We start from the raw sequence: 907,508 nt of genomic DNA, 5'->3' as shown, positions 1-907,508 counted from the left end.
GGGCGGCGGCGGCGTGGACGGCGCCATCCACCGGCGCGGCGGCCCCGACATCCTGCGGGCCTGCCGGGAGCTGCGCGCCGGCCGGTACGGGCGCGGCCTGCCGACCGGCCAGGCCGTGGCCACGACCGCGGGCCTGCTGCCCGCCCGCTGGGTGATCCACACCGTCGGGCCCGTCCACTCGGCCGCGGAGGACCGCTCGCACCTGCTGGCCTCCTGCTACCGCGAGTCGCTGCGGGTGGCCGACGAGCTGGAGGCCGCCACGGTGGCCTTCCCCGCCATCTCCACCGGCATCTACGGCTGGCCGATGGACGACGCCGCCCGCATCGCCGTGGCGGCCGTGCGGGCGGCGGAGACGTCGGTGACGGAGGTGAGGTTCGTGCTGTTCGACTCCGCGGCGTACGCGGTCTTCGAGGCGCGGCTCGGCTAGGGCGCGGAGCGAGGATCGACCGCGGCCCACGGCAGCGTCAGCTCGCCCAGCCGCCACCGCCGCCACCCGCCGAGCGGCGGCCGGTCGCACACCGGCCAGGAGTCCATGAGGAGGTGTACGGCGGCCAGCCAGCGCTGCCGCGCCCCATGTGCACCGTAGGGGGCGCTCACCGCCCAGGCGTGGTCGAAATCGCGCAGGAACGCATGGATCCGCTCACCTGGCACGTTCCGGTGGATGAGCGTCTTCGGCAGCCGGTCGGCGAGGTCGGAGGGCCGCTCGAAGGCGTCGAACCTGGCCGAGAACGTCAGCGTGCCCGGCCCTTCAGGCGACAGGCCCACCCACACCGCCCGCCGCCCGTTCTCCGAGCAGGTGCCCTCGACCAGCGCGCCGTCCGGGGCCAGCTTGCCGCACAGCACCTCCCAGTAGTGCCAGGCGTCCGCCTCGGGGTACTGGCGCAGCACGTTGAACGCCCGGACCAGCGTCGGCGGCCGGTCCACGGGCAGCTCGAAGCCGCCGAGCCGGAAGCTCAGGCCCTCCCGCTCGTACGGCTTCGCCAGCGCCACCCGCGCCGGGTCGATCTCGATGCCCACCACCTCGACCCGCGGCGCGACCCGGCGCAGCCGCGTGAACAGCTCCAGCGTCGTGGTGTGCGAGGCCCCGTAGCCCAGGTCGACCACCAGGGGCCGCTCGGCCGCCCGCAGCCGCCGCCCGTGCACCGCGACCATCCAGCGGTCGCTGCGGCGCAGCCGGTTGTGGCCGGTCGTGCCCCTGGTGACGGCCCCGACGGGCCTGCTCACGAGACCCTGCTCATCGGACCCTGCTCATCGGATGCGGTGCACCTTGTGCTGGGCCGCCTGGGCGCGCGGCCTGATGACCAGGCGGTCGATGTTGACGTGGGCCGGCCTGGTGACGCACCAGGCGATGGCGTCGGCGACGTCGTCGCTGCTCAGCGGGTCGGGGACGCCTTCGTAGACGCGGTCGGCGGCCTCCTGGTCGCCGCGGAACCTGGTGACCGCGAAGCCCTCGCTGCGCACCATGCCCGGCGCGATCTCCACCACGCGCACCGGCTGCCCGACCAGCTCCAGGCGCAGGGTCTCGGCCATCGAGGTCTGGGCGTGCTTGGCCGCGCAGTAGCCGCCGCCGCCCTCGTACGACACCAGGCCGGCGGTCGAGGTCAGCATCACCAGCACGCCGTCGCCGGAGTCGATCAGCTTGGGGGTCAGCGCCTGGGTCATGCGCAGGGAGCCGAGCACGTTGACGTCGTACATGCGCTGCCAGTCGGCGAGCCGCCCCTCGGTCACCGGCTCCAGGCCGAGCGCGCCGCCCGCGTTGTTGACCAGCACGTCGCAGCGCTCCAGCGAGGCCGCGAGCGCGGCCACCGACTCGTCGGAGGTCACGTCGAGCGTCACCGCCCGGATGCCGGGCACCTCGGCGGCCAGCTTGTCGAGCCGGTCGCGCCGGCGCGCGCCGGCCACCACGTCGTACCCCTCGGCGGCGAGCCGGCGCGCCGTCGCCTCGCCGATCCCGCTGCTCGCCCCGGTCACCACAGCCGTCTTCCGCATGCCCCACATCCTGCCAGCGCGGGGCCGCCGCGTCCGACGTGCCCCCGGTGTGGTCACATGTCGGGAATGTCGTAAAAATCTGGATGGTTAGCAGCAGGGAGGTGATGCCGAGTGAGGCGACGACGGGTCAGCCGGGTCGCGACCATCAGCATGCACACGTCGCCCCTGCACCAGCCCGGTACGGGCGACGCCGGCGGCATGAACGTGTACATCGTCGAGTCCGCCAAGCGGCTCGCCGAGCTCGGCGTGGAGGTGGAGATCTTCACCCGCGCCACCGCCCGCGACCTGCCCCCCGTGGCCGAGCTCGCCCCCGGCGTCCTCGTCCGGCACGTCACCGCCGGCCCGTACGAGGAGATGGACCGCGCCGACCTGCCCGCCCAGCTCTGCGCGTTCCTGTCCGAGGTGCTGCGCATCGAGGCCATGTACGACCCCGGCCGCTACGACGTCATCCACTCCCACTACTGGCTCTCCGGCCAGGTCGGCTGGCTGGCCAAGGAGCGCTGGGGCGTCCCCCTCGTCCACACCATGCACACCATGGCCAAGGTCAAGAACCTCCTGCTCGCCGCCGGCGACAAGCCCGAGCCGCAGGCCCGCGTGGTCGGCGAGGAGCAGGTCGTGCAGATCGCCGACCGCCTGGTCGCCAACACCGGCGACGAGGCCCGCGAGCTCATCGACCTGTACGGCGCCCCCGAGCAGCGCGTCGCCGTCGTCAACCCCGGCGTCAACCTCAACGTCTTCAGGCCCGCCTCGCAGGCCGCCGCCCGGCACCGCCTGGGCCTGCCGCTGGGCGCGCACGTGCTGCTGTTCGTCGGCCGCATCCAGCCGCTCAAGGCGCCGGACGTGCTGCTGCGGGCCGCGTCCCGGCTGCTCATCGAGGACCCGTCGCTGCGCGGGCGGCTCGTCGTGGCCTGCGTCGGCGGCCCGTCGGGCAACGGGCTCGCCCGCCCGTCGATCCTCGCCGAGCTGGCCGTCGAGCGGGGCATCCTCGACGTCGTCAGGCTCGTGCCCGCGGTGCCCCAGCAGGAGCTCGCCGACTGGTACCGGGCGGCCACGGTCACGGTCGTGCCGTCGTACAGCGAGTCGTTCGGCCTCGTCGCACTGGAGTCGCAGGCGTGCGGCACGCCGGTCGCCGCCGCGGCCGTCGGCGGCCTGCGCACCGCCGTCAGGGACGGCGTCTCCGGCCTGCTCCTCGACACCCACGACCCGGCCGAATGGGCGCGGGCGCTGAGCCGCTTCGTCACCGAGCCCGCCTGGCGCGACCGGCTCGCCGACGGCGCCCGCGCGCACGCCGCCGCCTTCGGCTGGCAGGCCACGGCGTCCCGGCTCGTCGAGGTCTACGCGGCCGCCATCGCCCACCTGCACAAGACGCCCGTGGCGATCAATCTGTAGCCTGCGTAACCATGCGAGAAGCCGTGCGAGAAGTCGTCGAAGCCGCGCTCAAAGCCTCGGAGGTCACCTACGACGAGCCGAGGCCGGGGGCGTTCCTCGTCAAGCTCCCCGGACAGCACAAGCTCGCCACCATGACCTGGCTCATCGTCGGCGAACGGGTGCTGCACGTCGAGGCGTTCTTCTGCCGCAGGCCGGACGAGAACCACGAGGAGTTCCAGCGCTGGCTCCTGGAGAAGAACGGCTCCATGTACGGCGTGCACTTCTCCCTCGACCCCGTCGGCGACGTCTACCTCGTGGGCCGCGTCCCGCTGGCCGCCGTGAACGCCGACGAGATCGACCGGCTGCTCGGCTGCGTGCTCACCTACGCGGACGACTGGTTCGACCGGGCACTTGAGCTGGGCTTCGCCTCCTCGATCCGGCGCGAGTGGGCCTGGCGGGCCAAGCGCGGCGAGTCGCTGGCGAACCTCCAGGCGTTCGCCCGCTTCGCCGACCCCGACCGCTGAAAGCCCGCGCGGACCGCCCACCCCTAGGATTGGGCCATGGCGACTTTGGTGCTGCTACGGCATGGCGAGAGTGACTGGAACGCGAAGGGCCTGTTCACCGGCTGGGTGGACGTGAGCCTGTCCGCCAAGGGCGAGGAAGAGGCCCGCCGGGGCGGCAAGCTCCTGGTGGAGGCCGGGCTGCGCCCGGACATCGTCCACACCAGCCTGCTCAGCCGGGCCATCCAGACGGCCCAGCTCGCGCTGGCCGAGGCCGACCTGGCCTGGCTGCCGGTCAAGCGGAGCTGGCGGCTCAACGAGCGCCACTACGGCGCTCTCCAGGGCAAGAACAAGGCGCAGACGCGCGAGGAGTTCGGCGACGAGCAGTTCATGCTCTGGCGCCGCTCCTACGACGTGCCGCCGCCCCCGATCGCCGACGACGACGAGTTCTCCCAGGCCGGCGACCGCCGCTACGCGCTGCTCCCGCCGGAGCTCATGCCCCGCACGGAGTGCCTGAAGGACGTCGTGGAGCGCATGCTGCCCTACTGGTACGACGAGATCGTCCCCGACCTCTCGGCCGGCCGCACGGTGCTGGTGGCCGCCCACGGCAACTCGCTGCGGGCCCTGGTCAAGCACCTCGACGGCGTCAGCGACGAGGCCATCGCGGGCCTCAACATCCCGACCGGCATCCCGCTGCGCTACGAGCTGGACGCCGACTTCCGCCCGCTCGTCAAGGGCGGCGAATACCTCGACCCCGAGGCCGCCAAGGCCGCCATCGAGGCCGTGGCCAACCAGGGCCGCTGAGGCTCACCCGCCCGTGGTCGGGCCGAACGGGAGACCCCGTTCGGCCTTGTCCACGCAGTCCGGGCAGACCGGCAGGTCCGCCGAGCGGGCCAGCGCCTCCGGCGTCGCCGGCCGCAGCGCGCCCGCGACGGTGATGCCGGGCGGCAGCCCGGTCGCCCGGTCCACCAGGAACGTCGTCACCTCCGCGGGGTCGAAGTCGAACTCCCGCTTGCACGCGTAGCAGCGCCCGCGCTCCATGAGGCCCGCCCCTTCCGACGCCTGACGGGTCCAAGCCTACGAGCCCCCTCGCTGCTCAGCTCGGGCGGCTGCCGGTGACGAGGTAGACGACGTCCTGCGCGACCCGTACGGCGTGGTCGGCGTAACGCTCGTAGTAGCGGCCGATGAGCGTGACGTCGATGGCCGCCTCCACCCCGTGCGGCCAGTCCTTGGTGAGCAGCATCCGGAACAGCCGGCGGTGCAGCCGGTCCATCGCGTCGTCGTCCTGCGGCAGCTCCATCGCCGACTCCACGTCGCGCGAGGCGACGCAGCTGCCGGCCTTGGTGACGAGGGCCTCGGCGATCTGGCCCATCTCCACGATCGTGGAGCGCATCTGCGCCGGGATCGCCGAGTCGGGGTGGCGCAGCCGGGCGACCTTGGCGACGTGGACCGCGAGGTCACCCATCCGCTCCAGGTCGGTGCCCATGCGCAGCGCGGTGATGACCAGCCGCAGGTCCACCGCCACCGGCTGCTGCCTGGCCATCAGGTCGAAGATGGTGGTCTCGATCTCGGCGAAGATCGCGTTGACCTCCTCGTCGCGCGAGATGACGCTCTCGGCGATCGCCAGGTCCGAGTCGAGGAGGGCGGTGGTGGCACGGGAGATGGCGGACCGGACCAGCCTGGTCATCTCGACCAGTTTGTCGGTCAGTCCTTCAAGTTCTTCATGGTAGGCGTCGCGCATGTCGTCACCGTACGAGGCGCATGATGAACGAACCTCGACCGCGAGATGAACTTTCCACGAAAGGGGCGTTCATCCCCTGATGAGAGGGCATATAGCCCGAAGCGGGCCACCTACCATCGAAGACATGAGTGAGATGGCCATGAGCTTCGCGGCCCTGGCCGGGTTCGTCGTGGGAGCCCTGGCGGTCCTGTTCTACCGCAACCAGATCGAGGCGCCGAGCCGCGCCGCCGCGGACGAGGGAGTGACGCCGGGGACGGCGCTGCCGCAGGGCGTCGCCTCGGTGCTCGCGGTGCTGCCCTCCTCCGCCGTGGTGCTCGACGCGCACGACCGGGTGCTGCGGGCCAGCTCGGCGGCGCGGGCGTTCGGGCTGGTCAGGGGGGATCGGCTGATGGCCGCCGAACTGCTCGCCCTGGCCCGCCAGGTACGCCGCGACGGCGAGATCCGCGAGAGCGAGATCGACGTCGCCGGGCACAAGTTCGGCCAGGAGACCACGAACTTCGCCGTCCGCGTCGCGCCGCTCGGCTCCTACGGCCAGGTGCTGGTGCTGGCGGAGGACCAGACCGAGCGGCGCCGCGTCGAGGCCGTGCGCCGCGACTTCGTCGCCAACGTCAGCCACGAGCTGAAGACCCCCGTCGGCGCGCTCAGCCTGCTGGCCGAGACCATCCAGGACGCCGCCGACGACCCCGAGGCCGTCACCCGCTTCGCCAACCGCATGCAGCACGAGGCGGCCCGGCTCAACTACCTCGTCCAGGACCTCATCACGCTGAGCAGGATCCAGGGCGCCGAGCCCATCCCCATCCCGGAGCAGGTCCCGATCGACGAGGCCGTCCAGGACGCCATCGACCACTGCAACACCAAGGCCGGGGCGAAGGACATCGCGATCGTCACCGGCGGCACCGAGGGCCTGCGCGTCTGGGGCGACGACGAGCTGCTCGTCACCGCCCTGCGCAACCTCATCGACAACGCCGTCGCCTACAGCCCCGAGCACACCCGGGTCGTCGTCAGCGTCAGACCGGCCGGTGACTCGGTCGAGATCAGCGTCAGCGACCAGGGCATCGGCATCCCGGAGGAGGCGCTGGAGCGCATCTTCGAGCGCTTCTTCCGGGTCGACGCGGCGAGGTCCCGAGCCACCGGCGGCACCGGTCTCGGCCTCGCCATCGTCAAGCACGTCGCCGTCGCGCACGCCGGCGAGGTGTCCGTCTGGAGCAAGGAAGGGTCCGGCTCCACCTTCACCCTCCGCCTGCCGGCCTTCGGCGGCACGGCGGTGGCAGTACCACCCGCAACCCCTCTGGAGGCAGCCCGTGACTGAGCGGAGCCCACGAACCATCGAACACAGCACCCTTGTGGAGGAGTCGTGACCCGGGTGCTCGTCGTCGAGGACGAGGAGTCCTTCTCCGACGCCCTGTCCTACATGCTGCGCAAGGAGGGGTTCGAGGTGTCGGTCGCGGCCACCGGGCCGGAGGCGCTCGACACGTTCGACCGCAACGGCGCCGACCTGGTGCTGCTCGACCTCATGCTGCCCGGCCTGCCCGGCACGGAGGTGTGCCGGTCGCTGCGGCAGCGCTCCAAGGTGCCGGTGATCATGCTGACCGCCAAGGACAGCGAGATCGACAAGGTCGTCGGCCTGGAACTCGGCGCCGACGACTACGTGACCAAGCCGTTCTCCTCGCGCGAGCTGGTCGCCCGCATCCGGGCGGTGCTGCGCCGCCAGGGCGACGTCGTGGAGGAGCTGGAGAGCGCCGTGCTGGCCGTCGGCCCGGTGCGCATGGACGTCGACCGGCACGTGGTGGCGGTGCGCGGCGAGCAGGTGCAGCTGCCGCTGAAGGAGTTCGAGCTGCTGGAGGTGCTGCTGCGCAACGCCGGGCGGGTGCTCACCCGCGGCCAGCTCATCGACCGCGTCTGGGGCGCCGACTACGTGGGCGACACCAAGACGCTCGACGTACACGTCAAGCGCCTGCGCGCGAAGATCGAGGCCGATCCGTCCAACCCGCGGTGCATCCTGACCGTGCGCGGCCTCGGCTACAAGTTCGACGTGGTGGACGACTGAAAAACCCCTTGTTCCGGTACGTGGTGCGTACCGGAACAAGGGGTTTTCGGCTGTCTTGGGGCTGCTGCTAGTGCGCCTCCTCCTCGGCGGGGGCCGAGGCGGAGGGAGTGGGCGTGGGGGCGGGGGTCGCGCCGGGGGCCGGGGGGTATTCGGCGAATTCGCGGCTGCGCGTCACCACAGGCACGTTGAGGGACACGGTGCCGGCGTTGGCGAACTGGAGGTCCAGCTTGATGGTCTCGCCGCCCCTGAGGCTCTTGGAGATGCTTTCGAGCATGAGCTGGGGGCTGGGCTTGCCGGTGTTGACGAGCTGGTTGCTCGGGATCTGGATCGGGCTCGCGATCTTGACCGAGCCCATGTTCCCGGCCGAGACCGCCTGAAGGGTGTCGGGGGTGGCCGTGGTGTTGAGGATGTTGAGATAGATCGGGGCGGAGCCGCGCCACGGGAGCTGGGCTCCGGAGTCGGGGCCGAGGATGAACGCCTGCGGGATGTTGATGCCACGCGAGCCGTAAGCGCCGTTCTCGATGAGAACCTGAGCCTCGTTAGGTGCGTATGGCTTGGCGGTGGTGGCGTCGAATCCCGCGCCGCAGCCGGCGAGCACGGGGGCAGCCAAGAACGCTGCGGCGGCGACAATCCAGCGACGGCTGGTCACGAGCGGGTACTCCTTGGGTCTTGCGCATGCGTGTCGGGGGCTCTCGCGCATGTATCAACGGCGCGTGAGTGCAGCGCCAACCATATCGATCCGAATCCATGGTCATATCCGCGCCCCCGCAGGTCATTCGCTATGTCCGGAAATGTCAGGCATAGAGTTGAGCGCATGTCAAGCCCCAATATGCGGCTTTGACCTGCAGTTATGAGGATTTCACTGTTCCGGGAGGCTGTGGATGCGTGGTACCCTGGAGTACAGCGGAAGGGGTACTTGTCACATGACTTTCCAGGTCGGCGACACTGTCGTCTACCCCCACCATGGGGCTGCTCGGATCGAAGCAATCACGACGCGATCCATCAAGGGTGAGGAAAAGACCTACCTGGTGCTCAAGGTCGACAAGGGCGACCTTACCGTCCAGGTGCCAGCCGAAAACGCAGAACTTGTCGGTGTGCGCGATGTCGTCGGCCAGGAAGGCCTTGAGCGGGTTTTCGATGTCCTTCGCATGCCGCACACGGAAGAGCCGACCAACTGGTCTCGTCGTTACAAGGCCAATCTGGAGAAGCTCGCATCCGGAGATGTGAACAAGGTCGCCGAAGTCGTTCGGGACCTGTGGCGGAGGGACCGCGAGCGCGGTCTGTCCGCGGGCGAGAAGCGCATGCTCGCCAAGGCGCGCCAGATCCTGGTCAGTGAGTTGGCGCTCGCCGAGAAGACCAATGAGGACAAGGCCGAGGCCCTTCTCGACGAGGTTCTCAACAGCTGAACACGAATCTTCCACGGGTGGGCGTCGGTGTCGACGTCCACCCGTTCGCTTCGAAGGACTCAGGGCGCGAGCTGAGCCTCGCCGGGCTGCGGTGGCCCGGGGAGCTCGGCCTTGAGGGCCACTCCGACGGCGACGCCGCCGCCCACGCCGCCTGCGACGCGCTGCTGTCCGCAGCCGGCCTCGGCGACCTGGGCCGGCTGTTCGGCACGTCCGACCCGCGCTGGGCGGGCGCCACGGGCATCGCCCTGCTGGAGGAGACCGCCCGCCAGGTGCGCGCCGCGGGCTACGAGATCGGCAACATCGCCGTCCAGGTGATCGGCAACCGGCCGAAGCTCGCGCCACGCCGCGTCGAGGCCGAGCTCGCGCTGACCAACGCCGCGGGCGCGCCCGTGAGCGTCTCCGCCACCACCACCGACGGGCTCGGGCTGACCGGCCGTGGTGAGGGCATCGCCGCCGTCGCGACCGCGCTGGTGGTGAACCTCTCCGGCTAGCCGGGCGTCTCTCATGTGGGATGCGTGAGGGTGTCCCGGCGGGTCGTCAGCCAGCCCGCCAGAAGCGGAGGCGGCGGTTCGTCACTGGCGCGGTACGGACCGCCGCCTTCCTCGTACATTGGGTTGTTTGTCCTGTTCAGGGGTACGTCTTCCCGAGACATGTGAACGTCTTCGGGGGGAGCTACACATGATCGGCGCGATTGTCTCCGCCGTGATCATCGGCGCCATCGTCGGTGCGCTCGGCCGCCTGCTGGTGCCGGGCAGGCAGAACATGTCCATCGGGCTGACCCTCGTCGTCGGCATCGTGGCGGCCTTGATCGGCACAGCGATCGCGGCAGCGATCGGCGTGGCCAACACGAGGGGCATCAACTGGATCGAGCACATCATCCAGGTCGTCCTGGCCGTCATCGGCGTGCTGCTCGTCACCCGGATGGGCATAGGGCGCGGTCGCGGAGGACGTTCCCGCGGCAGCACCACCACATGACCTGCGCAAATCAAAATCGGCGCATAATCGCCGGAGATCGGGTAGCGACATTCCCGTGAGCGTGAATGGGTCACCTCACGGGGAGGTTTCGAACCATGACAATCCAGTCCATCCTTGGCGCCATCGTGATTGGCGCCGTGATTGGCGCAATCGGTCGCCTGCTGCTTCCCGGTAGGCAGGCCATCGGGTGGATCCTCACCGTCGTCGTCGGCATCGTGGCCGCCCTCGTGGGCACGCTGCTCGCGCAGGTGCTGGGCGTGGAGACGACCCCCGGCATCGACTGGATCGAGCTGGTGATGCAGGTCGTGCTCGCCGTCGTGGGCGTCGGCCTGGTCGCCGGCCTCAAGCGCGGCCACCGCGTCTAGCGAACAGACAGCAGGCCGGCGGCACGGCACTGGCACGCTTACGCCGGAGATGCGCCGGACATACATCGGCCCGCCTCGCTTCGCGAGGCGGGCCTTCCTGCTGGCGTCCGTCTGTGGCTTGTGGGGTCATTCCTCCGGCTCTGGAGGGCGCGGAGTGCTCCGTAGACGGCCGGACGGGGCCGGGGTGTCCTCCCGGATCACCGGGTGAGGTGCGGTGTCCTCTAACTCGCCCTCAGGGGCGTCCGATGAGGACTGGGGCCGGGGCGGCTCGTCCCTGATGACGGGCTGGGGCTGGGTGTCGGCGTTCCTGGGGTCGGGGCGGGGGTGGACCAGGACGTCGGTCGGCTTGTAACGGTCACCCCAGCGGACCGGACGGGTGGGGGGCTCCTGCGGCCGGGGGGCGGGCTCTGCAGCAGTGTCCCCGGGAGCGTTCTGGGTGGGCTGTGCGTCGACGCCATGGCCGTGGTGGTCGTGATGATGGTCGTCGGCGGCAGTGTGGAGCTGCTGTGGCGGCTTCTGAGCGTGCTCAGACGGCCCCGTATCCGCCACCTCAGCCCGGACCTCCGGCTCCCGGACCTCCGGCTCCGGAGCTTCCGGCTCCCGGACCTCCGGCTGCTGCGGCTCCGGGTCCTGGAGCTCCGGTGACTGCTCCGAAGCCCGCTCCCGCCGCTCCTGGGCCTCCTGAGGCTCTTGGGACCGGTGGGGCTGCTCGGGCTGTGCCTGCTGCGGCTCTTGGGCGGCCTGCCATTCGGCGACCTGCGCCGATACCGGGACCTGCGCCGAGGCCGGGACCTGCGCCGAGGCCGGGACCTGCGTCGACACTGCACCGCTCGGTGACCCGGGCTCGTCCTCCCCCGTGACCGCCCCCTCCGCCGTGACCGCCCCCGCTTCGTAGGGCGAGACCGGGGGAGTCTCGGGGGCGGGGGTGGGGCCCACGACCGGCGTGGGCTCAAGCACCGCCGCGGCCGCCGCAGCCGGGGAGCCCGTCGCGCCCGTGGTCACCAGCGGCGGCGGACCCGCCTCGACCGCGCCCCGCCCCCGGTGGAACGGCACGATGTCCGTCTCCGCGGCACCGTCGTCCCCGGCACCCGAGACACGCCCACCGGTCACCCGCCCGCCCGACTGGACGTGCTTGATGAGCAGCAGCCACAGCCACAGGGCCACGGCGAGCATGACCCAAGGAGCCAGCGCCACCCCCACGGCCACCTGCCGGGCGTCGAAGGCGAAGCGTGTCGCGGTGGCCACGTTGACCGCCGCCGCGGCGACGATGAGCAGGACCAGCACGGTCGCCGCCTGCACGCGTACCAGCACGCGGGCCGAACGCAGCAGCAGCACGCACACCAGCGCGACCACGAGCAGCGCGTCGAAGGCGGCCGGGTAGAGGTAGGCGAGGTCGGTCCTGGCCTCGCCGACGACGGCGAGCGCGCGCAGGTCGTCGAACGAGAGCGCGCACGCGGCACCGGCGAGAGCGGCGACCGCGAGCCCCGCGAGGGCGATGCCCAGGCGGCGGAGCAAAGAGGGGGGAGTCACGTCCATGGCGGTTTCGAGCCTACAGAAGAATGTGATCCGAGACCGATCAAGGAGAGACATGGCCGAGTTGCCCGAGGAAGCGCGCAAACTCCTGGACGCGCCCAATTACGCCACCGTCACCAGCCTCAACGCCGACGGCGGCCCCCAGTCGACGGTGGTGTGGGTACGCGCCGACGGCGACGATGTGCTGTTCTCCACCGTGAAGGGCCGCGTGAAGCCGCGCAACTTCGAGCGCGATCCGCGGGCGAGCCTGCTGATCATCGATCCTGACGATCCGTACCGGTATCTGGAGGTCCGGGGCACGGTGACCATGACGCCCGACCCCGAGGGCGCCCTGATTCAGGAGCTCTCGCAGAAGTACCGGGGACAGCCGTGGCAGGACAAGCCGGGCACCGAGCGCCTTGTTGTCCGGATTCGGCCGGACAGGGTCGTGTTGCGGGGCTGATTTATCGGCCTGATGACGGCCGTGAGGCGTTAGCCTTGCCTTTGTGAGCCTGCACATCTACGACACCAGCACGCGCGCCATCCGTGAATTCGTTCCGGTCGAAGCCGGCCGGGCGTCGATTTACCTGTGTGGGGCCACCGTGCAGGCTCCGCCGCATATCGGGCACATCCGCTCGGGCGTGAACTTCGACGTGCTCCGGCGCTGGCTGACCCGTTCCGGCTATGACGTGACGTTCTGCCGCAATGTCACCGACATCGACGACAAGATCATCAGGGTGTCGGCCGAGGAGGGCGTGCCCTGGTTCGTGGTGGCCGAGCGCAACCAGCGGGCCTTCACGTGGGCGTACGACACGCTGGGATGCCTGCCGCCGACGGTCGAGCCGCGGGCGACGGGGCATGTGCCCGAGATGATCACCCTCATGCGGCGGCTGATCGACCGCGGGCACGCCTACGCCTCCGGCGGCGACGTCTACTTCGACGTCCGCTCCTGGGCCGACCACTACGGCTCCCTCTCCAACCAGAAGCTGGAGAACATGCGGGGCGCGGGCGACACCGACGACGAGAGCTGCAAGCGCGACCCGCGCGACTTCGCCCTGTGGAAGGGCGAGAAGCCGGGCGAGCCCACCTGGCCCACGCCGTGGGGCCCGGGGCGTCCCGGCTGGCACCTCGAATGCTCGGCGATGGCCACGAAATACCTCGGGCCGACGTTCGACATCCACGGGGGCGGCATCGACCTGATCTTCCCGCACCACGAGAACGAGATCGCCCAGTCCCAGGCGGCCGGCGACGCGTTCGCTCGCAACTGGATGCACAACGGGCTGGTCAAGATCGGCGCGGAGAAGATGAGCAAGTCGCTCGGCAACTCCCTGCTGATTCCCGAGATGGTGCAGAAGGTGCGCCCGGTCGAGCTCCGCTACTACCTGGCGGCGCCGCACTACCGCTCCTCCATCGAGTACTCGGAGGAGGCGCTGCGGGAGGCGGCGGCCGCTTACCAGCGCATCGAGGGCTTCGTCACCCGCGCCGCCGAGGTCATCCACGACGTGGACGCCGACGCGCCGCTGCCGCAGGCGTTCGTGGACGCACTCAACGACGACCTGGGCACGCCCCAGGCACTGGCGGTCGTCCACGAGGTGGTGCGGGAGGGCAACGTGGCGCTGTCGCGCGGCGACAAGGAGGCCGTGGCGCGGCTGCTCGCCGAGACCCAGAACATGCTCGACGTCCTCGGCCTCGACCCGCGTTCTCCGCAGTGGCGCGGCACCGGCTCTGACCTGTCGCCCGTCGTGGACGCGCTGGTGGCGGTGGCCCTGGAGCAGCGCAAGGCGGCCCGCGCCCGCAAGGACTACGCGGCGGCCGACGCGATCCGCGACCAGCTCACGGCCGCGGGCATCACGGTCGAGGACACGCCGCACGGCGCCCGCTGGGAGCTGTCCCGCTGACGGAGCCTCACTCCGCCCGAGTGGAGTGAGGCGCCCGGCGGCCCGAGTACCCTTGTTCCCATGGCAGCAGGCGGTAGGGCTTCGGGCAGGCCCGCGAAGAAGAAGGGCCCGAGCAAGGGCACCGGAGGCCAGGTACGCCGCGGTCTCCAGGGCAAGGGCGCGACCCCGCCTGCCGAGATGCGTCACTGGTACAAAGACAAGGCCCGCTCCGAGCGCGTCGCCCGCGAGGAGCGCGGCGGGGGCACGGGCGCCCGCCGCCCGTCCGCCGGAGCGGCCCGCCAGCGCCGCTCCGAAGACTCCCCGGAATACATCGGCGGCCGCAACCCCGTCCTTGAGGCCCTGCACGCCGGCGTGCCCTGCACCGCCCTGTACATCGCGCAGCGCATGGACAACGACGACCGCGTCCGCGACTCGATCAAGATCGCCGCGGAGCAGGGCATCGCGCTGCTCGAGGTTTCCCGCGACAAGCTCGACCGCCTGACCGAGGGCGCGGTCCACCAGGGCATCGCACTCCAGATCCCGGCGTACGACTACGCGCACCCGTCCGACCTCGTCGAACTCGCGCAGGACGCCGCCGAGACCCCGCTGATCGTCGCCCTCGACTCGGTCACGGACCCGCGCAACCTCGGGGCCATCGCCCGCTCCGCCACCGCGTTCGGCGCCCACGGCCTGCTCATCCCGTCCCGCCGCTCGGCCGGCGTCACGGCGGGAGCCTGGAAGACCTCGGCCGGCACCCTCGCCAGCCTGCGCGTCGCCCGCGCCTCCAACCTCACCGCCGCCCTCCGCGAATACCGCGACGCCGGCCTGTTCGTCATCGGCCTGGACGGCACCGGCGACACCGACATCGCCGACGTCGACCTCCTGACCGAACCGGCCGTCATCGTCGTCGGCTCCGAGGGCAAGGGCCTGTCCCGCCTGGTCCGCGAACAATGCGACGTCCTGGCCCGCATCCCGATGCAGGCCGCCGCCGAGTCCCTGAACGCGGGGGTGGCGGCCGGAGTGGCGCTGTACGAGGTCGCTCGTCAGCGACGCCTCTAGCGTCTACACTGGTAGGCCGCGCCGACGTAGCTCAATCGGCAGAGCATCTGTCTTGTAAACAGAAGGTCAGGGGTTCGATTCCCCTCGTCGGCTCTGCAACTCAAAGGCCCCTTCCGGGATTCGGGAGGGGCCTTTCTGATCGCTGTACAGCAGCGCTGTACAGCAACGGCCTCGCACCGATCCGACGCCTACTGCACGCGAAGCTTCTTACGCGCTGCACGGAGGTAGTTGCGAAGACCTGGACCGTCAGCAGCGTGTTGAACAGGGCTTCCTGCTCTGGATCGAGGTCGGATGGGGGCGGCTCCTCGTGGTACTTCGTCACTCCACGGTGCCAGGACAACCGGTGGCCTCAGTAGTGAACAAAGAAAATGCCGCGCTGAGAGCAGCGGGGCGGGTGGCAGATCGATCTAGGTCCCAGGTCGGCGGAGTGTATGCGCGAGACGATCCAGGGCCTTGCGGGTCTCGGGGCTCGGGATTTGGATGTAGAAATTCATGGTCACGCTGATCTGTGAGTGCCTGAGGACGCGCATCGCCACGCGCGGGTGGACGTCGAGTGCGGCCAGGAGCGAGGTGCAGGTGTGCCGGGTGTCGTGGACGCGGATACGCGGGGCATCGGCGTTCTTGCAGTGCGCTTCGAAGGCCCGGTTGAGGTTCCGCGGTTCGATGGCGTGCCGCATCTCGTGGTAAATGCCAGGTCTGACTCCTTCCACTTGTCGCCGGCCTTTTCGCGTGCCTCGTCTTGCGACTCGCGGCGCTGCCTCAGAGCCGAGATGCACAAGCCCAGGAGCGGGAGCGAGGCCGACGAGTCATCGGTCTTGGCTTCTCACGGGAGCTATCTCTGGTACTGAACGTGCTCGTGTCATGGCATGTCACATTCCCGTGGCAGGGCCCCTGTGCGGGGGGTTGACACGGTGGGGGGCGTCACAGGAACGCGGCGAATGCGGCGGGGTCGAAGTCGTCACCAGCCGGTACGTGGATGGTCATGGTGTGCCCGCCACCGCTCGGCCTCCAGCACCATCGCCTCGCCCCCGCCAAGGTGATCGACATCACTTGGCAGGCAGCGGACACCGGACACAGCCGCTCACCTCTGCACGTTTACCTGTACCTGACTCTGCACATGGCCCCGTACGCCGACATCAGGCTGGGACGAGGGGATCGGCGAACTCCAGCAGCTCTTCCCGGATCAGTCGTTTGATCAGCACCAGTTTTCCGCTGTCATCTATCTCGGCGGGAAGCTGCGCAGCGCAGACGGCAGCGCCACTGCACAGGATGCGCAGCGCCGCTTCGGTGAACGCGGGAAGGGTGAGCACTGTGTGCCCGAAGGACAGCATGATGCGATCCCCGGATCGGCTCAGGTCGACCTGGACCGACTGCTTCAGCCGGACCAGGCTCGCTGGCGTGACCTCCTCGTGGCACGTGAGCTGCGTCAGGAGCCCGCGTAGCGGCATGCCGCCCGGGCGGTCGATCCCGGCGACCTGGTGGTCGAGGGCGCGCAGGACGCGTTCGGTGTCGACTAGCCGCGCCGCCAGCATCGTCAGGGTCTCGGTGAGCCGGCTCTCGTCGAGAGCGGCGCGTCCCAGCTGCGGGGCCACTGATCGCCGGAAATCGGCGTCATTGCGCTCCAGGTCGTCCAGCAAGCGGTGCAGCAGCCAGGACCAGGGGTAGGGAGTGATTCCGAGGGTCAGGTGTACCGATGGGGCATCAGTTGCAATCCCCTGGTGGACGAAGCCGCGGGGAATGTACAGCAGCTCTGCCGAGCGCAGCAGGACCTCGCTGACGGGACCGGTCGGGGCAGCGCCGTGGTCGTGCATCGTGGGGGTCGGCAGTTGCACCGGCGGCGGCTGGATGTGCCAGTTTTTGGCGCCGACGAGCTGTAGGAGGATCACGTCGTGAGTGTCGAAGTGGGTGGGGAAGCCCTGGGCGTCGGCGGGAGTGAAGTAGGCGTTGGCGTGCACCCGCACCCCGAAGAACGCCGACAGCTCATCACACAGCCCGCCCACCGTAGGTAGGGCCTCGTTTACCCGGTTTAGGGTGATCGACGCGCCGTGGCGGTACAGCGTCAGCGCGCGTTCCACGTCGATCTGCACGAGCGGCTGCCCCGCGGCAGCCGGGCGCAGGTACTCGCCGGGTGCCAAGACGTGCCCTTCCCGGGTCAGGCACAGAGCATCAGAGCGGTGAGAGCCGGTGGCGTAGGTGACAGTGAGCAGCTCATCCAGATCCTCAAGCGACACCAGCGCGGGTAGCAGCTCGTGCAGGGCGGGATTGTCGGCGCGGCGGATGTGTAAGTAGTCCTGCTCCCAGATGCGGGAGAAGAACGTCTCCAGGTCGTGCGGATACAGAAGCTTCTTCAGGAGGCTCATGACCTGATGCTCGCTCACCTGCTCAGCCGAAAGGACTGAGGTCGCCGACATCGACGCCGTGCGTGCTGAGCGGGTTCCAGTCGGCGCCCGCCCCCCGGTCGCCGTGGTTGCCGAACGGGGGCAGCATCTCCTGATCACCCATGACCTTGTACATGGTCATCATCGCTTGATGCATTGTCCTGAGCGTGTCCACCGGGACGGGGACCTGTGCGGATTCTTCGGCCTCGCGGCTGCTGTCGACCAGTTCCTGAGCCTGGCGCAAGGCGCCGAAGAAGAAGTCGGTGTTGTCCCGGAAGTAGTTCTGGATTTCTTCTTTGGTGAGAGACCGCTGTTCCTCATCAGACATGTTTGCCCCTTGGCCGGACCTGGCTGGTTACCGTGGGTGTCCTAAGGAGCACGGTAACCGAGGCGGGGCATCGCGTCGATGCTTAATCGCGGTCGTTCGTCTGCTTATGTTCCGTGTCCCAGCCCGCATGGCGTGCACGCGATCGGTGCGCTCGCCCCACCAACGGGTGCACACGCCGGTCGGCCCGAGGGTGGAGCACACGGGCAGTCTCGAACGGCTCTGCGGGCAGCGGCTGCAGCAGCGGCTGCTCCAATGCGAAGTACTCAGCGACCGTCCATGCGCGGGCGCCGATCTTGCGCTGGTCATCCTCGACATCCCACTGCTCGATCAGGTGATTGAGCTCGCGGATGGTGGCGACATTCGGCACGGGGACGAGATGGTTGCGGCGGAACCGGCCGACCTCGCCTTCAACCCCGACCTTCTCATGCGCGCCTTCCTGACCTGGCCTGCAATAGAAGGTGTCCAGCCCGAAGTGGGATCGAAAGGCCAGCCAGCGTTCGTTTCGACCCGGGCCTGGTTCAACCCGAGGACCTTCTTCACCGCCGAGGTCAGGTTGTCGTAGCGGACCTTGCCGTGGGCGAGCATGCCTCCGGGTGCTCATCGGGGTCGAGGCGCCAGGCCGCACAGGTAAGTGGATTCCTCCAGCAACTGTGGCGTCAGCTTGACTCCCGTGAGGTGCTCGGCCAGGGCGAATACCGCCTTGTCGTGGATACCGCCATCGATGTCGTCGCCGAGGTCGAAGCCCACTCGTTGCATCATTCCTGAGAGTTCGTCCGGGGTGCTGCCGTGGCGGAGGGAGGGGAAAAGTGGGTCGAAGGAGAGGCGGATCTCCCCGTCCTCCACCCAGTGGAAGTAACCCACTGCGTTGACGTTACGGGAATGCGAAACGAGTCGCGTACCAGCCGACAACGGCACGATGGCCTTCTTGTTCACGCCGAGGTGCCCGTTCGCCTCGACGATGAGAAGCCAATCCCCAAGGCAGACGGCTCCGAAGAAATTGCCATCCCAGGTGCCGAGTGGGCCAGGACCGGAGTAGGAAGCAGCGATCAGCTCATCGAGCGTCTTACGAGGGGAAGCTTCGGCTTGGGCACCGAGTCGACTCATCAGTAATTCGGGGGTTATTTGGCGGACAAGGGTGAAGCAGTACGAGTCCGCCAGGTCGGGGAACCGATCGTCGTTGAACCAGAGGTAGTCGACAGCATTCGGGGCCATCTTGGCATCCTCTCAGCGATGGCCGACACAGAAGGCGCAGCTCATGAGCCCCGCCGTACGGACCGAACGCTCCGACCGGGGTTGCCCCGCCGCCGCTCAGATGCAGCCCTCACGTTCGCCACAGCGTAGCTGGCCGCTGTACGTGGCTGATCACCTTGTAGACGGTGGACGGCGATGAGTTCAGCGCTCAACTCCTGTATCCCGAGGCTCCGCCGGTTACCTTGCGAGCGTCTCCATTGCGGGCCCTAGGATAAGTCGTACTCGTCGATCCATAGATCGGCTCCAGCTCTGTGAAGAGAACTGAGGGCTTCTGCGTCAAGAAAGAGCCCTCGCGGGCTGGCGTGCTCTCCCGGTTCGAACGACCGAAGCATGACCAACGTGGCCGCTGCGCCATCGGCGGTCAGCTCTCCGATTCGATCCCAGGCGCCGGCCAACTGATTTATGACAGCTTCCACCTGCTCATTGAGTGAGGTGGTCTCCGCAAGGCCGGAGTCGAGCATCCATTCGTGTCGTGGCGGTAGCAGGCGCCCGCTCTTCCTGCCGCGTCGTGACTCCTTCGCCTCAGACCGAGTCGGCTCGACGCCCACGTATTGGGTGATCTGCCCGGGATCCAGTTCATCGGACTGGATCATGAAGTAGACCTGCTGCTCGACGATCACGTGGACAAGGTAGCGGTTCAAGGGTGGGCGAGCGTCTGCGCGACTGGCGACGACGGTGCCCATCGCCGGGCAGTCACTCGCGCACCCCATTGCCCAGCCGCTGCCGGACGGGGGCGTGCTCTTGGTGGGTGCGCGGTGCTGCTGGCGTGACGGGGCTGCCGAGTGCAACGCCGCCATCTACGATGCCGACGGGAAGCGCCAGCGAGAGGGTGTGCTGGGAGACGGAATTGAAGACGTGCAGACGACGCCTTCCGGCGAGATATGGGTGAGCTACTTCGACGAAGGGGTGTGCGGCAACCGCGGATGGGGAGAGGCGGACAGCCCTCTACCTATCGGTTCCCGCGGACTGATTCGCTTTCGGTCTGATCTGGACATCGCGTGGCGTTATCCGTATGACGGCGAGTTCGGCGGGATCGCCGACTGCTATGCGTTTGAATGTGGCGGGGGAGGATGCCTGGGCCCACTACTACATGGGCTTCCCCATCGTGCGAATCCGAGCTGCGGCGGTCGCCGGCTGGTCCACGGCGGTGCGCGGCGCTCATGCGCTTGTAGTCGCCGATGACCGAGTCGTTCTCGTCGGTGGCTATAAGGGTCGGCGTCGGTTGGTCGCTGGGAGCATTCGAGGAGGAGCCTTTTCGGTGGAGCGTCCCGCACAGCTGGTGATGCCCAACGGGCGAGCGGTGCCCAGGACGGCGACTGTGCTGGGTCGGGGCAGTGAGCTCCATGTCGTCGTGGGGCAGAGCTGACTGAAGCTGGGTTTCGAAGATCTCGCTACACGGTGAGCGACTGATCGCCGAGCGGGTGCCGTCCGGGTTGGCGAACCAGTAGTTCGACTCGTCGAAGTAGCCAGCCCAGATGTTGCCCTGGGGGTCCGTCATGAGTTGCTCGATGCCTTCACCAGCGTAGAAGGCCGATTCGGTCCGTCCGCCTCCGTCGATCACTCGGACGTTGTTGGTGAGGTGTAGTTCGTCCTCCGGAACCAACCATCGATAGCGCTCGACGTCGACGCCCACGGGCTCGCAGCGTGCGGCGGCAGGCGTACAAGGGGTGGCAGGCGCCGCCGAACGGGGGCGGTCGTGGCTGGAACGCCGGCTGCGCCTTGTTGCCCAGGCGAAAAGCAGTTGTCATAGCTCGTACTGTCTTGTCCTGTGACAGAGATCGACGACTTGCTTGCGGCATATGACCAGCAGATGCGCGGAGCGCCTCCTCACCCGCCCGCCGGTGTCATCATCGAGCAGGACGGTCCGCTGTTGCGGATCGTCGGCCAGTTCCGCGGCTTCGTCAGCGCCCCGCGCGACGTCGGGGTCCGCGGTGGCGAACTCGACCGGCTGATCATCCGCCAGCGCGACTACTTCGCCGCGCGCGGCGAGGCGGTCGAATGGAAGACCCGCGGGCACGATCAGCCGGCCGACCTCACCGAGCGTCTGCTCGCGGCGGGATTCGTACCGGAGGAGCAGGAGACGGTCCTCATCGGTTTTGCCAAGGACATGAACGCCGCACCGGCTCTGCCGAGTGGGGTCACCCTGCGGCAGGTGACGGACGACGTCGACATGCGTCGTATCGCCGCAATGGAGTCCATCGTCTGGGGACAGGACTGGTCCTGGCTCGGTGATGACCTGATCGCCCGCGTGTCGGCAGCTCCGGACGAGATCGTTGTCATGGTCGCCGAAGCCGACGGAGAGGTGGTCTCCGCAGCCTGGCTGGTCTTCCGCGAGGGCACCGAGTTCGCCGGTTTGTGGGGTGGTTCCACGTTGCCGGCATGGCGGGGCCGGGGCATCTACCGCGCGCTGGTCGCCGCCCGTGCGGAGCTCGCCGTTGCCCGCGATGTCAGGTTCCTGCACGTGGACGCGTCCGACGACAGCGCGCCGATCTTGCGGCGGCTCGGCTTCCGCGCGGTGACCACGACCACGCCGTACGTATGGTCGCCGCCGCGGCCCTGACGGGTACGGGAGTCGTGCCTGCTGCGTTGCCTGTTCGAAGACGTCTGGTAAATGCCGCGGGTCTGGAGACTTGACAGATTCGCGCGTGTACGCGCAGGTAGGCTGCCAGGATTTCGGTGCAGACACAGCCAGGACGTGTGATCAGCGGGCGGTACCGCCTCGAGTCCGTTCTGGGCGGCGGGGGCTTCGGACGGGTCTGGAAGGCTCACGACGAATCTCTCGATGTGGATGTGGCGGTGAAGGAGGTCTGGCTCCCGTCGGCAGCCTCCGACGAAGAGCGTGCGCAGCGGCTGCGCCGCGCCGAGCGTGAGGCGCGCAACGCGGCCCGGCTGCGGTCACACCCGCACATCGTCACCCTCCACGACGTGGTGATCGAGGATCAAGCGCCGTGGATCGTCATGGAACTCGTCGACGGCGGCACCCTCGCTGAGCGGATTCTCCAGAACGGCCCGTTGGAGGCCCTCGGTACGGCGCACGCGTCCGGCATCGTGCCCCGGGACGTGAAGCCGGCGAACGTGATGTTCGCGCGGGACGGCCGCGTGCTCCTCACCGACTTCGGGATCGCGCGCAGCTTGCTCCAGCGTGCGAGCACTCAGACCTGTTCGAAGTGGAATGCCTTGATGAAGCAGTCACGGGGCTGGGTGACCGCGAAGAGGATGCACTGCGCGAGTGACTGCGCGGTGAGGGCGTCCTTGGCCTCCCGTGGCGTGGATTCCCACTCCTTGGAGAGGGGGTCGGGGTTGTCGAAGTCGGGCGGGTAGAGCGATATCACCCGGACTCCCTGGGGTCGCAGGCGCTTGGAGAGGATCTCGGTGAATCCGGCTTGGGCGCTCTTGGCTGCGTAGAAGGCGTCGTGCGCGTCCGAGCGGTGATGTCCGGCCGTCCCGCAGGCGGAGACCATCGTCACCACATCCGGCTTGTCCGAGTTGAGCAGGAGAGGGAGGAAGTTCTTCACGGTAAGGACCGTGCCCGTCGCGCCGGATGCGATGGTGTCGACGACATCGGCGTCGGAGGCTGACTGGAGGTCCGGCCCGTGGAGGTAGCGCGCGCCGTTGTTGATCAGGATGTCGACGCGGTCGGTGCGCTGGTTGACGCCGGACGCGAAGTCGCGGATCGAGGCGGGATCGGTCAGGTCGCAGGCATAGGCGTGGACCTGCTGATGGCCGCGGTCGCGGATCTCGTCGCGGACCCGCTCGGCGGCGGCGAGGCTGCGTGCGGACAGGAAGACCTCCGCGCCGAGGTCGGCGAATCGGATGGCCAGAGTTCGCCCGAAGTCGCGGCCGGCAGCGGTGATGACCACGCGATGGTCGTCGAATCTCATGGTTCGCTCCTTCTACGGTGACCGGCCGGTTGTCCGGTTTTGGGCATGGACCACTATGCCCGAGCCGGCCCCAAGCTCATGATCTCCCGGCCCGGCTGAGGGGCGGGCGGCGTGCCCAGGTGGCCCAGCGCCAGAGCCACTCGATGGGGCCCTGGCGGTGGCGGCGCAGCCAGAGCGTGCAGAACAGCCACTGGGCGGCGAGGATGGCTCCGGCGGTCCAGTACGCCGTCGTCAAGGACTGGCCGATCGGCAGGCCGAGGACGTACGCGGCCAGAAGAACGAGGAGCGTGGCGGTCAGATAGCCGGTCAGCGCCATCCGGCCCAGCGGCGCGAAGACGAACCGCAGCGCCGGTCGCAGCGGCGTTCTGAGCAGGATCAGCATGCCGCACACGTACACGCCGACGAGCAGCAGATCGGCCAGGGTGGTCACGGCGGGCAGGTACGTCGTGGCACCCACGGCCCGCATGCTCGCCTGTGCCCACAGTGCGGCGGCCAGTCCCGCCGCGAACGCCAGCCCCAGCAGGAGCGGCCCGCGGGTGAATCGCTCGATCTGACCGATCACCCCGTAGCGGACCAGCGCCGCGCCCAGCAGGAACAGCCCGGCGATCAGCAAGGGCCCGCCCCCGCCGAAGATCAGCGCCGCCGGGATGAGTACGGCGGCGAGGCCGGCCATGGCCCAGCGCGGCAGCCAGGTCGAGGGCAGCAGCACCAGCATGCCGACGACGGCGTAGTCGGTCAGGATCTCGCCCGGCCACAGCAGCATGTGCACGAGGCCGATCGCGAGCAGCGCCCCGAGCCGGCGCAGCAGGACCAGGCGTGGGCGGGGGACGCGGCTCGCGGCGGAGTCCAGCAGCAGCGCGAACCCGATGCCGAACAGCAGGGAGAAGATCGGCAGCCCGAGCCAGGGGTCCCAGTCGCCCATGGGCTGCACCGCGACGGCGGAGCCGCCGGTGGCCATGAGCTGGATGTTGGCGAGCAGGATCTCGCACAGCGCGAACCCGCGCAGCACGTCGAGTGCGATGATCCGGGGCCGGCCCGAGGAGGGTGCGGCGCTCTCGGGCTGCCGGCCGGCGGGGGCCTGGAGGTGTGTCTCTTGGGGGAGATCTTCGCGTGGCATGGGGCTTCATCCTGTAGAGCCACGCGAGGTGACGGCACCGGTCGGAAGCAGGGGCCGTGGTGGGCGAGATCATACTTTCGGCCGGTTCAGCGGCAGGTGCGGTGGCGTTCCTGTCCGGCCACCTTCTCCGCCGGCTGACAGGGCCGATGGCACCCGGCGGGCCGAGTGTCTCGGCGAGGCTGTTCAACGACGCGCCGCAGCGTATGGGGCCGATCTCGCCTGTCGCGCCGAACAGAGCCATGATGGCGAGCGCTGTCACGGTGCCGGAGCACAGCGACCTGTCGCCGGCCGCCAGGATGGAGGAATGCGTACAGCCCCGTGGGTGGTTCTCATCGGTCCGGCCGCAGCAGGGAAGAGCACGCTGGGGGAGGGACTGGCCTCAGCCACAGGAAGAGAGTTCGTCGATGTGGACGCCATCGGCGAGACCTATTACGCCGAGGTCGGATGGAGCATGGACCGGCTGCGTGACCGGATCCAGGCCGTAGGCAGGGTCGCGGCCGAGCGGGAGTGGGAACCCGCGCGTGCCCATGCCGTGGAACGCATGATGGCCGACCATCCGGGCGCGATCGTCTCCCTCGGAGCCGGTCACAGCCACTACACGCGGTCCGAGTTGTTCCAGCGGGTTCGGCTCGCGCTTCGCCCTGTCGATCATGTGGTGCTCGTACTGCCTTCCTCCGACCATGAACGATCCATCCAGATCCTGCGGCGGCGCAGCCTCGCCACGAAGGGAACCGACTGGATCAGCCGGGACGGGCACGACTTCCTCCGTCAATGGGTGCACGACCCGGGGAACGAGGCTCTCGCGACGACGGTCCTCCACACCGAGGGAGAGGAACCCAGGCAGAGCATCAACCGCCTTTCCACCATGATTCACGCGAACAGGTCCAGGTAGCCGAGCTTCGCGGTCATCACGGCGCCGCACCCCGCGCCGGCGAAATGCCGCCGGCGGGCGGCGGCGGGCCGGTCGTTGATCGCTACGCTGGCGGCCATGCGTGGACGTGTGAGCCAGATCGTGGTGGACTGCCGGGATCCTGCGAGTTTGGTGGGGTTCTGGGCGGCACTGCTCGGGGGTGAGCCGGTGCACCGGGCGCGGGGGTGGTCGCACGTGGAGCCGCCCGGCGGCGTACGGCTCGCGTTCCAGCCGGTGGCCGAGGGCAAGGTGGTGAAGAACCGGCTGCACCTGGACATCGAGGTCGAGGCGATCGGGCCGGCCGTCGCCGCCGCGGTACGGCTCGGCGCCGCGCGGGTCGGCGAGGAGGTCGTGGACGATCAGGGGGCGTTCCAGGTCATGGCCGATCCCGAGGGCAACGAGTTCTGCTTCGTCGCGCCCGCCTGACGCGGGCGGGATGAGGCGAAGTTGTGCAGGCGCCCTGGAGGTGAGGTGAGGGTGCCGGGCGGATAGCGTGCAGACCGCCGTCCCGGCGCGGGAGCGCGCCTACCTTGCGAGGTATGCGAAGAGTGGACGTACTGGTGGTGGGGGCGGGGCTGGCCGGTCTGCACACCGCCAGGCTGCTCGCCCGGCGCGATCTGGACGTGCTGGTGATCGACCGGCGCAGGTCGCCGGACTCGGGGATCCGGACGACGGGGATCTTCGTCCGCCGTACCCTCGACGACTTCGACCTGCCCGAGCACCTGCTCGGGCCCGGCATCCGGGACGTGCTGCTGTACCCGCCGTCGCGGCGCTCGCCGGTCCGGCTCACCAGCGATCGGGACGAGTACCGCGTGGCCGACATGCCGGGCGTCTACCGGTACGCGCGCCGCGCGGCGGAGACCGCCGGGGCGGAGGTCCTCCCCGGCGTCCGGTACGTCAGGGCGCGGTCGGGCGTCGTGACCCTGGAGGGGGCGGAGCCTGTGGCGGCGAGGTACGTCGTCGGCGCGGACGGCGCCCGCTCGCACGTGGCCCGTGACCTGGGCCTAGACGTCAACCGGCGGTTCCTGGTCGGAGCCGAGCTGGTGCACCCGATCGTGCCGGGCACGGGCGACCCGGTGTTCCACTGCGTGCTGGATCCGCGGGTCGCGCCCGGATACCTGGGGTGGGTGGTGGCCGACGGGCGGCAGGCGCACGTCGGCGTCGCGGGGGACCCGGGCGCGATGCGCGCCGGGGTACGGCACCTGCTGGACGCCTTCCTGGCGGACGGGGCGCCCGGGCACACCCCGCCCGCCGGTCCGGTCGAGCGCCGGGGCGGGCCGATCCCGGTGGGCGGGGTGCTGCGCCGGCTGGCCTGCCCGGCCGGGCTGCTCGTCGGCGACGCGGCGGGCGCGGTGTCGCCGTTGACGGCCGGCGGGCTGGACCCGTGTCTGCGCCTGTCGGAGCTGGCGGCGGCGGTCGTGGCCGAGTACCTGCGGACCGGTGACCAGGAGGTGCTGCGACGGTACGACGGGGGCGCGCTGCGGGCCCGGTTCCGGGGGCGGCTGCTGCTGCGGCGGGCGCTCGCCGGCGTACGGACGGCCGCGGCGGCGGAGGCGGCGGTGGGGCTGCTGCGCGGCCGGGCCGGGCGGGCGCTGGCGGCGCGGGTCCTGTTCGGCGACGGCTCGTTCCCCGACGTACGGGCCGGGCTCGCCGACCTGACGGCTGCCCGATGACGCGCCCTACGTGGGGCTGATCGTCGCGGCGAGAGTGGCGCCGAGCTCCCAGCAGGCCGCCAGGTCGTCCTTGCCCGGCGGGCCCGTCACCGTGACCGGCCGGACGACCCGCTCCCAGCCGAGCCCGGCGGCGATCGACTCGACGGCGCGGACGGCCCCGGTCGTGTCGTTGTTGCCGTGGACGTACAGCCCGTACGGCATCCGCCGCGTCTCCTCCAGGCACGGGTAGTAGACGGTGTCGAAGAAGTGCTTGAGCGCGCCGCTCATGTAGCCGATGTTGGCGGGCGTGCCCAGAACGACCCCGTCGGCCTCGAACACGTCGACGGGGGTGGCCCGCAGCGCCGCCCGGGTGACCACCTCCACGCCTTCGACCTCGTCGGTCGTGGCGCCGTCGCGCACGGCGGTGAAGAGTTCCTGGAGCGTGGGCGAGGCGGTGTGGTGCACGATCAGCAGGCGTGACACGGCGACGATCCTCTCACGCCTCCGGCGGGCCGCCCGCGTCGGCGCGCGCGGAGTGGATCTCGTCGAGGTGCTGCTCCACCCAGGAGCGCAGCAGGCCGAGGGGGCCGGCCACGCCGCGGCCGAGGTCGGTGAGCGCGTACTCGACGTGCAGCGGGACCGCCGGGTAGATCGTACGGTCGACGAACCCGTTCTCCTCCAGGCGGCGCAGGGTCTGCGTGAGCACCTTGGGGCTCACGCCCTCCAGGCGGCGCTGCAGCGCGCCGAAACGCTGCGGCCCCTCCTCCAGCGCGCCGACGGCGAGGGCGGACCACTTGTTGGCCAGCAGGTCGAGGACGTCCCGGCAGGGGCACTGCGCCGCGTAGACGTCGTGCCGGTCGTGCAGGCCGGTGCGGCAGGTCAGCGCCATGGCCTGGTCCTTTCCTTCATGGGTGATTACTTCCCAAAGGATAGTAGTGTCCCTTGCTAGTTACTACCGTCCTATGGGTAGCTTCGGCTGCATGTCATCCACCATGCACGCGATCGTTCAGGACTCCTTCGGCGGACCGGAGGTGCTGCGCCTCGCCGAGGTGCCGCGACCGGCCCCGCTGCCCACCGAAATCCTCGTACGGGTGCACGCCGCCGGCGTGAACCCCGTCGACTGGAAGACCCGCCAGGGCGGCGGCATGGCCGGGGTGCTGGGGGAGCCGCCGTTCATCCTGGGCTGGGACGTCTCCGGCGTGGTCGAGGAGACCGGGTTCGGCGTGACCATCTTCGAGCCGGGGGACGAGGTGTTCGGCATGCCGTGGTTCCCGCGCCAGGCGGGGGCCTACGCCGAGTACGTCACCGCGCCCGCCCGCCACTTCGCCCGCAAGCCGCGCGCCTTCGGCCATGAGGCCGCCGCCGGGATCCCGCTGGCCGCGCTCACCGCCTGGCAGTCCCTGGTCGACACCGCCGCGCTCGGCAGCGGGCAGCGGGTGCTGATCCACGCGGCGGCGGGCGGCGTCGGCCATCTGGCGGTGCAGCTCGCCCGGCACGCGGGCGCGTACGTGATCGGCACCGCGAGCGCCGCCAGGCACGACTGGCTGCGCTCGCTGGGCGTGGACGAGGTGATCGACTACACCACGACCAGGTTCGAGGAGGCCGTACGCGACGTGGACGTGGTCCTCGACCTCGTCGGCGACTCCCACGACCGGACGAGCACCCGTTCGCTGGAGGTGCTGCGGCCGGGCGGGCTGCTGATCGCGGTGCCGTCGGGCGTGGAGCCTGAGCTGGTCGAGCGCGCCCGCGAACGCGGCGTGCGCGCCACCGGGATCCTGGTCGAGCCGGACGGCGCGGCGCTGGCCAGGATCGCCGAGCTGATCGACAAGGGCGAGCTGAGCGTCGAGATCGAGGAGGTCTTCCCGCTCGCGGAGGCCGCCGAGGCGCACGCGCGCGGCGAGCGGGGACGCAACCGGGGCAAGATCGTGCTCCGCGTCCCCTGATCTGCTGTGTCTTTTGTTAGGTATTGCGCCTTATGCGAGCTTTGTGGCAAAACTGGCGCATGATGGAGCGAGATCTTCGCAGCGGCGATCCGGAGCTCGACCGCCTCATGGCGGATTTCCAGGCGAGTTCTCAGGAGTTCTCCGAGGTCATCGGGAAGGTCGGTGACGTCGTGGGACAGGCCGAGAGCTCGGACGGCAAGATCAAGGTGCGCGTCTCGTCCTCGGGGCAGCTCGTCGGCCTGCATCTCGACCCCAGGGCGATGCGCCTGGGGTCGCAGGAGCTGGCGGGCGCGATCATGGAGCTGTCGCGCCGCGCGACCGACGACGCGGCGCGACGCCTCATGGAGCTGTCGCGCCCCTACCTCGAAGGCGACCGGCCTCCCGCCCAGGGCGACCGGCGCCGCCGATAGCCGCGGCCTCATCACGGACGCGCGATGAGGCTGCGCGTGCCGTGGATGAGGAACTTCTGGTACATCTCCTCCTTGGTCAGGCCGTGCTCCGTGCCGGGCAGCGGGTTGTCCCCGTGCTGCGCGTCCATGGTCATCGAGTACGTGACGGAGGACGCCATCCGGGGCAGGAAGCTGCCGGTGTTCAGCTCGGTGCCGTTCGGCAGCTTGACGTGGGTGCCGAGGGTGCGCAGGCCGGGCACCTTCGCCATCAGCGCCGTGCTGCCCTCGGCCACCGTGTCGAAGGCCATGTTCGCGACGAAGTGCTCGCGGAAGGCGTCGAGGTTGTAGCCGGCCGACCTGACGTCGTTGCCCGACAGGTCCTTCTTGATGCCGCCCAGGTAGTTGATCCCCAGGGGCAGGACGACCTCGCCCGTCGCGTACGCGGCGCTGTCGGCCAGCATGTACGCGAACAGCGGCAGGAGCATGACGACGAACCGGTTGGCGCTGACCTTGAGCGCCAGCGCCTTCCGCTTCATGATCGCCTGGAGGATCTTCCAGGTGACCACCTGGTATCCGATGGTGAACATCATGTCCACCGTCAGGATCCAGCACAGCACGTGCAGGGCGTGATTGATCTTCTCGATCGTGTCGGCGTAGGCGCGGCAGGCGTTGGCCACGTTCCGGTGCTTGAGCGAGACCGCGAGCACGGCCGGGCCGTACTGGGTGGTCCAGAACTTCTTGAACTCGTCGACCGCCGGGTCCTCGCTGGTCTTCCAGACCTTCTCGGCGGCCTCGTTGGCCTCGCGGAAGTGCTTGTCGATGTCGTCGGCGATCTCGTCCAGCGTGTCGGCCAGCTCGCGGATCTTCTTCGGGTCGCCGTCCAGGTACGAGATGCCGAAGAGCACCTCGGGCGCCAGCACGCCCGCGACTCCGGCCCCGGCCATGCCGGTCAAGGCGACTTTGGCTCCGAGCCCCAGGGCCATGCCCGTCCCCTCCCTCTCCGGTCGTCAGGCCCGCTCGACCGGTGTGGTGGGCAGGGGGATGGCCTTCGGCTGCTGCTTGCCGAACTCCACCAGGTCGTGCACGAAGGCGTTCTTGTCGACCATGCTCGCCCAGTCGGCGGTCTTGACGTTCTTGCTCATGGCGGTGACGGCCACGCCGATGGCCTCGTACGACTTGGTGAGGTTGTCCAGGGCCGTGAACAGGTCCTTCTGTGCGGCGTCGTAGCCGGGGTGGCCGTCCTTGCCCCGGCGGAAGATCAGCGCCGCCTCGTCCTCGCCGAGGTAGACCCTGAGGTTCTCCACCATCGAGCGGTCCAGGCTGACGGCCCGGGTGAAGTCGCCGCCCTCGTCGTGGATCGCCTTGCCCGCGGCCTCCATGCTCTTGTGATCGATGTCCACAACAGCCCCTCCTGCCACTTGTGTGCGGATTCGCCAGTCTCTGAACCATTGATTTCGGCGAGATGTCCTAACGGTTGCTACTTCGAAGCGAAGCCGTTTCCGCGGGGGGCGAGAAAATGAGAGAGCGCTCTCTTGACAGGGCCGGTGATGTTGTCGGAAGGTTTCCGTAAAATCACGACTCGTGGATTCGTGAGGTAACCCGAATGATCCGCACCCCCCGAACACCCCGAACGCTCCTCGCCGTCGGCGCCGCGCTCGTCTCGGTGCTCGCCCTGCTCGTGCCCCTGGCCGGCACCGCGAGCGCCGCCCCCGCCCCCGGCCCGCTGGTGTGGTCCGACGAGTTCGACGGAGCCGCCGGCAGCGCCGTGAACGCCGCGAAATGGCGCTTCGACATCGGCGGCGGCGGCTGGGGCAACAACGAGCAGCAGTACTACACCGACAGCACCCGCAACGCCGCCCTCGACGGCTCGGGCAACCTGGTGATCACGGCCCGCCGCGAGAACCCGGCCGGCTACCAGTGCCACTACGGCACCTGCCAGTACACCTCGGCCCGGCTGCTCACCGCCGCCACCTTCACCCGCGCCTACGGCCGCTTCGAGGCCCGCATGAAGATCCCCAGGGGCCAGGGCATCTGGCCGGCCTTCTGGATGCTGGGCAACGACATCGGCTCGGTCGGCTGGCCCAACAGCGGCGAGATCGACATCATGGAGAACATCGGCCGCGAGCCGAACACCGTCCACGGCACCATCCACGGCCCCGGCTACTCCGGCGGGGGCGGCATCGGCGCGGGGTACACGATCGGCGGCGCGTTCGCCGACGCCTTCCACACCTTCGCCGTCGACTGGTCGCCCAACCTGATCGTCTGGTACGTGGACGGCGTGGAGTACCAGCGGCGCACCCCCGCCGACCTCGGCGGCAACCGCTGGGTCTTCGACCACCCGTTCTTCATGATCCTGAACGTCGCGGTCGGCGGCAACTGGCCCGGCTACCCCGACGGGACCACCACGTTCCCGCAGACGATGACCGTCGACTACGTCCGCGTCTACGCCCCGCCCACCGACACCGGCACCGGCGGCCGGATCACCGGCATCGGCGGCAAGTGTGTCGACGTGGCCGGGGCCGCCACCGCCAACGGCACCGCCGTACAGCTCTGGGACTGCAACGGCACAGGCGCCCAGAACTGGTCGTGGAACGCCGACGGCTCGGTGCGGGCGCTCGGCAAGTGCATGGACGTCACCAGCGGCTCCACGGCCAACGGCGCGAAGGTGCAGCTCTACGACTGCAACGGCACCGGCGCCCAGAAGTGGACGTACAACTCCGGCAACGGCCAGATCGTCAACCCCCAGTCAGGGAGGTGCCTCGACGCGACCGACGTGAGCTCGGCCAACGGCACCCGCCTGCAGATCTGGGACTGCGGCGGCGGCGCCAACCAGAAATGGTCGCGTTCCTGAGAGAGCGCGTTCTCGCGATCAGCGCCCGCCCAAGGCCGGCAGCCGCAGCACGAAGCGGGCGCCCGTGTCGGAGTCCTCGATCGTCAGCGTGCCGCCGTGCGCGCGGGCGATCTCGCGGGCGATCGGCAGACCGAGCCCGGTGCCTCCCGCGTCCCTGCTGCGGGAGGCGTCCAGGCGGGTGAAGCGCTGGAAGACCAGCTCGCGGTGCTCGGGCGCGATGCCGGCGCCGTCGTCCAGCACCTCCAGCACGGCCTCCCCGTCCTGCTGCCGCACGGTGACGAGGATCTGCCGCTCGGCGTGCCGTTCGGCGTTGTCCAGCAGATTGGTGAGCAGGCGGCCGAGCTGGAGCGGGTCGCCGCTGACGACGACGCCCGGCTGCAGGCTGGTGATCACCTGCTTGGCGCGGGGCCGGGCGGTCTCGGCGGCGACCAGCTCGCCGAGGTTCACCGGCTCCCGGCTGGAGGGCGCGCCGGCGTCCAGCTTGGTGAGGGTGAGCAGGTCGCCGACGATGGCCTGGAGCCGGTCCAGGCTGGTCAGCACCTCCCGCCCGGTCTCCGGCCAGTCGGTGTCCTCGGGGTGGAGCAGCGCGTCCTCGACCTGCGTGCGCATGGCCGTGATCGGGCTGCGCAGGTCGTGTGAGGCGTCGGTGGCGAACCTGCGCTGCCGCTCCATCGCGAGCTCCTGCTGGTGCCTCGCCTTCTCCAGCCGCTCCAGCATGTGGTTGCCGGTCACGGCGAGGTCCCTGATCTCGTCGTCGTGCTGCGGGACGGGCAGGCGCATCGGGCCGTCGCCGCTCGCGGTGATGTCGGCCAGCCTCCTCGTGATGGCGCTGACCGGGGCGAGCGTCTTGGCCACGATGTGGAAGACCCCGAAATAGGACAGCGCGACCAGCAGCGCCGTGACGCACAGCTGGAAGATGATCAGGCGCGGGCTGACGTACCAGGGAACGGCGGGGGAGAAGGCGAGGATGTGGTAGTCGCCGTCCGGCTGGAAGGCGGTCAGCCCGGCCACCGTCTTGCAGGAGCCGGGGAAGGCGGGCAGGTCGCAGACCTCGTCGGCGACGTCGCTGGCCATGGTTCCGCGTGGGACGATGTCCGTCTGCCGGGGCTGCCCGGCCAGGTTGGGGGTCGAGGAGATCGGCCGGCCGGCCGGATCGAGCACCTGGATGCCGTCGAGGCCGTTGGACGGCAGGGTCGCGCCGAGGCGGCCACGTTTGATCAGGAGGAGCACGAACAGGGCCCTGTTCGACGTCTCGTGCGCGTGGGCGACCGCGGCCTGGTTCCGGACGCCCTCCACCACGAACGCGCTGACCACCACGTTCAGCAGCAGCATCACGATGGCCGCGTACAGTGCCAGCCGGCTGCGGAGCGAATGCCCCAAACGTGTCTTCACGCCCCTCCCCCGCTGGTCAGGACATCACAGCCCGCGTCTTCGGCGAAGGATCAGTCACCCCAAGGTTGGATAAAAAGGTCGCGGCGGCGGCACGACTGTCGGCGGCCGGGCAGGGAAGTGACCTGGCTGATGTCCTCCCCTGATCTTGTCCTGGCCCTCGCCGGCGCCGCCGCGCTGCTCGCCGCCGTCCTGCCCGGCCTGCTCGCCCGCCGGGCGCTCTCGCTTCCCCTGGTGTACCTGCTCGCCGGCATGGCGCTGTACCTGCTGCCGATCGGGCTCCCCGAGCCCGACCCCGTCGTCCACCGGACGGCCGTCGAGCACGTCACCGAGATCTGCGTGCTGGTCTCGCTCATGGGCGCCGGGCTGGCGCTGAACCGGGCCGTCGGGTTACGGAGCTGGTCGACCACGTGGCGGCTGCTCGGCTGGGCCATGCCGCTGACCGTCGCCGGGGTGGCCGCCGCCGCGACGGGCATACTCGGCTGGCCGCTCGCCGCCGCGCTGCTGCTCGGGGCGGTGCTCGCACCGACCGACCCGGTGCTCGCCTCCGACGTCAGCGTCGGCGAGCCGGTCGACGCCGAGAACGCCGACGACGAGGTCCGCTTCGCCCTCACCTCCGAGGCCGGGCTGAACGACGGCCTCGCCTTCCCCATCGTGTACGCCGCCATCGCCCTCGCCACCGCCGGCGGCACGGGCTGGCTGGGCGCATGGGCGCTGACCGACGTGCTCTACCGGGTCGTCGCCGGCGTGGTCTGCGGCCTGCTCATCGGCCGCCTGATCGGCCGGCTGACCTTCCACTCGCCGGCGGAGGAGCTGCGCCTGGCCGAGCGCCGCGACGGGTTCGTGGCACTGGCCGCCACCCTCCTCGCGTACGGCGTGACCGAGCTGGCCGGCGGCTACGGCTTCATCGCCGTGTTCGTCACCGCCTGCGCCATCCGCCGGGTCGAGCACGGCCACGGCTACAACAGCGTCCTGCACGGCTTCGTCGAGCAGCTCGAACGGCTCTTCACCGCCTGGCTGCTGCTCCTGCTCGGCGGCTTTGTTGCGGCCGGCGGCCTGGCCCCGCTCACCTGGGGCGGCGCCGCCGTCGGCCTGCTGCTGCTCCTGGTCATCCGCCCGCTGGCCGGCTGGCTCTCCCAGCTCCGCGGCCCGGCCGGGCCACGGGAGCGGGGGGTCATCTCGTTCTTCGGCATCCGGGGGATCGGGTCGCTGTTCTACCTGGCGTACGCGCTGGGCCACGCCGACTTCGGCGTGCCGGCGGAGGAGCTGTGGGCGGTGACCGCCTTCACCGTGGTGGTCTCGGTCGTCCTGCACGGCATCACCGCCACCCCGGCCATGAACCGCCTCGACGCACTCCGCGAGCGCGTCGAGGCGGGCGGCCGGAGCTAGGGGCAGGTCACCGGCGGGCGTACGTCCAGCCGGGCAGGCCGGGCCGCGGACCCGGGTACGGGCGCTGCGCGCTCCTGGCGCTCATCTCGGCGGGCGGTACCGCCGGGCAGCGGGCGCCCTTGGCCGGCAGCTCGCCGGAGACCAGGTAGCGGTCGAAGGCGGCCGTCGGGCAGTCACCGCGGCCGTAGATGCCGTGCCCCCACCCTTCGTACGTCAGCAGCCGGGCCTCCCGCCCGATCTGCGCCGCCGCGTTGACCGCCCACGGGTAGGGCGTGGCGGGGTCGTGCAGGGCGTTGCCGACCAGCAGCGTCGGCGAACCGTCCACCTTGAGCCGGTGCTGCGGGTTCGGCGTGCGCGTGCCCAGGCAGTTCAGCGTCAGCGGATGCGCCGCGCTGCTGATCAGCATGTCCGGGGCGATGGCCGCCGACCTGCGCAGCAGCCGGTCCCATTCGCGGAAGTCGCGTACGGGCAGCGCGTAGTCCTGGCAGAAGACGAAGCCCGCGTCGTTGAAGGTCTCCTCGGCGGCGGCCTTCTTGGCGGTCATCGGGGCGAGGAGGGGGCTCACCGTCCCCGTGCCGCTCTCCATGGCCGCCAGCAACTCGGCGAACGGCTGCCAGACCGGCCCGTAGAAGGAGCTGAAGGCCATCCCGATGAGGTCGAGCTTGCGCAGCACGATCTCGGGCTGCCCGGGGAAGGTCAGCTCGCCGCGCTCGGCCCTCGCCAGCAGCTCGTGCCAGAGCGCGCGGACGTCCCTGCCGTGCAGCGCGCACGTGTCGGTCCGGCCGCACCAGGCCACGAACTCGTCGAAGGAGTCCTGCGCGGTCCACGACTCGGTGTCCAGGAACGCCTGGGTGCCGAGGCTGTGGTCCATGTTGCTGTCGAGCGCGAGGGCGCGGACCCGGCGGGGGTAGCGCTCGGCGTAGAGCTGGCCGATCAGCGTGCCGTAGGAGACGCCGTAGTAGGTCAGCTTGTCGTCGCCGAGCGCGGCGCGCAGGGCGTCGAGGTCGCGGATCACGTTACCGGTGTGGACGTGGTCGAACAGCGGCCCGGTACGCCGGCGGCAGTCGTCGGCGTAGCGCCGGTTGAAGGCCAGCATCGCGTTCCAGTCAGCCTGGCCGCGCATCGCGGTCGGGTCGGGGGTCTGGGCGGCGAGCTCCAGGGAGCAGGTGATGGGGTGGCTGCGGGCCACGCCGCGCGGGTCGAAGCCGACCACGTCGAACCGGCTGGTGATCTCGGGGGTGAAGCCGAGCCAGTCCTGCAGCACGGCGTCCACGCCGGAGCCGCCGGGGCCGCCGGGGTTGATCACCAGGGAGCCGACGCGGGCGGCCGGGTCGCTCGCCCTGCGCCGGGCGAGGGCCAGCTCGAAGGTCCCGCCGCGCGGGTTGTTCCAATCGATCGGGACGGTCAGCGTTCCGCACTCGACGGCGGCGTTCTCCGCGCAGGGGGCCCATTGCACGGCCGGCGCCGCGCCCGTCGCGCCGGCCGCGGTCGCCGGCGCGAGCGGCGCGGCGAGACCCAGGAGGAGGGCGAGGATCAGGACTGGTCTTCGCATCACGATTCCCATCGTCGGGGGACTCGATCATCGGCCAGCCAGTCCGACAAGAACATCCGACTGAAGTAGGAAGTCTTGTCATACCTGAGTGTCGCCCGGCGGGGTCACCCGCGTACGGCGCAGAGCAGCCGGTTGTTGCCGCGCTGCCAGAGCGTGCCCACCTCGGCGAACCCGGCCGCCCGCAGCGCCTCGACGTGCTCCGACAGCAGGTGGGACTCCGAGCCGTGGTGGTCCGCCCCGGCCGTGGTCCGTTCGCGGTCGAGCTCGGCGAGTGCCGGGTCCGCGCTGACGGCGTCCCACCAGGCGCGCCAGTCCTCCGGCCGCTCGGCGCCGAACACCCGCTCGGCCTCGCGCTCGTGCAGCGCGCGCTCCAGCCGGGCCAGCTCGGGCGTGACGTCGTCGCTGTCCAGGTGGTCGCCGTTGAGCAGCAGCCCGCCGGGGCGGAGCACCCCGGCCAGCTCGGTGTAGACCCTGAGCAGGTCGGGGCCGGAGATCCAGTGCAGCGCCGTCGTGCTGACGGCGGCGTCCGCGGGCCGGTCGAGGCCGAGCAGGTCGCTCCAGCCGGGCGTGCGCAGGTCGGCGGGGACGAACGTGAGCCCCGGGTAGGCCGCCCGGCCGAGCCCGAGCAGCAGCGGGTCGGCGTCCACGGACACGACCCTGGCCCCGGGCAGCCGCTCGACGATCCGCGCCGACAGCGACCCCGGCCCGCACCCCAGGTCGATGACCAGCGGATCGGGCCGGCCCAGGGCTTCGAGGGCGTCGATCAGGGCGGTGAAGCGCTCCTCGCGGTCGGGCAGGTAGCCCTCCTGCTGGCGGTCCCAGCGCGCGATCCACTCCCGTGCGGCATCGTGAGTGAGCACAGACATCTCCTTGTGACTGTCGTTTATGCTTTCGTCAGTCACAACATAGAGCGCGAAGGTGTAACCGGTCAATTGGACTTCAACAGTCACACCGATGGAGTGGTCCGGGTGACGGTGGCGTTGGTGAACGCCCTGACCCCCGGCGAGCAGCGCGGACGCCCCTACCCGGGGCCCGCCGAGGTCGGCGTCGCGGCCACCGATGCCCTGCGGACCGTCTACCGGACGCACCGGGCGGTGAGCGCCGCCGAGGGTGGCGAGCTGGCCGCGGTCGCCGCCCGCCTGCGCGCGGTCTTCGCCGCCGTCGCGGCCGATGACGTCGACACCGCCGCGATCACGGTCAACGGGCTGCTGGAGGAGTTTCACGCCCGCCCGATGCTCGAACGGCACGACGGCGAGCCCTGGCACCTGCACTTCCACGGCCCCGGCGGCACCACGGCCGGCGAGTGGGGGGCGAGCTGCGCGATGGGCCTCGCCATCGTGCTCGGCAGCGAGTTCGCCGACCGGCTCGGGGTGTGCACGGCGCCGCACTGCGACCGCGTCTACGTGGACGTCTCGCGCAACGGCGCCCGCAGGTTCTGCTCCACCGCCTGCCAGAACCGCGTCAAGACGGCCGCCTTCCGCGCCCGGGGCCGCGCGGGGGAGTGACAGGGGCAAGGGCCCCCTGCTCCAGCTCCCCGTGCGCGGACGGGGAGCTGGAGCCCGTTTCTAACCGGCTTCCTGCGCCGGGGCGCCGAGCCGTTCCGCCTCTTCGTGCAGCGCGAGGACCAGCACCAGCTCCAGGCGGAGCTCGTCGAGGTCCGGCGCGGCGAGGCCGCCGAGGACGCGCATCATCAGCCTCCCTGCCGATGAGACGCCCCAAGGGTCACACGGGATTACCGACCGGGCCCTCGGATCTGAACCGTTCCCACGCCGACTGCCGCGTCATGCCGAGCGCGGCGCCGATGCGTTCCCAGCTCACGTTCCGGTCGCGGAGTTGCGCGACCCAGTCGTGCAGATTGTCGTCCACCTGAGCCTGTACGGCGGCGATTTTCGGCAGATGGTCGAGGATTTCCTGATCGGACATGGATTCCCAGGCGGGAAGCCGGGGCTCCGGGGAAGCGGTGGTGCGTTCGCTTTCCAGGATTGCGTTGCACAGGTCTACGCATTCGTTGCAAATGTGTACACCGGGGCCTGCGATGAGTTTGCTCACTTCCGCGCTTCTCTTGTGGCAGAAGGAGCAGCGGAGTTTGTCTTTCCAGTCAGGCATGGCCTGACGATACGCCCGTCAGGCGACTCCTGACAAGCCCTGGTGCCGCGAATCTCGCGCGAACTGCGCCTCCACGATGGCCCGGCGCTCCTCGGTGATGCGCCCGCAGATCACCACATAGGCGTTCAGCACCTTGCAGTACGACTGCCGCGCCCGCTCCACGTCCGCGCGCAGGGCGAGGACGCGTTCGGCGTCGCCGCTCAGCTCGGCCTCGGCCAGCAGCGCGCGGGCCTCGCCGACGATCTCCTCGGCGCGCTTCCTCGTCCGGCGGAGCAGCGCCGAGCATTCGTGCAACTCGGTCAACCGAGCCGAGGAGACGATGAACTCAGCGACATGCACGGCCGATCCCATTTCCTGCCACCTCCCGGTCACGGTTGCCTAACTGTAGACGCGCGTACCCCCTGAGTGGATCACACCGTCCGTATGGGAGTACCTCAGTGCACCCGCCGGAGAGGTTTCTACCACCGGGAGGGAAAACCTCTTTCCTGAGCCGCGTTCGGTAGCGAGGTAATGCGGCAATTGGCGGCCCTGCCGGTGCTTATCGGCGAAATGCGGCCATTATCCGTTGTCTGCAAAAAGCCGGAGACGAAGACAGCCGATCGGCCCCCCGGAGGTCGCGTCTTGGTCACATACTGAGACCACAACGCGACTGACAGTGATCACGGGAGTGGTGGAGCGATGCCGGCGACTGGCAACGACGACGCGGTGGACGTCAGTGTCGTCATCCCCGCACACAACTGCCGCGACTACCTGGACCGATGCCTCACATCCGTGCTGGTGCAGCGGGTGAAGAAGGAGATCGTCGTGGTGGACGACGGCTCCACCGACGGCAGCGCCGGCCTGCTCGACCTCTACGCCGCCTACCACAGGGACAGCGTGCGCGTCGTGCACATCAGGGGCGGCGGCGGCGCCGGCCGCCCGCGCAACGTCGGCATCGAGCACGCCACCGGCCGCTACGTGTTCTTCTGCGACGCCGACGACTACCTCGGCCCCGAGGCGCTGGAACGCATGGTGGCCATGGGCGACCGCAACGGCTCCGACATCGTCCTCGGCAAGATCGTCGGGCACGGCCGCCGCGCGCCGCAGTCGATGTTCCAGCACAACGCCGACCGCGCCGACCTCGGCGACAGCACCGTCTACAACAGCCTGAGCTGCTTCAAGCTGTTCCGCAGGGACCTGCTGGAGCGCCACCGCATCCGCTTCGGCGAGGGCATGCTCGTCGGCGAGGACATCATCTTCACCGTCCATGCCTACTGCCACGCCCGGGCCATCTCCGTGGTCGCCGACTACGACTGCTACCACCTGGTGTCCAGGCCCGACGGCAGCAGCATCATGCAGCAGCCCGGCAGCCGCGACCCGCTCGCGTGGCTCGCCATGATCCGCGAGCCGATCCGGCTCATGGCCCGGCACATCCCGCCCGGCGCGCTCCGCGACCACCTGCTGCGCCGGCACTTCAGGCTCGACGCCTTCGCCCAGCTCGGCTCGGTCTTCCTGGAGAGCGACGACATCCGGCGCAAGGACATCGCCCGCGAGGTCGCCGCCCTGTGCGAGGAGTGGTACACCCCGGGCGTGCACGAGCGGCTCAACAGCATCGACCGGCAGCGGGCGGGCGCGCTCGACGACATCGACCGGCTGGTGCGCCTGGCCCGCATCGAGAGCGCCACCGTACGCCGCCGGCTGACCGGGCTGCGCTGGGACGGCGACCGCCTGGTGGTGACGGGAGCCGCCCGCCTCGACGGCATCAGCAGGGACGACGGGGTCACCCTGGTCCTGCGCTCGCGCTACGACCCGCACGCCGAGCTGGTCGTGCCCGCCCGGCGCAAGGGCGGCGAGTTCGTCGCCCCGATCGACGTGGCGGCGCTCGACTCCGGCATCTGGGATCTCCGGGTCGCCGTCGAGCTGGAGGGCGTGGTACGTCACGGCCGCCTCGGCGCCGAGCGCGACAAGGGCGTCGCCCGCCCCGAGCCCAGGCTGGTGGGCGAGATGGCGGTGCTCCCTTATTTCACCCGCGACAACGGCAACCTGAGCATCGACGTCGGCGGGCACGTGGTCGACGTGCCCGGCGAGGTGCGGCTGCTGCGCACCCGCTGGTCGCTCGGGCACCGGCTGCAGGTGCACGGCGAGGTGAGCGTCGCCGGGTCCACCCCGTCCGCCGCGGCGGTCCGGCAGCTCGTCTGGCGCGAGCGGCGCAGCGGGCGCGAGCGGGCCGAGCCGGTGACGGCGCTGCCCGGCGGCGCTTTCACGGCCCGGCCCGCGATCGGACGGCTCGCGCCCGGCACCTGGGACGCCTACCTGGAGCTCGATCTCGGTGGTCCGCCCGCGCGGTTCAGGATCGAGGCCGACGCGGACGCGGTCGCCGCGCCGCGCCGGTGGCCGGGGGCCGCCCTGCTGCGCAGCGTGCGGCCGTACGCGACGTCGGGCAAGGGACGGCTGAGCGCGGTGGTCAGGCGGATGTCGGCCAGGAACCTCGCCAGGCGCATTCTCAAGTAATTGCCACCTATGTGCAGGTGCAACACCATGTCCTAAAGTAGGGGGTTGTTCGTCCCCATTTGGCGGGTCGTCCCCTTTTTGGGAGGCAAGGTCGTGCACGTACCTGATGGGTTCTTCAATGTGGCGACGTCGGTTTCCGCCGGAGCCGTGGCGGCGGCCGGGGTCGCCGTGTGCCTGCGCGGAGCGCGGCGGGAGCTCGACGACCGCACCGCACCCATGGCCGGGCTGGTCGCGGCCTTCATCTTCGCCGTCCAGATGCTCAACTTCCCCGTCGCGGCCGGCACCAGCGGGCACCTGCTGGGAGGGGCGCTCGCCGCGATACTCGTCGGGCCCTACACCGGCGTGTTGTGCATGGCCGTGGTCCTCCTCGTCCAGGCCGTGTTCTTCGCCGACGGCGGGCTGACCGCGCTGGGCGTCAACGTCACGATCATGGGCCTGGTCACCGTGCTCGCCGGATGGGCGGTCTTCCGCGTGGTCACCGGCTTCGCGCGGGGCAAGGGCGGGGTGACGGCGGCGGCCTTCCTGGCGGCGCTGGTCTCCGTACCGGCCTCGGCGCTGGTGTTCACGCTGCTGTTCTGGCTCGGCGGCACCGCGCCGATCTCGGTCGGCGCGGTCGCGGCCGCGATGGGCGGCGTGCACCTGCTCATCGGCATCGGCGAGGGCGTCATCACGGCGGTCACCGTGGGCGCGGTCCTGGCCGTCCGGCCCGACCTCGTGTACGGCGCCCGCGGCCTGGCCAAGCCGCTGGTGCTGCGCGGCGCGGACGGCGAGAGCACGACCGTCGCGGGCTCCGGCGCGCCCGAGCCCGCGGCGGCCCCGGCGGGAGGGCGGCTCAAGCCGTTCCTGCTCGGCGGCGTCGGCGTGACGCTGCTGCTGGCCGGGCTCGTGTCGTTCGTCGCTTCGCCCGACCCCGACGGGCTGGAGGCCGTGGCCGAGAACCAGGGCTTCGGCGAGCAGGCCGGCGAGCACGCCTTCGGCGGGTGGGCGCTGGCCGACTACGGCGAGGTCGGCGGGATCCCGGTCGGCATCGCCGGGATCATCGGCGTCGGGCTGGTGCTGCTCATCGCCGGAGCGGTGGCCTTCGCCGCCAGGAACCGCGACGGCGTCAGGGCGTGACGACGTGAGCTCGGGCCACCACCACCGGCTCCACCTGCCGGGCGACTCCGTCGTGCACCGGCTGCCGCCGCAGTGCAAGCTGCTGGCGGTCCTCGCGTTCGCGATCGTGGTGGTGGCCACCCCGCGGGAGCGGTTCTGGGCGTTCGCCGTCTACGCCGTGCTGCTCGGCGCGGTCGCGGCGGCCGCCCGGGTGCCGGCCGGGCACATCGCCAGGCGGATGGTGATCGAGGTGCCGTTCGTGCTGTTCGCGGTGCTCATCCCGGTCATCGGACTGGGGGAGCGGGTGAGCGTGCTCGGCCTCTCGCTGAGCGTGGAAGGGCTCTGGGCGGCCTGGAACATCCTCGCCAAGGCCACACTCGGCGTGGTGGCCTCCATCCTGCTGGCCGCCACCACGGAGCCGCGGGTGATCCTGCTCGGCGCGCAGCGGCTGCGGCTGCCGGACCTGCTCGTGCAGATCGCCATGTTCATGCTGCGCTACATGGACGTGATCCTCGACGAGATGCGCAGGATGCGGGTGGCGCGGGAGTCGCGGGGGTTCGAGGCCAGGAACGCCCGGCACATCCCGGTGATCGCCCGTTCGGCGGGGGCGCTGTTCATCCGCTCGTACGAGCGGGGCGAGCGGGTGCACCTGGCCATGCTGAGCCGCGGCTACACCGGCCGGATGCCGATAATGGCAGATATGACGGCATCAACCACCCAATGGGCCACCGCGCTCGCCCTGCCCGCCGGAGCCCTCGCCGTGCTGGGACTCTCCCTGGCAGGGCTCGGGTGAACTCTCTGGAGGTCAGGCGGCTCGCCTACGCCTATCCGGACGGCACGCAGGCCCTGTTCGGCGTGGACCTGTCGATCGCCCGCGGCGAGCGGGTGGCGCTCCTCGGCCCCAACGGCGCCGGCAAGACCACCCTCGTCATGCATCTCAACGGCATACTCGCCGCCGGCCACGGCACCGTCACCGTGGCCGGCACCCCGGTGCGCAAGGACACGCTCAAGGAGGTCAGGCAGCGCGTCGGCCTGGTCTTCCAGGACCCCGACGACCAGCTCTTCATGCCCACGGTCCGCGACGACGTGGCCTTCGGCCCGGCCAACGCCGGACTGCGCGGCGCGGAGCTGGACCGGGTCGTGACGGAGGCCCTGGAGCGGGTGGGCATGCTGGACGCGATCGACCGGCCTCCGCACCACCTGTCATTCGGCCAGCGGCGCCGGGTGGCCGTCGCCACCGTGCTCGCCATGCAGCCCGAGATCCTGGTGCTCGACGAGCCCTCCTCCAACCTCGACCCGGCCGCGCGCCGGGAGCTGGCCGAGATCCTGCGCTCGCTCGACGTGACCGTGCTCATGGTCACCCACGACCTGCCGTACGCGCTGGAGCTGTGCGAGCGCTCGCTCATCCTCTCCGGAGGGGTGATCGCCGCCGACGGGCCCACCCGCGAGCTCCTGGCCGACAGGGAGCTGCTGGCCGAGCACCGCCTGGAGCTCCCGTACGGGTTCACGATCCCGGCCGCGTGACCAGGGCTGTCCCAACTCGCCCGTTTTATCCGGCTGTTCTGGGTCTGTGCATGCCCGGTAAAGGGGCATGTCGAAGTACAGTGGCTCATCGAGGAGGGGCCCAAATGAAGCTGCGGCTTGCGCGACATGCCCTGGGAGACGCCGTGGTGGTGGCCGTTGAGGGAGAGCTCGACCTGTTCACCGCACCGTTCCTCCGGGACGAAGTACGCGACGCCATCAAGCAGGACAGCGCGAAGCTCGTGCTCGACCTGCAGCAGCTGTCGTTCATGGACTCCAGCGGGCTGTCGGTGCTGATCGAGGCCTGGCGCCTGGCCACCGGAGAGGGCGGCGGGGTGTCGCTCGCGGCCCCGCAGGCCCCCGTCGCGCGCATCCTGCGCACCACGGGCCTGGACCGCCGGATCAAGGTTTACTCCGACGTGGACAGTGCCGTGGGCGAGATTTAACCACCCCCAAGTAGAACTTCATTCGGTTCTCGGGTTAGGGTCCGGGTTATGGACGTGAACGGATCCTCAGCAATCATCTCCGGCGGCGCCAGCGGCCTCGGCGAGGCGACCGCCCGCGAGCTGGCCCGCGCCGGCGCCACCGTGGTCGTGGCCGACCTCAACGAAGAGCGCGGCAAGTCGGTGGCCGACGAGATCGGCGGCGTCTTCGCCAAGACCGATGTGTCGGACGAGGAGCAGGTGCAGGCGGCCGTGGACGCCGCCGTCGCCACCGGCAAGCCCCTCCGCGTGGTGGTCAACAGCGCCGGCATCGGCTGGGCCGAGCGCACGGTCAACCGCGATGGCAACCCGCACAACCCGGCCACCTACCGCAAGGTCATCGAGGTCAACCTGATCGGCACGTTCAACCTCATGCGCCTGGCGGCGGCCGCCATCGCCAAGACCGAGCCGGCCGACGCCGACGGCCAGCGCGGCGTCGTCGTCAACACCGCCTCCGTCGCCGCTCTGGAGGGCCAGACCGGCCAGCTCGCGTACTCGGCCTCCAAGGGCGGCATCGTGGGCATGACCCTGCCCGCGGCGCGCGACCTGGCCGCCATCGGCGTCCGGGTGAACACGATCTGCCCCGGCATCATCGACACCCCCATCTACGGCTTCTCGCCCAACTCCGAGGAGTTCAAGGCCAAGCTCGTCGCGCCGGTCGTCTTCCCCAAGCGCATGGGGCGGGCCGACGAGTTCGCGCACCTGGTGCGCTCGCTGGTCGAGAACGACTACATGAACGGTGAGGTCATCCGCTTCGACGGCGGCATCCGCTTCCAGCCCAAGTAGCCCCGGGAGTCTTTCTCGTGTCTGACGAAGTGCTCGTCGAGGAGTCCGGCAACGTCGCGATCCTCACGATCAACCGCCCCAAGGCCCGCAACGCGGTCAACGGCGCGGTGGCGCGCGGGATCGCGGAGGCCCTGGACGGCCTCGACGCCCGCCCCGAGATCTCCGCGTACGTCCTGACCGGCGCGGGCGGCACGTTCTGCGCCGGCATGGACCTGAAGGGGTTCCTGACCGGCGACCTCCCCGTGGTGGAGGGACGCGGCTTCGGCGGCCTCACCGAGTCCCCGCCGAAGAAGCCGCTGGTGGCGGCCGTCGAGGGCTACGCGCTCGCCGGCGGCTTCGAGCTGGCCCTGGCCTGCGACCTCATCGTCGCCTCCGCGGAGTCCACCTTCGGCCTGCCGGAGCCCAAGCGCGGCCTCGTGGCGGGCGCGGGCGGCATCATGCGGCTGCCGCGGCGGATCCCGTACCACGTGGCCATGGAGATGGCGCTGACCGGCGACCACTACCCGGCCTCGCGCCTGTACGAGCTGGGCCTGGTCAACCGGATCGCCGAGCCGGGCAAGGCCCTTGAGGGCGCGCTGGAGCTGGCCCGCAGGGTCGCCGCCAACGCGCCGCTGGCCCTCGCCGCGACCAAGAAGGTCGTCATCGAGTCGCAGGACTGGTCGCTGGAGGAGATGTTCAAGAAGCAGGGGGCGATCATCAACCCGGTGTTCGGCTCGAAGGACGCCATGGAGGGCGCCGCCGCGTTCGCGGAGAAGCGCGCCCCCCAGTGGAAGGGCGAGTAACGCCCTGGTTCCGGCCCTCCCGTCCCCGCTCAGGGACGGGAGGGGCTTAACGCGCGCATAGCTCGTTCCGCTTACGGTAAAGAAAGAGGGAACAAGCTACCGGGAGAGCGCATGAGCGACTATTCGGGTTCGAGGTTCGACTCCGTCAAGCGGGGCGCGGGGTCGCTGCTCTCGGGCGCGTTGAGCGCGTTCCTCATCGTGGCAGCCATGCTCGCGATCATGTGGATCGTCGAGGTCGTCGACGTCTTCCTCAACGGCGCGCTGGATCGCAACTTCGGCATCGTCGGCTGGGAGAGCGACGGACTGGTCGGCATCCTCTTCGCGCCGTTCCTGCACGGCGGCTTCGGCCACCTCATGGCCAACTCGCTGCCGCTGCTCGTGCTGGGTTTCCTGGCCGGGCTGCGTGACCTGCGCAAGTTCTTCCTGGCCACCCTGATCATCATCGTGTTGGGCGGGCTCGGCACCTGGCTGATGAGCCCCATGGTGATCACGGTGGGCGCGAGCGGGCTGGTCTTCGGCTACTTCGGCTACATCATGGCCCGGGGGCTGTTCGACCGGCGCCTGCTCGACCTCGTCATCGCCGTGGGCGTCGGCATCGCCTACTGGGGGATCCTGGCCGGCCTGCTGCCCAACCAGCCGGGCATCTCCTGGCAGGGACACCTGTGCGGGCTGATCGCCGGCGTGCTGGCCGGCTGGCTGCTGCGCCGCAGGAAGGAGATCCCCGCCTACCGGTAGGGGCACCTCGCGCCTCCGAGCCCAGGGGCAGCCGCTACGGCCTCGCGCTCCCCGGGCCGCTGAACGGGACGGGCCTCACCCGCCCTGCGGCAGGTGAGGCCCGATCACGCCGTTCGAAGGCTAGAGGCGCTCGACCACGTAGTCGACGCAGGTCGTGAGCGCCTCGACGTCCGCCGGGTCGATGGCCGGGAACATCGCGATGCGGAGCTGGTTGCGGCCCAGCTTGCGGTAGGGCTCGGTGTCGACGATGCCGTTGGCGCGCAGCACCTTGGCCACGGCGGCGGCGTCCACGTCGTCGCTGAAGTCGATCGTGCCGACCACCTGCGAGCGGAACTCGGGCGCGGCGAACGGCGTGGCGTAGGACGACTTCTCGGCCCAGGTGTAGAGGCGCGAGCTGGAGTCGGCGGTGCGGGCGGTGGTCCAGGCCAGGCCGCCGTTGCCGTTCATCCAGTCGAGCTGGTCGGCCAGCAGGAAGAGCGTGGCCACGGCCGGGGTGTTGTAGGTCTGGTCCTTGCCGGAGTTGTCGATCGCGATCGGCAGGCTGAAGAACTCGGGCACGTAGCGGTCGGTCGCGGCGATCTCCTCGACGCGGGCGAGGGCGCGCGGCGACATGAGCGCGATCCACAGGCCGCCGTCGGAGGCGAAGCTCTTCTGCGGCGCGAAGTAGTAGACGTCGGTCTCGGCGACGTCGACCGGCAGGCCGCCCGCGCCGGAGGTGGCGTCCACGAGCACCAGGGCGTCGTCGCCGCCGACCCGCTCGATCGGCATGGCGACGCCGGTCGAGGTCTCGTTGTGGGTGAGCGCGTAGACGTCGACGCCGTCCTCGGCGACCGCCCTGGGGTGGGTGCCGACGTCGGACTTGATGACGCTCGGCTCGGCCAGCCACGGCGCCTTCTTGGTGACGGCGGCGAACTTCGAGGAGAACTCGCCGAAGGACAGGTGCTGCGACTTCTCGCGCACCAGCCCGAAGGCGGCGATGTCCCAGAACGCGGTGGTGCCGCCGTTGCCCAGGACCACCTGGTAGCCCTCGGGCAGCGAGAACAGGTCGGCGAGGCCGGAGCGTACGCGGCCGACCAGGTTCTTGACCGGCTTCTGGCGGTGCGAGGTGCCCATGAGCTCCGCCCCGGAGGCGGCGAGCGCGGCCAGTTGCTCGGGGCGAACCTTCGAGGGCCCGCAGCCGAAGCGGCCGTCGGCGGGCTTGATGTCAGCGGGAATCACGATGTCAGCCACATGATGGAGCCTACCGACCGGAGCCGGGTGGCTCGCACGGGGTCCGACATCTGAGATTGACGCGTTTTGCTGCTATGTGCCCAGGTCAGTGGCCCTGCCGGAGGGCGGGGGCAGGCGGGCATGGGAAGGCCGCCGCGCGGGTGCGAGCCACGCGGCGGCCGTCCGTTCCGTCACCGGACTCTGGTCCGGAAAGGGGGTGTCAGATCTTGCCGACGACCTCGTCGGCGCCCGGCACGTCGCTCAGCGGGCGCGAGGACGGGCCGACGTAGTTCGCGCTGGGGCGGACCAGCCTGCCCGTGCGCTTCTGCTCAAGGATGTGCGCCGCCCAGCCGGCCGTGCGGGCGCAGGTGAACATCGAGGTGAACATGTTGGAGGGAACCTCGGCGAAGTCGAGCACCACGGCCGCCCAGTACTCCACGTTCGTCGCGAGCACCCGGTCGGGCTTGCGGGCGTGCAGCTCCTCCAGCGCGGCCTGCTCCAGCGCCGCGGCGACCTCGTACCGAGGGGCGTCGAGCTCCTTGGCGGTGCGGCGCAGCACGCGGGCCCGGGGGTCCTCCGCGCGGTAGACGCGGTGGCCGAAGCCCATGAGCCTGTTGCCCTTGTCGAGCTCGCTCTGCACGTACTTCTTGGCGTCGCCGAGCTGCTCGACGCCCTCGATCATGTGCAGCACGCGGGCCGGGGCGCCGCCGTGCAGCGGGCCCGACATGGCGCCCACGGCGCCGGAGAGCGCGGCGGCCACGTCGGCGCCGGTGGAGGCGATGACGCGGGCGGTGAACGTGGAGGCGTTCATGCCGTGCTCGGCCGCGGAGGTCCAGTAGGCGTCGATGGCCCTGACATGCTTGGGGTCGGGTTCGCCGCGCCAGCGGATCATGAAACGCTCGACGATGCTGGTGGCCTGGTCGACCTTGCTCTCGGGAACCATCGGCAGGCCGAGACCACGGGCGGATTGCGCCACGAACGACAGGGCCATGACCGACGCGCGGGCGAGCTGGTCGCGGGCCTCGTCGTCGCTGATGTCGAGCAGCGGCTTGAAGCCATAGGCCGGAGCCAGCATGGCCAGCGCGCTCTGCACGTCTACGCGGATGTCACCGGAGTGGACAGGGATGGGGAACGGCTCCGCCGGGGGCAGACCCGGCTGGAACGTGTTGTCGACCAGCAGGCCCCAAACGTGCCCGAAGGGGACACGGCCGACCAGCTCTTCGATGTCGACGCCCCGGTATCGAAGGGCGCCCCCTTCTTTGTCCGGTTCCGCGATCTCGGTCTCGAAAGCTACGACGCCTTCGAGCCCGGGTTTGAAGTCGGACATACTCGGCCGCCTCCCTTTCTGCCATGTTCCGGCAATGCAAAGCCTTGATGTCGAGATACCGGCGGGTCAATTTAACCCCCTCACAGCTCGTGCTCCGTCTCCGGACCCGCCGAAGCGCCAAAGCCGCTGGTGGGGAGCGGTGTAGTGGGATCTACCACATGAGCGCGCAACAATACCGTCTCGTGGATGCCACCCCGCGCCCGCCCTCTCTGGCGGGGCTCCGACGCACGTACGAGGGCGAGCCGCTGCTCGAAGCCGATCTCGCGGCCGACCCGATCGCCCAGTTCACTCTCTGGTTCCAGGAGGCCACAGACGCCGGGATCCCGGAGCCCAACGCCATGGTGCTCGCCACCGCCTCGGCGGGCGGCCGGCCGAGCGCCCGCATCGTCCTGCTCAAGGGCTACGACGAGCGCGGCTTCGTCTTCTACACGAACTACGAGTCCCGCAAGGGCCGCGACCTGGCCGAGAACGCCCGCGCGTCCCTGCTGTTCCCCTGGCACGCGATCCGCCGCCAGGTCCGCGTGGACGGCACCGTGAGCCGCATCTCCCACGAGGAGTCCGCCGAATACTTCAACTCCCGCCCGTACGGCTCCCGCATCGGCGCGTGGGCGTCGCGGCAGTCGGCCGTCGTGCGCTCCAGGGAGGAACTGGACGCCCGCTACGAGAAGCTGGCGGCGCGCTGGCCGGAGGAGCCGCCGGTGCCCGAGTTCTGGGGCGGGTTCCGTGTCCATCCCGTGGAGATGGAGTTCTGGCAGGGGCAGCTCGACCGGATGCACGACCGGCTCCGCTACCGGCGGACACCACCCGGATGGGTTCTGGAGAGACTTGCACCTTAATGTTCGTTAAGTGGCATTCGGGGACTTGATCAAGCGTCATCTCGTGGACACCCGGCCGCTCGGCGTGCCCGCCTACCGGCGGATCTGGCTCGGCCAGGCGGTCTCGCACGTAGGGGTTGGGGTCACCGTCGTCGCGGTCGGCAAGCAGGTCTACGACATCACCGGGTCCTCGTTCTGGGTCGGGCTGCTCGGCCTGGCCAACCTGGTCCCGCTCGTGGTCTTCGGGCTGTGGGGCGGGGCCGTGGCCGACGCCGTCGACCGGCGCAAGCTGCTGCTCGCCGGATCGGCCGTGGCCTGGACGGCGACGCTGTTCATCCTCATCCAGGCGCTGATCGGGCTCGACAACGTCTACGTGATCTTCGCCGCGGTCGCGGTGAACGCCACCGGGTTCGCCATCACCGGGCCGACCCGGGGCGCGATCATCCCCCGCATCCTGCGGCCGGAGCTGGTCCCCGCGGCCAACGCGCTCAACTCGCTGGTCTACAGCATCGGCGCGGTGATCGGGCCGATGGTCGGCGGCCTGCTGCTCGTGGGCGGCGGGTACGCGGCCGCCTACGCCGTGGACGCCCTGCTGTTCACCGCCGGCCTCTACGCGGCGTTCAAGCTGCCCGCGCTGCCCCCGCTGGGCGAGGTGACCCGGCCGGGCGCGCGGGCCGTGCTGGAGGGGCTCGCCTTCATCATGCGCAGCCCCGTGCTGCTCATGTCGTTCGTCGTGGACATCATCGCCATGGTCTTCGCCCTGCCCAGGGCGCTCTTCCCCGAGGCGGCCGACCTGTGGTTCGGCGGCTCGGCGCTCGCGCTCGGCTGGCTCAACGCCGCCATGGCCATCGGCTCCGTCGTCGGCGCGCTGTTCTCCGGCTGGGTCGGCCGGGTACGGCGGCAGGGCGTCGCGCTGGTCGTCGTCATCGCCGTGTGGGGGCTCGCCGTCGCCGCCGCCGGGATGACGGGGAACCTGTGGCTGGTGGTGACGTTCATGGCCGTCGGCGGCGTGGCCGACGTGATCTCGTCGGTGTGGCGGCAGTCGATCCTCCAGCTCTACGCGCCGGACGAGATGCGCGGGCGGATGCAGGGCGCGTTCATGGTGGTCGTGGCCGGCGGGCCGCGCCTCGGCGACCTGCGGGCCGGCGCGACCGCCACGATGCTCGGGCTGAGCGGCGCCTGGGTGGGCGGCGGCCTCGCCTGCGCGGCCGTGGTGCTCGTCGTCGGGCTGTCGGTCGCGGGCTTCCGCAACTACCGCGCCGACCTGGTGGCCGAGCGGGCGGGCTAGGCGACGCCCGCCGCCGCGCGGAGGTCGGAAAGGAAGCCCGCGTACGCGGCCTCCCGGTCGGGGGCGCGCAGCACGGCGGACGGGTGGATCGTCGCCACCGCCAGGCGGTCGCCGAGCGGCACCACCTCCCCCCGGTGCCGCGTCACCCTGAACGCGGCACCGAGCAGCGAGCGCGCCGCCGTCGCGCCGAGCACCACGACCACGCGCGGCTCCACGGCGGCCAGCTCGGCCTCCAGCCACGGCCGGCAGGCGGTGATCTCGCCGGCCGTCGGCTTCTGGTGGATGCGCCGCTTGCCGCGCGGCACCCAGGAGAAGTGCTTGACGGCGTTGGTCACGTACACGTCGTCGCGCGCGATCCCCGCCTCCTCCAGCCCTCTGTCCAGTACGCGGCCCGCCGGGCCCACGAACGGATGCCCCTGCCGGTCCTCCTGGTCTCCCGGCTGCTCGCCCACGAGCATGAAGGTGGCCTTTTCCGGGCCCTCGCCGAACACCGTCTGCGTGGCGTCGCGATAGAGATCGCAGCCCTCGCAGCGGGCCGCCGCCGCGCGCAGAGAGGCGAGGTCGAGCCGGTCGGGAAGGAAGTCCGTCGCGTCGTTGTTGCCGTCCTTGACCATCGTCGGTCGTTCTCCCAATAGGGTTCCCTGCGTGACCTACGTGCCCGAGGCGGACGGGCTCAGTCCCCGCCACGACCGACGTAACATTCAGTTGGGAGGACTGCCTTGACCGCACACGGCCTGATCGACACGACGGAGATGTACCTCCGCACGATTTACGAGCTCGAGGAGGAGGGCATCGTCCCGCTGCGTGCCCGCATCGCCGAGCGCCTGCAGCAGAGCGGCCCCACCGTGAGCCAGACCGTCGCCCGCATGGAGCGCGACGGCCTCGTCCGGGTCGAGGGCGACCGCCACCTCGCGATGACCGACCTGGGCCGCCAGCTCGCCACCCGCGTGATGCGCAAGCACCGCCTCGCCGAATGCCTGCTCACCCAGGTCATCGGCCTGCCGTGGGAAGAGGTCCACGTCGAGGCGTGCCGCTGGGAGCACGTGATGTCGGAGTCGGTGGAGGCCCGGCTGGTGACCCTGCTCGACAACCCCACCGTGTGCCCGCACGGCAATCCCATCCCCGGTCTGGCGGAGCTCGGAGCCAAGGAGCCGGCCGAGGCCGCTCCCGACGGGCTCACGTCGATGTGCGACATCGCGGTGGGCCCCATGAGCGTGCCCGTGGTGGTGCGGCGAATTAGCGAACAAGTGCAAAGTGATCCCGCTGTGATGCTTAAACTCAAGCAAGTTGGGATACAACCCGGACGCGAGGTGACGCTCGCGGCGAGCGACGACGGTGTGCGGGTGACAGGTGACGGTGACGCGAACGACAATCCCGCGGAGCTTCCGCGTGATGTTGCCGCGCACGTTTTTGTCTCCAAGCGCTGACGTGCGCGCAGCGGCTTGGTTGAATCCCTTCTGGGAGGCCCTCCACTCTCCCCAGACCAAGACTGTTGCAGGAGCGCTCGTGGTTCGCTGTGCATGCTCGCCACCCCGAGGAGTGGTCTTCGGATGAAGCGTTGGGGGGATCTGTCACAGGACGGGGTTGATCATCTCGCCGCCGGGTCCGTTCTCGACCATGCCGAGATGGCGGTGATCGTCACCGACCGTTTCAGCAATCTCCTCTACTGGAACCCCTTCGCCGAGAAGCTCTTCGGCCGGCCGGGTCCCGCGGCGCCGCGGGACACCTCCGTCCTGTCCCTCGGGATCATGGAGAAGGACCACCCGCAGGCGATCGAGCTGGCCAAGCACGTGCTCAAGGGCGGGGTGTGGGAGGGCACCTTCGACGTCAAGCGCGGCGACGGCACCATCGTCTACGTCCGCGCCCAGGCCGTGCCGCTGCGCCACACCTCCGGAGCCGTCACCGGCATCGTGATCACCGCCCGCGAGGCCCTGCGCAGCAACGAGCGCGAGAAGGACCGCTTCGGCCTGCTGGAGCGCATCGGCGAGCGGCTGGCCGGCTCCCTCTACGTCGAGGAGACGCTCAAGCGGGTCGCCGAGATGCTCGTCCCGCAGTTCGCCGACCACTGCTTCATCGAGCTGATGGAGGGCGACCGCCTCGTCCGGCGGGTCGCGCAGCACGTGCAGGGGTGGACCCCGCCGTCGGGCACGTGGAAGCCGGTGGGCGCGGAGATTCGCTACCCCATCGGCCACTACGCCGACACCGCGCTGCGCCGCCAGGAGACCATCCTCGTCGAGGACTTCGCCACCAGCAGCTTCCCCTCGCCCAGCGAGGGCAGCGCCCGCCTGTGCGGCGAGATCGGCATGACCTCGGCCATCGTCGCCCCGCTGCTGGTGCGCGGCGAGACCCTGGGCCTGATGTACCTCGGCCTGTCCAACCTCACCGACCGCCGCAGCCCTCACTACGACGCCTTCGACCGTGACTTCGTCGGAGCCATCGCCACCCGGGTCGCGGTCGCGATCGACAACGCGCTGCTGTTCGAGGAGGAGCGACACACCGCCGAGTCGTTCCAGAAATACCTGCTGCCGCGCGGCGCGCTGCCCCGTCTCGACGGCCTGCAGATCGCGGTGCGCTACTACCCGGCGGCTCCGCTGGCCTCCCACGGGCAGGGCATCCAGACCCAGGTCGGCGGCGACTGGTACGACGTGATCCCGTTGTCGGCCGGCCGGGTCGGCATCGTCATCGGCGACGTCGAGGGCCGGGGCGCCAAGGCGGCGGCCGTCATGGGCCAGCTCAGGGCCGCCCTGCGGGCCTTCGCGCAGGACGACAAGTCGCCCGCCGACATCCTCGCCAGGCTCGACGAGTGGACCCGCATCATCGCCACGCCCGAGCAGGACGACAACGGCGCCGACATCAGCATCCCGCCCATCGTGACCTGCCAGTACCTCGTCTACGACGCCTGGTCGCGGCAGCTGTCCTTCGCCAACGCCGGGCACGCCCCGCCGCTGCTGCTGGTCGACGGCCAGTGCGTGGAGCTCGACATCGAGGAGGTCGGCCAGCCGCTCGGCGTCCGCGCCAAGGGCCTGCACGCCGACCTGGTCTACAAGGAGGAGACGCGCGCCCTCCCGCCGGGTGCGGCGCTGCTGCTCTACACCGACGGCCTGGTCGACCGGCGGCCCGGCCGCGACGGCCACCCGCCGAGCGACTCCGAGACGCTGGGCGTGCTCTGCGAGAAGCTGTCCAAGCTGTCCGACGCCGACGTCGAGCGCATCGCCGAGACCGCCACGGTCGCGGTGCCCGGCGAGATCGACGACGACATGGCGATCCTGGTGGTCCGCTCCAGCGACGTCGATCTCGACGTCGAGGAGCGCACGTTCCCGGCGCAGCCGATCATGGTCGGCGAGGCGCGGCGGATGGCCGCCGAGGCCTTCTCCGGCTGGAACGTGCCCGAGGAGCGGGCCGAGCTGGCCTGTCTGCTGGTCTCCGAAGTCGTCACCAACGTCGTCCTGCACGCCTCCACCGCCACCGTGCCGCGCAGGGAGCTGTCCGTGGACGGGCCGCCGCTGCCGTTCGAGGAGTCCTGGGACATGCCCGGCTTCGAGGACGAGGCGATCGGCGACAAGGAGTTCACGCTCCGGCTGCGCCGGGGCGAGGAGGCGGTCTGGGTCGAGGTGTTCGACCAGGACCTGCGTCTGCCGCGGATCCGCAGCGCGGGCGAGAACGACGAGGGCGGGCGCGGCCTTTACCTCGTGGACCAGCTTGCCCGGCGTTGGGGCTCGCGTCCTACCAAGGAAGGCAAAGCCGTCTGGTTCGAGATTCCCACCCGCGGCAGGTGAGTGGTCTACTGGCCGGATGGACCTGGCCTTCGAACGGCGGGGCACCGGCGCGCCGCTGATCCTCATCCACGGCATCGGGCACCACTGGCAGGCCTGGCTGCCGGTGCTGGACCGGCTCGCCGCCGCGCGTACGGTCTTCGCCGTGGACCTGCCCGGTTTCGGCGACTCGCCGGGGCTGCCGGCGGGCACCCCGTACACACCGGAGTCGCTTGCGGACGCGGTCGAGTCGTTCTGCGCGATGCTCGGCATCCGCGAGCCCGCCGTCGCGGGCAACTCGCTCGGCGGCTACCTCGCGCTCGAACTGGCCGCCCGCGGCGTCGTCAGCTCGGCCGTGGCGCTGTCGCCGGCCGGTTTCTGGACCCGTTCCGAGTTCCTGTACGCCCGCACGGTGCTGCGCGCGCTCCGCGCCACCGCCCGCGCTCTGCCGCCCGAGCAGGCTGTCCGCATGGCGGAGGAGCCCGCCTCGCGGGCCGTGTCCGCCGGGGTGCTGGTCGCGCATCCCGCGAGGATGGAGCCCACGGCGCTGATCGCGGCCACGCAGGCGCTGGCCGCCGCGCCCGGCTTCGACGAGACGCTCGCCTCCTTCGAGGGGCTCATGCCGCCCGCGCCGCCCAAGTCGCCGATCACGATCGCCTGGGGCGAGCACGACCGGCTGCTGCTGCGCAGGCAGGCGGTCCGCGCCGCGCGGTGGTCGGGGCAGCGGGTCAAGCTGCTGAACGGGTGCGGTCACGTCCCGATGAGCGACGATCCCGCGCTGGTCGCGCGGGTGATCCTGGACGCGATCCAGCCGGTTCTGCCGGGGTAGCATCGCCACCATATGCACGAGGACCAGGACATCGCCGCCATCGAACGCGCGATGGTCGCCATCAGGCGCAGGCAGCGGCGGCGCGCTCTCGCCGCGGCCGACGGGGCGGGCCCCGAGCACGACGTCCTCGACGTCATCGAGGGCGCCCGCGAGCCGGTCACGGTGACCGGGGTGGCCGAGGCGCTGGGCGTGGACCAGCCGCGGGCGAGCCGGCTGGTGGCCGCCGCCGTGACGGGCGGCCTGGTGCGGCGCGAGGCCGACCAGGCCGACGGCCGGCGCTCGCACCTGGTGCTGACCGACGCCGGGCGGGACGCGCTGGCCCGCGCGCACGAGAGCAGGCAGGAGAGCTTCGCTGCGGTCACGCGGACGTGGACGGCGGCCGAGCGGGCGGAGTTCGCCCGGCTGCTCAGCCGGTTCGTGGAAGGGATGCGCTAGACCTTCGTCTGGCCCCAGACGAGCAGCATGGCGATGATGAACACGATCATCACGCCCGCGTAACCCACGGCTCCCAGGCGGAAGGCCCGGCGCACCCGGTTGAGCAGCCAGGCGAACAGCAACGCCAGGAAGACCAGGAGGATCAGGCCGCCGGATTCCATGCTGTCCAGTATGCGGCGCGGGGCCGGGCCGCGCGCGGCCCCGCGGGTTTCCGGTCAGAAATCGAAGGACCGGCCGATGATCTCCTTCATGATCTCGGTGGTGCCGCCGTAGATCGTCTGCACCCGGCTGTCCAGCCAGGCCCTCGCCACCGGGTACTCCGTCATGTAGCCGTAGCCGCCGTGGAGCTGGAGGCAGCGGTCGATGACCTTGTTCTGCAGCTCGGTGGTCCACCACTTGGCCTTGGCCGCGTCCACCGCCGTCAGCTTGCCGGCGTTGAGCGCGAGGATGCACCTGTCGACGTAGGTGCGGGCGATGTCGGTCTCGGTCGCCAGCTCGGCCAGGACGAACCTGGTGTTCTGGAACGAGCCGATGTTGCGGCCGAAGGCCTGGCGGGACCTGCAGTACTCGATGGTCTGCTCCAGCACCGACTCCGCCGAGGCCACGGCCGCCACGGCGATCGACAGGCGCTCCTGGGGCAGGTTGTGCATGAGCTGGAAGAAGCCCTCGCCGTCGTTCGGGCCGAGGCGGTTGGCGACGGGGACCCGGACGTTCTCGAAGAACAGCTCGGCGGTGTCCTGGGCCTTCATGCCGACCTTGTCCAGGTTGCGCCCGCGCTGGAAGCCCTCCGTGCCCCGCTCGACGACGATCAGCGTCGTGCCCCTGGCCCTGGCCGCCGGATCGGTCTTGGTGACCACGACCACCAGGTCGGCGTTGATGCCGTTGGTGATGAAGGTCTTCTGGCCGTTGATGACGTAGTGGTCGCCCTCGCGGACCGCGGTCGTCCTGATGCCCTGCAGGTCGCTGCCCGCGCCGGGCTCGCTCATCGCGATCGCGGTGATCAGCTCGCCGCTCACGAAGCCGGGCAGCCAGCGCTGCTTCTGCTCGTCGTTCGTGAGGTCCACGACGTACGGGGCCATGACGTCGTTGTGCAGCGAGAACCCGAGGCCGGACGCGCCGTGCCGGATGATCTCCTCGACGATCACCGCGTTGTAGCGGAAGTCCTTGACGCCCGCGCCGCCGTACTCCTCGGGCACCGAGAACCCGAACATCCCCAGCTCGCCGGCCTGTTTCCAGACCTCGCGCGGGACGATGCCCTCCTTCTCCCACTGCGCGTGATGCGGCACCACCTCGCGGGTCATGAACTCGCGCACCGTCTCACGGAAGAGCAGGTGCTCCTCGTCGAAAAGATCTCTCTCCATACGCCACCTCCAGAACGGGATTCTGTTACTGGACACGGCTTCATCACAAGTGACGGAAGATGGGGCATTCCGTATGTGTTGTCGGTCTTCGCGACTCTAGGATCTACCCTCGGTCTATTTGTGGGTGATCGGAGTCTCCCGTGAGTCGGTGGCGCAAGGCGTTGATCGCCGCAGGGGTGGGCATGGCCGCGTCGGCGGCGTTAGTCATGACGCCCGCCGAGGCGGAGTCGTTCAATCTCGTCGTCAACTACAGCTGCACCGGCGGCATCGCCGGGAACAACCCGGTGACGATCAAGGCGCGGGTGAACATCCCCACCGTGGTCGAGGTCGGCAGCGCGATGAACCTCTCCTGGACCCTCGAATACACCAACACCCGCAGATTCCTCTCCCCGGACTACTTCGAGGCCGGCGCCCTCACCAGCATCGTCGCCAACATGAAGCTGGACGGTGCCTGGAACGGCGTCCTGGAGGCGCACGGCACCCAGGAGCAGTCCGCGCTGCAGCCCAACGTCCGGCTGGAGACGCCGGCCGGCCTCAGCTCCTCCGCCCACCTCACCGAGGAGGGCGTGATCCAGCTCCGGCCGCAGGGCATGACCGTGGACTTCATCCCGCCGGCCGGCGTGGTCACGATCAACAACGACGAGCTCAACCGCATCAAGTACCAGGGCCCCTGGGTCCACGACCCGGCCACCCCGGTCGAGTACGGCGACCACCTGCGCGACGTGCACACCAGCCCCCAGGTGGACTCCACGGCCAGGATCGACTTCCTCGGCACCGGCTTCGAGTACATCGGCCGCCGGATGCCGGGCGTCAGCAAGGTGCGGGTGCGCGTGGACGACGACACCACCGGCGTCGTCGACCCCACCAAGACCGAGAGCGGCCAGCCGACGAACGCCATCAACGGCAACGTCTCCCTGTGGAAGCGGGTGGACCTGCCGTACGGCAAGCACACCGTCATCATCCGCAACCTGGACAACCAGCCCATCCACCTGGACGCGTTCAAGGTGCACACCGGCGCCATGATCGAGCCGCCGACGCTGCACCGGGCCAACTGCGTGGTGACCAGCGCGCCGGACGTGGTCGAGATCACCGTCAAGGGCCACGACGCCCCGACCAGCCCGCCGCCCACGACCAGCGACCCGACGAACTCCCCCACGATCACTCCGCCGACCAGCCCGCCGGCGACCAACACCAGCACCGGCACCCCGACGAACACGGCGACGGGCACGAACTCTCCGTCGCCGAGTTCGCAGTACACCCACCCGGGGATCGTGATCGTCGGACCCGGCGGCACCAGCACCACCACCCCCACCACCTCGACCTCGGCCACCCCGACCGTGACCAAGTACGTCAGGCCGCAGGTGGTCAAGACGCCCAAGGGCGGGGTGAACACCGGTGAGGCGCCGGATCCGCCGATGGACTCCGGGGCGTACACGTTGATCGCGGGCGGTTCCGCGATGATCATGGGCAGCGCCGCGGGCGGCCTGGTGCTGTGGCGTCGCCGCGCCGCGCACGCCGGAGGTGTGAAGTGATGAGCGAGCAGAAGCAGAAGTCGACTCTCGACAAGGCGATGCCGGGCCTGCTGATCGCGGGCTCGCTGGCCGGGGTGGGCGCCGTCATGGTGGGCCTGCTCTCGCTGGCGCCCACGGTGGACGACGGCTCCGGCCCCGGCGGCCCCCTGGCGGCGGGCCAGCCGTCCACGGTGCAGATCGAGAACGCGGGCGCGTTCGTCCTGCCGCCGACCGTCGGCCCCGGCGGCAAGAGCGGCCTGACCCCGGCCCGTATCGACGCGCCGCCGCCGCTGGCCGCCGTGCCGACCGTGGCTCCGATCCCGGCGGCCAAGACCACGAAGGCCAAGACCAAGGCGAAGCCGTCGCGGATCAAGATCCCGAAGATCAAGGTGAACGCGCCGGTCGGCCAGGTCACGGTGGACATCAAGGGCAACCTGGGCACCCCGTCGCTGAGCAAGCCGAACCAGACCGGCTGGTACCGCTTCTCCCCGCTCCCGGGCGAGAACGGCCCGACGATCATCAACGGGCACGTCAGCACCCGCAAGGGTCCCGCCGTCTTCGCCCGGCTCTCGGAGCTGGTGAAGGGCGACAACATCTACGTGTACCGGTCGGACGGCAAGATCGCCCGCTACACGGTGAGCGGGATCGAGCAGGTCAGCAAGACGACGTTCCCGACGAAGCGCGTCTACGGCAACACCGAGGGCGCGCAGCTCCGGCTGATCACCTGCGGCGGCGTCTACAACAAGGGAGCGCACAGCTACAAGGACAACATCGTCGTGTACGCCACGCTCTCGAAGAAGAAGGTCTGACCCGGGAGCAACCGGTTTGACGGTTTACGGGAAGTTGACAGGTAGAGTTCGTAAGATCTTCACCTAGCCGAGACCAAGAATTGGAAAACTGGCACACTCCCGCCAACCTGCGCTGAATTGGAGATGGAAGTGCTGACGTCCAAGGCGCGGCGCCGCCTCGCCCTCAAGACATCCGCCATGGCCGTCCTCGGTGCAGGGATCTTCGGTGGACTGCCGGTGGTGGCCGCGCTGGCCGCCCCGGTCGATGTGGTCTACAGCTGTACGGCGACGGGGAACCAGACGGCCACGAACGTGCCCTTCCGCATGGAGCTGCGCACCCCGGCCGCCGCCACGCCCAGTGGGGCGGTCACCGTGACGTGGGACATCGCGCAGCCGACCGCCACCGAGAGCCGGCTCCCGGCGCCCTCGGAGATCACGCCGAGCAGCACCGTGGTGGCCGTGGGCACGATCAGCCCGAGCGGCACCCCGGTGCCCGCGACGCCGGTGACGGTGGGGCAGACGTCCACGCCGTTCGCGACGATCTCAGAGGGCAGCCCGATGCCGCTGGCCACCATGACCATGGTGATCACGCCGACCGCGACCGGCACGGTGGCGCTCAAGGGTGGCGGCTTCGCGCTCCAGGTCAACGGCCACCCCGTCTACACCTGCGCGCCGGGCGCGTCCGGGGGGCCGTCGGCGCAGTTCGTCGTGAAGACCGGGGGCACGGGCACGCCCACGGGCACCGGCACTCCCACCAATACCGGGACCGGCACGCCGACGCCCACGCCCACCACCTCCACCCCGAAGCCGACCAAGACGACCACCGAGATCGTCACCGTCACCCCGTCCAGCAAGCAGTCCACGAGGAAGTCCCAGACCCCCAAGGCGGGCGCCGACACCGGTCTGGGCGGCACGATGGGGCCGGACGGGCGGACGTTCATCCTGACCGGAACCGCGCTGATCGGTGCCGCCGCGCTGGGCGGGCTGCTCATGCGCCGGCGCAACGCGACCAGGGGCTGAGCGCGGTGTCGGGATACCACCCGTACGGCGGCGAATATCCGGCCCCGCAGCCGCCGCAGCCGGACAAGGGGAGCACGGCGCTCAGGGCGGTGCTGATCGTGGCGGCCATCGCCGGGGTCGTGACGGTCGTGGCCGGGCTGCTGATCGTGCTGGGCTCGCCCGACGAGTACGGCCTCGCCGCGAACAACCGCGACAGCCTGGCGCTGCCGTCCCAGCCGCACGCCGCGGGCAACAACCCGGAGCAGGCGCTCTTCCAGGCCGACCCCGACGCGCCGCCGCCGCTGCCGCAGATCACCCCGGCCCCGCCGATGCTGCCGTCCACCCCGATCCGGGTCGTGATCAAGCGGCTGGGCATCAACGCCCCGGTCAAGACCGTGGGCCTGGCCAAGGACGGCACGATCGAGGTGCCTCCGGCGGACGACCCGAACCTCGTGGGCTGGTACCGCAGCATGTCCACGCCGGGCGAGGCGGGCCCGGCCGTGCTGCTCGGGCACAAGGACACCAGGACGCGCAGCGCGGTGTTCAGCAGGCTGCCCGAGATCAAGAACGGCGACACCATCGAGGTCAAGCGGCAGGACAAGACCACGGCGGTGTTCACCGTGGGCGGCGTGGAGCAGGCGAACAAGAAGACGTTCCCGACCCAGCGCGTCTACGGGCCGCAGGACAACGCCCAACTGCACCTGATCACCTGCGGCGGGACCTACGATCGGCGTACCGGGCACTACACCGACAACGTCATCGTCTACGCGACGATGACGAGCTCCTATCGAAGCTGACCGCATAGAGCGGCTCACTGGCAAGCGCGGAGGCGGGCATGGGCTGGATGGCCAAGCGGAGACTGCGTACGGGCCCGACGGCGGTGCTGCCGGCCAAGGTCCAGCCGGCCGAGCTGTTGCGCGTCGTACGGCTGGCCGACCCGGCCGCCCGCCTGGACGGCGACGACGTCGTGGCCACGGACGTACGGGTGTGCGCGCCCGTGGAGGCGGAGCCCGGGCTGACGGGCGGCGTGCTGGAGAAATCGTGGGCGGTGCGGGTGGCCGGTGAGGGGCCGCTGCCGCTGGACTTCTTCGACCGGTTCCTGGCCGAGGGCATCGCGTTCCGGCTGAAGGGGCTCGCGGTCTGCCGCGGCGAGGTGAGCGACCCGGCCGACGAGGAGGACACAGGGCCCGCGGTCATCGTCCCGGTGCGGCCGTCCGCCGAGGAGCTGGCGCCGCTGCTGGAGCCGCAGGAGGACGACGCGTTCACGTTCACGGCGGGGGAGATCCGGGCCGTGCTGGTGCCGCAGAAGGGGCAGCCGCCCGCGGTGGGGGAGCTGCTGCCGTTCGCGACCGAGCTGACCGCGATCGAGCTGCGCGGCGACGAGCCGGCCAAGCTGGGGGCGTTGGCGCTGGAGCTCGCCGACCAGCTCAACGGGCTGGTCGTGGACCGGTGGCGGTTCCGCGTGGACGCCGCGGAGGACCTTCTCCCCCCGGAGTGAGCAGCGCCAGAACGTCGTTCTGTTGTAGGCTGCCCTTAGTAACCGAATAATGCTCGGTTTCCAGGAGGCACTGTGGCAGAGGCGTACATCGTCGGGGCGGTCCGTACCCCGGTCGGCAAGAAGAAGGGCGGTCTTTCCACCGTCCACCCCACTGACCTGGCCGCTCACACGCTGAAGGCGCTCGTCGAGCGCACCGGCGTGGACCCCGCCGCGGTCGAGGACGTCATTCTGGGATGCGTCATGCAGTTCGGCCCCCAGAGCATGGACATCGCCCGTAACGCCTGGCTGTCGGCCGGTCTGCCGGAGACCGTCCCCGGCGTCACCATCGACCGCCAGTGCGGCTCCTCGCAGCAGTCGATCCACTTCGCCGCCCAGGGCGTCATGTCCGGCACGCAGGACCTCGTCGTGGCCGGTGGCGTCGAGTCGATGAGCATCGTCCCCATGGGCTCGTCCATCAAGGCCGCCCTGGACATGGGGATGCCCTTCCCGTTCGGCGAGAAGTGGGTCGAGCGGTACGGCAAGCAGGAGATCTCGCAGTTCCGCGGCGCGGAGCTGATGTGCGAGAAGTGGGGCTACACCCGCGAGGTCCTGGAGCAGTTCGCGCTGGAGTCGCACCAGCGGGCCGCCAAGGCCATCGCGAACGGCTACTTCAAGGAGCAGATCGCCCCGATCAACGGCGTCGAGGACGACGAGGGCCCCCGGGCGGACACCACCCTGGAGAAGATGGGCACCCTCAAGACCCTGAAGGAGGGCGGCCAGATCACCGCGGCCACCTCCTCGCAGATCTCCGACGGCTCGGGCGCCGTGCTCATCGCCTCCGAGCAGGCGGTCAAGGACCACGGGCTGACCCCGCGCGCCCGCATCCACCAGCTCGCGCTCATGGGCGACGACCCGGTCTACATGCTGACCGCGCCGATCCCCGCCACGCAGCGGGCGCTGAAGAAGGCCGGCATGTCGATCGACCAGATCGACGTCGTGGAGATCAACGAGGCGTTCGCCCCGGTGCCGCTGGCCTGGATGCACGAGCTCGGGGCCGACCCGGCCAAGGTCAACCCCAACGGCGGCGCCATCGCGCTCGGCCACCCCCTGGGCGGCACCGGCGCGATCCTGATGACCAAGCTCCTGCACGAGCTGGAGCGTACGGGCGGCCGCTACGGCCTGCAGACGATGTGCGAGGGCGGCGGCCAGGCCAACGTCACGATCATCGAGCGGCTCTAGAGCGGGAAGGGGGCGCCGCCTCCGCACGTCAAGGGGAGGCGGCGCTCACACGCGGGCCGCCGCGATGACCCGGTCGAGGGCGTCGCGGGACTCGCTCAGGTCCGCCAGCGCCCGGTCGATGCGCTCGCGCTCGCCGCGCAGCCGCCCCACGACGTCCGGGCACGTGGGGGCCAGCACCTCGCCCTCGGCCTCCAGGCAGGGCAGCACGGTCGCGATCGTCGAGGTGGACAGGCCCGCCGCCAGCAGGCAGCGGATGCGGCGCACGGTCTCCACGTGGGCCTCGGTGTAGTCGCGGTAGCCGCTGGGACGGCGCTCCGGGGCCAGCAGGCCCTGCTCCTCGTAGTAGCGCAGCAGCCGCTCGCTCACGCCGGTGCGCCGGACGAGCTCGCCGATCCGCATGTGATCTCCCTCACCGCCGATTGACTCTCACATGCATGTGAGACTTTAGCGTACCCGCATGAGACAGGGTCTTCTCGTGCCGGCCATGCTCATGGCGAGCGTCTTCGTGGTCGGCACCTCCGAGTATCTGATCGCCGGGTTGCTGCCGCAGGTGGCCGCCGACCTGGGCGTCACGTTGTCCACGGCCGGGCACGCGGTGACGGCGTACGCGCTGGGCGTCGTGGCCGGCGGGCCGCTGGTGACGATCGCGACGGTCCGGCTGCCGCGCAAGGGACTGGCGCTGGGGCTGCTGGTGCTGTTCGCGGCGGGCAACGGGATCTGCGCCTTCGCCGGGTCGTACGGGCTGCTGATCGCGGGCAGGGTGGTCGCCTCGCTCAGCCACGCCGCGTTCCTGACGCTGGCGCTCATGCTGACCGTGCGGGCGGTCGCGCCCGAGCGGGTGGGGACCGCCATCGCGGTCGTCGGCTCCGGGTTCTCGGCGGCGACCCTGCTGGGCGTGCCGATCGGCGTGCTGGTGGGGGACGGGGCCGGGTGGCGGGCGCCGTTCGCGGGGCTCGCGGTGCTGGCGCTGGCCGCCGTCGCGCTGCTGGCCGTGGTGCTGCCCCGGGAGGCCGCGCCGGAGACGAGCGTCGCGGCCGAGCTGCGGACGATGCTGCGCCGGCCGGTGCCGGTCGTGATCGCGACCACCGCCGTGGGGCTGGCGGCCACCGCGACCGTGTTCACCTACCTCGCGCCCGCGCTGTCGCGGATCACCGGGTTCGCGCCGGCGGCGGTGTCGGCGCTGCTGCTGGTGTACGGCGTGGGCGGCCTGGCGGGCGGCCTGGTCGCGGGACGGCTGGCCGACCGGTCGCTGCCGGCCACGGTGCGCGGGACGTTCGCCGGGCTGGCGGTGGTGCTGGCGCTGTTCCCGTTCGCGCTGGGGTGGCCGGTGGCGGCGGTGGCCGTGGTGCTCGCGTTCGGCCTGCTGACCTCCGCCACGACGCCCGTGCTGCAGAGCCTGCTGCTGCGGCACGCGGGCGGCGCGCCGACGCTGGCGGTGTCGGTGAACGTGTGCGCGTTCAACATCGGCATCGCGGCCGGCTCCGCGCTCGGCGGCGGCCTGGTCGCGGCCGGCGGCCTGCGGTGGCTCGGTCTCGCCGCCGCCGCGCTCGCCCTGGCCGCGCTGGCCGTGAGCTACGCCGCCGTCCCCGCGGTCAACGCGTTCGGCCGTTACGCCCCCTCAGCGCGAGCACGCGGGCGAGCGTGACGGCGGCCCCCGCGAGGGCGGTCACCAGCAACGTGATCGACAGCGGGGCCGCGAAGTACGTGAGCTGCGCCCACGTGACGGTCCTGCCGTTCATGAGGAACGACACCCAGTCGGGGTAGGTCGCCAGCACCACGGCCGGCAGCAGGGCGGGCAGCAGCCGGAGCACGTACCACCGGCGGGGTTTCGCAGCCCAGCGGCGGGCGCGGAGCACGCCCAGCACTCCCAGCCCGGCCGCCACGAGCGCGAACGCGGCCAGGATCCCGTCGTAGAGCCGCCGGTCGGCGCCCGGCGGCTCGGGCACGCGGCCCTCGCTCAGCGCCGTCAGCCCTTGCATGATCGTGTACGTGTCGTCCTGCAGGGCCGCGCTGTTGCTCATCACCGCGAAGCCGTAACCGGTGCGCGGGGAGATGGCGGCCACCGCCGTGTACGTGAACAGGTTGCCGGAATGCACGAGCTGCCCGGTCTCCTCCTCCACACCCCACCCCATCCCGTACGGGCGGATCGCGGCAGGCGTCTGCATGGTCTTCAGGCTCTGCTTCCCGACCACCGGACGGCCGTCGCCGGTCTGGGCGATGAGCCATTTGCCCATGTCGTTCGCCGTGGTGACGACGCCGCCCGAGCCGCTGCCGTTGAGGAAGGCGGGCAGTTCGGGGCGCGGCAGCCAGGCCCCGTAGACGGAGTTGTAGCCGTCGGCGGGCCGGACCACCTGGTCGCTGACGGCGCTGGAGCTCATGCCGAGCGGCCCGAAGACCCGCTCACGCAGGTACGAGCCGAAGTCCCGGCCTCCGGCCACCTCCACCAGCCTGGCGGCGAGGTCGTAGTTGACGTTGCAGTACTCCCAGCGGGTGCCCGGCTCGGCCCGCAGCCGCCCGCCGGACAGCCGGGCGGTGTAGCCGGCGAGCGTGGTCGTCTCCTCCAGGGCGTTGATGTCGACCGTGGTGTCCGACAGGCCGGAGGTCTGGTTGAGCAGTTGCCGCACGGTGACGCGGGAGGCGCGCGGGTCGGCCATCCGGAAGCCGGGGAGCTGCGCGGCGACCGGGTCGTCCAGCCGGATCTTGCCGCGCTCGACGAGCGTCATGACCGCCGTCGCGGTGAACGCCTTGCTCACCGAGGCCACCCGCATCGGCGTGTCGGCGGTGACCGCGTGGCCCTCGGAGTCGTGGCCGTAACCGGCGGCGTGCACGACCCGGCCGCCGTGGGTCACGACCACCGACAGGCCGGGCAGGCCGGTGGTGGTGACGGCGTCGCGCACGTACGCGTCCACGGAGGCGGGGGTCAGGGCGGGAGCGGGGGCGGCGGCCAGGGCGGTCGCGGGGGCCGGGAAGAGGGCGCCCGCCGCGAACAGGCTGATCAGGAGGGATTTCACGTCAGGAAACCTAGGGAAGGCGAGGCCCCCTCCGGATCTGCCGTCCGGGAAGCGGCACCCCTGACGAAAGTCGGGTCTGTGCTCGCCCGCCCAAGAAAGGGGCATATAACCGGCACCGGGACGGCGTGACGTCTGGAGGCGCGATGACGCAGCACACCAGGTACGAGGAGTCCAGAGCGGTCGGTGAGCAGGCGCGCGAGCAGGAGTGGACCCGGCCCAGCTTCGGCAAGCAGCTCTTCCTCGGCGACTTCCGGCTGGAGCTGGTCCACCCGGCGCCCGCCCTGCCCGACGAGGCCGCCAAGCGGGGGGAGGAGTTCGTCCGGGCGGTCCGCCGCTTCCTGCACGGGCACGTCGATCCCGCGCTCATCGAGCGGACCGGGCAGATCCCGGACGACGTGGTCAAGGGCCTGGCCGGGCTGGGCGCGTTCGGCATCACGATCGGCGAGGAGTACGGCGGGCTCGGCCTGCCCTACCTGTACTACTGCCGGGCCCTCATGCTCGTCGGCTCGTACTGCCCGGCGCTGTCCACGCTGCTGTCGGCGCACCAGTCGATCGGCGTGCCGCAGCCGCTGAAGCTGTTCGGCACGGAGGAGCAGAAGCGCGCGTTCCTGCCGCGCTGCGCGCGAGGCGAGATCTCGGCGTTCCTGCTGACCGAGCCCGACGTGGGCTCCGACCCGGCCCGCCTGGCGACCACCGCCGTCCGCGACGGCGACGACTACGTGCTCGACGGCGTCAAGCTGTGGACGACGAACGGCGTCATCGCCGACCTGCTCGTGGTCATGGCGCGGACCGGGAAGAGGATCAGCGCGTTCGTGGTCGAGGCCGACTCGCCGGGCATCACGGTCAGGCGGCGCAACACGTTCATGGGCCTGCGCGGCATCGAGAACGGCGTCACCGAGTTCTCCCAGGTCAGAGTGCCCGCCGGGAACCTGATCGGGCGCGAGGGCGACGGGCTGCGGATCGCGCTCACGACGCTGAACACCGGCCGCCTCTCCCTGCCCGCCACCTGCGCGGGCAACGCCAAGTGGGCGGTGCGGATCGCCCGCGAGTGGAGCAACGCCCGCGTGCAGTGGGGCCACGCCATCGGCCGGCACGAGGCCGTGGCCACGAAGATCGCCTTCATCGCGGCCACCGCGTACGCGCTGGAGGCCGTCATGGAGCTCAACTGCCGCCTGGCCGACGACAAGCGCAACGACATCAGGATCGAGGCCGCGCTCGGCAAGCTGTACGCCTCGGAGATGGGCTACCAGGTGCTGGACGAGCTGGTCCAGATCAGGGGCGGGCGCGGCTACGAGAGCGCGGAGTCGCTGGCCGCGCGCGGCGAGCGCGGCGTGCCCGCCGAGCAGATGCTCCGCGACGCCAGGATCAACCGCATCTTCGAGGGCTCCACCGAGATCATGCACCTGGCGATCACCCGCGAGGCCGTGGACGCCCACCTGTCGGCCGCCGGCGAGCTGATCAACCCGGACGCCTCCCGCCAGGAACGCGCCCGGGCGGTCAAGCGGGCCGGCCGCTTCTACGCCGGCTGGCTGCCCACGCTGGTCGCCGGCACGGGCACCCTGCCCGGCGGGTACGCCGCCTTCGGCCCCCTCGCCGGCCACCTCCGCTTCGTGGAGCGGACCAGCAGGAAGCTGGCCCGGTCCACCTTCTACGCGATGTCCCGCTGGCAGGGCCGGCTGGAGCACCGGCAGGCGTTCCTCGGGCGGGTCGTGGACATCGGGGCGGAGCTGTTCGCCATGACCGCCGTCTGCGTCAAGGCCGAGGCCGACTCCGCCGATCTCGGGCGGCGGCCGTACGAGCTGGCCGACACCTTCTGCCACCAGGCGCGACGCCGGGTGGACACGCTGCTCGACCGGCTCTGGGACAACACCGACGCGCGGGACGTCCGGCTGGCCGGGTACGTGCTGGACGGCCGCTACGACTTCGTCGAGGAGGGCGTGCTCGACCCGTCCATCGACGGGCCGTGGATCGGCGCGCCCGAGGGCGGCGAGAACGTTCGGCGGAAGATCACCTGACATCTGGTCTAGACCGGTTGTGCGCCACCGTCGCGGTGACTGTTGCCGAACCGCAACAGCCCGGTATAGACCGGGTGGGGAACGCTCGCTTACGCTTGCGCAAACGCGGAGGGCTTCTGGGTTATCGCAGTGCCCCCGTGCGCTCATCCCCCTGGGCGGGGTCCGACCACTGGTACGGACCAGCGTCACCCGTCCGACGAGAAGGCGGTATCTCCAGTGAACATGAAGCTTGTGGGCGGCGCCGCTCTCAGCCTTGCCACCCTGCTGGTCCTGACCAGCTGCGGCTCGGGCGACGGCGGCAGCGGCAACGGCGGCGGCGACCAGGCGTCCTCCGGCGGCGAGGTCACGCTCAAGATGGTGGCCGCCGACTACGGCGACGGGCCGGGCAAGCCGAACTCGGGCGAGACGTTCTGGAAGGGCGTCGTGGACGAGTTCCAGGCCGCGAACCCCGGCATCAAGGTCGACGTCCAGGTCATCAACTGGAACGACATCGACAAGCAGGTCGCCACCATGGTCCAGAACGGCCAGGTGCCCGACATCCTGCAGACCGGCGACTACTCCGGCTTCGTCAAGGACGGGCTGCTCTACAAGACCGACGAGGTCCTCTCCCCGAACGTCTCCGGCGACCTGCTGCAGAAGTTCGCCGACTTCGGCAAGGTGGACGGCACCGCGTACGGCATCCCGTTCGTCTCCTCCGCCCGCGCCATGTTCTACAACAAGGACCTGTTCAGCAAGGCCGGCATCAGCGAGCCCCCCAAGACCTGGGACGAGCTCAAGGCCGCCGCCGAGAAGCTGAAGGCGGCCGGCGTGACCCAGCCGTTCGGCCTGCCCCTCGGCCAGGAGGAGGCCCAGGGCGAGTCGTTCCTGTGGATGCTCGGCAACGGCGGCGGCTACAAGGACGCCTCCGGCAAGTGGGCCATCAACTCCCCGCAGAACGTCGAGACCTTCACCTACCTGAAGGGCCTGGTCGACGCCGGCCTGACCACCCCCAACCCCGGCACCAAGGACCGCAAGACGGTCTGGGAGGACTTCGGCGCCGGCAAGGTCGGCATGGTCAACGGCGGCCCCATGTCGATCCCGATCTTCGACGCGGCCGGCCTGAAGAACTACGGCGTCGCGCCCATCCCCGGCAAGAGCGGGCCGCTCGACACCACGCTCGGCGTCATGGACTGGATCATGGCGTTCAACAAGAACGGCCACGCCGCCGAGATCAAGAAGTTCTTCGACTTCTTCTACACCGGCAACGCCGCGCAGAAGATCTCCGACACCTACAAGCTGCTGCCGGTCACCAACGGCGGCATCGAGAAGCTGTCGGGCGACGAGAAGCTGAAGCCGTTCCTGGACGCGCTGCCCAACGCCAGCTTCTACCCCTTCCAGGACCCGAAGTGGGCCGAGGTGAACCCGGCGATCAAGCAGACCATCGGCGGCGCCGTCAAGGAGGACCCGGCCAAGGTCCTCGGCGAGCTGCAGAAGGTCGCCGAGGCGGGCTGATCACGGTGGCCGGCCCGGCGCCCGTGACGGGCGCCGGGCCGCCTCCCGTGACGACACTGTCCCACGTGGAAGGTCTTGCATGAGAAGGTTGCGCGCCCTCGAACCCCTCGCCTGGGTCGGGCCGGCCGTGGTGCTCATCGCGGTGGTCGTGCTCTGGCCGGTGATCGAGATGATCCGGTCGTCGTTCCTCAAGATCAGCCGGTTCGGCGTGGTCCAGGGCGGCAACGGGCTGGCGAACTACGAGAAGCTCTTCAACGAGAAGGACTTCGCGGACATCATGGTCCGCAGCGTGATCTGGGTGGTCGCGGTCGTCGTGCTCACCGTGCTGGTCTCGCTGGCCCTCGCCCAGCTGTTCAACCAGCGCTTCCCGCTGCGCAAGGTGGCCCGCTGGGCGCTCATCGCGCCCTGGGCGGCGTCCGTGCTGATGACGGCGATCATCTTCAAGTGGATGCTCGACCCCGAAGTGGGCGTCATCAACCAGATCCGCCTCAAACTCGGGCTCATCGACGCCATGGGCGGCGCGGCGGCCGACCAGCTCGGCGACGCCTCCACGGCCATGCCGTGGCTGGTGTTCGTGGCGGTGTTCGTGTCGGTGCCGTTCACCACGTACGCGCTGCTCGCCGGCCTCGCCACCATCCCCGGCGACGTCTACGAGGCGGCCAGGATGGACGGGGCCGGACGGTTCCGTACGTACTGGTCGATCACGCTGCCGCTGCTGCGCCCCGCGCTCACCGTGGCCGCGCTGATCAACGTGATGAACGTCTTCAACAGCTTCCCGATCATCTGGGCCATGACCCACGGGCAGCCCGGCTACTCCACGGCCACCTCGACGATCCTCATGTTCATCCTCAAGAGCTCCGACATCGGCGAGTCGGCCGCCATGTCCGTGGTCAATTTCGGCATGGTCGTCGTGCTGACCGTGATCTTCCTGCGGGTGTCGCGGTGGAACAAGGAGGTGGCGTGATGGCGAGCCGCGGTGCCGTCGTGCGCACAATGCCCCGGCTCAAGACCGTGCTCGTCGCGGCCGCCGCCTACGTCGTCGCGCTGATCTTCCTGTTCCCGTACGTGGTGATGCTGCTCACCTCGCTGCGGAGCCAGGACTCGCTGCGGGACGTGACGTTCTGGCCCGAGGAGTGGGTGTGGTCGAACCTCGCCGGCTTCTGGAGCAGCGGCCTCGCCGAGAACCTCTGGGTCACGATCAAGGTGGCCGCTGGCTCCACCGTGCTGGTGCTGCTGGTGGCGCTGCCCGCGGCGTACTACTCGGCCCGGCACCGCTTCAGGGGACGGACCGCGTTCCTGATCCTGGTGCTGATCACCCAGATGTTCCAGCCCACAGCCATGCTGGTCGGCATCTACCGCGAGTTCTACCAGTTCGGGCTGGTGGACTCGATCTGGTCGCTGATCCTGGTCAACGGCGGGTTCAACCTGGCGTTCGCGGTGTGGATCCTGAACGCGTACTTCGCCTCGATCCCGCGCGAGCTGGAGGAGGCGGCCTTCATCGACGGCAACGGGCGCTTCGGCGCGCTGTTCCGCATCACGATGCCGCTCGCCATGCCCGGGGTCATCACGGCACTGATCTTCACGTTCATCGCGGCGTGGAACGAGTTCGTGGTCGCGCTCACGCTGACCGCGACGCCCGAGAAGCAGCCGCTCACCGTGGCGCTGAACTCCTTCATCGGGCAGTACCAGGTGGACTGGCAGAACCTGTTCGCCGGGTCGGTGATCGCCACGATCCCGGTGATCATCCTGTTCGCGCTGATCGAGCGCAAGGTCGTCGGCGGCCTGACCGCCGGATCGATCAAGTGAGGCGCGCGGGGGCGGCCCACCGGCTTCCCCCGCCCGCCCTCAGCTCTGGGGGACGCGCGCCACGCAGAAGACCGTCTGGCCGAACGGCGGACGGAAGAACCGCTCGATGAGCCGGGTGAGCGGCACCACCGTGCGGTCGTAGATCTTGACCAGGCGCGGGTCGGGATAGCCGACGCCGCCCCGGCGCACCGCCGCCCACCAGGCGATGCCGCCCAGGAAGTTGATCGGCTTGAGCACCTCGACGTCCAGGCCCGCCCGCGCGACCGTGGCGCCCAGCGTCTTCGGCGTGTAGCGCTGGACGTGGCCGACCTTGCGGTCGAAGTCGCCGTAGAGCTGGGGGTAGCCCGGCACCCAGATGATGATCCGGCCGCCCGGCAGCGTCACCCGCGCCAGCGAGCGCAGCGCCTCGGCGTCCTCCTCGATGTGCTCCAGGACGTTCATCAGCACGACGGTGTCGACCTTGTCCTTCAGCGGGATGTCGGTCGGCAGGCCGAACTGCAGCACGTCGATCTCGTCGCGCCCCGCGAAGCGCTTCTCCAGCTGCTCGACGCAGTAGGGGTCGAAGTCGCTGACCACGAGCCGGTCGAGGCGCGGCAGGAACTGCTCGGCGAAGTGCCCGAGACCCGAACCGATCTCCAGCATCGAGCGGCCCACATGCGGGGCGACCATGTCGAACTCGTACTGCCGGTAGTTCTTGGCCTCGTCCCCACCCAGGTGGTTCTCCAGGGCCTCGTCACCGGCCGCCGGTTGCACTACACGGTCATACCCAGAAGACATAGTCCCGTTCCTTCAAGGGAGCACACGGATTGCCCGAGTCTAATGCCCCGATCAGCGGCAGGGGTCACGCGATCCAGTGGACGCTCTTCCCTGCTGGCCCTGGTTTGCGATGGAATCTGACTCGCCATGGACGACGACGAGGCGATCGCGCGCTCGCTCGACGGTGACCTGAACGCCTACGAGGCTCTGGTCGCCCGCTACAGCGCGCTCGCCCACCGTACCGCGTACCTGCTCGGCGCGGGGGACGAAGCCGAGGACGTGGTGCAGGAGGCGTTCGTCAAGGCGTTCCGGCACCTGCCGGGCTTCCGGCGGGAGTCGCCCTTCCGGCCGTGGCTGCTGCGGATCGTGGCCAACGAGACGCACAACCTGACCCGGTCACGGGGGCGGCGCGCGGAGCTGACGCTCCGGCTGGGCGCGGCGGCCGACGAGCGGGCGCCGGACGACCCCGAGGGGGCCGCCGTCGCCACCGACCGGCGCGCCCGGCTGCTGGCCGCCGTCCGTGCGCTGCCCGAGCGGGAACGCCAGGCCGTGGTGTGCCGGTACTTCTTACAGCTGACGGAGGCGGAGACGGCCCAGGTGCTGGACTGTCCGGTGGGCACCGTCAAGTCCAGCACCCATCGCGGGCTGGCGCGGCTGAGGGAGGAGGTGGGCAATGAGCTCGCATGACCCGTACGACCCTGACACCCCGGACACGCACGCGGACGCTCCGGACGCGCTGGAGGCCGAACTCCTCGCCCTCGGCAGCCTGCTCGACGTACCTGCCCCCGCCCCCGCCACCGACATGGCCGCCACCGTCCGCGCCCGCCTCACCCACCCCGATGGCGTGTCCGCCTCACCGGACCCCGGCGGGCCCGCCGCCCCGGCCGATCCGGCGCGTGGGGGGCGCCGTGGGCCGGTGCGGCCGGGTGGGCGTTCGCGGCGGAGGCGGCGGTGGGCCGTCGTGGTGGCCGTGGTGGCGGTGGTCGTGGCCGTCACCGCCGCGACCCCGCAGGGCCGGGCCGCCGTGGTGAAGATCCTCCGCTTCGCGGGCGTCGAGCTGCGGGTCTCCGACACCCCGCCCCCGCCGCTCACCACCACCGCGCCGCTCCCCGGCGAGCGCGCCGTGGCTCCGGAGGAGCTGCCGGCCCTGGCCCGTTTCCGGGTGCGCACCCCCAGCCGCCTCGGCCCCCCGCAGGCGGCGACGGTCTCCGACGGCGGCCGGGTGGTGTCGATGTTCTGGCCGGACGGCATCCGCCTCGACCAGTTCGACGGCGAGATGAGCCCGTACTTCTTCAAGCAGCTCGGCCCGCCGTTCCCCACGTACGTCGAGAAGGTCGGCGACGGCGCGGAGGGCTGGTGGGTCGGCGGCGAGCACCCGCTCGGCTACCTCCGCCGCGCGGACGGCACGGCCGTGCCGCTCCGCCAGGCGGCGCCCACCCTCATCTGGACGAGCGGCGGCGTCAACCACCGCCTGGAGGGCGTACGCACCGCGCGCGAGGCCGCCGAGATCGCCGCCTCACTCCGGTGACGCGGTGAGCCAGTCGTCGACGCCCTTCAGCAGCTCCTTGCGCACCGTCTCGGGCGCCGCCGACGAGCGCACCGACTGCCGCGCCAGCTCGGCGATCTCGGCGTCGGAGAACCCGTACGCCTCCCTGGCCAGCTCGTACTGCCGCAGCAGCCGGTCACCGAACAGCAGCGGGTCGTCGGCGCCCAGCGCGATCGGCACCCCCGCGTCGAACAGCCGCCGCAGCGGCACGTCGGCGGCCCGCTCGGCCACCCCCAGCCCGACGTTCGAGGTCGGGCAGACCTCGCAGCAGATCTGCCGGTCGGCCAGGCGGCTCATGAGCCAGTCGTCCTCGGCCGACCGTACGCCGTGCCCGACCCGGTCGGCCCCCAGGTCGTCCACGCACTGCTGGACGCTGCGCGGGCCCATCAGCTCGCCGCCGTGCGGCACGGCCAGCAGCCCGCCCCGCTTGGCGATCCTGAAGGCGCGCTCGAAGTCGCGGGCCTCGCCCCGGCGCTCGTCGTTGGACAGCCCGAAGCCGATGACCCCGTGGTCGCGGTATTGCAGGGCGAGCCGGGCCAGCGTGTTGGCGTCCAGGGGATGCCTGGTCCGGTTCGCGGCCACGATCACCGCGATGCCGACGCCTGAGTGCTCGGCGGCCTGACGCGCGGCGTCCAGCATCAGCTCCAGCGTGGCCGTCAGCCCGCCGAACCGCTGCGCGTAGCCGGACGGGTCCACCTGGATCTCCAGCCAGCGCGACCCGGCCGCCGCCTCGTCCTCGGCGGTCTCGCGCAGCAGCCGGTAGACGTGTTCCGGGCGGGTCAGGACGGATCGGGCGATGTCGTACAGCCGCTGGAACCTGAACCAGCCGCGCTCGTCGGTGGCCCGCAGTTTGGGCGGCCAGTCCTGCTCCAGCGCGTCGGGCAGGTGCAGCCCCTGGTCCCTGGCCAGCTCGATCAGCGTGGCGTGCCGCATGGAACCGGTGAAGTGCAGGTGGAGATGTGCTTTCGGGAGCGTGACCAGGGGCTTCGGCATCTCCTCATCTTGCCATCGGCGTCGCCATCGGTTGGCTCAAAAGAGGGGTAAGAGGCGGCCCGAGCAGGGGATCATCGGGGAATGATCCCCGAGGGGCGCGTGTACGGGCAGGAACCCGCGGACGGAACCGCGGACGCGGGCGGGCAGAGCGGGCGGGCGGCGCTCGCGGCACTGGCGTTCGCGGCGACGGCGGTGGCCATCTATGGGCTGTTCGCGTCGGGGTTCGGGCGGGTACAGCCGCCCGACCCGGCGGGGGAGCCGGCCGCCGCCGGGCAGGGCCCACCCGCCCCCGCCCCGCCGGCGCGGACCCCGTCGCCCAAGCCGGCCGAGCCGCCCGCGCCCACGCTGGCTGTGATCGCCGACGGCTTCTACCTCACCTACCTGCCCCCGGGCCTGAAGCGCACCGGCGGAGGGACGTTCGGCGCCGGGGAGGGCGGCTGGGCCAGGTACGCCCCGGCGGGCTCCGGCCAGTCCGGCAGGTACATCGTGGCGCGCGTCGACCGCGGCCCCGTCGCCGCCGACTGGCCGCGCTACCGCTCCCACGCCGGCGTGCTCGACGCCCGCGCCACCGTCGTGCGCGGCAGGCCCGCCGTGGTCGGCCGCGACCCGCGCGGCGGCCGGACGATCGCCTGGCTGGAGCGGCGCGGCACAGGTGTGCGGGTCAGGGCCGGTGAATCCTTGCGTAAGGAACTCCTCGCAGTTGCCGCCTCGGTCAAGGCTCGTGTAGGAGACTAGAGCCCCTTTCCGTCCCCTTCCCGGGGTGTCCACACACGTCATGGGGGGTCCATGCGGCGTCCGGCGGCGGTGCTCCTCACGCTCGCGCTCTCCGGCTGCGCGCTCTGCGGCTGCGCGGGCGGTGGCGGCTCGAGCGGCGGCGAGGCCCCTGTGCCCCGTACGCCCGCCGAGTCCCTGTACGAAGAACCTCTGTACGAAGAACCCCTGCCCGAAGAGACTCCGTCCGCCGAGCAGGCCGGCAGCCAGGCGCTGGCGCTGTCGTGCGACGCCGCGTCCGAGGTCCACCTGCCCGCCGTGCCCGCCCCGCTCGAACGCGCGGGCGCCTTCTCCCGCCTGCCCGCGCTCACCCGCCCGCTCGCCGTGCACGGCCTGATCTGGAGCCAGAACGACGAGCGGCTGTACGTCGGCGTGGTGTGCGGCCCGCGTACCGCCGAGCAGTTCGTCACGCTGGTGGCGCGGGCGCGGCTCGCGGCGTGGGAGGGCCGGCCCGCGCTGCACTGGACCACACGCACGGGCGTGCGCAACCTCATGTGGCTGGAGCGCCCCGGCGTCGCCGTCTACGTCGGCGCGACCCCGGGGCTCAGCGACCGGATCCATCCGATCGCCACCGGTATCGGCTAGTCAGCGGGCCTCGGCCAGCAGCTTGCCCAGACGGCTGACGCCCTCGACCAGGTCGTCGTCGCCCAGCGCGTACGACAGCCGGAAGTATCCCGGCGTCCCGAACGCCTCCCCGGGCACCACCGCGACCTCGGCCTCCTCCAGGATCAGCTCCGCCAGCTCGGCGGACGTGCCCGGACGCCGCCCCCGCAGCTCCTTGCCGACCAGCGCCTTGACCGACGGGTAGGCGTAGAACGCCCCCTTGGGCTCCGGGCACAACACGCCCGGGATGTCGTTGAGCATCCGCACCATCGTCTGCCGCCGCCGGTCGAAGGCCGTGCGCATCTCGGCCACCGCCGACAGGTCGCCGGAGACCGCGGCCAGCGCCGCCATCTGCGAGACGTTGGAGACGTTGGAGGTGGCGTGCGACTGCAGGTTGGTGGCCGCCTTGACGACGTCGGCGGGGCCGATCAGCCAGCCCACCCGCCAGCCGGTCATCGCGTACGTCTTGGCCACGCCGTTGAGTATCACGACCCGGTCGCCCAGCTCGGGGACGGCCGTGGCGATGCTGGTGAACTCGGCGCCGCCGTACACCAGGTGCTCGTAGATCTCGTCGGTGATCACCCACAGGCCGTGCTCGGCGGCCCACCGGCCGATCTCCACCGTCTGCTCGCGGCTGTGGACCGCGCCCGTCGGGTTGGACGGCGAGACGAACAGCAGCGCCTTCGTCCGCTCCGTGCGCGCCGCCTCCAGCTGCTCGACGCTCGCGAGGTAGCCGGTGGACTCGTCGGTGACCACGTCGACCTGCGTGCCCCCGGCCAGCTTGATCGCCTCGGGGTAGGTCGTCCAGTAGGGCGCCACGACGAGCACCTCGTCGCCCGGGTCGAGCAGGGTGGCGAACGCCTCGTAGACGGCCTGCTTGCCGCCGTTGGTGACGAGCACCTGCGAGGGCTCGGCCGAGTAGCCGGAGTCGCGCCGCGTCTTGGCCGCGATGGCCTGCTTGAGCTCGGGCAGCCCGCCGGCCGGGGTGTACTTGTGGAAGCGCGGGTCGCGCGCCGCCTCGACCGCCGCCTCGACGATGTAGCCGGGCGTCGGGAAGTCGGGCTCGCCCGCGCCGAACCCGATGACCGGGCGCCCGGCGGCCTTCATGGCCTTCGCCTTGGCGTCCACGGCCAGGGTGGCGGACTCGGAAATCGCGGAGATTCTTGCGGAGATGCGGCGTCGGCTCGGCATGGTTCCATCGTCGCACGACACGCTGACCTGCGGGATCAGGTTTTGGTTCGACGTGCCGGGCAATCCCCCGTATGCTTCAGCTCGGTCCTTCCGCCGCATGTCGGCGAGCGGTTCGGTCCAGGCAGTGATTCAATCAGGGTAACCTGGTTGATGACATAGGGCACTGGCGCAATTGGTAGCGCACCGGTCTCCAAAACCGGCGGTTGGGGGTTCGAGTCCCTCGTGCCCTGCGAGTGCGGTCCGCGCAAGATAGGCGTGTAAGCGCGCCGCAGAACTGCGTTGGATACGACGAATTCAGGTGAGGACTGTGGCGATCGACACGCGCGGCGAGACCGCAGACAAGCCCAGTGGCGAGAAGAAGACGCGCACTTCACCTGCCCTCTTCTATCGGCAGGTCGTCAACGAGCTTCGTAAGGTCATCTGGCCGACACGCAAGGATCTCATCACTTACACCACGGTCGTTCTGATATTCGTTCTGATCATGGTTGCCATCGTCTACGGGCTTGACAGCGCCCTGGGATGGGCAGTGTTGAAGGTCTTCGGCGGGGCCTGATCCTGACGCCGCCGGTCGACTGACGGAGTCGCCCTTCGATTCGACGAAAGAGGAAGAGTCACCGTGTCCGAGTCTTCATTTCCGGCGGACGAGTCTCGCGACGAGTGGGACGACGAGCTGGAAGAGGCCACTGAGGAGACCGCCGGGGCGGAGTCCGAGGAGGCCGAGGTAGCGGAGAGCACCGAGCCGACCGAGGCCGATGCTTCCGCCGCCGAGGACGCTTCGGCCCTTCCCGACGTCGATCCCGTCGAGGAGTTCAAGCAGTCGCTGCGCGGCCTGCCCGGCGAGTGGTATGTCATCCACTCCTACGCCGGCTACGAGAACCGCGTGAAGTCCAACATCGAGAGCCGCAACGTCTCGCTCAACATGGAGGACTACATCTACCAGGTCGAGGTGCCGACGCACACCGTCCAGGAGTTCAAGAGCGGCAAGAAGGTGCCGGTCAAGGAGCGCGTGCTGCCCGGCTACGTCCTGGTGCGCATGGAGCTGACCGACGAGTCCTGGGCCGCGGTGCGCAACACCCCGGGTGTCACCGGCTTCGTGGGCCTGTCCAACAAGCCGAGCCCGCTCAGTCTCGACGAGGTCGCCAAGCTGCTCGCGCCCGAGCCGACCGAGGAGACCAAGAAGGCGGCCGCCAAGACCGCCACCGGCCCCACGGTCGAGTTCGAGATCGGCGAGTCCGTCACGGTCATGGACGGCCCGTTCGCCACCCTGCCGGCCTCGGTGAGCGAGATCAGCCCCGAGTCGCAGAAGCTCAAGGTGCTCGTCTCGATCTTCGGCCGGGAGACCCCGGTGGAGCTGTCGTTCAACCAGGTCTCGAAGATCTAGGTCGATCACCTACACTTAGACGTTCGGACTGGCCGCCTGCGCTGTCGGGCGGCCTCCGACATGTCAGGGCCGCATCCGCCGCCCCGGCATCGCATCACAATCCAGGACCCGGAGAAGGACACATGCCTCCGAAGAAGAAAATCGCCGCGTTGGTGAAGGTCCAGCTCCCCGCTGGCCAGGCCACCCCGGCACCGCCGGTGGGTACCGCCCTCGGTCCCCACGGCGTCAACATCATGGACTTCGTCAAGCAGTACAACGCTGCGACGGAGGCCCAGCGGGGCAACATCATCCCCGTTGAGATCACCATTTTCGAGGACCGCAGCTTCACCTTCGTCACGAAGACGCCGCCGGCCCCCGAGCTGATCAAGAAGGCCCTCGGCCTCGACAAGGGCAGCGCGGTCCCGCACCGCGACAAGGTCGGCAAGCTGAGCCGCGAGCAGCTGCGCAGCATCGCCGAGACCAAGATGCCCGACCTCAACGCCAACGACATCGAGGCGGCCGAGAAGATCATCGCCGGCACCGCCCGGTCGATGGGCATCACGATCGCCGAGTAACACCCCTTCCCAGACGTCGTGGGAGGGCCGCCGCGACGGCGACGGCCCGAGTACCACTAGGAGTACGCAATGAAGCGCAGCAAAGCGCACAAGGACGCGGCGGCCAAGGTCGACCGCGACAAGCTCTACACCCCGGTCGAGGCCGCCAAGCTCGCCAAGGAGACGTCGACCACCAAGTTCGACGCCACCGTCGAGGTCGCGCTGCGGCTGGGCGTCGACCCTCGCAAGGCAGACCAGATCGTGCGCGGCACGGTCAACCTTCCGCACGGCACCGGCAAGACCGCCCGGGTCCTGGTCTTCGCGACCGGTGACCGTGCCGAGTCCGCCCGCGAGGCGGGCGCCGACATCGTCGGCGCCGACGAGCTGATCGACGAGATCTCCAAGGGCAACCGGCTCAACGAGTTCGACGCCGTGGTGGCCACGCCCGACATGATGGGCAAGGTCGGCCGCCTGGGCCGCGTTCTCGGCCCGCGTGGCCTCATGCCCAACCCGAAGACCGGCACTGTGACGCCCGACGTCGCCAAGGCCGTCACGGACATCAAGGGCGGCAAGATCGAGTTCCGCACCGACCGGCAGGCCAACCTGCACTTCATCATCGGCAAGACGTCCTTCGGCGAGCGCCAGCTCCTGGAGAACTACGCTGCCGCGCTGGACGAGGTGCTGCGTCTCAAGCCGTCGGCCGCCAAGGGCCGCTACCTGAAGAAGGTCACCTTCTCCACGACGATGGGCCCGGGCGTTCCCGTCGACCCCAACGTCACCCGCGGCATCACCGCCGAGCTGGGCGAGTAATCGACCGGCCGCACGTGTGCTCAAAAGAGCCCCGCCCGTCTCGTACGGGCGGGGCTCTTCTGTTCGGGGTCAGGCGTTCTTTGCGTCGGCGGGGTTGGGGGGTTGTGGAGGAGCTGTGCAGAGTGTGTGGGGGAGAACCCTGGGTTTTCCCTTAATTGTGCGGGGAAGCCGCTACAGTCCCGGATCGCAAACGTAGGGTCAAGACATGCTGAAGCGCACGATAAGTCTCGCCGCGGCCGGAGCCGCGCTCGTCGTGGCCGCGGTTGCCGGTTGTGGCTCGAACGCCCAACCCATCCAGGTCAACTTGGCGGCCTCTGAGGTGCTGGCGCAGGCCGCGCAGAAGACCTCCGAGGTCACCAGCTACACCGTCGACGCCGTGGTCAACGCCTCCGGCGCCCAGGAGGGCAACGGCCGGGTGCAGGGCCGCATGCTCTACCAGAGCAAGCCCGAGCTCGCCGTGGACCTCACGCTGGACACCGTGGACATGGGCGGTCAGAGCCTGCCTGGCGGCGTTCGCGCCGTGCTGCAGGGCGACACCGTCTACGTCAAGGTCGAGGCGCTGAACAAGATGCTGGGCGCCACCAAGCCGTGGATCAAGGTCTCGCTGAACGAGGTCGGCGACCGTACGCAGGTCGACCAGTACCTCGCTCAGATCCAGCAGTTCGACCTGGCCAACGTCACCAAGCTCGTCACGGCCTCCAAGGACGTGAAGCAGGCCGGCACCGAGACCGTCAACGGTGAGGACACCACTCACTACAGCGGCACCTTCCCGGTGGAGGCGGCCGTGCTGCTGCTGCCGGCCGACCGGCAGGAGCAGGCCCGCTCGAACCTGGCCGAGCTCAAGGACGTCGCCTTCGACGTTTGGGTGGCCGCCGACGGCCTGCCCCGCAAGCTCGCGCTGAACGGCCAGAAGGACGGCGGCAAGCTGGACGCCACGCTGTTCTTCAAGGACTACAACAAGCCCGTGACCATCCAGGCTCCGGCCGCCGACCAGGTCGGCGAGATGCCGAAGGGCACGACCAACTAGGAACCACCGAGAACGATTTGGAAACTCGGCGACCAGCGCGTACTCTGGTCGTTGCCGAAGACCGCCGGTCGTCGTCAGGTGCTCACATCCTGGCGGCCGAAGGTTCCACGTCTTGTGGACGACCCGCGCAGGTGTGATGCGAGTTTCCCGCATGGTCATCCATGTGCGTGAGCCCCGTGTGCGCCCTGCGCCCGGGGCTGTTCTCATTTCAGCAGACCTTCGCCGGCGGCACATCTGGAAGGAGGCCCATGGCGAGGGCGGATAAGGCGACGGCTGTTGCCGAGCTCAAGAACGAGTTCGAAGGTAGCGCCGCCGCCGTTCTGACCGAGTACCGCGGTCTCACCGTCGCGCAGCTCAAGGATCTGCGCAAGTCTCTCGGTGAGAATGCGAAGTTCGCCGTGGCGAAGAACACCCTGACCAAGATCGCGGCCAACGAGGCCGGCGTGACGGGTCTGGACGACCTGCTGGTCGGCCCCACCGCTGTCGCCTTCGTCAAGGGCGACGTCGTGGAGGCGGCCAAGGGTCTGCGTGACTTCGCCAAGGCCAATCCCCTTCTGGTGATCAAGGGCGGCGTGCTCGAGGGCAAGACGCTCGACGCCACCGAGATCACCAAGCTCGCCGACCTCGAGTCCCGCGAGGTCCTCCTCGCGAAGCTTGCCGGTGCGCTCAAGGCGAAGCAGAGCGCCGCTGCCGCGATGTTCGCCGCGCTGCCCACGCAAATGGCTCAGCTGGCCGAAGCCCTTCGCGCGAAGCGCGAAGAAGCAGGCGAGTAACACGGGGGTTGCCGCACCCACCGCGGTCCCGTTCCTAGTTTTCAGCAAGTCCTAAACGTAAGGAAACGCATCATGGCGAAGCTCAGCAACGACGAGCTCATCGACGCTTTCAAGGAGATGACCCTCCTTGAGCTCTCCGAGTTCGTGAAGCAGTTCGAGGACATCTTCGACGTCAAGGCTGCCGCCCCCGTCGCGGTCGCCGCCGCCCCCGCCGCCGGTGGCGGCGCCGAGGCCCCGGCCGCCGAGGAGCAGGACGAGTTCGACGTCATCCTCGAGGCCGCCGGCGACAAGAAGATCCAGGTCATCAAGGAGATCCGCGCCCTGACGTCCCTGGGCCTCAAGGAGGCCAAGGACCTGGTTGACGGTGCTCCGAAGCCGGTCTTCGACGGCAAGGTCAACAAGGAGCAGGCGGAGAAGGCCAAGGCTGCCCTCGAGGGCGCCGGCGCGACCGTCACCGTCAAGTAAGACGGCTGCAGCTCCTGGCTCGACGCTGAAGGGGCGGAGGACATCCTGGTGCCGGATGTCCGCCGCCCCTTTTCGTATGCCCGGGGGCTTTCGCGACCACGGCGGTGTCAGAGCCGGCTCTGGATGCCGTCGAGGATGAGCGTGAGCCCGAGCTCGAACTGGGCGTCGAAGTCGTCGATGCGCACCTGGGCCAGCTCGGCGAGCTGGGGGCGGTGCCGCTCCAGATGCCGCGCGGTCCGCTCGCGCAGCTCGGTCTCGGCCGGAGGGGTGCGGACGACGGTCCGCCAGGTGTTCTCGGCGGCGACGAACCCGTTGACGTAGGACGACAGGGTCCCGACCGCGGCGACCAGCTCGGGCCCGGACAGGCCGGCGTCGGCGAGGGCGGCGTAGCAGCGTTCGGAGCGGGCCAGGGCGTTGGGGCCGAGCAGCGGGCGGGTGGCGGTGAGCGCGGGAGCCCACGGGTGCCGCCGCATGACCTGCCTGCTCTGGGTGAGCTGGGCGGTCAGCAGGTCGCGCCAGGATCGGTGCTCGCGCACCTCGACCTCGCCGATCACCTCGTCGAGTGCCAGGTCGAGCACGTCCTCCTTGCTCGTGACGTACTCGTACAGGGACATCGTGCCCGCGTGCAGGCGCGCGGCCAGGGCGCGCATCGAGAACCCGGAGACGCCCTCGGCGTCGAGCAGCGCGACGGCCGCCTCGACGATGCGCGCGCGGGACAGGCGCGGCTTGCGCGGGCGTTCGTCGTCACCGCGCAGCCAGATCGACTCGGGCATGCGTCCTCCGGCCGTGCGCTGTACGGAAAACCGTACGGCTAGCTTACGCGCCATGACCGAACCGCGCTGGACGCACGAGTACGCCCTGCTCGCCCTGCGGCTGAACCGCCTGATGGGCGGCGGCGCACTCATCTACCGAGGCCCGCGAGAGTGGCGTGACCAGGCCGAGTCCGAGCCCCCCGCCGTCCCCGGCCGCCTGGCGGACGACGCCAACGAGCTGCTGGAACGCCCGCCGTCCCCCTACCTGGCCGCCCACGTGTCCGCGATGCGGGCGGTCGCCCGCTACCTGGCCGGCGAGCGGCTGCCCCTGACCGAGTACGCCCGGCAGGTCCTGGGCCTGGAGCCGCGGTGGCTGCCCGAGTCGCTGTTCGAGCAGGCGCACGACCGGCTCGACCGGGCACTGCCGAAGCGGCCGGGGTCGCTGTCCGACCGGCTGCACGACTGGCAGGCCGCGCACACCCTGCACGCCGTCGAACGCCTGCCCGGCCTGGTCGCCGAGGCGGTGGCGGAGTGCCGCCGGCGGACGAACGAGATCATCCCGCTCCCTCCGGGCGAGGTCGTCGACTGCGTGCTCGTCCGGGACGCGCACTTCCACGCGGCCGGCGACTACCAGGGCGAGCTGAGGTCGGCGATCCACATCAACGTCTCGATCCCCTTCAACCTGGCCGACCTGCTGTACGTCGTCGCGCACGAGAGCCATCCCGGGCACATCGCGGAGTCGATGCTCAAGGAAACGCGCGCGGACCAGCGCGTACGGTTCATGGTGTCCCCGTCGTTCCTGCTCAGCGAGGGGCTGGGACTGCTGGCCGAGGAGATCGTCTTCCCCGGTGACGAGGCTCAGGAGTGGCTGACCGCCCACATCCTCCCCGCCTGCGGCATCCGCCAGGACGGGAGCGACTTCGCGGCCATCCATCAGGCCAGGAACGTGTTGTGGGGCGTCTGGGGCAACGCCGCGCTCATGGCCGCCGAGGGGCGCGGGGAGGCGGAGGTGGGCGCGTACCTGGCCCGATGGGCGCTGTACGACGACCAGGAGGTGGGGGCGGCGCTGGCGGGACTCAAGCCGTCGGCCGCCAGCCCGTACATCTTCGGATATTTCCATGGATGGGAGCTGCTGCGACCTTGGGCCACCGGCGCCGACCGGGTCCGCCGCCTCCTCACCGAGCAACTCCTCCCCGGCGACGTCGGACTCGGGAACTTCTCATCCTCGTCTCAGGGCCTCTCCACCCCGCCTGCCTAGCGCGCGGGACGTGAAAGACAAGTCCCGCCGTCCTGCTCGCGGGCACGGGCGTGCTCAACGCGTACTACGCGGCCGCCGTGCAGGCGGGCAGCCAGAGCTGGAAGGCGTTCTTCTCCGGGGCCTCCGACGCCGCGAACGCGATCACCAGGTTCGCCGCCTGGGTTCAGGAGAACTTCACCGCCACCACCGTCTCCGAAACTCTCACCCGGAGGTGAGAGTTTCGGAACGCACCCGGGCGATGGCACTGGTGTCCATGTAGTCCCTGGCGTGGATGATCGCGCCGTCCCGTACCCGGAGGATCACCAGGCTGGGGACCTCCACGGTGCGCTCCCCGGCCCTGACGCGCGTCACCTGCTCCACGACCACCACCTCGGGGTCCTGCGTGCGGTGCAGCGCCACCAGTCGCACCTCCTCCGCCTCGAACGGCGAGCCGCCCCACATGGCCCGGTACGCGTCCCTGACGGCCTCCCGACCGGCGAGCGGCGCGAGCCCTCCGAACGGGAACTCGTGCAGCCCGTCGGGGGCGTAGAGCCCGGCCAGCTCGTCGGGCGACTTGTGCAGCATCGCGGCCTGGAAGCCGGCGACGATCTCCTCGATGGACATGGCCGTCCCCATTCGCTCAACGTACGTTGACTCAACGAGCGTAGAGCGAAAGGCGCGGCCGGTCAACGCGGGTAGAGTCGGCGAGGTGAGCGAACGACTGCCGCCCCGGGCCGAGCGGCGGCGCAGGACCGAGCGGCACATCCTCGACGCGGCCCGGACGCTGTTCGCCGAGGTGGGGTTCGAGCGCACCACGATCCGGGCGGTCGCCCGCGCGGCCGGGGTCGACCCCGCCCTGGTCATGCAGTACTTCGGCAGCAAGCAGGAGCTGTTCAGGCACGCCGCCGAGGCTGCCCCGCCCCCGGAGGAGGGCCTGGACGCCGACGAGCTGGTCGACCACCTCCTCGGCACCCTCGACACCAAGATCGGCGAGCTGTCCCCGGGATCGCTGGCCATGTTGCGCTCGATGCTCACCCATCCCGAGGCCGGCGCCGCCGCCCGCGAGGCGCTGGCCCGGCAGATTGACCGGCTGGCCACCGGGATCCCCGGCGACGACGCCCGGCTGCGGGCCGCGCTGATGACCGTGGTCATGCTGGGCGTCACCATCGGCCACCAGCTCCTGGAGCTGGAGGAGCTGCGCGCGGTCCCGCCCGAGGAGATCGCCCGATTGCTGCGGCCGAGCCTGCTGGCCCTTACTGGACCTGAGGTCTCATAGCCGCTTCCCAAGCGGCCCGCGTCCCCGTTACGGTGAGGCCATCGTTCGCGACTGGGAGGTGGCCGGTGGGCGTCGAGGTCGTCGTGGAAGGGCTCACCAAGTCGTTCGGGCGCCAGGTCATCTGGGAGGACGTCTCCTTCACCCTCCCGGCCGGGCAGATCTCCGTGCTGCTCGGCCCGTCCGGCACCGGCAAGTCAGTCTTTCTCAAGACGCTGGTCGGCCTGCTCCGTCCCGACCGCGGCCACATCTGGATCGACGGCCACGACCTGGCCAACTGCCGCGAGAGCAAGCTCTACGAGCTGCGCAGGCTGTTCGGCGTGCTCTTCCAGGACGGCGCGCTGTTCGGCTCGCTCAACCTCTACGACAACATCGCCTTCCCGCTGCGCGAGCACACGAAGAAGAGCGAGTCCCAGATCCGCGACGTCGTCATGGAGAAGATCGAGCTGGTCGGCCTGCGGGGCGCGGAGGACAAGCTGCCGGGCGAGATCTCGGGCGGCATGCGCAAGCGGGCCGGGCTGGCCAGGGCGCTCGTGCTGGAACCCGAGATCATCCTGTTCGACGAGCCGGACTCCGGGCTCGACCCGGTACGCACCGCGCTGCTCAACCAGCTCATCGTGGACCTCAACGCCGAGGTCGAGGCCACGTTCCTGATCGTGACGCACGACATCAACACCGCCCGTACCGTCCCGGACAGCATCGGGATGCTCTTCCGGCGCGAGCTGGTGATGTTCGGCCCGCGCGAGATGCTGCTGTCCAGCGACGAGCCGGTGGTGCGGCAGTTCCTCAACGCCCGCAGGCACGGCCCGATCGGCATGTCGGAGGAGAAGGACCTGTCCGAGCTGGAGGCCGAGGCCCAGCTCGGGCACGACCCCGGCGTGCTGCCGCCGATCCCGCCGCAGCTCATGCCGACGGGCAACCGCGTCCGCCGCACCCAGCAGCCGCCCGGCACCTGGCTGGCGGCCAACGGCGTGATCCCGCCGCAGGGCTCGTTCGTGGACGAGCGCGGGCGCAACTGGCTGGAGGAGTACCCCCGCCTGGTCAACGCCCACCTGCACGGCGTCCAGTAGCCAGGCCGGCCCGGGGGTAGTGGCCCGGCCGGACGCTGTTCCGCCCGGAGAGGCCGTCTCAGGGCCGTCTGGGGGCATTTTACGGACACATCCACCTTCGCCCCCGTTACCACACCGCCTCGGTCGTTTCCGGGACTCCCGGAACGGACGCCGCGTTATGATCCGGCGATCTGGGAGGGGTGAGCGGTCATGACATGGCTGGGCGTCCGTTCCGCGCGCATCGTGATCGCGGTGCTCGGCGGGATGCTGGCGGTGCTCGTGGGCATGGGCGCCTGGATCGCCGCCGAGGCCCGCGAGGTGCAGGGCAGGGCGGGGGACCGAGAGGCCGTGCTGCTGGCCGCCGGCGCCCACGCCAGGAACCTCGTCTCGCTCGACTACCGCACCGTGGACGCCGACCTGCAGCGCATCCTCGACACCTCCACGGGCCCGGCGAGAGCCGAGTACGTCGCCACCGCCGCCAAGCTGAAGACCACCACCGTGGAGAGCAAGGTCGTCCAGACCGGCGTGCTGCGCGCCACGGGCCTGGTCTCGCTGACCGGCGGCAAGGCCAGGGCACTGGCGGTCGCCGACGTGGAGATCCACTGGGACGGCTCCGACAGCCCGGCCCAGGAGCGCTACTACCGCTGGTCGATGGAGCTGGAGAAGGTCGGCGGCGTCTGGCTGGTGTCGAAGGCGGTGCAGGTGCTGTGAGGATGTTCGCGATCGTGCTGCTGGGCGTCCTGGTGGCGGTGGGCGCCGTGCTGGTGCCGACCATGTGGTTCAACCTGCGCGACCTGCGGGAGGCCGACGCGGCCGGCGACTCCGCGATGGCCGCCGCCCGGCAGGTCGCCCCCCAGTTGCTCTCCTACGACTACCGCACGATCGAGCAGGACCTCGCGCGGGCCGGCGGGCACACCACCGGCGAGCTCACCCGGCACTACAAGGAGCTGGCCACCAGCCTGGTCACGCGGGCCAAGGCGGAGAAGATCGTACGGACCGCCGCCGTCGCGGGGGCGGCGGTCGAGAGCGCAAGTCCCGACCGCGTCGAGGTTCTGCTCTTCGTGAACATGGGTACGGTCAGACAGGTGCCCGGTCAGTCCGGGCCGCAGCAGCAGGTGGCCCAGAACCGTGCCAGGCTCGTCATGGTCCGCCAGGGGGAGCGCTGGCTGGCCGCCGATCTCTCCACGCTCCTGGGGAGCGCGTGAGGCCCGCCGCAGGGCCGATGACCTGCGCCCGGAGTCCCCGGGCGCGCCTCCGGGTTCAATTGTTACCAAAAATCTGGTTTAGCGCCGTCCAAGTGGCGGGTAATCCAGTCACAGCTACACCGGTGATCGGCATGGGTTCGACCCTCGGTGTGACAGAGCGTTAACCGCCCCCGTTCGCGGGTATCGTCTTGGGCCATGGCGGTAGGCGATCTGTCGCGCAGGGAAGAAAACCCAGCGTCCGGGCCCGAACCGGCTATTAGTCGGGCTCGTGGGCTTGACGTATCCGCCCGAACGGGCGATGCTGCGACCAACGTGGAGCATGCAGCGAGAGCGAAGTGGACAGGCGTGTGCCGATCGGCTACACTGCCCCTTTGCGCTGCCCTTTGACGACCCGTGATGCTTGCTCACGTTGCGAGGTTGTCTGGCGTGCGTGTAGTCAGTCCGCCGCGAGCCCTCGGAAGGACATCTGTTGGCAGCCTCGCGCAACGCCTCCGCCGTACCCGCTGGTCCCCGTCGCGTGTCTTTCGCGCGTATCCAGGAGCCGCTCGAAGTTCCTGACCTTCTGGCCCTGCAGACCGAGTCTTTCGACTGGCTGCTCGGCAACGACAAGTGGAAGGCCCGGGTAGAGGCGGCTCGCCAGGCCGGGCGCAGGGACGTCCCGACCCAGTCGGGCCTCGAAGAGATCTTCGAAGAGATCAGTCCGATCGAGGACTTCTCGGGGACCATGTCCTTGTCGTTCCGCGATCACCGGTTCGAGCCGCCGAAGTACTCCGTAGACGAGTGCAAAGACAAGGACATGACCTACTCCGCCCCGATGTTCGTCACGGCGGAGTTCATCAATAACACCACTGGTGAGATCAAGAGCCAGACGGTGTTCATGGGTGATTTCCCGCTCATGACGCCGAAGGGCACGTTCATCATCAACGGCACCGAGCGTGTCGTGGTCTCGCAGCTGGTCCGTTCGCCCGGTGTGTATTTCGAGCGCACTGTGGACAAGACCTCCGACAAGGACCTGTACGGGTGCAAGGTGATCCCGTCGCGGGGGGCCTGGCTGGAGTTCGAGATCGACAAGCGCGACAGCGTCGGTGTGCGTATCGACCGGAAGCGCAAGCAGGCCGTGACGGTGCTGCTGAAGGCCCTGGGCTGGACGACCGACCAGATTCTGGAGCGGTTCGGCCAGTACGAGTCGATGCGGGCGACGCTGGAGAAGGATCACACGGCGGGTCAGGACGACGCGCTGCTGGACATCTACCGCAAGCTGCGGCCGGGTGAGCCGCCGACCAAGGAGTCGGCGCAGACGCTGCTGGAGAATCTGTACTTCAACGCCAAGCGGTACGACCTGGCGAAGGTGGGCCGCTACAAGATCAACAAGAAGCTCGGGGTCGACTCGGAGATCACGCAGGGCACCCTGACCGAAGAGGACATCGTCGCCACGATCGAGTACATCGTCCGGCTGCACGCCGGCGAGGAGTCGATGCCGGGCGCCAACGGTGAGGTGATCGTCGAGGTCGACGACATCGACCACTTCGGCAACCGCCGCCTGCGCAGCGTCGGCGAGCTGATCCAGAACCAGGTCCGGCTCGGCCTCGCCCGCATGGAGCGGGTGGTTCGCGAGCGGATGACGACCCAGGACGTCGAGGCGATCACGCCGCAGACCCTGATCAACATCCGGCCGGTCGTGGCGTCGATCAAGGAGTTCTTCGGCACCTCCCAGCTGTCGCAGTTCATGGACCAGACCAACCCGCTCGCCGGCCTGACGCACAAGCGGCGTCTGTCCGCGCTGGGCCCCGGTGGTCTGTCCCGTGAGCGGGCCGGCTTCGAGGTCCGTGACGTGCACCCGTCCCACTACGGCCGGATGTGCCCGATCGAGACCCCTGAAGGTCCCAACATCGGCCTGATCGGCTCGCTGGCCTCCTACGGCCGCATCAACGCCTTCGGGTTCGTCGAGACGCCCTACCGCAAGGTCGTCGACGGCAAGGTGACCGAGCAGATCGACTACCTCACCGCCGACGAGGAGGACCGCTACGTCAAGGCGCAGGCCAACACGGCGCTCAACGCCGACGGCTCGTTCGCCGAGGCCCGCGTCCTGGTCCGCACCAAGGGCGGTGAGACCGAGCTCGCCCGTGCCGAGGAGGTCGACTACATCGACGTGTCGCCGCGCCAGATGGTGTCGGTGGCGACGGCGATGATCCCGTTCCTCGAGCACGACGACGCCAACCGCGCGCTCATGGGCTCCAACATGCAGCGCCAGTCGGTGCCGCTGCTCAAGAGCGAGGCGCCGCTGGTCGGCACCGGCATGGAATACCGTGCCGCGACCGACGCCGGCGACGTCATCAGCGCCGAGAAGGCCGGTGTGGTCGAGGAGGTCTCCGCCGACTACGTCACGGTCATGAACGACGACGGGACGCGCACCACCTACCGCGTGGCCAAGTTCAAGCGTTCCAACCAGGGCACCAGCTTCAACCAGAAGCCCATCGTCGCCGAGGGCGACCGGGTGGAGGTCAACCAGGTCATCGCCGACGGCCCCTGCACCGACAAGGGCGAGATGGCGCTGGGCAAGAACCTCCTGGTGGCGTTCATGCCGTGGGAGGGCCACAACTACGAGGACGCGATCATCCTGTCCCAGCGCCTGGTGCAGGACGACGTGCTGTCGTCGATCCACATCGAGGAGCACGAGGTCGACGCCCGCGACACCAAGCTGGGCCCCGAGGAGATCACCCGCGACATCCCCAACGTCTCCGAGGAGGTGCTGGCCGACCTCGACGAGCGCGGCATCATCCGCATCGGCGCCGAGGTCGTCCCCGGCGACATCCTGGTCGGCAAGGTCACCCCGAAGGGCGAGACCGAGCTGACCCCGGAGGAGCGGCTGCTGCGCGCGATCTTCGGCGAGAAGGCCCGCGAGGTGCGTGACACCTCGCTGAAGGTGCCGCACGGCGAGTCCGGCAAGGTCATCGGCGTCCGGGTGTTCTCCCGCGAGGAGGGCGACGAGCTTCCTCCGGGCGTCAACGAGCTGGTCCGCGTCTACGTCGCGCAGAAGCGCAAGATCACCGACGGCGACAAGCTGGCCGGCCGCCACGGCAACAAGGGCGTCATCTCCAAGATCCTGCCGGTCGAGGACATGCCGTTCCTGGAGGACGGCACCCCGGTCGACATCATCCTCAACCCGCTGGGCGTCCCCGGCCGGATGAACGTCGGCCAGGTGCTGGAGACCCACCTCGGGTGGATCGCCGCCCGTGGCTGGGACATCTCGGGCATCGAGGAGGCGTGGGCCGAGCGGCTGCGCGACAAGGGCTTCGGCCAGGTCGAGCCGCGCACCAACGTCGCCACCCCGGTCTTCGACGGCGCGCACGAGGAGGAGATCGTCGGTCTGCTCCAGAACACCGTGCCCAACCGCGACGGCCAGCGGATGGTCCAGCCCTCCGGCAAGGCCCAGCTGTTCGACGGCCGCTCCGGTGAGCCGTTCCCGTACCCGATCTCGGTCGGCTACATCTACATCCTCAAGCTGCTCCACCTGGTCGACGACAAGATTCACGCTCGGTCGACCGGCCCGTACTCCATGATCACCCAGCAGCCGCTCGGCGGTAAGGCCCAGTTCGGTGGCCAGCGCTTCGGTGAGATGGAGGTGTGGGCGCTGGAGGCGTACGGCGCCGCCTACGCCCTGCAGGAGCTCCTGACCATCAAGTCCGACGACGTCCTCGGCCGCGTGAAGGTCTACGAGGCCATCGTCAAGGGCGAGAACATCCCCGAGCCCGGCATCCCGGAGTCCTTCAAGGTCCTCATCAAGGAAATGCAGTCGCTGTGCCTCAACGTCGAGGTGCTCTCCAGCGACGGCATGTCCATCGAGATGCGTGACACCGACGAGGACGTCTTCCGCGCCGCGGAGGAGCTCGGCATCGATCTGTCCCGGCGTGAGCCGAGCAGCGTGGAAGAAGTCTGAGGGGGAGATCGCACATAATGCTGGACGTCAACTTCTTCGACGAGCTTCGGATCGGGCTGGCGACGGCCGACGACATCCGTCAGTGGTCGCACGGCGAGGTCAAGAAGCCGGAGACCATCAACTACCGCACACTCAAGCCGGAAAAGGACGGGCTCTTCTGCGAGAAGATCTTCGGTCCGACCCGCGACTGGGAGTGCTACTGCGGCAAGTACAAGCGCGTCCGCTTCAAGGGCATCATCTGTGAGCGCTGCGGCGTCGAGGTGACCCGCGCCAAGGTGCGTCGTGAGCGGATGGGCCACATCGAGCTGGCCGCGCCGGTCACGCACATCTGGTACTTCAAGGGCGTCCCGTCGCGTCTCGGCTACCTGCTCGACCTGGCCCCGAAGGACCTGGAGAAGGTCATCTACTTCGCGGCCTACATGATCACGCATGTCGACACCGAGATGCGTGAGCGTGACCTGCCCTCGCTGGAGGCGAAGATCTCCGTCGAGCGGCAGCACATCGAGCAGCGCCGCGACGCCGACGTCGAGTCCCGGCAGAAGAAGCTCGAGACCGACCTGGCCGAGCTTGAGGCCGCCGGCGCCAAGGGCGACCAGCGCCGCAAGGTCCGTGAGGGCGCCGAGCGCGAGATGCGCCAGCTCCGTGACCGGGCCCAGCGCGAGCTGGACCGCCTGGAGGAGGTCTGGAGCCGCTTCAAGAACCTCAAGGTCCAGGACCTCGAGGGCGACGAGCTGCTCTACCGCGAGATGCGCGACCGCTTCGGCCGCTACTTCAAGGGCGGCATGGGCGCGCAGGCCATCCAGGACCGCCTGATCGGCTTCGACCTTGACGCCGAGGCCGAGAACCTCCGCGAGACGATCCGCAGCGGCAAGGGCCAGAAGAAGGCCCGCGCGCTCAAGCGGCTCAAGGTGGTGTCGGCGTTCCTCAACACCACCAACTCGCCGCGCGGCATGGTGCTCGACTGCATCCCGGTGATCCCGCCGGACCTGCGGCCGATGGTGCAGCTCGACGGTGGCCGCTTCGCGACCTCCGACCTCAACGACCTCTACCGCCGGGTCATCAACCGGAACAACCGCCTCAAGCGTCTGCTCGACCTCGGCGCGCCCGAGATCATCGTGAACAACGAGAAGCGGATGCTCCAGGAGGCCGTGGACGCGCTGTTCGACAACGGCCGGCGCGGCCGTCCGGTCACCGGCCCCGGCAACCGTCCGCTGAAGTCCCTCAGCGACATGCTCAAGGGCAAGCAGGGTCGTTTCCGCCAGAACCTGCTGGGCAAGCGAGTCGACTACTCCGGCCGTTCGGTCATCGTCGTCGGCCCGCAGCTCAAGCTGCACCAGTGCGGCCTGCCCAAGCAGATGGCGCTGGAGCTGTTCAAGCCGTTCGTGATGAAGCGGCTGGTCGATCTCAACCACGCCCAGAACATCAAGTCGGCCAAGCGCATGGTCGAGCGCGCCCGCCCGGTGGTGTGGGACGTGCTCGAAGAGGTCATCACCGAGCACCCCGTGCTGCTCAACCGCGCTCCGACGCTCCACCGTCTGGGCATCCAGGCGTTCGAGCCGCAGCTCGTCGAGGGCAAGGCCATCCAGATCCACCCGCTCGTCTGCACCGCGTTCAACGCGGACTTCGACGGCGACCAGATGGCCGTGCACCTGCCGCTGTCGGCCGAGGCCCAGGCCGAGGCGCGCATCCTGATGCTCTCGACCAACAACATCCTCAAGCCGGCCGACGGCAAGCCCGTCACCATGCCGACCCAGGACATGGTCATCGGCCTCTACTGGCTGACGACCATGAAGGAAGGCGCGAAGGGCGAGGGCCGCGTGTTCGGCTCGGTGGCCGAGGCGCAGATGGCCTTCGACCGCCGCGAGCTGGACATCCAGGCCAAGATCCAGATTCGGCTCAAGGACGTCCTGCCGCCGCGCGCCTGGGTTGCTCCCGAGGGTTGGGAGCAGGGCGACGCGGTCCGGCTGGAGACCACGTTCGGGCGGTGCCTGTTCAACCAGACGCTGCCGGTCAGCTACCCGTTCGTCGACTTCCAGGTCGGCAAGAAGCAGCTGTCCCAGATCGTGAACGAGCTGGCGGAGACCTACCCGAAGATCGAGGTCGCCGCTTCGCTCGACGCGCTCAAGGACGCCGGCTTCCGGTGGGCGACGCGCTCCGGCGTCACGATCTCGATCGAGGACGTCGTCGCGCCGCCGAACAAGACCGACATCATGGAGAACTACGAGCGCCGGGCCGACAAGGTCCAGCGCGAGTACGAGCGCGGTCTGATCACCGACGAGGAGCGCCGCCAGGAGCTCATCGAGATCTGGACGCACGCGACGGCCGACGTCGAGACCGACATGGTCAACGCCTTCCCGGCGACCAACCCGGTCTGGATGATGGTCAACTCCGGCGCCCGAGGCAACAAGATGCAGGTCCGGCAGATCGCCGGCATCCGCGGCCTGGTGTCCAACACCAAGGGTGAGACGATCCCGCGGCCGATCAAGGCCTCGTTCCGCGAGGGCCTGTCGGTGCTGGAGTACTTCATCTCCACCCACGGTCAGCGGAAGGGTCTGGCCGACACCGCGCTGCGCACCGCCGACTCGGGCTACCTGACCCGTCGTCTGGTGGACGTCGCGCAGGACGTCATCGTGCGTGAGATCGACTGCGGCACCGACCGCGCGGTCCCGCTGCACGTCGGCGACAGGGACTCCTCGGGCAACCTGGTCAAGGCGGAGAACGCCGAGTCCAACGTGCACGGGCGCATCCTGGCCGAGGACGTCGAGGTCGACGGCAAGGTCATCGTCCCGGCGGGTGTCGACATCAACGACATCCACGTCACGAAGCTGGTCGAGGCCGGCGTCGAGACCGTGCGCACCCGCAGCGCGCTGGTGTGCGAGGCGAAGATCGGTGTCTGCGCCACCTGCTACGGCCGCTCGCTGGCGACCGGCAAGCTCGTGGACGTCGGCGAGGCGGTCGGCATCATCGCCGCCCAGTCGATCGGTGAGCCCGGCACGCAGCTGACGATGCGGACCTTCCACACCGGTGGTGTGGCGGGCGCCGACATCACCCACGGTCTGCCCCGTGTCACGGAGCTGTTCGAGGCGCGCATCCCCAAGGGTGTCGCCCCGATCTCCGAGGCCGAGGGCCGGGCCAGGATCGACGAGACCGACAAGACCCGGAAGATCGTCATCACTCCGGACGACGGCTCGGAGGAGATCGCCTACCCGGTCTCGATGCGTTCGCGCCTGCTCGTGCAGGACGGTGACCGCGTCTCGGTCGGCACCCAGCTCGTGGCCGGTGCGGTCAACCCCAACGAGGTGCTGCGCATCCTCGGCCCGCGGGCCGTGCAGCTGCACCTGGTGGCGGAGGTCCAGCAGGTCTACCGGTCGCAGGGTGTGTCGATCCACGACAAGCACATCGAGATCATCGTCAGGCAGATGCTCAAGCGGGTCAACGTCCTGGAGTCCGGCGACACCGACCTGCTGCCCGGCGAGCTCGTCGAGCGGCCGAGGTTCGAGCAGATGAACCGCGAGACGGTGGCCGAGGGCGGCAGCCCGGCCGCGGGCCGTCCGGTGCTCATGGGCATCACCAAGGCCTCGCTGGCCACCGAGTCGTGGCTGTCGGCGGCCTCCTTCCAGGAGACCACCAGGGTCCTGACGGACGCGGCGATCCACGCCAAGTCCGACTCGCTCCTGGGCCTGAAGGAGAACGTCATCATCGGTAAGCTCATCCCGGCCGGCACGGGCATGCCCCAATACCGCAACATCCGGGTGGAGCCGACCGAGGAGGCCAAGGCGGCCATGTACACCGTCGGCGGTTACGACGGCTCGGCGGCCGACTACACCTTCGGCACCGGCAGCGGCGAGGCCGTGCCGCTGGAGGAGTACGACTTCGGCCAGTACAACCGGTAAATCCGCGACGTACGGTGCGCCCGGGTCCCTCTTGCCGAGGGGCCCGGGCGCGTCGCTTCTCCGGGGCGCTCAGGGCTGCGGGGGCGTCGTTTCCGGTCGCGGTCCGGTGACGGTTCGGCGTACCGCGAACGAAAGCTCGCCAGGGCCTATATCATTGGCCGGGAGCTGTGGGACGGGCCGCAATGCGAGACGCCTGATGAAGCAGGGCCCCGACGACCCGGAGCGGCATGGCTTGCTGGGCATGCTGCGCCGTTTTGACGTGTCGCTCGGGCCTGGGTAGTCTTGAGCATCGTGCCCGTTCTCATGCGGGCTCTCGACCGTGCGCTCATGACAAGCGCAGGACGGTCTTCCGGCTCGTAAACCTCGCGGGAAGTCTGCGTGAACAGCGCGACACGCCCGAGCGCGGGGGCACCGGGACGGAGAAAATCAGCAGGTCATGACACCGGCAGTGCCTGCGAAAAGCACCACCAATGACGTGACACCGGCCAAGGCACGAAACGGAGTGGCAGTGCCCACTATTCAGCAGTTGGTCCGCAAGGGCCGGCAGGACAAGGTCTCCAAGACCAAGACTCCTGCCCTCAAGGGGAGTCCGCAGCGGCGCGGCGTCTGCCAGCGCGTTTACACCACGACCCCGAAGAAGCCCAACTCGGCACTGCGCAAGGTGGCCCGCGTTCGGCTCACGAACGGCATCGAGGTCACGGCTTACATCCCCGGTGTGGGTCACAACCTCCAGGAGCACTCCATCGTGCTCGTGCGTGGCGGTCGTGTGAAGGACCTGCCTGGTGTTCGCTACAAGATCATCCGCGGTTCGCTCGACACCCAGGGTGTCCGCAACCGCAAGCAGGCCCGCAGCCGCTACGGCGCGAAGAAGGAGAAGAGCTAACAATGCCTCGTAAGGGTTCTCCTGGCCGTCGGCAGCTCATGGCCGACCCGGTCTACAGCTCGCCCCTGGTTACCGCCCTGATCAACAAGGTCCTCCTCGACGGCAAGCGTTCCATCGCCCAGTCGATCGTGTACGGCGCCCTTGAGGGCTGCAGGGAGAAGACCGGCAACGACCCGGTCGTCACCCTGAAGCGCGCGCTTGACAACGTCAAGCCGACCCTCGAGGTCCGCAGCCGTCGCGTCGGTGGCGCGACCTACCAGGTGCCGGTCGAGGTGCGCGCCGCGCGCAGCACCACCCTGGCCCTGCGCTGGCTGGTGCAGTACTCCCGCGCCCGCCGCGAGAAGACCATGACCGAGCGCCTCATGAACGAGCTCCTCGACGCCAGCAACGGCCTCGGGGCGAGCGTCAAGAAGCGCGAGGACACCCACAAGATGGCCGAGTCCAACAAGGCCTTCGCCCACTACCGCTGGTAACCCGGCGGGTCCGACGAGACGACGAGGACGCGAGTTACAGTGGCCGCTACGACCGCTCTTGACCTGGCCAAGGTCCGCAACATCGGGATCATGGCCCATATCGACGCGGGCAAGACCACCACGACCGAGCGCATCCTGTTCTACACCGGCATCAACTACAAGATCGGTGAAGTCCACGAGGGCGCAGCCACCATGGACTGGATGGAGCAGGAGCAGGAGCGCGGCATCACCATCACGTCTGCCGCGACGACCTGCGAGTGGATCGGTCACACGATCAACATCATCGACACCCCGGGTCACGTCGACTTCACCATCGAGGTGGAGCGTTCGCTCCGCGTCCTCGACGGCGCGGTCGCCGTGTTCGACGGTGTCGCCGGTGTTGAGCCCCAGTCAGAGACGGTGTGGCGTCAGGCGGACCGCTACAACGTCCCGCGCATCTGTTTCGTGAACAAGATGGACCGGGTCGGCGCGGAGTTCCACCGCTGCGTCGACATGATGGTCAGCCGTCTGGGCGCCACGCCGGCCGTCATCCAGCTCCCGTTGGGCGTCGAGGCCGACTTCAAGGGCGTCATCGACCTCATCAAGATGAAGGCTCTGCTCTGGAGCGCCGAGGCGGCCAAGGGCGAGATGTACGACACCGTCGACATCCCGGCCGACCACGCCGACGCCGCTCGTGAGTGGCGTGACCGCCTCATCGAGACGGTCGCCGAGAACGACGACGAGCTGATGGAGCTCTTCCTCGAGGGCACCGAGCCCTCCGAGGAGCAGCTGGTCGCGGCCCTGCGCCGCGCGACGCTGGCCAGCGCCATCAACCCGGTGCTGTGCGGCACCGCGTTCAAGAACAAGGGCGTGCAGCCCCTGCTCGACGCCATCGTGGCCTACCTCCCCGCGCCGACCGACATCCCGGCCTTCAAGGGCCACGCGGTCGGCAACGAGGAGAAGGTCATCGAGCGGCACGCGGACCCGACCGAGCCGTTCTCCGCCCTGGCCTTCAAGATCGCCAGCGACCCGCACCTGGGCAAGCTCACCTACATCCGCATCTACTCGGGCACGCTCGAGACCGGTTCACAGGTCATCAACTCTGTGAAGGGGAAGAAGGAGCGGATCGGCAAGATCTACCAGATGCACGCCAACAAGCGCGAGGAGCGCCCGACGGCGATCGCCGGCCAGATCGTCGCGGTCATGGGTCTGAAGGACACCACGACCGGCGACACCCTGTCCGACCCGTCCAACCAGGTCGTGCTCGAGTCGATGACGTTCCCGGCCCCGGTCATCAACGTCGCGATCGAGCCCAAGACCAAGGGCGACCAGGAGAAGCTGTCGACCGCCATCCAGCGGCTGGCCGAGGAGGACCCGTCCTTCCAGGTCCGCCGTGACGAGGAGACCGGTCAGACGGTCATCTGGGGCATGGGCGAGCTTCACCTGGAGATCCTCGTCGACCGGATGCGTCGCGAGTTCAAGGTCGAGGCCAACGTCGGCCGCCCGCAGGTGGCCTACCGCGAGACCATCCGCCGCAAGGTGGAGAAGCTCGACTACACCCACAAGAAGCAGACCGGTGGTTCCGGTCAGTTCGCGCGGGTGATCATCAACCTCGAGCCGCTGGGTGAGGGCAACGACGGCTACGAGTTCGAGAACAAGGTCACGGGTGGCCGCGTTCCGAGGGAGTACATCCCGTCGGTCGACGCGGGCGCCCAGGAGGCCGCCGAGTTCGGCGTGCTGGCCGGCTACCCGATGGTGGGCGTGAAGGTGACGCTCATCGACGGTGCCGCGCACGACGTCGACTCCTCGGAAATGGCCTTCAAGATCGCCGGCTCGATGGCCTTCAAGGAGGCCGCGCGCAAGGCCGACGCAGTGCTTCTCGAGCCGATGATGGCCGTCGAGGTCACCACGCCCGAGGACTACATGGGTGATGTCATCGGTGACCTCAACGGTCGCCGCGGGCAGATCCAGGCGATGGACGAGCGGGCCGGCGCCCGCGTCGTCCAGGCGCTCGTGCCGCTGTCTGAGATGTTCGGCTACGTGGGCGACCTGCGTAGCAAGACGCAGGGGCGCGCGAGCTACAGCATGCAGTTCGACTCCTACGCGGAGGTGCCCCCGGGCATCGCCAAGGAGATCGTCGCGAAGGCCCGGGGCGAATAGGTTCCGGTCCCTGGTGGGGTGGTGCGAGCCACCCCACCGCCTAGGGGTCTGGGTTCTCCCGGGCCCGAGTGTGTAGACGATAGTCAGTCAGATTCTCAAGGAGAGAACCAGTGGGCAAGGCCAAGTTCGAGCGGACCAAGCCGCACATGAACATCGGCACCATTGGACACATCGACCACGGCAAGACCACTCTGACCGCGGCGATCACCAAGGTGCTTCACGACCGTTACCCCGAGCTCAACAAGGCGACCCCGTTCGACAAGATCGACAAGGCGCCCGAGGAGAAGGCTCGCGGCATCACGATCTCCATCGCGCACGTCGAGTACCAGACCGAGAAGCGCCACTACGCCCACGTGGACTGCCCCGGTCACGCCGACTACGTGAAGAACATGATCACCGGTGCCGCTCAGATGGACGGCGCCATCCTCGTGGTCGCCGCCACCGACGGCCCGATGCCGCAGACGAAGGAGCACGTCCTCCTGGCCCGCCAGGTCGGCGTCCCCTACATCGTCGTGGCCCTCAACAAGTCCGACATGGTGGACGACGAGGAGATCCTGGAGCTCGTCGAGCTCGAGGTTCGCGAGCTCCTGTCGGCGCAGGAGTTCCCCGGCGACGACCTGCCCGTGGTGCGTGTGTCCGCGCTCAAGGCCCTCGAGGGCGACGAGAAGTGGGCCGACAGCATCATCGAGCTCATGAACGCCGTGGACGAGAACGTCCCCGAGCCGCCGCGTGAGACGGAGAAGCCGTTCCTCATGCCGGTCGAGGACGTCTTCTCGATCACCGGTCGCGGCACGGTCGTCACCGGCCGTATCGAGCGCGGCATCGTCAAGGTCAACGAGCAGGTCGACATCATCGGCATCAAGCCGGAGAAGACGACGACCACCGTCACCAGCATCGAGATGTTCAACAAGATGCTCGACGAGGGTCACGCCGGCGACAACGCCGCCCTGCTGCTCCGCGGCATCAAGCGCGACGACGTCGAGCGCGGCCAGTGCATCATCAAGCCGGGCACGACCACCCCGCACACCGAGTTCGAGGGCCAGGTCTACATCCTGTCCAAGGACGAGGGCGGCCGGCACACGCCGTTCTTCAACAACTACCGCCCGCAGTTCTACTTCCGTACGACGGACGTGACCGGCGTGGTGAACCTCCCCGAGGGCACCGAGATGGTCATGCCGGGCGACAACACCGAGATGCGCGTTGAGCTGATCCAGCCCATCGCCATGGAGGAAGGCCTGAAGTTCGCGATCCGTGAGGGTGGCCGCACCGTCGGCGCCGGTCGGGTCACGAAGATCATCAAGTAGCCAGACCGTCGGGGCGGCGGTCGGGCCCCCCATCCAGGGCCCGACCGCCGTTCCGCGTGGACCTCGCGCAAGGCGCCGTGATCCAGCAGTGAATTCGGCCGCAAGTGACCGAAGTCACTGCCGGATCACGGAAGAAAAGGCAGATCGACTACGTCTGCCTCGTGGGGTCAAAGCAGGCATCGACCTGCACAGACATAGCGGCAACAGGCCGCACGATACTTTTTCAGACGACAGCGAAGGACACCGAGGCCACTATGGCGGGACAGAAGATCCGCATCCGGCTTAAGGCCTATGACCACGAGGTCATCGACAGCTCGGCCAAGAAGATCGTCGAGACGGTGACGCGGACTGGCGCGAAGGTCGCGGGCCCGGTGCCGCTGCCGACCGAGAAGAACGTGTACTGCGTCATCCGCTCGCCGCACAAGTACAAGGACAGCCGCGAGCACTTCGAGATGCGCACGCACAAGCGGCTGATTGACATCATCGACCCGACCCCCAAGACGGTCGACTCGCTCATGCGGCTCGACCTCCCCGCGGGTGTCGACATTTCGATCAAGCTCTGAGGGAACGCACTGACATGGCTAAGACGATCAAGGGCGTCCTGGGCAAGAAGCTCGGCATGACCCAGGTCTTCGACGCGGACAACCGGATCGTACCGGTGACCGTGGTCGAGGCCGGTCCGTGCGTGGTGACCCGGGTCCGCACCGCAGAGAAGGACGGCTACACCGCCGTTCAGCTCGGCTACGGGCAGGTCGACCCCCGGAAGGTCAACAAGCCGCTCGGCGACTACCTGCGCAAGCACGACATCACCCCGCGCCGTTACTTCGCGGAGATCCGCACCGACGACGCGAGCGACTACACCATCGGCCAGGAGCTGCTGGCCGACACCTTCGAGGCCGGCCAGTTCGTCGACGTGACGGGCAAGAGCAAGGGCAAGGGCTTCGCCGGTGTCATGAAGCGGCACGGCTTCGGTGGTCTGGGTGCGTCGCACGGTACGCAGCGCAAGCACCGCTCGCCGGGTTCCATCGGTGGCTGCGCCACCCCGGGCCGCGTTTTCAAGGGTCTGCGCATGGCTGGCCGGATGGGTAACGTCCGCACCACCGTGCAGAGCCTCAAGGTTCACGCCGTGGACGCCGAGAAGGGTCTCATCCTCATCAAGGGTGCGATTCCCGGCGCCAACGGCAGCCTGGTCCTCGTCCGTACCGCTGCCAAGAAGGGGGCTGCCAAGTGAGCACCACTATTGACGTCCTCGACGCCAGCGGCGCGAAGACCGGCACCGTCGACCTCCCCGAGGACATCTTCGGGGCCAAGGTCAACGTCCCGCTGATCCACCAGGTGGTCGTGGCCCAGCTCGCCGCTCGCCGGCAGGGCACCCACAAGGCCAAGACCCGTGGTGAGGTCTCCGGCGGCGGCAAGAAGCCGTACCGCCAGAAGGGCACCGGCCGCGCCCGTCAGGGCTCGACCCGCGCGCCGCAGTTCGCCGGCGGTGGCGTCGTCCACGGCCCCGTGCCGCGCGACTACTCCCAGCGCACGCCCAAGAAGATGAAGTCCGCCGCGCTCCGCGGCGCGCTGTCCGACCGCGCGAGCGGCAGCCGCGTGCACGTGGTCAGCTCGCTGGTCACGGGGGAGACCCCGAAGACCAAGGCGGCGCTGGAGGCCCTGCGCAAGATCACCCAGGCCCCGCGCGTCCTCGTCGTCGTCGACGAGGCCGACGAGCTGACCTGGCTGAGCCTGCGCAACGCTCCGGAGGTCCACCTGCTGGACGCCGGGCAGCTCAACACCTACGACGTGCTCGTGCACGACGACGTGGTCTTCACCCAGGAGGCCTACGACCAGGTCGTCGCTCGCCTGAGCAACAGCGGGAAGGAAGAGGCCTGATGGACAAGATCGCCGACCCGCGCGACGTCATCATCAAGCCGGTCGTCTCCGAGAAGAGCTACGGCCTGATCGACGAGAACAACAAGTACACGTTCCTGGTGAAGAAGACCGCGAACAAGACCCAGGTCAAGATCGCCGTCGAGCAGATCTTCGGGGTCAAGGTCACCAGCGTGAACACGATCAACCGGCAGGGCAAGCGCAAGCGCACCCGCACCGGCTACGGCAAGCGTCCCGACACCAAGCGCGCGATCGTGAGCCTGGTCGAGGGCGATCGGATCGACATCTTCGGTCAGATCGGCTAGCAGCCAGAAGAAAGAGCGGGCCCCCGAGGTCCGCGGGGTGAGACCGCCGCACGCTCGTGCGGCGGGCTCATCCATGTAACCGACGAAGGATGAACGAAAAAGATGGGCATCCGTAAATACAAGCCGACGACTCCCGGTCGCCGCGGATCGAGTGTCTCGGACTTCTCCGAGATCACCCGCAGCGAGCCCGAGAAGTCGCTGCTTGCGCCCCTTCACAACAAGGGCGGCCGTAACGTTCACGGCCGGGTGACCGCACGCCACCAGGGCGGCGGGCACAAGCGCGCCTACCGGATCATCGACTTCCGTAGGCATGACAAGGACGGCATCCCGGCGAAGGTCGCTCACATCGAGTACGACCCCAACCGCACCGCCAACATCGCTCTGCTGCACTACGCCGACGGTGAGAAGCGCTACATCATCGCGCCGACGGGCCTCAAGCAGGGCGACCGCATCGAGAACGGCCCCGCGGCCGACATCAAGACGGGCAACTGCCTGCCGCTGCGCAACATCCCGACCGGTACCTTCATCCACGCGGTGGAGCTCCGTCCGGGCGGCGGCGCCAAGCTCGGTCGTTCCGCCGGCGCCCAGATCCAGCTGCTCGCCAAGGAAGGCCAGTACGCCACCCTGCGTATGCCGTCCGGTGAGATGCGCATGGTCGACGTGCGCTGCCGGGCGACGGTCGGCCAGGTCGGCAACGCCGAGCAGGCCAACATCAACTGGGGCAAGGCCGGCCGTATGCGGTGGAAGGGCAAGCGCCCCACCGTCCGCGGTGTCGCGATGAACCCCGTCGACCACCCGCACGGTGGTGGTGAGGGCAAGACCTCCGGTGGTCGCCACCCGGTGAACCCGAAGGGCAAGCCCGAGGGCCGCACCCGCCAGGCGAACAAGGCCAGCGACCGGCTGATCATCCGGCGTCGCAGCAAGAGGAAGAAGCGGTAGGAGCAGCCGAAATGCCACGTAGCCTTAAGAAGGGTCCCTTCGTGGACGACCACCTGCAGAAGAAGGTGGACGCCCAGAACGAGAAGGGCACCAAGAACGTCATCAAGACGTGGTCGCGGCGCTCCATGATCGTTCCCGACATGCTCGGGCACACGATCGCCGTGCACGACGGCCGCAAGCACGTCCCGGTGTTCGTCACCGAGTCGATGATCGGTCACAAGCTCGGAGAGTTCGCCCCGACGCGGACGTTCCGCAGCCACGTCAAGGAAGACCGGCGCAGCCGGCGATAGACGCCTTCAGAAGCATTCAGAGGAGTAAGCGATGGAAGCCAGGGCTCAGGCGCGGTTCGTCCGCGTCACGCCCCAGAAGGCCCGCCGTGTGGTGGACCTCATTCGCGGGCTGCCCGCTTCGGAGGCGCAGGCCGTGCTGCAGTTCGCTCCCCAGTCGGCGAGCGAGCCGATCTACAAGGTGCTCAGCAGCGCCATGGCGAACGCCGAGCACAACTTCGACCTCGACCCGCAGACGCTCGTCGTCAGCCGGGCCTGGGTCGACGAGGGCCCGACGCTGAAGCGGTTCCGCCCGCGTGCACAGGGTCGTGCCTATCGGATCAACAAGCGGACGAGCCACATCACCGTGATCGTGGAGTCCCGCGAGCCGAAGGGAAGGACCCGATAGTGGGCCAGAAGGTTAACCCGCACGGGTTCCGCCTCGGCATCACGACCGACTTCAAGAGCCGGTGGTACGCCGACAAGCTGTACAAGTCGTACGTCGCCGAGGACGTCGCGATCCGCCGCATGCTCCAGAAGGGCATGGAGCGGGCCGGCATCTCCAAGGTCGAGATCGAGCGCACCACGGACCGCGTGCAGGTGGACATCCACACCGCGCGTCCCGGCATCGTGATCGGCCGCCGCGGCGCCGAGGCCGACCGCATCCGCGGTGACCTGGAGAAGCTGACCAAGAAGCAGGTCCAGCTCAACATCCTCGAGGTCAAGAACCCGGAGATCGACGCGCAGCTCGTCGCGCAGGGCGTCGCCGAGCAGCTGTCCAGCCGTGTCTCGTTCCGTCGCGCCATGCGCAAGGCGATGCAGTCGGCCATGAAGTCCGGCGCCAAGGGCATCCGTGTCCAGTGCTCCGGTCGTCTGGGCGGCGCCGAGATGTCCCGGTCGGAGTTCTACCGCGAGGGCCGCGTGCCGCTGCACACCCTCCGCGCGGACATCGACTACGGCTTCTACGAGGCCCGTACGACCTTCGGCCGCATCGGCGTGAAGGTCTGGATCTACAAGGGCGAGGCTCCGACCAGCCGCGCCGAGCGCGAGGCGGCTGCCGCCGGCGCCCGGGCCGGCCAGCGTCGCGAGCGTGACGACCGTCGCGGTGGCGGCGACCGTCCGCGCCGTGGCGGCGACCGCGCACGTCGCGGTGGCCGCGCCCCCCGCACCGAGGCGGCCGCGCAGGCCGCCCCCGAGACCGGCCCGGCCGCGCAGCCGGGTGCTGAAGGGAGCTGACCATGCTGATCCCGCGCAGGGTCAAGCACCGCAAGCAGCACCGGCCCGACCGCAGCGGAGCCGCCAAGGGCGGCACCAGGGTCGTGTTCGGCGAGTTCGGCATTCAGGCCGTTGAGCACTCCTACGTGACCAACCGCCAGATCGAGTCGGCTCGTATCGCCATGACCCGTCACATCCGCCGTGGCGGCAAGGTGTGGATCAACATCTACCCCGACCGTCCGCTCACGAAGAAGCCTGCCGAGACCCGCATGGGTTCCGGTAAGGGTTCGCCGGAGTGGTGGATCGCCAACGTCAAGCCCGGACGCGTGATGTTCGAGCTGTCCGGCGTGGCGGAGCCGATCGCTCGCGAGGCGCTTCAGCGTGCGATCCACAAGCTCCCGATGAAGTGCAAGATCGTTAAGCGTGAAGTGGGTGAGGCGTGATGGCACAGGGCCTGACCGCCGGCGAGCTGCGGCTCGAGGACCAGGACACCCTGGTCCAGAAGCTGAAGGAGGCGAAGGAGGAGCTGTTCAACCTCCGCTTCCAGGCGGCGACCGGTCAGTTGGAGAGCCACGGGCGGCTGCGGGCCGTCCGCCGCGAGATCGCCCGTATCTACACCGTGATGCGTGAGCGGGAGCTCGGCATCGTCACGGTCGAGAAGGAGACGAGCGATGGCTGACGAGACCACCACCAGCACCGAGGCCGGCGCGGCCGAGGCCGAGGGCACCCAGCGGCACTTCCGCAAGGTGCGTGAGGGCCTCGTCGTCAGCGACAAGATGGACAAAACCGTCGTCGTCGCCGTCGAGGACCGCGTCAAGCACCGCCTGTACGGCAAGGTCATCCGCCGGACGACCAAGTACAAGGCGCACGACGAGGCCAACGCCTGCGGCGTCGGCGACCGCGTGCTGCTGATGGAGACCCGCCCCCTCTCCGCCACCAAGCGGTGGAGGGTCGTGGAGATCCTCGAGAAGGCCAAGTAAGGCCCTCTCGCATATACCGCGCCCCGTGGGGGCTCTCCAGAGCCCCCATGACGGCGTCCAAGGACGCGGGGTCCTCCGGGGCCTCGCGTCGCCTGCGGTGCGGCCCCAGCGGGGCTGTGGCCGTGGGAACAAGACAACATCAGGTTCCGCCAGGCTCAGCGATGAGAACCGGCGCGACTAACAGGAGTTAACGTGATCCAGCAGGAGTCGCGGCTCAAGGTCGCCGACAACACGGGCGCGAAGGAGATCCTTTGCATCCGTGTGCTCGGTGGCTCAGGCCGACGCTACGCCGGTATCGGCGACGTCATCGTCGCCACTGTCAAGGACGCGCTGCCGGGCAGCACGGGCGTCAAGAAGGGCGACGTGGTCAAGGCCGTCATCGTCCGCACTGTCAAGGAGCGGCGCCGGCCCGACGGCTCCTACATCCGCTTCGACGAGAACGCCGCCGTCATCATCAAGGACAGCGGTGACCCTCGTGGCACTCGTATCTTCGGCCCGGTCGGCCGCGAGCTGCGTGACAAGAAGTTCATGCGCATCATCTCGCTCGCCCCGGAGGTGCTGTAATGCCGAAGCTGCATGTGAAGAAGGGTGACCTGGTCGAGGTCATCGCCGGCAAGGACAAGGGCGCCAAGGGCCGGGTCATCGCCGCGCTCCCCACCGAGGACCGCGTGGTCGTCGAGGGCGTCAACATGATCAAGAAGCACGCGAAGGAGACCCACCAGGGTCCGCGCGGCGCCAAGACCGGCGGCGTGCAGACCATGGAGGGCCCCATCCACGTCTCGAACGTGAAGAAGCTCAAGGACGACAAGCCCGCCGACAAGAAGGCCGACGAGAAGAAGGCCGACGAGAAGACGGGTGAGGACAGCTGATGACCGCCACCACCACTGAGACCGAGCGCCCGACGCCCCGGCTCAAGACGAAGTACCGCGAGGAGATCGCCTCGCAGCTTCGCGAGCAGTTCGACATCAAGAACGTCATGCAGATCCCCGGTCTGACCAAGATCAAGGTCAACATGGGTGTCGGCGAGGCGGCTCGCGACTCCAAGCTGATCGAGGGCGCGGTTCGCGACCTCACCGCGATCACCGGCCAGAAGCCGGCCGTCGTCCGGGCCCGCAAGTCCATCGCGCAGTTCAAGCTGCGTGAGGGCATGCCGATCGGCGCGCACGTCACGCTGCGCGGCGACCGCATGTGGGAGTTCCTGGACCGGCTGCTCGCGCTCGCGCTGCCCCGTATCCGTGACTTCCGCGGCCTTTCGCCCAAGCAGTTCGACGGCAACGGGAACTACACCTTCGGTCTGACCGAGCAGGTCATGTTCCACGAGGTCGACCAGGACAAGGTCGACCGGCCGCGTGGCATGGACATCACGATCGTGACCACCGCGACCAACGACGACCAGGGCCGGGCGCTGCTGAAGCTCCTCGGCTTCCCGTTCAAGGAGGCCTGATCCAATGGCGAAGAAGTCGCTGATCGCCAAGGCGGGGCGCAAGCAGAAGTTCGAGGTCCGGGCCTACACCCGGTGCTCGCGGTGCGGCCGTCCCCGCGCCGTCTACAGGAAGTTCGGCCTCTGCCGCGTGTGCTTCCGCGAGATGGCGCACCGTGGCGAGCTGCCCGGCATCACCAAGTCGAGCTGGTAGGTAACCTGGTGAGCGGCTGTGCCGCTCACCAGGCACTCATATTTTCGTAGTACAAGGATCAGGACGCCCGGTGCGGGCGTCCGTGACCGCGCCGAAGGTCCACCGGCAGAGCGCTGCTTGGCCGACTGGAAACCGCGGCGAGGAAGGCCACTGGCCATGACGATGACCGACCCGATCGCAGACATGCTCACGCGTCTGCGCAACGCGAATTCGGCGTACCACGACAGCGTGTCGATGCCGTACTCGAAGATCAAGGCGCACATCGCCGAGATCCTCCAGCAGGAGGGCTACATCCAGGCCTGGACCGTCGAGGACGCCAAGGTTGGCAAGAACCTTGTCGTGGAGCTCAAGTTCGGGCCGACCCGTGAGCGGTCGCTCGCGGGTCTGCGCCGGGTCTCCAAGCCCGGCCTGCGGGTCTATGCGAAGAAGGACAATCTGCCTCGAGTCCTGGGCGGGCTGGGCGTCGCGATCATCTCGACGTCCCACGGCCTCATGACCGACAAGCAGGCCGGCAAGCGTGGCGTGGGCGGGGAAGTCCTCGCCTACGTCTGGTAGAGGGGAGGAACCCAGCATGTCGCGTATCGGACGGCTGCCCATCCCTGTGCCCAGTGGCGTGGACATCACGATCGACGGCCAGAGCGTTCAGGTGAAGGGCCCTAAGGGCACGCTTACTCACAATGTCGCGGACCCCATTCAGGTGGGTCGCGACGACGACGGCTCCATCGCCGTCACCCGTCCCAACGACGAGAACAAGGTCCGTGCCCTGCACGGCCTCTCGCGCACGCTCATCGCCAACATGGTGCAGGGCGTGACCCAGGGCTACTCGAAGTCCCTGGAGATCGTCGGCGTCGGTTACCGCGTCCAGGCCAAGGGCCCGACGCAGCTGGAGTTCTCCCTGGGCTTCAGCCACCCGGTCATCGTGGACGCCCCCGAGGGCGTCACCTTCCGCGTCGAGAAGCCGACGCTGTTCCACGTGGACGGCATCGACAAGCAGAAGGTCGGCGAGGTCGCCGCGAACATCCGCAAGCTGCGCAAGCCTGACCCGTACAAGGGCAAGGGCGTGCGCTACCAGGGCGAACAGATCCGCCGCAAGGTCGGAAAGGCTGGTAAGTAGGCATGGCTCCGAAGACTGCGTTCAGCAAGCACACGGCTGCCCGCACCGTCTCGCGGGCCCGCCGTCACCGCCGCGTCCGCAAGTTCGTCGTCGGTACGGCCGAGCGTCCGCGCCTGGTCGTCAACCGCTCGACCCGTCACATGTTCGTCCAGATCGTGGACGACTCCGTCGGCCACACGCTGGTGAGCGCGTCCACCATGGACCCCTCGCTGCGCACGCTGGAGGCGGACAAGACCGAGAAGGCGAAGAAGGTCGGCGAGCTCCTCGCTCAGCGGGCCAAGGAAGCCGGGATCACCAAGGTCGTCTTCGACCGCGGTGGCAACCGCTACGCGGGGCGCATCGCCGCGCTGGCGGACAGCGCCCGCGAAGGTGGGCTCGAATTCTGATGACCGCAAATGCTGAGATGAGGAACCACTGATGGCTGCAGCTCCGCGTCGCGGTGGCGGCACCGGTGGCGAGCGGCGGGACCGTCGTGACGATCGCCGCGGTGGCGCCGCCGACAAGGGCGTCTCGTACATCGAGCGCGTAGTGAAGATCAACCGAGTGGCCAAGGTCGTGAAGGGTGGTCGTCGCTTCAGCTTCACCGCCCTCGTCGTCGTCGGTGACGGCAACGGCCTGGTCGGCGTCGGTTACGGCAAGGCCAAGGAAGTGCCCGCGGCCATCGCCAAGGGCGTCGAAGAGGCCAAGAAGCACTTCTTCAAGGTGCCCCGCATCCAGGGCACCATCCCGCACACCGTGCAGGGCGAGGAGGCGGCCGGTGTCGTCTTCCTGCGCCCGGCCTCGGCCGGTACCGGCGTCATCGCCGGTGGCCCGGTGCGCGCGGTGCTGGAGTGCGCCGGCATCCACGACGTCCTGTCGAAGTCGCTCGGCTCCGACAACCCGATCAACATCGTGCACGCCACCGTGGCGGCTCTGAAGGGCCTCTCGCGCCCCGAGGAGATCGCCGCCCGCCGTGGCCTGCCGATCGAGGACGTCGCTCCGGCCCGGATGCTGAAGGCTCAGCGCGAGGGTCTCGCCGAGGCGGCGGCCGCGAAGGCGGTGAGCTAGTCATGGCACGCCTGAAGATCACTCAGGTTCGCTCGAAGATCGGTGGCAAGCAGAACCAGCGTGACTCGCTGCGTTCGCTTGGCCTGAAGCGAATCGGCGACGTCGTCGTCAAGGAGGACCGTCCCGAGATTCGCGGGATGGTCGCCGTGGTGACGCACCTCGTCGAGGTGGAAGAGGTCGACTAGTCATGACTGACAAGGCTCCGCTCAAGATTCACGACCTCCGTCCGGCCCCGGGCGCCAACAAGTCCAAGATCCGCAAGGGTCGCGGCGAGGCGTCCAAGGGCAAGACGGCCGGTCGGGGCACCAAGGGCACGCACGCCCGCACCACGATGCTCCCGGGCTTCGAGGGTGGCCAGGTGCCGCTGCAGAGGCGTCTGCCGAAGCTCAAGGGCTTCTCCAACGCCCTGTTCAAGACGACCTACCAGGTCGTCAACCTGGACCGGATCGGTGAGCTGTTCCCCGAGGGTGGCGAGGTCACCGTCGAGGCGCTGGTCGCCAAGGGTGCTGTTCGCAAGAACCAGCTCGTGAAGGTCCTCGGCACCGGTGAGATCTCCGTCGCGGTCAACGTGCAGGCTCACGCCTTCTCGTCCGCCGCGAAGGAGAAGATTGCCGCCGCCGGTGGCTCCGTTACCGAGCTGTAGTAACGCTATGACGAGGCGTGGGGGCCCTGACAATGGGCTCCCACGCCCGTAGTGCGTTAGAGTTCGCGAGACGGCAGGCTTCTGTCCGGCTCGTTCTGACAATGAGACTCAGATGGCAGATCCCCGCACCATCGCATACTCAATTCGCCTCATAGGCGCGCAGGAGGGACCGTGCTGACCGCGTTTACCCGGGCGTTCCGGACGCCGGACCTGCGCAAGAAGTTGCTCTTCACGCTGGGCATCATCGCGCTTTTCCGTCTCGGCTCGGTTCTTCCGACTCCGGGAGTTCACGTACAGAATCTGGCCGCCTGTTTCAACCAGGCGCGCGCTGATCAGGAAACCGGCAACATCTACGGGATGGTGCAGCTGTTCAGCGGTGGCGCCCTCCTGAAACTTTCAGTGTTCGCGCTCGGCATCATGCCGTACATCACCGCGAGCATCATTCTCCAGCTGCTCGTCGTGGTCATTCCACGACTCGAGGCGCTGAAGAAGGAAGGCCAGGCCGGTCAGACCAAGATCACGCAGTACACGCGTTACCTGACCATCGGCCTCGCGGTCCTGCAGTCGACGGCCTTCATCGCCCTCGCCCGCACGGGTCAGCTCTTCCCGAACTGCCAGCAGAGCGTGCTGCTCGACCCTGACGACATCTTCAGCATCGTCACGATGGTCATCATCATGACGGCGGGCACCTCGGTCATCATGTGGCTGGGTGAGCTGATCACCGACCGCGGCGTCGGCAACGGCATGTCGATCCTGATCTTCACCCAGGTCGTGGCGGTCTTCCCGTCCGAGCTGGTCAACATCTTCAAGGCCAACCCCTTCACCTTCACGGTGGTCATGGTGGTCGGCGTCTTCATGATCGCCGCGGTCGTCTTCGTCGAGCAGGCGCAGCGCCGCATCCCGGTCCAGTACGCCAAGCGCATGGTCGGCCGGCGGATGTACGGCGGCACCTCCACCTACATCCCGCTGAAGGTCAACCAGGCCGGCATCATCCCGGTGATCTTCGCGTCCTCGCTGCTCTACCTGCCGCAGCTGGTGACCTCGCTCTTCCAGACGAGCGACAACGCGGTCATCAGGTGGATCTCGACGAACCTCGCCACCGGCGACACGCCGATCTACATGGCCACGTTCTTCCTGCTGATCATCTTCTTCACGTACTTCTACGTGTCGATTACGTTCAACCCCGCTGAAGTCGCCGACAACATGAAGAAGTACGGTGGGTTCATTCCGGGCATCCGCCCCGGTCGCCCGACGGCTGAGTACCTCAACTTCGTGCTCACCCGCCTGACGGCTCCGGGGTCGCTCTATCTGGGTCTCATCTCCATGGTCCCGATCGTCGCTCTCGCGGTGTCCGGTGCGAGCCAGAACTTCCCGTTCGGAGGGACGAGTATCCTGATCATGGTAGGCGTGGGCCTGGACACGGTTAAGCAGATCGAGAGCCAGCTGCAGCAGCGTAACTACGAAGGCTTCCTGCGGTAGTGCGTCTCGTCCTGGTGGGGCCTCCCGGAGCGGGTAAGGGGACTCAGGCCCAGTACATCGCATCGAACCTGTCCATCCCGAAGATCTCGACAGGTGACATCTTCCGTGCCAACGTCTCCGGCGGCACGGACCTCGGCAAGCTGGCCAAGACCTACATGGACCGTGGCGACCTGGTGCCCGACGAGGTCACCATCGCCATGGTCCGCGACCGCCTGTCCGAGCCCGACGCGCAGGACGGCTTCCTGCTCGACGGGTTCCCGAGGAACGTCGCGCAGGCGGAGATCCTGCGCGACATGCTCAAGGACTGGGGCCAGGCGCTCGACCTGGTCCTGGAGCTGGTCGTGGACGACGACGAGGTGGTCCGGCGGCTGGCCGGCCGGCGCACCTGCAGCCAGTGCGGCCGCATCTGGCATGTCGACTTCGACGACAAGAAGGACGACAGGTGCGACGCGTGCGGGGGCGTGCTGTTCCAGCGGGACGACGACAAAGAGGAGACCGTCCGGCACCGGCTGGAGGTCTACCAGGAGCAGACCGCGCCGCTGGTCTCCTACTACGCGGAGGAGGGCATCCTCGTGGGGGTCGACGCGACCGGCCCCGTGGAGGAGGTCACCGGGCGGGCCATGGAGGCGATCAGCCCTTACACGGGCTAGCTGCGGCGGCATCGACAAGGCGGAGGTGGCACGGGTTTCCGTGCCACCTCGCGGCTATTGTGGGGGAATTGGGCCCCCAGCGTGGCCCGTTGAGACCCATGGGGGGCAGAACATGTTCAAGAGGAACCGGCACGGCATCCAGATCAAGTCGCCGGAGCAGCTGGAGAAGATGCGCGCGGCCGGACTGGTCGTCGGGCGCACGCTGGACCTGCTGAGGCGCTCGGTCGAGCCGGGGATGACGCCGCTCGACCTCGACTCCATCGCCGAGAAGGCGATCAGGGACGAGGGCGCGATCCCGTCGTTCAAGGGCTACCAGGGCTTCCCCGCGACGATCTGCGCCTCGGTCAACGACGAGGTGGTCCACGGCATCCCCACCGACGCCCGCAAGCTGCGCGAGGGCGACGTCATCTCCATCGACTGCGGCGCCATCCTGGACGGCTGGCACGGCGACTCGGCCGTGACGGTCCCGGTCGGCGAGGTGGATCCGAAGCTGACCGAGCTGATGCGGGTGACCGAGGAGGCCATGTGGCGCGGCATCGCGGCGCTGCGGCCCGGCCGGCACCTGTCCGACATCGGCTTCGAGATCGAGAAGTACGTCAAGTCGCAGGGCCGCTTCGGCATCCCGCCCGAGTACGGCGGCCACGGCATCGGCACCGAGATGCACATGGACCCGTGGATCGCCAACCACGGCCGGCCCGGACGCGGCCCGGTGCTGGAGGAGGGCATGTGCCTGGCCATCGAGCCCATGGTCAACCTGGGCACCGAGCGCACCCGGGTGCTGTCCGACGAGTGGACCGTGGTGACCGTGGACGGCAAGTCGTCCGCGCACTTCGAGCACAGCGTCGCCGTGACACATAATGGTCCTTGGGTGCTTACTGCCCTGGACGGGGGCGAATCGCGCCTCGGAGGACACTCGCAGAACTGAACCGGGAGTGTGGGATGGCGAACAGCCCTGAGATGCGAGCCTCGGACGGCGACCGCGACCGGGTCGCCGCCGTCCTCCGTGAGCACACGGCCCAGGGCCGCATCACCATGGACGAGTTCAACGAGCGGCTCGAACAGCTCTACAAGTCCAAGACCTACGGTGAGCTGGCCAGGCTGACCGCCGACCTCCCGGACGTCGACCTCCGCCACCGCCCCAAGGTCTCCAAGGAGATCGAGAAGAAGCGCGACACGCACGCGGGCATGAAGGCGGCGTGGGGCGCGTGGGCCATGGCCAGCAGCGTCAACTGGGTGATCTGGTTATTGGTGAGCATGAACTCGGACGGTGACGTCCATCCCTGGCCGTTGTGGGTCATGGGCCCGTGGGGCGTGATCCTGCTGATCAGCACCATCTTCGGGAACAACCAGCCCAAGCAGCAGCAGTAGGGGTCTGTGCACTAGTGCACTGTGTGCATTCATCCGCAGTACGGATAAGTCCGGATTCCTAACGTGAGCGGTGTCGGCACCACCACTCACCGGAGGAACCCAGATGCGCAAGATGTTCGCGGCCGCCGCCCTCGCCGGCTCGCTCGCCGTCACCGGCCTCACCCTCGCCGCCCCCGCCGCCCAGGCCGCCACCCGGACGACCGCTTCCACGGCGAGCTCGGTGAAGAGCTGGGGCAAGTACTACTCCAGCAACCACAAGGCCTACACCTACGGCAAGACCTGGAAGTCCGGCAGCCGGGTGTACACCCACTGGTACGGCAAGGAGTCGACGCCGAAGAAGGGCTACGTCTGGTTCAAGTACTACTCGGGCGGCAACTGGCACTCCTTCTACCGCGGCTGGAACGGCTCGTACCAGGAGACCTGGTCGCAGCCGGGCATCAAGAAGCTGTACACCTACACCTGCTGGGGCGGCCCCACGAAGTACTGCGGGCCTGCGCACCGCATCTACTGATCGTCCCTTTCGGAAAGGTCCGCCGGGCTCTCTCCCCTGGCGGGCCTTTCGGGCTGTGCGGGTGGGGTACACTCTTACATGGTTGTGTCAGGACACCTGGCACGCGTTTCGCGTTTTGGCTCAGGTGTCGTACACTCCTTAGTCGGCTCACTATGACTTGTCACGCGTCGGCGGTCCTCGCTGATCGCCGCTCTCTCCGAAGCGTGAAGGTCGCGGCTGCGTAGTGAACCGGAGCCTCAGACGACCGATCAGTGAAACGCGAGGAATTCTTTGGCCAAGAAAGACGGCGCCATCGAGATCGAGGGCACTGTGGTCGAGTCGCTCCCGAACGCCATGTTCCGGGTGCAGCTCGACAACGGCCATAAGGTCCTGGCCCACATCAGCGGACGGATGCGGATGCACTACATCCGGATCCTGCCGGACGACCGGGTAGTCGTTGAACTGAGCCCCTACGACCTCAGTCGTGGGCGGATCGTCTACCGATACAAGTAAGACGTCTGAGGAACGAAGGACAATGAAGGTAAAGCCGAGCGTCAAGAAGATCTGCGACAAGTGCAAGGTGATCCGCCGGCACGGTCGCGTCATGGTGATCTGCGACAACCTGCGCCACAAGCAGCGCCAGGGCTAAGTCGCCGCAAGGCTTCTCCGAGTCCGCCCCGATCGCGGGAGCGGGCTCGACGCATGAGAAGCCGCAAGTCAGTTAGCGCGTTTCACGCCTGAGCAGGCGGCCTTTCGGTCGAACCACTCAGGAGACCCCCGGTCGGAGGCCGGGGCCCTCACCCCGGGCATGGGGAGGGGTAGTGCGGCGCAAGACCTCCGCCACAGAAAAGGAGAATGCCCGACCATGGCTCGCCTGGTTGGCGTCGACCTCCCCCGCGACAAGCGGCTGGAGATCGCTCTCACCTACATCTACGGGATCGGCCGCACCCGCGCCCAGGAGATCCTCGAGGCTACCGGTGTCAGCGGGGACCTTCGTGTCCACCAGCTCAGCGACACCGAGCTCGTCCCGATGCGTGACTACATCGAGGCGAACTTCAAGATCGAGGGTGACCTGCGCCGCGAGGTCCAGGCCGACATCCGTCGCAAGATCGAGATCGGTTGCTACCAGGGCATCCGGCACCGCAAGGGCCTGCCCGTGCACGGTCAGCGCACGCAGACCAACGCGCGCACCCGCAAGGGCAAGAAGAAGACCGTCGCCGGCAAGAAGAAGCCCGGTAAGAAGTAGTCCTCGCAGCCGCTGGACCGAAGACCTCAGGAGTAACGGCAAACAATGCCTCCTAAGAGCCGTCAGGGCGCGCCGAAGAAGGTGCGCCGCAAGGAGAAGAAGAACGTCGCTCACGGGCACGCCCACATCAAGAGCACGTTCAACAACACGATCGTCTCGATCACCGACCCCAACGGGAACGTGATCTCCTGGGCCAGCGCCGGCCACGTGGGTTTCAAGGGCTCCCGTAAGTCCACCCCGTTCGCCGCCCAGATGGCCGCCGAGAACGCCGCCCGCCGCGCCATGGAGCACGGCATGCGCAAGGTCGACGTCTTCGTCAAGGGTCCCGGCTCCGGCCGTGAGACCGCGATCCGCTCGCTGCAGGCCACCGGCCTCGAAGTGGGCTCGATCCAGGACGTCACCCCGGTTCCGCACAACGGTTGCCGGCCGCCCAAGCGCCGCCGCGTCTGAGATAGCGCAGGAGATAGAGACACATGGCTCGTTACACGGGCGCGGACTGCAAGCTCTGCCGCCGCGAGAAGACCAAGCTCTTCCTCAAGGGCAGCAAGTGCGAATCCGCCAAGTGCCCCATCGAGATCCGTCCTTACCCGCCGGGTGAGCACGGCCGCGGACGTCCCAAGGAGTCCGAGTACCAGCTTCAGCTTCGCGAGAAGCAGAAGACCCGCCGCATCTACGGCGTCCTCGAGAAGCAGTTCCACAACTACTACGAGGAAGCCTCCCGCAAGACCGGCAAGACCGGTGAGGTGCTGCTCCAGATCCTGGAGAGCCGCCTCGACAACGTGGTCTACCGCGCCGGTTTCGCCCAGTCGCGCGACGCCGCCCGCCAGCAGGTCCGTCACGGGCACATCCTGGTGAACGGCAAGAAGGTGGACATCCCGTCCTACCTGGTCCGCGAGCACGACATCATCGAGGTCCGCGAGAACAAGCGCAACCTCCTGCCGTACGAGGTCGCGCGGGCCACGGCCGGCGACCGCACGATCCCGGCCTGGCTGGGCGTCGTGCCGGACAAGCTCCGCGTCCTGGTGCACCAGCTGCCCGTCCGGCAGCAGATCGACACCCAGGTCCAGGAGCAGCTCATCGTCGAGTACTACTCGAAGTGAGCCTCGGCCGAGGTGCGGTTCGCCGTACCTCGGCTACGCTTTTCATCGGAGTGGTGTCATATAGCGGGCGCCACACGAAAAAGGGGAGAACCCGCACATGCTGATCGCTCAGCGCCCGACTCTCCTGGAAGAGTCGCTCGACGACACCCGGTCCCGGTTCGTGATCGAGCCGCTGGAGCCGGGCTTCGGTTACACCATCGGCAACTCGCTGCGCCGCACGCTGCTGTCGTCCATTCCGGGCGCGGCCGTGACGAGCATCCGCATCGAGGGCGTGCTGCACGAGTTCTCGACCGTTCCCGGGGTCAAGGAAGACGTCACCGACATCATCCTCAACCTCAAGGAACTGGTCGTCTCCTCCGAGCACGACGAGCCGGTCGTGATGTACCTGCGCAAGCAGGGCCCGGGTGAGGTCACCGCCGCCGACATCGCGCCTCCGGCCGGTGTCGAGGTGCACAACCCCGAGCTGCGCATCGCCACGCTCAACGGCAAGGCCAAGCTGGAGATGGAGCTGACCGTCGAGCGCGGCCGCGGCTACGTCTCCGCCGCCCAGAACAAGCAGCCGGGCCAGGAGATCGGTCGCATCCCGATCGACTCGATCTACTCCCCGGTGCTCAAGGTCACCTACAAGGTCGAGGCCACCCGAGTCGAGCAGCGGACCGACTTCGACCGGCTCATCCTCGACGTCGAGACCAAGCCCGCCATGAAGCCCCGCGACGCGGTGGCCTCCGCCGGCAAGACCCTCGTCGAGCTCTTCGGCCTGGCCCGTGAGCTCAACGTCGAGGCCGAGGGCATCGACATCGGCCCGTCGCCCACCGACGCCGCCCTGGCGGCCGACCTGGCGCTGCCGATCGAGGAGCTCAACCTCACCGTCCGCTCGTACAACTGCCTCAAGCGCGAGGGCATCCACACCGTGGGCGAGCTCGTCGCGCGGAGCGAGCAGGACCTGCTCGACATAAGGAACTTCGGCGCCAAGTCGATCGAAGAGGTCAAGCAGAAGCTGCACGAGATGTCGCTGTCGCTCAAGGACTCCCCGCCCGGGTTCGACCCGAGCGCGGTGGCCGGCGGCGGCTACGACGACGACGACAGCGCGTACGTCGAGACCGAGCAGTACTGATCACACACTGATAGCGCGGGCCCCCTGGCGAACAGGGGGCCTGGCGGCCCGACTCCGGTACCTGGCACGGCCGGGGCGGGTTGACTCCGAGGAGAGAATCCCATGCCCAAGCCCACCAAGGGTGCCCGTCTTGGCGGCAGCCCGGCGCACGAGCGGCTGATCCTGGCCAACCTGGCGACGGACCTGTTCCGGCACGGCAAGATCCGTACGACGGTCGCGAAGGCCAAGCGCCTGCGTCCGGTCGCGGAGCGCCTGATCACCAAGGCGAAGAAGGGCGACATCCACAACCGTCGCCAGGTCCTGACCGTCGTCAGGGACAAGGGCGTCGTTCACCACCTTTTCACCGAGATCGCGACGACGTTCGCCGAGCGTCCCGGTGGCTACACCCGGATCACCAAGATCGGTCCCCGTAAGGGCGACAACGCCCCCATGGCGATCATCGAGCTGGTGACCGAGCCGCTGAACGGCGTCACGACGCGCCGCACCGAGGCTCCCGCCGCCCCGGCCGCCGCTCCGGCGACCGAGGAGGCCCCGAAGGCCGAGGCCGCTGAGGCCGACGCCGCCGAGGAGCCCAAGGCCGAGGCCGCCGAGGCTCCGGAGGCTCAGGCGGGCGACGCGGAGAAGAAGGACGCGGAGAAGAAGGACGAAGCCTGATCTTTCAGGCAGGACGTATCGGGCCCGGACCCCTCCAAGGGGGGCCGGGCCCTTTGCTCTTTCAGGGGAGGGTTCATCGTGGTACGGCTCCGCCTCGACCTCGCGTACGACGGGAGCGAGTTCTCCGGCTGGGCCCGGCAGCCCGGCCGGCGTACGGTCCAGGGCGAGCTCGAACAGGCGCTCGGCCGGATCCTGCGCCTCGGCGAGCCCGCGACGCTGACCGTGGCCGGGCGGACGGACGCCGGGGTGCACGCCCGCGGCCAGGTCGCCCATCTGGACGTGCCGGACGACGCCCTCGCCGAGCTGGACGGCAACCGAGGGCCGCTCGGCGTCGCGGAGCGGCTCGCTGCGCTCGTCCGGCGGCTGGGTGGGGTTCTGCCCCTCGATGTACGGGTTCATCGCGTCAGCGTGGCTCCTGAGGGCTTTGACGCCCGGTTCTCGGCGACGTTCCGGCGGTACGCGTACCGGGTGTGCGACACGGCGGGCGGCGTGGACCCGCTGCGGCGGCACGAGATCGTCTGGCACAACCGCCCCCTCGACCTCGACGCGCTCAACGAGGCCGCGGCCCGGCTGCTCGGCGAGCACGACTTCGCGGCCTTCTGCAAGAAGCGCGAAGGGGCCACGACCATCCGGGAGCTGCGGCGGCTCGACTGGGCACGCGAGCCCGGCGGCGTGCTGGTGGCCACCGTCGTGGCCGACGCCTTCTGCCACTCGATGGTGCGGGCGCTGGTCGGGTCGCTGCTGGCGGCCGGCGACGGGCGGCGGCCGGTGGAGTGGCCCGGACAGGTGCTGGTCCGGGCCGTACGCGACTCGGGCGTGCACGTCGCGCCCGCCCACGGGCTGTGCCTGGAGGAGGTGGGCTACCCGCCGGACGCCGAGCTCGCCGCGCGGGCGGCGGCCACGCGGCGGGTGCGGACCCTGCCGGTCCCCGGTGACGCGGCCTCAGCCGCCGGTGAGGCGGCGCTCCAGGACGAGTGAGGTCTCGTCGCGGAAGGCGCCGCTGACCTCCGGCAGTGTCTTCTCCTTGTCGGTCGGGGTGCGGCCGTCGGCGTACGTGGCGTAGCTGAAGACGATGTAGCGGCCCCAGACGAGGCCGGCCGCGTACCCGCCGGCGATCTGCACCCGATCGCCGCCCGAGCCCTTGGGGCCGGGCAGCGGGCGGAACCAGACGTTCTTCCCCAGGTCCTTCGTCTGGTCGACGGCGGTGGCGGCCTCCTTGGTCGGCAGGACCGCGATGCCCGTGGTGACCGCGTAACGCTTCTTGCTGTCCACGTAGGTGGCGCGGAGGACACGGGTGCAGCTCTGCGCCTTCAGTGCCTCGGCGAAGGCGCCTGTGGCGGCCTTGTCGCAGGTCGTCTCCATGCCGGCCTTGACTCGTTTGAACGTGGTGCCCGCCGCGCCCACCTTCTTCTTCGGGAACGCCTCCGACAGCGACAACTTCTGCGGGTCGCTCTGCTCCGAGTCGAGCACGGACGCGCCGGGGCCCTCGCTGGTGACGGCCGTCTGCTGGGGCTGCCCCTGGCCCTGTCCGACCGGGCCGGACGGGGGGCCGGTGCGGGCGGCGGCCGTGGTGGGGGCGGGGTCGCTCACCGCCTGATAGGCGAAGAAGCCGCCGGTGGCGACGCCGACCAGGGCGAGGGCGCCCAGGGTGACCAGCAGCGCCCGCTTTCCGCCGCCTGACGGGGGCGGGGGTGGGGGCGGGATCTGGAATGGGGCCTGCTTGAACGCCCCGGGCGGGAACGCCGGGCCGCCGCCCGCTGTGCCCTTGCCCGCCGTGGTGACCGCCAGGCCGTGGGGCGGGGTCGGCAGGTCCAGGCTGGTGGACTGGCGCTGGCCCCAGGTGTCGCGGGAGAAGGGGAGGTCGGGGATCCTCTGCGGGGCCGTCGCGCCCGGGGGGAGCGGCGGCCAGACCGGGACGTCACCGGGCTCCGCGGGGCGGACCGGGGTGGGGGCGTTCGGGTCGAAGGGGGTGGCGGGGGGCTGGTCGCCGTGAGGGTTGCCGGCGTCCTCCTGTGACTCGCCGGTGTCCTCGGGCGGTGTGGTGCCGTGGGCAGGCGTGGGGGGCTGGGGCGGCGGGGTCGTGTCTGCGGCTTGCTGCTGCTCGGGGGTGGCGGCGGGGCGGGTGTCCTCCACGGCCTCGGCCACGGGGGCGGAGAGGGGGATCGTGTGGCCGCCGCTGTGCCGCCGAGGGGCGTCCGGCATTGCGCCCTGCTGGGCGTCGTCGGAGGGGTGCCGGTGAGGACTCTCCGGAGGAACGGGGACAGCGCCGGGACGGGTGGCGTCCGGGTCGGTTGGCGCGCCCTCCTGCCAGGGGGTGTCACCGGGTGAGGCGGGGTGTCCGGGTGTGGAGGCGTTCTGGCTCGCGGGCGGGGTGCCTGGGCCGGGGGTGGAGATGCCCGGGCCGGTGGTGGGGAAGGCGGTGAGCCCGGTGGCGGGCTGCGAGAGGCCGGCGGGCCGCTGGACGGGGTGCGGGCCGCTCGGCCCTTGCGGGTCGCTGAGCCCTTGTGGGTGACTCGGACCCTGTGGGCCGCTCTGTCCGTGTGCGTGGCCTGAGCTCTGTCCGTGGCTCGGCCCCTGCGGGTGGCCGGGCTGGGGCTGGTCCGGGGTGGGGGCGGCGGGATGGCGGGGCGGGCGAACGGTGCCCTCCGGGTCGGTGGCATTTGCGTCGAAGGCGGTGGGCTGAGGCTCGTCCGGCTCGGCCACCAGCTCGCCGGTGGCGGCGGGCCACGGGGGCATGGCGTGCGGGTCCGAGGGCGGGGCCGGCCATACGGGCATGCCCGCCGCTGCGGCGGTGAAGGCGGGAGGCGGCTCCCACGGGGGCGCACCCGGTACGACGGGGTTCACGGGCCAGGACGGCGGGTCCTGCGCGGCCGGCTGCTGCGGGGCGGGACGGCCGTCGGACGCCGGGGTGGCGGACGGCCAGGATGCGCTCTCAGCGGGGTGGCGGCCGATCACGCCCTGGAGGTCCGCCTGGAGCGGCCCGACCCACGGGGTGTCGGCGGACGGCTGCCCGGGGTGCGGCACGGGAGGCTGGGGAGAAGCGGCATCCGGAGAGCCGCCGTACTGGGAAGGGGCGTGCGGCTCCGCGCCACCCGGAAAAGTGGTGTGCGGGGAAGCAGCGTGGGTGGAAGCGGCGTGCGGTCCAGCGCCACCCGGAGAAGTGGCGTGGGGAGGAATGGGCTGTGGGCCGCTGACGTGCGGGTATGCGGTCTGCGCACCGAGGGCCTGCTCCGTCGCGGGCTGGTGGGTGGTGTGCGGCCCGCTTGTGGGTTGCGGATGGACGGCTCCAGGGTCGCCGACCTGCTGTCCCGCGTAAGGCCCGGTTTGCGGCCCGTGGCTGGGGTGCTGGGCCGGGTACGGCACCGTCGGCGGGTGCTGGGGAGCGTCGGCGGCCTGGGAGGGGGCGGGGTACGGGTTGGCGCCGGAGTGGGCCGAGCGACCGTAGCCGGAGGGCGGCTGGGCGGCGGGGCCGGAGGGCGCGGCACCAGGGTGGGGCTGGTTCAGGCCGGGATGAGGCTGGTCGGAGCCGAGGTGAGCGGCGCCATGGCCGGGCTGGGCGATGCCGTAGCCGGGCTGGGCGGCGTCAGGGCTGGGGTGAGCGGTGCCGTAACCGGGCTGCACAGGGCCGGGGCCGGCCTGGGTGGGGCCGGGGGTGGGAGGTGCCGGGTGGCGGGGGGTGTGGGATGGGAGGTCGGCGTCGGCGTGGTCGGCGTACCAGTCGTAGGGTGCGCCGGCGTCCGCCGGCACCTCCCACGGCTGTACGGCGCCTCCTGCCCCCGACGGCGGCTCGGTGGGTACGGACCCGAGGATCGGGGGGACGACGGACACGGTCTCGTCGCCGGGCTCCTCCGCTGGGGAGGCGGGCGCCGGCGGTTGGGCTCGCCCGTTGGTCTGGCCGAAGCTAGGCGGCGGCGTCGCAGGTCGGGCAGTGTTGCCGGTGCCCTTGCGATCGTGTTCAGACCCGGGTTCCTGACCACGCATAGGGGGAGCCTAGCGAGAGAGGCGAGATCGTTACGTCGGTATGGGCGTTCCCAGAGGCAGTGGGCATCCCGTTTGGGGGGTTAAGACGGCAGAAGACGGGTTACGTCAACGGGCTGCCGGTCAGCGTTCGGTTGTCCAGAGCCTTGAAGACTGTCGCCTTCGTGATGTCATCAATTGCCTGTGAAATGCGCTTTTGTCCCTTGGAGTCGGGCTTGCTGCCGTCCTTGTTCTGGAACCAGACGAGGACCGCGTAGTGGCCGTGCGTCCAGATGCGCGCGCCGCCGCTGCCCGACCCTAGAAACTTGGTGACACTGTCCTTACCGGTCAGCGGCTTCACGTAGTTGCTCCCGTCGCCGACCTTGGCCACCTTGCCGGCGTTCTTGCCGGTCGAGAGGTTGGCCAGGCCGACCGTGCCGATCACCGTGCCCGCCTTGTCGCGGAAGCTCGCGCGGACGAATTGCGTGCACTTGGCGGCTTTGAGTGCCTTCTGCAGCTTGTCGCCGAGCGCGCCGTCGGTGCACTTCTTGTCCTTGCTGGTGATCGTCATCTCGTAGCCGCGGCCGGAGGTGGTGAACTTCCGCTTCTTGCCGAAGACCTCCTTGACCGAGATGGGGTCGGGGTCGGTCGAGCGGTTCTCGGCGTAGCCGTACTTGCCGGGCGGCACGGACGGCAACGGGGCCGAGGTGCGCTGCGGCTCGGCGGTCTCGGCGCTGGTGGGGCCGCCCGCGTTCCACATCATGGCGATGCCGCCGCCGAGCGCGCCGAGCACCAGCACGCCGCCGATCGCGAACCACAGCGGCGCGCGTGAGCGCGGCCCCTCGTCGTAGGGGCTCCATCCGATCCTGCTGTTGACCTGCGTGGCCGCGCCAGGAGCGGGCTCGCCGGTGGCCTCCGCGCCGGGGCCGCCGGGAGCACCGGGGCCGCCGGGGCCACCGGGAGCGCCAGGGCCACCAGGACCGCCAGGGCCACCGGGAGCCCCGGGGCCGCCGAAAGCACCGGGGGCACCGGGGGCGCCGGAGGTCGGCTGCGGCGCGGGGGCGGCGTCGTCGAAGGGGCGGGCGCGGCGGGACCGGCGAGGGGCACGCTCCTGGGCGTTCTCAGGCTGCTCGGGAAAACCCATGCGGCGACATTACCGCGACGTGGCTCACTGAGTTCCGAAGTCCTGGGTCCACCAAGGGCCGTCGGGGCCGGAGGCGACGCCGACGCCGATGGCCCTCAGGCCGCAGTCGAGGATGTTCCTGCGGTGGTCGGGGCTGTCGAGCCAGCCGCGCACCGCCTCCTCGGCCGTGCTGTAGCCGGCGCCGATGTTCTCGGCGGCGCCGTAGCGGTATCCGGCGCGTTCCATGCGGTCCCAGGGGGAGTCGCCGCCGGGGGAGTTGTGGGTCAGTTGGCCGGTACGGGCCATCTCCAGCGCGTGCGTACGAGCCGAGCGGGTCAGCCCGGCGTCCACCCGCAGCGGCCCGCAGCCCCGCCGGGCCCTGGCCGCGTTCGTGAGCGTGACGACGCGGCCCGCGAGGCCGGGGATCAGCGCCACCTCGGCGCCCTCGTCGCCGCCGAGCACCTGGGTGGGGTCGCCCTGGCTGTCGAAGGAGCCGGGGATCTGGCTGTCGGTGCGCGAGGCGGTGGGCTTGGGGGTCGCGCCGCCCGGGAGCCGGTTGGTCGTGACCTCGCGCGGGATGCTTTCGAGCTGCTGGTACGCCTTCTTCTCGACGGTCGGCGCGGGGTTGGCCGTGGCCGCGGCGGGCGGGGCGGTGCCGTTGAGGTAGATGCGGGGGTCGGACTCCTGATCGTCCGTCAATCGACCGATCAGCACCCCCGTGAACAGCACGGCGAACATGAGGCAGGTCAACACTCCCAGATGACTCCGGCGCCGAGCGCCCCGCTGGGATGGCCGGGTGTGAGAGGTCTGCCACATACCGCAAACAACGATAGGGATGAAAGGTCATGGGAAAGAAGGGGTTCCAGGGAAACGAAATCGAACCGTTCTGAGTCGGGTAGACTCTTCCGCGGGTACCGGTCTTTTGACCTGCAGACAGGTGGGCGGGTAACCTAATCGTTCGTTGTGTGCATAGGTCCTGCGTGACCAATGCGCGGCGCGTCCGGCGTCATCTCCCGTAGCGAGGAGACGGAAGGTCCGGGCTGCCGTGTGCCCGCACCGACCGACCAATGCGGCTGTCGCATCCGACAGCGCCGAAGACGCGAGCATAAAGAAGGCTACGACCGTGCGCACGTACTCACCGAAGCCCGCCGACGTCCAGCGTCAGTGGTACGTCATCGACGCGACCGATGTCGTGCTGGGCCGGCTGGCCAGCCACGTCGCGACCCTGCTCCGCGGCAAGCACAAGCCGATCTTCGCCAACCACGTCGACACCGGTGACTTCGTCATCGTCATCAACGCGGACAAGATCGCGCTGAGCGGCAACAAGCTTGAGCAGAAGAGGGCGTACCGCCACTCGGGCTACCCGGGCGGTCTGCGTTCCGTCTCGTACGGCGAGCTCATGGAGAAGCGGCCCGACAAGGCCGTCGAGAAGGCCGTCAAGGGCATGCTGCCGAAGAACTCCCTCGGCCGGAAGATGGCCAAGAAGCTGAAGGTCTACGCGGGTGCCGAGCACCCGCACCAGGCGCAGAAGCCCGTGCCGTTCCAGATCACCCAGATCGCCCAGTAGTAGCGAAAGATTTAGAGGAGAACCGTGGCTGAGCCCACCGGTGTCGAGACGGTCGAGGCCGAGCTGGAGGAATACTCCGGCGAGGACTTCCCTTCCGAGTACACCACTGAGTCCACCGCCAGCGCCGACGCGCCTGTGCGTAAGCCCGTCACCACGGGCAACTCGTACGGCACCGGTCGCCGCAAGGAGGCGATCGCCCGCGTGCGCATCGTCCCCGGCACCGGCAAGTGGACGATCAACGGCCGTTCGCTGGACGTCTACTTCCCGAACAAGGTCCACCAGCAGATCGTCAACGAGCCCTTCGTCGTGCTCGGCGCCGAGGAGGCGTTCGACGTCATCGCCCGCATCGACGGCGGCGGCGTGACCGGCCAGGCCGGCGCGCTGCGCATGGGCCTGTCCCGCGCGCTGGCGATCCTGGACGTCGAGGTCAACCGCCCGCCGCTGAAGAAGGCCGGCTTCCTCACCCGTGACGCCCGCGCCACGGAGCGGAAGAAGTACGGCCTCAAGAAGGCCCGCAAGGCTCCGCAGTACAGCAAGCGCTAAATTGGCGCGCCTTTTCGGCACCGACGGGGTACGAGGGGTCGCGGGCCGCGACCTCACGGCTCAGCTCGCCATGGATCTGTCCGTGGCGGCGGCCCACGTCCTCGGCGATGCAGGCGCGTTCGCCGCCACCGGACGTCATCCGGTGGCGGTGGTAGGCCGGGACCCGCGCGCCTCGGGGGAGTTCCTCGAGGCTGCCGTGGTCGCCGGCCTCGCGGCGTCCGGGGTGGACGTGCTGCGGCTCGGGGTGCTGCCCACGCCCGCCGTCGCCCACCTCACGGCCGCGCTCGGCGCCGACCTCGGCGTCATGTTGTCGGCCTCGCACAACCCGGCGCCGGACAACGGCATCAAGTTCCTGGCCCGCGGCGGCTTCAAGCTGTCCGACGCGGTCGAGGACGAGATCGAGCGGCGGCTCGGCGAGGAGTGGGGCTTCCCCGTCGGCTCCGGCGTGGGCCGGGTGCGTGACGCCTACGGTGAGGCCGACCGTTACATCTCGCACGTGCTGACCACGATGAACCACCCGCTCGACGGGCTCAGCGTGGTCGTCGACTGCGCCCACGGCGCCGCCCACATGGTGGCTCCGGAGGCGCTGGTGCGGGCCGGCGCCCGCGTCGAGGCCATCGGGGCCCGCCCCGACGGTCTCAACATCAACGACGGCTACGGCTCCACCCATCTCGACCGGATCCGCCAGGTGGTCGTCTCGCGCGGCGCGGACCTGGGCGTGGCCTACGACGGCGACGCCGACCGCTGCCTCGCCGTCGATCACACGGGCGAGATCGTGGACGGCGACCGGATCATGGCGATCCTGGCCGGCGCCATGCACGACGAGGGCCTGCTGGCCAAGGACACCGTGGTCGCGACCGTGATGTCCAACCTGGGTTTCAAGCTGGCGATGCGCGAGGCGGGCATCTCCGTGGTGGAGACCGCGGTGGGCGACCGCTACGTGCTCGAACGCATGAAGTCCGACGGCTACAACCTCGGTGGCGAGCAGTCGGGCCACGTCATCATGCTGGACCACGCCACCACCGGCGACGGCCTGCTCACCTCGCTCCACCTGCTGGGCGTGATGGCGAAGACGGGCGTGCCGCTGAAGGAGCTGGCCGCGGTGATGACGCCGCTGCCGCAGATCCTCATCAACGTCAAGGACGTCGACAAGGCCAAGGCCGGCGCCGACGAGCTGACGGCCGCCGTGCGGGGGGCCGAGACGGAGCTGGGGGAGACCGGCCGGGTGCTGATCCGGCCGAGCGGCACCGAGCCGATGATCAGGGTCATGGTCGAGGCCGCGTCGGAGGAGCACGCCACCCAGGTGGCCAACCGCCTCGCCGACGTGGTCCGCAGGGCCTGCGGCAACTGAGGGACGAAAGAAGAAGGGCCCACGGGAACGTTCCCGTGGGCCCTTCTCATACCCCTGGACTGATCGCTCTGCCCAGGAGTCCCGTAGTTATTCGTCTCCGGTCAAGGAATAGACGCGCAGACGGCGGCCTGCCCAGAAGACGCCGGCGAGGGTGACGACGATCAGGGCGGGGACGGCGAAGCCCAGGGTGACGTCCGTACGGAAGAACGGGGAGTCGGTGATCTGGCCGGCGACGGACTGGCCCCACGCCTGGATGGAGAACCGGCGGGCGCCCGGGACGAGGTTGCCCACGAGGCTCTCCCAGACCAGGGCGTAGATGACGCCGATCGTGACCGCGTGCCGGGTGACGACGCCGAGCAGCAGGAAGAGCGCCGCGTAGGCGATGCCCGCCACCAGGGCGCCGACGGCGAACCCGGCCGCGATGCCGGCCTCGTTCCCGACGAGCAGCCAGCCGGCGACGTACGTCGGCACCGTCGCGAACAGCGCGAGCAGCGAGACGGCCACCACGAACTTCGTCCGGATGATGACCGGGCGGGAGATCGGCTTGGACATCAGGTGGATGATCGTGCCGTCGTCGATCTCGGGGGCGATGACGCCGGTGCCGGTGATGAGGCCGAGCAGCGGCAGCATGGTGCTGAGCGCGAAGCTCTGCAGCAGCAGGACGGTGGTGCGCTGGTCGCCCTGGCCGACCAGCTTGAACAGCACCGCGAGCGCGATCAGGGCGAGGGGCAGCAGCAGGAGCAGCACGATCCGCCGCCGCCCGAGCAGGGCGCGGTAGGTGATGGCCGCGACAACGGTGTTCATCCGGTGCTCCTGTTGATCAGGTAGGAGAAGACGCTCTCCAGGTCCTCGTCGGCGGGGGAGACCTGGTGCAGGCGGACGCCCTCGGCCTGGGCGAGCTTGGGCAGCAGGCGGGCGAAGCGCCGGAACTCGGTCGCCTGGACCTCCAGTCCGTCGGGGCGCAGCGTGATGCCGCCGGCCGAGGGGTCGCGGATGAGGGCGGCGGCGAGCTTCCTGTCGTCGCTGGAGCGGATCATGAACAGGTGGGGGCGGTCGGTCATGAGCCGGCGGATGTCGCGGAAGTCGCCGGAGGCGGCGTGGCGGCCGGAGACCAGCACCTCGATGTGCTGGGCGACGCGCTCGACCTCCTCCAGGATGTGCGAGCTGAACAGGATGGTCTTGCCGGCGGTGCCCATGGCCCGGATCAGGTCCATGAGGTGCAGGCGCTGGCGCGGGTCCATGCCGTTGAACGGCTCGTCCAGCAGCAGTACGGGCGGGTCGTGGACGAGCGCGGCGGCGACCTTGACGCGCTGGCGCATGCCCTTCGAGTACGTCTCCACCCGCCGGTCCTTCGGCTCCTCCATCTCGACCGTGGCGAGGGCCTTGCGGGCGGCCTGCTCGGGGTCGGACAGGCCGTGCAGCCGGGCGGCGGACAGGACGAACTGCCAGCCGGTGAGGAAGCCGTAGACGCCCTCACGTTCAGGGACCAGACCGATATTTCGGTAAATCTGGTGGTTCTTCCAGACGCGGTCGCCGTTCAGCGTGACCGTGCCGCCCGACGGGGCCAGGAAGCCCGCCATCATGTGCAGGAGCGTCGACTTGCCGGCGCCGTTGGGGCCGAGCAGGCCGGTGACGCCGGGGCCGATCGTCATCGTCACGTCGTTGACGGCGACGACGTTGCCGTACCAGCGGGACACCTGGGAGAGCTCGATCTTCATCGGGCGGCCGCCTTCCGGTAGCGCAGCGCGAGCGCGCCGAGGCCGGCGGCGATCAGCAGGACGAGGACCGCCAGCGAGGCGGGGCCGTTGGGGTAGGCGGCGCCCTCGATGGAGTGCGGCGGGGTGCCGAACAACCAGGACTGTACGGCGTCGACCAGCCAGAACGGGTTGAGCAGCCACGCCCAGGAGGCCGCGGCCTCGTTGCCGTTCGAGTAGAGGGTGCCGTAGACGATGGGCACGGACGCGGACGACAGCAGGTAGACGACCATCACCGAGGCCACGCCGAGCCCCCGCCGGGGCGTGAACGAGGCCAGCGCCAGCCCGAACACCGCCAGCAGCAGGGCGAGCACCAGCGCCATGAGGATCGAGCCGGCGTACTCGCCGGTGGCCGGGTCGCCCGGCAGGTCCACGACCACCTCGCCCACGTAGATGAGGGTGAGGGGCACCGCGACGAGCAGGAACACCGCCACGGTCATGGCCGCGACCTTGGCGGCCACGTAGTCGGCGACCGAGACCGGCCGCGACAGGTAGAGCGGGAGCACGCGGTGACGCAGGTCGGGCGCGACCACGGTGGGCGACTGCGAGGCCAGGAAGATCGCCACCACGGCCTGCATGATCACCGCGTACGCGCTGTAGGCGATGCCGCGCTCCTTGAGCAGCGCCATGAGGGCGATGCTCACGACGGCGGGCATCAGCATGATGGCGAACAGCGCGAACGGCACGATCTTGCTGCGCGCCGGGCGGCCGAGGCCGAAGATCCCGCGCAGGCTGTGCACGGCCAGCGCGCGGAACGAGTGGGCGCGGCCGAGCCGGGGCCCGTCGTAGTGGCGGTAGCCGATGTCGTAGATCTCAGACATGCGCCACCTCCTCCCTGAAGACGTCCTCGATGCGGTGGCGGCCCTGCTCCAGCCGGATCAGGCACAGGTCGAGGTCGGCGGCGGCGTCGCGGACGACGTCGTACGTCTCCGGCCCCAGCACCTCCACCACCAGCAGCCGCCCCTGCGGCGAGACGGTGTGCCCGGCCTCGGACAGGCGGGCGGCCAGCGCGTCCATGCCCTCGTCGACCTCGACCGTGACGGTCCGCGTGGTCTGGGTGAACTCGCCGATGGCCGACGAGCGCAGCAGCCGTCCGGCGTCGATGACCACGACGTGGTCGCAGATGCGTTCGAGCTCGCCCAGCAGGTGGGAGGTGACCACCACGCTGATGCCGAACTCGGTGCCGATGCGCCGGACGAGCGTCAGCATCTCGTCGCGGCCGCGCGGGTCGAGGCCGTTGGTGGGCTCGTCCAGGAAGACCACCTTGGGGTCGTGGACGAGCGCCTGGGCCAGCTTGACCCGCTGCTTCATGCCGGTGGAGTAGCCGCCGATCGGACGGTAGCGCTCTTCGGCGAGGCCGACGTGGCGCAGCACGTCGGCGGCGCGCTCGCGGGCGGCCGTACGCGGCAGCCCGGACATCTGGGCGAGGTGGACCACCAGCTCGGTGGCGGAGACGTCGGGGGGCAGGCATTCGTGCTCGGGCATGTAGCCGACGAGTCTGCGGATCCCGGCGCCCTGGGAGGTGACGTCCAGGTCGAGTACGCGGGCCGTGCCGCTGCTGGGCGGCAGCAGGCCGAGCAGGATCTTGATCAGCGTCGACTTGCCCGCGCCGTTGGCCCCCACCAGCCCGGTGACGCCGGGGCCGACGGTGACCGTGAGCTGGTCGACCGCGGTGACGGTGGGGAAACGTTTGGTCAGCCCCTCGGTGGCGAGGATGTGCATGAGCCGGACCCTACCTGGGCGGCCCGCGCCGTGGCCTCGGTCAAACGGATGAACGTCGTCCTACTTGAGGCCAGAATCTGCGCTGGATCTGCAGGGTCACGGTGCCCGCGATGACCATGCCGAGGATGTTGACCGCGAGCTGGGACACCGAGCCCGCGACCTCCTCCCAGTCGGCCAGCGCCAGGGCCACCGCGGCGTAGCCGGCCGCCGGGACCGTGGTGACCGAGATGAACACGCCGACCAGGGCCGAGGACTTGCCGGCGGTGACCGACAGCACCCCGGCCGCGCCCGCCAGCAGCGCCACGATCAGCGACCACCGGTCGGGCTTGACGATGAACTGCAGCTCGGCGTTGCTCTGCAGATTGCCGATGTCGATCCAGCCGAGCAGGTGGATGGCCAGCGCGCAGGCGAAGGTGACGACGATGGCCACGAGGAAGCCGACGACCAGCGTGCGCAGGGACGTGACGATGAGGTGCCAGTGCCGGTTGAGCAGGCCGAAGCAGATGGCGGCGACCGCGCCGAACTCGGGCCCGAGCACCATCGCGCCGACCATGAGGATCGGCGAGTTCTGCAGCACGGCGATGCCCGACAGCATGGTGGCGATGACGAAGAAGGTGAGGTACGCCCACGTCACGCGGGAGTCGGCCGACACCCGCTGCGCCAGCTCCTCCCAGATGACCGCGTCGTCGGGATGGCCGGGCGCCTCCTCGACCGCCTCGTCGGCGACCTCGGACAGCGACAGGTCGACCCGCTCGGCCGCGATCGAGCCCTCGCTCCTGAGCCAGTCGAGACGGCCGATCACCTCGTTGGCCGACTCGCGGGCCGCGTCGCAGAGGATGACGTCACCCTTGGGGACGCGGCCCGCGCCGGCCAGGACGACGATGTTGGTGACCCCGGGGCAGTCCTCCAGCACCGCGGTCACCTCGTCGGTGCGGGCGGCCGGGCTGATCAGTCGCAGATGCAGCACGAGCCCATTGTGGTCGATCGCGGCGTCGATCGGACGTTGACGGGGTTTTGATACAGATGCCGGAAGCTCCCTGCCATGATCCGGTACAGATGCCACGAACACGGCGAAGAGTGCTGGTTCGCCGATCTCGACGACCAGGAGTGCGGGGGCAGGTTCGCCCTCTACCTGTTCGAGGAGGTGGCGTTCAGGTCCGGCGAAGCCGTACCCGCCTGACCGCGTGGTCGACGCCCTTCTTGAGGACGAGGTCGGCCCGGCCCCGGGTGGGAGCGATGTTCTCGACCAGGTTGCGCTCGTTGATGTCGCGCCAGACGTTCACGGCGAAGGCGGTGGCCTCGTCGTGGGAGAGCTCGGCGATGTGCCGGAAGTACGACTTCGGGTCCTCGAAGGCGGTGCGGCGCAGCTTGTGGAAACGTTCGACGTACCAGGTGCGGATGTCCTCCACCTTGGCGTCGACGTAGATGGAGAAGTCGAAGTAGTCGTTGACGGCGAGGGAGGTGGGCGGGGCGGGCTGCAGGACGTTGAGTCCTTCGATGATCAGGATGTCGGGATTTTTCACGGTCTGGACCGCGCCGGGGACGATGTCGTACTCAAGGTGGCTGTAAACGGGCGCCCGCACCTCGGCCGCCCCCGCCTTGACCTCCGCCACGAACCTGACCAGCGCCCGCCGGTCATAGCTCTCGGGGAACCCCTTGCGGTGCATGATCCCCTTGGCCTCCAGCACCGCGTTGGGGTGGAGGAAGCTGTCGGTGGTGACCAGCTCCACGCGCGGATGCTCGGGCCAGCGGGCCAGCAGCGTGTGCAGCAGCCGCGCCGTGGTGGACTTGCCCACCGCGACGCTCCCGGCGATGCCCAGGATGTACGGGACACGCTTCTCGGGATGGCCGAGGAACGCGCTCAGCACGCTGCTGCGTTGCTTGGATCCGGTGAAGTGCAGGTTGAGCAGCCGGGTCAGCGGAAGATAGATGTCCGTGACCTCGGTCAGGTCGATGGGGTCGTCCAGACCGCGCAGCTCTTCCAGCTCTTCGGCGGTGAGAGTCAAGGGCGTGTTCTTGCGGAGCTCGCTCCACTGCTCCCTGCTCAGTTCCACGTAGCCGTTGTTCACCTAGGCAGCGTAGCGATGCGCTACAAGGGAGATCATGGGCGGCCCCTGGTTCTGCGTCCACAGCCTGTGGATAAAAGATGGGGATTATCGAGAGCCAGTTCGGGGAACGATGATCGATCCGCCGAAATCGTTATGCAAGGGTTGACAGGCGACTAGCCTCTCGTGGCGTGGACCGTCGCCGCTTCCTCACCGCCATGACCGCCGCCGGCGTCGCCGGGCCGTTCGCCGGGGTCGCCTGCGCGGGACGGCAGGGCGGCGCCCAGGCCGCCCCCAGCGGCTACGGCCCGCTGCGCCCCGCCCGCGACCTGCGTGACGGCAAGGTGCGCCTGCACCTGCCCGACGGCTTCCGCTACCGCTCGTTCAGCGCCGCGGGCGAGAAGTTCAGCGACGGCGGCGAGGTGCCCGGCCGGCACGACGGCATGGCCGCCTTCTCCGGGCCCGGCGACAGCGTGATCCTCGTACGCAACCACGAGGTCGGCGGGGCGGTCGGCGCGTTCGGCGACCGCGAGCGCGCCTACGACCCGATGGCCGGGGGCGGCACCTCCACCCTCCGCGTCACCCGCCAGGGCGAGGTCATCAGGGCCACCCCGTCGCTCACCGGCACCATGCTCAACTGCTCGGGCGGGCCGATGGCCTGGCGGGCCTGGGTGAGCTGCGAGGAGACCGTCAACGGCCCCGACGTGGCCGACGCGCCCGGCGGTGAGGGCAACGCCAGGCTCACCCAGAAGCACGGCTACATCTTCGAGGTGCCGCTCAACCGCGCCGCGACGGCGAGGCCCATCCGGGCGGCGGGCCGGTTCGCGCACGAGTCGGCCGCCTTCGACCCCTCCTCCGGCGCCCTCTACCTCACCGAGGACAACTTCGCCCATCCGTCCGGGTTCTACCGCTACCTGCCGCCCAAGCACCCGGTGCTGGCCGGCAAGCTGCTCGACGGCGGGCGGCTGCAGATGCTGGCGGTCGCGGACGCCGAGCGCGCCGACCTGTCCCTGGGGCAGGAACCCGGGGCCGCGTACGCCACCACGTGGGTGGACATCGACGACCCCGACCCCGGCTTCCGCGGGCGGCCCGCCTACGACGAGGCGGTCCAGGCCGTCGGCCGCCAGGGCCGGGCCAAGGGCGCGGCGATCTTCGCCAGGCTGGAGGGCGCGGTCTATCACCAGGGCGTGGTCTACTTCGTCTCCACGCAGGGCGGCGACACCTCGCCCGCCGACCCCCGGCCCGACGGGTTCGGCAAGGGCCGCGGCCAGGTGTGGGCGTACGAGACCTGGAGCGGCACGCTCAGGCTGGTCTACGAGTCGCCGCGCGCGTCGGTGCTCGACCTGCCCGACAACATCACGGTCAGCAGGCGCGGCACGCTCGTGCTGTGCGAGGACGGCGACGGCGACAACTACCTGCGCGGGCTGACCAAGGCCGGGAAGCTGTTCGACTTCTGCCGGCTCGCGCCGATCGCCGGCGATCCCGGGGCCGAGTTCGCGGGCAGCACCTTCGGGCCCGGCGGGCACACCCTCTACGTCAACGTGCAGGCCAAGCAGGGCAGGTCGTTCGCCATCTGGGGTCCCTGGGAGCGCGGGCTGTTCTAATGGACGCCATGATCCTGGGCATCGGCGTGGACGTGGTGGACATCTCACGCTTCGAGCAGGCGCTCGAACGCACCCCGAGCCTGCGCGAGCGGCTGTTCACCGAGGACGAGCAGGCGCTGCCCGCGCATTCGCTGGCCGCCAGGTTCGCCGCCAAGGAGGCCGTGGCCAAGGCGCTGGGCGCGCCCCGGGGGCTGGGGCACCGCGAGGCCGAGGTGTGCCGCGGCGAGCTGGGCAGGCCCGAGCTGCGGGTGACCGGGCGGGTCGCCGAGGTGGCGTACGAGCTGGGCGTCAAACGCTGGCACGTCTCGCTCAGCCACGACGCGGGCGTGGCCGTGGCCTACGTGATCGCCGAGGGCTAGCGCGGGGGATAGCTTCGGATCATGCGCACCGCCTACACCGCCGACCAGATCCGCGCCGCCGAGCACGTCCTCATGGCCGGGCTGCCGCCGGGCACGCTCATGCAGCGGGCCGCGGCCGGGCTCGCCGCCGCCTGCGCGGGACTGCTCGGCCGCGTCTACGGCAGCCGGGTCGTGCTGCTCGTCGGCAGCGGCGACAACGGCGGCGACGCGCTCTACGCGGGCGAGCGGCTGGCGCGGCGCGGGGCGCGGGTGGAGGCGATCCTCGCCGGGTCGAAGACGCACGAGGCGGGGCTGGCCGCGCTGCTGCGGGCCGGCGGGCGGGCAGCCGGGCCGGACGTGCTCGCGCGGGCCGACCTCATCATGGACGGGCTGGTCGGGATCGGGGCGTCGGGGGCGCTGCGGGAGCCGTACGCGGCGCTGGCCGAGGAGGCGAACGCGGCCCGCGCCCCCGTCGTCGCCGTGGACGTGCCGAGCGGCGTGGACGCGAGCACCGGCCGCGTCGAGGGCGCGGCCGTACGGGCACTGGTGACCGTGACCATGGGCGCGATCAAGACAGGGCTGCTGGTCGATCCGGGGGCCGCGCACGCCGGCCGGGTCGAGCTGGTGGACATCGGGCTCGGCCCCTGCCTGCCCGACCCCGACGTGGCCGCGCTCACCCGCGGCGACGTGGACGACCTGCTGCCGCGCCCCGGCAAGGAGTCCGACAAGTACCGCAGGGGCGTGCTCGGCGTGCTGGCCGGCAGCGATCTCTACACCGGCGCGGCCGTGCTGGCCGTCGGCGGGGCGCTGCGCGCCGGTGCCGGGATGGTCCGCTACGCCGGCCCGGCCGAGCCGGTGGCGCAGGTGCGCGCCGCCTGGCCGGAGGCCGTGATCACCACGCTCGACCGGCCGACCATCGAGGACGTCGGCAGGGTGCAGGCGTGGGTGCTCGGGCCGGGGCTCGGCACCGGCGACTGGGCGCACGAGCTGGCCGTCCAGGTGCTCGGCACCGGCCTGCCGGTGCTCGTGGACGCCGACGGGCTGACCGTGGTCGCGCGGGACCGCTCGCTGCTGCGCCGCGCCGCGCCCACGCTGATCACCCCGCACGCCGGCGAGCTGGCCAGGCTGATCAGGGCCGAGCGCGCGGACATCGAGGCGGCACGGCTGGAGCACGCCCGCACGGCGGCGGCCGAGCTGAGCGTGACCGTGCTGCTCAAGGGCTCGACCACGGTCGTGGCCGAGGAGTCCAGGCCGGTCCGGGTCAACCCGACCGGCACCTCCTGGCTGGCCACCGGCGGCACGGGCGACGTGCTGTCCGGCGTGGCGGGCGCGCTGCTGGCCCAGGGGCTCGGGGCGTACGACGCGGGGTCGTGCGCGGCCTATCTGCACGGGCTGGCCGGGCGGCTGGCCGCCGACGGCGCTCCGCTGGCCGCCGCGGACGTCACCGCCGCCGTTCCCGCCGCCATCCGCGCGGTAACGGCAGGGGGCGCCTGAGGTAAAAAACGCGCTCGACCACGCCCGTGAGCTGCCACACTGGGAGGATGTACTCCTCGATGGCCACGCCCGCGGAGGCACGCGTCGACCTGGCCGCCATCAGGCACAACGTCGCCCTGCTCAAGGAGCGCACGGGCGCCGAGCTGATGGGCGCCGTCAAGGCCGACGCCTACGGGCACGGGCTGGTCCCCTGCTCGCGCGCGGTGCTGGAGGGCGGCGCGAGCCGGCTCGGCGTCGCGTTCGTTCGGGAGGCGCTGGAGCTGCGCGCGGGCGGCGTGACGGCGCCGGTCCTCGCCTGGCTCATCACCCCGGGCGAGCCGCTCGACGAGGCGCTGACGCACGACGTCGAGCTGTCGGCCGCCGACGTACGACTGCTCGACGAGATCGCCGCCGCCGCGCGCCGCACCGGCCGCACCGCCCGGCTGCACCTGGAGGCCGACACCGGCATGAGCAGGGGCGGCGCTCCGCTGGCCGCCTGGCCGGAGCTGCTGGCCAGGGCGCTGGAGCTGCAGGCCGAGGGGGCCGTCGAGATCGTCGGCCTGTGGTCGCACTTCGCCTGCGCCGACATCCCCGGCCATCCGTCGGTGCATCAGCAGCTGGAGGCCTACCAGACGGCGCTGAAGCTCGCCGAGCAGGCGGGCGCGGCCGGCTCGCACGTGATCAGGCACCTCGCCAACTCCGCCGGCGCGCTCACGCTGCCCGAGGCCCGCTACGACCTGGTCCGGCCGGGCATCGCGATGTACGGCCTCAGCCCGATCCCCGAGCAGGGCGGCTTCGGCCTGCGCCCGGCGATGACCCTGGTGGCGCAGGCCGCGCTGGTCAAGCGGGTCCCGCAGGACTCCGGGGTCTCCTACGGCCACCTCTACACCACCGAACGCGAGACCCACCTGGCGCTCGTCCCTCTCGGCTACGCCGACGGCATACTCCGGCACGCCACGGGAAGAGCCGAGGTGCTCGCGGGCGGGCGGCGCAGGCGGGTCGCGGGCCGCGTGTGCATGGACCAGTTCATGATCGACCTAGGTGACGACCTGCTCGCCGCCGGCGACGAGGTGGTGCTGTTCGGCCCGGGCGACGGGGGCGAGCCGACCGCTCAGGAGTGGGCCGATACCCTCGGCACGATCACGCATGAGATCGTGACCAGGATCGGCTCGCGGGTGCCGCGGGTCCACATGAGCACGGGCGCTTGAGCGGAGAAGGATCGGGGAGATGACGACGACAACACGCCGCAGGTTCGGGATCGCCGGCGCGCTCGTCGGCGCGGCGTCGGCGGGGGTCGCGGCGGCTGCCATGGCCAAGCGCTACGCGGTCGGCCGGATCAGGCTGCGCCCCGACACCGAGGCCAGCGAGCCGTTCGGCGAGCTGCGGGGCAGGGAGCGCACGCACATCACCTCCGACGGCGTGGCGCTGCACGTCGAGCTCGACGGTCCCGACGACGCGCCGCTGACCATCGTGTTCTGCCACGGCTACTGCCTCAACCTGGAGTCCTGGCACTACCAGCGCAAGGACCTGCGGGACAACTACCGGCTGGTGCTGTGGGACCAGCGCTCCCACGGCCGCTCGCAGCGCGCCCAGGCCGACGAGAGCATGATCGACCGGCTGGGCGACGACCTGGCCGAGGTGATCGAGGAGTTCGTGCCCGGCCCGTGCGTGCTGGTCGGTCACTCCATGGGCGGCATGACGATCATGGCGCTGGCCGACCGCCACCCCGGCCTGTTCGGCGACAAGATCCGCGCCGTGGCGCTGCTCTCGACCTCGGCGGGCAAGCTGGCCGAGCTGACGCTGGGCCTGCCGGCCATGTTGTCCAAGGTCGTCCACAAGGTCGCGCCCGGCACGGTGTCCATGCTGGGCAAGCGCGGTGCGTTCATCGACCGCACCCGCAGCGTCGGCAGCGACATCGCCTTCCTCATCACCCGCTACATGGGCTTCGGCGACTCGAAGAACGTCAGCCCCACCGTCGTCGACTTCGCCGAGTCGATGATCAGGGCCACCCCCACCGAGGTCTTCGCCGACTTCTACCCGGCCCTGATGAACCACGACAAACTGGCCGCGCTGGACGTGCTCGGCTCCGTGCCCACCGCGATCATGGTGGGCGACGGCGACTGGCTCACCCCGCCCGACCACAGCAAGGCCATCGCGGCCGCGCTGCCCAAGGCCCAGCTGACCGAGGTGCCCGACACCTCGCACCTGATCCAGCTCGAACGTCCCGGCGTGGTCAACGACGCGCTGCGCGACCTGGCCAAGAGGGTGGAGCTGTAGCGATGAGAGCAGCGACCGCCGAGGCCATGCGGGCGTTCGGCGCCCGCCTCGCGGCCCACCTGCGGGCCGGCGACCTGATCGTGCTGTCCGGGCCGCTCGGCGCCGGCAAGACCACGCTGGTGCAGGGCATCGCCGAAGGGCTCAAAGTACGCGGCCCGATCACCTCGCCCACGTTCGTCATCGCCCGGGTGCACCCCTCGCTGCGCCAGGGGCCGCCGCTCGTGCACGCCGACGCCTACCGGCTGGGCGGCGACCTGGAGGTCGACGACCTCGACCTCGACGCCTCGCTGGAGGAGTCCGTCACCGTCGTCGAGTGGGGCGAAGGGCTGGTCGAGGGCCTGGCCGACGACCGGCTGGAGATCCACATCGACCGCGAGGCGGGCGACGAGGCCCGCGTGCTCACCGTGCGCGGCGTGGGGCCCCGATGGGCCGACACGCCGGTTGATCGGCTCGAAGGGTAAAACGCCGGTCACGTCCTCGCAAAACTGGCACCCTTGACGTACCCGGCCAAAGACATGATCGTTGGCAGGGATTCGCCCAGAATTTCTGGGTATCAGGGTGGGCGACATCCACGATTCGGGTGGATGCTGGTGGCAGGACGGCAAAGTGGGGTGCGGCCGGTGCTCAGGGTCAGGCGTGTCGCGTACGCGGGAGCTCTCGTCATCGTAGGTCTGACCGGCTGCACAGCCTCGGCCGAGACCGAACCCACGGCAACCCCGACGGCCACAGCGCCGGGCACGCCCTTAACCAGCGCCACCGGCACCCCACAGCCCACGGGCACCAGGCCCAAGATCCAGGTCCAGCTCAACCCCGACCGGGTCACCGCGGGCCAGACCAACACCGTGTGGATCCTCGCCAACTGCCCCGTCCCCACCGGCGGCCCGGCGCACACCGGCACCGTCACGTCCCGGGCGTTCGTCAGCGGCGCCACGCTCAACCCCGTGCCCTCCGGCGCCAGCTCCCCGACCCCCACCGGCTCGGCGGCCGGCTCGCCCTGGGTGCGCGGCTCCGCGCAGGTCTCAGGAACGGTCCCGCGCGGCACCTACACCGTCAGCGTCAAGTGCGACGGCACCAACGACGCCGGCAGCGCGCGGCTGCGCGTCGTCGCCGGCGAGGCGCTGCCCACCCACGTGCCGACCCGGGCGCCGCGCGCGGGCGGCGGCGGCACGTACGCCAAGGACGTGGACGAGGGCTCCTCCATCCCCTTCGGCCCGGCGGGCGTGCTGCTCGGCCTCGCCATCGCGGGAGGCCTCGGCTGGGCGGTCAAGCGGCGCAAGGCATAGAAGATGGCACGACCTGGACGGGTCGTCGTCGCGGGGGTCGTCACGGGGCTGGTGCTGTTCGCCTTCGGCAAAGGGGCGCAGCAGGAGGCGTCCACGCCCGCCGCGAACGTCGTGCCCGAGAGCCTCGACATCCCCTCGATCGACCTGGAGGCCCCGCTCATGAAGCTGGGCCTCGCCAAGAACGGCGACGTCGAGCTGCCGCCGTACGAGAAGCCCAAGACCGCCGGCTGGTACGAGGGCAGCGCCGTGCCCGGCGAGAAGGGCGCCTCGGTCATCATCGGCCATGTGGACACCAAGACCGCCCCCGCCGTGTTCTACAAGCTCAGGGACCTGCGCAAGGGCCAGACCGTCAAGGTGCGGCGCAGCGACGGCAAGACGGTGACGTTCAAGGTCGACTCGATCGAGCAGGTCCACAAGGACAGCTTCCCCACCCGGCGCGTCTACCTGGAGGACGGGCTGAGGCTGGTCACCTGCGGCGGCGAGTTCGACCGCGCTCGTGGCGAGTACCTCGACAACGTCATCGTCTACGCTTCTCGTGCATGAGCCATCCTCCTGCCGTCGGCGGCAGCCGGGTGCCCTGGTCGCGGGTGCCCCAGGAGGTCCGCGCGGCGGTCGAGGAGTTCCTCGGCGGGCGCGTGGCCGAGGCGCGCACCCAGGAGGGCGGGTTCTCGCCCGCGGCCGCCGTACGGCTGCGCACCGAGCACGGCCGGCGGGCCTTCGTCAAGACCGTCGGGCCCGAGCCCAACCCCGACACCCCGCACATCTACCGCGCCGAGCTCAGGATCGCCGCGGCCCTGCCGGAGTCGGCGCCCGTGCCCCGGCTGCTGACCGGGTTCGAGCTGGCCGGCTGGGTGACGCTGGTCTTCGAGGACGTCGAGGGCGAGCATCCCGAGCTGCCCTGGAGACGCGACCAGCTCGACCGGGTGCTTGAGGCGCTCGCGCGGATGTCGCGGGCGCTGACCCCCTCGCCCGTCGCCGACGCGCCGACGGTCGCCGAGGTCTTCGGCGACTCCTTCCACGGCTGGCGCAGGCTGACCGGGGAGGACACCGCCGGGCTCGACCCGTGGGCGCTGCGCCACCTCGGCGAGCTGGCCGAGCTGGAGACCGGCTGGGAGGCGGCCGCGGCCGGCGACAGCCTCGTGCACGGCGACCTGCGCGCCGACAACATCCTGCTGGCCGGCGAGCGCGTCTTCGTCGTGGACTGGCCCTGGGCCTGCCGGGCGGCGCCCTGGTTCGACCTGCTGTGCATGCTGCCGTCCGTCGGGATGCAGGGCGGGCCGCCGCCGTGGGAGCTGTTCGCCGACGCCGAGCCCGCCGTGGTCGCGGCCGTGGCCGGATATCTGGCCAGGCAGTCGCGGCAGCCGGCCCCGCCGGGGCTGGCGACGGTCCGGGAGTTCCAGCGGGCGCAGGGCGTGGTCGCGCTGGAGTGGCTGCGGCGGCGTACGGGCTGGGCCTGACGGCCATGACGGGCCGGGGCTGACGGCATTACGGGCAGGTGCGCGGTCCGCTACGGGTAGGCTAATCAGTCGTGCTGGTCCTGGCCTTTGATACCGCGACACCCGCCGTCACCGCCGCGCTCCACGACGGCGAGCGGGTGCTCGCCGAGCACACGACGATCGACGCGCGGCGCCACGGCGAACTGCTCGCCCCCACCGTCGAGCTCGTGCTGGCCGAGGCCCGCGCGACGCTCCGCGACGTGACCGCCGTCGTCGCCGGCAGCGGCCCCGGCCCCTACACCGGGCTGCGCGTCGGTCTCATGACCGCGCAGGGGCTCGCGACCACGCTCGGCGTGCCCGCCTACGGCGTCTGCACGCTCGACGCGCTCGCCTACGGCAGCGGCCTGACCGAGCCGTTCCTCGCCGCCACCGACGCGCGGCGCAAGGAGGTCTTCTGGGCCCGCTACGGCGACCTGCGCACCCGGCTCGACGGGCCGGCCGTCGATCGCCCCGCCGACGTTCCCGCCGACGGGCTGCCGGTCATCGGCGCCGGCGCCGACCTCTACCGCGACGTGCTGGAGGCCAAGGGCCACGAGGCGCCGCCCTACCCGTACGCCGGATCGCTGGCCGCCCTCGCCGTCGAACGGCTGGCGGCCGGCGCCCCGCTCGACCCGGCGCGCCCGATCTACCTGCGCCGCCCCGACGCCGTCGTGCCCGGCGCCCCGAAGAAGGTGCTCGCGCCCGGCGAGAGCGGACGGGCGACGGCGTGAGGCGGCCCACATGGTGACGCTGCGGCCCATGACCGGTGCCGACCTGCCGGCGGTCATGACGATCGAGCGGGCCACGTTCCCGCTCGACGCGTGGAGCGAGGGCATGATGCGCGGCGAGCTGGACGACATGCCGCGCACCCGCCACTACGTGGTGGCCCTGGACGAGGACGAGATCGTCGGCTACGCCGGGCTCGCCGCCGCCTCCGACCAGGCCGACGTGCAGACCATCGCGGTGCTCGACAAGCACCAGGGGCGCGGCATCGGCAGCGCCCTGCTGACCGAGCTGCTGGCCGAGGCCCGGCGCAGGGGAGCGCGCGAGATGTTCCTGGAGGTCCGCGCCGACAACCCGCGCGCCCAGGCGGTCTACCGGCGCTTCGAGTTCGAGGAGATCGGCACCCGCCGCCGCTACTACGACGACGGCACCGACGCGATCATGATGAGAAGGAAGCTGGATGGCTGACGAACCCCTGGTGCTCGGCATCGAGACGTCCTGCGACGAGACCGGCATCGGCATCGTCCGCGGCCACACGCTGCTGGCCAACACCATCGCCTCCAGCATGGACGAGCACGCCAGGTTCGGCGGCGTGGTGCCCGAGGTCGCCTCGCGCGCCCATCTGGAGGCCATGACGCCCACCGTGGAGGCGGCGCTGGCCGCGGCCGGGCTGCGCTTCACCGACATCGACGCCATCGCCGTCACCGCCGGGCCCGGCCTCGCGGGTGCGCTGCTGGTCGGCGTGGCGGCGGCGAAGTCGTACGCGCTCGGGCTCGGCGTCCCCCTCTACGGCGTCAACCACCTGGCCGCGCACGTGGCCGTGGACGAGCTGGAGCACGGGCCGCTGCCCAAGCCGTGCATCGCCCTGCTGGTCTCCGGCGGGCACTCCTCGCTGCTGCTCGTGCCCGACGTGACCGGCGACGTCATCTCGCTCGGCTCGACCGTCGACGACGCGGCGGGGGAGGCGTTCGACAAGGTGGCGCGGGTGCTGGGGCTGCCGTTCCCCGGCGGGCCGCACATCGACCGGGCCGCCCGCGACGGCTCCGGCACCGCCGTCACGTTCCCGCGCGGCAAGATCGACGACGGCACGCTCGACTTCTCCTTCTCCGGGCTCAAGACCGCCGTGGCGCGGTGGGTGGAGGCGCGCGAGGCGGCGGGGCAGAGCGTGCACGTGCCCGACGTGGCCGCCTCCTTCCAGGAGGCCGTGGTCGACGTGCTCACCCGCAAGGCGCTGCAGGCGTGCCGCAAATACGGGGTGTCCGACCTGCTCATCGGTGGCGGCGTTGCGGCCAACTCGCGGCTGCGTGCGCTCGCCCAGGAGCGGTGCGACGCCGCCGGGGTGCGGCTGCGGGTGCCGCGGCCGGGGCTCTGCACCGACAACGGGGCGATGGTGGCCGCGCTGGGCTCCGACCTGATCGCGGCCGGGGTCTCGCCGTCCAGCCTGCAGATCCCGGCCGACTCGTCCCTGCCGATCACCACCGTGCACGTATGACCCCCGGCCCTTCTGGGCCGCTTGTCACGGCCGAGCGGCGCAAGGGCGTGGGTTCCCTCCTGCTGAGCGCCGCGGTCGAGGCAGCCCGCCAGGAGCGGCGGCGCTGCGTCATCGCGCAGGCGGAGCCCGGCTCACCGGCGGAGGCGTTTCTGGCCGCGCGCGGCTTCCGTACGGTTCTGACCCTGAAGACGGCAAGGGCGGCGCCCAGCACTACGGCACCGGCGCGCTGCCCGAACATCGCGGGCACGGCCTCACCCGCTGGATGAAGGCCGAGGTCGTCCGGCAGGCACGCGAGCCCGACACCGCCGACAGCAACCGCCACATGCGCGGCGTCAATGACGCGCTCGGCCACCTGCCGACCCACAAGACGCTGACGCTGCAGCTCGACCTTTAAAAGACCCCCGTGAACACGTCCGTGGTCAGTCCTTGGTACGGGTGGGGCGGAGCAGGGCCTCGGCCAGGGCCAGCATGGTGTCCTCCAGCGCGCCCAGGCGCTTGGTGAGGTCGGCCGCGGCCGGCTCGACGATGCCGGTGACCGTACGGGCCAGCTCGTCCCGGTCGGGACGTGAGCCCACCAGCTCGGTCAGTGCTTCGGCGGCGGCCGTCAGGCGTTCGGCCTGCTCACCGGCCTGCGAGCCGAGCAGCTCCGGCAGCCCCAGGGACGCGGGCAGCCCGTCGACCCGGCGGCCGACCGCGTCGATGCGGCCGTCGATGGCGTCGAGGTGCTCGCCGGTCTGCCCGGCGCGGGCGGTCAGCCCGGTGAGGTGGGTGTCGAGGCCGTCGAAGCGGCCGCCCAGGTGCTCCTCGGCCTCTCCCAGCCGCTCGTCGAGCGCGTCGAGCTGGGTGTCGAGCTTGTTGAAGCGGCCCTCGCTGCGGTTGGCGGTCTCGCCGATGCGCTGGTCGGCGGCGGCCACCCGGTCGCCGAGCGCCGTGAAGCGGGCGTCGAGGCGGGTGCCGAGCGCGTCGAAGCGGTCGTCGTGCCGGCTCAGGTGGCCGTCCACGGTGCCGAGGCGCTGGTCGAGCGCGCCGAGCTGGCCGTCCATGTGGGTGAGCCGCGTGTCGACGCCGCCCATGCGGCCGTCGAGGCCGTCGAGGCGGGTGTCGATGTCGGCCAGGCACTCGTCGGTCGACTCCAGCCGCCCGTCGAACCCGGTGAGCCGGGTGTCCAGCCCGGCCAGCCGGCCCTCGACCCGGCCGAGCCTGGCGTCCACGCCGGCGAGACGGTCGGTCAGGCGCTGCTCGCTCTCGCCGAGCTGCACGGCCAGGTGCTGGTCGGTCTCGTCGAGGCGGGTCGTGAGGCGCTGCTCGATCGCGGCGAGGTGGCCGTCGAGGCGTTCGTCGGTCTCCCGCAGGCGGATGGTCACCCGCGCGTCGGTCTCCTCCAGGCGGGCGCTGAGCCGCCTGCCGGTCTCCTCGACGCCGGCGGCGGTCTCGTCGAGCTTGGCGGTGAGCCGCTGGTCGGTCTCGTCGAGCCGGGCGGACAGGCTGCGATCGGCCTCGTCGAGTCGGGCGGACATGGTGCGGTCGGTCTCGTCCAGTCTGGCGGTGAGGGCGCGGTCGGTCTCGTCCAGTCTGGCGGTGAGGGCGCGGTCGGTCTCGCCGAGTCGGGCGGAGAGGTTGCGGTCGGTCTCCTCCATGCGGGCCGTCAGCCGCTGGTCGGTCTCCTTGAGCCGGGTGGTGAGGCGCTGGTCGGTGGCGTCGAGGCGGGCGGTGAGCTGCTTGCCGGTCTCCTCCAGGCGGGCCGCGCCGTCGTCGAGGCGCGCGGTGAGGCGCTGCTCGGCGGCCTCGACCTGGACGGAGAGCCGTTCGGCCGTGCCGCTCAGCCGGTCGTTGACGCCCTCGGACAGCTCGCCGACGACCGCCTCGACCCGGTCGGTACGGGAGCTCAGCTCGGCCACCGACCTGTCGAGCCTGGTGAAGCGGCCTGCCGCGGCCTCCATGCTGGAGTGGAGACCGGCCAGCATGTCGGCGAAGTCGGACATCCCCCTGGTGATGCCGTCGGTGGTCTCCAGCACGGACTGCAGGCGCTTGAGCGCCTCGTCGACGTTCTCGCCCACGGTGCCGAGATCGGCCCAGAGGCTCGGCAGCTCGGCCACCGGGGCGACGCGGGCGTCCACGTGGCCCACCCGGTCGCCGACGGCGTCCACGTGGTCGCGTACGGCCTCGACGTGCTGTGCCAGCCCCTCCGCCCACATCGGCGGCTTGGCGGAGATGTCCTCCAGCCGCCCGTTGACCGACTCCAGAGCGCCGCTGAGGCCGCCCAGCTCGCGCTCGCGCACCTCCCGCAGCAGCCACTCCATGCCTTCGAGCCGCTGGCGGATCTCGTCGAGGACGGCCCCCTGCGTGCGCTGCTCGTAGACGTGGTCCTGTGACGCGCGGTTGAGCAGGTCTCGCATCCTCTCGGAGACGTTCGTGTAGCCCCCTGCCGTGAGAAGGGTCGTGTGGTTGGAATTATCCACCGAAAGGCTCCTTCGCTCGCCGGCGGTCTGCCGCGCAGCGGTGGGATAGGTCCGGTTTGCACGTGAATTGGCGAGAACGCGACAACCGCATCAGGGGGAGAACTCCCGCCCGCCAACCTTAGCCCCTCGATCAAGGTCCGTAAGCGCCGAATGGAAAGATCGTGGTTGACGAGGGATCGACCGTTATCCGTGGTCAGGCAGCCGGGGAGGTGTCGCAGATAAACGCATATGGGCGCTCCATAATGCGAGTCAGGATGATTACCGCTGACTTTTCCCCATTGAGTCGCAAGTCGGCCCGGAGTCGTTCGATGTCGAGAGCCGAGCCGCGTTTCTTGATGGTGACATTTCCGATTTGTCGCTCACGCAGCGCCGCCCGGAGTTTCTTCAGCGAGAACGTCATCACCTCGTCCACGGCGTAACGCGCGGCCCACGGAGTGTCGACCGGCTCGTCGGCGGCGATGTAGGCGATCTGCTGGTCGAGCAGCCGCCCGCCCACCAGATCGGCCACCTCGCGCACCAGGTGCGCCCGGATCGCGGCGCCGTCGGGCTCGTAGACGTAGCGGCCCAGCGCGCCGACCGGCGCGAGGCTCTCGGGGCCGGTGGCGGCCAGGGTCTGCCCGCCCGGCAGCAGGGTGGCGCGGCGCATCGAACGGGCCCCGGAGCCGGTCCAGATGGCCGCCTCCTTGACCTCCCCCTTGTACGAGACCCACTCGGCCTCGGCGGACTCAGGGATGTAGGAGTAGGGGATGCCCGGGGCGACCTTGACGCAGGCGCGACGCGCCCGCGCCACCAGGTCGAGCACCGTCGGCCACGGCGGAGAGTACGCCAGAGGGTCGAACGTGCGGCCCCGCCCCGTCCGCCTGGCCGGGTCGGCGAAGAGCGCGTCGTAGTCCTCCGGCCGCACCGCCCCCGCGTTGCCCACGACCACGCTCACCCGGTCGGCGAGACCGAGCGCCTCGGCGTTCGCCCTGGCCACGGCGACGGTCAGCGGGTCGATGTCCACGGCGGTCACCGTGCATCCGGCACGCGCCAGGGCCAGGAGATCGCCGCCGACGCCGCAGCAGACGTCGATCACGCGCGCTCCGGCGAGGCGGCGGGCGCGGTGCTCGGCCACCTCCTTGCGGGTGGACTGCTCCAGGCCGTGCGGGGTGAAGAACATCACCCCGGCGTCCTCGCCGAACTTCGCCCGCGCCCGTTCGCGGAGCGCCGCCTGGGTGAGCGCGGCCGAGGTGAGCGCGGCGTCGTACGTGCGGCGCAGCCTGGTGGCGGCGGCGACGGGATCGGCCCCCGTGGCGGTCAGCTCCACGGCCTCGGCGAGCGCCTGCCGGCCGCGGGAGGTCAGGAGCTGTCGGAAGGCGTCGAGGTCCACGTTGCCCGACGTTATCGCGTCGCGGAACCCCTCGTGACGCCGCTCGCGCCGCCGCCCGTGACGGCCTCCCTGGCACCCGCCGCGACGTTCCCGGTGGTGTCCCCGGTGGCGTTCCCGGCAGCGTTTCCGGCGGTGTCCCCGGTGGCGCACGAGACGGCGGGGGTGTCGCCCAGGGACAGCAGGAGCTTGCGGAGCAGGGCGGCCAGGGCGTCCTGGTCGCCGGCGGAGAGCCCGGACAGCAGGCGGGCCTCGTTGGCCGCGTGCCGTTCGAGCACGTCGTCCGCCACTCGCCGGCCTTCTTCGGTCAGCCCGACGAACGTCATCCGCCGGTTGCCCGGGGCCGGCCACCGATCGACGAGCCCGCGATCGAGCAGGTGGTCGATGCGGTTGGTGAGCGCGCCGGGGCTCACCATGGCGGCGGCCGAGAGGTCCTTCATGCACATGCGGACGTCCTCGGCGCGCCGGAGCGTGGCGAGCACGTCGAACTCCCACGCCTCCAGCTCGTGCTCGGCCAGGAACTCCCTGGCGGCGCGGTCCAGCAGCCGCGAGGCGCGCGTGACCCTGCCGATCACGCCCGTGGGGGACACGTCGACGCCGGGCCGCGCCCGCGCCCACTGGCCGATGATCTCGTCGACCGCGTCGATCGCCTCGTCCATGCGCTCGATCCTACGACATTGAAATGTTCGACGCTTGGCGCTACCTTCGGCGTGGAAGACTTCGATGTCGAACTTTTCGAGGTGAGAGTGATGCGGGTTCTGGTGATCGGCGCGACCGGTTACATCGGGGCGGCCGTGGTGGAGCGGCTGATCGCGGGGGGCCACGAGGTGATCGCGTACGTACGCCCGCCGGCCGACGGCGCGAGGCGGGTGCCGGCGGCGGCCGGCGAGCGGTACGGCGACCTGTCGGACCCGGAGGCGCTGCGAGCGGCACTGGATGGCGGTGCCGATGTCGTCGTGCACGCCGGGCAGCTCACCGGTGACCGTGAGACCGACCTCGCCGTCGCCGGCGTACCGGCCGCCGCGGGGGCGCGCCTGGTGTACCTCAGCGGCGTGTGGGTGCTCGGCGCGATCGACGGCGGCGACGAGGACAGCCCGGCCCGGCCGATTCCGCTCGTGGCGTACCGGGACGAGGTGGAGCGGGTGGTGCTCGGCGGCGGCGGCTCCGTCGTACGGCCGGGCGTGGTGCACGGCCGGGGCTCCGGCATCCCGGCGCTCCTTCGCGGCCTGGCCGCCGAGCGCGGCACCGGCGTGTACGTCTCGGCCGACGGCACGGTGCCCACCTGGACGTTCGTGCACGTGGACGACCTCGCCGAGCTCGTGGCGGCGGTCGTGGAGCGCGGCGGGGCGGCGATCTACCACGGCGTGAGCGAGGAGGCCGTGCCGCTCACGGACGTGGCCGAGGCGGCGGCCCGCGCGGCCGGCGTCAAGGAGGTCGCCGAGCCCTGGCCGCTGGAGGAGGCCGCGAAGGCGCTCGGGGCCGAGTTCGCCGAGGCCCTGGCCCTCGGCCAGCGGGTCGGCGCGGCGCGCACCCGCCGGGAGCTCGGCTGGACCCCGAGCCGGCCGGGCGTCCTCGCCGAGCTCACCGAGGGCTCGTACGCCTGATCGACACCCGTTGTTCCGATCGCTGTCAGCGGACGCGGACGCGTTCGTGTTGACTGTCAAGGCCCTCTTGCATATGTTTCCTGTTGGCACTCTCCCCTTGAGAGTGCCAACGTGCGACGAGGCAGGTCTGACACCCGCGACGGCAGGCCCAGCTGGTCGCCTCTTCTGATCATTCACATCTGAAGGGGAGGTCCGATCGTGACGACCGCCACCAAGGTTCCCGTTAAGCCGCTCGGCGACCGCATTGTGGTTCAGCCGCTTGAGGCCGAGCAGACCACGGCTTCCGGCCTGGTCATCCCAGACACCGCCAAGGAGAAGCCGCAGGAGGGTCGAGTCCTCGCGGTGGGCCCGGGCAACTGGGACGAGGACGGCGAGAAGCGCATTCCGCTCGACGTCTCCGAGGGCGACATCGTCCTCTACAGCAAGTACGGCGGCACCGAGGTCAAGTACAACGGCGAGGAGTACCTCGTGCTCTCCGCCCGCGACGTTCTCGCGATCATCGAGAAGTAGGCCGGATGCGTCGAGCCCCGGGCGCTTTAGGGCGGCCGGGGCTTTCGACGCCAGGAGAGGACTTTCAGCATGGCGAAGATCCTGGAGTTCGACGAGAACGCGCGGCGCGCGCTGGAGCGCGGCGTCAACGCCCTCGCGGACGCCGTGAAGGTTACCCTCGGCCCGCGGGGCCGCAACGTCGTCATCGACAAGAAGTTCGGTGCGCCGACGATCACGAACGACGGTGTGACCATCGCTCGTGAGATCGAGCTGGAGGAGCGCTACGAGAACCTCGGCGCCCAGCTCGCCAAGGAAGTGGCCACCAAGACCAACGACATCGCGGGTGACGGCACCACCACCGCGACCGTCCTGGCCCAGGCCATGGTCCGTGAGGGCCTGCGCAACGTCGCCGCCGGCGCCTCGCCGCTGTCGCTCAAGCGCGGCATCGACAAGGCCGCCAAGGCGGTCAGCGACAAGCTGCTCGCGGTGGCCCGCGAGGTCGGCGACAAGAACGAGATCGCCAACGTCGCCACCATCTCCGCCCAGGACGCCAAGATCGGCGAGCTGATCGCCGAGGCGTTCGACAAGGTGGGCAAGGACGGTGTCCTCACCGTCGAAGAGTCCAACGCCATGGGCATGGAGCTCGAGTTCACCGAGGGCATGCAGTTCGACAAGGGCTACCTGTCGGCCTACATGGTGACCGACCCCGAGCGCATGGAGGCCGTCCTCGAGGACGCCTACATCCTGCTCACCCAGGGCAAGGTCTCCTCCATCGCGGACTTCCTGCCGCTGCTGGAGAAGATCGCCCAGACCAAGAAGCCGCTGCTCGTGGTCGCCGAGGACGTCGAGGGCGAGGCCCTGGCCGTCCTGGTCACCAACAAGATCCGCGGCACGTTCACCTCCGTCGCCGTCAAGGCTCCCGGCTTCGGCGACCGCCGCAAGGCGATGCTGCAGGACATGGCCATCCTCACCGGCGGCCAGGTCGTCAGCGAGGAGGTCGGTCTCAAGCTGGAGCACGTCGGCCTGGAGGTGCTCGGCACCGCCCGCCGCGTCGTGGTGACCAAGGACACCACGACCATCGTCGACGGCGCCGGTGACGCGCAGGCCATCGAGGACCGCGTCAAGGAGATCAAGCTCGCCATCGAGCAGTCCGACTCCGACTGGGACCGCGAGAAGCTGCAGGAGCGCCTGGCCAAGCTCGCCGGCGGCGTGTGCGTGCTGCGCGTCGGCGCGGCCACCGAGGTCGAGCTCAAGGAGAAGAAGCACCGCCTTGAGGACGCGATCTCCGCCACTCGCGCGGCGATCGAGGAGGGCATCGTCTCCGGCGGTGGCTCCGCGCTCATCCACGTCGGCAAGGACCTCGACGACCTCGGCCTGAGCGGCGACGAGGCCACGGGCGTCGGCATCGTCCGCCGTTCGCTGGTCGAGCCGGCCCGCTGGATCGCCGAGAACGCCGGCCTTGAGGGCTACGTCGTCACGCACAAGATCGCCGAGCTGTCCGCGGGTCACGGCCTCAACGCCGCCACCGGCGAGTACGGCGACCTCGTCGGCCAGGGCGTCATCGACCCGGTCAAGGTCACCCGTTCGGCCGTCCAGAACGCCGCCTCGATCGCGGGCATGCTGCTCACCACCGAGGCGCTCGTCGTGGACAAGCCCGAGGAGGAGGCCCCGGCCGCCGGTCAGGGTCACGGTCACGGCCACGGCCACTGATCGGCCCTTCCTTCCGCTTCACCTGTCACGGCCCGCGTCCCGCTGCCGCCTTCGGGCGGAGGGGGAGGCGGGCCGTGGCGGTTTCCGGGCCCCTGGCGTCTCCGGGGGCCCTGGTGTCTCCGGGCCCTGGTGTCTCCGGGGCCTGGCGTTTCTGGGGCCCTGGTGTCTCCGGGGCCTGGTGTCTCTGGGGCCCTGGTGTCTCCCGGGGCCTTCGGCGGGGGTGCGGGCGCGGCGGGTGCGTACGCTGGGCGTCGGGAGGTGGCGGGATGCAGTACCGGCGGGCGGTGCAGAGGCTGCGGCGGCTCGCCGAGACGTGCGACCAGACGCGCCGGGTGGCGGCGGCGGAGCCGTTCCTGCGGGCGGCGTACGTCTTCGGCGGGCTGCTGGAGGGAGCCGACCCGGTGGACGCCCTTGAGGTGGTCCTCGTGCTGAACCTGCCGCCCGAGGAGGTGACCTGGGGCTCCCAGCCGCCCGGGACGGCCTGGCTCGTGGACTTCCTGGAGCTGGACAAGGGCGGGATCGTCTACTGGTGGCGCTCCCGCCGGGACCCGGTGTGGAACCACCACATCAGGGAGCCGGTGCGGTTCTGGTCCGTGGAGGAGGGGACGGACCAGGACGTGCTCGACGCCCTCCGCGACCGCCGCGCCGGCCTGCTGCGGCGCGAGACTCCGGACAGCGACCAGGACGTACGGGCGCGCACAGCCGAGGAGCGGGAGGCGGCGCTCGAACACCTGCGTGAGGTGCACCGCTCCTACTGGGACCGCAAGTGGCGCCGGGAGCACCGCGGCATCGGCCGCTACCCCGAGCACCATCTGTGGGAGGCGGTGGAGGGCTACCTGGAGCTCCTGGACGTCGGCGGCGAGGACGCCGACGGCGGCGACGCGCCTCGCTAGGGGCTAGGGGCTAGGGGCTAGGGGTGGAGTTTTGTTCGGTTGGGGAAGTGTGGGAAAAGGTGGATTAGCGACGTAAACCGGCAGTGCACGATAAGCGTCTGTCCATGACAATTGTCGTGCATATCGGCTTATCGCGTGAAACATTATGTCAGCCCAAAGGCTTAGTGTGATCCGTCGATTACTCCCCGTTATCGTCGCGTCAATGTGACCAATCCGTAGCCGTTCGCCATGACGACAGGCCGGATCAGTGAGGGCATCATGCCTATCGTGAGCGAGGGAAGCGTCGCCGACGCCAAAATTGGGGTAAGGCTCGCGTCGAGACTTCCGGCACGGACGGATGACTCCGACCTAAGGGAACTGACGAGCCTCGCCGTACAGGGGGATCGCAGCGCGATCGAATCCCTGCTCGGCGAGTTGCGTCCGATGGTGGTGCGCTATTGCCGCGCCAGGCTGGGCAGGGTTTCGGGGCAATATCACATTGCCGATGACGTGGCCCAGGAGGTTTGCATCGCGGTGTTGTCCGCGTTGCCGCGATACCGCGACATGGGGCGGCCGTTCGCCTCGTTCGTCTTCGGGATCGCCTCGCACAAGGTGGCCGACGCGCTGCGGAGCTCGGTGCGTTCCGCCGTGCCGACCCAGGACCTGCCGGACGGGCCGGACGAGGGCCCGGGGCCGGAGGAGACGGTGGTCCGCTACATCGAGGTCGAGCACGCCCGCAGGCTGCTCGCCCGGCTGCCCGAGAACCAGCGCGAGCTGCTGCTGCTACGGGTGGTCTCCGGTCTGTCCGCCGAGGAGACCGGTAATGTACTCGGTATGTCACCAGGTGCCGTCCGCGTCGCCCAGCATCGGGCGCTGACCAGGCTGCGGCAGATGGCGGAGCTGGAGTCCGCTTGACGCCGGAGCACGAGACCGACGCGCTGTTCGATGTGCTCGGTCGTGGAGAGCTGCCCGGCCCCGGCTCGGGTCACGCCGGCGACCCCGCGGTGCGCCTGCTGGCCGCGCTGGTCGGTGACGTTCTGGACAGGGACGTCCTGGATCGGGACGCTGTGGATCGGGACGCGCTGGGAGGGCTCTGTGCCCTGGGAGGACGGCCTCGGCTTTCCGAGGTCGGTGACGCGGGCCGGGGCCGCTCCTCAGAGTCTTCCGATGGTTCGCCTGATGATCTCGGTCAGCGACGCTCCTCCGTGTCGATGACGCCGTCGACGTAGCCTCTGGCGTATTCCCAGGTCACGTAGTCGGCGGGGTCGGGGTGGAAGGCCGGCTCGTGCACCTGTGGCTGGCCTTTCTCGATCATCTGCCGTAGGTTGCCGCGCAGCAGCTCCCAGTCGAAGTAGTGCTGCTCACCGCATTCCGGGCAGTCGAGTACGAGACCCAGCACCCCCTGCGGTTCGAGCAGGGAGCGGAAGACCTCGACGTCGGCGAGGTCGGTGATGGCCTCGTCACGCTCGGCCGCGGTCAGTGGCTCCGCGTCGTCGAGCGCGCCCATCGCCGAGGAAGGGTCGTTCGGGTCGTCCGCGAACGGGTCGCGGGGGACGTCTTCCAGCACCTTCCCACCATATGACCGATGCGGCCCGCGCGGTGAGTATCTGACACCGGCGGTGAGTGTCCCAGACCGGTGACGGTCTTGACCCGGCCGTCCCACGGCCGGCGCGGAAGAAGTCTCGCGCCTGGTCAGCTCAGCCAGCCGCGCCTGGTCGCCTCGACGCCCGCGTGGAAGCGCGTCTGGGTGCCCAGTTCGGACATGGCGTCGGCGAAGCGGGCGCGTACGGTCCGGACCGAGACGCCGAGCTGGCGGGCGATGGAGTCGTCGCACATGCCCTGGGCGGCCAGGCGCAGCACCTGCACCATCCCCTCGCCCTTGCGGCCCCAGGGGAGCGGCACCGCCCGTCCCCACAGCTCGTCGAACAGCGCGCGCAGCACGCCGACGACCACGGGGGTGCGGACCAGGTAGAAGTTGTAGGCGTGGTCGGGCAGGTTGCCGCCCCAGAACGGCGGCAGGCCCGCGACCTCCGCCCCGGCCGTCATGAACCAGCTCGGCACCCTGCGCAGGGTGCGCACCTGGCCGCCGGTCTCGATGAGCTCGGTGAGCTGGGCGCGGACGCCGGGCAGTGCGAGCGTGTCCACGGGAATGACCGCGGATACCGAGAGCAGTTTTCGTTTTTGCGCATCAATCCAGGGATCCGCAAATTTGCGAACAAAGTCAGTCATAGTGCGCTCATCGGGGATCGCCGTCACCAATTCCATCCCCGGCGACTGCACCGCGATGCCGACGACGCTTTCGTAGAGCACGTCCGCGCCGTTCGCGAGTTCGACCGTGAAGGATCCGCTCTGGTAGTCGCGGCCGGCGTCATAATCGCGGATGAGGCTGCGGATCGAGCCGAAGGCGGAGTCGATCATCCGGCTCTCCTCGGCGAGCCGGTCGAGGCGCTGGGCGATCACCCGGCCGAGCGCGGCGGCGGGGTGCCGGGCGAAGTACTCCCCGGAGTGCTCGTCCACCACCCCGAGCTTGACCAGATCGTCGAGCTGGCGGCCGACCTTCTCCACGGGGCCGTCCATGGCCTGCGCGATGTCGGTGCGGGTGGCCCTGTGCAGGCGCAGGATCGCCGTGTAGAGCGCGCGCTGGGCCGGGTCCAGACCCAGCGTCTCCAGCGGATCTGACCGGGTGCGGGACTCGTTGCGCATTGTGTGCGGCTCCGTAGGGGGAACACGGGCGTGCCGCGAGAATAACGCCGCTTGACGCCCTTGTCCGCTTCTTGCGACGACTGGCGTTTCCTCCGCGTCCACCGGTACGCCCGTCGTGCAGCTTCGTGCAACTGCACGTTTGGACATTGCGGCGCTGCCGGTGAGTGACGCAGGATTCACGTAGCGTCGGCATCTCGTCAGAGTGCGGCAGCGCAGCCCATCAGGACGCGGAGGGGGGTTCGGTGGTGCGTGGCGCCGCGGCATTGGGTTGCCGGTGGCCGGGGTATGGGGCGGATCACCGACCGTCCCATCCCCCGGCACTTTTTGTTGCGGTGAATGCCGGGAGTACGACGGGCCGTGGGGGTCATCGTCCTCCCGGCATTCGCCTGCCGGGCGGGCGATGTGCGAGGTCGGCGGTCCGCGTTTGGCGGCAGGCCATAGACTGAGGCGCATCAACGGGAACGGCAGAGGGGGCCGCAGCATGTCCAAGTTCACCGAAACAGGACTGACCTTCGACGACGTGCTGCTGGTGCCAGCCTATTCAGACCTGCAGCCGGGCGAGGCCGACACGGCCTCCCGGCTGTCGCGCGGCATCACGTTGTCCATCCCGCTCGTCTCGGCGGCCATGGACACCGTCACCGAGGCCCGCATGGCGGTCGCCATGGCCCGGCAGGGCGGGATCGGCATCCTGCACCGCAACCTCGCGGTCGAGGAGCAGGCGCAGCAGGTCGACCTGGTCAAACGGTCCGAGGCCGGCATGGTGACCAACCCCGTCACCTGCAGCCCCGACGACACGCTGGCCGACGTGGAGCGCCTCTGCGCGACCTACCGCATCTCGGGCGTGCCCGTGACGGACATGTCGGGCTCGCTCGTCGGCATCGTCACCAACCGCGACATGCGCTTCGAGACCGACCAGTCGCGCCCGGTGCGCGAGGTCATGACGAAGATGCCGCTGGTCACCGCCCCGGTCGGGGTGTCGAGGGACGACGCGTTCGCCCTGCTGCGGCAGAACAAGATCGAGAAGCTGCCGCTGGTCGACGAGGACGGCCGGCTGCGCGGCCTGATCACGGTGAAGGACTTCACCAAGAGCGAGCAGTACCCACTGTCCACCAAGGACGCCGACGGCCGGCTGCTCGTGGGCGCGGCCGTGGGCGTCGGTGGCGACGCCGAGCTGCGCGCCAAGGCGCTCATCGAGGCCGGGGTCGACGTCATCGTCGTGGACGTTGCCCACGGCCACTCCAAGGGCCTGGCCGACATGATCGCCAAGGTCAAGGCCAACAGCAAGGTCCAGGTCATCGGCGGCAACATCGCCACCAGGGCGGGCGCCCAGATGCTGGTCGACGCGGGCGCCGACGCGGTCAAGGTCGGGGTCGGCCCCGGCTCGATCTGCACCACCCGGGTGGTGGCCGGCGTGGGCGCGCCGCAGGTCACGGCCATCTACGAGGCGTCCAAGGCCGCCGCACCGGCGGGCGTGCCGGTCATCGGCGACGGCGGTCTCCAATACTCCGGCGACATCGTCAAGGCCATCGCGGCCGGCGCCAACACGGTCATGCTGGGCTCGCTGCTGGCCGGCTGCGAGGAGTCGCCCGGCGAGCTGATCTTCATCAACGGCAAGCAGTTCAAGTCGTACCGGGGCATGGGGTCGCTGGGCGCGGTGCGCAACCGCGAGCGCGGCGGCACCTCCTTCAGCAAGGACCGCTACGCCCAGGGCGACATGAGCGGCGAGGACAAGTTCATCCCCGAGGGCATCGAGGGCCAGGTGCCCTACCGCGGCCCGGTGGCGGCCGTCGCGCACCAGCTCGTCGGCGGGCTGCGCCAGGGCATGTGGTACGCGGGATGCCGCACGATCGAGCAGATGCACACCGACTGTGAGCTCATGCCGATCACCGCGGCGGGCCTCAAGGAGAGCCACCCCCACGACATCCAGATGACCGTGGAAGCTCCGAACTATCACAGAAGGTAAGTTCATGACTCAGCAGGTGGAGATCGGCCGGGGGAAGACCGGGCGGCGGGCGTACGCGCTGGACGAGATCGGTCTGGTGCCCTCGCGGCGGACCCGCGACCCGGAGGAGGTCTCGATCGCCTGGCAGATCGACGCCTACCGGTTCGAGCTGCCCGTTGTCGTCGCGCCCATGGACAGCGTGGTGTCGCCGGCCACCGCCATCGAGATCGGGCGGCTGGGCGGCCTGGCCCCCCTCGACCTCGAAGGGCTCTGGACGCGCTACGAGGACCCGCAGCCGCTGCTGGAGGAGTGCGCGGCGCTCGACGCCGAGGCGGCCACCAGGCGGCTGCAGGAGATCTACGCGGCGCCGATCAAGGAGGAGCTGATCGGCCGGCGCATCGAGGAGATCCGCGCCTCCGGGGTCACCACGGCGGTCCGGCTGTCGCCGCAGCGCACGGTCCAATACCACAAGGCCGTGATCGACGCGGGTGTCGACATCTTCGTCATCCGCGGCACCACCGTCTCGGCCGAGCACGTCTCGGGGCGGGCCGAGCCGCTCAACCTCAAGCAGTTCATCTACGAGCTGGACGTCCCGGTCATCGTGGGCGGCTGCGCCACCTACACCGCGGCCCTGCACCTCATGCGCACGGGCGCGGCCGGGGTGCTGGTCGGCTTCGGCGGCGGCGCCTCGCACACCACCCGCAACGTGCTGGGCGTGGCGGTGCCGATGGCCACGGCGATCTCCGACGTGGCGGCGGCACGGCGCGACTACATGGACGAGTCGGGCGGCCGCTACGTCCACGTCATCGCCGACGGCGGCATGGGCACCTCCGGCGACATCGCCAAGGCCATCGCCTGCGGAGCCGACGCCGTCATGGTGGGCTCGCCGCTGGCCCGCGCGGCCGAGGCGCCCGGCCGGGGCTTCCACTGGGGCTCCGAGGCGCACCACCCCGACCTGCCCAGGGGGCGGCGGGTCGAGTTCGGCACCGTGGGGACGTTGGAGCAGATCCTGCACGGGCCCTCCAGCGTGGCCGACGGCTCGATGAACCTGATGGGCGCGCTCAAGCGCACGATGGCCTCCACGGGCTACTCCGACATCAAGGAGTTCCAGCGGGTCGAGGTCGTCGTCTCGCCGATCCAGCGCTGACGGTCCCGCGACCGCGACGGCCCGCCTTCCGATCACCGGGAGGCGGGCCGTTTTTTGTGCGTGTGCTAGCCTAGTGCTCCTAGGAAGAAAGCTAGAGCTATTAGGAGGACGAGTGGCGGCGGCGCGAGCGGGGCTGACGGCCGAGCGCATCACGCGGGCGGCGGCCGACCTGGCCGACGAGGTCGGCTTCGACAACGTCACGGTGTCGGCGCTGGCCCGGCACTTCGGCGTCAAGGACGCGAGCCTCTACTCGCACGTCAAGAACCTGCGCGACCTGCGCACGAGGGTGGCGGTGCTCGCCGCGGGCGAGATGGTCGACCTCATCGCGGCGGCCGTGGCCGGGCGGTCGGGCAAGGACGCCCTGGCCGCCTTCGCGGGCGCCTACCGCTCGTACGCCCTGCGCCACCCCGGCCGCTACGCCGCCACGCAGAGCAAGGTGGACCTCGCGCAGGTCGCCGACCTGGCGCCGTTCCTGCGCACCGGCGAGCTGACGTACGGGATGCTGCGCGCCTACGACCTGGCCGAGCCCGACCTCACCGACGCGGTGCGGCTGCTGCGCAGCACCTTCCACGGCTACACCAGCCTGGAGGCCGTGGGCGGCTTCCAGCACTCCCGGGACGTGGACGCGTCCTGGGACCAGGCGATCGAGGCCCTGCACGTGACGCTGACGCACTGGCCCAGGGCGAACGAGGAGGACCGATGAAGACCGGCACGCTGCGCGTCCCCGGCGCCGAGCTGTTCCACGAGGTACGCGGCGCGGGCCCGATGCTGCTGCTGGTGCCGGGCGGGGGCGGCGACGCGGGCACCTTCGACGGCATCGCCGACGTGCTCGCCCGCGACTTCACCGTGGTCGCCGCCGACCCGCGCGGCTACTCCCGTAGCCGGCTCGACAGCCCCGAGCCCGTGGACCAGCGGGTGCAGACGCAGAGCGACGACTGCGCCCGGCTCATCGACCACCTGGGCGGCGGCAGCGCGTACGTCTTCGGCGGCAGCGACGGCGCGATCGTCGTGCTCGACCTGCTCGCCCGCCATCCCGGACGGGTCCGGCGGGCCGTGGTCCACGAGCCGCCGTGCGTGGCGGTGCTGCCGGACGCCGCCGAGCGACTGGGGTTCTTTCGCAAGGTGTACGAGATCTACCGGGCCGAGGGGCTGGTCGCGGCGGGGGCGTACATGAGCGAGGGCATCGGTGGCACGCTCAGGCCGCTGCCGGACCCGGCGACGCTGTCACCCCGGGCCGCCGAGCGGGTGGTGCGGACGGTGGCGAACATGCCGCTGTTCATGGAGCACGAGCTGCGGCAGTTCACCGCGTACGAGCCCGACCTGGAGGCGCTGGCGGCCGTCGCCGACCGGCTCGTCCTGGCGGCAGGGCGGGAGACGCGGGGGCATCTGCCGTACCGGCCGGCGGCGGAGCTGGCCCGGCGGCTCGGGCGCGAGCTGACCGAGTTCCCCGGCGGGCACGGCGGCTACACCGAGGCGCCCGAGGAGTTCGCCGAGCTGCTGGCGCGTACGCTGCGGGGCTGAGCCGCCCGCCGTAGCATGCGCGGATGGCCGATCTTCGCCACACCCACGAGGTGTCCTACGACGGCGACGTCGTCACCAAGCGCTACCGCGCCACCGAGCCGGGCGCGGCCGAGCGGGAGTGGCGGGCGCTCACCCTGCTGGCCGAGCACGCGCCGGGGCTCGCGCCGGAGCCGATCGCGTTCGAGGCGGGCGTGGTGCGGATGAGCCGCCTCGACGGGGAGCCGCTGCGTGGGCTGCCCGTGACGGACGACCACCTCGCGGCCCTGGCCGGGGCGCTGGCCGAGCTGCACGCCGCCGTTCCCCGGCCGGTGCTGCGGGACGTGCCGGTGCGGCCGTGGCAGCGGGAGGCGGCCGGCGACTGGATCCGGGGGCAGGTGGCGCGCTGGCGGGCCCGCGACCCGCTCACCGACCGGGCCGTGCGCGAAGGGCTGCGCTGGCTGGAGGGGTGGCGGCCGGACGGGGGCGGGGTGCGGCCAGTGTTCGGGGGCGGTGACGGCAACCTGGCCAACTTCCTGTGGGACGGCGGCCGGGTGCGGGTCGTGGACTTCGAGGACTCGGGGCGGAGCGATCTGGCGTACGAGCTGGCGGAGCTGGCCGAGCACGTGTCCATGTGGGTGGACGTCGGGGTGGACGTCGGGGTGGACGTCGGGGTGGACCTCGTCGCCCGGTTCGAGCTGAGCGCGGGGGAGCAGCGGCGGCTGCGCGAGTGCCGCCGGGCGCAGGCGCTGGTCTGGCTCTTCCTGCTCGCGCAGGACGACCCGGACAATCCGCGCAACCCGCCTGGCACCTTCCGGCGCCAGGCGGAGCGGGTGCCGGCGCGGCTGGACGCCTGAGCCGCGTCGAAGGCTCCGCGTGAGCCGCGCCTGAGGCTCAGCCCGCCAGGACGCCCAGCAGGTGGCTGACCTCGCGGCTCACCGCGTCGCGGCCCGCCTTGACGTATTTGCGTGGATCGACCACCCGCTCGTCGTGGCCGAGGTAGTCGCGGATCGCGCCGGTGAACGCCTTGTTCAGGTGGGTGGCGATGTTGATCTTCTTCATGCCGTGCCGTACGGCGGCCCGCAGGGTGTCGTCCGGCACGCCCGACGAGCCGTGCAGCACCAGCGGCACCGGCACCGCCGCGCGCAGCTCCGCGATGAGGCCGAGGTCCAGCTCGGCGGACTTCGTGGTCATGGCGTGGGAGGTGCCGACGGCCACGGCGAGCGCGTCCACGCCGGTCTTCGCGACGTAGTCGACGGCCTCGTGCGGCTTGGTGCGCGCGCCGGGCGCGTGCACGCCGTCCTTGCCGCCGACCTCGCCCAGCTCGGCCTCCACCCACACGCCGCGTTCGTGGCACCAGGCCGCCACCTCGGCCGTGGTGCGGACGTTGTCCTCGTCGGGCAGGGCGGAGGCGTCGTACATGACCGAGCCCAGGCCCAGCTCCACCGCCTCCTCCACGAGCGCGCGGTCGGTGGCGTGGTCGAGGTGGACGGCGACCGGCACCGCGGCGCGCCGGGCCACCGCGAGCGCGCCCAGCGCGATCGGCTCCAGCGCCCCGTGGTAACGGACGCAGTTCTCGCTGATCTGCAGCACGACCGGCAGGTCCAGCGCCTCGGCCCCCGCCACGATGGCGGTGGCGTGCTCAAGCTGGATCACGTTGAAGGCACCCACCCCCGCGGGGGACTGACGGACGATGTCGCCGATGGCGGAGAGGGGCATGGTCGCTCCTTACGTGATGACGATCTGGGGAAGGACGGCGGCGTAGACGTCGCGGTCGAAGTCGCCGGCCACCGGGGCGGCCACGGCGGCCGCGCCGAGCGCCGCCGCCCGCCGCAGCCGGTCCGGCCACGGGGTCGCCTCGGCCAGGCCCAGGGCCAGCCCGGCGACCAGCGAGTCGCCCGCGCCGGTGGGGTTGCCGCGCACGGCGTAGGGCATCCTGGCCCGGAACGTTCCCTCGCCGGTGACGGCGAGCAGCCCGTCGGCGCCCAGGGACACCACGACCGACTCCGCGCCCTGGCCGCGCAGCGCCCGCGCGCCCTCCTCGGGGGCGCCAGGCACGGCCCTCGCCAGCTCCTCCGCGTTGGGTTTGACGATCGCGGGCCGGCCCTCGGGCGCGTGGCGCAGCGGGTCGCCGTCGGCGTCCACGATCACCGGCGCGGCGGTGAGGCCGCTGAGCGTGGCGTAGAAGTCCGCGGGGACGCCGCGCGGCAGGCTGCCCGAGAGCACCACCACCTCGGCGTCGGCGGCCAGCGCAGTGTAGTGCCGGGTGAACGCCGCCAGCTCCTCGCCCGTGACCTCGGGGCCCGGCTCGTTGAACAGCGTCGTCGCCGGCCGCTCGCCGGTCTCGGAGACCGCGAGCGTGGTGCGGGAGTCGCCCGCGACGGCGAAGACCGCGCTCGGCAGCTCAGCCGCCCGCAGGTCGTCCTCGATCGCCTGCCCGGTCGGCCCGCCGGCCAGGCCGGTGACCAGCACCTCCCGGCCGAGCGCGGCCAGCACGCGGGCCACGTTGACGCCCTTGCCGCCCGCACGCCTGTGCACCTCACCGACCCGGTTGACGCCGTCCCATTCGACGGCGGGCACCTGGTAGGTCACGTCGAGCGCCATGTTGAGCGTCACCGTGAGGATCATCAGGGCTCCGTCGTCCAGACGCCGTCCTTCATGACCGCGTCCACCTCCAGGTCGGGGGAGAGCACGACCAGGTCGGCGGCCTTGCCTGCGGCGATCGAGCCGATGCTGCCCGCCAGGCCGAGCACCCGCGCGGGCGTCAGCGAGGTCACCTGGACGGCGTCGGGCAGCGACAGGCCGAGCTCGCGCACGGCCCGGCGGAAGGCGACGTCCATGGTGAGGGTGGAGCCCGCGATGGAGCCGCCCTCGGCGAGCCTCGCCACGCCGTCGTCGACGCGTACGCGCATGGAGCCGAGCTGGTAGTCGCCGTCGCCGAGCCCGGCGGCCGACATGGCGTCGGTGACGAGCACCGTGCGGCCCGGCCCGGCCACCTCGTACGCCAGCCGCAGCATGGCCGGATGCACGTGCACGCCGTCGTTGATCAGCTCGACCGTCACCCGCTCGTCGTCCAGCAGGGCCGCGATGGGGCCGGGCGCGCGGTGCCCGAGCTGCGGCATCGCGTTGTAGAGATGCGTGGCGAGGCTCGCGCCCGCCTCGATGCCGGCGATGGTCAGGTCGTAGTCGGCCTCGGTGTGGCCGATGGCGGCGATCACGCCCTCGGCCACGGCCAGCCGGATCGTGTCGAGCGCCCCGGGCAGCTCGGGCGCGATGGTGAGCATGCGTACGTGCCCGCGCCCGGCCTTGACCAGCTCGGCGAACTCCTGCGGCGACGGCTCGCGCAGCAGCGCCGGGTCGTGCGCGCCGCAGCGGCCGCGCGCGATGTAGGGGCCCTCGAAGTGGATGCCGGCCAGCAGCCCTTCCTCGCACAGCTCGGCCAGCGCCGCCGCGGCCCTCGCCAGGCCCTCGGGCGCGTCGCTGACCAGGCTCGCCATCGTGGTGGTGGTGCCGTGGCGCCGGTGCAGCGCCACGGCGGTGCGCGCCTGGTCGAGGTCGCCGGTGGGGAAGGAACCGCCCGCGCCCCCGTGGTTGTGCACGTCGACGAAGCCGGGCACGACGTGCCGGCCGCCCAGGGCGAGGCCGGGGCCGGGAGCGCTGCCCTGGCCGACGTGCGTGATCCGGCCGTCTTCGATGGTCAGCCACCCCTCGTGCACACCTTCAGTGGTCACGATCCGGGCGTCGGCGAGAGTAAGGCTCATGGAGAAAGGATCACAGATCGCGTGAGGTGCATGGGCTCGTCGGGGTTGAGCCCGCCCGCGAAGGCGCGGGCGACCGCCACGCGCTGGGCGCGGATCAGCTCGGCCATCGGGTCGAGGCCGCTCTCGACGAACGTCGCGCCGGTCCGCTCGACCTGCGCGCGCAGGCCCTCGGGGGCCTTGCCGAGCATCCAGGTGACGCGGCCGGGGGCGCCGATGCTGATCGGGCCGTGCCGGTATTCCATCGCCGGGTACGCCTCCGTCCACGACCGGGACGCCTCGCGCATCTTGAGCGCCGCCTCCTGCGCCAGCCCGACGGTCCAGCCCGCGCCGAGGAAGCTGAACTGCTCGGCCTCCAGCAGCTCGGCGGGCAGGGGAGCGGCCACGGCCTCCTCGGCGTCGGCGACGGCGCGGGTCAGGTCCTCGCCGAGGCTCGCGCGCAGCAGCGCGAGCTGCGTGGTGGCGAACCTGGTCTGCACGACCGACCGCTCGTCGGCGTAGTCGAGCACGACGACGTCGCCGGCGGCCTCCATGATCGGCGTCTTGGGGTCGGCGGTGATGGCCGTGGTCCTCGTGTCGATGCGGCCCAGCAGGTCGAGCACCTCGGTCGTGGTGCCGGAGCGGGTCAGCGCGAGCACCCGGTCGTAGGCGCGGCCGACAGGGAACTCGGAGGCCGCGAAGGCGTCGGTCTCGCCCTGCCCGGCCTGCTCGCGGAGCGTGGCGTAGGCCATCGCGATGAACCACGAGGTGCCGCAGCCGACCACGGCGACCCGCTCGCCCTCACGCGGCAGCGCGTCCGCGGGGACGTTCGCGACGGCGCGCCGCCAGCACTCCGGCTGGGACGCGATCTCGGCTTCGGTGTGGGTGGTCACCCGGCCTCCCCAGGATTGATTGTTTCTGCATCTTTTATAGCAGGAAAGTGCAGAATTGGGCAGTGGTGGCTCCGCCCCTCCCGGTGTGCCACGCTTGCTGCGGACCACATCCGCTAGGAGGCCCCGTGTCCCGCTACGACCGCTGGAACGCCATCCTCGAACTGCTCGCCCAGGAGGGGCGGCTGACGGTGGAGGAGGCGGCCCAGGCGCTCGAGGTGTCCACCGCGACCATCAGGCGGGACTTCGACCAGCTCGCGCAGCAGCAGATGCTCATGCGCACACGCGGCGGCGCGGTCGCCCAGAGCGTCAGCTACGACCTCCCGCTGCGCTACAAGACCGCCCGGCACGCCGACGAGAAGAACCGCATCGCCACCGCCGCCGCCGAGCTGGTCCCGCCCGGCGCGGTGGTCGGGCTCAACGGCGGCACCACGACCTCCGAGCTGGCCCGCACCCTGGCGATCCGGCCCGCGCTGGAGAGCGGTTTCACCGTCGTCACCAACGCGCTCAACATCGCCGCCGAGCTGACCGTCCGCCAGCACGTCAAGATCGTGGTGACCGGCGGGGTGGCCAGGCAGCAGTCGTACGAGCTGATCGGCCCGCTCGCCTCCGGCGTCCTGGAGCAGGTGACGCTGGACATCGCCTTCCTCGGCGTGGACGGCCTGGACGTCGAGCTGGGCGCCTCCGCGCACCACGAGGGCGAGGCCAGCGTCAACAACCTGCTGATCAGCCGGGCTGCGCAGGTCGTCGTGGTGGCCGACTCCTCCAAGATCGGCAAGCGGGCGTTCTCCCGCATCTGTCCCATCACCAGGATCGACACGCTGGTCACCGACGACCGGCTCTCCGACGAGCTGGCGGGCGCGCTCAGCGACGCCGGGGTGAAGGTTGTACGCGCCTGAGGCTTATCTGTGGGTATGAAGGGGCTCAGGACGCTATCAGGGAGTGTTATGACCTCGGGGATGGGTGCGGCAAGGCTCGGTCCAGCCGAGCGTGCCGCGGCGTTGGAGCGGATGGCCGCGCGGGAGCTCGACGTGGTCGTGGTCGGCGGCGGAGTGGTGGGGGCGGGGGTCGCGCTCGACGCGGTGACCCGCGGCTTGGACACGGGCCTGGTGGAGGCGCGGGACTTCGCCTCCGGCACCTCGTCCCGCTCCTCCAAGCTCATCCACGGCGGACTGCGCTACCTCGAACAGCTCAACTTCGAGCTGGTGCGCGAGGCGTTGCAGGAGCGCTCGCTGCTGCTCCAGCGCATCGCGCCGCACCTGGTCAGGCCGGTGCCGTTCCTGTTCCCCCTGACGCACCACCTGTGGGAGCGGCCGTACGTGGGGGCGGGGGTGGCCCTGTACGACACGCTCGGCTTCGCCTCGGGCCTGACCCGGGGCGTCCCCGGCCACCGGCACCTCTCGCGCTCGCGCGCGCTCCGGCTGGCCCCCGCGCTGAAGAAGTCCGCCTTCACCGGCGCGGTCCAGTATTGGGACGCCCAGGTGGACGACGCCCGCTTCGTGATGATGACGCTGCGCACGGCGGCCGCGTACGGCGCCCACGTCGCCCCGCGCACCCAGGTCGTCGGCTTCCTGCGCGAGGGCGAGCGGGTCACCGGCGTCCGCGTCCGCGACCTGGAGTCCGGCGCCGAGCAGGAGATCCGGGCCCAGCAAGTGGTCAACGCGACCGGCGTGTGGACCGACGACATCCAGGAGCTGGTCGGCGGGCGCGGCCAGATCCACGTCCGCGCGTCCAAGGGCATCCACCTGGTCGTGCCGCGCGACCGCATCCACTCGCTGACCGGGATCATCCTGCGGACCGAGAAGTCGGTGCTGTTCGTCATCCCGTGGGGTCGCCACTGGATCGTCGGCACCACCGACACCAGCTGGACGCTCGACAAGTCGCACCCCGCCGCCTCCCGCGCCGACATCGACTACCTGCTCGACCACGTCAACGCGGTGCTGTCGACGCCGCTCACCCGCGACGACGTGGAGGGCGTCTACGCCGGGCTGCGCCCGCTGCTGTGGGGCGAGTCCGACGAGACGTCCAAGCTGTCGCGCGAGCATGTCGTCGCGCATCCGGTGCCGGGGCTGGTGATGATCGCCGGTGGCAAGTACACCACCTACCGGGTGATGGCCCAGGACGCCGTGGACGCCGTCGCGCACGGCCTGGACCAGCGGGTGCCGCCGTCGTGCACCGACCGTGTCCCGCTGGTCGGCGCCGAGGGCTACCAGGCGCTGTGGAACTCCCGGCACCGCCTCGCCCACTCCTCCGGCCTGCACGTGGCGCGGATCGAGCACCTGCTCCAGCGCTACGGCTCGCTCATCGACGAGGTGCTGGAGCTGATCGAGCGCGACCCGTCGCTGGGCAGGCCGCTGACCAAGGCCGACGACTACCTGCGGGCCGAGATCGTGTACGCCGCCACCCACGAGGGCGCCCGGCATCTCAACGACGTGCTGACCCGGCGCACCCGCATCTCGATCGAGACCTTCCACCGGGGTGCGGCGGTCGCGCAGGAGGCCGCCGAGTTGCTGGCCGGCCCGCTCGGCTGGAACGACGAGCAGGTCAAGCGGGAGGTCGAGTACTTCACCAAGCGCGTCGAGGCCGAACGCCGCTCCCAGGAGCAGGACTCCGACCAGGAGGCGGACGCGATCCGGCTGGGCGCGCCGGAGATCGTCCCGGTCGTCGTCCCGGAGCGGGCATGAGCCGCGGCGAGCCGTCAGGGCAGCTCTCCGACCCCCGTGAGCTGCTGGAGGGCTACCTCGACCACTACCGCGCCGAGGTCCTGCGGTTGCTGGAGGGCTTCCCCGACCCCGAGGTGAGCCGGGTGCCGTCCGGCTGGACGCCGGTGGCGATGCTCAAGCACCTGGCGTCCATGGAGCGGCGCTGGTTCGTGTGGGACCACGCGGGGGAGCCGGTGGACGATCCCGACGACGACCGCGACGAGGCCGGCGACCTCGTGACCGACGAGTCGTTCGCCGAGGTCAGGGCGTTCTACCTGGCGCAGTGCGAGCGTTCACGCCAGGTGGTCGCCGCGGGGCGGCTGCCGGACCGGGCCGCGCGGATCGGCCGCTTCCGTGAGGAGGAGCCGCCGACGCTGGGGTGGATCATGTTCCACGTGCTGGAGGAGTACATGCGGCACGCCGGGCACCTCGACATCGCCCGGGAGCTGGCCGAGGCGGAGGAGCGGGCGGCCCCGGGGGCCGCCCGCTGAGCGAGGATCAGTACCGCGCGGATCAGTACTTCGTGGCGTCGTGCACGTCGAGCAGCGGTTCCTTGACGCCGTCAGGCGATTCGTCTGTCCAGTTGAAGTTGCCGGTCGAGATCAGCGTGCTGCGCACGGCCAGCGCGCCGGCCCGGGTGGTGGGCTTGCGGGTGCCCGCGGTGAGGATGCCGGCCGCGCCGGCCACGTGCGGGCTGGCCATCGAGGTGCCGCTGCTCGTGCCGTAGCCGCCGTTGCGCCAGGTCGAGTAGATGCAGGTGCCGGGCGCGGTGATCTCGACGGTGGTGCCGTAGTTGGAGTAGAACGCCGAGGTGTCGTCCCGGTCGGTCTCGCTGCGGCACGAGAGCGTGCTGCCGCCGGCGTAGCCGGCCAGGCCGTCGTTGTCGGTCAGCGCCGAGACGGTGACCACGTCGGCGTGGTTGGCCGGGAAGAAGCCGGAGGTGTTGGCGTTGCTGTTGCCGGCCGCCACGACGACCACGACGCCGGCGTTGGTGGCGTTGGTGATCGCGCTGCTGATCGCGCTGCTGGAGCAGCCGCTGCAGCCGAGGCTCAGGTTGATGACCTCGATGGTGGCGGCGCGGGCCACCACCCAGTCGATGCCGGCGGCGATGGCGGACAGGGTGCCGGAGCCGGCGGAGTTGAGCACCTTCACGGCGTGGATGCGGGCGCCGGGGGCGACGCCGACCACGCCGATGTTGTTGTCGATGGCGCCGATGGTGCCGGCCACGTGGGAGCCGTGGCCGTTGTCGTCGGTGCCGGAGTTGTTGACGCAGACGCCGGTCTGGCAGTTGGTGCGGGCCACCACGTTGAGGTCGGGGTGGGTGTAGTCCACGCCGGTGTCGACGACCGCGACGTCGGTGTTGATGCGTACGTCGTCAACGCCGTCGATGTCGAGGTTGGGGTTGCTCGGGCCGAAGATCCGCCGGATGCCTGTGGGGACGGTCTGGGCGAAGGTGTGGACCTCGGCGTCGGGCTCGACGCTCAGCACGTTGGGGTTCTTCTTGAGCCGTTCGGCCGCCTCGGCGGTGAGCTGGGCGGTGTAGCCCTTGAAGGCGTGCTCGTACACGCCGACGAGCCGGCCGCCGTACTGGGCGGTCTGCGCGGCGGCGAGGCTCTGCGGGGCCTCCCGGGTGATCGGCCTGAGCTGGACGATGTACGTGCCCTCGTCGGCGGCCGCGCCGGTCGTGGCGGCCGCGGCGCCGATCGGCGTCAGGGGTAACGCCAGCGCGCCGACGAGCAATGCGAGCAGGGGGGTGAGTGATCGCATGGCAGCGTGAGCCCTTTCTCGATGAAGATCGGACAGGTTGCTGTCAGCAAAAGTTTCACGACTTGTCGGGTAAGTCCATACAAAAGACGCCGGTTAGCTACTAAACGGCATCATTTGCTTGCCTAACGGAGTGGGATCCACGCTTGTGAGTCGAGCGTCGCCGCGTCGTTGACCTGGAGCCCTTCCTGCGACAGGGTCCAGACCGAGGATCCGATGACGATCGAGCGTTGGATACCGGGCTGGTATGGCTGGTCGCTGCCCTCTTGCCGCTGCGCCGGATGCCTGATCATGCCGAGCTTCGACACCCCGGAGTCGTCGATCCGCAGCACCAGCGCGCCCGACCCGTCCTGCTGGAAGAGGGGGATCACCGACAGGCCCGTCTTCGGCCAGTACAGGAACGCGTGCGGGTCCCACTCGGCCTCCGAGCCGGACTCCTTCTGGAAGAACCGCGACAGCCGGCGCGGCGCGGCCGGGTCGCTGACGTCGAACAGCGAGATCTGCGTGCCCAGCGTGCGGCCCTTGTCGCTGGCCTCCTGGCCGATCCCGATCAGCCGCCCCTCGGCGCCCGGATGCAGGTACGCCGAATAGCCGGTGATCTTCAGCTCCCCGGTCACCCTCGGCCGCGCCGGATCGCGCAGGTCCAGCGTGTAGAGCGGGTCCACCTGGCGGAAGGTGACGCAGTAGCCGACCGGGCCGATGAAGCGCACCGAGTAGATGCGCTCGCCCTTGCCGAGGCCGCCGACCTCCCCGGTCTTCGCCAGCGTGCGGGCGTCGAGCACGTGGACGGTGCTGGAGCTCTCGCGGCCGTCGGCGGAGACGATCGTGGTGGCGGCGCGCAGGTGGCCGTCGTACTCCGACAGCGAGTACTGGTTCAGCAGGCGGCCGGCGACCTTGCCCGAGGCCACGTACGCGGGCCGGCCGGGCGAGGCGACGTCGAAGCGGTGGATCTCGGTCTCCTCCGGCGGCGCCGTCGGCGTGGGCGCCGGCTCAGTGGGGGTCGGCTCAGTGGGCGTCGGCTCCACGGCCGGGGCCTCGCCGGTGGCCGGGGTCTCCTCGACCGGCAACTGGGGCATCGGCCACCACCAGCGCGGGTTGCTGGCGACGTACAGGCTGGTGCCGGTGCCGTAGACGATGTCGCCGTCGGCGGCCAGCGCGATAGGGTCGGTGCCGGCGGCGGTGAGGCCCTGCGCCAGGTCGAGGGTGTGGATCGTCAGCAGCGACGTCCCGGTGTAGTCGGCCGGGTGGCTGATCCGCTCGCACGGGACCGTGCCGTCGGTGACCTTGCCCGCGGCGTCGGTGATCTGGAGCTTCGGCAGCCAGGCGTCGAGCGGCGCGCGGCGGACCGTCTCCTGGTTGCGCTTGAGCTGCTCGGCCTCCGTCGCGTTCTCGGCCTGCGGGAACTCGATCTGCGGCTGGCTGCGGGTGACGATGCGGACGGTCGAGCCGACCATGCGGGCGTCGACGTACGTGCCCGACGGCTTGACCGTGCCGATGACCTTCGGCCGGCCGCCGGCCAGGTCCACGAGGACGTACCGGGTGTCGCCCATCGGGGCGATGCGGGTGCTCTTGACCATGATGTCGCCGTAGCCGCGGAACAGCACCAGCGCCCGGTCCCCGGCCATCAGCAGGTCGGCGGGGGCGTAGTACTGCTGGTCGCCCTCGGTCAGCTTGAGCGAGCCCGTCACCTTGCGGGTGGCGGTGTCGATGATCCGCAGGGTGCCGTTCGTGACGGTCACGACCCGGTCGCCGTCGGTCTTGACCAGGTCGGGCTCGTCCACGCCGGCCTCGTGCACGTTCGTGGTGGAGTGCTCGGGCGTGCTCTGCTTCGCCGTGGCCGCCGTGTCCGAGCGCTCCATCATCATGGGCATCACGCCGCCCAGCCCCCAGGGAGACACGTTCGCGGCCGTGTGCTCGCGCAGGCCCGCCAGCAGGTCGTCGCAGCCGCTGTAGGACACCAGGCGGATCGCGCCCAGCGACGACGGCTTCTGGCGGCCGGGCGGCTCCTCCGCGGACTTCCCCGCGGAAGAGGTGCAGGACGCCACCGCCGCCAGCGCGGCGACGGTCGCGACCGTACGGATCAACGTTCTCATGCCCCTATCACGGCTCGCGGGGGCGGGCGGTTCAGGAGCGGTGCTGCGGATTGACGGTGAACGCCGGGCTGAAGTCGAGGTCGTCGGGCACGTCGAGCAGCTTGCGCACCAGCTTCCCGGTGAAGTCGATCACCTGGATCTCGTCGACGTCGTTGTTGTCCTGCTCCCAGCAGTAGAGGTGGCTCTCGTCGTAGAAGCCGAGGACCTTGTCGCAGTCGGAGCCGAACTTGCGCACGCGCTCGCCGGACGCGGTGTCCCAGATGCAGTGGTCGCCGTCGCCGCCGTTGGGGCAGTTGGTGACGAACGTCTTGCCGGAGGGCGAGAAGATGTCCTGGGTGCCGGCCGACAGCGTGCCGATGCCGGGCAGCGAGCGGGTCGCCTTGCCCTGGGCGTCGAAGAAGCGCAGGCCGCGGTTCTTCTCGTCGCCGTAGACGTTGATCGCGCCCTCGTCCTCGGCGTCGAAGCCGAAGGCGGTGTCGCGGACCGCGGTGTCGCTGACGTTGACCACGTCGGCCTTCTTGGCGGCCACGTCCACGAGGACGAAGCCGAGATAGACCCACTTGTCCTCGCCGGTCTTGCGCTCGATGTTGAGCAGGATCCTGGTGCCGTCCTTCGACCAGGCCCGGATGCTGCTGATCAGCGGGGACTTGACGGTCTTGATCGTCGAGCGGTCGCCGGTCGTGCGGTCGGTGATGACGATGAAGTCGTGGTTGTCGGAGCTGTAGTCGCGGCCCCGGGTGGCGAGGTAGCGGCCGTCGGGGGAGACCCTGGACTCCCAGTTGCCGGCGTACTTGGTGAACGACGTGCTCTGCAGTGAGTTGCGCGCGTAGTCGACCCAGTCCTCCTTCTTCTTGTCGTAGACCTCGTAGGAGGTCAGGAAGACGGCGTCGGAGGGGGTCTCGTAGAGGTGGACGGCGCCGCCGGCGAGCGTCTTGCGCGGGCCCTCGCGCGGGACGCCGGTCTCCTGGGGCGTGGACGGCGACGTGCTCTCCCGGGGGCTGGTGCTCGCGGCGGGGGAGCCGGACGAGACGACCCTGGCGCCGCCGTTCGTCTTGTCCAGGGTGACGATCACGATGACGCCCGCGAGCAGGAGTAACGCCACGCCGGCGGTGATGCCGGCGATCAGCGGGCCGCGGCTCTTGCGGCGGGGGGGCTGCTGGCCGTACATGCCGGGGTAGGTCGGCTGGCCGTACGGCGGGGCCTGCTGGTGCGGCGGCTGCCACGGCTGGGACACGGGCGGCGGGACGTGGCCCCCGTGGGCGACCGGCTGCGGCCCCGACTGCGGGTACGGCACCGGCCCCGACGCCGGACCACCCGGGTGCGGGCCGGAGTGAGGGCCCGAGTGAGGGCCCGAGTGCGGCCCTGACATCGGACCGCTGGGCTGGGGGCCGGAGGGCTGGCCGGGCGGCGGGTAGGCGGCCGAAGGGCCGTGCGGGGCCGGCGGCCCGGCCGGACTCTGGGGCGCGGCCTCGGCGGCGGCCTGGGCGAGGATGCCCGAGCCGCCCGCCGGATGCTGGAGCAGGCGCATGATCACCTGCTCGGCGGTGGGCCGCTGGGCGGGATCCTTGTTGAGGCAGGCGGTGACCACGTCGAGCAGCTGGCCTTCCAGCACGCCGAGGTCGGGCTGCTGGTTGAGCACGCGGTTGATCACCGCGGGCATGGTGTCGCTGCCGAACGGCGCCCGCCCCGACGCCGCGTACACCATGGCGCTGCCCCAGGCGAACATGTCGGCCGCCGGCCCCACGGTGTGGCCCATGATCTGCTCGGGTGGCATGTACGACGGCGTGCCCACGACCATGCTGCTGATCGTCGAGGTGGCGTCGAGCGCGCGGGCGATGCCGAAGTCGATGACCCGCGGCCCGTCGGCGCCGATGATCACGTTGGCCGGCTTGAAGTCGCGGTGCACGATGCCGGCCTGGTGGATGGCGGCCAGCGCGGTGGCCGTGCCGATGGCCAGCCGGTGCAGCACCGACCCGGTGCGCGGCCCCTCCTCCTGCACGACGCGGTGCAGGGAGGGGCCCTCGATGTACTCGCTGACGATGTAGGGGCGGTCCTGTTCCACGCCGGTGCTGAGGACGGCGGCCGTGCAGAACGGCGCCACCTGCTGGGCCACCTGCACCTCGCGCAGGAACCGTTCGACGCTGACGGCGTCGCCGGCCTGGTCGGGGCGCAGCCATTTGACGGCCACGTGCGTGCCCGACGGGTCCTTGGCGAGGTAGACGACGCCTTGACCGCCCTCGCCCAGCCGGCCGAGGAGATCCAGGCCCGCCAGCCGCTGCGGATCTCCTGGGCGTAGCGGAGCGAAGGATGCCATGAAGGGATTCTTGCGCTACCACGCGGATCCGCAAAAACTACCGGTGAGTAGGCAAGCGGAATATCCTTCTGGCATGCGTGCCACCGCCCCCGGCAGGACCCAGGACATCATCTCGCCCTTCACCGGCGAGACCATCGCCGAGCTCGCCCTCAGCGACGTCGAGGACGTCGGGGCGGCCTACCGGCGGGCGCGCTCCGCCCAGGCCGCGTGGGCCGCGCGGCCCGCCGCCGCGCGGGCGGAGCCGTTCCTGCGCCTGCACGACGCGATACTCGACCGCCGCGACGAGATCCTCGACCTCGTCCAGGACGAGACCGGCAAGGCCCGCAAGCACGCCATGGAGGAGGTGCTCGACGTCGCGGGCTGCAGCCTCTACTACGCCCGCCGCGCGCCCCGTCTGCTCGCCCCGGCCCGCCGCCAGGGCATCTTCCCGCTCGCCACCCGGGTCACCGAGCTGCGCCAGCCCAAGGGCGTGGTCGCGGTGATCTCCCCGTGGAACTACCCGCTGTCGCTCGGCGTCACCGACACCGTCCCCGCGCTGCTGGCCGGGAACGCCGTCGTCCACAAACCGGACACGCAGACCGCCCGGTCCACGCTGTGGACCATCGACCTGCTCGTCGAGCTCGGCATGCCGCGCGAGATCTGGCAGGTCGTGCTGGGCGAGCCGGCCGACATCGGCGACGCGCTGCTGGACCACGCCGACTACGTGGCGTTCACCGGCTCCACGCGCGGCGGCAGGAAGATCGCCGAGGAGGCGGCCAAGCGGCTCATCGGCTGCTCGCTGGAGCTCGGCGGCAAGAACCCGATGCTGGTGCTCGACGACGCCGACCTGGACGTGGCCGTGCAGGGCGCGCTGCGCGCCTGCTTCACCAGCGCGGGCCAGCTCTGCCTGTCGACCGAGCGCCTCTACGTGCACGAGTCCGTCTTCGAGGAGTTCGCCCGCCGCTTCGTCAAGCAGGTCGGCAACCTCAAGCTGGGCGCGGGCCACGACTGGTCGGTCCAGATGGGCTCCCTGTCCTCGCGGCGGCAGCTCGACGCGGTCTCCGCGCACGTGGACGACGCCCTCGCCAAGGGCGCGCGGCTGCTGACCGGCGGCCGGGCCCGCCCCGACCTCGGCCCGCTGTTCTACGAGCCCACCGTGCTCACCGGCGTCACCGAGGACATGGAGCTGTGCAGGAACGAGACGTTCGGCCCGGTCGTGGCGCTCTACCCGTTCGGGACCGACGACGAGGCGGTGGAGCTCGCCAACGACACGATTTACGGGCTCAACGCCTCCGTCTGGACCTCCGACGTGGCGCGCGGACGCGGGCTCGCCGCCCGGATCAAGGCCGGCACGGTCAACATCAACGAGGGGTACGGCTCCGCGTACGCCTCCTACGACGCCCCCATGGGCGGCATGAAGTCCTCCGGCCTCGGCCGCCGCCACGGCGCCGAGGGCCTGCTGCGCTACACCGAGTCCAAGACGGTGGCCGCGCAGGCGGGCTGGCTGGGCTTCGAGCCGCCGTTCGACCTGACGGCCGAGGCGTGGGCCGGGGTCCTGGCCGGCACGCTCAAGGCGATGCGGAAACTCGGCGTCCGATGAGCTTCGACGTCCTCGTCATCGGCTCGGGGTTCGGCGGCAGCGTCGCGGCGCTGCGCCTGGCCGAGAAGGGCTACCGGGTCGGCGTGCTGGAGGCGGGCCGCCGCTTCGACGCGACCACCCTGCCCGTCACCTCCTGGCGGATCCGCGACTTCCTCTGGGCCCCGTGGCTGGGGCTCAAGGGCATCCAGCGCATCCACCTGCTGCGCGGCGAGCGGGGCAGCAAGGTGATGGTGCTGGCGGGTGCCGGGGTCGGCGGCGGCTCCCTGGTGTACGCCAACACGTTGTACGAGCCGCTGGCCCCGTTCTTCGACGACCCGCAGTGGGCGGGCATCACCGACTGGCGGGCCGAGCTCGCCCCCCACTACGACCAGGCCAAACGCATGCTCGGGGTGGTGCCCAACCCCACCTTCACCCCCGGCGACGAGATCATGACCAGGGTCGCCGCGAAGATGGGCGTGGCCGGCACCTTCCGCCTCGCCCCGGTCGGCGTCTACTTCGGGCCGGACGGCGTGGACCCCTACTTCGGCGGGGCGGGACCGGAGCGGCGCGGCTGCGTCGAGTGCGGCGCGTGCATGACCGGCTGCCGCTTCGGCGCCAAGAACATGCTGACCGAGAACTACCTCCATCTCGCCGAGCGGGCCGGGGCCAGGATCTACCCGGAGTGCACGGTCACCTCGGTGCGGCCCCTGCCGTCCGGCGGCTACCAGGTGTCCGCGCACCGGACGGGCTCGCCGCTGCGGCGCCGTACGTTCGCCGCCCGGCAGGTGGTCTTCGCGGCGGGCACGTACGGCACCCAGCGCCTGCTCCACAAGCTGCGCGACGAGGGCGTGCTGCCGCGCCTGTCGTCCCGGCTGGGGGCGCTGACCCGGACCAACTCCGAGGCGCTGCTCGGCGTCGAGCGCCTGGGGAGCGGCGGCGAGAAGCTCAACGGCGGCGTGGCGATCACCTCCTCCATCCACCCCGACGCCGAGACCCACATCGAGCCCGTACGCTACGGCGCCGGCTCCAACGCCATGGGCCTGCTCCGCACCCTGCTCGTGGACGGCGGCCAGAACCGGTGGCGCGCCTTCGCCCGCGAGGCGGCCCGGCGGCCCCTGCGCACGCTGCGCCTGTTCGACCTGCGCCGCTGGTCGGAGCGGACCATCATCGCCCTGGTCATGCAGGCCAAGGACAACTCGATCACCGTGCGCCGGAGCCGGTTCGGGCTGCGCTCCTCGCTCGGGCACGGCGAGCCCAACCCGACCTGGATCCCGGCCGGGCACGAGGCGGTGCGGCACGCCGCCGCCGAGATCGGCGGCATGGCCGGCGGGACGTGGCTCGACCTGTTCGACATCCCGACCACGGCCCACTTCCTCGGCGGCTGCGCGATCGGCGACTCGCCGGGCACCGGCGTCATCGACCCCTACCACCGCGTGTACGGCCACGAGGGGCTGCACGTCGTGGACGGCTCGGCGGTCTCGGCCAACCTGGGCGTCAACCCGTCGCTCACCATCACCGCCCAGGCCGAGCGCGCCCTGTCGTTCTGGCCCAACGCGGGGGAGCCCGATCCGCGTCCGCCGCTCGGCTCGGCGTACGCGCGGCTCGCCCCGGTCCGCCCCCGCCACCCGGCGGTCCCTGCGGGCGCTCCCGCCGCACTCCCCGAATAGGCCCGTGGCGAACGCGCGGGCTCCGGCGGGCCGGAGGATGGCAGGGTGAGGGCGTGACCTGGACCACCTCCGCGCTCGCGCTCCTCGCCCCCGAGCCGCCGACCCCGCTGATCGAGTTCCCGGTCGCCGCGCCGGGCGTCCGGCTCCTGCTGAAGGACGAGTCGCGGCAGCCGACCGGCAGCCTCAGGCACCGCCACGCGCGGGCCCTGTTCCGGCGGGCGATCGCCGAGGGCCTGATCGCCGAGGGCACGACCGTGGTGGAGGCCACCGGGGGCAACGCCGCCGTCGCGCAGGCGTGGTTCGCGCGGCGGCTCGGCCTGCCGTACGTCGTGGTGATGCCGGGCGAGCGCAGCGAGGCCCGCGCGCGGCCGGTGGAGGCGCTGGGCGGCGAGTGCCGCTTCGTGACACCGCCGCTCGCCATCTACGACGCCGCCCGCGCGCTCGGCGGCCACTTCCTCGACCAGTTCGGCCGCGCGACGCCGCACGACCTCGCCGACGAGCTGTTCGGCCAGGTCCGGCCCGACTGGGTGGTGACGGGCGCGGGCACCGGCGCGACCTCGGCCGGTCTCGGCGCGCGGGCCCGCGAGCTCGGCCTGCCCTGCCGCGTGGCCGTCGCCGATCCCGACAACTCCGCCTACTTCCCCGGCTGGACCCTCGACGCCGCCGACTACGCCACGGGCATGCCGTCGCGGATCGAGGGCATCGGCCGCCCCCGCGTCGAGCCCGGCTTCCGTTTCGACCTCGTCGACCTGGTCGTCCCCGTGCCCGACGCGGCGAGCGTCGCGGCGGCCCGCCGCCTGCGCGAGGTCACCGGCCTGCCGGTCGGCCCCTCCTCGGGCACCGCCCTCTGGGCGGCGCTGGAGCTGGTCGAACGTCTGCGCGCCCGGGGCGAGGGCGGCACAATCGTGTCGCTGATCGGCGACGCCGCCGAACGCCACCTGGCGACCTGCCACGACGACGCCTGGGCGGCGGCGAAGGGCCTCGACGTGGACCGGCACCTGGGCACGCTCCGCGACCGCGTTCACGGGCCCGTCAGCTCAGAGGGTGGCTGACCCAGACGTTCGGCTCGACGTAGACCGCGTGGTCGTGCTCGACGCGACAGTGCACGGGGGTCAGCGCGCCCGGCACCTCGACCTCGCCCGAGCGGTCGAAGGGCAGGCCGGTCCACGTCCGCCACTCGGCCAGCGTGCCCGCCACCACCATCGACCTCGGGGCCACCTTGACGATCTTCCCGCCGACCCGTACGTGCACCCGCAGCCACGGGTCGTACGGCAGGCCGTCCTCGCGGGTGCGCCAGGCGTACTCGGCCATGGGGGTGCCGGGCTCCAGGTGCTTGCGGTTGGGGCGGACGGGGGCGACCAGCTCGGCGAAGCCGAGGGCGGCGGCGCGCTCGCGCATCGCCCGGAGCATGACGCCCGACAGCCCCTCGCCCTGCCGGTCCTTGCGGACGCTGATCTCCAGCGCGGAGACGCCGTTCGCGCGCTGCCCCCGCTCGCGGGCCAGCCAGCCGCGCCGGATCACGCCGTCCCAGCCGTCGTCGGGCAGCTCGGCGGCCTCCGACCGGTACGGCATCATGCAGGCCCGCGCCACCACCCGCCCCGGGTCGGCGTCGTCGTCGGCCACCAGGACGTACTCGGCGTACGTGGTGTCGGTGAAGGGGTAGAACAGGTCGGCGAGCGGGTCGTTGAGCGCGAACTCCGGCCAGGTGTGGTCCATCTCCCACAGCGTCGCGGCGAACTCCGGCCGCTCGGCGAGAGTGGTGATCGTCAGGGCCATGCCGATCATTGTCACATCACCCTTCACCGGTTTTTCACCCCTTAATGGGCTTGATCGCCGTGCGCTACCGTCGGCCCATGACAGAACTCACCCCCAGGCTGCGCGCGGTCACCGACCTCATCGTGGCCGAGGCGCGCGAGGCCGGCGGCAGGCACGAGTACGACGGTCACGTCCAGGACCTGTCGCCCGAGGGCGTGCGCGCCGGGCTGGCGCGGCTCGGCGAGGGCGCCGCGCCGGCCGACCCGCACGACGCCGAGCACCTACAGGTGTTCGAGGAGAGCCTGCGCTGCCAGTTCGGGGAGCTGGAGCTGCACCGGAAGAACCCGATGCCGCACCTGTCCAACCTCGAACTGGCCTGCTACGACCGCGACTACGGCCCCGCCGAGGACCGCGCCAGGGCCAAGGCCGCCCACCTCGCGCTCTGGCCCGAGGCCGTCGAGGGCGCGATCGCCTCGCTCGACCAGGTCAGCGCCCCCGTCGCGCGGTCACTCATGGGCGCGGTCAAGGGCCTCGCGGCCGGCGTCACCGACGAGGCCGCGCTGGCCGCGCACGGCCGGCTCGTCGCCCACCTCGAACGCGCCGCCGCCGAGGGCGACCCCGACGCCGCGCTCGGCGCCGACGCCCTGAGCAGGCTCATGGGCACCGCCGAGGGCCTGCCCGTGGACCTCGGGCGGCTGGCCGAGCGCGCCGACGCCGAGCGCGACCGGCTCATGTCGCTGCTCGCCGAGTCCTGCGCCAAGCTCGGCCGCACGGAACCGCCGCTGGAGGTCGCGAGGGAGCTGGTCAAGGAGCACCCCGGCGCGGACGAGGTCATCGAGGCGGCCAGGGTCGGCACCGCCAAGGCCATCGCGTTCACCAGGGAGAAGGACCTGGTGCCGTACCACGACGGCGAGTGCCTGGTCGGCCTCGCGCCAGAGTCGCGGAGCTGGGCCATGGCGATGATGGCGTGGAACGCGCCCGCCGAGCCCGACGGCCCGTCCTGGTACCACATCACGCCGCCGGACCCGTCCTGGCCGCGGCAGGAGCAGGAGGAGTGGCTGGAGGTCTTCAGCCACACGACGCTGCCGGCGATCAACGTCCACGAGGTCGCGCCGGGGCACTTCTCGCACGCCCGCGCCATGCGCCACGCCCCGTCCGAGGTGCGCAGGCTGCTCATGTCGAGCGCCTTCATCGAGGGCTGGGCGCACTACGCCGAGGAGCTGTGCGTCGAGGAGGGCTTCGAGCCGGACGACCCGCGCTTCGAGATCGGCGTCTGGCTGGAGGCGCTCCTCCGCGTCACCCGGCTCGCCTGCGCGATCGGCGTGCACACCGGGCAGTTCACGGTCGAGGAGGGCGCGCGGCGCTTCGAGTCCGACACGCACCTGCTCGGCCCCGCGGCGCTGTCGGAGGCCAGGCGGGCCACGTTCGACCCCACGTACGGCCGCTACACCTGGGGCAAGCTGCTCATCCTCGACCTGCGCGAGCAGGCGCGCAAGGAGTGGGGCACGGGCTGCACGGTGCAGCGCTTCCACCGCGAGCTGCTGGCGCTCGGCGCGCCCCCGCTGGGACTGATCGGCGCGATCCTGTAGGTCCGTACGGGCCCGCCCGGCTGCGGCGGGCCCGTCACCAGTGGCGCTCGTGGGCCAGGACGCGCACCGCGTCGCCCTCGCGCCGCACCAGCAGGCGTACGCAGTCGCCCGGCAGGATGTCCTTGTAGGTGCCCGGGTCCACCTCGACCGCCTTGGCCCGCGCCGAACGCCCGTCGTGCAGCGCGAGGTAGCGCGTCCCGTCGTCGTGCCACCGCTTGACGACGTGCCCGGCCACCTCGTGGCGGCGGGGGCCGCCGGCGTACCCGGCGGGCTCGATGTCATCCCCCTGCCAGCCGCTGCCGGTGAAGATCCACTCCCGCTGCGGCGACGGCCGGGCCGCGAGCTCCCTGCCGCGCGCGGTGAGCAGGAACCCCCGCCCGCCGAGCAGCAGGCTCCCGCCCGCCACGAACGACACCATCGTCGCGATCCCGCCCAGCCAGGACACCCCGGCCTCGGCGACGGTGACGTACCAGGGGACGGCCAGCGCGACGGCCAGCCCGACCGGCACGATCAGGCTGGGCCAGCGCCGCCGGGCCAGCCCCAGGTCGATCGCCCGCCGCCGGACCAGCGGCGCGAACTCGCCCTCCAGGTCGGCCCCGTCCGGCATGAGGGCGACGAGCGGCGCCCCGTCCGCGTCGGCGAGGTTGAGGCCCGCCAGCCGCGCCCGCACCCGCTCCAGCGCCCACCGCTGGTACGCCGGCAACGCCTCCTCCACAGGGAAGGGCACGAGCGCGAGCCGGTCGCCCTCGATCCGCGCCGGCCCGAGCTCGGCCAGCTCGCACAGCGTCGCGTGGAACACCTCCTGCGCCCGCATCCCGCGCAGCAGCTCGCCCACCGCCCGCGGATCCGGCTCCCCGGCGGGCGCGGGGAAGGCGGCGGGCCGCTCCCTGCCGGCCACCACGACGGCCGCGGCCAGCGCGGCCACCCAGAGTGCCCAGGCGGTCGCGGGCCAGACAAGATCCATTGTTCTGTGTTAGCACGAGAGCCCGCGGCAGGCCAGGCGTAATATCCGGGACCGATAGACTGGAGTCACCGCACTTCGCCTTTGGGGGGTTCTCTCGGTGTCAGAATTCGACACGGTGCTGGTGGTCGACTTCGGCGCACAGTACGCGCAGCTCATCGCCCGGCGGGTGCGCGAGTGCCACGTCTACTCCGAAATCGTCCCGTCGACGATGTCCGTCGAGGAGATGATGGCGAAGAACCCCAAGGCGATCATCCTGTCCGGCGGGCCCTCCTCGGTCTACGCCGAGGGAGCGCCGCCGGTGCCGCACGGCCTGTTCTCGACCGGGGTGCCCACGTTCGGCATCTGCTACGGCTTCCAGGCCATGGCCCAGGCGCTCGGCGGCACGGTCGCCCGCACCGGCGTGGCCGAATACGGCGGCACCGCGCTCAAGGTGCTCGACGAGGGCGTCATCTTCGCCGGGCTGCCGGCCAGCCAGCAGGTCTGGATGTCCCACGGCGACAGCGTCGCGGCGGCGCCCGAGGGCTTCACGGTGACCGCCTCCACCGGCGAGACGCCGGTCGCCGCCTTCGAGCACCCCGGCCGCGGCCTCTACGGCGTGCAGTTCCACCCGGAGGTGCTGCACTCCGAGCACGGCCAGGTGGTGCTCAGGCACTTCCTGGAGGCGGCCGGCTGCCGGCCGAGCTGGACCATGCTCAACATCGTCGAGGAGTCCGTCGAGGCGGTGCGCCGCCAGGTCGGCGACGGCCGGGCGATCTGCGCGCTGTCCGGCGGGGTCGACTCCGCGGTGGCCGCCGCGCTCGTCCAGCGGGCCATCGGCGACCGGCTGACCTGTGTCTTCGTCGACCACGGGCTGCTGCGCAAGGGCGAGGCCGAGCAGGTCGAGCGCGACTTCGTGGCCGCCACCGGCGTCAAGCTGCGAGTCGTCGACGCCGCCGAGCGCTTCCTCAAGGCGCTGTCGGGCGTCACCGACCCCGAGGAGAAGCGCAAGATCATCGGCCGCGAGTTCATCCGCGTCTTCGAGGACGAGCAGCGCGCCATCATGGCCGACGGCCCGGTCGACTTCCTGGTGCAGGGCACCCTCTACCCCGACGTCGTGGAGTCGGGCGGCGGCACCGGCACCGCCAACATCAAGTCGCATCACAACGTCGGCGGCCTGCCCGAGGACCTGCAGTTCACGCTGGTGGAGCCGCTGCGCACGCTGTTCAAGGACGAGGTGCGCCGCGTGGGCGAGGAGCTGGGCCTGCCGGCCGCGATGGTCTGGCGGCAGCCGTTCCCCGGCCCCGGTCTCGGCATCCGCATCGTCGGCGAGGTCACCCGCGAGCGGCTGGAGATCCTGCGCGAGGCCGACGCGATCGCCCGCGAGGAGCTGTCGCGGGCCGGCCTCGACCGGCAGATCTGGCAGTGCCCGGTGGTGCTGCTGGCCGACGTGCGCTCGGTGGGCGTGCAGGGCGACGGCCGCACCTACGGCCACCCGGTGGTGCTGCGCCCGGTCACCTCCGAGGACGCGATGACCGCCGACTGGTCGCGGGTCCCCTACGACGTGCTGTCGCGCATCTCCACCCGCATCACCAACGAAGTACGCGAGATCAACCGGGTGGTCCTCGACGTGACGAGCAAGCCCCCGGGCACCATCGAGTGGGAGTGAGCCCATCGATCTGGCGAAGCCGCGCATAATCGTGACAACGGGGGGAAGTGAATCTGGCTCTGCGCCAACTCGCGACCAGGTTGGTGACGGGACGCCCGAGGCGCCGGCCGGCGCGGGGGCACCTGGCGCGGGCGGGAAGGATGACACGCCTGTATGCCCCAAGCTGGTGAGCACAGCGACGCGGCGCCGCTGGTCCTGCTGGTCGAGGACGACCCGCAGGACGCGCTGATCGTCCGCGAGCTGCTGGAGGACAGCGGCCTGGCCGTACGCCTGGAATGGGCGCGCTCGGTGAAGCAGGCGCGGCAGGCGCTGGCGCGGCTGCGCCCCCAGTGCGTGCTGCTCGATCTCGACCTGCCCGACGCCTACGAGTTCTCCGCGCTGTCGGCCGTGCTGGAGGAGGCCGGCGACGCGGCCGTCGTGGTGCTGACGGGCCTCGCCGAGGAGCAGGCGGGCCTCGCCGCGGTGACCGCGGGCGCGCAGGACTACCTCGTCAAGGGCCGGGTGGAGGCCGAGTGGCTGGGCCGGGCGCTGCGTTACGCCATGCAGCGCAAGCAGGCCGAGCAGGCCGCCGTGGCGCTGCACGCCGAGCGCGTACGCGCCAAGGAGAACGCCCGGCTCGAACGCGGCCTGCTGCCGACCCCGCTGCTGGAGACCATGCCGATCCAGGTCGCCTCCCGCTACCAGGCGAGCCGCGGCTCCCTCACCCTCGGCGGCGACTTCTTCGACGTCGTCGAGTCCGACGACAAGGTCGTGCACGCGGTGATCGGCGACGTGTGCGGTCACGGCCCCGACGAGGCGGCGCTCGGCGTCTGCCTGCGCATCGCCTGGCGGGCGCTGGTGCTGAGCGGGCTGGAGGGCGGCGCGCTGCTGCGGCAGCTCCAGCGCATCCTCGACGCCGAGCGGTCCAGCCCCGAGATCTTCGTGACGATGTCCACGCTCGTGCTGGAGCCGGACCAGCGCACGATCCGCGTCTGGCGGGCCGGCCACCCCGGCATGCTCGTCCACACCCCCGAGGGCATCTCCCTGGCCGAGCCGGCGCAGGGCCCCGCGCTCGGCCTGCCCGTCGAGAGCGACTGGGAGCAGCACGTCATGGAGCTGCCGCCGGGCGGCGGGCTGACGCTGTTCACCGACGGCCTGTTCGAGCGCCGCCTGCCCGGCGAGCGGGCTCGCTGGCTGGGCGAGGAGGGCCTGCTGGAGCTGGCCAGGCGGCGGGCGCACCTCGACGGGCAGTCCTTCATCGACGCGCTGGTCGAGGACGTCGAGACCGCCGCCCCCGAGACCGCCGCCGACGACCTCGCCGTGGTCCACCTCCGCTGGAAAGACGAGCTGTGAACGCTTCCCCCGTGCGCGGCTGGCGCCGCCTGACGGTCCACGCCTGGTTCGTCGTCGTGCTGGCAGTCGCGGCGGTGCTGGTGATCGTCTGCGCCGTGGTCGCCACCCTCATGCTGGACCGCACCGCCCGCCTGTCCGACCAGCTCATCGAGCGGCTCTCCCCGGCCAGGATCGAGGCCGCCCAGCTGGAGAACGCCCTGCTCAACCAGGAGACCGGCGTCCGCGGCTACCTCCTCACCGGGCGGCGTGACTTCCTGGACCCGTACACCGAGGGCGTGCGGGCCGAGCAGGGCAGCGTCGAGCGCATCGCGGCGCTGCTCCAGGAGCATCCGGAGCTCGTCGCGGAGGTCGAGGCGGTCCGCGCCGAGGCCGCGTCGTGGCGGCGGGCGTACGCCGAGCCCGCCATCGCCGCCAAGCGGGCCGACGCCGCCGTCCCCGAGGCGGGCAACGAGAGCGGCAAACAGACCTTCGACGCCATCCGGTCCCGCCTCGACCGGCTCTCCACGGAGCTGACCGAGGCCCGCGCCGCCGAGCAGGCCGACCTGCGGTCGGCGCAGCGCATCCGCGACTGGGCCTTCCTCGCCATGGTCGTGCTGTTCCTGCTGGCCGGCCTCGCGATGGCGATCCTGCTGCGCCGGGCGGTCGGCCGGCCCCTGGACGAGCTGCGGGTGGCCTCCCGGCACATCGCGACCGGCGACTTCGACCATCCGATCCCCGAGCGGGGCCCGGCGGACATCCGCGAGCTGTCCCGCGACGTGAACCTGATGCGCAAGAAGATGGTGCACGCGCTGCAGGAGTCGCACGAGCACCAGGGCCAGCTGCGCGCCCAGGCCGCCGACCTCGACGCGCAGGCCGTGGAGCTGCGCCGCTCCAACGCCGAGCTGGAGCAGTTCGCGTACGTCGCCTCGCACGACCTCCAGGAGCCGCTGCGCAAGATCGCCACGTTCTGCCAGCTCCTGCAGAAACGCTACGGCTCGGTGCTGGACGAGCGTGGCACCCAGTACATCCACTTCGCCGTGGACGGCGCCACCCGCATGCAGGTGCTCATCAACGACCTGCTCAGCTTCTCCCGCGTCGGCCGCATGTACGACGACCGCAAGCCGGTCGAGCTGGACGACGTGCTCGACAAGGCGCTCGACGACCTCGGCGCGGCCGTCGAGGAGTCCGGGGCCCGCGTCGAGCGCCCGGCCGAGCTGGCCACCGTCATGGGCGACCGGACGATGCTCGGCCTGCTCTGGCAGAACCTCCTCGGCAACGCGATCAAGTTCCGCCGCGCGGGGGAGACCCCGGAGATCCGCATCACCTGCGAGCGCGGCGACGAGGGCGAGTGGGCGTTCGCGGTCGAGGACAACGGCATCGGCGTCGAGGCCGAGTTCGCCGAGAAGATCTTCGTCATCTTCCAGCGCCTGCACAACCGCGAGACCTACGGCGGCACGGGCATCGGCCTGGCGATGTGCCGGAAGATCGTCGAGAACCACGGGGGCCGCATCTGGCTCGACACCGGCTACACCGGAGGCACCCGCATCCGCTTCACCCTGCCCGTTTCCGGGCCCGTTTCCGAGCCCGATCAAGAAAGCGACTCATGACCACTGCGCAGGCCATCGAAGTGCTCCTCGTCGAGGACGATCCCGGCGACGAGCTGATCACCCGCGAGGCGTTCGAGGACAACAAGATCCAGAACAACCTCCACGTCGTCAGGGACGGCCTGGAGGCGCTCGACTTCGTCTACCGGCGCGGCGGGTACGCCGACGCCCCCCGCCCCGACCTCATCCTGCTCGACCTCAACCTGCCGAAGTACGACGGCCGCCAGGTCCTGGAGAAGATCAAGGGCGATCCCGAGCTGCGCGCGATCCCCGTCGTCGTCCTCACGACCTCCTCGGCCGAGGAGGACATCCTGCGCAGCTACGACCTGTTCGCCAACGCGTACGTCACCAAACCCGTCGACCTGGAGCGGTTCCTGGCCGTCATCCGCCAGATCGACGAGTTCTTCGTCACCGTGGTGCGGCTGCCCGGCCGCCTCCAGGCGCCGGGCAGCAGTCCCGGAGCCTAGGCCGCCGGCCGGTAGGACGACGGGCCGTCCCAGGAGCACTCCCGGGTCTCGTCGAGCAGCAGGTCCACCACGTCCGACAGCCGGCCCTCCCGCTGGTACGCACGCCGCTGCCGGGCGGCCGAGCTGCCCCGCGCCAGCGCCTCACGGGCCAGGGTGGACACCAGCTCCCAGTCGCCCGCCTCCTCCAGCTCCGGCCGCAGCCCGTCCACCAGGTTCATGAACACCTCGCCGGCGGGCCGCGGCACGCCCTCGACCGGGTCCACGAGGTCGCCCTCCAGCCCGGACCGGGTCGCCTGCCAGGTGGCCGCGCGCACCGGCTCCAGCTGCATCTCGCGGTACGGGTCCCGCCGCACCGCCGCCAGCTCCCGGATCACCAGCGCCCGGAACAGCCCGGCGATGAGCGCGATGTCGTCCACCCGCGGGCAGGAGTCGCAGATCCGCAGCTCCACCGTCGGCACGTGCGCGGACGGCCGCACGTCGAAGTAGATCATTCCGGGGTCGGTGATCGTACCGGCCTGGATGAGGTCCTGGACCATCCGCTCGTAGTCGGCGGCGGAGTCGAACTTGGCCATCGGCCCCGACGTGGGCCAGCGCTGCCACACGAGCGTGCGGTAGCTGGCGTACCCGGTGTCCTCGCCGAACCAGAACGGCGAGCTGCACGACAGCGCCAGCAGCGGCGGCAGCCACGGCGTCACGCTGTGCGCCACCGCCGTCGCGAGGTCCTTGTCCTCGATCTCGACGTGCACCTGCGTGCCGCAGATGAGCTGTTCACGGGTGAGAAGCTGGTAGTCGTCCAGCATGCGCTCGTAGCGCGGGTCGTCCGACACCTTCATGCGCGACTTGTCGGCGAGCGGCACCGTGCCGGCCGCGACGATGCCCAGCCCCAGCTCGTGCGCGGCCTGCACGAGCTGGCCGCGCAGCTCGCAGAGGTCCGCGGCGAGGTCCTCAAGGCGGGCGAACGGCGCACTGTTGGCCTCGATCGTGGAACGCTGCAACTCCTCGGAGAAACGTCCCTTCGGCAGGGCGTCGAGCAGCGGCCCCGAGCGGGTCGAAAGGTGCCTGGTCCGCAGGTCCACGATGTGGAACTCCTCCTCGACGCCCACCGTGAAGGATCCCGTCTGACCTGCCATGATCTCTCCCGCCTCTATGCCCGGTTCAAGGAGCCGTCCTCTTTCCAGAAATGAGCCTTTTGCACCTGTTGAAGGCAGCTGCGAAGCGAGCTAGGCGCCACAGGCTGCCGAGGAGCAGCGGCGTCAGCAGCGCGCCGATGAGGATCGGGGCGGCCATGTAGCGGAAGTCCTGGGCCGAGATGTTGGCCAGGACCGCCAGTTGCTGCCCGGCGACCACGGCCGCGACGCCCAGCACGTACCGGTTCCGCCCGGCCAGCGCCCCCGCCGCCACCGCCAGGTACGACAGGTACGCCCACGACGCCCCCCGCCACAGCGCCCAGTCGTACTCGGGGGCCAGCGACCCCGTCAGCCAGGGATCGGCCACCTGGTACAGCTCGTACGACAGCGGGCGCAGCGAGAACACCCACCGGCCGGGAAAGTCCGGCACCTTGCCGGGCCCGACGTAGGTGTCGGCGGTCGGCCGCAGCGACAGCCGGTACGTCGTCCCGCCCGTCAGCAGCGGATCGCCCACCGGCCGCCAGGCGATCGCGCCACGGCACAGCCGGGTCTCCACCATCAGCCCGGGATCCTCGACCAGCAGTCGCCGCCACAGGGCGAGCAGCTCGCCGGCGTGCGCGTCGGCCTGCTGCCAGCTGAAGTCCTCCCGCCAGATCAGCGTGTTGACCGTGGAACAGGTGCCGCCCCACCACCAGCGGTCCAGCGGCGCCACCGACTCCAGCAGCGCCCGGTCCCGCTCGCCGAACAGCTTCGGCCGGTCGCGGAAGGCCACCGCGACGTCGCCGAAGGCCGTGTGGTAGACGTACGTCGAGGACGGGGCGACGATCCCGAACCGCGGGAACGCCGCGTTCGTCAGCACCAGCGGCAGCGCCGCCGCGACCGCGCCGGCCAGCAGCAGCCGCACCCGGCCGGCCCTGACGACGAGGACCAGCACCGCCACGGCCACGCCCACCACGAGAAAGCCGTTCGCCCGGAACAGCCCGAGCGCCAGCGTCAGCGCCGCCAGCCCGGCGAGCCCCGGCCCGCTCACCCGCCGCGCCGCCGCGAAGCGCGCGCACACCCCCGCGATCGCCACCGCGCAGATCGTGAACGGCACGTCCTTCCACAACGTGACCGTGAACGCCCCCACGGGCGGCGCGAGCGGCATCAGCATCGCCACCGCCGTGGTGAGCCGGCGCGGCGCCCCCACCGCCTTCAGCGACTGCGCCAGGAACGTCAGCGCCGCCGCCATGGCCGTCGTCTGCCCGAACGTGACCGCGCCCAGGTCACCGGTCCTCGTGAAGCTCAGCCACATCAGCGCGTCGTAGAGCACCGAGTGATCGCTCACCCAGGGGCCGGCGAGCGTGTGGCTGAGGTAGAGGACCGAGTCGCGGCTGAACAGACCGGGGTAGTAGGCCGCCCACCAGCACGCGAGCCCCGCCTGGGCGACGATGAAGGTGGCGAGCGCCGGCCAGGCGCGCAGGGGCCGGGTCAGGCCCGCCGGGGCGCCGTCGCTCCCCATGATTCTCGCCATCGGAACCGGGAGTCGGGCGTCGTCAGGGGTAGCTCACTCCGGGCTCCAGCGCCTTGCCGCCGCCGCGGGCCAGCGTCGGGACCGTGACGAGGTGGTAGCCCTGCTTCTTCAGCTCCTTGAGGATGCCGGGCATCGCCTTGACGGTGGCCGGGACCGTGTCGTGCATGAGGATCACGCCGTCGCGCTTGGCCAGCTTGAGCACGGTCGCGGTGATCTTGCGGGCGTCGCGGAGCGACCAGTCGAGCGTCGTGCCGGTCCACATGATCTGCGACATCCCGGCCTCGTCGGCGATCCGCAGCACGCGGTCGTCGGTGTGTCCGTACGGCGGGCGGAACATCGTCGGCCGGTATCCCGTCGCCTGCTGGATGGCGTCCCGCCCGACCCGGATCTCCTGGCTGATCTCCTCGTCCAGCAACGCCCTGAGCGACTGGTGCGAGTAGGTGTGGTCACCGACCGCGTGCCCCTCGGCCAGCGTCTGCCTGGCGATCTTCGGGAGCTCTTCGACCCGCTTGCCGACCAGGAAGAACGTCGCCTTGGCGTTCGCCTTGCGCAGCGTCTTGAGCAGCGCGGGGGTCTGCGCGCCGGGACCGTCGTCGAAGGTCAGCGCCAGGCACTTCACGCGGGCGCAGTCCACCCGCGCCTCGGCGGCGGTGGAGGTGGAGGCGGCGGTGGCGGCCGGGCCGGACGACAGGGTCAGGGCGGCGGCGAGGAGGGCATGAGTCACCACGACCGCAAGCCTAGAGCCAACCGGACACGCCCGCGCCCCCGCCCTGATCACTCGGCTGGATCAGCGCTGGAGCCGGGCCCGCAGGAACAGGCTCACCCCGCGCAACGACCCCACCGGCAGATACCGTTCAGCCCGGATCACCGCCGACAACCCCGCGTTGAGCAACGCCGGCACCTTGCTCAGATCGCTCCCCACCGACCGCCGCCGATGCCACTTGACCACGGGCCGCAGCAGCACGTTCCAGCTCCAGACGCGGTCCACCTTCAGCCCGGCCTTCTCGACCACGGTCGTCAGCGACTCCCGCCGGTAGCGGCGTACGTGCCCCACCGCGTCGTCGTGCGCCGACCACAGCGCCATGTCGCACGGCACCGCGATCAGCACGTGCCCGCCGGGCGCCAGCACCCTCGCGATCTCCTCGGTGACCAGGTGGTCCTCGCGGATGTGCTCCAGCACGTCGAACGCGGTCACCAGATCGACGCTGCCCGACCCGAACGGCAGCGCCCGCGCGTCCGCCCGGACCGCCGGGACCCCGCGTTGCCGCGCCATCTCCAGAGCCGACTCGTCGGTGTCGGTGGCGGTCGCGTCCCAGCCCGCCTCGGCGAGCACCCGGGTGTTGCCCCCGCCCGCCGCGCCGATGTCCAGCGCCACTCCGGGCCGGCCCAGCTCGCGCAGCTCCCGGCGCAGGATCGCGCGGCGCTCGCGGTACCACCAGTGGGCGTCCTCCAGCGCGATGAGCCGGCGGATCTCCTCGGTCTCCATTGATGTGTTCTCAGTTCCTCGTGAGGGGCGATGTGGCGGCGCGGATCACCATGAGCAGGCAGTACGCGGCGACGACCACGCCCACCTCGGCCATCCGCCCGGCCTGTGGCGGCAGCGTGTGCAGGAGGGCCACGGTGAGCGCGAGATTCACGGCGAAGAACAGCGCCGTGCGGAAACTGAGCACGGCGCCGGCGGTGCCAGCCAGGACAAGCGCGCACGTGGCCGCCGTAGCGGGTTCCTGGAAATCCCGCATCGGCCAATAAACCATCGCATAGAGAACGGCGGAGAACAACACGTGCAGCGAGCCGGCGAACGGCCGGCCCGGCGGCCATCCTCCTCGCGACCGTCCTCCTCGCGGGCGTCCTCCGCGTCGGCGCGGCGGCAGCGCGTCCGGATGGCACGGCACCAGCTCGGGCCGGACCATCGGAACGCGCGCCCGCCCCGCCGCCATCGACCACGCCACCCGGACCAGGCCCCGCAGGTCGTCGATCGCCGTACGGACCACCTGGACCCGCGAGTCCAGATCCTCCACCCAGTCCACCGGCACCTCGTGCACGCGCAGCCCGTTGTGCTCGGCGAGCAGCAGCAACTCGGTGTCGAAGAACCAGCCGTCGTCCTCGACCTTGTCCATGAGCGGCCGTACCACGCGGGCCCTCGCCGCCTTGAACCCGCACTGCGCGTCGCTGAACCCCGCCCGGAACCCGTGCCTGAGCAGCGCGTTGTACCCGCGCGAGATCACCTCCCGGCGTACCGAGCGGCGGATGCGCGCGCCACGGCCCAGCCGGGTGCCGATCGCGATCTCGGAATGCCCACTGGCCACCGCCGCGACCAGCGGAAACAGCGCGCCGAGATCCGTGGACAGATCCACGTCCATGTACGCCACGATGTCGGCCTGGCTCTCCCGCCAGGCCGCCCGCAACGCCGCGCCCCGGCCGCGTACGTCGATCCTCCGCGCGTGGACGCGGTCGTACTCGCCGGCCAGCGCGGTCGCGACCGGCCAGGTGGCGTCGGTGCTGCCGTTGTCCACGATCGTGATGCGCCACGGCAGCGGGAAACCGCCGTCGAGGAAGGCCGCAAGCGTACGGACGCAGCCAGGAAGGGCGCGTTCCTCGTTGAGCACGGGAATGACGATGTCGACGCTCGCCCGACGGGCCGCCGTGCCCAGGACGCGGAAGGTCGGCTGCATGGCGGCGCGCGTGTCCATCGAGCTCCCTGATCCTTCGCCTAGGGTGGCCGTCGTTCAGGAAAATGCTGCTGGGGCCCCTCGCGGGGCGGGCGGGTTTTCTGCGCGCATGCCCCGAAGAGGAGCATCCTTTTACCCGGCGGGAAGCTCGTACACGGAGAACGCCCTGTTACGGAAACGCAGAGCGGCGTAGCCGTCGAGCTCCGGATTGACCCTGGTGAAAAGCCACCGGACCCCGTATCCGCCGGCGAGCCGCCGGACGTTCTCCCGCGTCGGCGCCGCGAACACCGCGTCGTTGGCGGCGAGCCGCGCCGCGTCCGTGAACGGCACGCTCAGGTATGACCCGCCGTACGCCCTGGCCCGCGACAACGTGCTCTCGGCGTACGCCCACCCCTCCACGAGCACCCGCCGCTCACTGAACCCCGCCACCCAGTAGTGCCTGCTGTCGCACCCCGGCACGATGACCGGACGACAGTGCAGATCGGTCGCGACGACGTCATCGGGCCGCGAGTGCTCCCGCAACCACCGTGCCGCCTCCCGCCCGCCTCGCGGCACCACCCGTTCCCGCCGCCCCTCATCCGGCACCACATGCCGAACCACCTCAACCGCCGACGCCGGCACGCCGTACCCCGCCATGACCCCCACAACCCCCAACACAACACCGGCCCGAGCAGGCACAACCGCGCTCCTCCGCACCCCCACGGCCACCCTGAGCACCACGATCGCCACCAGCAGGACAACCGCCATCAGCACCAGATAGGGCCCCACCACCCACATCAACCCACCCAGACCCGCCTCCACCCGCCCGGACCCCCGCAACACCCGCTGGACCCCGGCGACCATCACCGCCACCCCCGCGCCGACGGCCACCCACGCGCCCACCACCCGCGCGACCGACTTCCCGTCACCCGCCCACGCCCGCCCGGCCACGGCCACCCCACAAACCGCCGCAACCGACAGATAAGGCCGAACACTCTCCAGGAAGTACAGCTGCGACCCCGCCGGATGCCCCAGCACCAGAACCGCCCCGACCCCGGCACCCCCCATCCCCACCAGCAGCAGAACATCCGGCTCCGCCATCCGCCGCCACCCCAGCCCAGCCACCCCGCCCCACACACACGCACAACAGAACAACTGCACCGCGGCCAGAACCCCCAAAACCCACACCGCCCCCGGCCCCGCCCCCGCCTGAAGCGTCGCCGGCTCGCCCTGAGAACCCCCGGTCACGACCCCCCACAACACCCGCATGGTCGCGAAAGGCGCGATCTCCGTCCCCTGAGTCCCCCTCCCGAACACCACCGCCTGCGCCACCACCAGACCCCCGAGCGCGAGCCCCGCCACCCCCAGCCACCGCCCCGGCACCCGCCGCTCCACCACCCACCGAACCCCCGCCACCAGCACCGCCCCGGCCAGCAACAACGGCAGGAACGTCGCCTTGGCCCCCGCCAGCACCGCCACCAGCAGCACCAGCACCACCCAAGCCCGCCCCCGCACCCCACCCACCAGCAACAACACCACGGGCGCGAAGAGCAGCGCCCCGAACGTCTGCGTCGGGCTGGCCCAAGCCGTGAACATCGACCGCGTCGTGAACACCACACCGTCCTGCAACACGGGCCCGAACAGGAAGTACGTGACCCCGACCGCCGCCACCCCCGCCGCCCAGCTCCCGCCCACCCGCCGTCCCACCGCCGCCACCAGCACCACCAAGGCGGCGGTCATCGGCAACGTGGAGAGCCGGTAGACCAGCGTGACGGGCTCGATCCCGGTCACCCAGCTCGTCGCCGCCATCTCGGCGTACACGAACCAGTGGTAGGGAAGCGGCTCACCCAGCACCGACGGGAACGTGGGCGGCACCTCCCGCTTGACCTCCCCGAGCAGCGCCAGGTGATAAGGCATGTCCACGTACGCCTTCCCGACCGGCACCCGATACAGGAACAACGCACTCCACACCACCAGATACCCAACCACCCCACCCAACACCCACCCACACCACGCCGGCACCCGCTCCCGCCCACACCACCCCGACTCCCGCTCCCGCTCTCGCCCGCGCCACCCGGGGACCCGCTCCCGCCCGTACCACTCGCGCCCGCACCGCACGGACACTCGCTCCGGTCCGCATCGCCCCCGCGCCCGCACTAGCCCCGACTGCCCCCAGAACCGCCGCAACCCGGGCACCACCACGAAAGCCCCGACCACCAGTACGGACGGAACCAGCACCAACCTCGGCATCCCAACCGCCCGAGCCGGCAGATAGGCCAGCACCTCGACCGCATACCCGACCGCCAACCCGGCCGCCAGCTCCTCCAGCCCCGCCCACGCACGACCACCGGTCAACGCCCGCCACAAGAGCACCCCCGGCAGCGCCACTCCGCCCCCGAGGTACCCCCCGAACGCGACCAGGTCTCGCACGGAGACCCCGCACCACAGAAACACCACCACCACACCGACACCCACCGTCAGCGCAGGCAACCAACCAGGGAGCCGCCCCACCAGGGGACCGCGCGCCAAACCCCCAACCACCCTCCGCCCCCCGCACGCCTCACCGCGCTTGCCTCACCGCGGTGGCATCACTGGACCGACATCGCCACGCTGGCGCCACCGCCCGCCGACCATCCCAAGAGCCGCCGCCGCTGGCCACCCCAAGGGCCACCGTCCCGCTGGACAGCCGGGCGACCACCTGCTGGGCAGCCGACTGGTCGGCACCTGAGCCGGACACCGCCGCCCACCCTGCCGCCCACCCCGCTGGTCACTCCGCTGGTCACCGCCTATCGGACGCCGCCAGTGGGCACGACCCTGAACGCCTCAGCGGAGCGCCGCCTGCGTGTCATACCGTCCACCGGCCCATTCCCACCCGGCCCCACTCCACATGCGCCCCCGACACCCTCACGGAGGGACGCAAAGCACGTCGCCCAACGACGTCGCCCAACGACGTCGCCCACACGACTTCACCGAAGGCGTCGCCGAAGCATGTCACCCGACGACGTTGCCGAAGGACGTTGCCGAATGAGGTCCCCGAAGCGCACTGCCCAAGGACATCACCGAAGGACGTCACGCAACAACATCACCGAACGACGCTCACCAACCGCGTGAACTCGACCGGCAAATCAACCCCATCCCAAACCCGACCAAAGCTGAGCGCACTCCCCACCGGCACCATCCGATCAACCCCTCGCCCGCCCAACCCCCTGGCCAGCTCCTCCAACTCCTCCCGCCCGAACCCGAAGTGCGTCATCGTCTGATCCCGCCGCTCCACCACCGCGCCCAGCTCCGCCAGCCCTCCGAGCCGGCAGTGCACGAACGTCCCGGCCCCCAGCCACCGCCGCGGAACCGTCGTCTCCTCCACCAGGGTCACGTTCGCCAGCGCGTTCCCCCGGAACTCGACGCTCTCGGCCACCCCGTCGGCGGCCAGCCCGTACGTGGCCACCCGCTTCTCCACGGCCATCCCCGGCTCCACGCCCCACCCGCGCCCATCGAGCACCCGCGCCACGTGATCGATGAAGTCGGCCCGAGCCGCGTCGCAGTCCTTCTCCGCCCCCACCCAGAACACGGTCCGCGGCGACGAGCAGGCGGCCTGATCAAACCAGTAGGCGTCGTTGACGAACCCTTCGGCCACGTTCACCCGAACCGCCCGCTCCGCGCACAACCAGGCCGCCGCCCGTACCACCGCGAACGACGACCGATCGGGAAAATCAAGCTCCCGGGCATGCGGCGCGAGTGGATGCCGCCGCACGTCCAGCACCGTACGGTCGCCACCCCACACCACCCGCAGATCGCAGGCCGCGGAGAAGGCCGCCGTCACCTCCTCATCCGACCGGTCATAGGTGACGATCCGCTGCGTCTCGCCCACGATGGGATCAGCCTCGGCCAACGCCTCGTGCAACGCCTCCAGGATCACCCCGGCGACCGCCCCGGCCCGTGGCGACAGCCGTACGACGTTGCGGTTGCCCATGAGCGCCGACAGGGCCCAGGAGTAGACGAAGACGGTGTCGACGTTCGCCGGTGGGATGTGGAAGACCAGTCCGCGCGGCACCCGCACGTGCTCGCCGTTGAGGGAGTCCAGGGTGCGCGTCAGTTCGCTCGGCCGCAGGAAGAACCCGAGCGACCCGAGCTCGGGGTGCCGCCGCGCCGTCGCGGACCGCAACAACCGCTTCCCGAACGCCGCCAGAAACCCCCGAACCCGCTCATCCCCGACCGCGAGTCCTCCACCCCGCAACCCACCGAGCAGCACCTCAACCGGCACCACGCCCTGATGGGCCCCAGCCTTGCGGCCGAGGGACGCGCCCTCCCGAAGGCCCATGCCCTCGGCGCCAGGCACAGCCGCCTGCATAGCCCCGGCCTCCGCACGAGACCGCCCATCCACAAGGGATACGACGCCCGCACCAGGGAACAACACCTGCACATGGGGGGAGTCGCCCCCTCGCTCGCCCTGCCCCGAGCCCTCGATCCCGCTCGACATCACCGCAGCCGTCCCTGCCACCCCAGCCACTCCCGCCGCCGTCCCAGCCATCTCGTGCGCCCCAGCCCGGTTCCGAATGTCCCTAGCGTCGCCACCGAGGCACCCGCCCACAGCCCGGCAGTCCCGATCGTCGTCCCCGAGGCGCCCGCCCTTGCCCTGGCCGTTCCGGCCGTTGTCCCCGAGGCGCCCGCCCTTGCCCCGGTAGTCCCGATCGTTGTCCCCGAGGCGCCCGCCCTTCCCCCGGTAGCTGGCTCCTCTCCGGTGGGCGGCGTTCCGCTCGCCATCAGCGCTGCCCGAAGGTGTCGCTGCACCCGCGTGCCTCGGCCCGGGGCAGCCTGCCCAGCACCTCGAACCGTTTCCCCGGCCAGACCCCGTCATCGACGCCGCGCATCACGCCCAGATCCTCGGTGAGGAGCACGTGGCCCGGATAGGACGTGGGCAGCGTGCTGACCACCTCGACCAGCCCCGGCACTCCGGGCGGCGCCTCCTCCCAGGTCTCCGGGTCGCGGATCACGACGTCGGCGAAGTCAGGGCAGTAGAGGCCGTCCCCGTCGGGCCCTTCCAGGAAGATCGTCCCGATCTGTTCGACCATCCCGTAGAAGTTGTGGACCCGGACGAGCCCGCACTCCGCCTCCAGCCGCCGCCGGAACTCCGCGTTGTCCACCGCCTGCTCAGCGAGCCGCTTCCACCCACCCGAGTGGATCAGCACCCCCTGCGACAGGTCCAAGCCCAGATCCAGCAGGTAGAGCCACACCATGAAGGTGAACCCGAACACCAGGAACCGCCCGCCACCATGCCGCGCCAGGAACGCCTTGACCGCCTCGGCATCCACCCGCCCCTGCTCGTCCAGCACGAACGTGTGGTCGCGGCCGAAGTTCATCATCCCGAGCACGCCGGCCCCACGGGCGCTGAGCGTCGCGTCGCGTACGACCGACCTGCTGTCGACCACCAGCATGGGCAGCCGCCGCTCGCCCAGGACCTCCTTGAGCGTCGCCGCGAGCATCCGTGTCTGCGCCGCCGCCGCCTCCCGGTCGAGGTAGACCCGGCTCGGCCGCTGCCCGGTGGTGCCGCTGGAGGTCAGCACCCGGAACACCCGCTCCGGCGGAACGCTGCGCAGCTCGTGCGTCTTGAACAACCGCACCGGCAGCCAGGGCAGATCCACCAGCCGTTCGTACGGCGGCCTCGCCCCGATCGCGTCAAGAATGCGCTGGTACGGCGGGCACGCCGCCCGATGCCGCTCGGTCAACTCGGCCAGCTCCCTGACGAGCCGAGCTTCCCGCTCCTCCTCGCGCAACGTGAAAACGCTCACCCCGAGCTCCTCACTTTCACTGAGCCCCACCGCCTCACGGCCGGCCGCGCCGCACGGCTCCCGGACGTCTTCACGTGCGTCCTTCCAGGGAGCGGTAGTCGACCTTTCCCGTGGCGAGCAGGGGCAGGCGGTCGATGGGACGTACGTCGAAGCCGCTCCAGTGGAGCCGCAGCTCGGCGCCCAGCCGCCGGGCGAGCCCCGCGCAGCCGGCCGCGTCCAGCCCCTCGGCCCAGACCGTCACCCGGTCGTCGCCGCTGGTGGCGGCGGCCGGGCCCGCGTTGCGCAGCAGGCGTTCGACGTCGTCGAGGTTGACCCGTACGCCGAAGATCTTGGCGATGCGTTTGAGCCGCCCGGTGAGGTGGAGGAAGCCCTCCGCGTCCAGCCGCCCGAGGTCACCGGTGCGCAGGACGCCGCCGAGGTCGTCCCCGCGTGCCAGGTCGGCGGCGGTCTCCGCGTAGCCCATCATGACGTTGGGCCCGTGGTAGACGACCTCGCCGTCGTCGATCTCCAGCCGCCCGCCGGGCACGGCCCGCCCCACCGAGCCGAGCTTGTCGGCCAGCCGGTCCGGAGGCAGGACGGCGATGCGGGCCGTGGCCTCCGTCTGCCCGTACATCACGAAGAACCGGTCCGCCTTCGAGGCGAACTCGGTGGCGACCTCGGGAGCGAGCCGCCCGCCGGCCTGCGTGAGCGTGGCGATGGACGGATGCTCGGCACGGTCGTAACGCAGGCGGCGGAGCATCTCGTACTGATAGGGGACGGCGGCCAGGGACGTGCAGCGGTGCGCGTCCAGATGGGCCCAGAACGATCGCTCCAGCAGCCCCGCCTCCGTCAGCATCACGGTCGCGCCAGCCGCCAGATGGCTGTTGAGCACCGAGAGTCCGTAGCTGTAGTGCAGCGGCAGGCTCGTGGGAGCGACCTCGTCCGGGGTGATCGACAGGGCGGCGGCGATGCCGGCGGCGTTGGCGAGGACGGCCTGGCGGGACAGGCGTACGAGCTTGGGATTGCCGGTGGACCCCGAGGTGGCGAGGAGGACCGCGAGGTCGGGATGCGGCTCGGGTGTGTCGCGGCGGGCGGGTGACGAGCCGTCGGCCGCGTGCGTGAACCCGAGCAGCGCCGCAGGCCGGAACCGCGCCGCCAGCTCCGCCAGCGTGCCCGGCGACAGGTCGGGATCCAGCAGCGCCACCGGCCGCCCGGAACGGAACGCGGCCAGGTAGCGGAGCACGGAGGCGAGGTTGTTGCGCATCCCGCAGAACAGCGGGCCGGGCCGCAACCGCGCCAGGATCTCGACCGTCCGGACGATCCGGCGTTCCAGCTCGCCGGCTCCGAGCACCACCCCCTCCCCGGCGATGATCACCCGCGCCTGAGGATGTGGGAAGACCCCTCCATCGGCGACCCCTGGGACGCCTCCCATCTCCGGAACACCCGCTCCTGTCCCCGCCTCCGACTCTGGTTCTGGCTCTGTGGATGGCATGGTTGCCGTCCCGGTGGTGATCAACTTCGTCACCGGCGTGACGACCGCCTTCGCCGCCGGCACCGGCTGCGCTGACGAGATGGTTGCCGCTTTCGGAGCGCCCGGCCCTGTTGACGGAACGGTTGTCGTCTTTGGGACACCCGGTCCTGTTGACGGAACGGTCGTCGTCTTTGGGGCACCCGGTCCTGCTGACGGAACGGCTGCAGTCTTCGGGACGCCCGATCCCGCCGCCGGTCGGGATGCCGGCTTCGAGGTGATCTGCCCTGCCGGTGGAGTGGCTGGCGCCTTCGACGTGGCCGAGCCCGCAGAAGGCCCCAGATGCGGCGGCGACGGCGGCTGGGGAGGCTCCCCCTGAGCCGGTTGGAGCGGCTGCTGGTCGTCGGGCCGACCGTCCAGCTGGTCGTTGAGCTGGTCGTTTCCTGTCATGGCACGAGACCGCCGTCCACGCCGAGGACCTGGCCGGTGATGAAGTCGGCGTCGGGGGAGAGCAGGAACGCCACAGCACTCGCGACGTCATCAGGACGGCCGAGGCGGCCGAGCGGGGTGGCGTCGATCGTGGCGGTACGGGCGTCGGGTTCGAGCGTGGACAGCATGTCGGTCTGGATGTAGCCAGGCGCCACGGCGTTGACCCTGATCCCGGAGCGACCCAGCTCCTTGGCGGCGGCGAGGGCGAGGCCGATGAGCGCCGCCTTGGAGGCAGAGTAGACGGCCTGCCCCGGGCCGCCAGCGCGGCCCATGACCGAGGAGACGAGGACGACCGACGGAGAGGTCCCGCGTCGCAGGAGCCTGAGCGCCGCCTGCAGCGTGTGGGTCGCGCCGATCGCGTTGATCTCGAAGAGGCGGCCGACAGTCTCGGTGCGGACCATGCCGAGCAGACCAGCGGCGTGGATGCCGGCGTTGACGACGAGCGCGTCCAGACGGCCGTGGCGCTGGTGGATCCGCCGCATCATGGCCGAGATGAGGGTGGGATCGGTGACATCGCCGTGGACGGCGTCCGTCAGGCCGCCGGTCTGCGCCGCCACCTCGGCGGCGGCCTTCTCGGCGCATTCCTCGTCGCGGCCGTGGAGCACGACGCGGTCGCCGAGGGCGGCCAGCCGGGCTGCTGTCGCGCGGCCGATCCCAGTCGTCGAGCCGGTGATGAGGACGACGCGGGGGGAGGCGGTGGCACTCATGGGCCGCTGCGCGAAGCGGCCGGAGGAGGGCTCGGCTGTTGTACGGCGGGTGCCGAGGCCGGTCCACGCGGTTGCGTAGTCCATGGCGGTGCCGGCGGTGCGAGGGCTGGGGGCGGCTGTCGCTCCTGTGGCGCTGTCGCGGCTTGGCTCTGGTCGTGGGACGCCCGCTGCTTCGTCTTCGGAAGGCGCCACAGGGGCAGGGCCGCCAAGAGCCGACCCTTCTATGGCGTACGCGCTGGGGGCGCTGGGGAAAGACGGCGCGGCGGTGGGCTCGCCCGGGAGCGTCGCTTCGGCCATGAACTCGCACGGGGAAGCGATGTCACCTGCTGGGCCGCTTGTGGGCCCTGTTTCGGTGCCGGGGTCGCTGGGAGACGCCGGTGTGATGGCGTGACCGCCGGAAGGGGTCGGCTCGGCGGCTCCGGAGCCGTATGGAAAGGCCGTCTCGGTGGCGGGGCCGTGTGGAGAGGTTGCCTCGGTGGGAGGGGCGCTCTGGGAGCGGGCCGCCGGAGCAACGGGGGTGGCGCGGCTGCCGCCATGCGGTGTCGCCGTGGTGTCGCCGGTGTCCCTCAACGGTGGCGCGGGGTCGCGGCGCCCGGCCGCCTCCCGGCCCAGCGCTGGGTGCGGCACCGGATCCGATGCTGAGCCCGGCGCTGCGCCCGCTCCTGGGTCCGGTCCTGGGTCTGGTGCTGTGCCCGGTCCTGGGTGCGGCGCTGAGCCCAGTGCGGGGTCTGGTGCTGAACTCGAGGCTGTGCCCGCTCCTGGGTCCGGCGCGGAGTCCGGTGCTGAGCCCGGTGCTGTGTCTGGTCCTGAGTCCGATGCTGAGCCCGGCGCTGCGGTCGGTCCTAGGTCCGGTGCTGAGTCCGGTGTCATCGCGTCCTCCCGTGTGCGGTAGACGCTGCCTGGTCCGTTGTCATGCCGCCCCCAATGGCTCGGACGATGGCTGGCCCGGTTCATGACACCCCCGGGTGAGCCGGAGGTGAGTCGATGTGCGTCGCGAAGTGCGTCGTGGCGTCCCCCGACGCCTTCCTGTACCGTCGGCGCGCTCAGACGGCGGCGGTGCCGATGCCGTGCTTTTCGAGGAGCTCGGCCGCCGCGGCGAACGAGCTCATGTCGATCATCTCGTCGGTGTCGATCATGATGGAGAACTCGTCCTCCATCGCGGCGACCAGCGCCATGTGAGCCAGCGAGTCCCACTGCTGGATGGCGCGGTATTCGAGGTCGTCGACGGGTGCGTCGGCGGGAAGGTTGAGAGATCTGCGGAAGACGGCCCGCAACCGGTCGAGATGGCTCATGATCACTCACTAACTCTCTGTTCTCAAGCCACGACCGAGTGTAGCGGCACTTTCGGGTCCGGAGAAACCAAGGCCCCGCCGGGAGTAATGGAACCGTATAACGGCGAGTGAGGCATGTTCGGGGCTGGGAATGTCCCATGGGGCGCGCCAACCGCTACGGGGGAATGATGGACGAATCCAATCACTGGTACGGGCACTCGCGCATAATCGGCAGATACTGTGATATGCCGGACGAGACGCCGAAACGCATCCAGGGTTTCCTTCAGCACGGATGGAACTATCTGCATGGATTCCCGCCGAACGACCACTGGTGCAGCCCGGGTTATCCGCGTTTCGTATGGTCTGACGTGCTGCGCAGGCGAGGCTGGTCGATGGGCCGCAGGGGGCATTACCTCATCGGCGCGCCCTGGATCTACCTCCTCCATCTGGAGCCCGAACTGGGCGTCACCACAAAACGCGAGGGTACGATCTGGTATCCCTTCCATGGCTGGGAGAAGAGCTCCGTCAGGGGCGATCATGCCCGGCTCGCCGCCGAAATCCGAGATGTCGAGACTGGGCCGGTAACGGTCTGCCTTTACTGGCTGGAATTCGCAAATCCGGACATCCGGCAAGCGTATGAATCGCGGGGATTTCGGGTTATTTGTCATGGTGAACGCGGCTCCCGCTGGGAGAGCAAGGGGCGCGACTTCCTGCGCAAGCAGCTGATCCAGCTGCGGCGTCACCGCAGGGTGGCCTCCAACCGGCTCGGCAGCGCGCTGTTCTACGGCGCGTCCGTGGGCTGTGAGGTCGCGGTGTACGGGGACCCCATGCAGTACGAGGACGAACGCCCCGAATACGGCGGCACGGCGCGCCGGATGCGGCTCTGGCCCGAGTTGCACGGCGTGCGCGTTGATCCGGGGCTGGCGGCCGAGGTGGCGGGGCGGGAGCTGGGATTCGAGTATCAGGCGACACCGGAGGAGCTACGGCGCATGTTCGGATGGAAGCGGGTGCGGTACGCATGAACGAGGCACCCGAGAACCTCCGGTTGGTCGGGGGGGAGATGCTGCTGTGGTCGGATATGGCCGACATGTCCGGCGGCGTCACCGACTGGCGAGGGGCGGCACTTGAGCTGATCAGGCGGATGGTGCCGGCGAGCGGCAAGGTGCTGCTGGTCGGACCACACCCGCAGACGGTGGTGGACGAGGTGGTTGCCCAGGCTGGGCTGACGGGGGAGGTGTCAATCGCCCAAGCCGGCGTGGCGGGGAAGGCGCTGACCCCCCAGTCCGGCGTGGTGGGGGAGGTGCCCACCTCCCAGTCCGGCGTGGTGGGGGAGGCGCTTACCCCTCAGTCCGGCGTGGCGGGGAAGGCGCTGACCTCCCAGTCCGGCGTGGTGGGGGAGGCGTCCACCGCCCAAGTCGGGCTGTCGGCGGACGAGACAACCCTCACCCCCTTGGCGGGCAGGGTGGCTGTGCTGGTGCGGTCCTATCCTGACGCCTGCGCCCTCGCCGAACGCCACCCCGCTCTGGACGTCTTCTGCGGCAGGCTGGAGGCGTTCGCCGCCGACGAGCCGTACGATCTCGTGCTGGCGCTCGACGGCCTGCTGCGGACGCATTCCGCCGAGGCGCCCGCCGCGTCCTGGGCCGAGTCGCTCGACGCCCTGTCGGCCCTGGTCGCGCCCGGCGGGAGGCTCGTGCTCGGCGTGCACAACGACCTGGGCGTGGACCGCATCCTGGAGGCGCGCCCGGCCGACCGCGACGGCGGCGACGACCAGTGGGCGCCGCACGGTTTCGACCCCAGCTACCCCAGCGGGCCGGGAGCGCTGGACGCCGCGCTGGAGTCGGCGGGGCTGAGCGTGCAGCGCTGCTACGCGGCCTATCCGGCGCGGCAGGCGCCGCGCGCGCTGCTCGCCCGCGAGGCGCTGGCCTTCGACCTGCCGGACGCGCTGGCGTTCCCGCTGAGCGCCGGGGACGGTGACCGCATGCTGGTGGCGGACCCGCTGCGCCTGACCCGCCTGGTGTTCAGGCACCGCCTGGGCGAGGAGCTGGCCCCGGCGTGGCTCGCCGTCACCGTACGGCCCCCGCTGCTCACCAAGGAGCGGGGCGACGCCGACGCGGACGAGCGCGCGTACACGGCACTGCCCCTCGGCCTCGTCCAGGAGGGCGGCACCCTCTACGAGCTCACCCACACCGGCCTCAGGCGGCTCCCCGACGGCGGCGAACGTCCCATCCCCGCCGGCCGCGTCCTGGAGGAGATCCTCGTCGAGGCGTGTGCCCGCGAGGACACCGCGACCGTCCGCGAGCTGCTGACCGCCCTGGCGGACTGGGTGGAGGACGGCGGCGACGCGGCGGCGGCGACCGACAGCCTGGTGTACGACGGCGCCCGGTTCGCCCCCATAGGCGACCTCCAGGGCCCGGCGGCCCCGCCCGATCCCCGGATCGTCCTGTGCCGGATCCTGCTGCGGTTCGCCGTACGCCTCCAGGCGGCCGGCCACCACCACCCGTGGCCGTGGCCGCTCGACGCCGACGAGCTCACACTGACGCTGTGCGGCATGGCGGGCCGCTTCTGCGACCCGGGCGACCTCGACCGTGCCCGCAAGCTGGACGCCGAGCTGGGGCAGCCGGCGGAGCCGGCCGGGCACGCGCCGACGTACCGGGACCTGCTGGGCGCCCGCGACCGCCTGGCGGATCAGCTCACCGCGGCCCTGGCCAGGATCGCGCGGCTGGAGACCAAGCTCTCCTACCGGGAGCGCGAGCTGGTACGGGCCAAGGGAAAGCTGCGCAGGACCCAGCGGAAGGCGACCGCCTACCGGCGCACACTCGGCTACCGGCTCTCGCGCCGCCTGGCCCGGCCGCGCCGGGTCGCCAGGAAGGTCATCCGCCTGCTGTCCGGCTGAGACGACAAGACGCCCCAGACCACCCGACAGACCCAGACGACGACAGATGACGCAGCGACGACGAGGAGTACACGTGCCGGTTCTCTCGGTGATCGTCCCGTTCCACAACGTCGAGAAGTACATCGGCCCCTGCCTGGACTCCATCCGCGCCCAGACCCTGGACGACCTGGAGGTGATCTGCGTCGACGACGGCAGCGACGACCACGGCCCGGACGTCGTACGGGCCAGGCAGGCCGAGGACCCGCGCATCGCCCTCGTCATCCAGGCCAACCAGGGCGTGGGCCGGGCCCGCAACGTCGGCCTCGCCCGGGCGACGGGCCGCTACCTGGCGTTCGTGGACGGCGACGACACGGTCCCGCGCGAGGCGTTCCAGCGGATGGTCGCCTCGCTGGAGGCGACCGGCTCGGACCTGGCCTGCGGCAACGTCATGCGCCTGCACCGCAATCAGCTGGTCCCGTCGTGGGCGCACCGGGAGGCGTTCGCCAAGCCGAAGCGGCGCACCCACATCACCCGCCACCCGCTGCTGATCCGCGACCGGATGTTGTGGAACAAGGTCTACCGCCGCTCCTTCTGGGACCGGCTGGGGCTGAGCTTCCCCGAGCGCATGTACGAGGACCAGCCCGTCGCCATGGCCGCCCACGTCGGCGCGCGCTCGGTGGACGTCCTCGCCAGGGTCGTCTACCACTGGCGCGAGCGCGACGAGCCGGGCACCTCGATCACCCAGCGCAGCCTGGAGGCGGGCAACCTGCGCGACCGCCTGCTGTCGGTGCTGGAGACCGCCGACCTGCTGGCCCGCCGCGCCCCCCGGCTGAAGCCCGCCTTCGACCGCGACACGATGGACATCGACATGAGCGTCGCGGCCGAGGCCGTGGCCGGGATGGGCCGCGAGCCGGATCCCGAGTTGGTCGAGCTGATCGTCCGCTACCTCGACGGCGTGTCCCGCGAGGCGTGGCTGAGCGTGCCGTTCGCGCACCGGCTGCAGCTCCATCTCCTGCACGGGCACCGCCTGCCCGAGCTGGGCGACGTGCACGCCCAGGCCCGCGACGGCCGGCTGCGGCCACCGGTACGGCCGGCGGGGATCCTGCGCAGGCGCTGGCACGCCTGGCATCCCTGGCTGCCGGGCGGCCTGTCGGACGTCACCGAGGAGCTGGGCCTCGCCGCCCGCCTGGTGGAGCTCGGCTGGCGGCGCGGCGCCCTGGTGGGCGAGGGCCGGGTCGGCGTCGGCAGCTTCGACGTCGGCGTGCTGCGCCGGGCACGGGTGCTCGTGTGGCTGGAGGAGCGCCGCACCGGCGAGCGCGTACGGCTGTCCGACCAGGAGTCCGCGCCCGTCTGGGAGAGCGTCGAGGAGGAGGAAGGGGTGCGGCTGCCGCAGCACGTGTTCCCGTTCGCCTTCGCCTTCGACCCGGCCGCGCTCTCGGCCGCCCAGCTCACCCGGCGCGGCCAGTGGGACCTGCGCCTGCAGCTCAGGGGGCGCGGGCTGCGGCTGGAGGGCCGGGTGGCCGGGCCGCGCTGGCTGCCGCCCGGCGTCCCCGCCCCGCGGCGCGCGTCCGGCGTGTGGGTGGTGCCGGTACGCACCGCGAAGGGGGCCTGGGGCCTGCGGCTGCGCCTGGCCGAGGTGATCATCGGCGAGTGCCGGGTGGACGGCGGCGACCTGGTGTTCTCGGGGGAGCTGGCCGACGTCGGCGACGGCGAGCCGGTGCTGCGGCTGCGCCGCAGGAGCGACGGCGAGGAGATGTACTTCCCGGTGACGCTCGCCGGGCAGGACTTCCACGCCAGGGTGCCGCTCGCCGACCTCGACGAGAGCGTGGGCCAGGAGTCGTGGTGGGAGGTCGTGATCGACCAGGGCAAGGCGCTGCGCCCGCTGGTGCGCACCGGGCATCGGCCGGTCGCCCTGGTGGCCGACCGGCGTTTCCTGGTGGACCGGAGCGAGGACGGCTGCCTGCTGCTCGCCGAGCGCTGACGAGCACTGGCGAGTGCTGACGAGCACGAGCGCTGACGAGTACGAGCGCTAACGCAGGATCGCGGCCAGCGTGTCGACCACGTGGTCCTGCTCGGCGTCGGTCAGGTCGGGGAAGAGCGGCAGCGACAGCTCCTCGGCGTAGTAGGCCTCGGCGGCCGGGCACATGCCCCGCCGGTAGCCGAGATCCTCGAACACCGGATGCCAGTAGACCGGGATGTAGTTGACCTGCACGCCGATGCCGGCCGCCCGCATGCGGTCGTAGACCTCGCGCCGCCGCCCGTGGCGGACGCGCACGGGGTAGAGGTGCCAGCTCGGCGACACGTACGCGCGCCGCGCGGGCAGCGTGAGCCCGGGAACGTCGCGCAGCAGCACGTTGTAGCGGGCCACCAGCTCGGCGCGGCGCTCGCGGAAGCGGGCCAGCCGCCGGAGCTGGCTGACGCCGAGCGCGCACAGCACGTCGGGCAGCCGGTAGTTGAGCCCGAACGCGTGCACCTCCTGGTGCCAGCCGCCCACGCCGGGATCGCGCTGCGCGGCCGGCTCGCGTACGAGTCCGTGGTTCATGAAGCGGGCGGCCCGCAGCCGCAGCTCGGGGTCGGCCGCGGCGACCGCGCCGCCCTCGGCCGTGGTCACGGTCTTGGTGGGGAAGAACGAGAACGTCGTGAGGTCGGCGAGCGACCCCACCGGCTGGTCCTTGTAGGCGGCCCCCAGCGAGTGGGCCGAGTCGGCGATCAGCCGCGCCCCGGCCCGCTCGGCGACCTCCCGGAGCTGGTCGTAGTCGGCGGGATGGCCCGCGTAGTCGACGGCGGTGACCGCGCGCGTGCGGCCGGTGACGAGCGCGGTCACCGCGTCGGGATCGAGGTTGCCGGTGTCGGGTTGCACGTCGGCGAAGCGCACCCGCGCGCCGAGCAGCGCGGCCGTGGCCGCCGTCGCCACGAACGTCAGCGGCGTGGTGATGACCTCGTCGCCCGGCCGCACGCCCGCCGCGACGTAGGCGACGTGCAGCGCGGCGGTGCCGGAGGTGACCGCCACGCACGGCACGCCGCCGGTCCAGCGCGCCAGCTCGGACTCGAACGCGGCCACCGCGGGCCCGGTGGTCAGCCAGTCGCCGCGCAGCACGGTGGTGACCGCCGCCACGTCGCTCTCGTCGACGGAGTGCCGTCCGTAGGGGAGCATCAGCCGGTCACCATGTCGCGCAGGTCGTCGACGGAGAGCCACTGGTCGTTGGTGTCGGAGCGGTAGGCGAAGCCCTCGGGCAGCAGCTCCCCGCTCTGCGGCGGGCGGTAGCCCCAGGTGGCGATCGTGGGCTGCACGACGTAGCGGTCGGCCAGCCGCAGTGTGCGGCGGCCGTCGTCGGGGCCGATCATCTCCTCGTGCAGCTTCTCGCCGGGCCGGATGCCGACCTCGTAGAGGGGGCTCTGCGGCGCCAGCGCCTCGGCGAGGTCGGTGATGCGCATGCTGGGGATGCGCGGGACGTAGAGCTCGCCGCCCTGCATCAGCTCGAAGGAGTCGACGACGAACCGGACGGCCTGGTCGAGGGTGATCCAGAACCGGGTCATGCGCTTGTCGGTGATCGGCAGGCTGTCGCCCTGCTCGGCGAGGCGCTGGAACAGCGGGATCACCGAGCCCCTGCTGCCCACGACGTTGCCGTAGCGGACAACGGAGAAGCGGGTCTCGTGGGCGGCGGCGTAGTGGTTGGCGGAGACGAACAGCTTGTCGGCGACGAGCTTGGTGGCCCCGTAGAGGTTGATCGGGCTGGAGGCCTTGTCGGTGGACAGCGCCACCACCTTGCGCACGCCGCAGTCGATGGCGGCCTCCACCACGTTCTGGGAGCCGGCGATGTTGGTGCGGACGTATTCGAACGGGTTGTACTCGGCCGTGTCGACCTGCTTGAGCGCGGCGGCGTGCACGACGTGGTCGACGCCGTGCATGGCCCTGGTGAGCCGGTCGCGGTCGCGGACGTCGCCGATGAACCAGCGCAGCCGCTCGTCGTCGGCGAAGAGCCGGCGCACTTCGTACTGCTTGAGCTCGTCGCGGGAGAAGACCACCAGGCGCCGCACCCCGACCGAGTCGAGCGCGTGGCGGATGAAGGCCTTTCCGAAAGACCCCGTGCCCCCGGTGATCAACATCGACGACCCATGGAGAATGCTCACGTCGCCCCCTGAAATCGTGTGCCGGGCGGTAGCATAACGCGATCGGCCTATGACGCACTGTCACACGGGGGAATGGGGCTTTCGTGCGTATTGTCGGAATCGTTCAGGCCAGGATGGGATCCACCCGGCTGCCCGGCAAGGTGCTCCGACAACTCGGCGACGGTGGCCGGTCGGTGCTCGGCTGGGTGGTCCGCGCGGCCCGTGAGTCGGCCGCGCTCGACGAGCTGATCGTCGCCACCACCACGCTCCCCGAGGACGACGCGGTGGCCGCCGAGTGCGCCGCGCTCGATGTCCGCTGCCACCGCGGCCCGGTCGACGACGTGCTCACCCGGTTCACGCAGGCGCTGGAGGGGCGGCCCAGCGAGGCCGTCATGCGGTTCACCGCCGACTGCCCGCTGCTCGACCCGACGGTCGTCAGGGAGGCCGCGCTCGTCTTCCAGGCCGTCCCGGGGCTCGACTACCTCAGCACGAGCCTGGCCCGCACCCTGCCGCGCGGTCTCGACGTCGAGATCATCGCGCGGGCGGCGCTGGATCGCTGCGACCGCGAGGCCGTCGCCCACCACCGCGTCCACGTCACCTCCCACATCTACACCGAGGCCGCCGGCGACGCCCGGCTGCTCGGGCTCGCCTACCAGCCGGTCGCCGCCGACCTCCGGCTGACGCTCGACACCGAGGACGACTGGCTGCTCATCTCCCGTGTGGTGAGCGAGCTCGGCGACCGCTGCGTGCCGATGCGGGCGCTGGTGAGCTGGCTGCGCGCCCGCCCCGAGGTGTGCGGGCTCAACGCCCACGTACGCCAGAAGGCGCTGCAGGACGCGTGAGCGCCGGGCCGCGCGTCGGAATCCGCTGCGACGCGGGCGCGGGCAGCGGGGTCGGCCACCTCGTCCGCTGCGTCGCCCTGGCCGAGGAGCTGCGCTCGCGCGGCGCGCGCCCGGTCTTCCTGGGAGCGGTGCGCGACTCGCCCTGGGCGCTCGCCCAGCTCCGCGAGCGCGTCCTCCCGCTCACCCCCGCCCCCGAGTCGCCGGCCGCGCTGGCCCGCGCGCTCCGGCTGGACGCGGTCGTCCTCGACTCCTACCACCTGCCGCCCGGCACGGGCGAGGAGCTGCGCCGTCACGGGCTGCCCGTGCTCGCCGTCGTCGACGGCGACCCGCTCGGCCAGCACGCCGACCTCTACCTCGACCAGAACCTCGGCGCCGAACGCCGCCCGTTCCCCGCCGGGCCGGTGCTGGCCGGCGCCCGCTACGTCCTGCTGCGCGACAGCGTACGCCGACGCGCCCGCGCCCCCCGCCGCCCCGACCGCGTCCCGGACGTCCTGTGCTTCTTCGGCGGCACCGACGCCGCCGGGGTCGCCCCCGCCTGGGCGGAGGCCCTGTGCGCGACCGGCATGCCGTTCACCGCCACGGTGGTGAGCCCGGCCCCGTTCCCGGCCCCGTTGGCAGATGGGGCGTCGATCACCGTCATCCCGCCCACCGACCGGCTGCCGGAGCTGATGGCCGCGGCCGACCTCGTGGTCACCGCCGCGGGCTCGGCCATCTGGGAGCTGCTCTACCTCGGCGTGCCCACGGCGCTCAGCTGGGTGGCCGACAACCAGCTCATCGGCTACGACGAGCTGGTGGGCAGGGGCGTGGCGGCGGGGCTCGGCCCCGCGCCCGGCCCCGAGGCGGTCGCCGTCCTGGCCCGCCTGCTGTCCGACCCGGCCGTCCGGGAGGAGCACGGCCGCCGGGGCGGCGGGCTGGTGGACGGCCGGGGCAGGGAGCGCGTCGCGGACGCGCTCCTAGCTCTGGTCAGATGAGGTCCCAGGTCAGCGGCGTGCCCTTCGGCACGTCGCGGACGAAACGCCGCCCCGTCACCTCGCGCACCGCGTCCGGCGGCAACCCCCCGGCAGGCCGGATCGACCGAACGTTGCCAGGACCCACCTCCTCCCCGGCCCGCACGTCACGCACCACGTAGAGGGAGCGGCGAAAGCGCAGCCCTTCCCGCTCGGACGGCCGCGGCCCGAGCACCGGCTCGCCCAGCGCCTCCCAGGCCCGCGCGCTCTCCGTCACCAGCGCCGCCAGTTCGGCCGGCTCCAGCGAGAACGCGGCGTCCACCCCGCCGTCGACCCGCGCCAGGGTGACATGCTTCTCGATCAGGCACGCCCCCAGCGCCACCGCCGCCAGCGGCACGCCGATGCCGGGCGTGTGGTCGGAGACGCCGACGACCTCGCCGGTGAGCGCGGCCAGCAGCGGCAGCGCCCGCAGGTTGCTCTCCGCCGGCGCGGCCGGGTAGGAGGCCGTGCAGGCCAGCACGGCGAGCCGGGTGCAGCCCGCCTCCCTGGCGGCGGTCACGGCCGCGCCGATCTCGCCGGCCGTCCCCATGCCGGTCGAGATGATCAGCGGCTTGCCTGTGGCCGCGGCGAGCCGGATCAGCGGCAGGTCCACCAGCTCGGACGAGGCGATCTTGTACGCCGGCACGTCCAGCTTCTCCAGGAACTCGACCGCCGTCGGGTCGAACGGCGAGGAGAAGGCGGCGAGCCCCCGCTCCCGCGCCCGCGCGAACAGCGGCTCGTGCCACTCCCACGGAGTGCGGGCCCGCTGATAGAGGTCGTAGAGGCGTTCGCCGCCCCACAGCGAGTGCGCGTCGCCCAGCCGGAACGCCGGCCCGTCGGCGTCGACGGTCAGCGTGTCCGGACTGTACGTCTGCAGCTTCACCGCGTGCGCCCCGGCGTCGGCCACCGCGTCGATGATGGCGAGGGCCCGCTCCAGGCTGCCGTTGTGGTTGCCGGACAGCTCGGCCACGACGTACGGAGGATGACCGGGCCCGATGGCCCGGCCCGCGATGGAGATCATGTGTGTTCCCTCCTGAGCTCGATGGCGACGACGTCGCGCGGCACCCCGTCGACGTCCCGGCGGTAGGCGGCGACCTCGATGAAGCCGAAGCGCCGGTGCAGCGACCTGACCGGCGCGTTGTCGGCCAGCACCTCGCCCCGCAGGACCGTCAGGCCGAGCGGGCCGAAGGCGTGCGCGATGGCCGCACGCTCCAGCCCGGCCCAGGCCCGCAGCAGCGCGCCCGACCGTTCGAGGCCGTCGAGGTCGAGGTAGAAGCCCCAGTCGGCGCTCGCGGGCGTCAGGCCGGAGTAGGCGACCACGCCTGCGGGGACGCCGTCGTGGTCGTAGATCAGCACCTGGCGGGTGGCGTCGGCGCGGACGGCCGCCCACCAGCGGGCGTGCTCGTCGGCGCCGATCTCGTGCGTGGTGAAGCTGGCGGCGCGCACCCGCGGGTGGTTGCGCCAGCGCCGCATGGCCGGGAGGTCGTCGTCGTGCGCGCCGCGAAGCATTCCGCCCCCTACCGTTCGTGCCCGTCCTGATGCTCAACGTAGCCGATCGCGCCGCCGGTAAAGAGCTCTTCAGGCGCGCGTCCCCGGCGCGGGCGGCGCGGCATGCTGCCCTCGAACGCACTCCCGCGAGGTCAAGGAGCCCCATCGGCCATGATCCCCCTGCTCAGCGTCATCGTCCCGTTCCACAACGTGGAGCCCTACATCACCGAGTGCCTGAAGTCGCTCGCCGTCCAGACGCTGGACGACCTGGAGGTCGTCATGGTGGACGACGGCTCCGCCGACGGCAGCAGGCGCGTCGCCGAGGACTTCGCCGCCGCCGATCCCCGGTTCGTGCTGGTCACGCAGCGCAACCAGGGCCCCGGGCCGGCCCGCAACGCCGGGATCCGGCTGGCGCGGGGCACGTACCTGGCCTTCGCCGACGCCGACGACGTCGTGCCGCCGGAGGCGTACGAGCGGATGGTCGCCAAGCTCGCCGAGACCGGCTCCGACCTCGCCTGCGGGGCGGTGGGGCGGCTCGTGGACGGCGTGCTGGAGGAGTCCACGCTGCACGAGAAGGTGTTCAGGCGGCCGGTGCTGTGCACGCACATCACCGACAAGCAGGTGCTGGTGCGCGACCGCACGGTGTGGAACAAGGTCTACCGGCGGGACTTCTGGGAGCGCGCCGGGCTGACCTTCCCCGCCGGGATCTACGAGGACGTGCCGGTCGCCATGCAGGCCCACGTGCTGGCCGGCAGCGTGGACATGCTGGGCGAGGTGGTCTACCACTGGCGGCGGCGCGAGGAGGGGGAGGACTCGATCACCCAGCGCCGCAACGAGCTGTCCAACCTCAACGAGCGCCTGGCCGCCATCCGCTCGGTGCGCGCCTTCCTCGACGAGCGGGCGCCCGAGCTGCTCGACGGCTTCGACGCGCTGGTGCTGGAGAAGGACATCCTCTTCCTGTTCCAGGCGCTGGAGAGGTGCGCGGAGCCGGGCCCGCTGCTCGACCTGGCCCGCGCCTGGGTGGCCGAGCTGGGGCCGCGGGCGGTGGCCACCGCGCCGTCGCTGCGCCGCCTGGAGCTGCACCTGATGACGAGGGGGCTGGTGGCGGAGCTGCGGAAGGTACGCGACTTCCGCCGCGCCCGCGCCGAGTCCGGCACCCGCGTGGTGCCGCGCGGCTGGCGCACCACCGGCTGGTACGGCGACTACCCGTTCTTCCGCGACCGCCGGCTGCGCATCCCGGACGAGGTGTTCGACGCCCGCGACGAGCTCAGGCTGCTGGCCAGGGTCGACTCCTGCGAGTGGACGGGCGCGGAGTACCGCGTGCGCGGCGAGCTGGCCGTCCACCGCGTGGACCGGCGCATCGACCGCGTGAACCTGTGGCTGAGCGACGGCCGCCGCAAGGTGCCGCTGGAGGTGAGCAGGACGGGCCGCGGCGGGTTCGTGGCCGCGTTCGACCCGGCCAGGCTGGCGGGCGGCGGGCCGGTCTGGCGGCTCCAGGCCCGTACGGAGACCCGCGGCCTGGTGCTGAAGGGCTGGTGCAGGGACGGCGAGGCCGGGGGGACGTGGCGATTCACCGTGCCGGGTTGGTCAAGAACCGGCCAGGACATCCCCCAGTAGTTCCAGACAGTAATCGCCGGAGCGCGGCCCGTGTTCATGCTGGTCTGCATGAGGACCTATTCGCTCGATGACGTCCACGAGACACGCAAGCGGAGAGACTCCTGGTGGACCGTGTATTTCGTGGACCCGGTCGCCTGCCGGGTCGCCCTCCCCGTCGCCAACCACACCCGGATCACGCCCAACGGGCTGACCGTCCTCTCGCTGGTCCTCGGTGTGGCGTCGGCCACCTGTTTCGCTATGAACCAGCTCGTAGCGGGCGCCGCGGTCTTCTATCTCAGCTTCATGATCGACTGCGTGGACGGCAAAATCGCCCGGCTGAAGGGCACGGGGACGCCCTTCGGCCTCTGGCTCGACTACGTCGGGGACCGGATCAGGGTCGTGCTGTGCGCCGCGGGCCTGGCGTACGGGCAGTACGCGCTGACCGGCGAGGTCGGCTACGTGGTCCTCGGCGCGGGGGTGGCCGTGCTGGACCTGTTCAGGTACGTCAACGCGCCGCAGATGAAGCGGGTCCGCGAGGCCGTCAGGGACGAGCGCCAGGGGGTGGCGCACGGGACGGCGGAGCCGCTGGGACCGGCACTGGAGCCCATGGGGCCGCCGGAGCTGGACGATGACACCCAGCCGCTGGAGCGGGTCCCGCGCCCGTCCGGCTTCTTCCGCCGGCTGAACAGGTTCCTGGCCCGGCACCGGGTGCGTTCGCACCTGATCAGCGGCATCGAGTTCCACGCGGCGGTGTTCGTGATCGCGCCTCTTGCGGGGGCATGGGCGCTGATCCCGCTCGCCGCGGCGGCCGGGGTGCTGCTGCTGGCCAACGAGGTCTTTCTTGTCTACCGGATGTGGCGCTTCACGCGCAGGCACGCCGTCGCCTCCTCTCGGGAGAGCCGAGAGCACGTTCTCGTCTAAGTTTTTCGGGGGTTAGTACGAAATGTCCGACAGGCCAGTCTTCGTCATCGGATGCCCGCGCTCCGGCACCACGATGCTCCAGCTCATGCTGCACTCGCACCCGCACATGGCGGTGCCGCCCGAGACCCGCTTCCTCGTTCCCGCCTACTACCGCCGCCGCGCCTGGGGCGACCTGCGGATCGCCTCGCGCCGCAGGGCGCTCGCGCAGTGGATCGCGACCGACCGCAGCACCAAGTTCCGCGAGCTCAAGATCGACAAGGACGAGTTCGTCCAGCAGGCGGTCGAGGGCCCCGGCTCGCTCGGCTCCGTGATCGGCACGGCCTTCCGCATGTACGCCGACCGCTTCCACAAGGCCCGCTGGGGCGACAAGCGCCCGAGCTACGTCAAGCAGGTCGACATGCTGCTGCGGCTCTTCCCCGACGCCCAGTTCGTCCACCTCATCAGGGACGGCCGCGACTGCGTGGCCTCGCTGAAGGAGATGCCCTGGTACACCCTGGACTCCTTCCACGCCGTCTCCACCTGGGCCGAGGCGATCGACGCGGGGATCAAACTCAAGCGCACCCTGCCCGAGGACACCTACTACGAGCTGCGCTACGAGGACCTCACCGACGACCCCGCGACCGAGCTGAAGAAGCTCTGCCACTTCCTGGAGGAGGACTTCTCCGCCTCGATGATCTCCCCGCGCGAGGCGGCCAGCGTCGCGGTGCCCGAGCACAAGGTCTGGCACAGCAACACGCACGGCGAGGTCATCCGCAGCCGCGTCGGGAGCTGGGCCAACCGGCTGGACGACTGGGAGATCTCCCTGTGCGAGCACATGCTCGGCGACCGCCTGGAGTCCATGGGCTACGAGCTGACCGGCGCGGCCAGGCCGGCCAAGGAGCACATCATCGCCGCCCAGAAGACCATGCAGAAGCGCAAGGCCAGCCGCATGCGCAAGCACATGCGCGACCGCTTCAACCGGCTGCGCGAGCCCAGCCCGGTGGCCGCCATGCTGACCACGCGCCAGCGCTCGCTGGCCGGCGTCCCGCGCCAGCGCACCGAGATCACCGAGCCCGCCATCTAGCGTCGATTCAGCGATCGACGTGGGCGAACAGCCGCTCCCAGTCGTCCAGCACGTGGTCGAGGCGGAACGCCTCGGCCCGTGCGCGGGCGTCGGCCCCCAGCCGCCGCCGCTCCTCCACCGAGTCCGCCAGCCGGCCCAGCTCGGCCGCGAAGGCGTCCACGTCCCCCGGCGGCACCAGCACCTGGCCCGCCGCGTGCACCCCGCCCGAGACGTCGAAGGCCACCGACGGCACCCCGTGCGCCCCCGACTCCAGCAGCACGACCGGCAGGCCCTCGTGCTCGCTGGTCAGCCCCAGCACCGACGCCGCCAGGTACTCGGCGGACATGTCCGCGGCCGGGACCAGGCCGCGGAAGACCACCCGGCCCGCCACGCCCTCCCGCCCGGCGTGCGCGCGCAGCCGCTCCCGCTCGCCGCCGTCGCCGATCAGGTGCAGCTCCCACGGCTCCGGCAGGCCCGAACGGGCGAACGCGCTGATCAGCCGGTCGAACCGCTTGACCCCCTCCAGCCGGCCGACGCCCAGCACCCGGGGGACGTCGAGCGCGGCCATCCGCTCCGGCCAGCGGGCCAGCGGGTTGGGCAGCGCCCGGGCGTTCGGCAGCAGGGCATGCTCGGCGAAGCTCCAGGCGTCGTCCTCGCTCAGGAAGACCGCCTGGTCGAGGTCGGCGTAGTGCTTCCTGATCGAGCCCAGGTGCCAGCAGCCGCGGGCGTGGTCGTAGGAGCCGTGGTACTGGCCGATCGACCGGAACCCGGCGGGCAGCAGGTCGCGCACCCGGATCACCGCGGACGGCGAGGTCATCACCGCGTACCCCGGCGCGATGCGGCCGAGCAGCCGGCGCAGCCGCCGGTCGGCGCGGACGCGGGCCAGGCGGTTGCCGGGCTCGGCGCGGCTGATCACGTGGTGGTGGTAGCGCGGGCGGTCCACGTACCGGAACGGGGAGCGGGCCCGGTGCAGGCCGATGACGTGCACCTCGTGGCCGCGCCCCGCCAGGCCCTGGGCGAGGGTGTGCGTGACCTGCTGGATGCCGCCCAGCGTGTCGGCGTCCACGCAGGCGAAGACGACGCGGCTCATCGGCGGGCCCCCACCCGGAAGAAGTCGTCGACGATCCGCGCCGCCGCGTCGCCGCGCTCGTCGGCGCACCACAGCTCGCGGAAGGCCGCGTAACGTGCGGCGTGAGCCGCGTGCTCCTCGTCCAGGCGCCGCAGCACGTCCACCAGCTCCTCGGTCGTGGTGACGCACGGGCCGGGGGCGATGGCGGGCAGGTCGTGGTAGACGCCGCGCTCGGACAGCCGGTAGTCGTCCCAGTCGTCGAGGTAGAACACCATCGGTCTGCCGGTGATCGCGTAGTCGCACATCAGGGACGAGTAGTCGGTGAGCAGCGCGTCCGAGGCCAGCATCAGGTCGTTGACCTCCGGATACCGCCCGGCGAAGCGGACGAAGTGCCTGAGGTGCTCGGGCGTCTCGTAGCGCTCCACCGGATGGGTGCGCAGCACCACCACCCACTCCCCGGCCAGCTCCTCGGCCAGCAGCTCCAGGTCGGCCCGTACGGACTGGCCGCTGCCCATGGCCCGGTCGCGGTAGGTGGGCGCGTAGAGCAGGACCCGCCGTCCCGGCGGAAGGTCCAGGATCCCGCGTACGTCGCCGGTCGGCTCGCCGCGCACCAGGGCGTCGCAGCGCGGCGTCCCGTACCGGTAGACCTTGCCGGTGTAGCCGTTGGACGGCACGAAGATGCGGGAGAACTCCGCGCTCGGCGACACCAGCGCGTCCCACCGCGCCACTGCCGCGCGCCACTGGGCGCGCGGCCGGTCGAAGTCGGCGCGCAGGTCGGGCGCGTCGAAGCCGATCGACTTGATGCCCTGGCCGTGCCAGGTCTGCAGGTAGCGGGTGCCGCGCGGCTTCGGGTAGTCCAGCGGGAAGCCGTGGCTGTCCACCCAGATGCCGGCCCGCGCCATCGTCCACAGGTGGCGCCAGCTTCCGCGCCGTACCCGCCGGGCGCCGCGCGGGGCGTCGTTGCGGCCCTTGGCCAGCGACCAGACGACCTCGATCGGCAGGTCGCGGCGGCGCAGTTCCTCGTAGATGGCGCGCGGGCTGCCGCAGCAGCCCTTGCCGACGTCGGACTCGAACAGGGCGAGGTCCGGACGCGGGCGCAGCACCTTGACGAGCACCTTGTACGCCCGCAGTTTGTTCCGGGGCGTGCCGACCTGCCGCACGAACCTCCGCCACAGCCGCTCGCGCGGCCGCCGCCGGGTGCGTGTTGCCCGTACGCACAGGTAGGCCGCGTGCCCCTCGGCCTGCACCAGGCCGCCGGGCAGCTCGATCGGCCGCAGGCGCGGGTCCACGATGATCCGGTCGGTCGTGGTGTGCCCGTCGGAGACGCGGGTGAAGCCGATCCTCGGCTCGCACTTCCCGTCAGGCGTGAAGGCGACCTCGCAGACGTAGCCGCCCTCGCCCGACGGCTCCGGCCTGATCGGCACGCGTTCCCTGCCGGCCTGCAGGAACGCCGTCCAGTCCGCCGGCAGCGCGCCGAACGGGTCGAAGGTGCGTACGGTCATCCGCACCCGGTCCCCGTCGCGGACCAGCTCGCTCGCCTCGTGCCGCAGCCGGGCGGCGGCGAAGGGCAGCTCGGCCAGCCGCAGCGGGGTGATGTCCAGGCCGGGGGAGACCGTCGTCCCCCAGTACGTGCGCCCGTCGAGCCGTACCGCCGCCCGCGGCGCGGCCCGCTGCCCGGTGAGCGAGCCGGCCGCGATGCGCAGGTCCTCGATCCGGTCGTCGAGGATGAGCCGGCAGCAGACCCGCTCCAGGGGCGCGGCCTCCTCCATCACCTCGGCCGGGATCCGCGCCAGGTACGGCCGGACGATCGAGGCGAACTCCTTGACCCACACCAGGTCGCGGGAGGGCAGCGGGTTGAGGTAGACCCGCAGGTCCTGCCGGACGAAGCGGCGCTGCCGGTGCGGCACCAGGTCGCCGGCCCCGTGGGCGCGCAGCCGGTCGTCGCTCCTGCGGGCGGCGAGGACCCGCTGCCGGACGTTGTCCAGGTCGTCGACGCTCAGCGAGATCGAGACGCCGTCGCAGGCGCGGTGCCAGTGGTAGACCGTCCACGGGACGATCGCGAAGCGGCGGGCGAGGGCGTACAGGTCGGCGGCGAAGACGTGGTCCTCGTAGTCGAGGTCCTCGGGGAAGCGCAGCTCCCGCTCGCGCAGCCAGGCCACGTCGTAGAGCTTGTTGGTGCTGAAGGAGTCGAGGAACAGCTCCGGGTCCTCGCGGATGCCGGCCACCACGCGGCGGCGGGCGAACAGCGACGGGTAGTACGGCCGCAGCTTGCCGTTGGTCTCGTACAGGCGGGAGATCTGTCCCGAGACGAACTGCGCGCCGGTGCGCTCGATCTCGGCGAGCAGGCTCTTGCAGGCGTGCCGGGGCAGCTCGTCGTCGCTGTCGAGGAACATGACGTACGGGGCCGCCGCGGCGTCCGCGCCGTCGTTGCGCGGCGCCCCGCAGTGCCCGCTGTTGACCTTCCTGCGCACGTAGCGCACCCGCGGGTCCTGCGCGGCCAGGCTCGCGGCCACCTCCGGCGTGCCGTCCGTGCTCGCGTCGTCGGCGATGATTACTTCAAGGTCGCGCAGCGACTGGCGGAGCACGGAGCGCACGGCCCTGGGCAGGCGGGCGGCGTCGTTGTACGTGATGACGACCACGCTGCAGTCCGGCATCCCAAGTCCCCCCGCTGGTCGAACCATCTGCGGGGAGGGCCCTGCCCCCGAGCTGCGGGAAGTGTCCGGACTTGATGGAGTATTTGCCGAAAATCAGCGCCGCAGGCGACGGACGACCCAGATGACGATCAGCAGAACCGCGAGCGCGCCCGCCACCGGCGCCAGCCGTTTGAGCACCGGCTGTCCGGCGATCTCCAGCAGGTCGAGCGCCTCCTCGTCGGGGGAGCGCGAGGTGCGCACCGTGCCCTGGGCGTGGGGCGGCGCCGGCTCGGGAGCGGGCACGGGAGTGGGCACGGCCGTCAGGTGCCGCTCCTCCTCCTCCTTCGGCTGCTCCTCGGCGGGCTGCTCCTGGACCTGGGGCTGCTCTCTCGGCTCGGACAGCAGCTCGGCGAGGTTGGCGGCGAACCTGTCCAGCAGCCGCGAGCCCACCTCCGCCATCACCCCGCGGCCGAACTGCGCGGGCCGCCCCGTCACGTTGAACGTCGTCTCCACGGTCACCGCCGTCGACTCCTCGCGCGGCGTCAGCCGGGCCTTGACGGTGGCCGAGGCCGTGCCGGAGCCGCGGGCCTCCTTGCCCGACGCCTGGATGGTGAGCGAGCGGGAGTCCTTGTCCACGTCCTCGAACCTGGCCGAGCCCCGATAGGTGACGGTGATCGGGCCGACCTTGACCTTCATCCTGCCGGTGAACTCGTCACCCTCGTAGATGTCGAGCGTGGCCCCGGGCAGGCAGGGGGCGATCCGCTCGACGTCGAGCAGCACGGCCCACGCCTGCTCGACCGGAACCGGAACAGTGAACTCGTGCTCGAACCGCATCGCCATCGATCCGCTCCTTCTGCCGATGGTTCCCGACACTACGACGCGGCGGGGGCGCCCCGGAAGAGACGCCCCCGCCAGGTCATCCGGACAGGCCGGTCAGGGCGCGCCCGTGGCGGCGCGCACCGCCCGATGAGTCAGCACCCTGGCCAGGTGCCTGCGGTAGTCCGGCTGACCGTGGAGGTCGGCCGGCGGATCGGTGTCCGCCGCCGCCTCCGCGCAGGCCTGCCGCAGCCCGTCGCCGAGCTCCACGCCCTGGAGGGCCGCCTCGGCCGCGCGGGCCCGGACCGGCGTCGAGCCCATGTTCGTCAGCCCGATCCTGGCCTCGGTGATCGAGCCGTTCGACCGCCTGACCGCCGCCGCGACGCCGACGATGGCCCACGCCTGCGCCGTACGGTGGAACTTCTCGTAGTGGAAGCCCCAGCCCGCCCCCAGCTTCGGGATCCTGACCCCGGTCAGGATCTCGCCGGCGTCGAGGGCGTTCTCCAGATAGTCGACGAAGAACTCGGCGGCCGGGATCTCCCGCTCGCCCTGTGCCGAGCTCGCCACGAACACGCCGTCGAGCGCCAGCACCACCGCGGGCAGGTCGCCCGCCGGATCGGCGTGCGCCAGCGAGCCGCCGAACGTGCCCCGGTGCCGGATCGCCGGATCCGCCACATGGGCGGTGGCCATCGCCACCAGCGGGCAGCCGTCGTTGACCACCTCGGAGCGCATCACCTCGTCGTGCGTGGTCAGCGCGCCGATGTAGACGTGGTCGCCGCGGTCGTGCACGCCCCGCAGCTCCGCCAGCCGCCCCACGTCCACCAGCTTCGACGGGTACGCCAGCCGCAGCCGCAACAGCGGCAGCAGCGACTGCCCGCCGGCCAGCACCTTCGCGTCCTCGTCGGCGGCGAGGACCTGCGACGCCTCGGCCAGCGAGTCCGGGCGCACGTACTCGAACTGCGCGGGAATCATCGGCGCGCTCCTTCCAGTGCCCGCCACACCCGCTCCGGCGTGCACGGCATCTCGACGTCGCGCACGCCGGACGGGCGCAGCGCGTCCACGATGGCGTTCACCACGGCCGGGGTCGAGGCGATCGTGCCCGCCTCGCCGACGCCCTTGACGCCGAGGGGATTGCTGGTGGCCGGGGTCTCGGTCCGGTCGAGCTGGAACGCCGGCAGGTCGGCCGCCGACGGCAGCAGGTAGTCGGCCATCGTCGTGGTGAGCAGGTTGCCGTCGGCGTCGTAGACGGCCTCCTCGTACAGGGCCTGCGCGACGCCCTGCGCGATGCCGCCGTGCACCTGGCCCTCCACGATGAGCGGGTTCACCACCTTGCCGACGTCGTCCACCGCCACGTACGAGCGGATCCGCACCTTGCCCGTCTCGGTGTCCACCTCCACCGCGCACAGGTGGGTGCCGTGCGGGAAGGAGTAGTTGTCCGGGTCGAACGTGGCGTCGGCGTCCAGCCGCGCCTCCACGCCCTCGGGCAGGTCGTGGGCCGTGAACGCGGCGTAGGCGAGCTCCTGGATGGTCCGCTGCGCGTCCGTGCCCCGCACCTTGAACGCGCCCCCGGCGAACTCCAGGTCGTCGGGCGAGCACTCCAGCAGGTGCGCGGCCAGCGTACGGGCCTTGTCCTTGACCTTGTCGCACGCCCTCAGCACGGCGATGCCGCCCACCACGAGCGAGCGCGAGCCGTAGGTGTCCATGCCCTTGTGGGAGATCGCCGTGTCGCCGTGCAGCACCGTGACGTCCTCGAACGGCACGCCGAGCGAGTCGGCCACGATCTGGCTCCACGACGTCACGTGGCCCTGCCCGTGCGGGCTGGTGCCGGTGATGACCTCGACCTTGCCCGTCGGCAGCATGCGGATCGAGCCGTGCTCCCAGCCGCCCGCGCCGTAGTTCGACTCGCCGAGCAGCCGGGACGGCGCCAGCCCGCACATCTCGGTGTAGGTGCTGACGCCGATGCCGAGCTGCACCGGGTCGCCCCGGTCCCGCCGGTCGGCCTGTTCGGCGCGCAGCTTGTCGTAGCCGAACATCGACAGCGCCTTGTCCGTCGCCGCCTCGTAGTTGCCGGAGTCGTAGGTGAGCCCCGCGATCGTGGTGTACGGGAACTCCTCGTGCCTGATCCAGTTGCGCCGGCGCACTTCCAGCGGGTCCACGCCCAGCTCGGCGGCGAGCTCGTCCATCATGCGCTCGATGCCGAACGTCGCCTCCGGCCGCCCCGCGCCCCGGTAGGCGTCGGTCGGCATCTTGGTGGTGAACACGCCGGTGCAGGCGAACTCGTAGGCGTCCATCTTGTAGATGGCGTTGAACATGGCCGCGCCCAGCATCGGCACGCCCGGCGTGACCAGCATCAGGTACGCGCCCATGTCGGCCAGCAGATCCACCCGGAGCCCGCGCAGCCGCCCGTCGGCGTCGGCGGCCAGCCGCAGGCGCTGGAGCTGGTCCCGCCCGTGGTGCACGGTCAGGTTGCCCTCCGAGCGGCTCTCGGTCCACTTGACCGCCTTGCCGAGCCTGCGGGCCAGCAGCAGGCAGAGCACCTCCTCGGCCGTCACCTGCAGCTTCGAGCCGAACCCGCCGCCGACGTCGGGCGCGACCACCCGCAGCCGGTGCTCGGGGATGCCGGTCACCACCGCCAGCATCACCCGCAGGACGTGCGGGATCTGCGTGGAGGTCCACATGGTGAACGTGTCGCCGTCGGTGTCGGCGAGCACCGCCCGCGGCTCCATGGCGCTCGGGATGAGCCGCTGCTGGCGGAAGGTGCGTTCGATGACGACCGGCGCGTCACGGAAGGCCGCCTCGACGTCACCCGAGACGATCTTCGTGCTGAACGCCTTGTTGCCCGCCTCGTGCACCTTCGGGCTGCCGTCGGTCAGGGCCTCCTCCATGTCGAGCACCGCGGGCAGCGGCTCGTAGTCGGCCTCGATGGCCTCCAGCGCGTCGGTCGCCTTGTACCGGTCGGTGGCGATCACGCAGGCCACGGCCTCGCCGACGTACCGGACCTCGGAGACCGCCATCGGCGGATGGTCGGGGATGACGATGTCCTCGCTGACCGGCCACGCGCACGGCAGGCTGCCCTGCTCGTCCGCGAAGTCCTGGCCGCTGAAGGCCGCCACGACCCCGGGCAGCCCGCGCGCCCCCGACACGTCCACCCGGGTGATCCTGGCGTGCGCCATCGGGCTGCGCAGGAAGACCACGTGCAGCAGGCCGGGACGGGTCAGGTTGTCCGTCCACCGCGTACGCCCCGTCAGCAGCCGCGCGTCCTCCTTGCGCCGCCGTGGCCGGCCCAGCTCCGGCGTGGCCGCCGGCTCGTTGATCTGGTCGCTCTCCGCTATCTGCTCGGCCACCGCGCCGGTGTCCAGCTCGCTCACGGCGTGCTCACCGCCTGACCCATCTCCTGGGCTCCCCGGCGTACCGCGCGGACGATGTTGCAGTAGCCGGTGCAGCGGCACAGGTTGCCCTCAAGCCCCTGCCTGATGGCGTCCTCCGACGGGTCCGGGTCGTCCCGGAGCAGGTCGATGGCCGCCATGACCATGCCGGGGGTGCAGTAGCCGCACTGCAGTGCGTGCTCTTCGTGGAAGGCCCGCTGCATCGGGTGCATCGAGCCGGCCGTGCCGAGGCCCTCGATGGTGACGACCTCGCAGCCGTCGGCCTGTACGGCCAGCACCGAGCAGCTCTTGACGCTCTTGCCGTCCAGCATGACTGTGCAGGCGCCGCAGTTGCTGGTGTCGCAGCCGACCGGGGTGCCGGTCTTGCCCAGGCGTTCTCTGAGCAGATGGACGAGCAGCAGTCGCGGCTCGACGTCCTCTTCGTAGGTGATTCCGTCCACGATGACGGAGATGCGGGGCATACGTCCTCCCTCTCAAGGAGCGGGGGAATGGCGGACACACCCGAAATTACGCTCGTGTTACGCCCGGTCAAGGGTCACTTACCGCGGACCGCCCTCGCAACGACCGCCACGAGGCCCGCGAAGGCCAGACCGAGCACCAGGACACCCATCAGGACCAGGGCATCCGTGAGCGCACGGGTCACCACCAAGATCCCGAGCACGACGAAGAGCACGCCGCTCAGCAGCGCCATCCAGTCCGTACGATGCACCCGCCGGGGCCGCTCCACCTCGTACGCTACGCCGTCCCACGGCCCCGTCTCACGCGGCACGCCGCACCTCCATGTCGCCGAGCCCGCCCTTCAGGTCGAGCACGATGGTCGAGACCTTGCCCTCCGGCTTCGTCTCCGGCTCCAGCACCTGGTTCACGCGGACGTTCACGCCGCCGTGGATCCGCTGGTCGATGCGGATGTCGCCGACCCGGTTGCTGGCGTGCAGCTCCAGCCGCACCGTGGGCGGCACGATCACCTCCAGCTCGCCCATTGAGATCCTGGCCTCGACGGACGCGGTCGTGCCCGGGGGCAGCTTCAGCTCCGACAGGTCCAGCAGGCCCTGGCCTGCGCCGACGTCGTACACGGGGACCGCGGCCAGCTCGCTCAGCGTGCTCGGCGCCCACTCGGACGGGCCGAAATTACGTGGCAGTCCGCCCAGCGCGAGGCCGGTGCTCACCGCGAGCGCCACCGCGACGCCGGCGGCGACCAGCCCGGCGCCGCGGCCCCACCAGGTCGCGACCAGGAGGCCGGCGCCGATGGTGATGAGCATCGCGCCGCCGACGATGGTCGGGCTCACGCCGGCGGCGGACCTGGTCTGGACCGCCACGACGATCCCTCCAATGATGATGGCGAGCAGGATGGTGATGACGCCGATGAACGACTTGGGGCGGGGCGCGCGCTTCGGACGCCGGGGCGTCGGGCGGGCGTACAGGGCCGGGTCGTACGGCGAGGAGTAGCCGCCGGCGCCGGCGCGCCTGGCGGGGTCGAGGGGCCGGTAGGGGCCGTTGGGCGCGAACGGCTCGCCGTAGGCGACCGCGGTCCGCGGCCGGTACGCGGCCGGCTCGTCCTCGGGCGACCGCTGCCCGGCCTCCTGCCGCCCGATCCCCTCGGGCCCGTCCTCGTGCGCGACGGGCTCGTGGCCGTCCTCGTGCGGGACCGGCTCCTGCCCGGACTCGCGCGCGGCCGGCTCGTAGGGCGGCACGGGGTGCTCCGCCGTCACCGCATCGTCCCTGCCGATTTCGTCCCGGTCCGTCTCGCTCCGGCCCGTCTCGTTCGAGCGAGGGCCGTTCGCGGGCGCCTCAACCGTCGAGGGCGCGGACGTCGCGGGTGCCGTTGGTGCCGCGGGGGCGAAGTGTGCGGCCGGCGCCGAGGGCATGGTGGGCGTCGGGTGGGGAGCCGGGCGGACCGGGGGCGTGGGCTGCGGGCTCGCGTACGTGGGCGCGGGCTGCCCGGCCCGCGGCCGCTGCCTCAGCCGCTCCGGCATCGACCGGGCCAGCCCCAGCAGATCGACCCCGTTGGCGTGCGCGGCCAGCAGCGACACCGCCAGGAACACGCCCACCACGAGCGTCCCCGCGTCGATCCAGATCGTCGCCAGGTTGAGCCCCAGCCCGAACCCGAGCACCGCCGTCAGCAACGCCAGCACGGTCTCGGCGTCGAAGTCGCGCCGCGTCCACTGCTCGATGATGCCCGGGCTCCCGTTCGGCTCCTTCATCAACAGGAACGCCGCGATATACAAGAAAAGCCCCACGCCCGAGCCGAGCAGCAGCACGGCGAAGGCCACCCGGAACACCACCGGGTCGATCCCGGTGTGGCGGCCCAGCCCCGCGCACACCCCCATGAAGATGCGCCCCTCGCCGCTGCGTCGCAGTACGGTGGGGGGAGCGGCCGGATCCCTGGGCGGAGCTTCTGTCATGCCACCATCGTGGCCCCACCGGCGCACCGCTCGCATCCGGGAGACCCCTGATCCGACCCGGGGGTCGTTCCCTGATGCCCGGTCCGCCCCTTACATGTGACGATGACGGTGTTATGGCTGACCAGAAGACACTCGCCGAGCCGGGCACCGGCGAAAAAGCGCCGTTCCGGCGGATGATGCGCCCGATGGAGGGCCGCCTGCTCGGCGGGGTGGCCCAGGGACTGGCCGCGCAGCTCAAGCTCGATCCCGTGGTGATCAGGCTGATGTTCGTGCTGCTCAGCGTGGTGGACGGGGTCGGCATGGTGGCCTACGCCGTGCTGTGGATGGTCACGCCGCGTCAGCCTCACGAAGGGCCGCCGCCGCAGCGTGACTGGAGCCAGCTCGCCGCGTTCACTGCGATCGGGGTGGCGCTGGCCGCGTTCGGCTGGCTGACCGGGGCGTCGGCGGGCGGCATCGGCATGTTGCCGTTCGCCGCGGGCGGGATCGGCGCGCTGATCCTGTGGCAGCAGGCCGACCCGGAGCGCCGCCGGAGCTGGATGAGCGGGGCGACGCTCAGCATCAGGAAGAACCGCGTGCGCACGCTGCTCGGCGTGGGGCTGGTGGTGATCGGCGCGATCGGGTTCCTCTACTGGCAGGGCGAGCTGGCCCAGGCCCAGCAGGGGCTGCTGTTCACCGTCGTGGTGGTCGGCGGCCTGGCGGTCATCGCGGCGCCCTGGCTGGCCGGCCTGTGGAAGGAGCTCCAGCTCGAACGGCGCGAGCGCATCAGGCAGGAGGAGCGCGCCGAGGTCGCCGCCATGGTGCACGACTCGGTGCTGCACACCCTGACGCTGATCCAGCGCGTCGCGCACGACCCGCGCGAGGTCACCCGCCTGGCCCGCTCGCAGGAGCGCGACCTGCGCAACTGGCTCTACCAGCCGGCCCAGGACGCCGACGCGACGGTGGCGGCGGCCGTGCGCAGGATCGCGGCCGAGGAGGAGGACGCGCACGGCGTGCCGATCGAGGTGGTGTGCGTCGGTGACGTGCCGTTCGACTCGGGCGGCCGGCTCGCGGCCATGATGAAGGCGGCCCGCCAGGCCATGGTCAACGCGGCCAAGTACAGCGAGAGCGACTCCATCTCGGTGTACGCCGAAGTCGAGGGTGAAGAAGTGGCCGTTTTCGTGAAGGATCGGGGCAAGGGCTTCGATCTCGACGCGGTCCCCCTGGACCGGATGGGGATCAGGGAGTCCATCATCGGAAGAATGGAACGCCACGGCGGCTCCGCCCGGATCCGCACAGAACCGGGCGAGGGCACGGAAGTGATGTTGACCATGAAGGTGGAGAAAGTATGACGCGGGTGCTGATCGTCGACGATCACCGGCTCTTCCGCTCGGGCGTACGCGCCGAGCTCGGCGACTCGATCGAGGTCGTGGGGGAGGCCGAGGACGTCGAGTCGGCCGTCAAGGCGATCGCCGAGCTGCAGCCGGACGTCGTCCTGCTGGACGTCCACATGCCGGGCGGCGGCGGCCAGGAGGTGCTGCGCCGGGTGCTGGGCGCCGGCTCGCCGGTCCGCTTCCTCGCGCTGTCGGTCTCCGACGCCGCCGAGGACGTCATCGGCGTCATCCGGGGCGGCGCCCGCGGCTACGTCACCAAGAACATCAGCGGCAAGGAGCTGACCGACGCCGTCCGCCGGGTGGCCGAGGGCGACGCGGTGTTCTCGCCGCGGCTGGCCGGGTTCGTGCTGGACGCGTTCGCCTCCTCCGAGGCGCCCTCGATCGACCCGGAGCTCGACTCGCTGACCCAGCGCGAGCGGGAGGTGCTGCGGCTGATCGCGCGGGGTTACGCGTACAAGGAGATCGCGAAGGAGCTGTTCATCTCGGTGAAGACCGTGGAGACGCACGTGTCGTCCGTGCTGCGCAAGCTCCAGCTCTCCAACCGCCACGAGCTGTCCCGCTGGGCCACCGCCCGCCGCCTGGTCTAAGGCCGATTCGGCCGGGTTTGGACCGTTACAGGATAGTTATCGGCTAGCTGCCTACGAATCAGGCGTCTCGTTTGTCACACAGAGAGGTACCGAATGAGCACTTAGTCCAGGAGTAACCCCCTTGAAGCGCGTCACCCGGATGCTTCCGGCTCTGTTCGCCCTGGTCGTCGCGACGGCCTGTGCGGCGGAGACCGCCCCCATCCCGCAAGCCCGCCCGACGGCCGCCCCCCAGGGCCAGGCCGCCGTCGCCCCGGTCGCGGCCACCACCACCCCGTCGCCCACCCCCACGACCACGGCCAAGATCAAGCTGGGCATCGCGGACATCACCCCGATGGGGGAGAAGACCGAGAAGGTGGGCGTCGGTTTCCCGATCATCGTCACGTTCGACCGTGACGTGAAGACCAAGGACCGCGCCACGGTCGAGGCCCTGCTGCAGGTGGAGTCCGACAAGCCCAACGAGGGCGCCTGGCGGTGGGTGTCGGCCCGCAAGATCATTTATCGGACGAAGGCGTACTGGAAGCCGTACCAGAAGGTGCTCTTCACCGCGCGGCTGTCCGAGCTGCCCGGCAACACCGGCGGCAAGAACGTCTCCCGCCGCTTCGCCGTCGGCGCCCAGAACATCTCCCACGTCGACACGCGCAAGCACGTCATGAAGGTCTACCGCAACGGCAAGCTGGCGAAGAAGATCCCGATCAGCGCCGGCCGCGGCGGCCTGGTGCGCAACGGCGTGGACGTCTACCTCACCACCAGCGGCACCCACCTCACCATGGGCAAGAAGGCCGTCGAGACGATGACCTCCTCCTGGATGGGCGTGACGGACCCTAAGGACCCGCGCTACTACAAGGAGGAGATCCCCTGGGCCGTGCGGATCTCCGACAGCGGTGAGTACGTCCACCAGAGCGCCGGCTACTACCAGTATCTCGGCCGCTCCAACCAGAGCCACGGCTGCGTCCGCGCCACCCCCGAGGGCTCCAAGTGGTTCTACACCATCGCCCAGCGCGGCGACGTGGTGAAGATCACCGGCACCAAGCGCAAGCTGCAGTGGAACAACGGCTGGAGCTACTGGCAGCTCAGCTACAGCCAGTGGAAGAAGGGCAGCGCCCTGAAGTAGAGCTTCCCGTACGCGTGAAGGCGCGCCGCCGGCAGATCCTGGACGCCGGCGGCGCGCCTTCGTGTCGGTGCCCCTACAACTTCTCCAGCGGCGCGTACGCCAGCAGCAACGTCTTCTCCCCGCCGCTGCCGAAGTCGACCTTGACCTTGGTCTTCTCCGCCACGCCGTCGACCGACACCACCGTGCCGAGGCCGAACTGGTCGTGCGTCACCCGGTCGCCGGGCGTCAGCGACGGCACCTTGCGCCCGCCCGCGCCCGCCGCGCCGCCCCTGGCCGGCGCCGGCCGCGCCGCGGGCTCCCTGCGGGTGGCGGCGCTCCACGCCGACTTCTCCGGGTCGGTGCGCCAGTCGATGAGCGTGCCCGGCACCTCGTTGACGAAGCGCGAGGCCGGATTGAACGCCGGCGCCCCCCACGAGCTGCGTACGGCCGCCCGCGTCAGGTAGAGCCGCTGCTGCGCCCGGGTGATGCCGACGTAGGCCAGCCGCCGCTCCTCCTCCAGCTCCTTCGGCTCGCCCAGCGACCGGACGTGCGGGAACACGCCGTCCTCCATCGCCGTCAGGAACACCACAGGGAACTCCAGGCCCTTGGCGGTGTGCAGGGTCATCAGCGTGACGACCCCCTGCCCGCCGTCGGCCTCGGGGATCTGGTCGGCGTCGGCCACCAGCGAGACCTGCTCCAGGAACTCCACCAGCGTGCCCTCCGGGTTGGCCTCCTCGAACTCGGAGGCCACGGAGATCAGCTCGTTGAGGTTCTCCAGGCGGGACTCGTCCTGAGGGTCCTCGGACGCCTCCAGCTCGGCGCGGTAGCCGGTGGCCACCAGCACCTCCTCGGCCAGCGCCGACGGCGGCACGCCCTCGGCCTTGGCGATCAGCTCCTCCAGCATCGCGACGAACTCACGCACCGCGTTGAGCGAGCGCGTGGCCATGCCGTAGGCCTCGTCGGCCCGCCGCAGCGCCTCCCAGTAGGTGATGCGCTCGCGCGCCGCCAGCGCCTCGACCATCGCCTCGGCCCGCTCGCCGATGCCCCGCTTGGGCACGTTGAGAATGCGCCGCAGGGACACGACGTCGCTGGGGTTGGCCAGCACCCGCAGGTAGGCCAGCAGGTCCTTGACCTCCTTGCGCTCGTAGAAGCGCACGCCCCCGACCACCTTGTAGGGCAGCCCGGTGCGGATGAAGATCTCCTCGAACACACGGGAGGCCGCGTTGGTGCGGTAGAAGACCGCCACGTCGCCCGGCCTGACGCCCTCCTCGTCGCTCAGCCGGTCGACCTCCTGGGCCACGAACATGGCCTCGTCGTGCTCGTTGTCGGCGACGTAGCCGACGATCTTGGGGCCGTCGCCCTGGTCGGACCAGAGGTTCTTCGGCTTGCGCGACTCGTTGCGGGAGATGACGGCGTTGGCCGCGGCCAGGATGTTCTGGGTCGAGCGGTAGTTCTGCTCCAGCAGGATCGTGCGGGCGTCGGGGTAGTCGCGCTCGAACTCCAGGATGTTGCGGATCGTCGCGCCGCGGAAGGCGTAGATCGACTGGTCGGCGTCGCCGACCACGCACAGCTCGGACTGGCTGGTGCCGGAGCGCACCTGCTCGCCGTCGGAGGTGCGCAGCTCGGGGTGGCCGACCAGCTCCCTGATCAGGATGTACTGGGCGTGGTTGGTGTCCTGGTATTCGTCGACCAGCACGTGCCTGAACCGCATGCGGTAGTGCTCGGCCACGTCGGGGAAGAGCTGGAACAACGTCACCGTGTTCATGATGATGTCGTCGAAGTCCATCGCCCCGGCCTCGGTGAGCTTGAGCTGGTAGGACTTGTAGGCCTGCGCGAGCGTCTTCTCCAGGTGCGAGCCGGCCCGGTCGATCGCGCTCTCGTAGTCGATCAGCTCGTTCTTGAAGTTGCTGACCTGCGCGGAGAACGAGCGCGGCGGGTAGCGCTTGGGGTCGAGGTCCATCTCGCGGCAGACCATCGCCATGAGCCGCTGCGAGTCGGCCTGGTCGTAGATGGAGAACGTGGACGGGAACCCGAGCCGCTTGGCCTCCCGCCGCAGGATGCGCATGCACGCGCTGTGGAACGTCATCACCCACATGGCCCGCGAGCGCGGCCCGATGAGCTTGTCGATGCGCTCCTTCATCTCCTTGGCGGCCTTGTTGGTGAACGTGATCGCCAGGATCTCGCCCGGATGCACGTCACGCTCGGCCAGCAGGTAGGCGATGCGGTGGGTGAGCACCCGAGTCTTCCCCGACCCCGCTCCCGCCACGATGAGCAGAGGGCTGCCGTGATGGATCACGGCCTCCCGCTGCTGCGGGTTGAGGCCGTCGAGCAAGGGGTGGTCAACAGAGACTTGGGTCGGCACCTACCTAGGTTAAGACGCTCCACCGACAAACGGCGCCCGGAATGCGATCCGCCGGGCGCCGGTTCTCCCTCAAGAACACCGTTCGAAAGGGGAGTCATGCTGCCGCAGGCCGAGATCAACCGGGTGCTGTACGTGACCGCGCATCCCGACGACGTCGACTTCGGCGCGGCCGGGAGCGCGGCGCTCTTCGTGGACCGGGGGGTCGAGGTCACGTACCTGCTGGTGACCGACGGCGACGCGGGCGGCAACGAGCGCACGCTGGACAACACGGGGATGGCCGAGCTGCGGCGGACCGAGCAGCGCGCCGCGGCGAAGGCCGTGGGCGTCACCGACGTCCGTTTCCTCGGCTACCCCGACGGCCAGGTGGTGCCGTCGCTGGAGCTGCGGCGTTCCATCGCCCGCGTGATCCGGCAGGTGCGTCCCGACCTGGTGGTGACCCACCACCCCGACCGCAACTACCGGTTCATCGCCCCGAGCCACCCCGACCACCGGGCCGTCGGCGGCGCCGCCCTGGACGCCGTCTATCCCGACGCCCGCAACCCGTACGCCTTCCCCGAGCTGCTGCTGGAGGAGGGGCTGGAGGCGTGGACGGTCCGCGAGGTCTGGCTGACCGGCGGGCCCGCGCCCGACCATTACGTGGACGTCACCGACGTCATCGACCGCAAGCTCGCGGCCCTGCTGTCGCACGTGAGCCAGGTGGCGCATGTTGAGGGGTTCGCGGAGGGGGTCAAGAGCCGCTTCGCGGCCTGGGGCGAGCAGGCCGGTTTCGGCGCGGGCCGCTACGCGGAGGCGTTCCAGGTCGTCCCCACGGCCTGACCCACCCGCGTGCGGTGGCTCAGGGGATGGAGCCGGGCGGCGCCACCCAGAGCGCGGGCTGCCCGGTCACCTCGGCGATGAGGTCGAAGTCGCGGTCGTAGTGCAGCACCGTCGCCCTGTGCACCTCGGCGCAGGCGGCGATCAGCAGATCGCGCACCCCGACGCCGCGGTGCTGCGACTTGCGCGCCAGCATCGCCTGGACGTCCAGCGCGCGTGCCGCCACCTCGCTCGCCGAGACCGACAGGAGCCGGAAGCCCTCACGCAGATGTTCGGCCTCCAGCTCGTAGCTTCGCGAGTCGCGCGCGCTGAAGAGCATCTCTATCTGTGTGACCTCGCAGATCGCCAGTGTCTTGTCGAGGATGAGTGGTTCGAGCGAGCGGCGCACTGCAGGGTGCGGCATGCGAGCCAGCGCGCTCTTGTCGATCAGATAGACCACGCCTGTGGCTACCACGCCTGCTTCATGAACTCCGGGTCCAGTAGTTCCGTATTGTCCCGGGAACACAAGTACTCGAAGGCCTCGCGACGCTTTGCCCGACCGGCGATCTCCTGCAGGGCAGCGTTGACCGTTTCCTTCATCGTCGACGTGCCCAGCTCGTGCTGGGCCGCTTCCAGAAGCTCCTTGTCGATGTCGATGACCGTGCGCATGCGGCATCACCTCCGTACCCTCCATGTTATATCAGAAATGGTGATCTTGATATACGCGCTTCCCTCCGGCGGCACCGGCCGTGGGAAGCGCGCTCACGGAAGGTAGAGCATTGACATGACGAAATTTTGGAGCGGTCCAACGGCAGTGCAGGATCCTCGTCCTGCGAGGCAAGGATCTTCCTTCTCAGAGGGGGTGCGGACCCACTGAGCAAGCAATCATTTTTTGTCGTCCTTTTTCGCTGCGATCCGGGCGAAAAAGTAGCCAAGCGAGTTCGTGGACAGATGCAGCATGACGGGAGCCAGCAGGCCACGACGGCGCCGCAGTTCGCAGAAGAGCACGCCCGCCGCCGCCGTCGACACCACGCTCCCCGCCACCACCCGCGCGGTGTCGAGCCGCGCGGGCGACTCGCCGGCCGTCAGGGCGCCGAGCGCCGGGTTGGCGCGGGCCATGTCGACGGCCGGGAGGATGTGCCACAGGCCGAACAGGGCCGAGGAGAGCGCCGTGGCCGCCCCCGTGCCGTGCCGGCGGCGCAGCATGGCGTACAGGGCGCCACGGAAGCCGACCTCCTCCAGCAGGACCGTGGCCAGCGGCACCTGGACCAGGGCCTCCTCCAGCAGGCGGGCGCGTGACAGCGACAGGGCGCGCTCGTCGTGGAAGAGCGGCCTGGTGCGGGGCAGCGCGACGCCGGCGGTGTAGACGGCGGCCACGGCTCCCGCCAGGACGCCGCCCGTGACCGCGCCCCGCCGGCCGTGCTCGAACCCCATCTCCTCCCACGTGGCGCCCGACCTGCGGGCCATCGCCACCAGGGCGGCGGTGGCGAGGGCGGAGGTGAGCGGGCCCAGGCGGGGGGCGACCTTGTTGTTCATGACATTGGCGGCGGCCAGCACGGCGACGGAGCGGAGGATCACCTCTGCAGGCTACGTCGGCCCCCGCCCGCCCGGCGGTCCCGTGGGGTCAGGAGGCGGCGGAGTCCCGCCAGCCGGCCGGGAAGCGGGAGCGGCGGCGCTCCTGCGGCGTCAGGCCGCCCCAGATGCCGTCCGGCTCGCCTGCTCGTAACGCGTACGCGCGGCACTCCTCCAGCACCTGGCAGCTCGCGCAGACCGCTTTGGCCCGCGCCTCCTGCTGCGGTGAGGGGGCGAGCGGGAAGAAGAGGTCAGGGTCGCTGGACCTGCACGCCCCCCGGCGCAGCCAGCCGATCTCCTCCAGTGGCATGGACCCACCGTACGGCTCCGACATGATCGACCACATCATCCTCCGGGTTGATGGGGGAATACGCCCCGGGATGACCTCCGCTGCCAGGAACGCCGAGTCAGCAGGCGCCCACGCCGCTCCGGTACCCCTCGGCGAAGGCCGACTGCCGCTGCTCGGCGGTACCGTGCGCGGCCGGGTCGAGCCAGTCGTCCGTGGGGTCGCCGGCCGCCTCCAGGCTCAGCAGCAGCTCGTCCTCGTCCCCAGGCTCCGCGCGCAGCGCGCCCCCGCCGACCAGGCCCGACAGGGTGGCGCCCGCGTAGCAGTCGGCCTGCAGCTCGGCCTGGACGTTGAGCTGGAACGTCGAGCGGAGCTGGGCCTGGACCGCGTGGCCGAACTCGTGCGGGATGATCACGTACACCGAGCCGTCGCCCATGTCGTTCCACAGCCCCTCCATCCAGTCCCGGTCGAAGGCGATGAAGTGGCCGACCGGGCAGTAGAAGGCGTTGTTGGGCACGGCCGGCTGGCCGCCGCAGCTCGGCCCGGCGGAGCCGGAGTAGGGGATGAACTCGCTGATCGGCCGGTAGGTCCGGCCGAGCTGGGTGAACTGCTGCTTCCAGAACTGCTCGGTCAGCGTCCGCGCCGAGACGACGTCGTCCTCGAACGTGTCGTCCTGCTGCGAGTCGCCGGGCGGGTTCATCGACGGCGGCCGGGCCAGGCCGCAGGACAGCACGGAGCCCGCCACGACGAGCAGGGCGAGCAGGGAGCGGAGGGGAGCGCGGGTCACGGGCTCAGACTTCCCACGTATGCACGGGCTCATTCGTATGCATACGCCCGATGTAGTCCAGGGTCATCGCCCGCAGTGCCTCGTGCCGGTCGCCGCCCTCCGCGCGTACCCGCCGTACCTGCCAGTCCGCGCCGGTGACGCCGCTCAGGCAGCGTTCCTCGATGATGCCGAGCAGCCGGTCGGCGACCGGGCGGTCCACGCCCCACAGGGCCAGCCCCTCGTGGGCGGCCGGCAGCAGCCGGCGCAGGATCAGCTCCGACGCGGGCACCTCGCCGAGTCCCGGCCAGTAGAGTCGCGCGTCGAGGCCGTGCCGGGCGGCGGCGGCCAGGTTGTCCTCGGCGGTTCTGAAGGACATCCGGCTCCAGATCGGCCGCTCGTCGTACGGCAGCACGCGCATCAGCCCGTAGTAGAAGGCGGCGTTCGCGGCGACGTCGGCGACGGTGGGCCCGGCGGGCAGGACGCGGTTCTCCACCCGCAGGTGGGGCAGGCCGTCCACGACCGCGTACACGGGCCGGTTCCAGCGGTAGATCGTGCCGTTGTGCAGGGTCAGCTCGTGCAGCTGGGGGATGCGGCCCTGCTCCAGCTCGGCGCGCGGGTCCTCGTCCGCGCAGAGGGGGAGCAGCGCGGGATAGTAGGTGACGTTCTCCTCGAACAGGTCGAAGACGCTGGTGATCCACCGCTCGCCGAACCACACGCGCGGCCGTACGCCCTGCGCCTTCAGCTCGGTCGGCCGGGTGTCCGTGGCCTGCTCGAACAGCGCGATCCTGGTCTCGTGGTGCAGCTCCTTGCCGAACAGGTACGGCGAGTTGGCCGCGACGGCGACCTGCGCGCCTGCGATCGCCTGCGCGGCGTTCCAGTGCGCGGCGAACGACTCGGGGCTGACCTGCAGGTGGAGCTGGACGCTGGTGCAGGCGGCCTCCGGCGTGATGCTGTCGGCGCGGGTGTCGAGGCGTTCCGTGCCCTCGATGCACAGGTGCAGGTCCTCGCCGCGGGCGGCGAAGATCTGCTCGTTCAGCAGCCGGTAGCGGGGGTTGGCCGACAGCGAGCCCTCCTCGACGTCCCGCTCGCGCAGGGTGGGGAGGATGCCGACCAGCATCAGGTGGCCGCCGAGCGAGCGGGCGCGCTCCTCGGCGTGGTTCAGCCGGGCGCGTACGTCGTCCTCCAGCCGCCGCGGCCCGTCGCCGCCCAGCTCCTGCGGCTCGACGTTGATCTCGATGTTGAACTGGCCCAGCTCGGTCGCCCAGTCCGGGCGCGCGATGGCGGCCAGCACCTCGGCGTTGCACATGGCGGCCTCGCCGCGCGCGTCCACGAGGTTGAGCTCGATCTCCAGGCCCGCGAGCGGGCGTTCGAGCTCGAACCGGGACTCGCGCAACATCTGGGCGAAGACGTCGAGGCACTGGCGTACCTTCTCGCGGTACTTCCTGCGGTCCTCACGGCTGAACACGACGACCGGCACGTCCCTGCCCATATCATGCAATGTCGCATGCCGAGCGCCACATGAACAGGCGGGACGCGCCGATCGGCGGGAAAGCTCAGTACGCGTACACGTCGAAGGCGCTCTGCGGGATCTCCTCCGGCACGGAGGCGTCCTCTCCGAGGTCGTTGGCGTCCACCCACGTGCTCTCGGCCGGAGCCTTGACGCTCACCCGGGAGCCCCAGCCGGTGTAGCGGGTCTCGGTGACGCCGACGGTCTTGCCGAGCACGCCGAAGTCGAGCGTCCAGGAGGTCCGCAGCTGGGTGATCAGCCCCTTGCCGTTCACGCCGAGCGCGTACGACACCTTGATCTTGCTGACCGGGCCGGTCAGCTTGCTCCCGTACGCCTTGGCGATGTCCTTGTAGGAGATCTCACCCTTGTACGTGCCGCCCTTGGAGCTCTTCGCCTTCGTCAGCAGCAGCCTCAGCACCTTCGGCTCGAAGACGTCGACCGGCTGGTTCATGGTGGCGCCGGCGGGCGAGTCGGAATAACGCAGCCACTTCTTGCCCTCGGGCAGATCCTTTCCGTAGATGCCGCCCTGCACGTACGTGTGGCCGCCCACACTGATCAGCCGGTCAGGGCTGAGGGACGTGCTGCGGCGGTTCTTGGTGGAAACGTCGACGCCGACGACGCCGCTCTTGCCGAACGCGAGCCGGCCGCTCGACTTCTCATTGGCCATGGTCTTTCCGTTGACCGTGGTGCGGGCCGTCTCGGTGAAACGCACGCCGTGACCGGGCACGTACTGCTTGCGCAGCGCCTTGACCGGGTCGATCGGGGCCGCCTGGGCGGCCGGCGCGGCGATCACGAGTGTCGCGGTGCAGGCCGTGGCCAGGCCCGCGAGAAATCGCTTCATGGGATTCCCTTGATTCGGTTAATGAGGGGTCCGGGAATCCTGTCAATCGAAGATCACGAGCATATCTCGACGCACTCGTACGGCGGTGCCGATTCGGTGCGCATTTCGTGCAGGCGGTCGCGTTCAGGAAGTGAGATGACCGTCACACAAGGGGAGAACCGCGACCCGGTGACCTGGGCAGGGCGCGCTTCGGGCTAGGCTTCACTGGCGGAAACGCCCGGCACGCACGGGGTTGCCCGGGCCGTCGAACATCAGTCGGATAAGCAAGGACGGACCCTCGTGGACCTGTTCGAACATCAGGCGAAGGAGCTCTTCGCTGACTACGGCATCCCGGTGCCGCGCGGCATCGTCGCCAACACCGTGGAGGAGGTGCGGGCGGCGGCCGAGGAGCTGACCGGCCGCGTCGTTGTCAAGGCCCAGGTCAAGACGGGTGGCCGGGGCAAGGCCGGCGGTGTGAAGGTGGCCGACGACGCCGCCGACGCCGTCGGTAAGGCCACCGCCATCCTCGGCATGGACATCAAGGGCCACACGGTCCACAAGGTGCTCGTGGAGGAGGCCAGCGCGATCGCGGAGGAGTACTACTTCTCCTTCCTGCTCGACCGCGCGAACCGCACCTTCCTCGCGATCTGCTCCGCCGCCGGCGGCATGGACATCGAAGAGGTCGCCCACAACACCCCGGAGAAGGTCGCCAAGGTGCCGGTCTCGGCGCTGGACGGCGTCGACCGGGCCACGGCCCGCGAGATCGCGCAGGCCGGCGGCCTGCCGGAGCGGGCGCTCGACGGCGCCGCCGAGCTCATCGAGAAGCTCTGGAACTGCTTCGTCGACGAGGACGCCACGCTCGTCGAGGTCAACCCCATGATCCTGTCCGCCGACGGCCAGGTGAAGGCGCTCGACGGCAAGGTCACGCTCGACGACAACGCCGCCTTCCGCCAGTCCGACCACGAGGCCCTGGCCGACAAGGCGGCCGAGGACCCGCTGGAGGCGCGGGCCAAGGAGAAGGACCTCAACTACGTCAAGCTCGACGGCGACGTCGGCATCATCGGCAACGGCGCGGGCCTGGTCATGTCCACCCTCGACGTCGTCGCCTACGCGGGCGAGGCGTTCCCCGGCAAGCCCTCCCCGGCCAACTTCCTCGACATCGGCGGCGGCGCCTCGGCCGAGGTCATGGCGGCCGGCCTGGAGATCATCCTCTCCGACCCCGACGTCAAGTCGATCTTCGTGAACGTCTTCGGCGGCATCACCGCCTGCGACGCCGTCGCCAACGGCATCGTCGCGGCGTTCAAGCTGCTGGAGAGCCGCGGCGAGGCCGTGACCCACCCCCTGGTGGTCCGCCTCGACGGCAACAACGCCCAGCTCGGGCGGCAGATTCTGGCCGACGCCGCGCTCCCGCGGGTCGAGCTGGTGGACACGATGGACGAAGCGGCCAAGCGTGCCGCCGAGCTCGCTGCGGTAGGTGCGTGACTTATGGCCATCTGGTTGACGGAGAACAGCAAGATCATCGTCCAGGGCATGACCGGCGGTGAGGGCACCAAGCACACCCGCCGCATGCTCGCCTCGGGCGCCAAGGTCGTCGGCGGCGTCAACGCCCGCAAGGCCGGCATCACCCACGAGGGCCTGCCGGTGTTCGGCACGGTCAAGGAGGCCATGGAGCAGACCGGCGCCGACGTGTCGGTCGTCTTCGTGCCGCCGGCCCACGCCAAGGCCGCCGTCAAGGAGGCCGTCGACGCCGAGATCCCGCTCTGCGTGGTCATCACCGAGGGCATCCCGGTGCACGACTCCACCGAGTTCTGGGCCTACGCCGTCGCTAAGGGCAACAAGACCCGCGTCATCGGCCCCAACTGCCCCGGCATCGCCTCCCCCGGCGCCTCCAACGCGGGCATCATCCCGGCCGACATCACCACCGCCGGCCGCATCGGACTGGTCTCCAAGTCCGGCACCCTCACCTACCAGCTCATGTACGAGCTGCGTGACATCGGCTTCTCCACCTGCGTCGGCATCGGCGGCGACCCCGTCATCGGCACCACGCACATCGACGCGCTCCAGGCGTTCCAGGACGACCCCGACACGGACGCCATCGTGATGATCGGTGAGATCGGCGGCGACGCCGAGGAGCGGGCCGCGGCCTACATCGAGCAGCACGTCACCAAGCCCGTCGTCGCCTACGTGGCCGGTTTCACCGCGCCCGAGGGCAAGACCATGGGCCACGCCGGGGCCATCGTGTCCGGCTCGGCCGGCACCGCCCAGGCCAAGAAGGAGGCCCTGGAGAAGGTCGGCGTCCGCGTCGGCAAGACCCCCTCCGAGACGGCCCGCCTCATGCGCGAGGTCATGCAGTCCCGCTGACCTTCTCGCGCCGGCGGCACGGAAGCCGTGTCGCCGGCGCGGGTCACGGGTGCTTTGAGGTAAATGGCGATCGGCGGCGCGTCAACCAAGCTTTGGTTGGGAAAGATTGAGAAAATCGCCTACTGTGACGGCGATTCTCGACCAGCTGCGGACTGCCCCCCGCTCGGTCCTCGGCAAGCTCCCCGGGGTCTCCGGCGACGACGACGAGACCCGCAGGCCGCTGCCGGTCTCGGGAATGCTGGCCGCCGCCTGCACACTCGGGGTCGGCCTGGCCGCCCTCACCACGCTCACCCTGGTCGGCTGGATCGCCGCGCCGCGTGGCGCGATGGGCGCGGGCCTGCCGGGCGTCTTCCGTACGGCCGCGCAGCTCTGGCTGGCCGCCCACCACGCCGGGTTCGCCATCCCCGGCGGCCGGGTCGGGCTGCTGCCGCTCGGCCTCACCATCCTGCCCGCCATGCTGCTCTACCGGGCCGGGCGGTGGATGGCCCGCGACGCCGACCTGCGGCTGCGCCTGCCCGCCCGGCTGCCCAAGAACAGCCCCCGCGAGCAGGCCAGGGCCCGCCGCCGCGCGCAGCTCGTGCTGGTCGCCCAGGCCGGGGTGTCGCTCGCGGCCCCCTACGCGCTGCTGGCCGGGCTGATCGCGCTCGTGGCGAGCAACGAGATCACCCAGCCGTTCCTCGGCGAGGTGCTGCTCAGCCACTTCGTGCTGGCGTTCCTCGCGGGGGCGCTGGCCACCGCGCGGATGATCGGGCCGTGGCGGGTCATGCTGCGGCTGCTGCCCGAGCGGGTGCGCGCGCTGACCGTCGGCACCGCGGTCGCCACGGCGCTGCTGCTGGTGGCCGGGCTGGTCCTGGTGCTGGTCGCCGTCGTGCTCAACTTCGGCCAGGTCAAGCAGCTCTCCGACGTCCTGTCGCCCGGGTTCGTGGGCGGCGTGCTGCTGGCGCTGCTCCAGCTCCTCTACCTGCTGAACGCGGTCATCTGGGCCTCGTCGTACATCTCAGGACCCGGGTTCGCGATCGGCGCCGACACCCTGGTCGCGCCCACCGGGGTGCAGCTCGGCACGGTGCCGAGCCTGCCGCTGCTGGGCGCGCTGCCGGAGAGCGGGCCGGTGCCGGCGTGGATGATGGCGGTGATCGCGCTGCCGTTCGCGGCGGGGGCGGTGGCCGGGGTGTTCGTGGCCCGGATCTCGCCGTCGCCGTCGTACGAGGCCGCGCCGCTCTGGGGGTTCCTCACCGGCGTCTCCGCGGGCGTCGTCGCGGGCGTGCTGGCGGCGCTGTCCGGCGGCCCGATCGGCGGCGGCCGGCTCGCCACGGTGGGCCCCTCGCCCTGGGAGGTGGCGCTGTCGGTCGCGCTGGAGGTCGGGGTCGCCTCCGGGATCTCCGCGGGCGTGACCAACCTGCTGCTGCTCAGCAAGCGCGCCCGTACGCCGCTGGACAAGGCCGCCGTGCCCGTGCGCAAGGCGGGGGCCGCGATCGCCAAGGCGGCCAGCAAGGTCGGCCTCGCCGAGGCCGATCCGCGCCCGCTGCCCGGCCACTGGATGGACGCCACCGAGGCCGACACCCAGGAGATCCCGGTCATCAGGGACGACTGGCAGGACGAGCACGCCACGGCGGAGGCCGAGACCCTGGCCCAGGCCAGGCCGCGCCTGCCGGAGCCGAGCCCCGACCGGTCCCGCCCGGCCCGCAAGGACATCGTGGACGAGTCCGACGACCGGGGCGGCCACGTCATCTACGTGGACCCGTACGCCTGGGACCGCGACTGAGCGGGCTCAGGTCTGCATGGTGCCCAGGAGCTCCAGCACGTCGGGCGGCAGCTTGCGCTGGGCCGCCTCCCTGAACTGGGCGAAGCACTCACCCTGCGACGAGACCGTGGTCGCGCCCTTCATGCACTCCTGGTAGGCGGAGTATTCGTTCATGAGGTAGAGCTGCATGCCCGTGGCCAGGGCCGACAGCACCAGCGCGATGGAGGACACGGTGATCCCGCCGACGGCCGCGCCCGTGGGTTTGCCCGCCCCCCTGAGCAGTGGCAGCGCCCGCAGGCCCGCCACGAGCGCGAACAGCGCCATGACCAGACCGGCCAGCGGCAACATGAACGTCATGGCGAGCGCCGCGATCGCCAACCAGATCGCGCGGCGTCCCGCCGACTCGGCGGGCTGCTGGCCTGCCGGTGCCTGCACCGGTGTCGACACCTGACCTCCTCTGCGTCGCCGGACCAGGAACAGATACCCTGGCAGCCCCACCCTGTTTCCTCATTGGAGTATGCGTGTCAAAGGCTGGGCGGCTCGTCGTCCTCGTCTCCGGCTCTGGAACCAACCTACAGGCCCTTCTGGACGCTTCCGCCGACCCGGCGTACGGTGCTCGCGTGGTAGCGGTCGGTGCCGACAGGGAGGGAATCGAAGGGCTGGCCAGGGCTACCAGGGCACAAGTCCCGACTTTCGTCGAAAAATTGGGCGAGCATCCGACGCGCGCCGACTGGGACGCGGCCATCGCGGCCAGGATCGCCGCGTACGAGCCCGACCTGGTGGTGTCGGCGGGCTTCATGAAGATCCTGGGCACGCCCACGCTCCAGGCTTTTCCCGTGCTCAACACGCATCCGGCACTGCTGCCGTCGTTCCCCGGGGCCCACGGCGTGCGCGACGCGCTGGCCCACGGGGTCAAGGTCACCGGCTGCACGGTCATGCTGGCCGACGAGGGGGTCGACACCGGTCCCATCGTCGCCCAGGAGGCGGTGCCCGTGCTCCCGGACGACGACGAGGCGGTCCTGCACGAGCGCATCAAGACCGTCGAGCGCCGCCTGCTCGTCGACATCGTCGGCCGCATGGCCCGCGAGGGCTGGACGGTCAGCGGACGCACCGTCCGCATCGGCAACCAATCAGGAGGGGAATCCACGTGACTCGCATCGCCATCCGGCGCGCGCTGATCGCCGTCTACGACAAGTCCGGCCTCGAGGAACTGGCCAGGGCCCTCGACGGCGCCGGAGTGGAGATCGTCTCGACCGGTGGCACGGCCGCCGCGATCGCGTCGTACGGGATCCCGGTGACCAAGGTCGAGCAGCTGACCGGGTTCCCCGAGTGCCTGGACGGGCGGGTCAAGACCCTGCACCCGCGCGTGCACGCCGGGCTGCTGGCCGACATGACCAAGCCCAGCCACGTCGCCCAGCTGGAAGAGCTGGAGATCGACCCGTTCCAGCTCGTCGTGGTCAACCTCTACCCGTTCCAGCAGACGGTGGCCTCCGGCGCCGCCGACCAGGAGTGCGTCGAGCAGATCGACATCGGCGGGCCCGCGATGATCCGCGGCGCGGCCAAGAACCACAGCACCTGCGCCGTCGTGGTCGACCCCGGCTCCTACGGAGAGGTGTTCAAGGCGCTGGGCGAGGGCGGCTTCACGCTGACCGAGCGGCGTCGGCTGGCCGGCATCGCGTACGCGCACACGGCCGCCTACGACGTGGCCGTGGCCAACTGGTTCGGGCAGACGTACGGCGGGGAGGAGTTCCCCGTCTTCGCCGGGGTCGCGTACGAGCGCAAGGCCACCCTCCGCTACGGCGAGAACCCGCACCAGAGCGCCGCGCTCTACAGCGGCGGCACGGGCGGCCTCGCGGACGCCGAGCAGCTGCACGGCAAGGAGATGTCCTACAACAACTACCTCGACTCCGACGCCGCCTGGCGGGCGGCCTGGGACTTCTCCGACCCGTGCGTGGCCATCATCAAGCACCAGAACCCGTGCGGCATCGCCGTCGGGGCCGACGTCGCCGAGGCGCACCGCAAGGCGCACGCCTGCGACCCCGTGTCGGCGTACGGCGGCGTGATCGCCGTCAACCGGCCGGTGACCGTCGAGCTGGCCCGCCAGATCGCCGAGGTGTTCACCGAGGTCGTCATCGCGCCCGCGTACGACGCCGAGGCCCTCGACGTGCTGCGCGAGAAGAAGAACCTGCGCCTGCTGGCCTGCCCGGAGGGCCCGTCCGCGCCGACCGAGTTCCGCCGCGTGGACGGCGGCCTGCTCGTGCAGACGGTGGACCGGGTGGACGCCCCCGGCGACGCGGCCGACCGGTGGGAGCTCAAGGCCGGCGCGCCGGCCTCGCCCGAGGTGCTGGCCGACCTGGAGTTCGCCTGGCGGGCCTGCCGCTCGGTGAAGTCCAACGCCATCCTGCTGGCCGACGACGGGGCCACCGTGGGCGTGGGCATGGGCCAGGTCAACCGCGTCGACTCCTGCCGCCTCGCCGTCACCCGCGCGGGTGAGCGCGCGAGCGGCTCGGTGGCCGCCTCCGACGCCTTCTTCCCGTTCCCCGACGGGCTGGAGGTGCTGGCCGAGGCCGGGGTGAAGGCGATCGTCGAGCCCGGCGGCTCCATCCGCGACGACCAGGTCATCGAGGCCGCCGAGAAGGCCGGCATCACCCTCTACTTCACCGGGGCCCGCCACTTCTTCCACTGATCGTCCCCGAACGGGCGACATGATCTACTAAAGGGCGGCATGAGGCGATCATGCCGCCTTTTGGCAATTTCCGGGGCAAGCATCGGTCATGAGCGGTTAGCCTAAAACCCGCTACTCTACCCATCGAGTCTCCGGAGTAACCCTTGCTCGACACGATGCTGCAGGCCTTCGTCACCTTGAACGGCGTGGCGACCAGCCCCTTCGTCCTGCTGGTCTTCGCCTTCGCCGGCGCCTATCTCGGCATGCGTGTCGTGGAGATCGTGCCGTTCACCCGCCGCATCATCGAACGCCGCGAGGCCCGCTTCGCCAACCGCGACTGACCCGCCCGCATTCCCGCGGCCCTGAGCCGCGACGGCGGGTCAGGCGGCACCCGGAGTCCAGGATCAGGCGCCGCGCGTCCCTCATCCCGTGTCGGCCGTTTCGTAGGCCGACGTCCGTGGGCATTCGTCGTTCAGGTGAAGGTCTGCCAGGCCAGGTTCGCGGCGCCGGCCAGTGAGGCGCGGACGCCGAGCGTGCTCTGCCTTACCTGCACCGCCCGGACGAAGGCGAGCCCCGCCACGTCATCGAGTGCCCGCTCCAACGGCTCGAACAGCACCTTCCCCGCCGCCGACACACCCCCTCCGACGACCACGGTGCCGACCTCGACCGCCGCCGCCGTGGACGCGATCATCCCGGCCAGAGCCCGGGCCCCGCGCTCGAACGCGGCCACCGCCACAGGCTCACCGGCGACCGCGGCCTCGGCGAGCAGCCGCGCATCCGCCTTCGTCGGGTCGTCCTCGGGGATCCAGCCGTTGGCCAGGGCCCAGCGGACGAGGTTGGGGCCGCTGGCATAGTGCTCGACGCAGCCGCGCCCGCCGCACGTGCAGCGTTCGCCGTACGGGTCGATGCTCATATGCCCGACATGCCCGGCGTTCCCGGTGGGACCGAGAAGCGGAGCGCCGTCGATCACGAGGCCGCCGCCGATGCCCGTGGACACGACGATCCCGAGCAGTGATTTGCTGCCCCGGCCCGCGCCGAGCCAGTGCTCGCCGAGCGCGAAGCACTGCGCGTCGCCCGCCAGCACCGTGGGCAGGTCCGTCGCCTTCCGTACCTCGTCGCGCAGCGGGAACCCACGCCAGCTCGGCATGTTGACCGGACTCACGGTGCCGGTGGCGAGATCCAGCGGCCCGGCGCACCCGACCCCGACGGCGACCGCCGGCGGCCCGTCGCCGGTCACCTCCTCGATCAGCGCCGCCAAGGCGGTCATGACGTCCGTACGCGGCGTAGGCCGGGTGCCGGAACGCAACGCGGACCCTTCCTCGTCCACTAGCGCGGCGGCGAGCTTGGTCCCTCCGATGTCAATGGCGAGTACGTAGGTCATCAGTGTTTGTGATGGTTGTCGGGCTGGCGAGGGTCGCCAGGGTGTTCCAGTCCGGGCACCAGCGCGACCTTCTCGGCACGCATCCGGTCGAGCCACCTGGCGAAGGTTCTCCGGCGGGCGGCCTGCAGAAGATCAGCGGAAGCGGCCTGTGGCGAACGTGGTCGCTGCTGTGGCTGCGGCAATTCTGGCATCGGTGGGATCACTTCCCCTTCATCCGGCGGTCGTGTCGGAGACGGTGGTGGTGCTGTGGCGGCTGGAGCTGATCGGCCGGTGGAGGCGGGGCCCGGTGTGGCGAGGGCTACGTGCCAGCCCAACCTGTCCTGGACCGGGCCGACCAGAGTGCCGTACGGGTGGCTGGTGAGGGACTCGGCGAGGGCGGCCGGCAGCGAGGCGAGGTCCACCTGGCCGAGTGACTCAAGGTCGTCGGCGGTGGCGCGTTCCGCGGCGGCGCGATCCGAGAACAGGCGGTGGCGTACGTTGTGGGTGCCGGCGGTCGGGCGGGACGGCCGGGGCCGCCACTCGGCGGGAACCGCGGTGGCCCTGGTGACGTGCTCGAACACGGCGCGCACCCAAGGGCTGCCGTTGTAGGCGGCGGCGTTGATCGAGCCCAGTTCGACGGCCGCCAGGCGGTCCAGCGGCGGGCCTTCGAGGGGAGCCAGCCCTTCGGCCCTGGCAGTGGTCTCGCACAGGACCTCGGTCAGGACGACCTGGGTCAACCACCTGGCCAGTTGGCGGGCCTCAGCGGTGCCAGGCGAGGGAAGGGCGGCTTTCAGCGGGCCGTGCCGTAGGTCGGCGATGCGGCGGTCGAGGAGCTCACGCGGGACCGGACGACCGCCGACCCAGCCCATCACCTGACCGACGCCGGGCGCGGCGGCCGCTCCCGTCGCGGGAGGACGGGGCACGTCCACGGGAGGAGGAGCCGTGGGGGCGGCGAGCGGCTGGGCCTGCGAGTGGGAGGTCATCGGGTCACCTCCAGGCGGATCGCCGGGGTGTACTGGCAGCGGCCGTACCACATGACCTTGGCCAGGGCCCAGGCGTGGCCGACCGGCGCGTCCACGGGGACCTGGACCGGGAACGACACCTCGGCCGTCTCGCCGGCCCCCACGGCGAACCCCTGGATGACCTCCGGGAGCAGGGACCAGGTGCCCCAAGGGGAGGCGAGCTGCGCCTCGCCGCGAATCTCGTCGGCGGTGGAGTTGCGCAGCCGGAGCGTGAGGGCGGCGCGGTCGCCGGGGCGCAGGCTGAGGGCGTCCGCGACCGGGGTGACGGACAGGCCGGTGGGCCGGGCGTCGTCGGCGGTGGTGCCCCCGAGGGCGTCGCCCGTGGACGGCGGCGGGCCGGGAACGGGGAGCTCGGGGAGGTCGTCGCCGACGGCGACGGTGGTGACGTCCTCGATGAGCTGATCGCCCACGGTGGTGCGCGCGGAGATGAAGTGCAGGCCGATGGCGGGGGACGCGGGCGGGGTCACGGTCACCGGGAAGCGTAGGTGGCCGCCGGGAGGAAGCCGGAAGGGACGCCGGGACGGGGTGGCGGCCCAGCCGCCGGGGACCCGGAGGTCCACCACGCCCTCGTGGCTGTCGGCGGTGAGCTGGGAGGAGAGAACCACCTCCACCTCGAACGGCTCGCTCGCGGTGGGGACGAGGCCCGGCGTGACGGACACGGCGATCGGCAGGTAGCCGAGCGGGGCCGGACCCTTGTTGTGCAGCCAGTAGCGGCTGTAGACGGGCTGGGCGCGTTCGGCTGTGGCGCCGAGGTCGGGCGCTTCGGGCGGTGAGGGTGGCGCAGGGGTCAGGTAGGTGGCGACCTCGAAGCCGGTCAGGGTGAGGTCGCGAACGGGGTTTCCGGCGTCCTCGCGAGCTTCGGGGCGTTCGAGCAGGTCGGCGGGGGTGAGGGCGTCGAGGGGGAGGACCGGGGAGCTGAGCGTGACCTGGGTCCCGAGCCCCGTGGACTCAATCAGACGGAGGGTGACACTGCCCCCAGAGGGGGAGGCAGGGGCGGTGGCGGTGGTTGAGGGGAGGGTCGGGTCGGGGAGGTGGCCGTGGGCGTGGGGGTTGCCGGTGGCTTTCAGGGTGCTCAGCAGGACGTTGCGTGGCGGGGTGATGGTCAGAAGGGAGTGGGCCTGGGGGAGGGGGCCGTCCTGGGGGCCCAGGACGCGGGGGAGCAGCGGGGTGATGTGCTCCTGCCCCCGGGCGGGCAGGTGCAGGGCGCGCCAGTCGCCCTCGCCCGCCACCAGCGAGTACGCGAACTCATGCGTCCAATGCTGAAGCTGGAACCCGGAGCCGTCCGGAGTGGCACGGCGCGGCGGATCGAGCCAGATGCCCGACGGCCAGCCCGTGCACGACCGCATCAGCGACAGGTGCAGCGCCCCCGACGGATCGACGGCGAAGCCGGGCAGGCCGTAGGTGAGGAGCGCGACCGTGCGGGGATCGAGGCGTTCGGCGCCCAGCGGGCACAGGGCCTCGATCGTGGCGTCGGCGAGGTCGGCCACCAGGTCGCCGACCGGGCCGGCGACGATCAGCGCGGGCAGGGCACGCAGGTCGCGCAGGTCGGCGCTGGGCTGCCAGACCTCGGCGAGCGGCCGTTCGGCCGGGATCCAGACCCGGGGCGCGCCGGACTTGAGCGCGTCGAGGTAGGCCGGGTCGGCGCGGTCCAGCAGCTCGGCGGCCACCGGATTGGTGTCGGGACCGCCGAGGACGATGCGTACGTCCGGCAGGTTGGAGTCGACGTCGAGCCAGCCGTAGCGGGTGCCGGGCGCGGTGGACGTGGTCGCCGTCACGCCCGCCCGAGCCAGGGCCACCACCAGGTCGCGGGCCGCCGGGGCGTCGGCGGCGTCGGGCACCACGACCTCGGCCACGCCCAGCGCCCGCGCCCCCGCCTCGCCGAGGTCGACCTTCGCCGTGGCGGACAGGCCGAACCAGGTGTTGGCCGGGTTGTCGAGCGTCCAGGGGTGCTCGGCCGAGTCGACGTCGGGCAGCGCGAACCCGCGGCTCACCACCGCCCCCGCCACGTCGGACACCGGCAGCGCACCTTCGACGAAGGCCGGGAAACGCACCCGCAGCAGGCGGTCGGCGCCCGTGTGGTCGAGGACGCGGGTGGTGAAGTCGATGCGGTCGGAGCCGGTCAGCAGGGTGACGACCTGCTCGTAGGCGATCTCGCCGACCTGGCCGGTCACGGTGAGGCGGCTGCCGAGCGGGCTCTGCTCGGCGTGGACGCCCCGCGCGGCGGTCTCGCCGGACCCGGTGACCGCGCCTGTGGGGATGAGGTGCCAGGGACCTTCGCCCATGTCGGGATGGGTCGGGTATTCGTGGTAGAGACGCAGCTCGTTGCCGAGCCCGGTGAGCAGCTCGCGCCCGGTGGACAGGTCGACGACCGAGGCCAGCGCGCCGCCCCTGGCCGGGTCGGCGCTCACCCGCCAGCGGTCGTTCTCGATGGTGGCGCCGTCGAGCGGACGCCAGGCCGGGGGCGAGCCCTCGACCACCCGGTACGTCCGCCAGCCCAGCGACGGCACGTCCCGCGCCAGGAAGGTCAGCGTGCCGTCCTCGGCGACGGCCGGCACCTCCTCCGAATCCGCCGGCTCCTCTGGACCTTCCGGCGACGGGCCGGCCACGGTGTGCCCCGGCGGCAGCGGCACGCGGACCAGGCCGTCGCGGGCGAACGACAGCGTGTTGGTCACCACCACAGCCGGCTCGGTCAGCCGGACCTGCCCGGTGAGCGCATCGAGCGCGTTGTCCCTGGCCGCGCCCGCCAGGTCATATGCCTCCCGCCACCCCGTCAGCAGGTCGATGTAGACCTGGTCGGACTCGGACCCGGTGATCGCGTCGTGGTGCGCGCCGTAGGAGAGCTGCCGCCACACCTTGTCGAGCGCGGTGTGCGGGTAGCGGCCGAGGCCGAGCGCCGCCGCGAACGCCGACAGCCGCTCGGCGTCCAGCGCGGCCACCTCGGCGGCGCGCTGGGCCTGCTTGGTGTCGATGTAGGAGACGTCCTTGCCGGTGTAGACCGGGTTCATGTCGCGGGTCTGGGGGCTGTATCGGGGCAGCTCGGCGCGTACGGCGTCCAGGAAGTCGCGCGGCGTGGCGCAGACGAACCGGGGCCACACGTAGCGGGCTGCCCAGGCGCGGTGGATGTCGGTGACCCACTTGTTGGGCGGGGTGTAGTCGGTGCCGACCGGCAGCAGGACGTGCCTGGTCGCGGCCACCGGCTTGAGCGAGCGATAGAGGTCGTAGACCGCCTGGCAGGCGTCCTCCAGGGTGGGCGCGGAGTCCATCCACCAGCCCGCGGAGTAGTGGGCGGGCATGTAGTGGGTGAGCACGCCCCGCCCGGACGGCGAGATCCACTCGAACTCGCTCGGGAACTGCATGAGGGCCGCGTCCTTCTTGGCCTCGCGGAAGTTCTTGCTGATCGGGCCCCACTGGTGGAACGGGCCGCGCGCCCAGGCGCTCCCGGTGAGCCCGGCCGCGGCAAGATAGCCGGGGAACTGCGGATCGTGCCCGAACACGTCGAGCTGCCAGGCCGTGCGCGGATCGCCGCCGAGGATGTCGCGCTGGTAGCCGATGCCTTGGACGAGGTTGCGGATCGTGGTCTCGGCGCCGGTGAGGTTGGTGTTGGGCTCGTTGTAGGTGCCGCCCACCAGCTCGGCCCGGCCCTCGGCCATGAGGGCGCGCAGGTCGGCGCGGCGCTCGGGGTGGGTGTCGAAGAACGGCTTGAGATAGTCGACCTCGGCCAGCACGAAACGGTAGTCGGGGTCGCGCAGCGCCAGCTCGATGTGCGCCTCGACCAGCGCGAACGCGTTGCGCTCCCACAGCGGCCTGGTGGTGGCGTCGGCGGAGAGCAGCTCCCACGGGCTGGTGTAGGCGGCCTGGGTGTTCCACCACACGGGGTCGTAGTGGAAGTGGGAGATCAGGTGCATGGTCCAGCCGGGCTCCTCTGCCGTGACCGTGACCTCCAGGGACTCCTCGCCGTCGAGGGTCAGCACGCAGGGCACCGCAGTGCCGGGCGGCACGGCGACCTCCAGCGGCACCTCCAGGACGCCCACCGCGTCGGCGGGGACGGTGACCGCTCCGCCCGCCAGCCGTACGCCGTCGCCGCGCAGCTCCAGGACGGCCTCGCGGTCGGCCCGTGAGGCGAGGGTGAGGCGCAGGACCTGGTGCGGGGCGGCCTCGGTGCCGACGAACAGGTCGGTCGGCTCGGCGGAGAGCAGGCGGCGGGAAGGCAAGGGGGACCTCCGGGTGAAGCTTGGACCTCCGGGTGGAAGGTGGAAGAGCATGCCGGCGCCCGTAACACTAGGCCCTCGTGGTGACCATGACAACGATGTCATACGCCGCCTGTGGATAACCCCGACCGCACTGCCCGCGCCCTGTGGACGACGCCAGGGCCCGAGGCCCTCGAGGGCGTGCGGCCGTCGGGGCGTTCCGGCGGAGGGGAGCGGGTGTGCGGCGGGTGGGGCCCGGCATGGAAGGATTGCCGCATGAGCGCAGTGAAACTCGACGGCAAGGCCACGGCCGCCAAGATCAAGGCAGACCTCACGACCCGGGTGGCCGCGCTCAAGGAGCGCGGCATCACGCCGGGCCTCGGCACCATCCTCGTCGGCGACGACCCCGGCAGCCAGATCTACGTGGCGGGCAAGCACCGCGACTGCGCCGAGGTCGGCATCGCCTCCATCCGCGTCGACCTGCCGGCCACCGCCACCCAGGCCGAGGTCGAGTCGGCCATCGACGAGCTCAACGCCTCCCCCGAGTGCACCGGCTACATCGTCCAGCTCCCCCTGCCCAAGCACCTCGACACCATGGCCCTGCTGGAGCGGATGGACCCGGCCAAGGACGCCGACGGCCTCCACCCGGTCAACCTCGGCCGTCTCGTCCACATGGTCGAGGCCCCGCTCCCGTGCACCCCGCACGGCATCGTGCTGCTCCTCCAGGAGTACGACGTACCGATCAAGGGCGCCGAGGTCGTCGTCGTGGGCCGCGGCATCACCGTGGGCCGCTCGCTCGGCCTCCTGCTGACCCGCCGCAGCGAGAACGCCACCGTCACCCTCTGCCACACCGGCACCCAGGACCTCGCCGCGCACACCCGGATGGCCGACATCGTGGTGGCCGCGGCCGGGGTGCCCGAGCTGATCAAGGCCGACATGATCAAGCCGGGTGCGGCCGTGCTCGACGTCGGTGTCTCCCGCGTCGAGGGCAAGATCGCCGGTGATGTGTCGCCCGAGGTCGAGGAGGTCGCGGGCTTCCTCACGCCCAACCCGGGCGGCGTCGGCCCGATGACCAGGGCGCTGCTGCTGTCCAACGTCGTCGAGGCCGCCGAGCGCCTCTGACGTCCCCCGCTCAGGACGGCTCAAGGCTGGAAGCCGGGGTCGACGGTCACGTTCACGTCGAGCAGCAGGGGCTCCTCGCGGGCGGCCAGCGTGGGCACCACCTCCTCCAGCGCCGCCACCAGCTCGGCGTGGCCGTCCACCTTGCGGGCGGGGCAGCCGAGCGAGCGGGCCAGGGCGGCCAGGTCCACCTCGGTGAACGGCGGCCACGGGGCCTTGCCGCCCCGCTGGTCGGCCAGGCGGTCCATGATCGCGTATCGGCCGTTCGCCAGCACCAGGAACAGCGCGCCCACCCGGTAGTGGGCGGCGCTCCACAGGGCGTGCACGCCGTACAACGCCGAGCCGTCGCCGACGACCGCGACCACGGGCCGGTCGGGGAGCGCCATGCGCAGGCCGACCGCCGCGGGGAGGGCGAAGCCGAGACCGCCCATGGCGGCCGACACGAAGCCGAGCGGGTTCCTGGCGGGGACGAGCCGGTGCAGGTCGGGGCGTGAGGACGGGGTCTCCTCGACGAGCACGGCGTCGGCGGGCAGCCGCAGGGCCAGCTCGTGCAGCACGTGCGCGGCCCGCAACGGCCGCCCGGCGGCAGGCAAGGGGGGCAGCCCAATGCCGGCCGCCCCCCGGCCCGGCGTCGAAGCACGGGCCCCGACAGCTGGCGCAGGACCCTCGACGGCCGATGTCGCGGAGTCGTTGGGCGCGGTGGTGGGGAGGAGGAGGGCTGACAGGCGGGTGCAGGTGGCGGACGGGGCCGCCAGGTAGGCCAGGTCGGCCGCGCTCCGATGGGCCTCCGACGGATCGTCGGTGATGACCACGACCGTCGTCCCCGGCGCGACCAGCGGCCCCGGCACGTACGGGTACTGCCGGAACACCGGCGCCCCCACCGCCAGCACCACGTCGTACGCCCCCAGCGCCGCCCGCAGCCGCGCCCGGTCGGCGGGCAGCACCCCGGCGTACTGCGGGTGGTCCTGCGGGAACCCGGCCCGCCCGCCGAACGACTCCTGGAACACCGGGCACCCCAGCCGCTCCGCCAGCGTCACCAGGGACTCCCAGTCCGCCCCCGCCCCGGACACGATCGCCGGCGCGCGCGCCCCGGACAGCAGCGTCACGAGCGGCGCGAGGTCGGCGTCGGCCACGCCGGCGGGCCGTACCACCCGCGTGGGCGCGGCGACGACGTCCTCGGCCCATGCGGCGTCCCAGTCGTCCATCGGCACCACGACCAGGGCGGGCCCGCGTCCGGTGACCGCCTCGTGGCAGGCCCGCGCGACGGCTCCGGGCACGTCCTGGGGCCGTACCGGCTGGTTCGTCCAGACGGGGTAGTCGCCGGCCAGCCCGGCGAGCCGTCCGGCCAGGAACGGCTCCAGCGCCAGGTGCCGCCGGTCCTGCTGCCCGACCAGGATCACCAGCGGCGCCCGGTTGACCCGGGCGGTGGCGATGGCCCCGACGGCGTTGCCGAGCCCGGCCGTGGTGTGCAGCACGGCGAGGGCGGGGGCCTCGCGCCCGAGGGCGAAGCCGGTCGCCATGCCGACCACCGAGCCCTCGTGCAGGGCCAGGACGAAGCGCAGGTCGTCGGGGAGCCCGGTCAGCAGCGACACCTCGGTGGAGCCGGGGTTGGCGAAGATCGTGGTCAGCCCGTGCCGCCTGAGCACGTCGAACGTGGCCTCCCTGACGGTGCCCACCGCGCCTCCCTAGCCCGCCGAACCCATGCCGGCCCCACCGCCGTGGTACCACGCCAGTACCCGCCGCTCCACCTGCCGGAACAGGGCCGACAGCCCGAGCCCGAGCAGGCCGAGCAGCAGGATGCCGCTCCACATCTCGGCGATCTGGAACTGCCGCTGGAACAGCACGATCGTGAACCCGAGCCCGCTGGAGCTGGCGAACATCTCGCTGATGACCATGAGGATGATCCCGATCGACAGGGCCTGCCGCAGGCCGGTCATGATCTGGGGGCTGGCCCCGCGCAGCACGAAGCGGCGCAGCCGGGACTGCCCGCGCACGCCGTACATCCGGCAGGTGTCGGCCAGCACCTCGTCCAGCGCGCGCACGCCCTCGACGGTGTTCAGCAGGATCGGCCACACGCAGCCGGAGACGATGACCAGCACCTTCATCGGCGTCTCGATCCCGGCCAGCAGCATGATCAGCGGCACCAGCACGGGCGGCGGGATCGCGCGGAAGAACTCCAGCACGGGCTCCAGCGTGGCGCGCAGCCGCGCCGACAGCCCGATCGGCACGCCGAGCGCCACGCCGAGCACCCCGGCCAGCGCGTAGCCGGCCAGCAGCCGGCCCACGCTCGGCAACACGTCGTCGAGCAGCCGCGCGGAGAACCAGGTCTCGGCGAACGCCCTGCCCACGGTCACGGGGTCCGGCAGGTAGAACGTGCTCCCGCTGACCGCCCACCACACGCCGACCAGCAGCGCGGGCAGCGCCAGCAGCCGGACGGCCCTCACGCCGCCTCCTCCGACCGTACGGCCGGATGCCAGGCGAGCACCCGGCGTTCGAGCAGCCGTACGGCGGCGTTGACCGCGATCCCGACCAGCCCCGCCAGCACGATCAGCGCGTACACGGCCGGGACGGCGCCGCTGCTCTGCGCCACCTGGATCTCCGCGCCGAGGCCGGGGCTGCCGATCACCAGCTCCGCGGTGACCGCCAGGATGAACGCCACCGCCGCCGCCAGCCGGAGCCCGGTCATCACGTACGGCAGCGCGCTCGGCCACAGCAGGTGCCGCACCCGCGACCAGGCCGACAGCCCGTACGCGCGGGCGGTGTCATGGGCGACGGGGTCCACGGCGGCGACGCCGTACAGGACCTGGATGAGGACCTGCCAGAACGCGGCGTAGACCACCAGCAGGAGCGTCGAGCCGAGCGACGGCCCGAACAGCAGCGTGGCCAGCGGCACCAGCGCGACCGACGGGATCGGGCGCAGGAACTCGACCGTCGAGTTCGTCATCGCGCGCAGGCCGGGGACGGTCCCGATGACCACCCCGGCGACCACGGCGGCGGCGAAGGCGATGGCCAGTCCCAGCGCCCAGCCGCGCAGGGTCTCGCCGAGCGCCGCCCACAGCTCGGGCGTGCCCAGTTCGGCGGCCAGCGTGGCGAGGACGCGGGAGGCGGGCGGCAGGAACCGCTCGTCCACCAGGCCGAGCCGCGGCACGGCCTCCAGCAGCAGCAGGAGGCCGCCGAGCCCCACCAGCCCGTGGCCCGCGCGGGCGAGCGCCGCCTTCAAAGGAAAGCGGCTCACGGCAGGAGCGCCGCGACGTCGACCTTCTCCTTCAGCACCCCGTCGCGCAGCGCCAGGTCGGCGACGGTCTGCACGGAGGCCCGGTTGACCTCGGCCGGCCACTTCGGCAACACGATCTTCGCGATCACCTCGGGCGCGATCTTCGTGTACGTCCCGAGCACGTCCCTGACCTCGCCGGGATGCCCGTCGGCGTACTCCAGCGACTTGCTGACGGCCGCCGCGAACCGCTTGGTCAGCGCGGGGTCGGTGCGGCCGGTGGTGAAGTACATGGCGACGGTCAGGTCCGGCGCGGTGTCGGCGAAGTTCCAGGCCACGGGCCGTGCTCCCTGACTGACGGCCTGGCTGACGAACGGCTCGACCACCCAGATCGCGTCCACCCGGCCGCTCTGCAGCGCCGCGGGCGCGTCGGGGAAGGGCAGCTCGACGAACTCGATGCCGCCCGGGTCACCGCCGGCCTTCCTCACGGACGCGCGTACGGTCGTGTCGCCGATGTTCTTGAGCTGGTTGACCGAGATCTTCCTGCCCGCCAGGTCCTTCGGGCTCCTGATGGGGCTGTCGGGCCTGACCAGGACGGCGCTGAAGTCCTTGCCCTGCTCGCCGGTGGAGGAGACGCCGTTGGCGATGACCTTGACGTCGAGTCCCTGCTGCTTGGCGGTCAGCAGTGAGGTGACGTTGGCGAAGGCGAACTGGAACTGGCCGCTCACCGCGCCCGTGACGGCCGCCGCCCCGCCCTGGACGGGGGTGATGGCGAGGTCGATGCCCTGCTCCTTGAAGAAGCCCTTGGCCAGGCCGAGGTGGATGGGGGCGGTGTCGACGATGGCGATGACCCCGGCGTTGACCTTGGTCAGCCCGGACGGGCCAGGACCGCCGGTCGCCGCGGGCTCCGCGCCGCCGCACGCGGACAGGGCGGTGGACAGGGCGGCGACCGAGGCGGTGAGGAGGACGAGAGCGCGACGCACGGCTGCTCCTGTTGTGTTCGCTCTGCGCACATGACTTCTCCGACCGAACGACCCCGTATCGCGGAAGCTACCCCTCTCCGGGCTCGTGTCAAGGGATCACGGTCACTCCTCAGCGGGCGCGGTAGCGGTCGGTCGCCTGGCGGGTGGCCCGGATGGCGGCGTCGGCCCGGTCGTACGTGCGCTGCGCCAGCCCCACGAAGATGCAGTCCACGATCAGCAGCTGGCTGATCCGGCTGGCCAGCGCCCCGGGGCGGAAGGCCGTCTCCCGCCCCGCCGACACCAGCGTGTGATCGGCCAGCTCGGCGAGCGACGAGCGCGGGTTGTTGGTGATCGCGACGACCGCCGCCCCCGCCTCGGCCGCCGTGCGGGCGGGCACCAGCACGTCGGGCGTCTCCCCGCTGCAGCTGATCGCGACCACCACGTCACCGTCCTTGAGCAGGGCGGCGCTGGTCAGAGCCAGGTGGGCGTCACTGAAGGGGTGGCTGGACAGCCCGATGCGCAGCAGTTTCTGCGACATGTCGGCGGCGACCAGGCCCGAGGCGGCGACGCCGTACACGTCCACGCGGCGGGCGACGGCGATGGCCGAGACCACCTCGCCGAGCTGCTCCGGGTCGAGCTGGGCGGCGGTGTCGGCGAGCGCGTCCGACTCGGCCCGCGCGACCTTGGCGATCACGTCGGTCAGCGGGTCGTCCGGGCCGAGGTCGCCGGGCACCAGCCGCTCGGGCTCCTTCGCGACGGCGGCGGCGAGCGCGAAGCGCATCTGCGAGTAGCCGCCGAAGCCGAGGGCCCGTGCGGTCCGTACGATCGTGGCCTCGCTGGTGCCGGACACCGCGCTGAACTCGGTGATCGTGCTCCGTACGACCAGCCCCGGGTCGTCGAGGATGATGCGGGCGATGGCCTGGGCCGCCGGGGTGAGTGAGGGCAGCACGGCCCGTACGGCGGCGACGGGGCTGGCCGGTTCCACGGCGCTCATTGGGTCAGCCGTTCTGCCGCGGCCTGGGCGGAGACGCGGGAGATGCCGTGCGTGGCGACGTGCGCGGCGCCGACGGGCGGGCCGGGGATGCCGGTGTCCACGACGATCGCGTCCGGACGGGCCGCGACCGCCGCGTCCACGACGTCCCGCACCCAGGCGTGCCGCGCGGCGTCATGCACCACCAGCACGAGAGGCCGCCCGCCGAGGTCGGGCAGAGAGGCGCCGCGTTCCAGGCGGATCTTGGTCGTGCCGGGCAGCAACGCGGCCAGGGCGGCGGTGATGCCGGTCGGCGTGTCCGGGTCCACGGCCTGGCTGAGCCGGGTGTTGACCTCGACGACCAGCGGCGCCCGGTCGAGCCGGGCGGTCCCGGTCACGGTGAGCGCCGCGCGGGCGGCCGCGAGGCCGACGCCGGGATCGACGTCGGCGCGGGCGGCCTCGCGGTCGGCGGGGCGGGCGGCGTACCAGTCGGACAGCGCCCGCACCCGCCCGGCCGCCTCGGCCAGGCGCTCCTCGGGCAGGAGGCCGTCCCGTACGGCGGCCACGACGGTGTCGCGGATCTCGCGCAGCCCGTCCTCGCCGACGACCCCGATGCAGATGGCGTCGACGCCGGCGTTGAGCGCGCGCACCGCGATCTCGCCGGGTGAGGCCATCGCGGCCACCGCCCGCATCTCGATGGCGTCGGTGACGACCATGCCGTCGAAGCCGAGCTCGCCCCTCAGGAGCTCGGTCAGCGCGGCCCGGCTGAGCGTCGCCGGCGCGTCGGCGTCGAGCGCGGGCACCAGCAGGTGACCCGTCATGACGGCCCGCACCCCGGCGTCGATCGCGGCGCGGAACGGCGGGAGGTCGCGGGCGAGCAGCTCCTCGCGGGAGGCGTGCACGGTGGGAAGCGCCAGGTGGGAGTCGGTGACGGTGTCGCCGTGGCCGGGGAAGTGCTTGGCGCAGGCGGCCACGCCGGCGCCCTGCATCCCCCGGACGAACGCCGCCGTGTGCCGGGCCACCAGGTCGGGATCGGGGCCGAACGAGCGGACCCCGATGACCGGATTGGCGGGGTTGGCGTTGACGTCGGCGGAAGGCGCGTAGTCGAGGGTGATGTCCAGCTCCGCGAGCATGCGGCCGATCTGCCGGCCCACCCGCTCGGTGAGCCCGGCGTCGTCCACGACGCCCAGCGCCCGGTTGCCGGGGAAGGAGCTGCCGGCGCCCACTTCGAGCCGGGTGACGGTGCCGCCCTCCTCGTCGATGGCGACGACGACGCCGGGGTTCTCGGCGCGCAGCTCCTTGACGAGCGGCGCGTCGATGGCGTTGCGTGCGAACAGCACGACGCCGCCGAGACCCTCGCCCAGCGCGCGGCGCAGCCAGTCGGGGGCGGAGGTTCCCTCGAACCCCGGGTGCAGCACCGCCAGCGCCAGTCTGTACAGGTCACGGCTCATCGGCATTTTCCTTCACGGTTGTTGATCTGAAGGTAATTTTCTGTCATCGTCGCCTTCGATACAACCACTTCCGAGAGGCCACCCCCCATGCCGAGCAGAAGGACTCTCCTGAAGGGTCTCGCCCTCGCGGCCGCCGCCACGGCGGTGCCGCTGCCCGCTTTCGCCGAGACCGACGCCGCGTACGTGCCCCCTCTGCACCAGATGCGCGGCATGTGGATCGCGTCCGTCGTCAACATCAACTGGCCGTCCAAGCAGGGGCTCACCGCCGACCAGCAGAAGGCCGAATATCTCGCCTGGCTGGACCTCGCCGTGCAGCGCGGGCTCAACTCGGTGTTCGTGCAGATCCGGCCGACGGCCGACGCCTTCTGGCCGTCGCCGTTCGAGCCGTGGTCGGAGTACCTGACCGGCAAGCAGGGCCAGGACCCCGGCTACGACCCCCTCGGCTTCGCCGTCGAGGAGACGCACAAGCGCGGGCTGGCCTTCCACGCGTGGTTCAACCCCTACCGGGTGTCGATGCAGGCCGACCCGGCCAAGCTGCACCCCGACCACCCCGGACGCAAGCACCCCGACTGGATCGTGCCGTTCGGCGGCAAGCTCTACTACAACCCCGGCATGCCGGAGGTCAGGAAGTTCTGCCAGGACGCCATGATGGACGCGGTCACCCGCTACGACATCGACGGCCTGCACTTCGACGACTACTTCTACCCGACGAACACCACGGCCTTCGACGACAGCGCCGCCTTCGCCCAGTACGGCGCCGGCTTCCCCGACCTCGCCGCCTGGCGGCGCAACAACGTCGACCTCATGGTCCAGGAGATGCAGCAGCGCGTGCTCCAGGCCAAGCCGGACATCGCGTGGGGCATCAGCCCGTCAGGCATCTGGCGCAACAAGGGCACCGACCCGCTGGGCTCCGAGACCAACGGCGGGCAGTCCTACGACAACCTGCACGCCGACACCCGCGGCTGGGTCAAGAAGGGCTGGCTGGACTACATCGCGCCGCAGCTCTACTGGTACATCGGCCAGCCGCCGGCCGACTACTCCAAGCTCGTCCCGTGGTGGTCGGACGTGGCGAGCGGCACCCGTACGCTGCTGTGGATCGGGCAGGCCGCGTACAAGGCGGGCGACCCCGCGCAGGCCGCCGAGTGGCAGGCGCCGGGCGAGCTGTCCAGGCACCTCACGCTCAACCGTGAGCATCCCGAGATCAGCGGCGACATCTGGTACAACGCCAACGACGTCAAGGTCGACAGGATCGGCTCGATCTCGACCGCGGTCAAGGACCACTACCAGAGGCCCGCGCTCGCGCCCGTGCTGCCCAGGCTGGCCGACGGTGAGCCGCCGCGCCGACCGGTGGTCGCGTACGCGCTGCGCCGCCCCGGCGGCGTCGAGGTGCGGGCCGTCGCCACCGGCAAGGACGAGCCGTTCCTGTTCGCGATCTTCCGCTTCGACAAGCCCGCCGCCGCCGACGCCTTCGCCGACGCCCGCAACCTGGTCGCGGTCGTGCCCGGTGACCGCCAGGTCCGGTGGACCGATCCTGACGGCAAGCGCGGCGACCACTACTACGCCGTGGCGGTGGACCGGGCCAACCGGACCAGCAAGCCCAGCAACGGTTTCAGGGTCCTGTAAGCCGGGGCGGCCACGCGCTTCGCGGGCGTGCTCCGCGCACGCGCGTCGCCGGCCCGATCCTGACCCGCGACTTTCTGACCCGCGACGAGCACGGCGGGCGACCGCACCGGATCTCGTGAGGATCCGGTGCGCGGCGCTCGCCGCTGCTCCGACCCACGCCGTGGCTCCGAACGCTGCCGGAACCCCTCGCCGTAGCCCCGGTCGCGACGAGCTCCCCTACGAAGCCCTGCGCCCTGCCGGTGACGGCTGCTGCTCGGCCGGGGCTCCCGATGACCGCTGCGGGGGGACCACAGGGGTCGGGCGTACCAGTCCGAGCGCGACGACCTCGTTGGCGAGGCGGGTGCGCCGGTTGGTGCCCTCCGGGATCCTGAACTTCTGGTAGAGCCGCAGCAGGTGCTGCTTCACCGCGGCCTCCGTCACGACCAGGTCGTCGGCGATCTCACGCGCGGTGGCGGGGGCGACGAACGCCTCGTCCGACAGCGCCGGCCGGCAGAGCGAGGTCAGCACGTCGACCTCGCGCCTGGTCAGCTCGGGCGCCGCGGCCCTGCGCAGCTCGACCTCGGGGGTGAAGTCCTCACGGGGGACTCCACCGATGCGACCCCGCGCCGCGCCGAACGAGACGACGTCGCCGTCGTCAAGGACCCTCCGGGCGATCGGCCTGCCGTTCACCCGAGTGCCGTTCCTGGACAGCCCCAGGTCGACGACATACAGGTAGGGTCCTCGTCTGACGAACTCGGCATGGAGTCGAGACACGCTGGGATCGGTGAGCCGGATGTCGACACCCCGGCCTCTTCCGACCGTCGTGATCTCGGGGCGCAACGGGATCACCTCACCGGTGTCCTCGATGCGTATGAACGGCCCCTCCACGGCAGTTCCTCCCCAGGTAGCCCGCCGTAACTATTACTACAGCTCCGGCTTACCCAAACGAGGGGATGCGGAATCGCCTTTGCCGAAAGGAGAATCGTACGCGAAATTGGTCTTGACCTTCGCGGCCGGTTTTGCCTGCTCACGGGTAGACTTCGCAGGGAGATAAGCGGAGGAAGCAGTCATGGCGGACAAGTCCACGAAAGGTCTCGCCGATGTCGTAGCCGCGTCCACAGCGCTGAGCGACATTGACGGAAAGGCCGGTCGTCTCTTCTATCGTGGATACGACATCCACGACCTGGCCGGCCGCGCGACGTTCGAGGAGGTCGCGCACCTGCTCCAGCGCGGCAGGCTGCCCGATCGCGCCGAGCTCGCCGCATACTCCGAGTCCCTGGCGGAGGGGCGCGAGCCCGGCCCGCTGGCCGCGGCCAACATCGCCGAGATCGCCGGGAAGCAGACGCCCATGGAGGCGCTGCGCTCGCTGGTCTCGCTGTCGGCCGCCGACGACCCGGACAAGGACTCGATCGCGCCCGAGGCCAACCTGCGCAAGGCCGCCCGCCTGACCGCCCAGCAGCCCGTGCTCGTCGCGCGCTACCACGCCGCCCGCACCGGGGGCGGCGTCCCCGACGCCGACCCCGAGCTCAGCATCGCGGGCAACTTCCTGCTCCAGGTCACCGGGCGCCGCCCCGAACCGCGCCAGGTCGAGATCTTCGACGAGTGCCTGGTGCTGCACGCCGACCACACCATGAACGCCTCCACGTTCGCCGCCCGGGTGTGCGCCGCGACGCTCTCGGACATGCACTCCGCCATCGTCGCCGCCATCGGCACCCTCAAGGGCCCGCTGCACGGCGGCGCGAACGAGCAGGTCATGAAGACGCTGGAGTCGATCCCGGCCGACGGCGTGGCGCAGGCCGTACGCGACAGGCTCGCCGCCGGCGAGAAGATCATGGGCTTCGGGCACCGCGTCTACAAGACCGAGGACCCGCGCGCCACGCACCTGCGCAGGATGTCCGCCGAGCTGGCCGAGGCCGCCGGCGACGACACGTACTACCGGATGTCCAAGGAGATGGAGGAGGTCGTCTTCGAGGCCAAGGGGCTCTATCCGAATGTCGACTTCTACGCCGCCTCGGTCTACCACTACCTTGGCATCCCGACCGACCTGTTCACCCCGGTCTTCTCGATCAGCCGCATGTCCGGCTGGACGGCACACGTCATCGAGCAGCACGCCGACAACCGCCTCATCCGCCCGGACAGCGAGTACATCGGTGAGACCGACCAGAAATGGAAGCCGATAGACGAACGTTGAGCGCCAACGAACGTGAGAGCTGGGGGCCGTACCCGCTTGTGCTGGCGGGTGCGGCCGTCGGGGTGTCCGTGACCTTCCTGGTGGACCCGCGCTGGGGCGGGTTCGCGCTCGGGGCCGTGATCATGGTCGCCGCCGCGCTGCGGTTCGCCGGCTATGCCGGCCAACTCGCGATCAGGAGCAGGAGGACCGACGTCACCACGCTGGCCGTCTTCGGCTTCGTGCTGGTCCTGACCTCGTTGCTGCTGGACGACGATCAGCTGAAGGCGATGATCCTGTCCCTTTTCGCCCGATGAGCTGGCCGTCCGATAGCCTCAACGCATCATTTCATCGAAGGGGAACCATTCGCATGCCCAAGATCAAGGTGGAGGGTCCCGTCGTCGAGCTTGACGGCGACGAGATGACCCGGATCATCTGGCAGTTCATCAAGGACCAGCTGATCCTTCCCTACCTCGACGTCGACCTGAAGTACTACGACCTCGGCATCGAACACCGAGACGCGACGGACGACCAGGTCACCATCGACGCCGCCAACGCCATCAAGAAGTACGGCGTCGGCGTGAAGTGCGCCACCATCACCCCGGACGAGGCGCGGGTCGAGGAGTTCGGTCTCAAGAAGATGTGGAAGTCCCCCAACGGGACCATCCGCAACATCCTCGGCGGCGTCATCTTCCGCGAGCCGATCATCATGTCGAACGTGCCGCGGCTGGTGCCGGGCTGGACCAAGCCGATCGTGGTCGGCCGTCACGCCTTCGGCGACCAGTACCGCGCGACGGACCTGAAGATCCCGGGCGAGGGCACGCTGACGCTGACGTACACGCCGAAGGACGGCTCCGAGCCGATCGAGCTCGACGTGTACGACTTCCCGGGCGCCGGCGTCGCGATGGCGATGTACAACCTGGACGAGTCGATCCGCGACTTCGCCCGCGCCTCCATGCGTTACGGCCTGGCGCGCAACTACCCCGTCTACCTGTCGACGAAGAACACCATCCTCAAGGCCTACGACGGCCGCTTCAAGGACATCTTCGCCGAGGTCTACGAGGCCGAGTTCAAGACCGACTTCGAGAAGGCCGGCCTGACCTACGAGCACCGCCTCATCGACGACATGGTCGCCGCGGCGCTCAAGTGGGAGGGCGGCTATGTCTGGGCGGCCAAGAACTACGACGGCGACGTGCAGTCCGACACGGTCGCGCAGGGCTTCGGCTCGCTCGGCCTGATGACCTCGGTGCTGATGACCCCCGACGGCCGCACGGTCGAGGCCGAGGCCGCGCACGGCACGGTGACCCGCCACTACCGCCAGCACCAGCAGGGCAAGCCGACCTCCACCAACCCGATCGCCTCGATCTTCGCGTGGACGCGTGGCCTGGCCCACCGCGGCAAGCTGGACAACACCCCCGCCGTCACCGAGTTCGCGAACACGCTGGAGCAGGTCTGCGTCGAGACGGTCGAGGGCGGCCAGATGACCAAGGACCTGGCGCTGCTGGTCGGCGGCGACGCCGCGTGGCTGACCACCCAGGACTTCCTGGGCGCGCTGGACGAGAACCTGAAGAAGAAGATGGCCTGACGGCCACCCCGAGACGGAACGGCCTCCACCCCGCGGCGTGCCGCCGGGCGGAGGCCGTTTCGCATGTTGTCAGCCGGTACGGGCGCCCCTCGCCGTCCGGCCTTGCCCAGTCTTGACGGTCACCCGGCGTGGCACAGTTGATCACCTGGGTAAGAGCCCCCTCGTAACAGTCGTGCGCGTCTCGGGGGGTTCGAATGCGACTGCGTTTTCTGGGGGGATTGGGGGTGCTCGCCGCCGCGACGATCCTGACGACGGGGTGCGACTCGCAGCCCGCCGACACCGTCAAGATGGCGGACAGCAAGGCCGACGCGGCAGCGAAGGCCAAGGCGAGCAAGGCCGCCAAGGTCCAGCGCGCCGCCGCGGTCAAGGCCAACGAGCTGGGCCAGATCCCGGTCCTGATGTTCCACCGCATCGTGGAGAAACCAGGCTCGACCGACGACCGCTCGCCCGCGCAGTTCCGCGCGGACCTGGAACGGCTGATCAAGGAGGACTACGTGCCGATCACGGCCGCCGAGATGGTGGCCGGCAAGATCGACATCCCGGCCGGCAAGCACCCGGTGGTCCTGACCTTCGACGACTCCTCGCCCTCGCAGCTCACGCTCAACGAGGTGGGCGTCCCTCAGAAGGACACGGCCGTGGCGATTCTCAAGGAGGTGGCGGCCAAGCACCCGGGCTTCCGCCCGGTCGCCACCATGTACATCACCCGCGACATGTTCGGCAAGACCGTGCGCGAGGAGCAGGCCCAGACGCTGCAGTGGCTCAAGGACAACGGCTTCGACCTCGGCAACCACACCCGCGACCACCTCAACCTGCGCGGCCGTTCGCAGAAGGAGGTCGAGGAGCAGATCGGCACGATCGGCAAGCTGATCACGTCGCTGTCGGGCGTCAAGCCCACGACGATCGCGCTGCCGTACGGCAACCAGCCGAAGAACAAGAACTGGGCGCTGCACGGCCCGGGCTACCACCACGACGGCGCGTTCCTGGCCGGGTACACGCCCTCGGCGGCGCCGTTCAGCAAGGCGTTCGAGCCGGCCGGGATCCCGCGGATCAAGGTCATGGAGAAGAAGGGCGACTGCTCCCAGTTCTGCTCGGAGGCGTGGCTGGACTGGTTCAACAAGAATCCGGACATGCGTTACGTCTCGGACGGCGACCCGCGGACGGTCGCGTATCCGAAGTTCAAGAACCCGTACCTGCGCAAGACGTTCACCACCTGGGCCCTGCCGTACTGACGGGGCCCTACTGACGCTCATCCGCGGGTGGTGAACGAGATGCCCGCGCGCACCAGCCGGTCGATCAGCGCCTGGCCCATCGCCGAGGCGGTGGTGAGCTGGCCCGCCCGCTCCGGCAGGTCGTCGAAGGCCAGGCACAGCGCCGACTCGCCGAGCATCTTGGCCGTCTCGTCGTAACCGGGGTCGCCGCCCGCGACCTCGGTGATCACCCGCTCGCCGCCGCCCTCGCCCAGGAACGTGACCCGGAACCAGCTCTTCGCCCGCTGCTCAGGCGACGGGCCCTGGCCGGGCCGCAGGCGGGCGCGGAGCAGGTCGCGGGCAGGCGGGAGCGCCGCGGCCACCGCGAGCGCCCCCGCGCCCGCCGCCGCCGCGAGGGCGCGGGGGAGCGTGCGGACCGCGAAGTGCTGGCGGTAGGTGAAGTCGGGGCCGTAGCGGTCGAGCAGCCGGGCCGAGCGGCCCACGATCATCGGGTCGAGGGTGGGCATCGGCAGCGCCCAGCCGCCCACGTAGCGCACCCCGCCCGCCCTGGAGCTGATCCTGCGGCCCTTGGGGCGGGGCTCGGCCGCGCGGCGCTGTGCGGCCGCCTCGGCGGCCTGGCGGGCCCGGCCCGCGATGGTGAGGACGGTCGACAGCGTGCCGCCTGACGGCCGGCCGTTCACCCGCAGGAAGCCGCTGACGGTGAGCGGGACGTTCTCGGGCAGCAGGCCGACGGTGCGGAGCACGCCGAGGTCCCACGGGATCGAGTCGAAGCCGCAGGCGTGCACGAGCTTGGCGCCGGTGCGGGCGGCCAGGTCGTGGTGGCGCAGGTAGGTCCGGTCGACGAACTCGGGCTCGCCGGTCAGGTCGAGGTAGTGGGTGCCGGCCTCGGCGCAGGCGGCCACCAGCGGCTCGCCGTGGACGATGTACGGGCCGACCGTGGTGGCGAGGACCCTGGTGCCGGCGGCCAGGTCGGCGAGCGCGGCCCGGTCGGCCGCGTCGGCCTTCAGGATCGGCACGTCGATCCCGAGCCGTTCGAGCTTGGCGGGATCGCGGCCGGCCAGCGCCCATCGCGTGCCGGGCGGAGCGGCGGCGGCGAGGTAGGCGGCGGTCAGCGCGCCGGTGAAGCCGCTCGCGCCGAAGAGCACGATGTCGTAGGGACGGTTCATGATCTCGAGCCTCTCCGCCGAGTCGCGCCCGCGCAAGGGCCTGTGTTAGTCGGCAAATTGCTGGTTTTCGTGACAAAGTGTGGCGAACCGTGACGTCACGAACGGTTAACGGATCCCTGTGAAGTAGCTGAGCGTCGTAAAGTTTGCCTCGTTGGGATCGAGTAAACGTGGGGACAGACGAATGCCGCAGATCGCGCCACTGGTGGCCGGTGATCCCCCGCACCTGGGATCATTCCGGCTCTCCGGACGCATCGGCGAAGGCGGTCAGGGCATCGTTTACCTCGGTGTCAATGACGAGGGTGAGCGCGCCGCCATCAAGTTGCTGCACATTAAATTCTCCGGCGACACCATCGCCCGCTCCCGCTTCGCCCGCGAGCTCAAGGCGGCGCAGCGGGTGGCGTCGTTCTGCACGGCGCGGGTGATCGAGGCCGACCTCGACGGCGACACGCCGTACATCGCGAGCGAGTACATCGAGGGCCGCTCGCTCAGGGAGCTGATCGAGACCGACGGGCCGCTGAGCGGCACCCCGCTCGACCGGCTCGCGATCGGCACCGCCACCGCGCTCACCGCCATCCACCACGCCCAGATCGTCCACCGCGACTTCAAGCCCGACAACGTGCTGATCGCCGCCGACGGGCCGCGCGTGGTCGACTTCGGCATCGCCCGCATCATCGACTCCACCGGCACGATCACCAGCCGGGCCATCGGCACGCCCGCCTACATGGCCCCCGAGCAGATCGCCGGCGACGACGTCGGCCCCTACACCGACGTCTTCTCGTGGGGGGCGACGATCGCCTTCGCCGCGACCGGACAGGCGGTCTTCGAGGGCAAGTCCATCGCGACCGTGCTCAACCGGATCCTCAACCACGAGGTCGACGTCGCCATGCTGCCGGAGCCGCTGCGTGGCGTGGTGGCCGGGGCGCTGGCCAAGGCGCCCGCCGAGCGGCCCTCCGCCGACCAGATCCTGCTGCGGCTGCTCGGGCAGTCCACCGGCGTGGGGGCCTCCACCGCCGTGCTCACGCGCGGCGTGCAGGTCGCGGGCGACGACACCACGCCGTTCAGCCGGGTCAACGCCAGGTCCGTCACCGACCTGCCCGCCCGCAGGGGCGCGGGGTCCCTGGTGCCGGCCGAGCACGGCCCGCCCACCCAGGAGCCGCACGGCGCCACCGGCCAGGGGCAGCACGGTGACGCCGGCCAGGGGCATGCCGGCGTCACCGGTCAGGGGCACGGCGGCGCCGCAGGCGGGCGGACGCACGAGGGGCAGGCGGCGGCGCCGACCACCCCGCCCGTGCCGCGGGCCGGAGACGTGGCCGGCGGGCCGGGCGAGGCCGGGCAGCCGTCCTACCCCGCGCCCACCGAGCCGTCGTCGGCGCCCGCGCGCCGGCGTTCCCGATGGCGGCTGTGGGCGGCCTTCGCCGGCGTGCTCGTGCTGGTCGCCGGTGCCGCGATGGTCGCCGCGATGAACGGCTGGCCCCTTGCCTTCCGCGAGCAGGGCGTCGAGCCGACGAAGGCCGGGGAGCCGTCGTACGCCTCCGTGGTGGACAAGGTGGCCACCACCGGCAAGATCGTCATCGGCGTCAAGGGCGACCTGCCCGGCGTCGGGCTGCAGAACGGCGAGGCGTTCGAGGGCTTCGACATCGACCTCGCCCGGCGCATCGCGACCGGGCTCGGGGCCAAGGAGACGGAGTTCGTCCGGGTCAGCAGGGACGACCGGCCCGCCGGGCTGGCGCAGGGCACGCTCGACCTGGTCGTGGCGACGTACGTGATCGACGGCCACAGCCCGTTCGCCGGCCCCTACTACCTGGCGCACCGCGACGTGCTCGTCCGCGCGGGCGGCGGCGTCGACAAGCTCGGCGACCTGGCGGGCAAGCGGGTCTGCGCCCCCAGCAGCCCGTCCGTCGGCGAGGTACAGGACCGCGTGAAGGTCAAGCCCGTGCTCGCGAGCAACTACGCCGAGTGCATGGACTTCCTGCGCACCGGCAAGGTCGACGCGGTCCCCGGCGAGGACGTGATCCTGGCCGGCTTCGCCAACCGCGAGCCGCTGCGCTACAAGATCCTCGGCGCCAAGCTCAGCAACGAGCGCTACGGCGTCGGCATCCGCCCCGGCGACGCGGCCACCTGCAAGGCGGTCAACGGCATCATCGCCGACCTCTACCGCAGCGGCGCCATGAAGGGACTCGTCGACCAGTATTTCGGCAAGGTCGACTTCAAACCCGAGCTACGGCAACCCGCGATGGAAACCTGCGGATGACGAGCGGGTAACATCCCCAACGTCCGACATTCTGCTGCGAGTTAGGGGAAAGGCCATGGCGTCGTCAGCCACTGCGCCCGTCAAGGTGACCGTCACCGGAGCCGCCGGCCAGATCGGCTACGCACTGCTGTTCCGCATCGCTTCGGGTCAGCTTCTCGGCGCCGACGTGCCGGTCAAGCTCAGCCTGCTGGAGATCCCGGCCGCCGTGAAGGCCGCCGAGGGCACCGCGATGGAGCTGGACGACTGCGCGTTCCCGTTGCTGTCCGGCATCGAGATCACCGACAGCCCCGACGTCGCGTTCGACGGCGCCAACGTGGCGCTGCTCGTCGGAGCCATGCCGCGCAAGGCCGGCATGGAGCGCGGCGACCTGCTCGGCGCGAACGGCGGCATCTTCGGCCCGCAGGGCAAGGCCATCAACGACCACGCCGCCGACGACATCCGGGTCCTGGTCGTGGGCAACCCGGCCAACACCAACGCCCTCATCGCGCAGCAGCACGCTCCCGACGTGCCGGCCGAGCGCTTCACCGCGATGACCCGGCTCGACCACAACCGCGCGCTCTCGCAGCTCGCGGCCAAGCTCCAGGTGCCGGTCACCGAGATCAAGAAGATGACGATCTGGGGCAACCACTCCGCCACCCAGTACCCCGACCTGTTCCACGCCGAGGTCGGCGGCAAGGTCGCGGCCGAGCAGGTCGACCACGAGTGGCTGAAGGACACCTTCATCCCGACCGTCGCCAAGCGCGGCGCGGCCATCATCGAGGCCCGCGGCGCCTCCTCGGCCGCCTCGGCCGCCAACGCCGCCATCGACCACGTGTACGACTGGGTCAACGGCACCGAGTGGACCTCCGCCGCGGTCGTCTCCGACGGCTCGTACGGCGTGCCCGAGGGCCTCATCTCGTCGTTCCCCGTCCGCGCCGCCGGCGGGCGTTTCGAGATCATCCAGGGCCTGGAGATCGACGCCTTCTCCCGCGAGCGCATCGACGCCAGCGTGCGCGAGCTGGAGGAGGAGCGCACCGCGGTCAAGGAGCTCGGCCTCATCTGAGCCGACCCGCCCGTGCCGGACGCCCCTCGCCGACGATCGGCGGGGGGCGTCCGTGTCGCCCGGCTCATTCGCCGTCCCGTGTCGCCCGGCTCACTCGCCGTCCGGGCCGTCGCTCTGTGCGGGACAGGTCGCCTGCGGACCGGTATGGGCCGCGTCCGGGGTGGCGAACACCACTCCTGCGGCGGCGAGCAGGCTGCCTGCCACGATGAGAGCGCCAAAGATCGGTTTCGTGACCCTTGGTGAAATGCTCTTCACGTTTCGGTACTACAGCACATATGCCGCCGCCGTAGGGCTCATTTGCCGGAAAGCGCCTCCCAGGCGTCCGAGACGATGTCGTGCAGCGACGGCCGGGCGGCCTTCCACCCCAGCTCGCGCTGGATCTTCGCGGACGAGGCGACCAGCACGGCGGGATCGCCGGGCCGCCGCTCGCCGAAGGCCGTGGGGATCTCGTGCCCGGTGACCTCGCGGCAGACCGAGATCACCTCACGCACGCTGAAGCCGGAGCCGCTGCCCAGGTTGTAGATCTTGTGCTCGCCGGGCGTGAGCGCCTCCAGCGCCAGCAGGTGCGCCCGCGCCAGGTCGGCGACATGGACGTAGTCGCGGACGCACGTGCCGTCCTGGGTCGGGTAGTCGGTGCCGAAGACGTTGATCGAGTCGCGCTCGCCGGTGGCGACCTTCAGCACGTTCGGGATGAGGTGGGTCTCGACCGCGTGGCGCTCGCGGAAGCGGCCGTAGGCCCCGGCCACGTTGAAGTAGCGCAGGCTCACGGCGGCCAGGCCGCGGACTCCGGCGAAGGCGCTCAGCGCCGTGTCCACGGCGAGCTTGGAGGCGCCGTAGGGGTTGGTCGGGCGCGTCGGGTCGCTCTCCTCGATCGGCGCGCGCTCCGGCTCACCGTACGTCGCCGCCGTCGAGGAGAACACGATCCGGCCGACCCCCTTGTCCCGCATGGCCTCCAGCAGCGCGAGGGTGCCGCCCAGGTTGTTCGCCCAGTAGAGGCCGGGCTTCTCCACCGACTCGCCGACCAGCGACTTGGCCGCGAAGTGGAGCACCGCGTCCACACCGTCCAGCGCGTCACCGGGCTGGGCGATGTCGGCGCGGACGAACCTGGCGCCCTCCGGCACCGCGTCCTCATGCCCGGTCGACAGGTCGTCGAGCACGGTCACCTCGTGCCCCGCCTCCACGAGCTGGGCCGCGACGACGCTGCCGACGTATCCCGCCCCGCCGGTGACCAGCAATCTCATGTGGACTCCTGTTCAAATATGTTTGATTTTGTAAGGCTTGCCGTTCAGCATACGCGGGAAAGCACCCGTATACGCTGCCAACCACCATGTTTGACACCGTCGCGGCCAACGTCGCCCTGGTCCTGCTCTTCGTCCTGATCGGGGGCTTCTTCGCCGCCGCCGAGATCGCGATGGTCTCGCTGCGGGAGAGCCAGATCCGCAAGCTGTCCGACCGCGGCCGCAGGGGCGAGCGCGTGGCCAAGCTCGCCCGCGACCCCAACCGGTTCCTCTCCGCCGTCCAGATCGGCGTCACGGTGGCCACCATGCTGTCGGCCGCGTTCGGCGCCGACCGGCTGGGCGCGCAGCTCACCCCCGTGCTGCAGGGCTGGGGCGTGCCCGAGGGCGTCGCCCCGGTGCTCGGGCTGGTGCTGGTCACGCTGGCCATCTCGTACGTCTCACTCGTGCTCGGTGAGCTGGCGCCCAAACGTCTGGCGCTCCAGCGGGCCGAAGGGCTCTCGCTGTTCGTGGCCCCGTTCCTCGACTGGGTCGCCCGCCTGTCGCGGCCGATCATCTGGATGCTCTCCAAGTCCACCGACGTCGTGGTACGGCTGCTCGGCGGCAACCCGGAGGCCGACCGCGAGGAGGTCACCACCGAGGAACTGCGCGACATGGTGGTCGGCCACCACGACCTGACCCCCGACGAGCGCAAGCTCATCGGCGAGGTCTTCGCCGCCGGCAAGCGGCAGCTCAGGGAGGTGATGCTGCCGCGCACCGAGGTCGAGTTCATGGAGGCCGACACGCCGCTCGCCGAGGCCGCCGCCATCGCCGCCCGGCTGCCGCACTCCCGCTTCCCCGTCTACCGCACCTCCTACGACGAGATCATCGGCTTCGTGCACGTACGCGACCTGCTCGACCCCGAGCTGTCCGGGCGCGACGAGCCGGTCAGCGCGCTCGTGCCGATCCGCCCCGCCAAGTTCGTGCCCGCCTCCAAGCGCCTGCTCAGCACCCTCAACGAGATGCGCGACGAGGGCCAGCACCTCGCCATCGTGGTCGACGAGTACGGCGGCACCGCCGGCATCATCACCTTGGAGGACCTGGTCGAGGAGCTGATCGGCGACATCAGGGACGAGTACGACATCGAGGAGGACGTGGTCGTCCTGCCCGCCGGCGAGATCGAGATCGACGGCCTGACCAACCTCAACGACTTCGCCGTCGAGACCGGCATCAGGCTGCCCGACGGCCCGTACGAGACGCTGGGCGGCTTCGTCATGGCGATGCTGGGCCACGTGGCGGCGCTCGGCGAGCGGGTCGAGGTGGCCGGCTTCGACCTGGAGGTCATCGAGCTGGACGGGCGGCGGATCGCCAGGGTGCGGGTGAAACGCCGTCCGGCCGTTGAGTCGCCCCCCGACCAGGATTCCTGACACAATTGCCTGCTATGGCCAGACCTCGTGTTCTCTCCGGCATCCAGCCCACCGCGGACTCCTTCCACCTGGGCAACTACCTGGGTGCGGTCCGTCAGTGGGTCACCATGCAGGAGACCCACGACGCCTTCTACTGTGTGGTCGACCTCCACGCGATCACCGTGCCGACCGAGCCCGCCGCGCTGCGCCGGCGCAGCCGCGTGGCCGCCGCGCAGCTCTTCGCCGCGGGCCTCGACCCCGAGCAGGCCACCGTCTTCGTGCAGTCGCACGTGCGTGAGCACACCGAGCTCGCCTGGATCCTGATCTGCCTCACCGGCATGGGGGAGGCGGGCAGGATGACGCAGTTCAAGGACAAGTCCGCCAAGTTCGGCGAGAGCGCGGCCAGCGTGGGGCTGTTCACCTACCCCATCCTCCAGGCCGCCGACATCCTCATCTACCAGGCCGACAAGGTGCCGGTGGGCGCCGACCAGAAGCAGCACCTGGAGCTGACCCGCGACCTCGGTCAGCGCTTCAACCACCGTTTCGGCGACACCTTCACGCTGCCCGAGCCCTACATCCTGAAGGAGGTCGAGAAGATCACCGACCTCCAGGACCCGACGGCGAAGATGTCGAAGTCGTCCTCCAGCCCGGCGGGCATCCTCGACGTCCTGGAGCAGCCGGGGCCGCTGCGCAAGAAGGTCATGCGGGCGGTCACCGACACCGGCACCGAGGTCCTGTTCGACGAGGAGAACAAGCCGGGCATCTCCAACCTGCTGCGCATCCAGTCGGCGCTGACCGGCACGCCGATCCCCGACCTGGTCGCCCGCTACGCCGGGCAGGGCTACGGCACGTTCAAGAAGGAGGTCGCCGAGGCCGTCGTCGAGACGTTCACGCCGATCCGCGAGCGCGTCGAGAAGCTGCTGTCCAACGAGGCGGAGCTCGACCGCATGCTCGCGGTCGGCGCCGAGCGCGCGGGGGCGGTCGCCCGGCAGACCATGGAGCAGGTCCGCGACCGGGTCGGCTTCCTGCCCAAGCTCTGACCCGGGGCTCAGGGGCCGAGGCGGCCCGCGAGGTCCGTGGCGGCCGCGAGGTCGTCGGCCAGGGCCTCGCGCTCGGCCTCCGTCAGCTCCAGTGCGGCGGTCTCGGCGAGCAGCGCCGCCGCCGCGTCCCGGTCGCCGGCGCGCAGCCGCAGCTCGGCCAGGTAGACCAGGGCGGGCAGCCGTTGCGCGGGCGGCGCCGCCGTGTGCCTGGCGAGGCCCGTCTCCAGCACCTTGACGCCCGCCGCCACGTCGCCGCGCGCGTCGGCCTGGCGGGCGGCGGCGGCGATCACCCGCGCGAGCCGTCCCTCGGCCGGGTCCGGCTCGCCGGCGTCCTCCTTGCGGCGGCTGATCCGCACCCAGTTGCCGCCGGGGTCCACCACGACGAACCCGCCCGACGTGCCCTGCACGCGCCGTGGCCGGGTCATCCTCGGGATCCCGGACACCGGCACCTTGCCGAACGCCGCCCGCAGCCCCGCCGCGAACGCCGCGTGCAGCGCCCCCGTGTCCGGCACCACCACGACCACGCTGCCCATGGACTGCTCGGGGTCGAACCCGGGCACGCCGAAGAAGTGCAGTTCGACGCCGCCCCGGCGGACGGCGGCGTACGGGTTGGGGCGCTCCTGGCGGTAGGTGACGTCGAAGCCGAGCGCGCGGTAGAAGGGCAGGACGTCGTCGAGCTGCCGGCAGGGCAGGAGGGGGATGACGGTCTCGAACATGAAAATATCGTACAGTGTTCGGAGTTAAGGAGGCCCCTGTCATGGAGTACGCGGGCCGGGGCGACCCCGCACGGACCATGGCCCTGCTCTGGGACGGGCTCCCGGCCCCCCGGCGCGGGCCCCGGCAGCGGCTGGAGCTGGCCGCCGTCGTGGGCGCCGCCGTCGCGGCGGCCGACCGGGCCGGGCCGGGCGCGCTGTCCATGCGGGCGCTGGCCCAGGAGCTCGGGATCGGCACGGCGTCGCTCTACACGTACGTGCCGGGCAAGGCCGAGCTGCTGGAGCTGATGGTCGACCGGGTGGTGGGCGGGCAGCCGCTGCCCGACGCCACCTCGGGCTGGCGGGCCGGGCTGCGCGGCGTCGCCGAGGCCGACCTGGCCGCCTACCGGGCCCACCCGTGGCTGCTGCAGGTGTCCACCTCGCGCACCGTCTTCGGCCCCCACGTCCTCGCCCGTTACGAGGCCACGCTGGCGCTGCTGCACGGGCACGGGCTGGCCGCGGCCGACGTGGTGGGCTGTGTGGCGGCGGTGGACTCGTACACGCGGGGCGCGGCCGCGGCCGTGGTCGAGGCCGAGCAGGCGCCCGCGCAGACCGGCAGCAGCGACGACGAGTGGTGGGAGCGGCGGGTGCCGTTCCTGGAGGAGCGCATGAACGGGCGGTTCCCGCTGCTCGCCGCGCTGGAGGAGGCCGGGGCGTTCGGGGTGTCGGACACCGCGCTGCCGTACACGTTGCAGCGGGCCCTGGACCGCTTCGCCCTCGGCCTCGGCCTGGTGCTCGACGCGGTGGCCGGACGGATCGCGGCGGGCTCGGGGCGCACCCCCTGACGTCAGCCTTCCCTGGCCTCCCGGTGCACGCGCAGGAGCGCGCGGAGGGCGGCCAGGCTCGGCCTGGTGAGCCGGAGGTCGTCGCGGGCGGCGGTCCAGCCGGCATGGTGTCGTTCGAACGCCCAGCCGGGGAACTCCCGTGCGGCTTCCTCAAGCAGTCGTTCCATGACGAGGTCGGCACTCGGCGCTGTGGTCATGAACGCAGCGTGGCACCGGGACGCCGGTCCGTGACGAACTCGGGCGAAAGAACTCCGGGTTCGCCGGGACCGAACTGAGAGTTCGGCCGGGGCCGATCAGCTCTGGATGCCGTGGCGCTCGGCGAGCCGGCGGACCTCCGGCGCCCACGACGGCCTGGCCCGCCGTGCCAGCGCCCGGACCATCTCCCTGAGCAGCAGCTTGTGGTCCAGCTCCTCGGGGGACTCGCGCTCGATGCGCAGCAGGTGCAGCAGGCTGGCGGCGTCGTCGCCGAGGTCCTCGCAGGCGCGGGCGACCTCCCCGAGATGGGTGGTGCGCCGCTCGATGGACGGGGTCGCGGTGAGGTCGATGTCGTCGGCGATGCGCAGCACGTCCTCGGGGCGGCCGGCGTCGTTCTCGATGCTGGCGAGGTGGATGGCGACGTTCGTGGGGCCGAAGAAGGCGAGGTCGTAGACGTCGGAGTGGTCGCGTACGCGCTCGGCGAGCCGGCTCGCGGTGCCGCGCAGGCGCTCGCGCGCCCGGTCGTCGTCGCCCGAGCGGGACTCGCCGATGGCGGCCAGCAGGTGCAGCGCGCCGAGCGCCTTGAGGTGCCGCTCGTCGCCGTCGGGCACGTGCGGTTCGAGCAGCTCGATGCCCTGCCGGGCGACGTCGTAGGCGATCTGGTGCATGTCGTCCGACAACATCGACTGCCCGAGGTTCCAGTACGCCCACGCGATCGTCAGCGGGTCCTCGGACTCCTCGGCGAGGCGCATGGCCCGGTCGGCCGCGAGGTGCGCGAGGTCCACCCGCTGCAGGTGCTTGAGCACGCCCCTGGCCAGCATGTACGCGTCCGTGGCGACGCTGCGGGCGCGCGGCGTGCGCTCGGCGGCCAGGCTCTCGGCGTCGGTGACCAGGGACGGCAGCGCCGCCATGAGGATCGAGTAGCGCCTGGCCGAGGTGAACCAGGCGCTGCGGGCCGCCGCGACCCGTTCGGAGAGCTGGTCGGCGTCCGGCGGTTCGAGGTCGGGCGCGAGGGGCCGGCAGGTGAACATGGCCCGCTCGATGTGGCTGATCTGCGGCCGGCTGGGCTCGTGCGAGTCGCGGGGCGTCTCGCCGAGCAGCACCGCGGTCCGTACGCCGAGCACCTTGGCGATCTCGCGCAGGAGGGGGAGCGAGGGGGTGCGTTTGCCGTGTTCGATGAGTTCGATGTGTCTGGGGGTGCATCCGGACTGGGTGGCCAGCGCGGTGGTGCTCATGCCCCTGCGCTCGCGCTGTAGCCGGACCATCTGACCGGTCGTGATCTCGGTCATGGGACGTGGCGCCTCCTGGCTCTGTCGCAACTGCCCACAGGCTAGGGCTCCAGGACCCCGCCTGTGAGTGGTTTCGGCACAGCCGAAAAAGGTGAGGGGCGTTCGGTGTCTCCGCAGGTCAGAAAGGTGAAAGTGGTTCGTGTTCAGCGGCGCGCATGGTGCTGGTGGACGCGGGTCAATAGGTCCGAAAACTGCTCGCGTTCGGCGGGTGTGAGCGGGGCCAGCAACTCGTCCTGGAGGGAGGCGACGACCTCCTGGAGCCGGGCGAGGTGCTCCTCGCCCCGCGTGGTGAGCCGGATGACGTTGCGGCGGCGGTCGGCGGGATCGGGGGAGCGTTCGACGTGGCCGCGCCCGGCCAGCTCGTTGATGACCGCGACCAGGTCGCTGCGGTAGATGCCGGTGCGCCGGCTCAGCTCGGCCTGGCTGACGGGCCCGCCCTCGCGCAGCGCCACGAGCGCGGCGTAGTGCCACTTGCGGGCCGCCGGGACGCCGCCTGCTCGCCCCCGACCTCATCGGCATGGGCCGCTCGGGCAAGCCCGACCTGCCGTACCGCTTCGGCGACCACGCCCGCTACCTGGACGCCTGGTTCGACGCGCTCGGCCTGGAGGACGTGGTGCTGGTCGGCCACGACTGGGGCGGCGCGCTCGCCTGCGACTGGGCGGCCCGGCATCCGGAACGGGTGCGGGGCGTGGCGCTCATGGAGGCGGTCGTCCGCGGGACGAGCCTGGACGAGCTGGGCGAGGGCCCGCGCCGCCGGGCCGAGACCATCCGCGGCCCCGAGGGCGAGAAGCTGGTGCTCGACGGCGACTTCCTCATCCGCTCCGCCTACACCGGCGGGGTGCTGACGCTCTTGGGCGAGGAGGACCTGCGGCCCTACCTGGAGCCCTACCCGACGCGCGAGAGCCGCCGGCCGCTGCTGGAGTGGGCGCGCTCGCTGCCGCTCGACGGGGAGCCGGCCGACGTGGCCGAGCGGGTGACCTTCTTCGGCAAGTGGCTGGGGGCCTCGGGCGAGGTGCCCAAGCTGCTGCTCACCTTCGACTCCTCGCCGACGCTGCTGATCACCCCGCAGGTGGCGCAATGGTGCGCGGACAACGTCGCGGCGCTGGAGACCCTGCACCTCGGCCCGGCCGGGCACCACGCCACCGAGGACCGGCCGGGCGAGATCGCCGCCGCGATCGCCGCCTGGGCCGCCCGCCACGGCCTCTGACGGGCGATGTGCCTGTAGGCTCGCCGGTCGGCGGGCGTGCGGCGCGCCGGGCTGGGCAGTTGCTCCACCGTGACCTGGTGAGGCCGGGAGGGCGTGGAATGGCGAGTCTGTGGCGGCGCGTCGAGGCGGTCCGGGCCTGGGGGCGCCGGACGGTCGACCGATGGCGGGTGCGCAGGCTCTCGCTCGACCACCTCATCCGCGGCGTGCAGCGCTACCAGGGCCAGAACGGCGACCGGCTGGCGGGCGCGGTCACCTACTTCGCTTTCCTGTCGTTCTTCCCGCTGGTGGCGCTCGCGTACGCGGTGCTGGGCTACATGGTGGCCACCAGCGAGACCACCAGGCAGGCCCTGGAGGCCGCCATCACCGAGCGGCTGCCCGGCATCGCCGACCAGCTCAACCTCAAGGCCATCGCCGAGGCCAAGGCGACCGCCGGCCTCATCGGCCTGCTCGGCCTGCTCTACGCCGGGCTCGGCGCGCTGGACGCCCTGCGCGGGGCGCTCCGCGAGATCTACATGACCACCCAGCCGCCGCTCAACTTCTTCCTCGGCAAGCTGCGGGACCTGTCCTCGCTCGTGATGATCGGGATCGCCATGATCACGTCCGTGCTGGTCGGCGGGTTCGCCACCAGCGCGACCGACAAGGTCCTGCACCTCGTCTTCGGCAGCGAGTCCGCCCTGGCCACCTTCGGGCTGCGGCTGGCGGGCGTGGTGGCCGGGCTCGCCGCCGACTGGGTGCTGTTCGTCATCCTGCTCGGCTGGGTGGCCAAGCCGGTCCAGCCGTTCAAGGTGATCGCCAAGGGTGCGCTGATCGGCGCGATCGGGTTCGGCGTGCTCAAGCAGCTCGCCACCCTGCTGCTCGCCACGACGCTCGGCAACCCCGTCTACGGAACGTTCGCGGTGATCGTGGGCCTGCTCGTCTGGATCAACTTCTCGGCCCGGCTCGTCCTGCACGTCGCCGCCTGGACGGCCACGGCCGGCTACTGCCCGCCGCCCGCGCCCACGCCGGTGCCCTCGCCGATCGTGAAGCCGTCGCAGGAGGGCTCAGACGCCTGAGTCGCCGCGGCGCCGGCGGCGGATCCCGTACACCAGCCAGACGGTCCCGAACAGCAGCCCGCCGCCGATCACGGCCGCCCCGACGGCCTTGGTGTGGTCGGTCTGCTTCTGGGCGGCGGTGTCCAGCAGCGGCGGCTGCTGGGCCGGGGTCACCTGGGTGAGCGGGCCGCCGGAGGTCCGCGCCTGCGGCGCGGCCGGCTGCTGGGCCGGCAGCGGGTCCACGAGCTGCCCGACCGGGGTCACCTTGCCCCGCACCGAGAAGCCCCAGTCCAGGAGCTCGCCGACCTCCTCCCAGAAGTAGCCCTCGTGGCGCATGACGCTCACCACGATCGTGTGGCCGCCGCGGGTGGCCGCGCCGACGAAGCTGCCGAGGGCCTTGGAGGTCCAGCCGTTCTTGACGCCGATCATGCCCTGGTAGCGCCAGAGCAGCTTGTTGTGGTTGCTGATCTGGTACGTCTTGCCCTTCGGAGCCGGGAAGTCCGCCGTCTTCGTGCTGATGTAGCGGACGAAGTCGCGGTTGGCCAGGCCGGCGCGGGCGATGAGCGCCAGGTCGTAGGCCGAGCTGCTCTGGCCGGGCTTGTCGAGGCCGCTCGGCGTCTTGGCGACGGTGTCGTACGCCTGCAGCCGCTTCGCCTCCTCGTTCATCTCCCGCATGGTCTTGGCCAGGCCGCCGTTGACCTCGGCGAGCGCCATGGCCGCGTCGTTGCCCGAGGTCAGCATGAGGCCCTTGAACAGGTCGTCGACCCGGTACGTGGCCTTCGGCGTGAGCCCGACCGCGCTGCCCTCCTGGTTGCAGGCGTTCTGGCTGGGCCGGATCCTGAGGTTCTTGTTCAGCTTCGGGATCAGGGTGAGCGCGGTCAGCGTCTTCAGGGTGCTGGCGGGCAGGTAGCGCCCGTGGGCGTCCTTGGCGGCGAGCACCTGGCCCGTGTCCACGTCCGCGATGACGTACGACGTAGCCTTGGTCTTGGGCGGCTTCTTGACGCCCTCGGGGGCGACCAGACCACGGCTGCCCAGCGCCGGGCCGCCCACGGGCGGGGCCGGGGCGGCGTACGCGGTCCCGCCGGCGAGCGAGGCCGAGGTGACGAACGCCGTGATCAGTACGGTTTTGGTCCACATGGCGGGTCTCAGCGTAGCCCTGGATGAATGCCCATGTGGCGACACATCCCCCGATGATCCACCTTCGATACTAGAGAGATGGTCATGTCACGAAAGATCGCCGCGTTCCTCGTCGCGCTGGGCGCGTTCATGATCTTTGAATGGATCAACCTCGGCTTCAACCTGGCCGACGGGCACCCCACCGGCTTCTACGTGGTCCACGGCATCCTGATCGCGGTCAACATCGTGCTCGGCCTGGTCCTGATGTTCCTCGGGGTCCGCGCGCTCAGAGTGCGCTGAGGAGACGGCGGGTGAGCGCGTGCAGCTCGTCCGCCTCCTGTCTGGAGTCGCCGATCGAGGTGAAGCCCAGCTTGCCGTACTCGGGGATCGCGCCGAGCAGATGGAAGACGTTGCCGGTGCGGCGTTCGTGGTCGAAGCCGAGACCGAGGCGCTCGGCCGTCCGCATGACCTCGCCGGGCGTGCGGCCGCGCAGGCAGCCGGCGGCGTAGTTGTCGGTCGCGGTGTAGTACTTCGGCTGGTCGCCGGCCATGAGCAGGCCGCTGCCGGGGTCGTAGACGGCGCCGGTGGTCAGCGTGACGGCGCCGTACGGGTGCGTGGTGCCGCCGATGCGCAGGTTGATCTCGCACAGCAGCGCCGCGTACCCGGCGTCGGCCTTGAGCGCGAAGAAGTCCATGCCGAACACGCCCACCACGCCGCGCTCGGCGAGGACCCGCGCGATGCGCCCGGCCGACGCGCCCACCTCGGCGCGGTACTCGGGGGCCGCGGGGAACGTGCAGCCCTGGTAGACCTGGCCGCTGTCGCCGCCGAGCACCTGGTCGTGCGTGGCCAGCACCCGGGCCTGGCCGCCCGGCGAGATGGCCGCGAGGGCGCTCGGGTAGTAGAGCGGCCGGTGCTCGATGTACTCCTCCACCACCGCGCCCCGGTCCCTGATCTTGGCGGAGAACGCCTCCCAGGTCTCGTCGCCGGCCGAGAAGTCGATCCGTGACCGGTCGGACTTGGTGACGATGGCGTTGCCCAGCCCCGAGTAGGCGTCGTTGAGCTTGATGATCACCCGCTCGCCCGGCAGGGCCTCGACGGCCTCCTCGATCTCCAGCGGCGTCCGCAGGTCGCCGAAGCCGCGCGCCATGGGCACGCCGGCCTCGTGGCCGATCTCGCGGGCGCCGCTCTTGGAGCCGTAGTAGGCGTACGAGGTCGCCGGTCCGTAGATGGGGACGTTGAGTGACGAGGCGAGCTCCTCCTCCAGCTCGCTCAGCACGAACGGCACCAGCCACGCGTCGCCGTCGATCTCGGCCCGCAGCTGCTCCAGCACGTCGGGACGGCCGAGCAGGGTCCTGGTCAGCGGCTGGGACCAGGGGTCGTCGAGCGTGATCAGCGTGAGGCGCTTGGCGGCGTCGTCCGGATCCGGCAGGAACGAGAAGTAGTAGTCGATGATGCCGGGATCGATGGGCACGGAGGAGAGGTAGACCACCTTTACCCCGGGTTCCCGGAGCGTCAGCAGAAGGAAGAGCAAACGCTCCTCGTAGGACCTGGCCGCCTTGATGCGGCGGAGCTCGTCCTGGGGAAGGGAGAGCGAGGGTACGACCACCAGGGTCCCCTCACTCGGCTCGAAGATGCTCAACCCAGCATACTTCTCCCCGAACGGGATAGTAGTGATCATATTGCGAGTGAAACACCGATTCACCCCAAAAACAGCCAGCCGTGAAGTGTGATGACCATGACAGAAGGTGACAGGATTCGGAATCGCTCACCACGTTTGGAAGTAGCGACGACGGGTCACCATCTACTGATCCCTTGTGACTATTTCCGGACCAGGCGGAACATCACGTAAGGTGACAAGCAGGGGTTACGGACCTGCAGTCGGCTAACTTTTGGTGTATCTGTCGGCGCGGAGCCGCGCACGAGCGATAGAGTCGAAACCATCGCCATCGGGCTCACGGCCGACCGCTGTGCTCCCTGGCTGCACAGCGGCAGCGCGACCGACGCACGCAAGCCCATGCCGACGATCTCACGCACCCGAACCAGCGGGTGTGTTTTTTGATTCGCCGAGTCGGTCGCTCAACCGGGGAGCGGCCCACGGCGGGATGACGAGTACGACAGCGCACTAGCCGCGCCGGTTTCAGTCGATTCCAGGGCGCGCGGCATTGGGACGGAGTGGTGACATATGCGGGGACGTGAGCTGCGGGGCGAACTCGACGCGTTCCTGGCCGAGAGCGAGCAGGATCTCGTGGCGTTCCGCCGCGACCTCCACATGCACCCCGAGCTGGCCTTCGCCGAATATCGCACGACACAGCGCATCGCCGAGCGGCTCACCGCCGCCGGGCTGAGCCCGCGGGTGCTCCCCAAGGGCACCGGCCTGATCTGCGACGTCGGCAGCGGCGACGGCCCCACGGTCGCCCTGCGCGCCGATATCGACGCGCTGCCGCTGCAGGACGAGAAGGACGTGCCCTACCGCTCGACCGTGCCCGGGGTCTGCCACGCCTGCGGCCACGACGTGCACACGACCGTGCTGCTCGGCACCTCGCTCTTCCTCGCCCAGCAGGCCGCGGCGGGCCTCCTGCCCGGCCGGGTCCGGCTGATCTTCCAGCCGGCCGAGGAGGCCCCGGGCGGCGCCTTGGAGGTCATGGCGCACGGCGGCATCAGCGGCGTCGACCGCATCTTCGGCCTGCACTGCGACCCGCGGGTCGACGTCGGCCAGCTCGGCCTGCGCGTGGGCCCGATCACCTCCGCCTGCGACCGCCTGACCGTCCGGGTCTCCGGCCCCGGCGGGCACACCGCCCGCCCCCACCTGACCGCCGACCTCGTCTTCGCGCTGGCCAAGATCCTCACCGAGCTGCCCGCCGCGCTGTCGCGCCGGATCGACCCGCGCTCCTCGCTCAGCCTCGTCTGGGGCCGCGTCGAGGCCGGCTCGGCCGCAAACGCGATCCCCGACGACGGCGTGGCCGAGGGCACCGTGCGCTGCCTCGACGAGGAGGCCTGGCACGCCGCCCCCGACCTGATCAAGTCGCTGCTGGAGTCGGTCGCGAGCGCCTACGGCATCGAGGCCACCATGGACTACACCCGCGGCGTGCCGCCGGTCGTCAACGACGAGGTCAGCGTCGAGATGCTGGGCGAGGCCGCCGAGCGCGTGCTGGGCGCGGGCGCGGTCGTCCCGACCCAGCAGTCGCTCGGCGGCGAGGACTTCGCCTGGTATCTCGAGTCGGTCCCCGGCGCGTTCGCCCGCCTCGGCACCCGCTCGCCCGACGGCGTCACCTACGACATCCACCAGGGCACCTTCGACGTGGACGAGCAGGCGATCGCCATGGGCGTGCGCGTCATGGCCGCCACCGCGTTCACCGCCCTGTGGGACGTCGGGCCGCTCGACTCGACGGTCACCAGCGCGCTGGCGTGACCACCGGCAGCTTCAGCGCCGACCGGCCGGGCGCGACCGTGAACTTCGTGCCCGCCGGGTAGCGCAGGGTGTAGTCGTAGTCGGTGGAGATGATCACCAGGCCCAGCCGGTGGCCCTTCTTGAACACGTGGTCCGTCGGCTGGAAGTCCCAGGTGAAGTCATACTCCTTGCCCGCCCGCAGCGGTTGCGTGTGGTCCGCGCGGTTCCGGTTGCGGACGTCCAGCCAGCCCCGGGTGACGATCTTGTACGGGGTCGTGGCCGTCCCGAGCGTCCGCAGCGCGGTGCAGCCGGTGTCGCCCGGCACGCCCTGGCCGTAACACAGCGTCTCGCCCGTCGGCACCAGGGTGCCGTTGGCCCGGACGTCGGCTCCGTAGTCGACGAGCAGCGCCGTCAGGTACGGCGAGGCGCCGTCCTTCACCGAGGCCCGCACCGACACCGTCGGCGTCCCGGAGATCCGCACGTCGCCCGGCAGCTCGCCGGTCGTGTACGCGAGCCGGTTCGGATCCGCGCCGGTGGCCTCGACGAGCTGCTCGGCCGTCCTCGTCTTCTGGTCGGTGAACGTCTCGCGCGGCGACAGCGGCCGCGGCAGGAGGCCCAGCTGCCCGCCGGAGCCCAGGTGGAGCGGGACGGCGGCGGTGCCGGGCAGCGGCCACGAGGCGTGCCGCCCCCACTGGCCGGGGCCGATCTCGACGTCGGCCTGCGGCTCGCGCATGATGCCCGAGTCGATGCCGTGCAGCCAGTAGTCGAACCAGCCGTGGAGCTGGCGCAGCCACTCGGCGGTGCGCAGCGAGAACGGGTTCATGTGCGTGCCCTGGTGCAGCCAGATCTTGCGCGGCACGTGCCGCTTGGCCAGGGCGTACCACCATTGGGCGAACTGCTTGGTCTTGACGTTCCAGTCGTTCAGCCCGTGCACGACGAAGACGCTGGCCTTGACCTTGTTCACGTCGTTGAGGTAGTTGCGGGCGTCCCAGAGCGGGCTGTAGTCGCCGGTGATCCGGTCCTGGCCCGTGGTGATGGAGTCGATCAGCGCGCCGCACGCCTCCTGGCCGTTCTGCCTGGTCAGGACGTACTTGGCGAGCACGTCCAGGTCCTCGCCCTGGAAGCCGCCCGGGGCGAGGACGCCGCCGTTGGCGCGGTAGTAGTCGTACCAGCTGGAGATCGCGGCGATCGGGACGATCGTCTTCAGTCCCTCGACGCCGGTCGCGGCGACGGCGTTGGGCAGGGTGCCGTTGTAGGAGACGCCGATCATGCCGACCTTGCCGGTGGACCAGGTGGCCGCGACCGGGTTCCCATCGGCGTCGAAGCCGCGGGCACGGCCGTTGAGCCAGTCGATCGCGGCCTTCGGGCCGGCGGTCTCGTTGCGGTCGCCGGAGGTCGGGCAGCCGGTGGCCCGGCCGCTGCCGAGGTTCTCCACCAGGGCGATGGCGTAGCCGCGGGGCAGGAAGTAGTTGTCGTAGTAGCCGGCGAAGGGCTCGGCGGCGAGCTTGCTCGACAGTGACCTGAGCGTGGGGAGCGGGTTGCCGTTCTCGTCCACGTCCACGGTGTGGTTGGCGACGTCGTTGCCGCCCGCGTAGTACGGACTGGCCTCCATGATGACCGGGACCTTGAGCCCGGCGTCGGTCTCCTTGGGGCGCAGGATGTCCACGGCGACCCGGTCGGGGGCTCCGTCGTTGTCGCTGTCGGTGCCGGCGACCTCGACGTACACGGTCTGCTTGATGGCGTCGGCCCGGGAGAAGACCGGTTGGGTCGCGTTGTTCTCGACTTTGATGGCGGGGGTGTCTGCTGCGGCTGGTGTGGTGCCGGTCAGCGCCGCGACGAGAATCGCGGCCAGTGGCACGGCCAGTGCCTTACGGGAGGGCATGCTTGGAATCTCCGCCAAGATCGGCCGTCAAGCAAGAGGTGATTCCCACCCCAAAGTTGGGCAAACCATCACAGCCCCGCTAGCGTGTCCGATGGCGCGGACCTCAGGTCACGGTCGCGCTTGATGTCGATAACGGAGCGGTTGCGACCCTGTGCGCCGGTTTGGTCTGCCCTGGTCAAGCAACTATCTTCCGTGCAGGTGCCGTACGTTTATTCGCGCCTGCGATGAACCCGACGGCGGGGAAATGGAAGGGAGTCGCCTTGCTCGGCAAGCGATTCAACAGGATGGCGCTCGGCTCCGTGGCCGGCGTCATGCTCATGGCAGCGGCCGCCTGCGGCGGCGACAGTGGGGGAACCACGGCCAGCGAGGCGCCGAGCAGCGCCGGCGCCTCCAGTGAGGCGAAGGGCGCGCTCAAGGTCGGCCTGGCCTTCGACGTCGGCGGGCGCGGTGACAAGTCCTTCAACGACGCGGCGTACGCGGGCCTGGAGAAGGCCAAGACGGACCTCGGCGCCGAGATCAAGGAGCTGAGCCCGGCGGGCGACGGCTCCAACCGCGGCGACCTGCTGCGTCAGCTCGCCGACGCGGGCTACAACCCGATCATCGGCGTGGGCTTCGCCTACGGCGAGGACATCAAGAAGGCCGCGGAGGAGTACCCGGACATCCAGTTCGCGGTCGTGGACTCCGCCTCCAACGCCACCAACGTGACCGGCCTGCTGTTCGCCGAGGAGCAGGGCTCCTACCTGGCGGGCGTCGCGGCCGCGCTCAAGTCGAAGGAAGGCCACGTCGGCTTCGTCGGCGGCGTCGAGAACGACCTGATCAAGAAGTTCCAGGCGGGCTTCCAGGCGGGCGTGAAGTCGGTCAAGGCGGACGCCAAGATCGATGTCACGTACCTCAGCCCCGACGGTGACTTCTCCGGCTTCAAGGCTCCCGACAAGGGCAAGATCGCGGCCGAGAAGATGTACCAGGACGGCGCGGACATCATCTACCACGCCTCCGGCGACTCCGGCCTCGGTGTCTTCCAGGCGGCGGCCGCGGCCGGCAAGAAGGCCATCGGCGTCGACTCCGACCAGCGTCAGACGGTCAAGGAGGCCGACCTCCAGAAGGTCATCATGACCTCGATGCTGAAGCGCGTCGACGTCGGCGTCTTCGAGTTCATCAAGGCCATCCAGGGCGGCGCCAAGGGCGGCACCGACACCGTCTACGACCTGAAGGTCGACGGCGTGGGCCTCGCCACCACCGGCGGCGACATCGACGACATCAAGGACAAGCTCGACGCCGCCAAGCAGGACATCGTCGACGGCAAGATCACGGTTCCGGCCAAGCCGTAACCCGGGCAGGACCGACACGAGGGCCCGAAGTCAGCTTCGGGCCTTCTGTCTATCCTCGCCCTGCTCCTAGGAGAGGCGAAATGAGTGCTGACACCCTGGCCACGGCGCGACCCGCCGTAGAGCTGGAGGGCATCACCAAGCGTTTCCCCGGTGTCGTCGCGAACCATGACATCCGCATCACCGTCGAACCCGGGACGGTGCACGCCATCGTGGGGGAGAACGGCGCGGGCAAGTCCACCCTGATGAAGATCCTCTATGGCATGCAGAAGCCGGACGAGGGCACCATCAAGGTGAACGGCGGGGAAGTGAGCTTCCGCTCGCCGAGCGACGCCATCGCCGTCGGCATCGGCATGGTGCACCAGCACTTCATGCTGGCCGACAACCTCACCGTGCTGGAGAACGTCGTTCTCGGCGCCGAACCCACCCGGGCCGGGCTGCTCGACACCGGCAGGGCCCGCGCCCGCATCGCGGAGCTGGCCGAGACGCACGGCCTCCGCGTCGACCCCGACCGGCTCGTGGAGGACCTCGGCGTCGGCGACCGCCAGCGGGTCGAGATCCTCAAGGTGCTCTACCGGGGCGCCCGCATCCTCATCCTCGACGAGCCGACGGCCGTCCTGGTGCCCCAGGAGGTCGAGGAGCTCTTCCAGAACCTGCGCGAGCTCAAGGCCGAGGGCCTGACCGTCATCTTCATCTCCCACAAGCTCGACGAGGTGCTCGGCATCGCCGACGCGATCACCGTGATCCGGCGCGGCACCACCGTCGCCGCCATGCCCCGCTCCGAGGTGACCAGCGCCCGCCAGCTCGCCGAGCTGATGGTCGGCAGCGAGCTGCCCACCCCCGAGACCCGCGAGTCCACCGTGACCGACCGGACGGCGTTCTCGGTCGCGCACCTCACCGTGGAGGCCGACGGCCACCACCCCGCGCCCAAGGGCGTACCGGTCGAGGAGTACGCCGCCAAGCTGCGCGCCGACGGCACGCGGCTGCTGCTGGAGAACGTGTCGTTCGACATCCACGAGGGCGAGATCCTCGGCATCGCCGGCGTCGAGGGCAACGGCCAGTCCGAGCTGATCGAGGCCATCATGGGCATCCGCGCCGCGCACGGCACGATCACGCTCGGCGAGCAGGACATGAGCTCCTGGCCGACGCTGCGCCGCCGCGAGGCCGGCATCGGCTACATCCCCGAGGACCGCCACCGCCAGGGGCTGCTCCTGGAGGCCTCGCTCTGGGAGAACCGGGTGCTCGGCCACCAGACCAGGAAGCCCGCCAGGAAGGGCATCTGGATCGACCGGCGCGCCGCCAGGAACGACACCGAGCGCATCGTCAAGGACTACGACGTCCGCACGCCGGGCGTCGAGACCCTGGCCCTCGCGCTGTCCGGCGGCAACCAGCAGAAGCTCATCGTCGGCCGCGAGATGAGCGGCGAGCCCAAGTTCCTCATCGCCGCGCACCCCACGCGCGGCGTGGACGTCGGCGCGCAGGCCGCCATCTGGGACCACCTGCGCAACGCCCGCGCCGCCGGCCTCGCCGTGCTGCTGATCTCCGCCGACCTCGACGAGCTGATCGGCCTGTCCGACACCATCCGGGTCATCTACCGCGGGCGCCTCGTGGCCACGCTCGACCCGTCCGACATCACGCCCGAGCGGCTGGGCGGCTACATGACCGGCGCCATCGCCGGCACTGAGGAGACGTGATGCCCGCGGGGCTCAACCGGGCGCTGCTCACCGTGACCGGCGTCGTCATCGCGATCGTGCTGGCCATCGCGATCTCCAGCGTGGCGATCCTCGCGGCGGGCGCCAGCCCCCTGGACGCCTTCGCCGCCTTCTTCAACTTCGGCGACGTCGGGCGGGCCCAGTCGAACGGCATCGCGACCTTCATCAACCGGGCGGTGCCGCTGTTCATCGCCGGGCTGGCCGTGGCCGTCGGCTTCCGCATGAACCTCTTCAACATCGGCGTGGAGGGCCAGTACCGGATCGCCGCGATCGTCGCGGCCTACGTGGGCGCCACGTTCACCGCGCCCGCGCCGATCCAGATCGCGGTGATCATCATCGTGGCGGCGGCCACCGGCGGCCTCTACGCGCTCATCCCCGCGGTCATGAAGGTGACCAGGGGCGTGAACGAGGTCATCGCCACGATCATGCTCAACTACATCGCCATCAACCTGACGTCGTACCTGGTGCGCGGGCCGTTCGCGGGCGAGCGCGCGGCCGGGCAGCTCACCACGACCACTCCGGTGCTGCCGGAGTCGGCCATGTTCCCGAACCTCAACGTCCTCTTCGACTGGTTCGGGCTGGTCGAGCCCACCCGTGGCGGCGGTCTCCAGGGCTTCCTGCTGGTCGCGATCGTGCTCGGCGTGATCGTCTGGATCGTGCTGGAGCGCACCCGCTTCGGCTTCGACGTCAAGGCGAGCGGGCTCAACGGCCCGGCGGCGCTCGCCTCCGGCGTCAACCCCAAGAAGATGATCATCGCGGCGATGGTCATGTCCGGCGGCATCGCCGGGCTCATCGGCCTGCCCGAGATCCTCGGCGACAAGGGCGCGTTCAACTCCAACTTCACCGCGGGCCTCGGCTTCCTCGGCATCGCCGTGGCGCTGCTCGGCCGCAACAAGCCGGTCGGCATCGCGTTCGCCGCGCTGCTGTTCGCCTTCCTCGACCGGGCGCAGGGCTCGCTGCAGTTCGCCGGGGTGCCGGCGTCGGTGGTCACCATCATCCAGGCGGTGACCGTGCTGCTGGTCGTGATCGCCAACGAGGTCACGAAGCGGCTGGCGCTGCGCATGGAGGAGCGCCGGGCGGCGCAGCAGCTCGGCAGGGACAATCATCCGGTTGAGGTGACCGCATGACCAGGGTACGCAAATACCACCTGACGCTCATCGGCGTCGCCGCGCTCCTGCTGGTGGTGTCGTTGGTGCGGGTCATCACCGGTCACGACGACCTCACCTCGTCCGGCATGTTCTCCGCGGCCCTGCTGCTGGCCGTGCCCATCGGCCTCGCCGGGCTCGGCGGCCTCTGGGCCGAACGGGCCGGCGTGGTGAACATCGGCCTCGAAGGCATGATGGTGCTGGGCACCTGGTCCGCCGGCTGGGCGGGCTACCAGTGGGGCCCGTGGGCCGCGCTCGTCGCCGGCCTGCTGGCCGGCGCGATCGGCGGGCTCATCCACGCCGTCGCCACCATCTCCTTCGGCGTGGACCACATCATCAGCGGCGTCGCCATCAACCTGCTCGGCCCCGGCGTCACCCGCTTCCTGTCCGAAGTGCTCTACAAGGAGGGCACTCCGGCCTCGGCGGCCGGCGCGGGCATCACCACCTCGCCGCCGATGAGCTCGCCGCCGCCGACGCCGAGCCTGCCGCTGCTGTCGGACGGGCCCGACCTGCTCGGCAAGCTGGAGAGCACGCACTGGTTCCTGCTGTCCGACCTCGCCGGCCTGCTGCGCGGTCTGACGCACGAGGTCAACCTGCTGGTCGTGCTGGCGGTGCTGCTGTTGCCGCTGACGTACTTCGTGCTCTGGCACACCGCCTTCGGCCTGCGGCTGCGCTCGGCGGGGGAGAACCCGTGGGCGGCCGAGTCGCTGGGCGTCAACGTCTACCGGATCAAGTACATCGCGGTCGTCATCTCCGGCGCGTTCGCCGGACTCGGCGGCGTGTTCCTGGTCTTCTTCGCCAACAAGTACGTCGAGGGCCAGACGCAGGGGCGCGGCTTCATCGGCCTGGCCACCATGATCTTCGGCAACTGGCGTCCCGGCGGCCTCGCGGCCGGCGCGGCGCTGTTCGGCTACGCCGACGGCCTGCAGCTGCGCAGCAAGGAGGCCGTCGTCTCCTTCTTCCTCTTCGGAGCGGTGCTGCTGCTCGCCTACCTGGTGATCCAGGTCCGCCGCCTGACCGCGCCCGACCGGCCCGCCGACCTGGCGGCCGGCGCCTCCCGGCAGTATGTACGGATGGCGTTCGCCGCCCTCGGTATGATCGTGCTGTTCTGGCTCTGGCTGACCGTCGATCGGCTTCCGAACGAGTTCGTCTACATCACACCACACGTGCTCACGCTGCTCGTGCTGCTGGTGGCTTCGCAACGGCTGCGGATGCCCAAGGCCGACGGCGTGCGCTACCGCCGGGGGGAACAGCATTGAGCGAGCACATCCAATGGGAGCCGCTGCGTGAGGCGGCGGCCGAGGCCATGCGGTACGCGTACGCGCCCTACTCGAAGTTCCCGGTGGGGGCGGCCGCTCTCGTCGACGACGGGCGGGTCGTCACCGGGTGCAACGTCGAGAACGCCTCCTACGGCGTCGGCCTGTGCGCCGAGTGCGGGCTCGTGTCGGAGCTGCAGCGCACCGGCGGCGGCCGGCTCGTGGCCTTCACCTGCGTGGACGGCCACGGCGAGCTGCTGATGCCGTGCGGGCGCTGCCGTCAGCTCCTCTACGAGTTCGGCGGCGACGACCTGCTGGTCGAGACCGTCGACGGCCCCAAGACGATGACGGAGATCCTGCCGTACGCGTTCGGGCCGCAGGACCTCAGCCGGAGCTCCTGATGGACGCCATCGAGGTCATCCGCGCCAAGCGCGACCGCGGCGAGCTGACCACGGCCCAGATCGACTGGGTGATCGCCGCCTACACGCGCGGCGACGTGGCCGACGAGCAGATGTCGGCGCTGGCCATGGCCATCCTGCTCAACGGCATGAACCGGCGCGAGATCGCCGACTGGACGCAGGCCATGATCCGCTCCGGCGAGCGGATGGACTGGTCGGCGCTGGACCGGCCGACCGCCGACAAGCACTCGACCGGCGGCGTCGGCGACAAGATCACACTGCCGCTGGCGCCGCTCGTGGCGGCCTGCGGCGCGTACGTGCCGCAGCTGTCCGGGCGCGGCCTCGGCCACACCGGCGGCACGCTCGACAAGCTGGAGTCGATTCCCGGCTGGCGGGCCTCGCTCTCCAACGACGAGATGCTGGACGTGCTGCGCTCGGCGGGCGCCGTCGTGTGCGCGGCCGGCTCGGGGCTGGCCCCCGCCGACAAGAAGCTGTACGCGCTCCGCGACGTCACCGGCACCGTCGAGTCCATCCCGCTCATCGCCTCGTCGATCATGTCGAAGAAGATCGCCGAGGGCACGGGTTCGCTGGTCCTCGACGTCAAGGTGGGCTCCGGGGCGTTCATGAAGGACGTCACGACCGCCCGCGAGCTGGCCGAGACCATGGTCGCGCTCGGCACCGACGCGGGGGTCCGCACGGTCGCCCTGCTGACCGCCATGGACCGGCCGCTCGGGCGGGCCGTGGGCAACGCGCTGGAGGTCGAGGAGTCCGTCGAGGTCCTCGCCGGCGGCGGGCCCGGGGACGTGGTGGAGCTGACCGTGCGGCTGGCGCGGGAGATGCTGGAGGCCGCCGGGGTGTCCGGGGCCAAGGATCCGGCGAAGGCGCTCCAGGACGGCTCGGCCATGGACGCCTGGCGGCGGATGATCGCCGCCCAGGGCGGCGACCCGGACGCCGCGCTGCCGCGCGCGGCCGAGACCCTGACCGTGGAGGCGCCAGGGTCCGGGGTGCTGAGCCGGCTGGACGCGTACGCGGTGGGCCTGGCCGCCTGGCGGCTCGGGGCCGGACGGGCCCGCAAGGAGGACCCGGTGTCGTTCGGCGCGGGCGTCACCCTGCACGCCAAGCCCGGCGACCAGGTGCGGGCCGGTCAGCCGCTGCTGACCCTGCACGCCGACGAGGCGTCCCGCTTCGAGCGCGCCCTTGAGGCGCTGGACGGCGGCTACGCGGTGAGCGCCGCCGCCGCGGACCACCTGCCCCTGGTCATCGACCGGGTCACCGCCGCGTAGACCCTCCCGGCTCGGCGCTCAGCGCGCCAGGCCGGGGAGGGCGGGGGCCCCGGCGAAGATCTCCTGGAGGACGGCGCGCTGCGTCGGCAGCGCCGCGGCGTGGCGCGTGCGTCCTTCCGGCGTGATGCACACGAAGACGCCGCGCCGGTCGGAGCTGCAGGCGTCGCGCGAGACCAGCGCGGCCTTCTCCAGCCGCGCGACCACCCGCGAGAGCGCGCTCTGGCTCAGGTGCACCTCGTCGCAGAGCTCCTGCAGCCGGAGCTTGCGGTCATGGTGGACGATCCGGTCGAGCACCTCGAACTCGCTCGGCCCGAGCCCGTGCCGATCGCCCAGCTCGCGTTCCAGCGCGCACATGGCCTTGGCGTGCGTCGCCAGGACGTAACGCCAGGCCTCGGCCACGACATGCTCGTCCATGTCGCGGAGAGTATCACCAGGCAAGAAATCATGCAATGGCATCTAATGCACATGCATAATAATGATCGCTCTGTGCCATGGCGTCCGGGCAAGACTGCAAATATGCGGATCCAGGCGGTCCGGCGGGCCCGGAAAAACGCCCTCCGATCAGGGGAAACGCTGCTTGCGGTGGCGCGCGGTGGGCATTTACCGGGCATGCGACCGTCATCCCCGTCCGGCGTCCGGCCGTCGCGACTCCGCGTCGCCGTCCAGCTCGCCGGTATCGCCGCGCTCGCCGTGCTCACCGCGTGCGGCCCGGCGACCCAGACCGCCCTCTCCGGTGGCCCGCCCGCGTCCAGGTCCTCGTCGGAAGACCCGCGGGAGGACTCGCCGGAGGACCCGCCGGAGGACCCGTCCGAGGGCCTTCCGGGCGGATCCACGGTCTCCGGCGGCAGCACCTCGACCAGCACCAGCGAGGTGGACGTCGACCGGGACGGCATGGACCCGGCCATCGTGACCTCCGTCCGCTACGCCGCCCACGACACCTACGACCGGGTCGTCATCGACCTCGACGGCGACGTGCCCGGCTACAACGTGAAGTGGGTGGACGAGTTCGTGCAGGACGGCTCCGGCCGCCGGATCGACGTGCGCGGCGGGGCGTACCTGCAGATCACGCTCTTCCCCGCGCACGCGCACGACGAGAACGGCGTGCCCACCTGGAAGGGCGGCCCGGTCTACCCGGCCGACCTCGGCAACCTCACCGACGTCGTACGCACCGGCGACTTCGAGGGCCGCGTCGGCGTCGGCCTGGTGCTGGCCAGACAGGCGGCCTTCCAGATCGAGGAGCAGGGCGGGCCGAACCGGCTGGTGCTCGACGTGGCACACTGACCCCGTGGTGAGAAAGATCGAGGGCCCGGCCCGCATCCCCGTCCCTGGCGGAAAGCTCATCGACGAGCACATCGGCCGCGTCAACAGCGGCGACGAGGCGGTCTCCATCGCCCACATGACCGCCCCGCCCGGCTGGGAGGAGCCGCCGCAGACGCCGTCGTTCACCGAGTACACCCTCGTCCTGCGCGGCTCGGTGATCGTCGAGCACGACGGCGGCCGGACGGAGGTCGCGGCCGGGCAGTCGGTGGTCACCGAGCCGGGCGAGCGGGTCCGCTACAGCGCCGGCCCCGAAGGCGCCGAGTACGTCGCCGTGTGCCTGCCCGCGTTCTCGCCCGACAGCGCTGGCCGCGACTGACACCGCTGGTCATATCATGGCCTGATGAGTCCTCAGCTTGACGACATCCGGCGGGCTCCCAAGGTGCTGCTGCACGATCACCTCGACGGCGGGCTCCGCGCCGAGACGATCGTCGAGCTGGCCAGGGAGTCCGGCTACGACCGGCTGCCCACGACCGATTCCGACCAGCTGCGGCAGTGGTTCGAGGAGGCCGCGGACTCGGGCTCGCTCGAACGCTACCTGGAGACGTTCGACCACACGGTGGCCGTCATGCAGACGCGCGAGTCGCTGGAGCGGGTCGCCGCCGAGTGCGCCGAGGACCTCGCCGCCGACGGCGTCGTCTACGCCGAGGTGCGCTTCGCGCCCGAGCAGCACACCAGCGCGGGGCTCAGCCTCGACCAGGTGGTGGAGGCGGTGCTGGAGGGCTTCGCGCGGGGCTCGGCCGGCCGGGGCATCCGGGTCGGCACGCTGCTGACCGCCATGCGTCACCAGGCCAGGTCCATGGAGATCGCCGAGCTGGCCGTGCGCTACCGCGACGTGGGCGTGGTGGGCTTCGACATCGCCGGGGCCGAGGCCGGCTACCCGCCCACCCGGCACCTCGACGCCTTCGAATACCTCCAGCGGGAGAACGCCCACTTCACCATCCACGCGGGCGAGGCGTTCGGGCTGCCGTCGATCTGGCAGGCCATCCAGTGGTGCGGCGCCGACCGGCTCGGCCACGGCGTGCGCATCATCGACGACATCGCGGTCGGCGACGACGGCGGCGCCAAGCTCGGGCGGCTGGCGGCCTACGTCCGCGACAAGCGCATCCCGCTGGAGATGTGCCCCACGTCCAACCTGCAGACCGGGGCCGCCGCGTCCATCGCCGAGCACCCGATCGGGCTGCTGCGGCGGCTGCACTTCCGGGTCACGGTCAACACCGACAACCGGCTGATGAGCCGCACCAGTCTGTCGCTGGAGTTCGCCAAGCTGGTGGAGGCGTTCGGCTACGGCTGGGACGACCTGCAGTGGTTCACGGTCAACGCCATGAAGTCGGCGTTCCTGCCGTTCGACGAGCGGCTGGCGCTCATCAACGGGCGCATCAAGCCCGGGTTCGCGCAGCTCAAGTGGCAGCCGTGAAGCAGACCTACCGCTCCAGGTCCGCGTTCGTGATGGCGTGGCTCTGGCTGGCGTTCGTCGCCTTCAACGTCTACGACCTGATCAACAAGTACACCGGCAAGGCGTCGATGGTGGCGCTCGCCGTGCTGGCCGTGCTGACGGTCGTCGTCTACGTCGTCGCGCTGCGGCCCGCGACCGTGCTCACCGAGCACGAGCTGGTGGGCCGCAACCCGCTGCGTACGATCCGGGTGCCGTGGGCGGCGATCGACGACGTCACCGTGTCCCACGCGATCAGCGTCCACCACGGCGGGGGCGACGGCGGCGATGGTGGCGGCGGCGTGCTGCGCCTCTGGACGCCGATGAGCAGCGCCAGGGAGCGGGCCAAGGCCCAGCGGCGCGGCATGCCGAGCCCGGGGCGGCGGGGCCGGTTCGCGACCGAGCCGACGGTGAGCCGGGCCGAGCAGGCGGCGCAGGAGGCGCTGGCCGGCCGGACCCACGCCGACTGGGTGGGCGACCAGATCCGCGAGCGCGCCGAGGCGGCCCGCCGCCGCACCGGCGAGCAGCCGGTCCAGGTCCGCACCACGTGGGCCTACGACGTCATCGCGGCGGCGGTCGCCGCCCTCGCGCTGGTGATCGTCGCGATCGTCGTCCCCTGACCGCCGCCGCCCCGGCGGTCAGTGTTCCCTGGGGCGTCGCGACTCGATGAAGCGGGCCATGCCCGCCTGGGCGATGCCGCTCGCCTCGACCTGTTCTGCGGCCGCGGTTTCGGCGGCGAAGGCGCGTTCGACCTCGGCGATCGGCGGGCGCAGCAGCGCCAGGTGCACGGCGGTGGCGGCGCCGGGCTCGCTCCAGCGCCGCGCCCGCGCCACGGCCGTGTCCACCAGCGCCTCCGGGGCGACGAGCTCGTCCAGCAGACCGGACGCGAGCGCGGCGGCCGCGTCCAGCCGGGCCGAGTCGAGCACCAGCCGCAGCGCCCGGCCGCCGCCGGCCAGGCGGGGGAGCAGCAGGCTCGCGGCGTTCGAGATCGACAGGCCGATATGGTTCTCGGGGAAGAAGTACTCGGCCGCCGCGACGCCGATGCGGGCGTCGAAGCACAGCGTCCACTCGGCGGCCCCGCCCACGGCCAGGCCGTTGACGGCGGCCACGACCGGCACCCTGGTCTCCAGCACCGCCCTCGTCATGTCGTGGAACAGCTCCACCTCGGCGACGAGCGAGCGCCCTTCGGCCTCGTGCAGGTCCTCGCCGGCCGAGAACGCCCGCCCCGTGCCGGTGACCACGATGCCCCTGCCGCTCCGGCCGTGCTCGCGGACGGCGGCGGCGAGGTCGGCGCGCATGGCGGCGGTGAGCGCGTTCAGCTTGCCGGGGCGGGCCAGCGTGATCACGGCCACCTCGTCGCGGACGGTTACCTCGATCATCGGCTCTCCTCCTGGAGGACGGGGATGGCGGGCGCGGCGCGCTGGTCGCGGCCGGGCGGGAGCAGGTGGCGCTTCTCGATGCGGGCCGACGGGGTCAGCGAGAACGCCTCGACGAACTCGACGTAGGCGGGCACCTTGAACCGGGCCAGCCGCTGCCTGGCGTGCTCGGCCACGCTCCTGGCCGTGGCCGCGTCGGCGGCGTGGCCGGGGCGGAGCAGGAGGAACGCCTTCGGCAGCTCGCCCCACAGCTCGTCAGGGATCGGCACCAGCGCCGCCTGGAGCACGGCCGGATGCTGGGTGAGCACGTTCTCGACCTCGGCGCACGAGATGTTCTCGCCGCCCCTGCGGACCATGTCCTTGATCCGCCCGGCGTGCACGATCTGGCCCCGGGCGTCGCGGACGCCGAGGTCGCCGGTGTGGTACCAGCCGTCGCGGAGGACCCGGGCGGTGGCCTCCGGATGGTTCCAGTAGCCCTGCATCATGGGCCGGCCACGGACCAGGATCTCGCCGGTCTCCTCGTCGAGCGTGACCTCCTTGCCGGGCGGCGGCAGGCCCATCCCGCCGGTCCCGACGCACTCCGCGTCGTCCACGGGGACGAGCAGGTCGGGGCCGCTCTCGGTGGAGCCGTACAGCTCGCGCCAGGGCGCGCCCCAGCGCTCCTCGAACTCCCGGTGCAGGTCGGGGCGGATGCCGGAGCAGAGCACCAGGCGCATGCGGTTGGCGCGGTCCTCGGGGGCGGGCGGCTGCTTGTGCAGCAGGAGGGGCATGGTGCCCAGCACGTACGTGAGCGTCGCCCCGTGCTCCCGCGCCGCCGGCCAGAAGCCGGAGGCGGAGAACCGCGGCAGCACGACCAGCGGGATCCCGCCGGCCAGGCACACCAGCGTGGCCCACTGCGGATCCATGTACGAGTACGCCTGCGCCATCATCAGCACGTCGTCGTCGCGCAGCCGTACGGCGTCGGCGACGATGCGCGCGGTCCTCAGCCAGTAGTCGTGGGTGAGCAGGCACGCCTTGGGGAAGCCGGTCGTGCCGGAGGTGTACTGGAAGTTGGCGACGTCCTCGGACCGGGCGGTGACGCCGGGCGCGGGCGCGTCGTCGGTGAGCGCGTCGAACAGGTGCACGGCACCCGGGACGTGCGGGGCGTACCCGGCGGTGGTGACGGTGGCGACGGCCCCGGAGTCGCGCAGCACGTGCTCCAGGTCGGCGGCCCGGTAACGGACGTTGACCGGCACCGCGACGCCGCCCGCCTTGAGTGTCGCCAGCCAGGTGAGCGGCCAGCCGGGGACGTTGTCCAGCATGATCGCGACCCGGTCGCCGGGCCGGACGCCGCGCGAGGCGAGCGCTCCGGCCAGCCGGTCGGTGGCGGCGTCGGCGTCGGCGAAGGTAAGTGAGGGGTGACCGGGGAAGCGGAGGAACTCGCGGCGGCCGTACCGGTCAGCGGCCTGCCTCAGCAGGTGGGGGATCGTTTCTGACATGCGGCGGCTCCCAGGGGAACTCGGGCAGCAGAGTGAGGTCGGGGGCGGCGGCGGCCCGGACGGAGGCGCGTACGGCGGCCAGCCCGATCGCCACGAACTCCGCGCACACCTGCTCCAGCGTGGAGTCCCCGTCGGGGCGGTACCACTCGCTGGTGCCGGTGCACATGGACATGAGGGCGAGGCGGGTGAGCCGCTGGTCGGCGATGCGGAAGGCGCCGCCCGCGACGCCGTCGGCGATGGCGCGCCTCCAGTGGTCCTCGTAGGCGTCGCGCAGGCCGATGATCTCGTCGCGGGCGGGGGAGCCGGGGGTCAGGGAGCGGAGCTCGCCGTCCATGACCCGGGTCGTCATGGGGCTGAGGGCGTGGGTGGCGGTGAGCGAGCTGATCAGCAGGGCCAGGCGGTCGGCGGGGGCGTGGACGCCCCGCAGCATGCGTTCGGTGGCGTCGATGAGCCCCTGCTGCGCGCCCCGCATGAGGTCGGCGAGCAGGGCCTCCTTGCTCGCCACGTGGTGGTAGACGCCGGCGTTGGTCATGCCGACCTCGCGGGCCAGGTCACGGACGCTGGTGGCGGCGTAGCCGCGCCGGGCGAACAGCAGCACCGCCGCCGTTCTGATGCGCCGGCTCGCGTCCGCGTCCCGGTCCTTGAGGTCCATCACGGCTCCTACCGAACGTTCGGTCGTACCTCTGCCGCGAAAATACCTCAATCCATGGCGAATCGCCATAGATCGGGAGGCTCAGAGCCCGAGGGCGACCGTGAGATCGGCTCCGACGGCGTTGAGCGCGGCGGTGGCCGTGGCGCGGGCCTCGGTGACCTCGCCCGTCACCGGGACGACGACCTCCAGGTAGCACTTCAGCTTGGGCTCGGTGCCCGACGGGCGGACCACCACGCGGGCGTCGCCCTCCAGCCGGTAGCGCAGGCCGTCCGTGGGCGGCAGGCCGCCCGCGCCCTCGGCCAGGTCGTCCGCCGCCAGGACCTTGCGCCCGCCCAGCTCCGCCGGAGGCTCGGCGCGCAGCCGGTCCATCGCGCCGGCGATCTGGGAGAGCTCGGCGACGCGGAAGGAGAGCTGCGTCGTGGCGTGCAGGCCGTAGCGGCGGGCCTGGTCGTCCAGCAGGTCCAGCAGGGTGCGGCCGTCGCGCTTGGCGGCGGCGGCGATGGCCGCCACGGTCAGGGCGGCGCCGATGCCGTCCTTGTCGTGGACCGGCAGCCCGGCGTCGGAGCCGACGCTGTAGCCGATGGCCTCCTCGTAGCCGAACACCAGGCCGGGGCCGGCCTTGATGATCCACTTGAAGCCGGTCAGCGTCTCGCCGTACCGGACGCCGTGCGCGACGGCGATCTTGCCGAGCAGGGTGGAGGAGACGATCGTGGTGGCCACCATGCGGTCGCCGGTGGTGTGCGTGATCACGTGCTCGGCCAGCAGCCCGCCGACCTCGTCGCCGGTCAGCATGCGGCAGCCGCCGCCGGGCAGCGGCACGCCGACCGCGCACCGGTCGGCGTCCGGGTCGTTGGCCAGCACCAGGTCGGCGCCCGTGGCGGCGGCCAGGGCGACGGCGAGGTCCATCGCGCCCGGCTCCTCCGGGTTGGGGAAGGCGACGGTCGGGAAGTCGGGGTCGGGGTCGCGCTGCTCCTCGACCGACATCGGCGAGGGGAAGCCGGCGGCCAGGAACGCCCCTGTGAGCGTGGCCGCGCCCACCCCGTGCAGCGGCGTGTACGCCACCCGCAGGTCGCGGGCGTCCCCCAGCGGCAGCGCCGCGACCGCGTCGAGGTAGTCGTCCACGATGCCCTCGCCCAGCTCGGTCAGCGTGCCGGGGGCGCCGAGCGGGAGCTGGTCGACCGGGCCGACCGCGTCGATGGCGGCCGAGATGCGGCTGTCGATCGGCGGCACGATCTGCGAGCCGTCGCCCCAGTAGACCTTGTAGCCGTTGTCGCGCGGCGGGTTGTGGCTGGCCGTCACCATCACCCCGGCGTCGGCACCCAGGTGGCGGACGGCGAAGGCGAGGACGGGCGTCGGCAGCGGGCAGGGCAGCAGGGTGGCGTGCAGCCCCGCGCCGGTCAGCACGGCGGCGGTGTCGCGGGCGAACACGTCGGACTTGTGCCGGGCGTCGTAGCCGATGACGACGTGCTTGCCGGGCCCGAGCACCGCGGCGAGCCCGGCGGCGGCGCGCATGACGGTCACGCGGTTCATCCGGTTGGGCCCGGCGCCCAGCTCGCCGCGCAGCCCGGCGGTGCCGAACTCCAGCTTGGCGCCGAAGCGGTCCAGCAGCTCGTCGAGGTATTCGCGCTCGATCAGCGTGCCCAGCTCGGCCCGGGTGTCGGGGTCGGGGTCCTGCGCCAGCCAGGCGAGCGCCCGCTCGATCAGGTTCACAGCTTGTCCACCACCTTGGCCAGCAGCACGCCCATGCGGGCGGCCGTGGCCCGGCCGACCTCCAGGACCTCCTCGTGGTTCAGCGGCTCGCCCGCCAGGCCCGCGCCGGGGTTGGTGACGAGGGAGACGCCGAGCACTTCCAGGTTCGCCTCGCGGGCGGCGATGGCCTCAAGCACGGTGGACATGCCGACCATGTCCCCGCCAAGGGTGCGCAGCATGCGGATCTCGGCGGGCGTTTCGTACGTCGGCCCCCGGAAGGCGACGTAGACGCCGTCGGCGAGGGTCGGGTCCACCTCGCGGACCAGGGCGCGCAGGCGGCTGGAGTAGACCTCGGTGAGGTCGATGAAGGTCGTGCCGGTGATCGGGTTGGCGCCGGTGAGGTTGATGTGGTCGCTGATCAGGACCGGGTCGCCGACGTCCTGCGTCTCGGGCCGCAGGCCGCCCGCGGCGTTGGTGAGCACGAGCGTGCGCACGCCGGCCGCCGCGGCGGTGCGCACGCCGTGCACGACGGCGTCCACGCCGAGACCCTCGTAGAGGTGCGTGCGCCCGAGGAAGACCAGGGCGTGCCGCCCGGCGGCGGTGCGCACGACGCGGATCTTGCCGCCGTGCCCGGCCACCGCCGGAGCCCGGAACCCGGGCAGGTCCGTGAACGGGACCTCGCTCACCGTCTCACCGATCGCGTCGGCGGCGGGCACCCACCCCGACCCCATGACGAGCGCCACGTCGAAGGTGTCGAGGCCGGTCGCGGCGTGCAACGCCGCGGCGGCCTCACTGGCCAGGGTGTATGCGTCTTTGCTCACATCTCAGTAGTTTAGGAGCAGCCTGTCCAGCACCCGAACGCCGAACTGCAGCGCCTCGACCGGCACCCGCTCGTCCACGCCGTGGAACATCGCCGCGAAGTCCATCCCGGCGGGCAGGCGCAGCGGCACGAACCCGAACCCGCGCACCTCCAGGTCGGCGAAGAACGTCTTGTTGTCCGTGCCGCCCGACATGCAGTAGGGGATCGCCCGCGCCGTCGGGTCCTCGGCCTTCAGCGCCGCGATCATGGACTCCACCAGCGCCCCGTCGAACGACGTCTCCAGCGCGATGTCGTGGTGGATGAACTCGCGCCGCACCTTCGGCCCGAGGAGGGAGTCGATCGTCTTGAAGAAGTCCTGCTCGAAGCCGGGCAGGAAGCGTCCGTCGATCACCGCCGTGGCCTGGCCGGGGATGACGTTGGACTTGTAGCCGGCGGTGAGCTGGGTGGGGTTCGTGGTGTTGCGGAGCGTCGCGCCCACGAACCGCACCAGCGGCCCGATCTCGTCCAGCACCGGCTGGGGGTCGTCCTCGTCGAACGGGATCCCGAAGGCGTCCGCCACCTCGGTGAGGAAGGTGCGCACGGTCGGCGTGTACGTGAGCGGCCAGTCGTGCTCACCGATCCGCGCCACCGCGCGGGCGACCTCGGTCACCGCGTTGTCGCCGTTGAGCATCGAGCCGTGCCCGGCGGTGCCGTCGGCGATCAGCTTCATCCAGGCCAGGCCCTTCTGGGCGGTCTCGATGAGGTAGAGCCGCAGCGACGGGTCCACCTCCAGCGAGTAGCCGCCGACCTCGCTGATCGCCTCGGTGACGCCCTCGAACAGCTCGGGGTGGTGGGCGGTGAGGTGTTTGGCGCCGTACACGCCGCCGGCCTCCTCGTCGGCCACCCAGGCGAAGACGAGGTCGCGGCGGGGCCGCCGGCCCTCGCGCTTGAGCTGGCGCAGCACGGCCAGCATCATGGCGTCCATGTCCTTCATGTCCACCGCGCCGCGGCCCCAGATGTAGCCGTCGCGCACCTCCCCGGCGAACGGGTCCACCGACCAGTCGGCGGCGTTGGCCGGCACCACGTCCAGGTGGCCGTGCACGAGCAGCGCGGGCAGCGACGGGTCGGTGCCCTCCACGCGGGTGACGACGTTGCCGCGGCCGGGCTCGCTCTCCACGTAGGTGGCCTCGACGCCGACCTCGGCCAGCCGCGCCATGACGACCTCGGCCGCGGCCCGCTCGCCGGGGCCGCTGCCGTCCCCGTAGTTGCTGCTGTCCACGCGGATCAGCTCCACGCAGAGGTCGGCGACCTCCTGCTCGGCGGGCGTCAGTGACTCGGCAGATGTCATGTCGTCTTCTCCAGGGTGAGCAGTCCGGACTTGCGGAGGTGGCCGCGCTTGTAGGCGCGGGTGATCAGGGTCAGGTCGCTGTCGGCGATCTCGTCGTACGAGCCGACGACGCCGGTCATGAAACGGTAGAGGTCGGCCTCGTGGGCGGTGACCACCTGGACGATCAGGGAGTGGGTGCCCGAGGTGGCGGCACAGTAGCGCACGTTGGGGTGCCCGGCCAGCCGCTGTCCGACCAGGTCCAGCGCGTACGGCCGGACCTTGAGCCACAGCATGGCCTCCACCTCCAGCCCGAGCAGCGCGGGCTCGACCTCGGCGCGGGGCAGCAGCAGCCGCCGCTCCAGCAGGGAGGCGACCCGGCGGCGGGCGGTCGGCACGGACACGTCGAGGCGTTCGGCGACGGCGGTGAAGGCGATGCGGCCGTCGGCGGTCAGCAGCTCGGCGATCTCCTGCTCCAGAGGTGTCAGCCGTTCGACGTCGGGCAGTGCGTCCGGGGGCGGCGGCGGGCTCAGCTCGGCGACCTCCTCCTCGGTCAGGTAGGGCGCGTGCCACTCGGCGACGGTGCGGAAGGTGTGGAGGACGACCTGCGTCTGTGTCTGCAGCACTCCGCCGACGGCGCTGATCTCGGTGGACAGGGTGCGGTGCAGGGCCTCCCGCGACGGCGAGACCAGCTCGCAGCCGAGGTCGGCCGCGCCGGTCAGGGCGTAGACCGAGCGCGTGTCGGGCCGGTCGGCCAGGGCCTCGGCGACCTTGGGCGCGCTGCCCGGCCGTACGTGGACGTGCAGGTGCGCGGGCCGCCCGTGCCCGGTGCGGAAGTCGTCGTAGATGGCCGTGACCCGGACCACGCCCTCGGCGATGAGGCGCTGGAGGCGGCGCGCGACCGTGCGCTCGTGCTCGCCGACGGCGCGGGCGATCTCGCCCCACGAGGCGCGCGGGCTCACCTGGAGAGCGGCGACCAGGCGCCGGTCGAGAACGTCCACCCGCGACCCTCCCCATGTCGGGAAAGTAAAAGAATTACGAGACATTTGACTGATTCGCGCTTACCCCTGCACAGTAAGCCATCAGGCACCCGTCAGCAAAGGAGCCTCCGTGGCGACACCCCCTCTGTCGCGATCACCTCTCGGCATCCCCAAGAGCCGGGTCCGTCAGCTCATGGCGGCGAGCATCGGCAACGTCGTCGAGTGGTACGACTGGTACGCCTACACCTTCCTGGCGATCTACTTCTCCTCCCAGGTCTTCCCCAGCGGCGCGGCCAACAGCCTGGTGCCGCTGCTCAGCTCGTTCGCGGTCTTCGCGGTCGGGTTCTTCATGCGCCCGCTCGGCGGCCTGCTCGTCGGCGCGTTCGCCGACCGCTACGGCCGCAAGTCCGCCATGACGTTCACCATCGTGCTGATGGGCGCGGGCTCGCTGCTGGTCGGACTGACCCCGACGTACGAGGCCGTCGGCGTGCTCGCGCCGATCATCCTGACCCTCGCCCGGCTGGTGCAGGGCCTGTCGGTGGGCGGTGAGTTCGCCGCCGCGACCACGTTCCTGGTGGAGTCGGCCCCGCCCGGCCGGCGCGGCCTGTTCTCCAGCTTCCAGTACGTCAGCACCACCATCGGCCAGCTCCTCGCCTCCGGCCTGGCGGCGCTGCTGGCCACGGCGCTCGCCGAGAGCGACATGAGCTCCTACGGCTGGCGGATCCCGTTCGTCGTGGGCGCCGTGCTCAGCCTCGTGGGCCTGTGGATCCGCAAGGGCGCCGACGAGACCTCGGCCGTGGCGGAGGGCATCAGGCGGGGCGAGACGGAGCGGCCGAGGATGTTCGAGTTCCTCAGGCACCACCCGCGCTCGGCGGCCACCATCGTCGGCATCACGGTCGCCGGCACCGTGGCGTACTACACCTGGACCAGCTTCCTGCCGACCTACGCGCAGATCACCGTCGGCTTCGACAAGGCGGACTCGCTCCAGATCGGCACCATCTCGCTGGTCTTCTTCATGATCCTGCAGCCGCTGCTCGGCATGCTGTCGGACCGGATCGGGCGCCGGCCGATGCTGATCGCGTTCGGGCTCGGGTTCCTGATCCTGCCGGTGCCGCTGCTCGGGCTGCTCACCACGTCCTATGGCAGCCTGCTGGCCGTGCAGCTCATCGGCATGGTGTTCCTCGGCTGCTTCACCTCGATCTCGGCCGCGGTCAACGCCGAGCTCTTCCCGACGCGGGTGCGGGCGGCGGGGGCGGGGTTCCCGTACTCGCTGACCGTGGCGCTCTTCGGCGGCACCGCGCCGCTCATCGGCACCGCGCTGCAGGAGGCCGGCAACCCCGGCCTCTTCCCGTGGTACATGTCGGCGCTGGCGCTGATCTCCACGCTGGTCTACGTCTTCGTGCTGCGCGAGACCAAGGACCAGCCGCTGAGCTGAGGCCTCAGAACGAGGTGCAGGGGCGCTCCCGCAGCTCCTTGACGTAGTCGTCGGGAGCGCCCGCCCGCTCGGCCGCCTCCGCGAGGCTGCCGAGGTAGCGGGCGGATGGCAGGCCGCCCTCGTAGCCGTCGAGCACGTAGAACCAGGCGAGCACGTCGCCGTCGAGCGTCTGGACCCGCAGCCGCACCTTGTGATAGGCGCCGCGGACCGCGCCCTCCCACTGGTCGAGCGAGGTCTCCTCCCACTCGGGCACGTCGTAGAGGACGACGAACACGTGCTCGTCGGGGTCCTCGACGATCGTGGCGAGCGCTCCGCCCCAGGCCGGGTCGTGCCCGCCGAAGGTCAGCCGCCAGCCGGGCAACCAGCCGACACCCCGGATCGGGGAGTGCGGGGCGCGCATGGCCATCTGCTCTGGATCGAGGTTGCTGCCGTAGGCGGCGTACACAGGCACAGCAGCCAAGACTAGCGCTTGGAGGGCCGACCCGTTCGATGTCACGCCGTGGCATGCGCGAGAATGGACACGTGACGAGGATCGTGATCATCGGTGGCGGACCAGGCGGCTACGAGGCGGCGCTGGTGGCCGCTCAGCTAGGCGGACAGGTCACGATGGTCGAGCAGGACGGCCCCGGCGGCGCGTGCGTGCTGACCGACTGCGTGCCGTCCAAGACGCTGATCGCGACCTCCGTCCGCAAGCAGGCGCTGCTCGACGCGCCCTCGCTGGGCATCTCCTTCGACGGCGGTCTCGACGGCGACGCCGGCACGGTCGGCGTCGATCTGCCGCTGGTCAACAAGCGGGTCAAGGAGCTGGCGCGGGCCCAGTCCGCCGACATCGCGGCCCGGGTCGAGGCCGAGGGCGTCGAGATCATCAAGGCCCGCGGCCGGCTGGTCGATCCGCAGGTCGTGCGGGCCGGCGACCGCACCATCAGGGCCGACGTGGTGCTCGTGGCGACCGGCGCGACGCCGCGCGTGCTGCCGGGGGCCGAGCCCGACGGCGAGCGCATACTCAACTGGCGGCAGCTCTACGACCTGGAGGAGCTGCCCGAGCACCTGATCGTGGTCGGCTCCGGGGTGACCGGGGCCGAGTTCGCCGGCGCCTACCGCTCGCTCGGCTCGGAGGTCACGCTGGTCTCCAGCCGCGACCGGATGATGCCCAACGAGGACGCCGACGGCGCCGAGGTGCTCGAAGAGGTCTACCGCCGGCGTGGCATGAACGTCATGGGCCGCTCCCGGGCCTCCTCCGTCAAGCGCACCGCCGACGGCGTCGTGGTCACCCTGGAGGACGGCCGCACGGCCGAGGGCACGCACGCGCTGATGACGGTCGGCATGATCCCCAACACCTCCGGCATGGGCCTGGAGGAGGCCGGCGTCCAGCTCGACCGGGGCGGCTTCATCAAGGTCGACAAGGTCTCGCGCACCTCCGCGCCCGGCGTGTACGCCGCCGGCGACTGCACGGGCGTGCTCATGCTGGCCTCGGTCGCCGCCATGCAGGGCCGCATCGCGGTGTGGCACGCGCTCGGCGAGGCCGTGCAGCCGCTGCGGCTGGCCACCGTGGCCTCCAACATCTTCACCGACCCCGAGATCGCGGCCGTCGGCGTGGCGCAGCGGGCCATCGAGGCCGGCGAGATCGAGGCCAACGTCGTCAAGCTGCCGCTGGCCACCAACGCGCGGGCCAAGATGCAGGGCTTCAACGACGGCTTCGTCAAGGTGTTCTGCCGCCCGCACACCGGCATCGTGCTCGGCGGGGTCGTGGTGGCGCCGCGCGCCTCCGAGCTGATCCTCGCGGTGTCGGTGGCCGTGCAGCAGCGGCTGACGGTCGATCAGCTCGCGCACACCTTCGCGGTCTACCCGTCGCTGTCCGGCTCGATCACCGAGGCCGCCCGCCGCCTCATGCAGCCGCAGACCGACTCGGGCATCTGACCTCACTCCACGCGCACCGCCGGGGGCCGACCCCCGGCGGTGTTTTCGTGTGCTCGTCGGCCGCGCTCAACCGTTGACGTTTGTTGGTATGGGCACCAAACTAACTCACGGAGTTGGCGCAGCCGTTCAAAGGAGCTCCCATGCCCTATCGCCCCCCGTTGGTCGCGCACGAGTACTTCGTCGCGGACCCGCCGGAGCTGCCGGTCCGTACGCGAGGCGAGGGCGGCCTGTCGGCGGTGACCTCGGCCGAGCTGGTCGCGGCCGACGGCGCCGAGGTGATGCTCAAGGCGGTCACCACGGCGGAGGAGACGCTGGTCGTCCAGGTGGGCGTGGCCGGCGAGGGCGTGATCCGGGTGCGGCTGTCGGAGGACGCGGCGGCCCGCCCCCGCTCGGCGGCGGCCATCGAGCTGGTGAACCCCGGCACGTACTCAGGGGCCCGTGCCGGGGTCACGCCCGGCGAGCCGATCGTCGTGGACGCGGGCCCGCTCCGGGCCGAGATCCGGCTCGCCCCGTGGCACCTGCGCTTCACCGACGCCGCCGGGCGCACGCTCGTCGAGCAGGACCGCGGCCACATCGACATCAGCGGCCGGCTGCGCACGCTGCCGTTCGGCCGCTCCAGCGCGGGCGGGAGCGCCGTCGCCTATCACGAGAGCTTCGCCGCCGCGCCCGACGAGGCGTTCACCGGCTTCGGGGAGTCCTTCACTCGGCTGGACAAGCGCGGGCAGCGGCCGCTCATGTGGAACTTCGACGCCTTCGGCGCGGAGTCGCCGCGCGCCTACAAGAACGTCCCCCTCTACCTGTCCAGCCGCGGCTACGGCGTGCTGCTCGACAGCGGCGCGCCGAGCGAGTTCGACGTCTGCCAGTCCACGCACAGCGTGGTGCAGCTGGTGGTGCCCGACGACGTCCTCGACTACTACGTGATCGCCGGGCCGACGCCGCCGGAGATCCTCGACCGCTACGACCGGCTGACCTGCCGGCCCGCACTGCCGCCGAAGTGGGCGTTCGGCACCTGGATCTCCTCCGGGTTCTGCGTGGACAGCCAGGAGCGGGTGCTGAACCGGGCGCGCACGATCAGGGAGCGTGGCATCCCGTGCGACGTGCTGCATCTGGACACGTACTGGCAGAGCGACGGGCACTGGTCGGACCTGCGGTGGGACCCGGTCAACTTCCCCGAGCCGGAGCGGATGCTGGACGAGCTGCACGGGATGGGGTTCAAGGTCTGCCTGTGGATGAACCCGTACGTGTCGCACCTGAGCCCGGCGTTCGGGCCGGCCGCCGACGCCGGATATTTCTTGAAAAATGAGCATGGCGAGCCGTACGTCGCCGACTGCTGGCACGGCTCCTTCCCCGCCTGCGGCATCGTCGACCTGACCAACCCGGCCGCCGTCGCCTGGTTCCAGGGGCTGCTGCGCGACCTGCTGCGCCAGGGCGTGGACGCCTTCAAGACCGACTTCGCCGAGGGCGTCCCCGCCGACGCCGTCGCCGCCAACGGCATGACCGGCACCGACCTGCACAACGTCTACACCCTGCTGTTCAACGACGCCGTCGCCGACGTCACCCGCGAGGTCAACGGGCACTCCCTCGTGTGGGCGCGCTCGTCGTACCTGGGCGGGCAGCGCCACAGCGCCCAGTGGAACGGCGACACCTACACCAGCTACGCCGCCATGGGCAGCACGATCAGGGGCGGGCTCGCGCACGGCCTGTCCGGCGTGCCGTTCTGGAGCCACGACGCCGGCGGCTTCACCGGCCGCCCCAGCGACGACCTGTACGTCCGCTGGACCCAGTTCGGCGCCCTGTCCCCGCTGATCCGCCTGCACGGCACGACCACCCGCGAGCCGTGGGAGTTCCCCGCCGTCGAGGAGCAGGCCGTGGCCGCGCTCAAGCTGCGCTACCGGCTCATGCCCTACCTCTACTCGGCGGCCGTCGAGGCGGCGGCCACCGGCGCGCCCATGATGCGGGCCCTCTGCGTGGACTTCCCCGAGGACCCGGTCGCCTGGCAGGCCGACCTGGAGTACCTGCTCGGCCCTGACCTGCTCGTCGCCCCCATGACCTCGCCGGAGGGCGTCCGCCAGGTCTACCTGCCGCGCGGCACGTGGATCGACTACTGGACCGGCGACACCCTGGGCGGCGGCCGGTACGTCACCGCCGCCAAGCCGCTCGACCAGATCCCCCTGTACGTCCGGCACGGCGCGCTCATCCCCGTCACCGACGCGGGCGACACCGTGACCGTGCCGGAGGAGATCACGCTCGTCGCCTTCGGGGGCGGTGACGGCACGACCAGCGTGCACGACGAGGACGGCGTGACGTTCGCCGTCGCCACCAGGCACGGCGACGAGCTGCGCGTCGCCGTCACCGGCCCGAAGCGCGTCACCGGGATCGAGATCGTCCCGGTGGCCGGAGCTCCCGCCCGGGCCGTCCTTCAGTAACACCCCCCTTGGAGGGATCATGGTGAGATTCAGAGGCGCCGCGGTGCTGGCCGCCGCGGTCCTGGTCCTGTCGGCCTGCGGCTCGGGCTCGGAGACCCCCGCGCCCGCGTCGAGCTCCCAGCCGCGCGTGCTGAAGCTCTGGCACTACGAGAGCGCCGACAGCGCCATGGGCAAGGCGTGGGACGAGGCGATCAAGAAGTTCGAGGCGTCGCACCCCAATGTGAAGGTCCAGTTCGAGGCCAAGGGCTTCGAGCAGATCCAGAAGACGGCCAGCATGGTGCTGAACTCCGACGAGGCGCCCGACATCATGGAGTACAACAAGGGCAACGCCACCGCCGGGCTGCTGTCCAAGCAGGGCCTGCTGACCGACCTCACCGAGGAGGCCGCCAAGCGCGGCTGGGACAAGCTCCTGCCCGGCGGCCTCCAGACCACCGCCAAGTACGACGACCGCGGCGTCATGGGCAACGGCAACTGGTACGGCGTCCCCAACTACGGCGAGTTCGTGATGGTCTATTACAACAAGGACCTGTTCGCCAAGCACAAGGTGGAGGTCCCGACCTCGTTCGAGGAGTTCACGGCGGCCCTGGACACCTTCGTCAAGGCGGGCGTGACGCCCATCGCCAACGCCGGCGCCGAGTACCCGGCGCAGCAGATCCTCTACCAGCTCGCGCTCACCAAGGCGCAGAAGCCGTGGCTGTCGGCGTTCCAGTCCTACCAGGGCAAGGTGGACTTCCACGGTCCCGAGTTCACCTACGGCGCGCAGACCTTCGCCGACTGGGTGAAGAAGGGCTACATCGCCAAGAACTCCTCCGGCCTCAAGGCCGAGGACATGGGCGTGGCGTTCATGAACGGCAAGTTCCCGATGATGATCAGCGGGAGCTGGTGGTACGGCCGCGTCGCCTCCACGATCAAGGACTTCGAGTGGGGGCACTTCCTGTTCCCCGGCGCCACGCTCTCGCCCGGTTCCAGCGGCAACCTGTGGATCGTCCCCGAGAAGTCGGAGAACAAGGACCTGGCCTACGACTTCATCGACATCACCATGAGCAAGGACATCCAGAACCTGCTCGGCAACTCCGGCGGGCTGCCCGTGGCCGCCGACCCGGCCGCGATCACCGACGCGCGGAGCAAGGAGCTGATCGAGACCTTCAACAAGCTCACCAGCACCGACGGCCTGGCCTTCTACCCCGACTGGCCGGCCCCCGGCTACTACGACGTCCTGGTGGCCGGCGTCCAGAACCTCATCAACGGCAGCAAGACGCCCGAGCAGGTGCTGGACGAGATCGCGGGGCCGTACGAGGACAACCTCGCCGACATTGGCAACTGAATGAGCGTGCGCACGAGGGGATACTGGCTCTACCTGGTCCCCAGCCTCGTCCTGTTCACGGCCGTGATCGTCGTGCCGTTCCTGATGAACGCAGGCGCGAGCCTCACCCGCTGGTCCGGGGTGGGCACGCCGCGCTGGGTCGGGTTCGACAACTACGCCCGGCTGCTGCAGGACGAGCGGTTCTGGCAGTCGTTCCAGCACAACGTGGGGCTGATCGTGGCGATGGCCGTCGTGCCGACCGCGATCGGCCTCGTGCTGGCGGCGGCGCTGTTCGACTACATCGGCAAGCGGTTCGGGCCGCGCACGGCCTCGGCGCTGCGCGCGGCGTACTACCTGCCGCAGGTCCTGCCGGTGGCGGTGGCCGGCGTGGTGTGGGGCTGGCTCCTGCACCCGTCGTACGGCGCCGTCAACGAGCTGCTCGGCCTGGACCTCGACTGGCTCGGCGACCCCGACCTGGCGCTGGCCACGGTCATGGCCGTCATGGTGTGGTTCCAGCTCGGCTATCCGGTCGTCATCTTCATGGCCGGGTTGCAGCGCGTCGATCCGGCCTACTACGAGGCGGCCGAGATCGACGGGGCCTCCTGGTTCCGGAGGTTCTGGCACATCACGATCCCGCAGATCCGGCCGGAGATCTTCGTGGTGCTGCTGACGTGCACGATCGCCGCGCTCAAGGTGTTCGGGCCGATCTTCGTGCTGACCAGGGGAGGGCCGGGCAACGCGACCATGGTGCCGTCGTACTTCTCGTACCTGAACTTCTTCCAGAAGAGCAACGTCGGGTACGGCTCGGCCATCGCCACGGTGCTGGCGCTGATCATCATCGTGGTGACGTTCCTGTTCCTGCGCGTCCAGGAGCGTGACCGGTGAGGGGGCCGGGGCGCTGGGCGGTGCTGGCCGCGCTGGCCGTGCTCGCGGTCGTCATGCTGTTCCCGTTCGCGCTGGTGGCGCTCAACGCGGTCAAGTCGCCGGCGGACTACAGCACGCAGGGGCCGCTCGCCCTGCCGGACGGGCTCTACCTCCAGGGCCTGGTCGACTTCTGGAACCGGGTCGGCTTCGGCGGCAAGCTCTGGAACAGCTTCCTGATCAGCGGCTCCGTGGCGGTGCTCGCCGTGGTGCTGTCGGTGCTCAACGCGTACGCGCTGGGCATCGGCCGGGTCAAGGGGCGGCTGTCGATCCTGGTGCTGTTCCTGGTGGCCAACACGCTGCCGCAGGAGGCGCTGGCCTACCCGCTGTACTACCTGGCCAAGGCCGTGGGGCTGTACGACACCCAGCTCGCCGTGATCATCGTCATGACCGTGATCCAGGCGGCGTTCGGCACGTACCTGCTGAGCGCGGTGCTGGGCCAGTTCCCGAAGGAGATCCTGGAGGCCGCGGCCATCGACGGCGCGGGGCGGCTGCGCGCCCTGTGGCAGATCGTGGTGCCGATCAGCAGGCCCACGCTCAACGTCCTGCTGATCTTCTTCTTCATCTGGACCTGGAACGAGTTCTTCCTGCCGCTCGTCTTCCTCATCTCCAACGACACCCAGACGGTGCCTGTCGCCCTCGCCGTCCTGCAGGGGGAGAAGTACATGGACGCCACCATGTCCAGCGCCTCCGCCCTGCTCGGCATCGTGCCGGCGGTCGCCTTCTTCCTGATCTTCCAGCGCACGCTGACCCGAGGTGTGACGGTCGGCGCCATCAAGTGACGGAGTGCCCATGCGTTCACGTGTCCCGTTATTAGCCACCCTGACCCTGGCGGCCTCGCTGCTCGCGGCGCCGGCCGCCCAGGCGGGCGGTACAGTGGCGGACTTCCCGTTCCAGAACCCGCGCCTGCCCCTGGAGCAGCGGGTGGACGACCTGCTCGGCCGGCTCACGCTGGACGAGAAGCTGGGCCTGCTGCACCAGTCGCAGGCCGCGATCCCGCGCCTCGGCATCGCCTACCACAAGAACGGCACCGAGGCCCTGCACGGCGTCGCCTGGTCCAACGACCTCAACGACGGCTGGCGGCAGAAGTTCGCAAGCGGCACGGTGTTCCCGCAGGCCGTCGGCCTGGCCAGCACCTGGGACCCGGCCCTCATCAGGAAGGTCGGCTCGGCCGTCGGCGACGAGGCGCGCGGCTACAACGCCGCCGACCCGGTGGTGTGGGGCACCCAGGTGTGGGCTCCCGTGGTCGACCTGCTGCGCGATCCGCGGGCGGGCCGCAACGAGGAGGGCTACTCGGAGGATCCGTACCTGACGGGGGCGATCTCGACCGCGTACGGCAAGGGCCTCCAGGGCGACGACCCCTTCTACCTGAAGACCGCGCCGGTGCTGAAGCACTACCTCGCCTACAACAACGAGACCGACCGCGGGATCACCTCCTCGAACCTGACGCCCAAGCTCAAGCACGAGTACTACGAGCAGGCGTTCAAGGCGGCGATCTCGGCGGACGCGGCGACCGGCGTCATGGCCTCCTACAACCTGGTCAACGGCCGCCCGAACCACGTCAACCCGGACCTCGACGCCGTGGTCCGCTCGTGGACCGGCAAGACCCTCTACAACGTCAGCGATGCCTGGGGCCCGCACGCGCTCACCGACCTGGAGCACTACTACGACACCAAGCCCGAGGCGTTCGCCGCGGTGCTCAAGTCGGGGCTCGACAGCTACACCATCGACGACAGCAACAGCGGCCCGATGATCACGCATCTCAAGTCGGCGCTGGACCAGGGCCTGATCGCCGAGTCCGACGTGAACGACGCGGTGCGGCACGTCCTGTCGATCAGGACCAGGCTCGGCCACTTCGACCCGGACGGCGGGCCGTACAAGAAGATCACGCCGGCGGTGATCAACAGCCCGGCGAACCAGAAGCTCAACAGGGAGACCGCGGCCAAGGCCGCCGTGCTGCTGCGCAACTCCGGGACGCTGCCGCTCGCCCGGCCGAAGTCCGCGGCCGTGGTCGGGCCGCTGGCCGACCGGCTGCACCGGGACTGGTACTCGGGGCAGTTCCCGTACCAGGTGACGCCGCTGGCCGGGATCAAGGAGCGGGTCGGTGACGTCAGCACCGGGCAGGGGCTGGAGCGCGTCGCGCTCAAGCACCTGGCCTCCGGCAAGTACGTCACCGCCACCGGCGCCGGCCCCGACGACAACGCCGCGCTGCTCGACACCGCGCCCACGGCCGCCTCCCAGTGGGACCTCACCGACTGGACCGGCGGCGTCTCCACGCTGCGCAACGCGGGCAACGGCAAGCTGCTCGGCGGCGACTGGCGCTCGCTCGACACCGACGACGCCGAGCCCGACGGCTGGTACGTGCAGCAGCAGTTCGCCCTGGAGCGGCAGTCCGACGGCAGCTACCTCATCCGGTACGCCGGTTATGAGACGGTCGAGGGCTGGTTCGGGCTGTCCGACCCGTATGTGACCGTCACCGCGGACGGCGCCCTGGCCCTCGCCCCGAAGGCCGAGGCGGCGAAGTTCGGCAAGGAGGTCGTCTCCGACGGCATCGCCGAGGCCGCCGCGCAGGCCGCCAAGGCGGAGGTCGCGGTCGTGGTCGTGGGCAGCCACCCGTTCGTGTCCGGCCGCGAGTTCCACGACCGGCCGAACCTGCAACTCGGCGAGGGGCAGCGGCGGCTCATCGAGGCCGTGCGCAAGGCCAACAAGAAGACCGTCGTGGTGCTGGAGACCAGCTACCCGGTCATCGTGGACGCCCCGACGCTGCTGTGGACCACGCACGCGGGCGCGGAGACCGGGCACGCGGTCGCCGACGTGCTCTTCGGCGACGTCAACCCGGCGGGCCGGCTCACCCAGACCTGGCCGGCGAGCGACGACCTGCCGAGCAGGTTCGACTACGACCTGACCAAGACCGGCATGACCTACCTGTACGGGAAGGACCGGCCGCTCTACGCGTTCGGGCACGGGCTGAGCTACACCAGCTTCGGCTACCAGGCGCTCAGGGTCCAGGGCGAGCAGGTGAGCGTCAAGGTCACCAACACCGGCCGGGTCCGTGGCGACGAGGTCGTGCAGCTCTACACGCACCAGCGCGAGTCCCGCTTCGTCCAGCCGGTCAAGCAGTTGCGCGGCTTCCAGCGGGTCACCCTCGACCCGGGCGAGAGCCGCACGGTCACCTTCCCGCTGAAGAAGTCCGGCCTCGCGGTGTGGGACCACACGCGCGGCAAGTGGGTCGTCGAGACAGCCACCCATGACGTGCTCGTCGGCTCGGCCTCCGACCGGATCAGGCAGACGACGACGCTGCGCGTGTCCGGCGAGAGCGTCCCGGTCCGTGACCTGACGCGGACCACCCGGGCGATGGACTTCGACGACTACTCCGGTGTCGTCTTCGCCGACGAGAGCAAGGTCGCCGGCGAGGTCGTCGAGGGCTCGGCGGGCGACTGGGTGTCGTTCACCAAGGCGTCGTGGGGCTCGCGGCTGACTGCGGCGGTGGCGTCGGCGGGCGGCGGCTCGTTCGAGGTGCGCTCCGGCTCGCCGACCGGCCCGCTGCTCGCCACCGTGCCGGTGCCCGCCACGGGCGGGATCTATCAGTACGGGACGGTGAGCGCGACGGTGAAGGCCGGCTCGGGCGCGCTGTACCTGGTGTTCAAGGGCGACCTGCGGCTGAAGGACTTCGCCCTGGCCTGATGACTTCCGTGGCGGCCATGAGCATGGTCATGGCCGCCACGGAACCCCTTTGGATAGTACAGTTATCTAGTAGACAGATAGTGCCACTATCCAATGAGGGAGTCGTGATGACGGTAATCGTCCTGCTGGTCGCCACCCTGGCGTTCCGGTCGCTGGGCGCGCTGGGCGTGACCCGGTTCGCCACCTGGCGGGTCAGCGCCGCCCACGGGCTGGCCGTCATGCTGGTCATGACGGCCAGTGCGCACTTCGTCCCGGCGAGCGTGACGTTCATGCCGAACCACGCCGACATGGTGGCGATGGTGCCGCCGTTCGTGCCGTTCCCCGCCTTCGTCGTCTATCTGACCGGCGTGCTGGAGCTGGCCGGGGCGGCCGGGCTCGTGCTGGAGCGCACCCGGCGGGCCGCCGGGATCTGCCTGGCGCTGCTGTTCGCCGCCATGCTGCCGGCGAACGTGTACGCCGCGCTCAACGACGTCACGCTCGGCGGCGAGCCCGCCACGCCGATGTGGCAGCGCGTGCCCGAGCAGGTCCTCTACATCGCGATCGCGCTCTGGGCGGCTATCGAGGTCCGCGCGCGTAGCCTCGCACGTAGTCCACGGTGAACTCCTTCGGGTACGCGCCGGAGCCGGGACGGAACTCGTAGACGCCGAGCATGAGCTGCATCGGGTAGGCCGGCGACTGCCGCACCGTCCGCACGTGCCGCCCGTCCACCTCGAACGACACCTGCTCCGGGGTCCAGTCGGCGGCGTACACGTGGAACTCGCGGGCGTCGATCGGCAGCTCCTCCACGGTGAAGTCGTCGATGATCGACGGGTCGCCGAAGGGGTGCACGCCCATGCCGACCCGTGCGCGGTCCGGGCCGACGTCCTTGCCGAAGATCTCGGCGACGCAGATCTCGGCCGAGCGCTCCGGCGCGTCCTCGTAGCCGATCATCCAGAGCGCGACCATGGAGTCCGGGTCGTCGAGGGCCTTCGCGCGCATCTCGATCCGGGCGTACTGCGGGGTGTAGAGCCGCCGCGCGGCCTGCTCCTCGCGGACCTTCAGGCCGCCGCGCCCGTGCTGGCCGACGGCGCTGCCGACCGGCCCCGAGAACACGCCCGTCTGGAGCGAGGAGACCCGCAGCTCGCCCTCGGCCTCCGGGTGCCACGGCGGCTGGTCCTCCTCGATGCGCAGCCGCAGCAGGCCGCCGCCCAGCCGGTGACGGGCCCGCGCCGCCTCCCGGCCGCTCCATTGGGGCAGGTAGGAGGGGACCCACTTCGTCTCGTCCAGGCGGTCGCCGTCGAAGACGTCCTCGAACTCCAGCACGTCCGTTGCTCCTTTAATTCGTTGTACGTCCAAACTATTGACCTTCGGCGCCGGGATGTGTGAGCCTTCTGGAGAAGCTCATGCGCGGAAGGCGCGGAGACGGTCAGGGTCTCGCACTCTGCTCGTGCATGGCGGTCATCCGATGCCTTGGGGCCGCCCTCCGGCGTGCCCGGAAAGGAAGAGCCGCGCATGCGAAAAAGGTTATTGGCCTGCCTGGCGACGTTCGCCGTCCTGCTGGTGGTGGCCGTCGTCAGGATGACGCCGGTCTCGGCGGTCGCCTCGGATCCGTACGCGTACAAGAACGTGCGCATCGACGGCGGCGGGTTCGTCCCGGGAATCATCTTCAACCCGGCCGAACGCAACCTCATCTACGCCCGCACGGACATCGGCGGCGCGTACCGCTGGAACCAGTCCACCAAGTCCTGGACCCCGCTGCTCGACTGGGTCGGCTGGGACAAATGGGGCTACAACGGCGTGATCAGCCTCGCCACCGACCCCGTACAGACCAACCGCGTGTACGCCGCCGTCGGCATGTACACCAACAGCTGGGACCCCAACAACGGCGCCATCCTGCGCTCCACCGACAAGGGCGACACCTGGCAGGTCACGGCGCTGCCGTTCAAGCTCGGCGGCAACATGCCGGGACGCGGCATGGGCGAGGCGCTGTCGGTCGACCCCAACGACAACCGCGTGCTCTACTTCGGCACGCCCAACGGCAACGGCCTCTGGCGCAGCACCGACTACGGCGCCACCTGGGCCAAGGTCACCAGCTTCCCCAACGCCGGCAACTACGCCCAGGACCCGAATGACGCCAACGGCTACCTCAGCCACCGTCCCGGCGTCGTCTGGGTGACCTACGACAAGCGCTCCTCCAGCGCCGGCACCGCCACCAAGACCATCTACGTGGGCGTCGCCGACAAGGAGAACACCGTCTACCGCACCACGGACGGCGGCGCCACCTGGACGCGCCTCGCCGGCCAGCCCACCGGGTACATCGCCCACAAGGGCGTGCTCGACACCGTCAACGGCTACCTGTACATCGCGACCAGCGACACGGGCGGCCCGTACGACGGGGGCAAGGGCGACGTGTGGCGCTACGCCACCGCGACCGGGACGTGGACGCAGATCAGCCCCGTCCCGTCCTCCTCCAGCGACGACTACTTCGGCTACAGCGGCCTCACCATCGACCGGCAGAAGCCCGGCACGCTGATGGTCGCCACCCAGATCTCCTGGTGGCCGGACGTCATCTTCTTCCGCTCCACCGACTCCGGCGCCACCTGGACCCGGGTCTGGGACTGGACGTCGTACCCGAACCGCAGCTTCCGCTACACCATGAACATCACCGAGAACCCGTGGCTGACCTTCGGCACCAACCCGCAGCCGCCCGAGGTCACGCCCAAGCTCGGCTGGATGACCGAATCGCTGGAGATCGACCCGTTCGACTCCAACCGGATGATGTACGGCACCGGCGCCACCGTCTACGGCACCGAGAACCTCACCCAATGGGACGCGGGCGGCCAGTTCACCATCCGGCCCATGGCCAAAGGGCTGGAGGAGACCGCCGTACTCGACCTGATCAGCCCGCCCAGCGGCGCGCCCCTGATCAGCGGCCTCGGCGACATCGCCGGCTTCCGTCACACCAACCTGGACGCCGTACCGCCGATGATGTTCACCCAGCCGCTGTTCACCTCGACCACCAGCCTCGACTACGCCGAGAAGAACCCGTCCGTGATGGTCAGGGCCGGCAACTTCACCGACGCCGACCGCCCCAACGACAGCCACGTCGCCTTCTCCACGGACGGCGGCGCGAACTGGTTCCAGGGCACCGAGCCGGGCGGCGTCAACGAGGGCGGCACGGTGGCCGCCGCGGCCGACGGCTCCCGCTTCGTGTGGGCGCCCAAGGGCGTCACGCCCGTCTACTCGGTCGGCTACGGCAACTCCTGGCAGACCGCCTCCGGCCTGCCGACGGACGCCGTGGTCGAGTCCGACCGGGTCAACGCGAGCAAGTTCTACGGCCTGAGCGGCGGCCGCCTCTACCTCAGCACGAACGGCGGCGCCACGTTCACCGCCACCGCCGCCACCGGCCTGCCCACCACGGGCAAGTTCAAGGCCGTGCCCGGCATCGAGGGCGACCTGTGGGTCGCCGGCGACGGCGGCCTCTGGCACTCCACCAACAGCGGCACGTCCTTCACCAAGGTCAGCGGCATCACCAAGTCGGTGAACGTCGGCTTCGGCAAGGCGGCGCCCGGGGCGACGTACCAGGCCATCTACACGGTCGCCACGATCGACAACGTCACCGGCCTCTACCGCTCCGACAACGGCGGGTCGAGCTGGCTGCGCATCAACGACGACAAGCACCAGTGGGGCAACATGGGCGAGGCGCTGACCGGCGACCCGCGCGTGTACGGCCGGGTCTACCTGGGCACGAACGGCCGCGGCATCATCTACGGCGACCGCACCGGCCCCCCGGTCACCGTCACCCCGACGGCGACCGTCACCCCGACCGTGACCCCGACGGTCACAGCCACTCCCACCGTCACCCCCACCACCGGAAGGGGCTGCACCGCCACCTACCGCCCAGGCAACAGCTGGCCGGGCGGCTTCGGCGCCGAGGTCACCGTCCAGAACACCGGCTCCTCGTCGATCACCGGCTGGAAGGTCACCTGGGCCTGGCCAGGCAGCCAGACGATCACCTCACTGTGGAGCGGCACCGTCACCCAGTCGGGCACGAACGTGACCGTGACGAACGCCGCCTACAACGGCACCCTGGCCACAAACGCCTCGACATCGTTCGGCTTCAACGGCTCCGGCACCGCCACCACCCCCACCCTCACCTGCACCCCCGCCTGAAAAAATGGTCCTCGCTCCGCTCGGGCGTCTTTCCCCGGGGATCGCGGCTCCGCCTCGATCCCCGGGCGAGAGGGCTTCCAGCCCTCTCGCGCTCTCCCGGTCGTTCACCGGTGATCGGGGCAGGTCACACACATGCCCGGACGCGAGATCCAGCCACACCCGGGCAGCACGCGCATAGGGCCCACGGGCGGTCTCCTCGTATGTCCCGTCGGTAGTCCGTCGCCGGACCAGGAATTCCGCGGCCTCGTGGCACAGGACGTACTCCTCACAGCAGGACGCTTCCGTCACCCGCACGAGTTCATGCCCTGCATGGGGTTGCCAGCGCACGTCAGCCGACCGGACGGTCCGGTGACCCGCCTGCCAGCTCGGCCCACACCAGTCGGTGGCCCTGTTGGGTGCGTTCCGTTCCGCAGCGTTCAGAAACGACCGACACCAGGTACAGCCCGCGACCCGATTGAGCCATGGAGTTCCGCGGGGGAGCGAACCGCGGCCGCCGCCGAGATGTGCCGGGATCGACGACTTCCAGTCGGACGAAGCCGTCGCCGAAGCCGAGGCGCACCTGAACCCAATCGCCATGCGCATCCGCCGGCACGTGTTGAACGGTATTGGTCACCAGTTCGGACACGACGAGCAGGGCGTCGAGGAGCAGTCCGCCACGATGCAGTCCGCCCCAATCGACATGCCCCTCTGCCAGCCAGTGCGCGACCGTTCGCCGGGCGCGACCGGGTGCTGAGGCCGTCCGGGCGAACGTCTTGTCGTTCCAAGCGGTTATGTTCGGTGTCTGCGGTGATTCTCCGATCAGCACTATTAATTCACCCTGATCTCGTCGGGTTGCCGTTCGCGACTTACGCGACACGACCGCTGTCGTCTTGGGGTTGTTCCGTCTCCAGCATGAACGGAAGAAACTCCCGTCGCCTGCTCGATCTCGTGAAACAATGACGACGAAGAAAGGCGTGCGGGTTGTATTGATCGTCTTGTCGAAGTAGTTCGTTGGTGCTCAGCTTTGGGGAGGCGCTGTGACGGAGGATCACGGGAATCGGACGTCGCCTCGCGCTCGCTTTGCCGCCGACCTGGCGGAACATCGCAAAGCCGCACGGATGACGCAGGCCGTCCTCGCCTCACGTATGCGCTGCCACGAGTCGCTCATCAGTCATGTCGAAAAGGGCCGCCGCAGCCCGACCGTGGATTTCGCGCAAGAGGCGGACAAAGTATTCGGGCTAGACGGGCATTTCGTAGCTCTTTTCAATGGAATAAGTCAATCACCGGCATTGGGATGGTTTGCCCGATGGGTGGAGGAAATAGAGCCATGTGCTGTGATCCTGCACTCATGGGATCCGCTGCTCATGCCCGGTCTGCTGCAGACCGCCGACTATGCGCGGGCCATATTCAGCGCAGGTGACTCAGCTCATCGTGTGGAGGAACGTGTTGCCGCACGCATCCAGCGCATCAAGATCTTCGAGGGCCCGGATGCGCCCGCCTTTCTCGCGCTCATCGACGAGGGGGTGCTTCACCGTCCCATCGGCGGCTCCCGCGTCTTGGCAGGGCAGCTGTGCTACCTGCTGGAGCTCTGCGAGCACCCGCGGATCACCGTGCAGATCGTGCCTGTCGCCGCGGGCTGCGCCGCAGGCATGATGAGCGCGTTCGCGCTGGCACGTCTGCGCGACGGCTCGGAGGTCGTCTCGGCAGACTCCGTCCTGGCAGGGGAAGTGACCGGCGACCACGCGGCGGTCGTGCGTCTCCGGCAGAGGTATGACACGATCAGAGCGAACGCGCAGCCGAAAGACGTCACTCAACAGGCGATAAAGGATGCGATCAGGACATGGGCGAGCTGAACCTGCACCTCGACGCGGCCGAATGGCGCAAGTCCAGTGCCAGTGGCGACAACGGACAGTGTGTGGAGGTCGCGACCAACCTCCCCGGCGTCGTGGCCGTGCGTGACAGCAAGGATCCCGACGGCGCCCGACTGATCTTCACTTCTGCGGAGTGGACGGCGTTTCTGGCGGGGGCTCGTCGAGGTGAGTTCGACCTCTGACCGCCACCGCCGACGAATCCTCGAACCTGACTCTCACTGCCCCTGACTCTAACCGCCCCTGACTCTCACCGCCTCGTACGCGGCCCCCGCGCCCGGCTGGCTCAAGGTCCCAGCCCTCTTGCCGGCCCAGGGTGTGTGTTCTCCGCCGTCATATCAAGAGCACGGGCGTAACGCAGGGACCCCCGGGTATCGCGGGCATGTAAACGCTCACGAGAGGGCTCATCGTCGCAACGGCCGGGACCAAGGTCCTCGCTCTGCTCGGGCGCCCCTCCTCGGGGATCGAGGCTCCGCCCCGATCCCCGAGCGAGAGGGTCTCCAGCCCTCTCCCGCTCTCTCGGCCCTTGCTAAGTGCCGCACTCCAATGGCCGCTATGCGCTACCGGACATTGGCGATATCAACTTGCCTTGCCCACCGGCTCGAACCGCACACTCAGCCGCATCTCCAGCGCTTCCGCCAGTCGTTCCAGCAGGGGGATCGTCGGCATCGTTCCCCCTGCCTCGAACCGTGCCACCGCCGGCTGCTTCAATCCCGTCCGTTCAGCCAGTTCCACTTGCGTGAGGCCCAGTTCTTCGCGCCGGAGTCGCACCGCCTCGCCCAGCTCGAACCGGATTCTCGCCGCCTCGTAGCCGGCCCCCGCGCCGGGCCGGCTCATGATCTCGGCTCTTCTGTCAGCCCAGGACTTTCGCTCCCCCACTCTACTCACTCCTCGTCTGCGGTATGCGCCTCAGCTACGCACCGCTGCATCGCGCGCCAGGCGCGCTCGATCTCAGCGAATTCATGCATCCGCCGCTTGCAGAACACCGTCAGCAAGATGATCCTCCTTCCGGAGGCGATCCAGTAGGTGATGCGTACCGACTCCCGTTGCAGGTGAAATCGGAGTTCCCGAAGCTTGCCACGGAGCTGCCGGGTGTACGGCTCGTCGAGCAGAACCCCCCGCGCCGCCAGCAGGTCGATGTAGAACGCCGCTGTTTCCAGATCCTCCTGGTCAAGCTTCTCCAACCACTCATCAACCTCTGGCTCCAGTTCGACCTCTCCCCAGTACATAACACGGACGTTATAGCTCGGGCAAGAGGCGCACCTGGAGAACGTAACCTCAGGTTTGGGCTCCAATTATCGAGGCGGCTTCGACATGTGCGAACATAGCCCCCTTCTGGCCGGGACGCCTTAGGGCGTAACGCGGGGAGCCCCGGGTAGCGGGCGGGCATGCATACGCTCGTGAGAGGTCTGATCGCGGGAGCGGCCGGCACCAGCGCGCTCAACGTGGTCACGTACCTCGACATGGCGATCCGCGCCCGCGCGGCCAGCAGCACGCCCCAGCTGGCCGTGGAGAAGATGGCGGGGCTGGTCGACGTGGACCTCGGCGAAGGGGAGCGGGCGGACAACCGCAAGGAGGCGCTGGCTGCGCTGCTCGGCTACGGCACCGGCGCTGGGGCGGCGCTGTGTTACGGGCTCGCGGCCGAGCGGTGGCGGCCGTCGTGGCCGGTCGGGGTGCTGGCGCTCACCGCGCTGGCCATAGTGGGCTCCAACGGCCCGCTGACGATGCTCGGCACCACCGACCCGCGCTCGTGGTCGGCCACGGACTGGATCTCGGACGTCGTGCCGCACCTGGCGTACGGCGTCACCGCGTACGCCGCCCACCGCCTGCTGACCGCGGGCTTCACCCCTTCACGGCCCCGACGATCACGCCCTTGGTGAAGTGCCGCTGGACGAAGGGGTAGATGATCAGGGCGGGGAGCACCGCGATCACCACGATCGCCATCTTGATGGCCAGCGTCGGCGGGGCGTCCCCGGTGACCCCGGCCGTCGCCGCCGGCAGCGGGTTGGAGTCGACGACGTACTGGCGCAGGATCAGCGCGAGCGGCCACCTGCGGGTGTCGTCGATGTAGAGCATCGCGTTGAACCAGGCGTTCCAGTAGCCCACGGCGTAGAACATCGCGACGACGGCCGTCACCGCCTTCGACATGGGCAGCACGATCCGCCACAGGATGCGCCACTCGCCGGCCCCGTCGATGCGGGCGCTGTCCAGCACCTCGCCGGGGATGTTCATGAAGAACGAGCGCAGCACCACCACGTTGAACGCCGACACGGCCGTCGGCAGGATCAGCGACCAGTAGCTGTCCTTCAGCCCGAGCCCGCTCACCATCAGGTAGACGGGGATGATCCCGGGGAAGAAGACGAACATCAGCAGGATGCTGAACAGCAGCGGCCGGTGCAGGAAGGAGCCGGGGCGCGACAGCGAGTACGCCCCCAGCACGCTCACCCCGGTGCTGATCAGCGTCCCTGCGAGGGTCACCCCCGTGCTCACCAGCACGGCCCGGCTGACCACGGTGTCGGAGAAGATCTGCCGGTACGCCTCCACGGTGATGCCGTCCGGCACCAGCACCAGCCCGCCGGCCCGGTTGACGGTGGCGGCCGGGCTGAGGCTGGTCAGGACGATCGTGTAGAGCGGCCCGAGCACGGCGAGCACGATCAGCGTGATGATCGTGCCCTTGCCGAGTTGCCCGGCGGGGGAGGGCCGCTCCTCCCAGGGAGCCAGCCGGGCCGGCCGCCGCGACCGCCGCGGCCTGGACGTCAGAGCGGTCATGATCGCGAATACACCCCTCGTTCGCCGAGCGCGTGCGCCATCCGGTTCGCCGCCAGGATCAGCAGCAGCCCGACCAGCCCCTTGAACAGGCCGGCCGCCGCCCCGTACCCCAGGTCCCCGGTACGCAGCCCCGACCAGTACACGAACGTGTCGAACACCTCCGACGCCCCGCTGCCGACCGCGCTGCGCTGCAGCATGAACTGCTCGAAGCCGACGTTCAGCGCGTCCCCGAGCCGCAGGATGAGCAGCAGCACGATCACCGGGCGCAGGCCTGGCAGCGTGATGTGCCACAGGCGCCGCCAGCGGCGGGCGCCGTCCACGGCGGCGGCCTCGTACAGGTTGGGGTCGATGGTGCTGAGCGCGGCCAGGAAGATGATCGCTCCCCAGCCGGCGTCCTTCCAGATGGTCTGGGTGGTGATGAGCAGGATGAACGTGTCGGAGTTCGTCATCCAGTCCACGCCCTCGTGGCCGCGTTCGCGGAGGAGCTGGGCGAGCAGCCCGGCCCCGCCGAACATCTGCTGGAAGATGGCCACGACCAGCACCCAGGAGAAGAAGTACGGCATGTAGACCACGCCCTGCACGAACGCCCGCAGCCGGGCCGAGACGATGCTGTGCAGCAGCAGCGCCAGCATGATCGGCACGGGGAAGTAGAAGACGAGCTGGAAGGCGGTGATCGACAGCGTGTTGAGCATCGCGCGCAGGAACTGGGGGTCCTGGAAGAGCAGCGCGAAGTTGGTGAAGCCGATGACGGGGCTCTCCAGGATGCCGCCGGTGTAGGGGTTGTAGTCCTGGAAGGCGATGATGTTGCCGAGCGCCGGCACCCACCAGAAGGCGAGCACCAGCAGCAGCATCGGCAGGTTCATGAGCAGCAGCGACCGGTCGCGCCGCAGCTTGGCCCGCCAGGTGAGCTTGTGTTCGTCCCGTGCCGGGGGCCTGTCCAGGCTGATCGGCCGTGTGGTCACCACGCCCACGCCGGGCCCCTCACAGCCGCCCGTTCTCGCGCGCGACCTTCATGTAGAACTCGCGCGCCTCGTTGCCGCCCTGGTCCTGCCACTCCTTGAGGATCTTCGGCCACTCGGAGATCGGGCGCTTGCCGCGGAAGATCTCCTGCATCTTGTCCTCGGTGGGGGTGACGAGACCCGCCATCTTGGACGGCGTCTCGACCCGGATGCCGACGAAGGGGTCGTTCTCCAGCAGCTTGGCGGCCTGTGTCTCCCAATCCCAGAGCGCCTGGACCAGGCCCTCGTACTGGCTCTTCTCGTTGGCGCTGGGCCGGCCGGACAGGAACATGTACGTGGGCGCGACCTCCTTGCGGCCGAGCGCGGTCTGCTTGATCTTGCCGTTCTCGACCGTGTAGTGCTTGCCCTCGACGCCGTTGAAGACCAGCTCGTACTCCTGGGTGCCGAACGGCGCGGAGGTCCAGTTGGCGAGCGCGAGGAGCTCGCGGGTCCGCGCGTCGCCGAGGCCCTTCTTGATGAAGGCGAACATGCTGGCGGGCTCGTTGCGCCACACGATGGTCCGGCCACCGGCCTTGGCCGGGTAGGGGGCGACGATCTGCTGGTCGAACTTGGGGTTGTCGGCCTGGAAGCGGCCCAGGTTCTCGTGCCAGGAGCCGAGGCCGTCGCGGTAGATCACCATCTGGCCGCTGCCGAAGATGCCCTTGTTGTCGGCGTCCTTGTTGGCCGCGATGTCGGGGTGCACGTGACCGGCCGCGAAGAGCTTGGTCATGAACTCGATGGCGGCGGCCCATTCGGGGGTCTCGTACTTGTACTCCAGGGTGCCGTCGGGCTTCTTGCGCCACTCGCGGGGCGCGCCGAAGGCCCGCTGCATCTCCTGCTCCATGCCGCCGCCGAAGGCCCAGCGCTTCTTCTTCGGGTCGGTGATGGCCTTGCCGAGGGCGAGCAGGTCGTCGCCGCTCTTCGGGTGCTCCAGGCCCAGCTCCTCCAGGATGTCCTGGCGGACGAAGGTGGCGAACGGGAACGGGTCGTTCTGCCAGGGGATGCCCTGGAGCACGCCGCCGAAGACGCTGTACTGCCAGGCGGCGGTGTCGTAGTTGGCGAGGAGCGGGAACTCCTTGGCCTTGTCCCCGGCGAGGTAGGGCGACAGGTCGGCGAAGAGCTTGTTGGCGGCCTCGGTGAAGTGCGCGATCTTGATGAGCTCCCACTGCGGCACGCACACCATCTCGGGCACGTCGCCGCTGGCCAGCAGCGTGCTGAGCTTCTGCCCGTAGGTGTTGCCGTCGGAGATGTTGAAGCGGACGGGGCCGCCGAGGCGCTCGTTGACGATGTCGTAGTAGGAGTTGTCGCCGAGGCCGGGCGGCACGGTGCCCCAGAGCGGCGTCATCGCGGTCACCTCCTTGCCGCTGGTCAGCGGCTTGGTGGTGACGGCCTGCACCATGGCGGAGGGGCGGCTCAGGAAGCCGGGCGCGACGAACTCGCTGCCGGGCAGGTCGGGCTTGAGCCCGGGGATCTCGAAGGGGACCCGCGTCGGCACCAGGCTCTTCAGCTTGTCGGCCGCGACGGCGGTGCCCTTCGACGCCGACTGCTTCTCGGCGCAGCCGGCGACCAGGATGCTCGCGCCGACGAGGCCGAGGAAGCCGCGGCGGGTCGTGGGGGTTGATGGCATGGCTCGTCCCTTCGACGGGCGGGAGGGGCCCGAGGAAAATCAGCCTGAAAGTTAGTTGGTATTCCGACCAAACAAATTAGTAGACTGATGGCGCGGCCACAAGGGACCGGAGCGGTCACAGGTTGGTGAAGGAGGCCCACGATGCGGCATGCTTGGGTCATCTCTTGGCGGGAACGGGGCTGATATTGATCACTTCTACGACCGGCCCGCAGCCGGCCGACTTCGCCGACGTACGGGCCACCAACCTCGCGGTCGTGCTGCGGTTCGTCCGCGAGCACGCGCCCTGTTCGCGGGCCGACATCGCGGCCACCACCGGGCTCAACAAGGCGACCGTGTCCAGCCTGGTGGCCGACCTCATCGACCGCCGCCTGGTCCGCGAGACCGGGCTCACCGAGAACCGCGTCGGCCGCCCCGCCACCATGCTCGTCCTCGACGGCTCCCCCTACGCCGCCATCGGCGTCGAGATCAACGTCGACCACGTCTCGGCCGTGGCCACCGACCTCGCGGGGGAGCGGCTGCTCACCTGGCGGCGCTCGTTCTCGGCCGGCGACTCGGCCAGCCAGGGGGTGGCGAGCGTCGGCGCGATCGTCCGGCGGGTGGTCAACCGCATGGCCAAGGAGGAGCGCCAGGTGCTCGGCCTCGCCGTCGCGGTGCCGGGGCTGGTCGACGTGCAGGGCACCGTACGCCTGGCGCCCAACCTCGGCTGGCGTGACGCCGACCTCGGCGGCGACCTCGCCAAGGCGCTGCGCGACCCCGGCTTCCCGATCCAGGTGGACAACGACGCCAACCTCGCCGCCCTGGCCGAGCAGCGCTTCGGCGCGCACGCCGGCGCGGCCGACCTCGTCTACCTGACCGGCGAGATCGGCGTCGGCGCGGGCATCATCCTCGACGGCCGGCTGCGCAGGGGCGGCCTCGGTTACAGCGGCGAGATCGGCCACGTCCAGCTCGACCCCGACGGCCCGCCGTGCCACTGCGGGCGGCGCGGCTGCCTGGAGGCGATGGCCGGCATCGGGTCCGTGCTGCGCGGGGTGCCCGCGCCCGCCGAGATCCACCCCGCCGAGATCCAGATCGAGATCGAGGAGGTCGTACGGCTGGCCCGCGCGGGCGACGCCGGCACGCTCGCCACGCTGTCGGCGGCCGGGCGGAGCCTGGGCCGGGGCGTGTCCATCCTGGCCAACCTGCTCGATCCCGAGGTGGTCGTCCTCGGCGGCTACTACGTCCCGCTCGCACCCTGGCTGCTGCCCGCCGTGCACGCCGAGCTGGGCCACCGGGTGCTCGCCCCCGACGCGGGCGGCTGCCGGGTGGTGGCCTCGACGCTCGGCCAGGACGCCGCCGCGCTGGGGGGCGCGGCGCGGGTGCTCGACTCCGTCGACTCGGGAAGATTGCCCGGAGGATTGTCGCGAATCCCTTGACCTTGGTCACGCGGAAGTGCACCCTTCAGTCAACCCACCGAAATGTCCGCGTAACTTCCCCAGGCCGGTCGTCGAAGCGCTTCGACACTCTTTCGAGGGATGACCATGCACGAACCCCCCTTCCGAGACCCGTCGGCCCCCCTGACCGACCGGATCGACGACCTGGTGCGCAGGCTCACGCTCGCGGAGAAGGTCGGCCTGCTCCACCAGTACCAGGCGCCGGTCGAGCGGCTGGGGCTCGGCCCGTTCCGCACCGGCACCGAGGCGCTGCACGGGCTGGCGTGGCTGGGCCCGGCCACGGTGTTCCCGCAGGCCGTCGGCCTGGCCTCGACCTGGGACCTCGACCTCGTACGCCGGGTCGGCGAGGCCACCGGCGAGGAGGTCGTGGCCTTCCACCACAAGGACCCGGCCGGGGCCGGGCTCAACGTCTGGGCCCCCGTGGTCAACCCGCTGCGCGACCCGCGCTGGGGCCGGAACGAGGAGGGCTACTCGGAGGACCCCTGGCTGACCGGCGTCATGGGAGCGGCGTACGCGCACGGCCTTCGTGGGAGCGCTCCCGAAAGGCTCAGGACCGCCCCCACGCTCAAGCACTTCCTCGCCTACAACAACGAGACCGACCGCTGCACCACCTCCAGCGGCCTGCCGCCGCGCGTGCTGCACGAGTACGAGCTGCCCGCCTTCCGCCCGGCCGTCGAGCAGGGCGCGGCCGTGGCCGTCATGCCCTCCTACAACCTGGTCAACGGCCGGCCCGCGCACCTCAGCCCGCTCATCAACGAGCTCCTGCGCGCCTGGGCGCCGGACGAACTGCTGGTCGTCAGCGACGCGTACGCCCCCGGCAACCTCACCGGCATCCAGGGCTACCACGACACGCCCGCCGAGGCGTACGCGCACGCCGTCAAGGCCGGGCTGGACAGCTTCACCCAGGACGACGACCGCCCCGAGACCACCCTCGCCCACCTGCGCGACGCCCTCGACCAGGGCCTGCTGGCCGAGTCCGACGTGGACACGGCGGTGCGGCACGTGCTGTCGATCAGGTTCAGGCTCGGCGAGTTCGACCCGGCGACCCCGTACGACGAGATCACCGACGGCGTGGTCAACTGCCCCGAGCACCAGGCGCTGGCCAGGGAGGCGGCCCGCCGCTCGATCGTGCTGCTGCGCAACGACGGCCTGCTGCCGCTCTCCGGCCGCCCCCGGATCGCGGTCATCGGGCAGCTCGGCGACACGCTCATGGAGGACTGGTACAGCGGCACCCTGCCCTACTCCGTCACCGCCCGCGCCGGGCTGGCCGAGCGCGGCGAGACGGTCTTCTGCGAGGCCGTGGACCGGGTGACGTTCACCGCCGAGGCCGGCCCGGTCAGCGCCGACCCCGCAGGAGGGCCGCTCAGCGCCGGAGCGGCCGAGGCGGGCGCGTTCGACCTGTTCGACTGGGGCGGCGGGGCGTACGCGCTGCGCTCGGTCACCACCGGCCGCTACGTCTCCGTGAACGACGGCACCCTGGTCAACGACCAGCCGGGCCCGAACGGGTGGGAGGTGCGCGAGACGTTCCGCATGGAGGAGCGCCCGCGCGGCACGCTCGCCCTGCGCCACATCTCGACCGGCTGCTACGTCGGCGCCGCGGGCGACGGCGTGCTGCGCCTGGTGGACGACGCCGACCAGGCCGTCTGGCTGGCCATGGACGTGCTGCGCAGCGGCGTCGAGCAGGCGGCGACGCTCGCCGCCGCGGCCGACGTGGCGGTCGTCGTGGTCGGCGACCACCCGCTGGTGAACGGCCGCGAGACCGAGGACCGCCTCACGCTGGCCCTCGCCCCCGCCCAGAACGCCGTGCTCACCGCCGTGCGCAAGGCCAACCCGCGCACCGTCATGGTCATCACCAGCGGTTACCCGCTCACCTGGACCGACGACGAGATCCCGGCCGTGCTGTGGTCGGCGCACGGCGGCCAGGAGTACGGCCACGCCCTGGCCGAGGTGCTGTTCGGCGACGCCGACCCCGAGGGCCGCCTCACCCAGACCTGGTACCGCTCCGAGCAGGAGCTGCCCGACCTGCTCGACTACGACATCATCGCCTCCGACGCCACCTACCTGTACTTCCGCGGCATCCCGCTGCACCCCTTCGGCCACGGCCTCAGCTACACCACCTTCGACTACTCCGACCTGCGGGTGTCGGTCGAGGACGGCACGGTCACGGCGCGCGCGACGGTGACCAACACCGGCGGCCGGCCCGGCGTCGAGGTCGTGCAGTTCTACACCCACCAGCAGCGCTCCCGCGTCAAGCAGCCGCTGCGCCGGCTACGCGGCTTCGAGAAGGTACGCCTGGAGCCCGGCGAGAGCCGCGTCGTCACCCTCGCCCTGCCGGTCGCCGACCTGGCCTTCTGGGACGTCACCCGCGACCGGTTCGTCGTGGAGCGCGCCCCGCATCAGCTCATGGTCGGCCGCAGCGCCACCGACCTGCGGCTGAGCGCCCGCTTCGAGGTGGACGGCGAGGTCGTCCCGCCCCAGCGCGGCCCGCTGCGCGCCGCCGCCCACGACGAGTACGACGCCATCACGTTCACGGCCGAGACCCGGCAGGCCGGCGACGCCGTACGCGCCGACGCCGAAGGCGCCTGGATCCTGTTCCGCCAAGTGGACCTGACCGGCGTGCGGAGCTGCGTGGCCACGGCCGGCGGCGCGGAGGGCGGCATGATCACCCTGCGCCGCGACGACCCGCTGTACGGCCAGGAGCTGGCGACCTTCCCCGTCCCCAGGACAGACCGGTACGACCACCAGGCCATCACCTCCTCCCTTGCGCCCGCCGACGGAGTGCACGATCTTTATGTCGTGTTCGAGAACGACGGCGTGCGGCTGGCCCGGCTCGACTTCGGAGCCGGGGCTTGAGCCGGCGCACCGTCACCATCTCCGAGGTCGCCAAACACGCGGGCGTGGCGGTGAGCACGGTGTCGTACGTGCTCAGCGGCAAGCGCACGATCTCGGCGGACACCCGGCGGCGCGTGCTCGACAGCATCAGCGCGCTCGGCTACCACCCCAACGCCGGCGCCCGCGCGCTGGCCAGCAAACGGTCCAACGTGATCGCCCTGGTGCTGCCGCTGCGGGCCGGCATGCACGTGCCGGTGCTGATGCGCTTCGCCAGCGCGGTCGTCACCGCCGCCCGCCGCTTCGACCACGACGTGCTGCTGCTGACCGCCGACGAGGGCACGGCCGGCATCCGCAGGGTGGCGGCGAGCGCGCTGGTGGACGCGCTGGTCCTCATGGACGTCGAGCTGGACGACCGCCGCGTCCCGCTGCTGCGCGAGCTGGCCGAGCCGAGCGTGCTCATCGGCTTCCCCGCCCGCCCGGCCGGGCTGACCTGCGTGGACCTCGACTTCCACGCGGCCGGGGCGCGCTGCGCCGAGCACCTGGCCGAGCGCGGCCACCAGGAGATCGCGCTGCTCGGCGCGCCCTCGGTGGTCTACGACCGGGGCACCGGCTTCGCCACCCGCACCCGCGACGGCTTCGCGGCCGCGGTGGCCGACCTCGGGCTGAAGGGCGTGGCGCTGCCCTGTGAGGAGACCTTCGACGAGGTCTACGAGACCGTACGCGACCTGCTGCTCGACCATCCCGGCCTGTCCGGCGTGGTCGTGCACAACGAGGCCGCGGTCAGCCACGTGCTGGCCGCGCTGCGCCAGCTCGGCCGCCGGGTGCCGCAGGACGTGGCGGTCGTGGCGATCTGCCCGGAGGACGTGGCCGAGCGGGCGAGCCCGCCGCTGACCTCGGTGCTGATCCCGGCCGAGGAGGTGGGCCGGGAGGCGGTGCGGCTGGTCATGGACAAGCTGGAGGGCCGCGTGGTCCCGGACTCGACGCTGCTGCCCCCGCTGCTGGCCGTACGTAGCAGCACCTGACGCGGGCGTTCAGCCGCAGGTCAAGGCTGCCCGATATCTCGCCATATGGCGTTGGCTGTCGCCTGCCGCTGGGGAAGTCGGCTGTGGCGAGCCGCCGTCGTCCTCCCGAGGGGAGGGCCGGCTGCGGCGGGAGGGATAGCCATGACCACGTCAGTGCAGCCGGCCGGCGGCGGCGGGCAGCCGAGCGGCGGCAAGTCGTCCTCGTCGGGCCTGGCCGACGTCATCGACACGATCCTCGACAAGGGTCTCGTGATCGACGCGTACGTCCGGGTCTCCCTCGTGGGCATCGAGATCCTGACCATCGACGCCCGGGTCGTCATCGCCAGCGTCGACACCTATCTCCGCTTCGCCGAGGCCGTGAACCGGCTCGACCTGACGAAGACCGAGAAGAGCCTGCCGGAGGCCGTCGCCCAGGTCAAGGGCGGGCAGCCCGCCGAGGTCGGCCCCGCCGACGAGCACAAGGAAGTGATCCAGGGCGTGCTGGAGTCGGCCCGCGACGAGCCCGCCGACCCCGCCGTCCAGGCGGCCAAGCAGCAGGAGCGGCAGCCGGAGACCCGCGTCGAGCGAGAGGACCGATAGGACATGGGACGACCGGCCAAGGAACGGGGCGCGCCCGAGCAGGACACCGAGGTCACCCTCGGTGTCTACGTCTACGGCATCGTGCCCGCGGGCACGAAGGTGCCGCCGGACGAGCACGGCCTCGGCGACCCGGCCGGCGAGGTGCGCCTCGTCCGCCACGGCGACATCGGCGCCCTCGTCAGCGAGGTCGACGTCGACCGGCCGATCGGCAGGCCCGGCGACTTCCTCGCCCACGAGCGGCTGCTCGACGCCGTCTCCCGCACGGCCGCGGTGCTGCCGTTCCGCTTCGGCTCGGTGCTGACGAACGAGGAGGCCGTCACGGAGGAGCTGCTCGCGCCGCACCACGACGACTTCCTCGCCGCGCTCAACGAGCTGGAGGGCTGCGCCGAGTACATCGTCAAGGGCCGCTACGTCGAAGAGGCCCTCATGGGCGAGATCCTCGCCGAGAACCCGGAGGCCGCGAGCCTGCGCGAGGCCATCCGCGGCACCTCCGAGGACGCCACCAGGAACGAGCGCATCCGGCTCGGCGAGATCATCGCGGGAAGCGTCGAGGCCAAGCGCGACCTGGACACGCGCACCCTGCTCGACGCCCTGGCCGGCTGCTACGCCCAGGCGGTCATCAGGGAGCCGTCGCATGAGCAGGACGCGGTCAACCTCGCCCTGCTCATGCGCTCCGACGAGCAGGAGACCCTGGAGCAGCGGCTCGGCGACTTCGCCGAGAGCTGGGCCGGGCGGGTGAACATCCGGCTGCTCGGGCCGCTCGCGCCGTACGACTTCGTCGTCGCGCAGGCGGCCGAGGAGTGAGGCGTGAACCTGTTCGTCGAGCTCCTCCTCCTGCCGATCGCGCCGGTGCGGTTCGTGGTCAAGCTGGGCGAGGTCATCCAGGACCAGGCGGAGCAGCAGATGAGGAGCCCCGTCGCGATCCGGCGGCAGTTGGAGGAGATCGACGCGGCCCTGGAGGCCGGACAGATCTCGGAGGAGGAGCACGACGAGGCCGTCACCCTCGTGCTCCGCAGAGCTACAGGGAGGTGACCGATGCCCGAAACGGATGAGCAGCGGGCCACGGGCGCGCTGAGCGCGGCCACGGCCGGCGAGGCGGCGCTGCGCCTCATCGCCGACCTCACGACCAAGGAGACCGAGGGGGTGACCGCGGTCACCCCGGCCGAGGGCGGCTGGATCGTCAGCGTGGAGGTCGTCGAGGACCGCCGGATCCCCTCCACCGGCGACATCCTCGCGCTCTACCAGGTGGAGCTCGACGAGGAGGGGAACTTGCTGGCATACAAGAGGCTGCGCCGCTACCGGCGAGGCAGCAGCGACAACGGGGAGAACGCATGAGCGCGGGCGTGACGTGGACACGGTAGCGAACCGCGGGCCGGTCGCCCGCCCCTCGTACGGGTCGGCCTCGACCGGCCACGAGGCGGCCAACCTGGGCGACATCCTGGAGCGGGTGCTCGACCGGGGCATCGTCATCGCGGGCGACATCCGGGTCAACCTGCTCGACATCGAGCTGCTGACGATCAAGCTGCGGCTGGTCATCGCGTCCGTGGACACCGCGAGGGAGCTCGGCATCGACTGGTGGAAGCACGATCCGTTCCTGACCGGCAGGGACAGGGAGCTGGTCGACGAGAACCGCCGGCTGCGCCGCCGCCTCGCGGCGATGGAGGACCGGAGGGCCGTCGATGAGTGACACGGGGCCGATGAGTGACACGGGGACCTATCTGTACGCGGTCGCCCGCGACGAGGTGTCCGCCTGCCCGCCGGGTGTCGCGGACGCCGACGTGCGCACGATCGTGCGCGGCGGGCTGGTCGCGTACGTGAGCAGCGTGCCCATGGAACGCTTCGGCGAGGAGCCGCTGCGCCGCTCCCTGGAGGACATGGACTGGCTGGCCGGCACCGCCCGCGCCCACCACCGCGTGGTGGACGCCGTGGCCGCCGCCACCCCGACCGCGCCCGTGCGCCTGGTCACCGTCTACGACGGCGACGAGCAGGTGAACGACCTGCTGGAGCGCCGGTCCTGCGACTTCGCCGAGGTCCTGGAGCAGGTCGCCGGGCGCAGGGAGTGGGGCGTCAAGGCGTTCGCCGACCCCACGTCGGAGGAGCAGCCGGACGAGCGGCCCTCCTGTGAGAAGCCCGGCAAGCCGGGCACCGCCTACCTCCAGCGGCGGCGGGCGAACCTGCGCGGGCGCGAGCAGAACAGGCGGCAGGCGCTGGCGCGGGCCGAGCACATCCACGCCGCCCTCGCCACGGTCGCCGTCGCCAGCCGCCGGCACCGCCCGCAGGATCCGCGCCTGTCGGGGCGTACGGACTGGATGCTGCTCAACGGCGCCTACCTGGTGGACGAGGGCCGCGTCGCGGAGTTCGCCGCCCTGGCCGGGGAGCTGGGCGGCGGAGGGGTCGAGGTGACGGTGACCGGGCCGTGGGCGCCGTACTCGTTCACGGTGATGGAGACCCGGTGACGGAGTCGCTGCTGCAGAGGACGTCCGCCGACGAGATCATCCTGAGCGACCGGCTGCCGGCCGAGCGGGTCTCGCTCGTGGACCTGCTGGACCGGCTGCTCGCCGGCGGGGTCGTCCTGAGCGGCGACATCATCCTGTCCATCGCGGACATCGACCTGGTGTGCATCTCGTTGCGGACGGTCCTCGCCTCCGCGGACACCCTGGAGGGCGCATGAGCGAGGAGGGCGCCCGCTGGCGCATCGCCGCCGACCCGGACACGGTCCAGCGCGACCTGTCCCGCCTCGTCCTCACCATCGTCGAGCTGGTACGCCAGCTCGTCGAGCGCCAGTGCGTACGCAGGATGGACGCGGGCAACCTGACCGACGAGCAGGTGGAGGCCCTGGGGGTCACGCTGATGCGCCTGGAGGAGGCGATGGGGGACCTGTGCGAGCGCTTCGAACTGACCCCCGCCGACCTCAACCTCGACCTCGGCCCGCTCGGCACCCTCTTGCCGACCGAGTGACCGCCGCACGAGTGGTACGAATTACTCATGCGAGTAACGTCCGGCGGACACACCTTCACGGGGGCGGCCCGGCGCGCGCAGATCGTGGCCGCCACCATCGACACGATCGCCGAGCTCGGCTACAACCAGGCCAGCTTCGCCAGGATCGCCGCGCGGGCGGGGCTGAGCAGCACGCGGCTGATCTCGTACCACTTCGCGGGCAAGGACGAGCTGATGGCGGCCGTGCTGGCGGACGTGCTGGGGGAGCTGAGCCGGCACATGACCGAGCAGGTGGGCGCGGCCACCGACGCCCGGGGGCGGCTGCGGGCCTACATCACCGGGCTGGTCGGGTTCGTCGCCGGGCATCGGGAGCGGATGAAGGCGGTCATGGAGATCTTCCTGCATCCCCGGGGCGAGCGCGCCTTCTACGGCCCCGAGGAGGACGGCGACACGCTCCGGCACCTGGAGATCATCCTGCGGGACGGGCAGGAACGCGGCGAGTTCCGCCCGTTCGACACCTTCGTCATGGCCGCGGCGATCCAGCGGAGCATCGACGGGCTGCCGTTCCTGCTCCAGACCCGGCCCGAGCTGGACCTGGAGGTCTACGCGCGGGAGCTGGCCACGGCCTTCGACCTGGCGACCCGGGCGCCTGCCGGTCTCACACCATCTCCGCCGTGACGGCCCAGCGCTCATGGTCGCGCCAGGCGCCGTCGATGAACTGGAAGTTCGGCGAATAGCCCTCGCGCTGGAAGCCGGCCCGCTTGGCCACGTTGAGCGAGGCGGTGTTGGCCGGCTGGATGTTGGCCTCCAGCCGGTGCAGCCCCAGCTCCTCGAAGGCGTACGCGACCAGCAGCCGTAGTCCCTCGGTCATGTAGCCGCGGCCGGTCGTCGAGGCGTAGGCGGCGTAGCCCACGGTGCCGGACTGGTGGGTGCCGCGGACGATGTTGTTGACGTTGATCCGGCCGGCGATCGCGCCGGTGTCGAGCCGGCAGATCACGAAGCCCTCGTGCGCGCCGCCGTCGAAACGGCCCAGGTAGCTCTCGAACTCCTCGAGGGTGATGATCGGCGAGCCGGGCAGCCACGCGCCGTGCAGGTCGAGGCTCTCCTTGTTCAGCGCCACGATCTCGGCCGCGTCGTCCATGACGAGGTGACGAAGGCCGACCCGGTCGCCGTACGCGAGGTAGCTCATTCGCCCGATCCTATGCATCCCGCCCGCCCCGCAAAGGGGAACGCCCCTCGCGGATGGTCCGCGAGGGGCGTCGCCGGGTGGTCGGGCAGGTGGTTACCAGTCGCCGCCGCCGAAGTCTCCACCACCGAAGTCGCCTCCGCCGCCGAAGTCGCCTCCGCCACCGAAGTCGCCGAAGCCGCCGAAGTCACCGCCGCCGCCGTCGGCGTAGCCCTCCGCGTAGCCGGCGCCGTAGCCGCCGTGGCCGAAGCCGCCGAGCATGCTGCCCATCATGGTGCCGATGAACATGCCGGTCATGACGTCGCCGAAGCCGCCGTAGTAGCCGGAGGCGTAGGGCTGGTAGGCCGGGCCCGCGTCGTAGTAGGGGCGGCGCTGGCCGTCGACCATGACCTCACGCATCTGCGGGTCGAAGCCGCGCTCCACGGCCTCGGCGTCGGCCCGGCAGGCGGGCACGTCGCGGACGGCGCCGCCGGGCGGGGCCCAGCGCACGTCGCGGACGGACGGGCCGTGCTGCGGGTTGAAGAAGCAGGGGGCGCGCCGCTCGGGCACCGGCTCGTTGTTGACCTTGGCCTTGACCACGGCCAGCGCGTAGCGGCCGTCCTCAAGGGTCTGGGTGACCTCGCGCACCTGGTCGGCGCGCTCCACCGTGGCGAGCTGGGTCTTGGCCTTCTCGTAGGAGTCGAGCGCGGTCTCCCACTCCTGGATGTGCTGACCGCCCTCGCCGGCGAGCTTGACGTCGGTGTCGAGCGTGGTGATCTCCTCGCCCAGCTTGGTGACGTCTTCCTCGACGGTCTGCTTGACCGCGGCGAGGTCCTTGGCGTCCTGGATGGCCTGCTTCTTCTTCTTGTTCCTGGAGTAGAGGAAGTAGCCGCCGCCGCCGACCAGGGCCAGCGTGCCGAGGCCGACCAGCGCGGCGGTGCCGCCGGCGCCGGGGTTGGCCTGGCTGCCCGAGTTGAGCGCGGACTTGTCGCCGGACAGGGCGAGGTCGACGCGGTGGGCGAAGTCCTTGAACCCGTCGACGACGTCGGAGTTGGCGCTGGTGGCGCGGTTGGACAACTGGGCCGCGAGGTTCTGCGGCATGGCGGTGGACGCCACGAACATCGTCATGCCGTCGAGCACCACGACGGTGGCGCTGGGCCGGCCCGCGCTCTTCAGAGCCGAGGTGAGCTGGCTGGTGTAGGACGCGACATTGCTCTGGTCGATCGTGCCGTCGGGCAACGCCACGGCATAGATCTTGCTGTCGGCCCCCTTCAGCGCGTCACTGATCTCGCTCTGCTGGTCGGACGTCAACGAGGAGCCGGACACCGTGTAGAGCGGGTCCTTCTTCCACTGGGACACAACCGACTGGGCATCAGGGGGAGCCGCCGCGTTGGCGGCAGGGGACAGCGCAAGAACGACGAACAGACCGGCGATCAGAGCCGCGATCGCGGCCCCTGCTCGGCGCAGCGAATGGGTCATTGGCAGCAAGCCTCCTTCGCCCATGAGGACGAACGGGCGGTCGGCAAAGTTCCTCACCGTTCACGCTACCGGATCTGTCCGCGCCGCTCGGGCCTCCTGGCGTCAGGCGTCCTTGATCTCGCAGATCACTGCCCCGGAGGTCACCGTCTGCCCGACGGCCGCCGCCAGACCGGTGACGGTGCCGGACTTGTGCGCGGTGAGCGGCTGCTCCATCTTCATGGCCTCCAGCACCACGATCGTGTCGCCCTCGGCCACGGTGTCGCCGTCGGCGGCCACCACCTTGACGATCGTGCCCTGCATCGGGCTGACCAGGGTGTCACCGCCGGCGGCCGGCTTGCGGGTCCCGCCACGCCCGCGTTTCTGGGGCGCTCTGTTCGCCGAGGGCGTAGCGGCGGCGGCGCCGAGCCCGGCCGGCAGGAGGACCTCCAGCCGCTTGCCGCCGACCTCCACGGTCACCCGCTCGCGCGCCGCCTCCTCGCCCGTGGCCACGGCCCCCTGGTACGGCTCGACCGTGTTGTCCCACTCGGTCTCGATCCACCGGGTGTGGACGGAGAACGGCTCCCCGGTGAACGCCGGGTCCGTCACGACGGCCCGGTGGAAGGGCAGCACGGTCGGCATCCCGTCGATCTCGAACTCCGCCAGCGCCCGCCGGGCCCGGTCGAGCGCCTGGCGCCGGTCACGCCCGGTGACGACGAGCTTGGCCACGAGCGAGTCGAACGCCCCCGGCACCGTCATCCCCGCCTCGTAGCCGGCGTCCAGGCGCACGCCCGGACCGGCCGGCGGGCGCATCGAGGTGAGCGTGCCGGGCGCGGGCAGGAAGCCACGCCCGGCGTCCTCGGCGTTGATCCGGAACTCGATGGAGTGGCCGCGCAGCGGCGGGTCGTCGTAGCCCAGCGCCTCGCCGCCCGCGATGCGGAACATCTCGCGGACCAGGTCGACGCCGGCGACCTCCTCGGTGACCGGGTGCTCGACCTGGAGGCGGGTGTTGACCTCCAGGAAGGAGACGGTGCCGTCGTGGCCGACGAGGAACTCGCAGGTGCCCGCGCCGACGTAGCCGGCCTCGCGCAGGATGGCCTTGGAGGAGTCGCGCAGCAGTCTTTCCTGTTCGGCGGTGAGGAACGGGGCCGGGGCCTCCTCCACCAGTTTCTGGTGGCGGCGCTGAAGGGAGCAGTCGCGGGTGGAGACGACGACGACGGTGCCGTGGGCGTCGGCCAGGCACTGCGTCTCGACGTGGCGGGGCCGGTCGAGGTAGCGCTCGACGAAGCACTCGCCGCGCCCGAAGGCCGCCACCGCCTCGCGGACCGCGGACTCGTACAGCTCGGGGATCTCCTCCAGGGTGCGGGCGACCTTCAGGCCGCGTCCGCCGCCGCCGTACGCGGCCTTGATCGCGATCGGCAGGCCGTGCTCCTGGGCGAAGGCGACGACCTCGTCCGCGCCGGACACCGGGTCCTTGGTGCCGGCGACCAGCGGCGCGCCGACCTTCTGGGCGATGTGCCTGGCCTGCACCTTGTCGCCGAGCGCGGCGATGGCGGCGGGTGGCGGGCCGATCCAGGTCAGCCCGGCGTCGATGACCGCCCGCGCGAAGGCGGCGTTCTCCGACAAGAACCCGTAGCCGGGGTGCACGGCGTCCGCGCCGCTGCGGGCGGCCACGTCGAGCAGCTTGGCGATGTCCAGGTAGGTCTCGGCGGGGGACTGCCCGCCCAGCGCGTACGCCTCGTCCGCGACCCTGGCATGCAGGGCGTCGAGGTCCTGGTCGGCGTAGACCGCCACGCTGCCGATCCCGGCGTCCTTGCACGCGCGGGCCACCCGTACGGCGATCTCACCGCGATTGGCGATCAGCACCTTCCGCACCGACGTCCGTCCTTCCCGAAATCGATGGTTCAGCGGCCCAGGTAGGCGCCGCCGTTGACGTGGAGCACCTGCCCGGTGACGTGCCCGGCTCCCTCGCCCGCCAGGAACAGCACGGTATCGGCCACGTCGGAGGGCGTGCCGGGGCGGCCGTTGCGGGTGTTGTCCACCCGGGCCCTGATGCCGTCCTCGGTGAGACGGCCGCGGAAGAACTCGGTGTCGAGGACGAGGCCGGGGGAGACCACGTTGGCCGTGATGCCGCGCGGGCCCAGCTCGGCGGCCAGGTCGGCGGTCCAGGACTCCAGGGCGGCCTTGGCGGCGCCGTACGAGCCGGAGCCGGTGCCGCGGGCGGCGATCGAGCCGATGGAGATCACCCGTCCGCCGTCGCTCAGGCGCGGGGCCAGCGCGGTCGTGACGAGCACCGCGGACATGAGGTTGGCGTTGAGGTTGGCCCACCACGCCTCGGCGACGTCCATGAGGTCGCCGGGCTGCTTGCGGTCGAGGTTGGTGTTGCCGCCGGCGTTGTTGACCAGCACGTCCACGCGCTGCGGCAGCGCGCCGAGCGCTTCCTGGACGGCGACCGGGCTGGCGGCGTTGAAGACCGCGTATTCCGCGCCGATGCGGCCCGCGGCCTCCTTCAGCACGTGCTCGCGGCGGCCGGTGATCGTGACGTGCTCGCCCCGCGAGGCGAACGCCGCGGCGATCGCGTAACCGATGCCGGTGCCGCCGCCCGTCACCACAACTTCGCGCATGACCGGACGAACCTCCGCGTGAAATCCCGAATGTTCCTCGCGTAGACCATAGCCGCTCGGCATAACCGGGACGAAGGCCAGTGGGCCCGCTTAGTGTGATGGCGCTTTCACACGGTCCAGGAGGTATGCATGAGCCAGAGTATGCTCGGCGGCGACCCCGCGGAAATGCAGCAGATGGCCAGCCAGTTCACCCAGCAGTCAGAGGCGGTCCGCACCACGATGACCGCGCTCGACCGCGAGGCGGCCAAGGTCGGCACCGCGTGGACGGGCCCAGGCGCGCAGCGTTTCCAGCAGGCCTGGCAGAACTACCGCACCGCGTTCCAGCGGATGACCGAGGAGCTGCAGGAGGCCTCGCGGGTCATCGGCACCTACCGGCAGAACATCGAGTCCGCCACGAAGTGAGCAACGGAACGAGGCCCTGGCGACCCGCTGGGGCTTCCTTCCGTTGAACCCGGGCGGGCCGGGCGATATACCCTCTTTCGACATGATCGGTCGCGCCCTCCTGGCGAGCCTGCTCGCGCTGCACCTCGCCGCGGCCCCCGCCGCGGCGGGCACCGTGGCGGGCACTGTCGCGGACAACGACTGCAACCCGAAGAAGGGGACCGTCAAGATCCCCGCCACCGAGCCCTGGGCGCAGAAACGGCTCGACATCAAGTCCGCCTGGCAGCTCACCAGGGGCGCGGGCGTGACGGTGGCGGTCGTCGACAGCGGCGCCGACTACCACCCGCAGGTCCAGATCTCCAAGTTCGTGGACGAGACGCACACCGGCTACCGCGACTGCGTCGGCCACGGCACCGCCGTCTCCGGCATCATCGGCGCCCGCTACGTGGCCGGGGTCTCGTTCCACGGCGTCGCGCCGGAGGCCCGGCTGCTCATGTTCAAGCAGAGCAACAAGACCGACGGCGTGCTCACCAACCTGGTCAACGCCATCAACGACGCGGTGGACGCCAAGCCGGACGTCATCAACGTGTCCGTACGCGCCTCCGACAACCCGTCGCTGCGGGCCGCGATCCAGCGGGCGCTGGACAACGACATCGTCGTGGTGGCCGCCGCCGGCAACATCACCAACCAGGACGACGAGGCCGAACCCGCCTACCCGGCGGCCTACGACGGCGTGCTGGCGGTGGGCGCGGCCACGCCGGACGGCCGCCGCGCCGACTCCTCCAACGCCGTCACCCCGGTCGGCGTGCTCGGCCCCGGCACCGACATCACCGCCCCCTGGCCGGGCCGTTCCTTCATGCGCGGGCTGCAGGGCACGAGCTTCGCCTCGCCGTACGTGGCGGGCACCGCCGCCCTGGTCCGGGCCCGTTTCCCCCGGCTCAACCAGGAGCAGGTGCGCCGGCGCATCATCGCCACCGCCGACGGCACCTCCGGCGCCGGCACCGGGACGGGCATGATCAACCCGCTGCTCGCGCTCACCGCCGTCCTGCCGTACGAGGACGCGAACGGCCCCGTGGTGGCAGAGCCGCCGCCCACCGCGCTGCCGGCGAACGCCGTGGCGAAGGTCCCGCCGCGCGACGAGACGGCGATGGGCATCGCGATGGCGGTGGGGGCGGGCGCGCTCATGGCGATCATGGTCGCGGGCGCGCTGGTGCTGCTGGTCCCGCGCGGGCGGCAGCGCGGCTGGCGCCCGGGACGGGCGTCCTAACTGTTACTCCACGGTGTCCCAAAGCGTTACTTGTGGGTGAATTGTCAATTCGCTAGTGAAACCGCTGATGTAAATGTGGCAGATGCGGTTGAATGTCCCTTCAAGATCTATCTTTCACCGAAGGGATGGAGATGCACCCCCTGCGTCCGGGTGATCCCGCGAAGCTGGGCGCGTACGACATCGCAGGACGTCTCACCGATGGGCCGCGCGGCGCGGCCTTTCTCGGCAAGGAGTCCGACGACGCGCCGTTAAGAGTGATCAAGGTGTTGCCTTCGGCTCACGAGGCGGGCAGCGACGATGTCGCTCGGCTCACCGGGGTGCAACGCGTGTCCAGCTCGTACGTGGCCCGCACTCTCGAGTCCGGCCTCCACGAGGGCCGCCCCTTCGTGGTCCGCGAGCACGTCGAGGGCCGCAGCCTGGCCGAGGCCGTGGCCGCGGACGGCCCGCTCGACGCCGACACCCTGGAGCGGGTCGCGGTGGGCGTGCTCACCGCACTGACCGCCGTGCACCTGGCGGGCATCACCCACCGGGGTCTCACCCCGCACAACGTGATCCTCGGCCCGGACGGCCCCCGCGTCACGGACGTCGACCTCGGCGAGCCCGCCGGCGAGATCGGCTACCGCGCGCCGGAGCAGATCAGGGGCCTGGCCTACGGACCGTACGCCGACGTCTTCGCCTGGGCGGCCACCGTCGCCTTCGCCGCGACCGGGCAGGCGCCCTTCGGCCAGGACGAGGAGGCGGTGCTGAACGGCGAGCCCGAGCTGGGCTCCCTCGCCGAGCCGCTGCGCCGGGTCGTGCAGGCCGCGCTGTCCAAGGACACCGGGCAGCGGCCCACCACCTACATGGCGCTGCTGCAGCTCCTCGGCGACAAGCGGAGCGGCGTCGCCCAGAAGCTGGAGTCCGGGCCTGACGTCGTGCTCGACGGCATCCCGCTGCAGGGCGTGGTGATCCCCGGCCTGACCGCTCCCGGCGCGCCGCTGCCCATGGACGGCGTCCCGCCGCAGGGGATGCCCGTCGAGGGCGTGCCCATGCAGGGGCTGCCGGGTCCTGGCGCGCCCGTACCCGGCCTGCCGATGGACGGCGTGCCGCCGCAGCAGACCTGGGGCCCGCCGCCCGTGCCGCCGCAGGGCGGGCTCGCGCCGGCCGGTCCCGAGCCGGTGCAGGGCGTGCCGCTGCCGCCACCGCCGATGTGGGAGCCGCCGCGCGAGCAGCAGCGGCAGGCGCCGGTGCAGGGGCAGACCGTCCCCTCGCGCCCGCCGCGCAAGTTCCCGCTCGGCCTGGCCGCCGCCGTGGGCGCGCTCGCGCTGCTGTCCGGCGTCGGGCTGTGGGGCGCCAACCAGTACGCCGCCACGCAGAAGTTCGAGCCGGTGGCCGCCGCGGGCGACCAGAAGACGCAGGGCCCCGCCGGGGCCGGCGACACCAACGCGAGCACCAACCAGAACGGCCTGCCCCAGCCGAACAACCAGGACCAGACCGGGCAGAACCAGCCCGAAGTCACCGTTCCCTGGGCGAACACGCCGGGCACCGACCAGAACGACGTCGGCCCCATGACGCTGCCCAGCGACTGGACCTCGCAGGCGCCGACGCCGCCCGAGTACAGCACGGTGCCGTCGCCGCTGCCGATCAACACCCAGCCGGTCGCGCAGCCGCCCGTCACCACGCAGCCGGCCGCGCCCCCGACCGCCACGCCCCAGCCCACGGTGACCGTGACGGAGCGGGAGACGCCGACGCCCACGCCGTCGAACTCGAACGTGATCACCATGGGACCGTCGGAGACGCCGACGGCCGGCCCGACGGTCACCGTCACGGCCACGCCGACGCCGACCGTCACCGAGACCCCGACCCCGAGCGCCACCCCCACGGCGGTCCCGTCCGCGACTCCGTCGGCCACCCCGACCCGCCGCGCGCCGTCGGCGACCCCGACCCACAGGCCGACCGTCACCCGCACGCAGACGCCGACCCCCCGGCCGACGCAGCCGACGGTCCGGCCGACCCAGGCGCCGACGCGGACCCCGTCCACCCGCCCGACGGCGGCCCCGACGACCGCGCCTCCGGTGATCAGGAACCCGTACACGCCGACGCAGGTCTGCGGCGGGGGCTTCTACGTGCAGCGCAAGCAGTCGTTCAACACCGGCGAGACCTTCCAGCTCTACAACGCCTCCACCGGTGAGAACTGCGTGGTGACGATGAAGACGTCCGAGGTCGGCAAGGCCACCCCGGTGAGCGTCACCCTGGAGGTCCAGGGCGGCGGCTCCAGGAGCCAGAGCGGCAACTTCGAGTACTACGCCGGGCCGGTCAAGCTGAACGGCAAGGGCAAGTGCGTCCGCTTCTCCGGCAGCGTCGGCTCCTCGGCGACCAGCGCCGGCTGGGCCAACTGCGGCTGACCCCACCTCACGACAACGCGCAGAAACCCCCTCCGGCCGGCGCCGGAGGGGGTTTCTCGTCGTACGGGGGCGGCCCTGTCAGGCGTGAGGGAGGCCGGGCACCAGGGCGTTCCTGGCGGCCTCGGCGGCCTCCTCCGCCCGCACGATCGCCGACGTGATCGCGTCGGCCAGTTGCCGCGCGTCCAGCCGGGCCCGGCTCAGCGGATGGATCCGCAGGTCGAGCAGGACGCCGAGGGCGTCCGTCGTGGCCTCGATCCGGCCCTCGTCGGCGCGGCCGGTGAAGCGGCGCGCGCTCCACTCCGCCACCGCCTCCTCGGCCCGCCGCGCGGTGGCCATCAGCGCCTCCAGCCGGGCCATCGCCTCGTCCATCTCGCCCACCGCTCACCCCTCCCGCATGACGCGCTCGACGTGCGCCGCCAGCGGATCGTCCAGGCCGCCGCCGTCCGGGCCGGACAGGGCGGCCGTCAGCTCCTCCAGGCGCTCGCCGAGGGCGCCCTGGGCGGCGGCCACCGCCTCCTTCACGGCCTCGGCGAGCCGGACGTGGTCCAGCTCCCGCAGCTTCCTCGCATCGAGGTGCAGCCCCAGCAGCCGCCCGGTCCCGGACACCCGGGCCCGGACGGCGCCGCTCGCGTCCGTGCCCTCCATCCGCTCCCCGGACAGCTCGCCCAGCGCGCCGGCGATCCGCGCCGACCAGGCGTTCACCTCGCGCAGCAGGCCGGGGACGTCGCCCTCCCTGCCCTCGGCGAAGGCGTCGATCTGGCTCAAAGGTCGGCCCCCTTCGGCTTCCACATGTCGTCCGTCCGCCGCGGGTCGGCGAGAGTGGGGGAGAGCTGCAGGTCGCGGGCGCCCTTCGCGGGGTCGGCCGAGTTGTAGAAGGCGCCCCTGAGGTCGTTCATCTTCAGCTCCAGCTTGTTCAGGTCGCCCTCGTAGGAGTTGTAGACGTCGGCGAACTGCTTGACCAGGTTGCCGAGCGCGGTGGTGAAGACGCCGACCTGGGTCATCAGGGCGACCCTGGCGACCGGGTGCGCGGTGCTCATGGCGGCGAGGGAGCGCAGGACCGGCGCGGAGGCGGCGTAGAGGCCGAAGACCGACAGGTCGTACTCCAGCACCTCCTTGTACTGGCCGTGCATCGCGCCGCTCATCTCGTCGCCGACCTTGCCGAGCTGGCCGAACAGGCCGTTGACGTTGAACCGCACGTACTGCTGGAGGGTCTCGGCGGCGGTGCCCTTCCAGTTGGGCGAGATCTGGTCGAAGTAGCCGCGCCACAGGTTCGACCTGTTGCCCTCCAGCGCGCCGGACATCTCCTTCCAGGTCTCCCGCCGGTCGTAGAAGAGGAAGGGATTGCCCAGATTGAGGGTGGCCGCCACGTCCATGGCCAGCGCGCCCGCGCCGAGGCCGGACATCGCCATCGCGGCCCGGGTGTTCTGGCGCAGCGGGTTGAGCCCGGTGACCAGGCGCTTGAAGAACCCGGGATCGGTACGGGCGGCCGCCGCGGCGGGCTTCACCTGGACGGTGCCGGAGACGGTGTTGTTCCTGCTCGCCAGGAAGAGCTGCTGGTTGCCCTGGGGCGCGGTGCTCCAGCCGGGCACGATCAGCTTGGGCGGCTGGTTCGGCGGGGTGGTCATCAGGTGGCACTCAATTCTTCGTGTTGGCCTGTTCCGCCTGCCGGTAGTTGCGCGCGGAGAGGGTGACCTTGCCGGCGTCCCTGTGCAGCACGTCGCCCAGGATGCGGGCGCTGTCGCTCCAGGTGTCGGCGATGGTGTTGAACCGGCTGGTGAACATCAGCCCGACGATGGGCACGCCGGCGAGGGGGGCGAGGTTCCAGCCCTCGAAACGCGGGGTGCGCTGCTTGACGAGGTGCACGCCGTCGCCGGAGTCGGTCATGGCGCCGGCGAAGGCGTCGATGGTGCCGGTGCTGGTCTCGTAGCCGGGGAGGTTCGACTTGTCGGCCGCGGGGTCCTGCTTCCCCGGCGGTTTCGCCGAGGGCGAGGCGGACGGGGAGGCGACGGGGCGCAGTGACGGGGGCAGGCAGACCGGGGGCGGGCACGTGGGGGTGTGCTGGCACGGGCTGGTGATCGACACGATGATCTTTGTATCACCGCATTAACGCCGATAAATGGCCATTCGCCCTGTTGGGAGACAATATGCGAATGCCATTCACATTCGCGTAACCTGCTGTTTCCTCAGGACGACTGGTAGCCGCCCTGGCTCTCCAGCGAGGCGATGCCGGGGTGGTCGGCCAGGTTGCCGTACTTGCTGTAGATGGAGAGCACCCCGGCGATGATGTTGTCCACCGGATCCTGGATCTTGTCGTGTCCCGGCAGGTGATGGGCCTCGAACGTGGCCGGGATGGTCTGCATCAGGCCCTGGGGCGCCACGTCGGACTGCGCGCCGCCTCCCCAGTCGCCGATGGCGGTGGGGTCGCCGCCGGACTCGTGGTAGATGATCGCCCAGATGCGCGTGAGGTCCACCGGGTCGGCGGCGCTCAGGTCGCTGATGTCCAGGCCGCGCTCGCGCAGGATGTCCGCCATCTCCGGGGATTCGATGACGGTCAGCGCCTCCTTGATCCAGTCGACGACCTCCTGCTTGGGGGCGGGCATGTCGCCGTAGCCGGGCAGTATCCGGGCGTCGGAGGCCGTCTCGCCGGCGCCGGTGTCGGCACTGGCGTTGGTGCCGGGGGCGTCGGCGGCGGGGTCGGCGGTGGTGCTGGGGTCGGTTGCGCCGGCGCTGGGTTCGACGACGCCGGGCGCGTTGATCTCGGGCTCGGTGGTGCCGGGGTTCGACGTCGTGTCGGGGTCGGTGGCGTTGGGATCCGTGGTGCCGGCGTTCGACGTCGTGTTGGGGTCGGTCGTGTTGGGGCCGGTCGTGTTGGGGTCGGTGGTCGCGTTGGCGTTGGGGTCCGTGGCGTTCTGGTTGCCGGTCGGGTTGCCGGTCGGGTTGCCGTTGGGGTCGGCGGCCGGGCCGGTGTTGGTGGGGTTGGACACCGGGCTGACGACGGGCTGGGTGGACGACGGCTTCGTGGGGTTGTAGCCGGACCTCTTCTGCCAGTCCGGCTCGTGCTCCCCGGGCAGGAAGTCGAGCCCGCCGGGCTGCCTGATGCCCTTGAAGAAGCCGAAGTTCTTCGACCCGAGCTGCTTGCCCAGCTCGTCCTTGGCCGTGGTCAGCGCGTCCTCGGCGTCGCCGACGGCCTTCTTGGCCCTGGCGACCGGGTCGCCGCCGAGCGTGCTCTTGACGTGGGCGTCGATGTCCTCCTGCTTGGCGTTCTTGTGCTTGCCCTTGTAGTCGTTCTCGGCCGCGACGGCGTTCACGTGCAGGGTGTTGACCGTGGTGTGCGCGTCCTCGATCTTGCCCGCGACGGCGTTGAGCGCCGTGGCGCAGGAGGACAGCGCCTCGCGCAGGTCGCTGCCCGCCTTGGGGTAGGCGTCCATGTACTCGGTGAACGCGGTGGCCGAGTCGCCCTTCCAGGCGGCCCCGACCTCCGTGACGTACCTGGACAGGGCGTTGGTCGAGGTGGTCGCATGGCTCCCGGCCACGCGCAGCGCGGCGGCCAGGTCCTTGATCGCCTCCGGGTCGCCGTTCACCTTCTCCAGCAGCGCCGCGAGCTGGGAGACGACGCTCATACCCGGACGACCGTCTCGGCGTCGCGGAACTTGGTGGCGACCTCGCCGAGCGCGCGCTCGACGGTCTTCAGACGGTCGCGGCCCTCCTTGAGCTCGTCCTTGAGCGCCGTCCAGACGGCGTCCACCTGGTCGGCCAGGGCGCCGGCGCCGCCCAGCCGCCCGAACATGCGGGCATCGGTGTCGCCCACCGGCGCCTTCACGCTCGTGTCCAGGAAGGCGTCCTCGAAGTCGAGCATGTTCCGGACCCTGCGCACCTGCCGCCCGCACTCCTCGACCGCCTGCACATGCACGTCGACGTGGGTCATGCCTCTCCTATGTACGCGGTCTGGATCAGGCGCGCCCCCTGCCGGCGGTCGACGTAGTAGCCACGCCCGGTGGGCAGCGGCGTCGGCCGGATGTTGCCGAAGAGGGGGCCCTCCTCGCGGTTGCCGGACATGATCAGCGCGGGGCTGGCCATCTCCTTCATGCGCTGCACGGCCTGGTCGAACATGGCCCTGCTGGCGCCGCCGGCCTGCCGGGCCAGCACCAGGTGCAGGCCGATGTCGCGGGCCTGCGGCAGCAGGTCGGCGAGCGGCGCGAGCGGGTTGCTGGAGGTGGCCACGAGGTCGTAGTCGTCCACCACGATGTACAGGTCCGAGCCCTGCCACCAGCTCCGCGAGCGCAGTTGCTCGGGCGTCAGGTCCGCCGGCGGCAGCCGCTTGAGCAGCGCCGAGCGGGCGTCCTGGATCAGCTCGGCGGCGGCCGTGCTGGAGGCGGCGTAGCCGATGCGGTGGTCGGTCACGGCCGTGTCCAGCAGCGAGCGCCGATAGTCGATCACGATCATCATCGCCTCGCTCGGCGTCTTCCGCGTGACCAGGCCCTCCATGATGAGCCGCAGCACGTTCGACTTGCCGCACTCGTTGTCGCCGAACACGATGAAGTGCGGGTCGTTGTCGAAGTCGAGCGAGACCGGCGCGAGGCTGTCCTCGTCGATGCCGATCGCGATCCGGCCCGGCCCCGTCTGCTCGGGCCCCGGCAGGTCGGCGGCGGGCAGCAGCGAGGGCAGCAGCCGCACCGGCGGCGCCGCAGGACCCTGCCACGACTGACGCACGACGTCCACGAGCGAGCGCACGCCGTCGGAGACGTCCTCGGAGGTGCGCTGGCCGTCCACGCGCGGCAGGGCGGCGAGGAAGTGCATGCCGTCCCTGGTCAGGCCGCGCCCCGGCACGCCGTCCGGCACCGCCAGCGACGCCTTCCTGCTGATCTCCGACTCGTACGCGTCACCGAGCTTGAACTCGATCCTGGTGCCGAACAGGTCCCTGATGCTCGGCCGGAACTCCGACCACTTGTTGGTGGCCGCCACCACGTGGATGCCGTACCCGAGGCCGCGGGCGGCCAGGTCGGTGATGACGGCCTCCAGGTTCTCGAACTCCTGGCGGATGGTCAGCCAGCCGTCCACGACGAGGAACACGTCGCCGAAGCCGTCGCTGTCGGCGCTGCCGTCGGCGACCATCCGGCGGTAGGTGGCGATGGAGTCGATGCCGCGGTCGGCGAAGGCGCGCTCGCGCTGGCGCATGATGGTCACGATCTCGGCCACGGTGCGGCGCACGCGCTCGGCGTCGAGGCGGGTGGCGACGCCGCCCACGTGCGGCAGCCCGCCCAGCGCGGCCAGGCCGCCGCCGCCGAAGTCGAGGCAGTAGAACTGGACCTCGCGGGGGGTGTGGGTGAGCGCCATGCCGGTGATGAGCGTACGCAGCACGTTGCTCTTGCCGCTCTGCGGGCCGCCGGCCACGCCGACGTGCCCGGCCGCGCCGGACAGATCCAGCCAGTACGGATCCCGCCGCTGCTCGAACGGCTTGTCGATGATCCCGACGACGGCGTGCAGCTTGCCCCGGCCCTGCCAGCCGGGCGTGGACAGGCCGAGCTCCGGCGTGACCGACAGCGGCGGCAGCAGGTGCGCCAGCGTGGGCGGCTCGCCGAGCGGCGGCAGCCAGATGCGGTGGGCCGCCGGTCCGTGCCCGGCCAGGCGCTGCACCACGACGTCGAGCAGGCTGGCCTGCGGGCCGCGCTCGTCCACCTCGGTGGACGGGGCCTCCTCGACGGGCTGCGGCACGACGGGGAGCGGCACGTAGCCGGAGCCGTACTCGACGACCTGGCGCAGGATCGTGTTGCCGTCGCTGGAGCCGGGCCGGCGGCTGTCCGACTGGTGGGAGCCGGAGACGTACGCGGCCTTGAACCTGGTCATGCCCGTGGTGTCGAACTTGAGGTAGCCGTTGCCCGGCGCGGAGGGCAGCTCGTACGCGTCGGCGACGCCGAGCACGACCCGGCTCTCCATCGCCGAGAAGGTCCGCAGGCCGATCCGGTAGGAGAGGTGCGTGTCCAGGCCGCGCAGCCGCCCCTCCTCCAGGCGCTGCGAGGCCAGCAGCAGGTGCACGCCCAGCGAGCGGCCGAGCCGGCCGATCATCACGAACAGCTCGATGAACTCCGGCTTGGCCGACAGCAGCTCGCTGAACTCGTCCAGCACCACGAAGAGGGTGGGCAGCGGCGCCAGCTCGGCTCCCTGTTCGCGAGCCCGCTCGTAGTCGCGGAGCGAGGCGTAGTTGCCGGCCGCGCGCAGCAGCTCCTGGCGGCGCACCATCTCGCCGTGCAGGGCGTCGTACATGCGGTCCACCAGCGGGAGCTCGTCCTCCAGGTTGGTGATGACCGCCGAGACGTGGGAGAGCGACTCCAGCCCGAGGAAGGTCGCGCCGCCCTTGAAGTCCACCAGGACGAAGTTGAGTATCTCCGAGGAGTGCGTGACCGCGAGCCCCAGCACGAGCGTGCGCAGCAGCTCCGACTTGCCGGAGCCGGTGGCTCCGATCACCAGCCCGTGCGGGCCCATGCCGCCCTGCGCGGACTCCTTGATGTCCAGCTCCACGACCCGGCCGTCGGCGCCGAGCCCGATGGGGACGCGCAGCCGGTTGCGGCCCGCACGCGGACGCCAGACGATCGCCGGGTCCACGAGGGACGGGTCGCCGACGCCCAGCAGGTCGGTCAGCGTGGTGTTGGCCGCCAGCACGTCCTCGACCTCGCCGCCGCCGGAGCCGATCGAGGTGCGGAGCGGCGCGAGCTGCCTGGCCAGGCCCTCGGCCCGCAGGAAGTCGAGCCGGTCGGGGTCGCCGAGCCGGGTGCGGTGCTCCTTGCCCGCGTGGTCGATCTTGACCATGTGGAAGCCGTCGGCGTGGACGTCCAGCCGCAGCGTGCTGCTCTCCTCCACCTCGCCGGTCGAGCCGGACAGGTCGATCACGGTCACGCCCTGGATGGCGTCGCTGCCGAGCTGGGAGTCCTGCGGCACGTGCCCGTTGTCCACGATCAGCACGTGGTACGGCAGCGTGTCGGCCGCCGCGCCGGGCCGGAACCGGGCGCGTTCCCTGAGCTCGTCGCCGACCAGCCGGTCCAGCTCGCTCAGGTTCTCCGTCATCAGCCGCACCTGGCCGGCGGCGTCCATCTCCTCCGGGTGCAGCGCGTGGGGCAGCCACTTGACCCACTCCCAGTACGGCATCCACTCCGCGCCGGCGCACACCATGATCCGCAGGTCGTCCGGCGCGTGGAACACGGTGAGCTGCGAGATCATGGCCCGCACCAGGTCGCGTACGGTCTCGGGATCGCCGGTCATCCGGATCCTGGCGAACGAGCCCAGCGCCACCGCGACCGGCAGCCCGGCGACCGTGGAGTGCGCCCTGATGAAACGGCGCAGCGCGCCGGCCGACAGCGCGTCCAGGTCCTCGATGGGCTTGGAGTCCGGGGGGATGAGCTGGATGGCGAGCTTCTGTACGCCGGTGCCGAGGCGTACGGTGGCGAAGTCGTCGTCCCGTGGCCGCCGCTCCCAGAGGCGGGGGCTCATGGCGATCCACCACAGGGCGTCCGGCTCGGGGCCGCTCCACTCCAGGGCCTCGCGCTGCTGCCTGGCCGCGCGCCTGGTCCGCTTGCGCACCTGGCCCAGATAGCGGAAATAGTCGCGTCGGGCGCCGTTCAGCCGATACTTGCGCTCGCCCGCCTGGCGGCCGATCTGGCCGATGCTCATGCCGACCATGGACAGCGCGAACAGGCCGCTGGCGACGTACATGATCGGGTTGGCGTTGCCGTAGGCGGTGAACATGAGGGCCATCGCCGCCGCGCCCGCCACCATGGGGAGGTAGGTGAGAACGGCGGTGAAACCCTGCGGCTGGACCTCGGGAATCTCCGGCGGAGATTCGAGCAGGACTTCGCCGCGCGGGGGTTTGGGGCCGGGGCGGCGTTCAGGGCGACGTACGACGACGATGCTCATCGAGACGTTCTTATCAGAAGAGACCCGATATGTTCTCTGTTGTCCGTGACCATTGGTGGGGACGGAGTTGAGAGTGGGACAGATCGTTCAGGGGCCTCCGCCCGGTCCACCGCCCCCGGTTCAGGGGCCGCCACCCGGCTACGGCGGCGGGCCGCCCGCATTCCCGCCAGGCCCGCCCGGTCCGCCGGGACCACCGGGGCCACCGGGGCCTTTGGGACCGCCGGGACCGCCGGGACCTTTGGGGCCTCCGGGGCCGCCCCATGGGCCCTTCCCGCAGGGCGCGCTGGCCCAGGTGCCGGTGCCGCTGCCCGCGCAGTGCCACATCACGATCGTCGGCCCGCGCCGCAAGGCCGACCTGGCGCTGCCCGCCGACATCCCGCTGCCGAACGTGCTGCCGGGTCTGCTGCGCGCGCTGGGCGAGGTGGGCGGCGAGGCCGCGGCCGCGCCGGGCTGGACCCTGCAGCGGCTCGGGGGCCAGCCGCTCGACCTGGGGCAGAGCCTCGGCTCGCTCGGCGTGCTCGACGGCGAGATCCTCTATCTGCGGCCGCGCGAGGCGATCCTGCCGCCCGCCCTGTACGACGACGTCGCCGACGTGGTCGCGAGCGGCGTGCGCGAGGGCCGCGGCGCGTGGAGCGCCAAGCACACCAGGGCCATGGGCGCGAGCGGCGCCGCCGCCCTGCTCGCGCTGGGCTCGATCGGCCTGACGGTGTCCGGCATGCCGGCGCTGACCGTCACGATCGTCGCGGGGCTGCTGGCGCTGCTGCTGGTCGTGACCGGCACGCTGCTGTCCCGCGCGGTCGGCGACTCGCTCGCCGGCGCGCTGGTCGGGCACGCGGCGCTGCCGTACGGATTCGTCGCGGGCCTGTTCGCGCCCGGCACCGCCGCCGGCTTCGGCGCGCCCCACTTCCTCGCCGCGCTGGCGACCACCGCGCTGGTGGCCGGGATCGCCGGCGCGCTCATCTCCGACGGCGTGCCCGGCTTCCTCGGCGCGGCCGGCTCGGCGACCGTGGGCGGCATCTGCGCGGCCGTGATCATGGTGTGGTCGCCGCCGCCCGCGGGCGTGGCCGCCCTGGCCATCGCCCTGCTGCTGGCGCTCAGCCCGCTGGTGCCCACGCTGTCGTTCCGGCTGGCCAAGGTGCCGCTGCCGGCGATGCCGACCACCGCAGAGGAGCTCCGCAACGACAACCAGCGCCTGGACGCCGGCGCGATCCAGGAGCGCACCAGGGTCGCGCAGGGCTACGCCACCGGCATGATCGCGATGGTCAGCATCTGCGCGCTGGTGACGCTGGTGCTGCTGGTGCTGACCGACGGCTGGGTGGCCGACGTCATGACGGTCTCGCTGTCGCTCACGCTGATCATGCGGGCCCGGGTGTTCCGCGGGCGCGGCCAGCGCCTGTGGCTGATCGGGGTCGGGCTGACCGGGTTCGCCGTGCTGGCGGTCTCGCTGTTCGGCCAGGGCGGGATCGTGGGCTCGCTGGCCGTGGCCATCGGGATCCTGTGGCTGGCGCTGATGACCGTCGGCATCGGAATGTGGCTGGCGACGGGCAAGCCGTCGCCGTTCTGGGGCCGCGCGGCCGACATCTTGGACATCGCGCTGATCGTCCAGCTCTTCCCGCTCGCGCTCGGCGTCCTTGAGGTCTACACGTGGGTACGCGGGCTGTCCGGCTGAGGAGGTAGGTATGCAGGAGTTCGGGGACTTCGCCAAGATCGACGTCGACAAGCTGATGAGGGGGATCGACGACCAGCTCGGCCGCCTGGAGAAGTTCCAGGAGAGCGTGGGCGAGTGCGTGGGCCGCGCCGAGGACGAGAACGGCTTCGTCACGGTCGAGTACGGCCAGGACGGCGTCCAGCTGCTGGAGCTGCACCCGAAGGCCATGCGGCTGTCCTCGGGCGAGCTGGCCGAGCTGATCAAGACCACGCTGGCCGAGGCCACCGCCGACTACCAGCGCGCGTTCGCCGCCATGATGACCGACGTTCTCGGCCAGGACGTCGACCTGGCGAAGAGCCCGGAGGCCATGCTGGACGACGTCAAGCAGGCGGAGGAGATCTACGACCGGGCGTTCACCGACGTGATGGGCGAGCTCGACCGCATCCGGCGGCGGCTGGATCTCTGACGCCCGTCACCCACAGAGATCTTTTCCCGAAAGTCAGGGCATATTACGGCATCTACCAGCGAATTCACCAGAAGGCCGCCTTCGTGCGATCAATCCGTTATTTGATATTTCTGGGATCTGGGGGGCAGATGGTGACTAACATGCCACTTGATGTTGTCTGCGGTGGTAGGCCGTCCTCACGGGGGAGACCGCTCGCCGCGACTGACGAAGCAGGACGACCTTTGGAGGTCCAGTGTCTCTGTACGGGGCCAGCCCGACTCAGCTGACGACGGCGGCGGGCTATTGCCAGGACACCGCGCAGTACATCGAGGGCATGCGCCAGAGAGTGGTGGAGATCAAGGATGGTCTCAAGTGGCAGGGTGGCGCCTACAACAAGTTCAGCGAGGCCATGAACCAGTGGGACGCCGAGTTCAAGGGCGTCATCGCGATCCTCGAAGGCATCTACGACAAGCTGAACATCGGCGCCGGCGTCTACCGTAACGCCGCCGACCAGAACATGGACGTAGTCAGTGGCTTCGCCTCCGCCGGTGCCGGCGGTCGCATCGACTCTCTCATCAACGCCAACCACGGGAGCTGACCCTGATGTCCGTCCAGCCTGACGACTACACCTACGTCAACTTCCCCTCACTCGAAGCGGCCTACGAGGAGCTCAAGAAGATCGTCACAGAGCTCGACCGAGCCACCGACGACCTCTACGCCGATATCAAGAAGACCCTCGGCGCGGCGTGGGAAGGCCAGGCCGAGGGCTTCTTCGACCAGAAGCGCGCGGAGTGGAACGAGCACGAGAAGAGGATGGGCGCGCAGCTGTTCAAGGCCGCCGCCGCCGTCGAAGTCGCCAAGGGCAACTACCAGGCCGCTGAGCAGCGCAACATCAGCATCTGGATGGACTAGCGCGGCTCGTTCTTCTCCTTCTCGGCCATCGCCCGGCCTGCGGCGCGGTGGCCGAGAGCTCTGTCGTTTGAGGGTGAGGCATGACGCAGAAAGACGCGATGGAGGGCGGTCCCGACCCTCTGGCCGTCGACAAGAGTCTCTTCGACGGCGATGGGGACACGCGGGAGAACTCCCCGCAGGCCATCCGGGCGGTCGCGCAGGAGCTGAGGATCGCCTTCGACGCCATGCTGGGCAACGGTGGGCGGCCGAACGGCAACATCAACCAGATGTCCACCGGCAACGAGCTCGGCGCGGCCCAGATCGGGCAGTGGAACGACGCCCTGGCCCTCGCGGACACCGTCGGGTCCAACAACGCGGGCGCGAAGTTCGCCGAGGTCTACCAGAAGTTCATCGACGCGTACCAGAGCGTGGTCGAGGCCGTCGAGCTCAGCGCCGAGAACCTCGACCGCGCCCGTAAGGGGAACGAGGGTGACGCCTGATGAGTAAGCGGGAGGTCGTCGTCATCCTCTCCTTCGAGAGGATGCCGCAGGGCGAGAAGCCCAGCCAGACCGGCGAGCAGATCAAACAGCTCCTCGGCAACACCGACCCGGGCACGATCACGGGCGCGGGGCAGACGTACATGAACGCCTCCACCAAGGTCGACGCGGCGGTCAGCTCCCTGGAGGAGCACGCCGCCAAGATCGCCGCGGTCTGGAAGGGCCCGGACGCGGCCAAGGCCCGCCACGCGCTGGAGATGCTGCACGCCTCGGGCCGGGAGCTGTCGACCAAGCTCAGCCTCATGGGCGGGGCCCTGCAGAACTACGCCGAACGCCTCACGGAGACCAAGAGCAAGGTCAACGAGCCGGTGCTCACGGACCGGGTCAGCAAGACCGCCCTGGAGGTGGAGCGGGCCGAGACGTTGCAGGCCCAGAAGGCGCTGCACGAGCTCAACCAGGAGATCGTCAACCTCTACAACATCCAGGTGCCGCACGACGTCTCGTACGAGCTGCCCACCGTGACGCTCCAGTCGCCGATCGATCCTCAGACCGTGAACTACCCGACCGGATCGGGGTCGAACGGCCCCACCCTTGGGTCCGGCAACGGCGGCTCCAACGGCTCGGGCTCCTTCGGCTCCGGCTCCGGCTCCACGGGCACGAACCCCGGCAGCACCGACCCGAACGGCACCAACCCCAACGGCACCAATCCGAACGGCTCGAACCCCAACGGCTCCGACCCGAACGGCTCGAACCCGAACGGTACGGACCCCAACGGCTCCAACCCGAACGGCACCGACCCCAACGGCACCAACCCGGGCGGGACCCAGAACCCCGGTACGAACCCCGGGACCAACCCCGGCACGAACCCCGGCGACGGCACCGTCCCCCCGGTCATCGGCAACGAGGACCGCACGACCACCGACGGCAGCTCGGGGACGGACCCGCGCCGCACCGACGTGGCCAGCTTCCAGCCGCAGGCGACCCCCACGCTGAACCCGTCCACCTTCACCCCGTCCACCCTCACGCCGTCGTTCACCGGCACCACGCCCGGGACCTTCACCACGATCACCCCGCCGCCGAGCATCGGCTACACGCCGGGCGGCATCACGCCGGGCGGCGTCCCCTCCGTGATCGGCTCGCCGGGCCTCATCGCCGGGCAGTCGCCCGCGGCGGCGGCGGCCGGTCTGCGCGGCGCGAACGGGGCCGCGGGCGGAATGCCGCTCATGCCGCTCACGGGAGGTGGCGGCAGCGGAGGCGGGGGAAGCGACCTGGAGCGGAGCACGTTCCTGTCCGAGGACCCGAACTGCTGGACGACGGCGCATGACACCACGGACCCCGTGATCGGATGAGCTACCCCCCAATCCCGGGCATGCCGGGCCTCACCCCCGACGGCAAGCCGTCGTCGGGCATCTCCTTCACGAAGGACGAGCTGGCCAAGGCCGGCGGGAAGATCGGCGATCAGACCCAGCTCATCGGCCAGGTGAACCAGCGGTCCGACCAGCTGCCCGTGCCCTGGCCGCACTTCGGCGTGCTCGGCTGGGGCGTGCAGAACGTGCACGAGAAGGCCATCCAGAGCCAGCGCGAGGCGCTGGCCAGGGCCAAGGAGGCGCTGGAGAGCTGGGATCCCGCACTGCGCGCGGCCGACAAGAACTACACCAAGGCCGACGACTCCAGCGGCGATCCCAACAACCTGCCGAAGACGACCCTCCCGGGCGGGGGTCTCCCGGGTGGGGGTCTCCCGAACACCAAGCTGCCGAAAACAGACCTCCCGAACACCGATCTCCCCAAAACGAACCTCCCGAACACGGACCTCCCGAAGACGAACCTGCCTAACACCGACCTGCCGAACACGGACCTCCCCAACACCGACGTCCCTGGCGGCAACCTGCCGAACCCGAACCTCCCCGGCACCGACCTGCCGAACGCCAACCTGCCCGGCACGAACACGCCCGGCGCGAACCTCCCCGGCACCGACCTGCCGAAGACGGACCTGCCGGGCATGGACCCGATCAGCACCCGCGTCCCCGACCTCGACGCCGCGCTGAACCCGAACAAGACCGACCTGTCGTCGTTCCAGCCCACGGCCACGCCCACGCCGCAGGTGCCCACGTTCGACCCCAACTCCAACGCGCTCGGCACCCGGACGAACGTCCCCGGCTCCCTCGGCCTGCCCAGCACCGGCACGGTTCCGAGCACCGGCGTCGGCCTCGGCGGGGGTGGCCTCGTGCCCGGCAGCGCGGCCGCCGCCGGAATGCGCGGCGCCGCGGCAGGCATGTCCGGCATGCCCATGATGCCGATGATGCCGATGAGCGGCGCAGGCAACGCGAACCAGGAACGCGACCGCGACAAGACCGTCGGCCTCGGCGAGGACGAGGGCGTCTGGGGCGGGGACGAGGACATCGCGCCACCGGTGCTCGGTCAGGAGGACGATCTGTTGTGAGCATCTACAAAGAGATGTCCATGGCCGCCGCCGGCACTGCCTTGGCTTCGGCGTTCTTCATCGGCCAGCCCTGGGCCTTCTACCTCGCCAGCGCCCTCGGCACCCTGATCTCGGACCCCGAAGGCATGGACAACGCGGCAAAGAACTGGCGCACGTCCGACCACAACGGTGACGTCGAGGAACTGGACAAACTGGACACCGAGCTCACCAAACTGAAGACCCAGCTCCAGGACGACGGCACGTGGGAGGGCGAAGCGTTCAAGTCCTTCGAGACCGTGCACACGAGCTACAAGAACTCGCTCAAGCAGCTCAAGGAGGTCCGCAACGCCACGGGCGACGGCGTCAGCTCGACGGCGGGCTTCTACAAAAAGTGCACATACGTCTGCTGGCTGGTCGCCGCCGGGATGGCCGGGCTCGCCATCTACATGGTGGCCTCGAAGGCCAGCCCGCTCACCGCCGCCTTCTCCCAGGGCGTGGCCGCCGCGTTCGGCAAGATCACCCTCACCGCGATCAAGAAGGTCCTCGGCAAGCAGATCATGGTGGCCGGTGGTCTCACCTTCGCCCTGTACTCGGCCGTCCAGGCGAGCGAGATGGCCGGCAAGGTCTTCCCCACGCTCAAGGCCATCCCGACCGAGATGTCCACCATGCAGAACGGCGGAGGGTCGCCGTTCACCCAGGACGGGCTGCAGTACAACGAGGACGCCGGCTCGCTGATGCCGAAGATGGACGAGGCCACGGCCAAGAAGTACGGCGGTGGCCTCCAGGCCTAGCGTCACCGGTCAGGAAGACCGCACCTCCGGGCAGCGGACCCCGCCGGCCGGGACCGACCGCGAGATCAGGTAGCGGTCGATCGCGCCGACGGTGCACGCGCTCCGGCCGTACACGGTGTGCCCCGAGCCCTCGTACGTGAGCACGCGGGCCCCGGCGCCGATCTGCCTGGCCGTGCTGAGCGTCCACAGGTAGCCGGTGGCGGGGTCGTTCAGCGAGGAGGCCAGCAGGATCGGCGCGGCGGTGTCCACGCGCAGCCGGTGCTGCGGGTTGGGAACGGGCGCGGGCTGTCCGAGGCACCCGGCGATCCGGCCCAGCGCGGGCGGGCTGTACCTCATGTCCCCGGCCTGCCCGGCCTGCCGGCGCAGGAGCGAGGCGTACTCGGCGTGGTCGGCGACCGGCAGGTGGAAGTCCTGGCAGAACACGGGCGTGCTGACCGGCACCTCCTCCTCGTCCCTCGCGGCGCTCGCCGCCGGGCGCGGGCCGCCGCTGTCGATGGCCGCCAGCAGTTCGGCGAGCTCCGCCCAGTTGGGGTTGTAGAGACCGGCGAACGCCGTGTTCACCAGCTCGTACGCCCCCAAGGGCACGTCCGGCCGGCCCGGCTCGTGCAGCTCACCGCGGTCGGCCCGGTCCAGCAGCCCCCTCCAGATCGCCCGGACGTCCTTGCCGTTCAGCGCGCACGACGCCGTCGCCTCGCACCAGGCGACGAACTGGTCGAACGCCCCCGCCGTCTGGGCGGCCGCGGTGCTCAGGTAGGCCGCGGTGTCCACGCTGTGGTCGAAGTTCGAGTCGAGCGCGAGGGCCCGGACCCTGCCGGGGAAACGCTCGGCGTACGCCTGGCCGATCAGCGTGCCGTGCGAGACGCCGTAGTAGGTGAGCTTGTCGTCGCCCAGCGCGGCCCGTAGCGCCTCCACGTCGCGCGCGACGTCGAGCGAGCTCACCCGGTCGTACAGCGGCCCGGTGCGCGCCCGGCAGTCCTCCCGCAGCCGCCGGTTGTACGACACCCAGGCGTCCATGTCCGCCTGGCTCCCGATGAGCGGGTGCGGACGTTCGCGCACCAGCGCCGCCGAGCACTTCACCGGGTGGCTGCGGCCCACCCCGCGCGGGTCGAACCCGACGAGGTCGAAACGGCCGCGAAGCTCGGCGCTGAAGTAGCCGCTGCCGTGCACCACGAAGTCGACGCCGGAGCCGCCCGGCCCGCCGGGGTTGACGACCAGGGAGCCGATCCGGGAGGCCGGGCCCGTCGCCTTGCGGCGGGCCACCGCCAGGTCGATGGCAGCGCCGCCGGGGACGTCCCAGTCGATGGGCACCTGCAGCGTGCCGCACTCGGCGGTCATGTCCTCGGGGCACGGCGCCCAGGCGATCGCCCGCGGTGCGGCGGCGGCTGCTGCCGGGGCCAGGCTGATGAGCAGGGACGAGACGGCCGCGAGCACGAGGTGATTCTTCATGCGATCCTTCGGTCGGCGAAGAACGGGCAGTGACGCCACCGGATCATGCGGTCACCCGCATAACCTCGCCATAACCACGGTTCCGGACCGTCTCGTCCAGCTAGGGACCGCCCGCCGTCACTGGGCGGGCGTCTGCGGCTGGATGCCCTGCACCTCCTGCACCGGCGTCCTGGCCGCCGCCGGGTCCAGCGCGGGCCCGTCGGGGATCAGCCGCAGCAGGTGGGCGGGCACCGGCGCGACGTCCTTGGCGTCGTACCCCAGCTTGGTCACCAGGTCCGCCGACACCAGCGGATACCTCCGGCCCTGCTCGGTGATCAGGGAGTACTGCTGCACCGCCGAGAGCTGCCCGTCGCCCGGCAGGGTCCCGGCCAGCACCGCGCTGCCCGCGGGGAGCAGCACCTGGTCCACCTTCTCCGCGCCGGCGCTCGCGCCCGGCGTCGGGATGCGCATGGCGCCGCCCGTGGTCAGCACGGCCCGCGCCGAGCCCTTCTGGGTGTCCCGGTAGACCGCGCAGAGCGGGGCCGAGACGCCCGGCGAGCGGAAGCGCGGCATGGCGTCCGGCAGCGCGCCGTTGAGCATCTGGTGCGCCGACGCCTTGGCCGCGTTGGCGCTCGCCGCGTCGATCGCCGTCTCGCGCACCGGCTGCCGGCCGTAGGCGGTCTTGCTGGCCGGATCCAGGAGCAGCATCATCGCCTGCGTGTGCTTGATCGGCGCCAGCCCGTCGGCCAGGAGCACGTACCAGCGTTCGCTCGCGCCCGCCACCGACGCCACCTTGTAGACCTGCCCGACTCTGGACGCCTTGCCGCCCGGCCCTACCACCTTCTTGCCCCGCTGCGGGATCGCCGGCGCGGCGAAGTCGACGCCGGCCGGGATCGCGTTGATCCACGATGCCGGGACGCGGCGGGGCGTCTGGTCGGTGAGGCGGTCCACGTTCGTCACGCGCATGCGCTGGTTGGCCCAGAGCACCCAGCTCTGCTGCCCGTCGTTGACGACCATCGCCTCGCCGCCGACGGGCGTGCCGCCGACGTCCATGCCGCCCACGAGCGTCACGAACGGCTTGCGCACCCCCGAGACGTCCGCGCCCTCGACCACGCACGCCGACCAGGGGGCCTTGACCAGCCGCTCACGCTTCGGCAGCGAGTCCGGCGCGCCCTGGATGCCCACCTTCTGCCCGCGCGCGAACCCGGCCAGCGAGTCCGTGGAGACCGTCCGCACCTTGACGTCGTCGTTGTCGAGCAGGAGCCGGGCCGAGACGTAGTTGGCGACCGGCTGGAGCTTGCCGGTCTGCTGGTTGTAGACGTAGGAGGCGCCGGTCTCCTCCTCGATCAGGAGCTGCCCCGGCTCGGTGAGCTTGGTGGCGTTGCCCGGCTTGAGCAGCCCCCAGATCCCGAACGCGGCCACGACCAGCACCGCGATCAGGATGCCCGCGAACGTGGCCACGTTCTGCCGGCGCATGGGCGACTCGGGGACGTCCGGCTCCCCCTGCAGCAACGCGAGACCCAGGCGCTGCGTCATGAGCCGATGCGCCTGATAAAGATCTTTCTGCGTCTGCATAGCGCATCATGTTACGCATGTTGACACTGAGTCTTCTGTACGGAAAAGGAACATTCAAGTAAGGTGCTTGATCGAGTGCCGAGGGGGAGGTCTCGTGGGAGAAACGCAACCGCCCAAGAACTGGCCCGGCCTGGAAGCCGAGCGTGACGGCGTCACGTACGACGCCAAGAAGATCGCCAGCATCGCCGAGGCGCTGCGCGAAGCCATGAAGCCGATGGGCGGCGGCAACTACGGCAATTACCCGGGTTCGATCCAGGATCTCAGCCTCAACGGGTCGCTCAAGATGGAGAGCGACCGCCTCCGGAGCATCGACCGGTGGCAGGCCGGCCATTCCTTCGCCGACACGCTGGACCAGGCCCACCGGGAGTTCCTCAACGTCTACGAGGAAGCCCTGAACAACCTGTCCGTCGCCATCGCCCTGGTGAACGCGGGCGCGGGCAACTACAAGATCACGAACGCGGCCAACGAGGGCGGAGGCTGAGCGCATGGGCGGCGAGAAGAAGAAGACCCACTGGCTGAAGTCCAGCTGCGGCGACTGGCGCGTGGAGACCGGCGGCCGCCATGTCGCCGGGGTCGTGAGCTTCATCAAGGGCTTCGACGCCCAGCGCATCGCCCAGGCCGCCACCGCGTACAAGGACGCACATAAGGCCGTCGGCGACGTCCAGAAGGCCCTGGAGGAGCAGGCCGGCCAGCTCGCGAAGGTGTGGGACGGCAAGGCCTCCGTCGAGGCGCAGAAGGCCCTCGGCATCCTGCACGTGACGCTGGGCGAGCTGGCCACCAAGCTCCAGAAGATGCACGAGCCCGTGCAGGCCCTCTCCACCGTGGTGCGCAAGCACCAGGAGTTCATCGACGACGACATCAAGGGCGTCATGCCCACCTGGGCGAACCAGGGCGGGATAGCCGGGGGCACCTGGAACGACAGCATCCCCGACCTCTTCGCCACCTACAGCGGCGTCTACGGCGGCGACAACGCGAAGGGCGACTTCGGCTCCCAGGACGAGCTGGCCGGCCTCCACCTGCAGACGTTCGCCAACGACCTGGCGCACGTCCACGGGATGATCCCGAACACCGTGGAGAAGGTGCTCAGGGACATCGACTACCCGACGGGGCCGGGGGTCACCCCGCCGACGGTCACGTACCCGAAGGGCGGCCCGTACCCGAACGGCATCGACCCGAACGGACCGGGCGGCTTCACGACCAACCCGATCAACTACGACCCCTCGGGATCGGACCCCAACAACCAGTTCCCGACGAACCAGCCGAACCCGAACGCCTTCGACCCGAACGCCTTCGATCCGAACGGCACCAACCCGAACGGCATCGACCCGAACGGCACCGGCAACCCCAACGGCAACAACGGCAACGGCAACGGAACGGGCAACCCCGGCTCGCCGACCTTCCAGAACCCGGACACCTCGTCGCTCGGCTCCACCTCGCCGAACGGCTCGAACCCGGCGTTCAACCCGGCCGCGTACCAGGACCCCTCCGCCAACCGCACCACCAGCCTCCAGGACTACACGCCCACGAACACCAACGGCTGGACCCCGACCACCGGCACCGCCCACCCCACCACCACGGGCAACACCAGCTACAACGTGCCCTCGACGTCGTCGTACCCGCCGGGCACCACCGCCGGCAGCCCCGGCACGGCGACGGGCGGAGGCGTCACCGGCGCGAACCCGGCCATCACGACCGCCGCCACCCGCGCCACCTCGGCCGGCACAGGCATGCCCTTCCTCCCGATGGGCGCCGGCGGCGGAGGCGGGGCGCAGAGCTCCGAGAAGCAGGAGTCGACGACCTGGCTCCACGAGGACGACGACGTCTGGGGCACCAACCCCGACTCAGTGGTGAACAGCCAAATCGGCTGACCCTCCTACGGAACCAGCCGGTCCGGCTGGCCCCTCCTGGGGAGCCAGCCGGCGCACCTCGCCCCTCCTGCGAAAGCAGCCGGACGGGCTGCCCCCTCTTGGGGAAACAGCCGGACCGGCTGACCTCTCCTGGGGAAACAGCCAGCTCACCCCGCCCCTCCTGGGGAAACAGCCGGACGGGCTGCCCCTCCTGCGGAAGCAACCGGACGGGCTGCCCCCTCCTGGGGAAACAACCGGCGCACCTCGCCCCTCCTGCGAAAGCAACCGGTCCGGCTGCCCCCTCCTGCGGAAACAACCGGACCGGCTGACCTCTCCTAGGGAACCAGCCAGCTCAACTCGCCCCTCCCGCGAGAACGGCCGGACCGGCTGCCCCCTCCTGCGGACGAGTCAGCCGGCGTCGGGGAGGGCGGCCTGGATGGGTGTGATGGTGCCGGTCGTCACCAGGAAGCCACGACCGGGCGGCCCGCCCACCGTCCCCCGCGGCAACCGGATGTTGAACAGGTCCCCGTCCGTCTGCCCCTGCACCGCGAGCAGCACCCCCGTACGGGACTTGCGGGCCTCGGCGACGAACCCGCGGTAGGCGACGGCCAGGTCCCCGGTCGTGCCAGCGACGAGCAGGCCGTGATCACCGTCCCGCCCCGAACGCAGCACCTCCTCCAGTGCCATCCCCAGGGGGGAGTCGGCGTTGACCAGCTCGGCATCGTCCACGACGACGACGTAGTCGTGCAGATCGGCGACGAGCTCAGCCAGGTTGCCCGCGTTGCCGTCCAGCACCGCCAGCAGCCCGTCCAGGCCGCGCAGCGGGCTGCGGCGGGGCGTGACGGCGATGACCGGCGTCCCCCGCTCGATCAGGGACCGGGCCGCCGTCAGCAGCGCCGACGACCGCCCCGAGCGGGCCGGCCCGGCGATCACGGCGGCCGGGCCGTGGGCGAGCAGATCGAGCCCCAGCGGCGCCAGAGCGTCGCCCCCGGCCCCCACAAGGGCCCACAGCGGCGACGGCGGCCTGAACGACGGATCCAGGTCGAACGTCTCGGCCACGGTGATGCGCATCGGCAGCGCGTCCACCCGCAGCGGCGGCCGCCCGGGCCAACGCCACCCGCCCCGCCCTCCGGCCGACGAGACCGTGTGCACCGCCCCGCCCGTACGTGTGCCCGCCTCCATCCCTGCGCCGACGGCGGGACCGGACGCCAGGGGGACGGCGCGGGCGAGTGCCTGCAATGCCGCCACCTGCGCGGGCCCTGCCGGATCGGGGGAAAGCAGAGCGATGTGATGCTCGACGATGCCGTGATCCCCGAGGGACAGGGCTCGTCCCGGCGGCACCGACGAGGGCAACCCCTTCAACGGGAACCCGGCGAGCCCGTAGTCGGCGGAGTCGGACAGGCGGAGCAGCAGCCGGTCGTCGAACACGGTGGACACCTGGCCCAGCAGCCCTGACCGGTCACTGGTGATCACGGCCCGCAGCCCCACGGCCGGGCCCTCGCGCAACAGTTGCAGCAGCGCCTCGATCAGCCGCCCGTAGTCGTAGCTCTCGAAGGCGGCCACGAAGCCCTCCCACCGGTCCATCATGAACACCAGCCAGGGCAGCCGATGCCCGGCCTGCCGGTATTCGGCCAGCGAGGCGTGGCCCGCCTCGGCCAGGAGCTGCTGACGGCGGCCGATCTCGGCGCGAAGCCGGTTGAGTAAGCGTTCGACCCGGTCGAGCTGGTCCCGCGTCACCACCGCGCCGCAGTGCGGCATCGCCACCAGGGGCAGCAGCGCCCCGGACCCGCAGTCGATCGCGTGCAGGTGGACGTCGGCGGGAGAGGCGTGGGCGGCGATGGAGCCGGCGATCGTCCGCAACGCCGTGGACCTGCCACTGCGCGCGGCACCCGCGATGAGCAGGTGCCCACCGTGCGCCAGATCCAGCGTCAACGGCTTCCTGTCCTGCGCCCAGGGACGGTCCGTGATCCCGAACGGCACCGGCTCCACTTCGACGAACACGTCCTCCTCCACCTCATGGGCCCCCAAGCGGGAGGCGACGCCGCGGTCGCCGGCCGCCGGGGCGCCGGGGCCGGTGGCCGGCGGGACGCCGATGCCAGGGGGCGCCGGGGCGTTGGAGCTGGTGGTCGGCGGAGTGGCGGGGTCAGCGGGAGGCGGGGCCCCGAAGCCGGACGGCGGCGTCGGGCCGGGCCGGGACACGGGCGGCGCTCCGGTCACGGAGGCCGGATGCACGTTCGCCTTCCCCGGCCGCCCAGAACTGTCGAACGACGGCTGCCCGGAGCCTTTCACCCGGGCCCGCGCCTGAAGCGGGTCACCACGGAAGGGCACTCCCGACGCCTGCAACGGCGGCCCATCGGACGCGCCCGGCGCAGATGCCCCGCCGGCATCGCGCGCAGGCCCCCCAGCACCCTCGCGTCCAGGTGCTCCAGCGCTGTCATATGTGGGGGTTCCGGCGGCGTCGTGCGCGGACGCTCCAGAGCCGTCGCGCGTCGGTGCTCCGACGGTGTTCCCCGCAAGCGACCCGGCGGCGTCGTACGAAGGCGCTCCGCCGATGGCGGGATCAGGCGCCAGGGGAGGGGCGGGCAGGGGGAGGACGAACAGGGTGGGGAGGGGGTCGAGCCAGGGGCTGGGCTGGGGCGGGACGCCTTTCAGCCGGGCCGCCTCGATCAGCGCGTCGGCCACCAGCGTGAGGTCCGTGACCGTCGACTCCTCCTCGGACCGCGGCGCCCGGGGAAGGGCCCGGCCCAGGGCGCGCCAGCCCACGTCGATCACCCGGACGTCGGCGGCCGGCGCCCCGCCCCCGGCGGGCAGGGGGCTGCGCCCGCCGACCCGGGCCGTCTGTACGGCGACCGCCGCCCCCACCCCGGAGCGCACGTAGCACCGGCCGGGGGTGTTCTTGGAGATCTGGGCGGCGTCCGGCAGGTCGATGACGTCGGACGACTCGGCGGGCTCGGTGACCCGCAGCGCGATGCGCAGTGACGTGTTGGCCTGGATGTCGGCGGTCACCACCCCGGCGGGCCGCTGCGTGGCGAGGATCAGGTGGATGCCCAGCGAGCGGCCCCGGCGGGCGATGTCGACCAGCCCGGTGACGAAGTCGGGCAGCTCGGCCACCAGCGCGGCGAACTCGTCGATGATCAGCACCAGTCGCGGCAGGGAGACGGGCCCGGTGTAGTCGTCGAGGTCCTTCGCGCCCGCCTGGAACAGCAGTCGCTCGCGGCGGCGGATCTCCGCGGCCAGCGAGTCGAGTGCCCGCTGCGTCAGGTGGCCGTCGAGGTCGCTGACCATGCCGACCGTGTGCGGCAGGCGTACGCACTCCTTGAAGGCCGCCCCGCCCTTGTAGTCGATCAGCACGAACGTGAGCTGGTCGGGCCGGTTGGCGACGGCCAGCGCGCAGATCAGCGTCTGCAGCAACTCGGACTTGCCCGCGCCGGTGGTGCCGGCGATCAGCCCGTGGGGGCCGTCGAGCCGGAGGTCGACGGAGAACGGCCCGTCGGGGCCGACGCCGATGAGCGCCTGGGTGGAGCCGCGGGCCCGCCACCGGGCGGCCAGCTCAGACCCGGACGGGCTCGGCAGGCCCATGAGGTCGAGCAGGCGGACCGCGTCGGGCAGGTCGCCTCCTGGGGCGTCGCGGCTGACGTCGCGGATGGGGGAGAGGGCCCGCGCCAGGCGGTCGCACCAGGCGGGCGAGACGGCGTCGCCCAGCACCGGGCCGATGACGTCGAGGCCGCCGCCGCGCAGGTGGACCAGCCCGTCGGGGCCGCACGCGGCCACCGTCTGGCACTCCTCGGGCAGCAGGCGCTGGTCGTCGTCGATGGCGAGGGTGTAGACGCCCGAACGCGGCCCCTGGCGCAGCACCTGCGGCATGTGGGGCAGGCCGCGCAGCACCTGGGCGCCGTCGAGGATCACCAGGATGTCGTAGGGGCGTACGTCGTAGGAGGAGAAGGCCGGTTTGTCGGCGCCGGTGCCGCCGAGGTCGTCCCAGCCGGTGGGGATCTTGCCCAGCTCGGGGATCTTGGTGTTCTGGCGCTCGTCGATGAGGGCGGCCAGCTCGGCGACGCGGCGGGCGGCGGACTCGGGGTCGACGCCGATCAGCGACAGGCACTCCTCGGCGCCTCGCGGGCCGCAGTGGGGGAGCCAGCGCAGCCAGCCCCAGCGGCGCTCGGCGTCGGGGTGCGCCGAGATGAGCACGATGGCGAGGTCGCGCGGGCTGTGCAGGGTGGCGGCCTGGGCGACGAGCCAGCTCGCCAGGCTGGCGGCGAAGGCGCGCGGGCCGGTGACGCCGGCCACGCCGAGCCGCCGCATCGGCAGCGCCACCGGCACCGAGCGGCACGTCGGCGGGTCGAGCGGCCCGCCCTGCTCCTCCGTCAGCTGCAGGTCGGCGGGCAGGTCGGCGAGGCCGACCCGGAGCCGCAGCGCGTCGGAGTCGTGGATGCGGCGCTCCCACAGCCGCCGGCGCGGCCCGGTGGCCGTGAGCAGCACCTGGGCGGGGTCGGGCGCGTCGGCGCGGCGGGCGGCCTCGTCGGCCACGCGGGCGCGCTCGACGGCGGCGTCGTATTCCTGGAGCCGTTCGCGGTGCTCCTTGAGCGCCTTCTTGTGCTGCTTCTTGCCGTGGCGGCGGTCGCTCCACCACTGGCCGATCATGATGACCGGCGTCATGAGGGCGACGAGCAGGTAGTACCAGACCTGGAGGGCCAGGGCGAGGGTCACGCCCAGCACGGCCGGCAGGAACGCGGCCAGCAGTTGCAGCCGCATCCCCTCGCTCCTGGACGGCTCCTTCGGCCGGACGAACGCGCGCTGGGGCTCGGGCCTGCGCAGCCGCGGCGGCCGGTTGTAGGCCACGCCGCCCTCGCCGAGCGGCGCCAGGTGCGCGTCCTTGGGCTCGACCGCGGTCAGCACGAACACCGACGAGCCGCAGGTGAGCACCGCCTGGTCGAGCCAGGGGACGGGGTCGGTGAGCGGCCGGCCGTCGAGCTCGGGCACCTCGGTGTAGCCGGCGGCGTGCTCGGCCGCCTCGCGCTCGGCGACCCGCGCCGTCAGCTCGGCCACCTCGTCGGCCCACCGCCCCTTGAGCTTGATCTTTGGGGCCTCGTCCTGGGCCCGCCAGGTGCGCTCGACGGTGATCGCGTCGGGGGTCACGCGTACGGTGACCGCCTCGGGCGCGAGCGCCGGGTCGGCGACGGCGATCGCGCACATTGGATCGGCGCCGATGACGTGCGCCCCGAGCCCCAGCCGGTGGACGGCCCCCGCGCCGGGACCGCCCACCACGCGCACCTCGGCCACCCCGCCAGGCTCCTCGATCACCGTGGCCCTGGCCAGGCGGGGATCGAGCGTGATCTTGTCGCCGTCGCGCAGCACGGACGCGGCACGGGCGCGCGGGTCGAGCGGCCGGCCGTCGCGCCACACGATCGGCTCGTGCCCGATGGCCGGGGCGGCGGGCCCGGCCCGGCGGGGCGGCGGCACGCGCACCGGATCGGCGCCGGGCGCCGGCCCGTAGGGGGCGCGGGACCTGGGCAGCCGGACGACCTGCGCCAGGGGCGCGGGGTCGCCGAGCGCCGCGCCGATCGCGGCCACGGTGGCGTCGTCGTCGCCGTCGATCACGACGTCGCGCTCGCCCTGCCCGCCGAGCACGGTGAGCATGATCCGCATCGTTGGGTCCCCTCGCTCGACGCCGGACGGCATGGACGCCGGACGGCATGGACGCCGGACGGCATGGACACCGGACGGCATGGCTGCCGGGCGCCAAGGTAACGCCCGCGGCGAGATTAGACCCGCCGGTTGACGTCACGGGCATGAGAACGCGGTTCTGTGGATAAACGCGCGCGAGTGGAGTGACTTATGTGACGGAAGTGGCGGACATAACGGGGAAAATGCCCTTCCGTCAACTGGATAGAAAAAATAGGCATCGATTATCGCCTCTTGACACTCGCCACCTGCGAAACGAGCATTGGTCCTCGCATTCCGGCCACGCCGCACCGACATGCCCCACATAATGGCGGGGATTCCTTAATTCACTTTGGGAGCCCCCCACCCATGAGGACCAGTGAAAAGCCTGCCGTCAACGCGGCGGCGGGGTTGTCCGGCCCGGCCTCGCGCAAGCTCCCCGTGCCACCCAGAGAACGCAAGCCGGCCCTGGCCGCGCTCGCCGTCCTGCTCATACTCGGCGGCGCGCTCGCCACGACCCTGCTCGTGCTCAACAGCGGCGGCCGCGTCTCGGCCATCCGCATCGTCCAGCAGGTCGGCGCCGGTCAGAAGTTCCCGCCCGAGGCGCTCGAAGAGGTCAAGGTCGCCGGCGAGGGCGTCGACTACGTGAGCTGGTCGCAGCGCGAGCAGGTCACGCGCAGCTTCGCGACGGTCACGATCCTCCCGGGCACCCTGCTGACGAACCGCATGGGCGTCCGCGCCAGCACCGAGCTCGGCGAGGGAAAGGCCACCGTCGGATTGGCGCTTAAACCCGGCCAAATGCCGGCGGGCATTCAGCAGGGCGACCGCGTTCAGGTCATTTACGTGCCCAGCCGCACCAGCCAGGGGCAAACCCGTGTGCTCGCCCCCAATGCGCTCGTCTTCTCCGCCGGCGGCGACAAGTCCAGGTCCGGAAATTCCGGCCAGATCACGGTGGTGGTGGATTCAACGGCCGCACCGGAAATAGTGGGTTTCGCCTCCAGCGGCGAGATCGCCGTCGCCGAGCTTCCGGGGGCACGCTGACGTGGGACTGATCGTGCTGGCCGCCGACAAGGGCGCGCCGGGCGTCACCACGGCCGCGACGGCACTGGCCGCCGTATGGCCGCGGCCGGTGCTGCTGGCCGAGTGCGACCCGGCCGGCGGCGACCTCGCCTACCGCCTGCCCGCCGCCGACGGCGGGGTGCTCAACCCCGGCAAGGGCCTGCTCACCCTGGGCGCCACCGCCCGGCGCGGCCTGGAGCCCGCCCAGATCCACCAGCACACGCAGAAGATCGTCGGCGGGCTCGACGTGCTGGCCGGGCTCACCCACGCCGAGCAGGCCGCCGGCCTCACCTGGCTGTGGGGCCCGCTCGGCCGGGCGCTCGCCGCGATCCCCGACGCCGACGTCATCGCCGACTGCGGCCGGCTCGGCGCCCACCCCCAGCTCGGCGACCTGCTGGCCGAGGCCGAGCAGGTCGTGCTGCTCACCAGGGCCACCCTCGACCACGTCGCCCACCTGCGCGAACGCCTTCAGATCACCAAGGCGCACGGCGTCGTCGTCATCGCCGACCCGCGCGCCTACCGCGCCTCCATCGACGACGTACGCAGGATCGTCGGCCCGAGCGTCCAGTTCGTCTACGGCCTGGCCCACGACCCCAAGGGCGCCGAGCTGCTGCGCGGCCAGTGGGGCGGCCGGCTCGACCGTTCCCTCCTCATCCGTACGGCCCGCGACCTCGCGGGGAGGCTGGTGAGCCACCGATGATCGATCACCTGCTGGTCAAGCGCTTCCGCCAGGAGGTCGGCGACCGCCTGGCCCACCAGCGCCGGCTCGACCAGGCCAACGGCCTGCCCGCCATGACCGGCGAGGACGAGCGCCAGTTCGCCAGGGCGCTGATCTCGCAGGTCCTGGAGGAGCACGCGCGCAGCGAGATCGGCCTCGGCCGCACGCCGCCCACGGTCGAGGAGGAGGAGGCGCTGGCGGCCGGCATCCACGCCGCGCTGTTCGGCGTGGGCCGCCTCCAGCCGCTGCTCGACGACGCCCAGGTCGAGAACATCGACATCAACGGCTGCGACCGCGTCTTCGTCAGCTACGCCGACGGCCAGGAGTCCATGCACGACCCGGTCGCCGAGTCCGACGAGGAGCTCGTCGAGCTGATCCAGATCCTGGCCGCGTACTCGGGGTTGTCGAGCCGGCCGTTCGACACCGCCAACCCGCAGCTCGACCTGCGCCTGCCCGACGGTTCGCGGCTGAGCGCGGTCATGGACGTCACCGTACGGCCCGCGATCTCCATCCGCCGCGCCCGCCTCGGCAAGGTCTTCCTCAGCGACCTCGTCGGCAACGGCACGGTCGGCCCCGACCTCGGCAGGTTCCTCAGCGCGGCCGTCGCCGCCCGCAAGAACATCATGATCGCCGGGTCCACCAACGCCGGCAAGACCACCCTGCTGCGGGCGCTGGCCAACGAGATCCCGCCGGGCGAGCGCCTCATCACCGTCGAACGCGCCCTGGAGCTGGGCCTCGACCAGTTCCCCGAGCTGCATCCCAACGTCGTCGCCTTCGAGCAGCGCCTGCCCAACTCCGAGGGCCAGGGCGAGATCTCCATGGCCGAGCTGGTCCGCCGCTCGCTGCGGATGAACCCCAGCCGCGTCATCGTCGGCGAGGTGCTCGGCGACGAGATCGTCACCATGCTCAACGCGATGACGCAGGGCAACGACGGCTCCCTGTCGACCATCCACGCCAACTCCAGCATGGAGGTCTTCAACCGCATCGCCACGTACGCGCTCCAGGCCGGCGAGCGCCTGCCCATCGACGCCACCCACATGCTCATCGCGGGCGCGATCGACTTCGTGGTCTTCGTCGAGAAGCGCAACGACTACCACCGCGGCGGCACCCTGCGCCGCTACGTCTCCAGCGTCCGCGAGGTCAACGGCTGCGACGGCCGCGTCCTGTCGAGCGAGGTGTTCGCGCCGGGACCCGACGGCTCCGCCGTGCCGCACGCGCCCGTCTCGTGCCTGGACGAGCTCATGGCGCACGGCTACACCCCGGGGGGATGGTGACCGATGGGCCTGACCATGGACCCGTTCGCCCTGCTCGCCGGCGCGCTCGCCGGCGGCGGCCTGTTCCTGCTGATCCTCTCCCTGTACGGGATGCGCCCCCGCCCGCCGCAGCCCGAACGCCACCTGATCAGGATGCTGACCACGCGCGGCGCGGTCGCCGCCGTGGCCGCCTCGCTGGTCCTGCTCATCACCCGGTGGCCGGTCGCGGCGGTGGGCACCGTGCTGCTGGTGTTCGCCTGGCGCGGGCTGTCGGGCGGCGCGGCCGAGGAGCGGGCCGCCATGCGCCGCCTCGAAGGGCTCGCCGCCTGGACCGAGTCGCTGCGCGACACCATCGCCGGCGCGGCCGGGCTGGAGCAGGCGATCCCGTCGTCGATCAGGGCCGCCGCGCCGACGCTCCGCCCGCACCTGCGCGCCATGATCGACCGGCTGCACACCAGGATGGCGCTGCCCGAGGCGCTCGCGCTCTTCGCCGATGAGCTCGACGACCCCTCGGCCGACCTGGTGGTGGCCGCGCTCATGCTCAACTCCAAGCTGCGCGGCCCCGGCCTGCGCGACGTGCTCGGCGCGCTCGCCGTCTCGGCCCGCGAGGAGCTTGACATGCGCCGCCGTGTCGAGGCCGAACGCCGCGCGACCCGGCGCAGCGTGCAGATCGTGGTGATCACCGCGCTGGGCTTCGCCGCGCTCCTCGTGCTGTTCAACGGCGACTACGTCGAGGAGTACGACGACCCGCTCGGCCAGGCCGTCCTGGTGGTCGTGGCCGGGCTGTTCGGCGCGGGGTTCGCGTGGATGCGCCGGCTGGCCGGGTTCGACAAGCCGACGCGGCTGCTGACCGGAAGGGGCGGCGATGGTTGAGGGCGCACTGGCCGGAGCCGCGCTCGGGCTCGGCCTGTTCGTACTGGTACGCGCGATCTTCCCGGCCCGCCCCGGACTGGTGGCGCGGCTGCTCGCGCTGGACGCCGTACGCGAGGACGCCGGCGCGCCGCGCATCCAGCTCCTGCTGCCCGAGGAGGAGGTCGGCGCGTTCCGCCGCAACCTCGGCGTACGGCTGGCCGCGCTCTACGCCGCCCGCGGCTGGGAGGTCAGGTCCGTACGGTCGGACCTGGCGCTGCTCGGCCGTTCCTTCGAGGCGTTCCTCGCGACCAAGGCGCTCCTCGGCGCGGCCGGCCTGCTGGCGTTCCCGCTGCTGCTCGGCTGGCTGGTGCTCATGGGGTGGGGCAGCTCGCCGGCCATCCCGTTCTGGGTGGCGGTGCTGGCCGCGGTCGTCTTCTTCTTCCTGCCCGACCTGCAGATCCGCAAGGAGGCCGCGGCCCGCAGGCGCGACTTCCGTCACGTGGTCGGCGCGTTCCTCGACCTCGTGTCCATGAACCTGGCCGGCGGCCGCGGCGTCCCCGAGGCGCTGATGATGGCGGTCACGATCAGCGGCGAGCAGCCCAACTGGGCGATGGGCCGCATCCGCGACGCGCTGAGCGGCGCGCGCATCGTCGGCATCACCCCCTGGCAGGCGCTCGGCCAGCTCGGCGAGGAGATCAACGTCGACGAGCTGCGCGACCTGTCGGCGGCGCTCGGCCTGGTGGCCGACGACGGCGCCAAGGTCCGCTCGTCCCTCACGGCCAGGGCCGCCACCCTGCGCCGCCGGGAGCTGGCCGAGATCGAGGGACGCGCGGGCGAGCGCTCCCAGTCGATGCTCGTCGCCCAGCTCCTGCTCTGCGCCGGTTTCGTGATCTTTCTCAGTTATCCCGCCGCGATGAAGATGTTGGGGGTCTCATGAACCATCCCTGGATCGTCTATCTCCGTGCGTGCCTCGCCGTACGCGTCCACCGGGCCAGGACCGCGCCCACCCGGGGTGCCTCCGCCGTCGAGTGGGTGATCATCACCGCCATCATCGCGGGCGTCGCGCTGGGGCTGGCCACGCTGATCAGGACGCTGGTGGAGCAGCAGCAGGGCCAGATCGAGCAGAGCTTCGGCGGTGGTGGCGGCGGTGGCGGTGGCGGCGACGAGTAGCCCGCGCCGCCGCGCCCGCGAGCGTGGCGCCAGCGCGGTCGAGCTGGCGCTGCTCATGCCGATCATCCTGGCGGTGGCGCTGCTCATCGTGCAGGTGGCGCTCTGGTTCCACGCGCGGCAGGTCGCCGAGGCGGCCGCCCAGGAGGGGGCGCGCGTGGCCAGGGCGGCGCCGATCGACTCGGCCGGCTGGGAGGGCACCGCCACGGCCAAGGCCACCGAGATCGTCCGCGCGATCGGGCCACGGCTGCTCGGCGGCGCGACCGCCACGACGTCCGAGAGGGAGCCCGACGAGCGGTTCGTCACCGTGACCGGCAGCGCCGTACAGGTCATCCCGCTGCTTCCGTCACTGACGTTCACGATCAGCGCGACCGCGGGCGGGCCCGTCGAGTGCTTCCGCCCCGACAACGGGGGCGAGGACTGCGAATGAGGGCCGATCGCGAGCGCGGGTCCATGGCCGTCGAGACGGTCATGCTGGCCCCGGTCTTCCTGCTGTTCCTGCTGTTCCTGGCCGGGGCCGGGGTGCTGGTGGAGTCGCAGGGCCGGGTCAACGGCGCGGCCAGGGACGCCGCCCGCGCCGCCTCCGTGCAGCGTACGTTCGACGACGCCCAGGGGGCCGCCGACGCCATCACCCGGGCGACGCTCACCGGCCCCTGCGGGTCGCCGGCCGTGTCACTGGACGGCTCCGCGTGGGAGCAGGGCGGGCAGGTGGAGGCCGTCGTCACCTGCGAGCTGGACCTCGGCTTCCTCGGGTTCGGCGACAAGCGGCTCACCGGCACCGCCGTCGTGCCCCTGGAGCAGTTCAGGAGGGTCGAGTGAGCGAGCGGGGGTCCATGTCGGTGTTCACCGTGCTGTTCTCGGTGGTCGCGTTCCTGCTGGCGGGGCTGCTGGTGGACGGCGGCGGGGCGATCAACGCCCGGCTGCGCGCCGCCGACGTGGCCGAGCAGGCCGCGCGGGCCGGCGCCGACCAGATCGACGAGGACGTGCTGCGCACCAGCGGCGAGACTCGGCTGCTCGGCGAGGACCGCGTGTGCGCGCGGGCCGACGAGATCATCGCGGCCCAGGGCGACGACGTGCGCGCGGGCCGCTGCTCGGTGCAGCAGGAGCAGGTGACGGTGAGCGTGTCGGTGCGCTGGCAGGCGTTCTTCCTCGGCGCGATCGGCTTCGCGGGATCGGACATGACCGGCGAGGCCACGGCCGCGCCCCAAGCGAGATAGACCGAATGGCTTCACTCAGTGGCACGCGGAACGCGCGAGGCACGACGCTGAGCGGGCGAAAGGAGAGGCGATGCCGAGGCGAGAGCCGGCGCGGCCCCACGGGCGCCCCGCCGGGCGTGCCCACGGGCGGCACAGCCCCGCCCGCGTCCCGGCCAGGCGCGGCCTCGGCGACGTGCTCGCCGGGCTCGGCGCGCTGGTCCTGCTGGTCGCGCTCGTGGGCGGGGTGCCGTACGCGCTGCTCAGGTACGTCGGGCCGCCGATCGACCCCGAGCAGTTCGACGTGCGGACGCTGCTCAGCCAGGCCGGGCCGAGCACGATTACGGCGGTGCTGGTCCTGCTCGTGTGGCTGGCCTGGTTCCAGCTGTTCGTGTGCGTGCTCGTCGAGGTGTACGCCGGCGTCCGCAGGGTCGGCATGCCCGCCCGCGTGCCGATGTCCGGGGGCACCCAGGCGCTGGCCAACAAGCTCGTCGGGGCCGTGCTGCTGCTGTTCACCACCGGGGCCATGGTCGCGCCGATCGTGAAGCTCGCGCCGGCGCCCGTACCGCCTCCGATGACCGCAGTGGCCTACTCGGCGCCGATCGTCGAGAAGGCGACGCTCGACACCCAGCAGACCAAGAAGGTGTACGTGGTGCAGCCGCCGCACGGGCGCCACCACGAGAGCCTGTGGGAGATCGCGGAGAAGTGCCTCGGCGACGGCCGCCGCTACCACGAGATCTACCGGCTCAACCAGGCCAAGGAGCAGCCCGACGGCTCCCGGCTGCGGATGGCCGACCTGATCAGGCCCGGCTGGGTGCTCGACATGCCGGACGACGCCCGCCACACGCACACCGTCCCGGTCGGCCAGGCGCGCGAGCAGACCCTGCGCGACCACCCGGGCCGCGCGGAGGTCTCCCGCTCGGTCGAGCAACGCGCCGACCGCGCCGAACAGAAAGCCGAGCAGAAGGCCGAACAGAAGAAGGACATTGAGCGCCGCGCCGAGAACAGGGGCGGGGCCAAACACCGCCTGCCCGAGCAGGACCGCCGGCTCCCCGAGCAGGAGCGGCGGGAGCAGCCGGTGGTGCGCGAGGCCCAGTCCGGCGCGCTCATGGACTACCTCGCCCCCGCCTCCCTGGCCGCCGCCGGACTGCTGTTCGCGCTCTCCCGCCGCCGCCGCGAGCAGCTGTGGAACCGGCTGCCCGGCCGCCGCGTCGTCCGCCCGCACGGCGACGCCGCCGAGGCCGAGGTCGCGCTCCGGCTGGGCGGCGACGCGCCCGGGGCCCGCATCCTCGACATCGGCCTGCGGCTGCTCGGCGCCGAGCTGGCCGCCAGGCACCGCACCCCGCCCACCGTGTACGCCGCCCACCTGTCCGCGCGCACGCTCGACCTCTGGGTGCACCCGCCGGACCCCGACCCGCCCGCGCCCTGGACCGCCCAGGACGGCGGCCAGGTGTGGCGGCTGCCCGCCCACGAGGGCCGGCTGCTGGAGGACCAGCCGGGCGGCGCACCGTACCCGGGGCTCGTGTCCATCGGCGCCAACGCGGGCGGCCGGGTGCTCGTGGACCTGGAGGCGGCGCAGGGCCTGATCAACGTACGCGGCCCGCAGACCACCGCCGCGCTCGCCGCGATCGCCGTCGAACTGGCCACGAACCGCTGGTCCGACCGCATGCGCGTGACGCTCGTCGGGTTCGGCGAGGAGCTGACCGCCATCGCGCCCGACCGGATCAGGGCCGTCGGCGGCCTGGCCGAGGTGCTGCCCGAGCTGGAGGCCGCCGCCGCGCCGCGCGAGCAGGTGCTGACCGGCCGGGTCACCGGCAGCCCGTGCGAGGCCCACTACCTGCTGTCGGCGGTCGCGCCCACGCACGAGGAGGCGCGCCGGCTGGCGCTGCTGGCCCGCAGGGACACCGCCGGGTACGTCGTCGCGGGCGACATCCCGCACGCCACCTGGACCCTGGAGATCACCGACGACGGCAAGGCCCGCATCGCCGAGCTGGGCTTCGAAGTGGAGGCCCAGCTCCTGCCCCGCCGCCACTACCGGGCGCTGGTCGAGCTGTTCCGCACCGCGGGCCGCATGGAGGGCGAGCCGATCCCCGAGCCGGAGCCGCTGGTCGGGCTGCACGCGCCGGCCGTCGAGATCCGCCTGCTCGGCCCGGTCGAGGTGCGGGGCCTGCGCCCGCTGGAGGAGGGGCGGCTGGCGCTGGCCGCCGAGATGCTGGTCTACCTGGCCACGCATCCGGGCGGGGTGCACCCCGTCGTGCTCGGCGGCGTGTTGTGGCCGCGCGGCGTACAGGACCTGGTCAGGGACGCCACGATCGCCCGGGTCGCGGAGTGGCTGGGGCCCGACCACCTGCTCACGGACGAGGCCGGGCGGCTGCGGCTGGGGCCCGAGGTGCGTACGGACTGGATGTTGTTCCGCGAGCTCGTCCGCCGCGCGCGCGGCGACGCGATGGCCAGGCCCGTCCTCCTGGAGAAGGCGCTCGGCCTGGTCAGAGGCCCACTGCTGGCCGGCCGGCCGCCCGGCAGGTACGCCTGGCTGGCCGCCGAGGACCTGGAGTACGACGTGGCCGCCGGGGTGGCCGACGCCGCCCACCAGCTCTGCGAGCTCCGGCTCGCCCAGGACCGGCCGGACGCCGCGGTCGCCGCGGTCCGCCAGGCGCTGCTGCTCGCGGCCGACGACGAAGGGCTCTGGCGCGACCTGCTGCGGGCCACACACGCCACCCAGGACGGCGTACGGCTGCGGGCCGTCGTCGAGGGCCTGACCCGGCGGGCCGCCTCGCACCCGTACGGCGGCGCACTCGCCCCGGAGACCGAGGCGCTGATCGAAGAACTGCTGCCCACGTGGCGCATCCACGTCGTGAGGGAGTCATCGGCATGAGACGAGCAGCGATGGCGCTGGTCTTACTGGTTCTGGCGGGCTGCGGCCAGCCGGAGCGGCCGTACTCGCCTGGGGCCGAGCCCTCGGCGGACGGCAGCGGCACCGCCCGCGCGGCGGCGCCCGCGGAAACCCCGCAGGAGGAGGCCGGCGAGGAGCCCTCCGAGGAAGAGACCTTCGAGGGGGAGGGCAAGGAGACCGTCAGCGTGGGCGGCAGGTTCCGGATGGAGATCGACTGGCCCGCGAAGCGGGACCCGCTGGTGGAGCTGGGCGCCGCCTACATGGTGACCGTGCGCAAGGCGATCGTCGCCGGCAGCGAACGACCTTTGCAGGACATCGACTTCGAACTCACCGCCGCCCCCCTTGCGTACGACTGGGTGAAGTTCTTCCTCGACAACAAGCAGACCATGCGCGGCGTCGCCCGGCTCTACGACCTGCGCGCCTCCAGTACGGGCAAAGGTGCGGTGATCGACATGTGCGTGGACGAGTCGGGCATGCGGCTCGTCTCGGCGCGCACCGGTAAGGCCATCTCGCCCCGCCCCGACTGGCTCGACAATCCGTACCTCCAGTCCCTGACCGTGCATCGAGGCGACGACGACGTGTGGCGGATCAGGAACGTCCGCCATGACCTGAAAGGGTGCCCCGCATGAACCCCCTCCTTTCCGCGGCCGTCGCGGGCCTGCTGGTCCTCACCGCCGGGCCGACGCCGATACCACAGGGCAACACGCCGATCGACGAGGGACGGACGAAGGGCGTCGTGCTCACCAACTCGAAGATCGTCATCACGGGTGACGCCAAGGGCGGGAAGTCCGACGGTTACGTGCTCAAACGGCCCTGCTGGTACGAGCCCGGCCTGGACGCGGAGGAGATGCTGAAGACGCAGGAGGCCCTGCGCGCGTACTTCTTCAGGTTCAGCGCCGGCGCGGACGCGGAGAAGTTCGAGAAGTTCCTGGAGCAGTTCAGGGAGCGGATCGGGCAGCAGGGCCGCTGGTGGGGCCCGGCGTACAACGCCTCCGACCCCAAGGGCGAGGAGTGCTTCGGCGCGCTGGACCCGTTCGTGTTCGTGCCGCCGGGGCAGACGCCGCCGGCCGGGATCACCGTGCGGGAGCTGGCGGAGATCGCGCGGGCCGCGCTGACCGTGCCCGAGCCGACGGTCAGGCTGAGCCCCGACGCCAAGAGCTACGTCAACCTCCCGACCTGGGTGTGGGTGGAGGGCATCGGCGCGCCGCGCAGGTCGGTGACGGCGACGATCCCCGGGGTCATGAGCGCGACCGTGGTCGCCACCCTCCAGGAGATCAAGATCGACCCGGGCACCACCGGCGACCGGGCCGAGGTCACCGTGAACGGCTGCGGCGCCCAGGGCAAGCCGTACGTGAAGGGCGGCACGTTCTCCTGCGGCGTACGCTATCTGCGCTCGTCCGTGGACCAGCCGCAGGAGAAGTACACGCTCACGGTCACCACCGTGTGGCCGGTCGCCGTCCAGGGGGACGTGACGATCCAGTTCGCACCCGTCGAGGTGGGCACGAGCCGGGACGTCCCGGTCGGCGAGATCCAGAGCAACGTCCGGCCTCAGTGATGCGACGGTGGTGAGCGGGGCGCCGCGCCCCACTCACTCCGCGTCGTCCGCCCCCTCGAAGAGCTCGTCCATGCTCTCGACGGTGAGCGCTTTGTCGACCCAGGCGAGCAGGAGCTCCGGGTCCTCGCAGGCGCGGATGCGTTCCCGCGCCTCCTCGGGAACGGCGAGCCCTCGCCCTTCGAGGATGCGCAGAACGGCCTTGGCCTCCCCCTGCGCGATGCCTTGTGTGATCCCCTGTGCGATGCCGTGGTCGACCCACTCGCGGACCAGCTTGCTTCGGGGCTCGTCAGTGATCAGGGTCCGCCTCCTCGAAGAGTTCGTCCACGCTCGTGACGGTGAGGGCTTTGTCGACCCAGGCGAGCAGGAGCTCCGGGTCCTCGCAGGCGTGGATGCGTTCCCGCGCCTCCTCGGGAACGGCGAGCCCCCGTCCTCCGAGGATGCGCAGAACGGCTTTGGCCTCCCCCTGCGCGATCCCTTGCGTGATGCCATGGTCGACCCACTCGCGGACCAGCTTGCTTCGGGGCTCGTAGTTGGTGCCCATGGCCATCGAGATCTCCTTGAACTTGGCGACGACGAACTCCGGCAGCACCGAGAGCACGAGGTCAGAATAACTTTTGAGCTCCTCGGGCAGGTGCTCATGCGCATCGTGGAATGTCTGCAGGACCTTGAAACCCTCCTCGGTCGAGCCGTGCACGATCGCGGAGAGCGCGGTGAGCTCCGGCTCGGCCACGGCCCTTTCGAGGTCGGTGATCATCGGAACCTGCTCCGGGCCGAGGACGATCGGCCGGAGGGACCATCCCGGGTGGCCCATGTCGATGGGCCGGCCGCACTTGACCGCCACCCGCGTGTCCGGGCAGAAGACGAGCAGCGTGCACGGACATTTGAGCCGAGCCCGTAGCGTGGCCAGGTAGACGGGCCACGACCAGGTCTTCTCGTCGCGATACGCGCGCTGGACCTCCAGCACGATGCCGGACAGCGGCGTGCCGTCGGCCAGGACCACGACCGAGTCCGCGCGGTATTCCGTCGGGACGCAGTCGGTGAAGTCGGGGCTTTCGAGCCGGGCCTCGTCGAAAGCGGGCACCGGCACGCCCATCTCGGTGAGCAGCGTGGCCACCAGGGATGGGCGATTCCGTACTAGTTCGAGCAGGAACTCGTGTTCCTGGGTGGGGGACATGCCGAACACATTACCGAATGCGCTTGATCCATTACACTCAGTTATTGTTTCGTCCTGATTCGTGGGCGAGCAGCCACTCCTTCACCGGGACGCCGTAGTAGTAGCCGCCGTAGCCGCCCGTGCTCGGCAGGACCCGGTGGCACGGCACGAACGGGGCGATGAGGTTCTGGGCGCAGGCGGAGCCGGCCGCGCGGGCCGCCGTACGCGGGAGGCCGGCGCGTTCGGCCAGCTCGGCGTAGGAGACAGTGGTGCCGGCCGGGACCTCGCGCAGCGCCGTGTGCAGCCGCTTGCGAGTGGGGGAGCCGGGCTGCTCGACAGGTACGTCGTCCAGCGCGTCGAAGTCGCCCGCCAGGTACGCGCGCACCGCCTCCACGGCCGGCCCGAGGTCGTCCACCACCTCCAGCCCCTCCGCGCGCAGCTCGGGCGAGAGCCGGGCGAACATCTGCTCGGGGTCGGCCGTGAAACCGGCCGCCACCAGCACCTTGTCGCGGGCCAGCAGGGCGAGCGGGCCGATCGGGGTCGGGACGAGCTGTGCAGCGATCATGATGAGCTCCAGAGGTGCAGCGCGGCGTAGGCCCGCCAGGGCCGCCACCGCTCGGTTTCGTCGTCGGGGATGCCCAGGGCGGCCATCCGCTTCCTGAGCACCAGGTCGCCCGCGGGCCAGGCGTCGGGGTCGCGCAGCGCCCGCAGCGCGACGTAGCCGGCGGTCCACGGGCCGATGCCGGGCACGTCCAGCAGCGCCGCCACGGCCTCGGCGGGGTCCTGGCCGCCGTCGAGGTCGAGGTGGCCCGCGGTGAGCCGGGCGGCCAGCTCCTTGAGCGTGGTGATGCGGCGGCCGGTGAGGCCGAGCCCGGTGAGGTCGGTCTCCAGCAGGTGTCCGGGGGCGGGGAAGAGGCCGCCGGGCGCGGCGGCGCGGGCGACGATGCGGCCGAGCAGCGTACGGGCCCCGGCCACCGAGACCTGCTGCCCCACGACCGCCCGCACGGCCAGCTCGAACCCGTCGAACGTCCCCGGCACCCGCAGCCCCGGCCGGGCCGCGACCAGCGGCCCGAGCGAGGTCCGGCCGAGCGCCTCGGAGATCGCCTCGGGGTCGGCGTCCAGGTCGAGCAGCCGCCGGCAGCGGGCCACGACGCGGGCGAGCTGCCGCGTGTCGGCCACCGCCACGTCGAGCGCCACGTGGTCGGACCGGGGCGTGAGCGTGATCGTCCCGCCGGGCACCGCCCGCGCGTACGAGGTCCGGTCCGCGCTCTCCAGACCCGGGATGGCCCGGGCGGCGAGGAACGCGAAGACGGCGTCCACGTCGTACGGCTCCCGCCGGTGCAGCCGCAGCCGCAACGACGCGGGACCGGTGGCCCCGGGGTCGGGCACGGCGACCGGACGTCCCCCCGCCGTGGCGCGCAGCTCGCTCGGCGTGAACCCGTACGTCTCCCGCATCGTCGCGTTGAACTGCCGCACGCTGCCGAACCCGGCCGCGAACGCCACGTCCGTGATCGGCAGCACGGTCTCCGTCAGAAGTTGCTTGGCCAGCAGCAGCCGCTTCGTCCGCGCCACCGCGAGCGGCCCGGCGCCCAGCTCGGCCACGAACAGCCGGTGCAGGTGCCGCTCGGTGATGTGCAGCCGCCTGGCCAGCCCGGCGACGCCCTGCTCGTCGGCCGCGCCGTCGTCGATGAGCCGCAGCGCCCGGCCCACGAGGTCGCCCCGCAGGTCCCAGCCGGGGTCGCCGGGCGACAGCTCGGGACGGCAGCGCTTGCACGGCCGGAACCCGGCCGCCTCCGCCGAGGCCGCGTGCCGGTAGAAACGTACGTTCCTGGACGCGGGCGTACGCGCCGGGCAGATCGGACGGCAGTAGATGCGCGTCGTCGTCACCGCCGTGTAGAAGCGCCCGTCGAACCGGGCGTCCCTGGCGGAGACGGCCCGGTAACAGGAGTCGAAGTCGAGCTCCAGTGGAGACATACTTCGACGGTACGCGCTGCCAGAAGGCGGCGACCGGCGGTTTTCGGACCTGATCGTCCGCGACGGTGCGGCTACTTGGAGGAGACGCCGACCCCCAGGTCGAACTCCCGGTAGACGCGCGCCCAGAACCCGTCGCGCAGCCACACCCGCGCCTCGGGGAAGGGTCGCAGCGAGTGCCCGAGCTCCTTCTCGGCCTCGATCAGCAGCTCGGTGTCGATGACGGTCGGCAGGATCGGCCCCGGCAGCAGGTCGCGGATGTTGTCGCGGCCACGGGTGAGAATCCACTTCTGCGCCACGTGCTCGCCGACGTCCTCGACGCGCGGGCGGCTCGGGCCGAGCTTGGCCACCTGGCCCGGCTTGGCGTGCGGCTTGACCGGCGCGCGGCCGGCGAAGACCTGGGCGGGCGACGGCGTGACCGGCGGGGCGACCGCCACGGGCTGCGGAGCACGGCTGAAAAAGGGCCTCAGGAAATCAGCAGAGATCACTTCCACGGTGTCGGACTCCCACACCAGGCGTTCGGCCTGGTTGGTGCCGTAAGGAGGTTCTACACCCCACAGGTGGATGCGCACGCCGTACGCCTGCGCGGCCTCCACCGCCGGGACCATGTCCTCATCGCCGGCCAGCAGGATGGTGTCGGTGACGGCGTGGTGCCTGGCCAGCGCCTCCAGATCGCTCCTGATCTGGGCGTCCACGCCTTTCTGCTGGCCACGGGCGTTGAGGTTGCCAAGCCTTACCTTGACCCAGGGGAGCTGGGCGATGACCCGCTGATCGACGGTGGGCACGCGGTCACGGGCGGCGTCATACCAATAGATCCGCAAGAGTTCGCCAGAAATACGTTCCTCTGCATGTTTCTGCAGACTCTGGATGAGCTCATCCGCGGCCACCCGATATTCCTTGCGTTCCTTCGCGCCCAGCAGCACTTCACCGGCCGCCGCGTAGAGATAACCGACATCCACCAGGACTGCGTACTTGGCTGCCACAGGATGCGGCATGAGGTCTGGGATGGCCATGTCGTCCTCCAGGCCGCGGTGTTAGTTGATCGGCTGACTATATACGCCTACTTTCTCTAGATAGTCCCAACTCCCGGGGAACTTGACACCCGATTCCCAGGATCTATCTAGGGCAGGGCGCTCATCCGCCATGCCGACTTCCCTGGGACGACAGGCTTACGCATACCTCTAGCTGGGTTTCGCCATCTTTGCGGCGGGGCTTGCGGAGCGGGTTCCTGCGGGGCCTGCCGGGTGGTCAGCGCGATCACCAGGGCGGCGAGCTCCTCGGGCGTGGCGTCGCCGCGGACGACGCGCAGTCCGGGCGCCGGTGGCGGGGTCACAGCGGGATGTTCCCATGCTTCTTGGGCGGGAGCGTGGCGCGCTTGTTGCGGAGCGCGCGCAGCGCCCGGACGACCTGGGGGCGGGTTTCGGACGGCCGGATCACCGCGTCCACGTAGCCGCGTTCGGCCGCGATGTACGGATTGGCCAGCGTGTCCTCGTACTCGGTGACGAGCCTGGCGCGCTGGTCGTCGGGGTCGTCGGCGGCGGCGAGCTCGCGCCGGTAGAGGATGTTGACCGCGCCCTGCGCGCCCATGACCGCGATCTGCGCGGTGGGCCAGGCGAGGTTGACGTCGGCGCCGAGGTGCTTGGAGCCCATGACGTCGTACGCGCCGCCGTACGCCTTGCGGGTGATCACCGTGACGAGCGGGACGGTGGCCTCGGCGTAGGCGTAGAGGAGCTTGGCGCCGCGGCGGATGATTCCGTTCCATTCCTGATCGGTGCCGGGGAGGAAACCCGGGACATCCACAAAAGTCAGGATAGGAATATTAAACGCATCACATGTTCGAATAAAGCGGGCCGCTTTCTCGGATGCGTTGATATCCAGACAACCTGCGAAATGCATGGGCTGGTTGGCCACCACGCCCACCGGCCGGCCGTCCACCCGCCCGTAGCCGACCACGATGTTCGGCGCGAACCGCGCGTGGACCTCCAGGAACTCCCCGTCGTCCAGCACCCGCCCGATCACCCGGTGCATGTCGTACGGCTGGTTGGGCGAGTCGGGGATCAGCTCGTCCAGCTCGGGATCGGGATCGAGGTCCGCGGCGGCCGGGTAGGCCGGGGGGTCGTCCAGGTTGTTGGACGGCAGGTACGACAGCAGCGCCCGCACGTAGTCGAGCGCGTCGTCCTCGTCGGCCGCCTGGTAGTGGGCCACGCCCGACTTCGTGTTGTGCGCGTGCGCCCCGCCGAGCTCCTCGAACGTCACCTCCTCGCCCGTCACCGTCTTGATGACGTCGGGCCCGGTGATGAACATGTGGGAGGTCTGGTCCACCATCACCACGAAGTCGGTCAGCGCGGGGGAGTAGACGTGCCCGCCGGCCGCCGCGCCCATGATGAGCGAGATCTGCGGGATCACGCCGGAGGCGTGCACGTTGCGCTTGAAGATCTCGGCGTACAGGCCGAGCGCCACCACGCCCTCCTGGATGCGCGCGCCGCCGCCCTCGTTGATGCCGATGATCGGGCAGCCGGTCTTGAGCGCCAGGTCCAGGACCTTGACGATCTTCTCGCCGTACACCTCGCCGAGCGAGCCGCCGAAGACCGTCACGTCCTGGGAGAACACGCAGACCTGCCGGCCGTCGACCGTGCCGTGCCCGGCGATCACGCCGTCACCGTACGGCCGCCGCTGCTCCAGGCCGAACATCGTCGAGCGGTGCCGCGCGAACGCGTCGAACTCCACGAACGACCCCTCGTCCAGCAGCGCCAGCACCCGCTCCCTGGCGGTCATCTTGCCCTTGGCGTGCTGCTTGTCCACGGCGGCCGCGGACCCGGCGTGGACCGCCTCGTCCAGCCGCCGCTCCAGGTCGGCGATCTTCCCGGCGGTGGTGTGGATGTCGGGCTTCTCCGGTGTCGGCTCGGCGGCAGCGCTCATGCGCGCAAGGCTAGTACCTCCTCCTAGAGTGGCTCCATGACGGATGCCGTACGCACCCACGGCCTGTTCAAGAGGTACGGGCAGCAGATCGCGGTGGCAGGGGTCGACCTCGTGGTCCCTGCCGGCAGTTTCGCGGGCCTGGTCGGCCCCAACGGAGCGGGCAAGACCACCACGCTCAGCATGATCACCGGGTTGCTCCGCCCCGACGGCGGCACGGCCGAGATCGACGGCTTCCACGTCTGGCGCGACCCCGTCGAGGTCAAGGCCCGCATCGGCGTGCTGCCCGAGGGGCTGCGGCTGTTCGAGCGGCTGTCCGGGCGGGAGCTGCTGACCTACTCCGGCCGGCTGCGCGGGCTCCCCAAGGCCGAGGTCGAGCGGCGGGCGGAGGAACTGCTCACCGTCATGGACCTCACCGGGGCCGCGGACAAGCTCGTCGTCGACTACTCCACCGGCATGCGCAAGAAGATCGGGCTGGCCTCGGCGCTGCTGCACAACCCGTCGGTGCTGTTCCTCGACGAGCCGTTCGAGGGCGTCGACCCGGTCAGCGCCAACACGCTCACCGAGGTGCTGCGCGGCTTCACTGCCTCCGGCTCCACCGTCATCTTCTCCAGCCACGTGATGGACCTCGTCGAGCGGCTGTGCGACTGGGTGTCGGTGATGAACCAGGGGCACATCGTGGCGCAGGGGCCGCTGGAGCAGGTCCGCGGCGGGCGGCGGCTCAACGAGGCGTTCCTGGAGCTGGTAGGCGGCACCGGGCACGCCCGCGGCGGCGCCCTGTCCTGGCTCGGCGCCGGCGCCCGCGAACCCGCCCCCGCACCCGCGCCTGCCCCCGCACCCATCGACGAGCCCGGGAAGGGCGCGCAGTGAGCACGGTGGCGCTCTTCGCGCGGCTGAAGCTGCGCCTGCTCGCCGGCAACCTGCGCGGCGACCTCCAGCGCAAGCTCGGCTTCCTGCTCACCACGGCCGTCGCGCTCGGCACGGCCGTGCTCGGCTTCCTCCTGATGAGCCTGCTGCGGCTCGCGCCCCACGACCTCGCCGTCAATCTGGTGATCGTCGCCTTCACCCTGTTCCTGCTCGGCTGGATGATCGTGCCGCTGCTGGCCTTCGGCCTCGACGACACGCTCGACCCCGCCAAGCTCGCGCTGTTCCCGCTGCCCCCGCGCCGCCTCGCGATCGGCATGTTCACCGCGTCCGTGACCGGCGTGTGGCCGCTCACGATGCTCGCCGTCACCTCCGGAGCGATCGTCGCGCTGCCCGCCGGGATCGGCGGCCTGCTGCTCGGCGTGCCCGCCGTGCTGCTGCAGTTCGCGCTCTGCGTGGTGACCTCGCGCCTGATCACCACGGCGCTGTCCAGCGCGCTCCGCACCCGGCGCGGCCGGGACGTGCTGGCCGTGGCCGCCCTGTTCGTCGTCCTGCTCGCGCAGCTCCCCAACCTGCTGCTCAACCGCGGGTTCGGCGACCCCGAGGCGCTGCTGGCCGGGCTGGCCGGCGTCCTGCGCTGGACGCCGCCCGGCATGGCGGCGCACGCGATCGCCGACGGCGGCCTGGCCGGCCTGGGCGAGCTGGTGCTCCTGGCGCTGCTCACGCTGGCGATCGGCTGGCTGTGGATCAAGGCGCTGAGCCGGGCGCTGGTGACGCCGGACGTCTCCACGCAGGCGGCGTCGGTGCGCCGCAAGGACAGCGGCTGGATCGACCGGGTGCTGCCCGACGGGCCGCTCGCCGCCGTCGTGGGCAAGGAGCTGAAGTACATCAGACGCGAGCCGCGCTTCCGGGTGGGCTGGTTCAGCGCCGTCGTCGTCACGCTCGTGCTGTCGTTCTCGCTCGGCCGCACGGCCGGCGAGGGCGGGCCGGGCGGCCCGGTGCTGCCGATCGTCATCACCGCCTTCGGCGCGCTGATGATCGCCCTGCAGTCGGGCAACACGTTCGGCTTCGACGGCCGCTCGCTCTGGATGAACGCCGTGACGTTCGGCTCCGAACGCGAGCTCGGCACCGACCTCGCCGGCCGCCACCTCGCCAACGCGCTCATCGCGACGCCGCTGCTCGCCGTGATCGCGGTCGCCACCGGGCTGTTCACCGGGCATCCCGGCTCGATCCTGCCCGCGATGCTGGCCGGGTGGGGCGCGCTCGGCATCGGGCTCGGGGTCGGGTCGGTGACCAGCGTGGTGCTGCCGTACGGGGTGCCCGAGCGGATGAACGCCTTCAGCGGCGCCGCACCCGGGCAGGGCGGGCAGGCGTTCGCGTCCTCGATGGGGGCGATGGCCGGCATCGCGCTGCTGTCGCTGCCGTTCCTGGTGCCGCTGGGGTTCGGGCTGCTGTGGGTGAGCGTGGCGGCCCCCTTCTACGGGCTCCTCGTCGAGGTGCTCGGCCGCCGCCTCGCGGCGCGGATCGGCTTCGCCCGCCTGCCGGAGCTGATGGCGGCCGTCGGCAAGGCGTCCTGACCAGTGGTCTAGTCCAATAAGTGAGACCGGTCTGCGCTCGCGAAAACCGACTCGCTACCCTTCGAAGCATGATTGACCAGGGGTTCGAACGTCGCAGCGCGGCCGTGACGGAGATGCCGGACGAGCTGCGCCACGACGTGCGGCTGCTCGGCAAACTGCTCGGTCAGGTGCTCGCGGAACAAGGTGGCGAAGACCTGCTGGCCGACGTCGAACGGCTGCGCAAGGCCGTCATCGCGGCGCGCAGGGGCACGGTCTCGGCCGATGAGATCAGCGCCATGGTCGCCGGTTGGGAGATCGAGCGGGCGGTCGAGGTCGCCCGCGCCTTCACCTGCTACTTCCACCTGGCCAACCTGGCCGAGGAGCACTACAGGATCCGCACGCTGCGCGAGCGGGACACCGAGGGCAGGGTCCAGCGCGAGTCGCTGGCGCAGGCCGTCCAGGAGCTGGGCCACGAACGGGTGACCGAGCTGCTGGCCGGCCTGGAGCTGCACCCGGTGCTCACCGCGCACCCGACCGAGGCGCGCAGGCGGGCCGTCGTCACCGCCATCCAGCGCGTCAGCCACCAGCTCACCGAGTACAACACCCCGGGTCGCGGGGCCACCGAGCGCGCCGAGAGCCGGCGCCGCCTGCTGGAGGAGATCGACCTGCTGTGGCGCACCGCCCAGCTCCGCTCCAGCAAGCTCGACCCGCTCGACGAGGTGCGCACCGCCATGGCCGCCTTCGACGAGACCCTCTTCCGCATGGTGCCCCAGGTCTACCGCGCGCTCGACGCCGCGCTCGACCCGGACACCGGCACCCGCCCGCCGCAGGCCAGGCCCTTCATCCGGTACGGAAGCTGGATCGGCGGCGACCGCGACGGCAACCCGTACGTGACGGCCAAGGTCACCCGCGAGACCATCCAGATCCAGTCCGACCACGTGCTGGCCGCGCTGGAGACCGCCTGCGCCCGCATCGGCCGCACGCTGACCGCCTCCGCCCAGTTCACGCCGTGCTCGCCGGAGCTGAAGCGGGCGCTCGCGGCGGCCGTGGCCGCGCACCCGGAGATCGTCTCCGAGCTGGCCACCCGCTCGCCGCGCGAGCCGCACCGGCAGTGGCTGCTGTACGTGGCCGCGCGCATCTCCGCCACCCAGCGCCGGCACCTCGACCTGGCCTACCGCTCGCCCGCCGACCTGCTCGCCGACCTGCGGCTGGCGCAGGACTCGCTGGCCGCCTCCACGCCGCGGCAGGCGTACGGGGAGCTGCAGCACCTCATCTGGCAGGTGGAGACGTTCGGCTTCCACCTGGCCGAGCTGGAGGTGCGCCAGCACTCGCAGGTGCACGCCAGCGCCCTTGAGGAGCTGCGGGCCGGCGGCGAGCTGTCGGAGCGCACCGAGGAGGTCCTCGCCACGATCCGGGTGATCTCCTGGATCCAGGAGCGGTTCGGCGTCACGGCCTGCTCCCGCTACGTCGTGTCCTTCACCCGTTCGGCCGACGACATCGCCGCCGTCTACGAGCTGGCCAGGTACGCGGCCGGCGACGGCGCGCCGGTGCTCGACGTGGTGCCGCTGTTCGAGTCCGGTGCCGACCTCGCCAACTCGCCCCGCGTGCTCAGCGGCATGCTGGAGATCCCCGAGCTGCGGCGCAGGCTGGACGACAACGGCCGGCGCATGGAGATCATGCTCGGCTACTCCGACTCGGCCAAGGAGCTCGGCCCGGCGGCGGCCACCCTGCGCCTGTACGAGGCCCAGGAGGCGCTGACCGCCTGGGCCGCCGAGCACGACGTCAAGCTGCGCATGTTCCACGGCAGGGGCGGCGCGCTCGGCCGTGGCGGCGGCCCGGCCAACCGCGCGGTGCTGGCCCAGGCGCCGGGCTCGGTCGCGGGCCGGTTCAAGGTCACCGAGCAGGGCGAGGTCATCTTCGCCCGCTACGGCCACATCGCGATCGCCCGCCGCCACCTGGAGCAGGTCACCAACGCGGTCCTGCTGGCCTCCTCGCCCACGGTGAGCGCCACGACGGCGGCCGCCGCCGAACGGTTCCGCGGGCTGGCCGAGCGGGTGGCGGTGGCCTCGGAGCAGGCGTACCGCGCGCTGACCGAGGCTCCCGGCTTCCCCGAGTGGTTCGGCCTGGTGAGCCCGCTGGAGGAGATCGGCACGCTGCGGCTCGGCTCCCGCCCGGCCCGCCGCGGCCTCGGCGCGCCGCGCTCCCTCGACGACCTGCGGGCCATCCCGTGGGTGTTCGCCTGGGCGCAGACCCGGGTCAACCTGCCCGGATGGTACGGCCTCGGCTCCGGCCTCGCCGCCGCGGACTCGCTCGACGAGCTGCGGGCGGCGTACGCGGAGTGGCCGCTGTTCAACGCGTTGCTGGACAACGCCGAGATGTCGCTGGCCAAGACCGACCGCTCGATCGCCAAGCGCTATCTGGCGCTCGGCGGGCGCGAGGACTTCGCCCGGCAGGTCCTGGAGGAGTACGACCGCACCCGCGACCTGGTGCTCCGCGTGACCGGCCACGCCCGGCTGCTGGAGAACCGCAAGGTGCTCTCGCGTGCCGTGCAGCTCCGCGACCCGTACGTGGACGCGCTGTCCCACCTGCAGCTGCGCGCCCTGCGCGCGCTCCGCACCGAGAACCCCTCGGAGCGCGAGCGCGAACGCCTGTCCACCCTCCTGCTCCTGTCGGTCAACGGCGTCGCCGCCGGCCTCCAGAACACCGGCTGACCGGCGGACCCTCGCACACAGTGATATTCCCGTCGCCCGGCGACCACGGCCGATAGTGTGGTCGCCGGCTTCACCCAGGCGGCGGGAATGAGGGGAATGACCGAGCGGCGGCTCATCGAGCTCCATGTCGAGAATTTCAAGAGCCTGCGGCACGTCACCCTGCCGCTCGGGCCCGTCAGCGTGCTGGTAGGCCCGAACGGTGCGGGCAAGAGCAACGTGCTGGAGGTCTTCCGGCTCCTGGCCGGCGTGGTCCGCACCGATCTGCGTCCCGCCCTGGAGGAGCGCGGCGGCTTCGACCGGCTGGTCTTTCGCGGCGGGCAGGAGCGGCCCGGCCACATCAGGATCGGCATCCGCGGCCGGTGGTCGCCCACCGCCGAGGATCAGCAGGACGAGTATGTCCTCACCGTCCACGGCGAGCCGTTCGCGCGCGAGGAAACCTTCCGTTACGGACTTCAGGGGCGCCGGTCACAGACGATCGAGATCCGCGGCGAGACGGTGGCCGTGACCGATCTTCCCGCGGCACAGCCGGGGGAGTCGGAGGAGATCGGCATCCAGCCCGACAGCAGCGGCCTGTCCACGCTGCCCAGGTTGTCGTCCCACCGGTTCGGCTCGGGGCCGCGACAGGTGGCGGCGCTCCTCGGCAGCTTCCGTGTCTTCGACGTCAACGTCTCGTCCGCCTTGCTGCCCTCGCGCGTGCCGAAGACAGGCGCGGAGGAGCTCTGGGACGACGCGGCGAACCTGGCGGGGTTCCTCCTCTGGCTCCGTAACCAGCACCCCGACGCCTGGGCTCAGCTCCAGGCCGACGCGGCGGAGGTCCTGCCGCAGCTGGAGTCGCTCGACTTCGCGCATCCCGACGGCGCCGCGCAGTCCGTGGTCGTCGTCCTGCGGGAGCGGGGCCTGCTGGAGCCCACCCATCTGCTCGACGCCTCGTACGGCACGATCCGGCTGCTGGGCCTGCTGGCCATGTTGCACGATCCCCATCCGCCCGCGCTCACCTGCGTCGAGGAGATCGACCACGGCCTGCACCCACAGGCACTGGAACTGCTCGTGGAACGGGTCAGAGAGGCCGGCGCCCGGAGTCAGTTCCTCATCGCCACTCACTCATCCGCTCTGGTGGACCGCCTGAGGCCGGAGGAGATCGTCGTCTGCGAGCGCGGTGACGACGGGTCCTCCCTGATCCCTGCGATCTCCACGGCCAGGATCGAGGAGATCGTACGGGCCAGCGAGGGGCTCCCGCTGGGGAACCTGTGGTTCTCCGGCCTTCTGGGAGGCGACCTGTGACGCGGCGCGGAGGCACCCGGGTCCGTCCCACCAGGCGGCCGGTCGTGGTCCTGGCCGGTGAGGACAGGAACGATCGTCTGTGCCTGCGGGTGCTTCTGGAGGATCTGTGCCCGGAGATGCGGGGACGGCTGGTCGAGATCGGGGACAGTGTCCGGCTTCACCAGGCGACGGGCGTCAACCTTGCGGCCCGGGCGGAGACGCTGGCGCGCAAGGTGCGGGCGCGGGCAGCGCGGGAGAGCGCCGACGTGGCCTGCGTGTTCGTGCACGAGGACCTCGACCGCGTCGACGACGATGACGTGCCTGAGTTGCGCGAACGCGTGCAGAAGGCGCTCGGCTCGGCTCTTGGCAACGCGCACTACGCTCTCGCGGTGTCCGAGGTCGAGGCGTGGTTACTTCTCTTTCCTGAAGCTTTGACCGCCCTGGTCTCCGCCTGGTCGCTTCCGTCCAGGTACAGAGGGAGGGACACCGGTCGGATCCCGGACCCCAAGAGGATCCTCACGGAGGAGGTCAGCGGGACCGGGCGGCGATACCGCGAGTCCGATGCTCCTGGCGTGCTGGAGCATGCTGCTCGGCGCGGCCTGCTCCCCGGCCCGGCCGGACGCAATCGGTCCTTCGACCGGTTGCGGGCCGACGTGGCGGAATGCTGTGCTCACCATCTCTGACCGGGGGTCAGCGGAGGGTGGTGAAGAAGGCGATGATGTCGGAGGTGAGCGCTTCCGTGGCGGTGTGGGCGGTGTAGTGGCCGCGGGCCGGGGCGGGGAGCGTGCGCCAGGAGACGATGCGGCTGTGGTCGCGGTCGGCGAAGCGGCGGATGGACTTGAAGTCGCCCTCGCCCATCGCCAGCGCGAGCGGCACCGTCGTCGGCTCCTTCGGCTGCTCCATGCGGGCGTTCTCCCAGTACAGCCGCAGGGCTGAGCCGGCGGTGCCGGTGAGCCAGTGGATGGCCGCGTTGGCGAGCACGAAGTCGTCGTCCAGGTCCTCGTCGAAGAGTTGGGCCAGCCAGCCGACCAGCCCGGCGGGGGAGTCGGCGAGGGCGTGGGCGAGGGTCTGCGGCTGCTGGGAGTGCAGGACGTTGAAGGCGCCCTTCTCCTTCCAGAACCAGTCGAGCACGGCGAGCCCCGCCTGCTCCTCCTCGCTCAGCCCGGCGAACTCGGCCGGGTCGCCGGAGGGGAAGGAGAACACCTGCGTCACGTGCACGCCTGCCACGCGCTCGGGGGCGAGCCTGCCGACCTCGGGGGAGATCATGGAGCCGGCGTCGTTGCCTGCCACGCCGTAGCGGTCGTAGCCGAGCCGGGACATCAGCTCGGTCCAGGCGCGGGCGATGCGCTGGTTGTTCCAGCCGAGCTCCTTGGTCGGGCCGGAGAAGCCATAGCCGGGCAGGGACGGGATGACCAGGTGGAAGTGGCGCGACAAGGGCTCGATCGCGTCGAGGTACTCCATGATCGAGCCGGGCCAGCCGTGGGTGAGCAGGAGCGGCAGGGCGTCGGGGTCGGCGGCGCGGACGTGCACGAAGTGGATGTTCTGCCCGTCGATCTCGGTCGTGAACTGCGGGTACGCGTTCAGCCGGTCCTCCACCGCCCGCCAGTCGAACGCGTCGCGCCAGCGGGTGACCAGGCGCCGCACCCGCTCGACGGCCACGCCCTGGTCGGCGCCGGGGATCTCGTCGGTGAAGCGGGCGAGGGCGAGGCGGGCCTGGAGGTCGTCGAGGTCGGCCTGCGGGACGGCGACGCGGAAGGGGGTGATGGTCGTCATGACGAGATCCTCTCGGAACGGTTCGTTCTGTTCCAAGAATATCAGAACGGAATGCTTCATTCCACCAAAATGCGCTCCTCGCCCGCGTACACGTTGCACCGCTCGCCCCGCAGGAACCCGACCAGCGTCATCCCGAACTCCCTGGCCAGCTCCACCGCCAGCGACGACGGCGCCGAGACCGCGCACACCACCGGCACGCCCGCGGCCAGCGCCTTCTGCATGATCTCGTAGCTGGTCCGGCCGCTCACCACGAGCACGTGCCCGGCCAGCGGCAGCCGCCCGTTCAGCGCGGCCCACCCGGTCAGCTTGTCCACGGCGTTGTGGCGGCCCACGTCCTCGCGCACCACCACCGGCTCGCCCGCCCCCGTGAACAGGCCGGCCGCGTGCAGCCCGCCGGTCTTGCCGAACACGCCCTGCCCGCGCCGCAGCGCGTCCGGCAGGCCGTACAGGACGCCGGGGGCGAGCCGCAGCGTGTCCTCCGGCAGCGGCCGGCAGCGGTCGCGCAGGGCGTCCAGGCCGGCCGAGCCGCACACGCCGCACGCGCTGGAGGTGAGGAAGTGCCGCTCCAGCGCCGGCAGGTCGGGGACGGCGCCGCGCAGGCGCACGGTGACGGTGTTGTAGCGGGCCTCCGGCGGCAGGTCCTCGTCCGTGCAGTACGCGATCGACGCGATGGCCCCCGGCCCGGCCAGCCCCTCACCGTGCAGGAACCCGGCGGCCAGCTCGAAGTCGTGACCGGGCGTGCGCATGGTGATCGCGACGGTCCGCTGCTCGCCGCCGGCCCCGGTGACCCGGATCTCCAGCGGCTCCTCGGTGGCCAGGTCGTCGCGGCGCTCCCGGACCGCCGAGCCGTTGAGCTCGCGGACCCGGGCGCGGGTCGTGGGGCCGGGCCGGGTCTTCACAGCGCCCGCACCGTGACGAGGGCGTTGTAGTCGGGAATGCGCGCCTGCGGCGAGCGCCGGCTCTCGTCCAGCAGCACGTTGCCCTCCGGCCAGTGGATCTGCAGGTTGCCCGGTTGCAACGGGGCCCGCAGCACCCTCCCCTCGTACGTCCGCCCGCCCGAGCGCAGCTCGACCCGCGCGCCGTCGGGCAGGCCGAGGCGGTCGGCGTCGTACGCGCTCATCAGCACCGCCTCGCGCGTCGCCCCGTTGAAGCCGTCGCGCCGCTCGTGGACCATGCTGTTGAACTGCTTGCCGCGCCGCGTCGCCACCATGAACGTGCCGTCCGGCCGCTCCAGCGCGGGCAGCGTCACGGCGGAGAACCGGCCGCGCCCGTCGGGCGTCTGGAAGCGGCCGTCGGCGAACAGGTGCCGCCCGCCGTACTGCACGTTGTCGCCGAAGCGGGCGAGGCCCGCGATGCCCGCGTAGAACGGCACCGCCCGCTCGATCTCGTCCCGGATCTGCGGCGTGCCGGTGAACCTGACCCGGTCGGCGATCTCGGGCCGCACCCGCGAGGCCAGCTCGGTGAAGATCTTCCACTCCGGCCACGCCTCGCCGACGCGCGGCCCCTCCACCTCAGGCGAGAAGATGATCCGCCGCTCGGTGGAGGTCTCGGTCACGCCGCCGACCATCTCGTAGCGCGTCTGGGCGGGCAGCAGCAGCACGTCGCCCGCGCCCGGCACCAGCATCTGCGACGACAGCACGATGTCCACGTGGACGCGGAGCGGCAGCCGTTCCAGCGCCTCCCTGCAGTAGGCCGGGTCGGGCAGCACCTCCAGGAAGTTGCCGCCGGAGGAGATCAGCGCGTCCAGCTCGCCCCGGTGGGCGGCGTCGATCATGTCGGTGGCGGTCAGTCCGGGGGAGTCCGGCACCTCGAATCCCCACAGCTCGGTGAACCGGGCCGCGTTCTCCGGGGTGACGGGCAGGCCGCCGGGGAGGCCGGTCGCGTACGCGCCCATCTCGGCGCCGCCCTGCACCCCGCTGTGCCCGCGAATCGGCATAAGTCCGCAGTTGTCCCGCCCGAGGAACCCGCGGGCGAGCGCCAGGTTGACGATCGCGCGTACGTTGTCCTCGCCGTAGGCGTGCTGCGTAATGCCCATCGACCACACGAGCACGGCCGAGCGGGCCTCGCCGAGCAGCCGTGCCAGGCGGAGCATGTCGTCCCTGGAGGCCCCGGACAGCGCCTCCAGCTCCTCCCACGACTGGGCGGCGACGGCCTGGCAGACGTCCTCGAAGCCGGTCGTCCGCTTCTCGACGAACTCCTTGTCCACCCAGCCGTTCTCGACCAGGTGCTTGAGCACGCCGTTGAGGAAGCCGATGTCGCCGCCGACGTTCACGCCGAAGAACTCGTCGGTGATCTTCGTGCCGAACAGCGCGGACTCGGCGTTGGACGGCACCCAGTAACGTTCCATCCCGGGCTCGCGGTAGGTGTTGACCATGGCGATCCGGGTGCCGGCCTTCTTGGCGTGATAGAGGTACTTCATCGCGACCGGCTGGTTGTTGGACGGGTTCGAGCCGACGAAGACGATGAGGTCCGAGCCGATCCAGTCGGTGTAGGAGCAGGTCGTGGCCGCCGCGCCGATGGTCTCCTTGAGCGCGACCGTCGAGGGCGAGTGGCAGATGCGGGCGGCGTTGTCCACGTTGTTGCTGCCGAGCGCGCGCACCGCCTTCTGGGCCGCGTAGTAGTTCTCGTTGGGCACGCCGCGGCTGGTCAGGTAGGTGCCCGACCGCTTGCCGCGCAGCCCCTCCGCCGCCACGCGCAGCGCCTCGTCCCAGGACACGCGGGTGAACCCGGGCTCGCCGGCCCGCCGCAGCATCGGGTAGGGCAGCCGCCCCAGCTCCCGCAGCTCCGCGCTGCGCCGCCCGGCGAGCGCGGAGACGTCGCCCAGCAGCGAGACGTCCAGGGCGGGCATGGTGTTGAGCGGCAGCAGCCGCAGCCGGATGTTGCACAGATGGATCTCGTCCATCGTCCAGTCGCGCATGCCCTGCGTGCCGAGCGCGCACCCGTCGCAGGTGCCCTGGTTGAGTATGCGCCAGGCGTAGCGTCTGTTGCCCTTGACCGACTTGAACGCCTTCCACAGCTCCAGGTAGTTGTTCGGCTTGCGCAGCCCCAGGCCGAACGGCCGCCACGAGGCCCAGTTGCGCGGGTCCAGATGCTTGCTCATCAGATACCTCCGAGGAGACCCCCGCCTTGAGGCGGGGGAGGAATCGGACTCCTGCGGAGCGGGGCAGGAGCAGGCGTTACGCCGTCAGGCGGACCGCCGTCGTCTTTCGGAATCGGCCGGTGCGCGAGTGATCTCGCACCTAGGATCGAGGAATGGCGCAGCTGGTGAAGCGGGCCTACAAGTACCGCTTCTATCCGACCCCCAAGCAGGCCGAAGAGCTTGTCCGGACGTTCGGCTGCGTACGCCTGGTCTACAACAAGGCCCTGCAGGAGCGGACCCGCGCATACCAGCTGGAAGGTCGCGGCGTCTCCTACGCCGAGTCGTCGGCCGCGCTGACGGCGTGGAAGAAGACACCCAAGCTGGCGTTCTTGTGCGAGGTGTCGTCGGTGCCGCTGCAGCAGACGCTGCGGCACCTGCAGACGGCGTTCGCGAACTTCTTCGCCCGCCGGGCCAAGTACCCCACGTTCAAGAGCAAGAAGCGGTCGCGGGCGTCGGCCGAATACACCCGTTCGGCGTTCCGCTGGCGTGACGGCCGGCTCACCCTGGCGAAGATGAACGTGCCGCTGGACATCGTGTGGTCGCGCCCGCTCCCGGAGGGGGCCGAGCCGTCCACGGTCACCGTGTCCAGGGACTCGGCCGGGCGGTGGTTCGTGTCCCTGCTGGTCGAGGAGAAGATCGCGCCTTTGCCTCCGGTCGAGCGGTCGACGGGCGTGGACGCCGGCCTCACCACGCTGGCCAAGGCGCAGCGGGCGCTGGCCCGCAAGCAGAAGGGGTCGAACAACCGGGCCAAGGCCCGGCTGCGCGTGGCGAAGATCTACGCCCGGATCGCCGACCGGCGCCGGGACTACCTGCACAAGGTCACCACACGGCTGGTTCGCGAAAATCAAGCGATCGCCGTGGAGAACCTGTCCGTCCGCAACCTGCTCAAGAACCACGCGCTGGCCCGCGCCATCTCCGTCTCGGTCTGCGGGCCCCTGCAGGAAGAGATGCCGTTGAGCGTCCGTGTGTGGGTCTGTGCGTGTGGCGCGGTCCATGACCGGGAGGTGAACGCGGCCCGGAACATGCTGCTCGCCGCCGGGCCGGCGGAGAGCTGAAACGCCTGTGGAGCTGGTGTAAGACCTCAAGCGGGAGTCCTCCTCTCGGGCGGGCGATCGGCGGTGAAGCAGGAAGACCGACCGGCGACGGTCGGACTCCCCCTCGTGCACGAGGGGGAGGATGTCAAATCGCCATCCTCTCTCCCTGCAAAGATAGGTGGATGCCCGACTCGCGTTATTCCGACCTCGACCGTCCGCCGCTCTCGGAGGCCGCGCTCAACCGCGCCCTCGTCCGTCCCGGCGGCCTGTGGACGGGCGTCACCGTCGTGGAGCGCACCGGCTCCACGAACGCCGACCTCGCCCGTGCCGCCCAGGAGGGCGCCGCGGAAGGCGCGGTGCTGGTGGCCGAGGCGCAGGAGGCCGGGCGCGGCCGGCTCGGCCGGGTGTGGAACGCGCCGCCGCGCTCGGGGCTGACGTTCTCGATCCTGCTCCGGCCGGAGGTGCCGGTGGCGGCGCAGGGCTGGCTGCCGCTGCTGTACGGCGTGGCCGCCGCCTCCGCCGTACGCCGCCTGGCCGAGGTGGACGTACGCCTGAAGTGGCCCAACGACCTGCTGATCGGCGAGCGCAAACTGGCCGGGGTGCTGGCCGAGCGGGCCGACGACGCCGTGGTCGTCGGCATGGGGCTGAACGTCTCGCTGCGCGCCGCCGAGCTGCCGGTCGGCACCGCCACGTCGCTCGCCATCGAGGAGGCGGCCTGCCTCGACCGCGATCCGCTGCTGCGGGCCGTCCTGCGCGAGGTCGAGGTCCACTACCGCGAGTGGACGGCGGCGGGCGGCGACGCCGAGGCGTGCGGGCTGCGCGCGGCCTACCTCGCCGCCAGCGCCACCGTCGGCCGCCAGGTCAGGGTCGAGCTGCCCGGCCGGCCGGAGCTGATCGGCCGGGCGAGCGGCATCGACCACTCCGGCTGCCTGGAGGTCGAGGGGCCGGACCGGCTCCACACGCTGAGCGCCGGCGACGTCGTCCACGTGCGGCCCGCGGAATGAGGCATCGGCGTGGCCCCCGGACGGCGTTGGTGGCACGATTTGGCCCATGACCCTTCCCGACCATCATCTGACGCAGGGTGAGCGGCGGATCCGGGCCTTCCACCCCCACTGGAAGCGCCTGATCGGACCGGCCGTCGCTCTCGTGCTCATCGCCGCCGCCTCCGGCGCGGCGCTGTGGTTCATCCCGTCGGACTGGCAGTTCGCCCTCTACGCCAGGGCCGCCGTCGTCGTCATCGCGCTGATCCTGCTGACGATCTGGTCGTTCACGCCCTATCTGCGCTGGAAGAACACCGGGTACGTGCTCACCACCCACCGCTTCACGATCAGCCGGGGGGTGCTCAACAAGTCCACCGACGAGATCCCGATCGCCAAGGTCAACACGGTCAGCTCCGACCAGACCCTGGTGGAGCGCATGCTCGGCTGCGGCACCCTGACCGTCGAGTCCGCGAGCGACCGCGGCGAGATCGTGCTGCGCGACATCCCGCACATCCAGGACGTCCGCCACGACCTGTTCCGGCTCGTCGAGGACGCCTCGGACGGCGAGATCGACGGCCGTTGAGCAGTCAGGGGCGGCCGACGGCCGAGGAGGTCGAGCGCCTGCTGCTCGGCCGGCCGCCGCGTCACACGCGGGCCAGGGTCGCGGAGCTGAGCGGCGTGCCGCCGGAGCTCGCCGGGCGCATCTGGCGCGCCCTCGGCTTCGCCCAGCGCGCCGACGACGCCGTCGCGTTCACCGACGCCGACGTCGAGGCGCTGCGCCGGGTCCGCCACCTGCTCGACACCGGGCTGCTGGACGAGGAGACGGTCGTCCGCATGGCCCGCGCGCTCGGCCAGACCACGGCCAGGCTCGCGCAGTGGCAGGCCGAGATCATGACGAGCGCGATGCTGCCGCCCGAGCCGGGCGAAGGCGACCTCGCCCGGATGCTCGACGCCACGCGCGGACTGCTGCCCGACTTCGAGCGCGTGCTCGTGCACGTCTGGCGGGCCCAGCTCGCCGCCGCCGGCACCCGGCTGCTGGCCCTCGCCGACCTCAGCGACGAGCCGCTGCTCACGCGGGTGCCGATGGCGGTGGGCTTCGCCGACCTCGTCTCCTTCACCAGCCGCTCCCGCGAGCTGGACGAGCGGGAGCTGGCCGCGCTGGTGGAGGGGTTCGAGTCGCGCGCCTCCGACGTGGTGGCCTCGCACGGCGCGCGGCTGGTCAAGACGCTGGGCGACGAGGTGCTGTTCACCGCGCCGGGCGCGGCCCAGGCCGCCGCCATCGCGCTCGACCTGGTCGAGGCCGACGAGCTGCGGATCGGGCTGGCGTACGGGCCGGTCGTGCCGATGATGGGCGACGTGTTCGGCACCACGGTCAACCTGGCCGCCCGGCTCACCGCGATCGCCCGTCCGGGCTCCGTGCTCGTGGACGCCGCGCTCGCCGCCGAACTGGACGGCGAGCCGCACGGCTTCGCCCTGCACCGGATCAGGAAACGCCCGGCCAGGGGGCTCGGCGTGGTGCAGCCCTTTGTCTTGCGGAGATCATCCCTCTGACACAAGATGGCTGGCATGCCGTACGAAGTGCAGGGCGTCGTCGCCCGTGGTAAGGGCCAGGAAGTCTCACTCGAAACCGTCGTCGTCCCGGACCCGGGGCCGGGCGAGGCCGTCGTGAACGTACAGGCCTGCGGGGTCTGTCACACCGACCTGCACTATCGGGAGGGCGGGATCAGCGACGACTACCCGTTCCTGCTCGGCCATGAGGCGGCGGGCGTCGTCGAGGCGGTCGGCGACGGCGTGACCGAGGTCGCGCCGGGCGACTTCGTGATCCTCAACTGGCGCGCGGTGTGCGGCCAGTGCCGGGCCTGCCTGCGCGGCCGTCCCTGGTACTGCTTCAACACCCACAACGCGCGGCAGAAGATGACGCTCAAGGACGGCACCGAGCTGTCGCCTGCGCTCGGCATCGGCGCGTTCCTGGAGAAGACGCTGGTGGCCGCCGGCCAGTGCACGAAGGTCTCGGCCGACGCTCCGGCGCAGGTCGCGGGCCTGCTCGGGTGCGGCGTCATGGCCGGGATCGGCGCGGCGATCAACACCGGCGGCGTCACCCGCGGCGACAGCGTGGCGGTGATCGGCTGCGGCGGCGTCGGCGACGCGGCCGTCCTCGGCGCCTCGCTGGCCGGCGCGTCGAAGGTCATCGCGGTGGACGTGGACGAGCGCAAGCTGGAGTGGGCGCGCGGCTTCGGCGCCACCCACACGGTCAACTCGCGGGAGAACGACCCGGTCGAGGCGATCCGCGAGCTGACCGGCGGGTTCGGCGCGGACGTCGTCATCGAGGCGGTCGGCCGGCCGGAGACCTACGAGCAGGCGTTCTACGCCCGCGACCTGGCAGGGACCGTCGTCCTGGTCGGCGTGCCGACCCCGGAGATGCGCATCGACCTGCCGCTGCTGGACGTGTTCGGCCGCGGCGGCGCGCTGAAGTCCTCCTGGTACGGCGACTGCCTGCCGAGCCGCGACTTCCCGATGCTCATCGACCTGTTCCTGCAGAACCGGCTGCCGCTGGACAAGTTCGTCACCGAGACCATCGCGCTCGACCAGGTCGAGGAGGCGTTCGCCAAGATGCACCGCGGCGACGTGCTGCGTTCGGTGGTGACCTTCCAGTGATCGACAGGGTCATCACCTCGGGGACGTTCTCGCTGGACGGCGGCACCTGGGAGGTCGACAACAACGTCTGGCTGGTGGGCAACCACCGCGAGGTCGTCGTCATCGACGCCGCCCACGACGCGGAGGCGATCGCCGCTCGGGTCGGCGGGCGCGAGGTCAAGGCGATCCTCTGCACCCACGCGCACAACGACCACATCAACGCCGCCCGCGAGCTGGCCGAGCGCACCGGCGCCCCGATCCGGCTGCACCCGGCCGACCAGGTGCTGTGGGAGCAGGAGTACGGCGACAAGCTCGGCTACGAGCCGCTGGCCGACGGCGAGCGCGTCGAGGTGGGCGGCTGCGTGCTGGAGATCCTGCACACTCCGGGGCACGCGCCGGGCGCGGTGTGCGTCCACGGGCCCGAGCTGGGCGTGCTGTTCAGCGGGGACACGCTGTTCAAGGGCGGGCCGGGGGCGACCGGGCGGTCCTACTCGTCGTTCGAGACGATCATCGACTCGATCAGGAAGCGGCTGCTGACGCTGCCGCCGGAGACAGTGGTGCACACCGGCCACGGCGAGTCGACTTCGATCGGCGCCGAGGCCCCGCATCTGGAGGAGTGGATCGCGCGCGGTCACTGAAGATCACCGGGAGGTAGCTCACTGTGAGCCAGCTTACATAGGCAAGCCTTACCACAGTGGGCTACTCTTAGGTGTGCCTAACCTAGGCGTCAGTTCCCGCTGAGAGGCCATCCCCGAGAATGTATGCGTGTATTTGTCGTGCTGTGACAGAAAATGAGGTGCACGACTGCATCGCCGCCGGGGCGAAAAGTGCGAAGCAGATTCGCGACACCACTGGTGCGGGCGGGGACTGTGCCCGTTGTGTGCGGAAGATCTGTGCGATCCTGAAGCGGTCTGAAGAGTTGACGACCGCATAGCCGGATAGCAGGGGGCCCCGTCATGCAGGGCGACAAACAGATCATCGAGTTGCTCAACGAGCAGCTGACCGCCGAGCTCACCGCCATCAACCAGTACTTCCTGCACTCCAAGATGCAGGAGAACTGGGGCTACACGAAGCTGGCCGAGCACACCCGCGACGAGTCCTTCGAGGAGATGCGGCACGCGGAGCGGCTCACCGACCGCATCCTCTTCCTCGAAGGGCTGCCCAACTACCAGCGGCTCGGCACCCTGCACATCGGGCAGACCGTCGAAGAGCAGCTCCACGCCGACCTTGAGGTCGAGCTGGCGGTCGTCCAGCGCCTGCGCCCCGCGATCGCGCTCATGCGCGAGAAGGGCGACATCACCTCGGCCAACATCTTCGAGGACATCCTCCGCGACGAGGAGGAGCACATCGACTACCTGGAGACCGAGCTCGGCCTCATCAACAGTCTGGGCATCCAGCTCTACCTGGCCCGTTACGCCAAGACCGAGCACAAGGACAAGGACTACTAGCCCGCTGAGTGGTTCGCCCGAATCTCCGCGAAGTGGCCCGCTTCGGGGGATCGTTTCGTTCCTAGGGTGGTCGGCATGACGAGCAAGAACGTTTCCGGTCTGCGGATCTTCCTGGCCGGCGGCGCGGGGGTGCTCGGCCGGCGCGTCATCCCGCTGCTGGTCGCGGCGGGACACACCGTGGTCGCCACCACCCGGCACGAGACGCGTACGGGCCCGCTGTGCGACCTCGGCGCCACGCCAGCGCTGGTGGACGTCCTCGACGCCGCCGCCCTGGCCGCGGCGGTCCGCGACTCGCGGGCGGACGTGGTCATGCACCAGCTCACCGACCTGGCCGGGGGAGACCTGGCCGCCAACGCCGCGCTGCGCCGCGACGGCACCCGCAATCTGGTCGACGCCGCTCTCGCCGCCGGGGTGCGCCGGATCGTGGCGCAGAGCATCTGCTGGACGTACGTGCCGGGCGCGGGCCCCGCCCGCGAGGGCGAGCCCCTGGACCTCGGCGCGCCCGAGCCGCGCCGCACCACGGTCGCGGGCGTGGCGGCCCTGGAGTCGGCGGTGGCCGAGCTGCCCGAGTGGGTGGTGCTGCGCTACGGCCTGCTGTACGGGCCGGGCACCTGGTTCGAGCCGCGCGGCCTGCGCGCGGCCGAAGCGCGGGAAGGGAAGCTGGTGGCGGGCGCCGACGTGACGAGTTTCGTGCACGTGGACGACGCCGCGGCGGCCGCCCTGGCGGCCCTGGACTGGCCGGCGGGCCACGTCAACGTCTGCGACGACGAGCCGGCCGCCGGGCTCGACTGGGCTCCCGCGTTCTGCCGCGCGGTCGGCGCGCCCGCGCCGCCGGTGTCCGGCGCGCCGGCGAACCCGGCCGCGCGCGGCGCGGACAACCGGCACGCGCGGCGGGACCTCGGCTGGACGCCCGCGTACCCGTCGTGGCGGGAGGGTTTCGCGGCCCTCACCGATGATCGCGATATTCCGGACACCCACCATTCCGGGACATTCTCGAACGGCAGGGTTGAGCATTCCCGCGGTGGGCATGATGAGCCGATGCCCGTGCGCGGGAAGGCGCGGTAATTTAATCACGACCAACCGTATTTTAGTCGTGTTTGCCCAGGTCAATGGATAGGTCAACGACGAGTCAAACCGCGCGCTGTAGCCGGGAAACGATCGCTTAAGGTCCTACGATCGCTTTATGACCTGCGTACTTCTCGCCGAGGATGACACCTCGATCTCCGAGCCGCTCGCGCGCGCCCTGCGTCGCGAGGGCTATCAGGTCGAGGTTTCCCCCGACGGCCCGCAAGCCCTGGAGCGGGCCCTGTCGGGCGGCATCGATCTCATAGTTCTGGACCTCGGGCTGCCGGAGATGGACGGCCTGGAGGTGGCCCGCCGCATCCGCGCCGAGGGCCACGGGACCCCGGTCCTGATCCTCACGGCGCGCGTCGACGAGGTGGACACCGTCGTCGGTCTCGACGCCGGGGCCGACGACTACGTGACCAAGCCGTTCCGGCTGGCCGAGCTGCTGGCCCGGGTACGCGCCCTGCTGCGGCGCGGCACCTCCGAGACCCCGGTCGTGCAGGGGGTGCGCATCGACGCCGACTCCCGCCGCGCCTGGATGGGCGACAAGGAGCTGCACCTCACGACCAAGGAGTTCGACCTGCTGCGGGTGCTGGTCCGCGACGCCGGCAAGGTGGTCACCCGCGAGCAGATCATGCGCGAGGTGTGGGACACCAACTGGTGGGGCTCCACCAAGACGCTCGACATGCACATCTCCTGGCTGCGGCGCAAGCTCGGCGACGACGCCGCCAAGCCGCGCTACATCACGACCGTCCGGGGAGTCGGCTTCCGGTTCGAACGCGAGTAGGCGCATGCGCCGTCGACTGCTCACCTCCACCCTGGTCGTCGCGGTCATCGCGGTCCTGTTGCTGGGGGTCCCCCTGGGCGTCGTGGTGAGCCGCCTGATCGTCGACGAGGCGGCTCAGGAGCTCGGGGCGGAGGCCAAACGTCTCGTGGGAGAGGTCGAGTACGCCCGCGTCCAGGAGACGCCGCTCGATCCTCAGCAACTGGAGCAGAAATACCCGGGCAGATACATCCAGATCTGGGAACGCGGAACCCCCCTCCGGGTGACCGTCGTCGGCACCGCACCGGCGTCCGGTCACCTCATGACGGAGGACGCCCAGACCAACACCGGCGTCTACGTACGCATCAGCCGCGACCGTGACCAGGTCGAGCGTGACGTACGGGCCCGTCTGCTGCTCATCGTCGCCCTGGCCGTGGCCGCCCTGGCGGTGGCCGTGAGCCTGGCCGTCGTGCAGTCCCGCCGTCTGACGCTGCCCCTGCGGGACCTCGCGAAGATCGCCGAGCGGCTGGGGTCGGGCGACGCGCGGCCGAGCAAGCACCGCTACGGCATTCCCGAGCTCGACCGCGTGGCCCAGGTGCTCGACCGCAGCGCGGCCCGCATCTCCGACCTGCTGACGCGGGAGCGCGAGTTCGCCACCGACGCCTCACACCAGCTCCGCACCCCGCTCACCGGCCTCACCATGCGCCTGGAGGAGATCGTGGCCTCGGCCGGCGAGCCGGAGGTCGTCCGCGAGGAGGGCGAGGCGGCGATCGTCCAGGCCGAGCGGCTGACCGCGGTCATCGACGAGCTGCTGGCCGCGGCGCGCCGGCAACGGCACGCCCAGGCCGAGCCGGTGTCCATCGACGAGGTGCTGATCCAGCAGGTGAGGGAGTGGGAGCCGGTGTTCAGGGACGCCCACCGCGAGCTGCGGCTGGAGGGGACGCGCGGGCTGAAGGCGCTCGCCACCACCGGCGGGTTCGGCCAGGTGGTGGCCTCGCTGCTGGAGAACTCGCTGCGGCACGGGGGCGGCAGGGTCACCGTCACCAGCACCAGCGGCGACAACTACGTGGTGGTCGAGGTGGCGGACGAGGGCCCCGGCATCGCCGACGAGATCGCTCCGAAGATCTTCGAGCGGAACGTCAGCGGCGGCGGGGGCACCGGTCTCGGCCTCACGCTCGCGCGGGCGCTGGCCGCCGCGGACGGCGGCCGGCTGGAGCTGGTGCGGCGGCGGCCGGCGACGTTCGCCGTCTTCCTGCGGCCGGCCGAGGACGACGGCCACGGCCGGGGCAACCGGGTGGTCAGCGGTCCTGCTTGACGCCCTGGCCGGGAAGCTCGACCGGAATGGGCTCGGTGGCCTCCAGGAACACCCACTTCTTGTACGACCAGTAGCGGAAGAGGGTGCCGAGCCCCACGCCGACGATGTTGGAGATGTTGACCGACAGCGTGTCGGTGAGTCCGAGCGTGTAGGTGGTGAAGCCGATGGCCAGGATGCCGAAGAGCAGCGCGATGCCGTTGAGCAGGAAGAACAGGAAGTATTCGCGCCCGAGCCCGGTCTGCTCGCGGTGGCGGAAGGTCCAGTAGCGGTTGCCGAGGTAGGCGAACGTGGTGGACACGACCGTCGCCACGAGCTTCGAGGTCAGCGGGCCGAGGCCGATCACGACGTGGCAGAAGTTGAGCAGGCCGGTGTCGATCACGAAGGCCACCGCGCCGATGCTGCCGAACTTGGCCAGCTCGTGAACCAGGGACGAGAACCGCTCGTAGAGGCGCTTGACGACTTCCACGGGTCTGTTTCGGTCCCTTCTTCGCTGCCTGGCTCTTCGCGGATCGTCAGCCGGGCTCGATCTGTCCAGCGTACCGGCCGGGTCGTAGGGCCGGTGTCAGACGGATGAACTTACCCGGTCACGACGTACTCATGAAATATCCAGCAATGTCGGGCGTATTCCTGGGCTGAGGACTACCCTGCGAGGCGGGCCGCTGGGCGGCCGCGCCCGCGAGGGCACCCGGAACGGCCGCCCAGCGCCCCCTCGGCGGGTGCGGGGCCGCAAACATCTGGTCCGTACGTCCCGGTAAGCTCACCTGGCGTGAGTGCTTACCGCCCCATCGGTCCGGTCGTCGGCATCGTCGGCGCAGGTCAGCTGGCCAGAATGTCCCAGCCGCCCGCCATCGCGCTCGGCATCGAGCTGCGGGTGCTGGCCAACGCCCCCGACGAGAGCGCCGCCCGCGTCATCGTCGACACGCGCATCGGCGACTACCGCGACCTCGACGTGCTGCGTGAGTTCGCCCAGGGCTGCGACGTCATCACCTTCGACCACGAGCACGTCCCCACCGAGCACATCGAGGCGCTCATCGCCGAGGGCCACGCCGTGCACCCCGGGGCCGCGGCGCTCGTTCACGCGCAGGACAAAGCGGTCATGCGGGAGCGGCTCAGCGCCATCGGCGTGCCCTGCCCGGCCTGGGCACGGGTGTCGTCCGCGGCCGACGTGACGGCCTTCGCCGAGCAGCACGGCTGGCCGGTCGTGCTCAAGGCGGTGCGCGGCGGCTACGACGGCCGCGGCGTGTGGGTGTGCCGTGACGCGGCCGAGGTCGAGGAGGCCATGGCGGCGGGTGTGCCGCTCATGGCCGAGGCGTTCGTGCCGTTCGAGCGGGAGCTGTCCGTCGTGGTGGCCCGCTCGCCGCACGGCCAGGGCGTCAGCTACCCCGTCGTCGAGACCGTCCAGCAGGACGGCATCTGCGTCGAGGTGCTCGCCCCCGCGCCCGGCCTCGACCCCGAGCAGGCCGCGCAGGCCCAGCGCATCGGGCTCACCATCGCCCACGAGCTGGGCGTCACCGGGCTGCTGGCGGTCGAGCTGTTCCAGACCTCGTCCGGGCTCGTGGTCAACGAGCTGGCCATGCGCCCGCACAACAGCGGCCACTGGACGATCGAGGGTGCTCGCACCTCGCAGTTCGAGCAGCACCTGCGGGCCGTGCTCGACCTGCCGCTCGGCTCGCCCACGATGACCTCGCAGGTCGTCGTCATGGCCAACCTGCTCGGCGGCGACGACCCCGACCTGTTCAAGCGCTACGAGCACGTGCTCGCCCACGACCCCGGCATCAAGCTGCACTTCTACGGCAAGGAGGTGCGGCCCGGCCGCAAGATCGGCCACGTCACGGCAGTCGGCTCCAACCTCGACGAGGTCCGCGCCCGCGCCCGCCACGCCGCCGTCCACCTCATGACAGGGGAATATGCATGATCGGCATCGTCATGGGGTCGGATTCCGACTGGCCGGTGATGAAGGCGGCGGCCGAGGCGGTCGCCGAGTTCGGGGTGCCGTTCGAGGCCGACGTCGTCTCCGCGCACCGCATGCCCACCGAGATGATCGACTACGGCCGGCAGGCGGCCTCCCGCGGCCTCCAGGTGATCATCGCCGGCGCCGGCGGGGCCGCGCACCTGCCCGGCATGCTGGCCTCCGTCACGCCGCTGCCGGTCATCGGGGTGCCGGTGCCGCTGAAACACCTCGACGGCATGGACTCCCTGCTGTCCATCGTCCAGATGCCGGCCGGGGTGCCGGTGGCGACGGTCGCGGTGGGCGGCGCCCGCAACGCCGGGCTGCTCGCCATCCGCATCCTCGCCGCCGCCGACCCCGCCCTGCGGGCCCGGATGGAGGAGTTCCAGCAGCGGCTGAAGGAGCAGGCGTACGCGAAGGGCGAGCGCCTGCGCGCCGAGGCCAAGGAGCTGTAGCCGCGGCGGTCACTGGGCTGTAGCCGGGGCGGCCGTCAGCGGTTATCGTGCCGGGATGGACGCCGTGATCCGGGCGCACGCCGCCCGCGTCCGGGCAGCGGATCCGCTGGTCGCGGGCCAGGACGAGTTACGGGGCAAAGACCACATCGAGGCGCGCGGCGCCGTCGGTCGGGCCAGCGTCGAACGCGTCGATCCCGGCAGCATGCGCGCCTCCTGGTCCCCGCTGGTGGTGCACCGCCTCCAGGCGCGCGTCGCGGGGCCGTCCCCGGAGGCGGCGCTCGGCGCGCTGCTCGACACCTGGCTGGCCGGGATCCCGCTCGACGAGCAGGGACAGGCGCTCACCGTGACCTGGCCGAGCCGCGACGTCGCACCCGTACGCGCGCTGGCCGCCCGCAACTTCGCCCCCGTCGTGGCGCAGGCGGTACGCGCCGGCATCGCGGGAACGGCGCAGGGCGCGGGCGTCCGCCGGGCCACGCCCGACGACCTGGAGACGCTGGCCCGCCTGTACGAGCGGCTGGTGGCCTACGACGCCCACTTCGGCTGGGTGGCGGTGCGCGCCTCGACCGCCTCGCGGATCAGGACGTTCCTGGCCGCGGAGGTCATGCCGACGGAGTGGTGCTGGCTGGCCGAGGGGGCCGACGGCACGCCGCTCGGCTGCGTCATCGTCCAGCCGCCCGCGTACTGCGGCTGGATCGCGGGCAGCGTGGACGCCTCGCCGGTGGCGTACCTCAGCGTCCTGTACGTCGATCCGGACGCCCGGGGGCGCGGCGTCGGGGCGCTGCTCACGGACGTGGCCCACGGGTACGCGGCGGCCCAGGGCGTACGGACCATGCTGCTCCACCACGCCCTGCCGAACCCGCTCTCGACCCCGTTCTGGGCGCGCCGCGGCTATCGTCCGCTCTACACCCAGTGGGTACGCCACCTGGGGGTATGACCTGGTTTGCGGGCCGGCTTCAGGGGCGGCCGAGCGCCCGGTAGTGCCAGCCCGCCGAGCGCCACGTCTCGGCGTCCAGCGCGTTGCGCCCGTCGACGATGCGGCGCGCCGCGACGACCCCGCCCAGCTGCTCGGGATCGAGCGCCACGAACTCCTGCCACTCGGTGAGCAGCAGCACCACGTGCGCGCCGCGCACCGCCTCGACGACCGACTCGCCGTACTTGAGCTCGGGATGCGCCTTGCGGGCGTTGTCGAGCGCGATCGGGTCGTACACGGTGACCCGGCCGCCCTGGTGGCCGATCTTCACGGCCACGTCCAGCGCCGGCGAGTCGCGGATGTCGTCGGAGTCCGGTTTGAACGCCGCCCCCAGCACGCCCACCACGCACCCGTGGAAGGAGCCGCCCGCCAGCTCCCTGGCCAGGTCGACCATCCGGGCGCGGCGCCGCATGTTGATGGCGTCCACCTCGCGCAGGAACGTCAGCGCCTGGTCGGCCCCCAGCTCCCCGGCGCGGGCCATGAACGCCCGGATGTCCTTGGGCAGGCAGCCGCCGCCGAAGCCGAGCCCGGCGTTGAGGTAGCGCCCGCCGATGCGGTCGTCGTACGACAGCGCCTCCGACAGCTTCTGCACGTCGGCGTGGGCCGCCTCGCAGACCTCGGCCATGGCGTTGATGAAGGAGATCTTCGTGGCCAGGAACGCGTTCGCGGCGGTCTTGACCAGCTCGGCCGTGGCGAAGTCGGACACCACGATCGGAACGTCGCCGAGCGGCTCGTACACCTCGCGCAGCACCTTCTCGGCCCGCTCGCTGCGTACGCCGAACACGAGCCGGTCGGGGCGCATGGTGTCCTGGACCGCGTGGCCCTCGCGCAGGAACTCGGGGTTCCAGGCCAGCTCGGTCAGGACCCCCGCCGGGGAGAGCCGGGCGAGCTTGTCGGCCAGGCGCTCGGCGGTGCCGACGGGGACGGTGGACTTGCCGACGACCAGGCACTCGCGATCGAGGAGCGGGGCGAGGGACTCGACGGCGGCGTCCATGAAGGACACGTCGGCGGCGTACTCGCCGCGCTTCTGGGGGGTGCCGACGCAGATGAAGTGCACGTCGCCGAAGGCGGCGATGTCCTCGTAGGAGGTGGTGAAGCGCAGGCGCCCGGATTCGAGGCCGCGGCGGAGCACGGGTTCGAGTCCCGGCTCGTGGATGGGGAGCTCGCCGCTGTTGAGCCGCTGGACCTTGTCGGCGTCGATGTCGAGGCCGAGGACCTCGAAACCGAGGTCCGCCATGCAGGCCGCATGCGTGATCCCCAGGTATCCGGTCCCGATCACCGTGAGGCGATATGGCACGAGGGTGCTCCTTTCGATCGCGCACGCATGCTATCGGCCTCCTGCTGCTCCGTACGTGCCACCTGGTTCTCGGCGCAAACCGTACCGGCTGGTAACAAGATGGTCGGACGTCCTAGTATTTGATGCATGAGCTTCCCTCTGTACGCACCGGCCGAAGAGCACGACATGCTCCGCGAGACGGTCCGCGCCCTGGCCGACGAGAAGATCGCCCCGTACGCCGCGGCGGCCGACGAGAACGAGGAGTTCTCCTGGGACGTCTACAAGGCGCTGGTCGCGGCGGACCTGCACGCCGTGCACGTGCCCGAGCAGTACGGCGGCGCCGGGGCCGACGCCCTCGCCACGGTGATCGTCATCGAGGAGGTGGCGCGGGCCTGCGCGTCGACCTCGCTGATCCCCGCCGTCAACAAGCTCGGCACCGTACCGCTGCTGCTGTCGGCGTCGGAGGAGCTCAAGGCGCGCTACCTGAGGCCGGTGTCGCGGGGGGAGGGCATGTTCTCGTACGCGCTGTCGGAGCCCGAGGCCGGCTCGGACGCGGCGGCCATGAAGACGCGGGCGGTCGCGGACGGCGACTCGTACGTGCTCAACGGCACCAAGATGTGGATCACCAACGCGGGCGTCTCCGAGTACTACACGGTCATGGCCGTGACCGACCCCTCCGCCGGCGCGCGCGGCATCTCCGCCTTTGTGGTTGAAAAGTCCGACGAAGGCGTCTCCTTCGGCCCGAAGGAACGCAAGCTCGGCATCAAGGGCTCGCCGACCCGCCAGGTGATCATGGACAACGTCCGCATCCCGGCGGACCGCATGATCGGCGCCCCCGGCACCGGCTTCAAGACCGCCCTCGCCACCCTGGACCACACCCGCATCACCATCGCCGCCCAGGCCCTCGGCATCGCCCAGGGAGCCCTCGACTACGCGGTGGGATACGTCAAGGAGCGCAAGCAGTTCGGCCGGCCGGTCGCCGACTTCCAGGGCGTGCAGTTCATGCTCGCCGACATGGCGATGAAGCTGGAGGCGGCGCGGCAGCTCACGTACCACGCGGCGGCCAAGTCCGAGCGCGCCATGAACGGCGAACCCCAGAAGGACCTCACGTTCCTGTCGAGCGCGGCCAAGTGCGCGGCCTCGGACGCGGCCATGGAGATCACCACGGATGCGGTGCAGCTGCTGGGCGGGTACGGGTACACGAAGGACTTTCCGGTGGAGCGCATGATGCGCGACGCCAAGATCACCCAGATCTACGAGGGTACGAACCAGATCCAGCGCATGGTCATGGCCCGCCAACTCCTCAAGTAGGCGTTGCCGAAAGGCAAGGTCTTCACAGGGGGCGCTTCGCGCAAAAAGCTCAGGCCGTTCTCATCGGGGGGCACAGCCCCCCGAACCCCCAGCACAAAGGCGCGGTCCTCGCAGAGGGGCGCTTCGCGCATGGGGCTCGGGCAGCTTCATTGGGGGGCACGGCCCCCCAACCCCCAGCTAAACCCTGCTGCCGGCTGTCGGGCCATCGACGTAGCCGTAGTGTGGTTCGCTGCGGTCCCGAGTCCATTTGCGTGTACCTCGAGTTCTGAATCACTCGCGACGCCTGGAAGCCGGCCAGCTGAGACGTACGTCAGCGGGGCTCAACACCGACACCAGGCAATCAACTGCGTCGATCGCCGTCTATAACGAGCATGGGAGCGGCTGGGCGTGCTCACTGAGTGGGCTCCTCGCGCACCAGATACGACCCTGTTGTTCCTTCATCGCGCCTGCCCGAGCAGGATGCGCAGCCAGAGCCGTGCGGCCTGGGGGGGCACGCATCCGATCGGATTCGTGCTCGGTCACGCCGTCAGAACGGTAGAGCCGCCGTATGAAGTGCAGGCCGCCTGCCTGGCACAGTTCGTACACGATGTGCTGACACTCGCAGGTGTGATCGCGCACCCGGAACCGGTTATTACGGGGATCGGGCTCCTGCCAGGTGAGCCGTTCGTAGCCGGCTTGGGGCGCGGCCGGATGAACCCTGTGGTATGGCTTCCCGCAATCACCCAGGTCCGTCACGGGCTCACCCTCGCGTTGCGCGAAAGGGTAGGGCGAGTTCGTGCTGCCATTCCAGCTCTCGGACGAGCGCGGCGCACCGATGGTCCATGTCGGTCAAGCACGCGCAGGGGGCCTGCAGGCAGGCAACGTGATCGACAAGATGCTGCAAGGGAACCCCCTACGCAAGCTCCTAGACCGAGCCGCTGCGTACCTCGGCCTGCCGTCCGGGTACCTGCCTGCCCGCGTGGTCTCTGAACGTAAGCGGCGCGAGCAAGCACGAAAAGCCGAAGTGCCGGATGCCGCAAGCCAAGAGATCATGCAGCCGACTTCTGAGTGACATTGCCCCGAGTTCTTAGAGCTCCTAACGCAATGAGGTCAGGCGTCGCCAGCAGATGAGTGCGCAGGCCAGCTTGAGGAATGCCTCGTGGATGTCGGCGCGGATCTCCCAGCGGATGCGGAGGCGTCTGAAGGCGTGGAGCAGGGCGAAGGTCTGCTCGACGACCCAGCGCTGTTTGCCCAGGCCGGAGCCGTGCTCGGTGCCACGTCGGGCGATCAGCGGGCGAATCTGCAACTCGCGCACCAAGGCGCGGTACTTGTCGTGGTCGTAGCCACGGTCGGCGAGCACCACGTCCGGACGCTGGCGAGGCCGGCCACGCTTGCCGCGGACCTTCGGGATGGCGTCCAGCAGCGGGCGAAGCTGGGTGACATCGTTGCGGTTGGCGCCGGTCAAGATCACCGCGAGCGGGATGCCGGTGGCCTCGGTGATCAGGTGGTGCTTGCTGCCGGCCCGCCCTCGGTCGACCGGGGACGGGCCGGTCTGCGCCCCCCTTTTAACGCTCTGATCTGCGAGGAGTCCACCGCTGCCCGGGAGAAGTCGACGGCGTCAGCGGCCCGCAACTGATCAAGCAGGACCTCGTGCAGCCGCTGCCAGACGCCGGCCTTGTTCCACTCGGCCAGCCGCCGCCAGCACGTCATGCCCGAGCCGTAGCCCAGTTCCTGCGGCAGGTGCTCCCAGGCGATCCCGGTGTGCAGCACGAACAAGATGCCCTGCAACGCCAGCCGGTCATCCAGCCGCTTGCGCCCGGGATGGCGGAACCTGCGCTGGTGCTGGGGCAGCAGCGGCTCGATCACCGCCCACAGCTCGTCGCTGACCTCCCACGGCTTCAGCTTGGCCACCCGTGCTCCTCTCGCTCGACCACAGCGAGAGATCAAAGCACAACGTAGATCATTCTGTTAGGCGCTCTTAGCGGAGTGATCGGGGTGCGACCGTTGACTTCGGCTCCTACCAGCCAGGGCTGGGGCGATCGCCGGCAAGGCTCTCCTACATCGGGCCCTGCCACCGGGGGAGCATGGCTGAGGCGACAGCAACGCCCCCAGACGCCGACCCGCCCCACCGTCCACACCAACCAATGCTACGATCAGCGGGTAGCCGCCAACCTCAGGCTCGATCACTCCCATGCCTATTCGTCCAGGTCGAACGCTTCCAGCAGGCGCTCCAATGTGAATTTATTTCGTAGCTTGCAGGCACTGTTCTGGTTGGCAAACATCCCACGTGTCCATTTAGCCTGCTCACGAGGGACATCTTGAATCCAGGTAACGGGCACGACGTATTCCAAGAGCGTCTCGTCTTGGTCATCGCCCTCGTGTCGATAGCTCGCCTTCAAGTCGAGGTCCATGAAGCGCCGAGTCTCCCCATTGATCTCCAGCACCGCTTCCTTCGCCGGGCGGGCCTCGCCGATCACTGTGCCTACGCCGACGTAGCCGGTCTTGGGGATGCAGGTGAAGATGCGCGCTCCGATGGGCAGGTTGACCAGCGTCCGGGAGAACCAGGTGCCGCCCCCCGCGGATACGAAGCCGTAGCTCCGAGCGTCGTCCCAGCTACGATGCCCGTTGTCCTCTCCGAGAGCCACATACCAGTCCTGGCCGTTCCATGCCTCCTTGGTACCGCTCCGCTGTTTTACGGAGGCTGTACGCGACGGCTTGCTTTCGTCGATCAGCCAAGTACGGGCCAGGTATCGGCGATCGTCATCTTCGAAGTACCGAAAGAACACAACGTTGACAGGAACTGCAAACGAGCTGAGGTAGCTCACGATCCGCTCCGTAGCAGGGTCGGCGTCATGAGCAACGATTGTCAGTCGGTGGCCGGTGTTGAGTTCGTCCGGTGGGCCAGCGCCGAACACGTGAGAGAAGGCCACTTCGAAGGGGGGCTCCTGCTGGGACTCTGCGTAGATGGCTAGTACGTCGTCATGGCTCAGTTCCTTGGCCCATGAGGCGTAGTCAAGGATCTGGGCCACAACTTCGCGCGGTGTGCGGCCCCGCTTCAACTCCAGAACGTGCAGTACGCCGTCACCATCGACCCCAAGGAGGTCGATGATCCCGCCGAAGCTCGTGGTCACTTGCTGACCGATGATCATCAGGGGTTCGCCCAGGATCGCAGGGTCCCGGGCGATCAACGTCTCTAACTGGGATTCCAGAGGAATTGTGCTGGAGGTGATGCGAACGGGTTCGCCACTTGCGCCGATCCGCCAGAGTCCCACTTCATGCGTCATGTGCGCTCCCCATGGTCATGGACGCTTACGACTTGGCCGACTTCGCTCGCGCCGCCTGCAGAGCCTCAGCGATCGTGGCGAACTCGCCGAGCGCGGCCTCAAGGTCCTCCACGATCTCCTGGGCGATTACCTCAGGAGGCAGCAACGAATCGGCGTCCTCCAGTGCAGGGTCCTTCAACCAGGTGAACCCGAAGTTCGGCGACCGCTGCGCCAGTTCCTCTATATACGTGCTCATTCAACGCCCTACCTGTCCGCCTCATTCTTGATCAACAGGGCCTTGCCGGCTATCCCATACCTCCAGCTTGGTCTACTGGTGAAGCGCATTAAGTTTGACACGCCCAATTTCCGTAACGCAATGGAGTGCTTTGCGCACGATACGTATAGAGATGTCAAGTTGGATTATGGAACTCAACAGTTAGACATTACGGTTGGCCCGAAAAAGTGAGAATAGTGCGCGAATGCTGAAGCCATGGCATTGAGGCAAGGTGATACAAGCGAGGCGAGGGGCGCGAGTTCGTTGACCGAGAGTCCGCTCATCCCGCCTGGCCGCTGAGGATCTGCACCCACAATTCCCGCGCAGCCGGAGCGGACATCCACGCACTCTCCAGGGCACCCTCAGAACTCCCACCAGGATGGCGTCGGACGAACCACAGCCCGCTGGCCGCGCACAACTCGAACACTGGGTACATGCATGCGCACGTGTGATCGCGGACCCGCAGTCGGTCGGCTCGACGCTGGCTCGGTCTCCACTTCACGCGCACAGCGCCAGCCTGGGGCGCCGCCACGTGCGGACCGTGATAGTCGGCACGCGGAGGCCGACGGTCGCTCACGACCCCACCGCCATCCGCGTCTGGTCCCGGAGCAACGACACGAAGACCTCCGCGTCGTCCGCGCTCACGGTCTGCCGCAGCCCCTTGTCGACATCGGCATCCCTGAGGTGGACGCCGCGCCGGGTCGCGTAGAACACGCCCGCGTCGCTGCGAAACAGCGACCAGGCGGGGAACGCCGCGCGGAGAATCTCGAGGTCGTAGTGCTCGTTCGGGACCTGTTCAGGTGACATGCCGTGACCGTAGAAGCCGTAGCGTGAGTGAATGGATACAGTACGTATCCCCTCGCGCCGTCAGGTCATCAGGCCGATATGGTCCGCGAGCTCGCGTGCCTGCGGCCGCAGATTCGCCGGACCCGCCTGGCACAGGTCGAGGGTCATCCGGCGCGCGTACCCGTTGTAGCGGATGGTCTCCGGTGCAGCTTGGTGCGCGAGCTGCAGCGTACCGAGGACCGCCGCGTGGTCTCGCTGCAGCAAATGGGCGCGGGCCACCTCGATCAGATGCCGGCCGCGTCGCGGGCGGGAGGGGATGGGCACTGCCTCGGCGTGATCGCTCTGCCGGGCCGACTCCCCACTCTGATGGAGCTCGACCGCGATGGTGACGGCGTGCGGACGCATGATCACCCGTGAGAAAGAAGTCCATGGCTGGTAGTAATCGTCGGGGAGCCGGTCCGCGATCTGCGCCGCCTCATCCCAATGCCGCCACGCCTCGCCGATGTCACCCGTACGTGCCGCCGTGAACGCCAGCTCGAACGACAGCGCCCCCCACATCGCGAGCAGGTCCGTGTCCGGGTCGTCCAAGTGCGGATCGATGGCCGCCAATCCCTGTCTGTTGATCTCGTACGCAGCGTCGAAGTCGGCCGCGTCCCGATGCGCCTGTACGAGGAACCACACCGCACACGACAACGCCAGCGGGTCCTCCGACTCCTGCGCCGCGGTCAATGCCCGATCGGCCACCCGCCACAGCAGGTCCGGCGCGGGCTGGTAGGCGAGGAACATCTGCGTCAGGCCGTACGTCTCCGCGAGGAGTGCCTGGGCGGTCCGCCGATGCTCTCCGCGGTACATCCAGGCGGCCAGTTGCACGTCGCGGATCAGGTCGGGCAGCACCTTGCCGAGGGCGGTGCGGTGGTCGGGAGAGGCGTGCCTGATCCGCCACCCCGCATCGAGCCGCGCCCGGAGGCTGGTGAGCGGTTGTACGGTGCCGCCCGGCTGGATCGGCACGGCGTTGAGGGCGTCGCGGACAGTGCTCAGCGCCGGATGCCCTGAACCGGTGAACATCCGGACAGGTAGGGACTGGTCGCCGGTGAGCTCGCTCAGGTCACGGAGGCGCAGCGCCTCGGCGAGTTGCAGCAGGATCGGCAGCCGGGGATTCTGCTGGCGGCGGCCGTGCTCGACGGCCTTCAGCCAGCTCTCGGACTTGCCGACCAGGCCGGCGAGGACTTCACGGGTCATGCCGCGACGCTCACGCAGGTGCTGGATGCGCTGGCCGATCGTGCGTACCGGTGCACTGGAACCGCTGATGGCGTCGTCCACAGTCTGCCTCCCGGAAGGTGACTCCTTCAGGCTACGACGCACCCCCTTCGCCTGCCAGCGAATACAGCACGCGGGCGACGGCTGCTGAAAGCATCCCTTCGGCTCTTACCGAACGATGTACTGTCCGGATAGCCGTCGGGATGGATTGCGGACAGGTATGCCGGTAGGCGCCAATCTGGTTTTCCGAGAACAGCCCTCTTCCGGGCCAGCTCGTTCAGCGGAGCAGATCCGGTCTAGGGAATTGTCCTAATTGTCGTAGGTGCGGGCTCGAAAATAGGGGGCGGCTCGATGACGAAGTTCAAGAAGTGGAACCGTGCAAAGCATGTTGAGCAGGCTGGAGGGGAAGAAACCCTGGCTGAAACCCGGCGCATGGTTGGCGACCTCCTCGACGCTTGGCGGCTTACCCAGCCCGCAAGCACGTCATTGTCCGAGTCAAGTCAGAGGTACCGGGTGCCGCTCGCTGAGCGGGTGGGTTACATGCGTTGAAAGGACATTCTGGCTGAGCAGGTCGGATGGGCCGGCCTTTGTCCGAAACCCGAAACGATGTGCAATCACGCTCCGAGCCCGCACCGTCCGCGCGCACAGACACCCTCAAGCGGCGGTCGTACTGATCACGTAGCAGGGGCTATCGCCGCATGAAGGGGACGTCGTAGGCAGGAGGTTGGCCGTTCATCAGCTCGGTCAGGTCCTCATCAGTCAGGGCAAACTCGAAGGCGTTGCCTGCTTGCCGTGGTGTCCAGCCGTGCCTGAGCGCTGTCCGTATGATCGCCGCAACAAGCACCGGCCGTAGGGCCATCGACCGTTCTCCCCACCATGCGTCTGGCCGTGAGCAGGGGAGCGACACCAGAAGGACGCGACCCGACGCGTCGGCCAGTTCCACCGCGAACGTCATGGGACCCCAGCTGTTTCCCTGGCAATACGTGGGCTTACGACGGACGCGCCAGCGGTATACGGTGCCATCCATAGTGATGAGCCGCGAACCCTTCTTCGGGATCGACACGAGTAACCACCTGCCCTGTTCCGTGCGGATGCGCTGCGGGCGTTTTACGATCATCCGGCCGAACGCTGGATCCACCTTGCGCACTACGAACCCGATTGAGTCGGCCTTCTCCACTGTCCGGCTGCGGACCAAGGTCACCCGCGGTGCCGGTTACCGCGCGGCGCTCCTGGCGATGACGTTCGAGCTCATCGAGTCCCGCTTCGAACGAGGCGTACTCGTCAAGTGTGACGAGTACGCCGCAGCATGACCAGCCATGCGGAACGCCCGCTGCTTTTTATCGATGTCGACGGGCCGCTGCTCCCGTTCGGTGAGGACCCGCATCGTGAGCCGTTGGCCACCACACCCGGACCGCACGTGGCGCGGCTCACCATCGAGGTGGGGCATCGACTGGCGGCGCTGCCCTGCGAACTCGTCTGGGCCACCACCTGGGAAGAGGAGGCGAACGTCGAGATAGCACCCCGAATCGGGCTGCCACGTCTGCCAGTCGTGACCTGGCCGGAGTCATCCGACGAGCATGAACGCGAGGACCAATGGTTCAGGCTCTGCTGGAAGACCCGGACCCTGGTGAACTGGGCGGCCGGACGCCCGTTCGCCTGGGTGGACGACGACATCACCGACGCCGATCGCAACTGGGTCTCCACGCACCACAGCGGCCGTGCACTCCTTCACCACGTGGAGTCGTTCCGAGGACTCGCCGACGAAGACTTCGCGGTCCTCGATCAGTGGCTTCGAGCTCTGTGATTCCTCTGACGGACAGAAGTGAGGGCGGGGGTCAGTGAGTGACAATCTCGCCGAGGCACTGATGTGGGACGGCGTGCGCTGCGTGATCAGCATGTTCGTGGTCCACGCTTGGGAGATGGCGCCCGCACTGGATTTTCGAACGGACCAGGTGGTGCCCCGGCAGGTGAAGGTCTACGAACTTGAGGACGAGGATGGCCTCCTGCCGGGGCGGTGGGTGACCGAGTACGACCTGATCTTCGATGAGGTTCCCGAGCGGCTGCCCGGCTACTTGGAGGTCTGCCTGAGACGGGCCTGTGAGGTGGGCGTGGTGGCCTGCGCCTCCTCGACCTCGCCACCGTCGCCGCCGCGCCGGACAACCAGGGAGTCGACTTCCGTACGGACCTCCGCAGACGACTCTCAACAGCGAGCAGATGGCCGCTCTGGCGAGCATGCATCCAAGCTGGATCCGACACGATCATTGAGCGTGGCGGATACCTTCGCTGCGCTCGTATTCAGCCAGGCCGAGTTGCCTTGTGGGCAGAATGTCGGATTCGCGACTGGAGAACCTTCGATGTAGCTGAACAGAGCACGCTCGGCATCTACCTGGCGCGGAAGGTTCAACATTCTCGCCCGGATGGCAGGACGACGCCTTTACACTTCTCCAATGAGAAACCTCGGCGCCGGTTTTTGGTTCTCATGAAACAGGGCAAAAAGGGTGCGCGAAAGCCGGTCCAGCTCATTGCCGTCGGCAGCGCCGTGGCGACTGTGGCCGGTGGGGTAGCGACCAACCGGGTGGAGGGCCCTTGGTGGGTCCAAGGGCTGTGGTTCGCCGGCGCGGCGGTGACGTTGGGGCTGGCGGGATGGCTCACCCGGCTGGCGGATAAGCCGGGCATGGAGGAAAGTCGACAGGAGTCAGGCATGCACGAAACTCCCGGCACGCCGGATTCTGACCGCGAGGGCCTGTGGAATCTCCTGCGTATTCACGAACGCAACGTGCGCATTCTCGAAGAACAGGTCGCCAAGTACGCTGGAAGCGCTCCTGTCCACCTGCAAACCCAGCTCGAGGACGAGCGCGACCGCCTGGAAGCGGTGCGCGAGCGTCTTCGTAGCCAGCCGCAATGACGGCCGCCTACCGGATCGGCGCGTCCCTGTTTCGCGTCGGCTACGGCGACCTCACCAAGTCGACGGCTGAGGTACTGGTGAGTTCCGACGACAACTACCTGACCATGGGCGGCGGTGTATCCAGGGCCCTGTACCTCAAGGCGGGCAAGGAACTCGGTCTACATGCCAGGAAGCTGCTGCCACTCTCGCTGGGCGACGTGGGAGTGACAACAGCCGGGCAGCTGCCCGCCAAGTACATCTTCCATGCAGTCACCATCGACCTGGATCGCAATCTCATGCCCGACCCGGCGTGCATCAAGCAACTCGTGACCCGCTCGCTGGGCTTGGCGGAGAACCTCCGCGGACGAAGTATTGCCCTCCCGGCGCTCGGCACTGGCACCGGGCAGTTTCCGCTGTATGAAGGGGCTCAGATCCTCGTCCAGACGATCTGCGACCGGCTGGCGCGCGGGTCGTCACTGGAGGAGGTGAGCTTGATTCTTCTACCAGGGCGCGGGCTACAGGAAACCGACCTAGCCGTCTTCTACCAGCGGGCGGCGTCGCTCGCGGCTGTGGGCGGGCAGACCCGCAGACTCGCAGGAGCCGTACGGACGCTGGAGCGGTCGTCACAGGGAGAAGCGCTGGAGCGGCTGCGGCCCGAAATTCAGGACCTGCTTCAGGAGATCAGGGACGTTGCCGATGTGCTGCGACAGCGGCCTCGGACCCTGGAGGACGTCGACCGGTTGCAGAAGGGTACGTCCGCAGTGGACGCAGGCTGGCGCGCTGTCGAACTGGCGGACGACGTGCTGGTGGAGCCGCGCTGGCGTGACAGCCAAGTGGAGCGCAAGGCGCTGCAGACTCGGCTGGAGGGGCTCAGCACGTTGCTGAACGTTCATTACGGCTCGCTCAACAAACTTGAGATCGAGAAGGCTCGCTACGGGGGCGCAGGGGTGCCGATCATCCTGGAGAACCAGATCACGGACGTGACGGCCGAGATTGCACGGGTCGAGGATCTCATGCGGGTGACACGTCAGAAGATCAACCAACTCGGCTCCTGACGATCTGTACAACGCCCACCATTCCTGCGTAGCTGGCCGCCGTTTTCCGATGTCAGGGTCTCACCGACCCTTCGCTCTGGGGCGGCTCGCGCAGACCTCGGCCCAGGCCTGAGGACATCGCCCCCTCAGGCTTCTTGCTTGAGCGCGGAATGCACTGCGAAGAACCAGGCGTCCGCGTGGGGACAGGCATTCCTGATCGCGTCGATGCCGATCTCGGCTATGACGAGTGGGCCGTCGGAGGTCTTTCTGTACAGCGGAAACAGGCGCAGTAGACGCTTGGAAGGAGCGGTGCTGGCCCCGTCGTTGACCAGTTCGGCGCCTCGGGCGTGCGTCACGATTGCTTGGACGGCACGGGCGAGTGCGTCGTCGCCGGTGAGTTCGCCAAGTGCGTCGTGGCCCAGCAAGACCCACGCCTCCAGTTCGTGGAGTACGAGGTGTGGCAGGAAGCGAGGGTCCTTAATGCTGTCGGCCATGGCACGCTCGACGTGAGTTACACGGTCATGCGGCGAACCTGAGGGTCGTGTCGCCATGCCTGGCACGTCAGTGGGGAGTCCGTAGTAGTCCAGCATGGTCGTCAGGACGGTTATGGAGGAGTCGCCCAGGAGCAGGCGGATCTCTGAGGCGAGCCTGCCCCAGGTGGACAGCCCTCCCCTGTGAGAAGGGCCGCCCGCGGGACGTTTGGTGGTGAAGATGGACCATGTGACGTAGACATCGGAGCTGCGCAGGTAGGGCTCGATGACTTCGCGTACCACGGTCTCTTCGGTTTGGCCCTCGCACAGGATGTGCAGTCGGCGCATGCCCGTCACCACAACTCGGCCTGCGGCCTGCCGCCGAGCAGGTTCTTCTCCCACAACTCACCCAAGGAGTAATCCGCCAGCCAGTCGGCCAGCCCTGCGGGGGCGAGACGATTGAAGACCGATGCTCCCCTGTCACGCTCGACGACGATGAGGTCGTCCACCTCGAACTGGTTCATGAGCGTCACCGACTGGGTGGCGATCAGGACCTGACTGGCCCTGCTCGCGGCCCGCAGCATGTCGGCCAGTTGGACGATGGCGTAGGGGTGCAGACCGAGCTCCGGTTCGTCCAGCACGACGAGGTTGGGCAGGTCGGGCAGGCTCAGCAAGGTGGTGAGACAGATGAACCGGAGCGTTCCGTCCGACAGCGCGTCTGCGGGGAAGACGATGTCCGAGCCCTCCTGCCGCCACCGCAGCCGGAGCCGGCCGTTCTCCTCGACGAGCACGAAATCCCTGAAGAACGGCGCGACCTGCTGGATGGTTCGGACGATTCTCTTGTACGCGGCCCGGTCCTCCTGCTGAAGGCGGAGCAGGACGGCGGCGAGATTCCGGGCGTCAGGATGCAGCGCGATGTTGTCGGAGGCGAACCCTGTCTGCTTGACGGGCGCGTTCGCACTGGTGTCGTGGAAATGGAAGACGCGGCAGCCCCGCAGCGTGTCGACCACCTGCTCGGCGACGGACGACAAATCTTGCCCGTCGAGCTCATCGGGCTCATGGAAGAGGCGGGTCTCCCGATGCCCCCGTCCCAGGACACGTTCGTCACCAGGCGCACTGATGCTTTCGGAGCCGAAGATCAGCTCATCGCGGGCTGCCGGGATGAGCTCGGCCCGGTATTCGTAGGACGCGAATGTCAGGTGCAGGGTGATCTCCGGGATGCTCCTGCCGCCGCGATAGAGCAGGGCGGAGGCCCCACCCGCCTGGCCGACGAACAGGTTCAGCTCTTCGTCGACAATGCGGCCCAGCAAGGCGAGGACGGAGATGAAGTTGCTCTTGCCCGCACCGTTGGCGCCGATCAGAACGTTGAGATCACGCAACTCCACACCGGCGGAGCGGATCGAGGTATATCCCCTGATCCCGATCGACTGCAATCTCTGCGGCGCCATGTGCCCAGCTTAAAGTGAGCTGCCGCCCATACGGCCGATACGGGCACCCACTTCCGTGGACGCGCCACTGGCCCGATCCGCTGATCGTCGCCTATCGCGGTGGGCCAGTGCAGCGTGCGCGCCCCCACGCGCTTGCGCCGGCGCTTACCGCCTCAGGGCTTGGTCAGGGTCTGGAGGTCGCCCCGGACCAGCAACTGGTTGGCGAACATCGCGTTCGTGGTGTCGTTCAGGGTCAGTACGGCCCGCAGCACCGTGTGATCGTCCGAGCTGACCCGGTCGTGCGCGATCTCCGGGGCATACTTGTCGTACGTTCCGCCGTCACCCATGGTCCCCGTCGGGACGAGGCGGGTCGTCAGGGCGCGTTCGACGTCGGCGGCGGCGGAGGCCGCCGGCAGCACGCAGATGACGTTGACGGGCCGGGCGTTCAGGTCGACCGGGCGACGCAGCCCGACCCCGTACAGGGTGACGGTTTTACTGGGCGAAGTCATGATCGTGGCTGCGGCGACGTCGCCGAGACAAGTGGCCATGGCCGCGTACGCCGGCTTGTCGGCCAGCGTGGTCTCCCCGCCCAGGACGGCCGTGAGCGGTTCGGGGGCCGAGGCCGTGGCGACCAGGGAGTCGGTGACCACGACCTGGTTGAGCTGGTTGGTCACGCCGGGAACGATCGTGCGGGCCAGGTCGATCTCGTCGCCAGGGGAGAACGAGAGCCCTTCGTGGCCGCCCATCTCCCGAGGTTTGGCGCCGTGGGCGGTCAGCTTCTTGCGTACGGCGTCCGCATCCACGTCGCCGTCGAACCGGAACGCCTGCTGCGGAGGCACGCCGATCGAGATCGCCCGCGTACCGGCCGTGGGGGTCATGCCCGTGGCCTCCGGCAGGGCCGCCGCGGCTGAGGCGAAGCTGCCCAGGCCGGAGACGGATGCGGGTAACCAGCGGCGGGCCTGGTCGGCGCCCGGCTTGACGCCCAGATCGCGCCACCAAGCCGGTTCGCCGTACTCGAAGTACGCGGCGGCGGGTCCCTCTCCGGAGACGGCGGCCATCGCGTCCTTGAGGCCGCCTTCGCCGGCGTTCTGCCCACATCCGGTCAGGGCCAGGAGCGCTGTCAGTGCCACGCCAATTTTTCGCATGGGCGGGAGCGTAGTTGGTTCAGTCGTTCAGGTGGGCCAGGGCGGTGCTGGTCACGCGTACGGCGTCGTCGATCCAGGCCGGGACGGGTTCGCCGATGATCGGCCGGACGATGCCGTAGGGGGAGTCGCGGCAGGCGAGCGCGATCACTTCCATCCCGTGCGGTGTGATGCGGCCGTAGCGGCGTTCGGTCAGGCGCCGCAGGTGGGCCGCGACGGGGTCGTTGAGGTGGCGGAGCTCGTCCTGGAGCTGGGGCGGGGCGGTGGCGACCAGGTCGGCGTAGCGGAAGACGGTCATCATGCGGGCGTCGCGCGGGTGGCGGCGGCAGAAGTCGGGAATCCAGAGCGCCGTGCGCACGATGGCCTCGATCGGTTCGTCCGTGTCGGCGGCCGAGGTGAACCCGGCCTGGAACACCTTGATGGAGCGGATCCACGCCGTCGCGAAGAGCACGTCCCTCGATGGGAAGCGGTGGTAGATCGAGCCCGAGGGGGCTCCGAGCAGCGCGGTGACGTGGCCGATGGTGGCCGAGCGCCAGTGCTCGAAGGCCGCGTCCCGTGCCGCGTCGAGGATCTGGTCGTGGGTGAACGAGGGACTTCTGGGCATCGCGATGAGTTTATCCGCTACGGTTGTTCTAGAGAGCGTTCTCTAATTGGTGGTCGAACTCCTGCCCCAGTCGCTACTGTCGCCCATGACGCACCCTGCCCCATGAGTCCGTTTTCTGGCGGTGGCGTTCACGGCTTCATCGTGTGCCTCTTCCTTGACGCGCCGGGGAACACTGCCACCAGGTGCTCCTCGCCTGCCTCGTTTACCCGTACGTAGACGCGGAGCCGGTAACGGCCCTTGCCCTTCATCGCCAGGTTGGGCATCGGGGCGCCCGCGCCGACCTCGCCCCCGCCCATCTCCGGCACGGTGAGCCGGCCGCTGCGGCTGGTGATCGGCACCTCCTCGACCAGCTGCCACCCGGTGGTCCGCCGGGGCGGCGCGGCGCGGAACGCCTTCACGGTGAGGCACAGGTCAGAGACGTCCTCGATGTGCCCGATGAGCGCGGAGCTGCGGCCGACGGTGACGAGATCGTCGTCGCCGCTGTACAGCTTGTCCGCCTCCTCCTCGGCCGCTTCGTCTCCGGGGTCGTGGACCAGGTAGCCGGGATCGCCGTCCACGAACAGGAAGTATTTGGCCGTGGCCTGGACGACACCCTTCGTACGGGGCCACGGGTCGCGGCACTTCGCGTTCTCCTCGGCGATGTAGGCGTCGTTCGCCGCCTGCGTCTCCTCGGTCGAGCGCAGGAGTTCGGGATGGGTCGCGCCGATGACCTCGGGGCAGACGTAGACGAGGTCCCACGGGTCCACGCCCCAGGACGGCCGTGCGCTCCCGGCGCGCGTCAGGATCGCCACCTGCTCGTCGCGGTCCTTCGCCCTGCACAGCGCCCGCCCGTACGAGAGGATCGCCTGGTCCGACATGCTGTCCGGGAACATGGGCGGGACTCCGCCGTCTATGCCTCGCGCCACGCACAGGAACGCGGCGTCGCGTTCCGCGGGTTTCAGGTCGCCGAAGTTGGGCCGGTCATAGCAGCGCGCCGACCAGGCGGTGTAGGTGAGGTGCGCGGACTGCTCGGGGTGGATCATCGCGATGACAGGCAGGACGGCCACGGTCGCCACCGCGACGCGGATCATCCGCCGCCTGGCGGGCGGAAGATCCGGTACGGGGTTCTCGGCGGGCAGCTCGCGGGCCGTCGCCGCCATCCACACGGCGGTGACGACCCCCACGACGTCCAGGATGACCGGCATCGCTGGACCGCCGCCGATGGGGAGCCGTCCGGCGAGCAGGTTGAGCGGGATCACCAGCGCGTAGACACCCATGGACGCCCATCCCGCCGCCAGCGTGCCGCGGCTCCATCGGCCGTCACGCCACTGCCCGACGACCGTGAGGACGGTCGCCGCCACTCCGCCCAGCATCAAGCCCAGCCCGATGACGTCGCCATAGCCGAGCTGAGGGAGGTCGAGGTCGTCGAGCAGCTGGTCGGCCACCCCGGCCAGCTCGACCGCGAACGCCGCTGCGGCCGCCGCGCGCAACAGGCGGGACCGCCAGCGGATGACGAGCAGGTAGAGGACGTCGATCGCGGTCCACAGCGCGAGCTGGGATGCCGTGTCGACCGCGTCGGGGAGCAGCCCGATCGGGTACCACAGCACGAGGGCGTACGCCACCGCCAGATACAGCAGCCGGCGCAGCGCTCTCGCCCGGCGGTCCAGCGGTCCCGGCAGGGGAGTACGCAGGATCAACCACAGGAACGCGGCCTTCACCAGGGCGGCCACGAGCAGCATCACGGTCGTCGAGGTGTCGAAGTCGCCGCGCTCGTCGTACGGCGGCGACCATTCGGCGGCCACCCAGAGCCAGTCGTCGCCGAACACCAGGCCCGCGACGGTCGCCGCAAGAACCAGACCTACTAAGCCAATCCTGATAATCCGCCATAAATGATCTGAAGACACGGGACGCGAGCTTATCGCGGTATCGGGTTACAAGCGGCCTGTCACCCTTTGGGGGTGAACAGCCAAAGCTGATGGCTTTCGTCCCAATCCAGAACGCGATCCAGCAGCCTGCGCATCTCCGGAATGCCGTCCACGGCGTCCTGCTCGACCTTGAGCACATAGACGCCGAGCCCCTCATCGAACCGTACGGTCGCATAGTGGTGGTCCTCGCAGACCAATTCGCGGACCATACGCCGGCCGCGCAATGTCCTCTTGAGGAGCTGAACGACGGCGAGCAGCTCTCTTTCCGCGTTGAGCCGGCATTGAATGTGCCCGCATCGCGCCGCGAAAGGGCGGACGGCCCAATGCCGTTCCATGTCCTTCTTCCACGCCGCCCAAAGGCTCGCCCGCGCCTCGTCGCTGTCGGCCGGAATCCACACCTGATGCTCGCCGTTCCAGGTGCCACCGGGCACCAGACCCTCGGGAAGCTCTCCAGCCGGGACCAGCACCAAGCAGCCGAGCTCCTCGTGGAACTTGACGGTCGCGAAACGCACTCCGTCCGCCTCGAGGTGCCATTGGCTGTCGTTCGCGAAGTCCTGTTCCAGGCAGTAGTGCAGGAACCGGTGAATCGCCTCGCCGGCCTCTTCCCGCAACCCGTCCTTGTCCGTACGCTCGCGGGCGAAGAGAATGACCAGGTCGTGCATGCGCCAACGTTCGGGCGGAATGCCGTGCTCCCATCTGTGCTGCTCCAGCAGATGGGCTCGGCGCAATTCCAGAAGGTGTGGCCGGATCTCCGGGGGAGTGGTTCGGCACAGCACCGCCGCGCCCTCGGTCGTCAGATACGGCTTCACCGGGGTGCCGGTGAGACGCCAGAGTTCGAGAATGTCTTCGTCGACCGTGTAGCGCGGATTCCAGGCCAGCAGCACCAGCAGGCGCCGCAGTTTCTCCGGCAGATGTCTGTACGACAACCGAATGGCAGCCCGGACACCCCGCTGCTTCTTGTCCGGGTATTTCAGCTTGTCCAGCCGTCCATGCTCGTCGGCAAGGTCATCGGCCAATGCGGCCAGCGATCCGAACCTGTCCCCTTTCAGCAGGGCGGCGGCGATCTGCAGGGCCAGTGGCAGCCGCCCGCACAGCCGCATCAGGCGGCGGGCCTGCTCGGCGTCCTCCTCGATGCGCAGGTCGCTCTCGTCGGCCAGGCGCAACGCGGTTTCGAGCAGCTCGATCGACTCATCGACCGTCAGTGCGCCGAGCTCGTACGTGTAGGCGCCGGCCAGGGACGGCAGCGAATGGCGGGACACGGCCAGGACCCGGTGGCCGCCGGTCCCTGGCAGCAGTGATTCAAGCGCGGTGACGGAGGCCACGTTGTCGACCACGATCAGGAGCGCGTCGGAGCGCTTGGCCAAGGTGGAACGGAGGATCGCGGCCCGCGCGGCCTCGCCGGCGGGCAGGTCGCGCACGCCCAAGGGCCACAGCAGGCCCTCCAACACGGATCCAGGTGCTGCGGCATTCCCGGCGTAACCGTCGAGGTCGGCGAACAACGCGCCGCCGGGGAAACGACCACGGCGCAGTGCCTCATAGGCCACCCGCAGCGCCAACGCGGTCTTGCCGACCCCGGGCATGCCCGTCAGCACCACTGTCCGCCGGTCGCCCAGCGCTGCCAGCACCTTCCCGACGGCACGCTCACGGCCTACGAACCCCTCGGGCTCGGCAGGCAGGCTCGACAGGGCGGGCTGCCTGGGCGATCTGTGCCGGTCGGCCTCTTCCCAAAGCTCACGCCAGATGATCTTCTGGGCTGCCCACCAAGTTCCTCTTCTTTGCCCGGCGGCGGAACCTCAGCCATCTGCAGCAGCACGCGCACCAGCTCCCACATTTGCGGGAAATCCCGGGGCACCCGATCGTTGCGTAACCACTCGTTGACGGTGGTCTTGCCCAGCTTCCGCGCGCCGGTGAGCCGGCCGTTCGCCTTGGCAATTGCCTGCGTCTGCTGCAGTCCGGGGACTTTCTCCTCCGCCCGATCCCACAGCAGCCTCAGCTCACGCCCCAGCGCCGTCATATGCCCGGTCCAATCCGACGCGTCCAATCTCGCAGCCGTCGGACAGCGCCGTGAGCTGGGGATTTCGATTCCCGAACCAATCCGTCCAATAAATCTTCACCCGGCGTGAAGCCCACGCTGAACTGATGCCCATGAAGCCCGAGACACTGATGCTGCTGCCGATCTGCGTGACCTTCGCGGCCGTGCTGATGGTCGCCATCGCCATTCGCGGATGCACCCCCGGCGAGCGCGCTCGCGTGCTGCGCGCAGTCGCGGAAGTCATTCGCGCCTTCTGGGGAAAGCGATGAACGCATCGTCTCATCATGCGGCAATGGCCAGAGAGGCAACAATAAGATCGCTGTTGTTGCGACGCGACAGCGACGGGAGCCTGGATGAGCGACCCCGGCGGCTTCGGCCCCCTGACGATGGACGAACGCGAGTCGATCGGCCCCTACCGGATCGTGGGCCGGATGGGCGCGGGCGGCATGGGGGTCGTCTACGCGGGGGTCGCGGCCGACGGCGCCCGGGTCGCGGTCAAGGTCATCCATCCGGGGCTGGCGGCGGACCCGCAGTTCCTGGCCCGGTTCGTCCGTGAGGTGGAGCTGCTGTCGCGGGTGAGGGGGCGCTGCGTCGTCTCGGTGCTGGACGCCGACACCGGCGCGATGCCGCCCTGGCTGGCCACCGAGTTCGTTCCGGGGCCGACGCTCAGCACGTACGTCCAGCAGAACGCGCCGCTGCCCCCCGACAGGCTGCTCTCGTTCGGCGTGGACATCGCCGAGGCGCTCACCGACATCCACCGGGTAGGCATCGTGCACCGCGACCTCAAACCCGGGAACGTCATCCTCGCCGACTCCGGCGCGAAGGTCCTGGACTTCGGCATCGCGCGGGCCCTCGACGAGAGCGGGCTCACGGGCACCGGCGCGCTGATCGGCACGCCCGGCTGGATCAGCCCCGAGCAGTACCGGGGCGACCAGGCGGACGCCGCCGCCGACGTCTTCGCGTGGGGCGCGCTGATGACGTACGCGGCCACCGGGCGCCCGCCCTTCGGCACCGGGGCTCCCGATGTCCTCGCTTATCGGGTCATGGGCGTCGATCCCGACCTGTCCGGGGTGCCGAAGGAGGTCCGTCAGCTCGTACGGAGCGCGCTCGCCAAGGACCGTACGGCCCGGCCGCCCGCGCAGGAGGTGCTCGCCCAGCTCACCGCGATCAGGTCGGGCACGGGCCCGACGCCGGTCACCCTGCCCTTGACGACGCGCACGAAGGTCCTGCCGCCTCCGGCGGTGCCCGCCGATCGCAAGTTGATTCCGGGATGGGCCGCTGCGGCGGTGGCCGTCGCCGTCGTGGCGGTCGTGGCCGGGGGAGCGGCACTGGCGTCGAGCTCCGGGCGAGGACTGCTGGAGGCGCTGCTCAGCCCGAGCGGAAGCCCGACCGCGACGGCGACGTACGAGGGGACCCCGGACCCGAGCGACGAGCCCAAGGACCAGCCCACGGACGACGCCACCACGGACCGGCCCACAGATGACGCCACCACGGACAAGCCCGCAGATGACACCGAGGACGAGACGGCGACCCCGGAGGAGACCGAGACACCAGAGGAGACGCGCAAGCAGCCGACCGCCGCCGCGCGCCGCTCCACCGCCCCCGTCCCGTGCGCGTCCAAGAGCTCGATCCTCCGCGAGGTCGCCGCGCTGAACGGCGGCAGCCTGCCGGGGGACGCCACCGTCGCGGCCCGGCTGTGCGTGGGGAACTGGGTGGCGGCCAAGATCGAATCTCCGAGCGTCGGCGGCATTGACCTGATCGCCACGCGCAACGCCACCCGCTTCCTGGACGGCGACATCGGCAGCAACCTCTGCTCGCGCGACTACGGCTCGAAACTGGTGACGGCCGCGCCCGCCCGCATCACGTCGTTCCTCTGCCCCAACGGCGTCGACTGACCAAAGGGGTCAGGCCTCCGGGGCGGGCCACCAGGCAGGTCACGGCTGATCGGCTGATCATCCGTGGATGACAGGGCCGGGTCGTTAGGGTCGGCGGCATGGAGGACGCGAACGAGCCCGTCACCGGCTCCCTGCACCACGTCGAGATCTGGGTGCCCGACCTGGGCCGCGCGATCCGGAGCTGGGGCTGGCTGCTGACGGAGCTGGGGTACGAGGTGTTCCAGGAGTGGCCGGACGGGCGGAGCTGGCGGCTGGGGGCGACGTACGTGGTGCTGGAGCGGTCGCCGGCGCTCACCGCCGGCGGCCACGACCGGCTGCGTCCCGGCCTGAACCACCTCGCCTTCCACGCGGGCGGCCGGGCCGAGGTGGACGCCCTGACCGAGCGGGCCGCCGCCCACGGCTGGACGCTGCTCTTCCCCGAGCGTCACCCATACGCCGGCGGCGAGCGGCACTACGCGGCCTATCTGGCGGACGAGGACGGCTACGAGGTGGAGCTGGTCGCGTACGGCGAAGGCTGAAGTGGGCCTGTCTCCCGTATATCCGGTGTGAGATTCTTCGGAACGGAAACGACGGGGGGCGTCTTGACCAGGGTCACTTTTCTGGGGACCGGTAATTTCACGGGGATCGGGCGCTATTGGAATGGATTCGTGCTCGACGATCACATTCTGGTCGAGCCGTCGCCCACCGCGCTGCCCCACCTGCGCCGATGCGGCATCGACGTGGCCGGCCTCGACGTGGTGGCGATCTCGCACTTCCACGCCGACCACACGTTCGGCTGGCCTTTCCTGCTGCTCGAACTGCTGCACCGGCACGCCGCCACGCCGCTCCACGTGGTGGGGCCGCCGCGGGTCGAGCAGTTCCTGCGGACGATGATGGACGTCGCCGGCGTTCCCGGCATCCACGAGGAGGCGCACGAGAAGCTCGACATCCGCTACGTCGAGGTGGACTGCTCGTGGCAGGTGGCCGGCCCGCTCAAGTTCCGGGCCGTGGAGGTGGACCACGTGCCGCAGCTCGACTGCTACGGCTACGTCTTCGAACGCGACGGCGGGACCGTCGGCTACTCGGGGGACACGCGGCCGGGCGCGGGCCTCGACGCGATCGCGGCGGCCAGCGACACGCTCATCCTGGAGTGCAACGGCCCGCACCATCCCGCCGCGGGGCACATGGAGGTCGCGCACGTGGAGGCGTTGCGTGAGCGCTTCCCCGACCTGCCGTTCGTGCTGACGCACCTGGGGGCGGGGGTGGAGGCCGGGCACATCGAGCGCTGCCTGGTGCCGGACGACTTCCAGACGGTGGAGATCTGACCGCGGGCGATCGCTGTTAGGGTCGTGCCCATTCTCTTGATCACCTAGAGCATTCCGTCTTGCAGGGGGAGGGTCATGCGGACCATGAGCAAGATCGCCGTCGTCGCTTCCGTGCTTGCCGCCTCGGGCGCCGCTCCGGCGGCGGTGGCGAGCGCGCGGACGGCGCCCGCCTTCGTGGCCTATCACGACGTGAGCGCCGCCGAGAGCGCCAAGCAGGTACGCCGACTCAAGGACCAGGGCTACCGCCCGCTGACCGTGAACGTCTCCGACGGCGAGCGGTACGCGGCGGTCTGGGTCAAGGGCGGCTCGTCGCAGTGGAGCGTCCGGCAGGGCATGTCGGTCTCCGACTACCGGCAGCGCTTCGACGCCGCGCTGAAGGAGGGCGTCCAGCCGGTGTCGGTGTCGGCGACGGGCCCGGCGGGCTCGGCGGTGTTCGCGGCGGTCTTCGAGAAGAAGGCCGGCAAGGTCTACGCCCGCCACCACCTCACCGGGAGCGAGTTCGCCGCGGCCGACAAGTACGCCGCCGGCCAGGGGCTCGCCCTGACCTCCGTGGACGCGTACGGCACGCCGGACGACGTCCGCTACGTGGCGGTCTGGGCCACGAACCCGGGCGGCGCCTGGTCCTTCACCTACGGCCTGAGCCGCGCCCGGCACGAGGCCGAGTTCCACGCCAGGAAGGACAAGGGCTTCCGTCCGGTCAAGGTCGCCGTCGCGCCCGACGGCACGTACGCGGCGGTGTGGCGCAAGGACGGGCTCAAGTCGTGGGCGCACTACATCGACATGAGCGCGTCGGGTTACCAGGCCCGGTTCGACGAGCTCAAGGGCAAGGGGTTCAAACCGGTCCAGGTGAACGCCGAGAACGGCAGGTACGCCGCGGTCTGGGAGTGACGGTCACCGTACGCGGACGCGGACGTTCCCGGTGCCGCTGCGGGCGACGATGGCGGCCGACGCCTTCGGGTCGTTCCTGACCTCGGAGGCGACGGAGCCGTCCTTGCTGCGGGCGGTCACCGCGTACGAGCCCTTCGGCACCGTCGCCGTCACCCGGCCGTCGGCGGACTCCAGGTCCAGGTCGGCCGGGGCGGTGACGAAGGTGACGTCGATCGCGCCGTCCACGGTGCGGGCGCGCACCGCCGGAGAGGTCAGGCCGGTGGCGGTGATCGGGCCGTCGCTGCGCAGGCGCAGGCGGCCCGAGGCGGTGTCCACCTGGATGTGCTCGCGCGAGACCGCGTCCACGTCCTGCTTGAGCTCCTTGAGTATCACGCCGTCCGGGGCCTCCACCGTGACGTGGACGGCGGGCGGCACCTTGACGTGGTAGCGGGCGCCGCAGTCGCCGACGATCATGGTGCAGTCCGCGCCGAGCCGCAGGACGCCGTCGCGCAGGGACCAGGTGGCGTTGCCGTCGCCGGCCGCCTTGCCGCGTACCCAGCGTTCGACCTGGACCGAGCCGGCCGCGCCGGGCAGGACGCGGACGCCGCCCAGCGAGGAGACGATCTTCAGCTCGGTGCCCGTCACGGGGAACGCGCGGGTGGCGCGGACTTCTTCGGCGTCGAGGCCGCCGCATCCGGCCGTGGTGAGGGCCGTCAGGGCCGCGACGGCGGTTGAGGCTGCGATCGCAGCGAGTCGCGTCATGGGACCGATCTTCTCGACGAGGGGCCCCGCCCTCATCGGCCATCTGACCGACCGCCATCGGCCAGATGGCCACGAACCCAACAGAGAGCTAAAGGGCTGCCAGGAGCGCCCGGACGTGCCGCAGCGGGTCGGTGAGGTCCAGTGGCCGGACCACGACGGTGTCCGCCCCGGCCGCCGCCAGCCCCTTGACGCGCTCGGCGGCCTCCTCGGCCGTGCCGGTCGCCATCACCACGTCCTCGGGCGCCACCCCCAGGAACCCCGCCTGCTCCTCGATCAGCCCGCGATCGACCGTGTAACCGTCGCCGACGCCGAGGAAGGTGAACATCACCACCTCGTGCCCGTCCCCGGCCCCGATGGTCTCCCGCATGGCGGTGAGCTGCGCGGGCCCGACGCCTTCCGGCAGGATGGTGCCGTCCGCCACCCGTCCGGACAACGCCAGCGACCTCGGCCCCTTCACCCCGGCCAGCAGCGGCGGGACGGTGGCGGGCGGGTGCACGAGCGAGACCCCGTCCAGCCGGACCTCCCGGCCTTCCAGCGTCACCGTCTCGCCCCGCAGCAGCGCCCGTACGGACGTGATCGTCTCCTCCAGCAGCGCCAGCGGCGACGCGGGGGCCGCCCCCGCCCGCCGCATCCATTCCCCTACGCCGTGCCCGATCCCGGCGGCGAACCGCCCCGGGTGCAAGCGGGCGAGGTTGCCCAGCTCCATGGCCAGCAGCACCGGGTTGCGCAGGGGGGCGGGGGCGATGCCGATGCCGACGCGCAGGCGGGAGGTGACGGCGAGGGCGGTCGCGGCGGAGGTGAGGCCGCCGGCCCAGCCGAGGTCCTCGACCACCCACAGGTCGTCGGCGGAGCTGGCGTCCAGCTCCCTGGCGAACGGCACGAGCCGCTCGGGCGGCAGGCCCCGGTCGAACATCACGCCAAGTCTCACGGCTTCCTCCAGCAGTTGCGGAACACCCGGCCGACACCGAGTATCCAGCAACGGGAGGAAGGGGTCAGGCCGCCGTTCCGAGGGCCGTACGGGCCGCGTTCATCGAGTCCGTGGTCTCGAAGTGCCGGTCGAGGTTGGTGATCGTCAGCAGGTGCTTGATCATGCCCGGGGCCAGCACCAGGATGAGCCGCCCGCGCAGGTGCTGGATGTGGTTGAGCGTGGCGACCAGGACGCCCAGGCCGACCGAGTCGCAGAACGGCACCTCGCTGAGATCGAGCACGAGGTTAGGGGGGTCGGCCTCGGCGATGGCCTGCTCCAGCTCGGCCTGCAGCCGGGGAGCGGCGGCCACGTCGAGATCGCCGACGACGTGCAGGACGGTGCAGGGGTCCTCCCGCCAGTATTTGACCACCATGACGAGCACCTGCCCGACGCGCGAAAAGATATGCCTATTGCTTACATATGTTCTGCATTGCCGTTTTGGTGGTTGGTGTAGCAGCGGGTTTCGGAGTGGCGTCGGACGAGATCTTCTGTTTGGCGATTTTCGGCTGGTCGCTGCCGACGATCACCTCGATGCCCTTCACGTCCGCCTTCTTCAGCTCCGCGCCGGGAACGGCGGCGGCGACCGCGCGGGCGGCGGCCTCCTGCCCCTCGGGATAGCGGATCAGGGTCCGCTTGTAGTCCTTCTTGTCGGTGTTGCCGGGCTCGTCGGGCACCTTGAAGCCGTACGCGACCAGCCCCTCCTTCGTCCGCGCACCAAGCCCGGTGATCAGCGTGCCGTTCTTGACCTTGAGCGTGACGCTGCCCGGCGCGATCGCGTAGGGCTTGGCCGAGGGCGTGGCGGCGGCCGTCGGCGTGGGCTTGGTGACGTCCTGGTCGCTGTCGATCTTGGCGAACAGGTCCTTGGCGGCCGGCTTGTCCCACAGCACCGCCGACTCGCCCGTGGGGGCGCGGTAGTTCACGTCCGCCAGCGGCACGTCCACGAAGCGCACGTTCTGCAGCGAGACGTCGCGCATCTGCGTGGCGAGGTCGACCAGCCCGTCGTCCGGGTCCACCTTGACCGTGCCCAGCGTGGAGTTGACGAACGCGGCCAGCTTGGCCGGGTTGCTCAGCGTCTCGGCGCTCAGCGCCCGGTTGAGCAGGGCCGAGATGACCTGCTGCTGGCGGTCGATGCGGTCGAGGTCGGAGCGGGCCGTGGCGCGGGTGCGGGCGTACAGCAGGGCCTGCACGCCGTCGAGCTGGTGGGTGCCGGCGGCCAGGTTGAGCGCGATCTTCTGGTCGGCGATCGGCACGGGCGTGCAGACGGTGACGCCGCCGAGCGAGTCGACCACGTCGATGAAGCCGAGGATGTTGACCTCGATGTAGCGGTTGATCCGCAGCCCGGTGACCGCCTCGACGGTCTGCTTGGCCAGCTTCGGCCCGCCGAACTGGTAAGCCGAGTTGATCTTGTGCTCGCCCTTGCCGGGGATCGTCGTCCAGGTGTCGCGCGGCAGGCTCACCACCGTGACCTGGCGGTGGTCCTCCGACAGGTGGATCACCATCATCGTGTCGGTGCGCTGGCCCACCTCGCGGCCCAGCTTGAGGCGGTTCTGCTGCTGCCGGGTGAGGTCGTCGCGCTTGTCCACGCCGACGAGCAGGATGTTCTCGGCGCCGCCGCGCGCCACGGACTCGCCGACGCCCGCGTCGACGGTGCCGATCTGCCGCGGGGTCGCCCACACGACGCCGGTCGTGACCAGCACGCAGGCGGACAGGAACCCGGCGATCAGCACGTTGCGCCGCCGCGCCTTCGCACTGCGTCTGAACGGCCGCCGCGTACGGTTGGGCGTGAGCCTGACGCCCCCGTAGGCGTCGCCGCCCACGAGCACTCCGGCGTCCTCCTCCTCGCCCGGGTCGCGCATGCCCGTCCCCCCCAAGTCACCCCGGGATCGAGCTTTCGATTGCCCGACTCCCTCGCCGGTACAGTAGCGTGAGCCCCGCCATGAAGCAGTTCCCCGACTCGCCGCACGCGCCCGCGGAGACGCGCGCCTGGCCCCCCATCTCCGTCATCATGCCGGTCCTCAACGAGGAGCGGCACCTTCGTGAGGCCGTCGACATGGTCCTCGCGCAGCACTACCCCGGTGACATCGAGGTCGTGCTCGCGGTGGGCCCGTCCCAGGACCGCACCCAGGAGGTCGCCGACGCCATCGCGGCGTCCGACCGCCGGGTCACCGTGGTGCCCAACCCCACCGGCCGCACCCCCAACGCGCTCAACGCCGCGATCGCCGCCTCCCGCAGCGGCATCGTCGCCAGGGTCGACGGGCACGCCATGCTGCCCCCCGACTACCTGCGCATCGCGGTCGAGACCCTGGCCGAGACCGGCGCCGACAACGTCGGCGGCGTCATGGCCGCGGAGGGGATCAGCCCGTTCGAGCAGGCCGTGGCCTGCGCGATGACCTCCAAGATCGGGGTGGGCGCCGCAGCCTTCCACGTCGGAGGCACGGCGGGCCCCGCCGACACCGTCTACCTCGGCGTCTTCCGCCGCTCGGCGCTCGACCGGGTGGGCGGCTACGACGAGCACTTCCAGCGCGCCCAGGACTGGGAGATGAACCACCGCATCCGCCAGAGCGGCGGCCTGGTGTGGTTCCAGCCGCGCATGCGGGTCTCCTACCGGCCGCGGCCCAACGTCAAGGCCCTCGCCAGACAGTACTTCCACTACGGCCGCTGGCGGCGGGTGGTCGCGCGCACCCACGAGGGCACGATCAACCTGCGTTACCTCGCCCCGCCCGCCGCGGTGCTGGCGATGATCCTCGGGCTGGTCGTCTCGCCGTTCTTCCCGCTGGGGCTCGTCATCCCCGGCGGCTACGCCCTCGCGATCGTCGCCGGCTCGGCCGTGACCGGCAGCCACCTGCCGATGGCCGCCCGGCTGCGGCTCCCGCTGGTGTACGCCGCCATGCACTGCTCCTGGGGCTGGGGCTTCCTCACCAGCCCGCGCAAGCTGGCCCGTCCGCCCCGATCGTCATGACTCCGCGAAGACCCGCTCCACCGCCGCGTTGAAGCGGGTCAGCGCGTCCGGATACTCCGGCCCGAGCAGATAGCTCCTGAGCTTCACCCGCGCTCGGGCCAGGGTGTCCTCCCCGTCCAGGAACTCCGCGAGGCCGGCCAGGTCCTCGTCCAGCAGCACGCCCGCCTCGGTGCTCGGATAGCGCTCGTGGAAGGCGTGCTGGGGCAGCCCCGCGACGTTCGTCACCGCGTACGGCTTCTCGCTGGCCAGGAAGTCGGCGACCACGCTGGAGATGTCGCTGATCAGCAGGTCGCACTGGTTGAAGCAGGCGTACAGGTGCGGCTCGGAGCCGGTGACGACGAGGTGCCTGACGTACGTGGCCGGCGCCTCGGCCCGCGAGGGATGCCGGGCCTTCGACTTGGCCAGCTCGGCCTTCTCGATCATGTGGACGATCCTCCGGTGCGCCCGCAGGGCCGCCTTGTCGCGGTGCCCGGTCAGCGGATGCGGCTTGTAGATCACCCGTAGCGGCGGATCGTGCTCCAGCAGCGCCCGCACGATGCGCGGGCCCATCGTCATCAGCGAGGTGTGGAACAGGTCGTCGTTCCAGCCCTCCCAGGTGGGCGCGTAGAGCACGGTCCGGTACGGCAGGCCGGGCCCCTCCGTCGAGATGCCCTGCAACTGGGGCCGGCCGACCTCGTGGACGCACTCGTCACGGACGCCGACCTTGGCCTTCCTGTAGCGGTCGCGGCCGGCCGGCCCGGCCACCCACACCTCGTCGTAGACCCGCGAGAACGGGTTGAACGACGCCTCCTTGTCGCTGTCGCCGTGGTTGAGGAAGGCGCTGCGGAGCGTCGGGATGCGCAGCATGTGGACGTTGCGTCCGACGTTCGAGACGTACAGGCAGAGCTTGGCGCTGGACAGCGCACGGAAGCTCATCAGGTCGGCCGACGACGGGATGCACACCATCGGCAGCGACGACGGCTCCAGGTGCCTGGCCATGCCGCGCTCGCGCAGCACCACGATGGCCCGCCGGTCGATGCGCTCCAGCACGGGCAACCACATGCGGGCCTGGTAGGCGGCGGCCGTCGCGCCGGAGAAGTACAGGATGACCTCGGGGCGGTAGGCGGCCACCTGCGCCCCGACGACCTCCAGCACGCGGACCCGGTCGGTGAGCGGGCGGGTGCGGCGCACGTACGGGAGGAGCGCGAGCGCGCCGGTCGCGCCCAGGGCGAGCGCCAGGGCCGCCCCGCAGCAGGCCGCGACCGCGCCCCAGACGGCCCCGAGCACCGGCAGCGCGTCCAGGTAGAGGAAACGGAGGCCGCGCGGGTCGCCCAGCCAGCCCGGCGGCAGCTTGGGGATGCGCAGCGCCGACACGTCGAGGTTGCGGGTGGTGACCGGCATCCGGCTGAGGGTCTGCCTGAGCCGCAGCGCCAGCCCTGTGTGCAGGGCCCGCATCCCGTGGACGCCGAACATCGAGACCGCCAGCGCCACGAACCACGCCGAATCGGGCCCGGCCGCCCGCGCCACCAGCAGCAGCGCCGCCGTCTCGCGGGCCGCGAAGCGCACCGTGACGCCCAGGTGCACCTGGCCGAGCAGCTCTAGGGCGCGGCGGGCCAGGCGCGGCGCGGCGTACTCGGCGGCGTAGGACACGAGCGCCGCCGCCCCGAACACCAGCGGAGCCGGCCAGAGCGCCGACACCAGCAGCACGGGGTAGGAGGCCAGCAGCGCCGCGATCACGATGAGTCCCCTCATGTGATCGCACGGTAACAAGGTCAGGGTCAAGTGCCGTCCACGTACCCGTCTGTCGCGTGCCCTGATAGCGGCGGATTGGGCCCTTATGCCGCTGCTACGCCTCTGCGGCCAGTTTGAACAGCAGCTCGGCGATCCGCAGGTCGGCAGGATGGGTGACCTTGATGTTGCGCTCGCTGCCCGCCACCAGGTGGATCGGCACCTCCGGCAGGTAGCGCAGCACCACGCCGCAGTCGTCGGTCGCCGGGCGGTCGGCGAACTCCGGATCGGCGAACGCCCGCTCGTACGCCTCCCTGATCACCGAGAGCTTGAAGCACTGCGGCGTCTGGCTGCGCCGCAGCACCGCGCGGTCCAGCATCTCGCCGACGACCTCGCCGTCCCCTGCCGGCGCGGCCACGAAGACCGTGTCGGAGCTCGGGATCGCCACGTTGACGGCCTTATGGGTGCGAAGGGCCCGGACACACTCGGAGATGATCCGGGGCTCCAGGAGCGGCCGTACGGCGTCGTGCAGCAGCACGTCGCACTCCTCGGTGCCGAGCGCCTGCAACGCCCGCCACGTGCTCTCAGGACGGCTCGCGCCGCCCTCCACGATCTTGGTGACCTTGCGGTAGCCGCCGCGCTCCACGATCTCCGCCACCCGGTCGGTGTAGCCGGGCGTCATCAGCACCACGATCTCGTCGATCTCCGGCGCGGACGCGAAGACCGCCAGCGAGTGCTCGAGAATCGTCCTGCCCGCCACCTCGACGAGCTGCTTGGGCAGGGCCAGGCCCACCCGCTGCCCCACGCCGCCCGCCAGGAGCACGCCAACCGACCGCGAATCCATACCGCGAGCGTAGGGCAGGTCCGGCAGGGGCCGGGACGGCCGGCGGCCCCCCGCCATTCCGGATGTCCGGAATTTGCACCGTTCCATATTCTCCGATTATTCAGCTGACTTAGCGTGATTGCTGTGATACATATGGCGTCACCGTGAGGCAGGGGGGCCTCCGTCCGGCGGCGGGTGGGGGAACGATGGAATGGCTCGTGGCGATCATTACTTCCGTTCTGGGCGGGCTCGCCGGGAAAATCCCAGAATTGATCATCGACAGGGCCGATGCCAGGCGGGCGGCCGCGGAGCGGGATTCGCTGGATCGCGTGGCCGAGCAGCGGCTGGCGGCGACCCTTCAGGCGCATTCCCGCGAGCAGCACGAACGCGACCTCTTTCTTGAGCGTTATCGGCTGCAGAATGCGCACTATCCGCTCGGCGTGGTCGGCAGGCTGCACCGTACGACGTCGAATTCGCTCCCGTCGGTCCTGATCTCGCCGGTCGCCCCCGGCGGAAAACTGGCCGGCAACCGGATTCCCGGGCTTGTCCACGAGGCGCTCCGTGGCGTCACGGCTTTCCCGCGGTTCGCGAAACTCCGCACCGGCTCCTTCGTGTCCGACAACGGCGTGCCGCGGACGATCACGGGATCGGTGGGCGCGGAGGAGATCGCCGCCCTGGAGTTCCCCGGGCGTCCCGCGATCATTCTCTACTTCGAGAGGGACGGGGACGGTCTTTCCGTCTTCGCCTTCCTGAACGCGCTGTTCCCGGCCGTCGACGGCGCCACGGGATTCGCCATGCGGGTGGCCACGTTCGGATGGGACTCGCCCAATGGAACGATGCACAACCTTCCCGGCGACGGCGACCTGCCGACCTGGCAGTACGTCGACCTGGCGGCCGTCCCGCAGCCGGCGGACCGGGTGATCGCCGCGGTGCTCGCCTGGTTCGTCCTGGCCTGCCTGGACCAGCACTGGCGGATCCGGGGCGTGCACGACGCCGGCCTGCTCGACGAGGTGCTGCGAGCCGTGCCGGACGCCACAGGGGCGCCCGCCGCGACCGTCCCTGAACCGCCGGCGGGCGAGGTGTTCGGCTATCGGATGGAGACCGAGCTCGGCGAGCTGGTCCACGCGGGATACGCGCCCGAGATCGCGGCCTTCACCGACAGCCAGGTGGCCGTGATCGTCGATCTGGAGGAGTGCCAGGTCGCGCTCATCGTGACCGCGGCCTATCCCGCGGAGCCTCCTCTGGTGCTCGTGCAGTCGGGAGCCGAAGGCGAGCGCCTGGACCTCGACGCGTCCGGGTGGTCCCCCGACCGCACCCTTCTGGAGATCGTGGAGAGCCTTCGATGACCGACCACTACCACATCAGGATCTACGAGTCCGAGCTTGAAACGATCTGCGACGAGACGTTCGAGCACCAGGACATCGAGACCGGCGGCAGCCTCTACGGCCTGTTCAGCCACGGCGGCAGCGCCACGGTCTTCCTGGCCACCCGCCCGGCCGGCGAGGTCGTCCGCCGTGAGACCGCGCTGGAGCTCGACCCCGAGGTGGCCAGGGTCGTCGAGAGCGGCGTGTGGACGACGTTCGGGCTGCAGAGCCTGGGCATGTGGCACTCCCACCACTGGATCGGCCTGTTCGAGCCGAGCTCCGGCGACCTCAGCCGGGCCCGGGGGCTCGCGGCCAAGGCCCAGCGGCTCCGTCACGTGGAGATACTCGCCAACTTCGTCCACGGGGACGGCGCCGCCCCGCAGCAGCGGTCGCGTCGGCCCTGGCGGCGCGAGCCGTCCGGGGACGCCGTCGTCCGTCTCACGCCGTTCTTCTACCCGGACGTCGCGCGGTCGGAGCGGGCGGAGGCCTCCTTCGCGGTGATCCCGGGGGAGAGCCCGATCCGCAAGGAGGCCGCCAGGCTCGAACTGCCCTCCGGCGTCGGCTCCGCCCTGCTGCGCGAGGCCGGCTCCCAGGCGCGGAGCCGCTACCAGCTCGGCACGTCCACGGCACGGCCGGGCAGCGGGCCCGCGGACGGACGGGAGGACCCGCCGGTCCGTCCGGCCCTGGAGGAGCCGCGCACGCCGGCTCCTCCAGGGCCGGACGTCGCCGTGCGGCCGGACGCGGCAGGCGCCGTGCGGCCGGACGTGGCCGGTGACCCCCGGCTGGAGCCGATCCCCGACCCCGCCGCCTTCCTGGAGAAGTACCTCAACCCCCTGTTGCACCGCAGCGGGCACGTGGCGGAGCTGCGCCCCATGGGAGACCAGCTCATCTGCGTCGTCGTCCGCGGGCACCGCCATCGCGCGAACTTCCGCTACACCCTCGCGTGGGACGGCAGACACCCCTTCGTGTGGGCGGCGTCCATCCAGGCGGACCGGCAGAGCCTCGACTGGATCCCCCGGGCACCGGAGGAGCGCTATCTCCTGCCGAGGGTGTTCCTCTGGGGAATCCAGAACCTTCAGGGGCAGTGAGAGCAAGGGAGAGACCATTGGTATGGGATGAATGGCAGCGCTATTACCTCGCGGCCGAACGTCAGGCTCTGCTCCAGCAGTTTCCCGGCTTCGACTTCTTCAACCCGCTGGGCGAGACCTTCGTCCACGGCACCTATGTCAGTAACACCGGCCGCTCTTACGGATTACGGATATACCTGCCCGCCGGATATCCGGAGGAGTGCCCGACTACCTATGTCAGCGAGCCCCATCCGCTGATGGGCTACACGCAGCCCATCATCGCCTACGGGACGAGCCACGAGATGCACACCTGGGCGACCGACCGCGAGGGGTGGGTGAAGGTCTGCACCTACCGCCCGGAGATGTGGTCGGCCGACATCTCCATCGTCAAGATCGTCCGCAAGGCGATGCTCTGGGTGACCGCGTACGAATGCCATCTGCAGGACGGCAGTCCCATCTCCCGATTCCTGATGGACGCTTGAAAGGAAGAATCCCGTGGCCTCCGATCGACACAATGACATTCGCGCGTTCATGGAACAGGCCGCCAAGGGCACCATGCCGCGCGGGAAGCAGATGGTCTTCAACCCGCAGAGCGGGAAGTGGGAGGTGCGTTCCTCGGGGGAACGGGCCGGCGACATGGTTCCGCAGATCGACGCCGAGGACATGAAGGCGTTCGTCGCATGAGCGCCCCGCGGCACGTCGTCGTCCACGCGGCCGCCCTGTCCGAAGGGGCGGAGAGGCTGGCGCTGAGATCGCTCGACGACGGCGACGTGGGCGTGATCGACGGCACGGAGGGAACCGACGTCGTGGTGGTGCGCGGGGCGGCCCCGACGGCGCCGATCGAGGACGCCGTGCTCGTGTGCCAGGTGGAGGCGGACCGCGTGCGCTGCCGCCGCGTGACCGGCGAGGAGCCAGGCGAGGAGGTGGAGACCACCGTCGTCCCCGCCTCCGTCGACCTCTTCGACCGCGTACGCGGCATCTTCGAGACGGACGTGCTCCGTGACCGCGCCGTGGCCGTGCTCGGGCTCGGATCGGGCGGCAGCTTCATCGTCCGCGAGCTCGCCAAGGCGGGCGTGGGCCGCTTCCTGCTCCTCGACCACGACCGGCTCGAACCCGGCAACGTCTCCCGCCACGAGTGCGGACTGAACGACGTCGGCCGGCTCAAGGCGCTGGCCATGCGGGACCTGGTGCACCGGCACAATCCCGCGGCCGAGGTGGTGACCAGCACCCTCCACGTGAACGGGAACACCAGGCACGAGGTCCTGGAGCACATCAGGAAGCTCGACGCCGACCTGGTGATCTGCGCCACCGACACGCGGGAGAGCCGGCTGCTGATCAACCGGCTCTGCGTGACGAACGAGCTCCCGATGATCATCGGCGGGGTCTTCCAGCGCGCGTACGGCGGCATCGTCCAGCGCGTCATCCCGGGGCTGACCGCCTGCTACCAGTGCTTCGTCCAGGCGCTTCCCGGCCAGGCCGGCGACACCGAGATCAGCAGCGAGGCCGACGCCGCCCGGTTCTCCTACACCGACCGGGCGGTCCTGCCCCAGCCCGGCCTGTCCACCGACGTCGTCCCGATCGCGCTGCTCATGGCCAAACTGGCCCTGGTGGAGCTGCTCGGCGACGCCTCGCCCGCCTTCCGCGGCCTGAGCCAGGACCTGGTCGCCCCCATGTTCCAGTGGATCAACCGGCGCGAGGCCGCGCACGCCGGACTCCCGCCCATGGGCGTCACCGTGGACGAACTCAGCGTGCTGCGCTGGTACGGCGTCCTGCTGCCCAGGCTCGACGACTGCGCCGCCTGCGGGACGAGGGAGTTGATCACCACGGACGAGTTGTTCCCTGCCACCTGATCCGGCTCAACGGTCCTGTTCCGTGATATCGCGTTGACCGGTCGCTACGCTGAGGCTACGCACCCCTCAAGTCCACGCACCTCCGCCCGACCGGTAGGAGACCTGCGCTTTGCCCGACTCGCTGACCGCGTACGACGACCCGAGGCACGACCATCCGGCCACGGGGGCCGTCGTCCTCGCCACCACGCCCGCGAGCAGGCTCTCCTGCTCCGACGGCACGCTGCTCGACCGCCTCGGCACGCAGCTCGACCTCCTGCCCGTCCGCGACGTGCAGGTGCTGACGCCCGGAGGCGGCCTCGCGGCCGACCTCAGGGGCGTCGCGAAGATCGCCAGGACGGCCGTGAGCGCGGTCGCCCTGGTGCCCGCCGACCTCGTGGCCCACACCGAGGCCCTGGCGCTGCTGCTGGACCATCCGGCGCACGACACCGGCGCGCTGGTCGCGCTGGACGCGGCCGCGGGCCCGCTCCGGCCGCCGGTCCGGGTCGAGGGCGGCACGGTCGTGGCCGCCGGCAGTTCGTTCCACATCGTGCCCGAGGCCAACGCCACCTTCCGCGGCCTGCTCCAGACCGCCGCGCCCGACCTCGGCACGCTCGCCGAGGTCGCCGAGGAGCTGGCCGAGCTGGCCGACACCGGCAAGCTCGGCCCGGTCACCCCCGTGGAGACCGTCGACCTGCTGCTGGTCGGGCTCGTACGCAGCGGCGTGAAGGTCCGCGCCGCCCCGCTCGGGCCGCTGCACGCCGACCGGGTCACCGGGCAGCACGCCGCCGACGTGGCCGTCGAGCGACTGGCCGACGTGGACGAGAACCGCGTCCGGCTGGACACCTCGGTCAAGGACGACGACGGCTTCTTCGCCACGTTCCTCGTCTCCACCTGGACCCGCCACCTGATCAAACCGGCCGCCCGGCTCAAGCTCACCCCCAACACGGTGACCGGCATCTCGATCGGGCTGGCGGTGCTCGCGGCGGTGTGGTTCTCGGCCGGCACGCAGGGCGGGCTCCTGCTGGGGGCGGTGCTGTTCTACCTGTCGTTCGCGCTCGACTGCCTCGACGGCCAGCTCGCCCGCTACACCCGTACGTTCTCGCCGCTCGGGGCGTGGGTGGACGGCATGGCCGACCGGCTGAAGGAATACCTCGTCTACGCCGGCCTGGCCCTCGGCGTCCCCGGTCCCGGCATCTGGCGGCTGGCCGTGGCCGCGATGATCCTCCAGGTCGTCCGGCACGCCATGACCCACTCCTTCGCCGGCGCGACGGCGGACGCGGCCGGGTCCGGCGCGTCCTGGGTGCGTCCGGCGCGGTCCCTGCGCGAGTCGGCCGACGCCGCCTCGCCCCGTGGCCTGCTCGCGCTCGCCCGGCGGGTCGAGCGGATGCCGGTCGTGCGCTGGCTCAAGCGGATGATCGTGCTGCCGATCGGCGAGCGGACCGCGCTCATCTGCGTCACCGCCGCCGGGTGGGGGGCGCGTACGACGTTCGTGACGCTGCTGGCCTGGGGTGGGGTGGCGATGACGTACCAGCTGCTCGGACGGATGGCGAGGTCGGCGCGATGAATAACCCGAGAGGGCGCCCGGGAAGCAGGCCCGTGCACATGGCGCCGGTGCCGGGGAGCGCCGTCGTCGCGCAGCGCGACGACGGGCCGCTCTCGCGCGCGATGGGCCTGCTGGTGGCCGGTCAGCTCCCGCCGCTGCCGCCGGTGCTGGCCGGCACGTTCGTCACCGGCGTGCTGCTGATGCTCGGCGTGGCCGGCACCGACGGGCTGGCGGTCTTCGCGCCCGCCGTCACGCTGCTGCTGGCCGGGCCGGGCAGCACGCACCCGCATGACGGCCGCTTCGACTGGCTGGTGCCGCCGATCCTGCGGCTGATCGAGTACACCTTCGTGGCCGCCGTCGGGTTCGCCCACGGGCTGCACCCGCTGCTGATCATGGTGCTGCTCGGCGCGCTCGCCTTCCATCATTACGATCTGGTCTACCGCCTGCGGCAGCGGGTTCACCCGCCCTCGTGGCTGGCCACGGCCGGGCTCGGCTGGGACGGCCGGATGATGGTCGTCTCCCTGGTCGCGCTCATGGGGCCGCTGACCGCCGGCTACACGCTGCTGGCGCTCTACCTGTGGGGGCTGTTCGGCTGGGAGAGCCTCACCCGCTGGCTCGCCGCGCCCTCCGTCAGGGTGGAGGCGACCGATGCGGGAACGCAAGACTGACTCCGGATTACCCGCGGAGGGCCCAAAGGCAACTAACCTTTGGCCCACACGTAGTCATGCTCGACTGAGGAGTGCACGTTGCTGGGAATGGTGCTGGCCGCTGGGGCCGGACGACGCCTGCGGCCTTACACCGACACGCTGCCCAAGGCGCTCGTGCCGGTCGACGGCGAAACCACGATCATGGACATCTCGCTGCGCAACCTGGCCGAGGTGGGCCTGCGGGACATCGTGATCGTCGTCGGCTACGCGGCGCAGGCCGTGCACGAACGCAAGGCCGGCTTCGAGGAGAAGTACGGCGTCAAGCTCACCCTGGTGCACAACGACAAGGCCGAGGAGTGGAACAACGCCTACTCCCTGTGGTGCGCCCGTGAGCACTTCGCGCAGGGCGCGTTGCTGGTCAACGGCGACACCGTGCACCCGGTCTCGGTCGAGAAGACGCTCCTGGCCGCCCCCGAGACCAGCGACATCCTGCTCGCCGTCGACAACGTCAAGAAGCTCGCCGACGAGGAGATGAAGGTGATCCTCGACGAGGGCGGCTCGCTGCGGCGCATCACCAAGCTGATGGACCCGGCCGAGGCGTACGGCGAGTACATCGGCGCCACCCTGATCCGCCCCGCCGCCGCCGAGCGGCTGGCCGACGCGCTCAAGGCCACCTTCGAGCGCGACCCGCAGCTCTACTACGAGGACGGCTACCAGGAGATGGTCGAGCGCGGCGAGACCATCCACGCCGCGGCCATCGGGGAGGTCGACTGGGTCGAGGTGGACAACCACGACGACCTGGCCAAGGCCCGCACCATCGCCGTGCGCTACTGAGGAGGCGGGCATGCCGCTTCTGGCGAGGATGTTGCCGGCGCCGCTGACCATGCAGGTCAGGCGGGGCGCCGTGGCGGAGCTCGGCGCTCTGCTGGCCGACAGCAGGGTGGCGACCTCCGGCCGGGTCGCCGTCGCCGTCGGCCCGGGGCAGGGCGACCACATCGAGAGCCTGATCTCCCCGCAGCTCGACGAGGCCGAGGTGTTCCGGGTGTCCGACGGGACGGTCGACGCGGCCGTCTCGCTCGGGGCCGACCTGCGCAAGAGCGCCTTCGAGGTCGTGGTCGGCGTGGGCGGCGGCAAGACCATCGACGCCACCAAGTACGCCGCCTCGCTGGCCGGCATCCCGATGGTCGCCGTGGCCACCAACCTCTCCCACGACGGCATCTGCTCGCCCACCGCCTCCCTCGTCTACGAGGGCGGCAAGGGCTCGTTCGGCGTGCCGATGCCGCTCGCCATCCTGGTCGACCTCGACTTCGTGCACGCCGCGCCCCCGACGCTGGTCCGGGCAGGCGTGGGCGACGTGGTGAGCAACCTGTCGGCGATCGAGGACTGGCAGCTCGGCAACGTCGAGCGCGGCGAGCCCATCGACGGCCTGGCCTGCTCGATGGCGCGCACCGCGGCCGAGGCGCTGGTCGGCCGCCAGGACGGCATCGAGTCCGACGCGTTCCTGACCGTGCTGGCCGAGTCCCTGATCCTGTCGGGCATGTCCATGGTCATCGCCGGGTCGTCGCGGCCCGCTAGCGGCGGCGATCATGAGATCCTGCATGCCGTGGATCAGCTTTTCCCCGGCACCTCCAACCACGGCGAGCTCGCCGGCATCGGCTCCGCCTTCTGCTTCTTCCTCCGCGAGGACGAGGCGCGGGCCCGGCAGGTCGTCGACTGCCTGCGCCGGCACGAGCTGCCGGTGGTGCCGTCCGACATCGGGCTGAGCGTCGAGCAGTTCGCCGAGGCCGTGGCGCTGGCTCCGTCCACCCGTCCCGGCCGCTACACGATCCTGGAGCACCTCCGCATGCAGGACAACGAGATCCGTGAGCGGGTGGCGGACTATGTCCGGACCTTCGGTAGCTGAGCTGCGGCGGGTCGCCCAGCCCGCCGGTCATCTGGAGCGCAGGAACGGCGAGCACTGGGCCGGCGTGCTCTACATGCGCCGCCTGTCCATCTACGTCACCTGGCTCATGGCGCGCACCCGGGTCACGCCCAACCAGCTCACCTGGGTGATGACGGTGGCCGGTGTGCTGGCCGGGTTCGTGATCGCGCTCCCCGGGCTCTGGGCGGCCGTGGCCGCCGCCCTGCTCATCCAGGTCTACCTGCTGCTGGACTGCTCCGACGGTGAGCTGGCCCGCTGGACCGGCCGCACCTCGCTGACCGGCGTCTATCTCGACCGGGTGGGGGCGTACTTCGCGGAGGCGGCCGTGCTGGCCGGGCTGGGCTGGCGGGCCTCGGCCGTGCTGCCCGACTGGTACACCGTGCTGGGGGTGGCCGCCGCGCTCGGCGCCATCCTCATCAAGGCCGAGACCGACCTGGTCGAGGTGGCGCGGGCCAAGGGCGGCCTGCCCGCGGCGGGGGAGTCGGGCGCGGTGCAGTTCCGCTCCGGGCTGCTCGGGCTGGGGCGGCGCATTCTGTCCGCCACGAAGTTCCACCGCATCGTGCAGCCGATCGAGCTGTCGCTGCTGGCCCTCGCGACGGCCGTGATCGACGCGGTGCGGGGCGACCTCGCGGCGACCAGGGTGCTGCTGGTGGCCTGCTTCGTCGCGGCTTGCCTACAAGTCGTCCTGCATTTGGTCAGCATCCTGGCGTCGAGGCGGCTGGCGTGATCCGATGTCGGAACCGGAGCGGCCGCTCGTCCGTCGTATTGATCGGACGTCGTCGGTTCGGTGGGGGTTCACCCTCGGTTCCGATACGCTTAGCTCACCCTAGATTCAGGACCATGCGACCAGACTCGGTGATCATGAAAGAATGCTCCGCCCGTGTTCTCAACGCGTCAGGACAGTGATTCGTTGAAGATCTCGTGCGTCATCCTCACCATGGGCAACCGGGTCGCGGAGCTGAACCGGGCGGTCGAGTCCGCGCTCAACCAGATCGACGGCGACGTCGAGGTGGTGATCGTGGGCAATGGCGCCGACGTGCCCGCGGTGTCGGCGACGCCACCCGAAGGGTCGTCCGCGGTCGTCAAATCGATCCGGCTCGACCGTAACACCGGCATCCCCGCCGGCCGCAACCGCGGCGTCGAGGAGTGCTCCGGAGACGTCGTGCTGTTCCTCGACGACGACGGCTGGTACGCCGACCAGAAGGTCGTCGCCCACGTACGCGACCGCTTCGCCACCGAGCCCGACCTCGCGGTGATCTCCTTCCGGGTGATGGACCCCGACGGCGGCATCGGCCAGCGGCGCCACGTCCCGAGGCTGCGGGCCGGCGATCCGCAGCGCTCCTCGCCCGTCACCACGTTCCTCGGCGGCGCCTCGGCCATCAGGCGCTCGGCGTTCCTCCAGGTGGGCGGCCTGCCCGAGCGGTTCTTCTACGCCCACGAGGAGACCGACCTCGCCTGGCGGCTGCTCGGCGAGGGCTACCGCATCGAGTACGACGCCGAGACGGTGATGTACCACCCGCAGGTGCCGCCCACCCGGCACGCCGAGTTCTACCGGCTCAACGCCCGCAACCGGGTCTGGCTGGCGCGGCGCAACCTGCCCTGGCCGCTGGCGGTGCTCTACCTGACCAACTGGGTCGTGCTCACGCTCATCCGCGAGCGCCGCTCGCCGACCGCCATCAAGGCGTGGTTCCGCGGCTTCGGCGAAGGGCTGCGCACGCCCGCCGGCGAACGGCGGCCGATGGCCTGGCGCACAGCGTGGCGCATGGTCAAGCTCGGCCGTCCGCCCATCGTCTGAGCCCCGTCTCAGGCGGGTGACGCCTCGCCGAAGCTCATCTGCGCCCGCGCGACCGTCGTGCTGAACAGCGCCCGCTTGGGCAGCCCCAGCTCGCTCAGCTCCTTGGCGATGGGGTGGTTGCCCAGGCGGATCAGCGCACCGCCCGGCCGCACCCGCGCGCCGCGGGCCCGTACGGACCAGGGCACCCGCCGGGTGACGCCGTCGCGGTGCGTGTAGGCGTCCATGGGCGCCACCGCCGTCGTCCCCGGCACCGGAACGCCGGGCTTGATCAGCAGGTCGAGCACGAGCCGGCCGTCCTTGCGCAGCACACACCGCTTGTAAGGCGACCCGATCCGCAGGTCGATGTCCGCCAGCTCCTTGGGGAACCCCCACAGCGTGCGCCCGGCCTCCAGCGTGAACCCCTGGTCCACCGGCAGCCAGTGCACGAACACCCCCGCCCGCCGCACCTCGCCCGGCCCCGGAGAGCCCGCCACGCCCGGCGGCCGGACCAGGAACGCCATGCCGAACTCGTGGTAGGCGTCGAGGTCGCCGTCACGGTAGTCGACGAACACCAGCACGCAGACGGCCTTGCCGGGCAGCGCCTCGGCCACGTCGAGACCGGAGTAGGCGATCACCGCCCGCGCGGCGTCGGCACGGACCGGGTAGACGGCACTGCACACCTGCGCGTCCCGCACCCGGACGGGGAACTCGACCGTCCGGCCCTGGATCAGTTGCGATGCCATGGCTTCAGTACATCAACCGCCACGCCGGGCCGCCATGCCCGCCGCGCCCCTGATGCCTACCCCGGGCGTGAGGACGCGGGCGGCGCCGAGGCCCGCCCACGACTCCGCGTGGCGCACGAAGGCCGCCGCGTGGTCGGGCCAGTGGTGGCGCAGCCGGGCCTCTGCGTGCCCCCGCGCCCCCAGCTCGGCCCGGCGGGCCGGATCCTCCTTGAGATCGAGTACGGCGTCCAGCACGGCGTCCACGTCCCGCGGTACGACCAGGCCGCACCTGGCGGACTCCACCGGCGCCGCGCCCCGGGGAGTGGTGACGACCGGCAGGCCGCGGCCCATGTAGTCGAGGATCTTCGTCGGCAGCCACGGCACGGTCTCGTCCGCGAGCGACAGCCCGGCGAGCGCGCCCTCGGTCATGCGCAGGGCGTGGCGGAGCGGCACGTAGCCGTACCAGTCGAGCAGGCCGACCCGCTGGGCGTCGCGCAGCAGCGGGCGCACGCCGCGCTCGGCCGGGCCGATGAGGTCGAGCCGGACGCCGTACGGGGCCAGGCGCTCGGCCAGGGCGATCAGCTCCGTCACGCCGCGGTCGGCGGCGAGGCGGCCGAGGTGCACGATCCGGGCGTCGCCGGGTGGTGGCGGCTCGGCGGCGACGAACGTGGCCTCCGGGACCTCCGCCGAGGTGACGATCCGGTGCCGCTTCTCCGCGCGGGCGAGGCGGCGGGGCGTGACCCGCTCGCGTACGTCCCAGACGACCGGTGGGCGCCGGTGCGGCAGCGCCCGCAGCAGCCGGTGCTCGTGGACGACGAGCAGGTCCGCGTCCTTGAGCGCGCGCCTGAGCGCGGCGTGGGCCCTCCGGAGCGAGGCGTGGCGGGGCACGTCCACCGGCGTGAGCCCGGCCGCCGGGGTCACGTTGTGGTAGGTGAACGGCGCGACGTAGGTCACCTCGTGGCCCGCGTCGAGCAGCGCCCGGATCTGCCGGTGCATGATCCGGGCGTCCTCGGGATGATGGACGGTGGTGGCGACACATGCACGCATGTGTCGATGCTCCGCGCCCACCCGGTCACGGGCGTGAACGCGGGGGGAACGCTCGCCTAACTTCCGGCGCTCAGCTTCGCCGACGGCCGCCGGTAGAGCCAGGTCAGGCGTGGCTCCAGCACCCACTTGAAGAGGGTCCTGGTCTCCGGCAGGCACAGGATGATCGCCAGCGCGAAGCAACTGGACGCGATGGCCAGCACGCCCAGCGGCCCGAACAGCCACGGGAACTCCAGCCAGCCCATCTCCTTGGCGATCAGCACCGGGATGCCGTGCAGCAGGTAGCAGTAGAGCGTGCGGGTGCCGAGGTCGGAGAACCACGTCTCGCCCCTCGGCACCAGCGCCAGCACGGCGAAGCACATCGCCAGCGCGCAGATCAGCAGCGCGGTGCGCAGGCCGATGCCCATGTACCAGGACAGGTTGAGGTCGGCGTAGCTGTTCTTGTAGTAGAACGGGCCGAGCTTGGTGTGCGGGGCCACGAGGATCGCCACGGCGGCCGCGCCGAGGATCGTGATCACCGACACGATCTTGATCCAGCGCCGGTTGAGCATCTCGAAGTGCTCGGGCTGCATCACCAGGCCGATCACGAAGAACGGCATCAGGCCGAAGAAGCGGTCCATGCTGAAGTCGCCGGAGATCTGGGAGAACCCGGCGAACAGGTAGATGGCGATCGCCACCGGCACCGGGTACTTCATACGCTTCCACACCGGCGTGGACAGGCGCCAGAACAGCAGCGCCAGCAGATACCAGTTGAGCCAGGCCGGGTCGATGATGGTCAGACTCCACTTGCTGCCCAGCGCGGTGCGGAGCGCGGCGTAGCCGACCTCGACGATGACGTACGGGACCAGGAACGTGTCGACCAGCTTGTTGGTCTTGGCGTTGGAGTTCCAGAAGTTCCTGGACAGATAGCCGCTGATCAGCACGAACAGCGGCATGTGGAAGGTGTAGATGAAGATGTAGAGCGCCCGCGAGCTGTCGGCGGCGAGCGTGGGCACCAGGGAGTGACCCACGACCACGAGCGCGATCAGGACGAACTTGACGTTGTCGAGGTACGGGTCGCGGCGGCGGCGCGGCGGCTCGGCCTCGGGCCGCGCCTCGGCCTCGGCGCCCTCACCGGGCCCGGCCTGGGCCGTGGTCCCGGTAGCGGTGGCGGGCCCGTCCGGACGGGCGCTTCCAGCACCCGGCGGAGGACCAGGACGCCCGGCGCCCGGCGGAGGACCGGGACGCCCGGCAGGGGCGGCCGGGACACCGGGCGCACCCGCGTAGCCGGCAGGGCCGCCAGGGGCGGCGGGGGCGGTGGGTCGCTGGAAAGCGGAGCCAGGCCCCTGAGGAGCGGGATCGCGCGGCGCGGGGCCCTGGTGCGCGGGGGCGCCGGGAACCCGGTTGGGCGGGCCGGCGTGCGCGCCCGGCCCCTGCGGGCCCGGTCGCTGCGCGGCTGGTCCCTGTGCGGCCGGTCCTTGCGGGCCCTGGATGCCGGGGTCGGTGCGGTCGGTCCAGATCGACTCCTCCGGCAGCGGCCACCGCGCGCCCGTCTGGGCGGGGCCGCCTTCCTCGCCCGGAGCCGACTGGCCCCCGGGGTTCGTGGCCGGTCGGGAGAATCTGGTGTCAGACACGGGGGAAGTCGCTCAGCTTCGCTAGGGGCCGGGGAGCACGGCGCCAACGAGACGTGATGATCCGGTAACGATCCGGTGTCGCGCTGCGTCGCCGACCCGCAACACATTATCCCGCCCGTACGGTTCCTGTCTCCGACAGCCGTCCAGAATGCCGGGTTACACAGCGAATTTGGAGCCTCAGGTGCACACGTTCTTCTGGTCGGAGGCGGTGATGGTGCTGTTCTTCACACTGTCCGGCAGCTTGGTGACCTTGACCGAGTCGAAGTCCTCGCCCACCACGAGCTGGATGACCGGCGCGCCCTTCGGCGCGGCCCCGGCGGCCGCGGCGGTCGTGGTCGTGTACGCCGACGGGTTGGTCACCTTGACCCGTCCCGCCGCCGCCGTCGGCTTGGGCAGGACCGCGCCCGCCAGCGTGCCGGCGTAGTCGGGGGCCGTCTCGGCCGTCTTGGCGTAGTGGACCTCGGTCTTGGCCAGGCCGACGCCGCCCGGCGCCTCGTAGTTGCCGAGGCCGACGACGGTGAAGCCCTGCTCGGCGAGCTGGTCGGCGACCTCGCGGGCCTTGCCGACGGTCTTGGTGCCGTTGAGCACCTGCACCTTGACCTGCTCCGGCTTGATCGTCACCTTCGGCTTGCCGGTGCCCGAGCCGGCCGACGGGGTCGGGGCGGCGACCTCGGTGTCGGTCTTGATCGAGGTGAACAGCTTGGTGGCGTCGGGTTCCTTCCACACCACGCGGTTCTTGTCCTCCGGGTCGGGGGCCCACGGGATGGTGGTGAACTGCACGCCGCCCGCCGTGAGCTGCTTGGCGCTCATCGCGATCTCGATGAGCTGCTCGGGGTCGTTGGCGAGCTCGGGGTCCATGGTGACCGAGCCGGCCGCCGCGGAGATGAAGTCCTTGAGCTTGCCGGGGTCGGTGAGCAGCTCGCCGCTCGTGGCCTTGCCGACGACCTTGCTGAGGAAGATCTGCTGGCGGCGGATGCGCTGGATGTCGCTGCCGTCGCCGTAGTGGCGCAGGCGTACGTAGCCGAGCGCCTTCTCGCCGTTGAGCAGGCTCCTGCCCGCGGGCAGGACGAGCTTGCTAGCGCGGTCGTTGACGGCGGTCTTCAGGCAGATCTCGATGCCGCCGAGCGCGTCCACGATGTTCTTGAAGCCGCTGAAGTCGACCTCGACGAAGTGGTTGACGCGGATGCCGGTGAGGGTCTCGATGGTGGACATCGTGCAGGCGATGCCGCCCGAGTTGTACGCCGAGTTGATCATGTCACGGCGCGGCGCCATCTCCTGCTTGGTGGTCTCGTTCCTGCACTTGGGGATCTGCACCATGGAGTCGCGCGGGAAGCTGATCAGCCGGGCCTTGTCGCGGTTGGGCGAGATGTGCATCAGGATGATCGTGTCGGTGCGCTTGCCGCCCGCGTCGGCGAGCCGGGCGGTCTGCTGGCCGTACTTCGCGTTGCCCGCGCCCGCCCGGGTGTCGGAGCCGACGAGCAGCACGTTGAGCGCGCCGGTGTCCGGGGGGCGGGGGTTGATGATGTCCTCTTTGACGCTCTTCTGGGTGATGTTGCCGAAGGCGTCGCGGTACATCGTGTAGGCGGTCAGCGAGCCCGCCACCATGACCGTGGTGACGCCGATGCTGACCCAGGCCAGCACCCGCATCCTGTTGCCGCCTCCTCCGCCACCGCCGCCGCCGCGGCGTCCGCGCGGCGGCTCGTCGCCGGGCGGAGGGGGAGGCGGCGGTGGCATGGGGCTCGCGCCGCCGGCGGCGGCCCTGCGTGCCATCCTGCTGCCTGGCTGGGTGGGCGCGGAGCGGTAGCCCTGCTGCGCGGTGTCGACTACCGGCGCGATCCTGTAGTCACTCATACGCCCCCTGGCCTCGTTCCTCGCGCCCGTGCGCCGGCTTGGTCCTGCCGCGCCATGAGATTAGGTGACGTTCCGAGTGTCCGGTGCGACGACCGCCGGAAACGACCGTGACCCGGGCGTGATGTTTCCGCGGGAAAGCATACTCAGGACCGGACATAAGGGGGAATATTATCGCCGAACTCTTTGCCGCCCTCCGCGTTTGACCGCAGGTCAGGGCGGATGCTGAGGGCCGCGGCCAGGCAGGCCAGGGGGACGGCGGGCAGCACGTACCGGTAGTCGAACTCCGCCGCCGCGGCCGGTGTGATCAAGAGCACGATCGCCGTGGACCACGGCAGCACCCAGTACGCGCCCCCGGGGAGCCGTCCCCCCGAACGCCTGCGCCTGAGCGCCGCGACCGGGGGCACCAGGAGGGCCGCCAGGAGCACCGGGCCGGGCAGCCGCGCCATGTCCTGGTAGGCCCGCAGCCATCCCGCGTAGGGCTCGACGATCTGCGTGCCGATCGCGCCCTGCTCGTAGCGCTCGGCGAACTCCGCGCCCCTCTGCGCGGGATAGCGGCCGGGCGGTCCCGGGGGCGTGGCCGGGAACTCGTAGTAGGCGTAGATCTCCTGGTCGGGGTAGACCGGCCGGTCCCAGCGGAACGTACGGGCCAGCTCGTCCAGGATCGAGGCGGCGTAGTCGAGCGGCTGGGTGAGGATCGCCCGCGCCGCGAAGCGGGCGGCCAGGTCGTCGGTCTCCTTGGTGAAGGTGATGCCCGGCAGTTGCACGATCGGGGCGTCCTTGGCCCAGATGTACTCCTGCGAGGGCGGGCGCTGCTCCGGCGGGCGCGGGTCGCACAGGACCTTCAGGTCGGCGGGCGGGTCCATCTTGGCGCAGTCGGCGAACGACATCGTGCGGGCGTACAGGAAGACGCCGTTCGCGCCGACCAGGCCGACCCGCTGATAAGTGACCCAGAACCAGGCCCCGTACGCGACCACCGGCACCAGGGCCGCCGCCAGCAGCGCCCCCGTGGGCCGGAACCGCCGCCGCAGCAGGAACCAGGCCGCGAACACCACGATGAGCGGCTGCCCCACCGTCCTCGTCAGGGTGGCGGCGGCGAGCAGCAGGCCGATGGCGGCCGCAGTGCCCGTACGGCGGGTGGCGCCCAGCGCCACGGCGGACACCACCAGGAACATGAACAGCGTGTCCGACACCAGCAGGTGCTCCAGCTCGACCTGGTAGGCGTCGAGCAGCACCGGCACCGTGGCGAGCGTCGCCACCCAGCGCGGCGCCCGCCGGGCGACCCGGTAGATCAGCACGCCGGCGGCCAGGCCCATCAGGTGCTGGACCGCGGCCACGGCGGCGAAGGAGTGCAGCGGCTCCAGCAGCTTGATGAACATGGAGTAGCCGGCCGGGCGGACCAGGTCGGGACGCGGGTGGAAGACGGTGACGACGTAGGTGTAGGTGTCGGGGAACCACAGGGCCGGGCGGTAGCCCAGCATGGCGAGGGCGCGGAGCAGCGTGCCGAGCGCGAGCACCACCAGGAACCACCGATGCCGCCGGGCGAGGGATCTCAGGTCGCGCGGCACCCGCCGCCGCCCCCGTCCCCGCCCCTGTTCCCGCACAGCCGGCCCGTCCGCGCGAGCCTCCTCCGTCACGCGCACGTCCTCCCGCTCTCTCCCCGGCACGTGCGTACGGTACCGGTTCCACGGCCCGCGACCGGATACGCTCGCTGCTCGATGGAACGTCTCCTCCCCGGCCGGGCGCTCGCCGCGCTGTCCGTCGCGCCCGCGCTGGCCGTGGCCGGCTGGCTGCTCGCGGGGCTGCCGCTGCTGCTGCTCGGCCGCTTCGCGCCGCTGCCCGCGCTGCTGCTCGGCCTGCCCGCCGCCGCCCTGCTGACCTGGGCGGGAACCCGGACGCGCACCGGGATGGAGGCCGCCTGGTGGCAGGTCGCGGCGGTGGCGGTGATCGCCGTGGCGTCGGGCGTGTTCAACGCCCTCCTGCACAGCGAGCAACTGGCCGTCCGGCGCGACCCGGCGACCTACGCCCAGTACACCGCCTGGATCGCCCGCCACGGCAGGCTGCCGATCGACGTACGTCCCGAGGCGTTCGGCGGGGCCGATCCCGCGCTGGTCTTCGAGAGCGTCGGGTTCTACCGGGTGGACGGGGGCGTGGCGCCGCAGTTCATGCCGGGGGCGCCGATGTTGTTCGCGCCCGGCGACTGGCTGGGCGTGCCGTTCTTGATGCCCGCCGTCCTGGGGGCGCTCGCCGTGCTCACCGTGGCCGGGGTGACCGCGCGGCTGGCGGGGGCGCGATGGGCGGCGGTCGCGGCGGCGGCGTTCGCGGTGAGCCTGCCGGTCCTCTACACCTCGCGGACCACGTTCAGCGAGATCCCGTCGCTGATCCTGCTGTTCGGCGGGCTGGCGCTGACGTACGACGCGCTGGAGCGGGCCGACGGGCGCCCCGGATGGTGGCGGGGCGTCTTGGCGGGCCTGGTGTTCGGGCTGGCCGTGCTGGTGCGGATCGACGGGCTGCGGGACGTGCTGCCGGTGCTGGCCTTCGCCGGGCTGCTGGTCGCGATGCGGCGGGTCGGCCGGCCTCGGGGGGCGCTCGGGCCGCCGCTGCTGGCCGGGCTGGCGGCCGGGGCGGGGCTCGGGCTGCTGGCGGCGTACCTGCTGGCGCGTTCCTACCTGAACTACCTGTCGGGCTCGGTGCGGCCGCTGCTGCTCATCTGCGCCGCCGTGCTCGCGCTCACCGCGGCCGGCACGGCCGCCGCGCCCTTCCTGGCCCGCCTGCGGGCGCCGCGCTGGGCGCCGGCGGCGGGCGCGGGGCTGGTCGTGCTGCTCATGGCCGCGCTGTACGCCCGCCCGTGGTTCCAGACCGTCACCCGCAACCCGGTGACCGACGACGACCGGCGCACGTTCGACATGATCGAGGCCATCCAGCGGGCCAACGGCCTGCCCGTGGACGGCCGCCGCCTCTACTTCGAGGAGTCGCTGCACTGGGTCGCCTGGTACGTCGGCCTTCCCGCGCTCGTGCTGGCCACGCTCGCGGCGGCGCTGCTCACCCGGCGGCTGCTGCGCGACGGCACGCCGTTCGCCTGGCTGCTGCCGCTCGCGGTGATCGGCTGGACGACGGTCACCACGCTGGTCCGGCCCGAGATCACGCCCGACCATCCGTGGGCCGCCCGCCGTCTGGTCCCGGTCGTGATCCCGGGGCTGGTGGTGCTGGCCGCGTACGGGCTGGACCGACTGCGGGCGTGGACCGGCGGCCGGCGCTGGGTGAGCGCGCTCGCGGTCGTGGCCGTGCTGGTCCCGCCCGCCGTGACCTCGATCGGCACCGCGTTCACGCCGATCGAGCGGGGCGAGGCGGCCGCGGTGGCGGCCATGTGCGCGCGGCTGCCCGAGCGGGCGTCCGTGCTGATCGTCGAGCGGGTGACCGGCGACCGGTTCGCCCAGGTCGTACGGGGGATGTGCGATGTGCCGGCCGCGTCGGTGCGGCGGCCGGACGACATGGACGTGGCGCGTGACGACGACACACGGCGGCTCGCGGAGCGGGTGCGGGCGGCCGGCCGGGTGCCGGTCGTGCTGGCCGCCGAGGCCGACCAGGTCGCGAGGTACGGCACTCCCGTGCAGGTCTTCGAGCTCACCGCCCGCCAGGACGAACGCTCGCTCGTGTCCCCTCCGGACGGCACGTGGTCGCTGCGCATGAACGTGTGGATGGCCGTCCCGGAAGGAGCCGATGTGCACTCTTCCCCTGGACGGGCACAGTAACCTCGATCCCTGTGAGCACGCTAGAGACCCCCAAGAGTGGACCTGCCGTGGAAGAAGCGCCCTACGTCACCATCGTCCTGCCCTGCTACAACGAGCAGGATCACGTCATCGACGAGGTCGAGCGCATCACGAGGGCCATGGACTCCAGCGGCTACACCTACGAGCTGGTCGCCATCGACGACTGCTCCACCGACGACACGCTGGCCCGCCTGCACGAGGCCGCGCCCGGCTACCCGCACCTGCGGGTGCGCGCCTTCCACCGCAACGGCGGCTCCGGCACCGTACGCCGCATCGGCAGCCAGGAGGCCAGGGGCGAGATCGTCGTCTGGACCGACGCCGACATGACCTACCCCAACGACCGCATCCCCGACCTGGTGCAGATCCTCGACAAGGACCCCACGATCGACCAGGTGGTCGGCGCGCGCACCAGCGAGGAGGGCTCGCACAAGCTGCTGCGGGTGCCGGCCAAGTTCGTGATCCGCAAGGTCGCCGAGATGCTGGCCGGGCAGAAGATCCCCGACCTGAACTCGGGGCTGCGCGCCTTCCGCAAGTCGGTGGCCAAGCCCTATCTGCGGCTGCTGCCCCCCGGGTTCTCCTGCGTCACGACGATCACGCTGTCGTTCCTGTCCAACCAGCACGACATCCACTACCTGCCGATCGAGTACGCCAAGCGGGCGGGCAAGTCGAAGTTCAGCTTCGTCTCCGACGCCTACCGCTACATCCTGCAGGTGCTGCGGATGATCATGTACTTCAACCCGCTCAAGGTGCTCATGCCGCCCGCGCTCTGGCTGGTGGGCATCGGGTTCGTCAAGGGCGTCTGGGACATGATCCAGCACCCCTTCTACTTCCCGGCCAACACCGTCATGATCTTCCTGTCCGGGATGCTCATCGGGTCGGTGGCGCTGCTGGCCGACCTGATCGTGCGCTCGCGGGGAGAGTAGGCGCGTGCGGATCGCGATCGTCGGGCCGACTTACCCGTACAAAGGGGGCGGAGCGCAGCACACCACCGAGCTGGCGCACCGGCTGGCCGCGCTGGGGCACGACGTGGTGATCGAGTCCTGGCGGGCGCAATATCCGTCGTTCCTCTACCCGGGGCAGCAGACGATCTCCGCGCCCGAGGGCACCCCCTATCCGGCGACCGCGCGCCGGCTCGACTGGCGCCGCCCCGACGGGTGGCTGGCCGCCGGGCGGCGGATGCGCGCCGCCGACCTGGTCGTGCTGGCCGTGCTGAGCCCGGTGCAGGTCCCGGCCTACCTGGGCATCCTCGCCGGTCTCGGCCGCCGCGCCCCCGCGCTCGCCCTCTGCCACAACGTGCTGCCGCACGAGCGCAAGCCGTACGACAGGCCGCTCATGAAGGCCCTGCTCAAGCGGGTGGACGCGGTGCTCGCCCACTCCGAGGAGCAGGCGGGGCTGGCTCGCGGGCTGGCCGACACGCCGGTGCGGGTGGCCGGGCTGCCGCCGCACCTGCCCGTGACCGGGGCGGCGGGGCCGGCCGAGGTGCGGAGGCGGCTGCTGTTCTTCGGCATGGTGCGCCCGTACAAGGGGCTGGACCTGCTGCTGCGGGCGCTGCCCGAGGGCGTCTCGCTGACCGTCGCCGGGGAGTTCTGGGGCGGGCTGGAGGAGACCGAGGCGCTGATCCGCGAGCTCGGCCTCGGCGACCGGGTGGAGCTGCGGCCCGGCTATGTGCCCGCGGACGACGTGCCGAAGCTGTTCGCCGCCGCCGACGCGCTCGTGCTGCCCTACCGCAGCGCCACCGCCAGCCAGAACGTGTGGCTGGCGCACGAGCACGGCGTCCCGGTGATCGCCACGCGGGTGGGCGCGCTCGCCGACCACGTCACCGACGGCGTGGACGGGCTGCTCGTCGAGCCGGGCGACGCCGGCGCGCTGCGCGCGGCCATCGAGCGCTTCTACGCCTCCGGCGAGCCCGAGAGGTTGCGGTCGGGGGTCAAGGCGGTCGATCCCGAGCCGTTCTGGTCGGCGTACACGGCGGCGCTGCTGGGGGACCCCACCGGCCGGGCCTGACGGCCCAGCAGGAACGACACGCCCGCCAGCGCGGCGTCGGCCAGCGTGAACGCCAGCCGCGACACGATGGCCACCGCCAGCGCCGGCGCGGTGCCGATGACCGGCCCGAGCACCAGCACCAGCGCGCCCTCCCTGATGCCCACGCCGGCCGGCACCACGACGGTGAGGATGCCGGTCGCCCAGGCGAAGGCGTAGGCCCCGGTGCCCGCCAGGTAGAGGTCGGTCCGGCCGGTGAGCAGCCAGATGTGCACGCCGTAGACGAACCAGCCGAGCACCGTCCAGGCCACCGCGACGACCACGGTGCGGCCGGGCAGCACGCTCTCCAGCGGCTCGCGCCGCGCCAGGCGCAGCGCCAGGTTGAGCCCCCAGCCCAGCACCTTCGGATGCAGGCACACGATGATCACGGGGACCAGCAGCACGAGGTACCACGCCTCGCGCACCGCCTCCAGCGAGCCCAGCGTGGCCGCGGCGATCGAGATCGCCACCCCGATGTTGATCACCAGTCCGAGCGAGATGGTGGCGAACGTGCGCCGCGGCGGGCTCCCGTGGTCGCGGCCGAGGTCCATCATCGCCGCGTACGCCCACACCGCGCCCGGGATGTACTTGCCGAGCTGGCCCACGAACATGATCCGCCCGGCGATCCGCAGCGGCACCCGCGTGCCGAGCCCCGCCATGATCTCCCGCCAGGCGATCAGCATGAAGAACTGGCCGAGCATCACCGCGAGGAACGACCCGAGCACCGCCCACGGCGACAGCGCGGCCAGCGCCGTGGTGGTGTCGTCCCAGTTGCGGGCCAGGCCGTAGCCGAGGAACCCCAGGGCGATCAGGGCGAGGACGATGCGCAGCAGCCGGCGGAGCATTCGCTCAGGCTACGCGCGTCCCGCCCGTGAGGGCCAGAGACCCGCGTCCGACCTCAAGCCCGTCAGAAGGTGGGTACTGTGGGGCCCCGTGGGGAAGCAACGCGTCGCGCAGCTCGCATACTCGGAGTTCCAGTCCGCCATGCTCGACGAGGGCAAGCGGCGGCGGAAGGCGGCGAAGATCATCGCCGTGCTGGAGCACTTCCGCGGGCCGCTCGGCGGGCTGACCGTGGCCGACATCGGCTGCTCGGCCGGGTTCATCGCCGACGAGCTGGCCGAGGCCGGGGCCAAGCACACGATGGGCGTCGACATCGACGTGCCGGGGCTGCGCAGGGCGGCCGACCGGTTCGGCGGGCGGGTGGCGTTCGTGTGCGGCGACGGCACCGCGCTGCCGTTCCCCGACGGCTCGGTGGACGTGCTGGTGTTCAACCACATCTACGAGCACGTGGTCGACCCCGACGCGGTGGTGGCCGAGATGCACCGGGTGCTGTCCGACGACGGGGTGCTCTACCTGGGGCTGGGCAACCGGCTCGGGATCATGGAGCCGCACTACAAGCTGCCGTTCCTGTCCTACCTGCCGCCCGCGCTCGCCGACCGCTACGTACGCGCCTTCGGCCGGGCCGACCACTACTACGAACGTTTCCGCACCCGGCGCGGGCTGCGCAGGATGCTGCGGGCCTTCCACGTCTGGGACTACACCTTCCCGGTGCTGGCCACGCCCACGAAGTTCGCCGGGGGAGAGCTGTTCCCCGGCGTGCTCGGCAAGGTCGTGCGGACCGTGCTCGCCCGGACGCCGCGGGCGGTCCTGCGGCTGCTGCTGCCGGTGGTGCCGACCTACCTGTGGGTGGCGACCAAGCGGCCGGTGCGGCCGGTGGGCGCGGCGCTGCCGCAGCCGCCCGAGCGGGTCCGGCCGCTGTGAAAGCCGAGGAGAGCCCGGCGACGGCCACCGGCGGAGTTCTGCAGGGACGCCGGCCGCGGGGGGCGCGGGGGCTGATCCGGGTCGTGTTCCTGCTGGTCGCGCTGGGGTTCGGCGGCTGGGCGGTGGCGCGGGAGTGGGACGGCGTGGTGGCCGGGTTCGCCCGCCTGTCGGCGCCCGCGCTGGCCGGGTCGCTGGTGGCCGTGGTGGCCGCGCTGCTCGGGGCCATGCTCACCTGGCGCACCCTGCTGGCCGACCTGGGCTCGCCGTTGCCGCTCCGGCCCGCGGCCAAGGTGTTCTTCGTGGGGCAGCTCGGCAAGTACATCCCGGGCGCGCTCTGGCCGGTGCTGGCGCAGATGGAGATGGGCCGCGACCTCGGCGTGCCCAGGGCGCGCAGTGCGGCGGCGTTCTTCCTGATGATGCCGGTCCAGCTCGCCACCGGCCTGCTGGTGACGCTCGGCACGCTGGGCTGGGACCGCTACGGCTGGCTGCTGCTGGCCCTGCCGGCGCTGCTGGTGCTGCTGGAGCCCAAGGTCATCAACGCGGTGATCGCGTTCGGGCTGCGCAAGCTGAAGCGGGAGCCTCTGGAGCGCCCGCTCACCCGCCGGGGCATGCTCGCCGCGCTCGGCTGGGCGCTGGCCGGGTGGATCGCCTACGGCGTGCACCTCTACTTCATCGTGCCGCAGGGCGGGCTGGTGTTCGCGGTGGGGGCGTTCGCGCTGTCGTGGTGCCTCGGCATCCTGACCTTCGTCGTCCCGGCGGGCGCGGGGGTGCGGGAGGTCGCCATGGTGGCGGTGCTGGCGCCGCACGTTTCGGGCGGCGCCGCCATCGCGGTGGCCCTTTCGTCCCGGATTGTCATCATTCTGGGTGACTTGATCTGCGCCGGCCTGGCGGGAATCACGGCAAGGCGCTCCTCGGTGTGATTTGGACCACGATTTAGGGGACGTTGGTCATAAGGTGAACTACAGAGGGGGACGTTCAGTCCCACGTTGATCTTGAGGGGAGAAGATCTGCGTATGCCTCGTGTGCTCGTCGATGCGGCGGCGGTTCCCGCCGACCGCGGCGCGCTTACCCGCTACGTGGACGGGCTCGTCGCGGCCCTCCACAGGGCCGGCGCCGATGTCGCTGTCGCATGCCAGCGTGCCGACGCCGAACGCTACCGGCGCCTGGCGCCCAGCGCGAACGTCATACCAGGGCCCGTCTCGATCACCAACCGGGCGGCCAGGCTCGCCTGGGAGCAGAGCAGCCTGCCGCTGCTCGCCCGCCACGCCGGCGCGGACGTGATCCACGCTCCCTACTACTCGATCCCGCTCGGCTCCGGCATCCCGACCGTCGTGACGGTGCACGACGCGACCTGGTTCGCCGAGGCCGACCAGCACGGTCCGCGGGCGGCGTTCTTCCGCTCGGCCACCCGCACCGCCGTGCGCCGTGCCAAGCGGGTGATCGTGCCGTCCAAGGCCACCAGGGACGAGCTCGTCCGCGTGCTGTCCGCCGACCCCACCAGCATCGACGTCGCCTACCACGGCGTCGACCTCGCGCTGTTCCACCCGCCGAGCGAGGACGAGATCCGCCGGGCCGCGCTGCGCCTCGGGCTGCACGGGCAGCCGTACGTCGCCTTCCTCGGCAACCTCGACCCGCGCAAGAACGTGCCCAACCTCATCCGCGGGTTCGCCTCCGCGGTCAAGGCGCTGGACAAGCCGCCCGCGCTCGTGATCGGCGGCGGCGTGCACGAGAACGACGTGGACGCCGCCTGCCGGGAGGTCGAGGCCACCGTCCGCATCATCAGACCCGGCTACCTGCACGGCCCCGACCTGCCGGGCTTCCTCGGCGGCGCGCTGGTGGTGGCCTTCCCCTCGCGCGGCGAGGGGTTCGGGCTGCCGGTGCTGGAGGCCATGGCCTGCGGCGCGCCCGTGCTCACCACGCACCGCACCTCGCTGCCGGAGGTGGGCGGCGACGCGGTCGCCTACACCGAGCCCGACTCCGACAGCATCGCCGACGCGCTCGGCCGGCTCCTCGCCTCGGCCGAGCGGAGAAAGCAACTCCAGGAGGCGGGCCTCGCCCGCGCCCGCGAGTTCACCTGGGACGCCTCGGCCGAGGCGCACCTCAGCGCCTATCAACGCGCGATCGAATAGTTCGGTAACCTCACGGAATGATGGAGAGCTCTTTGCCAGACCTCGAGGCGATCCTCCTGGTTGGGGGGCAGGGCACGCGCCTGCGCCCGCTGACACTGGGCACGCCCAAGCCGCTGCTGCCGACTGCCGGGGTGCCGTTCCTGGCCCACCAGTTGGCCCGTGCGCGATCGTTCGGCGTACGCCGGATCGTCTTCGCGACCTCCTACAAGGCGTCCATGTTCGAGCCGGCCTTCGGCGACGGCGCGGCGTTCGGGCTCTCTCTCAGCTACATGACGGAAGAGACCCCCCTCGGCACCGGCGGAGCCATCCGCAACGCGGCCGAGGCGCTCACCGCGGGGCCGTCCGACCCGGTGCTCGTGCTCAACGGCGACATCCTCTCCGGGCACGACATCGGCGAACAGGTGCGGCTGCACCGCGCGCGGCAGGCCGCTGTAACGCTCCATCTGACGGAGGTCGACGATCCCTCCCGCTTCGGCTGCGTCCCGACGGACGACGACGGGCGGGTCACGGCCTTCCTGGAGAAGACTCCCGAGCCGGTCACCAACCGCATCAACGCCGGCTGCTACGTCTTCACCCGCTCGGTCATCGACTCCATCCCCAAGGACGAGGTGGTGTCGGTGGAGCGGCAGACGTTCCCCGGGCTGATCGAGGCGGGCGAGCTGGTGCTCGGCTACGCCACCCGCACCTACTGGCTCGACGTCGGCACCCCGGCCGCGTTCGTGCAGGGCTCGCGCGACCTGGTGCTGGGCCGCCTGGAATCCCCGGCCGTGCCGGGGCCGGCGGGCGAGTTCCTCGCGCTGCCCGGGGCCGTCGTCGCGCCGACGGCCAAGGTCGAGGGCGGCACCACGGTCGGCGCGCGGGCCGTCGTCGAGGCCGGGGCCATCGTGACCGGCTCGGTGCTGAGCGACGACTGCGTGATCGAGACGGGCGCGGAGGTCACCGACTCGGTGCTCGGCAAGGGCGCGCGGGTCTGCGCGGGCACGGTGGTGCGCGGCGCGGTGATCGGCGACGGCGCCGTGGTCGGGCCGGGCAACGAGCTCCAGGACGGCGTACGCGTCTGGCCGGGCATCGAGCTGCCCGAACGGGCGCTCCGCTACTCCAGCGACGTCTGAGAGGCCGGGGCCTGGAGACGCCGGGACCTCCTCGACTCCCAGGCCCACCCTCCCAGGAGGACCATGACGGTGGTGATCACGATCAAGGGGATCACCCAGATCCTGTCGCCGTACCTGATGCCCAGCCTCGCCAGCAGGACGGCCATGCCCTCGAAGGCGTAGAAAACGGCACCGGCACCGGCGACGAACCCGGCTACGCCCCCGATGACGGCGACGGTCTCACCGGCGAGCGGCCGTAGGAGCCGGGCCGCCCGGGCACACAGCAGGCCGAACAGGCCGTGCTCGATGACGAGGAGGACCGCCAGGGCCAGGCCCCAGAAAGCGTGGTGAGGCACGATGTCGCCGATGTAGTCCCAGGGGCTGCGGAGCCGCCCGAAGTCGAGGATGTCGAGCGCGTTCGCGAGGCCGATGACGGCGAGCGTCAGGATGATCGCCATCATCGCCGCGACGCCTTTGCGCTGCCACGCCTGCTCGGGGGCCTGCTCCGGCGGGAGGATCCTGGTGCGGTCACCGCTCGGCTGCCGTTCACCGAGCATGGCCAGTCCCTGCTCGACGGTCGGCCGGTTGCCCGGGTCCTTGTCGAGCAGCCGGGTGATGAGCGGCGCGAGCCGGCCCGCCCGTCGCGGCGGCGGCGGCTCTTCCAGCAGGACCGCGGTCAGCGCCGCCGGCTGGGTGTCGCGGCGGAACGGGGAGACGCCCTCGACGGCCTGGTAGAGGGTCGCGCCGAGGGAGAACAGATCGCCGGCGGGCAGCCCGTCGGTGCCGCGCAGCCGTTCGGGGGCCATGTACTCGGGCGAGCCGATGAGCATCCCGGTGGTCGTCAGGGTGGTGTCGGTGGTGTGGAGCGCGATCCCGAAGTCGGTGAGCAGGACCCTGCCGTCCGCGGAGAGCATGACGTTGGCCGGTTTGACGTCGCGGTGCACGATGCCCGCCCGGTGCGCCGCGCCGAGCGCCGCCAGCAGTGCGCCGGCGACCTGGGCGGCCTGCTCCACCGGGAGCGGTCCGTGCTCGTCGAGGTGCTCGGCCAGCGAAGAGCCGTCGATCAGCTCCATCACGATCCAGGGCAGACCGTCGGAGACGACGTCGTAGATGGCCAGGATGTTCTCGTGGGTCCGCAACCGGACGGCGTTGCGGGCCTCGCGCGCCGCGCGTTCCAGCCGTTTGTCCTGCTCCGCCTGGGACATCCCGGGCAGCAGCTGCAGCTCCTTGATCGCCACCTCGACGCCCAGGACCTCGTCGTACGCACGCCAGACCCGCCCGAAACCGCCGGACCCGAGCAGGGTGACCAGCCGGTAGCGTCCGCCGACCCTGTAGCCAGGCTGCGCCGTCATCGCCATCCCGCCCATCTCGCCCCGCCCGACAGTTGGCCAGACTAGATCACGGGAACCGGCGCCGTGGCCCGTACCGCGAACCCAAGGGGCCGCTCCACTCCGGCCGGCGCGGCACACTGAAGGGGTGAGGGAGCGCAGGTGGGCGCCGGAAGGGCCGCTCGACGTCGGGCTGGCGTTGCAGCCGCACCGGCGCGGCGGCGGCGACCCCGCCTGGCGGCGCACCGCCGACGGGGCCGTGTGGCGCACTTCGAGGGCGCCCTCCGGCCCCTGCACCCTCCGGGTGAGCGTCGCGGGCGGCGAGGTGCTGGGGCAGGCGTGGGGGCCCGGCGCGGAGTGGGCGCTGGAGACCCTGCCGGCGCTGCTCGGGGCCGAGGACGACCGGTCCGGGTTCAGCGTCAGGCACGAGGTGCTGGCCGACGCCGCACGCCGCCACCCCGGCCTGCGCATCGGCCGCACTGGCCGCGTCATGGAGGCTCTGGTGCCGGCCGTGCTGGAGCAGAAGGTGGTGGGTCAGGAGGCCTGGCGGGCCTGGCGCTGGCTGCTCCACCGCTACGGCGAGCCCGCCCCCGGACCGGCCCCCGAGGGCATGCGGGTGATCCCCGAGCCGGCGGTGTGGCGGCAGATCCCCTCCTGGCACTGGCACCGGGCGGGCGCGGAGGCGGTGCGGGCCCGTACGATCGCGACCGCCGCCTGGCACGCCGCCAAGCTGGAGGCGGCCCGCACCACGCAGGAGCTCGACCGGCTGCTGCGCGCGCTGCCCGGCATCGGGGTGTGGACCTCCGCCGAGGTGCGGCAGCGCGCGTTCGGCGATCCCGACGCGGTGAGCGTGGGCGACTTCCACCTGGCCAAACTGGTCGGCTACGCGCTGACGGGGGAGAAGACCGACGATCCCGGCATGTTGCAGCTGCTGGAGCCGTACGAGGGGCACCGGCACCGGGCGACGGTGCTGGTCTGGCTGTCGGGGCGGCGGCCGCCGGCCCGGGGGCCCCGCATGCCGGTACGCGACTTTCGGGCGTTTTGACCGGCCCTGGGTGCGGGTGGTGAACTCAGCGCGCCGTACTGTGCCTTTATGGATTCCGTGAACGATTCCGCGCTCCGCCGCGCTCTCGCCCGCGCCCGCGACGGCAAGACCCTCGACGTCACCGAGGCGACCGTGCTGCTGCACGCGCGGGACGAGCACCTCGACGCCCTCCTCGAGCACGCCTCCCGCGTCCGCGACGCGGGCCTGGAGTCCGCCGGCCGGCCAGGGGTGGTCACCTACAGCAGGAAGGTGTTCATCCCGCTGACCAGGTTGTGCCGGGACCGGTGCGGCTACTGCACGTTCGCCACCGCGCCGCACAAGCTCGACTCGCCCTTCCTGAGCCCGGACGAGGTGCTGGAGATCGCCCGGCAGGGCGCGGCGATGGGATGCAAGGAGGCGTTGTTCACGCTGGGGGACCGGCCGGAGGACCGCTGGCACCAGGCCCGCGAGTGGCTGGACGCGCACGGCTACGACGACACGCTGTCGTACGTGCGGGCCATGGCGATCAGGGTGCTGGAGGAGACCGGGCTGCTGCCGCACCTCAACCCCGGGGTGATGAGCTGGCGGGACCTCCAGCGGCTCAAGCCCGTCGCGCCGTCCATGGGGATGATGCTGGAGACGACGTCGCGGCGGCTGTTCGAGGAGAAGGGGCAGCCCCACTACGGCTCGCCGGACAAGGACCCGGCGGTGCGGCTGCGGGTGCTGGAGGACGCCGGGCGGAGCAATGTGCCGTTCACCACCGGCATCCTCATCGGGATCGGGGAGACCGTCCAGGACCGGGCCGAGTCGATCTTCGCGATCCGGCGGGTGGCCCGCGAGTACGGCGGCGTCCAGGAGGTCATTGTCCAGAACTTCCGCGCCAAGCCGGACACCGCCATGCGCGGCATGCCGGACGCCGACCTTCAGGAACTGGCCGCCACCATCGCCGTCACACGCCTGGTGCTCGGCCCGAAGGCCCGCGTCCAGGCCCCGCCGAACCTGGTGGACGCCGAGTACGCGCTCATGCTCCGCGCCGGCATCGACGACTGGGGCGGCGTCTCCCCGCTCACCCCCGACCACGTCAACCCCGAGCGGCCTTGGCCGCAGATCGACGAGCTGGCGGCCCGCACCGCCGCCGCCGGGTTCGCGCTGCGCGAGCGCCTGACCATCTACCCCGAGTACGTGCTGGCCGGCGAGCCCTGGCTGGACCCGCGCCTGTCCGCCCACGTGGCCGCGCTCGCCGACCCGGCGACCGGCCTGGCCCGCGAGGACGCCGTGCTCGAAGGCCGTCCGTGGCAGGAGCCGGACGGCGGCTTCGTCCCGGCCGGGCGGGTGGACCTGCACGTCGAGGTGGACACCGACGGGCGCACGCACGACCGGCGCGCCGACTTCGACCACGTCTACGGCGACTGGGAGGCGCTGAAGGACCGCCTCGGCACGGCGACGCCCACGACGCCGGGCGACGTGCGTCAGGCGCTGCGCAGGGCCGCGGCCGACCCGGCCGGGCTCACCGACGACGAGGCCGTGGCGCTGCTCGGCGCGGACGGGGAGGCGCTGGAGGAACTGGCCGCCATCGCCGACGACCTGCGGCGGCAGGCGGCCGGCGACGACGTCACCTACGTGGTCAACAGGAACATCAACTTCACGAACGTCTGCTACACCGGCTGCCGGTTCTGCGCGTTCGCGCAGCGGCGCACGGACGCGGACGCGTACACGCTGAGCCTGGACCAGGTGGCCGACCGGGCGCAGGAGGCGTGGGAGGCCGGCGCGACCGAGGTGTGCATGCAGGGCGGCATCCACCCCGACCTTCCGGGGACCGCGTACTTCGACATCGCGAGGGCGGTGAAGGCGCGCACGCCGGACATGCACGTGCACGCCTTCTCGCCGATGGAGGTCATCAACGGGGCGTCCCGGACGAACCTGTCCGTACGGGAGTGGCTGGAGGCCGCCAAGGAGGCCGGGGTGGACTCGCTGCCGGGCACGGCGGCCGAGATCCTGGACGACGACGTGCGCTGGGTCCTCACCAAGGGCAAGCTGCCGGCGAAGGAGTGGATCGACGTCATCACCACGGCACACAAGGTGGGCATCCCGACCACGTCCACGATGATGTACGGCCACGTGGACAACCACCTGCACTGGGTCAGGCACATCAAGCTGATCCGGCGGCTGCAGGAGGAGACCGGCGGGTTCTCGGAGTTCGTGCTGCTGCCGTTCGTGCACACGAGCGCGCCGATCTACCTGGCCGGCATCGCCCGCCCCGGCCCCACGGCGCGCGAGAACCGGGCCGTGCACGCCCTGGCCAGGATCCTGCTGCACGGCGCGATCGGCAACATCCAGTGCTCGTGGGTGAAGCTCCAGGACGACCTGTGCCGGCAGGTGCTCCAGGGCGGCGTGAACGACCTCGGCGGCACGCTCATGGAGGAGACCATCAGCCGCATGGCGGGCTCGGAGAACGGCTCGTACAAGACCATCAGCGAGCTGCACGCCATGGTCGAGGTCACCGGGCGGCCGGCCCGCCAGCGCACCACCGAGTACGGCGTCCCGTCGGCGGAGCGGCTGGCCGCCTCGGCGGCGAGCGACGGCGTGTGCCAGAGCGTGCGGCGGGTGCTGCCGCTCGCTTAGTTGTAACTTGTTCTAACAACGGGTTGCGCCCTGACTGCGGGACCCTGACAGAATCGGCACGTGCGGTTGGGTCGGCATCGCGCCGCGCTCTCCACCGAGCAGCGGCGCAAGAAGGCGTTACGGCGTGGTCTGCTGGCCGGGCTCGCGGCCGTGGCCATCGTCGTCGCCTCGCTGACCGTGGTGTTCGGCGGCGCGGGCGCGCTGTGCTCCACGCGGGAGCCCGTTCTGGTCAGCGTCGCGGCGGCGGTGGACGTCGCGCCCGCCGTCATGGAGGCGGCCGGGCGGTTCAACGACACCAAGGCGTCCGTGGGCGGCCGGTGCGTGCTCGTCCAGGTGACCGAGCAGCCGCCGGCCACCGTCCTGCGCACGCTCATCGGCGACCGCGCGGGCGTGCTGCGCGAGCGGCCCGACGGGTGGATCGCCGACTCCTCGGCCTGGATCCGGCTGGCCCGCCAGCAGGGGGCCAGCTCGCTGCCGTCCGGGGAGAGCGTCGTCGCGACCTCGCCGCTGGTGTTCGCCACGCGGCAGTCGCTGGCGCGGCGCTTCTCCGTGGGCAACACCGAGATGAACTGGCGGATGGTCTTCCCGTCCACCGCGCGCGGGCGGCTGACGCCGACGGACGACGAGCCCGACGTCGTACGCGTGCCCGACCCCTCGCTGGCCGGGGCGGGCATCGCCACCGTGGCCGCCGCTCGCGACGTGGTCGGCACCGGGCCTGAGGCCGACAAGGCGCTGACCGCGTTCGTCCGCTGGGCGCAGGCGGGGTCGGCCCCCGACTACCGCAGCATGCTGGCGGCCGTGGATGACCGTACGTTCTGGCAGCGGCCGGTGGTCATCGTGCCGGAGCAGTCGGTGTGGAACCACAACCAGCGGCCCTCCGCCGACCCGGTCGTGGCGCTGCACCCGCGCGAGGGGACCATCGACCTCGACTACCCCTACGTCGTCACCGCCACCGACCCGGTCGCGGCCGAGGCGTCCACCGCGTTCGCCGACTGGCTGACGGGGCCGGAGGCGCAGCAGATCGTCCGGCGGGCCGGGTTCCGGTCGGGCGACGGCAAGGAGGGGCCGCTCTCGCCGGGGCCGCTGCTCCCCACCGCCGCCCCCAAGGTGCGCACGTCCGTCACGCCGCAGGACATCGACGAGGCGCTGCGGGCCTGGAGCCGGCTCGCCCCGCCCACCAACATCCTGGTGCTGGCCGACACCAGCAAGCACATGGCCGAGCCGCTGAAGGGCAGCACCCGCGTGCAGGTGGCGCTGGAGGCCGCCAGGATCGGGCTCCAGCTCTTCCCGGTGTCCACGCACATGGGGCTGTGGGAGTTCGCGGGCGGGCTGGGCCAGGTGAAGGGCTACCGGGAGCTGGTCGGGCTCGGGCCGATCAACGAGCCGGAGCGCGGGCAGGTCGTCCGGCGCAGCCGCCTGGAGGAGGCCACCGCCAGCATCACCGCCCATCCCACGCGGGCGAGCTCGCTCTACGACGCCGTGCTCAGCGGCTTCCGCCGGGTGAGCGGCGAGTACCGCGAGGAGATGAACAACACGCTGCTGGTGATCACGGCGGGCAAGGACGACGGCAAGGGCATCAGCCGCGAGCGGCTGGTGGACACGCTGCGCCGCGAGTGGCGGCCCGACCGGCCGGTGCAGATCATCGTCATCGCCTTCGGCTCCGGCGTGGACCGCGCGGCGCTCGGCCAGATCACCGCCGCCACGAACGGCTCCCTGCACGAGGCGCAGCGGCCGGACGAGATCATCGACGTCTTCCTCGCGGCGCTGGCCCGCCGCCTGTGCCACCCCACCTGCAAGCCGGCCGCATGAGAAAGGGGACGCCCCCGGCGGAGCGTCCCCTTCCCGCTCAGTGGGTCACGCGCGCTGCCAGAGCGCCGGCACGTTCGGCGGCTCCCAGCCGGCGAGCGAGGTGTGGGCCTGGACGCACCGGTAGGTGACGCCGTTGTAGGTCACCGTGTTGCCGACCGCGTACGCGACGCCCGCGCGCCACGTGCCCGAGGGGGCGGTGGTGGTCGGCGTCGCCGTCGGGGTGGGCGTCCGGGTCACGGTGGGGGTGGCGGTCGGGGTCGGGTTCGGGTTGCCGCCCCCGCCGACCTGCAGGTCGATGCAGGAGTAGAAGGCGTTGGCGGTGTCGGAGATGTTCCAGATCGCCAGGACCTTCTGGCGGCCGGTGAAGCCGGACAGGTTCACGGTGTGCGAGACCGTCGCGGGCGGCTGCTGGTTGTTGCCGCTGAACTCGGCGACCTTGGTGTTGCCGATGTAGTACTGGTAGTTGGCGGTCGCGTGCCGGGCGGTGAACGTCCAGGTGAAGGTCACCGTGGTGCCCACCGACGCCACCGGCCAGGGCTTGCTGTCGTCGTTGAGCTGGGCGAACTGCCCCAGGTTGGCGTTGCAGGTGCGCAGGCCCTTCGGACCCTCGACGCTCTGCGGCTCGTAGACGATGTTGCCGCAGTCGGGCACCTTGCCCTGGGCGCAGTTGGCCTGCCGGCTGGGCGGCGAGTTGACGTAGCCGTGGGCCAGGGCGGGGCCGGTGTTGAAGACCGTGGCGGCGATGGCCATCGCCGCCACGGCGATCAACGTGAGCATCCTTCGCATGGAAGCGGCTCCTTTACATGGGGGGATGCTCCAAATGTAAAGGAAAGTTTCCTAACGGTAAATGGTCCGGCTGACCGGCCGTGGATGCTCCGGTCAGTACGGCCAGGTCAGCGCGTCACGATGAAGTCGGCCGGATCGCGCGGCGCCCGGTCGCGCGGCGGCGCGGCGGCGTGCCCCACGGCCACGCAGCCCATCGGGTCCCACGCGGCGGGCAGGTCGAGCACCTCGCGCACCACCGGCCGGCAGAACATCGTGGACGACACCCACGCCGAGCCCAGCCCCTCGACGGCGAGCTGGATGAGGAAGTTCTCCACCCCGGCGCCGGTCGCCACCACGAACATCTCCCGCTCGGCCGCGTTGCGCCGCTCGTCGCGGTAGGTGTGCGAGCCCTCCATCACCAGGCACGGCACCACCAGGTAGGGCGCGTTGCGCAGCACGTCGCCCCGGCGCACCCGCTTGGCGATCGACTCCTCGCTGAAACCATCGCCCCGGAGGTCGGCGATCCACGCCTCGCGCATCGCGTCGAGCAGCTTCGTACGCGTCTCGGGCGACTCGACCAGCACGAACCGCCACGGCGTGGTGTGGTGCGGCGCGGGCGCGGCGATGCCCGCCGCCACCGCCCGGCGCACGGCCTGCGGATCGACGGGCTCGCCGGAGAACTCCCTGATCGTACGGCGGGCGAAGACGACGTCCCGCGAGCCGTAGCGGAACAGGTCCTCGTCGGCCGGGCGCACCAGCGGCGCGACCCCGGGGCCTTCGTCGTCGGTCACCAGGTGGGCGAGCCCGCGGACGATCGCCACCGGCACCCCGTCCAGCTTGCCCTTGACCAGCTCGGCCGCGCCGGCGATCTCGTCGGCCAGCGCCGTCACGGTCGCGCTCAGCTCGTTGCCGTAGGCGTCGGAACGGCCGCGGAAGTCGTCGAGCGGGCGCATGCCCGCCGCGCCGATCGCCACGTCGGTCAGCCCGTTGCGCCACGGCCGCCCGAACGTGTCGGAGACGATCACCCCTGCCCGCACCCCGGTCCGCTCCGCGAGGCCCGCCCGGATGCGCCGGGCCGAGGCGTCCGGGTCCTCGGGCAGGAGCAGGACGGTGCCCGGCTCGGTGTTGGAGGCGTCGACCCCGGCGGCGGCCATCACGAAGCCGTGCCGGGTCTGGGAGATCACGGTGTCGCCGCGCCGGGCGACCACGCGCTCGGTCTCGTCGGCGATGGCCTGGGAGCGGTCGGGGGCGCGGCGGACGCGGCCCTCGGCCTTGCTCACGATCTTGGAGGTGACCACGACGATGTCGCCGTCGCGCACAGGGGCGCTTGACAGCAGGGCCGCCAGGTCGTCGCCCTCGCGTACCTCGCCGATGCCCTGGACGGCGATCACCTCGACGGTGGGGGGCTGCTGGGGGGTCGTGGTCATCGAGAGAGCTCCAGGGCCAGGTCGAGAGCGGTGCGGGCGATGCCGGCCGCGGCCTCGGCGTCGTGCATGAGGATGGGACGGGACACGACCCGTACGCCGTCGAGCGCCACCCCGGCGTCCTCCTCGGCCACGAGCCAGCCGTCGATCAGGTCGGAGCCGTAGAGGTCCAGCACGGCCTGCGCGGTCGTCTCCACGCCGATGGCGGTCAGGCAGGCGTCGGCCATGCCGCGCACCGGCGCTCCACCGATGATCGGCGACACCCCGACGACGGTCTTGGGCAGCAGCGCCTCGCGGATCCCCGGGACCTGGAGGATGGTGCCGATGCTCACGACCGGGTTGGACGGCGGCAGGATCACCACGTCGGCCTGCCGGATCGCGTCGAGCACGCCCGGCGCCGGCTTCGCCTGGTCGACCCCCACCAGCGCGAACGACTGCGCGGGCACCGAGGCGCGCAGCCGTACCCACCACTCCTGGAAGTGCACGGCGCGCTTGCCGCGCTCGTCCTCGATCACCACGTGGGTCTCGCAGCGGTCGTCGGTCATCGGCAGCAGGCGCACGCCAGGCTGCCAGCGCGTGCACAGCGCCTCGGTGATCTGCGAGAGCGGGTAGCCGGCCTCCAGCATCTGCGAGCGGACGATGTGGGTGGCGAAGTCGCGGTCGCCGAGGCCGAACCACTGCGGCTCCACGCCGTACGCGGCCAGCTCCTCCTTGACGACGTGGGACTCCTTGGCCCGGCCCCAGCCCTGCTCCTCGTCGATGCCGCCGCCCAGGGTGTACATCACGGTGTCGAGGTCGGGGCAGACCCGCAGCCCGAACAGCGTGATGTCGTCACCGGTGTTGCCGATCACGGTGATCGTGGCGTCCGGCTCGGTCGCGCGCAGACCGCGCAGGAAACGGGCGCCGCCGATGCCGCCGGCGAGTGACACGATGTGCATGTCCCTCAGTCTTCCACTGGCCTTTCACCGGCCTTTCACCGGTCGTCGGCAGGCCCGGGCCGAGGGGGTGGATTCTCACCGGCTGCAACCGTGTACTTGCAGGTATAGGCCGAATTGAGATGTGTGGGGTTGCTGGGACGCCCGACGTTTGACGGGGTAATGTGGCAAACTCCCTTCGGGCCAAAGGGTCCGTTGGGGGTTAGTTGTGAGCAAAATTGACGTCACGCGGCTGCGGGAGCCGGCCGCCTGGATCATGCTCGTCGCCGGACTGACGAGCGTGCTGCTGGCGATCGGGCACCTCCTCATCGGCTCGTCGTCCGGCTCGTCCTTCACCGGTCGCGCGGCCTCGAACTTCTTCGGACTCACCGACCCGGTCGTGACCGCGCTGCTGCTCGGGGCGGTGCTCCTCGTCACCAAGATCGGCACGCCGTCGGACAAGGCCAAGGCGATCACGTACGGGGCGGCCGTCGGGCTGCTGCTCGCCTCCCTGTTCGGGATGCTGGCGCTGCTGCTCGGGCTGTTCGCCGGTGACGGCGCCCGGCCGACCGTCGAGTTCGTGCTCCTCGGGGTGCCCCGGCTGGCGTTGACGGGGGTGGCGCTCGTGTACCTCGTCCCGCAGGTGCTGCCCGCGCGGCCGGTCGCACCGGTCTACCAGGGCCATTTCGGCCAGCCCCAGCCTGGTTTCGGTGGCCCGCAGGACCAGTCGTTCGGCCCGCAGGATCAGGGGTTCGGCCCGCAGGACCAGTCGTTCGGCCGCCCGGATCAGGCGTTCGGTCAGCAGGACCAGCCGTTCGCGCAGCAGGACCAGCAGTTCGGCCAGCCCCAGCAGGCCGGCTACGGCCAGCAGCCCCCGGCCCCCCAGCTCGCACCCGGCCAGCACCCCGCCCCCCAGGACCCGCCGGCCCCGGGCTACGGCCCGCAGGATCAGCCCACCCCCGGCTACGGTCCCCAGGATCAGCCTGTTCCCGGCTACGGCCCGCAGGATCAGCCCACCCCCGGCTACGGTCCCCAGGACCAGCCTGCCCTCGGTTATGGCCCGCAGCAGGACCAGCCCGCCCCCGGCTATGGCCCGCAGGATCAGCCCACCCCTGGCTACGGTCCCCAGGATCAGCCCGTTCCCGGCTACGGGCAGCAGCCTGTCGCGGCGCAGCACGAGCAGCCTGCCGCCGGTTATGGCCAGCAGCCCCCGACGGGGCAGCAGCCCGTCCCCGGCCCGCAGTTCCTTCCCGGCCAGCAGCCGGTCCCGGGGCAGCCCGTGCCGGGTCAGCCGGAGGCCCTGCCCGCCTACGGCCGCCAGCCGCTCTCCGGCCAGCAGCCGATGCCCGGCCAGCCCCTCCCCGGCCAGCCCGAGCACCTGCCCGCCTACGGCCAGCAGCCGCCGTCCGGGCAGCACCCCGTGCCGGGCCAGCCCCAGCCGCTGTCGCCCCAGCCCCAGCCGCTGTCCGGTCAGCACTCCGCGCCCGGCCAGTACGCCCCGCCCGCCGACCCCCAGCAGCCCGCCTACGCCCCCCAACCGCAGCAGGCCGCCGACCAGGCGTACCCCCAGGTGCGGGGAGCCCTCCCGGCCGCCCCGGCCGACCAGCAGCCCCATCAGGGCTTCGGCGGCCAGGTCGCGGACTCGCCCTACGCGCCCCCGCAGGGCCTCGGCGCCCAGGACGGCAGCGGATACGGCACCAACCCCGGCTTCGCCCAGGACCCGCAGCCGTTCCCCCAGAGCCAGCCGCAGCCCTTCGGCCAGGACCAGCAGCCCTTCGGCGGCCAGGACCAGCAGCTGTTCGGGCAGCACTCCTACGCGCCCGCGGACACGGCTCCCACCGTCGACCGCCCGGCCGCCCCCGCCCACTCCCTCCCGGACTACGCCACCCCCGCGCCGTCCCCCGACTACAACACCCCGCCCCCCGTCGAGTACCAGCCCGCCCCGTACGTCCCCGCGGACAGCCAGCCCACCCTGTACGGCCACCAGAGCCCCAACCCGTACGCGCCCCCGGACTCCTTCGCCACCCCGGCCGACCAGTCCTACCCGACGGGTGAGACCTCCCCGAACGTCTCGTTCCAGCCGCCGCAGCAGCAGCAGCCGTACTACGGCCAGAACGCGTTCGACCAGCCGCAGCAGGGCGGCAGCCCCCTCACCGGCTACTCCGGCGCCGAGTTCGCCGCGACCGGAGCTCCCGGTGCGCCGGCGTACCAGGAGCCCGATCTGCCCGTGGACCCGCGCTCCCAGCAGCTCCTCGACGCCTACCAGCAGGCGGAGACGTACCAGTCGCGCGCCTACGAGACCCCCTTCGGCCACCCGCAGCAGCAGCCGCAGCAGCCGGGCGGCTACGAGCCGCGCCCGTACCAGCCGGCCCACCAGGCCCCGGCGGCTCCCGCCGCCCCCGCGTGGAACGAGGGCCAGAGCGAGTCGACGATGCGGCTCGACCAGTCGGCGCTGCGCGGCGACGCCCTCGGTGACCAGGGCCGTCCTGGAGACGACCCGATCAACCCGACTGCCATATACACCCCCAACGAGCCACGCAGGTAACGAACCGGCAATGGACGGCTAGAGAGAAGGTGGGCCACGGGCGGGTGTCTATACCGCCCTGGTACGGTTCGGACCGCTGACAGGTTGAACGACCCCTGGCGAGCCCATGTTTCAGGCGGGTTCGTCCGGGCGAGAACATCACATGCCAAGCACACCGGGGCGAGATCTGGTCTTTCCCCGGATACCTGCATGCCGCTTGACGCCGGACAGCGCACGCGCGTGTAATTACAGCCATGTTGTTATGCCTTCCCGTGGGTGGGTAATAAGGAAGGCGTTCATGGGGGGCTCCATTGCGGGCGGGCGGCAGGGAGGTGTGCAGTGACCGATCCGGTCATCGCACAGGATCAGCTTGACGCTGAAGAACTTGGCTGGCAGGAGCGTGCGTTGTGCGCGCAGACCGATCCGGAGGCGTTCTTCCCTGAGAAGGGCGGCTCCACCCGAGAGGCCAAGAAGGTCTGCCGATCGTGCGAGGTCCGTGCGGAGTGTTTGGAGTACGCACTCGAGCACGATGAGCGGTTCGGCATCTGGGGTGGGCTGTCCGAACGGGAGCGCAGACGGATCAAGCGCCAGGCCGTTTGACATAGAGGAGGAAGGGTCACGTGGGTCTGCCCACGTGACCCTTTTTCGCGTTTTCTGACTGCTTGGGCATGTAAGGTGGGCGCGCCTGATCAACCCCCCAGGAGTCACCTGCACATGTCCCGTCCCTACGTCACCGTGGTCGTCGTCGCGCACGACGGCGGGCGCTGGCTGGGGGAGACGCTGCGGGCGCTGGTGAGCCAGAGCCGCAGGCCCGACCGCGTGATCGGCGTCGACAACGGCAGCAGGGACGGCTCGGCCGACCTGCTGGTCCAGGCGCTCGGCCGTGGCAACGTGATCTCCCTGCCCCGTTCCGCCGCCTTCGCCGAGTCGGTCGCCGAGGCGCTCGGCCGCCTTCCCTCCGCAGGCCCCGACGAGTGGATCTGGCTGCTCCACGACGACTGCGCCCCCGACCGGTGGGCTCTGGAGGCCCTGCTCGCCGTGGCCGGGCAGGAGCCGAAGGCCGCGGTGATCGGCCCCAAGCTGCGTGACTGGCTCGACCGCCGCCGCCTGCTGGAGGTGGGCGTGACGGTCGGCCGTACCGGGCGCAGGGACACCGGGCTGGAGCCGCACGAGTTCGACCAGGGACAGCACGACGGCGTACGCGAGGTCATGTCGGTCTCCACGGCCGGGATGCTGGTCCGCCGCGACGTGTGGGAGACGGTGGGCGGGCTCGACCCGTTCCTGCCGTTGTTCCGCGACGACCTCGACCTGTGCTGGCGGATTCGCAACGCCGGGCACAAGGTGCTCGTCACGACCTCGGCCGTGGCCTGGCACGCGGAGGCGGCGGCCCGCCGGCGGCGGCGCATCACGGTGAGCGGCGACCATCCCCGCCGGCTCGACCGGCGTAACGCGATCTTCGTGGTCATGGCGAACCTGCCGTTCCGCGCGATGCTCTGGGCACTGCTGCGGAACGTGCTCGGCTCGGCCTTCCGCACGTTGCTGTTCATCGTGGGCAAGCAGCCGGCGAACGCGCTGGACGAGCTGGTCGCGATGGGGTCGGTGCTGGTGCATCCGTTCCGGCTGATGCGGGCGCGCCGCGACCGCCGCTACGGCCGCAAGAAGGGATATATACGCGTAAAGCGGTTAATGACCCCGCCGGGTGCGGCCTACCGCCGGCTGGTCGACATGGTGCAGAGCTTCCTCGCCGGCGGAGCGCCCGTGGACGCCTCCGGCCGCCACCACCACGCCGCCCCCTCCTCGGGGGAGGACGAGGAACAGGCGCTCGTGCCCGACGACGGCGGCGCGGTCAAACGGTTCCTGTCCAGGCCCGGCGTCGTCCTCATGCTCGCGCTGGCCGCCGTCTCGCTGGTCGCCGAACGTTCCCTGCTGCTCGGCGACCGGCTCGGCGGGGGAGCGTTGGTGCCGGTCACCGGCGGTGCGGGCGATCTGTGGGCGTTCTACACCGAAGGCTTCCACGACGGCGTCGGGCTCGGCTCCGACGCCTGGGCCCCGCCCTACGTGGCGGTCGTCGCGGCCCTGTCCACGCTGGCGCTCGGCAAGACCTGGCTGGCCGTGTCGGTGCTGCTGCTCGGCTCGGTGCCGCTGGCCGGGGCCACCGCGTACCTCGCCACCAGGCACGTCGTCCCGGCGGTGCCGGCGCGGGCGTGGGCGGCCGGCACGTACGCGCTGCTGCCCGTCGCGACCGGCGCCATCGCGGCCGGGCGGCTGGGCACGGCCGTGGTGTTCGTGCTGGTGCCGGTCTACGCCTCGCTCGGCACGACCCTGCTGTCCGCCGAGCCGCGCCGCGCCCGCCGCGCCGCCTGGGCGCTCGGGCTGCTGCTGGCGGTCGGTACGGCGTTCGTGCCGCTGGCGTACCCGATGGTCGCGCTGCTCGGCGGGGCCGCGCTCGCGGTGCGGCGGCCGCGCGGCGCGGTGACGTCCGTCGCCATCGCGCTGCTCGTGCCGGTGGCGCTGCTGTTCCCCTGGCTGGCCGGGCTCGTGACGGAGCCGGGCCGGATCCTGCGGGAGGCCGGGCTGCACGACCCCGCCCTGGTCGATCCCGCCCTCGCGCCCGAGTCGCTGCTCGCGCTCGCCCCCGGAGGGCCGGGACTGCCGCCCTTCTGGGTGACCGCGGGCCTGCTCGTGACGGCGCTGGCCGCGCTGCTCATGCGCCGCCAGCGGACGATCGTCGCCATCGGCTGGGGCGTCGCGCTGTACGGGACGCTGGTCGCGATCCTGGTCAGCCGCATCGAGATCGAAGGGGCGCGGGCCTGGCCGGGAGTGCCGCTCGCGTTCGCCGGCACCGGGCTCGTCGTGCTCGTCGCCCTGACCGCGCACCGCCTGGCCGAGCTGCGCGCCGGCGGCGGCCTCCAGCGGCTCGGCGCGACCGCGGTCGTGGCGGTGGCCTTCAGCACGCCGCTGCTGGCCGCCGGCTGGTGGGTGGCCACCGGCGTACGCGGCCCGCTCACCGGTGACGCCCCCTACGTGCTGCCCGCACTCGCCGCCGCCCGCAGCCAGAACGGCGAGCGCACCCTCGTGGTCAAGGGCGCCGCCTTCACCGTGCTGCACGGCCGTACGCCGCTGCTCGGCGAGGCCGAGCTGCCCGTGCCCGCCGAGGCCGCCGCCCGCGTGGCCACCGCCGCCCAAGGGCTGATCGGCGGGCGCGGCGGCGACGCGGCCACCCTGGCCCAGCAGGGCATCGCCATGGTCGCGGTGGCTCCGCCCGTGCCGCCGGGGCTCGCGAGGACGCTCGACTCGCAGCCCTCACTGGAACGCCTGAGCCTGTCGGAGGCCGGCGGCCTGTGGCGGCTGGCCGAGCCGGTCACCCGCGTGCCGGTCAAGCCGGACAGCGTCCTGCACCGGCCGTGGCTGTGGGCGCAGGGCGTGATGGTGCTGGTCATGGTGGTCCTCGCCGCGCCCGGGCGGCGCGAGAGCCCGCAGGAGGCGCCCGCCGAGCCCGTGCCCGCCGCGCCCCTCCTGGCGGCGAGGGCGTGATGAGGACCTTCGTCGAGAACAGGTACGGCCTCCTCGCGGTGGTGACCGTCGTGCTCGCGGCCCTGTTCGGAATCGCCTGGATCACCCGCCCCGTCCCGGCGGCCCCGGCCTCCGCCGCCCCGCGCAAGGTGCCGGTCGAGTCGGTCACCGCCGTCTGTCCCGGGACGAAGAGGGAGAAGGTCGGCGTCTACCTGCCCGGTTCGCTGACGTACGAGACCATGAAGAGCGGCGCGCCGTACGTGACCGACGGGCCGGGCGCGCTGGAGGCCGGCTACACCGTACGCGTGACCGGCGGCGCGGACCGCGGCCTGGCCGGCGTGCGCTGCACCGAGCCCGCCCCGGTCACCTGGCTCCTCGGTCCCGGGCCCGCCGAGGCGAACGTCGTCCTCCGCCTGGCCAACGCCGACAAGGCCCCCGCCCTGGTGGACGTGCAGGTGCACGCCCCCGAGGGCCCGGTCTCCGGTGACAAGGGCGTGGGGCTCGAGGTGCCGCCGGGCCGGGAGCGCGCGATCGACCTGCGTACGCTCGCGCCGTCGGCCGAGATCACGGCTGTCAGCGTCACCACGATCCTCGGCCGGGTCGCCGTCTCGGCCCGCGCCGTCCTGGAGAGCGGCGGCGTCGACTGGCTGCCCGCCGCGGCCATGCCCGCCACCCGCGTGGTCGTGCCCGGCATCCCGGGCGGCGGCGGAGGCCGGCAGCTCCTCGTCGCCACCCCCGGCGAGACGGACGCGGTGGTGCGGGTGCGCGCGGTCGGCGAGGACGCCGAGTACGCGATGCGCGGTCGCGAGACGCTCGACGTGCCGGCCGGCGGCGTCGTCTCCGCGGACGTCACCACCGGGCTCGGCGCCTCGTCCGCGGCCCTCGTCCTCACCTCGAACGTGCCGATCGTGGCCGGCGTGGCCATGACCGGCACCGGTCAGCACCAGGACGTCGCCTTCACCGCCGGCACGCCGTCACTGGAGCTGGGCAGCGCGGTGGCCCGCAACGGCGCCGGCTCCCGCCTGGTGCTCACGGCGGTCGGCGGCGCGGCGGGCAAGGTACGGGTCCAGGTGGTGCCGGGCAAGGGGGCGGCCGAGCCGCCGTTCGACGTGGACGTGCCCGCGAACCGCACCCGGAGCGTCCGGCTCAAGGCGCGCGGCGACTTCGCGATCGTGGTGACCCCGGTGGCCGGGGAGGTCTACGGCGGCCGGGTGCTGGAGGAACGTCTGCAGGACGGGCTCATGCTCACCGTCCAGCCGCTGGCCCCCGCGCGGGTGTGGACCCTGCTGCCCCCGCTCACGGACACCGCGCGCGTGGTCGCCCCGTGAGGTCAGCGGCGGTCGTCGTAGCCGGGGTCGACGGTCTCGGGGGAGAGGCCGAGCAGCGTGGCGACCTGCTCCACCACGGTGTCGTGGACCATCGCGCCGAGCGTGTCGCGGTCGCGCGCCCTGGCCTCCAGCGGGCGGCGGTAGACGACCACCGCCGCCGGGTTCTGGCCGCTGGCGGCGTCGGCGCGGCCGAACGGGATCGGGTCGGAGGTCAGGCGCGGCCCGTCGTCCAGCTCGCTGAGCGGCGGCACCTCCTCGACCGCGAACTCCACCGCCGAGAGCTGCCGCTCCCAGCGGGGACGCAGCCGGTCGACGGCGTCGAGCACGAGGTCGTCGAAGCGCTCGCTGCGCGACCTGGCCATGGGAACATGCGAGGGGGCGAGCGGGCCGCGAAGCCCGCGACCGTGGCGATCGCGCCGTCTGGGACCGCGCCGTGGTGTCACACGGCAAGTGTACGGGGACGATCCACCCGATCACCGTACGACGGGGCGCGGACGCGCCCAGGTGGGTAGCCCGGTGGTGATCCTTTCGTACGCCCCCAGCCGACGTCGTCCGGCGATCCCGGCAGGTGGTCCGGGGTACGTCATCGGGGCATGTGGGTGGAAAGGCTGAGACAGGTGTCCGAATTGTGGCGACACGCTCGTTAAGAGCGCTCAGATAGTGGCGCCTCGCACTCTTACCAGATACGGTCCCTCCGTGAGCCCCGTCCGCCGCTGTTCCCGCACCGCCTGCAGCCAGCCTGCCGTCTTCACGCTCACGTACGTATACGCCGACTCGACCGCTGTTCTCGGCCCCCTGGCGACGTACGCGGAGCCACACTGCTACGACCTGTGCGCCGAACACGCCGAACGGCTGACCGCTCCTCGCGGCTGGGAGGTGGTGCGGCTGCCCACGGACGGCGCCTCACCCAGCTCTGACGACCTCGAAGCCCTGGCCAACGCCGTCAGGGAGGCCGCGCGCCCGGCCCGCCCTGGCAGCGGCGAGCCGGTCGGCGACGGCGTCGAGGTCGGCCGGCGGGGCCACCTGCGCATCCTCCGCTCGGCTCAACCCAACCGCGAAAGGTGAGACGCGCTCTTCACTGTCGGCCGGTAGGGTCGAAGGTCGTGTCCACGGTCGAATCGTAGGAGTTCCGATTAATCGCACGTTCTCCCTGGTCGCCTTCGACCTGGACGACACACTGGCGGTGTCCAAGTCCCAGATCGACGAGCGGATGGCCGCCCTCCTGGCGCGGCTGCTCGACGCCGTCGAGGTCTGCGTGATCTCCGGCGGGCAGTTCGCCCAGTTCCAGACCCAGGTGCTGCGCCACCTTCCCATCGACGACGGTCAGCGTGCCCGGCTGCACCTCATGCCGACCTGCGGCACGCGCTACTACCGCTGGAAGGACGGCGACTGGTCCCTGGTCTACGCCGAGGACTTCGCCGAGGCCGAGAAGGCGGAGATCATCGAGGTGCTCACCCGGTCCGCCAAGGAGCTCGGCCTCTGGAGCGACGACACCTGGGGCGACATCATCGAGGACCGCGGCAGCCAGATCACCTTCTCGGCTCTCGGGCAGCAGGCCCCGCCGCAGGCGAAATACGCCTGGGACCCCGACGGCGCCAAGCGCCGCCTGCTGTGCGCGCGGGTCTCCGAGCAGTTGCCGGACCTGGAGGTCCGCGGCGGCGGCTCGACGTCGGTCGACATCACCCGGCAGGGCGTCGACAAGGCGTACGGCATCGGCCGCCTGCTCGAAGCCCTCGACCTGTCGATCGACGACGTCTTGTTCGTCGGCGACCGGCTCGACGAGGGCGGCAACGACTACCCCGTCAAGCTGATGGGCGTGGAGTGCGTGGCCGTCGAGGGCTGGGAGCAGACCGCGGAGTTCGTGGCAGACTTCCTCGCGCGAGAAGGGCGCGACGGCGCGGTGTCCGTCGGTTGATCCTCCGACGAGGACCGGGCCGGCTCAGCCCGCCTGACGGTCGCGCCGTGGTGTTACGGTCAAGCTGGTGACGGAAAGCGGAATAGGTGAACTTGTGAAGATCGACGACTGGCTGCTGGAGATCCTGGCCTGTCCGGCGTGCAAGGCGCCCCTGCGCGCCGAGTCCGAGTCCGAGGAGCTGGCCTGCACCGGCTGCGGCCTGGTCTACCCCGTCCGGGATGACATCCCCGTTCTGCTCGTCGACGAGGCCAGGAAGCCGTGACCTGGGAGCCGGACCGGCTCGACGACCAGGCTCATCTGAGCGAGGCCGACCCCTCCGGCATGCTGCCCGCGGTCGCCGCGTCCGCGGCGCAGGTCCGCACCGGCGCCCGCGTGGCCGCCGAGGCTCACCTCGACCGGCTGCTCGCCCACGGGCGGCCGCGAGCGGTCGTGGTGGCGGGCATGGGCGGCTCGGGCATCGCGGGTGACCTGCTCGCGGCCGTGGCCGGCTCAGGTGTGCCGCTGCCGATCGTGACCCTGCGCTCCTACCAGCTCCCCGGCTGGGTGGGCGCGACCGATCTCGTCATCGCCGTGTCCGGCTCGGGCGACACCGAGGAGACCGTGTCGGTGGCCATGCAGGCCGTCCGGCGCGGCTGCACGCTGCTCGGCGTGGGGCCCGCGGGCTCCTCGCTGGAGGCGATCGCCCTGCAGGCGTCGGCGAGCTACGTGGCGGTGCCGGTCACCGGCCCGTCACGGGCCAACCTCTGGCTGCTGGCGATCCCGACCGTCGTGGCCGCCGCCGCGCTGCGGCTGGTGAGCGTCGAGCCCGGCCTGTTCGAACGGGTGGCGGGGTCGCTGGAGGACATGGCGCACCGGTGCCGGCCGTCCAGCGACACCTTCATCAACCCCGGCAAGTCGCTCGCGATGGACCTCGCCGAGAGCGTTCCGGTGATCTGGGGCACGTCGGCGGTCACGCGCGTGGCGGCCACCCGGCTCACCGGCCAGCTGGGCGCCAACGCCAAATATCCGGCGATCTACGGCGAGCTGCCCGAGGCGGGCCACAACCAGGTGGCCGTGTTCGACGGCCCGATGGCCGAGCGCGACATCTTCGCCGACACCTCCGGGCGCACCCTGCGGCTCGTGGTCCTGCGTGACGTCGAGGAGCATCCCCAGGTGACGCGGCAGCGCGAGGCGGCGCTGCGGCTGGCCCGCGACCGGGACGTGCCCGTGACCGAGCTGGTCGCCGAGGGCGCGCATCCGCTGGAGCGGATGGCCTCGCTGATCGGGCTCGGCGACTATGCCAGCGCCTATCTCGCGCTGGGCTACGGCATCGATCCGACCTCTGTATCGGCGATCACAGAACTCAGGGCAAGAATCTCCCAATAGGATCCTCTCCAAGCCTCAACTAGGAGTGGAGAAGACCGGTGAGCGCGAGCGGCGGAACAAAAGCGATCATTGCGGCCCTGACCGCCAACCTGGCCATCGCGGTGGCCAAGTTCGTGGCGGCGGCGTTCACCGGATCATCGTCGATGCTGGCGGAGGGCATCCACTCCGTCGCCGACTCGGGCAACCAGGTGCTGCTGCTGATCGGCGGCAAGCGGGCGGCGCGGGCCAGCACCAAGGAGCATCCCTTCGGCTACGGCCGCGAGCGCTATTTCTACGCCTTCGTGGTCGCGGTGGTGCTGTTCACGATCGGCGCGGCCTTCTCGCTCTACGAGGGCTGGCACAAGATCTCGCACCCGACGAACGTCGAGTCGCCCATCTGGGCCTTCGGGGTGCTCATCTTCGCGATCATCGCGGAGGGTTTCTCGTTCCGCACCGCGATCAAGGAATCGAACGCGGTGCGCGGCAAGCAGTCGTGGGTGGCGTTCGTCCGCCGGTCGAAGTCGCCCGAGCTGCCCGTCATCCTGCTGGAGGACCTCGGCGCGCTGCTCGGCCTCATCTTCGCGCTGTTCGGCGTGACGATGGCGGTGATCACCGGCAACGGCGTCTGGGACGGCGTCGGCACCATGATGATCGGCGTGCTGCTGGCGATCATCGCGGTCGTGCTGGCCATGGAGACCAAGTCGCTGCTGGTCGGCGAGGGCGCCTCGCCCGAGGTGGAGACCCGGATCCGCGCCGCGCTGGAGAGCGCGCCCGAGGTGGAGCGGATCATCCACATGCGCACGCTGCACCTCGGCCCGGAGGAGCTGCTGGTGGCGGCGAAGATCGCGGTCGAGCACAACGACACGGCGGCCGAGGTGGCGCGCGGCATCGACGAGGCCGAGCGGCGCATCCGCGAGGCGGAGCCGATCGCCCGGGTCATCTACCTGGAGCCCGACCTCGACCGGCTGCGCACCCCGGCGTCCAACTGAGCCACGACCCGAGCCCCGGCCTCTCACCTGTCTGAGGGGCGTCGGCCGGGGCGCAGCAGGCGCAGGGCCTTCTCCTTCTCGAAGTCGAGGGCCCTGCGCGGCACCTGGATGCGCCCGATCCGCACCCCGAGGTCGCGTACGGCGGCGGCCACCGCGGGCTCGCTCAGCACCCGCAGCGCGAACGCCAGCTCGGCCGGCGAGACGTCGAACCGTTTCTCCAGCTCCACCCCCTGCGCCACCGCGGCCAGCTCCTCGGGCCCGAAGCGGCGGTGCGCGCCCTGCTCACGCACGGGTGGCAGCAGCCCGAGCGCCTCCCGGTAGCGAAGCATTCGAGGGGACATGCCGAGCCGCCTGGCCGCTTCCGTGATGCGCATCCTTACATTCTTACGTCAGTTTCGACGTCCCGTGGATGCGACCGCTGCCCGGCGCCGCCTAGACTTCTCGCGACAATCACCGTCAGCGCGAGGGGAAACCCATGGACTTCAAGGTCGCAGACCTTTCACTTGCCGACTTCGGCCGCAAGGAGATCCGGCTCGCCGAGCACGAGATGCCCGGCCTGATGGCGATCCGCAAGGAATACGCGGCCTCCCAGCCCCTCCGTGGTGCGAAGATCATGGGCTCCCTGCACATGACGATCCAGACCGCCGTCCTCATCGAGACGCTGGTCGCCCTCGGCGCCGAGGTCCGCTGGGTGAGCTGCAACATCTTCTCCACCCAGGACCACGCCGCCGCCGCGGTGGTCGTCGGCCCCGACGGCACCCCGGAGGACCCGAAGGGCGTCCCGGTGTTCGCCTGGAAGGGCGAGACGCTGGAGGAATACTGGTGGTGCACCGAGCAGGCGCTCACCTGGCCCGGCGGTGACGCCCCCAACATGATCCTCGACGACGGCGGCGACGCCACGCTCCTCGTGCACAAGGGCGCCGAGTACGAGAAGGCCGGCGCCGTCCCGCCCGCCACGGCCGACGACCCGGAGGAGTGGCACGTCATCGTCGACCTGCTCACCCGCACGGTCGGCGCCGACAAGCGGTGGACCCGCATCGCCGAGAGCATCAAGGGCGTGACGGAGGAGACCACCACCGGCGTGCACCGCCTGTACGAGATGCACAAGAACGGCCAGCTCCTCTTCCCGGCCATCAACGTCAACGACTCGGTCACCAAGTCGAAGTTCGACAACAAGTACGGCTGCCGCCACTCCGTCATCGACGGCCTCAACCGCGCCACCGACGTGCTCATCGGCGGCAAGGTCGCGGTCGTCTGCGGCTACGGCGACGTCGGCAAGGGCTGCGCCGACGCGCTGCGCGGCCAGGGCGCCCGCGTCATCGTCACCGAGATCGACCCGATCTGCGCCCTCCAGGCCGCCATGGACGGCTTCCAGGTCACCACCCTGGACGACGTCGTCGGCATCGCCGACATCTTCGTGACCGCCACCGGCAACTTCAACATCATCACCGCCGAGCACATGGCGAAGATGAAGCACCAGGCGATCGTCTCCAACATCGGCCACTTCGACAACGAGATCGACATGGCCGGCCTCGCCAAGCTGCCCGGCATCGTGAAGAACAACATCAAGCCGCAGGTCGACGAGTGGGTCTTCGAGGACGGCCACTCGATCATCGTGCTCGCCGAGGGCCGGCTGATGAACCTGGGCTGCGCCACCGGCCACCCCAGCTTCGTCATGTCCAACTCGTTCACCAACCAGGTGATCGCGCAGATCGAGCTGTTCACCAAGACCGCCGAATACCCGATCGGCGTCTACACGCTGCCCAAGCACCTCGACGAGAAGGTGGCGCGGCTGCACCTCGACGCGCTCGGCGTCAAGCTCACCGAGCTGACCAAGGAGCAGGCCGCCTACATCGGCGTGCACGTCGAGGGTCCGTACAAGTCCGACCACTACCGCTACTGATCCGCTGCGGCAGGCCATGGACCTGAGGGAAAGCGGCGAGCGGCAGATCTCCTGGGCCGCCCGCTCGATGCCGGTGCTCACCGCCATCGGCGAGCGGTTCGCGCTCGAACGGCCGCTCGCCGGGCTGAAGATCGCGGCCTGCCTGCACGTCACGGCCGAGACGGCCGTGCTGATGGGGGCGCTGCAGGCGGGCGGGGCGGAGATCGCCCTGGCCGCCTCCAACCCGCTGTCCACCCAGGACGACGTGGCCGAGGCGCTGCGTGGTTATGGGATCGGGGTGCACGCCCGCGCGGGCGTCGACCGGGCCGCCTACTACCGGCACATCCACCGGGCTCTGGACGTGGGGCCCGATCTCGTGCTGGACGACGGCTGCGACCTGGTCAACATCCTGCACACCGAGCGCGTCGACCTGCTGGAGCGGGTCGGCGGCGGCTGTGAGGAGACCACGACCGGCATCATCCGGCTGCGCCAGATGGCGGCGGAGGGGGCGCTGCGCTTCCCCGTCGTGGCCGTCAACGACACGCGCACCAAGCGCATGTTCGACAACCGGTACGGCACCGGCCAGTCCACCCTGGACGGCATCATGCGGGCCACGAACACCCTGCTCGCGGGCCGTACGGTGGTCGTGGCCGGCTTCGGCTACTGCGGGCGGGGCGTGGCCGAGCGGGCCAAGGGGTTCGGGGCGCGGGTGATCGTGACCGAGATCGACGCGGTCAAGGCGCTCGACGCGACCCTCCAGGGCTACGAGGTGCAGCCGATGGCGCAGGCCGCGCTCCTCGGCGACCTGTTCGTCACCGTGACCGGCAACCGCGACGTGATCAGGGCCGAGCACCTGTCCGTCATGAAGGACGGGGCGATCCTGGCCAACGCGGGGCACTTCGACGTGGAGATCGACGTCCGGGCGCTGGACGAGCTGGCCGGCGAGGTGCAGCGCGGCGTCCGCCCCAACACCGACCAGTACGTGATGCCCGACGGCCGCCGCCTGCTGCTGCTGGCCGAGGGGCGGCTGGTCAACCTCACGGCGGCCGAGGGGCATCCGGCCGCCGTGATGGACATGTCGTTCTCCGCGCAGGCCCTCGCCGTGGAGTGGCTGGCCGCCGAGCGCGCCGGCCTCGCGCCCGGCGTGTACGACGTCCCGGAGGAGATCGACCACGAGGTGGCCAGGCTCAAGCTGGCCGCGGCCGGGATCGGCATCGACCGGCTGACCGGCGAGCAGGAGGACTACCTGCACTCCTGGCGCGTGGGCTCCTGAGACTCAGGCGGGTGGGAGCTCGCGCTCGATCTGCTGCATGCGGCGGATCTCGGCGGTCTGCTCGACGCTGACCTCGCTCGCCAGCTCCTCGATGCGCATGTGCGAGCCGCTGCTCAGCACCTGCTCGCACATCTTGATCGCGCCCAGGTGGTGGTTGATCATGAGCTGCAGGAACATCCGGTCGAACGCGGCGCCCTTGGCCGCCTTCAGCGCGTCGAGCTGCTCCGGGGTGGCCATGCCCGCCATGCCGTCGTGCGCGGCGTGGTGGTCGGGCTCCTTCTGACCCTGCTCGCGCAGCCAGCCCGTCATGTACTGGATCTCCGGCCCCTGAGCGGCCCTGATCCGGTCGGCCATGCCCTTCACCTTGGCCGACTGCGCCCGGCTCGGCGCGAGCAGCGCCATGTCGAGCGCCTGACGGTGATGGATGATCATGTCCTGGACGTAGATGACGTCGGCGGCGTTCGCGGTCGGCGAGGGCACGGCGGTGGCGGCCTCGCCGGGGCCGAGCGTCCTCGCCTGCTCGCCGGGACGCCCGGGGGCGATCACGGGCGCGGTCGCGTCCGCCCGTGGGGCCGGTGGCGGGGAGGATGAGCAGCCGGAGAGCGCGATGCCGGTGAGGGTGACGAGCGTGCCTGCAATGACGTTGAGCGCGGAGCGCACCCAGCCTCCCTGACTGAGGGTGTAGAGACTGCGCACTCTAAGCCAATGACAGGTGGATTGAAAGAGGGCGAATCGGAACAAAAATTGACAGTTTGGACGCTGGCTAGCGGGGCTCCGGCGCGTCAAGATGGCGTAGATTTATGCTCCCTTTATAGGAGGATTGCCCGGTGTTAAGCCCCCGCAGGGCCCTCATCCTGTTCGCGGCGGTCGTGGCGCTGGCCGGCACGACTCTGCCCGCCCAGGCCGCGGACATCCCGGCTCCCGGCGAGATCGTCATGAGCCCCAACATCACACATGTCACGAACGTGCCGAAGCCCGAGGCCCTCGCCGACATCCACACCGACATGGCCTTCCAGGGCGACTACGCCTACGTGGGCAACTACTACGGGTTCTCCATCTACGACATCAAGAACCCGAAGAAGACGCGGCTGGTCAGCTCGTTGGTCTGCCCCGGCGGCCAGATGGACGTGTCGGTCTACGGCAACCTGCTGTTCGGCTCCGTCGACTCCTCCCGCAACAACGACTCGTGCGCCAGCACCTCGCAGCCCGCGAGCGTCAAGGAGTCGTGGGAGGGGATGCGCATCTTCGACATCTCCGACAAGGCCAACCCTCGCTACATCAAGTCGGTCGAGACCAACTGCGGCTCCCACACCCACACGCTGGTGCCCGACCGCAGCGGCGAGAACGTCTACGTCTACGTCTCCTCCTACAGCCCGAGCGCGGCGTTCCCCGACTGCCAGCCCCCGCACGACCTGATCTCGATCATCAAGGTCCCGCTGCGGAACCCGACGGCCGCGTCCGTGATCGCCACGCCCAACCTGTTCCCCGTCGACGGCGGCTTCGGCGGCGTGCCGGGCAGCTACCCCGTCGGCAAGTCGGCCACGACCGGCTGCCACGACATCACGGCCTACCCGGAGAAGGGCATCGCCGCCGGCGCCTGCATGGGCGACGGCATCCTGCTCGACATCCGCGACCCCGAACAGCCCAAGGTCACCGCCCAGGTACGCGACGAGACGAACTTCGCCTTCTGGCACTCCGCCACGTTCAACAACTCCGGCACCAAGGTGATCTTCACCGACGAGCTCGGCGGCGGCACCAGGGCCACCTGCAACGAGGCCATCGGCCCGAACCGGGGCGCCAACGCCTACTACGACATCGTCGGCGGGCAGCTCGTCTTCAAGGGCTACTTCAAGATCCCACGCCACCAGGCCGACACCGAGAACTGCGTCGCGCACAACGGCTCGCTGATCCCGGTCAAGGGCCGCGACATCATGGTGCAGGCGTGGTACCAGGGCGGCATCTCGGTGGTCGACTTCACCGACTCCGCCAACGCCAAGGAGATCGCCTTCTTCGAGCGCGGCCCGGACAACACCGCTCCGGCGCTGAGCGGCGGCTTCTGGTCGGCGTACTACTACAACGGCTACATCTACGGCTCCGACTTCAACCTCGGCCTGGACGTGCTGAAGATCAACGACCCGCGGACGAACCAGGCGAACAGCGTCAAGTCGCGCCTGCTCAACGCGCAGACGCAGGAGAGCTACCCGGACCACGGTCACGGTCACGGGCACTGACGTCAAGGAGGCTCCCGAGTTGTCCATCCCGCGCCGCCGCTCCCTAGCGGCGGTCGCGGCGGCCTTCGCCCTGTCGCTGACCGCGACCCCCGCGACCGCCACCGCGGCCACCGCCGACATCCCGCCCGCCGACACCGTCGTCACCAGCGGGAACGTCACCCACGTGCTCAACATCCCGAAGCCCGCCCCGCTCGCCGGCACCATCAACACCGACCTGGCCTTCCAGGACGGCTACGCCTACGTCGGCAACTACGGCGGCTTCTCCATCTACGACATCCGCGACCCGAAGAAGGCCAAACCGGTCAGCTCCGTCGTCTGCCCGGGCTCGCAGATGGACGTCAGCGTGTACGGCAACCTGCTGTTCAGCGCCGTCGACTCCTCCCGCAGCGACGACTCCTGCAACAGCACGGCCCTGAGCGCCGACCACAAGGAGGCGTGGGAGGGCGTCCGGATCTTCGACATCTCCGACAAGGCCAACCCGCGCTACATCAAGTCGGTCGAGACGAACTGCGGCTCCCACACGCTGACCCTGGTCCCGGGCAAGGGCCGTGACCAGAACAAGAACGTCTACGTGTACGTCTCGTCGTACAGCCCGATCGACACCTTCCCGGACTGCCAGCCGCCGCACGACAAGATCTCGATCATCAAGGTGCCGCTGAAGAAGCCTGCCGAGGCGGCCGTCGCGGCCACCCCGGTCGTCTTCCCCGACGGCGGCAACGAGACCCAGCCCGGCCTGCTGGTGCCCACGAGCGGCTGCCACGACATCACCGCCTACCCGGAGAAGGACATCGCCGCGGGCGCCTGCATGGGCGACGGCGTGCTGTTCGACATCAGCGACCGGCTCAACCCGCGGGTGACCGCCCGCACCACCGACCCGAACTTCGCGTTCTGGCACTCGGCCACGTTCAGCAACGACGCCAGGAAGGTCGTCTTCACCGACGAGCTCGGCGGCGGTGGCCTGGCCACCTGCAACGAGGCCACCGGCCCGAACCGGGGCGCGGACGCCATCTACGACATCGTCGGCGGGCAGCTCGTCTTCAAGAGCTACTTCAAGATCCCGCGCTACCAGGCCGACAGCGAGAACTGCGTCGCGCACAACGGCTCGCTGATCCCGGTCAAGGGCCGCGACATCATGGTGCAGGCGTGGTACATGGGCGGCCTGTCCGTCTGGGACTTCACCGACTCGGCCAACCCGAAGGAGATCGGCTACTTCGAACGCGGTCCCCGCGCGGACGGCAGCGGCGGCGGGATCTGGTCCGCCTACTACTACAACGGCTACATCTACGGGGCCGACTTCCACGCCGGCCTCGACATCGTCAAGATCGACCATCGGCTGACCGACAGCGCCCGGCACGTCAAGACGGGTCGGCTGAACGTGCAGACCCAGGAGTCGTACCGGCCCGGCGGGGGCCACTGACCCCCTGAGCGACGGCGGCCGTCCCCTGAGCGGGGCGGCCGCCGTTCGTCATTGCGGGGGCGCGAACCCACCCGGCGTGACACCCGCCCCAGGACCCGGCGGGGGCGGCGGGGGAGGAGCGTAGGAGGGTTGAGGCGGGGGAGCGTAGGTGGGCTGGGGCGGGGGAGCATAGGAGGGCGAGGGAGCGTGGGAGGGCTGGGGCGGCGGCGGGTACGAGGGCCGCGGCGGTTGCGGCCCGGCCGCGGCGCCGGCCCGCAGCGCCAGCCGGGCCTCCTCGCGGCGCCGGCGCTCGGCCAGCACGGCGCTCAGATACGCGTACGGCGGCACCCCGGCCGGCGCGGCGGGCGAGACGAACGCCGCGGTCTGGGCCGCGATCCGCATCCCCATCTCGTGCTGGACCTGCGGCGACAGGTCGTGCCAGCGCAGCAGGTATTGCCGGGCCGCCTGCGCCACCTCGTCAGGCAGCCGCGACAGCTCCAGCGTGGCCGCCCACGCGGCGAGCGGCGGCGGCATCTGGAATGCCTGCCCGCTCTGCCGCGGCGCCCGGTCGGAGATGACGATCGTGCCGGCGAAGATGTCGCCGAGCCGCTTGCCCCGCTGCGAGACCAGCGAGGAGATCAGCGCGGGCGCCCCGGAGAGCATCCAGAACTCCACCACGCCCGCGAGCCCGCGGAACAGCGCCTGCCTGAACCGCTCGGGGCTGCCGTCGTCGCTCACCACCCGCAGCCCGAGCGCCAGCTTGCCGAGGCTGCGCCCCCTGCTCACCGACTCGAAGATCACCGGGTAGCCGACCATCACCAGGACCATCAGCGCGACCATGACGGCCGCGAACGCCGCCGGGTCCGACACCGTGGCGAACGCCCCCAGCAGCACGTAGGCCCCTATCAGCACGGTCACCTGCACGGCCAGGTCGATGACGATCGCCAGGGCGCGCGAGGGCATCTGCGCCACGCGTACCTCGACGACAACGGCGTCACCTGTCACAACCTCCGACATATCTGGAGCCTAACGGCTCAGCGCAGGTGAGTGAGCGGCCAGAATGTTCGGGTGGACATCGACGCGTTCATCGCCGCACACCGCCCTGTCTGGGACAGGCTCGACCATCTGGTGAAGCACCGCTCGTCGCTGACCGGCGCCGAGGTGGACGAGCTGGTCGACCTCTACCAGCGGGTGGCGACGCACCTGTCGATCGTCCGCTCCTCGGCGCACGACCCCATGCTCATCGGCCGCCTGTCGGCGCTGGTGGCGCGGGCGCGGTCGGCGGTGACGGGGGCGCACGCGCCCGCCTGGCGGGAGTTCGTCCGGTTCTTCACGGTGTCGTTCCCCGTGGTGGCCTACCGGGCGCGGTGGTGGTGGCTGGCCGCCGCGCTGGCGAGCACGGCGGTGGCGTGGGCGTTCGGCGCGTGGGTGGCGGGCAACCCCGACGTGCAGGCCGCGATCGGCACGCCCGACGAGATCACCCAGCTCGTCGAGCACGACTTCGCCGACTACTACTCGGAGAACCCGGCGGCGTCGTTCGCCGGCCGGGTGTGGACCAACAACGCCTGGCTGTCCGCCCAGGTGGTCATCTACTCGGTGCTGCTGGGGCTGCCCATCCCGTACGTGTTGTTCCAGAACGCGGCCAACGTCGGCGTCTCCGGCGGCCTCATGGCCTCCCGCGACAAGCTGGACATCTTCTTCGGGCTGATCACGCCGCACGGGCTGCTGGAGCTGACCGCCGTCTTCCTGGCGGCGGCCGTCGGCATGCGGCTCGGCTGGACGGTCATCGACCCCGGGCCGCGCCGGCGCACGGAGGCGCTGGCCGAGCAGGGGCGGGCCGTGATGAGCGTGGCGCTGGGGCTGGTCGTGGTGCTGTTCGTGTCGGGGCTGATCGAGGCGTTCGTCACCCCGTCGCCGCTGCCGACCTGGGCCCGCGTGGGGATCGGCGTGCTCGCCGAGGTGGCCTTCCTGGCGTACGTCATCGGCTTCGGCCGCCGGGCCGCGCGGGCCGCCGAGACCGGCGACCTCGAACGCGCCCCGGACGTCGCCCCGGCCGCCTGAGCGGCCCCCTACAGCCGGCCCCGCCCCCCTACAGCCGGCCCGCCGCCTTCAGCGCCAGGTAGGCGTCCGCCAGCGCCGGGGCGATGTCCTCCGGCGGGGCGTCCACGACCTCGACCCCGGCCCGCCGCAGCCGGGCGGTGATGCGCCGGCGTTCGAGCTGGGCGTGCTCGGCCGCCGCCGCGTCGTAGACCTCCTCGGCCGAGCCCCGCCGCGCCGCCATCGCGGCCACGCGGGGGTCGGACACCCCGGCCACCAGCAGCAGGTGCCGCGAGGCGAGCTGCGGCAGCACCGGCATGAGCCCCTCGTCCATGGCCGCCCCGTTGAGGTCGGTCAGCAGCACCACCAGGCAGCGCCGCCTGGCCCGCGACAGCACGGCCGCCACCATGCCCTGCGCGTCGGCCTCGACCAGCTCGGCCTCGATCGGCGCCATGACGTTGACCAGCGACGACAGCAGCTCGGTGCGGGAGGCGCCGCCCACCCAGGCGCGTACGGCCCGGTCGTAGGCGAGGAAGTCGACCTGGTCACCGGCGCGGGCGGCGAGCGCGGCCAGCAGCAGCGCCGCGTCCATCGACCAGTCGAGCCGCGGCCAGCCGGGCACCGGCCGCGGGTCGGGCCGGGCCAGCAGCCCGCCGCCGCCCGGCGTCGCGCCCGCCATGGGGATCGGCGCGTCGCCCACCCGGCCCGCCGACGTACGCCCGGTGTCGAGCACGATCAGCACCCGGCGGTCGCGTTCCGGCCGCCAGGTGCGTACGACCACGTCGTGCCGCCGTGCCGTGGCCCGCCAGTCGATGGAGCGCACGTCGTCGCCGACGACGTACTCGCGCAGGGAGTCGAACTCGGTGCCCTGGCCGCGTACGAGCGCCGGATGCTGCCCGTCGAGCTCGCGCAGCCGGGCCAGCCGCGAGGGCAGGTGCTTGCGCGACAGGAACGGGGGCAGCACCCGCACCGTCCACGGCGCGCGGTGGCCGCCCTGACGCGCAGCCAGCCCGAGCGGCCCGAGCGAGCGCACCGTGACCGCCACCGACGAGCGGTCGCCGCGCCGGGCCGGGTCGAGCGTGACGACGATCTTGCGCCGTTCGCCCTTCGGCACGTCGAGCCGCGCGACGCGCGGCGTGGCCCCGGCCGACGGCGGCCAGGCGTCGCGCAGCACGCCCCGCACCCGCCTGGACCCGGGGTTCTCCACGACGAGCTCGACCGTGGCCCGCTGCCCGAGCCGGACCAGGGTGTCGCCGGACCGGTGCAGGCGCAGCGGACGCACCGCCCCCGCGAACGTCAGGTCGATCACGATCGCCGCCGCCAGCAGCAGGCAGACGCCGGCCAGCGCCGCCCCGGGCCGCGGCGCGAGCATCACCAGCACGATCCCGAGCGCGGCGACCAGCCCGGCCCGCCCCGTCAGCGCCATCAGCGCGGGACCGGGACCGAGGCCAGGATGCCGTCGAGCAGGCCGTCGGCGGTCGCGCCCTCCAGCTCCGCCTCGGGCCGCAGGCCCACGCGGTGCCGCAGCGCGGGCCTGGCCAGCGCCTTGACGTCGTCGGGGGTGACGTAGTGCCGCCCGGACAGCCACGCCCACGCGCGGGAGGCCGCGAGCAGCGCCGTCGCGCCTCGCGGCGAGACGCCGAGCTGCAACGACGGCGAGTTCCGGGTCGCGCGGGCCACGTCCACGATGTAGCCGAGCACTTCGGGCGCCACGTGCACCTGGGCCGCGGCCTCCCGCCCGGCGGCGAGGTCCGCGGCGGTCGCGACCGGCTTGACCTCCGACAGGTCGCGCGGGTCGAAGCCGCGGGCGTGCCGCTCCAGCACCGCGATCTCCTGCTCGCGCGGCGGCAGCGGCACGGTCAGCTTCAGCAGGAAACGGTCGAGCTGCGCCTCGGGGAGCTGGTAGGTGCCCTCGTACTCGACCGGGTTCTGGGTCGCGCAGACCACGAACGGGTCGGGCAGCGGCCGGGCCGACCCCTCCACGCTGACCTGCCGCTCCTCCATCGCCTCCAGCAGCGCGGCCTGCGTCTTCGGCGGGGTGCGGTTGATCTCGTCGGCCAGCAGCAGGTTCGTGAAGACGGGACCCTCGCGGAACTCGAACTCCGCGGTCTTCGCGTCGTAGATCAGCGACCCGGTCACGTCGCCCGGCATCAGGTCGGGCGTGAACTGCACCCGCTTGAAGTCCAGCGACAGCGCCGCGCTCAGCGTGCGCACCATCAGCGTCTTCGCCACGCCCGGCACGCCCTCCAGCAGCACGTGCCCCCTGCACAGCAGCGCGATGACCAGCCCCGTCACCACCGCGTCCTGGCCCACGACGGCCTTCGCCACCTCGGCGCGGAGCGCGGCGAGCGCGTCCCTCGCCGCGTCGGCGGACGTCGTCACGCGGTAACTCTCCTCAGAGTTCACTGACCTGCCTTTCCATGAGGTCCAAGTATGCGGCCAGGGCGACGAGGGCCGCGTCGTCCGCGGGCGGCGGGCCGTACAGGGCCGCGCCGACCCGGTGCGCGTCCTGGCCGGTGCGGGCGGCGAGCGCGGCCACGACCTCGTGGCCGCCGGCTCCGGTGGCCAGGCCGAGCCGGGGGGTCAGCCGGTCGATCGTGCCCGCGCGCAGCGCCTCGGCGGCCCGCTGCCTGGCCCGCCTGGCACGGTAGAGGCGGCCACGGCCCTCGATCGTCTCGGCCGCGCGTACGACGACGGGCAGGCGCTCGGTCACCACCGGCCCGAGCCGCCGGCCGCGCCAGATCGCGGTGACCGCCACCGCGATGAGCGCCATGTAGACGGTCCAGCGCACGTTGTCCGGTAGAAGGTCGTTCAGCGACTGGCCGCGTTCGCCCGGCAGCTCGGCGACCGGCGGGTTGTCCGGCCGTACCAGCCAGGTCACCGGCCTGCCGGTGCCGATGAGGTTGAGCGCGAGGGCCGCGTTGCCGTCCTCGGCGAGGCGGAGGTTCGTCATGAACGAGCCGTCGCCGACGACCGTCGTCGTGCCGCCCGCGCGGGCGTACGACACCAGCGTGTGGCCTTCGCCGGTGGACGGGTAGCAGAGTGCGGCGCCAGGAGGGCCCTGGAAGGCCGTGCCGCCCATGTAGGCGCTGCCCGCCGCCCGCGCGGCCGGTAGCCCGCACTCCGGCTCCCGCGAGCGGGTCCGGGCCGGCTCCTGGACGGTGCGCACCTCGGGCGCCAGCGCCGCCAGGCCGGGCAGGTCGCCGACGATCAGCCGGTCGCCGGGGATCGCGGCCAGGGCGTGCTCGTCGGCGTAGACCGTGTCGGTGATCAGCAGCAGCCGCGTGCCGCCCGTCGTGGCGAGCCGGGCGGCCGCCTCGGCGGAGTCGACCCGGTCGATCTGGACGCCGCGCGCCCGCAGCAGCTCGGCCAGCGCCCTGGACCCGGCGAGCGAGGTGTCCGCCGGGTCGAGCGCGCGCGAGGGCCCGCGCTGCGGGGCGAGCAGGACGCCGAGCACCGCGATCAGCACGACGAGGGCGCCCAGGAGCACGATCAGGCGGCCCGAGCGCCAGGTGGAGCGGAGGGTCGGCGAGGTGGGGGCGGAGCCGCCCGGCGGGTCGCCGGGGACGACCCCGTCACGGGTGACGACCGGCTCACCGAGCGCCGCCCCGCCGGGCGCGAGCGACTCGTCCGCGGGCGCGCTCACGACGCCTCCCCGATGCTGGCCGGCGGGTTCGTGGCGTCCCTGGTGGTCGCCGGCGGGTTCATGCCGCCTCCCCTGCGACCGCGAGCGGGACCGGGCGGGCCTGGCGCAGGCGGTCGTCGAGCCCGGCCATGGTGGCGTAGGCGTCGGGGGTGCCGGGCACGCCGCCGTAGGTCACGTCGTCGAAGGAGCGGGCCGCCGCCGCCAGCTCGCCGGCGAGGTCCGGCAGCGCCGCCGCGGCCTCGGCGGCCAGCTCGTCGGCGGTGCGGCCGGGCATGCCGTCGACCAGCGCGCGTTCCTCCAGGTCGCGGGCGATGGCGCGGAGCCGCTCCTGGATCGCCTCGCTCCAGCGGCCCTCGCCGGCCAGCCGCTCGGCGGCCCGGCGGTGCTCGTCGGCGGTGCGGGCGCGCTCGCCGTACAGGCCGCCGGTGACCAGGCCCCGCCGCCTCGACATGCGGCGGAGCTGCCACGAGACCAGCGCGGCCGCGGCGACGACGAGCGCCAGGATGACGACGCTCGCGACGATCCCGCCGACCGGGCCGTTGCCCAGCGCGGCGTCGGCGAGGTCGCCGAGGAACTGGTTGAAGCGCCGCACGAGCATGTCGAACGGGGACTCGCGCTCGTACGGTGACTTGAGGAGCTCCTCCGCGGCCCGCCGCGCGGCCTCCTCCCTGCCGATGGGGCTCACGACCCGGCGGAGTTGGACGGGTGCCAGAGCTCGTCGGCCGAGCCGTGCACCCAGCCCTGGCGCTGCTGCTCGATGGCCGCCGTCTGCAGCACGAGGTCGAAGGCCTCGCTGCGCATGCGCCGGTCGGCGTACAGGAGACCGGAGACGCCCGCCTCGAAGGGGTAGGTGAACATCGCGCCGAGCGTGCCGCCGATCGCGATCAGCACGGCCGACACGACGGCGTTGACCATCGAGCCCGCGCCGAGCATGCCGAACAGCGTGCCCGCGATCGTGAACGGGACGGACAGGACGCCCGCCACCAGGCCGACCAGCAGCGACGTGAGCAGCAGGATGCCGAACACGCGCCAGAAGTCGCCGGTGACGAGCTGCCAGGAGCGGCGCATGGCGTCGATCGGCCCCCGGCCCTCCAGCACCACCGCCGGCGAGGCGAACGCGAAGCGGGTGCGGAAGAACAGGTAGTAGGCGATGTAGAGGATGAAGAACACCGCGATCAGCCCGAGCATGCCGCCGGCGCCGGTGCCGTTGGCCACCAGCGCGACGCCGATCACCACGAAGGCGATCAGCGGCACCGCCATGATGACCACCATCAGGCCCACGACCCCGAACAGCGCCGGCACCCGGCCCTTGACCAGCCGCCACGCCTCGCCGGCCGTGAGGTTGCCGCCGAAGACGGCCCGGCCGAGTATGCGGGTGATCACCCCGGTCAGCAGCGTGACCACGACGAACTGGATGGCGTAGGAGACGAGGCTGCCGCCGTACTGGGCGGCGAGGCCGGCCATGCTGCTGTCGAGCTGCTCGGTGTTGTCCATGGCGGAGGGATCGGTGAGCACGCTGCCCATGCTGTCGAGCACGAACGCCTGCCCGATGGCCATCGGCACCGAGGCGAGCAGCGCGGCGACGGCCGACAGGCCGAGCACCGCCTTCGGGTTGGAGCGGATGAGCTTGATGGTGCCGTCGAGCATGTCGCCGAGGCCCAGCGGGCGCAGCGGGATGATGCCGGGGCGCAGCACGGGGGGCGGCGGCATGTAGCCGTAGCCCGGCTGCGGGCCGGGCGGGTAGGGGGCCTGCGGGGCGTAGGGCTGCTGCTGTGGAGCCTGCCCGTACGGTTGCCCGTAGGGCACCTGCTCGGGGGAGCCGGGCGCGGTCCACGGCGAGGCCGGCGGGGCGCTGTAGGGCGGCGGCTGTTCGGCCGACCAACCTGGGGGCGTCTCGGGCGAGGGACCGTGACCGTCTGACATATCCCAATCCTGGCATGCTGGGCGGGAGCTTGGCGTCCCGGAGGCGATTCGCTGCCCGATGACCCATTGTTCACGGGGGAATCTGGCATGGATCTGCACCAGGGATGGCCTAAAGACGCTCCGTTACCGCAGACTTGGGACTGCGGTCGCGGGGGCGGAGCTGAAATTCGCCTTTTGCAGGGCTCAAGTCACACTCATGGGCCTACCAAGGGTAACCTTCAGCGATCGTGCGGGTATGTCCCAGAATGCGTAGAACGAATGAGGGGCCATGAAAGGTCGCGTGCTGGTCGTCGACGACGACGCCGCTCTCGCCGAGATGCTGGGAATCGTGCTGCGGGGCGAGGGGTTCGAACCATCCTTCGTCTCTGACGGCGACAAGGCGCTCGACGCGTTCCGGGACACGCGCCCGGACCTTGTCCTGCTCGACCTGATGCTGCCGGGGGCCGACGGCATCGACGTGGCGCGCAGGATCAGGGCCGAGTCCGGGGTCCCGATCGTCATGCTCACGGCGAAGAGCGACACCATCGACGTGGTGCTCGGCCTGGAGTCCGGCGCCGACGACTACATCGTCAAGCCGTTCAAGCCGAAGGAGCTGGTCGCGCGGGTGCGCGCGCGGCTCCGCCGTACGGACGAGCCGACGCCGGAGATCCTCCAGATCGGCGACATCACCATCGACGTGGCCGGCCACTCGGTCAAGCGGGGCGAGGAGACCATCAACCTCACGCCGCTCGAGTTCGACCTGCTCGTCGCGCTGGCCCGCAAGCCGCGCCAGGTCTTCACCCGCGAGGTCCTGCTCGAACAGGTGTGGGGCTACCGGCACGCGGCCGACACGCGGCTGGTCAACGTGCACGTCCAGCGGCTCCGGGCCAAGATCGAGAAGGACCCCGAGCACCCCGAGATCGTGGTCACGGTCCGCGGCGTGGGCTACAAAGCCGGACCCGCCTGACCCGCCCGCCCCCACCCGCCATGCCCCCGACGAAGACCAAGCGCTCCCGTCGGCGGACGCCACGCCAGATACTCGGCGGCGTCCGCCGGCGGGTGCGGCGTGCGGCGGGCAGGGCGCGCAGCGTCTGGCGGCGCTCGCTGCAGCTCCAGGTGGTCACCAGCACGCTGGTGATCTCCGTCGTCGTGGTGGTGGTGCTCGGCACGTTCCTGTCCGAGCAGATCAACCGGGCCGTCATCCAGAGCAGCCAGCAGTCCTCGGTCAGCGAGGCCAACGCCGACCGGCTGCAGATCGCCGACGCGCTCGCGCCTCCCGACGACGACCAGGCCAAGGCCGTCGAGGCGGGCAAGGTCGCGGTCAACCCGCTCGACGAGGTGATGGGCGCCGTCACCGGCTCCGTCGACGGCGGCTCCAAGAAGCGCTACGACGTGCTCATACTCAACGTCGCGGCCCCCGGGCAGTCGCGCGCCTCCGGCCGCCTCGTGCCCGGCAACGTGCCGCCCGCCCTGCGCGCCGGGCTGCAGCGCAACATCACGAAGCTGGTCTACGACAAGCCCATCGTCTCCATCGAGCGCGTCGCGCTGACCGGGCAGAGCCAGCCGCGCCTGATGTACATCGTCGGCGGCATCGTCCACGAGCCGTTCAGCGGCCAGAACTACGAGGTCTACCACTTCTTCCCGCTCGACGAGGAAGAGGCGCTGCTGTCCAACGTCCGGCTCGCCATCGTCGTGGTGGGGCTCGGCCTCGTGCTGCTGCTGGCGGCCATCGCGTACCTGGTGGCCAGGCAGGTCGTCACCCCCGTCCGGCTGGCCCGCCAGGCCGCCGAGCGGCTGGCCGCGGGCAAGCTGGACGAGCGGCTGAAGGTACGCGGCGAGGACGACCTCGCCCGCCTGGCCAACTCCTTCAACGAGATGGCCGCCAACCTGGCGCTCAAGATCCACCAGCTTGAGGAGCTGTCGCAGGTCCAGCGGCAGTTCGTCTCCGACGTCTCGCACGAGCTGCGCACCCCGCTGACCACCGTGCGCATGGCCGCCGACCTGCTGTACGACGCCCGCGAGGACTTCGACCCCATGGCCGCCCGCTCGGCCGAGCTCATGCAGGCCCAGCTCGAACGGTTCGAGTCGATGCTGGGCGACCTGCTGGAGATCAGCCGCTACGACGCCGGCGCGGCCACCCTCGACCTGGAGCCGGTCGACGTCACCAAGGTCGTGCTGCGCGCGATCGAGGACTCCGAGGCGCTGGCCGAACGCCACGGCACCCGCTTCGAGCTGCGGCTGCCGCCCGAGCCCTGCATGGCCGAGATCGACAACCGCCGGGTCGAGCGGATCCTGCGCAACCTGCTGTTCAACGCCATCGAGCACGGCGAGGGCAGGGAGATCGTCGTCACCGTCGGCGCCGACCGCGACGCCGTGGCGGTCGCCGTACGCGACCACGGCATCGGCCTCAAACCGGGCGAGGACACCATGGTCTTCGACCGGTTCTGGCGGGCCGACCCGTCGCGGGCGCGCACCATCGGCGGCACCGGGCTCGGCCTGGCGATCTCCCGCGAGGACGCCACCCTGCACGGCGGCTGGCTCCAGGCGTGGGGGCAGCCGGGCGAGGGCTCGCAGTTCAGGCTGACGCTGCCGCGCACGGCGGGAGCCGATCTCAAGGGTTCGCCGCTGCCGCTCGTGCCGCCCGAGATCGAGATGCGGCGCACCTGGCGCGGCGCCATGACGCCCGTGCTGCTGCCCGCCGTGGGGGACGGGGCGGTCGATGACGAGGACTAGGCGGCTCTGCGCCGCCGCGGCCGTGGCCGCGGCCGTGGCGCTCACGGGCTCGGGGTGCTCCGTGATCCCGGTCAGCGGCCCGTACGTGGTGGACGACACGGGCAGCGGCGACCCGCTCAGCAAGCCGTTCCAGCGGATGATCGCCACCCCGCCGCAGCCCGGCTGGACCCCCCAGGACGTGCTCAAGGGCCTCCAGGCGGCCATGGCGGCCTACGACGACGACCCGACGGTCCTGCCCCAGTACCTGACGCCCGAGGCGCTGCGCGGCTGGAGCCCCGACGGCGCGGTGACCGTGCTCGACGACGCCTGGAACTGGACCTTCGACCTGGGCGACCAGGACGGCACCGAGTCGGTGCAGAAGATCTCCGTCAAGGCCCCCCAGATCGCCAGGATCGAGGAGGACGACACCTACGTGCCGCTGGCCGGGAACTGGGCGCGGCCGTTCGAGCTGGTCAAGGTCGAGGGCGTCGGCTACCGGGTGCGCGGCCTGCCGCAGGGGCTCATCCTCACCAAGTCCGACGTCGCGCGGGCCTACCGGCCGACCAAGCTCTACTACCTCGGCAGCGGCACCCAGGACCGGCTGGTGGTGGACAGCGTGCGGCTGCGGCTCAAGCCGACCAAGACGTACGCGCAGGTCGTGCTCGAACGGCTGCTCAAGGCGCCGAGCGCCGCACTCCAGGGCGCGGTGAGCACCAGCTTCCCCGCCGGCACCAGGATCGAGTCGGTGCGCTCGGGCGAGGACGAACGGGTCGTCATCAACCTGTCGGGCCCGATCGACCCCCTCGACCTGAGCGGCGAGCACGGCCTCATGGCCCAGATCCGCTACAGCCTCACCAACAACGACGTCGCCAAGGGCCGCGCCATCGAGGTGCAGGTGGACGGGGAGCAGTACTCCGTCTCCCAGCCCAACGTCGACCAGGGCTGGCTGGACAACGGCGTCAACACCGACTACTACGTCGACAAGGGCGCCGTCCACTACATGACCAACGAGGGGCCGGGCGGCGCCATCGCCGGGCCCGCCGGACAGCCGCGCGAGGGCTACTCCAACTTCGCCCTGTCCAAGCAGGGCGACCTCGTCGCCGCCCAGACCTCCACCGGCATCTCCATCACCCCCGCCACCCAGGAGGGGCAGTGGCAGGAGGTCATCCCGGGCTCCCCGGAGGACCTCACCGCGCCGTCCTGGCACCGCGACGGGTCGCTGTGGACGTTCGACCGCAAGAACGGCGTCGTGCTGCGCTACGAACCCGGCGCCAACCGCCCCGCCGAGCGCGTCGCCGCGCCGGGACTGAAGGGCTGGGACGTCACCCGCATGCGCGTCGCCAGGGACGGCGTACGCGTGGTGCTGACCACCCGCGAGAACATCGTGCACGTCGGCGCGCTGACCCAGACGGGCGGGCTGATGCTCAGCAACGTCCGGGTGCCGACGGCCAGGGAGCCCGGCGGGGTCATCGAGGACCTCGCGTGGCGCGACGACGAGCACGTGCTCGTGCTGGTCAAGAGCAACGCCGGGCAGACGCTGAACGAGATCGACATCGGCGACGGCGACGTCACCGAGATCCCGCTGAAGAACCGGCTGCGGCGGGTCGCGGCGCTCAACGAGCACGTGCTCGCGCAGGCGGAGACGGGCAAGGGGAAGGGCTCGGAGATCCTGGAGCTCGCGCAGGACCAGAGCTGGAAGACCAGGATCGAGTCGAACGCGGAAGCCCCCCTGTTCCCCCTGGGCTGAACCCGTCAGTTCACCAGGACGATCTTCCCGCGGGCGTGGCGGCTCTCGCTCAGCTCGTGCGCGGCCGCCGCCTCGGTGAGCGGGAACGCCGCCGCGACCGGCACTCGCAGCCGGCCCCGCGCGGCGAGCTCGACCGCGACGCCGAGCCCGTGCACCGCGAGCGGGTCGGCGCCCGTCCCGGGATCCGCGCCCGGCGCACCGTGCGACAGGTGCACGCCGTGGGCCGCCGCGGTGAGGTCGGGGGCGATGGTCACCACGCGTGCAGGGTCCCCGGCTATGCCGACCAGATCGGGCAGCGCCCCTCCCGCGCAGTCGAACACCGCGTCCACGCCGCCCGGCGCCAGCGCGCGGACGCGTTCGACCAGGCCGGCCCCGTACGTCGTCGGCTCCGCGCCGAGCGAGCGCAGGAAGCCGTGGTTGCGCTCACTGGCCGTGCCGATCACGGTGGCGCCGCGAGCGGCCGCGAGCTGCACGGCGACCGTCCCCACCCCGCCGGCCGCGCCCTGCACCAGCACCGTGTGCCCGGCGCCGGCCGCGAGCCGGTCGAGCACCCGCGTGGCCGTCTCGACGCTGCCCGCCGCGCCACCGGCCTCCTCCCAGCTCCACGCGGCCGGTTTCGGCGCCCAGGCCACCAGGACCGCGTGGTCGGCGTTGGCGCCGCGCGTCGTCGACGCGGTCATGCCGAACACCTCGTCGCCGGCCTCGACGCCCGTGACGCCGTCGCCGACCTCGTCCACCACGCCCGCCGCGTCGAACCCGGTACGGAACGGGAACGTCACCGGCACCACGCCGCGCAGCTCGCCCGAGCGGATGCGCGTCTCTCCCGCGGACAACCCGGACGCCCGTACGGCGACGCGGACCGTCCCCGGACCGGCGTGCGGCTCCTCGACCTCGGCGACGTGCACCACGCCCGGGCCGCCGTACTCGGAAAACTGGACTGCTCTCATGCGCCGTACCGTAGGTGGGCAGCCCGTCCGTCCGGCGGAAGTGAGAGCGGTGACGGCCGAAGTGAGTCAGAAGTCGCGCTCGGACGCCCGCGACAACCGCGCGCGCATCCTCGCGGTCGCCCGCGCGGCCTTCGCCGCCGAGGGACCCGGCGTGCCGATCCGCGAGATCGCCCGGCGCGCGCAGGTCGGCGCGGCCACCGTCTACCGGCACTTCCCGACCAAGGAGGCGCTGCTCGGCGAGGTCCTCGCCGAGCCGATGGCCCTGTGTTCGGCGGTCGTCGAGGAAGGGCTGGCGGAGTCCGACCCGTGGCGCGGGTTCTGCCTGGTGACCGAGAGGCTGATGGAGGCGCGCGCACTCGGCAGGGGGCTGTCCGGCGCTCTCACCTCGCGGCTGCCGTACCTCGGCGCGGAGCGCGAGCGTTCGGTCCGGCTGCTGCTCCGGCTCGTCCGGCGGGCGAAGGAGGCGGGCGGCCTGCGGGCCGACTTCGTCCTGGAGGACTTCGTCCTGGCCATGATGGCGAGCGAGGGCATCCGCGCCCGGTCGCCCGAGCTGCGGGCCGCGGCCGTGCGCCGGTTCGCGGCCCTGATGATCCAGTCGTTCCGCGCCGGCCCCGTCCCCGCGCCGCTTCCGCCGGCGGCCCGGCTGCTCGGCTGAGTCACCCGCGCGCGGGAATGTCGCGGCGGCCGCTCGGCCCGGAGACGGACGTGCTGGAGAGCCGCGCTCGCGGGAATGTCGGTGGCGGCGGGCATGCTGGCGGGCGTGCTGAACGCCGTGCTCGACCTCGTCCTGCCCCCGGCCTGCGCGGGCTGCGGCGCCAAGGGGCCCCGGTGCTGCGCCGCGTGCGTGGCCGAGCTGACCGCCCGGCCGGCCAGGCGGCGACCGGACCCGTGCCCGCCCGGCCTCCCCGACTGCTGGTCGGCGAGCCCGTACGACGGCCGGACGCGCCGCACCCTCCTCGCCTACAAGGAGCGGGGCGCGGTGACGCTGGCGGCGGTCCTGGCCGAGGCGCTGGCGTTCACCGCCGTCACGGCGCTCTCCCGCACCCCCGGCGCCCTCCGCGCGCTCGCGGCCGGCTTCGCCGTCATGCCGGTCCCCAGCACCCGGGCCGCGGCCGGCGCCAGGGGCCACGACCCCGTCGCCCGCCTGGCCCTGCTCGCCTCCCGCGCCCTGTGCGCGCTCGGCCTGCCCGCCCACCCCTGGGACGGCCTGACCCAGGTCCGCTCCGTGACCGATCAGGCGGGCCTGAGCAGCGCTGAGCGGGCGGCCAACCTCGCCGGGTCACTACGGGTCACCCGCCCCGCGACAGGCCCTCCAGCGCCCTGTGCGCTGCTCGTGGACGACATCGTGACGACCGGCGCCACCCTCGCCGAGGCCGCGCGGGCCCTCCGAACAGCCGGAACACCGGTCCCGCTGGCGATCACGGTTGCCGCGACACGCCGAAGATCTAAAAAAGCATTACGGTGACGGTGAGTGAAAGACGCGGCCGGTTCACCCCTCCCCAGGAGGTCACATGTCGCTTCCCCGCGGGATGCCGCCACCGTGCTCGGCGGGCGATCAACGGCCCGCCATAGCGGACGCCGGCCGATTAAACGGGGCATCAAACCACGCCCGTCCGGCCCGCCGATATCACGCAACGTGATCGTCCGTGCGACCCTCCGGCTGACATTCGCGCAGGATGCGGATAGCGTTCGGACATGGCACCCGTTCGGGTCCGTGGTTGCGCAGAGCCGGGGCTCCCGGCTCTGCTAGCCGATGCCAGCCGCAGGCAAAACGGTCCACGTAAGGCGACTCTTTGTCGACCGATCACGGTGCGGCTTAGGGGTAAGTCCTGCCTTCCCGAGAGGTCAGATGCCTCTCGCCAGAAGAGAAGGGCAGTAGTGGCAACAGAGCTGCGAGACCCTCAGCAGGCGGATGTGGGGTCGAAGACCAGGTCGGCCGGACGGGTGCCACCAGAGTTCCCGGTGACCACGAGGCGGAAGAGGGTAACGGTGACAGAAAGGCAGACAGAAGACCTCGCCCGATCGGCAGCTCGTCGGGCGCTCTTGCTCAGTCGTTAGACGGAAGGGGGGCTTTTGCATGGACATCATCGTCAAGGGCCGACACACGGGTGTGAGTGATCGGTTCCGCGACCAAGTGACGACCAAGCTGGCCAGGATCGAACGTCTGGACAACAAACTCATCCGAGTCGATGTGCAGGTGTCGAAGGAACGCAATCCGCGCCTCGCGGGACAGCGGGAGCGCGTCGAGCTCACCATTCACTCCCGAGGACCGGCCATTCGCGCCGAGGCCTCGGCCGACGACCGGTTCGCCGCCCTCGACCTGGCGCTCGACAAGCTGGAAGGCCGTCTCAGGCGGGCCGCCGACCGGCGCAAGGTCCACCACGGCAACCACTGCCCGCCCTCCGTCGCGGAGATCACCGCGACACTTCCCGACGTCGCCGGCCTGCCGCCCCAGGAGCCCGTCGCGCCGAAGGCCCCGGCCGAGGAGAGCGAGCCGCTCCAGCGCGCCGGCGACGACTACACCGACGTCACCTACGACGACAAGACCGACGAGGACATCGTCCCGATCGAGATGGACGGCGAGGGGCCGCTCATCGTCAGGGAGAAGTTCCACCGGGCCGAGCCGATGACCATCGACCAGGCGCTGCTCGAGATGGAGCTGGTCGGCCACGACTTCTACCTCTTCAGGGACAAGGAGAGCGGCCAGCCGAGCGTCGTCTACAACAGACGCGGGTACAACTACGGCGTGTTGCGGCTCGTAGAGCCCTGATCGCTTACTGAAAAAGATCTTCTCGACCACCCGAGGACCGCGGCACACGTGCCATCATGGCGGTTACGGCTCTGGCCCCCCGACGAGGAGGAGACGTGAGCGAGCTCAGTCAGGTTCAGCCGAGCGAGCGAAGCGAGGGAAGCGCGGTCGCGAGGCGGATCAAGGAGGCCTCGTGAGCGAGTCCGACGAGGCCCGCGCATCAGCGAGCGAGCCCATTCGCGTGCTGATCGTCGACGACCACGAGCTGATCAGGCGCAGCCTGGCTCTGGCGCTGGCGGCTGAGCCCGACATCGAGGTGGTCGGTGAGGCGAGCGACGGGCATGAGGCGGTCGAGCTGGCCGACCGCCTCATGCCCGACGTCGCGCTCATGGACGTCCGCATGCCGCGGCAGGACGGGATCGAGGCCACGAAGGGCATCAAGGCGTCGGTCCCCAGCACCCGCATCATCATGCTGACGGTGAGCGACGAGGAAGAGGACCTCTTCGAGGCCATCAAGGCGGGAGCCACCGGCTACCTCCTCAAGGACGTGCAGATCAACGACGTCCCCGCCGCCGTGCGGGGCGTGCACGAGGGCCAGTCCTTAATCAACCCGGCGATGGCGGCCAAGCTCATCAGCGAGTTCGCCAACATGAGCCGCAAGGAGGCCGAGCGCCCGCCCCAGCTGCCCGTCCCCCGGCTGACCGACCGCGAGATGGAGGTCCTGCGGCTGGTCGCCAAGGGCATGAACAACCGCGAGATCGCCAAGCAGCTGTTCATCTCCGAGAACACCGTGAAGAACCACGTGCGCAACATCCTCGACAAGCTGCAGCTGCACTCCCGCATGGAGGCAGTGGTCTACGCGGTGCGGGAGCGCATGCTGGAGATCACCTAGCGAAAGCCCCCGCCCCCGCCACCGCCCGGCTATCTCGGTGCGTTCAGCATGGTGACGAGCTCCGGCGGATCGGCGCGTTCGACGCGTACGCTGTCGCAGCCGACCCACTCGGCGGCCGACCACAGGGCATCCGCGAACGCGCCGGCCCACTTGGCGGGGGACAGGCCGGGCTCCAGGTGCACCTGCCTGGCCACCAGGGTCGTGCCCTCACGGGCCGGATCGACCCGGCCGATCAGCCGGCCCCCGGCCAGCACCGGCATCGTGAAGTAGCCGTGCACCCGCTTGTGCTTGGGGACGTACAGCTCCAGCGTGTAGGTGAAGCCGAAGATCCGCTCGGTGCGGCCACGGTGCCAGATGAGGGAGTCGAACGGCGAGACCAGCGTGGTGCGGTGCCTGCCGCGCGGCTCGCTCGCCAGCGCGGCCGGGTCGGCCCACGCGTTGGCCTGGCCCTTCTTGCCGGGCCAGCCCGCGACCGTCACCGGCGTCAGCCCGGCCGCCCCACTGAGCAGGGCCTCGTCCAGGATCGCCGCGAAGCGGCCCTTCAGGCGGAGGAAGTCGATCAGGTCGGTGCGGTTGGCCACGCCCAGTGAGCGCCCGGCGATGCCGGCCAGCCGGGTGATGCACTCCTCGTCCGTCAGGTCCTGGGCGAGCAGGTCGGCGGGGATCGCGCGCTCGGCCAGGTCGTAGACGCGGCGCCAGCCGACGCGGCGGGTGCAGACCAGCTCGCCGATGTCCAGCAGCCACTCCAGGCCGATCTTGGAGTCGGACCAGTCCCACCACGGGCCGCCGTTCTTGGCGCCGCCGACGTCGGAGGTCATCAGCGGGCCCGAGTCGCGCACCTGGTCGAGCAGCTTGTCGACGCTGTCGGGGACCTCGTGCCAGCGGAACTTGCGCTCACGGAAGGCGCGGCGGCGGAAGGAGTAGAGGGGCCAGTGCTCGATGGGCAGGATGCAGGCCGCGTGGCACCAGTACTCGAAGCTGCGCGCCGGGTCGTGCCAGTAGGCCCGCTCCACCGCCGGCCTGCTCACCGCGCCCAGGCGGGCGTAGGCGACCAGCTCGTGGGAGCGGGCGAGGACCGAGATGGTGTCGAGCTGCACGGCGCCCAGCCTGCGCAGCATGGCGTGCGCCCCGCCCTTGCGCCCGTCGGCGCCGAGCAGGCCCTGGGCGCGCAGGATGAGGCGCCGCGCCTCGTCGAGCGTGAGGTCCACGACGTCGCCGCTCACCCTCACGCCCGCGTCGGGCGTCACCAGGGCGCTGGGGGGCGGGGAGGCTCCCGTGACGAGGGGCTGCCTGTCGTCGGCTACGCCGGCGCTCACGAGGTCTCCCGGGATCGGGTCGCTGAGGGCGACGTCGTCCACGTCGAGCGGCTGCGCGTCTTCAGGGCGGTGCATGCGTGCAATCTAGCGGCGTCCACCGACAAATCCGCCGGTATGGGCCGGGCGGCCCGGAGCGGGGTGGTGGCAGGGAATGGCCCGGCGTTCCCCCCGACACGCCGACGAGCGGCGGAAAGCAGCACCTGGGGAAAGTTTGGAGCAGGCAGGAAGAAGGCGAAGAGGCTGGGCGAAAAGAAAGGCGGGCCACCCTGTCAGGGGCCCGCCTCGGAGATCGCGGTGGCGACGGTGTCGTTCGCCGACGTCAGCGGTGATCCTCGGCCCGCATGCCCACACGCGGCGCGTCGATCACCACGTCGGTGAAGATGTCGAAGACGAGGGCCAGAATGCCGCCCACGACGAACACCCCCGCGCCGATCCACACGAGCGTCCAGCTGGCGATGGTCAGCCCGAAGCCGGCGACGATGGTTCCGGCCAGCATGACCGTCACCGCCAGCCACGATGACGCCCGTCCGCCGTGACTGCCGAGATCCTCCGTCTGCTCCGACTTCTTCCCCTCAACCATGCTTAATCCTTCCTTTGCCGGTTATGCCGCTATACATGCGGGCCGGCGGTCAACCGGCATACCCTCTGCCTTACCCCCATTCTCCCAGACCGGTCCTGCGCCCTCGTCGGCACGGTGGCTGTGTCTGGTTGCGGAAGCGCCTACGATGGCACTCGGGGAAGTTTGTCTCGGCCTCTCCTCCTGGCGGCGCCGCCGGGGTAGACCTGCGAGGAGCTTTACAAAAGTGCCAGCCATTCTCGACAAGATCCTGCGTGCCGGCGAAGGCAAGACCCTGCGCAAGCTCAAGCGGATCGCAGACCAGGTCAACTCCATCGAGGACGACTTCACGAGCCTGTCCGACGCGGAGTTGCGCGCGCTGACGGACGAATTCAAACAGCGCTACGCGGACGGCGAAACCCTCGACGATCTGCTTCCCGAGGCGTTCGCCACGGTGCGCGAGGCGGCCCGCCGCGTGCTCGGCCAGCGCCCCTACGACGTGCAGATCATGGGTGGAGCCAACCTCCACATGGGCAACATCTCCGAGATGAAGACCGGTGAGGGCAAGACCCTGACCTGTGCTCTGCCCTCCTATCTCAACGCCCTGTCCGGCAAGGGCGTCCACGTCGTCACGGTCAACGACTACCTTGCCAGACGCGACGCGGAGACGATCGGCCGCATCCACCGTTTCCTCGGACTGGAGGTCGGCTGCATCGTCTCCGGGCAGCAGCCCGACGAGCGCCGCAAGCAGTACGAAGCGGACATCACGTACGGCACGAACAACGAGTTCGGCTTCGACTACCTCCGCGACAACATGGCGTGGTCGCTGGAGGAGTGCGCCCAGCGCGGCCACAACTTCGCGATCGTCGACGAGGTCGACTCCATCCTCATCGACGAGGCCAGGACCCCGCTGATCATCTCCGGTCCCGGCGAGCAGTCCGGAAAGTGGTACCAGGAGTTCGCCAAGATCGTGCCCCGCCTGCGCAGGGGCGTCGAGGCGAAGAACCCCGGCGAGGAGAGCACCGGCGACTACATCGTCGACGAGAAGAAGCGCACGGTCGGCATTCTCGAGGCCGGCGTCGAGAAGGTCGAGGACTGGCTCGGCATCGACAACCTCTACAAGCCCGAGCACACCCACCTCGTCGGCTTCCTCAACAACGCGCTGAAGGCCAAGGAGCTGTTCAAGCGCGACAAGGACTACATCGTCTCCGAGGGCGAGGTCCTGATCGTCGACGAGTTCACCGGCCGCATCCTGCACGGCCGCCGCTACAACGAGGGCATGCACCAGGCCATCGAGGCCAAAGAGGGCGTCAAGATCAAGGACGAGAACCAGACGCTCGCCACGGTCACCCTCCAGAACTACTTCCGCCTCTACGACAAGCTGGCCGGCATGACCGGCACGGCCGCGACCGAGGCCAACGAGTTCCACCAGACGTACAAACTGGGCGTGGTCCCCATCCCGACCAACCGGCCGATGATCCGCAAGGACCAGGCCGACGTGGTCTACAAGAACGAGGACGCCAAGTTCGACGCGGTGGTCGAGGACATCAAGGAGCGCTACGAGCGCGGCCAGCCGGTCCTCGTCGGCACCACGTCGGTGGAGAAGTCCGAGCGGCTGTCCAAGGCGCTCAAGCGCCGCGGCGTGCCGCACGAGGTGCTCAACGCGAAGAACCACGAGCGTGAGGCCGCGATCATCGCCGAGGCGGGCCGCAAGGGCGCCGTCACCGTCGCCACCAACATGGCCGGTCGAGGCACCGACATCATGCTCGGCGGCAACTCCGAGTTCCGCGCCGACCAGGAGCTGCGCCAGCGCGGCCTCGACCCGGTCGAGACGCCGGAGGAATACGACAAGGCCTACCCCGAGGCGCTGGAGAAGGCCCGGGCCGCGGTCAAGACCGAGCACGACGAGGTCACCGAGCTCGGCGGCCTCTACGTGCTGGGCACCGAGCGCCACGAGTCGCGCCGCATCGACAACCAGCTCCGCGGCCGTTCCGGCCGTCAGGGCGACCCCGGCGAGTCGCGCTTCTACCTCTCGCTCGGCGACGACCTGATGCGCCTGTTCAACTCGGCGCGGGTCGAGGTCATCATGACCCGGCTCAACATCCCCGACGACCAGCCGATCGAGTCCGGCATCGTCTCCAAGGCCATCGCCTCCGCCCAGCACCAGGTCGAGCAGCAGAACTTCGAGATCCGCAAGGAAGTTCTGAAGTACGACGAGGTGATGAACCGCCAGCGCAAGGTCATCTACTCCGAGCGCCGGCGCGTGCTGGAGGGCGCCGACCTGCACGACCAGGTGCAGGCCTTCGTCGGCGAGGTCATCGAGGGCTACGTCCAGGGCGCCACGGCCGAGGGCTTCGCCGAGGAGTGGGACCTCGACAAGCTGTGGAAGGCGTTCAGCGAGCTCTTCCCGATCACGGTCACCGCCGCCGACCTCATCGAGGAGGCGGGCGGCCGTGAGGAGCTGACCGCCGAGCTGATCAGCGAGAAGGTCAAGGCCAACGCCATGGAGGCGTACGCCAGGCGCGAGGCGGAGATCGGCTCCGAGACCATGCGCGACCTCGAACGGCGGGTCATCCTGTCCGTTCTGGACCGCAAGTGGCGCGAGCACCTCTACGAGATGGACTACCTGCGCGAGGGCATCGGCATGCGGGCCTACGCGCAGAAGGACCCGCAGATCGAATACCAGCGCGAAGGGTTCGAGATGTTCGCCGCGATGCTCGAGGGCATCAAGGAGGACTCCGTGGGCTTCCTGTTCAACCTCGAGGTCGAGGTGCAGGAGAACCCGATCGTGGAGGAAGAGGACGCGGTCATCGCGGAAACCCGCTCGATCATCGCGCGCGGGCTGCGCGGGCCCGAGCGCCCGGCCGAGCTGGAATACTCCGCGCCCGGCGAGCAGGGCGAGGTCGAGCACACCCGGGTGCGCACCACTCCGGCGGAGCGGGCCGCCTACGGCAACGTGGAGCGGAACGCGCCGTGCCCGTGCGGGTCCGGCAAGAAGTACAAGCGGTGCCACGGCGACCCCAGGAACGCCGCCTGAGCGCACGCTGACGTGACGGAAGGACCTCCGCCCCGACGGGCGGGGGTCCTTCCGTCGTCAGGGGACGGTTTCAGGCGGCTTCGACGTCGGTGCAGAGCCAGTGGATGCCGTGGCGTTCGAGGCGGGCGGCGAGGACGCGGTCGCGTTCGCCGCAGCGTACGATCACGCACATCTCGATGACGCCCTCGCGCGGCTCCGTCACGTGGACCCGGCGGACGAACGGGGCGCGGCCGGTGCTGAACAGCAGGCCGGTCCCGGTGAGGTGCCGGTAGGCGCGGGCGGTGAGCTGGTCGGCCAGCGTCTCGGGGGAGCGGCAGCCGGCCAGCACCTCGGCGAGGGCCTGGCCGAGGTGGCGCAGGCGGCGCTCGTCGGGGGTCGCGCCCGGCGGCCCCCAGATCATGGGGCTGAGGGCCAGGGCGCCGTCGGTGTACGGGATGTGGGGGGCTGCCGACACGGGTCCTCCTTCTCGCGGAAAAACGCCTTCAGGAGTTTTCGGCCCGGCCTGGTTGTACGTGCCGCGCCAGCTTCTCCGGTACGTGCCGGTCAACGTCCGGGTTTGCCCGGGAAGGACGCCGGAAGCTGGTGCGGCGGGCACCCGGTTCCGGGCGGAAACGGCCGGGGCTAGGGGGTGGCCGTAACCTCGCGGCCCGGGGTGGGCAGGTTCAGGGCGCGGATGAGCACGGCGAAGAGCGCGTAATAGAGGACGAAGTACGCGATCCCGAACCCGAGGATGAGCCCGAGGCGGTGCGTGTTCGCCTTGCCGGCGTTGAGGAGCAGGTCGATCGCGCCGCCGGAGAACGTGAACCCCAGCCGGGCCCCCAGCTCGGCCATGAGCGCCATCGACACGCCCGTGAGCAGCGCGTGCACGGCGAACAGCACGGGCGCGACGAAGATGAACGCGAACTCCAGCGGCTCGGTGATCCCGGTGACGAAGGACGTGAGCCCGGCCGACAGCAGGATGCCGCCGATCGCCGGGCGGCGTTCGGGCGGGGCCGCGCGCCACATGGCGACGGCCGCCCCGAGCAGCCCGAACATCATGACGGGGAAGAAACCGGTCATGAAGACGCCCGCGCCCTGCTCGCCGGCGAAGTAGCAGTTGAGGTCGCCGTCGGCGTCCCGGGTCGCGCCGCGCACGCCGGCCCGGCAGCTCGGCAGGGTGAACCAGACGATGGTGTTGAGGAAGTGGTGCAGGCCCACGGGGATGAGCAGGCGGTTGGCGACGCCGTAGATGCCCGCTCCGGCCGCGCCGTGGGCGGAGAGCCAGTCGCCGGCCCCGGCCAGCCAGTCGCCGACCGGCCGCCACAGCAGGCCGAAGACGACGCCGAGCAGCAGCGCGGCGACGGCGGTGACGATGGGGACCGAGCGCCGGCCGCCGAAGAAGGCGAGCCAGGCGGGCAGCTTCGCCCGGTGGAAACGCTGCCAGAGCAGGGCGGCGGTGAGGCCGATGACGATGCCGCCGAGGACGCCGGTCGGGTTCTGCGCGCCGGCGTCGATCGTGCGGGTGCCGTCCCGGAGGACGAGCAGGACCTCGTCGTACACGGCGCCCTCGCCAGCGTCGAAGAACAGCGTCCTGGTGACGCGGTCGAAGACCAGGTAGCCGACCAGGGCGGCGAGGGCCGTGGAGCCGTCGGACTTGCGGGCGAAGCCGATGGCCACGCCGACGGCGAACAGCAGGGGCAGGTTCTCGAACAGGGCGCCGCCGGCGGCGGCGAGGACCCGCGCGAGCGGCGCCAGACCGGGTACGGCGCCGAGCAGGTCGTCCTGGCCGAAGCGGAAGAGCAGGCCGGCGGCGGGCAGGACGGCGATGGGCAGCATGAGCGAGCGGCCGATGCGCTGCAGCACGGCGAGGGTGGCGCCGGGAAGGTGCCTGCCGGAGCCGACGGCCGTCATCGCCACCCCCGCTCGCTGGCCGGTCTGCGGGGGATCGGGGTGTTCCTACCACTCCGGCATCAGCAGAAAACGGGGCCCTGACCGCGTTTCAGGTCTCGCCCGAATCGACGTCCGGCTCGGGCTCGCGGCCCGGGGTCATGATGTCGAGCCTGCGGATCAGGAACGTGAACACGGCGTAGTAGACCACGCCGTAGACCACGCCCAGCAGGAGGATGCCGGGCACGTTCTGGGTGTTGGACTTGCTGGCGTTGAGCAGCATGTCGAGCAGGCCGGCGGAGAAGCCGAAGCCGAGCTGCCCGCCGATGAGCGTGGTCAGCGCCATCGCCAGGCCGGTCAGCAGTGCGTGCACCACGAGCAGGAGCGGCGCCACGAAGATGAAGGCGAACTCGATCGGCTCGGTGATGCCGGTGACGAACGACGCCAGCGCCGCCGACAGCATGATGCCGCCCACCGTGGCCCGCCGGTGCTTGGGGGCGGCCCGCCACATGGCGAGCGCGGCGGCGGGCAGCGCGAACATCATGACCGGGAAGAAGCCCGCCATGAACTGCCCGGACTGCGGGGCGCCGCCGAAGTAGCAGTTCCAGTCGCCGACCAGGACATGGCCGTTGACCTCGCACTGCGGGACGACGTACCAGACCACGGAGTTGACGAAGTGGTGCAGGCCGAGGGGGATGAGCAGGCGGTTGACGACGCCGTAGATGCCGGTGCCGACCGGGCCGAGCGCGGTCAGGGCCTCGCCGGCGTGCCGGAACCACTCGCCGATGACCGGCCACAGCCAGCCGAAGAGCACGCCGATGAGCAGCGCCACGATGGAGGTGATGATCGGGACGAAGCGCCGCCCGCCGAAGAACGCCAGCCAGGTGGGCAGCTTGATCCGGTGGAAGCGCTGCCAGAGCAGCGCCGCGACCAGGCCGATCACGACGCCGCCGAGCACCCGGGTGGGGTTCTGCATGCCGTAGTTGATGATCTCCCGTACGCCGCCCTGCGCCTGGAGCTCCTTGATCGAGACGGTGTCCCTGATGTCGGAGCCGAAGAACATGACCTTGGTGACCCGGTCGAAGACCAGGTAGCCGACCACGGCGGCGAGCGCGGTGGAGCCGTCGGACTTGCGCGCGAAGCCGATCGCGACACCCACGGCGAACAGCAGCGGCAGGTTCTCGAACAGCGCGCCGCCGGCCGCCGCCAGCACCTCGGCGACCGCGCCCATCCAGGACAGGCCGGCGACGTCGGCCAGGCCGCCCGGCTCGGCGCCGTTCGAGCCCAGCATGTCGGGCTGGCCGAAGCGCAGCAGCAGGGCGGCGGCGGGCAGGGCGGCGATGGGCAGCATCAGCGAGCGGCCCATCCGCTGCAGCACGGACATGACGCGCGCGAACGGCGAGGGCCGGGCGGCGGCGGTCTCGTTCACCGGGCGTTCCTCCGGGGGTGGGAGCACCGGGCTTCCGGCAGCCTGGGGAGCTCTGGGGCCTTCAGCCCCGTCGTACGGGCATCTCGAGCATGGTGCGGAGCTGGTAGCGGTCGGCGCGGTAGGTGGACACGCCCAGCTCCGCGCAGACGCCACCGGAGAACGACCGGCGCTGGAGCAGCAGCACGGCCCCGCCGCGCGGCAGCTTCAGCAGGTCGGCGTCGCTCGGGTCGGCGATGCCGCCGTCGATGGTGAGCTCGCCGGCGTCCATGACGAGACCGTAGCGGTTCTCCAGCAGCTCGTAGAGCGACTTGTCCGACAAGTCGTGCTCGGCCAGGCCGGGGGCGAGCTTGACCGGGATGTGCGCCCGCTCGATGGACAGCGGCTCGCCGTCGGCGGTGCGCAGGCGCTCGATGAAGTGCACCTCCTCGCCCGGCTGGATGCCGAGCTCCTTGGCCAGGTGGGCGCTGGCGCGCACCACGCGCCGGTCGAGGTCGCGCGAGCCGGGCACCATGCCGCGGGCCCTCATGTCGTCGCTGAACGAGGTGAGCTGCAGCGCCAGCTCGATCTTCGGCCGGGCCACGAACGTGCCCTTGCCCGGCACCCGGTGCAGCCGGCCCTCCGAGACGAGGTGGTCGACGGCCTGCCGGACGGTCATCCTGGACAGGCCGAAACGCTGGCACAGCTCGCGCTCGGACGGGATGGCCGCGCCGATGCTGAGCTCGTTGCTGTCGATGAGGTCCAGCAGGATCTCGCGGAGCTGGAAGTATTTGGGCACCGGGCTGTCCGGGTCGATGTGGGCCACGGGATCCTCCCCTCGTTCCGTTCCTTGTGATGGGCTATGGTTCGTACTGGTCTAGTCCGGACTAGACCACAGGTCGCAAAAGGCGGTCAAGCCCGATCCCGGACGAGTTGAAGGATGAGCCCACCGATGACCACGAAGATGCGCAGCGAGATCGCCGAGCAGCCGGCCGCGCTGCGGGCCACACTGGACTCCCTGCTCCCCAGGATCGGCGAGGTGAGAGCGGTGGGCGAACGCACCCGCCAGCTGCTGTTCATCGCGCGAGGCACCTCCGACAACGCTGCAGTTTACGGCCGCTACCTGGTCGAAGCGCACGCCGGGCGGCTCTCCGCCCTGGCCGCGCCGTCGATCGCCACCACCTACAAGCGCAAGCTCGACCTCGACGGCGTGCTGGCCGTGGCCATCTCCCAGTCCGGGCGCACCGAGGAGATCGTGGAGACGCTGGCCTGGGCCAAGGACTGCGGGGCGGCGACCGTCGGCGTCACCAACGGCGGCGCGGACAGCCCGCTCGCGCAGGCCGCCGACGTGGCGCTGTGCACCGAGGCGGGGGAGGAGAAGGCGGTCCCCGCGACCAAGACGTACACGACGCAGCTCGCCGCGCTCGCCGTGCTGGCCCTCGGCCTCGGCGCGGACGTGGACCAGGACGACCTGCGGCGGGTTCCCGACGCGGTGGAGAAGCTGCTCGACGAGCCCGGCGACCTGGACGCCGTGGTCGAAGGGCTGCTGGACAAGCCGGGCGTGGTCGTCTCCGGCCGCGGCCTGGCGTTCTCGACCGCGCTGGAGACCGCGCTCAAGCTCAAGGAGGCCTGCTACCTGCACGCCATGGGCCTGTCCTACGCCGACCTGCTGCACGGCCCCATCGCCGTGGTCGACGCCGACACCCCGGCGCTGCTGGTCGCCGCCGAGAACAGCCCGACGCTGCCCGGCACGGTGGCGCTGGCCGAGCGGGTGGTGGCCGCGGGGGCGGCGGCGTACACGATCGGTGGCGGCGAGGGGCTGGCGCGGGCCGGCACGGCCGCGCTCAACGGTCCCGACCTGCCCGAGTGGGTGGCCCCGATGGGCCTCATCGTGCCGGGGCAGCTGCTCACCGAGGCGCTGGCCCGGCGGCTCGGCGTCGACCCCGACGCGCCGCGCGGTCTGAACAAGGTCACCCAGACGGACTGATCTAGCCTGGTCGGCGAGAGCTAGGGAGGCCGGATGGCGGCGGATGTGAACGCGATCATCGCCGGGCTCGGCGGGGCCGACAACATCATCGAGATCGAGCCCTGCATCACCCGGTTGCGGACAGAGGTGCGCGACGCGACCAAGGTCGACCAGGCCGCGCTGCGGGCGGCGGGCGCGCACGGCGTCATGACCGCGGGCAACGTGGTCCAGGTCGTCGTCGGGCCGGAGGCGGACACCATGGCCAGCGACATCGAGGACATCATCGGCTAAGGGCGAGGACCATGACGACTGTTCTCGCCCCGGTCGAGGGGGCGGCCGTGGGGCTGGCAGCCGTGCCCGACCCGGTGTTCTCCGCGGGCCTGGTCGGTCCGGGAACGGCCATCGACCCGTTGCGGGGGCCAGGCAAAGCCGTGGCCCCCATAGCGGGAAAAATCATGAAACTGCATCCGCACGCGTACGTCATTGTGGGGGACGACGGCAAGGGCGTGCTGGTGCACCTGGGCATCGACACGGTCCAGCTCAAGGGCCGGGGCTTCCGGCTGCTGGCCGCGGAGGGCGACCGGGTGAGCGCCGGGCAGCCGGTCGTCGCGTGGGACCCGGCGGCCGTCGAGGCGGGCGGCCGCTCGCCGGTCTGCCCGGTGGTGGCGCTGGACGCCACGAACGGGGCGGTGACGGGTGTCGCCGAGGGGGCAGTGCATGTGGGGGATGAGCTCTTCCGATGGGATTGACCTTTGGGACCGCGGCTGCCGGGAAAGCGACACAATAGGCACGCCGCCGATTTTGCCCCCCGATCGGCGGGTTCATCGCACGCGCGTCCGGCCACTGGTCCGGACCGGCAGAAGGAGGAGTCGATGGGTGAGCGCAAGGTCACCGTGGCGGCGGAGGTGGGGTTGCACGCCCGTCCCGCGGCGACGTTCGTCCAGAGGGCCATGAAGGCCCCCATGGACATCACGGTGGCGAAGATGAACAGTGCCAAGGCCCCGGTCAGCGGCAAGAGCATCCTCGCCATCATGGCGCTGGACGTCCGCCAGGGCGAGACCGTGGTGATCAGCGCGGAGGGCGAGGGCTCGGAAGACGTCCTCGACGAGCTGGCCGAGATCGCCGGCACGCCATGAACCTGCGGGGGGTAGGGGTCAGCCCGGGCCTCGGGCACGGCCCCGCTTATGTGCTCTCCGTCTCGGTGCCCGAACCCCCCGAGGGCGCAACGTACACAGGCGAGGCGGAGCAGGAGAAGGAGCGCGCGATCGTCGCGCTCACGCAGGTCGCGGGCGAGCTGGAGGCGCGCGGCCACCGGGCGGGCGGCGAGGCCGAGGAGATACTCAAGGCCCAGGCGCTGATGACCGAGGACCCCGGCCTGGTCGTGCGGGTGCGCTCGCTGATCGATCGCGGCCTGGCCGCCCCGAGAGCCGTCTACGAGGCGTTCGCCCGCTACCGGGAGGTGCTCGCCGGGTCCGGCGGCTACCTCGGCGAGCGGGCCGCCGACCTCGACGACGTCAGGGACCGGGTGGTCGCGGTGCTCTACGGCATCGCGATGCCGGGGCTCCACGGCGCGCCGGCGGAGCCGTACGTGCTGGTCGCCCGCGATCTCGCGCCGGCCGACACCGCGCTGCTGGTGCGCGAGCACGTGGCCGCCTTCGTCACCGAGGAGGGCGGCCCCACCAGCCACACGGCGATCCTGGCGAGGGCGCTCGGCGTGCCCGCCGTCGTCGCCTGCCCCGGCGCGACCGCCATCAGGCCGGGGGCGCGCGTGCTGGCCGACGGCACCTCGGGCGAGGTACGCGTCGAGCCGGGCGAGGCCGACGTCGCCGAGGCGGTCAGCGCGAACGCCGTGCGCCGGGCCGCGTACGCGCAGGCCGAGGGGCCGGGCCGGACCTCCGACGGCCACCCGGTGCCGCTGCTGGCCAACATCGGCGGCCCCGCCGAGCTGGACGCCGCCGTCGCCGCGGGCGCCGAGGGCGTCGGGCTCTACCGCACCGAGTTTTTGTTCCTGAACCGTACCGAGCCGCCCGAGGTCGAGGAGCAGGTGCCGGCCTACCGGGAGGCGGCGCGGGCGTTCCCCGGCGGCAAGGTGATCGTGCGCACCCTCGACGCGGGCGCGGACAAGGCGCTGGCGTTCCTGCCGGTCCCGCCCGAGCCGAATCCGGCGCTGGGCGAGCGCGGGGTGCGCGTGTTCCGCCGCTTCCCGCAGGTGATGGAGGCGCAGCTCGACGCGCTCGCCGCGGTCGGCGACCTCATGGTGATGGCGCCGATGGTGGCCACCGCCGAGGAGGCCGAGTGGTTCGCGCGCGCGTGCCGCTCGCGCGGGATCGCGCAGGCCGGCGTGATGATCGAGGTCCCGTCGGCCGCGCTGCGCGCCGGCGACCTGCTGAGCGCGGTGGACTTCGTCTCGATCGGCACCAACGACCTGTCCCAGTACACCTTCGCCGCCGACCGCCAGCTCGGCGCGGTGAGCGCGCTGCAGGACCCGTGGCAGCCCGCGCTGCTCGACCTGGTCGCGCTGACCGCGACGGCCGCACGGGAGGCGGGCAAGGCGTGCGGCATCTGCGGCGAGTCGGCCGCCGATCCCGCCATGGCCTGCGTGCTCGTCGGGCTCGGCGCCACCACGCTGTCGATGGGGGCAGGGGCGCTGCCCGCCGTACGGGCCGCGCTGGCCGCGCACACCTTCGACGAGTGCCGGCTGGCCGCCGACGCCGCGCGGGACGCGGTCACGGCGGTGGAGGCGCGGGCCGCGGCCCGGGCGTACCTGCCCGCGCTCGGGCGTCTCGGTGTCTAGATTCTGGATACCTTTGGAGTCATGCTGCGACGACGACTCGGTACGACGAGCCTGCTCGTGATCGCCCTCACCGCGTGCGCCGGCGGCGGCGGCACAGCGGGAGCGACCCCGACGGGGGGCAAGGCCGCCCCGCCCGCCCCGACCGCGAGCCCGAGCCCGTCGGCGTCGCAGTCCGACCCCGTCGCGCGGGCCCTCGCCCGGCTCAGCGTCGAGGAGAAGGTCGGCCAGCTCTTCATGCCGGTCCTCTACGGCACCACGGCCACCTCCTCCTCCGGCGAGAACCAGGCCCGCTACGGCGCCGCGACCCCGGCCAAGGTGATCGCCCGCTACCACCTGGGCGGCGTGATCCTGTTCCCGCACAACGTCAAGGGCGTCTCCCAGGTCGTCGGCCTGACCAACGGCCTGCAGCGGGCCGCGAAGGACGTCCCGCTGCTCATCGGCACCGACCAGGAGAACGGCCTGGTCTCGCGCATGTCGGCGCTCATGACCGACTTCCCCGGAGCGTCCGTGATCGGCGCGACCGGCGACCCGGCGCTGGCGCGCAAGGTCGCCGCGGCGACCGGCGCGGAGCTGCGGGCGCTCGGCGTCAACCTCGACTTCGCGCCGGTGGCCGACGTCAACATCGATCCGCGCAACCCGGTCATCGGGTCGCGGGCGTTCGGCAAGGACCCGCAGCGGGTGGCGAAGATGGTGGCCGCGTCGGTGAAGGGCTTCGCCGACGCGGACGTGGCGGCCACCGCCAAGCACTTCCCCGGTCACGGCGACACCTCCACGGACAGCCACACCGGGCTGCCGGTGATCAAGCACACCAAGGCCGAGTGGGAGCGCATCGACGCGCCGCCGTTCAAGGCCGCGATCGGGGCCGGGGTGGACGCCGTCATGAGCGCCCACATCGTCTTCCCCAAGCTCGACCCGTCGGGCGATCCGGCGACGCTGTCCAAGCCGATCCTGACCGGGCTGCTGCGGCAGAAGCTCGGCTACGACGGCGTGATCTCCACCGACGCGCTCAACATGGCGGGGGTGCGCCAGAAGTACAACGACGGCGAGATCGCGGTGCGCGCCGTCCTGGCCGGGGCCGACCTGCTGCTCATGCCCAACGACCTGCCGAAGGCCTACGACGCGGTGCTGGCGGCGGTGAAGTCGGGCCGCATCAGCGAGCGGCGCCTCGACCAGTCGGTCACCCGGCTGCTCAAGCTCAAGCAGGCCAAGGGCTACCTGACCGAGGCGCCGACGGCCTCCGTGAGCCGCGCGAACGACGTGCTGCGCTCCGCCGAGCACCGCAAGCTGACCGCCCGCGTGGAGTCGGCCGCCGACTGAGGCCCGCGTCAGGCGTCGCGGCGGCGCAGCACCAGGGCGCCCAGGGCGAGGGCGGCGGCGGCCCAGGCGGCGAGGACGCCGAGACCGGCCCACGGGGTGAGCGGGAGCGCGGCGGCGTCCGTGGTGGCCTGGACGGCGAGGCCCGCGTTCATCGGGGACACCGTCCAGAGCAGCCGCTGGACGTCCTCGTCGGCGACCAGGCGCACCGCCAGCGGGAACAGGTAGAGCAGCCCGAGCACGACCCCGGCGGCGACGGCCGGGTCGCGCACGGCGACCGCTATCCCGACGCCGAGCAGCGCGACCAGGCCCAGGTAGAGCACCGACCCGGCGGCGGCGCGCAGGGTGGGGCCGTCGAGCAGCGACAGCGGCGGATAGCCGTGCTCCGGGGTGAAGCCGCTGCCCGGCAGGAGCAGCCGCCCGGCCAGCACCGACCCGAGCACCGCGACGGCTCCCGCGGCCAGCGCCGGGCCGGTGACGACGGCGGCCTTGGCGGCCAGCAGCACGCCCCTGCGCGGCACCGCGGCCAGACTGGTGCGGATCATGCCGCTGCCGTACTCGCCGCAGACCGCCAGCACGGCCAGCAGGGCGACCAGGGCCTGGCCGAGCTGCACCCCGGTCAGGGCCAGCCGGGTGGCGTCGTGGCCGCAGCCGGCCGCTTCGCAGCGGACGACCGTGGCCGTCAGCGCGCCCAGGGCGACGGTCAGCACGACCGTCCCCGTCAGCAGCCCGGCGGGGCCCGGCACGGTGCGGAGCTTCGTCCACTCCGCGAGCGTCGCCCGTCTCACGCGTCCTCCCTGTTCAGGCGGCGTACGGCGAGGGTGAGGACGAGGGCGGCGTACCCGCACAGCACGGCGAACCCGGCCCAGGGCGGCAGCGGGTAGAAGCCGCCCGCGGGCGCGTGATAACCGAACACCTGCGGGTACTCGGGGATGCTCTGCTGGACGGCGAAGCCCGCCGCGGGCGTCACCCGCAGCAGCCAGTCCGCGACCGGCTCGGGCAGCACGGACGTCGTCGCGAGCACGTACGGCACCAGGACCGCCGCGACGGCCGCGATGACCGCCGCCGCGCCGCGCCGCAGCAGCGCGCCGAACGCGAGGGCGAGCACGGCGCTCACCGCCAGCACGCCCGCCACGCCCGCGACCACCCGCAGCTCGGTCAGCGCGGACACCGGCAGGAGGTGGACGCCGTTGCCCGCGAGGACGTGCCGGGCGAGCGGCAGCGTGACCGCGGTGGCGGCGAGCGACCCGGCGAAGGTCGCCGCCAGGACCACCACGGCCTTGGCCACGAGCACCCGGCCGCGCCGCGGGCTCGCCAGCAGCGTCGTGCGGATGAGCCCGCGCCGGTACTCGCCGGTCACGGACAGCACGCCCACGACGATCACGGCGACCAGCGCGAACATCGCGCCCGCCAGGGTGTTCTCGACGGTGCTCCCGTCGGTCAGGGGGGCGATGTCGCCCACGCCGGTGATCGTGTACGTGCCGCCGGACTCCCGGAACCCGCCCGGATGGTGCGGCGAGCCGTCGAGCTCGTAGGTGACGCCGACGTCGTCACGGGCGAACGCCCCGCCGGTGCCCGCGCCGCGTACGTCGAGCCGGTCCATGACGGCGGTGACCTCGGCGAAGCGGGAGGTGACGGTGGACCCGCCGACGGCGTTGCCGCTGACCCGTACGTCGCCGGGTGAGGCGGCGAACAGGCCGATGCGGGCCTGCGCCGGCAGCCCCGGCAGGCGGACGGCGGCGACCTTCGTCCATCGGACGCCGTCGGCCGACTCCTCGCCGGTCACGGTGTCGCCCGCCCGCGTCAGGCGCAGCCAGCGGGGGGTGGACGGGGTGACCTTGCCCGGCAGCCCGGCGACGTCCTCGGTGAAGTCGTGCTGCATGCGCACGCCGTGCTCGGCGGTGACCATGACGGCGGCGTAGGAGGCGCCCTGCCGGGTGCTCGCCTTGATCATGAGGCCAGCCTTGGCCCACGGGGTCATGCCGGCGGCGACGTTGCGTACGCCGGGGACGGCGTCGGGGAGGCGGATCCGGCCCGACATGGCGCTCACCCGCACGGTGATCGAGCCGTCGCCGCGCAGCGGCTGGTGGGCGAAGAAGAACTTGTCCTCGACGGCCTCGCCGCCGGGGCCGCGCGGCGGGACCGGGCAGGGCACCTCGACCGGCCCCTTCGAGCAGGAGACGTGGCTGCCGGCCGCCGACAGCAGGCCGAGCCCGACGACGAGCAGCGCCGCGAGCACCAGCCCCGCGGGCCCGCCGGGGGCGGTGCGGAACTTGGTCCACTCGGCGTGGAGGAGCCGCGCGAACCCGTCGCGCCCGGCCGTGCCGAGCGGCGAGCGGTAGGGGGCGGTCGCGGTCATCGGGCCGCCCCTCGGTACTCGACGGCGTCCCTGGTCAGGTCCAGGTACGCCGCCTCCAGCGTGGCCCGGTGCGCGGCCACCTCCGCGAACGGCACCTCGCGCGCCGCCAGCAGCTGTACGACCTGCTCGGCGGCCAGCCCGTCCACGGTGAGCGTCTCCCGGTCCTGGACGGTCACCGTGGCCCCGGCCTCGGCGAGGGCCCGCATGGCCGCCTCGCGGGCGGTCGTGCGCAGGCGCACCCGTCCGCCGGAGGCGCGGGCGATGAGGTCGGCCACGCTCGTGTCCGCCACCACCTGCCCCCGTCCCGCCACCACGAGGTGCCCGGCGGTGTCCTCCAGCTCGCTCATCAGGTGGCTGGAGACCAGCACCGCCCGCCCCTCGGCGGCGAGCGCGCGGAGCAGGCCGCGCATCCACACGATGCCCTCGGGGTCGAGGCCGTTGAACGGCTCGTCCAGCAGCAGCACCGGCGGGTCGCCGAGCATGGCGGCGGCGATGCCGAGCCGCTGGCGCATGCCGAGCGAGTAGCCGCCCGCCCGGCGGCGGGCCGCCGTGCCGAGCCCGGCCAGCTCCAGCACCTCGTCGACCCGGCCGGCGCCGAGGCCCTGGGAGTGGGCGAGCCAGAGGAGGTGGTGGCGGCCGGTGCGGCCCGGCTGGAGCGCGGCGGCGTCCAGCAGCGCGCCGACGTGCCGGAGCGGGGTGCGCAGGCTCGTGTACGGGCGCCCGCCCACCAGGGCGTGGCCCTCGTCGGGGGCGTCCAGGCCGAGCACCACGCGCATGGTGGTGGACTTGCCCGCGCCGTTCGGGCCGACGAAGCCCGTGACGTGGCCGGGGCGGACGGTGAAGGTCATGCCGTCCAGGGCCTGTTTCGAGCCGTACCGCTTGCGCAGGCCGGAGACTTCGATGGTTGCTTCCACGGTTACGAAGCTAGGCAGCGGGCCGGGGCGCGGTCGTCACGCACGTGAGCGATCTTCGGGGGCTACATGAGGTCCCTCGTGTGAGGGATGCGGGGGTACGGTGCGGCGGTGACAATGGGTTTCGTGGCGATCGTGCAGGGTTTGGGCGTTCTGTGGGGGGCGCGGCCGGTGGACGGCGGCGCGGGCCGCCGCCGTGTGCTGGTCGTGCTCGGGCTCCTGCTGGCCCTGGTCGCGGTGGTGGAAGTGCTCGCCGGCCAGCCGATCTTCGGCGGCGTGTCGGTCAGCGTCCCGGTATCGCCTTCGGAGCACCCGGCCGGGGGTCCGGTGCCGTACCGGGGGCTTCCGGGCGATGGGCGGCTTCAGCTGCTGGTTCTGCCGTTGCTCGCGCTCGCCACCACCCTGCCGCTCCCGCTCCTCGCGGGGCAGCCGGTGATCGCGGCGGCCGTGGGCGGCGTGGCGGGCGTGCTGTCGGTGGAGGCGTTCCACACGCTGACGGCGGCCGGGGCGGCGGCCCAGGTGATCGCCCTCTACCGGGCGGGGCGGCACGGGCGGCCCGCCGCCGCGCTCGCGCTCGCGGCCGCCTTCCCGGCGCTGGCGCTGCTGGCGGCTGTGGGGATTCCGGCGGCCGGACTCCCGGTGGGGGAGCTGGTCCTGCCGCTGGCCTGCCTGGCCCCGGCCGCCGCGCTCGGCGGCATCGCGCGGGCGGCCCGCGCCACGGCGGGCGCGCACACCGCCGCCAGGCGGCAGGCGGCCGGCGACCTGCTGGAACACACCGCCCGCGGCGAGCGGGCACGCATCGCGCGCGAGCTGCACGACGTCGTCGCCCACCACATCTCCCTGGTCGCCGTCCAGGCCGAGACCGCGAGGCTGGCCGTCCCCGGGATGCCGCAGGCGGGCGCCGAGCGGCTGCTGGCCATCGGCGACACCGCCAGGCAGGCGCTCACCGAGATGCGCCGGCTGCTCGGCGTGCTGCGCGAGGACGACGGCACCGAGGCGTCCTGGCGCCCCCAGCCCGGCCTGCGCCTGCACGAGCTGAACGAGCTGCTCGACGGGTCCCGTGAGGCGTCGGGCGTGGCCACCCGGCTCATCCTCCGTGGTGCGCCGGCCGAGCTGGACCCGGGGGTGGAGCTGGCGGCGTACCGGATCGTGCAGGAGGCGCTGACCAACGCGCGGCGGCACGCGCCCGGCGCGGCCGTGGACGTGGAGCTGCACTACACCGGCGCCGGCCTGCGGCTGTCGATCAGGGACAACGGCCCTGGGCCGCTCGACGGGAAGGGCGGCCACGGGCTGGCCGGCATGCGGGAGCGGGCCGCCGCCGTGGGCGGCGAGCTGGTCACCGGCCCCGCGCCCGGCGGCGGCTTCCTCGTGCAGGCCGTCCTGCCGGGCAGGGAGAGCGCGGCGTGAGCGGGCCGATCAGGGTCGTCATCGCCGACGACCACCTGGTCGTACGGACGGGGTTCGGCGAGCTGCTGGACACCCAGCCCGACTTCGAGGTGGTCGGCCGGGCCGCCGACGGGCTGGAGGCGGTGCGGATCTGCCGCGAGGTGCAGCCGGACGTCGTGCTCATGGACGTACGCATGCCCGGAATGGGCGGCATCGAGGCGACCAGGGAGCTGGCCGGCCCCGGCGGGCCGAGGGTGCTCATCCTGACCACGTTCGACCTCGACGAGTACGTCTACGACGCCCTGCGCGCCGGCGCCAGCGGCTTCCTGCTGAAGGACGTCACCGCCGAGCGCCTGTTCGACGCGGTGCGCGTGGTCGCGGCCGGCGAGGCGCTGCTGGCCCCGGCCGTCACCCGCCGCCTGATCGGCGAGTTCGCCCGCATGGGCCCGCGCCCCGGCGCGCCCGTGGCGGCGCTGGGCACGCTCACGCCGCGCGAGACGCAGGTCCTGCGGCTGGTCGCCGAGGGCCTGTCCAACCCCGAGATCGCCGCCAGGCTCGTGGTGACCGAGGAGACGGTCAAGACGCACGTGAGCCGGGTGCTGAACAAGCTGGGGCTGCGCGACCGGACGCAGGCGGTCGTCGCCGCGTACGAGACGGGCCTGGTCGTGCCGCGCAGCCGGCAGCCGTGACGGTCAGAAGTCGAAGTCGTCGATGTTGGACTTGTCGAACACGGTCGGCTTGCCGAGCAGCACCTCGCCCTTGGCCCCGACGGTGTAGTCGCCGAGTTTGCCCGCCTTGAACGTCTCGCCCTCCGCGCCGGTGATCTGCCCGGAGGCGAGCGCGGCGGCGGCGTACGAGGCGAGATAGCCGAGGTCGGCCGGGTTCCACAGCTCGAACGCCTCGATCGTGCCGTCCTTGACGAACTTGCGGAGCTGGTTCGGCGTGCCGAGCCCGGTCAGCTTCACCTTCCCCTTGTACGGCGAGTCCGACAGATACCTGGCCGCCGCCGCGATGCCCACGGTCGTCGGCGAGATGATGCCCGCGAGGTCCGGGTACGAGCGCAGCAGGCCCTGCGTCTCGGTGAAGGACTTCTGGTCGTCGTCGTTGCCGTAGGCGACCTTGACCAGCTCCATGTCCTTGTACTCGGGCTTGCTCAGCTCGTCCTTCATGAACTCGATCCAGGTGTTCTGGTTCGTCGCGTTCGGCGTGGCGGACAGGATCGCGATCTTGCCCTTGTTGCCGAGCTGCTTGGCGAGGAGCTGCACCTCCGTACGGCCCAGGTCCTCGGCGCTCGCCTGGTTCACGAAGATGTCGCGGCCCTCGGGCGCGGTGTCGGAGTCGTAGCTGACGACCTTGATCCCGGCGGCCCTGGCCTGCTTGAGCGCGGGCACGACGGCGTTCGGGTCGTTGGCCGAGATCACGATGGCGTCCTGCTTCTGCTGGATCAGCGTGTTGATGTAGGACACCTGCGAGGACGCGCTCGCGTCGGACGGGCCGACCTCCTTGCCCTCGCCGCCGAACTCCCCGGCCGCTTCCACGCCGCCCTTGTCGGCGATCGTGAAGTACGGGTTGTTGACCTGCTTCGGCAGGAACGCGATCTTCAGTCCCTGCTTGAGCGGGGCATTGGGGTCGGCGGCCGCGGCGGACGACGCCGTCCCGGCCGGGGCGGACGACTGCTGCTGCTGCTGGACATCGCTCTTGGTGGTGCCGCCGCACGCGCTGGTCAGCAGCACGAGCCCGGCGAGGAGCGCCACGGGACGCCAAGGGGCGCGCGTTGTCATGACACGGACTTCCCTTCCACTGGTGATGGTGTGCGCCGTCGCCGGGCCGCCCCCAGGTTCGGCGCCAGCACGGAGGCGACGAGCAGCAGGCCCGTCACGAAGTTGAGCACCTCGTTGGCCACGTCGGCGAGGATCAGCGCGTTGCGTACGACGCCGAGCAGCAGCACCGCCATCAGGACGCCGGGCAGCGTGCCCTTCCCGCCGAAGATCGACACTCCGCCGAGCAGCACGGCGGCCACCACCGCGAGCTCCAGGCCCATGCCGTTGTCGGCGCGGGCGCTGGCGTAGCGGAAGGTGTAGATCAGGGACGCCAGCGACGCCATGACCCCGGAGGCCACGAACAGCCAGAGCTTGACGCGCTTGACCCGGATGCCGGAGAAGTAGGCCGCCTCGACGTTCGCGCCGATCGCCACGATCGACCGGCCGAGGCCGGTCGCGTGCAGCACCAGCGCCGCCACCACGGCCAGCACGGCGACCAGCACGGTCGCGAGCGGCACCGGCCCGATCGAGGAGGTGGCGAGGCCCGTGTAGGCGGGCGGCAGGTCGGCCACCGCCTGGTCGCCGAGGATCACGTACGCCAGCCCGCGGAACAGCGCGAACGTGCCGATCGTGACCGCCAGCGAGGGCAGCCCGAGCCGGGTGACGAGCAGCCCGTTGACCGCCCCGCACGCCGCGCCCACCAGCAGGCAGATCGGCATGATGGCCTCGATCGGCAGCCCGGCGTTCCACAGCGCGCCGAGCACCGCGCAGGACAGGCCGAGCGTGGAGGCCACGGACAGGTCGATCTCGGCCGCCACGATCACCAGCGTCATGGTCAGCGCCATGAGTGCGATCTCGGTGGTGTCGAGCAGCAGGAACGAGACGTTCGAGTCGTTGGCGAAGCCGTCCACGCCGAGCGAGGCCCACACCGCGACCCCGGCCAGCAGCACGGCGATCAAGGTCTCCCAGCGGCGCAGCGCGTCAGTGTTCATGGAACCTCCGGCGGCGCAGGGCGGCGGCCACGCGCAGCGCGAGCAGGCGGTCGAGGACGATGGCGGCGAGCAGCAGGGCGCCGTTGATCGCGGTCTGGGCCAGGGCGTCCACCCGGAGCACGGCGAGCGCGCTGGTGATGGAGGCGAGCAGGACGGCGCCGAGCGCGGCGCCGTAGACGGTGCCGCTGCCGCCGAAGATGGCCACGCCGCCGACCACGACGGCGGCGATGACGTCGAGCTCCTTGCCGGTGGCGACGGTGGCGTCCACGGTGCCGAACCGGGCGGCCCACATCACGCCGGCCAGCCCGGCGAGGGCGCCGTTCGCGACGAACGCGGTGAGGACGCGGCGGCGTACCCGGATGCCGGCCAGCACCGCCGCCTCGGGGCTGGAGCCGATGGCGTACAGCTCGCGGCCGGAGCGCAGGTTGCGCAGCATCCAGCCGACGGCGAGCAGCACGGCCAGGGCGATCAGCGCGAGCAACGGGACGCCCAGGACCGAGCGGGTGCCGAGGGCGAGGAAGCCCTCCGGCATGTCGGCGGCGTTGACCTGGCGGCCGCCGGCCCAGGCGTAGTCGATGCCGCGGAAGGCGTAGAGGGTGCCGAGGGTGGCGACGAGAGCGGGCACCCGGGCCGCGCCGACGAGCAGCCCGTTGACCGCGCCGCAGGCCGCGCCGAGCGCCACGCAGCCGGCGATGACCAGCGGGACCGGCACGCCGGGGTGGTCGGCCAGGACCAGCGCGCCGCCGAACGCCGACAGGCCCACGACCGAGCTGACCGAGAGGTCCACGTTCCTGGTGATGACGACGAGCGTCTGGCCGACGGCGAGCAGCGCGACGATGGCCGAGTTGAGCAGGATGTCGCGGATGCTGCCGTAGCTGAGGAAGCTCGGGTTCGCCGCGCCCGTGACGGCGAACAGCGCGCCGAGCGCGACCACGATGCCGAGCTCGCGCACCCGCGCCACCCGGTCCACGAGCCGCCGCCCGCCACCCTGGCGCGGGCTTGTGGGCCCGGCCGCCGTGCTGGTCACGCGGAGCTCCTTCCGGTCGCGGCGGCCATGACGCTCTCCTCGGACGCCTCCGCCCGGTCCAGCTCGGCGACCAGCCGCCCCTCGTGCATGACGAGCACCCGGTCGGCCATCCCGAGCACCTCGGGCAGCTCCGAGGAGATCATCAGCACCGCCACCCCGCTCGCGGCCAGCTCCGACAGCAGCCGGTGCACCTCGGCCTTGGTGCCCACGTCGATGCCGCGGGTGGGCTCGTCCACGATGAGCACCGACGGCCGGCGGGCCAGCCACTTGGCCAGCACCACCTTCTGCTGGTTGCCGCCGGACAGCACGTTCACCGGGTCGCCCAGCCGGGCGAACTTCAGCCGCAGCCGCACCGCCCAGTCCCTGGCCCGCTCCCGTTCGGCGAGGCGCGAGATCAGCGGCCCCTTGCGGAGCGCGGCCAGCCCGGGCAGGCCGATGTTGCGCTCGATGGACAGGTCCATGACCAGGCCCTGCTGGCGGCGGTCCTCCGGCACCAGGGCCAGCCCGGCCGCCATGGCCGCCGTGGGGCGGGCCGGGCGCAGCCGCCGGCCGTCCACCTCGACGGCGCCGGCGTCCCAGCGGTCGATGCCGAACACGGCCCGCGCGACCTCGCTGCGACCGGCCCCGACCAGCCCGGCCAGCGCGACGATCTCGCCCCGCCGCACCTCGAAGGACACGTCGGTGAAGACGCCTTCGCGGGTGAGCCGGCGCACGCTGAGCGCGACCTCGCCGGCCGTGGTGTCCTGCTTGGGGAACAGGGACTCCAGCTCGCGGCCGACCATACGGCGTACGAGGTCGTCGGGGGTGAGGTCGCTGATCGGGTCGGTCGCGACGAGCGCGCCGTCCCTGAGCGTGGTCACCCGCCGGCACAGCTCGAAGATCTCCTCCAGCCGGTGCGAGATGAACAGCAGCGCGACGCCCTGCTCGCGCAGCGTCCCCGCCACGCCGAACAGACGGGCGACCTCCTGGCCGGACAGCGCGGCGGTCGGCTCGTCCATGACCAGCACCCTGGCCTGCCGGGACAGGGCCTTGGCGATCTCGACGAGCTGCTGGTCGGCGATGGACAGGCCGCGGGCCGGCCGGTCGGGGTCGAGGTGCACGCCGAGCCGGCCGAACAGCTCGGCGGTGGCGGCGCGCATGGCCCGCCGGTCGAGCCCGAGGCGGGCGCGCGGCTGGCGGCCCATGAAGATGTTCTCCATGACCGACAGGTCGGGGAACAGCGTCGGCTCCTGGTAGATGACCGCGACGCCGGCCCGCTGGGCGTCGGCGGGGCCGGCGAACTCCACCGGCTCCCCGTCGAGCAGGATGCGCCCCGAGTCGGGGCGGTGCACGCCCGACAGGATCTTCACCAGCGTGGACTTGCCCGCGCCGTTCTCGCCGGCGAGGGCGTGCGCCTCGCCGGCGCGCAACTCCAGCGACACCTCGCGTACGGCGCGGACCGCACCGAACGCCTTGCTCACCTGTAAGAGGGACAGGACGGGTGTGTCTTCCATGCCGCCATCCCGGCGAAAAATCGTTTTAAGCGGTGCCAGGACGTTATTTCAGCGGATGGCGGCGCGTCAATAGTCGATCAAGGGTCACGGCCGGAAGTGCCGCAGCACCTCCGGGTTCGCCATCGCGTCCGGGTTGGCCGCCTGCTCCACCGGGGCGCCCAGCAGGATCTTGCGGACCGGCACCTCCAGCTTCTTGCCCGACAGCGTGCGCGGGATGCCGGGGACCACCCGGATCTCGTTCGGGACGTGGCGCGGCGACAGCTCCTGCCGCAGCGCGCCGCACAGCGTCCGCTCCAGCTCCGGGGTCAGCTCGGCCCCCTCGGCCAGCGTCACGTACAGCAGCAGCCGGCCCTCCTGGCCGAGCTGCCCCGTGTCGATCACCAGGCTGTCGGCGACCTCCTCGAACCGCTCGACCACCCGGTAGAACTCGCTGGTCCCCATCCGTACGCCGCCGCGGTTGAGCGTGGAGTCGGAGCGGCCGTAGATGACGCAGCTCCCGTCCTCGTTGACCTTGATCCAGTCGCCGTGCCGCCACACGCCGGGATAGACGTCGAAGTAGCTCTCGGCGTAGCGCTCGCCGCCGGGGTCGTTCCAGAACATCACCGGCATCGACGGCATGGGCTGCGTGATCACCAGCTCGCCCACCTCGCCCACGACCGGTTTGCCCGCCGGGTCGTACGCCTCCACCTTCGCCCCCAGCGACCGGCACGGGATGATGCCCGCCCTGATCGGGTGCAGCAGGGTCGCCCCGACGAAGCCGGTGCACACGTCCGTGCCGCCGGAGAACGACCCGATCGGCACCCCCGGCAGCGCGCCGGCCACCCACGCGAACCCCTCGGGCGGCAGCGGCGAGCCCGTGGAGCCCACCCCGCGCAGCCGCTCCAGCCCCTCGGGCTCGATCCCGGCCTTGAGCGAGGCCATGATGTACGGCGCCCCGGTGCCGAAGTACGTCACCCCCTCCGAGGCGGCGATCCGCCACAGCGCGGCGGGGGAGGGATGGGTCGCCGCGCCGTCGTACAGCACGGCCGTGGCCCCCACCAGCAGGGCGCCGACGAGGTAGTTCCACATCATCCAGCCCGTGGTGGTGTACCAGAAGAACACCTCGCCCTCGCCCAGGTCCTGGTGGAAGGAGAGCGACTTCAGGTGCTCCAGCACGATGCCGCCGTGGCCGTGCACGATCGGCTTGGGCAGCCCGGTCGTGCCGCTGGAGTAGAGGATCCACAGGGGATGGTCGAACGGCACCCGCTCGAACTCCAGCGGCGCGGCCTCCGCCCGCAGCCCCTCCCAGCCGATCACCTCGCCGTGCGGCACCTCAAGGGTGTGCGGGGGCGTGGGCTCGGCCTGCTGCGGCGCCCGGCCGTCACCGGCGGCGGCCAGGTAGGGGATCCAGACGGTGGCCCGCAGCGAGGGCAGCGCGGCGGCGATCTCGTTGACCGCGGCCGAGCGGTCGAAGCTCTTGCCGTTGTAGTGGTAGCCGTCGACCGCGATGAGCACCTTGGGCTCGATCTGCTTGAACCGGTCGACGACGCTCGGCACCCCGAAGTCGGGGGAGCCGGCCGACCAGATCGCCCCGAGCGAGGCGGTGGCGAGGAAGGCGATGAGGGCCTGCGGGATGTTCGGCAGGTAGCCGGCCACCCGGTCGCCCCGCCGCACGCCCAGCCGGACCAGCCCGGCCCGCACCCGGGCCACCTCCTCGCGCAGCTCGGCGAAGGTCAGCTCCTGGCGGGCGCCGTCCTCGGAGACGAAGATCACGGCGGTGCCCTCGTCGCGGCGCAGCGCGTTCTCGGCGTAGTTGAGCGTGGCGCCCTCGAACCAGCGGGCGGCGGGCATCGCGCCGGACAGCACCGGCCCGTCGCCGCGCTCGCCGACCACCTCGAAGTAGTCCCAGATCGAGGTCCAGAACGCGGCCGGGTCCTCGACCGACCAGCGCCACACGCTCTCGTAGTCCTCGCCCGTCCTGCCCAGCCACTCCAGGTAGCGGGTCAGCCTCGCCCGCGCGACCACCTCTTCGCCCGGCTCCCAGAGAAGCTCGCCCTCAGCAACCATGTGCCCCATCCTGTCGCCCGTTCCATGGAGAGTCCTAGCTCTACCCCCCACATAACTAGCTACCGCCTCAGGTGGTCCACCGCCATACGGGCGGCGGTGCCGATCACCGCGTCGGCACGCGGCTGGTTGAGCGCGGTGGAGAAGGAGCGGGTGAAGACGGCGACCGCGTACCGGCCGCCGTCGGGGTACTCGACCACGCCGGACTCGGTGCGCAGCGTCGGCAGCGTGCCGGTCTTGCCGCTGACGGCCACGTCGTCGTACGGGAAGCCGGAGGCCAGCCGGTGGGGCCACACCTGCATGTTGAGCACGCCGCGCATCCACGCGCAGGACGCGGCCGAGGCGATCTCGTCACGCCAGATCAGCCCGAACAGCCGGGTCAGCTCCCGCGGCGTGCCGGCGTTGCCCCAGGAGGGGTCGAACGCGCGCATCCGGGCCACCTCGTCCGGATCCAGGTACGGCCACCCGTGCCCGGCGTCGGCCGCCATGCTCTCGTCGATCTCCCTGCTGCTCCGCCGCACCCGCGTCAGGGCCAGGCCGTACGCCTCCAGCGTGGCGTTGACCGCCTCCCGGCCGACCCGCCGCAGCAGCACGTCGGCCGAGGCGTTGTCGCTCACCGCGATCATCAGGTAGGCCAGGTCCCGCAGCGACATCGTCACGTCGTCGAGCATCGCCGAGAGCCCGGTCGGCCCCCGCGACCGGCCGGCGGCCGGCACCGTCACCCGCTCGGCCGGATCGAGCAGCCCGGCGTCGGCCTGCCGGCAGAGCTCCACCAGCAGCGGCACCTTGAACATCGACGCCACCGGCAGCGGCTCGTCGGCCCCGTGCCCGATCTCCCGCCCGGTGTCCACATCGGCGGCGTGCAGCCAGCCGGTGACCCCCGCCACCCGGAACAGCGCCTCGAAGTCGGGCCCGCTCATGCCAGCATCCCCGGCCTGCGGCTGACGCGCCGCGGTGGCACCGCGCCCTCGTCGGTCATTCCGGCGCTCTCCTTCAACGTCCGTACGGCGACGGCCGAGAAATCGCCGGCCGCGGCCGTCTCGCCGCGCCAGGCCGTGGAGACCCGGGACGCGATCGGCGAGCCTAGCAGCGGCCGCCACGCCAGCCCCGGCGCCTCCACCTCCGGCCCGAACGCGACCGCCGCGCCCGCCAGCACCAGCCCCAGCCCCGCGCCCTGGTGCACCTGCGGCGGCACGTACCCGTGGCGGCGGCAGGCCGCCAGCACCTCGGCGTGCAGGCCGGGCTCGCCCTCCTTCGGCGGCATCAGCAGCTCCCGCCCGGCGAGGTCGGCCAGATGCACCTCGCCGACCCCGGTCAGCGGATCGCCGTCGGGCAGCAGCACGCCCTGGATCTGCACCAGGATCTCGCCGAAGCGCAGGCCGGGCGCGGAGACCGGGTGCCGCACCAGCCCGACGTCGATCGTGCCCTCGGCGAGCGCCGTCACCTGGTCGGCGGTCCAGATCTCGGCGGGCGCGAGCCGCACTTCCGGGTGCGTCTCGCGGAACCGGGCGACCAGAGCCGCGATCACCGTGGCGGCCAGGTCAGGCGGGACGCCCACCCTGAGCACCGCCCCCCGGCCCTGCCGGGCCAGCTCGTGCAGCCGGTCGGCACGGGCGACGATCTCGCGCGCCTCGCCGAGCAGCAGCCGGCCCGTCTCGGTGAGGCGCACCTGGCGGGCCGAACGGTCGAACAGGCGGGCGCCGAGCTCCTCCTCCAGGCGCTTGATGCGCTGGCTGAGCGGCGGCTGGGCCATGCCGAGCCGGATCGCGGCGTTACCGAAGTGGAGTTCCTCGGCGACCGCGATGAAGTAGCGAAGGTGCCGGACGAGGTCCACGAACAGGCACTATATCCAGATTCGTCACTTACCACGTTCCATATCAAAAGGGACTTCTCTATCAGCCCGGCTTCCTTCCCGGGAGAGCATCGTGCGCCGGATCAAGGCGTACGAGGCAGGTCACAACCAGCCCGACGACCCCTACCGCCTCCTGTACGCCCGCGCCTTCGGCCTCACGGAGAACGACCTGTTCGAGCCCGAACGGCGACCTGTCCCCACGCTCACCGCTGCTCCCGACCCCGAGCTGTGCGCGGACACGCGGAAATGGGCGAGGCCCAGGCCGCGCGGCGGCTGCTCGGCGAGGCCGAGGAGCTCATCCGGGCAGCGAGCGAGCACCCCGAGGACGAGCCGCTGTGGATGTACTCCTACGACGACGGCTGGTTCGACATGCAGCGCGGGATGGCCGAGCTCACGCTCGGCGACGGCCGGCGGGCCGTACGGTTCCTCGATCGCGGCTTGGCGGCTCTGCCCGGCGCGTACCGGCACTTCGCTGCACACCGTCCGTCCGCAGAGCGGGGAGCGCATCCACGACGCCCTGAGCGCGGAGCCACGACCTGGGCTCACGACATGAGCGGGAACGTGTCCGAGGTGCCGCTGGACCAGGCGGTCCGTGAAGAAGACGTCCCACGAGATCCGATCTCGCTGCTGATTCCCGACGCTGAACCGATCGGAGGGTGTGATGGACGGCCGAGCATCAGTCCCACGCGTTGAAGAGCAGCTCGCCAAGGGTCTTCGGCTTCCAGTACTCGATCTCCCTCCACTCCGCGGCGGACAAAGCAGTGGTGTCCACCTTCGTCAGCGGCGACATGAGCAGTGACGCACCCAAGACGGTGAAGCCGAAGGGGCTGAGGGCGACCGCCCAGGCAGGTGGGGCCAGGAACTCGTCGGAGTACGCCCACCGCCGATCGCTCACGAACGCGACCAGCGGAAACTGAGCCTGGAACAGGGCGAGGTGTGCTCCATCCCGGTCGTTGATCGTGGCGCTGTGGAAGCTCTGCGGATACTCGCGTTCGGCAAAATCCCCGACCTGTCCGCGGGCCCTCCGCGCTGCGGCGGACCAGGCTCTACGACACCTTCTGGGATCGGTCTCCGGCACCGGAGGTTCGCTGACGTGGCGAAACCCCGTCACGCCCCGCTCCAGCCGGAAGACCATCTGCGAGCTGTCCATCTTCACCCCGTCGCGAGAGCGGGCCACTCACACTTCGACGACACGAACCTCTTGCCGGTCGCCGATCTTGGATGGCAACGCTCACCCTACGCTGTCGCAGGACACGATCCTCACGCATTTTCACCGATCCACGGACTCCGGTACGAGAGCGAGGACGTGTTCGACATGCCGCTGGACGAGGCCGACGGCCATCTGCCCGACGTCATCACCGCTGCGGCACAGCGACTCCGCCGACCCGCCCGATGGAGAGTCAGGCGGCTTGGTAGCACTGCCATACGCCATCTTCGTTACGGGCCTCCACTCCTTCGTAACGCCGATATCTCAATTGGCATGCCAAATTCATGTCGATCTTCTCTCGGCAGGTCCAGATGTTGTTCACATTGGCGGCGTCAACGCTGATGCTGGGCCTGAAGGCATACTTGCAGTAGCCGCGCATGTCGGCGATTCCCCCCAGAGGCCGTTTTCCCGGGGCGTAGCAGACGCCACTCTCGGCACTGGCGGAGGTGAATCGAAAAGCGAGATCAGTTCGAGAATATTGCCAATTGCAGGCGGCTTTCAAGTCTATGCGGGACGAACAGAACTGCTGGTCGTTCGTCTCATAGTTCAATGCTATGCAGGACGAGGCCAGATCTACTCCGCCGAGAGCTATGTCCGGCGGTCCGGCGAGTTTGATACCCCAGAAGACGCCGGCGCCGACAAGAGCGGAGGCAAGGGTGGCGGCAAGCAGGACTTTTACCCAGGCGCGGGCATTCTTGATGGCCTTCGAAAGTTCCCCGACCAGCTCTTTTAGTATCTCTAGGACCTGAGTGAGCATCGCGGCTTCCTTGGGTCGCTCGCCACCAAACACAGCTGTTTTCGAACGGGGCCATGGAGATCAACGTCGAGGTCCAGAACGGCAGGCCGTCCAGGTAACGTGCATGTTAAAGCGCTTAAGCCTTGTGCGCAATATCGCAAAAGGTGGGAATCGAGGGACTCATTCGTGGCCGGTGGGGCTCAGCCGTTGGCCGACGGCTCTGGTCCAGTTGTGGCGTACCGGGCGACGATGGTGCGGACGGCCTCGTCGACTACCTGAGCGACGCGTTCGGCGCTCACCTCCCAGCCCGGCACCAGGAGGGTCGGCCAGAAGACGTAGTTGGAGATCATGCCCAGGAACTGGGTGGCTGCGAGGTCCACGTCCTCGACCCGCACCGTTCCCGCCTCGTGCTCAGCCAGGAGGTAGCTGCGTACGGACTCGAAGTAGGGCATCTTCCCGTGCGAGAACTGCGCATGGGCCAGCTCAGGAAACCGCGGCAGCTCGGCGATGACGATCCGGAACAGGTCGGTCATCTGGGGCCGGCTCAACAGCTCGGCGTAACGGCGACCGATGGCGCTGAGCCCGTCGACGACGTTGCCTGCCGGCGGAGGATCCTCCTCGTCAGCGGTCGACCAGGACTCGGTCACGATGGCGTCGAACAGTGCAGCCTTGCTCGGAAACTGCTTGAACAAGGTGGCCCGCGAAACGCCCGAGCGCTCTGCGATCCGCGCCAGCGACGTCCGGTCGTAGCCCAACTCGAGAAACAGTGCGGTCGCGGCCGTCACGATCAGCGCGCGCTTCTCCTGGGCGACGCGCTGGTGATACGTCGTCACGACCTTGCTCATGGGCCGAGCATACGAGGTGAGTGGCTTGACTCGCCACTGCTGCCGACCTAGTGTCCAGGGATGGTGAGTCGATCGGCTCACCACTGGCCGCCGTTCATCACTGATGATCTTGGTCATTCATCCACGTCTCGAAGGAACATCTGATGCCCCGCTTCGACAACCAGACCGTGCTCGTGACCGGTGGGACCGGCGGCCAGGGCTCGAGCCACGTACGCGCCTTTCACGCGGAGGGAGCGAACGTGGTGATCGGCGATATCGACGCCGAACGCGGCGCCGCTCTGGCCGCCGAGCTCGGGACCCGCGCTCGCTTCACCCGACTTGACGTTACCGACGAGAGCTCGTGGTCCGCCGCCGTGCTGGCCGCCGAGAGCGCCTTCGGCGCACTGAACGTGCTCGTCAACAACGCGGGCGTGCAGAACCCGCCTGCAACGATCGAAGACACGGAGCAGGCCACGTGGTCGCGCATCCTCGACATCAACCTCACAGGGACCTTCCTCGGCATCAAGGTCGCAGCCCCCGCTCTGCGCCGCGCGGCAGGGGGAGCCATCGTCAACATCGCCTCGACCATGGGCCTGGGCGGCACGGCTCACTACGCGCCGTACGTCGCCAGCAAGTGGGCCGTGCGAGGCCTCACCCGAACGGCGGCACTCGAGCTCGGCCGCGACCACATCCGGGTGAACACCATCCACCCCGGCGTGATCGCGACCCCCTTCATCCAAGAACCAGCAGCCGGCGCCACTGCGGCAATCGCCGACTTCTACTCACCCGAGCCGTTCGCCATCCCCCGGCTCGGGGAGCCGACCGACGTCACCCGGCTTCTCCTGTTCCTCACCTCATCGGACGCGTCGTTCATCACGGGGTCGGAGTACGTCATCGACGGTGGACTCCTCCTCGGCCCCGCCCTTCAGGCCAAGACCGCATGAGCAGTCCAGACACGACCGGATGGAACGACTCCGCACGTGACGCGTCTTTGTCGCACCTGCCCGATCACATCCGGCGAGCCATCGAGATCACACCCGCAGCAGGCACCAGAGAACGGATCATCGACATCACGACGCTGGGGCGACGCACCGGCCGGCCACGCCGCATCGAGATCTTCTTCTACCGAGCTGAGGGCGCCACCTACCTGTGTAGCGGCGCCGGCGGTGCCGCGACCGACTGGCATGCGAACCTTCTCGCCAATCCCGACTTCACCTTCCACCTGAAGAACGGGGTCCGTGCAGATCTGCCTGCACGGGCCACGCCGGTCACCGACCCAGCTGAACGTCAGGCCGTGCTGGCCGAGATCGTCGCGGATCTCAATCAACCCCACGACCCCGGCACCATCCGGCCGACTCGGCTCGAAGACTGGGCTGACAGTCGGCTGATGCGCATCAGCTTCCGCCATCGGCCGTGATCGCGGCTAGCTAGAGCGGCTCTTCGCCAGATGCGGGTGAAGCTGGCGCGGCGCTTCCCGCTGTGAACGTCGCGGTCGCGGGCAGTGTTCTCGTCCTGCTTGAGCGGCGGCAGCGCGTGAACCACGACACTTCTGGCCGCCGCGATGAAGGAGGGAAGACGCCGGACGGGGCCCACGAACAGGGATCATATCCATTTCTATAAGGATGGCAGTCCCATATCACTATTGGACATTCCGGCGGCCGCTCTGGTCTCCTCGGCCGCATGGCACCACAAACGGGGACAACGTATGCCTATCTTCAGCCTGAGCGGCCACCAAGGCGGCGACGTCGCCGCTGGCCCTGGCTGCTCGCCGTGCTCCTCGTCCCGGTCGTGGCCGCGGGCGGCGTGATCTGGGCGTTGCGCACCGAAGGGTCGGCCGAGGAGGCCGCTGACCGGTACCTCGCCGCCTGGAGCGACCAGGACCATGCCGCCATGCGGGAGCTCGTCGCCGGCCCGCCCGCCGACTTCGAGGCGCGGCTTCAGCGGTTCCGTACCGACTTGAAGGTCACTCAGGCGAGCTTCCGCCGGTCGGTCTCGACCGGGGTCTTCGCCGACAACGGGCCGGACGACGAGGGTTATCTGAGCTTCAACGCGAGGCTGTCCGGCGCGCGTGACTGGGAGTACGACGGCCGGCTGCGCATGGTCGAGCGCGGCGGCGCGTGGAAGGTCGCCTGGACGCCCGCCGCCCTGCACCCGCTGCTCACCACCCCGGGCAGCTCCCTGCGCGTGGTGACCGAGAAGGGCGAGCCGCCGCAGGTGCTGGCCGCCGACGGCACGCCCGTCAGCACCCCGGACGCGCCCGGATCGGTGCAGCAGCTCGTCGAGGGCGTCAAGCAGACCTACCCCGACCGGTTCAAGGTCCAGAACCGGGTCCACATCGATCTCTACCGGGGGGACGAGCGGGTGCGGACCGTGGTGCCCGCCGACGGGGTGCGGCCGGTCAAGACCACTCTCGACCTCGCCGTCCACCGGGCGGGCGCGGCGGCGCTGGAGGACGTCACCCAGCCCGCCTCGCTCGTGGCGCTGCGGGCCTCGACGGGGGAGATCCTGGCCGTGGTCAACAAGCCGGGCGGGTTCAACCGGGCGCTGCTCGGGACGTACCCGCCGGGCTCGACGTTCAAGGTCGTGACGGCCTCGGCGCTGGTCGCGGACGGCGCCAAGCCGGGGCAGCGGGTCACCTGCCCGGCCGAGAAGAACATCGGCGGCTTCCCGTTCCACAACGCCGGGTTCGAGGACTTCGGGACGCTGACCTTCCGTGAGGCGTTCGCGCACTCGTGCAACACGACGTTCGGGGAGATGAGCGTGGCCTCGCTCGGCGGGGGACGGCTGGCGGAGGTCGCGCGGAGCTTCGGCTTCGGCACGCCGATCACGCCCGGCGTGCCCGCCGTACGGGCGGAGTTCCCGGACCCCAAGGATGACACCGACCTGGCCTCCGCCTCCATCGGTCAGGGGCGGGTGCTGGCGAGCCCGCTCAACATGGCCTCCGTCGCCGCCGCCATCGCGTCGGGGGCGTGGATCCCGCCCCGGCTCGTCCTGGAGGAGCACCCCGGCAGTCAGGACCGCGCGCCCCGGCCGCTGGAGCCCGCCGTGGTGGCGGCTCTGCGGACCCTCATGCCCGCCGTCGTCACCGACGGGACCGCGCACGCCGTGCACTTCCCGGCCGGCACCGCGGGCAAGACCGGCACCGCGGAGTACGGCTCGGGCGAGGAGCCGCCGGCGCACTCGTGGTTCATCGGCTACAAGGGGGACGTGGCCTTCGCCGTCATCGCCGAGGGCGGCGGCGCCGGCTCCGCCGTGGCGGCCCCGGCCGCCGCGCGCTTCCTGCGGGCTCTCGGCTGAGGTCAGCCCGCCTTGCGGGTGGCGGGGGTGGTGAGGGCGGCGACGGCCTGGACGACCTCGGAGGCGTTGGAGAGGTCGGGAAGCACCAGGTCGGCGCCCGCCTCCCGGAGCTCGGCGGCCATCGAGCGCCCGGAGGCGACGCCGATCATCGCCGCCCCGCCGATCCTGGCCGCCTGGACGTCACGGACGGAGTCGCCGATCACCACGGTGTTGGCCGCCGTGAACGCCGTGCCAAGCCGCGCCTTGGCCCGCCCCTGGGCGACCTGGAGCAGCGTCGCCTTGGGGTAGGGCTCCTCGCCGTAGCCGCCGAGCTCGAAGTCGACGAACTTGTCCAGCCCGAACGCCTTCAGCTTGAGCACCGCGTTGCTCTTGATCGTCCCGGTCAGTACGGTCTGCGCCACGCCGTCCAGCCGCGCCACCGCCCGCAGCGCGTCCTTGGCCCCGGCCATCGCCCGCCCCTCCTTGGCCAGCCGCCCCTTGCGCGCGGCGAAGGCCGTGGCCAGCGCGGCCAGGAACCCCGGCAGATGATCGTCCTCGGCCTGCACCCCGTTGACGGCGAGCGTCTCGAAGACGATCTCGGAGTCGGGCCGGCCCATGGGCGGGACGAGCTTGACCAGCGGGCGGCCGGTCACGGCCCGGAACGCCTCGGCATAGGCGTCTCTGGTCACGATGGCGACGTCGACCAGCGTCAGGTCGACGTTCCACAGCACAAGGCGGTTGATGGCAGCCTCCTGGAAGGGACACTGCAAGGGTAAGGGCGGCGCGCCCGCGCGGACCCGCCGTCCGGAAGATTCCGTATGACCCGCGTCAGGCGAAGTCGAGGGCGGCGGCCAGCGTGTCGACCACCGGCAGCCCGGTGGCCTCCAGCTCGGCCCTGGTGGACATGCCGCCGGTGTAGAGCACGGCCCGCGCGCCCACGTGGCGGGCGGCCATCCCGTCGTCCACGCTGTCGCCGATCACCAGCACCTCGGCGGGGTCCACGTCGAGCGCCTGGATGTGCGCGGCCATGTGGGCGGCCTTCTCGCCGCCGGTGGTGCCGTGCAGCCCGTCGACGCGGGTGAAGTGCCGGGTGATGCCGAACGCGTCCACCTTCGGCACCAGGTGCGCGTGCGGCGCCATCGAGCAGAGCGACTGGGTGCCGGTCCAGCCGGTGAGCACCGTCTCGGCGTCGGCGGCGAGCCCGCAGATCTCGCTGAGCCGGAAGTAGTGCTCGTGGAAGCCGTCGTCGAGCAGCTCCCATTCGCCCTCGTTGAGCGGGCGGCCGAGCAGGCGCTCGTAGGCGACCCAGATGGGCCGGGTGTAGACGGCGCGGAAGCCGTCGGCGGTCAGGGCGGGCAGCGCGTACGCCTTGAAGACCTCGTTGGTGGCCCCGACCACGGCGTCGATGTCGTGGAACAGCGTGCCGTTCCAGTCCCAAATGATGTGTTTCGTCATTTGGGGCCCAGCTTATTCGCCGGGGCCGACATTTCCCCGCGAAGGCCCCGGGACGCGACCAATCGGCCGCGGCCCGGGGACGCGCTCAGCCGCAGGCCTTGGCGGTGGTGCCGCTGCCGGTCTGGCCGCCCCGGCCGCCGTTCCACTGGACGGAGGCGCTGCCCCACGCGCAGACGTTGTTGGCGTAGAGCATGTTGCCCCAGTGCCGGCCGCCGTTGCCCTTCTTGAACTGGAAGGTGTCGTACGCGCCGTTGCGGTAGACCCGGATGGTGCCGGACGCGGAGGACATCGTGGTGATCTCGGTCCAGTTGGTCTTGCACTTGCCGGACCACATGAGTTTGACCGTGCCCACTTTGTCGTTGAACCGGGTCTTGATCGCGGCGGTGCGCACGACGCGCGCCGAGTTGCCGCAGCCACTGCGGTACGGGTCCTTGTGGTCGTAGGGCTTCAGCGCGGCCTGTGCGTGGGCTGGGGAGCCCGCCAGGAGGGTGACCGCCGCTGCCCCGATCGCGGTCGCCGCTACGCGAAGCTTCACTGGGAATCGACTCCTCGTGTAAGAAACAGTGCTGCGTCGGGACACTAGCGATGATCCGCGCGGAACGGTCAAGGTTTTGTGATCTTTGTCATGATCGCAACAGGTCGGGGATCTCCTGGGTGGCGTACCACATGAGCTCGTGGGCCTCCGCCCCGTCCACGGTGAAGCGGGCGTCGTCGTCGCCCTCGTCCGCGGCGGGCAGCGCGGCGAGTGCGGCCTCGATGTCGGCGGTCGCCTCCTCGTCGTCGATGTGCACGGCGGCCACCTTGGTGAGCGGCACCGCCTGCGCGAGGCGTACGCGGGCGCGTTCCTCCAGGTCGGCGCCGGCCCTGGCGGTGCCCTCCGGCACCTCGGCGGCGATCACCACCCGGCGGGGCGGCGCCTGGACGCCGTCGGCGCGGTCGGCCGCCAGCATGCGCAGCGAGGCGCGGGCGGCCTCGGTCAGCGCCACGTATTCGAGCTCCTCGGTGTCGCCCGAGGCGTACCACTCGGTCAGCGCGGGGGTCACCGCGTAGCCGGTCAGCGGGGCCGGGCCCAGCTCTCCCAGCTTGACCGCGGTGGCCAGGGCCGGGAGGGTGCACGGCAGATAGACGCGCATCACGAACCTTTCGTGCTTCAGGCCGCCGGGACCGGCCCGGCGGGCAGGGCACCTATCATGCCCGCCGGAGCGTGAGGCTAAGGAGAGACTCGAGCTCCGCGATGGTCGTGTCCGGGTCACGGTGGTGGATCCCGGCCATGCCGAGGGCGCGCGCGGCCGTGATGTTGGCCTCGATGTCGTCGATGAACACGCACTCCGCGCCGGGCAGCCCGATCAGGGTGAGGGCGTGGTGGTAGATGCGCGGCTCGGGCTTGCGCATGCCGACCTCGCCCGAGATGACCACGGCGTCGAAGATGTCGTCCCAGCCGTCGCGCTGGTAGGTGTGGGACCAGGAGTTGGAGACCAGGCAGGTCCTGACGCCCTGGGCCCGTACGTCGCGCAGCATGTCGTGCATCGCCTCGACCCGCTCGAACCCGGCGAACATGCGTTCCAGCAGCCCGTCGGCGACCGGCGGCACCCCGTCCAGGGTGAGCAGGCGGGCGGCGAGGTCGCGCTCGAACGCGGGCCCGTCGAGCTCGCCGCGTTCCAGGGCGTGCACGGCGCTCTCGCCCGCGCCCTCGCCGTAGGCGTGGTCGATCATCTCCCGCATGACGGAGCGGTAGTGCTCGCCGTCGATCCGGTCCGCCTCGATCCACTTGGCGATGGAGTCGGCGAGACTGGTCGTGAGCACCCCGCCCCAGTCGATCAGCACACCCGTGACCACGGCCACCTCCAGGCTCGAACTCCGTTCTAGAGTAAGACGTCCTCGGAAATGACGATAAATCGGGCTAAATTGGCAGGTCAGGAGCCGTCGAGACCCAGCAGCGGCAGGCACGGGCCGAGGTTGTGGATCTCGATGCCCGGAGTCTCGCTCCAGTCCTCGGCGGCCAGCCGGAAGCGCTGGGAGACGACCGGCTCGCCCTTGCGGGCGTGCGTCCAGAAACCGTCCTCGCGGTAGCCGAGCTTGCGCGTGACCGCGCGCGAGGCGTGATTGTCCTCGAACGCCTCCGTCACCGCGTACCGCGCGCCGAGCCCGGCGAAGGCCAGATGCAGGACGGCCGCCCGCATCTCGGTGCCGATGCCCTGCCCCTGGAAGCGCCGGCCGAGCCAGGAGCCGCTGCCGAGCTCGCGGGTGACGGCGAAGTTCTTGGCCTGGATCCCCTGGGTGCCGACGACCTGGCCCTCGTACAGGACGGCGAACTCCAGCGCCCAGTCGTCGGCGGTCAGCGCGCCCCAGATGCGGAAGTGGTACTGCGCGGTCCTCTGGGCCCGCTCGGCGGGCTCGCCGTCCGTCCAGGGGAACAGGAACGGCATGAAGCCGTCCTCGTGAATGCCCTCGGCGGCGCGGTCGCCCAGCTCGTCGAGGTCTTCCAGGGACGGGACGCGCAGCAGGAGACGCGGCGTCGTGATGGACAGGTTGAAAAACGGCCAGTTACGCATATCGCCACATCTTCCCTGAGCAGATGGGAGGATCGCGACTTGTTTTCCGAAGCGAGAAGGTGCTTATTCGATGATTCGGGTACGCGCGCTATATGAGGACTAAGGTACGAGGAATAGCCGCACTCATCCTGGGATGCGGCTTTTCGATGGCGATGAGTGTGCCGGCCGCGGCCGACGAGGAAGCGGCTCCCGAGGTCATTCTGCGGCCGGGTGACCGCAGCGAGGAGGTCAAGGCGCTGCAGCGCCGCCTCCACGAGCGCGGCTTCTACTTCGGCCGGTCCAACGGCGTCTACGACGAGCAGACCAAGTTCGCCGTCTGGGCCTTCCAGAAGAGCCGCAAGATCATGCCGAAGGCCGTGATCGGCCCCGAGATGCTGAAGGCGTTCGACCGGCGCTCGCGCCTGCGGCCCCTGGTGCCCAAGGGCGCCGCGAACCGGGTCGAGGTGGACCTGACCTACCAGCTCCTCACCGTCTACCGCAACCGCCGCCCGGTGCTCACCTCGCACATCTCCTCGGGCGCCGAGGTGCGTTACTGCGAGGGCGGGCGCTGCGGGGACGCGATCACGCCGGTGGGCGACTTCCGGGTCACCAGCCGCGCGCCGGGCTGGACCACCGGGCGGCTGGGCTCGATGTACAACTCGCTCTACTTCGTCGGCGGGATCGCCATGCACGGCTCGACGCAGGTGCCGCTGCGGCCGGCCTCGCACGGCTGCGTACGGGTGCCGATGACGGTCTCCAAGCGGCTGTTCGAGCTCGTCAAGATCGGCGACCCGGTGTACGTGCGCGGCAAGATCCACCGGGCCAAGGACCATGACAAGTCCTGAGGCGGGTTACACGCCCTGCGGGAGCCGGAAGAGCCGGCCGGGGTCGTAGGCGGCCTTGACCGCCGCCAGCCGTGCCGCGTTGGGCCCGTAATACGCGCTCCGCCAGTTCGCCAAATCGGGGTCGATGTAATTCACATACGCATGTTCCCCGAAATATTCGGACATGTCGGCGTGTATTGCCCGCAACCACGCCCGGTCCATTCCTTCCTGATAATACTGTACGCTGTAAAGGGCAGCCCGGTGCGGAAAGGCCGTGGCCGCCGGCGCCACCCGTCCGATCGCGCCGCCCATGGCGTCCAGCAGCACCGAGTGCCGCCCGCCGCGGGCCACCCCGGCCACCAGCGCCCGGATCCCGTCGGCCGGCAGCCGCCGGTAGGCCAGGTGCGACTTGGCGGCGAACGCCGTGCGCGGGATCCGCCGGCACTCGGCCGTGGTTCGCGACCCGCAGCCGCCCATGACCTTCATGGCCTCCAGGTGGGACACCGTGCGCGCGTACCGCCGGGCGGGCCGCCCGAGCCGCGCGACCAGCGGGGCCAGCGCCCGGTCCAGCGCCGCCGCGCCGCCGAGGAAGGTGCCCACGACCTCCACGTCCAGCCCGCCCGCCGAGCGCGTCAGGTGCAGCGACGACCACAGCTCGTCCGGCGCGGACGGGGCCCACGTCTGCCACGCGCGCACCGCCGCCTCCGCCCGCGCCCACGGCCAGTGCAGGAAGAACACCGTCGCCTGGCCGGCCGCGAACGTACGGAAGGTGAAGGACACGGCCACGCCGAAGTTGCCGCCGCCCCCGCCCCGGCAGGCCCAGAAGAGGTCGGGATGGCGGGAGGCGTCGCAGTCGAGCACCCGCCCGTCGGCCGTCACCACCCGGACCGCCTCCAGCGCGTCGCAGGTCAGGCCGTGTTTCCTGGACACGACGCCGAGGCCGCCGCCGAGCGCGAGACCGCCGACCCCCACGGTCGGGCAGGAGCCGGCGGGCACGCTCACGCCGTGCCGGGCGAGGCGGTCGTAGACGTCGATGAGTTTCGCCCCGGCGCCGATCGTGGCCCGGCCGCCCGCGTAGCGGACCGACGACATCCTGGACAGGTCGATCACCAGTCCGGTGCCCGTGGACCAGCCCGCGTACGAGTGGCCGCCCGAGCGGGCGGTGACGGGGATGCCGCCCGCCCGGGCGAAGGCCAGGCACGCCGCCACGTCGGCCGCGCTCGCGCAGTAGGCGAGCCCGGCCGGCCTGATCCGGTCGTAGGCCGGGTTGAACAGGCGGCGGGCGGCGGCGTACCCGGCGTCCGCGGGCAGCACCAGCGTCCCGTCCAGCCGCCCGCGCAGCGCCCTCCAGTCGGGAGCGGAGGCGAAGGCGGCGAGCGGGGCCACCGCCGCCGCGCGCAGCAGATCCCGGCGATCCATGAAGGTCCTCTCCGTCGTGGTGCTGAACGGTGAGACGCCGGCATGGAACACCGGGTTCGTCACGAGTCCGTCACCCGGCCGCCCCTCCTCCGGCGCCGGCCCGGGCCAGCCTGGGCACGCTCGCCGCCTTCATCACGCCGTCCTTGACCAGCCGGAGCGGGGAGCCGCCCGACTTCGACGGGCCGGGCCCGTGCCCGTCCCCGCTCGTGCCGGCCAGCCGCAGGGCCAGCGCCGGGCACATGTCCACGGCCCGCCGCGCCTCCTTGGCCATCCACGCGGGCACGTTGCGGAACGACGGGAAGCCGTAGTCGTCCAGCTCGACGAACTCCGGCAGCAGGTGCGCGCACAGCCCGTGGCCCTGGCAGCGCGACCAGTCCACCTCCAGGCGGTACTCCAGCTCGGGCGCGCGCTCGGGCATCGGCATGACGCCGCGTACCGGCCGCCCGCAGGAGCCGTGCTCCAGGTGCAGCGCGATCTCCGCCTCGAAGGCGTCCAGCGCCGACAGCACGAACTTGGCCGTGCCGTCGGGGTGGAAGCACGCGCCCCGCCGCTCGACCAGCCGGACGGCCCGGCGTATCGCGTCCACCGAGCCGGACCCCTCGACCAGCGCGTTCATGAGCTTGGCCACGTCCGGCAGGCCGAGCCGGCAGGGGCCGCACTGGCCGGCGGACTCGCTCGCCAGGTAGGAGGCGACCCGGGCGGCCTCGCCCAGCGCGCACGTGGACTCGCCGAGCGGCACGATGATGCCGGCCCCGAGAGTGGCGCCGGCGGCCTTCATGCCCTCGCGGGAGATCACGGCCGTCTCGACGGCGTCGGCCGACAGCCACGCGCCGTGGTAGCCGCCGATCAGCACCCCGTCGCCGATGTCGGCCTCGCACATGGCGAGCACGTCGGCCAGCAGGGTGCCGGTCGGGGTCTCGATGACGGCGCCGTGGGCGGCGCCGCCGCTCACGGTGAGCAGGATCGTGCCGGGCTCCTTGGCGGTGCCGACGGCGGCGTACTTCTGGGGGCCGTACTCGGCCAGCAGCGCGAGCTGCGCGTACGTCTCGGTGTTGGACAGCAGCGTCGGCAGCCCGTCCACGCCGCTCGTCGCGGCCCGCTTCTTGCGGCCGGGCGGGATGCCCTCCTCGCCGTTGACGGCCTTGACCAGCGCGCCGCCCTCGCCGGAGATGAAGCGTTCCTTGATGCCGACCACCCGGATCGGCACCCGGCTCTCGGCCCCGCCGGAGACGTTGGCCGCCCGGCGCTCGGCCACCGCGGCGGCGACGGACGCCTCGGCCACCTCGCCCCCGGCCGTCGCGACCACCACCTCCCTGGCTCCCAGGGCCTCGGCGGCCAGCACCGCGCCGTCGAGGACGAGATGCGGGTTGCGGGTCAGCAGCATGGCGTCCTTCGAGCTGGCCGGCTCGCCCTCGGCGCCGTTGACCAGCACGACGCTCTCGCCGTTCGAGCCGGCCGCGTCGGCCACGGCCCGCAGCTTGCGCGCGAACGGGAAGGCCGCGCCGCCGCGCCCGCGCATGTCCACCTCATTGGCGTACGAGATGAGCTCGCCCAGCTCGCGCGGCTCCACGAGGCCGTGGAGCGTGCGGTGGGCGGGCAGGTCCAGCCGACGGCAGTGGTCCAGCCCGGCGGTCAGCCGGGCCGGACCCATGCGCAACACCCTGGGCACTCTGGCCGGGATCACGGTCGCTCCTTCGCGATGGCAATCGAGTTACTCAACCGGCCTCCCGGTATCTGCGGCGAGCCTCCGCGAGGCTCACCGGCGCGTTCCTCGCCGCCGTCGCGGCGGCGGCTGCGTTGCTCGCGGCGACGCGCTGCGGCCGCTCGGCGGGCACGCCCACGGCCGCCGGAGCGGTCACCGCGGGTCCTTCGACCCGCTCGGCCATCACGGGCGGCCGGCGGAGCGAGGCCAGCACGCGCACGATCAGCGCCCCGCCGACCGCCGCCAGGCTGGCCACGTACGACCAGGCCACCCAGCCGGCCGGCGGGCGGCCGGCCGTGAGCCCGTGCATGATCGCGATGGGCCAGGCCAGGTACGCGGCCGAGTGCATGACCCGCCACATCCACGGCCTGTTCCGCGTCGCGAAGCGTCCCCGGATCATCCCCGTGACCACGGCCAGGACCATCAGGTCGAGGGCCACCGTCCCGAGGGCCACGTAGATCCCGGCCACCGGCACGAACGCCGCCCCCAGCGGGATGTGGCCGAGACTGATCATGAGGGAGACGTGCGTGATCAGGTAGGCCAGCCCGATGAGGGCGGTGGCCCGGTGCGCGAGCTGCGCCCGGACCCGGTTCGCCGGCGACAGGAAGACGCGCTCGGTGGTGATGATGCCGAGCGCGACCGTCGCGGTCAGCAGCACCAGGGCGAACACGCCCGCGTAGAACTCGAGGAAGCCGACCCCGCGGCCGAGCAGTTCGATCCCACGCTCGCTCCTGGTCAGCGCGAACGCCGACAGCAGCACCGCCATGACCATGGCGCTGGCCCCCAGCCGGACGCTTCGGGTGTCCAGCTGGGTCGCGTGGTGCCGGGGGTGTCGTCTGTGGAGCATCTGTTTCCCTCCAAGGTCGGGTGAGGGTGCGACTCGGAAGGCGGATGACCCTTCGCGGGCGCGGTTCTCAGGTCAGCAACGGCGGCCCCGGTTGATGCAGGAGACGACGGTCTGCATCAGCCTGTCGGGCATGACGTTTGCGAAGTCTGCGTGGTCCGTGACCGGGTTGTGCTTCTGCTCGGGGAAGGCGTCCAGCGCGTACGAGGGACCCTGCGGCACCGAGTAGGCGAGCGTCATGCGGAGCTGCGGGATGGCTTGCGTGCCCTGCGGACAGGCACCGTTCTGGTCGGGGAAGACCACGTGCGTGCGATGGTTGGCGCTGTCGGTGTTCTGTCCGTCCCAGCAGCTCGGGAAGTCCAGAATACGAAGGACGAGGCTGCCGCGCGGGCAAAGCGGATATTTGTCGGTTGTTATGCGATTTTGGAATCCCGTGCAGGACCACGCGGCCTTCGCGTTGGCCGGGCCGTTGGTCGCGGCCTTGGCGTCACCGGTGATGAGCCGCAGGAACCTCGGCATGGCGACCACCCTGGAGCTGGCGTTGCCGCGGAACTGGAGCTGCACCGCGCGGGCGGTCAGCTGCTGGCCCACGTTGCCGTCCGGGTCGTTGGTGTTCGCGTCGACCTTGCGGTTGCGCAGCACCGGCCAGAAGTAGGTGGACCGGTCGCCGAGCCGGCAGGTGGTGCCCGCCGCGGCCAGGCTCTCGTCGGTGGAGAAGGCGTCCGTCGACAGGTTGCCCACGTAGTCGTGCAGGTGGTGCGCCCCGTTGCTCACGCCGGGGGCCACGATGAAGTTGTCCGGGTTGTTGTGCTTGTTCTCGTTCCTGCCGCACTGGGAGACGAAGGTGCCGCGGGAGCCGTTGCGGTTGAAGCGGGCGTTCACCCGCTGCGGCGCGACCCGGCGGATGTCGACGAAGTCCTCGGGGAACGGGCCCAGGTCGGCGCAGGCGGCCTCGTCGGGGTCGTTCGTGGCCGAGCCGGAGGGCGAGGCGGTCGGCGAGGCGTTGCCGCCGCCGGGGTTGTTCCGGGTGGGGACCGGCGTGGCGGTCCTGGTGGGGTTGTTGCGGCGGCGGGAGAACGTCGAGGCGGTCTGCTCGTCCTCGGGGGCGGCCTCAGGGGACGCGGCCGGGTCGAGCAGCTTGGCGCCGCCCTGGGGGGCCTGCTGGTCGGCGTTCTGCTGCTGGTCCTGACCCTGCTGCTGGTCGTTCTGCTGCTGGCCGCCGTTCTGCTGCTGGTCGTTCTGGCCCTGGTTCTGGTCCTGACCCTGGTTCTGACCTTGGCCTTGGTCCTGGTTCTGACCTTGATCCTGGCCCTGGTCCTGGTTCTGGCCCTGATCCTGGTTCTGGCCTTGATCCTGACCCTGGTTCTGGTTCTGGTCCTGCTGGTCGTCCTGGCCCTGTTGGTCGCCGTTGCGCTGCTGCCGGTTGTTGTTCTGCTGCTGACCCTGGGATGCCTGCTCGGCCGGGTCGCAGTGGTCGGCCCGTGCGGGGGCGACGCCGATGACGGCCGCGGACACCAGCCCGCTAGCCACCATGGCCAAGGCGGACATGGCCGCGGCCATGCGTCTGGAACTCGTCATTTAGTGTCTCCTCATGTCGACCGCCAGAGCGACGGGTGGTGCAGGCGAGGGTGTCGGGGGCTCCGGGAGCTGCTGGAAGTCGACCAGGCCCGTGGACTCCAGAAGAGTCATGTGGCGCATCACGAAGTTGATGCCTTCCTGGGCGAACTTCCGGATCTCGGTGTTGCGGGTGCCGGCCCGTACGCTCGCCACGACGGTGAAGACCTTGCCGTGCGCGGCACGCAGCAGGTTCGCGTAGTCCTTGTCGAAGGCCGGGCCGCTCTCGGCCGCGAGCTGGGCGAGCCAGCGTTGCTGGTCGGCGTTGGGCTCGTCGGGGATGACCACGCCGAGCTTCTTGGCGGCCTGGACGGTCAGGGCGTCCAGCTTCTTGTGATCTTCCATGATCAGCCGGCCCACCTCCTTGACCCGCTGCGACTCGGCGCGGGTCTGGGCCATGTCGCCCGCGGGCATCTCCCAGAGACCGGCCTGCCGGACCTTGACCAGCAGGTCGCGGTCTGCGGCGGTGAGCGGTCCCGCGGACGTCTGCGTGAACTGGGCGGCCGCCGGATCGATCGACGGGGGCATGACCAGCACGATCGTCACGGCGGCGGCCAGGACGAAGCCACCGAGCATGAACAGCTCGCCTCGCAAAAGCCTGTGCATGGTCGGAGGTACGCGGCGGCAGCGGGTCAGGTTCAGCTATGGCCGGGAATAGTTAGAAATGACTGGAGTTATCGGAGTGGCTACCGGACCGATAACAAAGGTGTAAAGATGTGCCCCGTGCTAGGTCACCTCGACGGCAGGTTCGAGAGTGCGGATGCCGAGGCGGAGCACCGCATCGCGGTGCTTTACCAGGAGTTCGGCGGCCCTCTGCTGCGCCACGTGCGCAAAAGTACTGGTAACGACCTCCAATGGGCCGAAGACGTCGTGCAGGAGACGCTCGTCCGAGCCTGGCGTAACTCGGCAAGACTGCAATGGGAACCAAGCCTCTTATGGGCGTGGCTACTGACGGTAGCCCGCAGGATTGTCATCGACGGACGTCGACGCAAGAGCGTGCGGCCTCACGAGGTCGAGCCGCCGGAAGTCGACATGATGGCGGTGCCGGACGGCTCTGAGCGAGCCCTGTCGGCGATCGTCGTCGCCGACGCGCTCCGCAGTCTGTCCGACGAACACCGCGAAGTCATTGAGCAGACCTACCTCCGAGACCGTACGATAAGTGAGGCGGCGGAGATTCTGGGGATTCCGCCGGGCACGGTGAAGTCCCGGCTCTACTACGGCATCCGGGCTCTCCGCGAGCTGCTGCGGGACAAGGGGGTAGCCGGCTGATGCATGACGAGGTGGCCGCCTACGTCCTCGGTGTCCTCGATGAAGAGGAGCACGAGGCGTTCGAGCGCCACCTCGACGAGTGCGAGCAGTGCCGGCGCGAGCTCGTCGAGCTCGTCGAGTTGCCCGAGCAGCTCGACGAGCTGAAGCACACCCCCTCCGCCTCCGACGACGACCCCCCTATGTCGATGTCGCGTTGACGTGCACCCCCTTTTCGGGTGGTATCGGTAACGGCAAGGCTTTCAGGGGGAGGTGTTCGATGGGCATCGATGGTGATGCGCTCGTTCCCCGGCATCCCCGGCCAGGTCCTGGAGGCGATGACGCCCCAGGGCCTTCTCGCGTCGTCCCCGAGCCCCGCCGCGGCGTCCGGGCTGTGGGATGCTTTCCGGCCGCCCCCTCCTGGCTGGGCCTGCCGCGCGTCCGCACGCGCCCGCACTACTACTTCCCGCTGTTCCGGGAACAAGAGCCTGGCCGTGACCGGCCCGGCCAACCCTCACAAAGGAGTGAGACCTGACATGCCCCTCGACGAGGCCAAGGACGAGCTGCTCCAGCGAGCGGCCGAGCACTGCGTGGCGAGCAGTGAACACGTGATCACCGAGGAGGCGCTCTCCTTCCTGCGGCTCTACTACCGCCACGTGGCCCCCGAGGACCTGCTGCACCGCAACCCCGTCGACGTGTACGGCCCCGCGATGTCGCAGCGCCAGCTCGCCGAGCAGCGTCCCCAGGGCCGTGCCGTGATCCGCGCCTTCACCCCCACCATCGAGGAGAACGGGTGGGACCCCGGCCACTCGGTGGTCGAGGTGGTCACCGACGACATGCCGTTCCTGGTCGACTCGGTGACGATGGAGCTGGACCGGCACGACCTCGGCATCCACCTGCTGGTCCACCCGCAGATGCGGGTGCGCAGGGACATGACGGGCCGCATGCTGGGCCGGGGCCAGGAGGACGTCACCGGCCAGATGCTGGTCGAGTCCTGGATCCACATCGAGATCGACAGGCAGGCCGACCCGGCGGCGCTGAAGGCGCTGGAGAACGACCTGCAGCGGGTGCTCACCGACGTGCGCCACGCGGTCGAGGACTTCAGGAAGATGCGGGCGGTCGCCGTCCAGGTCTCCGAGGACCTCAGCATGAGCCCGCCGCCGCTGGAGCCGGCTGAGGTCGAGGACAGCATCGACCTGCTGCGCTGGCTCGCCGACGGGCACTTCACCTTCCTCGGCTACCGCGAGTACCGGCTGGAGGACACCGACCGGGGCGAGGCGCTGCGGGCGCTGCCGGGCGCGGCGCTCGGCATCCTGCGCGACGACCGGATCGGCTCCGAGAGCTTCTCGGTGCTGCCGCCCGAGGTGCGGGCCAAGGCGCGCGAGAAGCAGCTCATGATCATCACCAAGGCCAACTCGCGGGCCACCGTCCACCGGGCGGCCTACCTCGACTACATCGGGGTCAAGATGTTCTCGCCGGACGGCGAGGTCATCGGCGAGCGCCGCTTCCTCGGCCTGTTCACCCACGTGGCCTACAACGAGTCGATCTCCCGCATCCCGGTGCTGCGCCGCAAGCTGGCCGACGTGCTCGAGCGGGCCGGGCTCGCCCCCGACAGCCACGACGGCAAGGACCTCATCGAGATCCTGGAGTCGTTCCCGCGCGACGAGCTGTTCCAGACCTCTGTCGAGCAGTTGCTGCCGATCGCGCTCGGCGTGCTGCGGCTGCGCGAGCGCAAGCAGGTCAAGCTGTTCCTGCGCCGCGACGACTACGGCCGCTACATCTCCTGCCTCATCTACCTGCCGCGCGACCGCTACACCACCAAGGTCCGGCTGAAGATGCAGGAGGTGCTGCTCAAGGCGCTGGGCGGCCGGTCGCTCGACTACAGCGCGATGATCGGCGAGTCGTCGCTGGCCCGCCTGCACGTCGTGGTGCGGGGCGAGCGGGGCAAGCAGCTCCCGCCGCCGCGCGTGGACGTGGAGGAGCTGGAGGCGCGCCTGGCCGCCATCACCCGCTCCTGGGAGGACGACCTGGCCGTCGCGCTGGCCGAGATGACCTCCGAGGAGGAGGCGCCGGCGCTCATCCGCCGCTACGCCTCCGCCTTCCCCGAGGGCTACAAGGCCGACTTCCCGCCCAAGGTGGCCGTGGTCGACCTGCGCCGTCTGGAGGAGCTGGTCGCGGGCGGCGACGGCGGCGAGGTCGGGATCAACCTCTACGAGCCGTACGACGCGGCCGAGGGGGAGCGGCGGCTCAAGATCTACAAGATCGGCTCGCCCATCTCGCTGTCCCACGCGCTGCCCCTCATCCAGCGGCTCGGCGTCGAGGTCGTGGACGAGCGGCCCTACGAGGTCGACCGGGACAACGACCCGGCCACCAAGAATGCCTGGATCTACGACTTCGGCCTGCGCTACACGCCGGCGGCCGAGGTGGACAGGAACGACTTCAAGCGCCTGTTCCAGGACGGCCTGCGGGCCCTGTGGACGGGCCGGGTGCAGGCCGACGACTTCAACGCGCTGATCCTGCGGGGCGGGCTGACCTGGGAGCAGGTCGAGGTCCTGCGGGTGTACGCCAAATACCTGCGGCAGGCGGGCAGCACGTTCTCGCAGCCGTACATGGAGAAGGTGCTCACCGGCAACGTGCGGCTGGCGCGGCTGCTGGTCAACCTGTTCGAGGCGCGGCTCGACCCGCGGCGGGACGAGGACGTGCGGTGCGACCTGGTGGACGCGCTGAACGAGGAGATCCTGGGCGCGCTCGACGAGGTGGCCTCGCTGGACGAGGACCGCATCCTGCGGGCGTACCTGGAGATGATTCAGGCGACATTGCGCACCAATTACTTCCAGACGGTGGATGGACAGCGCAAAACGTACATATCTCTCAAATTCGACCCGCAGGCCATCAGTGTGCTGCCGTTGCCGCGGCCGAAGTACGAGATATTCGTCTACTCGCCGCGCGTGGAAGGCGTGCATCTCCGGTTCGGGAAGGTGGCGCGCGGCGGTCTGCGTTGGTCGGACCGGATGGAGGATTTCCGGACGGAGATCCTCGGCCTGGTCAAGGCGCAAATGGTGAAAAACACCGTTATTGTCCCGACTGGGTCTAAAGGTGGATTTGTCGTTAAGCGTCCTCCGGTGGGCGGCACCCGTGAGGAGCTGATGGCCGAGGGCATCGCCTGCTACCGCACGTTCATCTCCGGCCTGCTGGACGTCACCGACAACCTCGTGGACGGCAAGGTCGTGCCCCCGCGCGACGTGGTCAGGCACGACGGCGACGACACCTACCTCGTCGTCGCGGCCGACAAGGGCACCGCCACCTTCTCCGACATCGCCAACGCGGTGGCCAAGGAGTACGGCTTCTGGCTCGGCGACGCCTTCGCCTCCGGCGGCTCCATCGGCTACGACCACAAGGCCATGGGCATCACCGCGCGCGGCGCCTGGGAGTCGGTGAAATACCACTTCCGCACGACGGGCGTGGACACCCAGACGACCGACTTCACCGTGGTCGGCATCGGCGACATGTCGGGCGACGTGTTCGGCAACGGCATGCTGCTGTCCGAGCACATCCGCCTCGTGGCCGCCTTCGACCACCGGCACATCTTCGTCGACCCCGTCCCCGACGCCGCCCGCTCCTACGCCGAGCGGCGGCGCCTGTTCGAGCTGCCGCGCAGCTCCTGGGAGGACTACGACCCCGGGCTGATCTCGGCGGGCGGCGGCGTCTTCTCCCGCAGCGCCAAGTCCGTCCAGATCACGCCGCAGATGCGCGAGGCGCTCGGCATCCCGGCCGGCGTCACCTCGATGGCGCCCACCGACCTGATCAGCGCCATCCTCAAGGCCCCGGTCGACCTGCTGTGGAACGGCGGCATCGGCACCTACGTCAAGGCGTCGTCCGAGTCGCACGCCGACGTCGGCGACAAGGCCAACGACGTGCTCCGCGTCGACGCCGCCGACCTGCGCTGCAAGGTCATCGGCGAGGGCGGCAACCTGGGCATGACCCAGCTCGCCCGGATCGAGTTCGCGCGCGACGGCGGCCTGGTCAACACCGACTTCATCGACAACTCGGCCGGCGTCGACACCTCCGACCACGAGGTGAACATCAAGATCCTGCTCGACCAGGTCGTCCGCGACGGCGAGCTGACCGACAAGCAGCGCAACCAGGTCTTCACCTCGATGACCGACGAGGTCGCCCAACTCGTGCTGCGCGACAACCACGCCCAGAACGTGGTCCTCGACGCCGCCCGCGCCCAGGCCGTCGAGATGCTGCACATCCACTCCCGCTACCTGCGGCGGCTGGAGCGCGAGGGGCTGGTCAACCGGGAGCTGGAGTTCCTGCCCTCGGACAAGACGCTGGCCGAGCGCCGCCAGGCGCGGCTCGGGCTGACCTCGCCCGAGTTCTCCGTGCTGCTCGCCTACACCAAGCTGGTGCTGGACGCCGAGGTGCTGAACTCCGACCTGCCCGACGAGCCCTACCTGGAGTCGTGGCTGGTCTCGTACTTCCCGTCGGCCCTGCGGGAGCGGTTCCGTCCGTACATGGACGCGCACCCGTTGCGCCGCGAGATCATCACCACCTGCGTGGTGAACGAGCTGGTCAACTCCATGGGCACCACGTTCATGCACCGCTTCGGCGAGGAGACCGGCGCCTCCGCGCCCGACATCGTGCGGGCCTGGCTGGTCGCGCGCGAGCTGTTCGACCTGCCGAGCTTCTACCGGGCGGTCGAGGCCCTCGACAACCAGGTGGACACCGCCACCCAGATCGCCATGCTGCTGGAGGCGCGCAAGCTGGTCGAGCGGGGTACCCGCTGGCTGCTGGCCAACCGCCGGCCGCCGCTCGACCTCGCCGGGTCGGCCGGCTTCTTCATCAAGGGCGTCAACGGGCTGCTCGCCCACATCCCCAAGCTGCTCACCGGCCCCGACCAGGCAGCTTACGAGGATCGCCGGGACGCCTTCCTCGCCCGCGGCGTGCCGCAGGAGCTGGCCGAGCGGGTGGCCGGGATGGTGCCCGCGTACTCCACGCTCGACCTGGTGGAGATCGCCTCGCACAGCGAGCGGCCGGTCAGCGAGGTGGCCGAGGTCTACTTCGACCTGGCCGACCGGCTCCAGCTGGCCCGCCTGCGGGAGCGCGTGATCGCGCTGCCCAGGGACAACCGCTGGAACTCCATCGCCCGCTCGGCGCTGCGCGACGACCTCTACGCCGCGCACGCCTCGCTCACGCAGGACGTGCTGGCCCACAGCGAGCCGGGCCTCGCGCCCGAGGAGCGGCTGGCCCGCTGGTCGGAGGCCAACTCGGCGGCCGTGGCGCGGGCCAGGCAGACGCTGTCGGAGATCTGGGAGAGCGACAACTTCGACCTGGCCACGTTGTCGGTCGCGCTGCGGGCCGTCCGCACCCTGGTGGCCGCCAGCAACCTCCCCTACACGGAGGCGTAGTCACCGGGTTCCCGGGCGCGGCGCCGCCGCGCCCGGGGGCTCACGTGCCGGTGGCGCGGGTGAGGCCCCCGTCGTGGGCGATCACGGCCGCCGCCCCCGCCTTGGCGATGGGCGGGACCGCGGTGGCGAACTGGTGCGTCTCGACCAGCCGCAGCGTGCGTCGCAGCACCGTCGAGTTGATCGCCCAGCGGGCCGCGTCGGGCACCGGGATGTAGTCGTCCTCGGCCGTCTTGGTGGTCGTGGTCGTCGTGCGCGACAGCGAGTATTGGATCAGCGCCCCGCCGTCGGCGGTGCGCAACGCGTAGACGGGGAAGCTGTCGGCGCTGAAGATGGAGTCGTAGCTGAAGCCGTCGGCCTTCGCCTTCTCCCGCAGCGAGGCGATCTGCTCGGCCACCTCGGTGGTGTAGGGGCCGGCCGCCACCAGCCCCGCCGTCACGCCCGACGAGCCGGTCTCGGCCACGCTGGCGTGCACCGGCTGCATGAACTGCGGGCTGATGGTGACGCTCTTGTCGTCAGGGGACAGCGCCGTGGCGTAGCCCTCGGCGTCCTCGGCGATCTCCGGCAGCTTCTGGCCGGGCAGGAGCTCGGCCACCGAGCTCAGCCGCCACCGGTCGGACCTCGCGAAGGTCAGCAGCGTCGGCCGGCCGTCGCGGGTCGCGAGAGCGGTGAACCAGGGCGCCTGCTCGGCGGGGCCGAACTTCGGCACGAAGAGGGCGGGCGTGCCCCATCGGTAGCGGGGCGGCGCGTAGTCGGTGGACAGGTAGGCGGCGAGGCTCAGCAGGGTCTGCCCGCCGGTCGTGAGGTCGACCGCCATGCGCAGGCGGCCGTCGAGGTCGCTCTTGACGCGCAGCGTGTCGTCGGTGGCGGTGATCTCGGCGAACACCTCGGCGGCCTCGGCCTTGGTGATCGCGACCAGGCTCGGCGAGGGCGTGGGCGTGGCCGTCACGGCCGCCGCGGACCTGGTCGGAGGGGGCGGCGCGGCGTCACTTGAGCAGGCGGTCGCCCCGGCCAGGACGCCGGCGGCGAGCGCCAGGAGCCACCGCCGCCCGAATGCACGCACCTCGCCATGTTATTCGGGCCCGCGACGGTCGCGTACCCTTGGGAGACGTGGCAGGCATCGATCCGGCAGAAGAGATCAACGAGCTCGCGGGCACGCTCCGCAGCATCCAGGACGTGCTCGACCTCGACGCGATGCGCAAGCAGATCGAGGAGCTGGAGCAGCAGGTCGCCGCGCCCGACCTCTGGGACGACCCCGAGCAGGCCCAGAAGGTCACGAGCAAGCTCTCCCATCTCCAGGGCGAGCTCAACCGCGTCGACGGCGTGGCCCGCCGGCTCGACGACCTGGGCGTCCTCTACGAGCTCGCGGCCGAGGAGGGCGACGCCGACACGCGCGCCGAGGCCGACAAGGAGCTGGAGTCGCTGAGGTCCGACATCGGCGCGCTGGAGGTCCGCACCCTGCTGTCGGGCGAATACGACGCCCGCGAGGCCCTGGTCAGCATCAACGCGCAGGCCGGCGGCGTCGACGCGGCCGACTGGGCCGAGATGCTGCTGCGCATGTACCTCCGGTGGGCCGAGCGCAAGGGCTACTCCACCGAGGTCTACGACACCTCCTACGCCGAGGAGGCCGGCATCAAGTCGGCCACCTTCACGATCAAGGCCCCCTACGCCTACGGCACGCTGCGCGGCGAGCACGGCACGCACCGCCTGGTCCGCATCAGCCCGTTCGACAACCAGGGGCGGCGGCAGACCTCGTTCGCGGGGGTCGACATCGTCCCGGTCGTGGAGCAGACCGACCACATCGACATCAACGAGGACGAGATCCGCGTCGACGTCTACCGCTCCAGCGGCCCCGGCGGCCAGGGCGTCAACACCACCGACTCCGCCGTGCGCATCACGCACCTGCCGACCAACATCGTGGTCTCCTGCCAGAACGAGCGCTCGCAGCTCCAGAACCGCGCCACCGCCATGGCGGTCCTGCAGGCCAAGCTGCTGGAGCGCAAGCGGCAGGAGGAGGCCGAGAAGATGTCGGAGCTGCGCGGGGCCACGACCACGTCGTGGGGCACGCAGATCCGCAACTACGTGCTGCACCCCTACCAGATCGTCAAGGACCTGCGCACGGGCACCGAGGCGGGCAACCCGACGGCGGTGCTCGACGGCGACCTCGACGAGTTCATCGAGTCGGAGATCCGGTGGATGCGGCGGCAGGAGTCGGGCGCGGCGGAGTGAGGCCCGGCCGCCCGGGATGAGCGGGCGGGCTGAGCGCCCGTGCCGAGCGGCCCGTCCTGAGTGGTCCGCTTACCGGACGACCAGGTGCTCGGCCGCGAGTGTCGCGAAGAGCAGGACGACCAGCAGCACGGCGATCAGGGCGGGCGAGAGCCCGGCGAAGCCGTGCTGGTGCATCCGCTCGCGGTTGGCGCGGCAGAGCGGGCAGCGGCCCTCGATGACGGGGTGGGCGCACTGCGCGCATACGAGGTGTTCGCAACTCATGTCAGCCCCAAGTCTAGCCGCACAATCGTTTTGTTTCCGTTATGGACGTTCCATGCCAGTCTTCCCCCTAGACTGTCGTCTGGCCAATCGGAACGTCGATCATTGGTAAAGCGACGGCCGCCGAGTGGCCGGTGGCGGGAAGTGGGCATGTGCCACCCTCGCTTCCGTCCTGACCCCTAGACTGGCATGCCGTGATGCTCTCGTGATCCATTTCGATAATGTCACCAAGGTCTACGCCAACCAGAACCGGCCCGCTCTCGACCACGTGTCCGTAGACGTGGACAAGGGCGAGTTCGTGTTCCTCGTCGGCCCTTCGGGGTCAGGCAAGTCCACGTTCCTGCGTCTGGTCCTCAAGGAGGAGCGGCCCAACTCCGGGGCGATTCACGTCGCCGGCAAGGATCTGGCCCGCCTCTCCAACTTCAAGGTGCCGCACCTGCGCCGCCGCATCGGCTGCGTCTTCCAGGACTTCCGGCTGCTGCCGAACAAGAACGTCTACGAGAACGTGGCGTTCGCGCTCGAAGTCATCGGCAAGCCCCGGCGGTTCATCCGCAAGGTCGTGCCCGAGGTCATCGAGCTGGTCGGCCTGGAGGGCAAGGCCCACCGCATGCCCGACGAGCTGTCCGGCGGCGAGCAGCAGCGCGTCGCCATGGCCCGCGCGTTCGTCAACAGGCCGATGATCCTGCTGGCCGACGAGCCCACGGGCAACATCGACCCCGCGACGAGCATCGGCATCATGAAGGTGCTCGACCGCATCAACAGGACTGGCACCACGGTCGTCATGGCCACGCACGACGCGGCCATCGTCGACTCCATGCGCAAGCGTGTCGTGGAGCTGGAGGACGGCAAGATCGTCCGTGACCAGTCGCGTGGCGTTTACGGCCAGGCGTACTGACAGGGAGCTGTAGACAGAACATGCGGGCGAACTTCATCTTCTCCGAGGTCTGGATCGGCCTCCGTCGCAACCTGACCATGACGATCGCGGTGGTCATCACCGTGGCGGTCGGAATGGCGATGCTGGGCGTCGGCCTGATGATCAACGCCCAGGTGGGTCTGATCCGCGGTTACTGGGACGACAAGGTCGAGGTCTCGGTCTTCCTGTGCACCAAGGGCTCCGCCGTCCAGGCCTGCAACGGCAAGGCGATCACGCAGGCCCAGACCACCAAGCTCCAGGAGCACATCAAGGGCACCCCTGGAGTCAAGGAGGTCTTCTACGAGGACCAGGCGGCCGCCTACGAGAACTTCCAGCAGGCCTTCGCCTCCAACAAGGCCCTGCTGAGCGCCACCAAGGTCGAGGACATGCCGACCTCGTTCCGGATCAAGGTGGCCGACCCCAGCAACTACCAGTCGGTCATCCAGGCGATCCAGGGCCAGCCCGGGGTCTCCCAGGTGACCGACCAGAAGCAGCTCGTCGGGCCGTTCTTCCTGATGCTCGACAAGCTCGCCTACTACGCGCTGGCGGTCGCGATCATCCTGGTGCTGGCGGCGGCGCTGCTCATCGGCAACACCGTCCGGCTGTCGGCGTTCAACCGGCGGCGGGAGACCGGCATCATGCGGCTGGTCGGCGCCTCCAACCTCTACATCCAGCTCCCCTTCATCATGGAGGGCGTGATCGCGGGTCTCATCGGCGGCGTCTTCGCGGCGGTCATGCTGATCGTCACGAAGGTCCTGCTGTTCGAGGAGCTCGGCGCCTTCGTCGGCGGGCCGACGGCGCAGCTCGGCTGGGACACGGTCGCGCAGACGATCACCTTCACCATGATCATCGGCGTGGTGATCTGTGTGCTCGCGTCGTTCGTCACCCTCCGCCGATACCTCAGAGTGTGACGGAACGCCGGTAAAGTCGAAACATGCCACGTGAGACCGGGCGGAAGGTCATCGCCCAGAACAAACGCGCTCGGCACGATTACCACATCGAGGACACCTTCGAGGCGGGGCTCGTGCTGCAGGGCACCGAGGTCAAGTCGCTCCGCGAGGGCCGCGCCTCGCTCGTCGACGGCTACGCCAGCATCGACGGTGACGAAGCGTGGCTGCTCAACGTGCATATCCCCGAATACGCGCAAGGGACGTGGACCAACCACGCCGCCCGCCGCAAGCGCAAGCTGCTGCTGCACCGCAAGGAGATCGACAAGCTCGCCGTCAAGACCAAGGAGGGCGGGCTGACGATCATTCCGCTGTCGCTGTACTTCAAGGACGGCCGGGCCAAGGTCGAGATCGGCCTGGCCCGCGGCAAGAAGGACTGGGACAAGCGGCAGACGCTGGCGGAGCAGCAGGCCAAGCGGGAGATGGCCCGCGCCCTGCGCTACCGCCACCGATGAGAGGCGCGACACCGCCAGCGATGAGACGCGCCCGCCGCACCCTCTCCGCGACCGTCACCCTGGCGATCGCGTGCACCACGCTGACCGGCTGCTTCGAGGAGCCGTCACCGCACGACGCGGTGCGCGACTTCCTCGTGGGCTGGCAGAGCGAGGACTACGACCTGGCCGCCGGCCGCACCGACGGCGACCAGGCGACCGTACGCAAGGCCCTGTCGGACGCCAAGCTGGAGCTCGACGCGGCCTCGTTCCGGTTCAAGATCAAGAGCGTCACCATGGACGGCGAGGAGTCCAAGGCCGACTTCCGCGCCGAGGTCGACCTGGGCGAGAACAACCCGCTCTGGGAGTACGACGGCGTGCTGCCGCTGCACCTGGTGGACGGCACGTGGAAGGTGCGCTGGTCGCCGTCCGTGCTGCACCCGCAGCTCAAGGAGGGCGAGCGCTTCGCGGTCGACATCGGGCCCAACCCGCGCCAGCCGGTCGTCGACCGCACCGGCGACCCGCTGCAGACCGACACCGTGCTCTACGTCGCCGGCGTCTACCCCGCCCAGCTCGGCGACCGGGCCGAGGAGGTCGTCGACAAGCTGTCGAAGATCACCGACTACGCCCAGGACCGGCTGCTGAGCCGCATCAGGTCGTCCCCGCCGGACAAGTTCGTGCCGCTGGTGACCTTCGGCCGCTCGCGCTACCAGGCGCTGCAGAGCAAGCTCAACGCGATCCCCGGCATCAAGATCGATCCGCAGGACCAGCCGGTCAACCCCGACGCGCCCCGGCAGATCGTCGGCAGCGTCAGCGCCCTGACCCCCGAGACCGAGCAGAAGCTCGGCGGCCCGCAGCGGGCCGGCGACTCCGTCGGCAAGAGCGGCCTGCAGCAGGCCTACCAGAACTACCTGACCGGCTCCACCGAGACCAAGGTCATCACGCTCGACCTCAAGACCGGCAAGGAGGTCGCCCGGCTCAAGGAGTGGCCGGGCCGGCAGAACGTCTCGGTCAAGACCACCCTCGACCGGGGCGTGCAGGCCGCCGCCGAGCAGGCCGTGGCCGACTCCGCCACCAGCTCACTCGTCGTGGTGGACAAGAACTCCGGCGAGATCCGCGCGGTCGCCACCAAGAACATGCACCAGGAGAAGGACGCGCTGGCCGGCAAGTTCCCCGCCGGCACGGCGTTCTCGATCGTGGCGGCCGACGCGCTGCTCAAGGCCGGGGTGAGCCCCAAGCAGCGGCTGAGCTGCCCGGCCGAGCGCACCGTCGGCGGTGCCAGGTTCGTGCACGCCGGGCAGCTCGGCGCCAGTACGTCGGGCACCTTCCAGGAGAACTTCGCCAAGGGCTGCGTCACCGCGCTCGCCTCGCTGGCCCGCCGGGTCAAGGCCGACGACCTGCGCAAGAGCGCGGAGGCGTTCGGGGTGGGGCAGTCGTGGCGGCTGCCGCTGAAGTCGTTCAACGGCTCGTTCCCGTCCCTGGCCGGCGACGCCGACAAGGCCAAGGCGATCGCGGGTCAGAACGTCCAGGTCAGCCCGCTCGGCATGGCGCTGGTCGGGGCCGCGGTGGCGTCCGGCACCTGGCGTCCGCCCGTGCTCGTCACCGATCCCAAGTCGTCCGACGCCGCCACCGAGAAGGCGCCGCTCGTCCAGCCCGACCCCGTGCCGATGGACGCGAAGGTACGCACGGCGCTGACCACGATGATGCGGGCCGGCGCGCTCGGCACGCCGGCGCTGGCGCAGCAGCGGGCCAAGGTCTACGGCGTGACGGCGACGGCGGGCAACCAGCTGACCTGGTTCGTCGGCTGGCAGGGCGATCTGGCCGTCGCGGTGCTGTCGAAGAACTACAACGCCTCGGCCGTCGCGGGGAGCTTCTTCTCGGCCCTTCGCACCTCTCCGTGAAAACGTCGTGACGGCGAGCAACCATCGGCTGCTCGCCTGGCGTCTTCCTTAGTGACTGGGCCCGCTCGGGGGGTTGCGGTCCCAGTCGCCGTGATGAGATCAGGGCTTCATCTCGGGGGAAGCCCTGCCGTCCGGACCGGCTCGACCCTGCCGGTCGGCCCCCGGGAGCGTGTGCTTGTGCGCCGCGCTCCCGGGGGTTTCGGCATGTCCGGGGGCGGTCGCGCCGCGGGGAATTAAGTTGGCGTCAGAGGCGTTGTGGCGTGTAGATTCAAGTTGCTCACCTCGTTCGCGACTCGCTCGCGTGGGGTGTGTTGACAACTGCACAGGGGGTGACTGGCTTCGACTTCGACTTTGCAAGCCAGGTGAAGCGGGCCGAGGACTGCGGACATAACCTCGTTAATCCTGTGACCGCAAACAACAAGTGCCAACTCTAAGCGCACTGTGGTCGGCCAGGACTCCCTGGCCCTCGCTGCCTAAGTAGCGAAACCACTGTCAGCCCGGGAGCGCCTTCGGCCCGGTGTCTGGCATCGTCAGAAGGCTCAACCGATCAACCCGGCCACGGGGGCGATCGGGAAATCTAACAGTGGCTGAGCCCGTCGGCGACTCGCCTGCGTGATCGCCGGGGCTGAGAAAAACACAGCAGGCTGCGCCCGGAGAAGCCCTGACTTGGGGTTGAAGGACGCGGGTTCGATTCCCGCCACCTCCACTCATCTGTATCAGCGACGGCGGTGTCCCATGGGACACCGCCGTTTTCGCGTTTCAGGAGCGGATCTCCGCGAGGGAGGCGCGTACGGCGGCCACCAGGTTCGCCGCGCGCGGGTCCTGCGGGTTGTCCTCGATGCGGTTCATGACGTAGGCGAAGGCGAGGCCGGTCGCCGGGTCGGCGTAGCCGATCGAGCCGCCGTAGCCGGAGAAGCCGAAGGCGGTGGGGGAGTGCCAGAAGGCGTCCGGGGTGGGCAGGCCGAAGCCGGTGGCGATCCGCACCGGGGCACGCAAGATCTGGTCCACGCCGCTGACCTGCTCCTTCGTGGCGGCGGTCAGCGTGGCGGGGGTCAGCACGCGGTGGCCGTCGACCTCGCCGATGAGGGCCGCGTAGAAGCGGGCGAGAGCGCGGGCGGTGCAGATGCCGTTCGTGGCGGGCATCTCGGCGTGCTGCTCCTCCGGGTCGTCGTGGTTCAGCGGGGGCGCGAAGAGGGTCACGGCGCGCGTGGTCAGCGAGGCAGGGTCGGCGAAGGCGGCCATGACCTCGCGCATCGGCTCCGGGATCGCGTCGAGGTCGACGGTGGCCAGGGCGTCGAAGTCGATCGGCGTGGTGACGAGCCGGCTCACCCGGTGCGCCTGCGACTTCGGCAGGCCGATCCACAGGTCCAGGCCAAGTGGCGCGGCGATCTCCTCGGCCAGGAACGTGCCGAGGCTGCGCCCGCTCACCCGGCGGACGACCTCGCCGACCAGCCAGCCGTAGGTGTGCGCGTGGTAGCCGTGGGCGGTGCCCGGCTCCCAGTACGGCCGCTGCGCGGCCAGCGCCTCCACCACGGGTGTGCCGGCGATCGCGTCGGCCTTGGTGAGCGGGCGGTCCACGGCGGGCAGCCCCGCCTGATGGGTGAGCAGCCACCGCACCGGGATGCGATCCTTGCCGTGCGCGGCGAACTCGGGCCAGTAGCGGGCCACGGGCGCGTCCAGGTCCAGCTCGCCGCGCTGGGCCAGCAGGAGGGCGCAGGCCGCCGTCACCGCCTTGGTCGTGGAGAAGACGACCTGGAGGGTGTCGCGTTCCCAGGGCCTGCCGGTCGCCGGGTCTGCGAGGCCGCCCCACAGGTCGACGACGGGGCGGCCGTGCAGGTAGACGGCGACCGCCGCCCCTGCCTCGTGGCCGCCGGTCAGGTTGGCCGCGAACGCCTCACGTACGGGTTCGAATCCCGGCGTGGTGTCTCCGCTGATCTCGGGCATGCGTCATCGCCTTCCGTTGCTTCGCGTGATGGGACGCGGAGGCTAGCGGCGCCACTTCCCGACCAGCCAGGCGCACAGCTCCTGCTCGGTCATCTCGGGAAACTCCGCGGCGAACGTGGCGAGCGCGCGGATCGCCTCGTCACGGGTGAATCCGCGGGCCGCCGCCTCCTTGAGGTATTCCTGGCGGGCCAGCGTCGGCCGGCCCCCGCCGGAGCCTCGGCCGGGCAGCCCGTCGCGCCAGCGCACGATGTCGGCGACCCGCTCGGGACGCCAGCCCGGGGCGCCGTCGACCTCCACGTCCGGCTCGGGGAAGGGATGGTCGGACCCGGACGGGTAGCGGGTGCGCCACTTGTGCACCGCGTGCCTGCTCACCCCCAGCGCCTCGGCGATGCCGACGACGCCCAGGTAGGGGATGGGCATGGGTGCACCTGCTTGTCGGTCCGGGCCTCCTTCGTGGATCTCCAGTAGTACCACTGCCGGTGCCCTGCCTTCGACGGCCGGGCGCTGTAAACATGGTCTCTCATCGAGACGATGTTTTCAAGCTGTGCCGAGGATGATGACCGGGCCCTCCTCCTCGTCGAAGCGTTCGCTTCCGATGGCGACGCCGGTGGATGCCTCGACGAAGGCGAGTGCCGCCGCGCGCCGGCCCGTGAAGTCGTCGCGGGGAACGGTGGCGAGGAGTCTGTGGAGGCCGGCCACCGCGGCCGGGTCGCCTTCCTCGGTGATGTGGTCGGCGAAGTGGAAGCGGTCCACGCGGGTCCTGACGCGGCCGCCCGCCGCGTAGAGGAGGGTGCTCTGGCCGCTGAAGTTCCAGCTCGTCAGCCATACCCGGCAGTCCTCGCTGAGTGTGGCGACGATGTCGTCGGAGGCGGGAATGCCGGACCAGTCGAGGAAGCCCCAGGCGCCGTCGCCCTCGAAGGCGAAGATCAGCGCGCCGTCGGCGTTCGCGTTGGCGTCGACGGGGTCCGGCACGATCCGTTGTTCGGGGTCGTGGCCGCCGTTCAGTCGCCACAAAACGTCGTCGCAGGTCAGGTCCTCGTCGAGGGGCTGGACGACGAGCCAGCAGAGGCACTCTTCCAGCCAGCCGCGACGCTGGAGGAGGTCTCGGTAGTAGTCGATCACCCGGTCAGCGTTCCACGGGAACGGCTGCCGCGTCAGCGCGGGAGGGTGACGTACTTGCCGAGGAAGGTGCGGGCCGACTGGCTGTCGAGGCGGTAGTCGTAGTTGGTGCCCTTGCAGGCGTCGTCGGCGCCACTGATGGAGGTGGCCACCAGCAGGTGCGAGTCGGGGCCGCCGAGGAAGTTGGGGCCGCCCGAGTCGCCGAAGCAGGTGCTGCCGTCGCTCTTGACCGACATCGACAGGTTCAGCCAGCGCTTGGTCATCCCCTTGTAGGAGATGGACGCCTGGTTGCGGGTGTCGGTGTAGTGGTAGACCTCCTCGCGCGCCTTCTTGGCCGGCGCGAGGGAGCCGTACCCGACCGGGGTGAAGCGGGTCAGCTTGCCCTCGGCCTTGAGGCGGTCGAGCAGGCCGGGGGCGGGGAGCTGGGCGGGGCGGATGCCGGTGACGGGCTGGTCGAAGACGACCACCGCCATGTCATGCAGGTCCGATTTGTCGTTGAACCGAGGGTCCGGGATGAACCGGCCACTGTGGAGCGCGCTGCCGGGCTTGTACTGGGCGTCGAAGGTCACCTTGGCGGTCTTCTGTCCCTTCTCGCCGCAGTGGGCGGCGGTCAGGAAGACCGTCGGGGAGACGAGGGTGCCGGTGCAGTAGGTCCAGGTGTCGTCGGCGTGCGGCCGGTCGGCGACCATGGCGCCGACCTCGGGGTGGGTGTCACCGTCGGCCGAGCCGTTCGTGATGGCGGCCGCGGGCAGGGCGGTGGCGCCCGTCAGCAAAGTGGCAGCAATCATGACAAAAGGGACATAACGCATCCACAAAGGGTAGGCGACAGGCTGCCCAAAGTGGTAATGGCGACGTCACCGGGGTTGTCAGTGGGCGCAGCCCGCGTACTCGTCGAGGCGGAGCAGCATCGCGGCCAGCATGAGCGGGAACATGGCCACGTGCGCGAGCGTCATCATCATGCCCGCGTCGATCCAGCCGAGCCACAGCATCGGGAAGAGCGGCACGACCGGGACGAACATCGCCGCGCACATCTCCAGCGTCGAGGCCCAGCCGTGCCGGCGGAAGCGCATCCACGCGGCCATGCCGATCGACATGTTCAGCGCCATCACCAGGTAGCCCAGCTCGGGCTGCTCGCTGTGGGAGACGCCGAGGCCGAGCACGTCGAGCAGCGCGCCGAGGGCGAACATCCCGGCGAACATCGCGATGATCATCTCAAGGTAGTGGAGGGCGAATCTGCCCCAGTTACGGGTTTTCGTGGTGGTGGTCATGGCTCCGACTGTCCACGCGCGGGCGGGAGCGCGCCAAGGCGGACGGCCGGACAAGTCCGGAAACTTGGGGTCCTGGTCCTTTAACCCTAGAGTCGGGGGCATGGACGTCCGGCGGGTGGTCGTGGTGGCGTACGAGGCGGCCTCGCTGCTCGACCTCGCCTGCGTCACCTCCACGCTGGAGGAGGCCAACTGGCACGGCGCGGCGCCCTGCTACGAGGTGCGCGTCGCCGCCCCCGGCGGCAACCCGGTCACCTGCGGCACCGGGCTCACCGTCCAGGCCCAGCTCCCGCTGGAGCGCGTCACCGGGCCGCTCGACACGCTCGTCGTCTGCGGCGGCATCGGCTTCGAGGACGCGGCGGCGAGCCCGTCCGTCGTGGGCCACGTACGCCGGCTGGCCAGGGAGAGCCGGCGGGTCGCGTCCGTGTGCACCGGGGCGTTCGTGCTGGCCGCGGCCGGGCTGCTCGACGGGCGGCGGGCCACCACGCACTGGCGGCTCGCCGGCGAGCTGGCCGCCCGCCACCCAGAGGTCGCCGTCGACCCCGGCCCGATCTTCCTGCGGGACGGCGGCGTCGCCACCTCCGCGGGCGTCACCGCCGCACTCGACCTCACCCTCGCCCTCGTCGAGGAGGACAACGGCCCCGAACTGTCCCGCACCGTGGCCCGCCACCTCGTCACCTACCTGCAGCGGCCCGGCAACCAGGCGCAGATGAGCATGTTCGTCGCCTCGCCCTCGCCCGCGGACACCCTGGTCAAGCGGACCGTCGAGCACATCGGCGGCCACCTCGCCGACGACCTGTCCACCGCCGCGCTCGCCGGCGCGGCCGGGGTCAGCGAGCGTCACCTCACCCGGCTGTTCCTGCGCCACCTGGGCCGGACGCCCGGCCGGTACGTCCGCCAGGCCCGCGCCGAGGCCGCCGCCCACCTGCTGGTCTCCACGTCGCTGCCGATGGCCGCGATCGCGGCGCGCTGCGGGTTCGGGACGGCCGAGACGCTGCGGCAGGCGTTCCTCGACCGGTACGGGATCTCGCCCTCCCGCTACCGCCTGACGCAGCGCTCGGTCCTCGGCTGACCTGGCTAATGTGGCACCGATGAACGGCGATCGGGTCATAGGCGGCTACGCGCTGCGGCGCCTGCTCGGCCGGGGCGGCATGGGGGAGGTCCACCTCGCGGTCACGCCCACCGGCGGGCTGGCCGCCGTCAAGCTCATCGCCCCCGAGCTGGCCCGCGACCCGGCCTTCCGGCGGCGGTTCGAGCGGGAGGTGGCGGCGGCGCGGCGGGTCGCCCGCTTCTGCACCGCCGCCGTGCTCGACGCCGGGATCGACGGGGACGTCGCCTACCTGGTCACCGAATACGTCAAAGGGCCTGATCTGGCGCAGGCCGTACGGGACCAGGGGCCCCTGTCGGGCGGCAACCTGGAGGCGCTGGCGGTCGGGATCGCCACCGCGCTCAGCGCCATCCACGGGGCCGGGGTGGTGCACCGCGACCTCAAGCCGTCCAACGTGCTGCTGTCGCCGCTCGGGCCCCGGGTGATCGACTTCGGGATCGCGCAGCTCGCCGAGCACCGGAGCCTCGCCAGCCACGGCGTCGTCGGGACGCCCGCCTACATGGCGCCCGAACAGGTGCGCGGGGAGGTGGTCACGGAGGCGGCGGACGTGTTCGCGTGGGGCGGGGTGATCGCGTTCGCGGGGACGGGGCGGGCGCCGTTCGGCAGCGGGGCGCCGGGGGAGGTGCTGTACCGGATCGCGCAGGGCGAGCCGTGGCTGGACGGGCTCGACGAAGGGATCCGCGGGATCGTCGCCCGTGCGCTCGCCAAGGACCCGCGCCGCCGGCCCACCGCCCAGGGGCTGCTGGCCGAGCTGGTCGGCGGCAGCCCTCGGCTGTCCACCGCCAATGAGGTGGTGGAACGCGCCTGGACGGTCCCCCCGATGCCCGCGCCGCCGGCCGCGCCGCCGGCCGCCGAAGCGGCTAGGAGGCAGGCGCCCGCCCGTCCCGTGCCGCCTGAGCCCGTGCCGCCTGAGCCCGGGCCGCGCCGGGCGGAGACGCCGCAGGCGGAGGTCCCCGTGGCCGGGCCTCAGCCCATGCCGGCCGGGCCTCAGCCCCTGTCGGCCGGGCCCGCGCGCTCTTGGGCGGAGGCGTCTCGGCCGGCGGCGGCCCGAGGTGGAAAGGGCAGGCGGTGGCGGGCGTGGGCGCTCGGCGGTGGGGCCGGGGTGCTGGTGATCGCCGGGCTGGTCGTGGCCAGGCTGCTCACCCCCGGCTGGCCGTACGAGGCCGGGTTCGGTGAGGGGTGGGCCACCGGGACGTCGGCGGGGGGCGGCGCTTGGGCGGCCGAAGCCGGTTACGAGCTGAGCGTCAATCCCGGCTGGCGGCTGTGGAAGTCGGCGCCCAGGCGGGAGCCGGACGGCACGAGTGTGATCAGCGCGCGGGCCACGCTCGCCGAGGGCGGCGACGCGAGCGCGTACGGCGTGTGGTGCCACGGCTCGTCGTCCTCGGGCGCCCGTTACGACTTCCTGGTCAGCGGCTCGGGCATGGTCTCGATCGTCAAGCGCGGGGCGGGCACGGACGGCGCCGACCTGTACGGCCCCGCCCAGGGCCCCGTGAAGTCCTCCGCCCGGCTGGTCGCCGAGTGCGCGGATGGCGGTGCGGGCCGGGTCGCGTTACGGCTGTGGCTCGACGACCGGCTGGTGGCGGAGGCGGCCGACGCGGACGACCCGTACGGGCCCGGCGAGGCGGGCGTGATCGCCACCGCCGATCCCGGAGCCCCGGCCCGTGTCCGGTTCGACTCGTTCGTGCTGCGGCCGAAGGCGTGAGCCGGTGACCCGGTTCGGGGTGCTGGGCCCGCTGCGCGTCTCGGACGGGCGGACGCCGGGGCCGGCGAAGCACCGTACGCTCCTGGCCGCCCTCCTGCTGGCCGCCCCCGAACCGGTCACGGCGGGCCGGCTCATGGCCGCCGTCTGGGACGACCGGCCGCCGGTCTCGGCGGAGTCGGTGCTCCGGGTGTACGTCAGCGCGCTGCGCAAGCTCGTGACCGGCATCCGTACCGTGCCCGGCGGCGGCTACCTGCTCGACGTCGCGCCGGACGACGTGGACTGCCACCGCTTCGAGCGCCTGGTCGCCGAGGCGCGGCGGGAGCGGGCGGCGGGGCGGGCTGAGGCGGCGGCCGGTGGGCTGCGGGCGGCGCTGGGGCTGTGGCGGGGGCAGGCGCTCGACGGCGTCGAGTCCTCGGTGCTGCGGCGCGCGTACGGGGTGCCGCTGGAGGAGCTGCGGCTGACGGCGCTGGAGGAGCGGGTCGAGCTGGACCTGGGCCTGGGGCGGGGCGCGGAGGTGATCGGCGAGTTGCGGGCCCTGGTGGGCGCGCACCCGTTGCGTGAGCGGGCCTGGGTTCACCTGATGGACGCGCTGCACCAGGCGGGGCGGCGTTCGGAGGCGTTGGCGGCGTACCAGGATGCGCGCCGGACGTTGGTCGGGGAGCTGGGTCTGGAGCCGGGCGCCGAGCTGGCCGAGGCCCATCGCCGCGTGCTGCTGGACGCCCGGCCGCCGGTCCCGGTCGCCTCGGGCGACGGCGGAGGGTGGGGGCGGTCCGCCGGGGTGGTGGATGAGTTGCCGCCCGACATTTCGGACTTCTGTGGTCGGGGTGACGCGCTCGCCTGGATCGGCCGGACCGTGGCCGAGGCCGCGTCCACGGCCCCCGTCCACCTGGTCCTGCACGGCCCGCCCGGCGTCGGCAAGTCAGCGCTGGCCGTACACGCCGCCGCCGCCCTGAACCTCCCCGACGGGCGGCTTCATGCCTCGCTCGGGGCGAGGTCGGCCCAGGCCGTGCTGGAGGATCTGTTGCGCTCCCTGGGGTGTCCCGACGGGGCGGTGCCGGCCGCGCCGGACGAGCGGGTGCGGCTCTACCGGAGCCTGACCGCGCGCCGGCGGCTCCTGGTCGTGCTGGACGACGCCGCCGACGAGGCGCAGGTCCGGCCCCTGCTGCCGACCGGGCCGGGCAGCGTCACGCTGGTCACCAGCCGGTCGTCGCTGCCGGGGCTGGAGGCGGCGCGGGCGTACGAGCTGGGCCTCCTCACCGAGGACGAGGCGGTCGCGCTGCTCGCCGGCGTCGCCGGGGCCGACCGGGTACGCGCCGAGCCCGAGGCCGCCCGCCGCATCGTCCGGCTGTGCGGGCGGCTGCCGCTGGCCCTGCGCATCGCCGGGTCCCGGCTGGCCAGGAAGCCCGGCTGGACCCTTGACCACCTGGCCGGTCGGCTCGGGGACGAGCGGCGCAGGCTCGACGAGCTGAGCGCGGGCGACCTCGCCGTACGCGGCAGCCTGGCGCTCGGCTACCGCGGCCTGCCCGATCCGGAACGGCGGCTGCTGCGCGAGCTGGGCGCCTTCTCCGCGCCCGACTTCGCCCCCTGGGCGCTGGACGCGGAGCTGGAGCCGCTGGCCGAGGCCGGGCTGCTGCGCTCGCGCGGGCTGGACGAGGCCGGCCAGGAGCGGTACGGCTGGCACGACCTCACCCGCCTCTACGCCGCCGAACGCCTGGCCGAGGAGGACGGCGGGCCGGGCGGCGTGCTGGCCTGCCGGGCGGAGGCGATCCTGGAGCGGGTACGCCGGGCGCACGCCGCGCTCCTCCCCGCCGAGCCCGGCACCGGCCGTACCCGGATCCATCCGGAGCAGGGCGGGGATCCGGCGCTGGAGACCGGCCTGCTGCGCGGCGAGGCGCGCTGGCTGAGCGCCGAGCGCCGGTTCCTGGTGGCGGCGGTCGGCGACTTCCACCGTGCCGGGCTGTACGAGGCCGCCTGGCGGCTGGCGTTCTACCTCACGCCGCTGTTCGAGCTGAACGCCCATCACGACGACTGGCACGCCACCACGGCCACCGGCCTGGACGCGGCCCGCGCCGCCCGCCACCGCACCGGCGAGGCCCTGCTGCTGCGCGGCCTGGCCGACCTGCACCGGATCGAGGGCCGCCTGGAGGCCGCCGAGGCGGCGCTGCGCGCGGCCCTGCCGCTGGCGGAGGGCCTGGAGCTGGCCCGGGTCACGCTCCGGCTCGGCCTGGTCCAGGCCCGCCGCGCCGGGACGCGTCCGGCTCTCGGGCCGCAGGCGGAGCAGGCGCTGGGACGGGCGCTGCGGGTGTTCGAGGAGGCCGGTGACCGGCGGGGCCGGGCGGAGGCGCTGCGCGGGCTCGGCACGCTGCGGCGGGAGGCGGGGCCGCTGGAGGCGAGCCTCGCCGCGTACCGGGAGCTGGGGGACCGGCGCGGGGCGGCGGAGGTCTCGCTCGACCTGGCCAGGCTGCACCTGGCCGCCGGCCGGTACGCCGAGGCGCGGCGGTGCCTGGAACGGCGGCTGGAGGTCAACCGGCGGCTCGGCGACCGGTTGCCCGAGGCGGTCGCGCTGCTCGTACGGGCCGAGCTGGAGAACGCGGAAGGGCGGCACGGGCCCGCCGCGGCGGACGCCCGCGCGGCCCGCGAGACCTTCGTCCAGTACGGCGACCGCGCGAACGCCGCCCGCGCCCTCCTGGCGCTCAGCCGGGCGGCGCTCGCCGATGGTACGGATGATGCGATTGGTGGCTTCGTGCGCGCTATGGGAGAGTTTGACGGTCTTGGCGAGGGCGACCAGGACGCCCGGACAGGCGCGGCCGAGGCCGCGCGGCTCGCCGAGGAGGCCCGGCGGCGGCGATGACCGGGCCGGCGCGCCCCGGCTATGCGGATACTGAACGCCGCCTCCCTAGGGTCAGGGCCACATCCCCGAACGACGAAGGTGATCACGACGATGCGAAAGACGATCGCGCTGGCCGTCGCGGCGGCCGCGCTCGCGGGCTGCGGCGTGCTGCCGGGCGTTCCGCAGGGCAGCGGCGGCGAGGAGCGGCAGTCGCGGCCCGTCTCGGAGAGCACGACCGCGTCCGCCCCCGCGCAGCAGCCGGAGCCGGCCCAGGAGAGCGCTCCTCCGCAGCAGAGCGCGGTGATCGCGACCAAGGAGACCAAGGTCGGCGCCGGCGACATGTACGGCGAGGCCCGCGTCGACCTCACCGGCCTCAAGCGGCAGGGCAGGACCACCACCCTGACCTGGGTCATCACCGCCCTCGACGGCAAGGTCAACGTGCACAACAGCCTCGGCACCGGCACGCTGGACTTCACGGTCTCGGGCGTCGCCCTCATCGACCCGGTCAACGCCAAGCGCTACCGCGTCGCCCGCAACGGCACCGGCGCGGACGCCACGTGCGTGTGCGCCGGCACCCAGGGCCAGTTCCTGGAGAAGGGTGAGGCGTCCACGCTGTACGCCGTCTTCGCCGCCCCGCCGGCCGACGTGAGCACGATCAACGTTGAGATGCCGGGTATCGGGGTGTTCACCGATGTTCCGATCGCTTAGCGCGGCCCTGGTCCTCGCCCTGTCGTCCCCGACCCCGGCCCCCACCCCGGTGCCCGAGGTGCCGTCCGGCGCCACCGGTGTCGTCGAGGACCTGGTGCTGCCGGTCGAGGACATCATCGGCGAGGTCGAGTCCATGGACGGCACCGAGAGCGAGACCAAGCAGGGACGCCAGGTGACCCTCGCGGTGACCAGCGACGTGCTGTTCGCGCTGGACAAGTGGCGGCTCACGGCCAAGGCCAGGCAGCGGCTGGAGCAGGTGGCCGCCAAGGTCAACGCGGAGAGCGCGGGCGGCGTCGTCAGGATCGAGGGTCACACCGACGACCAGGGCACGGACGCCTACAACGTGACGCTGTCGCGCCGCCGCGCGCAGGCCGTCCAGCAGGCCGTACGCGGCATGATCACCGTCCCGGGCGTCACCCTCCAGGCCACCGGGTACGGCGAGAGCCGCCCCAAACTGCCCAACCTGGTGCAGGGCAGGCCGGTCGAGGGCAACCGGGCGAAGAACCGGCGGGTCGAGATCGTCTTCACCGCGAAGCGGTAGCCGGTCAGTCCCCGGGAAGCTGCCCGAGGGTCACCACCACGGTCGCCCGGGAGCCGTCGGGGCGGATGAGTCCCACCTTGACCTCGGTGCCCGGCTTCAGGGTGGCGATGGTCTCGGTCAGGTCGGCGATGGTGGGCGTCTCCTTGTCGTTGACCGAGACGATCACGTCGCCGGTCTCGATGCCGGCCTTGGCCGCGCCGCCGCCCCGCTCCACGCGGGCCACCCCGACGCCGGCGGGCTGGCCGTTCGCGCCGAGCACCGTGCCGCCCCGGATGCCGAGCGCGGCCCGGCGGCTGTTGGTGACCTTGCCGTGCTTGATGATCTGGTTGGCGATGTCGACGGCGGTGTTGCCGGGGATGGCGAAGCCGATGCCGGGGGCCGCGCCGCCGCCGAGCTCGGGGTTCGTGGCCGCGAGCGTCGGGATGCCGATCACCTGGCCGGACAGGTTCACCAGCGCGCCGCCGCTGTTGCCGGGGTTGATGGCGGCTGAGGTCTGGATGGAGTTGGCGATCGTCGCGCCGGGCGAGCCGGCCTCCTGCGGTTCGGAGATCGTACGCCCGACCGCCGAGACGATGCCCTCGGTGACGCTGCCCGACAGGCCGAGCGGATTGCCCATGGCGAGCACGATCTGCCCGACCCGGACCTTCGTGGAGTCCGCGAACGTGGCCGGCCGCAGCCCGTCGGGGTTGTCCACCTTGATCACGGCCAGGTCGCCGGTGGCGAAGGAGCGCACCAGCCGCGCCTTGCGATCGGCGCCGCCGGTGGCGAAGGCGACGCTCATCTCGGTGGCCTCACCGACCACGTGGGCGTTGGTGATGATGTGGCCGGCGTGGTCGAAGACGATGCCGGAGCCGAGGCCGACCTTGGTGTTGATCTGCACGATGGACGGCAGGACGTTCGCGATGACCTGCTCGTAGGCGGCCTCAAGGGCCTGGGCGGGGGCGCTGCCCGCCCCGGTCGCCTCGGGTGAGGTCGGGCCCGGGGACGTGGTCGCGCCCGGCGACGCCGAGGTGGGCGCGGTGGGCGTGGTGGCCGGGGACCGCGTGCCGGTGGCGGGGAGCGTTCCGCAGCCCGCGAGCAGCACGGCGGCGGCGGCGAACGCCGCGGCTGTCCTCCTCATGGGCGTTTCCCCCGTGGGCTGCCTCATGGCAGTGGTGTGCCCGAATCACTGCGAAAGATACGCCTCCCGGACATTTCTCCTGCTGAGCTTGCCGGTGGGCGTACGCGGCAGCGACTCGCGGTACTCGATCACCCGCGGATGCTTCAGCCGGGCCAGCCGGGGCGCGCAGTGCCGCAGCAACTCGGCGGTCAGCTCCTCGCCGCCCGTCACCCCCGGCGCCGGCTGGACCAGCGCCACGACCTTGTGGCCCCACTCCGGGTCGGGAACGCCGATCACGGCCACGTCCGCGACCGCCGGGTGCTCCAGCAGCGCCGCCTCGATCTCGGCGGGATAGATGTTCACGCCGCCCGAGATGATCAGATCGGTACGCCGGTCGAGCAGGAACAGGTAGCCGTCCTCGTCCAGGTAGCCGATGTCGCCGGGGGTGTAGTCGCGCCCGCGCATGGCGGCGGCCGTCTTGTCCGGGTCGCCGTGGTACTCGAAGCGGTTGATGCCGCCGATGTAGACGAGGCCGGGCTGCCCGGGCGGCTGCTCCTCGCCGTCCTCGCCGACGATCGTGAAGCGCATGCCGTCCAGCGCCTTGCCGACCGTGCCGGGCCGCTCCAGCCACTCCTGGGACGACACCATGGTGGCCACGGCCGCCTCGGTGGAGCCGTAGTACTCCCACAGCACCGGGCCGAGCCAGTCGATCATCGCCTGCTTGATGGCGGGCGGGCAGAAGGCGGCCCCGTGGTAGAGGTGGGTGAGGGACGACAGGTCGTACGACTCCCGGTCCGGCACGGCCAGCAGCCGGTGGAACATCGTGGGCACCATGAACGCGTTCGTCACCCGGTGCCGCTCGACGAGCCGCAGCGTCTCGGCCGCGTCGAACCGATCGGGCGCCACGATCGCGTGCCCGAACTGCAGCGCCATCATCGCCTGCCCGTACGGCGCCGAGTGGTAGAGCTGCGAGCACACCAGGTGCACCCCGCCCATCGGCAGTCCGAAGTGCCGCCAGCTCTTGCGCATGAGGATCGGGTACAGCTCCTCGGGCGTCAGCTCCAGCAGCCGCCGCCGTACGCCCTTGGGGCGGCCGGTGGTGCCCGAGGTGTAGAGCATCATGGAGCCGGCCCAGCGCTCGGCGGGGGCGGTGTCCGGCTGCCCCGCGCCCAGCTCGGCGACCGTGAGGGCGTCGGGGGAGACCACCACCTTGGCGCCGCAGTCGGCGATGATGTAGTCGATCTCCTCGGCGGTGAAGTGCCAGTTGACGGGCACCAGGTAGGCGCCGATCTGGTACGTCGCCAGCATCATGGTGAGCGCGTCCGGGCCGTTCTTCAGCACGGTCACCACGCAGTCACCCCGGCGGACGCCGCGCGAGGCCAGGCCGTTCGACGTCTGGTTCACCCGGGACAGCAGGGCTCCGTAGGTGAGGCCCTCGTCGCCGAGGAGGGCGGGACGATCCGGGTCTTCGGCGGCGATCTCGTAGAAACCCCTCATGTAGCCAGACCTTACAGAATTAGATTCTGCTGCGGCTATAGAGGAAATAACCCGCTCTGCGGTGACGTAACCTCAAGGTCATGGCGGACGTCGGAGACCAGATACCCTCCTCGAACTCACCCACCACTCCGTTCCGCAAGGTCGTCCTGCCGCCGGCCGAGGAGACGGTGCAGATCCAGCGACCCCCGGCGGCCCCGCCCCGCCCCACCCCTCAGCCCCCGTCCGGCCCGCAGCCGCAGCCTGCTCCTCAGCCGCAGCGCGCCCCTCAGCCGCAGCCGCAGCCACCGTCAGGCCCTCAGTCCCGGCCTCAGCCGCCGTCCGGTCCGCAGGCCCGGCCGCAGCCGCCGTCCGGTCCGCAGGCCCGGCCGCAGCCGCCGTCCGGCCCGCAGTCCCACCCTCAGTCGCCGTCCCGACCCCGGCCGCCCTATGGTGCGCAGCCGGCGTCCGGTGCGCAGAAGCGGGGCGCGCAGCCCATGCCCCCGCCCGCCCTGCGGCAGTCGGCGGCGCCGCCGTTCCCGGGCGGCCGGCCCGAGGAGCTGCCGCTGGGCGGCGTGCCGTCGGCGCCGACGCTGCCGCCCGTGCCGCCGGTGCCGCCCCGGCGCGGCCTCGGTGACATCCCGATCAAGGTCGTCTACCTGATCGGCGCGATCGTCGCCACGATCGCCGCCGTCCTGCTGGTCTTCGTGGTCTTCTCCGGCGACGTCCCGGCCAACCAGCAGCCGACCGGGGACGAGGGCGTCGTCCGCGTCGCCCCGCTGCCGTCCGCCTCCGCCACGCCCAGCGCGTCGGCCTCCGCCTCGGCGACCCCGTCGGCGAGCCCGGTCGTGCTGCCCCCGGTCCCGGCGAGCAGGGCGCTGAAGGCGTCCCCGGGCACCCCGGCGGTGGTCATCGGGACGATCTCCGACAAGACGGTCGGCATCTCCTATCCGCGGCTCGCCGCGCCGTGGCAGGCCAGGTCCTACCCGCCGTACTCGATCGCGCAGCGCATCGGCAAGGCGGAGATGCCGTACACGCTGATCGCCTCGGCGATGTACCCGGGCGAGTCCCCGGCGAAGAAGCCCAGCTCGGACGCCGACTACCGGGAGATCGCGACCGACGCGGTCCGCTGGGCGATGCGCACCCAGTACCCGAAGGGCGCGGCGGTCGAGTGGACCGCCTCGCAGAAGATCCCGGTGGGCAAGGGCTGGACGCTCGGCTACAAGGTCACCTACACCGCGGGCGGCAAGAGCCAGGTCACCCAGGCCGTGGTGACGGTGGTCGAGGTGGGCAAGACCAAGCCGGCCATGCTCCTCGCCTCGATCCCCGAGACGAACAAGGCGCGCTGGCCGGACCTGAGCACGATCGCCCGCCAGGTTCGTCCGTTGTAAGGCGTTGGCCAGAAGCATCCTCTAGAATATGGTTCCGGTATTGCACCTGGGATCTGCTGGAGGATGAGCGATGGCTATCGGATTGAGCGAGGAGCACGAGGCGCTCCACGAGTCGGTGAGCGGCTGGGCCAAGCGGAACATCACCAGCGACCTCCTGCGCGCCGGCGCCGAGGGACGCCCGCCGTTCTGGTCCGGCCTGGCCGAGCAGGGCCTGCTCGGCCTCCACCTGCCCGAGGAGAACGGCGGCTCCGGCTACGGCCTGCTGGAGGCCGCCGTGGCCGTCGAGGCGCTGGCCGAGCGCATGGCGCCGGGACCGTACGTGCCGACCGTGCTGGCGAGCGCGGTCATCCACGCGAGCAAGCGCCACGAGCTGCTGGAGCGGCTCGCCGACGGCACCCTGACCGCCGCCGTCGCCCTGAGCGGCGCGCTCACCGGCAGCAGCGCCGAGGACGGCTCGCTGACCGTCTCCGGCGCCGTCGAGCCGGTGCTCGCCGGCGCGCTCGCCGACGTGCTCGTGCTGCCGGTGTCCACGCCCGACGGCGAGCGGTGGATCGCGCTGGACGCCGCCGCCGCGACCGTCACCGAGCAGAAGTCGCTCGACCTCACCCGCGCGGTGGCCAAGGTCGAGGTGGCCGAGACCGTCGTGCCCGCCGACCGGGTGCTGGAGGGCGTCGAGAGCGCCGAGGTACGCCACCTCGCGGCCATCCTGCTCGGCGCGGAGGCCGCCGGCCTCGCCTCCTGGTGCGTCACCGCGGCCGCCGACTACGCGAAGGTCCGCGTGCAGTTCGGCCGCCCGATCGGCCAGTTCCAGGGCATCAAGCACAAGCTGTCGCGCATGCTGGTCGCGCTGGAGCAGGCCCGCGCCACCGTCTGGGACGCCACCCGCGCCGACGGCAAGGAGCTCGCCTACGCGGCCGCCGTGGCCGGCGTGATGGCCCCCGACGCCGCCGTGCAGTGCGCGAAGGACGCCATCCAGACCTTCGGCGGCATCGGCTACACCTTCGAGCACGACGTGCACCTCTACTACCGCCGCGCGCTCACCCTGCGCGCCCTGCTCGGCTCGTCCGCCGACTGGGCCGCCGAGGTCACCGCGCTGGCGCTCCAGGGCGTCACCCGCGAGATGGAGCTCGACCTGCCCGAGGACGCCGAGGCGCTGCGCGAGTCGATCCGCGCCGAGATCGCGGAGATCGCCCAGCTCGAAGGCAAGGAGCAGAAGCGGGCGCTCGCCGAGCGCGGCTTCGTCATGCCCCACCTGCCCCGCCCCTGGGGCCGCGACGCCAAGCCGCTGGAGCAGGTGCTCATCGCGCAGGAGCTCAAGGCCGCCAAGGTACGCCTGCCCGCCCTCATCATCGGCGCCTGGGTCGTGCCGTCCATCGCCGTGTACGGCACCCAGGAGCAGCAGGAGCGCTTCCTGCCGAAGACGCTCAGCGGCGAGATGATCTGGTGCCAGCTCTTCTCCGAGCCCGGCGCGGGCTCCGACCTCGCCTCGCTGCAGATGAAGGCCGAGAAGGTCGAGGGCGGCTGGAAGCTCAACGGCCAGAAGATCTGGACGTCGGTCGCCCACGTCGCCGAGTGGGGCATCTGCATCGCCCGCAACTCCAGCGAGGGCTCCAAGCACGAGGGCATCACGTACTTCCTCGTCGACATGAAGGGCCCCGGCGTCACCGTGCGCCCGCTGACCGAGATGACCGGCGAGAACCTGTTCAACGAGGTCTTCCTCGACGACGTGTTCGTGCCGGACGACCTGGTCGTGGGCGAGGTCGGCGAGGGCTGGAAGGTGGCGCGCAACACGCTGTCCAACGAGCGCGTGTCGCTGTCGTCCGGCTCGGGCGGCACCGGCTCGTCGGTGCCCGACCTGCTCGGCCTGGCCGGCCGGCTCGGCCGCGAGCTGACGCCGGTCGAGGCGCAGCGGGTGGCCGAGGTCGTCTGCGAGGGCCACTCGATCAACGCGCTGTCGCTGCGGGTCACGCTCAAGCAGCTCGCCGGCACCGAGCCGGGCGCGGACGCCTCCGTGCGCAAGCTGCTGTCCACCTCGCACGCCCAGCACGTCTCGGAGACCGCCGTCGAGCTGCTCGGCGCCGCCGCGACCACCGCGGCGGACATGAAGCTGGGCGACGCGGGCTACTGGAACCGGGCCGTGCTCGCCACCCGCGCCATGACGATCTACGGCGGCACCACCGAGGTGCAGCTCAACATCATCGGTGAGCGCATGCTCGGCCTGCCCAGGGACCCCGAGCCCGGCAAGTGACCTAACGTTCGACCGGCTGCGGCGGGACGGCGGCGGCCGTCTCGTCCGCGGCCGGCACGCCGACCCTGATCTCGCCCACGCACGTGGTGCCACCGCCCACCGTCCGGAGGGCGAGCTCGGGGCCGCCGCCGTCGAGCGTGGCGTACGTGATGCCCAGGTTCGCGCCGGCGGGCACCGAGGTCCTGGCGAGGCCCATCCGCACCTCCAGGGTGGTGGCCTCGCCGTTCAGGTAGGAGATCTGGACGACCTGCTCGCCGCCCGCCGGCGGGGCCGGGATCGGGAAGCGCACCTCCGTCCCGCCGACCGGGCGGCACGCGGCCCCCGCTGGGATCGTCGTGCCCGTGAGGCGTACCGGGCGCAGCCGTCCCTGGGCGTCGAACATCCGGGGGACGGAGATCGGCCCGGCGAGCCTGCGCGTCCAGGTGACGCGGTGCCGGGCGGCCGGGTCGACGACCTTCGAGTGGCGGGCGTAGTCGTAGAAGAACAGCGGGAACGCCACCTTCTCCGGCACGTACGCGTCCAGCACGACCGTGCCCGCGGGCATCCGCGCCAGCGCCGACTCGGCGGTCTCCACGTAGCTCTTGACGTTGCGGCCGAGCGGCCGGTCGGCGTAGGCGGCGACCGACCAGACCGAGCTCACCGCCACCACGGCGGCGAGCGGCGCCCAGGCCATCCGGAGGGGGCCGATCGGCCGCAGCCACGGCTCCGGCTCGCCCGCCACGGGGATGAACGCCAGCCCGATGACGATCGCCACGACCATGGCGGTCGAGGAGAGGTAGCGCAGCTCGTACCCGCTCAGATCGGGACCGAGCAGCTCGATCCGGCCGAGCATGATCGGCGCGACGTCCGCCAGCAGGAAGTAACCGAGCAGCATTACCCACGCCAGCCAGGCCCGCCGCCGCAGGCGCACCGACACCGCCACGGCCGCGACGGCCACGGCGAGGCTCGCCCACATCAGCGGGGCGGGGGTGGCGGCCAGCGCGTAGTCCTCGCCGATCGGCTGCCAGTGCCAGGGCCCGCCGAGCGCGGTGGGGATGAGCGAGCCGGTCAGCAGCGTCCAGACCGACTTCGCGGCGACCTCGGCGCTCGGCAGCGAGATCGGCGAGGTCTGCCGGGTGAGCTGCACGGTCGTGAGGAGCTGGTGCAGGAAGAGCACCGCGTACGGCACCAGCACGGCCAGGTAGAGCGCCCACACCCGGAGCAGCCTGCGCGCGCCGCCGAGCCAGCCGACGGTCAGCACGAAGGCGAGCACCGGGATGAACGGCGCCTTGACGAAGAACACCATCCCGAACGCCGTCCAGGCCGCCGCCGCGACCGCGTGCCGCAGGCGCCCGGTGCGTACGCAGAGCACGTGCGAGGCGAGCGCCATCGGCAGCGCGATCTGGAACGGCAGCGTCTCGGCCACCACCGCCCACCACGACAGCCCGGAGATCGTCATCGGGGTGACGAGGGCGAACCCGAACGGCACCAGGATCGCCGGACGCGGCCCGAACAGCACCCACAGCAGCCGCAGCAGCGCCAGCCCGGCCGCCGCCTGGAGGCCGAGGGTGAGCACGTGCGCGAGCACGTCGTTGTGGACGCCGAGCCGTCCGAGCGCCCAGTGGATCGCGAACGCGCCCGGCATCAGGTGGCCGTAGTCCACCCGCATGAGGTAGTCCCAGGTGAACCCGTTCTCCAGGCCCCTCGCGAGGAACATGAAGTCGTCCTGGCGGAAGTACGTCCGGTTGACCAGCCCGGCCTTCCACACCAGTTGCACGGCCACCATGATCAGCCCGGCGGCGAGCACGGCGTCGCCGCCGCGCAGCCACGGGCGCCCCCCGGCGGTCGCCACGCTCTCCATCACCCCGTCCTCCCGGCGCAACTCAACCACGGAGCGACATAGTGGTGGAAGTGCTGTGATGTCATAGCCGCATGTCGCAGACGACCCGAGCCGGGCTCGCCGCCGTCCTCCTCGGGCTGGGGCTCGGCTGCCTGGCCCTCGGCCCCGGGCTGGGATGGGGGTTCGTGCTGCTGCACGACATGGTGTTCGTGCCGGATCCGGCGTTCTCGGCCTGGACGTTCGGGCTGGCGGGAGGCGCGGCGCGGGTGGTGCCCAGCGACGCCGTGGTGACGGCGCTGGCCCAGGTGCTGCCCGCCGAGCTGGTGCAGAAGCTGATCCTGCTCGGGATCTTCGTGCTGGGGTGCACGGGGGCGGCGCTGCTGCCGCCGTCGGCCTCGCTCGGGCCGCGGTTGGTGACCGGCGCGTTCTACGTGTGGAACCCGTTCGTGGCCGAGCGGCTGCTCATCGGGCAGTGGGCGCTGCTGCTCGGGTACGCGGGCCTGCCGTGGGTGGTCCGGGCCGTGTGGTCGGGGCGGCGGCGCGCGGTCGCGGTCCTCCCCGCCGCGGTGGGCGGCTTCGCCGCGATGACGGTCACCGCGCTCACGGCACTCCCTCTCGCTCTGGCCCGGCGTCGGTGGCGTGATCTTGCCGTCACCGCCGCTGTGCTGGTCGCGTTCAGCCTGCCGTGGCTGGTGGCGACCGCGCTGCGGCCCGAAGGGCTGGCGGGGGACCCGGCGGGGATCGGGGCGTTCGCGGCGCGGGCCGACACGCCGTTCGGGGCGGTGGGGAGCCTGCTGTCGCTCGGCGGGATCTGGAACGCCCGCGCCGTGCCGCCCGGCTACGAGACCTGGGCGGGCGCGGTGGCGCGGCTGCTGCTGGTGGTCGCCGGGGTGGTCGCGTTCCTGCGCTCCGAGCTGCCGTTCCGTCGGGGGCTCGCCGGGGCGGCGCTGGTCGGGCTCGCCGTGGCGTGCGTGGGGGTGAGCGAGCCGGGGCGGGTGGCGTACGAGCAGGTGGTGGGCTGGTGGGGCGGGTTCGCGGTGTTCAGGGACGCGCAGCAGTTCATCGCGCCGCTGGCGCTGGTGGCGGCCCTCGGCCTCGGGGCGCTCACGGAACGTGTGGCGGGGCGCAGGGCGTGGGTGGGGGCGATGGCCCTGGTGCCGGTGGCCGTCCTGCCCACGCTGTCCTGGGGCGCGCTCGGGACGCTGGACGCGGTGGCGTACCCGTCGAGCTGGAGCGCCGCCCGCGCGGTCATCGCGCGTGATCAGGAGCCCGGCGACGTGCTGGTGCTGCCCTTCGAGTCCTACCGGCGCTTCCCCTGGAACGGCGGCCGCCCGGTGCTCGACCCGGCGCAGCGCTTCTTCGCCGTGGCGGGCCGGCGGGTGGTGTCGAACGACGCCGTACGGGTCGGCGATCTCGTCGTGGGGAGCGAGGACCCACGCGCGCGTGAACTAGAACTCGTACTAGGCGGGCCTTCGCCCGACCTGGCGGGAGCCGGGATCCGCTATGTGATAGTCAACGCGGGGACAGTTGAAGAGCGGGCACGGTTTGCCGTATGGCTACGCAGAGCACACGTTCTGGTCCATGACCGTGACCTGCGGTTGTATCGGGTTGAGGGGCCGGTAAGCCGCTGAGCAGGTAGTTTGTTAAGATTTGGCCTAGCTACTTCCGAGTAGCAAGAATTGGTTCTAAGTTGGGTGCGGCCCCGCTCCTGTCTGCCCGCCGAGGAGGAAGTTCCGTGATCAAGGTCCTCTTAGCAGCGATCATCGGCGTCGCCGTAGCGGCTCTCGTGGCGACGGTCACCACGGTCTCCTTCACCGGCGCCACCGCGACGCCGGTCAACCAGCCGCTCTACAACTACGGCGACCGGTAAGGCCGGATCAGCATGCCGCCCTCTCCGCAAGGGGACGGCGGGACGAGCCGACCACCACTGCTTGAGATCGTCGTTCCTGCGCACAACGAGGAACGGCGTCTTCCCGGGGGGCTCCTGCAGCTGTGCGCGAAGCTTGCCCGCATGCCGTTCCCGGCTGCCGTCATAGTCGTCGACAACAACAGCACGGATCGCACCGCGGAGATCGTCGAGAACTGGCCGGCCGGGCCCGTACCGGTCCGGCTCATCCCCTGCCCGATCCCGGGCAAGGGGGCCGCCGTGCGAGCCGGGCTGCTGGAGAGCGGCGCCCCGTTCGTCGGCTTCTGCGACGCCGACATGGCGACCGACCTGGACGCCATCGACGCGGCGCTCGGCCTGCTGCTGTCCGGTGAGCGCGTGGTGATCGGCTCCCGTGCCCACGAGGGCTCCGTCGTGGAGAACCGCCACAGCAGGGTCCGTGAGCTGGGCGCCGCCTTGTTCCGCGCGCTGGCCGGCGCGCTGGTGCCGGGGGTGAGCGACACCCAGTGCGGCTTCAAGTTCTTCGACGGGGTGCTCGCCCGCGAGGTCGCCGCGCTGCTCCGCACGCCCGGCTTCGCCTTCGACGTCGAGCTGCTCGCGCGCTGCGCGGCGGACGGCTCGGAGGTGCACGAGATCCCCGTGCGCTGGCTGGACGTGCCGGGGTCGTCGTTCTCGCCGGCCCGTCACAGCTTCGGCATCGTGCTGGAGATGGGACGCATCTGGCTGCGGCTGCGCCCGAGGCCGCGTCTCAGGCCGCGCCACGCCATGCACCCGGCCTGGGAGCCGCCGGCCGCTCCTGACCCCGTCGGATTTCCGTGAAGATCGCCTTCGTCAACTGGCGTGACCCCTGGCATCCCCAGGCGGGCGGCGCCGAGACGTTCGCCTGGGAGCTGGCCCGCCGCCTCGCGGGGGCGGGCCACGAGGTGTGGTTCGTCACGGCGCGGGCGCCCGGCCAGCGCGGCAAGGAGACCGTCGAGGGCGTGCGCTTCGCCCGCATGGGCGCGACGTTCACCGTCTACCCGCTGGTGCTGGCCTGGCTGCTGGTCCGGCGCGGGCGCTTCGACGCGGTGCTGGACTGCCAGAACGGCATCCCGTTCTTCACCCCGTGGGTGGTACGGCGGCGGACGAAGGTGGTCTGCGTCGTGCACCACGTGCACGACCGGCAGTTCGGCGTGCACCTGCCGGGGTGGCTGGCCGCCGTCGGCCGGTTCCTGGAGGGGCCGGTGTCCCGGTGGAGCTACCGGCGGCACCCGAGCGTGGCCGTGTCGCCGTCCACCGAGCTCGCCATGCGCGAGCGGCTGGCCTGGAAGGGGCCCATCCACATCGTCCCGAACGGCGTCAGCGTCGCCGACCCCGGCGAGGTCGCGCGGAGCGCCGAGCCCCGGCTGGTCTGCCTGGGGCGGCTGGTCGCGCACAAGCGCGTGCACCTGCTCCTCGACGCCGTCGCCGAGCTGCGGCGGCACCGGCCGGACCTCCAGGTGGACGTCATCGGACGGGGGCCCGAGGAGGAACGGCTGCGTGCGCGGCTGCCCGAGGGCGTCACCCTGCACGGCTACCTGCCGGAGCGGGAGAAGAGCCGGCTGGTCGCGCGGGCCTGGCTGCACGTCAGCGCCTCGCAGGGCGAGGGGTGGGGGCTGAGCGTGCTGGAGGCGGCGGCGCTCGGGGTGCCGACCGTGGCCTTCGACGTGGACGGGCTCCGCGACGCGGTACGGCCGGGCGAGACCGGGTGGCTGCTGCCTGAGGGGGTCGAGGGCACCGGGCTGGCCAAGGGCCTTGCCGGAGCACTCGACGAGGTGGACGACACTTATTCCGTGAAATGTCGGGAATGGGCTGACCGATTCTCCTGGGACCGCAGCGCCGAACGGCTCCTCGCCGTACTGGAGGGCCGCTCCCCAGGCGAGGGCTCCTCCGACCTCGGTGAGTGGGCCGGGGAGGAGCGATGAGCCGGCCGCCGGCCACCGACAAGCTGGTCTGGGGCCGCCCCGGCACCGGCCGCGCCGGCAGCTCCAAGAACGCCGGCTCCAAGAACGCCGGCTCCAAGGCGGGCGCGCGGGCGCTCGGCGAGCGGGCGTGGCGGCGCTGGTGGCTGGTGATCTGCTGCCTCGGCTTCGGCCTGCTGGCGTTCACCACCAAGCCCGGCCACCTGATCTCCGACACCAAGATGGACCTCGCGCTCAACCCGGTCGGCTGGCTGGAGCGCGCCGCGCACCTGTGGGACCTGCAGCACTTCGGCCAGCTCCAGAACCAGGTGGCGGGCTACATCTTCCCCATGGGGCCGTTCTTCGCCCTCGGCGACCTCGCCGGCATGGCACCGTGGGTGACGCAGCGGCTCTGGCTCACGCTGCTCATGTGCGTGGCCTTCCTCGGCGTGGAGCGGCTGTCCGGGCAGCTCGGCCTCGGCACACCGGGCACCAGGATCGCCGGGGCGCTGGCGTACGCGCTGGCCCCGCGCACGCTTTCCATCCTCGGCGAGATCTCCATCGAGTGGCTGCCCGCCGCGATGCTGCCGTGGATCCTCATCCCGCTGCTCACGGCCTCCGAGACGGGCCAGCGGGCGCGCGGCGCGATCAGGTCGGCGCTCGCGGTGGCGCTGTGCGGCGGCGTGAACGCGGTGGCGGTGCTGGCCGTGCTCGTGGCCCCGGTCCTCTACATCCTGACCCGGCCGCGCCCGGTGCCGCGCTGGCGGCTGCTCGGCTGGTGGAGCGCCGCCGTCGCGGTCGCCACCCTCTTCTGGTGGCTGCCGCTGCTGCTGGTCGGCAGGTACGCCTTCTCGTTCCTGCCGTACACCGAGACCGCCGGCACCACCACCCAGGTCACCTCGCTCACGAACGTCCTGCGCGGCGCCTCCGACTGGGTGCGCTACCTGCCCGTGAACGGCGTCTTCGAGCAGCCGCCCGGCTTCGCGATCGCCACCTCGGCCACGATGGTCGTGGTCACCGGCGTCCTGGCCGCGCTCGGCCTGGCCGGGCTGGCCCGCCGCGACCTGCCCGCGAAGGGGTTCGTGCTGGCGCTGTTCGTGGTGGGCGTGGCCGCGCTGGTGGCCGGGCACATCAGCGCGCTGGAGCCGATCACCGCCGAGCCGGTCCGCTGGCTGCTGGACGGGCCGCTCGCGCCGCTGCGCAACCTGCGCAAGTTCGACCCGCTGGTCCGGCTGGCGCTCGCCTTCGGCCTGGCGCACCTGCTGGCGCGGGCTCGGCTGCCGCTCCGCACGCTGGCCGCCGTGGCCGCGGCCGCGCTCGTGCTGCCCGTCTTCAACCAGGGCCTCGCCGCGCCGGGGGACTTCGAGGACGTGCCGCCGTACTGGCGGCAGGCCGCGTCCTGGCTGGACGAGAACGCCGGCGACGACGGCGTGCTGCTCGTGCCGGGCGCCAAGTTCGCCGAGTACGTCTGGGGCCGCCCCATGGACGAGCCCCTGCAGGCGCTGACCACGGCCCGCTGGACCACCCGGCGGATCGAGCCGCCGGGCTCGGTCGGCCTGACCCGGCTGCTCGACGTTATCGACCAGCGCCTGGCCGCCGGTCACGGCTCGGCCGGCGTGACGGCGGTGCTGCGCCGCCTCGGCGTGCGCTACCTGCTGGTACGCAACGACCTCATGCGGCAGAACCTCCAGGGCGCCTGGCCGTCGCGCATCTACGAGGCGCTGCGCGAGACGCCCGGCGTCAAGCTCGTACGCTCCTTCGGCGACCCCGTCGGCGACCGGCAGAGCGACGACGCCCAGCACTCGCTCGACCCGGCCTTCCCGGCGCTCGACCTGTACGAGGTGTCCGACGCGGCCGACCTGGTGTCCGTGCAGTCGGCCGCCGACGCGGTGGCCGTGCGCGGCGGGCCGGACTCGCTGCTCGCGATGGGCGATCTCGGGCTGCTCGGCGACGCCCCGGTGCTGGTCGGCGGCGACGCGGGCAAGCGCGAGCTGCCCACCGTCGTCAGCGACGCGCTGCGGCTGCGCGAGCGCTCGTTCGGCGAGCTGCGCTCCAACCAGTCGCCCACGCTCACCGCCGACCACAAGGCCGACTTCGCGGGTGTACGCGCGCTGGACCTGCTGGAGGACGGCTGGCTGGACGACACCGCGACCGCCGAGTACCACGGGATCTCCGGCGTCACGGCCTCCTCCTCGATCGCCGACCCGGACGCGGTCGCGGGCAGCGGCGACCCGAGCCGGGGCCCGTGGGCGGCCATGGACGGCAACGTCGCCACCGGCTGGGAGACCAGCGGCACCAGCCGCCCCGAGGGGCAGTGGCTGCGCGTGGACCTTCCGGCGCAGCGGCGGATCGAGCAGGTCCAGGTCATGTTCGGCTCCGGTTTCCTGCTCGGCCGGTCCGTCACGCGGGTGGCCGTCGAGACCGACTCGGGCAGCCTGACGCAGGACGTCCGCGACACGACCGACCCGCAGACGCTGCGGGTGCCGGAGGGCCCGGCGACCTGGCTGCGGATCAAGATCGTCGCGACCGGCCCGGAGCGGTGGAGCTACGGCCAGCGGGCCGGCGTCATCGAGCTGTCGATCCCCGGCGTCGTGGCCGAGCGCACGATCAGGCTGCCCGGCACGGGCGGCGACGCGTGGGTCATGGACCAGGGGCTCGACGCCCGGCCCGCCTGCGTGCGCAACCAGGTGCGGTGGGTGTGCAACGACGCGGTGCTGACCAGACGGAGCGAGGAGACCGGCTTCGACCGTACGTTCACGGCCCCGGCCGCCGACACCGTGAACGTACGCGGCACGGCCGTGCTCAAGGACGCCGCGCTGGCCGACCGCTTCACCCGCGTCAGCACCGGGCTCACCCAGGTGACCGGCTCGTCCCAGCTCACCGACGACCCGGTGGTCTCGCCGCGCTCGGCGTTCGACGGCGACCCGAGCACCACCTGGATGCCGGCCGCCGAGGACACCCAGCCGACGCTCACGCTCACCTGGAAGGGCGAGAAGACGATCTCGCGGATCAAGCTGGGCCGCCCGGCCGGCGACCGCATGCAGCCGCTCGACGTGGTCGTCACCGGCGACAACGGCATCGCCCGCGCCGGCCGGGTGGACCAGGAGGGGAACCTCACCTTCCGGCCGCTGCGCACGACCGAGCTCAAGCTGCGCTTCACGCCCTACTCCAAGCGGCTGCAGCTCACCGAGCTGGTCGTGCCGGGCCTCGACCCGGTGACCAGGCCCGCCGACATCCCGCTGCGGCTGCCCTGCGGCTTCGGCCCCACCATCGAGGTGAACGGCACGCCCATCGCGACCAAGGTCGCGGGCACCCACGCCGAGCTGCTGGAGAAGCGGCCCGTACGGATCCAGGGCTGCGCGCGGGCCGAGCTGAAGGCCGGGGACAACCGGGTGCGGGTGGCCGGATGGGACTCGTTCGCGATCGACGACCTCGTGGTCGGCCGGCTGGCGGACGAGCCGCGCGGCGTCGAGGGCGCGGCGGTGCGCGGCATCTGGACGGCCTCCGAGCGCGAGGTCAAGGTGAGCGCCCCCAAGGACGCCTTCCTCGTCGTCAACGAGAACTTCAACGCCGGCTGGCGGGCCAGGGTGGACGGGCAGACGCTGCGGCCGGTGCGCGTCGACGGCTGGAAGCAGGCGTGGGAGCTGCCCGCGGGCACGTCGGGGACCGTGCGGCTGGAGTACGTGCCGGACCGCGCCTACGGGCTCGCGCTGGCGTACGGCATGGCGGGGATCGCGCTGCTCGCCCTGGGCGCGCTGGTGCTGCGCGGGCCGCGTCCCGAGCACGTACGCGAGACCGCCCCGGCCGGGAAGGCGCGCATGTCGCGGCTGCGGGCGCCGTACGCGGTCGTGCTCGGCCTGGCGTTCGGCGGCTGGGTGGCGAGCTGGCAGGGCGCGCTGGCGGTGCTGGCGGCGATGCTGGTGACGTTCGCGCTGCGGGCCAGGCGGCTGCCGGCGCACTGGCTGTCAGCCGGGCTGTTCGGCGTGGCGACGGCGTCGCTGGCGGTCCACCTGGTGCTGCGCGAGCACGGGATCGACCTCGCGGTGCTGATGGACCACGTGCCGCAACTGCTGTCGTCGGCGGCCGTCGGGGCGCTGTTCGGTCAGCACGTCACCCGGCCGGCGCGGCCGGCGCCGCCTCCCGGGCTGCCGGCCGAGGAGCAGGTGCTGGCCGGCGCCGGCTCAGCCTGAGAGCGGTGGCCTCGACGAGATGGTAGCTCCCCACGCTGAGCAGCAGCGTCACGATGAACGACAGCACGGCCACGCTCGGGAAGTCGCCCTGGAACGGCTGCGCGCCGGTGAGCTTGAGCTGCAACGTGATCACCGGCGCGTGCCACAGGAAGAAGCTGTAGGAGATGCGGCCGAAGTAGGCGACGACCGGGTTGCCGAGCACCCGGTGGCGCAGCGAGTCCGCGCGCGGCGCCAGCGCGAACGGCGCGACGAGCAGCACCGAGACCGCCGCCTCCAGGCTCATCCTGATCAGCGACTCGCCGAGGGTGGGCAGCGTGAGCGTGCGCGGGCCGGCGAGGCCGGTGCTCAGCACCGCGTACAGCAGGAAGGCCAGCACGAGGAGCTGCGGCGCGAGCGCGTCGACGGCCCGGCTCTCCTTGAGCCACACCGACAGCACCGCCATCGCCATGCCGCAGGCGAAGAAGACCAGATGGTACGGCAGCCACAGCCCGAACTCCGGCCGGTCGCTCAGCCGGGCCACCACGATGGAGGCCACCGAGACCAGCGGCAGCAGGCCGATGCCGGTCAGCAGCCGCACCGGCCGGTTCCCGCCCCGCGCCCACCGGTCGAGCGCCCAGGCGAGCAGCGGCAGCGCGACGTAGAAGGCCATCTCGATGGGCAGCGTCCACATCTGGTAGAGGCCGTCGGGGGTGGGGTCGCCCGGGAAGTAGTTCTGCAGCAGGAGCAGCCACTTGACCCAGCCGGTCCAGTCGAGGCCGCCCCACGCCCAGAGCGCCAGCGCGGTCACCAGCCAGTAGACCGGCATGACGCGCAGCACCCGCCGCCACAGGTACGTGACGGGCCGGGGGCGCTCGGTGCCCTCGATCGCCGCGCGCGCCCACGGGCGGTAGAGGAGCAGGCCGGACAGCAGGAAGAAGATGGGGACGGCGATGCCGAGCCGCGCCATCAGCCAGGCGTACATGCCCTCGCGGTACATCACGCCGGTGTTGCTCCCGACGTGCAGCAGCCAGACGCCGAGCGCGGCGCACGCGCGGACGCCGTCGAGGGCCGCGTCCCTGTTCTTCATCCCTGTCCTCACCTCCGCGGATCTGTGCGCGGAAACCACGATAGAACTTGTTTCTATCGATTTGGTGACGGAGGGAGGCGCGGCGGTGACGCGCACCACCCCCTGTCATACTTTGTTGCTCGACGATCAGACCTGATGACAACACGTTCTACAAATGCGGAGGCCTCGATGGGTCGTATCTCCACGCTCGTCCTCATCGGGTTCGGAGCTTTCTTCATCGCACTGGCCCCGTTGGTGAAATTCTGGGCGGCCGAGAAGATCATCTCCGCGCCGGCGAACCAGTTCGGGATCTCCCGGCTGGAGGCCAAGCAGGCGCAGTACTTCTCCCTCCAGGACCTGAAGGTCCTCACCGGCGACCTCGACATCATCGTCACCACGCGCGGCGACGTGAAGGAGGCCAACTCCGACCGGGTCGTCTGGGACGAGGCCACGGTCGTCAACGACGTCACCAACAGCCGCCCGCAGATCGACCTGTCCGAGCGGCGCAGCGCCTTCAACCGCTACACCGGTGTCGCCGTCAACTGCTGCGGCTCCAGCGTGGACAAGGCTCCGGTGCAGCTCGAGGGCCAGATCTACAAGTGGCCGTTCGACGTGGAGAAGAAGACGTACAAGGTGTTCAACGCGCAGGCGCAGAAGGCCTTCGACGCCACCTTCGTCCGTGAGGACAAGGTCAACGGCCTGCCGGTGTACGTCTTCGAGCAGGCCGTCCCGCCGACCAAGACCGAGACCCGCACCGCCCCCGCGAACGTGCTCGGCATGACGGGCACCACCGGCGACGTGCAGGTCGACCGCTGGTACGACGGCAAGACCACCTTCTGGATCGAGCCCGTCACCGGCTCGCCGGTCAAGCAGGAGGTGCAGCGCCACGAGGTGCTGAAGACCCAGGACGGCGTGGAGCGCTCGGCGGCCTTCATCGGCACCGCCGTGATGACCGACGAGACCGTCGACGGCCTGGTCAAGAACGCCCAGGAGGGCAAGAGCCAGATCAACCTGCTGCGGAACATCATCCCGCTGGTGGTGCTCATCGTGGGCGTGGCGCTGGTGCTGGCCGGTGTGGTGCTGGGCCGCCGCCGCCCGGCGACCGCGTGAAACAACGCGCCATTTTAAGGCCCGCCGAAAGGCGGGCCTTTTTCTTTTTTCGAGATCGATATAGAACGTGTTATAGGCGGAGGTTACTCACCGGTACCGACGAAAGGTTCTAGTGTAGAACACGTTGCAGTTCGCGTTGTGGCGGACGTATTGTCGGGCCATGCGGACACGTGTCACGGACATGTTCGGTATCGAGCTCCCGATCTTCGCGTTCAGCCACTGCAGGGACGTGGTCGCCGCCGTCAGCCGCGCGGGCGGCATGGGCGTGCTCGGGGCCCTCTACTTCACCCCGGAAGAGCTCGAGATGGAGCTCAAGTGGATCGACGACCACGTGGACGGCCGGCCGTACGGCGTGGACGTCGTCATGCCGGCCTCGTACGAGGGGGCCGACTTCGCCGCCGACGAGCTGGTCGGCCGCCTCCAGGCGATGATCCCCGAAGGGCATCGCTCGTTCGTGGAGAACCTGCTGGCCGAGCACGGGGTGCCCCCGCTCTCGGCGGACGCCGACGCGGGACGGGTGCTGCTCGGCTGGACGGACGCGACCGCGCGCCCGCAGGTCGAGGTCGCCCTCCGTCACCCCATCGCGCTGCTCGCCAACGCCCTCGGCCCGCCCCCCGCCGACGTCGTCGAGCTGGCCCACTCCCACGGCGTCAAGGTGGCGGCCCTCGCCTCCACGCCCAGGCACGCGCTCAAGCAGGTCGAGGTCGGCGTGGACGTCGTCGTCGCCCAGGGCACCGAGGCGGGCGGGCACACCGGCGAGATCTCCACCATGGTCCTCATCCCGCAGGTGGTGGACGCCGTGGACGTGCCGGTGCTGGCCGCGGGCGGCATCGGCAACGGCCGCCAGATGGCCGCAGGCATGGCGCTCGGCGCGGAGGGCGTGTGGACCGGCTCCCTGTGGCTCACCGTCGAGGAGGCCGACACGCCGGAGATGGCCAAGCGCCGCATCCTGGAGGCCACCTCCCGCGACACCGTCCGCTCCCGCAGCTGGACCGGCAAGCCCGCCCGCCTGCTCAGGAACGAGTGGACCGAGGCGTGGGAGTCCGCCGAGTCGCCGGGCACGCTGCCGATGCCCCTGCAGTTCATGCTGGTCTCGGACGCCCTGCGCCGCATCGGCCGCTCCGACGCCTCGGAACTGGCCACCTTCCCGGCCGGCCAGATCATCGGCCTCATGAACCAGGTCCGCTCCACCAAGGACGTCATCTTCGACCTGATGGCGGAGTACGGCGAGGCCCTGGAACGTCTGGAGCGCATCACGGAGGACTGACCGTCGTCACACGGGTACGACGGTCACCAGGCTTTCGAGCGACGAGCCGCTGCCTCGGCGCCGAACGGCAGCGGCTCGAAGCCGCCGAACACCTCATCAGTCTCGCGGCGCATCTCCGCGTGGTCGACGTGGGGAAGACGCCGATGCTTCGCGACCAGCTCCTCGGCGCTCAGGCGGCGTCGCTCCTCGGGACCTGAGTGGACGAGCCGGAGGAGTCGCGCACGCTCTTCACGCACCTGGTCGGGCCGGAGCCGGTCGACCAGGCGGTGAAGTTCTTCGTACTCTTCCTGGGCTGCCGTCATGCGGCCGAGCCTACGGTGCGAGCCCGGCGGTTTCCCGGCGTTTCGTTCAGTGGCCCTGGTAGTTCGCGGGGCGCTTCTCGCGGAAGGCGCGGGTGCCTTCCTTGGCGTCCTCGGAGCCGATGACCGGCCAGCCGAGGTCGTCGGAGACCTTCAGGGCCTCGGGCTCGGGCAGGCCGAGGGTGTCGCGGTAGGTGCGGAGGATCGCCTGGACGGCGAGGGGGCCGGAGGCGGCCACGTCGTCGGCCAGTTCGCGGGCCACGGCCAGGGCCTGCCCGTCCGGGACGACGCGGTTGACCAGGCCCATCGACAGCGCCTCGGCGGCCGTGACGGCGCGGCCGGTCAGGAGGAGGTCCATGGCGTGGCAGTACGGGATCTGGCGGGGGAGCCGGACGGCGCTGCCGCCCATCGGGAACAGCGCCCGCTTGGCCTCGAACAGCCCCAGCGTGGCCGACTCGGCGACCACCCGCAGGTCCGTGCCCACCAGCAGCTCGGTGCCGCCGGCGACCGCGTAGCCCTCGACGGCGCAGATGATCGGCTTGGTGGGCAGGTCCTCGCGCAGCAGGCCCTTCCAGTGGAAGTTCGGGATCTTGGCGGCCCGCGCCTGGACGTCGGGGTCGGTGGAGGGCCGGCCCATGGCCTTGAGGTCGGCGCCGGCGCAGAAGGTGCCCTCGGCGCCGGTCAGGATCGCGACCCGGACGTCCGGCTCGGCGCTCGCGTACGCCCAGGCCGAGGCGAGGCCGATCAGCATGTCCGAGGAGAGCGCGTTGCGGGCCTCCGGCCGGTTCATGGTGACGACGAGGACGTGCCCGTCGCGTTCGACCCGGCAGTGGGGGGTGCTGATCGGCAGGAGCTCCACGATGCCTCCGAAGTCTCGTATCAAGCGCTTGCTACGCACTTCGCCCCAGGATACGCTCCCAGCAGCAAACGAGAACAGGTTCCTGTTTTTTCGTCGGCCGCGAGGAGCGCACATGGGCACGCTCGGTTTCTGGAGGCTCGCGCAGGCGGATCCGGATTGGATCGCCGCCGTGGACCCCGACGGCGCGGAACACCGCGCGGGCGACCTCCTGGCCCGGGCCAACCGCCTCGTCCACGGTCTGCGCGACGAGCTCGGGCTCCAGCCGGGCGACGGCGTCTGCGGCCTGGTCCCGAACGGCGCCGACGGCCTGGTGCTGTACCTGGCCGCGCTCCAGGCCGGCTGGTACTACACGCCCGTCAACTGGCACCTCACCGGACCGGAGATCGCGTACATCGTCTCCGACAGCGAGGCCAAGGCGTTCTTCGTGCACCCGCGCTTCATCGAGGAGGGCGCGCGGGCGGCCGAGGCCATCGCGCCTGAGCGCCGCTTCCTCATGGGGGAGGGGACGGACGGGTTCCGGCCGATGCGCGAGCTGACCGACGGCCGTCCCGGCACCGCGCCCCCCAACCGCACCGCCGGCCTGACCATGCACTACACCTCCGGCACCACCGGCAAGCCGAAGGGCGTGCGCCGCCCGCTCAGCGGCCTGGACCCGGACGACGCCGCCGAGCTGATGACGTTCCTGCTGGGGCTGTTCGGCGTCACCCCGGGACGCCCCAACGCGCACCTGGTCACCTCGCCGAGCTACCACACCGCCGTCACCCAGTTCGGCGGCACCGCCCTGCACATGGGCCACACGCTCGTCTACATGGACCGCTTCGACGCCGAGGAGCTGCTGCGCCTGTGTGAGCGGCACCGCGTCACCAGCTCCCACATGGTGCCGACGCACTTCAAGCGGCTGCTCGCGCTGCCGGAGGAGACTCGGCGCGCCTACGACCTGTCCTCGCTGAGATGGATGATCCACGCCGCCGCCCCCTGTCCCGTCCCGGTGAAATGGGCGATGTTGGAGTGGTGGGGCGACTGCGTGTACGAGTACTACGCGGCCACCGAGGGCGGCGGCACCCTCGCCACCCCCGAGGGCTGGAAGACGCACCCGGGCACGGTCGGCACGGCCTGGCCCATCAGCGAGCTGCTCATCGTGGACGAACAGGGCGAACCGGTCCCCACCCGCACCCCCGGCACGATCTACATGAAGATGCTCGGCGCCTCGTTCGAGTACAAGGGCGACCCGGACAAGACCGCCGCCAACCGCCTCAAGGACTTCTTCACCGTCGGCGACATCGGCTACCTCGACGAGGACGGCTTCCTCTACCTCTGCGACCGCAAGGCCGACCTGATCATCTCGGGCGGCGCGAACATCTACCCCGCCGAGATCGAGAACGAGCTCATGATCCACCCCAAGGTCGCGGACGTGGCCGTGTTCGGCATCCCGGACGAGGAGTGGGGCGAGCAGATCAAGGCCGTCATCGAGCCCGCACCGGGCGCCGAGCCCGGCCCCGAGCTCGCCGCAGAGCTGCTGGCCTCCCTGGAGGGCCGGCTGGCCCGCATGAAGTGGCCGCGAACGATCGACTTCATCGCCGAGATGCCCCGCGAACCGAACGGCAAGCTGCACAAACGCAAGCTCCGCGACCCGTACTGGGAGGGACACGACCGTGCCATCTGATCCGCTGGTCGCTCAGCACGTCCTGGAGTTCCCCGGCGGTTACACCCGCTCGACCGGCCCGGTGGTGGGCCGCTTCCTCACCGAGCTGCGCGAGCGCCGCATCGTCGGCGTGCGCACGAGCGAGGGCGGCGTGCTGGTGCCGCCCCTGGAGTACGACCCAACCACCGGCGAGCCCGTGACCGGCGAGTACGTCGAGGTCGGCCCCGCCGGCACGGTCACCACCTGGACGTGGGTGCAGGAACCGCTCGGCTCCCACCCGGTGGACGTCCCCTTCGCCTGGGCGCTGATCACGCTCGACGGCGCGGACACGGCGCTCGTGCACGCCGTCGTCCCCGAGCACCCCAAGGAGATGCGGACCGGGATGCGCGTCCGCCCGGTGTGGCGGGAGCAGCCCACCGGTCACATCACCGACATCCGGCACTTCGCCCCCGAGGTCACGAAGATCGTCTCCCCGGTCCGGGCGGAGTACCGGCTGCGGGCGGGCGGCTCGCTGGCGGTGTTCCTGTCCGGCGTGGAGCGCGGGGTGCTGCTCGGCGGGCGCTGCGAACGGTGCGCGAAGGTGTACGTCCCCTACCGGACCTTCTGCCCCGAGTGCGGAGGCCCCATCCCGGACACCCTCGAACTGCCCGACACCGGGACGATCACCACGTTCGCCATCAACAACCTGCCGGATCCGCGGGCGCCCGAGGTGCCCTTCGTGTCGGCGTACATCCTGCTCGACGGGGCCGACCTCCCGATGATCGCGCTGGTCGCGGGCGTACCCGCGCACGAGGTGCGGCAGGGCATGCGGGTGCGGGCCGTGTGGGTGCCCGAGAGCGAGCGTACGGCGTCCATGGCGAACATCCGCTGGTTCGCCCCCACCGGCGAGCCCGACGTGGAGCTGTGATGAGAGAGGTAGCGATCGTCGCGTTCGCGCAGACGCGGCACACCGACCACGACACCGGGCTCAGCGAGCCCGAGCTGATCCTGCCCGTCATCAACGAGGTCAAGGAGCGCACCGGGCTCACCCGGTTCGGCTTCACCTGCTCGGGGAGCTGCGACTACCTGGCGGGCGCGCCGTTCTCGTTCGTCTCGGCGCTCGACGCGCTGGCCGCCTGGCCGCCGATCTCCGAGAGCCACGTCGAGATGGACGCCGCCTGGGCGCTGTACGAGGCATGGGTACGCCTCCAGCACGGCGACATCGACTCGGCCCTCGTGTACGGGTTCGGCAAGACCTCGCTCGGCGACCTGCGCACGATCATGACGTTGCAGCTCGACCCGTACTATCTGGCCCCCCTCGGCCTCGACCAGCTCTCCTACGCCGGGCTCCAGGCCGCCGCCCTCGGCGCGGAGCGCGCGGAGCTGGACGAGATCGTACGCCGCAGCCGGGCGGACGGGCGGGCGAACCCGTACGCGCTGGACCTGCCCGACCCCGAAGGGGACGGGCTCGTGGCGCCGCCCATCACCGACGGCGCGGCGGCGGTCGTGCTGGCCGCCGGCGACCTCGCTACCCGCCTCAGCACCAGCCCCGCCTACATCAGGGGCGTCGCCCACCGGATCGAACCCCACTACCTGGGCATGCGGGACCTCGCCAGGTCGGCCTCCGCGGCCGACGCCGCACGCGCGGCGGGGGTCGGCAAGGGCCCCGTCGAGGTGGCCGAGCTGCACGCCCAGTTCGCGCACGAGGAGATCATCCTGCGTGAGGCGCTGGAGCTGACCGGCGACACCGTCGTCAACCCGTCCGGCGGCCCGCTCGCCGCCAACCCCGTCATGGCGACCGGCCTCATCCGCATCGGCGAGGCCGCGCAGCGCATCCTCGACGGCCGCAACCACCGGACCGTCGCGCACGCCGCCGGCGGCCCCTGCCTGCAGCACAACCTCGTCACCGTCCTGGAGGGCTGAGATGGGCAACCGCTGTGCGGTCATCGGCGTCGGGCAGACGCACTACACGACCCGCCGCCAGGACGTCTCGATCGCCGGGCTGGTGCGCGAGGCAGCGGTGCGGGCCCTGGAGGACGCCGGGCTGACGTTCAAGGACATCGACGCCGTCGTCATCGGCAAGGCGCCGGACCTGTTCGAGGGCGTGATGATGCCGGAGGCGTACCTGGCCGACGCGCTCGGCGCGGCCGGCAAGCCGGTCATGCGGGTCCACACCGCCGGCAGCGTCGGCGGCTCCACCGCGCTGGTCGGCGCCTCGCTCATCCAGGGCGGGGTGCACGAGCGGGTGCTGGTCGTGGCCTTCGAGAAGCAGTCGGAGTCCAACGCCACCTGGGCGCTGTCCACGCACCTGCCGTTCAGCGCCTCGCTCGTGGTCGGGGCCGGCGGCTACTTCGCGCCGCACATCCGCGAGTACATGCGCAGGACCGGCGCGCCCGGCCACATCGGCACGCTCGTCGCCGTCAAGGACCGGCTCAACGCGCTGAAGAACCCGTACGCGCACCTCAAGATCCCCGGCATCGACCAGAAGATGGTCGAGTCCACGCCCATGCTCTGGGAGCCGATCCGCTACCTGGAGACCTGCCCGTCCAGCGACGGCGCCTGCGCCATGGTGCTCGCCGCCGAGTCGGCCGTCACCGGCACGCCCGCCTGGGTGCACGGCACCGCCATGCGCTCCGAGCCGATCTTCCGCGCCGACCGCGACACGGTCAGCCCGCAGGCGGGCAAGGACTGCGCCGCCGACGTCTACCGGCAGGCCGGCATCACCGACCCGCGCCGGCAGATCGACGTGGCCGAGGTCTACGTGCCCTTCTCCTGGTACGAGCCCATGTGGCTGGAGAACCTCGGCTTCTGCGCCGAGGGGGAGGGCTGGAAGCTCACCGAGTCCGGCGCCACCGCCCTCGACGGCGACACCCCCTGGAACGCCTCCGGCGGCGTTCTGTCCAGCAACCCGATCGGCGCGTCCGGGCTCATCAGGTTCGCCGAGGCCGCCCAGCAGGTACGCGGCCAGGCCGGCGAGCACCAGGTGGACGGCGCCCGCACCGCGCTCGGCCACGCCTACGGCGGCGGCGCCCAGTTCTTCGCCATGTGGATCGTGGGACGGGAGAAGCTCTGATGGAGTTCAACCACGCGGACCTGTTCGAAGGGCTGGCGGACGCGATCCCCGAGCGCGTCGCGGTCATCTGCGACGCCGACCGCCGCACCTACGCCGAGCTGGACGCCGAGGCCAACCGGCTCGCCCACTACCTCGACGGCCTGGGCGTCGGCCCCGGCGACCACGTCGGCCTCCAGCTCTACAACGGGCTGCCGTACGTCGCCGGGATGCTGGCCGCGCTGAAGCTCCGCGCCGTGCCGATCAACGTCAACTACCGCTACGTCGAGTCCGAGCTCCTCTACCTCTACCGGGACTCCGACATCCGGGCGCTCATCTACGACGTCGAGTTCGAGCCGCGCGTCGCCGCCGTCGTGGGCGAGGCGCCGCTGCTGGAGCACCTGATCGCGGTCGGCGGGCCGCCGTCGATCGGCTCGGCGGTGACGTACGAGGCCGCGCTGGAGAGCGGCAAGCCGGAACGGGGCTTCTCGCCGCGCTCCGGCCAGGACGTCTACATCATCTACACCGGCGGCACCACCGGCATGCCGAAGGGCGCGATGTGGCGGGTCGAGGACCTGTTCTTCGGCTTCGGCGGCGGCAACCCGGGCGGCGAGCCGCGGTCCACCCCGCAGGAGGTCATCGACGAGGCGGTCAAGGCCGGGCCGATGACGATGATGGCGGTGCCGCCGCTCATGCACGGGGCGGCGCAGATGGCCACGTTCATCACCTGGTGCATGGGCGGGACCATGGTCTACGTCCGCAAGTTCGACCCCGACGAGGTGTGGCGGACCGTCGAGCGCGAGCGCGTGCTCACCGTCAACATCACCGGCGACGCCATGGCCAGGCCGCTCGCCGAGGCGCTGGCCGTGGGCTCGTACGACCTGTCGTCGCTGTTCGTGGTGAGCTCGACGGGCGCGATCCTGTCGGGCGCGGTCCGCGACCGCCTTCAGGAGCTGCTGCCGAACGTCATGATCCTCGACAACTTCGGCTCCACCGAGTCCGGCTACACCGCCTCCGCCGTCGCCGGGTCCTCGCCCGAGAAGGGCCTGCGCTACCAGCCGAACGCGGTGGTCCGGCTGGCCGTGCTGGACGAGGCGGGCCGCCCGGTCGAGCCGGGCTCCGGCGCGCTCGGCACCGTCGCGAGGACGGGACGGGTCGCGTTCGGCTACTACAACGACCCCGACAAGACCGCCCGTACGTTCGTCACCGACGAGCAGGGCACCCGCTGGCTGCTCACCGGCGACCTCGCCACCGTGGATCCGGACGGCACGGTCAACGTGTTCGGGCGCGGCTCGCAGTGCATCAACACGGGCGGGGAGAAGGTGTTCCCCGAGGAGGTCGAGGCGGTGCTCAAGGGCCATCCCGGCGTGTTCGACGCGGTGGTGACCGGGGTGCCGGACGAGCGCTGGGGCAACCGGGTGGCGGCGGTCGTCGAGCCGCGGCCGGGGGTGGAGCTCGCGGCGGCGGAGCTGGACGCGCACTGCCGCACGCTGCTGTCGGGGTACAAGGTGCCCCGTTCGTACGCGTTCGTGGATCAGATGGTCCGCTCCCCGGCCGGGAAGGCGGACTACCGGTGGGCCAGGGAGACCGTGGAGGCCGGCGAATCCTGAGCCGGGTCGCGTCCGTGGGGCGTCATGCCTTCTCGGCCGTGAGCCAGGCCGCCAGCCCGAGGTAGACGACCCCGCTGCCCACCTCCAGCCGCCGCTGCGCCCGCCGGGAGGCCCGCAGCCGCCCTGCCAGTGCGGAGGCCAGCATCGCGTACGTGCCGTCGGAGGCCATGCCGAGCACGATCCACAGCAGCCCGAGCAGCAGGATCTGCGGCCCGACGGGCCCCGCGGCCGGATCGGTGAACTGCGGCAGGAACGCCAGGAAGAAGATCGCCGTCTTCGGGTTGAGCACGTTGACCACGACCCCCTCCCAGAACAGCCGCCGCTTCGACTGCACCCGCAGCTCCAGGGCCTCCTCGCCGCCACCGCGCCGGACGAGGTTGCGTACGCCGAGCCAGACCAGGTAGGCGATGCCGCCCCACTTGACCACGGCGTAGGCCGTGGCGGAGGCGGCCAGCAGCGCGCTGAGGCCGAGCGCCGCCGCGGCCACGTGCACGACCGATCCGGCGTGGACCCCCAGCACGCTGATCAGCCCCGCGCTCCGGCCCTGGGCGACGCTGCGGGTGACGATGTAGAGGACCGCGGGTCCTGGTACCACGAGCAGGCCGAGCGTGAGCGCGCAGAACAGCGCGAGAGCCGCGAGATCAGGCATACGGGCATTCTAAGAAGGGCGTCAAAGGCTTTTCCTCAGCGCGTGGAGCAGCGCCTCGGTGGGCGGTGGGTGGGGCGGCTCGCCGTGGACGGCGGCGTACACGTGCCGGCTTGAGCCGGCGATCTCGGCGACCTCGACGCCCGGGTGGCGGTGGGCGCGCAGGGCGAGGCCGGGCAGGATGGTGAGGCCGAGGCCGGACGCCACCAGCGCCTGCACGGCCACGATGTCGTCGCTGGTGAACGAGACGCGCGGGGCGAAGCCCGCCCTGGCGCACACGTCCAGGAGGTGGCTGCGGCAGCGTTCGCAGCCGGCGATCCAGGAGGCGTCGGCATGCGCCGCCAGGTCGCCGTCCACCGGGCGGTCGGCGACCAGGTAGCTGGGGTCGTCCATGAGGGGGATCATGGTGATGCCGCGTTCCTCGGGAGCTGTGTCGTCATAGCGGAAGATCACGGCCACGTCGGCGCGGCCGGCGCGCAGCAGCCGCAGCGCCTGTGGCGGTTCCGCCTCGGTGAGGTCGAGCCGGAGGCCGGGATGGCCGGCCTTGAGCGCCGTGACCGCCCGGGGGACGAACGTCCCGAGCGAGGAGGGGAAGGCGGCCAGGCGCACCCGGCCGGTGCGCAGGCCCACGTGGGCGGCCAGTTCCTCGGCGGCGTCGTCGAGCCGGCCGATGATCTCGGCGGCGCGCTCGGCGAGCAGCCATCCGGCCTCGGTCAGCCGGATGCCCCGGCCCACGCGCTGCACCAGCCGGGCCCCGGTCTCGGCCTCCAGCCGGGCCAGGTGGTGGCTCACGGACGGCTGCGAGTAGTGCAGCTCCTTGGCGGCGGCGGTGACCGAGCCCTTGCGGGCGACCGCGAGGAGGACCCGGAGGCGGACGACGTCCAGCATTCATCAACCATATCTATGGGTGATCCAGAACGCTTCTGTTGGACCTATCGATACCGGGGGTAGCACTGTGGAGAGGGAAGGACCACCGTCTGCTCTCCCTGAAGGGCAACCATGGAAGTCGCCGTCACCGCACTCGCCAGGCCGGGCCTGGAGCCGCTCGTCAGCGGCATCTCCGCCGTCGTGGCCCGGGGCCTGGACCTCGAACACACCGCGTACGCCGCCGCCGACGTGTTGCGTGAGCGCCTGCCCGGCCCCGGCCTGCTCACGCCGGAGGAGCGGGCGGGCAGGCCCGACACGTACGCCTCCCACCTGCTCCACGCCGAGGAGGGCTTCTCGATCGTCGGCGTCGTGTGGCGGCCCGGCCAGGTCACCGTGATCCACGACCACGTCTCCTGGTGCGCGTTCGGCATCCTGAGCGGCGTCGAGCACGAGACCCTTTACCGGGACATGGGCGACCACCTGCGCGAGCTCGGCCGGACCGACAACCGGCCTGGCGAGGTCAGCGGCTTCGCGCCGCCCGGCGACATCCACAAGGTGGTCAACACCAGCGCCGATGTCGGGGTCTCCGTGCACGTGTACGGGGCCGACCTGAGGCGGCTCGGCAGCAGCGTGCGCCGCGCCTACGACCTCCCGGTGCGATGAGTTCCTGACGCCCCGCCGGTCTCCTTCATGAAGGACGCCCCGACCCGGAAGGACCGATCATGGAGCCGACCACGACGCTCGACCTCCGCTACAGCGACCCCGGCGCCGTACCGACGCCCTGGTCCGAGGCCAGGGAGCTGCTCGAACGGGCGGAGACGTACTGGCTGACCACCGTGAGGGCCGACGGCCGCCCGCACGTCACGCCGCTGCTGGCCGTCTGGCGGGACGGGGCGCTGCACTTCTGCACCGGCCCTGAGGAGCAGAAGGCGCGCAACCTGGAGCACGAGCGCCGCTGCGCGCTCACCACCGGCACGAACGCCCTGCACGAGGGCCTGGACCTGGTGGTCGAGGGCCGCGCCGAGCGGGTCACCGACCCCGGCAGGCTCAAGGACCTCGCCGCCGCGTGGGAGGCGAAGTACGGCCCCGGCTGGCGCTTCGGCGTCGGCGACGGCGTCTTCACGCACGAGGCGGGCGGGGAGGCGCTGGTGTTCGCGCTCGTTCCCGGCAAGGTGCTGGGCTTCGCCAAGGGCTCGTACGCCCAGACCCGCTGGCGCTTCTGAGCGGGGGATGCGCAACTTTATTTGCGCAAATAAAATTGCGCATCTATGGTGGAGTCATGGCCACCGAGAAGACGCGCCACGTCCGCGACCTCGACACGCTGAAGGCGCTCGGGCATCCGCTGCGCATGAAGCTCTACCGCGCGCTCTACGTCACGGGCTCGGCCACCGCCTCGCACCTCGCCGACCAGGTGGACGAGGCCGTGAGCCTGGTCAGCTACCACCTGCGCAAGCTGGCCGCGCACGGCCTCATCGAGGAGGCGCCGGGTGCCGGCGGCGGCGACGCCCGCGAGCGCTGGTGGCGCCCGGCCGCCGAGAGCATCTCCACCAGGGACGCCGACTTCCGCGACAGCCCCGAGGAGGTCGCCGTCCACGCCGCCGTGAGCCGCGCCCACACCCGCCAGCAGCACGAGATGTACGAGGGCTACCTCGACGCCCAGATGAGCTGGGAGCCCGACTGGCGCGACGCCGCCTTCTCCTCCGAATACCTGATGTGGCTCACGTCTGACGAGCTGCGCGACTTGGGCGACGAGCTGCGCGAGCTGGCCGACCGGTGGCGTACGCGCGGCCGGGCGGCCCGCGAGGCGGGCGACGCGGAGGGGCGCGAGACCGTCGCCCTCCACATGTACGGCTTCCCGTTCCGCTCGTGGCGGCCATGACACCGACCAGGAGGCACCCGATGGACCCCGACCTCTACCTGTACGTCGAACGAGCCCGGGCCCGCGAACTGCGAGCCGAGGCCGCCCGCCTTCGACCGACGACGCGCTCGCACCCGTGGCGCGCCCGGCTCGGCTGGGCCCTGGTGGAGACCGGCCTGCGCCTCGTCCACACCGGCACGCCACCCCGCCACGCGACCGACCACTGACCCCGGACTGCGTCAGCGATACTCCGCCAGGCCGTCCGCGAGTTCTTCTTCGTCGCCGTCGCGGACGGCGTAGAGGGCTTGCTGCAGGGCGAATGTGCCGCGGATCGCGGCGACGCGGGCACGGAGTCCGTGGTCCGACCAGCCGCCCAGGGCGAGCACCCGCTCCAGGAGCTGAGGACCGTGGCCGGCACGGATGGCCGCGAGGTCCTCGGCGGGGTCGCCGAGTGCGACATCGTCCCAGTCGAGCACTCCGGAGAGGCGCGGCAGGCCGTCCTCCCACTCCCACAGGATGTTCTCGGCGCCGAGGTCGCCATGCACCACCGCTCGGGTGAGGTGGGGAAGGCTGTCGAGTGCCGCGAGTTCCCGCTCGGCCCGCAGGCGTCCGCTGGGGGACATGAGCGGGAACAGCTCCGCGCGCACGTCCTCCGCGAACCGCCGCCACCGGCCTTCCGATACGGGAGGGAGAACCGCTCGTGCTGTCTCGTCGGCGCCGGCGCGGGCCAGAGCCGACAGCAGCGTGACACACTGCGCGGCCACGGGGTCGACCACTTGGGCGTTGTCCAGCGCGTCGGTCTTCAGCGGCTCCCCAGGAAGACGGCTGAGCACCAGGAAAGGCGTCTCGTCGGTGCCGGGGGCACCGCCGTGGAGCAGCGGTTCAGGGATGCGAAAACCGAGGTCGAGGCCGGCGAGTGCGCGTAGCACGGTCACCCGCTCGGGCAACCGGGCGGCCGCCGACCGGGTGCGAGGCAGGCGTACGACGCGGTCCGAGCCGATGACCACGATGTGGAACTGCCCCTGACGCACTGCGAGGTCGTCCGGGTCGTCGTCGGGCAGCAGACGGTTCAGCAGAGCGCGATGCGTCGTACGGATGCTCACGGGTGTTCCCTGGCTCCTTCAACCCGGCGCAGCTCGTCGTAGCCGAGGAAGCGGAACATGCTCTCCCCGGCCGCGAGCGGCCGCGGGCGCCCGGTGAAGCGGTGGGCGCCGACCCCGTACCCGGCCTGCGGCGGCGACACCCACTCCAGGGCGAAGCCGTTCTCCTCGAACCACGTGCGGATCCGCGGCACCAGGTCCGGCTCCTCGCGGTGGCGGGTCCAGACGACCGTGCCGCCCTCCGCGCACAGCTGGGGGAAGAAGCCGATGGTCCGCCGGACGTCGTCGTCGCTGAGGTTGCCGAAGATGCCGCAGGCGAGGACGAGGTCCGCGGGCGCCAGGTCCGCGTACTCGTCGGTCAGGGAGGCGTCCCCTTTGACCACCTCGACCTGGCCGAGCCCGGCCGCCGCGGCGGCGCTCCGCGCGAGGTCGCAGTTGGCGGGGTCCAGCTCCACGAGCCGCGCCCGTACGTCGTCGCGCCGGGGGTGCTCGGCCAGCACGGGGACGAGGTCCCGCCCCTGGCCCGCGCACATGCTGATCACCCGCAGCGGCCCGGCGGGCGCGGCGTCCAGCGCCGCACTGACGCGCTCCTGGACGGCCACCAGCCGCCGCGCCAGCCCTGAGCCCGGCCGGTCGTACTCGTCGTGCCACTCGTTCCAGTCCATGACGCGACACTATGTCCCACAGGACACGAACGATCTAGAGAGAGAAGGAGCGCGGTGACACGGCTTCTCGCCCGCGTGTGGAGGATGCTGGGCGGCCGGCTGCGGTGGCGGCTGGTGTGGCTCACGCACGCCACGTTCATGATCGGCGTCACCGGCCTGGTACGCGACGACGAGGGCCGGCTGCTCGTGCTGCGTCACCGGCTGTGGCCGGAGCGCCGCCCGTGGGGCTTCCCGACGGGCTACGCCAAGCGGGGGGAGACGTTCGAGGAGACCGTCCGGCGCGAGGTACGCGAGGAGACCGGCCTCGACGTGCGCGTGGGCCGGCTGCTCAGGGTCCGCAGCGGCTACGCCCTCCGCGCCGAGGTCGCCTACGAGGCCGTACTGACGGGCGGCACCCTGACGCTGGACCGCCTGGAGATCCTGGAGGCCCGCTGGTGCGACCCCGGCGACCTCCCGGAGGGCCTCCAGCCCGCCCACAGGGAGCTGCTGGCGGAGAATCCCTCCGGGTCGGTCGGCTGAAGAAGGTCAGGCCGCGCCGGAGGAGCCGAGTTCCAGGAGGAACAGGGCCTCGGCGGTGGCGACCTTGCGCAGTTCCTCCAGGTCGACCCGCTCGTTGGGGGCGTGGCAGCCGGCGTCCTCGTCCTCGGCGCCGAACAGCAGGATCTCCGCCGCGGGGAACTGCTTGAGGAGCGTGTTGACCAGCGGGATGGAGCCGCCGGCGCCGACGTCGCGCGGCGGGCGGCCGAAGGCGCGCTCCATGGCGCGGTTGAGCGCGGCGCGGGCGGCGCCGCCCGAGTCGGCCTGGAAGCCGGAGCCCACGGTGAAGTCGCCGAAGCCCACCTGGACGCCCCACGGGGCCACCTGGCGCAGGAAGTCGACGACGGCGTTCACGGTCGTCTTCGGGTCGCCGGCCGGCGGGACGCGGACCGTCACGCGGGCCCGCGCCACGGGCTGCACCGCGTTGATCGCCTGCGCCACCGTCGGCACGTCGAGGCCGGTGACGGTGATGGCGTACGACGACCACAGGCGGTCGGCGAGCGAGCCGGAGCCCACCAGGGACACCCCGTCGAGCACCCCCGCCGTCTTCCTGAACTCCTCCTCCGACGGCCCCTGGCCGAGGAACGAGCCCCGCGGCAGCCCGGGGACGCGGATGTCGCCGTTGTCGTCGTGCAGCGCGGTCAGCATGCGCATGAGGGCGGCCAGCGCGTCGGGGGCGGCGCCGCCGGCCGAACCGCTGTGGACGGACTCGCGCAGCGTGCGGACCTCGACGGTGAAGGCGGCCATGCCGCGCAGCGAGGTCGTCACCGCCGGGTCGCCGACGCGCGGGTTGCCGGTGTCGGCGACCACGATGGCGTCGGCGCGCAGCAGCTCGGGGTTGCGCTCGACGAACGCCTCCAGGCGCTCGCCCGCGTACTCCTCCTGGCCCTCGACGATGACCTTGATCCCGACCGGGAACCGGCCGCGGAACGCGCGCAGGGCGGCGACGTGCGACATCACGCCGGACTTGTCGTCGGCGGTGCCGCGTCCGTAGAGGCGGCCGTCGATGAGGGTCGGCTCGAACGGGGGCGTACGCCAGGCGTTGAGGTCGCCGGCGGGCTGCACGTCGTAGTGCGCGTACAGCAGCACGGTGGGGGCGCCGGGCGGGGCGGGGGCCTCGGCGTAGACCGCGGGGTAGCTGCCCTCGACGGGGACCTGCTGCACGCGCGGCAGGCCGGCCGAGCGGAGCAGCTCCTCCGTCACCGCGGCGGCGGCGAGCACGGGCTCCTCCGGGTGCCCCGGGAACGCGACGGAGGGGATGGCGGCCAGCCGCTTGAGGTCCTCGACGGTTTGGGGCATCGAGGCGGCGACGGCGCTCTCTATCTGATCTGGAGTCACTGGGACGCTCCCCCGGGGGTCGTTCTCGTCGAAGCTGGACAGTTTGCCACTCATTGGATCACATCCGCCCACCTATCTGGGACGCAACCCGGTAAACCGGACGAAACGGACATGCTCCTTCGCGTTAATCTACATGCGGATTTCGTTGCCGTTACATGGTGCTTCTGCGGATCTCGATTTTCCTGCACACTGCTACGACCGATTCGCTTGGCAAACGATCGGTGAGCATGCAGACTTGGGCTAGCTGAGAGACGAGGGAAGATAACGATGACGCAGCCGGAACACGACGTCCTGAAGGCCGCGCAAGACCACCTTTGGTTGCACTTCACCAGGCACAGCGCCTACGAGCAGTCCGAGATCCCGACCATCGTGCGCGGTGAGGGGTCCTACGTCTACGACATCCACGGCAAGCGCTACCTCGACGGCCTGGCCGGGCTCTTCGTCGTCCAGGTCGGCCACGGCCGCCAGGAGCTGGCCGAGGCCGCCGCCAAGCAGGCCCAGGAGCTGGCCTTCTTCCCTCTGTGGTCCTACGCCCACCCCAAGGCCGCCGAGCTGGCCGAGCGCCTGGCCGCGCAGACCCCCGGCGAGCTCAACCGCGTCTTCTTCACCACGGGCGGCGGCGAGGCCGTCGAGACCGCGTGGAAGCTCGCCAAGCAGTACTACAAGCTCGTCGGCAAGCCGCTCAAGCACAAGGTCATCAGCCGCCAGATCGCCTACCACGGCACCCCGCAGGGCGCGCTGTCGATCACCGGCATCCCCGCGTTCAAGCAGATGTTCGAGCCCCTGGTGCCCGGCTCGGTCCGCGTGCCCAACACCAACCACTACCGCGCCGACGAGATCACCGGCGTCCCGGGCATGACCCCCGAGGAGTACGGCATCTGGGCGGCCGACCGCGTGGCCCGCGCCATCGAGATGGAGGGCCCCGACACCGTGGCCGCCGTCTTCGCCGAGCCCGTCCAGAACGCCGGCGGCTGCTTCCCGCCGCCCCCCGGCTACTTCCAGCGGCTGCGCGAGATCTGCGACGAGTACGACGTCCTGCTCGTCTCCGACGAGGTCATCTGCGCCTTCGGCCGCCTCGGCACCATGTTCGGCGGCCAGAAGTTCGACTACGTGCCCGACATCATCACCTGTGCCAAGGGCATGACCAGCGGCTACTCTCCCATCGGCGCGATGATCGCGCACGAGCGGCTGTTCGAGCCGTTCAAGGACGGCGACACCATGTTCGCCCACGGCTACACCTTCGGCGGCCACCCCGTCTCGGCCGCCGTCGCCCTCGCCAACCTCGACATCTTCGAGCGCGAGGACCTGCTCGGCCACGTGACCAGGAACGAGCCGCTGTTCCGCCAGACCCTCGACGACCTGCGCGACCTGCCCATCGTCGGCGACGTGCGCGGCTCCGGCTACTTCTGGGGCATCGAGCTCGTCAAGGACAAGGCCACCAAGCAGACCTTCGACGCCGCCGAGTCCGAGCGGCTGCTGCGCGGCTTCCTGTCCAAGGCGCTGTTCGACGCCGGGCTCTACTGCCGCGCCGACGACCGCGGCGACCCCGTCATCCAGCTCGCTCCCCCGCTGATCGCGGGTCCGCAGGAGTTCGAGGAGATCGGCTCCATCCTTCGTGGTGTCCTCACCGAGGCGTGGGCCCGCATCTGACACCCCTCAGCCCGGCACGACGGCGTGCCGGTACCCGAAAGGATGCACCGCCATGAAAATCGGCGTCCCTGCCGAGGTCAAGAACCACGAGTACCGCGTGGCCGTCACACCCGCAGGCGTCCACGAGCTGGTACGCAACGGCCACGACGTCATGGTGCAGAGTGGTGCTGGCCTCGGCTCGCACATCACCGACGAGGAATACCTGTCCGCCGGCGCGAAGATCCTCGACGGCGCCGACGCCGTCTGGGCCGAGGCGGACATGGTCCTCAAGGTCAAGGAGCCGATCGCGGAGGAATACCACCGGCTCCGCGAAGGGCTGGTGCTGTTCACCTACCTGCACCTCGCGGCCTCCCGGCCGTGCACCGACGCCCTGCTGTCGGCGGGGACGACCGGCATCGCGTACGAGACCGTCCAGGTCGGCAACGCCCTGCCGCTGCTCGCCCCGATGTCGGAGGTCGCCGGGCGGCTCGCCCCGCAGGTGGGCGCGTACAACCTCATGCGCTTCAACGGCGGGCGCGGCATCCTGCCGGGCGGCGTGCCCGGCGTGGCCCCGGCCAAGGTCGTCGTCATCGGCGGCGGCGTGTCCGGGCTGAACGCCGCCCAGATCGCGGTCGGCATGGGCGCCGAGGTCACCGTCCTCGACACCAACATCGACCGGCTCCGCCAGATCGACGCCATCTACCAGGGCCGGCTGAAGACCCTCGTCTCCACCCGGTACGCCATCGAGCAGGAGGTCCTGCAGGCCGACCTGGTGATCGGCGCGGTGCTGATCCCCGGCGCCAAGGCCCCGACGCTGGTCTCCAACGACCTGGTCAGCCGCATGAAGCAGGGCTCGGTGCTGGTGGACATCGCCATCGACCAGGGCGGCTGCTTCGAGGACTCGCGGCCGACCACGCACGCCGAGCCGACGTACCAGGTGCACGGGTCGGTCTTCTACTGCGTGGCCAACATGCCGGGCTCGGTGGCCCACACCTCCACCCACGCCCTGACCAACGCGACCCTGCCGTACGCCGTCAAGCTGGCCAACCTCGGCTGGCGCGAGGCGCTGCGGGCCGACCAGGCGCTCGCCGCCGGCCTCAACACGCACGCCGGCCTGCTGACCAACCAGCCGGTCGCCGAGGCGCTCGACCTGGCCTACACGCCGCTCTCCGAGGTGCTCTAGCGCCGCCAGGTCACTCCAGCCCGAGCCGCCCGCGCAGGTCGCGGGCGGTGGCGAGGACGTGCTGGACCTCCGCCGGGCTCGGCCACGGCGCGGCGCCCGGCCGCAGCAGCGTGCCCCGCACCGACGCCAGGTGCTCGATCGAGCTGCGGTGCGCCGCGGTGCGGCGCACCAGCCAGCTCACCACGTCGGAATGGTCGTGCAGCGGCCGGGTCATGAGGTCCCAGGTGGCGAGGATCTCGGTCAGCTCGGCCGCGTCGAGCGCCTCGCCGCCCCGCCGCCCGGTCGTGAGGGCGGCCAGCTCGGCCCGCGCGGCCAGCTCCGGCTCGGCGGGACGGGCCCAGACGGGCGGCGGCGGGTCGGACAGCCACTGGTGCGCCTCGCCCAGCTCGCCGGAGGCCGTCAGCAGCCCGCCCAGCTCGACCGCCGCCTCGCGGTGGCCGGCCTGCGCCGCCTGCCTGAACCAGTGCCGGCCGCCGGCCAGGTCGCCGAACTCGGCGATGAGCAGCAGGCCGTAAGTGAAGGCGGCCTCGGCGTCGCCGCCCGCCGCCGCCCGGCCGAACCAGTGGCCGGCCGAGGCGGTGTCGCCCAGCTCCACGCAGACGAACCCGGCCATGCGCTGGTCCTCGGCCCGGCCGGCGTTCGCGGCGCGTTCGTACCAGGCCCGCGCGGTGCGGAGGTCGCCACGGGACAGCGCGATGCCGCCCAGCCAGGAGGCCGCGCCCGGGTGCTCGCTCCGCGCGGCCAGCCGGTAGTAGACCTCGGCGCCCTCGGGGTCGCGCCCCGCGTCGAGGTAGAGGCCCATGCAGTAGGCCGACTCGACGTGCCCGCCCCGCGCGGCGGACTCCCACCAGTGCACGGTCTCCTCGTCCTCGCCCGCCGCGTACGCCAGGAAGCCGAGGTCGTGGGCGGAGGCCGTGTCGCCGGCCGCCGCCGCCCTGCGGTGCCACTCGCGCGCCGCGGCCTGCTCTCCGGCGTCCTCGCAGACCAGCGCCAGGCGGCGGGCGGCCACGCGGGAGCCACCCCTGGCGGCGCTCTCGTACCAGCGCCGGGCGGTCTCGACGTCGCCCCGCTGCTCCAGCAGCAACGTCGCCAGGTTGGCCGCGGCCTCGGCGTCGCCGGCGAGGGCGGCGGATTCGTACCAGGTGACGGCCTCCACCAGGCTGCCGTGCTTCTCGTGCCAGATGCCGAGGTTGAAGGCGCTGTCGACGTTGCCGCCCGCGGCGGCCAGCTCCCACCAGTGCTTGGCGGACACGCGGTCGCCGTGCTGGGCGTAGAGCTTGCCGAGCCGGTGCGCGGCCTGCGGGTCGCCCGTGCACGCGGCGGTCAGCAGCTCGGGCTCCTCGCCCATCCGCGGCGCCGGTACGGCGGGCGCCGCCACCTCTCCTTGCCAGGACATAGGCCACAGGGTGGCACGTGATCGCCCGATCGCGAACCGTAATCGCCGACAACGCGCGGCTGGTGTCACCGGAAGTCGAGAAAACCGGTGAACATGCCCATGCCGCAGGCGTAGCGGAGCGTGCCGGGCGGCTGCGGCGGCAGGCGGACGGTGGCGGGGAGCGCGACGTCGCGACCGGCGATGACGACGGTGCCGGTGCAGCCCGGCTCGGCCACCCTGAAGTCGATCTCGACCGGCACGCCCGCGGGGACCGTCACCGTGAACGGGCGGTAGCCGGTGCGCGTGGCCCACACGGTCACGGCGGCGGGGCCGGTGGGTCTCACCGTGGAGCCGGCCGCCGGGGCGGCGGAGGGCAGCCAGCCGGCCAGGTTGAGCCCGGTCCCGGCGGTCCACACCCCGGCGGCGATCGCGATCACTCCGGCGACCCTGGACAGCCGGGTGCGGGAGACGCGCCGCAGGACGTAGCCGAGCAGCGCGAACGCGGGCGCGCTGCCGAGCACGAACCCCGCCATGGCCGCCGCCCCGGCCGGCGGCGAGCCGCTGGAGACGGCGATCATCTCCACGCCGAGCGTCATCCCGCACGGCACGAGGATCGTGGCCGCGCCGAGCAGCGGCGCCTTGAGCCGGGGGACCTCGCCGCCGTCCTCTGTGGCGCAGTGCCCGCGCCGCAACATCCGGACCGCGAACCCGACCACCACGGCGCCCGCCGCGACGAGCAGCGCCGCGCGCGCCGGCGGCGGCAGGCTGACGGCCGAGCCGAGCAGCCCGAGCAGCGCTCCGGCCACGGTGTACGAGGCCAGCCGCCCGGCCAGGAACCATCCGACCGCGGCCCGGTCGCCGCCCCGGCCGACCAGGCCCACGAGCAGGCCGCCCTGGGTGGCGGCGCACGTCGCGGTGCCCGCCACCAGACCCGCGGCCACCCCGCCGGCGAGCAGGGCGGCGGCCTGGGCGCTCATACCCGTACGGTAATCCGGCCCGGCGGACGCGGCCAGTGACAGATGTCGTACGGTTCGTAACGTTTAAGGTTTACGCGCCTCGATGAGGAACCGGGCGGAATGGGCGACGAACGGGCCCTCGGCCTCGATGCGGTCATGCAGGGCGCGCAGCTTGTCGGCGTACCGCTCGGGCGAGAAGCCCGGCACGATCCAGATCACCTTGCGCAGGAAGTAGATCACCGCGCCGATGTCGCCGAACTCCATGCGCAGCCGTTCGCTCCGCAGGTCGACGACCTCCAGGCCGGCGGCCTCGGCCTCCTCCCTGGCCCGCGCCGGCTCGCGCGTCCAGCTGTCGTACGGGCCGAGGAACCACTCGGTCAGCTCCCCGACGGTGCGCGGCCCGACCTGCTGCGAGAAGTAGGACCCGCCGGGGCGCAGCACCCGGGCGATCTCCGCCCACTGCGTGTGCACCGGATGCCGGCTGGTCACCAGGTCGAACAGGCCGTCGGCGAACGGCAGGCGCGGGCCGTCGTCGGCGGCGGCCACCACCCAGGCCCCGCGCGGGCGCAGCCGGGAGGCGGCCAGCTTCAGATTGGGCGGCCAGGACTCGGTGGCCACGGTCACCGGCGGCAGGGTGGGCACCCCGGCCAGCACCTCGCCGCCGCCGGTCTGCAGGTCGAGCGCGGCCCGCGCGGCCGCCATCCGCCCGGCGAGCAGCCGGGAGTAGCCCCAGGAAGGTCGTTCCTCGGTGGCCCGGCCGTCGAGCCAGGAGAAGTCCCAGCCGTCCACGGAGACCGTGCTCGCCTCGTGGACCAGATCGTCATAGGAGCGCCGCATGCTCCGACGATGCCCTGGGACCGTCGAGTGGATCAACTGATTTCAAAGCCAGCCGGGCCGCACCAGGCCCGACTCGTAGGCGATGACGACGAGTTGCGCCCGGTCGCGGGCGTGCAGCTTCATCATCGTCCGGCTCACGTGGGTCTTCGCCGTGGCCGGCGACATGAAGAGCTTGGCGGCGATCTCGTCGTTCGTCATGCCGGTGCCGACCAGGGCCAGCACCTCCCGTTCGCGTTCGGTGAGCTGGTCGAGGCCGCCGGCGGCGACCGGCTCCTTGGCGCGGCTGGCGTACTCGGCGATCAGGCGGCGGGTCACGCTGGGCGACAGCAGCGCCTCACCGGCCGCGACCACGCGGACGGCCTGGATGAGCTCGGCGGGCTCGGTGTCCTTGACCAGGAAGCCGCTGGCGCCGCTGCGCAGGGCCTCGAAGACGTACTCGTCCAGCTCGAACGTGGTCAGGATGATGATCCGCGGCCCCTCGGGCATCTGCCGGGTGGCGGTCAGGCCGTCGGTGCCGGGCATCCGGATGTCCATGAGGACCACGTCCGGGCCGTGCCGCTCCGACAGCCGCACCGCCTCGGCCCCGTCGCCGGCCTCGGCCACCACGGTCATGTCCGGCTGGGCGTCGAGCAGCGCCTTGAAGCCCGCGCGGACCAGCGCCTGGTCGTCGGCCAGCAGCACCTTGATCATGGGGTCGTCTCCTCGGGTAGGGGCAGCCGGGCCTCCACCTGGAAGCCCGTTCCTGTGGGGGCGGCGACGAGCGAGCCGCCGAGCGCGGCGGCCCGCTCGCGCATGCCGGGGATGCCGTTGCCGCTGCCCGAGCCGGACAGCACGCCAGGCTCGGTCGCACCGGTGTCGCTCACCCGGATGGCCAGCTCGCGCCCGCCGTACTCCAGCCGCACGGTGACGGCCGAGCCGGGGGCGTGGCGGGCGGCGTTCGTCAGCGACTCCTGCACGATCCGGTACGCGGCCCGTTCCACCGCTGGCGGCAGCGGGCGCGAGCCGACCCGCTCCAGCTCCACCTCCAGCCCGGAGCGCCCGATCAGCTCCTCCAGCCGGTCGAGCCCGGCCGTGGGGGAGCGCGGCGCGCCCTCGCGCAGCACGTCGAGCACCCCGCGCATCTCGCCCAGCACCTCCTTGGAGGCGGCCTTGATGGTGGCGAGGGCCGTCCTGGCCTGCTCCGGATGGTCGTCGATGAGGTGCAGCGCGGTCGCGGCCTGCACGTGGATGAGCGAGATGTTGTGCGCCAGCACGTCGTGCAGCTCCTGCGCCATGACCAGCCGCTCCTCGCTGGCCTGGCGCCGGCTCTCCTCCTCGGCCGCCCGCTGCTGCTGGGCGCGGCGCTCGCGGGCGATCCTGACCAGCTCGGCCGCGACCATCGTGAGCAGGATGAACGAGGAGACCGCGAGGTCGTGGAAGAGCCCCCGCTGCGGCTGGCTCGTCGTCCACGCGTAGGCGATGAAGGCCGCCAGCGACACCGCGGCGAGGATCCACGCGGCCGGCCGGCGCCCCCGCCCGACGAGCTGGAACAGCATGACGATCGGCGAGATGAACACCCCGCCGTAGGGGTAGCCGCCCCCGATGTAGAGGAAGACGGCCGCGAACGTGACCACGGCCGTGGGGACCGGATATCTGCGGTGCAGCGCGATCATCAGCGGCCCGACCAGCAGCAGCGCGTACGCCCACGGGTCGAGCGGCGCCCTGAACGCGCGCTGCCCGTAGGACGCCCCCTGCGACAGCACGATCTGGAAGACGGCCGTGATGAGGGCGAGGTAAGGGGCGAAACCGGACTTCGAACGCACGCTCCAACGCTAGATGACCGCTCTGACCTGCGCATCACCCCGCAGTCGCAGGGGGCCCTACCGCGACAGGCGTAGCTGGTGTTACGTGGGGAACATGCGACCAGTGCTCCTTCCCGCAGCAGCAGTACTCATCGCGTTCGTCCCGGCCGCCCCCGCCGTGGCCGCGCCCGCAGAGCCCCAGCAGAAGGTCCCGGTCGCCGAGGGGTACGGCGGCGCCGTCGCCACCGTCGACCTCGACGCGACCAAGGCCGCCATCTCCGTGCTGCGGAGAGGCGGCAACGCCGTGGACGCGGCCGTGGCCGCCGGGGCGGTCCTGGGCGTCACGGAGCCGTACTCGGCCGGGCCGACCGGCGGCGGTTTCCTCGTCTACTACGACGCCGCCCGCCGCAAGGTCCACACCGTGGACGGCCGGGAGACGGCGCCCAAGGCGATGACCGCGAGCTCGTTCGAGGGCATCCCGTTCGAGGAGGGCGTCACCAGCGGCCTGTCGGCGGGCGTGCCCGGCACCGTCGCCACCTGGGACCTCGCCCTGCGCCGCTTCGGCACGCTCTCGCTCCGGCAGGCGCTCCAGCCCGCGATCGAGGTGGCCTCCAAGGGCTTCGTCGTGGACCAGACCTTCTACGACCAGACCGCCGCCAACGCCGCCCGCTTCAAGGACTTCACCTCCACCGCCAAGCTCTACCTGCCGAACGGCGCGCCGCCGCCCGTCGGCTCGGTCTTCCGCAACCCCGAGCTCGCCGAGACCTACCGTGAGCTGGGCAGACGCGGCCCCGGCTGGCTCTACGGCGGCCGGCTCGGCGCGGAGATCGTGGCCACCGTCAAGCGCCCGCCGGTCACCCCGGGCAGCACCCGCAACGTCCGGCCCGGCCTGATGGAGCTGTCGGACCTGACCGCCTACCGGGCCCTGCTCCGCGAGCCCACGAAGGTCTCCTACAAGGGCCTCGACGTGTACGGCATGGCGCCGCCGTCGTCCGGCGGCTCCACCGTCGGCGAGGCGCTCAACATCCTGCAGGCTCTGCCGCAGGTGGGCGTGCACGAGTACCTGGAGGCGTCCAGGCTGGCGTTCGCCGACCGCAACGCCTACGTCGGCGACATCCCCGGCGTGCCGCTGAAGGAGCTGCTGTCCGACGGCTTCGCCAAGGAACGCGCCTGCCTGATCGGCGACCGGGCGCTCACCAGCCCCGTCGCGCCCGGCGTCCCCGACGGCTCGTACGGCCCCTGCGCCCAGCCCACCGGCACCGCCGCCCCGACCGCCAAGGAGGGCCCTGAGACCACGCACCTGGTCGTGGCCGACCGATGGGGCAACGTCGTCGCCTACAACCTCACCATCGAGTCCACCGGCGGCAACGGCATCGTCGTGCCGGGCCGCGGCGTGCTGCTCAACAACGAGCTGACCGACTTCACCTTCGGCCCCGCCCCCGGCGACCCCAACCTGCCGGGCCCCGGCAAGCGGCCCCGCTCGTCGATGGCGCCCACGGTGGTGCTCAAGGGCGGCAAGCCGGTGCTGGCGCTCGGCTCGCCCGGCGGTTCGACGATCATCACGACCGTGCTGCAGATCCTGCTCAACCGGTACGACTTCGGCATGGACCTGCCGGCCGCGCTCGCCGCGCCCCGCGCCACCCAGCGCAACACCGCGCAGACGCAGGCCGAGCAGGCGTTCCTCGACGCCTACCGCGCCGAGCTGGAGGCCCGCGGGCACCAGTTCGTCCTCAACCCGGAGATCGGCGCGGCCACGGGGCTGGAGTTCCTCGGGCGGGACAAGGTCCAGGCCGTGGCCGAGCCGAGCCGGCGCGGCGGCGGCAGCGCGATGGTGGTCAGGTCTGGTAGATGAGCTCGTAGTCCTCGGGCTTCACCCTTCTCGTACGCGCCCAGTACTCGAAGGTGAAGCCCGGCCAGATCGTCCGGTTGACGCCGTGCTCGTCGAGATACCAGGAGCGGCAGCCGCCGGCGTTCCACACCAGGGGGTCGAGGCGGGCGCGCAGGCGGCGGTTGAAGGCCGCCTGCGCCTCCTGGCGCACGTCGAGGGCCCTCGCCCGGGTCCTCGACAGCAGGCGCAGGCACTCGACGACGTACTTCGCCTGTGACTCGATCATGAAGACGACCGAGTTGTGCCCGAGGCCGGTGTTGGGGCCGAGCAGGAAGAACAGGTTGGGGAAGCCGGAGGCGGCGATGCCGTGGTACGCCTCGACGCCGTCCTTCCACGCGTCCTGGATGCTGAGGCCGCCGCGGCCGAGGATGTTCTGCTCGGTGAGGGCGTCCACGACCTTGAACCCGGTGCCGTGCACGATGACGTCGGCCGGGTGCTCGCGGCCGGTGGCGTCCACCAGGGAACGCTCGCGGATCTCGGTGAGCGGGTCGGTGACCAGGGAGACGTTGTCCCTGGTCAGGGCCGGATAGTAGTCGCTGGAGATGAGGACGCGCTTGCAGCCGATCGTGTAGTCGGGGGTGAGGGCGCGGCGCAGCTCCGGGTCGGGGACCTGCCTCTCCAGGTGGCGCAGCGCCATCCGCTCGTGGGCCTTCATGAGGCGCGGGTGGACGGCGAAGCCGAGCGCCCTGCTCTCCAGCGCCCAGTAGATGCCGTACCGCAGGGCCCTGGCCGCGCCGGGCAGGCGGAGCAGCCGCCGGGCGCGCGGGGAGAAGGCGAAGTCGGGCTTGGGGTGCAGCCACGGGGGAGTGCGCTGGAAGACCGTCAGGTGGGCGGCGCGCGGCGCGATCTGGGGGACGAACTGGACGGCGGAGGCGCCGGTGCCGATGACGGCGACGCGCTTGCCGGTCAGGTCGGTGGAGTGGTCCCAGGTGGCGGAGTGGAAGGCGGGGCCGGTGAACACCTCCCGCCCCGGTATATCTGGATATTTCGGGATGTGGAGGGCGCCGATCGCGGACACCACCGCGTTGGCCCGCAACGTCTCCCCGTCGCCCGTGGTCACCGACCAGGAGCGGCGCTCGTCGTCGTACTCCAGGGCCGTGACGGTCTTGCCGTGGCGGATGTGCGGGGTGACGCCGTACTTGTCGGCGCACGCGCGCAGATAGCGCTGGATCTCCTCCTGCGGGGCGAACATCCGTGACCAGCCGGGATTGAGGTCGAAGGAGAAGGAGTACATGTGGGACGGGACGTCGCAGGCGCAGCCGGGATAGGTGTTGTCGCGCCAGGTCCCGCCCGGTTCGCCGGCCTTCTCCAGGATGACGAAGTCGTGGTATCCGGCTTCCTTCAGCTTCACGGCCATGCAGATCCCGGCGAAGCCGGAGCCGACGATGACGATCCCTGGCTGCTCACCCACGCGAACCTCCTATTGGACGCTCTGTCCAATGTAGGTCATATAGGGGCCTTCAGGGAATGGCGAAAACCCGCCACGGCGTCGCGGCGGGTCGGCCTTGCCGGCGGTTGCCCTACCGGAGGAACAGGAAGGCGGCGACGCCGATGATCACGATCGCCGCGACCACCGCGATGATGGGCAGCAGGGGCGACTTCTTGGGCGTGGTCTCGGCCTCCTGCTCACGCGCGTTCGCGAAGGCGCGGAAAGCCTGGGTGTTGCCCGCGGGGTCGATATGCTGGTCAGACATGGGCGCAAGCCTAGCGGCAACGGCTGTGCCGTTTGCGGCTTTTTGCGCGAATCCTCGGGGTGGGCCCATGACGGGACCGCCCCTCCCGGCGGATAGCTTGTAAGCATGCTCAGGACCCTTCTCTCGCCCCGCCTCGTCGGGTTGCACCTGCTCACGATCGGGGTCCTGATCGCGTTCATCTTCCTCGGGCGCTGGCAGCTCGGGGTTTTCGAGGAGTCGGGCCGGCCGCGCGCCGCCGCCGACCCCGCGCCGGTGCCCGCCGCCACGCTCGCCCCCCTGGCCGCCCAGCTCGCCGGCGACGTCGTCGGGCGCAGGGTGACGGCCGAGGGCTCCTACGACCCCGCCCGCCAGCTCCTCGTGGCCGACCGCCGTCCCGACGTGGACGCGCCGGGCGGCAAGGCCTCACAGGACGACGGCTACTGGGTGCTCACGCCGCTCCGGCTCGACGATGGCACGCTGATGCCGGTCGTGCGGGGCTGGGTGGCGAGGAGCGACGACCCGGCGGCGGCCGACGTGCCGCAGGGCCGGGTCGCGGTGGCCGGCCGGCTGAGCCCGCAGCAGGGCACCGACAGCGTGCAGCGGCGCGCCGAGGCCCTGCCCGCCGGGCAGGTGCAGACGGTCTCCACGGGCGAGCTGGTCAACCTGTGGGCCGGTCAGAAGGTGCGGCCCGGCTTCGTGGTCGCGCAGCCGCCGTCGGGCTCGCTGACGCAGGTCGCGATCTCGCCGCCGGCGACCGAGGGTGCGATGACCTGGCGTAATCTGGCTTATGCCGCTAACTGGTGGATCTTTGCAGGGTTCGCCGTTTTCATGTGGTTCCACTTCGTACGGGATGCCGTACGGACGGATCGAGATCGTGGCAAATCCCCTGAGATGGCTCTGGAAGGTTAAAACGTGGAATCGGCTCTGAAGCCCTTCCGGGTGCTCGCCTACGTCGTCGGCTGCATGCTGCTCATCCTGTGCGCCGCCATGGTGCTGCGCTACGGCTTCGGCAATCCCACCCTGTCGAAGATCACCGCGCCGATCCATGGCGGGCTCTACATGCTCTATCTGGTCGCGGTCATGAACCTCGGCATGAAGGCGCGCTGGTCGTGGCCCTACATGCTGGGCGTCATGCTCGGCGGCACCGTGCCCTTCCTGTCCTTCTTCATCGAACGCAAGGTGACCGAGCGCGTCCAGTCGGCCGCGCCGGCCGCGGCGGAGGCCTGAGTCCCCTGCGGGATCGGCCCCCGCCGGCCGGGGCTCAGCGGCCGATCCCGCGCCGGCGCGACCTCTTCAGCCGCTCGCGCTGCGAGGGGTCGAGCATCAGGTAGCCGACCACCGGACCGCCGACCACGAGCAGCACCACCGCCAGGGCGACCCACTTCGAGATGAACAGTGAGACCAGGACGGCGATGCCCGCGCCGATGGCGTATTTCTGGATTGGCGACATGCTCTTCCTCCGAACGCGGAGCGCACGCCCCGCCTCTCCTCATATTCTGCGTCGCCGATCCAACGAGCGGGACACCCCGGTGGTTCCCCTTCGCGATATATCGCGAAGAGGTCAGTCTGTGTCGTACGCCGCGACCGACCAGGCCCCGGGACGCTCGCCGAGTTCGGCGGCCAGCCGGTCGGCCGCCTTCGGGCCGGACAGCTCGTGCTTTCCCTCGCACGCGTCCTTCGACGCGCACGCGCCGCGTCCGCGCACGATGGGGGCGTCAGGGGGGAAGACCCAGACCGTGATCTCGTGGTCGCGGCCGAGCCAGCCCGGCTCGTACGCCTTGTCCGCGAGCATGCTGAGCCCGCCGTCGGGGCCGCAGGTGCCGCCGGCGCCGCTCGTTCCCTCCTGGGTGTAGAAGATCGAGCCGGGCTCCTGGCAGAAGATCACGAGCTTGACGTTCTCGCTCGTGGGACGGAAGCGGATACGCTCCTTCGTCGCCGACCGCGGCGCCGCCGTCGCCGCCAGGCGGTTCAGCCCCTTGTAGGCGTGGGGCGGCTCCTCGAAGGCCGGCGGGGGCGAGGGCGGGGACGCGGGGCCGGTGACGCCGGTCAGGTTCGACACCGACATGACGACGGCCATGACGACCGCCGTGGTGGCGAGGGCGGCCCCCGCCGTCCAGCCCCAACCCCAGCGCGGGCGGACCCGACGTGTCGCGGCGTGGCGGGTGGCCAGGCGCGCCCGCGCGCGGGCCACGGTCTCGGCCGAAGGCGGCGGCTCGTCGGGGATCGCCCGGGCGAGCAGGGTGATCTCATCCATCGTGGCTCTCCTTCAGCGGGTTGACGTCGCCCAGCGCCAGGCGAAGGCGCTTGCGTGCCCGGCTCAGCCGGGACGCGACGGTGCCGTACGGGATCTCCAGGGCGGTCGCGACCTCCTGGTGGGTGAAGCCGCCCAGCGCCACCAGCAGCACCACGTCCCGGTCACCCCTGTTCAGCCTGGCAAGCGCCCCCGCGAGCCTGCCGGTGAGCGCGCCGGCCGTGACCCGCGCGAGCGTCGTGTCCTCGTGGCTGTGCGCCTCGCGCTCCACCGTCCGGCTGAGCGCCCTCCATCGGCGGACCTCGCTGCGGTGGTGTCTGGAGATGAGCTTGGTGGCGATGCCGTACAGCCACGGTTTGACGTCGCCGCGCGACGGTTCGTATCCGCCCTCGGCGGCGACGAGGAAGACCTCGCCCGCCAGGTCGTCGGCGTCGTCCCTGGAGAGCCGCCGGGCGATGTAGCGGTGGATCTCGGGGAAGTACGTGTCGAAGATCTGGTCCAGGTCCAGCCCTGGATGAGTGGGGGCGTTCATACGGGCGGCCTCGTCGGCGTTCGTGCTGGGGTCACGCGCGGTTCTCCGTCCGGTCCGGGGAAAACGGTCACCGCTGATTGCCCGAAGTGCCGGATTGCTTTCACCGGCCGATCGCGCTCAGCCCGGTGGCGACCTCCTCCAGCGACGGCCGCGCCGCAGGATCGGGCGACAGCAGCCCGAACAGCAGCGGACCCAGCGCCCCTGCCCGCGTCATCGGCGCGCCGGGCGCGGGCGGCCGGCCCTCCAGCGCGGCGTACAGCGTGGCCCCGAGTGACCACAGGTCGGCCTCCGGGCTGAGCCCGCCCTCCGGCGGCGCGTACGCGGGCGGCGTCCCCGACCGCACGGACGGCAGCAGCGTCGCCCGGCCTCGGTCGTCCACTAGAACGTTCCCGGGGTGCACCCCGCCGTGCGGCCCCTGCCCCTGGCGCAGCCGGTCCGCCACCGCCAGGCCGATCGCCGCCACCTCGGCGCGCGGCAGCGGCCCGAGCACCTCGATGAGCCGGTCCAGCGGCCGGTCCACGGCCAGCCGCTCCAGCGTCTCGCGGATCACCTCCACCGGAGGCGGGCCCGACGGGTTCAGCATCGCCCTGACCAGCGACCTGAACGGCTCAGGACCGGCCGCCGGTGACGCGCCGGGCGGACGGCCCTCGACCGCGAAGTGCAGCGTCGCCCCGAGCGACCACAGGTCGGCCGACGGCCAGGTACTCCGGCTGGGCAGCCCGAACCCGGTCAGCATCGCCCGGCCCTCCGCCGTCAGCAGCACGTGGCCGGGCTCGACGTTGCCGTGCACGTACGACGCCGCGTGCGCGGCCGTCAGCGCCGCCAGCACGCCCACCCCCGCCCTGGCCGCCTGCAGCACAGGCAGAGGCCCGCGCGAACCCACCGCGGACGCCAGCGTCGTCCCCGCGACGGGCTCCATGACCAGCCAGGGCGCGTCGTCCTGCGTCACCGCGTCGAGCACCCGCACGATCGACGGATGCCGCAGCGCCGCCGCCGCCCGCGCCCGGTGCAGCGCCGCCGCGCGCAGCTCGGCCGGCAGGCGCAGCTCCCTGACCGTCACCTCACGGCGGCCGGACTCGTCGAAGGCCGGGCGCTCAGGGCCCGTCGCCGAGGGATCGAGCAGGCGGTAACGACCGGCCAGCCTCCGGGGCCCTCCCATGTCCAGGTGCACGACAACCTCCACGTCCGCCCGGAACCATCCAGCCCCGCACCCTTCCGCTCCTGGCCGTCACGTCGCCCGGCCGGCCAGCCAGGCCTCGTGCGCGCCGTGCAGCCTGCGCCACAGCCGGTCCTTCTCCTCCGCGCCGACGTCGTCGAGCGGCAGGACGAAGACGTCGGCGAGGGCCGCGAAGTAGTCGCGCGCGGTGTCGAGGGTGAGCTCATGCGCGCCCGCGCCGGTCCCGGACGAGCCGATCCTGGACAACGTCAGCCCGCGCAGCTGGTCCACGCCCGACCCGTCGCGCCGCGACACCGAGCACACCCGGACGAACCCCGACTCCGGCGACGTCGTCAAATGGTGGTGCTGTTCGTCGAACGCGGACATCTCCGCCGAAGCAGGACCGAAGTCCATCCCCAGGAACGAGCCACGCGGATCGTGGTCGAGCCGCCAGCCGCCGGGCGCGACCTCCGACGCGCGCAGCCCGTACGTGAACGGCCCCTGCCGGTAGACGCCCGCCACCAGCGGCAGCGGCTCGTGCAGGGCGTCGCCGAGCCCCACGTCCACCAGCCACTCGCCGCCCGGATTCTCCGGCGAGGGCAGGCCGCGGGCCGTGAGCACCAGATGGTTGGCGCCGACGTTCGGCTCGTCGCCGGGCGACTGCACGCCGCCGACGTGCCGGGTCACGTCGTAGCCGAGCGCCGTCAGGAGGGAGTGGAACGCGCCGTTCAGATGGAAGCAGTAGCCGCCCCGGCCGCGCAGGATGCGCGCGACCGACTCGGCGGGGTCGACGGACGTGGGACGGTCGAGCCAGATCTCCAGAGCCTCGTAGGCGACCTTCTCTACGTGCGCGGCGTGCAGAGCGCGCAGGTTCTCGGCGGTGGGGGGCGCGCCGAGCAGGTGGGGCAGGCCGATGCGGCCGAGGTAAGCGGCGATGGTCACCTGCCAAGTCTGCACTGTATGTGCACGCTTAAGGAGGTGTGGTCTGCACAGCCCGCTTCTACGCTTCCGTACGTGGCAGAGCAGCGACGCATTCTCGTGGTGGAGGACGACCGGACGATCGCCCTGGCCGTACGGAACCGCCTGGCCGCCGAGGGGTTCGACGTCCGGGTGGCGGGCGACGGGCAGGACGCCCTCGTCCAGTACGCGAGGGCCGAGCCCGACCTGGTGATCCTCGACCGGCTCCTGCCCGGCCTGGACGGGCTGGAGGTGTGCCGGCGCATGCAGGCCGCCCGGCCGGTGCCCGTGCTCATGCTGACCGCGCTCGGCGACGAGACCGACGTCCTGGTCGGGCTGGGCGTCGGGGCCGACGACTACCTGGCCAAGCCGTTCAGCATGCGCGAGCTCGTCGCGCGCATCCACGCGCTGCTGCGCCGGGTGGAGCGCGCCGCCCAGCTCGCCGCCGAGGACACCGTGATTAGGGTGGGCGAGGTCGAGATCGACACCGCCGCGCGCCGGGTGTTCGTGCGCGGCAGCGAGGCGCAGCTCACCCGTACCGAGTTCGACCTGCTGCGGCGGCTCGCCGAGCGGCCGGGACAGGTCTTCGAGCGCGACCGGCTGCTGTCGGACGTGTGGGGCTTCTCCGAGGCCGCCGCCACCAGGACGGTCGACAGCCACGTACGGGCGTTGCGCCGCAAGCTCGGCCCCGACGTCGTACGGACCGTGCACGGCGTCGGCTACGCCCTGGTACGCCGATGAGGCCGCTCGACTTCCTGGGCCGGATCAAGGTCAAACTCGGCATCGTCATCGTGCTCGCCGTCGGCACCGCCTTCGTCGTCAACGAGGTCGGGATCAACTCGGGGCTGTCGCGCGAGGTGCGCATCGCGGTCGCCGTCGTGCTGGCGCTGATCATGGTGCAGCTCCTCGCCATGGGGATGACCAAGCCGCTGCGCCAGATGGCCCGCGCCGCCCAGACCATCGCCAAGGGCCACTACAAGCTGCGGGTCAGCGCCACCTCACGCGACGAGGTGGGCGAGCTGGCCAGGGCGTTCAACGCCATGGCGGCCGACCTCGGCGAGGTGGACCGCCAGCGGCGCGAGCTGGTCGCCAACGTGAGCCACGAGCTGCGCACGCCCATCACCGGCCTGCGCGCCGTCCTGGAGAACGTCGTGGACGGCGTCTCCGCGCCCGACCCCGTCACCATGGCCACCGCGCTCGCCCAGACCGAACGGCTCGGCCGCCTCGTCGCGCAACTCCTCGACCTGTCCAGGCTGGACAGCGGGGCGCGGCTCATCGAGGCCGAGGCCGTCACCCTCGCGCCGCTCGTCGACCAGGCCGTACGCGAGGCCGGGCTGGCCAGGGAGGACGTCGCGATCCGCGCCGAGGTGCCGGCGGGACTGGTGGTGCGGGCCGACCCCGACCTGCTCGCGCAGGTCCTCGCGAACCTCCTGGACAACGCCGTACGGCACAGCCCGCCCGGCGGGGTGGTCACCGTCAGCGGGGCCGCGCACGGGGCCGGCGTACGGGTCGCCGTAGCCGACCACGGGCCCGGCATCCCGGAGGCGGAGCGGGGGCGGGTGTTCGAACGGTTCTCGCGCCTGGACTCCGGGCGGGCCGCCGACTCCGGCGGGGCCGGGCTCGGGCTGGCCATCGTGAAGGAGATCGTCGAGCTGCACGGGGGAGCGGTGCGGATCGACGAGGGGGCGGGGTGCCGCATGGTCGTCGAGTTACCGGGGAGGGCGATGCCGGAGGCGGCTCAGGACTCTCCCGTGCTGGTGGACGGCCTTCCTCCTTTGGCCGAAGCCGAGGCCGAGACCGGGGCTGCGCCCCTTGCGGTCGAAGGGGGCGAACCCGTGCGGGAGCCCGCGGCCGAGGGCCGGATGCCCGCTGCGGCGGGGGCCGGAGCTCCTGGTCCGGGAGCGGGGGTGCCCGTGCCGTCGCCGGGCTCGGGGCTGGTGCGGGTGATCGGCGGCGGGGTCGTCGGGATCATGGTCGGCCTCCTGCTCGGGATGTTCGCCGCCGTGTTCGTCAGCGTGGTCGTCTCGGACGGGCTGGCGCTCGTCACGCTCGTCCTGTGCACGGCGGGGGTGGGCGCGTTCGGCGCGGCCCTGGGCGCGGGCTCGGCCCGGCGGGCGGCGGTGCTGGCGTACCAGATGGCTCATGCGGCGCGGCCGGCCCACCTGCCGCGACCGATCACCTATACGGGACAGGAAAGCGGGGCTGCGATGAGCACAGAGGGACAACCGACGGATCCCGCGGCGACACCCGGGGAACAAAAGCCGCAAAGTGGTCCCACTGCGACGCCGGCCACAGCTGCGACGCCGGGCGCGGCCATGACGCCAGGCACAGCGGCGACGCCGGGCGCAGCCGTGACGCCTGACGCGGAGCCGACCACGGGCACCTCCACGACGCCCAGCCCTTCCCAGGCGCCATCGGCGACGCAGGTCACGGAAGCGACGTTGCCCACAGCGGCGGGTATCGTCACATCCGCGACGGATGCCACAGTTGCTGCGCAGTCCACGTCCCCCGCGGAAGCGGCGTCGCCCGCGAATGCCACGGAAGCCGCGTCGTCCAGGCATGCCGCGCGGCCCGCGCATGCCACGCCGCCCGCGCAGCCCGCGCATGTCGCCCAGTCCACGGCGGCGGCGGCCCCCCCGAGGCCCGTTGGCCAGGCCCCCGGGCAGCCGGTGGGGGTGCCCGGTCCGCATCCTGCGGTGCCGGTGTTGTGGGATGGGGTGGCGGTGGGGCAGGCGCCGGGTGTGCCGGCGGGGCGGGGGCCGGCGGGGTATGGGCCGCCTTCGTACGGGCCGCCGGGTTACGGGCCGCCGTCGTACGTGCCGCCGCCGTTGTTTCCGAGGCCCGAGTTGCCCACGCCGCCGCGCTGGCTGTTGCCGGCGGCCGGTGGGGGCGGGGTGTTCGCGGCCGTGGCGTTGCCGGAGGCGCAGGTCGGGCTGGGAATCGTGCTCGTGTCGATGGTGCTCGGCGCGGCGGCGTTGCCGGCCGTGGCCAGGCGGATGACGCCGTGGACGGTGGCGTTCGGGCTCACCGCGTACGGGCTGATCTCGATGGCGGCGGTGCGGGACGCCGACTGGCTGGTGGGGATCCTGCTCATGGCGGGGGCCGGGCTGGGCGCGCTGGCGGTGTCGGGGGCCGGGGCCGGCTGGCTCGGCGTGCTGAGGGGCGGTCTGTCGGTGCTGCTGGCGCTGGGCCCGGTGCCGTGGTTCCTGGCCGGGCCGTTGAAGAAGCTGACGGCCCGGCGGCGGGTGCTGCCGACGGTGGCGGCGCTCGGGATCACGGCGGTGCTGCTGCTGGTGTTCGGGTTGTTGTTCGCCTCGGCGGACGCGGTGTTCGCCTCGTACGCCGAACGCCTGATGGCCGCCCCCGCATGGGCGGAGTCCCTACCGGGGCGGATCGTGCTGTTCGCGCTGTTCGCCGTGCTGCTGGCGGCCGTGGTGCTGGTCGCGTTGCGGCCCGTGAACGATCCGGTGGGCCCGGAGCGGAAGTTCGCGGTGAGCAGGAGCGTGTGGCTGGTGCCGCTGACGGCGGTCAACCTGCTGTTCGCGTCGTTCGTGGCGGTGCAGATCACGGCGCTGTTCGGCGGCGACACGCTGGTGCTGCGGACGGCCGGGCTGACCTACGCCGAGTACGCCAGGCAGGGCTTCTTCCAGCTCGTCGTGGTGAGCGTGTTCGTGCTCGGCATCGTGGCGGCGGCGGCCGGGCTGCTGCGGACCGGGCGGCGGGAGCGCTGGGTGCTGGCCGGGCTGCTGGGCGTGCTCTGCGCCCTGACCATGGTGGTGCTGGCCTCGGCCCTGCACCGGATGAGCCTCTACACCGACGCCTACGGCCTGTCCCGGCTGCGGCTGTCGGTGCAGGCCACGGTCTGGTGGCTGGGGGCGGTGTTCGCGCTGGTGCTGCTGGCCGGGGCGGCCCGCCTGACGGGGCGCGGCTCTGGCTGGCTGCCGCGGACGATCGTGCTGGTGACGGGGCTGGGACTGGGCGCGTTCGCGCTGGTCAACCCGGATCTGCGGGTCGCGGCCACGCAGGTCGAGGTGCGTGGCGTCGCCAACCTGGACTCCGACTACCTGGGCGATCTCGGCGCGGAGGCGGTGCCGGCGCTCGACCGGCTGCCGGAGCCGCAGCGGAGCTGCGTGCTGGCCGACGTGGTCGAGGCCAACGAGCTGGACCGGCCGGACCCCTGGAACGGCTGGAACCTGGCCCGCGCGCAGGCCCGCGACCTGCTGGCCGAGCACCCTGTCTACAGGAGGGCGGACTGCGGCCAGCGCCGGTCGTACTCCTCTGATTGAATCCTGGGGTGAGCTTCGACGTGATCATCCGGGGCGGCAGGGTGCTCGACGGCACGGGCGCCCCGCCGTTCCGGGCTGACGTGGCGGTGAGCGGCGACCGCGTCGCGGCCGTGGGCCGGCTGGAGACCGCCGAGGCGGCGACGGAGATCGACGCGAGCGGCCGGTTCGTCGCGCCGGGGTTCGTCGACTGCCACGTCCACGGCGACGCGGCCGTCTTCGACCCGATGGTGCAGCGGGCCGCGCTGCGGCAGGGGGTGACGACGTTCCTGCTCGGCCAGGACGGCCTGTCGTTCGCGCCTGGCTCGGCCGAGACCGTCGCGTACGCCTCCCGCTACTTCGCCGCCGTCAACGGCCCCCTGCACGAGAGCCAACGGGGTGAGGGGCCGCTGAGCGTCGCGGAGTTGCTGGGCTCCTACGACCGGACGGTCGCGGTCAACACCGCCTACCTGCTGCCGCACGGCACGATCCGCTACGACGTCATGGGCCCCTCGTCCGCCCCGGCCTCCGCCGACGACCTGGCCGCGATGCTCAGGCGCGTCGAGCGCGGCCTGGCGGAGGGCGCGGCCGGGCTGTCCACCGGGCTGGAATACCTGCCGGGCCGCTACGCCGACGCCGAGGAGCTGGCCGCGCTGTGCCGGCCGCTCGGCGGCCTCCCCTACGTCACCCACATGCGCGCCTACGGACCCGGCGCCGGGGTCGGCATGGCCGAGGTCGTGGACATCGCCTCCCGGTCGGGCGCCGCCGTGCACGTCTCCCACCTGCACGGCCCGGCCGACGTGCTGCTGCCGCTGGTCGGCGACGCGCTCGCCCGCGACGTCGACCTGACCTTCGACACCTACCCCTACCTGCGGGGCAACACGATCCTGGCGATGGTCGTCCTGCCGCCGTCCGTGCCCGCCGCCGAGACCGGCCGGGCGCTGGAGCTGATCGCCGCCGCCGACCTGGACGAGTGGTGGCCCGGGCTCGACGCCACCTGGCCCCGGCTGACCGTCTCGCACGCCCCCGGCATGGAATGGACGGAGGGGCTGACGGTGGTGGCGGCGGCCGAGCGGGCGGGGGTGTCCCCGGCCGAGTTGTGCCGCCGCCTGCTCATCGAGACGCGGCTGGAGGCCGGCGTCGTGTCGGCCCGCCCGGACGAGGGGCCCGAGGGGGAGCAGTCCGTACGCCGCATGCTGCGCCACCCCTCGCACACCGGCGGCTCCGACGGCATCTACGTGGGCGGTCATCCGCATCCGCGCGGCTTCGGAGCCTTCGCCCGGTTCCTCGGCCGGCATGTGAGGGAGCTGGGCGACTGGACGTGGGAGCAGGCCGCCGTGCACCTCGCCGCGCATCCCGCCCGCCGCTTCGGGCTGAGCGACCGTGGGCTGGTGCGTACGGGCTTCGCCGCCGACCTGGTGGTGATCGACCCGGCCACCGTGGCCGACAGGGCCACCTACGCCGAGCCGCGCGAGCTCGCGACCGGCGTCGCCGACGTGCTCGTGTCGGGCGTCCCGGTGCTGGCCGGGGGCGAGCTGACCGGCGCGCTCACCGGCCGCGCGCTGCGCCCCTGACCGCCGCCCATCATGATCACTGTAATAGGGTCGGACGCGGATGGAGGGGGTCCCGTGTCTGCAGTGGTCTTCGAGGGCGACTACGAGTTTCCGCTGATGGTGGTGCGCCGGGACGCGCTGGAGCACAACATCGCGACGATGGCGGCCTTCGCCCGCGACCACGGCATGGAGCTGGCGCCGCACGCCAAGACGCACCTGTCGAAGGAGATCGCGGAGCTGCAGCTCGCGGCGGGCGCGTGGGGGCTGACCGTGGCCGACACCCGCCAGGCCCGCGCGGTCCGGGCCTTCGGGGCCCGGCGGATCGTGGTGGCCAACCAGGTCGTGAGCCGGGCCGGGCTCGACTGGGCGGCGGCGGAGCTGGCGGCGGATCCCGGCTTCGAGTTCCTGAGCTTCGCCGACTCCGTGGAAGGCGTCGACATCCTCGCCAAGCACGCCGGAGAGCGGCCGTTCCGGGTGCTGGTGGAGTTGGGGCACGCGGGCGGCCGGGCCGGGTGCCGCACGCTGGAGGAGTTCCTGCGGGTGGCGGCGCACGCGGCCAAGACGCCAGGGGTCGAGGTCGCCGGGGTGGCCGGGTACGAGGGCGGCCTGCCGGACGCGCACCACGTACGGAAATATCTGGACACGTTGACCGAGGCCCTGGAGCACCTGCGCGTCCGCAACCCGATCCTCTCCGTCGGCGGCAGCCAGTGGTTCGACGTGATCGGGCGCGAACTGGCCGCCGTCCAGGCCCGGATCCTGCTGCGCAGCGGCGCGTACGTCACCCACGACGAGGGCTACTACCGCGAGCGCACCCCGTTCAACCGCATCGGCGGCGAGCTGCGCCCGGCGCTGGAGGTGTGGGCGTACGTGCTGTCGGTGCCGGAGCCGGGCCTCGCGATCGTCGGCATGGGCAAGCGCGACGCCCCCTACGACGAGGGCCTGCCGATCCCGCACCGCGACGGCGCGGCCGTGCTGAAGATGCAGGACCAGCACACGCTGCTGCGTGCCGACGGGCTCGCGCCCGGTGACCTGGTGTCCTTCGGCATCTCCCATCCCTGTACGGCTTTCGACAAATGGCGGGTGCTGCCCGTGGTGGACGAGGACTACCGTGTCGTTGGCACGCTCAGCACCGATTTCCACTGACTTCTGGAGCGTTACGTGAAAAAGGAGCTTCGCACCAGCGAAGGCGCCGCCCCCATCGGCGCCTACTCGCAGGGCCTCGTGGTGGGCGACTTCGTCTTCACCTCGGGCATGGGGCCGCTCGACCCGCACACCGGTGAGCTCGTCGGCGACGACGTGGCCACCCAGACCCATCAGGTCATGCGCAACCTCGGCGCGATCCTCGCCGCGCACGGGCTCGGCTTCGACGACGTGGTGAAGTCCACGGTCCACCTGCAGCACGTCGAGCGCGACTTCGCCGCCTACAACGAGGTCTACAAGTCGTACTTCAACGCTCCCTACCCGGTCCGCACCACGGTGGGGTCCCAGCTCCTGGGCATCCTGGTGGAGATCGACTTCGTCGCGCACAAGAGCGCGTAAAGTTCGTTCGTGGACAGTTCGGTTTACGTCTTCGCCGAGGATCTGCGCGGTGAGGGCGTCGAGCGGGTGCTCGACAGGATCAGCGGGTACGGCGTGGCCGGCGTCACCGTCGGCGTCGCGCACCACGCCGCCCGCGACGTCACCCCGCACGGGCTGTCCAGGCTGACCGTCCGCCACGACGCGGCGCACTTCACCCCGCCGGCCGAGCTGTTCGACGGCCGGCGGCTGTGGCCGGTGCCCGGTCACGCCGCCGTGCTCGACGGCCTGCGCGAGGCGTGCGCGAAGCGGTCCATGAAGCTGCACGGCTGGACGGTCTTCCTGCGCAACGCGACGCTCGGCGCCGAGCATCCCGACGTCACCGTACGCGACTGCTTCGGCGACCGCGGCTCGCCCGCCGACCTGTGCCCCGCCCATCCCGACGTGCGCGAATACGCCGTCGCGCTGGCCAGGGCCGTCGCGCGGCTCGGCGTCGAGAGCGTGGTGGCCGAGGCGCTGCACTTCCAGCCGCTCATGGCCGAGCGGTCGTTCGTGCCGCTCGGGCCGATGGACGCCTACCTGTTCGGCCTCTGCTTCTGCGACTACTGCCTGCGCCGTGCCGCCGACCTGGGCGTGGACGCCGAGATGGCGCGCGAGGAGTGCGCGCGCATCGTGGGGCGGGTGCTCGACGGCGACCCGCCCGCGCAGGGCGAGGTGACCCGGGCCGCGCTCACCGCGTACGCCGGGCCCGACGTCGTGGCCTACGCCCGCGCCCGCTCGGAGACCGTCACGACGCTGGTCTCCGAGGTGGCGTCGGCGGTCGCCGAGGAGGGCTCCAAGCTGGTGTTCATCGACTCCACGGGCGCCGTCAAGGGCTACGCCGACGGCCTGCCCACGCCCGGCCTGGCCGCGCACGACGCCTGGCAGCTCGGCGTCGACCTGGTGGCGCTGGGCGATCTGGTGCCGGCGTTCGGCGTGCTGGCCTACGCCCGCGACGCGGCGCGGGTGGCCGACGACGTCGGGGCCTACCTGCGGTCGGTCGGCAAGGACCGCGAGGTGCGGGCGGTGCTGCGGCCCGGCCATCCCGACAGCGACTCGCTCGACCGGCTCGTGGCCAAGGCGCGGGCGGCCAAGGCGGCGGGGGCGCTCGCGGTCGACTTCTACGCGTACGGGCTGGCTCCGCATCCGGTGCTCGACCGCATCCCGGCCGCGCTCGCCGAAGCCCTCTGATTCACGAAGGGCTCAGATCCCGTCCAGCAGGGCCGAGACGGCCTTGGCGGCGAAGCCGTCCGGCGGCCGCAGCCCGCGCAGGACCACCCGCGCCCACACCGCCCCCGCCAGCAGGTCGATCACCAGCAGCGGATCGACCGACGCGGCCAGTTCGCCGCGCCGGGCGGCCCGCTCGAAGATCTCCCGCTCCTTCGCGAAGCGGTCGGCGAAGAACTGCCGGGCGTCCAGCTCCGGGTGGCGGACGGCGGCGGCGAGCGCGGCCAGCGCGATGTCCGCGGACGGCGGCTCGGTGAGCAGCCGGACCATGCCCTCCACCAGCGCCACGAGGTCGCCCCGGAGGCTGCCCGTGTCGGGCGGCTCGAACCCCAGCACGTCGGACTCCACCAGCGCCGCCCCGAGCAGCGCGGCCTTGGACGGCCACCACCGGTAGATCGTCGTCTTGTTGACGCCCGACCGCTCGGCGACGCCCTCGACGGTCAGCCCGTCGTAGCCCTTCTCGGCGACCAGCCGCAACGTCGCGTCGAAGATCTCCTGCTGCTTCCTCGGGGCCATGCGCCTCATTTTCTCCCGGTGAACGCCGTGGCCACGCCGAGGCCCAGGTAGACCACGCCGCTGAGGTGACGCAGTGTCCTCGCCCGCTTCCGCAGCCGGCCGCCGAGCGCGCCGGCGGTCCAGGCGTACACCAGGTCCGACAGCAGGCCGAGCAGCAGCAGCGTCAGGCCGAACAGCACGATCTGCAGCGCGGGCGAGCCGGCCTCGGGACGGACGAACTGCGGCAGGAACGCCAGGAAGAACAGCGCCACCTTGGGGTTGAGCACGTTGACCAGCATCCCTTCCAGGAACACCTTGCGCAGCGGCTGCGGGGGCGGCGCGGCGCCCTCCTCCTGCCCGCCGCCGGTGAACGCGCGGAAGGCCAGGTAGCCGAGGTAGGCCACGCCCGCCCACTTCACGACCGCGAACAGCGCCGCCGACCGCGAGATCAGGTACGACAGCCCCGCCGCGGCGGCGGCGATGTGCACCAGTGTGCCGGCCTCCACGCCGAAGGCGCTGGCCAGCGCCGCCGTCCTGCCCTGGGCCAGGCCGCGGGCGGTGATGTAGAGGTGGTTCGGGCCGGGGATCAGCACGAGGGCGAGCGAGGCGGTGACGAAGAAGGCGTACGCCGTGAGGGAGATCACGGCTCCGAAGCATAGGTCGGCTTTGGTCCGGGTGCTCGGGCCAATGCGCAGCCGATTTTCCGGACCAAATAAGGTGTCGGTCCGGCGTGGCATAGTTGTGGCGTGAACGGACTTCTCGTCGGGCGCTCGGTTGAGCTGGACAGACTCGTGCGGGTGCTGGAGTCCGCCACAGAAGGCACGGCCGGCGTCGCGCTCGTCGGCGGCGACGCGGGGATCGGCAAGACGCGGCTCGTCGCCGAGCTGGTGGAGCGGGCCCGCGAGCGGGGGTTCCACGTGCTCGTCGGCCAGTGCGCCGAGCTGGGCGACGCGCTGCCCTATCTGCCGCTGGCCGACGCGCTGCGCGGCGCCGAGCCGGCGGTGCGGGAGTCCGCCGCCGCCCACCCCCTGCTGGGCCAGCTCCTGCCCGGCACCGAGAGCGCGCCCTCCGCCGGGCTCACCCAGCAGCGGCTGTTCGGCTCGCTGCTCGGGCTGCTGGCCGACGTACAGCCGGTGCTGTTCGTGATCGAGGACCTGCACTGGGCCGACCGCTCCACCCGTGACCTGCTGGTCTTCCTCAGCCGCATGCTCCAGGCCGAGCAGGTCTGCGTGATGGGCACCTACCGCACCGACGACCTGCACCGGCGCCATCCGCTGCGGTCGGTGCTGGCCGAGCTCAAGCGGCTGCCCACGGTGACGGGCGTGGAGCTGGGGCCGCTGAGCTCGGGCGATTTGTCAGACTATGTCGCCACAATGGGCCGGGTGGATGCCCAGGAGCTGGGCGAGATCGTCGCGCGGGCCGACGGCAACCCGTTCTACGCCGAGGAGCTGTTCGCGGCGCTGGCGGAGGGCGACAGCCTGCCCGACGGGCTGGCCAGCCTGCTGATGTCCCGCGTCGAGGTGCTGTCCGAGGCGAGCCAGCAGGTGCTGCGGGCCGCCGCCGTGGCCGGCCGCCGCGTGGAGGACGAGCTGCTGCGCGAGGTGTCCGGGCTGCCGCTGGCCGAGTTCGAGGAGGCGGTCAGGGAGATCGTCTCGCGCGGGCTGCTCCGGGTCGACGGCTTCGGCTACACCTTCCGCCACGCGCTGCTGCAAGAGGCCGTCTACACCGACCTGCTGCCCGGCGAGCGCACCCGGCTGCACGCCGCCTTCGCCCGCCTGCTCACCGCGCCCGCCGAGCTGGCCCACCACTACCTCGCCGGTCACGACCTCGCGGGCGCGGTCAAGGCGTCCGCCGAGGCGGGCCGGCTGGCCGAACGGCTGGGCGCCCCCGCCGAGGCCCACAGCCACTACGACCAGGTGCTCAGCCTGTGGGACCGCGTCGAGGACGCCGCCGAGCTGACCGGCGAGAGCCGCGCCGCGCTGGCCTTCCGCAGCGCGATCATGGCCGCCGACAGCGGCGACAACCACCGCGCCGTGGTCCAGCTCCGCGCGCTGCCGCCCACGTCCGAGGTGAGCGAGCGCCTGGCCTACTACCTGTGGGAGACCGACGACCCCGCCGGCGCCATCGCCGCCGCCGAACGCGCCGTCGAGAGCGCCGACAACGACGCCGACCTCGCCCGCGCCCTCGCCACCCACGCCCGCACCCTGTTCTGGAGCCCGCGGCTCAAGGAGGTCGAAGCCCTCGCCACCCGCGCGCTCGACACCGCCCGCGCCGCCGGGGCCGCCGACGCCGAGGTCGGAGCGCTGCTCACGCTGGCCACCTACCGCGAATACCACGGCGACATCGCCCGCGCCCACGAGCTGGTCGAGACCGCCTCCGCCCTCACCACCTGCGACCTCGCCATGGACCTGCGCGCCCGCTTCCACCACGCGCGCATCCACTACGAGCAGGGCCGGCTCGACGCCGCCGCCGAGGTCGCCGACGACGGCATCAGGATGGCGCTCGACACCGGGCTCAAGTGGAGCACCTACGGCACCGACCTGCGCTTCCTGCGCTTCCTCATCCACTACGTGGCCGGCGAGTGGGACCAGGCGGAGGCGGTCGCGGCCACCTTCCCCGTGCGGGTGGGCACCCAGCCGGAGGCCACGCTGTCGTCGTTCTCGCTCTTCGTCGAGGTCGGGCGGGGGCTGCCCGGCGTGGAGAGCCGGCTGAGCTGGCTGCGGCCCTTCTGGTCCGACGGCCTGGTCGCCTACATGGCCCGAGGGCTCGCCGCCGAGCACGCCCTCTGGCAGGGCGACCCCGCGGCGGCCCTGGAGCACGTACGCGCTGCGCTGGCGGCGCTCACCCCCGGCGAGGCGGGGGCGCTGCGGCTGTCCGCACTCGGGCTCGCCGCCATGACCGAGCTCGGCGACTTCGACCGGGCCGAGGCCGACGGCCTGCTCGAACGCGCCCGCTTCGTGGTCGAGCACGGCCCCGCGGGCCAGCCCGACCATCTCGGGCCCGAGGGACTGGCCTGGGGGCTGCGGGCCGAGGCCGAGTGGCACCGCACGCACGGGCGGCACGACGTCGAGCTGTGGCGCCGGGTCGTCGCGGCCTTCGACTTCGGCTTCGTGTACGAGGTGGCCCGCTCCCGCTGGCGGCTGGCCGAGGCCCTGCTCGTCCACGGCGAGCGCGAGGCCGCGCAGACGGAGTGGGAGCTGGCGAGGGAGACGGCGGGCAAGCTGCGGGCGACGCCGCTGGAGAACGCGCTCACCGAGTTCGGCCGCCGGGCCCGCTTCGGCGGCGGGGCTCCAGGTGGTCAGGGTGGCTCGGGATCGCTGACCGCGCGCGAGCTGGAGGTGCTGCGCCTGGTCGCCGAAGGGCTCACCAACCGGGAGATCGCCGAGCGGCTGTTCATCGCGCAGAAGACGGTGAGCGTGCACGTGTCGAACATCCTGGCCAAGCTGGAGGTCGCCACCCGCACCCAGGCCGCGGCGTCCGCCCGCCGGGCCGGGCTGCTGTAGCCCGGCGGGCTCTCCCGTCAGCTGGTCAGGGCCTCGCCGCGCATGACGAAGTACTTCGCGTGGTCGGTCTGCAGGTACGCCTGGAACTGCGACGCCTTGGCCTTGGCCGCCGAGCTGTCCGCGGTGACGATCGTGACCAGCACGTACTTCAGTGCCGAGCCGGACAGGATCTTGCCGTACGTGTACTTCTTGTGGGTCTTGTCCGTACGCCACTTCACCGCGTCCGAGGTGAGCTTCTGCAGGCGGTTGGAGGCGCTCTTGGCGTCGGCCGCGGACGGGAAGGCCATGATGAGCTGCACTGCCTTGAGGTGGCCGCCGTACGCGGAGTAGGCGAGCTGGACGGCGCTCTGGCAGTTGTACTTCGCCAGCACGCCCTCGCCGTCCACCGCGTCACAGTTGTCGTAGGTCCAGCCGGCGACCTTCTGGGCGGCGAACTTGACGGTGCCGAGCTGGTAGTTCCAGTCCTTGAACTCGTCGTGCTGGAGCGGGGACTCGGCCGAGGAGGGCGGGGCGGTCGTGGGGGAGGGGCTGGGGTCCGGGTCGGACGTGGGGGCGTCCGACGGGGCCGCCGACTGCTGCGGCTCCGATGGGGCGGGGGTCGGGGCGGTGGTGGTGAGGGCGGCCGTGGTGGCCGGGTCCGAGCGGTTGATGTAGGCGATCACGCCTACGGTGCCGCCGCCGAGGAGGAGCACGCCCAGGACGATGCAGAGGGTGATGATCAGGCCGGTGTTGCGGCGCTTGGGCGGGGGGCCGTACGGGGGGTACGGGCCGTACGGGTTGCCGCCCGGGGCGGGCGGCTGGGGGTAGCCCATCGGGGCGGCCTGCGCCCCCGAAACCCCCTGCACCTGCGGGTGCCCCTGCTGCCCGGGCCCGTAACCCTGCCCAGGAGGGTAGCCCTGCCCCTGCGGGTGGCCTTGTCCGGGAGGGAAACCTGGGGCGGGCGGGTAGCCCTGCGCCTGAGCCGGGTCGTGTCCCGGTCCTGGGACGGGAGCTCCCTGTCCCTGCGGGTAGCCCGGTCCCGGAGGGTAACTCTGTCCCGGAGGGAAGGCTTGTGGCGGGGCGGCGTCGTGTCCCGGTCCTCCGGCGGGTCCCCCCTGCCCCGGCGGGTAGCCCGGTCCCGGAGGGAAGCCCTGGGCCGGAGCGGCGTCGGGGGCCGGAGTGCCCTGGGACGGGGGGAAGGGTGGGCCGGGTGGGTAGCCCTGGCCGGGGGCGGCGTGCGGGTGAGGGGGGAAGCCGGGGCCGCCCGATGGCGTGAGCTGGGCCGGTGGGGTGGCGTATGCCTGTGGGCCCGGCGGCATGCCGTACTCCTGGCCGTACGCCTCGGCGGTGGGCACGTACCCCTGCTGCCCGTAGGGAGGCTGGGCGGGGCCGGCTTCCGGTTGGCCAGGTCCCTGTGCCTGCGGGCCCCACTGTCCTTGCTGGTGGGGCTGCGGAGGCTGAGGAGGGTATGCCATCCCTCCATTGTGGGGCAGTTCATCACCATTTGCCCCGGCTACCCCTCCAAAGCTGCCTTGTTCTCCGCGCACGCCTGCCGCTGGTAGCGGCCGGGCGCGATCCCGAACTCCCGCTTGAAGGCGTTGTTGAACGCGAACTCCGACCCGTAGCCGACCCGCGCCGCCACCTCCGACACCGGCACGTGGTCCTCGCGCAGCAGCCGGGCCGCCATGGCCAGCCGCCACCAGGTGAGGTACGTCAGCGGCGGCTGCCCCACCAGGTCCGTGAACCGCCGCGCGAACCCGGCCCGCGAGAGCCCCGCCCGGCCGGCCAGCTCGGCGACCGTCCAGCGGTGCGCCGGATCGCTGTGCACGGCGTCGAGCGCCCGGCTGATCGACGGGTCGGCCAGCGCCAGCGCCCACCCCTTGTGGTCGCACACGCCGGGCGACGTCTCGAACCAGGCGCGCAGGATGAGGAGCTGGAGCATGTCGAGCAGGGACGTGACCACGGTGCCGCCACCCGGCCGGGGCGTGGCGATCTCGTTGCCGAGCAGCTCGACGGTCGCCCTGAGCTCGGGGTGGCGGCCGAGCGTCGTCGGCAGGTGGATCACCTCGGGCAGCGCGCCGAAGATGGGGTGGGTGCGGGCCGGGATCGTACGGTAGGAGCCGTAGACGGTGACGGTCTCGGCGCCGGCGCCCCCGCACGCCGTCAAGGAGGACAGCGCGCCCCCCTCGCACGGCTCGCCGGCCTGCTCGGTGAGCGGCGTGTCGAGGCTGTCGGCGAGCCCGTATCCGTGGCCGTGCGGCAGGAACACCACGTCGCCGACGCTCAGCGCCATCGGCTCGCCGCTCGGCGGGAGCAGCCAGCACGATCCGCGCAGAACCACCTGGAACGCCGCGGATCCGGGCTCCGGCGGGATCGCCACTCCCCAGGGGGCCCGCCACGTGACGCGGGCCGAGACCGGCCGCCCGATCCGCATGAGGGCGACGACATCACTCAGCATGTCCACCCGGCAAGTCTAACCGCATAGACGATGACGCAAAAAGTAGAGCCGTTCGAGCATTCATCCGCTCAGGGATTCCGCCTACGGTGGTTTGCGCACCACCCATAGCCACTGAATGAAAGGCGCGTTGTCATGATCAGAGTAGGCATCATCCTCGGCAGCACCCGTCCAGGCCGCAACGGCGAGGCGGTGGCCCGCTGGGTGCACGATCTGGCCGTCAAGCGTGGCGACGCCACGTACGAGGTGGTCGATCTGGCCGACTTCGAGCTGCCCCACCTGGACGAGCCGCAGGCGGCGGCCTCGGGCGACTACCGGCACGAGCACACCCGGCGCTGGGCGGACAAGATCGCGTCCTTCGACGCGTTCGTCTTCGTGACGCCGGAGTACAACCACTCCTTCCCCGGCGTGCTCAAGACCGCCGTCGACTTCCTGTACGCCGAGTGGGGCAACAAGGCCGCCGGCTTCGTCGGCTACGGCGTGGACGGCGGGGTGCGGGCGGTGGAGCATCTGCGGCACGTGCTCGCCATGCTCGGCGTCGCCACCGTGCCGGCGCAGGTCACGCTGTCGTACTGGACCGACTTCGAGAACGGCGTGGACTTCCGTCCGGCCGCCATGCACGAGGACCGCCTCGGCATGGTCCTCGACCAGGTCCTCGCCTGGGGCGGCGCCCTCCTGCCGCTGCGCGCCTGAGGTCGCGGGGAGGGGCCATGCTTGAGTCGTGGACGGAGATCTCCTGCCGATCGGGCAGTTCGCCAGGCTCAGCCGGTTGAGCGTCAAGCAGTTGCGGCACTACGACGAGCTGGGGCTGCTGCCCCCGGCGTACGTCGACGCCGGCTCCGGCTACCGCTACTACCGGCGGGCGCAGGCCCGGCAGGCGTTGTCCATCGGGCTGCTGCGTTCGCTGGACGTGCCGCTGCCGGTCATCGCCGAGGTGCTGGGGGGCGCGGCCGACGCCCTGGCCGGGGTGCGCGAGACGCTGGAGGCCGAGCTGGCCCGGCGGCGGCGGACGCTGGCGACGCTGGAGCGGGTGATGGCCGACGGGCTGCCCGCCACGCCGGTGCGCGTCGTCACCGAGCCGGACCGGACGGTGGCGGTGGAGCGCGAGAGCGCGGCCGGGCCCGCCGACATCGGCCGCGCCACCTCGGCCGCGATCGCCCGCCTCCTGCGGGCGCTGCCTCACACCGGCCCGCCGCGGCTCGTCGGGCTGTTCCCGGTCGAGCTGGAGGACGCCTTCGAGGTACGGGCCGGGCTCGTCGTCGATCGCGACGACCCCGCCCGGCCTTGGGAGGGGGCCGGCGTCGGCCTGGAGAGGCTGCCCGGCGGCACGTTCGCGTGCGCGACCCACGTCGGGCCGTACGACCAGATCATGCTCACCACGCACGCCGTGCTGGCGTGGTGTGCCGAGCGCGGGCATCCGCTGCGCGGGCCGGTCCGCGAGGTGTACGTCTCCGACCCGGCGACCACCGAGCCCGACCGGCTCGTCACCCACCTCATGCTTCCTCTGGACGCCTGAAGAGTGGTCGGGCAGATGGTCGGCCCAGCAGTATATTGCGAAGTATGACCGTCGAGGAGGAGAAGGCAGACGAGCGCGACTTCGGCTGGTCCCTCGGCGTGCTGCTGCGCGCCCTGCACGGCTCGATGGGCCGGGTGCTGAAGGACCTTCCGCACGGTCCGCGCGGCTACCAGACGCTGTCCACCGTCGTCCACGGCGACCAGCCGAGCCAACTCGCCCTGGCCGCCCATCTCGGCATCGACAGGACGGTGATGACGTACCTCATCGACGACCTGGTCGAGGCGGGGCTCGTGGAGCGGCGGCCCAACCCGGCCGACCGGCGGCAGCGCAAGATCGTGGCCACGGACCGGGGCGTCGCGGTGCTGGGCGACCTGGAGCGGCAGGTGCGCGCGGTCGAGGACCACGTGCTGCGGTCGCTGTCGCCGGAGGAGCGGGAGGCGTTCAGGGGCCTGTTGCGGCGGGTGGCGTGCGGCGTGGCCGACGTGGACGCCGGCACCGACCCCTGTGACGTCGTGGACGAGCTGCTGGGCGGCGAACGCGGACAGTGAGGTGAACCCCTGTAACGGGCACGGGGGAATACTGCTCCGAGATGTGCGGTTTGACAACACATCTCCACCGCATACGGTTTGTGGAGCCGCACATATCCCGAGGGGATCACATGCCTGACTACGGCCACGACCTGACGTTCGGGTCGTTCATCACGCCCGCCAACGCCGCGCCGGAGCAGGTCCTCGACCTGGCGCGGGAGTCCGAGGACGCGGGGCTGGACCTCGTGACGTTCCAGGACCATCCGTACCAACCGGGCTTCCTCGACACCTGGACGCTGCTCAGCTACGTCGCCGCGCGCACCGAGCGGGTGCACGTCTCGGCCAACGTGACGAACCTGCCGCTGCGCCCGCCGTCCGTGCTCGCCCGCGCGGCGGCGAGCCTCGACCTGCTCAGCGGGGGCCGGTTCGAGCTGGGGCTGGGCGCGGGGGGCTTCTGGGACGCGATCGAGGCCATGGGCGGGCGGCGGCTCACCCCGGCGCAGGCCGTGGACGCGCTCGACGAGGCGATCGACGTCATCCGCGGCTTCTGGGACGCGGGCAACACCGGACGGTTCCGCGTGGACGGCACGTACTACCAGGTCAACGGGGCCAAGCGCGGGCCCGCTCCGGCGCACGACATCGGGATCTGGCTGGGGGCCTACAAACCGCGCATGCTCCGCCTCGTCGGGACGAAGGCGGACGGATGGCTGCCTTCGCTGTCCTACCTGCAGAGCCTCGACCAGCTCGACGAGGGCAACGCGATCATCGACGAGGCGGCGCTGGCGGCGGGGCGGGAGCCCGGCGCGGTGCGCCGCCTGCTCAACATCGGCGGCCGGTTCGGCCCGCCCAGTGACCGGCTGCTGTCGGGACCGCCACGGCAGTGGGCCGAGCAGCTCGCCGCCATCTCCCTGCGGTACGGGATCGGCACCTACATCGTGATGGCCGACGACCCGGTGACGTTGCGGACGTTCGGCCAGGAGGTCGCGCCCGAGACGCGCCGGCTCGTGGCCGCCGAGCGCGCGGGCAGGTGAGCGATGGACTACGGGCAGCCGTTGCGTTTCGGGACGCGGGTCGCCGCCGCCGGACCGGCCGAGGAGGCCGTGGCGCGGGCGGCGCTGGCCGAGGAGCTGGGGCTCGACCTGGTGCTCTTCGCCGAGGCATCCGAGGGCGTGGACGCGTGGACGTCGATGAGCTGGGCCGCGGCGCGGACCACCCGCGTCAGGATCGCCGCCGGGCCGCTGGACGGGGCCGCGCGCCCGCCCGCCGTGCTGGCCCGCGCGGCGGCGAGCCTCGACCTGCTCGCCGGAGGCCGGCTTGAGCTGGGGCTGAGCCCCACCGGACGGTGGGACCCCCGCGAGGGCGTCCAGGAGCTGCCGGCCAAGGGGGCGGCGGCCGCGCTGGAGGAGGCCATCGAGATCATCCGCGGCGTCTGGGCGGAGGGCGAGCCCTCGCCGCTCCGCTTCGCCGGCGAGCACTACCAGGTGGCGGGCGCCCTTCGCGGTCCCGCGCCCGCCCGCAACATCCCGATCTGGGTCGCGGGCACGGAGCCCGGCGCCCTGCGCCTGGCGGGGACCACGGCCGACGGCTTACTGTTCCGGCTCCAGGACGACCTGGCCGGGGTCGGCGCCGCGCAGGCGGCGGTGGACGAGGCGGCGCGGGCCGCGGGGCGGGATCCCCGGGAGATCGAGCGCGTCGCGGTCCTGCCCGCCGGTGCTGCCGAGCTCATGGAGGCGCTGGCGCTGGAGCACGGCGTCGGCACGTTCGTGCTCGACGACCCGTCCGAGGCGGCCCTGCGCGACTTCGCCGCGCGGCTCGCTCCGGCCCTGCGCGCGAGCGTGGCGGGGAAGCGCGCGGCCCGCGGGATCGCCGAGGCCAGGATCGCCCGTCTCGGCCTCCGGTCCCGCCGCCACCCCGGCATCGCCTACGACGCCGTCCCCGCCCACCTCGAACGGGTCGAGCCGGGCGACGCGGGATACGCCCGCGTCCGCTCCACGTACATGCGGGGCGGCTCGCCCGGCCTGGTCCTGCGCCCCGGCACGCCCGCCGAGGTCGCCGACGCGCTGGCCTTCGCCCGTACGCAGCCGGTCAAGCTGGCGATCCGCAGCGGCGGGCACGGCATCAGCGGCCGCTCGACCAACCACGGCGGCATCGTGCTCGACGTCTCCCGCCTGAACACGATCGAGGTGCTGGACAAGGCCACCCGCCGGGTCCGCCTCGGCCCTGGCGCCCGGTGGAGCGACGTGGCGCAGGCGCTGGCCCCGTACGGCTGGGCGCTCACCTCCGGCGACCACGGCGGGGTCGGCGTCGGCGGCCTGGCGACGGCGGGCGGCATCGGCTGGCTGGCCCGCGAGCACGGCCTGACCATCGACCACCTGCGGGCCGTCGAGCTGGTGCTGGCGGACGGCAGCCTGGTCAGGGCCGACGACACCGAGAACGCCGAGCTGTTCTGGGGCGTGCGCGGCGCCGGGGCGAACTTCGGCGTCGTGACGAGCTTCGAGTTCGAGGTGGACGAGGTGGGCGACGTCGGTTTCGCGCAGTTGATCCTCGACGCCTCGGACCCGGCGGCGCTGCTGCGCGACTGGGGAGCGGCGGTCGAGGCCGCGCCGAGGGACCTCACCAGCTCGCTCATCCTCGGCCGCCCGCAGCCGGGGCAGCCGCCGATGGCCCAGGTCATGGCCGTGGTGGACGCCGACGACGCGGAAACGGTGCTGGCCCGCCTGCGCCCGCTCGCCGCCGTCGCGCCGCTGCTCGACCACAGCATCCAGATCCTCCCGTACGCGGCGCTCATGAACGTGCCGCCGGGGCCGCACCACGGCCAGGGCGAGCCGGTCAGCCGCTCCGCGCTCGCCGACCACCTCACCCCCGAGCTGGCCGAGGCCGCCGCCCGCCTGGTCGCGAGCGGTCAGACGTACTTCTTCCACATCCGGGCGGCCGGCGGCGCGGTCGCCGACGTGCCCTCGGACGCCACCGCGTACGCGGGCCGCTCGGCGAACTTCTCCCTCGCCGCGTTCGGCTCCAGCAGGTCCGGGCTGGACCGCCTCTGGGACGCGATGCGCCCCCACTTCTCCGGCCTCTACCTCAACTTCGAGACCGACACCCGTCCGGAACGCCTCCACGACGCCTTCCCCGAGCCCGCCCTGAGCCGCCTGCGGGCGCTCAAGCGCCGCTACGACCCCGGCAACGTCTTCCGCGACAACTTCGCGATCACGCCTTGACCTCAGGTCGACCTGAGGTCGCAGGCTGGACCGCATGCCCGATACGAAGGAACAGAAGGAACAGATGAAGGCGCTCGTCCGGCGGCTGGACGCGGTGGACGACCGGCCCGGGGCCGCCGCGCTGCGCGCCCGGTCGTACGAGCTGCTGGAGCTGCCGGCCGGGGCGGCCGTGGTGGACGTCGGCTGCGGCGCGGGGCGCGCGGTGGCGGAGCTGGCCGGGCGCGGCGCGCGGCCGGTCGGCGTGGACGTCAGCGCGGAGATGCTCGCCGTGGCCCGCCACCGGTGGCCGGAGGGCGACTTCCGGCTCGGCGACGCCTGCGCGCTGCCGCTGGCGGACGGCTCGGTGGCGGGATACCGCGCCGACAAGGTCTTCCACGAGCTGGCCGAGCCGGCGCGGGCGCTGGCGGAGGCGCGGCGGGTGCTCGCGCCGGGCGGCCGGGCCGTGCTGATCGGCCAGGACTGGGACACCTTCGTCATCGACTCCGACGACCCGGCGCTCACCCGGCGGCTGGTGCACGCCCGCGCCGACCTGGTGACCGCGCCCCGGGCCGCCCGGCGGCAGCGCAACCTGCTGCTCGACGCCGGGTTCGCGGACGTTCGCGCGGAGGTGCGTACGGAGGTGTTCACGGACGCGGCGATGCTGCCGGTGCTGGCCGGGCTCGCGGCGGCGGCCCGCACGGCCGGGGCACTCGACGCCGACCAGGAGGCGGCGTGGGTGGCCGAGCAGCGCCGGCGCGCGGAGACGGGCCGGCTGTTCCTGGCACTGCCGCTCTTCGTCGCCTCAGGGGTGCGCCGCTAGGAGCTCCGCGAAGCGCCCGACGTCCACGTTGCCGCCGGAGGCGATCACGCCGATGCGCCGCGGCGGCTCACCGCCCAGCCGCCCACCCAGCCGCCCCGCCAGCAGCGCGGCGAGCGGCGTCGCGCCGCTCGGCTCGACGACCGTCTTCAACCGCTCGAACGCCATCCGCATCGCCTGCCGGATCTCGTCGTCGGAGACCAGGACGACCTCGTCCACCAGTCGCTTGTTGATGGAGAACGTCAGCTCGCCGGGGATCTCGGCCGCCATCCCGTCGGCGATCGTACGCGGGATCGGGATCGACACGCGCTCGCCCGCGGCCAGCGAGCGCTTGGTGTCGTCGCCCGCCTCGGGCTCCACGCCGATCACCCGGATGCCGGGCAGCAGCCCCTTGGCCGCCGTCGCGCTGCCCGCGATCAGGCCGCCGCCGCCGATGGGGACGACCAGCGCGTCCAGCTCGCCGGCCTCCTCGATCAGCTCCAGGGTCGCGGTGCCCTGACCGGCGATGACGTGCGGGTGCTCGTACGGCGGGATGAGCGTCAGCCCGCGCTCGGCGGCCAGCGCCTCCCCGATCGCCACCCGGTCGCCGGTGTAGCGGTCGTAGGTGACGATCTCCGCGCCGTAGCCGGCGGTGGCCTCGCGCTTGAGCAGCGGGGTGTCCTCCGGCATGACGATCACCGCGCTGCTGCCCAGCTCGCGCGCGGCCAGGGCGACGGCCTGGGCGTGGTTGCCCGAGGAGTAGGTGGCGATGCCCCGCGCGAGCTGCTCCGGCGTCAGCCGCGAGATCGCGTTGTACGCGCCGCGGAACTTGAACGCCCCGACCCGCTGGAGGTTCTCGCACTTGACGAAGACCTCGGCCCCGGCCAGCGCGTCGAGCGTGCGGGAGCGCAGCACGGGCGTGCGGTGCGCGACGCCCTTGAGCCGGGCCGCGGCGTCGCGGACGTCGTCGAGGGTGACCGGGAGTGCGTCGGGCATCAGTGCTGCTCCTCAGAAGGGGAACCCCACGATAGCGGGAGGTCAGCCGGTGGTCTCCTCGGCGAGGGTGCCGCAGCGGAAGCCCGGCTCGCGGTCGGGGTCGAGCTGCAGGTTGCCGAGGTTCGTGGTCGACATCGAGCGGCGGAAGGTCTCCTGCTTGTCGCAGTCGTAGAACACGTAGGTGTTCTCCTTCTCGCCGAGCAGCATCATCCAGCGGCCGTCGTAGAGCGGCTTGTCGGTGGCGGCGTCACGCAGCACCGCCCACTGGTCCTGGAAGCCGACGTAGCCCAGCAGGTCGTTGGCCTGGCCGGTCTCCTGCACCTCGATCGCGCCCTTGACCAGGCTGAGGATCAGTACGAAGCCCAGCCCGAGCCCGGTCAGCGCGGCCACCAGCACCGTCATCCCCGCGCGGCCCACCGGCTTGCGGCGCAGCAGCCGGAACGGCACCAGGAAGGCGAGCACGCCGAGCCCCACCGCGACGGCCACCATGAGGCCCAGCGTCAGGTCGGCGACCAGGTTGAACAGCCCCCAGTACGTCGCCCCCGACCACAGCGCGGCCAGCGCGGCGACGATCCACGGGCGCTCGCGCAGCCGCCCGAGCAGCCGGCCCGCCGCGCCCCGCGTGATCCTGTCGATGAGCCAGCCGAGCCCGACCAGGACGCCGATGGCCGGGATGAGCGCCAGCAGGAGCAGGATGAGCGTCCCCATGAGGCGGCCCAGCAGGACGGACTGGTCGATGCCGGCCTGCTGCGGGTTGATGCCGAAGACCCAGTAGACCTGCTCGATGCCGAGGTACAGCACGGCGTACAGCGCGACGCCGACCGGCACCACCACGGCGCCGATGCGCTCCAGGACGGTGAGGACACCGCCGCCGTCCTCCTGCTCCGGCTGCTCCGGTGCGGTGTCGGGCGTGGGCGGCTCCGGAGGCACGCCGAGAAGGCTCGTGGAGGGGGAATGCATGGGGGGTGTCCCTTTCGAATCGGGCGGACGTCCGCGACGCCGCGCCGATGCTACAGCGGACAAGTTCCGAAATATTGAATTTTCAGCCATATGGAAGACCGCGTGTTAGGTTCCCTTCCGGACGTTCCCCTTCCGGATCAGCAGCGGAGGCCCCATGGAGCCCGGCGCGAGCCCCACGGCGCGGGCCCTGATGACGCTCGACCTGCTCCAGAGCCACCCCGGCATCACGGCCGACCGGCTGGCCGACAGGCTCGGCGTCTCCGAGCGCGCCGCCCGCCGCTACATCGGCATCCTGCGCGAGGCCGGCATCCCCGTCGAGGCGGTCCGCGGCCCGTACGGCGGCTACCGGCTCGGGCGCGGGCTGCGGCTGCCGCCTCTGACGTTCACCGCGGCCGAGGCCCTGGGCCTGGTCATGGCGGTGCTCGACGGCCACCACGACGCGGGCGACCCGTCCGACCCGGTCGGCAGCGCGCTCGGCAAGATCATGCGGGCGCTGCCCGAGCCGGTGGCCGCCCAGGCCGAGGCGGTCCGGCGGACCACGGCGCCCGTGCCCGACCGCGGAGCGGCCCGGCCGGACCCGGGCATCACGGCCGCCCTCGTCCAGGCGTGCTCGGCCCGCCGACGGGCGCGGCTCGGCTACCGTTCCGAGGCGGGCAACGAGCGGATGATCGAGGTGGATCCGTGGGCGGTCGTCGTCCGCCACGGCCGCTGGTATCTGCTGTGCTGGTCCCACACCTCCGCCGCCCGCCGCGCCTACCGGGTCGACCGGGTCGGCGACGTGTGCGTCCTCGACGTCCCCTTCGAGCCGCCCGCCGGGCTCGACCCGGCCGCCGTCCTGGAGGAGCACCTGGCCGTCGGCTGGGACCACGAGGTCGAGGTCGTCGTCGAGGCCCCCGCCGAGCGGGTGGCGCGCTGGCTCTCCCGCGTCATGGGCCGCCCCGAACCGCTCGACGCCGGCACCACCCGCCTGGTGGGCAGCACGAACAACCCGGCCTGGTACGCCGAGGAGCTGGCCAGGCTGCCGGTGGCGTACCGGATCGTGAGATGTCCGGATCTGGTGCGGGCGGCGCGGACCCTGGGGGAGCGGCTGCTCGCCGCGAGCGCCGGACCGGCGGACCCGAGCTGACGGCGCTACTGCAGCGCGGCGATGGCCAGGTCGCGGCTGTCGTAGAAGGAGAGCAGCCGGTCCAGGCCCATGATCTTGAAGACGTGGGCGATGTCGTGCTCCAGCCCGGCCAGCGCGAGCCGGGCCCCGGCGTCCTGGGCCCGCTGGTGCGCCACCACGAGCACGGAGATGCCCGTGGAGTCGCAGAACGGCAGCGCAGACAGGTCGATCACCAGCCCGTCACCGGGCGCGAGCGCGACCTGGTCGAGAGCCGCCTGAAGCCGTGGCGAGGTGTGGTGGTCGAGGTCGCCGGCGACGACCAGCACATGGATGCGAGCCGAATGCGGTTGGTAGGTGACGGTCAGACCGGGATCCTGCTGCACCGAGGCTCCTGAGAGAGGGATGGGTCCTCGCGCCTGGGGAAGTGGGGCACGAGCCATGGGGTGATCTGCCCTATTCTACGTACTGGTGAGCGGGCGTCTGACCTGCCCGGCCACGAACGAAAGGGTCTCGTGTGGCACGCGACGACACTGAGCGCGGCCCGGTGCCGGCCGCTGGTGCCGGGATCTTCACCGTGGACGACGAGATCGGCCGCGACCTCGCCGTGGTGGACTGGCGCGCCACCCCGCTCGGCCCCCCGGAGGAGTGGCCGCAGAGCCTCCAGACCGCGGTGAGCATCCTGCTGTCGTCCCGCTTCTCCATGTGGATGGCGTGGGGGCCGGAGCTCACGTTCTTCTGCAACGCCGCCTACCGCCGCGACACCCTCGGCAGGAAATACCCGTGGGCGCTCGGCCGCCCCGCCAGCGAGGTGTGGGCGGAGATCTGGGGCGACATCGGCCCCCGCATCCACACCGTGCTGGACACCGGCCGGGCCACCTGGGACGAGGCGCTGCTGCTGTTCCTGGAGCGGGCCGGCTATCCCGAGGAGACCTACCACACCTTCTCCTACAGCCCGCTGCGCGACGACGACGGCGCGGTGGTCGGCATGCTCTGCGTGGTCAGCGAGGAGACCGACCGGGTCATCGGCGAGCGGCGCATGGCGACCCTGCGCGACCTCGGCTCCGACCCCAGCGTGGTGCGCACCGAGAAGGAGATGCTGGCCTTCGCCTGCCGCCAGCTCGGGCAGAACCCGCAGGACCTCCCCTTCACCATCACCTACCTGTTCGACGGCGACGGCAGCGCACGGCTGGCCGAGGCGACCGGCATCCCGGCCGGGCACCCGGCCGCCCCCGCCGTCCTGCCCGCCGGCGACCCCGGCCCCGTGTGGCCGCTCGCCGCGCCGGCCCGGGGCGAGTCCCAGCTGGTGGCGCTCGACGGCGCGCCGTTCACCGGCCTGCCGAGCGGGCACTGGAGCGACCCGCCCACGCAGGCGCTCGTGGTGCCGCTGCTCCAGCAGGGCGGCGCGCCGTACGGGTTCCTGGTGGCCGCGCTCAACCGGTACCGGCCGCTGGACGACGGCTACCGCGGCTTCGTCGAGCTGGCCGCCGGCCACGTCGCGGCCGGCATCTCCTCCGCCCGCAGCTACCAGGCCCAGCAGCGGCGGGCCGAGGAGCTGGCCGAGCTGGACCGGGCGAAGACCGTCTTCTTCTCCAACATCAGCCACGAGTTCCGCACCCCGCTCACCCTGATCATGGGACCGGTGCAGGAGCTGCGCGGCGCGCTCGCCGACGCCGCCCCGCAGGTCCGCCAGGACCTCGAGGTCATCCACCGCAACGGGCTGCGCCTCGGCAAGCTCGTCAACACGCTGCTCGACTTCTCCCGGCTCGAAGCCGGCCGCATGCAGGCCCGCTACGAGCCGGTGGACCTCGCGGCCGTCACCGCCGAGCTGGCCAGCGTCTTCCGCTCCGCGATCGACAAGGCCGGGCTGGAGTTCGTGGTCGACTGCCCCCCGCTCGCCGCGCCGGTCCACCTCGACCGGAGCATGTGGGAGAAGGTCGTGCTCAACCTGCTGAGCAACGCGCTGAAGTTCACCTTCGAGGGCTCGGTCGGCATCGGCGTGCGCGAGCACGACGGGCACGCGGTGGTGACGGTCACCGACACCGGCATCGGCATCCCGGCCGAGGAGCTGCCGCGACTGTTCGAGCGGTTCCACCGGATCGAGAGCGCCCGCTCGCGCTCCCACGAGGGCAGCGGCATCGGGCTGGCGCTGGTGCAGGAGCTGGTCGGCCTGCACGGCGGCACCGTCGCCGCCGAGAGCACCGAGGACGAGGGCACGACTTTCACCGTCCGGCTGCCCTTCGGCGTCGCGCACCTGCCTCCCGACAGCATCATCGCGCCAGGGGCGGCCGAGACGGTCACGGCCGGCGCCGACCCGTACGTCCAGGAGGCCCTACGCTGGCTCCCCGAGGACGACGGCGCCGGCCGGCCGGCGGCCGAGGTCCCCGCCGGAGCCGGCGTGGCCGCGCCGGACGGCGGCCCGGCGCCCCGGGTGCTGATCGCCGACGACAACAGCGACATGCGCGAATACCTCGTCCGGCTGCTCAGGGGCGCCGGCTACCAGGTCACCGCCGTCGGCGACGGGATGGAGGCCCTGGACGCCGTCCGCGCGGACGCGCCCGACCTCGTGGTCAGCGACGTCATGATGCCGCGCCTCGACGGCCTGGCCCTGGTCTCGGCCCTGCGGTCCGACCCGCGCACCACCGGCGTGCCGGTGCTGCTGCTGTCGGCCCGCGCCGGGCAGGAGGACTCGATCGAGGGCCTGGAGGCGGGCGCCGACGACTACCTGGTCAAGCCGTTCTCCGCCGCCGAGCTGCTGGCGCGGGCGCGGGCCAACGTGGAGCTGGCGCGGATGCGCAACCACCACACCCGGTGGCGCAGCGCCATGATCGACTCGTTGCAGGAGGGGTTCTTCGTCACCGACGAGACCGGCGCGGTGATCGAGGTCAACTCGGCCTTCACCGACATCCTCGGCTACGGGCCCGAGGACCTGCCGTACACCCCCGAGCACCCCTGGTGGCCGGACGCGGGCGCGGATCCGCAGGCACACGCGCTGGTCGCCGAGGCGTTCGAGCGCATGATGCGCGAGGGCAGGGGCAGCGTCGTCGTCCCCGTCACCCACCGGGACGGGCACCACGTGTGGATCACGGTCACCTTCAACGCGGTCACCGACCCCGACACCGGCCGCCGCCGCGTCGTGGGCACCGTGCGCGACGTCACCGCCGAGCACTACCTCGTGCAGCGCGAGAGCGCGCTCGCCGCGCTCAGCATGCGCGTCTCCCAGGCCGGCAGCCTGACCGACGCCCTGGCCGGCGGGCTGGAGGCGTTGCAGGAGGTGTGGCGGGCCCGGCAGGTGCTCGCCGCGGTGTGGAACGACGGCCGGCCGCGCGGCCTGGTCCGCGCCCCCGCGGGCGGCGACTGGCCGGACCTGCCGGAGGAGCTGCGGGAGAAGCTGGCGGCGCTGCGCGAGCAGCCGCCACTCCGCCCGGTCGCGCCCGGCGCGGACGGCGCCGGCATCACCCTGGAGCACCCCGAGGGCCTGCTCACCGTCTGGGTGGACCTGGGCCAGAACCGGCCCTTCACCGGCGAGGACCAGACCCTGCTGGCGCTGCTCGCCGGTCACCTCGGCCAGGGCCTGCACCGGGTGCATCAGCTCGACCAGCAGCGCGAGGCGGCCGTGGCGCTCCAGCGGGCCATCCTGGGCCCGTCCGAGCTGCCCGACGGCTTCGCCGTCCGCTACGAGCCGGCCGGCCGTCCCCTGGAGGTCGGCGGCGACTGGTACGACATCGTGCCGCTGACCGAAGCGCGCATCGGGATCGTGGTCGGCGACTGCGTGGGGCGCGGGCTGGAGGCCGCCGCCGTCATGGGGCAGCTGCGCAGCGCCTGCCGGGCCCTGCTGCTCCAGGACGCCGGGCCCGCGCAGGTGTTCACCGCGCTCGACCGGTTCGCCGCGCTCATCCCCGGCGCCAAGTGCACCACCGCCTTCTGCGGCGTGCTCGACACCGTCACCGGCGACCTCGTCTACTCCAGCGCCGGCCACCCGCCCGGCATCCTCGCCCACGCCGACGGCAGTACCGAGCTCCTGCAGGGCGGCCGGTCGGCCCCGCTCGCCGTGCCGACGGGCAAGGCGCGGCCGGAGGCGAGGTGCACCATGCCGCCCCGGTCCACGCTGCTCGTCTACACAGACGGGCTGGTCGAGCGGCGCCGGCGTCCGCTGACGGTCGGCATCGACGAGGCCAGCGCGGCCGTACAGGCGGGGCGGGCCATCCCCATCGAGACGCTCGCGAGCGAGGTCATGGCCAGTCTCACCCCTGACGGGGGCTTCAGCGACGACGTCGCGCTGCTCCTCTACCGCCAGCCCGCCCCGCTGGAGGTCGCCTTCCCCGCCGAGTCCAGCCAGCTCGCCCCCGTACGCGCGGCGCTCCGCGACTGGCTGAGCCGCTGCCAGCTCGCCCCCGCGCAGCTGCAGAACGTGCTCGTGGCAGCGGGCGAGGCGTGCGCCAACGCCATCGAGCACGGGCACCGCGACACGCCTGGCCGGACGATCCGCCTGCGGGCGGTCGCCACCGGAAGCGGCCTGCACCTCACCGTCACCGACACGGGCCGCTGGAAGATCCCCGAACCCGAGGCCAATCCGCACCGCGGACGGGGCGTCGCGCTCATGCGCGCCCTGATGAACGAGGTCACCATCCAGCCCGGCGCCGCCGGGACCATTGTCGACCTGCAGACGAGGATCTCCCGATGACCGCACCTCTCACCGTGGTCGCCTCGCAGCGGCCGGACGGCACCCTGGTCCTCGCCTGCGTGGGCGAGATCGACATGAGCAACGCCGGCGCGCTGGAGGAGGCGCTGGCGGGCGCCGACGGCGACGGCACGGTGCTGGTCGACCTGAGCGCGGTCGAATATCTGGACAGCGCGGGCCTGACCGTGCTGTTCTCCCACGTCGAACGCATCCGGCTGGTCGCCAACCCGCTGCTCGAACCCGTACTGACGATCTCGGGGCTCGCCGACCTCACCACCGTCGAGGGCCTCACCGACGACGGCCGGTAGCGGCGGTGCTCCTAGACTTGATCATTGCCGGGAGTAAAAGGGGGAAGATGGCAGCCAATGAGAGGCCTGACCCGCCGGCCGACGTGCTCGACCAGGCGGCGGCCGTGTTCGGGCTGCTGTCGTCGCCGTCCCGGCTGCACATCGTGTGGGCGCTGGCGCAGGGCGAGTGCGACGTGACCGGGCTGGCCGAACGGGTGGGCGGCGCGCTGCCCGCGGTCAGCCAGCACCTGGCCAAGCTCAAGCTGGCGGGCCTGGTACGGTCGCGGCGCGAGGGCCGCAGGGTGGTCTACCTCATCGACGACCAGGACATCGTGACCACGGTGCAGGGCCTGGTCGGCCGGCTCGCCGAGCGGCGGGGCCCCGGGGAGCGCGCCCGTGGCCTGGGCGCCTGAGGCGGCCGACACCCCGCTCCGGGTCCTGAGGCGGCTGGAGACCGGTCCGCGCGGTCTCGTGACCACCGACGCCGAGGCCCGGCTGCTCGACCACGGCGAGAACGTCGTCCCGTCCCGGCAGCCCCCCACCTTGCCGCGCCGGCTGCTCCGCAGCGTGCGCGACCCGTTCACGCTGGTGCTGCTGGGGCTGGGGCTGGTCAGCGCGCTCATCGCGTCCTGGGCGACGGCGGGCGTCATCGTCCTCCTGGTCGCGGTGAGCTGCCTGCTGCGCTCCAACGGCGAGCACCGCGCCGACCGCTCGACCGCCGCGCTGCGCAGGCTGGTCGCCACCACCACGACCGTACGGCGGCGCGCGACGAAGGACGCCGAGCCGGAGGAACGGGAGATCCCGGCCGACCAGCTCGTGCCCGGCGACGTGATCAAGCTGGGCCCCGGCGACCTGGTGCCCGCCGACGCGCGGCTGCTGCGGGCCAACGGCCTGACCGTGCACCAGGCGCAGCTCACCGGGGAGTCGGCGCCGGTGGCCAAGCGGGCGCTCGACCTGCCGGACGGCGACGAGCACCTGCTGTGGCAGGGGAGCAGCGTGGCCTCGGGCAGCGCGCTCGCCGTGGTGACCGCCACGGGAGCCGCCACCCGCTTCGCCGGCGCCTACGCCGGCCCCCCGCCCGGAGCGCGGTCCGGATCGCGGATCTCCCGCCGCCGGGGCGCGCGGCGGACGTCGGATTTCGACCGGTCCGTGTACGGGCTCTCCTGGGTCCTGGTCCGGGGCATGCTGGTCATCCCGCCGGTCGCCCTGGTCGCCAACGCGGTGCTGCGCGGCAAAGGGCTGGAGGCGCTGCCGTTCGCGGTGGCCGTGGCGGTCGGGCTGACGCCCGAGATGCTGCCCGTCGTGGTGACCACCGTGCTGGCCAGGGGGGCGGCGCTGCTGGCGCGGCGCGGCGTGATCGTCAAACGGCTGTCCGCGCTGCCCGACGTGGGCGCGATCGACGTCCTGTGCATGGACAAGACCGGCACGCTCACCCGCGACCGCCCGGTGCTGAGCGGGTCCGTCGGACCCGGCGGGCGGCCCGACCCCGAGCCGCTGCGCTGGGCGGCCGTCAACGGCCTGGTGACGCTGCACCTCGCCGACCCGCCCGCCCCTGACCCGCTCGACGAGGCCATCCTCGCCGGCGCACCCGACCTGGGCGAGGTCGAGGGCCTGGACGCGGTGCCGTTCGATCCGCTGACCCGGGTGTCCCGCGCGCTCGTACGCGACGGCGAGGACGTCGTCGTGGTGGTCAAGGGCGCCGTCGAGGCGGTGCTGGAGCGGTGCGCCATAGGTGAGCGCGAGCGGCGGCGCGCGAACGCCACCGCCGCGGCCCTGGCGCGGTCCGGCGCGCGCGTGCTGGCCGTTGCCCGCGGGGCGGCATCCGCTCAGGGGGGCCTGGACGCCGTGGTCCGCGGGGTCGCGTCCGCCCCGGCCGGCCTGGACGAGGCCGGTGAGCGCGGCCTCACCCTCGTCGGCTTCGTCACCCTGGCCGACGAGCCCTCCCCGGACGCCGCGGCCGCGATCGCGGTGCTGGCCCGCCGCGGCGTCAAGGTCAAGATCCTGACCGGCGACCACCCGGGCACGGCGGCCAGGATCTGCCGCGAGCTGGGCCTGGAGGCGGGCGAGGTGGCCGACGCGGCCGGCCTCACCGCCGCCGGGGCCGAACGGGCCACGGTGATCGCCCGCTGCACGCCCGAGCAGAAGGCCCGCGTGGTACGCGCGCTGCGCGCCGCCGGGCACACGGTCGGCTTCCTCGGCGACGGCGTCAACGACCTGCCCGCCATGCGCGCCGCCGACGTCGGCATCTGCCCGCGCGCCGCCGTGGACGTCACCCGCGAGGCCGCCGACATCGTGCTGGCCGGCAAGGACCTGTCGGCCATCGGCCAGGCGGTCGCCGTGGGCCGGCGCAGCAGCGGCAACATCGTCACCTACCTGCGCATCGCCCTGTCCTCGAACCTGGGCAACGTGATCGCCATGCTGGTCGCCGGGCTGGCGCTGCCGTTCCTGCCGATGCTGCCGGTCCAGGTGCTCGCCCAGAACCTCTGCTTCGACGCCGCGCAGCTCGCCCTCGCCTTCGAGCGGCCCGGCCCGGCTGTGCTGCGCCGCCCGTTCCGGCTGCGGCGGCAGGCCGTGCTCCGCTTCATCGCGGGGTTCGGCCTGGTGAACGCGGGCGTCGACCTGGTCACGTTCGCGGTGCTGACCCGCGTGCACGGCACGCAGGACGAGTCGGCCTTCCACACCGGCTGGCTGGTCGAGAACGTGCTCACCCAGGCCGCCATCATGCTGCTCCTGCGTCCCGTCGCGCGGGTGTCGCGCCCGCTCGGCCTGGCCACGGGCGCGCTCGCGGCGGCCGGCCTGCTGCTGCCGCTCTCGCCGCTCGCGCCGGCGCTGGGGCTGGTCGCGCTGCCCGTCACAAGCCTGCTGTGGCTGCTGCTGGTGCTGGCGCTGTACGCCGGAGTGCTGGTGGCGCTGACTGTCCGTACGAGACGCAAGCCGTGATACTTGCGTTCCGCCCTCCACAAGGAACTGGACGACCTCGGCCTCTGAGCGCGTACGCCCTGCGGAGTACGCGCCCCGGGCGCCCGACGTGGTGATCGCCGTCCCCTAGGGGCGGGCCCCTGAGGCCCAGGGCGGTAGACCCTGACCCCGCCGTACCCGCGGCGGCGTAGCACGAGTGCCGCCCGAGGCCGGATGTCCGGCGCCTCCCGATTCAGGAGTCTTGAGCACGACGGAAACGACTTCTTCGACAGGGAGCGCGATATGACCGCCGCCATCGAAAGCATGGTCTCCAAGCTGGCCGCCTGGCTGAGCCGGCACAGCATCGACATCCTGCGGATCAGTCTCGGACTGGTCTTCGTGGCCTTCGGGACGCTCAAGTTCTTCCCGGGGGTGAGCCCGGCTGAGGCGCTGTCGGTGGCCACGCTGGAGCGGCTGTCCATGGGCCTGCTGTCGGGGTACGCCGCGCAGGCCGTGATCGCCGGGCTGGAGGTCTTCATCGGCCTCACGCTGGTGACGGGCCGGCTGCTGAAGACCGGGCTGGTGGTGATGGCCGGTGCGCTGGCCGGGTTCTTCGCCCCGTACGTGCTGTTCTTCACCGACCTGTTCCCCGGTGCGCCCACGCTGGAGGCGCAGTACATCTTCAAGGACATCGTCCTCGCCGCCGCGGCCCTGGTGATCGGCGCCCGCGCCCTCGGCGCCCGCCTGGTCCCCGCCCGCGCCGCGGTGTGAGCCCCGGGTTCTCGCGAGGTCAGGCCACTTCCGTATGCTCCCCCGCATGACCGCCCGCGCCACCCGTGACACCGGACTCACCCTGCGCGAGCTGCTCGCCTTCGACGAGGGCGGCATCCTGCGGCTGCTGCTCGCGCCCTCCGGGCAGGACGTGGCCATCACCGGGATGATCATCGGTGAGGAGGGGGCGGCCCGCTCGTACGAGGGGCGGATCGTGCTGGCGGTGGGGGTGCTGCCGTCGGTGAACGACTTCGTCCGCGAGGCCGCGGAGCGCGGGGCCGCCGCGGTCGTCCTGCGAGACGACCCCAGCCTCGACGACCCGGACCCCGAAGACGCGCCGGCGGGGGCCGGGGTGTCCGTGGTCGCGGTCGCGGAGCGCGCAGGGGTCGCGCTGCTCGCCCGCGCCGCGTGGGCCGACTGGGACGACGTGGCCACCCTGGTGCGCTCGGCCGCCGCCTACGCCGGGGCCGGGCGGGGGGACCGGATGGCCGACGTCACCGCCGGCGGCGGGCTGGCGGCGCTGGCGTCGGCGGTGGCCGAGTTCACCGGCGGGTCGATCACCATCGAGGACACCGCGTTCCGGGTGCTGGCCTACTCCGCCATCGGGCCCGAGGCCGACGAGCTGCGCCGCTCCACCATCCTCGGCGGCCGGGTGCCGGACTGGCGGGTGGAGGAGCTGCGGCGCAGCGGGCTGCTGCGTACGTTGTGGTCCTCCGACGAGGTGATCCACCGGCCCGCCGACGGCTCCAGCCCGGAACGGCTCATCATCGCCATCCGCAGCGGGCGGGAGATGCTCGGCTCCATCTGGGCCGCCGCGGACGCCGGCCGCCCGTTCACCGAGGGCGCGGCGCGGGCGCTGCGCCGGGCGGCCGAGGTGGCGGTGCCGTACCTGGTGCAGCACCGGCTGCGGGAGAGCGGCGCGCGGCGGCGCGAGGAGCACGCGCTGCGCGGGCTGCTGGCCGGGCGCGGGGACATGAGCACCCACGCCTGGACCCTCGGCCTCGCCCCGGACCTGCCCTGCGCGGTCGTCATCGCCGACCTGGACGCCCCTGGCGACCTCGGCCATCCCGCCTCCACCACCCCTCCCTCCGCCCCGCCGGCGTCGGCTGCGCCGCCGGCCAATCGGTCCGCTGCCCCGTCGGCGGCGCCGTCCGTTGTCGCGGTTGGGCAGCGGGAGGCGGTTGTGGAGCGGACGATGGGGCTGCTGGCCGTGCAGGCCGTCTCCTACCGGGCCGGGATCCGGGTGTTGCGGGACGGCGGGCGGGTGATGGCGCTGGTGCCGGTACGTCGGGGCGCCGAGCGGGACGTGCTCGCCCTGGCCCGCGAGCTGGACACCCTGGCCGCCTCGCTGGGAGGCGCGGCCCAGGGCGTGGGGCCGGTGTGGGTGGGGGCGGGCCCGGTCGTGCCGTCCCCGCTGCGCGCCGCCGACTCCCGCGCCGACGCCGAGCTGGTCGTCCGGGTGCTGCGCGAGCGGGCGGCCGGGGAGGGGCGGGGGACGCGGCGGCATGCGTCGGCGGCCGAGCTGGGAGCGGCCCTGGACGTGCAGCGGGTGCTGGACGCGGTCCGCCCGGTCTGGGAGCGGGGCAGCGGCCCGGTGTACGACCTGGTACGGGCCGACCTCGCGGCGGGCGGCGAGCTGGTGCGCTCGCTCGCCGCGTACCTGGACGCCTCCTGCGACGTCGGCCGCGCGGCCAAGCGGCTGGTCCTGCACCCCAACACCTTGCGCTACCGGCTGCGCCGCGTCCGCGACCGGTACGGCGTGGACCTGGACGACCCGGACACCCGCCTCATGCTCACCCTCGCGGTCCGCCTGGCCACCCGCCCGCGCTGATCCCTTTGGCCGGATGGACAGAACGGCCCGTGACCTTTGGCCTGCCGGACGAAGACGATCGACCTCCGCATGCCCGAATCTGTTTTCGTTCCCATCCGAAAGCCACGCACCCCCCGTGTACGCCCAGGAGCCCCGTACCGTGATCCACGGCAGCCTCACGCTCTCCCCCTCCCGCACCACCGCCGACCGGGTGGCCGACGTCGTCCGGCACGCGGTCAGGACCGGCGCCGTCGGCCCGGCCCAGCCGGTGGCCGGTTTCGTCGACGTCGAGGGGGTGCGCGACTCGGTCGCCACCCTGCGCGAGGCGTTCGCCCCCGCGCCCCGGGTGCTGCACACGTTCGCCGCCAAGGCCGCGTCCCTGATCCCGGTCCTGCGGCTGCTCGCCGAGCAGGGCATGGGCTGCGAGGTCGCGAGCCCGGGCGAGCTGCGCCTCGCGCTCGACGCCGGGTTCGCGCCGGGCGACATCGTCCTCGACTCGCCCGCCAAGACGCGCGCGGAGCTGGCCGAGGCGCTGGCGCTCGGGGTGGCGGTCAACGCCGACAACCTCGACGAGCTGCGCCGCATCGACGAGCTGCGCGGGCCCGGGTCCGCGTCGGTCGTCGGGCTGCGGGTGAACCCGCAGGTGGGCGGCGGCTCGATCGGCGCGATGAGCACGGCGACGGCCACGTCCAAGTTCGGGGTGACGCTGCGCGACCCCGGCAACCGCGAGCGCGTGGTGCGCGCCTTCGCCGAGCGTCCCTGGCTGACCCGCCTGCACGCGCACGTCGGCTCCCAGGGCTGCCCGCTGGAGCTCATCGCGGCGGGCATCGCCGAGACGTACGCGCTGGCCGAGGAGATCAACGCCGTCCTGGGCGAGCGCCGGATCACCAGCCTCGACATCGGCGGCGGCCTGCCGGTGAACTTCGCCGACGACGAGACCACCCCCACCTTCGCCGAGTACGTGGCCGCGCTCCAGGCCGCCGTCCCCGGGATCCTCGACGGCCGGTACGCGCTGGTCACCGAGTTCGGCCGCTCCCTCCTGGCCAAGAACGGCTTCATCGCCGCCCTGGTCGAGTACACGAAGGACGCGGGCGGGCGGCGGATCGCGATCACGCACGCGGGCGCGCAGGTCGCGACCCGCACGGTGTTCATGCCGGAGGCGTGGCCGCTGCGGGTGGCCGCGTTCGACGCCGACGGGCTGCCGAAGGACGGCCCGCTCCTGGCGCAGGACGTGGCCGGGCCGTGCTGCTTCGCCGGGGACGTGGTCGCGCACGCCAGGGAGCTGCCGGAGCTGGCGGAGGGCGACGTCGTCGTGCTGCGCGACACCGGGGCCTACTACTTCTCGACGCCGTGGGCGTACAACAGCCTGCCGTACCCGGGGGTGCACGGCTTCACGGTCGGGGACGGCGGTGAGGTGCGCCTGGCCACCGTACGGCCCGCGCAGACCCTCGACGAGATCGCGGCGACCAGCGGCCTGGCGTACGCGGGCGCGCTGGGCGGCCTGCTGGAACCGGCCGATCCCGCATTTACATGATTAATCATGATCGCTAGCTTCGCGGTCATGGACGCTTTCATCGAGGTCGCCCGCCCTGAGGACGTGCCGGCGCTCGTCCGGTCGGCGGCAGCGCTGTTCCGTGAGGACGGCGGGCGGCGGGACCCGCACATGGACGTGGACTGGCCGGAACGCGACGGGTCCGCCTACTACGACGGCATGGTGACCGGGCCGGACACCCTGGCGCTCCTGGTCCGGCTGGGCGGACCGGGCGGGCCGGTGGCCGGACACCTCACCGGCCAGTTGCGGGCCCCCGACGAACTCCGCCCGGACGCGGTCGTGGCCGTGCTCGTCAGCATGCGGGTGGCGGAGGAACTGCGCGGGAAAGGCGTCGGCACGGAGCTGGTCGGGCGGTTCCTGGCCTGGGCGCAGGAGCGCGGCGCGAACGAGGCGTCGGTGTCGGCGTACGCGGCCAACACCGGCGCCCTTCGCTTCTACGAGGCCTGCGGCTTCGAGCCCCACGAGGTCACGCTCTCGACGGCGGTCCGACGGCGGTCTCCTGGAGCCGGCCGGCTGACCTAGGTGTACTGACCACGGACGTTGGTGACAGCGACACGGCCAGATGAGCTTGAAATGGGTGAGGGCCCCGTGGCGTGGTGTGAGTCGACCAAGATTCACATCCGCCGGAGGCCCTCATGCCCCACCGTAATGCCCCGCTGACCGAAACCGGCCGCCTGCGCCTGGCGCGTTGCATCGTTGATGACGGATGGAGCCTGCGCCGCGCCGCCGAACGCTTCCAGGTCTCGCACACCACCGCAGCCCGCTGGGCCGGCCGCTACCGCAGGCACGGCTCGGCCGGCCTGGCCGATCGCTCCAGCCGCCCCCGGCACAGTCCAGCTCGCACCGCGCAACGCACCGAACGGCGCATCTGCAAGCTCCGGGTCACCCACCGGCTGGGCCCCGCCCGGATCGCGGCCCGGCTCGGCCTGCCCGCCTCCACCGTGCACCGCGTTCTGGTCCGTTACCACATGCCACCCCTGGCCCACCTGGACCGCGCCACCGCCACCCGCATCCGCCGCTACGAACGCCAGCGGCCCGGCGAGCTGATCCACGTCGACATCAAAAAGCTCGGCAACATCCCCGACGGTGGCGGCCACCGCGTCCTGGGCCGCCCGGCCGGACGACGAAACCGCCAGGCCATGACCATCACCACTCGAAACGGCTACGGCAACCCCCGTCTGGGACATGCCTTCCTGCACACCGCCATCGACGATCACTCCCGGCTGGCCTACACCGAAATCCTGACCGACGAGACCAAGGACACCGCCAGCGCCTTCCTGCGCCGGGCGACCGCCTGGTTCGCCACCGCCGGCGTGTGCATCGAGCGCGTCCTGACCGACAACGGCAGTTGTTACCGCTCACGCCTGTGGGCTGAGACCTGCGCCCACTTGGGCATCAGCCCCAAGCGCACACGCCCGTACCGGCCTCAGACCAACGGCAAGGTCGAGCGCTTCCACCGCACCCTGGCCGAGGAGTGGGCCTACGCCCGCCCGTACGCCTCCGAAGCCGAACGTCGCGCCGCGCTTGCGCCATGGCTGCACCTGTACAACCATCACCGCGGACACACCGCGCTGAAAGGTCAACCACCCGCCAGTCGCGTCACCAACCTGTCGGGACAGAACACCTAGGCTGGCAGCCGTGGCCAAGTCGATCTCCGTTGATGTTCCTGAGGCGTTCGCCGCGTCCTACGGCACGCAGGGTGCCGACGCGCGGGCGTGGCTCGCCGAGTTGCCCCGGCTGGGCGGTGAGTTCCTGGATCGCTGGGGGCTGCGGCCTGACGGGCCGCCCGCCCACGGCATGGCGTCGCTGGTCCTGCCCGTGCTTCGGTCCGACGGGACTCCCGCCGTACTGAAGCTGCAGCAGCTGCGGGAGGAGACCGCCGGCACCGCGGCCGGCCTGCGGGCGTGGGACGGCGACGGGATCGTGCGCCTGCTCGACCATGACGAGAGCAGCGCCACGCAGCTGCTGGAGCGGCTGGACGCGGCCAGGCCCCTGTCCTCGATCGCCGACGACACCAAGGCGCTGCGGATCCTGGCCGAGCTGATGGCACGGCTGACCGCGGTGCCCGCCCCGCCGGGTCTGCGGCGGCTGTCCGACATCGCCGCCGCCATGCTCGACCAGGTCCCGGAGGCGGTGCGGGCACTGCGTGACCCCGCGGAACAGCGGCTGGTGCGCACCTGCGCGTCCGCCGTGGCCGAGCTGATGGGTGAGCCCGGCGACCGCCTGCTGCACTGGGATCTGCACTACGACAACGTTCTCGCCGGAGAGCGCGAGCCCTGGCTGGCCATCGACCCCGAGCCGCTGGCCGGCGACCCGGGGTTCGAGTTGCTGCCGGCGCTCGACAACCGATGGGACGAGGTGGAGGCGACGGGTGACGTGGCTCGCGCGGTGCTCCGGCGCTTCGACCTGCTGACCGAGGTCCTCGGCCTGGACCGGGACCGGGCGATCGGCTGGACGCTCGGCCGCGTGCTGCAGAACGCCCTGTGGGACGTCGAGGACGGCAAGGCGACGCTGGGACCCGCCCAGGTCGCCATCGCCGCCGCTCTGCTCGGCCGCCGTTAGGAGCTCACGTCGGCGGCCTCCCACGTCCGCAGGTACGACTCCGCGCCTCCCGCGAGGTCGCGGACCAGGTCCTGGCCGGCGAGGTGCCGCATGTCCTCGATCCAGTCGGGGACCAGGCCGTAGTGGGCCACCCCGTCCACGTTGACGTCCCAGACCCGTTCGCCGGTGCGCGGCCGGTCCAGCACCACGCTCCCGTCGTACGAGGTGAACGGGTACGTCACCGGGTTCGCGGCGTTGCCGGCGCGCGGTCCGGGCAGCCGGCCCATGCCGTTGACGTCGAGGCCGTAGCCGTAGCCCGGCACCTGGTAGCGCTGCCGCAGCGGCGCCGTGCGCCGCCACTCGGCGACGAACTCCGTGGCGTCGTGGCCGTACTGGGTGACCATGCCGCCGAGGGCGTAGATCCGGGGGAGGAAGTTCGGGTCGGTCCAGCTGTGCGAGGAGATGACGCCGGGGTAGCGGGCCGCCTCCAGCAGGTCGAGCGTACGGCCGGCGGCCTTGACGCTCATGTGGTCGAGCTCGATCAGCATGCCGCGCCTCATCATGCCCTGGACCATGTACTCGCCGAGCGCGGTCAGGCCGCGGGTGTTGCAGTGCGGCGCCGGCGGATAGAGCGGCAGCGACACGCCGGGCGGGAGCAGCCGGACGATCTGGTCGGGGAGCACGCCGGCCGGGTCGATGGTGTTGTCGTGCTCGGGGCCGGTGCACGTGCGGGCCTGCCAGAACGAGCCGGTGCCGAGCAGGTTGCCGACGTTGACGATCGCGCCCTGGGTGCCGGAGTCGAAGCGTACGCCGCACAGCGCGTTGTCGTACTTGTGGCAGACGAACATCGTGCGCACGCCGAGCGCCCGCATCTCGTCCAGGCCCCGGTCGATCTGGGCCTTGGTGCACTGCGGGATGCCGAGGATCTGGCGGCAGCCGAACGGCTCGGAGGTCTCGACGCCGAGCACGACGGCCAGTTTGCCGGCCCCGATCACCTGCCTGGCCTCGGCGGGGTCGGCGACGATGCGGAACCAGCCGCGTCCGGGGCCGCCCGCCTCGGCGTCGATGTGGGCCTGTAGCTCGCGGGCGCGCTGCGCCTGGAGCCTGATGGAGGTCATCTCGTCGCAGGAGTACTTCTTCAGCGGGTAGATGGCGCAGAGCTGCCGGTTGGCCACCAGGTGGTTGACCAGCACCCGCAGCCCGCCGCGCCAGGCGCGTTCGACCCAGGTGTAGTACGCCTGCTGGTGGGTCAGCGAGTCGTGCGCCGGCCAGTCGCGGAAGGTGGGCCAGCCGACGGGGTCGTGGGTGCCGGTGGGGGAGCCGGTGCGGGTGAAGTTCTCGTACCAGGCGAGCCGGCCGTCCGGGTAGTGGTCGGGGCAGTCGGCCAGGGCGCGCGCGATGCCGCCGGGATCGAACGGCTTGCCGCACATCAGCATGCCGCCGAACGCCTCGTAGGAGAACAGGTGGCTGTGGCCGTCGACGAAGCCGCTCACGGGAGCGGGGGCGGAGGCGGCGGCGGGAGCGGGGGAGGACGGCGCGACCAGCGCGCCGGCCAGGAGGAGGACGGCCGCGGCCGTCCTGAGCGGGTGGAACACGGGGACCACCTCCCAGGCTGCGTAACCGGGGTCGCCGTCAGCATCCATCGCGGTCGCGGGCTCGGCAAGATGAACATGAGCCTCACTCGGCTAACGGTTCGGCAACTCAGGCGTCCTCATGGGGGCGGTGGTCGGTCCAGGCCGACCAGTGGGCGGCGTAGCGGCCGCCCGCGGCGCGCAGGTCCTCGTGCGGGCCGCGTTCCACGACCCGGCCGTCCTCCATCACCACCACGCTGTCCGCGGCGGCGGCCTGGGTCAGCCGGTGGGCGACGATGAGCGCGGTACGCCCGTCCACGGCCCGCTCGACCGCGCGCTCCAGCACGCGGGCGCCGACGCTGCCCGCCTCGGCCGTGGCCTCGTCGAGCACCGCCACCGCCGGGTCGGCCAGCACCAGCCGGGCCAGCGCGAGCTGCTGCCGCTGGGCGCCGGTCAGGCGGTGCCCGCCCTCGCCGACGACCGTCGCGAGGCCGTCGGGCAGCGCCTCCACCCAGGCGAGGGCGTCCACGGTGGCGAGGGCCGCGCGCAGCTCGTCGTCGGTCGCGTCCGGGCGGGCCAGGCGCAGGTCGTCGGCCAGCGGACCGGCGAAGACGTGCACCTCCTGGGTCACCATGGCGACGCCGGGCGGCGTCTCGACGGTGCCGGTGGTGGGCTCGTGCACGCCGGCGACCAGCTTGGCCAGCGTGGTCTTGCCCGCGCCGCTCGCCCCGACCAGCGCGACCCGCTCGCCGGGACGGATGTCGAGGTCCACGCCGTGCAGCACCGGGTCGCCCGGCTCGTACGCGTGGGCGAGGCCGCGCACACTCACCCCGCGCCCTTCCTGCTGCCGGGTCGCGGGTGCGGGATCGGCGGGTGCGGCGTCGGCCACGCCGATGACGCGGGCCAGGCTCGCGGTGGCCGCCTGGGCGTCGTCCAGCAGGGCCAGGGCGGTGTTGATCGGGCCGAAGAGGTTGTGGAAGTACAGCGCGGCGGCCGTGGCGGTGCCGATCGTGGCCGAGCCGTCGCGGACCAGCAGCACCCCGGCCGCGAGCACCGCGGCCAGGCCGACGTACTCGGCGATGTGCAGGCGGCTGTAGAAGCGCAGCATCAGCCGCACCCCGCGCATCGTCAGCTCCACCGCGGCCCGCGAACGGCCGGCGACCCGCTCCAGGTGCTCCGGCTCGGCACGGAAGGCCCGTACGGTGGACGCCCCCGCGATCGTGTCGAGCAGTTGCTGCTGCTGCTCGCCGTTCGCCACCCGCTGGGCCGCGTAGAGCGGCACCGCGTTGCGGACGTACCAGCGGGCGGTGTGCGCCTGCACCGGCACGGCGAGCAGCGCCGCCACCAGGAACCGCCAGTCCAGCAGCGCGAGGGCGACCAGGGTCAGGACGATCGACAGCAGCGACCGGGCGAGCGCGGGCAGCGCCGAGCGTACGGCCTCGGCGACCCGCGCCACGTCGCCCGTCACGCGGGAGGTGAGGTCGCCGGAGCCGGCCCGTTCCACCCGGTCGAGCGGCAGGGCGAGGACCCGCTCGACGAAGCGTTCGCGCAGGTCGGCGAGGGCGGTCTCGCCCAGCCTGGCCACCAGCGTCAGCCCCCAGGCGGTCAGCGCCCCCTGGACCAGGCCGACGAGCACCAGCAGCGCGGCGGGCACGGCCAGCGCCGCCGCCCGCTCGCGGCCGGCCACCAGGTCGACGATGTGGCCGAGCAGCGGCTGGATGAGCAGGCCCACGGAGGTGGCCACGATCAGCAGGCCGAACCCGGCCACGGCGGTCCGCCGGTGCGGGCGCACGATCTGCAGGACGGCCGCCCGGGTACGGGCCGGCGTCGCGGTCGGCAGCAGTTCCCTGGTCATGCGAGCACCGCCGCCCGGTAGCCGGGGTTGCGGCGCAGCAGGTCGGCGTGGGGGGCTTCGTCGGCGACGCGGCCCTCGTGCAGCAGCAGCACCCGGTCGGCCACCGCGAGCAGGGCGGGGCTGGTGGTCACCAGCACGGTCGTGCGGTCGCGGCGCAGGCGGCTGATGCCGTCGGCGATCCTGGTCTCGGTGACGGCGTCCACGGCGGTGGTGGGGTCGTGCAGGACGAGCACCGGGCGGGCCGCGGCGAGCGCCCGCGCCAGCGCCACCCGCTGGCGCTGGCCGCCCGAGAGCGAGCCGCCGCGCTCGCTGACCGGGGTGCCGGGCGGGATGTCCCCCGCGCCTGCGGCCTCCAGCGCCTCGGCGACGGCGGCCCCCGGGGCATGGCCGACGTTGGTGGTGACGGTGCCCTCGAAGAGGACCGCGTCGTGCTCGGCCACCAGCACCGCCTCCCGCAGCCGTCCGGGGTCCAGGTCGCGGAGTGGCACGCCGTCGAGCTCCACCGTCCCGGCCTCGGGGTCGGCCTGCCGGCCCAGGCAGCGCACCAGGGACGTGGCCGCCGCGGGATCGGTGGCGGCCACGCCCACCAGCTCGCCGGGCGCGATGTCCAGGTCGAGGTCCCGCAGCGGCCCGTAGCTGACCGACCGCAGCCGGACCGCGCCCGCCACGTCCTCGGGCGGCTCGCGGTCGCCCGCGGGCACGGCGGGCGGCGCGGACAGCAGTGCCGCGACCCGGGCGGCCGACGCCCTGGCCTGCGCGAAGTCGGCGTTCACCCAGGCGAAGAGCTGCAGCGGACCCTGGAGGAAGAGGGCCAGCCCGACCGCGGAGACGAGCTGCCCGAGCGTGATGTCGCCGGCGGTGGCGAAGTAGCCGCCGGCCAGCGCGATCAGCGCGATGAAGGCGCCGGTGAGCGCGAGCACCACGCCGTTCTGCAGGGCCTCGGCGCGGGAGGCGCGCAGGGTGGCGGCGAGGGAGTCGCGGCTGGTACGCCGGTAACGTTCGACCGCGGCCCGTTCGGCGCCGATCCCCTTGAGCACCCGCAGCCCGGTCACCAGGTCGGCGGCCATGCCCGAGGCGCGCGCGGCGTGCTCCTGCTCGACGGCGCTGCGGCGTTCCAGCGGCTTGCCGAGCAGGTGCCCGAGCCACAGCAGCGCCGGCGTGCCGGCCAGCACGATCAGCCCGAGCTGGACCGAGGTGTTGAGCAGCAGCACCCCGGCCACGACCAGGCCGGTCAGCCCGGCGACGCCGGCCAGCACCGCCATCAGGACCGCGCCGACCCGCCGTACGTCCTCGGTGGCGATGCCGGTCAGCGCGCCGGGCAGGCGGTCCTCGGCGCCGCCGCCGGGGTGCAGCACCCTGGCGACGACGGCGGTGCGCAGGTCGTGCGCGGCCTCCTCGGCGGCGCGCTCGCCGACCAGGGCGCCGAAGCGGTAGCTGAACGACAGGCCGACGTAGACGGCGGCGAGCACCGCCAGCCACAGGAGCAGCCGCCCCCAGTCGCCGCCCGCGACCGCCTGGTCGATGGCGACCCCGATGAGTACGGGCACCAGGGCCTCGCCCGCCTGGTGCCCGGCGCCGAGCAGCGAGCCCCCGGCCAGCCTGCGCCATTGGCTCGCGACCGTGCGCAGCAGTACGTCCCGCCCGGTGTGCAAGCGGCGCTCCCGAAGATCGACAGTAAGGCGAGCCTAACCTAACATGTCCGACTCGTGGCCTGAAGAGGGGAGATGCCCGCTCTGGTGGGGAAGCGACACGGAATCCACCTTCGTCGCGTCTTGACGGTCGCACTTCATCCATGATGTGTTGTGCGTGGCCGTAAACTTAGGTAAGGCAAACCTAACTTGGAGGGTGTGTGGACGTGCATGTGGAGGTCGGCGCCCCGCCGATCCCCTCGCTGGCCGGCGGATGGCGGGTGGCCCCGATCGAGCCCGGCGCCGACGGCGTCGCCGTGGTCCACGACTGGATGAACCGGCCGCACGTGGCCGGCCCCTGGGACCAGGCCTGGCCGTACGAGCGATGGGCCGACGAGATCGCCCGCCAGGCGGCGGGGCGGCACTCCCGGCCGTGCCTGGCGTACCGGGACGGCGAACCGGTCGCCTACCTGGAGCTTTACCGGGTGCTGCGGGACCGGCTGGCGCCGCTGTACCCGTACCGGCCGCACGACCTCGGCGTGCACGTCGCGATCGGCGACGAGCGCGACCTCGGCCACGGCGTCGGCCGCCGGCTGCTGCGCGCGGTCGCCGAGGGCCTGCTGGCGGCCGACGAGCGCTGCACCCGCGTCGTCGCCGAGCCGAACGTCCGCAACGAGCCCTCCGTCCGGGCCTTCACCGCGGCCGGGTTCGTCCGTGTGGGAGAGGTGACGATGCCGCACAAGACGGCGGCGCTGATGGTGTACCCGCGTGCTCAGGAGGACCTTCCTCAGTGGTGACCCCGGCCTACGACCTCGTCGGAATCGGCTTCGGCCCCTCCAACCTCGCCCTGGCCGTCGCGCTCGCCGAGTCGCGCACGCCGGCGCCGTCCGCCGTCTTCCTGGAGCGGCAGCCGTCGTTCGGCTGGCACCGCGGGATGCTGATCGACGGCGCGACCATGCAGGTGTCCTTCCTCAAGGACCTGGTCACGATGCGGAACCCGGCCAGCCCTCACAGCTTCGTCAGCTACCTGCACGCCAAGGGCCGCCTGGCCGACTTCATCAACCAGAAGACGATGTACCCGACCCGCCTGGAGTTCCACGACTACCTGGAATGGGTCGCGGCCCGCTTCGAGCACCAGGTCGTCTACGGGGCCGAGGCCGTCACCATCCGGCCCGTCACGGACGGCGGCACGGACGGCGGCACGGACGGCGGCATGGTCACCCACCTCGACATCGTGGCCCAGCACAACGAGCTGACCACCTACCGGGCGCGCAACGTCGTGCTCGCCGCCGGCCTCCAGCCCGTGCTGCCGCCCGGCGTCGTCGCCGGCGAGCGGGTGTGGCACAGCCAGGAACTGATGCACCGGCTGGCGGACCTGCCCGACGACCGGCCGCGCAGGTTCGTGGTCGTCGGGGCGGGCCAGAGCGCCGCCGAGGTGACCGAGCACCTGCACAGCCGCTTCCCCTCCGCCCAGATCTGCGCGGTCTTCTCCCGGTACGGCTACAGCCCCGCCGACGACAGCCCCTTCGCCAACAGCGTCTTCGACCCCGCCGCCGTCGACCACTTCTACGACGCGCCGCACGAGGTCAAACGCATGATCCTGGACTACCACGCCAACACCAACTACTCCGTCGTGGACCTCGACCTGCTGAAGGAGCTGTTCGGGCGGGCGTACCGGGAGAAGGTCGCCGGCGTCGAGCGGCTGCGGATCATGAACCTGTCGCGCGCCGTCGGCCTGGAGACCCGTCCCGGCGAGGTGACCGTGCACGTCAGGTCGCTGGTCAGCGGCGAGGTCGAGCCGCTGCGCGCCGACGTGGTCGTCTACGCCACCGGCTACCGGCCCGTGGACCCGCTCGACCTGCTCGGCGCCGCCGGGCCCTACTGCCTGCGCGACGACGACGGCGCGCTGCTGGTCGGCCGCGACCACCGGGTACGCACCACGCCCGAGCTGACCTGCGGCATCTACCTCCAGGGCGCGACCGAGCACACCCACGGGCTGACCGCCACGCTGCTGTCCACGACGGCCGTGCGGGCCGGCGAGATCGCCGACTCGCTCGCCTCGCCGGCGGTCCTGGAGCCGGCCCGATGACCCGCCCGCTCACCCGCCCGCTCACTCTGGCCGGGCTCGTCGACGAGCAGGCCGCCGCCACGCCCGGGCGGCCCGCGCTGCGCTTCCGCGACCGCATGCTCACCTACGCCGAGCTGGACGCGGCCGCCTCCGCGCTGGCCGCCCGCCTCCGGGAGCGGGGCGCGGGCCCCGAGCGCGTGGTCGCGGTCGCGCTGCCGCGTTCGGCCGAGCTGGTCGTGGCGCTGGTCGCGGTGCTGAAGACCGGGGCCGCGTACCTGCCGGTGGACCCCGAGCAGCCGGCCGAGCGGACCGCGTCCATGCTGGTCGACGCCGCCCCCGTGGTCACGCTGCGCGAGGTGGAGCTCGAACCGGACGGGCGGCGCGAGCCGGCCACGCCCGTCGATCCGCGCAACCCCGCGTACGTGATCTACACCTCCGGCTCCACCGGCCGGCCCAAGGGGGTCGTGGTCGCCCACGAGGCCATCGTCAACCGGCTGCGCTGGATGCAGGCCGAGTACGGACTCACCGCCGAGGACCGGGTGCTGCAGAAGACGCCGGCCGGGTTCGACGTGTCGGTGTGGGAGTTCTTCTGGCCACTGATCGCCGGGGCCACGCTCGTGGTGGCCGAGCCGGGCGGGCACCGCGACGCGGCGTACCTGGCCGGGCTGATCCGGCGGGAACGGGTCACGACCGTGCACTTCGTGCCGTCGATGCTGCGCGCGTTCCTGGCCGACCCGGACGCGGCGCGCTGCACCGGGCTGCGGCGGGTGATCTGCAGCGGCGAGGAGCTGCCCGCCGGGCTGGCCGCCGAGTTCCACGCGGCGCTGCCCGGGTGCGGGCTGCACAACCTGTACGGGCCGACCGAGGCCGCCGTGGATGTCACGTACTGGGCGTGCCGGCCGGGGGAGTCCGGGCCGGTGCCGATCGGCCGCCCGGTCTGGAACACCGCAGTCCACGTGCTGGACCGCGACCTTCGGCCGGCCGCGGCCGGTGAGCTCTATCTCGCCGGCGTGCAACTGGCCCGCGGCTACCTGGGGCGGCCGGGGCTGACCGCCGGAAGGTTCGTGCCGGACCCGTACGGGCCGCCCGGCAGCCGGATGTACCGGACCGGCGACCTCGCCCGCCGCCGCCCCGACGGCGTCGTCGAGTACGCGGGCCGCGCCGACGACCAGATCAAGATCCGCGGCTTCCGGGTCGAGCCCGGCGAGGTCGAGGCCGTGCTGAACGCCCATCCCGACGTGCGCCAGGCCGTGGTGACCGCCCATGAGGTGCGCCCCGGCGTCACCCTGCTGACCGGGCACGTGGTGCCGGCCGAAGGGGCGGCCGTGGACCCGGACGCGCTGCGCGCCCACACCGCCGCCCGGCTGCCCGGCCCCATGGTGCCCGCCGTCTTCGTCCCCTTGGCGTCGGTCCCGTTGACGGCGAACGGCAAGCTCGACCGCCGCGCCCTCCCGCCCCCGGCCTGGGACGTGAAGGCGGGAGCGGGCGGCGCGGGAGCAGGCGCTGCGGGGGAGAGCGCCGAAGGGCTACTGGTCGCGCTTGTCGCGGACGTGTTGCGGCTGCCGGACGTGCGGCCCACGGATGACTTCTTCGCGCTCGGAGGCGACAGCATCCTCGCGCTCCACCTCGTCGGCCGGGCCCGACGTGCCGGCCTGGCGATCACCGCCCGCCAGGTGCTCGAACTCGGCACCGCCCGCGCCCTGGCCGCCGCCGCCGTCCCCGAGGGCGCGGCCGAGCCTCCGGAGGCGGCGCTCGGTGACGTGCCCGCCACCCCGATCATGAACTGGCTGCGCGAACGCGGCGGCGACGCGACCGCCGAGCACTTCGCCCAGTCGATCACCCTGCGCCTGCCCCCCGACGTGGATCGCGACCGCCTCATCCGGGCCCTGCGCGCCCTGCTGGACCACCACGACCTGCTCCGCGCCCGTCTCACCGGCACCGGCCTGCACGTGCCGCCGCCCGGCGCAGCCCCCGCCGAGGGCCTGCTGCGCGAGGTGACGGACGACGCCCTCCTGCCGCAGGCGCTCGCGGCGGCCCGCGCCGCCCTGGCCCCGCGCGACGGCGTGATGCTGCGCGCCGTACGGCACCGCGCCCCCACAGAAGACCGGCTGCACCTGGTCGCGCACCACCTCGTCGTGGACGGCGTCTCCTGGCGGATCCTGGCCGAGGACCTGGCGCAGGCGTACGCCGCCACGACGCCGCTCACCCGCTCCACCTCCTTCAGGACGTGGGCCCGCGCCCTGCCCGCGCTGGACCGCCGCGCCGAGCTGCCGTACTGGACGGACACCCTCGCCGCCGAGGAGCCCTGGCGGCTCGACCCGGCGCGGGACACCGCCGCGACCGCCGCCCGGCTCACCGTGAGCGCCCCGCTGGACGTCACGCTCGATCGGGTGCTCGCCGCGCTCGCGCTGGCCGTCGCCGGGCACCGGGCCGGCCACGGACTGCCGGGCGGCCGTGAGGTCCTGTTCGACGTCGAGGCGCACGGCCGCGAGGACCTGGTGGCCGGCGCGGACCTGTCGCGCACCGTGGGCTGGTTCACCGCCATCTGGCCGGTCCGGCTGGACCCCGGACCGGTGGGCGGGGCCGACGCGCTCGCCCGCGTCTCCGCCCGGCTGCGCGAGGTGCCCGGCAAGGGCGTCGGCTACGGCCTGCTCCGCCACCTCGACCAGGACGCCGGCCCGCGCCTGGCCCGCCTGACCAGGCCGGCGATCTGCGTCAACTTCCTGGGCCGCTTCCCCGAGGAGCCGGGCGACTGGGGGATGGTCCTGGAGCCGGAGAGCTTCCTGGACCTGGCCGACCCCGGCCTGCCGCTCGCGCACGTCCTGACCGTGGACGCGTTCGTGGCCGAGGGCCCGGACGGCGCGCGGCTGGAGTCCACCTGGACGTGGGCGTCCCGCGTGCTGGCCGAGCCCGCCGTCCGTGAGCTGTCCGGGCGGTGGCTCGACGCGCTGCGCGCCACCGCGCCGTCCGGCGCCTTCCTGGTCGCGCTCGACCAGGCCGAGCTTGACGAGTTCGAGGAGACCCTGGCGTGACCGGCCCCGAGGCCAAGAAGATCAAGGACGTCTGGCCGCTCACCCCTCTCCAGGAGGGCTTGTTCTTCCACGCGCTGCACGGCGAGGACGACCCGTACACCGTCCACACCACTGTCCGGCTGCGCGGCCCGCTCGACGCGGCGGCCCTGCGGGGCGCGGCCGAGCGCCTGCTGGCCCGCCACGACCCGCTGCGCGCGGCCTTCCGCAGCCGGAGGAACGGCCGGCCGGTGCAGGTCATCGCGGCCCGCGCCGGGCTCCCCTGGCGGGAGGTGGACCTGACCGGGGGCGGCTCGGCGGCCGAGGTCGTGGAGCGGGACCGGCGGACGCCGTTCGACCTGCAGGCGCCGCCGCTGGTGCGGTTCACGCTGGTCAAGGAGGCCCCCGACCGGCACCTGCTGCTCGTCGCCAACCACCACCTGGTGCTGGACGGCTGGTCGCTGAACCTGGCGCTGCGCGAGCTGTTCGAGCTGTACGCGGGAGCCGAGCCGCCGCCCGCGCCGCCGTACCAGGACTACCTGGCCTGGCTGGGCGGACGTGACGTCGCGGCGGCGCGTGACGCCTGGCGGGAGCACCTGGCGGGGCTCGGGGAGCCCACCTTGGTGGCCCCCCGGGTGGACGTGCCCGGCGCGGTCCGCGAGGTCGTGACCGAGCTGAGCGCCGGCCTGACCGGGCGGCTCGCCGCGCTGGCCCGCGGATCGGGCGTCACGATGAGCATGGTCGTGCAGACCGCGTGGGCGCTCGTGCTGGGCGTGCTCACCGGCCGGGACGACGTGGTGTTCGGCACCACCGTCTCCGGCCGGCCGCCCGAGCTGCCGGCCGCCGACCGCATGATCGGCCTGTTCATCAACACCCTTCCGGTACGGGTCCGGCTGCGCGCCCAGGAGCCGGTGGCCGCCTGCCTCGCCCGGCTCCGCGACGCCCACGCCCGGCTCGCCGACCACCAGCACCTCGGGCTGGCCGAGATCCAGACGCTCGCGGGGAGAGGCGAGCTGTTCGACACGCTGGTGCTGTTCGAGAACCATCCGGCGGGGCCCGTCGGCCCGCTGGTCGAGAGCGTCGAGGAGCGCGACGCCACCCACTACCCGATCACGCTCTGCGCCCGTCCGGGTGAGCGGCTGCGGCTGGAGCTGGCCTACCGGGAAGGCCGGGTGAGCGCCGCCGAGGCCGGGCGGGTGCTCGACCGGCTGGTCCGCGCGCTGGACCGGCTGGCCGCCGCCCCTGAGCGCCCGGTCGGCCTGATCGACCTGCTGGACGAGACCGAACGCGCCCAGGTGCTCGGCGCGCAGGCTGGGACGGCCGGTCCGTACCCCGTGCGGACCCCGGCCGACGCCTTCGCCGAGCGCTGCGCGGCCACGCCGGACGCGACCGCCGTGGTGGACGCCGCCGGGAACGCCCTCACCTACGCCGAGCTGGCCGCACGGGCCGACCGGCTGGCGGGGGCGATCTGCGCGGGCCCCGAGGACGTCGTCGCCCTGGCGTTGCCGCGCGGGCTCGACCTGGTCGCGGCCGTCCTGGCGGTGTGGCGGTCCGGCGCGGCCTACCTGCCGGTCGATCCCGGCTATCCGGCGGACCGGATCGCGCTCATGCTCGGCGACGCGCGGGCCGCCGTCGTGGTCACCGACTCCGTGACCGCGCCCGGCCTGCCCCTCGCCGGGGACGCCAGGGTCGTCCTGGCCGACGACCCGGCCCCGGGAACCGCGCGCCGCGAGACCGCCCGTCCCGAGCATCCCGCGTACGTGATCTACACCTCCGGCTCCACCGGCCGCCCCAAGGGCGTCGTGGTGCCGCACGGAGCCGTCGCCAACCTGCTGGCCGCGCACGAGGCGGACACCATCGCCGCGGCGGTCGCCGCCACCGGCGGCCGGCGGCTGCGGGTCGCGCACAGCGCGTCGTTCTCGTTCGACGCCTCGGTGGACCCGCTGCTGTGGATGCTCGCCGGGCACGAGCTGCACGTGCTGGACGACGCCACGTACCAGGATCCCGAGCTGCTCGCGGGCTACCTGGCCGCGCACCGGATCGACTACGTGGACGTGACGCCGTCGTACCTGGCCTCGCTCATCGCCGCGCTGGAGGACGGCCTGCACCGGCCGGCCGTGGTCGCGGTCGGCGGCGAGGCGGTGCCCGGCCCGCTCTGGCGGCGGCTCCGCGCGCTGCCGAGGGTGATCGCCAGGGACCTGTACGGCCCGACCGAGTGCACGGTGGACGCCTACGTACGCAGGCAGGACGGCACCGCGGGCCCCGTGCCCGGCGTCCGCGCGCTGGTGCTCGACCCGATGCTGCGCCCGGCGCCGCCCGGCGTGACCGGCGAGCTTTACCTGGCGGGGGCCGGGCTGGCCCGCGGCTACCTGGGGCGGCCTGGGCTGACCGCCGAACGTTTCGTGCCCTGCCCGTACGGGCCTCCGGGCGCTCGCATGTACCGCACCGGCGACCTCGCGCGGTGGCGGGAGGGCCGGCTGGAGCTCGCCGGGCGGGCCGACGACCAGGTGAAGATCCGCGGGTTCCGGATCGAGCCCGGCGAGGTGGAGGCCGTGCTGGCCGGCTGCCCCGGCGTCGAGGAGGCCGCCGTCGCGGTGCGCGCGGACGGCGCGGGCGGGCCGCGGCTCGTCGCCTACGTACGCGGCGGGGCGAGCGAGGACGAGGTGCGGGCGTACCTGCGGGGCGTGCTGCCCCGGCCGCTGGTGCCCTCGGCGGTCGTCCGGCTCGCCGAGCTGCCGCTGCTGCCCAACGGCAAGGTGGACCGGCGCGCCCTCCCCGACCCGGCCGGGACGCGGGCGGCGGGACGTGAGCCGCGCGGCCCGCTGGAGGAGCGGCTGTGCGCGCTGTTCGCCGAGGTGCTGGGCGTGGACCGGGTCGGCGCCGACGACGACTTCTTCGAGCTGGGCGGCCACTCGCTGCTCGCCGCCCGGCTGGTGAGCCGGCTCAGGACCGAGCTCGGCGCGGCCGCCGGCGTCCGCACGCTGTTCGACGCGCCGACGGTCGCCGAGCTGAGCGGCCGGCTCGGCGTGGCCGCCGCGCGCCCGCCGCTGGTGCCGCGCCCCCGCCCGGAACGGGTGCCGGCCTCGCACGCCCAGCGCGGCCTGTGGCTCCAGCACCGGCTGGAGGGCGGCTCGGCCACCTACAACATGCCCTTCGCGCTGCGGCTGGACGGCCCGCCCGACGTGGCCGCGCTGGAGCTCGCGCTGGCGGACGTGGTGGAGCGGCACGAGGTGCTGCGGACGGTGTTCGGGGAGGAGGACGGCGAGCCGTACCAGATCGTGCTGGACCGGGCGGACGTGCGCGTCGAGACCGGGCCCGCCGACCTCGGGCACGTCTTCGACCTGGCCGCCGAGCCGCCGCTGCGGGCGTGGCTGGACGGCGACCGGCTGACCGTGCTGCTGCACCACATCGCCGGGGACGAGCTGTCGCTGCGCCCGCTGGTCGCCGACCTGACCGCCGCCTACCGGGCCCGCGCCGGGGGCCGCGCGCCGGACTGGCCGCCGCTGCCCGTCCAGTACGCCGACTACGCCCTGTGGCAGCGCGAGCTGCTGAGCGGCAGGGACGATCCGGCGGGGCGGCCGGCGAAGGAGCTGGCGTACTGGCGGCGCGCGCTCGACGGCCTGCCGCCCGAGCTGCCGCTGCCCGTGGACCGGCCCTTCCCCGACGAGCCCGGCCGGCGCGGCGCGACGATCGCCTTCGACCTGCCGCTGGACGCGATCGACGAGCTGGCGGGGCGGCACGGGTGCACGCCGTTCATGGTGCTGCACGCGGCCGTGGCGGCGCTGCTGACCCGGCTCGGCGCGGGCACCGACATCGTGCTCGGCACGCCGGTCGCGGGGCGGGCGGACGAGGCGCTGAACGACCTGGTGGGGCTCTTCGTCAACACCGTCGTGCTGCGGGTGGACACCGGCGGCGATCCCACGTTCGCCGGGCTGCTGGCGCGGGTGCGGGAGGCTGACCTGGCCGCGTTCGACCACGCGGAGACGCCCTTCGACCTGCTGGTGGAGGAGCTGCGGCCGGTGCGCGTGCCCGGCAGGCACCCGCTGTTCCAGGTGATGATCGCGTACGAGCGCGACTCGGGGCTGCCGGTCGAGGAGGCCGGTGGGCCTGGCGTGGCCAAGTTCGACCTGACGTTCGTGCTCGGGCCGGGCGGGGGGCAGGTGGAGTACCGCACGGACCTGTTCGACGCCGCCACCGCCGAAGGGCTCGGGGCGCGGCTGGCGGAGGTCGTCCGGCAGGCGGCGCTCCGGCCCGAGCGGCCGATCGCCGAGCTTTCCGTCGCCCCCCTGCGGGCGCCCGCCGTGCGCGGCCTGCCCGGCACGCCCGGCGCGGCGGAGCCGCGTACGGAGGCCGAGCGCGTGCTGTGCCGGCTGTTCGGCGAGGTGCTCGGGGTCCGCGCGGTGGGCGCGGCCGACGACTTCTTCCTGCTGGGCGGGCACTCGCTGCTCGCCGGGCGGCTGGCCGCGCGGATCAGGGCCGTCACGGGGGCGGAGGCGGCGCTCGGCGACGTCTTCGCCGCCCCGACCCCGGCCGGCCTGGCCGCCCGCCTCGCCCTCCCGACCGCCCTCTCGCCCGCCACCTCGCCTGCCTCCTCGGCCGCCCTCTCTGCCGCTTCCTCGGCCGGCCCGGCCGGGCGTGCCCGGCCCTCGTCGGGAAGCGGGACGCCGCCGCCGGCGGTGCGGGAGCGGCCTGAGCGGGTGCCGTTGGCGGCGGCGCAGCGGCGGTTGTGGTTCCTGGACCGGCTGCACGGACCGTCCGACGCCTACACCGTGCCGCTCGTCCTGCGCCTGCGCGAGCCGCTGGACCCGGCGGTCCTCCGCCGCGCGGTCGGCGACCTGATGGAACGGCACGAGGCGCTGCGGACCGTGTTCGGGGAGGTGGACGGCGAGCCGTACCAGATCGTGCTGGATTGGGCGGACCCGCCCGTCACGGACGGGCCCGCCGACCTCGGGCACGTCTTCGACCTGGCGGCCGAGCCGCCGCTGCGGGTGTGGCTGGACGGCGACCGGCTCACGGTGCTGCTCCACCACCTCGCCGCCGACGAGTGGTCGGTCGGCCCGCTCTGGGACGACCTGGCCACCGCCTACCGGGCCCGCGCCGAGGGCCACGAGCCGGACTGGCCGCCGCTGCCCGTCCAGTACGCCGACTACGCCCTGTGGCAGCGCGACCTGCTCGCCGGCGGCCTCGCCGACCGGCAGCTCGCCCACTGGACCGGCGCGCTCGCCGACCTCCCCGGACGCCTGGAGCTGCCCGCGTGGACCGGCGGGGACGCCACCGCCACCGCCTCCCGCCCCGCCGCACCCCTGCGGGAGCTGGCCCGCCGTAACGGAACGACCATGTTCATGGCGGCCCACGCGGTCGTGGCGGCCCTGCTGACCAGGCTCGGCGCGGGCACCGACGTCCCGGTGGGCGCGGCCGTCGCGGGCCGTACGGACGAGGCGTTGACCGGCCTGATCGGCTTCTTCGTCAACACCGTCGTGCTGCGGGTGGACACCGGCGGCGATCCCACGTTCGCCGAGCTGCTGGCGCGGGTGCGGGCCGCCGACCTGGCCGCGTTCGACCACGCCGACGTCCCCTTCGACCAGGTCGTGGAGGCGGTCAATCCCGAACGCGGCGACGGCGACCCGCTGTTCCAGGTGGCCGTGGCCTACCATCCGGCCGCCGGGCCGCCCCCCGGCTTCGCCGCCGAGGAGGAGCCCGCGCCGCCAGGACCGGCCAAGTTCGACCTCTCCGTCACCTTCACCGAACGTCCCGGCGCGGCCGACCTGGACGTGCTGGTCGAGCACCGGGGCGGCGCGGCCTGCCGGTACGCCGCGCACCTGCTCCGCCTGCTCGACGCGGTGACCGCCGATCCCGGCCGGCGGCTGAGCGAATATCCGCTCCTCGCCCCCGCCGAGCTGGAGACCATGCTCACCACCTGGAACGACACCGGCTCCGCCGAGCCGTTCCAGACCCTGCCCGAGCTGTTCGAGGCCCAGGTCAGGGCCACACCGGACGCGATCGCGGTCCGGTGCGAGTCGGAGTCGCTGACGTACGCGGAGCTGGACGCGCGGGCGGACCGCCTGGCCGCCTCGCTCGCCGCCGCCGGCGCGGGCCCCGAACGGATCGTGGCCGTGGCGCTGCCGCGCGACCTGCGGATGGTGGTCGGCGTGCTGGCGGTGGCCAAGGCCGGGGCGGCGTACCTGCCGATCGACCCGGCCCAGCCCGCCGGGCGGATCGCCGCGATGCTGGACGACGCGCGGCCCGTCCTGCTGCTCGCCACCCGCGAGACCGCCGGGCGCGTGCCCATGACGCCCCTGCTCATGGACGACCCGCCCGCCCCCGCCGGGCCGCCCGTCCGGCCGCTGCCGCGCCACCCCGTCTACGTGATCTACACCTCGGGCTCGACCGGCCGCCCCAAGGGCGTGGTCCTGGAGCACGCCGGGGTGCGGGCGCTCGTGGACACCGCCGTGCGCCGGTTCGGCGTCGGTCCGGGCAGCCGCGTCCTGCAGTTCGCCTCGATCTCCTTCGACGTGGCGTTCTGGGAGCTGACCATGGCGCTGTGCACCGGCGCGACGCTCGTCGTCGTGCCCGCCGAGCGGCGGGTCGCCGGTCCCGAGCTGACCGAGTACGCCACCCGCCACGCCGTCACCCACCTGGCGCTGCCGCCCGCGCTGCTGTCGGCCCTGCCTGCCGAGTGCACGCTGCCGGAGGGCTCGACGCTGCTGGTCGGCACCGAGACGGTGACCCCCGAGCTGGTACGGCGCTGGGCCGGCCGGCACCGCGTCATCGACGCGTACGGGCCGACCGAGGCCATGGTGAACTCCACGCTCTGGCCCGCCGACGGCGACCTCGATGCCCTCACGACCGTGCCCATCGGCCACCCCGACGTGGGCAAACGCGTCTACGTCCTGGACCGCGCGCTGCGTCCCGCGCCACCCGGCGTCATCGGCGAGCTGTACGTGGCGGGCGCCGGCCTCGCCCGTGGCTACCTCGACCGGCCCGCCCTGACCGGCGAGCGTTTCGTGCCCGACCCGTACGGGCCGCCGGGCACCCGGATGTACCGCACCGGCGACCTGGCCCGGTGGCGCGACGACGGCGCGGTGGAGTTCGCCGGCCGCGCCGACGGCCAGATCAAGATTCGGGGCTTCCGCATCGAGCCCGGCGAGGTGGAGTCGGTACTGGCCGGCTGCCCCGGCGTCCGCGAGGTCGCGGTGGTCGCCCGCGAGGACCGGCCGGGCGAGCGACGGCTCGTGGCGTACGTGACCGGGGCCGAGACCGACCCCGCCACCCTGCGGGCGCACGTCGCCGCGCGGCTGCCCGACTACATGGTGCCCGCCGCGTTCGTCGCGCTCGACGCGCTGCCGCTCATGGTGAACGGCAAGGTGGACAGGAAGGCGCTGCCCGCTCCCGGCGCCCCCGCCGCCGGGCGGTCGCGGGGGCCGCGCACCCCGGCGGAACGGGCGCTGTGCGCGATCTTCGCGGACGTGCTGGGCGTCGAGGGCGTCGGCGTGGACGACAACTTCTTCCACCTGGGCGGGCACTCGCTGCTCGCGGTCAAGGCGCTGGCGCGGGTGCGGGCCGGGCTGGGCGCGGACCTGCCGCTGCGCGCCCTGTTCGACACGCCCACGGTCGCGGGCCTCGCGGGCGCGCTCGCCGCCTCGCCGCCGGCCCGCGCCGACGGCCTCGTGCGGGCCGTACGGCCGGAGCGGATCCCGTTGTCGTCGGCGCAGCTCCGGCTCTGGTTCCTGGGGGCGCTGGAAGGCCCGTCGGCGACCTACAACGTGCCCCTGGCGGTACGGCTGCCCGGCCCGGTGGCGCCGTCCGTGCTCCGGGCGGCGCTCGGAGACGCGGTACGCCGGCACGAGGTCCTGCGCACGGTCTACCGCGAGGCGGACGGCGTCCCGTACCAGGTGGTCCTCGATCCCGCGGACCCCGAGGTCGCGGACGGGCCGCCGGACCTCGGGCACGTCTTCGACCTGGCCGCCGAGCCGCCGCTGCGGGCATGGCTGGACGGCGACCGGCTCACGCTGCTGCTGCACCACATCGCCTGCGACGAGTGGTCCGTGACGCCGCTGCTCGCCGACCTGGCCACGGCGCTGCGGGCGCGGGCCGACGGCCGCGCGCCGGACCTCGCGCCGCTGCCCGTGCAGGTGGCCGACCACGCCCTGTGGGAGCGCGACCGGCTCGACGCGACCCTGACCGAGCACCTGGCGTACTGGACGAAGGCCCTCGCCGCGCTGCCGGAACGGCTCGCGCTGCCGCCGGCCGGGCCGGGCGGCGCGGTCGTCCGCCGGGCGCCCGCCGTGGTGCGGGACGCGCTCGCCGCGCTGGCCGCCCGCGCGGGCACGAGCCTGTTCATGGTGCTGCACGCCGCCGTGGCGGCGCTGCTGACCCGGCTCGGCGCGGGCACGGACATTCCTCTGGGCACGCCGGTCGCGGGGCGGCCGGATGACGCGCCGGCCGACCTGGTGGGCTGCTTCGTCAACACCGTCGTGCTGCGGGTGGACACCGGCGGCGACCCCGCCTTCGCCGAGCTGCTGGAACGGGTCCGTGAGGTGGACCTGGCCGCGTTCGAGCACGCCGGGGCGCCGTTCGAGCGGGTGGTGGAGGCGGTCAACCCCGGCCGATCGGGCGCGGGGAACCCGCTGTTCCAGGTCATGGTGACGTACCAGCGGAGCGGGCCGGCCGCGCTGGAGGTGCTGCCGGAGCCCGGGCCGCCGGCTCCCAAGTTCGACCTGGCTTTCGCGTTCACCGAGACGAGCGGGGCGGCCGGTCTGGAGGTCGCCGTGGAGCACCGGCTCGCGCCGGACGTGGCCGAGAGCGTCACCGACGCCCTCCTGCGCCTGCTGGAACAGGTCGCCGCGACCCCCGCCACGCCGCTCAGCGCCCTCGATCTGCCGGCGGTGGGTTTCGACGGCCGGGACCCCCGTCCTGCCGCCGTCCGTCGCGGGCCCGCGCGGCGGCGGGAGCCCGAAGGGCCGGTCGAGCGCCGGCTGGCGGCGATCTTCGAGGAGGTGCTGGACCTGGCCGGGGTCCGGGCCGGCGACGACTTCTTCCACCTCGGCGGCCACTCGCTGCTCGCGGTCCGGCTGATCAGCCGGATCAGGGCCGAGCTGGGCGCGGCGGTCACGGTCAGGGACGTGTTCGACGCCCCCACCGTCGCCGGGCTCGCGGCCAGGCTCGCCCGCGTCCCCGGCCCCGTCCCCGCGATTCGCCCGCGAGCGCGCGGCGAACGGGTGCCGCTGTCGTCGGCGCAGCACCGGCTGTGGTTCCTGCACACGCTCGACGGCCCGTCGGCCGCCTACAACGTGCCGCTCGCCGTACGGCTGCGCGGCCCGCTGTCCATCGATGCCCTCCGCGAGGCCGTCGGGGACGTCGTGGCCAGGCACGAAGCGCTCCGCACGGTCATCGCCGAGGACGAGCTGGGGCCGTACCAGGTCGTCCTTGACAGAGCGCGGGTGCAGGTGATGGACGGGCCGGGAGATCCCGGCCACCGGTTCCGCCTGGACGGCGAGCCGCCGATCAAGGTCTGGCTGCACGCCACGGCCCCCGGCGAGCACCTGCTGCTCGTCCTGCTGCACCACATCGCGGCGGACGAGTGGTCGGTCGGGCCGCTGTGGGACGACCTGGCCGCCGCCTACCGGGCACGGGCGGCCGGGCGGACGCCGGAGCTCGCGCCGCTGCCCGTCCAGTACGCCGACTACACCCTCTGGGAACGCGAGAACCACGACCCGGACCGGCTCGCGTACTGGCGGCGGGCCCTCGCCGGGCTCCCCGGGCACCCGGCGCTCCCGCACGACCTGCCCCGTCCGGCGGTCGCGACGGGCGACGGGGACGTGGTGGAGTTCCGCCTGCCGCCCGGCACGAGGGAGGGCCTGGCGCGGCTCGCGGCGGACGGCGGCGCGACCATGTTCATGGTGGTGCACGCCGCCGTGGCTGCGCTGCTGACCCGGCTCGGCGCGGGCACCGACGTCGCGGTGGGCACCCCCGTCGCGAACCGGCCGGACGACGCGCTGGCCGCCCTCGTCGGCTTCTTCGTCAACACCGTCGCGCTGCGGGTGGACACCGGCGGCGACCCGGCCTTCGCCGAGCTGCTGGCTCGGGTCCGCGACGCCGACCTGGCCGCGTTCGAGCACGCCGACGTGCCGTTCGACCAGGTGGTCCAGGCGGTCGCGCCGGCCCGGTCGCCGGCCTGGCATCCGCTGTTCCAGGTGGCGGTGGCCTACCATCCCGCCGGCCGGGCGCTCGGGCCGCTGGGGGAGGCGGCGGCCGAGATCGAGGAGGTGGCCACGGGCGCGGCCAAGTTCGACCTCGCGGTGTCGCTGGCGGAGGAGGGCGAAGGGGCGATCGAGTACCGTACCGACCTGTTCACCAGGGGCACGGCGGAGCGGATCGCGGCCGGGCTGGCGGAGCTGCTGGCCACGGTGGCCCGCGCCCCTGGCACCCGCCTGAGCGAGCTGGACGTGCCGCCGGTGACCCGCGCGGACTGGACGCCGGTGCCCGCCACGGCGGGGACGGCCGGGCCGGCGGCGGACGTGCGGCGGATGGCGGAGCTGTTCGCGGACGTGCTCGGCGTTCCCGCGCCCGGCCCGGACGAGGGCTTCTTCGAGCTGGGCGGCCACTCGCTGCTGGCGGGCCGGCTGATGACCGCCGTCGCGGCCGAGTTCGGGGTGCGGCTGCCGGTCAGGACGCTGTTCGAGGCGCCCACGCCCGCCGCGCTCGCCGCCCGCGTACGCGCGCCGCACCGCCCCGGACACGCCCTCGACGTGCTGCTGCCCATCAGGACGGGCGGCGAGGGTCCGCCGCTGTTCTGCGTGCACCCGCTGTTCGGGCTCGCCTGGTGCTTCACCGGCCTGGCGGGGGCGCTGGACGTGCCGGTGTACGGGCTCCAGGCGCGCGGCCTGGCCGGTCCTGAGCCGTTGCCGCGCACCCTGGACGAGATGGCCGCCGACTACCTGGCCGCCGTCCGGGCGGTCGCGCCGGCGGGGCCGTACCGGCTGCTCGGCTGGTCCTTCGGCGGCGTCGTCGCGCACGCGATGGCCGCCCGCCTGCGCCGCGAGGGCGAGGAGGTGGCCCTGCTGGCGATGCTCGACTCCTACCCGCTGCTGCCCGGCGAACGGCCGGAGACCGGCGACGACGAGCAGGACGCCCTGCGCTTCCTGCTCCGCCTGGCCGGGCACGACGCCCGCGGGCCGCTCGACCGGCGGCGCGTGGTGCGGTACCTGCGGGCCGGGGGAGGGGCGCTGGCCGAGATCGAGGAGGCCACGATCGGCGCGATGATCGACGTCGCGGTCAACGCCGAGCGGCTCATCACCGCCGACCCGCACCCGTACTACGACGGGGACCTGCTGTTCGTCACCGCGGGCGCGGACAAGGCCGGCTCGGGACTCGAACCCGGCCGCTGGCGTCCGTACGTGGGCGGCGCCGTCGAGGAGCACGTCATCGACTGCGAGCACTACCAACTGGCCGATCCTGGGCCGCTCGCCCAGGTGGCCCGCATACTGAAGGAGCGACTGCGATGACCAACCCGTTCGAGGACCCCGAGACCGACTACCTCGTGGTGGTCAACGACGAGGCCCAGCACGCGCTGTGGCCCGCGTGGATCCCGCTGCCCGAGGGCTGGCGGGACGTGTACGGGCCCGGCGCCCGCGACCTGTGCCTCCAGTACGTCGAGACCCACTGGACGGACATGCGCCCGGCCGGCCTCGCCCGCGCCATGGACGCCTGATCACCGTACGACCCCGGCGCGGGCCGCGGCGAGCGCCGCCGCCGCGGCCCGGTCGGCGGCGGCCTCGTCGAGGGGTTCGCCGGTGTTGAGCAGCGCGTAGTACAGGGGCGCGGAGACGGCGGCGATCACCCGGCGCGCGTCGGTGCCGGGCGGCAGCTCGCCCCGCTCGACGGCGTCGGTGACGCAGCCGGCCCACTCCTCGACGCGTACGGCGTAGAAGCGGCGCAGCGCCCGCGCGGCCTGCTCGTCGCAGAGCGCGGCGGCGATCAGCGCCTTGAACAGCCTCCCCTGGCGGGGATCGGTGAGCGTCCTGACGACCAGGCGGGCGTTGTCGCGCAGGTCCCGCCCGACGTCGCCGTGGCGGGAGCGGGGGAGCGAGCGTTCGGCCATGTCCTGGAGCAGGTCGGCGGCGAGCGCGCCGGGCGAGCCCCAGCGGCGGTAGACGGTGGTCCTGCCGACGCCCGCGACGCGGGCGACCTCGCCGAGATCGAGCCCGTGGAAGCCGTTCTCGGCCAGGACGTCGCCGGCGGCCCGGAGCACGGCCGCACGCACGCGAGCAGTACGCCCGCCAGGCCGGACCGCGCCGGGCTGGACAGCGTCCGACATGTCGGACCCTCCCTCCCCTCGACCCTTATCGGGACTGGAGTTCCCTTAAGGCGGTAGCTGGTGCTACCGTTCCCTCATCTTAACGGAACTCCAGACCCATTTAGGGTCGAGAGGAAGCCCCCTCATGTCCATCGCCCCAACCCTTCCGGCGCCCGACCGCCTCCTGACCGGCCGCCACCGGGTCACCCTCGCGGTGCTCCTGGTCGCCCAGTTCATGCTGGCCGTCGACTTCTCGATCCTGAACGTGGCACTCCCCGCCATCGGCGACGACCTGGGCTTCTCCCTGGGCGGCCTCCAGTGGATCGCCACCGCCTTCGCCCTGTGCGCGGCCGGGTTCACCCTCTTCTTCGGCCGCATCGGCGACCTGCTCGGCCGCAAACGCATCTTCCTCGGCAGCCTCGCGCTCCTCGGCGTGGCCTCCCTCGTGGGCGGGCTCGCCCCGACGCCCGAGCTCCTCATCGCCGCCCGGGTCGCCCAGGGGCTCGCGACGGCCGCCGCCACCCCCGCAGGACTGGCCCTGCTGACCACGTCCTTCCCCGAAGGCCCGCTGCGGCAGAAGGCGCTCGGGCTCAACGGCGCCCTCATGTCCGCCGGGTTCACGGCGGGGGCGGTGCTCGGCGGCGTGCTCACCGACGTGCTCTCCTGGCGCTGGGCGTTCTTCGTCAACGTGCCCGTCGCGCTCGCCGTGCTCGCCGTCGCGCCCGCCGTCATCGCCGAGTCCCGGCCCGCCGACCGGCCCCGGCTCGACCTGCCCGGCGCGCTCAGCGTCACCCTCGGCCTGCTCGGCGTCGTCTACGGCCTCACCCAGGCGGGCGAGCACGGCTGGACGCACCCGTACGCGGTGGCGGGGCTGCTCGCCGGCGCGGTCCTGCTCGCCCTCTTCCTCCTCGTCGAACGCCGGGCCGCCCAGCCCCTGGTCCCGCTGAAGGTGCTGGCCAGGCCGACCGTGGCCTGGGGCAACCTGATCGGGCTGCTCGCCTTCGTCACCGAGACGTCCCTGGTGTACCTGCTCACCCTCTACCTGCAGAAGACCCTCGGCTTCTCGGCCCTCGCGGCCGGGCTCTCCTTCGGCGTGCTCGGACTCGGCACCGTGGCCGGCGGCCTGCTCGCGCCGAAGGCCATCGCCCGCACCTCCACCATCGCCGTACTGGTCGGCGGCGGGCTGCTGCAGGCCGTCAGCACCGCCGCCCTGCTGCTGCTCGGCGACACGGCGGCGGCCATGGCGCTGCTGCTGCCCGCCACGTTCCTGGGCGGCGTGGGCAACATGCTGGTCATCGTCGGCTTCATGGTCACCGCGACGGCGGGCCTGCCCGACCACCAGCAGGGCCTCGCCACCGGGCTGGCGTCGATGTCCCAGCAGGTCGGCATCACCATGGGGACGCCGATCATGTCCGCGATCGTCACCGCCGTGACCGGCGGCGCGGTCTCGGCCGGCGCGATCCGGCACGGCGTGCTCGTCGCCGTCGCGGCCAACGCCGGCCTCGTCCTGCTCGGCGTGCTCGTCGCCGCCGTCTTCCTGCGTAGGCCAGGCATAATGATCACTCACCCCAGGAGAAGGAGCAGCCGGTGACCATCGAGTGGGCCCCGTTGTCCGCCGCCGACCTGCCGGCGATCGCCGAACTCGCCCGGCGCTGCCTCGACCACGACGGCGGGCTCCCGGCGACCACGTCCCCGTCCTTCCTGGAACGCAGGTACGCCGCCGGACCCGGGGTGGGCGCGTACGACGGCGGCCACCTCGTCGCCTGCGCCGCCGCCCGCCCCGCCGGCCCGGCGACGGCCGTGACCGGCCTGGTCGACCCGGCCCACCGGGGACGGGGTCTCGGCTCGGGCCTGCTGGACCGGCTGGCCGAGGGCCCCGTACGGCTGGAGACCGAGTCGCTGACGCCCGAGGCCGACGCGCTCTTCCGCGCCCGCGGCTTCCGGCGGACGTTCGCCGAGGACGTCTTCCGCCGCGACCTGACCCTGCCGCTGCCGGACGTCCCGCTGCCGCCGGAGCTGGCCGTCGAGGAGTGGTCGCCCGCCACCGAGGAGGACTTCCACGCGGCCTACTCCGCGTCGTTCGCCGACCGGCCCGGCTTCCCCGGCTGGTCCCGCCAGGAGTGGGTGGACTGGCTGGTCGACGACGAGTTCCTGCCCGGCTGCTCCCTGGTCGCCCGTACGGCGGACGGCGCCGCCGCCGGCTTCGTCGCGTGCGCGGAGGGCTTCCTCATCCAGGTCGGCGCGGTGCCCGGATGGCGGCGCCGCGGCCTGGCGCGGGCGCTCGCGGTCGCCGCGCTCGGCCGGATGCGCGCGGCGGGCGCGACGGAGGTCTTCCTGGACGTCAACGAGAACAACCCGGCCTCGGCCGCCCTCTTCCGCGGCCTGGGGTTCGAGGCAGTCGCCCGCCGGGCCCGCTACGAGAACTGACGGCCTCCGGGCGGATCGTCCCGAAGGCCGTCAGCGTCAGGTACGGCTGGGTGCCGTCGCGTGGGCCGTCAGCGGCTGGGTGCCGCCGTTCCGGGGGACGCCGGCGTCATGTCCGGCCGGGTCTCGTCTCGGATCCGCCGGCGTCACGTCCGGTCAGGCGTCGTCTCGGGGGCCGTCAGCGTCTCGTGCAGGTGGCGGGCCTCATACAGGACGCGGCTCGACCCCTTGCGCGCGGCCATGTCGGCCAGCCCGGCGACCTCGCCGCGCGCCCCCGTGAGCGCGGCGGCCCGCGCCGCGACCGCCAGCAGCTCGCCCAGCCCCGCGCGGGGCCGCTCGCCGGGCCGGGGGAGCAGGGCAGGCAGAGCCTCGGCCAGCACCGCCCACACATCGGCGTGCGCGCCCGCCGCCGTCAGGCCGTCGAGCGCGGCGGTGATCCGCTTGAGCACCACGAACTCGAGGTCGACCAGCCGCGCGACGGCCCGTCCGAGGTCGGCGGACGGAAGCTGCCCGCGCGCCGCGAGCGTGAGCGCCGCCTCGGCCGCCGCCGCCCGCTGCGCGTCCCGCCGGTGCCCCAGCCCGCCCGCGATCAGCATCGCGGTGGCCGCGCCCACGGGGCCGTCGCCGTGGGCCAGGGCCGCGAGGGCGGTCATCCTGGCGTCGTTGGAGTCGGACACCCAGGGCCCGAAGCGCACCAGGGCGGCGGCCACGAGCTCGCGGTGCGACGGCAGGACCAGCGGCCCCCACAGGGCGTCGTCCGGATACGACAGGTAGGCGGGGCCGCGCTGGTCGACGCCCGATAACCCGCCGAGCCAGGCCGGCAGGTCCGCAGGGGCCACGGCCTCCACCCGCATCCGGCGCGACCAGCTCCGCGGGCTGTAGCTGTCGTGCGACCCCTCGTACGGCGTCACGCGGACGACCGGATCCGGCCATCCGCCGTCCCGCAGCCAGGCGGTCAGCGTCCGCCCGGCCTCGCCCGGCAGCTTCTCCGCCCGTACGACCAGCTCGGGATCGCAGCGCCGGGGCAGCCGCAGCAGCGCCTGCTCGAAGTCGGCCGGCAGCGGCTCGCCGCCCTCCAGCCGCTCCATCCGCTCCACCAGGACCGCCGCGTCGACGTGTCCGGTGGCCGAGGTCGGCGTGGCGAGCAGCGCGGGCACCGTGCCCCCGTCCTCGAACAGCGCGATCACCTCCTCCAGCCGCCGCCGGACGAGCCGCTGGCAGACCCACTCCGAGTCGTCCGGCACCTGGTTCAGTTGCCGGCTCCACTTGGGCGCGACGACCGCCAGCGCGCAGCGGAGCACCAGGGAGGGAATTCTGCTGTCTCTGAACATGTACAGGTGGTGCTCGGTGGGCTCCTCCTCGGGATCGAGCCCGGCGGCCCCGTCCGGCAGGGTCTCCTCCCACCACGGCCGCAGCGCCGCCACCACCGCCGCCCGGTCCCGATGGGTCAGCTCGACGAGCCCGCCCAGGACCCGCTCGCACCGCGCCGGCTCGCTCCGCCAGTCGAGCGCCCGCAGCTCCGCGACCAGCTCGGCCGGGGTGGCGATCGGCGGCGCGAGAACGGGCGGCGCGGGCGCGCGCAGCACGGCGGCGACCGGCCGCTCCGGCTCGGCCCCGGCGACCTCGCCGTAGCCGGCGGCGACGCGCTCGCGCAGGTCGGCGGGCAGCCGGGCGGCCGCCTCGCGGACCGCGTCCCGGCCGGCCTCGCCGGCGTACGGGGCCAGCCGGACCGCCAGCCGCACCGCCCGCCCCCGCAGGGCGGGGTCGTCCACGTCGAACACGGCGGCGAGCGCGGGCACCACCCCGCCGCCCCGGGGGCCGGTCGCCCGCGCCGCCCACCGCACCGCCTCCTCGACCAGTTTCTTCTCCGGCCGGTACGCCAGCGCCTCCACGGCCTCGGCGAACAGCTCGTCGTCCAGCAGCCCCGCCTCCTCGGCCCGCCGCAGCTCCTCGACCGCCAGCTCGGCCACCGTCGCACCGGCCGACGGCAGCAGGCGTACGAGGTCGAGCACCGGGACCTCGGGCGGCTCCGGCGCGAGCAGCCGCCAGAGCCACACGAACGGCATCATCTCGGCGTCCGGGCCCCCGGCCAGGAACCGGGAGGCGCACCCGTCGACCAGCGTCGCGCGCGGCACCCGGCCCGTACGCGCCAGTGCGGCCAGCTCAGTCATGGCCGTGCTCCGCCCCAGCGGCTCGGCCACGCCCTGCGCCTGGAACAGGCGCGGCAGCAGGGCGTCGAGCAGCGGATCGCGGTCGAGTTCCAGGTCCTCCCCGGGCCGCCGCCGGGCCAGCCGCCAGGCCCACCCGACGACGAAGGCGTCGCCGTCGGGCGGCTCCAGCCCGGTGTCGGCGACCAGCGCGGCGACGAGGTCCCAGCCGGGCACGCCCTCCGCGCGCTGCCACCGCCGCCGGCCGGTCGCCGGCCGGAGCCGCGCGGCCAGTCGGATGGCGAGGTCGCGCCGCCACTCCAGGGGGCGGCGGCGCAGCAGGGGGAGGAGGAGGGCGGCGTCCAGCTCGGGATCGCGCGGCCGGCGCAGCTCCCTGCGGTCGAGCCAGGCCGCGACCTGCTCGGCGCCGGTGAAGCAGGCCGCTCCGGCCAGCCGGAAGCCGGTCGCCAGGCCCTCGATGTCGACCCGGGCGAGGAACCCGCCGCGCAGCTCCTCGGTCATGTGCCCGGGGAGCTGCACGGCGATCGCCCGCCGGCCGAGGTCGCTCAGGCCGTCCAGGAACGTCGCGAGGTCCTGGTCGTCGCCCGCCTCGATGCGGTCGAGGGCCTCCTGCCAGGGATTCATGCGGCCACCTCGCCGCGCCGCGCTGCCAAAGAAGCGATCATGGGCGCGACGGTAACGACCGCCACCGACAGATCGCGGTGGATCCCCGAGTGCCGGGGTCAGGCGAGGGCGGGCTCCGGTTCGGCGGCGGCGGGGCGGGTGGTGTCGCCGGCGAGGCGGCGGGCGGCGTACTGGGCGATCCGGCCGTGCGCGGCCACGACGGCGCCGAAGCCGACGACCAGGATCGCGATGAGCGTCATGCGCGAGTCGGGCGCCAGGATGATGGCCGCGCCGTCGGAGAACCCGGTGGACGCCACGCCGAACCCGGTCAGGGCCGCGGTCACCCACCGGCCGCCCACCCGCACCACCGCCGGTGCGGTCGCGGTCAGCGCTGCCGGTGCGGCGAGCACGGTGAACACCATCAGGACGCCCAGCGTGCCGCCCAGCGTGAAGGTGCTCTCCTCGGCCGCCGCGATCGTGATCAGGCTCATCAGCAGCCGCGCCACTCCGCCGCCCACGACTCCGGCCACGGCGGCGCCCCCCAGGGCCGCCGCCAGTACCCGGACCACGCGCCGGCCCGTCATTCCCGCCATACAACCCCTCCAGCTCTTCTGAAGGGGTTGTAGTGGTACGAATCCCCCCAAAGCAATGCCGGAAATGCAATGCAATGAGGCTGTTATTGATGATTCGTCGGGAAAAGCATGACTAAATCTGTCCAGTACGGGTGTCAGGCCGCCGTGGACAGCATGCCGTTCGGATCGAGGACGTACTTGCGTGCCGCGCCCTCGTCGAACTCGTGGTACCCGCGCGGCGCGTCGTCCAGCGGGATCGGCGTGGCGTTGACCGCCTTGGCGATCTGCACCCGGTCGTGCAGGATCGCCTGCATGAGCTGCCGGTTGTAGCGCATGACGGGGCACTGGCCGGTGGCGAAGCTGTGCGACTTGGCCCAGCCCAGGCCGAAGCGGATGGACAACGACCCCTGCTTGGCCGCCTCGTCGGCGGCGCCGGGGTCGCCCGTCACGTACAGGCCGGGGATGCCGAGCGCGCCGCCCGCCCTGGTGACGTCCATGAGCGTGTTGAGCACGGTGGCGGGGCGCTCCTTCTCCGCCTCGCGGCCGTGGCCGCGCGCCTCGAAGCCGACCGCGTCCACGCCGCAGTCCACCTCCGGCTCACCGAGTATCTGCTCGATCTGGTCCTTCGGGTCGCCCTTCGAGACGTCGACGGTCTCGCAGCCGAAGCTGCGGGCCTGGCCGAGGCGCTGCTCGTTCAGGTCGGCGACGATGACCACGGCGGCCCCGAGCAGGAACGCCGACGCCGCCGCGGCCAGCCCGACGGGGCCCGCGCCGGCGATGTAGACCGTCGAGCCCGGCTTCACCCCGGCGGTCACGCAGCCGTGGAAGCCGGTCGGGAAGATGTCGGAGAGCATGGCCAGGTCGAGGATCTTCTCCATCGCCCGGTCCTTGTCCGGAAATTTCAGCAGGTTCCAGTCCGCGTACGGGACGAGCACGTACTGAGCCTGGCCGCCCACCCAGCCGCCCATGTCGACATAGCCGTACGCCGAGCCGGGCCGGTCGGGGTTGACGTTCTCGCAGATGCCGGTCTTGCCCTCCTTGCAGTTGCGGCAGCGCCCGCAGGCGATGTTGAACGGCACGGACACCAGGTCGCCGTTCTTGATGAACTCCACGTCGGGGCCGGTCTCGACGACCTCGCCGGTGATCTCGTGGCCGAGGACGAGGCCGGGCGGCGCCGTGGTGCGCCCGCGGACCATGTGCTGGTCGCTGCCGCAGATGTTGGTGGCGACCGACTTGATGATCGCGGCGTGCGGCAGTTTCCGGCCTACGTTGGCCGGGTGCACGCCGGGGCCGTCCTTCAGCGTGAATTCCGGATAGTCGATGTCGTGAACCTCGACCTTGCCTGGGCCTTCGTACTTGACGCCTTTGTTGCCAGGCATGAGGATTCTCCCTCCTCGGGGCTTTTGTCCCCCTTTCTGAATATAGCCCGACCCGGCGTCCAGCATTCAGGGAGCAAGGGCGAGCTCGGCCAGCTCCCGCCAGTCCCGCCGCCGGCCCTCGCCGAGCGCCTCGGCGAACCCCGCCTCCCCGAGGTGGTCCCGCGCGGCCGCGGCGATCCTGGCGGCGTCCGGCTGCGAGCGGTCCGGCGTGCCGCGTACGCCCTCGCCCGCCGCGAGCAGCCGCGCGGCCTGCTCATGGCGTCCCTGGCGCAGCGCGAGATCCGCGATCCCGACCAGCGCCGCGGCGATCAGCGGCGGGTACGCCGCCTCCACGGCCGCGTCGAGCGCCGCACGATGACAGGCGCGGGCCTCCTCAAGGTCCCCGGCGAGGTAGCCGGACAAGCCCATGACCGAGGCCCGGGCCGAGACGTTGAGCTCCGGATCCGCGGCCTCCAGAAGGTGGCGCGCCCGGTCCGTTTCCCCGCGCCAGCGGGCCAGGTGCGCCTTGGCGAGCGCCAGGTCGGCGAGCACGTCCGGCCAGGCGATCCCGCCCGCACGCCGCTCCGCCTCGGCCATCGCGGCCGCGCTCGACCGTTCGTCGCCGAGCAGCCAGTAGAGCTGCGCCTGCCGTGCCCGCAGGCCGATCACGTCCTCGGCCGCGCCCACCTCCACCAGCGCCGCGCTCGCCTCCTCGTAGTGCTCGCACGCGCGGCCGAACTCGCCGCGCATGGCCAGCCGGTCGCCCAGATAGGTGTGCGCCAGCGAGATCCCCCACCGGTCGCCCAGCGCGCGGAACTCGGCGAGCGCGGTCTCGATGTCGGCGTCCACGTCGGTCTCGTCGCCGCCGAGCGTGAGCCGCAGCCGGCCGCGCGAGAGCCGCGCCTGCGCGCGTACCCACGGGTCGTCGTCGGCGATCAGCGGCTCGAACGCGGGCAGGAACCCCGCCGGCTCCCGTACCAGCCGCTCCAGCGGTTCGACGAACCCGAGCAGGGAGTGGCGGTGGCCGTTCCGGCTGAGCCGGTGCGCCCCCTGGATCCACTCCGCCGCCTGGAACTGGTCGCGGCCGGGCCCCGAGGTCACGAAGATCGTCACGATCGTGTACGCCATCGCCCGCACCTCGTCCGGCACCTCACCCGGCAGGGAGGCCGCCGCGACGCTCAGCTCGATGGCCTCCATCCGCTGCCCGCGCAGGAACCAGTACCAGCCCACGGCCCCGACCAGCCGCATCGCCTCCTCGGCCCAGCCTTCGGCGATCGCGCCGCGCAGGGCCGTACCGATGTTGTCGCGCTCGGCGTCCAGCCGGGCCAGCCACTCCAGCTGCCCGGCCCGGCGCAGGTGCGGATCGGCGGTCTCGGCCAGCTCGGTGAAGTACGCGAGATGCGCCCGGAGCGTCCGCTCGCCCTCGCCGGTCTCGGCGAGCCGGTGGGCCGCGTACTCCCTGATGGTGCCGAGCATCCGGTAGCGCGGCGTGCCCCCGGCGTCCGCGTCGGCGAGCAGCAGCGACTTCTCCACGAGCGCGCTGAGCAGGTCCAGTGTCAGCTCGCCACCGATCTCACTGCCGCACACGGCCTCGGCCGCGTCCAGGCTCGCCCCGCCCGCGAACACCGAGAGCCGCCGCAGCACCCCGCGCTCGGCCTCGCTCAGCAGGTCCCAGCTCCAGTCCACGACCGCGCGCAGCGTCCGATGCCGGGGCAGCGCCGTACGGCTGCCGCCGGTCAGCAGCCGGAACCGGTCGTCCAGCCGATGCGCGAGCTGCTCGACGGACATCGTGCGCAGCCGCGCCGCCGCCAGCTCGATCGCCAGCGGGATGCCGTCGAGCGCCCGGCAGATCCTGGCCATCGCCGCCAGGGTGCCCGGATCGCCGCCGAGGTCCTGGCGTACCAGCTCGACGCGGTCGCGCAGCAGCCGCACCGCGGGCGAGGACCCGGCCCCGGCGGGGTCCTCGGGCAGCGCCAGCGGCTCGACCTGCCACAGCACCTCTCCGGTGATGCCGAGCGGCTCCCTGCTCGTGGCGAGGATCCGCAGCCCACGGCACTCGCCCAGCAGCCGGTCCGCGAACGCCGCGGCCGCCTCGATCACGTGCTCGCAGTTGTCCAGGACGAGCAGCATCGCCCGATCCCTGAGCGCGACGACGAGCCGGTCCATCGGCTCCCCGGCCCGCGCCCCGCCGAGCAGCGCCTGGTCACGCAGGCCCATCGCGGTGAGCGCGGCCTGGGCGAGGTCGCCGCCCACCCTCAACGGGGCCAGCTCGACCAGCCACGCGCCGTCCGGCAGCTCGGCGAGCACGGCCCGCGCGGTCTCCGTGGCCAGCCTGGTCTTGCCGGAGCCGCCCGGCCCCGTCAGCGTGACCAGCCGGTGCTTGGCGGTCAGCCCGGCGACCGCGGCGAGGTCGTCGTCCTTGCCGACGTAGCTCGTCAGCTCGGCGCGCAGGTTCGTCCGGCGCGTGTCCGCCCGCCCGCCCAGCTCGCCCCGCAGCAGCGCGGTGTGCAGGGCGGAGAGCTCCGCCGACGGATCGGCGCCCAGCTCGTCGGCGAGCCGCTCGCGGGTGCGCTGGTAGACGGTCAGCGCCTCGTTCCCGCGCCCCGCCTCGGCGAGCGCCCGCATCAACGCCGCCACGAACCCCTCACGCAACGGGTACGTGGCGACCAGATCGGTCAGCTCGGACACCAGCTCCGCGCCCCGCCCGAGCTTGAGGTCCGCCTCCACCCGGTCACCGAGCGCGGCCACGCGCAACTCGTCCAGGCGCGCGACGGCGGCCTCGAACAGCTCGCTGTCCCGCGGCCCGATCTCCGCCATGGCCGCCCCACGCCACAGCCCGAGAGCCGCACGCAACAGCTCCGCCCGCGCCGCCGGCTCGGCCGCCCGCGCCTCCCCGACCAGGCGCTCGAACCGGCACACGTCCACGGCATCGGCGCTCAGGACCAGCCGGTAGCCACCGGCGTCCGCCTCGACCACACCGTCCGGCAGCACCCTGCGCAGCCGCGACACCAGCGCCTGCAGAGCGTTGACCTCGTCCGCGGGCGGCCGCTCCCCCCAGATCCACTCGACCAGCCTCGACCGGGCGACGATCTTGCCGGGTTCGAGCGCGAGCGCCGCCAGCAACGCACGCAACCGGACCCCAGGGACCTCCACCAGGTCCCCGTCGCCGCCCCTGACCTCGAACGGCCCCAACAATCCCACGCGCACAGGAGCATTCTGCCGAACCCCGGGCACACACGGCTCACCGCCCACCACCGCTCATCCTGTCCTGTACGTCCCGTAACGGTTGATCGTCGGATGTTGATCGGCCCCGAGAGCCGGGGCTCCGTCGACACCTGAGTTCAGGTCGCTGATTTAATCGTTGGACTGTGGCGCATCAGGTACATAACCTGTCTAAAAATCGGCATAGTGTAAGCGTCTGAGCGGATATCGACATGGCGAGTTTCATCGGGTTGAAGCCATTTTCGACATGGCCTGAAATAGAGTTCGAAACAGCCGGCGGGCTCATAGATCTTCACAACATGGCCGACCTCGGGGATCTGACCATCTCTCCCCAGAGATCCACCCTGACGATCCGCTTCGTTCACTACGGGAAGTTGCGGGGGTCCGAGGCCGAGTCGCATGCCGTGGAGCTGGAATTCGGCGGAATAAGGGATCTCAAGATGGAGCTTCCCGCTGATTATGAACCCCGGGCGGCGGAGACCTTGGAAGGTATTGCCCATCGGGAAATCTCCGGCCAATCGTACTTTGACATAGACATGGGCGACGTCAAATGCACGCTTGCCGCGGAGACCCTCACGCTCAGGGTGTCTGAGCTCGGCTGTACAGCTTGAGCTCGCACTGGGCAGCATGGTTGTCCGGTTCGTTGGGTGGGGATACTCTCGGCCATGTTGCGGACGATATTTGTCTGCAAATGGTGCCGACGGGAGTATGAGGATGACCTACCAGGACCTTGATCCGTGCACGCCGGTGCTCGTCGGCGTCGGGGAGGCGTCGGAGCGGATCGGGGAGCCCGGGTACCGTCGCCTGTCGGCCGTCGAGCTGGCCGCCGCGGCGGCGCGCGAGGCGCTCGCCGACACCGGGGCGGACCCCAGCGAGGTGGCCGCCGCCGTGGACACGGTCGCGGGCGTGCGGCAGTTCGAGATCTCGGCTCCCGGCATTCCGTCCCCTCTGGGCAGGTCCACCAACTATCCGCGGTCGGTCGCCGCCCGAGTCGGGGCCGCGCCACGGCGGGCGATTCTGGAGGTCGTCGGCGGGCAGGGGCCGCAGCACCTGGTCAATGAGCTGGCGGCCGCCATCGCTAACGGCGAGGCGCAGGTCGCGCTGGTCTTCGGGTCCGAGGCGATCTCGACCGCGCAGCACCTGGCGAAGGCCGAGGACAAACCCGACTTCGGCGAGAGCGTCGAAGGGGACCTGGAGGACCGTGGCTACGGGCTCAAGGGGCTGGTCTCGCGGCAGCAGGCGGCCCACGGGCTGACGGACGCGCCCAGCCAGTACGCCCTCTTCGACAACGCCCGCCGCGCCCGCCTCGGCCAGACGCGGGACGAGTACGCGGCCGGCATGGGCGCGCTGTTCGCCCCGTTCACGAAGGTCGCGGCGGCCAACCCGCACGCCGCCGCCCCCGTCGAGCGCACCGCCGAGGAACTGGTCACGCCCAGCGAGAGGAACCGGTTCATCGCCGAGCCCTACACCCGCTACATAGTGGCCCGCGAGAAGGTCAACCAGGGCGCGGCCGTGCTGTTGATGTCCGTCGCCGAGGCCAGGCGGCTGGGCGTGCCCCAGGAGCGATGGGTGTTCCTGCACGGCCACGCCGACCTGCGCGAGCGCGGCCTGCTGGAGCGCGCCGACCTGAGCGGCAGCGCGGCAGCCGTGCTGGCCGTGCGGCACGCGCTGGAGCAGGCCGGGATCGGGGCGGACGAGCTGGCCGTGATCGACCTCTACTCCTGCTTCCCGATCGCCGTGTCCGCCGTCTGCGACGGCCTCGGCCTGCCCGCCGACGGCTCCCGCGAGCTGACCGTCACCGGCGGGCTGCCGTTCTTCGGCGGCGCGGGGAACAACTACTCGATGCACGCCATCGCCGAGACCGTGCAGCGGCTGCGCGCGCAGCCGGGCGCGTACGGGCTGGTCGGCGCGAACGGCGGCTCGCTCAGCAAGTACTCGGCCGGCGTCTACTCCACCACGCCCGCCCCGTGGCGGCCGGACCGCAGCGCCGCCCTCCAGGCCGAGCTGGACTCCCGGCCCGGCGTCGAGCAGGCGTTCCAGGCCGACGGCTGGGCCACGATCGAGACCTACACGGTCAAGCACGGCCGGAACGGCAAGTGCACCGGGATCGTCATCGGCCGGCTGGAGGCCGACGGCCGCCGGTTCATCGCCACGACCGACGACGAGCGCACGCTCGGCCTGCTCACCACCGGCGAGCCGATCGGGCAGCGGGTCTACGTCCGCTCCTTCGCGTCCGGCAACCGCGTCGCCGTGGACGACGCCCGCATGGACGAGCTGTTCCCGCCCCGGCCCGCCGTCCTGCGCGACGACTACGAGCACGTGCTGGTCCGTCGCGACGGCCACGTCCTGGAAGTCACGATCAACCGCCCGGACAGCCGCAACAGCCTCCACCCGCCCGCGAACGACGAGCTGGACGCGGTCTTCGACGCCTACTTCGCCGACCCCGACCTGTGGGTGGCGATCATCACGGGCGCGGGCGGCAAGGCGTTCTCGGCGGGCAACGACCTGCTCTACTCGGCCTCCGGCAAACCGATGTGGGTGCCGAAGAACGGCTTCGCCGGCCTCACGAGCCGCCGGAACATGACCAAGCCCGTCATCGCGGCGGTCAACGGCTTCGCCATGGGCGGCGGGTTCGAGATCGCACTGGCCTGCCACCTGGTGGTCGCCGACGCGACGGCCCGCTTCGCGCTGAGCGAGGTCAAGGTGGGCCTGGTCGCGGCGGCGGGCGGGCTCGTACGTCTCCCCAGGGCGCTGCCCGGCAAGCTCGCCACTGAGATGATCCTCACCGGCCGCCGGCTCAGTGCGGCCGAGGCCCTGGAGCACGGCCTGGTCAACCGGGTGACCGAGCCGGGACAGGCACTGGCGGGCGCGCGGGCGCTGGCCGGGGAGATCCTGGAGAGCTCGCCGACGTCCGTACGGGCGTCCCTGCAGATCATGGCCGAGACGCAGGGGATCGCGGACGTCGTCGACGCGGTCACCCACCCGTCGCCGGCGCTGGACGACCTCATGGTCAGCGAGGACGTCACGGAGGGCCTGACCGCGTTCGCCGAGAAACGCCCGCCGCGCTGGCGCAACCGCTGAGAATTCATGGAACCGCCGGCCCGGCTCGTGCCAATTACCTCTGTCAGCACGATGACATGAGAGGCACGAGATGCGACATGAGAGCTGGACGGACGCGCCCCCGCGGCCACCCTCCGACCGGTTCGCCGAGCTGTTCACCCAGCACGGACCGGGGCTCAAGCGGTACGTCATCCGGCGGCTCGGCGTCGATCCCGCCGACGACATCGTGGCCGAGACGTTCGCGCAGGCGTTCCAGCACCTGGAGTCGTACGACGTGGCGCGCGGCGACGAGCGCTCCTGGCTGTACGGCATCGCCACCAACCTGATCGGCCAGCACCGCCGCAGGGAGATCGCGCTCTACCGGGCGCTCAGCCGCACCGGGACGGATCCGGTGGTGGAGCCGTTCACCGACGACGTGGAGCGGCGGGTGGCGGCGGGCGCGGCGCGGCAGCGGCTGGCCAAGGCGCTGGCCGGGCTGTCGCGCGCGCACCGGGACACGTTGCTGCTGGTCATGTGGGCGGAGCTGACGTACGAGGAGGCGGCCGTAGCGCTCGGGATCCCGGTCGGGACGGTGCGCTCGCGGATCAACCGGGCCCGGTTCGCGCTGCGCCGCGCGCTGCGCGGGCTGGACCCGGCGGCCGAGGACGAAGGAGCGGGCTGGTGACGAAGATCGACGACGAGTTCGACCTGTTGAAGCGGATGCGCGCGGAGGTGCCCGCGCGGCAGGACCTGAGCGGCGTGGAACACCGCCTCGCCGAGCTCCGCGCCCGCCGCCGACCCGTGAACCCGCGCCGGCATCGCCTGCCCCGGCTCCGGTGGGGGCTCGCGCTGGCCGCCGCGTGCGTCGTCGGCGTGGGCGGCTGGCAGCTCACGCGGGGCGGCGCCGAGCAGGGCGCCCGGCCCGCCGTGGCGCACCGTCCGGCCACGACCACGGCCCCCGCGACCGTGCTGGAGCGGGCCGCGCTCGCCGCCGCGTCCACCATGGCCGCCGAGCCCAGCCCGGACCAGTGGTTCTACCGGCAGCAGACGCAGCACATGTCCGGCGGCGACCTGCCGACGTACGAGAGCTGGCACAAGCTGGACGGCACCCGGACGGCCATCCGCACGGAGGGCGGAAAGCTGAAGGTCACCGCCGCCGAGCGGGGCCCCACACACCCCGGCAAGACCATGGCCGAGCTCCGGCGGCTGCCCACCGACCCCGACGCGCTGCTGCGGCACTTCCGCTCGCTGCCACGCGAGCTGACGCCGCTGTCGATCTGCGCCCCCGCGTGCCCGGCGGGAACCGAGCAGGACGTGAAGGCGTTCGGCGCGATCGGCTGGTACCTGAGCTACGGCCCGCTGGTGCCCCCGGACACGGCGGCCGGGATGTACCGGGCGCTGGCCAAGATCCCGAACGTCAGGATCGAGCAGAACGCGACCGACGGCGACGGCCGCACCGGCATCGGCGTCGTGCTCGATCTCGGGGAGGCCGGCAAGGGCTCCTACATCCTCGACCCCGAGGACTACCACTACCTGGGGCTCACGGTGGTGCGGGGCGAGGACACCTCGGCGATGTCCGTCCTCTCCGCCGGCATCGTGGACGAGCCCGGCCAACTCCCCTGATCGGAGCCCCGCCCGGCCGGAACACCGGGCGGGGCGTTCTCGCGGGAGCTAGCTGTCACACTCCTGGTAGGCACGTTTGCCGGTGCTGGCGTCCGTGCAGATCTTGCAGACGCGGTTCGGGCTGTTCGTGGTCGGCTTCTTGGTGGTCACGCATTCGAGGTCCATCGGCTTCCGAGACTGGCTGCCCTGCTTCTGGGACTCGTTGTGCCGCCGCTCGCAGTACTGCTTCTTGTATCCGCTGCCTTTCTCGCTACGGCAGTAATAACATCTCCTGTCGCCCTCCGTGAGCCATTTGCATTTCGGCGCCCGCATGGCGGAGGAGTCGATGGACGAGGTTGTGGCGCCCGCGTTCGCGGCCTGCGCCTGCGAAGGCATCGAAGGGACGAGGGCGGCCGCCACAAGGGCGCTGACAGCGCAGGCTTCCTTGAGCATGGTTCCTCCCGCGGTTCGCGTTCTCCGCTGACCCCTCCATCGTGAACCCGCCGCTCGGAGCAGCGTCAAGACGAATGGCGGACATTATTGTTCCGGCGCCGCACGCATATTCTGCGGTCAAACGCGCGAAGCGCATCTCCTTTATCGGCCGCGATTGTTCGCATAGCTTCCCTTTACGTTCTCCTGCTCCGGGCGGCGGGCTGTCGGCCGGGCAGCAGGCGCTGCTGGTCGCCGTACCGTGATCGTCGGGCGCGCTGACTGACCGCTTCGGCGGGCGGGCGATGTTCCCGCTCATCTCGGCGGCCACCATCGTGCCCGTGTTGTTCGTCGGCGTCGTCTATCGGAGGCGCGTACCGCTGAGCTGATGGCTCCAGCCGTGCTCCAGGAGGTCGAAGGCCCGGGCGATGGCCTCGCGGGGATTTTCGTGGGCGTAGGCCGCCCGAGGGGCTTCGAGGGCGAAGTGGGCCAGGGCGCCGCAAAGGGGGTCGTCCGCGGCGAGGCCGCTCTCCTCCGCGATGGCCTGCGCGAGCGCGGCGGTGTGGCGCAGCCACATGTTCTGGGCGTAGTCGCGCAGCGCGGGCGTGCCGGCCACCAGGTTGGTGAAGGCGGCGAAGCGGGCGTCGCCGTCGGCCGTGGCCACCCGGGTGGTCAGGGCGTGTTCGCGCAGCGCGGCCGGGATGGACTGGCCCTTGGGCCGCTCGCGTACGGCGGCGAGCAGCCGGGCCTCCTGCCCGGAGTCCTCGTCGAAGACGAGGGCTTCCTTGACGGGGAAGTGCTTGAACAGCGTGGTGGTGGACACGTCGGCGGCGTCCGCGATCTCGCGGATGCCGACCTCGTCGTATCCGCGCTCCAGGAACAGGCGCAGCGCGGCGTCGGCGATGGCCTGCCGGGTGGCGGCCTTCTTGCGCTCGCGGCGCCCCATCGACGGGTGAGACATGCGGGCACTCTACCGACTCGGTTGAACGACTTCAAAAGTGGAACCGTTGCACTTATTAAGTTGGTGTGCTTTTCTGTGGGGCAGCCGCGGCACTGCCCCACGGACCGAACGGAGCCCCACCATGCACACCACTCCAGCACCCCGCATCGCCATCATCGGAGCCGGCCCCGGCGGCCTGACCTGCGCGCGCATCCTCCAACGGCACGGCATCACCGCCGCCATCTACGACCGCGACGCCGGCCCCGCCGCCCGCGACCAGGGCGGCACCCTCGACCTGCACGCCGACAACGGCCAGATCGCCCTACGCGAAGCCGGCCTCCTGGACGAGTTCTTCGAGCTGGCCCGGCCGGAAGGCCAGGAGATGCGCCAGCTGAACCCGGCCGGCACGATGCTCTTCCACCACGTCCCCGAGCAGGACGAGCGGTTCAAACCGGAGATCGACCGCGGCCTGCTGCGTGACCTGCTGCTCAACTCGCTTCAGCCCGGCACCGTGCGCTGGGGCCACGCCCTGCATGCCGTCGGCGGTCCCGCCGATGGCCCCCGGCACCTGCACTTCACGGACGGCACCACCATCGAGGCCGACCTCGTCATCGGCGCCGACGGCGCCTGGTCCAAGGTCCGCCGCGCCGTCTCCCAGGCCACCCCCCTCTACACCGGCGTGAGCTTCCTGGAAGCCTGGTTCCACGACGTCGAGACCCGGCACCCCGACATCGCCGAGCTCGTCGGCCAGGGCGGAGCCGCCGCGGCCGACGGCGAGCGCGGCCTGTTCGCCCAGCGCAACGGCGGCGACCACATCCGTGTCTACATCATCCAGCGCGCCCCGGCCGACTGGATCATCGCCGACGGTCTCACCCCCGAGGCCACCGAAGACATCCGCGCCCTCCTCCTGGAGCGCTACAAAGACTGGTCGCCCCGCCTGCGCCGGCTGATCGCCGACAACGACGGCGCCTACGTCGACCGCCCGATCTTCGCCCTGCCCGTCCCGCATGTCTGGGAGCACAACCCCACGGTGACCCTGCTCGGCGACGCCGCCCACCTCATGCCCCCGCTCGGCGTCGGCGTCAACCTCGCCATGCTGGACGCCAGCGAACTCGCCCTCGCCATCGCCCACCACGACACCATCGACGAGGCGATCCACGCCTACGAGAAGACCATGCTTCCCCGCTCCACGGAGACGGCCCAGCTCCTCGACGGCGCCGCCGAGGAACTGCTGTCCACCGAGCTGCCCGACTTCGCCACCGCCGGCGACCTCTGACAACTCTCAGGCGAGATCGACGATCGCCTCCGTCGCGTAACGCCGCTTCCATATGGTTTCGAGCGCGACCGGTGCCTTGATGCGTACGTCAGGAGCGACCTGGAGCGTGTCGTCGGTCACCCGGCCCATGATGAAATCCTGCTCCACGGCACTCGTCGGAAGAATGAGCCGCCCCGAGTCGTCGAGGACGATGAACCAGTCGCGCTGGGAGTAGTCGTGAATTTTCATTCCTCCCGGCAGGCGGTCGGCATGGACGGACAATGCCTCTCGCAGTTCAGCCATGGCCTGCCGCGTGTCCCGCAGGGCGAATCTGCGGTCGACGTGCCTGCGTCGATTATAGATGTACGTCTGGAACAACACGTCATTGAAGCCGTTCGCGGCCATGTCCGCGACGAAGGCAGGGACGTGCTGCACGGATTCAGCGGACAGCATGTAGTTGGCGCCGACCGTGACTTGGTGGGCCGTGATGAGCTGGCCGGCGAGCGAGAGCTGCTGATCGTAGTTTCCTTCTCCCATCAGCCGGTCATGGAGTGAACGCGACCCGTAGAACGAGAGTTTCACGTATTCAAACGTGCGGATCCATTCGGGCACGCCAGAGGAGAGCCGGTCCCCGTTCGTCGTGACGAGCTGGAGCATCCCCAGTTCGCGGACGTGCTCGACCAGCGAGGGGAACAGCGGATATTCGAAAGGCTCGCCACCGGAGTAGGAGATCTTCTCGACCTTCAGGTCGAGCAGCCGATTCGCCATCACGAACGGATCGTGCTCCGGATGCCCGACGCGCGGGCCGCTGGTGGAAAGACAGAACGGGCACGCTCGGTTGCAATGGCGGGACAAACGCCAGCAGACCATGCGGTGGGTGCTGAAGTGGCGTGCCATGATTCGTCGTGATCCTATGCCTCAAAGGAGAGCTTGGACATCCAAGGGCTCAGCCAGAGATCACCGGTGTCATGCACGAGAACATCTCGTAGCGTCACTCTCGATCCAGCCATTTGTTCAAGACCGCAGAGTATCCATGAAACATGGCGGAGGTTGACTACCCGCTTGGTAGAGGTACGTATACGTACCTGACGGGGCATGCTGAAGCTCAATCCTGAGCTTGGTTCGACAACGCCTTCACAAGTGGTCAGGGGGAGCCGCCGGAATTGCATGTCCGGAATTGTCGACCCTTCGCTGCCGGCCAGAAAGAAATCGATCATCGCCCCGTCGACCCGCAGCGCGCACCAGCTCCTGCGAAGTAATCGAAGAACATCCTCCCTGCTGGTCGAGCCGATGGTGTTGACCTCATAGGAGGTGGCGATGCTGGAGATCTCCGGTGATCCGAGAAAAGCGCCGGGACGGGTCCGGCAACTTCTCAGGAGCTCGGCGAGGTCGCCCCGGTGCTCGACGACGAAGTCCCAGTCGGAGCCGCCCGAGCGCCGCCCGAGCAGCCGCGACCCGTAGAGGTAGACCCGGACCCCTCTGGAGCGCAGCTCGGACATCAATCCGCGGAGAGCAGGAGGATGGTCGCTCCTCGAAGCTTCCGGTGCGCCGACCGCCCGCGACCGCCACGGGATCACGAGCGTGACCTCCTCTTTCCTGGCCAGCGCACAATCCCGGTCGAGCAGAAGATGCCTTCGCGCGGGCAGAGCCGCTGCGGCGGACGGCGTCAGCTTGGTCCAGCTCGCGCCGGAAGCCCGGTAGACGGGCCGGAAGGCTATGTCACCGCTCTCCATGTAAGCCCGGAAGGAGCCCAGGACGCCGTTCGAGGTCGCGACGTAGTCATAGGGCTCATACATGGGAAGGGGCTCAGACCAGTTTGAGGCATTCGTCGCGCATGAATTCCTCATGCAGTTGGACGACGGGGTTGCCGCGGGCCACGACATAGGACGCCTTGATGTTGATCTGCCGCCACGAGAAGTCCGGGCCGGACTTCCGGGCGAAGTCGGAGGCGTCCTCCAGGCTGGCCCCGTAGACGATCCCCCCGACCTTGGCCCATATGGCGGCGGAGGCGCACATCGGGCATGGCTCCAAGGTGGTGTAGAGGAAGCAGTCGAGCAGGTATCTGCTGTTCACGCCGGCGCACGCCCGCCGGAGGGCGAGTATTTCGGCATGGGCGGTCGGGTCCGGCTGTGAGTGCAACTCCGTGAAAGCCGACCCGATGATCTCCATCTGATCGTCCATGACAACCGCACCGATCCGATAGTTTCCCGACCGCTCGGCCCGGCCGGCGATCCTTATCGCCTCACTCATCGCCTGTCTGCTGGGATGCGCGTCACGCACGCTCAATCACTCTCATCTCTTCTTCCAACTCCAGCGCTTTGAGCCGGACAATGACGTCCGTCACGCCCACCGCCAAACTCTGAAAACTTCTGCGGATCGCGGCGTCCGTCAGCACCCTCTTGTTGCCGAACGCGCAGAGAACGCCCGCCGGCGCATCGTTCTCGCGATGCATCGGAAGCGCCAGGACCCACGTGATCTGCGGATCCACCTTGTTCTTGATCCTCGCGTTGTAGCGTTCGGGATGCGTCACCGGCAGCTCTTCGTACAGAATCTCGTCACTCCGGTAGGAGTCGCAGATGACCAGCTCGTCCGTATCGGGATATGCTATGTCAAGGGAGAAATTCTGCGGAAGGTCTTCGCATTCATAATACACCAGACGATCTTTGCGGAGCACCGTCTGGCCGTCCAGCCGATCGGCGTAGAAGAGATGGATGTTAACATTTCCCCGCCGCGGGCTCCTGCCTATCAGTTGCAAGAGTGACGAGATTATCTGCCGGTTGTTCTCCCTGAGGCGCTGCAAGGACTCCAGATGGGCGTTGCGCTCTGCGTTCGCGGCCGCGCGGCGCGTCAACATGTCGTTCATGAGGTCGAAGATGAGCAAGGCAACCCCTATGGGTAGCAGGAGATTCCACCAGCCCAGACGGCCGGGCACCGATGCTAGTTTTTGCCCGTCGGAGATGGTATTCGCTACCAAGTTGGCAAAAAATCCCAAAGTTGTGGGTACGGAAATCTTTAGCAGGATGCGCAGCGTGACGGAAATCCGCCCGCCACGTCCTCGCGGTGTCGCGCCTAGAACTCGTGAAGTAGCCATCAGCTGGACAATCTGCTCTGTCGGTTCTCGGCCAGGAGAGGGGCAGTATTCACTTCGACTTGTATCATGTATGTCCGGGACCAGCCAGAGTGGAGCACGCGTCCTTTATTGCTCGTATCGACGTGGCCGAAATAACGGATCACTGATATGCAGTGAATGAATGGCTCGACCACACCCGTTCGCGAACGGTTCTCAATTGACCGTCCTCCGATGCTGGCCGGCACTGGGCTAGGTTGCTCGGGTGGGGATTTATGAGGATCTGCCGGCGGAGCTGGTGACCGAGCGGCTGCGGTTGCGGCGGTGGGTGCCGTCGGACGCCGAGGACTACCGCGGGTTGTGGCTTGAGCGGGATCCACGCGTGCCGCCGGCACGGCGGATCGACGCCGAGGGCCGCCCGACGGTGGAGGACATCCGCGGCTGGCTCCTCGGCAATCCGCTGTCGGCGGCCCCGGGGCTCGGGCTGCTGCCTGTCGAGCTGCGAGCCACCGGTGAGTTCATCGGGTACTGCGGATTGACCGTCGGCCAGGGGTCTTTCGACGAACCTGAGATCGCGTACGAGCTGGCCCAACGAGCTCACGGCCACGGTTACGCGACGGAAGCCGCCCGCGCGGTCATGGAAGCCGCGGCTCGAACAGGCCGCCGACGACTCTGGGCGACCGTGCGGGAATGGAACGCACCCTCGTTCCGCGTCCTCGAGAAGCTCGATTTCCACCGAAGCGGCCGCATCACCGAGGACGCCGAACACGGCAACACGATCTGGATGACGCGCGTACTCGAGACGTGAGCACCGGCCACGATCCACGGCGCTGCGGTCAGCAGCAGCCACCCGCCTCGGCGGCCTCGTCGCCCTTCGGCGGGGTCGCCGAGTCGGTTTCCTTGGTCAAGGTGTCGGCGTCACCCTTGACCACGTACACCTCCCATGGCTCCGCTCCAGGCCCGTGGACCCAGACCTTGTCCTGGAGGGCGTAGCAGCAGGAGGTGTCGTTCTCCTCGAAAGTCGCCAGGCCGGCGTCCTTGAGCCGCTGGGTGGCGGCGTCGACCTGGGCGGTGTCCTCGACCTCGACGCCCAGGTGATCCAGGCGGGTCGCTTCCCCCTCCTCTCCCTCGATGAGCACCAGCTTGAGCGGCGGTTCGGCGATGGCGAAGTTGGCATAGCCGGGGCGGCGCTTGGCCGGCTCGGCGCCGAACAGCTTGGAATAGAAGGCGATCGAGCCTTCCAGATCGGCGACGCGCAGGGCCAGCTGGACACGAGACATGACGATCTCCGATCTCACGGTTTCGACGGATGTCTAAGCAGCCCTGAGTCTGCGCCACTGATTAGGCACCTGTCAATTTAGAGATGTATCGAATCAGTGGTCGAGATCCCGGTCCTCGAATGATCACATCGGCGGGATTGTCGGCGGCGAAGGATACGGTTGGCCGGTGGAACTCACCCCCCAACAGGTGCTCGGCCTGCGGATGTCCAGCCTGCTGCTACGCCCATCGCCCGGCGGCGCCGGTCGGGCGACGAACGTGGCCGAGGTGGTGACCTGGCTCGGGGCGATGCAGGCGCAGGACCTGGCCAGCGGTCTGTGGTCGTTCGGCGCGCGACTGCCAGGACACACCGCCGCCGACGTCACCGCCGCGCTGGAGCGGCGTGAGGCGCTGCGCACGTGGCCGATGCGCGGCACCATCCATTTCGTCCCGTCCCGCGACGCCCGCTGGATGGTCGAACTGATGGGCGTCCGGGTGCTGAACGGCGCGGCGAGGCGGCGCGAACAACTCGGCCTCTCGGAGGAGACCGCCGTACAGGCCATGGAGGTGCTGGGCGCGGCCCTGGCCGGCGGCGGGCGGTTGACCCGGTCGGAGTGCCTGGCCGTGCTGGCCGACAAGGGCATCGACACCGGCGGCCAGCGCGGTTACCACCTGCTGTGGTACGCCAGCCAGCGGGGCCTGCTGTGCATCGCCCCCAACATCGGCAACGAGCAGAGCTTCGTGCTGCTCGACGAGTGGGTTCCCGACCCGCACCGGCCGGAGCGCGACGAGGCGCTGGGCGCCATCGCCCTGCGTTACTTCCGCGGCCGCGGACCGGCCACCCGGCAGGACTTCGCGGGCTGGACCGGCCTGACCGCGGCCGACGCCAAACGCGGCATCGCCGTGGCCGGCGACGCGCTGGCCCGGGTGACCGTCGAGGGGGTGGAGACATACCTCGACGCCACGCTCCTCGACACCGCCCCTCTCCCGGCCGGCGACGACGAGGTGCTCGTACTGCCGGGGTTCGACGAATACCTGCTGGGCTACAAGGACCGCTCGCTCATGGTCGCCGACGAGCACAAGGCGGCCATCATCCCCGGCAACAACGGGATCTTCCAGTCCACGGTGGTACGCGCCGGCCGGGTTGTGGCCACCTGGAAACGCACCCTCACGAAGAGCGGGGTACGGATCGCCGTGCAGCCGCTCACACCGCTCCACAGCGGTGACCGGGCGGAGGTTGAGCGGGCGTTCGAGCAGTACGCGCAGTTCGTGGAACGCATCCTGGAGGTGCGCTGGCCGTAACCCGGCGGCCGAGCTCTGGGGCGTGCTGCTGGGGGAGGGCGGCGACTAATCTGGTGGGGAAGGTGAGGAGCCGTGATGACCGAACACCACCGGGACGCCGCGCTTTCCCCCTCCGAGCAGGCGACCATACGAGAACTGCTCGACGCCGATCGCCGCAGAACCACGAGCCGTATCGCCCTGCTGGGCCGCGACCGGGACGAGATCGTCACATCGTCGGCGCTGACGGCCTCCGACGACGAGCACGACCCCGAGGGCACGTCCACGGCGTTCGAGCGGGCCCACGTTCAGGCCCTTCTCGATCAGGCCCTGGCGCACCTCGACGAACTGGACCTCGCTTCCGAGCGGCTACGCGATGGCACCTACGGGACCTGCGTGAAGTGCGGGCAACGCATCCCCGTCGAGCGCCTGAAGGTCCTCCCGGCCATCAAGACCTGCGTGAACTGCGCCTCCCGCCGCCGCTGACCTCCCCGCCGTCTGGACCTGCGGACGCGGCGGCCCCGTCGGCCACGTCGTTCGAGGTGCGGGACGCGTTCCAGGAGCTGGGTCGAACGTGACCGGCTCGGGCCGTACGACCGCGACCTCGAGGAGTTGCCGCTGCGGTCGACGGGGCCGCGCGAGGCTACCTGGTCGACATGCTGGGTCCGGAGCCCTCGCCGAAGCGGGTCGCCGAGGACGCTGGCGAGCTGCCGCAGGTGCTCACGCCGCAGAACCTCGGCCGCCCGTCGACGGCGGTCCGTAAAGCGTGAGCGCACCGGCGAGCCTGGCCTGGAGAAGCGGGTAGGAGTCCAGGTCGAGAACGCCTTCGAGCGTGAGTATGTAATGCGGAAGTCAACGGTCCGCGTGACGCGTGACGGCAGCGAGAACGGCGGGACCTGGGGCTGGTCTGGTGGCAGGGGTGGACCTACCAAGCGGCACGGCGTGAGGACCGTAGGCATCCGCGATGTGGCCGACTGGCAGGGGGAGTGGGCATGCGCATCGGACTGACCTGGACAGACGCGGGCACGGTCGTCCTTTCCACGGTCGTGATCTATCTCGCGTTTTTGGTGCTCATCAGGATCGCTGGCCCGCGGGCTCTGGCGACGATGTCGAGCTTCGACCTCGCCGCGGCCGTCGCCCTCGGCGCGGTCATGGGGCGTGCCGTGCTGGGCTACACCCCGACTCTGCTCGCGGGCCTGATCGGTATGTGCACCCTGTTCGCCCTCCAGACGGGCTTCCGGCTCCTGCGCCGCAACAGCCGGCTGGAATGTTTGATGAGCAACGCCCCTCTGCTGCTCATGGCCGACGGCGCGGTGCTGCACGACAGCCTGCGCAAGGCGCAGATCAACGAGGACGAACTCCGGCAGAAGCTACGCCTGGCCTCAGTTCACCGCTACGGGGACGTGGCCGCGGTGATCCTGGAACGCACCGGTGACATCAGCGTGCTACGCCGAGGTGAGGCCATCGACCCGGAATTCCTCTCCGACGTCAAGGGCTGCGACCGCCTCCGACCAGGGCATTCGGGTGCGTGACCCGGCGCCACCTCAGGGTCGTCGACGAACGGCTGGAGATGTCCCAGGGCGAAGATGACGTTGTAGATCGGCTCCGCGAGCTGCGGCTCCTCCTGCAGAAGTGAGGCTGGTCCGGCTTCTGGCGAGCCTGCCGGGCGACTGTTCACCTGGCATCGCATCCGCTGGCCGCGCCACGGCAGGGTTTCGTACAACTCGGCGAGCTTCTGACGGAATCCCTTCGCCACGATCCCGGCTCTCTCCGGGTCGTGCAGAGCCGCCACCGTCGCCTTCTCGGCCTGCTCGTACGTGATGTGCGGCGGCATCGGGGCGACCTCCCTGCCGAACTTGAACTCAGCCGCAGGCAGGGGCCGGGTTCGGCTGTCTGGTCACGGGTAGCAGCCGGTGAGTGCGGCCGCTTGGAGGCCGCAGAAGGGGAGACAGGCCAGATGCGAAACCACGACAATCCACGCCCAGCCGAGGAAGACGTCGCGGGTCGGCTGGCATCCGATGCGCCTGGGCTGGTCCGGCAGGAAGTGGCACGCTTGCGTACGGAGATGTCCGACAACGTACGGCGCGCCGGTGTCGGGGGAGGCATGATGGCGGCCGGTGCCCTGCTCGGACTGCTGGCGCTGCACGCCGGATCGGTGACCCTGCTCCGTTTTCTGGAGTCGACGTTGTCTCCGAAGCGCGCAGCTCTGGCGCTGACCAGCGGGTATCTCACGATGGGTGGGGCCCTTGCGCTGCTGGGCCTGAGACGGCTGCGGGCCGCGAGCGTCACGACCAGGCGCGAGGTCGCCCATGTGAAGGAAGAGATGGCCGGAGCCGCTGAGGGCGCACGACGGGCCTCCGCGCGCACCGCCCCCGCGAGCCGATGAACAGTTTTCTGGTCCTGTAGGCGTTCCAGTCATTCAGCGTTTCGCCGCTCTCGTGGCCGCCACCCCCGAGTTGGGTCTTCGCAGCGCCGGCTGCCGCCAGGGTGCGACAGCATGCCGGGCGCCGATTGACGGAGAATGCTGATGATTCTATGCTCTGGCCCAGTTCGGGGCTTTCATGCAGGGAGAATCTGGTGGAGTCCGGAAAGAAATCCGGCCTGGGCCGGACATTAGTCGCGATCCTGCTCCTCGCTGGCATCCTTTTCGTGGTGTGGTGGTTCAACGGGAGGGTGGCCGCAGGCGGTGCAGAGGTGGGTGACTGCCTCAGTGCCGACAAAGAGCGCGTGAGTTGCGATGGGTCCGAGGCGGCGTACCAGGTTGTGGGGCGGCTCGAAGGCATCCAGAACTGCAACGCTTTTCCATCGGCGACCAGCAGGTACACGCAATTCATCTCAAGGGGCGGCCAGAGCAGCAGCGAACTGACGCTATGCCTGGCCGACAAGTGATCTGCCACCGGCGAGCAAGAACCTGAACACCATGGCGGTCCGGTCGACAGGAGACGGGCTGCGCGAGCCGGCGTGGGAGCGGGTGGACGTGCCTCCAGCGACCTGGACCGCCCGGCGACCGTCGTCGTGGTTCACGGGCACGTCGGCATTGTGGCCTGCCTGGTCCCCGTATTTACGTTCACGTCGGGTATGTACCCCTGGTCGATTCTGTTCCAGAGCGAACTGGTGGACCCGTTCGAGGTCACGGGTTCCCCTGCACGGTGCAGATGATCGACACGCTTGTGCCTGCCGGTAGTTGGGCGACGATCGGCGTGTTGAGGAATTGGGCCTCGTAGACGTACGCGCCGTACCCAAGGGGCCTCATGATCGTGCCGGTGGCTAGCTCCAGCTCCGGTTCCGGCTCTGGCTCTGACTCCGGCTCCGGGTCTGATTCGGTTTTCGGCTCCGTGTCGCTTGGTGGGGCATATCGATTGTCGACCGGCGATGCGGGCATGGTGATCACGACGCTGGAATTTTGCGGAGTGCCCCCTTGTGCGGCGTAGATCCCGGTGCAGCATCCTTTCGCGTTCCCCCTGCTGCGCTTCTCAAAGATCGAATTGTTCGCGTACAAAAAGCCGGGCACCAGGCTGTTTTTCGCTGGAGATCGGGCCGCGATGTTCATTGGGCATTTTGTATGCCTCGTGCCGCCTGCCCAGCTTGCCGGTTCGCTGCCGCCCAAGCTATGCGAGACGTATGGAGTGCTGGGGCTGGGGGCGGGAGCCGTTGAGCAGCAGGGCGGCGGCGACCAACAGGGGGAGGGTCAGGACGCCTGGCGGTCGCGGGTCCAGGCGGGGCTGTCGAGGAAGTGGTTGTCGTAGAGGTCCTGGGACGCGAGCAGTTCCTCGAGCGTCGCCTCGCCCCGGCGGAGGCGGTCGAGCAGGCGGAAGTACTCGAAGCGCTGGATCCCGGGGGCGACGACGATGAGGAGGTCGGCGGTGTGGCCGGGGGTGGCGGCGAACGCGTGGGGTGTCAGCGGGGGCACGGCCGCCACGTCGCCCTGTTCCAGCGTCACGATCTGCTCACCCGAGAGGATGCGGGCCTTGCCGTCCAGGATGTAGAACAACTCGGTGGAGGTGGCGTGGTGGTGGGGCACGGCGCCGTCCGCGCCTTCGGTGAGGGTCATCCGGATGGTGCTCAGCGCGCCGCCGGTGTCGCTGGAGTCGAGCAGCAGCCGCCCGGTCGCCGTGGGCGAGACGATGGCCTCGGCGTCGACTTCGCGGACGATGGCGGTTTCCACGATCAATGACATGTCAGGTTCCTTTCGAGCGCGGAGGACACGAGCCGTTCTACGTAGGCCCGGTCGACCGGCGCGCCTGTGATCATCACTCGGTAGTAGAGGGCGCCGGCCAGCTGGTCGAACAGCGGCTCGGCGTCGAGGTCCGCGCGCAGTTCGCCGCGCAGGCGCGCCGCCTCGATCAGGGCGAGCGCGAGGGCGTTGCGCTCGGCGTACTGCTGGCGGGTCAGCCGGCCGATGTCCTCGTGCCTCGCCGCGGCGGCCACGAGTTCGCCGACCGTTCCGGCTGAAGGGCCTTCGCGGTGTCCGGCCGCGCGCATGCGGTTGAGCCCGGCGGCGATCTTCTCCAGGTAGTTGACGAGGTCGGCCCGGATGTCGCCGGTGTTGGTGATCTCGTCGTCGGCCTGCAGCCGTGCCACCACCGCGACGGCCAGGTGGTCCTTGGTCGGCCAGCGGCGGTACAGCGTGGTCTTGGCCACTCCCGCCTGCTCGGCCACCTCGTCGATGGACAGGCCGGTGTAGCCGCGTTCGAGCAGCAGGGCGGCGGCGATCCGCAGCACCCGCTCGTCAACTTGCGTGTCACGCGGTCGTCCCCGAGGCGCCATGCCGACCCCCTCTTTCAAAACTCAGGTAGCGGAAAAGAAGCTACTCCTCCCCCCTGAATAGCGCAACTCCAGTTTCGCAATTCGTGGGTCGGTCGTCGGGAGGGCCAGGGCGTGCACGGCGTGGAGGCGCGGCGGCGGCGCTGTCACCGCTGCGGTGCCTGCGCACCAAGCCACAAGGGACCTTTGGCGCGGCGAATCGGCGACGAGTGCTTCCTCCAGGACCGAATTCGAGTCAGCATGATCCAGTCGTTGTGGGGAGGGCGGATGGTCGTGTTCGCGTGTGTGGGGTGCGGTGCCGTGTTGACGGCGCCGGTGTCACGGGTTGCGCTCCCCGTCCACGCCGATCAGCATCTCGACCATGAGCTGCTGCCTGCGCTCCTGGATCCTGGGACGTACGCGGTGAACCCGGAACCTTCCGGACCGCCTTGGCGACCGTGGGAAGAAGTGGGTGCGGACGAAGCGGAGGCCCGCGGAGTGTATGCACCGGTGTACTCCCTGTCGTACGGGCCACCCGGAAGGGTAGGAGTCGCGCCGGGCGATGTTCGCGGAACCGTTCTGATCCCCGAGCGGTGCGACGGCTACTGCTTGGGGCTGGACGGTCGGGACGGCCCGAATCTGGCCTGCGAGGGATGCGGGCAGGCGGTGGCGACCCGCATTGACGACTGCACGCTCTGGCAGGTGGTGTGGCTTGACCCGCGCGCCGTTCGCCCGGTCGGCGTCGAGGGCCCCGCTCGTCGGGTGGTCGGCTGGGAGGCGCTACGGGAGGAACATCCGGGAACGCCGCCGGTCGAGCAGCCCGGATGGTGGAGCCCGGTGTGGACGGCGGCGGTCGCGGTGGCGCTGGCCCGCCTGCTGGCGGTGTCGGGCGGCAAGCGAGTGGCCGTCCCCGACGGGCCGGTCGCCGAGGCGTTTCGCAAGGCGATCGACGTCCTGCTCCCGCCGGGACCGCCGACACGCGAGGTGGTCTTGGCCGGTCCTGGACTGCCCGCCGCGATCACGGACATAGCCCTGGTGCCGCAGCATCCGCAGACTGGTGAGGTGTGGCCGGCCGATGCACGGGCGGTGGTGCCGCTGGCTGCTGACGTGTGGATGTACCTGGCCTTCCACGACGATCGGCGGCTTGTCCCAGCGGCGAGTGGGATGCCTGACGGTGTCCGCCGCGATGATCCGCCGCCACTGTTGCCATGGAGTCCGTTCCGGCCCGATCGGCAGATGTTCCTCAGGACATTGGCGCGCCTGCCGGAGGTTCGTCAGCCGTGGTTACGCGCCATTTATGACCAGGTGGGAGACCGCCGATACCGACACCCGTTCTTGTGAACGACTCGGGCACGCCACGGGCAGCTGCCGGCTCGGCTTTCACAGGTCTTGTGTCCATACGCCGGGAGGGTGTTCGTCGGGCCGCAACCACAGGTGCGGCTGGTGGCCGCGACAGCGGTCGTCCCCGTCTGATCGCCAGGGGAAAGTGCCATCCCGGTCGGGCCAGACGACCTGGAGAAACGGGAAGGGCGGCCGTCGGTAGAACCCGATGGCCGTGCCGAAGAAGGCCCGGTACCAGCGGTAATCGACGGCTTTGAGAGCGAGGGGGTGTTGGTCGATGATGTCGGGCCATTCCTGTTCGGCCTCCAGCGCCAGGCGCGCGACCGCCTTTTCGCCGAGGGCGTTGAGGCAGGTCTGCATGTCGTGGATGTCCAGGCCGAACATGGCCAACTCGGGTGAACGGTAGTTGTGCCACAGCCCGATGGTGAAGGCCCAGCCCGGCCCGTGCTCACCATGAGGGATCATCACGACTTGCCAGCCGTACTCCTGAACCTTCTCGATCGTGGCCTGAGTGCGACGATCCAGGTCACCTGGGTCGTCGCAGAGGACGCAGTGGCATGCGCTCAGATCGACAGGCATGGGCGTGAGCGTAAGGGCACTGTCAAGTCACCGCAGACCGTCGCGCCGGACGAGTTGAGGAAGTGGATCGAGTCGCCCTCATCCCCAGCCGTGGCCCAGCGCGGAGGGAGGTCAGGCGGCCGTCCTGCGGCGACTATGGCATGTACAGCATGCAAAAGGACCTGCGTTTCCGCAGGTCCTTAACATCTTGCGTGAGTGCCCCCTGCAGGATTCGAACCTGCGCACCCGGCTCCGGAGGCCGGTGCTCTATCCCCTGAGCTAAGGGGGCTCAACAAGGGAAAAGGCTACCAGCATCCGGGGAGTGGTCGGCACCAGATAACGCTCGTCGAACACCTTGCGCGAAACCCCGCGCGGGCACGGCCTCAGGAGTTAGCTTGGCGGCCGTGGCCGAGGTTCTTGGGAAAGTACTGGTCGTTGATGATGACGAGGTCATCCGGCAGCTCATCGCGGTCAACCTCAACCTGGAGGGGTTCGAGGTGGAGACCGCCACCGACGGGCAGGACTGCCTGGATCGGGTACGGGACATCAAACCGGATGTCATCACGCTCGACGTCATGATGCCGTGCCTGGACGGCTGGTCCACGGCCGAGAGGTTGCGTACGGAGCCGGACACCAGCCACATCAGGGTGGTGCTGGTCACGGCGCGGGCGCAGGACGACGACCGGCGGCGCGGGCTGGGGATCGGGGTGGACGCGTACCTCACGAAGCCGTTCGATCCGGCGGAGCTGATCGAGGTCGTGCGGGAGTTGGCGGCCAGGGGCTGATCAACGGCGGCCCCTGCACGCGGGTCCGAATTGTTCCGTACGCTGGCGGGGCAGAAATCCGGAACGGCAGGGGGTTCGAGGCGTGCGTAGCTCGGTGTTCGGCAATCTGGAGGGGCAGGGGCTGCCCGGCGGGTTCGTCCTGCAGAACGGCAAGATGCTGCGGGTCGAGCTGCCCTCCGAGGTGCTGGCCAAGCAGGGGTCCATGGTGGCCTTCCAGGGGCAGATGGACTTCGACTACGAGGGCGGCGGGCTCGGGAAGCTGCTGAAGAAGGCGGTGACGGGCGAAGGGGCCGCGCTGATGCGGGTGCGCGGCCAGGGGCTGCTGTATCTCGCGGACAACGCCGACGACATCCACCTGTTCTATCTGGAGAACGAGGGGCTCACGGTCAACGGGCGGAACCTGCTGGCCTTCCAGCCGTCGCTCACCTGGGACATCAAGCGGGTCCAGGGCGCCGGGATGGCGGCCGGCGGGCTGTTCAACACGACCGTCACGGGCACCGGGTGGGTGGCGGTGACCACGCACGGCACGCCGGTGCTACTCGACGCGGCGCGCATGCCGACGTACGTGGACGCGCAGTCGGCCGTGTGCTGGAGCACGCAGCTCGAGGTGGGCGTGAACCGTACGGTCAAGATGGGGGCGCTCATCGGGCGGGGGAGCGGGGAGGCCATGCAGCTCGCGTTCAGGGGGCAGGGGTTCGTGCTGGTGCAGGCCAGTGAGGGCCCGCCGGTGGTGAAGGCCACGTCCTGAGCGACCTGCCGGCCACCGGCGGGGTTCGTCAGGAGCAGGTGGGGCTGGGGGCGGTGTTGGTGCCGCTCTGGGAGCCCAGGAAGCCGAACGTGGTGGACGCGCCGGGTGCGAGCGAGCCGTTCCAGCTCTCGTTGCGTACGGTGACGTTCGCGCCGCTCGCGCTCAGCGTGCCGCCCCAGATCTGGGTGACCTGCTGGCCGTTCGCGAACGTCCAGCGCACGGTCCAGCCGCTCATCGGCGTCGTGCCGGTGTTCTTGACGGTGACCTCGCCCTGGAAGCCGCCCTGCCACTGGCCGGCGTTCCGGTAGGTGGCGGTGCAGCCGCCCCCGGTGGTGGGGGTGACGGTGGGCGTCACGGTCGGGGTCGGGGTGACGCCGGACAGGGCGTTCACCAGTGCCGGATACCACTTGTCCGACATCTTCTGGTCGCCGGCCGCGTTCGGGTGCACCCCGTCGTAGGTGTCGCTGGCCGTGTTGAAGCCGGTCCACTGGTCGACCACGGTGACGGGGGACTGCGCGGTCGAGGTGGACGCGGCCCAGGCGGGGATGGCGTTGTTGAAATTGACCGTGCGCTGGCCGCACTCGGCGCAACTTGACGGGTTCATCGGAATGATCTTGGCGACCAGGATCTTCATGGCGGGGTTGCTGGCCCGCATCTGGTTCACCAGCGTGGTGAACGCGCCGAGGATCGTCGCCGGCGGGATGTTGCTCCATACGTCGTTGGTGCCGAAGTGCATCATGACGACGTCGGGCCTGGTGGCGGAGAGCCAGCCGGGCAACAGGTTCTGGTTGGCCACGTTCGTGGCCAGGTAGCCGCCGTGGCCCTCGTTGTCGCCGTCGTGGGCGACCCCGCAGCCCTGGGGCGGCAGCGTGCCGACGAAGTCGATGTCGGTGTAGCCGGCGCTCTGCAACTTGTTCCAGAGCAGTGCTCGCCAGCAGCCCGGCGACCCCGTGATCGAGTCTCCCAAGGGCATGATCCTGATGGCGGCCGCGCTGGCCGGCGTGGCGGTCAGGTACATCACCACCGCGGCCAGGGCCAGGAACGCCGCCAGCGCACCGCTGGTCTTCCGCATCGTCCGCTCTCCCGTCGTCGTCTGGCGCTGATCGTAAAAGCGCGGTCGTACGACGGAAAGCGGCTAACCGGTCAAGGAGCCGCGACCTGCGGCGTTGTCGCAGAGGAGCGTGTAACTTTCAGCGGACGACGGCGAGCGGGCACGGCGCGTGATGGAGCAGGGCCTGGCTGACCGAGCCGAGGATCAGCCCGGCGAAGTAGGAGTGCCCGCGCGAGCCGACCACGAGCAGGTCCGCCCCCGCCGCCGCCTCCTTGAGCACCTCGACGGGATGGCCGTGGACGACCTCCGTCACGACCGTGACGCCCGGATGCCGCTCCTGCCGCTCCGCCACCAGCGCCCGCAGCTCGCGCAGCACGTCCTGCTCGCTGTCGGGGTCGGCCGGGCCGAACCCCGTGACCTGCGGCCAGGCCCATCCGTGCACCGCCCGCAGCGGCACGCCGCGCCTGCCCGCCTCGGTCAGGGCGAAGTCCAGCGCCCGCAGCCCGTGGGGTGAGCCGTCGACGCCGGCCACGATCTCACCACGTGTCCCTGTCGTGGACCGGGCCGGCACCAGCACGACGTCCGTACGGGCGTGCGCGGCCACCCCGTGCGCCACGGACCCGACCAGCAGCCCGCGTACGCCGCCGATCCCATGGCTGCCCACGACCAGCAGCTCGGCGTCCGCGGCGGCCTCGATGAGCGCGGCGCGCGGATCGCCGGGCAGCAGCTCGGTGTGCACCTCGACGTACGGGTGCTCCCTCCGCACCCGGTCCTCGGCCGCCGCGAGCACGGTCGCGCCGCCCTCGCGCAGCCACCGGCCGACCTCGGCGTAGCGGCCGCTGTCGTTCTCGGTCACCCAGCGGGCGACGGCGTGGGCCACGGTGAGCGGCGTGCGGCGCAGTGCCGCCTCGGCCCCGGCCCACGCGGCGGCCTCCAGCCCGGTCCGCGAACCGTCCACGCCGACGAGGATCATGACAAGGCGTAGCACTCGACCTCGGCCCGCCGGTACGGCAGGCCCTGCTGGACGGAGTGGCGTACGCACTGGCGCTCGGCCTTGCTGAGCCTGAGCTTGCCGCACACCGTGATGCCGGAGTAGGTCCGGCAGTCGAGTGACTTGTCCGTCCTGCCGACGCGGTACAGCTCCGGGACCTCGGCGCGGCAGCGCGCCCGCGCCTTGGCCGTGTCGGCGTAGCGGCACTGGGAGATCAGGGTCTGATACTGCTCTCGGCTGACTTCCTGCTGCGACATGCCATCACCTGCGGCGGCGGGACCTCCCATCGCGGTCACCACCACGAGCCCTGCTACAGCGGCGATCTTCTTCATGTTCCCCCTGATGGGGACCGTACCGCTGTGGACGATCGGCAAACCTCGCGGGGCTCAGCCGGGCAGCGTCTCGCCGCCGATCGGGGCGAGAACCTCGCCGGTGTAGTACGACGACATGCGGTTCGCGGCGAAGAAGACGTACGAGGGGGCGATCTCGTCCGGGTCGGCGGCCCGTCCCATGGGCGCCTGCTCACCGAACTTCTCCACCTTGCCCTCGGGCATCGTCGCCGGGATCAGCGGCGTCCAGACGGGTCCCGGGGCGACGGCGTTGACCCTGATGCCGCGTTCCATCAGGTTCTGGGCCATGGAGTAGGTGAACGCGTTGATCGCGCCCTTGGTGGCGGCGTAGTCGATGAGCGTCTTGTTGCCGCGCAGCCCGTTGATCGAGGACGTGTTGATGATCGCGCTGCCCTCGCGCAGATGGGGGAGCGCGGCCTTGGTGACGCGGAAATAGCTGTGGATGTTGACCGCGAACGTGTGCTCCCACTGCTCGTCGGACAGCTCCTCCAGGCCGTCCACCGGCGCCTGGTAGGCCACGTTGTTGACCAGGACGTCCAGCCCGCCCAGCTCGGACACCGCCTGCGTGACGACCGAGCCGCAGTGCGCCGCGTCGGCGAGGTCGCCCGGCAGCAGCACGCAGCGACGGCCGGCCTCCTCGACCAGCTTGCGGGTGTGGGCGGCGTCCTCGTGCTCGCTCAGGTACGCGATCGCGACGTCGGCGCCCTCCTTCGCGAAGGCGACCGCGACGGCCCTGCCGATGCCGGAGTCGCCTCCGGTGATCAGCGCCTTCTTGCCTTCCAGCAGGTTCCGTCCGACGTAGCCGCGCATCTCGTCGCGCGGCTCCGGGGACATCTCGCCCGTACGGCCGGGGTACTGCTGCTTCTGCTGTGGTGGTGTGGTTTCCGGCATGCTCAGCGGTCTGCCCGTGGGGCGGACCGCCTAACGCGCCTCACGCGACGGCATGCGTCCGCAGCCGCCGCATCCGGAAGGCCAGGACGATCAGCACGATCCCGGCCAGGATGGCGTAGATGCCGATGAGCAGCGCGATGGCGAGCGCCCCGGTCGCCGGCCAGGCCAGCACCAGCACGCCGAACAGCACCGACAGCGCGCCGGCGAGGACGTGCAGCCACTCGCCCCGGATCTCGCGGCGCATCCTGATCGCCGTCATGATCTCCGCGATGCCGGTCACGATCGCCCAGATCCCGATGAGCAGCGCGATGACCAGCACCGTCACCCCGGGCCAGACCAGGCACAGGATCCCGAAGACCACCCCGGCGACGGCCAGCAGGATCAGCGGGAGGCGCCGATCCTTGGCCGCGCGGGTGGCGGCGACGCCGGCGAGGATGCCGTCCACGAGCGCGTACGCGCCGAACACGACGGCGAGCACCAGCAGGGTGATCCCCGGCCAGGCGACGGCCAGAATGCCGAAGATCAGGGCGAGCACCCCCCGCAGGGCCAGGGCCCACCAGTGGCCCAGAAAATCATCGATCATAATGCGGTTACTGCCCGGGAGGGGGAACCGCATTCTCCGCCCGCCGTCACACGGTCAGGACGATCTTCCCCACGGGGTGGCCGGTCTCGAAGTGGCGCATGGCTTCGCGGGCGTCGGCCAGCGCGTACACGCGGTCCACGACCGGGGTCAGGTCGCCCTGCTCCAGGAGGTCGCGCACGGCGGCGAGGTTGTCCCGCGCGGGGCGGGCCACGTAGTTGACGAAGCGTTGACGGCTGAAGAGCGCATGGAGGCGCCCGCCGATGATGCGGTTCATGGGGCCGAGCAGGCGGCCGCCCTTGCCGGAGTTGGGGATCAGGGTGCCGCGCGCGGCGAGCACCCGGCGGCAGGCGCTCAGCGGATGGTTGCCGACGTTGTCGAAGATGACGTCGTAACGGGTGGCTGTGCCGGCGGAGGTGAAGCTCTGCCGGGTGTAGTCGATGACGTGGGCCGCGCCCAGCTTGCGGACCAGGTCCGCGTTGGCGGTCCGGCACACGGCGGTCACCTCGGCGCCCAGGGTCCTGGCGATCTGGACGGCCAGCGTGCCGATGCCGCCGGACGCCCCGTTGATCAGCACCTGCTGGCCGGGGCTCACGCGGGCGTGGTCACGGAGCCCGAGCAGGGCGGTGACCGCCGAGGTGGGAACGGCGGCGGCCTGTTCGAACGTCAGCCCGGCGGGCTTCGGGAGCAGGGGGCCGTCCTGGCGGACGGTCACGTACTCGGCGAAGGTCCCGCCGGCGCAGCCGAACACCTCGTCGCCCGGCCGGAAGGCGGTGACGCCGCGGCCCACGGCCTCGACCTGGCCGGAGAAGTCGGCGCCCAGCGCGGAGTTCTTCGGGCGGCTCGGGCCGGACATGGCGCGGAGGACGTAGGGGACGCCGTGCATGAGGTGCCAGTCACCGGGGTTGACCGCGGCCGCGCGGACGCGGATCAGGACGTCCTCGTCGCCGGGCTCGGGGGTCGGGACATCCTGGAGTTCCAGCACGTCGGGGCCGCCGTAGGCGTGGTGGCGAATGGCCTTCACCGCGGGTCCTCTCGTCGACGACGATCACGCTAGCAGCCGGTATGAAGGCGGGCAACGGGGACAAATGGGGGGTGCCGGCGGCCCCCAAGGACCGCCGGCGGGTGGGGTCAGATGGGCAGGCCGCCGGTGGCGGAGCTGGTGGAGCCGGTGGCCTGGTAGGCGGCGATGGTGCGTTCGGCGATGCGCATCTGGTGGATCTCGTCCGCGCCGTCGGCGAAGCGGGCCCAGCGGGCGTGCTGGAACATGTTCGCCAGCGGCGTGTCCGTCGAGTAGCCCAGCGCGCCGTGGACCTGGATGGCGCGGTCCACGATGCGATTGAGGCTGTTGGCGACGAAGTGCTTGGCCATCGAGACCTCCGTACGGAAGTCCTCGCCCTTGTCGATCTTGGAAGCGGCGTGCAGGACCATCAGCTTGCACTGGTAGAGCTCCATCGCCGAGTCGGCGATCAGCCACTGGATGCCCTGCTTCTCGGCGAGCAGGGAGCCGTGGCTGTAGCGGTTGAGCGCCCGGTCGACCATCATGTCCAGGGCCGTCTCCGCCTGGGAGATCCAGCGCATGCAGTGGGCGAGGCGGGCCGGCCCGAGCCGGTACTGCCCCAGGCGGTGGCCGTTGCCCCGGCCGCCGAGGACGGCGCTGTCCGGCAGGCGGAGGTCCTCGATGACGATCTCGCTGTGCCCGGTGGAGCCGTGCATGGTCTCGACCTCGCGGACGTCCTTCCAGCCGGGGTTGGGCAGGTCCACGAGGAAGGCGGTGGTGGCGCCGCGGGTGCCCTCGGGGACGTCCTGCTCGGTGCGGGCGATGAGGATGGCGAAGTTGGCCCGGCGGGCGTTGGAGATGAACCATTTGTGGCCGTTGATCACCCATTCGTCGCCGTCCTGCACGGCGGTCGTCCGGATGAGGGTCGGGTCGGAGCCCGCGACCTCGGGCTCGGTCATCGCGAAGCAGGACATCTTGCTGCCCTCCAGCAGCGGGCGAAGATACTTCTCCTTCTGCTCGTCCGTCGCCCAGTGCAGCAGGGTGTGCATGTTGCCCTCGTCCGGGGCCTGGCAGTTGAGCACCCAAGGGCCGATGCGGGTCTTCGCCGACTCCGACTGCACCATGGCCAGCTCGACGTGCCCCAATCCCATGCCACCCCACTCCTTGGGCATGTGCGGCAGCCACAGGCCCTCGGCCTTCGCCTGGGAGCGGAGCCGGAAGATGGCGTGCAGGTAGGCGTCCCGGTCGCCCTCCTGCACCTCTTCCATGGCGGGGATGACGGTGCCCTGGATGAACGAGCGGACCCGCTTGCGGATCTCCTCGTGCTCGGGGGCGAGGGTGAAGTCGATGGCCATGTTGCCTCTCAGTGGTTCGGTGCGGGGTTGTGGCAGGCCAGCCAGTGGTCTTCGCCGATCTGCCGGATCTGGGGCTCCTCCAGCGAGCAGCGGTCCGTGGCGCGCGGGCAGCGCGTACGGAAGCGGCAGCCGGAGGGCGGGTCGACGGGGGAGGGCGGCTCGCCGGTGATGAGGGTCTCCGCCGGCCGGGCGCTGCTCGGGATGGAGGCGATCAGGGCCTGGGTGTACGGGTGCGCGGGCCGGGAGATGAGGTCCTCGCCCGGCGCCAGCTCGCACACCTTGCCCAGGTACATCACCATGACGCGGTCACTCACGTTCTTCACCACGGCCAGGTCGTGGGCGATGAACACGAGCGTCAGCCGGTAGCGGGCCTTGAGGTCCTCCAGCAGGTTGAGGATCTGCGCCTGCACCGACACGTCCAGCGCCGACACCGGCTCGTCGCAGATCACCACCTCGGGCTCCAGGATCAGGGCGCGGGCGATGGAGATGCGCTGGCACTGCCCGCCCGAGAACTCGTGCGGCCGCCGCTCCGCCGCCGTCCTCGGATCGAGGCCGACCGCCTCCAGCACCTCGTCCACCCGGTCGCCGGGCAGGCGCCACACGTGGGGGCCCTCGCCGACGATGTCGCGGACGCGGCGGCGCGGGTTGAGCGAGGAGATCGGGTCCTGGAAGATCATCTGGAGCCGCCGGCGGGTCCGGCGCAGGGCCTCGCCGCGCAGGGCGGTCAGCTCCTGGCCGTCCAGCAGCACCGAGCCCGAGCGCGGCGGCGGCAGCTGCACCAGGGCGCGGGCCGCGCTCGACTTGCCGCACCCGGACTCGCCGACGATGCCGAGCGTCTCGCCCTTCCGCAGGTCGAAGCTGACCCCGGCGACGGCGCTGACCGTGCGGCCGGCCCGGCCTGCGGGGAACTCCACGACCAGATCCTCCACCCGCAGCAGCACCTCGTCACGAGGGCGCAGGTGCGCGTTTCCGCTACCGGCCATCGACGTGCGTCCCTTCCAGAGAGGTCTCGGTCAAGGGGAGCGGGTGCCAGCACGCGTACGCGCGCCCCTCCACCTCCGTCAGCGGCGGCTGCTCGGTGGCGCAGCGGTCCCCGGCGTACGCGCACCGCGCGCGGAAGGCGCACCCGGCGGGCAGGTCGGCCAGGTCGGGCGGCCGGCCGGAGATGACCCGGAGCCGGTGGTGCGCCGGGTCGGTGAGCCGGGGCGCGGCCTGGAGCAGGGCCTCCGTGTACGGCATGCGCGGCCGGCCGAACACCTCGGCCGCCGGCCCCCGTTCGACGACCCGCCCGGCGTACATGACGATGACCTCGTCCGCCCACCGCGCGACCACCGACAGGTCGTGGCTGACCAGCACCACGGCCATGTCGCGCTCCTCGCGCAGCCGGTGCAGCAGCCGCAGCACCTGGTCCTGGATCGTGACGTCGAGCGCGGTCGTCGGCTCGTCGGCGAACAGCACGTCGGGCCCGCACGACAGCGCCATGGCGATCGTCACCCGCTGCCGCATCCCGCCGGAGAGCTGGTGCGGGTAGCGGCGCAGCGTACGGGCGGGGTCGGGGATGCCGACCGAGGCCAGCAGCCGCACGGCCTCCTCGCGCGCCTGCCGCCGGCCCATGCGCAGGTGCACCCGCAGCGGCTCGGTCACCTGGGCGCCGATGGTCCGCACCGGGTTGAGCGCGGTCATCGGGTCCTGGAAGACGGTCCCGAGGCGCGGCCCGAGCACCGAGCGCATCTCGGCGGGCGAGCGGGCGGTCAGGTCGTCGCCGGACAGGTAGACGGTGCCGCCGCGCACCGCCGTGCCGGGCAGCAGGCCGAGGATCGACCGGATGAGCATGGACTTGCCCGACCCGGACTCGCCCACGACGGCCAGCGTCCGGCCGCGCTCCAGCGTGAAGGAGACCCCGTCCACGGCCTTGACCAGGCCGCGCGGGGTGACGAAGTGCGTCCGCACGTCCTCGGCCTGGAGCAGGCAGTCCCGCACCGGGTGCGGCGCGGTGGGCGCGGGGACGGCGGCGACCGCCTGGCGCACCGGCTCCAGGCCGATCTCCCGCACGTCGGTCAGCGCCCGCAGCCGGTCGCCGACCAGGTTGAACGACAGCACGGTCAGGAACATCACGACCGACGGCGCGAGGACCACGTTGGGCGCGTCCTCCATGATGGTGCGGCCCTCGTTGATGAGGCCGCCCCAGGTCGGCGTGGGGGCCTGGACCGACAGGCCGAGGAAGGCGAGGCTGCCCTCGGCGACGATGACCACGGCCATGCCGATGAACGCGTACGACGAGGCCGGCACGGCGACGTTCGGCACGACCTCGCGCCACAGGATGCGCCGGTCGCGGGCGCCGAGCACGCGGGCGGCGAGCACGAACTCCCGCCCGGCGTAGGTGAGCGTGGACCCGCGGACGAGCCGCACCCACGACGGCACGCCGAGCACGCCCAGCACGATGATCACGTTGCGCAGGCTCGCGCCCGCGAACGCCACCACGGCCAGCGCGAAGACCAGCGCGGGGAACGCCTGCGCCACGTCGTTCAACGCCATGATGACCGCGTCGGCGGCCTTCCTGCGGTAGCCGGCGAGCAGCCCGAGCGGCGCGCCGATGGCGAGCCCGAGCAGCACCGCGCCGAGGCCGACGCCGAGCGAGACGCGGGCCCCGTACACCACGCGGCTCAGCACGTCGCGGCCGAGCCCGTCGGTGCCGAAGGGGTGCGCGGGCGAGGGCCCCGACCGGGGCGGGCCGGCCAGCGTCTCGTCGTAGCGGGCCAGCGGCAGCACGTCCGCCAGCAGCGCGGCCAGCAGCACCAGCAGGATCCAGCCGGTCGCCAGCCAGAAGCCGAGCCCGAGGCGCGACCCCCGCTTCAGGGCGCTACGCACGACGGATCCTGGGGTCCACGGCGGCGTACACGAGGTCCACCGCGACGTTGATGGCCACGTAGCCGACCGAGATCAGCACGACGCCTCCCTGAACGGACAGGTAATCCCGGGAGAAGATGGAGTCGACGATGAGCCGCCCGACGCCGGGCAGCCCGAAGAGGGTCTCGATGATGACCGCGCCGCCGATGAGCGCGCCCAGGTTGAGTCCGACGGCGGTGATGAGCGTGATGGCGGACGGGCGCAGCGCGTGCCGCCACAGGATGCGGCGCGGCGACAGCCCGCGGGCGCGGGCGAGCGTGATGTAGTCCTCCTGGAGGGTGGCGATCAGGTCGGTACGCAGCAGCCGCGCGTAGACGGCGAGCTGCCCGCAGCCCAGCGTGACCGCAGGCAGGATCACCGACGTCAGGTTCCATCCCAGGTCGAGCGAGATCGGCGTCCACCCGGTCGCGGGCACGACCTGCCAGGTCACCGCGAAGACCAGGATGAGCAGCACGCCGAGCACGAACACGGGCGTGGACAGCAGCGCGAAGCTGAGGGTGGTGAGCGCCTGGTCGAGGGCCCGGCCGGCGCGGCGGGCGGCGGCCACGCCGATCGGGATCGCCAGGCCGAGCGCGATGACCTGCGCCGCGACCAGCAGCTCCAGCGTGACGGGAAGGCGTTCGGCCAGCTCGGCGGCGACCGGCATCCGGGTGATGTACGAGGTGCCGAAGTCGCCGGTCGCGATCCCGCCCAGCCAGTCGAGGTAGCGCACCAGCAGCGGCTGGTCGAGGCCCAGCTCCTGGCGCACCTGCGCGCGGGCCTCCTCCGTCGCCGACAGGCCCAGGATCTGCGTGACCGGATCACCGGGCAGCAGGTTGAGCAGCGCGTACGACAGGAAGGTGACCGCGAGCAGCACGATCAGGAGCCGGACCAGCCGGTGGACGACGATCACCGCTGGGTGACCCAGATCTGCGTGAACGGGTGGAAGGGGATGGGCGAGCCGGTCAGCGGCAGCCCCTTCTCGCCGTCCGGCAGCGTGTGCTCGCCGATGCCCTGCACGCGCGACCGGGCGATGATCGCGCCGGTGTTGAGATGGTCGACGAACACGTACGGGACGAGCTCGCGCAGGCGCTCCTGCACGGTGGCGTACGCCTGCTTGCGGGTGGCCTCGTCGGCGCTGATCCGGCCGACGTCGAAGGCCTTGCTGAGCCGGTCGTCCTTGAGCCTGGTCATGTTGAGCGAGATCGCGCCGACCGGCTTGGCGTAACCCTGGTGCATCCAGATGTACTCGCCGTCGGGGTCCTGGGAGGAGAACTGCGTCCACACGGTCGCCTGGAAGCCGCCGGTGATCGCGCGGTTGATCAGGTCGGCCTGGTCGGCCTGCTTGATCGACACCTCGACGCCGGCCTTTCGCCACATGTCCTGGGCCAGCTCGACGCCCTGCATGGTGTTCGGGTCGGGGGTGGAGATCAGCTCGAAGCGGATGGGGCCCTTCTCCGCCTCGACCTCCTTGACCAGGGCGGTGGCCTTGGCGAGGTCGTAGTCGGGGTAGCCGCCGGCGGCGTACCAGGGGGAGTCCTTCGACCACGGGCCGTCGGCCGGCTCGGTCAGCCCGCCGCGCAGGGTCGAGATCACGGTCTTGCGGTCGGTGGCGTGGGCGAGTGCCCTGCGCACGCGTACGTCGTCCAGCGGCGGGACGGCGGTGTTGAGCAGGAACATGTACTCGGCGACCGCCATGCCCTCGGACCGGTGCACGCTGTAGGCGTCCTTCATGGCGCCGAACTTGGTCAGGTCCTCGTCGCGGGAGGTGCCGATGGCGTCGATGCCGCCGGCCTCCAGGGTCTGCGCGCGGGTCTGGCTGTCGGGCAGGATGCGGAACTCGATCTCGTCCAGGTAGGGGAGCCCGTTCCGCCAGTAGTGCGGGTTCTTGGCGACGACCATGCGGTTGTCCGGCACGTACTCCTTGAAGATGAACGGCCCGGTGCCGACGGGTTTGAGGCTGGCCGTCTTCGGGTCGGCGAGCGAGGCGGGCGGCACGATCATGCCGGTCTGGGTGGTCAGGTAGTAGGGGAAGGCGACCCACGGCTGCGACAGCTTGACCTTGACCGTCATCGGGTCGGCCAGCTCGAACGACTTGATGGGCACGAACACCGCCGCGGTCAGCGGCGACGCCTTCTGCGCCTCCAGGTTGGCCTTGACGATGTCACCGGTCAGCCGGATGCCGTCGGAGAAGGCGATGCCGGACCTGACCTTGATCGTCCACTCGTCGTACTTGTCGTTGGGGGTGACCGACTCCGCCAGGTACGGCTTCCAGCTCCCGTCGGCGGCCACGGCCACCAGCGGCTCGATGATCGCGGTGACCATGCTGTAGCTCTGCGCCGCGAACTGGTCGATCACCGGGTTGAACCCGTTGGCGTCGGCGCTCAGCCCATAGACCAGCCGGCCGCCCTGCGCCGGCCCCGACGACGCCGCCGACGGGCCCCCGCCCGGCGGTTCGGCGACCGGGCGTTGGCCGCTGCATGCTAGTAGCACGGCCGTGGCCAGTAACAGCGTGGCCGGCGTTCTCCAGCGTTTCATTCACGCCTCCTCCCGGATCGTCCCCCGAGAGCAATTTCACCGATAGTACTATCGGTGAAAAATCGCACAAGACCCTAGAGGACCGCGTGATGACGACACCGCCGCTCAGCAGGAGCGAGGCGAAGGACCAGACCCGGCGGCGGCTGATCCGGGCCGCGCTCGCGATCCTCGACCAGGAGGGCGAGGCGGAACTGAGCACCGTCAAGGTCGCCAAGGCGGCCGGGATCGCCCAGTCCAGCTTCTACGTGCACTTCAAGGACATGCAGGACCTGCTGCGGGTGCTGGCCGAGGAAGGCGGCGAACGGCTGCGCGGCGCGATGCGCGAGGCCCGGCGCAAGGCCCGCGAGGAGCCCGGCGACCTCGACCGGCACCGCGAGACCTTCCGCATCCCGCTGGAGGCCAGTTGCCGGCATCCTGAGCTGCTGCGCATCCAGCTACGGGCGCGGCACGACCCGTCGTCCTCGCTGCGGGACTTCGCCGTGCGGACGGCGGCGGCCTACCGCGACCACCACGCCGCCGACCTGGCCGCGCTCGGCTACACCGCCGACGACGAGCGGGACCGGCGGCGGCTGGAGATGATCGCCGAGGGCATCAACGCCGCCACCAACGCCCTCGCCATCGGCCACCTGGAGGGGCGCTACCCCGATCTGGACGAGTGCGCCGACATCCTGACGGCACTCTCGCGCGGCGCCCTCCGCCTCCTCCGCCACGAGGCCACCGGCCCCCGCAACCCTTCGCCACCCGGCGAGCCCGAGGCCGGCGGCAGCGAAGGGTGAAGGGGCCCGCGTCAGACCTGGTCGGCGAGGGCGGCGGCCTGGTCGGCGGTGAGGCGGCCGTCGGCGACGATCGTGACGACCCGGCGGGTCAGCCGTTCATCGACGACCAGCGGCCGGTCCCAGGCCAGCGCCTGCCCCACCCCCGGATACTCCGTGTTGCGGACGAACCAGGCGTCGCCGTCGTCCTGGACGAACACCAGCGTCCAGTCCCGCCCGTCCGGGTCGGTGCCGGACAGCGCCACCCACCGGTCGCGGCTCCCGTGCACGGCCTCCTCGCCGCCGGGGAGCGTCGCCCGGTCCGTGGACGTGCCGGGCGCGCGCCAGAAGAAGCCGCCGTAGCCCGCCCCCGCGCGCCCCTTGGTGGCCGAGCTGTTGACCTCGACGGGCGCCCCGGTGAGGTTCGTCAGCGTGAACGCGAAGTCCAGCGCCCAGGCGCCGTCCCCCAGCGGCCGGGCGGCGACGACGCGCTCCTCGCGCGCCACGACCCGCCCGTCCGGGCCCGCCCACTCCAGCTCCTCCGTGAAGCCGTCGTCGGCGAGCCGGGTGAAGGCCCGGTGCCGTTGCGTGCCGTGGTCGTCGAGCCAGGTCGGCCCCTGGTCCTTGACGTACGTGCGCCCGCCCCAGAAGTTCACCCCGCCGAGGTCCGAGATCGCCACGCCCGCGCCCAGGTGGTGCACGTGGTCCTCGGGCCGCACCTCGGTGACCTCGACGCCGGCCAGTGTGCGCACCCGGTGCAGGTACGGCCGGGGCGAGTCGTTGGGCGGCAGGTCGGGCCGGATCTCGTACGCGGCCACCTCCGCGCCGCCGACCAGCAGGTTCACCCGCGACCACGGCGCGTCCAGCTCGGAGTAGAGCGCCAGCTCGTCCGCGCTGCGGGCGGTCAGCTCGGCGATGCCGGGCAGCAGCCTGCGCACGACCTCACCCGCCGCGTCCCGCTCGGCCACCTGGTGCCGCTCGGGGATCGGCAGCGGCTCGGGGGCGCGCCGCACGGCGTCCAGGACCTGGGTGAACGCCTCGGTACGGGCCAGCGGCACCAGCAGCTCCGCGCCCGTCCTGACGTGGTCGATCAGGTTCTCCAGCAGGCCGGCGCGCTCGTGGACGGTGGTGGTGACCGAGCCGTCCGCGTGCTCGACCCGGAGCTGGTCCTGGGTGTAGACGAGCGTGGCGCGGCCCCGGTCGCCGTGCACGACGAGGTACGGCTCGTGCCGCTCGGCCGCGCACAGCGACACCGCGATCGTGATCGTCAGCCCGTCGTCGAGCCGGATCCGTACGCAGGAGGTGTCGTCCGACTCGATCGGGTTGGCGTGGTAGAGCTCGGTCTCGATGCCGGCGACGCCGCTGTCGGCGAGCGCCAGCGCGGTCGCGACGGCGTGCGCGAACGGGTTGGTGAGCGCGCCGTCCACGACGTCCACGCCGTTCAGCCGGCGCTTGCCGGCCCAGGCCGAGCGGGTGAAGTACGCCGCCGGCCGTTCCCACGCGCCCGCGCCGCCGATGCCGCGCACGGCACCGAGCGCGCCGCTCGCGATCAGCTCGCGCAGCGCGGGGACGGCCGCCGAGCCGAGCGACTGGAAGCCGACCTGGAGCGCCCGCCCGGTCTCCTCGACCGCCGCCGCGATCCGCCGGTGCTCGTCCGGGCTGGGCGCGGGGGGCTTCTCCAGCAGCACGTGGGAGCCGGCGCGCAGCGCGGTCACCGCGAGGTCGGCGTGCGTGTGGATCGGCGTGCAGATGACGGTGAACTCCGCGCCGGTCTTCTCGATCAGCTCGCCCAGGTCGGGCGACTGCAGCGGCGTGCCGAAGTCGACCTCGACCGGCCGCACGTCGCAGATCCCGACCAGCTCGACGAGCCCTTGGGCGGCCAGCGCCCGCAGGTTGCCCAGGTGGTGCCGGCCGTGCCCGTTGGCCCCGGCGAGAACGACCTTCTCCATCACGTCCACCTCAGTCCCAGTCCGGCGTGCCCGCCCGCGCGCAGCATTCCTCCGGACACCTCCACCGGGTACGGCTCCCGCAGCAGCCCGAGCGCCGCGAAGGAGGCGTCCTCCACGTCCTCGGCCATGGCCGGCAGCGGCAGGGCCAGCGCGAGCTGCCCGGACAGCTCGCTCAGCAGGTGCGGGTAGACCGGCACGTCGTACGTCCTCGCCAGCTCGGCGATCCGCAGGAACGGCGTGATGCCGCCGACCCTGACCACGTTCGGCTGCACCACGTCGCAGGCTCCGGCGGCGAGCAGGTCGCGGAAGCCGTAGGTGGTGTAGACGTTCTCGCCGACGGCGATCGGCACGTCGATGGAGCGGCGCAGCTCCACGTGCGCGGCCACGTCGTCGGCGGGCAGCGGCTCCTCGATCCAGTGCAGGCCGAACTCCCGCAGCGCGGCGATGGCCCGCCGGGCGCGGTGCAGGTCCCAGCGCTGGTTGGCGTCGATCATCAGCAGCCGGTCGGGGCCGATGACCTCGCGGACGGCGGCGACCCTGGCGACGTCCTCGGCCAGGTCGGGACGGCCCACCTTGATCTTGACGCCCCGGAGCCCGGCGGCCGTCCAGCGGCGGGCCTGCTCGACCAGCTCCTCCAGCGAGTAGTGCAGGTTGACGCCGCTGCCGTAGACCGGCACCTCGTCGCGCCGCCGGCCGAGCACGTCGGGCAGGGCGGCCTCGCCGCAGCGCAGGTCCCACAGGGCGAGGTCGATCCCGGCCAGCGCGATCGTGGTGATCCCGCCGGGGCCGGCCTCGCGCGCGTGCCGCCAGAGCCGGTCCCACACCACCTCCGGGTGCGGGGGCAGGCCGATCAGCGCCTCGCGCAGGTCGTGGTCGAGCAGCGCCCGTACGGCGTGCGCGCCGATCTGCGGCGTCCACGCGAACCCGGTGCCGGTGCGGCCGTCCTTGAGCGTGACGTGGGTGACGATCACGTGGTTGGCCGGCACGTCGGCGCCCCACGGGCGGGGGAGCGGGGCGGTGCGCAGCTCGGTGCGCAGGTCGGCGACCGTCATGACGCCGCCAGCTCCAGGCCGCTCTTGATCAGCGCCTCCAGCTCCGCCAGGTGCTCCTCGGTCACGTCCACGAGCGGCGGGCGGACCGGGCCCGCGTCCAGGCCGCGCAGCCGTACGCCGGCCTTGACCAGGGCGACCGGGTAGCCGGGGACCTTGCCGCGCAGCCGTACGAGGGGGGCGTAGAACTCGGTGAGCAGCCGCTCGTCGCCGTTCAGGTACGCCTTCGCGATCTCCGGCGCGAACGCGAACACCGCGCTGGAGTACAGCTCCACCCCGATGCCCCGGTAGGCGGGCATGGTCAGCTCCGCCGTCGGCAGCCCGTTGAAGAACAGGAAGCCGGGGTGCGTCTCGCGCACCGCGAGCACGGTCCGCTGCATGCGGTCGATGTCGCCGAGGCCGTCCTTGAGCCCGATCACGCCGGGGACGCCGGCCAGCTCGACCACGGCCTCCGGCTCCAGCACCACCGAGCCGCGCTGGTAGACGATCACCGGCAGCTCGGCCGCGACCGCCTCGACGTACGCGCGGAAGCCGTGCCCCGGCCCCTGCGCCAGGTAAGGCGGCATGAGCAGCAGCCCGTCGGCCCCGGCCGCCCGCGCGGCCCGCGCCTGGCTGAGCGCCGCGCCGAGCGGCCCGCCCGCGCCCGCGAACAGCGGCACCCGCCCGCGCACCACGTCGGCCGCCACCCGGATCACGCGCTCGTGCTCGGCCTCGGAGAGCGCGGAGAACTCGCCGGTGCCGCAGGCGGCGAACACGCCGCCCGGCCCGTGCTCCAGGCCCTGCCTGATGTGCTCGGCCAGCACCTCCTCGGCGAGCCCGCCCTCGGCGTCGAAGGGGGTGACGGGGAAGAACAGCACACCGCTGAGGTTCATCAGGAGCCTTCCTTGAGCTCGGTACGCCAGCTCCGCTTGGCCTGCCAGCCGAGCAGACGCTCTGCCTTGGTGGTCGAGAAGGCGGGGGAGGCGCCGGTGAGCCCCGCCGCGTACGGTTCGGTGCCCGGCACCACCTGGGGAAGCAGCTCGGCCAGCGGCTCCCTGGCGAGGGCGTCGGCGGCGCCGACGAAGAACACCTCGCCGTTCGGCAGTTCGGGCAGCGCCTCGATGAGCACGCCGGTGAACTCGGCGGCGTCGCGGGCGTCCACGTAGTTGAACAGCGACACCCCGCCCAGCTCCGGCCGGTCCAGCCGCTCGGTGAGCGTGTGGCCCGACTGCGTGGGGGCGCCGGCCCACTCCTCGGGGGCGATGACGAAGCACGGCCTGATGGCGGCGAAGTGCGTGGTGCCGGCCTCGGCGAACGTCTTCATGGTCTGCTCGGCGGCCACCTTCGACAGGTTGTACGCGTTCCAGGGCCGCACCGGGTGCTCCTCGTCGATCGGCAGGTACGCCGGCGCCCATCCGCCCGGCGCCCCGTAGCCGATCACCGTGGGGCTGCTGGCGATCACCACGTTCCGCACGCCGAGCGTCACCGAGGCCTCGCACACGTTGAACGCGAGCTGCGTGTTGACCTTGAAGATCACCGACTCGGGGCGGCTGAACGGCGTGGCGATGGCCGCCAGGTGGATCACCGACTCGGGGCGGAAACGCGCGACGACCTCGAACGCCTCTCCCGTGTCGGTGAGGTCGGCCGGTAAGACGGCCGCGGCCTCCGCCGGTGTCCCGGGGGCGCTGTCGACGCCGATGACCTCGTGCCCGGCCGCCGCCAGCGTGGCGACCACACTGCGGCCGAGGCGTCCTGCGCTTCCGGTGACGAGGACTCTGCTCACCGTGAGGGGCTCCTTCAAGACTGCAAACAGTTGCACTAAACCTTTGTGTCCCCAGGGCCGGGGCGTCAAGAGGGGATTTCGTGGCGCTGGTGCTACCAGGGGGTTTCCGGTCGGCCCGGGTGTGGCGTGGACCGGCAAGCGCTTTCAGCGTACCCATGGGGCCTGCAAGCGGTTGCGTTAGGGTGAGGGTTTGTGACAGTGACGATTCGTGATGTGGCCCGGGCGTCCGGCGTGCATGTGTCCACGGTGTCGCGGACGTTCTCCGCGCCCCACATGGTCAACGCCGCCACCCGTAGCAGGGTGCTGACGGTGGCCGAGGAGCTGGGTTACCGCCCCAACAGGGCGGCGCGGGCGCTCACGACCGGGCGTACGCACAACCTCGGGCTCATCGTGGCCGACATCGCCAACCCGTTCTTCCCCCCGTTGATCAAGGCGGCGCACGCGGCCGCCAGGCAGCGCGACTACCACCTGTTCGTGGCCGACACCGACGAGGAGCCGGCCGCCGAGGAGGAGCTGATCCAGGCCTTCTCCAAGCAGGTGGACGGCGTGGTGCTGTGCAGTCCGCGCTCCTCCAACAAGGTGCTGGAGCGGCTGGCCGAGCGGGTGCCGTTCGTGGTGATCAACCGGCGGCTGCGCGGCGCGGCCACCGTGCTGATGGACGTCGGCCACGGCGCGAGGCTCGCGGTCGAGCACCTGGCCGGGCTCGGGCACCGCCGCGTCGCCCTGGTGACGGGGCCGGCCGGCTCGTGGACGAGCGACGAGATCCGCACCGCCGCCGGGCAGGTGCCCGGCGTCGAGCTGGTGGTCATCGGGCCGAACGCGCCGACCGAGCGGGGCGGCTTCGGCGCCGCCGAGCGGGTGCGCGAGTCGGGGGTGACCGGCGTGCTCGCCTACAACGACCTCGTGGCCATCGGGCTCATCGAGGGGCTCGGCGATCTCGGGCTGGAGGTGCCGGCGGACGTCTCCGTGGTGGGGATCGACGATATCGTTCCAGGGCGGCTCAATCGGCCCAAGCTCACCACCGTGGCCATGCCGACGGCAGCCGCCGGCCGGTTGGCGGTCGACCTGCTCATCCAGGAGGTGGCCGCCACGACGTCGCTGGAGACCAGGCTGGTCGTCAGGGACTCGACCGCAGCGCCACGATAGCGTGCCTGCTGCAACCGGTTGTACTAACCCAGAAGCAAATTCGTCTGACTTCTCCGGAGGGCGCCCGTGTCACCAGGGGAAACGCCGTGGCGATATATCGGTAACGGCTATGTAACGCCTGCAAAGGGTTGACGTAACTTTCCCGGCAGCTATAGGAAAGCGCTATCCATTCACATTTCGCCGGAAGGTCCGTGATGACGAATGAGTTCCGTCATGGCTGACTCGGTGGCGGTGAAGCCCCGGAAGGCGGCGAGTCCACCCGCGCAGGGCGGTCACCGCTCCACCCAACGTTCCCGCCGCGAGGCGCGGGCCGCCTACCTCTTCCTGGCGCCCTGGTTCGTCGGCCTGCTCGTCATCACGATCGGTCCGATCTTCGCCTCTCTCTACCTCTCCTTCACCGACTACAGCCTCCTCCAGGAGGCCAAGTGGATCGGGCTGGACAACTACGTCAAGATGTTCACCGAGGACCCGAGGTTCATCTCCTCGCTCAAGGTGACCACCATCTACGTGGTCGTCTCGGTCCCGCTGCAGTTGGCCTTCGCCCTCGCGCTGGCGCTCGTGCTCGACCGCGGGCTGCGCGGCCTGTCGTTCTACCGCTCGATCTTCTACCTGCCCTCCCTGCTGGGCGGCAGCGTCGCCATCGCCATCCTCTGGCGCAAGGTGTTCGGCGCGGACGGCCTGGTCAACGCGGTGCTCGCGATCTTCGGCATCGAGGGTCAGGGCTGGGTGGGCGACCCCGACACCGCGCTCGGCACGCTGATCCTCCTACACGTCTGGACGTTCGGCGCCCCGATGATCATCTTCCTGGCCGGCCTGCGCCAGATCCCGTCGAGCTACTACGAGGCGGCGTCGGTGGACGGCGCGGGCGTGTTCCGCCAGTTCCAGTCGATCACGATGCCGCTGCTGACGCCGATCATCTTCTTCAACCTCGTGCTGGAGATCATCAAGTCGTTCCAGTCGTTCACGCAGGCCTTCATCGTGAGCAACGGCAAGGGCGGCCCCGCCGACTCGACGCTGTTCTACACCCTCTACCTCTACCTCAAGGGCTTCAAGAGCTACGACATGGGCTACGCCGCCGCGATGGCGTGGGTCCTGCTGCTCATCATCGCGGCCCTCACCGGGGTGAACTTCCTCGCTTCCAAGTATTGGGTCTTCTATGGCGACGACAAGTAGGCGGCCGGTCCCGGCCCTGTTCCGCCCGCTCACCGGCGGACCCTGGGTCAAGCACGTGCTGCTGATCGGCTTCGGCCTGGTCATGCTGTACCCGCTGCTCTGGATGATCTCCAGCTCGCTCAAGCCGGAGGAGCTGATCTTCCGGGAGCCGGGCCTGTGGCCGAGCACGGTCACGCTGGAGAACTACACCGAGGGCTGGTACGCGCTCAAGCACCCCTTCGGCTACTACCTGTGGAACTCGGCCGTGATCACCGCGCTGTCGGTGGTGGCGAACCTGGTGGCCTGCTCGCTGGCCGCCTACGCCTTCGCCCGGCTGAACTTCCCGCTGAAGAAGCTCTGGTTCGCCCTCATGCTGGGCACGATCATGCTGCCGCACCACGTGGTGATCGTGCCGCAGTACATCATGTTCTCCGAGCTCGACCTGATCAACACCATCTGGCCACTGGTGATGCCGAAGGTGCTGGCGACGGACGCGTTCTTCGTCTTCCTGATGGTGCAGTTCATCCGTACACTGCCCAGAGAACTGGACGAGGCGGCCGAGATCGATGGGGCGGGATACTGGCGGATCTACCTCAGGGTCGTCATGCCGCTCTGCCTGCCGGCCCTGGCCACGACCGCGATCTTCACGTTCATCTGGACGTGGAACGACTTCCTCAGCCAGCTTCTTTACCTCAACAACCCGGACAACTTCACCGTCACGGTGGCGCTGCGCACGTTCCTGGACGCCAGCAGCGACTCGTCCTGGGGGCCGATGTTCGCCATGTCGATCGTCGCGCTGGGGCCGATCTTCGGTTTCTTCCTGGTCGGCCAGAAGTACCTGATCCGCGGCGTGGCCACCACCGGCCTGAAGTAGTCCTTTCCTCCCCACCCCCCAACCGAACACCCCCTAGGAGGTAGAGCCGTGAGCTCTGGCAAGAAGATGTGGTCGGCGGCGCTGCTGGCCACCGCCGTGCTGGCGGTCACCGCGGCGTGCGGCAGTGGCGGCAGCGGCGGCGAGTCCGCCGACGGCAAGATCAAGCTGCGCTTCTCCTACTGGGGCAGCGACGCTCGGCAGAAGATGACCGAAGAGGCCATCAAGAAGTTCGAGGCCAAGAACCCCACCATCGACATCGAGGGCGAGTTCTCCGACTTCGCCAGCTACTACGAGACGCTGTCCACGAAGGTCGCCGGCAACGACGCCCCGGACGTGATCACCCTGGAGATCCGCGGCCTGCGCGAGTACGCCGACCGCGGCACGCTGGCCGACCTGGCCAGCAAGGTCAACACGGCCGACATCGACGCCAAGGTCCTGTCCACCGGCGCGATCGACGGCAAGCAGTTCGCCATCCCCACGGGCGTGAACGCCTTCTCGCTGATCGTCAACCCGGCCGCGGTCGAGAGCAGTGGCGCCAAGCTGCCCGACGACACCTCGTGGACCTGGGACGACTTCGTGCAGTTCGCCTCGAAGATCACCTCCGGGAGCGGCGGCAAGCAGATCGGCACCCAGCTCAGCTGGAACCCGGCCTACCTCCAGATCTACGCCGCGCAGAAGGGCGAGCCCTTCTACAACGGCAACAAGCTCGGCCTGAGCCCCCAGACCATCAAGGACTGGTGGGGCATCATGCAGAACCTGATCAAGACCAAGGGCGCCCCCGACGCCGCCAAGAGCTCCGAGATCGGCGCCACCAGCATCGACCAGTCGCTGCTCGGCACCAACAGCGGCGCGATGGGCATGTGGTGGAGCAACCAGCTCGGCGCGGCGGCGAAGGCGTCCGGCCAGAACCTGGAGCTGCTGCGCATGCCGAAGGTCCAGGGCGCGACCACCGGCGGCATGTTCCTGCAGCCCGCCATGTTCTACACCGCCTCCTCCAAGTCCGCGCACGCGGCCGAGGCGGCCAAGTTCATCGACTTCATGGTCAACGACCCCGAGGCGGGTCAGATCATCCTCAGCGACCGCGGCCTGCCCGCCAGCTCCAAGGTGCTGGCGGCGGTCCGGGACAAGCTGCCGGAGGCCGACAAGAAGACGCTCGACTTCCTCGACAAGACCCGCGGCGAGATGTCCGACCCGCCGGCCGCCCCGCCGAAGGGCGCCAGCGCCATGGAGGACATCCTCACCCGGTACTCCGAGGAGGTCATGTTCGGCCGGATGACGCCTGACGACGCCGCCCAGAAGTTCATCACGGAGGCCAACGCCTCCATCGCCGGCTAAGGAGAGACATGAGGTACGCGTTCGTCGGGCTCGGGCACCGCGCGCAGATGTACGTCGACGCGCTGCTCGGAGAGTGGCGTGACGCCGGCACCATCGTCGCCCTGTGCGACCTCAACCGGACCCGCATGGACTACTACGTCGAGCGGATCGGCCAGGAGGTGCCGTGCTTCGCGCCCGATGAGTTCGACAAGGTGCTCGAGCTCGCCGACGCGGTCATCGTCACGACCGTCGACGCCACGCACGCCCGCTACGTGTGCGCGGCGCTCGACGCCGGTCGGGACGTCATCGTCGAGAAGCCGCTCACCGTGGACGCCGAGGGCTGCGCGGCCATCGCCGCCGCCGCCGAGCGCAGCAGCGGCAAGCTGATCGTCACCTTCAACTACCGCTACTCGCCGCGCAACTCCGCGGTGCGGCGGCTGCTCATGGAGGGCGCGATCGGCGAGGTGACCTCCGTGCACTTCGAGTGGACGCTGGACACCATCCACGGCGCCGACTACTTCCGCCGCTGGCACCGGCAGCGGGCCAGCTCGGGCGGGCTGCTCGTGCACAAGTCGACCCACCACTTCGACCTGGTCAACTGGTGGCTCGACGCCGCGCCCGAGCTCGTCTTCGCCCAGACCGACCTGCGTTTCTACGGCGCCGGCAACGCCAGGAAGCGCGGCCTCGACGAGCGCCCCGAGCGAGGGCAGGGCGCTCCGGGGCTGGGCTCGGACCCGTTCATCCTGGACATCTCCGCCGACCCCCGGCTCAAGCGCCTCTACCTGGACGCCGAGCACGAGGACGGCTACGTCCGGGACCAGGACGTCTTCGGCGAGGGCATCGACATCGACGACAACATGTCGGTGCTGGTGCGCTACACCAACCGGGCGGTCCTCACCTACTCGCTGCACGCCCACGCTCCGTGGGAAGGCTACCGGATCGCCTTCAACGGCACCGCCGGGCGGCTGGAGCTGGACGTCGTCGAGCGGGAGTGGACGCCGCCGCACGCGGCCATCGACCCGAGCGCGGCGGCCAAGGAGCACGCCACCGGCTCGTCGGAGCGGCTGCTGCTGCGGCGGCACTGGAGCGAGCCGGAGGAGATCACCATCGAGAGCGGCGCGGGCGGGCACGGAGGCGGCGACCGGCTGCTGCTGAACGACGTCTTCCGCGGGCCGGACAACGACCCGCTGGCCCGCCAGGCGGGTTACCGCGACGGCATCCGCAGCGTGCTGACCGGCGTCGCCGCCACCCTCTCCGCCCGCACCGGCGCCCCGGTCCACTTGTCGGACCACGGCACCCGTGTCAGCTGAGCTCTTCCGGGAGCTGGCCCAGGTCGCCGGGGCGCAGTTCGGGCTCTATCCGGAGCCCGGTCCGCGGCTGCGGGAGGCGGCGCGGGACGCGCTGGGGGTGCTCGACCTGCGCGCCGGGGACGTGCGGGTGGAGCGCACCTGGACCGACGGCGACCTGTACGGCGAGGAGCTGTCCTGGTCCGTCGGCTTCGGCCCGCGCACCCGCGCCTTCCTGCTCAAGCCCGCCGACGCGACCGGCCCGCTCCCCGGCGTGGTGGCGCTGCACTGCCACGCCGGCATGAAGTGGGCCGGCAAGGAGAAGATCGCCGACGCCCCGGAGGGCCCGTCCCCGGAGGTGGCGAGGCTGCGCGCGGAGCTCTACGGCGGCCGGGCGTTCGCCAACGCCCTGGCCCGCCGCGGTTTCGTGGTCCTCGCGCACGACGTGTTCGTGTGGGGCAGCCGCCGCTTCCCCCTCGACCTCCCGCCGGGCCAGGAGAGCGAGGCCGACCGCTACGATGCCGCCGCCCGCGCCCACGAGCACGTGGTGGCCAAGCACTGCGCCGTGCTCGGCACCTCGTTCGCCGGGGTCGTCGCCGGCGAGGACCTGGCCGCCGCGGCGTACCTGCGTTCCCGCCCCGACGTGTCCAGGACCGGCTGCGCGGGCCTGTCGGGCGGCGGCCTGCGCGCCGGGCTGCTCGGCGCGTTCGACGAGCACATGGACGCGGTCGTGGTGGCCGCGATGGCCAGCAGCTACCGCGACCTGCTGGACGGGCACGTGGCCCGGCACACCTGGATGTTCTACCCGCCGGGCCTGCCGCGCCTGGGCGACTGGCCCGACCTGGTGGCCGCCCGCGCGCCCGCCCCCCTCATGGTCCAGTACGCCACCCGCGACGAGCTGTTCCCCGCCGCGGGCATGCGCCGCGCCCACGAGACGATCGCCGCCCGCTACCGGGACGTGCCCGGCGCGTACGAGGCGGTCTTCGCCGACGTGCCGCACAGCTTCGACGTGCCGATGCAGGAACGGGCCTTCGACTGGCTGGCCGGCGCCCTGCGCGTCGGGTAAAAAAAGATCTCCCTGATTCCTGTCACGCGTCTGTCGTTTCCGTCTCTTGGGCTCCAGTAAGGCAGTGCGACGGTTGTCGTTCTGCCACCGGATCACCAGGAAGCGGTGGTATACGTGACCATCGGGACAATGGTCGAGGCGATCGCAAATGACCTTATCTCCGACATTCTTCTGTCAATCCTGTGGTTTTTCGCCGGTCGCCAGCCGGATTTCCGCAACTGCTGTCATAAAAGGCACTTCTCCTCCATCCTGAAGTGGGGGAGGAGGCGGGACGATGTCTGAGCTGGAGATCTTCCGGCTGCGGCCGTACCTGTGGCGGATCTGCCGCGACACGCTGCCCCACATCTCGCATGACGAGGTCGACGAGATCGTGCGCGACGTACAGGTCGCCGTCCTCGCCCGCATGCGCCGCGGCGGCCCCATCGACGACATCCGGAGCTACGCCGCGAAGTGCGCCAGAACCGCGTGCGAGAAATTCGGCAAACGGCAGCAGAGGGAGCGTGACACCTACGGAGTCGTGAAAGACGATCAGGACGCCGGGGACATCCCCGACCGTACCGAACCCGGGCCGCAGGAGCTGGTCCACGCCCGGGACGTGCCCAGAGGGGTGCGCGAGGCGCTGGCTCTCCTGCCGGAGCCGTACGAGCGGAAGGTGCGGACGGCGTTCGCGGCGGAGCTCACCGCGCTGAGGCCCGGCCGGGCGTACACCGATAGCGAGCGCCAGGCCAGAAACAGGGCGAAATGGTTCGTCAGGGCCTCGGCCCGTGTTCTGCTCCACGTCGATCTGGACGGGCCGGGCAGCGTCGACGGCATCACCACCTGTTCCGAGTTCCGGGAGATCGTCGCGGCGGCCCACACCCAGGTGGACGGAGCTCCTGGCAACCGTCTGCCGAAGCCGGCCCTGGACGACGTGGTCGAGCACCTCCAGAATTGCGGTCGCTGCGGCGCCGTCGAGATCGACCGGACCAGCAAGGGCATGCGGAGCCTCGTCTTCCTGGCCATGGCCGGCGCGGCGGGCCAGGCCGACGACGACTTCCGCCTGGTCAGCAACGAGGAGAGCCTGCCGGGCGCGAGGCGGGCGCGCCCCGTCAGCCGGCCCGCTCGCGCCGCCCGGCACTCCCAGGGGAGCCGACGGCCGCGCGGGCGCTCTTACAAGGGGCAGGCGCTGACGATATGGACGGTGCTGTTCCTGCTCGGGGCCATGCTGTTGGCGGTCCGGCCGCAGGCGGTCGAGCTGGCGTCGGAGCTGACGTCCGAGCTGGCGCCGTACCTGCCTGGCGACCACGGGCAGGCGGCGGCGGCCGGCCCGGAGAACGGGAGGCCGCCGGACGCGACCGGCGCACGCCACGGCAAGTCCCGCCCCACCGAGGAGCGTGGGGGTGCTGACGGGCGGAGCGACGGCCACGGGGCGGAGGAACGGCCCCCTGACGGGAAGACGGCGCAGCAGCCCGAGCAGGAGCAGCAGGAGCAGGAAGCGCAGCAAGAGGAGGCCCAGCCCGAGCAGCCCGACCAGCCCGAGCAGGAGCAGCAGGAAGAGGCCCAGCCCGAGCAACCCGAGCAGGACCAGCCGGAGCAGGACCAGCCGGAGCAGGAGCAGCCCCCGCAGGAGCAGCCCCAGCAGCAGCAGGAGCAGCAGCCCCAGCAGCCGGTGGTCGCCACCCCCACCTACACGCTGACTGTGCGCCTGACGGGCTACGGCGCCTCGCTGAGCGCCGAGGCGGGCGGCGAATCACTCGGCAGGTGCGAGCAGCCCGGCAACACCGGCCATGAGTGCTCATGGCAGGTGGCCAAGGGGGCCCAGGTGACCCTCACGGCCCCCGACACCACGGCGGAGTGGCGGCAGGGCCCCTGCTCGGGGCAGTCCTCCGCCTGCGTCTTCACCTTGGACGCGGCCACGACCGCCGAGATGTACCTCTACGTCCCTGGCTGATCCGATCCGTCACCCGTCGGGCCCGGTGAGTTGCCGCTCTCGTCGGCCAGCTTCGCCATCGGCGCGTCCGGCTGGTCCAGCCACTGCTGGGCGGGCTGCTCGGGGTCGAGCTCGGTCGCGTCGGCGTACCTCCATCCAACGTGATCTGAAAATGCGTACAAGGGTGGCGGCGAAGGTCCGGACGCCGGTGATCCGCGACGGCCGGGCCTCCCGCGCGGGAGGCCCGGCGGCCTTGTCAGGACCCGGCTGGCAGCGGCACCCCCTCACACGTACGCACCCGCCGGCCGGTCTCGAAGAAGGCGACCACCGCCGCCACGCAGTCCGGCGTCCGCAGCCCCGAGCCGTGCACGTCGTCGTCCACGGTCACCACGGTCCCGCCGATCGCCGCCCGCATGTCGAGCGTCCACTGGTACGGCGACGGGCTCTCGTGCAGGTGGCCGGACAACACCAGCGGCCCGCCGCCGCTCCGCAGCCGGACCTCGCGCACCGGCAGCGGCCAGCCCGCGCAGTTCGGCACGAACGCCGTGGCCTCGCCGGTCACCGGATACCGCGTCAGCCGCTCCTGGTAGGCCCGCCACGCCGACTCGAACGTGCGCGGGCCGGAGTCCTCGTTGCAGAAGTAGGCCACGTTCGCCGGCTTGTTGCTCCGCTCGGGCGCGTCGGCGGGCGGAGCGGGCCGCTCGCCGCCCGCGAGCCGCTTGAGCGTGGGCGGGGCGTCCGGGCCGGTGGCGGTCACCAGCTCCTTGAGCACCTGCGCCACGTCCGGCCAGGCGGGGCTGGGCTGGCTCGCCGCGTCGCCGATCATCCGGCCGTCCACGGTCAGGTCGATGTCGGTGAAGGTGACGGGGTCGGCGGCGAAGCGCTCGCGCAGCCTGGTCAGCGCCTCGATGACCTCGGCCTGGGTGTCGCCGAAGCCGTACGTGTCGTCCCGGGCGGCGATCCAGGCGGCCATGCGCCGGAAGTCGTGGTCGGCGGCGCGGGCGCGCACCTCGGTGAAGACGTCCATCCTCGGCTCCGTGACGGCCACGCTGTCCAGCCACATGGCCCGCACCCGGTCGGGGAACAGGCTGCGGTAGACGGCGCCGAACCAGGTGCCCCACGACACCCCGAGGAAGGCGATCGTGCGCTCGCCGAGCGCGGCGCGGAGCCGGTCGAGGTCGCGGGCCGCGTTCGCGGTCGTGAGCTGGCCGAGGAAGGCCGGGTCGGTGGCCGCGCACGCCTGGTTGGCCGCGACCGTCGCCGCGTAGACCGCGCGGGCCTGCTGCTCGGTGACCCGGCCGGGCGGCGGGGGCCCCTGCTCGGGCGGCCGGCAGGCGGCCTTGGTGCTGTAGCCGGTGCCGCGCGGGTCGAGGCCGATGAGGTCGTAGCGCTCGTTCAGCTTCATGCCGCCCATGACCAGGTCGATCGGCATCAGGTAGCCGCTGCCGCCTGGACCGCCCGGGTTGACCGCGAGGCTGCCGAGGCGGCGGGCCCGGTCGCTCGCCCGCAGCCGGGTGAAGGCGATGGTGATCTGCTTGCCGCCGGGGTCGGCGTAGTCCTGCGGGACCCGCAGCGTGCCGCACTCGGTGCGGCCGTAGAGCGCGCGGAACTTCGCGAACTCCTTGTCGGGCACGCCGAGCGAGCGCAGGACGTCGTCGGAGTACGCGGGGCACTCGTGCCAGGTCACCGACGGCTGCTTGGACGCGTGAGCGGGGGCGGCGAGCGCCCCGAGTGCCAGGGCACTGGCCAGTAAGGTCCGGAGAATCATGACTCAAGGCTGGGCGCGCGGCCCGCCGCGGACCTCCCCCGCGAGTGGGGGACGGACCTCTCCTTCAGGGGATCCCCTCGATCAGGGCAGGATGGCGTCCACGTAGCCGCCGTCCACTCGCAGCGCCCCGCCCGTGGTCGCCGAGGCGTACGGCGAGCTGAGGTAGACCACCATGTTGGCGATCTCCTCGGGCTCGATCAGCCGCTGGAGCAGCGACTGCGGCCGGTGCTGCCGCATGAACGCCCGCTGCGCCTCCTCCCACGGCAGGTCCCGGTCCACGAGCTGGTAGACGAACTCCTCCACGCCGCCCGTGTGCGTCGGCCCGGCGATCACCGAGTTGACCGTCACCCCGGTGCCCGCCGCCTCCTTCGCGAACCCGCGCGAGACGGCCAGCAGCGCCGTCTTCGTCATGCCGTAGTGGATCATCTCGGCCGGGATCGTCACCGCCGAGTCGCTCGCGATGTACTGGATCCGCCCCCAGCCGCGCTCCTTCATCCCCGGCAGGTACGCCCGCGTGAGCCGCACCCCGGCCAGCACGTTGACCTCGAAGTAGTGCCGCCACTCGGCGTCGTCGATCTCCAGCGCCGGCCGGGCGCCGAAGATGCCGAGGTTGTTGACCAGGATGTCCACCTGCGGGAGCAGGCTCAGCACCTGGGCGCACCCCTCCTCCGTGGACACGTCGCCGGGCGCGGCGACCAGCTCGGCCGCCGCGGCGGCGGGCAGGCCGTCCGGCGCGCCCGGGGTCATCCGCTCGATGGCCGCCGCCACCCCGCCCTCGCTCCTGCCGTTGACGCCCACCCGGGCCCCGGCCCGTGCCAGGCCGGCGGCGATGGCCGCCCCGATGCCCTGGGTCGAGCCGGTGACGAGCGCGGTCTTCCCGCTGAGATCGATGCGCACGATGTTGTACCCCCTTCGGGGCCCATTTTTCCGTGCCCCGCCAGGGCGGGACCGCACCGGGGTCGTTTTTCGCCCGGCCACGGGGCAGATCGACTACGTAGGCTGGAGCCGGGCGTGGAAGGGGCGTGGGTGCACCGGATCCTGTGGGGCGTGGCGGCGATGGCGGCCGTAGCGGTGCTCGTCGGGCTGGTCGTCGGGGTGGTCGTGCCGGCCGTGTCGGAGGGGCCGGCGCGGGAGCCGGAGGAGTGCGAGCCGCGCGACACGCGGGTGAGCGCTCCCTACGCGGTCACCGGCTACTGGGTGATCCCGCGGGCCGACCCGTGCGTCACGCGGCGCATGGTCGAGGCCGTCCACCAGATCGGCGGCGACACGCTGATCACGTTCGGGCCGCGGTTCGACGCGGGGGAGCCCGATCCCGGCTTCGCGGACTGCGTCGTGGACGGGCGGCCCTGCGCCGAGGTGCCGGGCAAGCGGGTGCGGCACGTGTACACGTACACGACGAGCGAGGAGTTCGGGCCCGGACTGCTGCGCTGCCAGGGGCTGGACCGGCGGGTCGAGGCCGGCGAGCGGGTCTTCTACCGGGTGTCGCTGGCCCAGTCCTGCGACGACCCGGTCCACGACCTCGTGCTGATCTCCACGGACGGCGACGGGCTCGGCAACCTGATGAACGAGGCGGCGGCGTACGGGATGAAGGTCTTCCCCGGGCTGCCCGCCGCGCCGCAGGAGCCCGGCAAGACCTGGGAGCCCGACCACGACCACACGGCCGCGCTGACCGCGTTCACCGGGCGGGTGCTGGCCGACTACCGGGCGCGGTTCGGGACGTCGGCGGCGTTCCCGGGGGTCTACCAGTCGTTCGAGCTCGCCATGCGCGACCGCGCGCCGAACGATCCGATCATCGAGCTGTACGCCGCCCAGCACGCGACCGTCGCCGCCACGCTGCCCGGCCGGACGATCCTGGTCAGCCCGTACATCGACGCGCGCCGGGGCCGCGGCTTCCCGCCCGAGCAAGCCGGGGACGGGCTCGCCGACCTCGCCCGCACCCGGGCGGGCGCGCCGATGGCCGTCGCGGTGCAGGACGGGCGGGGCACCGGCAAGGTCCCCGTGCACGGCCCGCACGAGCGGGACGCCAAGGTCGAGCCGCGCCTGGTGCCCGTGGTCGGCGACGTCAGCAACGCGCAGGCGTACTACGGGGCCACCCGCGACTACATCGCGGCGGCGGCCCGGCGGGTGCCGCCGGGCGTGGAGCTGTGGGTGAACATCGAAGGCTTCGAGCCTTCGCCCGTGGACGGCGAGTGCGGGCGGGTCGATCCGCTGCCGCTGCGCGGGCGGACCACGAAGAGCCGCCTGGACCGGCAGGTCATGGCCGCGGGCACGCACGCCCAGAAGATCATCTCGTACGGGTGGGACCCCTTCTTCACCTGCCAGGCCCGCTACGACACGCCCTCGCTGGCCGACGACATCGCGAGCGGCTGGCAGGAGCCCATCGTGGTCAGCGCCGTGCGTAAGGACATGAACGGGCAGGCCGGCATCCTCGTCGAGGGCCACAACCTGCGGGGCGGCACCCTCCGCTTCGAGCCGGAGGGCGTGACGGTCGAGCAGGGCTGGTACGGGCGGGGGCGGCTGGAGTCGGCGTGGGTGCCGTACGTGCCGGGCGGGCCGGGAACCGCGATCACGGCGACGAACGGGGCGGGCGAGAGCAGCACCACCCCCTACGTCATGCCCTAGGAGGAGATGTCCGGTCAATGTCCGGTCACCGCCCTGGGACGCGCGCGGCCGCCAAGGCAGGGTGAAGGAGAAATCCGAACCCGCTCCGAGAGGAAACACATGCGCGCTCGCACAGCCCTGGCCGCCGCCGGCATGGCCGCCCTCACACTGGCAGCCTCCGCCCTCCCCGCGCAGGCTGCGGCGTGGAACTACGTCGGCATGTTCGACACGCAGGCGAAGTGCAATTTCGACCGGTCGGTGAGACACGCACAGGGATATCCCACCGACCCCACCACCGGCTGCTACCGCGTCAGCAACGGTTATTACTACTTCTATTACGCCTGATCGAAGAGGACTCATCATGCGTGCCAAGAGCACCTTCGTCAGAACCGCGCTGCTGGCCGGGGGCCTCATCGCGGCAGTTCTCGCCCCCACGGCGGCCACCGCGGCCACCACCACGACGTCAGGCGCCCAGGCGGCCCTCGCCTGCGCCAGCCCCTGCAACTGGTACTCCCAGTCGGTCTCCGCCAGGATCACCGCCCTGAAACTGGCGGAGCAGCAGGCCATATTTCTCATGCAGATCGGCTACACGATCATGACCACCGAGGCGCAGTTGCAGACGGACGCCTCCTCCTGGAAAGGACACGTGCGCTACCACGGCTGATCCGAGGTCAGCCCTTGGCATCGATCAGCTGGTTCCCGGTCAGGGCGTCGACCAGGATGTCGGCGAGCAGCGCCGCCTGGCCGCCGTCCTCGTCCAGGTCGGGGTCCAGGATGGTCACCTCCAGCCCGGCCGCGCCGGGCAGCGCCAGCAGGCCGCGCAGGAGGGCGGTGAGCTGGGCGGCGTCGAGGCCGCCCGGGGTGGGGGAGTCGACGGCGGACAGGATCGACGGGTCGAGGATGTCGGCGTCCACGTGGATCCAGAACCCGTCCAGCTCGTCCCGGACCAGGACCTTCCTCGCCTGATCGAGATCGATGTCGCTGCCGGGGACGTACGCGAGGCCGCTGTCGGCCAGCTCGGGCAGGTCCTCGTCGTCGCGGACGCCGAGCAGGATCACGTCCTCGTCCCTGACGTAGGGGCGCAGGCCGTCGAGGTCGGTCAGGTAGTCGTCGCCGCGGCCGGTGACCAGCGCCACGTCCTCGCCCGCCGCCGAGCCGACGTGGGGGGAGTTGCCGAGGTGGCGGAAGTCGGAGTGCGCGTCCAGGTACGCCAGCCCGTACCGGCCGGCCCGCCGCAGCGCCAGCGCGGGGCCGAGCAGGATCGAGCAGTCGCCGCCCAGCAGCACCGGGAACCCGCCGTCCGCCCGGATTGCGGCGACCCGGTCGGCCAGCCTCCGGGCGTAGGCGGCGATGGCGGGGCCGTTGCGCACGCCGTCGCCCGGCTGCCAGGTGGCGACGTACCGGGGCGGGACGAGCGCTCCGGCGTCGGCGGCCCCGAGCCGCGCCACGAGTCCCGCGTCGCGCAGCGCCCAGGGGGCCTTGTAGCAGCCGGGGACGACGCCGGGCGCGGGCGGGCGCAGGCCGAGGTTGGACGGCGCGTCGAGCACGGTCAGGCGGCGGGTCGCGTCAGGGGTTATGATGCTCATACTCGTGACGTTAGCAAGGGGGAGTGCGGATGCGCCAGTTCGCGGAGACCGGGGTCGTGGCCATCGACCTGGCCAACACGTGGGACGAATGGCTCGACGACCCGGAACGCCTCCCGGACGCGGCGGCCCTGGCCCGCTTCTGCCATGAGCTGGCCGAACCGGCGGACGGGCCCACCGACGCCGACCTCGACGCCGTACGGCGGGTGCGGGCGCGGCTGCGCGACGTGCTGACCCGCGACACCCCGGAACTCCGCACCCACGCCCTCGCCCGGTGGTCGGCCGAACTCCCGATCGCCGCCACCGTCGAGGACCACGACGGCGCCCCCCGCCTACGCCTCACCGCCGATCCTGGGCGCGGTCGGGCGCCGCTGGCGGCCCGCCTCGCCGTACGGGCCGTCGCCGACCTCCTCGACCTGGCCTCCTCCGGCGACTGGGACCGCCTGCGCCTCTGCGCCGCCCTCCCCTGCCGCGACGCCTTCGTGGACCGCAGCCGCCCGGGCCGCCGCCAGTTCTGCTCCACCCGCTGCGCCAACCGCGCCCACGCCTCCGCCTCCCGCGCCCGCCAGCGTATCTGAACTACTTCAGATATGCTGCTCATATGACGACGAAGCGCTTCCCGTACAGCGCGTTCCTCCGAGGCCCGTCGGAGGTGCTGCCCACTCTGGACAGCGCCGACGTCATCCTCGAACGACGCGACGACGAAAACCTGATCCTCATGCGCGCGGAACGCTTCGAGGCGGGGACGGCCAGTCTCCGCATCGCCGCCCGGGCGCTGGCCATCGTGGCGCGCCGCAACGCCGGCCTCGCCGAAGAGGTGCTCGCCGAGGAGCTGCCCTGGCTCACCTGGCTCCCCGACACCGAACGGCACGAGTGCGTACGCGAACTCCTCGCCCACCTGATTGCGGGCGCCGACACCGGCGAACTGCTGCCGTTCGCCAGAGCCCTGAGCTCGTGGCGCTCCACCGCCGTCATCTGGAGCGACCCGCAACTCGCCCACGACCTCCACGGCCCCTTCCCTGGCGACGGCCCCGACGTCCCCCGCCCCCTGGACGGGTCCTGATGGCCGGTCGAGGGGACGAGGTGCCGCGTCCCAACCCCTGGCGCGTACGCTTCGCCGACCGGCGCGCCGCCGAGGGTTGGGCCCACCTGCTGGCCCAGGCGCCCGACAACCTCGACCGGGCCTGGGGTGGCGATCACCAGTGACCAGCGACGCATCGACTGCCGCCAGCACCCGCGCTAGGGCTCACTGGGCTTCGTGAAGGTGGATGGTGTGTCGGTCGAGCAGTGGCAGTACGAAGCCACCTCAGGTGGTCGGCTCTGGTACGGAATCAACGACGACGAGCGCACGCTGTGGATCACGCGCGCCGGAACCGGGCACCCGAAACAGACCGACCAGCGGCGTTGAGCGGCGTCGCGCGGGTCAGGGGGTGAAGAGGGTGCGGCCCCAGTAGTCGGAGGCGTCGCGGACGCCGGGTGGGCAGGCGAACAGGCCGCTGGAGACGTGCTTGATGTACTCGTTCAGCGGGTCCTCGCGGGCCAGCCGCAGTTGCACCGGCACGAACTGCTTGCGCGGGTCCCGCTGGTAGGCGATGAAGAACAGGCCGGCGTCGAGGCGGCCGAGCCCGTCGGAGCCGTCCACGAAGTTGTAGCCCCGCCGCAGCAGGTGCGCGTTGCCGTGCGAGCTCGGGTGGGCCAGCCGGACGTGGGCGTTCGGCGCGATGTGCGGCTGCCCGTCCGGCCCCTTGGCGGCGAAGTCCAGCGGGTCGAACTCGCCTTTCGCGCCGAGCGGCGCGCCCTCGCCCTTGTCCCGCCCGAAGATCTGCTCCTGCTCGGTGAGCGACGTACGGTCCCAGGTCTCGATCGTCATGCGGATCTTCCTGGTGACCAGGTAGGAGCCGCCCGCCATCCAGGCCGCGCCGTCCCCGGCGTCCGCCCAGAGCTGCTCGCGCAGCAGGGCCGCGTCCTCCAGCTTGAGGTTGTTCGTGCCGTCCTTGAATCCCATGAGGTTGCGCGGGGTCGCCTGGGCGCGGGACGTGGACGACGTACGCCCGAAGCCGAGCTGCGACCAGCGCACCGACACCCGGCCGAAGCCGATCCTGGCCAGGTTGCGGATGGCGTGCACGGCGACCTGGGGGTCGTGCGCGCACGCCTGCACGCAGAGGTCCCCGCCGGAGATCTCCGGCACGAGCTGCTCGCCGGGGAACTTCGGCAGGTCGGCGAGTGCGACGGGCCGCCTGTCCGCCAGCCCGAACCGCTCGTCGAACAGCGACGGCCCGAACCCGACGGTCAGCGTCAGCCCGGAGGCGGGCAGCCCCAGCGCCTCGCCGGTGTCGTCGGGCGCGGCGGCCGGGTCGCCGCCCACCGCGCCGAACGATCCCGCCTCCTTGCCCTGCGTGAGCCGGGCCGCGGCGGCGGTCCACTCCTGGAGGAGGTCGATCAGCTCGGCGCGGTCGCCGGTGGTGACGTCGAAGGCGACGAAGTGCAGGCGGTCCTGGGCGGGGGTGACGATGCCCGCCTGGTGCTCGCCGTAGAAGGGGTAGGGGGCCGAGGTGGAGGCGGCGTGCGCGACGGGCGGGCCGTCGAGCAGCGACCTCGCGCCCACGGCGCCCGCCCCGGCCACCGCCGCGCCGGCCGCGCCGAGCCCGAACAGGCTCCTCCGGCTCATCCGCCGTCCGTTCCCGGAGGGGTCGGACATGGGGTCCTCCCGCTACTTCGCCACCACAGGGGCGATCTTGCTGATCGGTTCGCCGAGCGCGTTGATCGCGTCGGACAGGGTCTTGAGCTGCGCCTTGGACAGCTCGTCGTGGAGTTGCCAGCCGTCGCCCCTGCGGTGCGCCTCAAGCGCCGCCTCGGCCGCGGCGAACTTCTCGTCCAGCGTCTTGACCAGGTCGGGAGCCCGCTCCTCCAGCACCGGCCGAAGCGACTGCACGGCGGCCTTGGAGCCTTCGAGGTTGGCCGCGAAGTCCCAGAGGTCGGTGTGCGACCAGATGTCCTCCTCACCGGTGATCTTACCGGTGGCGACCTCGTCGAGCAGTTCCTTGGCGCCGTTCGCCAGGTTGAGTGGCGTGAGCTCGGCGGCGTTGGCCTTGCCGACGATGGTCTTGATGTCGGCGATGAGCTTGTCGGCGATCGGGCCGTCCTTACTGACGTCCTTGTGGATCCACAGGTCCTTCTCGATCCGGTGGAAACCGGTCCACTTCTCGCCCTCGGCCAGGTCGGCCTCGCGGGCGTCGATGGCCGGGTCGAGGTCGCCGAAGATCTCGGCCACCGGCTCGATGCGCTCCCAGTACGTCCGCGCCACCGGGAACAGCGCCTTCGCCTCGTCGATCTTCTCCGCCTTGACGGCGTCCACGAACTCCTGCGTCTTGACCAGCAGCGTGTCGCTCTGCGTCTTGACGTAGCGCTTGTAGCCGGTCACCGCGGCGGCGAGCTGCGCGTCGGCGGTGAGCGGCTTGTGCTCGCCGGTGACCTTGAGCGGGTTGCGGATGCCCTTGCCGACCATGCCGGGCTTGCACGCGGTCTCGTACGTGCCGGCCGGCAGCTCGGCGATGAGCTCCCTGGTGAGGCCGGGCACGATGTTCTCGACCTCGGCCATGATGCGGTCGCCTGCGGCGAGCACGTAGAACTCGGTCACCTTGCTGCCGCCGTTGGTGATCGTGAACGTCGTGGTGCCCGCGGGCACCTCCGTGACCGGCACCTCGCACGCGGTGTCCGACGCGGCCACGGCGATCTTCCCGGGCGAGCCGGAGGCGGCCGGCGCGGCGGGGCCGCCGCCGGAGGAGCCGCAGGCGGTGAGTGCGGCCACGGCGAGCACGCCGGTGGACAGGCGGAGGACGGTACGCATGGTGCTCCTGTTCAGGCCGCGGCGGTGGGCGCCGCGGGCAGGGACGTCCGCCGCGGGCGGAGGAAGAGGACGAGGGCGGGCAGCAGGTACACCGCCCAGGCGACGACCTCGGCGACGCTGGGCTGCGGGGTGATGTTGAACATCCCGGCCAACAGCATGCCGTACCAGGAGTCGGCGGGGAGCGTGGCGCCGAGGTCGAAGGCCGGCGTGGCGAGGCCGGTCAGCACGCCCGCCTCCTGGAGGTCGTGCACGCCGTACTTGAGGATGCCCGCGGCCACCAGGATGAGCAGCAGCCCGGTCCAGGTGAAGAACCTGGTGAGGTTGATCCTGACGGCGCTGAGGTAGAGCCCCCAGCCGATGGCGACCGAGGTGAGCACGCCCAGCGTGATGGCGATCAGCGGCTCGACGGTCGTGGCGGCGCCCTGCGCGGAGGCGAAGAACAGCAGGGCGGTCTCCAGCCCCTCCCTGGCGACGGCGAGGAAGGCCAGGACGGCCACGGCGAGCCGGCCCAGCTCAAGCGCGTCGCTCAGTTTGCCGCGCAGTTCGCCGGAGAGCGTGCGGGCCGCCCGCCGCATCCAGAAGATCATCCAGGTGACGAAGACGACGGCCAGCAGCGAGGCGATCGACTCGAACAGCTCCTGCCCGGTGTACCCCAGGCGGGCCGCCGTGAAGGTCAGCAGCGCGCCGAACGCCGCCGACAGGGCGACGGCCGTGCCCACGCCGGCCCAGACCTGGGGGAGCCGGTCCTTGCGGTCGCTCTTGACGAGAAAGGCGACGAGGACCGAGACGACGAGTGTCGCCTCCAGGCCCTCGCGCAGCCCGATGAGATAGCTGGCGAACACGGACACTCCCGCGGGTTCTTAGGTAAGGCTCCCCTAAATTAGAGCTCCCGCGGCGTTCTGTCCATGTGTGCCCGGTGTGTTCGTCGTCACCCCGCCTCTAGTCGCCCGCCCGATCGCCCGCCAGATTGTCCGCCAGCAGTTCGAGCAGCGGTTCGCGGCGCACGCACCGCTCCAGCAGGAACGAGTCCGCGAGCGCGATCAGCTCGTCGTCGCCGAGCCCGCGGAACAGCTCGGCGTACTCGGGGAGCAGCGCCTGCGCGAACAGGATGTGCCTGATGAGGTCGTCGGTCTGGTAGCGGGCGCCCCACGGGTAGGGGTCCCAGCCGGGGAACTCGGTCTCGACCAGCTCGTGCAGCGGCCCGAGCACGTCCGCGCCCTCTTCCATCGTCGACCCCCAGCGGTCCGCCCCGAGCCGCCGCTTCTTGTCGAGGAAGCCCCCGAACCTGTCCAGGTACGGCCCCGCCGCGTGCACCAGCCCCTGCAACCCCACGTCCTTGTACGTCCACAACGACCAGCCCGCCCCGTGCGCGTCGAAGATCGCGAGCTGGTCGCGCAGGATCTGGTACCGCTGCGCGTCCTTCTCCGGGTCACCGGTGTAGACCGGCCCGAACTCGCCCACCCACAACGGCGTCCCGGTCTCCCGCTGGAAGCGGGAGCGCTTGGCGAACGTCCGCTCCAGCTCGTCCCGGTCGCACCACTCGCCCCGCGTGTGCCCGGGGTACGGCCCGCCGTGCGCGAAACCGGCGAGGGCGTAGTCGTGCATGACGAAGACCGTGTTCTCGTACACCTCACGGAAGATCGAGAAGTCGGTGGAGTAGGTGTTGCCGTCCAGGAACAGCACGTGGTGCGGGTCGGCCCCGCGCACCGCTTTCACCAGCCGGTCGTAGAACGGCCCGATCACCCGGCCGGTGACGTCGGCGGGCTCGTTCGCCGGGTTGTAGCCGGCCACCCAGGGGTTGTCGCGGTAGTGGTCGGCCAGGACCTCCCACAAATGCACCGCCCGGTCCTGGAAGTGACGGTGCTGCCAGAACGCCGCCACGTGGGTGGGGTTGTCGGAGTGCCAGTGCTGGTTCTGCGAGCCGGGCAGCGCGTGCAGGTCGATGACGCTGTAGATGCCGTGCGCCCCGAGCAGGCCGATCACCCGGTCGAGATGGCGGAAGCCGCGCGGGTCGATCTCGAAGGGCCGCTCGTCGGACTCCCAGTGGCGGTAGTTCACCGGGATGCGCACGCAGTTCATGCCGAGGCCGGCCAGCAGCTCGGCGTCCCGCTCGGTGAAGAACGAGGTCAGCAGGCGGTCGAAGAACAGCTCGGTCCGTTCCTCGCCGAGCACGCCGCGCACCGCGTCGCGCATCGAGCTCTCGTTGGCGGGGAAGCCGGTGACGAAGTTCTCCATGTTCATCCAGCCCCCGAGGCCCACCCCGCGGAGCCGTACCGGCTGGTCGTCGGGCGTGACGAGGTGGTTTCCGGACACACGCAGCATGTCAGAGGTCATCCCTTCGTGGCGCCGGCGGTGAGCCCGCCGACCAGGTGGCGTTCCGCGACGGCGTAGAACCCGAGCGCCGGGATCATGGCCAGGACGAGGTAGGCGAGGATGCGGGCGGTGTCGGAGGCGTACTGGCCCTGGAACTGCTGGATGCCGAGCGGCAGGGTCCAGTTGGCCTCCTCGGTGAAGACCACCAGCGGCAGCATGAAGTTGTTCCAGCTCCCGACGACGGCGAGCACCGAGACGGTGGCGATGGCGGGCTTGGCCATGGGCAGCAGGATCCGCCAGAAGAACCCGAACGGACTGCACCCGTCGATGATCGCGGCCTCCTCGATCTCCCCGGGGATGCTGCGGAAGAAGCCGCGCAGGATGATGATCGTCAGCGGCAGTCCGAACGCCGCCTGCACGAGGATGACGCCGAGCGGGTCGCCGAGCAGGCCGAGCGCGCGCAGCAGCACGAAGATCGGCAGGATGGCCACCGCGAACGGGAACATCAGCCCCGCCGTGAACAGCGTGAACAACGCCTCCCTGCCCCGGAAGGCGAACCGGGCGAAGACGAACCCGGCCAGCGCCGCCACCCCCACCGTGAGCACGGTGGTGACGACCGCGATGAACGTGCTGTTCCAGAGCTGCAACCAGAACGACGACGAGGCCAGCACGTCGGTGTAGTTGCCGGTCACCCAGGTCGAGGGCAGCCCGAACGGGTTGGTGGACAGCTCGCTGTTGCGCTTGAACCCGCCGAGCGTCGCGTAGATCACCGGGATCAGGACGAACGCGCCGACGACCCACGCGATGAGATGCAGCGGCAGGGTGTTGCGCCGAGGGGTCTGCTTCCTGCCGCGGGTCACCCCGTACGTCATCTGCGGCCTCCCATGCTGGTGGTCGCGCCCTCCAGGTCACGGCGCATCACGAACCGCTGGTAGAACAGCGCGAAGACGAGACTGAGCACGAACATCACGACGCTGATCGCGCTGGCGTAGCCGACCTGGGAGCGCTTGAACCCCCACTCGAACATCGTCACGGCCATCGTCTCCGACGAGTGCGACGGGCCGCCCCCGGTGAGGATCCACACCAGGTCGAAGAGCTGGATCGTGTAGATGACGGACAGGAAGATGCTGATCCGGATCGTCGGCCCGAGCAGCGGCAGCGTGATGTGCCTGAAGACCTTCCAGCCGCTCGCCCCGTCGATCTGGGCGGCCTCGACGAGCTCGTCGGGGATGTTCTGCCGGCCGGCCAGATAGATCATCATGTGGAAGCCGAAGTACTTCCACGTCATGACGAGGAACAGCGACGGCATCACCGTGTCGGGGTCGGCCAGCCAGTCGGAGTCGGCGCCGAACAGCGCCAGCACCTGGTTGGCCATCCCGGCGTCGGGCGCGAGGATCAGCGAGAACAGCACGCCGGTGATCACTTCGGACAGCACGTACGGCGCGAAGAACACCAGCCGGTACACCGCCCGGCCACGGATGCGCTGGTTCAGCAGCAGCGCGATGGCCAGCGAGAGCGGCAGCTGCACGCAGGCCGACAGCAGCACCAGCACGAGCAGGTGCCACAGGTCCCGCCGGAAGATCTCCGTGCCGAACAGCCGGGTGAAGTTGTCGAAGCCGATGAAGTTGGTGGGCAGGCCGCCGAACCCGTTCCAGCGGAACGCGCTGGCGTAGAAGGCGACCAGGATGGGCGCCACGACCAGCAGCAGGAACAGCACCAGCGCGGGCAGGACGAACAGCGCGATCGTCAGCGCGCGGCCACGGCGCCTGGCGACGGGGGCGGGGGCCGGAAGCTTGGCCGCCTCCGGCCCTCGGGTCAGTGTCGTCATTCTTCCGTCTTGGCCACTTCGGTGATGGCCTGGGCGACCTGCTCAGGCGTCTTGGTGCCGCCGATCAGCTCGGCCACGCTGTCGTTGACCTGCTGGCCGACGGCCGGCGGGTACGCCTGGTCGAGGTAGAGCTGGTAGCCGGTCGCGCCCGCGAGCATCGTGGCCACCTGCTTGAGGTTGGGGTCGGTGACCGCGCTCTCCTCGCCCTTGAGCACCGGCAGCACGCCGCCGGCCTGGACGGCCTTGGTGTGGTTGTCCATCCGGGTCATGAACTTCACGAAGTCCACGGCCTCCTTCGGGGCGTCCCTGCCGACGGCCAGGCCGCCGCCTCCGCCGAACGCGTCCGTGGCCGAGCCCTTGCCGCCCTCGACGGCGGGGAACGGGAAGAAGCCGAGGTCCTCGCCGAGGCCCTTGCCCGCGTCCTTCTGCACGGACGGGGCCCACTGGCCCATCAGCTCCATGGCGGCCTTGCCGTTGCCGACCGTGGCGGCCTGCCCGTCGGGCGACGAGTACGCCGCGCCGAGGAAGCCCTTCTGGAACGGCTGCAGGTCGGCCAGGGCCTTCACCTGCTGCCCTGCGGCGATGAAGTCCGGCGTGCTGAAGTTCTTGTCCACGGCCGCCTGCTTGAGCGCGTCGAGCCCGGCGATGCGCATGGCGAGGTAGGCCCAGTAGTAGTGGCCCGGCCACTTCTCCTTGCCGGCGAGGGCGATGGGGGTGACGCCGGCGGCCTTGAGCTTCTTGACGTCGTCGAGGAACTCCGACCAGGTGGCGGGCGGCTGCGTGATGTCGGCCTTGGCGAAGAGTTTCTTGTTGTACCAGAAGCCGACCATGCCGATGTCGGTCGGCAGGCCGTAGGTCTTGCCGTCGAACTGGTACGCGCTGAGCGCCGCAGTGGTGAAGCCGGGCAGGATGTCGGCGGTGTCGGAGGAGAGGTCCTTCACCAGGTCGGCGTCGATCTGCTGCTTGAGCACGCCGCCGCCCCAGGTGGCGAAGACGTCGGGGGCCTTGCCGGACTGCGTGATCGTGGTGAGCTTGGCCTTGTAGGCGTCGTTCTCCAGGACCGTCGCCTTGATCGTCACGTTGGGGTTCTGGGCCATGAACTCCTTGGCCCGCTGCGCCCACAGCGTCTTCAGCGGTTCGGCGGTCGACAGGTGCCACCACTCCAGGGTGACCTTCGCCGGGGCGGCACTCTCGCCCGACCCGGAGGGCGCGGCGCCGCCACCGCCACCTCCGCCGCAGCCGGCCACGAGCACCGCGGTCGCGATCAACACCACACTGCGTTTCATCCGAGGGGTCCCTTCTCTGCTGGGCGGAGCACGCCGAGCCTGGCGGAACAGAGCGAAACTTTCGTATAGCCCCCGATATTTTCTTTGCCCGGAGCTTAGGTAACCTTGAAGTAACACGTCAACACCCCCGTTCTGAGCGACGCCGAACCGAAACTTTCGGATACACTCCCGATCGTGTCAGCGAAGAGGCGGGTCACGATCGCACTGATCGCGGAAGAGGCCGGGGTCTCCATCCCCACGGTCTCGAAGGTCATCAACGGGCGCCCGGAAGTAGCCCCTGCCACCCGCCACAAGGTGGAGCGGCTGCTCCAGGAGCGCGGCTACCAGCGCCGCGTCAGCCAGGACGACACCCCGGCCGGGCTGATCGACCTGGTGTTCGCCGAGATCGAGTCGCCGTGGGCGATGGAGATCGTCCGGGGCGCGGAGAGCGCGGCCCGCGAGGCGGGGGCCAGCGTCGTCATCTCGGTCCTGCACACCCACGCCGGGCCCGGCCGCGACTGGCTCGAACGCCTGGCCGCCCGGCGCACCGACGGCGTGGTGATCGTCGCCTCCCGGCTGTCCACCGGCATCCAGGCGCAGCTCGGCGCCCGCGCGCTGCCGTTCGCGGTGGTGGACCCCGAGGGCGAGCCCGCGCCCGGCGTGATCTCGGTCGGCGCCACCAACTGGAACGGCGGCCTGGCCGCCACCCGCCACCTGCTGGAGCTGGGCCACCGCCGGATCGGCATGATCAGCGGCCCCGCCGACATGCTCTGCAGCCAGGCCCGCATCGACGGCTACCGGGCCGCGCTGGAGACCGCCGGCGTCCCGCTCGTGCCCGAGCTGGTCCGCCGGGGCACCTTCCTCGTCGACTCCGGCCACGACGAGGGTCACGCCCTGCTCGACCTGGCCGACCCGCCGACGGCGATCTTCGCCGGCAGCGACCTGATGGCCTTCGGCGTCTTCGAGGCCGCGCGGCAGCGGGGGCTGCGGGTGCCGGAGGACCTGAGCGTGGTCGGCTTCGACGACCTGCCGCTCGCCAAGTCCGCCTGGCCGCCGCTGACCACCGTCCGCCAGCCGTTGCAGGAGATGGCCGCGCTGGCGACGCGCACGGTCCTGGCCATGGGACGCGGCGAGGTCCCGGAGACCAAGCGCGTGGAGCTCGCCACCGAGCTCATCGTCCGCGAGAGCACCGCCCGCCACCCGTAGCACCCGTTCCGCCGGGCTGCTTGGATGGAGTGTGCTGAACACCGTTCGTTACCTGACGTTGCTGGAAGAGGACCACCGGCGGCTGCGGGCCGCCGGGGCCGCCGATCTCGCGGCGCCCGTGCCGTCCTGTCCCGGATGGACGCTCGCCGACCTGGTCGACCACGTGGGCGAGGTCTACCTGCACAAGGCGGAGACCATGCGTCTCGGCGCCTGGCCGGAGCCGTGGCCGCCGGAGCCGGACCCCGCGGGCCCGCTGCACCGCCTCGACCGGGCCTACGCGGAGCTGCGCGCCGAGTTCGCCGCCCGCGAGCCCGGCGAGGCCGCGCTCACCTGGTACGACCCGGACCAGACGGTCGGGTTCTGGATCCGCAGGATGGCGCTGGAGACCGTGGTGCACCGGGTCGACGCCGAGCTGGCGGCCGGTACGCCTGTCACGCCTGTCCCCGACGACCTCGCCTCCGACGGTGTGGACGAGATCCTGACGGTGATGCTGGCGTACGAGACCACCACCAGCGCGGCCGAGTTCGGCGACGGGCTCGCCGAGGCCGACGGGCGGCCGGTCTCGATCGCGGCGGGGGAGGAGCGCTGGCTGGTGCGGGCCACGCCCGCCGGGGTGGAGGTCGCGCGGGGCGAGCACGCGAGCGGGGCCGCGTCGGTGGCGGGAGCGCCGCAGGACGTCCTGCTCTGGTTGTGGGGGCGGCAGGACGGGGCGGCGCTGACCTTCGGCGGCGACGGCACGCTGGTGGAGCGGCTGCGCCGCCTGCTCAAGGAGTCGACGCAATGAGCGGGGCGGCGAGGACCTCGCGGAGGCGGGCGGCGTAGGCGCGGGGGTGGCTGAGGTTGCCGTTGTGGCCGCCCGGGAACACCGCGAGCGGCACGCCCGTGAGCGCCGCGAGCCGGTCGGCGCACTGGCGGTCGAAGACGGTGGCCGGGGTCCGCTCGCCGGCCGCCGAGACCACCGGCACCCGGCAGGCGTCGTCAGGACCGGGGTCGTCGATGACGGCCTGGAAGTCGTGCCGGATGAAGAAGTCGAAGGCGGCCTCGCGCTCGGCCGTCATGGGGAACGCGGTCAGCCCCGGCTCGACGTCGCCGCCGGGCGTGATGCCGAGCACGCGGGTCACCTCCTTGAGTGCGGTGGGCAGGTCGGTGGCGAGGTAGAGGTCGCGGATCGCGGCCAGCTCGGCGCGGTGGCGGGCCCGGCCGGGCTCGGGGAGCAGCCACGGGGAGACGGGCTCGTGCGCGATGAGCAGGCCGATCTGCCCGGGGTGCTCGGCGGCCAGGTGCAGCCCGATGGAGGCGCCGAGGCTCTGGCCGAGCATGGCGACGGGCTCGTCCGTGAGGTGGGCGAGCAGGTGGTGGACGTCGTCGGCGTGCTCCCTGACGCTCACGGTCGTGTCCGGGATCGTGCTGCGGCCGAGGCCGCGGCGGTCGTAGGTGATCACCGTGCGGGAGTCGGCGAGGTGGCCGACGAGGTCGGCGGTGCGGCCGGCGTCGCCCTCACCGCTCTGTGAGATCAGCAGGAGGGGGCCGGTGCCGCGGAGCTCGTAGTGGAGCGAGCCGCCGGGGATGGTGAGGGTGGGCATGCCGAAGACACTAATCCATCAAAGTTGATGCATCAAGTCTGATGGATTGTTCAGCGGTGGAGGCCGGGGAGCAGCCGGTCGGCCAGCTTCTCCAGGGCCTCGACGACCTCGCGGACGTGCTCGCGGTCGTCCGTGTCCAGGGCGGCGGCGAGGGCGTCGTCCACAGGGGTGTCGCGGACGCGGGTCACCCGGTCCGACGTCTCCGGGGCCTCGCGGATGATCGTCCGGCGGCGGTCCCTGGGGTCGGTGTCGGCGAGGACCGCCCCCGCCGTACGCAGCCGCGCCACGGCGGCCGACACCGCGCTCTGCGGCAGGCCGGTGCGGGCGGCGATCTCCCCGACCGTGGTGCCGGGGTGGCCGCGCAGGTCGCTGACCACGATCAGCACCGTGCGCACGCTCGTCGAGTGCTCGCCGATGCCCTCGACCGGCATCGCCTCCTCGCCGATCTTCATCAGGACGCGGCCCAGCAGGAACAACTCGACGCCATTCACAGGGAGCAACCTACCGGCCGGAAATGGATAAGGTCGTGCGGCGTGACGACGGACCTGGAGGACCTGGCCGCCCGCCTGCGCGCGTTCGCCCGCGCCCGCGACTGGGAGCAGTTCCACACGCCGAAGAACCTGGCGATGGCGCTGGCCGGCGAGGTGGGGGAGCTGGTGGCGGAGTTCCAGTGGCTCACCGCTGAGGAGTCCGCCGACCCCGGCCCCGAGGCGCTGGCCCGCATGCGCACCGAGCTGGGGGACGTGACCCTCTACCTGGTGCGGCTCGCCGACGTGCTGGGCGTCGACCTGCTGGCGGCGGCCACGGACAAGCTGGCCGACAACGAGCGCCGCTACGACGCCGACCGCTACCGCGGCTCGGCCCGCAAGGCCCCGCCGTAAGGAGTGCCGGCGAGCTTCTCGCGGGTACGAACCCCCGCATAAGCTATCGAACATGCGTTTCGGAGTGCTGGGGCCGCTGGCCGTGTGGACCGACGCCGGCGAGGCCGTGACGATCCCCGGCCTCAAGGTGCGGGCGCTGCTCGTGGACCTGCTCGTCCACGAGGGCCACCCGGTCTCGGCGGACCGGCTGGTCGACGACCTGTGGGGCGAGGAGCCGCCAGGCAACCCGCCCGCCGCGCTCCAGGTCCGGGTGTCCCAGCTCCGCAAGGCGCTGGAGGACGCCGAGGCGGGCGGCAAGAACCTGGTGGTCTCGCGCGCCCCCGGCTACCTGCTGCGGCCCGACGCCGGGTCGGTGGACGCCGGGCGGTTCGCGGAGCTGCTGGCGCGGGCCGAGGCCGCGGGCAGCCCGCGGACCAAAGCCGGGCTGCTGGGGGAGGCGCTGGCGCTGTGGCGCGGTCCGGCGTACGCGGACTTCGCCGACGAGGAGTACACCCGCGCCGCGATCCTGCGCCTGGAGGAGCAGCGGCTGTCGGCGCTGGAGCAGCACGCCGAGGCCCGGCTGGAGCTGGGCGAGCACGCGCTGCTGGTGGGCGAGCTCGGCGACCTCGTGACCCGCCATCCGCTCAGGGAGCGGCTGCGGGCGGTGCACATGCGGGCGCTGTACCGGGCGGGCCGCCAGAGCGAGGCCCTCGCCGGCTACGCCGAGCTGCGCGAGCGGCTGGCCGACGAGCTCGGCCTCGACCCCGGGCCCGAGCTCGTGGCGCTGCACCAGGCGATACTCGGCCAGGACCCGGCGCTCAGCCTCCCGGTCGGACGCCCGCTGACGAACCTGCCCGCCGCCGTCAGCAGACTGATCGGCCGCGACGAGGCACTGACCGAGGTGTGCGGCCTGGTCGGGGAGGAGCGGCTGGTCACGCTCACCGGCAGCGGCGGGGTCGGCAAGACCCGGCTGGCGCTGGCCGCCGCCGACCGGCTCCTCGACGGCTTCACCGACGGCGCCTGGCTGGTCGAGCTGGACCAGGCCGTACGGACCGGCCTGGTCCATGCGGGCCGGGACGCGACCCCGGCGGGCGGTGCGGCGGGGCCGCGGACGCCCGCCGAGGCCGTCATGGCCGCGCTGGACATCCGGGAGGACGCCGACTCCGCCGACGTGGCCGGGCAGCTCGCCGAGGCGCTGCGGCACCGCCACGCCCTGCTCGTCCTCGACAACTGCGAGCACGTCGTGGCGGAGGTCGCCGAGCTGACCGAACTGCTCCTGCGCGCCTGCCCCGACCTGCGGGTCCTCGCCACCAGCAGGGAGCCCCTGTCCGTGGCCGGCGAGGTGCTGTGGAGCGTCCCCCCGCTGGAGGTGCCCGCGAGCACGGACCTCGCCGCGATGGCCCGCTCGGACGCGGTCCGGCTGTTCGTGACCCGCGCCGCCGCCTCCGCGCGCGGCTTCGCTCTGGACGCGGGCAACGCCCAGGCGGTCGCGCAGCTCTGCCGCCGCCTCGACGGCATCCCGCTGGCGCTGGAGCTGGCCGCGACCCGGGTGCGCGCGCTGGGCGTGCACGGGGTGGCGTCCCGGCTGGACGACCGGTTCCGGCTGCTCGCCTCCGGGCCGCGCGGCGCGCCGGCCCGCCAGCAGACGCTGACCGCGGTCATCGACTGGAGCTGGGACCTGCTCTCCGAGGAGGAGCGGCGGGTGCTGCGCCGCCTGGCGGTGCACGCCGAGGGCTGCACCCTGGAGGCCGCCGAGGCCGTGTCGGCCGACGGTGACCCCACGCTGGACGTGTTCGACCTGCTGCCCCGGCTGGTGGACCGCTCGCTCGTGGTCGTCGCCGGCTCCCCGGCCGGGGTGCGCTACCGGCTGCTGGAGTCGGTGGCGGCGTACTGCCTGGCCAGGCTGGGGGAGGCGGACGAGCTCGACGCCGTCCGCCGCGCCCACCTGCGCCACTACCTGGCGCTCGCCGAGGAGTGCGAGCCCGGCCTGTACGGCCACGAGCAGCGCGACCGGCTGCTGCGCCTCGACGCCGAGGCCGCCAACCTGCGCGCCGCCCTGGACGCCGCCGTCGGCACCGGGGACGCCGCGAGCACGGCGCGGCTGGTGAACGCCCTGGCCTGGTACTGGTTCCTGCGCGGCCGGCTGGCCGAGGGCCGGCGCTCGCTGGCCGCCGCCCTGTCGGTGCCCGGCCCGGACTCCCCGGAACGGGCGCGGGCGGCCGCCTGGCACGCCGGGTTCGCCATGATGCTGGGCGAGCAGGTCGCCTGGCGACCGGTGCTCGCCGCCGTCGCCGATCCCGGACAGCGGGCGAGGGCCGAGCTGTTCATCGGCATGCACGTCAGGGACGTGCCGACCGGCCAGGAGCTCAACGAGCGGGCGCTGGCCGCCTTCCGCGCCGTCGGCGACCGTTGGGGCGAGGCGGCGGCCCTCGCCTGCCAGGCCAGGGACGCCTTCACCCGGCGCGACCACGAGGCGCTCGAGCGCTGCGCCGGCGAGAGCGTGCAGATCTTCACCGCGCTGGGCGACCGCTGGGGCCTGCTGCGGGCCACGGAGTGGCTGGCCTCGGCCGCCGAGATGAGCCGCGACACCGAGCGCGCGAACCGGCTCTTCGGCGAGGGCCTGCGGATGGCCGAGGACCTCGGCCTGTGGCCGGAGGTCGCCACCCACACCGCCTGGCTCGGCTGGGTCGCCCTGGAGAGCGGCGCGTACGAACGCGCCATGGAGCTGTGCGAGCGCGCCAGGAAGATGGCCGCCGACCAGGGCTACCGGGAGGGCGAGAGCATGGGCGAGATGGGCCTCGCCTTCGCCGCCCGCCGCGCCGGCCGGCTCGACCTGGCCGAGCGGCACCTGCTCAGGCTCCTGGAGGGCGTGCCGCGCGATCCCGACGTCGAGCCGGCCGTGCATGTGGCCGACGTGCTCACCGAGCTGGGCCACGTACACGAGGCGCGCGGCGACCAGGCCGCCGCCCTGGCCCTGCAGGAGGAGGCCATCGTCGCGGCCCGCAGGATCGGCGACCCGCGGACGCTGACGTGGGCCGTGATCGGCGCGGCCTCCGCCTGCGGGGCGAGCAGGCGGGCGGCGCGGCTGCTGGGGCTGGCGGCGGCCTCCAGGGAGCGGCTCAACCTGCCCGCCGGGCCGGCGGAGCAGGAGGAGTTCGACCGCATCGCGGCACGGGTGCGCGACGGCATCGGCGCGGAGGCGTACGCGGCCGCGTACGCCGAGGGCGCGGCCCGCAAGCTCGACGAGGTCCAGGACGTGCTGTGACGCTCACCCCTGCGGGGCGTGCTCGACGTGCTCGGCGAGGCGGTCGAAGAACTCGATCCAGCCCTCCTTCGCCTGCTCGGCGTGCTCGGGGTCGGTGTTGACGCCGTACTGGTGGAAGCGCATCTCGGTGCGGTCGCCGGTCGCGGCGAAGTCGATGGTCACCACCGACGCCGGGCCGTCGCCGGGCGCGTCAGGGTCGCCGGTCGTGAACACCAGCCGGCCGGGGGCGCGCACCTCGCGGTAGCGGCCGTCCAGCGTCACCTCGAACCCCTCCTCGCCGACCAGCGTGGCCCGCCAGACCCCGCCGGGCACGGCGTCGAGGGTGATCCGGCCGAGCGGCGTGGCCATCCCGCGCGGCCCGAACCACCGCGAGAAGCGCTCCGGGTCGGTCCAGGCGGCCCAGACGCGGTGGCGCGGGGCGGCGAAGCGGCGGGTGATGGTGTATTCGGCGGTCTGCGACATCGGTTCCTCCTGGGACAGGCTCGCGGTTGGAACACCTTCACGGTCGCGCGCCGCCCTTACGAACGCCTTCCTGTGCCCTTAAGACCCGTTGTGGCACCCTTGGTGCATGCGCATCCTTCGCGCCGCGCAGGTGCTCACCGGCCGCCCCGGAGAGGTGATCCCGAACGGCGAGGTGGCCGTGGACGGCGCCGTGATCGCCTACGCGGGACCGCGCGGCGGCGCCGGCGAGCCGGGCGACGCGGACGAGGTCGTCGACCTGCCCGGCTGCACCCTGCTGCCGGGGCTCATCGACGCGCACGTGCACCTGGGCTTCGACGACAAGGTCGACCCGGTGACCAGGCAGAGCCCCGAGAGCGACCGCCACCTGCTGCTGCGCATGGCCGAGAACGCCCGCAAACTCGTCTCCGCGGGCGTCACCACCGCCCGCGACCTCGGCGCGCGCGGCTTCCTCGACCTGGCCCTGCGCGACGCGATCGAGGAAGGGCTGGCCGTCGGCCCCCACCTGATCGCCGCGACCCGGCCGATCACGCCCACCGGCGGCCACTGCTGGTACATGGGCGGCGAGGCCGACGACCTGCCCGCCATCCGCCGCGTGGCCAGGGAGAACCTGCGGGCCGGCGCCGACTGCCTCAAGATCATGGCCTCCGGCGGCCAGATGACGCCGAGCGCGGCGCCGAGCTGGGTCCAGCAGTACTCCACCGAGGAGATCCGCGCAGTCGTGGAGGAGGCCGGCGCGCGCGGCAAGGGCGTCGCCGCGCACGCCCACGCGCACGCGGCCATCCGCAGCGCGGTCGAGGCGGGGGTGGCCACGATCGAGCACTGCTCGTTCTTCACCCCCTCAGGCCACCGCTACGACCCGGAGCTGGCCGACCTGGTCGCGGAGAGCGGCACGTACGTGTGCCCCACCCTGCACGGCGTCTACTGGCGGCTGCGCGACACGCTCGGCCCCGAGATGCTCGACGACTGGCTGCACGGGATCGTCGCCCTGCGGGACGCCGGGGTGCGCCTCATCGCCGGCACCGACTCCGGCTTCGCCGCCGCGGGCGTCGGCAACCGCACCGACGGCTACGTGGCGGGGCTGGAGGTGTTCGCGGGGGCCGGGTTCGGCAACGCCGAGGTGATCGAGCTGGCCACCGCGCGGGCCGCCGACGCCTGCGGGGTCGGCGCGGTGACCGGGACCGTCGAGACCGGCAAACGGGCCGACCTCATCGCGGTGCGCGGCGACCCGCTCCGCCGCATCTCCGACCTGCGCGAGCTCGTGCTCGTCCTGGTCGCGGGACGGGCCGTCACGCAGACCTGCGTGGACACGGTCACCTCCTCCCTCTGAACCTTCGTCTCGTACGTTGAAGGAGCTTGCATGCTGCCCTGGTCCGCCGAGCTGGCCGGCCGTCTCGACCACCGCGTGATCGACAGCACCCTGCTGCGCGGCAACCCGCTGGGCGACCCGCACGAGCGGCCGCTGCTGGTGTACGTGCCGCCGGGCTACGACGACGAGCCCGAGCGCCGCTACCCCTCCCTGTACGTGCTGCTCGGCTACACCGGCCACGTCGCCATGTGGCTCAACAGGGCGCCGTTCCGCCGGCCGTTCCCTGAGCTGGCCGACGCCATGTTCGCCGCGGGGGAGGCGCCGCCCGCGATCGTCGTGTACGTCGACGCCTGGACCGCGCTCGGCGGCAGCCAGTACCTCGACTCACCCGCGACCGGCCGCTACCACTCGTACCTGTGCGAGGAGGTCGTCCCCTGGGTGGACGCCCACTACCGCACCCTCCCCGGCCGCGACCACCGGGCGGTCACCGGGAAGTCCAGCGGCGGCTACGGCGCCATGGTGACCGCCATGCTCGCCCCGCACGTCTTCGGCGCGCTGGCCACCCACGCCGGGGACGCGTTGTTCGAGGTCAGCATGCGGCACGCGTTCCCGGGGCTGGCGCGGCGGCTGCGCGACATGTACGGCGGCTCCTACGACGCCTTCCTCGCCGACTTCCGCTCCCGGCTGGCCGGGACGCGGGAGGGCGATCTGGAGCTGCTGGAGATGTACGCCTACGCGGCGGCGTACTCGGCCGACGAGGACGGCACGGTGCGGCTGCCGTTCGACGACACCGGGGCGCCGGTGCCGGAGGTGTGGCGGCGCTGGCTGGCGCGCGATCCGGTGGTCATGGCGGGTGAGCCCCGCTACGCCGAGGCGCTGCGCTCGATGCGGGGCATCTGGGTGGACGCCGGGTCCCGGGACGAGTACTTCCTGGACTTCGCGGCGGTCGCGTTCCGCCGGGCGGTGGCGGCGGCGGGCGTGCCGGACGAGCGGGTCCACTTCGAGCTGTTCGACGCGGGGCACGGCGGCATCGAGTACCGCTATCCGCTCGCCCTCGCCTGGCTCGCGCGGCGGCTGTCGGAGGGGAACGGCTAGGCTGCCCGCGTGGACAAAGCGGAATTGAAGGACCAGGTACGCGAACTCCGTGCTCAGGGCCGTTCTCCCAAGGAGATCGCCCGCGCGCTCAAGGTGCCGCCGTCCGTCGTGGCGCCGCTGGTGAGGGAGATCGCCGCGGAGACCGCCACGGGGACCACCACCGGCGGCGGTGACGTGGTCGGATGCTGGATCAACGTCGGCTGGAGCGCCGGCCTCGGCATCGACCCCGCGCTCGGCTGGAGCGACGAGGCGCCGGAGTCAGGCGCCGACGGCATGGTGTGCGTGCTCGTCGCCCGCCGCCACTCCTGGGACCGCATGGAGGTCTCCGGCTACCTCGCCGACGTGTTCTGCCTCGGCGTGCGCAACGCCATCGGCCCGCAGATCATGGACGACCGGGAGCTGGCGCGCTTCCGCGAGTACTTCTTCGGCGAGTACGCGGGCTGGCAGGAGGCGCCGTACGAGCTGGCCAGGCACCTGGTGCTGGGCTCGGTCGACCACGCCCGCACGCTCGGGTTCGAGCCGCACGAGGACTTCGGGCCGGTCGCCGACGCGCTCGGCAAGTGGGAGGGCGGCTCGGCGATCACGTTCGGCCGCGACGGCAAACCGTTCTACCTGGAGCAGCCGGGCGACGACGCGAACAAGGTGCTGCGGACGCTGCGGCGCACCCTCTCCGACGACGACTTCGACTACGTCACCGGAGGCCGGTGACGCGCAGCGTGAGGTTGAGCCGGCCGGCGGCGAGACCGGTGGCCGGATCGCCGGTGCCGGGAAGGATCTTCAGCACGCCGTGGTAGGCGAGCCGCGACGGCCCGCCGAACACGAACAGGTCGCCCGAGGCCAGCTCCACGTCCGTGTACGGCCTGCCGCGCGTCTCGGTGTTGCCGAACCTGAACCGGCACGTGTCGCCGATGCTCAGCGAGACCACCGGGGCGGGCGACTTCTCGTCCTTGTCCTGGTGCATGCCCATCCGGGCGTCGGCGTCGTAGAAGTTGACCAGGGCCGTGTCGGGGGCGTAGTCGTCGGCCGGGCGCCCGTACGCCTCGGCGACCGCGCGGCGGCCCAGGTCGGCGAGCCAGCCGGGGAAGTCGGCGACCTTGCGGCCGTTGACGTCGTGGGCCAGGCGCGTGTAGCGGTAGGGCTGCCAGTGCCAGCCCACGCACACCGTCTGGACCGACATCACGCCGCCCCCGGGCAGCCGGGTGTGCCGCATCGGCACCGGCCCCGTGGCCCACGCGCGGCAGGCGCGGACGAGGTGGCGCTGCTCGTCCATCGACAACCAGCCAGGAACGTGGACCGCGCCCGGCGCGATCTCCCTCATCGGCAGCGGGATCATCGTCACCCAGCCTACGACGCGGTTGTGAGGGCGGGAGCGGCCGACGTACGCTCGCCGCAGCTCGAACCCGAGGAGTGTGAAGCATGGCCGAGTCCCGTGAGCACGTCTTCGCCGGCGTGCACGGCGCCCGCACCGTCCGCGAATGGCCGCACGACGACCCCCGTTACCTCGTCCTGCTGGTCCACGGGTACGGCGAGCACATAGGCCGCTACGAGCACGTCGCCGACCGGCTGGTCCGCCACGGGGCCGCCGTCTACGGCGTCGACCACGCCGGGCACGGCAGGTCGGAGGGCGAGCGGGTGCTCATCGAGGACTTCGAGGACGTCGTCGCCGACGTCCACACCGTCGAGGAGCAGGCGCGGGCCGCGCACCCCGGCGTCCCCGTCGTGGCGATCGGCCACTCGATGGGCGGCATGATCGCCGCCCGGTACGCCCAGCTCCACGGCGCCGGCCTGGCCGCGCTCGTCCTGTCCGGGCCGGTGATCGGGGAATGGGAGGCGGTGCCCGCCCTGCTCGCCCTCGACGAACTGCCCGACATCCCCATCGACCCGGCCACGCTCTCCCGCCACCCGGCCGTGGGCGCCGCGTACGCGGCCGACCCGCTCGTCTGGCACGGGCCGTTCAAGCGGGCCACGCTGGAGGCGTTCGCCGCCACGCTGGCCGCCATCGCCAAGGGCGGCACGTTCGGCGCCCTGCCCACGCTGTGGGTGCACGGCGAGGACGACCAGCTCGTGCCGCTCGGGCCGAGCCGGGCGGGCATCGAGGCCGTACGCGGCACGGACCTCACCGAGCGGATCTACCCCGGCGCGCGGCACGAGGTCTTCAACGAGACCAACCAGGACGAGGTGCTGGACGACGTCATCGCCTTCCTCGACCGCGCACTGTCACCGCAGGGGTGATGCCGGGCCCCCTACCTCACGGGCTCGTAGTGCATCGCCGTGATGCCGCAGCCGAACGGCCGGGCCGAGGCCAGACGCAGCTGCCGGCGCCCGGGGAAGACCGGCATCCCGCTGCCGATCGCGGTCGGGTTGACGAACAGGTGGTACTCGTCGATGAGGTCGGCTTCGGCCAGGCTCGCGACCAGGGTCCCGCCGCCGTACACGATGAGGTCGCCGCCCGGCCTGGCCTTCAGCCCCTTGATCGTCTCGGCCAGGTCGCCGCCGGCGATGGTCGCGTTCTCCCACGGTGACTCCGTGAGCGTGCGGGAGATCACGACCTTGGGGGTCTGGTTCATCCAGTCGATCGACTTCTGGTCCTCACCGGGCGGACCGGCGGCCCACGCCGGGATGAAGCCCTCGGCGAGCCTGCGGCCGAGGACGATGGTGTCCACGTTCGCGGTGAGCGCGTTGATGTGGTCGCCGAGGTCGTCGGTCCAGGGGTAGGTCAGCCAGTCCAGTTCGCCGTTCGGGCTGGCCATGTAGGCGTCGGCGCTGACCTGAACCTGGAGCAGCAGTTTGCGCATGAGATGTGTTTCCCTTCAATGCCGTTCATCGATTGACACCACCCTGCCGGACCGACCTTACGATCTCCTTCCGACCACCTTCAGGCTCCGCCTTCCTGGGGTCCGTTTGCGGCGGCGGAGCCGAGGCGCGCCCGCCGTGCGATGTCCAGGCTGTGCGACGTGTGACGCCAGGCTCTCGGACGTGGGCCTCGCAACGTCCGCCGTGTGACGCCAAGCTCTGCGACGTCGGCCTCGCGACGTGGGCCTTCAGTCGTCAGCCTGGAGTCGTCGGCCTGGAGTCGTCAGCGGACCCGCAGCCAGACGTGCCCCTTGCCACGGTCGCGGGTCAGCTCGACCTTCCAGCAGCCGCGCTCGGGAAAGACGAATCCCGTGCCCCACTCCTGTCCGGGACGCTGCCAGTTCGACCCACCGTGCTCCTCGGGGCCCCAGGCGAGCCGGGCGCGAGCGCCGTCCGGGAGCATCGCCTCGACCTTGCGCAGCGGGCCCTCCCCGGTCATCCGCCACACGATCTTGACCTCCACGCCGCGCCGCACCGGCACCTCCCCGAACAGCAGCCCCCACAACTCCACCCCCTCACCCGTGCCCCGCACCTCGGGAAAGCCATCCCCTTGCGACACCGCCGTCTCGTGACACCCGGCCCCGTCAACGGTCACCACCGGAACGGGGCTCACGGCCCCGGTGGCACCGGGTGTACCCGCAGCGCCGGTCGGCGGCGTGCCACCAGTCTGCGGCGTGCCCGCCCCCGGAGCACCCGTCCCCGGAGCCCCCGCAGCCACGGGTGCCGTACCGCCACCGGCGCCACAACCAACCGCCACCGCAAGCACCGCCACGAGCGGCACCACCATCCACCTCATCGATCGTCCTCCTCACCCCCCTTACACCGTCCACCGACGAAAGGTTCCGAGATCCACACCGATGACTTCCGGCCGCCCCTCCCGTCAGCACATCCGAGGAGGCGATCCATGAACGGTGAACGAGAACGGGTCCTGACAGCGGGCGTGGCCCTGCTGGAACGGGCGATCGACTACACGCTCGGCAGTCTGCGCATCGTGACCCCGCCCATGCTCTGCCGCGCGACCCCCTGCGCCGGCTGGACCATGGAGCGGCTGCTGGCCCACGTCACCGACTCCCTCCGCGCCCTGAACGAGGCCGCCACCGGCACCGTCACCCTCGGCACGAAGGCGCTCGACCACCTGCGCACCGCCCGGCGGCTCAATCGCCACGGCAACCCGGCCCTCCTCGTACGGGACGACGCCACCGAACTCCTCGGCACCTGGGCGGCCACGCTCACCGGCGAACTGGTCTCGATCGGCGACCGCCATCTGACCAGCCCCATGGTGGCCGCCGTGGGCGCGATCGAGATCGCCGTACACGGCTGGGACATCGCCACCGCGTGCGGCGAGCCCCGCCCCATCCCGCCCCTGCTGGCGGACGAACTGCTGGACCTGGCGCACCTGTTCGTGACGCCCGCCGACCGGCCGCACCGGTTCGCCGCGCCGCTCCCCGTACCCGTGGACGCGCCCGCCGACGACCGCCTCCTGGCCTACCTGGGACGCGACCCGGCCGCCGCCGGTCGGCGACCCTACCCGAACGGCCACTCCACCTGACCCGGTCCCGCGAGCCGCGCGCCGACACCGTACGATCACCCTGTACGACAAGACAGGCGACCTCATAGGCGATCCCGCGAAACCGGCACCTGACCGGGCAATCGGATGAGAAGATCGTAAGCGGGCACACACCCATCGTTCGGGGCCAAAACACGTCCGGCCGGTCCGGCGGCGGCGGGGGGCACGCAAGCGCCGGATCCAGGCCGACCAACGTGGTGGCGACGACCGTTCTTCGTGCGGCCGTCGCCACCACTCCCGCTCTTCCGCGGCACCGGACCCCTTTCTGGGATCATCGGTGCACGCGCAGCGCGGCCAGCACCCATCGGAAGGCCGGGACAGCCGGCGGGGATGGTTCCTGACCTCTGACGAGGCTCAAAAGCTGCCAGTACCGCTCAACCCGGGGCTCGGCGACCATCTCCAGCCAGGCGATCAGCGCGGCGACCTCCTGCGCGGGCAGGTCGTCGGGGACGATCCGCCTCAGGATCGGGCTCGCCTCGTCCGCCTCCGGCGCGAGTCCGCGCGACAGAGCGCCGCCCGCGTGCTCCAGGACCAGGGGCCGAAGGTCGAGACCGTACTCCAGGCGGTTGTCGCCCTCGCCGCTGAGGACCATCCGCCGGACCGTCTGCCGGAAGCCGTCGTCACCGACCAGCTCGGCCAGCTCCACCCACGCGCTGACCTGTTCGGGGGTCGGGTCCTCCGGGAGATCGGCCGGCAGGTCCCGCATCCATCCCCCAACGAGCGCCGCGTCCTCATCGACGATGTCGGCGAACACGTGGTCGACGAAGTCGTCGATGATCTGCCGGCGTTCCCGCGCAGAGAGCCGAGCCAGTGCGTTGATCAATGCGATCTCCTTGGTAGAGCTGTCTCGGTCGGTGAGAACACGCAGGACGGACCGGCGGATCTTCAGGGTGCGGATCTCGGCGTCAAGCGCTTTGACATGGAGTTCCGCCACTTCGCTCAGCGTGGCGCGCCTCTCCAGCACCTGCTGGATGGCGTCGAGGCCGAGCCCGAGATCGCGAAGCGTCCGGACCAGGTCCAGCCGCGCGACCGCCTCCACGTCATAGAGCCGGTATCCGCCCTCCGACCTCTGGACCGGCGGTACGACGCCGCTGTCGGACCAGAAACGGATCGTGCGCGCCCGCAACCCCGTACGCCGGGCCAACTGCCCGATCGTGTAGAAACCCGTCACGTCGTCCATGGCTTGAATCTGCACCTTCCACCCGGTGGAACCTCAAGCGATTTGCCGGAAGCCGTCGCGCAGAAGCGCCATGGCCGCACCGCGCAACGTCCGCGTTGGCATCTGCTCGCCTCGGCACCCGCCGGCCTAGGCACCTGCTTCGGCATCGAGCTTCACATGTTCGGCCCGAACCCACGCGGCCCGAACCCACGCGGCCCGAACCCACGCGGCCAGAACCCACGCGGCCAGAACCCACGCGGCCCTGGCCACGAGCGTGGAGGCCCGCTCTAGCGGAGGCAGTGTGCGCTGCCGTTCCCTGACGAACTTCGCACTGCCACCCAAGGCTCGCCGCGCGAGTCAAGAGCCTCAGGAAAGCCCAGCCGCTCGTGCTGGGCGGCGAGCCCGCCGTTTCCGGAGGACTCGCATGTCTGTGCCAGCAGAGGCCGCCGCCCGACCAACGCCACCCTGGGCCGGGCTCACGGCGTCCTGGGCCGGGTGCATGGCATCCTGGGTGGGATCCACGGGCGCCCTGGGCCGAGCTCACGGCATCCTGGGCCGGGTCCACCGCACCCTGGGACACCCTGGGCCGGGCTCACGGTACCTTGCGCCGGGCCCATGGCACTCTGCGCCGGGCTCACCGCACCCTGCGCCAGCTCACGGCATCCTGGGCCGGGCCCACCACACCCTGGGCCGCTCATCACACCCTGCGCTGGGCCATGGCGTCGGCATCCGTGTGCTGGTGGGGTCCGTCACCTCCCCGGGTGGCGGTGGTTACGCGGGGTCGGTGGTCAGGACCTCCAGGACCTGGTCGCCGTATTTCGCCAGTTTGTTCTCGCCGACGCCGTTGACCGTGCTCAGCTCGGCCGATGTGGCGGGGCGGAGGGTGGCGATCTCGCGGAGCGTGGCGTCGTGGAAGATGACGTAGGCGGGAACGCCCTGCTCCTTGGCCACCGTGGCGCGCCAGGCGCGGAGGCGTTCGAAGAGCGGGGCCGCCTCGGCGGGCAGCTCGACCGCCTGCCGCGACTTCCCCGACCCCGACCCCGAGCCGGAGCCGCTGCCGGAGGTGCCGCGTGTGCGGGCCGGGCGGAGGGTGTCGCGGCGCAGCAGGACCTCGCGCTTGCCGCGCAGCACCTCGGCGCTGGCGTCGGTGAGCACCAGCGCCCCGTAGTCGGACTCGACCGCCAGCAGGCCCTGCGCCAGCAGTTGCCGCACCACGCTGTGCCACTCCTGGTTGCCCAGCTCGGTGCCGACCCCGAAGACGGAGAGCGAGTCGTGGCCGTGCTGCAGCACCTTGGCGGTGGTCTTGCCGAGCAGGATGTCGACGATCTGGCCCACGCCGAACTTCTGCCGCCGCTCCTTGGCCAGCCGGAACACGGCGGACAGCACCTTCTGGGCGGCGACCGTGCCGTCCCAGGTCTCGGGCGGCGACTGGCAGGTGTCGCAGTTGCCGCACGGCTCGGCCCCCTGCTGGCCGAAGTAGTCGAGCAGCATCACGCGGCGGCAGCCGGCGGTCTCGCACAGCGCCAGCATGGCGTCGAGGTGCATCACCTGGCGGCGGCGGTGGGCGTCGTCGCCCTCCATGGCGAGGCGGCGGTGCTGGATGACGTCCTGCAGGCCGTAGGCCATCCAGGCGGTCGCCGGCAGCCCGTCGCGGCCCGCGCGCCCGGTCTCCTGGTAGTAGCCCTCCACCGACTTGGGCAGGTCGAGGTGGGCCACGAAGCGCACGTCGGGCTTGTCGATGCCCATGCCGAAGGCGATGGTGGCGACCACGATGAGCCCGTCCTCGCGCAGGAAGCGGGCCTGGTGGGCGGCGCGGGTGCGGGCGTCGAGCCCCGCGTGGTAGGGCACCGCCGCGATGCCGTGCTCGACCAGGAACTCGGCGATCTTCTCCACCGAGGAGCGCGACAGGCAGTAGACGATGCCGGAGTCGCCGGGATGCTCGGTGCGCAGGAACTCCAGCAGTTGCTTCTTCGGCTCGGCCTTCGGCGTGATCCGGTAGTGGATGTTGGGCCGGTCGAAGCCGGCCACGAAGTGGCGGGCCTGGTCGAGGCCGAGCCGGGTGGAGATCTCGGCGTGCGTGGCGGGGGTCGCGGTGGCCGTGAGCGCGATGCGCGGCACCTCCGGCCAGCGCTCGCGCAGCTCCGACAGGGCGAGGTAGTCGGGGCGGAAGTCGTGGCCCCACTGCGCCACGCAGTGGGCCTCGTCGATCGCGAACACCGAGATGTCGCCCTTGGCCAGCAGCCGCACCGTGGCATCCACCCGCAGCCGCTCGGGGGCGAGGTAGAGCAGGTCGAGCTCGCCGGCCAGGAACTCGGCCTCGACGAGCTGGCGCTCGTCGAAGTCCTGCGTGGAGTTGAGGAAACCGGCCCGCACGCCGAGCGCGCGCAGCGCATCGACCTGGTCCTGCATCAGCGCGATGAGCGGCGAGATGACCACCCCGACACCGGGACGCACCAGAGCCGGGATCTGGTAGCAGAGCGACTTGCCGCCCCCGGTGGGCATGAGGACGAGCGCGTCGCCGCCGCCCACGACCTGGTCGATGATCTCCTGCTGCCCCGGCCGGAACGAGTCGTAGCCGAACACGCGGTGCAGAACCTCGGAGGGGGTATCCATGCGGCTACCTTACGTGTTCGCGGGCGGACGGTGAGTGAAGTTCGCCGAGGGCGAGCAGGAGCCCCCGGCGCGGAACCCCCGGCGCGCGACCACTCGCGTGTGGTCGTCAGGGGGCCGGGGCGCCGCCGACGGTCCCTTGCCGATCGTAGGCCACGAGCGCCAGCGCTCCGGTCGCGCAGGCCGCCGCCACCGCCCCCATGACCGCCGGGAACCCGGCGACCTCCGCGATCCCGGCCGCCGCCAGCGGCGCGAGCGCCTTGGCCACCGTGATGGGCAGCGCCAGAGCGCCGCTCAGCGACGCGAACGCGGCCGTGCCGTACCGGTCGGCGATGAGCGCGGGCCGCGCGATCGTGGCCACCCCGAACCCCAGCCCGAACAGCACCACCGCCGCCACGGCCCCGCCGGTGCTGCGCCCGGCCAGCGGCAGCAGCACCGCCGCGAGCCCCTGCAGCCCGAACATCGCCGCCGTGATCAGCGCCACCCGCCAGCGGGCCTGCAGCCCCGTGGTGACCAGCCGGCCGGTGACCGACAGCACCCCGAGCAGCCCCGCCACGCTCGCCGCGAACACCGGCGGATGCCCGAGCGCGATCAGGTACGTCACCAGCAGCACCCCCATGACCGACACCGCCCCGGTCTGGGCGAGGAACCCGGCCGCGAGCAGCCAGAACGGCCGCTCCCGCAGCGCGTCGCCGACGATCGCGCCCCGGTCCGCGCGCGACGGCCCCGGCCGGTCGCGCACCGTGAGGGCGTGCAGCGGCACGGCGGTCAGGGCATAACCGGCGGCGAGCACCATCAGGGCCTGCCGCCAGCCGTACCGGTCCACCAGGAACCCGGTCAGCGGCAGGAAGACACTGGAGGCGAACCCGGCGACCACGGTGACCGTGAGCAGCGCCCGTGCTCGCCGCGCCGGATCGAACCAGGCGACGATCACCGCGAACGCGGCCTCATACAGCACCGCCGCCGACGCGAGGCCCAGCACGGCGCACACCGCGTAGAGCTCGGCCACGGAGCGCACCTGTGACCAGGCCAGCACCGCCGCCGCGCCGAGCAGCGACCCGGCCGTCATCAGGCCGCGCCCGCCGCGCCGGTCCAGCAGGCGTCCGACGGCGGGCGCCGCCACCCCCGAGACCAGGACGGACAGCGTGATCGCCCCGGTCAGCGCGGTGACCCCGGCGTGCAGGTCGCGCGCCATCGGCGGGATGAACACCGAGAACGCGTAGTAGAGCACGCCGTAGCCGGCGGTCTGGGTGATCGCGAGCGCAGCCACCATGCGGGCCCGCGCACCCGGAGGAAGATCCTCGATCACCTGATAGAGCCTAACCCGGTGGGTGGCGTCGCAGCATGACTCCCTCTTACATGGTGACCGGCGGCGGGCGCGGCATCGGGCGGGCGTACGGTGCTCGGGCTCGACCCCGAAGCCAGGGAATGAAAACCGTTGCCATTCGGTTGAGCGGGACATGCGAAAGAACCTGCACCCCGACTACCGTCCCGTCGTCTTCCGCGACCCCAGCGTGGGCTTCGCCTTCCTCACCCGCTCGACCCGTACGAGCGCGGCGACGATCGAGTGGGAGGACGGCCGGACCTACCCGGTCGTCGACGTGGACGTCTCGTCCGCCAGCCACCCCTTCTACACCGGTCGCGGCCGGGTCATCGACTCCGCCGGCCGCGTCGAGCGGTTCAACCAGCGTTACGGCAAGAAGTGATCAAGGCCCGCCCAAGAGGCGGGCATGCCGGAACCAGCGGCGGGTAAAAGTTCTCCACCGGCGTGAGAGCAGCAGTGGTGGAGCGAATGGGTCTCTCTGGAAGGGAACGCCGCATACTCGCCCAGATAGAGCAGGCCCTGGAGCGAGAGGATCCCGAGCTGGCCCGGCGCGTCGCGGCCATCAACAGGATCGAGGCGGTCGGCGGCCTGCCGGGGCGGCCCTACGGGGATCGCGCGCGCCTGTGGGCGCTGACCCACGGATGGGTGATCGTTGCGGCGGCCGCGCTGGTGATCGTGTTACTGCTCGTAGCGGTCCTGGCCACCTGAGCGGGGCCGCCCGCCTGAGCGATGGTGCCGGATCACCAGCAGGTCGACGGCGGCAATGACCGCCACGACCGCCGCGATGCCCGCCTCCCAGCGCCAGACCTCCTCGCCCGTGCTCATGGCGCGGATCGCGAAGAACACCGCCGCGGCGACGGCGAGCACCAGCGCCACCATCGACAGGGCCCGTCGCGCCCGCAGCGGGCTGCGCGCGGTCGTGGGCTCCGTGCCCGTACGGTCACGTAGCCACATGATCGTCTCCTCTCCAGCGTGAGAGCTTCCAGGCGGTCAGGCCAGGCATCTCAGGGCGCTGGTCAGCCGTGGGTCGAGCCCGTGGGAGGCGGGCAGCCGGCCCACCGTCGCCGCCACGAACTCCGGGTAGGGCAGCGCCGCCGTCACCCCGTCCAGCGCCACCCAGATCTCATCGGCCGTCTGCTCGACCTGCACCTTCGAGTCGCTCTCCGCCAGCGCGAAGCGGCCGACCGCGATCCGCCACAACGTCCGGTCGTCCTCCTCGTCCGCCGCGACCGGAGCCTCGACGTCGTCGGCGTGGGTCGCGTACTCGGAGTCGTAGTGGAAGGCCTGGCGCCCGTTGGGATAGGGCCCGGCCATCGTCTCCAGCACGGCGTCCCGGCCCAGCTCGCGCATGCGCCGCCGGGTGTCGCCGTTCTCCTCGCGCCACTCCCGCAGCACGTCGGCGACCGGCAGGTCGCGGCGCTGCCGTACGCACCACTCGTTGAAGTCCTCGTAGCCGCTGATGCCCTCGGCGGACATCCGGCTCATCAGCTCCGGAACGGTCCCGTCGAGGACCGCGTGGTTGTACATCTCCTCGCCCGCCAGGTGCGCCAGCACGTCGCGGACCGTCCAGCCCGCGCAGTGGGACGGCCGCAGCCAGCCGCTGTCGTCCAGCCCGGCGAAGAACCGGTCCAGCCTGGCCGCCTCGGCGTCGAAGATGTCGAACGGGTCGAAGTCACGCAGCGGGTCGTCCTCAGCCATACTCCGGACGCTACCCGTGATGTCCCGCCTTTCACGGAGCCTTGATGATCAGGGGCCCGGCGGCCGATTTGGCCTGCTGGTATTCGGCGGCGCACGAGGGCGCCCGGTCGGCGGGCACCCAGCCGCCCTTGGCGATGGCGGCGTTCCGCGCCGGGTCGGCGCCGTAGAGCAGGCAGGCGAACGTGGCCGACTCCTCCTCACCGGCCAGGTGGCCGAGGCCGGTGTGCCCGGCGGCGAGCAGGTGGCGGGCCTCAGCGGCGGCGATCGCCTGCTCCGGCCGGTCGGCGGTCAGCGTGAGCGCGGCGAGCCGGTCGGCCTGGTCCGCTGTGTCCGGCAGGGCGTCCGGCGGGCCGTCAGGCGTGCCGGAGGCGTCGTCGAGAGCGTGGCCGAGCTCGTGGTGGAAGAACGCGGTCAGCGCGGCCTCGATGCGGCGGCCGGTGGTGCGGGCGTCGGCCTCCTCGGTCTCGGAGATGCCGGTCAAGGTGCTCTCCAGCCGGTCGACCAGGGAGTAGCAGATCGTGATGCGGCTCTCGCGGGCGTCCCAGGGGGCGGAGCGCCCGTCGCAGTCGCGGGCGACGACCTCGACAGCCCGCGGCAGCCTGATCTTCGTACGCAGCGCGCCGCTCTCCTTGAGCAGCCGGCGGGCCTGCTCCGCGCGCTCGGAGCCGGCGGGCTCGAACCGCACGTCGGGAGGCGAGGCGGCCGGAGGGGACGGCGTGGGGGCCGCTCCCAGCGCGCTCACCATGCTCAGGGCCAGGGCGGCGAGGGGAAGCGGCATGCGGGGGGCTCCTTCCGTAGGGAGGTCACGGCGGTGCGACCTACCATGCGGCGATCAGCTGATCGCTAAACCCCTGCCCAGGTAAAGCCTCGTGAAAAGCCGGAAGCCCGGCCCCCGCGAGGGGACCGGGCCTCAGGATTGGTGCTGCTCAGCGACGCCACCAGGAACCGTAGACGCGCACGTAGTCGGCGCGGCTCGTCGAGCTGTTGAGCTCGTCGTTCCCGGCGAACGAAGCGCGGAACCAGCCGCTCTTGTACGCCTTGGTCTTGGCGAAGAACTTGCCGTCCCACTTCGTCGTGGTGGAAGTGACCCACTTCCAGGCGCTGTGGCCGTTGGCGCGGTAGAAGATGTTCACCTTCTCGCCGCGGACGCCCTTCCACCGGTGGTCATCGGCCTGGAGCCGACCGGAGAAGTAGATCGACTTGCCCTTGCGGACCTTGTACGGCTCGGCCTCGAAACGCGAGACGCGCGTGTCGGCCTTGGTCTTGGCGAGCTCGACCGCGAAGTACGCGTCGTCCTTCGCGACTTCCTTGCCGGCGCCGTCGAACGCCACGGCCGTGGCCTTCCACTTGCCGAAGGCGTCACCGTCGGTGAAGCCGACCGAGAAGCGCCAGCTCTCCAGCGGCTTGACGTCCTTGGCGCGCAGCGTGTTGACGCCGTCCACCGGAGCCACGGTCACTTCGACCTTCTTGACGTCCGAGCCGGCCCGGACGTGGATGAATGCGGTGCTCTCCTCACCCTTCTTCACCACGACCGGGTTGGGCGTGATGCTGCGGATGAACAGGCGGGTGTCCGCCTTGGTGGCGGTGCTGGCGGAGGCGGCCCCCGCCCCCGTGACGAGCATGGCCCCGCCCACGAGGGCGGAGACGAAACCCAGTGCGATCTTTCTCATGAGGGTGCTGATTCCTCTCCCCGTATCGCTTCAGAGCCGGCCCGGGGTGGCCGGACTCCCTCTACTACTGTGAGGCACCAAATGGGGAAAAGGTTCGCTTAAGTTACGAGAAATTTTTGATCACGGCTTTAACCAGCGCTTATGTGACCCAAATTCTTTTTCGGGCTGCTTGACCTACTACAGTCTGTCCCATGACGGACGTCTACACGCTCGGCGAGCCTCTCGGCGTGGTCACCAGCGGCCGGGTCCGCCACGACGGGGAGGCCAGGCTCGACGTCTGCGGGCCGGAGCTCACGCTGGCCGTGGCGCTGGCCAGGCTCGGGCACGGGTGCGCCTACCTGGGCAAAGTAGGCGGCGACGAGCTCGGCGCGCGGGTGCTGACCGTGCTGCGCGGCGAGGGCGTGGACGTGACGGACATGCGGGTGTCGGAGGGGCTGCCGACGGGCCTGCTGCTCAGGGAGAGCCGCGTGGGCCGCGAGCCGCGCACGGCGCACTACCGCACCGGGTCGGCCGGCTCGCGCCTGTCGCCGGGCAACGTCCCCATCGACCGGGTGGGCGCGGCCAAGATGCTGCACGTCACCGGCCTGACGGCCGCGCTCGGCATCGACGCCCAGGACGCGGTGCGCGCCGCCGTCAACGCCGCGCGCAACGCCGACGTGGTGATCTCCTTCGCCGTCGAGTACGTCCCGGAGCTGTGGCCGTCGGTCCGCGAGGCCGAGGAGGTGCTGAGCGAGCTGGCCTGCGCCTCCCACCTGCTCTTCCTCCGTCAGGACGAGCTCGACCTGGTCAAGCCAGCCCTCACCCCGGAGCGCGAGGTCGTCGTGAACCGCGGCGCGAAGGGCGCCACCGTGCGCGCCGACCGGATGCGCTACGACGTCCAGGGCTGGCAGGTGCCGGTGGTGGACCCGTCGGGCGCGGGGGAGGCGTTCGCGGCCGGCTACATCAGCGCCGCACTGGACGGGCTCACCCCGCAGGAACGCCTGTACCGCGGGGCGCTGTTGAGCGCCGCCGCGGTGACGGGCGTCAGCGACTGGCAGGGGTTGCCCACCAGGGCCGAGCTGTGACGGTCAGTTGATCGTCAGGGTGAACGTCGAGGTCGTGTTCCTGATGTTCTGCGCGTTGCCGCTGAAGCGGAGGCCGGTGAACGTGGCCGACCCGACCGCCGGGCCCTGACCGGGCTCGGGCAGCTCGTTCACCCAGATCCCGAAGCCGGACTTGGCGTCGAAGGCGTCGCCGCTCTTCTGGGCGCCGCTGATCGAGACGTTGGTGAAGGTCGTGTCCTTCACCGGGTTGAGCGGCGTCGTCGGACTGGAGTAGCCGGTCTGGAACATGATCCCGCTGTAGGTCGGGTCCACGATGTCCAGGTTGCTGACCCTGATGCCCTGGAACACCTTGGAGGAGGAGAACACCCACAGCGCCGGGAACGTCTGCTGTCCCCAGAAGTGGCCGCCCGCCCTGACCAGCGAGATGTTGTCGAACACGGTGGGCGGGCTCGCGCCGAAGCCGTGCATCGGGTAGCCGAAGTCGAGCGAGCTGATCGTCACGCCCGAGTAGACGAGCGTGTCGGCCACGTAGATGTTCCTGAAGGTGTTGTCGTAGCCGCCGTAGACGGCCACGCCCGCGGCCCGCCAGGTGAGCAGCGAGCTGAGGTTCTCGAAGACGTTGCCGTGCTGCTCGCCGGGGTTGTTGTCGGTGGCCGAGAACAGCGCGAAGCTGTCGTCGCCCGTGGCGCGGGTCTCGATGTTGGTGACGTGGTTGCCGGTGCTGCCGTTGGTGAAGTTGAGCCCGTCGGCGAAGGTGTTCCTGATCCGGGAGTTCTTCAGCGTCATGTCGTCGGTGTTGGTGCCCCAGTACATGCAGACCTGGTGCTCGACCCAGATGTTGTCGATCGTGATGTTGGCCACGTTCGAGAAGTCGAAGACCTTGCCGGGGCCGTCGATGCGGGCCGTGTAGTTGCCGAAGTAGGCGAAGCCCTGGAACGTCGTTCCGTTGGCTGTGGCGTCGGCGCGGAAGCCGATGTCGGTGTTCTCCTGGCCGGCGGGCGGGCGGAAGCGGGTGAACCACGGGCCCGCGCCGACGATCTTGATCGCCTTGCCGTAGACCTGGAACTTCGAGCCGGTCTGGTAGTCGCCCGCGGGCAGGTAGACGCCGGTCAGGCTGCTGTCCATGCGGGCCTTGTCCAGGGCGTTCTGGACGTCCTGGTGGGTGAAGCCGGCGGGGACGGCGTACTTGGCCGGGTCGGGGTTGGCGACCGCGGTCGCCTGTTCGAGGTCGATGAAGTCGATGGCGTACGTGCTGGTGTTGGCGGCGTCCTTCTGCAGGCGGATCTTGCTGCCCTTCGGGACGGTGGTGCCGAGCATCAGGTTCGCCTCGTCGTAGATGTGCCGGGGCGGGCCGGAGCCGGGGCTGTTGGTGGGCTGGTGCTCCGCGCCGTACAGCCAGGCGTGGCGGGAGGTCAGCGGGATCGCCTTGAGCAGCGTGCCGTTGACGTAGACGTTGAGCGTCGAGTCGATGCCGCCGCCGCCCGGGGCGTCGGGGATCGAGAAGCGGGTGACGAGGGTGTTGGTGTCGGCGCGGGTGGTGAACTCGACGTAGGCGCCGGTCTGGTTGAGCGTGACCGCGCGGCGGCCCGACGCCTCGCCGGCGATCGTGCCGACGTCCCTGCTCGGGCCGACCCTGGCCGCGCCGCCGCCGAGCACGGCGTCCTCGGCCTCGTAGGTGTCGTAGGGCATGTTCGCGCCGCGGCCCACGAACAGCGGCAGCTCGCTGGTGTTGTTGGCGCGCTTGACCGGCAGCTCGTTGGCGTCGTCGGCGAGCACGGTCTTGACGGTGTACCTGCCGTTGGCCGCGGTCCAGGTGCCGAGGGTGATCGGCGCGGTGGTCGCGCCGGCCGCGATCGCGCCGCTCGCCGAGCCGGTCAGGGTGCGCACGACCGTGCCGCCGGCGTCGACGACGGTGAGCGTGACGCCGTGCGCGGCCGAGCTGGAGGCGACCGTGCCCTGGTTCCTGATCGCCACGCTGAACGTCACCGTGCCGCCCGCGGCCGGGTTGCCCGGCGTCCAGGCGACGGGCGCGGCGACCAGGTCGGCGGTGTCGACCGGCCGCACGGTGAGCGTGCCGGTGGTGGTGTTGTTGGCCTCGTTGAGCTCGGTGACTTTGTTGTCCTCGTCCACCTTGGCGGACAGCTGGTACGTCCCCGCGTCCCGAGCCCCGATGTTCGCCGACACGGTCGCCGACGCCCCCGCGGCCAGCGCGCCCACGGCGGCGGTGCCGACCTTGGCGGTGCCCGCGTAGAAGTTCACGGAGGTGGCGGCGGAGCCGGCGGTGCCCGCGTTCCTGACCGTGGCCGACAGCGTGACCGCGTCGGTCTCGACCGGCGAGGCGGGGCTGGAGGTCAGGTTCGCCACGGTGAGGTCGGGGTTGGCCGACGGCGTGCCGAACACCTGGAACTCGGCGACCTGCCCGCCGGGCGCGCCCGAGTTGGCGGTGAACTGCAGCCGGACGTCGGCCGCCTTGCCGGTCACCGGGATGGTCACCGAGTTGCCCGTCGCCGGGTCGAAGGTGTACGTCGCCGAGGCGACCAGGCCGGTGAAGGAGGTGGCGCTCTGCTCGCGGCCGAGGACCTGGAACGTCTGCGTGCGCCGGCCCCACGCCTGGCCCGGGTCGAGCTTGACGGTGATCGAGGTGAGGTCGGCGTTGGCCCCGAGCTGGACGGTGAGCTGTCCCGGGTAGGCGGCGCTCTCCCAGTACGTCCCCAAGTTCCCGTCGTTGGCGTTGGCGGCGACGTACGTGTGCGTGTGCGAGGACTCGGTGATCGGCTTGCCGAGCGCCAGGTTCGTCCCGGGCGGCGGCGGGCCGTCGTCGGCGGTGCCCCAGACCTCGAACTCCGAGAGCTGGCCGGCGGGCCAGCCGGTGTTGCCGGTGATCTGGAGGCGCACGTACCGCGTGGTGGTCGCGGGGAAGGTGATGGTGGCCGTCGGGTTGAAGGTGTAGGTGGCCGAGGCGGCGATCGTGGTGAACGGGGAGGAACCGGTCGCGCTGCCCTGGACGGTCAGCGTCTGCGTACGGCTCGGCCAGCCGGACGGCAGCTTGAGCACCAGCCGGTTGACGCTCGCGCTGGTGCCGAGGTCCACCTGGATCCACTGCGGGAAGGCGTTGTTGGCCGACTCCCAGTAGGTGGCCTGGTTCCCGTCGGTCACGTTGGCGGCCGGGTAGACGTCGGTGAAGCTGCTCGCGGTGGCGGCCTTGCCGGCGGCGAGATTGGTGTCGGCCGCGGCCTGTGCGGCGGCGGGGGCGGCGAGGAGTCCGATGGCTAACGAAAGGGCGGCTAGGACAGCTCTCATGGGGGTGGCCCTTCGGCGGAGGCTAGTTGGCCGAACCATAGGATGTCGAGCAGATGTCCGCAATATTTCGACTGTATTTCGCAAACGAATGACTGACTGAAGTCGGCGCGGATCGGCCGTCGGAGCTGGTCAACACCTGGTGAGAGGCGAGAAATCCGTACGGGCACGCTGCAAGCGGTGTCGTCCGATCCACGTAAGTCCTTGCAAGCGCTTGCGCTACAGGCCGTATAGTTTGCGCATGACACGACGACTCGCAGAGGTGGCCAAGAAGGTCGGGGTGAGCGAGGCGACCGTCAGCCGCGTGCTCAACGGCAAGCCGGGGGTCTCCGACGCGACCCGCGAGGCCGTGCTGACCGCTCTCGACGTGCTCGGCTACGAACGCCCCACCCAGCTCCGCGGCGACCGGGCCAGGCTGGTCGGCCTGGTGCTGCCCGAGCTGCAGAACCCGATCTTCCCCGCCTTCGCGGAGGTGGTCGGCGGGGCGCTCGCCCAGCAGGGGTTCACCTCGGTGCTGTGCACCCGCACGGTCGGCGGCGTCTCGGAGGCCGACTACGTCGATCTCCTGCTCCAGCAGCAGGTCAGCGGCGTGGTCTTCGCCGGCGGCCTGTACGCCCAGGCCGACGCCGCGCACGGCCACTACGAGCTGCTGCACGAGCGCAAGCTCCCGACCGTCCTGGTCAACGCGGCCGTCGGGCACCTCGACTTCCCCCAGGTCTCCTGCGACGACGCCGTGGCGGCCGAGATGGCCGTCGCCCACCTGCGCGCGCTCGGCCACGAGCGCGTCGGCATGGTGCTCGGGCCGAAGGACCACATGCCCTCGCGGCGCAAGCTGGAGACGTTCCTCGCGGCAGGCGGCGACGCCGAGCTGGTCGAGCACACGATGTTCTCGCTGGAGGGCGGGCACGCGGCCGCCGCCCGGCTGGTCAGGCGCGGGGTGACCGGCGTGGTGTGCGCGAGCGACCTGCTGGCGCTCGGCACCGTACGGGCGGCCCGCCGCGCCGGGCTCTCGGTGCCCGGCGACATCTCGGTGATCGGCTTCGACGACTCCGCGCTCATGAACTGCACCGAGCCGCCGCTCACCACGGTCCGCCAGCCGATCGACGCGATGGGCCGGGCCGCCGTGGACCTGCTGGTCGCGCAGATCGACAAGGCGGTGGTCCCGGCCGACGAGCTGCTGTTCGAGCCCGAGCTGGTGGTACGGGCCTCCACGGCGCGCTGCCCTGCGTAACACAGTCGTTATCTTGCAATAGAGCGTCGAAATATTGCGTCCATGTGTCGCTGATCCTATGGTGTGGGCACCTCGCATCAGAAGGGTCAGACCATGCGGAGATCCACCGGACTCTTGCTCGTAACCGCGCTCGGCCTCTCGGCGACCGCCTGTGGCTCCGGCGAGTCGCCGCAGCCCGCGGCCCCCGGCGGGGCGGCGAACGTGTCGATCACGGTCGCCTGCCAGCCCGCCAAGACCGCCCCCCAGGACCGCAAGGCCTGGGACGAGGACGTCGCCGCGTTCATGAAGGCGCACCCCGGCGTGACGGTGAAGAGCACGGACCAGCAGCCGTGCTTCGACCCGAAGACCTTCGGGCCCAAGCTGGCGGGCGGCCAGATGGAGACCGTCTTCGTGGTGCCCATGACGAACTACGACGACGTCATCGCCCAGGGCCAGGCCCTCGACATCACGCAGTACACCGGCTCGGTCAAGAACTGGAACGACCTGCGCCCCGACCACCGCGAGCTGCTCACCAAGGACGGCAAGGTCTACGGCGTCCCCAACGTGCACTACAGCGTCGGCCTGGTCTACAACCGCGCCCTGTTCACCAAGGCCGGCCTCGACCCCAACACCCCGCCGAAGACCTGGGCCGAGGTGCGCGAGGCCGCCAAGAAGATCGCCGGCCTCGGCGCCGGCTACGTCGGCTACGGCGAGTACTCCGGCGGCAACACCGGCGGCTGGCACTTCACCCAGGCCATCTACGGCCGGGGCGGCAGCGTCCTGACCGACGACGGCAAGAAGGCCGCGTTCAACTCGCCCGAGGGCAAGGCCGTGCTGCAGACCCTGCACGACATGCGCTGGGTCGACAACAGCATGGGAAGCAAGCTCCTGGTCGGCTGGGAGTCGCTCATGATGGCCATGGGCAGCGGCAAGGTCGGCATGATGCTCGGCGCGCCCGACGTGGTCACCGACGTGGTCACCAAGTTCAAGGGCAAGGTCGACGACTACGGCATCACCGGCTTCCCCGAGGCCAAGGCGTCGCTGAGCGGCGGCGAGGCGTACATGATCAACCCGAAGGCCACGCCCGAGCAGGCCAAGGCCGGCATGGAGTGGATCGACTTCCGCTTCAACACCGTCGGCAAGGGCCGCTTCGACTTCGCCCGCGGCAAGGCCATCGGCAACCCGGTCGGCGTCCCCGACAACGCCGTCTACGGCGACTCGCCCACCGGCAAGGCCCTCCAGGAGGAGCGGGTGAAGAACGCCTCGCTGCCCGTGGAGAACTACCAGACGTACGTGGACGCCGCCGCGGTCGTCCCGCCGAAGGCCGAGCCCCCGCACGCGCAGGAGCTGTACGCCATCCTCGACGTGCCGATGTCCGGCGTGCTGAGCCGCAAGGACGCGAGCGTGGACGAGCTCCTGGCGGACGCCGAGACCAAGGCCAACGCGATGCTGGCGGCCAAGGGCTGACCCTGATGCGGATCTTGAGGCGCAATCTGACGGCCTACGGGTTCCTCTGCGCGGCGTTGTTCTGCTTCACGGTGTTCGCCTGGTATCCGATGGTCAGGGAGTTCATCCTGAGCTTCCAGCGGACCGACCTGATCAACCCGCCCGAGTGGGTGGGGCTGGACAACTTCAAGGCGGCCGTCGCCGACCCGGCCTTCGGCGAGGCGTGGCTGAACACCGTGGAGTTCACCGCACTGGCGCTGCTGTGCGGCTACGCCGTCCCGTTCGTCGTCGCGCTCGTGCTGAACGAGCTGCGCCACGCCCGGGCCTACCTCAGGTTCGTGGTCTACCTGCCGGTCATGCTGCCGCCGATCGTCGCGGTGCTGCTGTTCCGGTGGTTCTACGACCCCGGGCCCGGGCTGTTCAACCAGATACTCGACTTCTTCCACCTGCCGACGCTCGCCTGGCTGGACAGCTCCTCCACGGCGCTGATCTCGCTGGTCATCGTCTCGACCTGGATGAACATGGGCAGCGCGACCCTGATCTACCTGGCCGCGCTGCAGAACATCCCACCCGAGCTGTACGAGGCCGCCGAACTCGACGGGGCCGGGATCTTCAAGCGGATCCGGCACGTCACGATCCCGCAGACGCGGCTGATCCTGCTGCTCATGCTCATGCTGCAGATCGTGGCGACCATGCAGGTGTTCATCGAGCCGTACATGCTGACCGGCGGCGGCCCGGAGAACGCGACCGTCAGCGTGGCTTACCTGATGTACCAGTTCGCCTTCTCGCAGATGAACTACGGCCAGGCCGGGGCGCTCGGCATGATGCTCATGCTCGCGCTGCTCGTCTTCGCCGCCTTCCAGCTGCGCACCACCCGGGAGGACCAGGCATGATCGCCGTCGGCGCGGGCACGGCCGGCCGGAAGGGCAGGCGTGGCGCGGGAAGGCGTCCGAAACCGATGCAGGTGCAGTTCAGGACGATCGTCTCGCCCCACCAGCTCAACAGCCGGTGGGGGCGGCGGATCTACTGGCTGGTGCTGGTCTCCGTCGTCCTGCTGTTCACCCTGGCCTTCGTCTTCCCGCTCTACTGGATGGTCACCGGCGCCATGAAGACGCCGGACGAGATCGCCGAGATGCCGCCCACACCGGTGCCGCGGGACCCGACGCTGGACAACTTCTCCGAGGCGTGGGACCTGTTCGACCTCGGCACGCTGCTGGCGAACACCGCGTACTACGCCTTCGGGGCCTGGCTGTTCTCCATGGTGGTGGACGTGTCGGCGGCGTACGCGCTGTCGAAGCTGCGCCCGATGTTCGGCAACGTGATCCTCGGCGCGATGCTGGCCACGCTGATGATCCCGCCGATGGTGATCCTCATCCCGCTCTACGTGACGATCGTGGACCTCGGGCTGCTGAACAACCCGTGGGGGCTGTGGTTCCCCGCGGCGGCCAACGGATTCAACATCTTCCTGCTCAAACGGTTCTTCGACTCGATCCCGCGCGAGCTCATCGAGGCGGCGCAGATCGACGGCGCCGGGCCGGTGCGCACGCTCTGGTCCGTGGTGCTGCCGGTCTCCCGGCCCATCCTCGGCGTGGTGTCCATCTTCACGATCGTCACCGCCTTCAAGGACTTCGTCCTGCCGCTGCTGGTGATGACCGACAGCGAGAAGATGCCGATCAGCGTGGGGTTGTCGCAGACCGCAGGGGCGGTCACCCAGAACCAGGTCATGGCCGGTCTGGTGATCGCCGGCATTCCCATGATCATCGTCTTCTTCGTCTTCCAACGACACATCATGGCGGGCCTCACCGCCGGAAGCATCAAGGGATAATCGCATGTCGAAAACGTGGTGGCGGGGGGCCGCGATCTACCAGGTCTACCTGCGTAGTTTCGCCGACGGGAACGGCGACGGCGTGGGCGACCTCGCCGGCCTGCGATCCCGCCTGCCGTATCTCAAGGACCTGGGGATCGACGCCATCTGGCTCAACCCGTGGTATCCGTCGCCGATGGCCGACGGCGGCTACGACGTCGCCGACTACCGGGACATCGAGCCGGTCTTCGGCACGCTCGCCGAGGCCGAGGCGTTCATCGAGGAGGCGCACGAGCTCGACATCAAGGTCATCATCGACATCGTGCCCAACCACAGCTCCACCGAGAGCCAATGGTTCAAGGAGGCGCTGGCGAACCCGGCGGTCCGCGACCGGTTCTGGTTCGCCGACCGGCCGCTCAACGACTGGCAGTCCATCTTCGGCGGGTCCGCCTGGACGCAGGTGCCGGACGGGCAGTGGTACCTGCACCTGTTCGACCCCGGGCAGCCGGACTACAACTGGGCGAACCCGGAGGTCCACCAGGAGTTCGAGGACGTGCTGCGCTTCTGGTTCGAGCGCGGCGTGGACGGCTTCCGCATCGACTCGGCGGCGCTGCTGTTCAAGTCGGACACCGCGTACGAGGACCTCGACGGCGTCCACGACGTCTACCGGCGCTGGCGCGAGATCGCCGACGAGTACGGCGAGCGCGTCCTCATCGGCGAGGTCTGGCTGCCCGACCAGGAGCGCTTCGCCCGCTACCTGCGCCCCGACGAGCTGCACACCGCGTTCAACTTCGACTTCCTGTCCTGCCCCTGGGAAGCCGCCGAGCTGCGCCGGGTCATCGACCTGACGCTCGCCACGCACACCCCGATCGGCGCGCCGCCGACCTGGGTGCTGTCCAACCACGACGTCACCCGCCCGGTCACCCGCTACGGCCGCGCCGACACCACGTTCGAGCACGGCGGGCGGCTCCACGGCACGCCGTCCGACCTGGAGCTCGGCAACCGGCGGGCGCGGGCGGCGGCGCTGCTGGCGATGGCGCTGCCCGGCTCGGTCTACGTCTACCAGGGCGAGGAGCTGGGCCTGCCCGAGGTCGAGGACCTGCCGGACGAGCGGCGGCAGGACCCGATGTACGCCAGGTCGGGCGGCACGAACCCCGGCCGCGACGGCTGCCGCGTCCCGCTGCCGTGGTCGGGGGAGGAGCCGCCGTTCGGCTTCGGCACGGGCACGCCGTGGCTGCCGCAGCCGGACAACTGGCGCAAGCTGACCGCCGAGGCCCAGCTCACGGACCTCGGCTCGATGCTCAACCTGTACCGCGAGGGGCTGCGCATCAGGGGCGAGTCGCTCGGCGACGGCACCCTGACCTGGCTGCCGCTCGACGGTCAGGTGCTCGCGTTCCGCCGCGACTCGGGCCTGACCTGCGTCACCAACCTCGGGCCCGGCCCGGTGCCGCTGCCCGAAGGCCGGCTCCTGCTGGCCAGCGGCCCCCTGGAGGACGGCGCGCTCCCCGCCGACACCACGGCCTGGCTCGCCTAGCGGCCTCGTCTCACCGCCTGGCTCCGCTCGGGTCGCGGAGCCAGGCGGTCAGCGCACGCTCGGCCTCCGCCTCGTAGCGGGGGAGGCGCTGGGCCCGTACGAGCTGCCACAACGTGCCCTGCAACGCCCGCGCCGCGCGGAAGACCGCGAGCGCGGGATCGTCGGGGTCCACGCCGTACGCGCGCAGCGCCGCCCGGCCGTCCAGCCGCAGCGTGCGCCCCAGCACGGCGAGGTCCCAGGCGACGGGGGCGGTCATGCACTCCTCGAAGTCGTTCCAGAGCAGCCCGTGCGGCGTGGCCAGCAGGTTGCCGGGATGCGCGTCACCGTGCACGGCCTGCCCACCGTCCCGGGGCAGCCGCCCGGCCAGCCCGCGCCCGCGCGGTGCAGGTGGGACACCACCTCCAGCTCGCGCCGCAGCACCTCGTCCGGCCGCTCGCGTCCCATCGCCGTGACGGTCGGCACCCGCGCCACGACCGGCGCGGGCCGCAGGTGGACGCGCAGGTTGAAGGAGTCGTGGAGCAGCACCGGCTCCTCCACGCGGACGCCATGCTCACGGGCCACGGCGACGGCGGCGGCGGCCGCGGGCGTCGTCACGCGGACTCGCGGATCACCAGCTCGGTGGGCAGGATGACCGGGTCGCCGGGCCCGCCCTCGAACAGGCCGAGCAGCAGCTTGACCATCGCCGTCGCCTGGTCGGGCACCGGGTGGCGCAGCGTGGTCAGCGGGGGCTCGGTGTATTTCGCCGCCTCGATGTCGTCGAAGCCGACCACGGCCACGTCGTCGGGCACCCGGCGGCCGGCCTGGCGCAGCGACTGGAGCGCTCCCACGGCCATCAGGTCGTTGGCCACGAAGACGGCGTCCAGGCCCGGGTCGTCGCCGAGGAGCTGGCGCATCGCGATCGCCCCCGACTCGCGGGTGAAGTCGCCCACCGCGACGATCGAGCGGCGGTCGGAGTCGCGCAGGACGTTGCGGTAGCCGGCCAGGCGGTCCTGCCCGGCGATCATGTCCTGCGGCCCCGCGATGGTCGCGATGCGGCGGCGGCCGATCTCCACCAGATGGCGTACGCCCGCCTCCGCGCCGCCCACGTTGTCGTTGTCGACGAACGGGATGTCCACCGGCACGGCGGGCCGCCCGTACGACACCACGGGCACGCGCAGCCGCGACAGCGCGGACGGCAGCGGGTCGGCGCCGTGCATGGAGATGAGCATGACGCCGTCCACGTGCCCGCCGGAGATGTAGCGCTCCACCCGCGCGTGGCTTTTGGCGTTGGACGCCAGCATGAGCACGACCTGTTTGTTGGCCGACTCGAGCTCCATCGACGCCGATCTGATCACCGTGGAGAACAGCGGGTCCTCGGAGAAGACCCGGGTGCCGGGCTCGCTGATGACCAGCGCGATCGAGTCGGTGCGCTGGGTGACCAGGCTGCGCGCGGCCGAGTTGGGGACGTAGCCCAGCTCGTCGATGGCCTGCAGCACGGCGTCGCGGATGTGGGGCGCCACCGTCGTCTGCCCGTTGACGACGCGGGAGGCGGTGGCCCGCGAGACGCCCGCCCGGGCGGCGACCGCCTCCAGGGTCGGGCGTCTCATGACTGCACCAGAAGGGAGAGCACGTAAAAAATCTACAGGCCGTTTCTGGCGATGACGTCGCGGTACCACAGAGCGCTGTCCTTGAGGGTGCGGTTCTGCGTCGCGTAGTCCACGTGCACGATCCCGAACCGCCGCCGGTAGCCCTCGGCCCACTCGAAGTTGTCCAGCAGCGACCACACCAGGTAGCCGCGCAGGTCCGCGCCCGCCTCGACGGCCCGCCACACCTCGCGCAGGTGCCCGTCCAGGTACGCCACCCGGTCCGCGTCGTGCACCCGGCCGTTCTCCACGACGTCGTCGAAGGCCGCGCCGTTCTCCGTGACCATGAGGCCGACCTGCGGATAGTCCTGCGAGAGCCGGACCAGCAGGCGCGACAGGCCGTCCGGCACGATCGGCCAGCCCATCGCCGTGGTGGGGGCGTCGGCGGCGGCGAACCGCACGTCCTCCGACCCCGGCCAGGCGGCGTCGGCGGGCAGGCCGGGGCCGGCCTCGACGACGCACGGGTTGTAGTAGTTGACGCCGATCAGGTCGATCGGCGCCTTGATGATGTCGAGGTCGCCGTCGCGGATGTGGTCCGTGCCGCCGTTGCGCCCGGCCGCCGCCAGCACCTCCTCCGGGTACGTCCCGTACACGGCCGGGTCGAGGAACTGCCGGGTGAGCAGCGCGTGGATGCGGTCGACGGCCGCCGCGTCGGCCTCGCCGGGCACCGCCGCCGGGTCGTTCACCTGCGCCGGGGTGAGCACGGGCGAGGAGTTGACCACCAGCATCACGCTGCCGGGACGCAGCCGCCGGGCCGCCAGGCCGTGGCCGAGCAGCAGGTGGTGGGCCGAGCGCAGGGCGCTCGCGGCGTCGCGGCGGCCCGGCGCGTGCACGCCGTTGCCGTAGCCGAGGTAGGCCGCCACCCAGGGCTCGTTCAGCGTCGCCCAGTCGGTGACGCGGTCGCCGAGCCGGGCGTGCACGGCCTCGGCGTAGTCGGCGAAGCGGTGCGCGGTGTCGCGGTCGGTCCAGCCGCCGCGCTCCTCCAGGGTCTGCGGGAGGTCCCAGTGGTAGAGGGTGACGTACGGCGTGATGCCCGCGGCCAGCAGCTCGTCCACGAGCCGGTCGTAGAAGGCGATGCCGCGCGGGTTGACCGGGCCCGAGCCGTCCGGCTGGACGCGCGGCCAGGCGATCGAGAACCGGTACGCCGCGAGGCGCAGCTCCCGCATCAGGGCGACGTCGTCCCGGTAGCGGTGGTAGTGGTCGCAGGCCACGTCGCCGGTGTCGTCGCCCGCCACGTTCCCGGGGGTGTGGGAGAAGGTGTCCCAGATGGACTGTCCCCGCCCGTCCTCCTTGACCGCCCCCTCGATCTGGTACGAGGCCGTGGCGGCGCCCCAGACGAAGTCCTCGGGAAAAATCATCCCTTAACAGCTCCTTGCATGATTCCGCCGATGATTTGCTTGCCGAACAGCACGAAGACGGCCACCAGCGGCAGCGTGCCGACCGCCGTACCGGCCAGGCCGAGCACGTAGTCGTTGACGTAGCCGCTGGCCAGGGAGGACAGCGCCACCTGGACCGTCGGATTGTCCGGATTGAGCACGACCAGCGGCCAGAAGTAGTCGTTCCAGGCCGACATGAAGGTCAGCATGCCGAGCACGGCCGCCGCCGGCCGGGCCGCGGGCAGCACGACGTGCCAGAACAGCCCCCACGTGGTGCAGCCGTCCACCCGCCCGGCCTCCAGCAGTTCGGTGGGCAGCGCCCGCGACAGGTACTGGGTCATGAAGAACACGCCGAAGGCGTTGACCAGCGCGGGCACGATCAGCGCGTAGTTGGTGCCGGTCCACTCCAGCTTCACCATGAGCATGTAGAGCGGGATGATGCCGAGCTGCGCCGGGACCATCATGGTGGCCACCGTGATGACCAGCATCGCGTTCCTGCCGCGGAACTTCAGCTTGGCGAAGGCGAACCCGGCGAGCGTGGAGAAGAACATCACCGCGATCGAGATCGACCCCGCCACGATCAGGGAGTTGACCAGCGCCAGCCCGAACGGCACGGTGTCGAAGACCCGGGAGACGTTGGCGAAGAAGTTCCCGCCGGGGATCAGCGGCGGCGGCACCTGCGCGAGCGCCGAGTTGTGCCGCGAGGCCACGACGACGCTGTAGTACAGCGGGAACGCCGAGAAGAACGCCACGGCCGTCAGGGTCAGGTAGCGCAGCCTCATACGATCCCTCCCTTAGCCCTGCGGGTGATGAGGAAGTTGACGCCGGAGACGATCACCACGGCCAGGAACATCAGCCAGGACGCGGCCGAGGCGTAGCCGAAGTCGAAGGTCGAGTTGGCGAAGGCCTGCTCGTAGACGTACAGCGCCAGGGTCTGGAACTGGCGGTCGGGGCCGCCGGTGGCGAAGGTGCCGCCCCCGCTGCCGGTGCTCTGCGCGAAGAGCATGGGCTCGGCGATGATCTGCATGGCGCCGATCGTGGAGACGATGACGACGAAGATGATCGTCGGGCGGATCATCGGCAGCGTGACGCTGCGGAGCTGCCGGAAGCTGCTCGCCCCGTCCAGGGTGGCGGCCTCGTACAGCTCGCGCGGCACGGCCTGCATGGCGGCCAGGAAGATCAGCGCGTTGTAGCCGGTCCACCGCCACATGATCATGACGGACAGGGCGACGTGCGAGGTCGCGGTGCCGGCCGCCCAGTCGATGTTGCCGACCCCGAACCACGACAGCATCCAGTTGATCAGGCCGAAGTCGCGGCCGAAGAGCTGGCTGAAGATCACCACGACCGCCACCACGCTGGTGACGTTCGGCAGCAGCAGCGAGATCCGGAACAGCGTCTGCAGGCGCAGCCGCCGGTTCAGCAGATGCGCCAGCCAGATGGCGAGCAGGAGCTGGGGGGCGGTGGACAGCACGCCGATGGACAGCGTGTTGAAGGTGGCGTTCCAGAAGTAGCCGTCGGCCAGCAGCGTCGAGTAGTTGCCGAGGCCGACGAACTCCTGGGTGTCCGACAGCAGCGTCCACTCGTGCAGGCTGACCCAGGCCGTGTAGATCAGCGGGAACAGGCCGAACGCGCAGAACAGCAGGAAGAAGGGCGCGACGTAGGCGTACGGCGACACCCTCATGTCGAGGGTGTGCCGCACGCTGCGCCTACGCCGCCGCGTCGCCGCGAGGGGGTAGGTGCTCATCAGATATCTCCGAGGAAACCCCCGCCTTCAGGCGGGGAAGGAATCGGACTCCTGCGAAGCAGAGCAGGAGCAGACGGTCCGTCGCGAGGCGGACCGTCGTCTTTCGGAATCAGCCGGTGTGCGAGTGATCTCGCACATAGAATCGAAAGGTGGCGCAGCTTGTGAAGCGGGCCTACAAGTACCGCTTCTACCCGACCCCTGGGCAAGCCGAAGAGCTTGCCCGGACGTTCGGCTGTGTGCGCCTGGTCTACAACAAGGCTCTGGAGGAGCGGACTCGCGCCTACAAGCTGGAAGGCCGCGGCGTCTCCTACGCCGAGTCGTCCGCGACGCTGACCGCGTGGAAGAAGACGCCCGAGCTGGCGTTCTTGTGTGAGGTGTCGTCGGTGCCGTTGCAGCAGGCGCTGCGGCATCTGCAGGCGGCGTTCGCGAACTTCTTCGCCAAGCGGGCCAAGTACCCCACGTTCAAGAGCAGGAAGAGGTCGCGGGCGTCGGCCGAATACACCCGTTCGGCGTTCCGCTGGCGTGACGGGCGGCTCACCTTGGCCAAGATGGGCGCGCCGCTGGACATCGTGTGGTCGCGTCCGCTGCCCGAGGGGGCCGAGCCGTCCACGGTCACCGTGAGCAGGGACGCGGCGGGGCGGTGGTTCGTGTCCCTGCTGGTGGAGGAGAAGATCGCGCCTTTGCCGCCGGTCGAGCGGTCGACGGGCGTGGACGCGGGCCTGACCGCGCTGCTCACGCTGTCGTGTGGCGAGCAGATCGCCAACCCGCATCATGAGCGTCGTGAGCGGCGCAGGCTGGCCAAAGCGCAGCGGGCGCTGGCCCGCAAGCAGAAGGGGTCGAACAACCGGGCCAAGGCCCGGCTGCGCGTGGCGAAGATACATGCCCGGATCGCCGACCGGCGCCGGGACTACTTGCACAAGGTCACCACACGGCTGGTACGCGAAAATCAAACGATCGCCGTGGAGGACCTGTCCGTCCGCAACCTGCTCAAGAACCACGCCCTGGCCCGCGCCATCTCCGATGCCGGCTGGCGGGAACTGCGGTCCATGCTGGAGTACAAGACGGACTGGTACCGCCGCACGCTGACGGTCGTGAACCGCTTCTTTCCCTCCTCCAAGTTGTGCTCGGTCTGCGGGGCTCTGCGGGAAGAACTGCCGTTGAGCGTCCGCGAGTGGACCTGTGGGTGCGGTGCGGTCCATGACCGGGAGGTGAACGCGGCCCGGAACATGCTGCTCGCCGCCGGGCCGGCGGAGAGCTGAAACGCCTGTGGAGCTGGTGTAAGACCTCAAGCGAGAGTCCTCCTCTCGGGCGGGCGACCGGCGGTGAAGCAGGAAGACCGACCGGCGACGGTCGGACTCCCCCTCGATTCACGAGGGGGAGGATGTCAATTGATTTTCTTGACGTCCTCGAGGACCTGGGCCCACGCCTCGTCCGGCGTCTGCTTGCCCTGCTCGACGCGGCCGAGGCCGTTGCCGATCGCCACCCGGACGTCGGCCTCCTTCGGGCCGAGGTGCTGCGGCTTGAGCGCCTTCGCGGCGTCGGAGTAGATCTTGCCGATGGGGGCGTCACCGAAGAACGGCTTGGTGAAGTTCTGGATCGACGGGTCGTCGTAGAGCGCCGGGATCGACGGGAAGGTGCCCTCCTCCTTGAACACCTTGGCCTGGTTGTCCTTGGAGGTCAGGAAGTCGATCAGCTCGGCGGCCTCCTTGGGGTGCTTGCTCTGCTTGGGCACCATCAGGTGCGAGCCGCCGCTGTTGCCCGAGCCGCCGGGAACGGTGGCGATGTCCCACTTGCCGGTCGCGTCCTTGGCCTGCTCCTGGATGAAGCCGGTCATCCAGGCCGGGCAGATGATCGTGGCGAACGAGCCCTTCGCGAAGCCCGTGTTCCACGGCGGGGAGAAGGCCGCGAGCTTGGCGGTCAGGCCCTCCTGGGTGAGCTGGTTGGACAGGTCCCAGGCCTTCTTCACGTCGGGGTTGGACTCGACGATGATGTTGTCCTGGGCGTCGTACAGGCCGGTCGGGGCCTGGTTGACCATCGCGCGGAAGATCTCGCCGGGGGAGTCGGTGAACTTCGCGCCCGCCACGTCGGCCGCGGCGAACTTCTTGCCGGTCTCGATGTACTGCTCCCACGTCGGCCACAGGGCCGCGACCTCGGTGCGGTCGGTGGGCAGGCCGGCCTTCTTGAACAGGTCCTTGCGGTAGCACATGGCCAGGCCGCCGACGTCGGTGCCGAGGCCGAGGACCTGCCCGCCGTCCTTGCTGAGGCCCTGCTGCCACTTCCAGTCGAGGTAGTCGGACTGGCGCTTGTCGAGGCCGAACTGCTTCAGGTCGACGAACTTGTTCGGCTGGGCCGTGAAGGTGCTGATGTAGCCGACCTCGACCGCTTCGACGTCCCCCGCGCCGGCGTTGGTGGCCAGCCGCTTGACCAGGTTGTTGTGGTGGTCGTTGAACTGCGTGACGTTCTCGACGATCTCGATGTTCGGGTGGGTCTTCTTGTACTCCTCGTAGAGGGGCTTGAAGCCGAAGTCGCCGAAGAGGCCGACGGTGAGCTTGATCTTCTCGCCCGGCTGCGCGCTCGCCGGTGCGGCGGCGTTCCCTCCGCCTCCGCCGCCGCACGCGGCGCTGAGCAGGGCCGCGGCGAGCAGGGGGACGGCAAGACGGATCCGAGGGGTCATGGAACCCTCCTGGGTTGTGCGTGGGGACAGGTGAGAGAGCGCTCTCTCAGAGAGTCGTGCGGCTCACATGCCTGTGTCAACCGGGGTTAGATAACGATCGCCGTTATCCGAGAGAGCGTTCCCCGAAATGTTTCAGTCCCTTCGCGGTCTGGGTTAGGCTGCCCCGGATGCACGAACGAGATCCCCGCTCCCGGGCGACGCCGAGCACCGCGCGGTCACCTTCCTCTGGCGGAGGGAGGGCCGGTGAGGTGCGGGTCCTCGCCAACAAGCCGACCCACGACACCGACGCCGCCCTCATGGACCGCACCGGCGACCACAAGCTGCCAGAGTGGGCGCTACGTGGGCCGGCGGCGTGGCTGCGCGAACGGCTCGGCGCGGCGGGCACGTACGCCGAGCTCAAGGGCGGCCACGACCGCTACTGCCGGCGCGACGAGCCGGCCGAGGGACTGATCGCGATCTACGGCTGAGGGAAGCCGGGGTCAGCCGCCGAGGACGCGGCCCGCCATGCGGGCGTACATGCCGCCGGGGCTCGGCGCGGGCGCCAGGAAACCCGGCAACTGGGGCAGACCCACCGCGAACGGGTCGAGCCGCTCGTACAGCTCGTTCGCGTCCGCGGGCCGGTCCTCCGGCTGCTTCTCCAGCAGCTGCGCCAGCAGCGCCGCGAGGCCGGGTGGGAGACCGGGCACGTCCGGCGGCCGCTCCTTGACCTGCTTCTCGAAGACCACGTAGTCGGTCGGCCCGGTGAAGAGCTGGCGGCCGGTCAGCATCTCGTGCAGCACGCACCCCAGCGAGTAGAGGTCGCTGCGCGGCTCGGCCACCCCGTGCTGGATCTGCTCGGGCGCCATGTACGCGGGCGTGCCCAGGATCTGCCCGATCCTGGTGAACGTGGTGACGTCGGCGTCCCGCAGCAGCGCGAGGCCGAAGTCGAGCACCTTCACGCTGCCGTCCGGGCAGAGCATGAGATTGGTCGGCTTGAGGTCGCGATGGCAGATCGCGAGGGCGTGGGCCGCCGACAGCACCGCGCACGCCTGCGCCGCGATGGCCGCCGCCCACGGCACCGGCAGCGGGCCGTGCTCGCTCACCACGTCGGCCACGGTGACGCCCTCGATGAACTGCATCACCTGGAAGAGCCGCTGCTCGTGGGTGCCGAAGTCGTAGAGGACGGGCGCGCCGGGGTGCTCCAGCCTGGCCAGGATGCGGGCCTCACGGATGAAGCGCCGCTCCAGCTCGTGATCGGGGCCGCTCGGCAGGCGCAGCAGCTTGACCGCGACCCGGCGGTCGAGGTGACGGTCGTGCCCCGCGTAGACCGCCCCCATGCCGCCCGTACCGAGAGGGAGGTCGTCGAGCACATACCGGTCGCCGATGACCATAGCCCCTCCCTCCCACCTTTGCGAGAAAAACTACACCGTCAGGACGGCGAGGGAGTGTGGCTATGGCGCCCCGCCTCACGGAGTGAGGCCATGAGCCCGCGAGGGAGTGCCGTCGTCTGGAGGAGCGGCGGGAGCGTAGCGACCAGAGCGGGGGAAGGCGGCGGCGTAGGGCGACCGAGCCCGCCTCACGGAGTGAGGCCATCGGCAGGGTGCAGGTGGCCGTCGGCCAGGCCGTCGAGGCCCAGTCTGATGAGGGTGTGGCCGAGGGTGGAGGTCTCGCGGATGGCGTCCTCCAGCACGGCGAGCTGGCGGAAGGCCTCGCCGTACGCCTTCTGCTCCTTCAGTGGCAGCCGGGGCAGCCGGGTGCGGCGCACGTCGAACCTGCTGGAGCCGGTGGTCGCCCGCCCGCCCGCGGCCCGCAGGTAGCCGGCCAGGAAGTCGGGGTCGAGCCGCCGGCCGTCCACCCGGTAGAGGGTCAGGTGCGGGCCCAGCGCCGCGCCGCCTTCGGCGATCACGCGCACGCTGGAGTAGGACGCCACGACGTCGCCGGCCCGCAGCGTGACCAGGCCCTGCTGGGCGGCCGCCGAGCCGGAGGGCGGGCTGCCGCTGAGCACGTCGTCGGCGGTCAGCACGGGCACGTCGCCGCCGTCGGCGACCATCTTCGCCGGCGCCTGGATCATGGTCACCAGGCCCTCCTTGATCAGGTCGCCGAGCGTGATGGCGGGCTGGTCGAGCGGCTGCTCCAGCACCTTCAGGTCGGGCGGCGCCGCGCTCGCGGCCAGGAACCGGTCGCGGACCTCGGCGAACGCCTTGCCCACGTCGTCGCGGCGCTGGTGGCGGGCCGGGGTCATGTCGACCTCGTCGGCAAGCAGGTCGATGATGCGTACGGTCTGGTCGGAACGTTCCTCCAGGTAAGCCCGCCAGGCCGGCTCGACGAGCTCCAGGTCGCCGGCGGCGTCGAGGATCAGCACCTCGGACGGGGGCCGCTCGCCCGGCTTGGGCCGGCGCAGCAGCCACAGGTCGGCGCCGGGCAGCGCGACGACGGCCCGCAGGGCGCCCGCGCGCAGCAGGTTGGCCCGGATGCGGCGGCCCGCCTTGCGGCTGGCGGCGGCCGGGGGCATGAGGATGGCGACCGGGCCGCCGGGCTTGACGTGCGTGAGGCAGTGCTGGACCCAGGCGAGCTCGGGCTCGCCGCGCGGCGGCAGGCCGTACTCCCAGCGCGGGTCGCCGGTCAGCTCCTCGTAGCCCCATGCCCGCTCGTTGAACGGCGGATCGCACACGACGGCGTCGGCCCGCACGCCGGGGAAGGCGTCGGCGCGCATGGCGTCACCGGCCTCGATCTCGGCGTCGAGGCCGCGCAGCCGGAGCCGGGCCGCGGTGATGGCCGCGGAGGTCTCGCTCAGCTCCTGCCCGAGCACCTTGGCCGGGCGGCGGGGGGCCTCGCCGCCGGGTCGCGGGGTGCGGTCGAGGGCCAGCAGGAGCGTTCCGACGCCGCAGGCCGGGTCGAGCAGCGTGCCGCCCTCGGCGCGGACCAGCCGGACCATGAGCTCGGCCACGTCGTCGCGGGTGACGGAGAGCTGCCTCGAGTGGGCCTCCAGGTAGCGCTCGCACAGGAACTCGTACGCGGTCAGCGGCTCGTGCCGCTCGGCCAGCTCGGTGACGAGCCCGGCGAGCTCACCGTCGAGCCGCCCGCCCAGCCCCTCGCTCGTCGGAGTGTGGCGGTCGGTGAGCAGGACGCCCGCCTGGGCCACCAGCTCGCCCAGCCGCAAATCGCCCGCGGCTTTCAGGCGTTGCCATACCCGATCTCCCAGGGAGACCTGGTAGGACTTCCCATAGCGGCGCAGCCAGGACTCGATCTGGGGCAGCGAGAACAGCGGCTGATTGGCGGTGCCGCCCACCGGTTGGGGAAAATCGTCGTGGCGGCGGCGCCAGTTGCTGACCGCGGCACGCCCGACACCGGCGAGCCGGGCGATGTCCCCGGCGTTGACGGTCGGGTCGTGGCTCATGACGCCCACAGTACGTCACAAGAGTCTTCAGCGCATCTGCTTGTGAAGTCTTTCAACCAATGATTTACTGCGGTGTATGAAGCACAACATCCGCTATGCCGCCGGATCAGACGTGGGCCGTCGCAGGGAGCAGAACGAGGACTCCGGCTACGCGAGCGGCCGGTTGCTCGTGGTGGCCGACGGGATGGGCGGTCACGCGGCGGGCGAGCTGGCGAGCTCGGCCGCCATCGCGGTCATGCGCGAGCTGGATGCCACGCTTCCCGAGACGGGCGCCGACCTGGAGGCCGCGCTGGAGAGCGCGGTGGCCGAGGCGGGCCGCCGGCTGGTCGAGCTGGCCGACATCGACCCGGCGCGCCGGGGGATGGGCACCACGGTGACCGCCATGCTGTTCGACGGCTACCGCTTCGCCTTGGCTCATCTCGGTGACTCCCGCGGTTATCTGCTGCGCGATGGTGCTCTTTACCAGATGACCAAGGATCACACACTTGTGCAGTCGATGGTGGACGAAGGACGGATAACGGAGGACCAGGCCGCGGTGCACCCCCGCCGTTCCATGGTGCTGCGGGTGCTGGGCAGCGAGGGGCGGGCCGAGCCCGACATGGCGCTGCGCGAGGCCGAGCCGGACGACCGCTACCTCCTGTGCTCCGACGGGCTGACCGCCGTGCTCGGCCCGGAGATGCTGCACGAGGTGCTGACCACCGTCGCCGATCCCGTCGTGGCCGTGCAGCGGCTCATCGACCTGGCCAACGAGGGCGGCTCGCCGGACAACGTGACCGTGATCGTGGCGGACGTGGTCGCGCCGGGGGCGGGCGACGTCGCGGTCTACCGCGTCGGCGCGGGCGCGTGAGGCCCCTCCTGGCTCACCGGTCACACCAGTCACTTAGCCGATATTTCATCTCATAGCAAGACACTTTCCGGGTGGCCCGCGCAATTTCCCGATGACGCTATTACAGTCCATCGTGGTTTTGTCGGTTTTCCCCCGGAGGAGTCACCCTGGACCCGATCGCCCAGAGGCTGCTGGAGACGGTACGGCAGGAACTCGGCTACAAGGAGAAGAGCGGCCAGTTCACCAAGTTCGGCCAGTGGTACGCGGATCGCGTCCAGGACAACCAGTTCCGCAACGCGCCCTGGTGCGACATGTTCCTCGCCTGGGCGGCAGACAAATCAGGCCTCACTCCCTACGTCGGTGAGTTCGCCTGGACCCCCTCTCATGCCGCCTGGTTCATGAAGCAGGGCGCCTGGAGTCAGCGGCCCGAGCCGGGAGCCCTGGTCTTCTACGACTGGCGCGGCGGCAAGTCCTACAAGGGCATCGACCACGTCGGGGTCGTCGAGCGGGTCAAGGGCAAGAAGATCCACACGATCGAGGCGAACGTGGACGGCGTCTGGCTCAAGCGCAAGGTCCGCGAGACCGACAAGGTCGTGGGTTACGGCGTCCCGCGCCTGGTCAAGGCCAACGCCGACCGGCTCGGCGAGATCCCCGGCACCGAGCAGCCGTTCGTCCGGCCCCCGCAGTCCGCCACCGGCGCGAGCTCGCCGCTGGACTTCCTGGGCACGCCGCCCGCGCTGCTGGCCGCGATGGTGCTGGCCACCGTCCTGCTGTCCTTACGTTTCACCCGCCGGCGCGGCATCCACCGCCGCTTCACCTGGCCGTGGCCGGTCGCGTGGCCGTGGAACGAGCCGGACGGGCCCGAGGAAGCCGAGGCCCGGCGTCCCGCGCCGATCCCCGAGACCTTCCGCGGCAAGCTCACCCGCGTCGGCGCCCCGCCCGTCCCCAGGCAGCAGCGCGAGCCGTCCCGTCCGAGAAGACGCCCGGAGGAGGCCGAGCAGCCCCGCGCCGGAGAGCGCGAGCCGGTCCGTGAGCCGGCCCGTGAGCCGGCCCGTGAGCCGGTCCGCGTCGGCGGGGGACCGGGGCCGCGTGAGAAGGCCCAGAAGGACTCCGGCCCGGCCGCCGCCCGTCGCTCCACCCCGTCCCGCCGCAAACCGTACGATCCTCGCTGAAGCCCGCTCCGCCCCGTCAGGAGGCGTTGAGCTCGACCACCACCTTCACGTCCCCCTGGGCCGGCTCGAACGCCTGCGTCGCCCGTTCCAGCGGCACCCGCCGCGTGATCAGCCGCTCCAGCCACCCCAGGTCCGCCTTGGCCAGCGCCTCGGCTGCGGCCGCGAAGTGGTGCTGGTTGGCGTTGACGGTGCCGAAGACCACGTCGTTCTCCAGCACGATGTCCCGGTTGATCACCCCTGCGTCCACCCGGTGCGTACGCCCGCCCGCCGCGAGCCCGCACAGGCAGACGATCCCGCTGGCCGCCGTGGCCGTCATCGCGTCGATGACGAGCTGCCCGGCCCCGGTGCACTCGATGATGATGTCGGGCTGGAGCCGGGCCAGCGGCGCGAGCGAGGAGTCGGAGTGGTACGTCCCGCCGAGCGCCTCCACCAGCTCGGACTTGAGCCCCTTGGGCGAACGGTCCACGACGTGCAGCTCCAGGCCGCGCTGCCGCCCCATCATGGCGGCCAGCAGCCCGATCGGCCCCGCGCCCGTCACGAGCAGCTTGGCGGGTTCGAAGTAGGCCCGCGAGCCGATCCGCCAGATCTGGTCCCACGCCTTGGCCACGACGGACGCGGGCTCGGTCAGCACGCCGACGTGCTCCAGCGACGGGTCGAGGCGCACGGCGTACTCGGCCTCGACGGTCCAGCGCTCGCTCGCGTAGCCGTCGCGCTCCTTGATGCCGCGCTCGGTGTACTGGCCGTTGCGGCACATGTCGAACTCGCCGCGCGCGCAGGCGCCGCAGGGCACGGGGTCGGGGCGGCGTACGACGCCGACGACCAGGTCGCCCGCCGAGAACGAGGAGTCGTCAGGTGCCTCCAGGACCCGCCCGAACGACTCGTGCCCGATGACCATGCGCTGCCGGCCGGTCGGGGGCCAGCCGTACTCGGCCGCCGCCAGTTCCCTGTCGGTTCCGCAGATGCCGAGCGCTAGCCCTTCGACGAGCAACTCGCCCGGACCTGGCGCGGGTTCGGGCAACTGGGTGACCTCCAGCGTGCCCCGTTTCCCCGGCGCGAACGTGAGTGCGCGCATCGGCTCCACCTCCTCGCCGGGTCCTCTACCCCGCACGTCCCTGGGAAATAGTAGGACGTCCTAGTATCTTGGGAGGAGAGCCCCTCACAAAGGAGTGATCAGGCGTGCACGTCCCGGTGAACCCCGTGCGTTTCGTGACCGCCGCGGCCCTGTTCGACGGCCATGACGCGGCGATCAACATCATGCGGCGCATCCTGCAGTCGCAAGGCGCCGAGGTGATCCACCTCGGGCACAACCGGTCGGTCGACGAGATCGTCACCGCCGCCATCCAGGAGGATGTCCAGGGCGTGGCGATCAGCTCCTACCAGGGCGGGCACGTCGAGTTCTTCACCTACCTGGTGGAGTTGCTGCGCGAGCGCGGCGCCGGGCACGTCAAGGTGTTCGGCGGCGGCGGGGGCGTGATCGTCCCCGAGGAGATCGAGCTGCTGCACTCGCGCGGCGTCACCCGCATCTTCTCGCCGGAGGACGGCCAGCGCTACGGCCTGCCCGGCATGATCAACAAGCTGGTCGAGGACTGCGACGTCGAGCTGGGCGACCCGCCCGCGCCGGAGGCCGTGCTCTCCGGCGACCAGGCGGCGCTGGCCCGCGCGATCACCCTCGTCGAGTCGGGCCGCGCCCCCGAGTCGCTGACGGACGCGCTCAGGCGCGCCGCGGGCGAGCGGCGCGCGCCCGTGCTCGGCATCACCGGTACGGGCGGCTCCGGCAAGTCCTCACTGACCGACGAGCTGGTACGCCGCTTCCGCGTGGACAACGACGACAAGCTGCGCATCGCGATCGTCGCCATCGACCCCACCCGCCGGCGCGGCGGCGGCGCGCTGCTCGGCGACCGCATCAGGATGAACAGCCTGGGCCCCCAGGTCTACTTCCGCTCCCTGGCCACCCGTGGCGCGCCCAACGAGGTGCCCACCTGCCTCGACGACGTGATCGCCGCCTGCCGCGCCGCCGGGTACGACCTGGTGATCGTCGAGACGCCGGGCATCGGCCAGGGCGACGCCGGCATCGTCCCGCACGTGGACGTGCCCATCTACGTGATGACGCCCGAGTTCGGCGCGGCCTCCCAGCTGGAGAAGATCGACATGCTGGACTTCGCCGAGGCCGTGGTGATCAACAAGTACGAGCGCCGCGGCGCCGAGGACGCCCTGCGCGACGTCCGCCGCCAGCTCGTACGCAACCGCGAGGCGTTCTCCGCCCGCCCCGACGACATGCCGGTCTTCGGCACCATCGCCTCCCGCTACAACGACGCCGGCGTCACGGCCCTCTACCACCACCTCAGGGGCCTGCTGCTGCCGGAGCCCGGCCCCGGCCTGCTGCCGAAGGTCGCCGGCCGCACCTCGCAGACGTCGGCCGCGATCGTGCCGCCCGCCCGCGCCCGCTACCTCGCCGAGATCGCCGAGACCGTACGCGGCTACCACGCCGAGACGCTGGCCCAGGCCGAGGCGGCCCGCCGCCGCCAGCAGCTCGCCGCCGTCCGCGACCTGCTGGCAGGGGACGGCGACGACGAGCGGCTGAGGGCACTCCAGGACAGGGCCGAGCGCGAGCTGACCGAGGAGAGCCGCGCGCTGCTCGCCGCCTGGCCCGCGACGGCCGAGCGCTACCGGGCCGACGAGCTGGTGGTCAAGGTCCGCGACAAGGAGATCCACACCCCGCTGTGGCGCGAGACGCTGTCCGGCAACCGCATCCCGCGCGTGGCTTTGCCCCGCTACAGCGACCACGGCGACCTGCTGCGCTTCCTGCGCGCGGAGAACCTGCCGGGGGCGTTCCCGTTCACCGCCGGGGTGTTCCCGTTCAAGCGCGACGACGAGGACCCGACCCGGATGTTCGCCGGCGAGGGCGACCCGTTCCGCACCAACCGGCGCTTCAAGCTGCTGTCGGCCGGCCAGCCCGCGACCCGCCTGTCCACCGCGTTCGACTCGGTCACCCTCTACGGCAACGACCCCGACCCGCGCCCGGACATCTACGGCAAGGTCGGCACCTCGGGCGTGTCGATCGCCACGCTCGACGACATGAAGGCGCTCTACGACGGCTTCGACCTGACGGCTCCCAACACGTCGGTGTCGATGACCATCAACGGCCCCGCCCCGACGATCCTCGCCTTCTACCTCAACACCGCGCTCGACCAGGCCAGGGCGCGCTTCCTGGCCGAGCAGGGCCGCGAGCCCGACGAGCGCGAGGACCGCGAGCTCGCCGCGCGCACGTTCGCCACCGTGCGCGGCACGGTGCAGGCCGACATCCTGAAGGAGGACCAGGGCCAGAACACCTGCATCTTCTCCACCGAGTTCAGCCTGCGGATGATGGCCGACATCCAGGAGTGGTTCATCCGCAACGGCGTGCGCAACTTCTACTCGGTCTCGATCTCCGGCTACCACATCGCCGAGGCCGGGGCGAACCCGATCAGCCAGCTCGCCTTCACCCTCGCCAACGGCTTCACCTACGTGGAGGCGTACCTGGCGAGGGGCATGAAGGTGGACGACTTCGCGCCGAACCTGTCGTTCTTCTTCTCCAACGGCATGGACCCCGAGTACAGCGTGCTCGGCCGGGTGGCCCGCCGCGTCTGGGCGATCGCCATGCGCGAGCGCTACGGCGCCGGCGAGCGCTCGCAGAAGCTCAAGTACCACATCCAGACCTCGGGCCGGTCGCTGCACGCCCAGGAGATGAACTTCAACGACATCCGCACCACCCTGCAGGCGCTCATCGCGGTCTACGACAACTGCAACAGCCTGCACACCAACGCCTTCGACGAGGCCGTCACCACCCCGTCGGCCGACTCGGTCCGCCGCGCGATGGCGATCCAGCTCATCATCAACCGCGAATGGGGCCTCGCGCGCAACGAGAACCCGCTGCAGGGCTCGTTCATCGTCGAGGAGCTGACGGACCTGGTGGAGGAGGCGGTGCTGGCCGAGTTCGAGCGGCTGTCGGACCGCGGCGGCGTGCTCGGCGCGATGGAGACCGGCTACCAGCGCGGCCGCATCCAGGACGAGTCCATGCTGTACGAGATGCGCAAGCACGACGGCTCGCTGCCGATCGTCGGCGTCAACACGTTCACGAAGGAGGACGGCGACGAGCCGGCGCCGCACCAGCTGGAGCTGGCCCGGGGCACCGAGGAGGAGAAGCAGTCGCAGCTCGACCGGCTGCGCGCCTTCCACGAGCGCCACCGGGAGGAGGCCCCCCGGCAGCTCGCCCGGCTGCGCGAGGCGGCGATGTCGGACGAGAACGCCTTCGCGGTGCTCATGGAGGCGGCCAGGCACTGCTCGCTCGGGCAGATCACCGAGGCCCTGTTCGAGGCGGGTGGCCAGTACCGGCGCAACGTGTGAGCCGTCGTAGGATCGGCGATCGGGGAAACATCGGTATTCAGGAGGCTTTTTCATGTCCGACGTCACCTTCAAGGGCAACCCGATCACCGTGGGAGGCACCTTCCCGAAGCCGGGCGACAGCGCCCCTGACTTCCGGCTGGTCGGCGGCGACCTCGCCGAGCTGTCGCTGGCGGACCTCGGCGCGTCGACCAAGGTGCTCAACATCTTCCCGAGCGTCGACACCGGCGTCTGCGCGGCCTCGGTGCGCCGCTTCAACGAGGTGGCCGCCGAGCACCCGGACGTGAAGGTGCTGTGCGTCTCGGCCGACCTGCCGTTCGCGCAGAAGCGGTTCTGCGGCGCGGAGGGGCTGGACAACGTGACCATGCTGTCGCTCATGCGCGGCCGCGAGTTCCTGCGGGACTACGGCGTGGCGCAGGAGTCGGGGCCGCTCGCTGGCCTGGCCGCCCGCGCGGTCGTCGTGCTCGACGGCGACAACAACGTGGTCTACTCCGAGCTCGTCCCGGAGATCACGCAGGAGCCCGACTACGACAGCGCGCTCGCCGCGCTCAAGTAGGCGGGCGTGCTCACCCGGTGCGGCGTCCTAGAGCTTCCTGGCGACGCCGCACAGGGCGAGCGAGGCTTCGGGGGCCGCGACGAAGTCGACGGTGTCGGCCGGCTCCGGATGCCACTCCGGGAGCCAGACCAGGCCGGGGTCCTCCAGCGCGAACCCGTCGAACAACTCCAGGATGCGTCCCCGCTCACGCAGCGTGAGCGGCGCGTTCGAGCGTTCGTAGACCTCGGCGGCGCGCTGGGCGGCTGCGCGCCGCGGGCCGGAGGCGTCGAGAACTCCGTGGGAGAGCACGAGGTAGCTGCCGGGGGCCATCGCCTCGCGCAGGGTCGCGAGGATCTCCCGCGGCCGGTCGGCCTCGGCCACGAAGTGCATGACCGCCACCAGCAGCACGCCCACCGGCCGGCTGAAGTCGATCGCCCCGAGCACCTCGGGATGGTCGATGATGTCGCGGGGCTTGCGCAGGTCGCCCTGCACCACGACGGTGCCGGGCCGGCCGCACAGCAGCGCCCGCGCGTGCACCAGCACGACCGGGTCGAGGTCGACGTAGACGACCCGCGAGTCGGGGGCCACCTTGGCGGCGACCTGGTCCACGCTGTCCTGCGCCGGCAGCCCCGTGCCGATGTCCAGGAACTGCCGGATGCCCGCCTCGGCGAGATGGCGCACCGCCCGGCCCAGGAAGGCGCGGTTGGCCCGCGCCGCGGCCCGCGTCTCCGGAGCCACCCGGAGGACCCGCTCGGCCGCCTCGCGGTCGGCCGGGAAGTGGTCCTTGCCCCCGAGGTAGTAGTCGTAGAGCCGGGCTACGTTGGGCGTGTGCGGATCGAAGCCGAGGGACTTCTGGTCCAACCGCCGTACCCCCGATCAGGAGTTGATCATCATCGGTCCCGATTCTACGGACATCCGCCGACAGAAAGGGAGCCTTATGGATGACATCGGCGTCCCGGTGACGGTGCCGGAGACCGTGCGGCGGATCGTGTCCCTGGTGCCGTCGCTGACCGAGGCGGTGGCGGCGACCTTGCCCGGAGCCCTGGTGGGCGCGACCGACTGGTGCTCACACCCCGCCGACCTCGACGTGGCCAGGGTGCGCGGCACCAAGAACCCCGACCTGGAGGCGATCGTCCGGCTCCGGCCCGACGTGGTGCTGGCCAACGCCGAGGAGAACCGCCCGGCCGACCTGGAGGCGCTGCGCGCGGCCGGGCTCGCCGTGTGGGTCACCAGGATCGAGACGCTGGAGCAGGCGTTCTCCTCGCTGGAGCGGATGTTCGTGCACGCCTGCCGCACCGCCCGCCCGGCCTGGCTGGACGCGGCGGAGGAGTCCTGGCGGCGGCCCGCCCCGGCCGGCCGGCGCACGGCGATCGTCCCGATCTGGCGGCGGCCCTGGATGGTCGTCGGCCGCGACACCTTCGCCGGCGACGTGCTCCGCCGCCTCGGCGTGGACAACCTCTACGCCGGCCACGCCGAGCGCTATCCCAAGGTCCCGCTCGCCGAGCTGGTGGCGCGCCGGCCCGGCCTCGTGGTCCTGCCCGACGAGCCCTACGCCTTCGCGGCGGACGACGGCCCCGAGTGCTTCCCCGGACTCGACTGCGCGCTGGTCAGCGGGCGGCTGCTCACGTGGTACGGCCCGTCGCTGACCGAGGCCGCCCGCGCGCTCCCGCGCGCCCTGGGCGTCAGCTAGGCCGGCTTGGGCCGCAGGGCGGCGTCCACGGCGGCGGCGGAGAGCACGTGCTCCATCACGATCACCGCCATCCCGGTGACCCCCGCCCGGCCGCCCAGCGACGAGGTGACGATCTCCAGGTTCCTCGTCGTGTACGGCAGGCTCCGCCGGTAGACGACCTCGCGGATCCCGGTCAGATAGTGCTCCCGCGTCTCGGCCATGTCCCCGGCCAGCACCAGCACGGCCGGGTTGAGCAGGCTGACCGCCGTGGCCAGCACCACGCCGAGCGTGCGCCCGGCCTCCTGGGTGCGGGCGATGGCCGCAGGGTCGCCCGCCTGCACCAGCCGGACCACGTCCAGGCTGGACTCCTGGCCGAGGTCGGCGGCGAGGGCCCGCCCGCTCGCCAGCGAGGCCACGCAGCCGCGCGAGCCGCAGGTGCACACGCGGTCGTCGCCCTCACGGATGCGTACGTGCCCGATGTTGCCCGCGGCCTCCTCGACGCCGCGGTAGATCTGGCCGTCGAGCACGATGCCGGTGCCGATGCCGGTCGAGACCTTGACGAGGACCAGCGCGTGGCTCTCCCGCCAGGACGACCACCACTCGCCCAGCGCCATCGCGTTGGCGTCGTTCTCGACCAGGATCGGCACGTCGTAGCCCGCGCCGACGGCCTCGCCCACCGGGAAGTCGTCCCAGCCGGGCATGAGGAAGGAGCGGATCACCCGCCCGCTGACGTGGTCGACGGAGCCGGGCAGGTCGATCCCGATGCCGCACACGTCGCTCCGCGGCCGGCCGGCCCGGTCCAGTAACCGCTGGAAGCTCTCGCGCACCCACGACAGCACCGCCTCGGGGCCGAGGTCGATGCGCAGGCCGGCGCTCTCCTCGCCGAGCGGGCGGGCCGCCAGGTCGGTGAGCGCCACCCGCGCGTGGATGGCGCCGAGGTCGGCGACGAGCATCAGGCGCCGACCGGCGTCCACGTCGAGGACCGAGGGCGGTCGCCCGCCCCCGGACGCCCCGACGCCGGACTCGTGGATGTAGCCGGCGTCGATGAGCCGGTCGACCCGGTCGGTGACGGTCGAACGGGACAGGCCGGTGTGCTCGATGAGTTCCTTGCGCGTCCGGCAGGTGCCGTTCCGGATGAGCTGGAGGATCTGCCCTGCCGTCAGCATGCGTGCTATCCCTTCTCTGCTCCAGCCGTCAGCCCTTCGGTCAGCAGGCGTTCACTGGCGAAGAACACGATCACGATCGGCAGCGTGAGGACCACCGATCCCGCCATCAGGACCGTCGTCGGGATCTCGATGCTGCCCGCGAGCTGGGACAGCCCGAGGGAGACCGTCCAGCTCTCGCGCTTGTCCACCAGGAAGAGCAGGGCGAACAGGAACTCGTTCCAGGCGATCATGAAGACATAGAGTCCGGTGGCCATCAGCGCGGGCTTCGACAGCGGCAGCACCACGCGCCAGATGGTCGACAGTCTCGTGCACCCGTCGATCGCGGCCGCCTCCTCCACACTCTGCGGCACGGTCTCGAAGTAGTTGCGGAGCATGTATACCGTGACGGGCACGGTTTGCGCGATATACACGAGGATCAAGCCCGCCAGTGACCCGCGCAGCCCGAGCATGGTGAAGAGCACGAACAGCGGGATGGCCAGCACGATCGCCGGGAACAGGTACACCGCGAGGAACAGGAAGTGCACCTGCCGCCGGCCGAAGAAGCGCAGCCGCGCCACCGCGTACGCGCCCGGGATCGAGATCAGCAGCGTGACCGCCACCGACGCGACGGCCACGATCGCGCTGTTGCGCATGAACGTCAGGAAGCCCTGCCTGGTCAGGACGTCCACGTAGGTGTCGAGGGTGAACCGTTCCGGCCAGATCGAGCCCGGGTCCAGGATGAGCTCCTGGATGTCGCGGACCGACAGCGTCACCATGTAGAGGAACGGGAAGGCGGTGGCCAGGAAGAGCACCAGGATCACCACCGGCTTCAGCACCCGCAGCAGCCCGCGCTCGAACCTATCTCTGCTCACGTTCGCCTCCCGCGAAGAACCGCAGGTAGATGGCCAGGAAGACGACCAGGAACACGGCGAGGACGAGGGCCTGCGCGGCCGCGGCCCCGATGTCGTCGCGCGAGGTCAGGAAGTTGTAGACCCGCACGCTGACCACCTCGGTGCCGGCCCCGCCGCCGGTCAGCAGGTAGACGTCGTCGAACTTGGTGAAGGTGAACACGAAGCGCAGCACCGACAGCAGCGCGACCGTACGCCAGAGCTGCGGCATGATCACGTAACGGAAGCGCTGGGTCGGCGTCGCGCCGTCCACCACCGCGGCCTCGTCCAGCTCGGCCGGCAGGGCCTGGAGCCGGGCCAGGATGAACAGGAACGCGAACGGGAAGTACCGCCACGCCTCGAACGCGATCACCGTGAGCAGCGCCACCGGCACCTGCACGCCCAGGAACTCGCCCTTGGCCTGGGTGAGGAAGGCGATCGGCTCCCGCAGCCAGGTGTTGACGATGCCGTACTGCGGGTTGAGCATCGTCTCCCACAGGAACGCCACGGCCACGACGGGTGCCACGTACGGGATGAGGATCGAGGCCCGCACCAGCGTCCGCCCCCGGAACCTGTCGCGCAGCGCCAGCGCCGCCACCAGCCCGATCACGATGGACAGCCCGGTGCCCGCCACCGTGTAGACGAGCGTGTTGACCAGCGACGACCAGAAACCCGGCTCGGAGACGACGTAGCCGAAGTTCTCCAGCGTGTAGTGGCCGAAGACGCCGGTCCGCCGGATGTTGATCAGCCGGGCGTCCTGGAACGCCAGCATGATCGCCCACAGCAGCGGCAGCACCACCACGACCAGCGTGATGACGAGCGTCGGCGAGATCAGCGACAGTCCGGCCCGGCCCTCCTGCTGCCGCAGGGTGCGGGCAGGAGTCCGGGTCACTCTCTGATCCCGCGCTTGATGGACTCGACGTCGGCCTTGGCCTGGTCGGCGGCGGCCTGCGGGGTGAGCGAGCCGTCGACCAGCGCGCTCAGCGCCTTCGGCACCGGCAGCTCGCCCATGGTGGCGCCGACCAGCTTGCCCTGGCCCTGGGGGATGCCCCAGCGGGCGAAGGTATCGGGGCTCTCGCGCAGGGTGGTGAGCACGTCGGCCGGGTAGATCTCCGCCAGCGGCTTCTTGGTGTCGACGCCGGCGGGCAGTTTGTCCCACTGCTCGGCGAAGTTCGTCCTGGTGGGGAACTTGCCCTCGGGGGCCATGCCGAGCCAGCGCGCGTAGCCCTCGTCCATCATGTACGTCACGAACGCGCTCGCCGGCTCCTTGGCCGCGTCACGGGTGACGGCCCACGAGACGATCTCGCCGTACTGTGCGGGGGCGCTCCCGTCGGGGCCCTTGAGCGCGGTGACGATGCCGGTGTTCCTGGCCAGCCACTCCGGGTCCTTGCGGCACTCGGGGCAGCTCGGCAGCGCGTCCTTCCTGAGTCCGGCCAGCTCGTCCAGGATGAACGACGACCAGATCATCATGGCCGCCTTGCCGGAGAAGTACGTGGCTCTCGTGGTGTCGACGTCCTGTTTGCCCTTGACCGAGTAATTTTTGGCCAGGTTCGCATAGAACTCGAATGCTTTGACGCATGGTGGCGAATTAAGAACGACATTTCCGGAATTGTCGACCAGTTGGCACCCGTTCGCCAGCGCCACGTGCTCGAAACTCTGCGCCGTGAACGAGTCCTTCGGCGCGATCGCCAGCGTGATGCCCGCCGTCCCGCCGGTGTTCAGGTTCCGCGCGGCGGCCTCCAGCGCCTCGTACGTGTCCGGCGGCTGCAGCCCGGCCTTCTCGAACAGGTCCTTGCGGTAGAGGATCAACTGCGCCCATCCGTCGCTCGGCACGGCCAGCAGCTTGCCGTCCGCCGTGTCGAGCTCCAGGGCGCGGGGGGAGAAGGTGTCCCGGCCGAGCCGGTCCACGATCCTGCCGGGCGTCTCGGTGTCGAGCAGGTCGTTGGCCTCCAGCTCCCGTACCGAGGCGAGGGGCAGCGCCCCGATGACGTCGGGCAGGTCGTCGGCGGCGGCCGCGGCGGTGACGGTCTGGCTGAACTGGTCCTCGGCGACGCCCACCAGCTCCACCTGGATGCCGGTCTTCTTGGTGAACTCGGCGATGATCTGCCTCTGCACCGCCATGCGGTCCTCAAGGTTCTCCTCGGTCCACACCGTGATCTTGGGGGCCGCGCCCTGCTCCTCGCCGCCGTTGCCGCAGGCGGTCAGTGTGGCGGTCACCAGCAGGGCGGCGGAGAGGACGGCGGTAACCTTCTTCGGCATTGCACGCACCTCCGTTTGGGGATATGCCGCCCTTACCCCGGGAGCAGTCGCCGCAACGTCCGCCAGGCCACGCCGGGACCGGTAAGGTCGCTTTCCACAAGACACGCGGTCAGAAACCCCAATGACCTCAGCCGCATCGCGCGGAAGCCGTAGACTTACGCCGGTTACGGGCGCAACTATCGTGTGCAAAAGACCAATAAAGCTTCTACTTCTGTTTGATCATTAAGCGTAAGTGTGGGGAATGCGCGTCATCACGTTCGAGGAGCCGGGCCGTGTCCGCGTCGGCCTGGAAGCTCCCGCCGAAATCGTCCCCGGCTCCGTCCGGGTCCGGACGATCTACTCAGGCGTCTCGGCAGGCACCGAGCTCACCGCCTACCGCGGAACCAACCCCTACCTCAACCGCAAGTGGGACACCGAGCGCCGCCTCTTCGTCGAGGGCAGCACGCACGCCTACCCCCTGACCGGCTGGGGCTACCAGGAGGTCGGCGAGGTGGTGGAAGCGGCGCCCGACGTTGCAGACCCGCCCGTCGGCAGCCTCGTCTGGGGCATCTGGGGCCACCGGGCCGAGGCCGTCGTCCCGGCCGAGAAGCTGGTCGGCCACGTGCTGCCGCCCGGCGCCGACCCGCTCGGCGGCGTCTTCGCCCGCGTCGGCGCCATCGCGCTCAACGCCGTGCACGCCGCCGACATCCACCTCGGCGACCAGGTCGCGATCTTCGGCCAGGGCGTCATCGGCCTGCTGGCCACCCGCCTCGCCGTGCTCAGCGGCGCCCGCGTGGTCGCCGCCGACGCCATCCCCGACCGGCTGGAGCTGGCCAGGAGGTTCGGCGCGGCCGAGACCTTCGACGTGCGCGCCGGCTCCGTCGCCGAGTTCACGCGCAAGCGCGTCGCGGGCGCCGACACCGTCATCGAGCTCAGCGGCACCCACCTCGGCCTGCACGAGGCCATCAGGACCGTACGCAAGGGCGGCCGGGTCGTGGCCGCCGGGTTCTACCAGGGCGACGGCGTCGGGCTGCGGCTCGGCGAGGAGTTCCACCACAACCAGGTGCAGCTCGTCTCCTCCCAGATCGGCGGCGTCGCCTCGTGGCTCAGCCACCGCTGGGACGTCGAACGCCTGCAGCGCACCTTCATGGAGCTCGTGCACCGCGGCGAGGTCGAGGTCGCCGAGCTGATCACCCACGTCGTCCCCGTCGAGCGGGCGGCCGAGGCGTTCGACCTGCTCGACAAGCACCAGTCCGAGGTGCTCCAGCTCATCTTCCGATTCGAGGAGTGACCGTGAAGCTCGCCGTCCAGGAGCAACTCTTGCCCGGCCGCTCCCTGCAGGAGAAGTTCGCCTTCGCCGTCGAGGCCGGCTTCGACGCGATCGAGCTGCGCGGCAAGGGCGACTTCCACTTCGCCGGCCGCCTCACCGAGCTCAAGCGGGCGCTGGCCGACGGCGTCGTCATGCCGACCGTCTGCGTGGACATGCCGCACTTCATCGGCGACTTCGACCCCGCCAAGCGCAAGGACGCGATCCAGCAGCTCCGCTCGCAGCTCACCGTCATCGGCGAGCTCGGCGGCATCGGCGTCATGACCCCCGCCTCCTGGGGCCAGTTCTCGCTCCGGCTGCCGCCGTTCGAGCCGCCGCGCAGCGCCGAGCAGGACCGCGAGGTGCTGACCGAGGCGCTCGGCGTCCTCGGCGAGCACGCGCAGCGCAACGGCGTGCTGATCATGCTCGAACCGCTCAACCGGTACGAGAACCACATGGTCAACACCCTCGCCGACGCGGTCTCGTACTGCGCCATGGACTCCATCAGGGTCGTCGGCGACACCTACCACATGAACATCGAGGAGGACGACCCCTGCCGCGCGCTGGCCGAGGCCGCCCCCTACCTCGCCCACATGCAGATCAGCGAGTCCAACCGGCACCAGCCGGGCACCGGCCACCTCGACTGGGGCGCCCAGCTCGCCACCCTCGACGCCTACGGCTACGACGGCTACCTCGCGCTCGAATGCCGCCTGCGCGGCGAGCCCGAGGTCGTGCTCCCGCAGACCGCCGCGTTCGTACGGAAGTTCCTGTGATCCCGCGCGAGGCCGTGCGCGTCCTGGTGTCGAACTGGGACGGCAACCACACGGTCCCCTCCCGCCGCCTGTACCCCCACCAGTGGAGCTGGGACTCCGCCTTCATCGCCATCGGCCATTCGCGCTGGTCGCCGCGGCGCGGCCGGGCCGAGCTGCTCAGCCTCCTCGGCGCGCAGTGGCGCGACGGCCGGGTGCCGCACATCGTGTTCAACCCCCGGGTTGCCGAGGGCGCCTACTTCCCCGGCCCCGACTTCTGGCAGGTCCGCGCGCCGTCCGGCACCGCGACCTCCGGCATCGTCCAGCCGCCGGTGCACGCGCTGGCCGCGTGGAAGACCCACCTGGCCGAGCCCGACCCGGCGTTCCTGCGCCGCGTCTACCCCCGGCTCGTGGCCCAGCAGGAGTTCCTGCGCACGGCCCGGCGCTCGCCCGAGGGCCTGATCTCGATCGTGCACCCCTGGGAGTCGGGCATGGACAACAGCCCGGCCTGGGACCAGCCGCTGCAGGCGGTGCAGGACCGCCCCACCGGCTACGTCCGGCGCGACCTCAGCACCGTCGACGCCGACGAGCGGCCCACCGACCGCGACTACGAGCGTTACGTCGCCCTCGCCAGGGCCTACCGCGACTCCGGCTACCGCAGCCCCGGCGCGTTCCAGGTCGAGGACCCGCTGTTCAACGCCGCCTACGGCCAGGCCGAGCACGTGCTCGCGCTGATCGCCGCCGAGCTCGGCCTCGACCCCGAGCCGCACCGGCGCGAGGCCGCCGCTGTCACCGCCGCCATGGTCGAGCACCTGTGGGACGGCGCGCTCTTCCAGCCCCGCGACCTGGTCGCCGGCCAGGTGATCCGCTCCGACAGCGCCGCCGGCCTCACCCCGCTCCTGCTGCCCGGCCTGCCGGGCGACGTGGTCGAGAGGCTGATCTCGACCGCGCTCGACCGGTTCGCGCTCAAGGACGGCGTGCTGCCCAGCTTCTCGCCGGCCGCGCCCGGCTTCGACCCGGTGCGCTACTGGCGCGGGCCGAGCTGGGTCAACCTGAGCTGGCTGATCTGGCAGGGGCTCAGCGAGCACCGCCCCGAGCTGGCCCGGCCGGTCGCCGAGGGGATCGTCCGGGTGATCACCCGGTCCGGCTTTCGGGAGTACTTCGACCCGTTCACGCTGCGTGGCCACGGCTGCTCGGACTTCAGCTGGTCAGCCGCCCTCCTCCTCGACCTCGTGGCGGAGCACGGCCTGGAGGCTCTGACGCCGGCGGGCGGCGAGGTCGCCGAGGAGCAGGGGAGCGTCACGGAAGCCGACGACATCGGTGACCAGGTGCCGGCGTAGCAGCGGGCCCCACTCCCTGAGCAGGCCGATCGTCTCGTACGACAGCCGCTCCCTGTCCCAGGCGTGCGCCAGCCCGCGCGGCACCCGGCCGATCTGCGCGCAGCGCACCGACAGGCCGTTGTGGTGGAACTCCTCGCCGAGCCGCACCTCGCCCGCGCCCTCGGTGTAGAAGGCCAGGTCCACCAGCGTGCCCTGGGGGCGGAGCAGGCGCAGCCCGAGGGCGAGCGCGCGGGCCCGGCCGCGGCACTGGAACACCACGTCCGCGCCCCGGTCCTGCGGGCCGTGCCGCCAGCGCTGCTTCAGCGTCACCGCCGGGTCGTCGGCGTCGTCAGGAACGGCCAGGACGTCCGCGCCCAGGGCCGCGGCGACCTCCAGCCTGGCCGGGGTCTCGTCCACGACGACGACCTCGGCCGCGCCGCCGTGCATCGCGAAGCAGGCCACCAGCAGGCCGACCACGCCCGCGCCGACGACCACGACCCGGCGGCCGCTCACGCCGTCGCCGAGGTGCCGCGCGGCCGGGCCGTACAGGTCGTGGGCGGCGTGCAGCAGGCCGTTGGCGCAGATGGGGCCCATGTGGGCGACGTAGATGCCGAGCAGCGGGTCGAGGTCGTCGGGCAGCTCGACGAAGCGGTCGGTGAGCGGGTCGGCGACGTACGCGGTGCGGTGCCCGTAGGCCATGGCGACCCGCGCGCCCTCGCGCACGGCCGCGGTCCTGGTCTCCACCACCAGGCCGACCTGCATGTAGCCGATGCCGCGGACCGGGTACTCGATCGACGGCGTGCCCGGGACGAACAGGCCGAGCTCGCGGTCGAAGGTGGCGTTCAGGTAGGGGTTGTCGCCCTTGACGTAGGTCAGCTCGGTCCCGGCGGAGACGCCGCTGTGCGTCGTCGCCACCCTGAACCCGCCTTCGGGGAGCTCGGGCAGCTTCTCCTCGGCGAGCGAGACCTTGCCGGGAGCCTCGATCGTGAGCACCTCACCCATCGAGCGTCACCGGCCCTCCTTCGGCGGCCGACCGGGCGAGGGCCAGGGCCAGCCGGTGGGTCCGCAGGGCTTCGCGGTACGTGGCCCGCACGTCCGCGTCCTTGCCCTGCACGGCGTCGATGAACGCGCGGTCCACCCGGGTCTTCGCGTGGCCGTCGTCCTCGATCACCCGCTCGCCGTCCACGACCAGGTGGGTCTCGGTGAGCTCCAGCGCGATGCCGTCGGCGCAGACCTCCAGGCCCACCCGGTGCTTGCGGGTGAGCAGGCAGGAGGTGGCGAGCATTCCGGCCGCGCCGCCGGCGAAGCGGAGGACGGCGGCGCCCGCCCGGTCCACCTCGCCGTCGGTGGCCTCGCCCGAGGCCACCGCGTGCACCATCGTGACCTCGCCGACCAGCACCCGCGCCAGGTCCAGGACGTGCACGGCCTGCTCGACGACCTGGCCGCCGGACAGGTCGCGCCGCAGCCACCAGCCGACCGGCGGGACCTTGTCCAGCCAGTGGCCGATCGCGAGCCGTACGGGGCGGCCGGCCAGCAGTTCCGTGGCCCGGTCGAGGAGGTCGAGATAGCGCCAGTGATGGCCGACCGCGGACGGAAGGGACCTGCGGTCGATTTCGGCCGCGATGGTTTCCGCGGTTCGGAGGTCCAAAGATAGTGGTTTTTCCACGAAAAGCGGGAGGTCAGACGACAAAACGTCCAGTTCGGGGTTACCGTGCGCGAAAGGAGGCACGCAAACATAGACCGCATCGAGACGGCCGGCACTGAGCAGGTCCGCGTGGCTGCCATAGGCGGGGGAGCCATGCCGTGAGGCGAGAGCCTCGGCCTTGGCGAGATCCGTGTCGGCGATCCCGGCGATCGTGACATCGGAGAATCCGGACAGGACGTCTGCGTGACGGGCGGCAACATTTCCGGCACCTACGATGCCGACTCGGGTCAGTGGGGACACAACCCCGCATATGCCACGTTCAGTTGCTATCAAACAAAGATGTTCGAAGGCGCATAGAACGGGCAGGTTGCGGGTCCTCATGAGAACGGGGCCAACTGCATGAAAACAGATGTACGAGCCTTATCCAGGATCCAGGAGTGGTACGGCCCTCATTCGAGCACTGCCGCCGAATGGCCCGTCGACGCCTTGATGCTGGTCAAGGGAACCACCACGGTGAGCGTCGTCCTGCCTGCTCGCGACGAGGAGGACACGGTCGGCGACATCGTCACCGTCATCCGCAGGGAGCTCGTCGAGCGGGCGCCCCTCGTCGACGAGATCCTCGTCGTCGACTCCAACTCCACCGACGCGACCGCCGAGCGGGCCCGCGCGGCGGGCGCCCGCGTCGTGGCGCAGAACGACGTGCTCTCCCACCTGCCCCCGCTGACCGGCAAGGGGGAGGCCCTGTGGAAGGGGCTCGCCGCCAGCAGCGGCGACATCGTCGTGTTCGTGGACGCCGACCTGCGCAGCTTCGGCCCGCACTACGTCACGGGCCTGGTCGGGCCGCTGCTGGTGGACGATGGCGTCCACTTCGTCAAGGCCACCTACGAGCGGCCCTACATCGGCGCGGACGGCGTCCCCCAGCGGGGCGGCGGCGGCCGCGTCACCGAGCTGGTCGCGCGGCCGCTCATCAACATGTTCTGGCCCGAGCTGGCCGGATTCGCCCAGCCGCTCGGCGGCGAGTACGCCGCCCGCCGCTCCGTGCTCGAACAGGTGCCCTTCGTGACCGAGTACGGCGTCGAGTTCGGCCTGCTGGTGGACCTGCTCGACCTCGTCGGGCTGGACGCCATGGCCCAGGTCGACCTCGGTCACCGTACCCACACCCACCAGGACATGAGCGCCCTCGGCCGGATGGCCGGCCAGATCATGCACACCGCCTGGTCCCGCCTGGAGCGGCAGGGCCGGGTGATGGCGTCCGAGCCGCCCGCCCACACGCTGCTGCAGTGGGGCCTCGACGGCGACGCCGGCCTGGTGGACGTGGCCGTGGCCGAGCGCCCCCCGCTCGCTTCCGTGCTGGAGGAGGATCCGGCGTGAAGGTCCTCATGAACGCGGGACCGTGGCTCACCGTCCCGCCCCCCGGCTACGGGGGCATCGAGAACGTCGTCGCCACGCTGGTGCCCGCGCTGCGCGAGCGCGGGGTGCAGGTGGTCCTCGCCACCGTCGGGAGCAGCGACCTGGAGGTGGACGAGCTGATCAGCGTCTTCGACGACGGTCAGTTCGGCGAGCTGCAGAAGCCGTACAACCAGGTCATGGGCATCGCGCACGCGCACCAGGCGCGCATCGTCGCCGAGCTGCGCGGGCGCGACGACATCGACCTCGTCCACGACCACCTGGAGGTGGTGGGCCCGGCGGTGCTGGCGGCGTACGGCGGGCCGCCCGTCCTCCACACCCTCCACTGGGACCTGCGCAAACATCCCCACTTCTACGGCGCGTTCCCGTCCTCGATCAAGGTGAACGGCGTCTCGGAGTCGCAGCTCGCCCGCGCCCCCGAGGCCCTGCGCGCCGCCTCGCTCGGCGCGATCCACCTGGCGACGCCGCTCGCCGGCCGGCGGGTCGAGGCCGAGCGCGGCGAGCACCTGATCGTCATGGGCCGCGTCTGCGGGCTCAAGGGGCAGCACGTGGCGGCCCGCGTCTGCCAGAAGCTCGGGCTGCCGCTGGTGCTGGCCGGGCCGGTCAGCGGCCGGGACAGCCAGGCCGAGCTGGACGCCGTCGCCCAGGACCCCGACCATCCGCTGCACGGCCACCCCGACGTGCGCTACCACCTCGACCAGGTGACCCCGTACCTGGACCACGACCTCGTGAAGTGGGTCGGCTCGGTGGGCGGCGAGGAGCGCGACCGGCTCTACGCCTCGGCGCGGGCCGCGCTCTTCCCCATCCAGTGGGACGAGCCGGGCGGCACCGCCGTCGTCGAGGCACTGGCGCTCGGCGTGCCGCCCGTCGGGCTGCGCCGCGGCTGCCTGCCGGAGATCATCGACCACGGCCGCACCGGCTTCCTCGCCGACACCGAGGAGGAGCTGGCCGAGTGGCTGCTGCGGATCGACGAGATCGATCCCGAGGAGTGCCGCGCGGAGGCCCGCCGCCGCTTCTCGCCGTCGGTGATGGGCGAGCGCTACCTGGAGCTGTACGAGCGGGTCCTGCGCGGGGCCTGACGCCGCTGAAGGGCCGCCCTCGCGGCCCTTCAGCGGGACGACACGGCGGCGGCCGGCCGCACCCGCAGCGTCAGCCGGGCCGGGACGGAGGTGGCGAGCAGGGCCAGGCCGGTCGCGGCGGCGATCACCAGCGCGTACGTCCCCACCGGCACGTACGGCACCGCCGACCCCGTCATGCCCGCCCCGAACGCCGCCAGCGTGACCAGCGCGATCCCCGTGCCCAGCACCGCCGCCACCAGCGCCGCGCCCAGCGTCTCCAGCCGCAGCATGCGCAGCACCTGCCGCTTCGTGGTGCCCGCCAGGCGCAGCGCCGCCAGCTCCCTGACCCGCCCCGAGGTCGCCATGGCCACGGTGTTGACCACGGCGATCGCGGTGAAGGCGATGATCAGCCCGAGCGCGACGAGCGTGGCCTGCTGGTTCGCGCCGCCGCCCGGCACCGCGTTCCCCGAGGCGCCGGTGTTCCCGGAGGCGCCGGACAGCTCCGCGCCGTCCGGCAGCGCCGCCGCGAGCGCGCCCGCGCCCAGCGTGGGCGCCGACACGAGCAGGGCGCCCGAGGGGTCGTCCACGTGCCCGGGGACCAGCTCGTACGGCAGGGTGAGTTCGCCGAAACCGAGCCCGCGGGCGTAGAGCGCGGCCACCGTGAGCCGCGCGGGGGTGCCATCGCCGAGCGTGAGCCGCAGCGGGTCGCCGACGCCGATCCCGAGCCGGGCGGCGGCCGCCGTGCTGACCGCGACGCCCTTCGCGCCGAAGCCGTCCATCGAGCCCGCGGTGACGCCCAGGTCCACGGTGCGCGGGTCGTAGGCGAGCGCCTGGGCGGAGAACTTGTCCAGCCCGACCCGGACCGTCGTGCGCAGCACCGGGGTGACCGCCTCGACGCCGGGCACCTCGGCGAGCGCCGCCGCGTCCGCGCCCGCCACCACGTAGCCGGCCCGCAGCCCCGCGCCGGCCTGCTCCAGCGCCGCCTGCCCCACCGTGGCGGGGGCGAACAGGATCGTGCACGTCATGGCCACCAGCAGGGTCAGCGGCGACAGCACCGAGGCCAGCCCCTGGGGTGTGGCCCGCAGGTTGCGCGCGGCCAGGTAGCCGCTCACCCCGGCCGCCCGCAGCGGCAGCACCCGCGCGGCCGCCCGCGCGAGCAGCGGCCCGAGCAGCGTCACGGCGACCGTCCACACCAGCGCCGTCAGCATCGTCACCGGCGTGGCCGCGGCCTCGGTCCGCAGCCCCGACAGCACCAGCGCCAGCACCACCCCGCCCGCCAGGCAGGCCGTCCCGGCCACGGCCCGCCACCACGGGAGCCGCCCCCGGTCCAGCGCGGCCTCGCCGAGCGCCTCCACCGGCCGGATGCGCGTGATCCGCCGGGCCGACACCCGCGCCGCCGCCAGCGCGGCCCCGAGCGTGGCCAGGAACGCCACCAGCGGCGGGAACGGGCTGACGACCAGCCGCAGGTTCGCCGGAGTGGTCCCGAGCGCCACGAACGTGGCGTGCAGCCACACCCCGAGCCCGACACCCGCGCCCGCCCCGAGCGCCCCGGCGGCCACGCCCACCAGCAGCGCCTCGCCGGTCACCAGCTCGCGGACCTGCTTCGGCGTCGCGGCGACGGCCCGCAGCAGGGCCAGCTCGCGGTGCCGCTGCTGCACCGACAGCGCGAACGTGCCGACCACGACGAGGATCGCCACCAGCAGCGACGTCCCCGCCAGCGCGCCGCCCATGCTGATCAGCGAGACCCTGGCCTGCTCGGCGTCCAGGAACTCCAGCCGCCCGCGCTCGTCACCGGTGTAGGCCACCGCGCCCGGCGGAAGGGGCACGTCGCCCGTGGCGAAGACGCCGACCGCGCTCACCAGGTCCGGCCGGCCCGCGAGCCCGCGCGCCTCGGCGGTGCTGAGGAAGACCGTGTCCTGGCTCGGCAGGGCCTGCGCGGTCACGCCCACCACGCGCCGCCCGCGCAGCCGGTCGCCGACCGCCAGCCCGGCGCGGGCGTCCACCACGACCTCGCCGGCCGCCCGCGGCTCGCGCCCTTGCGCGATCGTGAACGGCGTGAGCCCCGCGGACTCCCAGCCGTGCCCGGTGAACCCGCCGAACGGGAACGTCACCTCCGTGATCACCTTGGACACGCCAGGCGCGCGCCGCAGCTCGGCGGCGGCCGAGACGGGCAGCCAGGCGCGCTCGGTCAGCGGCTTGGCCTTCGTCTTCGTCTTGCCCTTCCCCTTGTCGACGCTCTCCCTGACGTACTGGTCGGCGGCCACGACCAGCGGCGTGCCCGCGTACCGTTCGGGGGCGACCGCGCCGCGCAGGCCGGTCTCCAGCAGCATGAGGCACGCGCACACCAGCGCCGCCGCGCACAGCAACGCCACGAACGCGCCCGCGAAGGCGCCCTTGCGGTGCCGCAGGGTCCTGATCGCGAGGCCGATCACGCGTACGCCCCCATCCTGGTCATGCGCTCGGCCACCTTGTCGGCGGTCGGCGCGCTCATCGCGTCCACGATCCGGCCGTCGGCGAGGAACAGCACGGTCCCCGCGTACGAGGCCGCCACCGGATCGTGCGTCACCATCACCACGGTCTGGCCCATGCTCTCGACCACCTCCCGCAGCAGGCCCAGCACCTCGCGGGCGGTCATCGTGTCGAGGGCCCCGGTCGGCTCGTCGCCGAACACCACCTCCGGCCGCGTCACCAGCGCCCGCGCGATCGCGACCCGCTGCTGCTGGCCGCCGGACAACTGGGCGGGCCGGTGCCCGGCGCGGCCCTCCAGCCCGACCCTGCGCAGGATCTCCGCCAGCCACTCCCGGTCCACGCGGGCGCCCGCCAGCCGAAGGGGCAAAGTGATGTTCTCCACCACGTCCAGCGCGGGGATCAGGTTGAACGACTGGAACACGAAGCCGACCCGGCGCCTGCGCAGCTCGGTCAGCTCCGTCTCGCCCATGCCCGCCAGTTCCGTGCCACCGAGGCGCACCGAGCCCGACGACGGCACGTCCAGGCCGGCCGCGCAGTGCAGGAACGTGCTCTTGCCCGAGCCGGAAGGGCCCATCACCGCCGTGAACGTCCCGCGCGGGATGCCCGTCGTCACCTCGCGCAGGGCCGCCACCGCGCCCTGTCCCTTGCCGTACACCTTGCTCACGGCGTCCAGCCGCACCACGTCCGTCATGTGCTCAAGCCTGTCGGCCGGGCGCGGCGCGTCCCAGAGACGCCATCACCGGTCACCCATGACGTCGTCATGAACCGGACACCCCTACTCTGGTGTGCCGTGATTCGTGTACTGCTGGCGGAGGACCAGGCGGTGATCCGCGGCGCCCTCGCGGCCCTGCTCGACCTGGAGGAGGACCTGGAGGTGGTGTCCGCGGTCGAGTCCGGTCAGGCCGCCGTGGACGCGGCCGCCGTCGGGCTGCCCGACGTGGCCGTCCTCGACATCGACATGCCGGGCGCGCTCGACGGGCTGGCCGCCGCCGCCGAGATCCGGGCCCGGGTGCCCGCGTGCCGCACCCTCATGCTCACCGGCTACGGCAAGCCGGGGCATCTCAAGCGGGCGCTGGCGGCGCAGGTCGGCGGGTTCCTGCTGAAGACGGCCCCGCCGGAGGAGCTGGTCGCCGCCATCCAGGCGGTGGCCCGCGGCGAGCGGGTGCTGGACAAGGCCCTCGCGGTCACCGCCTGGGACCTCGCCGACAACCCGCTCACGCCGCGCGAGGCCGACGTGCTCCGCCTGGCGGCGGCCGGGGCCGACGCGCCCGACATCGCCGCCCGGCTCCACCTGACGGCCGGGACCGTGCGCAACTACCTCACGGCGATCGTGGCGAAGCTAAACGCGCGCAACCGTACCGACGCCGTGCGCATCGCCACCGAGAGCGGCTGGATCTGACGCCCGCACCCGGGCCTCCAGCATGAACCAGCCGTCCTCGACGCCTGAGGAGAGATGGCCGCCGAGCGCGGCCAGGCGGGTGGTCAGGTTGCCGAGGCCGGAGGAGCCGCGGCGGGCGGGGGCGGCGCGCGCGCCGTCGTTGCGTACGCCGAGCCGGACCAGGCCGCTGTCACTGGTGGTGGTGATGGAGCAGTGGCGGGCGGCCGGGCTGTGCCGCAGGACGTTCGTCACCGCCTCGCGCAGCACGGCGCTCAGCGCGGTCTCCACCTCCGGCGGCAGCGGCGGGTGGGCCAGCTCGGCCGTGACCTCGACGCCGGCCGCGGCCAGGGTCGCCCGCGCCGCGTCCGCCTCGGCGGCGAGCGAGAGGTCGCGGTGCTCGCCGGAGACGGCACGCAGGTCGTGCTCGGCGCGTTCGGCCATGGCGAGGACGTCCGCCAGCTCCGCCCGCGCGCGCTCCGGCGGCAGGCGGCGGGCCAGCTCGCATTTGAGCAGGATCGCGGCCAGGCTGTGGCCCAGGAGGTCGTGCAGGTCGCGGGCCGCGCGCAGGCGCTCCTCGACGACCGCGGAACGGGCGAGGCTCTCCCTCGCCGCCTCCAGCTCCCTGGCGAGCTGGGCCAGGCGGAGCAGGCTGTAGACCACCAGGCCGGTGACGACGTTGCTCACCGTGACGTTCACCGCCTCGGGCAGCGGAAGGGCCAGGTGGACGGTGACCGCGCCCGTGGCCGCGACGACCGCGCCGGCCAGCGGCCAGGCCACCCAGGGGCGGAAGGCCAGCAGCACTGGGCCCGCCAGGAACCCGCCCACGCCCAGCCACACCGGGCCGAAGACCGGGATCGGCGCGAAGGTGAGCACCGCCATCACCGACAGGGCCGCCATGTGCCGGCCGGACACCGACCTGAGCTGCATCACCACGATCACGGCCAGCGTCGCGGCGGCCGGGAGCAGAAGGTGCGGCGGGATCAGGAGCAGCGCCTTGAGGCTGAACCCGACGAGCACCGCGGCCAGCAGCCACACCGACACGTCCACCGACGCGAGCCCCAGCCCGGCCCGGTCGGGACCGGCCGCCTCGGGGGCGGGGAGCGCGGCCCGGACGGTGTAGCGGCCCTGCGGGGACAGGTCGCTCGTCAGCTCGCCGCCCGCGGCCCGCACCTGGGCGGCCAGGTCCGCCAGCCCGTCGCCATCCTCGGCGGTGCGGCGGCCGTCGTCGCGGATCCGGAGCAGCACCCGGCCGCCCTCCTCGGCGGTCTCGATCACGCACGTACGGGCCGCCCCGCGCCGGACCACGTCGGTGACCGCCTCCCGCAGCACCGCGGCGAGCAGCGCCCCGGCCGGCCCGAGCGGCTCCTCGTGCCCGGCCCGGACCTCCACCGCCACGCCGGCGGCCTCCAGCATGCCTCTGGCCGTCGTCAGCTCGGGCCCGAGCGACATCGCCCGGTAGCCGGCCGCCGCCGAGCGCGCCTCCGCCAGCGACCGCCGCGCCTCCGCCACGACCGCGCCCAGCACCTCGCCCGCCCCGGCCGGCGCCGCCACGGCCCGCCGCACGCCCGCGATGATCGCCGCCAGCCCGCGCCCGAGACCGTCGTTCAGTTCGGCCGCGATGCGCAGCCGCTCCTCGCCCACGGCCGCCGCGGCCAGCGCAGGCCGGGTGCCGTGCAGCTCGTCCACCCGCTGCACCAGCCGGATGAGCCCGGGGACGATCAACGTCATCAGCACCGTGGTGACCGCCAGGTCGAGCGTGCGCGGCACGTCGCCGGTCCGCGCGTACGCGATCACCACCGCGCCGAACACCACCAGCGGCGCGACCGCCCACAGCCGGGTGACCAGCAGCGACCCGGCCAGGAAGCCGAACACCACGACCGACGCCCCGGAGCCCAGCGTCACCCAGCAGACCAGCGCGGCCTGCGCCGCCACCAGCCACAGGGACCGCGACCAGAAGGTGAGCAGGCACTGCACGGCGAAGACCAGCGCCGTCCCCGGCGCGCCCGCCAGGACGTACACGCTGGACAACGCGGCCAGCACCGCGACGACGATCACCCGCGCGACAAGCACGGGCAGCAGCCTAGGAGAAGCCTCTCGGCAGCACGGTGACGGGGCAGGGGGAGGCACGCAGCATCTTCATGGCCAGCTCGCCCAGGAACACCCGGTGCGGCTGGGCGTCCTCGCTGGCCGCGCAGACCAGCAGCTCGCCGGGCAGCCACTCGACGCCCGCCATCGCCGCCGCCACGTCGTGGCCCTCGGCCACCTCCGCCTCCGCCTCGATGCCGGTGCTCTCCCACGCCAGCCGGACGGCGAGCGCGAGGTCGTCCCTGAGCCTGCTCTGATCCTCGGTACGCAGGTCGAACGTGATCAGCCGCAGCGGCACCCCCAGCCGCAGCGCCGCCTGCGCCACCCGCTCGACGGCGGCGTCGCACTGCGGCCGGTGCACGTACGCCAGGGTCAGCCGATCGGGCTCCTCGGGCGGGGTGTACTGGGCGGGCGCCACCATGACCGCCTCCGGCGACAGGTGAAGCAGGTGGTCGGCGGTGGTGCCGAGGGCGATGCGCCCGTGCTGCCCGCCGCCCGCCGAGCCGACCACGACGAGGTCGGCGCGCATCCGGCTGGCCAGCACGGCGAGGCCGCGCCCGCTGCCCCGGCTCTCGTAGGCGAGGTATCCGGCGGGGGCGTCCCCCAGCTCCTCGGCCGCGTGCGCCAGGTTGGCCTGCGCCTCGACGGCCAGCCCGGGGCTCCCGGGCGGGTAGATCGTCGCCACCGTGAGCTCGCCGCCGGTCACCCGCGTGATCGCCGCGCCCAGGGCCAGAGCCTCCCGCCCGCCCGGCTCGCCGGTGTAGCCGACGATCACGTGCTCTCCGATCATGAATGCCCTCTTACCCGCTTTGAGCAGGGAATACGCGGCATCGTGCGGAACGTTGTCAACGTGCGGAGGCGCAAAGACAGTGAAGATCACTCTTGACACCACGTTCAACGGGTCCCTCGGGCAGGTCACCCTCAGTCAAGCGGTTCAGCAGCTCCGGGAACGCGACCTCGCCTGCACCGTCCCCGCCGACGCCGTCGACCGCAAGGTCACCGTTTTCGCCCGTTGCGTGGAGCGCGGGTTCACGCCGCTCCGCAGCGAGATCATGGCCGCCTATTACGTGGCCGAGCGCGACGCCACCACCGAGGCGTTCGACCGCGGGCTGATCACCCAGGGTGAGCTGGAGAGCCGCCAGGCGCAGCTCACGAGCATGCTCCTCAGCTGATCTTGCCGACTTTTTCCCAACATTCCGCCATAAGGTCGAGGCGCTCGACGACCGGAGTCCTTAAGGTCGTGTCCACTGCCCGTTCACGGATTGGACACTGGTGTACCGCGACATCGTCGACTTCGCCTCCAGCACGCCCGCGTGGCTGCACACGCTCGCCGAGGTAGGGACCGACGCGGGGTTATTCCTGTTCGCGGCGCTGTTCGTGCTGGCGTTCCTGCGCGCCTGGCGGGCGCCGGCCCGCGATCTGGCCCTGGTCATCGCCGGGCCGGTCGGGATCGTGCTGGCGTACGTGCTGAGCGAGGTCGTCAAGGTCCTCGTACGGGAGGACCGGCCCTGCCGGGGCGTGACCACGACCATCGCGGCCTGCCCGCCGGCCACCGACTGGTCCTTTCCCAGCAACCACTCGGTGATCGCGGCGGGCGCGGCGGCCACGCTCGTGCTCGTCTGGCGCGCCCTGGCGTGGCTGGTCGTCCCGCTGGCCGTCGTCATGGCGTTCTCGCGGGTGTTCGTGGGGGTGCACTACCCGCACGACGTGATCGCGGGCTTCCTGCTCGGGGCCGCGCTCGCGCCGCTGTTCGCCCTGCTGGTGGTGGGGGCGTTCACCCCTGCCGTACGTCTGGTGCGAACGCGTCTGTCGCCGCGATGAGCCGGTCGAGGATGCCGGGCTCGGTGTAGGCGTGCCCGGCGTCGTCCACCACGTGGAACTCGGCCTCCGGCCACGCCTGGTGCAGGTCCCAGGCGGTCGCCATGGGAGTGCAGGCGTCGTAGCGGCCCTGGACGATCACCGCGGGGATGTGGCGGATCTTGTCCACGTCCCGGATGAGCTGTTCGGGGCCGAACCAGCCGCCGTGGGTGAAGTAGTGGTTCTCGATCCGGGCGAAGGCGACCGCCATCCGCTCCTCGCCGAACTCGGTGACCAGGGTGGGGTCGGGCCGCAGCGTGATCGTCCCGGCCTCCCACTGGGCCCACGCCCTGGCCGCCGCGAGCCGGGCCGCGTCGTCGTCGCCCTCCAGCCGCCTGCGGAACGCCGCGATGACGTCACCGCGCTCCTCCTCCGGGATCGGGGCCAGATAGCCCTGCCAGAGGTCGGGGAACAGGAAGCTGGCCCCCTCCTGGTAGAACCAGCGCAGCTCCTGCGGGCGCAGCGTGAAGATGCCGCGCAGCACCAGCTCGCTCACCCGCTCCGGATGCGTCTCGGCGTAGGCGAGCGCCAGCGCGCTGCCCCACGAGCCGCCGAACACCTGCCACCGCTCGATGCCGAGGTGCTCGCGCAGCCGCTCCATGTCGGCCACCAGATGCCACGTGGTGTTGGCCGACAGGTCGGTGGCCGGGTCGCTCGCGTGCGGCCTGCTCCGGCCGCAGTTGCGCTGGTCGAACAGGACGATCCGGTAGCGCTCGGGGTCCCACTGCCGCCGGTGCTTGGCGCTGCACCCGCCGCCCGGCCCGCCGTGCAGCATCACGGCCGGCTTGCCGTCCGGGTTTCCGCAGGTCTCCCAGTAGATCTGGTTGCCGTCGCCGACGTCGAGCAGTCCGGAGTCGTAGGGTTCGATGGGCGGGTACAAGGTTCTCATAGGCTTTGATCCTGCCGCATCCGCTACTGGGCCCACTCGTGGCGGGCGAGGAAGGACCGGTCGCCGGTCGCGTACTCGCGGAAGGCCCGGCGCACCTCCTCCAGCTCCGCCACCGCCGTACGGACCAGCGTCCCTTCCTTGTACTCCAGCTCGTAGCCGGGCGACACCTGGATGAAGTGCCGCCCGAAGTTCACCAGGGCGGCGAACGGGTTCTGCGCCGACAACGTGCCCAGCACGTCGTCGACCAGCCCCAGGTCCGGATCGTGCACGATCATCCCGTCGCCGGTGTGCAGTTGCATGCCCTCGTACACGCCGAGCGGCGCGACGTTGTGCACGAGGTCGCGCTGCGGGTCGTAACACACCAGGCCGTGCGCCCGCGCGATCGCGAAGACCTGGGCGGACATCTCGTCCATGCTGTCGAGGTCCATGGACACGAGCACGTGACCGTCCGGGTAGAGCCGGACCTCGCCGGGCAGCTCCTTGACGACCTCGGGCCCGTCGCCGGGCTCGTGGATCGGCCCATTAGTCGGCCCATTAGTCGGCTCTGCGCGCTTGACCGCCAGGTAGGTGGCGCGGGCCTGATCCCTGCCGATCGGCTCCGGCTCGTCCCAGACCATCAACTCAACGCTCATCTGCCCATCTTGTCGGACCCGCTTCGCGGCCCGCGCACGGCTACACCGGTTTTTCCGAGTTCGGCACCAACTCCACGGTGCAGTTGGCGCACCGCCGCGCCTCCAGCGGGATCTCGCTGAGACACTCGGGGCACTCCTTCGTCGAGGACTTCTTGTCCCGCTCCACCCACCGGATCAGCCGCGTCATCGGCGCCACCACCAGCCAGTACACGATCGCCGCGATGATCAGGAACGTGATGAGGTGGTTGAGGAAGTCGCCGTACTTGAACTCGCTGCCGTTGACGGTGAAGGAGTAGTTGGCGAAGTTCGGCTGCCTGCCGCCGGTGATGGCGCCGATCAGTGGAGTGATCAGGTCGGTGACCAGCGCCTGGACGAGCCCGCTGAAGGTGGCGCCGACGATCACCGCCACCGCCAGCTCGACGATGTTGCCACGGAGTAAGAACTGTTTGAAACCGCCCATGAGGTCGGCATATTGCCCGGGTGTGCGATCTGAAACCCGATCGTCCCGGATTGGGCCCGTGAGAACGTCGAGACCGGTCAGGCCCCGGGTGCGAGCCGTTCGAGATCGAAGTGCCCGTCCTTCACCCCTCGGATGAAGTCGGACCATTCGTCGACCGAGAACGGCAGGACGGCGCCGCTGGCGTCCTGGCTGCCCCGCACCCAGACCTTGCCGTCCAGCACCGCGACTTCGACACAGTTGCCGCCGTTGCAACTGTGCCAGAAGGCATGGTCGAGAGCAGGCGAGCGAGTCATGCACTACCTCCTGGGGGTCGGCTGTAGAGGTATTGCGCCGTCGGGCATTTTACCCCGAATACGGGAGGCGAATTCATGGGCGCGGTGACCGGAAGTGGGGACGGATGTCAAAAGTGACGGGCGGCCACCCATGAGGTGACCGCCCGGTGATATCGCGCTCTCAGCCCTGATGCGTTCCCTTGATGCGCCCGAGGAAGGCGTTCCAGGCGCTCGTCTCGAAGACAAGGACCGGCCCATCAGGGTTTTTGTTGTCGCGGACGCCTACGGTGTCGGCGGAGAGCAGGGCTACCTCGACACAACTACCACCGTTGCAGAAAGACGAAGCTCGCCAATGGCGGATTGCGTCAGAGTGTGGCCGGGTGGACATTCTCTCCTCCGTGCACTATCAAGAGCGCTGCGACGTTCCGATGAATTTCGGGCACGACCAGTCCGCGGTAAGGAAGACGCCCTTAGGCGTCTCAAGTGTCATGCATAGACTGGCACTTCCGTCTGGCAATTGCCAGAGGATTGCGGGCAAGGAGTTTCGAGTTGGACCGTTATATGGTTCTATGAGAACTTTGTCAGCATTTCTGCGACTCGGTTCAAGGACTCCTGGAAGCCCAGCGCCTCGGCCCTCAAGTGGTCGATGACTTCCTCGAAATGCCTAATCGTTTTGTCGCTTTCGAGGTAGAAAAGACCCATCTGGTGCTCTACGAAGACGGTGTCGGCGATGTCAGAGTTTCGGCCGAATTCCAGGAAACGGAACGGGCTGTCGAAGCCCATGTGCGCCCCCGAAGTGAAGGGGATGACCTGGATGCGGACGTGGGGCAGCTCCGCGAGCTCGAGAATGTGCTGGAGCTGGGCCCGCATGACCTGCCCGTTGCCGACGTGGCGGTGGAGCACCGATTCGTCGAGGAGCACCCAGTAGCGTGGCGGGTCGGCCCTGAACAGCAGCTCGCTCTTGCGCTTCCCGCGCGCCTGCACCCGCTCCTCGAGGATGTCGGGCGCGATGCGCGGCAGCCAGCCGCGGATGACCGCCCGCGCGTAGTCCTCGGTCTGCATCGGCCCCGGCACCAGCTGGATCACGTACTCGGTGATCGCCGTCGCGCCGGCCTCCAGCCCCAGCATGGGCGCGAACTTGACGTCCTCGAGCGTCTGCCACCATTCCTTCTGGCGGGCCTCCCTGGCCAGGGTCATCAGCTCGATCATCTTGGACTCGGCCAGGCCGTAGAGCCGGCACAGGTCCCTGACGTCGCGCAGGCTCGCGGGGCGCTGGCCGCGCTCGATCCTGCTGATCTTGGTGGGGGAGCAGAGCAGCTGTTCGGCGACCTCCGCCGCGCTGAGCCCCTTCTCATGGCGCAGCTCGCGCAGGCGCATGGCCAGCTGGCGCTGCCTGAGCGTGGGGTTCGGGAAGGCCATCGCACCCCTTTCGAGGAGCAGCTTCAAGGAGCGGCAGAGGGTTTTACCGCGATCATACCCACCCTTTTCATGATCCAACGTTAGGTAATCGTCACCGGCACGTTCGTATGGCAATTGCCATCTGCAGGTGGCTTTTTGCCCGAAGCCGGGTAAACCTTCAGCAGGCTTACCAGGAAGGGGCGATGACGAAGATCAGAAGGAGCTTCTCGAAAATGCCGCGACCTCAATGGTCCCGGACGACCCATGAGAGCCGCCCGGGACGCCGGGCTGGGACGTAATTGCCGCGTTTCCCAGTCACGCGATCATCCGCTCCTGCCAGAGCGTCACGATGATCTCCATCCGATTTTAGCAACTTGACCGACAATTCGCCGGTGCCGTTCACCCGCACGAGGCCGGGTGCGTACGCCCGCGGGGGGCGTACGAGGGCCCGATGAGCGGCGGAGGCGGACGACGGGGTCCGTCTCCGGCCGAGTTCGCAGTCTGCCCTGGGCGCTACCACCGGGCGCCATTCGAGAGGCCGCCGGGGTAGGGGGCCCGCCCGGGGTGGACTGTGAAAGTGAGCCGCCTCCGGCAACCGCGCCGCCGGGGGCGGCTCACTCATGTCCGGATCACGGCACTTGCCTGCGGGAACACGCCGGGCCAGGTACGCGGGCGTAACGGGCAGGCGCGGAGAGGACAAACGGACGACTGGAACGCCCGCGATCGGGCAGTGCTGGCCCGGCTGCTTGTCGGGTGACGCGGGGGGAACAGAACATGGGGAGAAACCGCGAGGGAGCCTCGATGATCGAAGTATGGCCGGGAGACCCGTATCCGCTCGGGGCGACCTACGACGGCGCGGGGACCAACTTCTCGGTCTACACCGAGGTCGCCGACAAGGTCGAGCTGTGCCTGTTCGACGACGACAACGTCGAGTCGCGGGTGCCGCTCACCGAGGTGGACGGGTTCATCTGGCACGGTTACCTGCCGGGCGTCGGGCCGGGGCAGCGCTACGGCTACCGCGTCCACGGGCCGTACGAACCGCAGCACGGCCTGCGCTGCAATCCGAACAAGCTGCTGCTCGACCCGTACGCGATGGCCATCGAGGGCGACGTGAAGTGGCACGAGGCGGTGTACGGCTACCGCTTCGGCAGCCCCGACACCCGCAACGACATGGACTCGGCTCCTTACGTCCAGCGCTCGATCGTCATCAACCCGTTCTTCGGGTGGGGCCACGACCGGCCGCCGGCGACGCCGTACCACGACACCGTGATCTACGAGGCGCACGTGCGCGGGCTGACGATCAGCCACCCGAAGATCCCGGAGCACCTGCGCGGCACGTACGCCGCCCTCGGCCACCCGGAGATCCTTGACCATCTCACCAAGCTCGGCGTGACCGCGCTGGAGCTGATGCCGGTGCACCAGTTCGTGACGGACCACATCCTGGAGGAGCGCGGGCTGTCCAACTACTGGGGCTACAACTCGATCGGCTTCTTCGCCCCGCACAACCGCTACTCCAGCCAGGGGCAGCGCGGCGGCCAGGTGCTGGAGTTCAAGGCGATGGTGCGGGCGCTGCACGAGGCGGGCATCGAGGTGATTCTCGACGTGGTCTACAACCACACCGCCGAGGGCAACCATCTGGGCCCCACGCTGGGCTTCCGCGGGATCGACAACGTCAACTACTACCGCATCGTGGACGACGACAAGCGCTACTACATGGACACGACGGGCACCGGCAACAGCCTGCTCATGCGCTCACCGCACGTGCTCCAGATGATCATGGACTCGCTGCGCTACTGGGTCATCGAGATGCACGTGGACGGCTTCCGCTTCGACCTCGCCTCCACCCTCGCCAGGGAGCTGCACGAGGTCGACCGGCTGAGCGCCTTCTTCGATCTCGTCCAGCAGGACCCGGTGCTGTCGCAGGTCAAGCTGATCGCCGAGCCGTGGGACGTCGGCCCCGGCGGCTACCAGGTCGGCAACTTCCCCTCCCGCTGGACGGAGTGGAACGGCCGCTACCGCGACACCATCCGCGACCTGTGGCGGGGGCAGCCGGCGACGCTGCCGGAGTTCGGCTCCCGCTTCACCGGCTCCAGCGACCTCTACCAGGACGACAGCCGCCGCCCGGCCGCCTCGATCAACTTCGTCACCTGCCACGACGGCTTCACCCTCCAGGACCTCGTCTCGTACAACCACAAGCACAACGAGGCGAACAAGGAGGGCAACCGCGACGGCACCGACGACAACAGGTCCTGGAACTGCGGCGAGGAGGGCCCGGCGGGCATCGCCGTCGAGGCGCTGCGCGAGCAGCAGAAGCGCAACTTCCTCACCACGCTGTTCCTGTCGCAGGGCGTCCCGATGCTCTCCCACGGCGATGAGCTGGGCCGCACCCAGAAGGGCAACAACAACGGCTACTGCCAGGACAACGAGCTGACCTGGGTCGACTGGTCGGACGTGCGCGAGAACTGGCTGCTGCTGGAGTTCACCCAGCGGCTCGCCGAGCTGCGCAAGAAGCACCCGGTCTTCCGCCGCAGGAGGTTCTTCTATGGCAAGCCGGTACGCGGCCTCAGCGACATCGCCTGGCTCACCCCGTCCGGGGAGGAGATGACGGACGGCGACTGGACCGTCGGCTACGCGAAGTCCCTCGCGGTCTTCCTCAACGGCGAGGCCATCACCGAGCCCGACCGGCGCGGCCGGCCGATCCGTGACGACTCCTTCCTCCTGCTGTTCAACGCCCACCACGACACCATCAAGTTCACGATCCCCAAGGATTACGGCGAGATGTGGCACACGGAGATCGACACGGCAATGCCGATCATGCTCGACGTGCGGATCTGCCGCGGCGGCGAGGCGATCGAGGTCCCCGGCCGGAGCGTACGGGTGCTGCGCCGTGTCTAGGCGGCCGACCTCGACGTACCGGCTGCAGCTGACCCCCGACTTCGGCTTCGCGGAGGTGGCGGGGATCGCCGGCTACCTGCGCGACCTGGGCGTCAGCCACGTCTACCTGTCGCCGGTGCTGGAGGCGGCGCAGGGGTCGCGGCACGGCTACGACGTCACCGACCACTCCAGGATCCGGGAGGCGTTCGGCGGGGCGAGCGGGTTCAGGGAGATGGCGCAGGTGCTCGCCGCGCACGACCTGGGGGTGGTCGTCGACATCGTCCCCAACCACATGAACACGGAGAACCCCGCGTTCTGGTCGGTGCTGAGGGACGGCCCCGGCTCGCCGTACGCCGCCTGGTTCGACGTCGAGTGGGACGAGGACGGCAAGGTCGCGCTGCCGGTGCTGGGCGACGACACCGAGCCGGTCGTGGACGGCGACGTGCTGCGCTACCACGAGCACACCTTCCCCCACCCCGGCCACTACCGGCTGGTCGACTGGCGGCAGGGCCCCGGCTACCGGCGCTTCTTCGACGTCTCGACGCTCATCGGGCTGCGCGTCGAGGACCCGGCGGTGCTGTTCGCCACGCACGAAGTGATCTTCTGGCTGCTCGACGAGGGGCTGGTGGACGGGCTGCGGGTCGACCACCCCGACGGCCTCGCCGACCCGCGCGGCTACCTGGAGCGGCTGCGGGCCCGTACCGGCGAGAAGACCTGGACGGTCGTGGAGAAGATCCTCATCGGCTCCGAGCGGCTGCCCGCCGACTGGCCCTGCGACGGCACCACTGGCTACGAGGTGCTCAACCGGGTCAACGGCCTGTTCGTCGACCCGGCGGGCGGGGAGGCGCTGGTCCGGCTGTTCACCGGGCTGACCGGGCAGCCCGCCGACTACCGGCAGGTCATGCAGGAGTCCAAGCGCGAGGTGCTGGAGCTGTTCTTCCGCCCCGAGGTCGAGCGGCTGGCCAGGTCGGCGGGGTGCGCGCCCGAGGCGGTGCGCGAGCTGCTGGCCGCGATGCCGGTCTACCGCGCGTACGTGGTGCCCGGCGAGCCGCCGCCCCCCGAGTCCGTCGAGATCGTCGAGCTGGCCGCCGCGGCCTGCTCGCCGGCCGTCGGGCCGCTGGTCCACGAGGTGCTGTACGGCTCCGCGGAGACGATCACCCGCTTCCAGCAGGCATGCGGCCCCGTCATGGCCAAGGGCGTGGAGGACACCGCGCTCTACCGGTGGTTCCCGCTGGCCTGCCTCAACGAGGTGGGCGGGGAGCCGGACGTGTTCGGGACCTCCGTGGAGGAGTTCCACGAGTTCTGCGCCGGGATGCTCCCGTACACGATGACGACGCTCTCCACGCACGACACCAAACGCTCCGAGGACGTCAGGGCGCGGCTGTCGGTGCTGTCGGAGCTGCCGGAGGAGTGGGCCGACACGGTCGGGCAGTGGTCGGCGGCCGTCAGCTTCGACCCCCACCTCGACTACCTGGCCTGGCAGAACCTCATGGCCGCCTGGCCGATCTCCGCCGAACGGTTCGCGGACTACCTGCTCAAGGCGGCGCGGGAGGCCAAGACCAAGATCTCGTGGGCCGCTCCAGACCCGGCGTACGAGCGGGGGCTGCGCGAGTTCGCCGAGGCGGCGGTGCGGCTGCCGATCGGCAAGTTCACCGAGCGGATCGAGCCGTACGCGATGGCGAACTCGCTGGGCGCCAAGCTCGTGCAGCTCATGATGCCCGGCGTGCCGGACGTCTACCAGGGCAACGAGACGAGCGACTTCTCGCTGGTCGACCCGGACAACCGGCGTCCCGTCGGCTTCCCCGCCGAGCCCGCCACCCGCTGGGACGCGGCCAAGCTGCTGCTCACCCGGCAGGCGCTGCGGCTGCGGCGGCGGCTCGGGGGAGGGGCGGCGTACCTGCCGCTGGAGGCGGACGGGCCGGCGGCGGAGCACGCGGTCGCCTTCGCCCGCGGCGAGGACGAGCGCGGGCTGCCCCGGGCGGTCGCCGTCGCCACCCGGCTGCCGGTGCGGCTGGCCCGTACGGGGTGGGGCGGCACGACGCTCTCCCTGCCCCCGGGGATGTGGCGCGACCTGCTCACCGGCGCCCTCCACACCGGCCGCGTCCCGCTCGCTCACCTGCTCGGTCAATATCCGGTCGCACTGCTGGAGAGACATGATCTTTGAGGTCTGGGCGCCGGACGCCACGACGGTCGAGGTGGACCTGCAGGGCTCACGCCGGCCGATGTCCCCCGGGGCCGGCGGCTGGTGGTCGGCGGAGGTCGAGGGGGCGGAGCACGGCACCCCGTACGCGTTCATGGTGGACGGCGACGGGCCCTATCCCGACCCGCGCTCACGCCGGCAGCCGGACGGCGTCTTCGGGCCGAGCGCGGTCTACGACCACGCCAGGTTCACCTGGTCGGACCACGACTGGAAGGGGCGGGACCTGCGCGGTTCCGTCATCTACGAGCTGCACGTCGGGACGTTCACGCCGGAGGGCACGTTCCACGCGGCGATCGAGAAGCTGGACCACCTCGTCGAGCTGTGCGTCGACCTCGTGGAGATCATGCCGGTCGCGCCGGTGCCCGGCGGGCGCAACTGGGGGTACGACGGGGTCGACCTCTACGCGGTGAACGAGACGTACGGCGGGCCCGACGGGCTCAAGTCGTTCGTGGACGCCTGCCACCGGGCGGGCCTCGGCGTGATCCTCGACGTCGTCCACAACCACCTGGGGCCGTCGGGGAACTTCCTGCGCCCGTTCGGGCCGTACTTCGCCGGTTTCCCCGGCAGCTACTGGGGCGAAGCGGTCAACCTGGACGGGCCCGGCTCCGACGAGGTGCGGCGCTACTTCATCGGCAACGCACTCCAGTGGCTGCGCGACTACCACGTGGACGGGCTGCGGCTCGACGCCGTGCACGCGCTGCACGACGCCCGCGCCACGCACCTGCTGGCCGAGCTGGCCGCCGAGGTGGACGCGCTGGCCTGCGCCGTCGGCCGGCCGCTGACGCTGATCGCCGAGTCCGACCTCAACGACCCGCGCATGGTGCTGCCGCTGGAGGCGGGCGGGCTGGGCATGAACGCGCAATGGGACGACGACGTCCACCACGCGCTGCACTGCGCGGTCAGCGGCGAGAGCCACGGCTACTACGAGGACTTCGCGGGGCTGCCTGCGCTGGCCAAGGTGCTGACCGGCGGGGTGCTGCACGACGGGGCGTACTCCAGCTTCCGCGGGCGCTCCCACGGGCGGTCGTACGCGGGCGTGCCCGGCCACCGGCTGGTGGCCTGCCTGCAGAACCACGACCAGATCGGCAACCGGCCCCGCGGCGACCGGCTGCCCGTCGCCGCGCTGAAGCTGGGGGCCGGGCTGCTGCTGACCTCGCCGTTCACGCCGATGTTGTTCATGGGGGAGGAGTGGGGGGCGCGCTCCCCCTTCCTGTTCTTCTCCGACCACGTCGAGCCGCGACTCCGGGAACGCGAGGCGGAACGGCGGGAGCGCGAGTTCGACGGGTTCGGGTACGTGTGGGACGCGCCCGACCCGTCGGACGAGGAGACGTTCCTGCGGTCCAAGCTGGACTGGACCGAGCTCAAGGAGGAGGCGCACTGGTCGCTGCTGTGCTGGTACCGGGACCTCGTCGCCCTGCGCAAGGCCCTGCCCGAGCTGTCCGACCCACGGCTGGAGCGGGTCAGGGTGGAGGTGGATCCGGGCGGGAAGTGGCTGGTCATGTGGCGGGGGGAGCTGGCGGTCAGCGTGAACTTCGCGGAGGAGGCGGTGAGCGTGCCGGTGGCGGCGGGGGCGGTGCTGCTGGCATCGGACGATCCGGTGAGGGCGGGCGAGGACGGCCACCTGCGCCTACCGGGCCAGTCCCTGGCGATCAGCCGCCCCGACCCCACCTGACCCGACACGGCCTGGTCCGACACCTGCCTGACCTGGATCGATCCCTGACCTGGATCCCCGACCTGGGCCCCTCAGCCCTTGATCCGGCGACCTCCTGATCTGGGCCCTTGACCTGGGTTGCTCACGTGCGCTCGTAGAGCGGCTCGGGGCGGGCCTCGCGGATGCAGTTGGGGGAGCCTCTGGCTTGTCCACAGGCTGGAGCCGCGATGTCACCGTCATCCACAGAATCCCGTTCGCCGCCCCGCCGCCCCGCCTCCGTCCCCGATCCTGGATCCCGCACTCACCCGCCGGGACCCCGATCCGAGGACCACGACCACGACCACGCGCCACGGAGGCACCCCCATGAAGATCATCCTCCCGCTGCCCCGAACCCTGACATCCCTGTTCGTCATCGCCGTGGCACGGCTCCCGGCTGAGCCCGGCTCACTCGTGCCCTGGCGGATCGCGCCGGCTCACCGCAGGGCGGCGCTCGCCGCGATGGGCACCGGCCTCCTGGCCATCACCCGGCACGCCACCCCCTGGAGACCGGCAGGGGCGACGCTCCCCGCCGACCACCTGCGGCGCCTGCGCCGCACCATGGCCCACCTCGTGGTCGCCGCCACCGCGCCCCCGCACCGCCTGCCCGCCATCGCGCAGACCGCCCGCGCGGTCGCCCGCGCCCTCGCCGACGCCTGCGACGGCGTCCTGATCGACCCCCTGACCGGCGCCTCCGTGCCCACCCGTGGGCGGCGCACGGACGAGCCGCCGGGTTTCGACCTCGGCGACGACTGGCTCGGCTGGGATGTCCAGGTGCACGACGCCGCAACCTGCCCGCCGTGGGACCCCGCCGACACGGCCGCCTGCGACTGCCTCCGCATGACCTCGCGCGGCCTGCGCAGGTTCGCGCTGCCCGAGATCACCCTCGACGGCGCGGCCTGCGCCCACACCCTGTGCGCCACCCACCTCCTGCGCACGGTCGCCCACCATCTGGTCGCCGACCAGCTCGCCTACCTCGCGGCCCACCCCGGCGCCCCGCACCGCCGCCTCGACGACTTCCTCCACATCCGGCCGGAGGGCGCGGGGGCGCCGTTCGGTGTCCGGCTGACCCCGTACGATGCGGGCCAGGGCGAGCTCGGCCGCACCGGCAGCATCCGCCGGCTCAAGGTCGGCCCGGCCCCTGGAGCCGGGCAGGTCACCTGCCTCAAGGTCGGCCCACCCTCGGGCTTCACCGGCTCGGTCAACGACTGGCTCTGCGCCACCCGCGGCGCCCACCACGCGACCTTGACCTCCACCCCCTCCCTGGCCGCAGCCTGATCCGGCCTGAACCACCTGGGGCGGAGCAACGTCAAAGTGACGTGATTCAGTTCGAGATGATCGACGAAGATCTGCGAACGGCCCAGCGGCGTGCACGCCGCTGGAACGAGCTCGACGAACAGCGGGAGGCGATCGCCGGCCAGGTGCGGGAGACGCGGCAGGCGCTGGACGCGATCGCGGCATGGGACCCGGAGAGCATGGCGGTGGAGGAAGCCAAGCTGAAGGCGTTCGACCGCGCGCTCGCGTCGCTGCAACGGGAGCTGGCCGAGGTCGGCCCGGCTCGTGACCTGTACGAGGAGCTGTTGCTGCGCAGGGAGCGGCGCCTCACGGAGTCGGCCGACCCACGCGGCGCCGAACTCCTGGAGCTGGGCCGGCTGCTGGCCGAGCTGAACGTGGAGCTACCAGCCCGGGAACGTGCCAGGGAGGCGGGCCGCACAGCCCTGAGCCGACCGGGCGACCGGAAGGCGATGGCCGTGTTCGTCCGCCACCTGCAGGCACTGGGGATGACGATCGAGGCCGACACCCTGTTCGGCGCACGGGGCCTCCGCGAGGGACGAACGCTGGTGGACGACCTGGAGAGCCACTGCCGCAACCTGGAGAATCTCCGCACCCGCCTCCACACCCGCCGCGAGGAGCTCCTCCTCGCGTGATCCCTCGTGAGGAGTGCTCGTATGAGGGCTAGCTTGTACGGGGCCCGGAGGTGGCGGGTAGCTGGTCGGTCTGTTCCGGGGCGACCTCCTCGATCCGGCAGACGTGCCGGGCCGGGGAGAACGCGACGGGCAGGGTCGCGAGTGCCATCAGCGCCGTTCCGGCGGCCGCCGCGCCGATCGGGCCGAGGACCGTGGCGAGGATGCCGCCGATCAGGGCGCCGATCGACAGCGCGCCCCAGGAGGCGAGGCGGTAGCCGGCGTTGACGCGGCCCCGGACGTCCTCGGCGACGGCGATCTGCCGGATGCTGGTCGCCTGCGAGTTGGCGATTCCGATGCCGACGCCCGAGACCAGGAAGGCGGCGCCCAGGAACGGGATCGTCCCGGCGGGCACCAGCGCCGTACCGAGGATGCCGAGCAGCGGGGCGGAGTTGCCGAGGACGAGGCTGGCCAGCAGGGAGCGGCCGTACCCGTAGCGCGCCGTCAACCGGGCGCTGGCCACGGAGCCGGCGAAGGCGCCCACTCCGCCGCAGGTCACGATGAGGCCGAGGACCATCGGCCCGGCCGCCGGGTCGGCGAGGACGTGGACCGCGAGGGCCAGCATGAAGATCTCGTTGCCGAAGTTCCACAGCGTGGCCTCGGCGGCGAGCGCGCGCAGGATCGGGTGCCGGAGCAGCAGGCGCACGCCGGTCTTCGCCTCGGCGAGGGCCGAGCGTCCCGACGGGGCGGCCGGGCGGGGCTCGGCCACCCGTACGCGGCTGATGAACAGCCCGGACAGGAGGTAGCCGGCCGCGTTCACGACGACGGCGATCGGCGCGGTGAGCGCCTGCACCAGCACCCCGCCGACCCCGGCCCCGGCGAGCTGGAGGGCGGACTGCGTCGCGGTGATCCTGGCGTTCGCGTCGACGAGGTGCCGCTCCGGGACGATGCGCGGCAGGAAGGCGAAGTCGGCCAGCTGGTACAGCACCGTCATGGTCCCGAGCACGGCCGTGGCCACGATCAGCAGCGGGATCGTCAGCCGGTCTGACAGGGCCAGCAGGCACACCAGGACGAGCACCGCGCCTCGCACGAGGTCGGCGCCGATCATCAGCGGCCTGCGCGCCCGCCGATCGACGATGACGCCGAACCACAACGTGACCAGGAGGAACGGCGCGAGCATCGCCGCCCTGACCCATGACGCCTGCGCGGCGCTCGCCCCGAGGGTGATGAGGGCCAGTGAGGGGAGCGCGAGCTCGCCGATCTCAGCTCCGAGCCCGGACAGCGCTCCTGCGCCCCATACGTAACGGAACGGGCGGATGCTCCACGCAGACGTAACCTTCTTCATGGATTTGAAGGTTATCCAGATAACCGTCTTCGAAGCAATAAGGGTTACGATGGCCGTATGCCTGACTCAGACCCGGCATCACCGGTCGCGTCGGCGCCGGGGGCGCTGGAGTTCGTCCGCGCGTTCGTGAACACCCGTGACGTCGAAGCCGGGACCGACCGCTTCGCCGACCCCGCCTCATGGGCCGGGTGGGCGGGCGAGCACGGCATCCGGGGCGCGACGGACGCCGAGGCGCTCGCGCGGGCGATCGACCTGCGCGAGAGCCTGCGCCAGGCGCTCCTTGCCAATCATGACCGGCTGCCGCTGCCCGCCTCCACCGCCGCGGCCCTCACCGACGCCGCCCGCCGGTCCGGCACCGCCGTCACGTTCACCCCCGAGGGCGTCGTCCTCGCCGGCCACGCGGACGACCGCGGGATGGACGCCGTGATCAGCCGGGTCCTCGGCGCGACGGCGGCGGCGCTGGCCGACGGGACCTGGGCCCGGCTGAAAGTGTGCGCCAACGACCGCTGCCAGTGGGCCTTCTACGACCACTCCCGATCCCGTACGGGCCGCTGGTGCTCGATGCAGATCTGCGGCAACCGCGTCAAACAGGCCCGCTGGCGAACCGGCCAGGCCACGTAGCGGGCGCACGGGCGGCCCGGGATCAGCGGCTGAGGATGGCGCGCAGGACCTGCTCCAGGGTGGCCAGGGGGTCGTCGGCCATGGACGGGGTGCGCCAGGCGACGTAGCCGTCCGGGCGGACCAGGACGGCGCCGTCCCCGTTGACGCCGTACCGGTCCCGCCAGCACCCCTCCACGTCCCGCAGTTCGTCGCCCACCAGCAGGCGGGTCAGTTGCACCCCGAGCCGTTCCTTCGCCATGCGCCCGGCGTCCATCCAGGCGTGACCGCCCTGCCTGTCCGCCATCAGGACGAAGCCCGAGCCGAACAGGTCGATGGTGGAGATGCGCTGGCCCTCCCAGTCGAGGATCACGTGCGGCGCCCGGCTGCCGGGACGGCCGTTCGGTACGCGGGGGTCCTCCATGATGGAGCCGTCGTCGCCGGGTTCGTCCAGGATCGCCGTGGAGTGGTAGCGGTGACCGATCAGGGCGCCGGTCGGGTCGGCGAGCGGCTCCGGGTAGCCGACGCGGGCCGCCGGCGGCATGCGTACGCCGAGGTTGGCGAGGTGCGCGTCGGCGGTCAGCGCGCCGATGGGGCGGCGCTCGGCGTCGTAGGTGTCGAGGAAGCCCGGCCCGGCCTGGCCGGTGATGACGAGCCAGAGCCGCCAGGCGAGGTCGGCACCGTCCTGGAGGGCGGTGCTGCCGCCCTGGCCGCCGGTGGGCGGCATGGTGTGGGCGGCGTCCCCGGCGAAGAAGACCCGGCCGGCGCGGTAGGCGTCGGCCAGGATGTGGGCCAGCCCGAACGTCGTACGGTCCAGCAGTCGCACGTCGAGGCCGGGGCGGCCGGTCGCGACGCGGACGAGTTCGACGCAGCGCTCGTCGGTGAAGTCGGCCTCGGTCTGGCCCTCGGCCAGGTTGACGCCGAGGACGTGCGCGCCGACGCCGGTGCCGGTCACGATGACGCCGGTGAAGGCGTCGTTCTGGAGGTACCAGAGGGTGACCTCGCGCTCGCGTACGAGGCCGCCGAGGTCGGCGTCGAACATGATCGAGCACATCTGGCCCAGCTCGCCCTTGCCCGAGGTGGGCACGCCGAGGGCGTGGCGCAGGGGGCTGCGGTAGCCGTCGGCGGCCACCACGTAGTCGGCGCGGACGAGCCGTTCCTCGCCGTCGCCGGTGCGGATGCGGGCGGTGACGCCGTTCTCGTCCTGGTCGAGGGAGCTGAGCTCGGTGGAGAAGCGCAGGTCGGCGCCCAGCTCCTCGGCGGCGTGACGGAGCACGCGCTCGATCTCGGCCTGGGGCGCGCCGATCTGGGCGGCCGGGGTGACCTCGCGGAGGAAGCTCATGTCCTCGTCCTCGCTGGCCATGATCATGTGCGGGTCGGGGTCGGCCAGGCTCTTGGCGATGGCGATGCGCATGTCGTCGCCGATGCCGGCCCAGATGCCGGAGAGGGCTTCCTCCACGCCCGGCACTGGGCGCAGCAGCTCCACGGCGCGCGGGCCCACGCCGAACGCCTTGGGCTGGATGGATGTGCTCGGATGCCGTTCGACCAGCATGACCGGCACCTCCCGCCAGGCCAGGAGCACCGCCGTACTCAGCCCCGCGTATCCCCCGCCGACCACAAGGACCGGCACTCGCTCCTGCTCCATTGCTCTCCACCTCCGTGGACGCGTACTATCGCGTTTGTGGCCGAGCGACACGATATGTCGCGTCCGTGAGACCGGTCAAGACATATCGCGAAACTGGGGGGAGTGAGGTCTTCGTACGGCCGCTACGGGCGGGGCCCAGGGGTGCGGATCGTGAGGGCCAGGGCGGTCGCGGACAGGACGGCGAGCAGGCCCCACGACGGCGCGAACCCGTCGGAGATGTCCTTGAGCAAGCCGAGGGCGGGTGGGGTGAGGATGATGGCGATCTGGTTGACGGCCATCGCGGAGCCGAGGGCGAACCCGGTCCTGCCCGGAGGCGCCGACTCGGCCAGGTGGGCGACCCAGGGGCCGTACCAGCCGATGCCGAAGAACCCGAGCCAGACGAACAGGAGGGAGGCCGCCACCGGGGAGTGCCCGGCGGGGGTGGCGAGCGCGGCCAGGCCCACGATCACCGCGACCAGGCAGGCCAGCACCGAGGTGTAGCGGCCGGATCGGTGGTGACGGCCGGATGCGTTGGAGCGGCTGCGGTCGCTCCAGGCGGCCAGGCAGATCCGGCCGGCCGCGCCCGCCGCCTGCACGGCCACGAAGACGAGGGCCGCCGTGGCGGGTGCGAGGGACGCCGTCTCGTGCAGGTGCAGCACGGTCAGGGCGCCGATGCCGCTGTGCACCGCCACCAGGCTCGTCCCGGACACCAGGATCCTGACCATGGCCGGTTCGCGCAGCAGCCGCAGCCGCCCGCCGGCCTCCACGCCGGCGCCGCGGGGTTCGGCTTCACTGGTCAGGGGGAGGGGCGGGCGTCGGCAGAAGGTCATGAAGGTGATCGCTCCCAGGGACGCGACCACCGCGCCCGCCACCAGCGTCGCGCGCCACCCGGCGGAGGCGGCCAGCGCGGGCAGCACGGCCGCCGCGAGCACACCGCCCAGCGGCAGGCCGGCCTGCCGGATGCCCATGGCGAGCCCCCGCCGGGACGTGTCGAACCAGGACGCCACCGACTTGCTGCCCCCGGGCTGGACGGTGCTGTATCCCGCGCCCACGACCAGGAGGACGAGCAGCAGGGCCGCGTACCCGGGCGCGAGGCTTCCCACCGCCAGGCTCACGGCCACCACGCAGGCGCCCGCCCCGACGACCCAGCGTTCGTCGTAGCGGTCCAGGAGTTCCCCGGCGACCAGCAGGCCCGCCAGCGGGGCCAGCTGGGCGGCCGAGAGGAGCAGGCCGAGCTGGGCGGCGCTCAGGTCCAGGTCGTCCCGCAGGTGCACGCCCATCGCCCCGATGCCCTGGACGAAGAAGCCGGAGGCGGCCTGGGTGAAGGTGGCGGCGGCCAGCACCACCCACCGGTACCGCCCAGCCTCGGCGGTCCTGCCGGCGGACGCCCGTAAGGGCCGGCGCGTTCCTGGGTGGCGGGTCATGCCGCCAGCCTGCTGTAATGGTCTTATGCATCTCAACCCTTACGGCGAGGATGCCGTCAACCTGGCCGCGGACCTGGCCAACCACCGCCCGGCGACGCCCGCGGAGCTGGCCGGCCGCTGCCGCGAGGCCGGCCTGGTGCTGGAGCGCCCGGTCACCCAGGACGACCTGGTCCGCGTGCACGCGGTCCTGGACGCCTGGGAGAAGGTCGTCGACACCGAGGACGAGCACGAGCGCGCCGCGCTGGTCAACCGCATGCTGGCGGACTCGGCCGCCTACCCCCGCATGACCGACCACGCGGGCGGCTGGCACCTGCACTACCGTGACGACCGGCAGTCGCTCGGCGCGGTGCTGTTCTCGCTCATCTCCGTGGGCACCGCGCTGCACCTGGTGGGACGGGGCATGCACCGGCTCAGGCGGTGCGCGGTCGGCGAGTGCACGGCGATCTTCGCCGACACCTCGCGCACCGGCCGGCAGCGTTACTGCTCACCGAGGTGCGCCAACCGCGACGCGGTGCGCCGCCACCGCGCGAGCCGCACGACACCCGGCAGGTAAGGCGTCAGGACAGGTGGCGTTCCAGGGACTCGATCTTGGCCGTCATGCCGTCCGTCACGCCTTCGCGCAGGTCGGCCTTGAGCACCAGGCTCACCCGGGGCGCGACCTCGGCGACGGCGTCGACGGCCCGCTTGACCACGGCCATGACCTCGTCCCACTCGCCCTCGATCGTGGTGAACATGGCGTCCGTGCGGTTGGGCAGGCCGCTGTCGCGGACCACCTTGACGGCGCGGGCCACCGGCTCGGCGACCCCCTCGCCGACGCCCAGCGGGGTGATGGAGAATGCGACGATCACGAAGCCGATCCTAGCTGAGCAGGCGAAAGGCCGGGAGAAGCGAAAAGCCACGACGCCGTCGAACGTCGTGGCCCACCGCTCACCCCGGCACGGTCACCCGTGGTCGTGGTCGTGCTCCTCGTCCTCTTCGTCGCTGAGCCCCTCGGAGGGCTCCACGCCGAGGACGGCCTCACGCGGCTCGATCTCCGCGATGTGGTCGACCAGCGCCAGCACGTGGTCCGGCTCGATCAGCCACTGCAGCGCCGAGGCGCCGGTGTCGTCGGCGTTGACCAGCTCGGCCTGCTCCGTGCGCTCCTCCTCGGTGAGGTCGGCGTCCGGGTGGCGGATCTCGGCGAGCGCCGCGGCCTGGAGGGCGTTCATGTCGAGCACCTCGACGGTCAGCTCGACCGTGAGGCGGAGGTACTTCGGTTCTTCATCAGTCATGGCGACGACTCTAGGGCAGCTTCCACTCGACGGGCGCCGCGCCTTGCCTGACCAGCAGCTCATTGGCGCGGCTGAACGGCCGGGAGCCGAAGAAGCCGCTGCGCGCCGACAGCGGGGAGGGGTGGGCGGACTCGACGCGCGGCACCTCGCCGAGCATGGGGGCGAGGTTGCGGGCGTCGCGGCCCCAGAGGATGGCGACCATCGGCTTGTTCCGCGCCACCAGGGCGCGGATGGCCTGCTCGGTGACCTGCTCCCAGCCCTTGCCACGGTGCGAGGCGGGCTTGCCCGGCATGACGGTGAGGACCCTGTTGAGCAGCAGCACGCCCTGGTCGGCCCACGGCGTGAGGTCACCGTTGGACGGCCGGGGCAGACCGAGGTCGCTCTCCATCTCCTTGTAGATGTTGACCAGGCTCCCCGGCAGCGGCCGCACGTCGGGGGCCACCGAGAACGACAGCCCGACCGGGTGGCCGGGCGTCGGGTAGGGGTCCTGGCCGACGATGAGCACCTTGACGTCGTCGAAGGGCTGGCTGAACGCGCGCAGCACGTCGTTGCCCGCAGGAAGGTATTGCCTCCCCTCGGCGAGCTCCTTGCGCAGGAACTCACCCATCAGGGAGATCTGCTCGGCGACGGGTTCGAGCGCCGCAGCCCATCCGGCTTCGACGATTTCATTCAGTGGACGACCGGCCATGGCCGTTGAGCTTATCTAGGTCTGGTACGCCTTGTGAGCCGAACGCCCGTTGACCCCCGTACCGGAATGATCACGGGCGCCCGCCCCCGTGGCGGGCGCCCGTGAAGGTCCGTCACTTGACGGAGCCGGACATCATGCCCTGGACGAAGTACCGCTGGAACGCGAAGAACAGGATCAGCGGGATGATCAGCGACAGGAACGCACCGGACGAGAGAATGTCCATGTTCGAACCGAACTGCCGCATCTGCGACTGCAGGTACTTGGTCATCGGCTGGTTCCCGGTGTCGGCGAAGACCAGCGCGATGAGCATGTCGTTCCACACCCACAGGAACTGGAAGATGCCCAGCGAGGCGATCGCCGGCTTGCCCAGCGGGAACACCACGGACGCGAAGATCTTCCACTCCGAGGCGCCGTCCATGCGCGCGGCCTCCAGCAGCGAGGCCGGGATGCCGACGAAGAAGTTCCGCAGCAGGAAGATGGCGAACGGCAGGCCGAACGCCACGTGGAACAGCACCACGCCCGGGATCGAGCCGAAGATCCCGACGTTGCCGTAGAGCACGGCGATGGGGATCAGCGCGATCTGGATCGGCACGATGAGCAGGCCCACCACGACGAGGAACGCGGTGTCCCTGCCGGGGAACTCCATCCAGGCGAAGGCGTAGGCGGCCATCGCCGCGATGCCGATCACCAGGACCGTGGTCGGCACCGTGATGAGCACGGTGTTCCAGAAGGAGGCGGAGAAGCCGCCGCTCAGCAGGTTCTTGTAGCTGGTGATGGTCAGCTCGGCCGGCTTGGTGAAGATCGTCCACCAGCCCTCGGCGCTGTTGACCTGGTTGGTCCGCAGCGAGACCACCATCAGGCCCAGCGTCGGCACCAGCCAGAACAGGCCGAGGATCACCATGACGACCTGGACGGCCCCGCTGCCCAGGCGATCGACGATCTTGCCGGCGATGCCCCGGCGGGGCGCGCCGGCCCCCAGGCTGGACGCGGCGTCGGAAGGAGCGCCGGACGGCGCGCTCGCGGTGGCGGTGGTCATGTGTTCTCCCTCCTGAACCTGCGGATGTTCATGATCATGAAGGGAAGGACCAGAACCAGCAGGAAGATGGCCAGCGCGCTGCCGAGCCCCTGGTTGTTGCCGCCGCCGAAGGACACACGCCACATCTCCAGCGCGACCACGTTCGCCTGTGGCTGGACCGAGGCCGGCGCGATGATGAACACAAGGTCGAACACCTTCAGCGTATTGATGATCATCGTCACGAAGACGACGAGCAGCACCGGCGAGAGCAGCGGCACGGTGATCTTGCGGAACACCTGCCACTCCGTCGCGCCGTCCATGCGGGCCGCCTCCAGCGCGTCACGCGGGATCGCCGCGAGACCGGCCGCCAGCAGGACCATCGCGAAACCTGCCCACACCCACACGAAGGCGCCGATGATGGCCGGCGTGATGAGGGTCGGGCCGAGCCAGGAGAGCCCGCCGTAGGCCGCCTCGAAGTTCGCCTTCGGCAGCCGCACCGTGTAGGAGCCGGCCGGCAGGCCGTCGAAGCGGAACGAGCCGTCCTCGGCGGTCGTGGCGGTGCCGGCCACCTCGTTGCCGCGCACGGCCTCGACGGTCATGCCGGGCAGGCCCTTCTCGGTGCCGTCCACCTGGCCGCTCGTGCCGCCGCCGCCCGCCGTGAAGTCGAACCACACGACGCCGGACAACGCGTTGCCCGGCTGCGGGGCCTTCGCCGGCGCCGCGTTCGCCGGCATGACCGCGGGCTTGACGCCCACGATGGGGATCAGCACCGGCTGGCCCGCCTGGGCGGGCTGCTTGGTGACGACGGCGCCGCCCTGGTCGGCGACCGGGGACTGGTCGCCCTCGCGCGGCCGGGCCTCGGGATAGCCCTGCGACGAGGAGAACGTGTCGTGCACCGTCGTCAGGATGGCGTTGGCCAGGCCCTTGTCGGGGCTCTGCTCGTACACCAGGCGGAAGATCACGCCGGCGGCCATGAGCGAGACCGCCATCGGCATGAACACGATCAGCTTGAACGCCGTCGCCCACTTGATGCGCTCGGTCAGCACCGCGAAGATCAGGCCGATCGTGGTGACGATGATCGGCGCGACGACGACCCAGATGAGGTTGTTGCGGATCGTCGTCAGCATCGCGCCGTCGGTGAAGATCGTCGCGTAGTTGCCGAGCCCGACGAATCCGGAGCCCTTGGCGTCGAACAGGCTGCGGATGATCGAGTAGACGATCGGGTAGACCACCCAGATCCCGAGCAGCAGCGCCGCCGGGAGGAGGAAGGCGATCGCGACCGCCGGCGAGGGGCCGAGGCGTCGTTTCGTCAGGGGGGTATCAGCCGGTCCGGTGGCGGCCCCGCCCGCGGTCGTCGCGGGCGGGACCTTCGGGCCGTCCAACCGTTCGGTCACGGCCTTACCTCTTTACTTCCAGGCCTTCTTGGCCTCGGCTTCGAGCGCCTCCTGGGCGCCCTTGACGTCGCTCGGCTTGCGCACGAAGTCCTGAAGGATCTTCCACTCGCCCTTGCCGTCGGTGCCGCCGAAGGCGCTGGGGGCCAGGTCGGACATGTCGTAGCGGACGGCGTCGCCGGCCGAGACGATGGTCTGGCCGAGCTGGCGGGTCAGCTCGTCGGGGTAGTTGTCGGGGGAGACGTTCTTGTTCGGGGACAGGTAGCCGGGGAGCTTGGCCCAGACCTCGCCGCCCTCCTTGGAGGCCAGGAACTGCAGCAGCGCCTGGGCGCCGGGGGAGTCCTTCATGGCCACCGCGACGTCGCCGCCGAGGACGACCGGGGCGGTGTCACCGGCCTTGGGGAAGGGGAAGTACTTGGCGTCCTCGCCGACCTTGGCGCCGGAGTTGACCGCCTCGACGGCCACGAAGTCGGCCTCGATGACCATCGCGGCCTTCTTGTTGCTGTAGACCTTGCTCACGCAGGTCGGGAAGTCCGTCTGCATGGTGCCGGAGGTGCCGTCGACCAGGAACTCCTGCTTGTCGACGATCTGCGCGATCTTCTCCAGGGCCACCTTCACGGTCGGGTCGGTCCAGGGGATCTCGTGCTTGGAGAGCTTGTCGTAGTTCTCCGGGCCCGCCGAGGACAGGTAGACGTTCTCGAAGAGGTCGGTGAGGGTCCAGCCGGAGGCGCCGCAGAGCGAGAACGGGGCCGTGCCGGAGTCGGCGATCGTCTGGGCGTTCTTGACCAGCTCGTCCCAGGTGGTCGCGGGCTGCACGCCGGCGTCGTCGAAGGCGGGGGCGCGGTACCACACCAGCGACTTGTGCGCCGCCTTGATGAGCACGCCGTAGACCTGGCCGCCGGCGGAGCCGAGCTCCTTCCAGTACGGCGTGTAGTTGGTGTCGATCTCCTTGATGACGTCGGCGCTCAGCGGCTTCAGCGCGTTCTGGTCGGCGTACTGCTGGACCAGGCCCGGCTGCGGCAGGATGGCGACGTCCGGCGGGTTGTTGCCCTGGATGCGCGGGCCGAGGTAGGCGCCGGTGTCCTCACCGGTGGAGGCGTAGGTGACCTCGGCGCCGGTCTTGTCGGTGAACGCCTTCAGCACCTGCTCGAAGTTCTTCTGCTCGGCGCCGGTCCACTTGGCCGCGACCTCGAGCTTGACGCCCTGGAGGGACTTCTCGCCGCCGGCGGCGGAGCTCGCAGGGGCGGAGCCCGACGCGGCGGGCTCCTCCGTCGTGGAGGGCGCGTTGCCGCACGCGGCGACGGCTATCGCGAGCCCGGCCAGGACTGCTGCTGCTCTGGCTGTGCGCATGGTTTGCCTCACTGGGTTCTGATGATCTCGTCGAGTTCGGATTTCATCGAGACCGCGGCGTCGGCCGCGGACTCAGGGGTGGGGGTGCCGAGGGCCTTGGCGACCGAACTCGCGATCACCAAGCTCAGCTGGTTGTAGTTGGCGCTGACCGGACGTGCCTTGGCGGCGAGGATGCTCTCCTTGAGCACCGGCAGGTACGGAAAGCGCCTGATCAGGTCGGGGTCGTCGTAGAGCTCGGTCCACACCGGCGGGAAGGATCCTTCGGTCAGGACGCGGCGCTCGTTCTCCAGGCTGGTGAAGTAGCGGATGAACTCCTGGGCGGTCTGCTGGTGCCGGGAGAAGGCGCTGACGGCGAGGTTGGCGCCGCCGAGCGTGCTGGAGCCGGGCCCGTTCAGTCCGGGCAGCCTGGTGACCGCGATCTTGTCGCCCAGCTCGACCCGGGCGGGGCCGTAGGCGTGGGGCCAGTTGCGGGCGAAGGCCAGCCGTCCCTCCTGGAAGGCGAGGCGGGTCTCCTCCTCCTTGTAGCTCAGCGACTCCTTGGGGATCCAGCCCTCCCGCAGGCCCTGGAGCAGGAAGTCGAGCGCGGTCTCCGCCTTGGCCGGGTCGAGGGTCACCCCGGTCCCGTCGCGGTTGAGTATCTGGCCGCCGGCCGACTGCAGGGCCTCGGAGAAGTTGACGGTCAGCCCCTCGTAGGCTAGGAACTGCCCGGCGTAGCCCTTGACGTCGTGCTTCTCGGTGATCTTCCGTGCCTGGTCGCGGAGCTCGGCCCATGTCCTCGGCGGCTTCTTGACCAGGTCGGTCCGGTAGTAGAGCAGTCCCGCGTTGCTCGTGTACGGGACCGCCCACAGCTTGTTCTTGTAGACGGCCGTCTCCACGACGGGCGGCAGGAACCTGTCGAGCGGGAAGAGCCCGCGCTCCAGGGGGATGATCCAGCCGTTCTCCGCGAACTCGGCAGTCCACACCACGTCGAGCCCGAGCACGTCGTAGCGGCTGCTCTGGGCCTGGAGGTTGGCCACCATCTGAGCGCGCTGCTCGTCGGCGGCCTCGGGCAGCTCCAGCAGCGTCACCTTCTCGGCCGGGTGGGCCTGGTTCCAGCGGTCCAGCAGGGGTTGCAGGTACGCCGTGGTGTCGCGTCCGGTGGCGAAGGTGATGGGACCGGTTCCGCCCGTCGCCGACTCGCCGCCGCCCTTGTCGCCCGCCGCCGCGCAGCCGGCCGTCGCCAGGAGCACGGCCAGCATCAGCGGAAGCGGACGGATCACTCTGTTTCCTCCGTGTTCAACGGGGTTACATACGTGTTAGGTAGATGCATTCATGTTATGCACACCTGTAATCTGAAGGTCAATGGATAACCGAGTAACGCGTTCGTAACACGCGTTCCCATACGCCCGGGGAGGTGAGGCGTGCGGCTTCACCTGCTGGCGCTTCTGGCGAAGGAGCCGGCTCACGGCTATGAGCTGAAACAAGCGCTGGAGCAGACCTTCGGCAGCGCCTACCCCTCCCCGAACATCGGGCAGATATACGTCACGCTGGGCAGGCTGGAGAAGGACGGCCTGGTCAGGGCCGTCGACGTCGAGCAGTCCAACCGGCCCAACAAGAAGGTCTACTACCTGACCGCCAAGGGCCGCGAGCTGCTCGAGATCTGGGTGGACGAGCCCACCGAGGGCCCCCGCGTGCGCGACGAGTTCTTCATGAAGCTCGTGCTCGCGCCGCTCACCGGCATCGCCGACCGGATGGCGCTGATCAGCCGCCAGCGGCGTCACTACCTCGGGCTCATGAGCGACCTCAACGACCTGTTGTCCCGTACGCCCCCGACCGACCGGGTGGCCCTGCTGCTCATCGAGGGGGCCATGCTCCATCTGCAGGCGGATCTTGACTGGCTCGAACGGTGCCAGGAGGATCTGGCATGACCTCCGTCATAAAAACGGTCAATCTGGTCAAAATCTACCAGGATGGGGCTCTGCCCGTGCCCGCCGTACGCGGTGTGGACCTCCAGGTCGAGCCAGGTGAGTTCGTGGCCGTCATGGGCCCCTCAGGGTCCGGCAAGTCCACGCTCGTCCACCTCCTCGGCGGCCTCGACACCAGGACGAGCGGCGAGATCTGGCTCGACGGCAAGCGCGTCGACACGCTCTCCGAGAGCGCCTGGGCGGTGCTGCGCCGCAGGCGCATCGGCTTCGTCTTCCAGTTCTTCAACCTGGTCGCCAACATGACCGTGGGCGACAACGTCGAGCTGCCCGCGCTGCTCGCCGGAGCCTCGCCCAAGGTGGCCCGCGAGCGGCGCGAGAGCCTGCTCGCCGCGCTCAACCTCACCGACCGCGCCGACGCCGCGCCCGCCCAGCTCTCCGGCGGCGAGCAGCAGCGCGTCGCGCTGGCCAGGGCGCTCGCCAACCAGCCAGCCCTGCTGCTGGCCGACGAGCCCACCGGCAATCTCGACAGCCGCAACACCCGCGACGTGCTGCGCCTGCTCGGCACCGTGCACAAGGAGGGCCAGACCATCGTCATGGTCACCCACGACGCCCGCGTGGCCAGCCTGGCCGACCGGGTGGTCTCCCTGTTCGACGGCGAGATCGTCGACGACGGCCGCATCGCCCGCCGCCGCACCGGCACGGCCGGCGAGGTGATCGACCTCAGATGAGCACCGCACTCGCGGGGAGCCGGTGGATCAAGGCCGACCTGCGGGCCAGGAAGGGCCAGGCGGTGCTCACCGTGCTGGCCGTGGCCGGGATCGTGGCCGCGCTGATCACCGCGGCGACCCTCCTGGAGGAGGGCACCAACCCCTGGCGCAGCCTGTTCGCCAGGACCGACGGCGCCCACGTCTGGCTCTACACCGACGACAGCCCCGACGTCTCGCTGACCGGCATCGACGGCGTGACGCGGGTCGCCGGCCCCTACCGGTCGGCGCCCGTCACCGTGGCCCAGGACGGCAAGAAGGAGCCCGCGGCGCTGCGCGCGATGCCCGCCACGCCGCCAGGGGTGGCGCATCCGGTCGTGGCCGAGGGCCGCTGGCTGGACCCGTCCCAGCCGGACGGGGTCGTGGTCGAGCGGTCCTTCGCCGAGTCGCTGCGGCTCCGGGTGGGCGCGCCGTTCACGATCATCGCGCTGAGCGGCGGGCGGCACACCCTCTACGTACGCGGCATCGCCGACTCCGCCGAGCAGGGCTTCTACCCGCAGTGGACGCCCGGCCTGGCGTACGTGCTGCCCCTCATGCTCGACCGGATCGAGCCCATGCTGGGCCGCAGCGAGTGGGTCACCGGGCTGCGCCTGGCCGACCCCGACGCCACGCAGGTCGTCTCGCAGCGCGTGGTGGTGATGCTGGAGGACAAGCTCCAGCGGGTCTACACCTGGCGTGAGGTCAGGGCCGCGATGGAGCTGGACAACCGGCTGCTGGGCACGCTGCTCGCGCTGTTCGGCGCGGTCGGGCTGGTGGCCGCCGCGCTGGCGCTCGCCAACGCGGCCGGCGGCCGGGTGCTCGCCCAGCTCCGCGACCTGGCCACGCTGAAGTCCCTGGGCTTCACCAGGGGCCAGGTGGCGCTGCTGCTGCTCGTGGAGCACGGCGCGCTCGGCCTGCTCGGCGTCGTGGCCGGCGCGGTCGCCGGCTGGGGCGTGATGGTGCTGATGCTGGGCTCGACCTCGGTCGCCCCCGCGCCGATGCTGGCCATCGTGGGCGGCACGGCGCTGGTCGTGCTCGCCGCCGTCGGAGTGCCCGCCTGGCGCGGCGGGCGCACGCCGCCGATCCCCGACGCGCCGTCCGCGCCGCCGCGGGGCCGCCTGTCGCGGCTGGCGCGCCTGGCCCTCCTCGTACGGCTGCCGCCGGCGCTCGTGCTCGGCACCCGCGACGCCTTCACCCGGCGGATGCCGGCGTTCCTGACGGCGTTCGGGCTGGCCGTCCCGATGATGATGATCACCATCGGGCTCGGCGTGTGGGCCACGCTGGACGACTTCGCCGACCATCCCGAGCAGGTGGGCCAGCACGCCTCGCTGTACGTCCGCGCGGGCAAGGTCGAGCCCGCCGAGGCCAGGCGCATCGCCGAGCGCGACCCCGGCGTGGCCGCCGTCTACCCGGGCACGGAGGTCAACGCCCTGTCGCCCGGCGAGGCCCGGTCCGTACGGGTGCGGGCGATCGGCGCGTCGTCCACGCCGTACCCGTTCCCGGTGGTCGAGGGGCGGATGTACGGCCGTCCCGGCGAGGCCGTGGCCGGGCAGGGCCTGCTGGACCTGCTGGGGGTGGAGATCGGCGACCGGGTGCGGCTGACCGTGGGCGGCACGCCGCTGATCGTGCGTATCGTCGGCCGCAACGTCGAGCCCGACCAGGACGGCGAGGTGCTGTCGGTCGGGCTGGACAGCCTGTCGGCGAAGGACGCGGTGCCCCCGGAGTTCTACGCGCTGGCGCTCAAGCCGGGCGCGGACACCGCCGAGGTGCGCGGCAGGCTGCTGGCCGAGTCGGGCGAGGGCCTGGAGGTGCAGGAGGCGGTCAACCCGGCCGACCGGCTGTCGGTCATCCGGGTGATCATCGTGGCGCTGATCGGGGTGCTGGCCCTCATCGGGCTGGCCAACCTGCTCACCGCGAGCGCGCTCGGCCTGCGTGACCACGCCTTCGACCTGGCCGTGCTGAAGGCCATGGGGCTGACGCCGCGCCAGGTCATGGCGACGCTCGTGACCGCCACGGGCCTGCTGGTGGTGCTGGGGGTCGGCGCGGGCGCGGCGGCGGGGATGTCGGTGGTGACGAGCCTGATCGACCTGCAGGGTCACACGAGCGGGGTGGGGGCGGGCATCGGCCGCGCCCCCTCTGCTCTGACCCTGACGATCGCCGTGCTGACGGCCGTGGGCACGGCCCTCGCGGTCGCGCTCATCCCCGCCCGCCGCGCGGCCCGTGCCCAGGTGCCCGTCACCTCTCGCTGACGACCTCGGCGGACTCCCTGCGGGCGGCCGCGCCGCGCTTGAGGCTGAACCAGTAGAAGCCGTGGCCGGGCAGCGTCAGCAGGTAGGGGAGCTCGCCGATCGTCGGGAACTGCACGCCGCCGCGCGCCTCCACCGGCGTCATCCCCTCGAACCTGCGCAGGTCGAGCTCCACCGGCTGCGGGTACTTCGACAGGTTGTTGACGCACAGCATCACGTCGTCGCGCTCCTCGCGGATGAACGTGAGCACCGACGGGTTGGACGACCACATTTCCGTGTAGGCGCCGGTGCCGAACACCGAGTGCTTGCGCCGGATCTGCAGCATCCTGCGGGTGAAGTGCAGCAGGGAGCCCTCGTGGCGCTGCTGGGCCTCCACGTTGACCGCCTGGAAGCCGTAGATCGGGTCCATGACGGCCGGCAGGTAGAGCCGCCCGGGGTCGGCCGTGGAGAAGCCCGCGTTGCGGTCGGGGCTCCACTGCATCGGCGTGCGGACCGCGTCGCGGTCCTCCAGCCAGATGTTGTCGCCCATGCCGATCTCGTCGCCGTAGTAGATGATCGGCGAGCCGGGCAGCGACAGCAGCAGGGCCGTGAACAGCTCGATCCGGTCGCGGTCGTTGTCGAGGAGCGGCGCGAGGCGGCGGCGGATACCGAGGTAGGCGCGCATGCGCGGGTCCTTGGCGTACTCGCTGTGCATGTAGTCGCGCTCTTCCTCGGTCACCGTCTCGAGCGTGAGCTCGTCGTGGTTGCGGAGGAAGATGCCCCACTGGGCGTGCTCGGGCAGCTTGGGCGTGCGCGACATGATCTCGGAGATCGGCTCGCGCGTCTCCTTCTTCACCGCCATGTAGATGCGTGGCATCAGCGGGAAGTGGAAGGCCATGTGGCACTCGTCGCCGCCCGTGGTGGGGTCGCCGAAGTACTCGACGACGTCCTCGGGCCAGCCGTTGGCCTCGGCCAGCAGCACCCGGTCGGGGTAGAGGCGGTCGACCTCGGCGCGGATGAGCTTGAGGTACTGGTGCGTCTCCGGCAGCCCGGAGCAGGCGGTGCCCTCCCGCTCGAACAGGTAGGGGACCGCGTCCAGGCGGAAGCCGTCGATGCCGAGGTCGAGCCAGAAGCGCAGCACCTCCAGCATGGCCTCCTGCACCGCCGGGTTGTCATAGTTGAGGTCCGGCTGGTGGTGGAAGAAGCGGTGCCAGTAGTACTGCTTGCGCACCGGGTCGTAGGTCCAGTTGGACTCCTCGGCGCCGATGAAGATGATCGGCGCGTCGGGATATCCGGTGGGATCGTCCGACCACACGTAGAAATCGCCGTACGGGCCCTCGGGGTCGTGCCGCGAGGCCTGGAACCAAGGATGTTTGTCGCTGGTGTGGTTCATCACGAGGTCGGTGATGATCCGCAGGCCCCGCTCGTGGGCGGCCTCGATCAGCTGGATGAAATCCCCGAGATCTCCGAAGTCAGGAAGGATCTTCATGTAGTCGGAGATGTCGTAGCCGCCGTCGCGCAGCGGCGACTCGTACAGCGGCAGCAGCCACAGGCAGTCGACGCCGAGCCATTCGAGATAGCCGAGCTTCTCGATGAGCCCGCGAAGGTCGCCGGTGCCGTCGCCGTTGGAGTCCTTGAACCCCCGGACGAGGACCTCGTAGAACACCGCCCGCTTGTACCAGGCTGGATCTTCGGAGACGAATGCCTCGGAGATCGGCTCCGGCGTTGGGGATGCGTTGATCATATGTCGCTCACAGGAAGAGATGTGGGCAGGACGAAGTCACCGGTTCCCCGGCGTTCTTAATTGGTGACCGCGCCGCCTGGAGTCGTCATCCCTGCGAACTCCATGCCCTCGAACGAGACCGGATTTGTGATCCGCTGCCCGTTTGTGCGGCGCTTACGGGCCGAACACTACCAGCCCGTCGGCTTTCCGGAACCCGCTTCTGCTGTGCCGGGTGTAATACCCACGAGATCCGTATGTAACCACGTTGTTACCGAGAGTTCATGAGAAAGGTGGGACCAGGTCGGCGAGGTCGTTTTCGAAGTCGCTCAGCCAGAGTCCGAAGAGTACCAATCCACGCACCCAGAAGCGGTCGTTCCAGCCATTGAACCTGGTGAGTGCGTCCGGGCCTCCCGCCACCACCTCGTGCAGCTCCTCCGACAACAGCCCCGGCACCCGGCTCACCAGCGTTTCCAGCATGCTGTGCGCATAGTTTCGCGCCGGTGCCGCCGTGGAACGCAGCGGCACCCGCTGGAGCGGCTGCTTGACGACGTTCGTGGAAGGAAGGGCCGCCACCCGCGGATTGGCCGCGTGCAGCACCTCACGGTAGAAGCGGCCCTTGTCCTTGCGGGCCACCCCGACGGAGAGCGCCGCGTCGAAGAAGTCAGGGTGGATGAACGGCGCGGCGAACGACGCCTCGGGCCCCACCAGGTTCACCGCCGAGCGCGCGATACCCCGCACGGTCCTCGTGTGCAGCACCGACAGCGGCAGCTCGGCCCGGTGGCCGTGGAGCATGGAGGTGGCCGCCGCGAACTGCTCGCGCACGCTCTCCTCCATCCACTCGGCCGCCGCCTTCGACAGGAACGGCCGCGAGGGCGCGCCCAGCGACAGCGACCCCAGCACCGCCGCCGACCGCTCGGCCTGCGTCCGGGCCTCCAGCGCGGCCCCGCTCACCATGAAGTTCTTCAGCAGCGGCCCGCCGGCCAGGCCGTCCACCAGGATCCGGCCCGCGCCGTGCACCTCCTTGGCGAAGGGGGCGTACCAGGCGTGGTGCGGGGTGAGGTACTCCAGCCTGCGGGCCACCTCGACGGCGTCCGCCGGGTAGTCCGCCGGGTCCTGGGTGATCACCCGGTGCTGGATGCCCAGCTCCTTGGTGATCGCGCGGGCGAAGGCGATGTCGGTGTCGGTGCCGTCGTCCGGGCTCGTGGTCCACGACTCGACGTCCGCGCCGCGGGCCTTGGCCACGCTCGCCAGCAGGCGGGAGTCGTAGCCGCCGCTGACCGGCACGAGCAGCTTGCGGCCGTCGTACTCGGCGTAGACCTGGTGCAGCAGCTCGACGATCTCGGCGGGGCTGGTCCACGCCTCGTACGGCTCGGTGCGCAGCCAGCGCGGCAGCCGCCGCTCGACCGACACCCGGTCGTGCCGCCACACCAGCGCGCTCGACCCCGGCAGCCGTTTGACCTCGGTGTACGGCGTCGCCTCGCCCAGCGGGAACGTCACCTGGAGTATCGAGGCCCAGGCCGACCAGTCGATCGCGATCGGCACCAGGGAGAGCAGCGGCTGGATCAGCGAGGAGAAGTAGACCGCCTCGCCGAGGCGCACGTAGTAAAGGTCCACCAGCCCGAGCGCCCCCGTGTGCAGGGTCACCTGGGGGCCGTCGCCGATGAGGCCCGGCGTCTCGTACGTCTCGGCCACCGTCATCCAGTCGTCGGCGGCCGGCGGACGGCGCTCGCCCCAGGCGAACGCGTACGAGTCGGCCGCGCGGTGGTAGGGCGGCAGCGGCGCCGAGCTGAACAGCGCGGCCTCGGGCGTCTGGAGCGCCGGGCGCACCCGCGGGCCCGCGCCGGTGAGCTTGCCCACTATGGCGGTGTCGATCCGGCCGAGAGCGCCGCAGACGTAGGGCCGCACGTTGAACTGCACCGGATCTCATCCCTTCGAGCCGCTTCTCGCAAAAGAGTATCCTTTGCCAGGCTGAGGAAGCGGAGGTCGACTTGTCCACTGAGCTTGAGAGCACGCGCCGGGCACTGCGAGACGCGGTGGCGCAGGCCGAGCGCGCCGCCGAGCTGGCGAGGCTGCTCGACGCCGCCCAGGGGCGGCTCGCCGAGGCCGAACGCAGCGTGGAGGAGGCCAGGGCGCTCGCCGAGCGGCTGAGCGAGGCCGAGGCCGCGCTGGAGACCGAGCGGGCCGCCGCAGACAAGCTCCGCAGGGAGCTGGCCGAGCAGCGCTTCCAGGCCGAGGTGGCCAACTGGAAGCTGTCGTCGATCAAGGTCGCCCGCTGGAACCGGCTCGGCGACGCGATCAAGAGCGGCAAGAGCAACCCGGTCCGGCTCGCCAAGGGCCTGCGGACGGCCGCCAAGCCGGTCAAGCGGCCGAGCGCCCCCAAGCGCAAGCCCGTCACCACCGCCGCCGGCAAGGAGGAGCGGCCCGGGGCCGCCTTCCAGGCGACGACCTCCACCCGCACGCTCGGCGGCGCGTCCTTCAAGCTCAAGCCGTTCCGGGTGCCGACCGGGCCCAACACCAGGCCGCACATCACCGCCGCGGTGATCGCCGACCCGCACGCCGAGGCCCTGCTCCGCTACGAGTGGCGGCAGACCACCGGTTTCACGCCCCGCGACTTCGCCCGGGTGCTCCCGCTGGAGGTGCCTCACCTGCTCGTGGTCGAGTCGGTCACCGAGGGCCCGTGGGCCGAGGAGATCACCGGCGAGCCCGGCGAGGGCATCCGCGCGCTGCTGGCCTGGTGCGCCGAGCGCGGCATCCGCACCGTGTTCTGGCACACCAAGGGCCCTCTCGACGCCTACGCCGCCACCGCGCAGCTCTTCGAGCACCGCTTCACCAACGACCTGTCCGTGCCCTGGCCTCGGCTGCAGTACGGCGTCCAGCCGCGCGTCCACAACCCGCTGCCCCTGGCCGGCGGGCGCATCGACCGGGTGCTCACGCTCGACCAGCTCCTGCCCGGCCACCTGGCCTACCCCGACGTGCTGACCTCCTACCGGTGGCCGGCCGCCGCCGACTGCCCGCCCGGCACGCCCCAGTGGCGGCTGGCCGAGATCGCGGCCTGCGGCACGCCCATCGGCACCGAGGCCGACTCGCGGCGGGCGCACGTGGCGCTGCGGCGGGCGTACCAGATGGGGACGATGACCGAGCGCGTGGACGAGATGCTGGAGACCGTGGGGCTGCCCAGCGCCCGCGCCACGCTGGAGACGTCCGTGCTGCTGCCGATCACCGGCCCGCACCTCATCGAGCACGGGCTCGCCCAGGTCGCCAAGCAGACCGGCGTGGCCCAGGTGATCGTCATCGGGCCGCCCGAGGCCGAGCTGCGCGCCCGCGACGTGCTGCCGGACCTCGACGTCGTCTACCGCCGGCCGCAGCCGTCCATGAGCGAGGGCGCGATGCTCGCCGCCGGGCTCGACCTGTGCGAGGCCGACCTGGTGGCGGTCATGGACCCGCGCGACGTCTACGGCCCTCACTACCTGGCCGACCTGCGGCGGGCGTTCCTGTTCAGCACCGCCGACATCGTCGGCAAGGCCGCCTACTACGCCCACCTGCGCAAGCCCCAGGCCACGCTGCTCAAGCAGCCCGAGGCCGAGTACGCCTACCTGCCGGAGATCGCCGGCGCCACCCTGCTCGCCCGCAGGAACGCCCTGCGCGAGATCGGCTTCGCCGACCTCAGCGAGGGCTGGGACGAGGTCATGATGCGGCAGTGCCGCACTGACGGGATCAAGGTGTTCTCGGCCGACCGGTTCGGATATGTACGGGTGCGCGACGAGGACCGCTGGCTGCTCGGCGCCGCTCACCTGGTCGAGTACGGCTCCGCCGAGCCCCACGCGCTCATCTAAAGTCCTCGGCATGACGTTCCCGGAGCTGGCCGAGGCGCTGGGGGAGCCGCCCGCGCCCGAGGGGACCTGGGAGCGCCGGGCGCTGCTCGTCTCGGCGGCGGCGCTCCGGCGGCGGGTGCCCGTGGCGGAGCTGGCCGGGCGGGTCCGCGCGGTGCCCGGCGTGGCGGGCGTCGCGGCCCGCGCGAACGGGCTCCTGGAGATCGAGGTACGCGTGCCCGGCACGCTGCTGGAGTCGTTCGAGGTCCCGGCGATCCCGGAGCCGGCCTGGCCGGACTTCCCGCGCACCTGGGACAACCCCGGATTCGTGGTCAGGTACGGGCACGCGCGGGCGCAGGCGGTCACGAGGTGGGCCCGCGCGCTCGGGGTGCCCGGTGACGGTTTCGACCCGGCGGCGCTGGACGGCCCCTGGGACCGGGCGGTGCTGCGGGCGCTGGCCGAGCTGCCGGGCCGGGCGGTGAGCAGGGAGCCGGGGTGGGAGGCGTACCTCGTGCGGCTGGCCCTGGCCTTCCACGACGCGCACGAGCGCGCGCCCGCCGTGCCGCGCGGCGACGAACCCGCTCGGCCGGTGCACACGGCGCGGGTGCGGCTGGCGGTGGCGGTGGGACAGGTGTTGATAGGTCCGGAACGGATGTGATCGATCGCAAAATATCCGGCCAAACAGCGAAAAAGCGTAAAAATATCCCTCGTGGAGCCCGATCCCGTCTCGATACGTGGTCACCGGGTCATGGTGGAGTGGCGGTTCCGATAGCCTCGATCGGGTGAGTCGATTCGCCCATCCCGCCGGGGACCGGCACGCCGAGATGCTGCCCCAGGAGCGCCCGCCGCAGGCGCCCGCCGACCTCAACCGGATCCACCCCGCGATCTGGCCCCGAACGTCGACCCGGACCGATGGCGCGCTCACGGTCGGCGGCGTGGACGTGCGCGACCTCGCCCGCGACTTCGGCACCCCGCTCTACGTCCTCGACGAGGACGACGTGCGCTCACGCATGCGCGACTACGCGAGCGCCTTCGCCGGCTCCGACGTGCACTACGCCGGCAAGGCGTTCCTGTGCAAGGAGATCGTGCGCTGGCTCCAGGACGAGGGGCTCGGCCTCGACGTGGCCAGCGGCGGCGAGCTGGCCGTGGCGCTCAGCGTCGGCTTCCCGCCCGAGCGCATCACCCTCCACGGCAACAACAAGTCCGTCGCCGAGCTGTCCAGGGCCCTGGAGGCCGGCGTCGGGCACGTCGTGGTCGACTCCTTCGAGGAGATCGCCAGGCTCGGCTACCTCGCCGAGCGGATGGGCAAGCGGCCCAAGGTGATGATCCGCGTCACCACCGGCGTCGAGGCCCACACCCACGAGTTCATCGCCACCGCGCACGACGACCAGAAGTTCGGCCTCTCACTCGGCCAGGGCACCGCGGCCGAGGCCGTGCGCCGCGTGCTCGCGCTGCCGCAGCTCGAACTCGTCGGGCTCCACTCCCACATCGGCTCCCAGATCGTCGACACCGGCGGGTTCGAGGTCGCCGCGCGGCGGCTGGCCAGGCTGCTGGTGGAGATCAAGGACGAGCACGGCGTCGTGCTGCCCGAGCTCGACCTCGGCGGCGGCTACGGCATCGCCTACGTCGAGGGCGACGAGGCCCCCGACATCAAGGAGCTGGCCGACGGCCTGCGCGAGATCGTCACCAAGGTCTGCGTGGACGCGGGCCTGCCGGTGCCCCGGCTCACCGTCGAGCCCGGCCGCACGATCGTCGGGCCGGGCGGCATCACGCTCTACGAGGTCGGCACCGTCAAGGACGTCGAGGGGCTGCGCACGTACGTCAGCGTCGACGGCGGCATGAGCGACAACGTCCGCACCGCCCTCTACGGCGCCGAGTACACCACGGTGCTGGCCAGCCGCGAGAGCGACGCCCCGCCCATGCTGAGCCGCCTGGTCGGCAAGCACTGCGAGAGCGGCGACATCCTGGTCCGCGACTGCTACTACCCGTCCGACCTCGCGCCGGGCGACCTGGTCGCGGTCTCCGCGACCGGCGCCTACTGCCGGTCGCTGGCCAACAACTACAACTACCTGCCCAAGCCGGCCGTGGTGGCCGTCTCGGGCGGCAAGGCCCGGGTGATCGTACGGGGCGAGACCGAGGACGACCTGTTGAGGGGGCAGCTGTGAAACCGCTGAGAGTGGCTCTGCTGGGCTGCGGGGTCGTGGGCTCGCAGGTCATCCGGCTCCTGCACGAGCAGGCCGACGACCTGGCCGCCCGCGTGGGCGCGCCGCTGGAGCTGGCCGGGGTGGCCGTGCGCCGGCTCGGCCGCAAGCGTGACGTCGAGGTCGATCCCGCGCTGCTGACCACCGACGCCGAGTCGCTGGTCGCCCGCGACGACGTCGACATCGTCATCGAGGTCATCGGCGGCATCGAGCCCGCCCGCGGCCTCATCGTCTCGGCGCTGTCGCGCGGCAAGTCCGTCGTCACCGCCAACAAGGCGCTGCTGGCCGAGGACGGCGCCACCCTGCACGAGGCGGCGCGGGCCGGCAACGGCGACCTCTACTTCGAGGCCAGCGTGGCGGGCGCGATCCCGCTGCTGCGTCCCCTCCGCGAGTCGCTGGCCGGCGACCACGTCAAGCGCGTGCTCGGCATCGTCAACGGCACCACCAACTACATCCTCGACAAGATGGACTCCACGGGCGCGTCCTTCACCGACGCCCTGGAGGAGGCCCAGACCCTCGGCTACGCCGAGGCCGACCCCACGGCCGACGTCGAGGGCTTCGACGCCGCCGCCAAGGCCGCCATCCTCGCCGGGCTCGCCTTCCACAGCCGGGTGACGGCCGCCGACGTGCACCGCGAGGGCATCACCGAGATCACCGCCACCGACGTGGCCTCCGCCAAGGCCATGGGCTACGTCATCAAGCTGCTGGCCATCTGCGCCCGCTCCGACGACGGCCGCTCGTTCGGCGTACGGGTGCACCCGGCGATGATCCCGCGCACTCACCCGCTCGCGGGCGTGCGTGAGGCGTACAACGCGGTCTTCGTGGAGGCCGAGTCGGCCGGGCAGCTCATGTTCTACGGCAAGGGCGCGGGCGGCGCGCCCACGGCCTCGGCCGTGCTCGGCGACCTGGTGGCGGTGGCCCGCAACCGCCTGGCGGGCACCCGCGGCCCCGAGGAGTCCACCTACGCCGACCTGAGCGCCCACCCGATGGGCGAGACCGTCACGCGCCTCCACATGGCGCTCGACGTGGCCGACAAGCCGGGCGTGCTGGCCAGGGTGGCCGAGCTGTTCGCCAAGCACGACGTGTCCATCCAGACCGTGCGTCAGGAGGGGCACGGCGACGACGCCCAGCTCGTCATCGTCACCCACCGCGCCACCGACGCCGCGCTCACCGCGACGCTGGAGGGGCTGCGGGAGCTCGACATCGTGCGGGCCGTGGCCGGCGTGATGCGCGTCGAGGGCGACGACTAGCGCCTGAGAGGCCGCGAAACGGGCGTAAGGTAGGCGCCGACTGAATCCCCGCGGTCGAGGAGCGCCCATTTCATGTCCGTCACCCCGTGCGGTTTCCTGCGCACGCCGGAGAAGGGGCCGGCCCGCCTGCACTGGGCGGGCGGCGGATGGGCGGTCGACGGCCGCCCGCCCGTCGTGCCCGAGCTGCGCCCGCTGCGCGGCCTGGAGATCGAGTGGCCGGACGGGCCGGTGCCCCTCGACGGGCTCATGGAGCTGGCCGCGGCCGGCGTCCCGCTGACCGCCGAGCGGGCCCCCGACTGGGTGCCCGCCGGCCTCGCGGCCCTGCTCACCGACCGCGACTGGCTCGGCCACGCCGCCGACGGCACCGCGCGCAGCCTCGCCGACCTGCGGCGGGAGGAGCACAGCGTACGCCTGCGCCGCCTAGCGCACCCCGCGCCGGAGACCCCGCCCAGCGTCAGCATCGTCATGGCCACCAAGCGGCCCGCCCTGGTCGGCGCGGCGCTGGCGCAGATGGAGCGGCAGCGCGGCGTGACGGCCGAGGTGGTGCTGGGGCTGCACGGCGTGCCGTTCGAGCACGTACGCCAGGCGGTCGAGACGTGCGCGCTGCCGGTGCGATGGGTCGAGGCGCCGGAGTCGGTGCCGTTCGGCGAGGTGCTCAACCAGGCGGCGGCGCTGGCCGGCGGCGACCTCCTCGCCAAGTGGGACGACGACGACTGGTACGGCCCGCACCACCTGTCCGACCTGTTCATGGCCCGCGCCTACGCCGAGGCCGACGTCGTGGGCACCACCGCCGAGTTCTTCTACCTGGAGCCGCTGAAGGCCACCATCAGGCGGACGACGTTCGCGAGCGGCGCCCGCTATCCGAGCGAGGTCTACTCCGACCACGTGGCCGGCGGCACGATCATGGTGCCGCTGGCGCGCTTCAGGGAGATCGGTGGCTTCCCGCCGGTCGCGCGGGCCGTGGACCTCGAGTTCCTCAAGGCGGCCTCGGGGGCGGGCGCGAAGATCTACCGTACGCACGGTCTTGGCTACGTCCTGCGCCGCGGGCTGAGCGGCGACCACACCTGGCAGCTCCCGCTCGCCCACTTCGTCAAGGTGGCCGCCAACCAGTGGCGAGGCTTCCGGCCGAGCCTGCTCATGGAGGCCGCGTGACCGGCCGCATCGCCCGCGTACGCGGCAACGACTACCGGACGCTGCGGCCGGAGCCCGGCTTCACGCCCGAGCTGACGGTCAGCGTCGTCGTCCCCGCGTACGGCGGGCAGCACAAGCTCGACCTCGTGCTGGCGGCGCTCGCCCGGCAGACGTATCCGGCGGAGCTCACCGAGGTGATCGTCGTCGACAACGGCAGCGAGCCGCCGCTGCGCCTGCCCGAGGCCGCGCCCAAGAACGCCCGGCTGATCCGCTGCCCCGAGCCCGGCCGGGCCGCCGCGCGCAACGCCGGGCTGGCCGAGGCCACCGGCGAGGTCATCCACTGGCTCGACTCCGACGTGGTGCTCACGCCCGGCGCGATCGAGGCCCACATGCGCTGGCACCACACGGCGCCCTACCTCGTCGTCACCGGCTACATCAGGTTCACCGAGGCCGAGCCGCCCGCCGAGCTGCCCGGCGACCTGGAGGCGCACTTCGAGCCGGCCGAGCCGCACGCCTGGATCGTCGACCTCGTCGAGCGCACCGGCGGGCTCACCGACAACCCGCAGCGGCCCTTCAGCCTGCACGTCGGCGGCGCCACCTCGGTCCACGCCCGGCTCGTCGCGGCGGCCGGGCCGATGGACGACGACCTCGTACTCGGCCAGGACACCGAGATGGGCTACCGGCTGAGCCAGGCCGGCGCGGTCTTCGTGCCCGAGCCGGCCGCCCGCGCCTACCACCTCGGTCCCACCATGCGCATGCGCGACAAGCCGGCCATCGACCGGGTGAGCCACGCGTTCGTGGCCGACCGCGTCCCCGCCTACCGGTGGCTGCGCGGGCATCCGGGGCGGCAGTGGAAGGTCCCCTACGTGACGGCCGTCGTGGACGGCACGGCGGGCTACGACGAGGTGCGGGCGAGCGTGGACGCGCTGCTCGCCGCCACGGTGCCCGACCTGTCGGTGCTGGTCGTCGGGCCCTGGGACACCCTGCGCCGCGAGCGCCGCGCCCCGCTCCGGGACCCCGCCCTGGACCTGGTGCTGGTCGAGGGCCACTACCGGTACGACGGCAGGGTGCGCCTCGCCGCCGCCGAGGACGTGGACCCCGCGGTGCCGTACGTGCTGCGGCTGCCCGCCGGCTGGGTCCCCGGCGAGGACAGCCTGGCCCGGCTGCTCGACCTGGCCCGCGACGAGGGGCTGGGGCTGGTCAACGTGCTGCTGAGCGAGTCGGCCGAAGGCGTCGTCGCGGCCCGGCTCGAACGCCTCTCCGCCTTCGCCAGGGCCCGCCTCGTGGCCGGGCCCGATGAGGACCTGGACGACGTGGTGGACGAGGTGTCCGGCGTGACGTGGGTCGACGGCGAGACGTACGGGTTCACCGCCGAGGCGGCGGCGCCGGTGGGGCGGCGGAGCGCGTACCGTGCGCGGGCGGAGGCCCAGGCCGAGGCGGCCCGGCTGGCCAAGGAGAACGAGCGGCTGCGGGCGCAGGTGAGCAAGTGGAAGGAGGAGGCCGGCCGCTGGCGCAAGTCGGCGGTCGAGCTCCGGCGCGAGGTCGGCGGGCTGCGGCGCGAGCTCGCGGCCGCCAACCGAGTGGCCCAGCAGAGCCTCCGCACGGTCGTCTCCACCACCATGCGCCGCGCCCTCCGCCGCCCCCGGGACTGAGAGCTCCGCCCCCGCCCCAGGTCAGTTGGGGCGCAGGGCGGACTTCAGCCGGCCGAGCAAGGAGCGCTCGGCGGCGTCGGCGGTGGCGGGCACCGTGACCGGCGCGGGGATGGTGACCGGCTCGGGCTGCTTCGGCGCGGGCCAGTAGCGGTCCGGCGGCTCGTGCCGTACGCCATGCGTGGCCGCGATGACCGCGTCCACGTCGGCGGGGCCGGCGCCGGGCTCGGTGAGCAGGACCGCGCGCCCCAGCGCCGAGGTGCGCTCCAGCCGGGCCGTACGCCCGTCCGGCAGGTCCACGACGAGCACGCCCGTCAGGTCCTTCTGCGCCGACTCGACCATGCGCTCCAGCGTCGCCCGGTGCAGCGGCACGTCCACCGGCCCCCGGTAGCGGAAGGGGCACGGCGCGGGCGTCGGCGCGGCCTCGTCGATGAGCCTGATGCGTTCGTCGTGCGCGAACAGGTCGCGCATCAGCCGCAGCTCGAAGCACGGGTCGCCGAGCACCGAACGCCGCCCGTCCCGCAGCCGCGACCACGGCCCCACCAGCGTCACCACGACGTCCTGCAGCTTGCCGCCGAGCGCCGCCGCGACGGCCTGCCGCACCACCGACTCCGAGGTGTCGGTGACGTCGAGCACGACCTCGACGTACGGCACCAGCCACCGCCGCCCCGGATCCTTGCGCAGGTCCCTCCGCAGCGGGATGCGGTGCGCCAGGTAGGGCTCGACCGCCCGCACCGCCCGCTCCCGGTCGCGGTGCTGCGCGGGCAGCCCCAGGTGGACGGCCTGCGCCTCCAGGTCGGGCACGAACACCACGCCGTGCATGGCCAGCCGGTAGGCGAACTCGGTGTCCTCGCCGCGCGCCACGGTCGGGTCGAGACCGCCCACGGCGTGGAAGACCTCCCGAGGCAGCGCGAACGTCGGCCCCGTGCACACGTGATAGGGATTGCGGCTCGCGCGCAGCCCGTCGGTCTTGGCGATCGTCGCCTCGGTGGAGCTGGAGACGGCCTCGTCCAGCGCGAACACCTCGTCCAGGCGCCGGGCCTGGAAGACCTGCCGGGGCGTGACGGCCGGCGGCTCGACGAACTTCTTCATCCCGATCGTGACCAGGTAGTCCGTGACGTGGTGCCAGCGGGCCAGCGCCTCGATGTGCTCGCGGCAGGCCACCATGTCGGAGTCGAGCCGCTGGATGATCTCGCCGTCGGCGGCCTTGGCGCCGGTGTTGACGGCGTTGGAGATGCCCCAGCCGTCACGCACCCGCACGATGCGCGTGTTGACCGGCCGGAGCTCGGGCAGGCGGATGGGCGGCTCGCTGCCGTCGTCGACGACGAGGACCTCCATCAGCCGGTCCGGGTACGTCTGCGCCGCCAGCGCCGCCAGCGTCAGGTCGAGCTTGTCCTGCCCGCCGTGCGCAGGTATCACCACGCTCACGGAAAGGGCGGGTGACCAGGCGCCCAGCGGCGGCGCCTCGATCGGCGAATAGTCGTTCTGCCTCAGAGCAGGACGCGCGTTCATGGTCGTGACCCCCTGCCGAGACCTTATCGGGAGATGCTGAGAATTTCCTCAATAGCGTCGCTGTCCAACCCATACGTCCGACCCGTGTCCGAGCCGTGTCCGACACTTGGACGCGAATCCGATGCGGTCGCCCGCACCCCGTACACTCTGTGACCAACACCGCAGGTAGGGAGTCATCATGAGCAGGTCGTGGCGTGGCCTCATCGAGGAATACCGCGAGCGTCTTCCCGTGACGACGAAGACGCCGGTCATCACGCTGCTCGAAGGCGGCACGCCGCTGGTGCCCGCGCACCGCGTCTCCGCACTCACGGGGTGCGACGTCTACCTGAAGGTCGAGGGGGCCAACCCCACCGGCAGCTTCAAGGACCGCGGCATGACGATGGCCATCAGCAAGGCGGTCGAGGAGGGAGCCAAGGCGGTCATCTGCGCCTCCACCGGCAACACCTCGGCCTCCGCGGCGGCCTACGCCGTGCGCGCCGGGCTGACCTGCGCCGTCCTGGTGCCGCGCGGGAAGATCGCCATGGGCAAGCTCGCCCAGGCGCTCGTGCACGGGGCCACGCTGCTGCAGGTCGAGGGGTCGTTCGACGACTGCCTGGAGATGACGCGCAAGCTGTCGTCCAGCTACCCGATCGCGCTGGTCAACTCGGTCAACCCCTACCGGCTGCAGGGGCAGAAGACGGCCGCGTTCGAGATCGTCGACACGCTCGGCGACGCGCCCGACATCCACTGCATCCCGGTGGGCAACGCGGGCAACATCTCGGCCTACTGGATGGGCTACCAGGAATACTTCACCGACGGCCTGGCGACGCGGAAGCCCCGCATGTTCGGCTTCCAGGCGAGCGGCGCCGCCCCGATCGTCCAGGGCGCGCCGGTGACCCGCCCGCACACCATCGCCACCGCCATCCGCATCGGCAACCCGGCCTCCTGGTCGCTCGCCACGGCGGCCCGCGACGAGTCCGGCGGCGTCATCCAGTCGGTGACCGACCGGCAGATCGCGGCGGCGTACAAACTGCTGGCCCAGGAAGAGGGCGTGTTCGTGGAGCTGGCCTCGGCGGCGAGCGTCGCCGGTCTGCTCCAGGCACACGAGCAGGGCCTGGTCGAGCCGGGGCAGCGCATCGTCTGCACCGTCACCGGCAACGGGCTGAAGGACCCTGACTGGGCCATCTCGGGAGCGCCGGCGCCGACGGTGATCCCCATCGACGTCCACGCCGCCGCGGCGGCGCTCAACCTCGCCTGACAGAGGTCACGGGGAGTGAGGATCTGATGCGTGAATGAGGACCGTTGACATCCGCGTGCCCGCCACCTCGGCGAACCTCGGCCCGGGTTTCGACGCGCTCGGCCTCGCGCTGAGCCTGTACGACGAGGTCGAGGCCGGCCTCACCGGCGAGCGCGGCGTCGAGGTCAGCGTGAGCGGCGAGGGCGCGGGTGAGGTCGACCTCGGCGAGCGCCACCTGGTCGTACGCGCCATGCGCGAGGCGTTCGGCCGCATGGGGGTCGCGCAGCCCGCCGGCATCCGCCTGCGCTGCCGCAACCGCATCCCGCACGCCCGCGGCCTCGGCTCGTCGTCGGCCGCCGTGTGCGCGGGGCTGCTCGCGGCCCGCGCGCTCGCGGGTGCCGAGTGGCCGGACGACGAGGTGTTCGCGCTGGCCACCGAGATGGAGGGCCATCCCGACAACGTGGCGCCGTGTCTGGCCGGCGGTCTCACCGTCGCCTGGTCCGACCACGCGGGAGCGCCGCATATGGTGAAACTGGCTCCCGACCAGCGGGTCCGTCCCGTCGTCCTGATTCCGTCCGCACGGCTGGCGACGGAGACCGCCCGGGGGCTGCTGCCGAAGGACGTGCCCCACAAGGACGCCTCCTTCAACGCCGGCCGGGCCGCGTTGCTGATAGCCGCGCTGACCCAGCGGCCCGAGACGGGGCTCCTGCTCGCCGCCACGGAAGATCGGCTCCATCAGCATTACCGCGCGCCTGCGATGCCGCAGAGCGCGGCTCTGGTAGAACGTCTGCGTGCAGTGGGCGTGCCCGCGGTCGTTTCGGGAGCGGGTCCCACGGTTCTTGCGTTTTCGACATCGGATACGCAGGATTTGATCGCGCCAGAAGTGGGTAATGACTGGCACATCCAGCAAATGGACGTCGACCCGGTTGGTGCGAACGTTCAGTTCCCCGAGACACGCTGATGCCTCTTTAGACCTTCAGGGAATAGCCGTGTGCGCTGGTGATGTTAGGCTGATAGCCGCACCAGATGCCCCCTTGGTGGGTGCGTGCTTGTCAGCCACACATCGCTGCATCATGCTTCACGTCGCGAGGCGTGGGCAGCGCGGCTGTCTCCCCGGAATTAGTCGCCTCCGGTTGGCCCACACCCGGTTGGCCCGAACCGAGGCGTCTTCGACGGGGATCTGCGCGTTCGAATCCAATCGACATCTGGTTGGCGACAGCAATCTGGGGGGTGTCAGCCACGCGCCACGGCCCAGCGGCGGCGTGACCTACCCCTCCCCAAGAGTGGCGGCCGTCTCCAGCGACAGCCGAAGATCGCAAAGTGCACCCCGACCCGGTCTGTCCCGCCGGATCGCAAGCACCTCCGGGACGCCCGGCAGAACAAAAACCGGCGCCCGACCCCTGGGAAGGACCTTTTAGTTGAGCGACACCACCGAACTCCTCTCCGACGCACCAGGCGCTGAGCCCGCGTCCGGCGACACCCCCACTCGCGCCGCGGCCAAGCCCCGTGCGCGTCGCTCCGGCACCGGCCTGTCCGCCAAGGTGCTGCCCGAGCTGCAGAAGATCGCAGCTGAGCTGGGCATCAGCGGGACGGGGCGCATGCGGAAGAGCCAGCTGATCGCGGCCATCCAGGAGAAGCAGGGTGGCGGCACGGGCGACGCCGCGCCGGCCCCCGCGGCCGCCGCGGAGGCGCCCGCCCCCGTGGCCGAGACGGCCCCCGCGGCCGAGCGGCCCACCCGGGCACGCAGGGAACGTTCCCGCGCCAAGACCGCAGTCGAGGAGCCCGCGCCGCAGCCCGTGGCCGCCGCGCCGGAGCCCGTGGCCCAGGCGCCCGAGCCCGTGGCCGCGCCCGCCGAGACCGTCGTCGAGCAGGCCCAGGCCGCTGACGGCGGCCAGGGCGACTCGCGCGCCGAGCGTGGCGAGAGCCGCAGGGAGCGCCGCAGCCGCGGCGAGCGCCGTGAGCGCGGCGAGCGTTCCTCCGAGCGTTCCTCCGACCGTGGCGAGCGCGGTGACCGGGGCGAGCGCGGTGACCGCGGTGACCGTGGTGACCGTGGCGAGGGTGGTCGCACCGACGGTCGCACCGACGGTCGCACCGACGGCAGGGCCGACGGTCGCGCCGCCGACGCGGGCAGCCGCGGCGACCAGCGGGGTGACCAGCGCGACCAGCGCGGCGACCAGCGGGGCGGCGGCGCCGACGACGACGAGCGCGGTGGCCGTGGCCGCCGTGGCCGCTTCAGGGAGCGCAACCGTGGCCGTGGCCGCGAGCGCTTCGAGGCGGGCGAGCCCGTCATCGGCGACGACGACGTGCTCATCCCGATCGCCGGCATCCTCGACATCCTCGACAACTACGCCTTCGTCAGGACCAGCGGCTACCTGCCGGGCAGCAACGACGTCTACGTCTCGCTCGCCCAGATCCGCCGCAACGGCCTGCGCAAGGGCGACGTCATCACCGGCGCGGTCCGCCAGCCCCGCGAGGGCGAGCGGCGCGAGAAGTTCAACGCCCTGGTCCGCCTCGACACCGTCAACGGCATGGACCCGGACCAGGCCCGCAACCGGCCCGACTTCAACAAGCTGACGCCGCTCTACCCGCAGGAGCGCCTGCGGCTGGAGACCGAGCCCAACATCCTCACCACGAGGATCATCGACCTCGTCTCCCCGATCGGCAAGGGCCAGCGCGGCCTCATCGTCTCGCCGCCCAAGGCCGGCAAGACGATGGTGCTGCAGGCCATCGCCAACGCGATCACCCGCAACAACCCCGAGTGCCACCTGATGGTCGTGCTCGTGGACGAGCGGCCGGAAGAGGTCACCGACATGCAGCGGTCGGTGAAGGGCGAGGTCATCCACTCGACCTTCGACCGTCCCGCCGAGGACCACACCACGGTCGCCGAGCTCGCCATCGAGCGCGCCAAGCGCCTGGTGGAGCTGGGCCACGACGTGGTCGTCCTGCTCGACTCGATCACCCGTCTCGGCCGCGCCTACAACCTGGCGGCGCCGGCGTCCGGGCGCATCCTGTCGGGTGGTGTCGACTCCACGGCCCTCTACCCGCCCAAGCGCTTCTTCGGCGCCGCCCGCAACATCGAGAACGGCGGCTCGCTGACGATCCTCGCCACGGCCCTGGTCGAGACCGGGTCCAAGATGGACGAGGTCATCTTCGAGGAGTTCAAGGGCACCGGCAACATGGAGCTCAAGCTCAACCGCTCCCTGGCCGACAAGCGCATCTTCCCCGCGGTGGACGTCGACGCGTCCGGCACCCGTAAGGAAGAGATCCTCATGGCCAGGGAAGAGCTCCAGATCGTCTGGAAGCTGCGCCGGGTGCTGCACGCGCTCGACATGCAGCAGGCGCTGGAGCTGCTCCTGGAGAAGATGAAGGAGACCAAGTCCAACGCGGAGTTCCTGCTCCAGGTCCAGAAGACCACGGTGAGCAGCGACCGCGACTAGCGGCACGACGGTTGAGGGCGGCAGGTGACCCACCTGCCGCCCTTTCCGCGTTCATAGGGCGCTTACTGGGGTTAGCCCCACCCTCCGGACACGAGTCACCTCCATTCCCGCGCGGAGCCGCGCCGTGCAGGCTTGGGTCATGCGATCCGTGGCGTTGAAGGACCGGGTGCCCTGGGGGCCCAGAGGGCCGTTGGGGGTGCTGGCCGACCCCATGACGTGGCGGGCGGCGGCGTACCTGCTGGTCAGCGGGGTGATCGGGCTCGGCTGGTTCCTGCTGTTGTCGTTCGCGGTGCCGGCCTCGCTCACGCTGGCGGTGGTGTGGGTGGGCGTGCCCCTGGCCATGGCGACCGTGCTCATGTGGCGCGGCGGGGCGATGCTGGAGCGGCGGGTGCTGCGGGCGGTGTTCGGGGTGCGCATCGCGGACCCGTACCGGCGGCGGCCGGAGGGCGGGGTGGCGGCGTACCTCCAGTGGCTCGTCACCGATCCCGCGACCTGGAAGGACCTGGGCTACCTGCTCATGCTGCTGCCGCTCGGCGCGGTCGAGACGGTGGTGTCGTTCGGGCTGTGGGTGTCGACGGCGGTGCTGCTCCTCGCGCCGGTGATCCTGCGGGTGAGCATGGCGGCCGACGGCCAGACGTACGCCGTGGAGGACCACGTGGCCACCTGGTTGTGCGTGCCCGCCGGGCTCGTGCTGCTCGTGCTGACCGCCTACCTCGCCCGCGCGATGGGCTGGCTGCACGGGACGCTCGCGACCGTGCTGCTCGGCGCCCCCGAGGAGGAACGGCTGCGGGTGAGCCGCGCCCGGGGGGTGGACGCGGCCGAGGCCGAGCGGCGCAGGATCGAACGTGATCTGCACGACGGCGCGCAGCAGCGGCTGCTGTCGGTCGCGGTGGACCTCGGACGGGCGCAGGCCAAGTTCGACACCGACCCCGACACGGCGCGCGAGCTCATCGTCCAGGCCCACGCCGGCACCAAGGCCGCCATCGCCGAGCTGCGCGACCTCGCGAGAGGCATCCATCCGGCCATCCTCAGCGACCGCGGGCTCGACGCCGCGCTGTCGGGCCTGGCCGCGCGGGCCCCCGTCCACGTGGACGTCACGGTCGAGCTGACCGAGCGGCCGCCCGCGGCGGTGGAGAGCATCGCGTACTTCATCGTCGCCGAGGCGCTGGCCAACATGGCCAAGCACGCGGTCGCCACGGAGGCGTCGGTGTCGGTGTTCAGGGAACGGGCCGCCGTGGTCGTGGACGTGTGGGACAACGGCGTCGGCGGCGCCCTCGTCACCCCCGGCGGCGGGCTGGCGGGGCTGGCGGACCGGGCGGCCACCATCGACGGCGTGCTCGTCGTGCACAGCCCCGTCGGGGGCCCCACCATCGTCCGCGCGGAGCTGCCCTGCGAGTGGTAAGCATGAGGCCATGCGCGTGGTGATCGCCGAGGACTCCGTACTGCTGCGCGAAGGGCTCGCCCGGCTGCTGGCCGACGGCGGCATCGACACGGTCGCGGCCGTCGCCGACGGGCCGGCGCTGGAGGCCGCCGTCCGCACGCACCGGCCCGACCTGGCCATCGTCGACGTACGCATGCCGCCCACGCACACCGACGAGGGCCTGCGGGCGGCGCTGCGGGTGCGCGCCGAGCGTCCCGACTTCCCGATCCTCGTCCTGTCGCAGTACGTCGAGGAGCGCTACGCGGGCGACCTCATCGGCCGGGCCGTCGGCTACCTGCTGAAGGAGCGGGTGGCCGACGTGACCGAGTTCCTGGAGGCGGTGCGGCAGGTGGCGGCGGGCGGCACCGTCATCGACCCCGAGGTCGTCGTGCAGCTCCTCAGCCGGCAGCGCCGCGGCGCGCCGCTCGACTCGCTCTCCCCGCGCGAACGCGAGGTGCTGGCCCTCATGGCGGAGGGCCGCTCCAACACCGCCATCGCCGCGCGGCTCGTCGTCACCGAGGGCGCGGTCGAGAAGCACATCTCCAGCATCTTCGCCAAGCTGGCCCTCGGGCCGGCGCCCGAGGACCATCGGCGGGTGCTCGCCGTGCTCACCTACCTCGGCCGATGAGCCAGCAGGTGAGTCGGCGGGTGAGTCAGCGGACGTCCACGAACTCCTGCGGCGACAGCGACGCGCTGGTCGTCCTCGTGCCGGGCACCCTGACGCGGTAGTAGCCGTCCTTGCGGGCCGTGTACGTCTTGGCGTACCTGCCGGTCGAGGTGGTCTTCGCGAAACCGAGCAGCTTGTACGTCTTGGTCCCCTTGACCTTGAAGTACACCTCGATGATCTTGCGCGGGTACGCCTTCGAGCCGCGGTAGACCTTCCCCGACACCTTGACCTTCTTGCCCGCCACGACCTTGGCCGGGGCCGAGATCGTGACCCTCGACCGCGCCTTCTTGGAGGCGCCGTTCACCGGCTCGGCGACGGTGAAGCCGGCCACGCCCTTGAGCGTCTGGCCGCCCTTGTGCGCGTACACCTCCAGCGTCCAGTCGCCAGGCGCGGTGTCGTCGGAGAAGTACGTGGTGCCGCGGTACTTCCCGTCCGACTCCCTGGCGAGGTCGCCCAGGTCGTAGAACTCGCCGCCGCCCGCGTTGACCAGCTTGGCCGACACCTTCGAGGCGTCCTTCACGCTCGCCTCGACGGTGACCTTCACGTCCTTGCCGGTGACGAGCCGCACCGGGTTCGGGGTGACCTTGGCGGCGGTGATGCCCTGCTTGCCGGCGACCCGTACGACGAACGGCGTGTTGCTCGTGCCGCCGTCGCGGGCGACGGCGACGTTGAGCTTCCACTCGCCCGCCGGGTCGTCCGCGGCGATCCGCCACCTGCCGGTGATCCGCTGCGTGGCCGCGGCGTCGCCGGGCCGGAAGTCGAACGTCACCGTACGCACGGCCCTGCCCGGCGCCTCGATGCCGCCCGTCACGCCCGTGACCTGGGCCGGGTCCTTGAGGTTGAGCGTCACGGTGCCCTCGACCTCGTTCTGCAGCGGGACGGAGGCGTTGGCGGACGCCTCGCCCGTGAAGTCGCCCGCGGCCGCGCGGCGGGTCGCGTCGGCGACGCTCGTGCCGGTGCCTCCCAGGAGAACGGCGGCCCCCATGGCGGTCGCGAGCAGCGACCTCAGCCTTCTTCTCATCCGGAGTTCCTAACAAGAGTGAGGGATGGTGCAAAGGAGCCTATTGCGGCGGCGCGCGGAGTGCGGGGGCGCTGCGCGGGAATGCCCGATGGCCTGGGATGGTTGCACGATCTGGCACACTGGTAGCTGACCATTTTGCGGTTCCGGTTCACGCCATGCCTTGCGGCGACCCGGCGGCCGCAGCCCGAAAGGACAGCGATGAAGAGCGACATCCACCCCGATTACCACGTGACGCAGGTCTCCTGCTCCTGCGGTAACACCTTCACCACCCGCAGCACCGCCAAGAACGGCGTGATCCACGCCGACGTGTGCTCGGCCTGCCACCCGTTCTACACGGGCAAGCAGAAGATCCTGGACACCGGCGGCCGGGTGGCGCGCTTCGAGAAGCGCTTCGGCAAGAAGGCCGCGGGCAAGTAGCTCACCACACGCCGGCCCGGCCGCACATCCGCGTGCGCCGGGTCGGCGTTGTCGGTAAGCGACACCACGCCCTCAGCCGATCCACACACCTCAAGGACCCACGGTGAACCTCGACGAGTTGCTCAAGGAGTATTCCGAGCTGGAGCTGCAGCTCGCCGACCCCGCCGTGCACGCCGCCCAGTCCAAGGCCCGCACCCTGGGCCGCCGCTACTCCCAGCTCACCCCGATCGTGACCACCTATCGGGAGCTGGCCTCGGTCCGCGAGGACCTGAGCGCGGCCAAGGAGCTCGCCGGCGAGGACGAGTCGTTCGCGGCCGAGGCCGCCGAGCTCGAAGCGCGCGTCCCGCAGCTGGAGGAGCGGCTCAAGCACCTGCTCATCCCGCGCGATCCCAATGATGACAAGGACATCATCATGGAGATCAAGGCGGGCGAGGGCGGCGAGGAGTCCGCGCTGTTCGCCGGCGACCTGCTGCGGATGTACCTCCGCTACGCCGAGCGGCTCGGCTGGAAGACCGAGGTCATCGACTCCCAGCCGTCCGACCTCGGCGGCTACAAGGACGTCACGGTCGCGATCAAGGCCAAGGGCGACGAGGGCGTGTGGTCCAGGCTCAAGTTCGAGGGCGGCGTCCACCGCGTGCAGCGGGTGCCCGTCACCGAGTCGCAGGGCCGCATCCACACCAGCGCCGCCGGCGTGCTCGTCTACCCCGAGGCGGAGGAGGTCGACGTCCAGGTCGACCCCAACGACCTGCGCATCGACGTCTATCGCTCCAGCGGCCCCGGCGGCCAGAGCGTCAACACCACCGACTCCGCGGTCCGCATCACCCACCTGCCGACCGGCGTCGTCGTCTCCTGCCAGAACGAGAAGAGCCAGCTCCAGAACAAGGAGTCGGCGATGCGCATCCTGCGCGCCCGGCTGCTGGCCATCGCCCAGGAGGAGGCCGAGGCCGCGGCCCAGGCCGAGCGCAAGTCGCAGGTCCGCACGGTCGACCGCTCGGAGCGCGTCCGCACCTACAACTTCCCGGAAAACCGCATCTCCGACCACCGCGTCGGCTTCAAGGCGTATAACCTCGACCAGGTGCTCGACGGCGAGCTCAACGCCGTCACCCAGTCCCTCATCGACGCCGAGATGGCGGAGAAGCTCGCACAACACTCATGAGTCTGCTGCTGGACGAGATCGCCCTCGCCACCGCCCGGTTGGCTGAGGCAGGCGTGCCCTCACCGCGCACGGACGCGGAGGAGATCGCGGCGTTCGTCCACGGCGTGCGCAGAAGCGAGCTCCACACGGTCAAGGACGCCGACTTCGACGCGCTGTTCTGGGAGGGCGTCGCGCGGCGCGAGGCCCGTGAGCCGCTGCAGCACATCACCGGCCACGCCTACTTCCGCTACCTGGAGCTCGCGGTCGGGCCCGGCGTGTTCGTGCCGCGCCCCGAGACCGAGGTCATGACCGGCTGGGCCATCGAACGGCTGCGCGAGATGGACGTCAACGCGCCGCTCGTGGTCGACCTCGGCACCGGCTCCGGGGCCATCGCGCTGTCGATCGCCCAGGAGGTCGCGCTGGCCGAGGTGCACGCCGTGGAGGTCGATCCCGCGGCCTACACCTGGGCCAAGCGCAACATCACCGAGCTCGGCCAGGGACGCACACACCTGCACCCGGAAGACCTCGCCGAGGCGCTGCCCGAGCTGGAGGGCAAGGTCGACCTGGTCATCTCCAACCCGCCCTACATCCCGCCCGGCGCGATCCCGCGCGACCCGGAGGTCCGCGACTACGATCCCGCCCGCGCGCTCTACGGCTCCGGCGACGACGGCCTCGAGGAGGTCCGCGCGGTCGAGCGCACCGCCCGCCGGCTGCTGCGGCCGGGCGGCTGGGTCGCCGTCGAGCACGCCGACCAGCAGGGCCGGTCCGTCTACCTGACCTTCCCCGAGGACAACGGCTGGCGCGACGTGCGCCTGCGCCAGGACCTCACCAGAAGGGACCGCTTCGTCACGGCCCGGCTGGGCCAGGACTGAGTCACCACCGAGGAGTACGCCGTGGGACGACGCTTTGACTGCTCAGACCCCGAGCAGAAGGCCGAGGGGCTGAAGGAGGCCACCGAGGCCGTACGCAGGGGCGAGCTCGTGGTGCTGCCGACCGACACCGTCTACGGCATCGGCGCCGACGCCTTCACCCCGGCCGCCGTCACCGCCCTGCTCGACGCCAAGGGGCGCGGGCGCGACATGCCGCCGCCGGTGCTCGTGGGCACCGTACGAGCCGCCACAGCGCTCGTGGACGACCTGGGGCCGTACGGGCAGGATCTCATCGACGCCTTCTGGCCGGGGCCGCTCACGCTCGTCTGCAAGGCCAACAGGGCCCTTTCCTGGGACCTGGGCGACACCAAGGGGACGGTCGCCGTTCGCATGCCGCTCCACCCGGTGGCGCTCGAACTGCTCAAGGAGACCGGCCCCATGGCCGTCTCCAGCGCCAACCGTTCCGGCGCCCCGGCCGCCACGACGGCGGAGGACGCGGAGACGCAGCTCGGCGAGTCGGTCGCGGTCTACCTCGACGGCGGCAAGACCACCGACAACACGCCCTCCACCATCCTCGACCTCACCACCGCCGTGCCCAGGCTGCTGCGGAGCGGGGCCATCCCGGTCCAGAAGCTGCGCGGCATCATCGGGTACGTCGCCACCGACGACTGACGCCCCGGGCGGGATGACCTGCCGCTCGACGTATACCGTCTGCTTATCCCGGCTGCGGTGGCGCTCCGGCCGTGATTACGGTGAGGCCCGGAGCGGCGAGACGTCGGGGAGTGGCCCATGGGCAAGTACGACGGCATGGATCCCAAGCTCGTGCGCGAGCTGCTGTCCGAGGCGAAACACGCGGCCACGGAGATGCGGGCGGTCGAGGACCGCGTCCGCTCCGCGCTCGGCCGCGCCGGGGTGTCGGTGCGGGCCACCCACCGCCCCGTGCAGGTCGCCGAGGCCGTCGACGCCATGGTCAAGGACGTGAACGGGCGGCTCGCGGTGCTGGAGAAGCGCGCCGAGCAGCCCGACAAGTCCGACACCACCCGCCCCGCCGATCCGGTGTCGCCCGGCAACCGGCCGGGGAACGACGAGGGGGCGAAGGACGTACGCGGGGACGACAAACCCACCCAGGAAACCCCGAAGACCGACGCCGACGGCAAGACAGGCGCGGACGGCAAGACCGACGCTCACGGGAAGAAGGGCTCCGACGGGAAGACGGGGTCGGACGGGAAGACCGACGCTGACGGCAAGACGGGCGCTGACGGCAAGACGGGCGCTGACGGCAAGACGGGCGCGGACGGCAAGACCGGTTCTGACGGGAAACCTGACGCTGACGGGAAGAAGGGCTCCGACGGGAAGCCCGACGCTGACGGTAAGACGGGCTCCGACGGCAAGACCGGGTCGGACGGCAAGACCGGTTCCGACGGGAAGCCCGACGCTGACGGTAAGACCTGTGACGACACCGGGGACAAGAACACCGGGGACAAGAACACTGGGACAGGCAAGGACACAGGCACCGACACGGGGACGAGAAGGGGTGACAACGGCGTCACCGACACTCCCGCCAAGAACCACCCCGACGACACAGCAGCCACAAAACCCCATGTCGTCGAAGTGGACGGAGTCAAGGTCCTCCAGATCCCCCTGGACCCGCCCACGGCCGAGCAGGTCGAGAACATGCTCAGGAACGCCGACCAGATTCAACCCGCCGACATGCCCAAACCACCCACGACCGACACCGGCGCAGCAGCGACCCCCGGCACGAGCGACTCCCCGCCCCAGGGCATGCCGAGCGTCGAGGCGCCGGCAGGCGAGTACGGCAAGGGCGAATGGGCCGAACGCGACATCCGCCCTGACGGCACGCAAGGCTCCATCAACCCGAACGACCCCTCATCCACGACCTCACCACCGGACGGCGGCACCGGCGCGGCGACAACCCCCGGCACCGTCGAAGCCGGCTATTCGCGGGACGACAGCAGCGCGACGGCCATCACGCCGATCGACGACAAGCCCTCGAACGCGGACACGGGTACGGGCACGGACACCGGCTGCGACTCCACCACCGACCGCACCCCGGGCGGCAACAACACGACACCCGAAGGCACGGGTAAGGGGGATGCCCGTGCCCCCTCAGGCGGCACGGGCGCGACCCCTGGCGGCATCGGCTCGGAGTCAGGTGGAGCGGATCCCACGCCACCTGGTGGCGGCTCCAACCCGGACGGCGCAGGATCCCCGCGCGGCGACACTGGCACGACGACACCGAGCGGCGAACGTACGACGCCGGGCGACGCGGGCACGGCCCGCGGTGACGGCGGCTCGGCCCCGAACGGGAACCAGGGAGTGATCATCCCGCCGACACCCCCGGCCGCCGACGGCGGCGGCGAGGGCGCGACCGGAGGCAACGGCGGCGGCATCACACCACCGGCAACCGGCGGGGACGGTACGTCGGGGTCTGGTCAGGATGCGGCGCCGAGCCCGGGTCATGGGGCGGCGTCCGGTGATGGGGCGGGCTCGGGAAGTCCGGGGATAAGGCTCATGGACGACCCCGGCGTGTCGGTGGTCGCTCACGGGTACGGCGGTGCCGGGGCGGAGGGGGGCGGGGCTCACGGTGGTGCGCAGGTGCGGATCACGGCTGGGGGAGAGGTCCCTGGGTGGGCCGGGGGCGGCGGTGACGCGGTGTCCGTCGAGGTGACGCCGCCCGATCAGGACGCGCCCCGCGCCGGCGTCGGCCATCACCGCGACATTCACCCCCAGGACATCCCGTCCGTACGGATCCCGCCCGGCGAGTACGACACCGGCGACTACGGCACGGATGCCCGGCCGGCCCAGGACATCCGCCCCGACGGCCCCCCGGGCACGATCGAGCCCGACCGGCCCGGCGACCCCGACCGGCCCGACCCCCGAAATACCCAGAAGCCGGAAAGGACCGCGTGATGTACGTCGACCCGCCGGCCCCCCGCCCCAAGGCCGTGGACGAGCGTCCCCCGGCCACCTCCACAGGCCCCCTGGACAACCAGCCCGCCGCCTGGGAGTTCAACCCGGAGTACCAGCGCCTGGTCGTCGCCTGGCAGACCGTCCTGCCCCAGCTGGAGTCTCTCAGGACGACCCTGGACAAGGCGTTCAACCTGGCCAGGAGCCCCCAGACGTGGGACGCCCCGGTCGGCGAGCGGTACGTCCAGGACATCCGCGAGTGGCGCACCAGGCTGGCCGTCTACCGGCACGCGGTGCTGACGGCGATCAGTGACGAAGCTCACGACACGCCCCGCTGGATCCCGGTAAAGACGAGCGCTCCCCACGCGTTCCCCTGACGCGCCGCGGACCCGCTCCCAGGAGAACCGGACACCGGGTCGTACAGTGGGGGAATGGGTGCCGAACCCTACTACGGCCCGGACTTCGGGCTGCTGCGGCGGAACGATCCCGAGCTCGCCGAGGTGCTGCTCGACGAGCTGGCCCGCGAGCGCCGCGGCCTTCAGCTCATCGCGAGCGAGAACTTCACCTCGCCCGCCGTCCTGGCCGCTCTGGGTTCGACCCTGACGAACAAGTACGCCGAGGGCTACCCGGGCCGCCGCTACTACGGCGGCTGTGAGGTGGTGGACCGCGCCGAGCGGCTGGCCGTCGAGCGTGCCACGAGGCTGTTCGGCGCCGAGCACGCCAACGTCCAGCCCCACTCCGGCGCCTCGGCGAACCTGGCCGCCTACGCCGCCCTCCTCCAGCCCGGCGATACGATGCTGGCCATGGCCCTGCCGCACGGCGGCCATCTCACGCACGGCTCGAAGGTGAACTTCTCGGGACGGTGGTTCGACGTCGTGCCGTACGGGGTGCGCAGGGACACCGAGCTGATCGACTACGACGAGGTGCGGGACCTGGCGCTGCGCCACCGGCCGAAGGTCATCGTGTGCGGCGCGACGGCGTACCCGAGGCTGATCGACTACGCGGCCTTCCGCGGCGTCGCCGACGAGGTGGGGGCGTGGCTGCTGGTGGACGCGGCCCATCCGATCGGGCTGATCGCGGGCAGGGCGATCCCGTCGCCGGTCCCGTACGCCGACATCGTGACGTTCACCACTCACAAGACGCTGCGCGGGCCGCGCGGCGGTGCGATCCTGTGCACCGCCGAGCTGGCCGCCAGGATCGACCGGGCGGTGTTCCCGTTCCTGCAGGGCGGGCCGCTGATGCACGTGGTGGCGGCCAAGGCGGTGGCGTTCGGCGAGGCGCTGCGGCCGGAGTTCGCGGGTTACGCGCGGCGGGTGGTCGTCAACGCGCAGGCGCTCGCCGGGGCGCTGGGCGCGGAGGGGATGCGGGCGGTCTCGGGCGGCACCGACACGCACCTGGCGCTGGTCGACCTGCGTGACACGGGCGTGACGGGGGCGGAGGCCGAGCGGCGGTGCGCGGCGGCGGGCATCACGCTCAACCGCAACGCCATCCCGTACGATCCCGAGCCCGCGGCGGTCACCTCGGGCATCCGCGTGGGGACGCCCTGCGTCACCACCCAGGGACTGGGGCCGGAGGAGCTGATGGAGGTCGGGAAGCTCGTGGCGGCCGCGGTCCGCGATCCCGGCGCCGCCGACGAGGTCAGGGAGAGGGTTACGGCGCTGCTGACCATCTATCGGCCATATCTCAGCGAATATTAAGCTGGTCTGTGTCGTTTTCCGGTCACACCTGGCCGGGACATCCGGGAAACTAGGGTCGTGCGCGAATACCTGTTCATGGCGCTCATCGCGGCGGCGGTGACCTATCTGCTGGTTCCGCTCGTGCGCCGCTTCGCGATCCGCATCGGCGCCATGCCGGAGGTTCGTGACCGCGACGTGCACACCACGCCGACGCCCCGCCTGGGCGGACTGGCGATGTACGGCGGCCTGGTGGCGGGGCTGCTGGTCGCCAGCCAGCTCACGCACACCGGCAAGGCGCTCAACGAGACCGACGGCAACACGGTCACGGCGCTCATCGTGGCCGGCGGGCTGATCACGCTGACCGGGTTCCTCGACGACTGGTGGGGCATGGACGCCTTCATCAAGCTCGGCGGCCAGGTCGCGGCGGCGGGCGTGCTGGCCTTCTTCGACATGCGCCTGCTCTACATCCCGCTGCCGCAGGACTGGGGCGGCTCCATCAGCCTCGACCTCACGCTCAGCACCGTGATCACCATCATGGTCGTGGTGGTGACGATCAACGCGGTCAACTTCGTCGACGGCCTCGACGGCCTCGCGGCCGGGATCGTCTGCATCGCCGGCATGGCCACCTGGGCCTACTCGATCTTCCTGGCCGTCAACATCAGCGGCGGGCGCATCACCACGACGGCCGCCATCGCGGCCATCCTCATCGGCACCTGCCTCGGCTTCCTGCCGCACAACTTCCACCCGGCGAAGATCTTCATGGGCGACACCGGGGCGATGCTCATCGGGCTCGTGCTGGCCTCGTCCATCGTCACCGTGACCCCGGTCGACCCGGGGATCATCGAGGGCATGAACAAGGTGCCGGTGCTGCTGCCGCTGCTGCTGCCGGCGGCGGTGCTGATCCTGCCGCTGGTCGACCTCATCACGGCGGTCGTGCGGCGCACCTCGCGGGGGCTGTCGCCGTTCGCGCCCGACCGCGGCCACCTGCACCACCGGCTGATGGACATCGGCCACTCCCACCGCAGGTCGGTGCTCATCATGTACGCCTGGGCGTTCCTGTTCGCCTTCGGCATCGTCGGCATGTCCACGATCGGCGTGCCGGTCCTGCTGTTCCCGGTGGTCATCGTGTTCGCGCTGGCGGTGCTCGTGCTGATGGCGCTGCCGCGCTGGCGGGGCCGGGGCGGCACGCACGCGGCCTCGCGCGGCAAGCAGCCCGACGACGACGGCCCGCCCACCGGCCCGATGCCGCCGATCCCGCCGGAGCCCGAGGTCAGGCGGCGGATGCCGCCGCCGGACGGGCCGGGGGCGCAGCGTTCCGCGGCGGCCGACGGCAATCCGGTCATTCCCGCCTTTCCGAGCCGTTCTTGATCGCGAACTAGAAACGGCAGGTAAAAGCGGTCTTCCGTGAGCTTGTGATATCTTTCACGAGCAGGGACCCCCGACGCACATGTCTGCGGGGTAGCAAACGCTCGCTTGATAACTCGCTGATGGAGCACCGATGCAGGCCAACGACGTGCGCGTACTCAAGAGCGCCGCGATTCCGACCCTCGTGGTCGGGGTGGCCGCGGTGGTCGTCGCTCTCCTGACCGCCGGCGGCAAGGGCGCGCTGGGCGCCGCCCTCGGCACGCTGCTGGTCGGGGTCTTCTTCAGCGTCAGTGTGGTGGCGGTCTCCTACGCCGCCCGTATCTCCCCGCAGGTGATGGCGATGGCGGCGATGGGGAGCTATCTCGTCAAGGTCGTCGTCATCATGATCGTGCTCAACGCGTTCCGCGACACCACGATCTGGAACACCCTCGCTTTCGCTTGGTCTGTCGTGATCTGCACGCTCGTGTGGACGGGCTTCGAGGTCCGCGCCTTCATCAAGACCAAGATGCTGTACGTCGACCCCGAGGCCAAGGTCCCCGGACACGGTGACTCATGAGGCCGTCCCTCTGGGCGGGGCCCGATATGACTAGTCCTCTACTCGCCTGCTATCGTCGGGGCCGCGATGAGCGCACAGGAACGCCGACCGGAGACAGACGGTCGCGACTTCGCCGACGCCATGTGGTCAGTCCCCAGCTACTTGCTCGCAGGGATGGCCTTCTACGGCGGTCTCGGGTGGTTGCTGGACCGGTGGTTGGACATGTCCGCGTTCTTCCCCATAGGCGTGGTCTTGGGGGTTGTGCTCGCCGGCTACCTGGCCTACCGGAAGTTCGGTCGCTAGCCCGGCGCAGCGATCACTCCGCCGAGGTAACTCTTGTGATCCACTACGACGTTGAAGGGAACGCCGCGTGAGTGCGCTGACGGTCCTCGCTCCTCATGGCGATCAGTTCGGGGCGCCTACGCCTGATGAGCTGTTCAACCTGCCCCCGATCATCCCGGGGGTGGACTGGTTCACCAAGCCGGTCCTGCTCGCCCTGCTCGCCTCGGTCGTGGTGACCGCCCTGTGCTGGGGCGCCTTCGCCAAGCCCAAGCTGGTGCCGAGGGGCCTCCAGAACGTCGTCGAGTACGGCTACATGTTCGTCCGCGACCAGGTCGCCCGGCCCTTCCTGGGCAAGGACGCCGACCGGTGGATGGGCCTGCTGGTCTCGATCTTCTTCCTGGTCCTGGTGTGGAACCTCATGGGCGTCATCCCCGTGCTGCAGTTCCCGGTCGCCTCGCACATCGCCTTCCCCGCCGTGCTCGCCGGCCTGATCTACGTCCTCAAGATCTACCTCGGCATGAAGCACCAGGGCCCGGTCGGCTACTTCAAGAACATGATGTTCCCGCCCGGCCTGCCCAAGTTCATCTACGTGCTGCTCGCGCCGATCGAGTTCCTGTCGAACCTGATCATCGCCCCCTTCACGCATGCGGTCCGACTTTTCGCGAACATGTTCGCGGGTCACATGCTCCTGGCCTTCTTCAGCATGGTCGGCTTCTGGTTCCTGTTCGAGAAGCTGACCCCGCTGGGCGCCCCCGTCGGTGTCCTCGGTGTGTTGATGACCATCGTCCTGACCGGCTTCGAGATGTTCATCCAGTTCCTGCAGGCCTTCCTGTTCGCGATGCTGGCGGCGATGTACATCGGCAACTCGCTGCACGCTGAGCACTGAGTCCCACGCACACCACACGGAATGTCCATGACCGGTGATACCCACGTCGCCGGCCGTTAAGTAAAGGAATAAGAACAATGAGCGTTCTCGCTGAGGTCTCCGGCAACGTCACCGCCATCGGTTACGGTCTCGCCGCCATCGGCCCCGGCATCGGCGTCGGCATCATCTTCGGTCAGGGCGTGCAGGCCATCGCGCGCCAGCCCGAGGCTTACGGCCTGATCCGCCAGAACATGCTCCTCGGCTTCGTCCTCACCGAGGCCCTCGCCCTGATCGGCCTGGTGGCGCCGTTCATCTTCTCGGGCATCTGATCGCCCTCAACTGACGAAAGGCTGCAACATGATCGTTAAGGCAGCTACGCTCCTTGCGGCGGAGGAGGGTGGCAACCCCCTCATCCCGCACACGTACGAGCTCGTCGTCGGTATCTTCGCGTTCCTCGTCGTCTTCCTCGTCGTCGGGCGCATGCTCGTGCCGCGTATCCAGAAGACGCTGGCCGAGCGGACGGACGCGATCGAGGGCGGCATCAAGCGGGCCGAAGAGGCCCAGGCCCAGGCCCAGGAGCTGCAGCGCCAGTACGCGGCCAACCTTGAGGAGGCCCGGCGCGACGCCGCCAGGCTCCGCGAGGAAGCCCGCGAGCAGGCCGCGCAGATCAAGGCCGAGCTCCGCGAGGAGGCGCAGGCCGAGGCCCGCCGCCTCGTCGAGGCGGCTCACGCGCAGATCGAGGCCGACCGTCAGGCCGCCTTCGCGCAGCTCCGCACCGAGATCGGCCGCCTGTCGACCGAGCTCGCGGGCCGCATCGTGGGCGAGTCGCTGGAGGACGAGGCCCGGCAGAGCCGCATCGTCGACCGGTTCCTCGACGAGCTGGAGAGCTCCAACGCGCAGGCGGTGCGCTGATGCGCGGTCTGAGCAGGACGTCGCTGGCCGAGGTCGAGGAGCGGTTCAACGCGGTCGCCGGCAGTGCCGACCTCGGGACGCTCTCCGACGAGCTGTTCGCGGTCGCGGATCTGCTCGACCGCGAGCACGGCCTGCGCCGCGCCCTGTCCGACCAGGCCAGGCCGGCGGAGGCCAAGACGCGCACCGTGCGGGCGCTGCTGGAGGGCAAGGTCGGCGCGGTCACGCTGACCACCGTCGAGAGCGCGGTCGCCGCTCGCTGGTCACGCGCCGGCGACCTCGCCGACGTGCTCGAACGGCTCGGCGTGGTCGCCGCGGCCGCGGAGGCGGAGAGCCAGTCGCGGCTCGACGACGTGGAGGACGAGCTCTTCCGCTTCGGTCGGGTCGTGGCCGCCAACCCCGACCTGCGCCGCGCGCTCGCCGACCCCGCGGGCCCCGCCGAGGGCAAGCGGCAGCTGCTGAGCGACCTGCTCGGCGGCAAGGTGGCGCCCACCAGCCTGCGCCTCATCACGCAGGTGGTTCTGCACCCGCGAGGACGTAGCCTGGAAGCAGGGCTCGAGGAGTTCGGCCAGCTCGTGGCCCAGCAGCGCCAGCGCCTCGTGGCGGTGGTGCGCAGCGCCGTCGAGCTGACCGAGGCACAGAAGCGGCGCCTGTCGTCGTGGCTGCGCACCTCGTACGGGCGTGACGTGCACCTGAATGTCGAGGTGGACAAGCGAGTGCTCGGTGGGTTCTCGGTCCGCATCGGCGACGAGATCATCGACACCACCATCGTGGGACGAATCGAAGAAGTCCGCCGCCGGTTGGCCGGCTAGGCGAAATAGGGAGACAGAGTAGAGATGGCGGAGCTTACGATCCGGCCGGACGAGATCCGGGACGCGCTTGAGCGCTTCGTCCAGGCGTACGAACCGGAAGGCGCCGCGCGCGAGGAGATCGGGACCGTCGTCGACGCCGGCGACGGCATCGCCCATGTCTCCGGCCTGCCCTCGGCGATGGCGAACGAGCTGCTCGAGTTCGAGAACGGCACGCGCGGCCTGGCGCTCAACCTCGACACCCGTGAGATCGGTGTCGTGATCCTGGGCGACTTCAGCGGCATCGAGGAGGGCCAGACGGTCCGCAGGACGGGCGAGGTCCTGTCCGTGCCCGTCGGCGACGACTTCCTCGGCCGCGTGGTCGACCCCCTGGGCAACCCCCTCGACGGCAAGGGCGCCATCGCCGCCGAGGGCACGCGTGCCCTTGAGCTGCAGGCCCCCTCGGTCGTCCAGCGGCAGCCGGTGAAGCAGCCGCTGCAGACCGGCATCAAGGCGATCGACGCCATGACGCCGATCGGCCGCGGCCAGCGCCAGCTGATCATCGGTGACCGCGGCACGGGCAAGACCGCGATCGCCGTCGACACCATCCTCAACCAGCGCGAGGCCTGGGCCTCCGGCGACCCGACGCAGCAGGTCCGCTGCGTCTACGTCGCGGTCGGCCAGAAGGGCTCGACGATCGCGCAGGTCAAGGCCCGGCTCGAGGAGGCCGGCGCGATGGAGTACACCACCATCGTCGCCGCTCCCGCCTCCGACCCGGCCGGCTACAAGTACCTCGCCCCCTACACCGGTTCGGCCATCGGCCAGCACTGGATGTACCAGGGCAAGCACGTCCTCATCGTCTTCGACGACCTGACCAAGCAGGCCGACGCCTACCGCGCCGTGTCCCTGCTGCTGCGTCGCCCGCCGGGCCGCGAGGCCTTCCCCGGCGACGTCTTCTACCTCCACTCCCGGCTCCTGGAGCGTTGCGCCAGGCTGTCGGACGACATGGGCGGCGGCTCGATGACGGGTCTGCCGATCATCGAGACCAAGGGCAACGACGTGTCGGCGTTCATCCCGACCAACGTCATCTCCATCACCGACGGTCAGTGCTTCCTGGAGACCGACCTGTTCAACGCCGGCGTCCGCCCGGCCATCAACGTCGGCATCTCCGTCTCCCGAGTCGGCGGTTCCGCGCAGGTCAAGGCCATGCGCAAGGTCGCCGGCACGCTGAAGCTGTCGCTGTCCCAGTACCGCGACCTGGAGGCGTTCGCCTCGTTCGCCTCCGACCTCGACGCCGCCTCCCGTGCCCAGCTGGAGCGCGGTCAGCGGCTGGTCGAGCTGCTCAAGCAGCCCCAATACTCCCCGTTCCCCGTGGAGCGCCAGGTCGTGTCGGTGTGGGCCGGCACCACCGGTGAGCTGGACGAGGTGCCGACCGAGGACGTCCGCAGGTTCGAGTCCGAGTTCCTCGACTACCTGCAGTCCTCGCACAAGGGCGTCTTCGACACCATCCGCGAGACGAAGGACATGGGCGACGACACCGTCACCACCCTCAAGGACGCCATCACGGAGTTCAAGAAGGGCTTCACCACCTCCTCGGGCGAGCTGCTGGTGAAGGACGAGCCGGTCGCTCCGCTGGAGGCCGGCGAGGTCGGCCAGGAGAAGATCAAGAAGGTCGTCCGCCCGGCGACGGAGAAGTAGTCCATGGGTGCCCAGCTCAGGCTGCTGCGGCGGCGGATCAGCTCGGTCAAGTCGACCGCGAAGATCACGCGCGCCCAGGAGCTCATCGCCTCCTCACGGATCGTGCGGGCGCAGCAACGGATGCAGGCGGCGCTGCCGTACGAGCGCGAGATCATCCGCGCCGTGACCGGCGTCGTCAGCAACGCGGCCAGCGTCGACCATCCGCTGACCGTGGCGAAGGACAACCCCGCCAAGGCGGGCGTCCTGATCGTCACGAGCGACAGCGGGTTCTGCGGCGGCTTCAACGCCAACGTGCTGCGTGAGGCCGAGGCCCTGCGCGGGCTGCTGGAGAGCCGTGGCCTTGAGGTCGTGCCGTTCGTCTCCGGTCGCAAGGGTGTCACCTGGCACTCCTTCCGCGGCCGGTCGATGGGCGGCGAGTGGGTCGGCTTCTCCAGGAAGCCCGCCTACGCCGACGCCAAGGAGATCGCGGGTGTCCTCATCGACTCGTTCAAGGACGAGAACGGCATCGACGAGATCCACATCGTCTCGACCGAGTTCGTCTCGATGCTGACCCAGAACGTCGTCGTCAAGCGCGTTCTGCCGCTGGAGGTCGAGGAGACCGAGGCCACGGAGTCCACCCAGATTCCGCCGTACTTCGAGTTCGAGCCGACCGCCGGCGACGTGCTGGAGTCGCTGCTTCCGCGTTACGTGGAATCCCGGATCTTCACCGCGCTGCTGCAGTCGGCGGCCTCCGAGGAGGCCGCCAGGCGGCGCGCCATGAAGTCGGCGACCGACAACGCCAACGAGCTGATGCGGGTGCTCACCCAGCAGATGAACCAGGCTCGCCAGGCCGAGATCACCCAGGAAATCAGCGAGATCGTCGGTGGCGCCAACGCGCTCGCTGACGCCGCAGCGGGGAAAGAGTGAAATGACTGCAGAGGCTGTTGAAACTGTAGAAGCCGCCGCGGCCGGCACCGGCCGTGTGGCGCGCGTCACCGGCGCCGTCGTCGACGTGGAGTTCGGCGTCGACGCGATGCCCGACATCTATAACGCGCTCAAGGTCGAGGTCACCCTCGGCGGCGAGACCAAGACGCTGACCCTGGAAGTCGCCCAGCACCTCGGCGACAACCTGGTCCGCGCCATCTCCATGCAGCCCACCGACGGCCTGGTCCGCGGCCAGGCGGTCCAGGACACCGGCGGCCCGATCTCGGTGCCCGTCGGCGACGTCGTCAAGGGCCACGTGTGGAACGCGCTGGGCGAGACGCTGGACGTCCCGACCTCGTCGCTGAAGATCACCGAGCGGTGGGGCATCCACCGTCCGGCCCCGGCCTTCGACCAGCTCGAGTCCCGCACCGAGCTGCTCGTCACCGGCATCAAGGTCATCGACCTGCTCACCCCGTACGTGCAGGGTGGCAAGATCGGCCTGTTCGGCGGCGCCGGCGTGGGCAAGACGGTCCTCATCCAGGAGATGATCCGCCGTGTCGCCCGCAACTTCGGTGGCACCTCGTGCTTCGCCGGCGTGGGCGAGCGCACTCGTGAGGGCAACGACCTCTGGCTGGAGATGGAGGAGGCGGACGTCCTCAAGGACACCGCGCTCGTCTTCGGCCAGATGGACGAGCCGCCGGGCACCCGTCTGCGGGTCGCGCTGACGGCGCTGACCATGGCGGAGTACTTCCGCGACGTGCAGAAGCAGGACGTGCTGCTCTTCATCGACAACATCTTCCGCTTCACGCAGGCCGGTTCCGAGGTCTCCACGCTGCTCGGCCGCATGCCGTCGGCCGTGGGTTACCAGCCCACGCTGGCCGACGAGATGGGCGTGCTCCAGGAGCGCATCACCTCGACCCGCGGTCACTCGATCACCTCCATGCAGGCGATCTACGTCCCCGCGGACGACATCACCGACCCGGCCCCGCACAACGCGTTCGCGCACCTCGACGCGCAGACCGTTCTCTCGCGGCCGATCTCGGAGAAGGGCATCTACCCCGCGGTGGACCCGCTCGACTCCTCCTCCCGGATCCTCGACCCGCAGATCGTGGGCGAGGAGCACTACCGGGTGGCCCAGGAGACCAAGCGGATCCTGCAGAAGTACCGCGAGCTCCAGGACATCATCGCGATCCTCGGTATCGACGAGCTGTCCGAGGAGGACAAGGTCACCGTTCAGCGGGCCCGCCGCATCGAGCGCTTCCTGTCGCACCCGATGTACGCGGCCGAGGCCTTCACCGGCCAGCCGGGCGAGACCGTGCCGCTGGACGAGACCATCGCCTCCTTCAAGGGCCTCTGCGCGGGTGAGTACGACCACCTGCCCGAGCAGGCGTTCTTCATGGTCGGCGGCATCGAGCAGGCCGTGGCCAAGGCCAAGGAACTCCAGCGTCGCTAATCGCCATACGGTGGCGGCCCGGGCCCGGTCCCGCGCCGCCACCTGATCGGAAAGGAACCTGCACAAGTGGCGAAGCTACGCGTAGGGGTTGTCTCACCCGAGCGTGAGATCTGGTCTGGCGAGGCCGACATGGTGATTGCCAAGACCGTGGACGGCGAGATCGGTATTATGCCGCAACATGCACCTGTGCTCGGCGTTCTCGTCGAGGGCGGCGTGCTGCGCGTGAAGCGGGAGGGCGAGGTCGACCTCGTGGCGGCTGTTCACGGCGGGTTCATCTCCGTGGCCGACAATGAGGTGTCCGTGCTCGCCGAGGTCGCCGAGCTCGGGTCGGAGGTCGACGTCGCGGCTGCCCGTGACGCGCTCGACCGCGCTCAGGCCTCCATCGAGGCCAACCAGGAAGACGCCGACGCGGCGATCGAGGCCAAGCGTGCCAGGGCCCGGCTCCGCGCGGCGGGGGAAGACGTATAACAGAGCTGTCAGGGGGCGGCATGGTGGCGACGGTTGTGGTTCTCGTAGTGCTGCTTGCCGCCCTCGTGGTGCCGCGCGTGTTCATGCTGCGATCGCGCGGCAACGTACCCTGCCGGTTGCGGGTCGGTGACCGCGGCTGGCGCAGCGGGGTGGCCCGTTATGCCGACGGGGAACTCCACTGGATTCCGCTCTTGGGCGTCCGACTGAGGCCGCGCCACGCGATCGCGAGGCGCGGCCTCGTCGTTTCCGCCCGTCGCGAGCTCGGCGACGGGCTCTACGCGGTCGACTGCAGCGGCAGCACGCGGGGCATCTCGCTGGCGATGAGCGCCGACGCGCTGACGGGCTTCCTGGCGTGGCTGGAGTCCGCGCCGCCCAGCGCCTACCTCGACGTGGCCTGACGGGCCCGCAGCGCGGGCCTGAGCGCCGCCCCGGGGCTGCTCAGCGGGTCCCGCCGGGCTTCCACAGGATCTCCTGGCCGGCGTGGGCCACGCGGCAGGCGATGAACAGCAGGTCCGACAGCCGGTTGAGATATTTCGCGGTCAGCGGGTTCATGTCGTCGTGGGCCTGCAGGGCGGCCCAGGCGGTGCGCTCGGCCCTGCGTACGGTCACGCGGGCCACGTGCAGCGCCGCCGTCGCGGGGTCGCCGCCCGGCAGGATGAAGCTGCGCAGCGGCTTCAGGCCCTCGTTGAGCCGGTCGCACTGCTCCTCCAGTCGGTCGATGTAGGACTGCTCGACCCGCAGTGGCGGGTATTCGGGGTTGTCCGTGACCGGTGTGGCGAGGTCGGCGCCGACGTCGAAGAGCTCGTTCTGCAGGCGGGTCAGCAGCTCGGCCAGCTCGGCCGGCAGGGTGCCGAACGACAGGGCCAGCCCGAGGTGGGCGTTGGCCTCCTCCACGTCGGCGTACGCGGCCAGCCGCGAATCGGTCTTGGCGGTCGTGCTCATGTCGCTCAACCTGGTGGTGCCGTCGTCGCCGGCACGGGTGTAGATGCGAGAGAGAACGACCGGTTTGTCCTTGTCGGCGCGCGTCATGCGCTCAGCGTAATGACAAAAGTCATCCCGATCGGACGCGGGATGCATGTCCGGCTCGTGATTTCAGCGACTACCTGGACGAACGGTGCCAACGCCACTATTGACCCATGACGAAGGAGAGGACCTGATGCTGGAGATAAGCGAGCTGCGCAAGCGCTTCGCGGGCGGCCCCGACGCCCCCGGCGGAAAGGTCGCGCTGGACGGTGTGGGCTTCAGCGTGCGGCCTGGGGAGATGTACGGGTTCGTGGGCGCGAACGGCGCCGGCAAGACGACCACCATGCGGATCGTCATGGGCGTGCTCCAGGCCGACTCCGGCTCGGTGAGCTGGCAGGGCCGCCCGCTCGACTACGACGCGCGGCGGCGCTTCGGCTACATGCCGGAGGAGCGCGGGCTGTACCAGAAGATGCGGGTCGCCGAGCAGATCGAGTACTTCGGCCGCCTGCACGGCCTCAGCGCGCCGGCCGCGCAGAAGGCCACCGAGGAGCTGATGGAGCGGCTGGGCATCGCCGAGCGCAGGAACGAGGCGGTGCAGGCGCTCTCGCTGGGCAACCAGCAGCGCGTGCAGCTCGCGGTCGCGCTGGTGCACGACCCCGAGGTGCTGGTGCTGGACGAGCCGTTCTCCGGCCTGGACCCGATCGCCGTGGACGCGCTGGCCGGCACGCTCCAGGAGCGGTGCAGGGGCGGCGTGCCGGTGATCTTCTCCAGCCACCAGCTCGACCTGGTCGAGCGGCTGTGCGACGCGGTCGGCATCGTCGCGCGCGGGCGCATGGTGGCCTCGGGCACTGTGGCCGAGCTGCGTGCCGCCGAGAGCGACACGCTGCGCGTGGTGGTCCGCGACCCCGCCCCCGGCTGGGCGGACGGCCTGCCCGGCACGGTCACCGTCAACGGCGACCGGCACGTCCTGCGTACGAGCAGCGGAGACGACCAGGAGGTCCTGCGCCGCGCGATCAAGGCGGGCCGCGTCGAGCACTTCGGCGTCGAGCAGCCGACCCTCACCGAGATCTTCAAGGAGGCCGTGGCGTGAACGGTGTGATGCTGGTCGCCCGCAGAGAGGTGATGACGCAGATCCGCACGAAGGGGTTCGTCATCGGCCTGCTGGTGACGGCTCTCGTGGTGGCGGCGGTCTCGTTCGCGCCCAAGCTCATGGACCGTCCCGACTCCTACACCATCGGCACCGTGAACAGCGAGCGGCTGCCGCTCGACCGGGCGGCGCCGGAGGCGAAGTTCGAGTGGCGGGAGTTCGCCGACGAGGCCGCGGCCCGGCAGGCCGTGCTCGACGGCGACGTGGACGCCGTGGTGGTCGGCGGGACCAAGGTGCTCGCCGACGGCCAGCTCGACGACGAGCTCGGCGTACTGCTGCAGAGCGTGAACCGCGAGGTCAAGCTCGGCGCGGCGGGCGTGTCGATCCCGCCGTTGCAGATGGAGACCGTGGGCGAGGACGCGCGGTACGACTCGGCCCGCACCGGGATCGCCGTGGTGCTCGTGCTGGTGCTGTTCATGCTGATCATCGGCCAGGTGTCGATGGTGGCGATGGGCGTCGTGGAGGAGAAGGGCAGCCGGATCGTGGAGATCCTGCTCTCCTCGATCCGGCCCTGGCAGCTGCTCGCCGGCAAGATCATCGGCTTGGGCGTGCTCGGCCTGATCAACCTGGTGGTGATCCTGGGCGTCGGCCTCGGCGCCGCGGCCGCCTCCGGCATCGCCGCGGACTTCCCGCCCGGCATCGCCGGGCTCGTGGTCGGGGTGCTCGTGTGGTTCGTGCTCGGCTACGCGTTCTTCGCGACGCTGTCGGCCGCGTTCGCCTCGCTCGTCTCCCGCCAGGAGGAGGTCGGCAGCGTGATCACGCCGCTGACCATGACCATCATGGTCACGTACTTCGTGGCCTTCTACACCACCACCGACCCCACGGGCACGCTGGCCACGGTCCTGTCGTACGTGCCGCCGTTCTCGTCCATGGTCATGCCGGTGCGGATGGCGGCGACCGAGGTGCCGCTGTGGCAGGTGGGGGCGTCCATGGCGGCCATGGTGGTGGCCGTGCTCGCGGTGCTGTCGTTCGGCGCCGGGGTGTACCGCCGGGCGGTGCTGCGTACGGGAGCGCGGCTCAAGCTCACCGAAGTGCTGCGCGCCGGGTAGGCGGACGGCGGCGGATGGAAGCGCTCCAGCGAGCCCGGCGTATCACGTGGATCACGTTGATCGCCGGTCTCGTCATGTTGTGGATCATCCTCGCGCTGGGCAGCACGGTGCTGTTCGGCGAGGGGAGGTTCCCCTGGTGGCGCGCCGTGCCCGCGTTCGCGGCGGCGGCGGGCTTCACCTGGCTCGCCTGGCGGGCCATCGACGCCGTGATGGCAGGCCGCTATCCCCTCCGCGAGATCGTGGTGAGCGCGGTCCTCGCGGTCATCGGAGCGGCGGCGGGCGGGGGAGACCCCTTCGGCTGGGGCTTCCTCATCATGGTCTGGGTCTACACCGCCACGCTGCGGGTCTCCAAGCGCACAGCGGTCCTGCAGTCGGTGGGGGCCCTCGTGGTCGCCGTGGGGCTCGGCCTGCTCGGGGTGGTGACCGACACCGGGGTGACCGGCGCGGACCTGAGCCTGCCGGAGGCCGTGCTCTTCTACGGCGGGGTCTACGGCGTCTGGTGCGCCTCCCTGCCCCCGTCCGGCCGGCTGTGGTTGTGGATCTGGACGCTGGCGGAGCAGGCGCACCAGGGCAGGGAGGCGCACACGCGGCTGGCGCTGGCCGAGGAGCGCCTGCGCTTCGCTCGCGACCTGCACGACCTGGTGGGCCACCAGCTCTCGGCCATCGCGGTCAAGACCGAGCTGGCCAGGCGGCTGTCCGAGGCCGATCCCGCGGCGGCGAAGGCCGAGCTGACCGAGATCAACACGCTCACCCGCAAGGCCCTGCGCGAGCTGCGCGAGGCCGTGCGCGGCTACCGCGAGCTTGACTTGACGGCCGAGCTGGATAGCGTGAAGGGAGTGCTCGAAGCGGCCGGGGTCCGCTGCGAGGTGCGCCTGCCCTATCGCGAGCTGCCCGGCGGGCTGGCCCCCGTCTTCGCCTTCGCGGTGCGCGAGGCGGTCACCAACGTGCTCAAGCACAGCACGGCGACGTTCTGCGAGATCACGATCCGCTTCACCCCTGAGCAGGCGGAGCTGTCCGTACGCAACGACGGGGTGGCCCGGCGGCAGGCCGACGACCTGGGCAGCGGGCTCACCGGCATGGCGGAGCGGCTGGCCGCCGTGGGAGGCGCGGTGTGCGCCCGGCCCACGGAGGATGGAGAGTTCCTGCTCGAAGCTGTCGTGTCGCTGCCTGTGGATGGGTAGGGATGACATGCAGGAGGTCCGTTCCGCGCATTTGTGCGCGCGGGCGCGACCGGCTGTGCGCGTGACTGAGGAGGTGGCATGCGCGTCCGAGGCAATCCGAGAGCTCAAGTGGTGCGGATCGGGGCCAGGCTCGACGCCGGCACGTCTGCGGGGGTGCGCGAGCGGCTGCACGACGCTCTCGACGCCGGCGAGGGCGACCTGATCCTCGATCTCTCCAAGCTGGAGATGATCGACGCGACCGGTCTCGGCGTGCTCGTGGGGGCGCATCGGCGCGCGATGGGCGCGCAACGCCGCCTCGTCCTACGGGGGGTGCCACCGCGGATCATGCGGATCCTCGCGGTGACCCGGCTGAATCGGGTCCTGCTCGTGGAGGTTCCGGCGGCCGCGGTGGCCTGAGGACATATAGCGGCGGGCGGCGATCAGCCGCCGCCCGCTCTTTCTCGACTTAGACAAAATCCGGATTACGGATGGTGCGCATCCCTATGCACACGGAAAACCGCGGCTTTTATCCCGGGGCGGTCCCGGATGGGGGCGCGGCGAGGCTCCGCATGAAGATGTGCACCGCGGTCGCCACGAGATCGTCGATGGCCGGCTGCGGCTCGGCCAGCAGCCATTCGATGAGCAACTCCTGCAACGCCCCAATGACGCCGAGCGCCAGCAGCCGCCGATTCACGTGCGGATCCTGCGGAAAATCCGCGGCGGCCTCCTGGATGATGCGGGCGAAGGACTCTATGGCCCGCTGGCGCGACATTGTCAGCACGTCGCCCGATCTGCGCACCTCGACGTGCATGATGCGGGCGCGGCGCCAGTCGTCCGTGGCGAACTCGATATAGGCGCGAATCCCCGCCCGTACTCGCCCTTCGAGGGTGTTCGGGGCCTCCTGTAACGCTTTGGCCACGACGCTCAGGCTTTCCTCCACGCACCGCTGATGCAGCGCCTGAAGGAGCTCCTCGCGCCCGCCGAAACATTCGTAGAAGGCGCGGTTGGAGATCCGCGCCTCCGAGCACAACCTTTCGATCGTCGTCGCCGCGAATCCCGGCTTCGCGTATAGCGTGTAGGCGGCCGTCATCAGCCGCTCCCGTCTGTCCGCCAGCCTTTGCTCAGCCGACATTCCCCGGTAAGACCGGTTCACATTCCACCCGTCCAACATGATCGTGGCCCCCAGAGCACACAATTATGGACGGATGATCCGTTAAGGGAAAGAGTACGAAGATTATCTTTTACGTCGGCCGTGCAAGAACGTGACAAGCCTGATCAGCCGCTCAAGCTCGGCGGGCCCTCGGGAGAACGAGGTCAGGTTCATCCCCGGCATCGCGAAACGCTGCCGCGAGATCGCTTTGGGCCTGCTGAACTCGCGCAGGCCGTCGGCCCCGTGGATGCGCCCGAAGCCCGAGTCGCCGACGCCGCCGAACGGCAGGGACGGCACCCCGGCGAACGAGATGACCGAGTTGATCGCCGTCATGCCGGTCCGCATGAGGCGGGCCAGCTCGGTCGCCCGGCGCGCGTTCCTGGAGAACACCGTGCCGCCGAGCCCGTACGACGAGGCGTTGGCCAGCTCCAGCGCCTCCTGCGCGTCGCGGGTGCGCCGCACGGTGATCGTGGGACCGAACGTCTCCTCGCGCACGGCCGCGGAGTCCTCGGGCACGTCCTCGACGATGACCGGGTCCACGAACGGCGGCCGCACCGACCCCGGCCCGCCGGTGACCACCCGGCCCGACTTGGCGGCGTCGTCGATGTGCCGCTTGATGACCTCGACCTGGGCGGGCATGGTGATCGGCCCGTAGTCCTCGCCGGCCCGCACCTTGGTCACCCGCTCGGACAGCTCGCGCATGAACCCGTCGTAGACCGCGTCCACGACGTAGACCCGCTCGACGCCCACGCAGGTCTGCCCGGCGTTCGACATCGCGCCCCACAGGCAGGCGTCGGCGGCGGCGCCGAGGTCGGCGTCGGCGTCGACGATGAAGGCGTCCTTGCCCCCGCACTCGGCCACGATCGGCGTGAGGTTCTCGGCGCAGGCGGCCATGACGCGCTTGGCCGTGGCCGTCGAGCCGGTGAAGGCGATCTTGCGGACGCGCGGGTCGGCGGCCAGGGCCGCACCGGTCTCGCCCAGGCCGGTCACCGTCTGGAACACCGGGTGCTCGGGCACCGCCTCGGCGAACAGCTCCGCCAGGCGTACCCCGACGCCGGGGGTGAACTCGCTCGGCTTGAACACCACGGCGTTACCGGCGGCCAGCGCGTACGCGATGGAGCCCATCGGCGTGAAGACCGGATAGTTCCAGGGGCCGATCACGCCGACGACCCCGAGCGGGAGGTATTCGAGCGTGGCGGCCAGGTTGAGACCGATCATGCCGGTCGCGACGCGGCGGCGGCCCAGCACCTTGTGGGCGTTGCGTGCGGCCCAGTCGAGGTGCGTGATCGCCAGCACGATCTCCAGCGTGGCGTCGCCGACCGGCTTGCCGGTCTCCTCGTGGACAAGCCGGGCGAGCTCCCGCAGGTCGCGGGTGACGACCGCCTTGTAGTCGAGCAGCCGGCGCCGGCGCTCGGCGTGCCCCAGGCCCGCCCACCAGGCGGCGGCCGCGTCGGCCCGGCCGACCGCCTCGCGGACGGCCTCCGGGCCCTGCTTCGGGTGGCTGCCGACGATCGCGCCGGTCGCCGGGTTCAGTGAGTCGAACGTCACCGTGGTCATGGCGTCACGATAATCCGGTAAGCCATCGCTTACTAGGGCAAGGTGGACGTGACGACCTGCGGCGCGTCGGAAAGGCGGGTCGGGAAGGCGGGTCGGAAAGGCGGGTCAGAACAGGGTCGGGTTCTCCGGCTCGATGCCGCGCAGCGCGTCGTAGTCGAGGGTGACGCAGTCGATGCCGCGGTCGGTGGCGAGCACCCGGGCCTGCGGCTTGATCTCCTGGGCGGCGAAGACACCGCGGACCGGCGCGAGCAGCGGATCGCGGTTGAGCAGCTCCAGATAGCGGGTGAGCTGCTCGACGCCGTCGATCTCGCCACGCCGCTTGATCTCGACCGCCACCGTCGCGCCGAGGCCGTCGCGGCAGAGGATGTCGACGGGCCCGATGGCCGTCATGTACTCGCGGCGGATCAGCGAGTAGCCCTCGCCCAGCGTCGTGATGTGCTCGGCGAGCAGCTCCTGCAGGTGGGCCTCCACGCCGTCCTTGATCAGCCCGGGATCGACGCCCAGCTCGTGACTGGAGTCGTGGAGGATCTCGGCCATGGTCAGGACCAGCTTCTCGCCGGTCTTGCCGTGGGTGACCGTCCAGGTGCCGCCGTCCTCCTTGAGCTTGCACGGCGGGTTCATCCAGTTGAGCGGCTTGAACGCGCGGTCGTCGGCGTGGATGCTCACGCTGCCGTCCGCCTTGATGAGCACGAGCCTCGGCGCCATCGGCAGGTGAGCCGTGAGCCGTCCTACGTAATCCACGCTGCATCGCGCGATGACCAGCCGCATGACGACCCACCTTAGCGGCTCTGGAAAACTGGGGTCATGGCGATTGACGGGGGCATGGCGTTGCGCGGGGCCGGAGGCGGCACGGGATGAGCCCGCGACGGGCCCGCCGCAGGGAGTCCTCCCGCCCCTTCGGCTTCCCGACCGGCCTCGACAAGGTGGAGGAGTGGCCGGACGGCGATTGGAAGGTCCGCATGCTC

Annotated in this window: 852 protein-coding genes, 3 tRNA genes, 1 other RNA gene and 7 pseudogenes (2 of these 863 only partly in view); 503 read left to right on the top strand and 360 right to left on the bottom strand. The window is 71.5% G+C overall.

Going from position 1 to position 907,508, the window contains the following annotated elements; all coding sequences use genetic code 11:
* Positions 1-427, top strand: partial view of an O-acetyl-ADP-ribose deacetylase gene (locus tag SMD20_RS26280; RefSeq protein WP_329585825.1) — the 3' portion only. Its footprint begins 80 nt before the window's first position; the window shows 427 of its 507 coding nt (coding positions 81-507); its start codon lies off the left edge, out of view; it ends in the stop codon at positions 425-427.
* Here the strand turns inward: SMD20_RS26280 and SMD20_RS26275 are convergent.
* Positions 424-1,224: a class I SAM-dependent methyltransferase gene (locus SMD20_RS26275; RefSeq protein ID WP_329585822.1), complete on the bottom strand. Its 801-nt coding sequence runs from the start codon at positions 1,222-1,224 to the stop codon at positions 424-426. The two genes, SMD20_RS26280 and SMD20_RS26275, sit on opposite strands and share 4 nt — an antisense overlap.
* Positions 1,225-1,248: 24 nt before the next feature.
* Positions 1,249-1,989: an SDR family oxidoreductase gene (locus tag SMD20_RS26270; protein WP_329585820.1), complete on the bottom strand. Its 741-nt coding sequence runs from the start codon at positions 1,987-1,989 to the stop codon at positions 1,249-1,251.
* 111 nt (positions 1,990-2,100) lie between these two features.
* On the opposite strand from SMD20_RS26270, the gene mshA reads away from it, so the two are divergent.
* The 3 genes from mshA to SMD20_RS26255 are packed head-to-tail and all read left to right on the top strand — an operon-like array spanning position 2,101 to position 4,661.
* Entirely contained in the window at positions 2,101-3,378 is a 1,278-nt protein-coding gene (mshA, locus tag SMD20_RS26265) for a D-inositol-3-phosphate glycosyltransferase (RefSeq protein WP_329585817.1), read from the top strand.
* Between the two features lie 11 nt (positions 3,379-3,389).
* Positions 3,390-3,881, top strand: a complete 492-nt coding sequence (locus SMD20_RS26260; RefSeq protein WP_329585815.1) for a YbjN domain-containing protein — start codon at positions 3,390-3,392, stop codon at positions 3,879-3,881.
* A gap of 36 nt (positions 3,882-3,917) precedes the next feature.
* Positions 3,918-4,661 carry a phosphoglyceromutase gene (locus tag SMD20_RS26255; protein ID WP_329585812.1) on the top strand — a complete coding sequence of 248 codons (744 nt, stop codon included), beginning with the start codon at positions 3,918-3,920 and terminating at the stop codon, positions 4,659-4,661.
* A gap of 3 nt (positions 4,662-4,664) precedes the next feature.
* Here SMD20_RS26255 and SMD20_RS26250 read toward each other — a convergent pair whose 3' ends face one another.
* Positions 4,665-4,898, bottom strand: a complete 234-nt coding sequence (locus SMD20_RS26250) for a hypothetical protein (RefSeq protein ID WP_329585810.1) — start codon at positions 4,896-4,898, stop codon at positions 4,665-4,667.
* 55 nt (positions 4,899-4,953) lie between these two features.
* Positions 4,954-5,598, bottom strand: coding sequence for a phosphate signaling complex protein PhoU (gene phoU, locus SMD20_RS26245; RefSeq protein ID WP_329585807.1), 645 nt, complete (start codon positions 5,596-5,598; stop codon positions 4,954-4,956).
* Positions 5,599-5,731: 133 nt separating this feature from the next.
* Between phoU and SMD20_RS26240 the strand changes: the two genes are divergently transcribed.
* On the top strand, positions 5,732-6,907 hold the full coding sequence (locus SMD20_RS26240; RefSeq protein ID WP_329592674.1) for a sensor histidine kinase: 1,176 nt from the start codon (positions 5,732-5,734) through the stop codon (positions 6,905-6,907).
* Positions 6,908-6,952: 45 nt separating this feature from the next.
* The gene (locus tag SMD20_RS26235) at positions 6,953-7,645 is read left to right on the top strand and encodes a response regulator transcription factor (protein WP_242377497.1); all 693 of its coding nucleotides are present in this window, start codon (positions 6,953-6,955) and stop codon (positions 7,643-7,645) included.
* A gap of 67 nt (positions 7,646-7,712) precedes the next feature.
* Here SMD20_RS26235 and SMD20_RS26230 read toward each other — a convergent pair whose 3' ends face one another.
* A complete protein-coding gene (locus SMD20_RS26230; protein WP_329585801.1) occupies positions 7,713-8,294 on the bottom strand; it encodes a copper chaperone PCu(A)C in 582 nt (193 codons plus the stop codon).
* Positions 8,295-8,568: 274 nt separating this feature from the next.
* Here SMD20_RS26230 and SMD20_RS26225 point away from each other — a divergent pair, with 274 nt between their 5' ends.
* From SMD20_RS26225 to SMD20_RS26210, 4 genes are all read left to right on the top strand, one after another.
* Entirely contained in the window at positions 8,569-9,051 is a 483-nt protein-coding gene (locus tag SMD20_RS26225) for a CarD family transcriptional regulator (RefSeq protein ID WP_020544658.1), read from the top strand.
* Positions 9,052-9,068: 17 nt separating this feature from the next.
* Positions 9,069-9,542, top strand: coding sequence for a 2-C-methyl-D-erythritol 2,4-cyclodiphosphate synthase (ispF, locus tag SMD20_RS26220; RefSeq protein ID WP_329585798.1), 474 nt, complete (start codon positions 9,069-9,071; stop codon positions 9,540-9,542).
* A 187-nt stretch (positions 9,543-9,729) separates the two neighbouring features.
* Complete coding sequence (locus SMD20_RS26215; RefSeq protein WP_329585795.1) at positions 9,730-10,026, top strand: GlsB/YeaQ/YmgE family stress response membrane protein; 297 nt, start codon at positions 9,730-9,732, stop codon at positions 10,024-10,026.
* Positions 10,027-10,121: 95 nt separating this feature from the next.
* Positions 10,122-10,391, top strand: coding sequence for a GlsB/YeaQ/YmgE family stress response membrane protein (locus SMD20_RS26210; protein WP_091080742.1), 270 nt, complete (start codon positions 10,122-10,124; stop codon positions 10,389-10,391).
* 126 nt (positions 10,392-10,517) lie between these two features.
* On the opposite strand, the gene SMD20_RS26205 is transcribed toward SMD20_RS26210, so the two are convergent.
* The gene (locus SMD20_RS26205) at positions 10,518-11,927 is read right to left on the bottom strand and encodes a DUF2637 domain-containing protein (protein ID WP_329585792.1); all 1,410 of its coding nucleotides are present in this window, start codon (positions 11,925-11,927) and stop codon (positions 10,518-10,520) included.
* 52 nt (positions 11,928-11,979) lie between these two features.
* On the opposite strand from SMD20_RS26205, the gene SMD20_RS26200 reads away from it, so the two are divergent.
* The 4 genes from SMD20_RS26200 to SMD20_RS26185 all read left to right on the top strand — a co-directional run bounded on the left by SMD20_RS26200 (position 11,980) and on the right by SMD20_RS26185 (position 14,932).
* Entirely contained in the window at positions 11,980-12,366 is a 387-nt protein-coding gene (locus tag SMD20_RS26200) for a PPOX class F420-dependent oxidoreductase (RefSeq protein WP_329585790.1), read from the top strand.
* A 43-nt stretch (positions 12,367-12,409) separates the two neighbouring features.
* Positions 12,410-13,801: a cysteine--tRNA ligase gene (gene cysS / locus SMD20_RS26195; protein ID WP_329585788.1), complete on the top strand. Its 1,392-nt coding sequence runs from the start codon at positions 12,410-12,412 to the stop codon at positions 13,799-13,801.
* 60 nt (positions 13,802-13,861) lie between these two features.
* Positions 13,862-14,839 (top strand): 23S rRNA (guanosine(2251)-2'-O)-methyltransferase RlmB, encoded by a 978-nt coding sequence (rlmB, locus tag SMD20_RS26190; RefSeq protein WP_329585785.1) that lies wholly within the window; start codon positions 13,862-13,864, stop codon positions 14,837-14,839.
* Between the two features lie 20 nt (positions 14,840-14,859).
* Positions 14,860-14,932, top strand: a tRNA-Thr gene (locus SMD20_RS26185).
* Positions 14,933-15,246: 314 nt separating this feature from the next.
* On the opposite strand, the gene SMD20_RS26180 is transcribed toward SMD20_RS26185, so the two are convergent.
* The 3 genes from SMD20_RS26180 to SMD20_RS26170 all read right to left on the bottom strand — a co-directional run bounded on the left by SMD20_RS26180 (position 15,247) and on the right by SMD20_RS26170 (position 17,545).
* Positions 15,247-15,516 (bottom strand): tyrosine-type recombinase/integrase, encoded by a 270-nt coding sequence (locus SMD20_RS26180; protein WP_329585782.1) that lies wholly within the window; start codon positions 15,514-15,516, stop codon positions 15,247-15,249.
* Between the two features lie 459 nt (positions 15,517-15,975).
* Entirely contained in the window at positions 15,976-17,199 is a 1,224-nt protein-coding gene (locus SMD20_RS26175; protein ID WP_329585781.1) for a cupin domain-containing protein, read from the bottom strand.
* Positions 17,200-17,221: 22 nt separating this feature from the next.
* Positions 17,222-17,545 (bottom strand): hypothetical protein, encoded by a 324-nt coding sequence (locus SMD20_RS26170; protein ID WP_329585778.1) that lies wholly within the window; start codon positions 17,543-17,545, stop codon positions 17,222-17,224.
* 166 nt (positions 17,546-17,711) lie between these two features.
* Between SMD20_RS26170 and SMD20_RS26165 the strand changes: the two genes are divergently transcribed.
* The gene (locus SMD20_RS26165; protein WP_329585775.1) at positions 17,712-18,107 is read left to right on the top strand and encodes a hypothetical protein; all 396 of its coding nucleotides are present in this window, start codon (positions 17,712-17,714) and stop codon (positions 18,105-18,107) included.
* 35 nt (positions 18,108-18,142) lie between these two features.
* On the opposite strand, the gene SMD20_RS26160 is transcribed toward SMD20_RS26165, so the two are convergent.
* The gene (locus tag SMD20_RS26160; RefSeq protein WP_329585772.1) at positions 18,143-18,757 is read right to left on the bottom strand and encodes a DUF6461 domain-containing protein; all 615 of its coding nucleotides are present in this window, start codon (positions 18,755-18,757) and stop codon (positions 18,143-18,145) included.
* Positions 18,758-19,002: 245 nt separating this feature from the next.
* On the bottom strand, positions 19,003-19,416 hold the full coding sequence (locus SMD20_RS26155; RefSeq protein WP_329585769.1) for a DUF4279 domain-containing protein: 414 nt from the start codon (positions 19,414-19,416) through the stop codon (positions 19,003-19,005).
* Positions 19,417-20,564: 1,148 nt separating this feature from the next.
* Here SMD20_RS26155 and SMD20_RS26150 point away from each other — a divergent pair.
* Together SMD20_RS26150 and SMD20_RS48385 are read left to right on the top strand one after the other, a co-directional pair.
* Positions 20,565-21,356, top strand: coding sequence for a GNAT family N-acetyltransferase (locus SMD20_RS26150; protein WP_329585765.1), 792 nt, complete (start codon positions 20,565-20,567; stop codon positions 21,354-21,356).
* A gap of 116 nt (positions 21,357-21,472) precedes the next feature.
* Positions 21,473-21,913, top strand: a pseudogene (locus tag SMD20_RS48385) (serine/threonine-protein kinase); the annotation flags it as partial.
* A 35-nt stretch (positions 21,914-21,948) separates the two neighbouring features.
* On the opposite strand, the gene SMD20_RS26140 reads toward SMD20_RS48385, so the two are convergent.
* Positions 21,949-22,677 carry an SDR family oxidoreductase gene (locus SMD20_RS26140; RefSeq protein WP_329585759.1) on the bottom strand — a complete coding sequence of 243 codons (729 nt, stop codon included), beginning with the start codon at positions 22,675-22,677 and terminating at the stop codon, positions 21,949-21,951.
* A 76-nt stretch (positions 22,678-22,753) separates the two neighbouring features.
* Positions 22,754-23,794, bottom strand: coding sequence for a DUF418 domain-containing protein (locus SMD20_RS26135; protein ID WP_329585757.1), 1,041 nt, complete (start codon positions 23,792-23,794; stop codon positions 22,754-22,756).
* A gap of 322 nt (positions 23,795-24,116) precedes the next feature.
* Between SMD20_RS26135 and SMD20_RS26130 the strand changes: the two genes are divergently transcribed.
* From SMD20_RS26130 to SMD20_RS26120, 3 genes are all read left to right on the top strand, one after another.
* On the top strand, positions 24,117-24,686 hold the full coding sequence (locus SMD20_RS26130) for a shikimate kinase (RefSeq protein ID WP_329585755.1): 570 nt from the start codon (positions 24,117-24,119) through the stop codon (positions 24,684-24,686).
* 96 nt (positions 24,687-24,782) lie between these two features.
* Complete coding sequence (locus SMD20_RS26125) at positions 24,783-25,130, top strand: VOC family protein (protein ID WP_329585753.1); 348 nt, start codon at positions 24,783-24,785, stop codon at positions 25,128-25,130.
* 113 nt (positions 25,131-25,243) lie between these two features.
* Positions 25,244-26,377 (top strand): NAD(P)/FAD-dependent oxidoreductase, encoded by a 1,134-nt coding sequence (locus tag SMD20_RS26120; protein ID WP_329585750.1) that lies wholly within the window; start codon positions 25,244-25,246, stop codon positions 26,375-26,377.
* Positions 26,378-26,383: 6 nt separating this feature from the next.
* Here the strand turns inward: SMD20_RS26120 and SMD20_RS26115 are convergent, their stop codons facing one another.
* Complete coding sequence (locus SMD20_RS26115) at positions 26,384-26,839, bottom strand: flavodoxin family protein (RefSeq protein WP_329585747.1); 456 nt, start codon at positions 26,837-26,839, stop codon at positions 26,384-26,386.
* Positions 26,840-26,852: 13 nt separating this feature from the next.
* Positions 26,853-27,245, bottom strand: a complete 393-nt coding sequence (locus tag SMD20_RS26110) for a winged helix-turn-helix transcriptional regulator (RefSeq protein ID WP_329585744.1) — start codon at positions 27,243-27,245, stop codon at positions 26,853-26,855.
* Positions 27,246-27,336: 91 nt separating this feature from the next.
* Here SMD20_RS26110 and SMD20_RS26105 point away from each other — a divergent pair, with 91 nt between their 5' ends.
* Both SMD20_RS26105 and SMD20_RS26100 read left to right on the top strand, forming a co-directional pair.
* On the top strand, positions 27,337-28,299 hold the full coding sequence (locus SMD20_RS26105; protein ID WP_329585741.1) for an NADP-dependent oxidoreductase: 963 nt from the start codon (positions 27,337-27,339) through the stop codon (positions 28,297-28,299).
* Positions 28,300-28,358: 59 nt separating this feature from the next.
* A complete protein-coding gene (locus SMD20_RS26100; protein WP_329585738.1) occupies positions 28,359-28,709 on the top strand; it encodes a YbaB/EbfC family nucleoid-associated protein in 351 nt (116 codons plus the stop codon).
* An 11-nt stretch (positions 28,710-28,720) separates the two neighbouring features.
* Here the strand turns inward: SMD20_RS26100 and SMD20_RS26095 are convergent, their stop codons facing one another.
* Both SMD20_RS26095 and SMD20_RS26090 read right to left on the bottom strand, forming a co-directional pair.
* A complete protein-coding gene (locus tag SMD20_RS26095; protein WP_329585735.1) occupies positions 28,721-29,671 on the bottom strand; it encodes a WXG100-like domain-containing protein in 951 nt (316 codons plus the stop codon).
* A 24-nt stretch (positions 29,672-29,695) separates the two neighbouring features.
* On the bottom strand, positions 29,696-30,088 hold the full coding sequence (locus SMD20_RS26090; RefSeq protein ID WP_329585733.1) for a hypothetical protein: 393 nt from the start codon (positions 30,086-30,088) through the stop codon (positions 29,696-29,698).
* A 203-nt stretch (positions 30,089-30,291) separates the two neighbouring features.
* Here SMD20_RS26090 and SMD20_RS26085 point away from each other — a divergent pair, with 203 nt between their 5' ends.
* Positions 30,292-31,539 (top strand): RICIN domain-containing protein, encoded by a 1,248-nt coding sequence (locus SMD20_RS26085; protein WP_329585730.1) that lies wholly within the window; start codon positions 30,292-30,294, stop codon positions 31,537-31,539.
* A gap of 18 nt (positions 31,540-31,557) precedes the next feature.
* On the opposite strand, the gene SMD20_RS26080 is transcribed toward SMD20_RS26085, so the two are convergent.
* Positions 31,558-32,931: a sensor histidine kinase gene (locus SMD20_RS26080; RefSeq protein WP_329585727.1), complete on the bottom strand. Its 1,374-nt coding sequence runs from the start codon at positions 32,929-32,931 to the stop codon at positions 31,558-31,560.
* A gap of 129 nt (positions 32,932-33,060) precedes the next feature.
* On the opposite strand from SMD20_RS26080, the gene SMD20_RS26075 reads away from it, so the two are divergent.
* Positions 33,061-34,317 carry a cation:proton antiporter gene (locus SMD20_RS26075; protein ID WP_329585725.1) on the top strand — a complete coding sequence of 419 codons (1,257 nt, stop codon included), beginning with the start codon at positions 33,061-33,063 and terminating at the stop codon, positions 34,315-34,317.
* Between the two features lie 7 nt (positions 34,318-34,324).
* Here SMD20_RS26075 and SMD20_RS26070 read toward each other — a convergent pair whose 3' ends face one another.
* Together SMD20_RS26070 and SMD20_RS26065 are read right to left on the bottom strand one after the other, a co-directional pair.
* Positions 34,325-35,869 carry an alpha/beta hydrolase gene (locus SMD20_RS26070; protein WP_329585722.1) on the bottom strand — a complete coding sequence of 515 codons (1,545 nt, stop codon included), beginning with the start codon at positions 35,867-35,869 and terminating at the stop codon, positions 34,325-34,327.
* 104 nt (positions 35,870-35,973) lie between these two features.
* Entirely contained in the window at positions 35,974-36,735 is a 762-nt protein-coding gene (locus SMD20_RS26065) for a class I SAM-dependent methyltransferase (protein WP_329585719.1), read from the bottom strand.
* Between the two features lie 102 nt (positions 36,736-36,837).
* Here SMD20_RS26065 and SMD20_RS26060 point away from each other — a divergent pair, with 102 nt between their 5' ends.
* On the top strand, positions 36,838-37,374 hold the full coding sequence (locus SMD20_RS26060; protein WP_329585716.1) for a CGNR zinc finger domain-containing protein: 537 nt from the start codon (positions 36,838-36,840) through the stop codon (positions 37,372-37,374).
* Positions 37,375-37,434: 60 nt separating this feature from the next.
* Here the strand turns inward: SMD20_RS26060 and SMD20_RS26055 are convergent, their stop codons facing one another.
* The 3 genes from SMD20_RS26055 to SMD20_RS26045 are packed head-to-tail and all read right to left on the bottom strand — an operon-like array spanning position 37,435 to position 38,314.
* Positions 37,435-37,560, bottom strand: coding sequence for a hypothetical protein (locus SMD20_RS26055; protein ID WP_281249570.1), 126 nt, complete (start codon positions 37,558-37,560; stop codon positions 37,435-37,437).
* Between the two features lie 31 nt (positions 37,561-37,591).
* Positions 37,592-37,975, bottom strand: a complete 384-nt coding sequence (locus SMD20_RS26050) for a ClpX C4-type zinc finger protein (protein ID WP_329585711.1) — start codon at positions 37,973-37,975, stop codon at positions 37,592-37,594.
* An 18-nt stretch (positions 37,976-37,993) separates the two neighbouring features.
* Positions 37,994-38,314 (bottom strand): hypothetical protein, encoded by a 321-nt coding sequence (locus SMD20_RS26045; protein ID WP_329585708.1) that lies wholly within the window; start codon positions 38,312-38,314, stop codon positions 37,994-37,996.
* A 339-nt stretch (positions 38,315-38,653) separates the two neighbouring features.
* On the opposite strand from SMD20_RS26045, the gene SMD20_RS26040 reads away from it, so the two are divergent.
* From SMD20_RS26040 to SMD20_RS26005, 8 genes are all read left to right on the top strand, one after another.
* Positions 38,654-40,465, top strand: coding sequence for a glycosyltransferase family 2 protein (locus tag SMD20_RS26040; protein ID WP_329585707.1), 1,812 nt, complete (start codon positions 38,654-38,656; stop codon positions 40,463-40,465).
* 93 nt (positions 40,466-40,558) lie between these two features.
* Positions 40,559-41,581 carry an energy-coupling factor ABC transporter permease gene (locus SMD20_RS26035; RefSeq protein ID WP_329585705.1) on the top strand — a complete coding sequence of 341 codons (1,023 nt, stop codon included), beginning with the start codon at positions 40,559-40,561 and terminating at the stop codon, positions 41,579-41,581.
* A 4-nt stretch (positions 41,582-41,585) separates the two neighbouring features.
* Positions 41,586-42,353 carry a cobalt ECF transporter T component CbiQ gene (gene cbiQ, locus SMD20_RS26030; RefSeq protein ID WP_329585702.1) on the top strand — a complete coding sequence of 256 codons (768 nt, stop codon included), beginning with the start codon at positions 41,586-41,588 and terminating at the stop codon, positions 42,351-42,353.
* The gene (locus tag SMD20_RS26025) at positions 42,350-43,084 is read left to right on the top strand and encodes an energy-coupling factor ABC transporter ATP-binding protein (RefSeq protein ID WP_329585700.1); all 735 of its coding nucleotides are present in this window, start codon (positions 42,350-42,352) and stop codon (positions 43,082-43,084) included. The genes cbiQ and SMD20_RS26025 overlap by 4 nt, the downstream gene beginning before the upstream one ends.
* Positions 43,085-43,188: 104 nt before the next feature.
* Positions 43,189-43,527 carry an STAS domain-containing protein gene (locus SMD20_RS26020; protein WP_091080528.1) on the top strand — a complete coding sequence of 113 codons (339 nt, stop codon included), beginning with the start codon at positions 43,189-43,191 and terminating at the stop codon, positions 43,525-43,527.
* Positions 43,528-43,575: 48 nt separating this feature from the next.
* A complete protein-coding gene (locus SMD20_RS26015) occupies positions 43,576-44,349 on the top strand; it encodes an SDR family NAD(P)-dependent oxidoreductase (protein ID WP_329585694.1) in 774 nt (257 codons plus the stop codon).
* A 17-nt stretch (positions 44,350-44,366) separates the two neighbouring features.
* A complete protein-coding gene (locus SMD20_RS26010; RefSeq protein ID WP_329585692.1) occupies positions 44,367-45,131 on the top strand; it encodes a crotonase/enoyl-CoA hydratase family protein in 765 nt (254 codons plus the stop codon).
* 111 nt (positions 45,132-45,242) lie between these two features.
* Positions 45,243-45,866 carry a rhomboid family intramembrane serine protease gene (locus SMD20_RS26005; RefSeq protein ID WP_329585689.1) on the top strand — a complete coding sequence of 208 codons (624 nt, stop codon included), beginning with the start codon at positions 45,243-45,245 and terminating at the stop codon, positions 45,864-45,866.
* A gap of 120 nt (positions 45,867-45,986) precedes the next feature.
* Here the strand turns inward: SMD20_RS26005 and serC are convergent, their stop codons facing one another.
* Both serC and SMD20_RS25995 read right to left on the bottom strand, forming a co-directional pair.
* Entirely contained in the window at positions 45,987-47,096 is a 1,110-nt protein-coding gene (gene serC, locus SMD20_RS26000; RefSeq protein WP_329585687.1) for a phosphoserine transaminase, read from the bottom strand.
* A gap of 199 nt (positions 47,097-47,295) precedes the next feature.
* Complete coding sequence (locus tag SMD20_RS25995; RefSeq protein WP_329585684.1) at positions 47,296-48,402, bottom strand: citrate synthase 2; 1,107 nt, start codon at positions 48,400-48,402, stop codon at positions 47,296-47,298.
* Between the two features lie 158 nt (positions 48,403-48,560).
* Between SMD20_RS25995 and pdxH the strand changes: the two genes are divergently transcribed.
* Positions 48,561-49,238 (top strand): pyridoxamine 5'-phosphate oxidase, encoded by a 678-nt coding sequence (gene pdxH / locus SMD20_RS25990; protein WP_329585682.1) that lies wholly within the window; start codon positions 48,561-48,563, stop codon positions 49,236-49,238.
* A 10-nt stretch (positions 49,239-49,248) separates the two neighbouring features.
* Positions 49,249-50,505: an MFS transporter gene (locus SMD20_RS25985; RefSeq protein ID WP_329585679.1), complete on the top strand. Its 1,257-nt coding sequence runs from the start codon at positions 49,249-49,251 to the stop codon at positions 50,503-50,505.
* Here the strand turns inward: SMD20_RS25985 and SMD20_RS25980 are convergent.
* Complete coding sequence (locus SMD20_RS25980) at positions 50,502-51,137, bottom strand: UdgX family uracil-DNA binding protein (RefSeq protein ID WP_329585676.1); 636 nt, start codon at positions 51,135-51,137, stop codon at positions 50,502-50,504. The genes SMD20_RS25985 and SMD20_RS25980 overlap by 4 nt on opposite strands.
* An 87-nt stretch (positions 51,138-51,224) precedes the next feature.
* Here SMD20_RS25980 and SMD20_RS25975 point away from each other — a divergent pair, with 87 nt between their 5' ends.
* The 4 genes from SMD20_RS25975 to SMD20_RS25960 all read left to right on the top strand — a co-directional run bounded on the left by SMD20_RS25975 (position 51,225) and on the right by SMD20_RS25960 (position 55,521).
* The gene (locus SMD20_RS25975) at positions 51,225-51,932 is read left to right on the top strand and encodes a metal-dependent transcriptional regulator (RefSeq protein ID WP_329585673.1); all 708 of its coding nucleotides are present in this window, start codon (positions 51,225-51,227) and stop codon (positions 51,930-51,932) included.
* Between the two features lie 123 nt (positions 51,933-52,055).
* Positions 52,056-54,281, top strand: a complete 2,226-nt coding sequence (locus SMD20_RS25970) for an ATP-binding SpoIIE family protein phosphatase (RefSeq protein WP_329585671.1) — start codon at positions 52,056-52,058, stop codon at positions 54,279-54,281.
* 16 nt (positions 54,282-54,297) lie between these two features.
* Complete coding sequence (locus tag SMD20_RS25965) at positions 54,298-55,086, top strand: alpha/beta fold hydrolase (RefSeq protein ID WP_329585668.1); 789 nt, start codon at positions 54,298-54,300, stop codon at positions 55,084-55,086.
* A gap of 12 nt (positions 55,087-55,098) precedes the next feature.
* A complete protein-coding gene (locus SMD20_RS25960) occupies positions 55,099-55,521 on the top strand; it encodes a MarR family winged helix-turn-helix transcriptional regulator (RefSeq protein ID WP_329585665.1) in 423 nt (140 codons plus the stop codon).
* On the opposite strand, the gene SMD20_RS25955 is transcribed toward SMD20_RS25960, so the two are convergent.
* Together SMD20_RS25955 and SMD20_RS25950 are read right to left on the bottom strand one after the other, a co-directional pair.
* Positions 55,518-55,682 carry a hypothetical protein gene (locus tag SMD20_RS25955; RefSeq protein ID WP_177240627.1) on the bottom strand — a complete coding sequence of 55 codons (165 nt, stop codon included), beginning with the start codon at positions 55,680-55,682 and terminating at the stop codon, positions 55,518-55,520. The genes SMD20_RS25960 and SMD20_RS25955 overlap by 4 nt on opposite strands.
* Before the next feature lie 54 nt (positions 55,683-55,736).
* A complete protein-coding gene (locus SMD20_RS25950) occupies positions 55,737-56,882 on the bottom strand; it encodes an acyl-CoA dehydrogenase family protein (protein WP_329585660.1) in 1,146 nt (381 codons plus the stop codon).
* A 140-nt stretch (positions 56,883-57,022) separates the two neighbouring features.
* Here SMD20_RS25950 and SMD20_RS25945 point away from each other — a divergent pair, with 140 nt between their 5' ends.
* From SMD20_RS25945 to SMD20_RS25920, 6 genes are all read left to right on the top strand, one after another.
* Entirely contained in the window at positions 57,023-58,414 is a 1,392-nt protein-coding gene (locus SMD20_RS25945; protein WP_329585657.1) for a hypothetical protein, read from the top strand.
* The gene (locus SMD20_RS25940; protein ID WP_329585654.1) at positions 58,414-59,202 is read left to right on the top strand and encodes a class F sortase; all 789 of its coding nucleotides are present in this window, start codon (positions 58,414-58,416) and stop codon (positions 59,200-59,202) included. Before SMD20_RS25945 ends, SMD20_RS25940 begins: the two co-directional genes overlap by 1 nt.
* Before the next feature lie 129 nt (positions 59,203-59,331).
* On the top strand, positions 59,332-60,201 hold the full coding sequence (locus tag SMD20_RS25935; RefSeq protein ID WP_329585652.1) for a hypothetical protein: 870 nt from the start codon (positions 59,332-59,334) through the stop codon (positions 60,199-60,201).
* 5 nt (positions 60,202-60,206) lie between these two features.
* Positions 60,207-60,977 (top strand): class F sortase, encoded by a 771-nt coding sequence (locus tag SMD20_RS25930; protein ID WP_329585650.1) that lies wholly within the window; start codon positions 60,207-60,209, stop codon positions 60,975-60,977.
* 47 nt (positions 60,978-61,024) lie between these two features.
* Positions 61,025-61,678 carry a hypothetical protein gene (locus SMD20_RS25925; RefSeq protein ID WP_329585647.1) on the top strand — a complete coding sequence of 218 codons (654 nt, stop codon included), beginning with the start codon at positions 61,025-61,027 and terminating at the stop codon, positions 61,676-61,678.
* Positions 61,679-61,750: 72 nt separating this feature from the next.
* Entirely contained in the window at positions 61,751-62,896 is a 1,146-nt protein-coding gene (locus SMD20_RS25920; RefSeq protein ID WP_329585644.1) for an acetyl-CoA C-acetyltransferase, read from the top strand.
* Positions 62,897-62,941: 45 nt separating this feature from the next.
* On the opposite strand, the gene SMD20_RS25915 is transcribed toward SMD20_RS25920, so the two are convergent.
* On the bottom strand, positions 62,942-63,295 hold the full coding sequence (locus SMD20_RS25915) for a MerR family transcriptional regulator (RefSeq protein WP_329585640.1): 354 nt from the start codon (positions 63,293-63,295) through the stop codon (positions 62,942-62,944).
* Between the two features lie 58 nt (positions 63,296-63,353).
* On the opposite strand from SMD20_RS25915, the gene SMD20_RS25910 reads away from it, so the two are divergent.
* Complete coding sequence (locus SMD20_RS25910) at positions 63,354-64,541, top strand: MFS transporter (RefSeq protein ID WP_329585637.1); 1,188 nt, start codon at positions 63,354-63,356, stop codon at positions 64,539-64,541.
* On the opposite strand, the gene SMD20_RS25905 is transcribed toward SMD20_RS25910, so the two are convergent.
* A complete protein-coding gene (locus SMD20_RS25905; RefSeq protein WP_329585635.1) occupies positions 64,489-65,907 on the bottom strand; it encodes a serine hydrolase domain-containing protein in 1,419 nt (472 codons plus the stop codon). The genes SMD20_RS25910 and SMD20_RS25905 overlap by 53 nt on opposite strands.
* Positions 65,908-66,050: 143 nt before the next feature.
* Between SMD20_RS25905 and SMD20_RS25900 the strand changes: the two genes are divergently transcribed.
* The 4 genes from SMD20_RS25900 to SMD20_RS25885 all read left to right on the top strand — a co-directional run bounded on the left by SMD20_RS25900 (position 66,051) and on the right by SMD20_RS25885 (position 71,219).
* The gene (locus SMD20_RS25900; protein WP_329585634.1) at positions 66,051-67,922 is read left to right on the top strand and encodes an acyl-CoA dehydrogenase family protein; all 1,872 of its coding nucleotides are present in this window, start codon (positions 66,051-66,053) and stop codon (positions 67,920-67,922) included.
* A 222-nt stretch (positions 67,923-68,144) separates the two neighbouring features.
* On the top strand, positions 68,145-69,413 hold the full coding sequence (locus tag SMD20_RS25895; RefSeq protein ID WP_329592672.1) for an extracellular solute-binding protein: 1,269 nt from the start codon (positions 68,145-68,147) through the stop codon (positions 69,411-69,413).
* A gap of 79 nt (positions 69,414-69,492) precedes the next feature.
* Complete coding sequence (locus tag SMD20_RS25890) at positions 69,493-70,377, top strand: carbohydrate ABC transporter permease (protein ID WP_329585633.1); 885 nt, start codon at positions 69,493-69,495, stop codon at positions 70,375-70,377.
* Positions 70,377-71,219, top strand: coding sequence for a carbohydrate ABC transporter permease (locus SMD20_RS25885; protein ID WP_329585631.1), 843 nt, complete (start codon positions 70,377-70,379; stop codon positions 71,217-71,219). The genes SMD20_RS25890 and SMD20_RS25885 overlap by 1 nt, the downstream gene beginning before the upstream one ends.
* A gap of 39 nt (positions 71,220-71,258) precedes the next feature.
* Here the strand turns inward: SMD20_RS25885 and SMD20_RS25880 are convergent, their stop codons facing one another.
* Positions 71,259-71,972 (bottom strand): class I SAM-dependent methyltransferase, encoded by a 714-nt coding sequence (locus SMD20_RS25880; RefSeq protein WP_329585629.1) that lies wholly within the window; start codon positions 71,970-71,972, stop codon positions 71,259-71,261.
* Positions 71,973-72,122: 150 nt separating this feature from the next.
* Here SMD20_RS25880 and SMD20_RS25875 point away from each other — a divergent pair, with 150 nt between their 5' ends.
* Positions 72,123-72,662, top strand: a complete 540-nt coding sequence (locus SMD20_RS25875; protein ID WP_329585627.1) for an RNA polymerase sigma factor — start codon at positions 72,123-72,125, stop codon at positions 72,660-72,662.
* A complete protein-coding gene (locus tag SMD20_RS25870) occupies positions 72,649-73,503 on the top strand; it encodes a hypothetical protein (RefSeq protein WP_329585625.1) in 855 nt (284 codons plus the stop codon). Before SMD20_RS25875 ends, SMD20_RS25870 begins: the two co-directional genes overlap by 14 nt.
* Here SMD20_RS25870 and SMD20_RS25865 read toward each other — a convergent pair.
* The gene (locus SMD20_RS25865; RefSeq protein WP_329585622.1) at positions 73,492-74,514 is read right to left on the bottom strand and encodes an adenosine deaminase; all 1,023 of its coding nucleotides are present in this window, start codon (positions 74,512-74,514) and stop codon (positions 73,492-73,494) included. The two genes, SMD20_RS25870 and SMD20_RS25865, sit on opposite strands and share 12 nt — an antisense overlap.
* Positions 74,515-74,595: 81 nt before the next feature.
* Between SMD20_RS25865 and SMD20_RS25860 the strand changes: the two genes are divergently transcribed.
* Positions 74,596-75,249 (top strand): hypothetical protein, encoded by a 654-nt coding sequence (locus tag SMD20_RS25860; protein WP_329585619.1) that lies wholly within the window; start codon positions 74,596-74,598, stop codon positions 75,247-75,249.
* Positions 75,250-75,300: 51 nt separating this feature from the next.
* Positions 75,301-75,870 carry a hypothetical protein gene (locus tag SMD20_RS25855; RefSeq protein ID WP_329585617.1) on the top strand — a complete coding sequence of 190 codons (570 nt, stop codon included), beginning with the start codon at positions 75,301-75,303 and terminating at the stop codon, positions 75,868-75,870.
* On the opposite strand, the gene SMD20_RS25850 is transcribed toward SMD20_RS25855, so the two are convergent.
* A complete protein-coding gene (locus SMD20_RS25850) occupies positions 75,871-77,079 on the bottom strand; it encodes a pyridoxal phosphate-dependent aminotransferase (RefSeq protein WP_329585614.1) in 1,209 nt (402 codons plus the stop codon). It abuts the gene before it with no gap.
* A gap of 157 nt (positions 77,080-77,236) precedes the next feature.
* Between SMD20_RS25850 and SMD20_RS25845 the strand changes: the two genes are divergently transcribed.
* From SMD20_RS25845 to rplL, 8 genes are all read left to right on the top strand, one after another.
* Positions 77,237-77,309: transfer RNA gene (locus SMD20_RS25845), tRNA-Trp, on the top strand.
* Between the two features lie 77 nt (positions 77,310-77,386).
* On the top strand, positions 77,387-77,632 hold the full coding sequence (secE, locus tag SMD20_RS25840) for a preprotein translocase subunit SecE (RefSeq protein WP_329585611.1): 246 nt from the start codon (positions 77,387-77,389) through the stop codon (positions 77,630-77,632).
* A gap of 63 nt (positions 77,633-77,695) precedes the next feature.
* A complete protein-coding gene (nusG, locus tag SMD20_RS25835; protein WP_329585608.1) occupies positions 77,696-78,460 on the top strand; it encodes a transcription termination/antitermination protein NusG in 765 nt (254 codons plus the stop codon).
* Between the two features lie 122 nt (positions 78,461-78,582).
* A complete protein-coding gene (gene rplK / locus SMD20_RS25830; RefSeq protein WP_020544879.1) occupies positions 78,583-79,014 on the top strand; it encodes a 50S ribosomal protein L11 in 432 nt (143 codons plus the stop codon).
* 69 nt (positions 79,015-79,083) lie between these two features.
* Positions 79,084-79,803: a 50S ribosomal protein L1 gene (gene rplA / locus SMD20_RS25825; RefSeq protein WP_329585604.1), complete on the top strand. Its 720-nt coding sequence runs from the start codon at positions 79,084-79,086 to the stop codon at positions 79,801-79,803.
* Positions 79,804-80,008: 205 nt separating this feature from the next.
* A complete protein-coding gene (locus SMD20_RS25820; protein ID WP_329585602.1) occupies positions 80,009-80,830 on the top strand; it encodes an LppX_LprAFG lipoprotein in 822 nt (273 codons plus the stop codon).
* Between the two features lie 248 nt (positions 80,831-81,078).
* Positions 81,079-81,603 (top strand): 50S ribosomal protein L10, encoded by a 525-nt coding sequence (gene rplJ, locus SMD20_RS25815; RefSeq protein WP_329585600.1) that lies wholly within the window; start codon positions 81,079-81,081, stop codon positions 81,601-81,603.
* A gap of 72 nt (positions 81,604-81,675) precedes the next feature.
* The gene (gene rplL, locus SMD20_RS25810) at positions 81,676-82,068 is read left to right on the top strand and encodes a 50S ribosomal protein L7/L12 (RefSeq protein ID WP_020544883.1); all 393 of its coding nucleotides are present in this window, start codon (positions 81,676-81,678) and stop codon (positions 82,066-82,068) included.
* A 107-nt stretch (positions 82,069-82,175) separates the two neighbouring features.
* On the opposite strand, the gene SMD20_RS25805 is transcribed toward rplL, so the two are convergent.
* On the bottom strand, positions 82,176-82,841 hold the full coding sequence (locus tag SMD20_RS25805) for a TetR/AcrR family transcriptional regulator (RefSeq protein WP_329585596.1): 666 nt from the start codon (positions 82,839-82,841) through the stop codon (positions 82,176-82,178).
* 52 nt (positions 82,842-82,893) lie between these two features.
* On the opposite strand from SMD20_RS25805, the gene SMD20_RS25800 reads away from it, so the two are divergent.
* Entirely contained in the window at positions 82,894-84,078 is a 1,185-nt protein-coding gene (locus SMD20_RS25800; RefSeq protein ID WP_329585594.1) for a hypothetical protein, read from the top strand.
* A gap of 50 nt (positions 84,079-84,128) precedes the next feature.
* On the top strand, positions 84,129-84,293 hold the full coding sequence (locus tag SMD20_RS25795; RefSeq protein WP_329585591.1) for a hypothetical protein: 165 nt from the start codon (positions 84,129-84,131) through the stop codon (positions 84,291-84,293).
* On the opposite strand, the gene SMD20_RS25790 is transcribed toward SMD20_RS25795, so the two are convergent.
* The gene (locus SMD20_RS25790) at positions 84,280-84,693 is read right to left on the bottom strand and encodes a nuclear transport factor 2 family protein (protein WP_329585588.1); all 414 of its coding nucleotides are present in this window, start codon (positions 84,691-84,693) and stop codon (positions 84,280-84,282) included. The genes SMD20_RS25795 and SMD20_RS25790 overlap by 14 nt on opposite strands.
* A gap of 73 nt (positions 84,694-84,766) precedes the next feature.
* Here SMD20_RS25790 and SMD20_RS25785 point away from each other — a divergent pair, with 73 nt between their 5' ends.
* From SMD20_RS25785 to truA, 44 genes are all read left to right on the top strand, one after another.
* Positions 84,767-85,333, top strand: coding sequence for a TetR family transcriptional regulator (locus tag SMD20_RS25785; protein WP_329585585.1), 567 nt, complete (start codon positions 84,767-84,769; stop codon positions 85,331-85,333).
* Positions 85,334-85,398: 65 nt separating this feature from the next.
* Positions 85,399-86,400 (top strand): ABC transporter ATP-binding protein, encoded by a 1,002-nt coding sequence (locus SMD20_RS25780; RefSeq protein WP_329585583.1) that lies wholly within the window; start codon positions 85,399-85,401, stop codon positions 86,398-86,400.
* A 189-nt stretch (positions 86,401-86,589) separates the two neighbouring features.
* Positions 86,590-87,090, top strand: a complete 501-nt coding sequence (locus SMD20_RS25775) for a hypothetical protein (RefSeq protein WP_329585580.1) — start codon at positions 86,590-86,592, stop codon at positions 87,088-87,090.
* Positions 87,091-87,092: 2 nt separating this feature from the next.
* Complete coding sequence (locus SMD20_RS25770; RefSeq protein ID WP_329585578.1) at positions 87,093-87,584, top strand: hypothetical protein; 492 nt, start codon at positions 87,093-87,095, stop codon at positions 87,582-87,584.
* Positions 87,585-88,053: 469 nt separating this feature from the next.
* Positions 88,054-91,521 (top strand): DNA-directed RNA polymerase subunit beta, encoded by a 3,468-nt coding sequence (rpoB, locus tag SMD20_RS25765; RefSeq protein WP_329585575.1) that lies wholly within the window; start codon positions 88,054-88,056, stop codon positions 91,519-91,521.
* Between the two features lie 17 nt (positions 91,522-91,538).
* On the top strand, positions 91,539-95,414 hold the full coding sequence (locus tag SMD20_RS25760) for a DNA-directed RNA polymerase subunit beta' (protein WP_329585572.1): 3,876 nt from the start codon (positions 91,539-91,541) through the stop codon (positions 95,412-95,414).
* A gap of 508 nt (positions 95,415-95,922) precedes the next feature.
* Positions 95,923-96,297 (top strand): 30S ribosomal protein S12, encoded by a 375-nt coding sequence (gene rpsL, locus SMD20_RS25755; RefSeq protein ID WP_020542315.1) that lies wholly within the window; start codon positions 95,923-95,925, stop codon positions 96,295-96,297.
* Between the two features lie 2 nt (positions 96,298-96,299).
* Positions 96,300-96,770: a 30S ribosomal protein S7 gene (gene rpsG / locus SMD20_RS25750; protein WP_020542314.1), complete on the top strand. Its 471-nt coding sequence runs from the start codon at positions 96,300-96,302 to the stop codon at positions 96,768-96,770.
* Between the two features lie 90 nt (positions 96,771-96,860).
* A complete protein-coding gene (gene fusA, locus SMD20_RS25745; RefSeq protein ID WP_442942609.1) occupies positions 96,861-98,909 on the top strand; it encodes an elongation factor G in 2,049 nt (682 codons plus the stop codon).
* Between the two features lie 110 nt (positions 98,910-99,019).
* A complete protein-coding gene (gene tuf, locus SMD20_RS25740) occupies positions 99,020-100,213 on the top strand; it encodes an elongation factor Tu (protein WP_020542312.1) in 1,194 nt (397 codons plus the stop codon).
* A 254-nt stretch (positions 100,214-100,467) separates the two neighbouring features.
* Positions 100,468-100,776, top strand: a complete 309-nt coding sequence (gene rpsJ, locus SMD20_RS25735; RefSeq protein ID WP_012887830.1) for a 30S ribosomal protein S10 — start codon at positions 100,468-100,470, stop codon at positions 100,774-100,776.
* Positions 100,777-100,790: 14 nt separating this feature from the next.
* Positions 100,791-101,444 (top strand): 50S ribosomal protein L3, encoded by a 654-nt coding sequence (gene rplC, locus SMD20_RS25730; protein ID WP_329585564.1) that lies wholly within the window; start codon positions 100,791-100,793, stop codon positions 101,442-101,444.
* Positions 101,441-102,091, top strand: a complete 651-nt coding sequence (gene rplD / locus SMD20_RS25725) for a 50S ribosomal protein L4 (protein ID WP_329585561.1) — start codon at positions 101,441-101,443, stop codon at positions 102,089-102,091. The genes rplC and rplD overlap by 4 nt, the downstream gene beginning before the upstream one ends.
* Positions 102,091-102,393, top strand: a complete 303-nt coding sequence (gene rplW / locus SMD20_RS25720; protein ID WP_329585558.1) for a 50S ribosomal protein L23 — start codon at positions 102,091-102,093, stop codon at positions 102,391-102,393. The genes rplD and rplW overlap by 1 nt, the downstream gene beginning before the upstream one ends.
* Before the next feature lie 102 nt (positions 102,394-102,495).
* Positions 102,496-103,332 carry a 50S ribosomal protein L2 gene (gene rplB / locus SMD20_RS25715; protein WP_020542308.1) on the top strand — a complete coding sequence of 279 codons (837 nt, stop codon included), beginning with the start codon at positions 102,496-102,498 and terminating at the stop codon, positions 103,330-103,332.
* Between the two features lie 11 nt (positions 103,333-103,343).
* Entirely contained in the window at positions 103,344-103,622 is a 279-nt protein-coding gene (rpsS, locus tag SMD20_RS25710) for a 30S ribosomal protein S19 (RefSeq protein WP_030451498.1), read from the top strand.
* A 31-nt stretch (positions 103,623-103,653) separates the two neighbouring features.
* Positions 103,654-104,007 (top strand): 50S ribosomal protein L22, encoded by a 354-nt coding sequence (gene rplV, locus SMD20_RS25705; protein WP_020542306.1) that lies wholly within the window; start codon positions 103,654-103,656, stop codon positions 104,005-104,007.
* A complete protein-coding gene (gene rpsC, locus SMD20_RS25700) occupies positions 104,007-104,834 on the top strand; it encodes a 30S ribosomal protein S3 (RefSeq protein ID WP_329585553.1) in 828 nt (275 codons plus the stop codon). Before rplV ends, rpsC begins: the two co-directional genes overlap by 1 nt.
* A gap of 2 nt (positions 104,835-104,836) precedes the next feature.
* A complete protein-coding gene (gene rplP, locus SMD20_RS25695) occupies positions 104,837-105,256 on the top strand; it encodes a 50S ribosomal protein L16 (RefSeq protein WP_080043233.1) in 420 nt (139 codons plus the stop codon).
* Positions 105,256-105,492: a 50S ribosomal protein L29 gene (gene rpmC, locus SMD20_RS25690; RefSeq protein ID WP_329585550.1), complete on the top strand. Its 237-nt coding sequence runs from the start codon at positions 105,256-105,258 to the stop codon at positions 105,490-105,492. The genes rplP and rpmC overlap by 1 nt, the downstream gene beginning before the upstream one ends.
* Positions 105,485-105,793 (top strand): 30S ribosomal protein S17, encoded by a 309-nt coding sequence (gene rpsQ / locus SMD20_RS25685; RefSeq protein WP_329585547.1) that lies wholly within the window; start codon positions 105,485-105,487, stop codon positions 105,791-105,793. The genes rpmC and rpsQ overlap by 8 nt, the downstream gene beginning before the upstream one ends.
* A gap of 192 nt (positions 105,794-105,985) precedes the next feature.
* The gene (gene rplN / locus SMD20_RS25680) at positions 105,986-106,357 is read left to right on the top strand and encodes a 50S ribosomal protein L14 (protein WP_026214151.1); all 372 of its coding nucleotides are present in this window, start codon (positions 105,986-105,988) and stop codon (positions 106,355-106,357) included.
* 8 nt (positions 106,358-106,365) lie between these two features.
* Positions 106,366-106,662 (top strand): 50S ribosomal protein L24, encoded by a 297-nt coding sequence (rplX, locus tag SMD20_RS25675; RefSeq protein ID WP_329592671.1) that lies wholly within the window; start codon positions 106,366-106,368, stop codon positions 106,660-106,662.
* Entirely contained in the window at positions 106,662-107,237 is a 576-nt protein-coding gene (gene rplE / locus SMD20_RS25670) for a 50S ribosomal protein L5 (protein WP_091090107.1), read from the top strand. Before rplX ends, rplE begins: the two co-directional genes overlap by 1 nt.
* Positions 107,238-107,241: 4 nt before the next feature.
* Positions 107,242-107,427, top strand: coding sequence for a type Z 30S ribosomal protein S14 (locus SMD20_RS25665; protein ID WP_020542298.1), 186 nt, complete (start codon positions 107,242-107,244; stop codon positions 107,425-107,427).
* Between the two features lie 156 nt (positions 107,428-107,583).
* Complete coding sequence (gene rpsH / locus SMD20_RS25660; RefSeq protein ID WP_020542297.1) at positions 107,584-107,982, top strand: 30S ribosomal protein S8; 399 nt, start codon at positions 107,584-107,586, stop codon at positions 107,980-107,982.
* Positions 107,983-107,998: 16 nt separating this feature from the next.
* Positions 107,999-108,541: a 50S ribosomal protein L6 gene (gene rplF / locus SMD20_RS25655; protein WP_329585542.1), complete on the top strand. Its 543-nt coding sequence runs from the start codon at positions 107,999-108,001 to the stop codon at positions 108,539-108,541.
* A 2-nt stretch (positions 108,542-108,543) separates the two neighbouring features.
* Positions 108,544-108,927, top strand: coding sequence for a 50S ribosomal protein L18 (gene rplR, locus SMD20_RS25650; RefSeq protein ID WP_091090113.1), 384 nt, complete (start codon positions 108,544-108,546; stop codon positions 108,925-108,927).
* Between the two features lie 31 nt (positions 108,928-108,958).
* Positions 108,959-109,588, top strand: coding sequence for a 30S ribosomal protein S5 (gene rpsE / locus SMD20_RS25645; protein WP_091090115.1), 630 nt, complete (start codon positions 108,959-108,961; stop codon positions 109,586-109,588).
* Between the two features lie 2 nt (positions 109,589-109,590).
* Complete coding sequence (gene rpmD / locus SMD20_RS25640; protein WP_020542293.1) at positions 109,591-109,773, top strand: 50S ribosomal protein L30; 183 nt, start codon at positions 109,591-109,593, stop codon at positions 109,771-109,773.
* Between the two features lie 2 nt (positions 109,774-109,775).
* Entirely contained in the window at positions 109,776-110,231 is a 456-nt protein-coding gene (gene rplO / locus SMD20_RS25635) for a 50S ribosomal protein L15 (RefSeq protein WP_329585533.1), read from the top strand.
* A 171-nt stretch (positions 110,232-110,402) separates the two neighbouring features.
* Positions 110,403-111,710, top strand: coding sequence for a preprotein translocase subunit SecY (secY, locus tag SMD20_RS25630; RefSeq protein ID WP_329585530.1), 1,308 nt, complete (start codon positions 110,403-110,405; stop codon positions 111,708-111,710).
* Complete coding sequence (locus tag SMD20_RS25625; RefSeq protein ID WP_329585529.1) at positions 111,710-112,360, top strand: adenylate kinase; 651 nt, start codon at positions 111,710-111,712, stop codon at positions 112,358-112,360. Before secY ends, SMD20_RS25625 begins: the two co-directional genes overlap by 1 nt.
* 112 nt (positions 112,361-112,472) lie before the next feature.
* A complete protein-coding gene (map, locus tag SMD20_RS25620; RefSeq protein WP_329585526.1) occupies positions 112,473-113,285 on the top strand; it encodes a type I methionyl aminopeptidase in 813 nt (270 codons plus the stop codon).
* 14 nt (positions 113,286-113,299) lie between these two features.
* On the top strand, positions 113,300-113,728 hold the full coding sequence (locus SMD20_RS25615; RefSeq protein WP_329585523.1) for a DUF1707 SHOCT-like domain-containing protein: 429 nt from the start codon (positions 113,300-113,302) through the stop codon (positions 113,726-113,728).
* Between the two features lie 103 nt (positions 113,729-113,831).
* Complete coding sequence (locus SMD20_RS25610) at positions 113,832-114,239, top strand: hypothetical protein (RefSeq protein ID WP_329585520.1); 408 nt, start codon at positions 113,832-113,834, stop codon at positions 114,237-114,239.
* A gap of 270 nt (positions 114,240-114,509) precedes the next feature.
* On the top strand, positions 114,510-114,731 hold the full coding sequence (infA, locus tag SMD20_RS25605; protein WP_012887858.1) for a translation initiation factor IF-1: 222 nt from the start codon (positions 114,510-114,512) through the stop codon (positions 114,729-114,731).
* A gap of 22 nt (positions 114,732-114,753) precedes the next feature.
* Positions 114,754-114,867: a 50S ribosomal protein L36 gene (rpmJ, locus tag SMD20_RS25600; RefSeq protein WP_003956441.1), complete on the top strand. Its 114-nt coding sequence runs from the start codon at positions 114,754-114,756 to the stop codon at positions 114,865-114,867.
* Between the two features lie 216 nt (positions 114,868-115,083).
* Positions 115,084-115,464 carry a 30S ribosomal protein S13 gene (rpsM, locus tag SMD20_RS25595; RefSeq protein ID WP_020542286.1) on the top strand — a complete coding sequence of 127 codons (381 nt, stop codon included), beginning with the start codon at positions 115,084-115,086 and terminating at the stop codon, positions 115,462-115,464.
* Positions 115,465-115,509: 45 nt separating this feature from the next.
* Positions 115,510-115,914 carry a 30S ribosomal protein S11 gene (gene rpsK, locus SMD20_RS25590; protein ID WP_020542285.1) on the top strand — a complete coding sequence of 135 codons (405 nt, stop codon included), beginning with the start codon at positions 115,510-115,512 and terminating at the stop codon, positions 115,912-115,914.
* 23 nt (positions 115,915-115,937) lie between these two features.
* Positions 115,938-116,564: a 30S ribosomal protein S4 gene (rpsD, locus tag SMD20_RS25585; protein ID WP_329585515.1), complete on the top strand. Its 627-nt coding sequence runs from the start codon at positions 115,938-115,940 to the stop codon at positions 116,562-116,564.
* A gap of 97 nt (positions 116,565-116,661) precedes the next feature.
* A complete protein-coding gene (locus SMD20_RS25580; protein WP_020542283.1) occupies positions 116,662-117,678 on the top strand; it encodes a DNA-directed RNA polymerase subunit alpha in 1,017 nt (338 codons plus the stop codon).
* 102 nt (positions 117,679-117,780) lie between these two features.
* A complete protein-coding gene (rplQ, locus tag SMD20_RS25575) occupies positions 117,781-118,332 on the top strand; it encodes a 50S ribosomal protein L17 (RefSeq protein WP_329585511.1) in 552 nt (183 codons plus the stop codon).
* A 78-nt stretch (positions 118,333-118,410) separates the two neighbouring features.
* A complete protein-coding gene (gene truA, locus SMD20_RS25570; protein WP_329585509.1) occupies positions 118,411-119,310 on the top strand; it encodes a tRNA pseudouridine(38-40) synthase TruA in 900 nt (299 codons plus the stop codon).
* Here the strand turns inward: truA and SMD20_RS25565 are convergent.
* The 3 genes from SMD20_RS25565 to SMD20_RS25555 form a co-directional block, all read right to left on the bottom strand.
* On the bottom strand, positions 119,275-122,160 hold the full coding sequence (locus tag SMD20_RS25565; protein ID WP_329585506.1) for a hypothetical protein: 2,886 nt from the start codon (positions 122,158-122,160) through the stop codon (positions 119,275-119,277). The two genes, truA and SMD20_RS25565, sit on opposite strands and share 36 nt — an antisense overlap.
* Before the next feature lie 253 nt (positions 122,161-122,413).
* Positions 122,414-123,433: a hypothetical protein gene (locus SMD20_RS25560; protein ID WP_329585501.1), complete on the bottom strand. Its 1,020-nt coding sequence runs from the start codon at positions 123,431-123,433 to the stop codon at positions 122,414-122,416.
* 24 nt (positions 123,434-123,457) lie between these two features.
* Positions 123,458-124,162, bottom strand: a complete 705-nt coding sequence (locus tag SMD20_RS25555) for a CAP domain-containing protein (RefSeq protein ID WP_329585499.1) — start codon at positions 124,160-124,162, stop codon at positions 123,458-123,460.
* Positions 124,163-124,535: 373 nt separating this feature from the next.
* On the opposite strand from SMD20_RS25555, the gene rplM reads away from it, so the two are divergent.
* From rplM to glmM, 3 genes are read left to right on the top strand one after another with little or no spacing between them, the layout of a single operon-like run.
* Entirely contained in the window at positions 124,536-124,979 is a 444-nt protein-coding gene (gene rplM / locus SMD20_RS25550; protein ID WP_329585496.1) for a 50S ribosomal protein L13, read from the top strand.
* 24 nt (positions 124,980-125,003) lie between these two features.
* Positions 125,004-125,522 (top strand): 30S ribosomal protein S9, encoded by a 519-nt coding sequence (gene rpsI / locus SMD20_RS25545; protein ID WP_329585493.1) that lies wholly within the window; start codon positions 125,004-125,006, stop codon positions 125,520-125,522.
* Position 125,523: 1 nt separating this feature from the next.
* Complete coding sequence (gene glmM, locus SMD20_RS25540; protein ID WP_329585491.1) at positions 125,524-126,873, top strand: phosphoglucosamine mutase; 1,350 nt, start codon at positions 125,524-125,526, stop codon at positions 126,871-126,873.
* An 87-nt stretch (positions 126,874-126,960) separates the two neighbouring features.
* Here the strand turns inward: glmM and SMD20_RS25535 are convergent, their stop codons facing one another.
* From SMD20_RS25535 to SMD20_RS25515, 5 genes are read right to left on the bottom strand one after another with little or no spacing between them, the layout of a single operon-like run.
* Positions 126,961-127,677, bottom strand: a complete 717-nt coding sequence (locus SMD20_RS25535) for an ABC transporter permease (RefSeq protein WP_329585488.1) — start codon at positions 127,675-127,677, stop codon at positions 126,961-126,963.
* Positions 127,674-128,591 (bottom strand): ABC transporter ATP-binding protein, encoded by a 918-nt coding sequence (locus SMD20_RS25530; protein WP_329585486.1) that lies wholly within the window; start codon positions 128,589-128,591, stop codon positions 127,674-127,676. Before SMD20_RS25530 ends, SMD20_RS25535 begins: the two co-directional genes overlap by 4 nt.
* Entirely contained in the window at positions 128,588-129,448 is an 861-nt protein-coding gene (locus SMD20_RS25525; RefSeq protein ID WP_329585483.1) for an ABC transporter permease, read from the bottom strand. Before SMD20_RS25525 ends, SMD20_RS25530 begins: the two co-directional genes overlap by 4 nt.
* Positions 129,441-130,349 carry an ABC transporter ATP-binding protein gene (locus tag SMD20_RS25520; protein ID WP_329585480.1) on the bottom strand — a complete coding sequence of 303 codons (909 nt, stop codon included), beginning with the start codon at positions 130,347-130,349 and terminating at the stop codon, positions 129,441-129,443. Before SMD20_RS25520 ends, SMD20_RS25525 begins: the two co-directional genes overlap by 8 nt.
* A gap of 40 nt (positions 130,350-130,389) precedes the next feature.
* Positions 130,390-131,316, bottom strand: a complete 927-nt coding sequence (locus tag SMD20_RS25515; protein WP_329585477.1) for a DUF389 domain-containing protein — start codon at positions 131,314-131,316, stop codon at positions 130,390-130,392.
* 75 nt (positions 131,317-131,391) lie between these two features.
* Between SMD20_RS25515 and SMD20_RS25510 the strand changes: the two genes are divergently transcribed.
* Positions 131,392-131,529, top strand: a complete 138-nt coding sequence (locus tag SMD20_RS25510; protein WP_329585474.1) for a hypothetical protein — start codon at positions 131,392-131,394, stop codon at positions 131,527-131,529.
* On the opposite strand, the gene coaA is transcribed toward SMD20_RS25510, so the two are convergent.
* Positions 131,501-132,403 (bottom strand): type I pantothenate kinase, encoded by a 903-nt coding sequence (gene coaA, locus SMD20_RS25505; RefSeq protein ID WP_329592669.1) that lies wholly within the window; start codon positions 132,401-132,403, stop codon positions 131,501-131,503. The genes SMD20_RS25510 and coaA overlap by 29 nt on opposite strands.
* A 182-nt stretch (positions 132,404-132,585) precedes the next feature.
* Here coaA and SMD20_RS25500 point away from each other — a divergent pair, with 182 nt between their 5' ends.
* From SMD20_RS25500 to SMD20_RS25440, 13 genes are all read left to right on the top strand, one after another.
* Positions 132,586-133,998, top strand: a complete 1,413-nt coding sequence (locus tag SMD20_RS25500) for a PhoX family protein (RefSeq protein WP_329585471.1) — start codon at positions 132,586-132,588, stop codon at positions 133,996-133,998.
* Between the two features lie 8 nt (positions 133,999-134,006).
* Entirely contained in the window at positions 134,007-134,357 is a 351-nt protein-coding gene (locus SMD20_RS25495) for a holo-ACP synthase (protein ID WP_329585468.1), read from the top strand.
* A 21-nt stretch (positions 134,358-134,378) separates the two neighbouring features.
* Positions 134,379-135,830, top strand: coding sequence for an NAD(P)H-hydrate dehydratase (locus tag SMD20_RS25490; RefSeq protein ID WP_329585465.1), 1,452 nt, complete (start codon positions 134,379-134,381; stop codon positions 135,828-135,830).
* Between the two features lie 59 nt (positions 135,831-135,889).
* Positions 135,890-137,017 (top strand): alanine racemase, encoded by a 1,128-nt coding sequence (gene alr / locus SMD20_RS25485; RefSeq protein ID WP_329592667.1) that lies wholly within the window; start codon positions 135,890-135,892, stop codon positions 137,015-137,017.
* Positions 137,018-137,036: 19 nt separating this feature from the next.
* Positions 137,037-138,086 carry an alpha/beta fold hydrolase gene (locus tag SMD20_RS25480; RefSeq protein WP_329585462.1) on the top strand — a complete coding sequence of 350 codons (1,050 nt, stop codon included), beginning with the start codon at positions 137,037-137,039 and terminating at the stop codon, positions 138,084-138,086.
* A 2-nt stretch (positions 138,087-138,088) separates the two neighbouring features.
* Entirely contained in the window at positions 138,089-138,547 is a 459-nt protein-coding gene (gene tsaE, locus SMD20_RS25475; protein ID WP_329585459.1) for a tRNA (adenosine(37)-N6)-threonylcarbamoyltransferase complex ATPase subunit type 1 TsaE, read from the top strand.
* 159 nt (positions 138,548-138,706) lie between these two features.
* On the top strand, positions 138,707-139,369 hold the full coding sequence (locus SMD20_RS25470; protein WP_329585457.1) for a hypothetical protein: 663 nt from the start codon (positions 138,707-138,709) through the stop codon (positions 139,367-139,369).
* Between the two features lie 3 nt (positions 139,370-139,372).
* On the top strand, positions 139,373-139,912 hold the full coding sequence (locus tag SMD20_RS25465) for a class F sortase (protein WP_329585455.1): 540 nt from the start codon (positions 139,373-139,375) through the stop codon (positions 139,910-139,912).
* The gene (locus SMD20_RS25460) at positions 139,909-140,826 is read left to right on the top strand and encodes an aminoglycoside phosphotransferase family protein (protein WP_329585453.1); all 918 of its coding nucleotides are present in this window, start codon (positions 139,909-139,911) and stop codon (positions 140,824-140,826) included. The genes SMD20_RS25465 and SMD20_RS25460 overlap by 4 nt, the downstream gene beginning before the upstream one ends.
* 71 nt (positions 140,827-140,897) lie before the next feature.
* Positions 140,898-141,575, top strand: a complete 678-nt coding sequence (gene tsaB, locus SMD20_RS25455; protein ID WP_329585451.1) for a tRNA (adenosine(37)-N6)-threonylcarbamoyltransferase complex dimerization subunit type 1 TsaB — start codon at positions 140,898-140,900, stop codon at positions 141,573-141,575.
* A gap of 10 nt (positions 141,576-141,585) precedes the next feature.
* Positions 141,586-142,035: a ribosomal protein S18-alanine N-acetyltransferase gene (gene rimI / locus SMD20_RS25450; RefSeq protein ID WP_329585449.1), complete on the top strand. Its 450-nt coding sequence runs from the start codon at positions 141,586-141,588 to the stop codon at positions 142,033-142,035.
* The gene (gene tsaD, locus SMD20_RS25445; RefSeq protein ID WP_329585447.1) at positions 142,028-143,059 is read left to right on the top strand and encodes a tRNA (adenosine(37)-N6)-threonylcarbamoyltransferase complex transferase subunit TsaD; all 1,032 of its coding nucleotides are present in this window, start codon (positions 142,028-142,030) and stop codon (positions 143,057-143,059) included. Before rimI ends, tsaD begins: the two co-directional genes overlap by 8 nt.
* Before the next feature lie 262 nt (positions 143,060-143,321).
* Positions 143,322-143,453, top strand: a complete 132-nt coding sequence (locus SMD20_RS25440; RefSeq protein ID WP_329585444.1) for a hypothetical protein — start codon at positions 143,322-143,324, stop codon at positions 143,451-143,453.
* A 25-nt stretch (positions 143,454-143,478) separates the two neighbouring features.
* Here the strand turns inward: SMD20_RS25440 and SMD20_RS25435 are convergent, their stop codons facing one another.
* From SMD20_RS25435 to SMD20_RS25425, 3 genes are all read right to left on the bottom strand, one after another.
* Positions 143,479-145,518, bottom strand: a complete 2,040-nt coding sequence (locus tag SMD20_RS25435) for an apolipoprotein A1/A4/E domain-containing protein (RefSeq protein WP_329585441.1) — start codon at positions 145,516-145,518, stop codon at positions 143,479-143,481.
* Between the two features lie 193 nt (positions 145,519-145,711).
* The gene (locus tag SMD20_RS25430) at positions 145,712-146,887 is read right to left on the bottom strand and encodes a class I SAM-dependent methyltransferase (RefSeq protein ID WP_329585439.1); all 1,176 of its coding nucleotides are present in this window, start codon (positions 146,885-146,887) and stop codon (positions 145,712-145,714) included.
* An 11-nt stretch (positions 146,888-146,898) separates the two neighbouring features.
* Positions 146,899-147,543 carry a MarR family winged helix-turn-helix transcriptional regulator gene (locus SMD20_RS25425; protein ID WP_329585436.1) on the bottom strand — a complete coding sequence of 215 codons (645 nt, stop codon included), beginning with the start codon at positions 147,541-147,543 and terminating at the stop codon, positions 146,899-146,901.
* Positions 147,544-147,633: 90 nt separating this feature from the next.
* On the opposite strand from SMD20_RS25425, the gene SMD20_RS25420 reads away from it, so the two are divergent.
* The 5 genes from SMD20_RS25420 to SMD20_RS25400 all read left to right on the top strand — a co-directional run bounded on the left by SMD20_RS25420 (position 147,634) and on the right by SMD20_RS25400 (position 152,474).
* Positions 147,634-148,488 (top strand): NAD-dependent epimerase/dehydratase family protein, encoded by an 855-nt coding sequence (locus SMD20_RS25420; RefSeq protein ID WP_329585433.1) that lies wholly within the window; start codon positions 147,634-147,636, stop codon positions 148,486-148,488.
* 198 nt (positions 148,489-148,686) lie between these two features.
* Positions 148,687-148,998 carry a co-chaperone GroES gene (groES, locus tag SMD20_RS25415; RefSeq protein WP_020542252.1) on the top strand — a complete coding sequence of 104 codons (312 nt, stop codon included), beginning with the start codon at positions 148,687-148,689 and terminating at the stop codon, positions 148,996-148,998.
* A gap of 69 nt (positions 148,999-149,067) precedes the next feature.
* A complete protein-coding gene (gene groL / locus SMD20_RS25410) occupies positions 149,068-150,687 on the top strand; it encodes a chaperonin GroEL (RefSeq protein WP_329585430.1) in 1,620 nt (539 codons plus the stop codon).
* 266 nt (positions 150,688-150,953) lie between these two features.
* Positions 150,954-151,580, top strand: coding sequence for a DUF7711 family protein (locus SMD20_RS25405; protein WP_329585428.1), 627 nt, complete (start codon positions 150,954-150,956; stop codon positions 151,578-151,580).
* Positions 151,581-151,838: 258 nt separating this feature from the next.
* The gene (locus SMD20_RS25400) at positions 151,839-152,474 is read left to right on the top strand and encodes a sigma-70 family RNA polymerase sigma factor (protein ID WP_329592664.1); all 636 of its coding nucleotides are present in this window, start codon (positions 151,839-151,841) and stop codon (positions 152,472-152,474) included.
* 274 nt (positions 152,475-152,748) lie between these two features.
* Here the strand turns inward: SMD20_RS25400 and SMD20_RS25395 are convergent, their stop codons facing one another.
* Positions 152,749-153,126 (bottom strand): DUF5319 domain-containing protein, encoded by a 378-nt coding sequence (locus SMD20_RS25395; RefSeq protein WP_329585425.1) that lies wholly within the window; start codon positions 153,124-153,126, stop codon positions 152,749-152,751.
* A 125-nt stretch (positions 153,127-153,251) separates the two neighbouring features.
* Complete coding sequence (locus SMD20_RS25390) at positions 153,252-154,262, bottom strand: helix-turn-helix transcriptional regulator (RefSeq protein WP_329585422.1); 1,011 nt, start codon at positions 154,260-154,262, stop codon at positions 153,252-153,254.
* A 481-nt stretch (positions 154,263-154,743) separates the two neighbouring features.
* Between SMD20_RS25390 and guaB the strand changes: the two genes are divergently transcribed.
* From guaB to SMD20_RS25365, 5 genes are all read left to right on the top strand, one after another.
* Positions 154,744-156,225, top strand: a complete 1,482-nt coding sequence (gene guaB, locus SMD20_RS25385) for an IMP dehydrogenase (RefSeq protein ID WP_329585419.1) — start codon at positions 154,744-154,746, stop codon at positions 156,223-156,225.
* Positions 156,226-156,229: 4 nt separating this feature from the next.
* Positions 156,230-157,351: a GuaB3 family IMP dehydrogenase-related protein gene (locus SMD20_RS25380; protein WP_177241039.1), complete on the top strand. Its 1,122-nt coding sequence runs from the start codon at positions 156,230-156,232 to the stop codon at positions 157,349-157,351.
* 112 nt (positions 157,352-157,463) lie between these two features.
* A complete protein-coding gene (locus tag SMD20_RS25375; protein ID WP_329585414.1) occupies positions 157,464-158,054 on the top strand; it encodes a TetR/AcrR family transcriptional regulator in 591 nt (196 codons plus the stop codon).
* A complete protein-coding gene (locus SMD20_RS25370) occupies positions 158,051-158,872 on the top strand; it encodes an alpha/beta fold hydrolase (RefSeq protein ID WP_329585411.1) in 822 nt (273 codons plus the stop codon). Before SMD20_RS25375 ends, SMD20_RS25370 begins: the two co-directional genes overlap by 4 nt.
* 23 nt (positions 158,873-158,895) lie before the next feature.
* Positions 158,896-159,705, top strand: a complete 810-nt coding sequence (locus SMD20_RS25365) for a phosphotransferase (RefSeq protein ID WP_329585408.1) — start codon at positions 158,896-158,898, stop codon at positions 159,703-159,705.
* A gap of 37 nt (positions 159,706-159,742) precedes the next feature.
* Here SMD20_RS25365 and SMD20_RS25360 read toward each other — a convergent pair whose 3' ends face one another.
* Genes SMD20_RS25360 through SMD20_RS25345 form a run of 4 tightly spaced genes read right to left on the bottom strand, consistent with a single transcriptional unit; the run spans position 159,743 to position 163,478 of the window.
* A complete protein-coding gene (locus SMD20_RS25360) occupies positions 159,743-160,567 on the bottom strand; it encodes a class II fructose-bisphosphate aldolase (protein ID WP_329585405.1) in 825 nt (274 codons plus the stop codon).
* Positions 160,568-160,576: 9 nt separating this feature from the next.
* The gene (locus SMD20_RS25355; protein WP_329585402.1) at positions 160,577-161,476 is read right to left on the bottom strand and encodes a 1-phosphofructokinase family hexose kinase; all 900 of its coding nucleotides are present in this window, start codon (positions 161,474-161,476) and stop codon (positions 160,577-160,579) included.
* Positions 161,476-162,609 (bottom strand): N-acetylglucosamine-6-phosphate deacetylase, encoded by a 1,134-nt coding sequence (nagA, locus tag SMD20_RS25350; protein ID WP_329585399.1) that lies wholly within the window; start codon positions 162,607-162,609, stop codon positions 161,476-161,478. Before nagA ends, SMD20_RS25355 begins: the two co-directional genes overlap by 1 nt.
* Positions 162,606-163,478: an SIS domain-containing protein gene (locus SMD20_RS25345; RefSeq protein WP_329585396.1), complete on the bottom strand. Its 873-nt coding sequence runs from the start codon at positions 163,476-163,478 to the stop codon at positions 162,606-162,608. The genes nagA and SMD20_RS25345 overlap by 4 nt, the downstream gene beginning before the upstream one ends.
* A 125-nt stretch (positions 163,479-163,603) precedes the next feature.
* On the opposite strand from SMD20_RS25345, the gene SMD20_RS25340 reads away from it, so the two are divergent.
* From SMD20_RS25340 to SMD20_RS25330, 3 genes are read left to right on the top strand one after another with little or no spacing between them, the layout of a single operon-like run.
* Positions 163,604-164,374, top strand: a complete 771-nt coding sequence (locus SMD20_RS25340) for a DeoR/GlpR family DNA-binding transcription regulator (protein ID WP_329585394.1) — start codon at positions 163,604-163,606, stop codon at positions 164,372-164,374.
* 60 nt (positions 164,375-164,434) lie between these two features.
* Positions 164,435-166,159 (top strand): glycerol-3-phosphate dehydrogenase/oxidase, encoded by a 1,725-nt coding sequence (locus SMD20_RS25335; protein ID WP_329585391.1) that lies wholly within the window; start codon positions 164,435-164,437, stop codon positions 166,157-166,159.
* Positions 166,156-166,668 (top strand): mycothiol transferase, encoded by a 513-nt coding sequence (locus SMD20_RS25330; protein WP_329585388.1) that lies wholly within the window; start codon positions 166,156-166,158, stop codon positions 166,666-166,668. Before SMD20_RS25335 ends, SMD20_RS25330 begins: the two co-directional genes overlap by 4 nt.
* Before the next feature lie 22 nt (positions 166,669-166,690).
* On the opposite strand, the gene SMD20_RS25325 is transcribed toward SMD20_RS25330, so the two are convergent.
* The 3 genes from SMD20_RS25325 to SMD20_RS25315 all read right to left on the bottom strand — a co-directional run bounded on the left by SMD20_RS25325 (position 166,691) and on the right by SMD20_RS25315 (position 172,348).
* The gene (locus SMD20_RS25325) at positions 166,691-167,944 is read right to left on the bottom strand and encodes a S8 family serine peptidase (RefSeq protein WP_329585385.1); all 1,254 of its coding nucleotides are present in this window, start codon (positions 167,942-167,944) and stop codon (positions 166,691-166,693) included.
* A gap of 122 nt (positions 167,945-168,066) precedes the next feature.
* Positions 168,067-170,034, bottom strand: coding sequence for a beta-propeller domain-containing protein (locus SMD20_RS25320; RefSeq protein ID WP_329585383.1), 1,968 nt, complete (start codon positions 170,032-170,034; stop codon positions 168,067-168,069).
* 31 nt (positions 170,035-170,065) lie between these two features.
* Positions 170,066-172,348 (bottom strand): protein kinase domain-containing protein, encoded by a 2,283-nt coding sequence (locus SMD20_RS25315; protein ID WP_329585381.1) that lies wholly within the window; start codon positions 172,346-172,348, stop codon positions 170,066-170,068.
* A gap of 73 nt (positions 172,349-172,421) precedes the next feature.
* Here SMD20_RS25315 and SMD20_RS25310 point away from each other — a divergent pair, with 73 nt between their 5' ends.
* From SMD20_RS25310 to SMD20_RS25300, 3 genes are read left to right on the top strand one after another with little or no spacing between them, the layout of a single operon-like run.
* Positions 172,422-173,927 (top strand): succinic semialdehyde dehydrogenase, encoded by a 1,506-nt coding sequence (locus SMD20_RS25310; RefSeq protein WP_329585378.1) that lies wholly within the window; start codon positions 172,422-172,424, stop codon positions 173,925-173,927.
* Entirely contained in the window at positions 173,924-175,573 is a 1,650-nt protein-coding gene (locus tag SMD20_RS25305; RefSeq protein WP_329585375.1) for a GMC family oxidoreductase, read from the top strand. The genes SMD20_RS25310 and SMD20_RS25305 overlap by 4 nt, the downstream gene beginning before the upstream one ends.
* Before the next feature lie 53 nt (positions 175,574-175,626).
* Entirely contained in the window at positions 175,627-176,625 is a 999-nt protein-coding gene (locus tag SMD20_RS25300) for a PLP-dependent cysteine synthase family protein (RefSeq protein WP_329585372.1), read from the top strand.
* On the opposite strand, the gene SMD20_RS25295 is transcribed toward SMD20_RS25300, so the two are convergent.
* On the bottom strand, positions 176,606-177,349 hold the full coding sequence (locus SMD20_RS25295; RefSeq protein WP_329585369.1) for an N-acetyltransferase: 744 nt from the start codon (positions 177,347-177,349) through the stop codon (positions 176,606-176,608). The two genes, SMD20_RS25300 and SMD20_RS25295, sit on opposite strands and share 20 nt — an antisense overlap.
* 77 nt (positions 177,350-177,426) lie before the next feature.
* Between SMD20_RS25295 and SMD20_RS25290 the strand changes: the two genes are divergently transcribed.
* Complete coding sequence (locus SMD20_RS25290) at positions 177,427-178,917, top strand: DUF885 family protein (RefSeq protein ID WP_329585367.1); 1,491 nt, start codon at positions 177,427-177,429, stop codon at positions 178,915-178,917.
* A 34-nt stretch (positions 178,918-178,951) separates the two neighbouring features.
* On the opposite strand, the gene SMD20_RS25285 is transcribed toward SMD20_RS25290, so the two are convergent.
* The gene (locus SMD20_RS25285) at positions 178,952-179,881 is read right to left on the bottom strand and encodes a hypothetical protein (RefSeq protein ID WP_329585364.1); all 930 of its coding nucleotides are present in this window, start codon (positions 179,879-179,881) and stop codon (positions 178,952-178,954) included.
* Positions 179,882-179,978: 97 nt separating this feature from the next.
* Here SMD20_RS25285 and guaA point away from each other — a divergent pair, with 97 nt between their 5' ends.
* From guaA to SMD20_RS25265, 4 genes are all read left to right on the top strand, one after another.
* Positions 179,979-181,526, top strand: a complete 1,548-nt coding sequence (guaA, locus tag SMD20_RS25280) for a glutamine-hydrolyzing GMP synthase (RefSeq protein WP_329585361.1) — start codon at positions 179,979-179,981, stop codon at positions 181,524-181,526.
* A 153-nt stretch (positions 181,527-181,679) separates the two neighbouring features.
* A complete protein-coding gene (locus SMD20_RS25275) occupies positions 181,680-182,858 on the top strand; it encodes a PP2C family protein-serine/threonine phosphatase (protein ID WP_329585358.1) in 1,179 nt (392 codons plus the stop codon).
* On the top strand, positions 182,855-184,444 hold the full coding sequence (locus tag SMD20_RS25270; RefSeq protein ID WP_329585356.1) for a sensor histidine kinase: 1,590 nt from the start codon (positions 182,855-182,857) through the stop codon (positions 184,442-184,444). The genes SMD20_RS25275 and SMD20_RS25270 overlap by 4 nt, the downstream gene beginning before the upstream one ends.
* Complete coding sequence (locus tag SMD20_RS25265; RefSeq protein ID WP_329585354.1) at positions 184,441-184,908, top strand: response regulator; 468 nt, start codon at positions 184,441-184,443, stop codon at positions 184,906-184,908. Before SMD20_RS25270 ends, SMD20_RS25265 begins: the two co-directional genes overlap by 4 nt.
* Here SMD20_RS25265 and SMD20_RS25260 read toward each other — a convergent pair.
* The 9 genes from SMD20_RS25260 to SMD20_RS25220 form a co-directional block, all read right to left on the bottom strand.
* The gene (locus SMD20_RS25260) at positions 184,905-186,038 is read right to left on the bottom strand and encodes a carboxylate-amine ligase (protein ID WP_329585352.1); all 1,134 of its coding nucleotides are present in this window, start codon (positions 186,036-186,038) and stop codon (positions 184,905-184,907) included. The two genes, SMD20_RS25265 and SMD20_RS25260, sit on opposite strands and share 4 nt — an antisense overlap.
* A gap of 25 nt (positions 186,039-186,063) precedes the next feature.
* Positions 186,064-187,536, bottom strand: coding sequence for a hypothetical protein (locus tag SMD20_RS25255; RefSeq protein ID WP_329585350.1), 1,473 nt, complete (start codon positions 187,534-187,536; stop codon positions 186,064-186,066).
* 34 nt (positions 187,537-187,570) lie between these two features.
* Positions 187,571-188,275, bottom strand: coding sequence for a polysaccharide deacetylase family protein (locus tag SMD20_RS25250; protein WP_329585347.1), 705 nt, complete (start codon positions 188,273-188,275; stop codon positions 187,571-187,573).
* Positions 188,276-188,335: 60 nt separating this feature from the next.
* Positions 188,336-189,034, bottom strand: a complete 699-nt coding sequence (locus tag SMD20_RS25245) for a class I SAM-dependent methyltransferase (protein WP_329585345.1) — start codon at positions 189,032-189,034, stop codon at positions 188,336-188,338.
* 10 nt (positions 189,035-189,044) lie between these two features.
* Positions 189,045-190,238, bottom strand: a complete 1,194-nt coding sequence (locus SMD20_RS25240) for a glycosyltransferase (protein WP_329585343.1) — start codon at positions 190,236-190,238, stop codon at positions 189,045-189,047.
* Positions 190,239-190,349: 111 nt separating this feature from the next.
* On the bottom strand, positions 190,350-192,113 hold the full coding sequence (locus tag SMD20_RS25235; RefSeq protein WP_329585340.1) for a hypothetical protein: 1,764 nt from the start codon (positions 192,111-192,113) through the stop codon (positions 190,350-190,352).
* A gap of 1,165 nt (positions 192,114-193,278) precedes the next feature.
* Complete coding sequence (locus SMD20_RS25230; RefSeq protein ID WP_329585337.1) at positions 193,279-194,358, bottom strand: acyl-CoA reductase; 1,080 nt, start codon at positions 194,356-194,358, stop codon at positions 193,279-193,281.
* A gap of 598 nt (positions 194,359-194,956) precedes the next feature.
* A complete protein-coding gene (locus SMD20_RS25225; protein ID WP_329585335.1) occupies positions 194,957-195,982 on the bottom strand; it encodes a LuxE/PaaK family acyltransferase in 1,026 nt (341 codons plus the stop codon).
* Between the two features lie 70 nt (positions 195,983-196,052).
* Positions 196,053-197,336: an AMP-binding protein gene (locus SMD20_RS25220; RefSeq protein ID WP_329585332.1), complete on the bottom strand. Its 1,284-nt coding sequence runs from the start codon at positions 197,334-197,336 to the stop codon at positions 196,053-196,055.
* 133 nt (positions 197,337-197,469) lie between these two features.
* Here SMD20_RS25220 and SMD20_RS25215 point away from each other — a divergent pair, with 133 nt between their 5' ends.
* The gene (locus SMD20_RS25215; RefSeq protein ID WP_329585330.1) at positions 197,470-197,808 is read left to right on the top strand and encodes a hypothetical protein; all 339 of its coding nucleotides are present in this window, start codon (positions 197,470-197,472) and stop codon (positions 197,806-197,808) included.
* A 67-nt stretch (positions 197,809-197,875) separates the two neighbouring features.
* Here the strand turns inward: SMD20_RS25215 and SMD20_RS25210 are convergent, their stop codons facing one another.
* A complete protein-coding gene (locus SMD20_RS25210) occupies positions 197,876-198,709 on the bottom strand; it encodes an SDR family NAD(P)-dependent oxidoreductase (protein ID WP_329585327.1) in 834 nt (277 codons plus the stop codon).
* Positions 198,710-199,668: 959 nt separating this feature from the next.
* Entirely contained in the window at positions 199,669-199,917 is a 249-nt protein-coding gene (locus SMD20_RS25205; protein WP_329585324.1) for an acyl carrier protein, read from the bottom strand.
* A 137-nt stretch (positions 199,918-200,054) separates the two neighbouring features.
* Between SMD20_RS25205 and SMD20_RS25200 the strand changes: the two genes are divergently transcribed.
* From SMD20_RS25200 to SMD20_RS25190, 3 genes are all read left to right on the top strand, one after another.
* On the top strand, positions 200,055-200,918 hold the full coding sequence (locus SMD20_RS25200; RefSeq protein ID WP_329585321.1) for a hypothetical protein: 864 nt from the start codon (positions 200,055-200,057) through the stop codon (positions 200,916-200,918).
* On the top strand, positions 200,915-202,789 hold the full coding sequence (locus SMD20_RS25195; protein WP_329585318.1) for a hypothetical protein: 1,875 nt from the start codon (positions 200,915-200,917) through the stop codon (positions 202,787-202,789). Before SMD20_RS25200 ends, SMD20_RS25195 begins: the two co-directional genes overlap by 4 nt.
* 73 nt (positions 202,790-202,862) lie before the next feature.
* Positions 202,863-204,749, top strand: coding sequence for a glycosyltransferase family 2 protein (locus SMD20_RS25190; RefSeq protein ID WP_329585315.1), 1,887 nt, complete (start codon positions 202,863-202,865; stop codon positions 204,747-204,749).
* A gap of 48 nt (positions 204,750-204,797) precedes the next feature.
* Here the strand turns inward: SMD20_RS25190 and SMD20_RS25185 are convergent, their stop codons facing one another.
* Both SMD20_RS25185 and pseB read right to left on the bottom strand, forming a co-directional pair.
* Positions 204,798-205,922 (bottom strand): DegT/DnrJ/EryC1/StrS family aminotransferase, encoded by a 1,125-nt coding sequence (locus SMD20_RS25185; RefSeq protein WP_329585312.1) that lies wholly within the window; start codon positions 205,920-205,922, stop codon positions 204,798-204,800.
* Positions 205,922-206,899: a UDP-N-acetylglucosamine 4,6-dehydratase (inverting) gene (gene pseB / locus SMD20_RS25180; RefSeq protein WP_329585310.1), complete on the bottom strand. Its 978-nt coding sequence runs from the start codon at positions 206,897-206,899 to the stop codon at positions 205,922-205,924. Before pseB ends, SMD20_RS25185 begins: the two co-directional genes overlap by 1 nt.
* Before the next feature lie 83 nt (positions 206,900-206,982).
* Between pseB and SMD20_RS25175 the strand changes: the two genes are divergently transcribed.
* Both SMD20_RS25175 and SMD20_RS25170 read left to right on the top strand, forming a co-directional pair.
* Complete coding sequence (locus tag SMD20_RS25175; protein WP_329585307.1) at positions 206,983-207,720, top strand: cytidylyltransferase domain-containing protein; 738 nt, start codon at positions 206,983-206,985, stop codon at positions 207,718-207,720.
* Positions 207,717-208,691: a PseG/SpsG family protein gene (locus SMD20_RS25170; protein ID WP_329585305.1), complete on the top strand. Its 975-nt coding sequence runs from the start codon at positions 207,717-207,719 to the stop codon at positions 208,689-208,691. Before SMD20_RS25175 ends, SMD20_RS25170 begins: the two co-directional genes overlap by 4 nt.
* Here SMD20_RS25170 and pseI read toward each other — a convergent pair.
* Together pseI and SMD20_RS25160 are read right to left on the bottom strand one after the other, a co-directional pair.
* Positions 208,684-209,727, bottom strand: a complete 1,044-nt coding sequence (gene pseI, locus SMD20_RS25165; protein WP_329585303.1) for a pseudaminic acid synthase — start codon at positions 209,725-209,727, stop codon at positions 208,684-208,686. The two genes, SMD20_RS25170 and pseI, sit on opposite strands and share 8 nt — an antisense overlap.
* Complete coding sequence (locus SMD20_RS25160) at positions 209,724-210,215, bottom strand: GNAT family N-acetyltransferase (RefSeq protein ID WP_329585301.1); 492 nt, start codon at positions 210,213-210,215, stop codon at positions 209,724-209,726. Before SMD20_RS25160 ends, pseI begins: the two co-directional genes overlap by 4 nt.
* A gap of 150 nt (positions 210,216-210,365) precedes the next feature.
* Here SMD20_RS25160 and SMD20_RS25155 point away from each other — a divergent pair, with 150 nt between their 5' ends.
* Genes SMD20_RS25155 through SMD20_RS25145 form a run of 3 tightly spaced genes read left to right on the top strand, consistent with a single transcriptional unit; the run spans position 210,366 to position 213,774 of the window.
* Entirely contained in the window at positions 210,366-211,811 is a 1,446-nt protein-coding gene (locus SMD20_RS25155; RefSeq protein WP_329585299.1) for a glycosyltransferase family 2 protein, read from the top strand.
* A 48-nt stretch (positions 211,812-211,859) separates the two neighbouring features.
* Positions 211,860-212,711 (top strand): CDP-alcohol phosphatidyltransferase family protein, encoded by an 852-nt coding sequence (locus tag SMD20_RS25150; protein ID WP_329585296.1) that lies wholly within the window; start codon positions 211,860-211,862, stop codon positions 212,709-212,711.
* Positions 212,712-212,733: 22 nt separating this feature from the next.
* Complete coding sequence (locus tag SMD20_RS25145; RefSeq protein WP_329585293.1) at positions 212,734-213,774, top strand: sulfotransferase family protein; 1,041 nt, start codon at positions 212,734-212,736, stop codon at positions 213,772-213,774.
* A 7-nt stretch (positions 213,775-213,781) separates the two neighbouring features.
* Here the strand turns inward: SMD20_RS25145 and SMD20_RS25140 are convergent, their stop codons facing one another.
* The 8 genes from SMD20_RS25140 to SMD20_RS25105 form a co-directional block, all read right to left on the bottom strand.
* The gene (locus tag SMD20_RS25140) at positions 213,782-214,843 is read right to left on the bottom strand and encodes a glycosyltransferase (RefSeq protein ID WP_329585291.1); all 1,062 of its coding nucleotides are present in this window, start codon (positions 214,841-214,843) and stop codon (positions 213,782-213,784) included.
* A complete protein-coding gene (locus tag SMD20_RS25135) occupies positions 214,840-217,476 on the bottom strand; it encodes a bifunctional glycosyltransferase/CDP-glycerol:glycerophosphate glycerophosphotransferase (RefSeq protein ID WP_329585288.1) in 2,637 nt (878 codons plus the stop codon). The genes SMD20_RS25140 and SMD20_RS25135 overlap by 4 nt, the downstream gene beginning before the upstream one ends.
* Before the next feature lie 93 nt (positions 217,477-217,569).
* Positions 217,570-218,295 (bottom strand): SRPBCC family protein, encoded by a 726-nt coding sequence (locus SMD20_RS25130; RefSeq protein WP_329585285.1) that lies wholly within the window; start codon positions 218,293-218,295, stop codon positions 217,570-217,572.
* A gap of 93 nt (positions 218,296-218,388) precedes the next feature.
* Positions 218,389-219,243 (bottom strand): FAD binding domain-containing protein, encoded by an 855-nt coding sequence (locus SMD20_RS25125; RefSeq protein ID WP_329585283.1) that lies wholly within the window; start codon positions 219,241-219,243, stop codon positions 218,389-218,391.
* Positions 219,240-221,615 carry a xanthine dehydrogenase family protein molybdopterin-binding subunit gene (locus tag SMD20_RS25120; protein WP_329592662.1) on the bottom strand — a complete coding sequence of 792 codons (2,376 nt, stop codon included), beginning with the start codon at positions 221,613-221,615 and terminating at the stop codon, positions 219,240-219,242. The genes SMD20_RS25125 and SMD20_RS25120 overlap by 4 nt, the downstream gene beginning before the upstream one ends.
* Before the next feature lie 20 nt (positions 221,616-221,635).
* Positions 221,636-222,118, bottom strand: a complete 483-nt coding sequence (locus SMD20_RS25115) for a (2Fe-2S)-binding protein (protein WP_329585280.1) — start codon at positions 222,116-222,118, stop codon at positions 221,636-221,638.
* Between the two features lie 74 nt (positions 222,119-222,192).
* On the bottom strand, positions 222,193-222,426 hold the full coding sequence (locus tag SMD20_RS25110) for a hypothetical protein (RefSeq protein WP_329585277.1): 234 nt from the start codon (positions 222,424-222,426) through the stop codon (positions 222,193-222,195).
* Positions 222,416-224,059: a PspC domain-containing protein gene (locus tag SMD20_RS25105; protein ID WP_329585275.1), complete on the bottom strand. Its 1,644-nt coding sequence runs from the start codon at positions 224,057-224,059 to the stop codon at positions 222,416-222,418. Before SMD20_RS25105 ends, SMD20_RS25110 begins: the two co-directional genes overlap by 11 nt.
* 113 nt (positions 224,060-224,172) lie before the next feature.
* On the opposite strand from SMD20_RS25105, the gene SMD20_RS25100 reads away from it, so the two are divergent.
* The 3 genes from SMD20_RS25100 (at position 224,173) to SMD20_RS25090 (ending at position 227,127) form a co-directional block, all read left to right on the top strand.
* The gene (locus tag SMD20_RS25100; protein ID WP_329585272.1) at positions 224,173-225,387 is read left to right on the top strand and encodes an ATP-binding protein; all 1,215 of its coding nucleotides are present in this window, start codon (positions 224,173-224,175) and stop codon (positions 225,385-225,387) included.
* Positions 225,384-226,016 (top strand): response regulator transcription factor, encoded by a 633-nt coding sequence (locus SMD20_RS25095; protein WP_329585270.1) that lies wholly within the window; start codon positions 225,384-225,386, stop codon positions 226,014-226,016. The genes SMD20_RS25100 and SMD20_RS25095 overlap by 4 nt, the downstream gene beginning before the upstream one ends.
* A gap of 121 nt (positions 226,017-226,137) precedes the next feature.
* Positions 226,138-227,127: a L,D-transpeptidase gene (locus SMD20_RS25090; RefSeq protein ID WP_329585269.1), complete on the top strand. Its 990-nt coding sequence runs from the start codon at positions 226,138-226,140 to the stop codon at positions 227,125-227,127.
* A 73-nt stretch (positions 227,128-227,200) separates the two neighbouring features.
* Here the strand turns inward: SMD20_RS25090 and pcrA are convergent, their stop codons facing one another.
* Positions 227,201-229,438 carry a DNA helicase PcrA gene (gene pcrA / locus SMD20_RS25085; protein WP_329592660.1) on the bottom strand — a complete coding sequence of 746 codons (2,238 nt, stop codon included), beginning with the start codon at positions 229,436-229,438 and terminating at the stop codon, positions 227,201-227,203.
* 126 nt (positions 229,439-229,564) lie between these two features.
* On the opposite strand from pcrA, the gene SMD20_RS25080 reads away from it, so the two are divergent.
* Positions 229,565-230,284: a PIG-L deacetylase family protein gene (locus SMD20_RS25080; RefSeq protein ID WP_329585267.1), complete on the top strand. Its 720-nt coding sequence runs from the start codon at positions 229,565-229,567 to the stop codon at positions 230,282-230,284.
* Between the two features lie 19 nt (positions 230,285-230,303).
* Here the strand turns inward: SMD20_RS25080 and SMD20_RS25075 are convergent, their stop codons facing one another.
* The 7 genes from SMD20_RS25075 to SMD20_RS25045 form a co-directional block, all read right to left on the bottom strand.
* On the bottom strand, positions 230,304-230,735 hold the full coding sequence (locus SMD20_RS25075) for a PIN domain nuclease (protein WP_329585265.1): 432 nt from the start codon (positions 230,733-230,735) through the stop codon (positions 230,304-230,306).
* The gene (locus SMD20_RS25070; RefSeq protein ID WP_329585263.1) at positions 230,729-230,929 is read right to left on the bottom strand and encodes a type II toxin-antitoxin system VapB family antitoxin; all 201 of its coding nucleotides are present in this window, start codon (positions 230,927-230,929) and stop codon (positions 230,729-230,731) included. The genes SMD20_RS25075 and SMD20_RS25070 overlap by 7 nt, the downstream gene beginning before the upstream one ends.
* Positions 230,930-231,145: 216 nt before the next feature.
* On the bottom strand, positions 231,146-231,838 hold the full coding sequence (locus tag SMD20_RS25065) for a CPBP family intramembrane glutamic endopeptidase (protein ID WP_329585260.1): 693 nt from the start codon (positions 231,836-231,838) through the stop codon (positions 231,146-231,148).
* Positions 231,839-231,884: 46 nt separating this feature from the next.
* A complete protein-coding gene (locus SMD20_RS25060; RefSeq protein ID WP_329585258.1) occupies positions 231,885-232,142 on the bottom strand; it encodes a WhiB family transcriptional regulator in 258 nt (85 codons plus the stop codon).
* Positions 232,143-232,239: 97 nt separating this feature from the next.
* Complete coding sequence (locus SMD20_RS25055) at positions 232,240-232,905, bottom strand: neutral zinc metallopeptidase (protein WP_329585255.1); 666 nt, start codon at positions 232,903-232,905, stop codon at positions 232,240-232,242.
* Between the two features lie 4 nt (positions 232,906-232,909).
* Entirely contained in the window at positions 232,910-234,373 is a 1,464-nt protein-coding gene (locus SMD20_RS25050; protein WP_329585252.1) for a glutamate--cysteine ligase, read from the bottom strand.
* A 64-nt stretch (positions 234,374-234,437) separates the two neighbouring features.
* On the bottom strand, positions 234,438-235,232 hold the full coding sequence (locus SMD20_RS25045; RefSeq protein ID WP_329585250.1) for a hypothetical protein: 795 nt from the start codon (positions 235,230-235,232) through the stop codon (positions 234,438-234,440).
* Between the two features lie 279 nt (positions 235,233-235,511).
* Here SMD20_RS25045 and sucC point away from each other — a divergent pair, with 279 nt between their 5' ends.
* The 3 genes from sucC (at position 235,512) to SMD20_RS25030 (ending at position 239,334) form a co-directional block, all read left to right on the top strand.
* Complete coding sequence (gene sucC / locus SMD20_RS25040; RefSeq protein ID WP_329585247.1) at positions 235,512-236,693, top strand: ADP-forming succinate--CoA ligase subunit beta; 1,182 nt, start codon at positions 235,512-235,514, stop codon at positions 236,691-236,693.
* 3 nt (positions 236,694-236,696) lie between these two features.
* Positions 236,697-237,572: a succinate--CoA ligase subunit alpha gene (gene sucD / locus SMD20_RS25035; protein WP_329585244.1), complete on the top strand. Its 876-nt coding sequence runs from the start codon at positions 236,697-236,699 to the stop codon at positions 237,570-237,572.
* 124 nt (positions 237,573-237,696) lie between these two features.
* A complete protein-coding gene (locus SMD20_RS25030; protein WP_329585241.1) occupies positions 237,697-239,334 on the top strand; it encodes a cell division protein PerM in 1,638 nt (545 codons plus the stop codon).
* 6 nt (positions 239,335-239,340) lie between these two features.
* On the opposite strand, the gene SMD20_RS25025 is transcribed toward SMD20_RS25030, so the two are convergent.
* The gene (locus SMD20_RS25025) at positions 239,341-239,760 is read right to left on the bottom strand and encodes a hypothetical protein (RefSeq protein ID WP_329585239.1); all 420 of its coding nucleotides are present in this window, start codon (positions 239,758-239,760) and stop codon (positions 239,341-239,343) included.
* A 74-nt stretch (positions 239,761-239,834) separates the two neighbouring features.
* Here SMD20_RS25025 and purN point away from each other — a divergent pair, with 74 nt between their 5' ends.
* The 3 genes from purN to SMD20_RS25010 all read left to right on the top strand — a co-directional run bounded on the left by purN (position 239,835) and on the right by SMD20_RS25010 (position 242,319).
* Positions 239,835-240,464 carry a phosphoribosylglycinamide formyltransferase gene (gene purN / locus SMD20_RS25020; protein WP_329585236.1) on the top strand — a complete coding sequence of 210 codons (630 nt, stop codon included), beginning with the start codon at positions 239,835-239,837 and terminating at the stop codon, positions 240,462-240,464.
* Positions 240,461-241,999, top strand: coding sequence for a bifunctional phosphoribosylaminoimidazolecarboxamide formyltransferase/IMP cyclohydrolase (purH, locus tag SMD20_RS25015; RefSeq protein WP_329585234.1), 1,539 nt, complete (start codon positions 240,461-240,463; stop codon positions 241,997-241,999). The genes purN and purH overlap by 4 nt, the downstream gene beginning before the upstream one ends.
* Positions 242,000-242,142: 143 nt before the next feature.
* Positions 242,143-242,319 carry a hypothetical protein gene (locus SMD20_RS25010; RefSeq protein ID WP_177241046.1) on the top strand — a complete coding sequence of 59 codons (177 nt, stop codon included), beginning with the start codon at positions 242,143-242,145 and terminating at the stop codon, positions 242,317-242,319.
* 131 nt (positions 242,320-242,450) lie between these two features.
* On the opposite strand, the gene SMD20_RS25005 is transcribed toward SMD20_RS25010, so the two are convergent.
* The 3 genes from SMD20_RS25005 to SMD20_RS24995 are packed head-to-tail and all read right to left on the bottom strand — an operon-like array spanning position 242,451 to position 248,571.
* On the bottom strand, positions 242,451-243,359 hold the full coding sequence (locus tag SMD20_RS25005) for an ROK family protein (RefSeq protein ID WP_329585228.1): 909 nt from the start codon (positions 243,357-243,359) through the stop codon (positions 242,451-242,453).
* Complete coding sequence (locus SMD20_RS25000) at positions 243,359-244,321, bottom strand: DUF7158 domain-containing protein (protein WP_329585226.1); 963 nt, start codon at positions 244,319-244,321, stop codon at positions 243,359-243,361. Before SMD20_RS25000 ends, SMD20_RS25005 begins: the two co-directional genes overlap by 1 nt.
* Complete coding sequence (locus SMD20_RS24995) at positions 244,318-248,571, bottom strand: NEW3 domain-containing protein (protein ID WP_329585225.1); 4,254 nt, start codon at positions 248,569-248,571, stop codon at positions 244,318-244,320. Before SMD20_RS24995 ends, SMD20_RS25000 begins: the two co-directional genes overlap by 4 nt.
* 252 nt (positions 248,572-248,823) lie before the next feature.
* Between SMD20_RS24995 and SMD20_RS24990 the strand changes: the two genes are divergently transcribed.
* Positions 248,824-249,669 (top strand): bifunctional methylenetetrahydrofolate dehydrogenase/methenyltetrahydrofolate cyclohydrolase, encoded by an 846-nt coding sequence (locus SMD20_RS24990; RefSeq protein WP_091090386.1) that lies wholly within the window; start codon positions 248,824-248,826, stop codon positions 249,667-249,669.
* Between the two features lie 20 nt (positions 249,670-249,689).
* Here the strand turns inward: SMD20_RS24990 and SMD20_RS24985 are convergent, their stop codons facing one another.
* The 6 genes from SMD20_RS24985 to SMD20_RS24960 form a co-directional block, all read right to left on the bottom strand.
* Entirely contained in the window at positions 249,690-251,342 is a 1,653-nt protein-coding gene (locus SMD20_RS24985) for a thiamine pyrophosphate-dependent enzyme (RefSeq protein WP_329585221.1), read from the bottom strand.
* A gap of 9 nt (positions 251,343-251,351) precedes the next feature.
* Positions 251,352-252,110: an ABC transporter permease gene (locus tag SMD20_RS24980; RefSeq protein ID WP_329585218.1), complete on the bottom strand. Its 759-nt coding sequence runs from the start codon at positions 252,108-252,110 to the stop codon at positions 251,352-251,354.
* Entirely contained in the window at positions 252,107-252,901 is a 795-nt protein-coding gene (locus SMD20_RS24975) for an ABC transporter permease (protein ID WP_329585215.1), read from the bottom strand. Before SMD20_RS24975 ends, SMD20_RS24980 begins: the two co-directional genes overlap by 4 nt.
* Complete coding sequence (locus tag SMD20_RS24970) at positions 252,898-253,860, bottom strand: ABC transporter substrate-binding protein (RefSeq protein WP_329585212.1); 963 nt, start codon at positions 253,858-253,860, stop codon at positions 252,898-252,900. Before SMD20_RS24970 ends, SMD20_RS24975 begins: the two co-directional genes overlap by 4 nt.
* 109 nt (positions 253,861-253,969) lie before the next feature.
* Positions 253,970-254,833, bottom strand: coding sequence for a MurR/RpiR family transcriptional regulator (locus SMD20_RS24965; RefSeq protein WP_329585210.1), 864 nt, complete (start codon positions 254,831-254,833; stop codon positions 253,970-253,972).
* Positions 254,830-256,260 carry a glycoside hydrolase family 3 protein gene (locus SMD20_RS24960; RefSeq protein ID WP_329585208.1) on the bottom strand — a complete coding sequence of 477 codons (1,431 nt, stop codon included), beginning with the start codon at positions 256,258-256,260 and terminating at the stop codon, positions 254,830-254,832. The genes SMD20_RS24965 and SMD20_RS24960 overlap by 4 nt, the downstream gene beginning before the upstream one ends.
* Before the next feature lie 87 nt (positions 256,261-256,347).
* On the opposite strand from SMD20_RS24960, the gene SMD20_RS24955 reads away from it, so the two are divergent.
* Positions 256,348-257,883 carry a glycoside hydrolase family 10 protein gene (locus SMD20_RS24955; RefSeq protein ID WP_329585205.1) on the top strand — a complete coding sequence of 512 codons (1,536 nt, stop codon included), beginning with the start codon at positions 256,348-256,350 and terminating at the stop codon, positions 257,881-257,883.
* A 216-nt stretch (positions 257,884-258,099) separates the two neighbouring features.
* On the opposite strand, the gene SMD20_RS24950 is transcribed toward SMD20_RS24955, so the two are convergent.
* Positions 258,100-258,750 (bottom strand): FHA domain-containing protein, encoded by a 651-nt coding sequence (locus SMD20_RS24950; protein WP_020543670.1) that lies wholly within the window; start codon positions 258,748-258,750, stop codon positions 258,100-258,102.
* A gap of 181 nt (positions 258,751-258,931) precedes the next feature.
* Here SMD20_RS24950 and SMD20_RS24945 point away from each other — a divergent pair, with 181 nt between their 5' ends.
* The 4 genes from SMD20_RS24945 (at position 258,932) to SMD20_RS24930 (ending at position 262,843) form a co-directional block, all read left to right on the top strand.
* Positions 258,932-260,053, top strand: coding sequence for a citrate/2-methylcitrate synthase (locus tag SMD20_RS24945; RefSeq protein WP_329585200.1), 1,122 nt, complete (start codon positions 258,932-258,934; stop codon positions 260,051-260,053).
* Positions 260,050-260,346 carry a DUF3017 domain-containing protein gene (locus SMD20_RS24940; protein ID WP_329585198.1) on the top strand — a complete coding sequence of 99 codons (297 nt, stop codon included), beginning with the start codon at positions 260,050-260,052 and terminating at the stop codon, positions 260,344-260,346. Before SMD20_RS24945 ends, SMD20_RS24940 begins: the two co-directional genes overlap by 4 nt.
* Positions 260,347-260,399: 53 nt before the next feature.
* Complete coding sequence (locus SMD20_RS24935; RefSeq protein WP_329585196.1) at positions 260,400-261,614, top strand: NADP-dependent isocitrate dehydrogenase; 1,215 nt, start codon at positions 260,400-260,402, stop codon at positions 261,612-261,614.
* Between the two features lie 194 nt (positions 261,615-261,808).
* The gene (locus tag SMD20_RS24930) at positions 261,809-262,843 is read left to right on the top strand and encodes a polysaccharide deacetylase family protein (RefSeq protein WP_329585192.1); all 1,035 of its coding nucleotides are present in this window, start codon (positions 261,809-261,811) and stop codon (positions 262,841-262,843) included.
* Positions 262,844-262,860: 17 nt separating this feature from the next.
* Here the strand turns inward: SMD20_RS24930 and SMD20_RS24925 are convergent, their stop codons facing one another.
* On the bottom strand, positions 262,861-263,988 hold the full coding sequence (locus SMD20_RS24925) for a saccharopine dehydrogenase family protein (protein ID WP_329585190.1): 1,128 nt from the start codon (positions 263,986-263,988) through the stop codon (positions 262,861-262,863).
* A 181-nt stretch (positions 263,989-264,169) separates the two neighbouring features.
* Between SMD20_RS24925 and SMD20_RS24920 the strand changes: the two genes are divergently transcribed.
* Entirely contained in the window at positions 264,170-266,239 is a 2,070-nt protein-coding gene (locus SMD20_RS24920) for a protein kinase domain-containing protein (protein WP_329585186.1), read from the top strand.
* A 55-nt stretch (positions 266,240-266,294) separates the two neighbouring features.
* Positions 266,295-267,281 (top strand): malate dehydrogenase, encoded by a 987-nt coding sequence (locus tag SMD20_RS24915; protein WP_329585185.1) that lies wholly within the window; start codon positions 266,295-266,297, stop codon positions 267,279-267,281.
* Between the two features lie 293 nt (positions 267,282-267,574).
* Here SMD20_RS24915 and galE read toward each other — a convergent pair whose 3' ends face one another.
* Positions 267,575-268,522, bottom strand: a complete 948-nt coding sequence (gene galE, locus SMD20_RS24910) for a UDP-glucose 4-epimerase GalE (RefSeq protein ID WP_329585182.1) — start codon at positions 268,520-268,522, stop codon at positions 267,575-267,577.
* An 86-nt stretch (positions 268,523-268,608) separates the two neighbouring features.
* Between galE and SMD20_RS24905 the strand changes: the two genes are divergently transcribed.
* Complete coding sequence (locus SMD20_RS24905; RefSeq protein ID WP_329585179.1) at positions 268,609-269,922, top strand: hemolysin family protein; 1,314 nt, start codon at positions 268,609-268,611, stop codon at positions 269,920-269,922.
* Positions 269,923-269,936: 14 nt separating this feature from the next.
* Complete coding sequence (gene trpS, locus SMD20_RS24900; RefSeq protein WP_329585177.1) at positions 269,937-270,941, top strand: tryptophan--tRNA ligase; 1,005 nt, start codon at positions 269,937-269,939, stop codon at positions 270,939-270,941.
* An 8-nt stretch (positions 270,942-270,949) separates the two neighbouring features.
* On the opposite strand, the gene SMD20_RS24895 is transcribed toward trpS, so the two are convergent.
* Entirely contained in the window at positions 270,950-271,657 is a 708-nt protein-coding gene (locus SMD20_RS24895) for a hypothetical protein (protein WP_329585174.1), read from the bottom strand.
* Positions 271,658-271,698: 41 nt separating this feature from the next.
* Here SMD20_RS24895 and SMD20_RS24890 point away from each other — a divergent pair, with 41 nt between their 5' ends.
* Positions 271,699-272,478 (top strand): TetR/AcrR family transcriptional regulator, encoded by a 780-nt coding sequence (locus SMD20_RS24890; RefSeq protein WP_329585171.1) that lies wholly within the window; start codon positions 271,699-271,701, stop codon positions 272,476-272,478.
* Between the two features lie 2 nt (positions 272,479-272,480).
* On the opposite strand, the gene SMD20_RS24885 is transcribed toward SMD20_RS24890, so the two are convergent.
* The 3 genes from SMD20_RS24885 to SMD20_RS24875 form a co-directional block, all read right to left on the bottom strand.
* The gene (locus tag SMD20_RS24885) at positions 272,481-272,675 is read right to left on the bottom strand and encodes a hypothetical protein (RefSeq protein ID WP_329585169.1); all 195 of its coding nucleotides are present in this window, start codon (positions 272,673-272,675) and stop codon (positions 272,481-272,483) included.
* A gap of 96 nt (positions 272,676-272,771) precedes the next feature.
* The gene (locus tag SMD20_RS24880; RefSeq protein WP_329585166.1) at positions 272,772-273,962 is read right to left on the bottom strand and encodes a helix-turn-helix domain-containing protein; all 1,191 of its coding nucleotides are present in this window, start codon (positions 273,960-273,962) and stop codon (positions 272,772-272,774) included.
* A 143-nt stretch (positions 273,963-274,105) separates the two neighbouring features.
* Complete coding sequence (locus SMD20_RS24875; RefSeq protein ID WP_329585163.1) at positions 274,106-274,414, bottom strand: MarR family winged helix-turn-helix transcriptional regulator; 309 nt, start codon at positions 274,412-274,414, stop codon at positions 274,106-274,108.
* A 65-nt stretch (positions 274,415-274,479) separates the two neighbouring features.
* Between SMD20_RS24875 and SMD20_RS24870 the strand changes: the two genes are divergently transcribed.
* Together SMD20_RS24870 and SMD20_RS24865 are read left to right on the top strand one after the other, a co-directional pair.
* Positions 274,480-275,169, top strand: a complete 690-nt coding sequence (locus SMD20_RS24870; RefSeq protein WP_329585160.1) for a haloalkane dehalogenase — start codon at positions 274,480-274,482, stop codon at positions 275,167-275,169.
* Positions 275,170-275,267: 98 nt separating this feature from the next.
* Positions 275,268-276,221 (top strand): YihY/virulence factor BrkB family protein, encoded by a 954-nt coding sequence (locus SMD20_RS24865; RefSeq protein ID WP_329585158.1) that lies wholly within the window; start codon positions 275,268-275,270, stop codon positions 276,219-276,221.
* Here the strand turns inward: SMD20_RS24865 and SMD20_RS24860 are convergent.
* The gene (locus SMD20_RS24860) at positions 276,210-277,337 is read right to left on the bottom strand and encodes a D-alanyl-D-alanine carboxypeptidase family protein (protein ID WP_329585155.1); all 1,128 of its coding nucleotides are present in this window, start codon (positions 277,335-277,337) and stop codon (positions 276,210-276,212) included. The two genes, SMD20_RS24865 and SMD20_RS24860, sit on opposite strands and share 12 nt — an antisense overlap.
* Before the next feature lie 84 nt (positions 277,338-277,421).
* On the opposite strand from SMD20_RS24860, the gene SMD20_RS24855 reads away from it, so the two are divergent.
* On the top strand, positions 277,422-277,616 hold the full coding sequence (locus SMD20_RS24855; protein ID WP_329585152.1) for an SCO4848 family membrane protein: 195 nt from the start codon (positions 277,422-277,424) through the stop codon (positions 277,614-277,616).
* Here the strand turns inward: SMD20_RS24855 and SMD20_RS24850 are convergent.
* Entirely contained in the window at positions 277,603-278,955 is a 1,353-nt protein-coding gene (locus SMD20_RS24850) for a peptide ligase PGM1-related protein (RefSeq protein ID WP_329585150.1), read from the bottom strand. The genes SMD20_RS24855 and SMD20_RS24850 overlap by 14 nt on opposite strands.
* Before the next feature lie 543 nt (positions 278,956-279,498).
* Between SMD20_RS24850 and SMD20_RS24845 the strand changes: the two genes are divergently transcribed.
* The gene (locus SMD20_RS24845; RefSeq protein WP_329585149.1) at positions 279,499-280,725 is read left to right on the top strand and encodes a M20 family metallopeptidase; all 1,227 of its coding nucleotides are present in this window, start codon (positions 279,499-279,501) and stop codon (positions 280,723-280,725) included.
* Here SMD20_RS24845 and SMD20_RS24840 read toward each other — a convergent pair.
* Positions 280,706-282,586: a Xaa-Pro dipeptidyl-peptidase gene (locus tag SMD20_RS24840; protein ID WP_329585147.1), complete on the bottom strand. Its 1,881-nt coding sequence runs from the start codon at positions 282,584-282,586 to the stop codon at positions 280,706-280,708. The two genes, SMD20_RS24845 and SMD20_RS24840, sit on opposite strands and share 20 nt — an antisense overlap.
* Positions 282,587-282,846: 260 nt before the next feature.
* Here SMD20_RS24840 and SMD20_RS24835 point away from each other — a divergent pair, with 260 nt between their 5' ends.
* From SMD20_RS24835 to SMD20_RS24810, 6 genes are all read left to right on the top strand, one after another.
* The gene (locus SMD20_RS24835; protein ID WP_329585145.1) at positions 282,847-283,914 is read left to right on the top strand and encodes a BMP family lipoprotein; all 1,068 of its coding nucleotides are present in this window, start codon (positions 282,847-282,849) and stop codon (positions 283,912-283,914) included.
* 80 nt (positions 283,915-283,994) lie between these two features.
* Positions 283,995-285,605 (top strand): ABC transporter ATP-binding protein, encoded by a 1,611-nt coding sequence (locus SMD20_RS24830; RefSeq protein ID WP_329585141.1) that lies wholly within the window; start codon positions 283,995-283,997, stop codon positions 285,603-285,605.
* On the top strand, positions 285,605-286,750 hold the full coding sequence (locus tag SMD20_RS24825) for an ABC transporter permease (RefSeq protein ID WP_329585139.1): 1,146 nt from the start codon (positions 285,605-285,607) through the stop codon (positions 286,748-286,750). Before SMD20_RS24830 ends, SMD20_RS24825 begins: the two co-directional genes overlap by 1 nt.
* The gene (locus SMD20_RS24820; protein WP_329585137.1) at positions 286,747-288,027 is read left to right on the top strand and encodes an ABC transporter permease; all 1,281 of its coding nucleotides are present in this window, start codon (positions 286,747-286,749) and stop codon (positions 288,025-288,027) included. Before SMD20_RS24825 ends, SMD20_RS24820 begins: the two co-directional genes overlap by 4 nt.
* On the top strand, positions 288,024-288,425 hold the full coding sequence (locus SMD20_RS24815; protein ID WP_091090459.1) for a cytidine deaminase: 402 nt from the start codon (positions 288,024-288,026) through the stop codon (positions 288,423-288,425). The genes SMD20_RS24820 and SMD20_RS24815 overlap by 4 nt, the downstream gene beginning before the upstream one ends.
* On the top strand, positions 288,425-289,705 hold the full coding sequence (locus SMD20_RS24810; RefSeq protein ID WP_329585122.1) for a thymidine phosphorylase: 1,281 nt from the start codon (positions 288,425-288,427) through the stop codon (positions 289,703-289,705). The genes SMD20_RS24815 and SMD20_RS24810 overlap by 1 nt, the downstream gene beginning before the upstream one ends.
* 18 nt (positions 289,706-289,723) lie before the next feature.
* On the opposite strand, the gene SMD20_RS24805 is transcribed toward SMD20_RS24810, so the two are convergent.
* Positions 289,724-290,119: a MarR family winged helix-turn-helix transcriptional regulator gene (locus SMD20_RS24805; RefSeq protein WP_329585120.1), complete on the bottom strand. Its 396-nt coding sequence runs from the start codon at positions 290,117-290,119 to the stop codon at positions 289,724-289,726.
* 195 nt (positions 290,120-290,314) lie between these two features.
* Here SMD20_RS24805 and SMD20_RS24800 point away from each other — a divergent pair, with 195 nt between their 5' ends.
* The 4 genes from SMD20_RS24800 to SMD20_RS24785 are packed head-to-tail and all read left to right on the top strand — an operon-like array spanning position 290,315 to position 293,074.
* On the top strand, positions 290,315-290,986 hold the full coding sequence (locus tag SMD20_RS24800) for an AMIN-like domain-containing (lipo)protein (RefSeq protein ID WP_329585118.1): 672 nt from the start codon (positions 290,315-290,317) through the stop codon (positions 290,984-290,986).
* A 4-nt stretch (positions 290,987-290,990) separates the two neighbouring features.
* The gene (locus SMD20_RS24795; protein WP_329585116.1) at positions 290,991-291,341 is read left to right on the top strand and encodes a cupin domain-containing protein; all 351 of its coding nucleotides are present in this window, start codon (positions 290,991-290,993) and stop codon (positions 291,339-291,341) included.
* Between the two features lie 24 nt (positions 291,342-291,365).
* Positions 291,366-292,439, top strand: coding sequence for an adenosine deaminase (locus SMD20_RS24790; protein WP_329585114.1), 1,074 nt, complete (start codon positions 291,366-291,368; stop codon positions 292,437-292,439).
* Positions 292,436-293,074, top strand: a complete 639-nt coding sequence (locus SMD20_RS24785) for a hypothetical protein (protein ID WP_329585113.1) — start codon at positions 292,436-292,438, stop codon at positions 293,072-293,074. The genes SMD20_RS24790 and SMD20_RS24785 overlap by 4 nt, the downstream gene beginning before the upstream one ends.
* Positions 293,075-293,092: 18 nt before the next feature.
* Here the strand turns inward: SMD20_RS24785 and SMD20_RS24780 are convergent, their stop codons facing one another.
* The 7 genes from SMD20_RS24780 to SMD20_RS24750 all read right to left on the bottom strand — a co-directional run bounded on the left by SMD20_RS24780 (position 293,093) and on the right by SMD20_RS24750 (position 300,773).
* Positions 293,093-293,833: an enoyl-CoA hydratase/isomerase family protein gene (locus tag SMD20_RS24780; RefSeq protein ID WP_329585111.1), complete on the bottom strand. Its 741-nt coding sequence runs from the start codon at positions 293,831-293,833 to the stop codon at positions 293,093-293,095.
* Positions 293,830-295,308, bottom strand: a complete 1,479-nt coding sequence (locus tag SMD20_RS24775; protein WP_329585100.1) for a class I adenylate-forming enzyme family protein — start codon at positions 295,306-295,308, stop codon at positions 293,830-293,832. Before SMD20_RS24775 ends, SMD20_RS24780 begins: the two co-directional genes overlap by 4 nt.
* A complete protein-coding gene (locus SMD20_RS24770; protein ID WP_329585099.1) occupies positions 295,268-295,960 on the bottom strand; it encodes a TetR/AcrR family transcriptional regulator in 693 nt (230 codons plus the stop codon). Before SMD20_RS24770 ends, SMD20_RS24775 begins: the two co-directional genes overlap by 41 nt.
* An 81-nt stretch (positions 295,961-296,041) precedes the next feature.
* Positions 296,042-297,670 carry a phospho-sugar mutase gene (locus SMD20_RS24765; protein ID WP_329585095.1) on the bottom strand — a complete coding sequence of 543 codons (1,629 nt, stop codon included), beginning with the start codon at positions 297,668-297,670 and terminating at the stop codon, positions 296,042-296,044.
* The gene (locus SMD20_RS24760) at positions 297,667-298,470 is read right to left on the bottom strand and encodes a purine-nucleoside phosphorylase (RefSeq protein ID WP_329585094.1); all 804 of its coding nucleotides are present in this window, start codon (positions 298,468-298,470) and stop codon (positions 297,667-297,669) included. The genes SMD20_RS24765 and SMD20_RS24760 overlap by 4 nt, the downstream gene beginning before the upstream one ends.
* Before the next feature lie 3 nt (positions 298,471-298,473).
* Positions 298,474-299,796: a M20/M25/M40 family metallo-hydrolase gene (locus SMD20_RS24755; RefSeq protein ID WP_329585093.1), complete on the bottom strand. Its 1,323-nt coding sequence runs from the start codon at positions 299,794-299,796 to the stop codon at positions 298,474-298,476.
* The gene (locus tag SMD20_RS24750) at positions 299,793-300,773 is read right to left on the bottom strand and encodes an Lrp/AsnC family transcriptional regulator (protein WP_329585092.1); all 981 of its coding nucleotides are present in this window, start codon (positions 300,771-300,773) and stop codon (positions 299,793-299,795) included. Before SMD20_RS24750 ends, SMD20_RS24755 begins: the two co-directional genes overlap by 4 nt.
* 109 nt (positions 300,774-300,882) lie before the next feature.
* Between SMD20_RS24750 and SMD20_RS24745 the strand changes: the two genes are divergently transcribed.
* Complete coding sequence (locus tag SMD20_RS24745) at positions 300,883-302,187, top strand: MFS transporter (protein WP_329585091.1); 1,305 nt, start codon at positions 300,883-300,885, stop codon at positions 302,185-302,187.
* Positions 302,188-302,191: 4 nt separating this feature from the next.
* Here SMD20_RS24745 and SMD20_RS24740 read toward each other — a convergent pair whose 3' ends face one another.
* A complete protein-coding gene (locus SMD20_RS24740; RefSeq protein ID WP_329585090.1) occupies positions 302,192-302,638 on the bottom strand; it encodes a gamma-glutamylcyclotransferase in 447 nt (148 codons plus the stop codon).
* A 71-nt stretch (positions 302,639-302,709) separates the two neighbouring features.
* Between SMD20_RS24740 and SMD20_RS24735 the strand changes: the two genes are divergently transcribed.
* From SMD20_RS24735 to SMD20_RS24705, 8 genes and pseudogenes are all read left to right on the top strand, one after another.
* On the top strand, positions 302,710-304,104 hold the full coding sequence (locus SMD20_RS24735; protein WP_329585089.1) for an NAD(P)H-quinone dehydrogenase: 1,395 nt from the start codon (positions 302,710-302,712) through the stop codon (positions 304,102-304,104).
* A 140-nt stretch (positions 304,105-304,244) separates the two neighbouring features.
* Positions 304,245-306,530, top strand: coding sequence for a TIM-barrel domain-containing protein (locus SMD20_RS24730; RefSeq protein ID WP_329585088.1), 2,286 nt, complete (start codon positions 304,245-304,247; stop codon positions 306,528-306,530).
* A gap of 19 nt (positions 306,531-306,549) precedes the next feature.
* Positions 306,550-307,854 carry an ABC transporter substrate-binding protein gene (locus SMD20_RS24725; RefSeq protein ID WP_329585087.1) on the top strand — a complete coding sequence of 435 codons (1,305 nt, stop codon included), beginning with the start codon at positions 306,550-306,552 and terminating at the stop codon, positions 307,852-307,854.
* A gap of 118 nt (positions 307,855-307,972) precedes the next feature.
* Positions 307,973-308,067 (top strand): annotated as a pseudogene (locus tag SMD20_RS48380) (carbohydrate ABC transporter permease); the annotation flags it as partial.
* Between the two features lie 9 nt (positions 308,068-308,076).
* Positions 308,077-308,718 carry a carbohydrate ABC transporter permease gene (locus tag SMD20_RS24720; RefSeq protein WP_442942608.1) on the top strand — a complete coding sequence of 214 codons (642 nt, stop codon included), beginning with the start codon at positions 308,077-308,079 and terminating at the stop codon, positions 308,716-308,718.
* Positions 308,715-309,536: a carbohydrate ABC transporter permease gene (locus tag SMD20_RS24715; protein WP_329585085.1), complete on the top strand. Its 822-nt coding sequence runs from the start codon at positions 308,715-308,717 to the stop codon at positions 309,534-309,536. The genes SMD20_RS24720 and SMD20_RS24715 overlap by 4 nt, the downstream gene beginning before the upstream one ends.
* A gap of 10 nt (positions 309,537-309,546) precedes the next feature.
* On the top strand, positions 309,547-312,438 hold the full coding sequence (locus SMD20_RS24710; RefSeq protein WP_329585083.1) for a glycoside hydrolase family 3 protein: 2,892 nt from the start codon (positions 309,547-309,549) through the stop codon (positions 312,436-312,438).
* A 107-nt stretch (positions 312,439-312,545) separates the two neighbouring features.
* Positions 312,546-313,037: a DoxX family protein gene (locus tag SMD20_RS24705; RefSeq protein ID WP_329585082.1), complete on the top strand. Its 492-nt coding sequence runs from the start codon at positions 312,546-312,548 to the stop codon at positions 313,035-313,037.
* On the opposite strand, the gene SMD20_RS24700 is transcribed toward SMD20_RS24705, so the two are convergent.
* Positions 312,994-313,740: a glycoside hydrolase family 16 protein gene (locus SMD20_RS24700; RefSeq protein ID WP_329585081.1), complete on the bottom strand. Its 747-nt coding sequence runs from the start codon at positions 313,738-313,740 to the stop codon at positions 312,994-312,996. The genes SMD20_RS24705 and SMD20_RS24700 overlap by 44 nt on opposite strands.
* Positions 313,741-313,929: 189 nt before the next feature.
* Between SMD20_RS24700 and SMD20_RS24695 the strand changes: the two genes are divergently transcribed.
* Entirely contained in the window at positions 313,930-316,590 is a 2,661-nt protein-coding gene (locus SMD20_RS24695; protein ID WP_329585074.1) for a cellulose binding domain-containing protein, read from the top strand.
* Between the two features lie 328 nt (positions 316,591-316,918).
* Here SMD20_RS24695 and SMD20_RS24690 read toward each other — a convergent pair whose 3' ends face one another.
* Positions 316,919-317,395: an ATP-binding protein gene (locus SMD20_RS24690; protein ID WP_329585071.1), complete on the bottom strand. Its 477-nt coding sequence runs from the start codon at positions 317,393-317,395 to the stop codon at positions 316,919-316,921.
* A 211-nt stretch (positions 317,396-317,606) separates the two neighbouring features.
* On the opposite strand from SMD20_RS24690, the gene SMD20_RS24685 reads away from it, so the two are divergent.
* Both SMD20_RS24685 and SMD20_RS24680 read left to right on the top strand, forming a co-directional pair.
* Complete coding sequence (locus tag SMD20_RS24685) at positions 317,607-318,422, top strand: helix-turn-helix domain-containing protein (protein ID WP_329585068.1); 816 nt, start codon at positions 317,607-317,609, stop codon at positions 318,420-318,422.
* The gene (locus tag SMD20_RS24680) at positions 318,410-318,622 is read left to right on the top strand and encodes a DUF397 domain-containing protein (protein ID WP_329585065.1); all 213 of its coding nucleotides are present in this window, start codon (positions 318,410-318,412) and stop codon (positions 318,620-318,622) included. Before SMD20_RS24685 ends, SMD20_RS24680 begins: the two co-directional genes overlap by 13 nt.
* 394 nt (positions 318,623-319,016) lie before the next feature.
* Here SMD20_RS24680 and SMD20_RS24675 read toward each other — a convergent pair whose 3' ends face one another.
* Positions 319,017-319,274, bottom strand: coding sequence for a helix-turn-helix domain-containing protein (locus tag SMD20_RS24675; protein WP_329585062.1), 258 nt, complete (start codon positions 319,272-319,274; stop codon positions 319,017-319,019).
* Positions 319,275-319,321: 47 nt separating this feature from the next.
* On the bottom strand, positions 319,322-319,666 hold the full coding sequence (locus SMD20_RS24670) for a type II toxin-antitoxin system RelE/ParE family toxin (RefSeq protein WP_329585058.1): 345 nt from the start codon (positions 319,664-319,666) through the stop codon (positions 319,322-319,324).
* A gap of 171 nt (positions 319,667-319,837) precedes the next feature.
* On the opposite strand from SMD20_RS24670, the gene SMD20_RS24665 reads away from it, so the two are divergent.
* Positions 319,838-320,317 (top strand): hypothetical protein, encoded by a 480-nt coding sequence (locus SMD20_RS24665; RefSeq protein ID WP_329585056.1) that lies wholly within the window; start codon positions 319,838-319,840, stop codon positions 320,315-320,317.
* On the opposite strand, the gene SMD20_RS24660 is transcribed toward SMD20_RS24665, so the two are convergent.
* Genes SMD20_RS24660 through SMD20_RS24650 form a run of 3 tightly spaced genes read right to left on the bottom strand, consistent with a single transcriptional unit; the run spans position 320,280 to position 323,831 of the window.
* Positions 320,280-321,206, bottom strand: a complete 927-nt coding sequence (locus SMD20_RS24660) for a carbohydrate ABC transporter permease (protein WP_329585054.1) — start codon at positions 321,204-321,206, stop codon at positions 320,280-320,282. The two genes, SMD20_RS24665 and SMD20_RS24660, sit on opposite strands and share 38 nt — an antisense overlap.
* Positions 321,203-322,177, bottom strand: coding sequence for an ABC transporter permease (locus SMD20_RS24655; protein WP_329585051.1), 975 nt, complete (start codon positions 322,175-322,177; stop codon positions 321,203-321,205). Before SMD20_RS24655 ends, SMD20_RS24660 begins: the two co-directional genes overlap by 4 nt.
* Positions 322,178-322,187: 10 nt before the next feature.
* Positions 322,188-323,831, bottom strand: a complete 1,644-nt coding sequence (locus SMD20_RS24650) for an extracellular solute-binding protein (protein WP_329585048.1) — start codon at positions 323,829-323,831, stop codon at positions 322,188-322,190.
* A 185-nt stretch (positions 323,832-324,016) separates the two neighbouring features.
* Between SMD20_RS24650 and SMD20_RS24645 the strand changes: the two genes are divergently transcribed.
* The 12 genes from SMD20_RS24645 to SMD20_RS24590 all read left to right on the top strand — a co-directional run bounded on the left by SMD20_RS24645 (position 324,017) and on the right by SMD20_RS24590 (position 333,309).
* On the top strand, positions 324,017-325,243 hold the full coding sequence (locus tag SMD20_RS24645; protein ID WP_329585045.1) for an ROK family transcriptional regulator: 1,227 nt from the start codon (positions 324,017-324,019) through the stop codon (positions 325,241-325,243).
* Between the two features lie 99 nt (positions 325,244-325,342).
* Positions 325,343-328,114 (top strand): glycoside hydrolase family 3 C-terminal domain-containing protein, encoded by a 2,772-nt coding sequence (locus tag SMD20_RS24640; RefSeq protein WP_329585043.1) that lies wholly within the window; start codon positions 325,343-325,345, stop codon positions 328,112-328,114.
* Positions 328,111-329,115, top strand: coding sequence for a LacI family DNA-binding transcriptional regulator (locus SMD20_RS24635; RefSeq protein ID WP_329585041.1), 1,005 nt, complete (start codon positions 328,111-328,113; stop codon positions 329,113-329,115). Before SMD20_RS24640 ends, SMD20_RS24635 begins: the two co-directional genes overlap by 4 nt.
* 141 nt (positions 329,116-329,256) lie before the next feature.
* Positions 329,257-329,694, top strand: a complete 438-nt coding sequence (gvpJ, locus tag SMD20_RS24630; protein WP_329585039.1) for a gas vesicle protein GvpJ — start codon at positions 329,257-329,259, stop codon at positions 329,692-329,694.
* Between the two features lie 3 nt (positions 329,695-329,697).
* Positions 329,698-330,498 carry a GvpL/GvpF family gas vesicle protein gene (locus SMD20_RS24625; protein WP_329585037.1) on the top strand — a complete coding sequence of 267 codons (801 nt, stop codon included), beginning with the start codon at positions 329,698-329,700 and terminating at the stop codon, positions 330,496-330,498.
* A gap of 3 nt (positions 330,499-330,501) precedes the next feature.
* The gene (locus SMD20_RS24620; protein WP_329585034.1) at positions 330,502-330,726 is read left to right on the top strand and encodes a gas vesicle protein GvpG; all 225 of its coding nucleotides are present in this window, start codon (positions 330,502-330,504) and stop codon (positions 330,724-330,726) included.
* Positions 330,727-330,729: 3 nt separating this feature from the next.
* On the top strand, positions 330,730-331,029 hold the full coding sequence (locus SMD20_RS24615) for a gas vesicle protein GvpO (RefSeq protein ID WP_329585032.1): 300 nt from the start codon (positions 330,730-330,732) through the stop codon (positions 331,027-331,029).
* A gap of 13 nt (positions 331,030-331,042) precedes the next feature.
* Complete coding sequence (gene gvpJ / locus SMD20_RS24610; RefSeq protein WP_329585029.1) at positions 331,043-331,381, top strand: gas vesicle protein GvpJ; 339 nt, start codon at positions 331,043-331,045, stop codon at positions 331,379-331,381.
* Positions 331,382-331,391: 10 nt separating this feature from the next.
* Positions 331,392-332,150 (top strand): GvpL/GvpF family gas vesicle protein, encoded by a 759-nt coding sequence (locus SMD20_RS24605; RefSeq protein ID WP_329585027.1) that lies wholly within the window; start codon positions 331,392-331,394, stop codon positions 332,148-332,150.
* Complete coding sequence (locus tag SMD20_RS24600) at positions 332,147-332,365, top strand: gas vesicle protein (protein ID WP_329585024.1); 219 nt, start codon at positions 332,147-332,149, stop codon at positions 332,363-332,365. The genes SMD20_RS24605 and SMD20_RS24600 overlap by 4 nt, the downstream gene beginning before the upstream one ends.
* Positions 332,362-332,652: a gas vesicle protein K gene (locus SMD20_RS24595; RefSeq protein WP_091090551.1), complete on the top strand. Its 291-nt coding sequence runs from the start codon at positions 332,362-332,364 to the stop codon at positions 332,650-332,652. Before SMD20_RS24600 ends, SMD20_RS24595 begins: the two co-directional genes overlap by 4 nt.
* Before the next feature lie 27 nt (positions 332,653-332,679).
* The gene (locus tag SMD20_RS24590) at positions 332,680-333,309 is read left to right on the top strand and encodes a TetR/AcrR family transcriptional regulator (protein ID WP_329585018.1); all 630 of its coding nucleotides are present in this window, start codon (positions 332,680-332,682) and stop codon (positions 333,307-333,309) included.
* Here SMD20_RS24590 and SMD20_RS24585 read toward each other — a convergent pair.
* The 4 genes from SMD20_RS24585 to SMD20_RS24570 all read right to left on the bottom strand — a co-directional run bounded on the left by SMD20_RS24585 (position 333,290) and on the right by SMD20_RS24570 (position 337,875).
* Positions 333,290-333,820: a GNAT family N-acetyltransferase gene (locus SMD20_RS24585; protein ID WP_329585015.1), complete on the bottom strand. Its 531-nt coding sequence runs from the start codon at positions 333,818-333,820 to the stop codon at positions 333,290-333,292. The two genes, SMD20_RS24590 and SMD20_RS24585, sit on opposite strands and share 20 nt — an antisense overlap.
* A 93-nt stretch (positions 333,821-333,913) precedes the next feature.
* Positions 333,914-335,275, bottom strand: a complete 1,362-nt coding sequence (locus SMD20_RS24580; RefSeq protein ID WP_329585010.1) for a hypothetical protein — start codon at positions 335,273-335,275, stop codon at positions 333,914-333,916.
* A 102-nt stretch (positions 335,276-335,377) separates the two neighbouring features.
* Positions 335,378-337,126, bottom strand: a complete 1,749-nt coding sequence (locus tag SMD20_RS24575; protein WP_329585007.1) for an acetyl/propionyl/methylcrotonyl-CoA carboxylase subunit alpha — start codon at positions 337,124-337,126, stop codon at positions 335,378-335,380.
* 29 nt (positions 337,127-337,155) lie between these two features.
* Positions 337,156-337,875 carry an SDR family NAD(P)-dependent oxidoreductase gene (locus tag SMD20_RS24570; protein ID WP_329585003.1) on the bottom strand — a complete coding sequence of 240 codons (720 nt, stop codon included), beginning with the start codon at positions 337,873-337,875 and terminating at the stop codon, positions 337,156-337,158.
* 129 nt (positions 337,876-338,004) lie between these two features.
* Between SMD20_RS24570 and SMD20_RS24565 the strand changes: the two genes are divergently transcribed.
* The 3 genes from SMD20_RS24565 (at position 338,005) to SMD20_RS24555 (ending at position 341,907) form a co-directional block, all read left to right on the top strand.
* The gene (locus SMD20_RS24565; RefSeq protein WP_026214895.1) at positions 338,005-338,277 is read left to right on the top strand and encodes a WXG100 family type VII secretion target; all 273 of its coding nucleotides are present in this window, start codon (positions 338,005-338,007) and stop codon (positions 338,275-338,277) included.
* 82 nt (positions 338,278-338,359) lie between these two features.
* Positions 338,360-339,523: a S8 family serine peptidase gene (locus tag SMD20_RS24560; protein ID WP_329585000.1), complete on the top strand. Its 1,164-nt coding sequence runs from the start codon at positions 338,360-338,362 to the stop codon at positions 339,521-339,523.
* Between the two features lie 131 nt (positions 339,524-339,654).
* Positions 339,655-341,907 carry a serine/threonine protein kinase gene (locus SMD20_RS24555; protein WP_329584996.1) on the top strand — a complete coding sequence of 751 codons (2,253 nt, stop codon included), beginning with the start codon at positions 339,655-339,657 and terminating at the stop codon, positions 341,905-341,907.
* Positions 341,908-341,985: 78 nt separating this feature from the next.
* On the opposite strand, the gene SMD20_RS24550 is transcribed toward SMD20_RS24555, so the two are convergent.
* The 7 genes from SMD20_RS24550 to eccCa form a co-directional block, all read right to left on the bottom strand.
* Positions 341,986-342,276, bottom strand: a complete 291-nt coding sequence (locus SMD20_RS24550; RefSeq protein ID WP_329592657.1) for a YbaB/EbfC family nucleoid-associated protein — start codon at positions 342,274-342,276, stop codon at positions 341,986-341,988.
* Positions 342,277-342,288: 12 nt separating this feature from the next.
* Positions 342,289-342,672, bottom strand: a complete 384-nt coding sequence (locus tag SMD20_RS24545) for a YbaB/EbfC family nucleoid-associated protein (RefSeq protein ID WP_329584993.1) — start codon at positions 342,670-342,672, stop codon at positions 342,289-342,291.
* Positions 342,669-343,532, bottom strand: coding sequence for a hypothetical protein (locus SMD20_RS24540; RefSeq protein WP_329584990.1), 864 nt, complete (start codon positions 343,530-343,532; stop codon positions 342,669-342,671). The genes SMD20_RS24545 and SMD20_RS24540 overlap by 4 nt, the downstream gene beginning before the upstream one ends.
* Positions 343,533-343,542: 10 nt before the next feature.
* The gene (locus SMD20_RS24535) at positions 343,543-343,989 is read right to left on the bottom strand and encodes a hypothetical protein (protein ID WP_329584987.1); all 447 of its coding nucleotides are present in this window, start codon (positions 343,987-343,989) and stop codon (positions 343,543-343,545) included.
* 101 nt (positions 343,990-344,090) lie between these two features.
* Complete coding sequence (locus SMD20_RS24530) at positions 344,091-345,527, bottom strand: transglycosylase SLT domain-containing protein (RefSeq protein ID WP_329584984.1); 1,437 nt, start codon at positions 345,525-345,527, stop codon at positions 344,091-344,093.
* Complete coding sequence (locus SMD20_RS24525; protein WP_329584982.1) at positions 345,524-345,832, bottom strand: hypothetical protein; 309 nt, start codon at positions 345,830-345,832, stop codon at positions 345,524-345,526. Before SMD20_RS24525 ends, SMD20_RS24530 begins: the two co-directional genes overlap by 4 nt.
* Complete coding sequence (eccCa, locus tag SMD20_RS24520) at positions 345,829-349,812, bottom strand: type VII secretion protein EccCa (RefSeq protein WP_329584980.1); 3,984 nt, start codon at positions 349,810-349,812, stop codon at positions 345,829-345,831. The genes SMD20_RS24525 and eccCa overlap by 4 nt, the downstream gene beginning before the upstream one ends.
* Positions 349,813-350,104: 292 nt before the next feature.
* On the opposite strand from eccCa, the gene eccD reads away from it, so the two are divergent.
* The 8 genes from eccD (at position 350,105) to SMD20_RS24480 (ending at position 356,503) form a co-directional block, all read left to right on the top strand.
* Complete coding sequence (eccD, locus tag SMD20_RS24515) at positions 350,105-351,481, top strand: type VII secretion integral membrane protein EccD (protein WP_329584977.1); 1,377 nt, start codon at positions 350,105-350,107, stop codon at positions 351,479-351,481.
* Positions 351,482-351,491: 10 nt separating this feature from the next.
* On the top strand, positions 351,492-351,926 hold the full coding sequence (locus SMD20_RS24510; protein WP_329584974.1) for a YbaB/EbfC family DNA-binding protein: 435 nt from the start codon (positions 351,492-351,494) through the stop codon (positions 351,924-351,926).
* A 232-nt stretch (positions 351,927-352,158) separates the two neighbouring features.
* Positions 352,159-352,503, top strand: a complete 345-nt coding sequence (locus SMD20_RS24505; RefSeq protein ID WP_329584972.1) for a WXG100 family type VII secretion target — start codon at positions 352,159-352,161, stop codon at positions 352,501-352,503.
* Between the two features lie 5 nt (positions 352,504-352,508).
* Positions 352,509-352,817: a WXG100 family type VII secretion target gene (locus tag SMD20_RS24500; RefSeq protein WP_329584969.1), complete on the top strand. Its 309-nt coding sequence runs from the start codon at positions 352,509-352,511 to the stop codon at positions 352,815-352,817.
* An 80-nt stretch (positions 352,818-352,897) separates the two neighbouring features.
* Complete coding sequence (locus tag SMD20_RS24495; protein WP_329584966.1) at positions 352,898-353,296, top strand: hypothetical protein; 399 nt, start codon at positions 352,898-352,900, stop codon at positions 353,294-353,296.
* Complete coding sequence (locus tag SMD20_RS24490) at positions 353,296-354,642, top strand: WXG100-like domain-containing protein (RefSeq protein WP_329584964.1); 1,347 nt, start codon at positions 353,296-353,298, stop codon at positions 354,640-354,642. Before SMD20_RS24495 ends, SMD20_RS24490 begins: the two co-directional genes overlap by 1 nt.
* On the top strand, positions 354,639-355,733 hold the full coding sequence (locus tag SMD20_RS24485) for a pentapeptide repeat-containing protein (RefSeq protein WP_329584961.1): 1,095 nt from the start codon (positions 354,639-354,641) through the stop codon (positions 355,731-355,733). Before SMD20_RS24490 ends, SMD20_RS24485 begins: the two co-directional genes overlap by 4 nt.
* Positions 355,730-356,503 carry a WXG100 family type VII secretion target gene (locus SMD20_RS24480; protein WP_329584959.1) on the top strand — a complete coding sequence of 258 codons (774 nt, stop codon included), beginning with the start codon at positions 355,730-355,732 and terminating at the stop codon, positions 356,501-356,503. Before SMD20_RS24485 ends, SMD20_RS24480 begins: the two co-directional genes overlap by 4 nt.
* 9 nt (positions 356,504-356,512) lie before the next feature.
* On the opposite strand, the gene SMD20_RS24475 is transcribed toward SMD20_RS24480, so the two are convergent.
* Positions 356,513-357,949: an alpha/beta hydrolase gene (locus SMD20_RS24475; RefSeq protein ID WP_329584957.1), complete on the bottom strand. Its 1,437-nt coding sequence runs from the start codon at positions 357,947-357,949 to the stop codon at positions 356,513-356,515.
* A 117-nt stretch (positions 357,950-358,066) separates the two neighbouring features.
* Positions 358,067-359,503 carry a type VII secretion protein EccB gene (gene eccB / locus SMD20_RS24470; protein WP_329584956.1) on the bottom strand — a complete coding sequence of 479 codons (1,437 nt, stop codon included), beginning with the start codon at positions 359,501-359,503 and terminating at the stop codon, positions 358,067-358,069.
* Between the two features lie 94 nt (positions 359,504-359,597).
* On the opposite strand from eccB, the gene SMD20_RS24465 reads away from it, so the two are divergent.
* Both SMD20_RS24465 and SMD20_RS24460 read left to right on the top strand, forming a co-directional pair.
* Complete coding sequence (locus tag SMD20_RS24465; RefSeq protein WP_329584954.1) at positions 359,598-359,984, top strand: hypothetical protein; 387 nt, start codon at positions 359,598-359,600, stop codon at positions 359,982-359,984.
* A 4-nt stretch (positions 359,985-359,988) separates the two neighbouring features.
* Positions 359,989-361,371 carry a WXG100 family type VII secretion target gene (locus SMD20_RS24460; RefSeq protein ID WP_329584952.1) on the top strand — a complete coding sequence of 461 codons (1,383 nt, stop codon included), beginning with the start codon at positions 359,989-359,991 and terminating at the stop codon, positions 361,369-361,371.
* A 387-nt stretch (positions 361,372-361,758) separates the two neighbouring features.
* On the opposite strand, the gene SMD20_RS24455 is transcribed toward SMD20_RS24460, so the two are convergent.
* Positions 361,759-366,996 carry an FtsK/SpoIIIE domain-containing protein gene (locus tag SMD20_RS24455; RefSeq protein ID WP_329584949.1) on the bottom strand — a complete coding sequence of 1,746 codons (5,238 nt, stop codon included), beginning with the start codon at positions 366,994-366,996 and terminating at the stop codon, positions 361,759-361,761.
* 384 nt (positions 366,997-367,380) lie between these two features.
* On the opposite strand from SMD20_RS24455, the gene SMD20_RS24450 reads away from it, so the two are divergent.
* The 12 genes from SMD20_RS24450 to SMD20_RS24395 all read left to right on the top strand — a co-directional run bounded on the left by SMD20_RS24450 (position 367,381) and on the right by SMD20_RS24395 (position 377,701).
* Positions 367,381-368,052: a hypothetical protein gene (locus tag SMD20_RS24450; protein ID WP_329584948.1), complete on the top strand. Its 672-nt coding sequence runs from the start codon at positions 367,381-367,383 to the stop codon at positions 368,050-368,052.
* 1 nt (position 368,053) lies between these two features.
* Positions 368,054-368,770: a hypothetical protein gene (locus SMD20_RS24445; protein WP_329584947.1), complete on the top strand. Its 717-nt coding sequence runs from the start codon at positions 368,054-368,056 to the stop codon at positions 368,768-368,770.
* Positions 368,767-370,062: a CpaF family protein gene (locus tag SMD20_RS24440; protein ID WP_329584945.1), complete on the top strand. Its 1,296-nt coding sequence runs from the start codon at positions 368,767-368,769 to the stop codon at positions 370,060-370,062. Before SMD20_RS24445 ends, SMD20_RS24440 begins: the two co-directional genes overlap by 4 nt.
* A 3-nt stretch (positions 370,063-370,065) precedes the next feature.
* Entirely contained in the window at positions 370,066-370,914 is an 849-nt protein-coding gene (locus tag SMD20_RS24435; RefSeq protein WP_329584943.1) for a type II secretion system F family protein, read from the top strand.
* Positions 370,907-371,830 carry a type II secretion system F family protein gene (locus tag SMD20_RS24430; RefSeq protein ID WP_329584941.1) on the top strand — a complete coding sequence of 308 codons (924 nt, stop codon included), beginning with the start codon at positions 370,907-370,909 and terminating at the stop codon, positions 371,828-371,830. Before SMD20_RS24435 ends, SMD20_RS24430 begins: the two co-directional genes overlap by 8 nt.
* The gene (locus tag SMD20_RS24425; RefSeq protein WP_329584938.1) at positions 371,827-372,063 is read left to right on the top strand and encodes a hypothetical protein; all 237 of its coding nucleotides are present in this window, start codon (positions 371,827-371,829) and stop codon (positions 372,061-372,063) included. The genes SMD20_RS24430 and SMD20_RS24425 overlap by 4 nt, the downstream gene beginning before the upstream one ends.
* Positions 372,032-372,490 carry a TadE/TadG family type IV pilus assembly protein gene (locus tag SMD20_RS24420; protein WP_329584935.1) on the top strand — a complete coding sequence of 153 codons (459 nt, stop codon included), beginning with the start codon at positions 372,032-372,034 and terminating at the stop codon, positions 372,488-372,490. Before SMD20_RS24425 ends, SMD20_RS24420 begins: the two co-directional genes overlap by 32 nt.
* Positions 372,487-372,879 carry a TadE/TadG family type IV pilus assembly protein gene (locus tag SMD20_RS24415; RefSeq protein ID WP_329584931.1) on the top strand — a complete coding sequence of 131 codons (393 nt, stop codon included), beginning with the start codon at positions 372,487-372,489 and terminating at the stop codon, positions 372,877-372,879. Before SMD20_RS24420 ends, SMD20_RS24415 begins: the two co-directional genes overlap by 4 nt.
* A complete protein-coding gene (locus SMD20_RS24410; RefSeq protein ID WP_329584929.1) occupies positions 372,876-373,277 on the top strand; it encodes a flp pilus-assembly TadE/G-like family protein in 402 nt (133 codons plus the stop codon). Before SMD20_RS24415 ends, SMD20_RS24410 begins: the two co-directional genes overlap by 4 nt.
* A 70-nt stretch (positions 373,278-373,347) precedes the next feature.
* Complete coding sequence (locus SMD20_RS24405; RefSeq protein WP_329584927.1) at positions 373,348-376,128, top strand: bacterial transcriptional activator domain-containing protein; 2,781 nt, start codon at positions 373,348-373,350, stop codon at positions 376,126-376,128.
* Positions 376,125-376,775, top strand: a complete 651-nt coding sequence (locus SMD20_RS24400; RefSeq protein WP_329584926.1) for a hypothetical protein — start codon at positions 376,125-376,127, stop codon at positions 376,773-376,775. Before SMD20_RS24405 ends, SMD20_RS24400 begins: the two co-directional genes overlap by 4 nt.
* Positions 376,772-377,701, top strand: a complete 930-nt coding sequence (locus SMD20_RS24395) for a hypothetical protein (protein ID WP_329584923.1) — start codon at positions 376,772-376,774, stop codon at positions 377,699-377,701. The genes SMD20_RS24400 and SMD20_RS24395 overlap by 4 nt, the downstream gene beginning before the upstream one ends.
* A 286-nt stretch (positions 377,702-377,987) precedes the next feature.
* Here SMD20_RS24395 and SMD20_RS24390 read toward each other — a convergent pair whose 3' ends face one another.
* The 6 genes from SMD20_RS24390 to SMD20_RS24365 all read right to left on the bottom strand — a co-directional run bounded on the left by SMD20_RS24390 (position 377,988) and on the right by SMD20_RS24365 (position 383,744).
* Positions 377,988-378,875, bottom strand: coding sequence for a hypothetical protein (locus SMD20_RS24390; protein ID WP_329584920.1), 888 nt, complete (start codon positions 378,873-378,875; stop codon positions 377,988-377,990).
* Positions 378,876-378,912: 37 nt separating this feature from the next.
* Positions 378,913-379,419, bottom strand: coding sequence for a methylated-DNA--[protein]-cysteine S-methyltransferase (locus tag SMD20_RS24385; protein ID WP_329584918.1), 507 nt, complete (start codon positions 379,417-379,419; stop codon positions 378,913-378,915).
* Positions 379,416-380,828 (bottom strand): AlkA N-terminal domain-containing protein, encoded by a 1,413-nt coding sequence (locus SMD20_RS24380; protein ID WP_329584915.1) that lies wholly within the window; start codon positions 380,826-380,828, stop codon positions 379,416-379,418. The genes SMD20_RS24385 and SMD20_RS24380 overlap by 4 nt, the downstream gene beginning before the upstream one ends.
* A gap of 71 nt (positions 380,829-380,899) precedes the next feature.
* Positions 380,900-381,838 (bottom strand): NYN domain-containing protein, encoded by a 939-nt coding sequence (locus SMD20_RS24375; RefSeq protein WP_026214889.1) that lies wholly within the window; start codon positions 381,836-381,838, stop codon positions 380,900-380,902.
* Between the two features lie 107 nt (positions 381,839-381,945).
* Entirely contained in the window at positions 381,946-382,158 is a 213-nt protein-coding gene (locus tag SMD20_RS24370; RefSeq protein WP_329584910.1) for an acyl-CoA carboxylase subunit epsilon, read from the bottom strand.
* The gene (locus tag SMD20_RS24365) at positions 382,155-383,744 is read right to left on the bottom strand and encodes an acyl-CoA carboxylase subunit beta (protein ID WP_329584908.1); all 1,590 of its coding nucleotides are present in this window, start codon (positions 383,742-383,744) and stop codon (positions 382,155-382,157) included. The genes SMD20_RS24370 and SMD20_RS24365 overlap by 4 nt, the downstream gene beginning before the upstream one ends.
* A 36-nt stretch (positions 383,745-383,780) precedes the next feature.
* Between SMD20_RS24365 and SMD20_RS24360 the strand changes: the two genes are divergently transcribed.
* From SMD20_RS24360 to SMD20_RS24340, 5 genes are all read left to right on the top strand, one after another.
* Positions 383,781-384,611: an ABC transporter ATP-binding protein gene (locus tag SMD20_RS24360; RefSeq protein WP_329584905.1), complete on the top strand. Its 831-nt coding sequence runs from the start codon at positions 383,781-383,783 to the stop codon at positions 384,609-384,611.
* The gene (locus SMD20_RS24355; RefSeq protein ID WP_329584901.1) at positions 384,608-386,182 is read left to right on the top strand and encodes a hypothetical protein; all 1,575 of its coding nucleotides are present in this window, start codon (positions 384,608-384,610) and stop codon (positions 386,180-386,182) included. The genes SMD20_RS24360 and SMD20_RS24355 overlap by 4 nt, the downstream gene beginning before the upstream one ends.
* A 68-nt stretch (positions 386,183-386,250) precedes the next feature.
* The gene (locus SMD20_RS24350; protein WP_329584898.1) at positions 386,251-388,872 is read left to right on the top strand and encodes a phosphoenolpyruvate carboxylase; all 2,622 of its coding nucleotides are present in this window, start codon (positions 386,251-386,253) and stop codon (positions 388,870-388,872) included.
* A gap of 96 nt (positions 388,873-388,968) precedes the next feature.
* Positions 388,969-390,153 carry an AAA family ATPase gene (locus tag SMD20_RS24345; protein WP_329584896.1) on the top strand — a complete coding sequence of 395 codons (1,185 nt, stop codon included), beginning with the start codon at positions 388,969-388,971 and terminating at the stop codon, positions 390,151-390,153.
* Between the two features lie 44 nt (positions 390,154-390,197).
* Positions 390,198-390,815: a hypothetical protein gene (locus SMD20_RS24340; RefSeq protein ID WP_329584893.1), complete on the top strand. Its 618-nt coding sequence runs from the start codon at positions 390,198-390,200 to the stop codon at positions 390,813-390,815.
* Positions 390,816-390,822: 7 nt separating this feature from the next.
* Here SMD20_RS24340 and SMD20_RS24335 read toward each other — a convergent pair whose 3' ends face one another.
* From SMD20_RS24335 to SMD20_RS24325, 3 genes are read right to left on the bottom strand one after another with little or no spacing between them, the layout of a single operon-like run.
* The gene (locus tag SMD20_RS24335; RefSeq protein ID WP_329584892.1) at positions 390,823-391,905 is read right to left on the bottom strand and encodes an epoxide hydrolase family protein; all 1,083 of its coding nucleotides are present in this window, start codon (positions 391,903-391,905) and stop codon (positions 390,823-390,825) included.
* Positions 391,906-391,961: 56 nt separating this feature from the next.
* Positions 391,962-392,804: a formate dehydrogenase accessory sulfurtransferase FdhD gene (fdhD, locus tag SMD20_RS24330; RefSeq protein ID WP_329584890.1), complete on the bottom strand. Its 843-nt coding sequence runs from the start codon at positions 392,802-392,804 to the stop codon at positions 391,962-391,964.
* Positions 392,801-395,005: an FdhF/YdeP family oxidoreductase gene (locus SMD20_RS24325; protein ID WP_329584887.1), complete on the bottom strand. Its 2,205-nt coding sequence runs from the start codon at positions 395,003-395,005 to the stop codon at positions 392,801-392,803. Before SMD20_RS24325 ends, fdhD begins: the two co-directional genes overlap by 4 nt.
* Positions 395,006-395,157: 152 nt before the next feature.
* Here SMD20_RS24325 and SMD20_RS24320 point away from each other — a divergent pair.
* The 11 genes and pseudogenes from SMD20_RS24320 to SMD20_RS24270 all read left to right on the top strand — a co-directional run.
* Positions 395,158-396,189: pseudogene (locus SMD20_RS24320) on the top strand (RNA-guided endonuclease InsQ/TnpB family protein); the annotation flags it as partial.
* Positions 396,190-396,260: 71 nt separating this feature from the next.
* Positions 396,261-397,082: a biotin--[acetyl-CoA-carboxylase] ligase gene (locus SMD20_RS24315; RefSeq protein WP_329584883.1), complete on the top strand. Its 822-nt coding sequence runs from the start codon at positions 396,261-396,263 to the stop codon at positions 397,080-397,082.
* 46 nt (positions 397,083-397,128) lie between these two features.
* Positions 397,129-397,641: a PH domain-containing protein gene (locus SMD20_RS24310; RefSeq protein WP_329584881.1), complete on the top strand. Its 513-nt coding sequence runs from the start codon at positions 397,129-397,131 to the stop codon at positions 397,639-397,641.
* Complete coding sequence (locus SMD20_RS24305) at positions 397,638-398,609, top strand: adenylate/guanylate cyclase domain-containing protein (RefSeq protein ID WP_329584879.1); 972 nt, start codon at positions 397,638-397,640, stop codon at positions 398,607-398,609. Before SMD20_RS24310 ends, SMD20_RS24305 begins: the two co-directional genes overlap by 4 nt.
* Before the next feature lie 15 nt (positions 398,610-398,624).
* A complete protein-coding gene (locus tag SMD20_RS24300; protein ID WP_329584876.1) occupies positions 398,625-399,713 on the top strand; it encodes an S-(hydroxymethyl)mycothiol dehydrogenase in 1,089 nt (362 codons plus the stop codon).
* On the top strand, positions 399,710-400,330 hold the full coding sequence (locus SMD20_RS24295) for an MBL fold metallo-hydrolase (RefSeq protein ID WP_329584873.1): 621 nt from the start codon (positions 399,710-399,712) through the stop codon (positions 400,328-400,330). Before SMD20_RS24300 ends, SMD20_RS24295 begins: the two co-directional genes overlap by 4 nt.
* 119 nt (positions 400,331-400,449) lie before the next feature.
* The gene (locus tag SMD20_RS24290; RefSeq protein ID WP_091089695.1) at positions 400,450-400,626 is read left to right on the top strand and encodes a (2Fe-2S)-binding protein; all 177 of its coding nucleotides are present in this window, start codon (positions 400,450-400,452) and stop codon (positions 400,624-400,626) included.
* Between the two features lie 22 nt (positions 400,627-400,648).
* Positions 400,649-401,140, top strand: a complete 492-nt coding sequence (bfr, locus tag SMD20_RS24285; protein WP_329584869.1) for a bacterioferritin — start codon at positions 400,649-400,651, stop codon at positions 401,138-401,140.
* A gap of 75 nt (positions 401,141-401,215) precedes the next feature.
* Complete coding sequence (locus tag SMD20_RS24280; protein ID WP_329584866.1) at positions 401,216-402,205, top strand: NAD-dependent epimerase/dehydratase family protein; 990 nt, start codon at positions 401,216-401,218, stop codon at positions 402,203-402,205.
* Between the two features lie 118 nt (positions 402,206-402,323).
* Positions 402,324-402,992, top strand: a complete 669-nt coding sequence (locus tag SMD20_RS24275; protein ID WP_012888073.1) for a response regulator transcription factor — start codon at positions 402,324-402,326, stop codon at positions 402,990-402,992.
* 4 nt (positions 402,993-402,996) lie between these two features.
* Positions 402,997-404,283 carry an ATP-binding protein gene (locus SMD20_RS24270; protein ID WP_329584863.1) on the top strand — a complete coding sequence of 429 codons (1,287 nt, stop codon included), beginning with the start codon at positions 402,997-402,999 and terminating at the stop codon, positions 404,281-404,283.
* On the opposite strand, the gene SMD20_RS24265 is transcribed toward SMD20_RS24270, so the two are convergent.
* A complete protein-coding gene (locus SMD20_RS24265) occupies positions 404,267-404,749 on the bottom strand; it encodes a GtrA family protein (protein ID WP_329584860.1) in 483 nt (160 codons plus the stop codon). The genes SMD20_RS24270 and SMD20_RS24265 overlap by 17 nt on opposite strands.
* 300 nt (positions 404,750-405,049) lie before the next feature.
* Here SMD20_RS24265 and SMD20_RS24260 point away from each other — a divergent pair, with 300 nt between their 5' ends.
* The 3 genes from SMD20_RS24260 to SMD20_RS24250 are packed head-to-tail and all read left to right on the top strand — an operon-like array spanning position 405,050 to position 407,620.
* Positions 405,050-406,198: a 5-(carboxyamino)imidazole ribonucleotide synthase gene (locus tag SMD20_RS24260; protein WP_329584857.1), complete on the top strand. Its 1,149-nt coding sequence runs from the start codon at positions 405,050-405,052 to the stop codon at positions 406,196-406,198.
* Positions 406,195-406,686, top strand: a complete 492-nt coding sequence (gene purE / locus SMD20_RS24255) for a 5-(carboxyamino)imidazole ribonucleotide mutase (protein ID WP_329584855.1) — start codon at positions 406,195-406,197, stop codon at positions 406,684-406,686. The genes SMD20_RS24260 and purE overlap by 4 nt, the downstream gene beginning before the upstream one ends.
* A 55-nt stretch (positions 406,687-406,741) precedes the next feature.
* Positions 406,742-407,620 carry a GNAT family N-acetyltransferase gene (locus SMD20_RS24250; RefSeq protein ID WP_329584853.1) on the top strand — a complete coding sequence of 293 codons (879 nt, stop codon included), beginning with the start codon at positions 406,742-406,744 and terminating at the stop codon, positions 407,618-407,620.
* 19 nt (positions 407,621-407,639) lie between these two features.
* On the opposite strand, the gene SMD20_RS24245 is transcribed toward SMD20_RS24250, so the two are convergent.
* Positions 407,640-408,953 carry a UDP-glucose dehydrogenase family protein gene (locus SMD20_RS24245; protein WP_329584852.1) on the bottom strand — a complete coding sequence of 438 codons (1,314 nt, stop codon included), beginning with the start codon at positions 408,951-408,953 and terminating at the stop codon, positions 407,640-407,642.
* Between the two features lie 126 nt (positions 408,954-409,079).
* Between SMD20_RS24245 and SMD20_RS24240 the strand changes: the two genes are divergently transcribed.
* Positions 409,080-410,243, top strand: a complete 1,164-nt coding sequence (locus SMD20_RS24240) for an acyl-CoA dehydrogenase family protein (protein WP_329584851.1) — start codon at positions 409,080-409,082, stop codon at positions 410,241-410,243.
* A 775-nt stretch (positions 410,244-411,018) separates the two neighbouring features.
* Positions 411,019-411,294: a hypothetical protein gene (locus tag SMD20_RS24235; protein ID WP_329584850.1), complete on the top strand. Its 276-nt coding sequence runs from the start codon at positions 411,019-411,021 to the stop codon at positions 411,292-411,294.
* A gap of 24 nt (positions 411,295-411,318) precedes the next feature.
* Here the strand turns inward: SMD20_RS24235 and SMD20_RS24230 are convergent.
* The 6 genes from SMD20_RS24230 to SMD20_RS24205 form a co-directional block, all read right to left on the bottom strand.
* Positions 411,319-412,124 (bottom strand): IS5 family transposase gene (locus SMD20_RS24230; RefSeq protein WP_442942607.1). Its coding sequence is split into 2 segments (ribosomal slippage): positions 411,319-411,776 and positions 411,776-412,124, totalling 807 coding nucleotides; the frame shifts between segments, so codons are not numbered across the junction.
* Positions 412,125-412,417: 293 nt separating this feature from the next.
* A complete protein-coding gene (locus SMD20_RS24225) occupies positions 412,418-413,506 on the bottom strand; it encodes an endonuclease NucS domain-containing protein (protein ID WP_329584849.1) in 1,089 nt (362 codons plus the stop codon).
* A 25-nt stretch (positions 413,507-413,531) separates the two neighbouring features.
* The gene (locus SMD20_RS24220) at positions 413,532-413,741 is read right to left on the bottom strand and encodes a hypothetical protein (protein WP_329584847.1); all 210 of its coding nucleotides are present in this window, start codon (positions 413,739-413,741) and stop codon (positions 413,532-413,534) included.
* A 591-nt stretch (positions 413,742-414,332) separates the two neighbouring features.
* Positions 414,333-414,566, bottom strand: a complete 234-nt coding sequence (locus SMD20_RS24215) for a hypothetical protein (protein WP_329584845.1) — start codon at positions 414,564-414,566, stop codon at positions 414,333-414,335.
* 60 nt (positions 414,567-414,626) lie between these two features.
* Positions 414,627-415,865: a helix-turn-helix domain-containing protein gene (locus SMD20_RS24210; protein WP_329584842.1), complete on the bottom strand. Its 1,239-nt coding sequence runs from the start codon at positions 415,863-415,865 to the stop codon at positions 414,627-414,629.
* A 625-nt stretch (positions 415,866-416,490) separates the two neighbouring features.
* Complete coding sequence (locus SMD20_RS24205) at positions 416,491-416,940, bottom strand: hypothetical protein (RefSeq protein WP_329584840.1); 450 nt, start codon at positions 416,938-416,940, stop codon at positions 416,491-416,493.
* On the opposite strand from SMD20_RS24205, the pseudogene SMD20_RS24200 reads away from it, so the two are divergent.
* The 5 genes and pseudogenes from SMD20_RS24200 to SMD20_RS24180 all read left to right on the top strand — a co-directional run.
* Positions 416,893-417,112: pseudogene (locus SMD20_RS24200) on the top strand (IS256 family transposase); the annotation flags it as partial. The gene SMD20_RS24205 and the pseudogene SMD20_RS24200 sit on opposite strands and share 48 nt — an antisense overlap.
* Positions 417,109-417,606, top strand: a complete 498-nt coding sequence (locus tag SMD20_RS24195) for an HAD domain-containing protein (protein ID WP_329584838.1) — start codon at positions 417,109-417,111, stop codon at positions 417,604-417,606. The pseudogene SMD20_RS24200 and the gene SMD20_RS24195, both read left to right, overlap by 4 nt.
* 34 nt (positions 417,607-417,640) lie before the next feature.
* The gene (locus tag SMD20_RS24190) at positions 417,641-418,162 is read left to right on the top strand and encodes a hypothetical protein (protein WP_329584836.1); all 522 of its coding nucleotides are present in this window, start codon (positions 417,641-417,643) and stop codon (positions 418,160-418,162) included.
* A 119-nt stretch (positions 418,163-418,281) separates the two neighbouring features.
* The gene (locus SMD20_RS24185; RefSeq protein WP_329584833.1) at positions 418,282-418,707 is read left to right on the top strand and encodes a hypothetical protein; all 426 of its coding nucleotides are present in this window, start codon (positions 418,282-418,284) and stop codon (positions 418,705-418,707) included.
* Positions 418,704-419,741, top strand: coding sequence for a macro domain-containing protein (locus SMD20_RS24180; RefSeq protein ID WP_329584830.1), 1,038 nt, complete (start codon positions 418,704-418,706; stop codon positions 419,739-419,741). The genes SMD20_RS24185 and SMD20_RS24180 overlap by 4 nt, the downstream gene beginning before the upstream one ends.
* Before the next feature lie 125 nt (positions 419,742-419,866).
* Here the strand turns inward: SMD20_RS24180 and SMD20_RS24175 are convergent, their stop codons facing one another.
* From SMD20_RS24175 to SMD20_RS24145, 7 genes are all read right to left on the bottom strand, one after another.
* Positions 419,867-420,538 carry a DUF4276 family protein gene (locus SMD20_RS24175; protein WP_329584826.1) on the bottom strand — a complete coding sequence of 224 codons (672 nt, stop codon included), beginning with the start codon at positions 420,536-420,538 and terminating at the stop codon, positions 419,867-419,869.
* Between the two features lie 5 nt (positions 420,539-420,543).
* Entirely contained in the window at positions 420,544-421,638 is a 1,095-nt protein-coding gene (locus tag SMD20_RS24170) for an AAA family ATPase (protein WP_329584823.1), read from the bottom strand.
* Positions 421,639-421,790: 152 nt separating this feature from the next.
* Positions 421,791-422,762 (bottom strand): hypothetical protein, encoded by a 972-nt coding sequence (locus tag SMD20_RS24165; RefSeq protein WP_329584820.1) that lies wholly within the window; start codon positions 422,760-422,762, stop codon positions 421,791-421,793.
* A 19-nt stretch (positions 422,763-422,781) separates the two neighbouring features.
* Positions 422,782-423,363, bottom strand: coding sequence for a TetR/AcrR family transcriptional regulator (locus SMD20_RS24160; RefSeq protein WP_329584817.1), 582 nt, complete (start codon positions 423,361-423,363; stop codon positions 422,782-422,784).
* A gap of 128 nt (positions 423,364-423,491) precedes the next feature.
* Entirely contained in the window at positions 423,492-425,168 is a 1,677-nt protein-coding gene (locus SMD20_RS24155; RefSeq protein ID WP_329584814.1) for a hypothetical protein, read from the bottom strand.
* A gap of 119 nt (positions 425,169-425,287) precedes the next feature.
* Complete coding sequence (locus SMD20_RS24150) at positions 425,288-426,892, bottom strand: ATP-binding protein (protein WP_329584811.1); 1,605 nt, start codon at positions 426,890-426,892, stop codon at positions 425,288-425,290.
* Positions 426,893-426,915: 23 nt separating this feature from the next.
* Positions 426,916-427,281, bottom strand: a complete 366-nt coding sequence (locus tag SMD20_RS24145) for a hypothetical protein (protein WP_329584809.1) — start codon at positions 427,279-427,281, stop codon at positions 426,916-426,918.
* A gap of 131 nt (positions 427,282-427,412) precedes the next feature.
* Between SMD20_RS24145 and SMD20_RS24140 the strand changes: the two genes are divergently transcribed.
* The 5 genes from SMD20_RS24140 (at position 427,413) to SMD20_RS24120 (ending at position 431,386) form a co-directional block, all read left to right on the top strand.
* Positions 427,413-427,568, top strand: coding sequence for a hypothetical protein (locus SMD20_RS24140; protein WP_329584807.1), 156 nt, complete (start codon positions 427,413-427,415; stop codon positions 427,566-427,568).
* 84 nt (positions 427,569-427,652) lie between these two features.
* The gene (locus SMD20_RS24135) at positions 427,653-429,194 is read left to right on the top strand and encodes a serine/threonine-protein kinase (protein ID WP_329584805.1); all 1,542 of its coding nucleotides are present in this window, start codon (positions 427,653-427,655) and stop codon (positions 429,192-429,194) included.
* 98 nt (positions 429,195-429,292) lie between these two features.
* Complete coding sequence (locus SMD20_RS24130; protein WP_329584803.1) at positions 429,293-429,712, top strand: VOC family protein; 420 nt, start codon at positions 429,293-429,295, stop codon at positions 429,710-429,712.
* A gap of 129 nt (positions 429,713-429,841) precedes the next feature.
* Complete coding sequence (locus SMD20_RS24125; protein WP_329584800.1) at positions 429,842-430,498, top strand: MBL fold metallo-hydrolase; 657 nt, start codon at positions 429,842-429,844, stop codon at positions 430,496-430,498.
* 84 nt (positions 430,499-430,582) lie between these two features.
* Complete coding sequence (locus tag SMD20_RS24120) at positions 430,583-431,386, top strand: hypothetical protein (protein ID WP_329584798.1); 804 nt, start codon at positions 430,583-430,585, stop codon at positions 431,384-431,386.
* A 3-nt stretch (positions 431,387-431,389) separates the two neighbouring features.
* On the opposite strand, the gene SMD20_RS24115 is transcribed toward SMD20_RS24120, so the two are convergent.
* The 4 genes from SMD20_RS24115 to SMD20_RS24100 form a co-directional block, all read right to left on the bottom strand.
* A complete protein-coding gene (locus SMD20_RS24115; RefSeq protein ID WP_329584795.1) occupies positions 431,390-432,127 on the bottom strand; it encodes a DUF4097 family beta strand repeat-containing protein in 738 nt (245 codons plus the stop codon).
* 88 nt (positions 432,128-432,215) lie between these two features.
* Positions 432,216-433,055, bottom strand: a complete 840-nt coding sequence (locus SMD20_RS24110; protein ID WP_329584792.1) for an LLM class flavin-dependent oxidoreductase — start codon at positions 433,053-433,055, stop codon at positions 432,216-432,218.
* Positions 433,056-433,119: 64 nt separating this feature from the next.
* Complete coding sequence (locus SMD20_RS24105) at positions 433,120-433,467, bottom strand: STAS domain-containing protein (protein WP_329584789.1); 348 nt, start codon at positions 433,465-433,467, stop codon at positions 433,120-433,122.
* A 34-nt stretch (positions 433,468-433,501) separates the two neighbouring features.
* A complete protein-coding gene (locus tag SMD20_RS24100; protein ID WP_329584786.1) occupies positions 433,502-434,950 on the bottom strand; it encodes an LCP family protein in 1,449 nt (482 codons plus the stop codon).
* A gap of 80 nt (positions 434,951-435,030) precedes the next feature.
* Here SMD20_RS24100 and SMD20_RS24095 point away from each other — a divergent pair, with 80 nt between their 5' ends.
* Positions 435,031-436,053, top strand: coding sequence for a glycosyltransferase family 2 protein (locus SMD20_RS24095; RefSeq protein ID WP_329584784.1), 1,023 nt, complete (start codon positions 435,031-435,033; stop codon positions 436,051-436,053).
* Here SMD20_RS24095 and SMD20_RS24090 read toward each other — a convergent pair.
* On the bottom strand, positions 436,048-437,784 hold the full coding sequence (locus SMD20_RS24090) for a CDP-glycerol glycerophosphotransferase family protein (protein WP_329584782.1): 1,737 nt from the start codon (positions 437,782-437,784) through the stop codon (positions 436,048-436,050). The genes SMD20_RS24095 and SMD20_RS24090 overlap by 6 nt on opposite strands.
* 94 nt (positions 437,785-437,878) lie before the next feature.
* On the bottom strand, positions 437,879-438,604 hold the full coding sequence (locus tag SMD20_RS24085; RefSeq protein ID WP_329584780.1) for an IspD/TarI family cytidylyltransferase: 726 nt from the start codon (positions 438,602-438,604) through the stop codon (positions 437,879-437,881).
* A gap of 248 nt (positions 438,605-438,852) precedes the next feature.
* Here SMD20_RS24085 and SMD20_RS24080 point away from each other — a divergent pair, with 248 nt between their 5' ends.
* The 11 genes from SMD20_RS24080 to SMD20_RS24030 all read left to right on the top strand — a co-directional run bounded on the left by SMD20_RS24080 (position 438,853) and on the right by SMD20_RS24030 (position 448,749).
* Positions 438,853-439,929, top strand: a complete 1,077-nt coding sequence (locus SMD20_RS24080; RefSeq protein WP_329584778.1) for a hypothetical protein — start codon at positions 438,853-438,855, stop codon at positions 439,927-439,929.
* Complete coding sequence (locus SMD20_RS24075; protein ID WP_329584776.1) at positions 439,926-441,035, top strand: hypothetical protein; 1,110 nt, start codon at positions 439,926-439,928, stop codon at positions 441,033-441,035. Before SMD20_RS24080 ends, SMD20_RS24075 begins: the two co-directional genes overlap by 4 nt.
* A gap of 17 nt (positions 441,036-441,052) precedes the next feature.
* Entirely contained in the window at positions 441,053-441,496 is a 444-nt protein-coding gene (locus SMD20_RS24070; RefSeq protein ID WP_329584773.1) for a hypothetical protein, read from the top strand.
* Between the two features lie 13 nt (positions 441,497-441,509).
* Positions 441,510-441,698, top strand: coding sequence for a hypothetical protein (locus tag SMD20_RS24065; RefSeq protein WP_329584771.1), 189 nt, complete (start codon positions 441,510-441,512; stop codon positions 441,696-441,698).
* Positions 441,695-442,864: a ThiF family adenylyltransferase gene (locus SMD20_RS24060; RefSeq protein WP_329584768.1), complete on the top strand. Its 1,170-nt coding sequence runs from the start codon at positions 441,695-441,697 to the stop codon at positions 442,862-442,864. The genes SMD20_RS24065 and SMD20_RS24060 overlap by 4 nt, the downstream gene beginning before the upstream one ends.
* Positions 442,865-442,973: 109 nt before the next feature.
* Entirely contained in the window at positions 442,974-444,407 is a 1,434-nt protein-coding gene (locus tag SMD20_RS24055) for a CDP-alcohol phosphatidyltransferase family protein (protein WP_329584766.1), read from the top strand.
* A gap of 38 nt (positions 444,408-444,445) precedes the next feature.
* Positions 444,446-445,054 (top strand): DUF5941 domain-containing protein, encoded by a 609-nt coding sequence (locus SMD20_RS24050; RefSeq protein WP_329592653.1) that lies wholly within the window; start codon positions 444,446-444,448, stop codon positions 445,052-445,054.
* A 78-nt stretch (positions 445,055-445,132) separates the two neighbouring features.
* Positions 445,133-445,867: a phosphocholine cytidylyltransferase family protein gene (locus tag SMD20_RS24045; RefSeq protein ID WP_329584763.1), complete on the top strand. Its 735-nt coding sequence runs from the start codon at positions 445,133-445,135 to the stop codon at positions 445,865-445,867.
* Between the two features lie 28 nt (positions 445,868-445,895).
* Positions 445,896-446,936, top strand: a complete 1,041-nt coding sequence (locus tag SMD20_RS24040) for an iron-containing alcohol dehydrogenase family protein (RefSeq protein WP_329592651.1) — start codon at positions 445,896-445,898, stop codon at positions 446,934-446,936.
* Complete coding sequence (locus SMD20_RS24035) at positions 446,914-447,681, top strand: CDP-alcohol phosphatidyltransferase family protein (RefSeq protein WP_329584760.1); 768 nt, start codon at positions 446,914-446,916, stop codon at positions 447,679-447,681. The genes SMD20_RS24040 and SMD20_RS24035 overlap by 23 nt, the downstream gene beginning before the upstream one ends.
* A gap of 183 nt (positions 447,682-447,864) precedes the next feature.
* The gene (locus SMD20_RS24030; protein WP_329584757.1) at positions 447,865-448,749 is read left to right on the top strand and encodes a glycosyltransferase family 2 protein; all 885 of its coding nucleotides are present in this window, start codon (positions 447,865-447,867) and stop codon (positions 448,747-448,749) included.
* A gap of 8 nt (positions 448,750-448,757) precedes the next feature.
* Here SMD20_RS24030 and SMD20_RS24025 read toward each other — a convergent pair whose 3' ends face one another.
* The 5 genes from SMD20_RS24025 to SMD20_RS24005 form a co-directional block, all read right to left on the bottom strand.
* On the bottom strand, positions 448,758-449,471 hold the full coding sequence (locus tag SMD20_RS24025) for an acetoacetate decarboxylase family protein (protein WP_329584754.1): 714 nt from the start codon (positions 449,469-449,471) through the stop codon (positions 448,758-448,760).
* Positions 449,472-449,483: 12 nt separating this feature from the next.
* Entirely contained in the window at positions 449,484-450,497 is a 1,014-nt protein-coding gene (locus SMD20_RS24020) for a glycosyltransferase (protein ID WP_329584752.1), read from the bottom strand.
* Positions 450,498-450,553: 56 nt separating this feature from the next.
* Positions 450,554-452,107: an acyltransferase family protein gene (locus tag SMD20_RS24015; RefSeq protein WP_329584750.1), complete on the bottom strand. Its 1,554-nt coding sequence runs from the start codon at positions 452,105-452,107 to the stop codon at positions 450,554-450,556.
* Positions 452,108-452,284: 177 nt separating this feature from the next.
* Positions 452,285-453,958, bottom strand: coding sequence for an LCP family protein (locus tag SMD20_RS24010; protein WP_329584747.1), 1,674 nt, complete (start codon positions 453,956-453,958; stop codon positions 452,285-452,287).
* A gap of 143 nt (positions 453,959-454,101) precedes the next feature.
* Positions 454,102-455,622 (bottom strand): hypothetical protein, encoded by a 1,521-nt coding sequence (locus tag SMD20_RS24005; protein WP_329584745.1) that lies wholly within the window; start codon positions 455,620-455,622, stop codon positions 454,102-454,104.
* Positions 455,623-455,673: 51 nt separating this feature from the next.
* On the opposite strand from SMD20_RS24005, the gene SMD20_RS24000 reads away from it, so the two are divergent.
* Genes SMD20_RS24000 through SMD20_RS23990 form a run of 3 tightly spaced genes read left to right on the top strand, consistent with a single transcriptional unit; the run spans position 455,674 to position 459,729 of the window.
* Positions 455,674-457,707, top strand: a complete 2,034-nt coding sequence (locus SMD20_RS24000) for a glycosyltransferase family 39 protein (RefSeq protein ID WP_329584741.1) — start codon at positions 455,674-455,676, stop codon at positions 457,705-457,707.
* Positions 457,708-457,754: 47 nt separating this feature from the next.
* On the top strand, positions 457,755-458,648 hold the full coding sequence (locus tag SMD20_RS23995; protein ID WP_329584740.1) for a glycosyltransferase family 2 protein: 894 nt from the start codon (positions 457,755-457,757) through the stop codon (positions 458,646-458,648).
* A gap of 4 nt (positions 458,649-458,652) precedes the next feature.
* On the top strand, positions 458,653-459,729 hold the full coding sequence (locus SMD20_RS23990; RefSeq protein WP_329584737.1) for a glycosyltransferase family 4 protein: 1,077 nt from the start codon (positions 458,653-458,655) through the stop codon (positions 459,727-459,729).
* Here SMD20_RS23990 and SMD20_RS23985 read toward each other — a convergent pair.
* Positions 459,615-460,589, bottom strand: a complete 975-nt coding sequence (locus SMD20_RS23985; protein ID WP_329584734.1) for a lysylphosphatidylglycerol synthase domain-containing protein — start codon at positions 460,587-460,589, stop codon at positions 459,615-459,617. The genes SMD20_RS23990 and SMD20_RS23985 overlap by 115 nt on opposite strands.
* Before the next feature lie 88 nt (positions 460,590-460,677).
* On the opposite strand from SMD20_RS23985, the gene SMD20_RS23980 reads away from it, so the two are divergent.
* From SMD20_RS23980 to SMD20_RS23965, 4 genes are all read left to right on the top strand, one after another.
* Positions 460,678-461,505, top strand: a complete 828-nt coding sequence (locus SMD20_RS23980; protein WP_329584732.1) for a class I SAM-dependent methyltransferase — start codon at positions 460,678-460,680, stop codon at positions 461,503-461,505.
* The gene (locus SMD20_RS23975) at positions 461,502-462,425 is read left to right on the top strand and encodes a lysylphosphatidylglycerol synthase domain-containing protein (protein ID WP_329584730.1); all 924 of its coding nucleotides are present in this window, start codon (positions 461,502-461,504) and stop codon (positions 462,423-462,425) included. The genes SMD20_RS23980 and SMD20_RS23975 overlap by 4 nt, the downstream gene beginning before the upstream one ends.
* Positions 462,426-462,518: 93 nt before the next feature.
* Positions 462,519-463,634 carry a glycosyltransferase family 4 protein gene (locus SMD20_RS23970; protein WP_329584727.1) on the top strand — a complete coding sequence of 372 codons (1,116 nt, stop codon included), beginning with the start codon at positions 462,519-462,521 and terminating at the stop codon, positions 463,632-463,634.
* A 32-nt stretch (positions 463,635-463,666) separates the two neighbouring features.
* Positions 463,667-464,746, top strand: coding sequence for a sugar phosphate nucleotidyltransferase (locus SMD20_RS23965; protein ID WP_442942496.1), 1,080 nt, complete (start codon positions 463,667-463,669; stop codon positions 464,744-464,746).
* Here the strand turns inward: SMD20_RS23965 and SMD20_RS23960 are convergent.
* Positions 464,728-466,077 (bottom strand): serine/threonine-protein kinase, encoded by a 1,350-nt coding sequence (locus SMD20_RS23960; RefSeq protein WP_329584723.1) that lies wholly within the window; start codon positions 466,075-466,077, stop codon positions 464,728-464,730. The two genes, SMD20_RS23965 and SMD20_RS23960, sit on opposite strands and share 19 nt — an antisense overlap.
* A 124-nt stretch (positions 466,078-466,201) precedes the next feature.
* On the opposite strand from SMD20_RS23960, the gene SMD20_RS23955 reads away from it, so the two are divergent.
* The 3 genes from SMD20_RS23955 to SMD20_RS23945 are packed head-to-tail and all read left to right on the top strand — an operon-like array spanning position 466,202 to position 471,508.
* Entirely contained in the window at positions 466,202-467,098 is an 897-nt protein-coding gene (locus tag SMD20_RS23955; protein WP_329584721.1) for a DNA-3-methyladenine glycosylase family protein, read from the top strand.
* Positions 467,099-467,146: 48 nt separating this feature from the next.
* The gene (locus tag SMD20_RS23950; RefSeq protein ID WP_329584718.1) at positions 467,147-469,699 is read left to right on the top strand and encodes a bifunctional FO biosynthesis protein CofGH; all 2,553 of its coding nucleotides are present in this window, start codon (positions 467,147-467,149) and stop codon (positions 469,697-469,699) included.
* A 60-nt stretch (positions 469,700-469,759) separates the two neighbouring features.
* The gene (locus SMD20_RS23945; protein WP_329584716.1) at positions 469,760-471,508 is read left to right on the top strand and encodes a substrate-binding and VWA domain-containing protein; all 1,749 of its coding nucleotides are present in this window, start codon (positions 469,760-469,762) and stop codon (positions 471,506-471,508) included.
* A gap of 45 nt (positions 471,509-471,553) precedes the next feature.
* Here the strand turns inward: SMD20_RS23945 and SMD20_RS23940 are convergent, their stop codons facing one another.
* The 3 genes from SMD20_RS23940 to cofD all read right to left on the bottom strand — a co-directional run bounded on the left by SMD20_RS23940 (position 471,554) and on the right by cofD (position 474,635).
* Complete coding sequence (locus SMD20_RS23940; protein WP_329584713.1) at positions 471,554-472,294, bottom strand: lytic polysaccharide monooxygenase; 741 nt, start codon at positions 472,292-472,294, stop codon at positions 471,554-471,556.
* Positions 472,295-472,401: 107 nt separating this feature from the next.
* Complete coding sequence (locus SMD20_RS23935) at positions 472,402-473,700, bottom strand: coenzyme F420-0:L-glutamate ligase (RefSeq protein WP_329584711.1); 1,299 nt, start codon at positions 473,698-473,700, stop codon at positions 472,402-472,404.
* Positions 473,697-474,635 (bottom strand): 2-phospho-L-lactate transferase, encoded by a 939-nt coding sequence (cofD, locus tag SMD20_RS23930; protein WP_329584708.1) that lies wholly within the window; start codon positions 474,633-474,635, stop codon positions 473,697-473,699. Before cofD ends, SMD20_RS23935 begins: the two co-directional genes overlap by 4 nt.
* Before the next feature lie 205 nt (positions 474,636-474,840).
* Here cofD and SMD20_RS23925 point away from each other — a divergent pair, with 205 nt between their 5' ends.
* From SMD20_RS23925 to SMD20_RS23910, 4 genes are all read left to right on the top strand, one after another.
* A complete protein-coding gene (locus tag SMD20_RS23925; protein ID WP_329584705.1) occupies positions 474,841-477,156 on the top strand; it encodes a hypothetical protein in 2,316 nt (771 codons plus the stop codon).
* A gap of 318 nt (positions 477,157-477,474) precedes the next feature.
* Entirely contained in the window at positions 477,475-477,735 is a 261-nt protein-coding gene (locus SMD20_RS23920; RefSeq protein ID WP_020546325.1) for a WhiB family transcriptional regulator, read from the top strand.
* Between the two features lie 114 nt (positions 477,736-477,849).
* A complete protein-coding gene (locus SMD20_RS23915) occupies positions 477,850-480,669 on the top strand; it encodes a glycosyltransferase family 2 protein (RefSeq protein ID WP_329584702.1) in 2,820 nt (939 codons plus the stop codon).
* Positions 480,669-481,976, top strand: coding sequence for a DUF5719 family protein (locus SMD20_RS23910; protein ID WP_329584700.1), 1,308 nt, complete (start codon positions 480,669-480,671; stop codon positions 481,974-481,976). Before SMD20_RS23915 ends, SMD20_RS23910 begins: the two co-directional genes overlap by 1 nt.
* Positions 481,977-481,978: 2 nt before the next feature.
* Here SMD20_RS23910 and SMD20_RS23905 read toward each other — a convergent pair whose 3' ends face one another.
* On the bottom strand, positions 481,979-482,338 hold the full coding sequence (locus SMD20_RS23905; protein ID WP_329584697.1) for a metallopeptidase family protein: 360 nt from the start codon (positions 482,336-482,338) through the stop codon (positions 481,979-481,981).
* A 334-nt stretch (positions 482,339-482,672) separates the two neighbouring features.
* On the opposite strand from SMD20_RS23905, the gene SMD20_RS23900 reads away from it, so the two are divergent.
* The 5 genes from SMD20_RS23900 to SMD20_RS23880 all read left to right on the top strand — a co-directional run bounded on the left by SMD20_RS23900 (position 482,673) and on the right by SMD20_RS23880 (position 486,224).
* On the top strand, positions 482,673-483,041 hold the full coding sequence (locus tag SMD20_RS23900; RefSeq protein ID WP_020546329.1) for a DUF3499 domain-containing protein: 369 nt from the start codon (positions 482,673-482,675) through the stop codon (positions 483,039-483,041).
* Positions 482,947-483,891, top strand: coding sequence for an HAD-IIB family hydrolase (locus SMD20_RS23895; RefSeq protein WP_442942605.1), 945 nt, complete (start codon positions 482,947-482,949; stop codon positions 483,889-483,891). The genes SMD20_RS23900 and SMD20_RS23895 overlap by 95 nt, the downstream gene beginning before the upstream one ends.
* 94 nt (positions 483,892-483,985) lie before the next feature.
* Positions 483,986-484,153, top strand: a complete 168-nt coding sequence (locus SMD20_RS23890) for a Trm112 family protein (RefSeq protein WP_020541353.1) — start codon at positions 483,986-483,988, stop codon at positions 484,151-484,153.
* Positions 484,150-485,256, top strand: coding sequence for an SIS domain-containing protein (locus tag SMD20_RS23885; RefSeq protein ID WP_329584694.1), 1,107 nt, complete (start codon positions 484,150-484,152; stop codon positions 485,254-485,256). The genes SMD20_RS23890 and SMD20_RS23885 overlap by 4 nt, the downstream gene beginning before the upstream one ends.
* A 38-nt stretch (positions 485,257-485,294) precedes the next feature.
* Entirely contained in the window at positions 485,295-486,224 is a 930-nt protein-coding gene (locus tag SMD20_RS23880; RefSeq protein ID WP_329584692.1) for a cation diffusion facilitator family transporter, read from the top strand.
* Positions 486,225-486,247: 23 nt separating this feature from the next.
* Here the strand turns inward: SMD20_RS23880 and SMD20_RS23875 are convergent, their stop codons facing one another.
* A complete protein-coding gene (locus tag SMD20_RS23875; RefSeq protein ID WP_329584690.1) occupies positions 486,248-486,598 on the bottom strand; it encodes a MerR family DNA-binding transcriptional regulator in 351 nt (116 codons plus the stop codon).
* Positions 486,599-486,699: 101 nt separating this feature from the next.
* Between SMD20_RS23875 and ahcY the strand changes: the two genes are divergently transcribed.
* Together ahcY and SMD20_RS23865 are read left to right on the top strand one after the other, a co-directional pair.
* The gene (ahcY, locus tag SMD20_RS23870; RefSeq protein WP_329584688.1) at positions 486,700-488,127 is read left to right on the top strand and encodes an adenosylhomocysteinase; all 1,428 of its coding nucleotides are present in this window, start codon (positions 486,700-486,702) and stop codon (positions 488,125-488,127) included.
* 16 nt (positions 488,128-488,143) lie between these two features.
* A complete protein-coding gene (locus tag SMD20_RS23865; RefSeq protein WP_329584686.1) occupies positions 488,144-489,379 on the top strand; it encodes an adenosylhomocysteinase in 1,236 nt (411 codons plus the stop codon).
* A 3-nt stretch (positions 489,380-489,382) separates the two neighbouring features.
* On the opposite strand, the gene SMD20_RS23860 is transcribed toward SMD20_RS23865, so the two are convergent.
* Positions 489,383-490,039, bottom strand: a complete 657-nt coding sequence (locus tag SMD20_RS23860) for a DUF305 domain-containing protein (protein WP_329584684.1) — start codon at positions 490,037-490,039, stop codon at positions 489,383-489,385.
* A gap of 167 nt (positions 490,040-490,206) precedes the next feature.
* Between SMD20_RS23860 and SMD20_RS23855 the strand changes: the two genes are divergently transcribed.
* Both SMD20_RS23855 and SMD20_RS23850 read left to right on the top strand, forming a co-directional pair.
* Positions 490,207-491,610: an LVIVD repeat-containing protein gene (locus tag SMD20_RS23855; protein ID WP_329584682.1), complete on the top strand. Its 1,404-nt coding sequence runs from the start codon at positions 490,207-490,209 to the stop codon at positions 491,608-491,610.
* Between the two features lie 19 nt (positions 491,611-491,629).
* Positions 491,630-493,027 carry an LVIVD repeat-containing protein gene (locus SMD20_RS23850; RefSeq protein WP_329584680.1) on the top strand — a complete coding sequence of 466 codons (1,398 nt, stop codon included), beginning with the start codon at positions 491,630-491,632 and terminating at the stop codon, positions 493,025-493,027.
* A 48-nt stretch (positions 493,028-493,075) separates the two neighbouring features.
* On the opposite strand, the gene SMD20_RS23845 is transcribed toward SMD20_RS23850, so the two are convergent.
* A complete protein-coding gene (locus SMD20_RS23845; RefSeq protein ID WP_329584679.1) occupies positions 493,076-494,023 on the bottom strand; it encodes an RDD family protein in 948 nt (315 codons plus the stop codon).
* 51 nt (positions 494,024-494,074) lie between these two features.
* Between SMD20_RS23845 and SMD20_RS23840 the strand changes: the two genes are divergently transcribed.
* Positions 494,075-495,067 (top strand): stage II sporulation protein M, encoded by a 993-nt coding sequence (locus SMD20_RS23840; protein WP_329584677.1) that lies wholly within the window; start codon positions 494,075-494,077, stop codon positions 495,065-495,067.
* A 28-nt stretch (positions 495,068-495,095) separates the two neighbouring features.
* On the opposite strand, the gene SMD20_RS23835 is transcribed toward SMD20_RS23840, so the two are convergent.
* Genes SMD20_RS23835 through SMD20_RS23815 form a run of 5 tightly spaced genes read right to left on the bottom strand, consistent with a single transcriptional unit; the run spans position 495,096 to position 500,612 of the window.
* On the bottom strand, positions 495,096-496,469 hold the full coding sequence (locus tag SMD20_RS23835; RefSeq protein ID WP_329584675.1) for a DUF58 domain-containing protein: 1,374 nt from the start codon (positions 496,467-496,469) through the stop codon (positions 495,096-495,098).
* Positions 496,469-497,425: an AAA family ATPase gene (locus SMD20_RS23830; protein ID WP_329584674.1), complete on the bottom strand. Its 957-nt coding sequence runs from the start codon at positions 497,423-497,425 to the stop codon at positions 496,469-496,471. Before SMD20_RS23830 ends, SMD20_RS23835 begins: the two co-directional genes overlap by 1 nt.
* Positions 497,426-497,438: 13 nt before the next feature.
* Positions 497,439-498,689 (bottom strand): DUF4350 domain-containing protein, encoded by a 1,251-nt coding sequence (locus SMD20_RS23825; protein WP_329584672.1) that lies wholly within the window; start codon positions 498,687-498,689, stop codon positions 497,439-497,441.
* Between the two features lie 58 nt (positions 498,690-498,747).
* Positions 498,748-499,374 carry a DUF4129 domain-containing protein gene (locus tag SMD20_RS23820; protein ID WP_329584670.1) on the bottom strand — a complete coding sequence of 209 codons (627 nt, stop codon included), beginning with the start codon at positions 499,372-499,374 and terminating at the stop codon, positions 498,748-498,750.
* A complete protein-coding gene (locus tag SMD20_RS23815; RefSeq protein WP_329584668.1) occupies positions 499,371-500,612 on the bottom strand; it encodes a glycerophosphoryl diester phosphodiesterase membrane domain-containing protein in 1,242 nt (413 codons plus the stop codon). Before SMD20_RS23815 ends, SMD20_RS23820 begins: the two co-directional genes overlap by 4 nt.
* A 268-nt stretch (positions 500,613-500,880) precedes the next feature.
* Here SMD20_RS23815 and mtrA point away from each other — a divergent pair, with 268 nt between their 5' ends.
* From mtrA to SMD20_RS23800, 3 genes are read left to right on the top strand one after another with little or no spacing between them, the layout of a single operon-like run.
* The gene (gene mtrA / locus SMD20_RS23810; RefSeq protein WP_043620615.1) at positions 500,881-501,558 is read left to right on the top strand and encodes an MtrAB system response regulator MtrA; all 678 of its coding nucleotides are present in this window, start codon (positions 500,881-500,883) and stop codon (positions 501,556-501,558) included.
* 20 nt (positions 501,559-501,578) lie between these two features.
* Positions 501,579-503,324, top strand: coding sequence for an MtrAB system histidine kinase MtrB (mtrB, locus tag SMD20_RS23805; protein WP_329584667.1), 1,746 nt, complete (start codon positions 501,579-501,581; stop codon positions 503,322-503,324).
* Entirely contained in the window at positions 503,311-505,050 is a 1,740-nt protein-coding gene (locus SMD20_RS23800; RefSeq protein ID WP_329584666.1) for an LpqB family beta-propeller domain-containing protein, read from the top strand. Before mtrB ends, SMD20_RS23800 begins: the two co-directional genes overlap by 14 nt.
* 5 nt (positions 505,051-505,055) lie before the next feature.
* On the opposite strand, the gene SMD20_RS23795 is transcribed toward SMD20_RS23800, so the two are convergent.
* Positions 505,056-505,997, bottom strand: coding sequence for an NADP-dependent oxidoreductase (locus SMD20_RS23795; RefSeq protein ID WP_329584664.1), 942 nt, complete (start codon positions 505,995-505,997; stop codon positions 505,056-505,058).
* A 49-nt stretch (positions 505,998-506,046) separates the two neighbouring features.
* On the opposite strand from SMD20_RS23795, the gene SMD20_RS23790 reads away from it, so the two are divergent.
* The 4 genes from SMD20_RS23790 to SMD20_RS23775 all read left to right on the top strand — a co-directional run bounded on the left by SMD20_RS23790 (position 506,047) and on the right by SMD20_RS23775 (position 509,638).
* Entirely contained in the window at positions 506,047-506,652 is a 606-nt protein-coding gene (locus SMD20_RS23790; protein WP_329584663.1) for a TetR/AcrR family transcriptional regulator, read from the top strand.
* A 75-nt stretch (positions 506,653-506,727) separates the two neighbouring features.
* Positions 506,728-507,462, top strand: coding sequence for a ComF family protein (locus SMD20_RS23785; protein WP_329584661.1), 735 nt, complete (start codon positions 506,728-506,730; stop codon positions 507,460-507,462).
* A gap of 612 nt (positions 507,463-508,074) precedes the next feature.
* Positions 508,075-508,767, top strand: coding sequence for a ribosome hibernation-promoting factor, HPF/YfiA family (gene hpf, locus SMD20_RS23780; RefSeq protein WP_329584659.1), 693 nt, complete (start codon positions 508,075-508,077; stop codon positions 508,765-508,767).
* A gap of 172 nt (positions 508,768-508,939) precedes the next feature.
* The gene (locus SMD20_RS23775) at positions 508,940-509,638 is read left to right on the top strand and encodes a response regulator transcription factor (protein ID WP_329584658.1); all 699 of its coding nucleotides are present in this window, start codon (positions 508,940-508,942) and stop codon (positions 509,636-509,638) included.
* Between the two features lie 29 nt (positions 509,639-509,667).
* Here SMD20_RS23775 and SMD20_RS23770 read toward each other — a convergent pair whose 3' ends face one another.
* The gene (locus tag SMD20_RS23770) at positions 509,668-511,029 is read right to left on the bottom strand and encodes a winged helix-turn-helix domain-containing protein (protein WP_329584656.1); all 1,362 of its coding nucleotides are present in this window, start codon (positions 511,027-511,029) and stop codon (positions 509,668-509,670) included.
* 244 nt (positions 511,030-511,273) lie between these two features.
* On the bottom strand, positions 511,274-511,534 hold the full coding sequence (locus SMD20_RS23765; protein WP_329584655.1) for an HGxxPAAW family protein: 261 nt from the start codon (positions 511,532-511,534) through the stop codon (positions 511,274-511,276).
* Between the two features lie 223 nt (positions 511,535-511,757).
* Between SMD20_RS23765 and secA the strand changes: the two genes are divergently transcribed.
* Positions 511,758-514,547 carry a preprotein translocase subunit SecA gene (secA, locus tag SMD20_RS23760; protein WP_329584653.1) on the top strand — a complete coding sequence of 930 codons (2,790 nt, stop codon included), beginning with the start codon at positions 511,758-511,760 and terminating at the stop codon, positions 514,545-514,547.
* A 70-nt stretch (positions 514,548-514,617) separates the two neighbouring features.
* Here secA and SMD20_RS23755 read toward each other — a convergent pair whose 3' ends face one another.
* The 4 genes from SMD20_RS23755 to SMD20_RS23740 form a co-directional block, all read right to left on the bottom strand.
* Positions 514,618-515,001, bottom strand: a complete 384-nt coding sequence (locus tag SMD20_RS23755; protein WP_329584651.1) for an Rv3235 family protein — start codon at positions 514,999-515,001, stop codon at positions 514,618-514,620.
* A 167-nt stretch (positions 515,002-515,168) separates the two neighbouring features.
* Complete coding sequence (locus SMD20_RS23750; protein ID WP_329592647.1) at positions 515,169-516,437, bottom strand: PTS transporter subunit EIIC; 1,269 nt, start codon at positions 516,435-516,437, stop codon at positions 515,169-515,171.
* An 88-nt stretch (positions 516,438-516,525) separates the two neighbouring features.
* A complete protein-coding gene (locus SMD20_RS23745) occupies positions 516,526-517,842 on the bottom strand; it encodes a PTS transporter subunit EIIC (protein WP_329584649.1) in 1,317 nt (438 codons plus the stop codon).
* Positions 517,843-517,903: 61 nt separating this feature from the next.
* Complete coding sequence (locus tag SMD20_RS23740; protein ID WP_329584647.1) at positions 517,904-518,644, bottom strand: GntR family transcriptional regulator; 741 nt, start codon at positions 518,642-518,644, stop codon at positions 517,904-517,906.
* Between the two features lie 126 nt (positions 518,645-518,770).
* Between SMD20_RS23740 and SMD20_RS23735 the strand changes: the two genes are divergently transcribed.
* The 6 genes from SMD20_RS23735 to nagZ all read left to right on the top strand — a co-directional run bounded on the left by SMD20_RS23735 (position 518,771) and on the right by nagZ (position 523,895).
* Entirely contained in the window at positions 518,771-519,805 is a 1,035-nt protein-coding gene (locus SMD20_RS23735) for an SIS domain-containing protein (protein ID WP_329584646.1), read from the top strand.
* 33 nt (positions 519,806-519,838) lie between these two features.
* Entirely contained in the window at positions 519,839-520,075 is a 237-nt protein-coding gene (locus tag SMD20_RS23730; RefSeq protein WP_329584645.1) for a PTS glucose/sucrose transporter subunit IIB, read from the top strand.
* An 11-nt stretch (positions 520,076-520,086) separates the two neighbouring features.
* Positions 520,087-520,533, top strand: a complete 447-nt coding sequence (locus SMD20_RS23725) for a PTS sugar transporter subunit IIA (RefSeq protein WP_329584643.1) — start codon at positions 520,087-520,089, stop codon at positions 520,531-520,533.
* A 123-nt stretch (positions 520,534-520,656) separates the two neighbouring features.
* On the top strand, positions 520,657-520,920 hold the full coding sequence (locus tag SMD20_RS23720; RefSeq protein ID WP_329584642.1) for an HPr family phosphocarrier protein: 264 nt from the start codon (positions 520,657-520,659) through the stop codon (positions 520,918-520,920).
* A complete protein-coding gene (gene ptsP, locus SMD20_RS23715; RefSeq protein ID WP_329584640.1) occupies positions 520,917-522,578 on the top strand; it encodes a phosphoenolpyruvate--protein phosphotransferase in 1,662 nt (553 codons plus the stop codon). Before SMD20_RS23720 ends, ptsP begins: the two co-directional genes overlap by 4 nt.
* Positions 522,579-522,599: 21 nt before the next feature.
* A complete protein-coding gene (nagZ, locus tag SMD20_RS23710) occupies positions 522,600-523,895 on the top strand; it encodes a beta-N-acetylhexosaminidase (RefSeq protein WP_329584639.1) in 1,296 nt (431 codons plus the stop codon).
* A gap of 8 nt (positions 523,896-523,903) precedes the next feature.
* On the opposite strand, the gene SMD20_RS23705 is transcribed toward nagZ, so the two are convergent.
* Genes SMD20_RS23705 through SMD20_RS23695 form a run of 3 tightly spaced genes read right to left on the bottom strand, consistent with a single transcriptional unit; the run spans position 523,904 to position 527,165 of the window.
* Complete coding sequence (locus tag SMD20_RS23705) at positions 523,904-524,680, bottom strand: ABC transporter permease subunit (RefSeq protein WP_329584637.1); 777 nt, start codon at positions 524,678-524,680, stop codon at positions 523,904-523,906.
* Positions 524,677-526,251: an ABC transporter permease subunit gene (locus SMD20_RS23700; RefSeq protein WP_329584635.1), complete on the bottom strand. Its 1,575-nt coding sequence runs from the start codon at positions 526,249-526,251 to the stop codon at positions 524,677-524,679. Before SMD20_RS23700 ends, SMD20_RS23705 begins: the two co-directional genes overlap by 4 nt.
* The gene (locus SMD20_RS23695; RefSeq protein ID WP_329584633.1) at positions 526,248-527,165 is read right to left on the bottom strand and encodes an ATP-binding cassette domain-containing protein; all 918 of its coding nucleotides are present in this window, start codon (positions 527,163-527,165) and stop codon (positions 526,248-526,250) included. The genes SMD20_RS23700 and SMD20_RS23695 overlap by 4 nt, the downstream gene beginning before the upstream one ends.
* Before the next feature lie 114 nt (positions 527,166-527,279).
* On the opposite strand from SMD20_RS23695, the gene SMD20_RS23690 reads away from it, so the two are divergent.
* The gene (locus tag SMD20_RS23690) at positions 527,280-528,569 is read left to right on the top strand and encodes a sensor histidine kinase (RefSeq protein ID WP_329592645.1); all 1,290 of its coding nucleotides are present in this window, start codon (positions 527,280-527,282) and stop codon (positions 528,567-528,569) included.
* Entirely contained in the window at positions 528,566-529,237 is a 672-nt protein-coding gene (locus SMD20_RS23685) for a response regulator transcription factor (RefSeq protein ID WP_329584631.1), read from the top strand. Before SMD20_RS23690 ends, SMD20_RS23685 begins: the two co-directional genes overlap by 4 nt.
* Before the next feature lie 3 nt (positions 529,238-529,240).
* Here SMD20_RS23685 and rhaS read toward each other — a convergent pair whose 3' ends face one another.
* The 7 genes from rhaS to SMD20_RS23650 all read right to left on the bottom strand — a co-directional run bounded on the left by rhaS (position 529,241) and on the right by SMD20_RS23650 (position 537,697).
* Positions 529,241-530,329: a rhamnose ABC transporter substrate-binding protein gene (gene rhaS, locus SMD20_RS23680; protein WP_329584628.1), complete on the bottom strand. Its 1,089-nt coding sequence runs from the start codon at positions 530,327-530,329 to the stop codon at positions 529,241-529,243.
* Positions 530,326-531,300, bottom strand: a complete 975-nt coding sequence (locus SMD20_RS23675) for an ABC transporter permease (RefSeq protein WP_329584626.1) — start codon at positions 531,298-531,300, stop codon at positions 530,326-530,328. The genes rhaS and SMD20_RS23675 overlap by 4 nt, the downstream gene beginning before the upstream one ends.
* On the bottom strand, positions 531,290-532,327 hold the full coding sequence (locus tag SMD20_RS23670) for an ABC transporter permease (RefSeq protein ID WP_329584624.1): 1,038 nt from the start codon (positions 532,325-532,327) through the stop codon (positions 531,290-531,292). Before SMD20_RS23670 ends, SMD20_RS23675 begins: the two co-directional genes overlap by 11 nt.
* Positions 532,324-533,820: a sugar ABC transporter ATP-binding protein gene (locus tag SMD20_RS23665; RefSeq protein ID WP_329584621.1), complete on the bottom strand. Its 1,497-nt coding sequence runs from the start codon at positions 533,818-533,820 to the stop codon at positions 532,324-532,326. The genes SMD20_RS23670 and SMD20_RS23665 overlap by 4 nt, the downstream gene beginning before the upstream one ends.
* An 84-nt stretch (positions 533,821-533,904) precedes the next feature.
* The gene (locus SMD20_RS23660) at positions 533,905-535,866 is read right to left on the bottom strand and encodes an acetoacetate--CoA ligase (RefSeq protein ID WP_329584619.1); all 1,962 of its coding nucleotides are present in this window, start codon (positions 535,864-535,866) and stop codon (positions 533,905-533,907) included.
* 59 nt (positions 535,867-535,925) lie between these two features.
* Positions 535,926-536,783, bottom strand: coding sequence for a serine hydrolase (locus SMD20_RS23655; protein ID WP_329584617.1), 858 nt, complete (start codon positions 536,781-536,783; stop codon positions 535,926-535,928).
* On the bottom strand, positions 536,780-537,697 hold the full coding sequence (locus tag SMD20_RS23650; RefSeq protein WP_329584615.1) for a LysR family transcriptional regulator: 918 nt from the start codon (positions 537,695-537,697) through the stop codon (positions 536,780-536,782). Before SMD20_RS23650 ends, SMD20_RS23655 begins: the two co-directional genes overlap by 4 nt.
* Before the next feature lie 264 nt (positions 537,698-537,961).
* Here SMD20_RS23650 and SMD20_RS23645 point away from each other — a divergent pair, with 264 nt between their 5' ends.
* Positions 537,962-538,408: a hypothetical protein gene (locus tag SMD20_RS23645; RefSeq protein WP_329584614.1), complete on the top strand. Its 447-nt coding sequence runs from the start codon at positions 537,962-537,964 to the stop codon at positions 538,406-538,408.
* Here the strand turns inward: SMD20_RS23645 and SMD20_RS23640 are convergent.
* The 3 genes from SMD20_RS23640 to SMD20_RS23630 form a co-directional block, all read right to left on the bottom strand.
* On the bottom strand, positions 538,392-538,865 hold the full coding sequence (locus tag SMD20_RS23640) for a hypothetical protein (protein WP_329584612.1): 474 nt from the start codon (positions 538,863-538,865) through the stop codon (positions 538,392-538,394). The genes SMD20_RS23645 and SMD20_RS23640 overlap by 17 nt on opposite strands.
* A 250-nt stretch (positions 538,866-539,115) precedes the next feature.
* Positions 539,116-539,679, bottom strand: coding sequence for a hypothetical protein (locus SMD20_RS23635; RefSeq protein WP_329584609.1), 564 nt, complete (start codon positions 539,677-539,679; stop codon positions 539,116-539,118).
* A gap of 179 nt (positions 539,680-539,858) precedes the next feature.
* The gene (locus SMD20_RS23630) at positions 539,859-540,503 is read right to left on the bottom strand and encodes a TetR/AcrR family transcriptional regulator (RefSeq protein ID WP_329584607.1); all 645 of its coding nucleotides are present in this window, start codon (positions 540,501-540,503) and stop codon (positions 539,859-539,861) included.
* Positions 540,504-540,646: 143 nt separating this feature from the next.
* Between SMD20_RS23630 and SMD20_RS23625 the strand changes: the two genes are divergently transcribed.
* The 3 genes from SMD20_RS23625 (at position 540,647) to SMD20_RS23615 (ending at position 543,779) form a co-directional block, all read left to right on the top strand.
* Positions 540,647-541,426, top strand: coding sequence for a glucose 1-dehydrogenase (locus tag SMD20_RS23625; RefSeq protein WP_329584605.1), 780 nt, complete (start codon positions 540,647-540,649; stop codon positions 541,424-541,426).
* On the top strand, positions 541,423-541,899 hold the full coding sequence (locus SMD20_RS23620; protein WP_329584603.1) for a nitroreductase/quinone reductase family protein: 477 nt from the start codon (positions 541,423-541,425) through the stop codon (positions 541,897-541,899). Before SMD20_RS23625 ends, SMD20_RS23620 begins: the two co-directional genes overlap by 4 nt.
* Positions 541,900-542,252: 353 nt before the next feature.
* Positions 542,253-543,779 (top strand): penicillin-binding transpeptidase domain-containing protein, encoded by a 1,527-nt coding sequence (locus SMD20_RS23615; RefSeq protein ID WP_329584601.1) that lies wholly within the window; start codon positions 542,253-542,255, stop codon positions 543,777-543,779.
* A gap of 2 nt (positions 543,780-543,781) precedes the next feature.
* Here SMD20_RS23615 and SMD20_RS23610 read toward each other — a convergent pair whose 3' ends face one another.
* The 6 genes from SMD20_RS23610 to SMD20_RS23585 form a co-directional block, all read right to left on the bottom strand.
* On the bottom strand, positions 543,782-544,489 hold the full coding sequence (locus SMD20_RS23610) for an HAD family hydrolase (RefSeq protein WP_329584599.1): 708 nt from the start codon (positions 544,487-544,489) through the stop codon (positions 543,782-543,784).
* A 97-nt stretch (positions 544,490-544,586) separates the two neighbouring features.
* Positions 544,587-545,213: an HAD family hydrolase gene (locus SMD20_RS23605; RefSeq protein WP_329584597.1), complete on the bottom strand. Its 627-nt coding sequence runs from the start codon at positions 545,211-545,213 to the stop codon at positions 544,587-544,589.
* An 85-nt stretch (positions 545,214-545,298) separates the two neighbouring features.
* Positions 545,299-545,748 (bottom strand): DUF2690 domain-containing protein, encoded by a 450-nt coding sequence (locus tag SMD20_RS23600; protein WP_329584595.1) that lies wholly within the window; start codon positions 545,746-545,748, stop codon positions 545,299-545,301.
* An 88-nt stretch (positions 545,749-545,836) separates the two neighbouring features.
* Positions 545,837-546,346 carry a DUF6912 family protein gene (locus SMD20_RS23595; RefSeq protein WP_329584593.1) on the bottom strand — a complete coding sequence of 170 codons (510 nt, stop codon included), beginning with the start codon at positions 546,344-546,346 and terminating at the stop codon, positions 545,837-545,839.
* Positions 546,347-546,401: 55 nt separating this feature from the next.
* Positions 546,402-547,055: an HAD family hydrolase gene (locus tag SMD20_RS23590; protein WP_329584591.1), complete on the bottom strand. Its 654-nt coding sequence runs from the start codon at positions 547,053-547,055 to the stop codon at positions 546,402-546,404.
* Positions 547,056-547,126: 71 nt separating this feature from the next.
* A complete protein-coding gene (locus SMD20_RS23585; RefSeq protein ID WP_329584589.1) occupies positions 547,127-547,765 on the bottom strand; it encodes a GNAT family N-acetyltransferase in 639 nt (212 codons plus the stop codon).
* A gap of 146 nt (positions 547,766-547,911) precedes the next feature.
* On the opposite strand from SMD20_RS23585, the gene SMD20_RS23580 reads away from it, so the two are divergent.
* The gene (locus SMD20_RS23580; protein WP_329584588.1) at positions 547,912-548,589 is read left to right on the top strand and encodes a L,D-transpeptidase family protein; all 678 of its coding nucleotides are present in this window, start codon (positions 547,912-547,914) and stop codon (positions 548,587-548,589) included.
* A gap of 6 nt (positions 548,590-548,595) precedes the next feature.
* Here the strand turns inward: SMD20_RS23580 and SMD20_RS23575 are convergent, their stop codons facing one another.
* From SMD20_RS23575 to SMD20_RS23555, 5 genes are all read right to left on the bottom strand, one after another.
* The gene (locus SMD20_RS23575) at positions 548,596-549,987 is read right to left on the bottom strand and encodes an FAD-dependent oxidoreductase (protein ID WP_329584586.1); all 1,392 of its coding nucleotides are present in this window, start codon (positions 549,985-549,987) and stop codon (positions 548,596-548,598) included.
* A gap of 70 nt (positions 549,988-550,057) precedes the next feature.
* Complete coding sequence (locus SMD20_RS23570; protein ID WP_329584585.1) at positions 550,058-551,671, bottom strand: NADH-ubiquinone oxidoreductase-F iron-sulfur binding region domain-containing protein; 1,614 nt, start codon at positions 551,669-551,671, stop codon at positions 550,058-550,060.
* A gap of 31 nt (positions 551,672-551,702) precedes the next feature.
* Positions 551,703-552,536: a ferric reductase-like transmembrane domain-containing protein gene (locus SMD20_RS23565; protein WP_329584583.1), complete on the bottom strand. Its 834-nt coding sequence runs from the start codon at positions 552,534-552,536 to the stop codon at positions 551,703-551,705.
* 72 nt (positions 552,537-552,608) lie between these two features.
* Positions 552,609-554,111, bottom strand: a complete 1,503-nt coding sequence (locus SMD20_RS23560) for a DUF1996 domain-containing protein (RefSeq protein WP_329584581.1) — start codon at positions 554,109-554,111, stop codon at positions 552,609-552,611.
* A complete protein-coding gene (locus tag SMD20_RS23555) occupies positions 554,112-554,753 on the bottom strand; it encodes a DUF4142 domain-containing protein (RefSeq protein WP_329584579.1) in 642 nt (213 codons plus the stop codon).
* Between the two features lie 117 nt (positions 554,754-554,870).
* Between SMD20_RS23555 and SMD20_RS23550 the strand changes: the two genes are divergently transcribed.
* The 3 genes from SMD20_RS23550 to SMD20_RS23540 all read left to right on the top strand — a co-directional run bounded on the left by SMD20_RS23550 (position 554,871) and on the right by SMD20_RS23540 (position 560,803).
* A complete protein-coding gene (locus tag SMD20_RS23550; protein ID WP_020541421.1) occupies positions 554,871-555,416 on the top strand; it encodes a sigma-70 family RNA polymerase sigma factor in 546 nt (181 codons plus the stop codon).
* Positions 555,416-555,613, top strand: a complete 198-nt coding sequence (locus SMD20_RS23545; protein WP_091079819.1) for a zf-HC2 domain-containing protein — start codon at positions 555,416-555,418, stop codon at positions 555,611-555,613. Before SMD20_RS23550 ends, SMD20_RS23545 begins: the two co-directional genes overlap by 1 nt.
* Positions 555,614-555,928: 315 nt before the next feature.
* Positions 555,929-560,803: an NAD-glutamate dehydrogenase gene (locus SMD20_RS23540; RefSeq protein ID WP_329584574.1), complete on the top strand. Its 4,875-nt coding sequence runs from the start codon at positions 555,929-555,931 to the stop codon at positions 560,801-560,803.
* A gap of 40 nt (positions 560,804-560,843) precedes the next feature.
* Here SMD20_RS23540 and SMD20_RS23535 read toward each other — a convergent pair whose 3' ends face one another.
* The gene (locus SMD20_RS23535) at positions 560,844-561,863 is read right to left on the bottom strand and encodes a hypothetical protein (protein WP_329584573.1); all 1,020 of its coding nucleotides are present in this window, start codon (positions 561,861-561,863) and stop codon (positions 560,844-560,846) included.
* 47 nt (positions 561,864-561,910) lie between these two features.
* Here SMD20_RS23535 and prfB point away from each other — a divergent pair, with 47 nt between their 5' ends.
* Complete coding sequence (gene prfB, locus SMD20_RS23530) at positions 561,911-563,029, top strand: peptide chain release factor 2 (RefSeq protein ID WP_329584571.1); 1,119 nt, start codon at positions 561,911-561,913, stop codon at positions 563,027-563,029.
* Between the two features lie 69 nt (positions 563,030-563,098).
* Here prfB and SMD20_RS23525 read toward each other — a convergent pair whose 3' ends face one another.
* On the bottom strand, positions 563,099-563,290 hold the full coding sequence (locus SMD20_RS23525; protein WP_329584570.1) for a hypothetical protein: 192 nt from the start codon (positions 563,288-563,290) through the stop codon (positions 563,099-563,101).
* Between the two features lie 202 nt (positions 563,291-563,492).
* On the opposite strand from SMD20_RS23525, the gene ftsE reads away from it, so the two are divergent.
* The 5 genes from ftsE (at position 563,493) to ssrA (ending at position 568,188) form a co-directional block, all read left to right on the top strand.
* Positions 563,493-564,182 carry a cell division ATP-binding protein FtsE gene (gene ftsE / locus SMD20_RS23520; RefSeq protein ID WP_020541427.1) on the top strand — a complete coding sequence of 230 codons (690 nt, stop codon included), beginning with the start codon at positions 563,493-563,495 and terminating at the stop codon, positions 564,180-564,182.
* 20 nt (positions 564,183-564,202) lie between these two features.
* Positions 564,203-565,111, top strand: a complete 909-nt coding sequence (gene ftsX, locus SMD20_RS23515; protein WP_329584566.1) for a permease-like cell division protein FtsX — start codon at positions 564,203-564,205, stop codon at positions 565,109-565,111.
* Between the two features lie 23 nt (positions 565,112-565,134).
* Positions 565,135-565,602: an SsrA-binding protein SmpB gene (gene smpB / locus SMD20_RS23510; protein ID WP_091079798.1), complete on the top strand. Its 468-nt coding sequence runs from the start codon at positions 565,135-565,137 to the stop codon at positions 565,600-565,602.
* Between the two features lie 20 nt (positions 565,603-565,622).
* Entirely contained in the window at positions 565,623-567,479 is a 1,857-nt protein-coding gene (locus tag SMD20_RS23505; RefSeq protein WP_329584564.1) for a penicillin-binding transpeptidase domain-containing protein, read from the top strand.
* Between the two features lie 325 nt (positions 567,480-567,804).
* Positions 567,805-568,188, top strand: a transfer-messenger RNA (tmRNA) gene (ssrA, locus tag SMD20_RS23500).
* A 50-nt stretch (positions 568,189-568,238) separates the two neighbouring features.
* On the opposite strand, the gene SMD20_RS23495 is transcribed toward ssrA, so the two are convergent.
* From SMD20_RS23495 to SMD20_RS23475, 5 genes are all read right to left on the bottom strand, one after another.
* Positions 568,239-569,423, bottom strand: a complete 1,185-nt coding sequence (locus SMD20_RS23495) for a serine hydrolase domain-containing protein (protein ID WP_329584562.1) — start codon at positions 569,421-569,423, stop codon at positions 568,239-568,241.
* Positions 569,424-569,465: 42 nt separating this feature from the next.
* A complete protein-coding gene (locus SMD20_RS23490) occupies positions 569,466-569,843 on the bottom strand; it encodes a hypothetical protein (RefSeq protein ID WP_329584561.1) in 378 nt (125 codons plus the stop codon).
* Between the two features lie 117 nt (positions 569,844-569,960).
* Positions 569,961-570,545 (bottom strand): hypothetical protein, encoded by a 585-nt coding sequence (locus tag SMD20_RS23485; RefSeq protein WP_329584560.1) that lies wholly within the window; start codon positions 570,543-570,545, stop codon positions 569,961-569,963.
* 32 nt (positions 570,546-570,577) lie between these two features.
* Positions 570,578-571,330: a trypsin-like serine protease gene (locus SMD20_RS23480; protein ID WP_329584559.1), complete on the bottom strand. Its 753-nt coding sequence runs from the start codon at positions 571,328-571,330 to the stop codon at positions 570,578-570,580.
* 78 nt (positions 571,331-571,408) lie between these two features.
* Positions 571,409-571,810 carry a hypothetical protein gene (locus SMD20_RS23475; protein ID WP_329584557.1) on the bottom strand — a complete coding sequence of 134 codons (402 nt, stop codon included), beginning with the start codon at positions 571,808-571,810 and terminating at the stop codon, positions 571,409-571,411.
* Positions 571,811-571,910: 100 nt separating this feature from the next.
* On the opposite strand from SMD20_RS23475, the gene SMD20_RS23470 reads away from it, so the two are divergent.
* The 5 genes from SMD20_RS23470 (at position 571,911) to SMD20_RS23450 (ending at position 578,696) form a co-directional block, all read left to right on the top strand.
* Entirely contained in the window at positions 571,911-572,879 is a 969-nt protein-coding gene (locus tag SMD20_RS23470; protein ID WP_329584555.1) for a GlxA family transcriptional regulator, read from the top strand.
* A gap of 19 nt (positions 572,880-572,898) precedes the next feature.
* The gene (locus SMD20_RS23465; RefSeq protein ID WP_329584553.1) at positions 572,899-574,617 is read left to right on the top strand and encodes a serine/threonine-protein kinase; all 1,719 of its coding nucleotides are present in this window, start codon (positions 572,899-572,901) and stop codon (positions 574,615-574,617) included.
* A gap of 4 nt (positions 574,618-574,621) precedes the next feature.
* Complete coding sequence (locus SMD20_RS23460) at positions 574,622-577,468, top strand: AfsR/SARP family transcriptional regulator (RefSeq protein WP_329584552.1); 2,847 nt, start codon at positions 574,622-574,624, stop codon at positions 577,466-577,468.
* A gap of 90 nt (positions 577,469-577,558) precedes the next feature.
* Positions 577,559-578,155 carry a hypothetical protein gene (locus tag SMD20_RS23455; RefSeq protein ID WP_329584550.1) on the top strand — a complete coding sequence of 199 codons (597 nt, stop codon included), beginning with the start codon at positions 577,559-577,561 and terminating at the stop codon, positions 578,153-578,155.
* Positions 578,139-578,696 (top strand): OmpA family protein, encoded by a 558-nt coding sequence (locus tag SMD20_RS23450; protein ID WP_329584549.1) that lies wholly within the window; start codon positions 578,139-578,141, stop codon positions 578,694-578,696. Before SMD20_RS23455 ends, SMD20_RS23450 begins: the two co-directional genes overlap by 17 nt.
* Before the next feature lie 4 nt (positions 578,697-578,700).
* Here the strand turns inward: SMD20_RS23450 and SMD20_RS23445 are convergent, their stop codons facing one another.
* Positions 578,701-579,816, bottom strand: a complete 1,116-nt coding sequence (locus tag SMD20_RS23445; protein ID WP_329584547.1) for a S1C family serine protease — start codon at positions 579,814-579,816, stop codon at positions 578,701-578,703.
* Positions 579,817-579,861: 45 nt separating this feature from the next.
* Entirely contained in the window at positions 579,862-581,292 is a 1,431-nt protein-coding gene (locus tag SMD20_RS23440) for an AMP-binding protein (RefSeq protein ID WP_329584545.1), read from the bottom strand.
* Positions 581,293-581,765: 473 nt separating this feature from the next.
* On the opposite strand from SMD20_RS23440, the gene SMD20_RS23435 reads away from it, so the two are divergent.
* On the top strand, positions 581,766-582,659 hold the full coding sequence (locus tag SMD20_RS23435) for a hypothetical protein (RefSeq protein WP_329584543.1): 894 nt from the start codon (positions 581,766-581,768) through the stop codon (positions 582,657-582,659).
* 70 nt (positions 582,660-582,729) lie between these two features.
* Positions 582,730-584,907: an acyl-CoA dehydrogenase gene (locus tag SMD20_RS23430; RefSeq protein WP_329584541.1), complete on the top strand. Its 2,178-nt coding sequence runs from the start codon at positions 582,730-582,732 to the stop codon at positions 584,905-584,907.
* A gap of 1 nt (position 584,908) precedes the next feature.
* Here SMD20_RS23430 and SMD20_RS23425 read toward each other — a convergent pair whose 3' ends face one another.
* The gene (locus SMD20_RS23425; RefSeq protein ID WP_329584539.1) at positions 584,909-586,777 is read right to left on the bottom strand and encodes a hypothetical protein; all 1,869 of its coding nucleotides are present in this window, start codon (positions 586,775-586,777) and stop codon (positions 584,909-584,911) included.
* Between the two features lie 41 nt (positions 586,778-586,818).
* Between SMD20_RS23425 and SMD20_RS23420 the strand changes: the two genes are divergently transcribed.
* From SMD20_RS23420 to SMD20_RS23400, 5 genes are all read left to right on the top strand, one after another.
* A complete protein-coding gene (locus SMD20_RS23420) occupies positions 586,819-588,357 on the top strand; it encodes a hypothetical protein (RefSeq protein ID WP_329584536.1) in 1,539 nt (512 codons plus the stop codon).
* 104 nt (positions 588,358-588,461) lie between these two features.
* Entirely contained in the window at positions 588,462-588,596 is a 135-nt protein-coding gene (locus SMD20_RS23415) for a hypothetical protein (protein ID WP_329584535.1), read from the top strand.
* A gap of 12 nt (positions 588,597-588,608) precedes the next feature.
* Complete coding sequence (locus tag SMD20_RS23410) at positions 588,609-589,430, top strand: glycosyltransferase (protein WP_329584533.1); 822 nt, start codon at positions 588,609-588,611, stop codon at positions 589,428-589,430.
* Positions 589,427-590,554, top strand: a complete 1,128-nt coding sequence (locus SMD20_RS23405) for a glycosyltransferase family 4 protein (RefSeq protein WP_329584531.1) — start codon at positions 589,427-589,429, stop codon at positions 590,552-590,554. The genes SMD20_RS23410 and SMD20_RS23405 overlap by 4 nt, the downstream gene beginning before the upstream one ends.
* On the top strand, positions 590,551-594,720 hold the full coding sequence (locus SMD20_RS23400) for an alpha-(1->3)-arabinofuranosyltransferase domain-containing protein (RefSeq protein WP_329584530.1): 4,170 nt from the start codon (positions 590,551-590,553) through the stop codon (positions 594,718-594,720). The genes SMD20_RS23405 and SMD20_RS23400 overlap by 4 nt, the downstream gene beginning before the upstream one ends.
* On the opposite strand, the gene SMD20_RS23395 is transcribed toward SMD20_RS23400, so the two are convergent.
* Positions 594,641-595,786 (bottom strand): acyltransferase family protein, encoded by a 1,146-nt coding sequence (locus tag SMD20_RS23395; RefSeq protein ID WP_329584529.1) that lies wholly within the window; start codon positions 595,784-595,786, stop codon positions 594,641-594,643. The genes SMD20_RS23400 and SMD20_RS23395 overlap by 80 nt on opposite strands.
* 168 nt (positions 595,787-595,954) lie before the next feature.
* Between SMD20_RS23395 and SMD20_RS23390 the strand changes: the two genes are divergently transcribed.
* Positions 595,955-596,875 (top strand): DUF3068 domain-containing protein, encoded by a 921-nt coding sequence (locus SMD20_RS23390; RefSeq protein WP_329584528.1) that lies wholly within the window; start codon positions 595,955-595,957, stop codon positions 596,873-596,875.
* A 160-nt stretch (positions 596,876-597,035) separates the two neighbouring features.
* A complete protein-coding gene (locus SMD20_RS23385; RefSeq protein WP_329584526.1) occupies positions 597,036-598,142 on the top strand; it encodes an NAD(P)H-dependent flavin oxidoreductase in 1,107 nt (368 codons plus the stop codon).
* 23 nt (positions 598,143-598,165) lie between these two features.
* Here SMD20_RS23385 and SMD20_RS23380 read toward each other — a convergent pair whose 3' ends face one another.
* Both SMD20_RS23380 and SMD20_RS23375 read right to left on the bottom strand, forming a co-directional pair.
* On the bottom strand, positions 598,166-598,444 hold the full coding sequence (locus SMD20_RS23380; protein ID WP_329584525.1) for a hypothetical protein: 279 nt from the start codon (positions 598,442-598,444) through the stop codon (positions 598,166-598,168).
* Positions 598,445-598,490: 46 nt separating this feature from the next.
* Complete coding sequence (locus tag SMD20_RS23375) at positions 598,491-599,300, bottom strand: crotonase/enoyl-CoA hydratase family protein (RefSeq protein ID WP_329584523.1); 810 nt, start codon at positions 599,298-599,300, stop codon at positions 598,491-598,493.
* A gap of 112 nt (positions 599,301-599,412) precedes the next feature.
* Between SMD20_RS23375 and SMD20_RS23370 the strand changes: the two genes are divergently transcribed.
* The 5 genes from SMD20_RS23370 to SMD20_RS23350 are packed head-to-tail and all read left to right on the top strand — an operon-like array spanning position 599,413 to position 605,580.
* Positions 599,413-600,963, top strand: a complete 1,551-nt coding sequence (locus SMD20_RS23370) for an acyl-CoA synthetase (RefSeq protein WP_329584522.1) — start codon at positions 599,413-599,415, stop codon at positions 600,961-600,963.
* A complete protein-coding gene (locus tag SMD20_RS23365; RefSeq protein ID WP_329584520.1) occupies positions 600,953-601,849 on the top strand; it encodes a Zn-ribbon domain-containing OB-fold protein in 897 nt (298 codons plus the stop codon). The genes SMD20_RS23370 and SMD20_RS23365 overlap by 11 nt, the downstream gene beginning before the upstream one ends.
* Positions 601,849-602,844, top strand: a complete 996-nt coding sequence (locus tag SMD20_RS23360) for a lipid-transfer protein (RefSeq protein WP_329584519.1) — start codon at positions 601,849-601,851, stop codon at positions 602,842-602,844. Before SMD20_RS23365 ends, SMD20_RS23360 begins: the two co-directional genes overlap by 1 nt.
* A 1-nt stretch (position 602,845) precedes the next feature.
* Positions 602,846-603,994 carry a thiolase domain-containing protein gene (locus SMD20_RS23355; RefSeq protein WP_329584518.1) on the top strand — a complete coding sequence of 383 codons (1,149 nt, stop codon included), beginning with the start codon at positions 602,846-602,848 and terminating at the stop codon, positions 603,992-603,994.
* Entirely contained in the window at positions 603,994-605,580 is a 1,587-nt protein-coding gene (locus tag SMD20_RS23350; RefSeq protein WP_329584516.1) for an acyl-CoA synthetase, read from the top strand. Before SMD20_RS23355 ends, SMD20_RS23350 begins: the two co-directional genes overlap by 1 nt.
* Positions 605,581-605,602: 22 nt before the next feature.
* On the opposite strand, the gene SMD20_RS23345 is transcribed toward SMD20_RS23350, so the two are convergent.
* Together SMD20_RS23345 and SMD20_RS23340 are read right to left on the bottom strand one after the other, a co-directional pair.
* Positions 605,603-606,229 (bottom strand): LysE family translocator, encoded by a 627-nt coding sequence (locus SMD20_RS23345; protein WP_329584514.1) that lies wholly within the window; start codon positions 606,227-606,229, stop codon positions 605,603-605,605.
* A gap of 21 nt (positions 606,230-606,250) precedes the next feature.
* On the bottom strand, positions 606,251-607,114 hold the full coding sequence (locus SMD20_RS23340) for a LysR family transcriptional regulator (protein WP_329584513.1): 864 nt from the start codon (positions 607,112-607,114) through the stop codon (positions 606,251-606,253).
* Between the two features lie 111 nt (positions 607,115-607,225).
* Here SMD20_RS23340 and SMD20_RS23335 point away from each other — a divergent pair, with 111 nt between their 5' ends.
* Genes SMD20_RS23335 through SMD20_RS23320 form a run of 4 tightly spaced genes read left to right on the top strand, consistent with a single transcriptional unit; the run spans position 607,226 to position 609,178 of the window.
* Entirely contained in the window at positions 607,226-607,756 is a 531-nt protein-coding gene (locus SMD20_RS23335) for a cysteine dioxygenase family protein (protein WP_329584511.1), read from the top strand.
* Between the two features lie 59 nt (positions 607,757-607,815).
* Positions 607,816-608,316, top strand: coding sequence for a pyridoxamine 5'-phosphate oxidase family protein (locus tag SMD20_RS23330; protein ID WP_329584509.1), 501 nt, complete (start codon positions 607,816-607,818; stop codon positions 608,314-608,316).
* Between the two features lie 56 nt (positions 608,317-608,372).
* Positions 608,373-608,972: an ArsR/SmtB family transcription factor gene (locus SMD20_RS23325; RefSeq protein ID WP_329584507.1), complete on the top strand. Its 600-nt coding sequence runs from the start codon at positions 608,373-608,375 to the stop codon at positions 608,970-608,972.
* Positions 608,973-608,992: 20 nt separating this feature from the next.
* Positions 608,993-609,178 (top strand): hypothetical protein, encoded by a 186-nt coding sequence (locus SMD20_RS23320; protein WP_329584504.1) that lies wholly within the window; start codon positions 608,993-608,995, stop codon positions 609,176-609,178.
* Positions 609,179-609,190: 12 nt separating this feature from the next.
* Here the strand turns inward: SMD20_RS23320 and vph are convergent, their stop codons facing one another.
* Together vph and SMD20_RS23310 are read right to left on the bottom strand one after the other, a co-directional pair.
* On the bottom strand, positions 609,191-610,054 hold the full coding sequence (gene vph, locus SMD20_RS23315) for a viomycin phosphotransferase (protein WP_329584502.1): 864 nt from the start codon (positions 610,052-610,054) through the stop codon (positions 609,191-609,193).
* Positions 610,051-610,716 carry a class I SAM-dependent methyltransferase family protein gene (locus SMD20_RS23310; protein ID WP_329584500.1) on the bottom strand — a complete coding sequence of 222 codons (666 nt, stop codon included), beginning with the start codon at positions 610,714-610,716 and terminating at the stop codon, positions 610,051-610,053. Before SMD20_RS23310 ends, vph begins: the two co-directional genes overlap by 4 nt.
* Before the next feature lie 54 nt (positions 610,717-610,770).
* Here SMD20_RS23310 and SMD20_RS23305 point away from each other — a divergent pair, with 54 nt between their 5' ends.
* Positions 610,771-611,235 (top strand): NUDIX domain-containing protein, encoded by a 465-nt coding sequence (locus SMD20_RS23305; protein ID WP_329584498.1) that lies wholly within the window; start codon positions 610,771-610,773, stop codon positions 611,233-611,235.
* A 6-nt stretch (positions 611,236-611,241) separates the two neighbouring features.
* Here the strand turns inward: SMD20_RS23305 and SMD20_RS23300 are convergent, their stop codons facing one another.
* On the bottom strand, positions 611,242-612,591 hold the full coding sequence (locus tag SMD20_RS23300) for a M20/M25/M40 family metallo-hydrolase (protein WP_329584496.1): 1,350 nt from the start codon (positions 612,589-612,591) through the stop codon (positions 611,242-611,244).
* Between the two features lie 267 nt (positions 612,592-612,858).
* On the opposite strand from SMD20_RS23300, the gene SMD20_RS23295 reads away from it, so the two are divergent.
* Together SMD20_RS23295 and ald are read left to right on the top strand one after the other, a co-directional pair.
* On the top strand, positions 612,859-614,241 hold the full coding sequence (locus SMD20_RS23295) for an aspartate aminotransferase family protein (RefSeq protein WP_329584494.1): 1,383 nt from the start codon (positions 612,859-612,861) through the stop codon (positions 614,239-614,241).
* Positions 614,242-614,293: 52 nt separating this feature from the next.
* On the top strand, positions 614,294-615,403 hold the full coding sequence (ald, locus tag SMD20_RS23290; RefSeq protein WP_329584493.1) for an alanine dehydrogenase: 1,110 nt from the start codon (positions 614,294-614,296) through the stop codon (positions 615,401-615,403).
* 10 nt (positions 615,404-615,413) lie between these two features.
* Here the strand turns inward: ald and SMD20_RS23285 are convergent, their stop codons facing one another.
* The 5 genes from SMD20_RS23285 to SMD20_RS23265 form a co-directional block, all read right to left on the bottom strand.
* On the bottom strand, positions 615,414-616,799 hold the full coding sequence (locus SMD20_RS23285) for a tetratricopeptide repeat protein (protein WP_329584492.1): 1,386 nt from the start codon (positions 616,797-616,799) through the stop codon (positions 615,414-615,416).
* 65 nt (positions 616,800-616,864) lie between these two features.
* A complete protein-coding gene (locus tag SMD20_RS23280; protein WP_329584490.1) occupies positions 616,865-617,755 on the bottom strand; it encodes an urease accessory protein UreH domain-containing protein in 891 nt (296 codons plus the stop codon).
* A 63-nt stretch (positions 617,756-617,818) separates the two neighbouring features.
* On the bottom strand, positions 617,819-618,571 hold the full coding sequence (locus SMD20_RS23275) for a class I SAM-dependent methyltransferase (protein ID WP_329584487.1): 753 nt from the start codon (positions 618,569-618,571) through the stop codon (positions 617,819-617,821).
* A gap of 42 nt (positions 618,572-618,613) precedes the next feature.
* Positions 618,614-619,261, bottom strand: coding sequence for a response regulator transcription factor (locus SMD20_RS23270; protein WP_329584486.1), 648 nt, complete (start codon positions 619,259-619,261; stop codon positions 618,614-618,616).
* Positions 619,258-620,373 carry a sensor histidine kinase gene (locus SMD20_RS23265; protein ID WP_329584484.1) on the bottom strand — a complete coding sequence of 372 codons (1,116 nt, stop codon included), beginning with the start codon at positions 620,371-620,373 and terminating at the stop codon, positions 619,258-619,260. The genes SMD20_RS23270 and SMD20_RS23265 overlap by 4 nt, the downstream gene beginning before the upstream one ends.
* 94 nt (positions 620,374-620,467) lie before the next feature.
* Between SMD20_RS23265 and SMD20_RS23260 the strand changes: the two genes are divergently transcribed.
* The gene (locus SMD20_RS23260; protein WP_329584482.1) at positions 620,468-622,204 is read left to right on the top strand and encodes a gamma-glutamyltransferase family protein; all 1,737 of its coding nucleotides are present in this window, start codon (positions 620,468-620,470) and stop codon (positions 622,202-622,204) included.
* Here SMD20_RS23260 and SMD20_RS23255 read toward each other — a convergent pair.
* Positions 622,188-623,651 carry a flavin-containing monooxygenase gene (locus SMD20_RS23255; protein WP_329584480.1) on the bottom strand — a complete coding sequence of 488 codons (1,464 nt, stop codon included), beginning with the start codon at positions 623,649-623,651 and terminating at the stop codon, positions 622,188-622,190. The genes SMD20_RS23260 and SMD20_RS23255 overlap by 17 nt on opposite strands.
* A 109-nt stretch (positions 623,652-623,760) precedes the next feature.
* On the bottom strand, positions 623,761-623,934 hold the full coding sequence (locus SMD20_RS23250) for a hypothetical protein (RefSeq protein WP_329584478.1): 174 nt from the start codon (positions 623,932-623,934) through the stop codon (positions 623,761-623,763).
* Between the two features lie 105 nt (positions 623,935-624,039).
* Between SMD20_RS23250 and SMD20_RS23245 the strand changes: the two genes are divergently transcribed.
* Together SMD20_RS23245 and SMD20_RS23240 are read left to right on the top strand one after the other, a co-directional pair.
* Positions 624,040-624,822, top strand: a complete 783-nt coding sequence (locus SMD20_RS23245) for an SURF1 family protein (RefSeq protein WP_329584476.1) — start codon at positions 624,040-624,042, stop codon at positions 624,820-624,822.
* A gap of 3 nt (positions 624,823-624,825) precedes the next feature.
* Complete coding sequence (locus tag SMD20_RS23240) at positions 624,826-625,140, top strand: DUF3817 domain-containing protein (protein ID WP_091079700.1); 315 nt, start codon at positions 624,826-624,828, stop codon at positions 625,138-625,140.
* A 34-nt stretch (positions 625,141-625,174) separates the two neighbouring features.
* On the opposite strand, the gene SMD20_RS23235 is transcribed toward SMD20_RS23240, so the two are convergent.
* The 5 genes from SMD20_RS23235 to SMD20_RS23215 form a co-directional block, all read right to left on the bottom strand.
* The gene (locus tag SMD20_RS23235) at positions 625,175-625,363 is read right to left on the bottom strand and encodes a hypothetical protein (protein WP_329584474.1); all 189 of its coding nucleotides are present in this window, start codon (positions 625,361-625,363) and stop codon (positions 625,175-625,177) included.
* Positions 625,364-625,474: 111 nt separating this feature from the next.
* A complete protein-coding gene (locus tag SMD20_RS23230) occupies positions 625,475-626,167 on the bottom strand; it encodes a hypothetical protein (RefSeq protein ID WP_329584473.1) in 693 nt (230 codons plus the stop codon).
* Complete coding sequence (locus SMD20_RS23225; protein ID WP_329584472.1) at positions 626,160-626,696, bottom strand: RNA polymerase sigma factor; 537 nt, start codon at positions 626,694-626,696, stop codon at positions 626,160-626,162. The genes SMD20_RS23230 and SMD20_RS23225 overlap by 8 nt, the downstream gene beginning before the upstream one ends.
* Positions 626,697-626,796: 100 nt before the next feature.
* On the bottom strand, positions 626,797-627,867 hold the full coding sequence (locus tag SMD20_RS23220) for a protein kinase domain-containing protein (protein WP_329584470.1): 1,071 nt from the start codon (positions 627,865-627,867) through the stop codon (positions 626,797-626,799).
* 57 nt (positions 627,868-627,924) lie between these two features.
* Positions 627,925-628,794, bottom strand: a complete 870-nt coding sequence (locus SMD20_RS23215) for an arylamine N-acetyltransferase family protein (protein WP_329584469.1) — start codon at positions 628,792-628,794, stop codon at positions 627,925-627,927.
* A gap of 72 nt (positions 628,795-628,866) precedes the next feature.
* Here SMD20_RS23215 and SMD20_RS23210 point away from each other — a divergent pair, with 72 nt between their 5' ends.
* The 6 genes from SMD20_RS23210 to SMD20_RS23185 are packed head-to-tail and all read left to right on the top strand — an operon-like array spanning position 628,867 to position 637,369.
* Entirely contained in the window at positions 628,867-629,550 is a 684-nt protein-coding gene (locus SMD20_RS23210; RefSeq protein WP_329584468.1) for a response regulator transcription factor, read from the top strand.
* Positions 629,547-633,095, top strand: a complete 3,549-nt coding sequence (locus tag SMD20_RS23205) for a DUF4153 domain-containing protein (RefSeq protein WP_329584467.1) — start codon at positions 629,547-629,549, stop codon at positions 633,093-633,095. Before SMD20_RS23210 ends, SMD20_RS23205 begins: the two co-directional genes overlap by 4 nt.
* A gap of 8 nt (positions 633,096-633,103) precedes the next feature.
* Entirely contained in the window at positions 633,104-634,645 is a 1,542-nt protein-coding gene (locus SMD20_RS23200) for an N-acyl-D-amino-acid deacylase family protein (RefSeq protein ID WP_329584466.1), read from the top strand.
* 54 nt (positions 634,646-634,699) lie between these two features.
* Positions 634,700-635,767 carry an alanine racemase gene (locus SMD20_RS23195; protein WP_329584465.1) on the top strand — a complete coding sequence of 356 codons (1,068 nt, stop codon included), beginning with the start codon at positions 634,700-634,702 and terminating at the stop codon, positions 635,765-635,767.
* A gap of 15 nt (positions 635,768-635,782) precedes the next feature.
* Positions 635,783-636,163 (top strand): RidA family protein, encoded by a 381-nt coding sequence (locus SMD20_RS23190; RefSeq protein WP_329584464.1) that lies wholly within the window; start codon positions 635,783-635,785, stop codon positions 636,161-636,163.
* Between the two features lie 9 nt (positions 636,164-636,172).
* Entirely contained in the window at positions 636,173-637,369 is a 1,197-nt protein-coding gene (locus SMD20_RS23185) for a hypothetical protein (protein WP_329584463.1), read from the top strand.
* Between the two features lie 12 nt (positions 637,370-637,381).
* Here SMD20_RS23185 and SMD20_RS23180 read toward each other — a convergent pair whose 3' ends face one another.
* The gene (locus tag SMD20_RS23180; RefSeq protein WP_329584462.1) at positions 637,382-637,921 is read right to left on the bottom strand and encodes a TetR/AcrR family transcriptional regulator; all 540 of its coding nucleotides are present in this window, start codon (positions 637,919-637,921) and stop codon (positions 637,382-637,384) included.
* Between the two features lie 5 nt (positions 637,922-637,926).
* Positions 637,927-638,544: a LysE family translocator gene (locus SMD20_RS23175; RefSeq protein ID WP_329584460.1), complete on the bottom strand. Its 618-nt coding sequence runs from the start codon at positions 638,542-638,544 to the stop codon at positions 637,927-637,929.
* Between the two features lie 102 nt (positions 638,545-638,646).
* Here SMD20_RS23175 and SMD20_RS23170 point away from each other — a divergent pair, with 102 nt between their 5' ends.
* On the top strand, positions 638,647-641,403 hold the full coding sequence (locus tag SMD20_RS23170; RefSeq protein WP_329584459.1) for a helix-turn-helix transcriptional regulator: 2,757 nt from the start codon (positions 638,647-638,649) through the stop codon (positions 641,401-641,403).
* A gap of 17 nt (positions 641,404-641,420) precedes the next feature.
* Here SMD20_RS23170 and SMD20_RS23165 read toward each other — a convergent pair whose 3' ends face one another.
* Positions 641,421-642,248 carry a hypothetical protein gene (locus tag SMD20_RS23165; RefSeq protein WP_329584458.1) on the bottom strand — a complete coding sequence of 276 codons (828 nt, stop codon included), beginning with the start codon at positions 642,246-642,248 and terminating at the stop codon, positions 641,421-641,423.
* A gap of 647 nt (positions 642,249-642,895) precedes the next feature.
* On the bottom strand, positions 642,896-643,846 hold the full coding sequence (locus SMD20_RS23160; protein WP_442942495.1) for an AraC family transcriptional regulator: 951 nt from the start codon (positions 643,844-643,846) through the stop codon (positions 642,896-642,898).
* A gap of 126 nt (positions 643,847-643,972) precedes the next feature.
* On the opposite strand from SMD20_RS23160, the gene SMD20_RS23155 reads away from it, so the two are divergent.
* The 6 genes and pseudogenes from SMD20_RS23155 (at position 643,973) to SMD20_RS23130 (ending at position 649,894) form a co-directional block, all read left to right on the top strand.
* Positions 643,973-644,530 (top strand): NADPH-dependent FMN reductase, encoded by a 558-nt coding sequence (locus tag SMD20_RS23155; RefSeq protein ID WP_329584456.1) that lies wholly within the window; start codon positions 643,973-643,975, stop codon positions 644,528-644,530.
* A gap of 28 nt (positions 644,531-644,558) precedes the next feature.
* Entirely contained in the window at positions 644,559-645,353 is a 795-nt protein-coding gene (locus SMD20_RS23150; protein WP_329584455.1) for a MerR family transcriptional regulator, read from the top strand.
* A 44-nt stretch (positions 645,354-645,397) separates the two neighbouring features.
* A complete protein-coding gene (locus SMD20_RS23145; RefSeq protein WP_329584453.1) occupies positions 645,398-645,901 on the top strand; it encodes a MarR family winged helix-turn-helix transcriptional regulator in 504 nt (167 codons plus the stop codon).
* A 110-nt stretch (positions 645,902-646,011) separates the two neighbouring features.
* A pseudogene (locus tag SMD20_RS23140) lies at positions 646,012-646,902 on the top strand (LLM class flavin-dependent oxidoreductase); the annotation flags it as partial.
* A gap of 12 nt (positions 646,903-646,914) precedes the next feature.
* The gene (locus tag SMD20_RS23135; RefSeq protein ID WP_329584450.1) at positions 646,915-649,095 is read left to right on the top strand and encodes an LLM class flavin-dependent oxidoreductase; all 2,181 of its coding nucleotides are present in this window, start codon (positions 646,915-646,917) and stop codon (positions 649,093-649,095) included.
* A 34-nt stretch (positions 649,096-649,129) separates the two neighbouring features.
* Positions 649,130-649,894, top strand: a complete 765-nt coding sequence (locus SMD20_RS23130; RefSeq protein ID WP_329584448.1) for a methyltransferase domain-containing protein — start codon at positions 649,130-649,132, stop codon at positions 649,892-649,894.
* On the opposite strand, the gene SMD20_RS23125 is transcribed toward SMD20_RS23130, so the two are convergent.
* Together SMD20_RS23125 and SMD20_RS23120 are read right to left on the bottom strand one after the other, a co-directional pair.
* Positions 649,877-650,866 (bottom strand): threo-3-hydroxy-L-aspartate ammonia-lyase, encoded by a 990-nt coding sequence (locus tag SMD20_RS23125; RefSeq protein WP_329584446.1) that lies wholly within the window; start codon positions 650,864-650,866, stop codon positions 649,877-649,879. The two genes, SMD20_RS23130 and SMD20_RS23125, sit on opposite strands and share 18 nt — an antisense overlap.
* Positions 650,867-650,908: 42 nt before the next feature.
* Positions 650,909-651,826, bottom strand: coding sequence for a hypothetical protein (locus tag SMD20_RS23120; protein ID WP_329584444.1), 918 nt, complete (start codon positions 651,824-651,826; stop codon positions 650,909-650,911).
* A 154-nt stretch (positions 651,827-651,980) separates the two neighbouring features.
* On the opposite strand from SMD20_RS23120, the gene SMD20_RS23115 reads away from it, so the two are divergent.
* Positions 651,981-652,952: a helix-turn-helix transcriptional regulator gene (locus tag SMD20_RS23115; RefSeq protein WP_329584443.1), complete on the top strand. Its 972-nt coding sequence runs from the start codon at positions 651,981-651,983 to the stop codon at positions 652,950-652,952.
* 5 nt (positions 652,953-652,957) lie between these two features.
* On the opposite strand, the gene SMD20_RS23110 is transcribed toward SMD20_RS23115, so the two are convergent.
* Positions 652,958-653,314 (bottom strand): STAS domain-containing protein, encoded by a 357-nt coding sequence (locus tag SMD20_RS23110; protein WP_329584441.1) that lies wholly within the window; start codon positions 653,312-653,314, stop codon positions 652,958-652,960.
* A gap of 131 nt (positions 653,315-653,445) precedes the next feature.
* Between SMD20_RS23110 and SMD20_RS23105 the strand changes: the two genes are divergently transcribed.
* From SMD20_RS23105 to SMD20_RS23060, 10 genes are all read left to right on the top strand, one after another.
* Positions 653,446-657,612 (top strand): SpoIIE family protein phosphatase, encoded by a 4,167-nt coding sequence (locus SMD20_RS23105; RefSeq protein ID WP_329584439.1) that lies wholly within the window; start codon positions 653,446-653,448, stop codon positions 657,610-657,612.
* On the top strand, positions 657,609-657,917 hold the full coding sequence (locus tag SMD20_RS23100) for an STAS domain-containing protein (RefSeq protein ID WP_329584437.1): 309 nt from the start codon (positions 657,609-657,611) through the stop codon (positions 657,915-657,917). Before SMD20_RS23105 ends, SMD20_RS23100 begins: the two co-directional genes overlap by 4 nt.
* A gap of 47 nt (positions 657,918-657,964) precedes the next feature.
* A complete protein-coding gene (locus SMD20_RS23095; RefSeq protein ID WP_329584435.1) occupies positions 657,965-658,309 on the top strand; it encodes an ArsR/SmtB family transcription factor in 345 nt (114 codons plus the stop codon).
* Positions 658,293-660,836, top strand: coding sequence for an HAD-IC family P-type ATPase (locus SMD20_RS23090; protein WP_329584433.1), 2,544 nt, complete (start codon positions 658,293-658,295; stop codon positions 660,834-660,836). The genes SMD20_RS23095 and SMD20_RS23090 overlap by 17 nt, the downstream gene beginning before the upstream one ends.
* Before the next feature lie 261 nt (positions 660,837-661,097).
* Positions 661,098-661,565, top strand: a complete 468-nt coding sequence (locus SMD20_RS23085) for a DoxX family protein (protein WP_329584431.1) — start codon at positions 661,098-661,100, stop codon at positions 661,563-661,565.
* 46 nt (positions 661,566-661,611) lie between these two features.
* Positions 661,612-663,396 (top strand): helix-turn-helix domain-containing protein, encoded by a 1,785-nt coding sequence (locus tag SMD20_RS23080; protein ID WP_329584429.1) that lies wholly within the window; start codon positions 661,612-661,614, stop codon positions 663,394-663,396.
* 139 nt (positions 663,397-663,535) lie between these two features.
* On the top strand, positions 663,536-664,909 hold the full coding sequence (locus tag SMD20_RS23075; protein WP_329584427.1) for a diaminopimelate decarboxylase: 1,374 nt from the start codon (positions 663,536-663,538) through the stop codon (positions 664,907-664,909).
* Between the two features lie 27 nt (positions 664,910-664,936).
* The gene (locus SMD20_RS23070) at positions 664,937-665,449 is read left to right on the top strand and encodes a GNAT family N-acetyltransferase (protein WP_329584425.1); all 513 of its coding nucleotides are present in this window, start codon (positions 664,937-664,939) and stop codon (positions 665,447-665,449) included.
* 113 nt (positions 665,450-665,562) lie between these two features.
* Positions 665,563-666,555: an IS481 family transposase gene (locus SMD20_RS23065; RefSeq protein WP_329584424.1), complete on the top strand. Its 993-nt coding sequence runs from the start codon at positions 665,563-665,565 to the stop codon at positions 666,553-666,555.
* A 10-nt stretch (positions 666,556-666,565) separates the two neighbouring features.
* The gene (locus SMD20_RS23060; RefSeq protein WP_329584422.1) at positions 666,566-667,489 is read left to right on the top strand and encodes an aminoglycoside phosphotransferase family protein; all 924 of its coding nucleotides are present in this window, start codon (positions 666,566-666,568) and stop codon (positions 667,487-667,489) included.
* Here the strand turns inward: SMD20_RS23060 and SMD20_RS23055 are convergent.
* The 3 genes from SMD20_RS23055 to SMD20_RS23045 form a co-directional block, all read right to left on the bottom strand.
* Positions 667,486-669,063, bottom strand: a complete 1,578-nt coding sequence (locus SMD20_RS23055; protein WP_329584420.1) for a Coagulation factor 5/8 type domain-containing protein — start codon at positions 669,061-669,063, stop codon at positions 667,486-667,488. The genes SMD20_RS23060 and SMD20_RS23055 overlap by 4 nt on opposite strands.
* A 106-nt stretch (positions 669,064-669,169) precedes the next feature.
* Positions 669,170-670,894: an ABC transporter ATP-binding protein gene (locus tag SMD20_RS23050; protein WP_329584419.1), complete on the bottom strand. Its 1,725-nt coding sequence runs from the start codon at positions 670,892-670,894 to the stop codon at positions 669,170-669,172.
* Positions 670,891-672,546 (bottom strand): ABC transporter ATP-binding protein, encoded by a 1,656-nt coding sequence (locus SMD20_RS23045; protein ID WP_329584418.1) that lies wholly within the window; start codon positions 672,544-672,546, stop codon positions 670,891-670,893. Before SMD20_RS23045 ends, SMD20_RS23050 begins: the two co-directional genes overlap by 4 nt.
* Positions 672,547-672,743: 197 nt before the next feature.
* Here SMD20_RS23045 and SMD20_RS23040 point away from each other — a divergent pair, with 197 nt between their 5' ends.
* From SMD20_RS23040 to SMD20_RS23020, 5 genes are read left to right on the top strand one after another with little or no spacing between them, the layout of a single operon-like run.
* The gene (locus tag SMD20_RS23040; RefSeq protein WP_329584416.1) at positions 672,744-673,319 is read left to right on the top strand and encodes a GNAT family N-acetyltransferase; all 576 of its coding nucleotides are present in this window, start codon (positions 672,744-672,746) and stop codon (positions 673,317-673,319) included.
* Positions 673,313-674,611 (top strand): lysine N(6)-hydroxylase/L-ornithine N(5)-oxygenase family protein, encoded by a 1,299-nt coding sequence (locus tag SMD20_RS23035; protein ID WP_329584414.1) that lies wholly within the window; start codon positions 673,313-673,315, stop codon positions 674,609-674,611. The genes SMD20_RS23040 and SMD20_RS23035 overlap by 7 nt, the downstream gene beginning before the upstream one ends.
* Positions 674,608-677,622 (top strand): amino acid adenylation domain-containing protein, encoded by a 3,015-nt coding sequence (locus tag SMD20_RS23030; protein ID WP_329584412.1) that lies wholly within the window; start codon positions 674,608-674,610, stop codon positions 677,620-677,622. Before SMD20_RS23035 ends, SMD20_RS23030 begins: the two co-directional genes overlap by 4 nt.
* Positions 677,619-689,102 carry a non-ribosomal peptide synthetase gene (locus tag SMD20_RS23025; protein WP_329584410.1) on the top strand — a complete coding sequence of 3,828 codons (11,484 nt, stop codon included), beginning with the start codon at positions 677,619-677,621 and terminating at the stop codon, positions 689,100-689,102. Before SMD20_RS23030 ends, SMD20_RS23025 begins: the two co-directional genes overlap by 4 nt.
* Positions 689,099-689,308, top strand: a complete 210-nt coding sequence (locus SMD20_RS23020; RefSeq protein WP_329584408.1) for an MbtH family protein — start codon at positions 689,099-689,101, stop codon at positions 689,306-689,308. Before SMD20_RS23025 ends, SMD20_RS23020 begins: the two co-directional genes overlap by 4 nt.
* On the opposite strand, the gene SMD20_RS23015 is transcribed toward SMD20_RS23020, so the two are convergent.
* Complete coding sequence (locus SMD20_RS23015; RefSeq protein WP_329584405.1) at positions 689,309-689,914, bottom strand: TetR/AcrR family transcriptional regulator; 606 nt, start codon at positions 689,912-689,914, stop codon at positions 689,309-689,311.
* Positions 689,915-690,038: 124 nt separating this feature from the next.
* Here SMD20_RS23015 and SMD20_RS23010 point away from each other — a divergent pair, with 124 nt between their 5' ends.
* Together SMD20_RS23010 and SMD20_RS23005 are read left to right on the top strand one after the other, a co-directional pair.
* The gene (locus SMD20_RS23010; protein ID WP_329584404.1) at positions 690,039-691,484 is read left to right on the top strand and encodes an MFS transporter; all 1,446 of its coding nucleotides are present in this window, start codon (positions 690,039-690,041) and stop codon (positions 691,482-691,484) included.
* On the top strand, positions 691,481-692,320 hold the full coding sequence (locus tag SMD20_RS23005) for a GNAT family N-acetyltransferase (RefSeq protein WP_329584402.1): 840 nt from the start codon (positions 691,481-691,483) through the stop codon (positions 692,318-692,320). Before SMD20_RS23010 ends, SMD20_RS23005 begins: the two co-directional genes overlap by 4 nt.
* A gap of 143 nt (positions 692,321-692,463) precedes the next feature.
* Here the strand turns inward: SMD20_RS23005 and SMD20_RS23000 are convergent, their stop codons facing one another.
* The 4 genes from SMD20_RS23000 to SMD20_RS22985 all read right to left on the bottom strand — a co-directional run bounded on the left by SMD20_RS23000 (position 692,464) and on the right by SMD20_RS22985 (position 700,225).
* Positions 692,464-695,109, bottom strand: a complete 2,646-nt coding sequence (locus SMD20_RS23000) for a DUF7825 domain-containing protein (RefSeq protein ID WP_329584400.1) — start codon at positions 695,107-695,109, stop codon at positions 692,464-692,466.
* Between the two features lie 98 nt (positions 695,110-695,207).
* Entirely contained in the window at positions 695,208-695,681 is a 474-nt protein-coding gene (locus SMD20_RS22995) for a hypothetical protein (protein ID WP_329584398.1), read from the bottom strand.
* A gap of 134 nt (positions 695,682-695,815) precedes the next feature.
* Positions 695,816-697,039: a formaldehyde dehydrogenase, glutathione-independent gene (fdhA, locus tag SMD20_RS22990; protein ID WP_329584396.1), complete on the bottom strand. Its 1,224-nt coding sequence runs from the start codon at positions 697,037-697,039 to the stop codon at positions 695,816-695,818.
* Between the two features lie 66 nt (positions 697,040-697,105).
* Positions 697,106-700,225 carry a BTAD domain-containing putative transcriptional regulator gene (locus SMD20_RS22985; protein ID WP_329584394.1) on the bottom strand — a complete coding sequence of 1,040 codons (3,120 nt, stop codon included), beginning with the start codon at positions 700,223-700,225 and terminating at the stop codon, positions 697,106-697,108.
* 227 nt (positions 700,226-700,452) lie between these two features.
* Between SMD20_RS22985 and SMD20_RS22980 the strand changes: the two genes are divergently transcribed.
* The 4 genes from SMD20_RS22980 to SMD20_RS22965 all read left to right on the top strand — a co-directional run bounded on the left by SMD20_RS22980 (position 700,453) and on the right by SMD20_RS22965 (position 704,902).
* The gene (locus SMD20_RS22980) at positions 700,453-700,851 is read left to right on the top strand and encodes a hypothetical protein (protein ID WP_329584393.1); all 399 of its coding nucleotides are present in this window, start codon (positions 700,453-700,455) and stop codon (positions 700,849-700,851) included.
* A gap of 103 nt (positions 700,852-700,954) precedes the next feature.
* Entirely contained in the window at positions 700,955-703,321 is a 2,367-nt protein-coding gene (locus SMD20_RS22975) for an acetyl-CoA acetyltransferase (RefSeq protein ID WP_329584391.1), read from the top strand.
* 70 nt (positions 703,322-703,391) lie between these two features.
* The gene (locus SMD20_RS22970) at positions 703,392-703,964 is read left to right on the top strand and encodes an RNA polymerase sigma factor (RefSeq protein ID WP_329584389.1); all 573 of its coding nucleotides are present in this window, start codon (positions 703,392-703,394) and stop codon (positions 703,962-703,964) included.
* Positions 703,961-704,902 (top strand): CU044_5270 family protein, encoded by a 942-nt coding sequence (locus SMD20_RS22965; RefSeq protein ID WP_329584386.1) that lies wholly within the window; start codon positions 703,961-703,963, stop codon positions 704,900-704,902. Before SMD20_RS22970 ends, SMD20_RS22965 begins: the two co-directional genes overlap by 4 nt.
* 48 nt (positions 704,903-704,950) lie before the next feature.
* On the opposite strand, the gene SMD20_RS22960 is transcribed toward SMD20_RS22965, so the two are convergent.
* Positions 704,951-705,334, bottom strand: coding sequence for a hypothetical protein (locus tag SMD20_RS22960; RefSeq protein WP_329584384.1), 384 nt, complete (start codon positions 705,332-705,334; stop codon positions 704,951-704,953).
* A gap of 337 nt (positions 705,335-705,671) precedes the next feature.
* Positions 705,672-706,271 carry a TetR/AcrR family transcriptional regulator gene (locus SMD20_RS22955; protein WP_329584382.1) on the bottom strand — a complete coding sequence of 200 codons (600 nt, stop codon included), beginning with the start codon at positions 706,269-706,271 and terminating at the stop codon, positions 705,672-705,674.
* A gap of 121 nt (positions 706,272-706,392) precedes the next feature.
* Between SMD20_RS22955 and SMD20_RS22950 the strand changes: the two genes are divergently transcribed.
* The gene (locus tag SMD20_RS22950) at positions 706,393-707,526 is read left to right on the top strand and encodes an FAD-dependent oxidoreductase (RefSeq protein ID WP_329584380.1); all 1,134 of its coding nucleotides are present in this window, start codon (positions 706,393-706,395) and stop codon (positions 707,524-707,526) included.
* A 6-nt stretch (positions 707,527-707,532) separates the two neighbouring features.
* Here the strand turns inward: SMD20_RS22950 and SMD20_RS22945 are convergent, their stop codons facing one another.
* The 4 genes from SMD20_RS22945 to SMD20_RS22930 are packed head-to-tail and all read right to left on the bottom strand — an operon-like array spanning position 707,533 to position 710,596.
* Complete coding sequence (locus SMD20_RS22945) at positions 707,533-708,402, bottom strand: radical SAM protein (protein WP_329584378.1); 870 nt, start codon at positions 708,400-708,402, stop codon at positions 707,533-707,535.
* Between the two features lie 14 nt (positions 708,403-708,416).
* Positions 708,417-709,301: a nucleotidyltransferase domain-containing protein gene (locus SMD20_RS22940; RefSeq protein ID WP_329584376.1), complete on the bottom strand. Its 885-nt coding sequence runs from the start codon at positions 709,299-709,301 to the stop codon at positions 708,417-708,419.
* Between the two features lie 10 nt (positions 709,302-709,311).
* Positions 709,312-709,785 carry a nucleoside deaminase gene (locus tag SMD20_RS22935; protein WP_329592641.1) on the bottom strand — a complete coding sequence of 158 codons (474 nt, stop codon included), beginning with the start codon at positions 709,783-709,785 and terminating at the stop codon, positions 709,312-709,314.
* Positions 709,778-710,596 (bottom strand): hypothetical protein, encoded by an 819-nt coding sequence (locus SMD20_RS22930; RefSeq protein WP_329584374.1) that lies wholly within the window; start codon positions 710,594-710,596, stop codon positions 709,778-709,780. The genes SMD20_RS22935 and SMD20_RS22930 overlap by 8 nt, the downstream gene beginning before the upstream one ends.
* Before the next feature lie 241 nt (positions 710,597-710,837).
* Here SMD20_RS22930 and SMD20_RS22925 point away from each other — a divergent pair, with 241 nt between their 5' ends.
* Positions 710,838-711,380, top strand: a complete 543-nt coding sequence (locus tag SMD20_RS22925; protein ID WP_329584372.1) for a GNAT family N-acetyltransferase — start codon at positions 710,838-710,840, stop codon at positions 711,378-711,380.
* A gap of 28 nt (positions 711,381-711,408) precedes the next feature.
* On the opposite strand, the gene SMD20_RS22920 is transcribed toward SMD20_RS22925, so the two are convergent.
* Positions 711,409-711,852: an ArsI/CadI family heavy metal resistance metalloenzyme gene (locus SMD20_RS22920; RefSeq protein WP_329584370.1), complete on the bottom strand. Its 444-nt coding sequence runs from the start codon at positions 711,850-711,852 to the stop codon at positions 711,409-711,411.
* Positions 711,853-712,018: 166 nt separating this feature from the next.
* Between SMD20_RS22920 and SMD20_RS22915 the strand changes: the two genes are divergently transcribed.
* The 5 genes from SMD20_RS22915 to SMD20_RS22895 all read left to right on the top strand — a co-directional run bounded on the left by SMD20_RS22915 (position 712,019) and on the right by SMD20_RS22895 (position 715,996).
* The gene (locus SMD20_RS22915) at positions 712,019-713,131 is read left to right on the top strand and encodes a winged helix DNA-binding domain-containing protein (protein ID WP_329584368.1); all 1,113 of its coding nucleotides are present in this window, start codon (positions 712,019-712,021) and stop codon (positions 713,129-713,131) included.
* Positions 713,132-713,206: 75 nt separating this feature from the next.
* Positions 713,207-713,593 carry a TraR/DksA family transcriptional regulator gene (locus tag SMD20_RS22910; RefSeq protein WP_329584366.1) on the top strand — a complete coding sequence of 129 codons (387 nt, stop codon included), beginning with the start codon at positions 713,207-713,209 and terminating at the stop codon, positions 713,591-713,593.
* A 506-nt stretch (positions 713,594-714,099) separates the two neighbouring features.
* Positions 714,100-714,639: a DUF421 domain-containing protein gene (locus SMD20_RS22905; RefSeq protein ID WP_329584364.1), complete on the top strand. Its 540-nt coding sequence runs from the start codon at positions 714,100-714,102 to the stop codon at positions 714,637-714,639.
* Between the two features lie 425 nt (positions 714,640-715,064).
* Complete coding sequence (locus SMD20_RS22900) at positions 715,065-715,493, top strand: phage holin family protein (RefSeq protein ID WP_329584362.1); 429 nt, start codon at positions 715,065-715,067, stop codon at positions 715,491-715,493.
* A gap of 191 nt (positions 715,494-715,684) precedes the next feature.
* A complete protein-coding gene (locus SMD20_RS22895) occupies positions 715,685-715,996 on the top strand; it encodes an LppU/SCO3897 family protein (RefSeq protein ID WP_329584360.1) in 312 nt (103 codons plus the stop codon).
* 241 nt (positions 715,997-716,237) lie between these two features.
* Here SMD20_RS22895 and SMD20_RS22890 read toward each other — a convergent pair whose 3' ends face one another.
* The 3 genes from SMD20_RS22890 to SMD20_RS22880 form a co-directional block, all read right to left on the bottom strand.
* Entirely contained in the window at positions 716,238-716,657 is a 420-nt protein-coding gene (locus SMD20_RS22890; protein WP_329584358.1) for a hypothetical protein, read from the bottom strand.
* A gap of 138 nt (positions 716,658-716,795) precedes the next feature.
* Positions 716,796-717,284: a cupin domain-containing protein gene (locus tag SMD20_RS22885; protein WP_329584356.1), complete on the bottom strand. Its 489-nt coding sequence runs from the start codon at positions 717,282-717,284 to the stop codon at positions 716,796-716,798.
* Positions 717,275-717,874: a TetR/AcrR family transcriptional regulator gene (locus tag SMD20_RS22880; RefSeq protein WP_329584354.1), complete on the bottom strand. Its 600-nt coding sequence runs from the start codon at positions 717,872-717,874 to the stop codon at positions 717,275-717,277. Before SMD20_RS22880 ends, SMD20_RS22885 begins: the two co-directional genes overlap by 10 nt.
* Positions 717,875-718,516: 642 nt before the next feature.
* On the opposite strand from SMD20_RS22880, the gene SMD20_RS22875 reads away from it, so the two are divergent.
* Positions 718,517-719,191, top strand: coding sequence for a hypothetical protein (locus tag SMD20_RS22875; protein WP_329584352.1), 675 nt, complete (start codon positions 718,517-718,519; stop codon positions 719,189-719,191).
* Between the two features lie 39 nt (positions 719,192-719,230).
* Here the strand turns inward: SMD20_RS22875 and SMD20_RS22870 are convergent, their stop codons facing one another.
* Both SMD20_RS22870 and SMD20_RS22865 read right to left on the bottom strand, forming a co-directional pair.
* Positions 719,231-719,770, bottom strand: a complete 540-nt coding sequence (locus tag SMD20_RS22870; protein WP_329584350.1) for a DUF4262 domain-containing protein — start codon at positions 719,768-719,770, stop codon at positions 719,231-719,233.
* A 196-nt stretch (positions 719,771-719,966) separates the two neighbouring features.
* Positions 719,967-720,038, bottom strand: a tRNA-Arg gene (locus SMD20_RS22865).
* A 115-nt stretch (positions 720,039-720,153) separates the two neighbouring features.
* Between SMD20_RS22865 and SMD20_RS22860 the strand changes: the two genes are divergently transcribed.
* Positions 720,154-720,534: a response regulator transcription factor gene (locus SMD20_RS22860; RefSeq protein WP_329584349.1), complete on the top strand. Its 381-nt coding sequence runs from the start codon at positions 720,154-720,156 to the stop codon at positions 720,532-720,534.
* Positions 720,535-720,616: 82 nt separating this feature from the next.
* Positions 720,617-721,282: an AIM24 family protein gene (locus SMD20_RS22855; protein WP_329584347.1), complete on the top strand. Its 666-nt coding sequence runs from the start codon at positions 720,617-720,619 to the stop codon at positions 721,280-721,282.
* Between the two features lie 28 nt (positions 721,283-721,310).
* On the opposite strand, the gene SMD20_RS22850 is transcribed toward SMD20_RS22855, so the two are convergent.
* The 11 genes from SMD20_RS22850 to SMD20_RS22800 form a co-directional block, all read right to left on the bottom strand.
* The gene (locus SMD20_RS22850) at positions 721,311-722,354 is read right to left on the bottom strand and encodes a cellulose binding domain-containing protein (protein ID WP_329584346.1); all 1,044 of its coding nucleotides are present in this window, start codon (positions 722,352-722,354) and stop codon (positions 721,311-721,313) included.
* 118 nt (positions 722,355-722,472) lie between these two features.
* A complete protein-coding gene (locus SMD20_RS22845; RefSeq protein ID WP_329584343.1) occupies positions 722,473-723,291 on the bottom strand; it encodes a universal stress protein in 819 nt (272 codons plus the stop codon).
* 11 nt (positions 723,292-723,302) lie between these two features.
* Entirely contained in the window at positions 723,303-723,656 is a 354-nt protein-coding gene (locus SMD20_RS22840) for a hypothetical protein (protein ID WP_329584341.1), read from the bottom strand.
* A gap of 54 nt (positions 723,657-723,710) precedes the next feature.
* Positions 723,711-724,565 (bottom strand): SDR family oxidoreductase, encoded by an 855-nt coding sequence (locus tag SMD20_RS22835; RefSeq protein ID WP_329584339.1) that lies wholly within the window; start codon positions 724,563-724,565, stop codon positions 723,711-723,713.
* 40 nt (positions 724,566-724,605) lie between these two features.
* Entirely contained in the window at positions 724,606-725,148 is a 543-nt protein-coding gene (locus SMD20_RS22830) for an HdeD family acid-resistance protein (RefSeq protein WP_329584337.1), read from the bottom strand.
* Positions 725,149-725,194: 46 nt separating this feature from the next.
* Entirely contained in the window at positions 725,195-726,169 is a 975-nt protein-coding gene (locus SMD20_RS22825) for an NAD(P)-dependent alcohol dehydrogenase (protein WP_329584335.1), read from the bottom strand.
* A gap of 107 nt (positions 726,170-726,276) precedes the next feature.
* Positions 726,277-727,500, bottom strand: coding sequence for an acyl-CoA dehydrogenase family protein (locus tag SMD20_RS22820; protein WP_329584334.1), 1,224 nt, complete (start codon positions 727,498-727,500; stop codon positions 726,277-726,279).
* A gap of 8 nt (positions 727,501-727,508) precedes the next feature.
* Entirely contained in the window at positions 727,509-728,483 is a 975-nt protein-coding gene (locus SMD20_RS22815) for an ABC transporter ATP-binding protein (RefSeq protein ID WP_329584333.1), read from the bottom strand.
* Positions 728,473-730,368 carry a dipeptide/oligopeptide/nickel ABC transporter permease/ATP-binding protein gene (locus SMD20_RS22810; RefSeq protein WP_329584331.1) on the bottom strand — a complete coding sequence of 632 codons (1,896 nt, stop codon included), beginning with the start codon at positions 730,366-730,368 and terminating at the stop codon, positions 728,473-728,475. The genes SMD20_RS22815 and SMD20_RS22810 overlap by 11 nt, the downstream gene beginning before the upstream one ends.
* Positions 730,361-731,299 carry an ABC transporter permease gene (locus SMD20_RS22805; RefSeq protein WP_329584329.1) on the bottom strand — a complete coding sequence of 313 codons (939 nt, stop codon included), beginning with the start codon at positions 731,297-731,299 and terminating at the stop codon, positions 730,361-730,363. The genes SMD20_RS22810 and SMD20_RS22805 overlap by 8 nt, the downstream gene beginning before the upstream one ends.
* The gene (locus tag SMD20_RS22800; RefSeq protein WP_329584327.1) at positions 731,296-732,924 is read right to left on the bottom strand and encodes an ABC transporter substrate-binding protein; all 1,629 of its coding nucleotides are present in this window, start codon (positions 732,922-732,924) and stop codon (positions 731,296-731,298) included. Before SMD20_RS22800 ends, SMD20_RS22805 begins: the two co-directional genes overlap by 4 nt.
* An 89-nt stretch (positions 732,925-733,013) precedes the next feature.
* Between SMD20_RS22800 and SMD20_RS22795 the strand changes: the two genes are divergently transcribed.
* Positions 733,014-733,700 carry a TetR family transcriptional regulator gene (locus tag SMD20_RS22795; RefSeq protein ID WP_329584325.1) on the top strand — a complete coding sequence of 229 codons (687 nt, stop codon included), beginning with the start codon at positions 733,014-733,016 and terminating at the stop codon, positions 733,698-733,700.
* An 11-nt stretch (positions 733,701-733,711) separates the two neighbouring features.
* Here SMD20_RS22795 and SMD20_RS22790 read toward each other — a convergent pair whose 3' ends face one another.
* From SMD20_RS22790 to SMD20_RS22775, 4 genes are read right to left on the bottom strand one after another with little or no spacing between them, the layout of a single operon-like run.
* Positions 733,712-735,625, bottom strand: a complete 1,914-nt coding sequence (locus tag SMD20_RS22790) for a DUF6807 family protein (protein WP_329584323.1) — start codon at positions 735,623-735,625, stop codon at positions 733,712-733,714.
* On the bottom strand, positions 735,625-736,677 hold the full coding sequence (locus SMD20_RS22785; RefSeq protein ID WP_329584320.1) for a mandelate racemase/muconate lactonizing enzyme family protein: 1,053 nt from the start codon (positions 736,675-736,677) through the stop codon (positions 735,625-735,627). Before SMD20_RS22785 ends, SMD20_RS22790 begins: the two co-directional genes overlap by 1 nt.
* On the bottom strand, positions 736,674-737,546 hold the full coding sequence (locus tag SMD20_RS22780) for a 5-dehydro-4-deoxyglucarate dehydratase (RefSeq protein WP_329584318.1): 873 nt from the start codon (positions 737,544-737,546) through the stop codon (positions 736,674-736,676). The genes SMD20_RS22785 and SMD20_RS22780 overlap by 4 nt, the downstream gene beginning before the upstream one ends.
* Positions 737,546-738,436 carry an NAD-dependent epimerase/dehydratase family protein gene (locus SMD20_RS22775; RefSeq protein WP_329584317.1) on the bottom strand — a complete coding sequence of 297 codons (891 nt, stop codon included), beginning with the start codon at positions 738,434-738,436 and terminating at the stop codon, positions 737,546-737,548. Before SMD20_RS22775 ends, SMD20_RS22780 begins: the two co-directional genes overlap by 1 nt.
* A 192-nt stretch (positions 738,437-738,628) precedes the next feature.
* Between SMD20_RS22775 and SMD20_RS22770 the strand changes: the two genes are divergently transcribed.
* From SMD20_RS22770 to SMD20_RS22740, 7 genes are all read left to right on the top strand, one after another.
* A complete protein-coding gene (locus tag SMD20_RS22770; protein WP_329584315.1) occupies positions 738,629-739,582 on the top strand; it encodes a LacI family DNA-binding transcriptional regulator in 954 nt (317 codons plus the stop codon).
* A gap of 213 nt (positions 739,583-739,795) precedes the next feature.
* Entirely contained in the window at positions 739,796-740,755 is a 960-nt protein-coding gene (locus SMD20_RS22765; protein ID WP_329584312.1) for a carbohydrate ABC transporter permease, read from the top strand.
* Positions 740,756-740,837: 82 nt separating this feature from the next.
* Positions 740,838-741,608 (top strand): carbohydrate ABC transporter permease, encoded by a 771-nt coding sequence (locus SMD20_RS22760; RefSeq protein ID WP_442942604.1) that lies wholly within the window; start codon positions 740,838-740,840, stop codon positions 741,606-741,608.
* Positions 741,609-741,656: 48 nt separating this feature from the next.
* The gene (locus tag SMD20_RS22755) at positions 741,657-742,943 is read left to right on the top strand and encodes an extracellular solute-binding protein (protein ID WP_329584309.1); all 1,287 of its coding nucleotides are present in this window, start codon (positions 741,657-741,659) and stop codon (positions 742,941-742,943) included.
* An 8-nt stretch (positions 742,944-742,951) separates the two neighbouring features.
* A complete protein-coding gene (locus tag SMD20_RS22750; RefSeq protein WP_329584307.1) occupies positions 742,952-744,232 on the top strand; it encodes a Gfo/Idh/MocA family protein in 1,281 nt (426 codons plus the stop codon).
* Positions 744,222-745,274 carry a hypothetical protein gene (locus SMD20_RS22745; RefSeq protein WP_329584306.1) on the top strand — a complete coding sequence of 351 codons (1,053 nt, stop codon included), beginning with the start codon at positions 744,222-744,224 and terminating at the stop codon, positions 745,272-745,274. Before SMD20_RS22750 ends, SMD20_RS22745 begins: the two co-directional genes overlap by 11 nt.
* Positions 745,275-745,548: 274 nt before the next feature.
* On the top strand, positions 745,549-747,204 hold the full coding sequence (locus SMD20_RS22740; RefSeq protein WP_329584304.1) for an RNA polymerase sigma factor: 1,656 nt from the start codon (positions 745,549-745,551) through the stop codon (positions 747,202-747,204).
* Between the two features lie 235 nt (positions 747,205-747,439).
* Here SMD20_RS22740 and SMD20_RS22735 read toward each other — a convergent pair whose 3' ends face one another.
* Together SMD20_RS22735 and SMD20_RS22730 are read right to left on the bottom strand one after the other, a co-directional pair.
* Positions 747,440-748,951: an alpha/beta fold hydrolase gene (locus tag SMD20_RS22735; protein WP_329584302.1), complete on the bottom strand. Its 1,512-nt coding sequence runs from the start codon at positions 748,949-748,951 to the stop codon at positions 747,440-747,442.
* 81 nt (positions 748,952-749,032) lie between these two features.
* Positions 749,033-749,848 (bottom strand): SDR family NAD(P)-dependent oxidoreductase, encoded by an 816-nt coding sequence (locus SMD20_RS22730; RefSeq protein ID WP_329584301.1) that lies wholly within the window; start codon positions 749,846-749,848, stop codon positions 749,033-749,035.
* Positions 749,849-749,962: 114 nt separating this feature from the next.
* On the opposite strand from SMD20_RS22730, the gene SMD20_RS22725 reads away from it, so the two are divergent.
* From SMD20_RS22725 to SMD20_RS22715, 3 genes are all read left to right on the top strand, one after another.
* On the top strand, positions 749,963-751,573 hold the full coding sequence (locus tag SMD20_RS22725) for a DUF4434 domain-containing protein (RefSeq protein ID WP_329584300.1): 1,611 nt from the start codon (positions 749,963-749,965) through the stop codon (positions 751,571-751,573).
* Between the two features lie 99 nt (positions 751,574-751,672).
* A complete protein-coding gene (locus SMD20_RS22720) occupies positions 751,673-751,897 on the top strand; it encodes a hypothetical protein (RefSeq protein ID WP_329584298.1) in 225 nt (74 codons plus the stop codon).
* 16 nt (positions 751,898-751,913) lie between these two features.
* Positions 751,914-752,216 carry a hypothetical protein gene (locus tag SMD20_RS22715; RefSeq protein WP_329584296.1) on the top strand — a complete coding sequence of 101 codons (303 nt, stop codon included), beginning with the start codon at positions 751,914-751,916 and terminating at the stop codon, positions 752,214-752,216.
* 7 nt (positions 752,217-752,223) lie between these two features.
* Here the strand turns inward: SMD20_RS22715 and SMD20_RS22710 are convergent, their stop codons facing one another.
* Positions 752,224-753,138, bottom strand: a complete 915-nt coding sequence (locus SMD20_RS22710; protein ID WP_329584294.1) for an arginase family protein — start codon at positions 753,136-753,138, stop codon at positions 752,224-752,226.
* A 29-nt stretch (positions 753,139-753,167) separates the two neighbouring features.
* Between SMD20_RS22710 and SMD20_RS22705 the strand changes: the two genes are divergently transcribed.
* The 4 genes from SMD20_RS22705 to SMD20_RS22690 all read left to right on the top strand — a co-directional run bounded on the left by SMD20_RS22705 (position 753,168) and on the right by SMD20_RS22690 (position 754,543).
* On the top strand, positions 753,168-753,713 hold the full coding sequence (locus tag SMD20_RS22705; RefSeq protein WP_329584293.1) for a CGNR zinc finger domain-containing protein: 546 nt from the start codon (positions 753,168-753,170) through the stop codon (positions 753,711-753,713).
* Between the two features lie 23 nt (positions 753,714-753,736).
* On the top strand, positions 753,737-754,198 hold the full coding sequence (locus SMD20_RS22700; RefSeq protein ID WP_329584291.1) for a hypothetical protein: 462 nt from the start codon (positions 753,737-753,739) through the stop codon (positions 754,196-754,198).
* Complete coding sequence (locus SMD20_RS22695) at positions 754,198-754,341, top strand: hypothetical protein (protein WP_329584289.1); 144 nt, start codon at positions 754,198-754,200, stop codon at positions 754,339-754,341. Before SMD20_RS22700 ends, SMD20_RS22695 begins: the two co-directional genes overlap by 1 nt.
* Before the next feature lie 67 nt (positions 754,342-754,408).
* Positions 754,409-754,543, top strand: a complete 135-nt coding sequence (locus SMD20_RS22690; RefSeq protein WP_329584287.1) for a hypothetical protein — start codon at positions 754,409-754,411, stop codon at positions 754,541-754,543.
* A 15-nt stretch (positions 754,544-754,558) separates the two neighbouring features.
* Here the strand turns inward: SMD20_RS22690 and efeB are convergent, their stop codons facing one another.
* The 7 genes from efeB to SMD20_RS22655 form a co-directional block, all read right to left on the bottom strand.
* Positions 754,559-755,803, bottom strand: a complete 1,245-nt coding sequence (gene efeB, locus SMD20_RS22685; protein WP_329584284.1) for an iron uptake transporter deferrochelatase/peroxidase subunit — start codon at positions 755,801-755,803, stop codon at positions 754,559-754,561.
* A gap of 42 nt (positions 755,804-755,845) precedes the next feature.
* On the bottom strand, positions 755,846-756,982 hold the full coding sequence (gene efeO / locus SMD20_RS22680; protein WP_329584282.1) for an iron uptake system protein EfeO: 1,137 nt from the start codon (positions 756,980-756,982) through the stop codon (positions 755,846-755,848).
* An 11-nt stretch (positions 756,983-756,993) separates the two neighbouring features.
* Positions 756,994-757,824 (bottom strand): iron uptake transporter permease EfeU, encoded by an 831-nt coding sequence (gene efeU / locus SMD20_RS22675; RefSeq protein WP_329584279.1) that lies wholly within the window; start codon positions 757,822-757,824, stop codon positions 756,994-756,996.
* Positions 757,825-757,921: 97 nt separating this feature from the next.
* Entirely contained in the window at positions 757,922-759,304 is a 1,383-nt protein-coding gene (locus tag SMD20_RS22670) for a glycoside hydrolase family 5 protein (protein ID WP_329584277.1), read from the bottom strand.
* A gap of 8 nt (positions 759,305-759,312) precedes the next feature.
* Positions 759,313-760,167, bottom strand: coding sequence for a carbohydrate ABC transporter permease (locus SMD20_RS22665; RefSeq protein ID WP_329584275.1), 855 nt, complete (start codon positions 760,165-760,167; stop codon positions 759,313-759,315).
* Entirely contained in the window at positions 760,164-761,123 is a 960-nt protein-coding gene (locus SMD20_RS22660) for a carbohydrate ABC transporter permease (protein ID WP_329584273.1), read from the bottom strand. Before SMD20_RS22660 ends, SMD20_RS22665 begins: the two co-directional genes overlap by 4 nt.
* Positions 761,120-762,409 (bottom strand): extracellular solute-binding protein, encoded by a 1,290-nt coding sequence (locus SMD20_RS22655; protein WP_329584272.1) that lies wholly within the window; start codon positions 762,407-762,409, stop codon positions 761,120-761,122. The genes SMD20_RS22660 and SMD20_RS22655 overlap by 4 nt, the downstream gene beginning before the upstream one ends.
* A 174-nt stretch (positions 762,410-762,583) precedes the next feature.
* On the opposite strand from SMD20_RS22655, the gene SMD20_RS22650 reads away from it, so the two are divergent.
* Together SMD20_RS22650 and SMD20_RS22645 are read left to right on the top strand one after the other, a co-directional pair.
* Positions 762,584-763,594, top strand: coding sequence for a LacI family DNA-binding transcriptional regulator (locus SMD20_RS22650; RefSeq protein ID WP_329584271.1), 1,011 nt, complete (start codon positions 762,584-762,586; stop codon positions 763,592-763,594).
* 31 nt (positions 763,595-763,625) lie between these two features.
* Entirely contained in the window at positions 763,626-764,378 is a 753-nt protein-coding gene (locus SMD20_RS22645; protein WP_329584270.1) for a maleylpyruvate isomerase N-terminal domain-containing protein, read from the top strand.
* Here SMD20_RS22645 and SMD20_RS22640 read toward each other — a convergent pair.
* On the bottom strand, positions 764,359-765,177 hold the full coding sequence (locus tag SMD20_RS22640) for an alpha/beta fold hydrolase (protein ID WP_329584268.1): 819 nt from the start codon (positions 765,175-765,177) through the stop codon (positions 764,359-764,361). The genes SMD20_RS22645 and SMD20_RS22640 overlap by 20 nt on opposite strands.
* Positions 765,178-765,227: 50 nt before the next feature.
* A complete protein-coding gene (locus tag SMD20_RS22635) occupies positions 765,228-765,668 on the bottom strand; it encodes a MarR family winged helix-turn-helix transcriptional regulator (RefSeq protein ID WP_329584266.1) in 441 nt (146 codons plus the stop codon).
* Between the two features lie 42 nt (positions 765,669-765,710).
* Between SMD20_RS22635 and SMD20_RS22630 the strand changes: the two genes are divergently transcribed.
* Together SMD20_RS22630 and SMD20_RS22625 are read left to right on the top strand one after the other, a co-directional pair.
* Positions 765,711-766,058, top strand: coding sequence for a nucleotide pyrophosphohydrolase (locus tag SMD20_RS22630; RefSeq protein ID WP_329584264.1), 348 nt, complete (start codon positions 765,711-765,713; stop codon positions 766,056-766,058).
* A 52-nt stretch (positions 766,059-766,110) separates the two neighbouring features.
* The gene (locus tag SMD20_RS22625; protein ID WP_329584263.1) at positions 766,111-769,302 is read left to right on the top strand and encodes a BTAD domain-containing putative transcriptional regulator; all 3,192 of its coding nucleotides are present in this window, start codon (positions 766,111-766,113) and stop codon (positions 769,300-769,302) included.
* Positions 769,303-769,305: 3 nt separating this feature from the next.
* Here the strand turns inward: SMD20_RS22625 and SMD20_RS22620 are convergent, their stop codons facing one another.
* Entirely contained in the window at positions 769,306-769,764 is a 459-nt protein-coding gene (locus SMD20_RS22620; RefSeq protein WP_329584261.1) for an SRPBCC family protein, read from the bottom strand.
* Positions 769,765-769,870: 106 nt separating this feature from the next.
* Here SMD20_RS22620 and SMD20_RS22615 point away from each other — a divergent pair, with 106 nt between their 5' ends.
* Genes SMD20_RS22615 through SMD20_RS22605 form a run of 3 tightly spaced genes read left to right on the top strand, consistent with a single transcriptional unit; the run spans position 769,871 to position 772,873 of the window.
* Positions 769,871-771,091, top strand: coding sequence for an amidohydrolase family protein (locus tag SMD20_RS22615; RefSeq protein ID WP_329584259.1), 1,221 nt, complete (start codon positions 769,871-769,873; stop codon positions 771,089-771,091).
* 30 nt (positions 771,092-771,121) lie between these two features.
* Positions 771,122-772,165 (top strand): alpha/beta hydrolase, encoded by a 1,044-nt coding sequence (locus tag SMD20_RS22610; protein ID WP_329584257.1) that lies wholly within the window; start codon positions 771,122-771,124, stop codon positions 772,163-772,165.
* Positions 772,166-772,174: 9 nt separating this feature from the next.
* Positions 772,175-772,873, top strand: coding sequence for a helix-turn-helix domain-containing protein (locus tag SMD20_RS22605; RefSeq protein WP_329584255.1), 699 nt, complete (start codon positions 772,175-772,177; stop codon positions 772,871-772,873).
* Here the strand turns inward: SMD20_RS22605 and SMD20_RS22600 are convergent.
* Positions 772,857-773,498, bottom strand: a complete 642-nt coding sequence (locus SMD20_RS22600; RefSeq protein ID WP_329584253.1) for an alpha-ketoglutarate-dependent dioxygenase AlkB family protein — start codon at positions 773,496-773,498, stop codon at positions 772,857-772,859. The two genes, SMD20_RS22605 and SMD20_RS22600, sit on opposite strands and share 17 nt — an antisense overlap.
* 83 nt (positions 773,499-773,581) lie before the next feature.
* Between SMD20_RS22600 and SMD20_RS22595 the strand changes: the two genes are divergently transcribed.
* A complete protein-coding gene (locus SMD20_RS22595) occupies positions 773,582-774,397 on the top strand; it encodes an alpha/beta hydrolase (RefSeq protein ID WP_329584252.1) in 816 nt (271 codons plus the stop codon).
* 11 nt (positions 774,398-774,408) lie between these two features.
* Here the strand turns inward: SMD20_RS22595 and SMD20_RS22590 are convergent, their stop codons facing one another.
* Together SMD20_RS22590 and SMD20_RS22585 are read right to left on the bottom strand one after the other, a co-directional pair.
* Positions 774,409-774,960: a dihydrofolate reductase family protein gene (locus SMD20_RS22590; protein ID WP_329584250.1), complete on the bottom strand. Its 552-nt coding sequence runs from the start codon at positions 774,958-774,960 to the stop codon at positions 774,409-774,411.
* A gap of 281 nt (positions 774,961-775,241) precedes the next feature.
* Entirely contained in the window at positions 775,242-775,577 is a 336-nt protein-coding gene (locus tag SMD20_RS22585) for a hypothetical protein (protein ID WP_329584248.1), read from the bottom strand.
* 345 nt (positions 775,578-775,922) lie between these two features.
* Between SMD20_RS22585 and SMD20_RS22580 the strand changes: the two genes are divergently transcribed.
* On the top strand, positions 775,923-776,567 hold the full coding sequence (locus tag SMD20_RS22580; protein ID WP_329584246.1) for a TIGR03086 family metal-binding protein: 645 nt from the start codon (positions 775,923-775,925) through the stop codon (positions 776,565-776,567).
* A gap of 289 nt (positions 776,568-776,856) precedes the next feature.
* Here the strand turns inward: SMD20_RS22580 and SMD20_RS22575 are convergent, their stop codons facing one another.
* The 3 genes from SMD20_RS22575 to SMD20_RS22565 form a co-directional block, all read right to left on the bottom strand.
* Complete coding sequence (locus SMD20_RS22575; RefSeq protein WP_329584245.1) at positions 776,857-777,765, bottom strand: helix-turn-helix domain-containing protein; 909 nt, start codon at positions 777,763-777,765, stop codon at positions 776,857-776,859.
* Between the two features lie 750 nt (positions 777,766-778,515).
* Positions 778,516-780,357 (bottom strand): DNA helicase RecQ, encoded by a 1,842-nt coding sequence (recQ, locus tag SMD20_RS22570; RefSeq protein WP_329584243.1) that lies wholly within the window; start codon positions 780,355-780,357, stop codon positions 778,516-778,518.
* A gap of 106 nt (positions 780,358-780,463) precedes the next feature.
* Positions 780,464-781,663, bottom strand: coding sequence for an MFS transporter (locus tag SMD20_RS22565; protein ID WP_329584242.1), 1,200 nt, complete (start codon positions 781,661-781,663; stop codon positions 780,464-780,466).
* Positions 781,664-781,814: 151 nt separating this feature from the next.
* Here SMD20_RS22565 and SMD20_RS22560 point away from each other — a divergent pair, with 151 nt between their 5' ends.
* The gene (locus SMD20_RS22560; protein WP_329584240.1) at positions 781,815-782,060 is read left to right on the top strand and encodes a type B 50S ribosomal protein L31; all 246 of its coding nucleotides are present in this window, start codon (positions 781,815-781,817) and stop codon (positions 782,058-782,060) included.
* An 86-nt stretch (positions 782,061-782,146) separates the two neighbouring features.
* Positions 782,147-782,386 (top strand): DUF3040 domain-containing protein, encoded by a 240-nt coding sequence (locus SMD20_RS22555; protein ID WP_329584238.1) that lies wholly within the window; start codon positions 782,147-782,149, stop codon positions 782,384-782,386.
* Here the strand turns inward: SMD20_RS22555 and SMD20_RS22550 are convergent.
* From SMD20_RS22550 to SMD20_RS22535, 4 genes are all read right to left on the bottom strand, one after another.
* Complete coding sequence (locus SMD20_RS22550; protein ID WP_329584236.1) at positions 782,357-782,632, bottom strand: DUF6343 family protein; 276 nt, start codon at positions 782,630-782,632, stop codon at positions 782,357-782,359. The two genes, SMD20_RS22555 and SMD20_RS22550, sit on opposite strands and share 30 nt — an antisense overlap.
* A gap of 36 nt (positions 782,633-782,668) precedes the next feature.
* Complete coding sequence (locus tag SMD20_RS22545; protein WP_329584235.1) at positions 782,669-783,376, bottom strand: maleylpyruvate isomerase family mycothiol-dependent enzyme; 708 nt, start codon at positions 783,374-783,376, stop codon at positions 782,669-782,671.
* A 31-nt stretch (positions 783,377-783,407) separates the two neighbouring features.
* Positions 783,408-784,154 carry a DUF4344 domain-containing metallopeptidase gene (locus SMD20_RS22540; RefSeq protein ID WP_329584233.1) on the bottom strand — a complete coding sequence of 249 codons (747 nt, stop codon included), beginning with the start codon at positions 784,152-784,154 and terminating at the stop codon, positions 783,408-783,410.
* A gap of 148 nt (positions 784,155-784,302) precedes the next feature.
* Positions 784,303-785,046: a hypothetical protein gene (locus SMD20_RS22535; protein WP_329584231.1), complete on the bottom strand. Its 744-nt coding sequence runs from the start codon at positions 785,044-785,046 to the stop codon at positions 784,303-784,305.
* 191 nt (positions 785,047-785,237) lie between these two features.
* Here SMD20_RS22535 and SMD20_RS22530 point away from each other — a divergent pair, with 191 nt between their 5' ends.
* Positions 785,238-786,110, top strand: a complete 873-nt coding sequence (locus tag SMD20_RS22530) for a sugar kinase (RefSeq protein WP_329584229.1) — start codon at positions 785,238-785,240, stop codon at positions 786,108-786,110.
* Positions 786,111-786,113: 3 nt separating this feature from the next.
* Here the strand turns inward: SMD20_RS22530 and SMD20_RS22525 are convergent, their stop codons facing one another.
* The gene (locus SMD20_RS22525; RefSeq protein WP_329584227.1) at positions 786,114-789,389 is read right to left on the bottom strand and encodes a discoidin domain-containing protein; all 3,276 of its coding nucleotides are present in this window, start codon (positions 789,387-789,389) and stop codon (positions 786,114-786,116) included.
* A gap of 238 nt (positions 789,390-789,627) precedes the next feature.
* Between SMD20_RS22525 and SMD20_RS22520 the strand changes: the two genes are divergently transcribed.
* From SMD20_RS22520 to SMD20_RS22500, 5 genes are all read left to right on the top strand, one after another.
* Positions 789,628-790,617 carry a LacI family DNA-binding transcriptional regulator gene (locus SMD20_RS22520; protein ID WP_329584225.1) on the top strand — a complete coding sequence of 330 codons (990 nt, stop codon included), beginning with the start codon at positions 789,628-789,630 and terminating at the stop codon, positions 790,615-790,617.
* A 93-nt stretch (positions 790,618-790,710) separates the two neighbouring features.
* Positions 790,711-792,063: an ABC transporter substrate-binding protein gene (locus tag SMD20_RS22515; protein ID WP_329584223.1), complete on the top strand. Its 1,353-nt coding sequence runs from the start codon at positions 790,711-790,713 to the stop codon at positions 792,061-792,063.
* 5 nt (positions 792,064-792,068) lie between these two features.
* Positions 792,069-792,935 carry a carbohydrate ABC transporter permease gene (locus SMD20_RS22510; RefSeq protein ID WP_329584221.1) on the top strand — a complete coding sequence of 289 codons (867 nt, stop codon included), beginning with the start codon at positions 792,069-792,071 and terminating at the stop codon, positions 792,933-792,935.
* Between the two features lie 65 nt (positions 792,936-793,000).
* Entirely contained in the window at positions 793,001-793,867 is an 867-nt protein-coding gene (locus SMD20_RS22505; RefSeq protein WP_329584220.1) for a carbohydrate ABC transporter permease, read from the top strand.
* 4 nt (positions 793,868-793,871) lie between these two features.
* Positions 793,872-795,380 (top strand): glycoside hydrolase family 13 protein, encoded by a 1,509-nt coding sequence (locus SMD20_RS22500; RefSeq protein ID WP_329584219.1) that lies wholly within the window; start codon positions 793,872-793,874, stop codon positions 795,378-795,380.
* A 10-nt stretch (positions 795,381-795,390) separates the two neighbouring features.
* On the opposite strand, the gene SMD20_RS22495 is transcribed toward SMD20_RS22500, so the two are convergent.
* The 6 genes from SMD20_RS22495 to SMD20_RS22470 are packed head-to-tail and all read right to left on the bottom strand — an operon-like array spanning position 795,391 to position 800,122.
* On the bottom strand, positions 795,391-795,711 hold the full coding sequence (locus SMD20_RS22495; protein WP_329584218.1) for a phosphotransferase family protein: 321 nt from the start codon (positions 795,709-795,711) through the stop codon (positions 795,391-795,393).
* Complete coding sequence (locus SMD20_RS22490; RefSeq protein WP_329584216.1) at positions 795,633-795,974, bottom strand: hypothetical protein; 342 nt, start codon at positions 795,972-795,974, stop codon at positions 795,633-795,635. The genes SMD20_RS22495 and SMD20_RS22490 overlap by 79 nt, the downstream gene beginning before the upstream one ends.
* The gene (locus SMD20_RS22485; RefSeq protein ID WP_329584215.1) at positions 795,971-796,966 is read right to left on the bottom strand and encodes a LacI family DNA-binding transcriptional regulator; all 996 of its coding nucleotides are present in this window, start codon (positions 796,964-796,966) and stop codon (positions 795,971-795,973) included. Before SMD20_RS22485 ends, SMD20_RS22490 begins: the two co-directional genes overlap by 4 nt.
* Positions 796,967-796,998: 32 nt before the next feature.
* Positions 796,999-798,360 carry a GH1 family beta-glucosidase gene (locus SMD20_RS22480; RefSeq protein ID WP_329584213.1) on the bottom strand — a complete coding sequence of 454 codons (1,362 nt, stop codon included), beginning with the start codon at positions 798,358-798,360 and terminating at the stop codon, positions 796,999-797,001.
* Positions 798,357-799,160 carry a carbohydrate ABC transporter permease gene (locus SMD20_RS22475; RefSeq protein ID WP_091090673.1) on the bottom strand — a complete coding sequence of 268 codons (804 nt, stop codon included), beginning with the start codon at positions 799,158-799,160 and terminating at the stop codon, positions 798,357-798,359. The genes SMD20_RS22480 and SMD20_RS22475 overlap by 4 nt, the downstream gene beginning before the upstream one ends.
* Positions 799,157-800,122, bottom strand: coding sequence for a carbohydrate ABC transporter permease (locus tag SMD20_RS22470; RefSeq protein ID WP_329584209.1), 966 nt, complete (start codon positions 800,120-800,122; stop codon positions 799,157-799,159). The genes SMD20_RS22475 and SMD20_RS22470 overlap by 4 nt, the downstream gene beginning before the upstream one ends.
* A gap of 149 nt (positions 800,123-800,271) precedes the next feature.
* On the opposite strand from SMD20_RS22470, the pseudogene SMD20_RS22465 reads away from it, so the two are divergent.
* A pseudogene (locus tag SMD20_RS22465) lies at positions 800,272-801,471 on the top strand (RNA-guided endonuclease InsQ/TnpB family protein); the annotation flags it as partial.
* Positions 801,472-801,506: 35 nt separating this feature from the next.
* Here SMD20_RS22465 and SMD20_RS22460 read toward each other — a convergent pair.
* Entirely contained in the window at positions 801,507-802,796 is a 1,290-nt protein-coding gene (locus tag SMD20_RS22460; RefSeq protein ID WP_329584207.1) for an ABC transporter substrate-binding protein, read from the bottom strand.
* Positions 802,797-803,044: 248 nt separating this feature from the next.
* Between SMD20_RS22460 and SMD20_RS22455 the strand changes: the two genes are divergently transcribed.
* A complete protein-coding gene (locus SMD20_RS22455; RefSeq protein ID WP_329584206.1) occupies positions 803,045-803,263 on the top strand; it encodes a hypothetical protein in 219 nt (72 codons plus the stop codon).
* Positions 803,264-803,275: 12 nt separating this feature from the next.
* Here SMD20_RS22455 and SMD20_RS22450 read toward each other — a convergent pair whose 3' ends face one another.
* Together SMD20_RS22450 and SMD20_RS22445 are read right to left on the bottom strand one after the other, a co-directional pair.
* Positions 803,276-804,166 (bottom strand): serine/threonine-protein kinase, encoded by an 891-nt coding sequence (locus SMD20_RS22450; protein ID WP_329584204.1) that lies wholly within the window; start codon positions 804,164-804,166, stop codon positions 803,276-803,278.
* A gap of 185 nt (positions 804,167-804,351) precedes the next feature.
* The gene (locus SMD20_RS22445; protein WP_329584202.1) at positions 804,352-806,172 is read right to left on the bottom strand and encodes an N-6 DNA methylase; all 1,821 of its coding nucleotides are present in this window, start codon (positions 806,170-806,172) and stop codon (positions 804,352-804,354) included.
* A 76-nt stretch (positions 806,173-806,248) separates the two neighbouring features.
* Between SMD20_RS22445 and SMD20_RS22440 the strand changes: the two genes are divergently transcribed.
* Complete coding sequence (locus SMD20_RS22440) at positions 806,249-807,019, top strand: PP2C family protein-serine/threonine phosphatase (protein WP_329584200.1); 771 nt, start codon at positions 806,249-806,251, stop codon at positions 807,017-807,019.
* 146 nt (positions 807,020-807,165) lie between these two features.
* Positions 807,166-808,170, top strand: a complete 1,005-nt coding sequence (locus tag SMD20_RS22435; protein ID WP_329592639.1) for a CHAP domain-containing protein — start codon at positions 807,166-807,168, stop codon at positions 808,168-808,170.
* 16 nt (positions 808,171-808,186) lie between these two features.
* Here SMD20_RS22435 and SMD20_RS22430 read toward each other — a convergent pair whose 3' ends face one another.
* Positions 808,187-809,242, bottom strand: coding sequence for a glucose 1-dehydrogenase (locus tag SMD20_RS22430; protein WP_329584198.1), 1,056 nt, complete (start codon positions 809,240-809,242; stop codon positions 808,187-808,189).
* 104 nt (positions 809,243-809,346) lie between these two features.
* On the opposite strand from SMD20_RS22430, the gene icmF reads away from it, so the two are divergent.
* Both icmF and tpx read left to right on the top strand, forming a co-directional pair.
* Positions 809,347-812,553: a fused isobutyryl-CoA mutase/GTPase IcmF gene (icmF, locus tag SMD20_RS22425; RefSeq protein ID WP_329584196.1), complete on the top strand. Its 3,207-nt coding sequence runs from the start codon at positions 809,347-809,349 to the stop codon at positions 812,551-812,553.
* 52 nt (positions 812,554-812,605) lie between these two features.
* On the top strand, positions 812,606-813,106 hold the full coding sequence (gene tpx, locus SMD20_RS22420) for a thiol peroxidase (protein ID WP_329584194.1): 501 nt from the start codon (positions 812,606-812,608) through the stop codon (positions 813,104-813,106).
* Positions 813,107-813,133: 27 nt separating this feature from the next.
* Here tpx and SMD20_RS22415 read toward each other — a convergent pair whose 3' ends face one another.
* Complete coding sequence (locus SMD20_RS22415) at positions 813,134-813,946, bottom strand: SAM-dependent methyltransferase (protein ID WP_329584192.1); 813 nt, start codon at positions 813,944-813,946, stop codon at positions 813,134-813,136.
* Positions 813,947-814,022: 76 nt separating this feature from the next.
* Between SMD20_RS22415 and SMD20_RS22410 the strand changes: the two genes are divergently transcribed.
* Entirely contained in the window at positions 814,023-814,775 is a 753-nt protein-coding gene (locus SMD20_RS22410; RefSeq protein ID WP_329584190.1) for a helical backbone metal receptor, read from the top strand.
* Here the strand turns inward: SMD20_RS22410 and SMD20_RS22405 are convergent.
* Genes SMD20_RS22405 through SMD20_RS22390 form a run of 4 tightly spaced genes read right to left on the bottom strand, consistent with a single transcriptional unit; the run spans position 814,772 to position 819,045 of the window.
* Positions 814,772-815,920: an ROK family transcriptional regulator gene (locus SMD20_RS22405; protein WP_329584188.1), complete on the bottom strand. Its 1,149-nt coding sequence runs from the start codon at positions 815,918-815,920 to the stop codon at positions 814,772-814,774. The two genes, SMD20_RS22410 and SMD20_RS22405, sit on opposite strands and share 4 nt — an antisense overlap.
* A 5-nt stretch (positions 815,921-815,925) precedes the next feature.
* Positions 815,926-816,771: a carbohydrate ABC transporter permease gene (locus SMD20_RS22400; RefSeq protein ID WP_329584187.1), complete on the bottom strand. Its 846-nt coding sequence runs from the start codon at positions 816,769-816,771 to the stop codon at positions 815,926-815,928.
* Positions 816,758-817,678 carry a carbohydrate ABC transporter permease gene (locus SMD20_RS22395; protein WP_329584185.1) on the bottom strand — a complete coding sequence of 307 codons (921 nt, stop codon included), beginning with the start codon at positions 817,676-817,678 and terminating at the stop codon, positions 816,758-816,760. The genes SMD20_RS22400 and SMD20_RS22395 overlap by 14 nt, the downstream gene beginning before the upstream one ends.
* The gene (locus SMD20_RS22390; protein ID WP_329584183.1) at positions 817,675-819,045 is read right to left on the bottom strand and encodes an ABC transporter substrate-binding protein; all 1,371 of its coding nucleotides are present in this window, start codon (positions 819,043-819,045) and stop codon (positions 817,675-817,677) included. The genes SMD20_RS22395 and SMD20_RS22390 overlap by 4 nt, the downstream gene beginning before the upstream one ends.
* Positions 819,046-819,286: 241 nt before the next feature.
* On the opposite strand from SMD20_RS22390, the gene SMD20_RS22385 reads away from it, so the two are divergent.
* From SMD20_RS22385 to SMD20_RS48375, 3 genes and pseudogenes are all read left to right on the top strand, one after another.
* The gene (locus SMD20_RS22385) at positions 819,287-820,315 is read left to right on the top strand and encodes a zinc-binding dehydrogenase (RefSeq protein ID WP_329584181.1); all 1,029 of its coding nucleotides are present in this window, start codon (positions 819,287-819,289) and stop codon (positions 820,313-820,315) included.
* 2 nt (positions 820,316-820,317) lie between these two features.
* On the top strand, positions 820,318-821,103 hold the full coding sequence (locus SMD20_RS22380) for a sugar phosphate isomerase/epimerase family protein (protein WP_329584178.1): 786 nt from the start codon (positions 820,318-820,320) through the stop codon (positions 821,101-821,103).
* Positions 821,034-822,278: pseudogene (locus SMD20_RS48375) on the top strand (MGH1-like glycoside hydrolase domain-containing protein); the annotation flags it as partial. The gene SMD20_RS22380 and the pseudogene SMD20_RS48375, both read left to right, overlap by 70 nt.
* Positions 822,279-822,287: 9 nt before the next feature.
* On the opposite strand, the gene SMD20_RS22375 reads toward SMD20_RS48375, so the two are convergent.
* Both SMD20_RS22375 and SMD20_RS22370 read right to left on the bottom strand, forming a co-directional pair.
* On the bottom strand, positions 822,288-823,400 hold the full coding sequence (locus tag SMD20_RS22375) for a zinc-binding dehydrogenase (protein ID WP_329584176.1): 1,113 nt from the start codon (positions 823,398-823,400) through the stop codon (positions 822,288-822,290).
* Positions 823,393-824,424 (bottom strand): Gfo/Idh/MocA family protein, encoded by a 1,032-nt coding sequence (locus SMD20_RS22370; RefSeq protein ID WP_329584174.1) that lies wholly within the window; start codon positions 824,422-824,424, stop codon positions 823,393-823,395. Before SMD20_RS22370 ends, SMD20_RS22375 begins: the two co-directional genes overlap by 8 nt.
* 18 nt (positions 824,425-824,442) lie before the next feature.
* Between SMD20_RS22370 and SMD20_RS22365 the strand changes: the two genes are divergently transcribed.
* Complete coding sequence (locus SMD20_RS22365; RefSeq protein WP_329584173.1) at positions 824,443-825,414, top strand: glucosyl-3-phosphoglycerate synthase; 972 nt, start codon at positions 824,443-824,445, stop codon at positions 825,412-825,414.
* Positions 825,411-826,529 carry a glycosyltransferase gene (locus tag SMD20_RS22360; protein WP_329584171.1) on the top strand — a complete coding sequence of 373 codons (1,119 nt, stop codon included), beginning with the start codon at positions 825,411-825,413 and terminating at the stop codon, positions 826,527-826,529. Before SMD20_RS22365 ends, SMD20_RS22360 begins: the two co-directional genes overlap by 4 nt.
* A 29-nt stretch (positions 826,530-826,558) precedes the next feature.
* Here SMD20_RS22360 and SMD20_RS22355 read toward each other — a convergent pair whose 3' ends face one another.
* The gene (locus tag SMD20_RS22355; protein WP_329584170.1) at positions 826,559-828,940 is read right to left on the bottom strand and encodes an ABC transporter permease; all 2,382 of its coding nucleotides are present in this window, start codon (positions 828,938-828,940) and stop codon (positions 826,559-826,561) included.
* Positions 828,937-829,668 carry an ABC transporter ATP-binding protein gene (locus SMD20_RS22350; protein ID WP_329584168.1) on the bottom strand — a complete coding sequence of 244 codons (732 nt, stop codon included), beginning with the start codon at positions 829,666-829,668 and terminating at the stop codon, positions 828,937-828,939. Before SMD20_RS22350 ends, SMD20_RS22355 begins: the two co-directional genes overlap by 4 nt.
* 99 nt (positions 829,669-829,767) lie before the next feature.
* Between SMD20_RS22350 and SMD20_RS22345 the strand changes: the two genes are divergently transcribed.
* Positions 829,768-830,376, top strand: a complete 609-nt coding sequence (locus tag SMD20_RS22345; RefSeq protein WP_329584167.1) for a response regulator transcription factor — start codon at positions 829,768-829,770, stop codon at positions 830,374-830,376.
* Here SMD20_RS22345 and SMD20_RS22340 read toward each other — a convergent pair.
* Both SMD20_RS22340 and SMD20_RS22335 read right to left on the bottom strand, forming a co-directional pair.
* Positions 830,317-832,425, bottom strand: a complete 2,109-nt coding sequence (locus tag SMD20_RS22340; RefSeq protein ID WP_329584165.1) for a sensor histidine kinase — start codon at positions 832,423-832,425, stop codon at positions 830,317-830,319. The two genes, SMD20_RS22345 and SMD20_RS22340, sit on opposite strands and share 60 nt — an antisense overlap.
* A 10-nt stretch (positions 832,426-832,435) precedes the next feature.
* Positions 832,436-833,230: a universal stress protein gene (locus tag SMD20_RS22335; RefSeq protein ID WP_329584164.1), complete on the bottom strand. Its 795-nt coding sequence runs from the start codon at positions 833,228-833,230 to the stop codon at positions 832,436-832,438.
* Between the two features lie 79 nt (positions 833,231-833,309).
* Between SMD20_RS22335 and SMD20_RS22330 the strand changes: the two genes are divergently transcribed.
* Positions 833,310-833,612 carry a hypothetical protein gene (locus SMD20_RS22330; protein ID WP_329584162.1) on the top strand — a complete coding sequence of 101 codons (303 nt, stop codon included), beginning with the start codon at positions 833,310-833,312 and terminating at the stop codon, positions 833,610-833,612.
* Between the two features lie 100 nt (positions 833,613-833,712).
* Positions 833,713-834,261, top strand: coding sequence for a phosphatase PAP2 family protein (locus SMD20_RS22325; RefSeq protein WP_329584161.1), 549 nt, complete (start codon positions 833,713-833,715; stop codon positions 834,259-834,261).
* Here the strand turns inward: SMD20_RS22325 and pip are convergent.
* The 6 genes from pip to SMD20_RS22295 all read right to left on the bottom strand — a co-directional run bounded on the left by pip (position 834,215) and on the right by SMD20_RS22295 (position 837,996).
* A complete protein-coding gene (gene pip / locus SMD20_RS22320; RefSeq protein WP_329584160.1) occupies positions 834,215-835,186 on the bottom strand; it encodes a prolyl aminopeptidase in 972 nt (323 codons plus the stop codon). The two genes, SMD20_RS22325 and pip, sit on opposite strands and share 47 nt — an antisense overlap.
* 23 nt (positions 835,187-835,209) lie before the next feature.
* Complete coding sequence (locus tag SMD20_RS22315; protein ID WP_329584159.1) at positions 835,210-835,818, bottom strand: hypothetical protein; 609 nt, start codon at positions 835,816-835,818, stop codon at positions 835,210-835,212.
* 40 nt (positions 835,819-835,858) lie between these two features.
* A complete protein-coding gene (gene mscL / locus SMD20_RS22310) occupies positions 835,859-836,278 on the bottom strand; it encodes a large conductance mechanosensitive channel protein MscL (protein ID WP_329584157.1) in 420 nt (139 codons plus the stop codon).
* A 77-nt stretch (positions 836,279-836,355) separates the two neighbouring features.
* Positions 836,356-836,571 (bottom strand): DUF397 domain-containing protein, encoded by a 216-nt coding sequence (locus SMD20_RS22305; RefSeq protein WP_329584155.1) that lies wholly within the window; start codon positions 836,569-836,571, stop codon positions 836,356-836,358.
* Positions 836,572-836,731: 160 nt separating this feature from the next.
* On the bottom strand, positions 836,732-836,938 hold the full coding sequence (locus SMD20_RS22300; protein ID WP_329584152.1) for a DUF397 domain-containing protein: 207 nt from the start codon (positions 836,936-836,938) through the stop codon (positions 836,732-836,734).
* A gap of 179 nt (positions 836,939-837,117) precedes the next feature.
* A complete protein-coding gene (locus tag SMD20_RS22295) occupies positions 837,118-837,996 on the bottom strand; it encodes a helix-turn-helix domain-containing protein (RefSeq protein ID WP_329584151.1) in 879 nt (292 codons plus the stop codon).
* A 753-nt stretch (positions 837,997-838,749) separates the two neighbouring features.
* On the opposite strand from SMD20_RS22295, the gene glgX reads away from it, so the two are divergent.
* From glgX to SMD20_RS22270, 5 genes are all read left to right on the top strand, one after another.
* Positions 838,750-840,843, top strand: coding sequence for a glycogen debranching protein GlgX (glgX, locus tag SMD20_RS22290; RefSeq protein ID WP_329584150.1), 2,094 nt, complete (start codon positions 838,750-838,752; stop codon positions 840,841-840,843).
* On the top strand, positions 840,836-842,986 hold the full coding sequence (gene treY, locus SMD20_RS22285; protein ID WP_329584148.1) for a malto-oligosyltrehalose synthase: 2,151 nt from the start codon (positions 840,836-840,838) through the stop codon (positions 842,984-842,986). Before glgX ends, treY begins: the two co-directional genes overlap by 8 nt.
* On the top strand, positions 842,976-844,694 hold the full coding sequence (treZ, locus tag SMD20_RS22280; RefSeq protein ID WP_329584146.1) for a malto-oligosyltrehalose trehalohydrolase: 1,719 nt from the start codon (positions 842,976-842,978) through the stop codon (positions 844,692-844,694). The genes treY and treZ overlap by 11 nt, the downstream gene beginning before the upstream one ends.
* A gap of 342 nt (positions 844,695-845,036) precedes the next feature.
* Complete coding sequence (locus SMD20_RS22275) at positions 845,037-845,987, top strand: hypothetical protein (protein ID WP_329584144.1); 951 nt, start codon at positions 845,037-845,039, stop codon at positions 845,985-845,987.
* A gap of 56 nt (positions 845,988-846,043) precedes the next feature.
* Positions 846,044-846,637, top strand: a complete 594-nt coding sequence (locus tag SMD20_RS22270; protein ID WP_329584143.1) for a hypothetical protein — start codon at positions 846,044-846,046, stop codon at positions 846,635-846,637.
* 28 nt (positions 846,638-846,665) lie between these two features.
* On the opposite strand, the gene SMD20_RS22265 is transcribed toward SMD20_RS22270, so the two are convergent.
* On the bottom strand, positions 846,666-847,958 hold the full coding sequence (locus SMD20_RS22265; protein ID WP_329584142.1) for an MFS transporter: 1,293 nt from the start codon (positions 847,956-847,958) through the stop codon (positions 846,666-846,668).
* Between the two features lie 57 nt (positions 847,959-848,015).
* Between SMD20_RS22265 and SMD20_RS22260 the strand changes: the two genes are divergently transcribed.
* Entirely contained in the window at positions 848,016-848,579 is a 564-nt protein-coding gene (locus tag SMD20_RS22260; protein ID WP_329584140.1) for a CGNR zinc finger domain-containing protein, read from the top strand.
* Positions 848,580-848,601: 22 nt separating this feature from the next.
* On the opposite strand, the gene SMD20_RS22255 is transcribed toward SMD20_RS22260, so the two are convergent.
* Together SMD20_RS22255 and SMD20_RS22250 are read right to left on the bottom strand one after the other, a co-directional pair.
* Positions 848,602-850,200 (bottom strand): FAD-dependent monooxygenase, encoded by a 1,599-nt coding sequence (locus tag SMD20_RS22255; RefSeq protein ID WP_329584138.1) that lies wholly within the window; start codon positions 850,198-850,200, stop codon positions 848,602-848,604.
* Positions 850,201-850,322: 122 nt separating this feature from the next.
* Positions 850,323-851,603: an MFS transporter gene (locus SMD20_RS22250; protein ID WP_329584136.1), complete on the bottom strand. Its 1,281-nt coding sequence runs from the start codon at positions 851,601-851,603 to the stop codon at positions 850,323-850,325.
* A 25-nt stretch (positions 851,604-851,628) separates the two neighbouring features.
* Here SMD20_RS22250 and SMD20_RS22245 point away from each other — a divergent pair, with 25 nt between their 5' ends.
* A complete protein-coding gene (locus SMD20_RS22245; protein ID WP_329584134.1) occupies positions 851,629-852,156 on the top strand; it encodes a CGNR zinc finger domain-containing protein in 528 nt (175 codons plus the stop codon).
* A gap of 4 nt (positions 852,157-852,160) precedes the next feature.
* On the opposite strand, the gene SMD20_RS22240 is transcribed toward SMD20_RS22245, so the two are convergent.
* From SMD20_RS22240 to SMD20_RS22210, 7 genes are all read right to left on the bottom strand, one after another.
* Positions 852,161-852,451 (bottom strand): MTH1187 family thiamine-binding protein, encoded by a 291-nt coding sequence (locus SMD20_RS22240; protein ID WP_329584133.1) that lies wholly within the window; start codon positions 852,449-852,451, stop codon positions 852,161-852,163.
* Between the two features lie 93 nt (positions 852,452-852,544).
* Positions 852,545-852,874, bottom strand: coding sequence for a hypothetical protein (locus SMD20_RS22235; RefSeq protein ID WP_091090760.1), 330 nt, complete (start codon positions 852,872-852,874; stop codon positions 852,545-852,547).
* A 10-nt stretch (positions 852,875-852,884) separates the two neighbouring features.
* On the bottom strand, positions 852,885-853,562 hold the full coding sequence (locus SMD20_RS22230; RefSeq protein WP_329584131.1) for a uracil-DNA glycosylase: 678 nt from the start codon (positions 853,560-853,562) through the stop codon (positions 852,885-852,887).
* A 112-nt stretch (positions 853,563-853,674) separates the two neighbouring features.
* On the bottom strand, positions 853,675-854,598 hold the full coding sequence (locus SMD20_RS22225) for a carbohydrate ABC transporter permease (RefSeq protein WP_329584130.1): 924 nt from the start codon (positions 854,596-854,598) through the stop codon (positions 853,675-853,677).
* On the bottom strand, positions 854,595-855,971 hold the full coding sequence (locus SMD20_RS22220) for an ABC transporter permease (protein WP_329584128.1): 1,377 nt from the start codon (positions 855,969-855,971) through the stop codon (positions 854,595-854,597). The genes SMD20_RS22225 and SMD20_RS22220 overlap by 4 nt, the downstream gene beginning before the upstream one ends.
* Positions 855,972-855,983: 12 nt before the next feature.
* Positions 855,984-857,318, bottom strand: a complete 1,335-nt coding sequence (locus SMD20_RS22215) for an ABC transporter substrate-binding protein (RefSeq protein WP_329584127.1) — start codon at positions 857,316-857,318, stop codon at positions 855,984-855,986.
* A gap of 8 nt (positions 857,319-857,326) precedes the next feature.
* Complete coding sequence (locus SMD20_RS22210; protein ID WP_329584125.1) at positions 857,327-858,577, bottom strand: ABC transporter substrate-binding protein; 1,251 nt, start codon at positions 858,575-858,577, stop codon at positions 857,327-857,329.
* Positions 858,578-858,718: 141 nt separating this feature from the next.
* Between SMD20_RS22210 and SMD20_RS22205 the strand changes: the two genes are divergently transcribed.
* The 3 genes from SMD20_RS22205 to SMD20_RS22195 are packed head-to-tail and all read left to right on the top strand — an operon-like array spanning position 858,719 to position 862,214.
* Complete coding sequence (locus SMD20_RS22205; protein ID WP_329584123.1) at positions 858,719-859,225, top strand: PadR family transcriptional regulator; 507 nt, start codon at positions 858,719-858,721, stop codon at positions 859,223-859,225.
* Positions 859,222-859,950 (top strand): ABC transporter ATP-binding protein, encoded by a 729-nt coding sequence (locus tag SMD20_RS22200; RefSeq protein ID WP_091090771.1) that lies wholly within the window; start codon positions 859,222-859,224, stop codon positions 859,948-859,950. The genes SMD20_RS22205 and SMD20_RS22200 overlap by 4 nt, the downstream gene beginning before the upstream one ends.
* A complete protein-coding gene (locus tag SMD20_RS22195) occupies positions 859,947-862,214 on the top strand; it encodes an ABC transporter permease (RefSeq protein ID WP_329584121.1) in 2,268 nt (755 codons plus the stop codon). The genes SMD20_RS22200 and SMD20_RS22195 overlap by 4 nt, the downstream gene beginning before the upstream one ends.
* Here SMD20_RS22195 and treS read toward each other — a convergent pair.
* Both treS and SMD20_RS22185 read right to left on the bottom strand, forming a co-directional pair.
* Positions 862,201-863,934: a maltose alpha-D-glucosyltransferase gene (gene treS, locus SMD20_RS22190; RefSeq protein WP_329584120.1), complete on the bottom strand. Its 1,734-nt coding sequence runs from the start codon at positions 863,932-863,934 to the stop codon at positions 862,201-862,203. The two genes, SMD20_RS22195 and treS, sit on opposite strands and share 14 nt — an antisense overlap.
* A gap of 258 nt (positions 863,935-864,192) precedes the next feature.
* Entirely contained in the window at positions 864,193-865,830 is a 1,638-nt protein-coding gene (locus SMD20_RS22185; RefSeq protein ID WP_329584118.1) for an asparagine synthase-related protein, read from the bottom strand.
* A gap of 71 nt (positions 865,831-865,901) precedes the next feature.
* On the opposite strand from SMD20_RS22185, the gene SMD20_RS22180 reads away from it, so the two are divergent.
* The 6 genes from SMD20_RS22180 (at position 865,902) to SMD20_RS22155 (ending at position 873,956) form a co-directional block, all read left to right on the top strand.
* The gene (locus SMD20_RS22180; RefSeq protein ID WP_329584117.1) at positions 865,902-867,746 is read left to right on the top strand and encodes a hypothetical protein; all 1,845 of its coding nucleotides are present in this window, start codon (positions 865,902-865,904) and stop codon (positions 867,744-867,746) included.
* A 10-nt stretch (positions 867,747-867,756) separates the two neighbouring features.
* A complete protein-coding gene (locus tag SMD20_RS22175; RefSeq protein ID WP_329584115.1) occupies positions 867,757-868,380 on the top strand; it encodes an anticodon-binding protein in 624 nt (207 codons plus the stop codon).
* Between the two features lie 124 nt (positions 868,381-868,504).
* Complete coding sequence (gene lysA / locus SMD20_RS22170) at positions 868,505-869,887, top strand: diaminopimelate decarboxylase (RefSeq protein WP_329584114.1); 1,383 nt, start codon at positions 868,505-868,507, stop codon at positions 869,885-869,887.
* The gene (locus SMD20_RS22165) at positions 869,884-871,173 is read left to right on the top strand and encodes a homoserine dehydrogenase (RefSeq protein WP_329584113.1); all 1,290 of its coding nucleotides are present in this window, start codon (positions 869,884-869,886) and stop codon (positions 871,171-871,173) included. The genes lysA and SMD20_RS22165 overlap by 4 nt, the downstream gene beginning before the upstream one ends.
* Before the next feature lie 72 nt (positions 871,174-871,245).
* Positions 871,246-872,325, top strand: coding sequence for a glycosyltransferase family 2 protein (locus SMD20_RS22160; protein WP_329584112.1), 1,080 nt, complete (start codon positions 871,246-871,248; stop codon positions 872,323-872,325).
* Positions 872,322-873,956: a glycosyltransferase gene (locus SMD20_RS22155; protein ID WP_329584111.1), complete on the top strand. Its 1,635-nt coding sequence runs from the start codon at positions 872,322-872,324 to the stop codon at positions 873,954-873,956. Before SMD20_RS22160 ends, SMD20_RS22155 begins: the two co-directional genes overlap by 4 nt.
* 21 nt (positions 873,957-873,977) lie before the next feature.
* On the opposite strand, the gene SMD20_RS22150 is transcribed toward SMD20_RS22155, so the two are convergent.
* Positions 873,978-875,465 carry a glycosyltransferase gene (locus SMD20_RS22150; RefSeq protein ID WP_329584110.1) on the bottom strand — a complete coding sequence of 496 codons (1,488 nt, stop codon included), beginning with the start codon at positions 875,463-875,465 and terminating at the stop codon, positions 873,978-873,980.
* Between the two features lie 178 nt (positions 875,466-875,643).
* On the opposite strand from SMD20_RS22150, the gene thrC reads away from it, so the two are divergent.
* From thrC to SMD20_RS22125, 5 genes are all read left to right on the top strand, one after another.
* On the top strand, positions 875,644-876,702 hold the full coding sequence (gene thrC, locus SMD20_RS22145) for a threonine synthase (RefSeq protein ID WP_329584109.1): 1,059 nt from the start codon (positions 875,644-875,646) through the stop codon (positions 876,700-876,702).
* Between the two features lie 34 nt (positions 876,703-876,736).
* Positions 876,737-877,642, top strand: a complete 906-nt coding sequence (gene thrB, locus SMD20_RS22140) for a homoserine kinase (RefSeq protein WP_329584107.1) — start codon at positions 876,737-876,739, stop codon at positions 877,640-877,642.
* A 457-nt stretch (positions 877,643-878,099) separates the two neighbouring features.
* On the top strand, positions 878,100-880,118 hold the full coding sequence (rho, locus tag SMD20_RS22135) for a transcription termination factor Rho (protein WP_329584105.1): 2,019 nt from the start codon (positions 878,100-878,102) through the stop codon (positions 880,116-880,118).
* Between the two features lie 139 nt (positions 880,119-880,257).
* The gene (locus SMD20_RS22130; protein ID WP_329584103.1) at positions 880,258-881,520 is read left to right on the top strand and encodes a sensor histidine kinase; all 1,263 of its coding nucleotides are present in this window, start codon (positions 880,258-880,260) and stop codon (positions 881,518-881,520) included.
* A gap of 10 nt (positions 881,521-881,530) precedes the next feature.
* Positions 881,531-882,166, top strand: a complete 636-nt coding sequence (locus tag SMD20_RS22125; protein WP_329584102.1) for a response regulator transcription factor — start codon at positions 881,531-881,533, stop codon at positions 882,164-882,166.
* Positions 882,167-882,191: 25 nt separating this feature from the next.
* Here SMD20_RS22125 and SMD20_RS22120 read toward each other — a convergent pair whose 3' ends face one another.
* Positions 882,192-883,226 (bottom strand): hypothetical protein, encoded by a 1,035-nt coding sequence (locus SMD20_RS22120; RefSeq protein WP_329584101.1) that lies wholly within the window; start codon positions 883,224-883,226, stop codon positions 882,192-882,194.
* A gap of 198 nt (positions 883,227-883,424) precedes the next feature.
* Between SMD20_RS22120 and rpmE the strand changes: the two genes are divergently transcribed.
* The 19 genes from rpmE to SMD20_RS22025 all read left to right on the top strand — a co-directional run bounded on the left by rpmE (position 883,425) and on the right by SMD20_RS22025 (position 899,915).
* Positions 883,425-883,643, top strand: a complete 219-nt coding sequence (gene rpmE / locus SMD20_RS22115) for a 50S ribosomal protein L31 (protein ID WP_091090811.1) — start codon at positions 883,425-883,427, stop codon at positions 883,641-883,643.
* A 103-nt stretch (positions 883,644-883,746) separates the two neighbouring features.
* A complete protein-coding gene (gene prfA / locus SMD20_RS22110) occupies positions 883,747-884,799 on the top strand; it encodes a peptide chain release factor 1 (protein ID WP_329584100.1) in 1,053 nt (350 codons plus the stop codon).
* Positions 884,796-885,650: a peptide chain release factor N(5)-glutamine methyltransferase gene (prmC, locus tag SMD20_RS22105; protein WP_329584098.1), complete on the top strand. Its 855-nt coding sequence runs from the start codon at positions 884,796-884,798 to the stop codon at positions 885,648-885,650. Before prfA ends, prmC begins: the two co-directional genes overlap by 4 nt.
* A gap of 21 nt (positions 885,651-885,671) precedes the next feature.
* Positions 885,672-886,319: an L-threonylcarbamoyladenylate synthase gene (locus tag SMD20_RS22100; RefSeq protein WP_329584097.1), complete on the top strand. Its 648-nt coding sequence runs from the start codon at positions 885,672-885,674 to the stop codon at positions 886,317-886,319.
* A 117-nt stretch (positions 886,320-886,436) separates the two neighbouring features.
* Complete coding sequence (locus SMD20_RS22095; RefSeq protein ID WP_329584096.1) at positions 886,437-888,578, top strand: hypothetical protein; 2,142 nt, start codon at positions 886,437-886,439, stop codon at positions 888,576-888,578.
* The gene (locus tag SMD20_RS22090) at positions 888,578-888,952 is read left to right on the top strand and encodes a hypothetical protein (protein ID WP_329584094.1); all 375 of its coding nucleotides are present in this window, start codon (positions 888,578-888,580) and stop codon (positions 888,950-888,952) included. Before SMD20_RS22095 ends, SMD20_RS22090 begins: the two co-directional genes overlap by 1 nt.
* Positions 888,953-889,006: 54 nt before the next feature.
* Positions 889,007-890,272, top strand: a complete 1,266-nt coding sequence (gene glyA, locus SMD20_RS22085) for a serine hydroxymethyltransferase (RefSeq protein WP_329584093.1) — start codon at positions 889,007-889,009, stop codon at positions 890,270-890,272.
* 57 nt (positions 890,273-890,329) lie between these two features.
* A complete protein-coding gene (locus SMD20_RS22080) occupies positions 890,330-891,619 on the top strand; it encodes a glycosyltransferase family 4 protein (RefSeq protein ID WP_329584092.1) in 1,290 nt (429 codons plus the stop codon).
* Between the two features lie 130 nt (positions 891,620-891,749).
* On the top strand, positions 891,750-892,172 hold the full coding sequence (locus SMD20_RS22075) for a hypothetical protein (protein WP_329584090.1): 423 nt from the start codon (positions 891,750-891,752) through the stop codon (positions 892,170-892,172).
* Positions 892,173-892,238: 66 nt separating this feature from the next.
* A complete protein-coding gene (locus tag SMD20_RS22070) occupies positions 892,239-892,454 on the top strand; it encodes an AtpZ/AtpI family protein (protein WP_329584088.1) in 216 nt (71 codons plus the stop codon).
* 67 nt (positions 892,455-892,521) lie between these two features.
* Positions 892,522-893,319 (top strand): F0F1 ATP synthase subunit A, encoded by a 798-nt coding sequence (atpB, locus tag SMD20_RS22065; RefSeq protein WP_329584086.1) that lies wholly within the window; start codon positions 892,522-892,524, stop codon positions 893,317-893,319.
* A gap of 77 nt (positions 893,320-893,396) precedes the next feature.
* Complete coding sequence (gene atpE / locus SMD20_RS22060; RefSeq protein WP_020546689.1) at positions 893,397-893,627, top strand: ATP synthase F0 subunit C; 231 nt, start codon at positions 893,397-893,399, stop codon at positions 893,625-893,627.
* Between the two features lie 28 nt (positions 893,628-893,655).
* Positions 893,656-894,210: a F0F1 ATP synthase subunit B gene (locus SMD20_RS22055; protein WP_329584084.1), complete on the top strand. Its 555-nt coding sequence runs from the start codon at positions 893,656-893,658 to the stop codon at positions 894,208-894,210.
* Positions 894,210-895,019: a F0F1 ATP synthase subunit delta gene (locus SMD20_RS22050; protein WP_329584082.1), complete on the top strand. Its 810-nt coding sequence runs from the start codon at positions 894,210-894,212 to the stop codon at positions 895,017-895,019. The genes SMD20_RS22055 and SMD20_RS22050 overlap by 1 nt, the downstream gene beginning before the upstream one ends.
* Before the next feature lie 24 nt (positions 895,020-895,043).
* Positions 895,044-896,693 (top strand): F0F1 ATP synthase subunit alpha, encoded by a 1,650-nt coding sequence (atpA, locus tag SMD20_RS22045; RefSeq protein WP_329584080.1) that lies wholly within the window; start codon positions 895,044-895,046, stop codon positions 896,691-896,693.
* Positions 896,694-896,696: 3 nt separating this feature from the next.
* Positions 896,697-897,599, top strand: coding sequence for a F0F1 ATP synthase subunit gamma (locus SMD20_RS22040; protein ID WP_329584078.1), 903 nt, complete (start codon positions 896,697-896,699; stop codon positions 897,597-897,599).
* 1 nt (position 897,600) lies between these two features.
* On the top strand, positions 897,601-899,049 hold the full coding sequence (gene atpD, locus SMD20_RS22035; protein WP_329584077.1) for a F0F1 ATP synthase subunit beta: 1,449 nt from the start codon (positions 897,601-897,603) through the stop codon (positions 899,047-899,049).
* 66 nt (positions 899,050-899,115) lie between these two features.
* Positions 899,116-899,517 (top strand): F0F1 ATP synthase subunit epsilon, encoded by a 402-nt coding sequence (locus SMD20_RS22030; protein ID WP_091090848.1) that lies wholly within the window; start codon positions 899,116-899,118, stop codon positions 899,515-899,517.
* Between the two features lie 20 nt (positions 899,518-899,537).
* Positions 899,538-899,915, top strand: coding sequence for a DUF2550 domain-containing protein (locus SMD20_RS22025; protein WP_329584074.1), 378 nt, complete (start codon positions 899,538-899,540; stop codon positions 899,913-899,915).
* Positions 899,916-899,955: 40 nt separating this feature from the next.
* On the opposite strand, the gene SMD20_RS22020 is transcribed toward SMD20_RS22025, so the two are convergent.
* Positions 899,956-900,546, bottom strand: a complete 591-nt coding sequence (locus tag SMD20_RS22020) for a cob(I)yrinic acid a,c-diamide adenosyltransferase (RefSeq protein ID WP_329584072.1) — start codon at positions 900,544-900,546, stop codon at positions 899,956-899,958.
* Between the two features lie 127 nt (positions 900,547-900,673).
* On the opposite strand from SMD20_RS22020, the gene SMD20_RS22015 reads away from it, so the two are divergent.
* The 4 genes from SMD20_RS22015 to SMD20_RS22000 all read left to right on the top strand — a co-directional run bounded on the left by SMD20_RS22015 (position 900,674) and on the right by SMD20_RS22000 (position 904,253).
* Positions 900,674-901,570 (top strand): ABC transporter ATP-binding protein, encoded by an 897-nt coding sequence (locus SMD20_RS22015; protein WP_329584070.1) that lies wholly within the window; start codon positions 900,674-900,676, stop codon positions 901,568-901,570.
* Positions 901,567-902,676, top strand: coding sequence for an ABC transporter permease (locus tag SMD20_RS22010; protein ID WP_329584069.1), 1,110 nt, complete (start codon positions 901,567-901,569; stop codon positions 902,674-902,676). The genes SMD20_RS22015 and SMD20_RS22010 overlap by 4 nt, the downstream gene beginning before the upstream one ends.
* Positions 902,677-902,732: 56 nt before the next feature.
* Complete coding sequence (locus SMD20_RS22005; protein WP_329584067.1) at positions 902,733-903,857, top strand: sensor histidine kinase; 1,125 nt, start codon at positions 902,733-902,735, stop codon at positions 903,855-903,857.
* A 78-nt stretch (positions 903,858-903,935) separates the two neighbouring features.
* Positions 903,936-904,253 carry an STAS domain-containing protein gene (locus SMD20_RS22000; RefSeq protein WP_329584066.1) on the top strand — a complete coding sequence of 106 codons (318 nt, stop codon included), beginning with the start codon at positions 903,936-903,938 and terminating at the stop codon, positions 904,251-904,253.
* Positions 904,254-904,362: 109 nt separating this feature from the next.
* Here SMD20_RS22000 and SMD20_RS21995 read toward each other — a convergent pair whose 3' ends face one another.
* From SMD20_RS21995 to nucS, 3 genes are all read right to left on the bottom strand, one after another.
* The gene (locus tag SMD20_RS21995; RefSeq protein ID WP_329584064.1) at positions 904,363-904,926 is read right to left on the bottom strand and encodes a TetR/AcrR family transcriptional regulator; all 564 of its coding nucleotides are present in this window, start codon (positions 904,924-904,926) and stop codon (positions 904,363-904,365) included.
* A gap of 144 nt (positions 904,927-905,070) precedes the next feature.
* The gene (locus tag SMD20_RS21990) at positions 905,071-906,543 is read right to left on the bottom strand and encodes an aldehyde dehydrogenase family protein (RefSeq protein WP_329584063.1); all 1,473 of its coding nucleotides are present in this window, start codon (positions 906,541-906,543) and stop codon (positions 905,071-905,073) included.
* Positions 906,544-906,648: 105 nt separating this feature from the next.
* Positions 906,649-907,311: an endonuclease NucS gene (gene nucS / locus SMD20_RS21985; RefSeq protein WP_329584061.1), complete on the bottom strand. Its 663-nt coding sequence runs from the start codon at positions 907,309-907,311 to the stop codon at positions 906,649-906,651.
* A gap of 86 nt (positions 907,312-907,397) precedes the next feature.
* Between nucS and SMD20_RS21980 the strand changes: the two genes are divergently transcribed.
* On the top strand, positions 907,398-907,508 hold the beginning of the coding sequence (locus tag SMD20_RS21980) for an ATP/GTP-binding protein (RefSeq protein WP_329584060.1). It continues 180 nt past the right edge of the window; 111 of the gene's 291 nt are visible here — the first part of the coding sequence; the start codon lies at positions 907,398-907,400; the stop codon falls past the right edge of the window.

Origin of the sequence: Nonomuraea sp. LP-02 (assembly GCF_036289125.1) — a bacterium.
Taxonomy (GTDB): domain Bacteria; phylum Actinomycetota; class Actinomycetes; order Streptosporangiales; family Streptosporangiaceae; genus Nonomuraea; species Nonomuraea bangladeshensis.
Note: the sequence above shows the minus strand (reverse complement) of the source record. Positions and strands in the feature narration are given on the sequence as shown.

Excerpts from the sequence above, each read along its gene's own strand:
- SMD20_RS25185 (WP_329585312.1), bottom strand. The coding sequence starts at position 205,922 with ATGCTCCCCTACGGACGGCACTCCGTCGACGAGAGCGACGTGGCGGCG.
- SMD20_RS24820 (WP_329585137.1), top strand. The coding sequence starts at position 286,747 with ATGACCAGGGTACGCAAATACCACCTGACGCTCATCGGCGTCGCCGCG.
- SMD20_RS23235 (WP_329584474.1), bottom strand. The coding sequence starts at position 625,363 with ATGTCGCCAATCCAGAAATACGCCATCGGCGCGGGCATCGCCGTCCTG.
- SMD20_RS23345 (WP_329584514.1), bottom strand. The coding sequence starts at position 606,229 with ATGCCTGATCTCGCGGCTCTCGCGCTGTTCTGCGCGCTCACGCTCGGC.
- SMD20_RS24725 (WP_329585087.1), top strand. The coding sequence starts at position 306,550 with ATGGTGAGATTCAGAGGCGCCGCGGTGCTGGCCGCCGCGGTCCTGGTC.
- SMD20_RS23720 (WP_329584642.1), top strand. The coding sequence starts at position 520,657 with ATGGGTGAGCGCAAGGTCACCGTGGCGGCGGAGGTGGGGTTGCACGCC.
- SMD20_RS22600 (WP_329584253.1), bottom strand. The coding sequence starts at position 773,498 with ATGATCCCGCTGCCGATGAGGGAGATCGCGCCGGGCGCGGTCCACGTT.
- SMD20_RS24365 (WP_329584908.1), bottom strand. The coding sequence starts at position 383,744 with ATGAGCGCTGCCGCCGAGCCGACACCGGAGAAGCCCGACATCCACACC.
- SMD20_RS25405 (WP_329585428.1), top strand. The coding sequence starts at position 150,954 with ATGCAGTACCGGCGGGCGGTGCAGAGGCTGCGGCGGCTCGCCGAGACG.
- SMD20_RS26125 (WP_329585753.1), top strand. The coding sequence starts at position 24,783 with ATGCGTGGACGTGTGAGCCAGATCGTGGTGGACTGCCGGGATCCTGCG.
- SMD20_RS23120 (WP_329584444.1), bottom strand. The coding sequence starts at position 651,826 with ATGCATTCCCCCTCCACGAGCCTTCTCGGCGTGCCTCCGGAGCCGCCC.
- SMD20_RS22125 (WP_329584102.1), top strand. The coding sequence starts at position 881,531 with ATGCGCGTGGTGATCGCCGAGGACTCCGTACTGCTGCGCGAAGGGCTC.
- SMD20_RS24560 (WP_329585000.1), top strand. The coding sequence starts at position 338,360 with ATGATCGGTCGCGCCCTCCTGGCGAGCCTGCTCGCGCTGCACCTCGCC.
- SMD20_RS22700 (WP_329584291.1), top strand. The coding sequence starts at position 753,737 with ATGACGACGAAGCGCTTCCCGTACAGCGCGTTCCTCCGAGGCCCGTCG.
- SMD20_RS23145 (WP_329584453.1), top strand. The coding sequence starts at position 645,398 with ATGACCGTCGAGGAGGAGAAGGCAGACGAGCGCGACTTCGGCTGGTCC.
- SMD20_RS23555 (WP_329584579.1), bottom strand. The coding sequence starts at position 554,753 with ATGCACAGGCTTTTGCGAGGCGAGCTGTTCATGCTCGGTGGCTTCGTC.
- SMD20_RS22515 (WP_329584223.1), top strand. The coding sequence starts at position 790,711 with ATGCGGAGATCCACCGGACTCTTGCTCGTAACCGCGCTCGGCCTCTCG.
- SMD20_RS26200 (WP_329585790.1), top strand. The coding sequence starts at position 11,980 with ATGGCCGAGTTGCCCGAGGAAGCGCGCAAACTCCTGGACGCGCCCAAT.
- SMD20_RS24375 (WP_026214889.1), bottom strand. The coding sequence starts at position 381,838 with ATGGCCATCCCAGACCTCATGCCGCATCCTGTGGCAGCCAAGTACGCA.
- SMD20_RS24270 (WP_329584863.1), top strand. The coding sequence starts at position 402,997 with ATGCGCCGTCGACTGCTCACCTCCACCCTGGTCGTCGCGGTCATCGCG.
- SMD20_RS23180 (WP_329584462.1), bottom strand. The coding sequence starts at position 637,921 with ATGGCCCCGAGGAAGCAGCAGGAGATCTTCGACGCGACGTTGCGGCTG.
- SMD20_RS24425 (WP_329584938.1), top strand. The coding sequence starts at position 371,827 with ATGAACCATCCCTGGATCGTCTATCTCCGTGCGTGCCTCGCCGTACGC.
- SMD20_RS22000 (WP_329584066.1), top strand. The coding sequence starts at position 903,936 with ATGCGCGTCCGAGGCAATCCGAGAGCTCAAGTGGTGCGGATCGGGGCC.
- SMD20_RS23635 (WP_329584609.1), bottom strand. The coding sequence starts at position 539,679 with ATGCTCACTCAGGTCCTAGAGATACTAAAAGAGCTGGTCGGGGAACTT.
- SMD20_RS22815 (WP_329584333.1), bottom strand. The coding sequence starts at position 728,483 with ATGGCCGGTAGCGGAAACGCGCACCTGCGCCCTCGTGACGAGGTGCTG.
- SMD20_RS26255 (WP_329585812.1), top strand. The coding sequence starts at position 3,918 with ATGGCGACTTTGGTGCTGCTACGGCATGGCGAGAGTGACTGGAACGCG.
- SMD20_RS23835 (WP_329584675.1), bottom strand. The coding sequence starts at position 496,469 with ATGGCGCTGACGGGGCGGGCCGGGCTGGTCGCCGCGCTCGGGATCGTG.
- trpS (WP_329585177.1), top strand. The coding sequence starts at position 269,937 with ATGGCCAGACCTCGTGTTCTCTCCGGCATCCAGCCCACCGCGGACTCC.
- SMD20_RS25195 (WP_329585318.1), top strand. The coding sequence starts at position 200,915 with ATGAACGAGGCACCCGAGAACCTCCGGTTGGTCGGGGGGGAGATGCTG.
- SMD20_RS26105 (WP_329585741.1), top strand. The coding sequence starts at position 27,337 with ATGTCATCCACCATGCACGCGATCGTTCAGGACTCCTTCGGCGGACCG.
- SMD20_RS23350 (WP_329584516.1), top strand. The coding sequence starts at position 603,994 with ATGGAGTTCAACCACGCGGACCTGTTCGAAGGGCTGGCGGACGCGATC.
- SMD20_RS24325 (WP_329584887.1), bottom strand. The coding sequence starts at position 395,005 with ATGAGCAAGCATCTGGACCCGCGCAACTGGGCCTCGTGGCGGCCGTTC.
- SMD20_RS24075 (WP_329584776.1), top strand. The coding sequence starts at position 439,926 with ATGACCGACCACTACCACATCAGGATCTACGAGTCCGAGCTTGAAACG.
- SMD20_RS22930 (WP_329584374.1), bottom strand. The coding sequence starts at position 710,596 with ATGGCTACTTCACGAGTTCTAGGCGCGACACCGCGAGGACGTGGCGGG.
- SMD20_RS23355 (WP_329584518.1), top strand. The coding sequence starts at position 602,846 with ATGGGCAACCGCTGTGCGGTCATCGGCGTCGGGCAGACGCACTACACG.
- SMD20_RS25240 (WP_329585343.1), bottom strand. The coding sequence starts at position 190,238 with ATGGACACGCGCGCCGCCATGCAGCCGACCTTCCGCGTCCTGGGCACG.
- SMD20_RS24180 (WP_329584830.1), top strand. The coding sequence starts at position 418,704 with ATGACGGCCGCCTACCGGATCGGCGCGTCCCTGTTTCGCGTCGGCTAC.
- SMD20_RS22460 (WP_329584207.1), bottom strand. The coding sequence starts at position 802,796 with ATGACCCCTCGGATCCGTCTTGCCGTCCCCCTGCTCGCCGCGGCCCTG.
- SMD20_RS24555 (WP_329584996.1), top strand. The coding sequence starts at position 339,655 with ATGCACCCCCTGCGTCCGGGTGATCCCGCGAAGCTGGGCGCGTACGAC.
- SMD20_RS22785 (WP_329584320.1), bottom strand. The coding sequence starts at position 736,677 with ATGACGGTCGCCGACCTGCGCACCGAGCTGCGCACCGCCCCGCTCCCC.
- SMD20_RS24095 (WP_329584784.1), top strand. The coding sequence starts at position 435,031 with ATGAAGCAGTTCCCCGACTCGCCGCACGCGCCCGCGGAGACGCGCGCC.
- SMD20_RS24160 (WP_329584817.1), bottom strand. The coding sequence starts at position 423,363 with ATGCCCAGAAGTCCCTCGTTCACCCACGACCAGATCCTCGACGCGGCA.
- SMD20_RS23000 (WP_329584400.1), bottom strand. The coding sequence starts at position 695,109 with ATGAATCCCTGGCAGGAGGCCCTCGACCGCATCGAGGCGGGCGACGAC.
- SMD20_RS23640 (WP_329584612.1), bottom strand. The coding sequence starts at position 538,865 with ATGGACAGCTCGCAGATGGTCTTCCGGCTGGAGCGGGGCGTGACGGGG.
- SMD20_RS22200 (WP_091090771.1), top strand. The coding sequence starts at position 859,222 with ATGACCTCCGTCATAAAAACGGTCAATCTGGTCAAAATCTACCAGGAT.
- SMD20_RS22615 (WP_329584259.1), top strand. The coding sequence starts at position 769,871 with ATGCGCATCCTTCGCGCCGCGCAGGTGCTCACCGGCCGCCCCGGAGAG.
- mtrB (WP_329584667.1), top strand. The coding sequence starts at position 501,579 with ATGCCCCCGACGAAGACCAAGCGCTCCCGTCGGCGGACGCCACGCCAG.
- mtrA (WP_043620615.1), top strand. The coding sequence starts at position 500,881 with ATGAAAGGTCGCGTGCTGGTCGTCGACGACGACGCCGCTCTCGCCGAG.
- SMD20_RS23015 (WP_329584405.1), bottom strand. The coding sequence starts at position 689,914 with ATGTCGGACGCTGTCCAGCCCGGCGCGGTCCGGCCTGGCGGGCGTACT.
- SMD20_RS23250 (WP_329584478.1), bottom strand. The coding sequence starts at position 623,934 with ATGTCTGACCAGCATATCGACCCCGCGGGCAACACCCAGGCTTTCCGC.
- SMD20_RS25855 (WP_329585617.1), top strand. The coding sequence starts at position 75,301 with ATGCGGCGTCCGGCGGCGGTGCTCCTCACGCTCGCGCTCTCCGGCTGC.
- map (WP_329585526.1), top strand. The coding sequence starts at position 112,473 with ATGTTCAAGAGGAACCGGCACGGCATCCAGATCAAGTCGCCGGAGCAG.
- SMD20_RS22305 (WP_329584155.1), bottom strand. The coding sequence starts at position 836,571 with ATGACTCGCTCGCCTGCTCTCGACCATGCCTTCTGGCACAGTTGCAAC.
- SMD20_RS26205 (WP_329585792.1), bottom strand. The coding sequence starts at position 11,927 with ATGGACGTGACTCCCCCCTCTTTGCTCCGCCGCCTGGGCATCGCCCTC.
- SMD20_RS25380 (WP_177241039.1), top strand. The coding sequence starts at position 156,230 with ATGACTCAGCAGGTGGAGATCGGCCGGGGGAAGACCGGGCGGCGGGCG.
- rplV (WP_020542306.1), top strand. The coding sequence starts at position 103,654 with ATGGAAGCCAGGGCTCAGGCGCGGTTCGTCCGCGTCACGCCCCAGAAG.
- SMD20_RS24830 (WP_329585141.1), top strand. The coding sequence starts at position 283,995 with ATGAGTGCTGACACCCTGGCCACGGCGCGACCCGCCGTAGAGCTGGAG.
- SMD20_RS25295 (WP_329585369.1), bottom strand. The coding sequence starts at position 177,349 with ATGGCCCTGACGATCACCACTCTCGCCGAGCGGCCGGAGTTCGCCGCG.
- SMD20_RS25580 (WP_020542283.1), top strand. The coding sequence starts at position 116,662 with ATGCTGATCGCTCAGCGCCCGACTCTCCTGGAAGAGTCGCTCGACGAC.
- SMD20_RS22735 (WP_329584302.1), bottom strand. The coding sequence starts at position 748,951 with ATGATTCTCCGGACCTTACTGGCCAGTGCCCTGGCACTCGGGGCGCTC.
- atpE (WP_020546689.1), top strand. The coding sequence starts at position 893,397 with ATGAGCGTTCTCGCTGAGGTCTCCGGCAACGTCACCGCCATCGGTTAC.
- SMD20_RS23700 (WP_329584635.1), bottom strand. The coding sequence starts at position 526,251 with ATGACCGCGACCGCCCCCTACCGCTCGCCGCTCGGCACGGCCGGGCGC.
- SMD20_RS23245 (WP_329584476.1), top strand. The coding sequence starts at position 624,040 with ATGCTCAGGACCCTTCTCTCGCCCCGCCTCGTCGGGTTGCACCTGCTC.
- SMD20_RS23135 (WP_329584450.1), top strand. The coding sequence starts at position 646,915 with ATGGACTACGGGCAGCCGTTGCGTTTCGGGACGCGGGTCGCCGCCGCC.
- alr (WP_329592667.1), top strand. The coding sequence starts at position 135,890 with ATGGCCACGCCCGCGGAGGCACGCGTCGACCTGGCCGCCATCAGGCAC.
- SMD20_RS25095 (WP_329585270.1), top strand. The coding sequence starts at position 225,384 with ATGACGCGGGTGCTGATCGTCGACGATCACCGGCTCTTCCGCTCGGGC.
- SMD20_RS25775 (WP_329585580.1), top strand. The coding sequence starts at position 86,590 with ATGACATGGCTGGGCGTCCGTTCCGCGCGCATCGTGATCGCGGTGCTC.
- efeO (WP_329584282.1), bottom strand. The coding sequence starts at position 756,982 with ATGCGTACCGTCCTCCGCCTGTCCACCGGCGTGCTCGCCGTGGCCGCA.
- SMD20_RS22475 (WP_091090673.1), bottom strand. The coding sequence starts at position 799,160 with ATGAGGCTGCGCTACCTGACCCTGACGGCCGTGGCGTTCTTCTCGGCG.
- SMD20_RS26170 (WP_329585778.1), bottom strand. The coding sequence starts at position 17,545 with ATGTCTGATGAGGAACAGCGGTCTCTCACCAAAGAAGAAATCCAGAAC.
- SMD20_RS23505 (WP_329584564.1), top strand. The coding sequence starts at position 565,623 with ATGAGACGCGCCCGCCGCACCCTCTCCGCGACCGTCACCCTGGCGATC.
- SMD20_RS25370 (WP_329585411.1), top strand. The coding sequence starts at position 158,051 with ATGAAGACCGGCACGCTGCGCGTCCCCGGCGCCGAGCTGTTCCACGAG.
- groL (WP_329585430.1), top strand. The coding sequence starts at position 149,068 with ATGGCGAAGATCCTGGAGTTCGACGAGAACGCGCGGCGCGCGCTGGAG.
- SMD20_RS24885 (WP_329585169.1), bottom strand. The coding sequence starts at position 272,675 with ATGACCACAGCGCCGAGTGCCGACCTCGTCATGGAACGACTGCTTGAG.
- SMD20_RS26020 (WP_091080528.1), top strand. The coding sequence starts at position 43,189 with ATGAAGCTGCGGCTTGCGCGACATGCCCTGGGAGACGCCGTGGTGGTG.
- SMD20_RS24710 (WP_329585083.1), top strand. The coding sequence starts at position 309,547 with ATGCGTTCACGTGTCCCGTTATTAGCCACCCTGACCCTGGCGGCCTCG.
- SMD20_RS23065 (WP_329584424.1), top strand. The coding sequence starts at position 665,563 with ATGCCCCACCGTAATGCCCCGCTGACCGAAACCGGCCGCCTGCGCCTG.
- sucD (WP_329585244.1), top strand. The coding sequence starts at position 236,697 with ATGGCCATCTGGTTGACGGAGAACAGCAAGATCATCGTCCAGGGCATG.
- SMD20_RS23495 (WP_329584562.1), bottom strand. The coding sequence starts at position 569,423 with ATGCCCGAGATCAGCGGAGACACCACGCCGGGATTCGAACCCGTACGT.
- SMD20_RS22230 (WP_329584131.1), bottom strand. The coding sequence starts at position 853,562 with ATGGCCGGTCGTCCACTGAATGAAATCGTCGAAGCCGGATGGGCTGCG.
- SMD20_RS23115 (WP_329584443.1), top strand. The coding sequence starts at position 651,981 with ATGGAGCCCGGCGCGAGCCCCACGGCGCGGGCCCTGATGACGCTCGAC.
- SMD20_RS23525 (WP_329584570.1), bottom strand. The coding sequence starts at position 563,290 with ATGAGTTGCGAACACCTCGTATGCGCGCAGTGCGCCCACCCCGTCATC.
- SMD20_RS22075 (WP_329584090.1), top strand. The coding sequence starts at position 891,750 with ATGCAGGCCAACGACGTGCGCGTACTCAAGAGCGCCGCGATTCCGACC.
- SMD20_RS24485 (WP_329584961.1), top strand. The coding sequence starts at position 354,639 with ATGAGCTACCCCCCAATCCCGGGCATGCCGGGCCTCACCCCCGACGGC.
- SMD20_RS24090 (WP_329584782.1), bottom strand. The coding sequence starts at position 437,784 with ATGAGGGGACTCATCGTGATCGCGGCGCTGCTGGCCTCCTACCCCGTG.
- SMD20_RS24130 (WP_329584803.1), top strand. The coding sequence starts at position 429,293 with ATGGAGGACGCGAACGAGCCCGTCACCGGCTCCCTGCACCACGTCGAG.
- SMD20_RS26120 (WP_329585750.1), top strand. The coding sequence starts at position 25,244 with ATGCGAAGAGTGGACGTACTGGTGGTGGGGGCGGGGCTGGCCGGTCTG.
- SMD20_RS25850 (WP_329585614.1), bottom strand. The coding sequence starts at position 77,079 with ATGCCGAGCCGACGCCGCATCTCCGCAAGAATCTCCGCGATTTCCGAG.
- SMD20_RS24540 (WP_329584990.1), bottom strand. The coding sequence starts at position 343,532 with ATGACCACCCCGCCGAACCAGCCGCCCAAGCTGATCGTGCCCGGCTGG.
- SMD20_RS22375 (WP_329584176.1), bottom strand. The coding sequence starts at position 823,400 with ATGGGTGAGGTGCTCACGATCGAGGCTCCCGGCAAGGTCTCGCTCGCC.
- SMD20_RS25130 (WP_329585285.1), bottom strand. The coding sequence starts at position 218,295 with ATGGCGATGCGGTTCGAGCACGAGTTCACTGTTCCGGTTCCGGTCGAG.
- SMD20_RS26070 (WP_329585722.1), bottom strand. The coding sequence starts at position 35,869 with ATGCGAAGACCAGTCCTGATCCTCGCCCTCCTCCTGGGTCTCGCCGCG.
- SMD20_RS24300 (WP_329584876.1), top strand. The coding sequence starts at position 398,625 with ATGCCGTACGAAGTGCAGGGCGTCGTCGCCCGTGGTAAGGGCCAGGAA.
- SMD20_RS25870 (WP_329585625.1), top strand. The coding sequence starts at position 72,649 with ATGAGCTCGCATGACCCGTACGACCCTGACACCCCGGACACGCACGCG.
- SMD20_RS23625 (WP_329584605.1), top strand. The coding sequence starts at position 540,647 with ATGCCCCGCTTCGACAACCAGACCGTGCTCGTGACCGGTGGGACCGGC.
- SMD20_RS24430 (WP_329584941.1), top strand. The coding sequence starts at position 370,907 with ATGGTTGAGGGCGCACTGGCCGGAGCCGCGCTCGGGCTCGGCCTGTTC.
- SMD20_RS26005 (WP_329585689.1), top strand. The coding sequence starts at position 45,243 with ATGAGCGACTATTCGGGTTCGAGGTTCGACTCCGTCAAGCGGGGCGCG.
- SMD20_RS23155 (WP_329584456.1), top strand. The coding sequence starts at position 643,973 with ATGATCAGAGTAGGCATCATCCTCGGCAGCACCCGTCCAGGCCGCAAC.
- SMD20_RS24720 (WP_442942608.1), top strand. The coding sequence starts at position 308,077 with ATGGCCGTCGTGCCGACCGCGATCGGCCTCGTGCTGGCGGCGGCGCTG.
- rplR (WP_091090113.1), top strand. The coding sequence starts at position 108,544 with ATGGCTCCGAAGACTGCGTTCAGCAAGCACACGGCTGCCCGCACCGTC.
- SMD20_RS22760 (WP_442942604.1), top strand. The coding sequence starts at position 740,838 with ATGCTGTACCCGCTGCTCTGGATGATCTCCAGCTCGCTCAAGCCGGAG.
- SMD20_RS23935 (WP_329584711.1), bottom strand. The coding sequence starts at position 473,700 with ATGACCACGACCCCCCAGCAGCCCCCCACCGTCGAGGTGATCGCCGTC.
- SMD20_RS24935 (WP_329585196.1), top strand. The coding sequence starts at position 260,400 with ATGCCCAAGATCAAGGTGGAGGGTCCCGTCGTCGAGCTTGACGGCGAC.
- SMD20_RS23960 (WP_329584723.1), bottom strand. The coding sequence starts at position 466,077 with ATGACGGCGCAGCCTGGCTACAGGGTCGGCGGACGCTACCGGCTGGTC.
- SMD20_RS22090 (WP_329584094.1), top strand. The coding sequence starts at position 888,578 with ATGTACGTCGACCCGCCGGCCCCCCGCCCCAAGGCCGTGGACGAGCGT.
- SMD20_RS22800 (WP_329584327.1), bottom strand. The coding sequence starts at position 732,924 with ATGAAACGCTGGAGAACGCCGGCCACGCTGTTACTGGCCACGGCCGTG.
- SMD20_RS22450 (WP_329584204.1), bottom strand. The coding sequence starts at position 804,166 with ATGGTCATCGGCGACCGGTATGTGCTCGACGACCTCCCTCTCGGTACG.
- glyA (WP_329584093.1), top strand. The coding sequence starts at position 889,007 with ATGGGTGCCGAACCCTACTACGGCCCGGACTTCGGGCTGCTGCGGCGG.
- SMD20_RS23010 (WP_329584404.1), top strand. The coding sequence starts at position 690,039 with ATGTCCATCGCCCCAACCCTTCCGGCGCCCGACCGCCTCCTGACCGGC.
- rplJ (WP_329585600.1), top strand. The coding sequence starts at position 81,079 with ATGGCGAGGGCGGATAAGGCGACGGCTGTTGCCGAGCTCAAGAACGAG.
- SMD20_RS22655 (WP_329584272.1), bottom strand. The coding sequence starts at position 762,409 with ATGAAACGCAGTGTGGTGTTGATCGCGACCGCGGTGCTCGTGGCCGGC.
- SMD20_RS24310 (WP_329584881.1), top strand. The coding sequence starts at position 397,129 with ATGACCCTTCCCGACCATCATCTGACGCAGGGTGAGCGGCGGATCCGG.
- SMD20_RS24440 (WP_329584945.1), top strand. The coding sequence starts at position 368,767 with ATGATCGATCACCTGCTGGTCAAGCGCTTCCGCCAGGAGGTCGGCGAC.
- SMD20_RS25115 (WP_329585280.1), bottom strand. The coding sequence starts at position 222,118 with ATGCCCCGCATCTCCGTCATCGTGGACGGAATCACCTACGAAGAGGAC.
- pseI (WP_329585303.1), bottom strand. The coding sequence starts at position 209,727 with ATGATCTCCATCGCGGGCCGGGCCATCGGGCCCGGTCATCCTCCGTAC.
- gvpJ (WP_329585039.1), top strand. The coding sequence starts at position 329,257 with ATGACCACGTCAGTGCAGCCGGCCGGCGGCGGCGGGCAGCCGAGCGGC.
- SMD20_RS22640 (WP_329584268.1), bottom strand. The coding sequence starts at position 765,177 with ATGCCCACCCTCACCATCCCCGGCGGCTCGCTCCACTACGAGCTCCGC.
- SMD20_RS23845 (WP_329584679.1), bottom strand. The coding sequence starts at position 494,023 with ATGTCGGAGGTTGTGACAGGTGACGCCGTTGTCGTCGAGGTACGCGTG.
- SMD20_RS22070 (WP_329584088.1), top strand. The coding sequence starts at position 892,239 with ATGAGCGCACAGGAACGCCGACCGGAGACAGACGGTCGCGACTTCGCC.
- SMD20_RS24215 (WP_329584845.1), bottom strand. The coding sequence starts at position 414,566 with ATGTCACCTGAACAGGTCCCGAACGAGCACTACGACCTCGAGATTCTC.
- SMD20_RS25790 (WP_329585588.1), bottom strand. The coding sequence starts at position 84,693 with ATGGGGACGGCCATGTCCATCGAGGAGATCGTCGCCGGCTTCCAGGCC.
- SMD20_RS22235 (WP_091090760.1), bottom strand. The coding sequence starts at position 852,874 with ATGACTGATGAAGAACCGAAGTACCTCCGCCTCACGGTCGAGCTGACC.
- SMD20_RS24460 (WP_329584952.1), top strand. The coding sequence starts at position 359,989 with ATGGGCGGCGAGAAGAAGAAGACCCACTGGCTGAAGTCCAGCTGCGGC.
- SMD20_RS23630 (WP_329584607.1), bottom strand. The coding sequence starts at position 540,503 with ATGAGCAAGGTCGTGACGACGTATCACCAGCGCGTCGCCCAGGAGAAG.
- prmC (WP_329584098.1), top strand. The coding sequence starts at position 884,796 with ATGAGTCTGCTGCTGGACGAGATCGCCCTCGCCACCGCCCGGTTGGCT.
- rplE (WP_091090107.1), top strand. The coding sequence starts at position 106,662 with ATGACCGCCACCACCACTGAGACCGAGCGCCCGACGCCCCGGCTCAAG.
- SMD20_RS22850 (WP_329584346.1), bottom strand. The coding sequence starts at position 722,354 with ATGCGGAAGACCAGCGGTGCGCTGGCGGCGTTCCTGGCCCTGGCCGCG.
- SMD20_RS25265 (WP_329585354.1), top strand. The coding sequence starts at position 184,441 with ATGACCACTGCGCAGGCCATCGAAGTGCTCCTCGTCGAGGACGATCCC.
- SMD20_RS22950 (WP_329584380.1), top strand. The coding sequence starts at position 706,393 with ATGCACACCACTCCAGCACCCCGCATCGCCATCATCGGAGCCGGCCCC.
- SMD20_RS24025 (WP_329584754.1), bottom strand. The coding sequence starts at position 449,471 with ATGGCATCGCAACTGATCCAGGGCCGGACGGTCGAGTTCCCCGTCCGG.
- rhaS (WP_329584628.1), bottom strand. The coding sequence starts at position 530,329 with ATGACAACGCGCGCCCCTTGGCGTCCCGTGGCGCTCCTCGCCGGGCTC.
- SMD20_RS25390 (WP_329585422.1), bottom strand. The coding sequence starts at position 154,262 with ATGCGCAACGAGTCCCGCACCCGGTCAGATCCGCTGGAGACGCTGGGT.
- SMD20_RS22590 (WP_329584250.1), bottom strand. The coding sequence starts at position 774,960 with ATGCGCAAACTGCTGCTCCAGGTTCAGGTCAGCGCCGACGCCTACATG.
- SMD20_RS24840 (WP_329585147.1), bottom strand. The coding sequence starts at position 282,586 with ATGCCCTCCCGTAAGGCACTGGCCGTGCCACTGGCCGCGATTCTCGTC.
- ald (WP_329584493.1), top strand. The coding sequence starts at position 614,294 with ATGAAAATCGGCGTCCCTGCCGAGGTCAAGAACCACGAGTACCGCGTG.
- SMD20_RS22610 (WP_329584257.1), top strand. The coding sequence starts at position 771,122 with ATGCTGCCCTGGTCCGCCGAGCTGGCCGGCCGTCTCGACCACCGCGTG.
- SMD20_RS24605 (WP_329585027.1), top strand. The coding sequence starts at position 331,392 with ATGAGTGACACGGGGACCTATCTGTACGCGGTCGCCCGCGACGAGGTG.
- SMD20_RS24385 (WP_329584918.1), bottom strand. The coding sequence starts at position 379,419 with ATGATCGCTGCACAGCTCGTCCCGACCCCGATCGGCCCGCTCGCCCTG.
- SMD20_RS22940 (WP_329584376.1), bottom strand. The coding sequence starts at position 709,301 with ATGTATGAGCCCTATGACTACGTCGCGACCTCGAACGGCGTCCTGGGC.
- SMD20_RS23130 (WP_329584448.1), top strand. The coding sequence starts at position 649,130 with ATGCCCGATACGAAGGAACAGAAGGAACAGATGAAGGCGCTCGTCCGG.
- SMD20_RS22025 (WP_329584074.1), top strand. The coding sequence starts at position 899,538 with ATGGTGGCGACGGTTGTGGTTCTCGTAGTGCTGCTTGCCGCCCTCGTG.
- SMD20_RS24250 (WP_329584853.1), top strand. The coding sequence starts at position 406,742 with ATGGACGCCGTGATCCGGGCGCACGCCGCCCGCGTCCGGGCAGCGGAT.
- SMD20_RS25525 (WP_329585483.1), bottom strand. The coding sequence starts at position 129,448 with ATGTCTGAGATCTACGACATCGGCTACCGCCACTACGACGGGCCCCGG.
- SMD20_RS23735 (WP_329584646.1), top strand. The coding sequence starts at position 518,771 with ATGACCACGAAGATGCGCAGCGAGATCGCCGAGCAGCCGGCCGCGCTG.
- SMD20_RS25965 (WP_329585668.1), top strand. The coding sequence starts at position 54,298 with ATGGACCTGGCCTTCGAACGGCGGGGCACCGGCGCGCCGCTGATCCTC.
- SMD20_RS26175 (WP_329585781.1), bottom strand. The coding sequence starts at position 17,199 with ATGAGCCTCCTGAAGAAGCTTCTGTATCCGCACGACCTGGAGACGTTC.
- SMD20_RS23675 (WP_329584626.1), bottom strand. The coding sequence starts at position 531,300 with ATGAACACTGACGCGCTGCGCCGCTGGGAGACCTTGATCGCCGTGCTG.
- SMD20_RS23440 (WP_329584545.1), bottom strand. The coding sequence starts at position 581,292 with ATGAGGGGTTTCTACGAGATCGCCGCCGAAGACCCGGATCGTCCCGCC.
- SMD20_RS25465 (WP_329585455.1), top strand. The coding sequence starts at position 139,373 with ATGGCACGACCTGGACGGGTCGTCGTCGCGGGGGTCGTCACGGGGCTG.
- rpsM (WP_020542286.1), top strand. The coding sequence starts at position 115,084 with ATGGCTCGCCTGGTTGGCGTCGACCTCCCCCGCGACAAGCGGCTGGAG.
- SMD20_RS22020 (WP_329584072.1), bottom strand. The coding sequence starts at position 900,546 with ATGACGCGCGCCGACAAGGACAAACCGGTCGTTCTCTCTCGCATCTAC.
- SMD20_RS22530 (WP_329584229.1), top strand. The coding sequence starts at position 785,238 with ATGACGGACGTCTACACGCTCGGCGAGCCTCTCGGCGTGGTCACCAGC.
- SMD20_RS25050 (WP_329585252.1), bottom strand. The coding sequence starts at position 234,373 with ATGGGCAGGGACGTGCCGGTCGTCGTGTTCAGCCGTGAGGACCGCAGG.
- eccCa (WP_329584980.1), bottom strand. The coding sequence starts at position 349,812 with ATGAGCATCGTCGTCGTACGTCGCCCTGAACGCCGCCCCGGCCCCAAA.
- SMD20_RS23575 (WP_329584586.1), bottom strand. The coding sequence starts at position 549,987 with ATGGATCGCCGGGATCTGCTGCGCGCGGCGGCGGTGGCCCCGCTCGCC.
- SMD20_RS25360 (WP_329585405.1), bottom strand. The coding sequence starts at position 160,567 with ATGCCCCTCTCCGCCATCGGCGACATCGTCCGTCAGTCCCCCGCGGGG.
- SMD20_RS25125 (WP_329585283.1), bottom strand. The coding sequence starts at position 219,243 with ATGATTCCCGCGCAGTTCGAGTACGTGCGCCCGGACTCGCTGGCCGAG.
- SMD20_RS22740 (WP_329584304.1), top strand. The coding sequence starts at position 745,549 with ATGTCTGAGCTGGAGATCTTCCGGCTGCGGCCGTACCTGTGGCGGATC.
- SMD20_RS24930 (WP_329585192.1), top strand. The coding sequence starts at position 261,809 with ATGCGACTGCGTTTTCTGGGGGGATTGGGGGTGCTCGCCGCCGCGACG.
- SMD20_RS24990 (WP_091090386.1), top strand. The coding sequence starts at position 248,824 with ATGAGCGCAGTGAAACTCGACGGCAAGGCCACGGCCGCCAAGATCAAG.
- SMD20_RS25860 (WP_329585619.1), top strand. The coding sequence starts at position 74,596 with ATGATCCCCGAGGGGCGCGTGTACGGGCAGGAACCCGCGGACGGAACC.
- SMD20_RS26055 (WP_281249570.1), bottom strand. The coding sequence starts at position 37,560 with ATGATGCGCGTCCTCGGCGGCCTCGCCGCGCCGGACCTCGACGAGCTC.
- SMD20_RS22300 (WP_329584152.1), bottom strand. The coding sequence starts at position 836,938 with ATGTCCACCCGGCCACACTCTGACGCAATCCGCCATTGGCGAGCTTCG.
- SMD20_RS25255 (WP_329585350.1), bottom strand. The coding sequence starts at position 187,536 with ATGGGGAGCGACGGCGCCCCGGCGGGCCTGACCCGGCCCCTGCGCGCC.
- SMD20_RS26250 (WP_329585810.1), bottom strand. The coding sequence starts at position 4,898 with ATGGAGCGCGGGCGCTGCTACGCGTGCAAGCGGGAGTTCGACTTCGAC.
- SMD20_RS22365 (WP_329584173.1), top strand. The coding sequence starts at position 824,443 with ATGAAAACAGATGTACGAGCCTTATCCAGGATCCAGGAGTGGTACGGC.
- SMD20_RS22715 (WP_329584296.1), top strand. The coding sequence starts at position 751,914 with ATGCGTGCCAAGAGCACCTTCGTCAGAACCGCGCTGCTGGCCGGGGGC.
- SMD20_RS25615 (WP_329585523.1), top strand. The coding sequence starts at position 113,300 with ATGGCGAACAGCCCTGAGATGCGAGCCTCGGACGGCGACCGCGACCGG.
- SMD20_RS24955 (WP_329585205.1), top strand. The coding sequence starts at position 256,348 with ATGCCGAGCAGAAGGACTCTCCTGAAGGGTCTCGCCCTCGCGGCCGCC.
- SMD20_RS24680 (WP_329585065.1), top strand. The coding sequence starts at position 318,410 with ATGGGCGAGCTGAACCTGCACCTCGACGCGGCCGAATGGCGCAAGTCC.
- SMD20_RS24580 (WP_329585010.1), bottom strand. The coding sequence starts at position 335,275 with ATGACCCATTCGCTGCGCCGAGCAGGGGCCGCGATCGCGGCTCTGATC.
- SMD20_RS23030 (WP_329584412.1), top strand. The coding sequence starts at position 674,608 with ATGACCCGCCCGCTCACCCGCCCGCTCACTCTGGCCGGGCTCGTCGAC.
- SMD20_RS23475 (WP_329584557.1), bottom strand. The coding sequence starts at position 571,810 with ATGACCACCACCACGAAAACCCGTAACTGGGGCAGATTCGCCCTCCAC.
- SMD20_RS22215 (WP_329584127.1), bottom strand. The coding sequence starts at position 857,318 with ATGCGCACAGCCAGAGCAGCAGCAGTCCTGGCCGGGCTCGCGATAGCC.
- SMD20_RS25875 (WP_329585627.1), top strand. The coding sequence starts at position 72,123 with ATGGACGACGACGAGGCGATCGCGCGCTCGCTCGACGGTGACCTGAAC.
- rpsD (WP_329585515.1), top strand. The coding sequence starts at position 115,938 with ATGGCTCGTTACACGGGCGCGGACTGCAAGCTCTGCCGCCGCGAGAAG.
- SMD20_RS23660 (WP_329584619.1), bottom strand. The coding sequence starts at position 535,866 with ATGGTTGCTGAGGGCGAGCTTCTCTGGGAGCCGGGCGAAGAGGTGGTC.
- SMD20_RS25925 (WP_329585647.1), top strand. The coding sequence starts at position 61,025 with ATGGCCAAGCGGAGACTGCGTACGGGCCCGACGGCGGTGCTGCCGGCC.
- SMD20_RS26065 (WP_329585719.1), bottom strand. The coding sequence starts at position 36,735 with ATGTCTGTGCTCACTCACGATGCCGCACGGGAGTGGATCGCGCGCTGG.
- SMD20_RS25155 (WP_329585299.1), top strand. The coding sequence starts at position 210,366 with ATGATCCCCCTGCTCAGCGTCATCGTCCCGTTCCACAACGTGGAGCCC.
- SMD20_RS22955 (WP_329584382.1), bottom strand. The coding sequence starts at position 706,271 with ATGTCTCACCCGTCGATGGGGCGCCGCGAGCGCAAGAAGGCCGCCACC.
- fdhA (WP_329584396.1), bottom strand. The coding sequence starts at position 697,039 with ATGCCTGGCAACAAAGGCGTCAAGTACGAAGGCCCAGGCAAGGTCGAG.
- SMD20_RS22625 (WP_329584263.1), top strand. The coding sequence starts at position 766,111 with ATGCGTTTCGGAGTGCTGGGGCCGCTGGCCGTGTGGACCGACGCCGGC.
- SMD20_RS26180 (WP_329585782.1), bottom strand. The coding sequence starts at position 15,516 with ATGCGGCACGCCATCGAACCGCGGAACCTCAACCGGGCCTTCGAAGCG.
- SMD20_RS24585 (WP_329585015.1), bottom strand. The coding sequence starts at position 333,820 with ATGAGCTACCTCGCGTACGGCGACCGGGTCGGCCTTCGTCACCTCGTC.
- SMD20_RS24475 (WP_329584957.1), bottom strand. The coding sequence starts at position 357,949 with ATGAAGAATCACCTCGTGCTCGCGGCCGTCTCGTCCCTGCTCATCAGC.
- SMD20_RS24755 (WP_329585093.1), bottom strand. The coding sequence starts at position 299,796 with ATGACATCTGCCGAGTCACTGACGCCCGCCGAGCAGGAGGTCGCCGAC.
- SMD20_RS22660 (WP_329584273.1), bottom strand. The coding sequence starts at position 761,123 with ATGACGACACTGACCCGAGGGCCGGAGGCGGCCAAGCTTCCGGCCCCC.
- SMD20_RS23605 (WP_329584597.1), bottom strand. The coding sequence starts at position 545,213 with ATGACGAAACACATCATTTGGGACTGGAACGGCACGCTGTTCCACGAC.
- SMD20_RS23815 (WP_329584668.1), bottom strand. The coding sequence starts at position 500,612 with ATGTCAGACGGTCACGGTCCCTCGCCCGAGACGCCCCCAGGTTGGTCG.
- rplC (WP_329585564.1), top strand. The coding sequence starts at position 100,791 with ATGGCTAAGACGATCAAGGGCGTCCTGGGCAAGAAGCTCGGCATGACC.
- SMD20_RS25490 (WP_329585465.1), top strand. The coding sequence starts at position 134,379 with ATGCGCACCGCCTACACCGCCGACCAGATCCGCGCCGCCGAGCACGTC.
- SMD20_RS25260 (WP_329585352.1), bottom strand. The coding sequence starts at position 186,038 with ATGGCAGGTCAGACGGGATCCTTCACGGTGGGCGTCGAGGAGGAGTTC.
- atpA (WP_329584080.1), top strand. The coding sequence starts at position 895,044 with ATGGCGGAGCTTACGATCCGGCCGGACGAGATCCGGGACGCGCTTGAG.
- SMD20_RS24890 (WP_329585171.1), top strand. The coding sequence starts at position 271,699 with ATGGAGTACGCGGGCCGGGGCGACCCCGCACGGACCATGGCCCTGCTC.
- treZ (WP_329584146.1), top strand. The coding sequence starts at position 842,976 with ATGATCTTTGAGGTCTGGGCGCCGGACGCCACGACGGTCGAGGTGGAC.
- SMD20_RS25245 (WP_329585345.1), bottom strand. The coding sequence starts at position 189,034 with ATGGAGACCGAGGAGATCCGCCGGCTCATCGCGCTGGAGGACGCCCAC.
- eccB (WP_329584956.1), bottom strand. The coding sequence starts at position 359,503 with ATGCAGACGCAGAAAGATCTTTATCAGGCGCATCGGCTCATGACGCAG.
- SMD20_RS24275 (WP_012888073.1), top strand. The coding sequence starts at position 402,324 with ATGACCTGCGTACTTCTCGCCGAGGATGACACCTCGATCTCCGAGCCG.
- SMD20_RS23970 (WP_329584727.1), top strand. The coding sequence starts at position 462,519 with ATGCCTCGTGTGCTCGTCGATGCGGCGGCGGTTCCCGCCGACCGCGGC.
- SMD20_RS25145 (WP_329585293.1), top strand. The coding sequence starts at position 212,734 with ATGTCCGACAGGCCAGTCTTCGTCATCGGATGCCCGCGCTCCGGCACC.
- SMD20_RS25970 (WP_329585671.1), top strand. The coding sequence starts at position 52,056 with ATGAAGCGTTGGGGGGATCTGTCACAGGACGGGGTTGATCATCTCGCC.
- ahcY (WP_329584688.1), top strand. The coding sequence starts at position 486,700 with ATGGACTTCAAGGTCGCAGACCTTTCACTTGCCGACTTCGGCCGCAAG.
- SMD20_RS25365 (WP_329585408.1), top strand. The coding sequence starts at position 158,896 with ATGGCCGATCTTCGCCACACCCACGAGGTGTCCTACGACGGCGACGTC.
- SMD20_RS26225 (WP_020544658.1), top strand. The coding sequence starts at position 8,569 with ATGACTTTCCAGGTCGGCGACACTGTCGTCTACCCCCACCATGGGGCT.
- SMD20_RS23230 (WP_329584473.1), bottom strand. The coding sequence starts at position 626,167 with ATGGATGAGATCACCCTGCTCGCCCGGGCGATCCCCGACGAGCCGCCG.
- SMD20_RS25315 (WP_329585381.1), bottom strand. The coding sequence starts at position 172,348 with ATGGCATCCTTCGCTCCGCTACGCCCAGGAGATCCGCAGCGGCTGGCG.
- SMD20_RS24865 (WP_329585158.1), top strand. The coding sequence starts at position 275,268 with ATGGCGAGTCTGTGGCGGCGCGTCGAGGCGGTCCGGGCCTGGGGGCGC.
- SMD20_RS23865 (WP_329584686.1), top strand. The coding sequence starts at position 488,144 with ATGGACCTGAGGGAAAGCGGCGAGCGGCAGATCTCCTGGGCCGCCCGC.
- SMD20_RS22795 (WP_329584325.1), top strand. The coding sequence starts at position 733,014 with ATGACGACACCGCCGCTCAGCAGGAGCGAGGCGAAGGACCAGACCCGG.
- SMD20_RS24805 (WP_329585120.1), bottom strand. The coding sequence starts at position 290,119 with ATGGACGAGCATGTCGTGGCCGAGGCCTGGCGTTACGTCCTGGCGACG.
- SMD20_RS22175 (WP_329584115.1), top strand. The coding sequence starts at position 867,757 with ATGACGTTCCCGGAGCTGGCCGAGGCGCTGGGGGAGCCGCCCGCGCCC.
- SMD20_RS22820 (WP_329584334.1), bottom strand. The coding sequence starts at position 727,500 with ATGGCCATCGACTTCACCCTCGCCCCCGAGCACGAGGAGATCCGCAAG.
- SMD20_RS25205 (WP_329585324.1), bottom strand. The coding sequence starts at position 199,917 with ATGAGCCATCTCGACCGGTTGCGGGCCGTCTTCCGCAGATCTCTCAAC.
- rplK (WP_020544879.1), top strand. The coding sequence starts at position 78,583 with ATGCCTCCGAAGAAGAAAATCGCCGCGTTGGTGAAGGTCCAGCTCCCC.
- SMD20_RS26210 (WP_091080742.1), top strand. The coding sequence starts at position 10,122 with ATGACAATCCAGTCCATCCTTGGCGCCATCGTGATTGGCGCCGTGATT.
- SMD20_RS24140 (WP_329584807.1), top strand. The coding sequence starts at position 427,413 with ATGAAGCCCGAGACACTGATGCTGCTGCCGATCTGCGTGACCTTCGCG.
- rlmB (WP_329585785.1), top strand. The coding sequence starts at position 13,862 with ATGGCAGCAGGCGGTAGGGCTTCGGGCAGGCCCGCGAAGAAGAAGGGC.
- SMD20_RS23565 (WP_329584583.1), bottom strand. The coding sequence starts at position 552,536 with ATGCTCCACAGACGACACCCCCGGCACCACGCGACCCAGCTGGACACC.
- SMD20_RS24640 (WP_329585043.1), top strand. The coding sequence starts at position 325,343 with ATGACCATGCACGAACCCCCCTTCCGAGACCCGTCGGCCCCCCTGACC.
- SMD20_RS25910 (WP_329585637.1), top strand. The coding sequence starts at position 63,354 with ATGAGACAGGGTCTTCTCGTGCCGGCCATGCTCATGGCGAGCGTCTTC.
- mscL (WP_329584157.1), bottom strand. The coding sequence starts at position 836,278 with ATGGGCGGTTTCAAACAGTTCTTACTCCGTGGCAACATCGTCGAGCTG.
- SMD20_RS22595 (WP_329584252.1), top strand. The coding sequence starts at position 773,582 with ATGGCCGAGTCCCGTGAGCACGTCTTCGCCGGCGTGCACGGCGCCCGC.
- SMD20_RS22580 (WP_329584246.1), top strand. The coding sequence starts at position 775,923 with ATGAACGGTGAACGAGAACGGGTCCTGACAGCGGGCGTGGCCCTGCTG.
- SMD20_RS25275 (WP_329585358.1), top strand. The coding sequence starts at position 181,680 with ATGCCCCAAGCTGGTGAGCACAGCGACGCGGCGCCGCTGGTCCTGCTG.
- SMD20_RS24670 (WP_329585058.1), bottom strand. The coding sequence starts at position 319,666 with ATGTACTGGGGAGAGGTCGAACTGGAGCCAGAGGTTGATGAGTGGTTG.
- SMD20_RS26040 (WP_329585707.1), top strand. The coding sequence starts at position 38,654 with ATGCCGGCGACTGGCAACGACGACGCGGTGGACGTCAGTGTCGTCATC.
- SMD20_RS25520 (WP_329585480.1), bottom strand. The coding sequence starts at position 130,349 with ATGCACATCCTCGCCACCGAGGGGCTGACCAAACGTTTCCCCACCGTC.
- SMD20_RS23275 (WP_329584487.1), bottom strand. The coding sequence starts at position 618,571 with ATGCGGCGCTCCTATGACGATCTGGTCCACGAGGCGAGCACGGTCTCC.
- SMD20_RS23390 (WP_329584528.1), top strand. The coding sequence starts at position 595,955 with ATGGGTCGTATCTCCACGCTCGTCCTCATCGGGTTCGGAGCTTTCTTC.
- SMD20_RS23385 (WP_329584526.1), top strand. The coding sequence starts at position 597,036 with ATGCGGACACGTGTCACGGACATGTTCGGTATCGAGCTCCCGATCTTC.
- SMD20_RS22500 (WP_329584219.1), top strand. The coding sequence starts at position 793,872 with ATGTCGAAAACGTGGTGGCGGGGGGCCGCGATCTACCAGGTCTACCTG.
- SMD20_RS26095 (WP_329585735.1), bottom strand. The coding sequence starts at position 29,671 with ATGGCCCTGGGGCTCGGAGCCAAAGTCGCCTTGACCGGCATGGCCGGG.
- SMD20_RS22505 (WP_329584220.1), top strand. The coding sequence starts at position 793,001 with ATGCAGGTGCAGTTCAGGACGATCGTCTCGCCCCACCAGCTCAACAGC.
- SMD20_RS24905 (WP_329585179.1), top strand. The coding sequence starts at position 268,609 with ATGTTTGACACCGTCGCGGCCAACGTCGCCCTGGTCCTGCTCTTCGTC.
- SMD20_RS25665 (WP_020542298.1), top strand. The coding sequence starts at position 107,242 with ATGGCGAAGAAGTCGCTGATCGCCAAGGCGGGGCGCAAGCAGAAGTTC.
- SMD20_RS25535 (WP_329585488.1), bottom strand. The coding sequence starts at position 127,677 with ATGAACACCGTTGTCGCGGCCATCACCTACCGCGCCCTGCTCGGGCGG.
- SMD20_RS22225 (WP_329584130.1), bottom strand. The coding sequence starts at position 854,598 with ATGACCACCGCCACCGCGAGCGCGCCGTCCGGCGCTCCTTCCGACGCC.
- SMD20_RS23465 (WP_329584553.1), top strand. The coding sequence starts at position 572,899 with ATGAACGGCGATCGGGTCATAGGCGGCTACGCGCTGCGGCGCCTGCTC.
- SMD20_RS23765 (WP_329584655.1), bottom strand. The coding sequence starts at position 511,534 with ATGGTTGAGGGGAAGAAGTCGGAGCAGACGGAGGATCTCGGCAGTCAC.
- SMD20_RS24060 (WP_329584768.1), top strand. The coding sequence starts at position 441,695 with ATGAGCGCCCCGCGGCACGTCGTCGTCCACGCGGCCGCCCTGTCCGAA.
- SMD20_RS25135 (WP_329585288.1), bottom strand. The coding sequence starts at position 217,476 with ATGCCGGACTGCAGCGTGGTCGTCATCACGTACAACGACGCCGCCCGC.
- SMD20_RS24050 (WP_329592653.1), top strand. The coding sequence starts at position 444,446 with ATGGCGCCGGTGCCGGGGAGCGCCGTCGTCGCGCAGCGCGACGACGGG.
- SMD20_RS26140 (WP_329585759.1), bottom strand. The coding sequence starts at position 22,677 with ATGAGATTCGACGACCATCGCGTGGTCATCACCGCTGCCGGCCGCGAC.
- SMD20_RS24105 (WP_329584789.1), bottom strand. The coding sequence starts at position 433,467 with ATGGTGGTCAAATACTGGCGGGAGGACCCCTGCACCGTCCTGCACGTC.
- SMD20_RS24455 (WP_329584949.1), bottom strand. The coding sequence starts at position 366,996 with ATGCGGATCATGCTCACCGTGCTCGGCGGGCAGGGCGAGCGCGACGTC.
- galE (WP_329585182.1), bottom strand. The coding sequence starts at position 268,522 with ATGAGATTGCTGGTCACCGGCGGGGCGGGATACGTCGGCAGCGTCGTC.
- SMD20_RS24010 (WP_329584747.1), bottom strand. The coding sequence starts at position 453,958 with ATGAGTGACTACAGGATCGCGCCGGTAGTCGACACCGCGCAGCAGGGC.
- SMD20_RS22790 (WP_329584323.1), bottom strand. The coding sequence starts at position 735,625 with ATGGAGAAGGTCGTTCTCGCCGGGGCCAACGGGCACGGCCGGCACCAC.
- SMD20_RS23915 (WP_329584702.1), top strand. The coding sequence starts at position 477,850 with ATGTCCCGTCCCTACGTCACCGTGGTCGTCGTCGCGCACGACGGCGGG.
- SMD20_RS23910 (WP_329584700.1), top strand. The coding sequence starts at position 480,669 with ATGAGGACCTTCGTCGAGAACAGGTACGGCCTCCTCGCGGTGGTGACC.
- bfr (WP_329584869.1), top strand. The coding sequence starts at position 400,649 with ATGCAGGGCGACAAACAGATCATCGAGTTGCTCAACGAGCAGCTGACC.
- SMD20_RS22480 (WP_329584213.1), bottom strand. The coding sequence starts at position 798,360 with ATGATTTTTCCCGAGGACTTCGTCTGGGGCGCCGCCACGGCCTCGTAC.
- SMD20_RS26215 (WP_329585795.1), top strand. The coding sequence starts at position 9,730 with ATGATCGGCGCGATTGTCTCCGCCGTGATCATCGGCGCCATCGTCGGT.
- SMD20_RS22335 (WP_329584164.1), bottom strand. The coding sequence starts at position 833,230 with ATGATCGGAGAGCACGTGATCGTCGGCTACACCGGCGAGCCGGGCGGG.
- SMD20_RS24595 (WP_091090551.1), top strand. The coding sequence starts at position 332,362 with ATGAGCGAGGAGGGCGCCCGCTGGCGCATCGCCGCCGACCCGGACACG.
- SMD20_RS23420 (WP_329584536.1), top strand. The coding sequence starts at position 586,819 with ATGTCGCAGACGACCCGAGCCGGGCTCGCCGCCGTCCTCCTCGGGCTG.
- rpsQ (WP_329585547.1), top strand. The coding sequence starts at position 105,485 with ATGGCTGACGAGACCACCACCAGCACCGAGGCCGGCGCGGCCGAGGCC.
- SMD20_RS24510 (WP_329584974.1), top strand. The coding sequence starts at position 351,492 with ATGCAGGAGTTCGGGGACTTCGCCAAGATCGACGTCGACAAGCTGATG.
- SMD20_RS24000 (WP_329584741.1), top strand. The coding sequence starts at position 455,674 with ATGGAACGTCTCCTCCCCGGCCGGGCGCTCGCCGCGCTGTCCGTCGCG.
- SMD20_RS25800 (WP_329585594.1), top strand. The coding sequence starts at position 82,894 with ATGACCGAACCGCGCTGGACGCACGAGTACGCCCTGCTCGCCCTGCGG.
- SMD20_RS24035 (WP_329584760.1), top strand. The coding sequence starts at position 446,914 with ATGTCCGGACCTTCGGTAGCTGAGCTGCGGCGGGTCGCCCAGCCCGCC.
- SMD20_RS24895 (WP_329585174.1), bottom strand. The coding sequence starts at position 271,657 with ATGTTCGAGACCGTCATCCCCCTCCTGCCCTGCCGGCAGCTCGACGAC.
- SMD20_RS26160 (WP_329585772.1), bottom strand. The coding sequence starts at position 18,757 with ATGGCCCCGAATGCTGTCGACTACCTCTGGTTCAACGACGATCGGTTC.
- SMD20_RS22315 (WP_329584159.1), bottom strand. The coding sequence starts at position 835,818 with ATGAGCGTTGAGTTGATGGTCTGGGACGAGCCGGAGCCGATCGGCAGG.
- SMD20_RS24920 (WP_329585186.1), top strand. The coding sequence starts at position 264,170 with ATGCCGCAGATCGCGCCACTGGTGGCCGGTGATCCCCCGCACCTGGGA.
- SMD20_RS22265 (WP_329584142.1), bottom strand. The coding sequence starts at position 847,958 with ATGAAGAAGGTTACGTCTGCGTGGAGCATCCGCCCGTTCCGTTACGTA.
- hpf (WP_329584659.1), top strand. The coding sequence starts at position 508,075 with ATGGACATCATCGTCAAGGGCCGACACACGGGTGTGAGTGATCGGTTC.
- SMD20_RS23330 (WP_329584509.1), top strand. The coding sequence starts at position 607,816 with ATGGAGCCGACCACGACGCTCGACCTCCGCTACAGCGACCCCGGCGCC.
- SMD20_RS23545 (WP_091079819.1), top strand. The coding sequence starts at position 555,416 with ATGCATGACGAGGTGGCCGCCTACGTCCTCGGTGTCCTCGATGAAGAG.
- SMD20_RS24040 (WP_329592651.1), top strand. The coding sequence starts at position 445,896 with ATGTTGCCGGCGCCGCTGACCATGCAGGTCAGGCGGGGCGCCGTGGCG.
- SMD20_RS24675 (WP_329585062.1), bottom strand. The coding sequence starts at position 319,274 with ATGAGCCGGCCCGGCGCGGGGGCCGGCTACGAGGCGGCGAGAATCCGG.
- rplL (WP_020544883.1), top strand. The coding sequence starts at position 81,676 with ATGGCGAAGCTCAGCAACGACGAGCTCATCGACGCTTTCAAGGAGATG.
- SMD20_RS24945 (WP_329585200.1), top strand. The coding sequence starts at position 258,932 with ATGGCGGACAAGTCCACGAAAGGTCTCGCCGATGTCGTAGCCGCGTCC.
- SMD20_RS22835 (WP_329584339.1), bottom strand. The coding sequence starts at position 724,565 with ATGCCGGAAACCACACCACCACAGCAGAAGCAGCAGTACCCCGGCCGT.
- SMD20_RS25420 (WP_329585433.1), top strand. The coding sequence starts at position 147,634 with ATGCGGGTTCTGGTGATCGGCGCGACCGGTTACATCGGGGCGGCCGTG.
- SMD20_RS24770 (WP_329585099.1), bottom strand. The coding sequence starts at position 295,960 with ATGGACCTCAAGGACCGGGACGCGGACGCGAGCCGGCGCATCAGAACG.
- SMD20_RS25495 (WP_329585468.1), top strand. The coding sequence starts at position 134,007 with ATGATCCTGGGCATCGGCGTGGACGTGGTGGACATCTCACGCTTCGAG.
- SMD20_RS25060 (WP_329585258.1), bottom strand. The coding sequence starts at position 232,142 with ATGCCACTGGAGGAGATCGGCTGGCTGCGCCGGGGGGCGTGCAGGTCC.
- SMD20_RS23225 (WP_329584472.1), bottom strand. The coding sequence starts at position 626,696 with ATGAACGCCCCCACTCATCCAGGGCTGGACCTGGACCAGATCTTCGAC.
- SMD20_RS25290 (WP_329585367.1), top strand. The coding sequence starts at position 177,427 with ATGACAGAACTCACCCCCAGGCTGCGCGCGGTCACCGACCTCATCGTG.
- SMD20_RS23580 (WP_329584588.1), top strand. The coding sequence starts at position 547,912 with ATGGCGATGAGTGTGCCGGCCGCGGCCGACGAGGAAGCGGCTCCCGAG.
- atpD (WP_329584077.1), top strand. The coding sequence starts at position 897,601 with ATGACTGCAGAGGCTGTTGAAACTGTAGAAGCCGCCGCGGCCGGCACC.
- SMD20_RS25160 (WP_329585301.1), bottom strand. The coding sequence starts at position 210,215 with ATGCTTCGCGGCGCGCACGACGACGACCTCCCGGCCATGCGGCGCTGG.
- SMD20_RS24860 (WP_329585155.1), bottom strand. The coding sequence starts at position 277,337 with ATGTGGACCAAAACCGTACTGATCACGGCGTTCGTCACCTCGGCCTCG.
- SMD20_RS24790 (WP_329585114.1), top strand. The coding sequence starts at position 291,366 with ATGAGTCCTCAGCTTGACGACATCCGGCGGGCTCCCAAGGTGCTGCTG.
- pdxH (WP_329585682.1), top strand. The coding sequence starts at position 48,561 with ATGAGCGCGCAACAATACCGTCTCGTGGATGCCACCCCGCGCCCGCCC.
- SMD20_RS24335 (WP_329584892.1), bottom strand. The coding sequence starts at position 391,905 with ATGACGACCATCACCCCCTTCCGCGTCGCCGTCCCGCAGGCCGACCTC.
- SMD20_RS23080 (WP_329584429.1), top strand. The coding sequence starts at position 661,612 with ATGACCGCCCGCGCCACCCGTGACACCGGACTCACCCTGCGCGAGCTG.
- SMD20_RS25330 (WP_329585388.1), top strand. The coding sequence starts at position 166,156 with ATGAGCCGCGGCGAGCCGTCAGGGCAGCTCTCCGACCCCCGTGAGCTG.
- nagA (WP_329585399.1), bottom strand. The coding sequence starts at position 162,609 with ATGAGCCTTACTCTCGCCGACGCCCGGATCGTGACCACTGAAGGTGTG.
- SMD20_RS23785 (WP_329584661.1), top strand. The coding sequence starts at position 506,728 with ATGTCGGTGGCGGCGGGCATGCTGGCGGGCGTGCTGAACGCCGTGCTC.
- SMD20_RS25760 (WP_329585572.1), top strand. The coding sequence starts at position 91,539 with ATGCTGGACGTCAACTTCTTCGACGAGCTTCGGATCGGGCTGGCGACG.
- SMD20_RS24570 (WP_329585003.1), bottom strand. The coding sequence starts at position 337,875 with ATGCGCGAAGTTGTGGTGACGGGCGGCGGCACCGGCATCGGTTACGCG.
- SMD20_RS25210 (WP_329585327.1), bottom strand. The coding sequence starts at position 198,709 with ATGGACTACGCAACCGCGTGGACCGGCCTCGGCACCCGCCGTACAACA.
- SMD20_RS25955 (WP_177240627.1), bottom strand. The coding sequence starts at position 55,682 with ATGGAATCCGGCGGCCTGATCCTCCTGGTCTTCCTGGCGTTGCTGTTC.
- SMD20_RS24020 (WP_329584752.1), bottom strand. The coding sequence starts at position 450,497 with ATGCGTGCATGTGTCGCCACCACCGTCCATCATCCCGAGGACGCCCGG.
- thrC (WP_329584109.1), top strand. The coding sequence starts at position 875,644 with ATGAGCAGGTCGTGGCGTGGCCTCATCGAGGAATACCGCGAGCGTCTT.
- SMD20_RS24705 (WP_329585082.1), top strand. The coding sequence starts at position 312,546 with ATGACGGTAATCGTCCTGCTGGTCGCCACCCTGGCGTTCCGGTCGCTG.
- SMD20_RS22390 (WP_329584183.1), bottom strand. The coding sequence starts at position 819,045 with ATGCCGAAGAAGGTTACCGCCGTCCTCTCCGCCGCCCTGCTGGTGACC.
- SMD20_RS22670 (WP_329584277.1), bottom strand. The coding sequence starts at position 759,304 with ATGCTGCGTGTGTCCGGAAACCACCTCGTCACGCCCGACGACCAGCCG.
- SMD20_RS22525 (WP_329584227.1), bottom strand. The coding sequence starts at position 789,389 with ATGAGAGCTGTCCTAGCCGCCCTTTCGTTAGCCATCGGACTCCTCGCC.
- SMD20_RS23540 (WP_329584574.1), top strand. The coding sequence starts at position 555,929 with ATGCCCCTCGACGAGGCCAAGGACGAGCTGCTCCAGCGAGCGGCCGAG.
- SMD20_RS22885 (WP_329584356.1), bottom strand. The coding sequence starts at position 717,284 with ATGTCATTGATCGTGGAAACCGCCATCGTCCGCGAAGTCGACGCCGAG.
- SMD20_RS22765 (WP_329584312.1), top strand. The coding sequence starts at position 739,796 with ATGGCTGACTCGGTGGCGGTGAAGCCCCGGAAGGCGGCGAGTCCACCC.
- SMD20_RS22710 (WP_329584294.1), bottom strand. The coding sequence starts at position 753,138 with ATGAGCATCATAACCCCTGACGCGACCCGCCGCCTGACCGTGCTCGAC.
- SMD20_RS23730 (WP_329584645.1), top strand. The coding sequence starts at position 519,839 with ATGGCGGCGGATGTGAACGCGATCATCGCCGGGCTCGGCGGGGCCGAC.
- SMD20_RS24195 (WP_329584838.1), top strand. The coding sequence starts at position 417,109 with ATGACCAGCCATGCGGAACGCCCGCTGCTTTTTATCGATGTCGACGGG.
- SMD20_RS22015 (WP_329584070.1), top strand. The coding sequence starts at position 900,674 with ATGCTGGAGATAAGCGAGCTGCGCAAGCGCTTCGCGGGCGGCCCCGAC.
- SMD20_RS24085 (WP_329584780.1), bottom strand. The coding sequence starts at position 438,604 with ATGGATTCGCGGTCGGTTGGCGTGCTCCTGGCGGGCGGCGTGGGGCAG.
- SMD20_RS24825 (WP_329585139.1), top strand. The coding sequence starts at position 285,605 with ATGCCCGCGGGGCTCAACCGGGCGCTGCTCACCGTGACCGGCGTCGTC.
- SMD20_RS22520 (WP_329584225.1), top strand. The coding sequence starts at position 789,628 with ATGACACGACGACTCGCAGAGGTGGCCAAGAAGGTCGGGGTGAGCGAG.
- SMD20_RS22620 (WP_329584261.1), bottom strand. The coding sequence starts at position 769,764 with ATGTCGCAGACCGCCGAATACACCATCACCCGCCGCTTCGCCGCCCCG.
- SMD20_RS22385 (WP_329584181.1), top strand. The coding sequence starts at position 819,287 with ATGCGCGTCATCACGTTCGAGGAGCCGGGCCGTGTCCGCGTCGGCCTG.
- rplW (WP_329585558.1), top strand. The coding sequence starts at position 102,091 with ATGGACAAGATCGCCGACCCGCGCGACGTCATCATCAAGCCGGTCGTC.
- SMD20_RS23400 (WP_329584530.1), top strand. The coding sequence starts at position 590,551 with ATGAGCCGGCCGCCGGCCACCGACAAGCTGGTCTGGGGCCGCCCCGGC.
- SMD20_RS25140 (WP_329585291.1), bottom strand. The coding sequence starts at position 214,843 with ATGAGCCGCGTCGTCTTCGCCTGCGTGGACGCCGACACGCTGGGCGGC.
- cofD (WP_329584708.1), bottom strand. The coding sequence starts at position 474,635 with ATGCACATCGTGTCACTCGCCGGCGGCATCGGCGGCGCCCGTTTCCTG.
- nucS (WP_329584061.1), bottom strand. The coding sequence starts at position 907,311 with ATGCGGCTGGTCATCGCGCGATGCAGCGTGGATTACGTAGGACGGCTC.
- SMD20_RS24165 (WP_329584820.1), bottom strand. The coding sequence starts at position 422,762 with ATGCGAAAAATTGGCGTGGCACTGACAGCGCTCCTGGCCCTGACCGGA.
- SMD20_RS24400 (WP_329584926.1), top strand. The coding sequence starts at position 376,125 with ATGAGACGAGCAGCGATGGCGCTGGTCTTACTGGTTCTGGCGGGCTGC.
- SMD20_RS26260 (WP_329585815.1), top strand. The coding sequence starts at position 3,390 with ATGCGAGAAGCCGTGCGAGAAGTCGTCGAAGCCGCGCTCAAAGCCTCG.
- rpsS (WP_030451498.1), top strand. The coding sequence starts at position 103,344 with ATGCCACGTAGCCTTAAGAAGGGTCCCTTCGTGGACGACCACCTGCAG.
- SMD20_RS24405 (WP_329584927.1), top strand. The coding sequence starts at position 373,348 with ATGCCGAGGCGAGAGCCGGCGCGGCCCCACGGGCGCCCCGCCGGGCGT.
- SMD20_RS22255 (WP_329584138.1), bottom strand. The coding sequence starts at position 850,200 with ATGGAGCAGGAGCGAGTGCCGGTCCTTGTGGTCGGCGGGGGATACGCG.
- SMD20_RS25865 (WP_329585622.1), bottom strand. The coding sequence starts at position 74,514 with ATGCCGAAGCCCCTGGTCACGCTCCCGAAAGCACATCTCCACCTGCAC.
- rpmC (WP_329585550.1), top strand. The coding sequence starts at position 105,256 with ATGGCACAGGGCCTGACCGCCGGCGAGCTGCGGCTCGAGGACCAGGAC.
- fusA (WP_442942609.1), top strand. The coding sequence starts at position 96,861 with ATGGCCCATATCGACGCGGGCAAGACCACCACGACCGAGCGCATCCTG.
- SMD20_RS23295 (WP_329584494.1), top strand. The coding sequence starts at position 612,859 with ATGACGCAGCCGGAACACGACGTCCTGAAGGCCGCGCAAGACCACCTT.
- SMD20_RS24660 (WP_329585054.1), bottom strand. The coding sequence starts at position 321,206 with ATGACCGCTCTGACGTCCAGGCCGCGGCGGTCGCGGCGGCCGGCCCGG.
- SMD20_RS24490 (WP_329584964.1), top strand. The coding sequence starts at position 353,296 with ATGAGTAAGCGGGAGGTCGTCGTCATCCTCTCCTTCGAGAGGATGCCG.
- rpsH (WP_020542297.1), top strand. The coding sequence starts at position 107,584 with ATGACGATGACCGACCCGATCGCAGACATGCTCACGCGTCTGCGCAAC.
- SMD20_RS22050 (WP_329584082.1), top strand. The coding sequence starts at position 894,210 with ATGCGCGGTCTGAGCAGGACGTCGCTGGCCGAGGTCGAGGAGCGGTTC.
- SMD20_RS24730 (WP_329585088.1), top strand. The coding sequence starts at position 304,245 with ATGCCCTATCGCCCCCCGTTGGTCGCGCACGAGTACTTCGTCGCGGAC.
- SMD20_RS22195 (WP_329584121.1), top strand. The coding sequence starts at position 859,947 with ATGAGCACCGCACTCGCGGGGAGCCGGTGGATCAAGGCCGACCTGCGG.
- SMD20_RS25805 (WP_329585596.1), bottom strand. The coding sequence starts at position 82,841 with ATGCCCGAGTCGATCTGGCTGCGCGGTGACGACGAACGCCCGCGCAAG.
- SMD20_RS23125 (WP_329584446.1), bottom strand. The coding sequence starts at position 650,866 with ATGCCCGACGCACTCCCGGTCACCCTCGACGACGTCCGCGACGCCGCG.
- SMD20_RS24625 (WP_329585037.1), top strand. The coding sequence starts at position 329,698 with ATGGGACGACCGGCCAAGGAACGGGGCGCGCCCGAGCAGGACACCGAG.
- SMD20_RS22405 (WP_329584188.1), bottom strand. The coding sequence starts at position 815,920 with ATGCTGACGGCAGGGCAGATCCTCCAGCTCATCCGGAACGGCACCTGC.
- SMD20_RS22910 (WP_329584366.1), top strand. The coding sequence starts at position 713,207 with ATGACCGAACACCACCGGGACGCCGCGCTTTCCCCCTCCGAGCAGGCG.
- SMD20_RS23450 (WP_329584549.1), top strand. The coding sequence starts at position 578,139 with ATGTTCCGATCGCTTAGCGCGGCCCTGGTCCTCGCCCTGTCGTCCCCG.
- ftsX (WP_329584566.1), top strand. The coding sequence starts at position 564,203 with ATGCGGGCGAACTTCATCTTCTCCGAGGTCTGGATCGGCCTCCGTCGC.
- SMD20_RS24360 (WP_329584905.1), top strand. The coding sequence starts at position 383,781 with ATGACGGATGCCGTACGCACCCACGGCCTGTTCAAGAGGTACGGGCAG.
- SMD20_RS24695 (WP_329585074.1), top strand. The coding sequence starts at position 313,930 with ATGCGAAAAAGGTTATTGGCCTGCCTGGCGACGTTCGCCGTCCTGCTG.
- SMD20_RS23985 (WP_329584734.1), bottom strand. The coding sequence starts at position 460,589 with ATGCTCCGCCGGCTGCTGCGCATCGTCCTCGCCCTGATCGCCCTGGGG.
- SMD20_RS22780 (WP_329584318.1), bottom strand. The coding sequence starts at position 737,546 with ATGAACCTCAGCGGTGTGCTGTTCTTCCCCGTCACCCCCTTCGACGCC.
- SMD20_RS25335 (WP_329585391.1), top strand. The coding sequence starts at position 164,435 with ATGGGTGCGGCAAGGCTCGGTCCAGCCGAGCGTGCCGCGGCGTTGGAG.
- rpmE (WP_091090811.1), top strand. The coding sequence starts at position 883,425 with ATGAAGAGCGACATCCACCCCGATTACCACGTGACGCAGGTCTCCTGC.
- SMD20_RS24345 (WP_329584896.1), top strand. The coding sequence starts at position 388,969 with ATGACCGAGCGGCGGCTCATCGAGCTCCATGTCGAGAATTTCAAGAGC.
- SMD20_RS23430 (WP_329584541.1), top strand. The coding sequence starts at position 582,730 with ATGGCTATCGGATTGAGCGAGGAGCACGAGGCGCTCCACGAGTCGGTG.
- SMD20_RS23905 (WP_329584697.1), bottom strand. The coding sequence starts at position 482,338 with ATGGCCAGGTCGCGCAGCGAGCGCTTCGACGACCTCGTGCTCGACGCC.
- tsaE (WP_329585459.1), top strand. The coding sequence starts at position 138,089 with ATGAGAGCAGCGACCGCCGAGGCCATGCGGGCGTTCGGCGCCCGCCTC.
- rpsE (WP_091090115.1), top strand. The coding sequence starts at position 108,959 with ATGGCTGCAGCTCCGCGTCGCGGTGGCGGCACCGGTGGCGAGCGGCGG.
- SMD20_RS24185 (WP_329584833.1), top strand. The coding sequence starts at position 418,282 with ATGAAACAGGGCAAAAAGGGTGCGCGAAAGCCGGTCCAGCTCATTGCC.
- SMD20_RS23320 (WP_329584504.1), top strand. The coding sequence starts at position 608,993 with ATGGACCCCGACCTCTACCTGTACGTCGAACGAGCCCGGGCCCGCGAA.
- SMD20_RS26270 (WP_329585820.1), bottom strand. The coding sequence starts at position 1,989 with ATGCGGAAGACGGCTGTGGTGACCGGGGCGAGCAGCGGGATCGGCGAG.
- SMD20_RS25355 (WP_329585402.1), bottom strand. The coding sequence starts at position 161,476 with ATGATCCTCACGGTGACGCTCAACATGGCGCTCGACGTGACCTACCAG.
- SMD20_RS24380 (WP_329584915.1), bottom strand. The coding sequence starts at position 380,828 with ATGTCTCCACTGGAGCTCGACTTCGACTCCTGTTACCGGGCCGTCTCC.
- SMD20_RS24175 (WP_329584826.1), bottom strand. The coding sequence starts at position 420,538 with ATGCGCCGACTGCACATCCTGTGCGAGGGCCAAACCGAAGAGACCGTG.
- SMD20_RS23490 (WP_329584561.1), bottom strand. The coding sequence starts at position 569,843 with ATGCCCATCCCCTACCTGGGCGTCGTCGGCATCGCCGAGGCGCTGGGG.
- SMD20_RS22980 (WP_329584393.1), top strand. The coding sequence starts at position 700,453 with ATGGCGAGTTTCATCGGGTTGAAGCCATTTTCGACATGGCCTGAAATA.
- rpsG (WP_020542314.1), top strand. The coding sequence starts at position 96,300 with ATGCCTCGTAAGGGTTCTCCTGGCCGTCGGCAGCTCATGGCCGACCCG.
- SMD20_RS25530 (WP_329585486.1), bottom strand. The coding sequence starts at position 128,591 with ATGAAGATCGAGCTCTCCCAGGTGTCCCGCTGGTACGGCAACGTCGTC.
- SMD20_RS26110 (WP_329585744.1), bottom strand. The coding sequence starts at position 27,245 with ATGGCGCTGACCTGCCGCACCGGCCTGCACGACCGGCACGACGTCTAC.
- glgX (WP_329584150.1), top strand. The coding sequence starts at position 838,750 with ATGATCGAAGTATGGCCGGGAGACCCGTATCCGCTCGGGGCGACCTAC.
- SMD20_RS23595 (WP_329584593.1), bottom strand. The coding sequence starts at position 546,346 with ATGCGCGTCTATCTGCCGTGCACCCTCCCGGCCCTGGCCACCGCGGTC.
- pip (WP_329584160.1), bottom strand. The coding sequence starts at position 835,186 with ATGAGAACCTTGTACCCGCCCATCGAACCCTACGACTCCGGACTGCTC.
- phoU (WP_329585807.1), bottom strand. The coding sequence starts at position 5,598 with ATGCGCGACGCCTACCATGAAGAACTTGAAGGACTGACCGACAAACTG.
- SMD20_RS23455 (WP_329584550.1), top strand. The coding sequence starts at position 577,559 with ATGCGAAAGACGATCGCGCTGGCCGTCGCGGCGGCCGCGCTCGCGGGC.
- SMD20_RS23360 (WP_329584519.1), top strand. The coding sequence starts at position 601,849 with ATGAGAGAGGTAGCGATCGTCGCGTTCGCGCAGACGCGGCACACCGAC.
- SMD20_RS23020 (WP_329584408.1), top strand. The coding sequence starts at position 689,099 with ATGACCAACCCGTTCGAGGACCCCGAGACCGACTACCTCGTGGTGGTC.
- SMD20_RS24415 (WP_329584931.1), top strand. The coding sequence starts at position 372,487 with ATGAGGGCCGATCGCGAGCGCGGGTCCATGGCCGTCGAGACGGTCATG.
- SMD20_RS24590 (WP_329585018.1), top strand. The coding sequence starts at position 332,680 with ATGCGAGTAACGTCCGGCGGACACACCTTCACGGGGGCGGCCCGGCGC.
- smpB (WP_091079798.1), top strand. The coding sequence starts at position 565,135 with ATGCCACGTGAGACCGGGCGGAAGGTCATCGCCCAGAACAAACGCGCT.
- SMD20_RS24855 (WP_329585152.1), top strand. The coding sequence starts at position 277,422 with ATGTCACGAAAGATCGCCGCGTTCCTCGTCGCGCTGGGCGCGTTCATG.
- SMD20_RS25200 (WP_329585321.1), top strand. The coding sequence starts at position 200,055 with ATGGGGCGCGCCAACCGCTACGGGGGAATGATGGACGAATCCAATCAC.
- SMD20_RS23100 (WP_329584437.1), top strand. The coding sequence starts at position 657,609 with ATGACCGCACCTCTCACCGTGGTCGCCTCGCAGCGGCCGGACGGCACC.
- SMD20_RS25045 (WP_329585250.1), bottom strand. The coding sequence starts at position 235,232 with ATGAAGCGATTTCTCGCGGGCCTGGCCACGGCCTGCACCGCGACACTC.
- SMD20_RS25820 (WP_329585602.1), top strand. The coding sequence starts at position 80,009 with ATGCTGAAGCGCACGATAAGTCTCGCCGCGGCCGGAGCCGCGCTCGTC.
- SMD20_RS25070 (WP_329585263.1), bottom strand. The coding sequence starts at position 230,929 with ATGCGCACGGTCATCGACATCGACAAGGAGCTTCTGGAAGCGGCCCAG.
- SMD20_RS26015 (WP_329585694.1), top strand. The coding sequence starts at position 43,576 with ATGGACGTGAACGGATCCTCAGCAATCATCTCCGGCGGCGCCAGCGGC.
- SMD20_RS23095 (WP_329584435.1), top strand. The coding sequence starts at position 657,965 with ATGGCAGCCAATGAGAGGCCTGACCCGCCGGCCGACGTGCTCGACCAG.
- SMD20_RS22750 (WP_329584307.1), top strand. The coding sequence starts at position 742,952 with ATGAGGTACGCGTTCGTCGGGCTCGGGCACCGCGCGCAGATGTACGTC.
- SMD20_RS22555 (WP_329584238.1), top strand. The coding sequence starts at position 782,147 with ATGGGTCTCTCTGGAAGGGAACGCCGCATACTCGCCCAGATAGAGCAG.
- recQ (WP_329584243.1), bottom strand. The coding sequence starts at position 780,357 with ATGGATACCCCCTCCGAGGTTCTGCACCGCGTGTTCGGCTACGACTCG.
- SMD20_RS23205 (WP_329584467.1), top strand. The coding sequence starts at position 629,547 with ATGAGGCCGCTCGACTTCCTGGGCCGGATCAAGGTCAAACTCGGCATC.
- SMD20_RS24290 (WP_091089695.1), top strand. The coding sequence starts at position 400,450 with ATGTATGCGTGTATTTGTCGTGCTGTGACAGAAAATGAGGTGCACGAC.
- SMD20_RS22440 (WP_329584200.1), top strand. The coding sequence starts at position 806,249 with ATGAAGCACAACATCCGCTATGCCGCCGGATCAGACGTGGGCCGTCGC.
- SMD20_RS25425 (WP_329585436.1), bottom strand. The coding sequence starts at position 147,543 with ATGGACGAGGCGATCGACGCGGTCGACGAGATCATCGGCCAGTGGGCG.
- SMD20_RS24280 (WP_329584866.1), top strand. The coding sequence starts at position 401,216 with ATGACGAGCAAGAACGTTTCCGGTCTGCGGATCTTCCTGGCCGGCGGC.
- SMD20_RS23370 (WP_329584522.1), top strand. The coding sequence starts at position 599,413 with ATGGGCACGCTCGGTTTCTGGAGGCTCGCGCAGGCGGATCCGGATTGG.
- SMD20_RS22470 (WP_329584209.1), bottom strand. The coding sequence starts at position 800,122 with ATGAGCACCTACCCCCTCGCGGCGACGCGGCGGCGTAGGCGCAGCGTG.
- SMD20_RS25995 (WP_329585684.1), bottom strand. The coding sequence starts at position 48,402 with ATGTCCGACTTCAAACCCGGGCTCGAAGGCGTCGTAGCTTTCGAGACC.
- SMD20_RS23335 (WP_329584511.1), top strand. The coding sequence starts at position 607,226 with ATGGAAGTCGCCGTCACCGCACTCGCCAGGCCGGGCCTGGAGCCGCTC.
- SMD20_RS23800 (WP_329584666.1), top strand. The coding sequence starts at position 503,311 with ATGACGAGGACTAGGCGGCTCTGCGCCGCCGCGGCCGTGGCCGCGGCC.
- SMD20_RS26135 (WP_329585757.1), bottom strand. The coding sequence starts at position 23,794 with ATGCCACGCGAAGATCTCCCCCAAGAGACACACCTCCAGGCCCCCGCC.
- SMD20_RS21990 (WP_329584063.1), bottom strand. The coding sequence starts at position 906,543 with ATGACCACGGTGACGTTCGACTCACTGAACCCGGCGACCGGCGCGATC.
- SMD20_RS25005 (WP_329585228.1), bottom strand. The coding sequence starts at position 243,359 with ATGACCTACGTACTCGCCATTGACATCGGAGGGACCAAGCTCGCCGCC.
- SMD20_RS22095 (WP_329584096.1), top strand. The coding sequence starts at position 886,437 with ATGGGCAAGTACGACGGCATGGATCCCAAGCTCGTGCGCGAGCTGCTG.
- SMD20_RS24530 (WP_329584984.1), bottom strand. The coding sequence starts at position 345,527 with ATGAGCGTCGTCTCCCAGCTCGCGGCGCTGCTGGAGAAGGTGAACGGC.
- SMD20_RS23665 (WP_329584621.1), bottom strand. The coding sequence starts at position 533,820 with ATGGAAGACACACCCGTCCTGTCCCTCTTACAGGTGAGCAAGGCGTTC.
- SMD20_RS23480 (WP_329584559.1), bottom strand. The coding sequence starts at position 571,330 with ATGATTGCTGCCACTTTGCTGACGGGCGCCACCGCCCTGCCCGCGGCC.
- SMD20_RS23380 (WP_329584525.1), bottom strand. The coding sequence starts at position 598,444 with ATGACGGCAGCCCAGGAAGAGTACGAAGAACTTCACCGCCTGGTCGAC.
- SMD20_RS26075 (WP_329585725.1), top strand. The coding sequence starts at position 33,061 with ATGTCCTCCCCTGATCTTGTCCTGGCCCTCGCCGGCGCCGCCGCGCTG.
- SMD20_RS25770 (WP_329585578.1), top strand. The coding sequence starts at position 87,093 with ATGTTCGCGATCGTGCTGCTGGGCGTCCTGGTGGCGGTGGGCGCCGTG.
- rplA (WP_329585604.1), top strand. The coding sequence starts at position 79,084 with ATGAAGCGCAGCAAAGCGCACAAGGACGCGGCGGCCAAGGTCGACCGC.
- SMD20_RS22270 (WP_329584143.1), top strand. The coding sequence starts at position 846,044 with ATGATCGACGAAGATCTGCGAACGGCCCAGCGGCGTGCACGCCGCTGG.
- SMD20_RS22560 (WP_329584240.1), top strand. The coding sequence starts at position 781,815 with ATGCGAAAGAACCTGCACCCCGACTACCGTCCCGTCGTCTTCCGCGAC.
- SMD20_RS24780 (WP_329585111.1), bottom strand. The coding sequence starts at position 293,833 with ATGATCGAGGTAACCGTCCGCGACGAGGTGGCCGTGATCACGCTGGCC.
- treS (WP_329584120.1), bottom strand. The coding sequence starts at position 863,934 with ATGATCAACGCATCCCCAACGCCGGAGCCGATCTCCGAGGCATTCGTC.
- SMD20_RS22130 (WP_329584103.1), top strand. The coding sequence starts at position 880,258 with ATGCGATCCGTGGCGTTGAAGGACCGGGTGCCCTGGGGGCCCAGAGGG.
- tpx (WP_329584194.1), top strand. The coding sequence starts at position 812,606 with ATGTCCGACGTCACCTTCAAGGGCAACCCGATCACCGTGGGAGGCACC.
- rplP (WP_080043233.1), top strand. The coding sequence starts at position 104,837 with ATGCTGATCCCGCGCAGGGTCAAGCACCGCAAGCAGCACCGGCCCGAC.
- SMD20_RS22830 (WP_329584337.1), bottom strand. The coding sequence starts at position 725,148 with ATGATCGATGATTTTCTGGGCCACTGGTGGGCCCTGGCCCTGCGGGGG.
- SMD20_RS25310 (WP_329585378.1), top strand. The coding sequence starts at position 172,422 with ATGCGTGCCACCGCCCCCGGCAGGACCCAGGACATCATCTCGCCCTTC.
- thrB (WP_329584107.1), top strand. The coding sequence starts at position 876,737 with ATGAGGACCGTTGACATCCGCGTGCCCGCCACCTCGGCGAACCTCGGC.
- SMD20_RS22150 (WP_329584110.1), bottom strand. The coding sequence starts at position 875,465 with ATGAACGCGCGTCCTGCTCTGAGGCAGAACGACTATTCGCCGATCGAG.
- SMD20_RS24120 (WP_329584798.1), top strand. The coding sequence starts at position 430,583 with ATGAGCAAGATCGCCGTCGTCGCTTCCGTGCTTGCCGCCTCGGGCGCC.
- SMD20_RS25480 (WP_329585462.1), top strand. The coding sequence starts at position 137,037 with ATGACGACGACAACACGCCGCAGGTTCGGGATCGCCGGCGCGCTCGTC.
- SMD20_RS22975 (WP_329584391.1), top strand. The coding sequence starts at position 700,955 with ATGACCTACCAGGACCTTGATCCGTGCACGCCGGTGCTCGTCGGCGTC.
- SMD20_RS24915 (WP_329585185.1), top strand. The coding sequence starts at position 266,295 with ATGGCGTCGTCAGCCACTGCGCCCGTCAAGGTGACCGTCACCGGAGCC.
- rpmD (WP_020542293.1), top strand. The coding sequence starts at position 109,591 with ATGGCACGCCTGAAGATCACTCAGGTTCGCTCGAAGATCGGTGGCAAG.
- SMD20_RS24240 (WP_329584851.1), top strand. The coding sequence starts at position 409,080 with ATGAGCTTCCCTCTGTACGCACCGGCCGAAGAGCACGACATGCTCCGC.
- guaB (WP_329585419.1), top strand. The coding sequence starts at position 154,744 with ATGTCCAAGTTCACCGAAACAGGACTGACCTTCGACGACGTGCTGCTG.
- SMD20_RS22370 (WP_329584174.1), bottom strand. The coding sequence starts at position 824,424 with ATGAGGACCCGCAACCTGCCCGTTCTATGCGCCTTCGAACATCTTTGT.
- SMD20_RS22260 (WP_329584140.1), top strand. The coding sequence starts at position 848,016 with ATGCCTGACTCAGACCCGGCATCACCGGTCGCGTCGGCGCCGGGGGCG.
- SMD20_RS24450 (WP_329584948.1), top strand. The coding sequence starts at position 367,381 with ATGAGGACCAGTGAAAAGCCTGCCGTCAACGCGGCGGCGGGGTTGTCC.
- SMD20_RS24615 (WP_329585032.1), top strand. The coding sequence starts at position 330,730 with ATGCCCGAAACGGATGAGCAGCGGGCCACGGGCGCGCTGAGCGCGGCC.
- SMD20_RS23950 (WP_329584718.1), top strand. The coding sequence starts at position 467,147 with ATGGATTCCGTGAACGATTCCGCGCTCCGCCGCGCTCTCGCCCGCGCC.
- SMD20_RS26100 (WP_329585738.1), top strand. The coding sequence starts at position 28,359 with ATGATGGAGCGAGATCTTCGCAGCGGCGATCCGGAGCTCGACCGCCTC.
- SMD20_RS22445 (WP_329584202.1), bottom strand. The coding sequence starts at position 806,172 with ATGAGCCACGACCCGACCGTCAACGCCGGGGACATCGCCCGGCTCGCC.
- SMD20_RS24100 (WP_329584786.1), bottom strand. The coding sequence starts at position 434,950 with ATGCGCGACCCGGGCGAGGAGGAGGACGCCGGAGTGCTCGTGGGCGGC.
- SMD20_RS22120 (WP_329584101.1), bottom strand. The coding sequence starts at position 883,226 with ATGAGAAGAAGGCTGAGGTCGCTGCTCGCGACCGCCATGGGGGCCGCC.
- SMD20_RS25900 (WP_329585634.1), top strand. The coding sequence starts at position 66,051 with ATGACGCAGCACACCAGGTACGAGGAGTCCAGAGCGGTCGGTGAGCAG.
- SMD20_RS24775 (WP_329585100.1), bottom strand. The coding sequence starts at position 295,308 with ATGTCAGAAACGATCCCCCACCTGCTGAGGCAGGCCGCTGACCGGTAC.
- SMD20_RS24170 (WP_329584823.1), bottom strand. The coding sequence starts at position 421,638 with ATGGCGCCGCAGAGATTGCAGTCGATCGGGATCAGGGGATATACCTCG.
- SMD20_RS23620 (WP_329584603.1), top strand. The coding sequence starts at position 541,423 with ATGAGCAGTCCAGACACGACCGGATGGAACGACTCCGCACGTGACGCG.
- SMD20_RS23875 (WP_329584690.1), bottom strand. The coding sequence starts at position 486,598 with ATGCGCATCACGGAAGCGGCCAGGCGGCTCGGCATGTCCCCTCGAATG.
- rpsJ (WP_012887830.1), top strand. The coding sequence starts at position 100,468 with ATGGCGGGACAGAAGATCCGCATCCGGCTTAAGGCCTATGACCACGAG.
- SMD20_RS23310 (WP_329584500.1), bottom strand. The coding sequence starts at position 610,716 with ATGGACTGGAACGAGTGGCACGACGAGTACGACCGGCCGGGCTCAGGG.
- SMD20_RS25610 (WP_329585520.1), top strand. The coding sequence starts at position 113,832 with ATGCGCAAGATGTTCGCGGCCGCCGCCCTCGCCGGCTCGCTCGCCGTC.
- SMD20_RS22535 (WP_329584231.1), bottom strand. The coding sequence starts at position 785,046 with ATGAGAAAGATCGCACTGGGTTTCGTCTCCGCCCTCGTGGGCGGGGCC.
- SMD20_RS22905 (WP_329584364.1), top strand. The coding sequence starts at position 714,100 with ATGCGCATCGGACTGACCTGGACAGACGCGGGCACGGTCGTCCTTTCC.
- SMD20_RS24395 (WP_329584923.1), top strand. The coding sequence starts at position 376,772 with ATGAACCCCCTCCTTTCCGCGGCCGTCGCGGGCCTGCTGGTCCTCACC.
- SMD20_RS26050 (WP_329585711.1), bottom strand. The coding sequence starts at position 37,975 with ATGCCTGACTGGAAAGACAAACTCCGCTGCTCCTTCTGCCACAAGAGA.
- rplB (WP_020542308.1), top strand. The coding sequence starts at position 102,496 with ATGGGCATCCGTAAATACAAGCCGACGACTCCCGGTCGCCGCGGATCG.
- SMD20_RS23340 (WP_329584513.1), bottom strand. The coding sequence starts at position 607,114 with ATGCTGGACGTCGTCCGCCTCCGGGTCCTCCTCGCGGTCGCCCGCAAG.
- SMD20_RS25325 (WP_329585385.1), bottom strand. The coding sequence starts at position 167,944 with ATGCGATCACTCACCCCCCTGCTCGCATTGCTCGTCGGCGCGCTGGCG.
- SMD20_RS23645 (WP_329584614.1), top strand. The coding sequence starts at position 537,962 with ATGGGCGAGGCCCAGGCCGCGCGGCGGCTGCTCGGCGAGGCCGAGGAG.
- SMD20_RS25915 (WP_329585640.1), bottom strand. The coding sequence starts at position 63,295 with ATGCGGATCGGCGAGCTCGTCCGGCGCACCGGCGTGAGCGAGCGGCTG.
- SMD20_RS22055 (WP_329584084.1), top strand. The coding sequence starts at position 893,656 with ATGATCGTTAAGGCAGCTACGCTCCTTGCGGCGGAGGAGGGTGGCAAC.
- rpsK (WP_020542285.1), top strand. The coding sequence starts at position 115,510 with ATGCCTCCTAAGAGCCGTCAGGGCGCGCCGAAGAAGGTGCGCCGCAAG.
- SMD20_RS22545 (WP_329584235.1), bottom strand. The coding sequence starts at position 783,376 with ATGGCTGAGGACGACCCGCTGCGTGACTTCGACCCGTTCGACATCTTC.
- SMD20_RS25320 (WP_329585383.1), bottom strand. The coding sequence starts at position 170,034 with ATGAGAACGTTGATCCGTACGGTCGCGACCGTCGCCGCGCTGGCGGCG.
- SMD20_RS23325 (WP_329584507.1), top strand. The coding sequence starts at position 608,373 with ATGGCCACCGAGAAGACGCGCCACGTCCGCGACCTCGACACGCTGAAG.
- SMD20_RS23280 (WP_329584490.1), bottom strand. The coding sequence starts at position 617,755 with ATGAGCGCCCAGGCCGCCGCCCTGCTCGCCGGCGGGGTGGCCGCGGGT.
- SMD20_RS22485 (WP_329584215.1), bottom strand. The coding sequence starts at position 796,966 with ATGAGACGCCCGACCCTGGAGGCGGTCGCCGCCCGGGCGGGCGTCTCG.
- SMD20_RS25960 (WP_329585665.1), top strand. The coding sequence starts at position 55,099 with ATGCACGAGGACCAGGACATCGCCGCCATCGAACGCGCGATGGTCGCC.
- SMD20_RS25305 (WP_329585375.1), top strand. The coding sequence starts at position 173,924 with ATGAGCTTCGACGTCCTCGTCATCGGCTCGGGGTTCGGCGGCAGCGTC.
- SMD20_RS24225 (WP_329584849.1), bottom strand. The coding sequence starts at position 413,506 with ATGACGCATGAAGTGGGACTCTGGCGGATCGGCGCAAGTGGCGAACCC.
- SMD20_RS25440 (WP_329585444.1), top strand. The coding sequence starts at position 143,322 with ATGAAGGCCGAGGTCGTCCGGCAGGCACGCGAGCCCGACACCGCCGAC.
- SMD20_RS24525 (WP_329584982.1), bottom strand. The coding sequence starts at position 345,832 with ATGACCCACGTCGACGTGCATGTGCAGGCGGTCGAGGAGTGCGGGCGG.
- SMD20_RS22350 (WP_329584168.1), bottom strand. The coding sequence starts at position 829,668 with ATGACGGACGTGGTGCGGCTGGACGCCGTGAGCAAGGTGTACGGCAAG.
- tsaD (WP_329585447.1), top strand. The coding sequence starts at position 142,028 with ATGGCTGACGAACCCCTGGTGCTCGGCATCGAGACGTCCTGCGACGAG.
- SMD20_RS24550 (WP_329592657.1), bottom strand. The coding sequence starts at position 342,276 with ATGGACGAGGCGATGGCCCGGCTGGAGGCGCTGATGGCCACCGCGCGG.
- SMD20_RS23585 (WP_329584589.1), bottom strand. The coding sequence starts at position 547,765 with ATGCGTAACTGGCCGTTTTTCAACCTGTCCATCACGACGCCGCGTCTC.
- SMD20_RS22705 (WP_329584293.1), top strand. The coding sequence starts at position 753,168 with ATGCGCCAGTTCGCGGAGACCGGGGTCGTGGCCATCGACCTGGCCAAC.
- SMD20_RS22840 (WP_329584341.1), bottom strand. The coding sequence starts at position 723,656 with ATGAAGAAGATCGCCGCTGTAGCAGGGCTCGTGGTGGTGACCGCGATG.
- SMD20_RS23285 (WP_329584492.1), bottom strand. The coding sequence starts at position 616,799 with ATGTCCTGGCAAGGAGAGGTGGCGGCGCCCGCCGTACCGGCGCCGCGG.
- SMD20_RS23435 (WP_329584543.1), top strand. The coding sequence starts at position 581,766 with ATGCCCCCGCCCGCCCTGCGGCAGTCGGCGGCGCCGCCGTTCCCGGGC.
- SMD20_RS26240 (WP_329592674.1), top strand. The coding sequence starts at position 5,732 with ATGGCCATGAGCTTCGCGGCCCTGGCCGGGTTCGTCGTGGGAGCCCTG.
- SMD20_RS23270 (WP_329584486.1), bottom strand. The coding sequence starts at position 619,261 with ATGATCAAGGTGCTGCTGGCCGACGACCAGGCGCTGGTCCGCGCGGGC.
- SMD20_RS22410 (WP_329584190.1), top strand. The coding sequence starts at position 814,023 with ATGGATGACATCGGCGTCCCGGTGACGGTGCCGGAGACCGTGCGGCGG.
- ptsP (WP_329584640.1), top strand. The coding sequence starts at position 520,917 with ATGAACCTGCGGGGGGTAGGGGTCAGCCCGGGCCTCGGGCACGGCCCC.
- SMD20_RS24315 (WP_329584883.1), top strand. The coding sequence starts at position 396,261 with ATGCCCGACTCGCGTTATTCCGACCTCGACCGTCCGCCGCTCTCGGAG.
- SMD20_RS22880 (WP_329584354.1), bottom strand. The coding sequence starts at position 717,874 with ATGGCGCCTCGGGGACGACCGCGTGACACGCAAGTTGACGAGCGGGTG.
- SMD20_RS22920 (WP_329584370.1), bottom strand. The coding sequence starts at position 711,852 with ATGTCTCGTGTCCAGCTGGCCCTGCGCGTCGCCGATCTGGAAGGCTCG.
- SMD20_RS22430 (WP_329584198.1), bottom strand. The coding sequence starts at position 809,242 with ATGCGCGCACTCACGTTCGCGCCGGGGAAACGGGGCACGCTGGAGGTC.
- SMD20_RS24650 (WP_329585048.1), bottom strand. The coding sequence starts at position 323,831 with ATGCCATCAACCCCCACGACCCGCCGCGGCTTCCTCGGCCTCGTCGGC.
- SMD20_RS22695 (WP_329584289.1), top strand. The coding sequence starts at position 754,198 with ATGGCCGGTCGAGGGGACGAGGTGCCGCGTCCCAACCCCTGGCGCGTA.
- SMD20_RS24435 (WP_329584943.1), top strand. The coding sequence starts at position 370,066 with ATGGGCCTGACCATGGACCCGTTCGCCCTGCTCGCCGGCGCGCTCGCC.
- SMD20_RS23260 (WP_329584482.1), top strand. The coding sequence starts at position 620,468 with ATGCGACCAGTGCTCCTTCCCGCAGCAGCAGTACTCATCGCGTTCGTC.
- SMD20_RS22510 (WP_329584221.1), top strand. The coding sequence starts at position 792,069 with ATGCGGATCTTGAGGCGCAATCTGACGGCCTACGGGTTCCTCTGCGCG.
- SMD20_RS24495 (WP_329584966.1), top strand. The coding sequence starts at position 352,898 with ATGACGCAGAAAGACGCGATGGAGGGCGGTCCCGACCCTCTGGCCGTC.
- SMD20_RS22160 (WP_329584112.1), top strand. The coding sequence starts at position 871,246 with ATGTCCGTCACCCCGTGCGGTTTCCTGCGCACGCCGGAGAAGGGGCCG.
- SMD20_RS22945 (WP_329584378.1), bottom strand. The coding sequence starts at position 708,402 with ATGGCACGCCACTTCAGCACCCACCGCATGGTCTGCTGGCGTTTGTCC.
- SMD20_RS22890 (WP_329584358.1), bottom strand. The coding sequence starts at position 716,657 with ATGAACATCGCGGCCCGATCTCCAGCGAAAAACAGCCTGGTGCCCGGC.
- SMD20_RS24870 (WP_329585160.1), top strand. The coding sequence starts at position 274,480 with ATGGGCCGCTCGGGCAAGCCCGACCTGCCGTACCGCTTCGGCGACCAC.
- SMD20_RS23410 (WP_329584533.1), top strand. The coding sequence starts at position 588,609 with ATGCCGCCCTCTCCGCAAGGGGACGGCGGGACGAGCCGACCACCACTG.
- SMD20_RS24350 (WP_329584898.1), top strand. The coding sequence starts at position 386,251 with ATGATTGACCAGGGGTTCGAACGTCGCAGCGCGGCCGTGACGGAGATG.
- SMD20_RS22960 (WP_329584384.1), bottom strand. The coding sequence starts at position 705,334 with ATGCTCAAGGAAGCCTGCGCTGTCAGCGCCCTTGTGGCGGCCGCCCTC.
- SMD20_RS25235 (WP_329585340.1), bottom strand. The coding sequence starts at position 192,113 with ATGCCTTATCACCTGGCGCTGCTCGGGGAGGTCAAGCGGGAGGTGCCG.
- nagZ (WP_329584639.1), top strand. The coding sequence starts at position 522,600 with ATGCTGCGACGACGACTCGGTACGACGAGCCTGCTCGTGATCGCCCTC.
- SMD20_RS25895 (WP_329592672.1), top strand. The coding sequence starts at position 68,145 with ATGAAGCTTGTGGGCGGCGCCGCTCTCAGCCTTGCCACCCTGCTGGTC.
- SMD20_RS23690 (WP_329592645.1), top strand. The coding sequence starts at position 527,280 with ATGGGTTTCGTGGCGATCGTGCAGGGTTTGGGCGTTCTGTGGGGGGCG.
- rpmJ (WP_003956441.1), top strand. The coding sequence starts at position 114,754 with ATGAAGGTAAAGCCGAGCGTCAAGAAGATCTGCGACAAGTGCAAGGTG.
- SMD20_RS25105 (WP_329585275.1), bottom strand. The coding sequence starts at position 224,059 with ATGACAGAAGCTCCGCCCAGGGATCCGGCCGCTCCCCCCACCGTACTG.
- SMD20_RS22870 (WP_329584350.1), bottom strand. The coding sequence starts at position 719,770 with ATGCCTGTCGATCTGAGCGCATGCCACTGCGTCCTCTGCGACGACCCA.
- SMD20_RS23560 (WP_329584581.1), bottom strand. The coding sequence starts at position 554,111 with ATGACGAGTTCCAGACGCATGGCCGCGGCCATGTCCGCCTTGGCCATG.
- SMD20_RS24115 (WP_329584795.1), bottom strand. The coding sequence starts at position 432,127 with ATGACGCGACTCGCTGCGATCGCAGCCTCAACCGCCGTCGCGGCCCTG.
- rplF (WP_329585542.1), top strand. The coding sequence starts at position 107,999 with ATGTCGCGTATCGGACGGCTGCCCATCCCTGTGCCCAGTGGCGTGGAC.
- SMD20_RS23070 (WP_329584425.1), top strand. The coding sequence starts at position 664,937 with ATGGACGCTTTCATCGAGGTCGCCCGCCCTGAGGACGTGCCGGCGCTC.
- SMD20_RS23940 (WP_329584713.1), bottom strand. The coding sequence starts at position 472,294 with ATGCGAAGGATGCTCACGTTGATCGCCGTGGCGGCGATGGCCATCGCC.
- SMD20_RS22250 (WP_329584136.1), bottom strand. The coding sequence starts at position 851,603 with ATGACCCGCCACCCAGGAACGCGCCGGCCCTTACGGGCGTCCGCCGGC.
- SMD20_RS22275 (WP_329584144.1), top strand. The coding sequence starts at position 845,037 with ATGAAGATCATCCTCCCGCTGCCCCGAACCCTGACATCCCTGTTCGTC.
- SMD20_RS21995 (WP_329584064.1), bottom strand. The coding sequence starts at position 904,926 with ATGACGGCCGCCTACACGCTATACGCGAAGCCGGGATTCGCGGCGACG.
- SMD20_RS24500 (WP_329584969.1), top strand. The coding sequence starts at position 352,509 with ATGTCCGTCCAGCCTGACGACTACACCTACGTCAACTTCCCCTCACTC.
- efeB (WP_329584284.1), bottom strand. The coding sequence starts at position 755,803 with ATGAGCCGGAGGAGCCTGTTCGGGCTCGGCGCGGCCGGCGCGGCGGTG.
- SMD20_RS22970 (WP_329584389.1), top strand. The coding sequence starts at position 703,392 with ATGCGACATGAGAGCTGGACGGACGCGCCCCCGCGGCCACCCTCCGAC.
- SMD20_RS23050 (WP_329584419.1), bottom strand. The coding sequence starts at position 670,894 with ATGACCAGGGAACTGCTGCCGACCGCGACGCCGGCCCGTACCCGGGCG.
- SMD20_RS23470 (WP_329584555.1), top strand. The coding sequence starts at position 571,911 with ATGGACGTCCGGCGGGTGGTCGTGGTGGCGTACGAGGCGGCCTCGCTG.
- SMD20_RS25950 (WP_329585660.1), bottom strand. The coding sequence starts at position 56,882 with ATGGAGAGAGATCTTTTCGACGAGGAGCACCTGCTCTTCCGTGAGACG.
- SMD20_RS25560 (WP_329585501.1), bottom strand. The coding sequence starts at position 123,433 with ATGGGTTTTCCCGAGCAGCCTGAGAACGCCCAGGAGCGTGCCCCTCGC.
- SMD20_RS25400 (WP_329592664.1), top strand. The coding sequence starts at position 151,839 with ATGCCTATCGTGAGCGAGGGAAGCGTCGCCGACGCCAAAATTGGGGTA.
- rplQ (WP_329585511.1), top strand. The coding sequence starts at position 117,781 with ATGCCCAAGCCCACCAAGGGTGCCCGTCTTGGCGGCAGCCCGGCGCAC.
- SMD20_RS25885 (WP_329585631.1), top strand. The coding sequence starts at position 70,377 with ATGGCGAGCCGCGGTGCCGTCGTGCGCACAATGCCCCGGCTCAAGACC.
- SMD20_RS25460 (WP_329585453.1), top strand. The coding sequence starts at position 139,909 with ATGAGCCATCCTCCTGCCGTCGGCGGCAGCCGGGTGCCCTGGTCGCGG.
- purE (WP_329584855.1), top strand. The coding sequence starts at position 406,195 with ATGATCGGCATCGTCATGGGGTCGGATTCCGACTGGCCGGTGATGAAG.
- SMD20_RS22040 (WP_329584078.1), top strand. The coding sequence starts at position 896,697 with ATGGGTGCCCAGCTCAGGCTGCTGCGGCGGCGGATCAGCTCGGTCAAG.
- SMD20_RS22550 (WP_329584236.1), bottom strand. The coding sequence starts at position 782,632 with ATGTGGCTACGTGACCGTACGGGCACGGAGCCCACGACCGCGCGCAGC.
- SMD20_RS24960 (WP_329585208.1), bottom strand. The coding sequence starts at position 256,260 with ATGAGCCGTGACCTGTACAGACTGGCGCTGGCGGTGCTGCACCCGGGG.
- SMD20_RS25940 (WP_329585654.1), top strand. The coding sequence starts at position 58,414 with ATGAGCGAGCAGAAGCAGAAGTCGACTCTCGACAAGGCGATGCCGGGC.
- SMD20_RS24800 (WP_329585118.1), top strand. The coding sequence starts at position 290,315 with ATGCGACCGTCATCCCCGTCCGGCGTCCGGCCGTCGCGACTCCGCGTC.
- SMD20_RS23395 (WP_329584529.1), bottom strand. The coding sequence starts at position 595,786 with ATGAAGAACAGGGACGCGGCCCTCGACGGCGTCCGCGCGTGCGCCGCG.
- SMD20_RS24220 (WP_329584847.1), bottom strand. The coding sequence starts at position 413,741 with ATGAGCACGTATATAGAGGAACTGGCGCAGCGGTCGCCGAACTTCGGG.
- SMD20_RS24925 (WP_329585190.1), bottom strand. The coding sequence starts at position 263,988 with ATGAACCGTCCCTACGACATCGTGCTCTTCGGCGCGAGCGGCTTCACC.
- SMD20_RS26085 (WP_329585730.1), top strand. The coding sequence starts at position 30,292 with ATGATCCGCACCCCCCGAACACCCCGAACGCTCCTCGCCGTCGGCGCC.
- SMD20_RS24390 (WP_329584920.1), bottom strand. The coding sequence starts at position 378,875 with ATGTCCCCCACCCAGGAACACGAGTTCCTGCTCGAACTAGTACGGAAT.
- rimI (WP_329585449.1), top strand. The coding sequence starts at position 141,586 with ATGGTGACGCTGCGGCCCATGACCGGTGCCGACCTGCCGGCGGTCATG.
- SMD20_RS24845 (WP_329585149.1), top strand. The coding sequence starts at position 279,499 with ATGCGGGGACGTGAGCTGCGGGGCGAACTCGACGCGTTCCTGGCCGAG.
- rplO (WP_329585533.1), top strand. The coding sequence starts at position 109,776 with ATGACTGACAAGGCTCCGCTCAAGATTCACGACCTCCGTCCGGCCCCG.
- SMD20_RS22720 (WP_329584298.1), top strand. The coding sequence starts at position 751,673 with ATGCGCGCTCGCACAGCCCTGGCCGCCGCCGGCATGGCCGCCCTCACA.
- SMD20_RS22900 (WP_329584362.1), top strand. The coding sequence starts at position 715,065 with ATGCGAAACCACGACAATCCACGCCCAGCCGAGGAAGACGTCGCGGGT.
- SMD20_RS22540 (WP_329584233.1), bottom strand. The coding sequence starts at position 784,154 with ATGCCGCTTCCCCTCGCCGCCCTGGCCCTGAGCATGGTGAGCGCGCTG.
- SMD20_RS23655 (WP_329584617.1), bottom strand. The coding sequence starts at position 536,783 with ATGAGCGGGCCCGACTTCGAGGCGCTGTTCCGGGTGGCGGGGGTCACC.
- SMD20_RS22575 (WP_329584245.1), bottom strand. The coding sequence starts at position 777,765 with ATGGACGACGTGACGGGTTTCTACACGATCGGGCAGTTGGCCCGGCGT.
- SMD20_RS22245 (WP_329584134.1), top strand. The coding sequence starts at position 851,629 with ATGCATCTCAACCCTTACGGCGAGGATGCCGTCAACCTGGCCGCGGAC.
- SMD20_RS25080 (WP_329585267.1), top strand. The coding sequence starts at position 229,565 with ATGCTGCCGCAGGCCGAGATCAACCGGGTGCTGTACGTGACCGCGCAT.
- SMD20_RS24965 (WP_329585210.1), bottom strand. The coding sequence starts at position 254,833 with ATGAGCGCCGTGGAACCGGCCAGCCCCGTCGCCGCCGTACGGGCCGTG.
- SMD20_RS25100 (WP_329585272.1), top strand. The coding sequence starts at position 224,173 with ATGGCTGACCAGAAGACACTCGCCGAGCCGGGCACCGGCGAAAAAGCG.
- SMD20_RS24145 (WP_329584809.1), bottom strand. The coding sequence starts at position 427,281 with ATGACGGCGCTGGGGCGTGAGCTGAGGCTGCTGTGGGATCGGGCGGAG.
- SMD20_RS24135 (WP_329584805.1), top strand. The coding sequence starts at position 427,653 with ATGAGCGACCCCGGCGGCTTCGGCCCCCTGACGATGGACGAACGCGAG.
- SMD20_RS23445 (WP_329584547.1), bottom strand. The coding sequence starts at position 579,816 with ATGAGGAGGACAGCCGCGGCGTTCGCCGCCGCCGCCGTGCTGCTCGCG.
- SMD20_RS23085 (WP_329584431.1), top strand. The coding sequence starts at position 661,098 with ATGACCGCCGCCATCGAAAGCATGGTCTCCAAGCTGGCCGCCTGGCTG.
- SMD20_RS25000 (WP_329585226.1), bottom strand. The coding sequence starts at position 244,321 with ATGACCTCCCACTCGCAGGCCCAGCCGCTCGCCGCCCCCACGGCTCCT.
- SMD20_RS22665 (WP_329584275.1), bottom strand. The coding sequence starts at position 760,167 with ATGACGTACGGGGTGACCCGCGGCAGGAAGCAGACCCCTCGGCGCAAC.
- SMD20_RS23725 (WP_329584643.1), top strand. The coding sequence starts at position 520,087 with ATGACGACTGTTCTCGCCCCGGTCGAGGGGGCGGCCGTGGGGCTGGCA.
- SMD20_RS25510 (WP_329585474.1), top strand. The coding sequence starts at position 131,392 with ATGATCCGGTACAGATGCCACGAACACGGCGAAGAGTGCTGGTTCGCC.
- SMD20_RS23770 (WP_329584656.1), bottom strand. The coding sequence starts at position 511,029 with ATGCACCGCCCTGAAGACGCGCAGCCGCTCGACGTGGACGACGTCGCC.
- SMD20_RS24810 (WP_329585122.1), top strand. The coding sequence starts at position 288,425 with ATGGACGCCATCGAGGTCATCCGCGCCAAGCGCGACCGCGGCGAGCTG.
- SMD20_RS25285 (WP_329585364.1), bottom strand. The coding sequence starts at position 179,881 with ATGGATCTTGTCTGGCCCGCGACCGCCTGGGCACTCTGGGTGGCCGCG.
- SMD20_RS23750 (WP_329592647.1), bottom strand. The coding sequence starts at position 516,437 with ATGACGGCCGTCGGCTCCGGCAGGCACCTTCCCGGCGCCACCCTCGCC.
- SMD20_RS22995 (WP_329584398.1), bottom strand. The coding sequence starts at position 695,681 with ATGGCGGGAATGACGGGCCGGCGCGTGGTCCGGGTACTGGCGGCGGCC.
- SMD20_RS25890 (WP_329585633.1), top strand. The coding sequence starts at position 69,493 with ATGAGAAGGTTGCGCGCCCTCGAACCCCTCGCCTGGGTCGGGCCGGCC.
- SMD20_RS23795 (WP_329584664.1), bottom strand. The coding sequence starts at position 505,997 with ATGAGAGCAGTCCAGTTTTCCGAGTACGGCGGCCCGGGCGTGGTGCAC.
- SMD20_RS24565 (WP_026214895.1), top strand. The coding sequence starts at position 338,005 with ATGAGCCAGAGTATGCTCGGCGGCGACCCCGCGGAAATGCAGCAGATG.
- SMD20_RS24880 (WP_329585166.1), bottom strand. The coding sequence starts at position 273,962 with ATGACCGAGATCACGACCGGTCAGATGGTCCGGCTACAGCGCGAGCGC.
- SMD20_RS25150 (WP_329585296.1), top strand. The coding sequence starts at position 211,860 with ATGAGGACCTATTCGCTCGATGACGTCCACGAGACACGCAAGCGGAGA.